The 922746-nt window shown below is 47.3% G+C and carries 857 protein-coding genes, 8 tRNA genes, 2 other RNA genes, 6 pseudogenes, 3 CRISPR repeat arrays, 7 riboswitches and 3 other annotated features (1 of these 886 only partly in view); of the genes and pseudogenes, 663 read left to right on the top strand and 210 right to left on the bottom strand.

The features are described from left to right. Positions 1-41: 41 nt before the first annotated feature. Positions 42-746: an ABC transporter ATP-binding protein gene (locus tag ABCW47_RS00715; protein ID WP_343207945.1), complete on the top strand. Its 705-nt coding sequence runs from the start codon at positions 42-44 to the stop codon at positions 744-746. A 25-nt stretch (positions 747-771) separates the two neighbouring features. Beyond that, entirely contained in the window at positions 772-4152 is a 3381-nt protein-coding gene (locus ABCW47_RS00720; RefSeq protein WP_343207946.1) for an ABC transporter permease, read from the top strand. Between the two features lie 134 nt (positions 4153-4286). Here ABCW47_RS00720 and ABCW47_RS00725 read toward each other — a convergent pair whose 3' ends face one another. The 9 genes from ABCW47_RS00725 to ABCW47_RS00765 all read right to left on the bottom strand — a co-directional run bounded on the left by ABCW47_RS00725 (position 4287) and on the right by ABCW47_RS00765 (position 13612). Next, positions 4287-5507, bottom strand: coding sequence for a nickel pincer cofactor-dependent isomerase, group 22 (locus ABCW47_RS00725; RefSeq protein ID WP_343207947.1), 1221 nt, complete (start codon positions 5505-5507; stop codon positions 4287-4289). A gap of 29 nt (positions 5508-5536) precedes the next feature. Next, entirely contained in the window at positions 5537-6097 is a 561-nt protein-coding gene (locus tag ABCW47_RS00730; RefSeq protein WP_343207948.1) for a hypothetical protein, read from the bottom strand. A 48-nt stretch (positions 6098-6145) separates the two neighbouring features. Further along, positions 6146-6676: a molybdopterin-binding protein gene (locus tag ABCW47_RS00735; RefSeq protein ID WP_343207949.1), complete on the bottom strand. Its 531-nt coding sequence runs from the start codon at positions 6674-6676 to the stop codon at positions 6146-6148. 23 nt (positions 6677-6699) lie between these two features. Further along, the gene (locus tag ABCW47_RS00740) at positions 6700-7065 is read right to left on the bottom strand and encodes a hypothetical protein (protein ID WP_343207950.1); all 366 of its coding nucleotides are present in this window, start codon (positions 7063-7065) and stop codon (positions 6700-6702) included. A gap of 4 nt (positions 7066-7069) precedes the next feature. Further along, positions 7070-8119: a hypothetical protein gene (locus ABCW47_RS00745; RefSeq protein WP_343207951.1), complete on the bottom strand. Its 1050-nt coding sequence runs from the start codon at positions 8117-8119 to the stop codon at positions 7070-7072. 31 nt (positions 8120-8150) lie between these two features. Then, positions 8151-8531 (bottom strand): hypothetical protein, encoded by a 381-nt coding sequence (locus tag ABCW47_RS00750; protein ID WP_343207952.1) that lies wholly within the window; start codon positions 8529-8531, stop codon positions 8151-8153. 148 nt (positions 8532-8679) lie between these two features. Continuing rightward, the gene (locus ABCW47_RS00755) at positions 8680-10968 is read right to left on the bottom strand and encodes a bifunctional diguanylate cyclase/phosphodiesterase (RefSeq protein ID WP_343207953.1); all 2289 of its coding nucleotides are present in this window, start codon (positions 10966-10968) and stop codon (positions 8680-8682) included. A gap of 226 nt (positions 10969-11194) precedes the next feature. Continuing rightward, positions 11195-12607: an L-fucose/L-arabinose isomerase family protein gene (locus ABCW47_RS00760; RefSeq protein ID WP_343207954.1), complete on the bottom strand. Its 1413-nt coding sequence runs from the start codon at positions 12605-12607 to the stop codon at positions 11195-11197. Between the two features lie 45 nt (positions 12608-12652). Next, positions 12653-13612, bottom strand: a complete 960-nt coding sequence (locus ABCW47_RS00765) for a uroporphyrinogen decarboxylase family protein (RefSeq protein ID WP_343207955.1) — start codon at positions 13610-13612, stop codon at positions 12653-12655. Between the two features lie 309 nt (positions 13613-13921). On the opposite strand from ABCW47_RS00765, the gene spoVT reads away from it, so the two are divergent. The 19 genes from spoVT (at position 13922) to ABCW47_RS00860 (ending at position 30257) form a co-directional block, all read left to right on the top strand. Then, positions 13922-14470 carry a stage V sporulation protein T gene (spoVT, locus tag ABCW47_RS00770; RefSeq protein WP_343207956.1) on the top strand — a complete coding sequence of 183 codons (549 nt, stop codon included), beginning with the start codon at positions 13922-13924 and terminating at the stop codon, positions 14468-14470. A gap of 293 nt (positions 14471-14763) precedes the next feature. Next, positions 14764-15918 (top strand): four-carbon acid sugar kinase family protein, encoded by a 1155-nt coding sequence (locus tag ABCW47_RS00775; protein WP_343207957.1) that lies wholly within the window; start codon positions 14764-14766, stop codon positions 15916-15918. Positions 15919-16075: 157 nt separating this feature from the next. Beyond that, on the top strand, positions 16076-17092 hold the full coding sequence (gene pdxA / locus ABCW47_RS00780; RefSeq protein ID WP_343207958.1) for a 4-hydroxythreonine-4-phosphate dehydrogenase PdxA: 1017 nt from the start codon (positions 16076-16078) through the stop codon (positions 17090-17092). A 158-nt stretch (positions 17093-17250) separates the two neighbouring features. Further along, positions 17251-18030, top strand: a complete 780-nt coding sequence (mazG, locus tag ABCW47_RS00785) for a nucleoside triphosphate pyrophosphohydrolase (protein WP_343207959.1) — start codon at positions 17251-17253, stop codon at positions 18028-18030. Positions 18031-18152: 122 nt separating this feature from the next. Further along, the gene (locus ABCW47_RS00790; protein WP_343207960.1) at positions 18153-18425 is read left to right on the top strand and encodes an HU family DNA-binding protein; all 273 of its coding nucleotides are present in this window, start codon (positions 18153-18155) and stop codon (positions 18423-18425) included. Between the two features lie 3 nt (positions 18426-18428). Continuing rightward, positions 18429-18668 (top strand): RNA-binding S4 domain-containing protein, encoded by a 240-nt coding sequence (locus tag ABCW47_RS00795; protein ID WP_343207961.1) that lies wholly within the window; start codon positions 18429-18431, stop codon positions 18666-18668. A 106-nt stretch (positions 18669-18774) separates the two neighbouring features. After that, positions 18775-19062 carry a sporulation protein YabP gene (gene yabP, locus ABCW47_RS00800; RefSeq protein ID WP_343207962.1) on the top strand — a complete coding sequence of 96 codons (288 nt, stop codon included), beginning with the start codon at positions 18775-18777 and terminating at the stop codon, positions 19060-19062. A gap of 2 nt (positions 19063-19064) precedes the next feature. After that, positions 19065-19415 carry a spore cortex biosynthesis protein YabQ gene (yabQ, locus tag ABCW47_RS00805; RefSeq protein ID WP_343207963.1) on the top strand — a complete coding sequence of 117 codons (351 nt, stop codon included), beginning with the start codon at positions 19065-19067 and terminating at the stop codon, positions 19413-19415. Continuing rightward, entirely contained in the window at positions 19394-19699 is a 306-nt protein-coding gene (locus ABCW47_RS00810) for an FtsB family cell division protein (protein WP_343207964.1), read from the top strand. The genes yabQ and ABCW47_RS00810 overlap by 22 nt, the downstream gene beginning before the upstream one ends. A 309-nt stretch (positions 19700-20008) precedes the next feature. Continuing rightward, complete coding sequence (locus ABCW47_RS00815) at positions 20009-21694, top strand: SpoIIE family protein phosphatase (protein ID WP_343207965.1); 1686 nt, start codon at positions 20009-20011, stop codon at positions 21692-21694. Positions 21695-21979: 285 nt separating this feature from the next. Beyond that, positions 21980-23434, top strand: coding sequence for a tRNA lysidine(34) synthetase TilS (gene tilS / locus ABCW47_RS00820; RefSeq protein WP_343207966.1), 1455 nt, complete (start codon positions 21980-21982; stop codon positions 23432-23434). After that, positions 23379-23900: a hypoxanthine phosphoribosyltransferase gene (gene hpt, locus ABCW47_RS00825; RefSeq protein WP_343207967.1), complete on the top strand. Its 522-nt coding sequence runs from the start codon at positions 23379-23381 to the stop codon at positions 23898-23900. Before tilS ends, hpt begins: the two co-directional genes overlap by 56 nt. Positions 23901-23921: 21 nt before the next feature. Next, positions 23922-25733, top strand: a complete 1812-nt coding sequence (gene ftsH, locus ABCW47_RS00830) for an ATP-dependent zinc metalloprotease FtsH (protein WP_343207968.1) — start codon at positions 23922-23924, stop codon at positions 25731-25733. Positions 25734-25944: 211 nt separating this feature from the next. Continuing rightward, a complete protein-coding gene (locus ABCW47_RS00835; RefSeq protein WP_343207970.1) occupies positions 25945-28092 on the top strand; it encodes an alpha-glycosidase in 2148 nt (715 codons plus the stop codon). 170 nt (positions 28093-28262) lie between these two features. After that, positions 28263-28344 (top strand) — tRNA-Tyr (locus ABCW47_RS00840). Between the two features lie 36 nt (positions 28345-28380). Next, positions 28381-28466 (top strand) — tRNA-Leu (locus ABCW47_RS00845). Between the two features lie 148 nt (positions 28467-28614). Further along, on the top strand, positions 28615-28848 hold the full coding sequence (locus tag ABCW47_RS00850) for a hypothetical protein (protein ID WP_343207971.1): 234 nt from the start codon (positions 28615-28617) through the stop codon (positions 28846-28848). Between the two features lie 127 nt (positions 28849-28975). Continuing rightward, positions 28976-29458: an RNA polymerase sigma factor gene (locus ABCW47_RS00855; RefSeq protein ID WP_343207972.1), complete on the top strand. Its 483-nt coding sequence runs from the start codon at positions 28976-28978 to the stop codon at positions 29456-29458. Then, complete coding sequence (locus ABCW47_RS00860) at positions 29451-30257, top strand: anti-sigma-I factor RsgI family protein (protein ID WP_343207973.1); 807 nt, start codon at positions 29451-29453, stop codon at positions 30255-30257. The genes ABCW47_RS00855 and ABCW47_RS00860 overlap by 8 nt, the downstream gene beginning before the upstream one ends. A gap of 282 nt (positions 30258-30539) precedes the next feature. Here the strand turns inward: ABCW47_RS00860 and ABCW47_RS00865 are convergent, their stop codons facing one another. Together ABCW47_RS00865 and ABCW47_RS00870 are read right to left on the bottom strand one after the other, a co-directional pair. After that, positions 30540-32447 carry a GHKL domain-containing protein gene (locus ABCW47_RS00865; RefSeq protein WP_343207974.1) on the bottom strand — a complete coding sequence of 636 codons (1908 nt, stop codon included), beginning with the start codon at positions 32445-32447 and terminating at the stop codon, positions 30540-30542. Next, positions 32444-34600 (bottom strand): hypothetical protein, encoded by a 2157-nt coding sequence (locus ABCW47_RS00870; protein WP_343207975.1) that lies wholly within the window; start codon positions 34598-34600, stop codon positions 32444-32446. The genes ABCW47_RS00865 and ABCW47_RS00870 overlap by 4 nt, the downstream gene beginning before the upstream one ends. A 100-nt stretch (positions 34601-34700) precedes the next feature. Between ABCW47_RS00870 and ABCW47_RS00875 the strand changes: the two genes are divergently transcribed. Continuing rightward, positions 34701-35402, top strand: coding sequence for a LytR/AlgR family response regulator transcription factor (locus ABCW47_RS00875; protein WP_343207976.1), 702 nt, complete (start codon positions 34701-34703; stop codon positions 35400-35402). Between the two features lie 283 nt (positions 35403-35685). On the opposite strand, the gene ABCW47_RS00880 is transcribed toward ABCW47_RS00875, so the two are convergent. Next, positions 35686-36873 (bottom strand): tyrosine-type recombinase/integrase, encoded by a 1188-nt coding sequence (locus tag ABCW47_RS00880; protein WP_343207977.1) that lies wholly within the window; start codon positions 36871-36873, stop codon positions 35686-35688. 360 nt (positions 36874-37233) lie between these two features. On the opposite strand from ABCW47_RS00880, the gene ABCW47_RS00885 reads away from it, so the two are divergent. The 14 genes from ABCW47_RS00885 (at position 37234) to ABCW47_RS00950 (ending at position 58840) form a co-directional block, all read left to right on the top strand. Further along, positions 37234-37698 carry a hypothetical protein gene (locus ABCW47_RS00885; RefSeq protein WP_343207978.1) on the top strand — a complete coding sequence of 155 codons (465 nt, stop codon included), beginning with the start codon at positions 37234-37236 and terminating at the stop codon, positions 37696-37698. Then, the gene (lepB, locus tag ABCW47_RS00890) at positions 37699-38247 is read left to right on the top strand and encodes a signal peptidase I (protein WP_343207979.1); all 549 of its coding nucleotides are present in this window, start codon (positions 37699-37701) and stop codon (positions 38245-38247) included. A 74-nt stretch (positions 38248-38321) separates the two neighbouring features. Continuing rightward, positions 38322-49352: a ZmpA/ZmpB/ZmpC family metallo-endopeptidase-related protein gene (locus ABCW47_RS00895; RefSeq protein ID WP_343207980.1), complete on the top strand. Its 11031-nt coding sequence runs from the start codon at positions 38322-38324 to the stop codon at positions 49350-49352. Positions 49353-49419: 67 nt separating this feature from the next. Beyond that, positions 49420-49980, top strand: a complete 561-nt coding sequence (locus ABCW47_RS00900; protein ID WP_343207981.1) for a hypothetical protein — start codon at positions 49420-49422, stop codon at positions 49978-49980. Between the two features lie 18 nt (positions 49981-49998). Then, positions 49999-50532 carry a hypothetical protein gene (locus tag ABCW47_RS00905; protein ID WP_343207982.1) on the top strand — a complete coding sequence of 178 codons (534 nt, stop codon included), beginning with the start codon at positions 49999-50001 and terminating at the stop codon, positions 50530-50532. Between the two features lie 6 nt (positions 50533-50538). Continuing rightward, positions 50539-51051: a hypothetical protein gene (locus ABCW47_RS00910; protein ID WP_343207983.1), complete on the top strand. Its 513-nt coding sequence runs from the start codon at positions 50539-50541 to the stop codon at positions 51049-51051. A gap of 15 nt (positions 51052-51066) precedes the next feature. Then, the gene (locus tag ABCW47_RS00915; protein ID WP_343207984.1) at positions 51067-51834 is read left to right on the top strand and encodes a hypothetical protein; all 768 of its coding nucleotides are present in this window, start codon (positions 51067-51069) and stop codon (positions 51832-51834) included. A 91-nt stretch (positions 51835-51925) separates the two neighbouring features. After that, a complete protein-coding gene (locus ABCW47_RS00920; RefSeq protein ID WP_343207985.1) occupies positions 51926-52576 on the top strand; it encodes a hypothetical protein in 651 nt (216 codons plus the stop codon). A 70-nt stretch (positions 52577-52646) separates the two neighbouring features. Beyond that, a complete protein-coding gene (locus tag ABCW47_RS00925) occupies positions 52647-54788 on the top strand; it encodes a hypothetical protein (RefSeq protein WP_343207986.1) in 2142 nt (713 codons plus the stop codon). Further along, the gene (locus tag ABCW47_RS00930; RefSeq protein ID WP_343207987.1) at positions 54719-55267 is read left to right on the top strand and encodes a hypothetical protein; all 549 of its coding nucleotides are present in this window, start codon (positions 54719-54721) and stop codon (positions 55265-55267) included. Before ABCW47_RS00925 ends, ABCW47_RS00930 begins: the two co-directional genes overlap by 70 nt. Positions 55268-55403: 136 nt before the next feature. After that, positions 55404-56006, top strand: coding sequence for a hypothetical protein (locus tag ABCW47_RS00935; RefSeq protein WP_343207988.1), 603 nt, complete (start codon positions 55404-55406; stop codon positions 56004-56006). 177 nt (positions 56007-56183) lie between these two features. After that, entirely contained in the window at positions 56184-56759 is a 576-nt protein-coding gene (locus tag ABCW47_RS00940; RefSeq protein ID WP_343207989.1) for a hypothetical protein, read from the top strand. A gap of 19 nt (positions 56760-56778) precedes the next feature. Then, the gene (locus ABCW47_RS00945; RefSeq protein WP_343207990.1) at positions 56779-58518 is read left to right on the top strand and encodes an EAL domain-containing protein; all 1740 of its coding nucleotides are present in this window, start codon (positions 56779-56781) and stop codon (positions 58516-58518) included. Further along, entirely contained in the window at positions 58505-58840 is a 336-nt protein-coding gene (locus ABCW47_RS00950) for a DUF134 domain-containing protein (RefSeq protein ID WP_343207991.1), read from the top strand. The genes ABCW47_RS00945 and ABCW47_RS00950 overlap by 14 nt, the downstream gene beginning before the upstream one ends. Before the next feature lie 89 nt (positions 58841-58929). On the opposite strand, the gene ABCW47_RS00955 is transcribed toward ABCW47_RS00950, so the two are convergent. The 5 genes from ABCW47_RS00955 to ABCW47_RS00975 form a co-directional block, all read right to left on the bottom strand. Further along, a complete protein-coding gene (locus tag ABCW47_RS00955) occupies positions 58930-60810 on the bottom strand; it encodes a heavy metal translocating P-type ATPase (protein WP_343207992.1) in 1881 nt (626 codons plus the stop codon). A 31-nt stretch (positions 60811-60841) separates the two neighbouring features. Continuing rightward, on the bottom strand, positions 60842-61060 hold the full coding sequence (locus ABCW47_RS00960) for a cation transporter (RefSeq protein ID WP_343207993.1): 219 nt from the start codon (positions 61058-61060) through the stop codon (positions 60842-60844). Positions 61061-61350: 290 nt separating this feature from the next. Then, entirely contained in the window at positions 61351-62040 is a 690-nt protein-coding gene (locus ABCW47_RS00965; protein ID WP_343207994.1) for an HIRAN domain-containing protein, read from the bottom strand. Beyond that, positions 62030-62923: a HipA domain-containing protein gene (locus ABCW47_RS00970; RefSeq protein WP_343207995.1), complete on the bottom strand. Its 894-nt coding sequence runs from the start codon at positions 62921-62923 to the stop codon at positions 62030-62032. Before ABCW47_RS00970 ends, ABCW47_RS00965 begins: the two co-directional genes overlap by 11 nt. A 147-nt stretch (positions 62924-63070) precedes the next feature. After that, the gene (locus ABCW47_RS00975; protein WP_343207996.1) at positions 63071-64231 is read right to left on the bottom strand and encodes a DUF4317 domain-containing protein; all 1161 of its coding nucleotides are present in this window, start codon (positions 64229-64231) and stop codon (positions 63071-63073) included. A 209-nt stretch (positions 64232-64440) separates the two neighbouring features. On the opposite strand from ABCW47_RS00975, the gene ABCW47_RS00980 reads away from it, so the two are divergent. The 11 genes from ABCW47_RS00980 to ABCW47_RS01030 all read left to right on the top strand — a co-directional run bounded on the left by ABCW47_RS00980 (position 64441) and on the right by ABCW47_RS01030 (position 75648). Continuing rightward, positions 64441-65523, top strand: coding sequence for a CAP domain-containing protein (locus ABCW47_RS00980; RefSeq protein ID WP_343207997.1), 1083 nt, complete (start codon positions 64441-64443; stop codon positions 65521-65523). A gap of 83 nt (positions 65524-65606) precedes the next feature. Further along, a complete protein-coding gene (locus ABCW47_RS00985; RefSeq protein WP_343207998.1) occupies positions 65607-66920 on the top strand; it encodes a CAP domain-containing protein in 1314 nt (437 codons plus the stop codon). A gap of 153 nt (positions 66921-67073) precedes the next feature. Next, positions 67074-67146: transfer RNA gene (locus ABCW47_RS00990), tRNA-Phe, on the top strand. Positions 67147-67228: 82 nt separating this feature from the next. Beyond that, positions 67229-68965, top strand: a complete 1737-nt coding sequence (locus ABCW47_RS00995; protein ID WP_343207999.1) for a B12-binding domain-containing radical SAM protein — start codon at positions 67229-67231, stop codon at positions 68963-68965. A 130-nt stretch (positions 68966-69095) separates the two neighbouring features. After that, complete coding sequence (gene nth, locus ABCW47_RS01000) at positions 69096-69749, top strand: endonuclease III (protein WP_343209566.1); 654 nt, start codon at positions 69096-69098, stop codon at positions 69747-69749. 1 nt (position 69750) lies between these two features. Beyond that, complete coding sequence (locus ABCW47_RS01005; protein ID WP_343208000.1) at positions 69751-70485, top strand: 3'-5' exonuclease; 735 nt, start codon at positions 69751-69753, stop codon at positions 70483-70485. A gap of 239 nt (positions 70486-70724) precedes the next feature. Then, positions 70725-72320 (top strand): VanW family protein, encoded by a 1596-nt coding sequence (locus ABCW47_RS01010; RefSeq protein ID WP_343208001.1) that lies wholly within the window; start codon positions 70725-70727, stop codon positions 72318-72320. Positions 72321-72428: 108 nt separating this feature from the next. After that, positions 72429-73412, top strand: a complete 984-nt coding sequence (locus ABCW47_RS01015) for an AIR synthase family protein (RefSeq protein WP_343208002.1) — start codon at positions 72429-72431, stop codon at positions 73410-73412. 15 nt (positions 73413-73427) lie between these two features. Next, on the top strand, positions 73428-73910 hold the full coding sequence (locus tag ABCW47_RS01020; RefSeq protein WP_343208003.1) for an Lrp/AsnC family transcriptional regulator: 483 nt from the start codon (positions 73428-73430) through the stop codon (positions 73908-73910). Continuing rightward, positions 73907-75079 carry an aminotransferase class I/II-fold pyridoxal phosphate-dependent enzyme gene (locus ABCW47_RS01025; RefSeq protein ID WP_343208004.1) on the top strand — a complete coding sequence of 391 codons (1173 nt, stop codon included), beginning with the start codon at positions 73907-73909 and terminating at the stop codon, positions 75077-75079. The genes ABCW47_RS01020 and ABCW47_RS01025 overlap by 4 nt, the downstream gene beginning before the upstream one ends. A gap of 65 nt (positions 75080-75144) precedes the next feature. Continuing rightward, positions 75145-75648 carry a tRNA (cytidine(34)-2'-O)-methyltransferase gene (locus ABCW47_RS01030; RefSeq protein ID WP_343208005.1) on the top strand — a complete coding sequence of 168 codons (504 nt, stop codon included), beginning with the start codon at positions 75145-75147 and terminating at the stop codon, positions 75646-75648. 36 nt (positions 75649-75684) lie between these two features. Here the strand turns inward: ABCW47_RS01030 and ABCW47_RS01035 are convergent, their stop codons facing one another. After that, complete coding sequence (locus tag ABCW47_RS01035) at positions 75685-77031, bottom strand: sensor histidine kinase (RefSeq protein WP_343208006.1); 1347 nt, start codon at positions 77029-77031, stop codon at positions 75685-75687. A gap of 509 nt (positions 77032-77540) precedes the next feature. Here ABCW47_RS01035 and ABCW47_RS01040 point away from each other — a divergent pair. From ABCW47_RS01040 to ABCW47_RS01070, 7 genes are all read left to right on the top strand, one after another. Then, a complete protein-coding gene (locus ABCW47_RS01040) occupies positions 77541-78500 on the top strand; it encodes a substrate-binding domain-containing protein (RefSeq protein WP_343208007.1) in 960 nt (319 codons plus the stop codon). 125 nt (positions 78501-78625) lie between these two features. Further along, on the top strand, positions 78626-79474 hold the full coding sequence (gene pstC / locus ABCW47_RS01045; protein WP_343208008.1) for a phosphate ABC transporter permease subunit PstC: 849 nt from the start codon (positions 78626-78628) through the stop codon (positions 79472-79474). After that, positions 79474-80358, top strand: a complete 885-nt coding sequence (gene pstA, locus ABCW47_RS01050) for a phosphate ABC transporter permease PstA (protein ID WP_343208009.1) — start codon at positions 79474-79476, stop codon at positions 80356-80358. The genes pstC and pstA overlap by 1 nt, the downstream gene beginning before the upstream one ends. A gap of 162 nt (positions 80359-80520) precedes the next feature. Beyond that, positions 80521-81270, top strand: coding sequence for a phosphate ABC transporter ATP-binding protein PstB (gene pstB, locus ABCW47_RS01055; protein ID WP_343208010.1), 750 nt, complete (start codon positions 80521-80523; stop codon positions 81268-81270). A 23-nt stretch (positions 81271-81293) separates the two neighbouring features. After that, on the top strand, positions 81294-81947 hold the full coding sequence (gene phoU, locus ABCW47_RS01060) for a phosphate signaling complex protein PhoU (protein WP_343208011.1): 654 nt from the start codon (positions 81294-81296) through the stop codon (positions 81945-81947). Next, positions 81944-82624, top strand: coding sequence for a winged helix-turn-helix domain-containing protein (locus ABCW47_RS01065; RefSeq protein ID WP_343208012.1), 681 nt, complete (start codon positions 81944-81946; stop codon positions 82622-82624). The genes phoU and ABCW47_RS01065 overlap by 4 nt, the downstream gene beginning before the upstream one ends. A 51-nt stretch (positions 82625-82675) precedes the next feature. Further along, the gene (locus ABCW47_RS01070; RefSeq protein ID WP_343208013.1) at positions 82676-84361 is read left to right on the top strand and encodes a sensor histidine kinase; all 1686 of its coding nucleotides are present in this window, start codon (positions 82676-82678) and stop codon (positions 84359-84361) included. A gap of 297 nt (positions 84362-84658) precedes the next feature. Here the strand turns inward: ABCW47_RS01070 and ABCW47_RS01075 are convergent, their stop codons facing one another. Continuing rightward, entirely contained in the window at positions 84659-85831 is a 1173-nt protein-coding gene (locus ABCW47_RS01075; protein WP_343208014.1) for an MFS transporter, read from the bottom strand. Between the two features lie 95 nt (positions 85832-85926). On the opposite strand from ABCW47_RS01075, the gene ABCW47_RS01080 reads away from it, so the two are divergent. Further along, the gene (locus tag ABCW47_RS01080; RefSeq protein WP_343208015.1) at positions 85927-86841 is read left to right on the top strand and encodes an AraC family transcriptional regulator; all 915 of its coding nucleotides are present in this window, start codon (positions 85927-85929) and stop codon (positions 86839-86841) included. Between the two features lie 41 nt (positions 86842-86882). Here the strand turns inward: ABCW47_RS01080 and ABCW47_RS01085 are convergent, their stop codons facing one another. The 3 genes from ABCW47_RS01085 to ABCW47_RS01095 all read right to left on the bottom strand — a co-directional run bounded on the left by ABCW47_RS01085 (position 86883) and on the right by ABCW47_RS01095 (position 91492). Continuing rightward, complete coding sequence (locus tag ABCW47_RS01085) at positions 86883-88292, bottom strand: sensor histidine kinase (protein ID WP_343208016.1); 1410 nt, start codon at positions 88290-88292, stop codon at positions 86883-86885. Between the two features lie 17 nt (positions 88293-88309). Then, entirely contained in the window at positions 88310-89020 is a 711-nt protein-coding gene (locus ABCW47_RS01090; protein WP_343208017.1) for a response regulator, read from the bottom strand. A 102-nt stretch (positions 89021-89122) separates the two neighbouring features. After that, positions 89123-91492 (bottom strand): endonuclease MutS2, encoded by a 2370-nt coding sequence (locus ABCW47_RS01095; protein WP_343208018.1) that lies wholly within the window; start codon positions 91490-91492, stop codon positions 89123-89125. Positions 91493-91833: 341 nt separating this feature from the next. Between ABCW47_RS01095 and ABCW47_RS01100 the strand changes: the two genes are divergently transcribed. The 10 genes and pseudogenes from ABCW47_RS01100 to ABCW47_RS01145 all read left to right on the top strand — a co-directional run bounded on the left by ABCW47_RS01100 (position 91834) and on the right by ABCW47_RS01145 (position 102175). Further along, positions 91834-93159: a S1C family serine protease gene (locus tag ABCW47_RS01100; protein WP_343208019.1), complete on the top strand. Its 1326-nt coding sequence runs from the start codon at positions 91834-91836 to the stop codon at positions 93157-93159. Between the two features lie 79 nt (positions 93160-93238). Next, positions 93239-94180 (top strand): 3'-5' exoribonuclease YhaM family protein, encoded by a 942-nt coding sequence (locus ABCW47_RS01105; RefSeq protein WP_343208020.1) that lies wholly within the window; start codon positions 93239-93241, stop codon positions 94178-94180. Positions 94181-94201: 21 nt separating this feature from the next. After that, positions 94202-95587, top strand: coding sequence for a 23S rRNA (uracil(1939)-C(5))-methyltransferase RlmD (gene rlmD / locus ABCW47_RS01110; protein ID WP_343208021.1), 1386 nt, complete (start codon positions 94202-94204; stop codon positions 95585-95587). A gap of 512 nt (positions 95588-96099) precedes the next feature. Then, positions 96100-96828: a hypothetical protein gene (locus tag ABCW47_RS01115; RefSeq protein ID WP_343208022.1), complete on the top strand. Its 729-nt coding sequence runs from the start codon at positions 96100-96102 to the stop codon at positions 96826-96828. Between the two features lie 678 nt (positions 96829-97506). Beyond that, positions 97507-98362, top strand: a pseudogene (locus tag ABCW47_RS01120) (KilA-N domain-containing protein). A gap of 86 nt (positions 98363-98448) precedes the next feature. Further along, positions 98449-99015: a DUF1697 domain-containing protein gene (locus ABCW47_RS01125; RefSeq protein ID WP_343208023.1), complete on the top strand. Its 567-nt coding sequence runs from the start codon at positions 98449-98451 to the stop codon at positions 99013-99015. A 56-nt stretch (positions 99016-99071) separates the two neighbouring features. Then, positions 99072-99821, top strand: coding sequence for a hypothetical protein (locus tag ABCW47_RS01130; RefSeq protein WP_343208024.1), 750 nt, complete (start codon positions 99072-99074; stop codon positions 99819-99821). A 200-nt stretch (positions 99822-100021) separates the two neighbouring features. Beyond that, on the top strand, positions 100022-100777 hold the full coding sequence (locus ABCW47_RS01135) for an alpha/beta hydrolase (RefSeq protein ID WP_343208025.1): 756 nt from the start codon (positions 100022-100024) through the stop codon (positions 100775-100777). Between the two features lie 22 nt (positions 100778-100799). Further along, positions 100800-101504, top strand: a complete 705-nt coding sequence (locus tag ABCW47_RS01140; protein ID WP_343208026.1) for a hypothetical protein — start codon at positions 100800-100802, stop codon at positions 101502-101504. A gap of 80 nt (positions 101505-101584) precedes the next feature. Beyond that, entirely contained in the window at positions 101585-102175 is a 591-nt protein-coding gene (locus tag ABCW47_RS01145; protein WP_343208027.1) for a DUF5714 domain-containing protein, read from the top strand. On the opposite strand, the gene ABCW47_RS01150 is transcribed toward ABCW47_RS01145, so the two are convergent. Further along, positions 102172-103017: a magnesium transporter CorA family protein gene (locus tag ABCW47_RS01150; protein ID WP_343208028.1), complete on the bottom strand. Its 846-nt coding sequence runs from the start codon at positions 103015-103017 to the stop codon at positions 102172-102174. The genes ABCW47_RS01145 and ABCW47_RS01150 overlap by 4 nt on opposite strands. Before the next feature lie 172 nt (positions 103018-103189). Next, complete coding sequence (locus ABCW47_RS01155) at positions 103190-103783, bottom strand: hypothetical protein (RefSeq protein ID WP_343208029.1); 594 nt, start codon at positions 103781-103783, stop codon at positions 103190-103192. Between the two features lie 174 nt (positions 103784-103957). Here ABCW47_RS01155 and ABCW47_RS01160 point away from each other — a divergent pair, with 174 nt between their 5' ends. Both ABCW47_RS01160 and ABCW47_RS01165 read left to right on the top strand, forming a co-directional pair. Continuing rightward, positions 103958-104446, top strand: a complete 489-nt coding sequence (locus ABCW47_RS01160; RefSeq protein WP_343208030.1) for an amidase domain-containing protein — start codon at positions 103958-103960, stop codon at positions 104444-104446. 298 nt (positions 104447-104744) lie between these two features. Further along, positions 104745-105761 (top strand): transglutaminase domain-containing protein, encoded by a 1017-nt coding sequence (locus tag ABCW47_RS01165; protein ID WP_343208031.1) that lies wholly within the window; start codon positions 104745-104747, stop codon positions 105759-105761. A 75-nt stretch (positions 105762-105836) separates the two neighbouring features. Here the strand turns inward: ABCW47_RS01165 and ABCW47_RS01170 are convergent, their stop codons facing one another. Beyond that, positions 105837-106643: a MerR family transcriptional regulator gene (locus tag ABCW47_RS01170; RefSeq protein WP_343208032.1), complete on the bottom strand. Its 807-nt coding sequence runs from the start codon at positions 106641-106643 to the stop codon at positions 105837-105839. Between the two features lie 123 nt (positions 106644-106766). On the opposite strand from ABCW47_RS01170, the gene ABCW47_RS01175 reads away from it, so the two are divergent. The 10 genes from ABCW47_RS01175 to rhaD all read left to right on the top strand — a co-directional run bounded on the left by ABCW47_RS01175 (position 106767) and on the right by rhaD (position 116499). Continuing rightward, positions 106767-107390, top strand: a complete 624-nt coding sequence (locus ABCW47_RS01175; protein WP_343208033.1) for a GNAT family N-acetyltransferase — start codon at positions 106767-106769, stop codon at positions 107388-107390. 82 nt (positions 107391-107472) lie between these two features. Next, complete coding sequence (locus tag ABCW47_RS01180; protein ID WP_343208034.1) at positions 107473-108291, top strand: DUF362 domain-containing protein; 819 nt, start codon at positions 107473-107475, stop codon at positions 108289-108291. 271 nt (positions 108292-108562) lie between these two features. Further along, on the top strand, positions 108563-109342 hold the full coding sequence (locus tag ABCW47_RS01185) for a nitroreductase family protein (RefSeq protein ID WP_343208035.1): 780 nt from the start codon (positions 108563-108565) through the stop codon (positions 109340-109342). An 11-nt stretch (positions 109343-109353) separates the two neighbouring features. Next, the gene (locus tag ABCW47_RS01190; RefSeq protein WP_343208036.1) at positions 109354-109698 is read left to right on the top strand and encodes a TIGR04076 family protein; all 345 of its coding nucleotides are present in this window, start codon (positions 109354-109356) and stop codon (positions 109696-109698) included. Between the two features lie 39 nt (positions 109699-109737). Then, positions 109738-111294, top strand: coding sequence for an alpha-N-arabinofuranosidase (locus ABCW47_RS01195; RefSeq protein ID WP_343208037.1), 1557 nt, complete (start codon positions 109738-109740; stop codon positions 111292-111294). A gap of 160 nt (positions 111295-111454) precedes the next feature. Next, on the top strand, positions 111455-112438 hold the full coding sequence (locus ABCW47_RS01200) for an AraC family transcriptional regulator (RefSeq protein WP_343208038.1): 984 nt from the start codon (positions 111455-111457) through the stop codon (positions 112436-112438). 122 nt (positions 112439-112560) lie between these two features. Continuing rightward, complete coding sequence (gene rhaM / locus ABCW47_RS01205; protein ID WP_343208039.1) at positions 112561-112878, top strand: L-rhamnose mutarotase; 318 nt, start codon at positions 112561-112563, stop codon at positions 112876-112878. A 35-nt stretch (positions 112879-112913) separates the two neighbouring features. Next, positions 112914-114329, top strand: coding sequence for a rhamnulokinase (gene rhaB, locus ABCW47_RS01210; RefSeq protein WP_343208040.1), 1416 nt, complete (start codon positions 112914-112916; stop codon positions 114327-114329). Positions 114330-114349: 20 nt separating this feature from the next. Continuing rightward, complete coding sequence (locus tag ABCW47_RS01215; RefSeq protein WP_343208041.1) at positions 114350-115615, top strand: L-rhamnose isomerase; 1266 nt, start codon at positions 114350-114352, stop codon at positions 115613-115615. 53 nt (positions 115616-115668) lie between these two features. Beyond that, positions 115669-116499: a rhamnulose-1-phosphate aldolase gene (rhaD, locus tag ABCW47_RS01220; RefSeq protein WP_343208042.1), complete on the top strand. Its 831-nt coding sequence runs from the start codon at positions 115669-115671 to the stop codon at positions 116497-116499. A 66-nt stretch (positions 116500-116565) separates the two neighbouring features. Here the strand turns inward: rhaD and ABCW47_RS01225 are convergent, their stop codons facing one another. Continuing rightward, positions 116566-116889 (bottom strand): winged helix-turn-helix transcriptional regulator, encoded by a 324-nt coding sequence (locus tag ABCW47_RS01225; RefSeq protein WP_343208043.1) that lies wholly within the window; start codon positions 116887-116889, stop codon positions 116566-116568. Between the two features lie 212 nt (positions 116890-117101). Between ABCW47_RS01225 and ABCW47_RS01230 the strand changes: the two genes are divergently transcribed. Beyond that, on the top strand, positions 117102-117809 hold the full coding sequence (locus ABCW47_RS01230) for a 2-phosphosulfolactate phosphatase (RefSeq protein ID WP_343208044.1): 708 nt from the start codon (positions 117102-117104) through the stop codon (positions 117807-117809). A gap of 53 nt (positions 117810-117862) precedes the next feature. After that, complete coding sequence (locus ABCW47_RS01235; protein WP_343208045.1) at positions 117863-118657, top strand: protein-ADP-ribose hydrolase; 795 nt, start codon at positions 117863-117865, stop codon at positions 118655-118657. A gap of 63 nt (positions 118658-118720) precedes the next feature. On the opposite strand, the gene pdaA is transcribed toward ABCW47_RS01235, so the two are convergent. Continuing rightward, positions 118721-119551, bottom strand: a complete 831-nt coding sequence (pdaA, locus tag ABCW47_RS01240; protein WP_343208046.1) for a delta-lactam-biosynthetic de-N-acetylase — start codon at positions 119549-119551, stop codon at positions 118721-118723. A gap of 250 nt (positions 119552-119801) precedes the next feature. Between pdaA and ABCW47_RS01245 the strand changes: the two genes are divergently transcribed. The 13 genes from ABCW47_RS01245 to ABCW47_RS01300 all read left to right on the top strand — a co-directional run bounded on the left by ABCW47_RS01245 (position 119802) and on the right by ABCW47_RS01300 (position 131640). Further along, positions 119802-120815: a C45 family autoproteolytic acyltransferase/hydrolase gene (locus tag ABCW47_RS01245; RefSeq protein ID WP_343208047.1), complete on the top strand. Its 1014-nt coding sequence runs from the start codon at positions 119802-119804 to the stop codon at positions 120813-120815. Positions 120816-120886: 71 nt separating this feature from the next. After that, positions 120887-121390 (top strand): GreA/GreB family elongation factor, encoded by a 504-nt coding sequence (locus ABCW47_RS01250; protein WP_343208048.1) that lies wholly within the window; start codon positions 120887-120889, stop codon positions 121388-121390. Positions 121391-121676: 286 nt separating this feature from the next. After that, positions 121677-123386, top strand: a complete 1710-nt coding sequence (locus tag ABCW47_RS01255) for a retron Ec67 family RNA-directed DNA polymerase/endonuclease (RefSeq protein ID WP_343208049.1) — start codon at positions 121677-121679, stop codon at positions 123384-123386. A 575-nt stretch (positions 123387-123961) separates the two neighbouring features. Next, a complete protein-coding gene (locus ABCW47_RS01260; RefSeq protein ID WP_343208050.1) occupies positions 123962-124882 on the top strand; it encodes a Fic family protein in 921 nt (306 codons plus the stop codon). A gap of 66 nt (positions 124883-124948) precedes the next feature. After that, positions 124949-125122: a MarR family transcriptional regulator gene (locus ABCW47_RS15110; RefSeq protein ID WP_425516042.1), complete on the top strand. Its 174-nt coding sequence runs from the start codon at positions 124949-124951 to the stop codon at positions 125120-125122. 333 nt (positions 125123-125455) lie between these two features. Continuing rightward, on the top strand, positions 125456-125914 hold the full coding sequence (locus ABCW47_RS01265) for a low molecular weight protein-tyrosine-phosphatase (RefSeq protein ID WP_343208051.1): 459 nt from the start codon (positions 125456-125458) through the stop codon (positions 125912-125914). 94 nt (positions 125915-126008) lie between these two features. Then, positions 126009-127340: a sodium-dependent transporter gene (locus ABCW47_RS01270; RefSeq protein ID WP_343208052.1), complete on the top strand. Its 1332-nt coding sequence runs from the start codon at positions 126009-126011 to the stop codon at positions 127338-127340. Between the two features lie 40 nt (positions 127341-127380). Then, positions 127381-127453, top strand: a tRNA-Val gene (locus tag ABCW47_RS01275). Positions 127454-127641: 188 nt separating this feature from the next. Beyond that, on the top strand, positions 127642-127788 hold the full coding sequence (locus tag ABCW47_RS01280) for a hypothetical protein (RefSeq protein ID WP_343208053.1): 147 nt from the start codon (positions 127642-127644) through the stop codon (positions 127786-127788). Between the two features lie 161 nt (positions 127789-127949). Then, complete coding sequence (locus ABCW47_RS01285) at positions 127950-128978, top strand: M50 family metallopeptidase (RefSeq protein WP_343208054.1); 1029 nt, start codon at positions 127950-127952, stop codon at positions 128976-128978. 72 nt (positions 128979-129050) lie between these two features. After that, entirely contained in the window at positions 129051-129965 is a 915-nt protein-coding gene (locus ABCW47_RS01290; protein ID WP_343208055.1) for a metallophosphoesterase family protein, read from the top strand. 99 nt (positions 129966-130064) lie between these two features. Continuing rightward, positions 130065-130658: a CDP-alcohol phosphatidyltransferase family protein gene (locus ABCW47_RS01295; protein ID WP_343208056.1), complete on the top strand. Its 594-nt coding sequence runs from the start codon at positions 130065-130067 to the stop codon at positions 130656-130658. Positions 130659-130692: 34 nt separating this feature from the next. Further along, a complete protein-coding gene (locus ABCW47_RS01300) occupies positions 130693-131640 on the top strand; it encodes a DUF1848 domain-containing protein (protein WP_343208057.1) in 948 nt (315 codons plus the stop codon). Here ABCW47_RS01300 and ABCW47_RS01305 read toward each other — a convergent pair. The 3 genes from ABCW47_RS01305 to ABCW47_RS01315 all read right to left on the bottom strand — a co-directional run bounded on the left by ABCW47_RS01305 (position 131632) and on the right by ABCW47_RS01315 (position 136850). After that, the gene (locus tag ABCW47_RS01305) at positions 131632-132519 is read right to left on the bottom strand and encodes a LysR family transcriptional regulator (RefSeq protein WP_343208058.1); all 888 of its coding nucleotides are present in this window, start codon (positions 132517-132519) and stop codon (positions 131632-131634) included. The two genes, ABCW47_RS01300 and ABCW47_RS01305, sit on opposite strands and share 9 nt — an antisense overlap. Before the next feature lie 169 nt (positions 132520-132688). Beyond that, a complete protein-coding gene (locus ABCW47_RS01310; protein ID WP_343208059.1) occupies positions 132689-134725 on the bottom strand; it encodes a hypothetical protein in 2037 nt (678 codons plus the stop codon). Between the two features lies 1 nt (position 134726). Beyond that, positions 134727-136850, bottom strand: coding sequence for an efflux RND transporter permease subunit (locus ABCW47_RS01315; protein ID WP_343208060.1), 2124 nt, complete (start codon positions 136848-136850; stop codon positions 134727-134729). 239 nt (positions 136851-137089) lie between these two features. On the opposite strand from ABCW47_RS01315, the gene ABCW47_RS01320 reads away from it, so the two are divergent. The 8 genes from ABCW47_RS01320 to ABCW47_RS01355 all read left to right on the top strand — a co-directional run bounded on the left by ABCW47_RS01320 (position 137090) and on the right by ABCW47_RS01355 (position 147738). After that, complete coding sequence (locus ABCW47_RS01320) at positions 137090-137701, top strand: TetR/AcrR family transcriptional regulator (protein ID WP_343208061.1); 612 nt, start codon at positions 137090-137092, stop codon at positions 137699-137701. A gap of 13 nt (positions 137702-137714) precedes the next feature. Beyond that, positions 137715-138419 carry a hypothetical protein gene (locus ABCW47_RS01325; RefSeq protein WP_343208062.1) on the top strand — a complete coding sequence of 235 codons (705 nt, stop codon included), beginning with the start codon at positions 137715-137717 and terminating at the stop codon, positions 138417-138419. Between the two features lie 294 nt (positions 138420-138713). Further along, the gene (gene kdpA, locus ABCW47_RS01330; RefSeq protein ID WP_343208063.1) at positions 138714-140453 is read left to right on the top strand and encodes a potassium-transporting ATPase subunit KdpA; all 1740 of its coding nucleotides are present in this window, start codon (positions 138714-138716) and stop codon (positions 140451-140453) included. 15 nt (positions 140454-140468) lie between these two features. Further along, entirely contained in the window at positions 140469-142538 is a 2070-nt protein-coding gene (gene kdpB, locus ABCW47_RS01335) for a potassium-transporting ATPase subunit KdpB (protein ID WP_343208064.1), read from the top strand. Positions 142539-142631: 93 nt separating this feature from the next. Beyond that, the gene (gene kdpC / locus ABCW47_RS01340; RefSeq protein ID WP_343208065.1) at positions 142632-143240 is read left to right on the top strand and encodes a potassium-transporting ATPase subunit KdpC; all 609 of its coding nucleotides are present in this window, start codon (positions 142632-142634) and stop codon (positions 143238-143240) included. A 72-nt stretch (positions 143241-143312) separates the two neighbouring features. Then, a complete protein-coding gene (locus ABCW47_RS01345) occupies positions 143313-144218 on the top strand; it encodes a hypothetical protein (protein WP_343208066.1) in 906 nt (301 codons plus the stop codon). 90 nt (positions 144219-144308) lie between these two features. Next, a complete protein-coding gene (locus tag ABCW47_RS01350; protein ID WP_343208067.1) occupies positions 144309-147023 on the top strand; it encodes a DUF4118 domain-containing protein in 2715 nt (904 codons plus the stop codon). Continuing rightward, a complete protein-coding gene (locus tag ABCW47_RS01355; protein ID WP_343208068.1) occupies positions 147016-147738 on the top strand; it encodes a response regulator in 723 nt (240 codons plus the stop codon). The genes ABCW47_RS01350 and ABCW47_RS01355 overlap by 8 nt, the downstream gene beginning before the upstream one ends. Before the next feature lie 35 nt (positions 147739-147773). Here ABCW47_RS01355 and ABCW47_RS01360 read toward each other — a convergent pair whose 3' ends face one another. The 4 genes from ABCW47_RS01360 to ABCW47_RS01375 all read right to left on the bottom strand — a co-directional run bounded on the left by ABCW47_RS01360 (position 147774) and on the right by ABCW47_RS01375 (position 151003). Continuing rightward, complete coding sequence (locus ABCW47_RS01360; protein WP_343208069.1) at positions 147774-148214, bottom strand: metal-dependent transcriptional regulator; 441 nt, start codon at positions 148212-148214, stop codon at positions 147774-147776. Between the two features lie 24 nt (positions 148215-148238). Continuing rightward, positions 148239-150392 carry a ferrous iron transport protein B gene (gene feoB / locus ABCW47_RS01365; protein ID WP_343208070.1) on the bottom strand — a complete coding sequence of 718 codons (2154 nt, stop codon included), beginning with the start codon at positions 150390-150392 and terminating at the stop codon, positions 148239-148241. 90 nt (positions 150393-150482) lie between these two features. After that, complete coding sequence (locus ABCW47_RS01370) at positions 150483-150704, bottom strand: FeoA family protein (protein ID WP_343208071.1); 222 nt, start codon at positions 150702-150704, stop codon at positions 150483-150485. Between the two features lie 17 nt (positions 150705-150721). Then, a complete protein-coding gene (locus ABCW47_RS01375; RefSeq protein WP_343208072.1) occupies positions 150722-151003 on the bottom strand; it encodes a FeoA family protein in 282 nt (93 codons plus the stop codon). Between the two features lie 250 nt (positions 151004-151253). On the opposite strand from ABCW47_RS01375, the gene ABCW47_RS01380 reads away from it, so the two are divergent. After that, positions 151254-153503, top strand: a complete 2250-nt coding sequence (locus ABCW47_RS01380; protein WP_343208073.1) for a diguanylate cyclase domain-containing protein — start codon at positions 151254-151256, stop codon at positions 153501-153503. Positions 153504-153553: 50 nt separating this feature from the next. Here ABCW47_RS01380 and ABCW47_RS01385 read toward each other — a convergent pair whose 3' ends face one another. Further along, positions 153554-154450 carry a LysR substrate-binding domain-containing protein gene (locus ABCW47_RS01385; RefSeq protein WP_343208074.1) on the bottom strand — a complete coding sequence of 299 codons (897 nt, stop codon included), beginning with the start codon at positions 154448-154450 and terminating at the stop codon, positions 153554-153556. A 214-nt stretch (positions 154451-154664) separates the two neighbouring features. Here ABCW47_RS01385 and ABCW47_RS01390 point away from each other — a divergent pair, with 214 nt between their 5' ends. Beyond that, complete coding sequence (locus ABCW47_RS01390) at positions 154665-156248, top strand: cation:proton antiporter domain-containing protein (protein WP_343208075.1); 1584 nt, start codon at positions 154665-154667, stop codon at positions 156246-156248. A gap of 281 nt (positions 156249-156529) precedes the next feature. Here ABCW47_RS01390 and ABCW47_RS01395 read toward each other — a convergent pair whose 3' ends face one another. From ABCW47_RS01395 to ABCW47_RS01405, 3 genes are all read right to left on the bottom strand, one after another. After that, positions 156530-157279 (bottom strand): DUF1266 domain-containing protein, encoded by a 750-nt coding sequence (locus ABCW47_RS01395; protein ID WP_343208076.1) that lies wholly within the window; start codon positions 157277-157279, stop codon positions 156530-156532. 11 nt (positions 157280-157290) lie between these two features. Further along, positions 157291-158265, bottom strand: coding sequence for a hypothetical protein (locus ABCW47_RS01400; protein ID WP_343208077.1), 975 nt, complete (start codon positions 158263-158265; stop codon positions 157291-157293). 308 nt (positions 158266-158573) lie between these two features. Then, positions 158574-158801 carry a helix-turn-helix transcriptional regulator gene (locus ABCW47_RS01405; RefSeq protein WP_343208078.1) on the bottom strand — a complete coding sequence of 76 codons (228 nt, stop codon included), beginning with the start codon at positions 158799-158801 and terminating at the stop codon, positions 158574-158576. Between the two features lie 308 nt (positions 158802-159109). Here ABCW47_RS01405 and ABCW47_RS01410 point away from each other — a divergent pair, with 308 nt between their 5' ends. Next, a complete protein-coding gene (locus ABCW47_RS01410) occupies positions 159110-159634 on the top strand; it encodes a helix-turn-helix domain-containing protein (RefSeq protein WP_343208079.1) in 525 nt (174 codons plus the stop codon). Between the two features lie 103 nt (positions 159635-159737). Here the strand turns inward: ABCW47_RS01410 and ABCW47_RS01415 are convergent, their stop codons facing one another. Further along, complete coding sequence (locus ABCW47_RS01415) at positions 159738-160262, bottom strand: nitroreductase family protein (RefSeq protein WP_343208080.1); 525 nt, start codon at positions 160260-160262, stop codon at positions 159738-159740. 190 nt (positions 160263-160452) lie between these two features. Here ABCW47_RS01415 and ABCW47_RS01420 point away from each other — a divergent pair, with 190 nt between their 5' ends. From ABCW47_RS01420 to ABCW47_RS01440, 5 genes are all read left to right on the top strand, one after another. Further along, a complete protein-coding gene (locus ABCW47_RS01420; RefSeq protein WP_343208081.1) occupies positions 160453-161127 on the top strand; it encodes a response regulator transcription factor in 675 nt (224 codons plus the stop codon). Further along, positions 161115-162308, top strand: a complete 1194-nt coding sequence (locus tag ABCW47_RS01425; protein WP_343208082.1) for a HAMP domain-containing sensor histidine kinase — start codon at positions 161115-161117, stop codon at positions 162306-162308. Before ABCW47_RS01420 ends, ABCW47_RS01425 begins: the two co-directional genes overlap by 13 nt. Before the next feature lie 104 nt (positions 162309-162412). After that, positions 162413-163318, top strand: a complete 906-nt coding sequence (locus tag ABCW47_RS01430; protein ID WP_343209567.1) for an ABC transporter ATP-binding protein — start codon at positions 162413-162415, stop codon at positions 163316-163318. 152 nt (positions 163319-163470) lie between these two features. Further along, positions 163471-164721 carry an ABC transporter permease gene (locus ABCW47_RS01435; RefSeq protein ID WP_343208083.1) on the top strand — a complete coding sequence of 417 codons (1251 nt, stop codon included), beginning with the start codon at positions 163471-163473 and terminating at the stop codon, positions 164719-164721. Then, entirely contained in the window at positions 164669-165298 is a 630-nt protein-coding gene (locus ABCW47_RS01440) for a hypothetical protein (protein WP_343208084.1), read from the top strand. The genes ABCW47_RS01435 and ABCW47_RS01440 overlap by 53 nt, the downstream gene beginning before the upstream one ends. Before the next feature lie 184 nt (positions 165299-165482). Here ABCW47_RS01440 and ABCW47_RS01445 read toward each other — a convergent pair whose 3' ends face one another. Next, positions 165483-166691 (bottom strand): ROK family transcriptional regulator, encoded by a 1209-nt coding sequence (locus tag ABCW47_RS01445; protein ID WP_343208085.1) that lies wholly within the window; start codon positions 166689-166691, stop codon positions 165483-165485. A 313-nt stretch (positions 166692-167004) separates the two neighbouring features. On the opposite strand from ABCW47_RS01445, the gene ABCW47_RS01450 reads away from it, so the two are divergent. The 4 genes from ABCW47_RS01450 (at position 167005) to ABCW47_RS01465 (ending at position 171585) form a co-directional block, all read left to right on the top strand. Continuing rightward, positions 167005-168588, top strand: a complete 1584-nt coding sequence (locus tag ABCW47_RS01450) for a sugar ABC transporter ATP-binding protein (RefSeq protein WP_343208086.1) — start codon at positions 167005-167007, stop codon at positions 168586-168588. Beyond that, on the top strand, positions 168569-169528 hold the full coding sequence (locus tag ABCW47_RS01455) for an ABC transporter permease (protein ID WP_343208087.1): 960 nt from the start codon (positions 168569-168571) through the stop codon (positions 169526-169528). The genes ABCW47_RS01450 and ABCW47_RS01455 overlap by 20 nt, the downstream gene beginning before the upstream one ends. Before the next feature lie 78 nt (positions 169529-169606). Then, positions 169607-170614, top strand: a complete 1008-nt coding sequence (locus tag ABCW47_RS01460; protein ID WP_343208088.1) for a sugar ABC transporter substrate-binding protein — start codon at positions 169607-169609, stop codon at positions 170612-170614. A 17-nt stretch (positions 170615-170631) separates the two neighbouring features. Next, positions 170632-171585, top strand: a complete 954-nt coding sequence (locus ABCW47_RS01465) for a 6-phosphogluconolactonase (protein ID WP_343208089.1) — start codon at positions 170632-170634, stop codon at positions 171583-171585. 72 nt (positions 171586-171657) lie between these two features. Here ABCW47_RS01465 and ABCW47_RS01470 read toward each other — a convergent pair whose 3' ends face one another. After that, positions 171658-172035 (bottom strand): hypothetical protein, encoded by a 378-nt coding sequence (locus tag ABCW47_RS01470; protein WP_343208090.1) that lies wholly within the window; start codon positions 172033-172035, stop codon positions 171658-171660. A 448-nt stretch (positions 172036-172483) separates the two neighbouring features. Between ABCW47_RS01470 and ABCW47_RS01475 the strand changes: the two genes are divergently transcribed. The 4 genes from ABCW47_RS01475 (at position 172484) to ABCW47_RS01490 (ending at position 180251) form a co-directional block, all read left to right on the top strand. Continuing rightward, positions 172484-176407: an efflux RND transporter permease subunit gene (locus ABCW47_RS01475; protein ID WP_343208091.1), complete on the top strand. Its 3924-nt coding sequence runs from the start codon at positions 172484-172486 to the stop codon at positions 176405-176407. Positions 176408-176468: 61 nt separating this feature from the next. Beyond that, positions 176469-177143, top strand: coding sequence for a response regulator transcription factor (locus tag ABCW47_RS01480; RefSeq protein WP_343208092.1), 675 nt, complete (start codon positions 176469-176471; stop codon positions 177141-177143). Continuing rightward, positions 177140-178444 (top strand): HAMP domain-containing sensor histidine kinase, encoded by a 1305-nt coding sequence (locus tag ABCW47_RS01485; protein WP_343208093.1) that lies wholly within the window; start codon positions 177140-177142, stop codon positions 178442-178444. The genes ABCW47_RS01480 and ABCW47_RS01485 overlap by 4 nt, the downstream gene beginning before the upstream one ends. Before the next feature lie 364 nt (positions 178445-178808). Next, positions 178809-180251: an MATE family efflux transporter gene (locus ABCW47_RS01490; protein WP_343208094.1), complete on the top strand. Its 1443-nt coding sequence runs from the start codon at positions 178809-178811 to the stop codon at positions 180249-180251. Here the strand turns inward: ABCW47_RS01490 and ABCW47_RS01495 are convergent, their stop codons facing one another. Next, positions 180252-181448: a M20 metallopeptidase family protein gene (locus ABCW47_RS01495; protein ID WP_343208095.1), complete on the bottom strand. Its 1197-nt coding sequence runs from the start codon at positions 181446-181448 to the stop codon at positions 180252-180254. 307 nt (positions 181449-181755) lie between these two features. Here ABCW47_RS01495 and ABCW47_RS01500 point away from each other — a divergent pair, with 307 nt between their 5' ends. From ABCW47_RS01500 to ABCW47_RS01550, 11 genes are all read left to right on the top strand, one after another. Next, positions 181756-182988, top strand: coding sequence for an ABC transporter substrate-binding protein (locus tag ABCW47_RS01500; protein WP_343208096.1), 1233 nt, complete (start codon positions 181756-181758; stop codon positions 182986-182988). Between the two features lie 296 nt (positions 182989-183284). Next, complete coding sequence (locus ABCW47_RS01505) at positions 183285-184160, top strand: branched-chain amino acid ABC transporter permease (protein WP_343209568.1); 876 nt, start codon at positions 183285-183287, stop codon at positions 184158-184160. Between the two features lie 9 nt (positions 184161-184169). Then, entirely contained in the window at positions 184170-185159 is a 990-nt protein-coding gene (locus ABCW47_RS01510; RefSeq protein WP_343208097.1) for a branched-chain amino acid ABC transporter permease, read from the top strand. 2 nt (positions 185160-185161) lie between these two features. After that, a complete protein-coding gene (locus ABCW47_RS01515) occupies positions 185162-185920 on the top strand; it encodes an ABC transporter ATP-binding protein (protein WP_343208098.1) in 759 nt (252 codons plus the stop codon). Between the two features lie 12 nt (positions 185921-185932). After that, entirely contained in the window at positions 185933-186643 is a 711-nt protein-coding gene (locus ABCW47_RS01520) for an ABC transporter ATP-binding protein (RefSeq protein ID WP_343208099.1), read from the top strand. A gap of 11 nt (positions 186644-186654) precedes the next feature. After that, positions 186655-187275: a cytidylate kinase-like family protein gene (locus ABCW47_RS01525; RefSeq protein ID WP_343208100.1), complete on the top strand. Its 621-nt coding sequence runs from the start codon at positions 186655-186657 to the stop codon at positions 187273-187275. Positions 187276-187442: 167 nt separating this feature from the next. Continuing rightward, positions 187443-187991, top strand: a complete 549-nt coding sequence (locus ABCW47_RS01530; RefSeq protein WP_343208101.1) for a DUF4358 domain-containing protein — start codon at positions 187443-187445, stop codon at positions 187989-187991. Between the two features lie 372 nt (positions 187992-188363). Continuing rightward, positions 188364-188915, top strand: coding sequence for an RNA polymerase sigma factor (locus ABCW47_RS01535; RefSeq protein ID WP_343208102.1), 552 nt, complete (start codon positions 188364-188366; stop codon positions 188913-188915). Then, entirely contained in the window at positions 188905-189327 is a 423-nt protein-coding gene (locus ABCW47_RS01540; RefSeq protein ID WP_343208103.1) for a hypothetical protein, read from the top strand. The genes ABCW47_RS01535 and ABCW47_RS01540 overlap by 11 nt, the downstream gene beginning before the upstream one ends. An 87-nt stretch (positions 189328-189414) precedes the next feature. Continuing rightward, positions 189415-190386: an aldo/keto reductase gene (locus ABCW47_RS01545; protein ID WP_343208104.1), complete on the top strand. Its 972-nt coding sequence runs from the start codon at positions 189415-189417 to the stop codon at positions 190384-190386. 19 nt (positions 190387-190405) lie between these two features. Beyond that, a complete protein-coding gene (locus ABCW47_RS01550; protein WP_343208105.1) occupies positions 190406-191512 on the top strand; it encodes a Gfo/Idh/MocA family protein in 1107 nt (368 codons plus the stop codon). A gap of 198 nt (positions 191513-191710) precedes the next feature. Here the strand turns inward: ABCW47_RS01550 and ABCW47_RS01555 are convergent, their stop codons facing one another. After that, entirely contained in the window at positions 191711-192604 is an 894-nt protein-coding gene (locus ABCW47_RS01555; RefSeq protein ID WP_343208106.1) for a tocopherol cyclase family protein, read from the bottom strand. After that, entirely contained in the window at positions 192582-194057 is a 1476-nt protein-coding gene (locus tag ABCW47_RS01560) for an FAD-dependent oxidoreductase (protein ID WP_343208107.1), read from the bottom strand. Before ABCW47_RS01560 ends, ABCW47_RS01555 begins: the two co-directional genes overlap by 23 nt. 212 nt (positions 194058-194269) lie before the next feature. Here ABCW47_RS01560 and ABCW47_RS01565 point away from each other — a divergent pair, with 212 nt between their 5' ends. The 6 genes from ABCW47_RS01565 (at position 194270) to ABCW47_RS01590 (ending at position 200549) form a co-directional block, all read left to right on the top strand. Further along, the gene (locus ABCW47_RS01565; RefSeq protein ID WP_343208108.1) at positions 194270-194860 is read left to right on the top strand and encodes a spore coat associated protein CotJA; all 591 of its coding nucleotides are present in this window, start codon (positions 194270-194272) and stop codon (positions 194858-194860) included. Continuing rightward, positions 194860-195114, top strand: coding sequence for a spore coat protein CotJB (locus ABCW47_RS01570; protein ID WP_343208109.1), 255 nt, complete (start codon positions 194860-194862; stop codon positions 195112-195114). The genes ABCW47_RS01565 and ABCW47_RS01570 overlap by 1 nt, the downstream gene beginning before the upstream one ends. 3 nt (positions 195115-195117) lie before the next feature. Then, a complete protein-coding gene (locus ABCW47_RS01575) occupies positions 195118-195732 on the top strand; it encodes a manganese catalase family protein (RefSeq protein ID WP_343208110.1) in 615 nt (204 codons plus the stop codon). 414 nt (positions 195733-196146) lie between these two features. Beyond that, positions 196147-197505, top strand: coding sequence for a Trk system potassium transporter TrkA (gene trkA, locus ABCW47_RS01580; RefSeq protein ID WP_343208111.1), 1359 nt, complete (start codon positions 196147-196149; stop codon positions 197503-197505). A gap of 19 nt (positions 197506-197524) precedes the next feature. Further along, positions 197525-198964, top strand: coding sequence for a TrkH family potassium uptake protein (locus ABCW47_RS01585; RefSeq protein WP_343208112.1), 1440 nt, complete (start codon positions 197525-197527; stop codon positions 198962-198964). A gap of 223 nt (positions 198965-199187) precedes the next feature. After that, complete coding sequence (locus ABCW47_RS01590; protein WP_343208113.1) at positions 199188-200549, top strand: citrate/2-methylcitrate synthase; 1362 nt, start codon at positions 199188-199190, stop codon at positions 200547-200549. A gap of 123 nt (positions 200550-200672) precedes the next feature. Here ABCW47_RS01590 and ABCW47_RS01595 read toward each other — a convergent pair whose 3' ends face one another. The 8 genes from ABCW47_RS01595 to ABCW47_RS01630 form a co-directional block, all read right to left on the bottom strand. Further along, positions 200673-200831, bottom strand: a complete 159-nt coding sequence (locus ABCW47_RS01595) for a hypothetical protein (protein ID WP_343208114.1) — start codon at positions 200829-200831, stop codon at positions 200673-200675. 22 nt (positions 200832-200853) lie between these two features. Then, positions 200854-201993 (bottom strand): sodium ion-translocating decarboxylase subunit beta, encoded by a 1140-nt coding sequence (locus ABCW47_RS01600; RefSeq protein WP_343208115.1) that lies wholly within the window; start codon positions 201991-201993, stop codon positions 200854-200856. Positions 201994-202471: 478 nt separating this feature from the next. Continuing rightward, positions 202472-203944, bottom strand: coding sequence for a ribosomal protection-like ABC-F family protein (gene abc-f / locus ABCW47_RS01605; protein WP_343208116.1), 1473 nt, complete (start codon positions 203942-203944; stop codon positions 202472-202474). Between the two features lie 303 nt (positions 203945-204247). Further along, positions 204248-205132, bottom strand: a complete 885-nt coding sequence (locus tag ABCW47_RS01610; RefSeq protein WP_343208117.1) for an MBL fold metallo-hydrolase — start codon at positions 205130-205132, stop codon at positions 204248-204250. Between the two features lie 16 nt (positions 205133-205148). Further along, entirely contained in the window at positions 205149-206474 is a 1326-nt protein-coding gene (locus ABCW47_RS01615; RefSeq protein ID WP_343208118.1) for an HD-GYP domain-containing protein, read from the bottom strand. 174 nt (positions 206475-206648) lie between these two features. After that, positions 206649-206721: transfer RNA gene (locus ABCW47_RS01620), tRNA-Val, on the bottom strand. A gap of 45 nt (positions 206722-206766) precedes the next feature. After that, positions 206767-206837 (bottom strand) — tRNA-Gly (locus tag ABCW47_RS01625). An 81-nt stretch (positions 206838-206918) separates the two neighbouring features. Then, the gene (locus ABCW47_RS01630; protein WP_343208119.1) at positions 206919-207242 is read right to left on the bottom strand and encodes a sporulation initiation factor Spo0A C-terminal domain-containing protein; all 324 of its coding nucleotides are present in this window, start codon (positions 207240-207242) and stop codon (positions 206919-206921) included. Between the two features lie 373 nt (positions 207243-207615). Here ABCW47_RS01630 and vanR point away from each other — a divergent pair, with 373 nt between their 5' ends. The 6 genes from vanR to ABCW47_RS01660 all read left to right on the top strand — a co-directional run bounded on the left by vanR (position 207616) and on the right by ABCW47_RS01660 (position 214192). Continuing rightward, entirely contained in the window at positions 207616-208314 is a 699-nt protein-coding gene (gene vanR, locus ABCW47_RS01635) for a VanR-ABDEGLN family response regulator transcription factor (protein ID WP_343208120.1), read from the top strand. Further along, positions 208304-209428, top strand: coding sequence for a sensor histidine kinase (locus ABCW47_RS01640; protein ID WP_343208121.1), 1125 nt, complete (start codon positions 208304-208306; stop codon positions 209426-209428). The genes vanR and ABCW47_RS01640 overlap by 11 nt, the downstream gene beginning before the upstream one ends. A 274-nt stretch (positions 209429-209702) precedes the next feature. Next, a complete protein-coding gene (gene vanG, locus ABCW47_RS01645) occupies positions 209703-210746 on the top strand; it encodes a D-alanine--D-serine ligase VanG (RefSeq protein ID WP_343209569.1) in 1044 nt (347 codons plus the stop codon). 26 nt (positions 210747-210772) lie between these two features. Further along, complete coding sequence (locus tag ABCW47_RS01650; protein ID WP_343208122.1) at positions 210773-211813, top strand: acyltransferase family protein; 1041 nt, start codon at positions 210773-210775, stop codon at positions 211811-211813. Next, a complete protein-coding gene (vanT, locus tag ABCW47_RS01655) occupies positions 211813-212916 on the top strand; it encodes a serine racemase VanT catalytic subunit (RefSeq protein ID WP_343208123.1) in 1104 nt (367 codons plus the stop codon). Before ABCW47_RS01650 ends, vanT begins: the two co-directional genes overlap by 1 nt. A 310-nt stretch (positions 212917-213226) precedes the next feature. Further along, positions 213227-214192, top strand: coding sequence for a carbohydrate kinase family protein (locus ABCW47_RS01660; RefSeq protein WP_343208124.1), 966 nt, complete (start codon positions 213227-213229; stop codon positions 214190-214192). A gap of 61 nt (positions 214193-214253) precedes the next feature. Here ABCW47_RS01660 and ABCW47_RS01665 read toward each other — a convergent pair whose 3' ends face one another. After that, positions 214254-215630: a sodium-dependent transporter gene (locus tag ABCW47_RS01665; RefSeq protein ID WP_343208125.1), complete on the bottom strand. Its 1377-nt coding sequence runs from the start codon at positions 215628-215630 to the stop codon at positions 214254-214256. Between the two features lie 327 nt (positions 215631-215957). Here ABCW47_RS01665 and ABCW47_RS01670 point away from each other — a divergent pair, with 327 nt between their 5' ends. From ABCW47_RS01670 to ABCW47_RS01680, 3 genes are all read left to right on the top strand, one after another. Continuing rightward, the gene (locus ABCW47_RS01670) at positions 215958-217346 is read left to right on the top strand and encodes a sedoheptulokinase (protein WP_343208126.1); all 1389 of its coding nucleotides are present in this window, start codon (positions 215958-215960) and stop codon (positions 217344-217346) included. A 40-nt stretch (positions 217347-217386) separates the two neighbouring features. Further along, a complete protein-coding gene (locus tag ABCW47_RS01675) occupies positions 217387-218370 on the top strand; it encodes a Gfo/Idh/MocA family protein (protein ID WP_343208127.1) in 984 nt (327 codons plus the stop codon). A 259-nt stretch (positions 218371-218629) separates the two neighbouring features. Further along, positions 218630-219142 (top strand): CarD family transcriptional regulator, encoded by a 513-nt coding sequence (locus ABCW47_RS01680; RefSeq protein ID WP_343208128.1) that lies wholly within the window; start codon positions 218630-218632, stop codon positions 219140-219142. Positions 219143-219254: 112 nt separating this feature from the next. Here the strand turns inward: ABCW47_RS01680 and ABCW47_RS01685 are convergent, their stop codons facing one another. From ABCW47_RS01685 to ABCW47_RS01710, 6 genes are all read right to left on the bottom strand, one after another. After that, the gene (locus ABCW47_RS01685) at positions 219255-221348 is read right to left on the bottom strand and encodes a M56 family metallopeptidase (RefSeq protein ID WP_343208129.1); all 2094 of its coding nucleotides are present in this window, start codon (positions 221346-221348) and stop codon (positions 219255-219257) included. A gap of 2 nt (positions 221349-221350) precedes the next feature. Continuing rightward, complete coding sequence (locus tag ABCW47_RS01690; protein WP_343208130.1) at positions 221351-221713, bottom strand: BlaI/MecI/CopY family transcriptional regulator; 363 nt, start codon at positions 221711-221713, stop codon at positions 221351-221353. A 191-nt stretch (positions 221714-221904) separates the two neighbouring features. Next, entirely contained in the window at positions 221905-222192 is a 288-nt protein-coding gene (locus tag ABCW47_RS01695; protein WP_343208131.1) for a barstar family protein, read from the bottom strand. A gap of 26 nt (positions 222193-222218) precedes the next feature. After that, complete coding sequence (locus tag ABCW47_RS01700; RefSeq protein ID WP_343208132.1) at positions 222219-223319, bottom strand: DUF362 domain-containing protein; 1101 nt, start codon at positions 223317-223319, stop codon at positions 222219-222221. 168 nt (positions 223320-223487) lie between these two features. Continuing rightward, a complete protein-coding gene (locus ABCW47_RS01705; RefSeq protein WP_343208133.1) occupies positions 223488-223703 on the bottom strand; it encodes a helix-turn-helix domain-containing protein in 216 nt (71 codons plus the stop codon). A 12-nt stretch (positions 223704-223715) separates the two neighbouring features. Beyond that, a complete protein-coding gene (locus ABCW47_RS01710; protein WP_343208134.1) occupies positions 223716-224393 on the bottom strand; it encodes a hypothetical protein in 678 nt (225 codons plus the stop codon). 403 nt (positions 224394-224796) lie between these two features. Here ABCW47_RS01710 and ABCW47_RS01715 point away from each other — a divergent pair, with 403 nt between their 5' ends. The 14 genes from ABCW47_RS01715 (at position 224797) to ABCW47_RS01780 (ending at position 244158) form a co-directional block, all read left to right on the top strand. Continuing rightward, entirely contained in the window at positions 224797-225429 is a 633-nt protein-coding gene (locus ABCW47_RS01715; protein ID WP_343208135.1) for a single-stranded DNA-binding protein, read from the top strand. Positions 225430-225624: 195 nt separating this feature from the next. Next, positions 225625-226131 carry a cob(I)yrinic acid a,c-diamide adenosyltransferase gene (locus ABCW47_RS01720; protein ID WP_343208136.1) on the top strand — a complete coding sequence of 169 codons (507 nt, stop codon included), beginning with the start codon at positions 225625-225627 and terminating at the stop codon, positions 226129-226131. A 151-nt stretch (positions 226132-226282) separates the two neighbouring features. After that, positions 226283-226455, top strand: a riboswitch (Lysine riboswitch). 303 nt (positions 226456-226758) lie between these two features. Beyond that, positions 226759-227643 carry a 4-hydroxy-tetrahydrodipicolinate synthase gene (gene dapA / locus ABCW47_RS01725; RefSeq protein WP_343208137.1) on the top strand — a complete coding sequence of 295 codons (885 nt, stop codon included), beginning with the start codon at positions 226759-226761 and terminating at the stop codon, positions 227641-227643. A 106-nt stretch (positions 227644-227749) separates the two neighbouring features. Continuing rightward, entirely contained in the window at positions 227750-228508 is a 759-nt protein-coding gene (gene dapB / locus ABCW47_RS01730; RefSeq protein ID WP_343208138.1) for a 4-hydroxy-tetrahydrodipicolinate reductase, read from the top strand. Positions 228509-228675: 167 nt separating this feature from the next. Further along, positions 228676-229539, top strand: coding sequence for an NAD(P)-dependent oxidoreductase (locus tag ABCW47_RS01735; RefSeq protein WP_343208139.1), 864 nt, complete (start codon positions 228676-228678; stop codon positions 229537-229539). Between the two features lie 295 nt (positions 229540-229834). After that, positions 229835-230698: an HAD family hydrolase gene (locus ABCW47_RS01740; RefSeq protein WP_343208140.1), complete on the top strand. Its 864-nt coding sequence runs from the start codon at positions 229835-229837 to the stop codon at positions 230696-230698. An 80-nt stretch (positions 230699-230778) separates the two neighbouring features. Continuing rightward, positions 230779-231534, top strand: coding sequence for an exodeoxyribonuclease III (xth, locus tag ABCW47_RS01745; protein WP_343208141.1), 756 nt, complete (start codon positions 230779-230781; stop codon positions 231532-231534). Positions 231535-231556: 22 nt separating this feature from the next. Next, complete coding sequence (locus ABCW47_RS01750) at positions 231557-232459, top strand: deoxyribonuclease IV (protein ID WP_343208142.1); 903 nt, start codon at positions 231557-231559, stop codon at positions 232457-232459. A gap of 649 nt (positions 232460-233108) precedes the next feature. After that, on the top strand, positions 233109-234440 hold the full coding sequence (gene aspS / locus ABCW47_RS01755) for an aspartate--tRNA(Asn) ligase (protein ID WP_343208143.1): 1332 nt from the start codon (positions 233109-233111) through the stop codon (positions 234438-234440). Positions 234441-234486: 46 nt separating this feature from the next. Next, positions 234487-234780, top strand: coding sequence for an Asp-tRNA(Asn)/Glu-tRNA(Gln) amidotransferase subunit GatC (gene gatC / locus ABCW47_RS01760; RefSeq protein ID WP_343208144.1), 294 nt, complete (start codon positions 234487-234489; stop codon positions 234778-234780). A 36-nt stretch (positions 234781-234816) separates the two neighbouring features. Then, positions 234817-236286, top strand: coding sequence for an Asp-tRNA(Asn)/Glu-tRNA(Gln) amidotransferase subunit GatA (gatA, locus tag ABCW47_RS01765; RefSeq protein ID WP_343208145.1), 1470 nt, complete (start codon positions 234817-234819; stop codon positions 236284-236286). A 2-nt stretch (positions 236287-236288) separates the two neighbouring features. Next, positions 236289-237722 carry an Asp-tRNA(Asn)/Glu-tRNA(Gln) amidotransferase subunit GatB gene (gene gatB, locus ABCW47_RS01770; protein WP_343208146.1) on the top strand — a complete coding sequence of 478 codons (1434 nt, stop codon included), beginning with the start codon at positions 236289-236291 and terminating at the stop codon, positions 237720-237722. A 178-nt stretch (positions 237723-237900) separates the two neighbouring features. After that, complete coding sequence (gene gltB / locus ABCW47_RS01775; protein ID WP_343208147.1) at positions 237901-242403, top strand: glutamate synthase large subunit; 4503 nt, start codon at positions 237901-237903, stop codon at positions 242401-242403. A 267-nt stretch (positions 242404-242670) separates the two neighbouring features. Continuing rightward, on the top strand, positions 242671-244158 hold the full coding sequence (locus ABCW47_RS01780; protein WP_343208148.1) for a glutamate synthase subunit beta: 1488 nt from the start codon (positions 242671-242673) through the stop codon (positions 244156-244158). A gap of 74 nt (positions 244159-244232) precedes the next feature. Here ABCW47_RS01780 and ABCW47_RS01785 read toward each other — a convergent pair whose 3' ends face one another. From ABCW47_RS01785 to ABCW47_RS01815, 7 genes are all read right to left on the bottom strand, one after another. Then, a complete protein-coding gene (locus ABCW47_RS01785; RefSeq protein WP_343208149.1) occupies positions 244233-245363 on the bottom strand; it encodes a glycosyl hydrolase family 18 protein in 1131 nt (376 codons plus the stop codon). 153 nt (positions 245364-245516) lie between these two features. Further along, positions 245517-245822, bottom strand: a complete 306-nt coding sequence (locus tag ABCW47_RS01790) for a LiaI-LiaF-like domain-containing protein (protein WP_343208150.1) — start codon at positions 245820-245822, stop codon at positions 245517-245519. Continuing rightward, positions 245819-246400 (bottom strand): hypothetical protein, encoded by a 582-nt coding sequence (locus tag ABCW47_RS01795; protein ID WP_343208151.1) that lies wholly within the window; start codon positions 246398-246400, stop codon positions 245819-245821. The genes ABCW47_RS01790 and ABCW47_RS01795 overlap by 4 nt, the downstream gene beginning before the upstream one ends. Further along, positions 246393-246761, bottom strand: a complete 369-nt coding sequence (locus ABCW47_RS01800; RefSeq protein ID WP_343208152.1) for a hypothetical protein — start codon at positions 246759-246761, stop codon at positions 246393-246395. Before ABCW47_RS01800 ends, ABCW47_RS01795 begins: the two co-directional genes overlap by 8 nt. 1 nt (position 246762) lies before the next feature. Beyond that, a complete protein-coding gene (locus tag ABCW47_RS01805; protein ID WP_343208153.1) occupies positions 246763-247281 on the bottom strand; it encodes an RNA polymerase sigma factor in 519 nt (172 codons plus the stop codon). A gap of 167 nt (positions 247282-247448) precedes the next feature. Beyond that, positions 247449-248159, bottom strand: coding sequence for a CBS domain-containing protein (locus tag ABCW47_RS01810; RefSeq protein ID WP_343208154.1), 711 nt, complete (start codon positions 248157-248159; stop codon positions 247449-247451). Then, on the bottom strand, positions 248156-248695 hold the full coding sequence (locus ABCW47_RS01815) for a flavodoxin family protein (RefSeq protein ID WP_343208155.1): 540 nt from the start codon (positions 248693-248695) through the stop codon (positions 248156-248158). The genes ABCW47_RS01810 and ABCW47_RS01815 overlap by 4 nt, the downstream gene beginning before the upstream one ends. Before the next feature lie 258 nt (positions 248696-248953). Between ABCW47_RS01815 and ABCW47_RS01820 the strand changes: the two genes are divergently transcribed. From ABCW47_RS01820 to ABCW47_RS01830, 3 genes are read left to right on the top strand one after another with little or no spacing between them, the layout of a single operon-like run. Next, entirely contained in the window at positions 248954-250141 is a 1188-nt protein-coding gene (locus tag ABCW47_RS01820) for a diphosphate--fructose-6-phosphate 1-phosphotransferase (protein WP_343208156.1), read from the top strand. Beyond that, on the top strand, positions 250138-250974 hold the full coding sequence (locus ABCW47_RS01825) for a triose-phosphate isomerase family protein (RefSeq protein ID WP_343208157.1): 837 nt from the start codon (positions 250138-250140) through the stop codon (positions 250972-250974). Before ABCW47_RS01820 ends, ABCW47_RS01825 begins: the two co-directional genes overlap by 4 nt. 44 nt (positions 250975-251018) lie before the next feature. Next, positions 251019-252470 (top strand): lactate racemase domain-containing protein, encoded by a 1452-nt coding sequence (locus tag ABCW47_RS01830; protein ID WP_343208158.1) that lies wholly within the window; start codon positions 251019-251021, stop codon positions 252468-252470. A 157-nt stretch (positions 252471-252627) separates the two neighbouring features. Here the strand turns inward: ABCW47_RS01830 and ABCW47_RS01835 are convergent, their stop codons facing one another. Further along, positions 252628-253647 carry a LacI family DNA-binding transcriptional regulator gene (locus tag ABCW47_RS01835; protein WP_343208159.1) on the bottom strand — a complete coding sequence of 340 codons (1020 nt, stop codon included), beginning with the start codon at positions 253645-253647 and terminating at the stop codon, positions 252628-252630. Between the two features lie 131 nt (positions 253648-253778). On the opposite strand from ABCW47_RS01835, the gene ABCW47_RS01840 reads away from it, so the two are divergent. Both ABCW47_RS01840 and hisA read left to right on the top strand, forming a co-directional pair. Beyond that, positions 253779-255557, top strand: a complete 1779-nt coding sequence (locus tag ABCW47_RS01840; RefSeq protein ID WP_343209570.1) for an ABC-F family ATP-binding cassette domain-containing protein — start codon at positions 253779-253781, stop codon at positions 255555-255557. Beyond that, positions 255557-256345, top strand: coding sequence for a phosphoribosylformimino-5-aminoimidazole carboxamide ribotide isomerase (gene hisA, locus ABCW47_RS01845; protein WP_343208160.1), 789 nt, complete (start codon positions 255557-255559; stop codon positions 256343-256345). Before ABCW47_RS01840 ends, hisA begins: the two co-directional genes overlap by 1 nt. A 139-nt stretch (positions 256346-256484) precedes the next feature. On the opposite strand, the gene ABCW47_RS01850 is transcribed toward hisA, so the two are convergent. Then, positions 256485-257498 carry a hypothetical protein gene (locus tag ABCW47_RS01850; RefSeq protein WP_343208161.1) on the bottom strand — a complete coding sequence of 338 codons (1014 nt, stop codon included), beginning with the start codon at positions 257496-257498 and terminating at the stop codon, positions 256485-256487. Positions 257499-257807: 309 nt separating this feature from the next. Here ABCW47_RS01850 and ABCW47_RS01855 point away from each other — a divergent pair, with 309 nt between their 5' ends. The 5 genes from ABCW47_RS01855 to groL all read left to right on the top strand — a co-directional run bounded on the left by ABCW47_RS01855 (position 257808) and on the right by groL (position 264703). Next, positions 257808-259574 (top strand): carbohydrate-binding domain-containing protein, encoded by a 1767-nt coding sequence (locus tag ABCW47_RS01855; protein WP_343208162.1) that lies wholly within the window; start codon positions 257808-257810, stop codon positions 259572-259574. Between the two features lie 257 nt (positions 259575-259831). After that, positions 259832-260572 carry a cell wall hydrolase gene (locus ABCW47_RS01860; RefSeq protein WP_343208163.1) on the top strand — a complete coding sequence of 247 codons (741 nt, stop codon included), beginning with the start codon at positions 259832-259834 and terminating at the stop codon, positions 260570-260572. A gap of 517 nt (positions 260573-261089) precedes the next feature. Continuing rightward, the gene (locus ABCW47_RS01865; protein ID WP_343208164.1) at positions 261090-262751 is read left to right on the top strand and encodes a glutamine--tRNA ligase/YqeY domain fusion protein; all 1662 of its coding nucleotides are present in this window, start codon (positions 261090-261092) and stop codon (positions 262749-262751) included. Between the two features lie 26 nt (positions 262752-262777). Continuing rightward, complete coding sequence (locus tag ABCW47_RS01870) at positions 262778-263065, top strand: co-chaperone GroES (protein ID WP_343208165.1); 288 nt, start codon at positions 262778-262780, stop codon at positions 263063-263065. A gap of 18 nt (positions 263066-263083) precedes the next feature. Further along, positions 263084-264703: a chaperonin GroEL gene (gene groL, locus ABCW47_RS01875; protein ID WP_343208166.1), complete on the top strand. Its 1620-nt coding sequence runs from the start codon at positions 263084-263086 to the stop codon at positions 264701-264703. A 105-nt stretch (positions 264704-264808) separates the two neighbouring features. Here the strand turns inward: groL and ABCW47_RS01880 are convergent, their stop codons facing one another. From ABCW47_RS01880 to ABCW47_RS01900, 5 genes are all read right to left on the bottom strand, one after another. Then, on the bottom strand, positions 264809-265258 hold the full coding sequence (locus tag ABCW47_RS01880) for a hypothetical protein (RefSeq protein WP_343208167.1): 450 nt from the start codon (positions 265256-265258) through the stop codon (positions 264809-264811). A 41-nt stretch (positions 265259-265299) separates the two neighbouring features. Next, positions 265300-267291 (bottom strand): FtsX-like permease family protein, encoded by a 1992-nt coding sequence (locus tag ABCW47_RS01885; RefSeq protein ID WP_343208168.1) that lies wholly within the window; start codon positions 267289-267291, stop codon positions 265300-265302. Beyond that, positions 267284-268051, bottom strand: a complete 768-nt coding sequence (locus ABCW47_RS01890; protein WP_343208169.1) for an ABC transporter ATP-binding protein — start codon at positions 268049-268051, stop codon at positions 267284-267286. The genes ABCW47_RS01885 and ABCW47_RS01890 overlap by 8 nt, the downstream gene beginning before the upstream one ends. Before the next feature lie 217 nt (positions 268052-268268). Continuing rightward, a complete protein-coding gene (locus ABCW47_RS01895) occupies positions 268269-269294 on the bottom strand; it encodes an ATP-binding protein (RefSeq protein ID WP_343208170.1) in 1026 nt (341 codons plus the stop codon). Between the two features lie 23 nt (positions 269295-269317). Then, positions 269318-269992: a response regulator transcription factor gene (locus ABCW47_RS01900; protein WP_343208171.1), complete on the bottom strand. Its 675-nt coding sequence runs from the start codon at positions 269990-269992 to the stop codon at positions 269318-269320. Between the two features lie 336 nt (positions 269993-270328). On the opposite strand from ABCW47_RS01900, the gene ABCW47_RS01905 reads away from it, so the two are divergent. From ABCW47_RS01905 to ABCW47_RS01915, 3 genes are all read left to right on the top strand, one after another. Beyond that, the gene (locus ABCW47_RS01905) at positions 270329-271063 is read left to right on the top strand and encodes a peptidoglycan recognition protein family protein (protein ID WP_343208172.1); all 735 of its coding nucleotides are present in this window, start codon (positions 270329-270331) and stop codon (positions 271061-271063) included. Between the two features lie 9 nt (positions 271064-271072). After that, positions 271073-271894, top strand: coding sequence for a tetratricopeptide repeat protein (locus tag ABCW47_RS01910; protein WP_343208173.1), 822 nt, complete (start codon positions 271073-271075; stop codon positions 271892-271894). A gap of 87 nt (positions 271895-271981) precedes the next feature. After that, positions 271982-272233, top strand: a binding site (T-box leader). Between the two features lie 301 nt (positions 272234-272534). Beyond that, a complete protein-coding gene (locus ABCW47_RS01915) occupies positions 272535-274520 on the top strand; it encodes a 2-isopropylmalate synthase (protein WP_343208174.1) in 1986 nt (661 codons plus the stop codon). Positions 274521-274567: 47 nt separating this feature from the next. Here the strand turns inward: ABCW47_RS01915 and ABCW47_RS01920 are convergent, their stop codons facing one another. Beyond that, positions 274568-275476: a helix-turn-helix transcriptional regulator gene (locus ABCW47_RS01920; protein WP_343208175.1), complete on the bottom strand. Its 909-nt coding sequence runs from the start codon at positions 275474-275476 to the stop codon at positions 274568-274570. A gap of 237 nt (positions 275477-275713) precedes the next feature. Between ABCW47_RS01920 and ABCW47_RS01925 the strand changes: the two genes are divergently transcribed. The 19 genes from ABCW47_RS01925 to ABCW47_RS02015 all read left to right on the top strand — a co-directional run bounded on the left by ABCW47_RS01925 (position 275714) and on the right by ABCW47_RS02015 (position 297384). Beyond that, positions 275714-276307 (top strand): TetR/AcrR family transcriptional regulator, encoded by a 594-nt coding sequence (locus ABCW47_RS01925; RefSeq protein ID WP_343208176.1) that lies wholly within the window; start codon positions 275714-275716, stop codon positions 276305-276307. A 128-nt stretch (positions 276308-276435) separates the two neighbouring features. Further along, positions 276436-277098: a hypothetical protein gene (locus ABCW47_RS01930; RefSeq protein WP_343208177.1), complete on the top strand. Its 663-nt coding sequence runs from the start codon at positions 276436-276438 to the stop codon at positions 277096-277098. Positions 277099-277296: 198 nt separating this feature from the next. Next, positions 277297-277791, top strand: a complete 495-nt coding sequence (locus tag ABCW47_RS01935; RefSeq protein ID WP_343208178.1) for an RNA polymerase sigma factor — start codon at positions 277297-277299, stop codon at positions 277789-277791. Further along, complete coding sequence (locus ABCW47_RS01940) at positions 277784-278692, top strand: hypothetical protein (RefSeq protein ID WP_343208179.1); 909 nt, start codon at positions 277784-277786, stop codon at positions 278690-278692. Before ABCW47_RS01935 ends, ABCW47_RS01940 begins: the two co-directional genes overlap by 8 nt. A gap of 144 nt (positions 278693-278836) precedes the next feature. Further along, positions 278837-279460 (top strand): flavodoxin family protein, encoded by a 624-nt coding sequence (locus ABCW47_RS01945; protein ID WP_343208180.1) that lies wholly within the window; start codon positions 278837-278839, stop codon positions 279458-279460. 384 nt (positions 279461-279844) lie between these two features. Then, a complete protein-coding gene (locus ABCW47_RS01950; protein ID WP_343208181.1) occupies positions 279845-281008 on the top strand; it encodes an ROK family transcriptional regulator in 1164 nt (387 codons plus the stop codon). 769 nt (positions 281009-281777) lie between these two features. Further along, a complete protein-coding gene (locus ABCW47_RS01955; protein WP_343208182.1) occupies positions 281778-283304 on the top strand; it encodes a sugar ABC transporter ATP-binding protein in 1527 nt (508 codons plus the stop codon). 35 nt (positions 283305-283339) lie between these two features. Then, a complete protein-coding gene (locus ABCW47_RS01960; RefSeq protein ID WP_343208183.1) occupies positions 283340-284350 on the top strand; it encodes an ABC transporter permease in 1011 nt (336 codons plus the stop codon). A gap of 116 nt (positions 284351-284466) precedes the next feature. Continuing rightward, entirely contained in the window at positions 284467-285519 is a 1053-nt protein-coding gene (locus ABCW47_RS01965; protein WP_343208184.1) for an ABC transporter substrate-binding protein, read from the top strand. 72 nt (positions 285520-285591) lie between these two features. Then, complete coding sequence (locus ABCW47_RS01970) at positions 285592-287049, top strand: L-fucose/L-arabinose isomerase family protein (RefSeq protein WP_343208185.1); 1458 nt, start codon at positions 285592-285594, stop codon at positions 287047-287049. A 468-nt stretch (positions 287050-287517) separates the two neighbouring features. Next, entirely contained in the window at positions 287518-289023 is a 1506-nt protein-coding gene (locus ABCW47_RS01975; protein ID WP_343208186.1) for an L-fucose/L-arabinose isomerase family protein, read from the top strand. Between the two features lie 56 nt (positions 289024-289079). After that, positions 289080-290135 (top strand): aldose epimerase family protein, encoded by a 1056-nt coding sequence (locus tag ABCW47_RS01980; RefSeq protein WP_343208187.1) that lies wholly within the window; start codon positions 289080-289082, stop codon positions 290133-290135. Between the two features lie 42 nt (positions 290136-290177). Then, positions 290178-290477 carry a hypothetical protein gene (locus ABCW47_RS01985; protein ID WP_343208188.1) on the top strand — a complete coding sequence of 100 codons (300 nt, stop codon included), beginning with the start codon at positions 290178-290180 and terminating at the stop codon, positions 290475-290477. Beyond that, positions 290455-291072, top strand: coding sequence for a DUF4867 family protein (locus tag ABCW47_RS01990; RefSeq protein WP_343208189.1), 618 nt, complete (start codon positions 290455-290457; stop codon positions 291070-291072). Before ABCW47_RS01985 ends, ABCW47_RS01990 begins: the two co-directional genes overlap by 23 nt. A gap of 15 nt (positions 291073-291087) precedes the next feature. Beyond that, the gene (locus ABCW47_RS01995; protein WP_343208190.1) at positions 291088-292605 is read left to right on the top strand and encodes an FGGY-family carbohydrate kinase; all 1518 of its coding nucleotides are present in this window, start codon (positions 291088-291090) and stop codon (positions 292603-292605) included. Positions 292606-292631: 26 nt separating this feature from the next. Beyond that, positions 292632-294035, top strand: coding sequence for an L-fucose/L-arabinose isomerase family protein (locus tag ABCW47_RS02000; RefSeq protein WP_343208191.1), 1404 nt, complete (start codon positions 292632-292634; stop codon positions 294033-294035). A gap of 9 nt (positions 294036-294044) precedes the next feature. Then, entirely contained in the window at positions 294045-294905 is an 861-nt protein-coding gene (locus ABCW47_RS02005) for a class II fructose-bisphosphate aldolase (RefSeq protein WP_343208192.1), read from the top strand. 210 nt (positions 294906-295115) lie between these two features. Further along, on the top strand, positions 295116-296195 hold the full coding sequence (locus ABCW47_RS02010) for a class I mannose-6-phosphate isomerase (RefSeq protein WP_343208193.1): 1080 nt from the start codon (positions 295116-295118) through the stop codon (positions 296193-296195). 106 nt (positions 296196-296301) lie between these two features. Further along, positions 296302-297384, top strand: a complete 1083-nt coding sequence (locus ABCW47_RS02015) for a class I mannose-6-phosphate isomerase (protein ID WP_343208194.1) — start codon at positions 296302-296304, stop codon at positions 297382-297384. A 291-nt stretch (positions 297385-297675) separates the two neighbouring features. On the opposite strand, the gene ABCW47_RS02020 is transcribed toward ABCW47_RS02015, so the two are convergent. The 3 genes from ABCW47_RS02020 to ABCW47_RS02030 form a co-directional block, all read right to left on the bottom strand. Next, positions 297676-298881, bottom strand: coding sequence for an FprA family A-type flavoprotein (locus tag ABCW47_RS02020; RefSeq protein WP_343208195.1), 1206 nt, complete (start codon positions 298879-298881; stop codon positions 297676-297678). Positions 298882-299032: 151 nt separating this feature from the next. Beyond that, on the bottom strand, positions 299033-299188 hold the full coding sequence (locus ABCW47_RS02025) for a rubredoxin (RefSeq protein WP_343208196.1): 156 nt from the start codon (positions 299186-299188) through the stop codon (positions 299033-299035). A gap of 2 nt (positions 299189-299190) precedes the next feature. Continuing rightward, positions 299191-299883, bottom strand: a complete 693-nt coding sequence (locus ABCW47_RS02030) for a TIGR01906 family membrane protein (RefSeq protein ID WP_343208197.1) — start codon at positions 299881-299883, stop codon at positions 299191-299193. Positions 299884-300024: 141 nt separating this feature from the next. Then, a riboswitch (ZMP/ZTP riboswitch) is annotated at positions 300025-300106 on the top strand. 143 nt (positions 300107-300249) lie between these two features. On the opposite strand from ABCW47_RS02030, the gene purH reads away from it, so the two are divergent. The 15 genes from purH (at position 300250) to ABCW47_RS02105 (ending at position 319491) form a co-directional block, all read left to right on the top strand. Next, positions 300250-301803, top strand: coding sequence for a bifunctional phosphoribosylaminoimidazolecarboxamide formyltransferase/IMP cyclohydrolase (purH, locus tag ABCW47_RS02035; protein WP_343208198.1), 1554 nt, complete (start codon positions 300250-300252; stop codon positions 301801-301803). Positions 301804-301973: 170 nt separating this feature from the next. Then, positions 301974-302234 (top strand): DUF4190 domain-containing protein, encoded by a 261-nt coding sequence (locus ABCW47_RS02040; protein WP_343208199.1) that lies wholly within the window; start codon positions 301974-301976, stop codon positions 302232-302234. Between the two features lie 142 nt (positions 302235-302376). Then, a complete protein-coding gene (locus ABCW47_RS02045) occupies positions 302377-303162 on the top strand; it encodes a prolipoprotein diacylglyceryl transferase (protein WP_343208200.1) in 786 nt (261 codons plus the stop codon). Between the two features lie 200 nt (positions 303163-303362). Further along, a complete protein-coding gene (locus ABCW47_RS02050; protein ID WP_343208201.1) occupies positions 303363-306278 on the top strand; it encodes an insulinase family protein in 2916 nt (971 codons plus the stop codon). Between the two features lie 283 nt (positions 306279-306561). Then, positions 306562-307464, top strand: coding sequence for a GTPase Era (gene era, locus ABCW47_RS02055; protein ID WP_343208202.1), 903 nt, complete (start codon positions 306562-306564; stop codon positions 307462-307464). Between the two features lie 284 nt (positions 307465-307748). Beyond that, a complete protein-coding gene (gene recO / locus ABCW47_RS02060) occupies positions 307749-308522 on the top strand; it encodes a DNA repair protein RecO (protein ID WP_343208203.1) in 774 nt (257 codons plus the stop codon). 228 nt (positions 308523-308750) lie between these two features. Beyond that, positions 308751-309359 carry a hypothetical protein gene (locus ABCW47_RS02065; protein WP_343208204.1) on the top strand — a complete coding sequence of 203 codons (609 nt, stop codon included), beginning with the start codon at positions 308751-308753 and terminating at the stop codon, positions 309357-309359. 35 nt (positions 309360-309394) lie between these two features. Then, on the top strand, positions 309395-310783 hold the full coding sequence (locus ABCW47_RS02070) for a glycine--tRNA ligase (protein WP_343208205.1): 1389 nt from the start codon (positions 309395-309397) through the stop codon (positions 310781-310783). A gap of 229 nt (positions 310784-311012) precedes the next feature. Next, positions 311013-313634 (top strand): pyruvate, phosphate dikinase, encoded by a 2622-nt coding sequence (ppdK, locus tag ABCW47_RS02075; protein ID WP_343208206.1) that lies wholly within the window; start codon positions 311013-311015, stop codon positions 313632-313634. A gap of 287 nt (positions 313635-313921) precedes the next feature. Continuing rightward, positions 313922-314176, top strand: coding sequence for a type II toxin-antitoxin system Phd/YefM family antitoxin (locus ABCW47_RS02080; protein ID WP_343208207.1), 255 nt, complete (start codon positions 313922-313924; stop codon positions 314174-314176). Position 314177: 1 nt separating this feature from the next. Beyond that, a complete protein-coding gene (locus tag ABCW47_RS02085; RefSeq protein WP_343208208.1) occupies positions 314178-314435 on the top strand; it encodes a Txe/YoeB family addiction module toxin in 258 nt (85 codons plus the stop codon). 154 nt (positions 314436-314589) lie between these two features. Beyond that, the gene (locus ABCW47_RS02090) at positions 314590-314961 is read left to right on the top strand and encodes a nucleotide pyrophosphohydrolase (protein WP_343208209.1); all 372 of its coding nucleotides are present in this window, start codon (positions 314590-314592) and stop codon (positions 314959-314961) included. 6 nt (positions 314962-314967) lie between these two features. Further along, on the top strand, positions 314968-316536 hold the full coding sequence (locus tag ABCW47_RS02095) for a DNA/RNA helicase domain-containing protein (protein ID WP_343208210.1): 1569 nt from the start codon (positions 314968-314970) through the stop codon (positions 316534-316536). A gap of 51 nt (positions 316537-316587) precedes the next feature. After that, entirely contained in the window at positions 316588-317997 is a 1410-nt protein-coding gene (locus ABCW47_RS02100; RefSeq protein ID WP_343208211.1) for an Ig-like domain-containing protein, read from the top strand. Positions 317998-318141: 144 nt separating this feature from the next. Next, complete coding sequence (locus ABCW47_RS02105; protein ID WP_343208212.1) at positions 318142-319491, top strand: MATE family efflux transporter; 1350 nt, start codon at positions 318142-318144, stop codon at positions 319489-319491. A gap of 400 nt (positions 319492-319891) precedes the next feature. Here ABCW47_RS02105 and ABCW47_RS02110 read toward each other — a convergent pair whose 3' ends face one another. From ABCW47_RS02110 to ABCW47_RS02130, 5 genes are all read right to left on the bottom strand, one after another. Continuing rightward, complete coding sequence (locus tag ABCW47_RS02110) at positions 319892-321145, bottom strand: HlyC/CorC family transporter (RefSeq protein ID WP_343208213.1); 1254 nt, start codon at positions 321143-321145, stop codon at positions 319892-319894. Between the two features lie 594 nt (positions 321146-321739). Further along, positions 321740-322162: an RrF2 family transcriptional regulator gene (locus tag ABCW47_RS02115; protein ID WP_343208214.1), complete on the bottom strand. Its 423-nt coding sequence runs from the start codon at positions 322160-322162 to the stop codon at positions 321740-321742. Positions 322163-322262: 100 nt separating this feature from the next. Beyond that, positions 322263-322691, bottom strand: a complete 429-nt coding sequence (locus tag ABCW47_RS02120) for a rhodanese-like domain-containing protein (protein WP_343208215.1) — start codon at positions 322689-322691, stop codon at positions 322263-322265. Between the two features lie 126 nt (positions 322692-322817). Then, the gene (gene pyk, locus ABCW47_RS02125; protein WP_343208216.1) at positions 322818-324578 is read right to left on the bottom strand and encodes a pyruvate kinase; all 1761 of its coding nucleotides are present in this window, start codon (positions 324576-324578) and stop codon (positions 322818-322820) included. 70 nt (positions 324579-324648) lie between these two features. Continuing rightward, positions 324649-326295 (bottom strand): Na/Pi cotransporter family protein, encoded by a 1647-nt coding sequence (locus ABCW47_RS02130; RefSeq protein ID WP_343208217.1) that lies wholly within the window; start codon positions 326293-326295, stop codon positions 324649-324651. Positions 326296-326489: 194 nt separating this feature from the next. Here ABCW47_RS02130 and ABCW47_RS02135 point away from each other — a divergent pair, with 194 nt between their 5' ends. From ABCW47_RS02135 to ABCW47_RS02225, 19 genes are all read left to right on the top strand, one after another. After that, the gene (locus tag ABCW47_RS02135) at positions 326490-326921 is read left to right on the top strand and encodes a hypothetical protein (RefSeq protein WP_343208218.1); all 432 of its coding nucleotides are present in this window, start codon (positions 326490-326492) and stop codon (positions 326919-326921) included. A gap of 92 nt (positions 326922-327013) precedes the next feature. Beyond that, positions 327014-327451 (top strand): phage tail terminator family protein, encoded by a 438-nt coding sequence (locus tag ABCW47_RS02140; RefSeq protein WP_343208219.1) that lies wholly within the window; start codon positions 327014-327016, stop codon positions 327449-327451. 63 nt (positions 327452-327514) lie between these two features. Continuing rightward, a complete protein-coding gene (locus ABCW47_RS02145; RefSeq protein WP_343208220.1) occupies positions 327515-328822 on the top strand; it encodes a phage tail sheath family protein in 1308 nt (435 codons plus the stop codon). A 14-nt stretch (positions 328823-328836) separates the two neighbouring features. Then, positions 328837-329307: a phage tail tube protein gene (locus tag ABCW47_RS02150; protein ID WP_343208221.1), complete on the top strand. Its 471-nt coding sequence runs from the start codon at positions 328837-328839 to the stop codon at positions 329305-329307. Positions 329308-329319: 12 nt separating this feature from the next. Further along, positions 329320-329748, top strand: a complete 429-nt coding sequence (locus ABCW47_RS02155) for a phage tail assembly chaperone (RefSeq protein WP_343208222.1) — start codon at positions 329320-329322, stop codon at positions 329746-329748. 275 nt (positions 329749-330023) lie between these two features. Then, on the top strand, positions 330024-332042 hold the full coding sequence (locus tag ABCW47_RS02160) for a phage tail tape measure protein (RefSeq protein ID WP_343208223.1): 2019 nt from the start codon (positions 330024-330026) through the stop codon (positions 332040-332042). Further along, positions 332042-332743, top strand: a complete 702-nt coding sequence (locus ABCW47_RS02165; protein WP_343208224.1) for a LysM peptidoglycan-binding domain-containing protein — start codon at positions 332042-332044, stop codon at positions 332741-332743. Before ABCW47_RS02160 ends, ABCW47_RS02165 begins: the two co-directional genes overlap by 1 nt. 12 nt (positions 332744-332755) lie before the next feature. Continuing rightward, positions 332756-334258 (top strand): M23 family metallopeptidase, encoded by a 1503-nt coding sequence (locus tag ABCW47_RS02170; protein ID WP_343208225.1) that lies wholly within the window; start codon positions 332756-332758, stop codon positions 334256-334258. After that, positions 334251-334523: a DUF2577 family protein gene (locus ABCW47_RS02175; RefSeq protein ID WP_343208226.1), complete on the top strand. Its 273-nt coding sequence runs from the start codon at positions 334251-334253 to the stop codon at positions 334521-334523. The genes ABCW47_RS02170 and ABCW47_RS02175 overlap by 8 nt, the downstream gene beginning before the upstream one ends. Further along, positions 334523-334924 (top strand): DUF2634 domain-containing protein, encoded by a 402-nt coding sequence (locus tag ABCW47_RS02180; RefSeq protein WP_343208228.1) that lies wholly within the window; start codon positions 334523-334525, stop codon positions 334922-334924. The genes ABCW47_RS02175 and ABCW47_RS02180 overlap by 1 nt, the downstream gene beginning before the upstream one ends. Beyond that, on the top strand, positions 334924-336117 hold the full coding sequence (locus ABCW47_RS02185; protein ID WP_343208229.1) for a baseplate J/gp47 family protein: 1194 nt from the start codon (positions 334924-334926) through the stop codon (positions 336115-336117). Before ABCW47_RS02180 ends, ABCW47_RS02185 begins: the two co-directional genes overlap by 1 nt. Further along, positions 336110-336673: a putative phage tail protein gene (locus ABCW47_RS02190; protein WP_343208231.1), complete on the top strand. Its 564-nt coding sequence runs from the start codon at positions 336110-336112 to the stop codon at positions 336671-336673. Before ABCW47_RS02185 ends, ABCW47_RS02190 begins: the two co-directional genes overlap by 8 nt. Further along, entirely contained in the window at positions 336654-337358 is a 705-nt protein-coding gene (locus ABCW47_RS02195) for a hypothetical protein (RefSeq protein WP_343208232.1), read from the top strand. The genes ABCW47_RS02190 and ABCW47_RS02195 overlap by 20 nt, the downstream gene beginning before the upstream one ends. Beyond that, positions 337355-338482 carry a hypothetical protein gene (locus tag ABCW47_RS02200; protein ID WP_343208233.1) on the top strand — a complete coding sequence of 376 codons (1128 nt, stop codon included), beginning with the start codon at positions 337355-337357 and terminating at the stop codon, positions 338480-338482. Before ABCW47_RS02195 ends, ABCW47_RS02200 begins: the two co-directional genes overlap by 4 nt. 92 nt (positions 338483-338574) lie before the next feature. Continuing rightward, positions 338575-339543 (top strand): hypothetical protein, encoded by a 969-nt coding sequence (locus ABCW47_RS02205; RefSeq protein ID WP_343208234.1) that lies wholly within the window; start codon positions 338575-338577, stop codon positions 339541-339543. Positions 339544-339558: 15 nt separating this feature from the next. Then, a complete protein-coding gene (locus tag ABCW47_RS02210) occupies positions 339559-339900 on the top strand; it encodes a hypothetical protein (protein WP_343208235.1) in 342 nt (113 codons plus the stop codon). A gap of 38 nt (positions 339901-339938) precedes the next feature. Then, complete coding sequence (locus tag ABCW47_RS02215) at positions 339939-340301, top strand: hypothetical protein (RefSeq protein WP_343208236.1); 363 nt, start codon at positions 339939-339941, stop codon at positions 340299-340301. 11 nt (positions 340302-340312) lie between these two features. Beyond that, positions 340313-340528 carry a hypothetical protein gene (locus ABCW47_RS02220; RefSeq protein ID WP_343208237.1) on the top strand — a complete coding sequence of 72 codons (216 nt, stop codon included), beginning with the start codon at positions 340313-340315 and terminating at the stop codon, positions 340526-340528. Positions 340529-340539: 11 nt separating this feature from the next. Next, the gene (locus ABCW47_RS02225; protein ID WP_343208238.1) at positions 340540-340707 is read left to right on the top strand and encodes a hypothetical protein; all 168 of its coding nucleotides are present in this window, start codon (positions 340540-340542) and stop codon (positions 340705-340707) included. 187 nt (positions 340708-340894) lie between these two features. Here the strand turns inward: ABCW47_RS02225 and ABCW47_RS02230 are convergent, their stop codons facing one another. The 7 genes from ABCW47_RS02230 to ABCW47_RS02260 form a co-directional block, all read right to left on the bottom strand. Beyond that, the gene (locus ABCW47_RS02230; protein WP_343208239.1) at positions 340895-341248 is read right to left on the bottom strand and encodes a hypothetical protein; all 354 of its coding nucleotides are present in this window, start codon (positions 341246-341248) and stop codon (positions 340895-340897) included. Positions 341249-341260: 12 nt separating this feature from the next. Next, positions 341261-341644 (bottom strand): hypothetical protein, encoded by a 384-nt coding sequence (locus ABCW47_RS02235; protein ID WP_343208240.1) that lies wholly within the window; start codon positions 341642-341644, stop codon positions 341261-341263. 133 nt (positions 341645-341777) lie between these two features. Further along, the gene (locus ABCW47_RS02240; protein WP_343208241.1) at positions 341778-342062 is read right to left on the bottom strand and encodes a hypothetical protein; all 285 of its coding nucleotides are present in this window, start codon (positions 342060-342062) and stop codon (positions 341778-341780) included. Between the two features lie 201 nt (positions 342063-342263). Next, entirely contained in the window at positions 342264-342923 is a 660-nt protein-coding gene (locus ABCW47_RS02245) for a hypothetical protein (RefSeq protein ID WP_343208242.1), read from the bottom strand. Positions 342924-343082: 159 nt separating this feature from the next. Next, complete coding sequence (locus ABCW47_RS02250; RefSeq protein WP_343208243.1) at positions 343083-343796, bottom strand: response regulator; 714 nt, start codon at positions 343794-343796, stop codon at positions 343083-343085. Between the two features lie 38 nt (positions 343797-343834). Further along, positions 343835-345331, bottom strand: coding sequence for an ATP-binding protein (locus tag ABCW47_RS02255; protein WP_343208244.1), 1497 nt, complete (start codon positions 345329-345331; stop codon positions 343835-343837). A 602-nt stretch (positions 345332-345933) separates the two neighbouring features. Further along, complete coding sequence (locus ABCW47_RS02260; protein WP_343208245.1) at positions 345934-346296, bottom strand: BlaI/MecI/CopY family transcriptional regulator; 363 nt, start codon at positions 346294-346296, stop codon at positions 345934-345936. 288 nt (positions 346297-346584) lie between these two features. Then, positions 346585-346831, top strand: a binding site (T-box leader). Positions 346832-347029: 198 nt separating this feature from the next. Between ABCW47_RS02260 and trpE the strand changes: the two genes are divergently transcribed. The 9 genes and pseudogenes from trpE to tnpA form a co-directional block, all read left to right on the top strand. After that, positions 347030-348493 (top strand): anthranilate synthase component I, encoded by a 1464-nt coding sequence (gene trpE / locus ABCW47_RS02265; protein WP_343208246.1) that lies wholly within the window; start codon positions 347030-347032, stop codon positions 348491-348493. Next, on the top strand, positions 348490-349098 hold the full coding sequence (locus ABCW47_RS02270) for an anthranilate synthase component II (RefSeq protein ID WP_343208247.1): 609 nt from the start codon (positions 348490-348492) through the stop codon (positions 349096-349098). The genes trpE and ABCW47_RS02270 overlap by 4 nt, the downstream gene beginning before the upstream one ends. A 30-nt stretch (positions 349099-349128) precedes the next feature. Further along, complete coding sequence (gene trpD, locus ABCW47_RS02275) at positions 349129-350145, top strand: anthranilate phosphoribosyltransferase (RefSeq protein WP_343208248.1); 1017 nt, start codon at positions 349129-349131, stop codon at positions 350143-350145. 27 nt (positions 350146-350172) lie between these two features. After that, a complete protein-coding gene (gene trpC, locus ABCW47_RS02280) occupies positions 350173-350961 on the top strand; it encodes an indole-3-glycerol phosphate synthase TrpC (protein WP_343208249.1) in 789 nt (262 codons plus the stop codon). Continuing rightward, positions 350958-351617 carry a phosphoribosylanthranilate isomerase gene (locus ABCW47_RS02285; RefSeq protein WP_343208250.1) on the top strand — a complete coding sequence of 220 codons (660 nt, stop codon included), beginning with the start codon at positions 350958-350960 and terminating at the stop codon, positions 351615-351617. The genes trpC and ABCW47_RS02285 overlap by 4 nt, the downstream gene beginning before the upstream one ends. A 6-nt stretch (positions 351618-351623) precedes the next feature. Further along, a complete protein-coding gene (gene trpB / locus ABCW47_RS02290) occupies positions 351624-352808 on the top strand; it encodes a tryptophan synthase subunit beta (protein ID WP_343208251.1) in 1185 nt (394 codons plus the stop codon). After that, positions 352801-353571, top strand: coding sequence for a tryptophan synthase subunit alpha (trpA, locus tag ABCW47_RS02295; protein ID WP_343208252.1), 771 nt, complete (start codon positions 352801-352803; stop codon positions 353569-353571). The genes trpB and trpA overlap by 8 nt, the downstream gene beginning before the upstream one ends. Positions 353572-353588: 17 nt before the next feature. Continuing rightward, positions 353589-354755, top strand: a complete 1167-nt coding sequence (locus tag ABCW47_RS02300) for an immunoglobulin-like domain-containing protein (protein WP_343208253.1) — start codon at positions 353589-353591, stop codon at positions 354753-354755. Between the two features lie 293 nt (positions 354756-355048). Next, positions 355049-355282, top strand: a pseudogene (gene tnpA, locus ABCW47_RS02305) (IS200/IS605 family transposase); the annotation flags it as partial. A gap of 224 nt (positions 355283-355506) precedes the next feature. Here tnpA and ABCW47_RS02310 read toward each other — a convergent pair. The 3 genes from ABCW47_RS02310 to ABCW47_RS02320 form a co-directional block, all read right to left on the bottom strand. Further along, positions 355507-355812, bottom strand: coding sequence for a type II toxin-antitoxin system RelB/DinJ family antitoxin (locus ABCW47_RS02310; RefSeq protein ID WP_343208254.1), 306 nt, complete (start codon positions 355810-355812; stop codon positions 355507-355509). Between the two features lie 112 nt (positions 355813-355924). Further along, entirely contained in the window at positions 355925-356662 is a 738-nt protein-coding gene (locus tag ABCW47_RS02315) for a response regulator (protein WP_343208255.1), read from the bottom strand. Further along, positions 356659-357846, bottom strand: a complete 1188-nt coding sequence (locus ABCW47_RS02320) for a sensor domain-containing diguanylate cyclase (protein ID WP_343208256.1) — start codon at positions 357844-357846, stop codon at positions 356659-356661. Before ABCW47_RS02320 ends, ABCW47_RS02315 begins: the two co-directional genes overlap by 4 nt. A gap of 223 nt (positions 357847-358069) precedes the next feature. Here ABCW47_RS02320 and ABCW47_RS02325 point away from each other — a divergent pair, with 223 nt between their 5' ends. Continuing rightward, complete coding sequence (locus ABCW47_RS02325; RefSeq protein ID WP_343208257.1) at positions 358070-358831, top strand: DUF1287 domain-containing protein; 762 nt, start codon at positions 358070-358072, stop codon at positions 358829-358831. Between the two features lie 353 nt (positions 358832-359184). Here ABCW47_RS02325 and ABCW47_RS02330 read toward each other — a convergent pair whose 3' ends face one another. Further along, a complete protein-coding gene (locus ABCW47_RS02330; protein WP_343208258.1) occupies positions 359185-359517 on the bottom strand; it encodes a helix-turn-helix domain-containing protein in 333 nt (110 codons plus the stop codon). A gap of 191 nt (positions 359518-359708) precedes the next feature. Between ABCW47_RS02330 and ABCW47_RS02335 the strand changes: the two genes are divergently transcribed. Continuing rightward, positions 359709-359969: a hypothetical protein gene (locus ABCW47_RS02335; protein ID WP_343208259.1), complete on the top strand. Its 261-nt coding sequence runs from the start codon at positions 359709-359711 to the stop codon at positions 359967-359969. Between the two features lie 29 nt (positions 359970-359998). Here the strand turns inward: ABCW47_RS02335 and ABCW47_RS02340 are convergent, their stop codons facing one another. Further along, positions 359999-361399, bottom strand: a complete 1401-nt coding sequence (locus ABCW47_RS02340) for a YfcC family protein (RefSeq protein WP_343208260.1) — start codon at positions 361397-361399, stop codon at positions 359999-360001. Between the two features lie 335 nt (positions 361400-361734). Between ABCW47_RS02340 and ABCW47_RS02345 the strand changes: the two genes are divergently transcribed. From ABCW47_RS02345 to ABCW47_RS02355, 3 genes are read left to right on the top strand one after another with little or no spacing between them, the layout of a single operon-like run. After that, a complete protein-coding gene (locus tag ABCW47_RS02345) occupies positions 361735-362712 on the top strand; it encodes a metal ABC transporter substrate-binding protein (RefSeq protein WP_343208261.1) in 978 nt (325 codons plus the stop codon). After that, complete coding sequence (locus ABCW47_RS02350; protein WP_343208262.1) at positions 362712-363419, top strand: metal ABC transporter ATP-binding protein; 708 nt, start codon at positions 362712-362714, stop codon at positions 363417-363419. The genes ABCW47_RS02345 and ABCW47_RS02350 overlap by 1 nt, the downstream gene beginning before the upstream one ends. Then, a complete protein-coding gene (locus ABCW47_RS02355) occupies positions 363416-364237 on the top strand; it encodes a metal ABC transporter permease (RefSeq protein WP_343208263.1) in 822 nt (273 codons plus the stop codon). Before ABCW47_RS02350 ends, ABCW47_RS02355 begins: the two co-directional genes overlap by 4 nt. Positions 364238-364306: 69 nt before the next feature. Here the strand turns inward: ABCW47_RS02355 and ABCW47_RS02360 are convergent, their stop codons facing one another. Then, positions 364307-364981 (bottom strand): sensor histidine kinase, encoded by a 675-nt coding sequence (locus ABCW47_RS02360; protein ID WP_343208264.1) that lies wholly within the window; start codon positions 364979-364981, stop codon positions 364307-364309. Between the two features lie 1809 nt (positions 364982-366790). Between ABCW47_RS02360 and ABCW47_RS02365 the strand changes: the two genes are divergently transcribed. The 3 genes from ABCW47_RS02365 to ABCW47_RS02375 all read left to right on the top strand — a co-directional run bounded on the left by ABCW47_RS02365 (position 366791) and on the right by ABCW47_RS02375 (position 368524). Continuing rightward, positions 366791-367549 (top strand): LytR/AlgR family response regulator transcription factor, encoded by a 759-nt coding sequence (locus ABCW47_RS02365; protein WP_343208265.1) that lies wholly within the window; start codon positions 366791-366793, stop codon positions 367547-367549. A gap of 87 nt (positions 367550-367636) precedes the next feature. Next, positions 367637-368119 carry a cysteine peptidase family C39 domain-containing protein gene (locus tag ABCW47_RS02370; protein WP_343208266.1) on the top strand — a complete coding sequence of 161 codons (483 nt, stop codon included), beginning with the start codon at positions 367637-367639 and terminating at the stop codon, positions 368117-368119. Between the two features lie 240 nt (positions 368120-368359). Next, positions 368360-368524, top strand: a complete 165-nt coding sequence (locus ABCW47_RS02375; RefSeq protein ID WP_343208267.1) for a hypothetical protein — start codon at positions 368360-368362, stop codon at positions 368522-368524. A gap of 95 nt (positions 368525-368619) precedes the next feature. Here ABCW47_RS02375 and ABCW47_RS02380 read toward each other — a convergent pair whose 3' ends face one another. Further along, on the bottom strand, positions 368620-369774 hold the full coding sequence (locus ABCW47_RS02380) for a M20/M25/M40 family metallo-hydrolase (RefSeq protein WP_343208268.1): 1155 nt from the start codon (positions 369772-369774) through the stop codon (positions 368620-368622). Between the two features lie 372 nt (positions 369775-370146). Between ABCW47_RS02380 and ABCW47_RS02385 the strand changes: the two genes are divergently transcribed. The 6 genes from ABCW47_RS02385 (at position 370147) to ABCW47_RS02410 (ending at position 375485) form a co-directional block, all read left to right on the top strand. Beyond that, on the top strand, positions 370147-370839 hold the full coding sequence (locus ABCW47_RS02385; protein ID WP_343208269.1) for a tRNA (adenine(22)-N(1))-methyltransferase: 693 nt from the start codon (positions 370147-370149) through the stop codon (positions 370837-370839). After that, complete coding sequence (locus tag ABCW47_RS02390; protein ID WP_343208270.1) at positions 370829-371599, top strand: Nif3-like dinuclear metal center hexameric protein; 771 nt, start codon at positions 370829-370831, stop codon at positions 371597-371599. Before ABCW47_RS02385 ends, ABCW47_RS02390 begins: the two co-directional genes overlap by 11 nt. A gap of 107 nt (positions 371600-371706) precedes the next feature. After that, positions 371707-373368 (top strand): nucleoside kinase, encoded by a 1662-nt coding sequence (locus ABCW47_RS02395; protein ID WP_343208271.1) that lies wholly within the window; start codon positions 371707-371709, stop codon positions 373366-373368. Between the two features lie 599 nt (positions 373369-373967). Next, positions 373968-374195 (top strand): cytidine/deoxycytidylate deaminase family protein, encoded by a 228-nt coding sequence (locus tag ABCW47_RS02400; protein WP_343208272.1) that lies wholly within the window; start codon positions 373968-373970, stop codon positions 374193-374195. A 196-nt stretch (positions 374196-374391) separates the two neighbouring features. Next, the gene (locus ABCW47_RS02405) at positions 374392-374928 is read left to right on the top strand and encodes a GrpB family protein (RefSeq protein WP_024725694.1); all 537 of its coding nucleotides are present in this window, start codon (positions 374392-374394) and stop codon (positions 374926-374928) included. Between the two features lie 2 nt (positions 374929-374930). After that, positions 374931-375485: a dihydrofolate reductase family protein gene (locus ABCW47_RS02410; protein WP_343208273.1), complete on the top strand. Its 555-nt coding sequence runs from the start codon at positions 374931-374933 to the stop codon at positions 375483-375485. A 257-nt stretch (positions 375486-375742) separates the two neighbouring features. On the opposite strand, the gene rnpB is transcribed toward ABCW47_RS02410, so the two are convergent. Then, positions 375743-376092, bottom strand: an RNA gene (rnpB, locus tag ABCW47_RS02415) — RNase P RNA component class A. 284 nt (positions 376093-376376) lie between these two features. On the opposite strand from rnpB, the gene ABCW47_RS02420 reads away from it, so the two are divergent. The 6 genes from ABCW47_RS02420 to purD all read left to right on the top strand — a co-directional run bounded on the left by ABCW47_RS02420 (position 376377) and on the right by purD (position 381521). Next, positions 376377-377234 carry an Rpn family recombination-promoting nuclease/putative transposase gene (locus tag ABCW47_RS02420; protein ID WP_343208274.1) on the top strand — a complete coding sequence of 286 codons (858 nt, stop codon included), beginning with the start codon at positions 376377-376379 and terminating at the stop codon, positions 377232-377234. A 148-nt stretch (positions 377235-377382) separates the two neighbouring features. After that, complete coding sequence (locus ABCW47_RS02425; protein ID WP_343208275.1) at positions 377383-377967, top strand: HD domain-containing protein; 585 nt, start codon at positions 377383-377385, stop codon at positions 377965-377967. A gap of 104 nt (positions 377968-378071) precedes the next feature. Next, the gene (gene purE / locus ABCW47_RS02430; protein ID WP_343208276.1) at positions 378072-378584 is read left to right on the top strand and encodes a 5-(carboxyamino)imidazole ribonucleotide mutase; all 513 of its coding nucleotides are present in this window, start codon (positions 378072-378074) and stop codon (positions 378582-378584) included. A gap of 12 nt (positions 378585-378596) precedes the next feature. Next, positions 378597-379622, top strand: a complete 1026-nt coding sequence (gene purM, locus ABCW47_RS02435) for a phosphoribosylformylglycinamidine cyclo-ligase (RefSeq protein WP_343208277.1) — start codon at positions 378597-378599, stop codon at positions 379620-379622. Beyond that, a complete protein-coding gene (gene purN, locus ABCW47_RS02440; RefSeq protein ID WP_343208278.1) occupies positions 379616-380242 on the top strand; it encodes a phosphoribosylglycinamide formyltransferase in 627 nt (208 codons plus the stop codon). Before purM ends, purN begins: the two co-directional genes overlap by 7 nt. A gap of 7 nt (positions 380243-380249) precedes the next feature. Beyond that, positions 380250-381521: a phosphoribosylamine--glycine ligase gene (purD, locus tag ABCW47_RS02445; protein WP_343208279.1), complete on the top strand. Its 1272-nt coding sequence runs from the start codon at positions 380250-380252 to the stop codon at positions 381519-381521. Positions 381522-381640: 119 nt separating this feature from the next. Here purD and ABCW47_RS02450 read toward each other — a convergent pair whose 3' ends face one another. Beyond that, the gene (locus tag ABCW47_RS02450; protein WP_343208280.1) at positions 381641-382588 is read right to left on the bottom strand and encodes a hypothetical protein; all 948 of its coding nucleotides are present in this window, start codon (positions 382586-382588) and stop codon (positions 381641-381643) included. Between the two features lie 233 nt (positions 382589-382821). On the opposite strand from ABCW47_RS02450, the gene ABCW47_RS02455 reads away from it, so the two are divergent. The 7 genes from ABCW47_RS02455 (at position 382822) to ABCW47_RS02485 (ending at position 393797) form a co-directional block, all read left to right on the top strand. Next, a complete protein-coding gene (locus ABCW47_RS02455) occupies positions 382822-385407 on the top strand; it encodes a hypothetical protein (protein ID WP_343208281.1) in 2586 nt (861 codons plus the stop codon). 547 nt (positions 385408-385954) lie between these two features. Continuing rightward, the gene (locus tag ABCW47_RS02460; RefSeq protein ID WP_343208282.1) at positions 385955-386341 is read left to right on the top strand and encodes a VOC family protein; all 387 of its coding nucleotides are present in this window, start codon (positions 385955-385957) and stop codon (positions 386339-386341) included. Between the two features lie 201 nt (positions 386342-386542). Next, positions 386543-389152: a bifunctional acetaldehyde-CoA/alcohol dehydrogenase gene (gene adhE / locus ABCW47_RS02465; protein ID WP_343208283.1), complete on the top strand. Its 2610-nt coding sequence runs from the start codon at positions 386543-386545 to the stop codon at positions 389150-389152. A gap of 3 nt (positions 389153-389155) precedes the next feature. Next, positions 389156-389395: a (2Fe-2S) ferredoxin domain-containing protein gene (locus ABCW47_RS02470; RefSeq protein ID WP_343208284.1), complete on the top strand. Its 240-nt coding sequence runs from the start codon at positions 389156-389158 to the stop codon at positions 389393-389395. Positions 389396-389407: 12 nt separating this feature from the next. Beyond that, positions 389408-391141 (top strand): [Fe-Fe] hydrogenase large subunit C-terminal domain-containing protein, encoded by a 1734-nt coding sequence (locus ABCW47_RS02475; RefSeq protein WP_343208285.1) that lies wholly within the window; start codon positions 389408-389410, stop codon positions 391139-391141. Positions 391142-391145: 4 nt separating this feature from the next. Then, positions 391146-392318, top strand: coding sequence for a SpoIIE family protein phosphatase (locus ABCW47_RS02480; RefSeq protein WP_343209571.1), 1173 nt, complete (start codon positions 391146-391148; stop codon positions 392316-392318). A gap of 21 nt (positions 392319-392339) precedes the next feature. Next, positions 392340-393797 (top strand): 4Fe-4S dicluster domain-containing protein, encoded by a 1458-nt coding sequence (locus ABCW47_RS02485; protein WP_343208286.1) that lies wholly within the window; start codon positions 392340-392342, stop codon positions 393795-393797. An 85-nt stretch (positions 393798-393882) separates the two neighbouring features. Here ABCW47_RS02485 and aroA read toward each other — a convergent pair whose 3' ends face one another. The 3 genes from aroA to aroF form a co-directional block, all read right to left on the bottom strand. Further along, complete coding sequence (gene aroA / locus ABCW47_RS02490) at positions 393883-395160, bottom strand: 3-phosphoshikimate 1-carboxyvinyltransferase (RefSeq protein ID WP_343208287.1); 1278 nt, start codon at positions 395158-395160, stop codon at positions 393883-393885. A gap of 126 nt (positions 395161-395286) precedes the next feature. Further along, positions 395287-396423 carry a prephenate dehydrogenase/arogenate dehydrogenase family protein gene (locus ABCW47_RS02495; protein ID WP_343208288.1) on the bottom strand — a complete coding sequence of 379 codons (1137 nt, stop codon included), beginning with the start codon at positions 396421-396423 and terminating at the stop codon, positions 395287-395289. 27 nt (positions 396424-396450) lie between these two features. Then, on the bottom strand, positions 396451-397464 hold the full coding sequence (gene aroF, locus ABCW47_RS02500; protein ID WP_343209572.1) for a 3-deoxy-7-phosphoheptulonate synthase: 1014 nt from the start codon (positions 397462-397464) through the stop codon (positions 396451-396453). Between the two features lie 437 nt (positions 397465-397901). On the opposite strand from aroF, the gene ABCW47_RS02505 reads away from it, so the two are divergent. Beyond that, positions 397902-399995 carry an elongation factor G gene (locus ABCW47_RS02505; RefSeq protein ID WP_343208289.1) on the top strand — a complete coding sequence of 698 codons (2094 nt, stop codon included), beginning with the start codon at positions 397902-397904 and terminating at the stop codon, positions 399993-399995. 69 nt (positions 399996-400064) lie between these two features. Here ABCW47_RS02505 and ABCW47_RS02510 read toward each other — a convergent pair whose 3' ends face one another. Then, complete coding sequence (locus ABCW47_RS02510; RefSeq protein WP_343208290.1) at positions 400065-400850, bottom strand: IclR family transcriptional regulator; 786 nt, start codon at positions 400848-400850, stop codon at positions 400065-400067. Between the two features lie 436 nt (positions 400851-401286). Between ABCW47_RS02510 and ABCW47_RS02515 the strand changes: the two genes are divergently transcribed. The 4 genes from ABCW47_RS02515 to uxaC all read left to right on the top strand — a co-directional run bounded on the left by ABCW47_RS02515 (position 401287) and on the right by uxaC (position 406859). After that, complete coding sequence (locus ABCW47_RS02515; RefSeq protein ID WP_343209573.1) at positions 401287-402312, top strand: PfkB family carbohydrate kinase; 1026 nt, start codon at positions 401287-401289, stop codon at positions 402310-402312. A gap of 113 nt (positions 402313-402425) precedes the next feature. Further along, the gene (locus ABCW47_RS02520) at positions 402426-403895 is read left to right on the top strand and encodes a tagaturonate reductase (protein ID WP_343208291.1); all 1470 of its coding nucleotides are present in this window, start codon (positions 402426-402428) and stop codon (positions 403893-403895) included. Between the two features lie 51 nt (positions 403896-403946). Continuing rightward, the gene (locus tag ABCW47_RS02525; RefSeq protein ID WP_343208292.1) at positions 403947-405440 is read left to right on the top strand and encodes a UxaA family hydrolase; all 1494 of its coding nucleotides are present in this window, start codon (positions 403947-403949) and stop codon (positions 405438-405440) included. Between the two features lie 15 nt (positions 405441-405455). After that, a complete protein-coding gene (uxaC, locus tag ABCW47_RS02530; RefSeq protein WP_343208293.1) occupies positions 405456-406859 on the top strand; it encodes a glucuronate isomerase in 1404 nt (467 codons plus the stop codon). A gap of 224 nt (positions 406860-407083) precedes the next feature. Here the strand turns inward: uxaC and deoC (ABCW47_RS02535) are convergent, their stop codons facing one another. Together deoC (ABCW47_RS02535) and ABCW47_RS02540 are read right to left on the bottom strand one after the other, a co-directional pair. Continuing rightward, entirely contained in the window at positions 407084-407824 is a 741-nt protein-coding gene (gene deoC, locus ABCW47_RS02535) for a deoxyribose-phosphate aldolase (protein ID WP_343208294.1), read from the bottom strand. 64 nt (positions 407825-407888) lie between these two features. Next, a complete protein-coding gene (locus ABCW47_RS02540; protein ID WP_343208295.1) occupies positions 407889-408665 on the bottom strand; it encodes a DeoR/GlpR family DNA-binding transcription regulator in 777 nt (258 codons plus the stop codon). Positions 408666-409141: 476 nt separating this feature from the next. Here ABCW47_RS02540 and ABCW47_RS02545 point away from each other — a divergent pair, with 476 nt between their 5' ends. The 5 genes from ABCW47_RS02545 to deoC (ABCW47_RS02565) all read left to right on the top strand — a co-directional run bounded on the left by ABCW47_RS02545 (position 409142) and on the right by deoC (ABCW47_RS02565) (position 414433). Next, complete coding sequence (locus tag ABCW47_RS02545; RefSeq protein ID WP_343208296.1) at positions 409142-409864, top strand: MBL fold metallo-hydrolase; 723 nt, start codon at positions 409142-409144, stop codon at positions 409862-409864. 30 nt (positions 409865-409894) lie between these two features. Continuing rightward, positions 409895-411403 carry a sugar ABC transporter ATP-binding protein gene (locus tag ABCW47_RS02550; RefSeq protein WP_343208297.1) on the top strand — a complete coding sequence of 503 codons (1509 nt, stop codon included), beginning with the start codon at positions 409895-409897 and terminating at the stop codon, positions 411401-411403. Between the two features lie 2 nt (positions 411404-411405). Further along, positions 411406-412377 carry an ABC transporter permease gene (locus ABCW47_RS02555; RefSeq protein ID WP_343208298.1) on the top strand — a complete coding sequence of 324 codons (972 nt, stop codon included), beginning with the start codon at positions 411406-411408 and terminating at the stop codon, positions 412375-412377. Positions 412378-412507: 130 nt separating this feature from the next. Next, complete coding sequence (locus ABCW47_RS02560) at positions 412508-413515, top strand: sugar ABC transporter substrate-binding protein (protein WP_343208299.1); 1008 nt, start codon at positions 412508-412510, stop codon at positions 413513-413515. Positions 413516-413767: 252 nt separating this feature from the next. Further along, a complete protein-coding gene (gene deoC / locus ABCW47_RS02565; RefSeq protein ID WP_343208300.1) occupies positions 413768-414433 on the top strand; it encodes a deoxyribose-phosphate aldolase in 666 nt (221 codons plus the stop codon). Positions 414434-414546: 113 nt separating this feature from the next. On the opposite strand, the gene ABCW47_RS02570 is transcribed toward deoC (ABCW47_RS02565), so the two are convergent. The 5 genes from ABCW47_RS02570 to ABCW47_RS02590 all read right to left on the bottom strand — a co-directional run bounded on the left by ABCW47_RS02570 (position 414547) and on the right by ABCW47_RS02590 (position 418707). Further along, positions 414547-414921, bottom strand: coding sequence for an SdpI family protein (locus tag ABCW47_RS02570; RefSeq protein ID WP_343208301.1), 375 nt, complete (start codon positions 414919-414921; stop codon positions 414547-414549). 389 nt (positions 414922-415310) lie between these two features. Further along, positions 415311-415880 carry an anaerobic ribonucleoside-triphosphate reductase activating protein gene (gene nrdG, locus ABCW47_RS02575; protein ID WP_425516046.1) on the bottom strand — a complete coding sequence of 190 codons (570 nt, stop codon included), beginning with the start codon at positions 415878-415880 and terminating at the stop codon, positions 415311-415313. Positions 415881-415903: 23 nt separating this feature from the next. Further along, a complete protein-coding gene (nrdD, locus tag ABCW47_RS02580; protein WP_343209575.1) occupies positions 415904-418030 on the bottom strand; it encodes an anaerobic ribonucleoside-triphosphate reductase in 2127 nt (708 codons plus the stop codon). Positions 418031-418172: 142 nt separating this feature from the next. Further along, on the bottom strand, positions 418173-418382 hold the full coding sequence (locus ABCW47_RS02585) for a helix-turn-helix transcriptional regulator (RefSeq protein ID WP_343208302.1): 210 nt from the start codon (positions 418380-418382) through the stop codon (positions 418173-418175). Between the two features lie 4 nt (positions 418383-418386). Next, the gene (locus ABCW47_RS02590; RefSeq protein WP_343208303.1) at positions 418387-418707 is read right to left on the bottom strand and encodes a DUF6442 family protein; all 321 of its coding nucleotides are present in this window, start codon (positions 418705-418707) and stop codon (positions 418387-418389) included. A gap of 542 nt (positions 418708-419249) precedes the next feature. Here ABCW47_RS02590 and tgt point away from each other — a divergent pair. Beyond that, the gene (tgt, locus tag ABCW47_RS02595) at positions 419250-420395 is read left to right on the top strand and encodes a tRNA guanosine(34) transglycosylase Tgt (protein WP_425516047.1); all 1146 of its coding nucleotides are present in this window, start codon (positions 419250-419252) and stop codon (positions 420393-420395) included. Positions 420396-420485: 90 nt separating this feature from the next. Next, the gene (gene yajC / locus ABCW47_RS02600) at positions 420486-420836 is read left to right on the top strand and encodes a preprotein translocase subunit YajC (protein WP_343208304.1); all 351 of its coding nucleotides are present in this window, start codon (positions 420486-420488) and stop codon (positions 420834-420836) included. A gap of 107 nt (positions 420837-420943) precedes the next feature. Here the strand turns inward: yajC and ABCW47_RS02605 are convergent, their stop codons facing one another. Continuing rightward, positions 420944-421288 (bottom strand): TIGR04086 family membrane protein, encoded by a 345-nt coding sequence (locus ABCW47_RS02605; RefSeq protein ID WP_343208306.1) that lies wholly within the window; start codon positions 421286-421288, stop codon positions 420944-420946. A gap of 156 nt (positions 421289-421444) precedes the next feature. Here ABCW47_RS02605 and ABCW47_RS02610 point away from each other — a divergent pair, with 156 nt between their 5' ends. From ABCW47_RS02610 to ABCW47_RS02655, 10 genes are all read left to right on the top strand, one after another. Further along, positions 421445-422308 carry a PHP domain-containing protein gene (locus ABCW47_RS02610; protein WP_343208307.1) on the top strand — a complete coding sequence of 288 codons (864 nt, stop codon included), beginning with the start codon at positions 421445-421447 and terminating at the stop codon, positions 422306-422308. A 98-nt stretch (positions 422309-422406) separates the two neighbouring features. Next, positions 422407-422547: a six-cysteine ranthipeptide SCIFF gene (gene scfA, locus ABCW47_RS02615; RefSeq protein WP_343208308.1), complete on the top strand. Its 141-nt coding sequence runs from the start codon at positions 422407-422409 to the stop codon at positions 422545-422547. A gap of 132 nt (positions 422548-422679) precedes the next feature. Beyond that, positions 422680-424089 (top strand): thioether cross-link-forming SCIFF peptide maturase, encoded by a 1410-nt coding sequence (gene scfB / locus ABCW47_RS02620; protein WP_343208309.1) that lies wholly within the window; start codon positions 422680-422682, stop codon positions 424087-424089. 109 nt (positions 424090-424198) lie between these two features. Beyond that, complete coding sequence (gene recJ / locus ABCW47_RS02625) at positions 424199-425977, top strand: single-stranded-DNA-specific exonuclease RecJ (RefSeq protein WP_343208310.1); 1779 nt, start codon at positions 424199-424201, stop codon at positions 425975-425977. Positions 425978-426116: 139 nt separating this feature from the next. Continuing rightward, complete coding sequence (gene purC / locus ABCW47_RS02630; RefSeq protein WP_343208311.1) at positions 426117-426824, top strand: phosphoribosylaminoimidazolesuccinocarboxamide synthase; 708 nt, start codon at positions 426117-426119, stop codon at positions 426822-426824. A 95-nt stretch (positions 426825-426919) separates the two neighbouring features. Next, positions 426920-428359, top strand: a complete 1440-nt coding sequence (gene purF / locus ABCW47_RS02635; protein ID WP_343208312.1) for an amidophosphoribosyltransferase — start codon at positions 426920-426922, stop codon at positions 428357-428359. A gap of 34 nt (positions 428360-428393) precedes the next feature. After that, the gene (purB, locus tag ABCW47_RS02640) at positions 428394-429827 is read left to right on the top strand and encodes an adenylosuccinate lyase (RefSeq protein ID WP_343208313.1); all 1434 of its coding nucleotides are present in this window, start codon (positions 428394-428396) and stop codon (positions 429825-429827) included. A 248-nt stretch (positions 429828-430075) separates the two neighbouring features. After that, the gene (locus tag ABCW47_RS02645) at positions 430076-431341 is read left to right on the top strand and encodes a DUF1576 domain-containing protein (RefSeq protein WP_343208314.1); all 1266 of its coding nucleotides are present in this window, start codon (positions 430076-430078) and stop codon (positions 431339-431341) included. 173 nt (positions 431342-431514) lie between these two features. Next, positions 431515-432801: an adenylosuccinate synthase gene (locus ABCW47_RS02650; protein ID WP_343208315.1), complete on the top strand. Its 1287-nt coding sequence runs from the start codon at positions 431515-431517 to the stop codon at positions 432799-432801. Continuing rightward, positions 432798-432926 (top strand): hypothetical protein, encoded by a 129-nt coding sequence (locus tag ABCW47_RS02655; protein WP_343208316.1) that lies wholly within the window; start codon positions 432798-432800, stop codon positions 432924-432926. Before ABCW47_RS02650 ends, ABCW47_RS02655 begins: the two co-directional genes overlap by 4 nt. 112 nt (positions 432927-433038) lie before the next feature. Here ABCW47_RS02655 and ABCW47_RS02660 read toward each other — a convergent pair whose 3' ends face one another. Beyond that, positions 433039-433485 carry a DUF3788 domain-containing protein gene (locus ABCW47_RS02660; protein WP_343208317.1) on the bottom strand — a complete coding sequence of 149 codons (447 nt, stop codon included), beginning with the start codon at positions 433483-433485 and terminating at the stop codon, positions 433039-433041. 133 nt (positions 433486-433618) lie between these two features. On the opposite strand from ABCW47_RS02660, the gene ABCW47_RS02665 reads away from it, so the two are divergent. The 9 genes from ABCW47_RS02665 (at position 433619) to ABCW47_RS02705 (ending at position 443626) form a co-directional block, all read left to right on the top strand. After that, on the top strand, positions 433619-434593 hold the full coding sequence (locus ABCW47_RS02665) for a hypothetical protein (RefSeq protein ID WP_343208318.1): 975 nt from the start codon (positions 433619-433621) through the stop codon (positions 434591-434593). A 92-nt stretch (positions 434594-434685) separates the two neighbouring features. Further along, positions 434686-435495, top strand: coding sequence for an MBL fold metallo-hydrolase (locus ABCW47_RS02670; protein ID WP_343208319.1), 810 nt, complete (start codon positions 434686-434688; stop codon positions 435493-435495). Positions 435496-435980: 485 nt separating this feature from the next. Next, on the top strand, positions 435981-436643 hold the full coding sequence (locus tag ABCW47_RS02675) for a flavodoxin (RefSeq protein ID WP_343208320.1): 663 nt from the start codon (positions 435981-435983) through the stop codon (positions 436641-436643). A gap of 69 nt (positions 436644-436712) precedes the next feature. Then, a complete protein-coding gene (locus ABCW47_RS02680; protein WP_343208321.1) occupies positions 436713-437189 on the top strand; it encodes a flavodoxin in 477 nt (158 codons plus the stop codon). A 98-nt stretch (positions 437190-437287) separates the two neighbouring features. Next, positions 437288-437956 carry a response regulator transcription factor gene (locus tag ABCW47_RS02685; RefSeq protein ID WP_343208322.1) on the top strand — a complete coding sequence of 223 codons (669 nt, stop codon included), beginning with the start codon at positions 437288-437290 and terminating at the stop codon, positions 437954-437956. Beyond that, a complete protein-coding gene (locus ABCW47_RS02690) occupies positions 437937-439442 on the top strand; it encodes a sensor histidine kinase (RefSeq protein ID WP_343208323.1) in 1506 nt (501 codons plus the stop codon). Before ABCW47_RS02685 ends, ABCW47_RS02690 begins: the two co-directional genes overlap by 20 nt. A gap of 407 nt (positions 439443-439849) precedes the next feature. Further along, positions 439850-440749 (top strand): ATP-binding cassette domain-containing protein, encoded by a 900-nt coding sequence (locus ABCW47_RS02695; RefSeq protein WP_343208324.1) that lies wholly within the window; start codon positions 439850-439852, stop codon positions 440747-440749. Next, positions 440746-442920: a M1 family aminopeptidase gene (locus ABCW47_RS02700; protein WP_343208325.1), complete on the top strand. Its 2175-nt coding sequence runs from the start codon at positions 440746-440748 to the stop codon at positions 442918-442920. Before ABCW47_RS02695 ends, ABCW47_RS02700 begins: the two co-directional genes overlap by 4 nt. Further along, on the top strand, positions 442913-443626 hold the full coding sequence (locus tag ABCW47_RS02705) for a hypothetical protein (RefSeq protein ID WP_343208326.1): 714 nt from the start codon (positions 442913-442915) through the stop codon (positions 443624-443626). Before ABCW47_RS02700 ends, ABCW47_RS02705 begins: the two co-directional genes overlap by 8 nt. Before the next feature lie 85 nt (positions 443627-443711). On the opposite strand, the pseudogene ABCW47_RS02710 reads toward ABCW47_RS02705, so the two are convergent. From ABCW47_RS02710 to ABCW47_RS02730, 5 genes and pseudogenes are all read right to left on the bottom strand, one after another. After that, positions 443712-445564: pseudogene (locus ABCW47_RS02710) on the bottom strand (extracellular solute-binding protein). Then, on the bottom strand, positions 445558-446406 hold the full coding sequence (locus ABCW47_RS02715) for an ABC transporter permease (protein WP_343208327.1): 849 nt from the start codon (positions 446404-446406) through the stop codon (positions 445558-445560). Before ABCW47_RS02715 ends, ABCW47_RS02710 begins: the two are co-directional and overlap by 7 nt. Continuing rightward, on the bottom strand, positions 446396-447472 hold the full coding sequence (locus ABCW47_RS02720; protein WP_343208328.1) for an ABC transporter ATP-binding protein: 1077 nt from the start codon (positions 447470-447472) through the stop codon (positions 446396-446398). The genes ABCW47_RS02715 and ABCW47_RS02720 overlap by 11 nt, the downstream gene beginning before the upstream one ends. A gap of 62 nt (positions 447473-447534) precedes the next feature. Continuing rightward, positions 447535-448074 (bottom strand): helix-turn-helix domain-containing protein, encoded by a 540-nt coding sequence (locus tag ABCW47_RS02725; RefSeq protein ID WP_343208329.1) that lies wholly within the window; start codon positions 448072-448074, stop codon positions 447535-447537. Positions 448075-448333: 259 nt separating this feature from the next. Further along, complete coding sequence (locus ABCW47_RS02730) at positions 448334-449173, bottom strand: hypothetical protein (RefSeq protein ID WP_343208330.1); 840 nt, start codon at positions 449171-449173, stop codon at positions 448334-448336. A 299-nt stretch (positions 449174-449472) separates the two neighbouring features. Here ABCW47_RS02730 and ABCW47_RS02735 point away from each other — a divergent pair, with 299 nt between their 5' ends. The 8 genes from ABCW47_RS02735 to ABCW47_RS02770 all read left to right on the top strand — a co-directional run bounded on the left by ABCW47_RS02735 (position 449473) and on the right by ABCW47_RS02770 (position 458224). Continuing rightward, on the top strand, positions 449473-450975 hold the full coding sequence (locus tag ABCW47_RS02735) for an LCP family protein (RefSeq protein ID WP_343208331.1): 1503 nt from the start codon (positions 449473-449475) through the stop codon (positions 450973-450975). Between the two features lie 221 nt (positions 450976-451196). Continuing rightward, positions 451197-451952, top strand: coding sequence for a D-alanyl-D-alanine carboxypeptidase family protein (locus tag ABCW47_RS02740; RefSeq protein WP_343208332.1), 756 nt, complete (start codon positions 451197-451199; stop codon positions 451950-451952). Positions 451953-452079: 127 nt separating this feature from the next. Beyond that, the gene (locus ABCW47_RS02745; RefSeq protein WP_343208333.1) at positions 452080-452406 is read left to right on the top strand and encodes a hypothetical protein; all 327 of its coding nucleotides are present in this window, start codon (positions 452080-452082) and stop codon (positions 452404-452406) included. A gap of 228 nt (positions 452407-452634) precedes the next feature. Beyond that, complete coding sequence (locus ABCW47_RS02750; protein ID WP_343208334.1) at positions 452635-453984, top strand: sensor histidine kinase; 1350 nt, start codon at positions 452635-452637, stop codon at positions 453982-453984. After that, complete coding sequence (locus ABCW47_RS02755; protein ID WP_343208335.1) at positions 453962-454648, top strand: LytR/AlgR family response regulator transcription factor; 687 nt, start codon at positions 453962-453964, stop codon at positions 454646-454648. The genes ABCW47_RS02750 and ABCW47_RS02755 overlap by 23 nt, the downstream gene beginning before the upstream one ends. A 14-nt stretch (positions 454649-454662) precedes the next feature. Next, positions 454663-456024: an FtsX-like permease family protein gene (locus tag ABCW47_RS02760; RefSeq protein WP_343208336.1), complete on the top strand. Its 1362-nt coding sequence runs from the start codon at positions 454663-454665 to the stop codon at positions 456022-456024. Positions 456025-456076: 52 nt separating this feature from the next. After that, positions 456077-457564: an ABC transporter permease gene (locus tag ABCW47_RS02765; protein ID WP_343208337.1), complete on the top strand. Its 1488-nt coding sequence runs from the start codon at positions 456077-456079 to the stop codon at positions 457562-457564. Positions 457565-457576: 12 nt separating this feature from the next. Continuing rightward, entirely contained in the window at positions 457577-458224 is a 648-nt protein-coding gene (locus ABCW47_RS02770) for an ATP-binding cassette domain-containing protein (RefSeq protein ID WP_343208338.1), read from the top strand. 83 nt (positions 458225-458307) lie between these two features. Here the strand turns inward: ABCW47_RS02770 and ABCW47_RS02775 are convergent, their stop codons facing one another. After that, on the bottom strand, positions 458308-458949 hold the full coding sequence (locus ABCW47_RS02775; protein WP_343208339.1) for a phosphoribosyltransferase: 642 nt from the start codon (positions 458947-458949) through the stop codon (positions 458308-458310). A 219-nt stretch (positions 458950-459168) separates the two neighbouring features. Then, positions 459169-460356: an MFS transporter gene (locus ABCW47_RS02780; RefSeq protein WP_343208340.1), complete on the bottom strand. Its 1188-nt coding sequence runs from the start codon at positions 460354-460356 to the stop codon at positions 459169-459171. Positions 460357-460642: 286 nt separating this feature from the next. On the opposite strand from ABCW47_RS02780, the gene sfsA reads away from it, so the two are divergent. From sfsA to ABCW47_RS02895, 23 genes are all read left to right on the top strand, one after another. After that, positions 460643-461326, top strand: a complete 684-nt coding sequence (sfsA, locus tag ABCW47_RS02785) for a DNA/RNA nuclease SfsA (protein ID WP_343208341.1) — start codon at positions 460643-460645, stop codon at positions 461324-461326. A 63-nt stretch (positions 461327-461389) separates the two neighbouring features. Next, positions 461390-462799 (top strand): sodium:solute symporter family protein, encoded by a 1410-nt coding sequence (locus tag ABCW47_RS02790; RefSeq protein WP_343208342.1) that lies wholly within the window; start codon positions 461390-461392, stop codon positions 462797-462799. Between the two features lie 204 nt (positions 462800-463003). Then, positions 463004-464356: an amidohydrolase family protein gene (locus ABCW47_RS02795; protein ID WP_343208343.1), complete on the top strand. Its 1353-nt coding sequence runs from the start codon at positions 463004-463006 to the stop codon at positions 464354-464356. Positions 464357-464382: 26 nt separating this feature from the next. Further along, a complete protein-coding gene (locus ABCW47_RS02800; RefSeq protein WP_343208344.1) occupies positions 464383-465168 on the top strand; it encodes a histidine racemase CntK family protein in 786 nt (261 codons plus the stop codon). Between the two features lie 60 nt (positions 465169-465228). After that, positions 465229-466110, top strand: coding sequence for a LysR family transcriptional regulator (locus tag ABCW47_RS02805; RefSeq protein WP_343208345.1), 882 nt, complete (start codon positions 465229-465231; stop codon positions 466108-466110). 54 nt (positions 466111-466164) lie between these two features. Continuing rightward, a complete protein-coding gene (locus ABCW47_RS02810; protein ID WP_343208346.1) occupies positions 466165-466731 on the top strand; it encodes a chromate transporter in 567 nt (188 codons plus the stop codon). Then, complete coding sequence (locus ABCW47_RS02815; protein ID WP_343208347.1) at positions 466728-467297, top strand: chromate transporter; 570 nt, start codon at positions 466728-466730, stop codon at positions 467295-467297. The genes ABCW47_RS02810 and ABCW47_RS02815 overlap by 4 nt, the downstream gene beginning before the upstream one ends. A gap of 330 nt (positions 467298-467627) precedes the next feature. Then, the gene (tig, locus tag ABCW47_RS02820) at positions 467628-468692 is read left to right on the top strand and encodes a trigger factor (protein ID WP_343208348.1); all 1065 of its coding nucleotides are present in this window, start codon (positions 467628-467630) and stop codon (positions 468690-468692) included. Positions 468693-468803: 111 nt separating this feature from the next. After that, the gene (locus ABCW47_RS02825; protein WP_343208349.1) at positions 468804-470267 is read left to right on the top strand and encodes an Ig-like domain-containing protein; all 1464 of its coding nucleotides are present in this window, start codon (positions 468804-468806) and stop codon (positions 470265-470267) included. Positions 470268-470332: 65 nt separating this feature from the next. After that, complete coding sequence (locus tag ABCW47_RS02830; protein ID WP_343208350.1) at positions 470333-470812, top strand: hypothetical protein; 480 nt, start codon at positions 470333-470335, stop codon at positions 470810-470812. 117 nt (positions 470813-470929) lie between these two features. Then, positions 470930-472321 carry an asparagine--tRNA ligase gene (gene asnS / locus ABCW47_RS02835; RefSeq protein WP_343208351.1) on the top strand — a complete coding sequence of 464 codons (1392 nt, stop codon included), beginning with the start codon at positions 470930-470932 and terminating at the stop codon, positions 472319-472321. A 195-nt stretch (positions 472322-472516) separates the two neighbouring features. Beyond that, entirely contained in the window at positions 472517-472744 is a 228-nt protein-coding gene (locus ABCW47_RS02840) for a hypothetical protein (protein ID WP_343208352.1), read from the top strand. A 195-nt stretch (positions 472745-472939) separates the two neighbouring features. After that, positions 472940-473755 carry a transporter substrate-binding domain-containing protein gene (locus tag ABCW47_RS02845; protein WP_343208353.1) on the top strand — a complete coding sequence of 272 codons (816 nt, stop codon included), beginning with the start codon at positions 472940-472942 and terminating at the stop codon, positions 473753-473755. Between the two features lie 110 nt (positions 473756-473865). Continuing rightward, positions 473866-474555, top strand: coding sequence for an amino acid ABC transporter permease (locus ABCW47_RS02850; RefSeq protein WP_343208354.1), 690 nt, complete (start codon positions 473866-473868; stop codon positions 474553-474555). After that, on the top strand, positions 474542-475264 hold the full coding sequence (locus tag ABCW47_RS02855) for an amino acid ABC transporter ATP-binding protein (RefSeq protein ID WP_343208355.1): 723 nt from the start codon (positions 474542-474544) through the stop codon (positions 475262-475264). Before ABCW47_RS02850 ends, ABCW47_RS02855 begins: the two co-directional genes overlap by 14 nt. A 14-nt stretch (positions 475265-475278) precedes the next feature. Next, positions 475279-476049, top strand: coding sequence for a dimethylarginine dimethylaminohydrolase family protein (locus ABCW47_RS02860; RefSeq protein WP_343208356.1), 771 nt, complete (start codon positions 475279-475281; stop codon positions 476047-476049). A 58-nt stretch (positions 476050-476107) separates the two neighbouring features. Continuing rightward, a riboswitch (Fluoride riboswitch) is annotated at positions 476108-476182 on the top strand. A 77-nt stretch (positions 476183-476259) separates the two neighbouring features. After that, positions 476260-477471: a cation:proton antiporter gene (locus ABCW47_RS02865; protein WP_343208357.1), complete on the top strand. Its 1212-nt coding sequence runs from the start codon at positions 476260-476262 to the stop codon at positions 477469-477471. Positions 477472-477542: 71 nt separating this feature from the next. Further along, a complete protein-coding gene (locus ABCW47_RS02870) occupies positions 477543-478031 on the top strand; it encodes an RNA polymerase sigma factor (protein ID WP_343208358.1) in 489 nt (162 codons plus the stop codon). Beyond that, positions 478028-479260 (top strand): hypothetical protein, encoded by a 1233-nt coding sequence (locus ABCW47_RS02875; protein WP_343208359.1) that lies wholly within the window; start codon positions 478028-478030, stop codon positions 479258-479260. The genes ABCW47_RS02870 and ABCW47_RS02875 overlap by 4 nt, the downstream gene beginning before the upstream one ends. A gap of 162 nt (positions 479261-479422) precedes the next feature. Then, complete coding sequence (locus ABCW47_RS02880; RefSeq protein WP_343208360.1) at positions 479423-480835, top strand: YfcC family protein; 1413 nt, start codon at positions 479423-479425, stop codon at positions 480833-480835. Between the two features lie 127 nt (positions 480836-480962). Then, positions 480963-482168 (top strand): M20/M25/M40 family metallo-hydrolase, encoded by a 1206-nt coding sequence (locus tag ABCW47_RS02885; RefSeq protein ID WP_343208361.1) that lies wholly within the window; start codon positions 480963-480965, stop codon positions 482166-482168. A 13-nt stretch (positions 482169-482181) separates the two neighbouring features. After that, positions 482182-483843: a M28 family peptidase gene (locus ABCW47_RS02890; RefSeq protein ID WP_343208362.1), complete on the top strand. Its 1662-nt coding sequence runs from the start codon at positions 482182-482184 to the stop codon at positions 483841-483843. A 59-nt stretch (positions 483844-483902) separates the two neighbouring features. Further along, the gene (locus ABCW47_RS02895) at positions 483903-484904 is read left to right on the top strand and encodes a succinylglutamate desuccinylase/aspartoacylase family protein (protein ID WP_343208363.1); all 1002 of its coding nucleotides are present in this window, start codon (positions 483903-483905) and stop codon (positions 484902-484904) included. Positions 484905-485053: 149 nt separating this feature from the next. Here the strand turns inward: ABCW47_RS02895 and ABCW47_RS02900 are convergent, their stop codons facing one another. After that, positions 485054-485524: a pyridoxamine 5'-phosphate oxidase family protein gene (locus ABCW47_RS02900; RefSeq protein ID WP_343208364.1), complete on the bottom strand. Its 471-nt coding sequence runs from the start codon at positions 485522-485524 to the stop codon at positions 485054-485056. Positions 485525-485556: 32 nt separating this feature from the next. Beyond that, positions 485557-486420, bottom strand: a complete 864-nt coding sequence (locus ABCW47_RS02905; protein ID WP_343208365.1) for a hypothetical protein — start codon at positions 486418-486420, stop codon at positions 485557-485559. A 180-nt stretch (positions 486421-486600) separates the two neighbouring features. Here ABCW47_RS02905 and ABCW47_RS02910 point away from each other — a divergent pair, with 180 nt between their 5' ends. Both ABCW47_RS02910 and spoIIID read left to right on the top strand, forming a co-directional pair. Next, positions 486601-488187 carry a sensor domain-containing diguanylate cyclase gene (locus ABCW47_RS02910; RefSeq protein ID WP_343208366.1) on the top strand — a complete coding sequence of 529 codons (1587 nt, stop codon included), beginning with the start codon at positions 486601-486603 and terminating at the stop codon, positions 488185-488187. 82 nt (positions 488188-488269) lie between these two features. Then, positions 488270-488548, top strand: coding sequence for a sporulation transcriptional regulator SpoIIID (gene spoIIID / locus ABCW47_RS02915; RefSeq protein WP_343208367.1), 279 nt, complete (start codon positions 488270-488272; stop codon positions 488546-488548). 82 nt (positions 488549-488630) lie between these two features. Here the strand turns inward: spoIIID and ABCW47_RS02920 are convergent, their stop codons facing one another. Next, the gene (locus tag ABCW47_RS02920; protein ID WP_343208368.1) at positions 488631-489188 is read right to left on the bottom strand and encodes a hypothetical protein; all 558 of its coding nucleotides are present in this window, start codon (positions 489186-489188) and stop codon (positions 488631-488633) included. Between the two features lie 362 nt (positions 489189-489550). On the opposite strand from ABCW47_RS02920, the gene ABCW47_RS02925 reads away from it, so the two are divergent. From ABCW47_RS02925 to ABCW47_RS02975, 11 genes are all read left to right on the top strand, one after another. Then, positions 489551-490372 (top strand): alpha/beta hydrolase, encoded by an 822-nt coding sequence (locus ABCW47_RS02925; RefSeq protein WP_343208369.1) that lies wholly within the window; start codon positions 489551-489553, stop codon positions 490370-490372. A 3-nt stretch (positions 490373-490375) separates the two neighbouring features. Continuing rightward, on the top strand, positions 490376-491173 hold the full coding sequence (locus ABCW47_RS02930) for an alpha/beta hydrolase (protein WP_343208370.1): 798 nt from the start codon (positions 490376-490378) through the stop codon (positions 491171-491173). 29 nt (positions 491174-491202) lie between these two features. Then, entirely contained in the window at positions 491203-492180 is a 978-nt protein-coding gene (locus tag ABCW47_RS02935) for a type I phosphomannose isomerase catalytic subunit (RefSeq protein ID WP_343208371.1), read from the top strand. A 1-nt stretch (position 492181) separates the two neighbouring features. Further along, positions 492182-493063 (top strand): ROK family protein, encoded by an 882-nt coding sequence (locus ABCW47_RS02940; RefSeq protein WP_343208372.1) that lies wholly within the window; start codon positions 492182-492184, stop codon positions 493061-493063. Between the two features lie 79 nt (positions 493064-493142). Then, the gene (gene rfbA, locus ABCW47_RS02945) at positions 493143-494012 is read left to right on the top strand and encodes a glucose-1-phosphate thymidylyltransferase RfbA (protein WP_343208373.1); all 870 of its coding nucleotides are present in this window, start codon (positions 493143-493145) and stop codon (positions 494010-494012) included. A gap of 12 nt (positions 494013-494024) precedes the next feature. Further along, on the top strand, positions 494025-494591 hold the full coding sequence (rfbC, locus tag ABCW47_RS02950; protein WP_343208374.1) for a dTDP-4-dehydrorhamnose 3,5-epimerase: 567 nt from the start codon (positions 494025-494027) through the stop codon (positions 494589-494591). A 15-nt stretch (positions 494592-494606) separates the two neighbouring features. Further along, entirely contained in the window at positions 494607-495488 is an 882-nt protein-coding gene (gene rfbD, locus ABCW47_RS02955; RefSeq protein WP_343208375.1) for a dTDP-4-dehydrorhamnose reductase, read from the top strand. Between the two features lie 68 nt (positions 495489-495556). Then, the gene (rfbB, locus tag ABCW47_RS02960) at positions 495557-496642 is read left to right on the top strand and encodes a dTDP-glucose 4,6-dehydratase (protein ID WP_343208376.1); all 1086 of its coding nucleotides are present in this window, start codon (positions 495557-495559) and stop codon (positions 496640-496642) included. After that, positions 496626-500633, top strand: coding sequence for an Ig-like domain-containing protein (locus ABCW47_RS02965; RefSeq protein ID WP_343208377.1), 4008 nt, complete (start codon positions 496626-496628; stop codon positions 500631-500633). The genes rfbB and ABCW47_RS02965 overlap by 17 nt, the downstream gene beginning before the upstream one ends. Positions 500634-500805: 172 nt before the next feature. Continuing rightward, on the top strand, positions 500806-501441 hold the full coding sequence (locus ABCW47_RS02970) for an RpiB/LacA/LacB family sugar-phosphate isomerase (protein ID WP_343208378.1): 636 nt from the start codon (positions 500806-500808) through the stop codon (positions 501439-501441). Between the two features lie 47 nt (positions 501442-501488). Continuing rightward, the gene (locus ABCW47_RS02975) at positions 501489-501710 is read left to right on the top strand and encodes a hypothetical protein (RefSeq protein ID WP_343208379.1); all 222 of its coding nucleotides are present in this window, start codon (positions 501489-501491) and stop codon (positions 501708-501710) included. 66 nt (positions 501711-501776) lie between these two features. Here the strand turns inward: ABCW47_RS02975 and ABCW47_RS02980 are convergent, their stop codons facing one another. Further along, on the bottom strand, positions 501777-502454 hold the full coding sequence (locus ABCW47_RS02980; protein ID WP_343208380.1) for an Ig-like domain-containing protein: 678 nt from the start codon (positions 502452-502454) through the stop codon (positions 501777-501779). Between the two features lie 242 nt (positions 502455-502696). On the opposite strand from ABCW47_RS02980, the gene ABCW47_RS02985 reads away from it, so the two are divergent. The 4 genes from ABCW47_RS02985 (at position 502697) to ABCW47_RS03000 (ending at position 505728) form a co-directional block, all read left to right on the top strand. Further along, positions 502697-503392, top strand: coding sequence for a response regulator transcription factor (locus tag ABCW47_RS02985; RefSeq protein ID WP_343208381.1), 696 nt, complete (start codon positions 502697-502699; stop codon positions 503390-503392). After that, positions 503373-504863 (top strand): sensor histidine kinase, encoded by a 1491-nt coding sequence (locus ABCW47_RS02990; RefSeq protein ID WP_343208382.1) that lies wholly within the window; start codon positions 503373-503375, stop codon positions 504861-504863. Before ABCW47_RS02985 ends, ABCW47_RS02990 begins: the two co-directional genes overlap by 20 nt. 102 nt (positions 504864-504965) lie before the next feature. Continuing rightward, positions 504966-505144, top strand: a non-coding RNA gene (gene ssrS / locus ABCW47_RS02995) — 6S RNA. A gap of 131 nt (positions 505145-505275) precedes the next feature. Further along, entirely contained in the window at positions 505276-505728 is a 453-nt protein-coding gene (locus tag ABCW47_RS03000; RefSeq protein WP_343208383.1) for a signal peptidase II, read from the top strand. Positions 505729-505825: 97 nt separating this feature from the next. Here the strand turns inward: ABCW47_RS03000 and ABCW47_RS03005 are convergent, their stop codons facing one another. Together ABCW47_RS03005 and ABCW47_RS03010 are read right to left on the bottom strand one after the other, a co-directional pair. Further along, the gene (locus ABCW47_RS03005) at positions 505826-506770 is read right to left on the bottom strand and encodes a hypothetical protein (protein ID WP_343208384.1); all 945 of its coding nucleotides are present in this window, start codon (positions 506768-506770) and stop codon (positions 505826-505828) included. Continuing rightward, positions 506760-507227, bottom strand: coding sequence for an RNA polymerase sigma factor (locus tag ABCW47_RS03010; RefSeq protein ID WP_343208385.1), 468 nt, complete (start codon positions 507225-507227; stop codon positions 506760-506762). The genes ABCW47_RS03005 and ABCW47_RS03010 overlap by 11 nt, the downstream gene beginning before the upstream one ends. 276 nt (positions 507228-507503) lie before the next feature. Between ABCW47_RS03010 and pyrG the strand changes: the two genes are divergently transcribed. The 13 genes from pyrG to ABCW47_RS03075 all read left to right on the top strand — a co-directional run bounded on the left by pyrG (position 507504) and on the right by ABCW47_RS03075 (position 526546). After that, positions 507504-509117 carry a CTP synthase gene (gene pyrG / locus ABCW47_RS03015; RefSeq protein ID WP_343208386.1) on the top strand — a complete coding sequence of 538 codons (1614 nt, stop codon included), beginning with the start codon at positions 507504-507506 and terminating at the stop codon, positions 509115-509117. 849 nt (positions 509118-509966) lie between these two features. Then, positions 509967-511871 carry an ATP-dependent zinc metalloprotease FtsH gene (ftsH, locus tag ABCW47_RS03020; protein WP_343208387.1) on the top strand — a complete coding sequence of 635 codons (1905 nt, stop codon included), beginning with the start codon at positions 509967-509969 and terminating at the stop codon, positions 511869-511871. A gap of 43 nt (positions 511872-511914) precedes the next feature. Beyond that, positions 511915-513774 carry an excinuclease ABC subunit UvrC gene (gene uvrC / locus ABCW47_RS03025; protein WP_343208388.1) on the top strand — a complete coding sequence of 620 codons (1860 nt, stop codon included), beginning with the start codon at positions 511915-511917 and terminating at the stop codon, positions 513772-513774. A gap of 152 nt (positions 513775-513926) precedes the next feature. Continuing rightward, positions 513927-514856: an HPr(Ser) kinase/phosphatase gene (hprK, locus tag ABCW47_RS03030; protein WP_343208389.1), complete on the top strand. Its 930-nt coding sequence runs from the start codon at positions 513927-513929 to the stop codon at positions 514854-514856. A 6-nt stretch (positions 514857-514862) separates the two neighbouring features. Further along, positions 514863-515819: an ROK family glucokinase gene (locus tag ABCW47_RS03035; RefSeq protein ID WP_343208390.1), complete on the top strand. Its 957-nt coding sequence runs from the start codon at positions 514863-514865 to the stop codon at positions 515817-515819. A gap of 5 nt (positions 515820-515824) precedes the next feature. After that, positions 515825-516757, top strand: a complete 933-nt coding sequence (murB, locus tag ABCW47_RS03040) for a UDP-N-acetylmuramate dehydrogenase (protein WP_343208391.1) — start codon at positions 515825-515827, stop codon at positions 516755-516757. A gap of 146 nt (positions 516758-516903) precedes the next feature. Then, on the top strand, positions 516904-517761 hold the full coding sequence (rapZ, locus tag ABCW47_RS03045) for an RNase adapter RapZ (RefSeq protein WP_343208392.1): 858 nt from the start codon (positions 516904-516906) through the stop codon (positions 517759-517761). A gap of 19 nt (positions 517762-517780) precedes the next feature. Further along, a complete protein-coding gene (whiA, locus tag ABCW47_RS03050) occupies positions 517781-518782 on the top strand; it encodes a DNA-binding protein WhiA (RefSeq protein WP_343209577.1) in 1002 nt (333 codons plus the stop codon). Further along, positions 518757-519014 carry an HPr family phosphocarrier protein gene (locus ABCW47_RS03055; RefSeq protein ID WP_343208393.1) on the top strand — a complete coding sequence of 86 codons (258 nt, stop codon included), beginning with the start codon at positions 518757-518759 and terminating at the stop codon, positions 519012-519014. Before whiA ends, ABCW47_RS03055 begins: the two co-directional genes overlap by 26 nt. A gap of 293 nt (positions 519015-519307) precedes the next feature. After that, on the top strand, positions 519308-522742 hold the full coding sequence (locus tag ABCW47_RS03060; protein WP_343209578.1) for a DNA polymerase III subunit alpha: 3435 nt from the start codon (positions 519308-519310) through the stop codon (positions 522740-522742). 258 nt (positions 522743-523000) lie between these two features. After that, entirely contained in the window at positions 523001-523972 is a 972-nt protein-coding gene (pfkA, locus tag ABCW47_RS03065) for a 6-phosphofructokinase (RefSeq protein WP_343208394.1), read from the top strand. A gap of 289 nt (positions 523973-524261) precedes the next feature. Then, a complete protein-coding gene (locus ABCW47_RS03070; protein WP_343208395.1) occupies positions 524262-524537 on the top strand; it encodes a metal-sensing transcriptional repressor in 276 nt (91 codons plus the stop codon). 149 nt (positions 524538-524686) lie between these two features. After that, positions 524687-526546, top strand: a complete 1860-nt coding sequence (locus tag ABCW47_RS03075; protein ID WP_343208396.1) for a heavy metal translocating P-type ATPase — start codon at positions 524687-524689, stop codon at positions 526544-526546. 266 nt (positions 526547-526812) lie between these two features. Here ABCW47_RS03075 and ABCW47_RS03080 read toward each other — a convergent pair whose 3' ends face one another. Beyond that, on the bottom strand, positions 526813-527106 hold the full coding sequence (locus tag ABCW47_RS03080; RefSeq protein ID WP_343208397.1) for a hypothetical protein: 294 nt from the start codon (positions 527104-527106) through the stop codon (positions 526813-526815). Between the two features lie 429 nt (positions 527107-527535). Between ABCW47_RS03080 and ABCW47_RS03085 the strand changes: the two genes are divergently transcribed. From ABCW47_RS03085 to ABCW47_RS03130, 10 genes are all read left to right on the top strand, one after another. Continuing rightward, positions 527536-527883, top strand: coding sequence for a NusG domain II-containing protein (locus tag ABCW47_RS03085; protein ID WP_343208398.1), 348 nt, complete (start codon positions 527536-527538; stop codon positions 527881-527883). Between the two features lie 4 nt (positions 527884-527887). Next, a complete protein-coding gene (locus tag ABCW47_RS03090) occupies positions 527888-528424 on the top strand; it encodes a Gx transporter family protein (RefSeq protein ID WP_343208399.1) in 537 nt (178 codons plus the stop codon). Then, a complete protein-coding gene (locus ABCW47_RS03095; RefSeq protein ID WP_343208400.1) occupies positions 528399-528863 on the top strand; it encodes a C-GCAxxG-C-C family protein in 465 nt (154 codons plus the stop codon). The genes ABCW47_RS03090 and ABCW47_RS03095 overlap by 26 nt, the downstream gene beginning before the upstream one ends. A 26-nt stretch (positions 528864-528889) precedes the next feature. Continuing rightward, positions 528890-529399 carry a GNAT family N-acetyltransferase gene (locus tag ABCW47_RS03100; RefSeq protein ID WP_343208401.1) on the top strand — a complete coding sequence of 170 codons (510 nt, stop codon included), beginning with the start codon at positions 528890-528892 and terminating at the stop codon, positions 529397-529399. Positions 529400-529495: 96 nt separating this feature from the next. Beyond that, positions 529496-529692 (top strand) — a binding site (T-box leader). 116 nt (positions 529693-529808) lie between these two features. Continuing rightward, on the top strand, positions 529809-531767 hold the full coding sequence (gene thrS / locus ABCW47_RS03105) for a threonine--tRNA ligase (RefSeq protein ID WP_343208402.1): 1959 nt from the start codon (positions 529809-529811) through the stop codon (positions 531765-531767). 582 nt (positions 531768-532349) lie between these two features. Next, positions 532350-532844 carry a translation initiation factor IF-3 gene (infC, locus tag ABCW47_RS03110; protein WP_343208403.1) on the top strand — a complete coding sequence of 165 codons (495 nt, stop codon included), beginning with the start codon at positions 532350-532352 and terminating at the stop codon, positions 532842-532844. Positions 532845-532981: 137 nt separating this feature from the next. Further along, a complete protein-coding gene (rpmI, locus tag ABCW47_RS03115; protein WP_343208404.1) occupies positions 532982-533179 on the top strand; it encodes a 50S ribosomal protein L35 in 198 nt (65 codons plus the stop codon). A gap of 22 nt (positions 533180-533201) precedes the next feature. Next, complete coding sequence (gene rplT, locus ABCW47_RS03120) at positions 533202-533558, top strand: 50S ribosomal protein L20 (RefSeq protein WP_343208405.1); 357 nt, start codon at positions 533202-533204, stop codon at positions 533556-533558. Positions 533559-533677: 119 nt separating this feature from the next. After that, on the top strand, positions 533678-534193 hold the full coding sequence (locus ABCW47_RS03125) for a sigma-70 family RNA polymerase sigma factor (RefSeq protein WP_343208406.1): 516 nt from the start codon (positions 533678-533680) through the stop codon (positions 534191-534193). Between the two features lies 1 nt (position 534194). Beyond that, positions 534195-534851 carry a hypothetical protein gene (locus tag ABCW47_RS03130; protein ID WP_343208407.1) on the top strand — a complete coding sequence of 219 codons (657 nt, stop codon included), beginning with the start codon at positions 534195-534197 and terminating at the stop codon, positions 534849-534851. 102 nt (positions 534852-534953) lie between these two features. On the opposite strand, the gene ABCW47_RS03135 is transcribed toward ABCW47_RS03130, so the two are convergent. Together ABCW47_RS03135 and ABCW47_RS03140 are read right to left on the bottom strand one after the other, a co-directional pair. Then, the gene (locus tag ABCW47_RS03135) at positions 534954-537125 is read right to left on the bottom strand and encodes an RNA degradosome polyphosphate kinase (RefSeq protein ID WP_343208408.1); all 2172 of its coding nucleotides are present in this window, start codon (positions 537123-537125) and stop codon (positions 534954-534956) included. 29 nt (positions 537126-537154) lie between these two features. Then, positions 537155-538690, bottom strand: coding sequence for a Ppx/GppA phosphatase family protein (locus tag ABCW47_RS03140; RefSeq protein WP_343208409.1), 1536 nt, complete (start codon positions 538688-538690; stop codon positions 537155-537157). 420 nt (positions 538691-539110) lie between these two features. Here ABCW47_RS03140 and queA point away from each other — a divergent pair, with 420 nt between their 5' ends. From queA to ABCW47_RS03165, 5 genes are all read left to right on the top strand, one after another. Then, on the top strand, positions 539111-540139 hold the full coding sequence (gene queA, locus ABCW47_RS03145) for a tRNA preQ1(34) S-adenosylmethionine ribosyltransferase-isomerase QueA (RefSeq protein ID WP_425516048.1): 1029 nt from the start codon (positions 539111-539113) through the stop codon (positions 540137-540139). A gap of 178 nt (positions 540140-540317) precedes the next feature. Further along, positions 540318-540599: a type II toxin-antitoxin system prevent-host-death family antitoxin gene (locus ABCW47_RS03150; protein WP_343208410.1), complete on the top strand. Its 282-nt coding sequence runs from the start codon at positions 540318-540320 to the stop codon at positions 540597-540599. Beyond that, positions 540592-540900: a type II toxin-antitoxin system RelE/ParE family toxin gene (locus ABCW47_RS03155; RefSeq protein ID WP_343208411.1), complete on the top strand. Its 309-nt coding sequence runs from the start codon at positions 540592-540594 to the stop codon at positions 540898-540900. The genes ABCW47_RS03150 and ABCW47_RS03155 overlap by 8 nt, the downstream gene beginning before the upstream one ends. A gap of 36 nt (positions 540901-540936) precedes the next feature. After that, positions 540937-541131: a YwbE family protein gene (locus ABCW47_RS03160; RefSeq protein ID WP_343208412.1), complete on the top strand. Its 195-nt coding sequence runs from the start codon at positions 540937-540939 to the stop codon at positions 541129-541131. 78 nt (positions 541132-541209) lie between these two features. Continuing rightward, positions 541210-542493 carry an FRG domain-containing protein gene (locus ABCW47_RS03165; protein ID WP_343208413.1) on the top strand — a complete coding sequence of 428 codons (1284 nt, stop codon included), beginning with the start codon at positions 541210-541212 and terminating at the stop codon, positions 542491-542493. Between the two features lie 43 nt (positions 542494-542536). On the opposite strand, the gene ABCW47_RS03170 is transcribed toward ABCW47_RS03165, so the two are convergent. Further along, positions 542537-544369 (bottom strand): sensor histidine kinase, encoded by a 1833-nt coding sequence (locus ABCW47_RS03170; RefSeq protein WP_343208415.1) that lies wholly within the window; start codon positions 544367-544369, stop codon positions 542537-542539. Here ABCW47_RS03170 and ABCW47_RS03175 point away from each other — a divergent pair. The 14 genes from ABCW47_RS03175 to ABCW47_RS03240 all read left to right on the top strand — a co-directional run bounded on the left by ABCW47_RS03175 (position 544355) and on the right by ABCW47_RS03240 (position 563905). Beyond that, the gene (locus tag ABCW47_RS03175) at positions 544355-546391 is read left to right on the top strand and encodes a hypothetical protein (protein ID WP_343208416.1); all 2037 of its coding nucleotides are present in this window, start codon (positions 544355-544357) and stop codon (positions 546389-546391) included. The two genes, ABCW47_RS03170 and ABCW47_RS03175, sit on opposite strands and share 15 nt — an antisense overlap. A 195-nt stretch (positions 546392-546586) precedes the next feature. Further along, on the top strand, positions 546587-546940 hold the full coding sequence (locus tag ABCW47_RS03180) for a PadR family transcriptional regulator (protein WP_343209580.1): 354 nt from the start codon (positions 546587-546589) through the stop codon (positions 546938-546940). Next, positions 546937-548031, top strand: a complete 1095-nt coding sequence (locus ABCW47_RS03185) for an HAAS signaling domain-containing protein (RefSeq protein WP_343208417.1) — start codon at positions 546937-546939, stop codon at positions 548029-548031. Before ABCW47_RS03180 ends, ABCW47_RS03185 begins: the two co-directional genes overlap by 4 nt. 485 nt (positions 548032-548516) lie before the next feature. Beyond that, positions 548517-551111: an EAL domain-containing protein gene (locus ABCW47_RS03190; protein ID WP_343208418.1), complete on the top strand. Its 2595-nt coding sequence runs from the start codon at positions 548517-548519 to the stop codon at positions 551109-551111. After that, positions 551104-554688: a response regulator gene (locus ABCW47_RS03195; RefSeq protein ID WP_343208419.1), complete on the top strand. Its 3585-nt coding sequence runs from the start codon at positions 551104-551106 to the stop codon at positions 554686-554688. The genes ABCW47_RS03190 and ABCW47_RS03195 overlap by 8 nt, the downstream gene beginning before the upstream one ends. Positions 554689-554690: 2 nt before the next feature. Beyond that, positions 554691-555062 (top strand): Hpt domain-containing protein, encoded by a 372-nt coding sequence (locus ABCW47_RS03200; protein WP_343208420.1) that lies wholly within the window; start codon positions 554691-554693, stop codon positions 555060-555062. 65 nt (positions 555063-555127) lie between these two features. Then, a complete protein-coding gene (locus tag ABCW47_RS03205; RefSeq protein ID WP_343208421.1) occupies positions 555128-558460 on the top strand; it encodes an ATP-binding protein in 3333 nt (1110 codons plus the stop codon). Positions 558461-558525: 65 nt separating this feature from the next. Next, positions 558526-558718, top strand: a riboswitch (cobalamin riboswitch). A 206-nt stretch (positions 558719-558924) separates the two neighbouring features. Further along, on the top strand, positions 558925-559614 hold the full coding sequence (gene cobI / locus ABCW47_RS03210; RefSeq protein WP_343208422.1) for a precorrin-2 C(20)-methyltransferase: 690 nt from the start codon (positions 558925-558927) through the stop codon (positions 559612-559614). Positions 559615-559637: 23 nt separating this feature from the next. Continuing rightward, a complete protein-coding gene (locus ABCW47_RS03215) occupies positions 559638-560600 on the top strand; it encodes an ABC transporter substrate-binding protein (protein WP_343208423.1) in 963 nt (320 codons plus the stop codon). Beyond that, positions 560548-561576 (top strand): FecCD family ABC transporter permease, encoded by a 1029-nt coding sequence (locus ABCW47_RS03220; RefSeq protein ID WP_343208424.1) that lies wholly within the window; start codon positions 560548-560550, stop codon positions 561574-561576. Before ABCW47_RS03215 ends, ABCW47_RS03220 begins: the two co-directional genes overlap by 53 nt. Further along, a complete protein-coding gene (locus ABCW47_RS03225) occupies positions 561569-562330 on the top strand; it encodes an ABC transporter ATP-binding protein (RefSeq protein WP_343208425.1) in 762 nt (253 codons plus the stop codon). Before ABCW47_RS03220 ends, ABCW47_RS03225 begins: the two co-directional genes overlap by 8 nt. Positions 562331-562609: 279 nt before the next feature. After that, on the top strand, positions 562610-562900 hold the full coding sequence (locus ABCW47_RS03230; protein WP_343208426.1) for a DUF2325 domain-containing protein: 291 nt from the start codon (positions 562610-562612) through the stop codon (positions 562898-562900). A 14-nt stretch (positions 562901-562914) separates the two neighbouring features. Next, positions 562915-563463, top strand: a complete 549-nt coding sequence (locus ABCW47_RS03235; protein ID WP_343208427.1) for a DUF3793 family protein — start codon at positions 562915-562917, stop codon at positions 563461-563463. Positions 563464-563482: 19 nt separating this feature from the next. Then, positions 563483-563905: a flavodoxin gene (locus tag ABCW47_RS03240; protein WP_343208428.1), complete on the top strand. Its 423-nt coding sequence runs from the start codon at positions 563483-563485 to the stop codon at positions 563903-563905. Between the two features lie 67 nt (positions 563906-563972). On the opposite strand, the gene ABCW47_RS03245 is transcribed toward ABCW47_RS03240, so the two are convergent. Continuing rightward, positions 563973-564644 (bottom strand): Crp/Fnr family transcriptional regulator, encoded by a 672-nt coding sequence (locus ABCW47_RS03245; protein WP_343208429.1) that lies wholly within the window; start codon positions 564642-564644, stop codon positions 563973-563975. A 70-nt stretch (positions 564645-564714) separates the two neighbouring features. Between ABCW47_RS03245 and ABCW47_RS03250 the strand changes: the two genes are divergently transcribed. The 3 genes from ABCW47_RS03250 to ABCW47_RS03260 all read left to right on the top strand — a co-directional run bounded on the left by ABCW47_RS03250 (position 564715) and on the right by ABCW47_RS03260 (position 567233). Then, entirely contained in the window at positions 564715-565257 is a 543-nt protein-coding gene (locus ABCW47_RS03250) for an ECF transporter S component (protein WP_343208430.1), read from the top strand. 202 nt (positions 565258-565459) lie between these two features. Further along, positions 565460-566752 carry a hypothetical protein gene (locus ABCW47_RS03255; protein WP_343208431.1) on the top strand — a complete coding sequence of 431 codons (1293 nt, stop codon included), beginning with the start codon at positions 565460-565462 and terminating at the stop codon, positions 566750-566752. A gap of 37 nt (positions 566753-566789) precedes the next feature. Then, entirely contained in the window at positions 566790-567233 is a 444-nt protein-coding gene (locus ABCW47_RS03260; RefSeq protein WP_343208432.1) for a hypothetical protein, read from the top strand. A 110-nt stretch (positions 567234-567343) separates the two neighbouring features. Here the strand turns inward: ABCW47_RS03260 and ABCW47_RS03265 are convergent, their stop codons facing one another. The 5 genes from ABCW47_RS03265 to ABCW47_RS03285 all read right to left on the bottom strand — a co-directional run bounded on the left by ABCW47_RS03265 (position 567344) and on the right by ABCW47_RS03285 (position 571887). Next, entirely contained in the window at positions 567344-567985 is a 642-nt protein-coding gene (locus ABCW47_RS03265; protein ID WP_343208433.1) for an ABC-2 transporter permease, read from the bottom strand. After that, positions 567966-568724, bottom strand: a complete 759-nt coding sequence (locus ABCW47_RS03270) for an ABC transporter ATP-binding protein (RefSeq protein WP_343208434.1) — start codon at positions 568722-568724, stop codon at positions 567966-567968. Before ABCW47_RS03270 ends, ABCW47_RS03265 begins: the two co-directional genes overlap by 20 nt. A 42-nt stretch (positions 568725-568766) precedes the next feature. Further along, positions 568767-569237, bottom strand: a complete 471-nt coding sequence (locus ABCW47_RS03275; RefSeq protein ID WP_343208435.1) for a helix-turn-helix domain-containing protein — start codon at positions 569235-569237, stop codon at positions 568767-568769. A 289-nt stretch (positions 569238-569526) separates the two neighbouring features. Beyond that, positions 569527-570321, bottom strand: a complete 795-nt coding sequence (locus tag ABCW47_RS03280; RefSeq protein WP_343208436.1) for a ZIP family metal transporter — start codon at positions 570319-570321, stop codon at positions 569527-569529. 366 nt (positions 570322-570687) lie between these two features. Then, entirely contained in the window at positions 570688-571887 is a 1200-nt protein-coding gene (locus tag ABCW47_RS03285) for a coenzyme F420-0:L-glutamate ligase (RefSeq protein WP_343208437.1), read from the bottom strand. Positions 571888-572151: 264 nt separating this feature from the next. Between ABCW47_RS03285 and ABCW47_RS03290 the strand changes: the two genes are divergently transcribed. Then, positions 572152-573042 carry a LysR family transcriptional regulator gene (locus tag ABCW47_RS03290; protein ID WP_343208438.1) on the top strand — a complete coding sequence of 297 codons (891 nt, stop codon included), beginning with the start codon at positions 572152-572154 and terminating at the stop codon, positions 573040-573042. Positions 573043-573151: 109 nt separating this feature from the next. Here ABCW47_RS03290 and ABCW47_RS03295 read toward each other — a convergent pair whose 3' ends face one another. Beyond that, positions 573152-573916 carry a shikimate dehydrogenase family protein gene (locus ABCW47_RS03295; protein ID WP_343208439.1) on the bottom strand — a complete coding sequence of 255 codons (765 nt, stop codon included), beginning with the start codon at positions 573914-573916 and terminating at the stop codon, positions 573152-573154. A 219-nt stretch (positions 573917-574135) separates the two neighbouring features. Here ABCW47_RS03295 and spoIIIAA point away from each other — a divergent pair, with 219 nt between their 5' ends. The 18 genes from spoIIIAA to ABCW47_RS03385 all read left to right on the top strand — a co-directional run bounded on the left by spoIIIAA (position 574136) and on the right by ABCW47_RS03385 (position 588169). Further along, a complete protein-coding gene (spoIIIAA, locus tag ABCW47_RS03300) occupies positions 574136-575068 on the top strand; it encodes a stage III sporulation protein AA (RefSeq protein ID WP_343208440.1) in 933 nt (310 codons plus the stop codon). Beyond that, complete coding sequence (locus ABCW47_RS03305; RefSeq protein WP_343208441.1) at positions 575059-575580, top strand: stage III sporulation protein AB; 522 nt, start codon at positions 575059-575061, stop codon at positions 575578-575580. Before spoIIIAA ends, ABCW47_RS03305 begins: the two co-directional genes overlap by 10 nt. Before the next feature lie 57 nt (positions 575581-575637). Beyond that, positions 575638-575832, top strand: coding sequence for a stage III sporulation protein AC (gene spoIIIAC, locus ABCW47_RS03310; protein WP_343208442.1), 195 nt, complete (start codon positions 575638-575640; stop codon positions 575830-575832). 2 nt (positions 575833-575834) lie between these two features. After that, the gene (locus ABCW47_RS03315; protein WP_343208443.1) at positions 575835-576215 is read left to right on the top strand and encodes a SpoIIIAC/SpoIIIAD family protein; all 381 of its coding nucleotides are present in this window, start codon (positions 575835-575837) and stop codon (positions 576213-576215) included. Positions 576216-576328: 113 nt separating this feature from the next. Next, positions 576329-577507, top strand: coding sequence for a stage III sporulation protein AE (locus ABCW47_RS03320; protein ID WP_343208444.1), 1179 nt, complete (start codon positions 576329-576331; stop codon positions 577505-577507). A 178-nt stretch (positions 577508-577685) separates the two neighbouring features. Further along, a complete protein-coding gene (locus ABCW47_RS03325) occupies positions 577686-578258 on the top strand; it encodes a stage III sporulation protein AF (protein WP_343208445.1) in 573 nt (190 codons plus the stop codon). A 70-nt stretch (positions 578259-578328) separates the two neighbouring features. Further along, the gene (locus ABCW47_RS03330) at positions 578329-578922 is read left to right on the top strand and encodes a stage III sporulation protein AG (protein ID WP_343208446.1); all 594 of its coding nucleotides are present in this window, start codon (positions 578329-578331) and stop codon (positions 578920-578922) included. Between the two features lie 9 nt (positions 578923-578931). Then, positions 578932-579510, top strand: coding sequence for a SpoIIIAH-like family protein (locus ABCW47_RS03335; RefSeq protein WP_343208447.1), 579 nt, complete (start codon positions 578932-578934; stop codon positions 579508-579510). 197 nt (positions 579511-579707) lie between these two features. Next, complete coding sequence (locus ABCW47_RS03340; protein ID WP_343208448.1) at positions 579708-580094, top strand: Asp23/Gls24 family envelope stress response protein; 387 nt, start codon at positions 579708-579710, stop codon at positions 580092-580094. A 179-nt stretch (positions 580095-580273) separates the two neighbouring features. Further along, entirely contained in the window at positions 580274-580714 is a 441-nt protein-coding gene (nusB, locus tag ABCW47_RS03345; protein WP_343208449.1) for a transcription antitermination factor NusB, read from the top strand. 186 nt (positions 580715-580900) lie between these two features. Further along, on the top strand, positions 580901-582043 hold the full coding sequence (gene xseA, locus ABCW47_RS03350) for an exodeoxyribonuclease VII large subunit (RefSeq protein WP_343208450.1): 1143 nt from the start codon (positions 580901-580903) through the stop codon (positions 582041-582043). Beyond that, positions 582043-582258, top strand: coding sequence for an exodeoxyribonuclease VII small subunit (gene xseB / locus ABCW47_RS03355; RefSeq protein WP_343208451.1), 216 nt, complete (start codon positions 582043-582045; stop codon positions 582256-582258). The genes xseA and xseB overlap by 1 nt, the downstream gene beginning before the upstream one ends. A gap of 22 nt (positions 582259-582280) precedes the next feature. Further along, positions 582281-583180, top strand: a complete 900-nt coding sequence (locus ABCW47_RS03360; protein WP_343208452.1) for a polyprenyl synthetase family protein — start codon at positions 582281-582283, stop codon at positions 583178-583180. 54 nt (positions 583181-583234) lie between these two features. Continuing rightward, positions 583235-585100, top strand: a complete 1866-nt coding sequence (gene dxs / locus ABCW47_RS03365) for a 1-deoxy-D-xylulose-5-phosphate synthase (RefSeq protein WP_343208453.1) — start codon at positions 583235-583237, stop codon at positions 585098-585100. A 32-nt stretch (positions 585101-585132) separates the two neighbouring features. Then, the gene (locus ABCW47_RS03370; protein WP_343208454.1) at positions 585133-585942 is read left to right on the top strand and encodes a TlyA family RNA methyltransferase; all 810 of its coding nucleotides are present in this window, start codon (positions 585133-585135) and stop codon (positions 585940-585942) included. A gap of 38 nt (positions 585943-585980) precedes the next feature. Continuing rightward, positions 585981-586832, top strand: coding sequence for an NAD(+)/NADH kinase (locus tag ABCW47_RS03375; protein ID WP_343208455.1), 852 nt, complete (start codon positions 585981-585983; stop codon positions 586830-586832). A gap of 75 nt (positions 586833-586907) precedes the next feature. Then, positions 586908-587363: an arginine repressor gene (gene argR / locus ABCW47_RS03380; protein ID WP_343209581.1), complete on the top strand. Its 456-nt coding sequence runs from the start codon at positions 586908-586910 to the stop codon at positions 587361-587363. Positions 587364-587431: 68 nt separating this feature from the next. Continuing rightward, positions 587432-588169 (top strand): YebC/PmpR family DNA-binding transcriptional regulator, encoded by a 738-nt coding sequence (locus ABCW47_RS03385; RefSeq protein ID WP_343208456.1) that lies wholly within the window; start codon positions 587432-587434, stop codon positions 588167-588169. Between the two features lie 404 nt (positions 588170-588573). Here the strand turns inward: ABCW47_RS03385 and ABCW47_RS03390 are convergent, their stop codons facing one another. The 4 genes and pseudogenes from ABCW47_RS03390 to ABCW47_RS03405 form a co-directional block, all read right to left on the bottom strand. Then, positions 588574-589176, bottom strand: coding sequence for an alpha/beta fold hydrolase (locus ABCW47_RS03390; protein WP_343208457.1), 603 nt, complete (start codon positions 589174-589176; stop codon positions 588574-588576). 84 nt (positions 589177-589260) lie between these two features. Next, complete coding sequence (locus ABCW47_RS03395) at positions 589261-589827, bottom strand: hypothetical protein (protein WP_343208458.1); 567 nt, start codon at positions 589825-589827, stop codon at positions 589261-589263. Positions 589828-589859: 32 nt separating this feature from the next. After that, positions 589860-590996 carry a hypothetical protein gene (locus tag ABCW47_RS03400; protein WP_343208459.1) on the bottom strand — a complete coding sequence of 379 codons (1137 nt, stop codon included), beginning with the start codon at positions 590994-590996 and terminating at the stop codon, positions 589860-589862. Between the two features lie 179 nt (positions 590997-591175). Continuing rightward, positions 591176-592529 (bottom strand): annotated as a pseudogene (locus ABCW47_RS03405) (MATE family efflux transporter). A gap of 475 nt (positions 592530-593004) precedes the next feature. On the opposite strand from ABCW47_RS03405, the gene ABCW47_RS03410 reads away from it, so the two are divergent. From ABCW47_RS03410 to ABCW47_RS03440, 7 genes are all read left to right on the top strand, one after another. Further along, positions 593005-593922 (top strand): hypothetical protein, encoded by a 918-nt coding sequence (locus ABCW47_RS03410; protein ID WP_343208460.1) that lies wholly within the window; start codon positions 593005-593007, stop codon positions 593920-593922. Positions 593923-593990: 68 nt separating this feature from the next. Continuing rightward, the gene (locus ABCW47_RS03415) at positions 593991-595082 is read left to right on the top strand and encodes a ComEC/Rec2 family competence protein (protein WP_343208461.1); all 1092 of its coding nucleotides are present in this window, start codon (positions 593991-593993) and stop codon (positions 595080-595082) included. Positions 595083-595247: 165 nt separating this feature from the next. After that, entirely contained in the window at positions 595248-596210 is a 963-nt protein-coding gene (locus ABCW47_RS03420) for an aldo/keto reductase (RefSeq protein ID WP_343208462.1), read from the top strand. Between the two features lie 4 nt (positions 596211-596214). Next, the gene (locus tag ABCW47_RS03425; RefSeq protein ID WP_343208463.1) at positions 596215-596997 is read left to right on the top strand and encodes an HpcH/HpaI aldolase family protein; all 783 of its coding nucleotides are present in this window, start codon (positions 596215-596217) and stop codon (positions 596995-596997) included. Positions 596998-597234: 237 nt separating this feature from the next. Continuing rightward, on the top strand, positions 597235-603147 hold the full coding sequence (locus ABCW47_RS03430) for a carboxypeptidase regulatory-like domain-containing protein (protein ID WP_343208464.1): 5913 nt from the start codon (positions 597235-597237) through the stop codon (positions 603145-603147). A 249-nt stretch (positions 603148-603396) separates the two neighbouring features. Beyond that, complete coding sequence (locus ABCW47_RS03435) at positions 603397-603702, top strand: nucleotidyltransferase family protein (protein ID WP_343209582.1); 306 nt, start codon at positions 603397-603399, stop codon at positions 603700-603702. Positions 603703-603824: 122 nt separating this feature from the next. After that, complete coding sequence (locus ABCW47_RS03440; RefSeq protein ID WP_343208465.1) at positions 603825-603992, top strand: nucleotidyltransferase substrate binding protein; 168 nt, start codon at positions 603825-603827, stop codon at positions 603990-603992. A 45-nt stretch (positions 603993-604037) separates the two neighbouring features. Here the strand turns inward: ABCW47_RS03440 and rpoD are convergent, their stop codons facing one another. After that, entirely contained in the window at positions 604038-605123 is a 1086-nt protein-coding gene (rpoD, locus tag ABCW47_RS03445) for an RNA polymerase sigma factor RpoD (protein ID WP_343208466.1), read from the bottom strand. A gap of 402 nt (positions 605124-605525) precedes the next feature. Here rpoD and ABCW47_RS15115 point away from each other — a divergent pair, with 402 nt between their 5' ends. From ABCW47_RS15115 to ABCW47_RS03580, 26 genes are all read left to right on the top strand, one after another. After that, positions 605526-606752: a P-loop NTPase gene (locus ABCW47_RS15115; protein WP_425516049.1), complete on the top strand. Its 1227-nt coding sequence runs from the start codon at positions 605526-605528 to the stop codon at positions 606750-606752. A gap of 219 nt (positions 606753-606971) precedes the next feature. After that, complete coding sequence (locus ABCW47_RS03460) at positions 606972-607376, top strand: hypothetical protein (protein ID WP_343208467.1); 405 nt, start codon at positions 606972-606974, stop codon at positions 607374-607376. 18 nt (positions 607377-607394) lie between these two features. Continuing rightward, positions 607395-608450 carry a hypothetical protein gene (locus ABCW47_RS03465; protein WP_343208468.1) on the top strand — a complete coding sequence of 352 codons (1056 nt, stop codon included), beginning with the start codon at positions 607395-607397 and terminating at the stop codon, positions 608448-608450. Between the two features lie 234 nt (positions 608451-608684). After that, on the top strand, positions 608685-609563 hold the full coding sequence (cdaA, locus tag ABCW47_RS03470) for a diadenylate cyclase CdaA (RefSeq protein ID WP_343208469.1): 879 nt from the start codon (positions 608685-608687) through the stop codon (positions 609561-609563). Further along, positions 609544-610791, top strand: a complete 1248-nt coding sequence (locus tag ABCW47_RS03475; protein ID WP_343208470.1) for a CdaR family protein — start codon at positions 609544-609546, stop codon at positions 610789-610791. Before cdaA ends, ABCW47_RS03475 begins: the two co-directional genes overlap by 20 nt. A gap of 265 nt (positions 610792-611056) precedes the next feature. Next, on the top strand, positions 611057-611335 hold the full coding sequence (locus ABCW47_RS03480; RefSeq protein WP_343208471.1) for an HPr family phosphocarrier protein: 279 nt from the start codon (positions 611057-611059) through the stop codon (positions 611333-611335). A 126-nt stretch (positions 611336-611461) separates the two neighbouring features. Further along, entirely contained in the window at positions 611462-613129 is a 1668-nt protein-coding gene (gene leuA, locus ABCW47_RS03485) for a 2-isopropylmalate synthase (RefSeq protein WP_343208472.1), read from the top strand. A gap of 218 nt (positions 613130-613347) precedes the next feature. Next, on the top strand, positions 613348-615603 hold the full coding sequence (locus tag ABCW47_RS03490; RefSeq protein WP_343208473.1) for a bifunctional glycosyltransferase/CDP-glycerol:glycerophosphate glycerophosphotransferase: 2256 nt from the start codon (positions 613348-613350) through the stop codon (positions 615601-615603). A 62-nt stretch (positions 615604-615665) separates the two neighbouring features. Beyond that, on the top strand, positions 615666-617912 hold the full coding sequence (locus tag ABCW47_RS03495; RefSeq protein ID WP_343208474.1) for a bifunctional glycosyltransferase/CDP-glycerol:glycerophosphate glycerophosphotransferase: 2247 nt from the start codon (positions 615666-615668) through the stop codon (positions 617910-617912). Positions 617913-618088: 176 nt separating this feature from the next. Next, entirely contained in the window at positions 618089-618868 is a 780-nt protein-coding gene (locus tag ABCW47_RS03500; RefSeq protein ID WP_343208475.1) for an ABC transporter permease, read from the top strand. A gap of 12 nt (positions 618869-618880) precedes the next feature. Next, positions 618881-619624, top strand: a complete 744-nt coding sequence (locus ABCW47_RS03505) for an ABC transporter ATP-binding protein (RefSeq protein ID WP_343208476.1) — start codon at positions 618881-618883, stop codon at positions 619622-619624. A gap of 56 nt (positions 619625-619680) precedes the next feature. Beyond that, on the top strand, positions 619681-620106 hold the full coding sequence (gene tagD, locus ABCW47_RS03510) for a glycerol-3-phosphate cytidylyltransferase (RefSeq protein WP_343208477.1): 426 nt from the start codon (positions 619681-619683) through the stop codon (positions 620104-620106). A 4-nt stretch (positions 620107-620110) separates the two neighbouring features. After that, a complete protein-coding gene (locus tag ABCW47_RS03515) occupies positions 620111-620920 on the top strand; it encodes an HAD-IIA family hydrolase (RefSeq protein WP_343208478.1) in 810 nt (269 codons plus the stop codon). 52 nt (positions 620921-620972) lie between these two features. Continuing rightward, positions 620973-622157, top strand: coding sequence for a CDP-glycerol glycerophosphotransferase family protein (locus ABCW47_RS03520; RefSeq protein ID WP_343208479.1), 1185 nt, complete (start codon positions 620973-620975; stop codon positions 622155-622157). A 266-nt stretch (positions 622158-622423) separates the two neighbouring features. Next, positions 622424-622719: a CRISPR direct-repeat array (repeat unit 32 nt; unit sequence GATGTCGCCCCTGTAGGGGCGTAGATTGAAAT). Positions 622720-622974: 255 nt separating this feature from the next. Continuing rightward, positions 622975-623895, top strand: a complete 921-nt coding sequence (gene cas6, locus ABCW47_RS03525) for a CRISPR system precrRNA processing endoribonuclease RAMP protein Cas6 (RefSeq protein ID WP_343208480.1) — start codon at positions 622975-622977, stop codon at positions 623893-623895. Further along, positions 623892-624914, top strand: coding sequence for a DUF6602 domain-containing protein (locus tag ABCW47_RS03530; protein ID WP_343208481.1), 1023 nt, complete (start codon positions 623892-623894; stop codon positions 624912-624914). Before cas6 ends, ABCW47_RS03530 begins: the two co-directional genes overlap by 4 nt. 110 nt (positions 624915-625024) lie before the next feature. Then, positions 625025-626449 carry a hypothetical protein gene (locus ABCW47_RS03535; RefSeq protein WP_343208482.1) on the top strand — a complete coding sequence of 475 codons (1425 nt, stop codon included), beginning with the start codon at positions 625025-625027 and terminating at the stop codon, positions 626447-626449. Next, entirely contained in the window at positions 626446-628611 is a 2166-nt protein-coding gene (locus ABCW47_RS03540; protein WP_343208483.1) for an RAMP superfamily CRISPR-associated protein, read from the top strand. The genes ABCW47_RS03535 and ABCW47_RS03540 overlap by 4 nt, the downstream gene beginning before the upstream one ends. Continuing rightward, positions 628611-630035, top strand: coding sequence for an RAMP superfamily CRISPR-associated protein (locus tag ABCW47_RS03545; RefSeq protein WP_343208484.1), 1425 nt, complete (start codon positions 628611-628613; stop codon positions 630033-630035). Before ABCW47_RS03540 ends, ABCW47_RS03545 begins: the two co-directional genes overlap by 1 nt. A gap of 67 nt (positions 630036-630102) precedes the next feature. After that, a complete protein-coding gene (gene csx19, locus ABCW47_RS03550; protein WP_343208485.1) occupies positions 630103-630687 on the top strand; it encodes a type III-D CRISPR-associated protein Csx19 in 585 nt (194 codons plus the stop codon). Between the two features lies 1 nt (position 630688). Next, entirely contained in the window at positions 630689-632680 is a 1992-nt protein-coding gene (locus ABCW47_RS03555; RefSeq protein ID WP_343208486.1) for a TIGR03986 family type III CRISPR-associated RAMP protein, read from the top strand. A gap of 215 nt (positions 632681-632895) precedes the next feature. Next, a CRISPR array of direct repeats spans positions 632896-633259; the repeat unit is 31 nt; unit sequence ATGTCGCCCCTGTAGGGGCGTGGATTGAAAT. Positions 633260-633367: 108 nt separating this feature from the next. Further along, positions 633368-633547, top strand: coding sequence for a hypothetical protein (locus tag ABCW47_RS03560; RefSeq protein ID WP_343208487.1), 180 nt, complete (start codon positions 633368-633370; stop codon positions 633545-633547). Further along, positions 633547-634113 carry an ATPase gene (locus ABCW47_RS03565; protein ID WP_343208488.1) on the top strand — a complete coding sequence of 189 codons (567 nt, stop codon included), beginning with the start codon at positions 633547-633549 and terminating at the stop codon, positions 634111-634113. The genes ABCW47_RS03560 and ABCW47_RS03565 overlap by 1 nt, the downstream gene beginning before the upstream one ends. 554 nt (positions 634114-634667) lie before the next feature. After that, positions 634668-635795: a CDP-glycerol glycerophosphotransferase family protein gene (locus ABCW47_RS03570; protein ID WP_343208489.1), complete on the top strand. Its 1128-nt coding sequence runs from the start codon at positions 634668-634670 to the stop codon at positions 635793-635795. A 154-nt stretch (positions 635796-635949) separates the two neighbouring features. After that, the gene (locus tag ABCW47_RS03575) at positions 635950-636804 is read left to right on the top strand and encodes a transketolase (protein WP_343208490.1); all 855 of its coding nucleotides are present in this window, start codon (positions 635950-635952) and stop codon (positions 636802-636804) included. Further along, positions 636804-637757 carry a transketolase family protein gene (locus tag ABCW47_RS03580; protein WP_343208491.1) on the top strand — a complete coding sequence of 318 codons (954 nt, stop codon included), beginning with the start codon at positions 636804-636806 and terminating at the stop codon, positions 637755-637757. The genes ABCW47_RS03575 and ABCW47_RS03580 overlap by 1 nt, the downstream gene beginning before the upstream one ends. Before the next feature lie 299 nt (positions 637758-638056). Here the strand turns inward: ABCW47_RS03580 and ABCW47_RS03590 are convergent, their stop codons facing one another. Further along, complete coding sequence (locus ABCW47_RS03590; protein WP_343208492.1) at positions 638057-638881, bottom strand: pentapeptide repeat-containing protein; 825 nt, start codon at positions 638879-638881, stop codon at positions 638057-638059. 136 nt (positions 638882-639017) lie between these two features. On the opposite strand from ABCW47_RS03590, the gene ABCW47_RS03595 reads away from it, so the two are divergent. Beyond that, positions 639018-639572, top strand: coding sequence for a TetR/AcrR family transcriptional regulator (locus tag ABCW47_RS03595; RefSeq protein WP_343208493.1), 555 nt, complete (start codon positions 639018-639020; stop codon positions 639570-639572). Between the two features lie 49 nt (positions 639573-639621). On the opposite strand, the pseudogene ABCW47_RS03600 reads toward ABCW47_RS03595, so the two are convergent. The 3 genes and pseudogenes from ABCW47_RS03600 to ABCW47_RS03610 form a co-directional block, all read right to left on the bottom strand. After that, a pseudogene (locus tag ABCW47_RS03600) lies at positions 639622-640164 on the bottom strand (relaxase/mobilization nuclease domain-containing protein); the annotation flags it as partial. A gap of 191 nt (positions 640165-640355) precedes the next feature. Further along, entirely contained in the window at positions 640356-641465 is a 1110-nt protein-coding gene (gene menC, locus ABCW47_RS03605; protein ID WP_343208494.1) for an o-succinylbenzoate synthase, read from the bottom strand. A gap of 73 nt (positions 641466-641538) precedes the next feature. After that, positions 641539-642075, bottom strand: coding sequence for a PadR family transcriptional regulator (locus tag ABCW47_RS03610; protein ID WP_343208495.1), 537 nt, complete (start codon positions 642073-642075; stop codon positions 641539-641541). A gap of 137 nt (positions 642076-642212) precedes the next feature. Between ABCW47_RS03610 and ABCW47_RS03615 the strand changes: the two genes are divergently transcribed. After that, positions 642213-643583, top strand: a complete 1371-nt coding sequence (locus ABCW47_RS03615) for an MATE family efflux transporter (RefSeq protein WP_343208496.1) — start codon at positions 642213-642215, stop codon at positions 643581-643583. Positions 643584-643630: 47 nt separating this feature from the next. Here ABCW47_RS03615 and ABCW47_RS03620 read toward each other — a convergent pair whose 3' ends face one another. Both ABCW47_RS03620 and typA read right to left on the bottom strand, forming a co-directional pair. After that, positions 643631-644563, bottom strand: a complete 933-nt coding sequence (locus ABCW47_RS03620; RefSeq protein WP_343208497.1) for a DUF2156 domain-containing protein — start codon at positions 644561-644563, stop codon at positions 643631-643633. 59 nt (positions 644564-644622) lie between these two features. Continuing rightward, positions 644623-646455 (bottom strand): translational GTPase TypA, encoded by a 1833-nt coding sequence (gene typA / locus ABCW47_RS03625; protein ID WP_343208498.1) that lies wholly within the window; start codon positions 646453-646455, stop codon positions 644623-644625. Between the two features lie 239 nt (positions 646456-646694). Between typA and ABCW47_RS03630 the strand changes: the two genes are divergently transcribed. The 5 genes from ABCW47_RS03630 to ABCW47_RS03650 all read left to right on the top strand — a co-directional run bounded on the left by ABCW47_RS03630 (position 646695) and on the right by ABCW47_RS03650 (position 650713). Beyond that, positions 646695-647117 (top strand): DUF3887 domain-containing protein, encoded by a 423-nt coding sequence (locus ABCW47_RS03630; RefSeq protein WP_343208499.1) that lies wholly within the window; start codon positions 646695-646697, stop codon positions 647115-647117. 203 nt (positions 647118-647320) lie between these two features. Then, complete coding sequence (gene fba / locus ABCW47_RS03635) at positions 647321-648184, top strand: class II fructose-1,6-bisphosphate aldolase (RefSeq protein WP_343208500.1); 864 nt, start codon at positions 647321-647323, stop codon at positions 648182-648184. A gap of 146 nt (positions 648185-648330) precedes the next feature. Then, complete coding sequence (locus ABCW47_RS03640; protein ID WP_343208501.1) at positions 648331-648828, top strand: RNA polymerase sigma factor; 498 nt, start codon at positions 648331-648333, stop codon at positions 648826-648828. Then, positions 648821-649723 (top strand): hypothetical protein, encoded by a 903-nt coding sequence (locus tag ABCW47_RS03645; protein ID WP_343208502.1) that lies wholly within the window; start codon positions 648821-648823, stop codon positions 649721-649723. The genes ABCW47_RS03640 and ABCW47_RS03645 overlap by 8 nt, the downstream gene beginning before the upstream one ends. Before the next feature lie 36 nt (positions 649724-649759). After that, on the top strand, positions 649760-650713 hold the full coding sequence (locus tag ABCW47_RS03650; protein ID WP_343208503.1) for a hypothetical protein: 954 nt from the start codon (positions 649760-649762) through the stop codon (positions 650711-650713). A gap of 140 nt (positions 650714-650853) precedes the next feature. Here ABCW47_RS03650 and ABCW47_RS03655 read toward each other — a convergent pair whose 3' ends face one another. The 5 genes from ABCW47_RS03655 to ABCW47_RS03675 all read right to left on the bottom strand — a co-directional run bounded on the left by ABCW47_RS03655 (position 650854) and on the right by ABCW47_RS03675 (position 655729). Then, on the bottom strand, positions 650854-651810 hold the full coding sequence (locus ABCW47_RS03655) for an SPFH domain-containing protein (protein WP_343208504.1): 957 nt from the start codon (positions 651808-651810) through the stop codon (positions 650854-650856). Between the two features lie 175 nt (positions 651811-651985). Beyond that, positions 651986-652771, bottom strand: a complete 786-nt coding sequence (locus ABCW47_RS03660; RefSeq protein ID WP_343208505.1) for a TPM domain-containing protein — start codon at positions 652769-652771, stop codon at positions 651986-651988. Beyond that, complete coding sequence (locus tag ABCW47_RS03665; protein WP_343208506.1) at positions 652768-653805, bottom strand: TFIIB-type zinc ribbon-containing protein; 1038 nt, start codon at positions 653803-653805, stop codon at positions 652768-652770. The genes ABCW47_RS03660 and ABCW47_RS03665 overlap by 4 nt, the downstream gene beginning before the upstream one ends. A gap of 255 nt (positions 653806-654060) precedes the next feature. Next, entirely contained in the window at positions 654061-654744 is a 684-nt protein-coding gene (locus ABCW47_RS03670; protein WP_343208507.1) for a PspA/IM30 family protein, read from the bottom strand. A 346-nt stretch (positions 654745-655090) separates the two neighbouring features. Further along, a complete protein-coding gene (locus tag ABCW47_RS03675) occupies positions 655091-655729 on the bottom strand; it encodes a GntR family transcriptional regulator (RefSeq protein ID WP_343208508.1) in 639 nt (212 codons plus the stop codon). Between the two features lie 461 nt (positions 655730-656190). Here ABCW47_RS03675 and ABCW47_RS03680 point away from each other — a divergent pair, with 461 nt between their 5' ends. The 8 genes from ABCW47_RS03680 (at position 656191) to ABCW47_RS03715 (ending at position 663064) form a co-directional block, all read left to right on the top strand. Beyond that, entirely contained in the window at positions 656191-656688 is a 498-nt protein-coding gene (locus tag ABCW47_RS03680) for an L-2-amino-thiazoline-4-carboxylic acid hydrolase (protein ID WP_343208509.1), read from the top strand. A gap of 115 nt (positions 656689-656803) precedes the next feature. Continuing rightward, entirely contained in the window at positions 656804-658051 is a 1248-nt protein-coding gene (locus ABCW47_RS03685; RefSeq protein WP_343208510.1) for an ABC transporter substrate-binding protein, read from the top strand. Positions 658052-658243: 192 nt separating this feature from the next. After that, the gene (locus tag ABCW47_RS03690; protein WP_343208511.1) at positions 658244-659131 is read left to right on the top strand and encodes a branched-chain amino acid ABC transporter permease; all 888 of its coding nucleotides are present in this window, start codon (positions 658244-658246) and stop codon (positions 659129-659131) included. After that, complete coding sequence (locus ABCW47_RS03695) at positions 659132-660151, top strand: branched-chain amino acid ABC transporter permease (RefSeq protein WP_343208512.1); 1020 nt, start codon at positions 659132-659134, stop codon at positions 660149-660151. Beyond that, a complete protein-coding gene (locus ABCW47_RS03700) occupies positions 660148-660975 on the top strand; it encodes an ABC transporter ATP-binding protein (RefSeq protein ID WP_343208513.1) in 828 nt (275 codons plus the stop codon). The genes ABCW47_RS03695 and ABCW47_RS03700 overlap by 4 nt, the downstream gene beginning before the upstream one ends. Then, positions 660959-661678: an ABC transporter ATP-binding protein gene (locus ABCW47_RS03705; RefSeq protein WP_484771508.1), complete on the top strand. Its 720-nt coding sequence runs from the start codon at positions 660959-660961 to the stop codon at positions 661676-661678. Before ABCW47_RS03700 ends, ABCW47_RS03705 begins: the two co-directional genes overlap by 17 nt. A gap of 389 nt (positions 661679-662067) precedes the next feature. Further along, positions 662068-662958, top strand: a complete 891-nt coding sequence (locus tag ABCW47_RS03710) for a class I SAM-dependent methyltransferase (protein WP_343208514.1) — start codon at positions 662068-662070, stop codon at positions 662956-662958. Then, on the top strand, positions 662930-663064 hold the full coding sequence (locus ABCW47_RS03715; protein WP_343208515.1) for a hypothetical protein: 135 nt from the start codon (positions 662930-662932) through the stop codon (positions 663062-663064). Before ABCW47_RS03710 ends, ABCW47_RS03715 begins: the two co-directional genes overlap by 29 nt. 32 nt (positions 663065-663096) lie before the next feature. Here the strand turns inward: ABCW47_RS03715 and ABCW47_RS03720 are convergent, their stop codons facing one another. From ABCW47_RS03720 to ABCW47_RS03745, 6 genes are read right to left on the bottom strand one after another with little or no spacing between them, the layout of a single operon-like run. Next, positions 663097-664281, bottom strand: coding sequence for a nitrogenase component 1 (locus ABCW47_RS03720; protein WP_343209586.1), 1185 nt, complete (start codon positions 664279-664281; stop codon positions 663097-663099). After that, positions 664247-665563 carry a nitrogenase component 1 gene (locus tag ABCW47_RS03725; RefSeq protein WP_343208516.1) on the bottom strand — a complete coding sequence of 439 codons (1317 nt, stop codon included), beginning with the start codon at positions 665561-665563 and terminating at the stop codon, positions 664247-664249. The genes ABCW47_RS03720 and ABCW47_RS03725 overlap by 35 nt, the downstream gene beginning before the upstream one ends. Continuing rightward, entirely contained in the window at positions 665560-666312 is a 753-nt protein-coding gene (locus ABCW47_RS03730; protein ID WP_343209587.1) for a nucleotide-binding protein, read from the bottom strand. The genes ABCW47_RS03725 and ABCW47_RS03730 overlap by 4 nt, the downstream gene beginning before the upstream one ends. Before the next feature lies 1 nt (position 666313). After that, a complete protein-coding gene (locus ABCW47_RS03735) occupies positions 666314-667096 on the bottom strand; it encodes an ABC transporter ATP-binding protein (RefSeq protein WP_343208517.1) in 783 nt (260 codons plus the stop codon). Next, on the bottom strand, positions 667093-668115 hold the full coding sequence (locus ABCW47_RS03740; RefSeq protein ID WP_343208518.1) for a FecCD family ABC transporter permease: 1023 nt from the start codon (positions 668113-668115) through the stop codon (positions 667093-667095). The genes ABCW47_RS03735 and ABCW47_RS03740 overlap by 4 nt, the downstream gene beginning before the upstream one ends. 11 nt (positions 668116-668126) lie before the next feature. Next, on the bottom strand, positions 668127-669215 hold the full coding sequence (locus ABCW47_RS03745) for an ABC transporter substrate-binding protein (RefSeq protein WP_343208519.1): 1089 nt from the start codon (positions 669213-669215) through the stop codon (positions 668127-668129). Positions 669216-669423: 208 nt separating this feature from the next. Beyond that, positions 669424-669605: riboswitch (cobalamin riboswitch) on the bottom strand. A 632-nt stretch (positions 669606-670237) separates the two neighbouring features. On the opposite strand from ABCW47_RS03745, the gene rpsJ reads away from it, so the two are divergent. From rpsJ to ABCW47_RS03970, 45 genes are all read left to right on the top strand, one after another. Beyond that, the gene (gene rpsJ / locus ABCW47_RS03750) at positions 670238-670555 is read left to right on the top strand and encodes a 30S ribosomal protein S10 (protein WP_343208520.1); all 318 of its coding nucleotides are present in this window, start codon (positions 670238-670240) and stop codon (positions 670553-670555) included. A 417-nt stretch (positions 670556-670972) separates the two neighbouring features. After that, positions 670973-671653 (top strand): 50S ribosomal protein L3, encoded by a 681-nt coding sequence (gene rplC / locus ABCW47_RS03755; protein WP_343208521.1) that lies wholly within the window; start codon positions 670973-670975, stop codon positions 671651-671653. 27 nt (positions 671654-671680) lie between these two features. Beyond that, the gene (gene rplD / locus ABCW47_RS03760) at positions 671681-672301 is read left to right on the top strand and encodes a 50S ribosomal protein L4 (protein WP_343208522.1); all 621 of its coding nucleotides are present in this window, start codon (positions 671681-671683) and stop codon (positions 672299-672301) included. Then, positions 672301-672600, top strand: a complete 300-nt coding sequence (gene rplW / locus ABCW47_RS03765; protein ID WP_343208523.1) for a 50S ribosomal protein L23 — start codon at positions 672301-672303, stop codon at positions 672598-672600. The genes rplD and rplW overlap by 1 nt, the downstream gene beginning before the upstream one ends. A 46-nt stretch (positions 672601-672646) precedes the next feature. Further along, a complete protein-coding gene (gene rplB, locus ABCW47_RS03770; RefSeq protein WP_343208524.1) occupies positions 672647-673489 on the top strand; it encodes a 50S ribosomal protein L2 in 843 nt (280 codons plus the stop codon). A 20-nt stretch (positions 673490-673509) separates the two neighbouring features. Beyond that, the gene (rpsS, locus tag ABCW47_RS03775) at positions 673510-673788 is read left to right on the top strand and encodes a 30S ribosomal protein S19 (protein ID WP_343208525.1); all 279 of its coding nucleotides are present in this window, start codon (positions 673510-673512) and stop codon (positions 673786-673788) included. Positions 673789-673815: 27 nt separating this feature from the next. Then, positions 673816-674205 (top strand): 50S ribosomal protein L22, encoded by a 390-nt coding sequence (gene rplV / locus ABCW47_RS03780; protein ID WP_343208526.1) that lies wholly within the window; start codon positions 673816-673818, stop codon positions 674203-674205. Positions 674206-674216: 11 nt separating this feature from the next. Continuing rightward, positions 674217-674876 carry a 30S ribosomal protein S3 gene (gene rpsC / locus ABCW47_RS03785; protein WP_343208527.1) on the top strand — a complete coding sequence of 220 codons (660 nt, stop codon included), beginning with the start codon at positions 674217-674219 and terminating at the stop codon, positions 674874-674876. Continuing rightward, positions 674876-675313 carry a 50S ribosomal protein L16 gene (gene rplP / locus ABCW47_RS03790; RefSeq protein WP_343208528.1) on the top strand — a complete coding sequence of 146 codons (438 nt, stop codon included), beginning with the start codon at positions 674876-674878 and terminating at the stop codon, positions 675311-675313. The genes rpsC and rplP overlap by 1 nt, the downstream gene beginning before the upstream one ends. Beyond that, positions 675303-675512 carry a 50S ribosomal protein L29 gene (rpmC, locus tag ABCW47_RS03795; protein WP_343208529.1) on the top strand — a complete coding sequence of 70 codons (210 nt, stop codon included), beginning with the start codon at positions 675303-675305 and terminating at the stop codon, positions 675510-675512. The genes rplP and rpmC overlap by 11 nt, the downstream gene beginning before the upstream one ends. A 21-nt stretch (positions 675513-675533) precedes the next feature. Then, the gene (gene rpsQ / locus ABCW47_RS03800; protein ID WP_425516050.1) at positions 675534-675788 is read left to right on the top strand and encodes a 30S ribosomal protein S17; all 255 of its coding nucleotides are present in this window, start codon (positions 675534-675536) and stop codon (positions 675786-675788) included. A gap of 25 nt (positions 675789-675813) precedes the next feature. Then, a complete protein-coding gene (rplN, locus tag ABCW47_RS03805; RefSeq protein WP_343208530.1) occupies positions 675814-676182 on the top strand; it encodes a 50S ribosomal protein L14 in 369 nt (122 codons plus the stop codon). Positions 676183-676194: 12 nt separating this feature from the next. Further along, a complete protein-coding gene (rplX, locus tag ABCW47_RS03810) occupies positions 676195-676503 on the top strand; it encodes a 50S ribosomal protein L24 (protein ID WP_343208531.1) in 309 nt (102 codons plus the stop codon). Between the two features lie 24 nt (positions 676504-676527). Beyond that, positions 676528-677067, top strand: a complete 540-nt coding sequence (rplE, locus tag ABCW47_RS03815; protein WP_343208532.1) for a 50S ribosomal protein L5 — start codon at positions 676528-676530, stop codon at positions 677065-677067. A gap of 18 nt (positions 677068-677085) precedes the next feature. Continuing rightward, positions 677086-677271: a type Z 30S ribosomal protein S14 gene (locus ABCW47_RS03820; RefSeq protein ID WP_002566501.1), complete on the top strand. Its 186-nt coding sequence runs from the start codon at positions 677086-677088 to the stop codon at positions 677269-677271. A 25-nt stretch (positions 677272-677296) separates the two neighbouring features. Beyond that, entirely contained in the window at positions 677297-677698 is a 402-nt protein-coding gene (gene rpsH / locus ABCW47_RS03825; RefSeq protein WP_343208534.1) for a 30S ribosomal protein S8, read from the top strand. Positions 677699-677881: 183 nt separating this feature from the next. Next, on the top strand, positions 677882-678424 hold the full coding sequence (gene rplF / locus ABCW47_RS03830) for a 50S ribosomal protein L6 (RefSeq protein ID WP_343208535.1): 543 nt from the start codon (positions 677882-677884) through the stop codon (positions 678422-678424). A 17-nt stretch (positions 678425-678441) separates the two neighbouring features. Then, on the top strand, positions 678442-678810 hold the full coding sequence (gene rplR, locus ABCW47_RS03835; protein ID WP_343208536.1) for a 50S ribosomal protein L18: 369 nt from the start codon (positions 678442-678444) through the stop codon (positions 678808-678810). A 15-nt stretch (positions 678811-678825) separates the two neighbouring features. Further along, entirely contained in the window at positions 678826-679335 is a 510-nt protein-coding gene (gene rpsE, locus ABCW47_RS03840) for a 30S ribosomal protein S5 (protein ID WP_343208537.1), read from the top strand. Positions 679336-679360: 25 nt separating this feature from the next. Then, positions 679361-679543 carry a 50S ribosomal protein L30 gene (rpmD, locus tag ABCW47_RS03845; protein ID WP_343208538.1) on the top strand — a complete coding sequence of 61 codons (183 nt, stop codon included), beginning with the start codon at positions 679361-679363 and terminating at the stop codon, positions 679541-679543. A 29-nt stretch (positions 679544-679572) separates the two neighbouring features. Further along, the gene (gene rplO / locus ABCW47_RS03850; RefSeq protein WP_343208539.1) at positions 679573-680013 is read left to right on the top strand and encodes a 50S ribosomal protein L15; all 441 of its coding nucleotides are present in this window, start codon (positions 679573-679575) and stop codon (positions 680011-680013) included. Then, complete coding sequence (secY, locus tag ABCW47_RS03855; RefSeq protein WP_343208540.1) at positions 680013-681350, top strand: preprotein translocase subunit SecY; 1338 nt, start codon at positions 680013-680015, stop codon at positions 681348-681350. Before rplO ends, secY begins: the two co-directional genes overlap by 1 nt. Before the next feature lie 256 nt (positions 681351-681606). Continuing rightward, positions 681607-682251 (top strand): adenylate kinase, encoded by a 645-nt coding sequence (locus ABCW47_RS03860; protein ID WP_343208541.1) that lies wholly within the window; start codon positions 681607-681609, stop codon positions 682249-682251. Positions 682252-682361: 110 nt separating this feature from the next. After that, positions 682362-683117 (top strand): type I methionyl aminopeptidase, encoded by a 756-nt coding sequence (map, locus tag ABCW47_RS03865; RefSeq protein WP_343208542.1) that lies wholly within the window; start codon positions 682362-682364, stop codon positions 683115-683117. A 16-nt stretch (positions 683118-683133) separates the two neighbouring features. Next, on the top strand, positions 683134-683352 hold the full coding sequence (gene infA, locus ABCW47_RS03870; RefSeq protein ID WP_343208543.1) for a translation initiation factor IF-1: 219 nt from the start codon (positions 683134-683136) through the stop codon (positions 683350-683352). Positions 683353-683716: 364 nt separating this feature from the next. Beyond that, positions 683717-683830, top strand: a complete 114-nt coding sequence (gene rpmJ, locus ABCW47_RS03875; protein WP_073278632.1) for a 50S ribosomal protein L36 — start codon at positions 683717-683719, stop codon at positions 683828-683830. 453 nt (positions 683831-684283) lie between these two features. Further along, positions 684284-684652, top strand: coding sequence for a 30S ribosomal protein S13 (gene rpsM / locus ABCW47_RS03880; RefSeq protein ID WP_343208544.1), 369 nt, complete (start codon positions 684284-684286; stop codon positions 684650-684652). A gap of 14 nt (positions 684653-684666) precedes the next feature. Beyond that, positions 684667-685062: a 30S ribosomal protein S11 gene (rpsK, locus tag ABCW47_RS03885; RefSeq protein WP_343208545.1), complete on the top strand. Its 396-nt coding sequence runs from the start codon at positions 684667-684669 to the stop codon at positions 685060-685062. A 14-nt stretch (positions 685063-685076) separates the two neighbouring features. Continuing rightward, a complete protein-coding gene (gene rpsD, locus ABCW47_RS03890; protein WP_343208546.1) occupies positions 685077-685673 on the top strand; it encodes a 30S ribosomal protein S4 in 597 nt (198 codons plus the stop codon). A 63-nt stretch (positions 685674-685736) separates the two neighbouring features. Continuing rightward, complete coding sequence (locus ABCW47_RS03895) at positions 685737-686696, top strand: DNA-directed RNA polymerase subunit alpha (protein ID WP_343208547.1); 960 nt, start codon at positions 685737-685739, stop codon at positions 686694-686696. A 19-nt stretch (positions 686697-686715) separates the two neighbouring features. Further along, on the top strand, positions 686716-687252 hold the full coding sequence (locus tag ABCW47_RS03900; protein ID WP_343208548.1) for a bL17 family ribosomal protein: 537 nt from the start codon (positions 686716-686718) through the stop codon (positions 687250-687252). A gap of 222 nt (positions 687253-687474) precedes the next feature. Continuing rightward, a complete protein-coding gene (locus tag ABCW47_RS03905; RefSeq protein WP_343208549.1) occupies positions 687475-687834 on the top strand; it encodes a YccF domain-containing protein in 360 nt (119 codons plus the stop codon). A gap of 279 nt (positions 687835-688113) precedes the next feature. After that, positions 688114-688977: an energy-coupling factor transporter ATPase gene (locus ABCW47_RS03910; protein ID WP_343208550.1), complete on the top strand. Its 864-nt coding sequence runs from the start codon at positions 688114-688116 to the stop codon at positions 688975-688977. 10 nt (positions 688978-688987) lie between these two features. Further along, positions 688988-689857: an energy-coupling factor transporter ATPase gene (locus tag ABCW47_RS03915; protein ID WP_343208551.1), complete on the top strand. Its 870-nt coding sequence runs from the start codon at positions 688988-688990 to the stop codon at positions 689855-689857. Beyond that, positions 689854-690660, top strand: a complete 807-nt coding sequence (locus ABCW47_RS03920; RefSeq protein WP_343208552.1) for an energy-coupling factor transporter transmembrane component T family protein — start codon at positions 689854-689856, stop codon at positions 690658-690660. Before ABCW47_RS03915 ends, ABCW47_RS03920 begins: the two co-directional genes overlap by 4 nt. 307 nt (positions 690661-690967) lie before the next feature. Continuing rightward, on the top strand, positions 690968-691807 hold the full coding sequence (truA, locus tag ABCW47_RS03925; protein WP_343208553.1) for a tRNA pseudouridine(38-40) synthase TruA: 840 nt from the start codon (positions 690968-690970) through the stop codon (positions 691805-691807). A gap of 266 nt (positions 691808-692073) precedes the next feature. Beyond that, positions 692074-692514: a 50S ribosomal protein L13 gene (rplM, locus tag ABCW47_RS03930; RefSeq protein ID WP_343208554.1), complete on the top strand. Its 441-nt coding sequence runs from the start codon at positions 692074-692076 to the stop codon at positions 692512-692514. 24 nt (positions 692515-692538) lie between these two features. Beyond that, positions 692539-692931 carry a 30S ribosomal protein S9 gene (gene rpsI / locus ABCW47_RS03935; RefSeq protein ID WP_343208555.1) on the top strand — a complete coding sequence of 131 codons (393 nt, stop codon included), beginning with the start codon at positions 692539-692541 and terminating at the stop codon, positions 692929-692931. A 270-nt stretch (positions 692932-693201) separates the two neighbouring features. Further along, positions 693202-693462 carry a DUF4160 domain-containing protein gene (locus tag ABCW47_RS03940; RefSeq protein WP_343208556.1) on the top strand — a complete coding sequence of 87 codons (261 nt, stop codon included), beginning with the start codon at positions 693202-693204 and terminating at the stop codon, positions 693460-693462. Positions 693463-693473: 11 nt separating this feature from the next. Further along, positions 693474-693749, top strand: coding sequence for a DUF2442 domain-containing protein (locus ABCW47_RS03945; RefSeq protein WP_343208557.1), 276 nt, complete (start codon positions 693474-693476; stop codon positions 693747-693749). Positions 693750-694062: 313 nt separating this feature from the next. Further along, the gene (locus tag ABCW47_RS03950; protein WP_343208558.1) at positions 694063-694647 is read left to right on the top strand and encodes a TetR/AcrR family transcriptional regulator; all 585 of its coding nucleotides are present in this window, start codon (positions 694063-694065) and stop codon (positions 694645-694647) included. 13 nt (positions 694648-694660) lie between these two features. Further along, positions 694661-695605 carry an ATP-binding cassette domain-containing protein gene (locus ABCW47_RS03955; RefSeq protein WP_343208559.1) on the top strand — a complete coding sequence of 315 codons (945 nt, stop codon included), beginning with the start codon at positions 694661-694663 and terminating at the stop codon, positions 695603-695605. Continuing rightward, positions 695602-696369: an ABC transporter permease gene (locus ABCW47_RS03960; RefSeq protein WP_343208560.1), complete on the top strand. Its 768-nt coding sequence runs from the start codon at positions 695602-695604 to the stop codon at positions 696367-696369. Before ABCW47_RS03955 ends, ABCW47_RS03960 begins: the two co-directional genes overlap by 4 nt. A 495-nt stretch (positions 696370-696864) precedes the next feature. After that, positions 696865-697302, top strand: coding sequence for an Hsp20/alpha crystallin family protein (locus ABCW47_RS03965; RefSeq protein ID WP_343208561.1), 438 nt, complete (start codon positions 696865-696867; stop codon positions 697300-697302). Between the two features lie 90 nt (positions 697303-697392). Continuing rightward, on the top strand, positions 697393-698391 hold the full coding sequence (locus ABCW47_RS03970) for a DnaJ C-terminal domain-containing protein (protein ID WP_343208562.1): 999 nt from the start codon (positions 697393-697395) through the stop codon (positions 698389-698391). Between the two features lie 46 nt (positions 698392-698437). Here ABCW47_RS03970 and ABCW47_RS03975 read toward each other — a convergent pair whose 3' ends face one another. Together ABCW47_RS03975 and ABCW47_RS03980 are read right to left on the bottom strand one after the other, a co-directional pair. After that, positions 698438-699769: an MATE family efflux transporter gene (locus ABCW47_RS03975; protein ID WP_343209589.1), complete on the bottom strand. Its 1332-nt coding sequence runs from the start codon at positions 699767-699769 to the stop codon at positions 698438-698440. A gap of 201 nt (positions 699770-699970) precedes the next feature. Beyond that, positions 699971-700432: a MarR family winged helix-turn-helix transcriptional regulator gene (locus ABCW47_RS03980; protein WP_343208563.1), complete on the bottom strand. Its 462-nt coding sequence runs from the start codon at positions 700430-700432 to the stop codon at positions 699971-699973. Positions 700433-700550: 118 nt separating this feature from the next. On the opposite strand from ABCW47_RS03980, the gene ABCW47_RS03985 reads away from it, so the two are divergent. The 8 genes from ABCW47_RS03985 (at position 700551) to ABCW47_RS04020 (ending at position 708165) form a co-directional block, all read left to right on the top strand. Continuing rightward, positions 700551-700922 carry a transcription factor S-II family protein gene (locus ABCW47_RS03985; RefSeq protein WP_343208564.1) on the top strand — a complete coding sequence of 124 codons (372 nt, stop codon included), beginning with the start codon at positions 700551-700553 and terminating at the stop codon, positions 700920-700922. 72 nt (positions 700923-700994) lie between these two features. After that, positions 700995-701105: riboswitch (TPP riboswitch) on the top strand. Between the two features lie 96 nt (positions 701106-701201). Continuing rightward, on the top strand, positions 701202-702026 hold the full coding sequence (gene thiM, locus ABCW47_RS03990) for a hydroxyethylthiazole kinase (protein ID WP_343208565.1): 825 nt from the start codon (positions 701202-701204) through the stop codon (positions 702024-702026). Between the two features lie 18 nt (positions 702027-702044). Beyond that, positions 702045-702686 (top strand): thiamine phosphate synthase, encoded by a 642-nt coding sequence (thiE, locus tag ABCW47_RS03995; RefSeq protein ID WP_343208566.1) that lies wholly within the window; start codon positions 702045-702047, stop codon positions 702684-702686. A 55-nt stretch (positions 702687-702741) separates the two neighbouring features. Beyond that, complete coding sequence (locus ABCW47_RS04000) at positions 702742-703407, top strand: HAD family hydrolase (protein WP_343208567.1); 666 nt, start codon at positions 702742-702744, stop codon at positions 703405-703407. Positions 703408-703584: 177 nt separating this feature from the next. Continuing rightward, positions 703585-704400, top strand: a complete 816-nt coding sequence (gene thiD, locus ABCW47_RS04005) for a bifunctional hydroxymethylpyrimidine kinase/phosphomethylpyrimidine kinase (RefSeq protein ID WP_343208568.1) — start codon at positions 703585-703587, stop codon at positions 704398-704400. Next, entirely contained in the window at positions 704400-705581 is a 1182-nt protein-coding gene (gene cytX, locus ABCW47_RS04010) for a putative hydroxymethylpyrimidine transporter CytX (RefSeq protein WP_343208569.1), read from the top strand. Before thiD ends, cytX begins: the two co-directional genes overlap by 1 nt. A 436-nt stretch (positions 705582-706017) precedes the next feature. Next, complete coding sequence (gene mgtE / locus ABCW47_RS04015; protein ID WP_343208570.1) at positions 706018-707352, top strand: magnesium transporter; 1335 nt, start codon at positions 706018-706020, stop codon at positions 707350-707352. A gap of 126 nt (positions 707353-707478) precedes the next feature. Next, positions 707479-708165 carry a FadR/GntR family transcriptional regulator gene (locus ABCW47_RS04020; RefSeq protein ID WP_343208571.1) on the top strand — a complete coding sequence of 229 codons (687 nt, stop codon included), beginning with the start codon at positions 707479-707481 and terminating at the stop codon, positions 708163-708165. A gap of 86 nt (positions 708166-708251) precedes the next feature. Here the strand turns inward: ABCW47_RS04020 and ABCW47_RS04025 are convergent, their stop codons facing one another. Beyond that, positions 708252-709220, bottom strand: coding sequence for a hypothetical protein (locus ABCW47_RS04025; RefSeq protein ID WP_343208572.1), 969 nt, complete (start codon positions 709218-709220; stop codon positions 708252-708254). A 277-nt stretch (positions 709221-709497) separates the two neighbouring features. Between ABCW47_RS04025 and ABCW47_RS04030 the strand changes: the two genes are divergently transcribed. Next, entirely contained in the window at positions 709498-710391 is an 894-nt protein-coding gene (locus ABCW47_RS04030; RefSeq protein ID WP_343208573.1) for a Fic family protein, read from the top strand. A 25-nt stretch (positions 710392-710416) separates the two neighbouring features. Here ABCW47_RS04030 and ABCW47_RS04035 read toward each other — a convergent pair whose 3' ends face one another. Beyond that, complete coding sequence (locus ABCW47_RS04035; RefSeq protein ID WP_343208574.1) at positions 710417-711031, bottom strand: GNAT family N-acetyltransferase; 615 nt, start codon at positions 711029-711031, stop codon at positions 710417-710419. Positions 711032-711235: 204 nt separating this feature from the next. On the opposite strand from ABCW47_RS04035, the gene ABCW47_RS04040 reads away from it, so the two are divergent. The 13 genes from ABCW47_RS04040 to ABCW47_RS04100 all read left to right on the top strand — a co-directional run bounded on the left by ABCW47_RS04040 (position 711236) and on the right by ABCW47_RS04100 (position 721733). Next, positions 711236-711802 (top strand): RNA polymerase sigma factor, encoded by a 567-nt coding sequence (locus tag ABCW47_RS04040; RefSeq protein ID WP_343208575.1) that lies wholly within the window; start codon positions 711236-711238, stop codon positions 711800-711802. Continuing rightward, complete coding sequence (locus ABCW47_RS04045) at positions 711799-712830, top strand: hypothetical protein (protein WP_343208576.1); 1032 nt, start codon at positions 711799-711801, stop codon at positions 712828-712830. Before ABCW47_RS04040 ends, ABCW47_RS04045 begins: the two co-directional genes overlap by 4 nt. A gap of 200 nt (positions 712831-713030) precedes the next feature. Next, positions 713031-714686 (top strand): dihydroxy-acid dehydratase, encoded by a 1656-nt coding sequence (ilvD, locus tag ABCW47_RS04050; RefSeq protein WP_343208578.1) that lies wholly within the window; start codon positions 713031-713033, stop codon positions 714684-714686. Positions 714687-714830: 144 nt separating this feature from the next. Next, on the top strand, positions 714831-715673 hold the full coding sequence (locus ABCW47_RS04055) for a MerR family transcriptional regulator (RefSeq protein ID WP_343208579.1): 843 nt from the start codon (positions 714831-714833) through the stop codon (positions 715671-715673). 73 nt (positions 715674-715746) lie between these two features. Further along, positions 715747-716064 carry a GNAT family N-acetyltransferase gene (locus ABCW47_RS04060; RefSeq protein WP_343209590.1) on the top strand — a complete coding sequence of 106 codons (318 nt, stop codon included), beginning with the start codon at positions 715747-715749 and terminating at the stop codon, positions 716062-716064. Between the two features lie 126 nt (positions 716065-716190). Continuing rightward, positions 716191-717246 carry a virulence RhuM family protein gene (locus tag ABCW47_RS04065; protein WP_343208580.1) on the top strand — a complete coding sequence of 352 codons (1056 nt, stop codon included), beginning with the start codon at positions 716191-716193 and terminating at the stop codon, positions 717244-717246. After that, positions 717243-717665, top strand: coding sequence for an N-acetyltransferase (locus ABCW47_RS04070; protein ID WP_343208581.1), 423 nt, complete (start codon positions 717243-717245; stop codon positions 717663-717665). The genes ABCW47_RS04065 and ABCW47_RS04070 overlap by 4 nt, the downstream gene beginning before the upstream one ends. A 163-nt stretch (positions 717666-717828) precedes the next feature. Beyond that, positions 717829-718239, top strand: coding sequence for a hypothetical protein (locus tag ABCW47_RS04075; RefSeq protein ID WP_343208582.1), 411 nt, complete (start codon positions 717829-717831; stop codon positions 718237-718239). A 98-nt stretch (positions 718240-718337) separates the two neighbouring features. Then, positions 718338-718697: a BlaI/MecI/CopY family transcriptional regulator gene (locus ABCW47_RS04080; RefSeq protein ID WP_343208583.1), complete on the top strand. Its 360-nt coding sequence runs from the start codon at positions 718338-718340 to the stop codon at positions 718695-718697. A gap of 2 nt (positions 718698-718699) precedes the next feature. Then, positions 718700-720265 (top strand): M56 family metallopeptidase, encoded by a 1566-nt coding sequence (locus tag ABCW47_RS04085; RefSeq protein ID WP_343208584.1) that lies wholly within the window; start codon positions 718700-718702, stop codon positions 720263-720265. 313 nt (positions 720266-720578) lie between these two features. Continuing rightward, positions 720579-720950, top strand: a complete 372-nt coding sequence (locus ABCW47_RS04090; RefSeq protein WP_343208585.1) for a DUF2089 domain-containing protein — start codon at positions 720579-720581, stop codon at positions 720948-720950. An 87-nt stretch (positions 720951-721037) separates the two neighbouring features. Further along, positions 721038-721451 (top strand): SHOCT-like domain-containing protein, encoded by a 414-nt coding sequence (locus tag ABCW47_RS04095; RefSeq protein WP_343208586.1) that lies wholly within the window; start codon positions 721038-721040, stop codon positions 721449-721451. Between the two features lie 18 nt (positions 721452-721469). After that, positions 721470-721733 carry a hypothetical protein gene (locus ABCW47_RS04100; protein ID WP_343208587.1) on the top strand — a complete coding sequence of 88 codons (264 nt, stop codon included), beginning with the start codon at positions 721470-721472 and terminating at the stop codon, positions 721731-721733. A gap of 79 nt (positions 721734-721812) precedes the next feature. Here the strand turns inward: ABCW47_RS04100 and ABCW47_RS04105 are convergent, their stop codons facing one another. Genes ABCW47_RS04105 through ABCW47_RS04115 form a run of 3 tightly spaced genes read right to left on the bottom strand, consistent with a single transcriptional unit; the run spans position 721813 to position 723308 of the window. Beyond that, positions 721813-722682, bottom strand: a complete 870-nt coding sequence (locus ABCW47_RS04105; protein WP_343208589.1) for a hypothetical protein — start codon at positions 722680-722682, stop codon at positions 721813-721815. Then, positions 722683-723054: a hypothetical protein gene (locus ABCW47_RS04110; RefSeq protein ID WP_343208590.1), complete on the bottom strand. Its 372-nt coding sequence runs from the start codon at positions 723052-723054 to the stop codon at positions 722683-722685. A gap of 29 nt (positions 723055-723083) precedes the next feature. Further along, the gene (locus ABCW47_RS04115) at positions 723084-723308 is read right to left on the bottom strand and encodes a hypothetical protein (RefSeq protein ID WP_343208591.1); all 225 of its coding nucleotides are present in this window, start codon (positions 723306-723308) and stop codon (positions 723084-723086) included. A gap of 116 nt (positions 723309-723424) precedes the next feature. Between ABCW47_RS04115 and ABCW47_RS04120 the strand changes: the two genes are divergently transcribed. The 3 genes from ABCW47_RS04120 to ABCW47_RS04130 are packed head-to-tail and all read left to right on the top strand — an operon-like array spanning position 723425 to position 724721. Then, positions 723425-723814 (top strand): TetR/AcrR family transcriptional regulator, encoded by a 390-nt coding sequence (locus tag ABCW47_RS04120; protein ID WP_343208592.1) that lies wholly within the window; start codon positions 723425-723427, stop codon positions 723812-723814. 43 nt (positions 723815-723857) lie between these two features. Beyond that, entirely contained in the window at positions 723858-723974 is a 117-nt protein-coding gene (locus tag ABCW47_RS04125; protein WP_343209591.1) for a hypothetical protein, read from the top strand. A 54-nt stretch (positions 723975-724028) separates the two neighbouring features. Further along, positions 724029-724721: an MBL fold metallo-hydrolase gene (locus tag ABCW47_RS04130; RefSeq protein ID WP_343208593.1), complete on the top strand. Its 693-nt coding sequence runs from the start codon at positions 724029-724031 to the stop codon at positions 724719-724721. Here the strand turns inward: ABCW47_RS04130 and ABCW47_RS04135 are convergent. The 4 genes from ABCW47_RS04135 to ABCW47_RS04150 form a co-directional block, all read right to left on the bottom strand. After that, the gene (locus tag ABCW47_RS04135) at positions 724708-725247 is read right to left on the bottom strand and encodes a GNAT family N-acetyltransferase (protein ID WP_343208594.1); all 540 of its coding nucleotides are present in this window, start codon (positions 725245-725247) and stop codon (positions 724708-724710) included. The two genes, ABCW47_RS04130 and ABCW47_RS04135, sit on opposite strands and share 14 nt — an antisense overlap. A gap of 159 nt (positions 725248-725406) precedes the next feature. Continuing rightward, positions 725407-725619, bottom strand: coding sequence for a cold-shock protein (locus ABCW47_RS04140; protein WP_343208595.1), 213 nt, complete (start codon positions 725617-725619; stop codon positions 725407-725409). Positions 725620-725973: 354 nt separating this feature from the next. After that, complete coding sequence (locus ABCW47_RS04145) at positions 725974-726465, bottom strand: CarD family transcriptional regulator (protein WP_343208596.1); 492 nt, start codon at positions 726463-726465, stop codon at positions 725974-725976. 277 nt (positions 726466-726742) lie between these two features. After that, positions 726743-728647, bottom strand: a complete 1905-nt coding sequence (locus ABCW47_RS04150; RefSeq protein WP_343208597.1) for an alkyl/aryl-sulfatase — start codon at positions 728645-728647, stop codon at positions 726743-726745. A 124-nt stretch (positions 728648-728771) separates the two neighbouring features. Here ABCW47_RS04150 and ABCW47_RS04155 point away from each other — a divergent pair, with 124 nt between their 5' ends. Next, positions 728772-729335, top strand: a complete 564-nt coding sequence (locus tag ABCW47_RS04155) for a TetR/AcrR family transcriptional regulator C-terminal domain-containing protein (RefSeq protein WP_343208599.1) — start codon at positions 728772-728774, stop codon at positions 729333-729335. An 88-nt stretch (positions 729336-729423) separates the two neighbouring features. Here ABCW47_RS04155 and ABCW47_RS04160 read toward each other — a convergent pair whose 3' ends face one another. Further along, complete coding sequence (locus tag ABCW47_RS04160; RefSeq protein ID WP_343208600.1) at positions 729424-729621, bottom strand: helix-turn-helix transcriptional regulator; 198 nt, start codon at positions 729619-729621, stop codon at positions 729424-729426. A 27-nt stretch (positions 729622-729648) separates the two neighbouring features. After that, a complete protein-coding gene (locus tag ABCW47_RS04165; RefSeq protein ID WP_343208601.1) occupies positions 729649-729990 on the bottom strand; it encodes a hypothetical protein in 342 nt (113 codons plus the stop codon). Between the two features lie 165 nt (positions 729991-730155). Here ABCW47_RS04165 and ABCW47_RS04170 point away from each other — a divergent pair, with 165 nt between their 5' ends. The 9 genes from ABCW47_RS04170 to ABCW47_RS04210 all read left to right on the top strand — a co-directional run bounded on the left by ABCW47_RS04170 (position 730156) and on the right by ABCW47_RS04210 (position 737726). Next, positions 730156-730698: a TFIIB-type zinc ribbon-containing protein gene (locus ABCW47_RS04170; RefSeq protein ID WP_343208602.1), complete on the top strand. Its 543-nt coding sequence runs from the start codon at positions 730156-730158 to the stop codon at positions 730696-730698. Positions 730699-730869: 171 nt separating this feature from the next. Continuing rightward, the gene (locus tag ABCW47_RS04175; RefSeq protein ID WP_343208603.1) at positions 730870-732645 is read left to right on the top strand and encodes an oleate hydratase; all 1776 of its coding nucleotides are present in this window, start codon (positions 730870-730872) and stop codon (positions 732643-732645) included. A 147-nt stretch (positions 732646-732792) separates the two neighbouring features. After that, positions 732793-733722, top strand: a complete 930-nt coding sequence (locus ABCW47_RS04180; protein WP_343208604.1) for a flavodoxin family protein — start codon at positions 732793-732795, stop codon at positions 733720-733722. After that, positions 733719-734375, top strand: a complete 657-nt coding sequence (locus ABCW47_RS04185; RefSeq protein ID WP_343208605.1) for a TetR/AcrR family transcriptional regulator — start codon at positions 733719-733721, stop codon at positions 734373-734375. Before ABCW47_RS04180 ends, ABCW47_RS04185 begins: the two co-directional genes overlap by 4 nt. A 47-nt stretch (positions 734376-734422) precedes the next feature. Beyond that, entirely contained in the window at positions 734423-734722 is a 300-nt protein-coding gene (locus ABCW47_RS04190) for a YciI family protein (RefSeq protein WP_343208606.1), read from the top strand. A 186-nt stretch (positions 734723-734908) separates the two neighbouring features. Further along, positions 734909-735559, top strand: coding sequence for a GOLPH3/VPS74 family protein (locus ABCW47_RS04195; protein ID WP_343208607.1), 651 nt, complete (start codon positions 734909-734911; stop codon positions 735557-735559). A 10-nt stretch (positions 735560-735569) separates the two neighbouring features. Next, positions 735570-735824, top strand: a complete 255-nt coding sequence (locus tag ABCW47_RS04200; protein WP_343208608.1) for a helix-turn-helix domain-containing protein — start codon at positions 735570-735572, stop codon at positions 735822-735824. Positions 735825-735981: 157 nt separating this feature from the next. After that, entirely contained in the window at positions 735982-736542 is a 561-nt protein-coding gene (locus ABCW47_RS04205; protein ID WP_343208609.1) for a sigma-70 family RNA polymerase sigma factor, read from the top strand. 41 nt (positions 736543-736583) lie between these two features. Continuing rightward, a complete protein-coding gene (locus ABCW47_RS04210; RefSeq protein WP_343208610.1) occupies positions 736584-737726 on the top strand; it encodes an immunoglobulin-like domain-containing protein in 1143 nt (380 codons plus the stop codon). A gap of 154 nt (positions 737727-737880) precedes the next feature. Here ABCW47_RS04210 and ABCW47_RS04215 read toward each other — a convergent pair whose 3' ends face one another. Beyond that, positions 737881-738534 (bottom strand): alpha/beta hydrolase, encoded by a 654-nt coding sequence (locus ABCW47_RS04215; RefSeq protein ID WP_343208611.1) that lies wholly within the window; start codon positions 738532-738534, stop codon positions 737881-737883. 239 nt (positions 738535-738773) lie between these two features. Between ABCW47_RS04215 and ABCW47_RS04220 the strand changes: the two genes are divergently transcribed. Together ABCW47_RS04220 and ABCW47_RS04225 are read left to right on the top strand one after the other, a co-directional pair. Beyond that, the gene (locus tag ABCW47_RS04220; RefSeq protein WP_343208612.1) at positions 738774-739208 is read left to right on the top strand and encodes a hypothetical protein; all 435 of its coding nucleotides are present in this window, start codon (positions 738774-738776) and stop codon (positions 739206-739208) included. Between the two features lie 13 nt (positions 739209-739221). After that, positions 739222-739683: a hypothetical protein gene (locus ABCW47_RS04225; RefSeq protein WP_343208613.1), complete on the top strand. Its 462-nt coding sequence runs from the start codon at positions 739222-739224 to the stop codon at positions 739681-739683. A 51-nt stretch (positions 739684-739734) separates the two neighbouring features. Here ABCW47_RS04225 and ABCW47_RS04230 read toward each other — a convergent pair whose 3' ends face one another. After that, positions 739735-740574, bottom strand: a complete 840-nt coding sequence (locus tag ABCW47_RS04230) for an AraC family transcriptional regulator (protein WP_343208614.1) — start codon at positions 740572-740574, stop codon at positions 739735-739737. A gap of 233 nt (positions 740575-740807) precedes the next feature. On the opposite strand from ABCW47_RS04230, the gene galE reads away from it, so the two are divergent. Genes galE through ABCW47_RS04250 form a run of 4 tightly spaced genes read left to right on the top strand, consistent with a single transcriptional unit; the run spans position 740808 to position 744874 of the window. After that, a complete protein-coding gene (galE, locus tag ABCW47_RS04235; RefSeq protein WP_343208615.1) occupies positions 740808-741800 on the top strand; it encodes a UDP-glucose 4-epimerase GalE in 993 nt (330 codons plus the stop codon). Positions 741801-741812: 12 nt separating this feature from the next. After that, positions 741813-743333, top strand: coding sequence for a UDP-glucose--hexose-1-phosphate uridylyltransferase (locus ABCW47_RS04240; RefSeq protein WP_425516051.1), 1521 nt, complete (start codon positions 741813-741815; stop codon positions 743331-743333). After that, the gene (locus ABCW47_RS04245) at positions 743330-744508 is read left to right on the top strand and encodes a galactokinase (protein WP_343208617.1); all 1179 of its coding nucleotides are present in this window, start codon (positions 743330-743332) and stop codon (positions 744506-744508) included. Before ABCW47_RS04240 ends, ABCW47_RS04245 begins: the two co-directional genes overlap by 4 nt. An 18-nt stretch (positions 744509-744526) precedes the next feature. Beyond that, positions 744527-744874 carry a DsrE family protein gene (locus ABCW47_RS04250; protein WP_343208618.1) on the top strand — a complete coding sequence of 116 codons (348 nt, stop codon included), beginning with the start codon at positions 744527-744529 and terminating at the stop codon, positions 744872-744874. A gap of 81 nt (positions 744875-744955) precedes the next feature. Here the strand turns inward: ABCW47_RS04250 and ABCW47_RS04255 are convergent, their stop codons facing one another. The 3 genes from ABCW47_RS04255 to ABCW47_RS04265 form a co-directional block, all read right to left on the bottom strand. Further along, complete coding sequence (locus tag ABCW47_RS04255) at positions 744956-745231, bottom strand: hypothetical protein (protein ID WP_343208619.1); 276 nt, start codon at positions 745229-745231, stop codon at positions 744956-744958. Between the two features lies 1 nt (position 745232). Next, positions 745233-745802 carry a DapH/DapD/GlmU-related protein gene (locus ABCW47_RS04260; protein WP_343208620.1) on the bottom strand — a complete coding sequence of 190 codons (570 nt, stop codon included), beginning with the start codon at positions 745800-745802 and terminating at the stop codon, positions 745233-745235. Positions 745803-745878: 76 nt separating this feature from the next. Then, the gene (locus ABCW47_RS04265; protein ID WP_343208621.1) at positions 745879-746121 is read right to left on the bottom strand and encodes a hypothetical protein; all 243 of its coding nucleotides are present in this window, start codon (positions 746119-746121) and stop codon (positions 745879-745881) included. A gap of 139 nt (positions 746122-746260) precedes the next feature. Between ABCW47_RS04265 and ABCW47_RS04270 the strand changes: the two genes are divergently transcribed. Next, positions 746261-747154, top strand: a complete 894-nt coding sequence (locus tag ABCW47_RS04270; RefSeq protein WP_343208622.1) for a LysR family transcriptional regulator — start codon at positions 746261-746263, stop codon at positions 747152-747154. A gap of 96 nt (positions 747155-747250) precedes the next feature. On the opposite strand, the gene ABCW47_RS04275 is transcribed toward ABCW47_RS04270, so the two are convergent. Continuing rightward, positions 747251-747649, bottom strand: coding sequence for a PH domain-containing protein (locus tag ABCW47_RS04275; RefSeq protein ID WP_343208623.1), 399 nt, complete (start codon positions 747647-747649; stop codon positions 747251-747253). Between the two features lie 40 nt (positions 747650-747689). After that, positions 747690-748421: an elongation factor P 5-aminopentanone reductase gene (gene ymfI, locus ABCW47_RS04280; RefSeq protein WP_343208624.1), complete on the bottom strand. Its 732-nt coding sequence runs from the start codon at positions 748419-748421 to the stop codon at positions 747690-747692. 535 nt (positions 748422-748956) lie between these two features. Between ymfI and ABCW47_RS04285 the strand changes: the two genes are divergently transcribed. The 8 genes from ABCW47_RS04285 to ABCW47_RS04320 all read left to right on the top strand — a co-directional run bounded on the left by ABCW47_RS04285 (position 748957) and on the right by ABCW47_RS04320 (position 757756). Continuing rightward, a complete protein-coding gene (locus ABCW47_RS04285; RefSeq protein WP_343208625.1) occupies positions 748957-749841 on the top strand; it encodes a YitT family protein in 885 nt (294 codons plus the stop codon). A gap of 29 nt (positions 749842-749870) precedes the next feature. After that, positions 749871-750980, top strand: a complete 1110-nt coding sequence (locus ABCW47_RS04290; protein WP_343208626.1) for an ABC transporter ATP-binding protein — start codon at positions 749871-749873, stop codon at positions 750978-750980. A 305-nt stretch (positions 750981-751285) separates the two neighbouring features. Then, positions 751286-752374 carry a PucR family transcriptional regulator gene (locus ABCW47_RS04295; protein ID WP_343208627.1) on the top strand — a complete coding sequence of 363 codons (1089 nt, stop codon included), beginning with the start codon at positions 751286-751288 and terminating at the stop codon, positions 752372-752374. 739 nt (positions 752375-753113) lie between these two features. Further along, positions 753114-753812 (top strand): cell division ATP-binding protein FtsE, encoded by a 699-nt coding sequence (gene ftsE, locus ABCW47_RS04300; RefSeq protein WP_343209592.1) that lies wholly within the window; start codon positions 753114-753116, stop codon positions 753810-753812. Then, positions 753802-754713, top strand: a complete 912-nt coding sequence (gene ftsX / locus ABCW47_RS04305; protein WP_343208628.1) for a permease-like cell division protein FtsX — start codon at positions 753802-753804, stop codon at positions 754711-754713. The genes ftsE and ftsX overlap by 11 nt, the downstream gene beginning before the upstream one ends. A 53-nt stretch (positions 754714-754766) precedes the next feature. Further along, complete coding sequence (locus ABCW47_RS04310) at positions 754767-755954, top strand: murein hydrolase activator EnvC family protein (protein WP_343208629.1); 1188 nt, start codon at positions 754767-754769, stop codon at positions 755952-755954. 81 nt (positions 755955-756035) lie between these two features. Continuing rightward, positions 756036-757283, top strand: coding sequence for a S41 family peptidase (locus ABCW47_RS04315; RefSeq protein WP_343208630.1), 1248 nt, complete (start codon positions 756036-756038; stop codon positions 757281-757283). Positions 757284-757285: 2 nt separating this feature from the next. After that, positions 757286-757756, top strand: coding sequence for an acyl-CoA thioesterase (locus ABCW47_RS04320; RefSeq protein ID WP_343208631.1), 471 nt, complete (start codon positions 757286-757288; stop codon positions 757754-757756). 31 nt (positions 757757-757787) lie between these two features. On the opposite strand, the gene ABCW47_RS04325 is transcribed toward ABCW47_RS04320, so the two are convergent. Genes ABCW47_RS04325 through ABCW47_RS04340 form a run of 4 tightly spaced genes read right to left on the bottom strand, consistent with a single transcriptional unit; the run spans position 757788 to position 760428 of the window. Continuing rightward, positions 757788-758426 carry a hypothetical protein gene (locus ABCW47_RS04325; protein ID WP_343208632.1) on the bottom strand — a complete coding sequence of 213 codons (639 nt, stop codon included), beginning with the start codon at positions 758424-758426 and terminating at the stop codon, positions 757788-757790. A gap of 21 nt (positions 758427-758447) precedes the next feature. After that, entirely contained in the window at positions 758448-759122 is a 675-nt protein-coding gene (locus ABCW47_RS04330; RefSeq protein WP_343208633.1) for a hypothetical protein, read from the bottom strand. 16 nt (positions 759123-759138) lie between these two features. Then, positions 759139-759744 (bottom strand): hypothetical protein, encoded by a 606-nt coding sequence (locus ABCW47_RS04335; RefSeq protein WP_343208634.1) that lies wholly within the window; start codon positions 759742-759744, stop codon positions 759139-759141. Between the two features lie 45 nt (positions 759745-759789). Next, complete coding sequence (locus tag ABCW47_RS04340; RefSeq protein WP_343208635.1) at positions 759790-760428, bottom strand: hypothetical protein; 639 nt, start codon at positions 760426-760428, stop codon at positions 759790-759792. Positions 760429-760746: 318 nt separating this feature from the next. Here ABCW47_RS04340 and ABCW47_RS04345 point away from each other — a divergent pair, with 318 nt between their 5' ends. The 13 genes from ABCW47_RS04345 to ABCW47_RS04405 all read left to right on the top strand — a co-directional run bounded on the left by ABCW47_RS04345 (position 760747) and on the right by ABCW47_RS04405 (position 780754). Further along, a complete protein-coding gene (locus tag ABCW47_RS04345) occupies positions 760747-762486 on the top strand; it encodes an ABC transporter ATP-binding protein/permease (protein WP_343209593.1) in 1740 nt (579 codons plus the stop codon). After that, entirely contained in the window at positions 762483-764171 is a 1689-nt protein-coding gene (cydC, locus tag ABCW47_RS04350; protein WP_343208636.1) for a thiol reductant ABC exporter subunit CydC, read from the top strand. Before ABCW47_RS04345 ends, cydC begins: the two co-directional genes overlap by 4 nt. Continuing rightward, positions 764146-764511 carry a nitrous oxide-stimulated promoter family protein gene (locus tag ABCW47_RS04355; protein WP_343208637.1) on the top strand — a complete coding sequence of 122 codons (366 nt, stop codon included), beginning with the start codon at positions 764146-764148 and terminating at the stop codon, positions 764509-764511. The genes cydC and ABCW47_RS04355 overlap by 26 nt, the downstream gene beginning before the upstream one ends. After that, positions 764508-765092 carry a DUF454 family protein gene (locus ABCW47_RS04360; protein WP_343208638.1) on the top strand — a complete coding sequence of 195 codons (585 nt, stop codon included), beginning with the start codon at positions 764508-764510 and terminating at the stop codon, positions 765090-765092. Before ABCW47_RS04355 ends, ABCW47_RS04360 begins: the two co-directional genes overlap by 4 nt. An 83-nt stretch (positions 765093-765175) precedes the next feature. Beyond that, entirely contained in the window at positions 765176-765892 is a 717-nt protein-coding gene (locus tag ABCW47_RS04365) for a hypothetical protein (RefSeq protein WP_343208639.1), read from the top strand. Between the two features lie 247 nt (positions 765893-766139). Continuing rightward, positions 766140-770792: a hybrid sensor histidine kinase/response regulator gene (locus tag ABCW47_RS04370; protein WP_343208640.1), complete on the top strand. Its 4653-nt coding sequence runs from the start codon at positions 766140-766142 to the stop codon at positions 770790-770792. A gap of 315 nt (positions 770793-771107) precedes the next feature. After that, complete coding sequence (uvrB, locus tag ABCW47_RS04375) at positions 771108-773090, top strand: excinuclease ABC subunit UvrB (RefSeq protein WP_343208641.1); 1983 nt, start codon at positions 771108-771110, stop codon at positions 773088-773090. Between the two features lie 57 nt (positions 773091-773147). Then, on the top strand, positions 773148-776009 hold the full coding sequence (uvrA, locus tag ABCW47_RS04380) for an excinuclease ABC subunit UvrA (protein WP_343208642.1): 2862 nt from the start codon (positions 773148-773150) through the stop codon (positions 776007-776009). Between the two features lie 202 nt (positions 776010-776211). Then, positions 776212-776814: a 5'-deoxynucleotidase gene (yfbR, locus tag ABCW47_RS04385; protein ID WP_343208643.1), complete on the top strand. Its 603-nt coding sequence runs from the start codon at positions 776212-776214 to the stop codon at positions 776812-776814. Positions 776815-776988: 174 nt separating this feature from the next. Then, a complete protein-coding gene (gene guaA / locus ABCW47_RS04390) occupies positions 776989-778530 on the top strand; it encodes a glutamine-hydrolyzing GMP synthase (protein WP_343208644.1) in 1542 nt (513 codons plus the stop codon). Positions 778531-778810: 280 nt separating this feature from the next. Then, positions 778811-779263, top strand: coding sequence for a GNAT family N-acetyltransferase (locus tag ABCW47_RS04395; RefSeq protein WP_343208645.1), 453 nt, complete (start codon positions 778811-778813; stop codon positions 779261-779263). Positions 779264-779414: 151 nt separating this feature from the next. Then, positions 779415-779831, top strand: coding sequence for a DUF3795 domain-containing protein (locus tag ABCW47_RS04400; RefSeq protein WP_343208646.1), 417 nt, complete (start codon positions 779415-779417; stop codon positions 779829-779831). Positions 779832-780118: 287 nt separating this feature from the next. Continuing rightward, complete coding sequence (locus tag ABCW47_RS04405) at positions 780119-780754, top strand: helix-turn-helix domain-containing protein (protein WP_343208647.1); 636 nt, start codon at positions 780119-780121, stop codon at positions 780752-780754. 79 nt (positions 780755-780833) lie between these two features. Here ABCW47_RS04405 and ABCW47_RS04410 read toward each other — a convergent pair whose 3' ends face one another. From ABCW47_RS04410 to ABCW47_RS04425, 4 genes are all read right to left on the bottom strand, one after another. Further along, positions 780834-781697 (bottom strand): MerR family transcriptional regulator, encoded by an 864-nt coding sequence (locus tag ABCW47_RS04410; protein ID WP_343208648.1) that lies wholly within the window; start codon positions 781695-781697, stop codon positions 780834-780836. A gap of 156 nt (positions 781698-781853) precedes the next feature. Then, positions 781854-782417 (bottom strand): DUF3795 domain-containing protein, encoded by a 564-nt coding sequence (locus tag ABCW47_RS04415; RefSeq protein WP_343208649.1) that lies wholly within the window; start codon positions 782415-782417, stop codon positions 781854-781856. Continuing rightward, entirely contained in the window at positions 782414-782854 is a 441-nt protein-coding gene (locus tag ABCW47_RS04420; protein ID WP_343208650.1) for a hypothetical protein, read from the bottom strand. Before ABCW47_RS04420 ends, ABCW47_RS04415 begins: the two co-directional genes overlap by 4 nt. 51 nt (positions 782855-782905) lie before the next feature. Beyond that, positions 782906-783355 (bottom strand): SufBD protein, encoded by a 450-nt coding sequence (locus ABCW47_RS04425; RefSeq protein ID WP_343208651.1) that lies wholly within the window; start codon positions 783353-783355, stop codon positions 782906-782908. Between the two features lie 195 nt (positions 783356-783550). On the opposite strand from ABCW47_RS04425, the gene ABCW47_RS04430 reads away from it, so the two are divergent. The 12 genes and pseudogenes from ABCW47_RS04430 (at position 783551) to ABCW47_RS04485 (ending at position 791519) form a co-directional block, all read left to right on the top strand. Then, positions 783551-783940: a hypothetical protein gene (locus tag ABCW47_RS04430; RefSeq protein WP_343208652.1), complete on the top strand. Its 390-nt coding sequence runs from the start codon at positions 783551-783553 to the stop codon at positions 783938-783940. Between the two features lie 160 nt (positions 783941-784100). Continuing rightward, positions 784101-784682, top strand: coding sequence for a TetR/AcrR family transcriptional regulator (locus ABCW47_RS04435; RefSeq protein ID WP_343208653.1), 582 nt, complete (start codon positions 784101-784103; stop codon positions 784680-784682). After that, entirely contained in the window at positions 784679-785371 is a 693-nt protein-coding gene (locus ABCW47_RS04440) for an ABC transporter ATP-binding protein (protein ID WP_343208654.1), read from the top strand. The genes ABCW47_RS04435 and ABCW47_RS04440 overlap by 4 nt, the downstream gene beginning before the upstream one ends. 10 nt (positions 785372-785381) lie before the next feature. Next, positions 785382-786530 carry an ABC transporter permease gene (locus tag ABCW47_RS04445; protein ID WP_343208655.1) on the top strand — a complete coding sequence of 383 codons (1149 nt, stop codon included), beginning with the start codon at positions 785382-785384 and terminating at the stop codon, positions 786528-786530. A gap of 130 nt (positions 786531-786660) precedes the next feature. Continuing rightward, positions 786661-787233 (top strand): TetR/AcrR family transcriptional regulator, encoded by a 573-nt coding sequence (locus tag ABCW47_RS04450; RefSeq protein ID WP_343208656.1) that lies wholly within the window; start codon positions 786661-786663, stop codon positions 787231-787233. Between the two features lie 137 nt (positions 787234-787370). Continuing rightward, positions 787371-787892 (top strand): GNAT family N-acetyltransferase, encoded by a 522-nt coding sequence (locus ABCW47_RS04455; RefSeq protein ID WP_343208657.1) that lies wholly within the window; start codon positions 787371-787373, stop codon positions 787890-787892. A 21-nt stretch (positions 787893-787913) separates the two neighbouring features. Then, positions 787914-788399, top strand: coding sequence for a nucleotidyltransferase domain-containing protein (locus ABCW47_RS04460; RefSeq protein ID WP_343208658.1), 486 nt, complete (start codon positions 787914-787916; stop codon positions 788397-788399). 222 nt (positions 788400-788621) lie between these two features. Then, a pseudogene (locus ABCW47_RS04465) lies at positions 788622-789267 on the top strand (CatB-related O-acetyltransferase). 165 nt (positions 789268-789432) lie between these two features. Further along, a complete protein-coding gene (locus ABCW47_RS04470) occupies positions 789433-789726 on the top strand; it encodes a nucleotidyltransferase family protein (RefSeq protein ID WP_343208659.1) in 294 nt (97 codons plus the stop codon). Further along, positions 789713-790102, top strand: coding sequence for an HI0074 family nucleotidyltransferase substrate-binding subunit (locus ABCW47_RS04475; RefSeq protein ID WP_343208660.1), 390 nt, complete (start codon positions 789713-789715; stop codon positions 790100-790102). The genes ABCW47_RS04470 and ABCW47_RS04475 overlap by 14 nt, the downstream gene beginning before the upstream one ends. A 180-nt stretch (positions 790103-790282) precedes the next feature. Continuing rightward, on the top strand, positions 790283-790699 hold the full coding sequence (locus ABCW47_RS04480; protein ID WP_343208661.1) for a YjdF family protein: 417 nt from the start codon (positions 790283-790285) through the stop codon (positions 790697-790699). A 256-nt stretch (positions 790700-790955) separates the two neighbouring features. Then, the gene (locus ABCW47_RS04485; RefSeq protein ID WP_343208662.1) at positions 790956-791519 is read left to right on the top strand and encodes a DUF6323 family protein; all 564 of its coding nucleotides are present in this window, start codon (positions 790956-790958) and stop codon (positions 791517-791519) included. 78 nt (positions 791520-791597) lie between these two features. Here the strand turns inward: ABCW47_RS04485 and ABCW47_RS04490 are convergent, their stop codons facing one another. The 5 genes from ABCW47_RS04490 to ABCW47_RS04510 form a co-directional block, all read right to left on the bottom strand. Further along, positions 791598-791930 carry a TfoX/Sxy family protein gene (locus tag ABCW47_RS04490; protein ID WP_343208663.1) on the bottom strand — a complete coding sequence of 111 codons (333 nt, stop codon included), beginning with the start codon at positions 791928-791930 and terminating at the stop codon, positions 791598-791600. A gap of 23 nt (positions 791931-791953) precedes the next feature. Beyond that, positions 791954-792214, bottom strand: coding sequence for a DUF3795 domain-containing protein (locus ABCW47_RS04495; protein WP_343208664.1), 261 nt, complete (start codon positions 792212-792214; stop codon positions 791954-791956). Between the two features lie 61 nt (positions 792215-792275). Further along, positions 792276-793187: a helix-turn-helix transcriptional regulator gene (locus ABCW47_RS04500; protein ID WP_343208665.1), complete on the bottom strand. Its 912-nt coding sequence runs from the start codon at positions 793185-793187 to the stop codon at positions 792276-792278. 44 nt (positions 793188-793231) lie between these two features. Continuing rightward, on the bottom strand, positions 793232-793816 hold the full coding sequence (locus ABCW47_RS04505; protein ID WP_343208666.1) for a DUF2812 domain-containing protein: 585 nt from the start codon (positions 793814-793816) through the stop codon (positions 793232-793234). After that, a complete protein-coding gene (locus tag ABCW47_RS04510; protein WP_343208667.1) occupies positions 793809-794159 on the bottom strand; it encodes a PadR family transcriptional regulator in 351 nt (116 codons plus the stop codon). Before ABCW47_RS04510 ends, ABCW47_RS04505 begins: the two co-directional genes overlap by 8 nt. Positions 794160-794315: 156 nt before the next feature. Between ABCW47_RS04510 and ABCW47_RS04515 the strand changes: the two genes are divergently transcribed. The 4 genes from ABCW47_RS04515 (at position 794316) to ABCW47_RS04530 (ending at position 797369) form a co-directional block, all read left to right on the top strand. Continuing rightward, positions 794316-794816, top strand: coding sequence for an RNA polymerase sigma factor (locus ABCW47_RS04515; protein ID WP_343208668.1), 501 nt, complete (start codon positions 794316-794318; stop codon positions 794814-794816). Then, on the top strand, positions 794816-795874 hold the full coding sequence (locus ABCW47_RS04520) for a DUF4179 domain-containing protein (protein ID WP_343208669.1): 1059 nt from the start codon (positions 794816-794818) through the stop codon (positions 795872-795874). Before ABCW47_RS04515 ends, ABCW47_RS04520 begins: the two co-directional genes overlap by 1 nt. Before the next feature lie 70 nt (positions 795875-795944). Then, positions 795945-796382: a hypothetical protein gene (locus ABCW47_RS04525; protein ID WP_343208670.1), complete on the top strand. Its 438-nt coding sequence runs from the start codon at positions 795945-795947 to the stop codon at positions 796380-796382. Between the two features lie 111 nt (positions 796383-796493). Beyond that, positions 796494-797369: an effector binding domain-containing protein gene (locus ABCW47_RS04530; protein WP_343208671.1), complete on the top strand. Its 876-nt coding sequence runs from the start codon at positions 796494-796496 to the stop codon at positions 797367-797369. A gap of 51 nt (positions 797370-797420) precedes the next feature. Here the strand turns inward: ABCW47_RS04530 and ABCW47_RS04535 are convergent, their stop codons facing one another. Then, the gene (locus ABCW47_RS04535; protein ID WP_343208672.1) at positions 797421-797852 is read right to left on the bottom strand and encodes a hypothetical protein; all 432 of its coding nucleotides are present in this window, start codon (positions 797850-797852) and stop codon (positions 797421-797423) included. Between the two features lie 246 nt (positions 797853-798098). Between ABCW47_RS04535 and ABCW47_RS04540 the strand changes: the two genes are divergently transcribed. The 13 genes from ABCW47_RS04540 to guaA (ABCW47_RS04600) all read left to right on the top strand — a co-directional run bounded on the left by ABCW47_RS04540 (position 798099) and on the right by guaA (ABCW47_RS04600) (position 812150). Beyond that, a complete protein-coding gene (locus tag ABCW47_RS04540) occupies positions 798099-798695 on the top strand; it encodes a hypothetical protein (RefSeq protein ID WP_343208673.1) in 597 nt (198 codons plus the stop codon). A gap of 32 nt (positions 798696-798727) precedes the next feature. Then, positions 798728-798991: a DUF3795 domain-containing protein gene (locus ABCW47_RS04545; protein WP_343208674.1), complete on the top strand. Its 264-nt coding sequence runs from the start codon at positions 798728-798730 to the stop codon at positions 798989-798991. A gap of 33 nt (positions 798992-799024) precedes the next feature. Next, positions 799025-800152 carry an HNH endonuclease domain-containing protein gene (locus ABCW47_RS04550; RefSeq protein WP_343208675.1) on the top strand — a complete coding sequence of 376 codons (1128 nt, stop codon included), beginning with the start codon at positions 799025-799027 and terminating at the stop codon, positions 800150-800152. After that, on the top strand, positions 800145-800750 hold the full coding sequence (locus ABCW47_RS04555; protein WP_343208676.1) for a class I SAM-dependent methyltransferase: 606 nt from the start codon (positions 800145-800147) through the stop codon (positions 800748-800750). The genes ABCW47_RS04550 and ABCW47_RS04555 overlap by 8 nt, the downstream gene beginning before the upstream one ends. A gap of 267 nt (positions 800751-801017) precedes the next feature. Then, positions 801018-803165 (top strand): CRISPR-associated helicase Cas3', encoded by a 2148-nt coding sequence (cas3, locus tag ABCW47_RS04560; RefSeq protein ID WP_343208677.1) that lies wholly within the window; start codon positions 801018-801020, stop codon positions 803163-803165. 26 nt (positions 803166-803191) lie between these two features. Beyond that, the gene (gene cas5c, locus ABCW47_RS04565) at positions 803192-803851 is read left to right on the top strand and encodes a type I-C CRISPR-associated protein Cas5c (RefSeq protein WP_343209594.1); all 660 of its coding nucleotides are present in this window, start codon (positions 803192-803194) and stop codon (positions 803849-803851) included. Beyond that, the gene (gene cas8c, locus ABCW47_RS04570) at positions 803848-805644 is read left to right on the top strand and encodes a type I-C CRISPR-associated protein Cas8c/Csd1 (protein ID WP_343208678.1); all 1797 of its coding nucleotides are present in this window, start codon (positions 803848-803850) and stop codon (positions 805642-805644) included. Before cas5c ends, cas8c begins: the two co-directional genes overlap by 4 nt. Next, a complete protein-coding gene (gene cas7c / locus ABCW47_RS04575) occupies positions 805628-806518 on the top strand; it encodes a type I-C CRISPR-associated protein Cas7/Csd2 (RefSeq protein ID WP_343208679.1) in 891 nt (296 codons plus the stop codon). The genes cas8c and cas7c overlap by 17 nt, the downstream gene beginning before the upstream one ends. Continuing rightward, on the top strand, positions 806518-807177 hold the full coding sequence (gene cas4, locus ABCW47_RS04580) for a CRISPR-associated protein Cas4 (protein WP_343209595.1): 660 nt from the start codon (positions 806518-806520) through the stop codon (positions 807175-807177). The genes cas7c and cas4 overlap by 1 nt, the downstream gene beginning before the upstream one ends. 7 nt (positions 807178-807184) lie before the next feature. Then, a complete protein-coding gene (gene cas1c, locus ABCW47_RS04585; RefSeq protein ID WP_343208680.1) occupies positions 807185-808216 on the top strand; it encodes a type I-C CRISPR-associated endonuclease Cas1c in 1032 nt (343 codons plus the stop codon). Between the two features lie 22 nt (positions 808217-808238). Continuing rightward, positions 808239-808529 (top strand): CRISPR-associated endonuclease Cas2, encoded by a 291-nt coding sequence (gene cas2 / locus ABCW47_RS04590; protein ID WP_343208681.1) that lies wholly within the window; start codon positions 808239-808241, stop codon positions 808527-808529. A gap of 187 nt (positions 808530-808716) precedes the next feature. Continuing rightward, positions 808717-810117: a CRISPR direct-repeat array (repeat unit 31 nt; unit sequence GTCGCTCCCGCAGGGGAGCGTGGATTGAAAT). A gap of 117 nt (positions 810118-810234) precedes the next feature. Then, positions 810235-810516, top strand: coding sequence for a hypothetical protein (locus tag ABCW47_RS04595; protein WP_343208682.1), 282 nt, complete (start codon positions 810235-810237; stop codon positions 810514-810516). Between the two features lie 341 nt (positions 810517-810857). Next, a complete protein-coding gene (gene guaA, locus ABCW47_RS04600) occupies positions 810858-812150 on the top strand; it encodes a glutamine-hydrolyzing GMP synthase (protein ID WP_343208683.1) in 1293 nt (430 codons plus the stop codon). Positions 812151-812322: 172 nt separating this feature from the next. Here the strand turns inward: guaA (ABCW47_RS04600) and ABCW47_RS04605 are convergent, their stop codons facing one another. Continuing rightward, positions 812323-812880: a helix-turn-helix domain-containing protein gene (locus ABCW47_RS04605; RefSeq protein ID WP_302610733.1), complete on the bottom strand. Its 558-nt coding sequence runs from the start codon at positions 812878-812880 to the stop codon at positions 812323-812325. Between the two features lie 166 nt (positions 812881-813046). On the opposite strand from ABCW47_RS04605, the gene ABCW47_RS04610 reads away from it, so the two are divergent. The 8 genes from ABCW47_RS04610 (at position 813047) to ABCW47_RS04645 (ending at position 822880) form a co-directional block, all read left to right on the top strand. After that, the gene (locus ABCW47_RS04610; RefSeq protein WP_343208684.1) at positions 813047-813337 is read left to right on the top strand and encodes a hypothetical protein; all 291 of its coding nucleotides are present in this window, start codon (positions 813047-813049) and stop codon (positions 813335-813337) included. Between the two features lie 185 nt (positions 813338-813522). Next, positions 813523-815748, top strand: coding sequence for a response regulator (locus ABCW47_RS04615; protein WP_343208685.1), 2226 nt, complete (start codon positions 813523-813525; stop codon positions 815746-815748). A gap of 1307 nt (positions 815749-817055) precedes the next feature. Further along, entirely contained in the window at positions 817056-817517 is a 462-nt protein-coding gene (locus ABCW47_RS04620) for a hypothetical protein (RefSeq protein ID WP_343208686.1), read from the top strand. A gap of 31 nt (positions 817518-817548) precedes the next feature. Continuing rightward, the gene (locus tag ABCW47_RS04625) at positions 817549-818010 is read left to right on the top strand and encodes a VOC family protein (protein WP_343208687.1); all 462 of its coding nucleotides are present in this window, start codon (positions 817549-817551) and stop codon (positions 818008-818010) included. Positions 818011-818236: 226 nt separating this feature from the next. Further along, the gene (locus tag ABCW47_RS04630) at positions 818237-819913 is read left to right on the top strand and encodes an ABC transporter ATP-binding protein (RefSeq protein ID WP_343208688.1); all 1677 of its coding nucleotides are present in this window, start codon (positions 818237-818239) and stop codon (positions 819911-819913) included. Between the two features lie 53 nt (positions 819914-819966). Beyond that, the gene (locus ABCW47_RS04635) at positions 819967-820956 is read left to right on the top strand and encodes an ArsR/SmtB family transcription factor (RefSeq protein WP_343208689.1); all 990 of its coding nucleotides are present in this window, start codon (positions 819967-819969) and stop codon (positions 820954-820956) included. A gap of 273 nt (positions 820957-821229) precedes the next feature. Next, on the top strand, positions 821230-821565 hold the full coding sequence (locus ABCW47_RS04640; RefSeq protein ID WP_343208690.1) for a PadR family transcriptional regulator: 336 nt from the start codon (positions 821230-821232) through the stop codon (positions 821563-821565). Continuing rightward, positions 821558-822880: a permease prefix domain 1-containing protein gene (locus ABCW47_RS04645; RefSeq protein WP_343208691.1), complete on the top strand. Its 1323-nt coding sequence runs from the start codon at positions 821558-821560 to the stop codon at positions 822878-822880. Before ABCW47_RS04640 ends, ABCW47_RS04645 begins: the two co-directional genes overlap by 8 nt. Before the next feature lie 46 nt (positions 822881-822926). Here the strand turns inward: ABCW47_RS04645 and ABCW47_RS04650 are convergent, their stop codons facing one another. After that, positions 822927-823988 carry a helix-turn-helix domain-containing protein gene (locus ABCW47_RS04650; RefSeq protein WP_343208692.1) on the bottom strand — a complete coding sequence of 354 codons (1062 nt, stop codon included), beginning with the start codon at positions 823986-823988 and terminating at the stop codon, positions 822927-822929. 495 nt (positions 823989-824483) lie between these two features. On the opposite strand from ABCW47_RS04650, the gene ABCW47_RS04655 reads away from it, so the two are divergent. The 3 genes from ABCW47_RS04655 (at position 824484) to ABCW47_RS04665 (ending at position 828985) form a co-directional block, all read left to right on the top strand. Then, complete coding sequence (locus tag ABCW47_RS04655; protein ID WP_343208693.1) at positions 824484-826214, top strand: ABC transporter ATP-binding protein; 1731 nt, start codon at positions 824484-824486, stop codon at positions 826212-826214. Further along, positions 826207-826332, top strand: a complete 126-nt coding sequence (locus tag ABCW47_RS04660; protein ID WP_343208694.1) for a hypothetical protein — start codon at positions 826207-826209, stop codon at positions 826330-826332. The genes ABCW47_RS04655 and ABCW47_RS04660 overlap by 8 nt, the downstream gene beginning before the upstream one ends. 976 nt (positions 826333-827308) lie before the next feature. Further along, positions 827309-828985 carry a serine hydrolase gene (locus ABCW47_RS04665; RefSeq protein ID WP_343208695.1) on the top strand — a complete coding sequence of 559 codons (1677 nt, stop codon included), beginning with the start codon at positions 827309-827311 and terminating at the stop codon, positions 828983-828985. A 2-nt stretch (positions 828986-828987) separates the two neighbouring features. Here the strand turns inward: ABCW47_RS04665 and ABCW47_RS04670 are convergent, their stop codons facing one another. Further along, on the bottom strand, positions 828988-829584 hold the full coding sequence (locus tag ABCW47_RS04670) for a DUF1989 domain-containing protein (protein WP_343209596.1): 597 nt from the start codon (positions 829582-829584) through the stop codon (positions 828988-828990). Between the two features lie 749 nt (positions 829585-830333). Here ABCW47_RS04670 and ABCW47_RS04675 point away from each other — a divergent pair. Both ABCW47_RS04675 and ABCW47_RS04680 read left to right on the top strand, forming a co-directional pair. Then, on the top strand, positions 830334-830846 hold the full coding sequence (locus ABCW47_RS04675; protein WP_343208696.1) for a GNAT family N-acetyltransferase: 513 nt from the start codon (positions 830334-830336) through the stop codon (positions 830844-830846). A gap of 8 nt (positions 830847-830854) precedes the next feature. Next, the gene (locus tag ABCW47_RS04680; RefSeq protein ID WP_343208697.1) at positions 830855-832768 is read left to right on the top strand and encodes an endonuclease MutS2; all 1914 of its coding nucleotides are present in this window, start codon (positions 830855-830857) and stop codon (positions 832766-832768) included. Positions 832769-832906: 138 nt separating this feature from the next. On the opposite strand, the gene ABCW47_RS04685 is transcribed toward ABCW47_RS04680, so the two are convergent. Beyond that, positions 832907-833971 carry a BtrH N-terminal domain-containing protein gene (locus ABCW47_RS04685; RefSeq protein ID WP_343208698.1) on the bottom strand — a complete coding sequence of 355 codons (1065 nt, stop codon included), beginning with the start codon at positions 833969-833971 and terminating at the stop codon, positions 832907-832909. A gap of 487 nt (positions 833972-834458) precedes the next feature. Between ABCW47_RS04685 and ABCW47_RS04690 the strand changes: the two genes are divergently transcribed. The 6 genes from ABCW47_RS04690 (at position 834459) to ABCW47_RS04715 (ending at position 841077) form a co-directional block, all read left to right on the top strand. Continuing rightward, the gene (locus ABCW47_RS04690; protein WP_343208699.1) at positions 834459-836186 is read left to right on the top strand and encodes an ABC transporter ATP-binding protein; all 1728 of its coding nucleotides are present in this window, start codon (positions 834459-834461) and stop codon (positions 836184-836186) included. After that, positions 836186-838045 carry an ABC transporter ATP-binding protein gene (locus ABCW47_RS04695; RefSeq protein ID WP_343208700.1) on the top strand — a complete coding sequence of 620 codons (1860 nt, stop codon included), beginning with the start codon at positions 836186-836188 and terminating at the stop codon, positions 838043-838045. The genes ABCW47_RS04690 and ABCW47_RS04695 overlap by 1 nt, the downstream gene beginning before the upstream one ends. Positions 838046-838060: 15 nt before the next feature. After that, the gene (locus ABCW47_RS04700; RefSeq protein WP_343208701.1) at positions 838061-838504 is read left to right on the top strand and encodes a MarR family winged helix-turn-helix transcriptional regulator; all 444 of its coding nucleotides are present in this window, start codon (positions 838061-838063) and stop codon (positions 838502-838504) included. Further along, complete coding sequence (locus ABCW47_RS04705; RefSeq protein ID WP_343208702.1) at positions 838497-839036, top strand: cysteine hydrolase family protein; 540 nt, start codon at positions 838497-838499, stop codon at positions 839034-839036. The genes ABCW47_RS04700 and ABCW47_RS04705 overlap by 8 nt, the downstream gene beginning before the upstream one ends. Positions 839037-839054: 18 nt before the next feature. Continuing rightward, on the top strand, positions 839055-840035 hold the full coding sequence (locus ABCW47_RS04710) for an alpha/beta fold hydrolase (RefSeq protein ID WP_343208703.1): 981 nt from the start codon (positions 839055-839057) through the stop codon (positions 840033-840035). Positions 840036-840330: 295 nt separating this feature from the next. Continuing rightward, positions 840331-841077: a DUF6179 domain-containing protein gene (locus ABCW47_RS04715; protein WP_343208704.1), complete on the top strand. Its 747-nt coding sequence runs from the start codon at positions 840331-840333 to the stop codon at positions 841075-841077. An 84-nt stretch (positions 841078-841161) separates the two neighbouring features. Here ABCW47_RS04715 and carB read toward each other — a convergent pair whose 3' ends face one another. From carB to ABCW47_RS04730, 3 genes are all read right to left on the bottom strand, one after another. Next, a complete protein-coding gene (gene carB / locus ABCW47_RS04720; RefSeq protein WP_343208705.1) occupies positions 841162-844389 on the bottom strand; it encodes a carbamoyl-phosphate synthase large subunit in 3228 nt (1075 codons plus the stop codon). Between the two features lie 379 nt (positions 844390-844768). Beyond that, positions 844769-845371 carry a LysO family transporter gene (locus tag ABCW47_RS04725; protein ID WP_343208706.1) on the bottom strand — a complete coding sequence of 201 codons (603 nt, stop codon included), beginning with the start codon at positions 845369-845371 and terminating at the stop codon, positions 844769-844771. Between the two features lies 1 nt (position 845372). Further along, complete coding sequence (locus ABCW47_RS04730) at positions 845373-845666, bottom strand: LysO family transporter (protein WP_343208707.1); 294 nt, start codon at positions 845664-845666, stop codon at positions 845373-845375. A 108-nt stretch (positions 845667-845774) separates the two neighbouring features. On the opposite strand from ABCW47_RS04730, the gene ABCW47_RS04735 reads away from it, so the two are divergent. The 5 genes from ABCW47_RS04735 to ABCW47_RS04755 all read left to right on the top strand — a co-directional run bounded on the left by ABCW47_RS04735 (position 845775) and on the right by ABCW47_RS04755 (position 852701). Beyond that, positions 845775-846716 (top strand): SPL family radical SAM protein, encoded by a 942-nt coding sequence (locus ABCW47_RS04735; RefSeq protein ID WP_343208708.1) that lies wholly within the window; start codon positions 845775-845777, stop codon positions 846714-846716. Continuing rightward, positions 846713-846831, top strand: a riboswitch (FMN riboswitch). It overlaps the preceding gene by 4 nt. 202 nt (positions 846832-847033) lie before the next feature. Further along, positions 847034-847693 (top strand): ECF transporter S component, encoded by a 660-nt coding sequence (locus tag ABCW47_RS04740; protein ID WP_343208709.1) that lies wholly within the window; start codon positions 847034-847036, stop codon positions 847691-847693. A 291-nt stretch (positions 847694-847984) separates the two neighbouring features. Then, on the top strand, positions 847985-849442 hold the full coding sequence (gene glgA, locus ABCW47_RS04745) for a glycogen synthase GlgA (RefSeq protein ID WP_343208710.1): 1458 nt from the start codon (positions 847985-847987) through the stop codon (positions 849440-849442). A gap of 233 nt (positions 849443-849675) precedes the next feature. After that, complete coding sequence (gene glgB, locus ABCW47_RS04750; RefSeq protein ID WP_343208711.1) at positions 849676-851562, top strand: 1,4-alpha-glucan branching protein GlgB; 1887 nt, start codon at positions 849676-849678, stop codon at positions 851560-851562. A gap of 140 nt (positions 851563-851702) precedes the next feature. Continuing rightward, a complete protein-coding gene (locus ABCW47_RS04755) occupies positions 851703-852701 on the top strand; it encodes a helix-turn-helix transcriptional regulator (protein WP_343208712.1) in 999 nt (332 codons plus the stop codon). Positions 852702-852706: 5 nt separating this feature from the next. Here ABCW47_RS04755 and ABCW47_RS04760 read toward each other — a convergent pair whose 3' ends face one another. From ABCW47_RS04760 to ABCW47_RS04775, 4 genes are all read right to left on the bottom strand, one after another. Beyond that, positions 852707-853306 carry a DUF2628 domain-containing protein gene (locus ABCW47_RS04760; RefSeq protein ID WP_343208713.1) on the bottom strand — a complete coding sequence of 200 codons (600 nt, stop codon included), beginning with the start codon at positions 853304-853306 and terminating at the stop codon, positions 852707-852709. Between the two features lie 39 nt (positions 853307-853345). Next, on the bottom strand, positions 853346-854686 hold the full coding sequence (locus ABCW47_RS04765) for an MATE family efflux transporter (protein ID WP_343208715.1): 1341 nt from the start codon (positions 854684-854686) through the stop codon (positions 853346-853348). A gap of 15 nt (positions 854687-854701) precedes the next feature. Beyond that, a complete protein-coding gene (locus ABCW47_RS04770) occupies positions 854702-856036 on the bottom strand; it encodes an MATE family efflux transporter (RefSeq protein WP_343208716.1) in 1335 nt (444 codons plus the stop codon). A gap of 173 nt (positions 856037-856209) precedes the next feature. Next, the gene (locus ABCW47_RS04775; RefSeq protein ID WP_343208717.1) at positions 856210-857559 is read right to left on the bottom strand and encodes an MATE family efflux transporter; all 1350 of its coding nucleotides are present in this window, start codon (positions 857557-857559) and stop codon (positions 856210-856212) included. Positions 857560-857991: 432 nt separating this feature from the next. On the opposite strand from ABCW47_RS04775, the gene ABCW47_RS04780 reads away from it, so the two are divergent. After that, positions 857992-859404, top strand: coding sequence for an MATE family efflux transporter (locus ABCW47_RS04780; RefSeq protein WP_343208718.1), 1413 nt, complete (start codon positions 857992-857994; stop codon positions 859402-859404). A 60-nt stretch (positions 859405-859464) separates the two neighbouring features. Here the strand turns inward: ABCW47_RS04780 and ABCW47_RS04785 are convergent, their stop codons facing one another. Both ABCW47_RS04785 and ABCW47_RS04790 read right to left on the bottom strand, forming a co-directional pair. Then, positions 859465-860730 carry a DNA polymerase Y family protein gene (locus ABCW47_RS04785; protein ID WP_343208719.1) on the bottom strand — a complete coding sequence of 422 codons (1266 nt, stop codon included), beginning with the start codon at positions 860728-860730 and terminating at the stop codon, positions 859465-859467. A gap of 69 nt (positions 860731-860799) precedes the next feature. After that, positions 860800-861075 (bottom strand): hypothetical protein, encoded by a 276-nt coding sequence (locus ABCW47_RS04790; protein ID WP_343208720.1) that lies wholly within the window; start codon positions 861073-861075, stop codon positions 860800-860802. A gap of 275 nt (positions 861076-861350) precedes the next feature. Here ABCW47_RS04790 and ABCW47_RS04795 point away from each other — a divergent pair, with 275 nt between their 5' ends. The 11 genes from ABCW47_RS04795 (at position 861351) to ABCW47_RS04845 (ending at position 870932) form a co-directional block, all read left to right on the top strand. Continuing rightward, a complete protein-coding gene (locus tag ABCW47_RS04795; protein ID WP_343208721.1) occupies positions 861351-861800 on the top strand; it encodes an NfeD family protein in 450 nt (149 codons plus the stop codon). A 4-nt stretch (positions 861801-861804) separates the two neighbouring features. Further along, positions 861805-862728: an SPFH domain-containing protein gene (locus ABCW47_RS04800; protein WP_343208722.1), complete on the top strand. Its 924-nt coding sequence runs from the start codon at positions 861805-861807 to the stop codon at positions 862726-862728. A 139-nt stretch (positions 862729-862867) separates the two neighbouring features. Beyond that, entirely contained in the window at positions 862868-864121 is a 1254-nt protein-coding gene (locus ABCW47_RS04805; protein ID WP_343208723.1) for a patatin-like phospholipase family protein, read from the top strand. 105 nt (positions 864122-864226) lie between these two features. Continuing rightward, positions 864227-865171, top strand: a complete 945-nt coding sequence (gene argF / locus ABCW47_RS04810; protein ID WP_343208724.1) for an ornithine carbamoyltransferase — start codon at positions 864227-864229, stop codon at positions 865169-865171. Further along, a complete protein-coding gene (locus tag ABCW47_RS04815) occupies positions 865158-865940 on the top strand; it encodes a biotin--[acetyl-CoA-carboxylase] ligase (protein ID WP_343208726.1) in 783 nt (260 codons plus the stop codon). Before argF ends, ABCW47_RS04815 begins: the two co-directional genes overlap by 14 nt. 105 nt (positions 865941-866045) lie before the next feature. Beyond that, a complete protein-coding gene (locus tag ABCW47_RS04820; protein ID WP_343208727.1) occupies positions 866046-866363 on the top strand; it encodes a DUF6145 family protein in 318 nt (105 codons plus the stop codon). Between the two features lie 58 nt (positions 866364-866421). Further along, entirely contained in the window at positions 866422-866727 is a 306-nt protein-coding gene (locus tag ABCW47_RS04825; protein WP_343208728.1) for a Dabb family protein, read from the top strand. A gap of 34 nt (positions 866728-866761) precedes the next feature. Beyond that, a complete protein-coding gene (locus tag ABCW47_RS04830; RefSeq protein WP_343208729.1) occupies positions 866762-867544 on the top strand; it encodes a type III pantothenate kinase in 783 nt (260 codons plus the stop codon). 26 nt (positions 867545-867570) lie between these two features. After that, entirely contained in the window at positions 867571-868551 is a 981-nt protein-coding gene (gene dusB / locus ABCW47_RS04835) for a tRNA dihydrouridine synthase DusB (RefSeq protein WP_343208730.1), read from the top strand. A gap of 388 nt (positions 868552-868939) precedes the next feature. Then, a complete protein-coding gene (asd, locus tag ABCW47_RS04840) occupies positions 868940-870028 on the top strand; it encodes an aspartate-semialdehyde dehydrogenase (RefSeq protein WP_343208731.1) in 1089 nt (362 codons plus the stop codon). 295 nt (positions 870029-870323) lie between these two features. Further along, positions 870324-870932, top strand: coding sequence for an Ig-like domain-containing protein (locus ABCW47_RS04845; protein ID WP_343208732.1), 609 nt, complete (start codon positions 870324-870326; stop codon positions 870930-870932). A 116-nt stretch (positions 870933-871048) separates the two neighbouring features. Here the strand turns inward: ABCW47_RS04845 and ABCW47_RS04850 are convergent, their stop codons facing one another. Further along, positions 871049-871675 (bottom strand): TetR/AcrR family transcriptional regulator, encoded by a 627-nt coding sequence (locus tag ABCW47_RS04850; RefSeq protein WP_343208733.1) that lies wholly within the window; start codon positions 871673-871675, stop codon positions 871049-871051. Between the two features lie 346 nt (positions 871676-872021). Between ABCW47_RS04850 and ABCW47_RS15120 the strand changes: the two genes are divergently transcribed. The 5 genes from ABCW47_RS15120 (at position 872022) to nudC (ending at position 877546) form a co-directional block, all read left to right on the top strand. Further along, entirely contained in the window at positions 872022-872690 is a 669-nt protein-coding gene (locus ABCW47_RS15120; RefSeq protein WP_425516053.1) for a rubredoxin, read from the top strand. Between the two features lie 4 nt (positions 872691-872694). Beyond that, the gene (locus ABCW47_RS04865; protein ID WP_343208734.1) at positions 872695-873192 is read left to right on the top strand and encodes a 4Fe-4S ferredoxin; all 498 of its coding nucleotides are present in this window, start codon (positions 872695-872697) and stop codon (positions 873190-873192) included. Between the two features lie 83 nt (positions 873193-873275). Beyond that, complete coding sequence (locus tag ABCW47_RS04870) at positions 873276-873938, top strand: DUF4397 domain-containing protein (protein ID WP_343208735.1); 663 nt, start codon at positions 873276-873278, stop codon at positions 873936-873938. A gap of 231 nt (positions 873939-874169) precedes the next feature. After that, complete coding sequence (locus ABCW47_RS04875) at positions 874170-876674, top strand: transporter substrate-binding domain-containing diguanylate cyclase (protein ID WP_343208736.1); 2505 nt, start codon at positions 874170-874172, stop codon at positions 876672-876674. Continuing rightward, on the top strand, positions 876674-877546 hold the full coding sequence (gene nudC, locus ABCW47_RS04880; protein WP_343208737.1) for an NAD(+) diphosphatase: 873 nt from the start codon (positions 876674-876676) through the stop codon (positions 877544-877546). The genes ABCW47_RS04875 and nudC overlap by 1 nt, the downstream gene beginning before the upstream one ends. Positions 877547-877767: 221 nt before the next feature. On the opposite strand, the gene ABCW47_RS04885 is transcribed toward nudC, so the two are convergent. The 3 genes from ABCW47_RS04885 to ABCW47_RS04895 form a co-directional block, all read right to left on the bottom strand. Continuing rightward, positions 877768-878262, bottom strand: a complete 495-nt coding sequence (locus ABCW47_RS04885; RefSeq protein WP_343208738.1) for an L-2-amino-thiazoline-4-carboxylic acid hydrolase — start codon at positions 878260-878262, stop codon at positions 877768-877770. An 84-nt stretch (positions 878263-878346) separates the two neighbouring features. Next, positions 878347-878991, bottom strand: a complete 645-nt coding sequence (locus ABCW47_RS04890) for a Type 1 glutamine amidotransferase-like domain-containing protein (protein ID WP_343208739.1) — start codon at positions 878989-878991, stop codon at positions 878347-878349. An 82-nt stretch (positions 878992-879073) separates the two neighbouring features. After that, the gene (locus ABCW47_RS04895) at positions 879074-879991 is read right to left on the bottom strand and encodes a LysR family transcriptional regulator (protein WP_343208740.1); all 918 of its coding nucleotides are present in this window, start codon (positions 879989-879991) and stop codon (positions 879074-879076) included. Between the two features lie 297 nt (positions 879992-880288). Here ABCW47_RS04895 and ABCW47_RS04900 point away from each other — a divergent pair, with 297 nt between their 5' ends. Together ABCW47_RS04900 and ABCW47_RS04905 are read left to right on the top strand one after the other, a co-directional pair. After that, a complete protein-coding gene (locus ABCW47_RS04900) occupies positions 880289-880897 on the top strand; it encodes a chromate transporter (protein WP_343208741.1) in 609 nt (202 codons plus the stop codon). Further along, on the top strand, positions 880894-881463 hold the full coding sequence (locus tag ABCW47_RS04905) for a chromate transporter (protein ID WP_343208743.1): 570 nt from the start codon (positions 880894-880896) through the stop codon (positions 881461-881463). Before ABCW47_RS04900 ends, ABCW47_RS04905 begins: the two co-directional genes overlap by 4 nt. A gap of 94 nt (positions 881464-881557) precedes the next feature. Here ABCW47_RS04905 and ABCW47_RS04910 read toward each other — a convergent pair whose 3' ends face one another. Next, the gene (locus ABCW47_RS04910) at positions 881558-882847 is read right to left on the bottom strand and encodes a uracil-xanthine permease family protein (RefSeq protein WP_343208744.1); all 1290 of its coding nucleotides are present in this window, start codon (positions 882845-882847) and stop codon (positions 881558-881560) included. Between the two features lie 313 nt (positions 882848-883160). On the opposite strand from ABCW47_RS04910, the gene ABCW47_RS04915 reads away from it, so the two are divergent. The 32 genes from ABCW47_RS04915 (at position 883161) to ABCW47_RS05070 (ending at position 920866) form a co-directional block, all read left to right on the top strand. Then, positions 883161-884738, top strand: coding sequence for an ABC transporter substrate-binding protein (locus ABCW47_RS04915; RefSeq protein ID WP_425516054.1), 1578 nt, complete (start codon positions 883161-883163; stop codon positions 884736-884738). Positions 884739-884767: 29 nt separating this feature from the next. Then, positions 884768-885712, top strand: a complete 945-nt coding sequence (locus ABCW47_RS04920; RefSeq protein WP_343208746.1) for an ABC transporter permease — start codon at positions 884768-884770, stop codon at positions 885710-885712. Positions 885713-885747: 35 nt separating this feature from the next. Next, a complete protein-coding gene (locus tag ABCW47_RS04925; RefSeq protein WP_343208747.1) occupies positions 885748-886653 on the top strand; it encodes an ABC transporter permease in 906 nt (301 codons plus the stop codon). Between the two features lie 190 nt (positions 886654-886843). Beyond that, positions 886844-888424, top strand: coding sequence for a dipeptide ABC transporter ATP-binding protein (locus ABCW47_RS04930; protein WP_343208748.1), 1581 nt, complete (start codon positions 886844-886846; stop codon positions 888422-888424). A gap of 75 nt (positions 888425-888499) precedes the next feature. Then, on the top strand, positions 888500-889387 hold the full coding sequence (locus tag ABCW47_RS04935; RefSeq protein ID WP_343208749.1) for an amidohydrolase family protein: 888 nt from the start codon (positions 888500-888502) through the stop codon (positions 889385-889387). After that, complete coding sequence (locus ABCW47_RS04940) at positions 889388-890317, top strand: ketopantoate reductase family protein (protein ID WP_343208750.1); 930 nt, start codon at positions 889388-889390, stop codon at positions 890315-890317. Between the two features lie 223 nt (positions 890318-890540). Continuing rightward, positions 890541-890612: transfer RNA gene (locus ABCW47_RS04945), tRNA-Gln, on the top strand. A 124-nt stretch (positions 890613-890736) separates the two neighbouring features. Beyond that, positions 890737-890809 (top strand) — tRNA-Ala (locus ABCW47_RS04950). A gap of 77 nt (positions 890810-890886) precedes the next feature. Further along, positions 890887-891405, top strand: a complete 519-nt coding sequence (locus tag ABCW47_RS04955) for a methyltransferase family protein (RefSeq protein WP_343208751.1) — start codon at positions 890887-890889, stop codon at positions 891403-891405. A 77-nt stretch (positions 891406-891482) separates the two neighbouring features. Next, positions 891483-892010 carry a dihydrofolate reductase family protein gene (locus ABCW47_RS04960; RefSeq protein ID WP_343208752.1) on the top strand — a complete coding sequence of 176 codons (528 nt, stop codon included), beginning with the start codon at positions 891483-891485 and terminating at the stop codon, positions 892008-892010. A 14-nt stretch (positions 892011-892024) separates the two neighbouring features. Then, a complete protein-coding gene (locus tag ABCW47_RS04965) occupies positions 892025-892666 on the top strand; it encodes a class I SAM-dependent methyltransferase (RefSeq protein ID WP_343208753.1) in 642 nt (213 codons plus the stop codon). Between the two features lie 261 nt (positions 892667-892927). Next, entirely contained in the window at positions 892928-896425 is a 3498-nt protein-coding gene (locus tag ABCW47_RS04970; RefSeq protein WP_343208754.1) for an EAL domain-containing protein, read from the top strand. A gap of 105 nt (positions 896426-896530) precedes the next feature. Continuing rightward, a complete protein-coding gene (locus ABCW47_RS04975; RefSeq protein ID WP_343208755.1) occupies positions 896531-897439 on the top strand; it encodes a homocysteine S-methyltransferase family protein in 909 nt (302 codons plus the stop codon). 149 nt (positions 897440-897588) lie between these two features. Then, positions 897589-899028, top strand: coding sequence for an esterase/lipase family protein (locus ABCW47_RS04980; RefSeq protein WP_343208756.1), 1440 nt, complete (start codon positions 897589-897591; stop codon positions 899026-899028). A gap of 472 nt (positions 899029-899500) precedes the next feature. After that, on the top strand, positions 899501-900322 hold the full coding sequence (locus ABCW47_RS04985) for a transketolase (protein WP_343208757.1): 822 nt from the start codon (positions 899501-899503) through the stop codon (positions 900320-900322). Positions 900323-900326: 4 nt separating this feature from the next. Beyond that, positions 900327-901268, top strand: coding sequence for a transketolase family protein (locus ABCW47_RS04990; RefSeq protein WP_343208758.1), 942 nt, complete (start codon positions 900327-900329; stop codon positions 901266-901268). A gap of 97 nt (positions 901269-901365) precedes the next feature. Beyond that, complete coding sequence (locus ABCW47_RS04995) at positions 901366-902448, top strand: transaldolase family protein (RefSeq protein ID WP_343208759.1); 1083 nt, start codon at positions 901366-901368, stop codon at positions 902446-902448. Between the two features lie 332 nt (positions 902449-902780). Next, positions 902781-903305: an adenine phosphoribosyltransferase gene (locus ABCW47_RS05000; RefSeq protein ID WP_343208760.1), complete on the top strand. Its 525-nt coding sequence runs from the start codon at positions 902781-902783 to the stop codon at positions 903303-903305. A 144-nt stretch (positions 903306-903449) separates the two neighbouring features. After that, positions 903450-905732 carry a RelA/SpoT family protein gene (locus ABCW47_RS05005; protein WP_343209598.1) on the top strand — a complete coding sequence of 761 codons (2283 nt, stop codon included), beginning with the start codon at positions 903450-903452 and terminating at the stop codon, positions 905730-905732. Between the two features lie 94 nt (positions 905733-905826). Next, on the top strand, positions 905827-906474 hold the full coding sequence (locus ABCW47_RS05010; protein WP_343208761.1) for an MBL fold metallo-hydrolase: 648 nt from the start codon (positions 905827-905829) through the stop codon (positions 906472-906474). Next, positions 906462-907928, top strand: a complete 1467-nt coding sequence (hemZ, locus tag ABCW47_RS05015; protein WP_343208762.1) for a coproporphyrinogen dehydrogenase HemZ — start codon at positions 906462-906464, stop codon at positions 907926-907928. The genes ABCW47_RS05010 and hemZ overlap by 13 nt, the downstream gene beginning before the upstream one ends. A 6-nt stretch (positions 907929-907934) precedes the next feature. Further along, positions 907935-908579, top strand: coding sequence for an HD-GYP domain-containing protein (locus ABCW47_RS05020; protein ID WP_343208763.1), 645 nt, complete (start codon positions 907935-907937; stop codon positions 908577-908579). Positions 908580-908621: 42 nt separating this feature from the next. Continuing rightward, entirely contained in the window at positions 908622-909884 is a 1263-nt protein-coding gene (gene hisS, locus ABCW47_RS05025) for a histidine--tRNA ligase (RefSeq protein ID WP_343208764.1), read from the top strand. A 1-nt stretch (position 909885) separates the two neighbouring features. Then, positions 909886-911676: an aspartate--tRNA ligase gene (aspS, locus tag ABCW47_RS05030; RefSeq protein ID WP_343208765.1), complete on the top strand. Its 1791-nt coding sequence runs from the start codon at positions 909886-909888 to the stop codon at positions 911674-911676. 12 nt (positions 911677-911688) lie between these two features. Further along, on the top strand, positions 911689-911967 hold the full coding sequence (locus ABCW47_RS05035) for a DUF1294 domain-containing protein (RefSeq protein WP_343208766.1): 279 nt from the start codon (positions 911689-911691) through the stop codon (positions 911965-911967). Positions 911968-912125: 158 nt separating this feature from the next. Then, on the top strand, positions 912126-912326 hold the full coding sequence (locus tag ABCW47_RS05040; RefSeq protein WP_343208767.1) for a cold-shock protein: 201 nt from the start codon (positions 912126-912128) through the stop codon (positions 912324-912326). A 136-nt stretch (positions 912327-912462) separates the two neighbouring features. Further along, on the top strand, positions 912463-913710 hold the full coding sequence (locus tag ABCW47_RS05045) for a Zn-dependent hydrolase (protein WP_343208768.1): 1248 nt from the start codon (positions 912463-912465) through the stop codon (positions 913708-913710). Continuing rightward, positions 913707-914765: an aldose epimerase family protein gene (locus ABCW47_RS05050; RefSeq protein ID WP_343208769.1), complete on the top strand. Its 1059-nt coding sequence runs from the start codon at positions 913707-913709 to the stop codon at positions 914763-914765. The genes ABCW47_RS05045 and ABCW47_RS05050 overlap by 4 nt, the downstream gene beginning before the upstream one ends. A gap of 183 nt (positions 914766-914948) precedes the next feature. Continuing rightward, the gene (locus ABCW47_RS05055) at positions 914949-915425 is read left to right on the top strand and encodes an RNA polymerase sigma factor (RefSeq protein ID WP_343208770.1); all 477 of its coding nucleotides are present in this window, start codon (positions 914949-914951) and stop codon (positions 915423-915425) included. Further along, positions 915422-916105, top strand: coding sequence for a zf-HC2 domain-containing protein (locus tag ABCW47_RS05060; RefSeq protein WP_343208771.1), 684 nt, complete (start codon positions 915422-915424; stop codon positions 916103-916105). The genes ABCW47_RS05055 and ABCW47_RS05060 overlap by 4 nt, the downstream gene beginning before the upstream one ends. Before the next feature lie 247 nt (positions 916106-916352). Further along, entirely contained in the window at positions 916353-916592 is a 240-nt protein-coding gene (locus tag ABCW47_RS05065) for a hypothetical protein (RefSeq protein WP_343208772.1), read from the top strand. A 59-nt stretch (positions 916593-916651) separates the two neighbouring features. Next, positions 916652-920866, top strand: coding sequence for an InlB B-repeat-containing protein (locus ABCW47_RS05070; RefSeq protein WP_343208773.1), 4215 nt, complete (start codon positions 916652-916654; stop codon positions 920864-920866). 104 nt (positions 920867-920970) lie between these two features. Here ABCW47_RS05070 and upp read toward each other — a convergent pair whose 3' ends face one another. Next, positions 920971-921600 carry a uracil phosphoribosyltransferase gene (gene upp / locus ABCW47_RS05075; protein ID WP_343208774.1) on the bottom strand — a complete coding sequence of 210 codons (630 nt, stop codon included), beginning with the start codon at positions 921598-921600 and terminating at the stop codon, positions 920971-920973. A 285-nt stretch (positions 921601-921885) separates the two neighbouring features. Here upp and ABCW47_RS05080 point away from each other — a divergent pair, with 285 nt between their 5' ends. Beyond that, positions 921886-922338 carry a hypothetical protein gene (locus ABCW47_RS05080; protein ID WP_343208775.1) on the top strand — a complete coding sequence of 151 codons (453 nt, stop codon included), beginning with the start codon at positions 921886-921888 and terminating at the stop codon, positions 922336-922338. Positions 922339-922376: 38 nt separating this feature from the next. Then, a protein-coding gene (locus ABCW47_RS05085; RefSeq protein WP_343208776.1) for an aspartate/glutamate racemase family protein crosses the window boundary here: on the top strand, positions 922377-922746 show its 5' portion. 320 nt of this gene lie beyond the right edge of the window; only the first 370 of its 690 coding nucleotides appear in the window; it begins with the start codon at positions 922377-922379; its stop codon lies off the right edge, out of view.

The raw sequence follows: 922746 nt of genomic DNA on the forward strand, positions 1-922746 counted from the left end.
TTACGTATACATAGTTTACGAAGTGATAGCGAGGAATGATTATGGCTGCTTATGTAGAAGTAAATGACGTGAAAAAGACGTATAAAATGGGAGAAATTGAGATCCATGCGGTGGACGGTATGAGTTTTTCCATAGAAAAGGGAGAATTTGTCGTTATTGTCGGTCCCAGCGGCGCAGGTAAGACAACAGTTTTAAATATTCTGGGCGGCATGGATACGGTATCTTCCGGACAGGTCATTGTGGACGGACAGGATATCAGCTCTTATGCTGGAAAGAAGTTAACCCAGTACCGGAGAGATGATATCGGCTTTGTCTTTCAGTTTTATAATCTGGTGCAGAACCTGACGGCTGTGGAGAATGTGGAGCTGGCGCTTCAGATCAGTAAGAATCCTCTGGATGCTGAGACCGTGCTGGATGAAGTGGGGCTGAAGGAGAGGATGTATAATTTTCCGGCGCAGCTTTCAGGGGGAGAGCAGCAGAGGGTTTCTATCGCCAGAGCTCTGGCGAAGAATCCCAAGCTTCTGCTCTGTGATGAGCCCACCGGTGCTCTGGATTATCAGACCGGCAAGGCTATTTTAAAGCTGCTGCAGGATACCTGCAGGGAGAAAGGAATGACAGTAATTGTAATTACCCATAATTCGGCGCTGACGCCTATGGCGGACCGGGTGATTAAGATTAAGAACGGCAAGGTGAGCAGGACCACTCTGAATGAGAACCCCACACCGGTAGAAGAAATCGAATGGTAAATGAACAGCAGGAAGGGTTTTGCGTATGAAGGGAATGCTTTGGAAAGATTTTAAGATGGAGATCAGAAAGAGCCTGAACCGGTTCTTTTCGATTTTTCTGATTGTGGCTTTGGGCGTCGCCTTTTTTGCGGGAGTGCGCGTGTCGGAACCTGACATGACGATTTCCGCAGACACCTATTTTGACAGTGAGAACATGATGGATATCCGGGTTTTAAGCACGATGGGGCTGACCGAAGGCGACCTGGAGGCAATACGGGATATCGAGGGGATCAAAGAGGTACAGGGAACCTATACGCAGGATGTTGTGGCTTCCTCTGGTGATAACCTGTTTAATGTGAAGGTTATGGCTGAGAGCAGCGGAATTAACCAGATGGAACTGGTTGACGGCAGACTTCCTGAAAAGACAGGGGAATGTCTTCTGGATAACCATATGATAGAGAATTACGGGCTTCAGATTGGGGATAAATTGAAGCTTTCTTCCGGAACGGACACAGAACTTGACGAAGTGCTGGGGCAGGAGGAATATACAATCGTAGGAACGGTAAACCATCCCTATTATCTGTCTCTGGACCGGGGTACCACCAATATCGGAGACGGCAAGCTGAATGGTTTTCTCGTGGTGCCTGCCGGTGACTTTACACTGGATGTCTTTACAGAGATTCTGGCTACGGTGGAGGATGCGGCTTTATTAAACTGCTATGAAGATGAGTATGAAGACCGGGTTGAAGAAGTAAGGACCGGAGTAGAGGAGATTGCAGACAGCCGGTGTAAACTGCGGTTCGACGATGTGAAATCAGAGGCGGAGGAAACCCTTGCGGATGCTAAGAATAAGCTGGCGGACGCGAAGGCAGAGGCGCAGGAGAAGCTTTCCGATGCAGATAAAAAAATTCAGGATGCTCAGAAGAAAATTGATGATGGCTGGGAAGAGGTTGATAAGCAGGAAAAGAAATTAGATGACGGTAAAAGGGAGCTCGCTGCTAATGAAAAGAAGTTAAGCGATGCCAAGAGAGAGCTGGAAACGGGTCAGAAAGAATATGAGGATGGCCGGAAGGAAATAGAAGAAAACGATAAAAAGCTGGCAGAGACTGCCGGGCTGCTGGCTGAGAAAGAAAAAGAGCTTATAGCTGGGGAAGAACAGGTTAGCGCAGGAGAGAAGGAGCTGGAGCTGGCTCAGGCTGAGCTGACCTCTCAGAAGATGATACTGGAAGATGCCAAAGAAAAACTGGCTATGCTGGAAGCACAGATTGCCCAGGGAGTTCCGGGGCTGGAGGAAACCTATGGCGCGCTGAAACAGGAAATTGAGACGGGAGAGACGCAGATCTCGGAGGCGGAACAGACGCTTGCCATAAAAGAGGGCGAACTGGCCCAGACGAAATATGCGCTGGGTGTTGCGCGTGAACAGCTGGATACAGCGAAAGAACAGCTTTCTCAGGGACAGAAGGAACTAAATAAGGCGAAAAAAGAACTGAAAAAGGCCGGCAAAACGCTGGAAGATGGGAGAAAAGAAGTTGCCTCCGGTGAAAAACAGATCAGGGAGGCAAAGCAAAAGATCACAGATGGGGAACGACAGCTTAAGGACGCGAAACAGGAGCTGACGGACGGTCAGAGTGAACTGGAAGATGCGAAACAGGAATATGAGGATAAGAAAAAGGAAGCTGACGAAAAGATAGCAGATGCAGAAGATGAGATACTGGACGGAGAAGAGGAGCTAAATGATCTGAAGGCGCCGGAATGGTATGTTCTGGACCGGAATTCCGTACAGACTTATGTGGAATACGGTCAGGATTCAGAGCGGATCGGCGCAATCGGAAAAGTATTCCCCGCCATTTTCTTTCTGGTTGCGGCACTGGTCAGCCTCACTACCATGACCCGTATGGTGGAGGAAGAGAGGATTCAGATCGGGACGCTGAAAGCGCTGGGTTACGGAAAAGGGTCCATTGCCTCCAAGTTTATATTCTATGCTTTGTTTGCCAGTGTGGGAGGCAGTATATTCGGTGTTCTGATCGGTGAGACGGTGCTGCCTAAAATTATCGTCAGTACCTATGCAATTCTTTACAATGGACTGCCCAAAGTGCTGACCCCGCTCCATGCGGGGTACGGGATCAGCGCAACCTTATTGGCCGTGGGCTGTACCACTTTGGCAACGGTATTTGCCTGCTACCGGGAGCTTGCAGAGCGTCCGGCAGAGCTTATGAGGCCGGAGCCGCCGAAGGAGGGGAAACGGATCTTTCTGGAACGGGTTACCTTCCTCTGGAAGAGGCTGAACTTTACCAAGAAGGCTGCAGTCAGAAACCTGTTCCGGTATAAGAAAAGATTCTTTATGACGATCTTTGGAATCGGCGGATGCATGGCTCTTTTGATGGTTGGATTTGGCATCAGGGACTCTATTTATGTGGTTTCTTCGGAACAATATACGAATATTCATCTTCACGACGGTTCGATTCAGCTGGATACCGATGCCGGACAGCGAAAACGGGATGCACTGGATGAATTAGTAGCGGAGAGGGAAGAAATCGAAGATTCCATGAAGATACGGGATGTATCTGTGGATGTGGGCAGCGGACAGACGGAGAAGAGCGCGTATATCTATGTGCCGGAGGACCCGGAACGGATGAAGGACTTTGTTTCAATCCATAACCGGCTCTCGGGAGAGGAATACACCTTGACGGACCAGGGAGTGATCATTACTGAAAAGCTGGCAAAGGTGCTGGATGTAAAAGAGGGCGGTACGATCTACATAAAGACGGATGAGACGCATAAAAAAGAAGTCAGGGTGGATCATATCGCGGAAAATTATCTGTACCACTATGTATACCTGACACCCAAGCTGTATCGGGACATATTTGACGAAGAGCCGGAGTACAATGAGATTCTTATCAATAATGTAAACCGGGATGAGGATATGGAAGCGGAGCTGGCAAAGGTGCTTCTGGAAAATAAAGCAGTTAAGGCGGTTACCATGACCAACTTTTTCCAGGATAAGGTGAATGATATGCTCCACAATCTGAATGTGATTGTATGGGTATTAATCATTTCAGCAGGCCTGTTAGCATTCGTAGTACTCTATAATCTGAATAATATTAACATTAATGAGCGGAAACGGGAGCTGGCGACACTGAAAGTGCTGGGATTTTATGATACAGAGGTTGCAAGCTATGTGTATCGGGAAAATGTGCTGTTAACCACAATCGGCGTGGCTGTTGGTCTGATACTGGGATTTTTCCTTCACAAATATGTTATTATCACCGTAGAAATCGATTTGCTTATGTTCGGGAGAAATATATCTGCTGCGAGCTGTTTCTACAGTGCGGTGCTGACTTTTGTATTCTCTGTATTTGTCAATTTCGTCATGTATTATAAATTGAAGAAGATTGATATGGTAGAATCCATGAAGAGTGTGGAGTAAGGGTGTATAAAACTAAAATTTCCGGGAGGCAGGGATGCAGGCATCCAATGCTCCCGGAAATTTTGTTTTGTACGTTCGGATTGACAAAAACAGAGACAGTCGTTGACGCCCCTGTTTTTGTCAATCCTTATGTATTAGATTGTGAGTCTGCCGTTTTCAAAGCACAGGCTTCCTTCTTGTAACAGATCATAGCTGTTCGGCTCCAGGTGCTTTAGAATTTCCTCTGACACCCAGAGGGTATCAATGTGAAGAGTATTCTCGATTACCATGACTTTGGCCTTCTCCGGAGTTACAGCGCCTATGGTGCTGAAGGCCATTTTGACGGCATCCTCCTCAGTTGGGGCATAGACCGGGATTTTGCCCCGTTCCAGGAACGTGGTGTGGATCAGATTGGTGTAGGTGATATCCTGTTCTATACTGTCTGCAAGCTCCTTTGTGGTGATATCTGCCAGACCCACTCCCAGGCCATTGCCGTCGGAGGATTTGGAGAGGCGCAGGACGACCAGTTTGTTCACATCCGGGTAATCTGGTTCCGGTATGCCGTGGATACGGATGCGCCCTATGGTTTTTGTATCCATTCCGGTACCGCTGTAGGACTTTCCCATTTCTTTGACCACCAGAACATCAATCTGGCCGAAGGGGAGCTTTGGCACCAGTGTATGAGCGGTTTTGAGAAGAGCGGCATCTTCCTCCAGCAGATTTTCCGGTTTGACCGCCTTTAATATGCTTGTTTCTTCTTTTGAATTTTCCAGAATGGCCAGGCCGCCGATGAAAGGCATCTGTTTTGCCGCCTCTTTAAATACGAGAGGGATGGACTGTGCCAGTCCATATTTATGTACTTCTGTGGCGCCGGTTTTATTTCCCAGACCGATAGAAACCATTTTCACCAGGCCGCTTTCATTTTCCGCAATGAAATCGGTGTGGGGTTTTACCCGGTTCACCAGTAAAACGCCATCTGCTTCATACGCAACCTTATCCATATAGACCGGACAGCCATTGGAAGCTGTCCCAAGGAGTACGGTCTCCATAGAAGAGCGTATTTCACAGTCCATAGACTCTTCTGTAATCCCATAGTGGGAGAGTACCCGGATCTGGCCCTCAGGCGTGGCGCCGCCGTGACTTCCCATGCAGGGGATGATAAATGGAGTCCCGCTGTGTTCTCTGATATAATCGCAGATGTGAAGGGTGATATCCGCAATATGGCTGATTCCGCGGCTTCCGACCGTGACACCGATTTCTTTCCCCGCAACATCCAGAGAAAGGGTATCCAGCTGGGTATTAATTTCCTTCTTTAAATCCTGGATGGAGGGGTGGTTGTAGTGCTGTCTGATCTGATATAATCTGGGCTGATTCATCGTTGAAATGCTTCCTTTCTAATCTTATATTATGAAACAGGGGAATAAGTACTGAGGGTATCCTCGTCCTTTAACTGGAGAAATCCAGTAGCTCCGGGGCCGCTGCCGTCATCTGCGATCAGATAACGGGGGGCCTCCGACAGGGCGGCAGCCAGATACCGGATTTTTTCCTTTTTTGTAATCAGGTTTCGCATATGAATATAGATTTCATTCATACGGACAGCCGGAAGCTGGGCAATGCAGCCAGGGCCTCCCGGGGCGGACAGCAGGGTAAATCCCTCACGCAGTTCGTCCACAGGACCTCCGGCAGCGACCGGGGAGATATGAGGATCTCCTATGATACCTCCGCAGGAACAAGCGATATCCCGCATACGTAACACGGCCGCTGCACCGATCACATCTTCCGGCAAAGCAAGTTCCAAAAACCGGGCAAGGTTCAGATCGATCTTAACCGGATCTTTCTCCGGAGGAAAATATGGATTCGGCGGCAGTTCTAAATTATCCTTACGTTCACCGACGGCTCTGAAACCCGCAATCAAGAGGGTATCTCCGGCGGCCGTCCTCAACGGTTCATAAAAACTGATTAGCATACCTGCGCGGCCTTTCATTTATTTAAATATGGCGATGTCCTTAACATTTCATGAAAGCGGCTTAACCTGGTTGTCATAGAGAGCAATCACCGCATCGGCCATAGCCAGGTTAATCTCAGATAAAGGACAGCCTTCTTCATAAGAATGACAGAAAGCTCCAATTGCAGCCATAGCTTCTTCATATGGTCCGGGGACATTAATAAGAAGCGAGTGACGGGTTGTCCCAATAATAAGCTTGCTCCAAAGATGACCGTTTTTCCCATAGATCTCGCGGCAGTATTTATCCTCCAGCAAGTCTGCCATAACTGTGTGGGTGAAGTCCTTGCCGAGCGTGTCGCTGAAACGGTGACCGCCGCCGGACCCGCCGATCAGGACGATCAGATGAACTTCCTTTTTAACCCAGGAATCAATTGCTTCCCATATTCTGTCCTCGCTGTCCAGAACCGGAGGAATACGGCGGATATCCATACATGGATTCAGAGCCAACAGCCGGGCCATGATACCCGGACTGTCCGTATCCAGCACAATGCCTTCTTTTATTTCATTTCCGGTTGGTATAATTACCGCGCTGCCTATCATAATTTCCTCCATTCTGCTCCCGGTTATCTTCCGGTGATCCACCTTTCCTTTGCGCAGGCGGAGACCGGCTTATCCGGAATCTGATCAAAGTCCACCGGCACAATCCGTTCAGCCTGAGATAGTCTTGTCACTTCACCGGCGGTGATGCCATCACACAGAGCGACCGCCTGTATCAGGCCGGAAGGATCTTTTAAGACTGCTTCCGGGTCCAGACCGTAGACATCCATATCGATAGAAGTACCGGTCACCCCGATGACACGTACGGTGCTTTTCAGCTTTTCGGAAAGAAGGGCTTCCAGGCTGCGGGTATCAAGACCCTTAACGGTTAATCCTGCTATTTTTAGTACGGTTTTGTCCGCATGTACAATCACATAAGAATTCTGGTCCATACTGCTATATCCTTACTGTCAGGCTTCGTGTTTCGCAGAAATCCGAAACAGCATACTCGCGGCCTTCGCTGACGCCAGGGATCAAATCCGGTGCGTGTTCAATAATTTCTTCCGGCGTCATGGCAGGATGTGGCTCTAAAAGCCAGTCCTTTGTGATCCCCACACTTGCCAGCTCTTCCCATGCGGCCGGTGTGATATTGTCATATGCAATCTCGCTTCCAAGCGCTCTGGCCACAGAGAGAACGGCGGGCGAGCAGCCGATGTCTTTTCCGGGCACCAGACCAAGAGTAAGAGCTCTTAGCGTATAGCGTGCCAGAACCGGCTTCTCCGCCACAATACAGGGAATGTCACGCTTTAGGGTCTTTGCATATTCTCCTGAATTGTGCGCGGTATCCCCTGCTCCAAACTGACGGTGCGGGAAAACCCTTCCATATTTTTCTTTTACTGTCATGCCGATGCCAACAGAGATCACTTCGCCGGTATATCCGAACAAGATCCGTCCATTCGTCATGATTTCACGCTGGCCCAGATAGGGCAGCAGTATTTCTTCCATTGTTACAATATTCATCATCTCGGTTGCCGAGTTATTGTTGGAGGCACGGCCTGTTATGACAACATTGTGTACGGGAATCCGCTTGTTGGCCGGATTCGGCCCCCGGTATAATTTCCTGCCGGGATACAATGCCTGCCACTGTTTTAAGTGGGGCTCCTCCAGAACCAGCTCCGGTGAATAAGGCATCTCTTCCATAGATAAAATTCCAAAGTCCGGATTCACCCGGCCCCTGTCTCCTGCGCCCATACGAATGATGGCGCTGTCTACCATAATACCGTCGCTGGTGGTAGTGACCGCATTCATATCGAAAATATTGATTCCCACCGGTCCGTCAAACTCTGCGGCGATCATCCGTATGGCGTCTTCCGGGGTAAGACCGCAGGATACCACGTCCTGATTGTCCACAAATACAATAGTAAGCGGAATAATTTTATTTTCTCTGATCCCTTCCGGAATCAGTTTATAGGTTAATGTCTTCATATTTCCTTCTTTCGTCTCCACTCTTCCTCTGTCCTTTTTCTGGTTTCACTTCTCAGTGCTGTCCGATCTTCGGCCTGCGGTCATCAATATTTTTACAATCGCCCAGTTCATATTCCTCAGTGGGATGGAGAATATTAATTACTTCCAAAATGGCCTTTTCCACATGGCCGTCTTTATCCATGCCCTTAATAATCACAGTGTGCATTGTCTCAGGGACACGGGGCATAACGACCAGTTCAACATGATCCACATTTCCGTCGCCGGCGATTTCCTCCACACCCGATTCGATCCGTCCGGTTCGCAATGACTGCATCTTTGCGCTGGTGAGATTTTCCAGGCCTCTGATGGTAATATTTTTATCTGGGGTATTCTTCTTAACCGCCCGTTTCATCTTTTCAATAAATTCCGGCAGTTTCGTATGCATTAATTTCATATGCCGCTTCCTCTCTGATTGAATTTCAATCATTATTTTAGCACAAGCCGGTGAAATAAAAAACAAGATGTACAGAAAAAAGGCCGTTTCGAAGGAATTTCCTCTGAAACAGCCTTGCCAACTATGTAAATAAAATTCTGCCCGGACATTAATCTTTCACAGAAAGGGGCAGCGACGTCCCGGACAGTATATTTTTTTCATAGGACGCTGCATCCATTGGCCGTGCACAGTAATACCCCTGAATATAGTCGCAGCCGACTTTTTCCAGAAATTCAAATTGCTCTTTTGTCTCCACACCTTCCGCGATAACCCTCATATTAAGACTGCGCACCAGTGCGATGGTCCCGGAAATAATCGTCTGCGCTTTCTGATTATGGATCATATCATCAGAAAAGCATTTATCCAGCTTGACGGTGTCAATGGGAATGTTCTTAAGCATATTCAGGGAGGAGTATCCTGAGCCAAAATCATCCATCTCAACCACAACACCATTTTTATGAAGCTGATGAATGACATTGAGAAGAACCTGCTCCCGTTCAAACAGCATAGTCTCTGTCAGTTCCAGTTCAATACAGGAAAAAGGAATGCCGCTTTCTCTGATAATGTCCACGTAGATATGTACAAAATTCGGGTTGTCCAGCTGGCGGCGGGAGACATTGACCGAGACAGGCGGGACCTGATATCCCATATCCAGCCATCTTCGAATATGACCACAGGTTTCCTTCAGTACATAACGGTCCAGCTCCACAATGGAGCCGCTTGCCTCGAAAACCGGAATAAACTGACCTGGCATGACGATAGTATCATCGGCTGTTTTCCAGCGTACCAGCGCTTCTGAACCGTCAAACTGCTGTTTGCGGATGTTATATTTAGGCTGAAAATAGATGACGAATTCATGATTCTTCAAAGCATCGCCGAATCGGTCCTCCATCTGCTTGTTTAAGATCAGCTCCTTACGAAGTTCATCGGTATAAAGCTCAAATTGGGATACGGAGCTTCCCTTGATCTTTTTCTGAGGAATCTTGGCCCGGTCCACCATACTTTCAATATCGGTCTCATGATTTTCGATTAAATAGACACCGGCCGAGATCACAAGGTTATAATGTTCATTGCTGTCCAGAGTCAGCCGGGTCTTGAGCATATCTGAGAATAATTGAAAACGGTCGCTGAGTTCCTGGCGGTCCCGATACGAGGACAAAACAACAAAATGATCATCAATGACCCTGGCAGCAGTCTCTCCCTCCCTCAGGAAGCTCTGGATCGTATTCCAGATATAGCGTAGAGCCGCATTTCCCTCCTCATAGCCATAAACATCGTTTATATATTGAAATTTATTGATATCCATGCTGATCATGGCATAATGTCTGCCGTTATTATGTTCCAGTATATGGGCGGCATCCAGACGGAACTTCCCGTATGTACTTCCTCCGGTGACAGGATCAATATAAGCCAGGCGTTCTATCTCCTGAAAATTCTTAAACCGCAGCCGGATAATAGAGGCAACTAAGAGAATTACAATAGCGCTGCACAGGATAATGAATGCGTAGCTTAAAGGCAGTACGCCGTTTGTACGGGCATTCACAACTTTTACAGGAATGACGGTGAGAAGATACCAGTCGTTCACATCCAGAGGCTGATAGTACAGATATTTTTCCACATCGTGATAAAAGACAATACAGCCGCTCTCCTTCTGGCTCATTTTTTTTGCCAGTTCGTCAGCTGCCTGGAGATTTTGTTCATCTGTCTCCATAAGTGTATCAATAATATTTGAAAAACTGCCGAAACTGCCGGAGTGGTCGGAACCGATGATCCGTGTGCCGTCGCTTTTTACCACATAGGAATAACCGCTGCCCTGAAATGTCGGGGCGGAAAGTGCCTGATGATACCATTCCGTAGAATAGGTGGCAAATAATACGCTGGCGACCCTTTCGTTTTCCACAATGGGAGCACTGTACACTGTAATGCTGTCCCCGTTTATCTTGTCAATCAGTGTGTCGGAAACACAGGTCTCACCCACCATGGAACGCTGAAAATAGCTGCGGTCTGAAATATTCATCTGCTGCCGGTCTGTTGTAACCACGGAGCCATCCGGGGCTGCGATACCCATGCGCCGGAAATGGTTCGTATCTGCAATGACTGTCAGCATGTCTATCCTCTCCGCATCCGTACCATCTATCTCTGCCAGCATGGAGGCAATATTGTAGACCACATTCCGAACCTTTTCCACTTCTTTTTGGAGAATAGAAACATTCTGATTGGATATTTCGCCAAGTGTATTCAGTGTCTGTCTGGTAGACTGTGCAGTGAGATATTTTGCATAGGAAATAGTGGCTGCTATGACTACAAAGGCAGACAGTATGATATATAAAATAAGCCTTCGTTTATAATGAGAAGCTTTCTGCGAAGCAGAAGTTGCGGGAATTTGTCTGGGTTCCATGAAAAAATCCTTTCATAGAAGAGCGGATGTATCTGTACATCCTCTTCATAAGGTAATACATACGAAAAGTATGCCGGTTCAAGATTTATCTGTATTTTACATCAGAAACGTTGATTTGTCATGGATTATGTAAAAGAAACACAGTGACCATATAATTACAAAAGGATACCTGCCGCTTGCCGGCAGATATCCTTTAAAGTCAGAGGTATGTAAATATCAATCGTCTTTAGTCCTCGACACTATCATACTGGACGCCGCTGATGAAACGGCAGGCCTCCTTCAGAATCTTCTTTACATGTCCATATACGATAGAAGTATGGTGAATATAGGGACCATAGATGAATTTTTTCTCCCATTTCACCCAGTTGTCCATTTTAGCCCAGAGGTAAGTACCTGTGGTATAGGTGCCCTCCACGGACTCTGCCTCGTCGGCAAACAGATAATACTGCCCTCTGTCCGAATCGAAACGGACAATGGTGATCGGACCTTTTTTCAGGGCAAAGTTTTCTCTCGCGTTAATCAGTCCGGCGGTTGAAGCGGAATCTTTTAAAGAATATGGAGCATTGCCGCAGTGCCACATCAGTTCTGTGTTATCGTCATCCCTGCTTCTGACGGTGAATTCACCGAAGAAGGAGGATTCACGGAACCGAACGGCAGCTTCCGCCAGAATGGAACCGATGGTTCCAAGTACATCTGTTTCACAGCCAAAGGGGATACCCATATCTGTCAGATCACCGACTGCAATGCAGGGGATCGCATGGATGGCATCCAGAGTCAAAGTCCAGCACTCCATTGTGAGGCCCGACAGATTCTGCTCTTTCACCAGATCCAGCAGAGCCAGCTTTAAGCAGGCGGTATTTCTTAACATTTCTTCATCCGGTGTCTGCGAACAGTCAAACCGGTTTTTAATATCATCCAGTGCCGCCTGGGCCTGTTCCGGCCGGGTCTCGAAAATCTGGTCCATTTTTGCCTTAACCATAGCTATATTAATGGGAACGACTTCAATACCGAAATTCTCCATCAGTTCATTCTCATTAATCATAACAGTAGTGAAATATTTCGGACGGTTGCTGATCTGGCCGATACGCATATCCCGGAAGGTCTTAACCACATTAACCACTGCCAGAAAATCGTAAAAATCATTCTTAAATACCGGATCGGTAATATCACAGTTTTCAATATAAGAATACGGAATGCCATAGCGGCGAAGAATACGGCTGGTAGCGAAAAGCCCGCACTGGGTGTCTAACGGCCTGCCGCCGTCTTTTGCTATCTGAGGATCTCTCGGCCCCCAGAGAATAACCGGTTTATTCACCAGCTTGCATACACGGCCGGCAACCTCTTCACAGCCGAAATTACATTGAATGATAAAAACAGCGTCAGCTTTTTTCTCTTTCATATATTCAGCAATGGCATCTGCCTCGGCTACATCCCTTGCTACGCCCTCGTCATTAATAAAATCAATATCAATTACTTCGATGTCAGCTTCCTTTTCCAATGAACGCAGATAATCAATAGCCATATTTTTAACGGCTACCGCAGCCTCCGGCGGAAAAGCTCCCTTTCTTTTGGCAGGAATTCCCCGGCGGATCGGCAGCATGGCAACACGGAGTGTTTTGTTTTTCTCATACAGTGGCATAATCGTTCGTCCCTTCTTTTCTTATGTGTAATTTATGCAGGTCTATTATTTTAAATATGAATTTGCCGCGTCGATGGCAACATGTACCCGGTGCAGCTCCACGTCGGTGGGAAGCGTACAGTCGGCGCCCAGGATAAAACGATCTGTACCAAATTCATCCATCACACTATGTACGGCCTTAATGATATCCTCATCGCTTCCGTCTACCAGAACTCCGGAGCGGTCGTCCAGCCCGCCGAGATAAACCTTATCCTCGCCGAACAGTTTTCTGCCTTCGACCAGAGACGGATTGTCCGAATAAATACCCCAATTGTAAACAGCGGCAGGATATCCGGCATAGCGGTTTAAGTTCAGTCCATCCTTGCACATGTGAAGAATATTGCAGGGCGCATCCTTTACGGCATTTAAAACCTGAAGGTCAAATGGTTTGACAAACTCTTCATATTCTTCATCCGTAAACATAAATTTTTCACCGCCCAGGGCAGCATAGTAAATACCGTCGCAGCCAGCCTTTACACATTCGGCAGCCAGATAGGACAGATAGTCCGCCACAACTCCAAATGCTTTTTTAAGTCCTTCCGGATTCTCACGAAGCATTTCCGGCAGCATCATTCTTTTTTCATTATAGTGGTTCACGCCGCACAGACAGTGGAATGTGGAAGCCACAATACCGTGAATGGTGGCAACCATAACAGCTTCGCCCTTCATTTTGCCGCAGATTTCCTTCACCAGCGCGATCTGGTTAACAATAATCGGATCATCCTTTGGAATCGGTTTGATATCGGACCAGTCGGCAGCTGTATTAATCAGTGGGTTTTTGGGTATCGTATTCTCATTCATAATTTTACATATGGAAGTTCTGCTCTCTTCAAAAAATTTTAAATGCATGGACACAGCAGGCTCTCCATTCTCAAATCCTTCTGGAAAATGAAGCCAGAAGCCGGAGGGAATCTCGTCTGGTTTTTGGCCGTTTAAAACAGCCAGTACACGTTCTTTCTTAGTCATAGCAATACCTACCTTTCTTTTTTCTGTGCCGTCTGAAAACAGGCAGGACGGACAGACTATATAAATAATAAAATTATTTTACCATATCCAGAGTAAAAAATGAACGGACGAGCTGTGGAAATTTTAGAGCACCTGTGAATAGAAGAAATGTAATTGGGACAAAATGTTAGCAGTAACAGTGCCGGAAACCGTATACGAGTTATTTGCATAGAATAATGAGAAAGATAAAGTATATTTTTAAATCCATGGTAAATACTAGAACTATATGACGAGGCATTTGTACCAATAACTCACGAAAGGATTGTAGTTATGAAAGCAACTGGAATTGTTAGAAGAATCGATAATCTTGGACGTGTGGTACTCCCTAAGGAAATACGGCGGACACTCCGTATCCGGGAAGGAGATCCATTGGAAATATTTACCGGGAAAGAAGGAGAAATTGTTTTAAAGAAGTATTCTCCGGTAGGCGAACTATCACAATTTGCAAAGGAATATACGGAAGCTCTCTCTTCGGTGACCGGCCTGTCGGCATGTATAACCGACCGTGATCAGCTGGTAGCCGCAGCAGGACCAGGGAAAAAAGAGATGACAGGCAAGGCAATCAGCAGACAGCTTGAACTTGCTCTGGACCAGAGAGTATCCGTAATGTCAAAAGCCGGGGATAAAAAATATGTGAAAATTACAGATGAGGAAGAAGAACCCTTTGCCTGTGAAATAATTTGTCCAATCCTTTGTGAAGGTGATGTTATAGGCGGCGTCCTCCTGATGTCCAGGGAAAAAAGCCAGACATTCGGAAACGGAGAAATGAATCTGGCGGAAACCGCAGCTCAGTTTTTGGGAAAACAGCTGGAACAGTAAGGAACAGCCCCTTGATAGTATAAATATTAAGAACTGAACCAGTCCTATGTTATGCAGCATGGCTGCAAATGAAAAAGACAATAAGATTATATTTTGATATAGATATCTCCCTTATAAGATTAGAAAAGCCGGAAAACGATAATAGAATGTCGTTTCCCGGCTTTTCAGTTATATCAATATGTGATACATTACTAATGAAGAATGAAAAAGAAAGAAGGAAGAACTAAAATTGTTCATTATTCATTTTTCCTTCTTCCTTAAATAGTTGGGTGGTGGTTTCAATACGAATTTTAATGATCGCGGATGATTTTACCGGTGCGCTGGATTCCGGCGTTTCTCTGGCCTGTGCTGGCCTGAATACGGTTGTTTCTCTGGGGGATAAGGTTTCTTTTGACGCGGATGATGTACAGGCACTGGTGATCAATGCAGACTGCCGCCATGATGAACCTGAGATGGCTTTGGAGAAGATGAAAGCTATATTGAAGCAGTGGAGCGGGGGATTTGAGGTTTGTTATATGAAAACCGACTCTGCCCTGCGGGGAAATATTTCCTCTGCCTTTCTGGCTGCATCGGAGGTGACCGGCAGACGGATTTTGTTTATTCCGGCTTTTCCGGACGCCGGAAGAGTAACAAGAGGCGGAAAACAATACATAGACGGCGTGCTTCTGGAAGAGTCTTCCTTCCGCCTGGACCCTCTTAATCCTATGAGGACAAGCCGGGCAGATGAGATTGCCAAAGGAAATACCAGGCTGGAAATCAGGATCTGCGAGCCGGATGACGACCTGCCGGGGGATGGAGACGTTGTTATTTTTAACTGTGAAGACAATAGAGATTTGGAAATCCTTAGAGATAAACTTAAGGGTTCGGCCACCCGATGCGTTCTGGCGGGATGTGCAGGATTTGCCGCACAGATTCCGGCTATGCTTGACCGGAAGACAGAGCATATACAACAGATGTTCTGCGCGGGACCGATGCTGATTTTCAGCGGCAGCGCTAATCAGGCTACGTTTGACCAATTAGAGACAGCAAAAAGGGCGGGTGTTCCGGTTCTTGTTATGCGAACGGAGAACGATCTGTCCGAAGTGAAAGAAACGGCAATTGAATATCTGCGCGGCGGAAAAAGCGTTATATTAACGACAGCTGTCTGCAGGGAGGATGTATCGACGTCGGTCATGTCATCAGAACAGATATCAGCACTGTTTACCCGGCTGTCGGAACAGATTTTTAAGCGGTATATTCCGGAGAAGTTCTGTATCATCGGCGGAGATACCTGTATGGCGGTTTTGAACCATTTCGGTGTAGAGAGGGTCCGGGCTCTGTGTGAGATCGAAAGGGGCGTTCCCGTATCGGAATTTGATTATCGGGGGAAACAAATAAAACTGGTGACGAAGTCAGGAGGATTGGGTTCGGAGCAGGCAATTTTAAACATGATACGGTTTTTCAGGTGACGTTAAGTTTAAAACAAAGTAGTTTCAAACTACTTATTTACAATAAGATGATTTGCGAAGCATATCATCGTGTGCTGTGCGGTATCGCAGGTAAACCTGTGATATGCATGGGCTTATAAATAGTATAACGATCAGAAGAAAATGAAATGAGGAGGCCATGCAGACACGTTATTCTTCTGATTGTGATAAAAATGCATGGAAACAGATTATGATAGCAGTTACGATGGGAGACGGAGACGGAGTCGGTCCGGAGATTATTCTGAACGCCTGGTGCGAGAGGGAAATGGACGGGGAATTTGTTGTGGTAGGGGATTATTCCGTGCTGGATTACTGCAGCCGAAAGCTGGATTATCCGGTGAAATTTCATATTGTGTCAGATCCCTCACAGTATCAGGAAGGTTATTTGAATGTTCTGGATATGGGGATGGTCAGCGAGGGAGATTTGACTCCCGGCAAGGTGAATGCAAAGGTAGCCGCGGCTTCGAGAGCCTATGTGGTAAAGGCTACGGAGCTGGCATTAGAGGGGAAGGCAGGAGCGGTCTGTACGCTGCCTGTCAATAAAGAGGCAATCCGTCTGACCGATCCGGATTTTACCGGCCATACGGAATTAATCGCGGGAATCTGTGGACAGGACAGTTATACGATGATGCTGGCCTCGGATAAATTGACGGTAACCCATGTAAGCACCCATGTTTCTATGGAACAATCCATTCGGAATGTGAAGAAAGACAGGGTATACGATGTGATCCGTCTGACCTATGAGAATATAAAGCGTTTTAAAGCGGAACCTTATATAGCGGTAGCTGGTCTGAACGCACATGCAGGCGAGGGAGGCGCTTTCGGACGGCAGGAACTGGACGAGATTATCCCTGCGGTTGAACTGGCGAATCAAAACGGGATGAAGACAGCCGGTCCGATTCCGCCTGATACCGTATTTTTAAGAGCATCCAGAGGTGAATTCGACGCAGTAGTCTGCATGTATCACGATCAGGGGCATATACCGATGAAACTTCTGGATTTTGACGGCGGAGTGAATGTATCTCTGGGCCTGAAAGTGATCCGGGCGAGCGTGGACCACGGGACTGCTTATGATATCGCCTATCAGAAGAAGGCATCTACGGGAAGCTTTGTTAAGGCGTTTGAATACACGATGAAATTAATGAAGAATGAATAGTAAAGAATGAAGAGTGAATAGTGAAGAACGGAAGGGAAAGTGAAAATTACGGCAAAGCCGCAAGTGAAAACGAGCTGCTCTGCAGCTCGGTGAAAACCGTTCTGTGAGCGGGTGAAAGAGTGGAATTATTCATAATAATGTGATTGGGAGATGGTGTTTTGTATTCGTTTGAGGATTTTAAGGGTATTATTGCCAGGCTGCGGGCACCGGATGGATGCCCCTGGGACAGGGAACAGACCCATGGGAGTCTGAGGGACTGTATGATTGAAGAGGCCTATGAGGTTGTGGATGGCATAGATCGTTATGAAAAGACCGGTTCTTTTGAGAATCTCCGGGAGGAGCTTGGAGATGTTCTTCTGCAGGTTATGATGCACAGCCAGATCGGTGAGGAAGAAGGAATTTTTACCATTGAGGATGTCATTCATGAAATCAGTGAAAAGATGGTGAGAAGGCACCCGCACGTGTTTGGAGAAGCAGAGGCAAAGACCAGCAGCCAGGTATTAAAAAACTGGGATGAGATTAAGAAGCAGGAAAAAGGGGAATCCTCTGTGTCAGAAAGCCTGATTTCCGTAGCCAGAGCTCTTCCGGCGAATATCAGGGCACAGAAGGTGCAGAAGAAAGCGGGTAAGGCTGGCTTTGATTTCCAGAATATGGAAGAGGTGCTGAGTAAGGTCACAGAGGAACTGTCGGAGACAATGGAAGCCTGGGAATCCGGCGACCGGAAACAGATTGAAGAGGAATACGGTGATTTTCTTTTTTCTGCGGTGAATTTATCCAGGTTTTTGGGCGTAAATGCCGAAAATTCCTTGACAAATGCAACGGATAAGTTTATAAGTAGATTTAAGAGTGTGGAGGCAGCAGCGTCTTTAAAAGGCCGTTCTGTAAGCGAGATGGATATCGACGAACTGAATGAGCTTTGGGAGAATGCGAAGAGATAATGTTGCCGACACTTTTTTCATGACAAGGGGACGGGGAAGCCGGAGACTTGTTGACGCTGATGGGCCGGTTCGTGGGACTGCCCCGAATTTATCATATTTATTTATTTTTAGGAGGATTTATCATGAATAAGACTGAATTAGTTGCTGCAATTGCAGAGAAGACACAGTTATCCAAAAAGGATTCCGAGGCTGCTTTAAAAGCATTTGTAGATGTTGTTACAGATGAATTAAAGAAAGGTGAGAAGATCCAGTTAGTTGGCTTCGGTACTTTTGAAGTTGCTGAAAGAGCTGCAAGAGAAGGCAGAAACCCTCAGACTGGCGAGACTATGAAGATTGCTGCTTCCAAGACTCCGAAATTTAAAGCAGGCAAGGCTTTAAAGGATGCTATGAACTAAGACATGCGTCTGGACAAATTTTTAAAGGTTTCCAGAATCATCAAGAGGCGTACGGTGGCGAATGAAGCCTGTGATGCCGGAAGGGTTCTGGTGAATGGTAAGGTGGCGAAAGCTTCTGCTGCTGTTAAGGCCGGTGATGTCATTGAGATTCAGTTTGGCAACAAAGCCGTTAAGGTGGAAGTGCTGGATGTGGCCGAGACAGTCCGCAAGGACGATGCCAAAGAGCTTTACCGTTATATTTAACGGACAGTAGAGTGTCCCCCTTAGCCGAAAGAACGGCTGCTCAAATCGGAATAAAATAGAAGTCCCTTCATATACTTAAGCAGACAAGGATATGGAGGGATTTTTTATGGAAGAAAAGGAAAAGATTAGAACGGGTTCACATAAGATCAGCTTGTCGGGCCGGGAGATGTGCTACCTGACCGGCGTAAATGATGTCCTGTCCTTTGATGCCGAAGAAGTTCTGCTGGAGACCATTGACGGGGTCTTAATGATACGTGGTCATGAACTACATGTAAACCGCCTGTCCCTGGAAAAAGGTGAGGTGGATGTGGACGGACGGGTGGACAGCATGACCTATTCGGACGGGGGACACAGTAAATCGGGCGAATCCTTTTTTGGCCGTCTGTTTAAATAAGTATGGAAGAGCTTTTAGGACAGTTTCGTTTCTTCCTGGTCTCGGGTATCTGGGGCATTATCCTGTCTGTAGCCTATGATTTGCTGCGTATTTTCCGACATCTGATTCATCACAGTAATTTCCTGACCGGTGTGGAGGATCTTCTTTTTTGGATTGTAAGCGGCTGCCTTGTGTTTCGTATGATTTACCTGGAAAATAATGGAGAAATCCGGGCTTTTGCCTTTATTGGACTGTTGATCGGAGCACTTTGTTACTTTTCTGTTACAAAAGGATTGAAAAAGATAATAAACCGGGTTAGAATGAGTGTAAGAAACCGCAGGAGGCGAAAAGATTGGTCAGGAAGAAGAAGATAAGAAAGAGACGGATTGGACTTTGGATCACATCTTTTGTTGTGCTGATCTTATGTTGTTTCGCTACATATAAGCGGATTAATCTGGAGAATGAGCGTAAGACCTACGAGGACCAGATTGCTGCGCTGGAGAAACAGAAAGCCGATCTCGAGAAGGAATCAGAAGAGATTAAGGAATACGGGGCTTATGTCCAGACGAAGAAATATGTGGAGGAAGTTGCCAGAGACAAGCTGGGGCTGGTTTACGAGGACGAGATTATTTTTGAAGGCGGAGAAGGCGAAGAGTAAGCCGGGTTCCTGATATTAAAAATACATAATGATGACCATGGACCGGCTGTTTATTGCAGTCGGTTTTTACGTTTCAGGAAGGCGGTGAAACTCTGCGGTCGAAGCAGTAATGCAGGGTTCACCGCTTCTTTTTTATGAATTTACAGGTGGAATCTCCTAAAAGAAGTAAGCTTCCTCTATTCGGGAAAAAATCCTTTTTGAAGGGATGGACTGTCAAAAAGTTTTTGAAATACTGTCCCATTGTTTGACAAATACCGAAGACAAACTGTCCTATAATTACGGTCAGATTTTGATCAGGAGGTAGAGCAAATGGGTACGCAGATCAGCTCGGATATTTGGATGAAAGGAAGTCTGGTGGTAATAGGAGCAGCAGTAATTCTTATATTACTGAAACTGAAAAAAGCCAGAATCACGCCGGTGGGGTACAGTTTAATAGGAGGAATCGTTACCTTTTTGGTATCGCTGGGAGGCAACGTATTAAAACAACCGTATGAGGAAGCTATTTTGTTTTCTCTATGGGAAGGAACACTGGTATTTACCGGTATCGTAGCAATCTTTATTGCAAAGCAGATTATACTCTGGCGTCCGCAGAGAAAGGAAGAACGGGACGACGAAGCGGTAGAAAAAATGGTGAAGCAGAGACTGGGGGAATTTTCCGACTCATTCCAGAAACTGTCCAAGACATTTACTGATTTATCAGAAACTAAAATATCGCCCGGTAAAGAGGATGTGGAAGGGATCTTTCAGGATTTGTCCCAGGGAATATGCAAAGACTGCACCAACTGCAGTTATTGCTGGCACAAAAACTACTATGGAACATACCAGGCGGCCTTTATGATGCTGGACACCGCGTGGCAGAAGGGGGTGGCGGATACCGGGGACGTGCCGGCGGCCTTTTACAGCCAGTGTATCCGTGTAGAAGATTTTCTGAAAGAAACAAACTATTCTTTGTCAAAGGCCAAGATGAACCTGCGATGGCATAACAAGCTGGCGGAGAGCCGGGAGGCTGTGGCAACCCAGCTGGGCCAGGTCGCGGAGATTATGGATCAGTTTTCGCAGAATATGTTCCGGATTGAAAAATTGAGCAAGAGCGAGGAACAGAGAATCCGGAGGTATTTAAAGAAAAATCATGTGGATTTGAAAAAAATCACGATATGCACCAGACCGGACGGCAAAAAAGAAGTGGACTTAATGATACGCAGCTACGGCCGCCGCTGCACGCTGTCAAAGGAGGTGGCGGGGTACTATGGAGATCTGTTTGGAAAGAGATACAGGCTGGCCGAGGGCACTAAAAATGTAATCGGAAAAGAATATGATACGGTTAGTCTGGTAGAGGATGTAAACTTTAAGGTGCTGACCGGTGTGGCGCGAAAGACCAAGAGCCATGAGGAAATCTCCGGAGATAATTATTCGGTTATCCATCTGGATTCCGGGGAGGTCGTGATGTCTCTCTGTGACGGTATGGGAGCAGGAGTGAAAGCCAACAGGGAGAGCAAATCAGCCATTGAACTTCTGGAACAGTTTATGGAGGCCGGATTTTCAGAGGAGACAGCGCTGAAACTGATCAATTCCATGCTCGTTTTAAAGGGAGAAGATCAAACCTGCTCCACAATGGATATGGGTGTGGTGAATCTGTATTCGGGTATGTGTGAGTTTGTAAAAATAGGCGCCGCTCCTTCTTTTATCAAGAGAAGCAAGAAAGTGGACATCATAGAAAATGCATCTCTTCCTATGGGCATTTTAAATGAGGTGGACTACCAGTCTTCTTCTATCAAATTGTACGAGGGTGATTTTTTAATCATGATGACGGACGGCGTACTGGATGCCATCGACGGGGAGGACAAAGAAGTGAGGATGGCAGAGCTCCTTGAGAATATTCCCAGTGCAAACCCAAGTGAAATTGCGGGTTTGGTATTGGATTACATAGCGGAGGTTAATGAGGGCGAGATTCGGGATGATATGACGATCCTGGCGGCAGGCCTCTGGAAACGGTAGGAATAGCTTGAAATATAAATGTGCGGGCGGTAGAATGGAAGAGGGCAATGAATAAGGAAGAATGAAGAACGAATAATGAAGAACGTGGATAGAGCGTGAAGTGAGTGAAAGTTGCAGCGAAGCTGCAAGTGAAAGTGTTCCTTCGGAACAGTGAAAACAAGAAAACAAGTTTTCCCGGTGAAATTGCAGCAGAGCTGTGAGTGTAAAGGGCAGTTATATAGCAGCGAAAAATGAAAAACGCGGATAGAGCGTGAAGAAAGCAAGGGCAGTTCAGGATAAAACAGGATGGCGATGGAGTTTAGGAAGAAGGTTCTGGAGTTTATTGAGAAGTATCATATGCTTTGTGCAGGAGACAGGCTCGTTGTTGGCATCAGCGGCGGGCCGGATTCGGTCTGTCTTTTTGATGTGCTTTTGGATCTTGCTGCGCGGTATGGTCTGACTCTTTTCGGGGTACATGTGAATCACGGTATCCGGGGAGCAGAGGCGGACCGGGATGCCGAATTTGTACGGGAGTTATGCGACAGCCGGGGCGTTGAACTGACAGAGGTTAGGAGGGACGTTCCTTCCCTCGCTGCGCAGAGCGGGGAATCCCTGGAGGAAGCAGGACGCCGTGTGCGTTATGATGCATTCGCGGATACGGCCAGGAAAAAGAACTGTAATAAAATAGTCTTGGCCCACCATAAAAATGATAATGCGGAAACGATACTGTTTCATCTCTTTCGGGGAAGCGGTCCCTGCGGACTTACGGGTATCGCACCTGTGAGAGACAATGTTATCCGTCCGTTGCTGGCGGTAACGAGGACGGAGATCGAAGAATATATAATAGAGAACCGGCTTTCCTTCTGTGTGGACAGTACCAATGCGGATGTGCGCTACACAAGGAATTGTATCCGCGGTGAACTTATTCCGCTGGCGGAAAAGAAGATTAACAGCCGTGCTGTGGAACATATTGATCAGGCGGGCCGGGAGCTGGCTGCTCTGCAGGAGCTGGTTATGGAGCTGACGGAAGATGCCTGGGAGCGGTGTGTGCAGCTGAATGGGGGAAATTATTGTATTTCTGTCTCTGCTTTCGCAGAGGAGAAACAAGTGATCAGAGGAGAGTTGATCAGAAAACTTCTGCGGGAGGCCGGGAATGGCCTAAAGGATATTACAGCAGAGCATATCCGGGCTGTCTGCGCGCTGGCCAGCAAGGATACGGGCAAGATGGTGTCGCTGCCCGGGGGGATTCTGTTACGGAAGGATTATGAGAACATCATACTGGAACGGGCGGAAGAATCTGCGGCGGAGCAATCTATTTGCATGCAGGTGAGTATTCCGGGGCGTCTTTTTCTGCCGGATTCCGACAAAATATTGGAGTTTTCCCTAAAAAGCGGCAAAATAGGAGAGGCAATACCGAAAACATCTTGTATAAAGTGGTTTGATTATGATAAAATAAAGAACATGATTTTTTTAAGGACCAGGCAGCCCGGCGATTATCTGGAGATTAACGCCGCGGGAGACAGGAAAACCCTGAACCGGTATTTTATAGATGAAAAGATACCGTCGAAGGAGCGGGACAGCAGGCTGCTGCTGGCATCCGATCATCATATTCTTTGGATTATAGATGGGAGAATCAGTGAATACTTTAAAGTGTCTGATGCCACCCATACAATTTTAGAGGTAAAGTTATCAGGAGGAACAAAAGATGGAGAGAAAAATCAGTGTGTTGATTTCCGAGGAGGAAGTGGACGCCAGGATTAAAGAGATCGGGGCGCAGATTACAGAAGAATACGCGGGTAAAACCGTTCATCTGATCTGTGTGCTGAAAGGAAGTATGTTTTTTACCTGTGAGTTGGCGAAACGGATTAATATACCGGTGACTATTGACTGTATGTCGGTTTCCAGCTATGGAAATGAATCGGAGAGTTCAGGCCGTGTCCGTATCGTGAAGGACCTGGATGAAAGCATTGAGGATAAAGAAGTTATTATCGTGGAGGATATTATTGATTCCGGCAGAACACTGAAGTATCTGATGGATATGCTTTCCGCGAGAAAACCAGCTTCTCTGCACTTATGTACTCTTCTGGATAAGCCGGACCGCCGGGTGACCGATGTAGCGGTAGATTACTGCGGTTTTGAGATTCCGGATAAATTTGTAGTGGGCTATGGACTGGATTTTGCACAGCAGTACAGAAATCTGCCTTATGTGGGAGTAATTGAAGATTAGGGAATTTAAGGAGGAGAACCATTGAAAAAACAGATAAAAGGCGGTGGCTTTTTTCTGGCAATCATTGCGATTGTACTGGTTTCATTCTATTTGTCTTCCGTGTTGTACGGCGGGAATTCGAAACAGTATAATTTTGCAGATTTTCAACAAGATCTGAATGCACAGAATATTGAATTTGTCGACCTATATCAGAACCAGGAGACACCTACCGGCCAAGTGGGCGTACTGCTGAAAAATAAGGATAATCACAGCTTTTATGTGACCAATCTGGGAGAGATAGAACAGATGGTCAGAGATGCGGGCATTACGCAGTATGAGGTGCATAATATCTCCAAGCCGGGCTGGTTCTTTACCAGCGTGCTGCCTTATCTGCTGGGATTTGTGCTCATTCTGTTTCTGTTCAATTTTATGATGAACCAGGCGGGCGGCGGCGGAAACAGCAAGATGATGAATTTTGGAAAAAGCCGCGCCAAATTATCCACCGACGACAATGGAATTACATTTGCCAATGTAGCCGGACTTGATGAAGAAAAAGAGGAACTCAGGGAGATTGTAGATTTCCTGAAGGACCCGAAGAAGTATATGAAGGTGGGTGCCAGAATCCCCAAGGGTGTGATCCTGGTGGGACCTCCCGGAACTGGCAAGACGCTGCTTGCAAAGGCAGTGGCAGGGGAAGCGGGAGTGCCGTTTTTCAGTATTTCGGGATCTGATTTTGTTGAAATGTTTGTCGGCGTGGGCGCTTCCCGTGTCCGCGACCTGTTTGAGGAAGCCAAGAAGAATTCACCGTGTATAGTATTTATTGATGAGATAGATGCAGTGGCAAGACGCAGAGGCACAGGCCTTGGCGGCGGCCATGACGAGAGAGAGCAGACCCTGAATCAGCTTCTGGTTGAGATGGATGGATTCGGTGTAAACTCCGGCATTATTGTAATGGCGGCCACCAACAGGGTGGATATCCTGGACCCGGCCATTCTTCGTCCGGGCCGTTTTGACCGGAAAGTAGCGGTGGGCTATCCGGATGTGAAGGGAAGAGAAGAGATCCTGAAAGTCCACTCCAATAAAAAGCCTCTGGCTGAGGATGTGGATTTGAAACATGTTGCCCAGACAACCGCAGGATTTTCAGGAGCAGACCTGGAGAACCTGATGAATGAGGCAGCTATTTCTGCGGCAAAGGATAACCGCTCCTATATCGTCTCCGAGGATATCACCAAGTCTTTTATTAAAGTAGGAATTGGTACGGAGAAGAAGAGCCGCGTGGTGTCCGATAAAGACAAACGGATCACCGCCTATCATGAGGCGGGCCATGCAATCCTGTTCCATGTGCTGCCGGATGTGGGGCCGGTTCATACGGTTTCCATTATACCTACCGGTATGGGTGCGGCAGGTTATACGATGCCTCTGCCGGAGCGGGATGAAATGTTTAATACCAGGGGCAAGATGATCGAAGATATCATCGTATGCCTGGGCGGGCGTATTGCGGAGGAACTGATTTTCGATGATATTACCACCGGTGCGTCCCAGGATATTAAGCAGGCGACTCAGTATGCCAGAAATATGGTGACCAAATACGGATTTTCCGAGAAGCTTGGTCTTGTAAACTATGAAAATGACGACGACGAAGTCTTTATCGGCAGAGATCTGGCCCACGCCAGAAGCTACAGTGAGTCTGTTGCCGGTGTCATCGACAATGAAGTAAAAACAATGATTGATAAATGCTATGCAAGAGGAAAAGAGATCATTGAAGAGAACTTAAAGGTGCTGCACAGCTGTGCGGAACTGCTGATTGAAAAAGAGAGAATCTCAGGATCAGAGTTTGAAGCACTTTTTGTATAGATCCGGCTGCCGAGAGGCTTGGATCTGATATAAAATATAATGATACAGCAGGCGGGAAGCCCAGGGGATACGTAATGTGTCCCCTTTTATCGCTTTTCGGATCGTTTTCATGGATTAAGAAATACAGGGAATACTTTCAATAGCGAACCTTTGCGAAAGTAAAAGAGACCTGTCGATATTGCAATTATAGATTAGAAAGCAGGAACGTGGTATGAGTAAAGACGCCGGGAAAAAAGACAGTATGATTTCAACCGTGAAATGGGACCGTTTGGGTCTCTGGGATAAAATCAGGATGTACACAGAATCGGTGATGCCGCTTTTTCGTGAGAAAAGTCTGTTCAGCGACGGAACGAAGCAATTCCGCAATCCGCCTGAACCGGACCCCTATGAGGATGTTACAATCCGGCTCCGGGCTCTGGCCGGTACTGCAGATCTGGCTACGCTGGTGAGCGGTGACAAAGAATATTCCATGAGCGTGGCACAAGAGAACGAGCTATTTGAATATTTTGAGTGTACGATTCCGCTTCAGGACCGGAAAATAAGCTATTATTTCCGTGTTGTTGCGGGTGGAGCTGTTTACTACTATAACCAGCTCGGAACCGACACAGTCCGGAATGAAGAGTATGACTTTGAGATTATACCTGGCTTTCATGTGCCGCGCTGGGCAAAAGGTGCGGTTTATTATCAGATTTTTGTAGACCGGTTTTACAACGGGGATACCTCCAATGATGTGGAGACCGGAGAATATATTTATATAAATCAGCAGACCAGCCGGATTACGGAATGGAGTAAATATCCCGCGGCAATGGATGTGGGACATTTCTACGGCGGGGATCTGGCCGGCGTGATGAAAAAGATGGATTATCTGGAACAGCTGGGCGTGGAGGTCATTTACCTGAACCCCATTTTTGTCTCCCCCTCAAACCACAAATATGACATTCAGGATTATGATTATGTAGATCCTCACTACGGAGTGATCGTGAAGGATGGAGAGGGCCTGCTCAAAGAAGGAGAGACTGACAATACCCATGCGCTAAAGTATATCCGCCGGGTAACAGACCGGGAAAATCTGGAGGCGGGCAATGAGCTGTTTGCGACTCTGGTGGAGGAAGCCCACAACCGGGGAATGAGGGTCATTCTGGACGGTGTATTTAATCACTGCGGTTCCTTTAATAAGTGGCTTGACCGGGAAAAGATTTATAAGGGGCAGGATGGATATGAAACCGGTGCTTATTTATCGGAGAGCAGCCCCTACCGGAAATATTTCCGTTTTATGGACGATAAAAAGTGGCCGGACAATGGCTCTTATATCGGCTGGTGGAACCATGATACCCTGCCGAAACTTAATTATGAAGAATCCGAAGAACTATACAATTATGTCATGCAGATAGCCAGAAAATGGGTATCGCCGCCTTTTAATGCCGATGGCTGGCGGCTGGATGTGGCGGCAGACCTGGGCTTTTCCCTGGAGTTTAATCATACGTTCTGGAAAGACTTCAGAAAAAATGTAAAGGAAGCCAATCCCAATGCCATTATTCTGGCGGAACATTATGGGGATGCAACCGCCTGGCTGCAGGGGGACCAGTGGGATACGGTGATGAATTATGATGGGTTCATGGAGCCGGTGTCCTGGTTTTTAACAGGGATGGAGAAGCACAGTGACAGCCGCAGGGCAGATCTGGAAGGGGACGGAGAACTGTTTTTCCGGTCTATGCGCAGATATCTTTCCAGTACGCAGCCTCAGTCCTACCAGACGGCGATGAATGAACTTTCCAACCATGATCATTCCCGTTTCCTTACCCGTACCAACGGTCAGGTGGGAAGGGTTGCATCCGCAGGCTCTGAGGCCGCGGAGGAAGGGACTGACAAAGCCCTGATGCGCCTGGCGGTTATGATCCAGATGACATGGACCGGTGCTCCCACTGTCTATTATGGAGACGAGGCGGGGTTGTGCGGCTGGACTGATCCGGATAACAGGAGAACCTATCCCTGGGGCGGAGAGGATCAGGAGCTGATTGATTATCACCGTGAGCTGATCCATCTCCACAAGAGCTATAACGCGCTGAAGGAGGGCTCTCTGATTGCCCTGGATGCGCAGGAAAACTATATCTCATACGGGCGTTTTGACAGTAATGACCAATTTATTGTTGCCATAAATAAAGGGGACAGCGAATTGACCGTCACCATACCGATCTGGATAGCCGGTGTTCTGGATAAAGACCGGCTGGTCAGCCTAATCGCCACAGACCGGGACGGATACAGCCTGGAGGCTGAGATGTATGACTCCTATCAGGGAAAAGTAGAAGTGACGCTGCCGCCCTGCGGAGGCATTGTATTAAAGAATACAAGGGCAATATAAAAGGAAACGGAATAAAAAAGCGGGCCGGAACCGTGGGATATACGGTTCCGGCCTGCTCATAGCATTACCGCCATTAAGTGTACAAAGCACTGTTTTCATCCCTTATCCCAAGACAAAAAATCTTGCTATTTGCCTGATGTATGGTATAATAATATACTAGTTTACAGTATGGATGGGTTCCCGAGTGGCCAAAGGGGGCAGACTGTAAATCTGTTAGCTACGCTTTCGAAGGTTCGAATCCTTCTCCATCCATTTGGAAATTGCTGCTTTTGCGGCGGTTTTCTGTCAGCCGGCGTGGCGGAACTGGCAGACGCACAGGACTTAAAATCCTGCGGGACTAATCTCTCGTACCGGTTCGATTCCGGTCGCCGGCATAAAAAAAGCACGATCCAAGGGATGGTGTTTTTTTTATGCCATAGCAATAGAAAAAATTATAAATTTCTTTGCAAGGAATTCCTCCACCGTGTCGTATTATAAGTGAAGGACAAAAAAACCAAATAAAATTTATGGAGGAATTTAAGAATGAAAAAGAGAATTATGACTTTATGTATGGCAGCTATGATGGTGTTTGCATCGGTTTCTGCAATTGGCACTGAGGCCTCTGCGGCGGCTTATACATGTCCGAACGGGAATCAGGCATGTATTGATAATGGGGCTTGTCTGAAAAAGTGTTCCGGCCACAGCACGAAAAAACACCATGTAAAACACAGCAACCATCATAATGGACATCATAAATCCCATGGCGGATGTTATTAATTTCCCACGTGGTACAGGAAAGCCGAAAGAAATTCAAATAAGAGGAAAAAATGCAGGCTGCCCGCTTGTCTATGGTACGATACGGGCGGCTTTGCAGGAATAATCCTGCATCTGCAAGGGTATTGTCATGAGAGAGGAAAGCGAAGCAGTCCACGCGGTAGAAAAGTACTCGGATTTGATCCGGCGTATTTGTTTTCTGCATCTGAAAAACCGGAATGATACAGAGGATATAGCTCAAAGTGTGTTTTTGAAGTATATCCTTTATCAGGGTACCTTTGAAAGTGACGAGCATGAAAAGGCCTGGTTTATCCGCGTGACGGTCAACACATGCAAGGACTGGCTTAAAAGTCTGCTTCGACACCCGGCCGTGCCCCTTGACGTACTGTCGGAGGAGGCGCTGGCGGTATCAGATGATCATCATGAGCTGCTGCAAACCGTACTTTCCCTGCCATCCAAATATAAGGATGTTATTTTCCTGTTTTACTATGAAGGGTATACCGCGGGAGAGATCGCAAACATACTGGGCAAGAAGGAAAATACGATTTATTCCCTGATGTCACGGGGCAGGGCACTTTTGAAGGAACGGCTTGGAGGTGATGGACTTGAATAATAATCTAAAGGATGCCTTCGGGTCTATTCATGCTACGGAGGAAATGAAACAAAATACGACTGAATTTCTGCGAAGCAAGATATCCGGCCAGCAGCGCAGAACCCGCCGTGCGCTCAGGTATGCGGTTATATGCTGTGCAATGTTGTTTATGGCTGTATGCGGGCTGGGGGGATATGTTTTCTATCAGACGCCGGTATCCTACATCAGCATCGATGTGAATCCGTCTGTAGAACTGGGACTTAACCGGTTTGACCGGGTGGTAACGGTAAAGGCTTATAATGAAGATGGCCACAGGGTACTTGAGGATCTGGATATCAAGAATAAATCGTACCAGGAGGCTGTGGAACTGCTGCTGTCAGACACAACCTTTGAAGGTTATTTGAATGATGATTCTCTGCTCTCCTTTACTGTGGTATCTGACAAACAGGAAAGCCTGATGGACGGTATCAAGCAGTGTGAGGGCTATGGAAAGGTCAGTTCGGAGTGCCATGGAGCCAGCGAGGAGGTTGTGGAGGAAGCCCACCACAGCGGACTGTCCTTTGGTAAATATCAGGCATATCAGGAACTTGCCAAATATGACGATACGATTACGCCGGAAGACTGCCATCATCTGAGCATGAGAGAGCTGAAAAAGCGTATCAGTGAGTACACCGGTGAGGATGTGGATATTGTAGATGAGGATGACGGTGAACATCATGAAGAAGCGGATGATGGTGAACACCATGAGGAAGAAGATAAAGATCACCATGAGGAGGAAACCGATCGCGGTAAGGAAAGCGGACATCATGGTGATCATTGATAATTATAAATAGAAAATTAAAATAGTTATTAAAGCAGGCGGCCTGGCATCATTTTGCGGGGCCGCCTGCTTTTTTGTTACATAGGAAAGTTCTCCAAACTTTCCTATGTAACAAAAAATATTCTATGCGCACTCGCGTAAGAGGAGAACGTCAGCGAAGCTGACTACGCTCGGCGCACAAAGCGTGCAAGCCCCTCAAGATTGAGGGATTAGGGGAGCTGAGGTGGGCTTGCCCACTTTGTTCCTCTATTTTGGGTTACAGCCTGCTTCCAACGGAGAGGATTAATCGTCACTGAGGCAGAGAATAACCGCAGCATAGAATTGATTCTTATCATATTGGATATCAAGATAGCCCTGATATTTTCTGGTTATAGCACGGACCCTCTTTAATCCTATCCCATGGAGGAGCGGCTCTGGCTTATCGGATATATAATTACCGCCGTGGGTGATAATATCATTGTTTTTAGTATTTTTACACTGTACGTGCAGATAGGACCCCTTCACATAAAGTTCCAGCCGTATGCCGCGGGGCTGTGAAGCCGGTATTTTAGTGCAGGCATCCAGTGCATTCTGAAAGAGATTATCCAGCAGGCTGCAAAGATCCCCGTCCTCGATAGGCAGTTTCGAGGGCAGCGGAGCAATCTGGAACTCTGCCGTTATGTTTTTCTTACCGGCCTCATCAGACAGGTTTGACAAAATTGCGTTGATAAGCGGGTTGGCACAGTAACGGGAGGGAAGCACAGTTTGCTTTAGAGATTCTGCGATCGTACCGGAGAGAGCTTCATATTGTCCGGTATCACAATAATATTTCAGGGTAATCAGGCTGCTTCGCATGTCATGCTTCATTTCCCGGAGAGTCTCCAGATGTCCGGCGAGCATCTGATATTGATTCTTCTGCTGAACCGCAAGTTTTTCTGCCATTAATTCTCTTTCCCTCAGGACAAGGTTCTGCCGCCTTGTGGAAATAAAATCGGCAACCAGTACCCCGGCTAAAATCAGGATCTGCAGAAAACCGGCGGATTCCAGCGGCCAGGCACAGAGCACAGGCTCATAGAGCGGAAAGAGGCGTTCTAGTATCAGTGTGGAGGCAAAGAATACAACACCCAGGAAGAGCGGATAGGAACAGGGAGTACGTTTATGAACCGCTCTGCCGGTGACAGCCAGCAAAGCTGCGGCCGACAGCCATTTATAGAGCATGAGGCTGCGGCTGTAGGCAATCATAGTCTGGGCATTGTCACCCATAAAAAATAGCGGGAACAGGATGACCCAAAGGCAGATGAGAGATCCGGCGATACCTGTCAGGATAAACCACCGTCCGGGAAGGGCCAGAAGACAGCCCACCATGAGAAAGAGAGCCAGTATCATAGCATAAAGGCCTGCTGTTTCCAGGGTATACCAGAATTCACCCGCTTGTCCCAGGGCGTGAATCGCAATTCTTCCCATACTGCATGTATAACCAAAACAGAGAAGCAGATAGGAGGAACCGAGCAAAGCACGATGACTGAATAATTCCGCCAGAAAAAAGAGCAGCCCGACCAGCACAGCGATTGTGCAGGCGGCCGAAGCGAGGATCAGACGCAGGGAAAGCAGCCGCTCGACGGCTTCCGGTTGACCAAAAGCGGGAGGATAGACCATACCGCTGTAAAGGTGGGTGCTATCACGGACGTTTACAATAATTTCTATCTTTTCTGAGGCCTCAAACGTAACGGATGTGAGCCGGGCGGCAGGTGCTTCACCGGAGACACCGGCCAATTTCATCTGTTTGCCATTGATCCACAGGACATAGGAGGAGAAGATTTCCGGCAGTTCCAGCGTGTACTCCCGGACCTTCGCCGTGGTAAAGAGGGTGAGCCGGTAGGTGGCAGTTCCATGGGGGGAAGCATGTAAGTCTCCCAGTTCAAAACCACCGTATTGGCCCAGGAAGAGGTATGCATCCGGATAGCAGCCTCCCCGGGCAAAATCATCCGGGGTTAAGGTTTTGTATTGATAGAACTCCCAGCCGTCCCACAGAAACCGGAGAGGGAACTGATCTGATCCGTGCTCCTGCAGATTTAAGACCCCCTGGCTGGCCTGCGTGCCGGGATAGGTATATTTATTCCCATAGAGGAAGAGGCAGCAAAACCAGATGGCACAGATGGAAATGGTGAGAAACAACAGGAAAATGGGGAATGAAAAAATGTTTTTCTTCATAGGCGTTTCGCATCCAAATCTGATTTTATTTTGACGGTTATAAGAGCACCGGATAGGAGGATAACAGTGGTGAGGCAGACAGCCAGGACCGGGACAGATCTGTCTTTCACAGAGGCAGGACTTCCTTCTGTATAGAATGTGTCAGAAGTATCGCCCTCACAGGATATGGTATAAGTTCCAAACTTCGTCAGGGAGAAAGAGGGACAGGTGCCGGATTCAGATGGTTTTATGGCAGCGCCATCCACGTCGGTGCAGCAGGCCCCATCCTCCATGCCTTTCAGTATCAGAAGGAAAGGAATGGGCAGGGAAGCCAGAGGCCGCCCATCCAGCCAGAGACGGATGTCCCATTCGCCGGCTTCCGGAGACTCAAACAGGATAGAAATATTTTCCATATCTCTCCATGCCTTTTCTGCCAGTATTTCTGCCGGTATAATAAGCTGTGCAGTATCGTGAATAAATACCAGCCCGGAGGGGGTTGCCGCCGCCATCATCTCCAGCTGGGAACGGGAATAGGTAATGGCTTTCTCCGGCAGTTTTTCAGGGACAGCCTGCTGGGCAGGCGGGGTAGAAGAAGCCGGGACAGCGGAAGTAATAGGGACAGATTTTTGAATGGCAGAATTGTTTTCTTCTGAAACTGAGAATATACTGCCGGCCCACCGCCTGACCGGATATGAGAGCTTTTTCTTATGAGAAGAAAAACGAGAGGGCAATGAGGGAAGTGGAATGTTAAAGGGATCTGCATCGGGCAGGGACTCCTGCCCCTGCTCCGGATCGGGGATCGGTATGTACGGCATATCTGCTGCCGGAGGGGAAGCCTGAAACGGCGGCTTTTGCTCTTCGCGGTCTGAACCGTCCCGGTCGCCTTCAAATGGTTTTGTCACATAACTGCCATCCGTTTTCAGCGTTATATCCAAAATGTTACTTTCCTGTTCCTGGCCGCCGGAGGTGATAAGGGCCTTGAAGCGATAGGATACTTCTGGCTGTAACTCATAATCCAGCCATATATTTGTAGATTTCCAGGTGACCAGTTCAGGTGCAACCGGAACCCAGACCCCTTCCTGATATAAGTATAGAGCGACATGGTCGGAGTGATCCAGGCGTCTGGACAGGATGAAACTTCCTCTGTTCTCATTATAAGTAAAATAGCGTAGAATTGGGGTACCGGGCTTTACTACGACGATATCGCAGGATACTTCCAGGGAAATAGAGTCGGGTATAGCCCGGGGAAGACTAGGGATCAATATTCCTCTGACCGGATATACGCCGGTATCCTGGGTGGTGATTCCCTGTACTTCCCAATGAATAGAGCAGGGAACGGCCAGAGAAGAAGCTCCCTTAAGATCCAGTAATATACGCGTATCTTCCTTTAGTAGGAGCGGGCCGCCCTGCTCAAAGAACATAGCTGCATCTGGAAATAGAGCTTTGGATGTTAAGGTTCGTTCTGCGATCTCTGCATCTGGCGAGGCCGGGTCGGCAAAACAGGTGTCCAGTATTACAGGAATCCCTTCTGATACCACCTTGCTGCCTTCCCCCTCCGCCGTGGTGTCGCAGTATTTCAGATTTACGGGACCCTGACTGCGTATGGCACAGCTTTCGGCACCAGACACAGATAGAACAAGGGAAGAAAGATTGATACCGCAGGGAGCCGACACCGCGGCAGCTCCGGTTCCCTCTGCTCTGACCAAAGTATCCTCACCGCCGGCAAATCCGTCCGGAGCCAGAACCTTAACCGCAGCAGCATTATTTCCGCGTACAGAGATGGAAGAGGCGGAGAGCTTTAACAGTCCCCCCTCGGAGACAACAAAGCTTTCAAGGCCGTCCCTCTCATTTTCAAAATGGATGCCCTCTGTATTTAGAAGCACAGCATGGGGAATACGTATCTGGTATCCATTCATATAAACCCGGACGGAGGTTCCGGCTGTGCTTTTTAGCAGAAGGGCAGAAGGCCAGTCGAGATCACAGCCAAGGGTTATTATTTCTTCGGAAGAAACGGTTTCTGCCCATTGAGCCAGCTCCTGGGGAGTGTATACGATTATTTTTTCTATTTCTTCTGCTGCAAAAGAGGAGGCGGGGAGTAACAGGGCACTGAGAACCATCAGCAGCAGGGTGCTGAAAACCACTGGACCATAGAAGACAGACTTTATTATTGACATATATCATATTCTCCTTTTTGATATCCAGTATAGCGGAACAGGCAGTAAGTACAAGAAAAGGAGAAAGGAAATATTTACCATGTAATAGGGAGGTGTTTCATTGTATCAGATTGCAGTGTGTGATGATAAACAAGAACATTTGGATGAGATATGCCGGATGACGGAAGAAATTCTCCGGGAATTAGGACAGGAGAACAGGATCAGCCGGTTTCACAGCAGTGAAGAATTAAAGAGCGAACTAGGAGGAGGGACAAACTACGATCTGCTGCTTCTGGATATCCTTATGGAGCCTGAAAATGGCATGGAGCTGGCGAAAGAACTAAGACAGAAACAGGTCAGGGCGAGCATTGTATTCATATCCAGCAGCCAGGAGTATATCCTGGAGGGATATGGTGTGGAGGCGGTGCGCTATCTGCTGAAACCCCTGGAGAAAGAAAAGCTTAAAGAGGCAATTCAATTTGATATTGAGAACTACTTTCGAGGCAGAAGCCTTACGGTCAGAGGCCAATCCGGCATCAGAATGATTCCCCAGCGAGAAATCATCTATCTGGAATCCGACCTGCACACGGTTACAATTCATGTAAAGAATGGGGAGGCAATCTATGTTTCAGGAAAACTTTCCGACTATGCCGGCCAGCTTTCCCCCAGGCGGTTTGCCCGCTGTCATCAGAGCTATTGCATTAATATGGAAGAAATACTTCAATTTAGAAGAAATGAGATTTTATTGACAGATGATACAAAAATTCCGGTAGGCAGAAAATGGTATCAATCTTTCCGGAGCAGTTTTCTGCATTTGCAGTAATAAATATGCCGATTCTGCGGGTCCCCCTGTCGTTTCTGCAATATGCCTTTCCAGATGCGGACTTCCGGGATATACTTGAATTGATATAAGAAAGTATTGTACATATGTACATATACACATAGTAAAAAGAGCAGCCTATCGACATAGGCTGCTGCAATTATATCGCGGTTATTCGTCAAGTAAACCACTTGACGAATTCTCCGGGTCCCGTTAGGCTGCTCTTATTTGGGAAAACGGAGCGGCAAAAGCCCCCATCACCCCATCCGTATAACCTTACTTCGTTCTATATTTCACAGACAGCACTTCTCGGTATCTGCCTCATACCTCCCAGATCCTCCGGTTTTTGCCCGCAAAATAGCAGATCCATTTTCTGCATGGCATTCATTTTATGCTCATCCAGTGAATGAACATATCGTTTCATTGTTGTCTCCACCCTGGCATGTCCCAGGATCTCACTCAATGTATTGATATCCATACCCAGCTCAATGGCCCTGGTTGCAAACGTATGCCTGAGGCAATGATAATTGGCATCCCTGATCCCCGCCCGTTCTAATACCCTTTTAAAATAAAACTGATGGGAGCGGGGCTCGTAGAACTTTCCATTTTTCTGGCAAACCACAAACTCTCCCGATCGTCCCCCGCCAATGTCAAGTTCTTCTTTTCTATGCCGGAGCATCGTATACAGCAGCTCCGGCATTGGGATTTTCCGCCGTCCCTTCCTGGTTTTGGGCTCTCCGATTACGATTTTCGTTCTGTTTTGTGCCGTTTCATCCATAACTTCCTGAATTCGCTGCAGTGTATGGCGTACCAGAATAAAACGATTAGAAAAATCAATATCTCCCCAGGTCAGTGCCGCCATCTCTCCCACCCTCATTCCGGTGTACAGACAAATCCAGATACCCAGAGATAAAATCCCTTCTTCCCGATACAGTGCACTCTCTAATAAGAATTGTTCCGGCCGTGTTAAAACTCTCATATCCGGATCTCTGGCACTGGGAAGGCGGACCCCCTGACAGGGATTGTAAGGAATTCTTCCATAAACAACAGCCTGATCCAGGGAAAGAGACATCAGACTGTAAATATCATGCAGTGTCTTTGCCGAAAGCCCGCCCTTGCCGTCCTTGCGTCCCCGTTCTCCCAGACTGTGAAAAAACTCCTGAATTAGTTCTACATTAAGAGCTTTAAGCGGATACTCCCCCAATGCGGGCAGCACATAGTTTTCGCTGTTATAAATATAAACCGCATAGGTAGATTCCTTGGTATCATCACCCGGACGCCGAAACGTCCGTATCCAGCGCATCAGCCAGGCCCCAAATGTTCTTTCGTCCTCCCTCCCGTTCTCATCCTCTGATAACCGGCGGATGGGGTGCGGCGCCGGGCAGTATTCCTCTACACCACGGGGGAGTATAATATATGGCTTGTTATCCCCCGCATAATTTGCCGTTTTATCATAACCTATAATCTGTGTCATCCTGCATCCTCCTGATCCTCTGCATAGCCCAAGTCCGGAACCTCCTGTAACCACGTTACCAGAATACCCTGCCCTGCCAAAAAGTGCTACCTTCTTGTATTCTGTTTCCTAAATTAGTCATAAAAACACAAAAAAGTTATACTTGTACTCAAAAAAAGACAATAACCAATTTTTAAATCTTGAGATTCTTGTTAAAAGATGGTATACTTTTTTATATTCAATAATATTTTGATGAACCGGATTAATTTTTTATTCGTCAAGTGGTTTACTTGACGAATTCTCCGGGCCTTTTGTCGTCTCCTAAAATAGGAAAGATATACCTGAGATTTTTTATTATTCGATAGTATGACCGGAAGAGAGGTGTTCTATACGACTGATACAACAACTTTTCAGACTGTTCTGTTCGGTTACAGCCCAAGACAGATTCTCTCCTATCTGGAGCAGCTGTCAGAGGCTATGGAGGAAGAAGAGCAGGAGTATAAAACCCGCCTGGCGCAACAGCAAGAGCAGCTGCAATTTTATAAGACAAGATATGAAGAACTGGGAGAGACGGTCAGTACATTCCGGTCTTTTATGCTGTACCGGGAGAAGGAACAAAAAAGGATGGAGCAGGACATAAAGAAGCTGTCGGATGAGCTTAGGGATGCATACAACCAGGTAGAGCTGTGCCGGCAGAGGGAGGCAGACGGACAGCCCGATGAGGATGCCTCATATGATGAGACGGAGGCTGCCCGTGAGGAGGAGGGTCTCCGGATGCGGTTAATTGAATTGAGAGATTTCTGCGGGATGATACTGCGGCAATTAGAGATGCAGGATGGGATATAGATGTCGGAGGAAATCAGGGGCCAATTGAAGCTTCAATTATTGCTGGAGAAGAAGAAATACAGGAGAAGGCATATCCGCAGAAGCCTGATTCTGACAGGAACACTGACAGTAATTTTATTGGGGATTGTCATTATCATGAATGTAGTAATCGGCATCGATATGGTTTCCGGAGAATCCATGTATCCGTCGTTGCGAAGCGGAGATATCATTTTTTACCGGCGGGGAGGAAGCCTGGCGAGCGGAGATGTCGTAGTGTTTCAGCAGGACGGAGAGGATCTGGTAAAGCGGGTAGCGGCTGTTCCGGGTGATACAGTCGAGATTGACGGCAGGAGCGGGAGAGTTATCGTGAATGGGCAGATGATCCAGGAACCGTACGTGATTGAGGCGGATGAGACAGAAATCTCGATTCCGCTGACTGTGCTGGATAATCATTACTTTGTTCTGGGAGATAACCGGGAGATATCGGTGGACAGCAGAGACCAGAAGGTGGGCACAGTGCCCGCAGATCATATCCGCGGGAAAGTATTCCTGGTTCTGCGGAGAGAATAGCGGATAGGAATAGATAAAGAGCAGACGCAAACTATGGCAGGATATGTACAGAAAATATTGGAGGACGAGGACACATGAGCCGAATCATGCTGAAGATGAAATCACAGAAGAAGGGAATCACAATTGTCACAGCTCTATTGCTGACGACGGCGCTGTTGACAGCGGTTATTTTGTATAACATAGGAATAGCCAGGGCCCGGACGGAGGGAGAGGTGGAAATTGCTTCCTATGAAGATCTGGATCGGTATCTGGTGGATACGGACAGCCCGGAGTATAATCCCGGGGGAACCTATATCCTGACTGCGGATTTGGATGTGAGCGGGCTGGGCCAATCGATTGGGAATAATTACCGGCCCTTTACCGGGATACTGGATGGGGACGGGCATGTGCTAACAGGCCTGAACAGGCCTCTTTTTGGTGTGGCCGAAGGTGCAAAGATTGAGAACCTGCTGCTGGACGAAGTGAAGATACAGTATCCGGCTACCTATTACGATGGGGAAAGATACGTGGACGGGTACGCGGCACTTGCCGCATATGTGACGGATAGCCAGATCAGAACCTGCGGAGTGATAGGAGAGGGCTATATATACGATCCTGTTGAGAGTACATTTGAGACAGAGCCGGAGAAGGCAGAACTGCCTGAAGAAGACCAGACAGACGGGCAGCTGAAGGAAAAACCAGAAGATGAAGAAGGAATGCAGCCCGATATAAAACCAGGTGAAGGAGAGAACGCCGACCTCGGGACAAAGCCGGAGGAAGGAGAGACCGCCGACCCCGGGACAAAGCCGGGGGGAGGAGAGACCACTGACCCTGAGACAAAGCCGGAGGGAGGAGAGATCACCGACCCTGAGACAAAGCCGGAGGGAGGAGAGACCGCTGGTACCGGAACAAAGCCGGAAGAGGGAGAAACTGCCGACCCCGGAACAAAACCGGAGGGAGGAGAGACCGCCGGTCCCGGGACAAAGCCAGAAGAAGATGCAGTCCAGCCTGATACATCGTCTTCTGATAAGGAAGATGCAATCCAGCTGGATGCGCCGTCGGGGAGCGCAGCGGGGGAAGAGAGCGGGACAGAGTCAGAAGACAGCCAGACGCAGGGAGAGATGAAGGGTTTGCCGCAGGATCTGGTCCATGTGGGAATACAGACAGCGGGCAGCATGACCGGGACTCCCGCACAGCCGGAGGAAGGCCAGGGCCAAGATGCGGCTGGGAACGACAGCCCTGATCCGGAAGAAGAAAGGAAGGAACCGGCAGCTGAGGAGAAGGCAGACGGGGAGAGCGATAAAAAGGATGAAACTCCAAAGGAAGATAAACCATCTTCGGGGGAGGGAGAAATAGATAACGGTCACGAAGGAAATAAGGATAATGCCTCCGGAGAGCAGGTGGATGATATACCGGAAACAAAGCCTGGTGAAGAACAGAAGGAAGAGAAGCCGGAGATTCCCGATGAGGATAAAGAAGGGCTTTTGCCGGATGTTATCAATGGAATGGAACCGGTGGAGAGAAACTTTATCCTGGTACAGGCAGAGGCAATCCGTGCCGGGGGACTAGTTGCCCAGGCAGGAGGAGAAAGCCTGATTTCAAACTGTTTTGTTCTTATTACAATGGGGGATGGACGGACGGTACAGCAGGGAACGGACGTACTGGCCGGAGGCCTGATTTCCTTTATCGGTGAAGATGCAAGAGTTGAGAACAGCTACTCTACAGGCTTGCTGGATGTGGGCAGAGCCGGAGGCTTTGCGGGAGAAAATCAGGGGATAATCCAGAATTGTTTCACGACAGCAACCCTTGGGCTCAGCTGCGAGAGTAAAGCAGCTTTTAGTGCCGCAGACAGCGGTGAACAGCCGGGATGTGCCTACGATATACAGATGGCCTGCGCGGGGGACAACGGCGCCGAGGGCATTACTACTGCGCAGATGATCGGTTCTGGCGCCCAGGTACCCGGGGGCAGCTGGTACCGCACAGAGAATGCCTACCCGCAGATTGATTATTTCGCCGGGAATGAGAACCGGACATTGCAGCTGCGGTCAAAAGCATCGGCGGTGGCAATCCTGCTGCCGGAGAATACCAGCCTGGACGGTGTACTGATACCGGAGGGGGAAGCCGCGGAGATAGAACTGCCGAAGGAGATTGATGGAGAAGAAATCAGATGGAGCGCGGACGGGGATGTAAGAATTACGGAGGAGGGGAAGGCGGTTCTGGATATTCCCGGAGCTGAGAATGGAGAACAGGATACAGAGGAGAGCCAGCCGGAATCCGGTCCGGAGAATGAGGCCGGGACGGATATACTGCCCTTCGGGATGCTCAGTAAAAGCCTGGGAACAGCCTCTCTGCCTGACGGACCGGTCCCATTGTCGTCCGGGAAACTGGAGGACGAAGGGCTGGCTGTTTCGGAGGAGAGTGTCATAGGGGAAAGTGAACCGGCGGAGGGAGAAGCGCATATAGTCTCCGGTTCTATTACTGCTACGCTTGATACAGTATCCCGTACCAGGAGTTTAAGTGCTTCTGCAGTCCCCAGGGCATTGTATGCAGATTGGTTTGCGGTGGGTGAAGCTGTTTATAATGGAACACTTACAGGAACAGGTTTCCTGCCAACCGGAAGCGGAACAGAGTCTGATCCCTGGATAATAGGGACACCGGAGGCCATGGCGACTCTGGCATTTAGGATGAAGAATGGTATCGTGGCTGCCTGCTCTCTTAAGCTGACTAATGATATCGACCTGACCGGAGAGGACTATGGCGGATCGGAATCTGTCCCTCTGCTGTGGAACGGATTTTCTATCTTTACCGACGCTATCTTCGAAGGAAATAATATGACGGTCAGCCATATGAGAATAATAGAGGCTGCAACTGCGTCAAGGGTCGGCTTTATCGGGGGCGCTGCAAACTCCACGATACGGAACCTGAATCTGGATGAGAGCTGTCTTATCGAGATAGCGGAAGGAGGACCATCATCGGGCGCCTGTTCTATAGGGGGACTGACCGGAGAGGGGGCGGGGAATCTTATCATTGATAACTGTAATATAGCGACTCAGATCCGGGTAGGGACCGGGGCGGCAGTGACAAGCAGCAATAAATGCTACATAGGCGGGATAGTAGGCCAGGACCAGGGTAACATCACCGTAACAAACTGCAGCCGCCCGGCAGGCGCGGATATAATAATATACGATGCCGCTGGTTATAACATAGCCTGCGGTGGACTGGTCGGATATCTTTACCCTCAGAGCAGGGTGATAAACTGTTATGTGACCGGGAATATAACAGAAACAAAGGGAGGAAGAACACTGGGAGGTATTGCCGGTGTGATGAATAGCGGGAGTCTGGATTTTGTTTCTATGGAAAACTGTTACTATTTCGGAACGATAACCAGAACGGACAATACAGCAGGATCCCTTGTCGGAAAATGCAGCGGGACGATTCAATATTGTTATACGGCTGGAAGCGCTACCCAGGTAGGATCAGGTCAGGCGACGTTAAACCACTGCGGTGCAGTTAGGCCGAGTAGCGGAGGTGGGTTCGAGCCGATTGCAGCCGGGGACGGATACTTAAGTACCGCAGGCACACTGAGAGAGAACCTGGATGCTTATGTAACAGCAGCCAATCAGACGAATGCTGGATTTTTACCCTGGAGGGAGGCAAGAAGCGGGGAGAACAAGGATTGGCCGGTGTTCCGGAGGGAGTATGGCAAGTGGGCCGACGCAGCGGAAGCGGTAGAAAGCGGGGCACTCAGAAGCCTGCGCCCTTCCCAGACGGGAACGCGGGAAGATCCGTTTCAAATCGGGACTGCGGAGGCATTGGCCTGGTTTGCCAGTATGGTAAATAATGGAACGCTGGGTGCGGAAAACCAGAATGTGGTTGTGACGGCAGATCTGGATCTTTCAGGAGATATCTATGCGCCTGGCGGCGGCACGGACGTCCTGAGCTGGGAACCGATCGGGACGGACACGCATCCCTATCAGGGTACCTTCTATGGGGGCGCCCACCGGATCGATCAGATGACTATATATCTTAACCAGACTTCAGGGGGGATAAACGAGGGAAACAGTATCGGCCTTTTCGGCGTGGCGGCTGGAAACGTGCAGCTAAGTTCGCTGGAAGTAAGGGGAAGTATAAATAATTCAGGAATTGACCTGATGGTAGATAGCTATACGGGAGGCGTCATAGGACGTATAAAATCGTCGGCCCAGGTGACTCTGACCAATTGCTCTTATATCGGAGAATTAAGAGAGGGAGCCGTTTACGGAGGCGGCCTTTTCGGCTGTGCGGAGGCAGGAAGCACGGTTACCTGTAAAGGAAGTTTTTCTGCCCTGCAATTAAAAGACAGCGAGATAATATATGGAGGCGCAAATGGCTGGGCCGATTCTTCTGTAGCATTCAGCGGGGAACTCTGGTATCTTCTGGATGTTGTAGTTGGCGGGGTTGATGTTCCATCGAACCACGGGTACGATTCGGGAGCCATGTCTTCGGAGGAGCTTGTTCAATCGATGAATATGTCTGGCGAAACCGAACTGTGGCAAAAGGAACAGAACCTCACGTTTGAACGGGAACTTCTGGCATTGGGGACCGCAGACTGGTCCGATGTCGGGCGTGAGATTGAGGCGGGAGTGCTGTGGTCGAAGCCTCAGGGGACAGGGACACCAGCGGAACCGTTTCAGATCAATACACCGGGGCAGCTGGCCTGGCTGAGCCTTGCAGTGGCAGACGGTCTGGCCTCCAATGGGACAAACGCCCTTCTTGCGGCAGATCTGGAATTGTCGGGAATAGGATACGGGGGTACATTCGCTGAGCCTCTGTCGTGGATACCGATTGGAATTGGGGCGAAACCATATACAGGAAGTACATTTGACGGGAATCAGCACACCATCAGCAGAATGTATAGCGAAGTGACAGAGAGGAACGGTATCGCCGCAGGCGGACTGTTTGGCATAACAAGCGCGAGCTGTATAAAGAATGTGACGATGGATGGGTCCTGTACCGCGGAGCCGGGGACCTATGCGGGCAATGCGGAAATCTTCCTCGGGGGACTGACAGGACAGGGGAATGAGAATACATCGATATTAAATTGTAATATCAGTACTTCCGTCAAAAACGGCACGGCCGCAGCAGGGAAATATGGCGGAATTGCCGGCTCTCTGTCGGGGAGTGTTGTGCGCAACTGCAGCCGGCCGGCGGGTTCGGCTATTACTATAACCGGAACGCTGGCGGCGAATGCCTATGTGGGGGGCATCGCAGCGGAGGTCAAGACCGGCGCCGGGGTGGAGAACTGTTATATGACCGGAGACCTGACTCTGCCCGGCAATACTGTCGCCTGGGCAGGCGGAATTGCGGGAGATGCGCAGGGCGGAACCATCCGAAATTGTTATACGACTTTGGAAGTATATTCCGGTAATAACTGGGGCAGTATCGCAGGGACCGGGACAATCACTGCGTGCTATGGAAAGATTAGTCCTTTGGTTGGCGCAACAGGAACTGCAAAGTCCTGCGGAACCTTTCAGAACCCATCAGATGCGGTGGAAGGACTGGAGGAGGGACAGACCCTGATTGTGCCAGGCGGTGATTTGAAACAAAATCTCAACAGGGAGGCAATACAGCTGCAGCAGAGAGCAGGTGCGGAGGTTACCTATTCTGGGTGGCAGACATCAGAAGGAATAAACGGAGGCTATCCGATTTTTGGGTCGGCGGCGCTTGATTGCGTGGAGAGTTGGGGAGATGTGGGGTATGCACAGACGAAGGAAGGCCTGGAGAACACCACAGTTTCCTTACCCGGAGGCGGGACAGCTCCAGCCCTTCACTGGAATGGAACTGCTTGGGAGGTGGCGTCACCGGAGGCACTTGCCTGGCTGGCGTTTCAGATCAATACGCTGACACAGGAGGAATTCAACACGGCATACACCGGGTCTGACATGAAGCTGCTCATGGATATCAGCCTGATCGGAACCGAATATGGGGGCAGTGCAATGGCTCCTCTCGCCTGGGAGCCGATGGGGATTAAGGGTACCGGTGCTATAACGGCATCGCCCTATGCTTATCAGGGAACTCTGGACGGTCAGGGCCATAGCATAGAAGGCATGAGAGCAGCAGGCGGTGCGGATTCTGCATCAGGATCATACCTCTACGGCGGTTTCATCGGTGTGTTGCTAAACGGCACGATAAAATCCCTGACATTGAAGGATGCGGCGGTTACAGGCTATTGGAAGACTACGGCGGGCGCTTTTGCGGGTTATATGAGGGGTTCTGTGCTGGAAGACTGCACCTTAGACGGAACAGTGAACCTGGATCTGCCGGAGACAAACTCAGTCGGCGGTTTCGTCGGCAGCAGCACGGGTGCAGCGGCAGCAAGAAATACAATTACCCGCTGTGAGAACAGAGCTTCGGGCGTCATAAGAGGAACAGCGGTGGGGGGCATCTGCGCCACAGGTGCATATACAACAGTAAATGGCTGCAGCAAGGGGCCTGGCATCCAGATTGAAGGTGAGAACTTTGCCAGCGGCCTGGCTGCAATATCTAGTAATAGTACCTGGACAAACTGTGATGTGCAAGGTAATCGTGTGAATTCTACCGGCACCAAGGGGGTGGCCGGCGGCCTAATCGGCCAGATGGGGGTCAATTCCACTGTCAGCAAATGCTATAACAAGGGGACTGCCGTCTACGGGGAGGTTAACGCCGGCGGCCTGGCGGGGGTAGTTAATGGCAAGATGATCGAGATAAACGGCAGTTACAGCGTTGCGGAGGTAACAACGGGCAGCACCGGTATTGCGGGAGGGCTGGTTGGAGAGGGAAAAGGTAGTGCAACTACGATAACCATCACGAGCTGCTATAGCGTGTGTCAGGCGGCAAAACTGCTGCATGGAGGAACCCTGGGGACCTGGACGATCACAGACAGCTTCTATATGGCTGATACAACTGCAGACAACGAGGATGGCTCGCTGGCCCGCACAGACGCACAGATGCGCAACTGGTATGTACCATACCGGCTCAATGGCAGTCATTACGTGGGGGATGCAGCTTCAACTGCACAGACGACATGGACACTGGACGGCAGCGGCAGTTCGAAGACGAACGGCGGCTACCCGGTCTATGGAGATTTAGCTGCCCTTACCAGCTGGAGTGATGTGGGACAGAGGCAGACGGAAGAGGAATTAAAGGCTTCTGCGGTTACCCTTTCGGGCGGCGGTTCTGCAAATGCGCTGTCCGGCAGCGGCACCAGTTCAGATCCCTGGAAGATTGCTACGCCGGAAGCGTTGGCCTGGTATTTTTACAAAACCAATAGTGATCCTGCTTATCGGGATGACGCGGTGGCTTTAATAGATGAGATTGATCTCTACGGAACCGACCATACCGGCAGAGATTCTGCTAATGGCATTACAGATGCCCTGAGCTGGATACCGGCTGCAGCATTTACCGGGGTGTTTGACGGCGGCGGCCATACACTTGAACACCTGTACCGAACAGGAAGCCAGGATCGTATCGGAGGAGTATTCGACACGGTACTGGGAAACGCGGTGGTCCGGAATCTGCGGCTCGGGACGGGCCTGGTGAAGGGCGGCGCGTCCGCAACGGTCGGGGGCATTGCCGCAACGGCCGGAGAGACAGTTACATTATTGAATGTCTGGAACTGTAACACGCAGGTACAGGGGGAAGACACGATGGGCGGTCTCATCGGTACTCTGTCCGGGACGATCGACATGCAGTGCTGCATCAATCAGGCGCCTGTGTCAGGTACCGGCAGCACCGGTGCGGGCCTGATTGGCAATGCAGCAGGCGGCGGAACAATAAAAAACTGCGCTAACCTGGGTAAAATAGAGAACCAGGCGGGTATTTCAGGAGGTATTGCAGGCTCGTCTTCTGGCAGCCTTACGATACAAAACTGCTATAATGCAGGCCTGATTTCTGCTGGGGGAACCGGCCGCAGCTACTGTGCAATCAGCGGCGGAAGTGCAGCAGTGACAAATTGTTACTACGATAAAACGGCATCTGGCACGGCTCTGAATATGGATAAGGGAGAGCAGGCGCTGTTAACACAAGTGATGACAGCGAAGATACTTCCGAGCTTGCTGAACGACGGCTTGGCAGGAGAGAATCTCTGGGTTATGGACAGCAATGTTACACCGGTTAATAATGGCTACCCGGTCTTCGGCACGGCTGCGGAGGCGGTCAACATTCAAAGCTGGAGTGACGTAGGAAGTCTGGCGAATGCCCCGGAAAGCGGGGATGGAACCTCCGGAAATCCATGGCAGATTGCTATACCGGAGGAATTGGCCTGGCTGATGTATCAAGTGAATTCGGCTGTTTTGGATGAGAGCCATCAGAATGCGAAACTTACCGGGGACATTGATCTTACCGGGGCCGCTTATGGCGGTACAGGGGCACAGCCGCTCGCGTGGGAACCCATTGGGACAGAAAGACCGGATAATCCCTATAAAAATTCGGTGTTTGATGGAGGAGGGTTCACGGTAGACTACCTATATATTAGCAGCAGCTCAGATTATACCGGGCTTTTTGGCATTATTTCCGGAGCTACGGTTCAACATCTGGGAGTCGGCGCGAACTCCAGCATTTCCGGAAGGTTTGGTGTTGGAGGAATAGCAGGATCGCAGAAGAACGGCCTGATTCAGGACTGTTGGAATCAAGCGTCGATTACAGCTAGTGTGCAGGCGGGCGGAATCGTCGGATCACTTACCGGTAACGGTACGGTTCAGAAATGCTGGAACAGCAGCGCCATCCAAATATCCGGAGACTCCTCGGGCAGCGCCGGAATCGTCGGCCTGGCAGGCACTAATGTAATGGAAGAAATACAGACGGTGTCCGACTGCTACAATACAGGGAATGTGAAACAGCCTGCGACCGCCAACACACACTATGTAAGCGGCATTGTATGCGCGTACGGTAATGTCGTCGTAACAAATTGTTACAATGCAGGTAAGATTGATGAGAATAACAATAGCGGATATGGGATCAGCGACGCCAGCAGCGGGGTAAGCAACTGTTACACAGTGAAAGGTTATGCGGCAAATCCCGGCGAAGGAGCGAAGGAGATAACTGTTGCACAGCTGAAGTCCTGGGGGGCGGCGTATGCCTTAAACGGGGGAACGACAGCCGGAGCCTGGAATCTGCCGGACGATGACTCTGTCAATCAGGGCCTTCCCGTGCTGAACAGCACCGTAAATCTTCGTGATGCCAATGACTGGCAGGAGGTCGGAGAATGGGTGGAAATCACGGAAAACAGCTATAAGCCGACCCAGACCGGGGCTGACGAGGCAAATGCTTATAAGCTTAACAGCCCAGAAAGCCTGGCCTGGTTTGCCTACATGGTCAACACTCAGAACAGTGCCTATGGCGCCAAATGTGCGGCATTTACCGGAAGCCAAATGGAACTGGATCTGAGCGGTGCAGCCTACGGCGGCAGAGCGCCAAGCGGAACCGACTTTTCTGGCTGCCTGGAATGGATTCCAATTGGAAGTCATGAGTCAGAACGACCCTTCAAGGGAGTTCTGGACGGAGTAGGAGCTAAGATCTCCAATTTATATATTAATACCCCATCCACACCAGATGTGGGATTGGTGGGAACCCTCACCGGAGGGACAGTAAAAAATATAGGAGTGGCCAGCGGAAGCATCAGTGGCGATTCACATATAGGCGGAATTGTAGGATATTTACTTAATGGCACCGGAATAGTGCAGAACTGTTTTAACGGTGCATCTGTGATAGGTTCGAGTTATAACTGTGCCGGCGTGGTAGGCTGCACTTATAATGCGTCGGGATCAAAAATATTGAACTGTTATAATCTGGGAACGGTTATTGTTAACGGTACTGCAGGCGGTGCCGGCGGCGTGGTAGGTAAGGCTCATTCAGGGAACAACACAATAGAGGACTGTTATAACCTGGGGAATGTGACCGGGCAGAAGCAAACGGGCGGTATTCTGGGCTATATTGAAAGCGGAAACAGTTATGTAATAAAAAATTGTTACAACGCAGGAAGAATTACAACAAGTGATAACGGAAGCAGCGGAGCCGTGTGCGCAAGCACAATTGGCGTCACAAACTGTTATTACGATAAGGAGACCAGCGGCTTGACAGGAGCCGGTACAGCGAAAACCACCATTGAGATGAAAGACTTCCAGATTACCCAGCTGCTCAACACAGACGACAGGACCGGCACTGGAAGAGTATGGTATTGTGCCCTGGACGGAGACTCGAGCAAAGGCTATCCCTGTCTGACGAAAACCAGCACAGATTTAAACCTCACCCTTCCAATTATTGATACTCTGGCGAAGAACTGGAGCAGCTCCACGATAAGCCAGTTAAGCGGAGGCAAGATATTATATTTTGAACAGGTGAAGGATGTCAATTTAGCATTAACCGCAGAGGATGTGGTTGACCTGACGGTGCAAGCGCAAATGAATGCAAAGTATTCCTTCTCTGGAAGCGACTTCGCTAACAAAACGCTGGCATTGGAAGCCGGCGGCGTATCCATGGATAACCTCAGCCGCGGTGCGGCAGCCACGGATGGCACAGTCACTCTCTATAATGCCGCGAGCTATAACAAGCAGCAGGCAAGATACTTTGTCCTCGGGGCTGAGGGCTCTGACGGGAAGTTCTATGAAATCTTGCTGACGGTCCCCGCGGTGACCGAAAAGACCTTAAGTATTGACCTGCCGGTAAATGTCAGTATTGATCTGAAGCCGGGTATTGCCAGGAAATCTTACACTGCGGAGCAGACTGTTATAAATTCGTCTGCGTTTCCGATAGCAGGAAAGATATCCGGGGTAACAGCAATAACCGGCAAGGATGTGCAGCTTACCCCGGTGGCTGAGACAATAGCCATCGATGAGACACAGGAGACTGACACGGCGGGGGTGAAGCTGGGGGTAGAGTTCACTGATCGTGGAGGGAATGACTACTACTACAGACCGGGAAATCCAATTCCCTTTAATTACAAGCTTCTACTGGGGGGTGCTGAGGGCTCCGCCAAATACCGTTATCTAATGGAATACAGTCCGCTGTATACGGGGGGAGAAAAGAATTTCGGATATACCATTTCCTATTCCTTCTCTGTATCAGAGGAAAATTGCGGGGTAGGCAGCAGCAAGGTGGGTCCGATAGAGTAACCGGAAGGATAAACAGATTCAAACAATTGATTGACGCAGTGCATCTGCAGTATGCAGAGGGATTAAGATGAAAAATGGAAGCAGCAGTATCCGGGATATTTTAGAGCGGAGACAGAAAAACAGGGGGAAAAAGAGACGGATTTTCTGGATTGTCTCGATTGTTCTTGCGGCTGATATCCTGGTGATGGGGTTTGTCTTTCTGGCGGCGTATAATGGATGGCTGCGCCTGCCGGACGCTATACAGGCCAGAATTGATATCCTGCCGGATGCGAGAGCAAAAGATGGGAGACTCCATGACGGCACAGGAGAACCGGTGGAGACAGGAAATTTCAGGGTCCTTCTCAATCAGCTCCCAACGCTCTCTCAGGGAGAGCGGGATTTAAATCTTCAATATGAAAATCCTGAGGAGAATCAGTATAGCGCCCGGGCTTCGGTCTATCTGGAGGAGACGGGGGAACTGCTGGGATATACCAGGCGTGTTGATCCGGGAAAATATGTTGAGAACATCCGCCTGAGCCGGGAACTGCCTGCAGGGGATCATCCGGTCACGGTGCGGATCGAGCTGTTTGAAGAAAAGAAGCCCGCCGGGAGGCTGTCCCTCAATTTATCCATATGGGTTCCGGAGTAAGAAGGAGAATGCAGACAGATGAAAATGAAAACCTTACGAAAGATCCTGCTGATCCTGCTGATTCCACTTTCCATTATAGGAGCGGCCTTTGCCGGATTCTATGCCTATCGGATCATAGCGGAGCAGAAATCGGCAGAGACAGCGGGGCTGGTGCAGGATCCCAACGCCAGAATCGGAACTCTGGATCAGACTGAAGCAGAACGGATCAGGGAGCTGGAAGAGATCGTGAATAAAAGTATGATAACCATGTCGATCAATGCCACGCCCTGCTTCCGGAACGGGGAAGGGAACCTGATGCTGGAGAACCCTTCTGAAAATGGCAGCCGCATAACAGTGGCACTTTATCCCAGGGGAAAAGAAGAACAGGAAGAAGAGAAACTGTATCAGTCGGGGGCGCTGGACCCGGGGCAATATATCGACAATGTACGCCTGGACAGGGAACTCGCAGCGGGGGAATATCCCTGCACCGCATATTTTCTGGCGTATGATCTGTCGGATGACAGCTATATCGGAAAAGCGGCAATAGAAATTACGATCTATGTGGAGGAATAAGGCGGGGTGAAAAACAGAAAAAAAAGGATGTGGACAATCTCCGCCGGAATAATTTTACTTGCGGCTGCCGCTTGTATTCTGACATTTCAATGGAAAAAACCGGAGAAAAAAGAGCTGGGATACGAGCAGAATGTGGTGGTCGGCAACATACCGGGCAAGACAGAAGCGGAGCGGCTTGCAGAATTAGAAGAGATTGTAGACCGGGGAATGCTTACGCTGTCCATTAATGCGACGCCCGCCCTGTCGCTTAGCGGGGGCAGTATGGCAAACTGGCTGATCGAAAATCCGTCTAATCAGGGCAAATTGATCCGGGTGGAGGTATCGCTGGAAGACACGGGAGAGATTATCTATCAGACAGGATTTATTAAACCGGGCAGCTATGTGGCTGAGGCCCCGATGGATGTGAAACTGGGTGTGGGGCAGTATACCTGCCTCGCCACGTTTTACGGCTATGATCTGGAAAATGAAGAACTGATTGGTCAGGCAGCGGCGGAAATCAAGCTGACTGTGCAGGAATAAAGAAAGGAGAATAGAATGCGGCGGAAGAAAACAATAAAATGGCGGATAGCAGGCTCCTGTCTCCTTCTGTTCCTGTTCCTGCCGGTCGGGGAACGGGCAGTTCAGGTGGCGGCGCAAAATAGCCGTATGGGTACAGGAGAAAATATATATATGTCCTCATCCTCTGTGTCAAACGAAGATAAAACGCTGGACACCGCCACAGGCAGCGGGGATATGCAGACAGAATTTACCGGGCAGATCGCTCCTACGATCATCAGTGCTGAAGTGCCGGTGAAGGTAAGCTTTCAGGTAGATCCGGGCACCGTCTATCAGCCGGTGACGGCAGATGGACAGACACTGGAACTGAGCAGGATCATCAACCCAAGCAATGCGCAGGTCATTAACACTTCGACGGTACCAATCCGTGTCAACGTGGTATCGGTAGGACGGGAACAGTTTATACCGGGAGCGGATGCAAACCCCTACAACAAAGACTGGGAACTGCCCAACGACTTCAGCCTGGTCGGAAATCTGGATGGAATGAAGGCAGGCAATGCCCTGCTGGTGGTGGGAGAGGAAAATGAAACCTTTGCCAGTGAGGCAGCTTTTTTAGCGAGAGCCCTCGTGCCAACCGAGGCGGGGGAGAACCCGACGCCGATCCCGGTCATGGAAGTGGACGGGATTACCAGCGGCAATTTGGCGCCCAGCAAGAACCTCTGGGTATACGGGCGGGTCGTCAGTAATCATTATTATGGCCACTATAGCTTCAACGTAAGCATTACCATACGGATCGAGAGCATATAGGAACACCGTCAGAGGGGAGGGGCGCAGGCCTGCAAACTCCCAGGCGGGGGCAAAAAAAGATCTAAAAAAGAGAAACAGGAGGAAAAGGAAAATGAAAAGAGGGAAAATGGCTTTGGCTGTTGTTCTGGCTTTGGTTTTAACCTTAAGCGGTTCGGCAGCAGTTCTGGCATCATCGAATCCAACGATGGCAGAGAAAGATCTGACTATCACAAACGGAAGCGCTACATCGGATACAACCTTTAATGGGACGATAAAGGCCACACAGATCAAAGTGACGGTGCCCACAGCGGTCGCCTTTGATATTGACCCGACAAAAGAGGCGACAGCTACAAATACACAGATCACTCAGCCGGATGGTATTACAATCACCAATAAATCAGCGGTACCGATATGGGTAAGAGTTACCAATATAGCCGCGTCCTCAGGAGTTACACTGGTAGACAATGCAACTGCGTTATCTGCGGCAAAGAGCTTAATGTTTGGATTGAAGACAACATCTCCCACAGATTTCAGCACAGCCGCAGACTGGCTGAAGGGAGGGGATGCTAGTGGTGTAGGTACGATTACCGGTAATTATTATATTAATGATGGTAGCGCTCTGGATGCCTCTACCGCGGATAGCGCCGACGGCGGTGCACTGACCATGAAGATCTGCGGACAGACCAAATATGGCTGGAAGGCTGCGGATACCTTTACGGTGACGCCCACCTTTACGGTATCTGTCACGCAGCCTACTCCCTGATGAATTCTGCGGCAGGTGCTAAGAGTTAGAAGCAAATCCAGCGATAAAAAGGAGGGGGTGTGATGAAAGAATGAGTCGGAGAATTAGGCGGATTCTGACTTTATGCATGGCTGTACTTTTGACCGTGCTTTTGTCTGTCACGGCAATACAGGCATCTGGCTCTGCTTCCGGAAGCCAGAATATCTCCGGTCATATAGAAGGCAATGGAGATATTCAGCTGGAAGGGCAGGCAAACCCTCTGGTATCGTTGGATGTAGAGGTTAGAGGTGAAAAAGCCGACGGCCCTGTACTTCCGGATGCCTGGGTGGCGGTTCAGGAGAAGAGCAACGGCGTCGGATGCGATTCCAGCGGCCGGGTCAGGATTACTGGCCTGTCCAGGACGATAGAATACGATATTTATGTGACCTGCAGCGGATATAAAGACCGGACGGTCCGTTATCAGTACCCCGCCGGCGATTCGGATGGGGATGGGATTGATTTCCTGCAGGTAGTAATGGAAAAAGAACAACAGGGAGGCATTATCATCATACCTCCCATCCATCCGGATAACCCGGACGAGCCGGACAATCCAGATAACCCGGACAATCCAGATAACCCGGATAATCCCGACAACCCGGACAACCCGGATAAGCCGGACAATCCAGATAACCCGGACAATCCAGATAACCCGGATAATCCCGACAACCCGGACAACCCGGATAAGCCGGATAAGCCCAACCAGCCGGATAAATCAGATGGCAGCGGAAGTTCCAGCCAGCCCGGCCGGCCAGACAATTCCGGCGGCGAGGGAGACGGCAGCAAGCCCGCCGGCGGCGAGAAAACAGAAAATACCGGACAGGAAGAAAATGGAGAAAGCACTTCCGGGGATGAAACGCCGAAAGGCCCGGACATTGTGCTGGAGATTCCCGAGGGGGAATCTGAATTTATAATCACCAGGGAAATGATAGAACAGTCGATCGAAAACCGCAGCGATCTGCATGTGGTTTTTAAAGACAGAGATGGACAGAAGAAGACCTTCGTCTTTCCTGCGTTTAACGAACACGACGGCAGGGAGCTGTTGGGAGATAATGAGCTCAGGATAATTAAAGGGGAAGACGGGGAATATGGCGTCTGGCTGATTATTCCAGATGGAGATGAGGACAGTGTAAGTGCCGCGGTTCTCCATAATGTGGAAGAGCTGGCAGCAAAGAACAAACTGCCGCTGGGAATTCTGATCCGGAATAAAGAAGGCGACAGGCAGATTATAATTCCTGGAGAGGTACTGGAACATGAGACCTTTTTGGAACAGGATCTGCTGGTAGAATACAACCGTAAAGAGAATACAGCCAGTTTGGTATTTACCAATCAGTATAAAGCCCACGGGGATACGGCAGACATGACGGTACCAGAAGAAATCTGGAATATAGCGGAACAAGAAGGACTTAATTTGATTGTGCGCATCTATGACCCGAAGGATAGCAGCACGCTGTGGTATGAATGGATCTTTCGGACAGAAGATCTAAAAGATGTAAATGCCCAGGACATAGATCTGTTTATTCGGTCGGAACCGGACCCGAATGATCCGCTCCGAAAGAAGCTGAGACGGAGAAAAAGCCAATATCTGATCTTTGCACATCATGGAGAGCTTCCTGGCCAGGCAACCCTGCGGGTTAAAAACCAGGTGGGGTTTGAGGATGGAGAGCCGGTAGATCTGGTTTATTATGAGGATGAAACCGGTCAGCTTAAAACAACAGATTCGGGACTCGTCCCAGACAAAGACGGCTTTTATACAATGGACTGGGATCACTGTTCCAGCTGGGCCCTGACAGGCAGCCCGAACCTATGGTGGCTGTGGATAGCGGCAGGAATACTGACGTTGTTTCTGCTGATTCTGGCGCTGTTTCTCAGAAAGCATAAAAAAGAGAAAGCAGATTTAAACAGGCTGGAAATTTCTGAGGAAAAACTCGAAGCGGAGCCGGAGCAGCCCGAAGCGGTAACGAAGCCGGCAGAAGCAGAAACAGAGGAAACGAGCCTGGCAGCAGAGCCGGAAGAAGTGCAGCAAGAGAAACAACAGGAGGAGCGGCAGGAAGAGATAGGATCATCGGTTAAAAAACCGAAGGATACCGCAATAAATGATTCTCGGAACAAAGGAGGTAGGCAGGAATGGCAGAACCAGAACAGACAAAGCCTGAGATACACCAAGGGCCGCAAAAGAAAACGAAAAAGATATTAAAATGGCTGCTGCCGCTGGTCCTGGTAGTTGTAATTGGAATTGCAGCAGCACTTTCCTGGTACCTGTCCCACAGAGAAGAGAAGATGGAACCAAATGCGGTCGTAGGGATGATGCCGGGGAAGAGCCCGGAGCAGATTCAGGAAGAGCTGGACCGGAAAGTTGCGGAAAATATGATAGCATTTTCCATCAATGCGAAGCCGGTCTTTCCAAGCGGAAAGGGAAAAGGGAATATTCTCTTTGAAAATCCGGCCTCCAATGAAAAACTGACCAGAATGGAACTGTGCCGGGATGATACAGGTGAAGTGATTTATGAAACCGGCCTGATGGAACCGGGCAGCTATGTCCCGGAGGACACGCTGGATATGGAGCTGCCGGCAGGTGAATATGCCTGTACCGCCTATATCTATGCCTACCGGCAGTCAGACGAATCGTTTATCGGCAAGGTGGCGGCAGGAGTGACTGTAATGATAGAGAACTGACGGGGAGCAGCCCAGATTACTTGTAATTCTGCACGGGAGAACCAAAAGGAACGGCCCGTTTAGAATAAATTTTGATGGAAACCGGGCTTCACCACCCGGACGAACAGTAAGCAGGAGGAGAGAAAGGAGAAAAAATATGAAAAAGAAATTATTAGCATTAGCGCTGGCGGCAGTGCTGACATTAAACATGGGAGTTGTTGCCATGGCAGCAGGCGACACACAGTCTGTAAACGGAACAGGAGACCAGGGCGGGGATATACAGCTGGAGGCTGCTGTCCTTCAGGGGGCCGATCTGATTCAGGTTGTCATGCCCACCAAAATTAATTTTAACATTAATACAGATAGCAGCACTTATTTTGATGAGTTGATTTCCGGCAGGGGGACGATTACCAATAACTCTACAAAAGCGGTGAAAGTAGAAATCGTAGGAGTGCAGGATAGTGGTGTATCAACTCTGCTTACTAAGGCCAAAATTGCTCTGGCACCCTCTGATAATGCATATGTAAATGATTCCATGACGAATAAGGAAAAAGGTGAGGCAGTTCTGGCAGGTTCCAGCCCGAGCTATAAGCTGACTACCAGTGTGAGTCCAACCGCTTCTATCACATTATTCGACAGCCTTCCCACCAGAGCGAGCAAGTCTATCGAGGTATTCGGTACAGAGGAAACAGCCACCACAGCGATTGACGCTGCTTCTTATACCGTAGTAACCACACTGAAGATCAGTATTGCATCTTAATAAACAACGCTACTTATCATGATGTTTCCTTCGGGGGACAATACTGTTTACTGAATCAAATGGTGAGAAAACCGAGCGGCCCCGGGAGGGGCTGCCCGGACAAAAGAGCCCGGAGGAAACCGGACTTTTCTGTGCGGGCAGGTAGCAGGAGCTGCGGCAGAAGGAAAGGACAGAGGGATGGAAGAGAAAAGAGAGGAAAGAGCAGAATTAAAGAGGAAAGACAAAATAATAAAATCAAAGAAACCGGATAGAAAATGGGGAATGATCTTATTGCTGGCTGTTCTGCTGGCTGGGGCTGTCCTGCTGATTGTCAGACTCTGGCCGAAGGAGCAGGAACCGGCAGGAGAAACGCCGAATTATGCACCTAATGCTACCGTGGGAGCACTGCCCGGCAAGAGCGCCGAGGAAATCCAGAAGGATCTTGATGAGAAAGTGAAGGAAGGAATGATTGCGTTCACTATGAATTCCAAACCGGTATTTCCTGACGGAACGTCGGCAGGAAATCTGATGATGGAATGTCCGTCCAGCAATATTGATAATATTGAATTTGTAATCCATAGAAATGATACGGGAGAGGAGATATACCGGTCGGGGATTCTAAAGCCCAATCAATATATTCTGGAAGATAAACTTTCGGTAAGCCTGCCCAAAGGAGAATATCAGTGTACTGCAGATATAAAACTGATTGACGATGAAACATTAGAGGAAAAGGGAATGGTCCAGGCCGATGTACTGATAAAGGTAGATAATTAAGGGCAGAAAGGAGTGCTTGGTGGGACAGAATACGTGGAGAAGAGATCATCTGGAGAAACTTGCCGGAGAACTGGTCGGTGCTTATTTTGAAGTTTGTCATGACAGAGACATCGTTCGCCTTCTGTCCCCTGACATTTGCTGGATCGAGACGGGAAATGACGTAATATACCATACGAACAAAGCTATAGCAGAAGAACTGTCCGGCCAGCAGTTTACAAAAGGGGCATTTATCATAGAAGAGCATTATGAGACCATTGCCTTCTGCACGGAGTTGGCCTGCGTAGTCGCAGATCTGAAAATATCTGCCGGTAATGCAGATAAAATTACAAGGGGTATACCGCTGCGGTTCAGCATCCTGTTTCAAAGAGGAAAGGATGGGATACAGATTGTTCATGCGCACAATTCTATACCCAACCCCGGACAGGCGGGACAGGAAGATGCATTGACCGGAATCTGGAATATGGAAGGCTTCGTCAGAGAGACAAAGAAGATTCTGGAACGCAATGACAGCCAGCAGTATGTATTGATAAAAATAAATTTAAACCGGTTCCAGCGGGTTAATCGTCTGTATGGATACAGTTTTGGCGACAGGGTACTTAAGAATATAGCAGAAAATCTGCTCAGATGCTGCGGACGGGATGAGCTTTGCTGCCGTCTGGAAAAGGATAACTTTGCACTGCTCTGGAAATATGAGGACAAGGAACAGCTGGATCAGCGGATGACTCAGACAAGAGAAGTGCTGCTGGATCAGCGGATTAAAGAGGTTATGACTGTAGAGCTTACTTTTTCCGGTGGTATTTATCTGCTGCAGGACCGGGAAAAAGAAACAATCAAGGACATGCTGGATAAAGCCGCGGTTGCACTGGATAGCCTGACGGGGAAGAGGGAGAATGAGTACGCTTATTTTGAGCCGGATATGTATCGTCGGAAGGAATTTCAGAACAGATTAATGCAGGAGGCACCGCAGGCACTCAAAAAGAAAGAGTTTCAACTTTACATTCAGCCCCAGGTAGATGTGAAGACGGAACGTATCGTAGCGGGGGAGGCTCTGGTGCGGTGGAAACGGGAAAATGGAGTATTACTGATGCCGCGGGACTTTATCCCTCTATTTGAGCAGGAAGGACTGATACTGGAACTGGACTTTTACATGCTGGAGCTAGTCTGCGCCAGGATAAGAAAATGGCTGGATCTGGGCTATGAACCGGCAAGGCTCTCGGTCAATCAGTCCAGACTTCATGTGAAGGATGCAGGCTATATTGACCGGTTTTGTGAAATAACCAAACGCTATGCCATCCCAAATGGGACAATTAGCTTCGAACTGACCGAAAGTGCTTTTATTGAAAATGAAGATGATATGTACCGGGTAGCCCGTGAACTGCATGAAAAAGGATTTGCACTGGAAATCGACGACTTTGGGACAGGATATGCTTCTTTAAGTATTATTAACCGACTGGAGGCAGATGTTCTGAAAATAGACAAGAGTCTGCTGGAGGGATTAAAAGACGAAGCGGGAAACCGCAGCTACAAAATATTAAAGAAAGTAATCGAAATGGCTCATGAGACCGGAATGCAGGTGACTTGTGAGGGAGTTGAAAAAAGAGAACAGGTAGAATGTCTGAAAAAACTGGGCTGCGATATGGTGCAGGGATTTTACTATGGCAGACCCATGCCGGCAGAAGAATTTGGACTGGTAATGCAGAAAAATAAGTCAGATAACATAGGGATACAAAGGAGGAGCCTGCAGGATGGCAAGACATAAAAAGATCAGAAAGATCGGAAGTATGCCGGAGTACGATAACTTTGGGCCATTAGAGCGATTGGAGGACAAAAAAGAGGTTGTCACAATGCTGGTGGACGAATATGAGGTTATTCGGCTTATAGATATGTATGCCTACAGCCAGAAAGAATGTGCGGAGAGAATGGGGGTCGCAAGAACCACGGTACAGTCCATTTATGAACAGGGGCGGCATAAACTGGCGGAGGCGCTGGTGACCGGCAAGTCATTAAAGATTACAGGAGGTAATTATGAACTTTGTCCGGAGATGGATATTGATCTAAAAGTAAAAGAACTGGTAAAATAGAGAGGGCAGTTTCGGCTGCCCTCTCTATTTTATTACAATAAGCAGGATCGCGAAGCATACCTGCGTTTGATACAATAAGACGGTCTGCTCTATCCCTCTGCCGGAACATCGTCCGGCTGATATTCTTTTACACGCAGTGCGCGGATTGCGTTGAGAATTGCGATAACAGATACGCCTACATCGGCGAATACCGCGTCCCACATGGATGCAAAGCCGATAGCGCCGAGAACCAGAACCAGTGCCTTTATTCCCAGTGCAAACACAATGTTCTGATGAACAATGCGAAGGGTCTTTCTGGAAATCTGCATGACAGTTGCAATCTTGGAAGGTTCGTCTGTCATGATTACTACGTCTGCGGCCTCGATTGCCGCATCAGAACCAAGACCTCCCATGGCAATGCCGATATCTGCTCTTGCCAGTACCGGAGCGTCGTTGATCCCATCGCCGACGAAGGCTAATTTGCCTTTTTCTCTGGTTTGATTCAGAAGTTTCTCCATATAGTCAACCTTATCGGCGGGAAGGAGTTCTGTGTGCACTTCGTCCAGACCGAGGCGGGAAGCCACCTTGCGTCCAACCGCATCGGAATCACCGGTGAGCATAACCGTCCGCCGTATACCAGACTGCTTTAAAGCGCGTATTGCCTGGGAAGCATCCGCTTTTAATTCATCCTCAATCAGAAGAGCACCCAGGTAACGGCCTTCTTGTGCTACATATACAATCGTGCCAGTCTCTTTGAGCGGAGTATATGCAATATTTTCTGCTTCCATCAATCTGGCGTTTCCAGCCAGGACTGCCTTATTATCTACCTGAACTTTTACCCCATGACCCGCAATTTCCTGCACTTCACGAATTCGGGAGGGTTCTACTTCTTTGCCGTATGCTTTCCGTATGGAAAGAGAGATTGGATGACTGGAATCATGTTCTGCACAGGCTGCCAGCTCCAGGAGTGCGTCCGCGTCAATACCCTTAGCAGGATACAGCCCTGTTACAGCAAAAGCACCCTTTGTGAGTGTACCGGTTTTATCAAATACGACGATCTCCGTTGAGGCCAGGGCTTCCAGATAGTTACTGCCTTTAATTAATACGCCGCACTTGGAGGCACCGCCGATTCCGCCGAAGAAGCTTAACGGAACCGAAATGACAAGGGCGCAGGGGCAGGAGATAACAAGAAAGGTTAAGGCACTGTGAATCCAAGGGCCAAAGCTCTGACCGGTTATAAGAGGAGGAAGAACTGCCAGAAGCACAGCCGCAATCACAACGGACGGAGTGTAATAACGGGCAAAGCGGGTAATAAATGCCTCGGATTTGGATTTTTTACTGCTGGCGTTCTCCACCAGATCCAGAATTTTGGCAACGGTGGATTGCCCATATTCTTTGCTGACTCTGATCTGCAGTGTTCCGGTTTGATTGATGCAGCCGCTGATCACATCAGAATCAGGCCCCACATCCCGGGGAAGAGACTCACCGGTTAAGGCGGAGGTATCCAGGGCAGAACGGCCTTCCAGCACCACGCCGTCCAGGGGAACCCGCTCACCTGGTTTAACGATAATCGTTTCGCCTATTTGAACATCTTCCGGGTCGACCTCCTGAGGAACTCCATCCCGAATTACATTGGCATAGTCTGGCCGGATATCCATCAGGCTGGAGATCGAACGGCGTGATTTATTAACGGCATAGGACTGAAACCACTCACCAACCTGATAAAACAACATAACAGATACGCCTTCTGCATAGTCGCCCAGGCACATGGCACCCACTGTAGCCACAGCCATAAGAAAGTTTTCATCGAATACCTGACCGTGAAGTATATTTGTAACCGCCTTCCAGAGAATATCCCAGCCGATGACCGCGTAACATAGTAAAAACGCGCCGAAACGGGCGGCTGGTCCAAGCGGCAGAAGCACAGCAAGCAAAAGCAAAGCCGCGGCTGCAAGAATCCGGTATAATTGTTTTTTCTGCTTTCTTGTCATAATGACACCCTCCCACTATTTCTCAAATCACTTATATGCGGACAGTAACATCTGGTTCTATTTTATGAATCAATTTAACTACTTCTGCCGCAACGATATCAAAACGGTCATCCTCCGCATCTAACATCATGTTCTGGCTCATAAAATTTACTTCTGCTTGATTAACGCCGTCCAGTTTCCTGACTGCATTTTCTATCTTGGCTGCGCAGTGCGCACAATCCAGATCAATTAATTTCACATTCTTCTTCATGGTTATTGTCTCCCCTTTTTCATAGTTACATTCAATGATTAAATGATTGTTTAATTGTTGATTATAATATATGATAAATAACAAGATATGTCAACTGTTTTCTTAAATTAACTTTTTAATGAATTCAAGACCTATACTGACCGGGTATCCTAAAATAATATGGAAAAATCCGGATTGCCATCATGAATGAGAAAGAACAGCCGCCTTCTTTTTGAAATGGCAACTGTTCTTATCTGCTATGACGAAAGAATTACTATATAGTTTTTAAAGACACTAGTAATGAACCGTAGCTAGACTGTTTTTATTGCAATAGAAATACATTCATCGCAACCCTTGCTCCTATCAACATTTGCAATATGACAGCTGAATTTCTTACCTTCTTCAATCATGTGAATAAATGCCAATGAATAGTACCGGGGAATATAGCCTAATAAATCTTCTGTTTCGTTCGTTACACGAATTGCATTTTCGTCAAAAGGATTATCAAGCTCTCTGTTTAAAAAAACTTCATCCCCTCTTGTTACATTAATTGCATTGGAACAATCATCCCCTTCACATCCCAGGTAATGCCGCACCCCCGCTAAGTAAAATACTTTTTCAAATCCACTGTCTAAATTTAAAATAGGATCAATAAAATAAAGGTTATCAATAGGTAATTTAGCACCGCTTCTCTTTAGTAATTGATATACATCATATTCCTCTAGATCATACTTTTTTAATATATTGTCAATGTCTTTCCTCTTTCGATCAGGTAAACGGCTAGAAAATACAGGAAATAATTCATTACTTTTATACACTCTATCTAAATCTTCAAAAGAAATCAACGGCGTGAATCCTGCTTCCTGCGCCTCCTTGATTTCCCCATAATATTGGAACTCATATTGCCCATTTTTACTTAATCGGCCAATAATATATTGACGTCGTGTCTTATCACATTTCCAAATTAAATACAAGAAGTCTTTACCTTCATTAATTGTCACTATACTTCTCCTCTCCAAAATAAACTTTACGCATCATGTCTACCTTACATAATAAAAATTTTGTAATAAGTTCTTTCTTTTTATTAGATAAGTCCGGTTCTATATAATACCTTAATATATCAGAAATTTTTTCTTCTGTCAGTAGTAGTATAATTTGTTTTGCTAATTCGCTGGTCTCTTCAAAATAATTTTCCTTTAGATAACCTAAAACCTCAAGATGTGTTGGACGTTTATCTTCATCAACCGTACGACGAATTAGTGATCTTGATTTTGTATCTACAAGGGCCCACCACCTTTTTTTGTCTTTTCCCAGATAATTATCAATTTGATCTTCCTGGACGTAAGCACATAAAGATGAACTATTATCATATAATGGAGACCATCTCATCTGCATTCCATCTGAGATTATCGCCCAATTGCTTTGATGGCGGTCTGAATTTCCAATCAGATAATCAAATAGAAGCATGTTCAGAAAGTCTTTAATGGATACAAAATCTTTAATTGAGTTCACTATCATCTCTATAGAATATCTACGCTGTGTCACTGTATCAATAAACTTTTCTGGATCATAATATGAATTCTTATAATAAATCAAGCTAATTCCCTCGATGAGAATTTCACTTGATTTCTCAACAATATTATAACTCATAGAACCAACTCTGCCGTTAAACATACCCAATTCAAATTTAGCGCATGGGATTTCTAATAATGTTGCAAGCTGGTAAGAAATACACTCGGATATATGATCGGTGGTTCCAGAGTCCTTCCTGAACTTAAACAGTCCCGTCTGTCCTGTATCAGGATTTTGCAGCCATATCTTTTCACTTCGGCCACTTCCTTCTGATGTCCCGTTATATTCTTCCCAATATGAGAAATCTTTCAACGTACCACCTCCAACACTGAATACATCGTAACAAATTGAATAACCTAACTCCTTCTCGTATCTAATTATAACAAATTAAAATGTAAAAGTATAGTTATTTTAGAACGTTTGTTCTTTTTCTTCGCACAACCATTATTAATCAGGAGATCAAGCCTGTTTTTCGATCTCCTTTATCATTTTCTGACTTATGGTGCGTACATTCATTCCGTTTACTTCAATATGATCGTCTACTGTAATCACAAGACATTGCTTTCCATCGATAATCCGGGTTTCAATCAAATCGGTTCGTTCCGGGTTGACCTGAATGACGATATCCGGTGTCTGAATACTGAATTTGCGCAGATTGGTGATGTTGGATGCCAGGAGAGAGGTCTGTTCTCCGGCGGTGGTATCATAATCTTTTTCAAATTCTTCAATTTTTTCATCCGCCACACCGCTCTGTTCCAATACCTTCTTTACATCAGTTTTAGAGAGAAGAAGCGGTTCCGGATCATCCTTTTTCTCTTCAATCATTTCATTCAGGGTATCGTGAATGGTTTTAACTACCTGATAACTGCACTCTTCCCCCAGGGATTCTTCCAAAATTGTATGGAACGTTTCCTTCTGGCTTTCCGCAGACATGGGGACAGCGCTTCCAAGCACCTGCTCGATAAAATCAGGCTGCAGTTCTTCCGGTTTCCGGCTGTAATAGAGAACACCGTGGATATCCGCCGCCCTGTCGTTAAAGACAGGGAAGAGAAAGCCTTTTGCCGGGGCATCCACAATCCAGTCCCGGATGCGGTCTTCGATACTATTGGTGCTGGCATTATAACACAGACCGGGCTTGGTTAATTTGACAGGACAGATACTGCAAAGTATGTATTCATAGACGTTGTCCGAAGCGTCGAACATTTCGGTGCCGTCTGTGGCCTTGCCGGGGATATCATAGGTGACGTGGATCAGCAGGATCAGATAGTTCTCCCCGTAATTATAGCTGGCGATTACCTGATCGTAGAATTCTTCCAGCAGCATATCATCCTGTAACTTGCTGTTTCGAAGCTTTAAGAGGAACTCCTGTCTTCCGCCGGGCAGTTCCTGCTCCAGGGGGAATTCCATATTGAGCAGGTTTTTGCCGATTGTACCGGATAACGTCTGCTTAAATAAATCCAGATATTTAAACACTTCTTCCTCCGGCAGACAGAGAAAGGTTTCCTTCAGTTCCAGTTTCTTATTTTTATCACCGTCCACATAGCAGCCGCATACCTGAGAGATGGTGCAGCGCTCCGGCGTGAACTGTTTTCTTATTTCCAATACTTCTTTTTTGTTCATACAAGTAACTCCTTTTATGTAAGATTCAACTGGTCTTCTTGTCATCGGCAGACAGGATATTTCCTGCCGTGTCATGGTATTCATAGTACCACAGCCCGGACTTATTTTCAATTTGGTTTCCAGCCGGATCTCTGTGTTCTGAAACCTCTGCTTAGCTGAATATGGTTTAAGGAGCTTGTGAAAATCAGAATAATAAGGGGACTCATATATTGAAGCAACTGCTGCTGATCGGACTGTCCTGGCTGATACTGTGCGGCCTGCCGCTGCGGCCGGTTACCGAGGTGTGGTTTGAAAAACCAGGAAATGTGTATACCGGCGAAATTATCCCGGTTCGGAAATACACTTCTTACCGGCGTCATGAGCCTGTTCTGGAGCTGGAGAAAGATTATATGGAACGGGAACGGATATGGTATGTGAGCAGTGATCCGGCTGTTATCCGTGTGGCAGGCGATGGCAGGCTGCAGGCCGTGGGTGAGGGGAAAGCAGTCGTTACCGGCGAAAATGCCAGGGGTATCCGGATAGAGCGCGTGTTTTACGTAAGCAGGAAATTAACGCTGTCATTCAAGAGGCGGCAGGCCGTCCTTGGGGAATCGGAACGTAACCTGCTGGAAACATTTGGAGAACCGGATGTAACCGGAAAGTCCTGCTATGGAGAATGTTCTTATCTATATTGGGACGAAGATGAGGGAATCTGCATTTTTTATATTTCACAGGGAAAGATTGCAGGCTTTTATACGGATGTAACAGAGAACCTGCTTCGTCTGAGCCAAATTGAGGACTCTGAGGATATAGCGGCTTCGGCCTGCACGGTCCAGTATTATACGGATCAGATAGAGGACCGGCCGGTGGGTGTCCGTGTTCTGGATACTGCATTGGAATATAATCAATTTGACAAGACGATTCTTAACTACATGGAACAGGAAATATTTTTTCTCTCTAATTCTCTTCGTATAAAGTACGGATATGTCCCATTTAAATGGTCAGAGAAAGCGGCGGAGTGTGCGGCTGTGCGAAGTGCGGAGATGGCAGAAAGGGACTATTTCGATCATATAAATCCTGAGGGTGTCACACCCTTTGACCGGATGAAGGAAGCAGGAATTTCTTATCAAAGCGCGGGAGAAAATATAGCAGCCGGTTACAGGGATTCGGTAGAGGTAAGCTTCGGATGGCTTAATTCACCGGGGCACCGGGAGAACCTGATGAATCATAATTTCCGCTTCATGGGTATCGGTATAGAGTATGCTGCCTATACGGAATACGGCAGTTATTATACACAGATGTTTTACCAATAAATGTTGTACGCTCTGCTTTTCTGTTATATACTAAAAAAAGATATGTGGACGAAAATTGATGAGAACGGATCGGGTAATTGAAAATGAATCACAAAAGAAAATGGAATGCATGTCTGCTGTTTGTGCTTGTGTTGTTTGTGCTGTTTTCTCCGGCCACGCCGGAGAGAAGAACGCCGGCAACAGTGGAGGCGGCCTCTGTTAAGTTCAATAAAGAGAAGCTGATGCTTTATGTGGGCAATACATTCAAATTAAAGCTGAAGGGTGTTTCTGAAAAGGTGGTATGGTCCACCAGCAGAAAGAGCGTGGCTTCGGTGAGCCAGGCCGGAATGGTGACCGCAAAAGGCGAGGGTAAGGCAGTCATTACGGCAAAGGCAGGAAAGAAAAAATATACTGCGGCCGTTACGGTGAAGAAAAATCAGCTGACCTATACTGCTCTGAAGCTTGGCAAGGGGGAAACCAGAACGCTGAGGCTGAAAGGCGACGGCATAAAAATCAACTGGTCATCTTCTGATTCCAAAGTGGTTTCTGTAGAGAAGAATGGAAGGATCAGTGCTAAAAAAGAGGGAAAAGCAGTTATTTGCGCCGCTGCAGGCGGACAGAACTATTATTGTCAGATTACGGTTGTCCCGGGTGAATCGGGTGCCGGAAAACTGAAAGTATGGGGCAGGAATCTGCGTATCGGCGATACTGCGAAGGCTGTTGTCCGGGATTTTGGCGAACCGGACCGTACTGATAAATCTTATTATGGGGATAGCACTTATATCTATAAAGGAAGCTATACCGGGTATTTCATGGTATATATTCAGAAAGGAAAGGTTATCGGCTTTTATACGGATTCCGAAGATTTTACCTATGACGGCATATCTTATGGAGACAGCCGAACCAAGTTGTCCGGGCATGCAGAATACGATGCAGAAGTCTTTGCCGATGATATTGGTACCGGGAGGGTAACAGGAGTCCGTATCATGCAGAAGGACATCAAGCCTAATGAATATACTTCCCGTATACTCAAGGATATGGAGCAGGAAATCTTTGACTTGACGAACTCTCTTAGGGCAAGAAATAATCTTCCCCTTGTGAAGTGGTCGGATCAGGCTGCGGCCAGCGCGTTAAATCACAGCAGGGATATGGCCGAGAAGGATTACTTTAACCATACGTCAAAGGACGGAAAGTCGCCGTTTGACCGTATGAAAAAGAATGGGATCAATTATATGGCCGCGGGAGAAAATATTGCTGCCGGGTATGCTGACAGTGTAACGGTCTGCTATCAGTGGTTTCAATCTGAAGGGCACCGGGCCAATCTTCTGGACGAGCGGTTCACTTATCTTGGGGTGGGTAATGCTTATGCCGGAGATTCCTACTATAAGATTTACTATACACAGAATTTTTATAAATAAGGAACGAACTGAAGTATCCGGAACCTGCGGTGACAGCTGGTTTAAGGTTCCGGATACTGTGGTAAAAATTTCCCGGGACCTGCTTGACTTGGCCTGTTGTGTATGTTAAAATTGAAAAGCATGAAATTGGGACATGTGAATGTAACTGGATACGCCCAGATAGCTCAGTTGGTAGAGCAGAGGACTGAAAATCCTCGTGTCGCTGGTTCGATTCCGGCTCTGGGCACTATGAAAAAAGAGTCTTCAAGGGTTTTACAACCTTTGGAGATTTTTTTACGATTTAGGAAACTTCCGGGGAGGCTTTGGTAATGAACGTTTTGCTTGCTGCTGTAAACGCCAAATATATTCATTCAAATCCGGCGCTGTACTGCCTGAGGGCTTACGCGTCGGAATACAGAGAGTCCGTTAATCTGACGGAATACACAATCAATATGGAGCAGGATGATATCCTTATGGATATATTTAAAAGGAAACCGGATTTTCTGGCGTTTTCCTGCTACATCTGGAATATCAATGTCATTTGTGGGCTGGTAAGGGAGGTACACAAGATACTGCCGGATACGCTGTTATGGCTGGGAGGCCCGGAGGTGTCCTATGATGCGCCGGCGAGGCTTAAGCTTCTCCCGGAACTGACCGGTATTATGGTGGGAGAGGGAGAAGAAACCTTCCGGGAGCTTATGGCTTATTATATAGAAGGAAAGGGTGCTCTGGGTGATATCCGGGGGCTGGCATATACGGACGAAGGAAAGCTGATTCAGACCGGGGAGAGGGAGCCTTTGGATTTAAGTCTGCTGCCTTTTCCGTATGAAGACTGTTCGGAGTTTGAAAACCGCATCATTTATTATGAAACCAGCCGCGGGTGCCCCTTTTCCTGCAGCTACTGTCTTTCTTCTATAGAAAAGAAGGTTCGGCTCAGAGACTTTGAACTGGTAAAGAAAGAACTGTCCTTTTTCCTGGACAGGAAGGTTAAACAAGTTAAATTCGTGGACCGGACGTTTAATTGCAGCCGGCCTCATACGAAGGCGATCTGGGAATTTATCAGGGACCATGATAATGGGATAACCAATTTCCATTTTGAGATTACGGCGGATCTTCTCTCAGAGGAGGAACTGGATCTTCTGAACCAGCTCAGACCCGGGCTGGTTCAGCTGGAGATTGGAGTACAGTCATCCAATGAACGGACCATCGGCGCGATCCGGAGAAAAATGGATTTGGATAAGCTAAAGCATGTGGTTTCAAGGATTCAGGAAGGGCATAATGTGCATCAGCATCTGGATCTGATTGCAGGCCTCCCCTATGAGGGCTTTGCTTCGTTTGCCCACTCCTTTGATGACGTTTACGCGATGAAGCCGGATCAGCTGCAGCTGGGTTTTCTGAAGGTTCTGAAAGGATCTTATATGTATGAGTCCAGGGAATCAAACGGACTGGTTTACAGGGACAGGCCTCCCTATGAGGTACTGTATACGAAATGGATATCCTACGGGGAATTGCTGGAATTAAAGAAGGTGGAAGAGATGGTTGAGGCCTATTATAACAGCGGACAGTTCAGCTCAATTATCCGGTATCTGGAACACTTCTACCGCAGTAAATTTAACTTATATCTGGAACTTGGCAATTTCTACGAGGAAAAGAAGCTTGATAAGATCAGCCATTCCAGAATGAGCCGGTATTCAATTTTGCTGGAATTTGTAAAGGAAAAAGAAATTGGGGATATAGAAACAGCGGTTTCGCTGCTGATCTATGATCTGTATGCAAGAGAAAATCTGAAGAGCCGTCCGGAATTTGCACCGGATACGGCAGTTTACAAGGACAGGGTACGGGAGTTTTACCACAATCCTGACAATATTTTATGTTATTTAGAAGGGTATCAGGGATATGATATCAGACAGATTTCCCGAATGACCCATATGGAGCACTTTTCGATCGACATTCAGGCTGCTGTCCGGGAGGGAGTACGGCGGGAGCGGGATTATTTCATTTTGTTCGATTACCAGGAGAGAGAGCCGCTTCATCATCAGGCCAGAACCTGGGAGATAGAAGCATGAAAAATGAAAATTGCAGCGAAGCTGCAAGTGAAAATGTTCCTTCGGAACAGTGAAAGATTCCTTCGGAAGTGAAAAAGTGGAAGGACGGGAAGAGGGAAGTGAAAGGAGAGAAGCTTTGGCGAAGAGACAAATGACGAAGAAGGAACGGGAACGGATGCTTAGGATTCTTTCCTGTCTGGATGAGCAGTATGGTACGGAGTATATTTGCTATCTGAATCATGAGAACGCCTGGCAGCTTCTTGTGGCTACGATGCTGAGCGCGCAGTGCACGGACGCCAGGGTGAATATTGTGACGAAGGATCTTTTTGTGAAGTATCCTTCCGTGGAGGCTTTTGCGGGGGCTGATTTAAAGGAGCTCGAGCGGGATATCCATTCTACCGGATTTTATCACAACAAGGCGAAGAATCTGATTGCCTGCGCGAATAAGGTACTTACGGAGTACGGCGGCGAGGTGCCTGAGAGTATTGAGGATCTGGTTAATCTTCCGGGAGTCGGGCGCAAGACGGCGAATGTGATCAGAGGAAATATTTTCCATGAGCCCAGTGTGGTGGTAGATACCCATGTGAAGAGGATTTCCAGCAAACTGGGATTTACGCGGGAACAGGACCCGGTTAAGATTGAATATGATCTGATGGAGATTCTGCCGAAGGAACACTGGATTTTGTATAATATCCATATTATTACGCTGGGAAGGCAGATCTGTACGGCCAGAAGCCCGAAGTGCGAGGAGTGTTTTTTAAACGAATTGTGTCCGGATTATCAGAAACGAAAGGCAGTGGATTAGATTGATTGAACGGTTTGTAGCTCTGGATCTGGAGACGACAGGCCTGGACCCGGAGAAGGATAGTATTATTGAGGTGGGGGCTGCCCGCATTGTGAACCGGAGGATAACGGGCAAGTTCTGTGCTCTGATTAATCCGGGACGCCCGCTCCCGGAGAGAATCGTGAAGCTGACCGGCATCACAGATACTATGCTTGCATCTGCTCCTGCGGCGGAACCCGTGCTTTTCGCGCTGTATGATTTTCTGGGAACGGATATCCTGCTGGGCCATAACATTTTATTTGATTACAGTTTTTTAAAAAAGTATTACAGCACCAAAAAGATGGAATTTAACCGGATGGGAATGGATACATTAAGATTAGCCAGGAAATTCTGCGCAGACAGAGAAAGTAAAAGCCTGTCCAGTATGTGCGGCTATTATCATATTACGAATGCCAACGCACACAGAGCCTATGACGATGCGGTGACGGCGGCAGGGTTGTTTTTTAAACTTGCAGAGGAGTTCGGGGAAGCAGATGCCGGAGCTTTTGATCCGGAAAGTCTGGAGTTCAAACCCAAAAAGCAGGGACCGATTACTGCTGCTCAGAAAAAATACTTGAATGATTTAATAAAATATCATAGAATGAACATAAATGGCCTGTTGGAAGCTGTCGAAAAAACACAGGTGGAACAGCTGACCAAGAGCGAAGCCTCCCGCATGATCGACAGGATTATTCTTGAGTTTGGCAAGATGGTCTGATCGGAATTGGGCTCCTTCGGGTGCATAAAGGAACTACATATTACTCAAGCTATAAAAGACGGCCGGATTTCTGACCGCACAAAGAAAGGGTTGGGATTTTCCATGAATTTTTTCAGTAGTAAAACGAAGAAGATTATATCGACAGTTATTATTGTTCTGCTTATTATCGCAATGGTGATTCCGTCGATTATCAGTATATTTCAATTGTAAGATCACGAAGGAAAGGCACGGGTGTTTGAATGAAGAAACTTAACAAAGCATGCATATATCTTTTTGCATTCCTGTTTCTGTTCCTTCTGTCCGGCAGCGGCTCCCGCGTACGGGCGGCTGAGGTTAATAATACGGCGCCGAAGGGGATTTATATTGCTTCCCTGGATGTGAGCGGGAAGACAGAAGAAGAGATTGTATCCGAACTGGATCAGTATAAAGAGACACTGAATAAAACCAAGCTTAAACTGGATGTAAGCGGCACGGTGAAGGAGATTACACTGGCGAAGCTGGGTTTTATTCTGGAAGATAAAGAGCTGGCGAAGGAAGCGGTGACGGTCGGACAGACCGGCAACCTGATTAAGCGCTTTAAAGTTATCAAGGATCTGGAACGAGAGCCTCTCACTCTGGAACCTGAATACTCCATTGATGAAGCGAAGGTTGATTCATTTATTAAAAAATGCGCGAAGCTGGATGTGAAGGCTAAAAATGCCGGATTATCCAGGGAAAACGGACAGTTTGTCTATACCGATGCTGCGGTGGGTAAAACCCTCAATGCAGAAGAAACCAAGAAGGCTATTTATGAGGCAGTTGAGAATGGCGTGAACGGCGAGGATCTGAGTGCTGCCGCGGTTGTGGAGGAAGAGCAGCCCAAGTATACGCTTGAAGATGTGAAGCAGTGTAATTCTGTGATTGGAACCTATACGACCAATTTTGTATCCTCCAACTCCAACCGGGCGGCCAACGTCGCGAATGGCGCCAGACTAATCAACGGGAGCGTCATATATCCGGGAGAAGAATTCTCCGTATATAAAGCGGTTTCTCCGTTTACCTCTGCTAACGGATACTTTATGGCCGGCGCATACCAGAACGGTGAAGTAATCGACAGTATGGGAGGCGGAATCTGCCAGGTGTCTACGACCCTCTATAATTCCGTGCTGTATGCAGAGCTGGAGGTTACCCAGAGATCGGAACATTCCATGATTGTCACTTACGTGGAACCGGCCAGGGATGCGGCGATATCCGGCACTTACAAGGACCTGAAATTTGTAAATAACACGGGTGCGCCGATTTATATTGAGGGATATACTCAGAACAGAAATATTACCTTTACGATTTATGGGAAGGCCAAGGAACCGGGACGGGAAGTGAAGCTTATATCTGAGACTACAGGTATTACACAGCCTGGCAAGGATAAGGAGACGAAGGACCCGACGAAACCGGAAGGTTACCGCAAGGTGACGCAAAGTGCCCATATTGGCAAAACAGCCGTACTGTACCGTGCTATTCTCCAGGATGGCAAGGAGATCAGCAGGGAGCTTGTCAATAAGAGCAGCTATATGGCCTCTCCGCGCTATGTTACCGTTGGGACAAAGAAGGAAGAGCCGGAAGAGGACGAGAAGGACGATCCGGATAAGGATACTGGGAAAGATACTGGTAAAGATGCCGGGAAGGATACCGGGAAAGATACGGGTAAGGATACCGGAAAAGATACCGGAACGGATACGGGTAAGGATACCGGAAAAGATACTGGCAAAGATGCCGGAACAGACACCGGAAATGTTGATAACGGCGGCAATTCCGGAGCAGAGGGAACTGCTTCTGAGAATCAGGAAGAGCAGGAATAGCTGCTGTTGGGAGAATCACATAATTATTTATGATATTGAAACGGGAGGATTGATGTCAGTCAATCTTCCCGATTTGTTAAAAGAACAGGAAAGAAATGTGAGATAGAGATGAAGATTGGCAAAGTACCGGAGAATGTCCTGAAACGGACGGTTTTGAAACAAATACACCACACCCGCGAGGAAGTTCTGGTTGGAGCTGGTGTGGGCGAAGACTGCGCGGTAGCCGCTCTGAAAGAGGGAGAGGTGTATGTCCTGTCCACCGATCCGATCACCGGAGCAATTAATGAGATTGGCAAGCTGGCCATTCACATAACAGCGAATGATATCGCAGCAGGCGGGGCGGAACCGTTCGGCGTGATGCTGACGATCCTTCTGCCTGACGGGACGGAGGAAGCGCAGCTTCGGGATATGATGAAGGATATGGAGAATACCTGCAAAGATCTGGATATTCAGATTATGGGAGGCCATACGGAGATTACCAAGGTTGTTACACAACCGGTTGTTATGGTAACCGGAATGGGCAAAGCCAGAGAAGAGTCCCTGGCGCTTTCCAGGTCCATGAAGCCGGGGCAGGAGCTGGTGATGACCAAGTGGGCAGGACTGGAAGGAACGGCTATACTGGCATCGGAACGCTATGATGAATTATGCGGGGCGCTGCCTTATGAACTGGTAGATCAGGCGAAAGCAATGATAGATTCTATTTCTGTTGTGAAGGATGCCAGGGTCGCAGCCTCTCTGGGGATACATGCGATGCACGATATTACGGAGGGCGGAGTGTTCGGCGCTCTCTGGGAAGTGGCTGAGGCATCCGGGACAGGGCTGGAAGTGGACCTTAGAAAAATTCCGCTGAAACAGGAGACGGTAGAAATTTGTGAATACTATGATCTGAATCCCTATATGCTTATTTCCAGCGGCTGTCTGCTGATGTCTGCGGACCGCGGCAGTCTTCTGGCAGAAACACTGGCGAAAGAGGGAATACCCGCCGCTGTGATCGGCCGGGTAACGGAAGGGAATGACCGCATCATTATAAATGGGGAAGAAAAGCGATTTCTGACTCCCCCGGCTAGTGATGAGTTATATAAAATTATATAAGAAAGGAAGATGGTCATGAGAGAAGAAATCCTGAAAATAATAGATAAGAACAGCAAAGTCGCCCCGGCGGATATTGCCGCCATGCTGGGCGCATCTGAGGCGGAAGTCGCCGCCGAGATCGTCCGTTTGGAGGAGGAGCAGATTATCTGTGGATATCCGACACTGATTAACTGGGATAAGACAGACAGCGAAATTGTAACCGCGTTAATCGAAGTGAAAGTAACACCTCAGAGAGGGCAGGGCTTCGATAAGATTGCAGAACGTATCTATCGCTTTGATGAAGTATACGCCGTATATTTGATGTCGGGAGGATTTGACCTGACTGTGCTGATACAGGGGAAGAGCATGAAGGATGTGGCACGTTTTGTATCTGAAAAACTGGCGCCGATGGACTCAGTACTAAGCACTTCAACACACTTTGTTCTGAAAAAATATAAAGAACACGGGATGGAACTGGTACACTCAAAACAAGAAGGAAGGATGTTGATTACACCTTGAGAAACCCATTATCACAAAAAGTAGTGACAATAGAGCCGTCAGGAATAAGAAAATTTTTCGATATTGTAAGTGAGATGAAGGATGCGATTTCACTCGGCGTTGGAGAACCGGATTTTGATACACCATGGCATATAAGGGAAGAAGGCGTATACTCTCTTGAAAGAGGACGTACCTTCTATACATCTAATGCGGGGCTTAAGTCGTTAAAAGAGGAAATTTGTAAATATCTGAAGAGACGTTTTAATCTGAACTATGATTCAGAGCATGAAGTTATGGTTACGGTTGGCGGAAGTGAAGCCATAGACATAGGTCTGCGGGCTATGCTGGACCCGGGCGATGAAGTATTGATCCCGCAGCCCAGCTATGTTTCCTATCTGCCCTGTGTGACACTGGCGGATGGTGTTCCGGTCATCATTGAACTGAAGGAAGAGGATAAGTTCAAGCTGACCAGGCAGCAGCTCCTGGATGCGATTACACCCAAAACCAAAGTGCTGATTTTGCCGTTTCCCAATAATCCTACCGGCTCGATTATGGACAGAGAAGATCTGGCCGATATCGTAGATGTTATTATCGACAATGATCTGTTTGTGATCACGGATGAGATTTATTCTGAACTGACTTATTCCGGCAACCATGTTTCGATTGCGGAGTTTCCGGGAATGAAGGAAAGGACAGTCCTGATTAACGGCTTTTCCAAGTCCTATGCGATGACTGGATGGCGTCTGGGTTATACTTGTGCTCCGGCACAGATTCTGGCTCAGATGTTAAAGATTCATCAGTTTGCGATTATGTGCGCTCCTACCAACAGCCAGTATGCGGCTGTGGAAGCACTGAAAAACGGAGATGACGATGTGGTTACCATGAGGGAAGCTTACAATCAGAGAAGAAGCTTTCTGGTAAAGGCGCTCCGTGATATCGGTATGGACTGTTTTGAACCGGAGGGTGCTTTTTACGTATTCCCCAATATAACCAAATTCGGGATGACTTCCGATGAATTTGCAAACCGGCTTCTTCAGGAGGAAAAAGTGGCGGTTGTTCCAGGCACCGCGTTTGGCGCCTGCGGGGAGGGCTTCTTAAGAGTTTCCTATGCGTATTCCATTGAGAATCTGAAAGAGGCACTGGAGCGTATTGAGCGTTTTACGAAAAGACATATGCCGGAGGGCAGATAAAACGTAATCTGATACTGCAGCATCACATTCGTTTTAAATTCAAGAATAATAAGGGATGAATACCGATGATAAATATTGTGCTTCATGAACCGGAGATACCGGCAAATACCGGTAATATCGGGCGAACCTGTGTGGCTACAGGAAGCCGCCTGCACCTGATTGAACCGCTGGGTTTTCAGATTAATGAAAAACAGCTGAAGAGGGCCGGAATGGATTACTGGGATAAGCTTGATGTAACGGTTTATGATAATTACGCAGATTTTCTGGAGAGAAATCCCGGGGCCAGAATCTTTATGGCTACCACAAAAGCAAGACAAACCTATACAGAGGCGGAATTTCCGCCGGACTGTTATATTATGTTTGGAAAAGAAAGTGCCGGTATACCGGAGGAAATACTGGTGGAGCATGAGATGGACTGCATCAGAATCCCGATGATAGGGGATATTCGTTCTCTTAATCTGGCAAATTCTGTTGCCATTGTGCTGTATGAGGCTCTGAGACAAAACCAATTTGATTCTATGAAGCTTCAGGGGGATCTGCACCGCCTGCATTGGAAAAGCGAAACATAAGAATAAACGCCAGTACGCTTTGCGGGCTGGCGTTTTCTATTGCTGCGGAAAGTCATGTTCCTTTTGAAATGGATCTTTCAGGGGAATGGTTACTTCGATTACTGTGATGGTATCCTGATGATAAACATGGAGGATGCCGTGATAGGACAGGACTATTTTGCGGATATGCTCAAGACTGCCGTAGGTCTTTACTTCTCCTTTTCTGCGGAAGGTAAAAGAATGACTCCGGGTTTGAACAGGGACAGCTGCACTGCTGTATTCCAACTGAAGAACAAGGACCGTATCGGTTGCATCCATCTGAAGGTCTACATAACCGATTCCGGCGGGAGCGGTAAGTGCGGCCTCACCGGCATATTGAAGCAGATCTCCCAGTATGAGACATAAATCGGAGTCGGTAAAGGGTGTCTTGTCCACGCGGACATCATAGTGAAACGCCACTCCGGCGCTGGTAAGAGTATGTTTGGCCTGAGTCAGGAGCGCCGACAGGACAATGTTGTCGAGAAGAACGATGTTATCCATATTTCCGATCAAACCGCTGATTCTGGAAATAAATTGTTCTGCTTCCTCTGTCCTGCCGGCAGCCAGATAAGATTCCATCGTGGCAAGATTATTTTTAATATCATGGCGGAGAGATCGCAGCGTGTCGAAATTATTTTTCAGATCTTCATAATACCTGTCCTGTACCTTCGCAATTTCCAGTTTGCGTCTGGCATCCAGTTCAGACTGAAAACGCTGGACGGAATGGGTATATAGAGCTACGATAATCAGAATGATCAGCAGCACACAGACAAAAATCACACCGATCAGCTGTTCAAATGATTCTTTTGAGTAAGAAGCGGTACTATAATATTTAATTACGAATAACAGAAAAACCGAGGATAGCAGAATAATTGCCAGAACATTTTTCAGGTAAGGATTTTTGGCAGCAGGTGCATGTCTGTCACGGACGATCCGGAGCAGCAGATAGAGAATCATGTGGGAAAGCAAATCTGCAAGACACATAAACAGCGGGTCATATACAGCTTCCCCGATGGAGATATGAAGAATTCGAAAGAGAAGGGGAAGCAGCAGGACGGAGAAGAGCGCAATCAGTACCGGTTCCAGCAGTGAATAAGATATCTTCAACAGGACCGAACCGGTAAAACAGATACATAGAAAAGAAATATGAACCAGAGTGAAAAGGATCATATCGATCAAACGTCTGAATAAGAAAACGGTAGACAGCGCCGATAGAAGAATAATAAGAAGAATACAGAAATTAAAATACAACCGGTACTTCTTCTGATCCAGCCGAGCGGGTTTGCGAAAGCATTTATATAATTCAACATAGAGAACAAAATCCAGAATGTTTAATATCACTGTTGGGATGAAAATGTAACTCATAATTAATCCTCATTATACTTAGCGTCTCTTCGTACAGTGGAGCTATCTCTTATTTAACTATAACACCAGACAATGAAATCGAAAATAATATCTGTTCTATTTTGAGATAGGAGGTGATTAGACTGAACGAAATGAACGAAAAGGAACTGCGTTATGCCGGGAAATGTACCGGTATCGGACATTCGTGGTTTGAGATTATCTGGCAATGGATTTTTGGCTGAGGTGTGATTGTTCTACATTGACGCTGTAAACGAATACTCAAAGGGAGCTGCTTTTAAAGCAGCTCCCTTTTTGCTATATGGTAAGTGTTTCTTCTGTAAAATCGGCAGGATGGGAAATGTAAAATTACGTCATACCCGTGTAATAGCGCTTATTTTGAGTATTTCATATTTTACATACCTTTAACAATACTTCGATTTCATATTTAACATTGCAGATTTATGATAAAAGACGTAAACAGAAAAGAAAACAAAAATAATGTATAACAGAAATGTAAGGGAGAGAAAGAAATGAAGAAAATAACATGCTTTATCCTGGTATTTATGCTGGCAGCTATGGCGCTGACCGGTTGCAGTAAAAAAGACAGCGAAGCAGGCCAGCAGCAGATGGGCCAGACACAGACGCCGGTACAGGATAGTGAAGACACGCCGGATAACACAGATGATAAGGATCAGAGCGGTTTTGATACGACACAGGATATCTCCGTTGTATCCAGAGAAGATGGCTCAGGAACGAGAGGCGCTTTCATCGAATTGTTTGGTGTGGAAGAAAAAGATGAAAATGGTGAAAAGATTGACAGGACAACGACCGAGGCGGCTGTTACGAATAATACTTCCGTTATGATGACCACAGTGGCCGGCGACCCCTATGCAATCGGTTATATCTCTCTGGGGTCTTTAAATGAAACTGTGAAAGCTGTGAAGATCGACGGGACAGAAGCCAGTGTAGAAAATATTAAAAGCGGTACTTATAAAATTGCGCGTCCCTTTAATATTGCTACGAACGGCAATGCAAGCGAAGCCGCACAGGATTTTATCAGTTACATTATGAGTGCACAGGGACAGCAGGTCATCGCCGATAACGGTTATATCCCGGAGGACAATATGCCGGCATTTGAAGGCGGTAAAGCATCCGGGAAAGTTGTTGTGGCTGGTTCCTCATCGGTTACTCCGGTGATGGAGAAACTGAAAGAGGCTTATGAAGCGATCAACAGCAATGTGACTATTGAGATTCAGCAGAGCGATTCCACCACAGGTATGACTTCAGCAATTGACGGAATCTGCGACATCGGTATGGCATCCAGAGAATTAAAAGACAGTGAGCTGGAAGCTGGCCTTAAGGCGACTGTCATTGCCATGGATGGTATCGCAGTCATCGTAAACAATGAGAACACGATTGAAAACCTGACCAGTGATCAGGTGAAGGCAATCTTTACCGGCGAAACATTAAGCTGGAGTGAAGTTCAGTAATAAGCAGGAAATGCTGTCAGAAATCACAGTGTCCAGGATGAGTAACATGACAGAGCCGCGGGTGAGAAACATCCTGCGGCTTGCCTGGATGTTGTTCTTCAAAATCTGAGAAAGAATAGATGGAAATGAAAAATTATAAGGAAAAAATTATGAAGGGCGTTTTCGCCCTGGCTGCCTGTGTTTCCATTCTGGCAGTACTGCTGATCTGCGTTTTCCTGTTTTCAAACGGCCTTCCGGCTATGAAGGAAATAGGGGCATTCAAATTCCTTCTGGGAACAGAGTGGAGGCCATCCAATGATATATACGGCATCTTTCCAATGATTCTGGGAAGTATTTATGTGACCGCGGGAGCTATTTTATTCGGTGTTCCCATTGGATTGTTAACCGCTGTTTTTCTGGCAAAATACTGCCCGAAAAAATTATATAAAATCTTTAAGCCGGCCGTGGATCTGCTGGCCGGGATTCCATCCATCATTTATGGGTTTTTTGGAATCGTTGTGGTGGTACCATTGATTCGGGATCTTTTTGGAGGAAAAGGATTGTCCATGCTGGCAGCTTCTCTGCTGCTGGGTCTGATGATCCTGCCGACGATTATCAGCGTTTCGGAATCTGCTATCCGGGCTGTACCCGAAAGTTATTACGAGGGCAGTTTGGCTTTGGGCGCCACCCATGAGCGAAGTATCTTTTTTACATTGATTCCCGCAGCCAAGTCCGGCATTCTTGCTGGTGTGGTTCTGGGAATAGGCAGAGCGATCGGTGAAACAATGGCGGTCGTAATGGTAGCAGGCAATCAGCCGAGAATGCCTGCAGGTATCTTAAAGGGTGTCAGAACCCTGACTACGAATATTGTCATGGAGATGGGATATGCGGCGGATCTGCACAGAGAAGCTCTGATTGCAACCGGAGTCGTCCTGTTTGTCTTCATTTTGATTATTAACTTTTCATTCTCATTATTAAAAAGGAGGATGCAGTAATGGTTTCTGTAGAGACAATAAATCAGCAGTCGGCAAGACAGAAGTTAAGGCTGTTTAAAAGAAGTCCTCTTTCCTTGCTTCTTTTTCTTCTGGTTATTCTGGCTGCGGCAGTAACGGCATTTCTGATGCTGTTTTTGATTTCTTATATTTTGGTGAAGGGTATTCCTTATTTATCCGCAGATTTATTTTCTCTGCAATATACTTCTGAAAATGTGTCGCTGGTACCGGCTCTGATCACCACAATTTATATGACGGTACTGGCGCTTCTGATAGCAGTGCCTCTGGGTGTCTTTTCCGCTATTTATCTGGTGGAATATGCAAAGAAGGGAAATAAACTGGTTGAACTTGTCCGGCTTACTACAGAAACACTGTCCGGTATCCCTTCTATTGTCTATGGACTATTCGGTATGCTGTTTTTTGTAACCGCTCTGAAGTGGCGGTACTCTGTGCTGGCAGGCGCCTGTACGGTAGCGATCATGATCCTGCCGTTGATTATGCGGACGACAGAGGAAGCGCTGAGAGCGGTGCCGGATACATTCCGGGAGGGCAGTTTTGGTTTGGGGGCCGGCCGTTTGCGCACGGTATTCCGGGTCGTATTGCCGCCCGCCATACAGGGAATTCTGTCAGGTATCATTTTATCAGTGGGACGGATCGTGGGAGAATCCGCGGCACTGATATTTACGGCAGGTACGGTAGCCCAGATACCAGGCTCTCTGATGGATTCGGGAAGAACGCTGGCCGTCCATATGTACGCTCTTTCATCGGAAGCATTTCACATTAATCAGGCTTACGCCACAGCAGTAGTGCTTCTGATCATTGTAATTGGAATCAATGCGGTTGCCGGTTTTGTGGCAAAGAGGCTGACAATAAAAACGAACGAATAAGATAAAGGGAGTGCGCTAGATTGAAAAATTAGCTTGATAGCTAATTTTTCACACGGCTATTTGTGCCGGAGCGTCACAAATAGCATTGATGCGACACCAGAAATCGCCTTCGCGAATTTCTGGTGCGCGATTCCTACGCTACGCTCCGGAATGGAGATTGGGATGAGTAAACTGGAGGTTTCCGGCCTGGATTTGTTTTATAAGGATTTTCAGGCATTAAGGAACATAAATATTTCAATGGCTAAAAATGAGATAACCGCATACATCGGACCGTCCGGATGCGGGAAATCCACACTGTTAAAATCCCTGAACCGGATGAACGATCTGATTGAGGGCTGCCGTATTACCGGCACCGTAACACTGGACGGGGAGGATATCTACGGCAATATGGATGTCAATCTGCTGCGCAAACGGGTGGGAATGGTATTTCAGAAGCCGAATCTGTTTCCCATGAGTGTGTATGATAATATTGCCTACGGTCCGCGGACCCATGGAGTTAAATCCAGAACCAGGCTGGATGATCTGGTGGAACGTTCGCTCAGATCCGCGGCGATCTGGGATGAGGTAAAGGATCGGCTGAAAAAGAATGCCCTGGGGTTGTCAGGAGGACAGCAGCAGCGTCTCTGTATCGCCAGAGCGCTGGCCGTACAGCCAGAAGTACTTCTTATGGATGAGCCCACCTCGGCACTGGACCCGATTTCTACATCGAAGATTGAAGAACTGGCGATGGAACTGAAAAAAGACTATACCATTGTTATTGTGACCCACAATATGCAGCAGGCTGCCCGTATCTCGGATAAAACAGCCTTTTTCCTGCTGGGTGAAATTATTGAGTTCGGCGAGACGGAGCAGATATTCTCCATGCCGGGGGATAAACGGACAGAGGACTATATTACAGGGCGGTTCGGCTAAAGAAAAGATTGGGGGTATAGAAAATGCGAAGTCGATTTGATGAAGAACTGGACCAGTTAAACAGGGAGCTGCTGGAAATGGCTGCGCTGTGCGAGAACGCCATCAGCCGGACCACCAAGGCCCTTCTGGAGGGAAATGTTTCTCTCACGGATGATGTACTGGAGCTGGATGAGGAAATAGACCACAAGGAAAGAAAAATAGAGAGCCTGTGTTTAAAACTGCTGTTACAGCAGCAGCCGGTTGCACGGGACCTGCGGCAGATTTCATCCGCACTTAAAATGATAACGGATATGGAACGAATCGGAGATCAGGCGGCGGACATTGCGGAGATAACCTGTCTGGCCAATTCCATTCCGGAAGTGAATACCATGCATATTGGCGAGATGGCCAGGGGAACCATAAAAATGGTAACGGAAAGCATAGATGCCTTTGTAAATCAGGACCTTGAGCAGGCCAGAGCGATCATCGCCTATGATGATGTGATTGACCGGCTGTTTGATCAGGTCAAACTGGAAGTCATTGATTTAATTAAAAAGGATGCCCGCTACGGAGAATGTGCAGTGGACCTGCTGATGATTGCAAAATATTTTGAGCGGATCGGGGATCATATTACCAACATTGCAGAGTGGGTGGAATTCTCTATAACAGGACACCATGAAGGAGAGAATGACCGATGATTTATTGTGTGGAAGACGATAGCAGTATCCGGGAACTGGTTTTATATACGTTGAATTCCACCGGCTTTGAGGCAAAAGGGTTTGCCGAGGGGGCCGGGCTGTGGGAGGAGATCCGGAAGGAGAAACCTGACCTGATCCTGCTGGATATTATGCTGCCCGGCGAGGACGGGATTTCAATCCTGAAAAAGCTTCGTTCCGGTATGGAAACGAAAAAGATCCCCGTGATTCTGGTGACTGCCAAGGGAGAAGAATACGACAAGGTGATCGGTCTGGACAGCGGGGCGGATGACTATGTGACCAAACCCTTCGGCATGATGGAACTGGTGTCCAGAATCAAGGCGGTACTGCGCAGAACGGCCGATGGAGAAGAGAGAGGCAGGCTGGAAACAGATAACCTGATACTGGATATAGAACGGCATGAGGTGACGGCGGAGGGAAGAGAGGTCAAATTGACGCTCAAGGAATTCGATCTGTTAAAGTGCCTTCTGGAACACAAGGGAATCGTGATGACCAGAGATAAACTGCTGACGATGATCTGGGGCTATGATTTTGACGGAGAAACCCGGACGGTGGATGTTCATATCCGTACGCTGAGACAAAAACTCGGGGAATGCGGGGATAAAATAGAAACCATCCGGGGTGTGGGCTATCGGATCGGGGCATCGGGCAGATCGTAAGAGAGATTCAGGAGCGGGATAAAATATGGCGAAAACAGGGATGAGTATACGATGAAAAAGAAGATATTAAAAAATATGATCTGGCTGGTTTTGATCACGACGGTTCTGTGCTCCGCTGCACTTTCCGGGGTGATCTATCAGCGTTTTTATACCAGAATGAAGCAGGAGGTCCGGAGTGAGGCTTATTATCTGGCCCATGGTGTGGAGATGGCAGGCAGGGACTACCTGAATAAGATCAACAACAGGGAAGATAATAACCGGATCACGCTGATTGGGTCAGACGGTACCGTAGTATTTGATAATCAGGCCAACGAGTCGGCTATGGAAAACCACAATGACCGGCAGGAGGTGATAGATGCCAGGGAAACCGGCCGGGGAGAGCGTCAGGGTATATCCAGCACACTGGGAAGCAGGACATATTACTATGCGGTCGCCCTCGGCGATCAGAGCGTTCTGCGGGTGGCCAACACCACAGGCAGTGTGTTCTCCGCGCTGTTATCCTGCCTGCCTCTGATTTTGCTGATTGTCGCCGCGGTCATTATACTTGCCGTTCTCCTGGCACGGGAGCAGACGAAGAAAATAGTGGGACCGATCAATTCGATGAATCTGGACGCACCTCTGGAAAATGATGTGTATGAGGAGATATCTCCTCTGCTGATCCGGCTGGACCGGCAGCAGAAACTGATTGACGCCAATATGAAAGCACTGCAGGAGAAACAGGAAGAATTTGCCGCGATTACATCCCACATGCAGGAAGGCCTGATCGTAATCAATGAAAAGGGCACAGTGCTTTCCATCAACGCCAGTGCAAAGCAGATGCTCCGGGCCAAGGATAAGGACTATATAAACCGCCATATTCTGACGGTGAGCCGCAATCTGAGTCTGTCCAGGGCCATCGGCAGCATTTCTGACGGCAAACCCTTTGAGGGCAGCATGATAATCGGCGAGCGGCAGTATCAGCTTATGGCTAATCCTGTTTTTAAAAACGACAGGATTGGCGGAGGTGTTCTGCTGCTGGTGGATGTCACAGAGAGGGAAGCCAGAGAACAGCTCAGAAAAGAATTTTCGGCCAATGTTTCCCATGAGCTCCGAACCCCGCTCACTGCAATCTCAGGATATGCGGAGATCATGAAGGACGGGTTGGTCAAGCCGGGGGATATGACGGCATTCTCCCGGAAAATATACCAGGAGGCCAGCAGGCTGATCCATATGGTGGAAGATATTATTCAACTGTCCAGGCTGGACGAGGGGGAAATCAACCTGCCGAGGGAAAATGTGGATCTGTACACGCTCTGCGAAGAAATAACAGGACATTTGACAGAAGAGGCAGGGAAAAAACAGGTTCTGCTCTCAGTGACCGGAGAACATGCTTCCTATTACGGTGTCCGCCAGCTTCTGGAAGAGATGATTTATAACCTGTGTGAAAATGCGATTAAGTATAACCGGGAGGATGGGACAGGGATCGTTACCGCATCGGTCTACGAAGACTCCGTGAGTGCAGTTGTCACTGTGGAGGACAATGGAATCGGTATTCCTAAAGAACATCAGGACCGGGTATTTGAACGTTTTTACCGGGTGGATAAGAGCCATTCCAAAGAAACAGGAGGAACCGGACTGGGACTTTCGATCGTCAAGCATGCCGCCCGGTATCACGGCGGAAAGGTCCGCCTGTTCAGCGAGGAAGGGAAAGGGACCAGGGTAGAAGTAATATTGTTAAAAAAGAATGAAAGCCGGTAACTGCAGCAGACAGGTATCGGAAGGAAAAGGGCTGCGCCCGGAGACGATCTCCGGCACAGCCCTTTTCCTAATAAGATTAGAAGAATTCAGAATGTATTCTAGTTTGCGTTAGGAGACCGGTCTGCCCGATGTTTGTTCTTACATAGGAAAGTTCTCCAAACTTTCCTATGTAAGAACAAAACCATCCTATGCGCACTCGCGTAAAAGGAGAAAGTCAGCAAAGCGGACTACGCTCGGCGCGCAAAGCGTGCAAGCTTCTCAAAGATTGAGGGGCTAGTGAAGCTGCTGTGGGCTTGCTCACTTTGTTCTGCGAAGCAGCCGTTCGTACATGACAGCCATAAGGATTAACGCCATCAGCAGATAGAACGGAAACAGCCGGACACTGATGTGGTTGGCAATCAGACCGAACAGAGGGGGCATGATACATGTGCCTATGTAGGCACTCGCCATCTGCACTCCGATAATCGCCTGGGAGCGGTCTGCGCCGAAATGCTCCGGCGTGGAATGAATAATACACGGATAGATCGGAGCGCAGCCAAGACCGATAAAAATAAGACCTGCGAGGGCGGATACTTCTCCGAAGGGAAGCAGCATTGCTGCAACACCCACGGCCACCAGAACAAGGCCGAGGCGGATCATCTTCCTGTCATTTAACTTGAGTGTGAGGAAGCCGCTGACCGCCCTTCCTGCCGTTATGCCGATAAAGAACATGCTGGCGAACTTGGCGGCCGTCTCCATAGATAGGCCATTATTCAGAACCAGATAACTGCTGGCCCAGAGCCCTGTGGTCTGCTCCACGGCACAGTAAGCAAAAAAAGTAATCATGACCTCTTTTGCACCGGGAATCCGGAGAATCTGGCGCAGCGACAGGGCTTCCCCTGGCGGCGTGTCGTTCTGCGGCGAGGTTGAGGCTTCTGATGAAGGCCGCCTGCTCCAGAGCGGCAGGCTGAACAGCAGAATCGCTGTCAGGGCAATCTGTAAAAAGGAAATATAGCGGTAACCCATATTCCAGCCCTGGCCCCCGGTCAGGGCAAAACTCATGATATATGGTCCGATGGAAGCGCCCACGCCCCACATACAGTGAAGCCAGCTCATATGCCGGCTGGCATAGTGGAGCGCCACATAATTATTCAGGGAGGCGTCCACACTTCCGGCTCCAAATCCATAGGGGATCGCCCAAAGGCACAGCATCCAGAAGGAATGACTGATGGAAAAACCGAAGAGTGCGGCGGCCGTCATGGCAACGCTGATTGCCGTGACTTTGCCGGTGCCGAGCTTCCGGGTAAGACGGTCGCTCTGCAGACTGGATATCACAGTTCCCACGGCGATAATCATGGATATAATACCGGCATAGGAAACCGGGACGCTGAATTCCGTATAGATAGCCGGCCATGCCGAACCCAGAAGAGAATCGGGCAGCCCCAGGCTGATAAAAGACAGATAAATAACTGCTAATAATAAATGCACCATATTGTGTTCCTCCTAAACTTCTGATATGATTATATCATCATAAATGACGGAAATATAGGAATAAAGTCCCTAAATTATAGGATGAAACCGTCAAAATGGAGGTAAAAATGGCCCTATCTCAGTGCGATATAAAAATAAACAGTCAGGGAAGAGAGCTTTTGGATCATGGAAATACAATGTTTCCGGCCGCCTGCTATCTGGATGATTTGAGGCAGCAGCCCGTACCCTGGCACTGGCATGATGAGCTGGAGGCTGTAGTGGTGGCGGAGGGGCAGGCTGTTGTAGCAGCAGGCACGGAGAAACACACGCTGCGGCAGGGAGACGGCATTTTTATTAATGCCGGCGTTCTTCACGGAGCATGGAATGCGGGCGGCTCGGACTGTTACTTTCATTCTGTCGTATTTCATCCGCGTCTTGTAGGGGGGAGCATAGACAGTATTTACTGGCAAAATTATATGCAGCCTCTGCTGGATGACAACTTTTTAAAGAGTTTTCATATGACCTGCGGCACAGATGGATGGGAAATGGAGGCGCTGAATGCGGTGGAGGGGGCGTGGCAGGCGTGCGCCGCCGAAGAAGCTGGCTATGAATTTAAAGTAAGAGAGGAATTGTCACGGTTCGTCTTTCTGATGACCGGGCATCGGAGGATGGCAGAAAAAAAGCCTTCGGAGAAGGCACTGCGGGATGGGGAGCGGATTAAAATAATGCTGCAGTATATCCAGGAGCATTATGCAGAAGATCTGAGTACAGTAATGATTGCAAAAAGCGCCATGATCAGTGAGAGTGAATGTCTGCGCTGCTTTCACAGCACAATCGGGACTACCCCCAAACAATATCTGAAACAGTTCCGCATACAGAAGGCAGCCCAGCTTCTCCTGAAAACGGACGAGAAGATTGTTATGATCGGCACCCGCTGCGGTTTTCAGGAAATGAGTTATTTTGCGAAAACATTCCGGGAGCTCTGCGGCTGTACGCCGTCGGAATATAGAAAGAAGAATATCGAACTATGATAGAGGGGGAATTGCCTGACAAGGCAGTTCCCCCTCGAACGCTATTTGGAAAGCGGCAGAGAAAAGATAAATTCACTGCCCGCGCCCTCTGTACTGATGACATTGATATTTTCATTGTGGGCATTGATAATCTCTTTTACAATGGACAACCCAAGTCCCGTACCTTTTTTGTCCTTACCCCTGGATAAATCTGTCTTATAAAATCGGTCCCATACCTTATTGATGCTGTCCTGGGGAATTCCGATTCCTGCATCTTTCACGGATACAAAAAGCTTATTTCCACGAATTTCTGTCTTAATCTGAATGGAAGAATTCTGATGGCTGAATTTGATGGCGTTATCAATCAGATTATAAAGCACCTGCTGTATTTTGCCCAGATCTGCATCCACAAGGGTTTCTTCCTCTTCAAAAATCAGATTCAGGGTAATCCGTTTTTTCTGCCCGATCCCCTCAAAGCTCTCAGCCGTCTTTTTGATAATATGATTTATATCAAAGGATACGATATGAAGGTTGGCGTTTGTGCTTTTCATACTGTTTAATTCCAGCAGATTGGTAGTCAGCTTAGTCAGCCGTTCCGTTTCAAATAAAATAATATTCAAGTATTTTTCCTGCATTTCCGGCGGAATGGTACCGTCGATGATCGCCTCCGCATATCCTTTGATGGACGTCAGCGGTGAGCGGAAATCATGGGAGATATTCGCAATAAATTTGGACTGATATTCTTCCAGGTTGATGATACGGCTGGCCAGAAAATTAACCGAATCTGCCAGATCCTTGAATTCGTCATCTGACTTAACTCTGATCTGCTGCTCATAGTGTCCGGCAGAATATTCCTTGGCTCCTTTGGTGATCTTCCGGACCGGAATCGTAATGGCTATCGAAAATAGCAGAAACAGGATAAACAGTGAGGCTGCAATCAGCAGAGTTGACAGATTGACTACGTTCATGTAGGTCGTGACAGACTCTTCGATCGAAGCGTAAGATACCAGCATCACGATATAACCCTGTATTGTATAATTCAGGGATACCGGAAGGACAACGCTGATCATTGGTTCCGTAATTACATCCCCCATCAGCACATTTTCCGAAAAGCGCTGAGAGAGAAAATCCTCATTTAATTCATCTATACTCCGGGGCTGCTCCGGCGTAACACTGCTGCGTGTATCCAGGATCAGTTCCTTCTGGCGGTTTACGATCCATATCCTGGTATCAAGGGCAGTATCAATTGTGGTCAGCTGCGTTTTCAGATAATTAAAGGTCATAAGGTCACTAAAGTAGTTTTCCATATAACTTTCTGAGAGCACGCCGGCCTCTTTATAGAGTACATTTTTTTTCTGTTCAATCAGAGAATTCCTCAGGTAGGTACAGCCAAAGGTGTTGAAGATAAAAAACACCACAAGTACCATAATTAAAAAAATAAATACAAACTTTGTATGCAGTGTTTTACGCATTGACCGGTATCCTTTCCTCAGGCTTTTTTTACCTCGAATTTATAGCCGATTCCCCAGACCGTAGCCAGACGCCAGGCTTCGTGATCCTTAATTTTCTCCCGGAGCCGTTTGATATGAACGTCTACCGTCCTGGTGTCACCGATATATTCATAACCCCAGATGTGATCTAAAAGCTGTTCCCTGGTGAACACCTGATTCGGATGGGATGCCAGGAAATAAAACAGCTCCAGTTCCTTGGGAGGCATTTCCACGTTCTGCCCCAGATAGTTCACGCTGTAGTTGGACTGGTTAATAATCAGATCCGGATACTGTACATAATCGCCGGTCTGTTCCGGCAGCTTTTCCACCGGTTTGGGCGCCGGCTGGAAACGGCGCAGGACCGCCCGGACACGGGCCACCATCTCTTTGGAATCAAACGGCTTGATAATATAATCATCCGCCCCAAGTTCCAGGCCCAAAACCTTGTCAAACACCTCGCCCTTGGCAGAGAGCATTATGATCGGGACAGAAGACGTCTTTCTGATCTCCCGGCACACTTCATAGCCGTCAATCCCCGGCAGCATCAGATCCAGAAGGACCAGATTAGGCTCATAGGTACGAAACCCCTCAATAGCCGCCTCGCCGTCGTTCACAATCATTGTATCAAAACATTCCTTGGTCAGATACAGAGAAATCAGCTCTGCAATATTGTTGTCATCATCCACGATCAAAATCTTTTGTTTATCCATAGAAACCCCCATTAGAATGAAAAAGGAAGAAGGAAGAATGAATAATGTGCTTCATTCTTGAAAGCTGTTATTCATTTTTCACTATTCCTTCTTCATGCATCTTTATTTAAAAACAACAACCGTAACACCCGTACTGCCTTCCCCGAATTCTCCCAGACGGAAGGACTTTACATAGGACGTTTTTTTCAGATGATTATGCACGGCATTTTTCAGTGCGCCGGTACCGCGTCCGTGTATAATGGTAACCTGAGGCATGTGAGCCAGATAGGCATCATCCAGATATTTATCCAACAGCGGGATTGCTTCGTCTGTTGTTTTCCCGATGAGGTTGATATCCGGAGAGATTGTGGCGGATTTGGACATTTTTATCTTGCCTCCGCCTGTTTTTCCGACTCCCGGGCCGGTTACTGCCGGCTCGTTGATGAGTTCCAGATCCTTTATATTAACCTGTGAGCGGAGAATTCCCATCTGGACATAGAGATCTCCCTTGGCGTTGGGGAGTGTACTGACCGTACCATTCAGATTCAGACTTAAGACACGGACAGAGTCTCCTAATCTCAGATCAGAGGGCTTTAAACTGCCCGGCTTTCTGGAAGCGCCGATGGCAAGCTTTTCCTGTGCGGAACCGAGGCGCTTGTTCAGCGCGTTGCGTTCCTGCTCCATTTCTTTGGAAACGCCCTCTCTGGACCATTTGTTGTATTTCTTAATTGTCTCGTCTGCGTAATCCTTAGCTTCCTGAATAATATCTCTGGCCTTCTCATTCGCTTCTCGCAAAAGCCGTTCTCTGGATTGCTCAAGACGTTCCTGCTTACTCTTTAACTTCGTATTCAGCGCTTCAATTTCTTCCTTGTAGGCTGAAATCTGAGCCCGCTCCTGCTCCATAATAATACGGTTCTTCTCCAATTCTGCCAGAAGATCCTCAAAGTTCTGAGCTCCTGTTTCTATATGGGTCTTGGCGTCTTCTATAATTTCATCAGAAAGGCCTAATTTCCTGGAAATTGCAAATGCGTTGCTTTTACCGGGAATTCCGATTAGCAGCCGATAAGTAGGTGAAAGAGTTTCCACATCAAACTCACAGCATGCATTTTCCACACCCTCGGTAGAGAGAGCATATACTTTTATCTCAGAATAATGAGTGGTAGCCATCGTACGGACACCGCGCTTCTTTAAGAAAGAAAGTATAGAGATCGCCAGCGCCGCGCCCTCGGTAGGGTCTGTTCCGGCTCCAAGCTCGTCAAAGAGCACAAGGGATTTCCGGTTTGCCCGTTTGAGGATAGAGACCGTATTTACCATATGGGAAGAGAAGGTGCTCAGACTCTGCTCTATGCTCTGCTCATCCCCGATATCCGCATAGACTTCCTCAAAAACAGCCAGCTCAGAATGATCGAACGCAGGGATATGAAGACCTGCCTGGCCTAACAGGGTAAACAACCCAGTTGTCTTTAAGGAAACAGTCTTACCGCCGGTATTGGGACCGGTGATGATTAAAAGCGTAAAATCCTGTCCCAGTTTAATATCAATGGGGACAACCTTCTTCGGGTCGATCAGCGGATGCCGGGCCTTTTTTAAGTGAATAAAGCCCCGGGTGTTAAATTCCGGTTTGGTCGCTTTTAATGCTCTTGCCAGGGCGGCCTTAGCAAAGATAAAATCCAGGCGGGCAAGTGTCTCTACATTTATTTTAAGATTTTCTGTCTCCAGGGCGGCCTTAGCAGAAAGTTCCTCCAGTACCTTCTGGATTTCTTCCTGTTCCTTCGAGGCCAGTTCGGCCAGATCATTATTCAGCTTTACGACAGCCATCGGCTCGATAAATACCGTGGAGCCGGAGGAGGACTGGTCGTGAATCATGCCGGGAAAGGAAGAGCGGTATTCCATTTTTATAGGAAGACAGTACCTGCCGCTTCGCATGGTAATAATTCCATCCTGCAGCATGGTACGGGATGAATTTAAAATCTGATTTAACGTGGTATGCACTTTACTGTTCGTATTCTTGATCGCCTGCCGGACTTTGCGCAACGCGGGGCTGGCCTCGTCGCTGACCTCCTCCTCGGACACGATACAGCGCTTGATTTCCTGATTAAGAGGTGTAAGAGGCTCCAGTGCATCAAAATCGTTCTGAATGGAATCTGGTTCGGCCTCTTCCGAAACGTTGGTTCTGCCATAGGATTTCGCCTTGGCAGCGATATCCAGACAGCGGCTTACAGCCAGAAGCTCACCCATACCAAGGGTTCCGCCTATTTCCAGATGCATAATCGAAGGACGGGTATCACGAAGACCGGAAAAGAAAAGCTTGCCGTTCTTCATCACCCGTGTCAGGGCATCGGCTGTCTCAGACTGAGCTGTCTCGATCTCCTCCAGTGAGGACATGGGGACCAGCTTTCTGCACTGATCCTTACCCAGGGCCGAGTCCGCATATTCCGTTAATCTATCGATAATTTTGTCATATTCCAATGACCGCAGTACTTTTTTATTCATATTTAACTCCAACCATATTTCTGCTTATTCAAGGGTGAATCCCCGGCTGTCCTGCCGGAGTAAAGGACCGGTTGTCCTGACGTTCTGATACTTGTCTGAAAGGAGCCCGGACAAACGGCTGCTCTCTGTACGAACGTCTTATTCGAATGAGAAGAGTTTCCAGGGTGAAACTCCCGGTTTTTCTTGTATTCCTTATTATTTTACTCTATAATAATTTAAAACACAAATTATTTTGTTTCACAGGACGCACTGCGGCAGAGCAGAATTTTTCCGCTGAAGCAAACTGCCGCAGGCGGAGAATTTCACAGGCAGAATTCTTTTTTATATGAGGAGAAAAGCTCATGTCTACAAAAGAACGTGAGGGCGAAAACCCGGAACAAAAAGAACAGGAAGAATACTCTTTTATCCAGGAAAAGGTTGTACCAAAGAAGAGGAATAAACTGAAAAAATTTGGTATTGCTCTGCTGGTTACACTATTGCTGGCTATCATTTTCGGCCTGGTAAGCAGCCTTGTTTTTTATGTGTCAGGAAACTTTATCAAGGATGCATTTTCGCGGGACGACGGTAAGCAGAAGGTTGTGCTGGATCAGGACCCTGACCCGGGAGATACGGAACCGGAGGATAAGCCGGGAGATACGAAGCCGGACGATACGAAAAAGGAAGACGAAAAGGACGGGGAAGATGAGGAGGCTGCACTGGAAGATTATGCAGCCGCATACACGAAATTAACGGAGGTGGCCGCAAAGGTAAATCAGTCGATCGTAACGGTAACCGGAGTGACCAGCGGGACAGACTGGTTCCTGAACAATTCAGAGAAAACGAATGCGACGTCCGGACTGATCTATGCAGAAAACGGCAAGGAGCTGCTGATTCTGGTAAACCGGAGTAAAATTATAGATGTCAATGAGATAAGAGTTACGTTCCGTAATCTGGCGGTATCTGTGGCGGCGCTCTACGATGCGGACCCGGTAACCGGACTTGCGGTGGTCGCGGTGCCTATGAATGAAATCAATGCGGAGACCAAGGAGAGCTATAAAATAGCAGACCTGGGAGAATCCTATACGCTGACTACGGGAATGCCGATTCTGGCTCTGGGCAGCCCCAATGGATACTTATATTCCATGGAGCCGGGTATCATTACCAACCGGAAGTCGGAGATCACCGTGGTGGATAATAAGCTGGAACTGTTTAACACGGATGTAAACGATAATTCCAACGGAGACGGTGTGATCGTAAATCTGGAAGGGCAGGTTGTGGGTATTATTACCAGCCAGTTTAAGAAGGATTTAAATAAAAATATTTCGACAGCCATCTCTATTTCCAAGGTGAAGCCTCTTCTGGAAAATATGGCGAACCAGGAAAGCCGTCCCTACCTGGGCGTGGTGGGCAGCGAGCTGACCAACGATGCGGCCAAGGCGCTGCACGTACCTTATGGTATCTATATCACGGAGGTGGAGACTGGTTCACCGGCATTTGAAGCCGGTCTGCAGAGAGGTGATATTATTACTCAGATGGATGACGTCATAATCAGTAATTTTGTGAATTTCAGGACTGCGTTGACAGAGGCCGGGCCAAATCATAAAATGAAGATGACCATTGTGAGGACCACTAAGACAGTGGACAATGTGCTGGATATGGAAATTACGTTGAAGGAACAGAAAAAATAAGACACAGACCCTCTCGGGAAAATCTTTCTGGGAGGGTGTTCTTATGACATTATAATTGAGAGAAAGGTGCAGGTATAACATGAGGTATATCAAGGAGTTACGTGACGGAGAAATGATACAGGAGACGTATCTGTGCAAGACAAAGCAGTCCCTGAAGACAAAAGCGGGAAAGAGCTATTATTCTCTGCTGCTGCAGGATAAAACAGGAACGATAGATGCGAAAATATGGGAATTGTCCAATGGTATAGATCATTTTGAGGCTATGGATTACATAAAGGTGGATGCACAGGTTGTACTGTTTCAGAATTCTCCCCAGCTGAATATCCGCCGTGTGAGAAAGAGCTCGGCCGGGGAGTACGATATGTCAGATTATATGCCCACCACTGAAAAAAATGTGGAGGCAATGTGCCGTCAGTTAAACGACTACATCGCCAGTATTGAAGAACCCCATCTGAAGCAGCTGCTGGAGAAGTTCTTCGTGGAGGATACTGCATTTTTAAAGACCTTTATCAATCACTCCGCGGCGAAAACCGTCCACCACAGCTTTATGGGCGGACTGCTGGAGCATACGTTAAGTGTAGCGGAAAATGCCAACTATATGGCGGAGCACTACACCTATCTGAATCGTGATCTGCTGGTGTCAGCCGCTATTTTGCATGATATCGGAAAGACAAGAGAGCTCTCCGCTTTTCCGGAAAATGATTATACCGATGACGGCCAGTTTTTAGGCCATATTTATATGGGAACGGAAATGATTTCCGACAAAATCAGGGAGATTTCCGGTTTTCCCGTCATCCTGGCAGGAGAACTGAAACACTGTATCCTGTCCCATCACGGTGAGCTGGAATATGGTTCCCCGAAGAAGCCTGCCATCGCGGAGGCGGTTGCCCTGAATCTGGCCGACAATATGGATGCGAAGTTACAGACACTTCTGGAAGTGTTAAAGGGCGGAGAGGAAAAGGCGGAGTGGCTGGGCTACAACCGGCTCTTTGAGTCCAATATCCGCAGAACTACAATATAAGTTCTAAGCTGAGGATTAATAATGGAAGAAAAACGGATCTGGAAGAAGAACGACGAATTAATACTGACAATTGAAGATCTGGGATCAGAGGGAGAGGGCATAGGCCATGTAGATGGCTATGCCCTGTTTGTCAAAAATGCGGTCCCGGGCGATAAAATAAAGGCGAAAATAATCAAGGCCAAGAAGAACTACGGCTATGCGATCATACAGGAGCTGATGGAGCCTTCGCCCTGGAGGGCGGAACCGGTCTGCCCCATTGCGGGCAAATGCGGCGGCTGCCAGATGCAGCATATCTCCTATGAAAAACAACTGGAATTCAAGCGGAACAAAGTCTATAACTGCCTGAAACGGATCGGCGGCCTGGAAGACATAGAAGTAGAACCGGTGATTGGAATGGAGAATCCCTATCACTACCGCAATAAAGCCCAGTATCCGGTGGGCCTGGATAAGGAAGGCGGTCTGATCACGGGATTTTATGCAGGCCGCACGCACACGATCATGCCGGCGGACACCTGTTATATTCAGCATCCTGTCAATGAAGAGATTTTAAGGATCATCAAGGACTTTATGAGAGAATACCGGATCAAACCCTACGATGAAAAGACCGGAAAAGGGCTTGTGCGGCATATCATAACCCGCGTGGGTTATTCTACGGGTGAGATCATGGTCTGTCTGGTGATTAACGGCAGCAGCCTTCCCCACAGTGAGAAGCTGACAGAACGTCTTGCGCAGATCAAAGGGATGAAAAGTATCTGCCTGAACATAAATCAGGAGAATACGAATGTGATATTAGGGGAAAAGATCATTCCCCTTTTTGGAGAACCTTATATCTGTGACTACATTGGGGAGATCAAATACCGGATCTCGCCTCTCTCTTTCTACCAGGTGAATCCGGAGCAGACCAGAAAGCTCTATGAGAAGGCTCTGGAATTCGCAGGGCTGACCGGGAAGGAAACGGTCTGGGATCTGTACTGCGGGATCGGGACCATCTCTCTCTTTCTGGCTAAGCAGGCAAAAAAGGTCTGCGGCGTGGAGATCGTACCGAGGGCAATTGAGGATGCAAAATGGAACGCAAAGGAAAATGGAATCGATAATGCGGAGTTTTTTGCAGGGGCGGCGGAGGACGTGCTTCCGGCTGTTTACAAAGAAAGCGGCGGCAGCCTGCGGGCGGATGTGATTGTAGTGGACCCGCCGAGAAAAGGCTGTGAGGAAAGCCTTCTGGATACCATCGCGGACATGGAGCCGGAACGGATCGTGTATGTGAGCTGTGATCCGGCAACCCTGGCACGGGACTTAAAGTATCTGGGCAGCAGGGGGTATAGGGTGAATAAGGTGCAGCCCGTGGACATGTTTGGGCATTCGCGGCATGTGGAAACGGTAGTACTTCTGGAACGGAAAACGTTGTAAATCAAAGGGTTCCGGGGTTTTTAGTGAAATATGTAGGTGTGCTTATGGGGCATTTTGAGCTAAATATGTTTCCTTTTACTGTGCTGGGGTAAGAAAAATAAACATTTTGGCAAAATTTATTTATGGGTACATAATATGATAAATTGGATATGATTTTATAAAATGAAGAAAATATAATTCTATACTGAGGAGTGTGTACCTAGAATGCTAAAGATATCACACATGAAAGGTATTATAATTACAGAAATTTTGTTTTTCTAGAGGAACAAGATATTAGCGGAATGCTGGGAAGATATGTTGCCTAAATATTTGTAAGGAAGTAAATAGATACTCCTTTTAATAAATAATTGATTTGTATTTTGTCATGTAGTATAAAACTTCTATTCACAAGAGGTTGAAATCCAGGTACTTCTAAAACCTGAATTGCAGTAGAATAAAAGGGATAGACGGGGAATCTGTGTTTCAATGTTCTTAGATAAAAAAATAAAGAAGGGGAAGAGAAGATAAATATCATGCAATACATCTGGCTTTCTTATGATATTTTTAATTCTTATGGTGGAGTCGCAATTTCTAAAGTCACAGATAAGAATTTATGGATGAGAAGTTATGAGATATGGGGGCACGCAAATGATTTAATTGAGGCATCTGAGGAAGAGTTTTTTTTATCAGATGGAATAACGAATTTAAAACGTTCTTTAAATCATAGATTACAGTTGATTGAAAAAATGTATCAATTTAAGAAAATAGATTTTGCATATAAACCAAAAGGATACTTGGAATTACTAGAGACATATGGTTTAGTAAGACCATATATTATGAAAGAGTTATTAAAGATACGAAATGGAATTGAACATTATGATGAAAAACCGCCTAACAAGCTTAGATGTAGAGAACTGTCCGATGTTGTTTGGTATTTTTTGAAATCCACAGATAATATTGTGCAAGTAATGAAATATGTGATTGAATTTATTATTTTGGATGAATGTGGTGAGGAGACAGAATTTAGGTATACAGTTCAGTTGGATTGGGATAGACATTATAATCTAGAAATTAAAGGTTTGTTTCCAGCAGAATATATTTCACAAGGTAGTAATGAAAAATTTATTAAGGTAGAAAAGCTACAAGACAAAATATTATATCAATCTAAAGGAAATAGTGGGGGGATTGTTAATGGGAAATTTTCATTGTCAAAAGAGGATTATCATATGTTATTAAAAGATATTCTAATGTATGCAAGTTAGATTGAAGTTAAATATGATTGGATAAAAAGAGATGATATAATTTTGCCGATTTATAAGTGGGTGAGTTGGGAAAGGTAATAGTTAAGTTTTGCTATGTAGTATAAAAGTTGACTTTCACCGCATGTGGAGACGGTATGCTTACTGTCAAGAAAAGTCTAATAAATCAAAGATTTCTGTGATTTTGGAAGAAAAATGGATGTTAGTTTCTGTTTCCGCAGAGTGAAGATATAATCATAGATTTACCCCAGGGGATAGGCTTTGGAGAACAGGAGATATACATTCGGGCGAAGGGATACTTTTTCGCATAAGTTATTTCACGTTATGAGGATGAGAAGATGAGTATGATTTTGAAAATTTACAAGAGTATAGGAAAGCACTGTACTTGCTTGCATTACTTGATAATAGAGGGATAAATTAGTTGATTTTCCGCGCCAGTGTATGAGTTACACAGTTAAATATTCTAACGAAGGCTTTGCAAATCAAAAGGCAGAGGATTTTAGACAGCTTACCGAAAAACGAGGATTCATTTCAAAGAAAATATATTTTCTGGAGATGTATACTTCGTTAATAGCATGTTTAAGTAGAATATTTATAGATGGTTCAAGTTCTATGTCTTTGGAAGGTTTTTATTTTCTAATGGAACAAGTATAAAGTTATGTCGGGGCTGCAGGAGGTACAATGGGAAAAATAATTAAGGAAACTATTCATGCTAATGGGATAGATATTGGAATTTATACGCAAGATTTTGAAAATGAATATATTTCGTTGACAGATATTGCACGATACAAAAGTGATGACCCAACAGCGGTTATTCAAAACTGGATGAGAAATCGAGATGTGATAGAATTTCTGGGATTGTGGGAAAGTCTACATAATACAGATTCTAAACCCCTCGAATTCGAGGGGTTTAGAAAACAGGCGGGAGCAAATGCATTTACAATGTCGCCCAAGAAGTGGATAGAAGCTACAGATGCAATCGGTATTGTTTCAAAAGCAGGACGCTATGGCGGAACATATGCCCATAGCGATATTGCTATGTCTTTTGCAACTTGGATTTCACCTGAATTTCAGTTATATATTATGAAGGATTACAGGAGACTAAAAACAGATGAGAATAGTAGGCTGTCGTGTAACTGGAATTTGAACAGAGCAATTTCAAAATTAAATTATAGGATACATACGGATGCCATTAAGGCTAATTTACTTCCATCGGATTCCATCGGAATTAACTCCTGCACAGATAGCCTATACATATGCGAATGAAGCAGATATATTGAATGTCGTTTTGTTTGGAAAGACGGCGAAACAGTGGAAGGATGAAAATCTAGGGGCGAAAGGAAATATGCGGGATGTGGCAACACTAAACCAGTTATTGGTGCTTGCGAATCTGGAAAGTTACAATGCTGTACTGATTAAGCAAGGAAAAAATCAAAAAGAGAGAATGAAATCACTTCGCCAATTGGCAGTACAACAGCTACAGACGTTGGAAACGATGTGTTTAAATAATTTGCCTAAATTAGAAGTTGATCAATAGAAGAAGTAGACAGTATTAAAATGTTTTAAGCTAAAGTGGATGTTGTTTTGCTATTTACTGATCATGAAAACGGTGGTGTGAAGAGTATGAAACGATATGTTGCGCTACTAAGAGGTATCAATATCAGCGGAAGAAAAAAGATCACAATGGCTGAATTGAAAGAAAACCTAGAAGATATGGAATTTGAGAACGTTGTTACTTATCTGAACAGCGGCAATGTTTTATTCTCCTGCAATGTTGCGGATGAAGCTGAGATTTCCCGTAAAATCGAAGAGATGATAAGGGATAAGTTTGGTCTTGAGATACCGGTGTATGTCAAGGATATGGAATTTATAAACGATATACTGAGCCATGCACCAAGTTGGTGGGGTACGGACAGCAAAGAGATTTATGACAATCTGATTTTTGTAATACCGCCTGCAGATGCGGAAATGATAGTTGATAAAATAGGCGAACCGACGGAAAATCTGGAGAAAATTAAAATCTATAAGAACATCATTTTCTGGTCCTTTAACCGAAAGAGTTATTCAAAGGCAAACTGGTGGAAGAAAACAGCAAGTGCCGGTATAGGAGAATGGCTCACCATCAGAACTGCGAATACGGTTCGGAAATTAGCTGATCTGGACCGAAAACGGAGTCAACAGCATAAGTAATGGCAAGTTAACTTTTAGTTATGGGTGGCAGAGCTTTGCCGGGCGAGGTAAAACCTATGATAAATTGGATTATGAATAACAAGGAATGGATATTTAGCGGTGTGGGGATAGCAATCCTGTCGGCTGCTTTCGCAGGATGGAAAAAGAAACGGTCTCAGAAAGGCGACGGGACGATTCAGGTAAGTGGGGATAAAAATATAGTTGGTGACGGCAATGTTGTCCAGATTTATGCTGCCGCCCCTGTAAAAAAATCCAGAATAAAGATTGTGGATATTACGGTAAATGATGAAAGAGAATTTATCGTTGATATTAAGCTGAGGAATACAGGGGATGAAGTGGCTTTTCTGAAAAAAATATCTTTTGATATTATGGACTACTACGATTTAGAGAATCCACAGGTGACGGAATTTCAGATGATAGGCCCTTCTGCCGAGTATGATGTGATTCTGGACGACAGGCCCAGACAGGAGTTTAGCATCTCACAGAGTATAGGTCCTAATGAAGTGGACCGGTTTGAGTTAAAGATGGCAAGCTCTACCGCAGAAGCACGGATGGCAACGATCTATTATCTGTCGTTGTCTATCATCTATGACGAAGATGATAAAACTGAAAAATCAGGAAATTATGTCTGGGCTGTGATGTCCAACCAAAGATGGGCCGGTTGTTACATTAACCATATGAATATGGATATTGCTCGTAAAAACTATTTGAAGCTTGTGGAATTTAATCAATACGACGGAATCAAGAGTGCAAATTTTAACGGTATTCTAAACAGCTATGAAACGAACAAAGCGGATTTTTATTAAAAGGGCGGTATTTGTTAATGAATTACAAAGAACAGATCAATCCGGAATTAAAGAAAATCGCCAGAAATGTACCCTATAACAAGGTGGTTATAAAGTGTGCCAATATGTTTCAGGCTGTATCCTTCCGTTTAACAAGGATTCCCAGGGAAATTAAGAATCGATGCATTACTGTCGAAGGATACAAGGGGCTGAAATATAGGGTGGATATATTTGAACCATCAAATGTAAGAGAAAAGCTGCCCTGTTTGATCTATGTGCATGGAGGAGCATTCAGCTATAAGGCTTCTGCCCATCACAAAAAGCTTGCATGTATGTATGCATTGAAAGCAAAATGCCGGGTTTATTTTCCGGATTATCATTTGACGCCCAGATATCCCTATCCGGCTGCGTATGATGATGTTTTGGCGTTATATAAATGCATCATGGAGAAGTCAGAAGAATTTGGTATTGACAGTGAAAAGATTGGATTGGCCGGAGATAGCGCAGGGGGATCTATTGCTGCATTGATTTGTAACAATTATGAACATGAAAATTTGAAACAGCCCTGTGCTCTAATGATGGTATATCCGTTAACCGGCATAGATATGCAGACGGATTCGATGAAAACGTTTTCAGATACTCCGCTATGGAATGCAAAGAATAACAGAAGAATGTGGTTATATTATTGTAAGAATTTGAACGCTAAGGATGCATACGGAACTTCTCCAATGCACTGTGATTTGCCTTCAAAAATACCAGATACATATATCGAAACTGCAGAATATGACTGTTTGCATGATGAGGGTATCTTATATGGAAAACGCTTGCGGGAAGCAGGGGCGAATGTTGTAATAAATGAAACCAGAGGAACCTTTCATGGATATGACTCTGCCTTAAACACGAAAATAGCGATGAGCAATATTGAAAAGCGCATTGCATTTTTGAAGCAAGGGTTCCATGATGGTTCGGCAATCTGAAAATTGCAGGGAGGAACGTATTATGAATGCAATCATACGTCAAGGCAACGGGGAGTATTACTGTTCTGCTGTATTTGGCTGTTATGACGACGGCAAAGAAGCGTATAGCTACGGTATGTATTATATTGTTTTGAATCAAAATAAGACCAAACTGGTCAAACAGCCTTTGTTTCATCCGGACCGGAGTCAATCGCTGGATAAAATGGTGCTGATCTTTGATGGAGATCAGACAAACTGGGTAGTGGATGAGAAAGGATTCGGCGGGGTTGATTTCCTTCCGAAGGAAGAAAGCCTGAGGATTGTGGATACGGGAAGAATCGATGATGACTTGTTGAATAAATGCCTTCAGATGGATTCGTCTGTACAATTTAGTGAGTACAACGAGATAAAAACAGAGCAGGATATGGAACGCTTTATGATGGTCACAGGCGGGTTTCATGACGCTGTGATCTCAAAGCTTGAGCAGAAGCAGGATGGTTCAGTCTCTGTGTCATTTGACGGCATTTGGGGCTGCTCTGTTGAGATTTATTTTCAAGGTGATGTTACTTATTGTACGGAAAGCAGAAATCCGGCTCTCCATGACCCGTACTGGTTTGATGCTTCTGTACTTATGGAGAATGGATATTTTATTTTTGTGGACGAAGAAAATGTGAGCGCTGATGTGATCAATGATAATTACTGCTGGTTCAGGGCGAAATCCATGGCCTATCATCTTATCCCGGAATAATCTATTGTGCGGAATGGGAACCAGGTGAAACAAGATGGCTGATAACCGGAAAAATATAGATAAATAGGAGGAATCGCAGCATGTATTCCATGAAAGAGCGAGCCAGAAAGATTCAGGAGTTTTGCATTGCCCAGAATACAGCCAACCCGTTTCAGATATTCAGAGCTGCTGCGGAACAAGAGTTTATAAGGATACATGGGCCGGAACATCATATATTAGACGGCGCCTGTATTCTGACGGCATTTCGGAATGCAGGAGGAAAAATAGATTTAAAGGAGGCACTGGCAAAGCTGACGGATCAGGGGATGCAGATGCCGGGCGCCATATGCGGATTTTGGGGTGTCTGCGGATCTGTAACTTCAATCGGGGCGGCCCTTGCCATAATTGACGGAACCGGCCCCCTGACGTCTGATTCCACATGGGGAGATCATATGAAGTTTACCTCCGATGCGCTGGCAGTTATGTCAGATGTGGGAGGCCCAAGATGCTGTAAGAGAAATGCACTTATTTCTATGGGAGAAGCAGTTGATTACATTAATGCTGCTTATCATCTTAGACTGGAACAGGAACAAGTAGTTTGTCACTTCAGTCATAAGAATGAACAGTGCATCCGCTCAAAGTGTCCATTTTTCCATGGGCAGCAGGATCTTGTCCTGCGTCAGACCTTCTAAAACCATTTCTTTCTCTTGAAAAACCAAACCATAACACCTACGATCAGGATACTGATTCCGATGACCACCGGATAACCGTACTCCCAGCGCAGCTCCGGCATACCCACAAAATTCATCCCATACCAGCCTGCAATTAGAGTGAGAGGCAGAAAAATGACGGTTACTATCGTAAATATTTTCATCAGATCATTCTGATGGATAGCGAGCTGAGACTGATAGGCTTCCCGCATCTGCATTACCATTTCCTGCAGGTCCCGGACCGCGTTCAGATACCGGTCTGTACGGGATTTCAGCACGGTAAGGCGTCTGACGGCGATATCAGATAATAACTGATTATCATTTGCCGCCATTTCATCGAATATGGTATTAAGCTGTTCATAATAGCGTTTGCGCCGGAGCAGCTCCTTCCGCCACAGAGCAAAGTGTTTTGGGGTATCCGGTGTACCGGACTCCAGGAGTCGGCTTTCCTCATCGTTTAATGTCTGTTCGAACCGTTCCAGAGAATCCATATCGCCTTTCAGCAGGCGGCTGAAAAATCGGTACAAAAACAGACCGTTTTCCAGGGAGCCGGCCTCCTGAATGTCCTCGGCAGCTGTCGTTACCGTCTGTGTGACCAGATCACTCTCACAGAAGAAAAGAAGATAGTCCCGATCCATATAGATGATTATTTTGGGTGTATCTATCTCATTCCCATGGACGTTATAGTAATTAAAGGCCAGCAGATTGAAGTCATCAAAGGACTCGAAACTCTCCGCCTCACATGCGTGTATATAGTGAAAGACTTTAGGTTTCATCAGGGAAACGGCTTCATCCATTCTGGAAAACGGCAATATTTTAAACATATTTCTCCTCCGTCATGTACAGGTATAATATTCATTAGAAATTATACCATAACTGCAAAACATTATGGAACCCTCGGAGGGATGTGCACTTCGCGCATTGGAAAAAGGCCTTGGGCCTTATGCGCTCCGGCACAGGTATAATGTCGGCAGACCCATCGGATTAGAACAGGTCCTAAAGCAGCTGTACATGAAATGCTGTTGTCTGAGGGGGAATACTTGCTGTCTGAAAGTTTGCATGGGTTACTCTGACCATCTGTCCGGGCATGAGGGAGGAAAAACGAATCGGAGCGCCAAAACGATTGGTAAATGTAGTTGCGTTTGTTATGATAAACCGGGTTTGATCATTCCAGTTCCTCGGATTTTCCGTTAAAATATATCTGTTTTCGAAATCAACCAGGACGATGCGGCCTGTTGTTGCTGAAGGAGATGGCTGAGGCTGAGGGTTTCTCTGAACAGCAACCAGAAAAGCGTTGGCCTGAGGCGGTATGCTCATTGTCATCTGGGGAGAAATCAGGGCGCTAATCACCATACCACGCTGCAGGCAGCATACACACATGTTCTGCCGGAGTGTATTAAATATAACAGTACCCCTGTTCAGGTTCAGCCGGATTCTTTGTACATTCATATTATTGCGTCCTGGTACAGTATAAGAAACCAGTATAGACCCGCTGCCATTGTTCATACACGACACATCTTCGATGACCGCGTTATCAATCCGCATCATGTTTCCTTGGGGAATCATGGTTCTCAAAAGCTCATTAATCATGGAATATGACCACCAATTGTTTTACACTATGTTATGCACTTGCTGTTGAAACGTGAGTTTTCGGCGCTTCGATCCTGGCGGCCGGCAATGACGGCGTTTATTGCTGCATTCCGAATAACGTTAACGGAGAACACCGTATACTATAAAGTAAAGAAGTAGTTACAGGTTATCGGTATGCTTAAAGAAATAGGTTATCAGCGGGAAGCCGCTCTGCGCTATGCGAAACAATGGGCGATGGGTAGAAATCCCCGCTATCTGGATTTTGAACATCTGGGAGGCGACTGTACAAACTATGCCTCCCAGTGCATTTATGCCGGGAGCGGCGTCATGAACTATACTCCGGTGACTGGATGGTATTACAACAGCGCATCGGACAGGACGCCAAGCTGGACCGGGGTTCAGTATCTCTATAATTTCCTTGTGGGAAATAAATCCGTGGGGCCATATGCGGCTGAGACAGGAGAATCAGGAGCAGTGCCAGGAGATATTGTCCAGCTGGGAAACAGCAATGGATTTTATCACAGTCCGGTCATTGTGGCTGTGGATGGCGGGCGCATTTATGTGGCGGCCCACAGTTATGATGCATATATGCGTCCGCTGGATTCTTATATTTATGAGAAAGCGCGCTTTCTTCACATTCAGGGGGTACGTAACTGGCAGTAACAATTTTTACGATTGGAGGATACCGGATTGAAGGGGTTAGAACGGTTTATCAGCGCTCAAGAAGAAAGCTACGGCCGGGCGTTGCTATAGTCAGTGACAATCCGGTTTTTCAGCAGGTACTGGATAAATATTTTAATGGGGAACTGGATGATTTTACTGTCAGGGCATTATCGTAAGAAGGGTTTATCTTGTAGGAGATAGCGTCGATGGACATCAATGCTATCTCCTCTTGTGCTTCGTCCTGTGTTCAGATAAAATGGGTTCAGGTGAAATTATGATTCAGGCGGGGAGCAGGTCAATGGAACAATACTACTACAACCATATGAATAAACTGGAACAGAGTGTATATTACGCTATGAGGAACGGGCTTACCTCCTTAGCCCCTTCATTTTTGGTACCCCGGATGGAGAGCAGGGAGCTGACGGAGATCTTTTTCAGACTGCGGCTGGACTGTCCGGAAATTTTCTATGCAGTTGGTTTCCGCTACAGATTTTACCAGGATTCCGGCAATATTGAGATGATTCCTGATTATCTGTTTGATAAATCCAAGGTTAAGGATCATCAGAAAGCGATGGAAGCCCGGGTTGAGAAATTGGTTCGTCCGGTCAGGAGTCTGACGGAATGGGAGAAAGAAGAATTTATCCACGATTTCATCTGTTCCAATGTCAGGTACGATAAATTGAAGAAACCATATTCACACGAGATCATCGGACCGCTCGGTCAGGGAGTCGGGGTCTGCGAAGGGATTGCGAAATCGGTGAAGATTCTCTGTGACGCTCTGGGGATCTGGTGTATCATCGCAGTCTCGGAGGCTAACCCGGAGAAGGAAATCAAATACCGGCACGCCTGGAATATTGTGCGGATAGGCGGAACGTACTACCATCTGGATGCAACGTTTGACAACAGCCTTGGTTATTGCGGAAGCCTGCGGCATGATTATTTTAATTTAAGCGACAGGCAATTGTTCAGAGATCATGAGCCGGCTCTCTATGGGGTGCCGGAGTGCCAGGACGGGGATGCCTTTTATTATAAAGTGAAAAAGCTTTCGTTTACCCGGCAGGAGGACGTGGCGAAACGGGTACTGCAGGCTATCCGAAAGAAAAACTCTTTGCTGTTTCACTGGAGGGGCGGATATCTGACAAGAGAAGTATTATCAGAACTTATTCAGCTGGTGGAACAGACCGCGGCACAAAAGGAAAAATATGCACGAATCCGGCTGAACTGGCCCCAGGCGGTCTTTCAGATTGCTTTTGCCGATGAGCTGCCGGGCGAAGAATTAATTGTAGAGCATGCCAACGAAGGAGAGGAAGAGTAGTAATATCCTTTTATTAAATCCGGCATAAAAACGTAGACGAGGCATCGAAACAGATGCCTCGAAACTTTGTACGAATCAAGTCTCATAACGGATTAAGATCCGCGTGATATATTCTTTCATGTCCTGAATGGCCATTTCGTTCATTCCCTCCTCATAGGCATAACCGGTTAAAGAAAGACCGTTTTGCTCTGCATAGGCTATAATCCGCGTATAAGTATAGGGCAGATTGTCCCAGTCTCCCACACAGAAGGCCATAAGATAATGGCCGGGAGGCATAAAAAACAGTGTATCCTGTCTGACGTTCTGGTCAACTCTTGTGAAAAAGTAATCGTAATTGTCTAAATTTCCTCCAACCACTTTCTCTATGGAGATCATACTGCCGCAGCCTTTTTTAAAGGTAGAAACTTCCTGGGCTTTATGCAGGTGCTCCATCAGTGCGGCAAAATCCAGACCGGCACCTGCGGAAACCGGACTTAAGACCATCCATTCCCCCGGACAGGTAATCTGTTTTATTTGATTTAAATCGGTGTGTTCACAGAGAGACAGCATCTGCTGTTTCTCTGTAAAGATTTCTTTCATCTGATTCAAGTGCCGGATCGCAGCGTCAATTTCTGTGATTTTTTCGGTAATAAGCCGGTTCAGGGCAGCTGCGGAACAGTGTTTCAGATAATCTTTTATCTCGCCGATGGATACGCCGAGTTCCCGGAGGGCCAGCAGCATCTCCAGATCGGGGCTTTGCTGGTAGGTATAGTAGCGGTAACCATTTTTCCCTGTATATGCTGGGGAAAATAGGCCGATCTCATCGTAATAATGGAGAGTTCTCTTATTAATGTGATGGAGCCTGGCAAATTGTCCGGCGGTAAAATAGTAATCTGCGTTCATTTTATAATTCCTTTATTGACTTTACAGTGACTGTATAGTTTATGATACGAAACAGTAAATGGAATGTCAATAAACAGGAGCCAAAGAACGGTAAGCCGATTCCGGCTCTATATGGAGGTTACAATGAAATCAGAAATCAAAATTATTTACCGGCCCTTTGATAAGAGAGATTATAAAGATCTGGAAGAAATTATCAGGAAAACATGGAACTATGACCGGTTTTGCGGACCGAAGACGGCGCAGGCTATGGCCAGGTTATATCTTGCCAGCTGTCTGTCTTCCCAGGATTTTACCTGTGTTGCGGAGCGGGACGGCCGGGCCGTGGGAGTGATCATGGGCAAAAATGAGGAAAAACATCATCCTAAGCTGGGGTACCGTCTGCGCCAGCTTAGAGCCGCAGTATCTATGCTTTCCCGAAAAGATGGGAGACGGACTGCCAAAATGTTCGGCGGGATCGATAAACTGGACCGGTCTTTGCTGGAAAACTGCGGACGTAAATTTAAAGGGGAACTGGCTTTCTTTGCAGTTGCGCAAAACCAGAGAGGCACCGGCATAGGGAAGGAGCTGTTCAGCCGGTTCTCAAGATTTATGAAAGATGAGGGAATCAGGTCATTTTATCTTTTTACGGACAGCACCTGTAATTATGGCTTTTATGAACACCAGGGGATGAAACGGATCGGGAAGAAGATTTATTCGCCGGAGCCATATGGAAAGGGTGAGATGGAGTTTTATATTTACTGCGGTTGAAAAAGGGCCTTGACTTGAAGTTAACTTTAAGTGCTATGGTGAAATAAAATCAAACTATGACATATAGAAAGAAGGATTGAAAATGGATAAAGAGAAGTCTAAAGTTTATTTCACCAAATCAATCACGGCGGAAGGTCTGATGAACGCCTATCATGCGCTGGAGGGAGAACTGAAGGGCAAGGTGGCAGTGAAAATTTCTACCGGTGAACCGGGCGGACATAATTTTCTCCAGCCGGCGCTGATTAAGCCTCTGGTGTCCGAGCTAAACGGGACTATCGTGGAATGTAATACAGCCTATGACGGAAAACGGCGCAATTCTGCAGATCACTGGCAGGCTATCAGAGATCATGGCTTTATGGACATTGCTCCCTGTGATATTCTGGATGAAGAAGGCGACATGCCTATCCCGGTATCTGGAGGAACTCACCTGGAGAATAACTATGTGGGCGGACATTTCAAGAACTATGATTCGATGCTGATCTTATCCCATTTTAAAGGACACGCCATGGGTGGTTTCGGCGGAGCGTTAAAAAATATGTCCATCGGTATTGGTTCTTCTTATGGAAAGGCTGTCATTCACGGTGCCGGGGACCCGGATAAGATCTGGACAGCGGATCACGATTCCTTCCTGGAATCAATGGCGGATGCAGATAAATCTGTGATGGACTATATGGGCAGAGAGAATATACTGTATGTCAGCGTGGCGAACCGGCTGTCTGTGGACTGTGATTGTGATTCTCATCCTGCTGAACCGGAGATGGCGGATATCGGAATTTTTTCTTCGATTGACCCGGTAGCGCTTGATCAGGCATGTGTAGATGCCGTATATCAGTCTGCGGACCCTGGAAAAGCGGCGCTGATTGAGCGCATGGAGTCCAGAAATGCGATTCATACGGTATAGACGGCGGCAGAACTGGGACTGGGCAACCGGGCGTATGAACTGGTAAGCCTGGATTAAATATGCAGTAATGAAATACCCTGAAGACGGACACAGCGATGTGAGTTGTTTTCAGGGTGTTTTTGTCTGTTCAAATGGAAGGCGAATCGGTATAATAGATACATAATCAGGTGTAACGGATCAGGGAGGATAAAGTTTGAAACAAAAGCAGGTTCAAACTAACTTATTAAGCAGCATCGCAGGCAAGCCTGCGGTATGCACGGGGGGTTAAGCAATGATTGAGATTAATAAGGAAAAATGTGTGGGCTGCGGACAATGTGTGCTGGTCTGTCCTTTTACGGTTCTGGAACTGAATCAGGACCGGAAAGCGGAGAATAACGGGAAAAGATGCCTTGCCTGTATGCACTGTGCGGCAATCTGTCCGCAAGACGCCATTACGTATGATGGTGAGAATGCAGAGACAGGGGCTGTGGCGCCGCTGCCGGAGAACACGGCCGGGATGATAAAACAATTTATTTATCAGAGACGTTCCTACCGCCGTTTCCGGAAGGAGCCGGTACCTGCAAAACTGATTGAAAAAGCCTTAGACGCAGCGATGATTGCTCCCAGTGCAAAAAATCAGCATCCGACCAGGTGGATTGTAATAGAGTCAGAAGAAATTAAGGATAAAGTGATGGGGCTTATTCTGAACTATTGTGCGGAGCAGGGTGTGTCGCCGGAAGTGATCGAGGAATGCGATAACGGGAATAACCCGGTTATGGGAGATAATGCGGCGCTGCTCATCGGCATCTGCAAAACAGATTCTCTGAATCCGGAACAGGATACGGCTATTGCGCTGGCGACAGCGGAGCTAATCCTGCAGTCGGAAGGGGTGGGTACCTGCTGGGCGGGCTATCTCACCCGTTTTCTGAATCAGATACCGGAGTGTAAGAAGATTTTGAACATACCGGATAGTTACAAGGCGTATGGTTCAATGATGATAGGATATGCGGATGGACAGCGTTACCGGAAGATTCCGGCCAGGCTGATAAAGGCGGAGATTACTACATTTTAGGAGGATAACTAATGAAAAAAGTTAAAATTACGGTGTTAAAAACTACATTAGATGAAGAACTGGCCAGGGAATATGGTGCAGAGGGTCTTGGAGCCTGTCCGATGTTAAAGGAGGGCCAGGTGTTTTATGCAGATTATGCCAAACCGGAGGGACTGTGCGATGAGGCCTGGAAAGCGATTTATCAGTATGCCTTTGCGTTGGCTCACGGGACTGGAAACGAACTGTTTTACTATGGGGACTGGATCAGGAAACCCGGCGTGGCAATATGCAGCTGCAACGACGGACTGAGACCGGTGATCTTCAAGCTGGAGGCGACGGACGAGGAAGCGGCTGTGAATTATGAGCCGGTAAGATGAACACATATTAAGAAGTGAAGAAGGAGAGCGGAGATTAAAATGAATAAACTTGTGGTAAAAGAAACAAAGGAAGCGGGCTATATCCATCCGGAGCTGCACAGCCAGTTTATTGAGTTCCTGGGCACGTGTATCTATGACGGTCTTTGGGTGGGAGAGGATTCTGAGATACCAAATTATCATGGCATGAGGAAGAGTGCGGTGGACGCTTTAAAGGAACTGGAACCGCCGGTGATCCGCTGGCCGGGAGGCTGCTACGCGGATACATACCACTGGCGGGACGGAATCGGCCCAAGAGATAAAAGGCCGGTTACCTACAATGAAAATTTTGCCACGTTTACCGTGGATCACAATGAATTCGGTACTCATGAATTCATGGAACTGTGCGGGATGGTGGGAGCGAAGCCATGGATCAATATTAACCTGCTTTCCGGCACAGTAGGAGAGATGAAGGAATGGATGGAATACTGCAACCGAAGGGAGGAAACCAGTCTTTCCAGGGAGAGGGCAGCCAACGGCTCGCCGGAGCCCTTTGCGATAGAATACTGGGGGATTGGAAATGAGTGCTGGAACGGCGGCGGCCGGCTGACAGCGGAGAGCTACGCGCAGGAATACCGTAAGTTTGTCACCGCGATGCCCCTGTTTGATACCAGGCTTCCGGAGGGAGAGCGGCCCTATACCATGAAGAGGATCGCAAGCGGTCCCGACGGCAATAAGCCCAGAGAGAGGGTAAGATGGACGGAGGAGTTCTTCCGGAATATGGCCCAGTACCGTCAGCCGCCGGTGGACGCCTATGACCTGCATTTTTATAACTGGTGCGTGAAAACGCCTGAGGAACGGGCGGAATTATTTAACCGGGAGGACTGGTATCGTGTGATCGACAGCTGCCTGGTATTGGAGGATGTGATTCAGGAGCAATATAAGCTGATCCAGGAGGGACTTAAGAAATATCCTGCCTCCGAAGGATTTATGAAACATCCCGCTCCGACCTGTGATCTTGTGGTGGGAGAATGGGGCAACTGGTACCGGTCTTCTTTTGAAGTAAGGCCGGCTCTGTACCAGCAGTGCACCATGCGGGACGCTATCACCAGTGCACTGACTCTTGATATTTTTCACCGGAACTGCAATATGGTGAAAATGGCCTGCGTGGCCCAGACGATTAATGTACTTAATTCACTGATCCTGACAGACGGAGAGAAGTTTCTGCGTACCCCTAATTTTGATGTATTTATGATGTACAAGGTACACCGGGGCGCGAAAGCGGTGGAATTAAATTTATGCCAGGACTACGGCCGGCTGCATACATTTGCATCCCGTAAGAATGACCGGATCTATGTAAATATAGTCAATGCGGATATGGACAAGGAGTCAGAGCTTTCCATCTGCTTTGAAGAGAATACAAAGCCGGTGCAGGTTACCGTTCTCGCCGCAGATGCTCCGGATGCCTGCAATACCTTTGATATGCCGGACCGGGTGAGGGCAAAAGCAGGAAGGCTGCCTGAGAAAAAGGAAGATACCTACCGTATTAAGCTGCCTGCGGCGTCCGTCAGCGTCTGCGAATTTCAGATTATCATGGAAGTAGACCTCAATAGGAGGTGAGTAAATAACAAATACGTCATGGTGGGAGCCCAGTCTCCTTCCAAGATAAAGCCTCCGACGGATTGCAGAGCCGCACAGATGTATTATGTCATGCAAAGCATGACGTGCGGCTCGCAGCAAGCACGCCGAGGCGTACTTGAATTAAACAGGTGATTTCAGAATGAGAGAAGAATTGCTGGAGCGGCTGAGCCGGATCAGCCAGGAGGAACGGGAAATACTCTCCGGCAGCGGACAGGTGCGAAAAGAACTCTATACGACCCGGAAGTATTTTACGGTGGAAAGCCGCAAAATGCTGGAATCGGGACAGTTGATTGCGGTAAGGACCCACACCCGGTTTGTACATTTTCCCAGGCATAATCACAACTTTGTGGAAGTCAGCTATGTCTGCCACGGAGAAATTACTCATGTGATTGAGGGGGAACCGGTTACGATACGGGAGGGGGAGCTGCTGTTTTTAAACCAGCATATCACACACGAAATCCTGGAGGCAGGAGAGAAGGACGTAGCTATCAACTTTATGATTCTTCCGGAATTTTTTGATACGGCTCTGGGGATGGTGGGCCCGGAAAATATATTGGCAGACTTTCTGGTGAATGCACTGAGGGAGAAAAACGGCGTCAGCCAGTACCTCTATTTCCAGGTGTCGGAAAATCTGCAGATTCAGAATCTCATGGAAAATATCACCTACTCTCTCATCTATAATCAGGGAAACGACAGCCGGGTCAACCAGATTACAATGGGGCTTTTGTTTTTATATCTTCTGAATGAGACCCGCAATATGAAGTCGGGAAATTCCAGGCCCTATGAAAATATGATTGCTATGACGGCTCTGAAATATATCCGGGAACACTACCGGGATGCCAGTCTGGGGCAGCTGTGCAGCATGCTGGGCCAGACGATGCCTACGTTAAGCCGGCTGATCAGCAGGGAGACAGGCTATACCTTCAAGGAACTGCTGCAAAAGCAGAGAATGGCCCGCGCCGCCGAATATCTGGTGGAGACAGATCTGCCGGTAAATCATATTGTGACAGCGGTAGGGTATGAGAATAACAGCTATTTTTATCGGCGCTTTCTGGAGTGTTTTGGTCTGACGCCCAAAGAGTACAGGATTAAATACCGGGAAAAAGATAATGTACCCAAATAGAATACATCCTCGAGGTTTGTCAAATCGTGAAAATAAGGACGGTGAATTGTTGAAACACCGTCCTTATTTTTTTATCCTCTGTCCTTTACAATGAAAGAAAATGGGAAAGGCGGGCGGTGAAAATGAAGACTTACAAAGGTTTTAAAATGAAATTATATGACGGTATGGCGGAGGAATATGAAAAAAGGCATAACGCGCTCTGGCCGGAAATGAAGAAAATGATCCATGAATACGGGGGAAGCAATTACAGTATTTTCCTGGACAGAGAGACGAATGTTCTTTTTGGATATCTGGAGCTGGAAGATAAAGAACGATGGGACGCATCGGCGCAGACTGCCATATGCCGCACATGGTGGGATTACATGGCGGATATCATGGAGACTAACCCGGACAACAGCCCGGTTTCGGTGCCTCTTCATCTTGCCTTTCATCTGGATTAAGCAGTGGATCAACCCGGAAAGGCGGTGGATAAGATATGACAGATTATTATCTGGCTGTGGATATCGGCGCATCCAGCGGACGGCACATCCTGGGCCATATGGAGAAGGACCGGCTGGTGCTGGAAGAGATTCACAGATTTGACAATGAACTGGTGAAAAAAGATGGCGAAACCTGCTGGGACTTAAGGCATCTGTTTGAAGAGATTAAGACCGGAATGAAAAGATGCCGGGAGAGCGGAAAAATTCCGGTGAGCATGGGAGTGGATACCTGGGCCGTGGACTTTGTGCTGCTAGATAAGGATAACAGTATCATCGGCAATACAGTGGCCTACCGGGATAAACGGACGGAAGGGATGGACCGGTTGGTGTACCAGAGGATTTCTGAGAGAGAACTGTATGCCAGAACAGGGATTCAGAAGCTTGTCATCAATACCATTTACCAGCTGATGGCGGTGAAGGAAAGGCATCCGGAGTATCTGGAGCAGGCAGACAGCTTGCTGATGCTGCCCGATTATTTTCATTATCTGCTCACAGGAATCAAGAGAACGGAATATACCAATGCCACCTCGACTCAGCTGGTCAGCCCGGTTACAAAAGACTGGGACCGGGAGCTGATACGGCAGCTGGGATATCCGGAAGATATATTTCAGCAGATTGTGCTTCCCGGTACCGGCCTGGGCTGCCTGACGGAGAAGATGCAGCAGGAGGTAGGGTTTAACTGCCGGGTTGTGCTGCCGGCAACCCATGATACCGGCTCTGCGGTGATGGCGGTGCCCTCCGGGGAAAAGACGCCTCTCTATATCAGTTCGGGGACCTGGTCTCTGCTGGGAGTAGAGCGGTTCCAGGCCGACTGCTCGGAGGAGAGCCGGCTGCTTAATTTTACCAATGAGGGCGGCTATGATTACCGGTTCCGGTATTTAAAGAACATTATGGGACTTTGGATGATTCAGTCCCTTCGCAGGGAAGAAGGTAAAAAGTATTCCTATGCACAGTACTGCGAATTGGCGGAAGAGGAAACGATAGATTCAATTGTGGACTGCAACGACGGGCGTTTTCTGGCGCCGGACTCCATGATAGAGGCGGTACAGTCCTATTGTATGGAATCCGGGCAGCAAAAGCCTGTAAAGTCCGGAGAACTGGCAAGGGTGATATACCGTAGTCTTGCCGGCTGCTATGAGAAGGCAATAAAAGAAGCGGAGCAGATCACCGGCATTACATACCCTGTGCTGCACATTGTAGGAGGGGGAGCCAATGCAGAGTATCTGAACCGTCTGACGGCCCGTGCAGCCGGAAAAACGGTCCTTGCAGGGCCGGTGGAAGCGACAGCGATCGGCAATCTGATTGCCCAGATGCTGGCGGCGGGAGTATGGGAAAGCCTCTCGGAGGCCAGAGAATGTGTATATCGTTCTTTCCCGATTGAAAAACAGGAACCATCTAATGCGGAAGTCTAAGGAGCAGGAAGGAGATAGATATGACGACACAGGAAAGATATGAATCGGCAAAGGAATTATATAAAAATATAGGCGTTGACACGGAAGCAGCGGTAAAGCAGCTTCAAACGATCCCTGTTTCCCTGCACTGCTGGCAAGGAGATGATGTGCGGGGCTTTGACCACGACGGACCGCTCACCGGAGGAATCCAGACGACGGGCAATTATCCCGGACGGGCAGACAGCCCGGAAGAACTGATGGCAGATCTGGATGAAGCGTTTAAGCTGATGCCGGGAAAGCATAAATTAAACCTGCACGCGAATTACGCGATATTTGAAGACGGAGAGTTCGCGGACCGGGACGCTCTTCTTCCAAAACACTTTAAGCGGTGGGCAGCGTACGCCAAGGAGCGGGGGATGGGAATTGATTTTAATCCGACGTTTTTCTCCCATAAGAAGGCGGACGATTTCACCCTGAGCAGTCCAAAGGAAGAGATCCGGCAGTTCTGGGTCCGTCATGGGCAGGCGTGTATCCGCATCTCCCAGTATTTTGCAGAGGAGACGGGTGAGCCCTGTGTTATGAACATATGGATTCCGGACGGCTACAAAGACGTGCCGGCGGACCGGCTGTCGCCCAGAGCCAGATTTAAGGATTCTCTGGATCAGATTCTGTCCATACCTTATGATAAATCAAAGGTGTTTGTATGTCTGGAATCAAAGGTGTTCGGGATTGGCCTGGAATCCTACACGGTGGGCTCCAGCGAATTCTGTATTAATTATGCGGCTCAGAAAGGGATACTAAGCCTGATGGATAATGGGCACTATCATCCTACGGAGGTGGTGTCGGACAAAATATCTTCTATGCTTTTGTTTCACGAGAAGCTGGCGCTTCATATAACCAGATCGGTGCGCTGGGATTCAGACCATGTGGTCCTCTTTGATGATGAGACGAAGGAGATTGCGAAAGAGATCGTGCGCAATGATGCATTGGACCGTGTTTTCCTTGCCCTGGATTATTTTGACGCTGGAATCAACCGGATCAGCGCCTGGGTGGTAGGGATGAGGAATCTTCAGAAAGCGCTGCTTTACGCGCTGCTCCAGCCCAATGAAAGGCTGAAAGAACTGCAGGAAACAGGAAATTATACGGAGCTGATGGTACTGCAGGAAGAGTTAAAATTGTATCCCTTCGGAGACGTATGGAACTATTACTGTGAGCGGTGCGGCGTGCCGGAGCGGGAAGATTGGTTTGAAGAAATCCGCCGGTACGAGCAGGATGTGCTGAGCAGAAGAAAAAGCTGGACGATGTAACAGTATTTAGCCGGACAGTAAAATGGTCTGTCCGCAGAAAGGAATAAAATCAGATGAGAGTATTGGACGCCCCTTTTGTGCAGGGATATATCAGAATGGCAAATGACGGCTGGGAACAGGGCTGGCATGAGAGAAACGGCGGTAATCTGAGTTATCGTCTGAAACCGGAAGAAGCCCGGTTAATCCGGGAAGAGCGGAGCGAGGACGGAGAGTGGCAGGAGATAGGGACAAGAGTGCCCGGACTTGCCGGAGAATATTTTCTGGTGACAGGCAGCGGGAAATACTTCCGCAACGTACAGAGGGACCCGGAGGATTCTATCTGCGTTATTGAAGTGGATGAGGCCGGAGAAAAGTACCGGATACTGTGGGGACTGGTAAACGGCGGACGTCCCACCAGCGAGCTGCCCACCCATCTTATGAACCATGAAGTAAAGAAACGAGTCTCAGGCGGTGTCCATCGGGTGATATACCATGCCCATCCGGCTAACCTTATTGCCCTTACCTTTGTGCTGCCGCTGAAGGATGAAGTATTTACCAGGGAACTGTGGGAGATGGCTACGGAATGCCCGATTGTATTTCCGGACGGTCTGGGCGTGGTTCAATGGATGGTGCCGGGAGGCAGAGAGATCGCGGTTGCCACCAGCAAACTGATGGATAAGTATGACGCCGCAGTCTGGGCCCATCATGGATTGTTCTGTTCCGGGGAGGATTTTGACCTGACCTTCGGACTGATGCATACGATTGAAAAATCAGCTGAGATTCTGGTCAAAATGCTGTCTATGAGACCGGATAAGAGACAGACCATATCGCCTCAGGATTTCAGAGATCTGGCTGTGGCATTCCATGTCAGTCTGCCGGAACGATTCCTGTTTGATAAGAAATAACAGCCGTAAATCTACGCATAAAGAGCATCTTAAAAGCCAGGGAACCGACCTTTAAGATGCTCTTTTTTATTTCAAAATTTTATCCTTATATGACAGACCCCACTGCACCATGGTATCCAGAATAGGTTTTAAACTGTAACCGGTCTCGGTAAGCGTGTACTCCACCTTGGGAGGGACCTGCGGATATACTTTGCGGGTCAGCAGGCCCGCCGCTTCCATAGAGCGCAGATGGCTGGTGAGTACCTTCTGGGAAATCCCGGATACCGACCTCAGCAATTCGCCGAAACGTTTCGTACCGGTGAGAAGATCCCGGATAATGAGGACTTTCCATTTATCACCGATCAACTGCAGCGTCATTTCTACCGGACATTCCGGAATTCGCTTTTCCATAAGATCATCAACTCCTTTTCTGACATAAATATACTAAGTATCTGAATAGCTGTATATTATTTTATGACTGTCAAGCTTATTTTTCAAGTGCCAAGACATGGACGGAACCGGCTGATTGTGATAAGATAAAGCCGGATTGACAGCATTACGAACGGATGCAGGAAGGGGAAATCTGCTTCCCTGATAAATTCAGATAAGGAAAGGATCAGCACATGACAATAGAAATTTTGAAACTGCTGGAAGGAGCCAGGAGGGCCAGGGGACTTGCGGTTATCATTGATGTATTCCGGGCATTTTCACTGGAATGTTATATGGCAGACGCAGGAGCCGAAAGTATCATTGCCGTGGGAGATAAGGCAAAGGCATATGAGCTGAAGAAGAAATATCCCGAGGCCCTTTTAGCAGGAGAGAGAAAGGGAATCAAGCTGCCGGGTTTTGACTATGGAAATTCACCGTCGCAGACGGCAGGAGCAGACCTGCGGGGGAAGACAGTCATTCATACGACCAGTGCCGGTACCCAGGGACTGGAAAACGCGGTTCATGCCTCTGAGATCATTACCGGAAGCCTGGTAAATGCAAAAGCGATTTCTGAATACGTCAAATACCGGAATCCGGCGCATGTGTCGCTGGTCTGCATGGGAGTAGGCGGTGCAGAAGAAGCAGATGAAGATAATCTGTGCGCCTGTTATATTAAAAATCTTCTGGAAGGCCGGGATATAGATATTTCCGGTGAGATTGAAGGTCTGAAAACCGGTACGGGGGCCCGCTTTTTTGACCCGATGCTTCAGGAACACTGTCCGGAAGAAGACTTCTGGTTATGCACCAGAACAAACCGGTTTCCTTTTATCCTGGAGGCAGAGAAAACAGAAGATGGATTCGAAATGGTAAAAAGAGAGATTGTAAGAGATGAAAGATTTTAGATCAGATAAGAATCAAGCCTTATCTGTTTGGCAGGAAGGTGGAGAAAGCTGATATGACCGCAGAAGAACAGCGTATTTATTTAATCAGGACACTGCAGGAAGATATGCCGGAGTATAAGGATATTCCTGTTCCTCAGGGTGAGAAAGAGCAGAAGGAGCTGATACGGGCTCTTATGAATGTAAGGCCTCCCCTGCCGGCAGGGGAAGGATTCTTGAAGGTTCAGGATGCCTATTTAACGGCTGAGTCTGATATGCGTGGAGTGATAGACGCAGAGAAGCTCCCGGCTGTCCGCAGCAACCCCAGGATTGCTCTGTGGCGCGGTGATATAACAAGATTAAAAGCAGATGGGATCGTAAATGCGGCAAATAGTGCACTGCTGGGCTGTTTCCAGCCTCTGCATTCCTGCGTGGATAACATCATTCATTCAGCTTCGGGGGTGCAGTTACGCATTGCCTGCAATAAGATCATGCAGGAGCAGGGCCGCCCGGAAGCCACAGGGACCGCTAAAATAACAGCCGCTTATAATCTGCCCTGCAGCTATGTTCTCCACACGGTGGGCCCGATTATCTCAGGACCTGTGCGTAAAGAGGACTGTGAACTTCTGGCAGCCTGTTACCGGTCCTGTCTTATGCTGGCTGCGGAGCATGGCCTTGCTTCTCTGGCCTTTTGCTGCATTTCCACAGGGGTATTTCACTTCCCTCAAAGAAAGGCGGCGGAGATTGCGGTGGAAACGGTTAGCCGGTTTCTGGAACACAATCCGTCGATTCGAAAGGTTATCTTTGATGTGTATACCGAAGAGGACTATGAAATCTACCGGGAACTGCTGGAAGCAGAAACAAAGAGATGACAATACCTGAATATAAAAGCCAGGCTTACCGGCAGATCGGTAAGCCTGGCTTTTATTGAATTTTTATTTTTGAACCTGAACCAGATCATCCAGAGACTTGAACTGATATCCCATTTCCTCCCATTTGGTCAGGAGTTCATCCAGAATATCTGCATTTGTCTTGGAGGTACTGTGCAGCAGGACCACAGCGCCGGGATGAATACGGCCCAGAAGTTTATCGAAGGCTTCTTCCTTCGAGGGCTGTTTATCCTGATACCAGTCTACATAGGCCAGGCTCCAGAAAAAGGTTTTATATCCCAGATCTTTCGCCATCTGAAGATTAGCTTCGCTGTATTTTCCCTGAGGAGGCCGGTAATATTTGGTGAGAGGCTTGCCGGTTGTCTCCTCAAAGAGTTTTTCCAGATCTTCCAGTTCCTTCGCAAAAGCTTCTTTTGTGGATATTTTGGACATGTCCGGATGGTTATAGGTATGGTTTCCTACCGTGTGGCCCTCTTCCACCATCCGCTTTACCAGATCCGGGCTGGTATTAATATAGTTTCCTACAACAAAGAAGGTGGCAGGAGCATTGTGCTTTTTCAGTGCATCCAGAATGGCGGGCGTATTTCCGTTTTCATAGCCTGCGTCAAAGGTCAGATATAAAACTTTATCCTGTGTGTTTTGGGCATAATAGGCATCAAATTTCTTGAGTTCGTCAAATGTGGCATTGGCCACCGGCGGCTGGCCTTCCTGCTGAAAGCTCAGGCCCCAGTTGCCGTCGGCTGATGCCTGTACGGACTGGCTCTGAAAATGAAAGACGATTTTGGCGCCCAGGCGTCCCACAAAAAATGCGGCGGCAAATAGAAGTATGTACCCCAGTACCTTTTTGATACCAGGTTTTTTCAGCTTTAATTTCACGTTAGCATCCCCTGTTATTCCAGTTAATTCATTCTATTATCGGAAAGATAGAATCATGCAGGCTATTTTGACGGGAATCTGCCTTTCCAGCTGTATTTTTAATCGGTGCAGTTGGATGATTGACATTAAATTTTTATTCCGTTACGCTGATAGCATCCAATGGATCATTTATAAACAGAAGGCGTCTTCCTTACTAAGAAGAAGGGAGAGCAGATGATAGAATGGGCCCCCTTAATCTGCGAATCATAAAATGTATCATACCAGATGGAAAATAAATCACTATGAGGCCGGTTATCACTATGGGAAACGGCTTCGGGAACACGGAGCAAAGCTTACTGATATTCTGCCCCGGAAGGAGATTCCGGGAAGAAAAGAGTTCTGCGAGGCGTGTATTTTGGTCTACCAAAGAGAGTACCCGCAGATACTTGCGGAAATCCGGGGAATAGCAGACGGACAGGAGATGCCTTTTTCGGAATTGTCCGAGTTTCTGCTTGGGATGTATAATTATACGGCACAGACATTCTGTACCTGTTTTGCCTGCCGCCAGGATGACCAGGTGATATTCGGGCGTAACAGTGATTTTGTAACTGCCCTGGAGGACACCTATGACAGCTGCTACTATCAGCTGGACGGCTGCTATTCTTTTATAGGAAATACAACCTCCATGTCACAGATCGAAGATGGTGTGAATGAATGGGGGCTGGCAGCAGGTCTTACCTTTGTGTGGCCTGTGGTAAAAGCACCAGGATTAAACGCCGGTTTCCTGGTCCGCTATATTCTGGAAAACTGCAGGGATGTGCCGGAGGCGCTGCTAGCCCTTGAAAATCTGACGGTATCTTCCTCTCAGACTATTACGCTGGCAGACCGGAAGGGAAATATGGCGGTTGTGGAGAGTAATTCGGAGAAACGGAGCGTACTGACACCTTTGCCCGGACAAAGCTTTGTCGCAGCAGCGAATGACTTTCATTCATCAGAATTAAAGGCCTGCCGGGCTCCGGCGGAGGATCTGATTCATTCTGGAGAACGGTATCAAACGGCCTGCGGGGCGCTGAAGGAATTTCAGGGACGCTACAGCGCAGAGTTCGCAAGGGACCTTCTGGCTGGGAAATATGGATTTATGTGCCAGTACGATCGCACAGCCGGAATGGATACGGTATGGTCTTCCTTATACCTTTTAAATGAGAATAAGGTTTTCCGGTGCGAGGGAAATCCTTCCAGAAAGAAATGGCTGGAAGATAACAGATTATCATTTCGTCAGCAATAGCATTTGCTTTTCAGCCCGGAATACGATATCCTAGGGAATACAGATAATTTGTGATCACGAGGTGCAGGACGATGTATGACAAGCTAACAAAGAAAGATATTGAAAAATTAGAAGAGGAAATTGAATATAGAAAACTGGTGGTGCGCAAGCAGGCCATTGAAGCGGTGAAAGAAGCCAGGGCGCAGGGGGATCTGAGTGAAAACTTCGAATACTATGCGGCCAAGAAGGACAAAAACCGAAATGAGAGCCGGATACGCTATCTGGAGCGAATGATTAAAACGGCGGTTGTTATCACCGAGGAATCCAGCGAGGATGAAGTGGGGATGAACAATACGGTGCACCTGTATTTTGAGGATGAAGACGCAGAAGAAACCTACCGTATTGTGACAACCATCCGTGAAAATACATTAAAAGGGCTGATCAGCAATGAATCACCGCTGGGGAAGGCCATCATGGGACACAAGGTAAATGACCGGGTCTATGTAAAAATCAACGACAAGGCCGGTTATTATGTGGTCATAAAGGCGATTGAAAATACCGGGGATGACGGCACGGACCGGATTCGAAGCTATTAGGGGAGAAATCGGTAAGAGACGAAACAGTTCATTCGGTTAAGGGGGGAAGAAGTGTAGAAAAACAAGAAGTTTTCTAGTATCAAATAATTGTATGGAGAATGATTTATATTTGTGATAAAATTTGATTATGTAAACGTGTGGTTAGATTATGGACTTGTGTTTCGCAAGTATTGACGAAAATGGTAGGAAGATATGCTTTCGATCAATCTGTATTATGTTTATATATATTTTTATTATATATTACGCATCGCATAATGAGTAACCACACGTTTTTTAGGATGAAGAAATGGATACAATAGATAAAGTAAAAAGCAGAAATGAACTAGCTGATTTTTTAGATATACCAAGGAAGAAATTATCTTATGTTTTATACATTAAAGGAGTTGACAATTTATATACATCATTTGATATACCTAAGAAAAGTGGGGGCTTTAGACATATATATGCTCCGCAGAAAGATTTAAAAGTGATTCAAAGAAAACTTGCTGAAGCATTGTACAATTACCAAAAAGAAATTTGGAATAAATACAATATCAATCCAAATATCTCACATGCTTTTCAAAAAGAGAAAAGTTTTATTACTAATGCTAAATTTCACCGGAATAAACGATTTGTAATAAATATTGATTTGGAAAACTTTTTTGATTCTTTTCATTTTGGAAGAGTGCGGGGCTATTTTTTAAAAGACCACAGTTTTCAGCTACCATTAGAAGTGTCAACTGTTATAGCACAGTTGACATGCTATCAAGGTAAACTACCACAAGGGGCACCAACTTCTCCAATAATAACAAATTTGATTTGTAATATATTTGATGTAAGAATATCTAAATTAGCAAAGAAATATCGATTAGATTATACAAGATATGTTGATGATTTGACGTTTTCTACAAATAATCAAGAGTTCTTAAACACTAAAAACATGTTTTTTGAAGAACTTGAAAAGGAAATTACCAATGCTGGATTCAGCATTAATAGGAAGAAAACAAGGATACAATATAGGGATTCTAGGCAAGAAGTCACAGGAGTTGTTGTTAACAAAAAACTTCATGTGAGTCGAGATTATTATAAAAGAACTAGAGCAATGGCTTATCATTTGTATAGATCGGGAGAATATTTTATTGAAAATGAAATAAAAGGAACTATTAATCAACTTGAGGGACGTTTTTCTTTTATTAATCAATTAGAATGGTATAATAATAAGTTGAATTTGGAAGGGAAGAAGCTCACATACGAATATCTTAATGGAAGAGAAAGAGCGTATAGTCAATTTATATTTTATAAATATTTTTTTGCTAATCCTAAACCATTAATTGTAACAGAAGGAAAAACGGATGTGGTCTATTTGAAAGCTGCTTTGAAAAATTTATGGAAAGAGTATCCTAATTTAGTAAGTAGAAATTCAAAAGGACAGTTTGTGTACAAAGTATTTTTTTTACAGAGAGGCAAACGGCTTGCATATTTTTTGAACTTTAAAAAAGATGGAGCAGATACTATGAATAATATATATAAATTTTTTTCTAAAGAAGGTGGAGAAAAGTATCCCAATTATATAGAAATGTTTAAGAATTTAGGAGGTGTTGTTCCGTTTAACGCTGTTATTTTGTTGTTTGATAATGAGTTGAATAACAAAAATAAGCCTGTATATAAGTTTGCAAGTAATAAAATTTCTGATGATAGAAAAAAGGAATTATATACTAAAACATGGATAAATTTGTTGGAAAATCTATATCTTATGACAACACCATTAGTCGACGAGAGTGAAGAAAGTGACATTGAAATGTTGTTTGATGAAGCTACACTTTCTCACGAAATTGGTGGAAAGAAATTCTGTAAGAAGGATACATATGATACAAGTAAGTTTTACGGTAAAGAAATTTTTTCCCAATATATAATGAAAAACTACAGTAGTATAGATTTTAGTAGCTTTAAACCATTATTAAATAATATTAATGTGATAATTAAGGATTATAAAGAAAAAATACAACAGTTATCATAATTTGATTCTTTATAGAGGAAAGGGAGAGTTGGGGATTTTATTTATTGAATTTGAGACTGCCGGAAGAAAGACGCCCAATTCGGAAATAGGGGTTCTGTACAATATAATGTGAGCGAACGGACACAAGCATGATTGGAGATGATCGTGAAACAGATGCAAGAAACAGAGGGTGTGACGGAAAGATTGAAATTGAAAGATTAATGGCATCCAAAATTGTGCAGAAGAAATTGCGCTAAAGGAAATCGTATACAGATAAAAATAGGAACCGGATTTCACTGGATTGTGGAGTTCGGTTTTGTTCTTACATAGGAAAGTTCTCCAAACTTTCCTATGTAAGAACAAAACCCTCCGGGGGATCGCACTGCGGCGGAAAGGAATTGTGTTGCCAGAGCAACCCGCCGCAGGCGGAGAATCCCGCAAGCGGGATTCTATGTTCATGTTAATATAATATTTCCGAAAACGGCAATATTATATAAGAGTAGGTTCAGAATGAAATAGATTTATTGCCGATGACGTGATATAATAAATAATAGGTTAAGCGAAATTTGTGTTTGCCAATAGACGGAGGAAATCAGATGCGATATCTTTCAGTTACTGAAATAGCAAAGAAATGGAATATCTCGGAGCGAAGTGTAAGAAATTATTGTGCTCAGAGACGTGTGAAAGGAGCATTTTTAACCGGTAAGACTTGGAATATTCCTGAAAACGCTGAAAAACCGGAGCGTTCTAATAAGAGAAGAGAACAGCCAATTCTGTTGGATATTTTGCAAGACCAGAAGGAAAGCAAATACCCCGGCGGCATTTACCATAAGACTCAGATTGATTTCACATATAACTCAAATCATATGGAAGGCAGCCGTCTGACCCATGAACAGACTAGATATATATTTGAAACCAATACGATTGGCGTGGAAAATGAAGTTCTCAATGTGGACGATGTGATTGAAACAGCAAATCATTTCCGCTGCATTGATAGGATCATTGAACATGCAAAATTCGCTTTAACTGAGAAGTTCATTAAGGAACTGCATTTGATTCTGAAAAGCGGTACCAGTGATTCCAGAAAAGATTGGTTTGCAGTGGGAGATTATAAAAAACTGCCAAATGAGGTGGGCGGCATGGAAACTACACTTCCAGAAAAGGTTGCCGATAAAATGAAGAGTCTGTTGGCGGAATACAATGGGAAGGAAGAAAAGACCTTTGAGGCTATTCTGGATTTCCACGTAAAGTTTGAACGGATTCATCCGTTTCAGGATGGTAACGGCCGTGTGGGTCGGTTAATTATGTTTAAAGAATGTCTGAAATATAATATCGTTCCGTTCATTATCGAGGATAATCTGAAATTATTTTATTATCGGGGATTAAAAGAATGGGATAATGAGAAGGGGTATTTGTCGGATACCTGCCTGACAGCACAGGATAAATTTAAAACGTATTTGGATTATTTTAGGATTGAGTATGAAACAAGAAACGAGGTGCAGCTATGCAAACGATAATTCCAAAAGTGTCAGCCCTAAAGTCCAAAGTCTCAATTTGACACTTCGGAATGTACTTTAGAGAAGTTGGCGGTCTTAGAACTGATTTACAATAACCCGTCAATTAAGCAAAAAGAGCTTGTGGCAGAGACCGGAAAATCTCTTAGTACCATAAAACGAATTATGGAATCTATGCAGAAAAAGGAATATATCCGCAGAGTTGACGGAAAGAGATACGGCAAATGGGAAGTGTTGATTTAAAGAAAAACCGAAAGCTCGAAAACCCTTGTAAAATCAACGCTTTTCAGACTTATGAAGGGATACAGAGACTGTAACAAAGTACTTTTCCTGTACCAAGGAAACATCTTGAAAAATCCTGAAAAGACCTGTAAAATGGGGTTCTATATAACAACAAAGTTTTTGGAAATGTTCTTTAGCAATCTTATTCTGGAACAGACGACAGGCTGAAAAATAGATATTTGCATGTGAATTATGTTGCAGTGCAAAGTTAGATTTTGTGGTAAGCGAAATGAGAAGTGGAAAGTTTTAATAAATTAAGATTAATTTGAACGCTTATGAAGGGAGTAAAACTAGATGATAAAAATACTTTTCGTCTGCCTTGGCAACATCTGCCGTTCTCCCATGGCGGAATTTGTATTTCGTGATATGGCCGTAAAACGGGGACTGGGAGATAAGTTTATCGTAGCCTCTGCGGCCACCAGCTCTGAGGAGATGGGCAATCCGGTGCATCACGGCACCAGAGACAAGCTGAGAGAAAAAGGCATCTCTGTGAAGGGAAAATACTCACAGCTGCTGAAAAAAGCAGATTATGAAAAATATGATTATCTGATCGGAATGGAACAGAGGAATCTTGCCAATATGCGCAGAATTCTGGGCGGCGATCCGGAACATAAGATGTTTTGCCTGCTGGATTTTTCAGACAGGCCCAGAGATATTGCAGATCCGTGGTACACGGGTGATTTTGATAGTACCTATGAGGATATCTGTGAGGGCTGCGAGGCACTGTTAAATTATATTCTAAAAGATCTTTAAAAATGGTTTGGCTTACCATCTTCGGGCGTCAGACATAGAAACGTCCGAAAATGAGAATAAATAATACAAATGATAATTGTTAATGGAGGGGACTATGAAGAAACATCACAACCAATGGGCCAGCAAGCTGGGATTTATACTGGCGACGGCGGGGGCAGCAATAGGTCTGGGAAACCTGTGGAAATTTCCTTATCTTATGGGGCGGAACGGAGGCTTTTCTTTTTTAATTGCCTATCTGTTCTTTATCTGTGTCCTGGGTATTCCGGTTATGCTTACGGAAATGTCGCTGGGAAGAAAGACAAAACATGATCCGGTACATGCTTATCAGGATATACATCCACGTGCAAAAATAGTGGGCGTATTTGGCGTATTGGCTGCATTTTTCATCCTTTCCTACTATAGTGTTATCGGCGGCTGGATTATTAAATATTTCTTTAATTACGCAACCACCCTGCAGCCCCCGGCAAATTTCGATGCTTTTATCGGGAGTACGGGAGAACCGATTTTCTGGCATTTTATCTTTATGCTCCTTACCGCAGCCATCTGTTTATTTGGCGTAAAGGGAATCGAGAAGGCCAGCAAATTTATGATGCCTACGCTTTTCATTATCATGATCGTTATCATCGTGAGAAGTGTGACCCTGCCCGGCGCAGGTGCAGGCCTGGCCTTTATCTTCTCTCCTCAGGGAGCAGAATTTAATATGAATTCGATCAGCGCTGCCCTGGGACAGGTGTTCTATTCCCTGAGTCTGTGCATGGGTATAACAATTACGTATGGAAGTTATTTGAATAAAAGCGCCAATATACCGAAAAGCTGTTTGAGCGTGGCCGGCCTGGACACGGCGATTGCTATTTTAGCGGGTATTGCTATTTTTCCGGCTGTATTTTCCTTCGGTCTTCAGCCGGAGCAGGGACCGAGCCTGATATTCGGTACGCTGCCCAAGGTGTTTTCTTCCCTGACCGGCGGTTCCTTTTTTGCAATCCTATTCTTCCTGTTGATCTTTTTTGCCGCCCTCACCAGCGCGATTGCCCTGCTGGAAGTGGTAGTTTCCTTCACCATGGACAACTGGCACTGGAACCGGAAGAAATCGGTTGTGATTTTAGCCTTTGTTATTTTCCTTTTGGGCATTCCAAGCTCCCTTTCCTTCGGTGTGCTGGCAGACGTTACAATACTGAACTACAATTTCTTCGATCTGATCGGAATGCTTACCGACAATATTCTGCTTCCTCTGGGTGGTATCCTGATGTGCTACTACATCGGGTGGAAGTGGAAACCTCAGTATCTGGTAGAAGAAATGGAGCAGGAGGGTGTGAAATTCAAATTGCAGAAGTTATGGGTATTCTGCATCCGCTTTATCACCCCGATCCTTGTTATAATCGTTACAATTACAGGTTTTGTTTCAATTTACCGGAATGTATTTCAGTAAACTCTTGAAAATGCAAAAGAAAGTGCTAAAATATTGGTATGGAGATATAGCTCAGCCGGGAGAGCGTTCGCCTCACACGCGAGAGGTCACGGGTTCGAGCCCCGTTGTCTCCATACCAAAGCCCCTGCAGTTGCAGGGGCTTTTATTATGCGGAATTTGTGAAAAACCCAGGATTTATGCGGGTTTGCAGGGATCTCTTCAAGAAATTACGGTGACAATTGCCGGCTCACACATACTTCCCGTAATTTCTCCCCATACTAATCATGACAAAGAAAGTAATCCCCTTAATATGGAGGTCAGTATGGAAAAAGACAAACAGGAAGAATTAAACCGCAAAAAGTCCAATGAAAAATTTAACAGCATTACACAGAAAGTGAAACCGGAAAATCAGAACCAGACCCACAACGTCAGGTCAGAGGCAGTGGAACCGAAGATCCGGCAGGTCTGAAAGGGGAAAGTAAAGATCGTGTTAAAAATGAAGATCTGATCCGATTACGGGAGAAGAAGCATTTTACTTCTCCCGTGTATTCTGTTATATTTTTACATAGGAAAGTTTGGAGAACTTCCCTATGTAAAAATATATCCTAGTTAAATAATGGGGAGGGCCATATGGGCAGATTGCTTGGATTTTTACTATATCTGGTTTTGATTGTCCTTTCTTTTTTTATACAGATTATTCTGCATGAACTGGGACACCTGGTATTCGGGCTTATTTCCGGCTATCACTTTGTTTCGTTTCGAATCGGCTCTGTGACTCTGGTGAAGGATGGCGGGAAGATTCGGCGAAAGAAGTTTACCATTCGGGGAACCGGGGGACAATGCCTCATGATGCCGCCGGAGTCGGACGGGTATCACTGCCCATGCCGGCTGTACAACCTGGGCGGCGTTCTGATGAACGGGATTACCGCTGTTTTGTGTCTGGCTCTCTACATAATGTTTCCTGGACTTAGGCCTCTTCGGATATTCTGGCTGGCGATGTTTTTCTGCGGTTTATTTCAGGCTATTACCAATGGATTTCCTATGAGCAGCAGCGGCCTTGTAAATGACGGATACAATGCAGAGAATCTCGCGAAAGACCCTCAGTCGCGCTATGCTTTTTATACGCAGCTGCGGGTTAACGGCCTGCTTCATCAGGGAGTGCGGTTAAAGGACATGCCGCTTGCCTGGTTTCAGGTTTCAGAACAGGACGGGCAGGACAGGACAAGCTATCTTAGGGTTGCTCTCAGGTTATTTGAAGCACAGTATTATCACGATAAAAGGGAATTTGACCGGGCGGAGGATTGTTACCTGAAGATTTTAAAGGATTATCCGGATTTGCTGGAGGTATACCGGTATGAAATCCGCTGTGAACTTTTATTTTATGAACTGATTGGACCCTGCCGGCCGGAGGAAATACATAGACTATACACGGAAGAGCTGAAAAAATATATTCGGAGTACCCGCTGTTATATCTCCAGGGAGAGACTTTTGTATGCCTATGCTCTATTTGCTGAGAAAGACAGTAAAAAAGCGGAAGAACAGTTAAAGCAGGTCTTTAAGACGGCAAAGACCTATCCGGTCAAAGCGGAAGTGGAGAGTGAGCTGGAACTCATCGGGTGGCTGCAAGAACACAGTCCGGCGGAGACTTCCGGTTTATAAATCCTTTAGAATCTGAACTGCTGTTTTGTGCTACTATATAGGTATACGGCGGTTTGGGAAGGAAGGGATAACGTGCGGATTGGATTTATATCTGATATACACATTGATTATAACAGGCATTATAATTTTGTTGACTTAATGGCTGAAGCGGCGGAGAGAAAGCAACTGGACTATTTGGTGTTTCTGGGAGATACCTGTACAGGGGGAAGCAGGACGCTGGAGTTTTATGACCGTCTGGCTAAGCGGACGGCGGTAAAGATCCGGGAGATTCCGGGGAATCATGATCAGTATGTCTGGCCGGTCAAAGGTAAGACCGGGGAACAGATCCGCGCTGAAGCCAGGGTTAATTATCACCTTCTGAACACGCATCCGGAATATTCGCTGTGGAAACATCCGGTTGTGACGAAAGACTGGCTGATCACTGGTCTGTGCGGCTGGTATGATTTCAGCTTCCAGAAGGGATATCCGAATATAGATACACAAAAATATGCCGCCAAATGGGTGGCGGGAGGGCTGTGGCCGGATATCCGATTTATTGACGGAGGCCGGGTCAATGCAGCTTTGGATGCCAGAAGGGTGGAGCGGGACATGGAACTGCTGGCTCCCATTCTTGAGAATCCTGCATACAAAGGAAAGAAACGCTGTGTTGCAATGCACATGATACCTACCAAGCTTCTGGTGACAAGACATCATATTCCATTTTATATGGCGGGAGTGAATTTTCTTGGCAGCGAGAAGTACCGGGCATTTTTTGAAAAACATCGTGTGGCGTTGAGTGTCAGCGGTCATTCTCATATGGCCAAGATAAAGAAGTGGAAAGGGATCACCTACGCCAATGTCTCCCTGGGCTATGGATTTCAGTGGAGAAGGCCGGGGGATGCCCTTGCAGAGATTATGGAAGTTATGTATGTAATTTCTGATGAGAAGGATAGGGTTTCTGCGAATAGTCAGGGCAGTGAACTGGCAGAGAGAGGTGATGCGTTATGAGCTATCCGATGCTGTGGCTGTCGGAGCTGGCCTGGTTTTTGGGCAGAACATTTCATATAATATGGAGAAAACGTCCGTAAGGACGGCGGGGAGGACGATATGTACGAGGATAAACCACTGAGAGAACAAATTTTTTCGATTCCCAACTTGATGGGATATTTTCGGATTCTGCTGATTCCGTTTTTTGTCTGGCGGTATCTGACTGCGGAAACAACAGGAGATTACCGGATCGCAGCGCTGATTATCATGGTGTCAGGGCTGACCGATCTTCTGGACGGCTATGTGGCAAGGCATTTTAATATGGTGACTCAGGTGGGAAAGGCACTGGACCCTTTTGCGGACAAGCTGACCCAGGGAGCGCTGATTATCTGTCTGTCTACAAGATATCACTGGCTGATCGCATTGATTGTGCTGTTCGTGGTGAAAGAAGGCTTTATGGGTGTGATGGGGCTGATCATGCTGCGGAAAAATAAGATGTTAAATGGTGCGAAATGGTATGGGAAGATCTGTACAACCGTCCTGTATGTGGTGATGTTTCTTCTGATTTTACTGCCGGATATGTCGGTTCATGCCGCCAATACGCTGATTGTGGTGTGCGGCGCGGTGATGCTGCTGACTCTGATTTCATACATACCGGTATTTATTAAGATGGGCAGGGACCAGGAAGGCATAGAAATCAATCTGAAATCATGATTTGGACTTGAGAAGGAAGAAGGGCTGAAAGAGCATGATCCTGAGCGTAAGCCGGAGAACGGATATTCCCCATTATTACTGGGACTGGTTTATACAGAGGATGAAGGAAGGATTTCTGTATGTGAGAAATCCGGTAAATTATCATCAGGTCAGTAAAATCCTTCTGACGCCGGAGACTGTAGACGGCTTTGTTTTCTGGAGTAAATATCCGGTAATGGCGGCACGCGCTCTGGATGCAGTTAAGGACTACCCATATTATATTCAATTTACCATTACAGGATATGGCACGGAGGCAGAGCCGGGGCTCCCCTCCAAAGAAAAAGAGATTTTGCCGCTGTTTCGCGGCCTGGCTGATAAACTTGGGAGGGAACGACTGATCTGGCGTTACGATCCGATCTTTTTCAGCAATACGTATACACCGGAATACCATATCAGACAGTTCGGGCGGATGGCCTCCTATCTGGACGGTTATACCGACCGGGTTGTGGTCAGTTTTATGGATTTTTATGAAAAGACGCTGCGCAATACAGGAGGGCTTGGCATCCTGCCCTTTGAACGGGACGCGTGCTATGCGCTGCTGGAAGAACTGGCGCAGATTGCAGCGGCACATCATATGGAACTGTATACCTGCGCGGAGAAACTGGACTTTCATGATGCAAGGCTCCGGCAGGTCCGGCCGGGAAGCTGTATTGACCGGCAGTTGTTTGAGCGCCTTACCGGTATGACCGTCTGCGGGAAAAAGGATCGAAATCAGAGGGCAGAATGTGGCTGCATAGAAAGCATTGACATCGGGGCGTATGATACCTGCCCGACAGGATGCCGATACTGCTATGCCAATGTGTCCTGTAAGAGAAATACAGCCCCTGCAGGAGAGACAGGAGCTGTACATGAGGCATTGCTGTCAGGACATATCGGCCCGGAGGATCAGATAACCCAGCGACGGATGTCCTCGGTACTGGATAACCAGTACCGGTTATTTTAACGCTTTTCTGCAATATTGATAAAAGGCCAGGTTGCGTTTGCCGTAGATAGAGTCTTTCAGGTACACAAAATGAAATTCCCGGCTGGCCTGAAGATCTGTGATTTTAATTCTGGAGAGTTTGCCCTCGGCAAGCTCTTTTTTTGCTGCCGCTTTATAGAGAAACGTAGCGCCCAGATTTTTGCCTGTTAATTCTTTTATGACATTAATGTTCCCTATTTCTGTGTAACTGAGGTTATCTGCCGACAGGTTGTGTTCGGTCAGAACCTGTTCCAGAATCTCTCTGGCGCCGGAGCCGGGTTCCCGCAGCAGCAGAGGCTTGCGGTATACTTCCTCCAGATGATATTTGCCGGAGGCGAGTTCCGAATGAGGGGAGCACACACCAATAAATTTTTCTTCCACAAATGTCTTCCAGGCATACTCTTCTTTATTGAAAAAACCTTCAATCAAGGCGAAGTCCAGCTCGCCCTGATCCAGCATGGAAAGCAGCTCTTTTGTGTTCCCGACTTTCATTGTAATCCGGTATTCCGGGTGATCGGTTAAAAAAGAAGCGAGGATATCCGGCATAATGTATTCCCCGATGGTGGGCGTCGCACCGAAACAAATATAGTCTCCTTCTTTTTCAGGTATGGCACAGATCTCCCGTTTCAGCCGTTTGCTGTCGGAATTCAGCGTACGGATACGGGATTCCAGCAGCTTTCCCTGGTCCGTGAGTGAAAGCTGTTTTTTAGAATACTGAAACAGCTTGACGCCATAGTGCCGTTCCAGATATTGAATATGCTGTGTCACCGCGGGCTGAGTCAGGTGCAGATGCTCCGCGGTTTTGGTATAATTTAATGTCTTGCAAAGTTCCATGAAAGTAACGAGACGTGAATCTAACATAATTTACCTCTGCATATCGCAGGCTTGCCTGCGATACTGCCTGAATGAATAGTTTGAAAGGTACGTTCAAACTTTATACCCCTGCCTTTTCCTATGGGCTTAAGTTTGAATTTTTCTACCTTCTATTTTAATAGAATGAAATGATAAATCAAGGCAAAGGTTTGTTTGCTTATTTAATTTCACTCGTCTCGATCACAAACTTGACACTACCCTCCATTCCGGATGCAATGCCGGAGAAGGACTGGTAGGCGGAGGCTTTTTTCTGAAGAGAGTCCAGACGGTCAGACAGTTCGCCGAGATCATCGCCAAATAGAGATTTAAGTTTCTGAATGCCGGTCCTGTCGAATTCTTTCATTCCCTCTGCCAGCTCATCTGCTCCTTCTGCTAATTCAGAAGTCCCGTCAGCAAACGCATGGATACCGTCAGCCAGGGTTGCTCCGCCCGTTTTCAGCGCACGAGCAGCAGACTGAATGTCTCCGGCGCCATTGCGGAGGGTCTTGCTCTTACCGGTGAGCTCATTGGCCCCTGCCCTCAGGGTAGGTCCCGCTTCTTTTAAGGATGCGGCTCCGGTTAGCAGCGCCTCATTATTCTGTGTGAGTTTGACCGCACCCAGACGAAGGGTTCCCACTGCTTCCGGCAGACTGGCGGCGGAGGAGAGAAGACCCATGAGCGGCGTCACCTGTTTCATCGCGGGAGCTAAGGCGGATAAAGCAGAATTTAGTTCCCTGGTACCCGAAGCCACCTGCTTTGCCCCTGCTTCCAGCTGCGCACCGTTCTTTGATACAACGCCTTTCAGCTGTGCGGTGAGCTGATTCAGCATTTCTTTTTGCTCCCCATCGGGAAGTGATACGGCTATGGCCTGAAAGCCGTTGGCTAAAGAGGAAAGTCCGTCGTTATAGGAGGAAAGCCCGTCTGCCACAGTTCCTGCCCCTTCCTGGAGGGAAGAAAGTTTGTCGGAACTGAGGCCGGAGAGTGCAGATTCGAGGGATGAAATTGCCTGTTTTTGTTCATCTGTTACAGAGATCCCGGCATTTACCGCTTCCTCTAACTGCTTGAGTCCGTCCGCCAGCTCACCTGTTCCATTTACATAATCTGTGATTCCCTCGCTTAAGGTTCCGGCTCCGTCTACATAAGTCTTTACTCCATCAGCCAGCGTATCGGCCCCCTCGGTATAGGCCTTAATACCTGAGTTTAAGGAGTCTGCTCCGCTGGAGAGCTGTGACAGACCATCCGTAAGGGTTTTTGCTCCGCTTTTTAGATCACCAGTCTTACTCTTTAGGGTATCGGCTCCCTTTTTCAGGCCGGCAGAACCATCTGCCAGTTTGCCGGAAGCCTCCGCCAGGTCATCCATAGATTCCTTTAGCTCTTCCAAACCGTCAAAATCATCCAGGTTCAGTTCATCCAGCAGATCACAGGAGGCAAAGGTAAGTGCGGGACCGATTTCCAGTTCGGTTACATCGGCAGTGATGGTAAAGGTATCGGGGAAATCCAGGGTATCCCGGTCAATATCCAGCTCTTTATTTAAACCGGGAAAGGCGATACCTACGGCAATGATGTTCTTGGCGTCGGTGATTAATTTCCCATGTTCGATCCGGACGTTATTAAAATGTTCTGCCGGAAGCATCATAGCGGTAATCATGGTAAATGGAAGATCCTGAGAAGAAAAATGCCAGGTCATTTTCAGACTGCCGTTTTTTCCCGCCAGCTGATCGGCGGTCACATTCTTCCCGTTTAATTCATAGGTAATGTTCATGGCTACGGGCAGCTTTTCTTCTGAGGTGCCCTGGTAATAAATATCGGTGCCGTTTGTCTTCCAGGTCAGCCTCCTGCCGTCCTGGGTAAAGGTCTCTTCCCCTTTTATATTCTCAATCTCTTTCAGAGATGAGATATCATTCAGTTCTGTCCCGGAACCGGCGTTCTTTAACCAGTCGGAGACTACAATTTTACGGATGCTTCCATCTGGATCTGCTGTGGCATAGACGGTTTCATCTTTATACACACCGGATGTTCCGGCAGTTTTCTGACCTTCTTTGGTACCGGAGGCCGATACCGTTTGGATAGCGTCCGCCAGGGTACTGCTGCCTGGAAAATTGAATCCGGCAGCATTTGATGTGGTTTCTACAGGCAGGAACACGGCGGCAGTGACCATGGCACCCGCTAACAGTACCGACAGGCCGGATATGATATATTTATTACTTCTCTTCATCTTAATTCATGGCAAGGGGCCCGGACTGACCGGGATTCTTGCTTCCTCCTTCTTTTATTTTTTTCGGTCCGAAACCGATGGAAGTTTTACAGATTACCTTATCAAACATGAGGAACATGGACGGCAGAACACACAGTACGATAACGGTACTGATGATTGCGCCTCTGGAAAGCAGGGTACAGATGGAACTGATCATGTCTATCTCAGAATAAAGTCCAACACCAAACGTAGCGGCAAAGAAACTGAAACCGCTGATCAGGATGGACTTCATCGACGTCTGATGGGCAATGCCGACAGCTTCCCGCTTGCTTTTTCCTTTATTCCGCTCTTTTTGATAACGGCTGGTCATCAGGATTGCATAGTCGACGGTTGCCCCAAGCTGTATCGTTCCGATCACCACGCTGGCTACAAAAGGCAGGGTGGTTCCTGCGAAGTAAGCAAAGGCCATATTCATGCAAATGGCAAATTCAATCACCGCCACCAGGATAACCGGAAGTGAGATTGAACGGAACAAGATCATAATGATAATAAAAATAGCGGCGATGGAAGCAATGCTTACATTCCTGAAATCCACTGAGGTAATATCTTTTAAATCTTTGGTCAGAGGTGCTTCGCCGATAACCATGGATTCGGAGCTGAATGTTTTGACAATGTGATTCAGATCTTCGATCTGCCTATTCACTTCATCGGTGGCCGTCTGGTAATCAGAACAGACGAAAATCACCTCATAGTCATCGCTTTTCACCATATCGGTGAGATCGGAGGGAATGAAACTATCCGGGATTCCCGGACCCACAAAACTATTCAGGCCGACCGTGTATTTAACCCCCGGAACCTGCTCGATCTGACTGATCAGAGCCTCTTTTTCTTTCGCACTCATCCCGCTTTTCAGCAGGACCATGTGCATATTATTCATATCAAAATGATCCTGAAGCTTCTGGTTTGCAATATTGCTGGGCAGTGACTGCGGCAGAGATTCATCAATCTTATAGTACACATCTACATGGTTGTTGCCGTAAATAGAAGGGACCAGAAGAACCAGGAAGATAAGAATAAAAGCCACATGATGCTTTGTGATAAATCCGGATAACCTTGCCAAATCCGGTATCAGGGGTTTATGGCGCGTTTTTTCTATAAGCTTATCTGATAATAAAATCAATGAGGGCAGCAGGGTGATACAGCAGAGGACACCGATTATAACACCCTTTGCCATGACAATGCCGATATCCCTGCCAAGGGTGAAGCTCATAAAGCAAAGGGCCGCAAAACCTGCTATTGTGGTGATCGAACTGCCGGTTACGGATTTAAATGTATTTGAAATAGCGTGAGCCATTGCCCGGTCTTTTTCGCCCGGAAAACGCTTTTTATTGTCTTCGTAGCTATTGAGCAGGAAGATAGAATAATCCATTGTTACACCCAGCTGCAGGACGGCAGTCAGTGCTTTTGTGATATAGGAGATTTCACCCAGGAAGAAGTTGCTGCCCAGATTATAGAGAATGGATATCCCGATGCTGAACAGGAAAATAAAAGGTACCAGATAGGACTCCATTGTAAGGGACAGAACGGCCAGACATAAAACGGCGGCGATTACCACGTAAATGGGCATCTCGCGCAGGGATAGATCTTTGATATCCGTTACCACACCGCTCATACCGCTGATGAAGCACTGTTTATCACAGAGTTTTCGCATCTGAGCAATTGCTTCCATGGTCTCGTCAGAGGATGTTGTATTGTCAAACAGAGCAATCATCATCGTGGCGTCCCCATGATAGAAAGCAGTCCGGATGTCTTCCGGAAGCATTTCGATCGGCACGCTTAAATCGAATACGTCATCGTACCAGATGACATCTGTTACATGTTCCACTTCTTTTATCTGTTCTTTCAGAACGGTTACGTCCTTTAAAGGCATATCCTCCACGACAACCATGGAGAACGCGCCCATGCCGAACTGATCCACCAGAATATCCTGGCCTTTCATTGTTTCCAGATCGTCCGGCAGATAACTGAGCAGATCATAGTTGATTCTCGTGTTGGCGATTCCGATAAAGGACGGAATCAGAAGCAGGAGACAGATCATCACTATGAGTTTTTTGTGTTTGACGATCTTTTTCGCAAACTGAATCATCGTATTCCTCCTCATTCCCTATTTTTGTGCAGCCGGCCGGATTTAGGACCGGCCGAGAAATGACTACTAGTCAATTTATTCACCGTTATTTGTTATATGCCAAAACTGACCATTAGTCAATTGGATGGACAGAGAATTAATAAAAATTTAATAATATTGACTTTTGGTCAGTTTTGAATAGAATAAAAGATAAGAATGTAATGGCAGCTGCTGCGGGGGAATGGAAGAAGGGATAAACAGTGAGTAAAGTCGAAGACAAAAAGAAGAGAAAAAAAGATGCGCTCTTTAACACCGCCTTTGAGCTTTTTACTACCAAGGGGATTAATAAAACTGCAATATCGGACATTGTTGAGCGCGCGGGGGTTGCGAAGGGAACGTTCTATCTTTATTTTAAGGACAAATATGATATAAGAAATAAGCTGATTGTCCACAAAGCCAATGAATTGTTCTCCCTGGCGGAGGGAGCGCTGAATCAGACACAGATTTCGGGGTTTGAGGACAGTATGCTGTTTATCATCGACTATATTCTGGACCGGCTGACCGAGGACCCGTCCTTGCTGCGCTTTATCGCAAAGAACCTGGGATGGGGAGTCTTTAATAAGGCGTTGAATCTGCCGAGGGAGAATAATGCGCCGAATTTCTATGAGCTTTATCTGGAAATGATACGCAGAGATAAGGCGGATTATGAGGACCCGGATAAGATGCTGTTTACGATAATCGAACTGACCAGTTCCACCTGCTTTACGACGATTCTGGAGGAAGATCCTTTTTCCATAGAAGAGTTCAGGCCCCATCTGCATCGGAGCATCCGGGCGATTATGAGAGAATATCAGAAGGAGGAAACGGCTTAGCCGGACGAAGAGTATGGGAGAGGTTATAGCGGCAAGAACATTAAATGAACTGTACATTATACTGGATATTTGTTTTCTGATGATTTTGTTCGGTGTACTGATGTATACGAAGCGGTATATGGCGGCAATTGTGGGGATTCTGGGCGGAATTTTATATCTGGCTGTGGATTACGGGATCTTCTATCTGCTGTTAAATACCAGGACAGTACAGGGGGCCGACACTTTCTGGTTTCTGCTTTGGCTTTCCATGAGCTATGGATTTACCAATTTTGTCTGGATATGGCTGTGGCTGGATAAGGATAAGAACCGGCTGGAATGGTCTGTCCTGATCTTGTCGGGCTGGCTGTGCACCGCTCTTCTCAGCCAGAATTTCGGACAGGCTTTTGGAACAATTACGATTTCGAGGGGAACCGGACAGTATCACGGCGTGATGGCGCTGATCCTGTTTGTAGGATATGCTCTGTTGTGTGTTTCTAACATTAAGAACCGGCAGAAAGGAAATACGGTGAATCTGTGGGACATTTTAAGCATAGGTATTCTGGTTCAGTTTGCCTGGGAATTTGTGCTGCTGATTACCGGTATCCGGCCTCAGGGAATTGCTCCATTGGTTGTAAATTCGCTGCTGGAGACCAATCTGGGCCTGCCATACCTGTACTTCATCCACCGGGCTGTGATGAGCCGGTTTGGGGAGGATCTAAAAAGAAGGAAACGGGAATAAAAATCATGGAGTAAATAGGCTCCATCTGTAAAACGCCGCTGCAAAATCTGATTTTGCAGCGGCGTTTTTATCGTAGTGGAAACTACCCTTAATCTCATTTTAATGCATCGGGATTGTCCTCTAACACTACCTTTATTTTAATTATGATACCATTGACCCGTAAAAAATAAAAAATCATAAATCCGGCATAGAAGAAGGGGGAGATGATATGGGTGCTGTAATATGGGCGATTGGAGCAGTTGCCGCGGGAATTCTTGTCTATTTGACCGTAATCTTATTGAGAGGTGATAAAGCGTGAGCCAGACAATTTTACAATATGGCCTGTACCTGGTTGTGCTGGTTGTCCTTGCCATTCCGCTGGGCGCCTACATCGGTAAGGTCATGAACGGAGAGAAGGTTTTTCTGACCAGACTATGCGCTCCCTGTGAGAAGCTGATCTACAGGATCATGCATGTGGACTCCGGGGAGGAAATGAACTGGAAAAAGTATCTGGCCAGTGTTTTAGTGTTTAATGCCTTCGGGCTTGTACTGCTGTTTGCAATTCAAATGCTGCAGGGGGCCCTTCCCGGCAACCCGGAAGGATTTGGCGGACTGTCCTGGCACTTATCCTTTAACACGGCGGTAAGTTTTGTTACCAATACTAACTGGCAGGCTTACAGCGGAGAAGCCTCGCTAAGTTATTTGACCCAGGCGCTGGGTCTTACCGTACAGAACTTTGTTTCTGCGGCAACCGGTATTGCAGTTTTGTTTGCACTGATCCGGGGGCTGATTAAGGTAAGGAAAGAAGGCCTTGGAAGCTTCTGGGTGGATATGACCAGAATCATACTCTACGTCCTGGTTCCTCTCTGCCTGGTAATTTCCCTGCTTCTGGTGTCTCAGGGAGTTATCCAGAACCTGAAACCATACGAAGAGGAGGAATTGGTCGAACCGGTTACACTGGAGGACGGAACGGAAGTTACGACTCAGATTGTGCCTATGGGACCTGCGGCAAGCCAGATTGCCATGAAACAGGCGGGAACCAACGGCGGCGGTTATATGGGGACCAACTCAGCCCACCCGCTGGAAAATCCCACCGCCTTCTCTAACTTAATTGAAATGATAGCTATTTTACTTATACCGGCGGCCCTATGCTTTACCTTTGGCCGGAGTGTAAAGGATAAGCGGCAGGGCATCGCAATCTTTACGGCAATGTTTATCATGCTGGTGATCGCACTGGGATGCATCGCTGTGGCAGAACAGAATGGAACTCCGCAGCTTGCCCAGAGCGGCGCGGTTGACTTAAGTGCCGATAATCAGGCAGGCGGCAACATGGAAGGCAAGGAAACACGGTTTGGCATCGCCACATCCGCCACCTGGGCAGCCTTCACAACCGCGGCTTCCAACGGCTCTGTAAACTCCATGCATGACAGCTACACGCCCCTTGGCGGCATGGTGCCGATGCTTCTGATGCAGCTGGGCGAAGTCATATTCGGCGGCGTGGGCTGCGGTCTGTACGGGATGCTGGGATTTGCTATCCTGACAGTATTCATTGCGGGCCTGATGGTCGGACGGACACCGGAGTATCTGGGCAAGAAGATCGAGCCCTATGAGATGAAATGGGCTGTGCTGGTATGCCTTGCCACACCGATTGCTATCCTGGTAGGGAGCGGCATTGCCGCTCTGGTTCCGGCGGTGACCGACAGCCTGAACAACGCCGGAGCCCACGGATTTTCGGAAATCCTGTATGCGTATTCCTCCTGCGGCGGCAACAATGGCTCTGCCTTCGCCGGGTTTAATGCGAATACTCCATTTTTAAATATTACGCTTGGCCTTGTTATGCTGTTTGTCAGATTCCTGCCGATTACAGGTATTCTGGCAATTGCGGGCAGTCTGGTTAAGAAAAAGAAGGTGGCAGCAACCGCAGGTACTCTATCCACCTGCAATGCAATGTTTGTATTCCTGTTAATTTTCGTAGTGCTGCTGATCGGTGCGTTGAGCTTCTTCCCGGCGTTATCTCTGGGCCCGATTGCAGAACACTTGCAGATGCTTCATTAGGGAGGGTGAATGGGTATGGCTTCCAAAGATCAAAATCCGTATGCAGGGCAGAAGATGTTTGCCCGGGCCTTAAAGGATTCTTTTATAAAACTTGCGCCTGGGACACAGGCCAAAAATCCGGTCATGATGCTGGTTTATATCTCGGCAGTAATGACGACGGTGCTATTTATCATTTCCCTGTTTGGAATAGGGGATGCGCCCTCGGGCTTTACTCTGGCGATTGCGGTTATTCTCTGGTTTACGGTATTATTTGCCAACTTCGCAGAGGCAATCGCAGAAGGGCGGGGCAAGGCCCAGGCGGATGCTCTGCGTGCCGCGAAGCGGGATGTGGAGGCACACAAGATCCCGTCCTCTGACCGGAAGGAAGAGATCACAAAGATCTCTTCCGCTTCCCTGAAAAAGGGCGATATGGTTATCGTGAAAGCGGGAGAGCAGATTCCGGGAGACGGTGAAGTAATAGAGGGAGTGGCCTCTGTAGATGAGAGTGCCATAACCGGTGAATCCGCGCCGGTTATCCGGGAAAGCGGCGGAGACCGGAGTGCGGTGACCGGAGGCACCACAGTGATTTCAGACTGGCTGGTGATTCAGATTACCAACGATCCGGGAGAAAGCTTTCTGGATAAAATGATTGCCATGGTGGAAGGCGCTGCCAGAAAGAAAACACCCAATGAGATGGCACTGCAGATCCTGCTGATTGCCCTCTCCATTATATTTGTGCTGGTTACAGTTTCTCTGTACGCCTACTCCGTTTTCTCATCCGGCCAGGCTGGTATGGATAATCCCACTTCCGTAACATCCCTGGTTGCGCTGCTGGTGTGTCTGGCCCCTACAACCATCGGAGCGCTGCTCTCGGCAATCGGGATTGCAGGCATGAGCAGGCTCAATCAGGTAAATGTCCTGGCGATGAGCGGCCGTGCCATTGAGGCGGCAGGAGATGTGGATACACTCATGCTGGACAAAACAGGTACCATTACCCTGGGCAACCGGCAGGCCAGTGAATTTGTACCGGTGGACGGTGTGGATGTAAAAGAACTGGCGGATGCGGCACAGCTGGCCTCGCTGGCAGATGAAACCCCGGAAGGCAGGAGTATCGTGGTGCTTGCGAAGGAACAGTTTGGAATGCGCGGCAGAAATATGAATGATCTGAATATGGCCTTTCTTCCTTTTACCGCCAAAACCCGGATGAGCGGTGTGGACTTAGCCGGCAATGAGATAAGGAAAGGGGCCGCAGAGGCGATAAAAGACTACGTCCTCTCAGGCGGCGGCAGCTACAGCAGAGAATGTGACCAGGTGGTCACCCGGATATCGCAGCAGGGAGGCACGCCGCTGGTGGTAGCGAAGAACCATCAGGTACTGGGAGTTATCTATCTGAAAGATATTATTAAAAAGGGTGTGAGAGAAAAATTCGGGGATCTGCGCAAGATGGGCATCCGGACCATCATGGTGACCGGCGATAACCCTCTGACCGCTGCCGCAATTGCGGCGGAGGCGGGGGTGGACGATTTCCTTGCGGAGGCAACCCCGGAAGGGAAGCTTCAGACAATCCGCGACCTGCAGGCAAAAGGCCATATGGTGGCTATGACCGGCGACGGCACCAACGATGCGCCCGCCCTGGCCCAGGCAGATGTGGCGGTTGCCATGAACAGCGGCACACAGGCGGCGAAAGAAGCAGGAAATATGGTGGATCTGGATTCTTCCCCCACCAAGCTGATTGATATTGTACGGATCGGAAAACAGCTTCTGATGACGAGAGGCAGCCTGACCACATTCAGCATTGCAAATGACCTGGCAAAATATTTCGCCATTATACCCGCATTGTTTATGGGGCTTTATCCGGATCTTGCAGCCTTGAATATCATGGGTCTGCACAGCGCATTCAGCGCGATCCTGTCGGCCATTATTTACAACGCACTGATTATTGTGGCGCTGATTCCGCTTGCCCTAAAGGGTGTGAAATACAGAGAAGTATCGGCGGGAAAGATGCTTGCAAGGAACCTTCTGATCTACGGTCTGGGCGGAATTGTAACGCCGTTTATCTGTATTAAACTGATTGATATGTTGCTGGCAGCGGTTCATCTGGTATAAATAGTATTCCGGCTGAAAGAAATATGAAGGATGGAGGTTTCATGCATAGATGCTTTTTTTCAGCCGGCTGCAATGAATATGCATGAACAGAGTATGAAGAAAATGATAAAAGATATCTTCCCGAAAGCCGGTATTTTTCTTGGGATTTCCGTACTGCTATGCGGGGTGATTTATACGCTTGCCGTCACCGGGCTTGCCCAGCTGATCTTTCCCCATCAGGCAAATGGAAGCATCATTGAAGTGGATGGGAAGAAATATGGCAGTGAACTTCTGGGGCAGCAGTATACAGACGATTCCCATATGTGGGGCAGAATTATGAACATAGATACGGAAAGCTTTACGGATGAAGAGGGAAATCCGGTTATGTATGCCTGGGCATCTAATTTGAGCCCGGCAAGCCCGGAATATGAAGCGCTCGTGCAGGAGCGGGTGGAGATGATTCAGGAAGCCCATCCGGAAAAAGGAGACGAACCGATTCCGGTTGACCTGGTTACCTGCTCCGGCAGCGGGCTGGACCCGCACATATCGGTGGCCGCGGCTGAATACCAGATACCAAGAATTGCCGGGCATACAGGCAGATCCGAAGAAGAGGTCAGAGAAATTGTAGAAAAATACACGAAGGGCAGGTTCCTGGGATTATTCGGGGAGCCGACTGTCAATGTGCTCCAGGTAAATCTTGCTCTGGATGGAATCTTGAAATAACAGGATCGTGCGGATCGCAGCAAGTACGCCGAGGCGTACTTGAACAGCCGTACTGCGGCAGGGAGGTATCTTATGACTGATATACAGAATAAAATAGCGGCGTCACAGAAAAATGTGGAGATCCGCGAGGGTATTCCGCCTGTTCCGGCGTCTTATGTACTGATAGAATGGATCTTTAACCTGAGCACACAGCAGAACATGAATCCGGAAATATACCGCAATGAGGAGGAAGCTTCCGTCTGGATTATGTATGAGTATTCCTGCTTTAGCTGCGATGATTTTCTGGAGAGATACGGGATTTCTATGGCGGCTCTGTCCCGCACCATGCAGGTTAGCGTAAACGGTGTGCCGGACTGCAGGGATTCTGTGGAGCTGACGGCGGAGTTTTCCGGAGATCAAAAGAGCATATTGCTGACGAAATACAGTATATCCGGCAATAATTTTGATCAGATTATGAATATCTGCATCAAAGTTAAGACAGGCGATGAAAGGATATGCAGGGGAATCTATGAGCTTTTGAAAAATATGGACTTCCGGTGCAGTTACGCGGCAGTATCCAGAACATTGCTGCTTCCGGATCTGGAACAGCTTTCTGACGACTATAAGGATACCTATTACCGATATCTGAAAACAAGCGGAGAAGAGGGGCAGGACTCCATTCTGGATGCACTGACCATTGACCAGCAGAAGCAGCTGTGGCTGCTGTTTCTGAAGGATGGTTTAAGCGCTGTGGAATTTGAATATCTGGAAGGGGAAGCGGATGCCGGAGAAACCTTCCGGCTGCCCTTCTGGGAACTTTCCCTGCGGCTTGCCCTTGGGGAAGCGGGGGTACGGATTAACTATGAGGACAATAATTTCAGAATTACAGACCGGGCCGGGAAGCGGCTTTATTATGACTACAGCAGTGGAACGCCGGCCGAAAAAATGTTTCTGAAAATCTTATTTCCGGCCATACCAGGTCCGCGCAGCCGGTCTTAATGCAATCTTTATGCCTGGACAAAAAATATTATGGCATTCTTATCCCGGAGTCTTTATACTGGAAAGAGGGAAAAGAAAGGGGGTGCCGGCATGGAGGAAGAACACAGGCCGAATCCGGATGATGTCCTGAGAAGGACTCTGGCGGAAGAAAACAGTCAGATCAGAGGAAAACTGAAGATATTTTTCGGATATGCGGCCGGGGTCGGCAAGACTTATGCTATGCTGGAAGCAGCGCATGCGGCAAGAAAAGCAGGCACAGATGTTGTGGCCGGATACATTGAGCCCCATACCCGGCTGGAGACGCTGGCTCTGCTTAAGGGGCTGGAACAGCTTCCGGTCCATCAGATCCCCTATAAGAATATAACGCTCCGGGAGTTTGATCTGGATGGAGCGATCCGCAGACGGCCCAAACTGATTCTGGTGGATGAGCTGGCACATACCAACGCGGAAGGCTGCCGGCACATCAAACGCTATCAGGATATTGAAGAACTGTTAAAGGCCGGTATTGATGTCTATACGACCGTGAATGTGCAGCATCTGGAAAGTCTGAATGACATCGTCACTTCCATCACCGGTGTTGCGGTGAGAGAACGGATTCCTGACCGGGTGTTTGACGACGCAGATCAGGTGGAACTGGTGGATATTGAACCGGCGGATCTGATCGCGCGCCTGAACCAGGGTAAGGTTTATCAGGCGAAACAGGCCGAGAAAGCGCTTCACCATTTCTTTAACGAGGATAATCTGATTGCATTGAGGGAGATTGCCCTGCGCCGGACGGCAGACCGGGTCAACCAGATTTCGGAGAGAAATAAGCAGACCTCCGGACGGGGGGATTATTATACGGGTGAACACATTCTGATCTGTCTGTCCTCTTCCCCGACAAATGCGAAAGTAATCCGGACCGGAGCCAGAATGGCGTATGCGTTCCGGGGTATGTTTACCGCCCTGTATGTAGAGGCGGCAGAGCTTAAGGATATGGAGGAAGAGCAGCGGAAGCAGCTTCAGGGCAATATGCGGCTGGCCGAACAGATGGGAGCCAAGATAGTGACCGTCTACGGCGATGACATCGCATCCCAGATCGCCGAATATGCCAAGATTGCCGGGGTTTCAAAGGTAGTACTGGGGCGGACCAATACCAGAAGGAGATTCTCCTTTTCCAGACTTAATTTTTCCGAACGTCTCTCTCTGCTGGCCCCCAATCTGGATATTTATATTATTCCGGATTATTCGGAGGGCTCCAAAAAACTGCGGAAGGCAACCAGAACAGTTAATAATACAAAGCTGACCTTTTATGACACACTGAAAACGGCGGTTATTTTATGCCTCTGTACTCTTTTAGGATACTGGTTTAAAAATCTGGGATTCAGCGAGGCCAATATTATTACCGTGTATATTCTGGGTGTTCTGCTGACCTCTCTATTTACCCGCAATAAAATATATAGTATTGTATCCTCGGTCCTGAGCGTGCTGGTATTTAACTTTTTCTTTACGGAACCGCATTATTCACTGGCCGCCTATGATACGGGCTACCCGGTTACATTTTTGATCATGTTTATCGCGGCCTTTATTACAGGGACACTGACTATGAGGGTCAAGGAACAGGCCAGGCAGGCAGCCAGAAAAGCATATCGGACCGATGTGCTGCTGGAAACCAGCCAGAAGCTTCAGCGGGCTGAGACGAGGGATGAGATTATCCGGGAAACGGCAAATCAGATGAAGAAACTTCTGGATAAGACCATCATTTTTTATTGCGTGAAAGACGGGAAGCTGGGAGAACCCAGGATTTATGCCAAAGAAAACACCGGTGAAACTATACTGCGGTACAAGGAAGAGGATGAACGTGCCGTTGCCCAGTGGGTATTCCAGAACAATAAACATGCCGGCGCTACGACGAATACGCTCCCCGGTGCCCGCTGCTTATACCTGGCAGTGAGAAGCAATGATACTGTTTTTGCCGTGGCGGGAATTGCGATGGAAGGAGAAACCATTGGCGCCTTTGAGAAGGGACTTCTGATCTCCATGCTCAGTGAATGTGCCCTGGCATTGGAAAAAGTACAGTTGAATGAAACAAAAAATGAGATTGCCATGCAGGCTCAGCAGGAACAGCTGAGGGCTGATCTGCTGCGTTCTATCTCCCATGACCTGCGAACACCGCTAACCAGTATCTCCGGCAACGCGGGTGTACTCATCGGCAACGCGGCAGCTATGGAGGAAGAAAAAAAGCAGAAGCTGTATCTGGATATCTACGACGACTCCATGTGGCTGATCAATCTGGTAGAAAATCTGCTGTCCGTTACGCGGATTGAGAATGGGACGATGAATATTCATGCCGATGCTGAACTTCTGGATGAGGTGATTGCAGAAGCGCTGCGCCATATTAACCGGAAGAGCGTGGAACACAGCATCACGGTTGACTTAAAGGACGATCTGCTTATGGCCCGGATGGATTCCCGGCTGATCGTACAGGTGATTATCAACATTGTGGATAATGCAATTAAATATACCCGGAAGGGTTCACATATTATTATCACGGCAGAAAAAGCCGCAGAGAAAAAAGAGGTTGTGGTGAGCGTTGCAGATGATGGCGGCGGAATCGCCGATGAGGCAAAGGGACGGCTCTTTGACATGTTTTACACTGCGGATAACACGGTCGCTGACAGCCGCAGGGGAATGGGCCTGGGCCTGGCTCTGTGCAAGTCTATTGTCAATGCCCACGGGGGCCGGATATGGGTAGAGAATAACCACCCACACGGAACTGTTTTTAAATTCACTCTGCAGGCGGAGGAGGTTACGCTTCATGAATAAACCATTGATTCTTGTCGTGGAAGATGACGCGGCAGTAAGAAACCTGATTACAACCACACTGGAGACCCAGGGATACCGGTATCATACCGCGGAGACCGGGAGCGAGTCCATTATGGAGGCGGTCTCTCAGCGGCCTGATATTATTCTGCTGGATCTGGGGCTCCCTGATATGGATGGTGTGGATATTATCCGCAAGGTGCGTGCCTGGTCCAATGTACCGATTATTGTGGTAAGTGCACGGAGCGAAGACCGGGATAAGATAGAAGCGCTGGATGCCGGAGCCGACGATTACCTTACGAAGCCGTTCAGCGTGGAAGAGCTGCTGGCAAGGCTTCGGGTAAGTCTTAGAAGAATCGCTTACAGCAATCTCCCGGTGGCAGAGGAGGCTGTGTTTGTCAACGGGGGGCTGAAAATTGATTACTCTTCGGGCTGTGTATATCTGGATGACAGGGAACTGCATCTGACTCCTATTGAATATAAACTTCTGTGTCTTCTCGCCAAGAACGTGGGGAAGGTCCTGACTCATAATTATATCTTGAAGGAGATATGGGTCAATGCCATGCAGAGCGACATTCCGTCTCTCCGGGTGTTTATGGCTACGCTGAGGAAAAAGATTGAAGAGGACCCGTCACATCCGAACTATATCCAAACGCATATCGGGATTGGTTACCGGATGCTCAGGCTGGAAAACGGAAAAGAAGATAATACCGACTAATAAAGAACTCCCGGCGTTAACTGCCGGGAGTTCTTCTATATCTTATAAATTAAATTTTCAGGAGTCGTCTCTGCTTCTTCTGTTTGACCGGTGCGTCTGCCCGGGACCTCTGGATGACGCATAGCGAGCGACACAAGACCGGCGATACATTCTTCCGACAGCTCACAGACACAGGTTGCCGCGTCTTTAACTGCCTGCTCCTCCGGAAGGAGAAGCAGGTTGTGGAAGAAGGAAGAGAGAATAAGAAAATTTGTATAAAGCTGGTTTGCAGGTCTCAGCCCTTTTTCGGTAAGAGTGATTTTACCGTAATGGGCTTTCTCTATCAGATCTTCTCCGGCCAACAATGTCAGCATTTTAGAAACACTGGGAGGCTTTACGCACAGATCATCCGCAATTTCTTTACAGGAAATCTTCTGACCGTTCAGACTCAATTTGCCTATGCTGAATAAATATCTTTTTTTTGAAGCTGACAACATGGAGAACTCTCCTTCTATGTGATATTAAGCAGCCGCTCCGGCGGCAGATGTCTGGCCGGAACCCTTGTAAGCCGGCCGGAACAGCAGAAACACCATCACAGCGAGGCAGATAAAGGCAATTACAGTAGCGGCTGAGAAAGATAATCCGCCGAAGATCAACCCTCCGATCTGGTTAATCATAAGTGCCGATACATACGCTAACAATGTCTGGTAACCAATGGCAAAGAAGGTCCATTTAGAACTGGCCATCTCTCTTTTTATTGCTCCGATTGCAGCAAAGCAGGGAGCGCAGAGAAGATTAAACACCAGGAATGACAGGGCAGCAGCGCCATATGGGAACATAGCGGTAATTTGTGCCAGAAGTCCGGGATCACTCTCTGTGACATCGGCACCCAGGCCAAAGAGCACGCCGAATGTACCAACAACATTTTCTTTTGCCACCAGGCCGGAGACCGTTGCCACGGCAGCCTGCCAGTTGCCGAATCCAAGCGGGGCAAATATAGGAGCGATGAAGGAACCTGCAGCAGCGAGCATACTTTCTCCCTCTTCGACCATGCCGAAGTTTCCTCCTGCAAAACCAAAATTGGAGAGGAACCAGATTACACCGCAGGCAACAAAGATAACGGTACCGGCTTTTATGATAAATGCCTTTCCGCGTTCCCACATATGGATCAATACACCCTTTGGAGCAGGTACGTGGTACTGGGGCAGCTCCATAACAAAGGGGGCCGGGTCGCCGGAGAACATTTTTGTTTTTTTCAGGATGATACCGGAAAAAATGACGGCTGCAATGCCAAGGAAATACATAGCAGGAGCCATCCATTTGATATTCGGGAACATAGCTCCTCCGATTAATGCAATAACAGGTAATTTCGCACCGCACGGAATGAAGGTTGTCGTCATAATCGTCATGCGGCGGTCCTTTTCATTTTCAATCGTCTTGGTGGCCATGATTCCCGGGACCCCGCAGCCGGAAGAAATCAGCATGGGGATGAAACTCTTGCCGGAAAGACCAAATTTACGGAAGATACGGTCCATGATGAAAGCAACACGCGCCATATAACCGCAATCTTCCAGGATGGAAAGGAAGAAGAAAAGAATAAACATCTGGGGGACGAAGCCCAGTACAGCGCCCACACCACCGATAATACCATCAACGAGCAGTCCGTTTAACCAGGGCTGTGCGCCGACATTTTCAAGGAATGTACTCACGCCGGGCTGAATCCAGGAACCAAACAAAGTGTCATTGGTCCAGTCCGTTACGATCGTTCCGAGCCAGGACACAGAGATATAATAAACGATAAACATAACTGCGGCAAAGATAGGCAGCGCCAGGAAACGGTTGGTGACGATCCGGTCAATTTTATCCGAAGTAGTCATGCCGCTGCGTTTTTTATGTACGCAGGTTTTAACAAGATTTGCAATATAAGTATAGCGCTCGTTTGTAATAATACTTTCGCTGTCATCATCCAGTTCTTTCTCCGCGGCGCAGATAATCGCTTCAATGCGTCCTTTTGCCTCTGCGTCAAGAGGCAGATCCGACTGGACTTTTTCATCCCGTTCAAACAATTTGATCGAATACCAGCGGGAACGTTCTGACGGGACCATATGCTCCGTTAAACCGGCAATCTCTTCCAGGGCTTTTTCCACCCGGCTGCCAAACTTGTGGCGGGAGAGTGCCGCGCTTTTAGAACCGGCCAGTGCAATTGCCTTTTCGGCGGCGGCCATAGAACCGGTGCCCTTTAACGCGGATGTCTCTACCACTTCACAGCCCAAAGCAGCGGAAAGTTTCTGAGTATTGATGACATCCCCATTTTTCTTTACAAGATCTATCATGTTCAGTGCAACTACAACCGGGATGCCCAATTCCAGTATCTGAGTTGTCAGATAAAGGTTACGTTCCAGATTTGTACCATCCACCAGATTGATGATTGCTTCCGGCTTATCATGAAGCAGATAATTCCGGCTTACCACTTCTTCCAGTGTGTAAGGGGAAAGAGAATAAATTCCGGGCAAATCGGTGATTGTGACTTCTTTGTGCCCTTTTAGCTTTCCTTCCTTTTTTTCTACTGTAACACCGGGCCAGTTACCCACATACTGGCTGGAACCGGTTAAGTCATTAAACATTGTGGTTTTGCCGCAGTTTGGATTTCCTGCCAGGGCAATTTTTATACTCATTTTATACTCCTCCTTATAGCACTCTATTCTGCCGCACAGTTAGCAGATACTAACTGTGCGGCAGAGAAAAAGGAAACATAATGTCTCCTTTTATTCTACCTCAATATTTTCAGCTTCCGATTTTCGTATCGACAATTCATAGCCTCTTACGGTTACTTCAATCGGGTCCCCAAGCGGAGCTACTTTTCTGACAAATATATCAGTACCCTTTGTGATGCCCATATCCATGATACGGCGTTTTAAGGCGCCTTCGCCTGCCAGCTTGCGGACCGTTGCAGTCTGGCCGCACTTAATTTCCCGAAGTGTTTTCATCTCCCCTGCCCCTCCTTTTATAAAACATAGATACGTGCCGCCATTGCCTTGCTCACAGCGACCCGGGTATCTTTTACACTTACAATAACATTTCCGCCTAACTCAGCTACAACGGATACCAGGGAACCCTCAACAAATCCCAGGCTTTCTAAAAATCGTCTTGTATCGTCCCTGCCCTTTATCACCTTCACCGTATGCATATTGCCTGCGTCTGCCATAGTAAGCGGCAGACAGCCGGATAAAGATACAGGAGAAGAAGATCCTGTCTGTGCAAATGACGTCTGGATTGTCTGTTCCATTTCAATCACTCCCTTAATAAGAATTAGATTCAACTAACTTCTCGGCTTTTTAATAGAGAGTAAGCGATGGCTAACTCCCTTGCTTTTTACAGTTTACTGCGACTAACTAAGAATGTCAAGAAAAAAATGGAAGGATATTGAATAAATCCGGTCTCCCAAGCGGCAAATATTACAATCGAATATCTTTTGTAGAGATCATTAAAGTAGTGTATAATACAATATAATTATACATAGAAACGGAGCGGCGGTTATGGGAGAAGAAGGATTGTGCAGTGATCAGAATTTAAAAACGCTGACAGAACACATCCCCGGAGGTATTTTCCGGTGTTTATTTGATGAGCCGCTCACTATTTTGCAGATGAGCGACAGTTTCCTGACTATGTTTGGCTATACGGCGGAAGAAATAAAGGAGCGGTTTGGCAACAGTTTCTGGAGAATGATAGATGACCGGGACAAGGATGCCGTGCTGGCCGATGTGATTTCTCAGCTGAAAAAAGGGAATACCAAAGAGATAGAATACCGGGTTACCTGTAAAAACGGAGAGACAATATGGGTTCTGGATAATGGACAGCTGCTGCGGGATGAGGATGGAAGAGAATCCTTTTACTGTGTGCTGGTGGATATCACTAGACAGAAGGAAGACCGTGAGGCGCTGAGACTGAGTCTGGAACGCCATCAGATTATCATGGACCAGTCAAATGATGTTATCTTTGAATGGGATATAAAAAATGACATTGCGCACTTTTCAAATAACTGGGAGAAGAAGTTCGGCTATGCCCCTCTCACAGACGGATTCAGAGCACATATATCGGAACAGTCCCATATTCATCCCAATGACCAGCAGGAATTTATGTCTCTGCTGGACGGGATTGCCGGCGGACGGAATTATGGGGAGTGTACGGTCCGCTTTTATTATAAGGAACAAAATTACATCTGGTGCCGGATACGTATGACGGCCCAGTACGATAAAGCAGGCGGGATTATAAAGGCAGTTGGGGTAATCGTGGATGTGGACGATGAGAAGAGACAGCAGCAGCGGCTGATGGAAAAGGCGCAGAAGGATACCTTGACGAAATTTTATAATAAGGGAACTGCCCATCATCTCATACAGAAATATCTGGAGTCGGATAATCCCGGTGTGTCCAATGCGGTATTTATTGTAGATATTGATGATTTTAAGCAGATTAACGATACGATGGGACATTTATACGGAGATGCCTTCCTGGTGGAGATAGCTGGACGGATACGAAGGCTGTTCCGGGAGGGAGATATCCTCAGCAGAATCGGCGGGGACGAATTCATTATTCTGATGAAAGCAATTCCGGATGAGAAAGCGGTAGGGGAGAAGGCGCAGGAGCTTATAACTATTTTCCGGGAGATGGCCTACGGAGCCGGAAATAATAAAAAACGGGCCTCCTGCAGCATTGGTATTGCTATCTCGCCGGAGAGCGGCAATGATTTTGTGTCCCTGTACCGCAACGCGGATTATGCACTCTATCAGGCTAAGGGGGAAGGTAAAAACTGTTATCGGTTCTATCATGCTGGAATGAAAAAGGAGATTCCCAATGCACCCGTGAGGCTTCGTACAGCGCTGGGCGCACAGATTGATTCCGATGAAGCCGGCATGGGCCTGAATAATAAGCTGGTTGAATATGTCTTCCGGATTCTTTATAAATCCATTGATCTTGACGCTGCAATCCACTCTATATTTGAGATTATCGGTACACAGTTTGATGTGAGCCGTGTTTATATTTTTGAGAATTCCGAGGACGATTTAACCTGCAGCAACACGTTTGAGTGGTGCCATGAAGGAATCGCACCGGAGATGTCCAACCTCCAGAATGTCTCCTATGAGAGTGATCTGGGCGGAAATTATATCGAAAATTTTAATGAGGACGGAATCTTTTACTGCCGCGATATCCGGCATTTGTCAAAAGCTCAGTATGAAATTCTGGCGGCACAGAACATCAAATCGGTTCTTCAATGTGCAATCCGGGATAATGGAAGGATGAAAGGCTTTGTGGGATTTGACGAGTGCCTGACGAACCGGTTCTGGACACAGGAACAGATCGATACACTGAGCTTTGTTGCGGAGCTTCTCAGCACCTTCCTGATGAAAAAGCGGGCGCAGGACAGAGCCGAGCAGAATGCAGAGGCTATGGAAATGATTCTGGACAATCAAAATTCCTGGATCTATGTGATACGTCCTGATACATACAAGATGGTTTATATCAATCGAAAAACAAGAGAACTGATTCCGGATGCACAGGTGGGTATGACTTGCTATAAAGCCTATTTCGGGCTTGATCATCCCTGCGAAAACTGTCCGGCCAGAGAGCTCACGGCAGAGAAGCTGAGCAATACGCTTGAAGTGTATAACCCTATGTTAAAGGTCTGGTCGTTAGCAGACGCGTCCCGGATTGTCTGGAAGGGCTCCGACGCAGTTCTTCTTTGCTGTCATGATATTACAGCTTTAAAGAAAAAGGAGAAGCGGCAATAATGTATGCCGTTTCTCCCTTTTATCTATCTTTTTCATATCAGAATACCGCTCTATATTCTGCGTACCGTTTCATGATAAATTTTCACAATTTCATCTAAAACTCCGGCATGATCAAAATCCTGGTGGTATACCATATTAATTTCGCGCATCATACTTATGTTTTCAATGGGCAGCACCTTAAAACGATTTCTTTTCACATCCTCCATACATGCATTTCTGGAAATAATGGAGACACCGAAGTTATTCCGGACCAGGTCCTTGATCGTGGCATTATTATCTACTTCCAGAATAATATTATAGGAGTCCATGGACTCGGATTTACTGATCAGAGTCGACTCAAACAGTGTACGGGTACCGGAATCCGGAAGCCGCAATATTAATTTCTCCTTTTTCAATTCATCCAGTGTAACAATTTCTTTTCTGGAGAGTGGATTATCATTTGAAACAGCTAAAATCAGACAGTCAGTATCCAATAAGATGGATTTATAGCTGCTGTCCACGATATTCCCTTCTACAATTGCGATATTTATTTCGTATGATTTCAGTTTGTTATAAATATTCCGTATGGTATCCGAGATGATTGTGATATGTATATTCGGATTTTCACTGCAGTAAACGGCCAGTATCTGAGAAATAATATTATTTTCTGCAGTGGGCGTCACACCGATGGTAAGTCTTTTAATCGAATGTTTTTCATCTTCCAGGTCACGGCGCATGTTGGCATAGACGGAACGAATCCGTTTGGCATAGTTGACCGCAATTTTCCCTTCATCCGTCAGTTTCAGACCCTTGTTTTCACGATTGAATATTTTGATATTTAACTCCTTCTCCAGCTGCTTGATATGCTGACTCACAGCAGGCTGGGTCAGAGACAGAATCTCCGCGCTCTGTGTGAAGTTGAGCGTCTCGGCAACTGTCAGCAGGGTATCCAGTTTTGGATCGAGCACAACCTGTTCTCCTTTCATAAAGATATTTTATGATTCTATTTCAAATTATAATTATATTTTATTATAAACCTGTAGTATAATCAATAGTAAGTTAAAGAAATATTTACCTTCATTTTACATTAACTTTACATTGAAGGGTATTTTTTTCATGAGCGGCACAGGAGAAAGAACGGAAAAGGATGCCGCACAATTGTGAAAAAGGCAGGTGAGAGGAATGACAGATTTCTATACGAATTTAAATCATGTTTCTGTAGTATTGATCAGTTTGTCGATCATTTTATTTTCCGGATTTCTGGTAACCAGGATTACGAAACGGCTGAAACTTCCCAATGTCAGCGGTTTTATTATCGCGGGTATTTTGATTGGGCCATATGTATTTAAGCTGGTCCCTTCCATTATGATCAATGGGATGGATTTTGTCAGCGATATTGCCCTGGCATTTATTGCATTTGGAGTAGGTAAGTTCTTTAAGTTCTCAACATTGAAGAGATGCGGGGGTAAAGTCATAGTCATAACGTTAATGGAATCACTTCTGGCCGGTGTGATTGTGACTCTGGTTCTGCATTTCGTTTTCCATACTTCATGGAATTTCTCTCTGATCGCGGGTGCTATCGGCACAGCTACGGCGCCTGCCAGCACAATGATGACGATTAAGCAGTATAAGGCGAAGGGGGAATTTGTGGAACTGCTTTTACAGATTGTAGCGCTGGATGACGTGGTGGCTCTCCTGGCTTTCAGTGTGACTTCCGCGATAGCGAAGTCCTCTGCTGACGGCATGTTTCACGCCTCCGATATCTATCTGCCCATACTTTACAACCTGGGCGGTATTGTTATGGGGCTGATGTGCGGGTTTATTCTCACAAAGCTGGTCAGCAACCGGAGCCGCGACAACCGGCTGATAATTGTTATTGCAATGCTGCTGGCTATCTGCGGTGTATGCAGTTTGATCGATATTTCTCCGTTGCTGACCTGTATGGCATTTGGAGCGGTATTTATCAATCTATCTGAGGATAAGAAGCTGTTCCGGCAGCTGGACCGGTTCACACCGCCGGTATTGTCCTGCTTTTTTATCCTGTCTGGTATGAGGCTAAATGTAGCCGCACTTAAGACAGCCGGTATTATTGGCGTTACGTATTTCTTTATCCGTATTATTGGAAAATATGCCGGTGCATATCTGGGATGTGCACTCTATCATCTGGACCCCAAAATCAGAAACAATCTGGGATTTGCCCTGATTCCGCAGGCCGGTGTATCAATCGGTCTTGCAATTCTCGGACAGCGGCTTCTGCCGCCTGATATGGGCAGCCTGCTGACTACGATTATTTTAACATCTTCTGTATTCTATGAGCTGATCGGTCCTGTCAGCGCCAAGGCTGCGCTTGTATTTGGCGGGGCAATTAAGCGGGAGGCTCTGGAATCTTACAAGAAGGAAGAAGCACAGCAGAAACAGGCGGAGAAAGTGCTGATACAGCAGGAAAAGCAAGCCCTGGACGCGGCAAAGAAGCAGAAACAGGCAAAACAGGAAGAAGAGCGTAAGCAGAAGAAACTCCATCAGGAGGCTGAGAAGAAGCAAAAGCAGGCGAAAGCGGAGGAGTCAAAGAAACAGGCCAAAGCACAGGCCGAGAAGAAACGAAAAGAGGCTTCTGATAAAAAAAGCAGCGCGGTAAAAGAAGAGGAAGCTAAAAAATTCAAAAAAGCTTCCGATAATGTGAAGAATTCAAAGAAAGCTGTTCCCGTGAAGAAAGAGGATATCACAGTATCGAAACAGAAATCAGAACCGGTCAACAGCCAGGCTTAATCCAATTCCTTCCTAAATTTCAAGTACGCCTCGGCGTACTTGCTGCGAGCCGTACTTCATGCTTTGCATGACATAATACATCTGTGCGGCTCTGCGAGCCGCCGGAGGCTTTATCTTGGAAGGAGACTGGGCTCCCACCATGACGATTTTGTTATTTACTCACCACCTATTGAGGTGGGAGTCTTATCTATTTCCATGATAAAAAAGAGGAGCTGCATATTCTGCGGCTCCTCTTTGCTGCAATAAGACGGTTTGCGAAGCGTTCCGCCGTTTGTTACGGCTTACCAGTCCTTCGTCAGTTCCAGATTCCAATCCAGTGTGTAAGGATTGCTTTTGCCGCCCTTGAGTGATTCGTAAACCTGCTTTCTGGCATAGCTGGCGGACAATTCATCATTCATATCATCCTCCGACCAGTACTGATAACCATAGAGATAACTCTCCATCATTTCATCCCAGGAAGCAAATGTCTGCTGCAATGTCCGGGCAATTTCCAGGGAGGCATCCAAAGACTCTTCTTTGGTGTAATAGTCTGCTACATAATAAAAACCAAGCAGAGAAAGGGCGCGGCAGTAATCCCAGGCGTCAATGGCGTTTTCTCCAAATTTATCATAGGCATCAGCCACCAGATTAAAATAGACCAGAGTTTCCTCATCCGTCTCTGCCAGCACATCCTGAACTTCTTTGCGGTCCATTTCCAGCAGACCGGCATCATTCAGATATTCAATATCTGCGACAAAATCTGCCCGATGTCCTTCTGTGAGTATCCAGTCCAGCGTTTCATCCGCACTGGCACGGTCTGTGACATCCCAGGAACCCTCCAGCAGCTGTTTGCACAGCTCCTTGGTGGTATCTGTTTTTTTATACCCGCCGATCTGGGTGATATCGCCCTTATTCGCTTCTGTTAATACGGCATATGCTGTATTAAACCAAAGTACGGTATCAGAAACCTTTTCTTTTCCGCAGCCGGTAAGGCTGAGAGAAGAAAATAAAAGAACAACCGCCAGCAGGATGGATATTTGTTTTTTCTTCATTTGTCTTTCTCCTATTGCAGCAGATCATCCGTAACCACTGCTTCATTCAGAACCGGATCAGTCATTTCCGGACTGACAGTAGTCAGCGTGGCCATGGATTCTTCGATGTCTGCAACAGAGGAGTCCGGAGTCCGTGTAATCTGTCTCCAGGTAATCCAGATTCCTAAGCCGACAAAGATAAGGGATATGATATTTTCTGAAAGCATCTGTCCACGTATCTCAGCATCCTGCAGAACATACCAGATAAGCCCGACGGGTAATCCCTCTGCGGCAAAAGCAACTGCAAGCGTTACAAAATCAATGCCGACTGCCAGGATGACAGACAGGACGATGGTGATTGCAACCGCAGCCTTATTTAATTTGCCCTTTAATAATTTGTATCCATAGTATACACCAAGCGGAATTAAAGCATAGAGAAGACTGTACGCTCTCTCCATGAACCAGATGGTGAGGAAACAGGGAATACTGGCGATAAGTCCGCCGATAATACCGCCGATTAACCCCAGAAAATAATTTCCGCCCAGGGAATTCTTCTCAGCATTATTTTTCTCCTGTTCATATATTCCGGTGATACAGCGCTTATGTAGTGGCTGGTATCCGTTACCCATGTGAGCGTAGCTGTCACAGCCTGCGGATTTACAGATCGGACAGGTATCTACAGGACGGATACTGAATACGGAAAATGCATCCAGGACGCCCTGAATGGCACGATCATATTTTTCCAGCTGCTGCTCCGTACGTCCATCTATCAGAATATAAAAATGCTCTGCTCCCAATATCTGATAGGTGGCTATCTGTTTTAAGTTGGTTTTCAATGTCTTGCGGATCTGGGAAAATTCTCCCTGACGCACCGTAAAGACAACTTGAATCATCTTGTTTCGAAGGCTTACGGCGATTGGAAATCCGCCTGCCAGGCCATAGGCGCCTTTACCGGAAACCTTCAGATCTTTTGTGCCGGCAAATGCCTGAAATTCTTGTATCGTCATATGTTTACCAATGCATTTGCAGGTTCAACCCTGCAAAGTCTGCCTCGCATTGCGGCCCCTTCGGACTCGCTTGCAAAAATTAAGGCTGAAAGAGCAGGCAGTATGCATTCCCCTTCTCATAATATTTCTCTCAACCTCACAACTTCCCTCCCTTTCTTCGTTTCTTTTGTATCTCCCATATCGTTAATACCTTAACGATATTTTTATATTATCACATACATACTTTATGAGTCAAATTGGGAATATCGTCATTTTTAACCTGAAAAAGGACCGGAATTTCATCCGGTCCAAATGTTGACTATAAATGATTATTTGGGATCTGCTTCTGATTTTGCCTCGTAAAAGATATCATCCAGCTTACAATGAAGAGCTTTTGCAATCACTCTGGCTCTCAGAGGATGAGTCTGTTCATTTTCTCCCTTTTCTATTCGACAGATTGCATTTGCAGGAAGACCGGCTTTCTGTGATAATTGTTTTTGATTTAATCCGGCTTCCAGACGACGCCTTTTTATTTCTTCTCTTTTTGCAATGAGCATAGTATACCGCCTCCCTGTTTTTCTTTTGTACTTTCCTGAGTTATGTTCTGTCAAAAATTAGTATAAACTTATTTTATTATGCGGGTCTAAGCGTTTCGCCGTCTTATTACAGATTTCTTTAATGTTGAATGTATAATACTTGTACATGTGTACATCATTAATAATGATACAACGTACGTTTGTACGTGTCAACTAAAAAGTAAATTGTTTGTGTACATTCGTACTTGAGCATGATATAATTAAATATTATACCAACACCCAAGTTTATATCTTATGGGGGAATAAAATATTGGGAATGGAGTGATGGTATGAATCTGGCAGAAACTCTAAAAGCTTTGCGGCTGGAAAAAGGCCTCACCCAACGTAAATTATCAGAAGAAACGGGCTTATCTGTTTACTCTATCAACAGCTATGAAACGGGCCGAAGGGAACCAAACTCCAGGGCGCTTGCCGTACTGGAGCGCTATTTTCAGGTAAGCGGAGACTTTCTACTGGGCAATTGCCCGGAACGAACCGCGGCGGAGTACTTGGCAGCCCTTCCAGAGAAAAAGAAAGAGCTGATCAGTTTGTTTAATCAATTTTTGGAGGAGAACAGTAATAATCCTGCTGAACGGCAGCGGATGGCCACTACCATACTCAATGGAGTCATGGGATTAATGCCGGATGGTCTGCCGGAGTCGGAGAAAAGAGAAAACTATTCGCCCAATGAAATATTGATTATCCTGTCGGCAATTTGCAACCTGAATGCACAGGGCAGGGCAGAGCTGGCTAAAAGAGCTGGTGAATTGGCTCAGCTGTCGCAATATCAGAGACAGCAGGATGAGATTTCCTGAATCTGCATTTCAAAGAAAAACGGACCAATTGATGGTCCGTTTTTCTTTGTCTGCCATTTTATATTTTTGTTTTATAACGGAAGAGTAGCGATGAAAGCATATATCAGAAGGTCTCATAGTGAAGTTTGGACGGATTTGGAACCGGATCGGAATAAGGTTCTTTTGTCTCTGCAGGGTAGCCCACGGTGACTGCGCAGAGAATGCCGTAGCGGTCCGGTATATTCAGAAGTTTTCTGATTGCGTCCTCCGAGGGCGCTGTACCGCTGCTTCTGAGACGCATCTGAATCCAGCAGGAGCCCAGACCGAGATCGGCGGCTTCTTCCTGCAGTATCGTGGAGACAATGGCGCAATCCTCAATCCACACATCGCTTTTTTCCTTATCCCCTAATATGACGAAAACGAGTGGAGCCGTATCCATGGCAGCTGTTGATGTAGCCTTGCATAAAGCAAGCTGCCGGATCAGCTCTCGATTCTGCAGGATAACCAGCTCACAGGATTTTAGATTCTTGCCGCTGGGAGCAATCTCCCATGCCTTTAACAGCTGGGCAATCTTTTCCTGCTCTACCTTCTGGTCCTGATATTTTCTGATACTTCTTCTTTGTTTTAATAATTCCAGTAATTGGCTCATATCGGATTCCTTTCTATTGCCTGTATCGTGGCGGTAGCCCCGCTTTTTGTGGCATGCTATAATTATACCATAACCTATATAAACGCAATAAAAAATTTCTGTTCAGCATGTTTATAAATTCTTGAGAATTTAGCTGTAAGCTGAAAGATAACGAATCAGGGAGCATGGAAGGAAAGGTATAGGTACGAGAATGCAGGAATGTATATTGATTGTAGATGATGAACCGGATGTTATTGCATTGTTAAAAGACTATTTTGAGTGGAACGGCTATCGTATCCTGACCGCGGCGGATGGTGAAGAAGCGGTAAAACAGGCGGGAAAGCAGCCGGACCTGATTTTGCTGGACGTTAATATGCCTGGCTGGGACGGATTGACGGTGTGCAGAAAAATCAGGGATTATGTATCCTGTCCGATCCTGTTTCTCACAGCAAAAATAGAGGATTCAGATAAAATAAAGGGATTTGCCTCAGGCGGGGATGATTATATTCTGAAACCGTTCAGCATTGAGGAACTTGGGGCCAGAGTAGCGGCGCACATCAGGCGGGAGAGAAGACAGGCGGTTAAAAACCGGATACACTTTGAGGGAGAGCTGGTGATCGATTATACCTCACGGGAGGTGAGGTATAAGGACTGTGTTATTGGGCTTGCTCCGAAAGAATTTGAAATTGTAGAACTGCTGTCGGTCAACCGGGGGCAGATATTTGACAAGGAACGAATCTACGAAACGCTGTGGGGCTATGACAGTGAAGGGGAGGCGTCTGTGGTAGTAGAACATATCAGGCGGATTCGGGCAAAGTTTACGGCGGCGGGCGCAAATAATTATATTGAAACAGTCTGGGGAGTGGGATATAAGTGGGTAAAGTAAAGAAATGGTTTAAAAACATGTCTGTTAAGGGGACTTTTGTGGTCTATGTGCTGGGTTTTCTGCTGCTGGCGGCCGGATTGTCGCTGGTAACCCTGAGATATTGCGATAATGTTTCAAAACACATTTTATATAAGTATGAGGATCAGAACAGCGGGCTGATTCTGGACGGCACGCTCCGTATCTATGTGAACAGACAGGAGCCGGAGAAAAGCTTTACTGTCCGCGACCGGTTTCTGTACCGTCTTTCCCAGACCTGTATGTTTCTGTCTGTTCCCTTCTGGTTCTTTCTGTGTACGTTAACCGCAGGCCTGCTGTTTTATAAAAACAAGCTTAAAAAACCGTTTCAGCTGCTGAATGACGCTTCGGAAAAGATCGCAAAGCAGGAGCTGGATTTCAGTATCGAGTATGAGAGGGAAGATGAACTGGGCAGGCTATGCCGTTCTTTTGAGCATATGCGGGCTTCGCTGGAAGAAAATTACCGGGATATGTGGCGCAGGGTGGAAGAGAGAAAACAGCTGAACGCGGCATTTTCCCACGATCTTCGGACTCCCCTTACTGTCCTGCGGGGCTATGGTGACTTCCTTATGAAGTATCTGCCGGAAGAAGAACTGGACAGAGAAAAACTGACCTCGGTGGTTGCTACGATGGGCAGCCATATCAAGCGGCTGGAACGCTATACAGATACGATGAATTCGGTGCAGCGGCTGGAAGAGATTACACCGGTATATGAGTGGATATCCATTGAAACATTAAAAGATAAAGTTATAGATACAGTATCAATGCTGGCAGAAAATAAAGCGACGGATTTTTGCTGGAAGTTTGAGAGCGGCCAGGAGTTGAATATTGATGTGGAAATTGTGCTCCAGGTATTTGAAAACATATTGGCCAACAGCGTACGTTTTGCAGACAGGAGAATCTGGATACGGGCAGAATGGACAGAGGGTGAATTCAGGCTGACTGTGGAGGATGACGGGACCGGGTTTACACCAGATGGCCTTCGCAGGGCCCAGGAACCATTTTACAGCAGCAACCATGAAACGGAGAATCACTCCGGCATGGGACTGTATATTTGCCGGATTATGGTACAAAAGCTTGGAGGGAGCCTGAGCGTTGCGAACACTTCCCAAGGCGGAGCTTCTGTTTGTGCTGCCTTTGCCTGCAAGATCAGGGATTTGAGCTGATTTTCACATTTCTGCGGACTGTTGTTAAAATATTGATTTTTGCAGGCTATGATCATCTTGTGAGCCGGAAGAAAGCCGGCCGCAGAGAGGATGGTGGTACTGCAATGGAGGAGGATCGCATTATAATTCAGCACGTAAGTAAATATTATGGGAAAAAACAGGTGCTGTATGATTTAAATTTGACGATAGAAAAAGGAATGTTCGGGCTGTTGGGCCGAAACGGCGCCGGGAAGAGTACGCTGATGAAGCTGCTTGCTTCTCTCCTGAATAAGCAGGAAGGGAAAATAACTGTCTGCGGCGTGCCGATTGAACATTCCGGGGAAGTCCGCCGGATTATCGGCTATCTGCCCCAGGACTTCAATGTCTATCCTTCCATGAGGGCGGAGGAAGCAATGGACTATCTGGGCGTATTATCCGGGCTTAGCCGGAGCTGCCGGAGGAAGAGAACGGACGAACTGCTGGAACGGGTGAACCTTCAGAATGAACGGCGAAAAAAAGTGAAATCTCTGTCCGGAGGGATGAGACAGAGACTGGGAATTGCCCAGGCACTGCTCAATGATCCAAAAGTATTAATCGTGGATGAACCTACCGCCGGACTGGACCCGGAAGAAAGAATCCGATTCCGGAATCTGCTCTGTGAGGTGGCAAAGGAGAGGATTGTCCTGCTTTCCACCCATATTGTTGGTGATATTGAGGCGGCCTGTGATAAAATAGCCATTCTGAACGAAGGGCATCTGCTTTATGACGGGACCGTGGAGAAGCTAAAGCAAAAAGTGGAAGGGAAAATATACAGGACCGAAGTCGTGACAGCTGAGGCGGACAAAATCAGGACAGAGTATATCGTTACCGGTATGGTAAGAAAAGGAGAAATGTGCAGTGTCCGGTTTTTGTCGGATCGGCCTGGCTTGCCGGGGGCAGCAGCGTGTATCCCCAATGTGGAAGACGCCTATATGTACTGCCTGGCTTCTTCCGGCCCGTCCGGCGGTATGACTGGGGGTGAAGTGAAATGAAAGCCCTCTTTGGAAAAGAATGGAGCAAGACAGTAAAGAGCTTAATATTCCTTCTTTCGGTCTCCGCAATCTGTATTTTTATCTGGAGTCAGGCCTTTACCCCCGTGGATATAACCAAGGCGGAAAAGCCTGTTCCGGGCGGAAATTACGGGATGAAAACGGCAGATGTACCGGAGCTTATTATGCCCCGTGCAGTACGGTCACTGGCCGGCGAGTTTCTGGAGAATGATTACACGGCATATCCGATTGGATTTATAAGACATGTCCGATTAAAAGAGGAAAAACGGCTCAGGATGGCGGACATTCTTGGGCAGCTGACGCAGACTGCGGCAGCCGAATGGATGGATATGGCAGAAACGGAAACGTCCGTGGATGGCCAGCCCGCCGGCAATGGACAGATAACAATTGACGGTTCGGATATGATTCTTTCCGATGAGGAGGGCAGCGGCGGAGCCTTTTCCATCCAGATGCCGGAGACGGACCAGATGCCGGAGACGGACCAGATGCCGGAGACGGACCGGATGCCAAAAGACGGAGATAAACAGGAGACAGAAGATATCTATTCGTTAAAGGAGGGCCTTGCCTACGACCGGTTTTGCGAATTGATGGAGCAGGCGGATGAACTGATCGGAGGCGGTTCTTCTTATGGAGAAATATACCGGCAAGGTGATTTCGGACAGATTCCCGCCACGTATGAGGATGCGGTGAAAACATATGAAGGTTTCGTCACTGAGGACCGCATTACGGGAGGATATGCAAGACTTTTCTGCGATTACCTGGGGATTATCTGTGTGCTTTTACCCGCGTTTGCGGCAGTGGCTTTGTGCCTGAAGGATAAATGGTCCGGCACCAGAGATTTGATTTATGTCCGAAGAACTTCCTCGGCACGAATCATCATCACCAGGTATCTGGCTATAGTCGCGGCATTTATGGCGGTTGTTCTGCTGCTGTCTGCAATCCGTATGGGCCAGGTGGCAACGGCTTATTCAGGCCGGGAACTGGATTATCTGGCATTTCTGAAATATCCTCTGGGATGGGTGCTGCCTTCCGTCATGATATCGGTTTCGGTGGGAATGTTTTTGACCGAGCTTACCGATACTCCGATTGGAATTGCTGCCATCAGCATCTGGTGGTTTCTGGATATCAACTGGGGGATACGGACGATCAGCGGAGGATATGATTGGACCAGTCTGATTCCAAGGCATAACAGTCTGACGAATACCTGGTTTTATAAAGAAAACTTTCAGCAGCTGGTACAGAACCGATGCTTCTATGCAGGGTTGGCCCTGGTGCTTCTGGCCGCCGCTATATTTATTTATGAAAAGAAGAGGAAGGGAGGCCTGAGAGGATTTGGACAGATGGGAAATGTATTTCGACATCATAAAAATAAACTTCAGGCGTAACTTTCTGCCTTCTCTCATTATGGGGGTGCTGCTGCTTCTTTTTATACCGTTTCTCTTCGGCATTACGGAACTGGACACAAGAGAAGCGGCAATGCCTCTGGAACTTATGGTATCCCTGTGCGGAATACTGATGATGACCACTGTTTTTTATCCCGAACAGAAAGTCAATGTAAAAGACCTGGCGGAATCCAAATGGATTGACCATCTTCTTGTATGCAAGCTCAGACTGGGATATTCAGCTGGTACGGTATTTTTGTTCACAGGATGCTTTACAGCGGTGATGAAGGCCTTCGGAAGCCAGGTCACATTGGAGCATTTTCTGGGTACCGCCGCAACCGCATTTTTTTTAGGATCTCTTGGCGCTTTTGCCTGTGGACTGAGCGGAAATATTGCCATCGGCTATATGGTTCCGCTGGTCTATTATTTGATCAACTATTCCAGCAGAGCTATGGGGAAGTTTTATTTGTTTTCCATGCAGATGGGAAGCACGGAAGAAAAGCTGTGGCTGGCCGCGGCCGGTATTGTACTGCTGTTTCTGCTGTTTGGGATAAAACGAATACAGATGCGTATCCGATAGAGGATACCAGCACAAAAAGAGAGGACCGCCATTCCGGCGGTCCTCTCTTTTACATAGGAAAGTTCTCCAAACTTTCCTATGTAAGAAAAAATCCTCCGGGGGATCGCACTGCGGCGGAAAGGAATTGTGTTGCCAGAGCAACCCGCCGCAGGCGGAGAATCCCGCTTGCGGGATTCTTTGTTCATCATGAAAACAGAATATTGCTTATATCGTTCATAACCAGTATGCCGGCACCCAGAAGGGACGGATCGGTCTTGGATGTAGAGAGCCGTATCGTGAGATGATCGTAAATCTCCGGATGGACATGCTCGCTGACATATTTTTTGACAATGCCGAGCAGCCGTTCCCCGCCCCCAAATGTGACCATCTCGTCGCCGAAAATAATGAAATCCGGGTTGTAGGTATAAATAATGTTGACGACGCCTACTGCCAGATACCGGATCGTGCTGTCGAAAACCGTACAGGCAAGGGGGTCACCCATTTTCAATTGCTGAAAAAATTCTTTCAGTGTGGAATCGGGAGTCAGAGAGGTGGCCCTATATTCTCCGGCCTGGCTGTGCACCTGCTTTAACAGTGCATCGGTGGATGCATACAGTTCCAGACATCCACGGTTGCCGCATTTGCACGGTTCGCCGTCGATGCATACAGTTGTGTGGCCGATTTCGCCCGCCAGACCCTGGGAACCGTTCAGAAGACGCCCGTCGGATACCACACCGGCTCCTATTCCTTTGGACGTTGTGACGTAGACTAGGGTCTGTCCATCCTGGATTTCCGGGTCCATCCACCACTCCGAAAGAGCGCCGATGTTGGCGTCATTCTGAGCGTAAGTAGGCAGATGAAACGCTTCATATATTATAGTTCTGATACGGATCGCCTCCCAGCCCGGGAGCTCGGTGATAACTCCAAGATACTCGCCGGAGGAATTATAGGGCCCTGGCAGAGAGATGCCGATTCCCAGAACCGGGGGATGATCCGCAATTTTGATTAACCGTCCGATTGCATCCAGCATTCTGGCCATCGTATCCATGGGGGGCAGAGCGGGGTCAATATCCTCACTGTAGCTTTCGTAGAGTTTATTTTCCATATTATAACGGCCTGCAGAAAAACCGCTGTTTGTGATCCTTACCTGAATAATATGGTAACGCTCCATGTTTAGGGATAAACCGATGGAACGGCGGCCGACTCTGCCGGATTCTTTGGGATATTCGTATACCAGTCCCTGCTCCAGGAGGACATTCACCAGATTGGAAATGGTGGTCTGGGTGAGACCGGTAATTCTGGAAAGATCAATTCTCGTATCGGCCTGGTGCTTCCTCAAAGAATTAATAACCAGAGCCATATTCATTTTTTGTATGTCACTTTGATTCACTCCATGTCCAATTCGCGCATTCATAGGACAGCCTCCTGCTTACCAGAACCGATCACTGGTTATTTGCTAAAATGATTTGATAAAGTATAGCACATTCTCCTGATTCTTACAAGAATAATGATAGATGATTCAACCTTATATGCTCCATGGAGAGATAGTTAATTAATTGAGTTTATTAATTCAAAAGCGTGAAATAAGCATATAAATACAACAATTATGAAAATTCATAGGGGTATTGACAAATAAATAAGCACCTTCTATAATTTAATTAATTAAATCATTGGATTAATTAATTCGGAAGAATATTATGATTTAGATGGTAAAGCGGGTTGATTAAATGAGAAATGGAGATGAGTCGATGGAAAAAGAAACGAACAGGGAAAGTGCAATTTTGGAATTTCAGCATATAACCAAGAGGTTTCCGGGAGTAAAGGCATTGGATGATATTTCTCTGGCTGTACGAAAAGGGACCGTTCACGTTCTGGTGGGCGAAAACGGGGCGGGCAAATCGACTTTAATGAAAATACTGGACGGAATTTATCACGCGGATGAAGGGAAGATCCTGCTGGAGGGCAAGGAGGTGGAGATTAAAAGCTCACAACAGGCAAAGACGCTTGGCATCGGAATGATTCATCAGGAGCTGAACATTGTGGGAGAGCTGTCAATCGCGGAAAATATTTTCCTGGGCAAGGAACCGACCGGCCGTCTGGGACTCGTGGACAAAAAAAGCCTGTATCGTATGGCCGATGAGTTTATGAGGGAGCAGGAACTGAATTTCTCACCCTCCATGAAGATGAAAGAAATGTCGGTTGGAGAACAGCAGATGATCGAGATTATCAAAACGGTTTTCTTCCAGTCCAAGATTATTATCATGGATGAACCCACCTCTTCCTTAAGCGGGGAAGATGTTAAGAAACTGTTTGAAAAGATCCGGGAGCTGAAAGAAAAGGGTACTACGATTATCTATATTTCCCACCGTCTGGAGGAAATTGAGGCGATCGGGGATGTGCTGACCGTGATGCGGGACGGACGGGTCATTGAGACAAGACCGGTTCGGGACTGGACCAGAAACAGCATTATTACGGCAATGGTAGGACGCAGCATCGAGAATTCATATCCCAAAGAGGCCTGTCCGGTGGGCGGGGTTATGCTGGAGATAAAGGGGATGAGCAACGAAAGGGTAACGGATGTGAGCTTTTATGTCCGGAAAGGAGAAATTCTGGGCTTTGCAGGTCTGGTGGGAGCCGGACGGACGGAAGTGGCAAGAGCTGTCTTCGGAATGGACCCTGTGCGGCAGGGGGAACTTGTGCTGGAGGGCAGGCAGGTTGTGATCAAACGCCCCAGAGACGCGGTTGACCTTGGAATTATGATGGTTTCGGAGGACAGGAGAAGATACGGACTGGTGACGAAACTGAGCATCAGAGAGAACATCTCTCTGCCCAACTATGGAAGATTTTCATCCTCTCCCTTCGTAAACCGGAAAAAAGAGAAAGCGGAAGGCGTACGGATGGCAGAGCTGCTCAGTGTAAAGGCATCGTCGCTGGAGGCGCCCGCAGCCTCACTGTCCGGCGGCAATCAGCAGAAAGTCGTGCTGGCTAAATGGCTTCTGGCCGATCCGAAGGTATTTATCCTGGATGAACCGACCAGGGGAATTGATGTAGGCGCAAAATATGAGATTTACCGGATTATGTGCCGTCTTGCGGCACAGGGAATTTCCATTATTATGATATCCTCCGATCTTCCTGAACTTATCGGTATGGCGGACCGGATCTATGTTATGCATGAGGGAAGGATTGCGGGGGAAGTGGAAGGTGAAAAGATGACCCAGGAAAATATCATGTGGCTGGCGACCGGCGGCAGAGAAGACGGTCAGCGGACGCAACAAGGAAGGGGAGTAGAAGATGGGTACAAAAGCAAATGAACTGCACAAATTTAATTGGGGCGCCTTTCTGGGAAAATACGCGATTTATTTTATATTCCTTGCGATGTTTTTAATATCGGCGCTGATTTCGGATTCCTTCCTGAATTTTGCCAATCTGGTCAATGTTCTCCGGCAGATGAGTGTGGTGACAATCATCGCCTGCGGTGAGACGATGGTTATTATCGCGGGTATGACTGACCTGGCGCCGGGGGCTATTCTGGCTATTTCCGGATGTGTGGGCATCGGAGTCAGCATAAGGACCGGAAGCCCGCTGCTGGGCCTGCTGGTAGGAATCGCCATCGGCGTTGCCGCAGGTATTGTAAGCGGCATTGCGGTTTCCCAGTTCCGGGTTCCGCCGTTTATTGCCACACTGGCAGTCATGAATATCTGCAGGGGTGCGGCCTATGTCTATACGGACGGCAAGACGATTTACAATATCGGATCGTTTGCCTGGTTCGGGCAGGGAAGCATTCTGTCGGTTCCTGCCCCGATCGTTTTTATGATACTTGTTATCCTGCTCAGTTTTATAATATTGAATCGGACAAAATTCGGAAGATACCTGTACGCGGTAGGGGGCAATGAGGAAGCGGCTATCGCGTCGGGTATTAACACGAAGAGGATAAAGCTGAAGGCATACATGATTGAATGCGGTCTGGCGGGACTGGGCGGAGTTATTCTCTGTTCCCGGTTAAACAGCGGAATCCCCTCTGCGGGCATGAGCTATGAATTTGACGCGATTATTGCTGCAATTATCGGAGGGACCTCCTTTTCAGGAGGCATCGGAACCATATCGGGTACAATCGTGGGCTCTGCAATTATCGCGCTGTTAAATAATATGCTGAATCTGCTGAGCGTACAGTCTTATTGGCAGTCGATTGTCAAAGGAATTGTCATTATGATTGCCGTGATTATCGACATGTCCAGAAAACCGGCAAAATAAGCATTTTCGGGCAGAGCTGCCGGAAAATGTTGATATAGGAAGCCTGAAATACATACCAAAAAGAATGGAGGAGTTACAATGAAACAGAGAAAAAGTATGCTGGCGGTTCTGTTGATTTTTACCCTGCTCTTCTCGTTAAGCGGATGCGCGAAGACAGATGAACCGGCCGGAGACGGGAACGGAAAACAACAACAGACAGAGGAGGGAGGAAAATTCAGTATCGGTCTCGTGGCAAAGAATCAGACCGATCAGTTTACCGCCTGGCAGGCCAATGAAATCATGAATACCTGTCAGAAGGACTATGCGGATGTATTTGATATTGAAATGATTGACGGAGAGGGGGACAATGCCAAAATTATCAATGCCATTGAAACCTTTACAGCCAAGGGAGTAAATGCGATCCTGGTTCAGCCGGATGATAAGGAGGCGATCAAGACTACGATAAGCGCGGCCTACGACAAGGGGATTATTGTAATTACCCTGTCTGAGAAAGTAGACGATGGACAGAGTACCTCTATTACATCCAGCGAGTACAGTATGGGCTATCTGCTGGGCAGCTGTGCGGCGGAAAAGCTGCCGCCGGACGCCAAGGTGGTTCTCATTGAAGGCCAGGCAGGCCAGTCGGCGGTAATCGGAAGAACGGAAGGCATTGAAAAGGCTCTGTCAGAGCGGGGCGATATCGAGGTTCTGGTGAAAGCAAATGCGAACTGGGCCAGGGATAAAGCGATGAATTATATGGAGGACTGGCTGGTTCTGTATCCCCATATCGACGGAGTTCTGTCCCATGATGATATTATGCTGCTGGGGGCGGTAAACGCGATCGATGCGGCAGGCAGAAGGGACGAATTCAGTTTCCTGGGCGGCGTGGACGGGCTGCCGGAGGGATGTACTGCGGTAAAAGACGGGGTGACGACCTGTTCTGTAGCCCAGGATGCACCGGCCCAGGCCAAAGCGGCTCTCGATATGGTAAAACAGACTCTAGGCGGCGGTGAGCAGAAGGATGTGGAAGTAGAGACAGAACTGATTACTTCCGACAACGTGGATAAGTGGCTGGATATACATAAAGCGGCCGGAAACATGGAATAAGGGAAGGGGACAATAACATGGATATGAAGAGTACAATAAGGGGATCACTGTTTGAACAGCTGTACCCGGAGGGCTGGGATCTGAATGAAGTCAAACGCTGCATGGATGCCGATCCGGCATCCATATGTGAAGCACAGCCTTTCTGGAACGGGAATTTCAAGCCGGTTCCGGTGAAAACACTGGAAGATTTTGCGGTATATTTTGGACATGAGATTGCCATGACGATCCGCAAAGCCCGGGAAGAGGGACGGGAACTGATTCTGATTCTGCCGGTGGGCCCGATGGCCATGTACCGCTGGACCGTCTATTTTCTGAAGGAATGGGGGGTGCCCTGTGATCATGTACATGGTTTTAACATGGATGAATGGGCCGATGCCGACGGAAATACGCTTCCTGCCGATAATCCGGTGACGTTTCAGCATGCTATGCTGAAGGCTTTTTACGGCCCTCTGGGCAGCCGGGGAATCCCGGTAAATCAAAGACACTTTGCCACCAGAGAGGAGCTGCCCCTTTACAAGGAGCAAATGGATGAACTGAAGAAAAAGGGCGCTTACCAGGCTATGGTATACGGAGTTGGCAGGGCGTGTCATATCGCCTTCTGGGACCCGCATTTTGCGAAAGACTATTCTTGCACCGAAGAATGGCTTTCGGCGACTCACCGGGTAGGGGCAATGCTCCACCCTCTTACCGTGGAGCAGAATGCCTATCTGACCTTCCATGGAAATTACCTGCCCATTACCTGTTACGCCAACACAATCGGGCCGGGTCTGATGTTCCGGTCTGACTATGCCATAGGCGGCTGTGACGGAATACTGGGCAGGGGCATGAGCTGGCAGGGTTTTTCTCTCTGGCTGACCCTTCGTTACGGGCCTGATCCGTGGATTACTTCCAGCTTTATTCCCACAATACCGGGAAAACTCTTTTTCCTGGAAGAACTGGCAGGGAGTGTGCAGGAAGTAAATCCTCACTGAGTAATAAAATCTGTCAAAACACAGCAAAAGCGCCGGCAGGCGCTTTTGCTGTGTTTTGAGCTTTATCCTGAATCAGGTCTCTCTTGTAATATACTGACAGTAGACATAGATATTCTGAATCTTTTTGGCCTGGACTCCGTCATCCGTATCAATAACCGGCTGTGTCTCGGAAGGAGTGATATAAAGCTTGAATACAATCGCGTCCTGCCCCACGTGCATCCGGCGGAACCGTTTGTAGGCAAAATCTTTTCGCTCTATGCCCAGATAATCATGGATAACCCGCTCCAGTTCGATATCTGCAAAGCAGCGCACGATATCCGTCTCATCGTACATTTCTATAATGGCCTTTGCTTCTTCAAACGACAGGTTCGTAGAGCGGTAGGTCCCCGCACCAATCACATACATTGTGCTGTTGTCCAGCAATAATAAGGGCTCTTTTTTTTCTGCCATACAATTCCCTCCTTTTCCTGATATGAAAATTATATATTGCTATCTGATTTCATGATAACAGAGCCCATAAAAGAATACAATAAATGATAAAAAATAGACAATGATCAGTTAATTTGTGAAATAATTAACCATATACAATCAATTCGCAGCCGTCATTCGTGCCGGTAATTGACCGGTTTATATATATACCGGAATATCGTATCATGATAAGCGGGAAAGGCCTGTTCGTGCCATATAAAAAGGGTTATACTTTAAAACAGATTGCGGCTCGCAGCAAGCACGCCGAGGCGTACTTGAAACGGACCGGATACAGGACCGCAGTTAACGTTTAGTTAATGTTTCCGATTTAAACTACGCAATATGTGCATTTTGGGGTGTGCGTTTGCCCGCCGCAAGATAATTCAGAGAAAATAAGAAGACAAACACAGTTTTAGGAGGACATCATTCTATGTTATCTCGTTTTAGCGTTAAAAAACCCTATACCGTCGTGGTGGCGGTGGTACTGATATTGATTCTGGGGTTTGTGTCATTTACCAATATGACTACAGACCTGCTGCCCAGCATGAATCTGCCCTATGCGGTAGTCATGACAACCTATCCCGGCGCCAGCCCGGAAGAAGTAGAGGAACAGGTCACGAAGCCGATTGAATCCTCTATGGCGACGGTCAGCAATATTCAGGAGATCAGCTCTGTTTCCAATGAGAATTACTCCCTGGTGATTCTGGAATTCGCACAGAGCACGAATATGGATTCCGTGTCTCTGGAGATGCGGGAGAGTCTGGATCAGATCGAGGGGTTCTGGGATGATGCTGTCGGCAGTCCGATTATTATGAAGCTGAACCCGGATATGCTGCCGATTATGGTGGCCGCCGTGGATGCGGACGGCATGTCCAGGGCAGAGCTCACCCGGCTGGTGGAGAATGACCTTTCCCAGGAACTGGAGAGTATAGAGGGCGTGGCATCTGTCTCCGCTTCCGGAAATATAGACGAGAACATCCAGGTCATTATCCGTCAGGAAAAAATAGACGAGATGAATGATCAGCTGAAGAAAGGGCTGGATAAGAAATTTGCAGAAGCCCAGGAAAAGATAGACGAAGCGGACCAGGAGATAGAGGACGGCAAAAAGGAACTTACAAATGGTCGGAAAGAGCTGGAAGACGGTAAAAAGAAAGCATTTGATGAGATAGCAAAGGGTCAGACACAGCTGGAAAGCTCCCAGATGGAGGTTGTGAAAGGTGAGCTTACGCTGGATAAGCAGGAGGCAGAATTAAAAGCCCAGGAAGAACAGGTTGATTCAGCCCTGGAACAGCTGACGCCGATTGCCGAGGCTCTTGCGGCTGCTCCTGAACAGCTGCGAATGGCCAAAGAAGGGATGGCGGGTATTGAGAATGCCCTTGCGGGAATCGATCAGTTAATTGCTGCAGGGCAGTCAACACCGGAACTGCTGGCCCAGAAGCAGGCTCTGGAAGAGCAGAAGACCGTTCTGGAAGGTCAGATTGCAGCACTGGAGAATATTGACGCTTCTGTCAAGACGAAATTAATTGAAGCAGGGCTGGCGGAGGCCGGAGACAGCCGCAGCGCGTCAGATATTGTAGAAGAACAGATGACTTCTCTGAATACGGCAAAGGCTTCCATCACAAAAGGGAAAAAGGCTATCAAAGAGGCCAGGGAAAAGATTGAGAGCGGTAAGAGCGATGTGGCGTCGGCTCTGGCTGAACTGAGTAAAAATGGAGCATTGACCTCCATCCAGATCAGTACCGGCCTGGCAAAGCTGGATTTGGCCGATCAGCAGCTTGCGACCGGGCAAAAAGAACTGGATTCGGCCAAGGATGAATTAGAGAAAAGCAAAGAAGATGCCTATGATCAGATGTCTCTTGACAATATTATAACCACGGATATGGTGAAAGGAATTCTGAGCGCACAGAACTTTTCTATGCCCGCAGGTACTGTAACAGAAGATAACGTGGATATTATGGTCCGTGTGGGGAATAAGCTGGCGGACGAGAAGGATCTGGCTGATCTGGTCCTTCTGGACCCGGTCAGCATGGGAATCGAAGATATGGAACCGATCCGTGTCTCGGATGTGGCGGATGTGCTGATGACAGACAACGCGGATGAAGTGTATGCCAAAATAAATGGCAACCCCGGCCTGATTCTGACGATGGAGAAACAGACCGGTTATTCCACGGGGGATGTCTCCGAGAGGGTGAATGATAAAATTCAGGAGCTGATGGAAAAAGATGATTCCCTCCATATTACAGTCCTTATGGATCAGGGCATCTATATTGATATGGTAGTTAACTCCGTACTGCAGAACCTGGTCTTCGGCGGAATCCTGGCGATTCTTATTTTATTCCTGTTCCTGAGGGATATTAAGCCGACCCTGATTATCGCCTGCTCTATACCGATCAGTCTGCTGTCTGCTGTTGTACTGATGTATTTCAGCGGTGTGACGCTGAATATTATTTCGCTTTCCGGCCTGGCCCTGGGCGTGGGCATGCTGGTGGACAACTCGATTGTGGTGATTGAGAATATCTACCGTATGAGAAATGATGGAGTACCGATTAAGAAGGCAGCGATCGAAGGGGCGTCCCAGGTGGGAGGCGCCATTATGGCATCTACGCTCACGACGGTATCTGTATTTCTGCCGATCGTATTTACCACAGGCCTGACCAGACAGCTGTTTGTGGATATGGGCCTGACCATTGCCTATTCTCTGCTTGCCAGCCTGATTGTGGCGATGACCCTGGTACCTGCAATGGCGGCAGGTATGCTGACAAAAGAAAAGGTCAGAAAATCCGGGGCAATGGACCGTGTCAAAGAGTTTGTCGGGAGGATGATTGCCCTGGCGCTGCGGCATAAGGTTATTGTTATTCTGGGTTCTCTTATCCTGCTGGCGGTGAGCGCTTTCTGCGCAGTGTCCAGGGGAACATCCATGATGCCGGAGATGGAGAGTACGCAGGTCACCGTTACGGTATCCATGGAAGATGCTGACCTGCAGGAACTGGGTGCAATGTCCGATACGGTCATAGAACGGCTATCTGACCTGTCCGATATTGAAGCGATCGGAGCAATGGCCGGCGGAGGCGGAATGATGGGTATGGGTTCCGGCTCCGGCAGCAGTGTGACGATGTATCTGATATTGAGTGAAGATAAAACGCTGACTAATAACGAACTGGTGGAAGAGATTGAAAACAGGACCGGAGATCTGAACTGCGATATTAAGACAAATACCCAGATGATGGATATGAGCGCTCTGGGCAGCAAGGGTCTGGCAATACAGATAAAAGGAAGAGACCTGGATAAACTTCAGATGATCGCTAAGGATTTGGCGGTTAAAGTCGGAGAAGTCAAAGGAACGGCCGGGGTATCGGACGGCATTGACGAGACGACGGACGAACTGCGGGTGGTTGTAGATAAGGAGAAAGCCAGTGCGTATAATTTGACGGTCGCCCAGGTATTCCAGCTGATCAATGCCAAACTTGCCGAGGAGACCAAAGCGACAACAATAGCAACCGATGTCACAGATTATGATGTTATCATAAGTGACAGTGAAGTAGAGAAGATGACCCGGAAGGATATCAGAGAGATGACGATTCCGGTCACAAATGCAGACGGGGAAAAAGAAGAAATCGAGCTTGCCGACATCGTGGATTTTGTGGATACAGCCAGCATGAACTCCATCAAAAGAGACAATCAGTCCCGGTACATTACCGTAACAGCATCCATTGACAAGGGATACAATGTCGGACTTGTAGGCAGTGAGGTGGAGAAAGCCATCAGGGAGTATGATCTGCCGGAAGGCTATACGGCCGAGATGGCGGGTGAAGATACCACGATCAATGATGCCATGGTACAGGTATTTAAGATGCTTGCCCTTGCGCTGGCCTTCATGTACCTGATCATGGTTGCCCAGTTCCAGTCCCTGCTCTCACCGTTTATCATTATGTTTACCATTCCTCTGGCCTTTACGGGCGGATTATTCGGACTTTTCTTTACCGGCAGCGAGGTGAGTGTGGTTGCCATGATCGGATTTGTTATGCTCTCCGGTATTATTGTGAATAACGGAATTGTGCTGGTGGATTATATCAATCAGCTTCGCAGAGACGGTATGAGCAAGGCGGAAGCTATCGTGGAGGCCGGAAAAACGCGGCTGCGTCCGATCGTCATGACAGCGCTTACCACAATACTGGGCCTGTCCACTATGGCGGCCGGTTTTGGTATGGGAGCCGATATGACACAGCCGATGGCGGTTGTCACAATCGGAGGCCTGCTCTATGGAACCCTGCTGACCCTCTTTGTAGTGCCCTGTATTTACGACCTGTTCCACAGAGAGAAGCCGGTTCGTACAGAGGAACTCCAGGAGCTGTAGTATAAATACAAGTATTCCCGCTTTGGGAGCGCCCCGGAACGGGAAAAGGTATGGTATTGATATGATTAAAATACTGATTATTGAGGATAACGACCATCTGAGAAAAATGGTTCAGGTTTATCTGAAACAGAATGGCTTTGAAACCTTCTGTGCCCGCAATGGAAAAGAGGCGCTGGAAATATTTGAGCATGTGATGGTGGATCTGGCGGTATGCGATATTATGATGCCGGAGATGGACGGCTTTGAACTGATCAGCCAGCTGCGGGAGAATCACTATACGCTTCCGATCCTGATTATGACAGCCAAAGATTCCAGGGAGGATATCATAAAGGGATTTCGCATCGGTACGGATGATTATATGGTAAAACCCATAGATCTGGAAGAAATGCTGATGCGTATCCGTGCTCTGCTGCGCCGGTCCAATATTGTAAATGAAAACCGGCTGACCATCGGGGCGGTGACGCTGGATGAAGATACGCTGACGGTTACCCGGGAGAACAGGGCAGTGGTATTGCCTCAGAAAGAATTTCTGCTGCTGGCAAAGCTATTGTCTTACCCTGGAAAAATCTTTACCAGAATGCAGCTGATGGACGAAATCTGGGGTTATGATATCGAAAGTGAAGAGCAGACGGTGAATGTCCATATCAGCAGACTGCGGGATAAATTCCAGGACGTTCCGGAGTTTTCCATTGTCACTGTCCGGGGTGTGGGCTACAAAGCGGAGGTCTACCGGTGAAAAAAGCGATGTGGCAGTTTAAAAATTCAATCAAGGGAAAACTGATCCTTCCCATGTGCCTGGCGGTTTTGATTATTGACGTGATTGTTTTCTGCATTTTTCTTCCGCTGGGTTCCCGCTGGCTGGTGCATTCTCTGGAAGAGCGGTTTACAGCCGCGATTGACAACCTGCAGTCGATGAATTTGTCCCGCCTGGAAATGGAACAGCTGGGAAAACTGGGGTACCGGATTCATTTTATGACAGAAGAAGAACTGGACGGCCTGAATCTGACCCTGGAACAGAAAGAGGAATTAAACCGGACCGGGAGACTGATCTCTCTGAGCGGACGGAGCAAGAACTGGGTGATAGCGGCAAAAACAGGCAGCCAGTATGCAATTTATCCCACCGAAAGTTATATTATGATGATTGAAAGCGGGATGAAGGCGGTATTCTGGAGCCTGACGGTAAGTTTTGGCGCCTGTGCCCTGGCGATTATTTTTACCGTGCGGAAGGTGACAAAACCGGTGGCGGAGCTGGCGGTTGCGGCAAATAAGATTGCGGAAGGCGACTTCGACGTATACATCGAGAATGACGGGCAGGACGAGATGGCCCGCCTGACCAGGCGGTTTAACCATATGGCGAGCGAGCTGAAACAGACGGAATATATGCAGAAGGATTTTCTGGACAGCATGTCCCATGAGTTTAAGACTCCGATATCCGCAATCAAGGGTTTTGCCACTATTCTCCAAAATGGCGGCATCCCGGAGGAGGATAAACAGGAATATCTGGGGATTATTCTGGATGAATCCAACCGCCTCTCGGAGCTGGCCACGAATATCCTGAATTTATCCCGTCTGGAGAATATGGAGCGGATCGAGAAAAGTGAAAGTTTTTATCTGGATGAACAGCTGAGAAAGACGATTGTGATCCTGGAACGGCAGTGGTCCAGAAAGAAAATAACGTTCGAAGTGGAACTGGAATCGGTGGAATATACTGGGAAAAGCGAGAGCCTGATGCAGGTGTGGATCAATATTATCGGAAATGCGATCAAGTTTTCTCCGGAGAAAAGCATAATAAGGATTTTCTTGGAACATCACGGCGGCGGAGCGCGGATTATCGTGGAGGACCATGGCTGCGGTATGGATGAAAATACCAGAAAACATATTTTTGACCGTTTTTATCAGAAAGACCAGGCAGGAACGGACGGTGGTATCGGGCTGGGGCTTTCGATCGCCAAACGAATCGTTGATCTGAGCGGCGGCCAGATTCTGGCAGAAAGCGAGCCCGGCAGAGGAAGCCGTTTTATCGTGGAACTGCCGTAGAGATAGTAGATCCGGGGCGGAGTCAGTCTGATTCTGTCCCTTTTTTGTGATATAGGAAATAACGTTCTTTACATAACAAAAAGCTTTGATGTGCACGGGGAATTGATGTGGGTTTGCCCGCTTTGTTCTGCAAAATTGCCCTTGAAATTTCCGGTTCGATCCTTTATACTTAAATCCACAGCGTGTGGCTTAACTGCGTAAATCCAGTTGATTGTCACACGCTCTTTGTTTCATTTGGGACACAAATCCTGTGAAACAAAACTATTTTTCAAGCGTGTGGCCCGGGGCATAAATCCAGCTTTCCGGTACCCGCGCTTTTTCTTTTGTCCAAAAATGACAAGATGTATTTAAGGAGGTTCTTTTCATGAATGAAACAAACACCAATGCCTTTCTGGAACAGGAAAAACTTGGCACATTGATGAGAAAATATGCAATTCCCTGTATTATTTCTCTTCTTGTGGCGGCGCTGTATAATATTGTGGATCAAATTTTTATTGCCAATGCGTCTTATCTGGGTTCCTATGGAAATGCGGCAAATACAGTAGTCTTTCCACTGACGGTGGTCTCTCTGGCAGCGGCTGTAATGATTGGAGACGGCTGCTGTGCCTTTGTCAGCATCAGCCTGGGGGCTAAAAATCAAGAAGATGCCCATATCAGCATCGGCAATTCGATTCTGCTGTGTGTTATCGCCGGACTGGCGCTTACCGCTTTCTATTTTTTGTTTCAGAATCAACTGCTGTCTGCGTTCGGAGGGCGTGTGAATGAGGAAACCTGGATTCAGTCGAAAGAATATTTCACGTATATTTCAATGGGTATTCCGTTCTATATGTTTGGTCAGGCTATGAATCCTGTGATCCGTTCTGACGGCAGCCCTAAATTTGCCATGTTTTCCACACTGGCAGGAGCCCTCACCAATGTGATCCTGGACCCGATCTTTATTTTTGTCTTCCGCTGGGGTATGATGGGCGCGGCAGTGGCGACTGTGATCGGTCAGGTTTTAACTGCCGTACTTGCTGTATGGTATCTCTTTCATATGAAGGCGGTAAAACTGCAGAAGAAGAGTTTTAAACTGAACAGAAGAATTGTATGCCGGTTTATTCCGTTGGGTATATGCAGCTTCTTATCCCAGATTTCTCTGGTTGCCGCGATGGCTGCTATCAATAATATGATACGGAAATATGGCGCCGCAGATCCCGTGTTCGGCCAGGATGCGTACGCACAGATTCCTATGGCAGTAGTGGGAATCGTAATGAAATTCTTTCAGATTGTTATTTCCGCGGTCGTTGGTATGGCTGCCGGCTGCATCCCAATCGTAGGTTATAATATCGGCGCCGGACGAAATGACAGGGCCAAAAAGCTGTTTACCTATCTGCTTACCGCGGAAGCCTGTGTGGGGGCAGTTTCTCTGTTTATAGCGGAGGTACTGCCGGGACAGCTGATCCGGGTGTTCGGTGCGGCAAATGAAAGCGTTTATTACACACAATTTGCTATAAAAGCATTCCGGATCTATCTTTGCATGCTGATTCTGGCCTGCATCAATAAAGCAGCTTTTATTTATCTGCAATCCTTGGGAAAAGCTCTGCTTTCCACGCTGCTCTCTATGATCAGGGAGGTCGTCTTTGGGGTAGGATTTGCCCTGGTACTTCCGGTATTCTTTGGTCTGGACGGCGTCCTTTATTCCATGCCAGCCGCGGATATTCTGACCTTCTTTATCTCGCTGGCCGCGATTATACACACCTATAAGACCCTCCGTGAAGCTCCACAGGGAGTGAGAAGAGAACAAAAAGAAAAGCTTGCAGAGAACTAGCTAGCCTTTCTTCTTATAGGAGGGATCGGACAGAAAGTCAAGCGCAATTTTAGCCAGCGCATAGGCCCCCATCGGAAGAATATCTTCTTCCAGCGCAAATGCAGGGCTGTGGAGTGAGAAATAAGGCGCGCTTCCCTCAGGAGCACAGCCTAAAAAGAGATAGCTGGCGGGTACCTGCTCACTGAAATAGCAAAAATCATCCCCGATCATCTTCAGGTCCCCGGCTGTGGTAAACGTGAAATCTCTCCTGATGCTCCTGCGGGCAAGTTCGGAATATAAGGGATTGTTATAGACAGCAAAACCGCCGCTCCAGTATTCCAGAGCGAAGGATACCGGATATGCGGCATCTGCTTCCAGCAGAATCCGGTCGATGCCATCCCAGATTAAGGTTCTGGCTGCCGACGTCTGCGTGCGTACAGTACCCTGTATAATGACAGAATCCGGAATTACGGCCGGAGCGCTGCCGCCCCTGATGGAACAGAGCTGTACCACGGCTTTTTCACCGGCCGGAGCGACAGAATGAAGCGCCCGGATACGCTCATATATTTTTACCGCAGGGAGAAGCGGGTCACGGGACTTCTCGGGGAAAGCACCATGACCGCCCTGACCGGTAACTGTTATAGTGAAAAAATCAGGATTGGCCGTAACAGGCCCGTCTTCCAGAGTAATACAACCTGCTTTGTGAGTAGGATCTACATGCAGGGCAACGGCATAGTCAACGGAGGGATGCTTTAAAATACCTTCCTGCACGATCTGGCGGCCTCCGCCTTTGCCTTCCTCCGCCGGCTGGAAACAGAGTACAACATTTCCATGCAGACGATCCTTTCTATGATTCAAGATTCGTCCTGCCCCAAGAAGCATCGACATATGTGCATCGTGCCCGCAGGCATGCATCACACCCGGACGGCACGAAGCAAAACGAAAAGAGGAAGCCTCCTGAACCGGCAGTGCGTCCATATCTGCCCTCAGCAAGATCGTCTTTCCGGGGGCAGATCCCCGGATCAGACCCTTGACTCCTGTTTCACATACCTGAGTCCAGGGAATTCCCTCTACATTTAGACTGGAGCGTATATATTCCGATGTCTGTCTTTCTTCTCTGCTGAGCTCCGGATTCTTATGAAAATACCGCCGGTCCTTTATCAGCTGTTCCCGCATATTCAGGGCTGACTGCTTTATGTCGTTCATCTGTGTACCCACACCTTCCCGCCGCATCTTCCTTTTGACTGTGATCTGCTTTTAATACTATTTTAAACGCCGTCCGGCTATTTTACAAGACAGAGAAGGGGCTGCACAAAACGAAAATATGCTATTCCGGCAGCGTAGTTTCTTCCTTATTATATAGTCAGTATGTTCTGCAGAGACTGCTTTTTCCTTCGTTTTCAAGGCCGGCAAAGCGCTAAAAACTGGAAAACGGCGCTCTTTGACGCTTGACATTTATAAAGTAATAGAGTAATATCGGTTAGGAAAATATCTAACAGCTAGTATTTTGTAGGAGGAAGAAGAAATGAAAAGCGTAAAGAAAATCATGGCTCTTCTTTTGGTCCTGGTTCTTGCTGTATCCAGCATGACCGGCTGTTCCAAAGAGGAAGAGGGAAAAGAAAATGATACTCCGTCAGCCAATGACGGCAATGACGCTGCTGACGATCAGGGCTCTGATGCTGCTGATGGTGCAGCCGACGGCGAGAATGTATTCCTGATTGGTTCCAGCGGACCGTTAACCGGCCAGGCATCTTCTTACGGCATCTCTGTAAAACAGGGCGCTGAAGTTGCAATCAATGAGATCAATGAAGCGGGCGGTGTAAAAGTAGGAGATAAGACTTATACTTTGAAATTACAGATGGAAGACGATGAAGCAACTGAGGACAAGGCTATTACTGCATATAATACCCTGATGGATGCCGGTATGAACGCATTCATGGGTACTGTAACAACAGGGGCCTGCCTGGCAGTGATCGACAGCTCCTATGCAGACGGTATTCTGCAGCTGACACCTTCAGCATCCGCAGCAGCAGTTACAGAGCATGAAAACAGCTTCCGTCTCTGCTTTACCGATCCCCTTCAGGGAATTACCATGGCTGATTTCGCTTATGATACACTGGGCTTAAAGACAGCGGCTGTTCTTTACACCAATGCAGAGGACTACAGCAGCGGTATGATGGAAGCTTTTGTTGAAGAGTTCGAAGCAAAAGGCGGCAAGGTTCTCGCGAACGAAGTATTTGGTGTAGAAGATGTTGACTTTACAACACAGCTTACCAAGATTAAAAAGACAAATGCAGAATGTATTTTTGTTCCATATTATTATCAGGCAGCTACTTACATTACAAAACAGGCAAAAGAGCTTGGTATTGAAACACAGTTCCTGGGCGGTGACGGCTGGGACGGCGTTTTAGGAACCGTAACTGATACAAGTACGGTAGAAGGCGCAATCTTCCTGAGCCCGTTCTTTGCAGCAGATGAAGATCCGCTTGTAAAATCTTTCGTAGAGAAATATCAGGCAGCATATAATGCAACACCGGATCAGTTTGCGGCAGACGGTTATGACTGTGTTTATGTTATCAAGGCGGCAATGGAAAAAGCAGGCAGCATTGAAGGCGCAGATCTGATCGCTGCGATGCCGGAAATCTCCATCGACGGTCTGACCGGCAAGGGACTTTCCTTTACACCGGAAGGCGAGCCGAACAAAGCGGCAACCTTTATTAAAATCGTAGACGGAGCCTATACTTCCCTGGCTCAGTAATAGTACATGATCGTACGGATCTTAAAAGCGGACAGAATTCGTTCTGTCCGCTTTTTCAATGTAAGAGAATAAAGACGATTTCCAAACAGGTACCTCCGGTCAGGGGAGCCCCGTTAATCTTCGGGAAAGCCGCGGTTTTCGGCTCTCGGTACAAATTTTGTCTTGCACAATACACTACATTATATTAAAATATTAAAGTATAGCCGTAAAACAGTGTGAAGTGGGAAAGATAACGCCGCGGCGGCGCCGCGGTTTTAAGTAAACAGAACAAAAGAGGTGGAAAAATGGAGTTTATCATGAATTTCCTGGCCCAGATATTGAACGGACTGCGCACAGGAAGTATCTACGCGTTGATTGCATTGGGGTATACCATGGTATATGGTATTGCAAAAATGATCAACTTTGCTCACGGCGATATTATTATGGTCGGTGCATATGCACTCTATATTTTTTCTGCGGTTCTCGGACTGCCGATTCCTTTGGCAATTGTCCTGACAATCGCAACATGTTCAATTTTGGGTATTACGATTGAACGAATTGCATACAAGCCCCTGCGGAAGGCTCCGTCACTGGCGGTGCTGATTACCGCAATCGGTATGAGTTTCTTCCTGCAGAGTGCGTCTCTGCTGATTTTCGGGGCGACCCCCATACCATTTGCAACAATTATTAATGTGCCATCTGTTACGCTGGGAAGCCTGAGTGTCTCCGGCCTTACGATTGTAACGCTTGTAGTAACAGCGGTTGCCATGATCCTGCTGACCTGGTTTATCAATAAGACAAAAGCAGGCAGTGCGATGCGTGCCGTATCGGAGGATAAGGGAGCGGCAGAACTGATGGGTATTAATGTAAACGGGACGATCTCTCTTACGTTTGCCATCGGTTCCGGACTGGCGGCAGTAGCAGGTATCCTGTTTATCTGCCAGTATGAATCGCTGCAGCCGACCATGGGCGCTCTGCCGGGCATCAAGGCTTTTGTTGCCGCGGTTCTGGGCGGAATCGGGAGTGTGCCGGGCGCTATGCTTGGCGGTATCGTGCTGGGCCTGATTGAAAGTCTGTCTAAGGCATATATTTCTACAAAAGTTTCTGATGCTATTGTGTTCGGCGTGCTGGTTATCGTACTTCTGGTAAAACCATCCGGACTGTTGGGCAGAAAGAAAACGGAGAAAGTGTAGGTGAGACAGATGAAGAAGGAGAAAAATACAAAAAGAAGAAATTTAAGCAGACATATCGTCACGATTGCTGTCGTTCTGCTGGTTTACGCCCTTGTTATGATGGCGGTACAGTTCGGATGGCTGAATCGGCAGATGATGTCTCTGATTACGCCGGTTTGTGTCAATATTATACTGGCGGTTTCCCTCAACCTGACTACAGGTTTCCTGGGTGAGCTGACGTTAGGCCACGCGGGCTTTATGTCCATCGGCGCCTATGCGGGGGCTCTGTTCAGTATCTATGCAGGACTTCCAAGTGTATTGGAATTTATCCTGGCGATTCTGATCGGCGGTATAGTGGCCGCTGTATTCGGCGTGCTCATCGGTATTCCGGTTCTGCGTCTGAGGGGGGACTATCTGGCGATTGTAACTCTGGCTTTTGGTGAGATTATCAAGTCTATTATCAATGTAATCGGAATTACCCAGGGAGCCAAGGGGTTAAATAAAATTCCAACCTATGCGACTTATAAGAGCTTTACGCTTGTTTTTCTTATTACGGTTATCTGTGTGGTGCTGATCGCCAATCTGGTGAAGTCCAGACATGGACGTGCAATCACTTCCATCCGTGACAATTATATTGCCGCGGAAGCAGTAGGTATCCCGGTAAGTAAATATAAAGTTCTGGCATTCTCCATTTCCGCATTTTTCGCCGGAATTGCCGGCGTCATCTATGCACATAATGTCAGTATCATCAAACCGACTAACTTTGATTATAATAAGTCTATTGAAATCCTGGTAATCGTGGTGCTGGGCGGTATGGGAAGCATTAAGGGTTCCATTATAGCTGCTGTAATCCTGACGATTCTTCCGGAGCTTTTAAGAAGTGCGGACGACTATCGTATGCTTTTGTATGCGGTTGTCCTGATTGCCATGATGCTGTTTAATAATTCACGCTTAAAAACCAGAATTCTGGAGCGGAAGAATTTGAAAATGGCCCAGAAGGCAGAACAGGAGGAGAGCTGATTATGGCGTTATTGGAAGTTAAGAATCTGGGAATATCCTTCGGCGGTCTGCGTGCGGTTGACAACCTGAATATGACAATTGAAGAGGGCGGCCTCTATGGATTGATCGGGCCTAACGGAGCGGGAAAGACCACAGCCTTCAACCTTCTGACCGGAGTCTATCAGCCGACCGACGGTATGTTTCTGCTGGACGGCAAAAATCTGGTGGGGAAACGGCCTGCGGAAATCTGTCATGAAGGAATCGCGCGTACGTTTCAGAATATCAGATTATTTTCAAAAATGTCTGTGCTGGACAATGTGAAGGTTGCGCTTCACGATGAGATCCGGTATGGGCTGGATAAAAGCTTTCTGCGTCTTCCCGACTTTTTCCGGAAGGAAAAAGAGATGAATGAGCGCGCAATGGAAATTTTAAAGGTATTTGATCTGGACGGACAGGCCGATTATATGGCGTCCAATCTTCCTTATGGAAAGCAGAGAAAGCTGGAGATTTCCAGAGCGCTTGCCACAAATCCCAAGCTGCTGCTTCTGGACGAGCCGGCTGCGGGCATGAATCCCAATGAAACGCAGGAGCTGATGCATACGATTCAGCTGATCAGGAAGAAATTTAATGTGACAATATTGCTGATTGAGCACGATATGCGGCTGGTAGCCGGTATCTGTGAATACTTATATGTACTGAACTTTGGTACGGAGCTGACAAATGGAACCCCGGATGTGGTGCTGAATGACCCGAAGGTTATCACCGCATATCTGGGAGAGTAGGGGGTGAGCCGGATGTCTATGTTAAAAGTTACGGATTTACAAGTATACTATGGAGTAATCCAGGCCATCAAAAGTATTTCTTTCGAGGTAAATGAAGGTGAGATCATCGCACTGATCGGTGCCAACGGCGCCGGAAAGACGACTATCCTCCATACGATCACCAGGCTGGTGAATGCCAGATCGGGCAGGATCGAGTTTGAGGGAAAGGATCTTACCAAAACCCCCGGCCATAAGCTGGTTGGAATGGGAATGGCCCATGTGCCCGAAGGCAGAAGAGTTTTTTCCGAGCTGACGGTATATGAAAATCTCCGTCTGGGCGCTTACACGATAAAAGATAAGGGCAAGATAGAAGAAAAGCTGAATATGGTCTATGACCGTTTCCCCAGACTGAAAGAGAGAAAAACACAGCTGGCGGGAACACTCTCCGGAGGAGAACAGCAGATGCTGGCGATGGGCCGTGCGCTGATGTCCGAGCCGAAGATTATTCTGATGGATGAGCCGTCGATGGGCCTTTCTCCTATTCTGGTACAGGAAATATTTGATATAATAAAAGAAATCAGCGAGAGCGGAACGACGGTTCTGTTGGTAGAGCAGAACGCAAAGAAGGCACTGGCCATTGCAAATCGTGCATACGTGCTGGAAACAGGCCGTATTGTGCTGGACGGCGACGCAGACATGCTGATGAACAATGAATCCATAAAACAGGCCTATTTAGGCGAATAGGAGGCGACCCTATGGAAAAAGTAGTCATTACGATTGCCAGACAGTACGGCAGCGGTGGAAAAACGGTTGGACGTATGCTGGCACAAGATCTGGGAATTCCCTGTTATGAGAGGGAGATACTGAAGATGGCGTCGGAGGACAGCGGCATCAATGAGAAGCTGTTTGCTCAGGTAGATGAAAAGCTGAAGGCCGGATTTTTCTCCAAACTGGTCGGGAATGTATACAGCGGTGATCTGATTTCACCGGAAAGTGAAAACTTTGTCTCCAATGATAACCTGTTTAATTATCAGGCAAAGGTCTTAAAAGAACTGGCGGAGCGGGAATCTTTTGTGGTAATCGGACGCTGTGCCGATTTTATCCTGAAAGACCGGCCCAATGTGATCAGTGTGTTTGTCCATGCGCCTAAGGATTTTTGCCTGGAGATGGCGGCAGAGCGTCATGGAAGAACGCCTCACGAGATGGAAAAATTTGTTCAGAAGGTAGATAAATACCGGGCCGACTATTATAAATACTATACCGGCCATGACTGGCTGAACGCAAAAAATTATGATCTGTGTCTGGACAGCAGCAAGCTGGGCTTTGACAAATGTGTGGATGCCATCAAAGGATACATGGAAGTAAGAATGAAATAGGAAAAGAGGCTGCTTTTCCTGTGCCTGAATATACGCTGAGAAAAAAGGTTACGCTAAATGTGTAACCTTTTTTAATTTGGAACGAATCATAAGTAGAGAGCATCCATTTCGTACAGGAAAGAACAGGAAGCTCTGTAAAGAAAACAAAGAAGGAGGCCATGCAGTTAATGGGCAGAACAATGAAGAAATTATTATGTGTGCTGTTGGCGGCAGTAATGATGATGTCGCTGGCAGGATGTAAACAGAGGGAAGATAAACCCCCTGTAAAGGAAGTCAGTTTAAGCGAAATTCACGATGAAATAAAGAGCGCTTATGGAGAGGATTATATTCCCTCCATGGAATATGATGAGTCAATGCTGGAGTCACTGTTCGGGTTGAAAAAAGACATGTATGATGAAATCGTAGCAGAAGGACCAATGATCAGCGCTCACGTCGATCAGTTTATAGCGGTAAAAGCAGCTGAAGGCAAAGCAGATGATGTAGAGAAAGCATTAAATGACTACCGGGACAGACAGATCAACGATTCCATGCAGTATCCGATGAATCAGGTTAAGGTAAAAGCCTCAGAGGTAGTGCGTCATGGGGACTATGTCTTCTTCGTAATGCTGGGCTCATACTCCATGGAAAACGATGAAGAAGGAGAAGAAGCAATCCTGGAAGCAGCCAAAACAGAAAACAAAATCGGAGTGGACATCATAAACAGTTACTTTGAATAACGAGCCGGGCAAAAAGAAATCAGGTATTTGGTGGGTGAGCTTGCTCACCAAGCCAAATGCCTGACTTTCTTTTTATGCGGCGAAGCCGCCAAGCGAGCAAATACGAAGTATTTGCGTAGCTTGAGCCCGGCACAAGTAAGTAAAGAGCGAGTGTGCGCTGCGGGGTGGTCGGCGAAGCCGCCAAGCGAGCAAATACGAAGTATTTGCGTAGCTTGAGCCAAGAGCGAGTGTGCACTTGTCCTCCACATCAGCTTGCCGTAATCATGCATTACCTGTTATACTGAAAATCGAAACCAAACGGGTGGGGCCATCTCCCGTTTCAGTTATATAATGTCGGGAACGAATAATGTTTATCCCGTGGAGAGAACAGGTATGACAGAAGATACAAAAGATGTGAGAGCGTTTCAGGCCGGCGATCAGAGCGCCTTTGAACGGCTGGTGCTGCGCTATAAGAATAATCTGATTTATTTTATTAACCGCTATGTAAAGGATCTGTACGAGGCCGAGGATCTGGCCCAGGATACCTTCGTAGAACTGCTGCTCCATAAAGAGCGTATTCGGCCGGAGATGAATTTTAAGACGTATTTATTTGCCATCGGACGCAATAAAGCGGTGGATCACTGCCGCAGATATGGCAGGATATCTCCGGAAGAATGGATCGGCCAGCCGGACCCGGACTGGGAAGAATGGCTGGGGAAGAAGCTGATTCGGGAAGAGGAAAAGCAGCTGGTACACAGCGCACTGGGAAAGCTGAAAGAGGATTACCGGGTTATTCTTACTCTGGCCGATCTGGAAGAACTGCCTTATAAGGAAATCGCGGCAATATTACATAAATCAATGCCACAGGTTAAAGTAGGAGTACATCGGGCCAGGAAAAAACTGGCGGAAATTTTGCAGCGGGAGGGGTATACGTATGAAAAGTGACAGAGAATTTATACGGGGCATCTATGAGAAAGCCGAACGGAAACAGGAAACTGCCGCTGGCAATCCGTTTTTGCGTTTTCGAAGAATCGCAGTACCTGCTGCCTGCCTGCTTTTAATGGTTGTTCTGATAACAGGAACGGGAAGCCGGCTGAAACAGGAAGAAGTACCAGAACCCGCCGCATTCTCCCTGGAACCGGAAGGCAGAGGAATCGTAATGGAACTGGAAATAACCGGTGAGATAGTATCGATGGAGAAAAAGGAGGACGGCTGGTCGGTGATAATACGGGATACCGCAGGTGCGGAATATGACTGCTATGCTCAGGAGGATGCTTTCACGCTTAAGGAAGGGGATAAGGCGTCCTTTATCCTGCGGGATTCGGAAAAGGGATATGAAATCATACACGCTGAATAGGGGAAGGACTGCCATGTTGACAGAAAAACAGAACAGGTAGTATCATTATTCTGACTGAAGACGGAACAAACCGGGAGGTGTATGAAAGTGGATTATGTAAGAATGAAGGGAACCGGACTGATGGTTTCCAGAGTATGTCTGGGGGCGATGACCTTCGGCGGACAGACGGAAGAAGCCGACGCCGTCCGTATGGTTCACTATGCGATGGATCAGGGTGTGAACTTTGTGGATACTGCGGATTCCTATACGGAAGGCCGGAGTGAAGTGATTACGGGAAAAGCGATAAAGGGAAGGCGGCATGAGGTGATACTGGCCAGTAAGGTGTGCAGGGATACCGTGCCGGGACCGAATGCAGGCGGGTTAAGCCGCAGGCATATTCTGTATTCAGTTGATGAAACGTTAAAGCGGCTGGATACCGATTTTCTGGACATTTATTATTGTCATTTTCCTGATGTACATACTCCTATGGAAGAGACAATGGGTGTGATGACTGATCTGGTACGAGCGGGAAAGGTGCGCTATGTGGGGATGAGCAATCATGCGTCCTGGCAAATTGTAGATGCCCTGCGCGCTTGTGATAAGATCAACGGTTGTGCGCCTGTAATTACTGAAAATGTCTGCAATATCCTGACCCGCGGTGTGGAGAGCGAGCTGGTGCCCTGTCTGAGACAGCACAATATGGACATGGTCGTCTATAATCCTCTGGCCGGCGGGCTTCTGACCGGGAAACATAAGATAGACAGCTATGGTGATAACACCAGATTCAGCATCAATGCGGGATACCGTGACCGGTACTGGAATGAAACTAATTTTAATGCAGTTGAAAAGATACGGGCGATAGCTGAATCGGCGGGCATGCCTATGGCCGAACTGGCGTTGAAATGGTGCAAAGCGCAGGACTATATTACTTCTGTGATCATAGGGGCCAGCAAGTTCGGGCATTTGGAACAGAATCTGGAGGCATTAAACGGTACAGGGCTTTCAAAAGATGTACTGGAGAATCTGGATCAGATCTGGAACAATCTTCCCGTAGGAAGCCGTTTTACCTATAACCGGTAAGAAAGTAAAGGCAGAATAAATGGATAAGATTAGACTGGGCATATTGGGAATGGGTACGATGGGCATGAAATATGCTGGAATGGCCCTCTCTCAGGAGACGCCGGAGATTGAACTCACGGCCGCAACGGCAAGCCGCGATCCACAGCGGCAAACAAAGATAGAACAATTTGCGCAGGCAGGAGTTCAGATCTTTCAGTCTGCAGATGCTTTGATGGACAGCGGGGCCTGTGACAGTGTTCTGATAGCAGTCCCACATTATCTGCACTGTGAGATGGCCATAAAAGCATTTCAAAAGGGGCTTCATGTGCTCTGTGATAAGCCGGCCGGCGTGTATACAAAACAGGTACGTCAGATGAACCGGGCAGCGGAAGAAAGCGGAAGGGTATTTGGAATGTTATTTAACCAGAGAACCAACTGTGTCTACCGGAGAATCAAGGAGCTCACAGAGAGCGGAAGTCTGGGTAAGCTGAAACGGGTGAACTGGATTATTACGGACTGGTATCGCCCGCAGGCATATTATAATTCCGGTACGTGGCGGGCTACCTGGGAGGGTGAAGGCGGAGGCGTGCTGATAAATCAATGCCCTCACCAGCTGGACCTGCTCCAGTGGATCTGCGGCATGCCAAGCCGTGTGCGTGCATTTTGCCATGAGGGAAAATGGCATTCCATCGAGGTGGAGGATGATGTGACTGCATATATGGAATTTCCGGGAGGTGCCACAGGTGTCTTTGTCACGTCAACCGGAGATGCGCCGGGCACAAACCGGCTGGAACTGACCTATGAGATGGGCAAGCTGGTTTGCGAGGATGACCGGCTGAGTCTCTGGAAATTGGAGGAAAATGAGAGGGATTTCTGCCGGAATGCGGCAGGAGGCTTTGATATGCCGCGGTGGGAGCAGTCCGAGGTTCAGACTGACGGGAACAATGAGCAGCACGTTGGTGTGATGAATGCATTTGCTGCCTCCATCCTTCATCAAACGCCTCTTATCGCAGAGGGTATGGAGGGAATCAACGAGCTCATGATTTCAAATGCCATGTATCTTTCCTCCTGGACCGGAGAGACAGTGGAACTGCCGTTGAATGAAGAAACGTTTTTCACAGAATTAAAGAAAAAATGTGGAAATTAATATTTAAGCCTGGCTGTCACAATGCTGTGACAGCCAGGCTTTTTTTATTACAGGGAGAAGTTCTCAAAACTTTCCCCTGTAATAAAAAACCCTCCGGGGGATCGCACTGCGGCGGAAAGGACTCGTGTTGCCAGAGCAACCCGCCGCTGGTGGAGAATCCCGCTTATGGGATTCTTTGTTTTTTGTATTTTTCAGGCTTTATTTTCGGCCTGGTACATATTCAAAAGAGGCATAAGGCAGCGTTTCATCAAACAGCAGATGCCCCTTATGAAAGAAACGGTAGGTGACCGGGCCTGAAGGGTTTTCACGTATCATCCGTCCCATGGTTCCGCGGACAGGAGCCTGGAGCAGATGGCCCTTGCCGGGCGGAACCTGGATTTGCAGCAGGCTGCTTCCCTGGCAGATTACAGCCTCCTGACGGCCGGCAGCAAGAATGCGGGCACCCAGATAGGTGGCAAGGCGATACTGCACGCCATTGTATAAAATGGAGCAGATACAGCCGGTAAAGGATACCCGTCCCAAAGGTATGCGCGCCACGGATAACATGATGGAATTGGTGACAAAGGTATCCCAGTTGCACTGGGTCCACAGGTAGGAGGAGGGAAAAGAGCTTCCCCAGTCTTTTTCAATATAACCGGTTCCTCCGTCGAAGCAATATGCGGTTCCATTGATGACAAGGGTTCCTGTTAATGTATGACAGAGGCTTAAAATGCCGTGTTTACATTCCATACCGGGGAGTTTGCCAAATGGGCCCATAATATCATAGGAAAGAGGGGTGAATGGCCCATAGCGGAGAACACCGGTGACGTTTAGTTCCGGAGTCTGGATATCCAGGCTGATTCCGTCCGCGCCAAACCGGTTCTTGCCCATAAGAACCTGAAATTGGTTCTCGGAGGCATGGAATGAGGCATGGGGAAATGGGATAGCTTCAGCAAACTGATCGGTAATAACCTGGAGGTTTGCGGATTTTCTGCCCTGTTCATCAATATGGATGGATGGAATCAGCGCCAGTGTATAGCCGCAGGCCTGATGTTTCAGGTACCAGCCTTCAAAATAACAGCCGGTTCTTTTATTTCCCTGATAGTATTTCATCTGTAATATCCTCCTGTGCAGGATTGTCAAGCAGCTGCCCTTTATAATTGAAGCGGGAACCGTGGCACGGACAGTCCCAGCTCAGTTCATCTGGATTCCATTCCAGCTGGCAGCCCAGATGGGGGCAGCGGGTCGATACCAGAAAGAGGGTTCCGTCCTTATCACGGTAGGCGCCCACTTTAAGCCCTTTATAATCCACAATTTTACCTTCTCCGTTTTCCAGCTCGACAAAAGAACTTTCCGGAGGTTTCAGGAATTCTCTCGTCAGTCCCTTCGCGGCCTGGAGGCCTTCTTCCATCAGTGTTTTAGCTGATGCGGAAAAGGTATGCCGTGATACAGAGAAGACGGGAGCGTATTTATTATCCTTTCCGGTAATGAGATCTGAGAGAATCATTGCCGAGATCATAGAGGAGGTCATGCCCCATTTGCCAAATCCGGTAGCAACATACCAGCCTGGAGCCGATTCCGAGAAGGGACCGATGTAGGGCAGACCGTCGGCGGTCATGCAGTCCTGCGCCGACCAGCAGGTCTCTTCTTCCCAGCCGGGAAAATACTCTGCCGCGGCTTTCCTGAGCATATCGTATTTCCCGCCCTCCGAATTTTCACCGGTACGGTGATTTCCGCCTCCCAGAAGAATGTAGTCTTCGTGAGGTCTGAGGGAAAGACCGTTCTGGTCAATGCCATAGTAAATGCCATCCAGATTCTTTTGTTTTGCGGCATCTTCTGAGGGGGAACGAAGTGCAAGAACATAGGACCGCTCCTGGTGCATCCGCATGAAATAATATCCGGGTGTATTCATAAATGGAAAATGGGAGGCAAAAATGATATGGTCCGCAAAGACGGTTCCATGATCGGTATAGATTTCGTTTTTCTTAACTTCCATGACCCGTGTATGTTCATAAATAGTCAGAGAGTCACTGAGCGCACGGATGAATGTAAGCGGCTGAAATCTGGCCTGCTTTTCATAACGGAGCGCTCCTTTCACAGAGAACGGCAGGGAAGTTTTATGAGTAAATTCAGACTTTATATGAAATTTGGCAGCAAGTTCCGCTTCCTCTCTTAACATTTCCTCATCCTCAAGAGAATAAAGGTAGGAAGGGCACTCCGTAAAATCACATGCGATATGATTTTCTGTAATAATACGGCGGTATTCAGCGATAGCCCGTTCGTTGGCGGCGGCATAGAGAGCAGCTTTTTCTTCTCCATATCGTTTCACAAGATCCCGCAGTACAACGCCATGCTGTGAGGTTATTTTGGCGGTGGTTTTACAGGTCTGCCCGGAAGCGATGCGACTGCCCTCCAGGACAATAACTTCAACCCCTTTTTGCTGTAAAAACCAGGCGGTCAGGATACCTGCCATTCCGGCTCCGATTACCGCAGCTTGTACGGTTACGTCACCGGGCAGCGCCTTACGCGGCGGAAGAATTGTTTCCTGTTCCCAAATTGAATCCATAGCTGTTATATCCTTTCTTCTTTCTTCTATCTCTATCTATCATGCGCAATACTGGAAAAATTTAATCATATCCCCGGTGCATAAGAAAAATAAAGAGTTAGCGGAATATTGAGATAAGCATATGGAAGAAAGTGGAAGGACGCATTTGTCGCACACGTTTTCTCTTGTACATATGTTATTAGTACAAGAAAGAAAAAGGAGTCTCAAAGGTTATGGATTATAATAATAGAATGCAGCAGGGACGCGGCGGCCGGGCAAATTGCGGCTGTGGCTGTGCCAATGTCTGCGGCGGCTGCAATCCGTGCTCAAACACCGGATGCCACCGCCCTACACCCCTGCCAAGTTACCCACAAACACCGGTTGCTCCATCCTGCGGCTGCGGCAGCCCGGCGCCTGCGAAGCCATCCTGCGGCTGTGCTGATCCTGTTCCGGCCAGACCGGCATGCGGCTGCGGTAATCCTGCTCCGGTAAAACCGGCATGCGGCTGCGGCAATCCCGCACCGGCAAAACCATCCTGCGGCTGTAATAACATGCCGGCAGGGCCATCCTGTCCAGGTCCGATACAGCCAAGACCATTATACGGAGGGCCCGGCCCGGTTATTGCCGGAGGAAATAACTGCAGACCAGATCCATTAGACGGCATGCCTCTGGCTATGGCATATGTTCCATGGCAGAGATGGAATGACTGCGCGAATTTTGACCCTGACGCGGCACTGAATAATGGAACTATGTTTAAAGACTTGCGGTTCCCCTTTGAATTTGCGGGACCGGGATGTTCGTCCAGGAGAGGAGGCTGTCTGTAATGGAATGTGGAAATAAATCAATGGCGCAGATGGTTCACGAATTAAGCTTTATGCTGGACGATCTCATCTTATATCTGGATACGCATCCGTATGATACGGAAGCATTGGCCAGTTATCAGGAGTATCAGAAGCTTCTGAATCAGGCACAGATGGATTATAACAATACAATCGGCCCTCTTCACGCCAAAGAAGTAGATGTATGCAATGGCTGGGCCTGGATTGACCAGCCATGGCCATGGGAAGGAGAGTGCTGATTTATGTGGAATTATGATAGAAAATTGCAGTACCCTGTAAATATTACAAAAACAAACCCGAAAATGGCCCAGGTCATTATTTCCCAGTTCGGCGGACCGGACGGTGAGCTGGCAGCTTCCATGCGTTATCTGTCTCAGCGCTACTCCATGCCGTACAGAGATGTAGCAGGAGTCCTGACTGACATTGGTACAGAGGAATTGGCTCATATGGAAATGATCAGCGCTATCGTATATCAGCTGACCAAGAATCTCACACCGGAAGAAATAAAAGGCACCAGTTTTGCCAATTACTATGTAGACCACACCACCGGATTATGGCCGCAGGCTGCAGGCGGAATTCCGTTTAATGCATGTGAATTCCAGTCCAAAGGCGATGCCATCACCGATCTGCACGAAGATCTGGCTGCAGAACAGAAGGCCAGAACAACTTATGACAACATTCTTCGTCTTGTAGATGACCCGGAAGTATGTGATCCGATCCGCTTCTTAAGAGAGCGGGAGCTGGTGCATTATCAGAGATTCGGCGAGTCCCTGCGTCTGGTACAGAGCAGACTGGATTCCAAGAACTTCTATGCATTCAATCCAGAATTTGACAAATTTAATCAGATTCCCCGTTAGTCGATAAATTAACAGGTTCATTACTGTTTTCCGGCAGCATCTCCGTAGATTCGGGAGATGCTGCCTTTTTTGCTTTCAAGTACGCCTCGGCGTACTTGTTGCAAGCCGCACGTCATGCTTTGCATGACATAATACATCTGTGCGGCTCTGCAATCCGCCGGAGGCTTTATCTTGGAAGGAGACTAGGCTCCCGCCAAGACGAATTTGTTATTTACACACCACCTATAGAGGTGGGAGTCCAATCTCCTTCCATGGTAAATTTTCGGTCACTTTGACCGTAAAATGTATGTTATTCATTGAAAAATAATGGTCTAATGCTATAATGAGTATAATCTTTATGCTATCTTAATGCGAAAATGAATTTCTTTATGGCATCTTAATACAAAGGAAACAGGAAGGGAAGGTTTGCACGGTATGCAGATCATCATTATCGGCTGCGGTAAAGTGGGAAGAACGCTTGCGGAGCAGCTTAGTTCAGAGGGACATAATATTACCATTATCGACAGCGTGGAACAGAAGGTACAGGAAATTACCAACAGCTGCGATATCATGGGGCTTGCTGGGAACGGAGCCAGTATACAGGTGCAGATTGAGGCCGGTGTGGAGAAGGCGGACCTGCTGATTGCCGTGACGGGGGCGGACGAGCTGAATCTTCTTTGCTGTCTGATCGCAAAGAAGGCAGGGAACTGTCAGACAATCGCCAGGGTCCGTAATCCCCTCTACAGCCAGGAGATCAACTTTATTAAAGAAAAACTGGGAATTTCCATGATTATTAATCCTGAGCTGGCCACTGCGGTGGAAATTGCCAGACTCCTGCGGTTCCCTTCTGCTATTAAAATAGATACCTTTGCAAAAGGGAGGGTGGAACTGCTCAAATTTAAGGTTAAGCCGGAATTTGGGCTGGACGGCTGCCAGCTGTCGGAGCTGAGCACCAGGCTGAAATGTGATATCCTGGTGAGCGCGGTGGAACGTGGAGACGAGGTGACAATACCGGACGGCAGTTTTGTTCTGCACGATTATGATCTGGTTTCCTTTATCGCTTCCCCGGTTAACTCATCAGAATTCTTTAAAAAAATCGGATTTGAGACCCATCAGGTAAAAAATACGCTGATTGCCGGGGGAGGCACCATAGCCCACTATCTGTCCAGACAGCTGCTTAAGATGGGAATTGATGTCCGTATCATTGAACTTGATAAAGAACGGTGTGAACAGCTGAGCGAGAGGCTGCCGGAGGCGACAATTATTCAGGGGGATGCTACGGACCAGAGACTGCTTTTTGAAGAGGGCCTGAAACAGGCGGAATCCTTTGTAGCGCTCACCAATCTGGATGAGGAAAATATCCTGCTCTCTTTATTTGCCCAGAAACATTCACAGGCGAAGGTGGTTGCCAAGGTCAACCGGATCACCTTTGATGACATCGTGGAGCAGCTGGATATCGGAAGCGTGGTTTATCCCAAATATATAACGGCAGATTACATCATTCAATATGTAAGGGCTACACAGAATTCTATCGGGAGCAATGTAGAAACACTATATACCATACTGGACGGCAAGGCAGAGGCGCTGGAATTTGCCGTACATGAGGAATCCGCATTGACCGGTGTGGCGCTGTCGGAGCTTGATTTAAAGCAAAACCTTCTGGTCTGCTGTATCAACCGCCGGGGCAGGATACTGATTCCAAGAGGACAGGATCAGATACGGAAAGGGGATACGGTTGTCGTTGTTACAACAGAAATAGGGCTCCACGACATACAGGATATACTGAAAAAGTAGGAGAAAGGCAGAGAATGCAATGAATTATTCTATGATAAGCTATGTTATCGGCTGGATACTAAACTTTGAAGCCGGGTTTATGATCCTGCCCTGCATAACAGCGGCAGTGTACAGGGAGGCACAGGGGTGGACCTTTGTGGCTGCCATGATTATCTGCCTGCTGATTGGAATTCCGCTGACTCTGCGAAAACCAAAAAATAAGGTTTTCTATATTCGGGAAGGCTTCGTTACGGTAGCCATGAGTTGGATCGTGATCAGTATTATGGGCGCGGTTCCTTTTGTGCTGAGCGGTTCCATACCCAATGTGATAGACGCGCTGTTTGAAACCGTCTCAGGCTTTACCACGACCGGGGCCAGTATCCTGTCCGATGTGGAGGCGCTCCCCTACTGTATGTTGTTCTGGCGGAGCTTTACCCACTGGATCGGAGGCATGGGAATTCTGGTCTTTGTGCTTTCTATTCTGCCGCTGTCCGGCGGCTACCATATGAACCTGATGAAAGCAGAAAGCCCGGGACCCTCTGTCAGCAAACTGGTGCCAAAGGTGCAGACCACGGCGAAGATACTGTACGGCATCTATATCGCAATGACTGTACTGGAAATAATCTTGCTTCTGTGCGGAGGCATGCCTTTATTTGATGCTCTGACTACTTCATTCGGAACAGCAGGTACTGGCGGCTTTGGAATAAAGAATGACAGTATGGCTGGATATTCTGCTTATCTTCAGAATATAGTGACCTTATTTATGATTCTGTTTGGGGTGAATTTTAATGTTTATTTTCTAATATTGATGAGAAAAGGAAAACAGGCGGTGAAAAGTGAAGAGCTTCGATATTATTTGGGGATTATTGGTGTCACAATTGCCGTCATCGCTATCAATATAAGAAATGTGTTCCCTACCTTTCTGGAGTGCATTCAGCATGCGGCCTTCCAGGTGGCCTCGATTATAACGACGACAGGTTTTGCAACGACAGATTTCAATATCTGGCCCCAGGTGTCCAAGACGATTCTGGTTATGCTCATGTTTGTGGGAGCCTGCGCCGGTAGTACCGGCGGCGGAATTAAGGTATCCCGCTTTGTCGTTCTTTTGAAAACAGTGAAAAAAGAACTGTACCAGTTTGTACACCCCAGAAGTGTACGCAAGGTGGCTATGGACGGAAAACCGGTGGAGCATGAGGTTGTGCGTTCCATCAATGTCTTTTTGATTACCTATGTGATGGTCTTTTCTTTCTCTGTCCTGCTTATCGGTCTGGATAACCATGATCTTACCACTAATTTTACCGCTGTGGCGGCAACATTGAATAATATCGGGCCGGGCCTGGAGCTGGTGGGCCCCACCCAGAACTTCAGCATATTCTCAGGGGGAGCCAAACTGGTTCTGATCTTTGATATGCTGGCCGGGAGGCTGGAATTGTTCCCTCTCCTGTTAATGTTTGTGCCCAGGGTCTGGAAGAAGTTTTAACAGCATAAAATGAGAAGCAGCAAAATGGGTTCTTATCCGATTTATTGTATCATTTGGATGTAAAAAAACGGAACAGGCATCAGCTGTTACGTTTTTTTATTGGCCCTGACGGGAAAAGTGTGTTATAGTGTAATATAAATTTTAATTATCCAGGCCGTTTTGTATCAAGAATTATAACTGGCAATGCCAGATCTGGATAATTTATCGAAAGAGGAGTGATTCTATGTCGACATATAATATGAAAGTTACGCCGGAGATGGAGGAACTGACGAAGATCTGTGAGAGTAACAGCCAGATTGATGTTTCTCTTTACAGCAAATATGACGTTAAAAGAGGACTGCGGGATATCAACGGTAAGGGTGTTATGGCTGGTCTGACCCAGGTTTCCAATATCGTTTCTTCTAAAGTTGTAGATGGCAAAAGCGTGCCCTGCGATGGCGAGCTGTATTACAGGGGGATTAATATCCACGATCTGACCCAGGGCTTTTTGTCGGAGGAACGGCTGGGCTTTGAGGAGATTACATATCTGCTTCTGTTTGGAGTACTTCCTGACTTGCAGCAGCTGGAAGAATTTAAGCATCTGCTGGCGGCTCAGTGTTCTCTGCCGCGCAACTTCGTGCGGGATGTCATTATGAAAGCGCCCAGCAGCGATATGATGAATACACTTTCCCGAAGCGTGCTTACCTTGTATTCCTATGATAAGAACCCGGAAGACATTTCACTGCCCAATGTGCTGCGCCAGTGTATTAACCTGATCAGTGTGTTCCCCATGCTATCCGTGTATGGTTATCAGGCGCATCAGCATTATAACAAGCATAAGAGCCTCTATATTCACAATCCGAAGAAAGAACTGTCTGCCGCAGAAAATATTCTGCGTATGCTCCGGCCTGATAAGGCATATACGACTCTGGAGGCAAAGATTCTGGATCTGGCCCTGGTACTGCATATGGAACACGGCGGCGGAAACAATTCTACGTTTACCACACATGTGGTATCTTCTTCCGGAACAGATACCTATTCAGTAATTGCCGCGGCTCTGGGCTCTCTGAAAGGGCCGAAACACGGCGGCGCCAACATCAAAGTGGTGAAGATGTTTGACGATATGAAGAAACATGTCCGGGACTGGAAGGACGAGGAGGAAGTGAGCCGCTATCTGATCAAGCTTCTGCACAAAGAGGCATTTGATCAGCGGGGGCTGATCTATGGTATCGGTCATGCCGTTTACTCGATTTCTGATCCAAGAGCATTGATCTTTAAGAGATTTGTGGAGCAGCTGGCCCATGAAAAGGGCAGAGACAAAGACTACGCTCTGTATGCCATGGTAGAGCAGCTGGCACCGAAAATCATCGGCCAGGAAAGACACATTTATAAGGGCGTCAGTGCAAATGTGGACTTTTACAGCGGCTTTGTATACAGCATGCTGGATCTGCCGCTGGAATTATATACGCCGATGTTTGCTGTTGCCCGTATCGTCGGCTGGAGCGCTCACCGGATGGAAGAGCTGATCAATATGGATAAGATTATCCGTCCGGCCTATGCCAATGTTCTGCCGGAACAAAAGTACGTGAATCTGAAAGATAGATAAGCACTATTAATCAGCATTTTAAATAGCGCCAGTAAAGCTGTGGTAAGTACAGCTTTGCTGGCTTTGTTTTACAATAAGACGGCTCTCGAAGTGTACCGTCATTTGTTTTCATAAGTTTTGTATCTACTCTTCCGGGACATCCGGTTCTTTCTCCTGGGGTTCATTTTTCCCGCCCAGCTTACCCATGATGACAACCAGCAGGGTGATCAGCAGGATTACGGTAAAGATTCCGGCCATTCCCTTCCACATAATTTCCAGTGAGAGCATAAAATTTTCTAACATAAGTATACAGCTCCTTTCTTAATCACCCGATCATCTGGGAAACCAGTCCCAGGATCATACCGCCGGCTACAACGGAAGCAATCTGACCGGAGACATTTGCCCCGACAGCATGCATAATCAATATGTTCGAAGGATCTTCCTCCAGCGCCATTTTCTGAACCACTCTGGCCGACATGGGGAAAGCAGATATACCAGCCGCGCCGATCATAGGATTGATTTTATTCTTGCGGAACAGATTCAGGAACTTGACAAATACCACGCCGCCGATTGAATCAAAGACAAAGGCAAGCAGTCCGATTCCGATAATAATAAGCGTATTTACATTGACAAACTGGTCCGCGCGCATGCTGAAGGATATGGTGATTCCAAGGAGCAGGGTGATCAGGTTGGAGAGTACATTCTGTGCTGTCTCGGAAAGGCTGTTTAAAACACCGCATTCCCGAAGCAGATTGCCGAACATTAAGAACCCGACCAGAGAGACTGACATGGGTGCGACAAGCCCGGCGATAAAAGTAACCAGGATAGGGAAAGCAATCCGGGTAAATTTGGATACATTTTTCGGGTTGTAGGGCATCTTGATCCGGCGTTCCTTTTTGGAGGTGACGAGGCGAATCGCTGCCGGCTGGATAATGGGAACCAGAGCCATGTAAGAATAGGCAGCCACCGCAATAGGTCCTACATAGTTGGAATGCAGCATCTGGGAGACCAGGATGGAGGTGGGGCCGTCTGCGGCTCCAATGATACCGATCGAGGCAGCATCGGCAAGAGAAAATCCCATCAGCGTGGCGGCTGCAAGCGCAAAGAATATGCCAAACTGGGCGGCCGCTCCGCACAGAAACAAAATCGGCTGAGACAGAAGAGGTCCGAAATCAATCATAGCGCCGATTCCGATAAAGAGCAGGATGGGCAATGCTTCCGATGCCTCGATGCCTGTTTCATAGAGCCACTGGACAATACCGTTTGTCTCGCCAAGCCCGGCTGTGATTTGATCAATTGCACCGGACAGAGGAAGATTGACCAAAATAGCGCCAAAACCCATAGGGAGCAGAAGCGCCGGTTCAAATCCTTTTTTGATAGCAAGATAGATTAGCAGGATACCTACCCCGTACATCAGAAGCTGGGCCGGCGTGATAGCAGCCAGTCCGGAAAATAAAAAATCCATTTTGTTTCCCCCATTCCGAAGCGTTCTTTGCTGAGGAAGCGCTGAGAAATTCGAATTCTTAGCTGCGATAAGCACAGCTTGTGACGCTTCGGCACAAACTGCCGCCTGAAAAAGATGTCATCGAGCTTATTTTTCAGGCTATCCCTCTTTGGTAGTTGAGGAGCAACGTCTATACAGCCAGCAGCAGGTATGAAACAGCGGGCATCCTTTCGAGATTTCCAAATGAAAAAAGAGACCTGTGTCCTTTTTAAAGGACACAGGTCTCGTCATTTATGTGGAGGAAATCTGACTATTAAGGATTCTCTTCACTAATTAAACCAGGGGCCTCCCCCTTGCTGTTGGCTTAATCCTGCGGCACATATGCCGCACCGACTACTCCCCCGTATCGGAAAGATAAAATAGAACGGAAACTCCGTTCCGGTTACTAAGAAGATAACACAATAGGATATCTGCTGTCTGCTAAAATTCCGTTAAGATTTTAACTGGTCAGATAAAGAACATCTGTTGCCACACGATTGACGAAGGACTGATCGTGCTCTACAAAAATCATCGTAGGCTGATAAGTCAGCAGAAGATCTTCAATCTGTCTGCGGGAAAAGATATCAATATAGTTAAGCGGTTCATCCCATATATAAATGTGGGCGCGCTCACAGAGACTTCTGGCGATAAGAACCTTTTTCTTCTGGCCTCCGCTGAACTCTTCCATATTCTTTTCAAACTGAACTCTGGAAAAGTCCAGTTTTCTGAGAAGCGCTTTGAATAATGTTTCATCCAGCTGCTGACTGGAGATATAATCCTTCAAAGTTCCCCGGAGAAAGGAAGTATCCTGCGGGACATAGGACAGGATAAGGCCCGATGCTAAAGAATATTCCCCTGTAGTTTTTATTGATTTTCCCAGCATTAATTTTAAGATACTGGATTTACCAGAACCGTTTTTTCCCTGGATGGAAAGCCTTTGTCCCTGTCTCAGGGTAAAGGATACCGGACCCAGAACCTTTCTTTCACCATAATATAATGACAGATCCCGCATCGTTACAAGATCATCGCAGTGATGGTTCAGCGGAAACAATTTTAACTGATCTGCCGTTTCAATGTTTTTCAGCAGGGCAGATTTTTCTTCCGCAGCCTGCTCCATTCTGTTTTCCGCCGCTTTGGAGCGTTTCATCATTTTGGCCGCTTTATGCCCGATATAGCCGCGGTCTGCACTGTGTGAGCCTATTTTTCCGCTTTCGATCTTATCGGACCAGTTTTTTGTGCGGCCGGCAGAGACCTGCAGACGCCGGATATCCTTTTTCAGCCGTTCATTTTCCATCTGTTCAAAATGATCCTGATAGGCTTTATTTTGCTGCCAGCTGGAGAAATTACCCTGCTGAATCTCAATCGTTGTGCGGTTGATGGACAGGATATGGTCGATACACGAATCCAGGAACCACTGATCGTGGGATACCAGGATAAAGCCTTTTTTACTGTTTAAATAGCGGCTGACCAGCTTCCTCCCTTCCATATCCAGATGGTTGGTAGGCTCATCAATCAGCAGAAAATGATTTTCTTCCGAGAAAAGCAGGGCGAGCAGTACCTTGGTCTGTTCCCCGTTGCTGAGGGATGAAAAGGGACGGTATAAAACCTCCGCATCCACCTCAAGCAGGTTTAATTCCCGGCAGAGTTTCCATAGTTCAAATCCCGGGCGTACGGTTTCCGCAATTTCCAGCGTGTTTCTGTCTTTCCCGGTAATTTCATATGGAAAATAGTCAAAGGAGACGGAAGAAGAAATAGTTCCGCTATATTCATAACAGCCCATCAGCAAACTTAAAAATGTTGTTTTGCCCCGTCCGTTCCTGCCTGTGAAACCCAGCTTCCAGTCGGTATCGATCTGAAAGGAGACCTGGTCGAAAATAGTATCATAACTTCCCTCATAAGAGAAGGTTAAATTTGAAATCTGTATCATTGACATGGCTGGCACCTCCAAAAAAATAAAGACGCAGAAGAGTATTTCTGCATCTTTTCTTCATGAAATGCCGTCTGTATGCCATCCAATCCAAAACATGGACAACCTGCAGCGACAAGATAAAGTATAGATGAAAAAGTAATCTTCTTGCAGAAATCAGGACGCTCTAAAAACACGGAATAAACCGTCTTTTTAAATCACCTGTTTCTTTGACATAGCAGCAAGAAAAATTACTTCTTCATTCGTACACCTCTTTTCCGTCTCATCACTGTTTTAATATCCTAATGGTATAGCAGGCGTTTTCGTATGTCAAGCCTTATTTTTTTGCCAGAGCAGACGGTTCTCAGCAAATGTGCAGGCCAATCTGCCTTCATCAAGAAGGTATGCCAGATAGGAACGGACTGTACTGCCGACGAGAACATACTGGTTATAATCCATATGCAGGGCATAGTGATCGAAGAGCTGCTTTAATATCTCTTCAAAAGAGATGGGAGTCTCACAGATCCGAAGAAGCTGTTCTATAATTTCTATGACCTTGGCACGATTTAAGTCCGCAAGGGGCCGGATATCCGATACGGCGTCCGCATGGGAGGGAATAAATAAGTCCGCCTCAAGTTTGGATACGTAATCCAGGGTGGCCAGGTAGGATTTTACATCATAGATAAAGGAAACATGATACTTTTCCAGCACCGCCTCGCTGGTGAGGCAGTCAGCCAGAAAGCACACACGATCCGGGGTCATTATGCCAATCATATCAAAAAAATGTCCAGGAAGAGAAAGCAGCTCCATACCAGACGGCAGGGAAAGCATGTCTATCCTGTTTACACTGGATGGCTGGGCCATCAGAAATTTATTCCTCAGAGGTGCGGGGGGATAGGCGCCAAACAGGAAGGAGGGCTCCAGAACAGGGAATTCTGTAAAAGCCGCCTCCGCTCCGGTACAATACGCCGGGCAGCCAAGCCGATCCTGCAATAAACGGTTTCCTCCAATATGATCCGCATTGGAATGGGTATTGATGATGGCCTGGGGTTCCCATTGGTTGGCGGTCAGGATTTTCTGTATCTTTTTCCCGGCCTCTTTGTCATTTCCGGTATCGATCAGTATGACATGGGAATCATCTGTACGGTACATACCGATTTTTGCCGGGCAGTTAATATAAAAGGTATTGGCCGCGGCCTGAATCAATTCATACATCGCTTAGTACTCCTTTCTATCTTGCGGCTGGAATATCCACTGTCTGCAGCCGGGCTGACATCTGCATGTAATCGACTTTGATCTGCCTGTACATGGACAGGATATCCGAACCATATGTTTCTGAGGTTCTGATGATCTGATCATAATTCTGAAGAACGGTATTGACGACCAGCGGACATAGTTTACCGGAATCCCGCATATCGGCCAGAACAGACATCGTCTTTTCTCTGTTGAAGGCATCCTTGTAACTCCTTCTTCTTATCAGCGCGCTGACGATATCAGCCACCGCCACGATCCGTTCAGCCAAAGTTAAATCCGCGCCTGTAAGCTGACGGGGATATCCGGTGCCGTCCAGTTTTTCATGGTGGCGCACCGCAATGCGGTTGATCTCGGAATTGACGTCGCCGCCCAGAATCTGTTCTGTTATCACCACATGATTCTTCATAATCTCCATTTCAGCAGGTGTCAGAGGACCTGGCTTTTCCAGTATTTCAATGGGACAGGCCACCTTTCCCACATCGTGAAGAAGCGCCCCGAAATATATTTTCCGGATTTCAGATTGTTCAAGATTCAGAAGTTCTCCGATCACCTGGCTCACCGATACCGTGGTGATGGTGTGAAGAACCATAAATTCACTCCGAAAGTCAATCGCATAGGCGATCATTGAGAGAAACTGCTGCTTTTCTGTGTAGGTAAATACCGCATTCCTGGTGATATCGGTTAAGCAGGAACCGGCATCCCTTTTTCTGAGGCTGCCAAGCAAATCTGACTGGCCGGCCGCACGGAGAAATAAGTCAGCCCAATAAGGAGAGAACAGGGAACCCCTCTCTTTACGAACGTAAGACAGGCAATATTCCGGATCTTTATACTGCAGCAGAATGTCCATCCGGTCCGCAAGCATTATCAATCCGGCGTAATGGGATTCATTCAGCCGAGCGGCAAAACGGTCAGTAATAGAATCACAGGGATTGCAGGCCTGTCTGGTCTGGAACGCTGCGTAAGCGTGAAAAGGCAGATGATGAAAGAGAAGAATATCTGCATATTCAAAAAAAGGAGAAAAGTTTTTCAGATAAAGATAGCTGTAGACAGAGTGCCGCCAGAAGTTCTGACTCTCAAACTGCATCATATCATTAATATCTTCCGTCTTATACGCTCCGATATCATGCAAAAGCCCCAGCAGAGAAAGATTGATCAATTCCCGCTCATCCAGTTTCCCTTCTTCCGACAATATAGAATGTATAAGAACAGCGACCCGCTCTCCGTGGCCGACCAGCCGTGGGTCCACACAGCCCAGTGTTCTTCTTATGATTTGTATGATATCGATGCTGCTGATTACTTTCATAACGTACCTTCCCATACTATTGAAATAAGATTATTCTAACATAATAAAGCCGGAAAAACTATGAAAAATCACCTGGAACAGGGAAAAGAAATGTGGGAGATCAGCCTGAAATTCCATGAAAAAAGAACCCATTCTTAAAGATTTAAGAAGGATTCTGTCTGAAAATAAAAGAAATGGAGACAACAGGACTCGAACCTGCGACCCTCTACACGTCAAGCAGATGCTCTCCCAGCTGAGCTATGTCTCCATATCGGAATTATAACACAGACGGGGTGAGAAATGCAATAAAATAAGCGGATAACGGGAATCGAACCCGCCTCTCCAGCTTGGGAAGCTGGCGTTCTACCAATGAACTATATCCGCCTGGTAAAGATTATTATAATGTTTTTAGCGGAAAAGTCAATAAGGATTGTTCCGATTCTTAAAAGATAACAAGCCGGCTTCCTATTTTTTCTGCAGATAGGATGCGAGAATATCAATAAATTCACCGGTAGACGGCTTGGTTTTCAGAGGATATCCCGCAATCTGCTCCAGAAAGGTTCTGTTTCCTCTGAACCAGCAGACTTCGATTACTGTGCGCAGATTGCGCTCGACGCAGGGCACCGTTGTTTTAAAATGCTTTGCAACATCCGGATAGAGACATTTTGTGATAAAAAGCAGCCGGTTCTCATCCTCCAGAGCCAGCGAAATGGAATAAGCCAGAAAATGGTATCCCCGGTATGTTGCGGGAATCCCAAGCTTGCGTATTAGCAGATATGCTTCAGACAAAATCAAACCCACACTTTCTATTGTTTTTTCTATGCCGCAGGCTGACAGGATGTATCAGACGAAGATGAGATAACCGGCGGTCCAGGTTATGTTACTGCACAATAGCTTTAAATCCGAAATATCTGATTTAAAAAGACAAATTTTTACAAGGCATCTTTCGTTTCTATGGTTTCCGACAAGCTTTTTATGACAATCTGACAAAATACGACTTGCAGAGGAGCAGCAGAGATGGGCTATAGTCTGACACGGGCCTGGATGGCGATATGCAGCTAAATTTAAAAAACGTTAAGATTTTCCTAAGATATACTCCTTTCATGCCGGTCAGAAATCCTGTATACTGAATACAGACAGGCATGGATTTGGAGGGATTTAGATGAAGGGACGGGTAATGATCGTCGACGATGAAAAGGAAATTGCCGATCTGGTGGAGATATACTTGAAGAACGACGGATTTGAGACAGAGAAATTTTACAATGGAACTGAAGTGCTGAAACGGATGGAAGAAGAAAATCCGGACCTTATTCTGCTGGATGTAATGCTTCCCGATATGGATGGTTTTGCAATCTGCCGGAAGATAAGAGAAAAGTATAATTTTCCTGTCATTATGCTGACGGCCAAGGATCAGGATCTGGACAAGATTACAGGACTTACCATGGGGGCGGATGATTATATAACCAAGCCCTTTCATCCTCTGGAGCTGTTGGCCAGGGTAAAAGCGCAGATGCGCCGTTACACGACCTATAATCAGCTAGAGACAGAGCCAAAGGGCAACGTGATTGCGTTCTCCGGGCTGGTGATTAACCAGGATGATTATTCCTGTATGCTCAACGAGAAAGAAGTTTCACTCACACCCACTGAGTTTGCCATTTTGTGGCATCTTTGCAGTAACAGAGGCAAGGTGGTAAGTTCTGAGGAACTGTTCCGGGAGGTGTGGGGTGAGAAATATTATACCAACAGCAACAATACGGTGATGGTTCACATTCGGCATCTGCGGGAAAAAATGCATGACAGTGTGGAGTGTCCCAAATATATTAAAACAGTATGGGGAGTAGGGTATCGAATTGACGAGTGATTTTAAACGGCTGAAAAGGAAATTCCTGGGTTCCATTGTGATGTGTACACTGGGCGCGCTGGCGGTTCTGGCTGTTATCATGAAAGTCTTTGTAGACGGCCTGCTGCAGGCCCCTTTTGCAGAAGGGTTTGTGCGGCTCTGCCAGAAACTGTTTCATATGTCCTACTACGACGGTGTGGCAATATACCAGTATATTTTTCTTGAAAAAAAGGCCCTCTGGATAGCGCTGGCCTTTTTCCTGCTGCTTATTGTAGCAATTTACATTGCCCTGAACCGGTTTACGGCGTATTTTACACAGATCAATCATGGGCTTGACCATCTGATCCACCCATCGGAAGAACCGGTTTCTTTTAAACCAGAGCTGGAATTTATGGAACGTAAGTTCACAGAAGTAAGCGCAACCCTGGAAAAGCGGGAAAAGGATGCCAGGGATGCGGAGCAGAGAAAAAATGATCTGGTTCTCTACCTGGCCCATGATATAAGGACTCCGCTGACGTCGGTTATCGGGTATCTGAGCCTTCTGGAGGAGGCCCCGGATATGCCGGTGGAACAGAGGGCAAAATACACGAAGATCACGCTGGAAAAGGCATATCGTCTGGAACAGTTGCTCAATGAGTTTTTTGAAATAACCAGGTACAATCTTCAGACCATCATTCTGAATAAAGAGGAAATTCACCTGGACTTTATGCTGCTGCAGATTGCAGACGAATTCTACCCTATTCTGGAGTCGGAGGGGAAAACCATAGAGGTTCATGTTCCGGATAATCTAACCATAATCGGGGATGCGGACAAGCTGGCAAGGGTATTTAACAACATTCTTAAAAATGCGGCGGCATACAGCAGTCCGGATACGGTCATCGAAGTTGAAGTGGTACAGGAAGGAGCGGAGACGGTAATCAGCTTTAAAAATAAGGGTAAGCTGATACCGGAAGCACAGCTGAATCAGATATTTGAAAAGTTTTATCGGGTGGACTCATCCAGGACCAGCAGTACGGGCGGTTCCGGGTTGGGCCTGGCGATTGCCAGGGAGATTGTAAATGCCCATGGCGGGAGCATTGCCGCGAAAAGCGGCGCGCAAGGAACTGTTTTTACAGTCCGGCTTCCATCAAAATAAATAGAAGATTATGTTCTGCCCTGCCGAAAAGCGGGCCGTCCCGGATCATTCATTTGAATATCCGGAACGGCCCGCTTTTGATATTACTTTGATACATATTAAGGGCTTTTATCTATTTTAATTAAGAAATCATTAATGAATGATAAGAGGGCATTAAAAAATAACCCGATCAAGTCTGTTATGCTAATAACAAGAGGTACAAAATACCGCGGGCTCAAGCTTCGCGGAGAACGAATGAAAACAGAAAGAAGGAATAAGGGGTATGAATAACGAGATGGAAAGAGAAAAAGTTGCGGTTTTATTTGGAGGATGTTCCACAGAATATAGTGTGTCACTGCAGTCTGCGTATGCGGTCATTACCCACATCGACACAGAAAAATATGAGCCGGTTCTAATCGGCATTACCAGAGAAGGAAAGTGGTTTCACTACTTTGGAAATCCGGAACGTATCCCTCTGGATACCTGGCTGGAAGACGAAGCAAAGACAGAGGCGGCGATTTTACCGGACCGTCAGATCCATGGCATGATGGAGTGGAGAGATGGAGCGGTATCCTTCACCAGGCTGGACTTTGTATTCCCTGTCCTGCACGGCAGGAACGGGGAGGACGGCACAGTACAGGGGCTGATTGAACTGGCAGGGATTCCACTGGTAGGCTGTGCGACCCTCTGTTCAGCACTCTGCATGGATAAGCAGATGGCGCATGAGAGGGCGGCAGCGGCCGGGGTGGCGGTGCCGAAGGCCGTACAGCTGCTCAGGGGGGAAGAAAAACTTGCGGAACAAAAGGCGGCGGGACTGACATTTCCCCTTTATGTAAAACCGGTGAGGGCCGGTTCCTCCTATGGGATTACCCGGATAGAAGCCATGGATGAACTGAGTAAGGCTGTGGAGACAGCCTTTGAGCATGACAGCAGGGTAATCATCGAAGAAGAAATCAAGGGATTTGAGGTGGGCTGTGCGGTACTTGGAAATGAAGACCTGGTGATCGGGGAGGTTGACGAGATCGAATTGGTAAAAGGTTTCTTTGACTATACGGAGAAATATTCTCTGGTAACTGCCAGGATTCATATGCCCGCCAGGATAGACAGCCGGACGGCGGCCAGGATTAAGGAGACGGCGGCGCTCTTATATCGGGTTCTGGACTGCAGGGGATTTGCAAGAGTGGATATGTTCTTAACCCCGGATCAGGAGATCGTGTTTAATGAAGTAAATACCATACCGGGATGCACTTCTCACAGCCGGTATCCCAATATGCTGAAAGGAGCCGGAATTTCCTTTGCGGAAATGGTTAACAGGCTGATCGATCTGGCCAGAGAATAAAAACGGAAGAAGAGAGAGGGGACAATGTGAGCGGAACAAATGACAATAACGGGCAGATGGAATATGGAGGACTGGACTGGTTTCGGATGGCGGCGGCGATCCTGATTATTGCAATTCATACTTCTCCGCTGGCTGGGATCAATGAAACTGCTGATTTTATTCTGACCCGGGTGATAGCCAGGGCAGCAGTCCCCTTTTTCTTCATGGTGACCGGCTTCTTTGTCCTGAAGGGCGGAACGGGCAGCCGGTTCAGGAAAACCGGTGTATTTCTGAAGAAAACCGGGCTTTTGTATCTTGGGGCCACACTCCTTTACATTCCGGTTTTAATTTATAACGGCTACTTCAAGGACGGTTCGCTTGTTGGAAAATTGCTGAGAGATCTGATTTTTGAAGGCATGTTCTATCATCTCTGGTATCTGCCGGCAGTTTTGACGGGAACAGTGATTCTTTTGCTTCTGCTCCGGTTCTTTCGGGAACGCACGGTTCTTATTATTACGGCGGTACTCTATGTGATCGGACTTTTTGGGGACAATTATTACGGTTTGATTGCGAACGTTCCAGGAGTAAACAGTGTTTACTCGGTGATATTTACCATATTTGGATATACCAGAAATGGACTGTTCTTTGCCCCGCTGTTCCTGCTTCTTGGCAGGATGGCAGCGAGAAGAAAGGAACGCATGCCTGTCAGAATATGGGCTCCGGGCCTTGGCATTTCCAGTGCATTGATGCTGACGGAAGGGCTGCTGATCCATTTCTTCGGCAATGCGCGGCATGACAGTATGTATGTTTTTCTGCCGGCGGTTATGTTCTTCTTATTTGAGGGGCTGTTAGCTGTAAGGGGAAGAGGACAGAGAGCATTCCGGAAAATTTCCATGCTGGTTTATATCCTGCACCCTATGTGCCTTATTTTGGTGAGAGGGGCTGCAAAGGTACTGCGGCTTCAGAAGCTTTTCGTCGATAACAGTTTAATTCTCTTCCTGTGTACCGTTGTACTGTCTGTTGGTATGAGCAGCGCACTATACTGGCTTTATGGATGGGTATCCAGGAAACGATTGGGGGAAGTGTGATGAAAGGTCGGGTTTGGACGGAACTGGATATGAATCATCTGAAACACAATGTGGAGTGGTTTCGGGAAAATTTATCATCTAACACAGAAATCATGGCGGTAGTTAAGGCCAATGCCTATGGGCACGGAGATGTTTCGATCGCCAGAGAACTGAACAGACAGGGAGTCAGAGCGTTTGCCGTGGCAACAGCAGGCGAGGGAGTCTGGCTGCGGGAAAATAAGGTGAAAGGAGATATCCTGGTGCTGGGATTTTCCTGCAGAGAGGAATTTGCAGACCTTTGCCGCTGCAATCTGATCCAGACGGTGATTGACGAGGAATATGCGGAAGAATTAAACAGTTTTGGCCGTGAGATAAGAGTTCACATCAAAATCGACACGGGAATGCACCGGCTCGGGGAGGACTATCAGAACCTGGACGGCATAAAGAAAATTTATGCATGCAGTAACCTGCGCGTAGAAGGGCTGTACACCCATCTGAGTGTTGCTGACAGCCAGGACCCGGGGGACATTGACTTCACAAGAGGGCAGATCAGGCATTTTCATGAGATCGTTCAGGAACTCAGAGAACAAGGCTATCCCACAGGGAAACTACATATTCAGAGCAGCTACGGCGTCTTAAATTATCCGGAATTAAAGTGTCATTATGCCAGAATCGGGATTGCGCTTTACGGCGTTTTAAGCAGCGGAAAAGATCACACCAGGCTGAAGGCGGAACTGGAACCGGTACTTTCCCTGCGGGCCAGGATAGCGGCTGTCCGGGAGGTTCGGCCGGGAGAATCGGTAGGCTATGGACGGGATTTTATTGCGCCTGACTGGATGCGGATAGCTGTGGTCACCATCGGATATGGGGATGGTTATCCAAGAAATCTATCCAATGGGAGAGGGCACGTACTTTTGCACGGAGAGCTTGTGCCTGTGATTGGACGGATCTGTATGGATCAGCTTATGATTGATGTGACCCATGTCACGGATGTGGCGGCCGGGGATGTGGTGACTCTGATCGGCCGGGATCATGGCAAAGAGATAAGGGCAGAGCAGGTGGCTGCATGGTCGGGTACTATCAGCAATGAAATCCTGTGCAGGCTGAATTACAGGGAAGAGTAGGAGAAGGAAAAAGGAATGAAGAAGGAAGAATGAAGAACGGAAGAAGGAAGAGGGAATGAAGAAGGAAGAATGAAGAACGGAAAGAAAAAAATAAACCGGGTTGTGTGGTCCGGTACTGTTACTCTTTATAACGTCTTTCATTATTCACTTTTCTTTATTCGCTATTTAACGTCATTGACGGCCTTGCATGCATCCCGTATAATTTAGATATTGATAGCGTCGGTAAGGGGTGTATTCTCTTGTCCGTTGACGCTGATGATGCAGAATACTATGCATCAGAAAATAAGAATCGACAAAGAAGGATGGGAAAATGGAGAAGAGAGAAGTTCTGACGATCGGGGCTGCCCTGGCGGACCTGCAGTTAAGGCCGATACCAAGAGATATTTTCGAAAAAGAAGTACATACGGTGGAGAGAGTGGCTCTGACGATCGGTGGAGACGCCATTAATGAGGCCGTGGTTATTACAAAACTAGGTCACCAGGTCACGCTGATGAGTATGGTGGGGGCTGATACGACCGGACAGTTTGTGCTGAATCACTGCCGGGAGAATGGAATTGATTACAGCGGAGTGAGGGTCCGGGAGGATATTGACACTTCCATCAATGTCGGCCTTTTATCGGAAGAAGGAGTAAGAAACTGTGTGTTCGGCCGCCAGAACAGTATGTGGGCACAGAGTATTGAGGATATTGATTTCAGTTTCTTTGACAAGGGCTACAAGATCCTGTCCTTTGCCAGTATTTATAATCATCCGCGTTTTGACGGGAAAACGCTGCAGACGTTATTTTCAAAGGCAAAGGCAAGCGGTATGCTCCTGTGCGTGGATATGGTAAGCAGAACAGATGATTCGGAAGAAAATTTCGAGGAAATGAAGAAGGCCCTGAGCTACGCGGACTACTTTTTCCCCAATTACGGCGAGGCCTGCGGTATGACAGGCAAGACAGAACCAGAGGAAATCGCAGATGTATTTTTAAGCTGGGGAATTAAAAACGTGATTATCAAAACGGGAGCCAAAGGATGCTTGATCAAAAATGCGGAGGAGATGCATATTGTCCCGTCCTACAGCAAAGCGGTCTGTATTGACGAGACGGGAGCCGGTGATAATTTTGCCTCCGGCTTTATCTGCGGACTGCTGGAAGGCAGAAGCTTCCTGGAATGTGCACAGTTCGGCTGTGCAGTTGCCTCTATAGCGGTAGAGTCAATCGGAGCCTCCACAGGAGTAAAGTCCAGAGAACAGGCGCAGAAGCGATATCAGGAGTATCTGGAACTGATTAAATAGAAAACTATGTTTCAAAAAGAAGCGGCAGGAAATCCTTATCGGACTTCCTGCCGCCTGGTATTTACTTATTCATAAAGAATTTCTCGAAGATACCATATCCGAACAGAAACAGAATAAGCGGAGGGATCACAAAGGTGACATAGTAACGTATCCATCCTGGCATCTTCATTCCCTTTCCGGTATTTACTTCGGCCATGTAGTTTTTCCAGCCCCAGCCATATTTGGTGACGCAGAACAATACATAGATCAAAGAACCTAGGGGCAGGAAAATATTACTGACGAAGAAGTCCTCCAGATCCAGCACGACTGAACCGGGGCCCAAAGGCTGGAAGGCGGACCAGAGATTAAAGCCCAGAATACAGGGAATGGAGGCAATAATAATTATTATTACATTTATTCCGGAAGATTTCTTTCGGCTCCAGCCCCAGAGATCCATACCGAAGGACATTATATTTTCAAATACTGCTATTACAGTGGAAAGTGCCGCAAAGGACATAAATACGAAGAACAGTGTGCCCCAGATCCTTCCGCCTGGCATAGCATTAAATACATTGGGCAGAGTAAGGAAGATAAGGGATGTACCGCTGTCGGGGTTAACACCGAAGGCAAAACAGGCCGGAAAAATAATCAGTCCGGCTACCAGGGCCACGAACGTATCCAGAATCGCTACATTTACGGACTCACCCAGGAGAGAACGGTCTTTGGCAAGATAGCTTCCGAAGATTGCCATGGAACCGATTCCAAGACTCAATGTGAAAAATGCCTGATTCATAGCGGCGACGATGATTTTGCCGATTCCAACCTGCCTGATCTGCTCTATATCAGGGATCAGATAGAATTTCAAGCCCTCCTGTCCTCCGGACAGAGTAATACTGTTGACAGCCAGAACGACCATGACAACCAGCAGGGCAACCATCATAATTTTAGTGATACGTTCCACACCCTTTTGCAGGCCGATGGAACAGATGCCAAACCCCAGCACAACTACCAGAACCATCCAGAAGAGCATCGTGCCTGGTTTTGCCATTAATTCAGAGAAGAGAGCCTTAACCTGTGCGGTATCGGCGCCTTCAAATCTTCCGGACGCCATGCCGAAGAAATAATAAAGCATCCAGCCGGCTATTACAGTATAGAACATCATGAGCAAATAGTTGCCGATCATTGCCACATAGCCATGTAAATGCCATTTGTGTCCGGGCTTTTCCAGGACTTTAAAGGATTTAACCACGCTTTTCCGGCTGGCTCGTCCCACGGAAAATTCCATTGTCATAACCGGAATTCCCATTACAAGGAGAAAGAAGATATAGATCAGTACAAAAGCTCCCCCTCCGTTCTGGCCTACCACATAGGGAAAACGCCAGACATTGCCGATTCCGATTGCGCAGCCTGCAGAAAGCAGCAGGAAACCCAGCCTGGAACCAAATTTTTCTCTTTCCATATCGAATCCTCTCTTTTTTATTCGTGTCAAAAATCCGGACAACAAAAACAGCCGAGCTGATACAGATCGGTTGCTTATAGGATGTGCGGATTCAGGTCATTCTATTAATGTATCTATTTTAGCGTCTGCAGCCCTAATCGGCTAATACGCTCCGGCACGATATAATACGACGCTATTATATCATGTTGACACTGAAAAAACCACTACTTATAATAAAAGAACGAAGGGAAGTTCTTGTTGCTGCTTCTCGATTTGAGTAATGAGTTCTTCAAATGTTCGGATGAATGATTTTAGAGGTGATAAGTTTCTTGCGGCAGGTTAACTGCTGTGAAAAGAATCACCAGAAAGGCGGCTGCTATGAAAGCACTGGGTATCGATATTGGGACTACAACCATCAGCAGTATTATACTGGATGGTGAGAACGGTGAAGTTTTGGGAAGCAGGACGGTTTTAAACGATTCGGCTGTACAGGGACAGGATTTTGAACGGTTGCTGAATCCGGAACTTATTTGGGAGAAGTCCTGTGAAGTGGTGGAGGATCTGATCCGTACCTGGGGTCCGGTAGACAGTATCGGAACCACTGGTCAGATGCATGGCATGCTGTATCTGGATGAAGAAGGAAACCCGGTGAGTCCTTTGTATACCTGGCAGGACGGCAGAGGTGATCTGCCATACCGGGACGGCAAAACCTATGCGGAGTATCTGGCTGATGTAACCGGAATCTGGATGGCCACCGGGTTCGGTCTGACGACTCATTTTTATAATATGGTAAATGGTCTGGTGCCGGAAAATGCGGTGAAGATGACCACGATCGGCGATTTTATCGGTATGAAGCTGTGCGGGGCCAAAGAGCCTTTTATCAGCGGCGGGAATGCGGCCAGCTGGGGCTGTTTTAATTTGGAGGAAGGCAGATTTTATACCGAAGAGCTTATAAGGGCTGGAGTTAATCCTGATCTGCTGCCGGAGGTTATCAACGACAGCCGGACGATTGGTAGTACTCCGGAGGGGGTCCCGGTCAGTGTTTCCCTTGGCGATAATCAGGCCGGCGTCATCGGGTGTGTGAAAGATCTGAAGTCATCTGTTTTAATTAACGTAGGGACCAGCGGACAGGTTTCGTTCGGTATGGACCGGTTTGTAAAATCAGCAGGGGATATTGAGCTGAGACCCTGCACCGATGGAATGTATTTTCTGGCAGGCTCCGCTCTGTGCGGCGGGAGGGCATACGCAATGCTGGAACAGTTTTTCCGTGATGTGGTCCGTATGGCCGGCGGCGATGCGGCCCCGTTGTATTCAGAAATGGCAAAGGAACTGACGAACCGGCCGCCCTATAAGGATAAACTGAAAATCACGACAAAATTCAGCGGGACAAGGAGCAACCCGGAGGATAGGGGCGCCATCGAGAATATCAGTCCCCTTAATTTTACTGTCAGCAATTTTATTCTGGGCATGATGGAGGGGATTGCCGGGGAATTGCATGATATGTATGATGAAATGTGCAGTTTAAAGGGAGAAGGCGGCACTTATTTAATCGGCGCAGGCAATGGACTGCGCAAAAATCCTATCCTGCGCAGCGTATTTGAAGAGATGTTCGGAATGAAAATGGAGATTCCCGCACATGTGGAGGAAGCGTCTTATGGAGCGGCGCTGTTCTCACTCAAAGCAGCGGGAAAATTTGATTCCCTGGAGGAAGCCCAGCAGATGATCCGTTACCAGTAAAATAAAAAGAATAAGGGGATAGGAATAAATGGAGAATAGTATGAAAAAAGTACGATTTGCTGTGATTGGCACGAACTTTATTACAGACCGGATATTGTTAAATTCCAGGCGCTGTACAGGCTTTGAATTAAAGGCAGTGTATTCCAGGACCGAAGAGCGGGCAAGGGAGTATGCGCAGAAAAACGGAGCGGAGCTGACGTTTACCAGCCTGGAAGAGCTGGCGGCATGCCGGGAGGTGGATGCGGTATATATCGGCAGCCCGAATTACTGCCATGCCAGCCAGGCAATCACGATGCTGAAGGGGAAAAAACATGTTTTATGTGAGAAACCCATCTGTGCGAACAGCAGAGAATTGGAAGAAATGTTTCAGGCAGCCGGAGATAATCATGTAGTGCTTCTTGAGGCCATGAGACCCTGGTACACGCCGGGCTTTCAGTATTTGAAAAGTATACTGCCGCAGATCGGGCCGGTCCGCCATGCAGTTCTGCAGTTCTGCCAGTATTCTTCGCGGTATGATAATTTTAAGAATGGAATTGTAGAGAATGCATTCAAACGGGAGTTGTGCAACGGCGCACTGATGGATGTGGGCTGCTATGCGGTGGGCGTTATGACAGGCTTGTTTGGCATGCCGGAGAAAGTTGCAGCCATGAGCCGTATTATCCCCGGTGGCATTGATGCCGAGGGTGCGTTTGTTGCCAAATATGATGAACTCCTGGCGGAAGTCATGTACTCTAAAGTATCAGACGGGAAAAACCCATGTGAATTACAGGGTGAACGGGCCAATGTATTATTTTCTCCAACCGGGTCTGTGGAACATATCAAGATTTTGTGGAGAGATGGACGGACGGAAGAACTGGAATTTCCGACTCCGGATTTTGCCATGTACTGTGAACTGCAGGAATTTATAGATATGTGCCGGGGAAAGGCATCACCGCAGGAGTATAATATTGCATCCCGCCAGACGATGGCAGTGATGGATGAAATCAGAAGACAGAGCCAATATCTGTTTCCGGCAGATCAATAATCCGAATGATAAGTATTTAATAATATGACGTAAATACAGCGGTTTTATACAAAATAAGCACTAAAGTTGGATTTTATCTGAAATTTGTGATATAATAATAATATAGTTATAACGTGTAGTTTGCTTGGCAGCGTAAGTCCGGTTGTAGCAGACTGCACGTTTTTTATCATGGAAGTAGATAAGACTCCCCCCTTCTATAGGAGGCGGGCTTACCCGCTTTGTTAGACCAGTTATTTAGACCAGGAAAGGAGAAGCCAAGATGTGCAAGGTGAATGATATCATACTTTATGGTTCCCGCGGAATCTGCGAAATTACCCAGATTGCAGAGCTGAACATGAGCGGAACTTCTCAAAATTATTATATTTTAAAACCTGTTGAAAATCGAGATTCTACTATTTATGTACCAGTTGACAATGAGGCGCTGAAAAGCAAAATGCGGCAGGTGCTTTCTGCGGACGAGATCCATAAGTTGATTCAGTCAATGCCGACGGAAGACTCCATCTGGATTGAAAATGAATCGGAACGTAAAGAAGTGTACCGGAAGATGATCGCCCGGGGTGATCGGACCGAATTGATTCAAATTATTAAAACACTTTACGTGCATCAGCAGGAGCAGAAAGAAAAGGGAAAGAAACTGCATGTATCGGATGAACAGTATTTAAAAGAAGCTGAAAAACTGCTGTACGATGAATTTGCATTGGTTTTAAATATGAGGGTGGATCAGGTCCTTCCCTTTATCATGGAGCAGATTGAACTGCAGGAGAAGGATTGAAAGTAATCGCATGACCCTGTATATTTTCATGACAGGCTGATAAAAAGAATGAATCTATAATAAAACAGGAGGCACAGCCCAAAAAGCTGTGCCTCCTGTTAGTTCGGATCATTTATTCCGCTGGCTGCAGTTCATATAAAAGCCATGCGGCAGGATAGTGTTTTTCCAGTTCTGCGTGTTCGATTTCCTTTTCTAAAGTCCGGACCTGATCTGAAAATCGGTCAAACCAGTCCTGACCGGTTTCAGCCGCATCAGTTTCCGGAACCGTCTCCCCGAAACCCGCTATAATATCCCGGCAGGCGAGAGCCATGATCTGTCCCCGGAGGTCCGTCTGGCCGCCTTTAAGAAATTCTGTAAAACAATAACGCAATGTATATTCGCCATAGTTGATTAAAGTATCATATGCCTCCGGCTGGCCCTTCACATATTCCGCCGGATCAGAGGCTGCAGACGGAAGAGAGGTGATTTGGTCAAGAAGCCTGGCGACGGCCTCGTCGATATTTCCCATCGCATTCAGCCTGACCAGTGCCTTTTGATAACACTCCTGCTGCTGACGCTCGGCATAATCAGAAGCGTCCAGTGCTTCAGCAGCGGCAGGTTGCGGGAATCTGGACCGAATGTCAGTAGCATAGTAGCTGCCGTCACGGGGCTGCCAGTATTCCGTCAGGATATACGCTCCCCCATCGTCTATGGTGAAGGTAAGTGCAAGGGGTACATAACTGCCGCCTTCTTCAGATAGGATGCCGCCGGAACTGCTGTAGGAATGGTACATGGACAGCAGATAAACGGTGATTTTATCCAGTTCGCTGCCGTCAGCGGGGCCGGCTCCTTCCGTAGCAAGTACAGCATGGCTCTCCACATGGATGAGACCGTCGTTTCTGTACCCGTCGTTATGTTCTAAGATTGCGGTAGATACAGCGATATCCAGCGGGTCCTGTCTGTGTTTTTCTATGAAATCATCCACATTATCGGTTCGGATATCAATTCGGTCTTCCAGATCTGTTCCGGCCGCTGTCTGTAAATAGATATACATGGGAGAATCGGAAGTGGAGCCGCCGCCAATCCAGAGTGAGTATAGAGAGTCTATTTCATAGACCCGGATATAAAGCCCGGACCCGGTCTCGATATACGAAAATCCGTCAAAGTCCTCCCAGGATAATGCTTCACCTTTTTCGGAAAGCGCTCTTACCTCATCCAGTGTCAGCAGGGGGCTTACGTGATCATCGCTTGGAGAATCTGCATCAGCCAGGTTCAAAGGGGGCAGATCCTGTTCTTTGGGATTTGTTAAAAAGCATACCCCTGCGGCAATACATGCAGTTACCGACAGAATAATGATCCAGAATGTCGGTTTCCTGTAATTGAGGACAGATTTAATCCGTCCCTTTACACCTGTCTCGCCGAACGCCAGCGGGCAGGCACAAATCGTCTTTCGGGAAATACTTAAGGCAAGGAGGGCATTTGAATATTCCTTTTTGTCAGCCATCGGCATTTCTTTCACTACACGTTCATCACAGGCCAGTTCAATATCCCGGCAGAGTAAAATATAGGCCGCCCAGATCAGAGGATTGAACCAGTAGATAGTCAGAAGCAGGAAGCCGAGGGGCTTCCACCAGTGGTCATGCCGTTTTAAATGAGCAGTCTCGTGAGCTATGACAGAAGCTGCCTGCACATCATCCATCTGGGACGGCAGATAAATACGGGGTTTTAGCACACCCAGAATAAATGGGGTCTGTATGTTGTCACTGATCCAGATCGTATCGCGAAGGCACATGGATGCGCTTACCTGTCTGCGCAGACGGATGTAGCTGACGGCTGCATAAATAAGCAGTGCAGCTATGCCTGAGATCCATATAATGGAAGCAATGAAACTTAAGATCTGCAGCGGATTTGATCCGGCAGCCGGATCAGGAGCAAAGGCGGAGGAGATAACTGGGTTAATAATTCGGTTAATGGTACTGATACCGCTGTTAATTGCAGGAGATTGGGAATGAACGATATCAGGACTGACTGTCCCTGCACTGGGTATCAGACTCAGCGGACTTTCGACAGAAAACGGACAGACTAAACGGACCGCGACCAGTCCCCAGAGGATGCATCGAATCATCTTCGGAGCCCTTTTCAGCAATACGCGAAGCAGCATGACCGCCAGGATGAGCCAGCCCGCTGTAATGCTCATGTTCAATAGTTTTAGAAATATAGACTCCATAGTTACACCTCCCCGGCTGAGTCGATCATGTGCCGTATCTCTTCGATTTCCTCCTGTGTCAGGGCTTTCCTTTTCGTAAAGGCGGCAATAAACGCCGGAAGAGAACCATCGAAAGCCTGTTCAACCAGCTTCTCTCCCTGTATGCCATAAAATTCGTCTCTGGTAAGAAGGGAGGAAACGACACCATCCCTGTTTTGAAAAATTCCCCGTTCACAGAGTTTCTTGAGTACGGTATAGGTCGTCGTTCTCTTCCAGCAAAGCTCTCTTTCACACAGAATGGCCAGCTGTCCGGAAGATATCGGTTCATTATTCCAGATTATATCCGCAAAATGGGATTCAACAACTGCAAGCTTCAAATCAGACATATGTAGTATCCCCTTTCTGTCTATTGCTGATAGACTACCTTTAGTCTATCGGAAATAGACAGAAATGTCAATGAGATTTCACAATCGGGATGAAACAAACGACGACATGTTTCGCGAGCCGTCTTATTGTAAAAAAATCCCCTGCCTGATCTATCTTAGGCAAGGGATTTTGAACCATGTATGTTGTAGTATCAGTCTTCAAAGACGGGCTCTGCAATGTACAGATCCAGGTGATCATTTTCCTGTGTACAGTTCATAAAGGTCTCCAGAATCTCATCGCCGAAATCTTCCAGACTTTCGAGCATTTCTTTCTGACGGAGAAATATGACTTCCATGGGCTGTTCAATGCTCATAAGCATGTCTTCCAGTTCTTCCAGTGTTTTCCCACATGAGGGAGGAAATGCCATCTGGGAGGCGATATGCCGCAGGGTACTTTTCTCATTGGTCATTCTTCTGCCGTCTAAAATTATTTGTTTCATTTATCTGACTCCTTTATCTGACTCCTTTATTTTGCAATATAATCCGTTAAAAAGCGAAGTATTTCAGGGGTTTTGGGGGGACAGCCGGGAACGGAATCGGCGAAATCCCTGGTGCAGCTGCCTACTCCGGGACAAGCTTCTGATTTACCCTTAAAGCCCTGGCCGATGCAGACCGGTGTTTTTTGGAGATACCGCAGTTTGCCGGCATCGTCTAAGCGGGCGAGCGCCTGAATCAGATTGGCATAGCAAGCCGAACAGGCATCATCCTGTCTGGCGTACCGGGCGAGCTGCTGCACCTTCCGGGAGGCTGCTGGCTTAACAGGGGTTGTATCTTTGTTTAATTCGGTGATGGCAGCGTGGTCCAGATCCTTACTGCCCACGCCGATCTCTGCAGCGATCTGGATATAACGGATATCATCCGGTGAATAGCCCATGGAAGAAGCAATATAACTGTCGATAAGAACCGGATCAATTCCACAGAAAACCCGGTTCATCTGCACCGGATTGCCGCCCTCTTCAAAGTCCAGATCACCGCACATGCCATCGCCGATGATAAAATCTGCACACAGAATTTTGTTCAGATAGGCGATGGGCTTGTGCAGCCCCAGAGTATGAAAATGACGTTTTTCGCGGTCGGAAATGATACCCTTCATATTTTTTAACGCGCCGGTGACTATGGTCTGACAATGTCCTTTCAGGACTGGCATATTGATCAGATAGTCCACTTCCAGGGCTTTCCGGCTGATTTCCATTGTCAGGCCGCCGTAAGATCTGGATTCATATTTATCTGATTTGGTATCGAACAGGGGTACATTATATTTTTTGGACAGAGCGTCATAACCGCATACTTTAAAGGCTCTTGTTGTGCTGTCACCCACCCAGGAACCTTCCAGAATAAGAAGATTATGGTATCCATGTTCCTGGAGATATTCGATCGTACCTGCCAGAATGGCGGGCGTAGTGGTAGCGCCGGAGGAAGCAGGCTTGGCCACCACCAGATTCGGCTTCAAACCGATGAGGCTTTTTTTATCCGGAAGGCGGCCGGCCAGCCCGGCTGCATCTAAAATATCTTTCGTCATTTTTGCCGGATCGTTTCCATAAGTTACAATAATTTGATTTGTATCCATACTATTCTCCATTCCCTTTCACTGGTTGGCGTATATCCCTGCTGTTACCTCTATTCTAAAAACAGGGGAGGCATTTGTCAACGCCGGGAAAAGGGCAAAAATCAGATTCATCACGGTATCACAGCAAAAAGGGAGACGGCATCAAGATCATGTCGTCTCCTTGAAAACTCAGCCATCCTCTTCCTGATATTCCAAAATATCCCCCGGCTGGCAGTGTAACACTTCGCATATAGCGGAAAGGGTGGAAAACCGAAGCGCTGTCACACGGTTATTCTTAATTTTAGACAGATTGACATTAGAAATACCAACCTGTTCCGCCAGATCATTTAACGAAATTTTTCGTTCTACCATCATACGATCCAGACGCAGAACAATTTTTCCCATAGTGTAACCTCCTTATACAAGCCCGTCTACGTCAGATTGAAGCTGTGATCCATATGCAAAAACCTGTGAAAGACAGAGAATGAGAATCCCTGTAATAAAGCTCTCCAGTGCGACACTGGCCTGTGCTGCATCCACACCGAGCACCAGACGGGAGATGATGCTCATAATAAGTCCGACGACCGGAACAGATATATAGAAAATACCAATCTCTCTAACCATGCGGGTGATATCGTGCTGAAAGGGGGTATCTCCCTTTGCAAACCAGGTTTTTCCCCTTGCAGTGCAAAAAATCAGATATACGTTGCGGAATACCATAGCCATGAGTGATAAGATAAAAACCGCGCTTATGGAATACAGCGTAACGGCTTTCAGATTCAGCACGCCGTTTGCATCGGAGAGCAGCAATTCAAATCCATAGATGGTAATTTCACCGTTCGACTCCGCAAGACCTTTCACAAGAATCGAATAAATCCTGTCTTTTAACGAGGCGGGAAGCACCAGCAGGCAGATTGAGGCCGCAGCCCCGACCCAATGCAATACTTCCAGAAATTTTGATACGATTAATGCATAACTATTTAATTTTTTCATTTTAAACCCAATACCTTTCCTGAATTGGTTCTCTGCATAGAAAGCAGCCAATTCATTAAACAGCGAATACTCCTCCTGATTCATCAAATTTGTCATGACCATCTTTGATGATCTTATCATAAGGCTTAATATATCGTTTGTCAACATATATTTAACGTTTTTCGATAAATAATTATCGAAACAAGATAATATGTGAGAGGCGTGAGTTAGTGCCGGCGCACTGAAGTATGGACGCTGTACCCATTCGCAGTCTAGTGTACTCGTTTTATGAATGCTGCCAGATCGTCCGTAAGACATAACTCGACCTCAAAGTAAACTTTTAGTCGAGTTATGTCTTACGAATGTGTCCGGCTTGCGGCTTTTTAACGTTCTAATTTGGAATATGCCGCATAAAATTATACAGTAACGATTTAGCCAGGCAGTCTGCACAGCAGGCTGACGGTTGCAAGTAATAGAGGAGAAATACTTGTTTCCGTTGGGGAAAAAAGAGAGGAGCACACAAAGAATGAAAGATAAAGTATTTGATAATAATCAAGTAAGCATTGCAGGAGAGGTGGTAAGTGAATTTACATACAGCCACAATATTTTCGGAGAAGGTTTTTATACGGTGGATATCATGGTAAGCAGGCTCAGCAATTCCTATGATAAGATACCGCTGATGGTTTCCGAACGGCTGATGGATGTGACGGAGAGCTACGTTGGAAAAAAAGTTGAAGTGGCAGGCCAGTTCCGGTCTTACAACCGTCATGAGGAGAACCGCAATCGTCTGGTTCTGTCTGTATTTGCAAGAGAGATCACAATTGTGGACGACGATTATGAAAGCCCTAAGCCCAATTATGTTTATCTGGACGGCTATATCTGCAAAAAACCAATCTACCGGAAAACACCTTTGGGAAGAGAGATTGCAGATTTGCTGCTGGCTGTAAACCGGTCATATGGAAAATCCGATTATATTCCATGTATTTGCTGGGGGAGAAACGCCAGATTCGCAGAGAATTTTGAAGTTGGAGGAGAACTGCAGATCTGGGGAAGAATCCAGAGCAGAGAATATCAGAAAAAGATCAGTGAAACTGAATTTGAAAGAAGAGTCGCCTATGAAGTTTCTGTAAGCAAGCTGGAATATGCAAAACAGGAGTGAGGCGGATTTATATAAATGCCCGGCAGCAACAGCCTTTTTTGGAGGGATGCAGGGGCAAACGACAAAAAAAGATAGAATTTTCTTCCATAATATGATAGAATACAAAACGATAAAGCTGTTGTACTGTTCAGGCGATGGGTCGTCTGCGGGTTCGCTGCCTTTCGGGCTGCGGAACGGGAAAGGCATGGGAATAAAATGGAAAAACGGATTGTGCAGGTTTACTTTGGCACCGGAAAGGGGAAAACCACAGCGGCAATCGGACAATGCATCCGCGCCATCAGTATGGATGAGCAGGTCATTGTTATACAGTTCCTGAAGGGAAAAGACAGGGAGGACCTCCGTTGTCTGGATCAGTTTGAAGAAAATATAAAAGTAGTACGGTTTGAAAAGTTCGTCGGTAATTTCCGGGATCTTTCTCCCAGGGAGCAGGAGGAGGAGAAGATCAATCTGCAGAATGGTTTTAACTATGCCAAAAAGGTTGTGGAGATTGGAGAATGTGATCTTTTGATCCTGGATGAAATTCTGGGCCTGATTGACCTGGGTATCGTTAAAACAGAGGATGTGATCCATCTTCTTGAGACCGGAAGGGAATCCTGCAACATGGTTCTGACCGGCCAGAATCTGCCGGAGGATCTTCTTACATACGTTGATATTGCATCCCGGCTGGAGTCGGTTAAGGATTCTGAAAAAGGGAAATTATAGACGATAAAGATTTAGCGGCAAAAATAGTATAGAAATTCATGGCAGCCTTTTGCGGGCTGCCATTTCTGCGTTGATTTCCATTGGTTTTGTGCAGGAGGAAAAAGCAGGTAAAATTAGGATTGACAAAGAAAACAGAGGGTGCTAATATACTGATATTGGTAGAGGCGCATTTTTTATCAGTAATCTCTTTGATGTGTGCAGACACAGGCGAGATGAGATGAAAGGAAAAGATGCCGAAGGAGGAGTTTTCTGCAGAGCGTATCCTGGGCATACAGTTAAGAGCTGTGTGACTGTCATCAAGTTAGATGGAGTGCTACCTAAAGAATGTCTTTGTGATGCAGTTTTATGCATTGTTCTTTAGGAGCCGGCTAAGCAGTCGGCTTTTTTTAATACATAGGAAAGTTTGGAGAACTTTCCTAATGTAATAAAAAACCCTCCGGGGGATTGCACTGCGGCGGAACGGAATCGTGTTGCCAGAGCAACCCGCCGCAGGCAGAGAATCCCGCTTGCGGGATTCTGTGTTATTTCAATAGGAATCAATTTCCTATCTCCGGAAGAAAGATCTGGCTTGAATTCCCTACTGATTAAAAGTACAATAACAATCAGAGAATTTAGGAGGACAAAATTATGGCTATTTTTACAGGTGCAGGCGTTGCGATTATTACGCCGATGATGGCAAATGGAGATGTGGATTTCCCGATGCTGGAGAAGTTCATAGACTTTCAGATTGAAAACGGAACAGATTGTATCGTTATTACAGGTACGACGGGCGAGGCTTCTACCTTAACCCATGAGGAGCATATCGAGACGATCCGCTGTGCGGTGGATGCTGCGAAGAAGAGGGTGCCGGTTGTAGCGGGAACAGGCTCTAACTGTACGGAGACAGCTATTTATTTATCCAAAGAAGCAGAAAGGGTGGGTGCCGACGGCGTACTGCTGGTATCCCCATATTACAATAAAGCAACACAGCGCGGTCTGTATGAGCACTTTGCGGATACGGCCCATGCGATCAATATTCCGGTTATTCTTTATAACATTCAGGGCAGAACCGGAGTGAATATTGCTCCGTCAACAGTAGCTTCTCTCGTTAAAGACGTTGACAATATTGTCGGTATCAAGGAAGCCAGCGGAGATATCTCCCAGATCGCGGATATTATGCAGCTGACAGACGGTCAGATTGACCTGTATTCCGGTAATGACGATCAGGTTGTACCGTTAATGTCACTGGGCGGCAAGGGCGTTATTTCTGTATTGTCCAATATTGCTCCGAGAGAGACGCACGATATGGTTCAGAAATTCCTGGATGGAGACGTAAAGGGAAGCCTGGAACTGCAGATGAAGTATTTACCGCTGATCCATGCGCTGTTCAGCGAAGTGAATCCTATCCCGGTGAAAAAGGCAGTCAGCCTGATCGGATACTGCCAGGGAGCAGTGAGAAAGCCGCTGACCGTAATGGAAGAGGCTCACGCAGCTGTATTGATGGATGAGATGAAAAAGGTGGGTCTGATCTAAGCGGAACATGAAAAATTAAAGAGGAAGAGTGAAGAGGAAAGCATACATAAATAAGGATATATTCCCTATTTCCTTTTCACTCTTTTTTGAAAAGGGAGGTTTTCAGATGATTAGGGTAATTATGCATGGCTGCAATGGAAAGATGGGGCAGGTTATCACCGGACTGATCGCAGGGGAGGATTCCATGGAAATCGTGGCAGGAATCGATCCTTATGACGGAATTGCCAATGACTATCCGGTTTTCAAATCCTGTGCGGACTGTACTGTGGATGCGGATGTAATAATTGACTTCTCTAGTGCGGCAGCGATCGACAGCCTGCTGGATTATATAGAAGAAAAAAAGATGCCGGTTGTCCTGTGTACGACCGGGCTTTCAAAGGAGCAGATCGAACGGGTAGAGAATGTAAGCCGGAACGCGGCGGTATTAAGGTCTGCCAATATGTCGCTTGGCATTAATCTCCTGCTGAAACTGGTACAGAATGCGGCTAAAGTCCTCTATGCGGATGGCTTCGATATCGAGATCGTGGAACGTCATCATAATCAGAAGGTGGATGCCCCGTCCGGTACGGCAATGGCTCTGGCGGATTCCATCAATGAGGCGCTGAACCATGAACTTAACTATGTCTATGACCGGTCCCAGGTCAGACAGAAAAGAGAGAGAAACGATCTGGGGATATCCGCGGTCCGCGGCGGCACAATTGTAGGGGATCACGATGTGATCTTTGCCGGCACAGATGAAGTGGTGGAGATTAAACACACGGCATACTCGAAAGCTGTGTTTGCAAAGGGTGCGGTGGCAGCAGCACGTTTTCTCGCAGGAAAACCGGCAGGCCATTATCAGATGTCGGATGTGATCCAGCTGTAGTGGAACAGGCTGGATAAAAAAGGATGTCTTGTTGAAGTCGTACTTTTTTTATGATATACTTTTAAATACAGACGAAGTGCTATCAGGCCGTCAGTCGTGGGATTGGCGGCCTGGTTTGCAATAGGTAGATTATTCTGATAAAAAGGGTTCTGGAAAGGAGACAGGTTATGAAAAAAATTGGTTTTATCGGTGTTGGTGTAATGGGTAAGTCCATGGTACGTAATTTGATGAAACATGGATATGAGGTTTCCATTTATACCAGAACAAAGAGCAAAGTGGAAGATGTGATCGGGGAAGGCGCTGTATGGTGTGACACTGTAAAAGAGTGTGCTTCCGGCCAGGACGCGGTTATTACTATCGTAGGTTTCCCAAAAGATGTGGAAGAGGTTTACTTTGGGGCTGACGGCATTATTGAAAATATTCCATCCGGAAGTTATGTGATTGATATGACTACTACCAGTCCAAAACTGGCGGTTCGTATATATAATGAGGCGAAGGAAAAAGGCGTTAAGGCTCTTGATGCGCCTGTTTCCGGCGGAGACATCGGTGCGCAGAAGGGGACTCTGGCTATTATGGTCGGCGGCGATAAAGAAGATTTTGACGCATGTATGCCGCTGTTTGAGGCTATGGGTACCAACATCGTGTATGAGGGCGGCTGTGGCTGCGGACAGCATACCAAGATGGCAAATCAGATCGCTCTGGCCGGTTCCCTGATCGGAGCGGCTGAGGCAATCGCCTATGCAAGAGGCGTTGGTCTGGATGTTGAGACAATGTTAAATACAATCGGTGCGGGTGCAGCCGGCAGCTGGCAACTGGTTAATAACGGTCCGAAGATGATGGTAGGCGACTATAAACCTGGCTTCTTCATTAATCACTATATCAAAGATATGAAGATCGCCGCGGAAGAAGCAGATGCTGCGGACGTATCGCTTCCTGTATTAAACGAAGTGCTGGATATGTTTAAGAAATTAGAGGACGAGGGCCTTGGAAAAGAAGGAACTCAGGCTATCATTAAATCTTATGAGAAATAAGTAATGTTACCGGATATGGCGCCGGGCGGCAGGGGGGATTCCTTCACGCCCGGCGTTTGTTATCGTATAGGAAATTCATCATGGAAGTAGATAAGACGCCCACCTCAATAGGTGGTGAGTAAATAACAAATTCGTCTTGGTGGAAGCCCAGTCTCCTTCCAAGATAAAGCCTCCGGCGGATTGCGGAGCCGCACAGATTATTATGTCATGCAAAGCATGACGTGCGGCTCGCAGCAAGTACGCCGAGGCGTACTTGAAGGGAGTTTCCTACAGAACAAAGCGAGGAACTGAATTTATGAGAACACTGTATGTTTCCGATCTGGACGGCACACTGCTGGGAGAAAATGCCGTGCTGTCTGAATTTACCAGAAACACCATCAATGAGCTGGTTGATCAGGGGTTATTATTTACCTATGCCACGGCCAGATCTCACAAAACGGCTTCCCAGGTGCTGGAGGGGCTGCGCTGCTCTGCCCCTGCGATCACCCACAATGGAGGATTTTTAACAGATCCCGGGACCGGGATGATTTATGATGTGGTCACGTTTGAACCAGAGGATGTAAGAAGGGCCGAAGATGTGTTCCGCTTCCATAACGCAGTCCCGGTAGTGTATTCTCTGTTTGGAGAGAAGAAGCTGCCTGGCTTTATCCCGGAGAAGCTGTCCTGGTACCAGGGACGGGAAACGGGAGGGCTGAACCGGTTTCTGAAGATGCATGAGAACGATCCCCGGCTGAATCCGGTGCACAGTGAGGAAGAGCTTTTTGAGGGGATTCCATTTTACTATAATCTGATCGACAGTAAAGAGAAGCTGGAGGAGATCAGCCGGCATTTTGATGACCCGTCCAAATATTTCTATACTCTGCAGCAGGAGATTTACAGCCCCTGTGATTACTGGCTGGAGATCATGCCCGCCAACGCTACAAAGGCGATGGGGCTGAAACGGCTCAGAAAGGAATTCCACTTTGACCGGGTCGTCTGTTTTGGCGATGCGCTCAATGATGTAAGTATGTTTCAGACGGCGGATGAGGCTTACGCAATGGAAAACGGGGCAGAGATACTTAAGAAGACAGCTGCAGCTGTAATCGGTTCCAATCTGGAAGACGGTGTGGCAAAATGGCTGCTTGAAAACGGACAAATTGTTCCCGGCGGAACTTTATAAATAACGAAAATGAATTATATTTCTTAAATTACAAGGAAAAAACGAAAGAGAATAAGGAATTGAAAGGAGTGTCACATAGGATGAAACTGGTCTCATGGAATGTAAATGGACTGAGAGCCTGTATGCAAAAAGGGTTTATGGATTTTTTTCAGTCTGTGGATGCGGATATTTTTTGCCTGCAGGAGACAAAATTACAGAAGGGACAGATTGATCTGGAACTTCCGGGATATTTTCAATATTGGAACTACGCGGTGAAGAAAGGATACTCCGGCACAGCAGTTTTTACAAAACAGGAGCCTTTGCGTGTTGCTTACGGCCTGGGTATAGAAGAGCATGACCAGGAGGGAAGGGTGATTACACTGGAATTTCCGGAGTTTTATCTGGTCACCTGCTACACGCCAAATTCTCAGGAGCAATTGAAACGGCTTACCTACCGGATGGAGTGGGAGGATGAATTCCGTGCCTACCTGAAAAAACTGGAGGAAAGCAAACCGGTGGTTTTCTGCGGGGATCTGAATGTTGCTCATCGTGAGATAGACCTGAAAAATCCGAAGACAAACAGAAAAAATGCTGGTTTTACAGACGAAGAGAGAGGAAAGTTTTCTGAACTTCTGGAAGCAGGGTTCCTTGATACGTTCCGTTATTTTTATCCCGATCAGGAGGGGATCTACTCCTGGTGGTCCTATCGGTTCAGAGCCAGAGAGAAGAACGCCGGCTGGCGCATTGATTATTTCTGCGTCTCCGGTTCTATGGAGGACCAACTGGAAGATGCCAGGATTCATACCGATATTTTTGGGTCGGATCACTGTCCGGTTGAACTGGACCTGAAATGCTGATTGCAGAAAGGAATCTGTAGATATGTCAAATTATAATCCGATACTTGGTTCCCATGTGGGAATGAGCGGTAAGGAAATGTTCGCAGGCTCGGTGGAGGAAGCCCATTCCTACGGGGCCGATACTTTTATGATTTATACCGGGGCTCCGCAGAATACCCGGAGAAAAGAGATTGACCAGCTGAACATTGAAGCCGGGCAGGAGCTGATGAAGAAATTCGGTATGAAGGACTTTGTCGTACATGCCCCTTATATTATAAATCTGGGCAACTCGGTAAAACCAGAAACCTTTGAACTGGCAGTGGAGTTCCTGGCAAAGGAGTTAAAACGGACGGAGGCTATGGGCAGCAATATCCTGGTGCTCCATCCCGGCGCTCATGTAGGCGCAGGGGAGAAAGAGGGCATTGCCCAGATCGTGAAAGGGCTGAATGAAGTGCTGACCCGGGACACCAAAGTCAATGTTGCGCTGGAAACCATGGCGGGGAAGGGAAGCGAAATCGGGCGGAACTTTGAGGAACTGGCGGCAATCTATGACGGTGTGAATTTTAATGACAAGCTGCGGGTCTGTTTTGATACCTGCCATACCAACGATGCGGGCTATGATATAATCGGGGATTTCGATGGAGTCATGGATGAGTTTGACCGGATTCTCGGGAAAGATCAGATAGCGGTATTTCATATCAACGACAGTAAAAATGTGATGGGCGCAGGCAAGGACCGGCATGCAAATATTGGTTATGGGACGATCGGATTCGATGCTTTGTGCCGGATTGTACATCATCCTGATTTTGAAAAAGTGCCTAAAATACTGGAAACTCCCTGGTATCTATCCCCGGATAATGCCAAGCTGTCGCTGGCGCCTTATCGGGAGGAAATCGAGATGCTGAGAGAAAAAAATTTCAAAAAGGTGTTGCCAATTGAAAAATAGTGTGTTATTATTTGACCTAAATTCATCCGGAAGGTTTGGAATATTGGCACAATATATCTGAGACAAAGCTATGTTCATACAAATATTGGTCAATAAACCGGAAGGCTGACAAAGGCAGAGAAGGAGACTGAGATCTGAGGATGCACTTAAAAACAGGAATGCGGGGTCACCGACTGAGAGCCCGGCTATGGTGATAGTCAGATGGAGGAACACTCCGGAGCTCATGTTCCGAACAGAGTAGGTTCATGCGTTGGCACGCGTTAAGTGTGAACACGATAGTCGTGTACGGTAAGCGTACTGGACTAGGTCGTGTGAGAGGGGAAGTCTTTCTGCTGCAGAGACTTCTCAATGCGGGTGGTACCGCGGGAAAGAAAATCCCGTCCCGGAACAGGAAACTGTTCCGGGACTTTTTTTGTACCCTGAACCGCGTATTCCGAACTATAAAATCACATCGGAAAGTTTACTTTTCAGAGTGATTTTATAGTTTGGAATATGGGACGAAGCCCCAAATCGAGCGAAACCGAAGGTTTAGCGAGATTTAGCGCGGTTGAGGAAAGAACTGCAAATCTAACTAATATTGCAGTCTGATTTGCATGGTTCTACAAAAAAGGTCCCGGAAGACTTGCTTAAACGGAAAGGTGGAAGTTATATGAAATATTTAGACGGCATACGACAGAAGGCCACTATGGAGCTTGATGAACTGTTAAGAGGAGATTATTCAGGCAAAGAAGTCCGGGTCAACGGTGCCATCCATGCAGTCCGGGATATGGGAAATGTTGCATTTATTATTCTGCGTAAGAGAACGGGGCTGCTTCAGTGTGTATATGAAAAGGGGTGCTGCGGGACTGATCTTGCCGGACTGAAAGAAGAAATGACGGTGGAAGCCGCAGGAGAAGTTGCTGCATCGGCGAAGGCACCCGGCGGCATTGAGATACGCCTGCGTGCGCTGAAAATATTATCGGAGCCGGCAGAGCCATTACCGCTTCCCGTTAACCGAAGAAAGGTAGACACGTCCCTGGAGTCTAAGATTCATCTACGGGCGGTGACGCTGCGAAATCTCCGGGAGAGGGCTGTCTTCCGAATTCAGGAGGGCATCGTGAGAGGCTTCCGGGAGTTTCTGCGCAGCCAGGGTTTTACAGAGATTCATACGCCGAAGCTTGGTGCGAAGGGGGCGGAAGGCGGTTCCAACCTCTTTCGGCTGGACTATTTTGGAAAAAAGGCAGTGCTGGCGCAGAGCCCCCAGTTTTATAAACAGATGATGGTTGGGGTATATGAAAGAGTATTTGAGACAGCTCCGGTATTCCGGGCGGAGAAGCATAATACCAAGCGGCATTTGAACGAGTATACCAGCCTGGATCTTGAGATGGGATACATTGAAAGCTTTGAAGATATTATGGCGATGGAAACCGGTTTCTTGCAGTATGTAATGGATCTGCTGGAAAGAGAATACGGCAGGGAGTTGAAAATGCTGGATGTAGAACTTCCCAGGACAGACCGTATTCCTCAGGTACGGTTTGACGAGGCCAAACAGCTTGCGGCCAAGAAGTATGACAGAAAAATCCGGAACCCATATGACCTGGAGCCGGAGGAAGAGCAGCTGATCGGAAGATATTTTAAGGAGGAATATGACGCGGATTTTGTATTTGTGACACATTATCCATCTAAGAAACGTCCTTTTTACGCGATGGACGATCCGAAAGACCCTTTATATACCTTAAGCTTTGATCTGCTTTTCAGAGGATTGGAGATAACAACGGGGGGCCAGAGAATTCACAGTTATCCTATGCTGTTAGATAAAATGGCGTCAAGGAATATGCCGGAAGAGGGGATGGAGCATTATCTTATGGCGTTCAAATATGGAATGCCGCCCCACGGCGGCCTGGGGATCGGGATGGAGCGCTTGACAATGCAGCTTCTGAACGAAGATAATGTGCGTGAGACTACGCTTTTTCCAAGAGATATGAGCCGTCTGGAACCGTAAAAGATCGGAATCGTTGAGTGAGATTAGAAAATGGAATGGAGGAGCTATGGCAAATATTATTTCGGATGAGACAATCGAATATGTTGGCATACTGGCAAAACTGGAGCTTACCGGCACAGAGAAAGAGCAGGCGAAAAAGGATATGGGCAGTATGCTTGATTATATTGATAAATTGAATGAACTGAATACAGAAGGGATTGAACCTATGTCCCATGTTTTCCCGGTACAGAATGTCTTTCGGGAGGATATTGTGACAAATAAAGACGAGAGGGAAACGATATTATCTAACGCTCCTGCTGTAAAGGATGGCAGTTTTAAAGTGCCGAGAACGGTAGAATAGACGTATGATAGAAGTCATATCGGAATGGAGGAAGCTATGGATATTTGTAGTTTGACTGCCACGGCACTGGGCAGAAAAATAAAAGAAAAAGAAGTATCTGTCAGAGAAGCGGTGACGGCCAGCCTGGAGAGAATTGAACAGATGGACGGCGAATTAAACAGTTTTATTACCGTAGACAGAGAAGGCGCCTTAAAGCAGGCGGAGGAAGTACAGAAAAGAATTGACTGCGGGGAACTCACAGGCCCCCTTGCCGGTGTGCCGGCAGCGGTAAAAGATAATATGTGTACAGAAGGGGTTCTCACAACCTGTGCTTCCCGGATTTTGTATAATTTCAAACCGCCCTACACGGCAGAGGCGGTAAAGAATCTGAGAAAGGCAGGTGCTGTGATCCTGGGAAAAACCAACATGGATGAATTCGCCATGGGAAGCACTTCGGAGACTTCTTTTTTCGGACCGGTTAAGAATCCCTGGAATACGGAGCATGTTCCCGGCGGCTCTTCGGGGGGCTCCTGCTCCGCCGTTGCAGCGGGAGAATGTACCTTTGCCCTTGGCTCTGATACCGGAGGCTCGATACGTCAGCCCAGTTCCTTCTGCGGTGTAGTGGGGCTGAAACCAACCTATGGTACGGTTTCCCGGTATGGACTGGTAGCCTACGGCTCCTCGCTGGACCAGATCGGACCGGTGGGAAAGAGCGTGGCAGACTGCGCGGCTATCCTGGATGTGATTTCTTCTTATGATCCCAAGGACAGCACCTCAGTGAAAAGAGAGTATAATTTTACCGGCGCATTGACAGAGGATGTGAAGGGGATGCGGATTGGTATCCCGCGGGACTATCTGGGAGAAGGGTTGAATGAAGAGGTCAGGGAAGCTGTTCTGGATGGAGCTAAGATGCTGGCGGAGAGGGGGGCCGTGGTGGAGGAGTTTGACTTAAGCCTGGTGGATTATGCTATTCCGGCATACTATGTAATCGCCTCTGCAGAGGCCAGTTCCAATCTGGCCAGATTTGACGGGATAAAATATGGATACCGGACAGAAGAGTTTGAAGGCCTGCATAATATGTATAAAAAGACCAGGTCAGAAGGTTTCGGGCCGGAGGTAAAGCGGCGGATTATGCTGGGTTCTTTTGTCCTCAGTTCGGGCTACTATGATGCTTACTACCTGAAAGCCCTGCGAACGAAAGCACTGATCAAACAGGCGTTTGACCGGGCCTTCGAAAAGTATGATGTTATCCTGGGGCCTGCGGCCCCTGTCACAGCTCCCAAATTGGGAGAGAGTTTAAGTGATCCGATTAAGATGTATCTGGGAGATATCTACACGGTTTCTGTCAATCTGGCCGGGCTTCCTGGAATCAGCGTTCCCTTCCGGCTGGATTCGAAAGGGCTTCCCGTCGGATTGCAGCTGATCGGCAGCTGCTTTGAAGAAAAGAAGATTATACAGACGGCTTATACATTTGAACAGATGAGAGGACCGTTTGGCATGCCTGCTCTGCGGAAGGGGGAGGAATAAATATGGGAAAGCAATACGAAACCGTAATTGGCCTGGAAGTTCATGTTGAACTGGCTACCAAGACGAAAATATTCTGTTCCTGCAGCACGCAGTTCGGCGGTGCGCCAAATACCCACACCTGCCCTGTCTGCACCGGCATGCCGGGCTCTCTTCCGGTGCTGAATAAACGGGTGGTGGAATATGCCATGGCGGTAGGACTGGCGGTCAATTGTGAGATCACCCGGTTTGGCAAGTTTGACCGGAAGAACTATTTCTATCCGGATAATCCGCAGAACTATCAGATATCCCAGCTGTATGCGCCGATCTGCCGGAACGGCTATGTAGAGATTGAGACGGCATCTGGTAAGAAAAAAGTCGGCATACACGAAATCCATATGGAGGAGGATGCCGGGAAATTGATCCACGATGAGTGGGAGGACTGCTCGCTGGTAGACTACAACCGATCCGGGGTGCCGCTGATTGAGATTGTCTCGGAACCAGATATGCGCTCGGCGGAGGAAGTGATTGCCTATCTGGAAAAGCTTCGCCTGACCATTCAGTATTTGGGGGCATCCGACTGTAAATTGCAGGAAGGCTCCATGCGTGCGGATGTGAACCTGTCCGTGAGAGAAGCCGGTACGGATAAACTAGGAACCCGGACGGAGATGAAAAACCTGAACTCCTTTAAAGCCATTGCAAGAGCAATAGCCGGTGAGAGGGCGCGTCAGATTGAACTGCTGGAAGAAGGAAAACCGGTGATACAGGAGACAAGACGATGGGACGATAATAAGGAATCTTCTTATACTATGCGTTCCAAAGAGGACGCTCAGGACTACCGTTATTTTCCCGAACCGGATCTGGTACCGTTAATTATTGACGATGCCTGGATTGCAGAGATCAAGGCCAGACAGCCGGAGTTCAGGGAAGAGAAGATGGCCCGGTATAAAAGAGAATATGATATCCCGGAGTATGATATTGATATATTAACCGGTTCCAAACGCCTGGCAGATTTGTTCGAGGAAACAGCGGCAATCTGTAAAAAGCCGAAAAAAGTATCCAACTGGCTGATGGTGGAAACAATGCGGCTGATGAAAGAGAGGGGAACAGATACAGATCAGCTCTCCTTTTCACCCTGGAATCTGGCCCGGCTTATAGATATGCTGGATGAGGGGGCTGTTACCGGTACTGTCGCGAAGGAAGTGTTTGAGGCTGTGTTTGATAAAGATGTGGCCCCGGAGGCATATGTAAAAGAGCGGGGCCTGGGCACTGTGAATGATGAGGGCCTTTTGAGAAAAACGATAGAACGGGTACTGGAGAGTAATCCCCAGTCAGCTGCGGACTACAGGGGCGGCAAAAAGAAAGCCCTGGGATTTCTGGTAGGTCAGACAATGAAGGAAATGAAGGGGAAAGCAAATCCGGCCAAGGTGAATGAAATTCTGCTGGAATTGCTTCAATAAGAAATAAATTCATAAACTGCTGTTATTTTCATAATATAAGGTAAATTAAAAAATAACTTGAAATTATTAATTCACTATACTATAATCCCTACTAGACAAAGGCGTCTTCAAGAGAGCAGAAACTCTCTTTGAAGGCGCCTTTTCCTATTTAGTTTCCAGAAGAAAGGTGAGGATTTCCATGAAAAACAGCCAGACGACTGGTCTGTATGACCCAAGATTTGAACATGACAATTGCGGAATCGGAGCAATTGTTAATATGGATGGAAGGAAGGACCACGCTACCGTGGAAGGAGCCCTTAAGATTGTCGAGAGTCTGGAGCACAGGGCCGGAAAAGATGCGGATGGCAAAACCGGAGACGGGGTCGGCATTCTGCTTCAAATATCACACAAGTTTTTTGAAAAAACAGCAGCCAAACTCGGAATTGAACTGGGAAAAGAGAGATGCTACGGGGTAGGGATGTTCTTCTTTCCTCAGAATGAACTGTATAGGAACCAGGCGCGAAAAATGTTTGAAATAATTGCGGAAAAAGAGGGGGTCCAGTTCCTCGGCTGGAGAGAGGTGCCGGCTGCGGCGGATATCCTGGGCCGGCGGGCCAGAGAATGCATGCCTTATATCATGCAGGCATTTGTTAAGAAGCCGGCAGATGTGAAGGAGGGCCTGGATTTTGACAGGAAACTTTATGTAATCCGCAGGATCTTTGAACAGAGCAATGAAAATACTTATGTTGTTTCGCTTTCAAGCAGAACGATTGTCTATAAAGGAATGTTTTTAGTCAATGAGCTGCGGGAATTTTTTCCGGATCTGCAGGATAGAGATTATGAATCCGCCCTGGCGCTGGTTCACTCCAGATTCAGCACCAATACCAACCCCAGCTGGGAGAGAGCCCATCCGAACCGTCTCATCGTACATAATGGTGAGATTAATACAATCAGGGGAAATGCGGATAAGATGCTGGCCCGGGAGGAAATAATGTCTTCCCGTTATTTGACAGGAGAACTGCATAAAGTTCTGCCTGTAATCAACCGGGAAGGATCGGATTCTTCCATGTTGGATAATGCCCTGGAATTTCTGCTAATGAGCGGAATGGAACTGCCTCTTGCCGTTATGATAACCATTCCGGAGCCCTGGGATAAGGATGCCTCGCTTTCTCAGGAAAAACGGGATTTTTATCAATACTATGCGACTATGATGGAGCCATGGGATGGCCCGGCTTCCATCCTGTTCAGCGATGGAGACTATGTGGGCGCCGTACTGGACCGGAATGGACTGCGGCCTTCCAGATACTATATTACCAGGGATAAACGCCTGATACTGGCGTCCGAGGTGGGAGTGCTGGATATAAACCCTGCGGATATTGTTAAGAAAGATAGACTGCGTCCCGGCAGAATGCTGTTGGTGGATACCGTGAGAGGAGAGCTGATTGGGGATGACCAGATTAAAAGCCGGTATGCGACAGCCCTCCCATACGGGGAATGGCTGGATGGCAATTTAATATGGCTGAAGGATCTGCACATTCCCAATAAAAAGATACAGGGCTATTCCTCAGAGGAGCTGGCAAGGCTGCAAAAGGCATTTGGGTATCACTATGAAGATGTAAAGACGGGAATTCTTCCGACGGCGTGCACCGGGGCTGAACCGATTGCATCTATGGGTGCTGACAGCCCGTTAGCTGTTTTGTCCAGGAACAGACAGCCGCTGTTTCACTACTTTAAACAGCTGTTTGCCCAGGTAACCAACCCGCCTATTGATGCGATACGGGAAGAGATTGTGACTTCCACCTGTGTATATCTTGGCCGGGAGGGAAATGTTCTGGAAGCCAAACCAGAAAACTGCCGTATGCTCAGAATTAATAACCCGATTCTTACTGAGACGGACCTGCTGAAAATTAAATCCATGCAGAACGAAGGGTTTAAAACAGAAGAAATTTCACTGTTATTTTATAAAAACACTTCTTTGACAAAGGCATTGCGCCGGATTTGTCTGGACGCGGACCGGGCGTATGGGTCCGGAGCTAATATTTTAATTCTGACTGACCGGGGCGTAGATGAAAACCACGTGGCAATCCCCTCACTGCTGGCGGTTTCCGCTATGCAGCAGCATCTGGTTCAGACGAAAAAGCGAACCGGGGTAGCTATGATCCTGGAAAGCGGGGAACCAAGAGAAGTCCATCATTTTGCAGCGCTTTTAGGCTATGGGGCTTGTGCGGTTAACCCTTATCTGGCCCATGAGACAATCCGCAGTCTGATTGAGACAGAACAGCTGGATAAAGACTACTATGCGGCAGTGGATGACTATAACAAGGGAATATTGAAAGGAATTTTAAAGATCGCTTCGAAGATGGGGATATCCACCATCCAATCCTATCAGGGCTCCAAGATATTTGAAGCAATCGGACTGAGCAAAGAAGTTGTGGAGGAATATTTTACAGATACGGTAAGCCGGATCGGCGGAATTGGCCTGAAGGATATTGAGGATATGGTGGATGAGCTTCACAGCAGAGCATTTGACCCATTGGGGCTTCAGACAGATCTGACCCTGGACAGTGCAGGCAGCCATAAGTACCGCAGCGGCGGGGAGAAGCACCTGTACAATCCCCAAACTATCCATCTGCTCCAGGAAGCGACGAGGAAGGGAGACTATAGCCTTTTTCAGGAGTACTCCCACTGTATACAGAAGGAAGACTGTATGAATCTGCGCAGCAGAATGGAGTTCATATACCCGGAACAGGGAATTCCCCTTGATGAAGTCGAACGTGCCGATTCGATCGTAAAGCGGTTTAAAACAGGAGCCATGTCCTATGGTTCTATATCCAGAGAGGCCCATGAGACACTGGCAGCTGCGATGAACCACCTGGGAGGAAAATCCAACAGCGGGGAAGGCGGAGAAGAGCCGGAACGATTAAAGACAGACAGATGCTCTGCTATCAAGCAGGTGGCCTCCGGACGATTTGGCGTGACCAGCGAATATCTGGTCAGCGCCGGGGAAATACAGATTAAAATGGCCCAGGGAGCAAAGCCCGGGGAGGGCGGACATCTGCCGGGAAGGAAGGTATATCCCTGGATTGCTAAAACAAGACATTCTACACCTGGAGTAAGTTTGATCTCTCCGCCCCCTCATCATGATATTTACTCCATCGAGGATTTGGCACAGCTGATCTATGATTTGAAAAATGCCAACCAGGATGCAAGAATTTCCGTCAAGCTGGTTTCAGAGGCGGGAGTAGGGACAATTGCGGCCGGCGTGGCGAAAGCAGGAGCAGGGGTTATCCTGATTTCCGGCTGCGACGGAGGTACGGGGGCTGCTCCCAGAAGTTCTATCTATAATGCAGGGCTGCCCTGGGAACTGGGGCTGGCGGAAACGCATCAGACCCTGATGAGAAACGGTCTGCGTTCCAGAGTCAGGATTGAGACAGACGGAAAGCTGATGAACGGACGGGATGTGGCGGTTGCGGCCATGCTGGGGGCCGAGGAATTTGGATTTGCGACAGCACCATTGGTAACGATGGGCTGCGTCATGATGAGAGTCTGCAATCTGGACTCCTGTCCGATGGGGATTGCTACTCAAAATCCGGAGCTGAGAAAGAATTTCAGGGGTAAACCGGAGTACGTGGAGAATTTTATGAGGTTTGTTGCCGAAGAACTCCGGGAGTATATGGCTAGACTGGGAATTCGAACGATAGATGAACTGGTCGGGCGTACCGACCTGCTAAAGGCAAAGTATCCACAAGAGAGAATTACTCTGAATGCCATACTAAATAACCCATATGCGGGACAGCGAAAGGAAAGCCGCTATAATCCGGGGCATGCATATGATTTCAAATTGGATGAAACCGTGGATACACAGGTATTCCTAAAGAAATTAAAAAAGGCAATTGTGAATGGGGAGAAAAAGAGCATCGAAGTCAATGTAATGAGCATCAACCGTTCGCTTGGAACGATTCTGGGCTCAGAGATCACCAGGGTGAAGGGGAGCAGCCTTCCTGAGGATACCATTACGATCCGGTGTAATGGCGGGGGCGGCCAGAGCTTCGGCGCATTTATACCAAAGGGACTGACGCTTCGTTTGACCGGAGACAGCAATGATTATCTGGGCAAGGGACTCTCAGGCGGCAAGATTACGGTTTGTCCGCCGGAACATGCCGGATTTGAAGCAGAGGATAATATCATCATCGGAAACGTGGCATTGTACGGAGCAACCAGCGGAAAAGCCTTTATTAACGGCATTGCGGGAGAACGGTTCTGTGTGAGGAATTCCGGAGCCGCAGCTGTTGTGGAGGGTGTGGGAGATCACGGCTGTGAATATATGACCGGCGGACGGGTGGCTGTTCTGGGGCCTGTGGGCAAGAATTTTGCGGCGGGCATGAGCGGTGGTATTGCCTATGTGCTGGATGAGTATCAGGATCTGTATAAACGTCTTAACAAAGAGATGGTGGAGACAGAACCTCTTAACCATAAACAGGATATACAAGAATTAAAGAATATGATAGAAGAGCATGTAAAGGAGACCGGATCGAAACGCGGAGCACGCATATTGGATAGTTTTGATGATTATCTGCCGAAGTTTAAGAAGATCACCCCAAATGATTACCGGCAGATGCAAAAAACAATAGAGCAGATGAGGGATAAGGGAATGGATGATGAGAGGGCCCGGATTGAGGCATTTTATCATGGAAGTAGATAAGACTCCTACCTCTATAGGTGGTGAGTATATAACAAATTCGTCTTGATGGGAGCCCAGTCTCCTTCCAAGATAAAGCCTCCGGCGGATTGCAGAGCCGCACAGATGTATTATGTCATGCAAAGCATGACGTGCGGCTCGCAGCAAGTACGCCGAGGCGTACTTGAATCCATCACTGCCGGGAAATAGTGTACGAAGTCTGCAGCAGTTTGTGCCGGAGCGTCACAAATTGATTCCTTGTCATACCAATGCTCCGGAAAGGAGATTACTATGGGAAAACCGATGGGATTTATGGAATATAAACGAGAGACGGCAGAGTCTGTTTTGCCGCCTGCGCGGATCAATCATTTTCAGGAATTTCATGTGCCGCTTCCGGAGGAGAAGCGGAAAAAACAGGCGGCCCGCTGTATGGACTGCGGGGTGCCGTTCTGTCAGTATGGAAAAATGCTTGCAGGGATGGCCTCCGGCTGTCCGTTAAATAATCTGATACCAGAGTGGAATGATCTGCTCTGTCAGGGAAACTATACGGAGGCGCTGAAACGTCTGCTGAAAACCAATAATTTTCCGGAATTCACCGCAAGAGTCTGTCCTGCCCTCTGTGAGGCTGCCTGTACCTGTAATGTGAATGGCGAGCCGGTTTGTACGAAGGAAAATGAATACAGTATTATTGAATATGGTTTTAAAAACGGACTTATTCAGGCTGAACCGCCGAAGGTGCGCACGGGCAAAAAAGTGGCGGTAATCGGCTCCGGGCCGGCCGGCCTGGCCTGCGCGGATCAGCTGAATAAGAGGGGTCATCTGGTTAGTGTCTATGAGAGAAGCGACCGGCCCGGCGGGCTGCTGCTGTATGGGATACCTAATATGAAGCTGGAAAAGGAGCTTGTAAAGCGGCGGATCAGTCTGATGGAGGAAGAGGGAGTTGTCTTCATCACCGGGGCGGATGTTGGAAAGACCTGCGACGCGGAAGAAATTATTAAGCTGCATGATTGTGTGGTTCTGGCCTGCGGTGCTTCTAATCCCAGAGATATTAAAGTGCCCGGCCGGGAGAGCAGGGGAATCTATTTTGCTGTAGACTATCTGAAGGCAGTGACGAAAAGTCTGCTGGACTCCGGACTGAAAGATAGTAAATATGCGCAGACCAAGGATAAAAAGGTTTTGGTGATCGGAGGAGGAGATACCGGGAATGACTGTGTGGGAACCGCGGTGCGCCTGGGGGCTGCATCTGTCGTACAGCTTGAGATGATGCCCAGGCTGCCTGAGCACCGGAGCGAAGATAATCCATGGCCGGAATGGCCCAGAGTAAGCAAGACCGACTATGGGCAGGAGGAGGCAATCGCCGTCTTCGGACAGGACCCCCGGATTTACCAGACTACCGTCAAAGAATTTAAGGCGGATAAGGAAGGGAATGTAAGGAAGGCCGTACTAATCAAATTAGAGAGTCAGACCGACAAACAGTCCGGCAGACGGATTATGTCGCCTGTTCCGGGCAGTGAGTGGGAAATAGAGACGGATCTGGTACTGATTGCCGCAGGATTTCTCGGCGCGGCCCCCTATGTGGCAGAAGCCTTTGGGGTGGGGCTGGATACCAGAAGCAATGTGGCCACAGAGGTGAACTGCCATATGACGAATAAAAAACATATTTTTACGGCAGGGGATATGCACCGGGGGCAGTCTCTGGTCGTGTGGGCGATCAGAGAAGGGAGAGATGCCGCGGCAGAGGTGGACCGGGTTCTGATGGGATATACCAATCTGAAATAATGTGATGGCTATTAACGGGATGCTGAAAGAAACAGCATCCCGGGGAACACAAGAGCTTCAAAGCTGGGAGTCTGTCAGCCTTTATCAATTCCGAACATCTCAGACAGAATGGTCCAGTTCTGCCGGAAGGGGCGCATGATGTTCCAGTAGCTGGGGCCCAATACCTGAAACTCATGGATCAGTTCATATTTCGCCTGGATACTCCGTGCATCCTCAAACCATACTACATGGGGTGTGCCGTTTCCATCAGAGTAGTAAAAATACGGCGACATGGCCGCCGGATCAAACTCAATTACCGCATTATGCTCTGCCGCAATGGAGAGAGCTTCTTCATTCCCAATGGAAAATGCCCTGGATTCTCCCCTGATATAGGGCAGAGCCCAGTCATAACCATAGTTGGGAATTCCCATGAGTATCTTGGACGGAGGGATCTCGCTGACGCCGTATTCCAGAACGCGGCGGACCTGATTAATCGGGGCCACGGCCATAGGCGGTCCGTAGGTATATCCCCACTCATACGTCATCAGAAGCACCATGTCGGCCCGCTCTCCAATTTCACGATAATTGTGAGCCTCGTACAGCAGGCCCGGCTGATCGGCTGAGGTCTTGGGAGCCAGATCCACATGGACAAAGAAGCCGTATGGATGCAGACGCGATACGGCATAGGAAATAAAATCCAGATAGCTCTCCTCATAGGCAGGATCTATATATTCAAAGTCAATATCCAGTCCTGCGTATCCTTTCTGTTCCATTACCTGAAGTATATTATCAAATAGAACAGTTCTGGACTCCGGATGAGTTAAAATATAATAGATGCTGTCGGAGGAAAAACTGCCGTATTCCGTGATAGTGCTCAGCATCATCACGGACTGCACGCCGAAGGTTCTGGCCAGGGCAATCAGTTCGTCATCTTCAATGGGAATCAGAGAACCATCCCGGCGGAACCCATAGCTGAATAGACTCAGCGTGGTCAGATAAGGCAGAGCCGCCCGGAGAACTTCATGATTGATATAGGGGTAGGCGTAACCATTCACGATAGCAGAACGGGATGGATTTGCGGACTCGGGTATAACAATGCTCTGTCCCACCACCAGATGATCGGGATTCGGCATCCCATTGGCATAAATTAAAGTCTCCACCGTTGTCTGATGGCTGGCGGCGATTGAAGTCAGAGTATCGCCGGCTTCTACAATGTATATCCGCATAACATTCCTCCATGTCGAAGTTTTTAGTATAAACAATACATTGTATGAATCAAAAAGGGAGGGCATGCTCTTTTTATATAGAAGAAACACCCTCCGGGAATAAAGTGTATTTCCCGGGAGGGTGCCTCTCATTATAAGTATCCTGTCTGTTATTTACCAATACCAGCTGTGTACTTTCGCAGCCTGTATTCCCATATCCACACATGCCATTATCATTGCGAAGAAGGTGAGCAGCACCGTCAGCACCACAGCTCCTTTATCATAGATTATCTTCTCTGTTTTCTGCTTGAAATTAAAGAACAGGACCTCCACGCCAAGCAGAATAAAGATCAACGGCCAGAATGCAAAAATAATTTCATAGCTCAGTGCCGGAATAAAGAGATGTAATAAAAACAATAGTCCGAATACGACCAGAAGGATACCAAAAGTAAACGTTCCTACTCTGTGGACCCGATTCATTTTTCTTCCTCCTTTTCAGCCGTATTTTCCGCTTGATGATCAGGCAGCGCCGGATAATCGCTGTCCATTTTTTGCTTTTTGCCTCTGATCAGCTGTACACCCAGCATAATAATAAGGACGCTGATGACCAGCTGCGGAATCCGATAGGATATAAAACTCAGCGGATTCCAGATAAAACTTGGCAGCAGCCAGCTAAACAGTGAATTTACATTCTGCAGCAGCAGGGTACCGCCCGCCACGATAAGTACCAGAGCCGTTACCTTGCGGTATTTCTGAAACAGCAGATAATTCAGATCCCCTTCTCCGCCAAGATGGAAGATAAAGTCATCCTGTGTTTCCATAAACACATCATCCGGGAGAGAATTCAGGTTGTGCACATCAAAGAAACCGTAAAACCATACGATCGCATTCAGAAAGAGCAGCGGTCCCAGATTAAACCAGGTAGAGAGTGCCAGGACTGCAAAGAACAGCGCCATGATGCTTACACCCCTCTTCATAAAGCCCATGTACATTTCACCGGCCCCCGGCAGCAGTGAAAAACAAAAGGTTAAAAACTTACTTTTCTTTTTTCTATTCATGATGAAAAACCTCCATATTTAATAATTGATTGGAAAACTGATACATCTGGGCACAAAATTTATTCGTTGCCTGATTTAATGATTTAGTCAGCGAAAAGGCTGCTTCGCCGTCTATAACCTCTGTAATGGTGTCTTTCGGACCAACGGGCGGTTCCTTCATGCCGCTGAAATCTCCCGGAGTCAGAAGCAGCATAAAGACAGCCGCAGCTACAATACTTCCGACTTTAAGGCTATACAGTATCATTTGCCTTCTCCTGTCACGGGGAGTGAGGATAGGGGTACGTCTGGCTTCTCTCAGAATATTTTCCTTCAGATAATGAGGAGCCTTGATCAAACCATCATTCCTTTGCTTATCATCCATTTCACAGCCGCTCCTTTCTGTATTTCTTTTTCAGCATATCTTTTGCTCTGTAAATCTGTGTTTGAATCGTCTTTAAATTTTTGTTTCTCTTTCGGGCGATCACCGCAGGCTCCAGTTCTTCGCAAAAATAATCGACGGCGACTTCCCGGTAAGGAGGCTTTAGTTCTTCACAAAAAGTTCTGAGTTCCTCCTGAACCTGCCTGTTCAGCACGGATTCTTCCGGGGATTCACCCTGATCTGCCACCGCGAGGAAAAATTCCTCTTCCGAAGGTATGATTTCTCTTTTTCCGGACCGTCTAAGCACATCCAGACATTTATTTCTGGCTATCCGGATCAGCCAGGCTTTTTCATGCTGACGATCAAAGGCAGCCAGATTCCGGTAAGCGGCCAAGAAGGTTTCCTGGGTCAGATCCTCTGCTTCAAAATAATCATTTACCATCCGGTAACAGATCGTATAGATCAGATTTTGATATGAATCAATCAGTGATTCCAAATATTGTTCCGCATTAATCTTTCCCACCTCCTCGCCTCTTTTGTTTCCCTACACACATATAAACGGCTTCGGTTATCATTTATCTTCAACTTTTTTAAATATATTTTTATTTGTTAAAAAAGTTCGTTCGTGCATAGCAAAAGCGCCGTCTGAGGCGCTTTTGCTATGTGTTCAGAACCATTATTCAAACCAGATCAGCCGGCATATTCATCTTTCATCACATCCCAGGGCGTCAGCATACCGATCAGCCGTTCTTTGCTTGTGCCATGAGGGGTCAGAAAAATACCCGCCAGACGCTTGCCCTTGGACGATGTCCGTTCAAACGCATCTCTGGCCTCCATAAAGGTCGTGTCTTCATCCATAAAGCGGAAGGTCTCACTGCAGTGACGGTGAATAGGAAGAAATTCGGCGAAATCCCCGACTACCGCGTCCTGACGAATTGTAATATCCGGATGGGCCAGGACATAAGAGAAAATGGTACTGACGCTGAATACGCCCTCTATCCCTTCGTCTGTGATAACAGGCGTATGAGAAAATCCACGCTTCTCCATATTTTTCATCAGGGTGAATACGTTTTTTTCATAGTGGGTTTTCAATATCTGATCCAACGGTGTACAGAAATCAATGGCCAGGGGCGGCTGATTTACGAAATCAATCACCTCGTTTAATGTGTCGATGAGGGCCTGCGCAGGCTCCACGACAGATTCTCCTTCCAGATCGGCACGGTGGACAAGAAGGTTGCGCACTTCACGGCAGAGATCCAGCCGTTCTTTATACAGCCGTCCTTCTCTGCGGTTCATAAAGTCAAAGATCGGACTGGAAAATTTCCGGTCTTTCTCTTCATATTTCATACTCAGAGTTTCTTCCAGTTCTTTATATAAGTTCAAAAATTCATCTGCTCTCATGCGCGAACCCCCAGTTTCCTGGCCTGATCCAGTTCCTCTCTGCCGTCAATTTCACCGGCATTATATACCCCGGCAGCCTGGATCACATCTGTCAGTTCCCAGCCCAGGTAGCCGACCGCAAGCCGGGTGCTTTCGATACAGGGAACGATAGACTCCCCTGTTTCAGACGCATAAGTAAGAAGCAGCTTCGCCTCCTTAATATTGTCGAAGGCCTTGCCTTTAGCCACAAACAGACGGTCAATCACACTCTTCATCTGCCCTGTCAGACCTGCATAGTAGATTGGGGAGGCTATGACTGCAAGATCAGCCTCGCGGAGGGCGTCATGTATCTGGCCCATATCATCCTTCTGGATACACACGCCGTCATGGGTATGACAGTATTTACAGTCCAGGCAGCCATGAATATTCATTTTAGCAATATTAAACCGTGTTACCTTGTTTCCGGCCTCCTTTGCACCCTGAATAAAAGCATCTGCTAATCTTGCCGTATTTCCGCTGTCACGGCAGCTTCCTATTAAAACTACTATCTTTTTCATCGTAGTTTAAAATCCCCTTTCTTTTACGTCTTTTTGATTATTTAATTATACCATAACTGCAGCATATTTTGGTAGTTCTCTGGATGGAGATCGAAACGCAAACGTTTGCTTTAAATTTCATTGTTTTGCGGTTCGGCCTATGATAAAATAAATATTATAAAAACGGACGTGTATTCAGATAATAAGTATAAAAAAGGGATATTGCCTGCCAAAAGCAGGGGCATAACCGAACAAACAGACAGGAAGGGAGTGGGGTTTGTGGTTAATTTGGCAGTCGTACATGGCGGGGGACCGACCCCTGTGATAAATTCTTCCCTTTACGGCGTTGTGAAGGCCGCCAGGGAGAGCGGACGGATTGAACGGGTATATGCGGCGATCGGAGGGACGGAAGGGATTCTGAAAGAACGGTTTTTAGACCTTCTTTCCTTTCCGGAGGAAAAATTAAAACTGCTCTTAAAAACGCCTGCCTCCGCCATCGGCACATCCAGGTTTCCGCTGAGCGCAGAAGATTATAAGGCGATGGTGCCTGTGTTTAAAAAGCATGATATAAAATATGTACTTTTAAACGGCGGGAATGGAACGATGGATACCTGCAATAAGATTTACCATGCCTGTGAGGGCGAGGATATATTAGTGGCGGGCATTCCAAAGACAATAGACAATGACATTATAGGAACGGATCACACGCCGGGTTTCGGAAGCGCAGCCCGCTATGTGATTGAGACCGTCCGGGAGGTGGGTGCAGATGTGCGGGCTATGCCGGAGCATATCTGTATCATAGAGACGATGGGGCGTCACTGCGGGTGGCTTGCGGCTTCGTCAGCACTTGCCAGACGCAGGAGGGGAGACCCGCCGGACCTGATCTATCTGCCGGAAACACCCTTTGATATGGAGGAATTCCTGGAGACAGCCAGTTCCCTGTACCGGAAGCAAAAGGGGGTTGTGGTGGTAGTCAGCGAAGGAATCAAGGATAAAGAAGGCAACTCCATTACAACGTCCAGGCAGTTAAGAGGAAGAACTCTTTTTACCGGAGGCGGGGCGTCCAGGGCCATGGCAGACGAGATGGTAAAACGTCATGGCATTAAGACCAGGACAGAAGTGCCCGGCCTTGCAGGGAGAAACTGTATGGCTCAGCAGTCGTCCGTGGACCGCGAGGAAGCGGTACAGACGGGAGAAGAGGCGGTGAGAACCGTGCTTCGGGGCGAGAGCGGCGTCATGATCGGGTGTGAGAGAATACCGGATAACGGCAATTATAAGCTGCGGTTCGTTCCGGTTCCGTTGGATCAGATTGCAATTGAGGGACGTCTGGTCCCTGAGAAATATATTGATGTTCCCAACCATGATGTGACGGATGAATTTCTGAACTGGTGCCGTCCTCTGATTGGAGATGAACTGCAGGAGTATATTAATTTTGAATCTATATATGAAGGAGAGAATGGATTATGAAACACATTTTACTGAATCTGAAACGTTTTGACATCCCAAAGGAATACGGCGGGGTCAATAGTCTGGCTCCGGTGAAAACCTGGGCGAAGACGATCGTGGAGGGAACACAGGAAGCTTTGAAGAAGTACGGCGGTGATGAGGTGGAATTTGTGATGTATCTGCCTGAGGCTCACTTGATTCCGGCTGTGGACGCACTCTGTGAGTCTTCTCCTGTACAGATCGGCAGTCAGAGTGTCTTCCGCGAGGATACCAGTGTGGGCGGCAACTTCGGAGCTTTCACCACAAACCGTACCGGAAATATCGTGAAAGAGATCGGCTGTACCAGCACAATTATCGGACACTGTGAAGAAAGAAGAGATAAAACAGGAATTTTGGCAGAAGCCGGTGTGACGGATACCGACGCGGTCAACCGTCTTTTAAATAAGGAAATCAAAGCGGCAATTGGGGCGGGGCTGACTGTCTGCTATTGCATCGGTGAATCGGCAGATGAACAGGCGGACTGGGAAATGGTTCTGAAGAAACAGCTTACAATTGGGCTGGACGGCGTGGATACGAGCAAGGTTACCATCGCCTATGAGCCGATCTGGGCAATCGGACCTGGTAAAACACCGCCCGACAGGGATTATATCAGCAAGATCGGGAAGTTTATTAAAGAGACTACCGGCGGTATGGATGTGGTTTACGGCGGCGGCCTTAAGGCGGATAATGCCGAAATGCTGGCATCGATTCCGGAGATTGACGGCGGACTGATTGCGCTGACCCGTTTTGCAGGCGACATCGGATTTTATCCGGAGGAATATCTGGAGATTATTTCTATCTATATGGGGAAATAGGAAAGTTAAAATAGTATAGACAGTTAATGAAAGGAAGGTTATTTATGAAAGTATCATTTGAATATGGCAAAGGACTTATGGATGCGGTGCTGCCGGATGACAGTACGGATATTTTTATTCCGGGAGAGACGGTTGCGGACCCTCCGTACATTCCGGAGGATCAGATTGAAGCAAAAACACTGGAATCCATCCGCAATCCTATGGGGATGGACCCGCTCACCAAGCTGGCATTTCCGGGGGCAAAGGTTTCCATCGTTTTCCCTGACCGTGTAAAAGGCGGCGAGCAGCCTACCGCTCACAGAAAAGTATCCATTAAGCTCATCCTGCAGGAGTTGTACAGCGTAGGCGTGAAAAAAGAGGATATTATGCTGATCTGTTCCAACGGGCTCCACAGAAAGAATACGAAGGAAGAGATCCGCGGTGTCCTGGGCGATGAATTATTTAATGAGTTCTGGTATACCAAGCAGATCATCAATCACGACAGTGAAGATTACGACCATCTGGTAGACCTGGGAACCACTGACAGAGGTGACCCGGTGCTGATGAATAAATATGTGTATGACAGCGATGTAGCTGTTCTCATCGGCCATACACAGGGAAATCCTTACGGCGGCTATTCAGGAGGATACAAACACTGTGCGACCGGAATCACCCACTGGCGTTCCATCGCTTCTCACCATGTGCCAAGCGTCATGCACCGGAAGGACTTCACTCCGGTCAGCGGCCACTCTCTGATGAGAACAAAATTTGATGAGATCGGCCAGCATATGGAAAAATGCATGGGCAAGAAATTCTTCTGCTGCGACGCGGTTCTGGATACCAAGTCCCGACAGATTGAGATTAACAGCGGCTATGCCAAAGTAATGCAGCCCTATTCCTGGAAAACTGCGGACAAGAGGACCTATGTGCCTTTCGCTAAGGAAAAATACGATGTAATGGTGTTCGGAATGCCACAGTTCTTCCACTACGGAGAGGGTATGGGCACTAACCCGATCATGATGATGCAGGCGATTTCCGCACAGGTAATCCGCCATAAGAGAGTCATGAAAGATAACTGTGTTATCATTTGTTCTTCGATCTGCAATGGGTATTTTCATGACGAGCTCTGGCCGTATACCAGAGAAATGTATGAGATGTTCCAGCATGATTATATGAATATACTGCCGGATATGGACCGCTATGGCGAGTACTTTGCCACCAATGAAGAGTATATCCGGAAATATCGTTACTGCAATGCATTCCATCCGTTCCATGGCTTTTCCATGATTTCCTGCGGACATATTGCGGAGCAGAATACCGGAGCCATCTATGTGTGCGGCGCACAGGACCCCGGCTTTGCCAGAGGGATGGGATTAAAGACCAGAGCTACGATCAATGAGGCGCTGGAAGATGCGAAGAAGATTGTCGGCGCAAATCCGAAAATCCTTGCTCTGCCGGGCGCATTCAAGAGCAGCGCTGTCCATCTGATGATGGCGGATGAAGTGTATGAAGGTTAGCTTGCGGGATCAGAGATCTGCATCTTGACTTACCATAAGACGGTTCGTGAAGTGTGTCGGTGTTTGTTAGGCGGCAGATTTCTGAATAACATATTAGCACTCCTTGTTTGAGAGAAAGCACTTACGGGATACCCGGGGTGCTTTCTTTCGTTTAAGATCAGATAAAACGGCAGCTCTGGCGTTTTACGATATAGAAGGGAAGTTCCACCTTCATCGGCAGCTTATGTCCGCCTTCGATCCGGTCGATCAGAGTTCGGGCGGCCTGCTTTCCTATTTCATCCAGAGGGATGTGAACAGTGGTTAGCAGAGGGGATACATACTGGGCCAGATCAATATCGTCGATGCCGATGATAGAAATATCTTTGGGGACTTCCCGGCCCATATCTTTCATGGCTCTCATAGCGCCGATGGCGGTCATATCATTGGCACAGAAAACAGCGGTCAGGGTCTTCGTCTGTTCCAGCAGACGGCACGCACCGTAATAGCCGCCTTCTGCGGTCTGCTCGGTATTCACAATAAAAGAAGGACCTACATCGGATTTGCGGCGGGCCAGAAATTCCTGATAGCCCTTAAAGCGGACTTCATGGGAGGTTTCGCCCAGATATGCTATTCTGCGGTGGCCCAGCTGCCAGAGATAGTCCATCGCCTGAAGACTGGCATCGTAGCCGTTGCAGGTGATCTGGTCGATGGCCGAATCAATATTGTTAAGGCCCGCGTAGAGTACCGGCTGCCTGGTCTGGGACAGATCCTTCAGAAGCTGCTTTTTAAACCGTCCGAGAATAACCACGCCGTCGGCCTGATCCTGTTTCATCTGCCGCAGCAGGTCGGGCGCCGCAATATCATGTACCGAAAAGCTGTATTTCAAAATATAATTATTGCCGTAAGCCTCCGCCTCCATCGCTCTTGCGATCTGTGAAAAGAAGGGGTCGGATGTGGCGTCTCCCGACCGGGCAAAGATACAGGCCAGGGTACGTGTACCGGAGGAGGCGGACATCCCTGCCGTACCCATTTTCAGACTCCTGGCGTTTACATTTGGCCGGTAGCCCGTCCGGCGGACGATAGACCAGATTTTATCCTGCACCTCTTTGCTGGCAGGAGAGGGCGTCTTTTTATTGATAACGCGGGATACCGTTGAGACGGACACACCCGCTTCTTTGGCAATTTCTTTCAGGGTCATGGACTTGCTTCCTTTCAGAATCGTGTTAGTATTATTTTAGACGATAGACAACAAAACTGCAATCCGTTACAATAAAAGAGGAAAAGTGCAGCTTTTCAGAACATAGACAGGAGAAAACAGTGGCAGAACAGATAAATTTATTGACAGTTGAGAACATGAGCAAAAGCTATACGGAACGTATGCTCTTTGACAAAATAACATTTGGTATCAGCAGCGGAGATAAGATTGGCGTGCTGGGCATCAACGGCACCGGAAAGTCTACTCTGCTGAAGATTCTTGCAGGAATAGAGGAGCCGGATGAAGGGAATGTAACAAAGGGAAATCAGGTCCGTATTTCCTACCTGGCCCAGACACCTGCATTTGACGGGGACAAAACAGTTCTTGAAAATGTGATCCATGGTAAAAATGGAAGAAATGATTACTGGAATGTGGAAGGAGAGGCCAGGGCAATGCTGCAAAAGCTGGGGATTCTAAGCTGCGACGCGGCGATGGATACTCTTTCCGGCGGGCAGAAAAAGAGGGCTGCGCTGGTGCGTACGCTGCTGGACCCTGCCGAAATACTGGTCTTGGACGAGCCGACGAACCACTTGGACAATGAGATGGCCGAATGGCTGGAAGACTATTTAAACCAGTTTTCAGGAGCTTTTATTATGGTAACCCATGACCGTTATTTTCTGGACAAGGTCACCAATCAGATCCTGGAGATCGATAAAGGCAAGGTTTATCAATACCGCACGAATTACTCGGGCTTTCTGGAGTTAAAAGCCCAGAGGGAAGAGATGGAGCTGGCGACGGAACGGAAGAAAAAGAGCCTGTACCGGCAGGATCTGGAATGGATGATGCGGGGCGCCAGAGCCCGTTCCACAAAACAGAAAGCACATATTGAACGGTTTGAGGAACTGAAAAACAGGGCCCGGCCGGAGGAAGAGAAAAGGGTAGAGATCAATTCTCTTTCCAGAAGATTAGGCGGTAAGATCGTAGAGTTAAACCAGGTGGGGAAAGCCTATGAAGAACGGATTCTGTTCCAGGATTTTACCTATATTCTTCTAAAAGGCGACCGGATCGGGATTGTGGGTCCCAATGGCTGCGGCAAAACGACGCTGCTAAAGATAATGACCGGAATCCTGGAACCAGATTCCGGATACGTGGAGATCGGACAGACCGTAAAAATCGGGTATTTTTCTCAGGAAAATGAATATATGGATGAAAGCCTCAGGGTGATAGATTACATTCGGGAGACGGCAGAGTATATCCAGACACAGGACGGCAGCGCCACCGCCTCCCAGATGCTGGAACGGTTTTTATTTCCGGGGCCGGTTCAATATGGAAGAATTGAGAAGCTTTCCGGCGGAGAGAAGAGACGTCTCTATTTGCTGAAGGTTCTGATGGAAGCGCCGAATGTATTGATTCTGGATGAGCCCACTAATGATCTGGATATTCAGACCCTGACCATACTGGAGGATTATCTGGATCAATATGACGGGGTGGTCGTCACGGTTTCCCATGACCGGTATTTTCTGGATCGGATTGTCAGACGTATTTTTTCCTTTGAGAGCGGCGGTGTGATTGTGCAGAATGAGGGCAGTTACACAGACTATTGGCTTTCCAGACGGGAAGAAGAAGGAGAGTTTTTGCCGGAACCGGAGGAAAGGAAGGTTGAGAAGCCGAAGCGGGAGCAGACCAAGTTAAGCTATGGGCAGCAGCGGGAGCTGGATGGCCTGGATGAAATAATCAGCGGCCTGGAAGAAAAGATTGACAGGATACAGAAAGAGATCGAGGAAAGTGTCAGCAACTATATGAGGCTCTCGGAGCTGATGGCGGAAAAGGAAGCTATGGAAAAAGAGCTGGAGGAAAAAACGGAGCGGTGGATTTACCTGACGGAGCTTCAGGAGCAGATAGGGAGGCAGTAATGAGATTCAGACCTTGCATTGACATTCACGACGGAAAGGTAAAGCAGATTGTAGGCGGAAGTCTTCGGGAAGAAAGCGGCCGTCCAAAGGTGCAGGAAAACTTTGTCGCAGAGCAGGATGCCGGCTATTTCGCGGAATTATATAAGAAATACGGTCTGACGGGAGGCCATGTGATCCTCTTAAATCCCAGAGGAACGCCGGAGTATGAGCAGGATCTGGCACAGGCGGCCCTGGCCCTTAAGGCGTACCCGGGAGGTCTTCAGATCGGGGGAGGCGTTACCTCGGAGAATGCAGTTGAATTTATCAAAATGGGAGCCTCCCATGTCATTGTAACCTCCTATGTGTTTGAAAACGGAAGGATTCGAAGGGACAGACTGGATAAGCTGAGAGCCGCTGTGGGGAAGGAACATCTGGTGTTGGACTTAAGCTGCCGGAAGAAAGAGGACAGTTATTATGTGGTAACGGACCGGTGGCAGAAATATACGGATAGCACGGTAACCCCTGGCCTCTTCGGAGAGCTGTCGGAGTTTTGTGATGAATTCCTGGTGCATGGAGTGGATGTGGAGGGGAAGGGCTCCGGCATAGAGGAAGAACTGGTCGGGATTCTGGCAGAGGCAGCGGATAAAATGGTAATTACCTATGCTGGCGGCGTGCGCTCGGAAGCAGATATCAGAAAGCTGCGGCTATTAGGGCAAAATAAGATTGATGTGACGATCGGCAGTGCGCTGGATCTGTTTGGAGGGGAACTGCCCTTTGAACAGGCGATTGGGATATGCGGAGAAGAATAGATTTTTTATCATGGGAGTAGATAAGACTCCCACCTCTATAGGTGGTGAGTAAATAGCAAATTCGTCATGGTGGGAGCCCAGTCTCCTTCCAAGATAAAGCCTCCGGCACCTTGGTTCTTTTTGGAATATAAAGACAGCCTTATCGGATTCGAAATTCGTGAAACAATATTTCCTGATGCAATGAATAGCCACAGGAGAGGTCTATAATAAGACGATAGGTTCCCCTGGTCAGGTATTCGTAGCTGCCCAGGTAGATCGTGCCATACAGGCTGTTTCCGTTAACAATCCCATCTCCCCAGGAGTAAGCGGTATTCAGTGCTATCTTGTTATAAGGTACTCGTTCCCAGCCGTTTTTTGTTTTTCGTTCAATCGCCACATTCATGATGCTTAACCCGAAATCCGTAGAAAAATCTTCATTCGGATCGATTCTATAGATTAAAATCCCTCTGCCTTTCAGCCTCTCATTCACCGTAAGAGACAAATTTTCTGAACGCGGACTATTTCTATAGTCCCCTTCATTTCTTTTCGAGGAAGTGTTGACTTCCTTTACTTCTACATCCATTCCATGAAAAATCTGTTCTTTCAGAAAATCGACGTGTTCCGGTGTAAATGTATCAATGTGTAAGGTAATATGCTGTCTCAGGATATCACTTGTATGAAAACAGATACAGTCATTGGGCGGGGCTACATTGAGCGTGATAAAGCCTTCCCAGCTGACCAGGAACAGATCCGGGTTTTCCTGCGCTTTTTCCTTCATCCGCAGATAATCAATCTGTGTGGCATATTTTCTGGATAAAAGGGTATGAGCTTCTCTGCTGGGATCTGTCATAAATGCAACCTTTGCCTGGATTCCCTTTAGCATGGTTTCTTTCAGCCATTCCAGGTCCTCTCCTTCAGCCGAACTATAAATGATAAACTCTCCGTTTTCTTCTGCGACAGCACTAAAGATAAAGTTGCGTTCGGTATGCCAGAACATCAGCTGCGCCTTGCATAATGCCGGCATAGAAATGTCCATCGGATTATTTTTACTGTATTCTTCCATGTTCTGAAAAAGTTTTTTATTTGCCTGCTTTACGGACCCGTTGGGGGAACATGAGGTACAAACTATTAATAAGAATAAACCAATTATGATAAGAAGAGTTTTTCTGCCCATAACTATTCCTGCCTTCCGGTATAAAACTATGTATACAATAAAATTGTACAAAGCTATTACAATGATTGCAACAATAAACTCACGGATCATGCATAGCCACGCAAAGAATACAAAATCGGAAGAAAAAATGTCGGCTTTCTTAAGAATTTCTTTTGTTTCCAAAAGTTCACAATTCTGTCATGTTTACCCCCTATAGTAAATGAACGTGAGCATGCCAAATGGCTGCCGCCGTACATAGAAAAATGATTTTACATATAAGATAGAAGAGACGTATCGGCCTGAAGCAGAAAGGTATGGGTAAGTGTAAAAGTGAGAAGATATATATTAGGGCTTATGCTGGGCATTTTATGTCTGACCGGCTGTGAAAAGCAGGCGGCAACTACCAACGATGCACAGGTGATTGAAACACAGAATCCTGAGCTGGTGGGGGAAAGTGCTGTTGGATGGGAACAGATTCAGCAGATACCCATAGAAGAATATACAGACTGGGACGACGATAATGCCACCCGGATTCAGCTGACCGGTGAAGACGTAAAGATCAGAGGCGGCGGCTGTACGGTAAAGAAAGATATTGTACATATTAAAAAAGCGGGTACTTATATCGTGGAGGGGACCTGGGAAGATGGTTCTATCTGGATCGAGGCTAGGAAAGAGGATACCGTCCGCCTGGTTCTCAACGGAGTAAATATGAAAAATTCGGATGGTCCGGCTATCCTGTCCAGGACCGCTGCCGCAACGATTATTTCCCTGGCGCCGGAGAAAGAAAATACAATAGCGGATGGCAGGAAACATACCGATACGGGGAAAGCGAAGGCGAACGGCGTCCTGACCGTGAAAGGCAGCCTGACCATAAACGGAACAGGTACCCTTCATCTGACCGGCAATTATAAAAATGGGATCAGCTGCTCCGGAAATTTATCTATTCTGGATTCCACCCTGACGGTGGATGCCAGGAAAACCGCTGTGCAGAGCCGGGACGTCTGTTCTGTCAGGGGTGGCAGGCTGGATCTGGAATCCGGCAGCATGGGAATCCGGACGACAGGAGAACAGGGGATTCTTGCAGTGGAAGGCGGCGTGATTCAGATCGAATCGGAGAAGAACGGGATCGACTTATCGTCAGGGCTCCTTGTGAAGAGCAGCAGTTTTTCTATCAAATCCGGCGGCGGTTCCGTACAGGACCCATTTGGCAAGGAGATGCAGGCGGCCAGGGGTATCGAAGCAGCAGACCGCATTGATATTGAACAGGGAACCTTTCAGATTGATTCCTCGGATACCGGCATATTCGGCGGCGAGGCTATGGTAATTCACACCGGAAACATTGTGCTGAGCAGCAGACAAAACGGAATCCGGACGGAAGACGGAATCCGGATTGAGGATGGAATTGTGAAAATCCAGGATTCTTTCAATGGAATAGAGGCCGGCGGATTGCAGATGGAGGAAGGAGATCTGTTTATCACGGCCAGAAACAGCGGCATGGTGTGCGGGGGCGGGGTTACGATTCATACTTCCTCCCGCAATGCGGGTGAGAAGCAGGAAGACGGCGGAATTGTGATCAATGGGGGAGCAGTGACCATTCTGGCCGAGATGTCAGGGCTGGATATTAACGGTTCACTCTTTCTTAAGGAAGGAATCCTGACGATCTATTGTCCGGACTATGTGGAGGATAGTATCATTAACTTAAGCGGATCGTGCAGCATTACCGGCGGTACGCTGATGGCATCAGGAGGAGGCGGACAGACGAACCTGTCCGGCGGAAGCTCACAGCAGCCGATATTGATGGTCAGGTTAAAAGAGGTGCAGAAATCCCAGACTCTTCTGACCATATTAAATGAGAAGGGGGAGAATGTATTTGCCTGTGCTCCTGTAAAGGATTATAAGACCGTTGTGATCTGTTCAGCTGCCCTGGAACAGGAAAAGCAATATGAATTATATCTTGGCGGTGCAATCGCCGAGGTGGCGGAAAATGGTATTGCCGCAGGGAATCTGCTGGAGGTGGGAAATCTGACGGAATCTTTTAAAATTGAGGGACTGGTTACATACGCAGGTGATTTTCCTGGACAGAATGAACAGAAATAGCGCTTTACCCGCACTTGTTCCCATTGTGGGGGAAACAGAAGAAAAATAGTCCTTATTTTAGACCCTGCGCCCAAAAAAATAAAATATTTTGCATGTAAAAAAGCCTGTTATTCCAATGGATTGCAGGCTTTTTGCGTTTCCAGGAAAAGGGAAACTTTACAAAAAGACTTGATTTCTTACAGAAACATGATATAATTATTACATAAATGTTAACAATCTGCTACGAAATATTACGAGCGGAGAGTAAGGAGTTTATTATGAAATGTAAGAAATTAGCAGTTCTTTTTTGTATGATGATGGCAGCGGTACTTGCCTTTGTACCGGTTAAATCTGCCAGAGCCGCACAGGCTGTTCCGACACAAGAAGAAAATGCAATTCCTGAAAATACAGAAGCGAAACCGGAAGACGATACACAGACGGGTGAGGATACCAGCAAGACCGACGACTCCATAGAAAAAGAGAATGACGGTACCGGCAAGGAAGATGTCGATAACACAGAAGCTGGCACTGCAGATCAGGATACCGAAGATACTGAGGAAAAGAACGAAAAAGAAGAGAAAAAGGAAGACAAGAAGAAAGATTCCGATAAAAAAGAGAAAAAAGAAACCGTAAGTTATACGAAGGCGGAGCTGCGCCTTATGGCTTCAATTATCTTTTGTGAAGCCGGCAATCAGAGCTATAAGGGTAAATTAGCGGTGGGAAGCGTGGTTATGAACCGTATGAACAGCAAACGCTTTCCGGACAGCTTAAAGGGTGTTATTTATCAGCCTTATCAGTTTTCACCGGTAAGAAACGGTATGTTAAAGAAGGCGCTGGCCAGCTATGACGCCGGAAAGTTTACCTCCAAGAACCATAAGGAATGTATCAAAGCGGCAAAGGAAGCCCTCTCAGGCGAGAATAATATGCCCGGATATCTGTTTTTCAGCCGCTACAGCAGGAGTTTATCTTCGAAACATCCGAATGGAGCAAAGGTACAGGATCACTGGTTTTGGAAATAAGGAAAGTATAGGACTGAGGTCCGGCGTAAGCCGGGCCTCTTTTTCATGACACAGGAAAGTTCTCCAAACCTCCTGTGCGCACTCGCGTAAAACAAACGCCGGCATGCTGCGCAACCGTCTTATTGTTGGAGAAAAACGGCTTAGCTGACTGCGCTTTGTTCGAATTGCCCGTATGTCTGTCATAAATTATGGAAATAATGTCGATAGACAAGGCTGCCGCCGGGGAAAGTATTAAAAAACTCTAAAATCGTCTGTTTTGGGGGATTTCCTTCCATATTTTTTCAAAAAAGGTCTTTCCCCCTGAGTGAAAGTGTGCTATTATACATCGTGTAGCGTTTCCGAGTGAAACGATATAAGCTGAGGTGGCATGGAACAGGACGTCTTAGGCATCCTTTCCTCAGATTAAAATCTCTTTGGAGATCAGCGTCTGAGTGCCCCGGGTTTTTTATACGCAGGCATAAGCAGCCACCTGGCACTTCGATTGCCAATGCAGCTTAATATTACAGGAGGAGCAGATATGGAAGAAAATGTTTCCCGTAACTTCATTGAACAGATTATCGATAAGGATATCGAGGAGGGCCGCTGTAAAAAGGTTGTGACCCGGTTCCCGCCCGAACCCAACGGTTACCTTCATATCGGCCATGCAAAGTCCATATTATTGAACTATGGCCTGGCGCAGAAATATCACGGTCAGTTCAATCTGCGGTTCGATGATACGAACCCGACAAAAGAAAAAACTGAATTCGTGGAATCCATTATCGAGGATGTAAAATGGGTGGGAGGGGATTTCGGAGATCATTTGTACTTTGCCTCCGATTACTTCCAGCAGATGTATGAGGCCGCTGTCAAGCTTATTAAGAAGGGCAAGGCTTTTGTCTGTGATCTGACCGCCGAAGAGATGAAGGAGTACAGGGGTACCCTGACGGAGCCCGGAAGGGAAAGCCCGTACCGCAGCCGTTCTGTCGAAGAGAATCTGGCCCTTTTCGAAGGTATGAAGAACGGTGAGTTTGCGGATGGTTCCAAGGTACTTCGTGCCAAGATTGATATGGCGTCCCCCAATATTAATATGAGAGATCCGGTTATCTACCGAGTTGCTCGTATGTCCCATCACAATACAGGAGATAAGTGGTGTATTTATCCGATGTACGACTTTGCCCATCCGATTGAGGACGCGATAGAAGGCGTCACTCATTCCATTTGTACGCTGGAATTTGAAGATCACCGCCCGCTGTATGACTGGGTTGTGCGGGAGCTGGAATATGAGAACCCGCCGAAACAGATCGAGTTTGCCAAGCTGTATCTGACAAATGTGGTCACCGGGAAGCGTTATATCAAGAAACTGGTGGAAGAGGGTATCGTGGATGGCTGGGATGACCCGCGCCTTGTCTCGATTGCTGCACTGAGGAGAAGAGGTTTCACACCGGAATCCATCAAGAAGTTTATGGAGCTTTGCGGCATTTCCAAGAGCAACAGTTCTGTGGACTATGCCATGCTGGAATACTGTATTCGTGAGGATTTAAAATTAAAGAAGGACCGTATGATGGCCGTGCTTGATCCGATCAAGCTGGTAATTACCAACTATCCGGAGGAACAGGTAGAATATCTGGATGTACCCAATAATCTGGAAAATGAAGAAGCGGGTACGAGAAAAGTGCCTTTTGGCCGTGAACTGTATATTGACCGCGAGGATTTTATGATAGATCCTCCTAAGAAATATTTCCGCCTGTATCCGGGAAATGAAGTACGCCTGATGAGTGCTTATTTTGTAACCTGTCAGGACTACATTACGGATGAGACCGGAAAAGTAACGGAGATTCACTGTACCTATGACCCGGAGACCAAGAGCGGTTCAGGCTTTACCGGCAGAAAAGTGAAGGGGACCATCCACTGGGTGTATGCTCCTGCTGCGGTAAAAGCGGAGGTCCGCCTGTACGAGAATATCGTAAACGAGGAACTGGGTGTATATAATGAAGACGGCACCATTAATGTAAATCCCAACTCCCTGACAGTTCTTACGAATTGTTATCTGGAGCCTGCCCTGGCAGAAGCGAAGGCATATGACAGCTTCCAGTTTGTCCGCCACGGTTACTTCTGTGTGGACTGTAAAGATTCCAGTCCGGACCATCTGGTATTTAACCGAATTGTATCGCTGAAAAGCTCTTATAAACCAGGAAAATAAACTTTTGAAATGGAGGATTGACAATTATGAAGTTAGTACCATTAGGAGATAAAGTTGTATTAAAGCAGTTAGAGGCGGAAGAGACCACCAAATCGGGAATCGTTCTTCCGGGTTCCGCACAGGAAAAACCACAGCAGGCAGAAGTTGTTTCTGTGGGTCCGGGCGGAGTTGTTGACGGAAAAGAAGTCGTAATGCAGGTGAAAGCAGGCGATAAGGTAATTTATTCCAAATATGCAGGAACTGATGTGAAACTGGGTGAAGAATCCTTTATTATCGTAAAGCAGAGCGACATTGTCGCAATCGTAGAAGATTAATCAGGAGGCGCAGGAACAATGGCAAAAGAAATTAAATATAGTGCAGATGCAAGAGTGGCGTTGGAGGCCGGTGTAAACAAATTGGCAGATACCGTAAAGGTAACATTGGGACCGAAAGGAAGAAATGTTGTACTGGATAAATCCTTCGGAACTCCGCTGATTACAAACGACGGTGTTACAATTGCAAAAGAGATCGAGCTGGAAGACGGCTTTGAAAATATGGGGGCACAGCTGGTAAAAGAAGTTGCCACCAAGACAAATGATGTGGCCGGCGACGGTACCACCACAGCGACCGTTCTGGCTCAGGCGATGATTAACGAAGGTATGAAGAACCTGGCAGCCGGCGCTAACCCGATTATCCTGAGAAAAGGAATGCAGAAAGCTACTGACTGTGCAGTTCAGGCAATCAGCGCAATGAGCAAGACGATTACCAGCAAGGGACAGATCGCAAGAGTTGCGGCTATTTCAGCCGGTGACGACAGCGTAGGCGAGATGGTTGCCGATGCTATGGAGAAGGTTTCCAATGACGGCGTTATCACAATCGAAGAGTCCAAGACCATGAACACCGAGCTGGATCTGGTAGAAGGTATGCAGTTTGACCGGGGTTATGTATCTGCTTACATGGCAACCGATATGGATAAGATGGAAGCAAATCTGGAAGATCCATATATCTTGATTACCGACAAGAAAATTTCCAATATCCAGGAAATCCTTCCTCTGCTGGAGCAGATCGTGCAGTCCGGTGCAAAACTGCTGATCATTGCAGAAGACGTAGAAGGAGAGGCTCTTTCCACTCTGGTATTAAATAAATTAAGAGGTACTTTCTCTGTAGTAGCAGTAAAAGCTCCCGGCTATGGCGACAGAAGAAAAGCAATGCTTCAGGATATCGCAGTACTTACCGGCGGTACCGTAATCACCGAGGAACTGGGTCTGGAACTGAAAGAAGCTACTATGGATCAGTTAGGACGCGCAAAATCTGTTAAAGTACAGAAAGAGAATACGATCATCGTGGACGGCGAGGGCAGCAAGGACGAGATCAATGCCAGAGTTGCTCAGATCAGAGCGCAGATCGAAGAGACCACCTCTGATTTCGACCGTGAGAAGCTTCAGGAGAGACTGGCTAAGCTGGTCGGCGGTGTAGCTGTTATCCGCGTGGGTGCTGCTACTGAAACTGAGATGCAGGAGAAGAAACTCCGCATGGAGGATGCTCTGGCTGCTACGAAGGCTGCGGTTGAAGAAGGTATTATTGCAGGCGGCGGTTCTGCCTATATTCATGCGGCAAAGGATGTTGCCAAATTATCCGCAGATCTGGAAGGCGACGAGAAGACAGGCGCTAACATTATCCTGAAAGCGCTGGCATCTCCGCTGAAATGTATCGCTGCAAATGCAGGGCTTGAGGGTTCTGTTATTGTAAATCAGGTAAGTGAAAGAGAAGTAGGAGTAGGGTTCGATGCATTGAAGGAAGAGTATGTAGATATGGTTGAGGCTGGAATCCTTGATCCTACCAAGGTGAGCAGAAGTGCACTGCAGAATGCGACCAGCGTTGCGGCTACCTTCCTTACAACGGAAGCTGTTGTAGCAACCATTAAGAAGGATGAACCTCCGATGCCACAGGGCGGCGGAATGGGAATGATGTAATACAGTGATATTGCTGTCATGGCAATGTAAGAAAGGGGCTGTCGATTTTATCGACAGCCCCTTTTTATATTCTATAGAAAACTTCTGTTGGTAAATGGAATATTCCTATTCTACAGTCAGATCCACACTGCCGGTGAAATTCTCACCGCAGATTCCGATATATTCACTGCCGCCGGATAGGGTTACCGTGCCGGTCCAGTCATCGTATTCGCCGCACAGCACTTCCGGATCGTCCTTGCCCGAGAAGAAGAGTACTGCTTTGCCTTCATCCGCTGTAAATTTGCAGGTTATGGTAAGCTTATTGCCTTCTTCCCGGCTCAGGCCCGTACCGCCGAAAAGAGTCTCCGTGCCGTTAAAGTCCTGGTATTCCGCCTGATAGGTCCCTGTATAACGGTCACTGCCATACTCCCGCTCGCCCTCCAGGCTGAGGCTGCCTGTGAGGGCGATTTTACCCACCATATTGAGAAGCTGGTTGTAACCGTCCAGAACAGTATCTTTCGAACAGCCGGTTGCCAGAAGAAGAATCAGCAGAATCAGAGGGACTAATTTTTTCAATCTTACCATACCTCCTATAGAATCAACTTAACCAGTATTCGCTACTCATTTACGATCTTATAATAAGTTCTGGATGTCATCATATATACAATCAGGTATACGACTGCAAAGACTAAGGCAGTGGTTCCCATGCAGATGAGGATCGTGTGCAGGTTGGACAGGGCAAACAGACGGAGGATCTGATAGATTATCGGCTGTGCTGCGGCCAGGTGAAGCACTGCCACAGCCAGCGGCAGGAAGAATACCATCATGATCTGCTTGTGTATCGTCTTTTTAACCTCTTTCTTATCCATTCCCACCTTTTGCAGGATGACAAAACGGTCATGGTCATCGTAACCTTCGGAAATCTGTTTAAAGTAAATAATAAGAACCGTGGCCATCAGGAACAGGGAACCCAGAAATACGCCTAAAAACAGGAAGCTGCCGTTGGAGGAATACCAGTCGGAACGGACAAAATAGATACTGGACGCCATGAACATTTCCATATCGGTTTCTGCTTCCAGTTTGCTGCCGATCTGATGGATAAGCTCGTAGACTTCATCTTCGTTCTCCGCACCCTGGATGTCAAATTCGTAGCAGAAGTTTGCTTTCATAAAATTCGGAAATTCATTTCTATTCAGGACGTTCCAGATCTGGAAAGCGGAAGTTTCGTCCGGCAGAACCAGATACAGGCTGCTCTCGATCAGATTGTCAGTACTTCTGCGCACAATATCCAGCACCTGATCCGTTTGTTTAATCTGATAATCCTTGACACCGACGTGCAGGGTATCCAGGTGATAGTCTTTACCAAAGGAGAAGAAGAACAGTTCATCTTTCCCAAGTGTTTCCTCCGAACCGGTCATTCTCTGGTAGTCGTCAAGCGTAAGCAGGAAGACATCAAAAGCCGGGAGGGTCATATCATTGGGAAGCGGAGAGAGCGTATTTTCTTCCAAACGGGCGGAACTGTTGTAGTAATAATAATAGGTGGGTCTTTCCTGGGATAACCCCAGCTCCTTCGCAGAGCGGCCGACAATTTCATTTAGCTTCTCCGGATCAGGAGTTACTTTGGCATCCATGTAAAATCTGACATCTCTGGTAAATTCACTGTCCAGCAGCTTGTCGGCTCCTGCATAAAGGGCCACGGTAGAGCCGATGGTCACCAGCACCATAGTACATAGAATACAGATTGTTGCCAGTCCGGCCGCATTCTGCTTCATGCGGTAGATCATACCGGAGAGGGATACAAAATTCCTGGACTGATAATAAAACCCTTTCTTTTTCTTGAGCAGTTTCAGAACGGCAATACAGCCGGTGGTAAAGAGACAGTAGGTCCCCAGGATAACCAGAATAACCGCTACAAAAAAGAGAAAAATGGATTCCAGCGGATTTTTTGTAGTAAAGGAAATATAGTAACCGCCGCCGAGAGCCGCAAATCCCAGTATGGCCAGCAGCCAGGAAGCCCTGGGTTCTTTCTCTCCCTTTTTTCCGCCCTGAAGCAGATCAATGGGATTGGCCAGATGCACCCGGACCAGATTGAATAAAAAGGTGATGATAAATATAATTCCAAATAAAACCGCAGTCCGCGAAAAACTTCCCAGAGAGGGAGAGAAAGGTACCGTGGTCCGGATATTGCTCACACGAAGCAGCACCCAGTAAAGGAGTTTTCCGAAGATCACACCGCCAAGAAGCCCTCCCGCCAGACTGATCGCTGAGGTGATAATGGTTTCAAAAAACATGAGTTTTGCCACATGCTTTTTGCCCAGACCCAGGATAGAATACAGTCCCAGCTCTTTTTTTCGTTTCCGGATCAGGAAGCTGTTGGTATAGTATAGAAAGATGAAGGCAAAGATTCCCACGACTACACTTCCTAAACCCATAAAGGATGTGACGTACTGTCCGCCGCGCAGCTCGGTAAGCTCTACAGTATGCGCGATACAATCGACGATAAAGTACGCCATAATCGTAAAACAGCTGCTCAGGATATAGGGCAGGTAAGTCGCTCCGTTTTTTTTCAGATTGGTAAAAGCGAGTTTGGAGTAGAATGCATTATTCACGGTTCTCACCTCCGGACTGGAGAATGGACAGCGTATCGGATATTTTCTGATACATGTCGGATATACTGCCATTGCCGCGGTAAATCTGATTGAACACATTGCCGTCCTTAATGAACAGAACACGTCCTGCGTGGCTGGCGGCGCGGATGCTGTGGGTTACCATGAGGATCGTCTGACCGGAAGCATTTATTTCGCCGAACTGGCGCAGCAGCAGGTCGGCAGATTTGGAATCCAGAGCGCCCGTTGGTTCATCGGCCAGAATCAGTTTCGGACTGGTAATCAGGGCTCTTGCCACTGCCGCACGCTGTTTCTGCCCGCCGGATACCTCATAGGGATATTTCGGCAGGATATCTGCGATGCGCAGCTGCTTGACCAGCGGCAGCAGACGCTTTTCCATCTCAGGATATTTATATCCCGACAGGACCAGGGGCAGGAGAATATTGTCTTCTATGGAAAAGGTGTCCAGCAGATTGAAATCCTGGAATACAAAGCCCAGATTATCCCGGCGGAAAGCGGAAATATCGCTGTTTTTGATGGTTACCGTATTTTTTCCGTCTAACAGTACCTGGCCGCTGGTTGGTTTATCCAGAGCAGCCAGAATATTTAACAGTGTAGTTTTACCGGAACCGGATTCGCCCATAATTGCCAGAAATTCGCCCTCCTCCACGGTGAAATTCACATCGTCCAGAGCCTGAACCTGATTTCCCCCGAAACGGGTCGTATATATCTTTTTTAAATTCTTTACTTCCAAGAGTGCCATTGTTTTTCCTCCATTCATATACCCCTGCATTTCGCAGGTTTACCTGCAATATGCAGTAATAAAGTAGTTTGAAACTGCTTTTGGTTCAAATTTCTCATCAAGAGAACATTCGTACATTTTCGAATTTATTGTAATAAAAAAAGAAATGATCTGCCATTGATCTGACTTACATTTCTTTTTCTAATCTTACATAACTGTAAGATAGGCCTGTTCCAGACTATTCCGGAGGCAGTCTGTGAAGATAGTCTGCCCTGTTGGCGGAAAAATTAATATAGACCTTTGTCCCTTTGCCGGGAGCAGAATATATGGAGATGGGGTGGGAAAGCTTGTCCAGTATCTGCTTTGTCAGATAGAGGCCGATCCCGGTGGATTTCTTATCCATCCTGCCGTTATAGCCGGTAAAACCACGGTCAAAGATTCTGGGGATATCCTCGGGACGGATACCGATTCCGGTATCCTGAATGACCAGCACATCTAGCCCCTGCTGTTTCTTCTCCGAATCCATATAAATCGAAATCTCCCCGGATGAAGTATATTTGCAGGCATTGGATAACAACTGCTCAATGACAAAAGTAAGCCATTTTTCATCGGTCAGTACAGTGGTGTCCAGCTCCTTCAGAGAAAGCGTTAATTTTTTATAAAAGAATACGACAGAGTATTTTTTGATCGCCTGTTTCACGACAGAATCCAGAGAATATTCTTTGATCAGCATATCCTGGGACATGGTATCCAGACGGAGATAATTCAGTACCATATCCACATATTGTTCAATCTTGAACAGCTCCTGTTCCAGCTCCATCGGCGAGAAGGATTCGGACTGTAGAATCAGCTTCGCCGCCGAGATGGGAGTCTTGATCTGATGGGCCCAGAGTGTATAGTAATCAATCGTTTCCCGATTCTTTTTATCCGAACAGGAGACAAGGAATGCCTTCTCCTCCTGAAGCAGAGTGAGCAGCACCTGGTAATCTTCTTCTACTATCGTGTGAGCTGCGGGCAGGTCGTCCAGAGAAAGACCTACCGTGTCCCGCATCTGACAGAGCACACAGTGTGAACGGTAGAACCGGATGAAATCAAGCAGGCCGAACAGAAGAAATATGACGCAGGTTAGCTCCCAGCCATAAAGGACCAGATCAACGGGAATCTGATTCAAATAGAGGATCAGACCAAAGCTTAAAAACATTAAGAATACGGCGGCGATTGTCTTAATATGATTTTTGATATAAGAGTAGAATGCCGCGGACATATCGTTTCACACCTTTCAGGAAATTATTCTGGAATCATGTAGCCAAGCCCTTTTTTTGTGAGAATCAGGTCGGGCAGCCCAATCTCTTCCAGTTTTTTGCGCAGTCTTGCAATATTCACAGTGAGAGTGTTATCATCTATAAAGCTTTCGTCTTCCCAGAGGCGCTTCATGAGGGTCTCCCGGGAAACCGTGTGCCCCGGATTTTCCATCAATACCTGGAGAATCCGGAATTCATTTTTCGTGAGTTCTGCTTTTTCGGTTTCATATGTGATGGTGGCATCACCCAGGTTCAGAACCATTCCTTTGTGAGAGAGAATGGTTACCTGTCCCTGAAAGGAATAAGCACGCCGCAGCGTGGCCTGAATTTTAACCAGTAAAATATTCAGATCAAAGGGCTTGCTGATAAAGTCGTCGCCGCCCATATTAAGAGCCATCACGATATTCATGTTATCGCTGGCGGAAGACAGAAAGAGGATGGGCACCCTGGAGACCGTCCGGATCTGTGTGCACCAGTGGTAACCGTTATAAAAGGGCAGAGAGATATCCATCAGGACCAGCTGGGGATCAAAGGAGAGAAATTCATTCAGGACATTATTAAAATCCTGCACTACCCTGATTGTATAGCCGAAATTAGATAGAAAATTTTCGATTGCCATTGCAATTGCAGTGTCATCTTCCACGATGAATATACGATACATAGTGTGAACCTCGCTTACTGTATTCTTTCACATGATGTGCGGCGTCTTATAAAGAAGTATACCATAGTTATGATTCTACTTATAAGAAACATGCGCTAAATTAAGAAATTTCTAATTTTTCTCTAAGGAAAGTGCTCTTGAATTTAAAATGACGGTATGGGACAATTTGTTTAACAACTAGATTAGTGTGTCAAAAGCACCCTTGGTGCTATGTTCTGTACCATATATAGATATGTAAACTTGTTTGCAAGATCTGTATATGGTGCAGAACCAGTGCAAAGCACTGTTTTGACACCCTAATCTCAACGAATTACAGAGGAAAAGAGAGTGGAGTAAATGGAGCAAAGATATCCGGAAAGAAGGCCGATGACGCCGTCGGAAAGAGCGGCCGCCAGAAAAAGGGCTGCCAGAAGGAGGAAGCAAAGAAGAATAAAGCGATTTTTGCGGTTTTGCTTCGTGGCGTTAATTGGTGTGACTATATTTGTGATCTGCCGGAAGACAATTCCTATTATAAAAAGGCTTTTTGTGACCAGCCCTGCAGCATCCCAGAAGGCGTTGGACGAGGGAGCCCTGGATATCGTACAGGACTTTCTGACTCCCAATCCATATTCCAGACCCCAGGAGGAATTAAAAGAGATAAAAAATGTTGTGGTACACTACACGGCAAATCCCGGGACGGACGCGCAGGCGAACCGGAATTATTTTGAGAGTTTAAAGGACAGCGGGGCGACTTATGCCAGCAGTCATTTCGTGATCGGCCTGGATGGCACGATTATACAGTGTATCCCCTTAAATGAGATCAGTTATGCATCCAACGAGCGAAATGTAGACAGTATTTCCATAGAATGCTGTCACCCGGACGAGACAGGGAAATTCAACAAGAAAACCTATGATTCGCTAATCCAATTGACAGCATGGCTTGCCGACGAGTATAATCTTTCTGAGAAACAAATTATACGGCATTATGATGTGAAAGGGAAAGCTTGCCCGCTGTATTTTGTAGAACATGAAGACGCCTGGGAACAGTTTAAGAAGGATGTATTCGCGTACAAAAAGAAAAAAGGCAAGTAAAGGGGTGCTATGGGAGATTTACTGATTATCCTTGTTATTGTCATTATCGGGATTGATGTGTTTCATGCTTTCTGGGGGAAGGAAGAGGGCAGGATTCAGGCGAAGCAGAGTCTGGTAATGATTTTGATGGCGCTGGCAGCAATTGGTCTGTGGAAGGTAAGCAGTGATTTCCTGACAGCGAAGACAGGACTGGATGCGAAGTATTCTATGCTGATCTGTGCTGTTGTTTTCGGTTCGATTGCAACGGTGCTTTACAATAAAATCAGCGTCCGTCTGACCGGTAAGACAAAAGCGGAACAGTACAGCTATATGCTGCAGAAATATGCAGGTAAAGGTGACTTTGTAGCTGCCATTCAGAGCGGAGAAAAGCTGGTGGCTGAGGAAGAGAATGCTGCGAACTACTACCTTCTGGCCAGAGTAAACGAGCTGAATAAATCCTTTAAGGAAGCGATTAAGCATTATGCAAAGGTGGTAGAACTGGACCCTTCCTTTTTTATGGCCTACAATAATATGGGGACCAGTTATCTGAACCTGAAAGAGAATGAAAAGGCGCTGGAATGTCTGCAGAAGGCCTATGAACTGCAGCCCCAGCATGCGCCGATCACTGCCAATCTGGCTTATACATATGCCTGCCTGGATGAGGTGGATAAGGCGTGGGATCGTTTTGATGCGGCGCGGAAAATGGGATATGCGGATAAAGACCGTCTGGTAGAGCGAAAAATTAAAGAAGCAGAGAAGCGGGTCAGGGACAGAGCTGAGGAGGCTGGCGGTGAAGATACAGAGAGTGCTGCCATGACGAATGAGAAAGATAAGGATAAAAAAGATCAATAAAACTGATTAAAATTGCCACTGTTCAGCTGGATTGACCTGTGATAAGATAAAATCCGTTAAGACATAACAATTGTCTGGCTATGATAATGAAAAGCGTAGATGAGGAAGAGTACCTTTGGACCGGCGTCCAGAAAGCTGCTGGGTGATGCGAAGCAGCGGAAGGGAAAAAGGGAACTGTCCCCGGAGCTTCTGTCCGAAATCCCAGGGGGAGAGTAGATGCAGACGGATTTCCGCCGTTATAAGGATAAGGCATAAGGAGCAGTCCCGTGCCGGATGAGTGCATGAAGAAATTCATGAAAAAGAGTGGTACCGCGTAAGGTGTAACCTTTCGTCTCTTGAGTATGATCAGGAGATGGAAGGTTTTTTTATGATGAAAGCCCCATCAAGCGGCTGGACTGAAGTGCAGGCTTGCCTGTACGGCAGTACAGACATTTGATGGGCAAGAGGATATGAGTAAGAAGGGCAAAAGCCCGGATTACGAATATCCATGGCGATTGTGAGAGTGCAAAGCACGGAACAATCGGCTTTCATAAGCCAAAAGCCCCATCAAGCGGCTTTCAAAAGAAAAAAGTAAAAAGCCCTACCAAGCCCCGCGGCTCTTTTGAAGATAGAAACAGACTGCAGGAAGGAAGATTTAAGAATGAAAAATTATGAAAAGTATCACAGAAGCTATTTTATGCCGCCCACAGTGTCTGCAGATTGGGTGAAGAAAGACTATATTGAAAAAGCGCCTATCTGGTGCAGCGTGGATTTGCGGGATGGGAATCAGGCGCTGATCGAGCCTATGAGTTTACAGGAGAAGCTGGAATTTTTTGAGCTGCTGCTCCGTGTTGGATTTAAAGAGATTGAAGTGGGTTTTCCTGCAGCTTCTGAAACAGAATATCAATTTATCCGTACTTTGATCGAACGGAATATGATTCCGGAGGATGTGACGATTCAGGTGCTTACTCAGGCGAGGGAGCATATTATCCGCAGAACGTTTGAGGCTGTGCAGGGAGCGCCCCATGCGGTGATTCATCTGTATAATTCCACCTCAGTGGCACAGCGGGAGCAGGTCTTTCGTAAGTCCAAAGAGGAGGTTAAGGCGATCGCGGTGGCAGGAGCGCAGCTTTTAAAACAGCTTGCGGACGAGACGGAGGGAAATTTTTCCTTCCAATACAGTCCGGAGAGCTTTCCGGGTACGGAAGTGGACTATGCACTTGATGTGTGCAACAGTGTGCTTAAGGTCTGGAATCCCACTCCGGATAACAAGGTGATTATCAATATTCCGACTACCGTGGAAAATGCCATGCCTCATGTCTTTGCAAGCCAGGTAGAATATATCAGTAAAAATCTGCGGGACCGTGAAAGTGTGATTCTCTGTCTGCATCCCCATAATGACCGGGGCTGCGGTGTCTGCGACGCGGAGCTGGGTATCCTGGCAGGCGCCGACCGGATTGAGGGGACCTTGTTTGGCAACGGAGAGAGAACCGGCAATGTGGATATCATTACGCTGGCGATGAACCTTTACTCCCACGGTGTGGACCCGGGGCTTGATTTTTGCAGTATGCCTGAGATATGCAAAACGTATGAGAGGCTCACCCGTATGAAAGTGTATGAAAGACAGCCCTATGCAGGAGCTCTGGTATTCAGCGCCTTTTCCGGCTCTCACCAGGATGCCATTGCCAAAGGGATGAAATGGAGGGAGGAAAAAGAATGCCGTTACTGGGATGTGCCTTATCTGCCGGTGGACCCGAAGGATGTGGGACGCAAATATGAATCGGATGTCATCCGGATCAACAGCCAGTCGGGCAAGGGAGGCGTAAGTTATATTCTGAAGGAGAACTTTGGGATTACCCTTCCGGATAAAATGAAAGAAGATTTCAGTTATGCCGTGAAAGACATATCCGATAAAGAGCACAAGGAATTGACTCCGGCCTGGATATACGAGATATTCAAGGACCGGTATGTGAATGTGAAAAAGGAATTCCAGGTAACAGAGACCCATTTCAGGCAGGAAGATGGCATCACAGCGGAGGTGACAATCTTTGACCGAGGGGAGAATAAGACGGCAGAAGGTCATGGAAACGGCCGCCTGGATGCGGTGAGCAATGCGATCAGCAGTCATTTTGGCATTGACTATGAGCTTATATCCTATGAACAGCACGCGCTGACAAGGAGCAGTTCATCCAAGGCAGTTTCCTATGTGGCTGTAAGCTGGAGAGGTGAGGTGTGCTGGGGTGTGGGCATTAATGAAGATATTATAAAGTCTTCGATAGAAGCGCTTACTGCGGCAATTAACCGGTGCGGCGCCCTTGCGGCAAAGGAAGAGGAAGACGGAAGAATGGAAGAGATCATGAACTTTATTAAATCTCATTATCTTTCTGTGACTCTTCAAAGTCTTTCCGACGAGTTTTATCTGTCCAAACCATATCTGTCAAAGTATATTAAGAAATCCACGGGAGCGACCTTCGGGGAGATCGTCAGGGATATCCGCGTCAGGAGGGCCTGTGACCTGCTGAAAGAGAGCAATATGAATGTAGAAGATATTGCGGCTATGGTAGGCTATCAGAATGTGGAACATTTTAACCGGATATTTAAGAAAATGTACGGAAAGACACCGGTGCAGTACCGGAACGGAAGATAGAAGATGTCAGTTTGACCATTAAAAGGGGCCGCTGTTTAAGCGGCCTCTTAGTGTTTATACTGGTTTGCTATTGATTCTGCGAGCCCGGCGAGGGCAGTTCTTATGTGTTCCGGCTCCAGCACCTCTGCGGTGATGCCAAAGGATAGCAGGAAGCCAAACAGCCAGTTATCCGCGGGCATGGAAGTCCGAACCAGAAAAGAGCCGTCTGCCTGCTTCTCAATCTGATCTCCGCGGAATTCATCCCAGATACGGTAGGCGGCCTCAGGAGCAAAGCGGATCGTGAGGCTGGTGCTGAAAGATGGCGGATCACACATATAGTCCAATACCGGCGGGACGATATAATCATCGTTAAAATAGTCCGGCAGAAGTTTCAGATCTAAGATTCTGTTTATTTTAAAAGTCCGCACGGTCTCTTTTTCACAGCAGTAACCCTGCAGATACCAGGAATGCTGCTTGAAGATCAATTTTAGCGGCTTACATGTGCGGCTGGTGCGGTTTCCATATGAGCTGAAATAGGAAAAGGCAATCAGCTGTTTACCGGTTATGGCCCGGCGGAGCAGGTCAAATTTTTCCTTATCCGCGTCCGAACTGCCCCAGCGGGAGAAGTCAACTTCAATCCAGCTCACTTCAGGTTTGTGAAAGAGATCCCCCAGCCTGGCAAGGGTACGGCCGGTATCCAGATTCCCGGCGGCGGCCATGCTTTGCAGTCCCATGAGTATCTGATCCTGCTCGTCCTGCGTAAGAGCAGTCTTATCCAGCACAAAATCATCAAGAATACCGATGCCGCCGCCTTTTCCCTGGGAAGTATAGACCGGGATTCCGGCAGAACTTAAGATATCGATATCACGGTAGATTGTTCTGACAGACACTTCAAAGCGCTCTGCCAGAGTCTTTGCTTTTATCGTTTTTTCTCTGAGCAGAATATAAACAATTTCAAAAAGCCGGTTTATCTGCATATCATAGCCTCCTTTTTGTGAGCGGCGTCGCCCTGCGCTTTTTGAGAAGCAGCCAATTAGTCTCGCTTCGCTCTGCTATTTTTTAGTATAACATAAGGAGAGGACGGCGGGGGGATGTTGTGGAGCAATTGTTTTTATTTCAGCACATTTACTTGATTTAGTTGACAAATCCTGTAAATAATAATAATATGAACATGGTTCATGTTGTAGGAAGGCCGATTTACAGGCCGGACAGAGATGAAAAAGAGACAGGGAAGGGAAGTTGGAATGAACAGAGCTGCCACATCCAGGGAGGAGCTGCTGGGAATTGCCAGGAAGATTGCCTTTACGGAAGGGCTGTCACAGCTGAACATACGGAGAGTTGCCGCCCAGAGCGGCGTGGCTGTAGGTACGGTGTACAATTATTTTGCTTCGAAGGCAGAATTGATTGTAGGTGTTATGGAGGATTTCTGGAAAGAGATTATCCATGAAAATTTCTGTCACTATGAGGATGAAAAGGATTTTCTTCCGTTTTATCACACGATATATGGAAAGCTGTATGGAAATCTCCAGCGGTTTGAAGAGGATTTTATCAACCAGCTGGCTTTTCTGAGTGAGCAGGAACGGCAGAAGGGAAAGCAGATGGAGGCCCTGTATTTAAGTCATATGAAAGATGGGATGGAGATGGTATTGGAACAGGACCCAAATGTAAGAAATGATCTGTGGACGGATACCTTTACTAAGACCCGGTTCATAAATTTTGTTCTGGAGTATACGATGCGTATGCTGCGGAACGGGCAGGAGGACAGTTCTTTTTTTGAACAGGTTCTCAGTAAGATCATTTATTCCTGAATAAGACATACCGGCAGGTGTATTTGCCTGTCCTGAAAAATCTGTGCCGGGTCAGTATGAAAATAACTGTTCCGGCATAGAATTGAACAAAAATGAACGGTGTTCACATTAAAGAGGAGGAAAATAAAATGCAGGCAATTATGGAAACCGCATTTGATGCGGTGTATCTTATTACGGTTTTATTTCTGGGCATTAGAATGATTAGAATGTCAGGAAAAAACACCCAGGGCAGACTTTTTGGAATTATGGCTGTTGTGCTGGGGTGCGGAGACGCATTTCATCTGATTCCCAGGGCGTATGCCCTCTGCACGGATGGTCTGGCAGCCCATGCAGCGGCTTTGGGGATGGGAAAATTTATTACATCTATTACTATGACCGTGTTTTATATGATCTTATATTATGTCTGGAGAAAACAGTATCAAATTACCGGGCGCAGGCTGCTTACTGGGGTTATGTACGCGCTGGCGGCGGTGAGAATTATACTGTGCTTCCTGCCGGGGAACCGCTGGCTAGATGCCGATGCCCCGCTCAGCTACGGGATCTACCGGAACATACCGTTTGCTCTTATGGGAATCATCATCATCGTGATCTTTTACCAGGAGGCCCGCAGGCAAAATGACAGGGTATTCCGCTATATGTGGCTGGCTGTGCTGCTCAGCTTTGGTTTTTATATTCCTGTGGTACTGTTTGCGGATGCCGTCCCTGCTATTGGCATGTTGATGATTCCAAAGACCTGTGCTTATGTGTGGGTAGTGTGGATGGGATATCGAAATTGCAGGAAAAACCGCTGAAACAGCGCGCGGTTCGTGGATCGTGCGACGAATGAAGAGCATGCCGCACTATAGATAATTAGACACAGAGACTTAGAAAAGAGCCCGTTCTGGGAGGATGCTGCAAAATTTTTCATTTTGCAACATCCTCTTTTGTTACCTTCTGGCCTTATACACGGTATTATAAGTGAATAGACAAGAGAGAAGGAGGGAGGCGCCATGAAACCGGATCAATCGCTGCGTACGGACGATTGTACGGAATTAGTAAATGAATATGCTTCTATGGTGTATAAGCTGGCATTTGCGCAAACGAGAAACCGGCAGGATGCCGATGATATTTTTCAGGAAGTTTTTTTGCGGTATGTGAGGAAAAGGCCTGCCTTTGAATCCAAGGAACATGAAAAAGCGTGGTTTATACGGGTTACAATCAACTGCTGCAAAAATTTGTGGGGGAGTGCATTCCGGCGGAGGACACAATCCCTGACCTGCGATCTGCTGTCAGAGACAGGACAGCCGGAACAGATCCTGGAAGAGTATCTGATCCGGCTGCCGCGGAATTATCTGGCCGTAATCCATCTGCATTATTATGAGGGACTGCCGGTCGCGGAAATTGGGAAAATTGTCAAAAAATCAGATGCCGCGGTGCGGATGTGCCTGGTCAGGGCAAGAAAAATGATAAAAGAATGGATGGAAGGAGATGGTGTCCATGTTTGAACAAGAGTACAGGCTGATTGCTGAAAAAGCGGTTCCGGAACAGGATCTGATCGACCGGACGATTGATAAAATGCAGGAAGAAAGACAGAAACAATCTGGGTATGGGCGGCGGATGATCCGCTATGCGGCAGCTGCCATGATCTGTCTGTTTCTGATTGCCGGAGCGGCTAACCTCAATAGTATGGGGAGTAAGATGCCGCCGCTTCCCCAGCCGGAAGGCATGGTACCTTATGGAACCGGCTTACCGGAGAAATATACCGGACCTGGAACGGAGAAGGAAGAACCGGAGAAGCAAGAGGCAGAAAAAAACGTGACGGAACAGAAGAGACCTGGCATAGAAAGCGATGAGGTGCCTGCAAAGAAAGCAGATGTAACTGTTTTGACGGAAAAGGAGAGCTATGAAAGAGAACCTTATGGAAACCTTCTGCCGTCCCGCTTTTTAAGGGGATACCAGTTCGAATCCGCCTCTGTGTATACAGAGGAGATAGGAGAACTGCTGTCCTTTAGCTATACTTCCGGCTATGATTACATCAGTATATTTATTTCTCCGAGGGAACCGGAGGATGAACCTCGCATGGTAAAGGCGGAGGATACGGAGCGTTATAATATATCCAGCTATACGATACCGTTTGCCGACTCTGTCCCGGAAGAAGAGCATGAAACGATGTTCTACCCTATCTTTCAGGCGGAAGAGCTGACAGAAGAGGTACTTCGTCTGCGTCAGGTCAGGCTGGAGGAAAAAGGAGAGGGACACACAGAACCCAGGATTACCATGGATTTTTCCTTGCTGTGCGGGGATTACGTCGTGCGGTATAACATAAAGACAAAGAGCACGGAGGGAGTTTATGATATGATTGCTTCGTCTGAGTATTATGAAAATATGCAGAAAGACAATAAATGATGCAGCGGCACAGCAGCAGGATTACAACAGCCTGACCATCGGCTCATCTTTAAAAATGCGTGCACTTTTCGTCAGAAAGTATTATACTGATCATAAGGATGAAAGAGGAAAAATGTTGCGAATATTATTAAAGAGGTGAATTGGATGAAGGTATTGTTGGTCAATGGCAGCCCTCACAGCAAAGGCTGCACCTACACTGCGCTGTGCGAGGTGGAGAAGGAGTTAAAGAAAGCCGGTATTGATACGGAGATCTTTCATATCGGTGATAAACCGATTGCAGGCTGTATCGGCTGCGCAGGGTGTGCGTCCGGACAGCACCGCTGTATTATTGATGATGTGGTAAACCGTTTTCTGGAGAAGGCCGAGGAAGCAGATGGTTTTATATTCGGTTCCCCAGTGTATTATGCTTCCGCAAATGGAGCAATGATTGCCTTTATGGATCGTATTTTCTACGCGGGAAGCAAAATTTTTGCTTACAAACCGGGCGCCTGTGTTGTATCGGCAAGAAGAGCAGGTACAACGGCAACGTTAGATCAGATGAATAAATACCTGTCGTTTTCCCGTATGCCGGTTGTGAGCTCCCAGTACTGGAATATGGTTCATGGAAACCGCCCGGAGGAGGTAAAGCAGGATCTGGAAGGGCTTCAGATTATGCGCGTTCTGGGCAGGAATATGGCGTGGCTGCTGAAATGTATCGAGGCAGGAAAGCAGGCCGGTATACCGATGCCGGAGGAAGAACTGAAAGCCAGAACGAATTTTATCCGGTAATTCGTTGGTACAGATACATAAGAGGTGAAAGAATCGATGCGGACCCGTGTGGGGTCCGCATTTTTTGTTACATAGGAAAGTTCTCCAAACTTTCCTATGTAACAAAAAATATTCTATGCGCAATCGCGTAAGAGGAGAACGTCAGCGAAGCTGACTACTCTTTGTTCCACGCTTGCATGAGATGAGAATAAAAACTAAGCTGATCACTCCTTGTTTAGCTTTATAAGATTTATGAAAAATGATGCTCTAACATGAAACATAATGCTATTTGGTAAAACGATTTGACAAAATAGGGGGATTGTGTAACACTGAATTTGGATAAATTTCTTTATCAGTCCTGACGGGTTGTTCCTGGGGCTGATGACGGTAGGAAGGACGGGCAGAATGATTAATAATAAAGGAATCAACAACAGTATATTAAAACAAAGGAACCGGGGCCTGATTCTCAAACTGATCGCAACAAATCCATCTGTTTCCAGGATTGAATTATCCAAAGAAAGCAATTTGTCCAAGATGTCTGTGACGAACATTGTCTGTGAACTGATGGAAGCAAACTATGTCAGAGAAGTGGAAACTGAGGGAAGAAAAACGGTGGGCAGAAGCCCGATCGGTTTAGATATAGCGGAAAATGCACCAAAGATTGTCGGCGTACTTTTAAAGCGTACCGGGATCATGGTGGGACTGTGCGATCTGAAAATGAATCTGACAAAATATGAACGCCATGACTGGACGGTATGTAATGGCGAGATTTTGATTGAAAAGGCCTGTGAATTGATCGACAAGGTCATGAAGGATGAAGAAAACGTAGTTGGGATCGGCGTGGGTACTGTCGGGCAGGTGGATATCAATACAGGGCTCATAATCAATCCAATTAACTTCTTTGGGATTTCCAATTATCCGATTGGAAGCTTTCTGGGTAAACGTTACCACATCCCTGTTTTGGCGGATAATCAGAATAACTGTGCGGCAATAGGAGAGATTCATTACGGCTGGGGACGGAAATACCGGGACTTTATCTATCTTGGTGTGACCAACGGTATTGGCTCCGGTATTGTGCAGGGCGGAGAAAGCGTACACTGTGTGAATGGAGTCGGCGGGGAGATCGGCCATATGAGTATCGACTACCGGGGCCACAAATGCAACTGCGGCAACAGAGGGTGCCTGGAGACCTACGCGGGCGCCAACGTAGTCTGTGAACGATTTCGGGAGCAGACGGGAGAGCGGATTGAATTTCAGGAAATATGCGCACGGGCGGAGGAGCCTGTGATTGCTGAAATTCTGGAAGATACGATGGAGAAACTGAGCGTGGGGCTGTTAAGCGCAGTTAATATTTTGAATCCGGAAGCGATTATTCTGGGACAGGATGCGTTTTACCTTCCCGATCAATATCTGGCGGCTCTGGAAGAGAAAATAAATAGCAGAAAAATCTCCAAGAGTTCGTATTACTGCGAGGTGGTGCGGCCTTCTCTGGGTAAAGACGGGGTGCTGAAAGGGTGCGCTGCCATGGTGGCGGATCAGATGTACCGGGGCAATTACCTGGACTTGTAGGAAGGAATTGAACAGAAGACAGTAATATTTATAGTTTGAGGCATGAAAAGAGAGAAAGAACCGATGATTTGGTTCTTTCTCTCTTTTTGTTTAAAAAGATGAAATTAAACATGTAATTTGTATGTAAATAATAAATGAAAATCTAAATTTCGACAAAATGAATAAAAAATGAACGGAAATAGCAAAGGGAGATTCCTACATTTAATAAAACCTTTGTACTAAATAGACAAAATGAAAAATAACCATAATTTGTAAAAACATTATACTAAATTACTAAAGATGAACATACTATTTTGTATAACCTGGACAGAAAATGAGAAAGGGGAGGCCCCTTTCCGTGTAAAAACTTTGTCCGGAGAGAAAATGGGAAACAAAACTTTTGTTTATTATTTTTCTTCGTTTTTTTATGCATTTTGTGGAAAATGAATAAGATATGAATTGTTTATTGACGAAAATATAAGCAGAGTTCATAATGAAAATAGTAAAACGCTTTGACTAAATGGCAGAGCAGTGAGCGTCAGTGAGCGTATTTCGTTTCTGCTACAGAAACATGAAAATAAAATTTAAGAAAGGAGAGCTGCGGCAGAAGAATATACTGCCGGTCAAGGAGAAGAAATGAAAAAAGCTTATGGGTTACAATTTTCTTCCGCATAGAAGAAAATGGCAGGAAGAGCACAGGCAAGGAAGAAACTGGAATGAAAACGGGAGCGGGAGTTCAGGAAATATGAACGATCCGGAACCGTTCGGTAATTTAGGGGGTGAAGCACGCATGGCTGAATTATTCCGTATGGAAGGCATCAGCAAAATATTCCCCGGCGTAAAAGCGCTGGATAATGTATCTTTTTCGGTCAATGAAGGAGAGGTACATGGTCTTGTCGGAGAGAACGGTGCGGGAAAATCCACACTGATGAAAGTAATGAGCGGCGTATACCGTGCCGAGGCAGGAAAGATGTATATGCGCGGACAGGAAGTATCAATTCCAAACGTAGCCGCTGCCCAGAAACTGGGTATCAACATTATTTTTCAGGAACTGAATCTCTGCCCCACATTGACAGTGGCCGATAATATTTATATTGGCCGTCCGCCGATGAAGGGGATCATGATTGACGACAGGAAAATGCACGCAGATGCAAAGGCGATTCTGGATGATCTGGGAATTGACATCAATACGCACGCGGTAGTACGTAATCTGAGTGTAGCCAAGCAGCAGATGGTAGAGATCGCCAAGGCTATTTCTTATGACGTCAAGCTGCTGGTATTGGATGAGCCAAGTGCAGCACTGTCCGAAAAAGAAGTGCAGCAGCTGATGGAAATTATTAAAAAGCTTCAGAAACGCGGCGTGGGTATGGTTTATATTTCCCACCGGCTGGAAGAACTGGATTACATCTGTGAACGTGTAACAGTACTGCGGGATGGACAGAGTATCGGAACTCGTATGTATAAAGATGTGACAATGGATGAGCTGGTTAATATGATTGCAGGCCGGGAAATGGAAGACCGGTATCCGAAACACAAACGTACCATAGGCGATGTGGTCTTTGAAGCAAGGAATGTACGGCGCGGCAATATGCTCAACTGTGAGGAAATCAAAGTACGCAAGGGCGAGATACTCGGTATTTCCGGCCTTGTAGGGGCAGGACGAAGCGAGATCATGCGAGCTATTTTCGGTGCTGATCCGGCGGACTCCAAAGAAGTTTTCATGGATGGAAAGCAGATCACAATCAATAATCCGCATCAGGCCATTGCACATGGTATTGGTTTCGTAACAGAGGATCGTAAATTCAATGGTCTGGCACTGGGGCTGGATGTTCGTTTCAATGTTAATATGGCTCACATTGACCAGCTGAGCAGACATGGCGTTATCAATGACAAAGAGGCGACCAGAAATACGAAACATTATATGGACGCCCTTTCCATCCGGACGCCGGGCCAGTATCAGAAGGTAGTAAACCTGTCCGGCGGTAATCAGCAGAAAGTCGTTCTGGCCAAATGGCTGTGCAACAACGTCAAGGTGCTGATCATGGATGAACCAACCCGGGGCATCGACGTTGGTTCCAAGTTTGAGGTATATGAACTGATGAATGAACTGAGCGACCAGGGTGTTGCTATTATCATGATTTCATCGGAGCTGCCTGAGGTCCTGGGCATGAGCGACAGGATCATCGTAATCCACCAGGGTGAAATTAACGGTGAGATGGATGCGAAAGATGCAACGCAGGAAAAGCTGCTGTATCTGGCGGCAGGTTACAACAAACTGGAGGGAAAACGTAAAGGGGTTGCCGGTAAGGACGATTAAACCGGCAGATTTGATACATATTGAGGAGGATATTCATGGAACAAGCCAAAGTGAACAAAAAATCGAGAGAGCCTTTGATGCAGCGTTTGGGTACCAGTACTAAGAAAATGTTCGTATCTGGCGGCGCGTTGATTCTGCTCTTCCTTCTTTTTACCCTGATGAAACCAGGTGTGTTTTTACAGGGCGATAATCTGATCAACATTGTACATCAGGTAGTAAGCTACGCGATTGTAGGTTTTGGTATGACCTATGTACTCGTATGCGGCGGTACGGATCTGTCGGCCGGTGCTTCTCTGGCGCTGGCAGGTATCGTGGTTGTCTGGCTGCTGCAGGCCGGTACACCTCTCTGGATCTGTCTGATCCTGGGTGTTGTAGTCGGTATCATCATGGGCTTTATCAACGGATTTTCTATTATGATCCTGGGTGTTGTACCGTTTATTGCCACACTGGGTACCCAGTGGGTATTCCGTGGACTGGCTAACGTATTTGTAAACGGCCGCCCGATTTATACAAACGAGATTCCAAGCACACAGGTGCAGAACACGTTTTACTTCCTGGGCGGAGGCCGTATTTTCGGCGGTATTCCTTTCAGCGTTGTCATTATGCTGATCTATGGAGCAATACTATTCTTTATTCTTGCCAAGACGCCGGTTGGACGTAAAATCTATGCCTGTGGTTCTAATATGGAAGCAGCAAGGCTTTCCGGTATCAATGTAATTCGTACCCGTATTTTTGCATACTGCGTGTCCGGTGTATCTGCTGCAATCGCAGGTATTCTGATGGCATCCCGTATTTCAACGGCAATGCCGGCTTCCGGTCAGGGCTATGAGCTGGAAGCAATCGCAGCGTCTGTACTAGGCGGTGTTTCCAATACCGGCGGTGAGGGCGGTATCAATAATACAATTATCGGTGCTCTCATCATGGGTGTTCTGCGAAACGGCCTGAACTTATGCGGTGTCAACACATTCTATCAGCAGGTTGTAATTGGTATTATCATCGTAGCGGCCTGTGCGGTGGAGGCTTACCGGAACCGGAAGTACGCATAAGCCAGTTTTTATTGTTACATCGTTGTGCATGCGGATTGACAATCTGCATAACAGGCAGGGACGGAATAGGAAACGTTCCCTGTCCATATAAAAATGTTCTCAAGGAGGAAATGATTATGAAGTTAAAGAAACTCATCGCGTTATTACTGGTAGCTGTAATGACACTCTCTCTGGTAGGCTGCGGCACGAAAGAGGATGACAGTAGTAAGGACACACCGGTTTCATCTGACAAGACGGCTGATAAGACGGCACCGGGAGAAGGAAGCAAGAAGATTTACTGGGTTACAAAGATCATGGGCAGCCAGTACTGGTCCGTAGTAGAAGACGGTGTAAAGGCAGCCTGCGAAGAGAATGGTTATGAAATGATCTGTACCGGTCTTCAGGCTGAGACAGATGTTGAGAAACAGGTTCAGCTGCTCGCCGATGCGGTTTCCGCAAAGCCGGCTGCAATTCTGATCGCACCTTGTGATTCCCAGGCAATGACCCAGTCTGTAACAGAGGCTGAGGCAACCGGAATCCCGGTAGTACTGGTAGATACAAAGATTGCCAGCGAGGAAGGCTTTGACGCCTGCATCGCTACAAATAATAAAGAAGCTGGTAAAGTATGTGCAGAACAGATGATCAAACATCTGAAAGCAGCGAATGTAGATCACGCGAAAGTCGGCGTAATGGTTGCTTCTACCGGTTCACAGACTGTTACCGATCGTCTGGACGGTTTCAAAGAGTATTGGGATGCCAACGCAGAAGATGGCTGGGAAGTACTTTGGGATGAAGTTAAGATTAATGACGGTGATACCACAAAGGCTTTATCTGACGCTAAAGACCTTATCATGGCACATCCTGACCTGAATGCTCTTTGGGGTGTTAACAACTCCGGTTCCATCGGCGCTTCTACCGCTCTGAAAGAGTTAGACCGGGATGATATTACCATCGTTGGTATGGACTTCTCTAATGATACGCCGCAGATGCTGGAAGCAGGCTACATGAAAGCCGCTGTTGCACAGCGTCAGTTCCAGATGGGTTATCAGGGCGTTGAGACCGCACTGAAGATCATGAAGGGCGAAGCTGTTGAGAAATATGTGGACACCGGTGTTATCACAATTGAAAAAGATACCCTTGATTCTGCAGAGGCAGCAGAAGTAATGAAATATTACGGCGGCAGCAAATAAGGACTAAGCAGTTATTGCCAGGGACAATCGCTCCTGCGATTGTCCCTGTTCTTAAAAAGGAGATTAACTGATATGGAAAGACAGACGGTAAAAATCGGTTTCGCACCTACGAAACGAGATGTGTTTAATCATCCGGAAGCATTTGAAGTACGTGACGCTATCCGCAGCCGTATTAACGACTGGCGTATGGATATCGTAGAAATTGTGGACATCGACGATGTGACGCCAAAGGGAATTGTGGAGACAGAAGACGATGCCCTTGCGGTAATTGAGAAGTTTAAAAAAGAAGAGGTGGCGGGCATCTTCGCACCTCACTGTAATTTCGGCAGCGAGGGAAATACAACACTGATCGCCAGAGCTCTTCAGGTGCCGTTCCTGCTGTGGGGTCCCAGAGACAATGATCCGATGGCAAATTCCGACACGAAGTCAAGCTCCGTGGGCCGTACGAGAGATTCCCAGTGCGGACTGTTTGCCACAGGAAAAGCGCTGCGCCGCGCACGTATTCCTTTCACCTATATTCCCAACACGGATCTGGATGAAGGAACTCTGGAAAACGGGTTTAAGGGCTTTGCAGCGGTAGCGGCTGTAGTAAAAGCATTTAAGGAAACAAAGGTGCTGCAGATCGGTACCCGTCCTGATCCTTTCTGGACGACGATGTGCAATGAAGGCGAGCTGTACGAGAGGTTCGGCATCCGTGTATTCCCGATGAATCTGATTGACATGAAGCAGGAGGCAGATGCGATCCGTGCAAATAAACCGGAAGAAGTAAAAGCTGCGGTAGAGAAGATATGCAGCATGACAAAACCGGTGGGCATTGATGAGGCGGGCCTTGAAAATATGGCGGTTTACTATCTTACCCTGCAGAGTCTGTGCGATAAGTACAAATGCAATGCTGCGGCAGTGAGCTGCTGGGGACCGTTTGCAAGAACAATGGGCGCTTCCGCCTGTGCGGTAAACGGTTATGTGACCGATCTTGGAATCCCGGTTGGCTGTGAACTGGATATTCATGGTGTTATCAGTTCCCGTATGATCCAGGCGGCGGCTCTGTACACCGATCCGGTATTCTTCGCGGATCTGACAATCCGTCATCCTTATAATGACAACGCGGAATTACTCTGGCACTGCGGTAACTTCCCGCCTTCTCTGGCAGGAGATTATGAGAAACGTACGGTTTTGGATTCTGAGAGCAATGGAGCGAAATGCCCGGGACGAAGTCATTTTGAGCTGAAACGGGGAGATATTACCGTCTGCAGATTTGATGGAGACAACGGAGAATACAGTTTGTTTATTGGAGAAGGCAAAGGAGTGGAAGGCCCGGAGACAAACGGTACTTACTGCTGGCTGGAAGTAGACGATTGGGTTGCATGGGAAGAAAAACTGGTGACAGGCCCGTATATTCATCACTCTTCCAGTACCTATGGCAAACTGGCGCCTATTTTGCACGAGGCTTGTAAATATCTGGGTATTACACCTGATCCGGCTGGACCGACTGAAAAAGAAATTCAGGAGTTCTGGAGAGGACGCAGATAACGGATAGATACATCAGCGGCTGAAACAGGTAACATTTGATATCTCAATCTCAACCAGACAAAACATAGATTTGGAGTTTTACTGGTCCATGTGCGGCGGCAAATGGAAATACAAGCGTTTTTCGCTTGCCGCTGTACGTGGAAATAAAGGGACGCACTTTGAAGTCTTAGACCGGGACGGGTCAGGGCAATGGTCTGCTGTCTGTCTGCGTAAGATAACGGGGGCAAACGGCGGACCAATTTTCTTACATAGGAAAGTTCTGCAAACTTTCCTATGTAAGAACAAACCATGCTATGCGAAATCGCGTAAGAGGAGAAAGTCAGCTAAGCTGACTACGCGCGGCGTGCAAAGCGCGCAAGCCCCTCATGGGTGAGGGGAAGGGGAGCAAAGGTGGGCTTGCCCACTTTGTTCTTAATATCATTTTCGCCGGAACGGTTCAGGCGGAAGAGTAGAATGGGAGGAAACATAATGAAGAATATTCCTGAAGTTAAACTTGGGATTATTGCTGTAAGCCGCGGAGGCTTTTCCCTCAGTTTGGCCCAGGGCCGAAGAGAGGCTGTGGTGGCGGCATATACAAAAAAGGGGAGAGAAGTATATGAATGCCCTGTAATTGTAGAAAATGAAGAACAGATGTTAGAAGCGGTAGAAAGGGTAAAAGCGGCGGGATGCAACGCTTTGACCGTATACTTGGGAAACTTCGGGCCTGAGACGCCGGAGACACTGATCGCCCGGTATTTTGACGGTCCGGTTATGTATGTGGCGGCAGAAGAAGAGACGACGGAACAGCTGGATGACGGCAACCGGAGAGGGGACGCTTACTGCGGTATGCTCAACGCAAGCTATAACCTGGCGCTGAGAAATTTAAAGGCGTATATTCCGGAAGACCCCTGCTGCAGTCCGGAAGAAATAGCAGATCGAATGGAGGAATTCCTGCCGGTAGCCAGAGCGATCATCGGATTAAGAAAATTAAAAATTATTACCTTCGGACCCCGGCCGTCTGATTTCATGGCCTGCAACGCACCGATCAAGCAGCTTCACAATATCGGGGTGGAAATAGAAGAAAACTCGGAGCTGGATCTTTGGCTGGCATATGTGGCCCATGAAAACGACCGGCGGATTCCGGAAGTGATCAAAGAGATAGAGGAAGAACTGGGTGAAAATAACAGTGTTCCCAAGATTGTGCCGAAGCTGGCGCAGTTCGAGCTCACTTTGCTGGACTGGTCGAAGGAGCATAAGGGAGCCAGGGAGTATGTGGTATTTGCTAACAAGTGCTGGCCGTCGTTTAAAAAACAGTTTGGCTTTGCACCATGTTATATTAACGGCCGGCTGGCGGCAAAAGGAATGCCGGTATCCTGCGAGGTAGATGTTTACGGGGCATTGAGCGAATACATAGCATCGTGTTTAAGTGAAGACGCGGTATCCCTGATTGATATCAATAATACGGTTCCCTCCGATATGTACAAAGAACACATAGAAGGAACTTATCCCTATGGTTATAAAGAAGTGTTTATGGGATTCCATTGCGGCAACGCACCGGTATGCAAGATGGCCAAGTATAACCTGACAAGCCAGAAAGTGCGGGTGAAGGGCCCGGCCTACGATTATCTGGTATCTATATCAGGAGGGGCACTGGACGGGGACTATGCGGCAAGTGACATGACCCTGTTCCGGCTTCAGTGTACGGCAGATGGAAAGCTGCGTTCCTATGTGGCACAGGGAGAAATTCTGCCGGTCGAGTGTCATTCGTATGGCAGCATCGGCGTGTACGCGGTGCCTGAGATGGGACGGTTCTACCGTCATGTACTGATTGAGCGCAATTATCCCCATCATGCGGCGGTAGCGTTCGGTCATTACGGCAAAGAGGTAGTGGATGTATTCCGGTATCTGGGAGTGGAAGAGATTATGTTCAATCAGCCGAAGGAGCTGCCGTATCCTACGGAAAACCCCTTTATCTGGGCAAAGAACAGAATGTAATTTCCGTACAGCGGGACCGGTGCGGCGGCTGCCGCACCGGAGGATAAGGAGGGCTTATGGGAATAACAGTCAGCAGTTTTGGCTCGGTAAACGGAAAAAACGCCAGCCTCTATATAATAGAAAACAGTCAGGGAATGACAGTAGCTGTGAGCGACTTTGGAGCTACCCTGGTAAGTATTCTGGTACCTGACCGGAACGGACAGAACGGGGATGTGGTGCTTGGCTATGACTCCGCCGGGGAATACATGGATGGAGCAGGAAGCTTCGGCGCTACCATCGGCCGCAGCGGCAACCGGATCGCCGGGGCGGGTTTTAGCCTGAACGGTACCGAGTACCGCCTGAATGCCAATGACGGCTGCAATAATCTGCACAGCGGGCCGGACGGTTACCACAAACGGATGTGGACCGCCAGAATCGAAGAAGCAGATAACATGGTAGTATTCGGGCTGGACAGCCCGGACGGGGATCAGGGGATGCCCGGAAGATTTCAGGTGGAAGTAAGCTACCGCCTTCGGGAGGATAATGGACTGGAGATCCGCTACCACGGCATACCAGATCAGGATACGCTGGCCAATATGACCAACCACAGCTATTTCAACCTGGCCGGGCATGACGCGGGCAGCGCCATGGGACAGATGCTTTGGCTGGACGCGGATTTCTATACACCTTTTGCGGGCGAAGACGGGATTCCCGACGGCAGAATCCTTCCGGTTGCAGGAACTCCTTTGGACTTTACGGTTAGCAAAACAGTCGGGCAGGATGTGGACAGCGGATTTGACCAGATTGTAATGCGGGGCGGATATGACCACAACCTGGTTCTCAACCATCAGGAAGAGGGGCTGCGCAAATTCGCGGTTCTCTCCGATCCGGCCACCGGGAGAGTCATGACCTGCTATACCGATTGCCCGGGCGTACAGCTTTACAGCGGCAACGGTCTGGGGAACAAACCGCAGAAGGGGAAAGGAGGCGCCGTGTACGGGCTGCGTGCCGGAGTCTGTCTGGAAACACAATATTATCCCAATGCCGTGAATGAGCCGGCGTTTCCAAGTCCGGTCTGCCCGGCGGGAAAAGAATATGATTCCAGAACAGTATTTGTATTTTCGGTAAACTAAGTTTAAAATAAAAGAAAAGGCGCTTTAGAATGGAGGAAAGCTATGAGTACGCAGACAGATCATAGAGAAAGAAAAGAAACGAAGGGAAGGATTCCATTCAGCACCTGGCTCATCCTGGGTTTCTTTTATCTTGTTTATCAGATTTTTACATTTGCTAAAGGACTTATAACCCATCAAATTGAGGCTTCTCTCGTGACGCCGGCGATTATTGCTACTGTCGTCTTAAGCCTCTGCGCAGCGGTTCTTGCCTTTCTTGCCTTCCGCAGCCTGAGGCAGGGAACAAAGAGAAAGAACAGAATAGAATTGGAGGAAAATAATAATGAAAATTCAGAAAGTAACTGATCCGTCATTTCGTAAATATGGACGTATTATTGATGATTATGATTTAGACGCCCTGCAGAAAGCAATGGAGGAAACGCCATGTCCGGAGGACAGAACCATATACGTAGCATCCTCACCGGAACTGGAAGCACTGGAAATTGCGGCAATTATGCAGGATGCCATTTACGGAGGCCTTCCGGCACAGATGGGCTTTTGCAATGGCAGCAACCATAAATTAAACGCTCTGGAATATCATCGTTCTTCAGAAATTAATTATGCCGCAACAGATTTGATCCTTCAGCTGGGATGGCAGCCTGACATTACGGATGATTACCAGTATGATACCAACAAGGTGGAAGCGTTCCTGATTCCAAAGGGAACGATGATCGAAGTGTATGCCACAACCCTTCACTATGCGCCCAGCTGCGCAGGGGATACACCGTTTCGCTGCATGGTTGCTCTTCCAAGAGATACGAACCTGCCTCTGGATATCAAACCGACCATGGGCAAAGAAGATGTACTGCTGACAGGAAAAAACAAATGGCGTATCTGCCATCCGGATGCAGGCATTGAGGGCGGATACAATGGCATGACAGGACCGAATCACGAGGTCTGAAAGGAGAGCGCCGCTATGGATTATTTCTTGGGAGTCGATGTAGGAACGACGAATATTAAGGCAGCAGTTTTTAATCTGGACGGAGATCTGATTGCCTACCACAGTGTGGGAAATGTTATCCATCATCCGACGCCGGATGAAAGCGAATTTTACGCGGATGAAATCTGGGAGAATCTTTGTACCTGTATTCAGACAGTTGCGAAGGAGGCGGGAGCAGAGAATATCCGGGCGATTGCAGCTTCATCCATGGCGGAGAGCGGCGTGCCGATAGATCGGGAGGGAAAGCCTTTATATCCTATTATAGCCTGGTATGATGAGAGAACCGCGCCCCAGATGGAGGAACTGGATCAGATTCTGGGCGCCAGAAGGATTTATTCCATCACGGGACAAATTCTCTCAGCCAAATACGGGCTGTGCAAGATGATGTGGATCAATGAGAAGCATCCGGACGTTATGAAGAAGGCGGACCGGTGGCTGTCCGTTCAGGACTTTGTTATTTACCGCCTGACCGGAGAATATGCTACGGATTACACCACTGCAGGACGTACCTTATGCTTCGATATCAATAAATTAGATTGGTCGGACGAAATTATGGAAGCCGTGGGGCTCTCAACGAAACTTATGGCGAAGCCTTATCCGGGCGGAGAAAAAGTAGGGGCTCTGTCCGAAGCCGGGGCGGCGGCCACCGGCCTGCTGCCGGGAACGGCAGTGGTGACCGGGGGACATGATCACTGCTGCGCCGCAATCGGAATTAATATATTTGAGGACGGAGCTGTTCTGGATTCCATGGGGACCTCGGAGGTTCTGATGGCCGCCACGGATCAGCTGGTTCTAAGCGATGAAACCTTCAGACGCCGTTATGCTGTTTATCCTCACTGCGGGAAAAAGATTTACCGGATTCTGTCTTCCAACCCATCCTGCGGCTCTACTATTGAGTGGATTTTTAAAACCATAGGGACGGATTTTGCGGAGAAGGCTGAACAGGACGGCCAGTCTAAATTCTATCACATGGAGCAGGCCGCTGCAAAGAAAAACGGAGAGGGGCTTTTCTTCTTTCCGCTGATCAGAGGGTGCCTGGATGACCAGTATGCGAAGGGGGTTTACTGGGGACTTAAGGATACTCATGATCAGGGGGATATGGTCAATGCGGTGATAAATGGTATTTGCTATGAAGTAAAGCGGCATCTGGAAGATTATGGGCGGATTCTGGGAGGCACCTATAATAAGCTGCGGATCGTGGGCGGAATAGCAAAATCGGATTATATTATGCAGAGGAAAGCCGACATTAATGAAAAGAGGACGGAAGTGCCGGTGAACAGGGAATCGGCCTGCTTTGGAGCCGCGCTGCTGGCGGCGATCGGGTCTGGTTACCTGACCTTTGATGAGCTGGAGAAGTATTATAAATGTGCGAAAGCTTATGATACCCATCCGGAGACGATCAGCCGGGAGAACTTTGAGGAATATGTATTCTTGAGAGAGAGGGTTCTGGATATTTATAAAGAGGCAAGACAGCATGGAATCGGAAAGCAGTAGAGTGTTTTAGAAACGGAGGAGAGAGTATGTTAGATTGTTTTACCAAAAGACGTACGGTTAAAATCGGTTTCGCACCGATAAGAAGAAATCCCCACAACGGCCCCAACTTCAATCTGGAAGAGGCAATTCTCTACAAAAAGGAGATTGAAAAAGCTCTTGGCGAATATGATGTTGAGCTGGTTACAATAGATGACACCACAGAAGACGGTTTATTATTCTGTGTGCAGGATGCAGAGCGCGTGGCGAAAAAGTTTATCTCCGAGGAAGTAGACGGCGTCTTTATTCCTCATGTTAACTTCGGCTGTGAGGAAGCAGCCGCAAGACTATGTAAAATGGTTGGAAAACCGGTACTGTTATGGGGACCTCAGGATGATATTAAACCAGATGGATACCGCTACAGAGACAGCCAGTGCGGATTGTTTGCGACATCCAAAATCCTGAATCTGTATGGAGTGCCATTCTCCTACATAGTAAACTGTGAAGTAACCGCCGCGGAATTTAAAGAAGGATTTGAGAAATTCATCGGTGTATGTTCTGTTATCAAAGCGGCGACCCATATGAGAATCGGACAGATCAGCGTGCGTCCGGGCCCGTTCTTCTCCGTGAAATATAACGAGATGGAACTGCTGACCAAATTCGGAATTGAAATTGTACCGATCGCCATGTCTGACCTGAAATTTATGTTCGACAATTATATGAAAGAAAATGCGGCAAAGGTGGATGAAGAGGCAGCGGTTATGAAAAAGACCCACAACTTTATCGACGTGACCGACGAGCAGGTTCGAACAATTGTAGGGTTAAAGAGGACGATTGAAGAGTGGGCGTTAAAAGAAAATTTAAACGGTGTGGCAACCATGTGCTGGAAGCCTATGACAGATACCTTCGGCATCTCAGCCTGCTTTATTCTCAGTGAGATCTGTGACGACGGCCTGCCCTGCATCTGTGAGACCGATGTACACGGTGCAATCGGAGCAGTTCTTACGCTGGCAGCGGCCCGCTATACAACACCGATGTTCCTGGCTGACCTGACGATCCGGAATCCGGAGAACAAAAATTCCGAACTTCTGTGGCACTGCGGTGTATTCGCCAAGTCCCTGGCAAGAGAGGACAGCACATTAAATGTAGGCGTTCATCATGGGCGTCCGGCAGGTGCGGTAGGCCAGTGGCAGCTGAAAAAGGGCGATTTAAATATTGTCCGCTTTGACGGATTTTCCAATGACTACTCTATGTTCCTTGGCAGAGCCAAAGCCATTGACGGCCCATATACCAAAGGCTCCTATGTCTGGATTGAGGTAGATGACTGGGATAAATGGGAAAAGAAACTGATCTATGGACCTTACATTCATCACTGTGTGGGAATCTATGCAGATGTACTTCCGATTCTGGAAGAAGCCTGCAGATATCTGCCGGTAAAAGCGGATCTGGTATAAGGAGATAACATGGAAGGTATAACAGGAAATACATTAAGAAAGATGCTGAAGGATGCGGACGAAGGCGGCTACGCGGTCCCAATGTTCAATTTCTCGGGCCTGCCGGATCTTCTGGGCCTGATGGATGCGGCAAAAGAAATGCACGCACCGGTTATGTTTGCTTCCGCGTCGATCATGTTTGATGCAATCGATGCGGAAACTCTGGGGGGAATGGGTGTGGCCCAGATGAAGAAAATGGAGACGCCTGCGATTCTCCATCTGGATCATTCCAATACGGTGGAGCTGTGTAAAGAGGCCATCGACAATGGATATCCTTCTGTTATGATTGATGCGTCCAAACTGAGTCTGGAAGAAAATATCAGCACCGTAAAACAGGTGGTGGAATATGCTCATCCCAGAAATGTCTTTGTAGAAGGTGAAATTGGTAAAATTAAAGGCCGGGATTATGAAGGAACCTTTTTGGGAGACGATTTCCTGGTACAGGTGCCGGATGCGGTGGAACTGGTGGAAAAATCCGGGGTGGATTCCCTGGCGGTTGGTATCGGTACCGCACATGGTTTCTACCAGGGCAAGCCGGAATTAAACTTTAAGCGTCTGGCCGAGGTGAACGAGGCGGTTTCTATCCCTCTGGTGCTCCACGGGGGAACCGGTATACCGGAAGAAGATGTCCGAAAAGCCATCAGCCTGGGCATCAACAAAGTAAATGTAGGAACTCAGATTCGATATACCTATCTGAAAACCGTGCAGGATATCCTGAATGAAAAGACGATATCTATACATACAAAGGACATCATCCTGGCAGTCAGAAAAGCGGTGTGTGAGGATGCAAAAAAATGGATCAAGGTATGTATGGCGGATGGAAAGGCATAATATCTCAATTTTCCTTATAAAAGACTCCCGGAGGCATTTGCTCCGGGAGTCTTTGCGTGTTGTAAAAAGGGGACCGGCATGGTAAAATAGAAGCAGTTGTAAAAGGAAGGTTTTTTCGGCTTCCCGGCACTGTGGGAAGAGAGCAGGTCACCCATCGCGCAGGCGATTTGGAACAAAAAATATATAGATAGCTTGAGAGGAGACTACATCATGAATATTTACAAAATGCCCTGGAGACTGGTTCAGAACAAATTTATCCGTTACCCCGGCGGACGTGAGATTGACCGGTTCAGAGGAATCTATCCCGGAGCGGATGACGGAAGACCGGAGGCCTGGATCGGTTCGGATACCAGAGTAAATAATGTAACACCGGAGAATCCCAATGAGGGCTGTCAGGAATGTATTCTGCCGGACGGCAGACAGATGTTCCTGTTTGAAGCAATCGAGCTGGACCCCGAAGCGATGCTGGGTGCGGAGCATTTAAAACTCAGCGGAGCAAAGATGGGTATTCTGGCAAAACTGCTGGATGCGGAGAAACAGCTTAAATTGCAGTGTCATCCGGACAGGCCCTATGCCAAGAAATGGTTTAACAGCGACTATGGAAAGGCGGAGAGCTGGTATATCATTGACAAGAGAACCGACTGTGACGAACCTCCCTACGTTCTTCTGGGCTTCAAAGAAGGCGTTACGAGAAAAGATTATGAGGAAGGCTTCTACAATGATGATATCAAAGCGATGGAGGCCTGCTGCCATAAGATCCCTGTAGAGATCGGAGACTGTTTTAATGTAGAGGCTGGTGCGCCTCATGCAATCGGCGCCGGATGCTTCCTGGTAGAAGTTCAGGAGCCGTCCGACATTACTGTGGGTGCGGTTCGCAAGACAGACGGAACGAAAGAAGAGCAGGAATTCTTTAATGAGAGATTGTTGGGCTGCTATCACTATGAGGGCAGTTCTTACGAAGATAATCTGAAACGTTTTAAGATTGAGCCCAAAATCTTACGGGAGGGTGACTGGGGCAAGGAAGAAGTTCTGATCGGAACGAAGCAGACGCCTTATTTCTCCTTTACCAGACTGGATGCAACAAAGCCGGTGCCGGTATTAAAGACCGGTTTCCTTCAGCTGGGCATCTGTCTTTCCGGTAAATGCAAGCTGGTTTATGAGGGCGGCGAGATGGAAATTAAGAAGGCGGATGAGTTCTTCTTCCCGGCTGGTATTGAAGAGATCACGGTTGTTCCGGAAGAGGAAGGTGTGAGCATGATTCTCTGCCATCCTGCGGGTGTAGAGCTGTAATGAATAGGTAAGAGTGAATAAGTAAAAATGAAAAATGAAGAAGTAAGAGTGAATAATGAAGAATGTAAAATAAAGGGCATTAAATTAAGAATGGAGGGACTGGCAGATGGGTATTTATAATGTGCCGTGGAGACTGGTTCAGAATAAACTGGTGCGCTATCCCGGCGGACGGGAGATTGACAAGTTCCGGGGAATTAATCCGGGGGAGGACGACGGAAGGCCGGAGGCCTGGATCGGATCAGACACCAGAGTCTGTAATGTCGGACCGGATGACCCAAATGAAGGCTGCCAGGAGTGCATCCTGCCGGATGGCAGAAGAATGTATCTCTTTGAGGCTGTTGCCGAAAATCCGGAGGGAGTGCTGGGCAAAAAACATATGGAGATCAATGGTACAAGCATGGCCGTGCTGGTAAAGCTGCTGGATGCAGAAAAACAGCTGGATCTGCAGAGCCATCCGGACCGGGACTTTGCCAAGAAATATTTTAACAGCGATTATGGCAAGGCTGAATGCTGGTATATAATCGGCAAACGGGATGATGTCCCTGAGCCTCCTTATGTGCTGATGGGCTTTAAAGAGGGCGTTACCAGAGAGGTATTCGCAAAGCATTACTATAATGAAGATCTTCCTTCTATGGAAGCCTGCTGCCACAAGGTTCCGGTGGAGATCGGAGACTGCTTTAATATTGAGGCGGGCGTCCCCCACGCGGTTGGCGCGGGATGTTTTGTGGTGGAGGTACAGGAACCCTCTGATGTGACCGCGTTCACCTGGAAATTAAAGGATGGCACGGACGAAGAAAAGGCGTTTCACGATGAACAGCAGCTGGGCTGCTACCACTATGAGGGGCACAGCTATGAAGATAACCTAAAGATCCGCCTGATTCCACCGGTTACGATCCGGGAGGGAGACTGGGGAACAGAAAAGATTGTGCTGGGAACCAGGAACACCCCGTACTTTTCCTTTACCCGCATTGATGCTTCGGGCGAGGTGCCGGTGACAAAGACCGGTTTCCCGCAGGTTTGTATCTGCCTCTCCGGAGACTGCAGGCTGGTTTATGAAGGCGGTGAGATGGAGATTAAGAAGGCAGATGAATTCTTTTTCCCCGCCAATATCGGTGATATAAAGATCGTGCCCGGCGAGGAGGGAGTATCTATGGTACTCTGCCATCCCCAGGGATATGTGTGTGAATAATAATGAAATGGAATGCTGAACGAGCAGTATTTTCTCATTAAAAATCAAGTACGCCTCGGCGTACTTGCTGCGAGCCGCACGTCACGCTCTGCATGACATAATACATCTGTGCGGCTCTGCAATCCGCCGGAGGCTTTATCTTGGAAGGAGACTGGGCTCCCACCAAGACGAATTTGTTATTTACTCACCACCTATAGAGGGGGAGTCTTATCTCCTTCCATGATAAAAACGCCATGTTATATGGCGTTTTTATTTGTTGAACGAACTATTTTGTTTAGAGAAAAATATTCTTTACAGCGTCTTCGCGAATTCTGCTCCAAATTCCTCTGCTTTTTTCAGCTCTTCTTCCGAAGGGACAAAAGGAATCTTTAAACCATCGCCGAATACGTTGGTCTTTAACCCTTTCAGGCGGTCGGTCAGGTTTGGTACGGCCTCACCGCTCCAGCCGTAAGAACCGAATACGATAACCGGTTTCTTGCGGTTATTGATGGCGTCTACGTGGCTGAGCAGGTTCCAGACCGGCCCCACCGCATCGGAGTTGATGGTAGGGGAACCGATTCCGAAAGCATCCGAGCTGTTCAGCACAGCTTGCAGCGTACCCATATCATGCTCATTGATATCATAGATTTCTACGTTTGCATCCGGAATGACAGATAAGATACCCTTCTGTATTGCTTTTGCTATTTCACCGGTATTGCCATAGGCAGAGCAGTAGAACAGCGGAACGGTTTTTACTTCATTTACCGAAGGTTCACTCCAGCGGGCATACTGATCCCGGACATATTCCAGATAATTACCCCTTGTAAGAACCGGACCATGACTGCTGCATACGGTTTCAATATCCAGATCTTTAATCTTGTCCAATCCCTTTAAAACATAGGGCTTGAATGGCCCGAAAATGGCATCGTAATAATTTTTCATAGCCGACTTATATTTATCCGGATAGGCGATATTATAGTCGAATAAATGGGGCTCGCAGTAGTGGGAGCCGAAAAAGTCACAGGAGAAGAGCATGTTCTCGCTCTCCATCCAGGTGAACATGGAATCGGGCCAATGCAGAAACGGCGCTGCGATAAAACGGAGCACATTGCCGCCGCCCAGATCCAGTGATGCACCGTCTTTTGCAACCGTCAGGGGCAGATCTACGCGGTTGGTGATATTTTTCAGATAGATGGAACCTGCCTGGCTCACATAGATCTGTGCATTGGTGCAGACGGAAAGAAGTTCTCTTAAGGCGCCGGAGTGGTCCGGTTCACAGTGATTTAAAATGATATAATCAATCTGTTCCGGCTCACAGACCTCCCGGATATTCTCCAGATATTGTTTCCAGAATGTATGGTGGCAGGTTTCAATTAACGCAATTTTTTCACTGCCCTTTACTATATACGAATTATACGAGGTTCCGTATTCTGTCTTCATTACCACATCAAAGATACGCATGGCGGGATTAAGAATTCCCACAGAATAGACGGTCTCGGATACCTTTTGTGCTGGCATGCTGTTACCTCCCTGAACTTATGTAAATTCGCCGGGTATATAAAAGTACGCCCGGCAGATGACGGTACAAGACAGCACCGCGGTAAGATAAACTATCTTGCGCAGTGCTGCCGCAGATTCATAATAAGTAATCCGGTACCGGGTTGTCAATTTACTGCTCTTCAAACATCTCTTTGCCAACGCCGCAGAGCGGGCATACAAAATCCTCAGGAACATCTTCCCATTTGGTTCCGGGTTCGATTCCCACAGATGGATCTCCCGCCTCTTCATCGTAAACGTAACCGCAAATAGAACAAACATATTTCATAACTATATTCTCCTTTCTGATAGACTGCCCGTACGGTCCGGCCGGACAACATACAGAGCAGGTTTCTTTGTTATTATATGATGAATCAGCCAGAGGCTGAAACTTCCTGTTAATACAACCGCCAGAATGACCAGTCCGCAATGCATAAAGAAGGTCTCCGGCAGTATGAGAATAACCGGGTCGATTGCCGGATCAAACAGATACAGGTCATTGCGGAAAAATATCCGGTGAAATACAGAAAAAACAGTGGAAAACCGGAGAATAAACGCCAGTCCTAACAGTACCGGCAGTGCAGCCATCATGCGGGCCGAGGTTTTCAGGTAACTGTAATCCCGCTTTTTCCGGCGTCTCAAAATACCGGCACTTAATAAAATACCGCTTCCAAGGGCTGCAGCATACACGAATCGGATAAGCTGCTTTACCTCCGCAAAATGCTTAAGTCCTCCGGCCGATGCTTTTAAGGTGGGAAAAGCAAGCTCTCCCCCGGTAAAGGGAAGAAGATAATCCATCAGCACACGGTAATTACTTCTGATCTCCGCCGCGGACAGTCCGGAGGAACCGGGAATATCCAGCAGTTTCATTTCCAAATAATAAAAAGGACGAAACAAAAGAATAAAAATAACACCAACCGACAAAGAAAACACAAGGAATCCTATTCCGAATCCCATATTTGAGATACATGGTTTTTGCTTCATAATTTGTAATATCCTTCCAGGTTATTGTACATGAAATAGGGCAAAAGGAAAAGAGGGGAAAATGCCTCTAATGAATCTTTTTAATATTTTTAATAAGTAGGACGCTTGTTTTTTCATTCTTCTTCCTGTATATTGTGATTATAAAGCCTGTACAACTGGCGGAAACGGGATTACCCGAGGGGAGTACAGGAGAGAACGATCGTCGACCGCCTGGGCAGCATAAGAGGGGCTACCCAGGCGGTTTTCTATTACCTTGAAAGTTACTATTTTTAAAGGAAATACGCAGCTATAGTATTTTCCAATATTACCTATTTCATGCGCAGCGATGTGTGAAATCGTGAAAGCTGACAAGAAAGGATGAAATTTATGAGAGCATTAATCAGTGTATCTGACAAAACCGGAATCGTGGAATTTGCAAAGAATCTGAGCAGCCTTGGTGTGGAAATCATTTCTACAGGAGGGACTTACAGCAAGCTGACCTCTGAGGGTGTTGAGGCTATGGAGATTTCCGAGCTGACCGGATTTCCGGAGTGCCTGGACGGCCGCGTAAAAACTCTGCATCCGATTGTGCACGCAGGACTTCTGGCTATGCGCAGCAACCCGGAGCATATGAAACAGCTGAAGGAACTGAATATTGAACCGATTGATTTTGTTATCGTGAATTTATATCCGTTTAAACAAACTATTTTAAAGGATGGGGTAACCCGTGATGACGCAGTAGAGAATATTGATATAGGAGGACCCACCATGCTCCGGGCAGCTGCAAAGAACTATCAGGATGTGGCTGTTGTGACGGACCCGGCGGATTATGAAAAAGTTCTGGAAGAACTGAAAGAAAATGGGAAAGTTTCTCTGGATACCAAGTTTTATCTGATGGAGAAGGTGTTTATCCATACTTCAAACTACGATACAATGATCGCCGACTATCTGAAAAAAGAGAGAAATGATTTTGAATTTGGGGATACGCTGACGCTCACCTATGAAAAAGTTCAGGATATGAGATACGGCGAAAATCCTCACCAGAAAGCAGCCTTTTACCGTGAAATCGGTAAGAAAAAGGGATCTCTTACCGATGCGGTGCAGTTAAACGGCAAGGAGTTGTCCTTCAACAATATCAATGATACCAACGGGGCGCTGGAGCTGCTGAAGGAATTTGATGAGACAACTGTTGTGGCCTGTAAACATGGAAATCCCTGCGGTGTGGGCAGTGATCCGGATTTATATACTGCCTGGACAAAGGCATTTAACGCGGATAAAGTATCGGTTTTCGGCGGCATTGTGGTAATGAACAGGACGCTGACCCTGCCGGTTGCGCAGGAAATGAAAGACGTTTTCCTGGAAGTGGTTGTCGCTCCTGATTATGAGGAGGAAGCGCTTAAACTGCTACAGACCAAGAAAAATCTCCGTCTCCTGAAACTGGAGAATATCAGTGAGCAGCAGCCGGAAACTGCCTATGATTTTAAGAAAGTAAACGGCGGACTGATCGTTCAGACGGTGGACAGCAAGCTTCTGGCGGAGGAAGATTTGAAGGTTGTTACCGACCGGGCTCCTTCCGGGAAGGAGATGGAAGATATGCTCTTTGCCTGGAAGATTGTGAAATATGTGAAATCCAACGGCATAGCGCTGGCGAAGGATAAACAGAGCGTGGGAATTGGACCAGGGCAGGTTAACCGTATCTGGGCAGCGAAGCAGAGCATGGAACATGCTGCTGAACTGATCGGTCCGGATGCAGCAAAGGGCGCCGTCCTTGCATCAGATGCATTCTTCCCCTTTGATGATTGTGTGGAAGCTGCCCATGAGGCAGGTATCACGGCAATTATACAGCCGGGCGGATCTATCAGAGACGAAGATTCTATTAAAAAATGTAATGAATATGGGATTGCGATGGTGTTTACCGGAATGAGGCATTTCAGACACTAATGCTTTGAAAGCCATAGAAGGATGCCGCAGTTTTTTTGCGGCATCCTTCTTTTCTTGCTATCCCGGTTGGAATATATTATACTAATGACAACCGGAGAATTCTGTTTACGTTCTCCGCGGCTGTGATCATACATAAGATGACTCTGGGGGAAGAAAGGTGAGGTGTTTACATGAATAATCAGACAGATGGAAAATCCATTGCCTCGTTGGTGCTGGGTATTGTTTCGTTGGTTTTCATATTTTTGGGAAGCTATTCTTTTATCGGAATAATATTGGCGGTTATCGGCCTGGTTCTGGGCGTGTCTGCGAAGAAGGAGACCGGTTCCGGGATGGCGACGGCCGGAATAGTTCTCTCTATCATTGGATTGGCGATGTGCGCGTTAAGTTTCCTGGCCTGCGCTGCCTGCGTGGGATTTTTTGCCGCGCTGTAATGGGAAGCCGGCAGATGCGGTAATGTTTTGGAGATGAGGATTTCTCCGACAGGTGAATGGTAAATGGGCCGTTATACAGAGAAGACTCTTTGTATGACGGCTTCTTTCGCTTAGATATCATTTCGAAGGGACGGTGGTCAGAATGCTTCCGGTAATTGAAATATTCGGCAGAGAGATTGCCATGTACGGACTGCTGATTTTAATTGGCTGTCTGTTGGGAGTTCTGGCTGCGTACTTACGGGCGGGAATATACAGGACAGCAGGACAGGATGTGTTGTTTGCCTTTTTGATGGGAATAGTAGGCGTCATAATCGGTGCAAAATTGTTTTATATCGTTACGATTCTTCCGCAGTTAGCTGCAGTGCTGCAGGCAGGATTAAGCCTGACGGAAGTGTTTGGTATGCTGTCGGCGGGGTTTGTATTTTATGGAGGATTATTCGGAGGCGGTGCGGCAGTCTTTTTATACTGCAGAAAATATAAGCTCCCCTTTTTGAACATGCTGGAACTCATTCTTCCTTCTGTTCCGCTGATTCACAGTCTGGGGAGGATTGGATGTTTCTGCGCTGGCTGCTGTTATGGAATACCCTATGAAGGAGCCGTCGGCGTCCGATTTCCGGAGGCGGGCATTGCGCCTTCCGGAACAGATCTGTTTCCGGTTCAGCTGCTGGAAAGTCTGCTTTTGTTTCTGCTTGCGGCGAGCCTGTTCTGGTATGGAAGAAAGAAGAGAAAGCCGGGCAGGATTCTGGGGTTTTACTGCTTTGGCTATGGTCTGATCCGCCTGGTGACGGAAACGTTCCGGGGCGACCAGATCCGTGGATTTCTCTGGATCTTTTCCACGTCTCAGTGGATCAGTTTCCTGCTTATTGTGGCCGGTATTCTGGCTCTGATGCCTGGGAAAAATATGCGGAATAATGTAAAAAAAATATAAAAGCTACCCCTATCCCGGAGAATTTTAAAATGCTATAATAGCCACAGTTGCTATCTTGAGTGATATCGGAGACGAAGGGTGAGAAATCTGTCAGCCGGCTCCGGCATGGAGGTAAAGTTGAAAGTAATCTTTCAACATACGTATTTGAGTCTATTCCGGCTTTGGGAGGGACTCAAAACGGGAAAGGCATGGGTATAAAAATGATTGAAGATATATATGAGTTGATACAAAAGGAAGAGCTTAAGGACTTGAACAGCACCGGATATCTGTACCGGCATAAAAAGACAAAGGCACGTGTGGCTGTGATCAGCAACGAGGATGAGAATAAAGTGTTCTCAATCGGGTTTCGTACTCCTCCGGCAGATTCCACCGGGGTTCCGCATATTATTGAACACTCTGTTCTCTGCGGCTCCAGGGATTTTCCTGTGAAAGATCCTTTTGTGGAACTGGTGAAGGGTTCTTTAAACACCTTTTTAAATGCCATGACGTATCCGGATAAAACAATTTATCCGGTTGCAAGCTGTAATGATAAAGATTTTCAGAATCTGATGCACGTATACCTGGACGCGGTTTTCTATCCTAAGATTTATGAGAGGGAAGAAATCTTTAAGCAGGAGGGCTGGCACTACGAGCTGGAGAATGAAGCTGGAGAACTGAAATACAATGGCGTGGTTTATAATGAGATGAAAGGCGTGTTTTCATCACCGGAAGAAAAACTGGCCCGGATGACCATGCAGGCACTGTTCCCAGACACCTGTTATGGCAATGAATCCGGCGGGGAGCCGTCCTGTATCCCGGATCTGACCTACGAGCAGTTTTTGAACTTCCACAAAACCTATTATCATCCGTCCAACAGTTACATTTACCTGTACGGGAATATGGATGTGGAGGAAAAACTGGCCTGGATAGACGAACACTATTTGAGCAGATTTGAATACCTGGATGTGGATTCTGCTATTCAGATGCAGAAACCCTTTGGGACGATGAGAGAAATGCTGGACACATATTCTATTTCCGCCAAGGAAGAGACGGCGCATAAGACTTATTTGAGCTTTAACGCGGTTGTGGATACCAGCCTGAACAAAGAACTTTATCTGGCCTGGGATGTGCTGGATTATGCTCTGGTGGGAGCACCCGGAGCCCCGGTGAAACAAGCGCTTCTTGATGCGGGAATCGGGGATGATGTAATGAGTGATTACTCCAATTCCACGTTACAGCCCACTTATTCCATTATTGCTAAAAATGCCGACACAGAGCAGAAGGAGACTTTTTACTCCTGTATACGCAGCACATTGGAAGAACTGTCGGAACAGGGACTGAATAAGAAAACACTGCTGGCTGCTTTGAATCTGTACGAATTCCGGTTCCGGGAGGGCGATTTCGGCTCTTATCCCAAGGGACTGATGTACGGGATTCAGATGCTGGACAGCTGGCTCTATGATGATATGAAACCATTCCTTCACCTGGAGGCTGGTGAGACATTTGCGAAAATGCGGGAACTGGTGGAGACAGATTATTTTGAACGGCTGATTGACACATGGCTGTTAAACAATCCTCATACCGCGCTGATTATAGCAGAGCCGGAACAGGGCCTGACTGATAAAATAGAAGAAAAGGTGAAGGAGGAGCTGGCCGCTTATAAAGCGGAACTTTCCGCAGCGGAGCTCACAGCGCTTGCAGAAGCCACCAGAGCCCTAAAACAATACCAGGAGGAAGAGGATTCCCAGGAGGAACTGGCCTGTATACCCCTTCTTACAAGAGAAGATATAGCGAAGGATACACAGCCGCTATATAATGAAGAGAGAACGATTGGCGATACGCCGCTGCTATACCACGATGTCTCAACAAATGGGATTGCCTATCTGAAACTGCTGTTTGATGTGACGGACCTGCCGGAGGATCTGATCCCCTATGCCGGTATTCTGCCCTATCTGCTGGCTAAGCTGAATACAGAGAATTATACGTATCAGGATTTGTCCAATGAAATTAATATTCATACCGGGGGTACCAGAGCGGATGTCCGGTGTTACGCAAAAGAGGGTGTCTTATCGGCCAAAATGGAGGTAAGCGTGAAAATCCTGTATCCGGAGCTGGAAGCTGGCTCCGGCCTGCTGACGGAATTGATCACGAAGACCAGAATCGACGATGAAAAGAGACTGCGGGAAATTATACTGGAACTGAAATCCAAGCTGCAGATGCGTCTGGAGAGCAATGGCCATCTTACATCGGTTGTCCGCGGCGGTTCCTACCACAGCCAGTTGATGCGGTATCAGGATATGGTAGATGGGATCGCTCTCTACCGGGTTCTGGAGGATCTGTGCCGGAATTTTGATCAGAAAAAAGATAAATTCATGGAGCAGCTTCGTTCTCTCTATAGCGGAATCTTTACGCAGAAGCGGCTGATGGTAAGCCTGACCTGTGATGTGGAGGGACTGAATGCGGCGGGACCTGTTCTGGAAAAGATGATCCGGGGACTGGGCGCGCAGGATACTCTGCCGGTAAGAGGGGCGGATTCTCCTTTGTCTGTTCCTGAAACAAATGAAGGATTCCTGACTTCCGGTCAGGTACAATATGTGGCAAGAGTCGGGAATTTTAAAGAGGCCGGTTTTGACTATACCGGTTCTATGATGGTGCTGCGTATGATTTTAAGCTACGATTACCTGTGGAATAACATCAGGGTAAAGGGCGGTGCGTACGGCTGTATGAGCGGCTTCGGGAGAACAGGAAATGCATTTCTGGTATCTTACCGAGATCCGAATCTGGAGCGGACGAATGAGGTGTTTGAAGGGGTCGGTGACTATCTTGCACAGTATGAGTGTACAGAGCGGGATATGACCAGAAATATCATTGGAACCATCAGCAATCTGGATACTCCTCTCACCCCTGCCGGAAAGGGCAGCCGTTCTATGACAGCTTATTTGTCCGGGCTTACTAAGGAAGACTACCAGCAGGAAAGAGATGAACTGCTGGCGACGGATAGTGAAGCGATCCGCAGACTGGCCGGGCCTATGAAAGCTGTGCTGGATCAGCACTATATCTGTGTGGTTGGAAATGAAAAGAAACTGGAAGAACAGAAAGAACTGTTCCATGTTCTTGCGCCTCTGCACGAAGGTTAAACAGAGTATCTGGCGTATTGCTGTTTGGAGATAACTCAAAACAGCGATACGCGTGTATAATTCAAGTACGCCTCGGCGTACTTGCTGCGAGCCGCCCGTCATGCGTTGCATGACATAATACATCTGTGCGGCTCTGCAATCCACCGGAGGCTTTATCTTGGAAGGAGAATGGGCTCCCACCATGACGAATTTGTTATTTACTCACCACCTATAGAGGTGGGAGTCTTATCTACTTCCAAGATAAAATACTGCCCTTAACGGGAAAGGAAATAGGATTATGCAAATGAGCAATAAATTTAAATCCGGGTTTGTTACGATTATCGGCAGACCGAATGTAGGGAAATCGACGCTGATGAACCAGCTGATCGGTCAGAAAATAGCGATTACGTCCAACAAACCCCAGACGACACGCAACCGTATCCAGACGGTGTATACCTGTGAGGAGGGGCAGATCATTTTTCTGGACACCCCTGGTATCCACAAGGCTAAAAATAAGCTGGGCGAATACATGGTCGCAGTGGCGGAACGTACGCTGAATGAGGTAGATGTTATATTATGGCTGGTGGAGCCGGAAACCTTTGTGGGAGCCGGGGAACGCCATATTGCAGAGCAGCTCTCAAGAACAGATACACCGGTTTTGCTGGTTATAAATAAAATAGATACGGTGAAAAAAGAGAAGATCCTGGAAGTGATCCAGACGTATAAGGATATCTGCCATTTTCAGGAAATACTGCCTGTTTCAGCCCTGACCGGGGAGAATAAAGAAGAACTTTTAAAGGCAATCTTTCATTATCTGGAAAATGGCCCTATGTTCTATGACGAGGATACGATTACAGATCAGCCGGAACGGCAGATTGTGGCAGAGCTGATCCGGGAGAAGGCCCTTCGCCTTATGAAGGATGAGATTCCTCATGGGATTGCTGTTTCCATCGAGAGTATGAAGGAGCGCAGCCGGGGGAATATGATGGACATACAGGCTACCATTGTCTGTGAGCGGGATTCCCATAAAGGGATGATCATCGGCAAACAGGGTACAATGCTGAAAAAGATTGGTACACAGGCGAGAGTGGAGATAGAAAACCTGCTGGATATGAAGGTGAATCTTCAGCTCTGGGTAAAAGTGAAAAAAGATTGGCGGGACAGCGATTTTTTGCTGAAAAATTTCGGATTCCGGGAAGATGAATAACCGGAAGGCTGTGGTCTGGCATATAACAATAGAAGAAAAAGGACTGTAGATTTTCTTGAGGAACCGTCTGATTTATGTTTCAAAATCCTCTTTTTTGGGAATCCTATTACATAGCAGAAACTGCCCGGAACGATTGTGATTTTGTATCGTTTTGAATCGGCGCAGATTCAAAAAGGGGGAAATAGGGATGAAACAATCAGAATACTGGAATAACTTTGAAAAGACCGGAAATGTTCAGGCGTATTTAAAATATCTGGCCTGCACTCAGGAAGAGCATACAGCCTGTGAAAGAGGTGGCACAAATAGTGGGAACGGCAGATACCGTAACACTGACGGGGATTATTTTAAAAACATCACCCGTGGGTGAGAGGGACCGCAGAGTTGTGTTGCTGTCAAAAGAACGGGGGAAAATATCTGCATTTGCCAAAGGGGCAAGAAGGCAGGACAGCCAGCTGCTGGGAACTGTGCAGCAGTTTTCTTTCGGCAGTTTCCGGGTCATAGCGGGAAGAGGGTCCTATTATCAGATAATCGGCGCAGAAATACAGAACTACTTTACCGAGCTTCGGGATGACCTTGTTAAAATATGTTATGGTACGTATTTTTGCGAACTGGCCGATTATTATACAAGGGAAAATCTTCCAGCGATGGAAATGATGAAATTACTGTATCAGTCACTGAGGGCATTGTCGGTGCCCTCTCTTCCTATGCGGCTGGTACGGTACATATATGAACTGCGGATGATTCAGCTCAACGGGGAAGCGCCGCAGGTATTTCACTGTGTCAAGTGCGGGAGTGAGGAGCATCTGCACGTTTTTTCCTGCAGGGAAGGGGGCCTGCTCTGTGCGGACTGCCAGGCCGGGCATCCTGACAGCCTGCCTGTTTCGGACAGCGCTGTCTATACCATGCAGTTTATATTGGCGACCCCTATCGAAAAACTGTATACCTTTACAGTGGCGGAGGATGTGCTGGAGGAACTGAGGCAGGTGATGGGACATTACTATGATATGTATGTGGACGCTAAATTCAAATCCCTGGAGATGCTGGAGGGAATGGAGTAAGTAAGAATGAAAAGTGAAGAATGAAGAACGAATGAAAAGTGAAGAATGAAGAACGAATGAAAAGTGAAGAATGAAGAAGAAATGAATAATGAAAAGCGAAGAGTGAAGAACGAAAAGTAAGAGGGAAGAGTGTGTGAGAGTTGCAGCATTGCTGGTTTTTGTTGCAAATATTCCGGGCCTCGGTTACAATGAGAAAGCGAATGTTTGTGGATATGGGAGGGTGAGAGATTGAAGAAATATCTTCTATGTGCTGTCTTTGCAGTTATGATTTTTGCTCTTTCTGGCTGTTCCGGAAAGATTGAAGAATTATCGGCTAAGGATGTACAAAATAATACGATATTAATTAAAACGGATGGGACGATCCAGAGCGCTGTCATAGAGGAGTTTGATGAGAACAGCTATAAGGAAGAAGAACTGAAACAATATATTGAAGAGATGCTCCTGGCGTTTAATTCACAGAACGGGGAAGGTTCGGTTGGACTAAAGGATCTGGATGTTCAGGATACCAATGCGGTTATGGTTCTGCAGTACAAGGATGCCCAGAGCTACAGCCTGTTTAATCAGATGGATCTGGAGATTGCTGCTGCCGGTGAGAGCGGGGCCCTTACTCTGCCTGATACGTTTATTACGGCGAAAAAGGGTGAGACGGCCGGGGCTGCAGACGCTCTTTCCGATAAAAATGCCAAAGTTGCCAAAATCGGTACTCCGCTGGAGGGCGAAAATCCCTACCAGGTGATGGTGGAGGGGAAGATTACCCACTATGCCGGAGGCACGCCGGTGGATGAGCATACGATCAGTGCGGATGCTTCAGGCGATACTGTTATTGTATTTAAATAAGTAAGAATATAGATCAATTAGGAGAGGTTAAAGTAATGGAAAAAACAATGGACAAAATCGTAGCGCTGGCGAAAGCAAGAGGATTTGTATATCCGGGTTCCGAGATTTACGGCGGACTTGCGAATACCTGGGATTACGGGAATTTGGGTGTGGAACTGAAAAATAATGTGAAGAAGGCATGGTGGTCCAAATTTATTCAGGAAAACCCTTATAATGTGGGTGTGGACTGCGCAATCCTGATGAACCCCCAGACATGGGTTGCATCCGGCCATCTGGGCGGCTTTTCTGATCCTCTGATGGACTGCAAGGAGTGTAAGGAGCGTTTCCGCGCCGATAAGCTGATTGAAGACTATATGGCGGAAAATGGGATTGCCCTGGAAGGAAGCGTAGATTCCTGGTCCAATGAAGAGATGGAGAAATACATTACTGAGCACAGTATTGCGTGTCCCAGCTGCGGGAAACACAATTTTACGGATATCCGCCAGTTTAATCTGATGTTCAAAACATTTCAGGGTGTTACGGAAGATGCAAAGAATGTCGTTTATCTTCGTCCGGAGACCGCACAGGGAATCTTTGTGAACTTTAAAAATGTACAGAGAACTTCCAGAAAGAAGATTCCATTTGGAATCGGCCAGATCGGCAAGTCTTTCCGAAATGAGATTACTCCGGGTAACTTTACCTTCCGTACCAGGGAATTTGAGCAGATGGAGCTGGAGTTTTTCTGTGAGCCGGATACGGATCTGGAATGGTTCGCATACTGGAAACAGTTCTGTATTGACTGGCTGACAAACCTGGGTATGAAGAAGGAAGAAATGCGTGTGAGAGATCATGATCAGGCAGAGCTATCTTTCTACAGCAAGGCCACTTCTGATATTGAATATTTATTCCCATTTGGCTGGGGCGAACTCTGGGGTATTGCCGATCGGACCAACTACGACCTTTCCAGGCATCAGGAAGTATCCAAAGAGGATATGAGTTACTTTGACGATGAGAAGAAGGAAAAATATATTCCGTATGTTGTGGAGCCTTCCCTGGGAGCAGACCGTGTGACGCTTGCATTTTTATGTGGTGCTTATGACGAGGAAGAGATCGGGGACGGAGATGTACGTACGGTTCTTCATTTCCATCCGGCGCTTGCCCCTGTGAAAATCGGTGTTCTGCCTCTTTCTAAAAAACTGGGTGATAGGGCGGAAAAGGTATATCTTGATCTGTGTAAATACTGGAACTGTGAATACGATGACAGAGGCAATATTGGCAAGAGATACAGAAGGCAGGATGAAATCGGCACGCCTTATTGTGTGACCTATGATTTCGATTCGGAAGAAGACGGTATGGTTACTGTCCGTGACCGGGATACGATGGAACAGGAAAGAGTGAAAATCCAGGATTTGAAAGCTTATTTTGATGAGAAATTAGCTTTTTAGGATAAAGCTTGTCCTCTTTGTTCAGAATAGTAGGAGTATTTCCGGGACTAGTTGGCATAATTGTATAAAAATAAAAAATTACTTTTCTTGGAAAAATTATTATGCTATAATACGATTTAGTGACTCAATACTAATCCTAATCCGTAGATATGAGTCGATTCCTTATTAAATAAGGACAAGCAGGGTGTTTGTCCGGTATTACAATGATTAATAGGAGGTAATATTTAGAATGGCAAAATGGGTATATTTGTTTCATGAAGGCAGCGCAGACATGAAAAACCTTCTTGGTGGCAAGGGCGCTAACCTGGCTGAGATGACAAACCTGGGGTTACCGATTCCTCAGGGCTTTACAGTAACAACAGAAGCTTGTACAGAATATTACAACAATGGCAAGGCTATTTCAGATGAAATCAAAGATCAGATCATGAGTTCTCTGGCATGGCTGGAAGAGAAACAGGGCAAAAAGTTCGGTGATACCGAGAGTCCTCTTCTGGTTTCCGTTCGTTCCGGTGCGAGAGTATCTATGCCGGGTATGATGGATACGATCCTGAACCTGGGCTTAACTGATATTTCTGTAGAAGGCTTTGCGAAAAAGACAGGAAATCCCAGATTCGCATATGATTCCTACAGAAGATTTATTCAGATGTTCTCCGACGTAGTTATGGAGATCCCGAAATCATATTTTGAGAGAGTTCTGGACGAGATCAAAGAGTCCAAGGGCGCTAAATTTGATACCGATTTAACAGCTGACGATATGAAAGAAGTTATCGTTAAGTTTAAATCTATCTACAAAGAAGCAAAAGGTGTGGAGTTCCCGCAGAATCCTGTTGATCAGCTGATGGAAGCAGTAAAAGCTGTATTCCGTTCCTGGGACAACCCACGTGCGAATTACTATAGAAGAATGAATGATATTCCGGGTGACTGGGGTACCGCAGTTAATGTACAGGCCATGGTATTTGGTAACATGGGCGATACATCAGGTACTGGTGTTGCATTTACCCGTAATCCTTCCACCGGTGAGGCGAAGATCTATGGTGAATACCTGATCAACGCACAGGGCGAGGATGTTGTAGCTGGTATCCGTACACCTCAGCCGATCACCAAACTGGAAGAGGATATGCCGGAATGCTACGAAGAGTTTATGGCAATCGCTAAAAAACTGGAAGATCACTATGCAGATATGCAGGATATGGAGTTTACAATTGAAGACAAACATCTGTATTTCCTGCAGACCCGTAACGGCAAGAGAACTGCAGCAGCAGCTCTTCAGATTGCCTGCGATCTGGTAGACGAAGGCAAGATCACAAAAGAAACAGCGATTTCCAGAATTGAAGCAAAATCTCTGGATCAGCTGCTTCATCCTGGCTTTGACGCAGCAGCATTAAAAGCTGCCAAGAAGATCGGTTCCGCCCTTCCTGCTTCTCCTGGCGCAGCAGCAGGTAAGGTTTATTTCACAGCTTCCGAAGCAAAATCACATCATGACGGCGGCGAAAGAGTTATCCTGGTTCGTCTTGAAACCTCTCCGGAGGATATTGAAGGTATGCACGCAGCTGAGGGTATCTTAACCGTTCGCGGCGGTATGACTTCTCACGCAGCTGTTGTTGCCCGTGGTATGGGTACCTGCTGTGTATCCGGCTGCGGCGAGATCGTGATTGACGAGGATGCAAAGGTATTCTCTCTTGGCGGCGAGACCATTCACGAAGGCGACTATATTTCCCTGGACGGCTCTACAGGTAACATCTATCTCGGCGATGTTGCAACTGTTCCGGCTGCAATCAGCGGAAACTTTGATAGAATTATGAAATGGGCTGATGAAATCAGAACATTGAAAGTAAGAACAAATGCAGATACACCGGCTGACGCTGCCAATGCAGTTAAGTTTGGCGCAGAAGGTATCGGCCTTTGCCGTACAGAGCATATGTTCTTTGATGCGGAAAGAATTCCGAAGATCAGAAAGATGATCCTTTCCAAGACTCAGGAAGCAAGAGAAGAAGCTTTAAATGAGCTGATTCCGTTCCAGAAAGGTGATTTCAAGGCTCTCTATGAGGTTATGGAAGGAAGACCGGTTACCATCCGTTTCTTAGATCCGCCTCTGCATGAGTTTGTTCCTACTGAGGAAGAAGATATCCTTGCACTGGCAAATGACATGGGTCTGACTGTTGAAGAAGTAAAAGCTACCTGCGATTCTCTTCATGAGTTCAACCCGATGATGGGCCACAGAGGCTGCCGTCTGGCTGTTACCTATCCGGAAATTGCCAAGATGCAGACCAGAGCTGTCATTGAAGCTGCAATCGAAGTTAAAGCAGAAAAAGGCTTTGATGTTATTCCTGAAATCATGATTCCTCTTGTTGGTGACAAGAAAGAACTGAAATTCGTTAAAGATGTTGTTGTTGAGACAGCAGAAGCAGTTAAGAAAGAGAAAAATTCCGATATCAAGTATCACATCGGTACAATGATCGAGATTCCGCGTGCCGCACTGCTGGCAGATGAGATTGCGGAAGAAGCTGAATTCTTCTCCTTCGGTACCAACGACCTGACTCAGATGACCTTTGGTTTCTCCCGTGATGATGCAGGTAAGTTCCTGGATTCTTACTATGAGAACAAGATCTATGAGTCCGATCCGTTTGCAAGACTGGATCAGGATGGCGTTGGCCAGCTGGTTAAGATGGCGGTTGAGAAGGGCAGAAAGACAAGACCGGACATCAAACTGGGTATCTGTGGTGAGCACGGCGGAGATCCTTCCACAGTTGAGTTCTGCCACAAGGTTGGTTTAACCTATGTTTCCTGTTCACCGTTCCGTGTGCCGATCGCAAGACTGGCAGCTGCTCAGGCAAAATTAAACGATAAATAATTAGAAGATACTGAAAACGCTTCGGCTTTGGCCGGAGCGTTTTTTTACTTTATAGGAAATTCCTTCCTTTGGATTTCCTATAAAGTAAAAAACCTCCGGAGGATCGCACTGCGGCGGAAAGGAATTGTGTTGCCAGAGCAACCCGCCGCAGGCGGAGAATCCCGCAGGCGGGTTTCTTTGTTATTACATAGGAAGGCTCTATCAAATATGTACAATTTATTGTACATAATATTGACATTATTAGAAGAAGGAAATATACTAATACTATAGTAAAGGAGCGTGATGATATGATTGCAACTAATTTTTCAAATGTGAGAAATAATTTTAAAAAAGTTTGTGACCGTGTTGTTCAGGATTCGGAAATTGCGATTATCACAAGAAAAAATGATGAAAATGTAGTTCTGATGTCTCAGGCACAGTACGATAATTTAATGGAAAATCTCTATATCAGAGACAGTAAAGCAAACTATGAGTGGTTAAAAGAGTCTATGCAGCAAGCAGAGGATAAAAAGTTTGTGAAATTAGACTTAGAGGAAGAATAGTATGGTTATTTCTTTTACTGAAAATGCATGGAAGGATTATATGTATTGGCAGACAACAGATAAAAAAATTGTTCATCGTATAAATGAACTGATCAAAGACATTAAAAGAAATCCATTTGAAGGAATTGGAAAACCTGAGGGTCTGAAATATGATTTAGCCGGTAAGTGGAGCAGAAGAATAAACGAAGAACATAGACTTGTATATATGGCAGAAGGAGAAAACATAATTATTTATACGTGCCGTTATCATTATAATTGAAAATAGACAAACTCATCGGTGTATGATGCCGGCGGCTGTTTACAGAACACAATGTAAAGACTGCCGGCCTTTGTTGAAAAAGCAGGGATATGCGTATATAATGAAAGTGATAAAGTAAATTGTAAGGATACAGATAGATGGAGAACAAAAACAGATGGATCAGAAGACAACGCTGCAGACACTGAAAGATATGGTAGGTCTGTTTTGTAAAGAACGGGATTGGGATCAGTTCAATAATCCCAAAGACCTTGCGATAGGAATTACGACGGAAGCCGGTGAGCTTCTGGATATTTTCCGTTTTAAGACCCAGGAGCAGGTTATTGAGATGTTTGGATTACCTGGAAAGCGTGAAAAGATTGAGGATGAATTAGCGGATGTTTTGTTTTTCACACTCCGGTTTGCCCAGATGAATGAGATTGATCTGTCGGAGATTCTGGAGAGAAAGACGGAGAAAAACAGACAGAAATATCCGGTGGAAATAGTCAGAGGAAGAAATCTGAAGTACTCAGAATACGAAGGAGATTAAACTGCCTTGTTCACATTATCGGAATTTAAACTGCATGAGGAACTTCTGGACCTTCCTGCCATGACCAACTGGCCGATGGTGTATATTCTGGAAAATGGAAGAGAAGCCTATGTAGGCCAGTCGATGAACATAAATAAGCGGATGGAACAGCACCGGGATTCGGAGCAGAAAAAAGATCTGGATACGGTACATACGATATTCTCAGACGAGTTCAATCTTTCTGTTACACTCGATTATGAGGCGCGGCTGATACGTCTGATTGCCGCGGACGAACAGGTCAAAATCCGGAATAAGAATGCGGGGATTGCCAATAGAAATTACTATCAGAAGGATTATTACGACCAGCAGTTCGCAGAGCTGTGGGAGAAGCTGCGGCAGGAAAACGTAGTCAGACATACGATTACGGAGATAGTGAATTCTGATCTTTTTAAATATTCGCCGTTTAAAGAACTTACGGCCAGCCAGAGAGATGCCGCTCGGAATATCCTGGACCGTCTGAAGGCAGGAACCGATCAGTCCATCCTGGTATCGGGTGTACCGGGAACCGGAAAGACCATTCTCTGTGTCTTTTTGTTTAAGCTGTTCCGGGAGCTGGAAGAGTATAAAAATAAAAAAATAGCTCTGGTTATCCCTCAGACATCCCTTCGAAGCACGATAAAGCAGCTGTTTCGAAATATCTATGGCTTGAAGGCGAGCGATGTGATTGGTCCTTCCGAGGTGGTAAAAGACCATTACGATATCCTTTTGGTGGATGAGGCACACCGTCTTCACAGAAGAAAGAATATTACGAGTTACTGGAAACACGATGAAATAAATCAGACGTTAGGGCTTGCTAAAGATGGGGATGAAATGGACTGGATTTTGAAATCCAGTTCTGTACAGATTATGTTCTATGATCCCAAACAGTTGATTGGCCCGTCTGGAATCAGCTATGATCTGTTGACCGGCAAGATTCAGCACAGGATGCTCTCCTATTTCAACTTGATGCAGCAGATGAGAGTGGAAGGCGGAGAAGACTATATTGCCTATGTGAGAAATATTCTGGAGGGCACGCAGAAAGAAAAGAAGAAGTTTGACCGATATGAATTGTATTTAGTAGATAAATTTCGGGATTTTGACAGGCTGATGTATGAGAAGGAAGAAGAGTATGGATTAAGCCGTATGATAGCGGGATTTGCCTGGCCCTGGAAGAGCCGGAAGCAAAAAGACGAATATGACATCGTCATTGAGAATAACTCCAAACGCTGGAACAAGAGGGCGCAGAACTGGGTTAATATGGAGGGGGCGGTAGACGAGGTAGGCTGCATTCACTCCATTCAGGGCTATGATTTGAATTTCGCCTTTGTTATACTGGGCAGAGATATCCGATATGACAGAGAAAAAAATCAGATTTATATCAGCAGGAAGGATTATTTTGATCAGAACGGCAAGAATACGGCAACGGAGGCGGAACTTCTGGAATATATCCGGAATATCTATTACGTATTGCTGACACGGGGTATAAAGGGAACCTATCTGTACATATGTGACGAGGGATTGAGAGAGTATTTTAAGAATTTTGTGGAAGTGCTATAGGCCCGGCGAAGTCAATGGTACGGTTAGAGTCGTCAGAGAGGAGAGAAGTATATGAAAACGAAGAACAAGCAACTGCCGGTCTGGCTTGGAGCAGGTATCCTGCTCTGTGTGATGGTCTGCTTTGTCCTGTTCCTTGGCGGAAAAGAGGCGGACGCAGCGACTGTTAAGCTGAATAAGACAAATGTAAACCTGAACGTGGGGAATACCGTGCAGCTTAAGCTGAGCGGCGCAAAGAAGGTGACCTGGACATCTGGAAACAAGAAAATTGCTACGGTCTCCAAGAACGGCAAGGTGACGGCAAAGCAGACTGGTTATACCTATATAACCGCGAAACACAACGGTGTGCTTTATTACTGTAATATTGGTGTATACAAGCTGAATGCAAACTGGAATGGAGCAGGGATCAATGTAGGTCAGAAATTTGAACTGAAAATTGATAACTATGACAGCAGCAAGGTAAAATGGTCCAGCTCCAACAAGAAAGTAATCACGGTATCCAAAAAAGGCGTTATCACAGGAAAGAAACTGGGAAGCGCTACGATTACCGGTAAGTATGACGGTATGACTGTAAAATCAAAGGTAACAGTTACCGATCTGGAGATCAGTGCGGACCGTTTCGAGGTGCTGGAGGGGCAGCCTCTGCAATTGCGGGTGAACACACAGAAACCGGTGAAATGGTCAACCAGTGATAAATATTGTGCAGAAGTGGATGATAACGGTATTCTGACCGGAAAAAGAGAAGGAACTGTGGAAGTCTGCGCGCAGGTGGATGGCAAACTTAATATTAAGAGAACCGTGGAGATCTTGGGCAAACCTTCTTTAGGAGGAAGTATTTCCATTATTTTGAAGGCAGGCAGTACGGGCACGATCCAGGTGAGCGGTACGAAGAAAGAAGTGTCCTGGAGCAGTTCCAATGAAGCGGTAGCCGTGGTGGAATCCAAGAGTGCCACGGAGGGAACGATAATTGCGAAAAGCGAGGGAATCGTCACCATCACAGCGACCGTCAACGGGGAAAGCCTGACAAAACTGGTTGTGGTTAACGCTGCAGACACTCCCGTTGACATTGAGAACGAGCGGCACAAGAAAGTGATCGACAACCTGACAAGAGAGCGGGATAATAAAATTAATGTGTACCAGCAGCAGATTCAGACATTGCAGTCGGTGGGGCCGACCTATATCAGTGAGGAGACGCTGGCGAATGCGCTGAAGGGAATTGATAACTTCCAGAGAGAAGTGGATTCCTTAAAGAACTCCACCTCGGTACAGGATAAACTGCAGCTGATAAATGCCCAGAATAATCTGGATGCGGCGAAAGAACGGTACAGCAAGCTGAAAAAGCAGCATGATGCCTACTATCAGATTCAGGAGTTTAGGGCTGAGATTGAGAAAATCCGTCAGGAGTATCAGGTAAAGATACAGGATGAGAACCGGCTGCATCAGCAGATTTTATCGGGACTTTAATTCGTTATTGTATGGAGCAGGAAGGCAGATTCGACTGTCTTCCTGCTTTTCTTTGCAGAAAAGTTGGGTTAGGAGCTTGTTTTGTAAATTCTGTAGGTGTATAGTGTAAAGGCTGAAAGAAATTATGTCTGTAAGGGGTTTAAAATGGGAGAACAAAAGGGAGCATTGCTGTTTAGTAATAAGAATCTGTATAAATTGATATTGCCGCTGATTATTGAACAGGTATTAACTGTTACGGTTGGTATGGCTGATTCCATTATGATTGCCAGTGTGGGCGAGGCTGCTGTGTCCGGTGTTTCCCTTGTGGATACGGTAAATGTGCTTTTAATTAATGTGTTTTCTGCGCTGGCGACCGGAGGAGCGGTTGTCGCAGGGCAGTTTATTGGAAGCAGAAAGAAGGAGCTTGCCTGCAAGTCGGCAGACCAGCTCCTGATGTTTGTTACCGGACTTGCTGTGGCGGTGATGCTGTTGGTATATGCCGGTAAGTACTTTATACTGCATGTGGTGTTCGGTCAGATCGCCCCGGATGTTATGGGGCATGCCAATACCTATCTGCTGATTGTCTCCATGTCGATTCCATTTATCGCTCTCTATAACGCCGGAGCCGCCCTCTTCCGGGCGATGGGTAATTCAAGGATCTCCATGGCAACGTCACTGATTATGAACCTGGTTAATATTGCGGGAAATGCGATTCTGATTTATGGAGTGAAACTGGGAGTTGCAGGAGCCGCCATACCGACACTGGTTTCCAGAATACTGGCTTCCATCATTATTGTCGCGCTGCTGCGGGACCCAACTCTGACAATACATATATCCAGGCCTTTCCGCTTCAAACTGGATTTTACTCTGATAAAAAGAATTCTTCGCATCGGTATTCCAAATGGACTGGAGAACAGTATGTTCCAGCTGGGCAAGATTCTGGTCCTGAGCCTGGTGGCCGGCTTTGGCACAGCGTCAATCGCTGCGAACGCGGTCAGCAACACCGTATGCCAGTTCCAGATCCTGCCGGGAATGGCAATCGGACTGGCTATGATAACCGTCGTTTCCCAGTGTGTCGGAGCGGGAGATTATGAACAGGTCCGTTACAATACAAAGAAATTACTTAAAATTACCCATATGGCGCTGGTGGTAACGAACGGGATAATTTTCCTGATTCTGCCGTTTATCCTGAAAGCCTACAATCTTTCGCCGGAGACAGCGCAGATGGCCAGAGACATTTTGATATTCCACGGAAGCTGCAGTATTTTTATATGGCCGATTTCATTTACACTCCCAAATGCTCTTCGTGCGTCAAGCGATGTTAAATATACCATGGTGATTTCGATATTGTCCATGTGGATATTCCGGATCGGATTCAGCTATATTATTGGTAAAGTTTTGGGACTGGGCGTGTTTGGTGTCTGGGTTGCCATGGTCATCGACTGGGTATTTCGCAGCATCTGTTTTGTGATACGTTACCGGGGACATAAATGGGAACTGCTGAGGAATTCATGAGCGGGCAGGAGTATCAGTCGGATGATATGTCAATTTGCATAGACAGAAAATGGAGATGGAATATAGATATAAATTGTTTTAAAAGGGAATAAAATAACATAATCAGAAAATGAGAAATTTATTGCAGAAAAGTATTGACAAATAGAAGGAGGGCCGTTATAATAAAATCAACAAAACGAAGTAAGTTTTGTTAATCCGAAGAAAGAGAGGTATGGACCACCAAAAACTTAAGTTGATGTTTGATTTATTTATTTCGGTTGATTGATCAGACAAAAAGGTGAAAATATTTCTCAAAAGGAGAAGTCCAATGGACAATGTAGTTTAGAAGCGGGCATCGATAAAGAAATTCTTCGATGTCCGCTTCTATTTGCGTTTCTTTTCTTTATTTAAATAGATAGAATCAGGACGCTGCTTTTGTCTCATTAAGGGTTATCCGCACTTCCGAAATCTTTCTTGTATCGGCTTTTAAAACGGTTATCGTCAGATTATCTACAGTCAGAGTTTCACCTTCACCGGGAATCCGGCCAAATGCTTCCATGAGCCAACCATTGACCGTGACACTTGCCGTATCCGGACTCAGATTAAAGTATTCTGCTATTTTATCCAGATTGGCACTGCCGGCAACACGGTACTCCTGATCAGACAGCTTTTCGAATGTCTCGATTACTTCATCGTGCTCATCCCAAATCTCCCCAACCAGCTCTTCAATAATATCTTCCAGTGTGACAATTCCCACCGTACCGCCGAATTCATCGGTAATGACCGCCATATGGCTTCTGTTCTGCTGAAGCTGTTTCAGCAGCTTGGAAATTTTAGTGGATGGAGGGATAAAAACAATAGGCTTAATGATAGCGTCTATTTTTTTCTGTCTTGTCACAACATCTCTGTAGAAGTCCTTTTGATGTAGAAATCCGAGAATATTGTCAATGGAATCCTGGTATACTGGAAGTCTGGTATAACCGCTGGACAGGAATGTTTTAGATATTTCTTCTTCGGACTGGCCTATTTCGATGGCAGTGACCCGGATTCTGGGAGTGACTATGTCTATAGCGTCCAGATCGTTAAACTCAATAGCGCTTCGAATCAATTCGCTTTCCTGTTCGTCAATTCCGCCGTCGTGGTGTGCTTCCTCCACCATGGTTAAAAGTTCTTCTTCCGTTATACCTGTTTCCGCGGAGGTGTGAAACAGATGAGAAAGCAGTTTCTTCCACTGGACGAAAAAGAAATTCAGCGGAGCCAGTAATTTAATGAAAAATTTCAGAATGGGTGCGGAAAACATGGCAAATTGTTCCGGCATATCTTTTGCAATACTCTTTGGAGAGATTTCTCCGAAGATCAAGACAAGAATGGTCATAACCAGTGTGGATATGGATACACCCAGATCCTCGCCAAGCATCGCTACGAACAATATGGTAGCCAAGGAAGCCGACGCGATATTGACGATATTATTGCCAATGAGAATCGTAGACAGGAGCCGGTCGTAATCCTCGGACAGCTCCAGTGCCAGACGTGCTTTTTTGTTGCCGCTTCCCGCCATATTCTTCATACGTATCTTATTTAATGTGGTAAATGCCGTCTCTGTGGCAGAGAAGTAGGCCGACATTAAAATCAGAACCATAAGCAATGCGATAAGCGGCATGGTACTGTCGTTCATGAAAGTATCATTCCTCCTAAAAATTGATGCCGGATGAAGTGAAATCGTTTATCCGGTTACTTTTTTTACAGTATACAGGGGGAAACGGAAGATAGCAATAGGATATCCCGTAAAGATATTGTTAAGAACAGAAGCGCTTCATTGACGGTAATTTCGGCATTTATTATAATAACACCTGTAAGCGAATCGCTTTCAGGGTATGGGAGCAGCAGAGTGTTGCGCCTTTTGCTGCCGGTGACGGTGACCGGCAGCCTGTGGTCTTTCTTACGGGGAACATATACCGGTGATCTTTGGATTGTATAGGGAACAATCCGATCAATCGGTTCCTGACGGAAGAAAGGCCAAAAACAAAAAAGATCAGATCGGAAACAGAACGGAGTCTGTCTTCTGATTCTGATCTTTTTTATCATGGAAGTAGATAAGACTCCCACCTTTATAGGTGGTGAGTAAATAACAAATTCGTCTTGGTGGAAGCCCAGTCTCCTTCCAAGATAAAGCCTCCGGCGGATTGCAGAGCCGCACAGACGTATTATGTCATGCAAAGCATGACGTGCGGCTCGCAGCAAGTACGCCGAGGCGTGCTTGAATAAACGTCTAATTTTCCGGCGCCTTGAAGATCTGCCGGTCAATGTCTGCTATGGTTATGCTCTCCAGTCTTTGACGGCACAGATCATTCAGATCCGCATAAATATCGTCCATAATGTCCGCCATGCCGGATGCAATCAGGCATTTCATATGCTTATCGCCTGAACGCCATGAAACGGCCACCAGAGGGGCATCCACAGCTTCATTTATCTGGCGGAGAGTCACATCGGAGGGAGCTTTATGAAAATAATAACCTCCGTCGATTCCTTCTTTGGTTACAATGAGGCCCGCGCGTTTCAGGCGTGCCATTATTTTACGTATCCTGGCCGGATTTGTACATACATTTTCTGCCAGAAGCTCACTGGACAAGGTTGTCCTTTTGTGATTCAGATACACGAGAGCGTGTACCGCAATTGCAAATTCACTTGTCATCGTAAAACACTCCTTTTCTTCCATTAACTGTAATACTAACTTATACAGTTGTAAAATGCAAGAAACATTTCTGATGATTTTACGGAAGCTGCATTATGAGTTAGTTTCCTGCCGTTGTCCCAACAGTCTCATAGGGCCAGTCAGCAATACCTCCAAAATCATAGATATTCTGATATCCAATTTCAACCAATTTATCTGAGGCCTGACGGCTGCGAATGCCGGTACGGCAGTGAATCAATATGGTTGCATCCAAATCCGGCAGCAGCTCAGGCTGCGTATCCTCAATGGTCTGGAGGGGTATATTAATCGCTCCTTCGATATGTTTTTCTGCAAATTCTTCCGGAGTCCGTACATCCACCACGACGACAGAAGAATCTGCGTCCATCATTTCCTTAGCTTTTTTGGCATCAATACTATGGTAGGCGGAATCTTCCGGTGATGACTGCTTTTTGCTGCAGCCTGCTAAAACAACAACACTTAGTAATAAACAGGTGACAGAAACTATCATTTTTTTGATTTTTGTATCCATGTGTTCCCTTCCTTCCGTAACAAATATAAATTCAGTTTATACTGTAATGATAAATGTTACAGAAGGATTTGTCAAGGTTAAATTCAAAAATAATATTCATTATTATTTTGAAGACCGTCAGAAACTTTATTTATTTCCAGGCAGACTGCCCTCGCTGGTTACCCGCCCTGTTTTTCCCTCTACGGTAACTACCGTGCCGGTTTTTAGAATTCTTGTGGCGTGTCTGGCTTCCAATACGACAGGAATATCCCGGCTGTATCCCACAATAGCCGCATGACAGTTTGAGCCGCCTGTCTCCACGATGATGGCGCTGGCCTGCTTCATTTGCTCCATTATATTGTTGCTGGTTTCCGGGATGACAAGAATTTCACCAGGGCGGAATGCTTTTTTGCATTCTTCTTCTGAACGGCATACTCTTAGAGGCTCGCAGACGGTCTTGTCAATCAGCCCCGCCCCTTCCAGCAGGATATGTCCCACCACATGTACTTTAATCATATTTGTCGTACCGGAAATTCCCAGCGGAGCGCCCGCAGTCAATACAACAACCTCTCCTTTTTTTACAAGGCCTGCCCGTTCTGCGGTATCTACCACATGCTCAAACAATTCATCTACCTTTGTCTCCTCCTGAATCAAAAGTGGAGTAACACCCCAGGAAAGATTTATATGCCTGCAGATGTAAGGCTCTGTACTGCAGCCGATGATACGGCAGTCAGGACGGTATTTGGAAATCAGGCGGGCTGTTTTGCCAGATTTCGTGACTGTAATGATTGCAGATGCATTCAGATCTATGGCGGTCGTACAAGTAGCATGTGCTATAGCGTTTGTAATGTCGGGATTTTCCAGATCGTCACGCATTTTAAAACGGTTTTTATAGTTGATATCATGCTCCGTCCTCATCGCGATCCGAACCATGGTACGCAGGGCCTCTACCGGATAGAGCCCGGCTGCGGTTTCGCCGGAAAGCATGATGGCGCTGGTTCCATCGTAAATAGCATTTGCCACATCTGTGGCTTCGGCCCTTGTGGGCCGGGGGTTCTTCATCATGGAATCCAGCATCTGAGTGGCGGTAATGACCTGTTTCTCTGCATTATATACCTTGTGTATAATCTTTTTCTGAATGACCGGAACTTCTTCCAGTGGAATTTCGACACCCATATCACCCCGGGCAATCATGATACCATCGGAAACTTTGATGATTTCATCGATGTTCCGGACCCCCTGCATGTTTTCAATTTTAGCAATAAGGTTGATTTTATTGCAGTGATATTCACTTAGAATCTTTCTGATCTCCAGAATGTCCTCAGCACTCCTGGTGAAGGAGGCCGCGATAAAGTCAAATCCATGCTCAATGCCAAAAACAATATCCTTGTAATCTTTCTCGCTGATAAATGGCATGGTCAGTCCCACACCGGGAGCATTGACTCCCTTGCGGTCGGAAATCTGACCGCCGTTATGTACTTTGCAGACAATATCGGGACCGTTGACGCTCAGCACATTTAATTCGACCAGACCATCGTCCAGCAGCAGCCGGTCACCGGGCCTGACGTCCATAGGCAGATTTTTATAGCTGATGGAGACTGCGGATTCGTTTCCTTCTATATCACCTGCAGTCAAAGTGAACAACTGCCCGGTTTTCAGTGTTACAGAACCATTCTTAAAGGTCCCGATCCGGATCTCCGGCCCTCTGGTATCCAGTAATGCCGCAATTGGCAGCTTTAATTCACTGCCCATGCGCCGGATACGTTTCAGATTTTCTTCATGCTGCATATAGTCTCCATGTGAAAAATTAAATCGGGCTACGTCCATGCCTTCCAGACAGAGAGCTCTTAATACCTTGTCACTCTGTGTAGCCGGACCAAGAGTACATATTATTTTAGTCTTTCTCATGTTTAAAACTCACCTTTCTCATCTTAGATCAATGAATGCCAGCGTTGGTGTGTTCCCTTGCCTATCGACGCTAGCCCTGGGCTTTCTGCATATAGTATGCCTGCGCAATGTTCAGGGCATGATCTCCGATACGCTCAAAGTCAGTCAGCATTTCAGAGTAATAAATTCCGCTTTCCACATTACAGCTGCTGTCTTTCATGCGACGGATCTGATTCTCCCGGAACTGGTCGGTCATATCATCTATTTTCTGTTCCTGCTTTGAGATGGTATTCAAAAGAGCATCCTGGTCTGCATTGGGAATCATCTGGAGATATTCCATGGTTTGGAGACACAGCTTTTTGAGAGAAGATACCTCCGCCAGAGCATTCCCGGAAAAAACCAGATTTTTTTCTACCAGCAGAGCCGCATAGTCGGACAGGTTTGTGGCATGATCGCTGATCCGCTCTATATTACCGGATATTTTAAAGAAGCCATTGATAATCCTGGAATCCTCTTCTGACATTTCTAGGGTGATCAATGCGGAGATGAAACGGGATATTTCCGCATTGAGATAGTCCACATACTCTTCGTTGTATAGAATTTTTCTGCGGTTATTGCAGGTACGGCTTTCAATGTCTTCAAAGCTCATACGAATATTATCCAAAGCATATTGCTGCATGCGGGTCAATTCCTTCTGCAGCTGTTCGATAGAGGTAGCTACCGTACCAATATGGGAAGTCGCCCTGGCGGTCCCGGAGGGAAGATAGAGCAGATGCATCCCTTCTTCCTCCTGATCGCCCGACCGGTCCGGAAGTATCCGCACTGCAATTCTTGCCAGCAGATTTCCAAAGGGAAAGAGAAGGACAGTAGTGACAATGTTGAAAACGGTATGTACATTTGCAATCTGCGCGGCCGGATTGCCCGGTGTCAGCGACTCCATAAAAGCAGTAAACGGGGTACACAGGCAGACGATAACAAATACACACGTTCCGATTATATTAAACATCAGGTGAATGAGGGTGGTGCGCTTAGCATTCCGGGACGTTCCGATGGAGGCGAGCACCGCTGTAATGCAGGTTCCGATGTTCTGTCCGAAGAGGACATATACCGCATTGGGAAGCCCGATGATCCCGCTGACAGCCAGCGCCTGAAGAATTCCTACGGATGCGGAAGAAGACTGTATAATGGCCGTGAACAGAGCACCTGCCAGAATTCCCAGCAGAGGATTGGAGAACTGTGTCATCAGCTGGATAAAGGTTTCGGATTCCCGAAGAGGCATCATGGCATCGCTCATGATACCCATTCCCATAAAAAGAACGCCCAGGCCGGCAAGAATTCGTCCGATATGACGTAATTTTTCCGATTTCAGGAAAACGGCCATAACTACACCCGCAAATGCAATAATAGGTGCAATAGCCCCGATGTCCAGGGCGATGAGCTGGCCGGTTATGGTGGTGCCTATGTTGGCACCCATGATCACGCCCACTGCCTGTTTTAAAGTCATAAGACTGGAATTGACAAAACCCACAACCATGACTGTGGTCGCGGACGAAGACTGGATCACCGCCGTGATCCCGGCACCGACCAGAACACCCAGCAGACGGTTGGAAGTGAGCTTCTCCAGAATCTGTTTCATTCGGTTGCCGGCAACGGCCTCCAGTCCGGCGCTCATCATATTCATACCATACAGAAACAGGGCAAGTCCGCCCAGTAAAACAATAATATCATGGATTTGCATGGGATTCCTCCTGACAAAATTTTATCAGCTTAATCATAACGATTGAAAAATAAAAAAGCACGTTAAGGAGTTGTTAAAAAGAACACACAGGGATGGAATGTGCCGGTTGACAAGGCGGCAGAAATGAGATATTTTATATATACAGAACTAATGTTCGAAATAATACAATGACATGAGAAAGGAAGTAAAATTATATGCCGAATGTACGAGCGATCAATTCAAAAAAATATGACATAAGTAAACACCGGTTTGCAGAACTGTATCATTTCTGCCTCCAGTACAATGAGTGGAAAGAGCAGCTTAAGATTTACCGGGACACTTTGAAAAGCCCCCGGATCACAGGTATGCCCGTGCAGCACGGAACGGCGGATCTGACAGCAGAACTGGCGGTGCAAAGAAGCCTGCTGACAGACAAATGCAGTATCGTGGAGGAAACAGCCAGAGAAATTGACGATGAAATATTCCCCTATCTCTTAAAAGCGGTTACCAATGAGGGGATTACCTATAATTATCTGGCATTGGTATGCGGGATGCCCTGTGGAAAAGACCGCTATTATGACCGCAGAAGAAAGTTTTACTGCCTGCTCTCCCAAAAAATGGAAAACCGTAATCACGGGACAAAATAATGTAGTATTCTGATATCACAAAGAAAACCGAACAGATGTTTGTTTCTGGGCGGTTTTCTTTATTATGCGCCGGAAGGCAGGAAAGGATGTGGTTGGAACAATTGACCGTAAAACTGGTGAATGGAATAATGAACCGGCTCAGAAGTGTCTTTGGAGATACTTACAGCGTATATACAGAGGAAGCAGAACAGGAGTTTATTAAACCCTGTTTTCTGTTGACTGTACTGCCGGAAGGCTGCAGACCGTTTCTTGGGTCCAGAAGACAGCTTCAGAACAAGGCGGAGATACGATTTTATCCGGAACCGGCCTCTGGGCAGGAAACCGCTCTGCAGGAAGCGGCCGGGAAACTGATGAAAGAAATGGAATGGATTGAACTTCCGGACGGGGACCTGATCCGGGGTACGAAGATGGCATCGGAGAAAAAGAATAATCTTCTGTATTTTACCGTGCATTACAACCTGGTGGTGACTGAGACCAGGGAGCAGGAACTGCTCGGCGGTATAAAGACAAGGATTGATACAAAAGAATAATCTGTGCCGTCAGACGGGAACTTTTAATAACATTTATATTTAGAAAAAGAAAGGTGGATCAATATGGCATTAGGCGGAGGAACTTTTACAGCACAAAATAAAATTCTGCCCGGAACCTACATTAATTTTATCAGCGCAAAGAGAGCTGGATCTTTATTGGGGGAGAGAGGCACTGCGGCGATAGGGGCAGAGCTTGACTGGATGACGGACGGAGAGATTGTGGCTGTGACAAACGAAGATTTTATCAAACATACGGCAGACATCTTCGGGTATGAATATACGGATGAGAAAATGAAAGGTCTCAGAGACCTTTTTAAAAACGCGGTCAAGGTTTATTTCTATCGTCTGAACAGCGGAGAAAAGGCAGAGAATGATTATGCGGCGGCCAGATGCTCCGGAATCAGAGGAAATGATATTCAGATCAAAATCAGAAAAGACGCCGGGGATGAGACAAAATTTGAGGTTCTTACCCTCCTTGGCAATAAACAGATGGATATCCAGGTGGTTGCCAGTGCGTCAGATCTGAAGGATAATCTGTTCGTTACATTTAAGAAGAGCGCGGAACTGGCTGTCACAGCGGGAACACCGCTTACCGGCGGAACAAATAGTACCGATATTACGGCTGAGAGCCATCAGGCGTTCCTGGACAAAATGGAAAGCTATACATTCCAGGTATTGGTATGCATGTCACAGGCCCAGGAGATTACCGGACTTTATACCCAGTATGTGAAAAGAATGAGAGAGGAAGCCGGCGCCAAATTTCAGGTTGTTGGCTATCGCTGCACAAGTGATTACGAAGGTGTTATCTCGGTGGAGAATCAGACGGAAGACGCAGGCTGGCCGGAAGCCAGCGCAGTATACTGGACAGCCGGAGCGCAGGCAGCATGCGGTGTGAATGAATCCCTTACTAACAGGACTTACGATGGTGAATTCGTGATATCAGCGGGATATACCCAGAGCGAACTGGAAAAAGCATTAAAATCCGGAAAGTTTGTATTTCACATGGTTGGAGATGATATCCGGGTGCTGGAAGACATTAATTCCTATATTACATACACGGATGAGAAAAACAGTGATTTCGGAAGCAACCAGACGATTCGGGTTCTGGATCAGATCGCAATGGATATTGCAGGTATCTTTAATAACAAGTATCTGGGCAAGATTCCGAACGATGCATCAGGCCGCATTTCACTGTGGAATGATATCGTGACCGAACACCGCCAGCTGGAACAGATCCGGGCGATAGAGAATTTTAATCCTGACGACGTGACGGTGGAAATCGGTGAGGATAAAAAGTCGGTTGTTGTGGGAGATCAGGTGACGCCTGTTAATGCAATGGCAAAATTATACATGAGTGTGGTAGTTCAATAAGGAGGCTTAAAAATATGTCAAATGTAATGAATGCAAAGGATACTGTGAGTGCTTCCCTGGCGGAATGTTTTGTGACGATTAACGGAAACCGTTATAACTTTATGCAGGCCATCAATCTGGAAGCGAAGTTTGAGAAGACGAAGACAGAGGTCCCGATTCTGGGTAAGACCGGAAAAGGAAATAAGTCGACGGGATGGAAGGGGACAGGCTCCGCTACGTTCCACTACAATACCAGTATTTTCCGGGAACTGCTCTACCGGTATAAATCGACCGGAGAGGATGTTTATTTTGACATTCAGGTGACCAATGAAGATCCTACGTCAAATGTGGGAAGACAGACGGTTGTCCTGAAAGACTGCAACCTGGACGGCGGAATCCTGGCTAAGTTTGACGCCGATGCAGAGTATCTGGATGAAGAGGCCGATTTCACCTTTGAAGATTTCGAAATCCCGGAGAAATTCAATATGTTAAATGGAATGATGTAGGAGGAAATAGATATGGTGAATTTATCTGCTTTTTTAGCTCAGAACGCATTGCCTGTTGAAAATGAACGGTTTGCGGCGTCCAGACGATTCGTGGATGAGGACGGCCGTCCGATGGAATGGGAAATCCGCAGTATTTCCTCCGATGAGGATGAAGCATTGAGAAAGTCCTGTACCAAACGGATGGCAGTGCCCGGCAAACGGGGTATGTATACGCCGGAAACGGATTATAATCTTTACCTGGGCAGGCTGGCAGCAAAATGTACGGTTTTCCCTAATCTAGACGACGCAGAGCTGCAGAACAGCTATGGAGTGATGGGAGCAGATCTGCTCCTGAAGACCATGCTTACGCCTGGCGAATACGCGGACTATCTGAGCAGAGTTCAGGAAGTAAATGGCTTTGATCAGACATTTGATGAGGCGGTTGATGAAGCAAAAAACTAATAAATGAAGGCGATGGAGAGGCGAATCTGGCCTACTACTGCCTTCATAAACTCCATTTGCTCCCATCTGAATTTTTGGCCTTGCCCCGGAATGAGCGGGCTTTTATCGCAGCGGCCATAGAGATACGGCTTGAGAGCGAGAAAAAAGAGGCCAAGCGTGCGGCCCGGAAGCCGAAAAAATAGCTGAATTATGACGGAGGGTTTTTGAGATTTGGCTATAGAGAATCCGGACCGCATGTTTTCAGTTAAGATGCAGAAAGAAAAGGTGGTGAACATGTGGCTACAGTAGAAAATGCCCTGCAGCTTTATCAGGGCGCTGCATTGCCCGCAAAGGCAATGCAGACTCTGCAGAAAAATGTGGAAGGTGCCGAACAGAAGTTTCAGTCGGCGGCCAGAAGCATTACAATCATGCAGAACAACATACAGAGTACGATAATGACCCAGAATAATTTTGCCGGAGCGGTTGAGGAAACCGAGAAAAAGACAAATGGACTGGCGGATAAATTGAAGCAGATAGCTTCGGCCGGCTTTGAGAAGGCGGCAAAAGGGATAGGCCAGATGGCCGGTGCCTCCCTGAATGCGGCTAATGTACAAATGGAAGCGGAAACCAGGCTGGATGCGGTGATGCGTCAGAAGCTGGGTGCAAATGACGCGGCGATTGCGGGCACAAAGGCTCTTGCGGCAGAACAGCAGAGGATCGGGGTAATCAGCGATGAGGCCCAGATGTCCGGAGCCGGACAGCTGGCGACGTTCCTGAGCACCTCATCTGCCCTCAACACCCTGATTCCGGCAATGAATAACCTGGCAGTCCAGCAAAACGGCCTGAACACAACTTCGAACGATATGGTTTCAATCGGAAGCGCACTTGGACAGGCCATGCAGGGCCAGACAGGGGCGCTGACCAACATGGGAATCAGCATGAGCGCGGCCCAGGAGCAGATACTCCAATACGGGACTGAACAGGAAAGGGCGGCGATGCTGTCCCAGCTTATCACAGATAATGTGGGAAATATGAATGCGGCGATGGGCAGTACCCCGATGGGCCAGATCCAGCAGATGGAAAATGCCTGGAATGGTATTTTGGAGAAAGTGGGTACGGCCCTGTACCCGGTTATCGTTACGCTATTGAATTACATAAGTGAGAATATGCCCATGATACAGGAGATAATGGGTACGTTTGGAGCAATGCTGGGCGGCATTGCCGAGGTGGCTTCAGGACTTTTGGATATTGTTTTCCAGGTCGTCGGTTTTTTTGTAGATAACTGGAGTCTGATCGCACCGATTATCGGAGGTATAGCAGTAGCATTCGGCTTGTATACAGCCGCAGTCAAAGCAAATAGTATCATGCAGAATATAAATGCGGCGGCAACCGGGGCGATGCAGTTTGCATCCAAGGTACATGCAGCATCATTAGGAATGCAGAGAGGTGCTACGATGAAGGCAACAACAACACAGTATGGGTTTAATGCAGCACTTTTAGCATGTCCGCTTGTGCAGATTATTCTATTGATCATAGGCGTGGTAGCAGCTATTTTCCTGGTGGTAGGTGCAATTAATAAATTTATGGGCACATCTATCAGCGCGGTTGGCGTAGTCGCGGGCGTGTTTATGACCGCCTTTGGATTTATCTGGAATATCATCGCTGATGTTGCCAACTTTCTGGGAAATGTATGGGAAGATCCCATCGGTGCGGCGATAAGGCTTTTTGCGAACCTGGCGGATAACTGTCTCGCAGCGGTTGAACTGATTGCAAAAGGGATTGATTTTTTATTCAAGACCAATTTTGCAGATAAGGTTGCTGGTTTCAGAAGCAGTCTGTCTCAAAAGGTTGAACAGAAGTTTGGCAAGGATACTGAGTATGTAAAAAAGATGAATCTGGAAGAACAGTGGAATAAAGGGTATGACTGGGGAGAAGGTGTCCAGAATGACCTGACGAAATCAAAGGATAATGCATTTGACCTTAATTCTTTGGAAAATGGCATTGACCTGAATAGTATTTCGGACAGAGACAGAACCATCAGCAATCTGGATGGCATCTATGGCGGTGTAAATGAAACGGCCCAGAATACGGCAGCGATGGCGGATAGTATGACAGCCAGTAACGAGGAACTTTCTTATCTGCGTGAAATAGCAGAGAGGGAAGCCATTAACCAATATACCACGGCAGAGGTAAAACTGGATTTTTCCGCCTCGGCGCAGATCAACAATGATATGGACCTGGATGGTTTTGTGAACGTGTTTGCGGCCAAGATTGAAGAAGCGATGGTATCCAGTGCAGAGGGGGTACATGCCTGATGTATTTACTATATCTAAAAGATACTTTATTTCCAGTAGCTCCGGAGAAGATTGAGACGAAGATAAAATCAGAAAATAAAACCCTGACACTGTTAAACGAGGGGGAAATTAATCGGATTAAGCGGCCGGGGCTGTCTGAACTGAAGTTTTCTCTGCTTCTGCCAAATGTGAAATATCCATTTGCAACCTATGCAGGGGAATTTCAGAAAGCAGATTACTTTCTCAGTGTTTTGGAAGATATCAAGAATTCACTGGAGCCTTTTTACCTGCGGATTCTGCGCCTTGGCCCAACCGGTTTTCTGGCAGAATCTACAGATCTCTACGTCTCACTGGAAGAGTATTCGATCATTGAGGATGTGGGAGAAGGCCTGGATTTCGTGGTAAGCATCAGCCTGAAGGAATACCGTCCCTATGTCACGAAGACAGTGGAATTTAAGAAGGACGAAGAGGGTAATAATAACGCCGGCTCAAAAAATAAGAGAGACACCGCCGGTAAGAAGAAAGAAAAGACCTATACCATTCAAAGCGGAGACACGCTGATTACGATAGCCAGAAAAAAACTGGGAGACAGTTCAAAATATAAAAAACTTTATACATGGAATAAGACAACCATTGAAAAAGCAGCCAAAAGCCATGGCAGGTCCAGCTCGTCAAACGGCCACTGGATTTATCCGGGAACTGTGCTGAAACTGCAGGCATAAAGGAGGGAGGCTATGTCGGAATATATATGGCCATGTCCGGATTCGTCCAGGATTACTTCCCCCTTCGGCCTGCGCAAAAATCCTCTTACCAAGAAGGAGCAAATGCATCAGGGAGTGGACATTGGCTGTGCAAGCGGAAGAAACATTGTGGCGGCTAAATCAGGGGTAGTTGTGACTGCCGGATCAGCCGGAGGATACGGGCTGTGTGTTCTCCTGGATCATGGCAGCGGAGTCGTAACAAGATATGCGCATTGCTCCAAATTGCTGGTCAGCAAAGAACAGCATGTAGATGCAGGACAGCCAATAGCCCATGTGGGTTCTACCGGGAATTCCACCGGACCTCATCTGCATTTTGAAATCAAGTTCAACGGTACACCAAAGAATCCTCTTGACTACATCTCGTTTGGAGATAAACAGAGCAAACAAACACCTATTGAGAGCCAGAACAGCGAATCCAAAGAAATTAATAAAATTACAGTGAAATCCGTGACAGGCACAGCAGGGATATATAAATATAAAGCTCTGAAAACTGACCAGACCTACCTGGATACAGGCGTTGAGATACTGATTCAGAACGATCAGATCTATTACCCGATGATCACAGGGGACGTTACGGTAGTGTGGGAACGGAAATCCACACCCGGAAAGCTGACCTTTGACATAATTCAGGATCAGACCCTCAATATTCAGGAGGGGAATCCGGTGAGAATGCAGGTGAACGGAAAAGGTATGTTCTATGGATTTATCTTTGAAATATCCCGGTCAGATCATGATAAGAGAACTATAACCTGCTATGATCAGCTCCGCTATTTGAAAAATAAGGATACTCTGATCTACAATAATAAAACATACGCGGAACTCCTGAAAATGATTGCAAAAGACTACAATCTGACTACCGGAACAATTGAGGATACAAAATACAAGATCAAATCCAGAATAGAAGACGGAACCCTGCTCGATATCCTTGGCAATGCCTCTGATACTACCCTGATGAATACCGGAAATCTGTATGTACTTTATGATGACTTTGGAAAAATCTGCCTCAGGCATATTAAAAATATGCAGCTTCCTATCCTGATTGATGAAGATACTGCCCAGGATATCAGCTATAAATCTTCGATTGACAGCGATACTTATAATCGGATTAAGCTGGTTAATGACAACGATAAAACAGGAGAACGGGAAGTGACCATCGCGCAGGATGACAAAACTCAATCCCAGTGGGGGATTCTTCAATATTATGAGAGTGTTGATAATGCCGGCGATACCGTAATGAAGGAAAAGGCAAAAGTTCTTCTGGACTACTACAATAAAAAGCGCCGAAGCCTGTCAATTCAGGGGTGTTTTGGAGATATCCGTGTGCGGGGCGGTTCTATGGTTATTGTAAAATTGGACTTAACAGATATTCAGATACAGAATTTTATGATGGTAGAACGGGTCACCCATACCTTCAGCAATGGAGAATACTATATGGACTTGAGTTTATCGGGAATTAAGGGGGAATTTAATGCCTAATATTGTGGAAGTGATCAAGAAAGCTGCAGTCGATGCCGTAAGGCAGGAGAAACCGGTAGCAGTTACCTTTGGAACATTATCCGGCAGTAAGCCGGTAACGGTTAAGATAGATCAGAAAGTTACCCTCGGGCCGGAGTTTTTGATTATCCCTCACCATTTTCAGTCTGATATGGATGAGAAAATCATCAAAAAGGGAGACAATATCATAATGATTTCATTGCAGGGCGGACAGAAATTTCTGCTTCTGGATAAGGTGGTGGTATAATGCTGCCGCAATTTAGCGACGATCTGAAAAAAGATTTTGAATTTATCAATCAACCTACCCGGACATACCGAATGGTTTTGGACAAAAAAATAATCTCCGGAATGACGGATGAACTGGAAGCTGTAAAACAAGCCATTTTCATGATACTGAATACAGAACGGTTTCAGCATGAAATTTATTCCTGGGACTATGGAATAGAAACAGAGGATTTTATTGGCAGCCAGGTACCGTTACTCTACTCCAAATTAAAACAGAGCATCATGGATGCGTTGATACAGGATGACCGCATTCTGGCCGTGAAGGATTTTTCTTTCACAAAGAGCCGGGATACGGTCACCGCTGTTTTTACAGTTGAAACGGAGTTTGGAGAAATAGAGGCAGAGAAGGAGGTGAGGCTATAGTGTATGAAGAAATGACCTACGAAAGAATTATTAAGGACAGGCTGGACCGGGTGCCGGCCGGTCTGGACAAACGGGAGGGTTCGGTGATCTATAACGCTCTGGCGCCCGGAGCAATGGATCTTTCCAATGCCTACATGGAACTTGCCATTATGATGGAAGAAACCTATGCGGATTCCGCTTCCCGCTATGGACTGATCAAGCGCTGCCAGGAACGGGGCATTGCCGTAAAGGAAGCAACCTTTGCTGTGGTGCGGGGATCTTTTGTTCCGAATACCCTGGATCTGGCGGGAAAGCGTTTTAACTATGAAGACTTAAACTATGCGGTGCTGGAACGGCTGGAGGATGGAACTTTCAAGCTTCAGTGCGAGACATCCGGAACCGCGGGAAATATTTCCTCCGGAGAATTGATTCCGGTAGAATATATAGAGGGTTTAGAATCTGCGGAAATAACAGAGCTGCTAATTCCCGGTGAAGAGGAAATCGGTACAGAAGAGCTTCGCCAGCTTTACTTCGATTCTCTGGCGGCCCAGGCCTTTGGCGGGAACGTGGCGGACTATAAGGCGAAAGTAAAAGCTCTGAATGGAGTCGGCGGAGTGAAGGTGTATTCGGCGCCCAACGGCGGGATAAAACCGTCCTCTCTGGTGCCTCCGGAAGAAACTGCTGCTTGGATTACCAGTACGGACATTCCGGCTGGCATCAAAGCATGGATAGATACCATTCATGCCGCAGCGTCAAAAGGATATCTGACGGTGGGAGGGACCGTTCATCTGGTGATCATAGACTCTACCTACTCCAAACCATCCGATGAGCTGATTGCCCAGATCCAGCAGGAGATCGACCCGCAGGAAACCCACGGCGAAGGCCTGGGCCTGGCTCCGATCGGGCACTTTGTAACGGTGCGGGGCGTGGAGGAGACTCCGGTCAATATCACTACTGTTCTGACCTTTTCAGAAGAGTGGACTTTTGAGGATGTAAAACCTTACATCGAGCAGGCGGTGGATGCGTATTTTTCAGAGATTGCCCATACCTGGGAGTCGGCGGACAAATTGATCGTACGGATCTCCCAGCTGGAGGCAAGACTTCTGGAACTGACAGGAATATCAGATATCCGGGACACGGCACTGAACGGCGTGGAAGAGAATCTGGAATTGGAGCTGGACCATATCCCGGTAAGAGGTGAGATCAATGGATAGAAAAAGGATCATAGACTATCTGCCGGATTATCTGAAGGACTACAGGGAATTAAAATGCATCATGGAGATAGAACAGGAGGATGCTGAGCGGCTGGATGCAGAAATGCAGAACCGGTACAAGGATCAGTTTGTCACGGACCTGACAGAATCCGGGGCTGTAAAATGGGAAAACATGCTGGGAATTACGGCAAAGGGCACAGAAACCATAGAAGACCGGCGGTTTCGCATCTTGTCCCGGCTGATGGAACAGCCGCCCTTTACGATCACGGCGCTGCGCACTATGCTGGAACTGCTGTGCGGGGAGAATGGTTTTGTATTATCAGTCGATAAAACAACATTAACTCTCACTGTACTTGTACGGCTTTATGCCGCCAATACATTTACCTCCGTGACAGAAATGCTGAACAGGGTTGTACCGGTAAATATAGTAAAGAATATTTCACTTCTATACAACAATCATGGAATGCTTGTTGCAATGACGCACAGACAGCTGGCAGCCATGACTCATGACATGATAAGAAAGAAGGTGTTAAACAATGCCGGAGAAAACAGCTAATTATAACTTGGTAAAGCCTGATCAGGATGATTTCTATGATATTCAGGTAACAAATGAAAACATAGATAAAATAGATGAACTGATAAAGAAAAATGAGATTGCAGTCGGTGACACAAATACACAGCTCTCCAATGTAAGGCGGCAAGTAGACAATGTGCAGTCTGATGTAGCTGAGCTGGAGAAAAAGGCACATGTACATGATAATAAAACAGTATTGGATGGCATAGCCGGTTCCGACATCACGAATTGGAATGATGCAAATGCCAAGAAGCATGTACATGATAATAAGGCCACATTAGACGGCATAACAGACTCCAGTATAACGAACTGGAACGATACGAATACAAAGAAGCACATACACGAAAACAAAGCCACTCTGGACGGTATTCTTCAGGGTGATGTCGATAAGATGCGAAGCCTTGAGACTGACTTCAACACTCTGAGGCGGGAACTGGAAACCAGCATTGATACAGAAATGGTAGTAATCAATGAAGGCTTTCAGGCAAAGATTACAACATTTAATGCAGACGGCTCTATTTCGGAATCCGGAGATGCCGGGACTAAAGTGACAGTTTTTAATTCAGATGGCTCTATCATAGAGAACTTTACCAATCAGACCGGGAAGAGCATATCCAAGACAACCAGTTTCTTGGCAGATGGCAGTATACAGGAGGTGATCAATTGAGTTTAGCAGATATAAGCGCAACAATGGGCAGTGGAAATAACAGGGTACTGATCACCGAGAGTCAGAACTGGACCGTACCCTTAGGAGTACATACCATCTGGATCAGCGCATGCGCGGCCGGCGAGGACGGGAGTGACAGTGATCCTGCATACGTGGCCAAGGCAGGGGAATTTATACTGGACGAACCGGTACAGGTACAACCAGGGCAGGTAATACCAATAACTGTGGGCGATGGGAATACGGTTATCGGAGATTACTTCACGCTGGCAAAAGGATGCATAAAAGGCAATTACCCCAACACAAAGCTTGGCCTGGACCTGGGATACAACGGGAAGCCCGAGAACGAAGGAAGAAAAGGGCGGGCAAGGGTTACCAGTGGTAGTTCATATTATCCGTATATGGTATCAGCGGCTGGCTCCGCAAAAGGTGGCATAGGTGGAAAAGGCGGCTATGGAGGAGCCTTTGGCATCGGAGGAAATGGAAGCTGTGCTAATTACGGGCAAAAATCTTCGAGTTCGTATGGTCTTAAATTAGCAGCAGCTACTGCGGGAGGAAATGAAGGGAATGGCGGAAATGCAGCAAATACAGAATATTATATTGGCGAAAATACCGATCATTCTGACTATACAAAAGTTGAATACAGCTCTCCATACGGGAGTGATTTTCCGATTCAGGCAAGTACAGTAAATGCGCGTAATGTTCCCTTGGCCGGTCCCCAGAGTAAGTCAGAAAAAGAAGTACAGTATTCTCCTGAGTCTAAAGTAACCATGATTTATCACGACATGCCATTGAATTTAGGAGCGAACGGTGCACAGGGCAAAAATCCAAGCGCAGAGAGATGCTCAGTAACATTTACCTCGAATAAGACCGGAACAGATGTGAATATGGCCAAAGGAGGGGATGGTGGAGCAGGCGGAAAAGGAGCAGATGCTACCATGCCATTCGGATATGGCGCTGGTGGTGGGTCTTTCGGAGGAAATGGGAACGTAGGTAATCAAGCAACTGCTTCATATATTGATACACAATATTTTGTTGCGAGAGGCATAGACGGAACTCCGGGCCCTGGAGGCATTGGTGGAAAAGCCAGTAAAGGCGCGCCTGGAATGGTCTTAATTGAGTGGTAAGAAAGGAGTAAATACAACATGAAGAAATCGAACGTATTTTCTGGGGGAAGTATTAACCCTAACCATAATACCCATGAAGGCGGGGTGTCGTTATGGGATTAGCTGACATTGCTGCTAATATGGGAAGTGGGCAGAATCGCATTATGATAACTGAAAATTGTACCTGGCAGGTACCTATGGGAGTCAACCGAATTATTATTTCTGCCTGTGCTGCAGGTGAAGATGGAAGCACGGTAAACTACAACTATAAGGCAAAAGCGGGAGAGTTCGTCATGAAGAAGATAGTCACCGTGAAGCCAGGGCAGAGAATTCCAATCGTTGTCGGGGCTGGAAATACTGTAATTGGAAATATTGTAACCCTTGTTAAGGGAACTTTAGCATCAGACTTTCCAAATAATTACTTAGGAGTAGAGCTTGGGCGAAGCGGTTATGATGGCTGCAATGGCGGAGATCTGGAGAGACTGACCATCGGCAGCAGTGAATATGGAGGGATCATGAGCCAGACAGGTGGAAAAGGTGGAAAAGGTGGCTATGGCGGAGCCTTTGGTATAGGAGGCTCTGGAGCTGGTGGCTGCGGAATTCCAGGAAACTATTTTAGTGCAAGCGCTTCGTACGACGCATCATATGGACGAGGATATAATGGAGCCGTGACAGGTACCGGTGGTGGTGGTACGCTTAATGGATCAGCTGGAGAAAAAGCTAACGCATTAGTGCGAACAGATAGTGCAATAGATGTTAATCCAAATGCAAAAGGAAGTAGCCGGTCTGAGCTATTTTTTACAGGAGAATTGGTTCACGGGGATCAGCCAACGAATGGTACAGCTTCCTCATATAGAAATTCCGTCGCTGGTAATGCCGGAAATGGCGTAAATGCTACGAAGGCAATAGGATGGGGTTCTGGTGGTGGAGCGTGCGCCACAGATGCTGAAAAAGAGATAACCTTAACACTTGGCAGCAGTTCAAGAGCCTCTTGTACAATAAGTGCAATTACATATGGCTCTCTGGGCAAAAGTGGTATTGCTTCGGCAGGCACCCCAGGTATGGTGCTGATCGAATGGTGAAAGGAGAAATAATGAATGAAAAAAAGAACAAATATTCGGGGGGCAAACCCCTTACAAATCTATGCGCAGGTGCGCAAGGCGGACAGCCGCGTAAACCTGATCGGCGGGATGGATCTGGGTCTTTATGACTTTGATCTACCGCTGGCGTATACAGTAGATGTAACAAATCGAATAGAAAATGAAGATATCAGGGTGGGCATGGTATATGATCCGGAGGCGGATTCCTTTTTGGAATATATCCCGGAGCCGGTGGAACCTCAACCGGAGCCAGTACGGGAAACAACCGCAGAAGAGCTGTTGGCACAGATCCAGTTAAACACCGAATATTTGGCTTGCATGGCCGAAATCAACCAGTGAGTAACTGCCCAGCCCTGATCACGTGAAAGGATGATGAAATGAGCTGGGCAGAAATAAAGAAATCGGTCAACAGTAATCTGGAGGTGCCGTTGGATGAACTGATAACAGAGGTAATTAATCAGCTGAGTACAGCAGTCAGTAAAATAGACAAGTACCCTAATGTAACTCAAGGGAATGTACCTTATGGATATGATAAATTAACTGTACGAGGCAAGGGAATGATTTCTGTGTGGTCCAACAGTTCAGATAGCGTACAACCTGTTATTGATGGTGCGAATTATGGAGGATATGCGGTTCCTGTATATCAGGATTCAGGTCCAGTTACATTTAGGTTTGAAAAAAGCTTGGAAATTTCTGCGGGAAGTAGCTGGTGTCGTTATTTTTTACAGCTGGCAAATTAAGGAGGGGAACGATGGCATTAATTAAGACAGAAACTTATACAGACGAAAATAACATCCTTCATGAAGTTAAATATTTTGGACGAGATGCAGATCACATATCTGGAATAGTAGATGCCCCAATTATCGAATACGAAGAACCAGAAGTCCCCCTTAGCGACAGTGACATCCTCGCCCAGGTCCAGTTAAACACCGAATACCTTGCCTGTATGGCCGAAATCAACAATTGAAAGGAGAAACCATGACCTATAAAAACGCCAAGAAAGTAATACAGTCCGGCAACTACGACCCCGCGGTGATGCGGGACATGCTGGATACCTTTTTACTCCGGAGCCGGATTACCCAGGTGGAATACGACGAACTGATGACACTCATAACAACAAAAGCCCCGGTAGCAAATACACTCTAGTTCTATTCAATTTAAATATCAATGGGGATAGACAATAGATCTGTTCATTAGATATGGTAGAATATAAAAAAACAAAATATAACATAATTCATTCTATCGTATTATTTGCAGATTACCCTCGTCTTTTAAATTGTTGTATAATATACAATAACGGCCTAATACGCCAACACCGTATTAGGCCGCTTTTCTATCCCTGTTTCTTCATGATTCCGTATCCTACATAGGACAAAACCATTTCTACGATTACAAACATAAAATACACCGGGAACAATACAAGTGCTACAGTATACATGATGGCTCCGACCAGGGCAAATCCTCTTTTTTTCATAAATAGGCCCAAAGCGTTGAAAACCACTGCCACCGCGGTACAGATCAAATGTGGCGTCACCAGCGCGACAGCAATTCCGGAACCAATCTGTTCCGCTGCATCTGCTCCGCTTCCCAGAGCACCGCCCCAGTATACAATACTGTAGATCAAATAGGCGGCTCCGATGATCAACGCAATCAACAGACAAATGTTCAGTTTCTTTTTCCTTTCCATAAAACTCTCCTCTCATTGGTATTTTGAAGATAATCTATTTAATACTTCTTCTAATACTTCTGTTTGCCCGTTATACCGAATATTTCCGGAGGATATTCCACCCGAATGTAAGCTAAAACTTCGAATTAACTTCCCCTTTTTATCACAGCTGCTGACCCGATAAAGACATCCTTTGGCAAAAAAAGTGAATCCACCAAAATGAAAGTTCGCCTGCTCGATTGCATCGGTTAGTTCAGCTACCTCCGACGGCAGTTCTACACGAAACTGGCGTTCGGCATGTCTGACAATATAAAGATCTGGTTTTACGGAATTACTGCGGTGAACCGAGAAACCAGCGAACAGAAGGCACAGAAAAAATACTACCAAAAGAACTAGTTTAAAAACTGGTTGTTTCATTTATCGCGCCTCATCTAATCGAAACTTCAACAAAAACACATTGTACTATCGTACAATGAAATGTATTATAAAAGTCTGCTATGTTTATGCAGACAAAATTTTTACGTTCAAGGTAGTTTTGATGACATTCTGATTAAAAAGTTAACCGGTAGCCGAGCACATATACCATATAGGCGCGGATCAGAAGGAGAACGATTGCAGCCGCTATAATAAACCCCATCACTACTACAACTGGATTTACTGCTAGCTCTTTCTTCATGCGGCGACGTTTTTCTTTAGGCGGCGCAGGCTCGGGTGGTACATAATTAGAAGGAGCAGCGGAACCAGCCCATGTTCCAAGTACATGGTTACAATAAGGGCAAAGCATTTCGGCTTTATTTACTTTTTTACCGCAATTTTCACAGTGTCTGCCTGACATAAATACACCCCTCCCAGTTCATAAATATTTCTATTATTATACATCAAAAGACATAAAAGGGCAATTGCTGATAAAATAATTCATAGTTATAGATTTATTATCTGACAAAATAAAAACGGACTCCGAAGAGTCCGTTTTCGCGATTTCAGTCGTTTGCGGAAAACAATTTTCCATAACCGCTGAATAAAGATGGGCACATGTTTAAATAAATTGAAACTCTAACGCATAGATCACACCTTTGCTGTCGGAAACTAATATTCGATATTCTCCAGGGATGGGTAAGGCATAATAGTAACAATTGAATTGCAGTATGTAAGTTTCAGGATAGTCAAAAATGATTATCGGATTTTTTGTTCTATCTGGTACCACATACCAGGTTCCATCCAGATTAATATCATAACTGATGAATTGGAAGTTTTCAGATGCATCAGTGGATTTTATAGTAATAGGTTCTAAATCCAAGTCAGGAATGGAATATGCTTTTTTATCCGTATAAAACGGACAATCTAAAGCAGGTGCTATTGTTTTGAAGGTGGATTCTGTCAATAATTTTTTATCTGTTAACGTATTTACTTCTATAGGTTCATAAGTGTCATCTGAAAAGAATACAACACGGTTATGATTAATAATCGATCCTTTGATCCAATCCAGTGCTTCCCTTGTAACCCAGGTAGTTAGTACTTCAAATCTGTTTAGCGGCTCATTATATACTAATTTTCGAAAATACAGATGCTGTGATGGGATAAAATAACTGGTCTCGTTATTCTGTTCTACGATCTGAAAATCGACAGGATGCTTAGTCGAGTATTTCTGGAAAGAAAGAATTATATTCTGATATAATACCTTGTTGTTTAACGTCAATTTACTGTACTCTATATCCTGTGAAAGTAATGAAAAATTCCGTATCCGGACGTATTTAATCACTGTAACACAGACAAAGAACAGTAGTAATAGGGAAGGCAATATCAAAAATAGTTTTCTTTTCAATTAAACTCAACTCCTAAAGCAGTTCTGAGAATATTATAAACTATCCTCCTCAATCATCCGGTAACCCACGCCCACTTCGGTGAAAATATATTTGGGATCAGCAGGATTCTGCTCGATTTTTCTGCGGATATTTGCCATATTCACACGCAGAATCTGATTATCCCTTTCCGCATAGGGCCCCCAGATTTTTATGATGATGGAATCGTATGTCATTACCTTGCCGGAATTTCGGGCCAGCAGGGAAATCAGCTTAAATTCTATCTGGGTCAGATGGATTTTTGTACCGTCCACAAAAACCTGGTATTTCTCAAAATCGATGAATAGTCCCTGCGCCTGAAATGTGGTCGCGGACTGGGGACTGTCGTTTCCATTTGTTTTTCTGGCCGTGTGGCGCAGAGCTGTACGAATTCTTGCCAGCAATTCCGAGGAGCCGAAGGGCTTGCTGATATAATCATCCGCCCCCAGATCCAGAGCCAGGACTTTTTCCTCTTCCTGCGTTCTGGCCGAAATTACGATAATAGGAACCAGAGACCAGGAGCGGATGGATTTTAACACCTCGATACCGTCGATATCCGGCAGCCCCAGATCCAGCAGTATAAGGTCCGGCCCGTGGGAAGCGACAATGGAAAGTGCCTCCTTTCCCGTGGTGCAGGTTATGGTTTTATAGTCATTGGCAGCAAGAGTGGTGGCAATAAAATTACCGATGTTTTTTTCGTCTTCTACGATGAGGACAGTTGTTGTTATCATAACGTTTATCACCTGATTCCTTTCTTTTTAAAGTTTGCCTAGGACAGCGGAAGACGAAAGGTAAAAATACTTCCGTTTTCATGGTTGGCGGCCGATATTTCTCCGCCATGAGCATTGATGATTGTTTTACAGATTGAAAGCCCGATTCCCATACCTTTGGATGAATCAGTACTTCTATTTTTCGAATAACTGCTGCCGTCAAAAATAGATTCCGGGTGTTCGGCATGTATACCTGGCCCGTAATCTTTCACGGAAAGCCAGGCATTTCCGTCTTTATAAACCACCTGGAGTTCGATTGGTATCGTACAGCCTGCGTATTTATAGGCATTTTCCAGCAGATTGATGATAACCTGCTCGACCAGTGTGGCATCCATTGGCACCATCTGAAATTCTTCGGGAAGAGTGATTTTAAGGGCTATGTCCGGATATCTCTTTTTTGTCCGGGCGACTGCTTCCGAGACGACTTCTTCCATTGGCTCAGGTATCTTGTTCACTCTGGCGCCGTCCTGGCGGATACGTGTCACTGTGAGCAGATTTTCCACAATGTGCAGCAGCCAGTTGGCATCCTCATGTATCTGCGTTACAAGATTATCCCTTTTTTCCTGATCCAGATAATCATTATTTTCAATATAGGTAGCACTGGAACCGATGATACTGGTTAAGGGTGTGCGCAGATCATGGGAGATAGCCCGCAGCAGATTGGAGCGCATCTTTTCCTTTTCTGATTCAACAGCTAATTTGTGGTGCTCCTCTGCCAGATGCTGCCGTTCCAGAGCCATAGCTACCTGGGAGATCGTCAGGCTTAGAAAGGAAATTATTTCTGAACTGAAGGCTTCTCTGCCGGGACAATGTATTCCCAGGATTCCCCATATCTTCTCATGAGAAAGTAGGGGAAGATAAAGACATTCCGTCATAAGAGGGCTGGCTGTGCCTACGCCAGCCGGAGTCTTGGAATCATAGGAAAATCTTGCCGCTGCAACCTCTGATGGAAGGGAGAATAAATCTTTGCTTTCATTTTCAGAGCCGCTGTCATGAACCGGGCCGCTGGCGGATGGCTCCTTCTCATAAAATACAACATAGGAATTAGTGAATTCACGAACAAAGCGGAGAGTAAGAGTAATAATCTGATCGATCGATTCCGCGGCAAGAAGCTGCCGGTTGACATCATTGAGCTGATTCATACGCTGCTCCCGCATGGCCGTTATACGAACGTGGCGTTTAATGTGGGCGGTCAGCGTGCTGGTAAAGAGAGAAATAGCAAGCATGCCCAGAAAGGTCAGGGGATATCCGCTTCTGGTGAAATCCAGCGCCATATAGGGGTAAGTAAAATAGTAGTTTACTCCGATAACACCGGTTACCGACGCAAGAATACCCCAGAAATAGCCGTCGGTAAATCTGGCAACCAGAATAATGGCAAGTATATAAAAGACTGTTGTATTCATCGTATTGCCGGTGATTCGAATGAACAGATAGGACAAAATAGTGGCGCCTGCCATAAGCAGCAGTGTTTTGAAACCGTCTTTTAACCGGCGCATTGAAAATCCTCCTTCAACTGGCATATGATAGGAACGGGACAGAATAAAGTGTGAAAAAATAAAAGAAGAGGCAATACCTCTCCCTGCGTTTGCCGGAATCTTATATCATAGATGATTCATTATGAAAAGTATACAATAGATAACCGCAAAACGCCAGATTACCCTATAAAAATTCCGTTAAGATTATTTTAATTATAAATAAACTAATAATAATCTGATGAAATAAATAAAACACAGATAAATACCATGAATATGAGAATAAAAATGTTTATAATAAAATAAAAAATATATTATGGAAATACATAAAATTTATTCGAAAACAGTATTGACAAATCCGTTGCGGTATATTATAGTAAATACAACAAAACAAATAAGTTTTGTGAATCCAAGAAAGAGAGGTATAGACCACCGAGAACGTAAGTTATCGTTTCGCGACGAGAAAGCGGAACAAAAGGTGAGATATTTCTCAAAAGGAGAAGTCCAATGGACAACGTTAGTTAGGAACGAGTGTCGATAGCAGGTATAGTCGATGCTCGTTCCTATTTTATTCTTTATTCCATGACTCTTCATCAGGTAATTAGCAGACTTACAACAAACGTGTGCTATTCCTTCTGACACTGATCAATTAACCTCTTTATAGAAGACGCTTCTTTTTTATCCAGGGTCCGGTCCTCCAGATACGCTGCAAGAAAATCACTGAGAGAACCGTTGAACAGAGTATCCACCGCGCGGCGGCTTTCAAATTTCTGTATGTGCTTCTGCTTAATGATGGAAGTAACGATGGTGTTTTCGTTTCTCAGTATCCCCCGTTCACACAGTTTTTTTAATATGGTATAGGTTGTAGATTTTTTCCAATTCAATTGGCTCTGACAGAGGCGCACCAACTCTCCGCTGCCCAGGGGCTCATGCTCCCACACCACGGCCGCTAATTTCAGTTCACTGTTGCACAGTTCCAGATCCAGCATTTTGCAATTCACCTCCTGTAAAAGACGATATTCGTGTTTATCCGACATCGATTTACAATTAGTCTATCATTATAGACCAAAGAAAGCAAGTTGGTTCAGACGGAAATATTCTCTTTTATTAGTAAATATTGTTATACTGCTGCATAGGATAGACTAGAAATCGCGGCAGGATAGAACGTTTACCTGCAGTTACAATGGAATTCAAGTACGGATATCTTATTTCGTATCCAAATTTATTCTTGACATTCGTTTTTGTCAGGATTATACTGTGAAAAAGATTTTAAAGTAAGTAAACCGATGAGCAAGAAGAGTAAGTTTAGGAACATTTTTCAGAGAGCAGCCGGCTGGTGTGAGGGTGCAGATGGGATTTTACTGAATGGGCTTGCGAGGGCAGTTTGAAACCGCGAGGGAGTAGATGCTGACGGGGGACCTCGTCCGTTATCAGAGAGGCGCATATGATGGTATGTGAGTGAGTGGATGTAGAAATACATCAATTTGGGTGGTATCGCAGAAGTGTCAGGCTTTTGTCCCTTGCAGGGGACAGAAGCCTTTTTTTATTACATAGGAAAGTTCTCCAAACTTTCCTATGTAATAAAAAATATTCTATGCGCAATTGCGTGTGCGCACTCGCGTAAGAGGAGAACGTCAGCGAAGCTGACTATGCTTTGTTCTTTCAAAATAATGAAGGCTTATGTTTCATCCATCAGTGAGACGCAAAGAAAGGAGAGTCAATATGATTCAGCCAAACTGTGAAATCATTGAAAAACTGGCAGAGGACTACTCTGTGGTTCCTCTTTGCAGGGAGATCTATGCGGATGTTATTACACCGATCACCCTCCTGCGGAAATTGTCCGCTGTGAGCAGCAACTATTATCTGCTGGAGAGCGTGGAGGGCGGAGAAAAATGGGGCAGATACTCCTTTCTCGGATACGATCCGGTAATGCGTGTGACGTTAAAGGATGGATTGATTACGATACGGGAAAAGGGAAATACGCGGACAGTAAGAAGCGGGAAACCGCTCGCTCTGCTCCAGAAGATTCTCGATGGATATAAGGCGCCGAAGCTTCCTGATATGCCTCCTTTTACCGGAGGATTTGTAGGATATTTTGCCTATAGTATGATCGGTTATGCCGAACCTACATTAAAGATTAAGACAGGGGAGTTTAATGACTATGATGTGATGCTTTTTGATAAGGTGATCGCCTATGATCATCTGAGACAAAAGATCTGTCTGATTGTAAATATGAAGACAGATCATATAAAACAAAATTATGAGAAGGCGGCAGCCTGCATGGAGCAGATGGCAGAGAAGATACGGGAGCCCGGCCCTCTGCCGGAAACCGAGAAAGCAGAGACTCCGGAATTTTCCTGTAATTTAAGTAAGGAGGAATACTGCCGGCTTGTGGAGAGGACAAAAGAGTATATAAGGGACGGTGACATCTTTCAGGCAGTGATTTCCAGAAGATTTTCCAGTCCGTACCGAGGTGATCTGATCAACGCCTACCGGGTTCTTCGTATCACGAATCCGTCTCCCTATATGGTTTACATGAACATGGAGGGGGAGGAGATCATAAGCACTTCCCCGGAGACGCTGGTAAGGCTGCGGGAAGGAAGGCTGACTACGTTTCCGGTAGCCGGCTCCAGACCCAGAGGGAAGACTCCTGAGGAGGATGTGAGGCTGGAACAGGAGCTGCTGGCGGATGAGAAAGAACTGTCGGAACATAATATGCTGGTTGACCTGGGCCGAAATGATCTGGGTAAGATTTCTAAATTTAACTCCGTTAAGGTTACAGAGTATATGATGATTCACCGGTATTCCAAGATTATGCACATCTGTTCCCAGGTGGAAAGCGACATTCTGGACAGTAAAAACGGGGTGGATGCCATTGAGGCGGTGCTGCCGGCAGGAACTCTTTCCGGAGCGCCGAAGATTCGGGCGTGTGAGATTATCGAGGAGCTGGAACCGGAACCGAGGGGGATTTACGGAGGAGCATTGGGATATTTAGACTTTACCGGGGATATGGACACCTGCATCGCCATACGGATGGCGGTAAAAAAGAAAGATAAGGTCTATGTGCAGGCCGGCGGCGGGATTGTTGCCGACAGCCAGCCGGAGAAGGAATATGAAGAATCATATAATAAGGCACTGGCCGTGATGAATGCCATAAGAGATGCCGGGGAGGTGGAAAACGGATGATTTTATTCATTGACAATTATGACAGCTTTTCCTATAACCTGGTGCAGCTGGCCGGAAGCATCCGGACGGATATCCGGGTAATTAGGAATGACGATATGTCCGTTGAGAAGATCGGGCGGCTGCAGCCAAGTCACATTATATTATCTCCGGGGCCCGGCTATCCGAAAAATGCAGGGGTCTGTGAAGAAGTGATAGAGAAACTGAAAGGGAACGTACCGATCCTTGGAGTATGTCTGGGACATCAGGCAATCTGTGAGGTATTCGGGGGCAGGATTGAAAGAGCCAGGCATCTGCTGCATGGCAAGAAGAGCAGAATCAGGCTGCATGGAGGATCGAAGCTGTTCGGCGGTCTGCCTGGTGAGATTGACGCCGCCAGATATCACTCTCTGATTGCCAGGAGAGATACCCTGCCGAACGAACTTAGAGTGACTGCGGAAGATGAGGATGGAGAAGTGATGGCAGTAGAGCATGTAAACTACCCTGTCTACGGACTGCAGTTTCATCCTGAATCGATTTTAACACCGGAAGGCAGAGAGATACTGGAAGCTTTCCTGAAAATAGAGAGCCCGCAGAAAGGGCCTGACAGAGCAGAAGAAGCAGAATAAAAGAGAATGGGGAAAAGGAGTGAATGTGTTATGATACAGCAGGCGATATATGAGGTGGTTAACGGACACGATCTGGATTTTGATACCATGAAAACCGTTATGGGAGAAATGATGGACGGAACAGCAACGCAGGCTCAGATGGGAGGTCTTCTGACCGCTATGAGATTAAAAGGGGAAACCGTGGATGAAATTACCGCGTGTGCGGCGGTAATGCGGGAAAAAGGAATCAAGATCAACCCGGTGCGGGAGGTCATAGATATTGTTGGAACCGGCGGGGATGAAGTGGGAACTTTTAATATTTCCACCACTACTGCCTTTATTGTGGCGGCAGGAGGCGTACAGGTGGCTAAGCACGGCAACCGGAGCGTGTCCAGCAAGAGCGGAGCCGCGGATGTACTGGAAAAGCTCGGTATCCGGATCGACCTGACGCCGGAACAGTGTGAGAAGGTGCTGGATGAAACGGGTATGTGCTTTATGTTTGCTCAGCTTTATCATTCCTCTATGAAATATGCGGCGCCTGTCCGCAGAGAACTGGGAGCAAGGACGATCTTTAATATTTTAGGGCCGCTTTCCAATCCCGCGGGAGCAACGATGCAGCTGATGGGGGTTTATGACCGGAAATTGATTGAGCCGCTCGCCCAGGTTCTTTCCAACCTGGGTGTGGTCAGGGGACTGGCGGTCTGCGGCGGAGACGGCCTGGATGAAATTACTCTGACCGGCGAATCTCATCTGTGTGAGATCCGGTACGGAAAGTTGAATTCCTATGACATTACGCCGGAACAGTTTGGATTGAAACGCTGCGAACTTTCCGACCTGATCGGCGGAACTGCCCACGAGAACGCTCAGATTACGCTGGAGATTCTAAAAGGCAAAGAGAGGGGGCCAAAGCGTGATGTGGTTGTCTTAAATGCCGCTATGGGGCTGTATCTTGGCATTGACAACTGTACGGTTGAAGATTGTGTGAAGATGGCGCAGGAGCTGATTGACAGCGGTGCGGCATACAAGAAATATCTGGAATTTAAGGAAGCCACAAACCAGATTTCATAGGGTTAGAGCAAACAGGAGGTACAGGAGATGATACTGGATAAACTGGCGCAGGCAGCTGTTAAGAGAGTGGAGAAGGCAAAGGAGATAATCTCTCCAGAGGAAATAAAAGCGAAGGCAATGGCGGGACCTTTATCCCGGGAATTTCTCTTTGAACGTGCCTTAAAAGGGCCTGACATTCATTTTATCTGTGAGGTGAAGAAGGCTTCCCCCTCCAAGGGGCTGATTGCGGATGAATTTCCTTATCTGGACATTGCGGCAGAGTATGAAGCGGCGGGAGCCAGCGCGATATCCGTGCTCACGGAGCCGGAATTCTTTTTGGGGTCTGACCGGTATCTGAAAGAGATCTGCGAAAGCGTCGGCATTCCGGTTCTGCGGAAGGATTTTACCGTTGATGCTTATCAGATCTATGAAGCCAGATGTCTGGGAGCCAGCGCGGTGCTGTTAATCTGTGCCATTCTGGATACGGAGACAATACGGGAATACATTGAAATTTGTGACAGTCTGGGAATGAGCGCGCTGGTGGAGGCCCATGACGAAAGAGAGATTGAGAAAGCGCTGCATGCAGGGGCCAGAGTCATCGGCGTGAATAATCGCAATTTAAAAGACTTTACCGTCGACATCCGCAACAGCATCAGACTGCGCCGGCTGGTGCCGGAACACATTCTGTTTGTGGCGGAGAGCGGTATCCGTACACCGGAGGATATCAGGGACCTGAAAAGAGCCAGGGTAAACGGATGTCTGATCGGAGAGTCCCTGATGCGCAGCAGGGATAAAAAGAGAACGCTAAAAGAATTGAAGGGAGAACTGCCGGGATGAGCGGAATACTTGGTGAGAATCCGGTGCGGATTAAGATCTGCGGGCTGACCAGGCTGGAAGATATTGAGGCAGTGAACCGGTTTATGCCGGACTATATCGGGTTTGTATTTGCCGAGAGCAGACGCCGAGCGGAACCGGAGCAGGCGAAAGCGTTAAAGGCAATGTTAGATCCTGATATTCAGGCCGTAGGGGTTTTTGTGAACGAACCGGTAGAGAATATTGTCGAATTATGCAAATGTGGTATCATAGATGTGGTTCAGCTGCACGGAGATGAGACAAGAGATACGATTGAGCAGTTGAAGAAACTGATAGACTGCCCGGTTGTAAAAGCGGTGCGGGTGCGGTCCGCGGAGCAGATCCTCGAGGCGGAGAAGCTCCCTTGTGATATGCTTCTGCTGGACACTTACGTTAAGGGCCAATATGGAGGGAGCGGGGCGAGTTTTGACCGGAGGCTGATCCCGGAGTTAAAGAAACCATTTTTTCTGGCCGGCGGCCTGGACGAGAACAACGTCCTCCAGGCAATCGAGGACTGCCATCCCTGCTGTGTCGATATCAGCAGCGGAGCGGAGCTGGACGGCAGAAAAGATGCACAGAAAATAAAACGGCTGGTGGAATTGGTTCATACCGGCAGAAGTGATTCAGAGAGGAAAGGATGAAGGAAAATGAAGACAGGAAGATTCGGGCCTTATGGTGGGCAGTATGTGCCGGAAACATTGATGAATGCGGTTCTGGAGGTAGACCGGGCTTATGAACACTATAAAAACGATCCGGAATTTGTAAAGGAACTGGATGATCTTCTGAAAAATTATGCCGGACGGCCGTCGCTTCTTTATTATGCGGAGAAGATGACAATGGATCTGGGCGGCGCAAAAATATATCTGAAGCGGGAAGATTTAAACCATACGGGCTCCCATAAAATTAACAATGTGCTGGGACAGGTGCTTTTGGCAAAGAAGATGGGCAAGACCAGAGTGATTGCTGAGACAGGGGCAGGCCAGCATGGTGTGGCGACGGCAACTGCCGCGGCCCTGATGGGCATGGAATGTGAGATATTTATGGGGAAAGAGGACACGGACCGGCAGGCCTTAAATGTGTTCCGCATGGAACTTTTGGGTGCGAAGGTGCATGCCGTAACCAGCGGGACGCAGACGCTTAAGGATGCGGTAAATGAGACGATGCGGGAGTGGGCGACACGTATGGATGATACCCACTATGTGCTGGGATCTGTCATGGGGCCCCATCCGTTTCCCATGATTGTGCGGGATTTCCAGAAGATAATCGGGAAAGAAATTAAGGAACAATTAATGGAGAAAGAGGGCAGACTTCCGGATGCCGTCATTGCCTGCGTGGGAGGCGGCAGCAATGCCATGGGAGCGTTCTATGAATTTATCCCGGACCAGTCGGTGAAGCTGATTGGCTGTGAGGCTGCGGGCCTCGGTGTGGATAATCCGAAAAACGCGGCGACGGTAGCCAACGGCACAGTTGGGGTCTTTCACGGTATGAAATCTTATTTCTGCCAGGATGAGTACGGACAGATCGCTCCGGTGTATTCTATTTCCGCTGGACTTGATTATCCGGGAATCGGGCCGGAGCATGCCATGCTGGCGGATGAAAAGAGAGCCGTCTATGTCCCGGTTACAGATGGGGAGGCAGTGGAAGCTTTTGAATATCTGTCCCGGACCGAAGGGATTATTCCGGCTATTGAAAGCGCCCATGCGGTAGCCTATGCCAGGAAACTGGCTCCGACGATGGATAAGGATCAGATCATTGTAATCAATATTTCCGGCCGGGGTGATAAGGATGTGGCCGCGATTGCCAGATACAGAGGGGTGGACATCTATGAGTAGGATAAAAGAAGCATTTCAGAATGGAAAAGCCTTTATTGGATTCATCACAGGGGGAGACCCTGACCTTGAGACGACGGAAAACCTGATTGTGGGGATGGCAGAGGCCGGAGCCGATCTGATTGAAATCGGGATACCTTTTTCCGATCCGATCGCGGAGGGCATTGTGATTCAGGAGGCAAATATACGTGCCCTTGGCAATGGGACCACGACGGATAAACTGTTTGACATGCTGGTACGGGTACGGAATAAGGTTACGGTGCCGCTTGTGTTTATGACATACTTAAACCCCATTTATACGTATGGAAAAGAGCGGTTTATGAAGCGCTGCCAGGAATGCGGCATGGACGGCGTTATCGTGCCTGATCTGCCTTTTGAGGAGAAGGAGGAGATTGGCGGTGTATGTGCCCATTATGGTGTTGACCTGATCTCTCTGATCGCTCCTACATCCCGTGACCGGATTTCAATGATTGCGAAGGAAGCAGAAGGATTCTTGTACTGCGTTTCCTCCCTGGGTGTTACCGGTGTGCGCAGTGAGATAAAGACCGACATCGGCGAGATGGTACAGATTGCAAAAGCAGCGGGAACGATTCCCTGCGCGGTAGGATTTGGCATCGCGTCTCCGGAACAGGCGGCTAAGATGGCAGCGGTTGCAGATGGAGTGATCGTGGGAAGTGCTATTGTGAAAATAGTCGGTGAATATGGGAAAGACAGCGTGGAACCGGTGAAAGAATATGTTAGAAAAATGAAACAGGCTATTGTATAAGCGTCGGGAGCATGTTTATGAGGAAAATATCGCTTATGATGATTTTTACCTTACTCCTTATCCTGACTGCCTGCAGTAAAGCGGAAAAGCCATCTGAAGAACAGAGTCTTGACGAGACGCGTTTGTACCAGTTTCAGACAAAGCTGAACCAGATGGCCGCTTCCTATGAGAAGGAGCATCCTCTGGATGTATCATGGCCTACGGTATACATGGCAGACGAATACGAGTATCCATGCTTTTTTGAATATGAATATGCCTATGGAATTATCAGTAAAAATATAGCATTTCAGAAAGTTGCATGGGACACAGGGCTCGCATGCTATGTACTGCCGGTCTATGGTCTGGATGAGGAGAAGGAACGCTTCATTACCTCGGAGCTGCTACAAGACGATCTGTTTCGCTCCGGCGATTTCCGGCTGACTGATACGGATGGAGAATTTGATGTGGCGGCGGGCACTTATCTACGGGACCCGCTTCCAGACGCTTTTCTAGAATTTTATGATAAACTGAGAGCATATGAGGCGGAGTATCCCGGTGCCGTTCAGCTGTCTTGGAACGTCCTGCAGATCCGAACGAACAGGTTTGACATGGAACGTGAAATTCAGATGGCGCTGATTTGTGAGCGCGGGCAATACAGGTATCATATTTCTATATTATCAGTGCAGGGTAGGCAGTGGCTTGAGAAGAACTTTTTTCCGGAAGGACTGCCGGAGTATTTCTATATCATGGAGGAGGGCGTCATCACTCCGATGAATGAGCTGATCCCGGACAGGCTCCAGCCGGCAGATCAGAATTCGACCGGAATTAACATACCCGCACTGAAACAAAAATTACAGCCGGAACCTACATCAGATTCTTTTTCCGTTCGGGATGAGAGGATTACCTTTTGCTGTCACAATGATACGGGCCGGGAAGTGTATTATGACGATGAGATGGGATTTGAATTCTTTTATAAAGGAAGATGGTATTCTGTCCCCAAGCTGTACAGCAATATAACCTATGAGAGATTTGCCGTCTTTACTCATATACCTTTTCCAGCCGATACGAGCAGGGCGTTTGCATTAAATCTTAGTGGCTATGCGCCTCTGGTTCCCGGCCGCTACCGTGTTATCCAGAGGTACTATATTCAGACAGACGATCCGGAAAAATATCAGGAAAAGGCATTAGAAGTAATAATAAGATAAGGCTATTAGCAAACCCCAGTGGTATAACGTGATAGCGTTAAAGGGTATAATAGAAGAACCGAATAGGACAGAAAAATCAGTCTTTAGCCTTGCAGCTGAAGACTGATTTTATTGTTGGCCAAGGGCCTGTTTTCATTGAGGAGTTTTTTGCGATATGAAAAACAAAACTTCGAAAACAAATAAACCACTTGCTATGCAGGTGAGTCAGCATCGCTTCAGCTTACAGAAAAACCTCCTGTGATAAATACATGCAGGTTCGCCAACCGCATGAAACAATCAAAGGAGGTTGTCACATGGACAAGAATAGTTTATCACACACGAAATGGAATTGTAAGTACCACCTGGTTTTTGCACCGAGATTCAGAAGAAAAATAATATATGGACAGTTGAAACAGGATATAGCAAATATACTGAGTATATTGTGCAAAAGAAAAGGCGCGCACATAGTAGAAGCAGAAATGTGTAACGATCATGCGCATATGCAGATCGAAATACCACCAAGTATAAGCGTATCAAGTTTTGTAGGACAAAATTATCCACGGGAACCTTGTGCATTTCCATGCTTCTCCACGGTTCCCAATCTACAATAGCATGCCGCAGGGGCATAAAGTCAAGAGAACGTATCTCCTTTCGGATGCGGTCTACCTGGTTTTAGTGGTATCGGGAACTTTCAAATCAAAGGAAATATAGGAATAGATGTTTCGGATATCATCCAAGTCTTCGGGAGAGTAGATGACTTTGTAAGAGTCGTTCATATGCCAAACTCCCTCGCCAGTTCTGCGTCAACCTCGTCTGCCGTATAGGATTTGCCGGATTTTAGGGATTCCATTCCTTTTTTGAGTTCGGCGTCTATTTCTGTACGGCTCATATTGCCGATTGCAGTTGGCTTCGCGGACGGAAGATGAAGGTCAAGAGGCAGTCCCCTTGTGAGGACAATCTGACTGTAAAGCATTTGAATTGCACTGGATGGGGAAATGCCAAGCTGGTTTAGTATAGTTGCAGCATTTTCTTTTAAATCCGTATCAATGCACGCATATACCGCAGTTGTATTTGCCATTTGTATCACACTCCTTTTTCTTTGGTATACCCACCTTTAAAGATAAATGCAAGCGTTTGCAAGCAAATGGAAAAATGAAATCATAGAGACAGAAAATGATACAACATCAAATTTACAGATCGGATTCCTTATCAGACTCTTTTACCTCATCGTCCAGCACATTCATCCGGTAACCGATACCGATATGGGTCTGGATATACTGAGGGTGGGAAGGGTCTTTCTCTATTTTTTTCCGGAGAGTCACGATAAATACCCGGAGAGAAGGTGTGTCCCCGGGCAGGGCATTTCCCCAGATTTCTTTTAAAATATAGCTTTGGGGGAGCACCTTTCCGGCATGCTTTGCCAGAAGGCAGAGCAGCCGGTACTCGATTGGGGTCAGATGCACTTCCCGGCCATCTATAAAGACGGCTCCGGCAGAGTAATCTATCTTTAAACCGCCGTTTTGGAACGTTCCGGAAAAGATCTGATCCGACTCCTGGGGAGCCACTGTACGGCGCAGTGCGGCCCGGACTCTTGCCAGCAGTTCTTCGATACTGAATGGTTTTACCAGATAGTCGTCGGCCCCCGCGTCCAGAGCGGCAACTTTATCCGGAATCTCGCCGTTATTGCTCACCACCATAATCGGGATCTGAGACCAGATGCGCACCTTCCGGATGATCTCCAGTCCGTCCATGTCCGAGAGGTCCAGATCTATCAGAATAAGATCCGGCTGCTGTGTGACCGCTTCCAGCATCCCGGTTTTGCCCGTGGAGGCGGTATGATAGGGGAAACCCTGCAGATCAAGAGCGGCTGCAAGCAGGTTTCTCACCGATTTGTCTTTGTCAATTATCAATATCAGAGGCTTGTTCATTTTCTGTACCCATAACTGTCTTTTGCGTAGTATTCACGTTTCATCTGATACATAGAGCGGTCTGAGCGCTGATAGGTATCATGCAGGGTCTGATCTGTATCGGGATCGAAAAAGGCAAAGCCATAGGACACGGATAGGGAAAAAGGATAAATGTTCCTGTCGTTCATATGCTGGATCGACTCTGTGATCTGACGGGCAAGGGCATTGACTTCCCGTTCGCCGTCTGCTTCACCCAGAAGCAGAAATTCATCCCCGCCCATCCGATACACAATGAAGCGTTTGCCGGCTGCCTCTTCCAGAACAGAGGCGGCAGCTTTGATGTACTGGTCTCCGTTATCATGTCCAAATGTATCATTTACCTGTTTCAAACCATTTAAATCCACCGATAGAATCATCGTGTTTTTCGTCTGTCTTCCCGATCGGATACTGTTATTGATATCTATCTCAAATGCATTTCTGTTCTTGCATCTCGTGAGATAGTCTGTGTTAGCTATGTCCTTATAAAAGGGATTGGAAATACGCCGGAACATCAGAACGGAAATAACAACCGCCACAAATACAACCAGAATACTGCTGCACAGGGTGCCGGCCCGCAGAGTGCGGTATGTTTTATACTGATGGGAGGCGTCCACCTCTATACCAAGAGCACCGATGACATTGCCGCTGTTTCCATGTATGGGATAGTAAACGATGAAAATATCGCCCCAGGAAGTGTGCAGGATGTCATTCGGCAGTACCGTATGGCCGTTCATGGCCTGATTTAAATCATCCCGGATTTCTTCCTCTATGGGATCGCCGGGTTTTCTGAAATCATCCGCAGCCTCATCCAGACCATCGACGACATATATCAGCTGATTGTCTCCGGTCCGGGTGGCGGTGTAGAGATATTTTACACCGGTAATATCACGGACTTGTTCAAGCAGAGTCTTAAGCTGGGAATAGGAAGCGGTCTCCATATCCTTTTCATTTGCAATCGAAGTAAATGTTTCTTCTGTCACACTGGATTCTACATACTGATAGATCGAGTTCACCTGCTTTTTCAGAGAATCAAGCATATCGTGATAGGTCAGATTGTAGTTAAACAGGTAAATAACCAGTATTGTGGCAATGCAGAGCAGTGAAACGAAGATAGAAACCTGGAAATCTACTCTTTGGAATTTTTTCTTTTTTATGCGTTGCGCCATCTTATTTTTCCTGTGTACATTGTTTTACACCCTTCCGACCCGGAGCAGTACAAGTTCCGGTATAGCAGAAAAATGCTGCAGCCCTTCCTGTTTCCTCCGCCTCGGCGGATTGTATTGTGAGTCCAGTATAACATAGGGGTTACGGTAAAGGAAGAGTACAGGGCCGAATAAAACCAGAGAAAACGCATATAGTAGGGAATAAATCGGCCGGGGATGGCATGAAATGAAAGCAAGGCGACCTTTCTGTATGGTGATTCTCTTTATAGCGGCGGCTCTGACTGTGAGCATGCTGTCTCTTCTGGACTTTTATCATCTTTTGCCGGAGCGCACCTACCGGGCGGAGGATTTCGGGATTGAGACGATCCGATCTCCTTATGATCACGACGGAGACGGCGTAGATGACTGGACAGACCTGATGCTTGGAGCCAGAGCATATGTGGAGACAAAGCCGGTATACAAAAGTGCATATTATATTGGAGGATATCCGCCGGAGGGGGAAGGCGTCTGTACCGATGTAATCTGGAAAGCTTTTGAAGCGGCAGGTTACGATCTGAAAGCGATGGTGGATCAGGATATCAGAGAACACGGCGCGCTGTATTTTGGCGGTGGAGGGGAACCAGATCCCCACATTGATTTTCGCAGAGTAAAGAATCTGAAACTCTTTCTTGAAAGATATGCACTATCTCTTGCCACTGACCCGGACCAGATCAAAGAATGGCAGCCGGGAGATATTGTTGTCTACGGCATCAGCCATATTGCTGTTGTCTCTGACAAAAGAGACAGGAACGGCTACCCGTATATTATTCACCATGGGGGAAGGCCCAATCGGGAAGAGGCAGCACTAATGCTCCATGCCATATCCGGGCACTACCGGATTGATGGGAGCAAAATGGAGCCTCTTCTGAACTGTCGAACAATGCTGAACGGACAGAGGTACAAAATTTATATCATTGCATTTCAACAAGAAAAGATGAATTTGAAATAGTATAAAGACAAGGATGCTATAATCGGGGTAGATCAACATACAAAAGGATGGAGGCAGTCGTAGCCCTTGCGGTGGTTATTACGAGTAAAGATTATAGAGAATATACCCGGCCGTGAAAATCCGGAATTATAAATACCGGCACATAATGCAGAATGGTTGTCAGGCACAGCAATTCATTCTGCAGAGTCAGGAGATATGCAGGAAAGAAAAATATGACAGAGACACATTCCCGCGCCGGCCGGACGCTGTAGCGGCATCTTCCGTTTGGCACGAATATGGTCTGACAGTGGGCTTCGGTCATGCAGGAACAGAGTTTCCTATATGATAAAACGTCCGCCGAAGCGAACGTTTTGTTAGTCAATATCCTGGCTGTTAATCCAATCGATATAGGATAATAAAAGTGACAATTTCTTAGGCGAAAGTGATCTTGCCTTGTCAGCAAGAAGTTTAATCGGATCAGATTCTTCCGGGTCCTGAGCACCGAGCAGCAGATAGTTTGGCGTAATATCTAAAGCTTCACAGATGCGCATCATAACATCAATACTTGGTATACTTCTGGCAGTTTCGATACTGGATAAATACTTGTCGGAAAGACCAGCCTTTTCATTTACTTCGTATTGTTTAAAACCGAGTTCTTTTCTCCTTTTGGCAATTCTTCTGCCAAATTCTACATAATCTACAAACATATTCCACCACTCCTTTCCCATAGTTTAGTGTATAATTTTAGATATAAAAACAATATACAAGACGAAAGTTGATTTATAATACGAAAAATAGTAAACTATTTTTGCGGACTGCTGTAGAAAAATTATAACCGTGAAAGCGCGCAGTCCGTCTCTCGGTGACCAAATCAGAATATTAGAAAAGGAGAGATGAGATGGAAAGAAATCCATTACAGAAGCGTTGTCTGGACTGTCTGAACGAATGGAGCCGGCAAGGCAGTACCATACCTTTTGAATGTATATATGAAGATATGCCATGCTTTTTACTCAGGGCAGATAACCCTGAAAGACTGAGGGAATTATATAAACAATATGGTGAGACCGGTGTGCCTTATGAAAAAGAAATGCTTGATAAAGACCTGGAAGCCTTCATCAAGCAAGAGAGTAAACATACAGATATGAATGATAAATCATGAACCAATCTATTTCAAAATATTCACATCTTTTAAAAGGGCCCCAAGCCAACGAAATGAGCACCAAGCAGCAGAAGAGAAGTGACAAGCAGTATAACGGCCTGCAGCTTCCACGTAAATTTAGCCCATTTTCCATATGAAATACCCGCAAGCCCCAGACAAATCAACAGTACAGGGTTGGTCGGGAAGAATACATTGCTGAAACCATCTCCAAAACAAAATGACAGAACCGCTGTCTGTCTTGTAACCCCTACCAGATCCGCGAGAGGAGTCAGGATCGGCAGCAGAAGGAATGCCTTAGCTGAACCGGATGCGATGAAAAAGTTCAGGATTAGGACAAAAAGATACATGATGATAACACAAAGCCCGCTTCCGGCACTTGCCGCTATTTCAGAAGCATAATATAAAATAGTATCCAGAATCTGTCCCTCGCTGATGATCAGTTTAATACTGGAGGCCATGAGTATCATCAGGATGGCCGGCAGCATTCCCACGATTCCGGAAAAATAATCCTTCACCAGTGAACCTGCCCCTCCTGCTTTTTTAGAAGCCAGAAATGCTCCTGCAGTCAGCGGCAGAACCATAAGTAACAAAGAGTAATCGGACACGGCAGGCACCGCAAGCCCCAGCAGAACGATTAATAGCATACAGACCAGGGAGCCCAGAAAAATTTTCATGGCCGTATCCATACTGTGAGACTGATGCGGAGCAAAGTCCATATTGGCTGTTCTGGCGGTATCCTCTGTCTTTTTCGCATGACCGACCAGAAATGCTGTTAATATTCCATATACAATCAGAAAGCCCAGAATCCGGTATAAAATTCCGGAATAAAGCGGCAGACCTGCAATTCCCTGTGCCACACCCAGTGTGAATGGATTGCAGACAGCGGTCGCAAATCCGAAACCGGCGGCCAGCAGACTCATACCGAGTCCGGTCAGCTCGTCCCAGCCCATGGCCAGAGCCAGAGCAATAGTAAATGGCACGAGAGTAGTGCACTCTTCAAATGCTCCGATCACCGCGCCGAATATCATAAATACCAGGGTAACCAGACGCAGAACCCGGTATTTGTTATTCCGGTATTTTAAAGCGGTGCGGGCCACCGTGTAGGAAGTGACACCCCGCTTATTCAACAGGCCGATGGCGCCGCTGATCAGGACAAGAAATATGATGATTCCGATAATTGTCATGGAATCTTCGCTGAACAGGACCGCCGCCGGAGCAAGGAATACCCGGAAGAAATTCATGGGTGAGGCATCATTATCCAACTTATAGGAATCCGGGACAACCAGCTCCCTGCCGTCATTTACAGTCCGCTCAAAATGCCCCTGGGGTACAACCTGTGTCAGGATACCTGCAAACAGCATTAATGCCAGAAGCACAGCGACCGACGTAATAAAAGTCTTTTTGGATATTTTTAATGATTCCTGATTCATAGTAACCTCTCATAATTATGTATTAAGATTAGGATGTAGAACAGCACTTTGCACGGACACTGTATAAACGGTGCTTATAAAATTTCCATGCATCATAAAACCTATGTTAAATTATAGAGTAACCGGGAAAATTTACAAGTCATTTTCAACGATTTGCATTTTTCCTTTTTCCATGCTATACTTTTCTGGTCAAAAGAATATGAATTTTGGGTATCCCAGGCTTATTGCCTGGGATATTGTGTTCTTTCAGATGTTTTTTTGTCTGTTTAATTGTTTATCGTTTGTTTTAATGAGTATGAAACGGGCGAAACTGGAAATAGAGGAAAGGAGGCAAAATGGCGAGAAGATGGAAAAAGGCGGTTTGCCTTTTGATTGGTGTGATTTTACTCACCGGCTGCAGTCCGGTATCTGTACAGCAGAAACAGGAAGAAGGAAATGGTCTTCGTGTGGTAACGACCATATTCCCGCTCTATGATTTTGCCAGAGCGATAGGGAAAGATAAGATAACTATAGAAATGCTGCTGGACCCGGGAGCAGAAAGTCATTCTTATGATCCGACTCCGGGAGATATGCAAAAAATTGAAGAGAGCGATATTTTCATTTATATCGGCGGTGAATCAGAAAGCTGGGTGGAGAATATTCTGGATTCATTTCCGGCGGACAAGACTGTTCTTCGTATGATGGATGCTGTGGACCCGGTTGAAGAGGAAGTCGTGGAGGGGATGCAGGAAGAAAAGCATGGGGCGGAAGAATCGCACCGTGAGGAGGAACATGATCACGAGGAAGAATACGACGAACATATATGGACCTCCCCGGTCAATGCCCGGCTGATGGCGGAGGCGATTCAGAAGAGCTTCTGTGAGGCTGACCCTGCAAACGCGGCATATTACAAGAACAATGGTGAAAACTTTTCGCAGAAATTGGAAGAACTTGACGGGACATTCCGGGAGATTGTGAAAAATGGAAAACGGAATATTATGATTTTTGCGGACCGTTTTCCGTGCCGGTATTTCACAGAGGAGTATGGACTGGAGTACCGGGCGGCCTTTTTAGGATGCAGCGGGGAAAGCGAGCCCAGCGCAGCCACCATAGCCTACCTGATTAACCGGGTGAAGGAAGATCACATTCCGGTTGTATTCCAGATAGAATTCAGCAATGGGAGAGTGGCATCGGTGCTGGCGGAAGAGACGGGGGCCGCTGTAAGGACCTTTCAATCGGTTCACAATATTACAAAACAGCAATTTGAAGCTGGAATAACCTATCTGGATCTCATGGAGCAGAATGCGGTTTATTTAAGGGAGGCATTGGGATAATGGCACTGATAACCTGCGAAAATGCGGCGTTTTTTTATGACGGCCGGCCGGTAGCAAAGGATATTAATTTTGCGGTGGATGAAGGGGACTATCTCTGCATTATCGGGGAAAATGGTTCCGGGAAAAGTACGCTGATCAAGGGGATACTGGGTTTAAAGACGCCGGAGAGCGGCACTATTACGTATGGTGAGGGGCTGAACCGGTCGGAGATCGGTTATCTGCCTCAGCAGACGCAGATTCAGAAGGATTTTCCGGCCTCTGTTTTTGAAGTGGTTTTATCGGGCTGTCTCAATCAGAGCGGTTATCTGCCCTTTTACAGTAAGAAAATGAAGCTGGAAGCGATGCGAAATATGGAGAAGCTGGGAATTGAAAAGATGAAAAAGGACTGCTACATGGAGCTTTCCGGCGGTCAGCAGCAGAGGGTGCTTCTGGCCAGAGCTCTTTGTGCGGCCCGGAGACTGCTTGTCTTAGATGAACCTGTGACCGGACTGGACCCGGTTGTAACCGGAGAATTATATCAACTGATTGTAAAGTTAAACAGGGAGGATAAGATTGCCGTCATCATGGTCAGCCACGATGTGGGCAGCGCGGTGCGCTACGCAAGCCATATCCTTCAGCTTCATGATAAACCGTTGTTTTTCGGCAGGAGAGAGGACTATCTTGCCAGCGATCTGGGAAAGAATTATGTGGGAGGGGTGAAGGTATGACCGAAGTGATCAGAGAATTTCTCTCCTTTCAATTTGTACAGAGGGCCCTGATCGGGGGCGTGCTGGTATCTCTCTGCGCGGCGCTGCTGGGAGTAAACCTGGTGCTGAAACGCTACTCTATGATCGGAGACGGATTATCTCACGTGGGGTTTGGGGCTTTGGCTGTAGCCAGCGCCATGAATCTGGCTCCCCTTGCTCTTGCGGTTCCGGTTGTGGTACTGGCGGCTTTCCTGCTTCTGCGGCTGAGTGAAAACAGCAAAATAAAGGGGGATTCTGCTATCGCCATGATTTCCACCGGAGCTCTGGCTGCGGGGGTTCTGGTCCTGTCCCTGGTATCGGGGATGAACACGGACGTGTACAGCTATCTGTTCGGCAGTATCCTGGCTATGAGCTCCTCCGATGTGAAGATGACCGCGGCACTTTCCATCATCGTCCTGATTCTGTACTTATTTTTCTACAACAAGATATTTGCCGTAACCTTCGATGAAGCATTCGCCAAGGCAACCGGAATCAGGGCCAACTTCTACAATCTGGTATTGGCCTTTCTGACAGCGGTTACCATTGTGCTGGGGATGAGGATGATGGGGACACTGCTGATTTCCAGTCTGACCATCTTCCCGGCGCTGACTTCCATGCGGGTGTGCAAAAACTTCCGCGGGGTGGTGATTCATTCGGCCTGTATATCAATCGTCTGCTTCCTCATCGGGATACTGATATCCTATCTGTATAACACACCAGTGGGAGCCAGTATTGTCGTCACCAATATGGCTGCATTTCTTCTGTACAGCATAGCCGGAAAAATCATGCGAAAAAGATGAAAGTACAAACGTACATTATATATAGAAGAAACAGAGACAGAAACACCAGATTTTTGGCGATTCCTGTCTCTATTTTTTGCTTTCATTCTCTTCTTCTATCTGTGATTGCGAGATCTCGTCAAAGTCATTTCCGATCGGTACGGTCACTTCTACAATATAACTATCGGTTGATTCATGGATAGTCAGGACACCCTGGTAAGATTCAAGCGTTTTTCTAATGTTAATAAGACCAATCCCCTGGTGCTTGGTTTCCTTCTTACGAGATTGTATGGATCTCTTCTTTTTGTCCGGTACTGGAACATAATTATTTTCTATGTGGATCATAAAGAGACTCTTCGAACGAGTGATCTGCAGATCCACATAGCCAGTTCCCTCCGGCAGCTCCGCCGCCGCCTCTGCTGCGTTCTGGAGCAGATTACCCAAAATAATACAGAGATTCACATCGGAAAAAGGAGTCCTGTTCACCCGGATATCATAGTGAAAAGCCACATGATTCTGGAGCATCGTTTCTTTCATAGTGGTCAGCAGAGCAGAGAGCACTGTATTATCCAACAGAACCAGAGTATCAAGTGATCCGGTCATACCATTGATTTCTTTAATATATTTTCTGGCTTCCTCGGTCTTGCCGGAAGCCAGAAAACCTTCCACGACAATCAGATGATTGCGGATATCGTGACGCAGAGAGCGGAGCGCATCGAAACTGATCCGTAAATCTTTGTAGTAATTCTCCTGGACCTTGGACATTTCGAGTTCGCGTTTGATCTCCTGTTCGGATTGAAGGCGTTTAACGGAGCTGGTATAAAGCGTTACGACGATTAGTACGATTAGGATGATACAAACAAAGATTACACCTATAAACTGTTGAAAGGATTCTTTGTTAAAATCTGAGATATCATTATATTTAATTATAAAAAGTAGAAATACAAATGTTACCAGAATAATTAAAAGTATATTTTTAAAATAAGGATCACGCCCCGTTTTTAATTCGGATTTAGACTTATACATTATAACCAACAGATAAAAAATAATATGTGTTAATAAATCTAACAAAATAATAAATAATTTATCATACACTGCTATCTGTAGATATATATCTAAAAATTTAAATAGTAAATATAAAAGTATTGACGGTAATGCTACAATAATTGGTTCTAATACAATATAACAGATATTAAGGAGAAGACTATTTTTATACAAAATAGCTAAATAACAAAATGTTATAATATTGAAGATAATAAGATTAAAATATTTATTTTGAGATATATAAATGAGGATTATGGTTGCTACACAATATATTACAAGAAATAACATATTTACAAATTTGTATATTTTATCAGTAGTACGTAACTTAAATTTAAAACAACAATTATAAATTTCAATAAATAATAAGAAATCTAACATATTTAAAACTAAAGTTGGAAAAAAATATGATTTCATATAATTACCCTTTTATGTAAGTTTAAATTTAATACACACATCGATCATCTCTTTTCTACTAAACAACACTAATTAGTTGTATTTAGACAACTGAAATAGTTATTTTCATAGCGGAGGTGATTATAATGAAAAAAATATCAAAAAGAGAACTTTTTAATGTAAAAGGAACTCAAGGTCCTGGAACTACATGGCTTGAAATTATTTGGCAGTGGCTTTTTGGTTAATGCGAATTCTAGCCAATATTTCTAAATCCTATCTATTCTATAGTATATAGGCGATTTAACTAGAATGGATAGGATATTAGAAATAAGAAATTTTGTGTTTTATTTTTTATTGTATTACAAAGTTTTAGTTTAGAACATACATTTATAGAAAATATTTTATAAGTAAATGTAATCGAGTTTTGAAAATATAATAAACGAAGATTTTTTTGATAATTAATTCTAATTAATAAGGAGTAATTTAAACAGAGGTAATTTAGATAAAGTATTCATATTTAGTTAATATAAGTATAGCAAGCGCAGATATTAGTTAGAAAGTAGAATTGGTGCTGTGAATTGGTATTGTTAAATATTTGCCTAGTAGCACATTTCGTTTATAACTGGGCATCAGTTTCTTGCTGGTGCCCTATTCCCCCAACATCCTGCCGGACTGATTCCTGTTTTAAAGCAAGAACAGTTCGGCGGGATGTCCCACGATACGTGTGATTCTCGTCTTTGCATTATTAGATCCCGTCTGATTTTTTCAATGATAGATTCCAAAAAGTGACAAAATACAACAGAATAGGTACAAAATATAACGGATTGCTTGCGGCCGTATTCTGTATTCATTACAGTTTATATGGCGTAATAAGGTAGGCAAACCATGCCTTACCCCTATTATAAGACAAGAACTGATCTTACTGACACCCTGTCCGAAGGCGGAGAAAAAAAGAATGCCATTTTTTTGATATGCCTGGTTGACCTGGTGTTTTTTTATGTCCGCGGCTGTCGAAATACGTTTACGAATGTATTTTTATGCATAAAAATAATTTTGTTTTGCACTTAATTATCTTGAATAATTCAGACAGACAACCTAAAATGAAAATACTGAAATTTAGAGGGACGGGAAACTGCTATGCAATATCGTATTGCAATTTGTGATGACGTTAATTACTATGTGAACCTGCTGGAAGGTTTTGTGAAGGAGTATGCCGTAGAGACAAATATTCAGGCTGAAACGGCAGCCTTTACGGATGGACAGGAGCTGTTGGAATCCTTTCAAAAGAAAATTTTTGATATTGTACTGCTGGATGTAGAGATGCCGGATATGGATGGAATTGAGTTGGGGAAAGAGATACGGCGGATTAATCCGGACGCCGTTCTTATTTATATTACGGTTCATGAATCTTACTGTCTGGATGCGGCAAACCTGGAAGCTATGTATTATATTGTAAAGCCGATAGACAAGAACAGAATGTTTCGCGTGCTGCGGAATGCAACAACACTGATCCGGGGCAAACAGGCGGAATTGCTGATTCAGAAGCGGTACATTGAGGTGACTGCCAATTATGAGACAGTTGCCCTGGAATTGACCAAAATTGTATATATGCAGAAAGACCAGAATCGGTTATTGATTCATATGCTGAACAAGAAGGTATATGTCTGTTATGATACCGTGAAACATATGATTACTCTTCTGCCAAGAAATTTATTTTTTCAGGTCAGCGGGAGTATGATTGTGAATTTGTACTATGTAAAAGAGATGAGGGCCTATCAGATACGGATTGTCACCAATGTGGAGACGATCACATTTCCCATCAGCCGTATCAGCTATAAACGACTGAAAAATGACTACCTGATCTTTCAGAAACGACTGAGCAGCCATATCTTATAACAACATTTCTTCGTATTATCACAGAAAAGGGGAAAAAACACCGGAAGATTTGTAAAATCCTTTTATTAATGTCGGGAGGATTTTGCGATGCGCTGGAGATATCCCTGTGTCATTCAACATAAAAAATATGACTGCGGTGCGGCCTGCCTTACAACAATTGCAAGAGCGTACGGAATAGATGTAACACTGGACGAGGTATGCCGGTTGGCCGGAACAGATGAAACGGGAACCAATATGCTTGGATTGGCAGAGGCGGCACAAGAACTGGGCTTTGAGGCGCAGGGGGTTCAGGGGGATAAAGAAGCTTTTTTGACAGAAGATTTTGCATTGCCCTGTATTGCCCATATGACGGTAAGGGGAAAGGCGGATCACTATGTGGTGGTTCACCAGATTACAAAAGAATGGATATGGATTGCAGACCCGGCTGCAGGATTAAAGAAAATCAGGCCTGAAAAGTTTTTCGGAGAGAAATTCCCGGGCAAATCGCCCAGATACCGGTGGACAGGGATATTACTGCTCCTGGAGAAAAAGAAAGACCGTCAGGACAGCTTACAGTATGTTGTTTCCTGATTCCGTGCGGAATTTGGCATATTTTCGTTTCATTCTGCATAAAATGAAGAATGAAGGTACATAAAGTAGATTAAAGTGGGTGATGACATGTTATGCGGCTGGCTCTCGCCGGAGGGTGAATTTTTTGAGTGTCCTTCTTACGGACATATACGTCTTGCAGAAGAGATCATAAGAAATCAGCGCAGATTTGCAGAATGCAGCACATCTGCAACGGACGATTTTCTGCTGAAGGATAGATGGATGAAATTATATGAGGACGGATTGATTATGGGAACTCATTTGATCGAACCGGAATGGAGCACCGGCTCTATTGTAACAGACCGGCAGTTTACATGGACACAGGAACATATGGACGAGCTATCGGAACGGCAGTGCCGGCAGCTGGCGATGTACCTGCTTGATTGAGAACAAAGTAAGTGGCTGATTGCGTAAAGGTAATCAGCCGCTTTTTTTGTTCATGGAATAGAAAGCTGTGCATAAATATACAGCTTGATGTGTATTTATTGAAGGCTGAGGACACAGAGAGAAAGAATCTGTGCCCGGCTCTTTAAACTGGAACGCACGGCATATTCCTGAAGTGTATGCACGCCGCCGCCCTCTATCCCGGCAGAGCATAAAGTGGGAGTACCTGCCAGCACACTGTAGGCAGAGTCTGCATTCCCTCCGGAATATTCCGGCTGAAAAGCCGGATAGCCAAGTTCTGACGCACATTGATTGTAGAGATCAAATAACTTCATCGTTGCCTGTGTCTGAGGCATAGCCTGAAAACCACCATGGTTTATCAGTGTGGTTCTCGTACCCGGTACGTAGGTGGCAGCGGCTATCTGTTCCATCAGTTTGATGGCTTTCTCACGGCTCTCCGGATAGCGGAACCGGGCATCAACGGAAAAACGGCATTCTTCCGGAACTACATTGGTGGCGGAACCGCCGTTGATCAATCCGCAATTATATGTGAGATCATTTAAATCTGTATTTTTCTCTATTTCCAGTATTTTGCAGGCTGCCTCCCGAATGGCGCTGGCCCCTTTTTCCGGACAGTGTCCGGCGTGGGCTGCAATTCCCTGAATGATAAAATCAAAATCAATTCCACCCTTGCGTCCTACGGTCAGATAGCCATTCCGACCGCTTTCCATGTTGAACATGGCTGCAAGTCCCAGGGATTCATTCATAATCAGTTCTTCACAGGCACCGCCTGCATTATGGTGGGAAATTTCTTCGTCCCCCAGGAAGATCAGCTTAAAAGGCCGCTCTTTATATCCGGATGCCAACAGGGACTGAATGACAAGAAGGGCCATGACCAGGCCGCCCTTGCAATCGTAAACACCAGGGCCATAGAGCTTCTCAGCATCACAAGTCACAGCCGGTGATCCGAAGGAGCCTACCGGGTGTACAGTATCCATATGACCCATAAATCCTATGCCTGGTTTAGTTTTATCGCCGATCTGTGCGATGAGGGCCGGAGCAGCGCCCTCAAATTCCACCAGCCGGGCCGACATGCCGATGGATTCGCAGTACTGCTTCAACACAAGTGCAACACGGCGGCATCCATCAAGATCGGAAGAAGGACTTTCGATATTCGCTATTTCAATTAAAAGCGATTCCAGTTCCGACTCATATTCTTCAATGTATTTTAAGACAATATTTTTATCTACCATTCTTTCCTCCATGCAGAGTTGGCTTTTTTTCGGCTATATTTTTGCGTTAAATTATACATTCTGACAGATACAGTATAAAAAAACGGGAAAGAAAAGTCCAGTATTTCAGAATAACCCCTCCCTGATTTTGCAATCGAAAAACACACATGTTATAATGAAGAAAAATCACGAAGTGATTTTTCGCTACTTCTCGATTTGCGAAGCAAATAGAGAAGGAACTCGAGAACGAAGTGGTTTTTCGCTACTTCTCGATTTGCGAAGCGAATAGAGAAGGGACCCAAAAAGGGAGAGGAAGGAGCAATCACGAAGTGGTTTTTCGCTGCTTCTCGATTCACGACGGGGAGCAATATAGAACAGGCAGGAGGTGGCATAATGCGGTTATCAAAGCGTATGCAGACAGTGGCCGATATGGTCCAGAAGACGAGGACGGTTGCAGACATAGGCTGCGATCATGCCTATGTTTCGATCTATCTGATTCAACGGAGACTGGCCCAGCACGTCATTGCCATGGATATCAATCAGGGACCTCTTGCGATTGCAAGAGAAAACATCCGCCAGGCCGGTATGGAAGGGCAAATTGCAACCCGGCTGTCCGACGGGACCGAAAAACTTCTGCCCGGTGAGGCAGATACACTGGTAATTGCGGGGATGGGAGGCGATCTGATTATTCGTATCCTGGATGCCTCGCCGGAAGTTACAAAAGCCTGCCGGCAGCTGATCCTGCAGCCACAGTCTGAAATTGTGCGTGTCAGGGCCTACCTGAGGAAAATGGGTTTTGAAATAGTGAAAGAGGATATGATACTGGACGAGGGGAAATACTATGTGGTGCTCCGCTGTGAGCAGGGAATGCCGGGCGAGGGCAATCCGGTTGCGGACCGCTATGGCAAGGAACTGCTGCTGCGAAGACATCCGGTTATGGGAGCGTATTTGCGCAAGCAGCTTAAAAAGTACGAGGCTATTCTGGAAGATCTGCAGATAAATTCTCCTGAATCGGCGGAAAGAATGGATTATATCAGGAATGAGATTATTTATATAAAGGAGGCGCTGAGTTATTATGAATTGTAAGGATGTTATGCGGGAACTGGAGAAACTGGCACCGCGCCGTTATTCCTGTGACTGGGATAATGTGGGACTTCTGGTGGGCAGAGAAGATAAGGAAGTCAAAACTGTGATGGTTGCCCTGGATGCCACCGATTCTGTAATTGCTCAGGCAGCGTCCTGCGGTGCGGATCTGCTGGTCACGCATCATCCGATGCTCTTCTCCCCGATCAAACGGGTGATCAGTACGGATTTATATGGAAAACGGATCATAGAATTAATACGGAATGACATTTCTTATTTTGCCATGCATACAAATATGGACACGGTAGTGATGGCAGAGGAGGCGGCGGATAAAATTGATCTGCAAAACGGCCGGGTGCTGGAACTGCTTCCGGGAGAAGAAGAGATCGGAATCGGACGCTTCGGGGAACTGGCGGAAGAAATCACGGTCAGGGAACTGGCTTTGCAGGTAAAGCAGGCGTTTGAACTGGAGCATGTCAGAGTTATTGGGGACCCGGAACGGTACGTCCGTCTGGCCGCAATCAGTACGGGTTCCGGCAAAAGTATGGTACGGGCAGCGCTGGCTGCGGGAAGCCAGGTGCTGATTACAGGCGATATCGACCATCATACGGCGATAGATGCAGCGGATTCCGGGCTGTGTCTGATCGACGCCGGACATTTTGGTACGGAGCATTTTATGGTAGATACTGTGATCGGCTATCTGAACCAGCTGGGGCTTACTGTCTGCAAAGCGAGGGAAACAAGCCCGTTCCATGAATTCTGATTGAATAGAAAATGTCGGAAGAAAATAAGCGAGAAGGAGGCCATGCACAGAGTTCTTCTTTCGGCACGGCTGTTTTATATGCCGGAATAGCTGCATGGAGATAAAACATGAGTGAATTAGTTACAGTTACCATATTGGAAGAAGAGCGTACTTATGAAGCAGGGACGTTATTTTCTGAGATAGCAAAAGAATATGCAGACCGGTTTAAATACGACATTATACTGGTCAACCTGAATAATAAGCTATATGAAATGAATAAAAAGCTGGAGAGGAGCGGAACCCTGTCCTTTATTACGATTGCGGACTCACCAGGCCATAAGACCTATGTAAGAGGGGCCGTTATGATGTTTCTGCGGGCCATTTACGCGGTTATGGGAGAACATCAGCTGAGAAAGGTGAAACTGGAATACTCTGTGGGAGACGGGTATTATTTCGACTATGACTGTGACACAAAAATCGACGAAGCCACTCTTCAAAAAGTGGAAGCCAAGATGCACAAATATGTAGAGCAGGATATTCCTTTTGAAAAAGTCAGCATGGATACCGATGACGTGCGAGAGTTATTTCTTCGTCATGGGATGTATGATAAAGATAAATTATTCCGTTACAGGAGAGTATCCAGGACAAATATCTACCGGCTGGGCGCATACGAGGATTATTTCTACGGTTATATGCCCCCTTCCACAGGAATGGTGCGGGAGTTTTCCCTTCACCTGTATGAGGATGGAATCATCCTTGTGCTGCCTGGAAATGAAAATCCGTCTGCTCCGGGAAATTTCTATGTATCCCGGAAGCTGTTCCAGACACAGCATGCCTCGAACCTCTGGGGTGAGAAAATGGGGCTTGGGACAGTGGGCGAGCTCAACGACGCGATATGCAAAGGCGGCATCAGCCATATTATATTAACCCAGGAGGCCTATCAGGAACGGCTGATCGGGGAAATTGCAGAGCAGATTGCCGCAGATCATAAGAGGATTATTATGATTGCGGGTCCGTCTTCCTCCGGCAAAACCACGTTTTCCCACCGCCTGTCCATTCAGCTGGATAACTGCGGGATGAAGGCGCATCCGATAGCCATTGACAACTATTTTGTGGAGAGAGAAAAAACGCCGAGGGATAAAAACGGAGACTATAATTTTGAATGTCTGGAAGCGCTTGATATTGAGCAGTTTAACCGGAATATGATGGATTTGCTTTCGGGCAGGGCAGTGGATATGCCCACCTTTAATTTCAAGTTGGGCAGACAGGAGTTTCACGGGAATACCCTGCAGCTGGGACCGGATGAAGTCCTGGTGATAGAGGGAATCCACGGATTAAATAACAAACTGACTTATAATATACCAAAAGAAGATAAGTTTAAGATTTATATCAGTGCTCTGACCCAGATGAATGTAGATGAGCACAACCGTATCCCGACAACGGATACCCGGCTGCTGCGCAGAATAGTCAGGGATGCGCGGACCAGAGGATCATCTGCCGCCGCAACCATTGCAAGATGGCCGTCCGTCAGGAGGGGAGAAGAAGAATATATTTTCCCGTTCCAGGAGGAGGCTGACGTAATGTTTAACTCTGCCATGACGTATGAACTGGCTGTCCTGAAACAATTTGCAGAACCGCTGCTGTTTGGTATTGAACGGGAGTGCGCGGAGTACGTGGAAGCAAAGAGGCTGCTAAAGTTTCTGGAGTATTTCCTGGGAATCAGCAGTGAGGAAGTGCCGCATAATTCTCTTTTAAGAGAATTTGTCGGAGGAAGTGTATTTCATGTCTGATCTGGATGAATAAGCCCCGGAGTATGAACGAAAACGCCGGAACTTTATGCGAATTGAATCGTTAGAACAAAGAATCCCGCAAGCGGGATTCTCCGCCTGCGGCGGGTTGCTCTGGCAACACAATTCCTTTCCGCCGCAGTGCGATCCCCCGGAGGGTTTTTATTACATAGGAAAGTTTGGAGAACTTTCCTATGTAATAAAAAAACAGATACTGAATTGAGAAAAACCGCATAAATACAGTATCTATCAGCAAAAAGTCAAAAAGAAAATAAGGAAAATTACAACGAAATTACAACAAATGAAAGAGCCTGATGTAACGACTTATGCAAAGAAATACAGAGTTATGAAAAAATGACACTTGAAAAAGAGTGTCTTTTCTATGCAGTGTAACAGCAGACTATTTCATTTCTGCTTGATTACTCTAAAACTTATTAGTCTATGGTTTGTCAAGGGCTTGTTGCGTAAGCAATGCTGAACAGCACCCTTTACAAAATATAGGCTAATAAGTAGCTTTTCAAAAGCAGAAAAGAAATGACAACGCTTATTACAGCGTGTTATAATACAGACAAAGACAAATTGGAATTTGAGAGGTTAAGAATATGGAACAATTTTCAGAAAGAGATTATGAACTAATAGAAGAAGCCCAAAAAGCAATTCGTTTAAACTATGATTCAAAACATTATAATCATACAGTTGGAGCCGCTGTACGTTGTAAGAGTGGCAAAATATATATTGGAGTCAATCTTTATTCTTTGCATGGAGCTTGTGCAGAACAAGTGGCAATGGTGCAGCAATTACAAACGGAGAAAGGGATTTTGATGTTATAGTTGCAGTTAGAGGAAAAGCGGGTGAGGAAATTATACCGCCTTGTGGAAACTGTCGCCAGATATTATATGACTATATGCCAGAATGTGATGTCATTGTGTCAGCAGGCGGAAAGTTAAAAAAAGTCAAAGCAAAAGAGCTTCTTCCTTTTTCTTATTCGGTTGAATAAATCTGAATTGATGGGAGAAATTTAATTGTATGATAGGTTTAAAAACGGGTACCGTAAAACTGGTAATGCATCAAGATAAATGGGACAACGAGGCAAAGCGAACTATTAAAGAATTAAAAGACCTCTTAGGCAATACTGCTATTGATATTCAGCACATTGGGAGTACAGCTATTGCTTCAATCCATGCAAAGCCTATTATCGATATTGCGATAGGTGTATATAGTTTGATTGATATTATGTCATATATTAATGTGTTAGGGGAAAACGGGTTTATTTTTCGAGGAGAAGACGTTCCTAATCAAGTTTTATTTGTAAAAGGTAATTTTGAAAAAGACTTTAGAACACATCATATTCATGTGGTAAAATGGAACGGTACTGAATGGAATAATTATATCAACTTTCGTGATTATCTGAATGTTTTTCCCGAAAAAGCCAAGATATATGATGAGTTAAAACAAGAATTAGCCATTCAATTTCCAAAGGAACGCAGACAATATACGGAGGGAAAGCAACAGTTAATAGATAAATTTCTTCAAGAAGCAATGCGGTGGAGGGTTAAGCGATAGCAATGCAACTCCCAGTTTGTCAAAACAAGAGAAAAATAATCTTGTTTATTGCTATGAGCCTTGACGGATATATTGCGGACAGTAACGGTGGAGTAGCTTGGCTAAATGGTCATGGAAATAATAGTGAAAATATTGACACTTATACAGAATTTGCCAAAGATATAGATACTGTTTTAATGGGGTGGAATACTTATCATCAGATTGTTACCGAGCTTTCTCCGCAAGAATGGGTATATAATCAATTTACAACTTATGTATTCACACATAAGGAGTGCAGTTCTTCCCAACAAATTCAATTTACAAGTGAAAATCCTTTGTTATTATTAGAACGGATAAAACAGGAGGACGGAAAAGATATTTGGATTTGTGGTGGAGCAAATCTTGTTCAGCAGTTAGTAAGTAAAAATATGATTGATAAATACTACATTTCCGTTATTCCTACTTTGTTAGGAAATGGAATTCGTCTGTTTTGCAATATGGACAGAGAAATAAAGTTAAGGCTTTATAAAACACAGACTTATAATGGTATAACCGATTTGATTTATATGCGTAGATAATCGGAGGGTAAAAGCTGTTAAACCGACGGAGCGATCCAGCCACGTTGGCGGGAAAATCTCCCAAAGATTTTTCCGCCATGCTTGCAAGGGGCTGGTTCGCTTCGGCGGTTTGGCGAGCGTAGCGAGCCTTACAAAGCCCCCGTTATCTAACAAGGGGGGCACAAAAAACAAGAAACAATAAACATTGCAAAGCGGAAACGCTGTATTTTATGACAAAAGAGTACAGACCTCTCTGAACCGAGAGAGCTGTACTCTTTTTTGTGAGCCGCACTATAAGCCGAGTTCTGTATTAGATGATCATCTATCTCGACCTGATGTTGCCACCAGGCTCTAGCGACCTACCCGAAAGCACGGCGGGCAGCCGTATCGCTTTCTATGCGGTCTTGCTTCGGATGGGGTTTACAGGGACCCCCTCTGTTACCAGAGAGGCGGTAAGCTCTTACCTCACCTTTCCACCCTTACCGGCCGAAACCGGCGGTATATTTCTGTTGCACTTTCCTGAGAGTCGCCTCTACCGGACGTTATCCGGCATCCTGCCCTGTGAAGCTCGGACTTTCCTCACCGAAACCCTTTCGTTATATTCCGGCGCGATCATCTGTGCTGCTCACGGTGGTTAGTTTATCATGTATTGCCGGTAAAGTAAAGAATTTTGCGGACCGCAGCAGCGGAAAAATTGGGTGGAATCAGACAAATCCGGCCGGGAAAATTCAGTTATTTTTCCGATATGGCAGAACAGTTTTCCATGAGTTATAATATATAAAATCATTTATTTCCTGAATCGTTCTTTTCTATCAGAATCACATCCTGAATCACATCGATCAAATTCTGCGAAATCAGCCTGAGGAATTGTTATTTGGATCAAAAGAAAGTATAATAAAAGGAGAATATCGTTTGACAGACGGAAAAATACATGGCAGGAAACCAATCCTGCTGAGTGTGGACTTCGCGTTTCAGTACGTTATGCGGGATGTCCGTATAGCCGGCGCACTAATTGCTGCGGTTCTGGGTATTCCGAAAGAGGAAGTAAAAGGTGTCCGGCTGCTTCCCAGAGATCTGAATAAGATACGGGAAGAAGATAAGCTGGGAATTGTGGATATCCTGGCGGAGACGAAGGGAAAAGAACGGTACAACATCGAATTGCAGATGCGCCGGTTTCCTGACTGGCCGGAGAGATCCCTGTACTATCTGTTCAAAATGTATGTAGACCAGATTAAGAGCGGAAAGCCCTATGGAGAGGTTGGAGCCTGTATAGGCATTAATATTTTGGGCTTTAATCTGCTGGAACACAGGGAGTCGTATCATACTTTGATACAATTTTTGAATACTGAAAATGGAGCGCCCTATACACACAAGATAGCACTGCATATCCTGGAATTGAAAAAACTGGACTGTGCAGGAGCGGAAGAGAGAAAGACGGAATTGTACCGCTGGATGCGGGCATTGAAAGCCAGTAACTGGACGGAGTATGAAGCTTTAAGTAAGGAGGACGAGACTATGGCAGCAGTAAAAGAAAAATTGGAAGAGATCAGCCAGGATGAAATCCTGAGACTGGAGTATTTTCACAGGGAACTGGCCGTGATGGACAGGGAGGCGGAACTGGAAGGGGCACGCAGGGAAGGAAGAGAAGGTGGGATAGAAGAGGTTGCGGTGGAACTTCTGAGAAATGGAATGGAACCGGAGCTGGTCTGCCGGTATACAAAGCTTTCAGAGAAGCGCATCGGCGAGCTGTGGGCACGACTGGAAAAATAAGAAGTAAAAGAAAAAGAATAAGAAAGAATTCCTTTTCCGTCCTTAAGATAGTATAATAAAGCTAGTTACCACGCTGTGCTTGGTAACTAGCTGCTGCTTCTCGAGTTGCGAAGCAGTGCAATTTTTTATGCAGAAAGGCAGGAATGAAATGGAACGTCTTGAGCAACAGATCGCATTTATCAAAGAAATGGATAAGTCCAAGTTCGTGGGCAGACAGACATATATAGGGGAAGGCGCCAGAAAGGAAAATGACGCGGAGCATTCCTGGCATCTTGCGTTAATGGCGCTGCTCCTGAACGAATACGCCAACGAGAAGGTGGATGTTCTCAAGGTAATGTCTATGGTGGTTGTCCATGATATCATCGAGATTGACGCAGGGGATACCTATGCCTATGATCCGGAGGGCAACAAATCAAAGCGGGACAGGGAATTAAAGGCGGCGGACAGGCTGTTTTCGATGCTTCCGGAAGATCAGGCCGCTTATTTGAGAAGTCTGTGGGATGAGTTTGAAGAGGCGGCTACACCGGAGGCGAAATTTGCACTGTCTCTGGATAAAATGCAGCCTATGATTTTAAACGATATGTCAAACGGTATTTCCTGGAAGGAACATGGTGTCTGTAAGGAGCAGATTCTTGCCCGAAATGCCAAAACACCGGAGGGGTCCCGGACACTTTGGAATTACATGGAAGAAATCCTGAATAAAAATATCCGGGAAGGTAATATTGGGGACTGAAAAAGAGTTGACTTTACTTATAAAACGCGATACATTGATAAGGAGTTCTAATTACAAGATTCTTGACAATACGGAATATAGAAAATACGGAATGGAGGATTACCATGGCTAAAGTGGGAATTTTAATGGGCAGTGATTCAGATCTTGCTACTATGAGCAAGGCGGCGCAGATTTTGGAGCAATTTGGTATCGAATATGAGATGACAGTGATTTCTGCACATAGAATGCCTGATGTGTTCTATAACTATGCAACAACGGCAGAAGAAAAGGGTATCAAAGTAATCATTGCAGGGGCCGGAGGGGCTGCGCATCTGCCGGGTATGGCTGCTGCTATTTTTCCGCTTCCGGTAATCGGAGTTCCGATTCATACAAAAACATTAAGCGGCGTGGATTCTCTTTATTCCATCGTGCAGATGCCGTCCGGAATCCCGGTGGCAACGGTGGCAATCGATGGGGCTGCCAATGCAGGCATCCTGGCTGCGAAGATATTGGCGACAGATGATCCCGCGCTGTTACAGAAGATTAAAGATTATGCAGCATCCTTGAAAGACTCGGTGGTAGCAAAGGCGGAGAAACTGGAGAAACTGGGTTACGAAGCATATCTGAAACAGATGTAGGAGGAAAATGGTATGGATTATAAGAAGGCGGGCGTGGATATAGAAGCCGGTTATAAAGCGGTGGAGCTGATGAAGACTCATATCCAGGAGACCATGCGGAGTGAAGTGCTGAACGGAATCGGCGGTTTTTCGGGCGCTTTTTCTTTGAAACCTTTTATGAACATGGAGGAGCCCACCCTGGTATCCGGAACAGATGGTGTGGGGACAAAGCTGAAGCTGGCGTTTATTCTGGATAAGCATGATACAGTCGGCATTGACTGTGTGGCAATGTGTGTGAATGATATCGCCTGTGCAGGCGGTGAACCGCTGTTTTTTCTGGACTATATTGCCTGCGGGAAGAATGAACCGGAGAAGATTGCTACGATCGTAAAAGGTGTTGCAAAAGGCTGCAAGCAGGCCGGCGCCGCGCTGATCGGAGGCGAGACAGCAGAGATGCCGGGCTTTTATCCGGAAGATGAGTATGATCTGGCTGGTTTTGCAGTTGGCATTGTAGACCGGAAGAAACTGATAACCGGAGAGCATTTAAAAGAGGGCGATGTTGTGATTGGTCTGGCTTCGTCTGGTATTCACAGCAATGGCTACTCTCTGGTGCGTCAGGTGTTTAACATGAGACGGGATTCTCTGGAGCAATATTATGAATCGCTTGGTACGACTCTGGGGGAGGCTCTGCTGACACCGACCAAAATTTATGTGAAAGCATTGAGCGCCGTGAGAAACGGCGGTGTTGAGATAAAGGCATGCAGCCACATTACAGGCGGCGGATTTTATGAGAACATTCCCCGGATGCTGCCGGAAGGCATGTGTGCGGTAATCCGGAAGGACAGCTATCCGGTACCGGAATTATTTGGGATGTTAAAAAGAGATGGCAGGATCGCCGAGGAAGCCATGTACAATACATATAACATGGGAATCGGCATGATGATTGCAGTCGATCCGTCTGAGACAGATAAGGCAATGGATCTGATCCGGAGGTCAGGTGAGACCCCTTATATACTGGGAGAGATTAAAACAGGAGAAAAGGGAGTTATTCTATGCTGAAAATAGGCGTACTGGTGTCCGGAGGAGGAACGAATCTCCAGGCGATTATTGATGCGATGCAGGACGGCAGGATTTCCAACGCTGGTCTGAGTGTTGTAATCAGCAATAAACCGGGGGTCTATGCACTGACCCGTGCGGCAGACGCCGGGATACCTTCGGAGGTTCTCTCACCCAAGAGCTTTGGAAAGAGAGAGGATTTTGATCAGGCTCTGCTGAATCTTCTGAGACAGTATGATGTTGATCTGGTAGTTCTGGCCGGGTTCCTGGTTATTCTGCCTGAACTGGTGGTAGAGGAATACCAGAACCGCATTGTGAACATTCATCCGTCTCTGATCCCCTCCTTTTCCGGAATGGGCTATTATGGACTGAAGGTACATGAAGCTGTTCTTGCCAGAGGATGTAAGGTGACGGGAGCTACGGTGCATTTTGTGGACGCCGGAGCGGATACAGGACCGATTATACTCCAGAAGGCGGTAAATGTGGAAGATGAGGATACCCCGGAGATACTACAGAAGAGGGTAATGGAGCAGGCGGAGTGGAAGATACTGCCTGAGGCGATTAATCTGATCGCGAATCACTGTCTGTGTGTAGACGGCAATGTTGTCAGAAGGAAAGGTTGAAGACATAATGAAAGTTCTAATTGTTGGCAGCGGCGGCAGAGAACATGCAATTGCCTGGAAAGTAGCTCAGAGCAGCCAGGTGGACAAGATTTACTGTGCTCCGGGCAACGCGGGAATCGCAGAGCTGGCGGAGTGCGTGGATATTGGCGCGGCGGAGCTTGAGCGGCTGGCTGATTTTGCAGAGGATAAGGAAATAGATCTGACTATTATCGGAATGGATGACCCGCTTGTGGCCGGAGTGGTTGATATATTTGAGGCAAGAGGGCTGCGGGTATTCGGGCCCAGGAAAAATGCGGCTATAATAGAAGGCTCGAAAGCGTTTTCCAAGGAATTAATGAAGAAATATCATATCCCGACCGCGGCGTATGAGACGTTTCATGATGCGGAGACGGCGCTGCAGTATCTTGAACACTGCAGTTATCCGATTGTGCTGAAGGCAGATGGTCTGGCTCTTGGCAAGGGTGTTTTGATCTGTGGCAGCAGGGAAGAGGCCGGAGAAGGTGTGAAGACCATTATGCTGGATAAGCAGTTCGGCTCTGCAGGGGATACACTGGTTGTGGAGGAGTTTATGACCGGGCGGGAGGTATCGGTTCTTGCTTTCTGTGACGGAACACATATTAAGACCATGACCAGCGCCCAGGATCACAAACGGGCGAAAGACGGAGACGAAGGATTAAATACCGGCGGCATGGGTACGTTTTCGCCCAGTCCTTTTTATGCAAAAGAGGTGGATGAATTCTGCCGGGAGAAGATCTATCAGGTGACGATGGATGCGATGAGGGCAGAAGGCCGGCCATTCGTTGGTGTGTTATTCTTTGGACTGATGCTCACAGAGGATGGGCCGAAGGTTCTGGAGTACAATGCCAGATTCGGCGATCCGGAGACCCAGGTGGTCCTTCCGCGGATGAAAAATGATATCGTGGATGTGTTCCAGGCATGCGTTGATGGGACGCTGGACACACTGGACCTTCAGTTTGAGGACAATGCGGCAGTCTGTGTGGTGCTGGCTTCAGACGGCTACCCGGAGCACTATGAAAAGGGAAAGAAAATCAGCGGTCTTAAACATTTCCGGGATCAGGAGGGATACTATGTCTTTCATGCCGGGACGAAGTTCAGCGGAGCCGATATTGTAACAAACGGCGGACGGGTACTGGGTGTTACCGCAACTGGAAAAGATCTGAGAAGTGCCAGGGAAAATGCCTACCGTGCTACAGAGTGGATTGATTTCGACAATAAATATATGAGACATGACATTGGAAAAGCGATTGATGAGGCTTAATGGATGAAATAGATATCGCTTGAGGTACAATTTAGATATAATGCTGTATAGTAAAAACGCTCAGGAATAATGAAAATGAAGAAGGCTCTGCCGCGAAATCCCGCGGCAGAGCCTTGCTGTTATTTATCCTGTTTCGGATATTCCATTTCCTCGATCTGAATGATTTCTCCGTCCACAATCGTGATCCGGCATGCGCGCTTCCGGTCAGACAGCAGCTGGCATATATATTCATTCCTGGACATGCCTTCCGGCACCTGCCTCCGGGCCACTTTTTCCGTCAGCTTGATCGTCAGATTTTCTGAAAGGGGATAGGGGTAACTGACCTCTTTTTCATTGTAAATATAAAATCCGTCCGGCATGGAACGCTTAGGATCGATGCCAAGCTGCATCAGGCGGGGCATGCTTTTATCCGTAAGCCATTCTACCCAGTCTATGCCGACCTCGTTCTTTTCTCTGTCAAAGCCATCCAGCAGCGCAATGAAAATACGGATATCCATCTCCGGACCGGCGGTTTCTGAGGCTATAATAGAGCGGATTTCATATTCATTCACCGCATCTGACCAGCCATAGGAAAAAAGCAGTGTATCTCCCTGATTCATATGGGCGATCTGGTCTAAAAAGAGGTCGGAATAATAAAATGTAACCGTTTTCTTATCTTCCGTTAACAATACAACGGTATTGGATTCATCCGAGCGCAGATAAGTGGCAAACATCTGAGAGTTTGAGGCGTATCCCTGTTCCTCCGCCTTCATAAGGACGGTAAGATTGTCAGCTGTGATTTCCATTGGAACAGCTGAATCGGTATCCAGTGTATAGGTAACACGGATACGGTCGCCGGACTCGATTCCATCCAGCTCTTTTGTGGAAATTTGCAGCAGATCTGCCTGACGGAATCCGGAGCCGGAGTTCAGCGGTTTGGCCAGCAGATAGGTTGCGCTGACATCCCAGACAATAACGTCCAGTTCCTTTTGAACATTCTCTTTATGTTTCAATAATAAATTGGCGCATCCAGTCGATAGAAGACAGACCGCCAAAAGACAGAATACAATTTGTATTTTTCTTCTCATGGTAAAAGATTCCTTCTGTTTAGTATTTACAGTATAACATAAGATGTGTTATTCTACAACTAGAGAATGATTTGTTAAGATCGTGAAGGCAGGTGGTAATTTATTCCTAATTGACATATCTTTGTCAAAAGTGTTTTATAACATAAGATATAGGATTCCCTCGGTTAACGAAAGAGAAGATGAAGAAAGTGCCGGTTTACAGACGGTATTTTCGGGTTGGAGGACTTAACAGAATGAACAGAATGAAGAAAAGATGGCCGGTATTTTTTTTGTGCCTGCTGGCAGTGCTGTGTTTTAGTGCTCTGGCCGGCGGAAAGGAAACACAGGCGGCCGCGCAGAAAAAAGGTACCGTGACGGCCAGCAGCCTGTATGTACGGAAGGGCCCCGGCAAAGATTACGATATTATGAAAAATAACGGGGACGATATTTCCCTGAAAAAGGGGACGACCTGTACGATTGTCAAGGCGGAAAAGGATAACTGGTATCAGGTATCCTTCAAATTAAACAGTGCAACGATTAAGGGTTATGTCCTGGGAGACTATTTGAAGATCACATCGGAAAACAGCTCATCCAGCAGCAGTTCCGCCAGCAGCAGTAAAACGAACCCATTTAAGATTCCCGGGAAGGTTACGGCGGATACCCTGAATGTGAGAAAGAGCGCGGGCACTTCGGGAGCGCAGCTGATGGTGGATGATGCCAAAGTTCAGCTGAAGAAGAACACGAAGGTAACGGTGCTCAATACGAAGAAATCAGGCGGGCAGATCTGGTACTATGTTTCATTTACATATAATAAAGCTACAAAAAAAGGTTATGTATTAAGTGATTATGTGGCCCTTACACTAAGTTCATCCGTAAAAGCGGAGGTCGACAGTTCTAAGGCTGTGAAAATACGGACTGGTGCCGGCTCAGGGAAATCCTACCTGAAAGTGAGCGGCAAGGAAGTCTCCTTAAAAGATGGAACTGCGCTGACGATACTGAAGGAAAGCACCGTCAAGGAAGTTAAGTGGTTTTACGTATCCTTTAAGGTGAGCAGCAAAACTTACAAGGGCTATATTGAGGCCAGCAAGGTTGCTTTTAAGAAATCGACAACTGTAGACAAGGGCGATGAAAATGAAAAGGAAGAGCCAAAGGATGTAAAAGGCCGGACCGGCAAGACGACGACCGATAAGCTGAATGTGAGAACCGGCGCTGGTACTGATTTTGGCCTGCTTACCTATAAATCGGCAAAGGTTCAGCTGCCCAAGGGCACCAAGGTGGAGATCGAAGGTTCGAAAAAGGTTGGTTCAGTAACCTGGTATGAAGTGACCTTTACTTATCAAAAGACGGAAATGACCGGCTTTATATCCGGAGAATATGTAAAACTCGATCCGGTAAAAGAAGATCCGGATAAAAAAGATGATCCGGATGAGAAAGACGATCCAGATGAGAAGGAAGATCCGGACGAGAAAGATGATCCGGATGATAAGGAAGATCCGGCTAAACCGGAAGTTCCCATGACAGATGCCCAGTTTGAAGCATATATGACGGAACAGAGATTCCCGGACAGCTATAAACCGGCACTGAGACTATTACATACCAAACATCCCACCTGGGTATTTAAGGCGTACCATACTGGGCTGGACTGGAATTCAGCAATCCTGAATCAGACAACTCCGGGGAAAAACCTGGTCACAAATACCAAGCCCATTTCCTACAAATCGTTTGATACAGGCTGTTACAATTTCGCGACGGATGAGTTTACCGTTTACGATGGGACTGCCTGGGTAACAGCATCCAAACTTGCGGTGGAATACTACATGGACCCGCGCAACTGGATCAGCGACGATTATGTTTATATGTTTGAGACGCTTTCCTATGACAGCAAGACGCAGACCCAGGCCGGAGTGGAAGCAATCTTAAGAAACACACCGTTTTATCAGAAAACGTATTCTTATACGGAGGGGTATCTCCCGCCGAATGCCACGGCTGCCCAGATTGCAGCCAGCACGGTGACCAAGACATACAGCCAGACAATTATGGAAGCGGCACAGTATTCAGGCGTCAGTCCTTATCATCTGGCAGCCCGGATCAAGCAGGAAGTAGTGACCGGAACCACCACAGTTTCCGCTTCGGTGACCGGAACCTATGCAGGCTACGAAGGGTATTATAATTTCTATAATATCGGGGCGAATAACAGTGCCAGCGGAAGCGCGGTGAAGAAGGGCCTGGAATTTGCCAAGACCGGAAGTACAAATACTTCCACGAATGCTTCTTACATGATTCCATGGGACAACCCATATAAGTCCATTGTGGGCGGAGCTTATTATATCGGTTCCAACTATATTGCAAGAGGACAGGATACGGTTTATCTGCAGAAATTCAACGTGACGGACCGCTCTACCTATTCTCACCAGTATATGGCCAATGTGGAGGCTCCTTATGCAGAGTCTGTGAAGACGAAAGCGGCTTATTCCGTGATGGATGAGACTGCGCTGGTATTCTCCATCCCGGTATTTGACAACATGCCGGCTATCACCAGCCCGGCTCCGATTGGTATTCTGCATCCGAACAACTGGCTTCAGAGCCTGGAGGTAACAGGATACACCCTCTCCCCCACTTTTACAATCCGAGGGGAGGAAGGACTGGTATATACGGTTGAAGTACCTTACTATGTGAACTCTGTCAATGTGAAAGCCGTACCGGTATCTTCACTGGCAACGGTGATGGGCACCGGGACGAAGACGCTGAACGCGGGTTCTAATATGGTCAATATTACCTGTATTGCCCAGGATGGCACGATGCGTTATTATCCGGTGAATATTATACGGAGGAATTATTAAACTGCATGCGGAATTGAGTTAAAGAGCAAGAGATATATAAGACATAAAAGAGGACGGCAATTTTGCTGTCCTCTTTTTAACATTGATTGTAACCGCCCCTTAAACAGACCAGAAGCCCTGCGGGGGTACGCAAGGCTTCTTTTTTTCTTATGCTATAAGAAGGTCAATCAAGATGGAAAAAAACTCTTTGTGACAGGAGAGGAGGGGTTCTTGAATTTACTTAGCTCCGGCCATGCCGGGTAAATATTTTAAGTGGGGTTTTATATGTGGCTCCTGTCACTATCTAAAGTATACTAGGGAAACGTGAACAGACTGTGTCCGAAATCTGAAAAAATTCTTATAGATTTACTAAAACGGCATTAAGAAGATTCTGGTAAGGAAAGAACCAGGACAGTCCTGGCAGAAAGTCAAACAAAGGTAGGAAATGATTGATAATATAAATGAGAAATCATAGAAAATACATGGAAGATATCTGTCGGATATGATAAAATAAAACCGGAATGCTGTAATGAAATACAGACAATGCGGAAATGAACGGAGGGATTGTATGAGGATTGAGCATGTTGCAATTAATACGAAAGACCTGGAGGGAATGAGAAACTTTTACGAGACGTATTTTGAAGGCGTTTCCAATAAGAAATACAGAAATCCGGCAACAGGACTGGAAACCTATTTTATTACATTTCAGGACGGCGCCAGGCTGGAACTGATGTGGAGACCGGAGTTAAAGGAAAATGAGAATGAATATCCGTGTACCGGGCTTACCCATCTGGCTTTTCAGGCAGGCACCAGGGAGGATGTGGACCGTCTGACGGAACGGCTTGTGAAAGAGGGGTATCCTCTCTATTCTGCTCCGCGTGTGACCGGGGATGGTTACTATGAGAGCTGTATCGGCGATCCGGACGGCAATCGTCTGGAGATTACGGAGGGTTAATCAGGGGAAAGAAGCAGATGGATCAACACGGAAATATAGTACTTGCCCGGTGTGGGAAGCTGCTATATAATAATCCATATAGGACGTATGTATTAAAAATATCTCTCAATTCTTTAACTGCATGGTATTGTAGTTAATGGAATTAGGCAACTAAGAATGTTAAAAAATTAACAAATAGAGATTAAGAAGGAGGCTGCTACAATGGCAGAGAAAAAACAGGCAATACCTACCCCTCAGGAGGAAGTAGATGCACTGGTTGCGAAAGCCCAGGAAGCACTGAAGGAGTTTATGGAGCTGGATCAGGAGACCATCGATAATATCGTACACGAGATGGCTCTGGCAGGTCTGGCAAAACAGGAAGAGCTGGCAAAGATGGCTGTGGAAGAAACAGGCCGCGGTATCTATGAGGACAAGATCACCAAGAATATTTTCGCGACAGAGTATATCTGGCATTCTATTAAATATCAGAAGACCGTCGGCATTATTGAGGATAATGAAGAAGAGGACTATATGCTGGTTGCAGAGCCGATCGGCGTTGTAGCAGGTGTTACTCCGGTAACTAACCCTACCTCAACAACTTTGTTCAAAAGTATAACCTGCGTAAAGACAAGAAACCCGATTATCTTCGGTTTCCATCCAAACGCTCAGCAGTGTTCCATGGCGGCTGCGAAAGCGGTTCTGAACGCAGCGGTAAAAGCAGGGGCTCCTGCAAACTGTATTCAGTGGATTGAGCATCCTTCTATTGAAGCAACCAACATCCTGATGAATCATCCAGGGGTATCCATGATTCTGGCTACCGGCGGACCGGGCATGGTAAAAGCAGCTTATTCCTGCGGTAAACCGGCACTTGGCGTAGGTCCTGGTAACGTACCTTGCTTTATTGAGAAGACTGCAAAATTGAAAAGATCTGTAAACGATCTGGTGCTTTCCAAATCTTTTGATAATGGTATGATCTGTGCTTCTGAGCAGGCTGCGATCATTGAAGCATCTGTTTATAAAGAAGTAATTGACCTGATGAAAAAAGCAGGATGTTACTTTGCAACGAAAGAAGAAATTAAGAAGCTGGAGCCGGTTGTTATCAATCTGGAGAAAATGGCAGTTAATCCTGCAATTGTAGGACAGCCTGCATACAAGATTGCTGAGATGGCAGGGATTACGATTCCGGAAGATACCAAGATCCTGTGCGTTGAGCTGGACGGCGTAGGAGCAAAATATCCGCTCTCCAAGGAAAAACTGTCACCGGTACTGGCTGTTGTTAAGGCAAAGGATGTAGAAGACGGTATGAGACTCTGCGAGGAGATGCTGGCTAACGGCGGTATGGGTCATTCTTCCGTAATCCATTCTACAGATGAAAAGGTAATTGAAGAGTTCTCCAACCGCATGAAGACAGGACGTATCCTGGTTAACTCCCCGTCCACTCACGGCGGTATCGGCGATCTGTATAACTCCAACATGCCTTCTCTTACTCTGGGCTGCGGCTCTTACGGCGGCAACTCTACAACACATAACGTATCTGCTGTCGACCTGGTGAATGTAAAACGTGTTGCAAAGAGGAGAGTAAACATGCAGTGGTTTAAAATACCGAACAAGATTTATTTTGAGCCGGGTGCCATAAGCTATCTGAGCAAAATGCCTGGAATTACCAAAGCATTTATCGTTACAGATCCTTCTATGACACAGCTGGGCTATGTAAATAAAGTTTTATATCAGCTGAGAAACCGTGAAGAGTATGTTCACTGTGAGATTTTCGATCAGGTAGAGCCGGACCCGTCACTGGAGACCATCATGAAGGGTGTTGACTCCATGAATAAATTCCAGCCTGACGTCATCATCGCGCTGGGCGGCGGTTCCGCGATTGATGCGGCAAAGGGTATGTGGCTGTTCTACGAGAATCCGGATGCGGACTTTAAGAACATGTCCCTGAAATTCCTGGATATCCGTAAGAGAACTTATAAATTCCCGCCTCTGGGCAAGAAAGCAAAACTGGTTGCTATCCCGACCACATCCGGTACCGGCTCCGAGGTAACTTCCTTCGCTATCATTTCCGATAAGAAGGAAAACAAGAAATATCCGCTGGCAGACTATGAATTAACACCTGATGTTGCGATCGTAGATGCAGACTTTGTTATGACCGTGCCGAAGAAATCCACGGCTTGGACCGGTATGGACGTTCTGACTCATGCATATGAGGCTTATGTTTCCATCCTGGCATCTGATTATACAGACGCTCTTGCGGTTCATGCGATTGAGATGGTATTTACCTACCTGTTCCGTTCCTTCGACAATGGTGCTGCAGATCCGGAAGCACGTGAGAAGATGCACAATGCTTCTACTATGGCCGGTATGGCATTTACCAATGCATTCCTGGGAATCTGCCACTCTATGGCTCATAAACTGGGCGGCGAGTATCATATTCCGCACGGCTGTGCAAATGCAATCCTGCTTCCTCACGTAATTCGTTACAATGGCGTGTCTAATCCGACCAAGTTTACATCCTGGCCGAAATATGAGAACTACATTGTAGGCGATAAGATTTTTGCCCTGATGAAGAAACTGGGCTTCAATCCGAAGAGCAATGACGATGCAGTTGAACTGTTTGCAAGCAAAGTAGAGCAGATGAATGCATATATGGGTATTCCTGCAACTCTGAAAGAGTACGGCCTGGACGAGAAGGAATTTGTTGCTAAGATTCCGGAACTGGCAAGCCTGGCATTTGGTGATCAGTGTACAACCGCGAATCCGCGTCTGCCGCTGGTAAAAGAATTAGAGGAGTTATACCGCATTGCTTACTTCGGCAAAGGAGAAAAATAAGGAATGATAATCACAATCTGTATCGGAAGTTCCTGCCATGTTAAGGGCTCGAGAAAAATCGTGGAACAGATGGGTGAATTGATTAAAACCCACAATCTGGATAAAAAGATTGAACTGAATGGATCCTTCTGTATGGGAGAATGTGTAAAAGGGGTATGTGTGAAAGTAGACGGAGAGCTATTTTCACTCTCCCCTGACAATACGGAACAGTTTTTTAACGATGTTATCTTAGGTCGATTATAGGAAGTGGCTGGGATGAATGTAATTGGTTTTAAAGGCGCAAAGTGCAAAAATTGTTACAAATGCGTACGGGTTTGTGAGGTTAAGGCGATCTGTGTCAAGGATGAACAGGCACAGATCATACATGAAAAATGTATTTACTGCGGGCATTGTCTAGAGGCATGCCCGCAGAATGCTAAAACCTACATCAGTGATCTGGACCGGGTAAAACAGTACATAAAGGACGGAGAGAAGGTAGTGATTTCTCTGGCTCCCTCCTACAAGGGGGTACTGAAGTTTGACAAGCCCGGACAGGTAATTACCGCCCTGCTTAAGCTGGGCTTTTTCCAGGTGAGAGAGACGGCGGAGGGCGCTGTTTATGTGTCCAGAGAGTACGAAAGGCTGATGGCGGAGGGAGAGATGGATAATATTATTACCACCTGCTGCCCCAGCGCCAATAAATTAGTGGAGATTTACTATCCGGATCTGGTGCCGTACATGGCCCCGGTAGTTTCTCCGATGATTGCCCACGGAAGACTGTTGAAAAAAGAGATGGGCAGCGATATTAAGGTGGTCTTTTTGGGCCCCTGTATTTCCAAGAAAAGTGAGGCGGAAAGCGATCCCAGAACCAGGGGCGCTGTGGATGCCGTTATTAATTTTACAGAGTTAGAGCAGTGGATGTCCGAGGAAGGCATTGCGTTTGCCGACCTGGAGGAGACACCGTTCCACAACCCGAATCCCAGGGTAAACCGTTTATATCCGGTAACCGGAGGGATTCTGACATCCGTAATGACAGAAAGAAAGTTTGAGAATTACCGCAAGTTTTATGTGCACGGCATTGAGAACTGTATTGAGCTTCTGCGCAGCATGCAGAGGGGAGAGGTTCACGGCTGCTTTATCGAGATTAATGTGTGCAACGGCGGCTGTATCAAGGGGCCGGCGGTAAACTATAACGCGGACGGATTTTCAAGATTTAAGATAAAATTAGATATGCAGGAATCCATACCGGCTGATCCTGTTACAAAGGAAGAATATCCGGAACAGGAGCCTGAAATTTTTGCCAAGCCATTTATGAACCTGGCTCCGGAGGAAAAGTTCCCGTCTGAGCAGCAGATTCGGGAGATTCTGGCGAAGACCGGAAAACTGGATAAGAAGGATGAATTAAACTGCGGCGCATGCGGCTATTCCAGCTGCCGGGAGAAGGCAATTGCCGTATTCCAGGGGAAGGCCGAGCTGACGATGTGTATCCCCTATATGCATGAAAAGGCCCAGTCCATGGCCAACACGGTTCTGGACACCACGCCGAACGTGATTATCGTTGCGGACGCGGAGATGCGTATCGTGGAGTTTTCTCATGCGGCCGAGATCATGTTCCATAAGACCAGGCAGCAGGCCATGGAAATGTTCCTGTTTGAATTTATTGACCCGGCCGACTTTGAACATGTGCTTCAGACCCATGAAAATATTCATGGCAAGAAGGTCACTTATGACGAGCTTGGCAAGACAACGCTGCAGAATATTATTTATATTGAAAAGTCCAACTGCGTGATGGGTACCTTCCAGGATGTTACCATGGAGGAGGAGAAAGCGCAGCAGTCCTATAAACTAAAGGTGGACACCATCGAGATGGCTCAGAATGTTATTGACAAGCAGATGAAGGTGGCACAGGAAATTGCCGGATTGCTGGGAGAGACGACCGCGGAGACCAAGGTTACGCTTACACAGCTGCGGGATATGATTCTGTTTGAAGGAGACGTTGAAAGTGAGTGAATGGATGAATGTCAGTGTGGATGCTTCCTACAAAAGCCTGAACAAACATCATGAGGAACTTTGCGGTGATAAGGTGGAGATGCTGAAAACCGAGGACTCCGACATCCTGATTCTGGCCGACGGTATGGGGAGCGGGGTTAAGGCCAACATTCTGGCTACCCTTACTTCCAAGATTCTGGGAACCATGGTCTATAACGGCGCCACTATTGACGAATGTGTGGAGACGATTGTGAAGACGCTTCCGGTTTGCCAGGTGCGCCAGGTCGCCTACTCCACGTTCAGTATATTGCAGATTTTCCATAACGGAGACGCCTATCTGACGGAATTTGACAACCCTTCCTGCATCTTTATCCGGGATCACAAGCTGATTGACATTCCCTATGAGACCAGAATGATTGAGGGGAAGGAGATCAAGGAATTCCGCTTTAAGGTGAAACTAGGCGATGTGTTTATCCTGATGAGCGACGGGGTTATCCATGCGGGCGTGGGAGATTTGCTGAACTTCGGCTGGCTCTGGGATGATGTTTCCAAGTATGCTCTTTCCTTTGTGGACCGGGCCTCCTCTTCTCAGCGTATGGCGGCGACTCTCTGCCAGGCCTGTGATGACCTCTATAACCACAGCCCGGGAGATGACACCACGGTAGCTGTGGCCAAGGTGATTGACCGGGAAGTTTTAAATCTGATGACCGGACCGCCGTTAAACAAGGAAGATGACGTGAGAATGATGGGTGCGTTCATGAAACAGAGCGGCCTGCATGTGGTCTGCGGAGGAACCAGCGCAAACATAGCCGCCCGCTATTTGAATAAGGAGATCAGAACTTCCCTGAACTACGCCGATCCCAGTATTCCGCCGATTGCAACAATCGAGGGGCTGGATCTGGTGACGGAAGGCGTACTGACGCTGAGCCGGGCGCTGACCCTGCTGCAGCAGTTTTCGGAAAACAGCGTGGACGAATCCTTTTATGATGAGCTGGATAAGCAAAACGGCGGTTCCATGCTTGCCAAACTTCTGCTGGAAGAGTGCACCGATGTAAACATGTTTGTGGGAAAGGTCTTGAATCCTGCCCATCAGAATCCGGACCTTCCGTTTGACATCAGTATCCGGATGAATATTGTAGGGAAGATAAAAAACATTTTAGATAAATTAGGGAAAAAAGTTACAGTCACCTACTACTAAGGAGGCTGCGGGGAGGATATCATGTTAGAGAAGAATGCAACGATTGGGAGTATAAAACACGAGGTTTTGTACGAAGTGGCAAAGCTGGCCTTTGCCGAGACGTTGGCAGAGAAAGAAGACACGATACCGTACGATATTATTCCGGGTCCCCATGCACAGTTCCGCTGCTGTATCTACAGAGAGCGGGAAATTATCCGGGAGAGAGTGAGGCTTGCCCAGGGGAAGCCGCCTCATGGAGCGAAAGATAATAAGAATATCGTCCAGGTCATTACGTCCGCCTGTGAGGGCTGCCCGATTACCCGTTTTGTTGTTACCGATAACTGTCAGAAGTGTATGAGTAAAAAATGCCAGCAGGCGTGTAATTTCCAGGCAATCACCATGCTCCGGGACCGGGCGCACATTGACCCTAACATGTGTAAGGAATGCGGGAAATGCGCCAATGCCTGCCCGTATAACGCGATTGCAGACCTGATGAGGCCGTGTAAGAGAAGCTGTCCGGTGGACGCAATCTCCATGGATGAAAACAATCTGGTTGTAATTGACGAGGAAAAATGTATTCAGTGCGGCGCCTGCATTAAGGACTGCCCGTTCGGCGCTATTTCCGACCGGTCTTTCATGGTGGATGTCATCAACCTGATTAAATCGGGTGCGGAAGTATACGCCATGGTAGCGCCTGCCGGGGAGGGACAGTTCGGCAGTCATGTTTCCATGGGAGCTCTGGCAGCGGCGATCCGTGAGATGGGCTTTAAGGACATGTATGAAGTCGCGCTGGGTGCAGATTTCACGGCGGCAAGCGAAGCGGCGGAATGGGCGGAGGCATATGCGGAAGGCAAGAAGATGACTACATCCTGCTGTCCTGCATTTGTCACGATGATACGCAAGCATTTCCCTCAGCTGCTGGAAAATATGTCGACTACTGTTTCCCCGATGGAGGCGACGGCTAAACTGATCAAACAGCTTCATCCGGATGCCCTGACTGTATTTATCGGGCCCTGTATCGCCAAGAAGGGCGAGGTTCTGGATAATATCGCGGAGGGCGGAGCGGATTATGCCCTGACCTTTGAAGAGTTAAACGCTATGTTCCAGGCATACGGAGTGGAGCCTTCAAGCTTCGGAGAGAATCTGCAGCAGGGCAGTATTTATGGAAAGCGTTTCGGCAATGCCGGCGGCGTAACCAAGGCTGTGCTGGTGGCTCTGGAGGAAATGGAAGAGACGACCGATATCAAAGTCAGAGGCTGCAATGGAGCCAGAGAGTGCAAGAAGGCGCTGATGCTGCTTAAGGTCGGCAGGCTGCCGGAAGACTTTATTGAAGGCATGGCCTGTGAGGGCGGCTGCGTGAACGGGCCGGGATCGATTAAACAGGCTCAGGAAGCGCTGCGGGATCGGGAAGCGCTCTTAGCCAAAGCGGATAACCGGAAGGTGACGGAAGTCGTGAAGAAATACGACGGTTACGAAGTGAAGATGCACAGAGGGCACTAGAAGGACAATGAAGAAGTAAAAATGAATAATGAGTGAGTGAGAAGGCCGCATGCTGAACATACAGCAGGCGGCCTTTTTGATGAAGTTATTCTATGGTTCGTGCCAGATCCTGGTAGAAACCGGGATAGGAGATGTTAACACATTCGGCCCCGGCAATCTCAGTTTCACCGGAGGCTGCCAGGGCAGCTACGGCAAAGGTCATGGCAATCCGATGGTCCATCCGGCTGTCGATGACAGCGCCGTGCAGCTCTCTGCCTCCGTTTATGATCATGCCGTCCTCTGTAGCGGAGACATCGGCTCCCATCAGCCGCAGGTTATTCACCATAACATCGATCCGGTTGGATTCTTTTACTTTTAATTCCTGGGCATCCCGGATAATGGTACGGCCTTTGGCGAAACAGGCAAGTACGGCAAGTACGGGAAGTTCGTCAATAAGAGTCGGAATCAGGCTTCCCCCAATCGTGGTGCCGGTGAGTTCCGTAGAGCGGACCAGCAGATCGGCAGAGGGTTCCCCGGTTCCTTCTCTGCGGTTTTGCAATGTAATATCGGCGCCCATCTGCGCACATACCTTCAGTATGCCGTCCCGGGTCGGATTGATTCCAACGTTCTTAATCAACAGTTCGCTGCCGGGTACAATCAGAGCGGCAGCGATGAAATAGGCCGCGGAAGAGATATCTCCCGGCACTGCAACCTCCCGTCCGGTCAGGCCCGATACGGGGGAGACAGATGCAGTGGTGCCGACGGTACGAACCGATACGCCAAAATACTGCAGCATCAATTCTGTGTGATTCCTGGAGAGGAAGGGCTCTGTTACCGAAGTTTCCCCCCGGGCATACAGCCCGGCCAGAAGGATGGCTGACTTTACCTGAGCGGAGGCTACGGGTGAATCATAGCGGATTCCCTTCAGCGGTCCTCCCTGTATTTTCAGCGGCGCACAGCCGCTTCCATTTAAGCTTACAATATCAGCCCCCATCATGGACAAGGGCTTGATGATACGTCCCATCGGCCGTTTCTGGATTGACTCGTCACCGTTTAGCACGCTGGTAAAATTCTGGGCAGCGAGAATACCGGAGATCAGCCGGGTGGTCGTCCCGCTGTTTCCTACATCCAGCACGGAAGACGGGGCAGTGAGGCCGTGGAGGCCTTTGCCGCGGATCAGCACGGTGCCGCCGTCATTGTCAATGGTAATACCCATCTGACGGAAACATTCTATAGTAGAAAGACAATCCGCCCCCTGCAAAAAGTTGGTGATCCGGGTTTCACCCTCCGCCAGGGCCCCAAGCATGATGGCCCGGTGGGAGATGGATTTGTCGCCCGGAACCGTTATTTCTCCATTTAAATGGTTTGCATGTCTCATTCGCATTTCGATCTTATCCTGCCGGCAGCCTGTCTGCCGTCCTTTCTCGTTACATAGGAAAGTTCTCCTGACGTTCCTATGTAATAAAAATATTCTATGCGCAATTGCGTATGCCCACTTTGTTCTCAAGTGTCAGTGTTCATAGATCGTGTAGTAGTGATTCTTTAATAACCCTGCCGTTTTTATCATGGACTGCTCATCGTATAGTTCAATGCGCAGAACTCCGTCGGCAAATTCTCTGTTGTGAATGATGCCAATATTTTTGATGCTGATGGCATTGGCTGCCATCATAGATGCGATCATGGCAATGGCGCCGGTCTCATCCGGTATATCGACATACAGATCATAAACACGCCCAAACAGCCCCTGAGAATGGCTGGGAATGGAATCCCGGTAGTCTCTGGAACGGGAAAAGGTCTGGTAGATATCTTCCTTCCTGCCATCGTGAAGCATTTCCTTGAACTCGTTTAAGGAGGCGGTGTAGCGGTCCAGAAAATCCAGAATGCTTTCCTGGTTGGTCATGCAGATGCTTTCCCACATCTCCGGAGAGGAGGAGGCAATCCTGGTGATGTCCTTAAAGCCTCCGGCAGCCAGAGATTTCATCAGTTCCCGGCTGTCATCGGAATCATGTACCATATTTACCAGCGCAGCGGCGATGATGTGGGGGACATGACTGATGGCGGCTGTTATATTATCGTGTTCCCGGCTGTCCAGTATGACGGGGATTGCCCCCATATCTTTTACCAGCCGGCTCATAAGGGCGGTATAATTTTCTGGCGTCCTAGGGGTGGGAGTAAGTATATAGTAGGCATTTTCCAGCAGACGGCGGGAAGCGTGGTCATAACCCGTTTTCTCCGAACCGGCCATAGGGTGGCCTCCGATAAACTGCCCGTCCATATCCAGCCGGAGAACCGCCTGATGGATACTTCCCTTTACGCTGCCCACGTCGGTGATCAGGCAGGTGGGCTTTACAACCGGTTTTAATTTCTCAAGATAAGCCATATTGGCTGACACCGGAGCACACAGAAAAATGATATCACATCTGGACAAATCTTTTATATCATGACAGATTCCGGTCAGTGTCCCTTCCTCCATTGCTTTGGCCAGATACCGGGCACTGTGCTCATTGTATTGATAAGCCAGAATCTCACACCCGGGATGGCACACCCTTAAACTTTTGGCGATGGAGCCGCCGATCAGGCCCAGACCGATAAAGCCGATCACCTGTATGGATTCTGTATTTTTAAAATCAGGTACGCTTGTTTCCATTTTTATTCCTTTCAGACACATGTTCAGTTAAAACGTACGGTCCATAAGTCCTGCAACCTTCCTCAAATCCTGGCACAGAGCGTCAAACATGGGAAATGTCAGGGACTGGGGCCCGTCAGAAAGAGCTCTGGAGGGATCGGGATGGGTTTCGATCATCAGGCCGTCCGCCCCTGCGGCAATTGCGCTCATGGCTAGGGGTTTTACATAGTTTCTGACACCCGATGCGTGACTGGGATCAACAATAATAGGAAGATGGCTCTTTTCCTTTATTACAGGGACAGCACTGATATCCAGTGTATTCCTGGTTGCTGTCTCAAATGTACGGATTCCTCTTTCACATAATACCACATTGGGATTGCCTTCCGCCAGAATATATTCTGCCGCGTTGAGCCATTCATCAATGGTTGCGGACAATCCGCGTTTTAGCAGTACCGGCAGCCCGGTTTTCCCTGCCTCTTTTAATAAGTAAAAGTTCTGCATGTTCCTGGCGCCTATCTGGAGCATATCCACATATTGCACAGCTGCCTCGATTGCCTGCAGGCTGGTGACTTCACACACCACGGCGAGGCCGGTGACATCTCTGGCTTCCTTCATCAGTTTCAGCCCCTCTTCTTCCAGGCCCTGAAAGGTATAGGGAGAAGTTCTGGGCTTGTAGGCTCCGCCGCGCAGAATCTGTGCTCCGGATTTCTTGATGGCAATCGCTGTTTCCAGAATCTGATCTTCGTTTTCTACTGCACAGGGGCCGGACATAATAACGATCTCTTTCCCGCCTATTGCGGTGTTACCCACCTTTACCGCGGATGGAGCCGGATGAAACTTCCGGTTGGCCAGTTTATAGGTTTCTGTAACCGGGACAATTTTATCTACCTCGTCGGCCAGCTCCAGATTCTGATTCATGAGTCGGGTTTTGTCTCCGATGACGCCGATAATCGTTACTTCTTTACCGGCGGAAAGATGAACCTCAAGTCCGTTTTCCTCAATGATCCCAACAATTTTTTCTATAGATTTTTGGCTTGCGCCGGGTTTCATTACAACAATCATACTATATTCCATGCAAGGTCCGCCGGTGACATATTTCTGATGCCCCGTATGGACGAATATATGAGCCGAAAGATGAATGGTTTGCATGGCCTCCGTTTTCCAGATTTCTTTCGGTTATTTTCTGCCGTTTGGCTACGCCACATTGTACTACAGGAAAGAAACACTGTCAACACTATGACGAGTTAAAGTGTAACGCTTTAAAGTAAAAATGTAAATAGGAATCTTTTGAATATAATTTTTGAACAGTTTGAGCATTTTGGACAAAATTACCTATTAAAGAGGAAATCATGGGGAAAATTGTATGTTTTGTAATGAGATGCGAAGGCTTTGTGAAAAGTTTTGTCTAAAACGCATAAAAGAGTTGTAATAATCCATGTTTTTTAGTAGAATATATCTATAAGTCTCAGACTTACAAAACGGACAGGAGGAATAAGAATATGCAAGTTTATAGCGGAGAAAAGATTCGTAATGTCGTTATGTTAGGCCACGGTGGCTGTGGCAAGACCACATTGGTTGAAGCCATGGCGTATACAACAGGTATTACGAAGAGACAGGGTAAAGTAGAAGAAGGCAATACCATCAGTGATTATGATAAAGAAGAGATCAAAAGACTGTTTTCCATTAATACAACCGTAGTGCCGATTGAGTACGATGATACGAAGATTAATATTCTGGATACTCCCGGATATTTTGATTTTGTAGGTGAAGTAGAAGAGGCGATGCGTGTGGCCGACGCAGCGGTTATTGTGGTTTCTGCCAAGGCGGGCGTGGAAGTAGGCACGATGAAGGCCTGGGATTATTGCGAGAGATACAATCTTCCCAGAATGTTTTTTGTTACTGATATGGATGTGGATAATGCAAGCTACCGTGAAGTGGTAGAGCGGCTGGAAGAATTATACGGCAAGAAGATTGCGCCGTTCCATATCCCGATTCGTGAAAATGAAAAATTCGTTGGATACGTTAATGTTATAAAGATGAAGGGACGCCGTTTTACCACCATGAGCAATCACGATGACTGCGATATCCCGGATTATGTGGAGAACCATCTTCAGAAGAGCCGTGACTCCCTGCTGGAAGCAGTTGCGGAGACCAGCGAGGACTTAATGGAGAAGTATTTCTCCGGTGAAGAGTTTACATACGAGGAGATTTCTCACGCACTGCGCGCCAGTGTGATTGATAATTCTGTGGTTCCTGTTTTATGCGGTTCCGGCTTATATGCCCAGGGTTCCAATATGCTGCTGGAAGCCATCCAGATTTATTTCCCAAGTCCCAGCAAGCTTCATCTGCCGGGCGTGAATACAAAGACGAATGAAGTTTTTGAAGGCGATTTTGACGAGAGCAAGCCGATGACGGCCAGAGTATTTAAGACGATTGCCGATCCGTTTATCGGTAAATTCTCTCTGGTTCAGGTGTGTTCCGGTATCCTGAAATCGGATTCTGTTATCTATAATGTGGCGAAGAATACAGAAGAGAAATTATCCAGATTGTATGTGCTGCGCGGCAAGGAGCAGATTGAAGTTTCGCAGCTTCGGGCCGGCGATATCGGTGCGATTGGAAAATTGTCCAACACATCCACCGGTGATACCCTGGCGACGAAGGCGGTTCCGGTTGTATATGATCTGCCGGAATATCCTCAGCCATATACCTATCAGCGCTATGTAACCAAGAATAAGGGAGATGCTGATAAAGTATCCCAGGCTCTGGCGAAACTGATGGATGAGGATGTAACACTGAAATCCGTCAACGATAAGGACAACCGTCAGACTCTGCTTTACGGCATGGGCGACCAGCATCTGGAAGTGGTAGTCAGCAAGCTGTTCAACCGCTATAAAGTAGAGGTGGAGATCAAGAAACCGAAAGTAGCTTACAGAGAGACGATCCGCAAGAAAGTTAAAGTACAGGGCAAGTATAAGAAACAGTCCGGCGGCCACGGCCAGTACGGCGATGTTCATATTGAATTCGAACCCTCCGGCGATCTGGAGACACCATATGTATTTGAAGAAAAGGTATTCGGCGGTGCGGTGCCGAGGAATTACTTCCCGGCAGTGGATAAGGGTATTGCCGAGAGCGTCCTGAAGGGACCTCTGGCCGGATATCCGGTTATGGGACTGAAAGCAACTCTGGTGGATGGTTCCTATCACCCGGTTGACTCTTCGGAGATGGCATTTAAGATGGCGACGATCCAGGCGTTCAAACAGGGCTTCATGGAAGCCAGTCCGGTTCTTCTTGAGCCGATTGCTGCATTGAAAGTTGTGGTTCCGGATAGATACACCGGTGATGTTATGGGTGATCTGAACAAACGCCGGGGGAGAGTGCTTGGCATGAACCCGCTTCCGGGCAACAAGCAGGAGATCATCGCTGATATCCCTGTATCAGCTACGTTTGGCTACTCTACGGATCTTCGGTCAATGACCGGCGGTATGGGAGATTTCTCCTATGAATTTGCCCGCTATGAGCAGGCTCCGTCCGATATTCAGCAGAAGGTAGTAGAAGAAGCTGCGAAGAAGGCGGAAGCTAATTCTGAAGAATAAGATGAAATAAGCAGTGATAAAAACAGGAATCTGTCCAAAAGGACGGATTCCTGTTTCGATAGAATGGATTTATGGATGACCGGCATCGGAACCCATCCGGGATTCCAGCTCTTTCTTTGCTGCCAGTACATAGCTGGCCAGAGATTCGATCCGGGCGTCATCCATGCGGCTGATCGGAGCGGATATGCTGAAGGCATAGAGGGCTTCGCCGTGAAAGTCATAGATGGAAGCCGCGATACAGCGGACGCCAATTTCGTTTTCCTCGTTGTCCAGAGCATAGCCGCGGCGGCGTACTTCATTCAGCTCGTCAAGAAGAAGAGGGAGTGAGGTAATCGTGTGCTCCGTCTTCTTTTCAATGTGGCTTTCCGTCCATATGCTTCGGATTTCCGGTTCGGAAAGGGTGGAAAGGATGGCTTTGCCCACTGCGGAACAGTACAGAGGCCGCAGCGATCCTACCTGGGAGGCCATGCGGATAGCGCTTTCCCGCACACAGACAGGCTCTACCTTGTCGATGTAGATGACATTGCTGCCGGAGCGGCGGACCAGATGTACGGTTTCCCTGCACTCACCGGCCAGGCGCTCCAGACGGGGGTGGGCCAGAGAAAGGATATCGGTCCGGGCCAGTACCTTTCTGGACAGTTCCACGACCTTAAAGGTGAGCATGTATTTTCCGGTGCCTGAATCCTGGGTTACATAACCCATATAGATAAGGGAAGCCAGCAGACGGTGTACGGTGCTTTTGTTCAGTGCGAGAAAATCACTCAGCTCCATCAGTCCTGCAGGACCGGTGTCAGCCAGTGTTTCCAGCACATGAAAGATTCGGCCTGCCGATTGAATAGGATTTTTATCCTCCATAAAAACGTCCTCCCTGTCAATACATTTCATAATGTGAAACTGCATGTATTGTAGCATGGATATTTTGGAAAAACAAGGACTTTTGTTCTTGACAATAAAAGGGAGGCCGCCTATAATCAAACTAAGTTAATACCACAATATGAAAATGAGTTTCATATTGCGGAACAACTGGGACGTGCTGTTGCAGATACTCATTTTGCCGAATTACCTCCCGAAAAGATGGGCCGTTTGGGATTGCGGCCGATACACACCGGCTGATGCCGGAGGGATTTAAAAATCTGTGACAGCATATCCGTTTTATGCCGGAAAACAGACCTTTTCAGAGGGGATTTCCGGCTGATTCGTTATGTATATCATCACCTTAGTGTACAAGCGCACTTTGGTGTACAAGCGCACTTGGTGCGCAGAATAAAGGATGAAGAAAAAGAAGGAGATTATTATGGGAAAAGTAGTTACATTTGGAGAGATTATGCTGAGACTGGCTCCGGAAGGCTATTATCGTTTTGTTCAGGCACAGAGTCTGGGAGCAACCTATGGCGGCGGGGAGGCCAACGTGGCGGTATCCCTTGCAAATTACGGAATGGACGTAAAATTTGTGACCAAGCTGCCGAAGCATGAGATCGGTCAGGCGGCTGTGAATTCTCTGCGTCAGTTCGGCGTGGACACCGGCGATATCGTCCGGGGCGGCGACCGGGTAGGTATTTATTTCCTGGAAAAAGGCGCTTCCCAGAGACCGTCAAAGGTTATCTATGACCGGGCTCACTCGTCAATTGCAGAAGCGGATGTGAATGACTTTGACTGGGATAAGATTTTTGACGGCGCAGAGTGGTTCCATTTTACCGGAATTACACCGGCTATCAGCGACAAAGCTGCAGCAGTCTGCCTGGAAGCCTGCAAGGCGGCAAAGGCAAAGGGCGTGACGGTAAGCTGTGATTTAAATTACCGGAAGAATCTCTGGAGCAGGGAAAAAGCAGGGCAGGTTATGGGTGAGCTGTGCAAATATGTGGATGTCTGCATTTCCAATGAAGAGGATGCCAGCGATGTATTCGGCATCAAAGCTGCCAATACGGATATTGCGGGCGGCAAGTTAAACCACGAGGGATACAAGGATGTGGCAAAACAGCTTGCAGACCGGTTTGGATTCTCCAAGGTGGCGATTACCCTGAGAGGCTCTATCTCCGCTAACGATAATAACTGGGCTGCTATGCTCTATGATGGAAATGACTATTACTTCAGTAAAAACTATCTGATTCATATTGTAGACCGTGTGGGCGGCGGCGACAGCTTCGGCGGCGGTTTGATCTATGCGGTGATGAACCAGTTCGCGCCTCAGGATGCGATTGAGTTTGCGGTTGCTGCAAGCTGTCTGAAACATTCTATCGAGGGCGATGTAAACCACGTATCGGTAGATGAAGTATTAAAACTTGCCGGCGGCGATGGCTCCGGACGTGTACAGAGATAATAAAAGGATACCGGATGGTAGAAGCCGGTCTGGAAGGAGTTGCTGCAAATCGTTTGTTTGCCGCAGCTCCTTCTCATACGGATTAAAATAGTGAAGGGGAAGGTATCGGGAAGATGAAGAAGGTAAACGAAACAGTGGAAAAGGTATACGGGAATTACCCGGAGAAAATTCTGCAATTTGGAGAAGGGAATTTCCTGCGGGCTTTCGCGGACTGGATGATTGACAATGCCAACGAGGCGGGGGACTATCAGGGCAGTGTTGTGCTGTGCCAGCCGATTGCCCAGGGTATGGGCGAAGTTATCAACAGCCAGGATGGAGTTTACACGCTGGTGATGAGAGGGATTGAGGATGGAGAGCCGGTTGAGAAGACGAAGAAGATCACATCGGTGTCCAGGTGCATCAATCCCTATGAAAACTATGAGGCGCTGATGGAATTGGCCAGAAGCGCAGATCTTGAGGTGGTTATCTCCAACACCACGGAGGCGGGGATTGCCTACAGGGAAGGAGATAAGCTTGACGATGCTCCGCCGGCTTCTTTCCCGGCCAAGGTGACTGCTTTTCTTTATGAAAGATACAAAGCTTTTAACGGAGACCCTGCACGGGGGCTGCTCTTCCTCCCGGTAGAGCTGATTGACCACAACGGCGAGAACTTAAAAAGGATCGTATTGCAATATGCGGCGGAATGGGATCTGGGACCGGAGTTCATCCGCTGGGTGGATGAGGATAATCACTTTACCAGCACTCTGGTAGACCGGATCGTGACCGGATATCCCAGGGATGAGGCAGAAGCCTTTGCACAGAAGCTTGGCTATGAAGATAATGTAATTGTGACCAGCGAACTTTTTAACCTGTGGGTGATCCAGGGTAAAAAAGAATGGTCTGATATTCTGCCGATCCATAAGCACGGAGGCAACGTGATCTGGACGGAGGATGTGACGCCTTATAGAACCAGAAAGGTCCGCATATTAAACGGCGGCCACACCGGTACGGTTCTGGCGGCCTACCTCTCCGGCCATAATATTGTTCTGGATCTTATGAACGATAATTTGTTCAAAACTTATCTGGATAAGATGCTGTTTCAGGAGATTATTCCTACGCTTGACCTGCCGAAGGAAGAACTGGAAGAATTTGCAGGAGCGGTGGGAGCGCGGTTTGCTAACCCGTATATTAAGCACAATCTTCTGGATATCTCTTTGAATTCCTGTTCGAAATTTAATGCCAGATGTCTTCCATCCCTGCTGGCCTATGTGGAGCGGATGGGAAAACTGCCGAAGCTTCTCACCTTCTCGCTGGCTGCCTTCATCAAGTTCTATCAGGGCAGGATGGAGGACGGCGTCTATATGGGCTGCCGGGCGGACGGCACCAAATATCAGATCCGGGATGATGCGGAAGTTCTGGACTTTTTCTCAAAGGTCTGGGAGATCGGAACCCCGGTTACCATCGCAGCAGCGGTGCTCTCCAATGAGAGCTTCTGGAGCGGCAGGGATTTAACAGAGGTGGAAGGACTTGCAGATGCGGTGGCCGGGTATTTGTCTATGATGGAAACCAGCAATATTGCGGATGTAATTCAGGACATTCTGTAGAGGATAACCGGGCGGTGTGCAAATGCCGCCGGCGGAGAAAGGTTCGGGAAAATGGAAAAAAAGAAGCTGATACAGATTATGCCTGAGGACAGTGTGGCCGTAGCCCTGGAAGATTTTCCGGCAGGGGAGGTTCTGGAACTGAACGGTGAGACTGTCACTCTGACAGATCCGCTGCCCTTTGGCCACAAGGTGGCATTAAAGGATCTGCAGGAAGGGGATAACATAATTAAATATGGGCATCCCATCGGGCATGCGCTGTGTGATATAAAAAAGGGAAATCATATTCATACACATAATTTGAAGACCAATCTGGAAGGCGTGCTAAATTACAGCTATGGCGGCGGATTCAAAAGAGAGAGCGGCCAGCCGGCAGGGGCAAAATTTGACGGGTACGTAAGACCGGACGGAAGAGTAGGTATACGCAATGAGCTGTGGATCATTCCTACGGTGGGCTGCGTGAATACCACGGCCAAGATTCTGGAAAAACAGGCGGGGGAGGCCCTGGGGGACAAAGTGGACGGGGTCTGTGCTTATACGCACCCTTACGGCTGCAGCCAGATGGGAGACGACCTGACAACGACCAGAATTCTGTTAAAGGGGTTGATTGAAAATCCCAACGCGGGCGGGGTATTAATTTTAAGCCTTGGCTGTGAAAATAACAACCTGGAAACCTTTCTCCCGTTCCTTGGAGATTACGATAAAAACCGGGTTAAATTCCTGGTCACGCAGGAAGCGGAAAATGAGTATGAGGAGGGAATGGAGCTTCTCCGTTCCCTGGCTGACTATGCAGCCGGGTTTCACCGGGAACCGGTGGACGCATCTAAACTGGTGATTGGGTTTAAATGCGGCGGCTCCGACGCCTTTTCGGGCATTACCGCCAACGCCCTCTGCGGCAGGATCAATGACAAGCTGACGGCCTACGGGGGGACGACAATCCTTACCGAGGTGCCGGAGATGTTCGGAGCGGAAACGATTTTAATGGACCGGGCGGTGGACAAGGAAGTATTTGAGAAGGAAGTCGGGCTGATCAATAACTTTAAGCAGTATTTTATGGACCACCATCAGACGATCTATGAAAATCCGTCTCCGGGGAATAAAAAAGGCGGTATCAGTACCCTGGAAGAAAAGTCTCTTGGCTGTATCCAGAAGGGAGGGAAAGCCCCTGTGGTGGATGTGCTTGCCCTTGGGGAGCAGGCGGTAAAGAACGGCCTGAATCTCCTTACGGGACCGGGCAACGACCTGGTTTCCTGCACAAATCTGGCAGCCAGCGGCGCGCAGATCATCCTCTTTACAACAGGCCGGGGCAACCCTTACGGGGGAGCGGTTCCTACGGTAAAGATCTCTTCCAACAGCAGGCTGTATGAGAGAAAGAAACACTGGATTGACTACAATGCAGGAGTGATTCTGGAGGGAAAAGACTTTGAGGAAGCGGCGGATGAATTGTTTGAATATCTGTTAAAGCTGGCCTCGGGCAAGGTGCACACCCGCAATGAAGAGTATGGTTATAAAGAAATTGCGCTGTTTAAGAACGGTGTTACACTATAGAAGGAGGACGTAACGATGAAGGAATTTATGGGCAAAGATTTTCTGCTGTCCAATCCGACGGCTGTTAAGCTGTATGAAGATTATGCAAAGGATATGCCGATCTATGATTACCACTGCCATTTAAGCCCGAAGGAAATCTGGGAGAATAAGCAGTTTGCCTCGATCACGGAAGTGTGGCTGGGAGGCGACCATTATAAGTGGCGTCAGATGAGGACCATGGGCATTGATGAAAAATATATTACCGGAGATGCTTCGGACTATGAGAAGTTTTTGAAATGGGCGGAGACGATGCCATATCTGCTGGGCAATCCGCTCTATCATTGGACTCATCTGGAGCTGGCAAGGTTTTTCGGAATCACGAAACCCCTGAGCCCGGAGACGGCGGATGAAATATGGGAAAAAACCAATGCCGCCCTGGCGACGGAGGAGTTTAGGGCCAGAGGGTTGATTGAGCGCTCTAATGTATATGCGGTCTGTACTACGGACGATCCTGCGGATACGCTGGAATATCACCAGAAGATCCGGCAGGAAGGGAAGATGAAGACTAAGGTTGTGCCCGCCATGCGGCCGGACAAGGCTCTCCAGCCGGAAAACGGAGCATTTGGGGAATATGTAACGAACCTTGCCGCAACTGCACAGATGGAGATTGATACATACCAGGATTTTAAAGATGCGCTGAAGAAGCGGATTGCGTTTTTCAATGAGATGGGCTGCGGAGCCTGCGATCATGCCTTTAACTATATCCCTTATGAGGAGGGCAGCGAGAGCGAGGCGGAAGCTGTGTTCCAGAAGGGCAGAAAGGGAGAGGCGCTGAGTGTACGGGAGCAGGATTTATATAAGACGAATCTTATGCTGTTCCTGGCCGCGGAGTATAAGAAATACGACTGGGCTATGGAAATCCATGTGGCTGCCCTGCGGAACAACAACAGCCGGATGTTTGAAAAGCTGGGACCGGATACGGGATTTGATTCCATTAATGATTATAACTATGCGCCGGCTCTGTCAAAGCTGCTGGATGCTATGGATAAAAATGGAGAGCTGCCCAAGACGATCCTGTTCAGCTTAAATCCCAGAGATAACTATATGATTGCCACCATGCTGGGAAATTTTCAGGGGGATGGTATTCCCGGAAAGATGCAGATGGGAAGCGCCTGGTGGTTCCTGGATCACAAATACGGCATGGAGGAGCAGATGCGCACCGTGATGACGGACAGTATGCTTTCTAAATTTACCGGTATGGTGACGGATTCCAGAAGCTTTCTGTCTTACCCGAGACATGAATACTTCCGGAGGATTCTCTGCAACCTGATCGGTGAGCTGGTTGAAAACGGGGAGTATCCGGCGGATATGGACACCCTGGGCAAAATTGTTCAGGACATCTGCTTTCATAATGCAAAGAACTTTATTCCGGTGAAATAGCAAGAAAAAAGTTGCTGCAGCCAACAGGCTGCAGCAACTTTTTTATTACACAAGGAAGTTCTCCAAACTTTCCTCGTATGTAATAAAAATATTCTATGCACACTCGCGTAAGAGGAGAACGTCAGCGAAGCTGACTACGCTCGGCGCGCAAAGCGTACAAGCCCCTCAAAGATTGAAGGGTTAGGGGAGCCACTATGGGCTTGCCCACTTTGTTCTGTAGTAAATCAGATCTCGGAAGGTAAAATCAAAGTGCCTTCTTTTTCGCGCTTCCTTGCTTCCTCCAGAATTGTTTCTGTACTCCTGGTTCCAATGCGGATGGTACCCGTTGCCAATACAGCAAGAGCGGCGTCCAGTGTGCGGACTCCGCCGGCCGCCTTTACATTTACCTTCGGGCTGCAGGAGGAACGCATTGTCTTCAGATCTTCTATTTTGGCGCCGCCTGGAGCGTAACCGGTGGATGTCTTTACAAAATCCACACCGGCCCGCTCTGCAATTTCGCAGGCCTTTACAATTTGCTCTGCAGTCAGATAGTAATTTTCAAAGATTACCTTTAAATGGACATTTCTTTCATGAGCCGCCTCACAGAGCAGCTTTAATTCATTTTCCACGTAATCATATTCCCCGGATAAAAAGCGGGCGACGTTCATGACCACATCTACTTCTACGGCGCCTTTTGCGATGGCGTCCTCCACCTCAAAAAGTTTTGATTCTGTGGTTGCGGTACCATGCGGGAAAGCAATCACCGTGGTAACTAAAACACCGGAATCCTCCAGTACCCGGCAGGCGACCGGAAGATCGGACGGCCTTACGCAGACGGAAATACATTCATACGCTTTCGCCAGTTCGCATCCTTCGATCAGCTCCTGGACCGTGATATCCGGGCGGAGAAGAGAGTGGTCAATTGTCTGGGCCACCTCCCTGGCCGTGATACGTTCGCCTGGTTTAAAACATCGTATCGTGCTCATAATAACCTCCATTCTGGAGCAAATGCTCCCATATCAACGAAGTACCGGAAGGCAGCACAAGCAGCTATGCCATGAACAGCCGAATCCCCATTTCCTTTATCCGTTCCTGCCATTCCTCCGGCAGAGCGCTGTCTGTAATGACAGTATCAAAATCCTTGAGTACGGCAAAATAAGATGATTTTACCGTCCCAAACTTGGAAGAGTCGGCCAGAAGTATCTTCTCCATACCAGAGGCCAGAACTGCCTGCTTTGTAGGGACTTCATAATTGTTGGCGCATGTGATTCCCAGCTCTTCATGTACGCCTGCCGCGGAAATAAATATCTTCGTGGCCCGCAGAGAGCGGAGAAAGGCTATCCCCTCAGGATTCTCAAACATCTGGGTATTTGGATGATAATATCCTCCGGCAAAGGCCAGTGTGATATTCGGCATCGAAGCAACACTGTTGAGAATGTTCAGATTGTAGCAGATCACGGTTGCTTTCAGATTATAATTCAGGGCAGCGGCCAGCTTTTCGGTAGTGGTACCGGTGTCTATTACGATGACTTCATCTTCTTCAATCAGTGAAGCCGCCAGCCTCCCTATTCGTTCTTTTTCCTCATTCATGGAAATCTGCGCATGTGTCAAACTGTAGTCGCTGTCTGAACTGTTTGTATAACCAGGATTAAAAAATGCGGCCCCATGTACCGTATTGATTGCATTCTCTTCCGTGAGCAGTTTTAAATCCCTGCGGATTGTCATCTCTGATACATTCATCTCTTCAGCCAGTTCCCGTACGGTGCTGCCGCCTTTATCTTTGATAATCTCCAAAATCCGGTTAATTCGATTATAGCGTTTGTTCATCTTTCTTTCATATGACTTTGCGCATACAAGCCATATCTCTCCTTCCCTGGTGCGTATCATAAGTTTGAATAGTTCGTTTGACTGAGGACTGCCCGTATCTGTCCATATATGCTGTTACCAAGCCGCGTTATCAGAGGCAAAACAGAACTATTACTATCAATATACCCATAGGATAAAACTTTTCAAAGAGCTTGTCAAATTAAGAACTGTTAGTATTATAACACTTTTATGTTAAAAATTGCAATATTATGTTTGAGTATGTTATTATAACAAATTATTATGGCAAAATCATTAATAATATAACATAAAAGTGTTGCAAACATGAGAAAAATGTTATAATATAATAAAAAATAGGTGTGAATACAACAAAAAGTTACAAAAAAGCATGAATTCCGGATGCAATAGCTTGCTTGATAACAATAAATGTTACAAATAATAGAGCATTTCAGATGGAATGAAAGGGAGAGAGGATTAGAATGTTACGATTTTTTGGATATGGCAGTGCCTTTAATACGAAATTAGGCTGCAACAGTGCGTTTTTTCAAATTGGAACAGATGTAATTGTGTTTGACCAGGGCGGAGATGTGCTGCCAAAGATGCTGGAAAAAAACATTTTCGAGGGTATGACACAGGTCCACTTCTTTATTACTCACATGCACGGAGATCATGTGGGCGGGCTGGCCAATGCGGTTCTCTGTCTTTACAGTACGGTCTACCGGCATAAGCCAGATAAGATTTGGGTACATTTCCCCAACCCCAAGCTCCAGGATTTTATTGAAATGCAGGGAGTTACACGTGACAAATATACATTCTGCACCGACGTCGAGGGGGAAGTCCAATTAGATGATCCAAAAGAGAAACTCTTCTATTCCTTTGAACGGACGCAGCATGAACCCATATTCGGAGAAGATATGTATGGATTTGATATGGAGGCGCCGGGAAAATTTCACTTGTTCTACAGCGGAGATTCCAGCCGCATCAATCCAAAACTTATGGACATAGACAAGTATACCCATGTTTATCATGAGGTGAGTATGAATCCCAAGGCAGTTGTTCATACCCAGTTTGAGAAGCTGGTGGAATTTACAAAAGAGTTTACACCAGAACAGAGGAAAAAGGTTCATCTGATGCATCTGGAAGATATCTTCGACTATGAAAAGGCCAGAAATGCAGGTTTTTCCATCGTATGCGATGATTAATAATAGCTAAAAGAAGGGCGGTGACGTAACATGCAGGCGGGTACGGAGAATGACTATAAGCTGCAGCTTTCCCATATTACTAAGGTTTTCCCGGGAGTTAAGGCACTGGACGACGTGACAATCAATGTGCGCCGGGGCAAGGTTCACTCGATCGTGGGGGAAAATGGAGCCGGGAAATCTACAATGATGAAGATTCTTGACGGCATCTACCATGCCGACGGCGGGGAGGTCCTGATTGACGGCAAAGAAGTGGAAATCCGGAATCCTAAAATGGCGGCAAGTCTTGGGATCGCGATGATTCATCAGGAGCTGGCATTTTGTCCCAATATGACGATAGAGGAAAATTTTGTACTGAACAAACAGCCGCTGATAAAGGGAACCCGTTTTATCGACTGGAAGAGAGTGACCAGGGAAACGAAAGCTATCCTGGAGGAGGAAGGAATTCCGTATTCTCCCAAAACTCTGTTAAAGGATATTTCCATTTCCGACATACAGCTGCTGGAAATCATCAAGGCTACTTCCGCCAACGCGCAGATCATTATAATGGATGAGCCCACCTCCTCCCTGACCCAGCATGAGACGGCAAGATTATTTGACAAGATAAGGGCTCTGAGGGAAAAAGGCTACACCATCCTGTACATATCTCATAAAATGGACGAGATATTTGAACTGAGTGACGATATCACCGTAATGCGGGATGGACGAAGTGTGAAGACAATGCGGGCCGACGAAGTGACCAGGGATGAATTAATCTCTCTCATGGTGGGCAGAACCATTTCCGATGTGTATCCGACGAGAGAATCCAAGATCGGAGATATTTACTTCGAGGCGAAAAACTTAAGCTGCGGAAAGCTTTATCAGGATATCAGCTTCAATGTGCGCCAGGGCGAAATTGTCGGACTGGCAGGGCTGGTGGGGGCAGGCAGAACCGAGATCGTGAGAGCAATCTCCGGCCTGGACCCATGTGACAGCGGAGAAGTCTATATAAATGGAAGCAAAATTGATTTCAGCTCGGTGTCCAGAGCGATTGACAACGGCATCATGATGGTGACAGAGGACCGAAGAAAATATGGATTTGCGCCGCTTGCCTCGATCAAGGACAACATAGTGGTGGCGTCCCTGAAACGCTGTTCCCGCTGGGGCTTTGTACAGGATAAGAAAATGGATCAGGAGGTCGTGTACTACTTTGACCGTATGCGCATCAAGGCGCCGGGCATGGATACACAGCTTTATGCCTTAAGCGGAGGCAATCAGCAGAAGGTTGTTTTTGCCAAGTGGCTGATGGCCGGACCCAGGCTGCTGATTCTGGATGAGCCTACGAGGGGAATCGACATCGGTGCGAAATATGAAATCTATAAGATTATGAACGAGCTGATAGAAGAAGGAATTTCAATTATAATGATTTCTTCGGAATTACCGGAACTGCTTGGGATGTGCGACCGGATCTATGTGGTCTGCGAGGGGCGTATCCAGGGCGAGGTGGCGAGAGACGAATTTAATCAGGAAGTTATTATGAACTATGCGACGGGAGGAGAATAAGAATGGGAAAGAAGAATGAGGGCAGTGCCGGGTCTCGGCTGAAAGCACTTGCCGGACAGAATGGCATTATCGTTGTATTTTTACTGCTGCTTGTAATCTGTTCCTTTGTGAGTAATAAGTTCTTTACCAGCAGCAATCTGTTAAATATCGGCCGTCAGACGGTAGCAATCGCCCTGATTGCTTTTGCAGAAGGCATTCTTCTGATTAACGGCAGGACCGATCTTTCTGCCGGCTCTACCATGTGCCTGGCAGGGCTGGTAGGCTTAAATGTATGCGTGGCAACCAATAGTATTGTACTGGGGCTGCTTGCATCCATCGTAGTGTCCATGGCAGTCAGCTTATTCTCCAGTATCTTTGTCGCCTATCTGGGTCTGCATCATTATATTGTTACACTGGCTATGCAGATGGCGATCCGGGGTATCTGCTTTATCTACACCGGAGGCCTTATTATTACTTTGACAGGTGACAAATTCAATATTCTGGGACAGGCTCATATATTTGGCATTCCGATTTCTATTCTGATCATGCTGGCGGTGTTTGTATGCTTCTGGATTCTGCTGGCAAAGACCAGACTGGGCCGCAGCTTCTATGCAATGGGCGGCAACAAGGAAGCGGCAAGGGCAGCAGGAATAAACGTAGAGAAAAATACAGTTGTAGCCTATCTGATATCCGGAATCTTTATTGGTTTCGCCGGCTTCTTATTTGCTTCCAGATTAAATTCCGGAGCTCCCGGTGCCGGCGTGGGATTTGAAGGTCAGGGAATTGCGTCGGCGGTTGTAGGAGGTATCTCCTTCGGCGGCGGCGTAGGAAAAGCATCCGGGGCCCTGATTGGCGCATTTATTATGGGCGTAATCAGCAACATCCTGAATCTGAAGGCGGTTGACTCCTATGTACAGCAGGTAATCAATGCAGGCCTTATTCTATTTGCGGTTACGATTGACGTGGTCTCCAAGAGAAAGAAACTTGGAAGATAAATTTGTACATAAGGCTGAAGGGATAAAATGAAGGAGGAGAACATGCGGCCCGTGTAGTTCCTTCAGTCATAATATATGGGCAGTTTTGTAAAGCGTTTTACAAAATGCATGTAAACAAGAGATGAAAAAGATGAGCAAAAAGTTTATGGCACTGATTCTGGTTCTGGCACTGGCAATGGGATGTCTGACCGGCTGCGGAAAAGATGAGGGAAAACAAGCGGACGGAACAGGGGAAGAGAAATATAAAGTGGCTATTGTTACCAAGATGCAGGATATGTACGGTGCTCTGCTCTCCACTGTATTCCAGGAGGAAGCTACCCGTCATCCCAATATCACCATTGACGCGTTTGACTATGAAAATGATGAGGGAAAATTCCTGACAATCATGGAAAATGTTACCGAAGCTGGTTACGATCTGGTGGTTTCCCAGTCTCCGAAAATGGATGCAAGGAATGCGATCAAGAATCTCCAGGATGCGGGAGGAATCTTTTATCATATCGCTGGTTCCGGATATGAATATATGTATGAAGAGGAATTAGCCAGATGTCTGGTTTGCAACGAGTATGAAATGGGCAAGGTGGTAGCGGAGCAGGCAGCAGAAGACCTGCCGCAGAACGCAAAGATAGTTATTTTGCTTGGGCTCGCGGGAAAGCAGAACACCATCGACAGAAATCAGGGCTTCCTGGATGTCTTAAAAGAAAAACGCCCGGATATCGAAGTGCTTGATTCTCAGCATGCCGACTGGAATAAAGATATCGCCATGAAGAAAATGGATGACTGGCAGCAGGCATTTGATCATATCGACGGCGTGCTGGCCAGCAACGACGCTATGGCTTCCGGCGCTGTAGAATCCCTTCTGACCGCGGGATTTTCTGATTGGGATAACATGTACATTTATGGAATTGACGCTCTGACCGATGCCTGTACCTATATCCAGAAAGGACAGATGAGAGCTTCCGCCCTTCAGGATGCCACCCGGTTTGCCAGCCAGGTACTCAAAGAGTTTGACGAGTTCAAAGCCGGTACGAGCGATGTAATCAATGAACATGTACTGGTCAAATTTGATCCCCACGTAATCAATAAAGACAATGTGGATGAGCAGATGCAGTATTATAAAGACTTTGGTCTCTTGAAATAGGCCAAAGTTCAGAAAAATAACCAAACCCCATGCTTAGTAAAATAATAACCGGCTGTTGCAGAAGAATCCTTTTTGCAGCAGCCCGTTATCATGATAGCGTTTACATCCTGGAAAATTTAAGGTAAACTATGAATGCGGGCAATAACAAAATAATACATAAGAGAATGAAATTCGGCTGGATTGAAGCCGTTGACAGGATCGGAATGCCGGCGCAGAAAACAGCCGGCGAGAATAAAAAGGAGTGATAAATCAATGGAGAAAAAAGACGTATTTAATAAGGTGGACCATACACTGCTGACACAGACCGCAACCTGGGATGAGATTAAGGTGATCTGTGACGACGCTGTCAAATATCAGACCGCATCTGTCTGTATTCCGCCCAGCTTTGTAAAGAGAGCGAAAGAATATGTAGGGGACAAGATGGCTGTATGTACGGTAATCGGTTTCCCGAACGGTTACAATACCACTGCTGTAAAGGTATTCGAGACAAAAGATGCCCTGGCAAATGGAGCGGACGAGATTGACATGGTGATCAATATCGGAGCATTAAAGGAAAAAGATTACGATTACCTGAAAAATGAAATCAAAGCCCTGAAAGAAGCATGCGGATCGAAAATTCTGAAAGTGATTATAGAGACCTGTCTGCTGACCGACGAAGAAAAGATTAAGATGTGTGAGATCGTAACAGAAAGCGGCGCCGATTTCATTAAGACATCCACTGGATTTTCCACGGCGGGAGCGACCTTTGAAGATGTGGCTCTTTTTGCGGAGCATGTTGGTAAAGATGTACGCATTAAAGCGGCCGGCGGAATTGCATCCTTTGACGACGCATTCCGTTTTGTCGAACTGGGAGCATCCAGACTTGGCACCAGCCGAATCGTAAAGCTGGCAAAGAATGAGGAAGCATCAGGATATTGATGGGTATTTGACAAGACATAATTAAAAAAAGCAGCGGAAGAATTCATTCTTATTCTTTCTGCTGCTTTTTATCTTCCCCAAAGGGGCCTTATAACTACTAAACTCATTAAAATCTATCTGGGCATTTCCTCATCTGTAAATGCTTTTAATGCCTTCTCGGTTGCGAAGATAGCACCTATTATAATGGCTGTTTGAATGGTTAATAGAATAATACTGAAAATTCCGATAACATTATCTGAAGCTCCATAGACCGGTATATGGACAATGATTGACGGAAGCAGGATAATCCAACCTATTTTCCACCAAAGCTTCCCGCTATAATTATGAGCAAAAACCCATGTGTCCATATTTTGCATGGAACGACGCGTTCGATATCCGATTAGACTGTTTATATTTTTCGGAGGATGCTTCCACATAATTCGTCCGCATAATATCATCAACAACGGAATTAATAAATCATAACCAAACATGAACCACCAAAACCACATAAATTCTCCTCCTTACAAATTAGGTTTATACATTAGTATTATACCATACCTATACAATGTCTGATAAAAAAAGCTGCAAACACATGATGTGCCGCAGCGGTCAGTAAACATGCCTCTTTCCGCTTTGGAAATCACCAAAACGGAAAGAGCAGGATTAGAGTATGTATATAAATCCATCTGCTGTTGCAGGCTGGAATTGTTTTTAGTCGGAACCGGCAAAAGATTGTGCGCACGATTGGTTTTCGCCGGCTCCTTTTCTTTTATGGTTACATCATAACCCATAAATGTGAAAATACCTTGTGGAGAGTCTTAAGAAATTGTGAATGATCTTTGAATCTTTCATAAACTGAACAGCAATAACCGTATACCATAAGCTGGGCAGCTTCTTACTAAGAGCGCCTGGGCTCCCACAGAGCCAGACTGCCCTCGCTTAACGACTCCTGAACCAGGATGGTTCTCTGATTGGAGGAGCCTTTAAAAACCAAAGAGGGGCTCTTGAGCTCTTCCACGAAACGCCCATCCACCAGCACATCCAGAAAGGAGAGGAATTCTTTCGTCTCCGGCCATTCCGGCAGCATCCTTCCCAGAATATCGGTTTCAAAATCATATCCGGAAAAGCACCATATAGTTTTGTCCGGATAGACCTCTTTGACCTTGCGCAGCAGGGGCAGCAGCCCGGTCTGGTTGTCGTGTTCAAAAGGTTCGCCGCCAAGCAGGGTCAGGCCGGCCACATAATCCGGTTTCAAATATTGAATAATCCGGTCGATTTCAAGGTCCGTGAAGGGCTGACCGTAATTAAAATCCCAGGCCTCCCGGTTAAAACAGTTCTTGCAGCCGCGGGTGCAGCCGCTGACAAACAGGGATACCCGGATACCCGGCCCATTTGCCACGTCATATTGTTTTATATCAGCGTAATTCAATGATTTGCCCTTTCTGGTTAATAAGGACGAATTCTTCATTCTTCCTTATTCATTCTTCGCTCTTACAGATGCAGTACCCGCTGCTTGATTTCTTTGGTTTTTCCTACGTTCCAGAAGTTCTCTCCCAGATAACCGCAGGTTCTGCGGGTTACATTCATTTTATTATGATCTTTATTACCGCATTGCGGACATTCCCATTCCAGGTCATCGTTGATTTCAATTTCTCCGTCATATCCGCACACGTGGCAGTAATCTGACTTGGTATTAAACTCCGCATACTGGATGTTGTCGTAGATAAATTTGACCACTTCCTCCAGAGCCTCCAAATTATGGCGCATGTTGGGGATCTCCACATAGGAGATAGCACCGCCGGAGGATATTTTCTGGAACTGGCTCTCAAATGTAAATTTGGAAAACGCATCAATTTTCTCTCTGACATCCACATGATAGGAGTTGGTATAGTACCCTTTATCCGTGATATCCGGGATAGAACCAAAGCGCTTTTCGTCGATTCTGGCAAACCGGTAGCAGAGAGATTCTGCAGGCGTACCATACAAACCGAATCCAATTCCTGTTTCCTGTTTCCAGCGATCGGTGGCCTGGCGCATATAGTTCATGACACGAAGCGCAAAGTCTTTTCCTTCCGGCTGGGTATGGCTGACACCCTTCATGAGCTTAGTCAGCTCATAGAGGCCGATGTAACCAAGAGAGATGGTCGAATATCCGTCGTGAAGGAGCTTGTCAATCGGTTCATTCTTTTCCAGTCTGGCAATCGCGCCATACTGCCAGTGGATGGGGCTTACGTTGGAGAGAGTCCCCTCCAGCGCACGGTGGCGGCACATGAGCGCTTCATAGCAGAGCGCCAGCCGTTCGTCCAGCAGCTGCCAGAATACCTCTTCATTTCCTTTTGCGATGATTCCGATCTGGGGAAGATTCAGGCTGACAACCCCCTGATTGAAACGGCCTTCGAATTTGTATTCCCCGTTTTCGTCCTTCCACGGAGAGAGGAAGCTGCGGCAGCCCATACAGCTGAATACATTTCCCTCGTAGTTTTCCCGCATCTTCTTTGCGGAAATATAATCCGGATAGAGCCGTTTGGAGGAACATTTTACTGCCAGCCGTGTAATATAGTCAAATCTGCCGCCCTTCAGGCAGTTGTGTTCGTCCAGCACATAGATCAGCTTTGGGAATGCCGGAGTGACATAGACACCCTGCTCATTTTTGATACCTTCCAGACGCTGACGAAGGATTTCTTCTATTATCATGGCGTTCTCTTCCAGATACTCATCTTCTGCATCCAGATTCAGAAACAGAGTCACAAAAGGCGATTGTCCGTTTGTAGTCATCAGTGTGTTGATCTGGTATTGAATCGTCTGTACACCGGAGCGGAGCTCGTCTCTTACACGGTCTGCCACCAGCTCATTAATTTCTTCTCTGGTCAGCTTATCCCCGAAGATTTCACGGAAATGGGCCAGATGTTTATCCCTGCTGATCCTCAGATATTTGCCCAGATGGCGGACATCCACTGACTGGCCGCCGTACTGGCTGCTGGCTACGGCAGAGATGATCTGAGTCATAACCGTACAGGCCACCTGGAAACTCTTGGGGCTTTCGATTAGCTTGCCGTTCATCACTGTGCCGTGTTCCAGCATATCCTTGATATTGATCAGGCAGCAGTTGAAGATGGGCTGGAGAAAATAGTCTGCATCATGAAAATGCAGAACGCCCTCATCGTGTGCCTTTGATATTTTTTCGGGGAGCAGAATACGCCTGGTCAGGTCTTTGGAAACCTCTCCGGCGATCAGGTCCCGCTGTGTGGAAGCAACTGCGGCATTTTTATTGGAATTTTCCTCCTGCACATCCTTATTGCTGTTTTTGATCAGGCTGAGAATAGACTCGTCGGTGGTGTTGGCGGTCCGCACCATGGCCCGGTTGTAGCGGTAGAGTATGTATTTTTTCGCCAGCACAAACTTCCGGTCTGCCATCAGCTGCTGTTCAATAATATCCTGAATCTGTTCTACCTGCATATGGTCCAGTCCCCGGTGCTCGATACCGGTGACAATTTCTTCGATACGTTCAGCGCTAACCTGTTCTTCCGGCAGCAGCCCGAAGTTGGCTTTCTGAATTGCCAGTATAATTTTATTACGGTCAAACTCTACTTCCCGTCCATCCCGCTTGATTACTTTCATCGTCATTGCTGTCTTTCCTCCCATGGATAATTAGTAGTATGGTTAGATTATAACAGTAATGATTCCTGATGTCTATATAAAGTATAAAAATATTTTTTAAACACTAGATGTAGTGCAAAATATTGCGTTTCGGAGAAGATACCTACTTAAAATAGAAGAGATCTTCAAACTTTTTGTCCAGGGCAATACACAGAATCAGGGCCAATTTTGCTGTTGGATTAAACTGTCCTGTCTCAATAGAACTGATGGTGTTGCGGGATACACCCACCAGTTCGGCCAGGGCGGCCTGGGATAAACCACGTTCTCGTCTGGCATCCTTTAAATGATTGTAGAGTTTTAGTTCTTCATTCACTTTTCTACCTCACCAGCCGGATGATATATAGGGATAGAAAACAAAGTCCAAACATCAGGTAGAGAACCGCCACCATCAACTCGTGTCGGCGGTGCAGAATATGATATTTGGTAAAAAACGTAGTACAAAGAATTCCAAAATAGATCGTCCAGGTACCAAAACTGACACTGCCTGTCAGGCATACTTCCAGAACAGCGATCAGGCAGCAGAGCAGCAGTCCTGCCTTAGTTGCAACTCCGCCTGCCCGGATGATGGCATCTTTTTCAAATATATCCTGATTTTTGTTTTCCTGTCTGGATTTTTCCAGTATTTCTTCTTTATTCATTGCAGCACCTCCTAAGGTTGCCAAGTTTTGTTTGCAAAATCAGTATAGTGCCGACAAGTAAACTTGTCAAGAGGGAGGGGAAAAAGAAGGTTAGACGGCTGAGGCCAAATATGTATTAATAGGCTGTTAAGCCATGCAAGCTCGCGTGCTATGCTTGCTCGCTTTACGGCTGTCGCCGTATACGTCTAACCTCAGAACCGGTCTGGAAAACAAGTTTTCCAGACCGGTTCTGAGGTTTATCCGTGCATGGCTTGCAGCTTGAAACATTAAACTTCTATAAAGTGGGGGTTATTTTTGGCTTTCGTCTTGAAAAAAGGTTTAAATGACGCTATACTTGAAATGTTATCTTATTAGATAGGAAAGTTTTCCAAACTTTCCTATCTAATAAGATAACATCCTATGCGCACTCGCGTAAGAGGAAAAAGTCAGCTAAGCTGACTACGCTCGGCGCGCAAAGTGTGCAAGCCCCTCAAAGATTGAGGGGTTAGGCGTGTTGAGGTGGGCTTGCCCACTTTGTTCCTAATGAGAATTTATGGTAAGGTATGGTACTGAGAATGTTTAAGCTGGTTCATCAGGAAGGCCGGGCAAGGCTGGGCGAATTTCATACGGTGCATGGGGTGATTCATACGCCGGTCTTTATGAATGTAGGGACGGCCGCGGCGATCAAGGGCGCAGTTTCTACTATGGATCTGAAGGAGATCGGAACACAGGTGGAATTGTCCAATACGTATCACCTGCATGTGCGCCCGGGCGATCAGGTGGTGAAGCAGCTGGGCGGTCTTCACAAGTTTATGGTCTGGGACAGGCCGATTCTGACGGATTCCGGCGGGTTTCAGGTGTTTTCCCTGGCGGGCCTGCGCAAAATCAAGGAAGAGGGCGTCTATTTTCAGTCCCACATTGATGGAAGAAAGATTTTTATGGGTCCGGAGGAGAGCATGCAGATTCAGTCGAATCTGGCATCTACCATCGCGATGGCATTTGATGAATGTCCGCCTCATCCGGCTACGAGAGAGTACATGCAGAACTCGGTTGACCGGACATCCCGCTGGCTTGCCAGATGTAAAAAGGAGATGGAGAGGCTGAACAGTCTTCCGGATACGATCAACAGGCAGCAGATGCTCTTCGGAATCAATCAGGGAGGGACGTTTGAGGACATCCGAATCGCCCATGCGCAGCAGATTGCAGAGCTTGATCTGGATGGTTATGCCCTTGGAGGGCTGGCGGTGGGAGAGTCTCACGAGGAGATGTATCACATCCTGGATGTGACGGTGCCCTATCTGCCCGGGAATAAACCACGGTATCTGATGGGAGTCGGGACTCCCGCGAATATTCTGGAAGCAGTGGAGCGAGGCGTGGATTTCTTTGATTGTGTCTATCCGGCCAGAAACGGCAGACACGGTCATGCCTATACGAATCATGGAAAGATGAATTTGCTGAACCTTCAGTATGAACTGGATGACAGGCCGTTGGAAGAAGGCTGCCAGTGTCCGGTGTGCCGTCATTACAGCAGGGCCTATATCCGCCATCTGCTCAAGGCAAAGGAAATGCTGGGACTGCGGCTGCTGGTAACGCACAATCTTTACTTTTATAATAAGATGATGGAAGAAATCAGGGAGGCCATCCGGACAGACCGGTTTGCTGAGTATAAAAAGCAGAAGCTGGAGAATATGGCCCAGGGAGATCACTGACCGATAGCATCGATGGACAAGGGATTGTACACCGATGCTACTAATCGGAGTTGATAAATTAGATTGATATTATTTAGGAGGAGACAACAAATGAATTATTTACCTTTTCTTACCCAGGGAAGCGGAGCATCCAGTATTTTATTTACGTTGGGGTATATTGTATTTATCTGTGCCCTGTTCTGGTTTATTGCGATCCGTCCGCAGAAGAAACAGCAGAAGCAGCATGACGCGATGTTAACTACTCTGGCAATTGGCGACAGTGTGCTTACATCCAGCGGTTTTTATGGTGTTGTGATTGATGTGATGGAGGATGTTGTCATTGTGGAGTTCGGCAATAATAAGAACTGTCGTATCCCGATGCAGAGAGCCGCTATCATGGAGATCGAAAAACCAAATGGTGCAGGTACGACCACGGATTCCAAAGAGGATAAAAAGAAATAAATAACGAATGAAAAAATGAACCATTTAACATGGTTCATTTTTGCTTTCCGGAGGGAAATCTGTTATGGTAAGGAAGAGGATTCCTTTTGGAATGAGACGTATACCCGCTATTTTGCGGCCATGCCGCCCATCATACCGCCCAGAGCGGAGAGGAGGGCTGCCAGAAACGGGTTTGTGGTTCCTGCAAATGCCTGGCCTTTTAATAAGAAGGAGAGCAGCATCAGGAAGGCAAAGTAAATGACTCCTGTCAGAAGACCCCACAAGAATTTACGGTTCTGTGACTTGTTGCCGACGATCAGGCCGCCTGCAAAAGTAGAGATCCAGTAGGTGAAGAACACAAGACCCTGCATGACTCCTTCTGCCGGTGAGAATTTGAACAGCACAAGAGACAGCACCAGAAGCAGGACCGTACTGATGACGTAGGAAGTGATAAGTCCTTTTACTATTTTCATAAATACCTCCAACACGTAGCGGGCTATCTTTTAAACATCGGTAACCCGTCCTTTGTTTTTAAAATGTATGTCTTGAAACTTTAAAATATGCGGGGGAGAGCATAGAAAGAAATGCAGGGAAAGTGAAGAAATGAATGGGAAGGGAGGAAATGAAGAATGAGATATATAGATCTTCATGTACATTCGGTCTATTCAGACGGGACCATGACTCCTGCCTGGCTGGTTGATCACGCCGTAAAGCTGGGCCTTGGCGCTGTCGCGCTGACGGATCATGACAGCATAGAAGGCGTAAAAGAAGCGCTTGCAGCCGGGGAGGCCTGGAACAAAAAGGGAGCGTCCATAAGGGTGATTCCCGGGGTGGAGCTGTCCGTAGCATATAAGGACCGTGATATTCATTTGCTTGGCCTTTTTATTGATCCGGATAACCGCCGTTTAAGTCAGGCCCTGGATAAAATGCGCGGCAGACGGGATGCGCGGAACGAGGAAATGGCGAGGAAACTTGCCGCCGGGGGCATATTGATTTCCATGGAGGAGATCCTGAAAGAGGTCCCGGAGAATACTGCCGTGACCAGAGCCCATTTTGCAGCCTGTCTGGTGAAAAAGGGTTATGTAAAATCAAATAAAGAGGCGTTCGAAAAATATTTGGGGTCAGATGGACCTTATTTTGCGGCGAGAAAATATATACCGCCTGAGGAAGCGATTGAACTGATACGGGAGGCCGGAGGGATACCGATTCTGGCTCACCCGCTGATCTATAAGCTGGCGGGGAAAGAGTTGGAAGCATTGATTGTCCGTCTTAAGGGGGCTGGGCTTATGGGACTGGAAGCACTTTACTCTGCCAATACTGCAGCGGATGAAGCATATGCGCTTACGCTGGCCCACCGCTATGGCCTGATGATTTCCGGGGGATCTGATTTTCACGGCACCAATAAGCCGGATCTGGAACTGGGACGGGGCAGAGGCAATCTGAAGGTGCCGGAAACGGTACTTGCCGCTCTGGAAAAAAGTCTTTCCAAGTGAGAGGCGGTATGGTATACTTACTAACGATAGAAGTTTCTCTACCGGGAATTCCGGCAGAGAAGTCAGATAGAAATTGGTGTTGAAAGGAGGGCATGGAAATGAAACATATTAAAACCTTAAGCTCCAGAAATTTACAGGATACCGTTAAAAAAGGTGGCTGCGGCGAGTGCCAGACATCCTGCCAGTCTGCCTGCAAGACTTCCTGCACTGTGGGAAATCAGTCCTGTGAGCACAAATAAGATTCCAAATAATTGAATTATTTGAAAGAGGGAGGAGAGTGCAGACTCTCCTTTTTCGCGGAGGAGAAAATTACGTATTGGGCCTGTTCCCGTTCGGGGAAGGCCGGGAACAAGAAAGGCTTGGGTATAAGAGTGATACATCGGTTTATTAATAATGGATACCATATTGTGCTGGATGTGGACAGCAGCAGCGTTCATGTTGTAGACGAGCTGGTCTATGATATGATTGGATTATATAAAGAAAAATCCCGGGACGAGATTATCCGGGAGATGACGGAAAAGTATGGGGATGACGCCAGCGCGGCCCGTCTGGGATACAGAGTTGACGAAGAGGCGGTGAAAGAGGCTCTGGAAGAAATAGAGGAGCTGAAGGAACAGGGAAGCCTGTTTACAGAAGATACATACCGCCCTCACATAGAGGCATTTAAGAACAGGCCGACGGTTGTAAAAGCGCTGTGTCTGCATGTGGCCCACGACTGCAACCTTGCCTGCAAATACTGTTTTGCGGAGGAGGGAGAATATAAGGGACGCCGTGCCATCATGAGCTACGAGGTGGGCAGACAGGCCCTTAAGTTCCTGGTGGAGAACTCCGGAAACCGGAGGAATCTGGAGGTAGATTTCTTCGGGGGAGAGCCGCTGATGAATATGGAAGTGGTGAAGCAGCTTGTGGCTTATGGCCGGGAGCTGGAAAAGACCCATGACAAAATATTCCGGTTTACGATTACCACCAACGGTGTGCTCTTAAATGATGATACAATAGATTTTATTAATAAGGAGATGCACAATGTGGTGCTCAGCCTGGACGGCCGTCCGGAGGTCAATGATGCGATGCGTCCGTTCCGAAACGGACAGGGCAGCTATGACTATGTGGTGCCGAAGCAGCTTAAGATGGCGAAAAGCCGGAATGGCAAGAGCTATTATGTGAGAGGGACCTTTACCCGGAACAATCTGGATTTTTCCGAGGATGTCCTGCATTTTGCGGATCTGGGTTTTGATGAGATATCCATTGAGCCGGTGGTGTCACCGGAGACAGATCCATTTGCTCTCAGGGAGGAAGATCTGCCTGTTATTTTTGAACAATACGATAAATTGGCGAAGGAGATGGCGGACCGGAAGCGGAAGGGAAACTGTTTTACCTTTTTCCACTTTATGCTGGATTTAAGCGGTGGGCCGTGTGTTTATAAGAGATTATCCGGCTGTGGTTCAGGGACAGAGTATCTGGCGGTAACTCCCTGGGGGGATCTGTATCCCTGCCATCAGTTCGTGGGAGAAGAAGAGTATAAAGTGGGAGACGTATGGAGCGGCGTCACCAGAACAGATCTGGTGGACGAATTTAAAGCGGTGAGCGTTTACACGAAAGAAAAATGCAGGGACTGCTTCGCGAGATATTTCTGCAGCGGCGGCTGCGCGGCAAATTCCTGGCATTTTAATGGTACGGTCAATGGTACTTATGATCTGGGATGCGAGATGGAACGCAAGCGGGTAGAATGTGCGCTGATGTTAAAAGCTGTGGAAGCGGAGCTTGCAGAGGCGGCGGAATAAACGGAGGGATGACTCCGTAAAGGGGAGCGGGGACCGGATTTGGCCCTCGCTCTTGAAGTTTCATTACTTAAGAAAGAGCGTCTGATGAAATAACGATGGAGATAAAAGCATGGAGCAGTGGTTTATAAAGAACAGACAGATGAATTTTGACGCGATTGGCCGGCAGTTTGGGGTCAGCCCTGTGCTGGCAAGGCTTGTGGTAAATCGGGGAGGGGTGACCCAGGAAGCCTTTGATGCCTATATCAATGGGGGAAAAGAACGGTTTTATAACCCCTGCCTGTTAAAGGACGCTGAGAAACTCTGCCGTTTGCTTCTGGCTAAGATAGAGGTAGGGAGCCGTGTCCGTATTATTGGAGATTATGACGTGGACGGGATTACTGCCACCTACATTTATTTCCGTATGTTAAAGCGGCTGGGAGCAGATGTGGATTACCGGATTCCGGACCGGGTACAGGACGGTTACGGTATCCATGCAGGGATGATTGATGAGGCTGCCGGGGACGGAGTGGACACCATCTTGACCTGTGATACGGGAATTGCGGCGATCGAGGAGACCGTGTATGCGGCTGAAAAGGGAATTGAACTGCTGATTACCGACCATCACAACCTGGTTTATAAAGAGGGGGATGACGGGAAAAAGGTCTACTGCCTGCCGGGAGCGGCCGCGGTGGTAGATCCGAAGCAGGAGGACTGCCCCTATCCGTTTAAAGGAATCTGCGGAGCTGCAGTGGCTTATAAGATAGCCTGTCTCTGCTACGAACAGAAAGGAATTTCCCTGGAAGAGACAGATGAATTTCTGGATCTGGCCGCTCTGGCAACGGTATGTGATGTGATGGAATTAACGGATGAAAACCGGGCTCTCGTACGTGTTGGGCTTGCAGGCCTGCAGAGGACCAGGAATATCGGGCTTCGGGCATTGATTGAGGAGACGGTGGGCAGCGCGGGAAGGCTCACCTCCTACCATCTGGGTTTTGTGATCGGCCCCTGTATTAATGCTACCGGACGCCTTGAGACCGCGGATCTTGGCATGGAGCTGCTGTTGTCCGACTCCCTGGAAGAGGCCAGAAAGCTGGCCTGCCGGCTCCGGGACTTAAATGAAGAGCGGAAGGAGCTGACCAGACAGGGGGTTGAACAGGCGATTGCGTATATCCGGAAGGAACGGATGGAAGAAGATCCGGTTCTGGTGGTCTATCTCCCTGACTGCCATGAAAGCCTTGCGGGTATTATCGCAGGCCGGATCAGGGAGGCATTTCACCGGCCTGCGATCGTATTAACCAGAAGCCGGGACGGGTTAAAGGGCTCCGGCCGCTCCATACCGGCCTATCCCATGTATGACCGCTTGACCGGGTGCCGCCAGTACCTGACCCGTTTCGGCGGCCATCCGATGGCGGCAGGGCTGTCTTTAGCACCTGAGAACCTGGATGGTTTTCGGGAAGCATTGACAAGGGGGGCGGATCTAGCCGAGGAGGATTTTGCGGAGAGAGTATCTATCGACATGAGCCTCCCCTTTGAGGAAGTTACACAAGACCTGATTTTGTCTTTGCAGAGGCTGGAACCCTTCGGCAATGGAAATCCGAAGCCGCAGTTTGTGCTGAAAAATGTGTCGGTGCGGCGGGCGTCGGTGCTTGGGGCAAACAGGGGACTGCTGAAGCTGACTCTGTCTGACCCGGAGCACAATCCCTATTTATTTCTGGATGGCGTCCTGTTTCAGGAATCCAGAATTAATGAGTGGATGAACAGCATGGAGGAAAAATTCGGCCGGGAAGCGGTGGAAGCCGCTCTGGCAGGCAAGAAAAATCCGATTCAGATGGACATTGTCTACACTCCGGAACTACATGAGTACAATGGAAAATTTTACATTCAGCTCTGTATCAGCCACTATCGCTGACATATATTAGTAAAATTAATAAGTATTTTGATATTTATTACTAAAATTAAAAAAACTATTGCGTAATCCACATCGTCGTTTATAATGAAGAAGTAGTCTTTTTGTTTCAAACATTTACAAGCATAGGTGGAGGAATAGCATGAAAAAGTTAGAAATGCTCTATGAAGGCAAGGCAAAAAAAGTGTACAGTACAGATGCGGAAGACGTTTATATCGTGGACTATAAAGATGATGCCACGGCATTTAACGGTCTGAAAAAAGGAACCATCGCCGGCAAAGGCGTGGTTAACAATAAGATGAGCAACTTTTTATTCCAGATGCTGGAAAAAGAAGGCGTGCCTACCCACTATGTAGAGGAATTAAGCGACCGTGAGACTGCTGTGAAAAAGGTCGAGATTGTTCCGCTGGAAGTTATAATCCGTAATATCGCCGCAGGCAGTTTTTCCAAAAGACTTGGGGTAGAGGAAGGCAGAAAGCTGCTTTGCCCGACTCTGGAGTTTTCCTATAAAGATGACGATCTGGGAGATCCGTTAATCAATGATTATTTCGCACTGGCGCTTGGTTTGGCGACAAGAGAAGAGATTGACCGGATTAGCGAGCTGGCGTTTAAGGTAAATGAGGAGCTCTGCAAATATTTCCTGACCATCGGCATTGAGCTGGTGGACTTTAAGCTGGAGTTCGGACGTTGCAATGGAGAGATCATTCTGGCCGATGAAATTTCACCGGACACCTGCAGACTGTGGGATTCCACCACACATGCAAAATTGGATAAGGACCGTTTCAGAAGAGATATGGGCGATGTAGAAGAAGCTTATATCGAAGTTGCAAAGAGAATCGGTATTATATAAGAACTGGAAACCGGACAGGCGTATTTTGCCTGTCCGATTTAGACAGCGCGAGTGCCTTATATCTTGAGGCATGTCGGAGACAGAAAGGACAGACCATGAATCAGAAGAACAATGAATGGATGACAGATGAAATTCATGAGGAGTGCGGCGTTTTCGGAATGTATGATCTGGACGGCGGGGACGTGGCTTCTTCAATTTATTACGGCCTGTTTGCCCTGCAGCATCGGGGACAGGAGAGCTGCGGTATTGCAGTCAGCGACACGTACGGCCCCAAGGGAATCGTCCGTTCCGCTAAGGGAATGGGACTGGTAAACGAAGTGTTTACCGAAGATAACCTGGAAAATCTGAAGGGAAATCTGGGAGTCGGGCATGTGCGTTATTCTACTGCAGGCGCCAGCATTATTGAAAATACCCAGCCTCTGGTACTCAACTATGTGAAAGGAACGTTGGCCCTGGCCCATAACGGAAATCTGGCTAATTTTACTGAGCTTCGGAGAGAGCTGGAGTACACCGGGGCGATTTTCCAGACCACCATTGATTCGGAAGTAATTGCCTATCATATTGCAAGAGCCCGTCTGGAGACAGAAAATGTGGAGGAAGCCGTAAAAGCTGCCATGCAGAAACTCAAAGGTGCCTATTCTATTGTAATTATGAGTCCGAGGAAGTTAATCGGCGCCAGAGATCCGTTCGGATTCCGCCCGCTTTGCATCGGCCGCAGAGGGAATACCTATGTGCTGGCCTCGGAGTCCTGTGCCCTGGATGCGGTGGATGCGGAATTTGTGCGGGATGTGCTCCCCGGTGAGATTGTGACCATTGATAAAAAGCACGGCCTTCGTTCCGACACCTCCCTGTGCCAGGACAAATGCGCCAAGTGTATCTTTGAATATATTTATTTTGCCCGTCCGGACAGTTACATCGACGGTGTCAATGTCTATCAGTCCCGGATTATGGCCGGGAAAATTCTGGCCCAGACCTTTCCGGCGGATGCGGATGTGGTAATCGGCGTTCCGGATTCCGGAAATGTGGCGGCCATGGGCTTTGCCGCGGAGGCAGGAATCCCCTATGGGATTGGTTTTACCAAAAACAGTTATGTGGGACGGACGTTTATCAAACCGAAGCAGACGGTGCGGGAGTCCAGCGTCCGGATCAAACTGAATGTTTTAAAAGAAGTAGTAAACGGCAAGCGGGTTGTCATGGTAGATGACTCCATTGTGCGCGGCACTACGTCCGAGCGGATCGTCCGTATGCTGAAAAATGCAGGGGCGACAGAGGTACATGTCAGAATCAGTTCCCCGCCGTTTCTCTATCCCTGTTATTTCGGAACCGATGTTCCCACCAGTGATCAGCTGATTGCTTACAATAACACGAATGATAAGATCTGTCAGATGATCGGTGCGGATTCTCTTGGATATTTATCCGGAGAGCGTCTTTCTGAACTGGTAAATGGCGATACGGGCTATTGTGACGCATGCTTCAGCGGCAATTATCCGGTGGAACCCTCCGAGGAGGAACCAGAGGACGATATCGACGAATGATAAGAAAGTCTATAAAGTGAAAGGACGGATATATATGAGCTTCGATAATTATATAAGCCCTTTATCAGAGCGCTATGCCAGTAAGGAAATGCAGTATATTTTCTCTCCGGATATGAAATTTAAGACATGGAGAAGACTGTGGGTAGCCCTGGCGGAAACAGAAAAGGAACTGGGTCTTGACATAACGGATGAGCAGATCGCTCAGCTGAAAGCGCATGTGGATGATATTAACTATGACGTGGCGCGGGAACGGGAAAAACTGGTCCGCCATGATGTAATGTCTCATGTCTATGCCTATGGGGTACAGTGTCCGGATGCCAAAGGTATTATCCATCTGGGCGCCACCTCCTGTTACGTGGGTGACAATACGGATATTATCGTGATGACGGATGCGTTAAGGCTGGTTAAAAAGAAACTGGTAAATGTGATGAACGAACTGGCTTCTTTTGCCATGAAATACAGGGACCTGCCCACCCTTGCTTTTACTCATTTCCAGCCGGCCCAGCCCACCACGGTGGGAAAACGGGCATCTCTCTGGCTGATGGAGCTGAAACTGGACTATGACGACATTTGCTATCTGATCGACGGCATGCAGCTTCTGGGTTCCAAAGGAACCACCGGCACCCAGGCAAGTTTTGTTGAACTGTTTGAGGGGGATCAGGCTAAGATAAAAGCTCTGGATGAAAAGATTGCTGAGAAAATGGGCTTTTCCGGCTGTTTCCCTGTGTCTGGACAGACCTATTCCAGAAAGATGGATACCAGAGTCTTAAATGTGCTGGCGGGAATTGCGGCCAGTGCCCATAAGTTTTCCAACGATATCCGTCTGCTCCAGCATTTGAAGGAGATTGAAGAGCCTTTTGAGAAGAACCAGATCGGTTCCTCGGCTATGGCCTATAAGCGGAATCCTATGAGAAGCGAGAGGATTGCTTCCCTGGCCCGGTATGTGATGGTGGATGCGTTAAATCCTGCAATTACTTCCGCTACCCAGTGGTTTGAGCGGACTCTGGATGATTCCGCCAACAAGCGTCTTAGCGTACCGGAAGGCTTCCTGGCTGTGGACGGTATTCTGGACCTGTATCTGAATGTGGTGGACGGACTGGTGGTTTATCCCAAGGTAATTGAAAAGCGGCTGATGTCGGAACTGCCCTTTATGGCTACGGAAAATATCATGATGGATGCGGTGAAAGCGGGAGGAGACCGCCAGGAGCTGCATGAGAAAATCAGGGTGCTTTCTATGGAAGCGGGAAGAAATGTGAAGGAAAACGGCGGGGAGAATAATCTCCTGGAACTGATTGCCGCGGACCCCAGTTTCAATCTTACCCTGGAGCAGCTGAAGGAGACGATGGAACCCTCACGGTATACCGGCAGGGCCAAAGAACAGGTGGAAGAATTCATAGCAGAAGTGATCCGTCCGATACTGGATGAAAATAAAGACCTGCTGGGACTGAAAGCAGAGATTAATGTGTAACGTTTAAGGGTATAAGATTATAAAATAAACTCACCCGGCAAAACACCACTTAGGATGTTTTGCCGGGTTTTCCTTTTGCCGGACCGCAATATACAAAAATTCAAAGGAATATTTGCTGAAGTCATACATTTATTCGAACCAAATTAAGCGGATAGCCAACCCTGCTGCCACAACCCCGTATTTTTTGGTGACATCATTCTGAGAATCTGATACCATAAAGACATACACCAGATACGAAAGGAGACGATATGGGAAAAGAGACAACGAACAGAGCGGGAAGGCAGATCGACGATTATCTGATAGCATCGATTCTGCTGTTTTATGCCCTGGCATTTGTAAATGACTCGCCAATGCAGATCGTGAGGGGTTTTTGGCAGATTTTGATCAGCCGCAGTGTCCTGATTACGGACTACTTTGCAGTCGGCGGTATGGGCGCCGCGTTTTTTAACGGGGCTCTGATCATGACAATTACGTTTGTGATTGTAAAACTGCTTCGTATGCAGTCCGGCGGGCTGACGATTGCGATTGTCTATATTATGGGAGGATTTGCCCTGTTTGGAAAGAATCCTGTGAATATACTGCCTATTCTTGTGGGGACGATTCTGTACGCAAAAATCTTCGGCAGAAAAGTGAAGGATGTGATATATACCGGATTTCTGGCCACAACGCTGGCACCGCTGGTGACGGAAATAGCGTTGATACTCCCTTATCCTCTGTGGGTTAATTTGTGCCTGGCTTTTGCCGGAGGATTGCTGATCGGATTTACAGCGCCGCTTGTGTATACCTATGTATCTACACTGAACCGGGGCTACAATATTTTTAATATGGGCTTTGCGGCGGGGGTGCTTGCGGTAGCCGCCGTATCCGTACTCCGGTCTGTAGGGCATGTCATTGAGACGACACTTATCTGGACGGAGGGATATCCGCTGTGGCTGTTCTTTGCCTTTCTGGGCTGGTCGGCGCTGACGTTTCTCTATGGGCTTGTTTTGTCAAAGGGTAGAATCGGTAACCTGCGGAAAATTTGGAAGCATACCGGCAGGCTGCCTTCCGACTTTGTCAGCATGGAGGGAACAGGCACCGTATTTATGAACATGGGAATGATGGGAGCGCTGTGCCTGGGCTATCTTTATTTGATGAAGGGAGATCTGTCCGGTCCGGTGCTGGGTGCACTGATGACTGTGGTAGGATTCGCCGCTTACGGAATACATATGAAGAATTATCTTCCTATTTTGATCGGAATCTTCCTGGCAACGGAGGTAAAGCTGTTTACACCCCAGACACCGGCCATGCAGCTGGCGGCTTTATTTTCTGCAGGTCTGGCGCCGATTGCAGGGGAATTCGGTTTGCTTGCAGGTATTCTGGCCGGCTTTTTACACTCTTCGGTGGCAATGTCGATCGGAATTATTCATGGAGGCATGAACTTGTACAGCAACGGCTTTGCGGCCGGGTTTATTGTGATCGTGCTGGTGCCGGTTCTGGAGGCGTTTCGGAATCTGAAAAAGAAGAAAACTTAATAAAATAAAGAAAAATGGGGAAAATTCCTTTATCTGTAAGTTTACGGGCCGGAAGCTGTGAGGTAAGATAGAAACGGTTGTTTTTTGTTCTCAGCAGAGCAAAAAGATGGCTATGAAAAACACTTTAACCGGCTCCGGGTACTTGAAACCCGGAAGAAAGGAAAGGTTTCAACATGGTAAAAGCAATTGTAGGTGCGAATTGGGGAGACGAAGGGAAGGGAAAGATTACAGACATGCTGGGCCAGGAATCCGATGTCATTGTCCGGTTCCAGGGCGGCAGCAATGCGGGACACACCATTATTAACCATTATGGAAAGTTTGCCCTCCATCTTCTTCCGTCGGGGGTATTTTATAACCATACGACCAGTGTGATCGGAAACGGTGTGGCGCTGAATATTCCTTATCTGATTCAGGAAATCAATTCTCTGGTGGAAAAAGGGGTGCCAAAGCCTAAAATTCTGGTTTCGGACCGGGCCCAGATCCTTATGCCCTACCATATTTTATTTGATCAATATGAAGAGGAACGGCTGGGTAAGGGTTCGTTTGGGTCCACAAAGTCCGGTATCGCTCCGTTTTATTCGGATAAATACGCAAAGACCGGGTTCCAGGTTTCAGAGTTATTTGCTGATGAGAAATATCTGCGGGACAAAATCGGCCGTGTATGTGTTCAGAAAAATGTCCTTCTGGAACATTTGTACCACAAAGAAAAAATAGATGAAACCGTCCTGTACGATAATTTGATGGAATATAAAGAGTTAATCGCGCCCTATGTCTGTGACACGGCAGCTTATCTGCGCCGGGCTGTAAACGAGGGGAAGAATATTTTGCTGGAAGGGCAGCTGGGTTCATTAAAAGACCCTGACTTCGGGATTTATCCCATGGTGACTTCTTCTTCCACCCTGGCAGCTTATGGTGCGATCGGCGCGGGTATCCCTCCCTATGAAATAAAGGAGGTTATAGCAGTGGTCAAGGCTTATTCCAGTGCGGTAGGGGCTGGAGAATTCGTCAGCGAAATTTTCGGGGATGAGGCCGATGAGCTGAGACGCCGGGGCGGTGACGGCGGCGAGTTTGGCGCGACCACCGGACGGCCGAGAAGAATGGGCTGGTTTGACGCGGTGGCAAGCCGGTACGGCTGCAAAGTGCAGGGAGCGACGCAGGCGGTGCTGACGGTTCTGGATGTTTTGGGCTATCTGGATACACTCCCGGTCTGTGTGGGCTATGAGATTGACGGAACGGTTACGAAAGAGTTCCCGGCTACGACGGAGCTTGCAAAGGCCAAACCGGTCTATGAATATCTGCCCGGCTGGAGGCAGGAGATCAGAGGGATACACAAATACGATGAACTGCCGGAAAATTGCCGGAATTATATTGAGTTTATTGAGAAGGAGCTTGAGGTTCCGATCACCATGGTTTCAAATGGACCGGGGAGAGAGGAAATTATAAGGAAGAGTGAAGAATGAAGAGTGAAGAACAAAAGAAAGTGAAATTTGCGGCGCAGCCGCAAGGGAAAACGAGCCGCAAGCAAGCTTGCCGCCCGGTAAAAATCACACTTCGTGTGAGTGAAAGTGTTCCTTCGGAACAGTGAAAATAGGATCATGGGGATACGCCGCAGGCTGATTTGGCCGGCGGCGTGTCTTTGTTCTTGCGGATCTTTTGTTCGATTTGTATAATGAGGCTAGAAAGTGATTACGATCGTGCTACCGGGAGGCCGGTTTCTGCGGCTTTTGTTTAACTTCGACCAATTTGAGTATGTCTTCTAAATCGGCTTCTGTGAGTATACGAGGCTTTATCCATCCGCCGTTAGTGCCGCAGGGATAACGGTCAGCCCAGAGCGCCTGGATTTCCGGGGAGAGGGACGGCAGCAGGTCCTCTACCTCCGGTACGTGATGATCTCCCAGCTGCATCATAGCGGTGATCGCCTCTTTTTCAAAGAACAGATAAAAAAGATGTTTTGATTTATGGGAGTATTTGTATCCCCAGCCGTAGCTATTTCCGAAGGGAAAACGCAGTTCCCGGCGCAGATCATATCTGGCCGTAAGCTGGTTTTCTAATATTTGCAGATTGCGAACTCCGTCTGCGCCGATATACCCGGCGATTTGGTCAGTTGTGGGAACTGACTGCTTATCCAGCATTCTCTCGTACATGTTATGCTCCATTCCTAAGTGTTTGCGTAGATGCAGTGAATATCCTGTTCTAGTTTCATCAGAATACTAAATTATGTTGACAGCGTCATGTCATATTTAAAATCATTATAATAGAAGTGATGAGGAAATGTATATGAAAATACGAAAGATTATGTGCGCGGGTGTTATCCTGCTCTTGACTCTGACGGGTACAACATCCTGTTTGGGCCAGAGTGCCGATAAGCTGAATCGGATTTTTTATCAGAACTTGGCGCAGTTCGGTCAGGAGAATCCGTTGAGCCTCACTATGCCGCCCCATATCAGCCGGGAATTATGGTTCTGGCAGATTGAGAGGAACTTTGTATTCCGGAATATTGCAGAGAAGAACGGAAGCTATGTGATCGAAACTTCTGCGGCAGGGGAGGATCTGGAATGGTTTCGGAAGAATTTGCTTTCAGGCATTGCAGAGGATGTAAAAATTCAGTTTAAGACCGATCCGGATCTGGAGCGGCATAGAAGGCAGCAGGAAGCTCTTTTCCAGTCGGATGCATTTCTGAAAATCAGAGAAAGTGCCAGGGGAAAATCCATTACTGCATTTCTTACCTGGGCTGGTTTTTTGTATATAAAGGCGGCCCCTCCTAACGACTATATAAGGATTTATAATATGGACGGACATGAATTATTGGTTGACACACCGACAAGGGAGCATAAAGAGTTTTTGGAAAACGTTATATTTGGCGAAGATATTTTGCTTTCCGACGCTAATCTGACCGGCTATGGACATGATACGGCATATGATGATATTTCAGGCTCTGATAATCTTTCGATACAGGTTAACGGCGGATATCTGGAGGATGGACTGTTGTTTTATCATGTTACTTCTGCCATTGACCGGGAATTGGATCTGAGCAATTACGCGCTGGAGTCCTGGGATGGTAAGAAGTGGAATAAAGTGCCGCATCATGAGCAGTCCTTTATACCGTACTTCATCGATTCTCTGCAGCCCTATGGGGAGCTGTTCGGAACGTTTTATCTAAATGAATTCGAATATCTTGAAAAAGGCAGGTACCGGTTTATTCTGGATTTTTCCAGTCGGAGCGAGGTGCTGTTTTACGAATTTTCTATCTGATCTGAGGGATTCTTTGTATGAAAACAGGCTGTTTTCATGTGTCAGTTATGGTATACTTATTCTGCATAAAACGAAAAAGGCGGGAAAATCAGATGGAGAATGAAAAATTAATTGTGCTTGGAACCGGCAATGCGGCGGTAACAAGGTGCTATAATACTTGTTTTGCAATCAGAGAGGGTGAGGAAACCTTTCTTGTAGATGCCGGAGGCGGCAACGGTATCTTAACTCAGCTGGAGAAAAGCAATATACCGATGGAAAGTATTCATCATATTTTTGTGACTCATGCCCACACGGATCACATTCTGGGTATGGCCTGGATGATCCGGTTTATCGGAACCAGGATGAACCAGGGAACCTATGACGGGAATCTGTATATCTATTGCTTTAAGGAACTGGAAGAGACGATCCGTACAATCACAAAACTCACGGTTCAGAAGAAATTTTATAAGTATTTTGACGACAGGATTTTGTTTGTGACGGTTAAGGATGGTGACCGCCGGACCATATTGGGAAGGGAGACCACCTTCTTTGATATAGGGTCTACTAAGGCGAAACAGTTTGGGTTTACCGTTCAGTTAAACAATGGAAAGAAGCTGACCTGTGCGGGGGACGAGCCTTACAGAGATTTGATTCATGATTTTGTGCAGGGAAGCGACTGGCTCTTGCATGAGGCGTTCTGCCTGTATTCCCAGAGGGACCGCTTCAAGCCTTATGAGAAACATCACAGTACCGTAAAGGAAGCCTGTGAGCTGGCGGAGGGGCTCAAGATACCGAATCTGGTGCTCTGGCATACCGAAGATAAAAATATCAGTGAACGGAAGGCTCTCTATGAGGCGGAGGGCAAAGCGTATTATCATGGGAATCTGTATGTGCCGGATGATCTGGATGTGATTGAGCTGTGATTGTGCAGCAGCTTATCATTCTGCGGAGATGGAACGGATTCTATGAAACTTCGGGTTTTAAATTATTTCCTTACAAATGTCTGCTATAAGGGCCATAGTTAGTTATGAGCATGAAATGCATAAAACGCATGCCTGGAGATAAAGTATAGGTATTTTACATTTCTTTTGATTCCGGCTATATTATAGGTGTCCGATCATCGGGCATCTATTTTATTATTACATAGGAAAGTTCTCCAAACTTTCCTATGTAATAATAAACCCTCCGGGGGATCGTACTGCGGCGGAAAGGAATTGCGTTGCCAGAGCAACCCGCCGCAGGCGGAGAATCCCGCTTGCGGGATTCTATGTTCTATAGGCTTCATGCCCTATATGATAAATTCTCCGGGAGACCGCACTCGCGCCAAGCGTGGCGGCGTTTGTTGCAATATGACATCCTGGATTACCTGCAAAATTAAGAACGAACAACTTCAGAAAGGAGATTTATCATGAAGAAAACAGTTGTCATGCTGCTTGTATTTGTATTGCTGTTTTCGCTGACTGCCTGTTCCCGCGGAGAGGATACCGGCGAAAATACGAAGCCGTCAGATATCGGACAGATTTCCGGCACCGACGTCCCTGCATCGCAGCCGGGTGACCAGATATCCGAAGAGGATGAAACCATTGAAAACAATGGGCTTGTCATCTATTTTTCATGCACAGGGAATACGGAGGCTGTGGCAAATATGATTGCAGAAAAGACCGGGGCTGCTATGTACGAAATAATCCCGGAGCAGCTCTATTCAGAGGAAGATATCGACTATCAGAATGACGAGTGCCGTGCCAACCAGGAGATGAAGGATGATACTGCCAGACCGGCGATATCCGGCGATAGGAAGGATCTTACAGAGTATGACACGCTATATGTCGGATACCCGATCTGGTGGGGAACGATGCCTAAAATAATGAATACCTTCTTTGATACATATGATTTGTCCGGTAAGACGATTCTGCCATTTTGTACCTCCGGAGGCAGCGGTATTTCTGAATCTGTTGCTGCCGTGCGAGAGGCGGAACCGGATGCTGAGATAAAGGAAGGTCTGCAGATCAGAAGTTCTGATGCGGATGATTGTGCCGAAGCGGTAACCGGATGGCTGGAAGATAATAAATAGGAGAGAGTTAAAAATGAAATGTCGGGATTCGAAATGAATTTGACAGACAACTTTAAGGAGGAATTGATTATGCCAAAGAAACTTGTTGCTTATTTTTCCGCAAGCGGTATTACTGAGAATGCTGCGAAACAGATTGCAAAAGCTGCCGGGGCGGATTTATTTGAAATAAAACCGGCGGTGCCTTACACCTATGAAGACCTGGACTGGACAAATAAAAAGAGCCGCAGCTCTGTGGAGATGAATGATCCTTCTTCCCGGCCTGAAATTGCAGGGATACTTACGAATATGGAAGAGTATGATACCGTTTTTCTTGGCTTTCCGATCTGGTGGTATGTAGCTCCCACCATTATTAACACGTTTCTGGAAAGCTATGATTTTTCGGATAAGACTATCATTCCCTTTGCTACCTCCGGTGGCAGCGGTCTGGGAAACACAGAAGAGGTATTAAAACCTCTTTGTTCTGAATCAACAAGATGGCTGCCTGGGAAAATGCTGAACAGCATTTCTGATAAAATCTTAAAAGACTGGCTTGCTGGCCTGGCTTAAAAGAAAAGTTCAATAGAATAAAAAATCTGACTACATACAAACTACAAATATCTGTGATAAACTGATTCTAAACATTTCAATTGGCTGGAGGTGGCAGCATGGCAAAAGAGATCTTAGTGGTGGAAGATGAGTCAGATATCCAGGAATTGCTGGAAAATTTTCTGGCTGAGGCGGGTTATGGGGTTACCCTGGCCGCGGATGGGGTACAGGCCCTGACTCTGTTCCGGGAGAAAGAGTATGATCTGGTGCTTTTAGATATCATGCTTCCGAAGATCAGCGGGTACGGAGTCTGTGAAGTGATTCGGCAGCAGTCCGGGGTACCGATAATCATGCTGACTGCCCTGGACAGTGAAGAAAATCAGATAAAAGGGCTGGATATGCAGGTGGACGACTACATTACCAAGCCCTTTTCCATGCAGATCCTGCTTCGCAAAATTGCCGCGGTACTGCGCCGTACTTCGAGACAGGAGGGCACGGAACAACTGGTTTACAAAGATTTGGTTCTGGATCTGGATGCCTATCAGGCTGCAGTCGGGGGTATAGCCATAGAGCTGACCCACAGGGAATTTGAGCTCTTAAAGGAACTGCTTACCCATCAGGGCAGGGTGATGACCAGACAGATGCTGCTGGAATCACTTTGGCAATATGATTTTTTCGGGGATGAAAGAGTTGTGGATACTCATATTAAAAACCTGCGGAAAAAACTGAATGTAGACTATATAGAAACCATCAGAGGGGTGGGATATCGTGTTGCTAAAACGAATTAAGAACAGCTTGACGGCCCGGATATTTATCATAACCAGTCTGCTGCTGATCAGTGCATGTACACTTACCTATGGGTTTATTGCGTGGTTTATGCCGCTGACTTATTCTAACACCCTTGATAAAGAATTGGAGGAAGATACACAGGTACTGCTGGAAAAGTTAAGCAAATCAACCCTGGAGGAATGTGGAGATTTGCTGAACGAATTTGCAATCAAAAATTCCGGTCTGGCCCAGATAATGGACAAGTATGGAAATATTGTAGAGGTTCCGAGTGATTTCCAGGTCGCTGTGGCGGAGGACTTCGGATCGTCAGGCTTGGGTGTGAGCGGGGAAAAAAGTGATGATTCGGTAGTAACCGGCTATGAAAGCGAATATTCTTCCATATCGCTCAGCAAGGGGTATCCGTTTCATTTTGCGGATTCCGATGAGGAATATACACTTGCGGTTGCCGGAGGACTCCGGAAAATAAATCAGGCCGCGGAAGCAATGGGCCGGATTCTGCCGCTCCTTGCTGTGGCGGTCCTGACCATGTCTTTTATTGGTTCTTTCATTTATTCCCGTTCGATTACCAGGCCGATTGTCAGCTTGAGCGGAATATCTCAGAAGATGTCCAAACTGGAATTTGGCTGGCACTGTGATGAGCAACGCAAGGATGAGATCGGAACGCTGGGACGGAGCCTGAACGAGATGTCGGAACGGCTCTCCCTGGCTCTGAGCGAGCTGGAGGAGGCGAATAGGAGTTTAAAGGCTGACATTGACAGAGAACGGGAACAGGAGCGAAGGAGAACAGAATTCTTTTCTGCGGTATCCCATGAACTAAAAACCCCGATTACGATTATCAAGGGACAGCTGGAAGGGATGCTGTATCAGGTTGGGAGTTACCGTGACCGTGACCGGTATCTGGCCCGGTCCCTGAAGGTAGCAGGTCAGATGGAGGATATCGTTCAGGAGCTGTTGATGATATCTAGAATGGAAACGACAGGCTTTGAAGTGCATCAGAAGAAGATAGATTTTTCAGAGCTGCTACGGAAAACCGCAGCTGGCTATATGGAATTAGTGGAGCAGAGCGGACTGGAATTTCAGGCGGATATAGAAGAAAAGATTGAGCTAAGGGCAGACGGGGGATTGATTCAGAAAGCGGTGGGGAATCTGCTCAGCAATGCCTGCCGGTATTCACCCCAGGGGGCGAAGCTGTTTGTTAAGCTTTCGAAGGAAGAGGGAGAAATAAGGCTGGATGTGGAAAATACAGGTGTTTTCCTGGAGGAAGGGACAGAGGAACATCTCTTTGAACCTTTTTACAGAGGAGAGCAGTCCCGCAACCGACAGACCGGCGGAAGCGGGCTGGGCCTTTATATTGTGAAGACGATTCTGGATCTGCATCAGGCTTCCTGCCAGATAAAAAATACAGAGAGCGGCGTTATCGTCCGTATTTGCTTCCGGGAGAGGGAAGCTGTGCCGCCGGTTTGCCATACCGGAATACCGAACTGAATAACATAATTTATCATGGAAGTAGATAAGACTCCCCCCTCAATAGGAGGTGAGTAAATAACAAATTCGTCTTGGTGGGAGTTAGGTATCCTTCCAAGATAAAGCCTCCGGCGGATTGCAGAGCCGCACAGATGTATTATGTCATGCAAAGCATGACGTGCGGCTCGCAGCAAGTACGCCGAGGCGTACTTGAATGATACCCCTGTATCTTGTCTCCTGAAGGCAGCAAGATACAGGGGTTTTCTGGTTTTGAGTACAACTTTAAATCTTCATATAAAATACAAGAAAAGCACAGATATGCCACAAAGTCAGCTGCTAAAATGAATCATGTAAAGAGTGATACTCCTTCAATATACAAACTTGGAAAGGACTGACGGCGTATAAATCGCCGGAGGAAAGACGGAAAAATGAAGATTGCGGTTGAAAATTTAAACATGACGTATCCCAATGGGAAGCAGGCACTGCAGCAGATATCCTTTCAGATTGAAAGTCCGGATATGATAGGCCTGGTCGGGCCAAACGGAGCTGGAAAATCCACACTGATGCAGCTTCTGGTTGCGGGTCTGATTCCCACAGGAGGGACCATTTCGGTAAATGGAGAATCCCTCAGGAAAAAAGAAAACGAGCTGAAAAAAGAACTAGGCTATCTGCCCCAGTCGTTCGGCCTGTACGGAGAGCTTACAGTATGGCAGTTCCTGGACTATATGGCGGCGGTTAAGGGGCTGAGAGACAGCAAGCCAATGATTGAACAGGCTATTAGAATGGCCAATCTGACAGAACAGAAAAAGACAAAAATACGGACTTTATCCGGAGGACAGCGCCAGAGGGTGGGAATTGCCCAGGCAATGCTTGGAGATCCCGAACTGATTATAATGGATGAACCAACCGTGGGACTGGACCCGGAGGAACGAATTCACTTCCGAAATCTTTTTTCACAGAGAGGAGATAAGAAGATTGTGATCCTCTCCACCCATATTATTGAAGATATACAGTCTATCTGTAACCGCCTGATTGTTATCAATCAAGGCCGCATATTATTTGACGGGCCGCCGGAGAAGCTGATCCTGCAAGCCAGAGGACATGTGGGAACCTTTATCGAACAGAAAATGAAACAGGATGAAGCAGCTTATATGATTACATCCCGGGTGAACACGGCAGATGGAATTGCCTGCCGTATTGTAACCGAATCCCTTCCGCAGTTTGCGGAGGCAGTGGAGCCTACACTGGAGGATGCCTATATGTATCTGATCCAGAAGGACTCAGCCGCCCATAACCATAAAATGAGAGAAAGGAAGGATCGCACATGAGATTTTTATCCTGTCTCCGGCTGGAATTAAAAAGAATCTTCTGTTCCGGAATCACCTGGATTGCAATGGCAATTACAATAGCCGCCCCGCTGGCCGGCTATCAATTTATAAAGCCGGTCGCGGTCGCTACAGAAACGGCAAAGTATCTCGGAAATCCTACCATGACGGCGGCATGGGCAGGTACGATTATCTTTGCCCTTCTCACTCTTTTTGAGATGGACCGGGTACATAAAAACAGAATGGACGCTATCACCGATGCTGCGGTATCCCCTGTGACACTGGACATAGCTCATCTGCTGGCCGTACAGGCTGCAGGTGCCTCGGCAGTGGTTTTGGCAGCTGTATTGTATCTGCCCTTTACGATCTGGAAGCTCGCCCATGTATTCCGGATCAGTACATATCTGGGCAGTTTTTTCCTCATAATGCTGCCGGGAATTTTGTTCGGAGCGCTGCTTGCAGCCGCGCTTTACCAGATTTTCCGCAGGACGGACATTAGTTTTGTCCTCATTATGGCCCTGTTAATTGTGAGCCGTGGAAAATGGTTTGGAGAGAATTACCTTATGCAGTGGTCCGCACCGTGGGTGCCGGCGCTCTCCGATGATTTCAGCAACGCCCCTATTTTCAGGCCCGCCCTTTACAGCCGTCTGTTCTGGCTCGCCGCTTTTGGGGCACTGTGGATTCTTTCTCTTTTATGTATCCGGAAATATAAAAAGAATCTTCTCTCTTCACTGGCCAGGGGAATGAAGAAAGTTCCGCTGCTATTGTGCGCCGTTTTACTGGCGGGCAGCGCTTTCTATCTATATCAGAATGAACCGTTCCTGGATCACAGCCCGGAGGAAATAGAATTTTTAGATCCGGAAGTTCCAGAGGGAATTTTGTATCTGGGCTCTGAGTTTGATGTTAAAACAAATACATTTCTGGGCACCCTGAGCGGGACGGGAGTATACCATCTGGAAAATATGGCTGGAACTGAGCAGGAATTTATTATGGCTCTGAACCCCGGTTATGATATAAAGAAGCTTGTAGTGAACGGGGAAGCGTGCCGGTTCGAGGACCTGAAAAATGACAATATTAATTCCAGAGATTATAAGATATGGCTTCCAGCAGACGAAAAACTGACTCTGGAAGTGGAGTATGGAGGAATGCCCACGATCTGGAACCAATCTTCCTACAGCATGTACGGCCCTCTGATCAGCGGCAGTTACATGGATCTTATCACAAATTCCCTCTATCCCAATCCGATGCTGATTGAGAAGGAAGACTCGGATATTACTGTCCGTTTTACGATTCCGGAGGATATGACCCCAGTCACGATGGGAGATACCACGAAGCTTGTATCGGAAAATGGGGACGGAACAAAGACATGGCTGGCCCACAACGGAGGAAGGCAAATGCGTCTTTATGCCGGGGACTATATGAAAGTTGACCTGACGGATAATTCGGGAACACCCATTGAATTCTACTACAGTAGGAAGCACCAGAAAAGCCTGGATCAGTTCCAGGCCATTGACATCATGAAGGATGCTGTTGATTATTGTATAGAGCAATTTGGCCCGCTGCGTTTTTCGCCGGACCGACCCTTTAAAATTGTACAGAGTACGGCTTTCCTGTTTGGCGGAAATGCTGTAGAGGGCATGAGTGTCATGGGAGAAATTTATTTTACCGCCAGCAATCTGAAAGATAAACAAAAGGGGGCTGGTGCGGCGGAGGTTCTGGCCCATGAGATCATCCACCAATGGTGGGGATTGAGCGCAAGCCTGATGGACATGGAGGATACGGTATGGAGTGACGAGGGTATCACCACTTACACCACCTACCGGCTGATGCGCTATTTGAAGGGAGAGGACTATGCGGAAGAGAACTATGTGAAAGAATGGAAGGCTTCGGTACAGAATCTTGCAAACAATTTCTATGCAAGACATCCGGAATATATCGCACAGCTGCCGGATAAATACAAGGCAGAACTTGACTCAGCTTCCTGGGGCACTGAAACCTACGACGGAATGGCACTGGTCTTCTGGAAGGCCGAACAGCTTATCGGTACGGAAAAACTGGATGAAATCCTGACCCGGCTCTTCCTGGAAGGGGGCACACAGATGCCGCCCTATATTACCTATCAGGACTTTCTGGACGCCTGTGGACTGACAAAGGAGGACTTGGAACATGTTTAAGCTATTTCGATACGAACTGCGGCGTCTGCTGTGGAACAAATTTTTTCCGGCACTGACCCTGATTACTATCTGGTATGCCCGCCAGATACTGACCGGAGAAATCCTGATGGGGATCTCAAATACGGCTCCTTTTTCCGGGTGGAGTTTCGGTGTGTTCCTGGCTCAGGTCTCCCCCCTGCTTTTGATAACGCTGCTGTTTTTTCTTACCTTTCTGTATTCGGAGCAGGAAAAGGAAGTCAGAAAGCTTACAGACCCTGTGCTGCTCTCTCCCATAAAGTACCACTTTGTACAATACGGAGCAATTGCAGCTGGTTATCTCATTCTCTGCATTATTGTACTTGTAGAAGCCGGTATCTGTTATTACAAATGGTTTGGCTTCCGGGAGTTTCAGACTCTGATTCTGCCCGCACTTCTGGTACTGGTTCCATCCTTTCTGTTCCTGTTCGGACTGGGTAATATTCTGGGAAGAATAAAGGGCAGCCTGCTCTACGCACTAATGCTTCTCATGCTTGTACTTACGCAGCTGCCGATGCCTGTGTGGTTCGATCTGCTGGGAGAAAGCTATTTAAGAGAATATCCGCTTTCTCTGGGTATTGTGGAACCGGCGTTTCAGTTATCGTTAACGGCAGGGATAAGCAGACTGATTTTTTGCCTGACTGGTATACTGTTTACAGCGTTGGCGCTGAGAAAAAAGAAGGAACAGTGAAAATTCAACCATTAAAAAAGCGGTACGCTGTTTTAGCGTACCGCTTTTGAAGCAGTCGTTTATTTTGATTCAATTTGTTCTAAGATCAGCTTTTTACTTCTTCCCATTTGGAATTATAAAGGGTTTCCACCTCGTCGCCCAGGTAGCGGAACGCATTGCAGCGGTCCAGGATATCCCGTCCGGGGAATGCAACTTCGCTGTCTTTGATATCCGGATCTTCAATCAGTTCTCTGGCACCCATATTCGGGGTGGAATAAGTAATGTACTCAAAGTTTTTCAGTGCGATGTCGGGGCGGCATAAGAAGTTGATGAACGCCTCGGCATTTTCTTTATTGGGTGCATTTTTCGGTACGACCCAGCCGTCAATCCACACATTGGAGCCTTCTTCCGGTACAACATATTCCAGATCCGCGTTGGAACGTTTGGTATAGATGGCCTCACCGGAATAGATAACGCCGATTGCCGCCTCATTGTTGATCATTTTGTCACGGACCTGATCGACCACATAGGCCTGTACCAGACTATGCTGCTCTTTCAGCAGATTGGTGGCTTCTTCGATCTGTGCCTCATCCGTGGTGTTCTGATCATAGCCAAGATAGCAGAGGGCAGCGGTAAAGGCATCCCGTACGCTGTCGATCATCAATATATTATCTTTGTATTTTTCATCGAAGATGGCGCCCCAGCTGGTGATCGGCTCATCTACCATGGTTTTGTTATAGAGGATTCCAAGAGTTCCCCAGCAATAAGGGACAGAATACTTGTTGCCCGGATCGAAATCCTCCGCACTTTTCAAATAGGAAGGATCAATGTTTTCAATATTGGGGATATTGTCGAAGTTTAATTCGGCCAGCAGATCATTCTGAATCATCTTTTCAATCATGTAGTCAGAAGGGCAGATGACGTCATAGGCGACTGCTCCGGCTTCAATCTTGGAATACATATCCTCATTGGTTTCAAATTCATCGTAAACTACTTTGATACCAGTTTCCTCGGTAAACAGGTCACATACATCCTCGTCGATGTATTCCCCCCAGTTGTAAACATAAACTACATTTTCGTCATTTTCCTTTTTCCCGCAGCCGGTGAAGAGAAAACATACCGCCAAGAGGGTGAGTGCAATGCCAGCTAATTTTTTCATCTTGAATGATTACCTCCTTGAATTTCTTTTCGTTCCGGCTTGTGGTTGATCAGAATCAACAGAATCAATACGGAAACAAACAGCAGGGTGGACAGTGCATAGATCTCCGGTTTAATTCCCTTGCGCAGCTCAGTATATATTTTGGTGGACATAGTATCCACGCCCGGTCCCTTGGTGAAATAGGTAATAACAAAGTCGTCCAGGGACATGGTAAACGCCAGCATAAACCCGGAGAGGATTCCCGGAAATATTTCCGGAAGGGTTATCTTATAAAAAGCGTAAAAAGGAGCTGCTCCCAGATCCAGGGCCGCTTCATAGGTACTGCGGCTGGTCTGGCGCATCTTGGGCATTACGCTTAAGATGACATAGGGGATATTAAAGGTTATGTGGGCCAGCAGTACACTGGTAAAGCCCAGTTTGAAGCCCAGCATCACGAACAGCAGCATCAGGGAAATACCGGTTACAATATCGGCGTTGAGCATGGGAATATTTGAGATCCCCATGAGAACGGAACGGTATTTGCGCTTCATGTTGTTCATAGCCACCGCAGCGGCCGTGCCGATCAGGGTTGCAGCCAGAGCGGAGATAAAAGCGATCAGCAGCGTGTTGACCAGAGCATTGAGAATCGTCTGATTCTGAAAAAGCTCTTTATACCAGTCCAGTGTAAATCCGCCCCAGACGGCTCTTGACTTGGATTTATTGAAGGAGAGCACGATCAGGGTAATAATCGGTGCATAGAGGAAAATAAACATCAGCACCACATAAAATTTCTGAGCGAATCCGCCTAATTTTTTTACCATAAGCCGCTTCCCTCCGAATCCTTATCGTATTTGGCCATCAGGACCATACTGATAATAATGAAAACCATCAGGACTAGTGAAAGGCCGGAACCGGCGTTCCAGTTGTTGCCTACCTTGAATTTCTGCTCAATGACGTTGCCGATGAGCAATATCTTGCTGCCTCCCAGGATATTGGAAATAACAAAGGTGGTCAGGGAGGGGACAAATACCATGGTAATCCCGCTGATTACACCTGGCAGGCTTAAAGGGAAAATAACCCGCCCGAAGGTCTGGATGCTGTTGGCCCCCAGGTCTCTGGCCGCGTTGATCACACTGCGGTCCATTCGGTGCAGGGAATTATAAATCGGCAGGATCATAAAGGGCAGGAAGTTGTAAACCATACCCAGCACAATGGCCCCCGGGGTGTTGATAATATTCAGGGTGGGCAGATGTAAAAGGCGCAGGAAATTATTGATCACACCGTTTTTCTCAAGCAGAGTCAGCCAGGCCAGGGTACGCAGCAGGAAGTTCATCCACATGGGAAGGATGAAGAGCAGAGCAATCAGGCTTCCGCTTTTCATTTTCAGGTTGGCCAGGATCATTGCCAGAGGGTAGGCCAGCAATATGCAGATCACTGTACAGATAAAAGAAAGGCCCAGCGCCAGACCCAGCGCTTTTAGATTGACCGGATCGGCGATTGCTGTAATATTTTCCAGCGTAAATGCCCCGTCCTTGGTGGTGAAACCATAATAGACCACCACCAGCAGAGGGATCAGGATAAAACCTGCCATCCAGATCACATAGGGACCGGAGAGCAGAAAATTTTTTGTCCGCTTCTTCGCGGCTGCCGTTTTAGTCTTCATCCAGTACCACAGCCTCCTCATCCTCGGATTCCGGTTTGTTCATAATCTGTATATTAAACGGATCGACCTTAATTCCGACTTCTTTTCCCACGGGGGAGAGAACTGTACTGTTAACAAGCCACTCATAGCCGTTAGCCATGACATCCATTTCATAGTGGACTCCTTTAAAAATCAGGGAGGTGACAGTACCGCGGATCGTCCCGTCCTCAGGAGCAACTAATTCCACATCTTCCGGGCGGATGACCACATCCACCGGACGGTTGGTGCCGAAGCCCACATCGACACAGTCAAATTTGGCACCCAGGATTTCCACCAGCTTGTCATGGACCATGATACCGTCTATGATATTGCTCTCGCCGATAAAGTCGGCCACAAAGGCATTGGTCGGCTCATTATAAATTCCCTCCGGCGTGCCGATCTGCTGAATATAGCCCTGGTTCATGACAACGATTGTGTCAGACATGGTCAGGGCTTCCTCCTGATCATGGGTAACGTAGATAAAGGTAATCCCCAGCTCTTTTTTCAGACGGATCAGCTCGTACTGCATATCCTGGCGCAGCTTTAAATCCAGCGCTCCCAGAGGCTCATCCAGCAGCAGGAGCTTCGGTTCATTCACAATTGCGCGGGCAATGGCGATTCGCTGTTTCTGTCCGCCGCTTAAAGAATCCACGTCTCTCTTTCCATAACCGTCCAGATTGACCAGCTTTAAGGCATAATCAATTTTATCCTTGATATAGGATTTGGATTTTTTCTTTATCTTTAAGCCAAACGCAATATTTTCTTCCACATTCATATGGGGAAAGAGGGCGTACTGCTGAAATACCGTGTTCAGTTCTCTGGCATTGGGAGGCAGGTTGGTGATATCCTTGCCCCGGAAGATCACCTGGCCCTCATCCGGCGTCTCAAAACCAGCGATGATACGAAGCGTTGTGGTTTTGCCGCAGCCGCTTGGCCCCAGCAGGGTCAGGAATTCATTCTCTCTGATATACAGATCCATCTGATCCAGCACGGTATTCTCATTAAATTTCTTGGTGATATGAATCAAATCTACTAATTTATTCGGCATGATTTCTTCCTTTCCCTGTCTGTTTTATTCTCCGGTGAAGAGATTTTTATCGGTATGTTTAGTTAAAAACTGGGCGGGGTAGATACCCACAAAAATTTGCTTCCTGTCTTGCCGGACGCGCTGATGTAGTGTTTTTCATTGGGTGTGAAATAAAAGGATTCCCCTTTTGCGGCTTTATAAGTCTTGTTCCCGATATGGATCTGGACAGAACCGGACAAAATATATCCAAATTCCTCCCCCTCATGGGGATTATCGGGATAGGTGGAGCCGTCCGGCTCCAGCGTTACAAGGATTGGTTCCATCATGTTCTTCTGGGCATTTGGTATGATCCACTGAATCATACTGTTTAATTCCATATCCTGTTTTTCGAAATAGTCTGCCTTGTGAAAGACAACCTGCTCGGAGGAAGTGTTGGAGAAAAACTCCTCCAGGTTTGTACCGAGACACTGCAGGAGATCCATCAGCGTCGCTATGGACGGCGAGGTGAGATTGCGCTCTACCTGAGAGATAAACCCCTTGGATAGTTCAGACCGGTCTGCCAGTTCCTCCTGGGTCAGGCCCTTTTGAACCCGAAGTTCTTTGATTTTATAACCAATGTCCATCGTGTCTCCTTCCGCCGTATTCTGCGGCTAAATGCCCAATTTATTAACCATACTTATGTAAATGTAATAATAAACTTGAAGTTTAGTGATACTAAACAAACAAGGCTTATTATACACATTATTTGGTAGGTGTCAATAGTTTTTGAGAAAGAGAAAAAATCGGGGTGAAAGAAGCATTGGCAGCTGTACAAAATTCTGCTGCCATAATAGAAACCAGTGCGGCCTGGCCCGGAAAACAGAGTTGATGGAAAAACTGTGTTTACGAGATAATCGTGAAAAGATACTGCATGGATTTTAGGTCATCCGGTGCAGGCTGATAGATGGCGTTATTATAATCTTCCCAGGTAAATTCCGTCTTATCGGAGAGCAGATATACGAGATCTACCTGATGCAGATAGTAAGCCCGGAACAGGCAGCTGCTGGAACGGTCCTCTTCCTGATATTCATAGAGGGTATAGACACCGTCCTCAAAAATCAGATCATGGAGAGATACAGTGGTTTTCAGGGAAGGATAATCAGGATAATAAATCTGAGCATAGCGCAGAGCAGCATCCTTTCCTTCTGAAGTCATATTTAAAAAGGTTTCCAGTGTATCTTTCCCGGACTGGATGAAATCATCCTTGATAATAAGGAAGTCTTCTCCCGTTATTCCATCTTCCGTAAGGGGAAAAGAGATGTCCTGAAAGCCGGTATAGGAAGGAAGAACAGTAAAATCACAGAGAGCATAGGTATTCCCGCCTGCCCCGATGCCAATCCGGTATTGACCGGGAGCAAGATCACAGGCGCCGGAAAAGAACTGAACCGGCATGCTTTCATTCGGACGCAAAATTTTTCCGACTTCATAAAATAACGGATATTCGACCGGTTTTATATCACACCAGGAACCGTTTTCTGATTTTTGCAGCAATTCAGGGCCAGCGGTGATAGCTTCCGCAGTCTGGTTATTTAAAACCGCTGACACCACAACGGTATCTGCTGTGACCTGGTCATGTATCAGTGTCAGAGTCAGTCCTTCAGGGGCAGAAGTTACTTCTTTATTTTCCCTGAAAATCAGAAAAAAGGCAGCATAGAGAAGAACGGCAGACAAAAAGATAAACATAAGCGTTCTTTTTTTGACTGATATACTCAATGAGTACGGCATTATCATCGCGGGTCCCTTCTTTCTATATTCACGCTTGTATCTTATTATCAGTATACAGGATCATATTGTAAATTAACAGACGGAAGCGCCTTAAACATTTCTTAATCTCCCCTGTACTACAATATTAATAATTTTTTACTAAACTGCCATTCTATACAAGAAACAGGTTTAAATTTTGGCGGCTTTTCCCTCTTTACAAAAGATGTCGAATTATGAGAAAATATGGGGAGATTCTATAGAGGAAGCAGGTAAAAACTATGAAAGTAAAACATGCACTGAAAAAAAGAAAGTGGGGATTTATTCTTTCAGGTGTGCAGGTAATAATATCTTTCGTTCTGTTTGGATTGATTGCAAAGCTGAATGTTCTTCAGTTGAAATATATGGTTATTCTGGCGGCTGTGATTCTTTTTGTGGACGTCTACGTCGTGATGAGCCAGTTCAGCAGAAAGCTGCACTGGGTGGGGAAGGTTTGCTCTGTCCTGCTCTGCTGTCTGCTGCTGTTGGGAAGTTCATATCTGTCAAAGGCCCACTCCACGCTGGATCATGTGACGGAAAAAGAAGATCAGGTGGATGAGATGTCTGTGGTTGTGCTGAAGGATAATGCGGCGGAGGCGCTCTCTGATATAGCGGACAGGCCCTTTGGTATCCAGGCGGCGGTGGACCGGGATCACACGGATCAGACAATCGAAGATATCAACAAGGCGCTGAAAACTGAGATTCAGATAAAAGAATTTGAAGACGTGGAACCGCTGGTTCAGGCTCTGTATGACAAAGATGTGGAAGCAATCATTATCAATGAGGCATTCCGGAATATGATTCTGGAGAATCATGAAAATTTTGATAAAGACACCAGAATTCTGGATGCTTATACCAAGAAGGAAGATTTACAGATCGAGGTGAAAGAGCAGGAGGTGACCGAGGAAATCTTTCATGTCTATCTCTCTGGTATTGATACCTATGGAAGCATATCCAATACCAGCCGGAGCGATGTGAATATTATCGCCACCGTCAATCCGATGAAGAAGCAGATTCTGCTCACGACCACACCGAGGGACTATTATGTGACGACTACGGTTTCCGGGACGATGCCGGATAAGCTGACCCATGCGGGTATCTATGGCGTGGATTGCTCCATCGGTACGCTGGAAACATTGTACGGCATTGATATTTCCTACTATGTAAAGGTTAATTTCACTGGTTTTATTAAGATCGTGGATGCTCTGGGCGGTGTTACCGTTCACTCTGATTATAATTTCCGTTCCGACTGGGGTCCCAGCTTTGTCAAGGGAGACAACCATGTGAACGGAGAGCAGGCGCTGGCCTTTGCAAGGGAACGGCATCATCTGCCCGGCGGGGATAACCAGCGAGGCAAGGATCAGCAGTATTTGCTGAAGGCCATCTTTGAAAAAGCCACCTCTCCTTCTATAATCAAGAATTTTAACAAGGTAATGGACAGTGTGGCGGAGAGTGTGAAGACAAATATGCCAAGTTCGGACATTACCAAGCTGATGAAGATGCAGCTGAATGACATGGCGTCCTGGGAAATCGTGATGGTACAGGCAACCGGAAGCAATTCCAGTGCCCGGACCTACTCGATACCGTCAAAGAATCAGTATGTTATGAGACCGGATCTGAATTCAGTGGAGGTCATCAAGGAGATGTTAAAACAGATGGAGGCCGGTGAGACAGTCACGGAAGACACCTACAAACAGCTGCTGGAACAAAAGAGCGCAGGTACAGCCGGGACCGGTCAGCAGTGATAACAGAATAGAAATTTTGATGAGATGCTGTAATTTTTTTACAGCATCTCTTTTTTTGATTAAATAATATTGCCATGTTTCTTATTAGGGACATCCGACAGAGAGGATAAGAAATTCATAAGGTTTTGTTAAGAGACAGGAAAGACTAAATTAAAGATACAGCCGCCGGCTTTTATTATAATAGGTATGAAAGAATAAAACCTGATTGGAGGCTGATTTTAATGAAAACTTATACTCTGTGCAAAGAACAGGTTTCAGAGGGTTCTCTGATTCTTGTGAATTCTTCTTATCCGCTGACAACCAGGGAACTGCCTGGGCTGACGCAGGTACATCCGGAATATCCGGATGTGAGGATCAGCGGAAATGTGATGACAAGCCTGTCGAAGATCATGGAGGATCTGCACTGTGAGGATCAGATTGTCCCGGTCAGCGGCTACCGGAGCCGGGAGGAACAGGAGACAATTTATGAGGAATCCTTACAGGAGAACGGAAAAGAATTTACGATGAAATATGTGGCACTGCCGGATCACAGTGAACATCAGACCGGCCTCGCCATTGATCTTGGCAAAAAAGAAGAAACTATTGACTTTATCCGGCCTGAGTTTCCTTATACAGGAATCTGTCAGACATTCCGGAAGCTTGCGCCCAGGTACGGTTTCATTGAGCGATATCCTCAGGGCAAGGAGCCAATTACCGGTATCGCGTGTGAACCCTGGCATTTTCGTTTTGTCGGAGTGCCCCATGGTGATATCATGCAGCAGATGGATCTGACGCTGGAAGAATATTTGTGCTTCATAAAAAAATATCCTATACATAAAACGCATTTCAAATGGGAAGATGAAGATATGGCGATGGATTTATTTTATGTACCAGCCGAGGATGAACCGGTGAAACTGACCTTTCCATCGGAAATGATGGTACATATTTCAGGAAATAATATTGACGGCTTTATTGTAACGGTAAGCCGCTATAAATAGAGATACCAGGCAATACCAGACACAATACTTAACGGTTTCTTGACGGGCAATTCGGGAAAAAAGCGGTATACTAATTATAATTAGTATGTCAAAAGGCCGGATTACTCTCAGGAAAGAAGGAATTGCAATGAGTAAATTGTCAATTTTAAGTTTTGCTCTGGCAGCTATATTTTTGATTTTTGGATGCTATGTGAAGGGACATAAGGAACCAATTTTATTCTGGTCGGCGACCCGGAACAAAAATAAGAAGGTTCAGGATGTCAAAGGCTATAACCGTGCGAATGTGCGGATGTGGATGCTGTACGCCCTCTGTTTTGTGATTACCGGTATTCCGGGGCTGTTTGGACTCTGGCTGGTTAATTTGATTTTGCTGGCCTTTATCGCTGTGCCGGGATTTTTGTTCCTGATGTATGTCTATACCAAGCTGGAAGAACGGTATCTGGTATCCGGGTAACCTGGATACAGGCAGGAAATTTGTGCCGCTGACAATGATAAATGAAATATGGATGTTATAGAAACGGCATAGCGCAGGCTATGCCGTTTTGACGTAGTACATAAACAGCGTCGCAGGGTACATAGATACATTTGATTTGAAAATAGAAAGCCGGTAAAATAAAAGTAACCGGATCAAGGGAACGGCCAGATCGGAAAGTTCCTTTCAAACTTCTGAAGGAGTATACATATGGATATCTTCTGGTTTTTATGGTATGCAATCATTTCTTCTGTTGAAACAATATCGTGTTCTTATCTTTTCACAAGGAGGATCGGAAGGCATAAAAACAGATTTATGCCGGTGATCGGAGCTATTATCCTATTTGCGGCTTTCTTGCTGATGCATACATTTTATGTATCCGATATGACGGCGGCGCTTGTCCGTTTTGTACTGTATATCGGATATGCATATCTGGCATTTGGGAATGGATGGGTTACACGAATTGTGTGGGGTTGTATTCCCGGACTGATTTCAGCAGCAGCGCAGACGCTGGCTTATGGAATTGCCTCCACATTTAATTACGGGGACCTTGCCGGAGCATGGCTGCCGGGAAGTGTACATTTTTACGTGACGGCTACCGCCGCCATGCTTCAAATTATAATTGTTCTGGCTGCGGCTAATGCAGGAAACCCGGCAGCCGGCAGTCTTACCATCCTGCAGCTGTTCTTTCTTATGGGAATGTCGGGTGTATGCATAGCTGCGATTCATATGCAGATGAGAGTTGTCTATACGCTGACGGGATTTGTCGGCACACAGAATACACAGAAAAGTGCCGTCTTTGTCAGTATATGCTTTCTGATCCTGCTGGCAGCGCTCGCAGGGCTGATTAACAGCCTGGGGAAGGAATCCAGGAAGGCAATGGAAAAATCTCTGGAACTGCAGCAGGTGCAGATGGAAAGTGATTATTACAGGAATCTGGAAGCTTCTGTCAAAGCGCTGCGTGAACTCCGGCATGATATGCAGACACATATGCACGTTATGAGGGGGCTTCTGGAAATCGGCGATGATGTTAAATTAAAAGAGTATTTTAACAGTGTGGAGGAACGCTTCCGGGCAGATAATATTGTTTTTGCCACGGATAATACCATGCTGAATGCAATGCTCACAAGCAAGCAGATGACCGCCGGGGAATACCGTATCAACATGACATTCAGTTATGCCACACAGCGCAGTATACCGTTAGCGCCTCTGGATTTGTGCTCTCTGATTGGAAATTTAATAGATAACGGGATTGAGGCCTGCCGGAAGGTGATGGATGATGACGCACGGTATATTGATCTCTTTGTTGGAGAGAAAGGGGACATGGTATATATCAAAATGAAAAATAGTTCAAATGGGATTTATAACTGGGATGATGGGGAGCTGCGAACTACAAAAACCGGAGGCAGACATGGGATCGGGCTAAAAAGAATCAGAAAAATAGCGGAGAGTGCAGGCGGATTTTTTGACGTGAATCCCCGTCCGGACGAATTTACGGCGGTGGTCATGCTTCCATCTGCAGGCGGAGGACAGGGATATGCTAAAAATTGCAGTGATTGAAGATGAGCCGCACTACAGCAGAGAACTTACATCGGCTATTCTGGCGTGCACCTGTCCGGAGCAGCTGAAAATCAACTGCTTTGTGTCGGGAGAAGCCTTTTTGTCTTCACAGTGGCAGGAAACTGCCTATACGGCCGTCTTTATTGACATTGAGCTGAACGGCATGAATGGCATGGAGCTGGCGCGGCTGCTGCGGCAGAAGGGGTATCAGGCTATGATCGTCTTCACGACGAACTATGAGCAATATGTTTATGACGGCTATGAGGTGGAGGCGTTCCGGTATTTAAGAAAGCCGGTCAAAATGCAGGAAATTCAGGTATGTATCGACCGTATGGGACAGGACAGAAGCAGCAGTTCACTGATTTTTTCCTTTAAACGCCAAAAATACTGCATTCCCTATCAAGATATTTTATATATTTCCAGCTATGGTCACTATCTGACGATCCACACGAGAGAACAGGACTATGAGTGGAAATATCTGCTGAAGGATTTACAGCCCAGGCTGCCCGGCCGGTTTGTGCGATGTCACCGGTCCTTTGTGGTGAATCTGGATTATATGCGCAAGCTGGACGGAAAACAGATTTTATTGAGCAATGGGGAAAAAATAGATGCTGCCGCCGGTTATCTGGAGGATGTGAGAAGAGCGGTGAGCCGTCTTGTTTGAGGAGGTGAATCAATTTGGGCGCAGCAAAGAGGGCATTTTTATATCTGACGCGAAAGAGATCCAAAAGCATCGTATTGTTCCTTCTCCTTCTGGTATTGATGATACTGGCGGTGAGCGCTGTTTCCATCGGAAATGCCGCAAAGGACGCGGCGGCGAATCTTCGCCGTACACTGGGCGGATATTTTAAACTAGAGGATAACCCTGAATATTCCGGGAAGCGGGAGGTAATTACAGATTCTTTGATAGAATGTATCATCGGAACGGGCGGTATAAAAAGCTGCAACAGGATGAATCTGGAATATCTGCTTGTACCTGATCTTACACTGGAGGCAGGACGATTTGCCGCCGAGGGCGACGAGAAAGCACAGCTGGCCCGGTTTTTGGGGAATTCGGACAGCAGTCTGCATGAATACTTCCTGCTTCGGTCCTTTGATCTGATCGAGGGACGCCATCTCAAACCGGATGACAGGGGCAAAGCAATTATTTCCCGGGAGCTTGCGCAGTTAAACGGACTGACCGTCGGTGACCGGATTTCGGCCGAGCTGTATGTGGAGAATCTGAATGGGGACGGCAGTACTGCCGGTTCTGGATATGTCTGGGAAATCGTGGGCATTTTTGCCGCGAATACAGTACAGGAAGGCGGGATGACCGCCGAGTGCGATATGGTGAACAATTTCATATTTGCGGATATGGAATCTATGATGCATGTTCAGATTGACAGGAACGCGGACAATGCGGGGAAATACCGGCAGGCTTCTTTTTTCGCAGAGGACCCGGAACAGCTGGATGCCATCTTATCGAGGGTATACAAAACAGCTGGGGTTAACTGGGAGTCCTTTGAATTCAATGTGAATGATAAAGCGTATCAGAACGCGGTTGCTCCGCTGCAAAGGCTGGGAAGCTACACAGGATTATTTCTGGCTGTGATACTGGGTGTGGGTATCGCTTTGCTGTCCTTAATTTTAACCATGTGGATGCGGGACAGGATGCAGGAGACCGGCATGTTTCTTTCGATGGGAATTAAGAAAATCTCATTAATCGGGCAGCATATGCTGGAGGTTCTGGTTATACTCCTGCTGGCTCTTGCGGTCTCGTTTCCGGCGGCTGACGCCGTATCAAATGCTGCGGGAAACCGGTTTTTGGAAGTTATGCCCCGGGAGGAAGCCGACAGGGAAGAGAAACATCTTGAAATGTTCTACGAACCGGTAGATTTAACCGAAGCGTATAATGCGGATGTGGTGGAGGTAACGGTCAGCATGGCTGAATTTATAACTGTATCATTCTTCGGAGTTCTGGTCAGTCTGACAGCCGCAGGGATAGCTTCTGTTTTCATTATGAGGCTGAAGCCGAAAGATATCTTATCTGCCATGAGCTGAGACAAAATCATGCATCTGACAATGCCAACCATTTGACAGAGGAGGAAAACGTATGGGGCTGATGAAAAGAGCCTTACTGTACATATCGCGAAAAAGGGGCCGCAGTATTCTGTTATTGATTATTTTGTTTGTCATGTCCACCTTTCTAATGATGGGAATTGCCGTAAAAGCCAGCACGGACCGTGCGGCGAAGGAGCTTCGGAAAAGCTTTGGCAGCAGCTTTATTCTGAAAACCGATAACGAGAACCCGGGGAATTACGGCCCGCCCAAAAATGTGGACGGATACAGCTACCGGCCGTATATAGGCCCTATGATAGAACAGAAATTGATCGATGAAATCATGTCTGTGGACGGAGTGTCGAATTATTTTACGGATGTTACTAAACTGATCTGGACAACACTTAACCTGCGGCCGGGAGCATGGACGGAGGATGTTCAATACTATCAGGAACATCCGGAGCATTTGGAACAGCACTTTCAGACTATGGATCAGCTGCGTTTGTTTTCACATCAGACAACACTTTACTGCTGTAACGACGGGGCGATGCATGGACTCTTCCGGTCCGGCGCGCTGGAAATGACCGAGGGACGTAATCTGCAGGAGGGGGACCGGTTTCAGGCAGTCATTTCGGAGGAACTGGCGGATCGGAACGGCCTGTCAACCGGAGATACATTTACTGTGGAAAATAAAGAGGGGCTGTACAGGCCCAGTGAGGAATCATTTAAAACATACGGGGAACCGATTGAACTTACTGTTGTGGGACTGTTCCATATTAATTTCGAACAGGAAGCTTCCCCCTATACCTATGAGGATGGTTATGTAGAAAATCTGATTTTTACCGACATGGAGACAGCACGTCTGGCAGATAGGAATCTGCGGACCGGAGGAAAGGGAGGTACGCTTGACGGCAGCTATGAAAAGGTTACTTTTTTTGTAGAGGACCCCAATATGCTGGACAGGGTGCTGACCGAAGTGCGTTCTATGGAGAAGACCGACGGCCTTCTGCTGGAACTGGACGATATCGCTTACCGTGCATCTGTCAAACCATTGCAGCAGATAAGCGGCTTCTCATCCTTTCTGATTATTGCTTCTATGCTGGGCGTTATCATTGTCCTTTATCTTATTCTGACTATGTGGACGAAAGGCAGGAAACGGGAAATCGGGATTCTGCTCTCTATGGGATTAAAAAAGAATGAAATACGGGCGCAGCTCATCCTGGAAGGAATACTGGTAAGTGTAATAGCACTGCTCCTGTCGTTTACTATAGCGGAATATACAATCAGCAGTTTCGGAACACTGGCGGAAGAAATGGCCCGTCCGGAATACCGGGAAGAGCAGTATACAGTAGAAATGGACAAACACTTTAATCCTGTTGTTGAAAAGGTATCTTCAGAGCCGGCAGAACTTGAGTATTCGCTTAATTTTCATACTGCTTCCCTCATTGCGGCGCTGACATTGGGAGTGACGGCGGCAAGTGTGTGGCTCAGTTCGCTGAGGGCCCTTAGAATGCAGCCCAGAGACATATTAGCGTCGGTTTAGGAGGATAAAGTCATGAGTACAATGGAACTAAAGAACATAAGTTATTATTACAACCCGGACAGGCCGGTGCTAAGCCATATCAATGCTTCCTTCGATACCGGAAAAATGTATGTGATTTTCGGCCCGTCAGGCTGTGGAAAGACTACGCTTTTGTCCTTACTTGGAGGGCTTGATACGCCAAAGGATGGATTTGTATTATACAAGGATGAGGATATCAACCATATCGGTCTGGAACAGCACAGACGTGAAAATGTATCTTTTATTTTCCAAAATTATAACCTGATCGATTATATGACTTCCCTTGAAAATGTTCTGCTTACAGCCAAAACGGAACCCCAGCCAATTTTGAAGCGGCTCGGCCTGACCGCGGATGAGGCAAAGAGAAACATACAGAAACTATCCGGCGGGCAGCAGCAGCGGGTGGCGATTGCACGGGCGCTGGCTTCCGAATCCCCGGTTATACTGGCGGATGAGCCGACGGGAAATCTGGATGAGGACACGGCAAGGGAGATCACGGGAATATTAAAGGAAAGTGCAGTCAAATATCAGCGATGTGTTATTCTGGTATCACATTCCAGAGAGGTGGCAGATATGGCCGATGTGGTCTGCGAATTGCGGGGCGGCCGGCTGAGTATGGAACAGCGGTGGGTTACTTCCTGAGCACATAAGAAAAGGGGCGCACAGCATGCAAAGATATGCGCCCCTTCTAAATCAATCAGTCACAAAGCAGACGGCTTAGATTATTACAGTTTTGTATATCCGCTGCTGTTGGCGAAGCCGTCCAGTTTTTGCCCGGCCCGGCAGAACGGGCACTCGTGCGGACTGTAGGTCTGATATCCGGGAATGTCATCCACGGTAAACAGAGATTCCACCTTGATGCCGTTCACCTCCGAAACAGCACTGAAGACCGCACAGATACCCTGCACGATTCCCCCGTAATACTGGATACACTCCAGACTTCTGTCCATCGTTCTGCCTGTGGTGGCAGAGGCAAAGAGGAGCAGTATATTTTTGCCATTGACGGAGGGTACAAGATTATCCCGGAACAGCAGCTGATTATTGGAGTTGATCTCCGGAGAAACAATATAGACAGTCTGATGGGCATTCATAGACATAAAATCGCCCCGGACCAGTTCTTCCGCCAGGTATGCACCGATTACCTCACAGCCGTCCATACAGACAATCGTATCTACAATTGTTGTGTTCTGGTAACGCTTTACCAGTTCCCGGGCGGCTTCTGCAGCTTCGCTCTGCCGGGTTCTCAGGCCAGTCATATCAATATAGCAATTTATGTGGGAATGGCTGGTGGCAAAATGACCGGGAATGGTACGCAGAATAAGTTTGCTGTTAATTCTTGAATGAATTTTTACATATTTCATTTCCATGGGAGACACTCCTTTCTGAGGATATTCCCTGAATGAGACGGGGATACCTGCCAGACTTGCTTTCAGGTTTCTAACTATATTGTAGTATGATTGAGGGGGAAAGACAATAAAAAACAGAGAAAAATACTTACGAGAACGAAATTGTTGGAATACTTAAAAACAGACCATAGAACAGCAATAAAACTGTTTTATGGTCTGTTTTAATTTAATGAGCCAGCATTACTTCAGTTTAGCGGTTGCTCTGGTGCACAGGGCAAGCAGAATCAAAGCCCCGATACAGAGCGCAAAGATGACGGAAAAAGCTATTCCATAAGAAGACGTTGAACTGTAGATCGTCCCGATCAGATAGGGACCCAGCAGAGTGGAGGGGATTCCGTCCGCAATCATGATTCCCACATTGGAACCATAGTGTTTCAGGCCGAAAAACTCCTTGGTATAGGCGGAGATACAGGGAATCGAACCGCCGAAGGAGACTCCCACCAGCAGAAATCCGGCCAGAAGCAGCGCGGGGCTTTCCAGAAAACAGGCACCGGCGGTGATGAGGACGGCGGCAGTATTGATGACCGTGATGATCCAGCTGTTTTTCTCATAACCGATTTTGTCATACAGTGTTCCGAATATTACCCGGCCGGCGCCATTTGCCACACCCAGCAGGCCGGTATAGAGAGCTGCCAGACCGGGAGAATTCACCATTTCCATGATACAGGAAGAGGCATGGCCGACGGTGGCAAGACCCACACCCACCAGCATGGAACCCCAGAAAAAATAGTACCAGCAGTGGGATTTCTTCAACATTTCACCGGTCGTATAATTCCTGCCGGACTGGACCGCCGTATCCGCACGTTCCGTTTTCGGAGCATCTTTAAGGAGAAAGGCCAGGATCGTAAACAGGACGGCAAAAAGAATGCCGAGAATGCGAAAGGCTGTACTCCAGCCGGCTCTCTGGATAATCATTGTAACAAAGGCTCCCAGAACCATAGAGCCCGACCCGAAGCCCATAAGCATGATGCCGGAGGATTTTCCGATAGAAGAGGTAAACCAGCTGTTTACGGTTTTTAGTATATTATTATAGGCGATTCCGGTTCCGAATCCGCAGAAAACACCGTAGAAGATATAGATCTGAAACAGTGTAGTAGTATTGGAAGCCAGGAAAAACCCGGACAGGTAGAGTACGGCGCTGGCAAGAAGGATCGTTCTGGCCTTCAGCCGGGCGCTGACAAATCCGCTGGCAATGTTGCCCAGGTAGAAGCAGAACATGGATACCGTAAAAATCATGGATGTCTGAGAACGATCCCAGCCGAATGCGGACTCTAACGGACTGACAAAAATAGACCAGGCGTAGGCGACACCCAGGCATAACAGGCCCAGTGTTCCAAGAATCAGTTGAACGTATGCTTTGCGTTTCATAATAGTAACCCCATTCCGAAGCGTTTTTTGCTGAGGAACGCGCTGAGAATTTTAAATTCTCAGCTGCGATATGCACAGTTTGTGACGCTTCTACACAAACTGCTATTGAAAAATCATCACATCAGTGTGATTTTTCATATTACCCCATTTCTCTTTTGTATCAGGACACAATCCCGATCAGTTTATCACAGGAATTGCGGGAAGACAAGACGGTTTTGCAGGGTTTCTTGCATTTGGAGGAGTGATTGGCTAGAATGGGTCTTAAATCAGAGACATGGAGGTAACTATGAAGTATGAACGCATCAACAGAGGCATCTTTATCAGCCGGCCGAACCGGTTTATTGCCCGTGTGGAAATAAATGGAAAAGAGGAAATCTGTCATGTGAAAAATACGGGCAGATGCAGGGAGCTGCTGATTCCGGGAACAGAAGTATATGTGCAGGAAGCGCTGAATCCGGAGAGAAAGACCAGATATGATCTCATCACGGTCAGAAAAGAAGGGACAGGGCTTGTGAACATGGATTCCCAGGCGCCTAATCAGGCGGCCGGGGAGTGGATTGCAGCGGGAGGACTTGCGGAGAATGTCACCCTGATACAGCCGGAGAAAACCTTCGGAGCCTCCAGAATGGATTTCTATCTGGAAGCCGGCGGAAAAAAGATATGGACAGAGGTCAAGGGAGTGACGCTGGAGAGGGACGGGCTGGCCCTGTTTCCGGATGCTCCTACTCTGCGGGGAGTAAAACATATTCATGAACTGATGCGGGCTGCCTCGGAGGGGTTTGAGGCGTACCTGCTTTTTGTGATTCAGATGAAAGGGCCGGTCTGCTTTGCGGCCAATGAGGAGACTCACCCGGAGTTTGCACAGGCCCTTAGGGAGGCGGAGAAGGCCGGAGTGAAGGTCATTGCCGCAGACTGTATTGTGACTGAGGATTCGATTCAAATCGACAAAAAAATACCAATTAGAAATTGACTTTAGCGTGTTAGCATGATAACATAATCAAGTAAAAGAAACGGGTTATAGGAGGGGGTTCTTATGAACGTTACATACGTTGTTATCATTGCTGCTTATATGGTTGTGTCGCTTGTGATTGCCTTTGTTATTGGAAAAAAGAAGACAAATAATGTGACAGATTACAGTGTCGGGGGCAGAAGCTTCGGCGGAATGGTGTTGTTTTTTACCATGCTGGCCACGATTGTGGGAGCCAGCAGTGTTATGGGAAGAAGCGCCTGGATTTATAAAGAGGGCTTCACTCAGGTCTGGTATATCGTGGGAATCGCCATTTCCTATTTTATTTACATCTTTTTTATGGCTCCCAAAATCCATGATTTTGGTGTGGAACACAATGGGGAGACGATAGGAGACTGGGTTGGTTTTCGGTACAACAAGCCTGTAAAATATATTTCTTCTGTTTTAATTGTAGTAGCCTATATAGCGATCACTGCGTTTCAGTATATTGCTATGGCGACTATTCTGAATTTTGTTACGGGCATTCACTATAATGTCTGCCTTCTGATCACGGCGGCAATTGTTATTACCTACACTTCTCTGGGAGGGCTGTGGGCCGTTGCTTCCACCGATGTCATGCAGGGATTTATGACCCTGGCCGGAGTTGTGGTTATGGTGCCGATGTTCCTGAGCAAAGCCGGTGGGATCAGCGCTGTGTTTGCCAATGCTCCCGCGGCCCATCTGGAACTGTTCGGTTACCAGACGCCGCTCCAGTCTATTGCCAGCGTGCTGGTCTTTGCACTGGGTATTATATCCTGGCCGGATGTATGGCAGCGCTGTTACGCAGCGAAAGATAAAAAGATTCTTAAAAAGTCCTTTATTCGTTTTGTCATCGCCTATCTGATTATCAGTGCGGCTGTGTTCTTGATTGGATTTGCGGCGACAAGCCTGATTCCGGGCTATGATGGAAGCAATAATAATCTGCTGCCTTTTATGATTATGCAGTATATGCCCGATGTGCTGGGCGCGGTATTGCTGTCTGCCCTGATGGCCGTCATTATGGGGACGGCGGATTCCACGCTGCTGATCAGTTCGGTTATGCTGGAGAAAGACATTATCAAGCCGCTGTTTGTTAAAAAAGAGCTATCGGAGAAACAGAACCTGCGGATGAGCAAGATCGTGACGGCTGTCTGCGGCATTGCAGTGCTGGGTGTGCTGTTCTTCTCCACCGATATGTTTGATCTGTGGATTATGAGTGCGGACATCACGGGGGCAACCCTTGCGGTTCCGATTCTGTTTGGTTTTGCCATTAAGAAAGGAAGTTCCGCCGCTGCGCTTGCCTCTATTATCTTTGGTTTTGCCGGCTGGCTGGCCTCCTATATGGGCTTGGTGCCGGTGGATGCCATCCTTTTGGGGGCAGGTCTGTCCCTGATTGCCTATGTGGTTGTAATGCTGGCTGCAGGAAAGAAGGGAACGGCTGCGGCGAGAGCCAAATAGACAGGTAAAATGAAAAACTGGTCAGAAAGCCTTTGCACAGGAATCCTGTGCAGGGGCTTCTTTACTGGTTGCCAGCAATATATTATAATGAAGAATAACTGAGCGAAGCGAAGTTATTCGCTACTTCTCAGTAGCGAAGCGGATGAGAAGGGGCCCGAAATTTTATGAAGAGCGAAGGGAACGTCTAGAAAGGAAATTAACTGCATGGAAAATAGAATGGAATTTGATGTTGTAATCAGGGGCGGCAGGGTGATCGACCCGGAGACAGGTCTGGATGGTGTGCGGAATGTGGGAATTACCGGCGCTGTAATATCTGCGGTCACAGAGGCCCCCCTCTGCGGCAGAATCGTGCTGGATGCCGCAGGGCTGGTGGTAAGCCCAGGATTTATTGACATCCACACGCACGAGGATACCCTCAATCACAGCGGTGCGGGCAGCGCTCTTCCCATTCATACTTCCGCAGCGGCGCTTAAGACCGGAAACACGACGATCGTGACAGGAAATTGCGGCCTGAGTTCCCTGCCGGTATCGGATTACAGCAAAGCGCTCAGGGAAGCTGATCTTCCCATCCACTGTCCGTTTCTGGTGGGAAACGTGGCTCTGCGGTATGCAGTGGGACTGGATAATTATACACCTGCGTCGCCAGACCAGATCGTGCAGATGGTCGGGCTGGCGGAAGAGGCGTTCCGGCAGGGGGCAATCGGAATCAGCTTTGGGCTGCAGTATGCCCCGGGTACATCGGAAGACGAACTGACCGCTCTGTGTCAGGCTGCCGCGGATGCAGATAAGTTCATGGCGGTGCATATGCGCTATGACTATCCGGAGAAGGCGGAGGAAACACTGGTGGAAATTATTTCCGCGGCGGAACGGACCGGAGTGAAAACAGAAATTTCCCATCTGGCTGCCAATATTTACGGGGAAGGGAATATACGGAGAGCGGCGGAATTGATCGGACAGAGCACAGCAGATATTATGTGTGACGTCTATCCCTATAATGCCTGGGGGACAAGCCTTCAGTCGGCGGTATTTGACGAGGGGTTTCAGAATTTTAACTTTAACGTGGAGGATCTGGAGATTGTCAGCGGGGAGTATGCGGGGACTTACTGTACTGCAGAGCTGTTTGACAAGCTGAGAAAAGAGCCGGAGGAAATCCGGGTGGTCTGCCATAACGCCATGCCGATCCAGGATGTGGAGGCCGCCTATTGTCTGCCTTTCGTCTCTGTGGGAAGTGACGGGCAGATGCAGTATGAAAATGGAGAATATCACGGGCATCCCCGGGGAAGCAGCTCGCCGGTTAAGTTCCTGGCCGAGTTTGTACGGGATAAGAATTTGATGCCTCTGGCGGAAGGTATCCGCAAGCTGACCTATCTGCCGGCCCTGCGGTGCGGCTTTGACAGGAAGGGCAGGATTCAGGCAGGAATGGATGCGGATATTACAATATTTGACTATGACAAACTGAAGGTAAACGCAGCCTTTGGCACCAATGTGTGCAATCTGCCTCCGGACGGCATCCGGTATGTGCTGACAGACGGAACGATTGCGTATCAGGGCAGATAGGGAACAATTGTGAGAGGTAGATGAACATGGAACAGTATCGGATAAGGATTGCGGACCCTGCGGAAAATATGACGGCTTTTGTGCTGGACGAGGTCCCGGAGCATGATTATGTAAGGGTTGCCACGGGTATACTGGATAAGAAAGAACTGAAAATAGAACAGGTGGGGTTTGTGAAAGAGCCCAGGCTGGGCGGAATCTCACGCCTGGAAATGATGGGGGGAGAATTCTGCGGCAATGCAGCCCGCAGCTTTGGCTATATGCTCTGTGAAAATATGGGAGCGGCGAAAGGCAGAGTTCCGATTGAGATCACTGGATGTGATCGTCCGCTGATGGTGGAAGCGGATCTGGCGGAGGGATGGGCCTGTACGGATATGCCGGTTCCTCTGGGCTTTGATACGCTCGTTATTCCGGAAATGGGAAGTCTGCCTGTGGTCGTGACAGAAGGAATCAGCCATGTGATTCTGGACGGACGGAAAGTGGATACGATGATGATCCAGATGGTGCTCTCCCAGGCCCGCAAGCAGCTTCGCTTCGATGCCCTGGGCATTCTGTTTCTACGAGAGGAATATATGTTTCCGGTGGTATATGTGCGGGAGACCAACTCCCTGGTCTATGAGAGCAGCTGCGGAAGCGGGTCGCTGGCCTGCGGCTGCTACCGGGCCAGAGAGTATGAAGAGGGATGCTTTATCTACTGCTTCAAACAGCCGGGCGGGGCAATAACAGCCCAGCTGAATAAGGAGGCGGGAGCGGTTTCTCAGTGTCAGATTGAAGGCAGGGTTTCTATTTCCGATATAATGACGGTGAATCTATAGACAGGAGCAACGGATGGATGCAGTATCGCAGGCAGGCCTGGGGTATGCAGAGGTATAAGTATGGATATCAAACAGCTGCAATACTTTGTTACGGTTGTAAATGAGGGCAGTATTACGGCAGCGGCGAAAAAGCTCCATATGTCGCAGCCGCCGCTGAGCAGCCAGATGAAAGCGCTGGAAACGGAGCTGGGTGTTACTCTTTTTGTACGGGGTTCCAGAAAAGTCTCTGTGACGGACGCGGGTCAGCTGCTTTATGAGCGGGCAAATATGATTATAGAGCTGGCAGGCGTGACGGAGAGAGAACTTGGCAGCATGGGAAGCCATCTGGACGGGACTCTTCGGATCGGTACTATTTCTTCGTCCGGGATTGTCCTGGAACATTACATCAAGCCATTTAAGGACCAGCATCCCGCCATGCGCTATGAAGTGTATGAGGGAAATACGTTTCAGCTCATTGAGATGCTGAAAACAGGTGTAATCGAGCTGGCCCTGGTGAGAACGCCGTTTGCCAGCGAAGGCTTTGAATGTATCTATCTGCCGCCGGAAGAAATGGTGGCGGTGGGAGAGAGCAGATATTTTGAAGGGATGAATAAGGATGATCTGAGACTGCAGGATCTGGCGGACAGTCCGATTATCTTTTACAGGAGATTTGAAGCGCTGTTAACAGAGCACTTTCAGCAAAAACAGCTGAATCCTTCTATTCTGTGTGCCAATGACGATGCCAGGACGACGATTCTGTGGGCGAATGCAGGACTGGGAATCGGAATCGTGCCGGAGACTATTGCTGATCTGATGAAGAAGGAGGGCATAGAGAAGTGCCGGCTGTCAGATGAGGGGCTGCGCACACGGATTACGCTGATCCGCAGAAAGGACCGGTATCAGTCTTTCGCGGCAAAGCGCTTTGAACAATTATTCAGGGAAAAAACAGGGGGCAAGGATTGAGTCAATGCCAGAATGCAGATGATTTCAATTACTTTGAAATGGAGAGGATAGAAAATGGGTGAACTGGTTGATTTATTTCTCACGTTTATGAGAATAGGCGGACTGACGTTCGGCGGCGGATATGCGATGCTTCCGATGCTTCAGGCCGAGGTGGTGGAGAACAAAAAATGGGCTACCGAGGAAGAACTGCTCAATTATTATGCGGTCGGACAGTGTACGCCGGGAATTATCGCTGTAAATACGGCTACCTTTATCGGCTATAAAAGGAAGGGGGTGCTGGGCGGCTGTGTGGCGACTCTGGGTGTGGTATTTCCGTCGCTGGTAATCATTTCAATCATCGCCGCCTTTATCCAGAATTTTGCTCATCTGGATGTAGTGCAGCATGCCTTCGCCGGTATCCGGATAACGGTTGCGGTTCTGATGTTTAATACAATACTGCGTCTTTGGAAAACCGGTGTGAAGGATGTGATCGGCATTGTGCTGTTTTTGCTGGGCTTCGGCATTTCCGCGTTCACGGGGATCTCGCCGATCTTTGTGGTTATTCTTGCTATTGTACTGGGAATCGGGGCCAATGTAAGCGGTATGGTGCAGAAGATAAAGAAGGGAGGAGAGCGTAAATGATAGTGACATATCTGACTCTTTTCTTTGAATTCTTCAAGACCGGCCTGTTCGCTGTGGGCGGCGGTATGGCCACGCTGCCGTTTTTATATGAAATTGCGGCAAAGTATCCCTGGTTTACCACCGCACAGCTGGCGGATATGATTGCGGTCTCGGAATCCACTCCCGGCCCGATCGGAATCAATATGGCGACCTATGCCGGCTATCATACAGGAGGGGTACTGGGAGGGGTGATTGCGACGTTTGCCCTGGTTCTGCCTTCTCTGATCGTTATCATGGTCGTGGCAAATTTTTTAAAGCGGTTTAATGACAGCAAGGCCGTTCAATATGCCTTTTACGGCCTGCGTCCTGCGGTCACCGGGTTGATCGCTGCCGCGGCTCTGGAGGTATTTAAGCTTACCATTCTCAGCTGGGATGCCTTTGTCCGGACAAAAAATATCCTGGACTTCTTCCACTGGGAGAGTCTGGCTATCTTCGCTGTTTTATTTATTGCCATGAAGAAAATAAAAATACATCCTGTATTCTTTATTGCAGCAGGAGCCCTGCTCGGCGTCCTGTTAAAGCTGTAGGAGCAGCTCGGACAGGCAGTAAAGGATAAACAGAAGCAGAAGCAGATAAAAAGAGTCACGTATTTTATGAAGCATAGCGCACCGCCTGCATTCGTTCTTATGTTATTGTATGCCGGATTGGGGAAAGAGGGTCCCGGGGTGTCTGTCGAGCTGAGCGGGGGAGAAGGTTATGAATTCATGAAAATTATATGAATTTTGCACAAAAAGGATTTCTTTTTCGATAGGGTTGTGGTACTCTAGTTTCGTTATTATCATGAGCGCTTTGCCCGTGCGGACCGGTGTCCGCAGAGCAGAGACATAGGAAAATCGACAAGGGGATTATTTAATATTATGAAAAAAATTGTTACCGTTCTTGCTGTGATGATCTGTGCTACCGTGGTACTGACCGGATGCGGCAAAAAAGAAAATACGGATGATGCATCTGGCAAAGTGGTACTGGAGAACGATTACATCACCATCGGCGAATACAAAGGATTAAACTATACGCCGGAAGATATTGCAATCACGGAAGAAGATTATAATAATGAGCTTGCCGCGGTGCTGGAATCCTACGGAACCACCCGGAAGGTTACAGATCGGGGCGTACAGGAAGGCGACACGATTGTACTGGATTTTGAGGGAAGCTTCCAGGGAGAAGCGATGGATGCTGCCACAGCGGTTGACTATGAACTGGAGGTGGGTAACAGCGGATTTATCCCAGGCTTTGATGAAGCTCTGATTGACAGGAAGATCGGTAAGGAATTTGAATTTACCGTGAAATTCCCTGACCCGTATGAAAATGATACAAAGCTGTCCGGTCAGGACGTGACTTTTAAATGTACGGTAAAATCTATCGAAGAGCTGGTAGCCGCCCAGCTGACAGATGAATTCGTGAAGGAAAATTTCGACGAGCCGGATGTGAATTCTTTTAAGGATAGCCTGAAGGAGAGCCTGATCGACGCAGCGAAGGAGAAGGCGACCAATACGGATAAAGAGGCGGTATGGAGCCAGGTTATCGCTTCTGCCTCTGTGAAACAGTATCCGGAAGATAAGATGACGGCTTACAAAGAAGAAATTACGACTTATTATAAGAGCATGGCGGACTACTACGGTATGGAGTTTGCAGACTTTTTAAGCTCTCAGATGAGTATGGATGAGGAGACGTTCAATCAGCAGGCGCAGGCTTATGCGGAGTCCCTGTGTATGGAAGACCTGGTTGTAAATCTGATCAGTGAGACAGAGAACCTTGCGCTTACGGATGAGGATATGGCGGCCGGATATGCCAGATTTGAAGAGGATTACGGCATGGCGGAGGAAGAGGTCAACGAGTACTTTGGCACGGAGGATGCATTCCGTACAGAACTGCTCTACGAGAAAGTCGTGAATTTTGTACTGGAAAATGCAGTGTCGGCGTAAGTATCTGACATTATAATGAGAAAACGAAACGAGTCACATATATGTGGCTCGTTTTTCTTTCATTTTTGGATTCGAACGGCTATAATGAGAATTAAGAGAATTGGGAGTTTCATGGAAAGAGAGGATATGATGATGAGCAGGGTCAGGGTACATAAAAAAGCATATCAGAACAGAGGCAGGGGCATCCTCCTGCTGACGGCAGTGCTGGCGCTGGTGTTTTTACTGCCCATGGGAAGGGTGCGGGAAGCAGAGGCGGCCGCGGTAAAGCTGAACAGCACGAAGAAGACGCTGTATGTGTCTGAGACTTATACGCTGAAACTGAGCGGGACGAAGGCCAGGGTGAACTGGTCGAGCAGTAAGAAATCGGTGGCGGCGGTATCTTCCGCCGGGAAAGTAACTGCTGTGAAAGCGGGCAGCGCCACCATAACAGCGAAGGTAAATGGAAAAAAATACAGCTGTAAAGTGACAGTGAAAAAACCGACCATGAAGCCGTCCAGCGTGACCATGGACAGAACCGGGACAAAACAGCTGAAGCTGAATAAAACCTATAAAAATGTAAAATGGAGCAGCTCCAATAAGGCTGTTGCTGCGGTTAATAATAAGGGGCTGGTTACCGCTGCCGGGTTTGGAACCTGTACGATAACGGCGAAAGTCGGCAGTGTGTCCTTAAAGTGCAAGGTTACAATACCCGAACCGGTAATGGAACACGGCGGCGGCTATCTGAAAACCGGGACGTCACGGCAATTTACTCTCTCCGGAGGAGAGGGGGAGGTGACGTGGAGCAGTTCGGACGACCAGATCGCTTCTGTGGATACACAGGGGTTTGTCACGGGAAAGAAAGCGGGAACGGCGACGATCTACGCCGATATCGAAGGTTACACCTGTTCCGCGCAGATTACGGTGACCGACCGGGAACTGTTTGCTGATAAAACCGAACTGAACTTTCCGGAACTGGAGGACCAGATCGTGAAAGTTACTTTTCTGCAGAAAAAGGAATTAAAACTGGAAGTCGGCAGCCTCTCAGTGGCCACGGCCAGATGGGGAGAGCAGGATCTGGATACCGGTGCAGGGACACTGATCATCACGCCCTTATCCCAGGGACAGACGGTCATTAAGATTACCTCTCCTTATACCAGCGAGGTCCTTTCAATTTCCGTATCCGTCACAGCTGCGCCGAAACCGCAGATTCTTTCTCCTCAGTACCGGGTGTATCTCCTTCCTGATACCAGGATGGATGCACTGAGTGTTGTATTTACTGTCGTAAATGACGGCAGCAAGCCTATGCGGATTTACAGCGGAGGCGCGGCCCTGATCGACGAAGATTATCCTTTTTATGACCGCACGCTGTACCTGATTGATACTGATATTTTTGAACGGACGAAGCAGATCGTTCCGATTGAGTATGTGGATATTCAGCCGGGCAGTTCTTATATCTGCATCTATCTTGTCCAGGGTAACAGCACTTGGTATGACAAGTATACCTATATCTTTTTCCGATTTCTGTACGATGGGGTGGACTATTTAAATCATTCCAGCTATTATTACGGCAGCATCTATGACTATTACACCAGGTAAGCCGGCGCTACCCTATACCAAAGATAAAGCGCGGTCCGGGACGGGCCGGAAAGGTGGACTCATTTATGAATAAGGAAATGTTCAGGCTGCCGCTTGGCTGCCTGGCTGCCGGAATTCTGCTGGATATTGCTTCGAAGATTTACATATCGGTGCGTTTGGACAAAACGGCGGGAACGGAGATTACCGCACCGGATACCTTTTTCTTCATGCTGCTGCTGTCACTGGTTATCTTTATTGTGATCGGGTTTCTGCTGCACAGGACGCAGACAAGGGATTCTCTGATCAGATCGGCGACCCTGATCGTAGCCTATGGGATGATTGTTCTGTTTCTGGAGCGGGTTGTACAGCATTTTGGGCTTTATCCGGCATTTATGACCTGGCTGTTTCTGCCGCTTAAGCTGTTTGATGTGATAACGGATCTGCTGCTTAAAGTAACGGGAGCGGGGCAGATCAGTATGCTGCTGGTGCTGCCGTCCCTGTTTGCACCTTATCTCTTTGTATTATTCGGAAAAAAAGAGGCGGGAGAACAGCAGGAAGTAAATTGAGAGGCGTAAGAGGCAGGAAATTCTTGCATTCCGCTGCCGCCATAAATATAATAAAGAAGAATTGTACATAAAAGGTAACGATATTTTTATAAATAACGAGAGGGGAATGAAGATAAGATGGATTTAATTCATATAAGAGACCTGCACAGGGAGTTCGGACTTTTTTCCGGTCAGAAGGTTACCATAGGAGGGTGGCTTCGGAGTATCCGGGATTCGAAAAGCTTTGGATTTCTGGTCGTTCACGACGGTACCTTCTTTGAGCCGGTTCAGGTAGTATATCATGATGATCTGCCTAACTTTCAGGAAATCTGCAAGCTCAATGTGGGGGCTGCCCTGATTATTACCGGGACGGTGGTTTTAACGCCGGAGGCAAAGCAGCCCTTTGAGATCCAGGCAAGTGAAGTAAAGGTGGAGGGAGTGTCCGCACCGGAATACCCGCTGCAGAAAAAACGGCACAGCTATGAATATCTGAGGACGATCTCTCATCTGCGTCCCCGTACCAACACATTCCAGGCGGTGTTCAGAGTAAGGTCCCTGGCGGCCTATGCCATCCATAAGTTTTTCCAGGACAGGGATTTTGTCTATGTGCACACGCCGATTATTACAGGCAGTGACTGTGAGGGAGCAGGGGAAATGTTCCAGGTTACGACGATGGATCTGAACCAGATTCCTAAAACGGAAGAAGGAGGCGTTGACTTCAGAGATGATTTCTTCGGCAAGCCCACCAATCTGACGGTAAGCGGCCAGCTTAACGGGGAAACCTATGCTATGGCATTTAAGAATATCTATACGTTCGGCCCCACCTTTCGGGCAGAGAATTCCAATACCACCAGGCATGCAGCGGAATTTTGGATGATTGAGCCGGAGATCGCATTTGCCGACTTAAAGGACGATATGATTCTGGCCCAGAGTATGCTGAAATTTGTGATTTCCTATGTGATGGAACACGCGCCGGAAGAGATGGCGTTTTTCAACCAGTTTATTGATAAAGGGCTGATCGAACGGCTCAACCATGTGGTAAGTTCAGAGTTTGGACGTGTGACCTACACGGAGGCAATCGAGATTCTGGAGAAACACAACGATGAATTTGACTACAAGGTGTTCTGGGGCTGTGATCTGCAGACCGAACATGAGCGGTATCTGACGGAACAGGTCTTTAAACGTCCGGTATTTGTTACAGATTATCCGAAGGAGATCAAAGCTTTCTATATGAAACTGAATGATGACGGCAGGACGGTGGCGGCTATGGACTGCCTGGTTCCGGGAATCGGAGAGATTATCGGAGGAAGCCAGAGAGAGGATGACTATGACAAACTGCTGGCCAGAATGAAGGAGCTGGATCTTAACGAAGAAGATTATGGATTCTATCTGGATCTGAGAAAATTTGGTTCAGCCAGACATGCCGGATTCGGCCTGGGCTTCGAGCGCTGCATTATGTACCTCACCGGGATGGGCAATATCCGTGATGTGATCCCGTTCCCCAGGACGGTAAATAACTGTGAATTATAATATCTGATTGCTGCCGGAACAGCAGCATGGAATAGAGAACGGAGCATAAAAGCAGGTAAATAACTGTATTTACCTGCTTTTGGTCCGTTTCAGTCCGTTTTATTGTACTTAAGTTGTTGTAGAATGTCCCCAGTAAACAACAGCAGGCAAAAACAGGGTGTTTTGCCGGTACAGCAAAACGGAGGGGACAATAGAATGACGAAAGAAAAATTGAACTGGCGGGAAGATCTGATTTATACATTTGGTATTGGCATACTGATTTATCTGGTTTTAAGCGGATGGAAAGGCATGCTGGCGGCGGGAGCGCTGATCCTGTGGATGGCGCTGATGGACAGAGCGGATAAGAAAGCAGACCAGAATGACAGCCAGCCTGAAAAGAAAGAAAATCTGCCGGATAACGTGATTGAGTTTCGGGCTTCTTGAATAAATATTCCTGAATTTTGATGTGATAGGGACATTCCTGTATTACTGAACGCGGGATGACAGGGACATATCAGCCTGATTAGCGGATAAAAAGTTTCCCTTTTTTGCAATAAGATATTGACAAATAAAATCTCCGATGTATAATTATTCACAGATTATACGATATTTATGCAAAAAAAAGAGGAGAGGGTTAATATGAAAAAGAAAGTAGTAGCGTTAGTTTTACTGGCAGCTCTTATGGTGTGCAGCTTGACTGGATGTTCCAAGTACCGCAAAGTTAGTGATATTCAGGAGAGCGGAAAGCTTGTGATGTTTACGGATGCCAGATTTGCTCCTTTTGAATATGTAGGTGCCGATAGTGCGATTACCGGCGCGGATATCGAACTGGGCCAGGCGATTGCGGAAAAAATGGGCGTGGAGCTGGAGATCATCAACGCTGATTTCGATGGGCTGACACTTTCCGTAAAGAACGGCCAGGCGGATATGGCGATTGCCGCGCTTTCTATTACACCGGAGCGTGAGGAAGAGATGGATTTCTCCAATACGTACACCAGTGCATGCCAGTATATTGTAGTGCGGGAGGATGACAGTGAAATAAACTGCATGGATGATCTGGCAGGCAAGAAGGTGGGCGCTCAGCTGGGAACCACCGGTGATATTATGGTATCCAAACAGATTAATGACGGCGTGCTGACGGATACAGGAGCCGAGATCGTTCAGTACAAGACACTGCAGGAAGGCTGCCTGGCCCTGGTTAAAGGGGATCTGGACGCGGTTGTGGTGGATGATCTGAGTGCCAAGAATTACTGCATTGTAAATGACGGACTGAAATGCTTTGAAGCCAGAATGGCAGACGGAAGCCTTGAGCAGGAGCCCTACGGCGTTGCTGTTGCCAAAGGAAATGATGAGCTGCTGAAAGCGATCAATGAAGTGGTGGATGAATGGGCTTCCAGCGGAAAATTCCAGGAAGTTCTGGATTACCATATTGAACAGGCAACACTGGTTGAGTAATTGTGATATACCGCCGGAGGCGGAGATTTTTGAAAGAAAATTTTGAATAAGAAGCTGGGGCATCATTTCCTTCTGGAAATGATGCTTTCCCATTGCGGAAAGGAAAATTTGTGATTGATAGTATAATAAACCAGTTTCAGAAGACTTTTATCGCCGAGAAGCGCTACGCCCTCTTCGGCACCGGATTTAAAAATACATTGATTATCTCTCTGGTGGCTGCTGCGATCGGTATTCTGATCGGAGTCGTGGTGGCGATTGTCAAGGTAAACTGCCATCAGACCGGCAAGCTGAAATGGCTGGATAAGATTCTGAGTGCCTATGTGGATGTAATCCGGGGGACGCCGCTGGCGATCCAGCTGATGATTATGGCGTTTGTTGTGATTCCTTCCAATAACTATGTTATGATTGCCTGTATTGCATTCGGACTCAATTCCGGGGCCTATGTATCGGAAGTCATCCGTGCCGGCATTATGGCGGTGGATGTGGGACAGATGGAGGCGGCCAGGTCTCTGGGTCTTGCCAGAATGACGGCCATGAAGAAGATTATACTTCCCCAGGCAGTGAAGAATATTCTGCCTGCGCTGTGCAATGAATTTATTGCGATTATAAAAGAAACATCTATCGTAGGCCTGATCGCCGTGGTAGATCTGACCAGGGCTTCGGATATAATCAGAAGCCGGACGTATTCCGCCGGGATGCCTCTGCTGGCAACGGCACTGGTCTATTTCATACTGATTAAGATTCTGACTACCTTTACACAGCGTCTGGAAAGGAGGCTGGCAAGAAGTGATCGAGGTTAACAATCTGGAAAAACAGTTCGGCAGCAATAAAGTCCTGTGCGGGATTACCGAAACGATAGAGCAGGGAGAAAAGATTGCGATTATCGGGCCTTCCGGCTCCGGAAAGAGTACCTTCCTGCGATGCCTGAATCTTCTGGAACAGCCCACCGGAGGCCAGATCATATTTGAGGGGGAGGACATTACAGACAAGAAATGCAACATTGACAGAGTCCGGCAGAAAATGGGAATGGTGTTCCAGCATTTTAATCTGTTTCCCCATCTGACGATTCTTCAGAATATCACTCTGGCTCCCATCGAGTTAAAGCTCATGTCCAAGGAGGAAGCGGAGGCAAAAGCAAGACAGCTTCTGGAGAGAATCGGTCTTTCCGACAAGGCGGATACCTATCCTGCCATGCTGTCCGGCGGGCAGAAGCAGCGTATTGCCATTATCCGGGCGCTGGCTATGAATCCGGATGTGATGCTGTTTGACGAGCCCACGAGTGCGCTGGACCCGGAAATGGTCGGCGAGGTTCTGGATCTGATCCGTGAGCTGGCCGATGAGGGTATGACAATGGTCATCGTAACCCATGAGATGGGCTTTGCAAGAGAGGTTGCTACCAGGGTTATGTTTGTGGATGAGGGGATAATTAAGGAACAGAATACCCCCAAAGAATTTTTTGAGAATCCGAAGGACCCGAGACTTCAGTCCTTCCTTTCCAAAGTATTATAATGGAGGATATGGAAATGTTTAAACATGTAATTGTAAAGACTCCCTGCAAGGCGGTGACAGAGGGGATCACTTCCTCACCGGAGCTTGGGAAGCCTGATTATGAGAAGGCACTGCAGCAGCATGCCAAATATATCGAAGCGTTAAAGCAGTGCGGTGTGGATGTTACGGTTCTGCCTGCCGATGACGCTTTTCCGGACAGCTGTTTTGTGGAGGACGTGGCTGTTTTGACGAAGAAATGCGCGATTATCACCAATCCGGGAGCCGAGAGCCGGAATCAGGAGACAAAGTCCATGATACCGGTGATCAAACAGTTCTTTTCGGAAGACTGCATCGAATACATTCAGTTTCCGGGCACCCTGGAGGGCGGCGATGTGATGATGGTGGGAGACACCTTTTATGTAGGAAAGTCGGCCCGCACCAACGAAGAAGGAATACGCCAGTTTGGAGAAATCCTGGAGAAATATGGGATGAAAGCGGTGGAGGTGCCTTTGACGGAGGTCCTTCATTTAAAGACTGGTGTGAATTATCTGGAAAATAACAATATGCTGGTTTCCGGTGAATTTATTACAAAGCCGGAATTTGCCGCTTATCATAAGAGTACAGTCCCGGCAGAGGAAGCTTACGCTGCCAACTGCATTTGGGTAAACGGGACGGTGCTGGTACCGGCGGGGTTCCCTACAGTAGAAAAGCTGGTAAAGGAAATGGGCTATCCGGTAATTTTGGTGGATACTTCTGAATTCCGCAAGATTGACGGGGGCTTAAGCTGTCTCTCCCTTCGTTTCTGAGCATGATGAATTGCCGGGCAGGAATTTCCTGTTGTGATTCGTATACGTATCTGATATAATAGCGAACGGGAATGAAGTTCTCCCATGGTTGATACCTAAAACGCTGATTTAAGCTGATGACTTCTGCAATTATGCAGGGGGCATCAGCTTTTTTTGGCGAAAGGGACGAACGTAATGAAAAACCCCTATAATAAATAAAGGAGATTGTTTATGCTGTTAAGTCTTGCACTCATTTTTTTATGCGGTATGCTGCTCGGAGGGATTTTCAGCCGGCTGAAGCTTCCGTCTTTGCTGGGGATGCTTTTGACAGGCATTATTCTGGGACCCTATATTCTAAATTTGCTGGACCCTTCTATTCTTGCTGTCTCGGCCGATCTTCGCCAGATCGCATTAATTATTATTCTGACCCGGGCCGGGTTAAATCTTGATTTGACCAAGTTAAAGGAAGTGGGGCGGCCTGCTGTGCTCATGTGCTTCGTGCCCGCGGCGTGTGAGATTATCGGCGTTGTGATTCTAGCACCCATGCTCCTGCCGGTCAGCTTGCTGGAGGCGGCTATAGTAGGAACTGTAATAGCGGCTGTATCTCCGGCCGTTGTCGTCCCTAAAATGCTGAAGATTGCGGATGAGAGGTACGGTACGGATAAAGGGATACCTCAGCTTATTATGGCGGGGGCATCTGTGGACGATGTATTTGTAATTGTGCTGTTCACCTCCTTTACCGGACTGGCCGGGGGAGGCTCATTTTCTGCGCTGGATTTTATTAAAATTCCAACTTCTATTCTATTTGGACTGGCCGGGGGGATCGTCTGCGGACTGGCGCTGTGCCTGTTCTTTAAAAAGGTTCATCTGCGGGACAGCCTGAAAGGGATCATTATCATGAGTATTTCCTTCCTGCTTGTGACCCTGGAACATTCTGTAACCGGGATCATCGGTTTCTCCGGCCTTCTGGCTGTGATGAGCATGGGCGTGACAATAAAGAAAATGCGGAAAAAGACAGCGTCCAGACTTTCGGGCAAGTATTCCAAGCTCTGGATCGCTGCGGAGGTTATATTATTTGTGCTGGTGGGGGCGACAGTCAATATTCAGTATGCGCTGGCTTCCGGTCTGTCCACCATCTTTTTGATTCTGGGAGCACTGGTTTTTAGGATGGCAGGAGTAATGGTCTGCATGATCAGGACGCGGCTGACACGGAATGAGAGGATATTCTGTATGCTGGCTTATATGCCGAAGGCTACCGTGCAGGCGGCGATCGGATCAATACCGCTGACGATGGGACTGGCCTGCGGCGATACGGTTCTGACCGCGGCCGTTCTGGCAATTTTAATTACAGCGCCTTTGGGAGCATTTGCAGTCGACATGACTTATAAGAAGCTGCTGTCCCAAAATGATACTTTACAGAAGGGCGAAAGAAAAATAAGCTGATAGCAGAGAGATGCACAAATCGGGCCTTCTCAATCGTTCTATATGATAAGAAGAGAAAAGGAGGGGATGGGATGGAACGTTTCGGACCTGATAAGAAAAGCTTTATCCATCAGGTTGTAGAAGAATATTCCGACATGATATTCAGGATCGCCTATCAGAATCTCAGGTCCAAGGCAGATGCAGAGGACATAACCCAGGATGTCTTTCTACGGCTGATGCAGGAACCGGAATTTGAGAAAATGGAATATCTGAAAGCATGGCTGATACGAGTGGCTGTCAACCGGTGCAGGGACCACAGGAAATCGGCGTGGTTTCGCAAAACAGAACCGCTGGAGGAGATCGGCATTGCGGATGGAGATCCGGAACAAAGTGTGTGGAGCGAGCTTTGGAAGCTTCCAGCCGCAGACAGGACCGTTGTCTATCTGCATTATTATGAGGGCTATTCCATCCGGGAAATTGCTAAGATTCTGGACCAGAAAGAAAATACGGTGGGCTCCAGGCTTACCAGGGCCAGAAAGAAACTGAAAGACATTCTTCTGGAAGGAGGATATTCTTTATGAGACGAAATAGATATCTGCAAACCATGGATCAGCTCCGGGCCGGAGATGATTTTAAGCGTACACTGGTGGAAAAGATGGAGAGAGCTGAGGAAGACGGCGGTCAAAGCGCAGCAATTGTCTCCCAGTATACAGCAAAAAAACGGCCTTATACGAATATTCTGATTGCAGCGGTTATCTGCGTATGCATCGTGGCCTTCTGGGGACGGTTTGACGGCCGGAGTCCGGGAAACCCTTCGGGGCCGGCAGATGCTGATCTGCCCCTTCTGAAAGTTCCGGATGAGCTGGAGGTTTCGGCCGGATTTGAGGGGATACAGGCCTATGGTCCGGAGGAACTGGAAAACGACAATCCCTGGAGTGAGACAGCAGATATTGCCACGCTGCCGGTTTTTAGAAATAAGAGAAATGAAACAGGTTTAAGCGCAGATGAGATGGAAGCAAAGGCCGGGGAACTGGCCGGAAAACTTAACCTGACAGTACAGGAATTAGTTATCAGTCCCACGGAGGAAGAACAAAAGGCCTACAGGGAAAAGACAGGAGAAGAGCAGGACAGTACAGCGGTAAGCGTCACGGCAGTCTGCGATGGAGTAAAGGTTATCGTGGAGGCGGACGGGGAGTCCTCGATCTGGTTTGAACCGGGACAAAAGCTAAAAAACTCCTATGATCAGGCTGATACGGACCGGGAACAGGCGAAAGCACTGGTGGAAGAACTGCTGGAGACGTTTCAGGATGCAGCAGATATGGAGAAGCCTGAGGTAAAGCTATCAGGAGGATATGACATATACGGCAATCATACATTTTATTATCAGGCGTATGAGGGCGGGGAGACCTTGACGGAGCAGATCCTGGGCTATCAGTTTCATACGGTGTGGTTTTCTCTGAATGAAGAAGGAGAGCTCTGGATTGTCAGGTTTCAGGAGGAGGATTTAACGGATAAGATCGGTGATTATCCTGTTATTACGGGAAAGGAAGCAAGAGAACGGCTCTTAAACGGCCATTTTATCACTACCGTGCCGGATGATGTTCTGGAAGAGAAAAACATCGTAAAGGCGGAGCTGATCTACCGGAATGGAGATGCCGATGAGGTATTTATGCCTTACTATAGATTCTGGATTGAGCTGCCTTATAAGGTGGAGGATACCGAATTAAAAGTGTATGGAGCCTATTATGTTCCGGCGGTAGCAGAAGCGTATCTTACAGGACTGCCGGTCTGGAGCGGAAGTTTTAATTGAACCTGAATCATAGAAAGGGCCTGCTGCCTGGCAGCGGGCCCTTTCCGGCCCGTTCAGAACTGTTTTTGGTCTCCTGCAGGAAAAATACAAAAAATAGATGTTTTTTTACAATATGTATGTTATATTAAAATAGCTGAATAAATATGCAAAGGGAGGATTGCCATGAGCAAGCAGAAAAAGGCGGCCAAGGGGGAGGCCGGTGAGAAAGGTTTTTTCAAAATTCCCCATACATATGTCATCTTGTTTTTTATTGTATTAGCGGTCAGTATTCTGACCTATATTATTCCGGCAGGTGAATTCCAGAGAATGGAAGATCCGGAGACGAACAGAACATTGATTGTGCCGGGAACTTTTGAAGAAGTAGAGAGCCAGCCGGTTTCTCCTCTTCAGATTCCAATGAAATTTTTCCAGACACTGCTGAAAGAAAGTATTGCAGAAATTATCTTCTTCATTTTCATTATCGGCGGTGCCTTTGAGTTGATTATGAGGACGGGCATGATTGCCGCCTTCTGCGGGAAGCTGGGGAATATAAAAAATCCCAAGCTGATCGTACCTGTGTTTATTACCGTATTCGCTATAGGCGGATTTACGATGGGTATGTCGGTGGAGGTCCTGGTCTTTGTGCCAATTGGAATTGCCGTCGCGGAGGCCGTGGGGTATGACAGGATAACAGGTACCGCCATGATTGCCCTGGGTTCCATTATCGGTTTTACTGCAGGTATTTACAACCCGTTCAATGTAGGAGTGGCCCAGTCGATTGCTCAGCTCCCCATGTTTTCCGGGGCCTGGCTGCGCTGGCTGATCCTGATTGTCCTGATTATTGCACTGAGTATCTTCATCATCCACTATGCGGAGAAGGTCAGAAAAGATCCGTCCAAGGATCTGATGAGAGATGTGACGGTACAGGATGATAAAAAGGTTGAGATCATTGCGGTGACACCGCGTCACTGGCTGGTGCTGCTTACCGTAGTGGCAGGGTTTGCTCTTCTGATCTACGGTGTATCTGCGAAGGGCTGGTTTATCGCCGAGATGGCGGTGCTGTTCCTGATCATGGGTATTATCTGCGGGTTTATCGGCGGCTTCGGCCCGAGCCGTGTCTGTGAGATTTTTGTGGACGGTGCGGCGCAGATGACCTACGGTGCCCTGATCATCGGTGTGGCAGGAACCATTCAGACCGTTATGGCCGACGGTATGATCGTGGATACGATTGTCAACGGTCTGGCTAACGCGGTTATGCAGCTGCCTAAGTCATTGCAGGTTGTGGGTATGTTCTTTGTGCAGACGATTATCAATCTGCCGATCAACTCCGGTACCGGACAGGCTGCGGCTACAATGCCGATTATGGCGCCTCTGGGCGATCTGATCGGACTTTCCAGACAGACTACCGTTCTGGCGTTCCAGCTGGGCGACGGCTTTACCAATGCTATATTCCCGACCTCATCTACCATGCTGGGCTTTTTGGCTGCTTCCAAGATACCGTACACGAAGTGGATGCGCTATGCGGTTCCGTTTATGGGGATCTGTATCGCGATCAGTATCGTGTTCCTGCTGATTGCTCAGGCTGTGGGATATTAACATAATTTACAAAAGAGATAACTTTTCCCGGAAGGGAGAGGTTATCTCTGTCTTATCCTATAGGAAATTTCGTTCTCTATGGGATCAGCCCTGGAGGAGAATGTGCCTTTTGCAGGGACAGACTTGAATGGAGAAAGGTTATATATTGATGAAAAAGACAGAAATAATTGCAAAGCTGGCACAGGCCCAGGCACAAAAACTGGGGGAGATGAACGACAGAATATTCTGTTTTGCAGAACCAGGTTTTAAAGAAGTAAATTCCGCCGGCGTGCTGGAGGATTATCTGGAAGAGGCAGGCTTTGAGGTGAAGCGGGGCTTTGCTGGACTTCATACGGCTTTTCACGCCAGATGTGAACTGGGTGAAGGAATATCCGGACAAAAACTGCACATCGGTTTGCTATGCGAATACGATGCGCTGGAGGATATCGGCCACGGCTGTGCCCATCAGATGCAGGGACCTGTAATTGCGGGTGCAGCTGTTATTCTGAAAGAGGTGCTGAAGGAACATCCGGTGGTGCTCTCTGTCATCGGAACGCCTGCGGAGGAAATTCTCTCCGGCGGGAAAACGGTGATGGATGAACATGGGGCCTTTGATGATCTGGATTTTTCCGTGATGGTTCACGGAGGTTATCACACCCAGTACGACGCCCCGTCCCTGGCCCTTCGGGAGCTGGATGTGGAGTTCCACGGGATATCCTCCCATGCGGGAACGGCGCCGGAGGAAGGAAGAAACGCGCTGGAAGGCATCCTGATGATGGAAAACGGAATCGCATTTTTAAGAGGCCATGTAAAAAGTGATGTGCGGATGAATACCATTATTAAAAATGGCGGCGAGGTAGTCAATTCCGTCACTGCCTACGCCAAAGCCAAGGTGGAACTGCGGTCAAAGAGTGTTGCTTACCTGGATGAGCTGTACGGCAGGGTGTTAAAGATTATCGAGGGCGCTGCGTTAGCCACAGAGACAGAATATAAGGTGACGGATATTGTGCGTCTGCCGAACACGGTGGTCTGCGAAAGCCTGGCGGAACTGATGGTGGAGAATGCGGAGCAGTTTGGATGCACGAATATAAAGAAAGAACCGATGCATCCGGGTTCAACCGACTATGGAGTCGTGGGGGCGAAAATTCCGTGCGCCTGCCTGCGTCTCCCGGTGGTTCCGGAGGATTATCCCGGACATACCAAGGAGTGGGTGGAGTACGGAACTTCTGAGATTGTACATTCGTCTATATTGTACGGAGCTATGGCGGTAGCCGGAACCTGTTATGATATAGCGGCAGATCCTGCAATCTTTAAAAAAATCCGGACGGATTATCAAAATATGGAGAAGCAGTAAGGAAGTGACAAACATGTTTGAATATGACGACAAAGCGGTAAGGGAACTGCTGCATGCATTTTCCGGCCTTGTCCGTCTCTCCGGGGAGCCGGATGGGGACAGGGGGATGCGGCTGATCGAAAAACAGCTTGAGAGCTATGGAATTCCCTGCAGGATGGAGGAAGTAGAGTGCATGGTATCCAATCCGGGCTGGGCATCCTTCACCCTGGCCTGCGGTCAGGAAGAGTATTCTTTTCCGGCGTATGTGCGCTCCTACAGCGCCAGTGTGCCGGAGGGTATCTACGCTCCTGTATTTTATGACAGCCGTTCCCATGAGGATATGAGCCCTCTTGAAATGGATGCATGGTACCGGGATGCAGCCGGCAAGATTCTTCTGACCGACAACTTTTACGAAGACTATGTCAAGCGGATGGAGTATTACAAGGCGGCGGGAATATTGCATATCTGGAGGACGGAAGAGACCTACATTCACAATGAGACGGTGTGTCCGGTCTGGGGGACCGCATCCGTTGATGATCTGAATAAACTGCCCCGGATTCCTGTCATCGGAGTGACGCACAGGGATGGGGAGATCCTGCGGGAGGCTGTGAGCAGGACACAGGAAATGGGCGTCAGGCCCATGGTCCGTCTGGCCTGCCAGACAGAGAAAAAAGCAGTGAAAGCCCTGCTGCCTTCGGTCTATCTGCCCGGTGAGACGGAGAAATACGTACTTGTGGCAGGACATGCCGACTCCTGGTTTGAGGGAGTGACGGATAATGGAACGGGAAATGCTCTTTGTGTCCAGCTGGCGGCGGCGTTTCGAAACAGAAAGTTAAAGCGTGGATTGAAAATTGCCTGGTGGCCTGCCCACTCCAATGGGCGCTATGCCGGTTCGGCCTGGTACTGCGACCAGCATTTTGAAGATCTGGATGAAAATTGCGTGGCGCTGCTCAATGTGGATTCCCCCGGCTGTATGGGGGCTGAGATTGTAGATCTGACCACCTGCCTGTTTGAGGGAAAAGCATTTTCTGATATCATATTACATGCAACCGGCCAGAAGCAGGTGGATTATTATAAACATCCAAAGGGATCGGACTTGTCCTTTTTCGGACCGGATATACCTGTTATCATTAATTTTGCCTATAACCAGAAACCGGAAGAGCGGAAATGGGACTGTGCAGGAAGCGGCGGAGGCTGGTGGTGGCACACCACGGAGGATTCCCTTAATAAGGTGGATTATGCTATACTGAAACGAGACACCATGATTGTCTGCGAAATGGCGGAACGTCTCTGCTGTGCGGAGCATCTGCCCTTTGATCCGGCGTGTTATCTGACACAGTTTGAAGAAGAGACAGCGGCGATTAAGGACAGCTGCGGGCCGGAATTTGATTTCGACCCTGTGGTGGACGTACTGGCCCGTCTGAAAGAGGCGCTCACCAGCATGCCGCCGCTTACAGATGAGCAGGCAAAACGTATCGGCGGTATGCTTAACAAGCTATTATATACATCCGGGGATGCCTACGGCTATGAGAATACCTTTGCTTCTCCGAAGATACCGGGGCTTCAATGTGCGCGGGATATTACCAGGGAAAACACGCCGGAAGATGTTTATCTAGGCATCAGGACGAAATTCATCCGGCAGCGAAACCGCTTTACAATGGAATGTAAAAAATTACTGCGGCAGCTTATGCAGTAAAATAGAAGGACAGCCCGTGGAACAATGGGCGGACCGCAAGGAAAAGGAGAGTGCAGAAAATGGAGAAAAAGATTTTTGAGAACTTTAATCTGAAAGAAGAACTGAAAGAGCGCAATACAAAGAAGATGGGATGGATTCCGGTAGCCCAGCGTCCCAACGGGTCCTGGATTCAGATCCCGATTATGATTGCAACCGGTGCGAAGGACGGTGTTACCGTGCTGGCCGACGGCTGTAACCACGGGGATGAATATGAGGGACCGGAGGCAATTGCCGACGCTTTCTATAAACTGGATACCAGTAAGATGAGCGGAAACTTCGTAGGCGTACCGGCAGTTAATATTGAGGCTTTTGCCCAGATGATGCGGTATAACACCACTGACTTTGTGCCCCTTGATTTGAACCGGATCTATCCCGGAAGCCCGGCAGGACCGATGACTGCTTACCTGTGCAATTTCTATACCGAGAATGTATTAAAACAGGTGGATGCTCTGATCACAATCCACGGCGGCGGGAACTGTGAATATCTGGAGCCGGTTGTGCTTTACTGCGGCGAGGACGGCGAGATCGCCAATACTTCCAGAGAAATGGCGGAAGCCTTTGGTTTTAATGTGCTGTGGAAAAATATGCGCTATGACGCGGGCAGCGGCATCGAGGATGAGCATGCCTATACACTTGGAATTCCGGCCATCACTCCGGAAATCGGCGGACAGTGTACCCGTCTGAACGGCCTGAGAGAAGAGAACGTTGCGAGAGCATGCCAGGGTATCTTAAATGTACTGACCTACTTCCATGTACTGGAGGGCGAGACTCCGAAGACAGAAGAGCAGCATCACTATGATATCGACTATATATTCAACCATCACGGCGGTGTGCATAAACCGTTGAAGAAACAGCTGGATGAAGTGAAGAAAGGGGATGTGCTTTCCGAGATCTACAATGTATTCGGGGAGAAAATTGACGAAGTGATCGCGCCGTTTGACGGTGTGGTAATCGGTTACTGGACCTATTCCGTATGCCAGCCCCATTCCTGGGTTTACATGGTAGGAAAGAAGATGGACTGACACTGTTTTAAATAGAATATGAGGTATATCAGGAAAATGGCGGCGGCCTGCCCTTATGGGCAGGCCGCCGTTTTGTTCTTTACCACTTGCGTAAGAGGAAAAAGTCAGCTAAGCTGACTGCGCTTTGGTTTGTCTGCAAAGAAAAGGATCTAGCTGTGTTCCTTGCAGGACAATTCTTCTGCTTCCAGCGAAAAGACCGATAGTTTATCCAGCATAGCGGGCGAAAAATCCCAGTCTGCTCTGCCGGTATTATGATACATAATGCACCGCAGCGCATGCTTTTTCTGGTCAGAGTCCTCTATTAAATCAACCCTTCCCTCTCCGATCACACTTTGGAATGCTGCGGAATAGCTGCAGGCGGAAGCCGCATCTTTTAACTTATAGTTTGTATCCAGCTCAAAGCCTGCGTAATGTGTATTTTTAATTAGATCTATTTTTCTGCCCTCTGCGGCGCCATGAAAATAGAAGATACGTTTGCCGTCTGTGTCTTCAAAGCCGAAGTTCAGGGGCACAATGTAAATCCTGCCGTTGTCATTGAATCCAAGCCGGCAGCAATAACAGTCTGCTATAATTTCATTGATCCTTGTACGATCTGTAATTTCTCTGTCTTTTCTTCGCATAATAATCTCCTGAATATCTATACATAACATAGTTATTGAATCGGCTGCCTAATCTCAGACAGGGGATAGGACTGATACCAGTCGTAGAAATCGCCGCCTTCAAAGGATACAAGACAATCCTCCCCGTCAATGATAAAATGCTGCCCGCCCTCCGTCAGAACGCTGAATTTCAGCTGTGCAAAGGGCTCACTGTTCTTATAAAAAAGAAGTAAAAAGTTTCCCTTTGAAAGAGAAGCGGCCGCAGCGGTATCATAGGAACCAGTGACGGAACCGGCAGAAAGAAAATTCAAAAGCTCTTTCATATCCTCCCCGGTAAAGGTTTTAGAAAGCCGTCCTTTTTCGTTATAAGAACCGGTAAAGCAGACAGCCTGCTCCGGCTTTGCCTCCAGAATCTCCGGATACGAGATCCGGCCATCCTCCTCCTGTGTGATAAAATCCGTCTCCACCGGCTCATCCAGGAAGAAATAGGTGTAGAAACGGTTTTCCCGTACCGGCGCTTTTTCTGCAATCTTAAGGGGGTTCTCCCCGGTAAAGCGGCAGGAGTAAGGTCTTCCGTCTTTCTCCACATAGCTGCCATTTTCATAGAATTCCAGCCTTTGAAGTCTTGAAGTGTCCTGATAAAAATCCAGAATAAGGCTGCTGTAGCCATCCCCCTGTTTCAGAGGAAGTTCTGCAGGCTCCGCCTGTATCCGGTCACAGACTCTGATAAGATCGGAGATCGCTTCCGGGTCTTCAATTGTTCTCACCACATTGCCGTAATCCAGGTTGCAGCAGCCGGTCTCCTGCATTGCTATTTTGGTAATCTGCTTAGCGGCAAGGCCGGTAAAAGGATCTGCCGGCCGCCCGGACCTTGGGGAAGAGTAAGAATACAGGACAATAATAAGACTGTGCAGCAAAAGATAACAGCCGCCGGCCATTTCTTTTTCATCACATCACCTCCGTACGGGGTAAGAGGGTCCCTGTCAGTAATATAATTTCAGTATAACATAATACCGGAATAAATGGACTTTTTTGGATTTGAACGCTATACTGAAATTATAAATATGGATGCTATTGCTGTGAAAGGAGATGGGAGTATGTATCATTGTAAGTTGAAGGTGTCGATTATCAGCCGGTCTTTTTTCATAGAACAGCAGCTGAGCAGAATAAGGCCTCTGGAGCGGTTTGAGCATATCTTTACTACCAAGGAAGTATTTACCGGCGATGAGTTGGAGAACAGTCATATCATCCTGGCCGACGGCCCGGAAAATATGCCTGCAAGGCCGGAGGGCAGCAGAATGAAGGGGTTACTCATTCTCTGTGCAGACAGGGCTGCAGTCGGCCGGATAGATGATTATATGCTGGAGCAGGCGGATGATCTGTGGATTGGTCCGCTGAACGAGCAAACGGCTAAGGCTTACTTTCGCCGGCACTTAGAATACTGGAAACTCCGGAAGGATATGGAGTTATACCAGAACTATCTGGAGACGGCGATGAACAGTATACCGGACCTGGTCTGGTTTAAGGATGCAAAGGGATCTCATCTGAAGGTAAACGACAGCTTCTGCCGGGCGGTTAATAAGACGAAAGAACAGATCGAAGGCCGGGGACATTTTTATATCTGGGATATTCCCAGGGAGGAATATGAGCAGGGCGAATATATCTGTCTGGAATCGGAGGAGGAGGTTATCCGTGCCAGGAAAACCTGCCTGTTCGATGAAAAGGTCAAGACAAAGAATGGGCTGCGCCAGTTTAAGACCTATAAGTCTCCGCTGTTTGACGAGGACGGCAGCGTGATGGGGACGGTGGGGGTTGCACACGATGTCACAGATCTGCAGAATATGGGAAATGAGCTGGAAATCATCATGCGCAGCATCCCCTTTGCCGTACTGGTCTGTGATGAAAAGAATGTGATCATCAATGCCAATGAAAAATTTGAGGAATATTTCCATATAGATAAACAGGCTGTGGCGGGCAGACGGTATTTAGACTGGAAGGAAGAGCAGATTGAGAATATTTCTCTGAATTCCTACAGCGGCTGCGAAGAAGCGACGGTTACCCTGGACGGAGAAGTTCACTATCTGGAAATTCACGAGGAACCGGTGATTGACATATTCCACAATACAGCCGGATATCTATATTTGTATCAGGATGTTACCATAGAGCACAATTATGAGCTGGAAACACTGCGCAATGCCAATACGGACTTTCTGACAGGGCTGTATAACCGCCGGTATTTCTATGAATATATGACGGAGCACCGGGGACGTCAGCCGGTGGCTCTGCTCTATATGGATCTGGATAATTTTAAGGATGTAAATGATACGTACGGCCATCAGGTGGGCGATGAGGTGCTGGCTGCTGTGGCAAAGAAGATTCAGCATACGTTTCCTGGTAATCTGGCCGCCCGGATCGGCGGCGATGAGTTTTTGGTTGCCGTGCTGGGGGCCTGTGACAGAGAATGGCTGGAGAAGAAGGCGTCAGAGCTGATGGACGTCATCCAGGAGGGCTTTGACAGTTCCCGGATGCTGAAAGGGATTACGGCCAGCATCGGGATCGTGCAGAACACCAATCCGGATCTGACGGTGGATGAACTGGTGAGCCAGAGCGACCAGGCCATGTATGAAGCAAAGCAGTTCGGCAAGGTGCGGTACTGCTTTTATGAGCCGGAAGACGGGGAGTAACAGTTCTTCCAAAAGCGGACGTCATAACCGGGGAAAACCCTGCATACACTGTAGAAACAGTTGATATCAGGGTGGATTCCCCATGAAGGATTATATTGAAGAGAGGGCAGTGGATATTGCCAATTACATTATCCACTACAATGCGACGGTCAGACAGACCGCCAAACAGTTCGGTATCAGTAAATCGACAGTACATAAAGACGTGACGGAACGTCTGATGCAGATCAACCCTACGCTGGCAGGAGAAGCCAGAATTGTGCTGGATCTGAATAAGTCGGAGCGGCATATCCGCGGCGGCCTCGCCACCAAGGAAAAATATCTGCACAAGAGGGATGTTACCTCCTCCGCCAGATATTCGTAAACGGATCTGCTGAAACCTTCCTGTTAGAAGCAATAAAAAAGGAATCTGCCGGCTAAGGCAGATTCCTTTTTTATTCTTGCATTTATTTTTTATTCGTTTTTAATTCCACCACTTTATGTACGGCATCGTTCTCACTTTCCAGACGATAAATGGTTACTGAATCGGGAGATAATTCCCGGCCGGTCTTTGCAAAGGTGGTTCCGCCGGAACGCCATTTGAAATTCTGCTCAATTACTACAAATGTGCCGTCTTCGTTGACTTCTTTTACGATCGACCAGTGGCAGGTGCCATGGTCCGTATATTCTTTTACGATATCGCCTACATTCGCTTCGGTTACTTTAATCAGGGTATCGTTATCAGAGATCGGAGTAGCAGAAGCAAACATATTGCTCAGGCTGGTTCCGTAAATCTCTTTATAATACTTCTTTACATAGGCAGCGCAGGAATAGGTAGAATCGCTTCCATCACTTCCGCCCGGACGGTAGATCGCATCAACACCGTTAAAGGTATCGGCCACATAGCCGCTTTTTTTTATTGTAATTGTCTTCTCTGCTGCTGAGGATTGCGCAGAAGGAGCAATTGTCAAAGCTGTCGCAAACAACAGTGCAAAAATAGCAAAAATCTGTACTAATTTCTTCATGGTCCGGGATACCTCTTCTGTATATTTATTCTTCTGTATCAGTTATGAAGATACTATAACAGGAAATGTGACAAAATGCAATAGTTAATTAACAAATTTGTAATAATTGAGGAGAAAAAGTGAAGAGAAATATTAAGAAACAATGAAGGATACACTTCGTATACATTTTTGACTTTTTTCTGACAGATTTTTTTTGTAAAAAATAAAATATAATGAAAGGAATTCCGGGTCTGTATGCATGCGCCTGAAGAACCGCCTGCCTTTACAAACATAGGGAAAAAGGGTAGAATGAGGTTAGTCATTTGCGCGTGTAAAATGCTGTGTGAATGCAGTAAAATATATAGAAGAAAGAAGGGATTCCGATGGCGTTGCTTCAGTGTAATCTGTATTCGCAGGCTTTGAAAACGAATACGGAAGTGAATATTATTATTCCCACCCCGAACTCCGGAGACTATGAGGCGGGTACGGCCAAGAACCTGACGTTTTCAAGAGGTGAAAAGTTCCAGGTTTTATACCTGCTGCACGGTTTATACGGCAATTATGCGGACTGGCTTCGTAAGACAAGGATAGAATGGTATGCGGATCAGCACCAGATTGCGGTGGTCATGCCATCCGTAGGACGGAGCTTTTATCACGATATGGTTCACGGTCCCCAGTATGAAAGCTATGTAGTACATGAGCTGCCGGATTTGCTGAAACGGGTTCTTCCTATCTCGGGCCGCAGGGAAGATACCTATATTGCCGGTCTGTCCATGGGCGGTTACGGATGTATGTATCTGGGGCTTAAATACCCGGAGAAGTACGGGGCAATCGGAGCTCTTTCCGGCTGCCTGGATATTGCGCTGCTGGCGGACCATGCCGCCGACTATGAGATGGACGGGCGTCCGGCTGTGGATATAGAGGCGATAGCGGGCGAGAATGCGGCGTTAAAAGGTTCTGGTTCCGATTGCTTTGCGCTGGCGGCCAGGCTGCTGCAGGAGCAGAAGCCGGTGCCGGAGATATTTTTCTCCTGCGGAACGGAAGATCCTCTTTTTGAGCATCATGTGAGAGCCAGAGAAGAATTTGACAAGCTGGGACTTCCCTACACGGCGCAGGAGCATCCTGGTGTCCATAACTGGGACTACTGGGATACCCATATTGTCAGAGTACTTGACTGGCTGGATGACGTGCGGAGAGGGGGATGAGACATGGCGTTTATAAAGTGCAGTTATTTTTCGAAAGCGATGATGGCAAATATTGATATTAATGTTATGCTTCCTACCCCGGAGAAAAAGGACGCGTTTCACGCGGAAGGTTTTTCTTATTATCCGGAGGATTACCGGTGCAGGGTACTCTATCTTCTTCACGGGGGATACGGGGATTATACCGACTGGAGCCGGATGTCACCGCTGGAATATTACATAAAGAAGAGAAATGTGGCGGTTATCTGTCCCTGCGGAGGGAACAGCTATTACCAGGATATGTACTATGGAGATGCGTACTTTACCTTTCTCACGGAGGAGCTTCCGGAATTTGTTGGAAACATGTTTCCGGTGCTGTCCGGTCAGAGAGAGGATACTTTTATAGCAGGCCTTTCTATGGGAGGATACGGGGCGGTGAGAGCGGCCTTTTCACATCCGGAGCGGTACGCGGCAGCGGCTTCCCTCTCCGGTGTTCTGGATCTGCAGGCCAGAATACAGAGCGACCTGGACAAGGGGATAAAGGGGCTGCGCTTTGGGGATATCTTTCAGAATCCGGCCCGGATCGGGGAGGATGCCGATCTGTTACAGCTGGCGGTGAAAGCGGCCGGCAGGGATCTGCCCCGCCTCTTTCTTACAACCGGCACAAAAGACTTTGTATATGAATATAATCAGTCGGCCAGAAAAGCGTTTGATCAGGCCGGAATCGACTATACCTATGAGGAACATCCCGGGGATCATAACTGGGATTACTGGAATCTTCACATTCTGCGTGTACTGGAGTGGTTTGGGCTTAAAAAAGCTTAAATCTTCTACACCGGTGGAACAGGAGGAACATGAAACGAGAGCCATTTCGACTGACTGCGCCTTTAAAGGATTATTTGTGGGGCGGCACGAAGTTAAAAGAAGAATTTCACAAGCAGTCGGAGCTTGACAAGGTGGCGGAGAGCTGGGAGCTTTCCTGCCATAAAGACGGCACCAGCCGGATTGCGGACGGTCCTTATACGGGACGATCGCTTACCGAGTATATTGAGGCGGAAGGCAAGTCTGTTCTGGGGACTGCGTGCAGCCGTTTTTCCCGGTTTCCGGTCCTGATAAAACTCATTGATGCCAAACAGGACTTATCCCTGCAGGTACACCCGGACGATGAGTTTGCTCTGCGGGTGGAGGGTGAATACGGCAAGACAGAGATGTGGTATGTAGTGGACCACGAGCCGGGAGCCCAGCTGATCTATGGTTTTAAGAGGGATATTACTCCGGCTGAATTTAAAAAGTCCATTGAAGACAACACCATTCTTGATCTGGTAAATAAAGTGAATGTAAAAAAAGGAGATATCTTCTTTGTTGAGGCGGGTACACTACATGGTATCGGAGCAGGTATTCTGGTAGCGGAGATTCAGCAGAATTCCAATACGACATACCGGATCTATGACTACGGCAGAGTCGGAGCGGACGGCAGACCCAGAGAACTGCATACGGAGAAGGCGGCACAAGTGACGAATTTAAACGCCATTTCCTGTGATACTTCGCCCAGAGGAGAACTTGAAAAAGAAGAGGGATATGAGCGTATCAAGCTGATCAGCTGTCCGCTCTTTTGTGTATATCGGTATCATGTGGACGGCAGCGCTCCTTTATTCGTGGACGGGACTTCCTTCCAGTCTTTTACAGTTCTGGATGGAGAAGGGACACTGCGGTCAGCGGACGTATCTCTTAAGCTGAGGAAAGGCGATACGGTATTTATTCCGGCCGAAACAGGCAGCTGCTTCTTTGAAGGCAGCGGGGAATTTATTCTGACAAAATTAGAGGAGGAATAGTATGATTCTGGGAGCATTGGAAACAGGCGGAACCAAGATGGTTGCCGCGATTGGAAATGAAAAAGGCGAGATTCTGGAACGGGTTTCAATACCGACCACTGTGCCGGAGGAAACCCTGCCGAAATGTATCGATTTTTTCCGCGGTAAGGGTATTGAAGCGCTGGGAATAGCGGCATTCGGACCGGTGGACCTGCACAAGGATTCTCCTACTTACGGCTATATTACTACCACGCCCAAGCTGGCCTGGGCCAACTGTAATCTGATGGGAGCCTTCAAAGAAGTTTTTGATGTGCCCATGGAGATTGATTCGGATGTGAACGGGTCCTGTCTGGGTGAGGCAACCTGGGGCTGTACCCAGGGGATGGATAACAGTGTTTATATTACGGTGGGCACCGGCCTGGGAGTGGGCATTATGGTGGACGGCAAGCTGCTGCACGGCATGCTTCACCCGGAGGCCGGCCATGTGATCGTGAAACGCCATCCGGACGATGTGGATTATAAGTGCCACTGTCCATATCATGAAAGCTGCCTGGAAGGTCTGGCAGCGGGTCCCTCTATTCAGGAGCGCTGGGGAAAGCCTGCGATAGAGCTTTCTGATAATATGAAGGTGTGGGAGATTGAGTCCTACTATCTGGCGCAGGGTATTGTAGACTATATACTGACCGTCTCGCCCAGAAGAATCGTGCTGGGCGGCGGCGTGATGCATCAGGAACATATGATGCCGCTGGTGCGCCGGAAGGTGAAAGAGCTGTTAAACGGCTATGTAAAGACGAAGGAACTGGAAAACCTGGAAGAGTATCTGGTTCTGCCGAGTCTGAATGACGATCAGGGAATTATGGGATGCCTGAAGCTGGCCCTGATGGCAATTGACAACAATAAGTAATCCTGTTCAGGATCATGAAAATGGGGCGGGTGCCCGGCGGCACCCGCCGTACATGTGGGAAGAGAGAGGCAGATAACGTATGAAGGGAATTATTTTGGCAGGAGGCTCCGGCACCCGCCTGTATCCTCTTACTAAGGCAGTATCCAAACAGATACTGCCGGTATATGACAAACCGATGATTTACTACCCGCTGTCGGTGCTGATGCTGGCCGGAATTCAGGATATTTTAATTATATCCACGCCCAGGGACACAGAAGTGTTCCGGGAACTGCTGGGAGACGGCAGTTCACTGGGAATCCGTCTGTCCTACACCGTTCAGGAAAGACCGAACGGATTGGCGGAGGCATTTCTGCTGGGTGAAGAATTTATCGGAACGGACAGGGTGGCTCTGATCCTGGGGGACAATATATTCTACGGCAGGAGCTTTACCGCCACGCTGGAGAAGGCAGCCGCCAGAGAGAAAGGTGCTACCATCTTCGGCTATTTCGTAAAGGACCCCAGATCCTACGGAGTTGTGGAATTTGACGAGGAGGGTAATGCGGTTTCTATAGAGGAAAAACCGGAAAAGCCAAAATCCAAATATGCGGTTCCGGGTCTGTATTTCTATGATAACCGGGTGGTGCAGATCGCCAAAGAGGTAAAACCGTCCGCCCGGGGTGAGCTGGAAATCACCAGCGTAAATGATGCTTATTTGAAGCTGGGCGACTTAAAGGTGGAGACCCTTGGCCGGGGGATGGCGTGGCTGGACACGGGAAGTCATGATTCGCTTCTGGACGCCTCAAATTTTGTGGCTTCCATACAAAAACGCCAGGGCCTTTATATCAGCTGTGTAGAAGAAATTGCTTATAAAAAAGGGTATATCTCCCGTGAAAGGCTTTTAGAAACAGCACAGGAGATGGAAAAGACCGCATACGGAAAATATCTGTTTGACGTAGCGGACGGACTGTAGAAAGGCGGCGGCATGGGAAAGTTTCTGATTGAACCCTGTGGGGAAATACAGGGATTGTTTACGGTAAAACCTCAGGTTTTCGGGGATAACCGTGGTTATTTTATGGAAACCTATCAATATGAAGAATTTAAAAAAGCAGGCCTTAATATGGTATTTGTGCAGGACAATCAGTCCATGTCGGGTAAAGGTGTGCTGAGAGGACTGCATTTTCAGAAAAACCATCCGCAGGGCAAGCTGGTCCGGGTGGTAAGCGGCGAAGTCTTTGATGTAGCGGTGGACTTAAGGCCTGGTTCCGGAACATTCGGCAAATGGCACGGCGTGGTGCTCTCCGCGGCGGAAAAAAACCAGTTTTACATTCCGGAAGGGTTTGCCCACGGTTTTCTGGTGCTTTCCGACACGGCCGAGTTCGTCTATAAATGTACCGACTATTATCATCCGGAGGATGAAGGGGGACTTAAGTGGGATGATGAGGATATCGGTATTCGCTGGCCCATCGCCCCGGACATGGAGATTCTGCTGTCCGAGAAGGATAAAAAGCACCCTGGACTGAGGGAATATAAGGAGCAGCATGCACGGTGAAAGGTTGGACAGGTTATGAAAAGTAATCCTCGAAGGATATTGATTGCCGGAGCCGGCGGTCAGCTGGGACTGGCTCTTGCAGCAGTGCTGGGCGAGGACCCGGCCAATGAACTTCTATTATACGGTCCCGCGGATATGGATAGTATAAAGCCGCTGGACGTGAGAGACAAAGACGCCGTTAGCCGGGAGGTCCGCCGGGTACAGCCCGATGTGATCATCAATGGGGCGGCTTTTACGGCGGTGGATCTGTGTGAGAGCATGGAAGAGGAGGCATACGCGGTAAACGCAGAAGGAGCCTGTAATCTGGCAGCCGCGGCAGCGGAGAACGGCTGCGTCCTTGTGCATATCTCTACAGATTATGTGTTTGATGGAACCGCAAAAGAGCCGTATACAGAGGACTCTGTTCCGAATCCGGTCAGTGCCTATGGCCGTACCAAACTGGCAGGGGAGAAGGCAGTGATGGAATCCGGAGCTGATTATTTTCTGATCCGTACGGCCTGGCTGTACGGGGAAGGAAAGAATTTTGTGCGAACGATGCTTCGTCTGTCCGAGACAAACCCTGAGGTCAGGGTGGTAGCGGATCAGTACGGCTCACCCACATCCGCGCTGGAACTGGCGCGCATGATCGCGTTTCTGATCCAGACAGATGAATACGGACTGTATCACGGGACCTGTGAAGGCGTGACGACCTGGTATGAATTTGCAGAAGAGATTTTCCGCCTGGCAGGGAAGGATACGAAGGTGATACCGATTACTTCCGATCAGTTTCCGTCGGCGGCGAAGCGCCCGGCCTATTCTGTTCTGGAAAATAAAAGATTGAACGAACGCTTTGCGTACCGGATGAGCAGCTGGCAGGATGCGCTTGCGCAGTACATGGAACATGAAAACAGAAGATAACTATAAGGCAGAAGGACAGAGGAAAGGAAGGCCGTTTCCGGGCAGGTACCGGCGGCAGTGGAAGAACAATGAGAACATATCTGGTTACAGGCGGGGCCGGCTTTATCGGTTCGAATTTTATACATTATATGTTCCGGAAATACGGGGATGAGGTCAGGATGATCAATTTGGATGCCCTGACGTATGCCGGGAATCCGGAGAACCTGATGGAAGTGGAAAAAAGAGAGAATTACCGTTTTGTAAAGGGTGATATCTGTGATAAGACACTTGTAGAATCTATTTTTCAGGAGGAAGAAATTGACCGGGTAATCCATTTCGCGGCGGAGAGCCATGTGGACAGGAGTATCCGCAACCCTGAAATTTTTGTTAATACAAATGTGATGGGGACGCTCAATCTGCTGGATGTGGCGAAGAGGGCCTGGGAGACGGAACAGGGATATCTGCCTGATAAAAAATTTCTGCAGGTGTCCACCGATGAAGTATATGGCTCTCTACCTGATGAGGGCGGATATTTTTATGAGACAACGCCGTTAGACCCGCACAGCCCTTATTCCGCCAGCAAGGCTTCGGCGGATATGCTCGTGAAATCCTATATTGATACATTTGGATTTCCTGCAAATATAACCCGGTGCAGCAACAACTACGGGCCGTATCAATTTCCAGAGAAGCTGATTCCTCTGATGATACACAATGCGCTGGAGGGCCGCAGGCTGCCTGTATACGGGGATGGGAAAAATGTCAGGGACTGGCTTTATGTGGAGGATCACGCCAAAGCGATCGACCTGGTGGCAGAAGAAGGCAAGGCCGGGGAAGTATATAATATCGGCGGGCACAATGAGAAACAAAACATTGAAATTGTCAGGATCATTTTGCTGACGCTGAAGGAGATGCTGCCGGAATCCGATCCCCGCAGAGCCGGGCTTTCGGATAAGCTGATTGAATATGTGGGGGACCGCAAAGGCCATGACAGGCGGTACGCAATTGCACCAGATAAAATCAAGGCAGAACTGGGCTGGTATCCGGAGACCGACTTTGCTGCGGGAATCCGGCTTACGATCGCCTGGTACCTTGAGAATGAACAGTGGCTTGCAAATGTAACTAGTTTAGAGTATCAGAAATACTATAAGGAAATGTATGATGAAAAGACAGAATAAAAAGCTACAGGATATCCCCGCAGGCCGGTCCGCCTGCCGTGGGCTAAAGGCACCATGGATCATTGTATTATGTTTTATTTTCGTTCTGGGATTTGCCCTGCTGCTTCCCGGCTCGGTCAGCCGGGGCGCCGAAAAGAAGGCGAAGGCGAAGACCGTAAAGCTGAGAGTGCTCTCCACGTCGGATCTGCACGGACAGCTGACAACCACAGACTATGAGACAGGAGGTTCCTATAATCAGGGCAGCCTGGCGAAGGCCTATAATTTGATTCAGAAGGCCAAATCGGAACGCCCGGACGGCAACACGATGCTGTTTGACATCGGGGATGTGCTCTATGACTATACGACGGATTATATTTATGACAATTATCCGGACCGGGTTCAGCCCATCTATAAAATGATGGCGTCGGTGGGATATGACGCGATAACCCTGGGAAATCATGATTTTGACTATGGATTTGACTATATCCAGAAACAGCTGAAAAACTCAGGCATGGAGAGCAAGGTTGTGGTTTCCAATGTGATGGATTCCGTCACCGGCGAGCATGTTTGGAAAGAAAACATGCTGATCAACAAGAGCCTGAAGACCGAGGACGGGAAAACCGTCAAGGTTAAGGTGGGCATCATCGGAGAGACGATCCCCAAGCTGACATCCAAGCGGGAGAGCTACGTAGGCATTCTGGAAACAGAAGACATGCTGGAAAATGTGGAAGCTCAGGCCGCGGCCCTGAAGAAAAAAGGTGCGGACGTGATTATTGTTCTGGCCCATTCCGGTTTCGGACCGGAGGAGCCGGATGCTCTTTATAAAAATGTCGTTTATGCGATGACTAAAATAAAAGATGTTGATGTGATTCTGTGCGGGCATGAGCACAACCTGTTCCCGTCCGACGATTCAGCCAGCGCCAACTATTATAATCTGCCCGGCGTGGATAAAGAGACCGGGCTGGTGAACGGAACCTGCGTTGTGATGGCTTCTGACAGAGGGAAGAGCATCGGCCTTGCAGATATTACACTGAGCGTGAGCGCTGACAATAAGGTGACGGTGAAGAAAATGCAGGCCGCGCCCCGGAAGGTCACTGCTTCTGCCAAGGCGGATGAAAAGATAAACGACGGTTTCGGCAAGCTGGCCGAAGAAATGATGTCCATTATCACCGAAAAAATCGGCACGCTGGATAAGAGCTATTCGCTCCAGAACTATTATGGACTTCTGGAGGACAATGCAGTCATGCAGCTGCGCAATGACTCCAAACTCAGCTATGCGATGAATTATATAGCCAATAAGAAGCCGCAGTATCAGAACTACCCGCTGGTTGCCAGCTCGGAGTATGTAAAATACGGCGAGAACGGCAACGAGGACTACGCAGATTCCGCGGAGACTATTTTCGGCGGTGATATTTCCGATATGCAGGGCTATAACCGGTATATCGCGCTGTATGAGATTTCCGGCGATCAGCTGAAAGAATGGATTGAATGGTCCGCCAGTGCCTATGAGACGGCGGGAAATCCATCCAAGTGGAGTGATGAGGTTATCCGGGACCTGATGAGCCACACCGGTCTGCAGCCGCTTATTGCGGAAGACTGGATGGAGGACTGGAGCCGGTTTTCTGTCTTTGACGGCGTGGAATATACCATCGATCTGACGGAGGAACCGCGCTACAGCAGGACAGGCGTGAAGCTGAATAACACCAGCCGGGTGAGAAACTTGACTTACAATGGTGAGCCGGTTACTTCTTCCATGAAACTCGTCCTGGTCTGCGACCGGATCACCAAGACGGCTCCGGCGATTGCAGGGCTGGATGAACAGTATATTGTAAAAGGCTTCGAGAGAGGCCACGATATTCTCAAGAAATATATCCGGGAACAGTGTGAGATTGAACCGTTAAAGATTACACCGGACTATAACTGGTCGATTACGGGGACGGGCAGCGCACCTTATCTGGCTCCGGTCAGCAACAAGGGATTGAGTTATGCCAAAAAGGAACCCTGGTTTGGCGAAGTGCTGGCAGCCAGCGATATTAATACCTATATCAGTGCAATGATGGAGAAAAGCAACGGGTCCAGACCCAATGTGGTTCTTTCCAAAAAGACGGAAGTAACAACAAACAGGCCGATTACCGTGATGGTTCGGGCCAACGCGGCTTCGGGGCTTGCGGAGTTAAAATATGCCTTTGGGAATTATGAGGCAGGTTCTGCTTCCTGGGCCTATGCCCAAAATGTGGAGAACGGACAGTTTACCGCGTCCAGCAACGGTATCTATACCGTATATGCCAAGGATAAGCTGGGCAATGTAAGTGTCTCAAAAATCCATGTTGGAAATCTGAACATGTCGGTTCTGGAGATTCCCACGGTAGTGACCTATACCAACCGGAAGACGAAGATTCAGGGTACCGGGGAACCGGGATCTACAATCTATTTCGAGACTCCGGCTGATTTATACTCCGATACGATAAAGGAAGACGGAACTTACGCATATGACCTGCCGGCACAGATGGCGGGAGAAAAAATATACGTATATGTACAGGACAGTCAGCGCAGGACCAGCGAGAAGGTGGAAATCACCATCAAGCGTACCGGTCCGAACCAGCCTGGCATGGATACCATCACTAACAAACAGGCCAGGGTGACAGGCAGGCTCAATGATACCAATGTGACGGTATATGCGGTCATCGGCAGCGAGGTGTATGTGAGCAAAGAGGGCAGAGAAGCCTACGAACTGTGTGAAAAATTCAGCGAGAGCAAGAAGATTATAGAAACCAAGGTCACGATTGACGGAGAAGGGAATTATGCGATTACGATCCCGCCTCAGAATGGGGAAAAGAAAATAACGGTGTATACAATCGACCACATCAGCCGGGTAAGCCGCTCCAACTTTACGTATGTGGAGACGGTGGCTCCAAACCCGCCGAGCATCTATAATTCCTACAGTATGATGTGCCATGTATCCGGTAAAATCTACAATAAAAACGCGGATACCAGCTATCAGATCGTCGTGGAGGTGGACGGCACCAAATATTACGGTGCGACCGACCGGAACGGATATTATACGGTGCCGGTGGAACGTCTGGAATCCGGACAGAAGCTGACCGTATACGCCATGGATGAGGTGGACGGTTCTCTTCGCACAAGTTATAAAACAACGAAGACGGTTGCTTCGATGGCATCCTATCTGTCCTCACATCCGGAGGAGATTGTAATAACGGAAGAGGTGACGGATAAGAACCAGGTTCTGGAGGGCTTCTATTCGGAGCCTAATGTAACTCTTAATATCCTGATCGGCAAGACCATGTACGAGATTGTGACGGATGAATTCGGCGGATTTACCTATACAATGCCGGAACTGGAGCCGGGCACGAACTTCTATCTGATGAAGTTCTCCGAACACGGCAGCCTGCAGAGTGCGGCGAAAGGAACGGTTAAACTGGCTCTGCCTGAAAAACCGTATCTGATTGATGAAGAAGTCAATAATAATACGAAGACAATCCGTGTGGCCTGTGTGGATTCCTGCACAATCCGTGTAGCGGTGGGTGATAAGACTTATACCACATCGGATGGCGTATACGATGATGAGCTGAAAGCTTATGTATACGAAATCGAGATCACCAGAGTGGACTCCGGTACGAAGATTAAGATCTACGCTTCTAACAGCGCAGGAAACAGTGAGGCACTCAGCCTGACGGTAATCGAACGTGCTCCGGACGCACCTGAGGTGGAAGAAGTGGATACCAAGACCACATCCATCAAGGGTACGGTGGATCTGGTAGCGGATAAAGATAATCCGGATATGGAGCTTACTGCCGCAAATACCGGTACAAAAGTATTTGCCCAGATCGGTTCCAAGGAATATGAGGGTAAGGTGAAAGACGACGGAAGCTTTACCATCAAGATACCGAAGCAGAAAAAGAATACTTCTGTGACGGTCTGGGGCGAAAACAACAATGGCAGAGGCCCGCAGACGAAATTAAAGGTGAAAGAAGCAGAAGAGAAGAAAAAATAAGATAAAAAGACGGGCCTGAGGCTTTCCGGCCGGATCTGAAAAGATCCGGCCGGCTTTTTATTTGTGAAAACTTTGTTACCTTTTAAAAAAACTATTGGAAAAGAGGACATCTTGTTATAGAATAAGATGTATATGGCGACCTTATGATCCCGACTAAAGGAGGAGTAGAATTATGAAAATTGCTTTAATGAATGAAGTTAGCCAGTCAGCTAAAAATGCAGCCATCCTGGCAGAGCTTCAGAAAGCGGCTGACGCGAACGGACATCAGGTATATAATGTGGGTATGACTTCTGCGGATGAACCGCAGCTGTCCTATATTCATCTGGGAATGCAGGCTTGTATTTTGCTGAATTCCAAAGCTGCGGATTTTGTGGTAACCGGCTGCGGTACAGGCCAGGGTGCTATGATTTCCCTGAATAACTACCCGGGAGTAATCTGCGGTCTGGTTGTAGAACCGACTGACGCGTTCCTGTTTGCGCAGATCAATAATGGCAATGCTATTTCCATTCCTTATGCGAAAGGCTATGGCTGGGGAGCAGAATTAAATATCCGTTATATCTTTGAGAAAATGTTCTCCTGTGAAAGAGGAATGGGCTATCCGCCGGAGAGAAGGGAGCCCCAGCAGTTTTATGCAAACCTGTTCAATCAGGTGAAGGCTGTGGTGAACAAGGACGTTATGACTGTTCTCAAATCTGTAGATCAGACGCTGCTGAAAGAGGCATGCGCCAACGAGAGATTTAAAAAGTGTCTGTATGAGAATTCTCAGGTCCCGGAGATTACCGAGTATATTAAAGGTTTATATGCGTAATCGGAATCATTCGGAGAGAAATAAAGAGTATTAGGAGAAGAATTACAATGAGCAGAATTAAATATGCAGAGGAAAACAAGAAACCGGTGAAAGAGAAGAAGCAGATTGCCTTGAAGACGAAGATCATCGCATTGATCTGTGTCTGTGTGATTGCAGTCTGCGGTTTAACCGTTGGCTTCTATAAGGATTTCAAGAAGGCAGAAGATGCCAGCCGCTATACCATCAGCGCATCCGATCCGGCCACACTGTTCGGCTCTGCAAGAGAGTAAAAAGAATACGTTAAAAAAAGCATCTGCCCGGAAGGGCAGATGCTTTTTTGGATATCCTATGTAATATTATTTGGTACTTTTCTCAGTCTTTTCCGGTGCGGGAGCCTCCGGTTCTTCCGGTTTCTCAGGCACTTCCTCTACAACTTTGACGACACATTTATCAAATTTTCCATTTGCAATCATGGCGTAAATTGTAACAGTTCCAGGCGCTTTGGCCACCACGATTCCGCTGGATGACACGGTAGCGATCTCTGTGTCGGAAGAAGTGAACTTGGCCTCCTCCGCGGAATTCTTCGGCTTAATTACTGTTTTTAAGGTAACCTGATTGTCCACGGCCAGGGTGATCTTGGCCTTCGATAATACCACACTGACAGCGCTCGGACCGACCGTCACATCACAGGTCAGCGTCCCAACTGTCTTCAGACCTTGTTTGACCGTCACTGTGATCACTGCATCACCGGTTTTATTCGCCGTGATCAGTCCCTTGGAGTTCACACTCGCAATTTCCTTATCACTGCTTTTAAAACCTACTTTCTGATCCTCCGTAGTGTTGTACACTTTCAGTGTATAGGTTGATCCGGTAACCATCGACTTGTTTTTTACATTCAATTTAATCTCAGAGTTCTCATCTGCGTCTGCGGCCTGAGCCACGACGGATCTCCCCGGCGGCTGTACAAATACAGACAGCACGAGGAATAAGGCGATAATCAGAATTGCTCTGAGAGGAAACGAGACTTTTTTCAATGACTCTTCCTCCTATCTGTCCTTAATATGTAAGATTCTGTATCCGGAGTTTGTGCAAAATCTGCTTCCATGCCTGCTAAACTAGGAAACGGGTATTTTGCTCATACTGGTAATATAAACCGGCAATTTGTCAGAATCGTGGCAAAAGTTAGTCAGAGCGGGGCGAAAAAGTTTTTTGAGTCCGGGCGTATTGTCTATCGGTTAGCCCTTTGTTATAATGATATTCAAAGGAGGAATGAAGAGTGGCTTATATTTTAATTGCGGATGATAATCAGGATATTACGGATATTCTTTCTACCTATGCGGTCAAAGAAGGGCTGGAGCCGGTCATTGCTTCCGATGGTGAGGAGGCGCTTAGATTGTTCCGTCAGCATGATCCTGCGGTTGTGCTTCTGGATGTTATGATGCCCAAAGAAGACGGTTATGAAGTCTGCAGAAAGATCCGCAGTGAATCCAATGTCCCGGTCATACTGATCACAGCCAGAGGTGAGGATTTCGAACGGATTATGGGTCTGGACATCGGCGCCGACGATTATATTGTAAAACCGTTCAGCCCCAGCGAGGTAATGGCAAGAGTCCGGGCTGTGATGCGGAGAATGAAAAAGACGGACGATATCAAAAAAGAAGGAAACAGTATTACGATAAGTAATATGACGATAAATCTGGACGAATATACTCTGTATATCAATGAAGAGAAGATTAATCTTACAAAAAAAGAAATCGAGACAATGTGGATTCTGGCCGGCAACCCGAACAAGGTTTACACCAGAGATAATCTGCTGGACAGTCTCTGGGGATTTGACTATTTCGGCGACAGCCGGACTGTGGATTCCCATATCAAGCGGCTTCGGTCCAAGCTGGGGAAGATAGAGCATCCGGAATGGTCGATCAAAACAATTTGGGGTGTGGGATATAAATTTGAAATCGAAGGAAAATAAAAAGAAGATTAAGTTTTACAACCGGCTTTTTTTTCGGGTCTATCTTTATTTTGGAATTACATTGCTTCTGGCATCCCTCCTGATCGGCATACTGTTCTTCCAGCTGTATGAGGAAAATTCTCTGGAAGGGCATCAGAAGAACCTGGAGTATACGGCGGAAGGTGTTTCCAACCGGATGACCGAGTTTATCAGGGATGAGGATGCAAGAGGGTATTCTTCTTACATGGAGATACTGGACGGCGTGGAGAAATCAGATATCTGGATTATTTCCAATAAGGAAGGTTCTTCTCCTATGGCCGCCCGGTTTGAGAATATAAGGCTGGATGATGTAACATTGAATGAGAAAATGCAGGACGTCATTAATGAGACGTTCGCAGGGCATCACGCCAGTGTAACTACGACCGACAATATGTATGAAACTGCTGTTATGACGGTAGGTGTGCCGATTTCTGACGGCCTGGGAAATATTGTGGGCGCGGTTATTATAAACGGCTTTATCGAAGAATACGACCGGATGGTCCAGGAGAGCCAGCTGTTTATCGCTGCCAGCTGTGCCATCGGCGCCATTATTGCATTTATTATTTCGCTGCTGTATGCAAGGCGTCTGACCAAGCCGATTCTGACAATTAACGGCATCGCCGGACAGCTTTCCAGTGGGAATTATAAGGTCCGTGCCAATTTTAACCGAAAGGATGAAATCGGTGAATTGGGACAAACTATGAATATACTTTCCAACCAATTGGCGGCCAACGATATCGAGAGAAAAAATCTGGAGCAGACAAGGCAGGATTTCTTTGCCAATATCTCTCATGAACTGCGCACGCCCATTACTGTGATCCGGGGCTACGCGGAGACGCTGGCGGATGGTATCGTGACCGAGGAAGAGAAAAAGCAGCAGTACTACCAGAGAATGTTAAAGGAGTGCAAGAGCATTGAACGTCTGGTGGGGGATCTTCTGACTCTTTCCAAACTGCAGAACCCGGATTTTTCAATTGATATGGAACCCATCGATATGGTGGAACTGTTGAAAAACCTGATCCGGAACATGTCGGTGCTCGGCGAGGAGAAAGAGATACGGATTCATTTTGAGAATGAAATGGACTACTGTATGGTATCCGGTGATTATGACCGGCTGCGGCAGATGTTTCTGGTCATTTTAGATAATGCGATTAAATTTACACCGGAGGGCCGGAATATTTTTGTCACTCTTGACAAAAAAGACGGCAGGGTCCTAGTGTCTATACGGGACGAGGGAATCGGAATTGCTCCCGGTGATCTGGAAAATATTTTTAATAAATTCTATAAATCAAAGCTGCGGCAGAATGCCACCGGTTCCGGCCTGGGGCTGACGATTGCCAAGCAGATAGCTATAAAACACAACGGCGATGTGCGGGTAGAAAGCCGGGTTAATGTGGGAACGACATTTTGTTTTGATTTTCCGGAATTGATTTCGGATGAGGGAGAATGGTAATAGTAAAGGTTTAAAATGTGATGAAATGATGTACTTTTTTCCAGAACACTTGAAATAGAAATGCAATTAAGATATAATAATACCAGAATTCAAAGGTTATAGTGATTCCTGGAATGTTCGACAATCCTGTTTTTTTGAACCTACAATGACCAAACGGGATTCCTATATCCGTACACGGATGTCAGGCCTCCGATTGCAGTGGAAGACAGAAGTGTGCGTGCGGTTGCCCACCTAGCTTAGGCTAGGCGTCAAAATACAGGAAACGGCATTTCGGGTAAACTTTTACAAAAGAGAAGGAAGGCAGCCGTAAGGCTGCCTTTTGCGTTATAATAAGACGGTACGCTAAGCGTGACGGGGAGCTGAGGTGGGCTTGCTCACTTTTTTAAACGGGAACCAGGAAAGGGGTGTGCTTATGTTTTTTGTTGTCCTGTGTGCGGCAGTGGTATGGTTAGACCTCAAATTGAAGAAAGAGATGGATGCGCTCTTGCGGCCCGGTGAAAAGCAGCCTATTCTGGGCGGGCATATTATCCTTCAAAAGACCTATAATTCAGGATTTGCGCTGAATAAGCTGGACAAGAAACCGGCGCTGGTCAACGGCATCCGTCTGGTTCTGACCTTATGTACGGCCTTCTTCTTCCTGAGAGAGCTGGCGAAAGGCCGGAATGGATGGCTGAAACTGGGGCTGGCATTTATCCTGGGAGGAGCGTTAAGCAACCTGATTGAGGGGATGCAGAAGGGCCACGTGGTTGACTATTTCAGCTATGGGAAACTGGGAAAGCTGAAAAATGTGGTCTTTAACCTGGGTGATGTGGCTATTATAAAAGGGTTTGTCATTGCATTTCTGGCAGAACTTACGCAGAAATAGAAGAGAATAAAAAGCTGTAGACGATTCAGGGAGGTGCCGCACCATGTGCAGTACCTCCCTTTTAATCCTGCGCGGGAATGTGCCCCCTGCGCTATGTCTATTCATTTTTTAAAATCGTCCAGTCAAAAGAGTCGGCAAACAGTTCCAGGATGGTACCTGTAATAAGCCTGTCGCTCTCCACCCCATAACCTGCAAATATATTCACCGTGACGATGGAATCTCCCAGATCTGCCAGAATAAGAGAGTAGGCAGGACCGAGTGCCAAGGTTACGGCCACGCCGGAGCTGGTGGTGTAAGACCGGTCTTTATATTCCGAAATATCGCCGGGATAGTAGAGAATATCAGTGAAGCTCCCTCTGACGCAGCGTGTGAACTGATAGGTGATCAGCATACCGTCAATGTCAGCCTCGCCGTCATAGTGGAAGGTGCCGTCTTCATACATATACGAGCTGTAGGCCTGGTTATCTTTACCCAGAAAATCTCCGCCTGCAAGAGTAGTCAGATCTTCGTTGCTGATGTCCAGCAGTTCTGTATGCAGCTTCAGATTATATTTTTCAGTAATTTCATCCAGTTTATCCGCCATTTCCTGGGTGTAGACTGAATACAGGCCGTACCGTTCATCCAGTCCGGTCGGGCCGTTGCCGATCCCGGCCAGAATCGAACCGTCCGGATCATAATTATTTTGAAAATCCAGCCACTCGGCGGCGGCCAGCGATTCCGGGCTGTTGGTATAACCCTGCATGGAAAGTACATCCGGCGCCTTGTCCGAACTTGTAACCTTCTCATCGGAATCCTGCCCGCCTGTATCCTGCTCTGTGGAAGAGAGCGGCTCAGGTTTCGGCATCAGGAAATCCCGAAGACCGAACAGGTTCATGGCATAAGCTGTAGTGGTGCAGGCAAGCATCAGACAGATAGCTGCCGCAACAATAAAAGGCTTTTTGCTGACTCTGTGTCTTTTTTTCATCTGTAATTCCTCCATATCGGCTGTTACAGATGTATGTAACTGAGAAAATGTGCTGCGGTACAGTTCTTCAATTTTCATCTGCATCAACCTCCGTTAATTGACTGCGCAGCAGTCTGCGCGCCCTGGATAATCGGGTAGTCGTTGAGGACACAGTGATGTTCAGCAGCTGTGCGATTTCCCTGGTAGTATATTCTTCATAATAGAATAAATAAAGGACGATCCGATATTTTTTCGGCAGAGCCATGACTGCCAGAAACAGATCGCTTTGCTCCTGCTGCCGGATTGAATCAGCAACATCTTCCAGAGGCACATGCTGCCGGCGTACATACCAGCGCATTGTATTTTTGCACAGATTTAATGTGACGCGGATCAGCCATCTGCGTACATGATCTTCACTCTCGAATTCTGTCCGGCAGGTATATAGACGAAGGAGAGCTTCCTGCACAATATCATCCGCATCCTGTGGGCTGCCGCAGTAATTCAGGGCGACTCTGTATATGGTATCTTTATACGTTAATGCATAGCCGTGAAACATATTTTTTTCCAACCGTATCCCAACTTTCTTTGTAAGCTTACACCAATAGTACACTTGGCACCTTTGATTTGTCACAAAAGATACTTAAGAAATCAAAGTTCCTGCTTAACATTTTAAGTTTATCATTTCCGATGCTGGATTTTCATCTGCAATATAGATATAATACCTCCGTTACGCGGACAACAGCCAGCCTTTGCTTGTGGTCCGCTGTATTTTATTTGAACAGAAGATTCATACTAAAAACATTAAGTTTTTCATTGAGAATGGAGGGTATCTATGGCAGTCAAATATGTGTTTGTAACAGGCGGCGTCGTATCGGGTCTTGGCAAGGGAATAACCGCAGCATCCCTGGGCCGGCTTCTCAAGATGAGAGGATATCGGGTCACCATGCAGAAATTTGATCCTTATATTAATATTGACCCAGGAACCATGAATCCGATCCAGCACGGCGAGGTATTTGTCACGGACGACGGTGCGGAGACTGACCTGGATCTGGGGCACTATGAGCGGTTTATCGATGAATCTCTCTCAAAACAGTCCAATGTTACAACAGGAAAAGTATACTGGTCTGTTTTATCCAAAGAACGGCACGGAGATTTCGGCGGCGGTACGGTACAGGTGATCCCTCATATTACAAATGAAATAAAAAGCCGTTTTTATAAAAACGATTCGGATGAAACGCACATTGCCATTATTGAAGTCGGCGGTACGGTGGGAGATATTGAGAGCCAGCCGTTTCTGGAGGCGATCCGTCAGTTTCAGCACGATGTGGGAAAAGAAAATGCAGTTATCGTCCATGTTACCCTGATTCCCTATCTCAGGGCATCCGGCGAAATGAAAACCAAACCGACACAGGCCAGTGTGAAAGAACTGCAGGGAATGGGCATTATGTCAGATGTAATTGTCTGCCGGACCGAGCACCCTCTGGATAACGGCATAAAAGATAAAATTGCCCTCTTCTGCAACGTCTCCAGCTGCCGTGTACTGCAGAATCTGGATGTTGCCACCCTCTATGCCGCTCCCCTTGCGATGGAAAAAGAACATCTTGCCAATGTGGTTTGTGAATGCCTGCATCTGCCTTGTCCGGAACCGGATTTGTCAGAATGGGAGAAGATGATCTATGACATGGAGCATCCGGCCGGAGATGTGACCGTGGCCCTGGTCGGAAAGTATGTACAGCTGCACGATGCCTATATCAGTGTTGTAGAATCCCTGAAGCATGCGGCGGCCTATCACCATGTCTCTGTCCATATTAAATGGATACTCTCCGATCAGCTGAACGAAGATAATGCAGAGGAACAGCTCTGTGGCGTATCCGGAATTCTGGTGCCCGGCGGGTTTGGACAGCGAGGAACAGAAGGCAAAATTGCCGCCATACGTTATGCCAGAGAGCACAAGATTCCCTATCTGGGCCTTTGCCTGGGGATGCAGCTGGCGATTGTGGAATTTGCCCGCAATGTAGTTGGTTATACGGACGCGCACAGCATTGAGCTAGATCCGAATACCTCCCACCCGGTTATCTCTCTCATGCCGGATCAGAACGGGATTACCGATATCGGCGGAACGCTGCGTCTCGGTTCCTATCCTTGTATTCTTGAGGATGGAAGCAAGGTCTTTCAGGCTTACGGAGAGAAGATCATTCACGAGAGACACCGGCACCGTTATGAAGTTAACAATGTATACCGGGAAGACCTGGAAAAGAACGGAATGAAATTATCCGGCATGTCGCCGGATGGCAGGATTGTGGAGATTATAGAGCTGGCAGACCACCCGTGGTTTGTGGCTACCCAGGCGCATCCGGAATTTAAGTCCAGGCCGAACCGTCCTCATCCGTTGTTCAGGGGATTTATCGGAGCGGCGGTGAGAAGGGCAAGGAAAAGTGAAAAATGAAGAGGGAAGAAGGAAGAGGGGAGAAGGAAGAATGAATAGTGAAGAATGAAGAAGGGAAAGGGGAAGGGAAAGTTGCGGCATGGCCGCAAGTGAAAAATAGATGGAAGTATCTATTATAGAAGATATTGCGTTTGTGACTGCTGCTGATGTTTTCCAAGAAGTCTTTCGGGAATGGCTGCTTCTGATTTTTACTAGGCAATCGGGATATTATATGGTACAATATCGACAGATATTGTACCTGTGCCGGAGCGCATAAAGGCCGAAGGCCTTTTTCCAAAGCGCGGAGTGCGCATCCCCCGGAGGGTACCATAACAAATATGAAGTTATGGTACAATATCGACAGATATCGTACCTGTGCCGGAGCGCGTAAAGGCCGAAGGCCTTTTTCCAAAGCGCGGAGTGCACATCCCCCGGAGGGTACCATAACAAATATGAAGTTATGGTACAATATCGACAGATATTGTACCTGTGCCGGAGCGCATAAAGGCCGAAGGCCTTTTTCCAAGGCGCGGAGTGCGCATCCCCCGGAGGGTACCATAACAAATATGAAGTTATGGTACAATATCGACAGATATTGTACCCGTGCCGGAGCGCATAAAGGCCGAAGGCCTTTTTCCAAAGCGCGGAGTGCGCATCCCCCGGAGGGTACCATAACAAATATGAAGTTATGGTACAATATCGACAGATATTGTACCTGTGCCGGAGCGCATAAAGGCCGAAGGCCTTTTTCCATTGATCCGGACGAGTTGTCATTTTTGTGTGGTAATTTGATCGGACAGGGGATACAATATTGAATGTATGAAATGGAAGCGCAGAAGGCTGCGCAGTGAGGATAACAGGAGAAGCAGCATGGACAATGAAAATAAGCCGAATGGCGGCAATAATAATAAGAGCAGTAATAAGAGGGGGATCATTATCTGCCTGGTATGTGCTGTTCTTATTTTTTGTTTTTATACTTATATGTCGAATATGGTGAGGAAGAGCACCAACAAGGAGATCACCTACGGCGAGTTCCTGGAGAAGCTGGAGAATGATGAGATCAAGTCTGTGGTGATAGACGGCGACCGGATTAATATTGAACCGAAGGGTCAGGAGAAGGAGACGTTTCCGATTACGTATTACACCGGATATCTGCCTATTGATGAGGATCTGGTTCCCATGCTGAAGGAATCAGGAGTTGATTATTCCAGGAAGACGCAGGATACCGGCAACAGCTTTGTGGATTTTATTGTTGCCTATATTTTGCCTTTGGCATTGATCTGGGGAGCTATGTGGCTGCTGTTCCGCTCTGTTTCCAAGGGAAGCGGTATGATGGGTGGAGTCGGCAAGAGCAATGCGAAGGTGTATGTGGAGAAGGAAACCGGCGTGACCTTCCGGGATGTGGCAGGTCAGGAGGAGGCCAAGGAGTCTCTGACGGAGCTGGTTGATTTTCTGCACAATCCGGAGCGGTATAACCGGATTGGTGCGAAACTTCCCAAAGGAGCTCTTTTAGTGGGCCCTCCCGGAACCGGAAAAACGCTGCTTGCCAAAGCAGTGGCGGGCGAGGCCAAAGTGCCGTTTTTCTCGCTGTCCGGTTCTGATTTTGTCGAGATGTTTGTGGGCGTGGGCGCTTCCCGTGTCCGTGATTTATTTAAGCAGGCCCAGCAGGCGGCGCCGTGTATCATCTTTATTGACGAGGTGGATGCCATCGGCAAGAGCAGGGATGCCAGATACGGCGGGGGCAATGACGAGAGGGAGCAGACTTTAAATCAGCTGCTTTCTGAGATGGACGGTTTTGATACCTCCAAAGGTATCGTGATTCTGGCCGCCACCAACCGGCCGGAGGTTCTGGATAAGGCTTTGCTTCGTCCGGGGCGGTTTGACCGGAGAATTATCGTGGATAAGCCGGATTTAAAAGGCCGGATTGATATATTAAAGGTGCATGCAAAAAATGTGTTGATGCATGATTCTGTAGACCTGGAGGCGATTGGTCTTGCCACCTCGGGAGCAGTGGGCTCGGATCTGGCAAATATTATTAACGAGGCCGCTATCAATGCGGTAAAACATGGCCGCAAGGTGGTTACCCAGGAAGATTTATTTGAATCTGTTGAAATGGTGATTGCCGGCAAAGAAAAGAAAGACCGAATTCTCGGAACAGAGGAGAAGCGGATCGTCGCATACCATGAGGTGGGCCATGCTCTGATTACGGCGCTGGATAAAAATGCGGAGCCGGTGCAGAAAATTACCATTGTACCCCGTACTATGGGGTCTCTGGGCTATGTGATGCAGGTCCCGGAGGAAGAGAAATATCTGATGAGCAAGGAAGAGATCCTGACCCGGATTGTAACTCTGTTTGGAGGCCGGGCGGCTGAACAGCTGATATTTCACTCGATTACCACCGGCGCTTCTAATGATATTGAGAAGGCGACTTCTCTGGCAAGGGCGATGATTACCCAATACGGTATGTCGGATAAATTCGGCCTGATGAGTCTGGAATCCGTGGAAAATCAGTATCTGGACGGCAGGCCGGTCATGAACTGCGGCGAGGCAACGGCCAGCGAGATTGATAAAGAGGTTATGAATATCCTGAAGGTCTGCTACGATAAGGCGGAGGATAAATTGAAGGCAAATCTGGATGTGCTGCACGCAATCGCAGATTTTCTGGTGGAGAGAGAGACCATTACCGGAAAAGAATTTATGGAATTATACCATCAGGCAGTGGAGGCGAGAAGTATCCCTGCCGGCAGGGATATGGACGTGATCCCTACCATATAGGCAAAAGGATTCCTGACCACTTAACGGAGAGGCGAGGATTTCGATGAACATTGAAGAAGAATTAAAAAAGCTCCCGGCTAAGCCGGGAGTCTATATTATGCGGGATATCCATGACAACATTATATATGTAGGAAAGGCGATCAGCCTGAAAAACAGGGTGCGGCAGTATTTTCAGAACAGCCGGAATCACACCCCCAAGATCATACAGATGGTGTCTCATATTGATCATTTCGAGTATATTATCACGGATTCCGAGGTGGAAGCTCTGGTGCTGGAATGCAACCTGATAAAGGAGCACCGGCCCAAGTATAATACAATGCTGAAGGATGATAAGGGATACCCTTATATCCGGGTTACGCTCCAGGAAGAGTTTCCCCGGTTTCTCATGGCCAGAAAGCATATCCCCAAGGACAAGTCGAAATATTTCGGTCCCTATACAAGCGCCGGAGCGGTGAAGGATTCTCTGGAATTAATACGTAAGGTATATAAAATCCGTTCCTGCCACCGGATACTTCCCCGTGACATCGGCAAAGAGAGACCCTGTCTCAATTATCATATCAAACAGTGCCTGGCCCCCTGCCAGGGCTATGTGAGCAAAGAGGAGTACGGAAAAAATGTAGCTTCTGCGCTGGAATTTTTAAATGGAAATTATGGACCGATCCAGAAGTACCTCATGGAACGGATGCAGGAGGCAGCAGAAAATCTGGAGTTTGAGGCTGCTGCCGAACTGCGGGATCTGCTGGAACGTGTAAAGCAGATCGCTCAGAAGCAGAAGATAAATGATGCGAATAATCAGGAAGACCGGGATATCATTGCCTTTGCAAAGAATGAAAATGATGCGGTGGTGCAGGTGTTCTTTATCCGCGGGGGCAAGCTGATCGGCCGGGATCATTTCTATGTTACCGGCGTGAAGGACGAGCAGGACAGTGAGATTTTGACCGCTTTTATCCAGCAGTTTTATTCCGGTACTCCCCATATTCCAAAAGAGCTGATGCTGCAGGCGGAGCCGGAGGACGGGGAGACAATCAGCGAATGGCTCTCCAAAAAAAGAGGGCAGAAAGTATTTCTGCGGGTTCCGAAGATCGGGGAAAAAGAAAAAATGGTGGAGCTGGCCCGGAAGAACGCGGAGCTTGTTCTGTCCCAGGATGTGGAGCGGTTAAAGAAGGAGAAACAGCGGACCACCGGTGCGGTGAAGGAGCTGGAGGATCTGCTTGGCCTGACCGGCATTGAACGTATGGAATCCTATGATATCTCCAATATCAGCGGGTTTGATTCAGTCGGTTCTATGGTTGTGTTTGAGAATGGGAAGCCCAAACGGGCGGATTATCGGAAGTTCAGGATCAAATGGGTGAAAGGACCCGACGACTACAGCAGTATGAGGGAAGTGCTGACCAGGAGATTTTCTCATGGATTAAAAGAAAGAGAAGAGCTGAAAAACAAGCAGCTGTCCGGTACAATGGGGAGCTTTACCAAATTTCCGGATCTGATCCTGATGGACGGCGGAAAGGGGCAGGTCAACATTGCTGTGGAGGTCCTTCATAACCTGGGCCTAACCATTCCGGTTTGCGGAATGGTAAAGGACGACAACCACCGAACCAGGGGGATTTATTTTGAAGGAGTGGAACTGCCGATCTCTCCCAGCTCGGAAGGGTTCCGGCTGGTGACCCGGATTCAGGATGAGACTCACCGGTTCGCCATCGAATATCACCGGAGCCTGCGCAGCAAGAGCCAGGTTCATTCTGTGTTAGATGATATTGAGGGCGTGGGGCCGGCCAGAAGAAAGGCTCTGATGAGACATTTCCAGGGACTTGCGGATATCAAGGCGGCCTCGGTGGAGGATCTGGCGGCCGTCGCGGGTATGAACAAGGGCGTGGCGCAGAAGGTGTATGATTTCTTTCACTGAGAAAGTGTGATATAATAATAACTAAGAAGGAAGAATGAATAGTGAAGAATGAATGTAAGCCGCAGCACAGCTGCGGGTAAAAGTGTTCCTTTGATATTGTAAAGTGAATGTTGCTCCGGGCCTGACCCGGTGTGAGATAAAGGAGGAGTAAAATGTATTCAGTAAGCCTGACTAAGGTAATTGAGCACATGAAGCTGGAGAATTGTACGCCGGATCTGGATATTTCTGAGGCGAAGGTTACCCATACGGATGTTAACCGACCTGCATTGCAGCTGACCGGTTTTTTTGACTTTTTTGACAGCAACAGAATTCAGGTAATCGGCCATGTGGAGAATCTGTACATGCACCAGAAGTCGGAGGACGAGGGCGCGGAGATGATGCGCAAAATGTTCGAGTATAATGTGCCCTGCGTGGTTTTCTGCCGGAATATTGAGTTTTCGGACAAGGTTTTGGAATATGCCATGCAGTACAAGATTCCGCTTCTGCGGACGAAGAAGTCCACATCTGCATTTATGGCGGAGGTGATCCGCTGGCTGCACGTGGAGCTGGCCCCCAGGATTTCCATTCACGGTGTGCTGGTGGATGTTTACGGCGAGGGTGTCCTGATCACCGGCGAGAGCGGTATCGGCAAGAGCGAAGCCGCTCTGGAGCTGATTAAGAGAGGTCACCGTCTGGTTTCCGATGATGTTGTGGAACTCAGAAAAGTGAGTGAACAGACTCTGATCGGTACGGCTCCGGATATTACCAGACACTTTATTGAACTGAGAGGCATCGGAATTGTAGATGTTAAGAGCTTATTCGGTGTTGGAAGTGTTCGGGAGACCAAGAGCATTGATCTGGTTATTCACCTGTCCGACTTTGACAAAGATATGGAATACGATCGTCTGGGTATTGAAGAGAAATTCATTGAATATCTGGGCAATAAGGTTGTATGCCACAATATTCCGATCCGTCCGGGCCGGAACCTGGCTATCATCTGCGAATCCGCAGCAGTAAACCACAGACAGAAGAAGATGGGTTACAATGCTGCCGAGGAATTATATAAGAGAGTTACGAATAACCTTAATTTGAAGAGGGAATAGTTCGACATGGGAAAAGTATGTTTTGGAGTTGATGTAGGAGGAACCACGATCAAGATCGGACTGTTTGCAGAGCAGGGCGATCTGTTGGATAAGTGGGAGATTAAGACAGTTCCGGAGGTCCGGGAGGATACAAAGAGTCATCAGATTCTCATTGATGTGGCGGCGTCTGTAGCGGAAAAATGCCGGGAGCGGGATATTGCAACGGAAGATATCCTGGGGATCGGTGTGGGGATACCTGGACCGATACTGGCAGACGGCACGGTGATTAAAACGGCGAATCTGGGCTGGGGTATTTTTAATATCAAGGATGAACTTCGCCAGCTGACCGGTGTGGACCGGATCGAAGTGACGAATGATGCCAATGTTGCCGCGCTTGGAGAGATGTGGAAGGGCGGCGGCAAAGGTTATAAGAACCTGATTCTGATCACTCTTGGCACCGGTATCGGCGGCGGTGTGGTCGTGGATGGAAAGATTGTGAATGGTGCCACGGGGGCAGCCGGGGAAATCGGCCATATCAAAGTGAAAACCGATGAGACGGTGCCCTGCGGCTGCGGCAGAAAAGGCTGTCTGGAACAGTATGTGGCTGCTGCAGGCATTGTGCGCTGTGCCAGGAGAAAACTGGAAGAATCCGATGAACCGTCGATTTTACGGGGAGTCAGCCCTCTGACCACAAGAGAGATATTCGACGGGGCGAAGGCTGGGGATGCGGTCTCTGCTGCTGTGACAGAGGAGTTCGGAGATATCATGGGGCTTGCCTGTGCACAGATGGCTACTATTCTGAATCCGGAAGTGTTCGTGATCGGCGGAGGGGTATCCAAAGCCGGACCGATGATTATTGATCTGATACGAAAATATTTTGTGCCGCGGGTGATGGCAGCGCTGACGGATACCAAGTTCGTCATGGCCAGCCTGGGTAATGATGCGGGTATTTATGGAGCCGCAAAAATGGTAATAAAGGAGTAAGTATTGTGATAGATCCGCTGTTTTTGACTGAACTTAGAAAGATCGTGGAGGATAACCGGATTCTGACTAATGAGCCGTTAAAGAATCATACCACATTCCGGATCGGCGGTCCTGCCGATTACTTTGTCTGTCCATCCACTACGGAAGAGATCCGCAAGGTATTGATGCTGACGGCAACGTATGAGGTGCCCTGTTATATTCTGGGGAATGGCAGCAATGTGCTGTTTTCCGATAAGGGCTATCCCGGTGTGGTGTTACATATCGGGGAGCCTCTTGACTACCTGATGATGATAGACGGACCGGAGGACCGGGTTACAGTACGGGCCGGAGCGGGAATCCTTCTGCGCAGGATGGCGCGAAAAGTAGCCGAGGCGGGCCTGAAGGGATTCGAGTTTGCAGGAGGCATTCCGGGAAGCCTGGGCGGGGCGGTTCTTATGAATGCGGGCGCTTACGGCGGAGAGATGAAGGATCACATCGTGGATGTATACGCAATCAACGATGCCTGCGAGTACGAAGCGCTGAAGAAAAATGAGATGCACTACGGCTATCGGACCAGTATCATGCAGGAACAGACGTATATCATCCTGGGAGCCACCTTTGAGTTCGAGAAAGGCAATCCGGAGGAAATTCTGGCCTATATGGAGGAATTAAACCGGAGAAGAAAAGAAAAACAGCCTCTGGAATATGCCAGTGCGGGAAGCGCATTCAAGCGCCCGGAAGGCTATTATGCAGGAAAATTAATCTGTGACGCAGGACTGAAAGGATACCGGGTAGGCGATATCATGGTGTCCGAAAAGCATGCCGGGTTCATCGTAAATGTGGGAAACGGTACGGCGGAGCAGGTGTGCGAGCTGATGATGCATGTCCAGGACACAGTGAAGGAAAAATTCGGTGTGTTACTGGAACCGGAGATAAGGATTATCGGGGAACTGGAGTAAGTAGGGCAAGGAATAATGAATAGTGAATAATGAAAAAAGTAGTGAAGAATGGAAAGGCAATTTAAGGGCGGAATTTTTGAGAGGCAGTATGAATTTAGGTCTTCATTCTTCATTCTTCTTTCTTCATTATATGGAAGGGAATTGCCATGCGTTTTATGATTGTTACGGGAATGTCCGGCTCGGGAAAGAGCTCTGTGCTGAAGATGCTGGAGGATATGGGCTTTTTTTGTGTGGACAATCTGCCGATCCAGCTGATTCCCAAGTTTGCGGAGCTGGCTTTTGACAAGGCGGAGAATATGGAGCTGGCGGCTCTGGGTGTGGATATCAGAAGCAATGAGCCTCTGGAGGAACTGGAAGAGGTTTTAAAAGAGCTGGTCCTGAAAGGGTATTCTTATGAGATTTTGTTCCTGGATGCGGATACGAATATTCTTGTGAAACGATTTAAAGAGACCAGAAGAACCCATCCTCTGTCGGAGTTTGGACGGATTGATCAGGCTATTGAGCTGGAGAGGGAGAAACTGGCCTTTTTGAAACAGCAGGCAAATTACATTGTGGATACCAGTCAGCTGCTGGTCCGGGAACTGAAGGAAGAGATTGATAAGATTATTTCTCAGGAAGACAGTTATACGAGCTTTAATATTTCGGTTATGTCTTTTGGGTTTAAGTACGGTATTCCGCTGGATGCGGATCTGGTATTTGATGTCCGTTTTCTTCCCAATCCGTTTTATGTCAGTGAGTTAAAGCACAGGACGGGCAATGAACAGGAGGTTTCTTCCTACGTGATGTCGTCAGGGGACGGAGCACAGTTTCTGGATAAACTGGATGATATGCTTTTGTTCCTGGTTCCGCTCTATATAAAGGAAGGGAAGAACAGCCTTGTGGTTGCCATCGGCTGTACCGGAGGGAAGCACCGTTCTGTTACCATTGCGAACGGGATCGCCGGAAGGCTGGAAAAGACGGGCTGCCGGGTTAAACTGGATCACCGGGATATGGAGAAAAATTAGAAAGGACATGGACTGCATGATATCGTTTTCACAGAAGGTGAAAGAAGAACTTTCGCGGCAGCTGCCGGCTGCCAGACACTGCCGGCTGGCTGAGATGGCTGCGATTATCAGTATGTGCGGCCGTGTATGTGTTTCCGGGAAAAACGAATATTTCATAAAAATTCATACGGAGAACTTGACAGTAGCAAGAAAATACTTTATGTTAATTAGGAAAACATTCCACTGCGCTGTGGAGATTTCCGTGCGGGGGAATGCGACCCAGAAAAAGGGAATGCTGTATACGTTGGTAATCGGCGATCCGGTACAGTCATTGAAAATACTACAAGCTGTTAAACTGCTGGATGAAGATGGGGAGATACAGGGAAGGACTTCCGGGGAGAAGCTGCCGTCTGTGAATAATCTGATCATCCAGAGTACATGCTGTAAACGTGCCTTCATCAGAGGCGCGTTTTTATCGGCTGGATCTATCAGTAATCCGGAGAAGGCCTACCATTTTGAGATTGTAACGCCAGCCAGACCAAAGGCTGTACAGCTTCAGCAGATAATCTGTTCTTTTGGGATTGATGCAAAGATTGTGCAGCGTAAGAAGTATTTTGTTGTTTATGTAAAAGAGGGAGAACAGCTGGTCGATTTGTTGAATATTATGGAAGCACATGTGGCCCTGATGGATCTGGAAAATGTGAGAATTGTGAAGGAAATGCGCAATTCCATCAATCGTCAGGTCAACTGTGAGGCTGCGAATATCAACAAGACCGTACAGGCTGCAGGAAAGCAGATTGATGACATTTGGTACATCAAAAATTCTGCCGGGTTCGGAAATCTGTCGGAGGGACTGAGAGAAATCGCGGTACTTCGGATTGAGCAGCCGGACGCATCATTGAAGGAGCTAGGCGCTTTATTAAATCCGCCGATCAGCAAGTCCGGGGTGAACCACAGACTGCGCAAACTGAGCATGATCGCGGATACGATAAGGCAGCAGAAGGAGGATGTCGGTAATGGTGACAAGAAACATTACGATTAAAATTCCGACCGGAATGGAAGTAAGGCCTGTTGCTCTGCTGGTACAGGTAGCAAGCCAGTATGACAGCAACATCTATGTGGTCAGCGGAAACAGAAAAGTCAATGCCAAGAGCATTATGGGCATGATGACACTGGGGCTGGCTTCCGGGGAGGAAGTAACCGTTTCAGCTGAGGGCGCGGATGAAGTGGCTGCGATTGAGAATATTGAGAAATATTTGAGCAGTGATAAGTAATACGTGCCGGATGAGGCTAGAGTGCGGTGGAAAAATCTGCTGCCCGAATAATAGTCGTTAGGTTGCGTAAACAAGGAGTGTTCTGTTGAGGGAAACATTCTTGTGAATCAGATGCCGGTGGGTTTGGCGAACCGGCTTCTTGTAATAAAACCCCCATACGGGTAATTCGGATTCATCCGGACTGGCCGTATGGGGGTTTTTGTCTGCCGGCATGGGATGTGAAATTTATTTGCGGCTGGAAAACAGACTGGAAAAATGATATGATAAAAGCCAGAATGGAGGACAGTGCGTATATGGAATTTACTCATTTACATGTGCATACGGAATACAGTCTGCTGGATGGCTCCGGAAAGATCGAAGAGATGGTGGCAAGAGCCCGGGAATTGGGAATGAACAGTCTTGCCATTACCGATCATGGCGTCATGTACGGTGTGATTGATTTTTATAAAGCGGCCAGAGAAGCCGGAATTAAGCCAATTATCGGCTGTGAAATCTATGTGGCGCCCAGTTCCAGATTTGACCGGGAGCCAGGGGGCACGTCGGATGACCGTTACAATCATCTGGTGCTGCTTGCGGAGAATAACAAGGGCTATTCCAATCTGATGAAAATCGTTTCACGGGGCTTTACCGAAGGATTTTATTATAAACCGAGGGTGGACTACGAGATACTTAAACAGTATCACGAGGGGATCATTGCGCTCAGCGCCTGTCTGGCCGGTGAAGTTGCCATGCAGCTGCGCCGGGGTTTTTATGAGGAGGCGAAAAAGGCCGCCCTGCATCTGAACCAGGTATTTGGGGATGGTAATTTCTTTCTGGAGCTGCAGGATCATGGTCTGCAGGAGCAGAAAAACGTTAATCAGGGGATTCTCCGGATTCACGAGGAGACAGGGATTCCCATGGTGGCCACCAACGATATTCACTATACATTTGACAGCGATGTCCAGTCTCACGATGTCCTTCTGTGCATTCAGACCCAGAAGAAGGTAACCGATGAAAACAGAATGAGATATGAGGGCGGACAGTTTTATATGAAGTCTCCGGAGGAGATGGAGGCATTGTTTCCCTATGCGAAAGAAGCGCTCGCCAATACTCAGAAAATTGCGGACCGCTGCCAGGTGGAGATTGAGTTCGGGAATTATAAATTGCCCCGGTACGATGTTCCGGAGGGGTACACCTCGGAAGAATATTTGCGCAAGCTTTGTTATGAAGGTCTTCGATTGCGATATGATCAGCCGGGACAGGATCTGATTGACCGGATGGAGTATGAGATCAGCACGATCATCAATATGGGATTTGCCGACTATTTTCTGATCGTGTGGGATTTTATAAAGTTTGCCAAGGACAATGATATTATCGTAGGGCCGGGCAGAGGCTCTGCGGCAGGAAGTATAGTGGCTTACTCTCTGCGGATTACCGATATCGACCCGATCAAATATAATCTGCTGTTTGAGCGTTTTCTTAATCCGGAGCGTCTGACCATGCCGGATATTGATATTGATTTCTGCTTTAACAGAAGGCCGGAAGTGATCGAATATGTCATGGAAAAATACGGCAAGGACCGGGTAGTGCAGATTGTCACATTCGGAACGATGGCGGCCAAGGCTGTGATCCGGGATGTGGGACGGGCTCTGGATCTGCCCTACTCCTATGTGGATTCCATTGCCAAGATGATACCTGGTGATCTGGGGATGACCATAGACAAGGCGCTGACGATGAACCGGGAACTGAGAGAGCTGTGTGAAAGTGATCCCAAAGCGCAGGAACTGATTGATATGTCCAAACGTCTGGAGGGACTGCCCAGACATACCTCCATGCATGCCGCGGGCGTGGTGATCAGCCGGGATGCGGTGGATGAATATGTCCCGCTGTCCAAGGCTGCTGACGATACGATCACTACCCAGTATACGATGACAACCCTGGAAGAGCTGGGCCTGCTTAAGATGGATTTCCTGGGCCTGAGAACCCTGACGGTGATACAGAATGCATCCAGGCTGGCGGGATTTGATCTGGACGATGTGGACTATGAAGATTCTGCCGTATATGAGATGCTGGGAACCGGCAGGACCGACGGCGTATTCCAGCTGGAGAGCGCCGGTATGAAGAACTTCATGAAAGAGCTGAAGCCGGAGAACCTGGAAGATATTATCGCCGGTATCTCCCTGTACCGTCCCGGTCCGATGGACTTTATTCCACGCTATATCAAATGGAAAAATGACCGGAGCAGCATCGCTTATGAGGACCCGAAGCTGGAGCCGATTTTATCCCCTACCTATGGGTGTATCGTGTACCAGGAGCAGGTTATGGAGATTGTGCGTGAACTGGCAGGATACAGCTATGGCAGAAGCGATCTGGTGCGCCGTGCCATGTCCAAGAAGAAGACGGCCGTCATGGAGAAAGAACGAAAGAATTTCGTCTATGGAAATGAGGAGGAGGGAGTGCCCGGATGTATTGCGAACGGCATCCCGGAGGCAGTTGCCAACCATATTTTTGATGAGATGATTGACTTTGCCAAATATGCATTCAACAAGTCCCATGCGGCAGCCTATGCGGTCGTGGCATATCAGACAGCCTATTTGAAATATTATTATCCGGTGGCCTTTATGGCGGCGCTTCTTACATCGGTGATTGACAATAATAATAAAGTAACGGAATATATCATGTCCTGCCGGCAGATGGGAATCGAGATCCTGCCGCCGGATATCAATGAGGGCGAGGTAGAGTTTTCCGTATCGGGCAATTCGATACGGTACGCTCTCTGTGCGGTGAAAGGGCTGGGGCGGCCTGTCATATCAGCTCTGGTCAGGGAGAGGGAAGAAAAAGGCCCCTTTACCACTATGTATGACCTGGTCCGCAGAATGTCGGGAAAAGAACTGAATAAAAAGACGCTGGAGAATTTTATTAAATCAGGCAGCGTGGACTCCCTTCCCGGAAACCGGAAACAGAAGATGCAGATTTATGTCCAGCTTCTGGATCAGGTGAACCAGGAGAAGAAGAACAATATGTCCGGGCAGATGTCACTCTTTGATCTGGTGGGGGAAGAAGAAAAAGATCAGTTTGAGATTTCCTTCCCCAATGTGGAGGAGTATACCAAGGAGGAGCGGCTTGCCTTTGAAAAGGAAGTGCTGGGAATCTATGTAAGCGGTCATCCGCTGGAGGAAGTGGAAGGCATCTGGAAAAGACATATCAGCAATACGACGGCAGACTTCCTGTATGACGATGAAGCGGGAGAGACCAAGGTAAAGGAAGGGGAAAAGGTGATAATCGGAGGCCTGATCTCCGGAAAAACGCTGAAGACCACCAGAAACAATGATATGATGGCATTTATCACAATCGAGGATTTATATGGTAATACAGAAGTGATTGTGTTCCCCAGAGTCTATGAAAAATATAAATCGAAAATGGAAGTGGATAAAAAAGTATTTGTTAAGGGAAGAGTAAACGTAGAAGAAGAAAAAGACGCAAAACTGATCCTGGAAGAATTGACAGAGTTTGAGGATGTGCCGAAGGAAGTGTGGATTCAGTTTTCCAGCAAAGAGGAATTTCTACGCAGAGAACAGGAATTATATGACGTTTTATCACCTTATGACGGAACAGATGGAGTCTGTGTGTTCTGCAAGGCGGAGCGGGCGGTAAAACGGCTGCCCAGGAGCCGGAGTATCCGGGTGGACGCGCCGGTGATGGAGCTGCTGAAGAGCCGGTTCGGAGCGGATAATATCAAAGTGAAATAAAAATAGCTGAGCGATTGAGGAGGACCCCCTTATTTTTATGGAATGAGGGACCGACGCACAAAAAATAGTCGAGTGCAGCGAGCGTAATAACACGATACTTGTATATAGGAAGAAATACGAAAGGAAACGCAGCCTTTCTTTCGTGTTTTTCACTTTTCCAGGTGATCCATGTGAAAAATATGTTGAATTTTCTGGAAAACCATAGTATAGTTAGGATGTTTTGATGCGTTTATAGTTTAGACAGGGGGTACTTTTATTATGGCAGGTAGCGTATCTACTATAGGAGTTTTAACCAGCGGCGGGGATGCACCAGGTATGAATGCGGCGATTCGTTCGGTGGTTCGTGCTGCCTTATCAAAGGGAATTAAAGTAAAAGGAATCATGAGAGGCTACGCAGGCCTCCTGGATGAAGAAATTATCGATATGGATGCGGAATGTGTCTGTGAAATAGTAAACCGGGGCGGCACGATGCTGTATACCGCGCGCTGCAAACGTTTCCTGACGGAAGAAGGACAGAAGCTGGGGGCGGATATTTGCAGAAAGCACGGAATTGACGGTATTGTTGTGATCGGCGGAGACGGTTCCTTCCGCGGAGCTCAGAAACTGGCGGCAAATGGAATCAATACCATCGGGGTTCCCGGTACGATTGATCTGGATATTGCCTGCACAGAATATACAATCGGTTTTGATACCGCCTGTAATACCGCTATGGAGGCGATTGATAAGCTGAGAGATACCTCTACATCCCATGAACGCTGCAGTATCGTGGAAGTAATGGGCAGAAAAGCCGGCTATATCGCTCTTTACTGCGGAATCGCCGCAGGAGCGGAAGACATTCTGATTAATGAGCGGTTTGACGGCAACTTTGACCGCATTATCAAGCATATTAAACAGAGAAAAGCCGAAGGCAAGAGAAATCACATTATTGTAAATGCAGAGGGTATCGGAAATACGGAGAAAATTGCCTGGATCATAGAGGAAGAGACTGGAATTGAGACCAGAGCGACGATTATCGGCCATATCCAGAGAGGTGGAAGTCCCACCTGCAAAGACCGGGTTTATGCTTCTATGATGGGGTCTATTGCAGTAGACCTGCTGGAGCAGGGGATGACGAACCGGATTGTTGCATACCGCAACGGTGACTATGTAAACTATGATATTGATGAAGCGCTGGCGATGGAAAAAGATGTCAGCAATTATATGTATGAACTGGCCAGGAAGCTGGCGTAGATAAGGAATCCCGAAGAGAGAACGTTCTCTTCGGGATTTTTTGTTACATCGGAACGTTCTCCAAACGTTCCGATGTAACAAAAAATATTCTATGCGCAATTGCGTGTGCGCACTCGCGTAAAAGGAGAACGTCAGCGAAGCTGACTACGCTTTGTTCTCCATTTCTGGATACTTCATGGAACATGGCTTAAGAATGAATCGGTTCAGGTCTGGATGCCTTGACAAATGATAGTGATATCCGGATAATATACTTATACCCCTTAAGGTATCTAGGCAAGGAGGTGCTGATATGAAGCAATGTATGGATGCGGATAATTTACATCGCCGTCTGAAAAAAATTATCGGACAGGTACAGGCGATTGACCGGATGGTAGATGAGGACGTACCCTGTGAAGATGTACTGTCCCAGATCAACGCTGCTAAATCTGCGCTGCACAAGGTTGGGCAGATTGTGCTGGAAGGACATATTCAGCACTGTGTGCGGGATGGGATAGAACACGGGGATGCGGATAAAACAATTGAGAGTTTTACAAAAGCAGTAGAACGATTTTCCAATATGACTTAAGTGATGAGAATCCGGGTGCGCAGGCATCCGGATTGTATTTTGGATAAATGCATTATTTATAGCGTCTTTCTTGACAAATGAGAGCTCATTTGTCTATAATTTACTATTATAGCTACCCATACCCGTATGGGTATAGAAAGGCGGTGTACATGAAGAAGCTGGAACGATTTTTAGAATGGGGAGGAGTGAAGAAGGAGATCATTTTTTTGGTGATCTCAGGTGTGTCGCTGCTCATCAGTCTCTTCGATCTGTTCTCCCTGCCCTTCCACGCAGCATGGGCTGCGATAATTCTGTGTGGTGTTCCGATTATATTAGAAGCGGTAATCGGGCTTGTCACCGCGTTTGACATAAAAGCGGATGTGCTTGTATCAATTGCACTGATTGCATCGGTTTTTATCGGTGAGATATTTGCCGCCGGGGAGGTAGCCTTTATCATGCAGCTTGGCGCACTGCTGGAAGAGCTGACGGTTGCCAGAGCAAGAGCAGGCATTGAAAAACTTGTGCACCTCACGCCCAGGACAGCGCGCCGACTGGAAGCCGGAAAAGAGACGATCATTCCTGCGGAGGAAGTCAGGGTAGGGGATATAGTACGTGTCCTGCCAGGTGAGACAGTGCCGGTGGATGGTGAGATTGTGTCAGGAGAAACGTCGATTAATCAGGCGGTTATGACGGGAGAATCTATGCCGGTGGATAAACGTGCCGGCGATGAAGTGCTCAGCGGGACGGCAAATCAGTTCGGCACTTTTGATATGAAAGCTGGAAAAGTAGGCGAGGACAGTTCGATCCAGCGAATGATCCGTCTGGTCCAGTCCGCCGATGCAGGGAAAGCGAAGATTGTAGGGATTGCGGACCGATGGGCTACCTGGATTGTTGTGACTGCGCTGGCCTCCGCGGCGCTTACCTGGATATTCACCGGCGAGGTAATACGTGCGGTCACAATACTGGTAGTGTTTTGCCCCTGCTCCCTGGTACTTGCCACCCCTACAGCAGTTATGGCGGCAATTGGAAACGGAACGAAACATGGATTTCTTGTGAAAGAGGGAGATGCACTGGAACGCCTGGCACAAGTCACAAAGATCACATTTGACAAAACCGGAACGCTGACCTGCGGAAAACCGGAGGTAATCAGCGTTCGGAGTTATTTGCCCGGCTGGACAGAAGAACGGCTATACAGGTACGCGGCGAGTCTGGAGCATTATTCGGAACACCCTCTGGGCAAAGCGGTGGTGTCCGGGTATCAGGCGGACAGTGACTGTGACCTGCTGCCGGCAGAGCAATTTCAGATGATTCCGGGCCGTGGTGTGAAAGGAATCATTGACGGGCAGCAGATTGCCGCGGGAAACCTGGAAATGATGGAAGAAGGGAATGCCGGACCGGGTAAAGAAGAGCGGCTTGAGGCAGTGTATTACCTGAACAGGGGCTGTACGGTTATTTATCTTTCAGCCGGTGAACAGCCGGTTGGTTTTATCGCCCTGTCAGATACACTGAGAAAAGATGCGGGGGATGTCATATCCCGGATAAAGAAAGCAGGCATTGACCCTGTGCTTCTAACCGGCGATCATGAAAATGCCGCGCAAACGATTGCAGAGCAGCTGGGAATAAGCGAAGTAAGGGCGGAATGTCTGCCGGAAGATAAATTAAAATGGATTGATTCCTGTCAGAAAGGACATCAGAATGTCTGTATGATCGGAGATGGAATTAACGACGCGCCTGCGCTGAAACATGCCTATGTGGGAATTGCCATGGGAGGGATCGGAAGTGATATCGCCGTGGAAGCCGCCGACATTGCGCTGATCAATGACGATATCAAAGAGCTGCCTCATCTGATCTGTCTGGCGCAGAAAATGATGCGGACAATCCGATACAATCTCGTATTCTCTATGGCATTGAATTTTACAGCGATTGCACTGGCGATATCCGGCATTTTAAATCCTGTTGTGGGAGCTCTGGTACATAATGCAGGATCAGTCCTTGTGATTATCAATTCTGCTTTTTTATCATGGAAGTAGATAAGACTCCCCCTCTATAGGTGGTGAGTAAATAACAAATTTGTCTTGGTGGGAGCCCAGTCTCCTTCCAAGATAAAGCCTCCAGCGGAATGCAGAGCCGCACAGATGTATGATGTCATGCAAAGCATGATGTGCGGCTCGCAGCAAGTACGCCGAGGCGTACTTGAATAAAGTGGAAACAGAAAGGTTAGACAGAAAACGAGGTGCCGCATTTGCAGCACCTCGTAAATTTTACTCTTATGAGTCCGGTCTTTTTCCATACAGTATTATTCTGCGGCCGGTTTCTCTTCGCCGTCATTATCAGGAACAGCATCTGTCTCATCTTCCAGTTCATCCGTCAGCTGATCCAGTGCTTCCTCAAGAGCTTCTTCTTCCGCCTGCAGAGTTACATAACCCCGATCACCTGCATCGTCATCGTCGTCTTCATCATCCGGGTCATCATCAAAATCTTCATCATACAAATGGTCATTAGCAGCTCTTTTATTCAAAAAGTAAACGACAGCACCAGCAATGGCTGCAACGGATACGGTTCCGGCGACAAATTTGAAAAATTTTTTCATAATCATCTTCCTTTCCAGAAATTAGTATGTTCCTTTTTTTAATTATAATTCCTTTCCTGGAAAAAGAAAAGGAAAATTTCTATAAACTTATGACAAGTATCGACCCAATATGGTATGATGAAACTAGCCTCGAAGAGGCTAGTTTCAGCTTTCCGTAGGCGAAGCCAGAGGAAAGCAACCCGTAAAGGCCACGAAGAGGCTAGTTTCAGCTTTCCGTAAGCGAAGCCAGAGGAAAGCAACCCGTAAAAGCCACGAAGAGGCTAGTTTCAGCTTTCCGTAAGCGAAGCCAGAGGAAAGCAACCCGTAAAAGCCACGAAGAGGCTAGTTTCAGCTTTCCGTAAGCGAAGCCAGAGGAAAGCAACCCGTAAAGGCCACGAAGAGGCTAGTTTCAGCTTTCCGTAGGGGCACTTAATATATTGGGAGCAGCAGATGAATAAAAAGCGTCGAAACGACTGGATTCTGGCCGGTGTCATACTGGCTGCGGCCCTGTTCACCGGAATGATATTTCTCGGCAAAGGGTGGCTTGGACCGGGACAGGAAGCAGTTGTATACATAGATGGAACGGAGAAGGGACGATATTCCCTAAAGGAGGACCGGCGAGAGATAATCTATAGCGGAACAGGAGAAAATGTCCTGGTTATCGAAGCGGGGGAAGTATATATGGAGTCAGCGGACTGCCCGGACAAATTGTGCGTGAAGCAGGGAAAGATCAAGGGAGACGGTCAGATGCTGGTATGTCTTCCGAATAAGGTTATTGTACAGATTGAAGGGGAGTGAGCCTGTGGCGAAAAAAATATCTACCTATGGTCTTTTGATTGCGCTGGCCTTTTTGTTCGGATTTCTGGAGAGCATTTTTCCACTGCCGGTGCCGGTGCCGGGAATCAAGCTGGGCCTGGCCAATATTGTCATTATGACGGCGTTATATCTGATGTCGGCAAGAGATGCGTTTATTTTGATGATTATCCGGATTCTTCTGGCCGGATTTACATTTGGAGGCATGGCGTCAGCTCTTTACAGCCTGGGCGGAGGCCTCCTAAGTTTTTGTGTAATGGCAGTGCTGAAAAAGACAGGTTTGTTTTCTATGCTGGGCGTCAGCATAGCAGGCGGCGTGTTTCACAATGTGGGCCAGCTGCTTGTTGCTATTGTGGTCTTAAAGAGCAGGAGCCTGATGGGGTATTTTCCGGTGCTTCTGGTATCAGGAGTGGTAACGGGCCTGGTGGTAGGTATTCTGAGCAATGAGATTTATAAAAGATTAAAAATATATAATGTGACAGAAAGAGAGGAGAATGAAAATGACATCGAGAAAAGCAAAGGTTGACAGTTTATTTAAACAGGGGTATAACTGCTCACAGGCCGTATTTGCGGCGTACAGCGATCTGTTTGGCGTGGATGAGGAGACAGCGCTTCGGGTTGCTTCTTCCTTTGGAGGAGGAATCGGGCGTATGAGAGGAGCCTGCGGAGCGGTAACCGGTATGTGCATGGTGGCAGGACTGGCAACCGGAAGCACGGACAGCGCGGATAAAGAGGCAAAGCAGCACAACTACGCAGTGGTTCAGCAGATGGTGAATGAGTTCAGGGAGACAGCGGGAAGTATTGTCTGTCGGGAATTGCTGGGGCTGGACGAGAATGAGGATACATCCAATACAAAACCGGATGAAAGAAACAAGGAATTTTATGAAAAACGTCCCTGTGCACAGCTGGTACTGGATGCTGCTGATATTATAGATCGGGTTCTTCTGAAACAGACAGAGGAGTAAATTAGACAGAAAGAAGGAATGACAGCATGGCGCTTGAATTCATACCGGTACAGGGAGAGGCTTCCCTGCACCATCTGGCAGAAATTGCGAATGAAGTGTGGCACGAATTTTTCGTTTCCATTCTGACTCCGGAGCAGATTGATTATATGGTTGAGAAATTTCAGTCTTACCCGGCTATGACAGATCAGGTGGAACATCAGGGATACGAGTATTTTTTTATGAGACTGGATGGAACGGATATCGGCTATACAGGAATCCGCAGTGACGGCGATGAGGGTAAGCTTTTTCTCAGTAAGCTGTATCTGAAAAAAGAGTACAGAGGGAGAGGATTTGCAAGCCAAGCCTTTGCTTTTCTGGAAGGACTGTGCCTTGCGAGGGGGCTGAATGCGATCTGGCTCACGGTAAACCGGTATAATGACCATACGATAGCCGTCTATAAAAAGAAGGGTTTTGAGGTTATGCGGACCCAGGTGGCGGATATCGGCAATGGCTTTGTGATGGATGATTATATTATGGAGAAAAAGCTTAGGGCATAGAGCGGGAGAAGCCTTCCTGCCGGGAGAAAACCGGCGGGCAGCCCCTGCTTGACAAACGATCTGACGATGATATAATTAGTAGTGCAATTTAAATAATAAAAAACGTTGAAGAGAAGAGTAGGACCAGAGAAGAAGTGCAGAGAGGGATGGGTTGGTGCGACATCTCCTTCGGAATGGTTTGAAAACCATCTTGGAGTGGCTGAATGAGCCCGGTGATTCCGTTATCATCTGAATGAAGCCGGGTATTATGATACCAACGAGGGTGGAACCGCGGGAATATTCCCGTCCCTTTTGACAGATTGAACTGCCGAAAGAGACGGGTTTTTTATTGCATGGGAAAGTTCTCCAAACTTTCAACTTATTCCGGCGGAAGAGATTTGTATAAATGAATTTATTATGGAGGGAAATCATGAAGATAACATTAAAGGATGGATCAGTAAAAGAATATGATAAAGAGATGTCCGTCATTGACATCGCGGCTGATTTAAGCGAGGGGCTTGCCAGGGTTGCCTGTGCGGGAGAGATTGACGGCAAAGTTGTGGATCTGAGAACAGTGGTAGATCAGGACTGCCAGCTGAATATTCTTACCTTTGAGGATGAGGCCGGAAAGGCGGCTTACCGCCACACCGCGTCCCATGTACTGGCCGAGGCGGTTAAACGTCTTTATCCGGAGGCAAAGCTTGCAATCGGGCCTTCGATTGACACCGGATTTTACTATGATTTTGACTGCGAAAGTCTGGACCGGGCTGCACTGGATAAGATCGAAGCTGAGATGAAGAAAATTATTAAAGAAGGGAAGGAAATTACCCGCTTTACCCTGCCAAGAGAAGAGGCGATTGCCTTTATGCAGGAAAAGGGGGAGCCTTACAAAGTAGAGCTAATTCAGGATCTTCCGGAAGATGCAGTTATTTCCTTCTACAGCCAGGGAGATTTTACCGATCTGTGCGCGGGGCCTCATCTGATGAGCACCAAGCCGCTGAAAGCATTTAAATTAACCTCATCCTCCGGTGCGTACTGGAGAGGCAGTGAGAAAAATAAAATGCTGACAAGAGTATACGGTACCGCTTACACCAAGAAAGCCGAGCTGGAAGAGTACTTAAATTATCTGGCAGAGGTAAAGAAGAGAGATCACAATAAACTGGGCAGGGAGATGGAACTCTTTACTACAGTGGATGTGATCGGACAGGGACTGCCCCTTCTGATGCCCAAGGGCGCCAAGATGATACAGACCCTGCAGAGGTGGATCGAGGATGAGGAAGAGAAACGGGGCTATATGAGAACCAAGACTCCGCTCATGGCAAAGAAAGACTTGTATGTCATTTCCGATCACTGGGGCCACTATAAAGAAGGAATGTTTGTGCTGGGAGATGAGGAAGATCCGGAGTCAGAAGTATTTGCACTCCGTCCGATGACCTGTCCGTTCCAGTATTATGTCTATAAACAGAGTCCGAAGAGCTACCGGGATCTGCCGTGCCGTTACGGTGAGACTTCAACGCTTTTCAGAAATGAGGAGTCCGGGGAAATGCACGGGCTGACACGCGTGCGCCAGTTTACGATTTCCGAGGGACATCTGGTGGTCAGACCGGATCAGATTGATGAGGAATTCAAGGGATGTCTGGACCTTGCGATGTACTGTCTGCGGACTTTGGGGCTGGAGGAGGATGTGACCTATCGGTTCTCCAAATGGGACCCCAATCATCAGGATAAGTACCTGGGCAACGAAGAGACCTGGAATGATGTCCAGGATAAGATGCGCCAGATCTTAAATCATCTGGGAGTGAAATTTACGGAAGCAGAGGGCGAAGCTGCGTTCTACGGCCCGAAGCTGGATATCCAGGCGAAAAATGTTTACGGCAAAGAAGATACGATGATTACGATCCAGCTGGATATGTTCCTGGCGGAACGTTTTGATATGAGCTTTACGGATGCAGACGGGGAGAAGAAACGGCCTTATATTATCCACAGAACTTCAATGGGCTGTTATGAGAGAACCCTGGCATGGCTGATTGAAAAATATGCCGGATTGTTCCCGACCTGGCTCTGTCCGGAACAGGTAAGAGTGCTTCCTATCTCCGAAAAATACCATGACTATGCGAATCAGGTTGCTGCAGAGATGAAAGAGAATGGCATTCTCTGTACGGTGGATGAGAGAAGCGAGAAGATCGGCTACAAGATCCGTGAGACCAGACTGGCCCGAGTTCCTTATATGCTGATTGTGGGGCAGAAAGAGGAAGAAGAGAAGGTAGTGTCCGTGAGAAGCCGGTTTAAGGGCGACGAGGGACAGAAAGCACTGGCGGAGTTTATTTCTGATATCTGTAAGGAGATCCGGACAAAGGAAATCAGGAAAATAGAAGTAGAAGAGAAATAGAAGTTAGATATTAATCGAGTCATGCAAGCTCACAAACGCGCAGCGTTTATTCGCTATGTGACTGTCGTCACATAGAATTAAAATAGAAACTGCTTCTCCGGAAGCAAGCTTCCGATCGGCGTTTCTGCTTGGATTCTGTGGTGTATATGTTATACGAGTCATGCAAGCTCACAAACGCGCAGCGTTTATTCGCTATGTGACTGTCGTCACATAGAATTAAAATAGAAACTGCCTCTCCGGAAGCAAGCTTCCGATCGGCGTTTCTATTTTAATTCAGCATGACTCGAAGTTATAAAATATCCCTATTGACATATGATGTATGGTACTTTATAATAAATAGTGCTGTGAACGTATTTGGAAAACAAAGCAGAGTGTCCACTCTCACCTCAGCATAAGAACAGAGATGTTCGAGATGACTCGGGTTAATATTCGTAGACGGCAGATGCCTTTTGGAGGTTTTCTGTTCAGAATGGATGTGGATACTTGTTATCCGCATTTTTTTATTTTACTAATATATCCGAAACGCACAGCTCAACCCGGAGATGGAAGAATTTATGGAGGTGCACTACAATTAGCGAATTAATGATTAATGAGCAGATCAGAGACAGGGAAGTCCGTTTGATCGGTGAGAACGGAGAGCAGTTGGGTATTTTGTCCGCAAGAGATGCATACAAACTGGCTCAGGAAGCCAATCTTGATTTGGTTAAGATAGCTCCCACAGCAAAACCGCCGGTGTGTAAAATCATTGACTATGGTAAGTACAAATATGAGCTTGCCAGAAAAGAAAAGGATGCCAAGAAGAAACAGAAGGTCACGGAAGTAAAAGAGATCAGATTGTCTCCCAATATTGATGAGAATGACTTGAATACGAAGGTAAGTCAGGCCAGAAAGTTCCTGGATAAAGGGGACCGGGTTAAGGTTGCACTCCGTTTCCGCGGAAGAGAGATGGCGCATATGGCCAGCGGCAAAAAGATTCTGGATAAGTTTTACAGTCTGGTACAGGATATTTCTGTTGTGGATAAACCGCCGAAGCTGGAAGGAAGAAGTATGATAATGTTTTTAACACAAAAACGTTAACATAGAAGGGTATCCGGTGATACGGATAGTCTGATGGCTCAGTGATGCTGAGCGTTTTACAGAAATTATAAGGATTCATGGCGAATGGCCTCTCCCTGTGGAGAAGGCTGTCGAAGAATAATGAAGGAGGAACCATCATGCCAAAAATGAAGACAAGCAGGGCCGCTGCGAAACGATTCAAAAAAACAGGTACAGGTAAGTTAAAAAGAATGAAAGCATATAAGAGCCATATCTTAACGAAGAAATCTCAGAAGAGAAAGAGAAATCTTAGAAAAGCTACAATTACTGATGCTACTAATGTAAAGAATATGAAGAAGATTTTACCATATCTGTAAGGTTTCAAGGAGGAGTTAAATTATGGCAAGAGTAAAAGGCGGAATGAACGCCAGAAAAAGACATAATAGAGTTTTAAAATTAGCAAAAGGGTACAGAGGTGCCAGATCCAAACAGTACAGAGTAGCAAAGCAGTCTGTAATGCGCGCTCTGAATACATCTTTTTCAGGTAGAAAAGAGAGAAAGAGACAGTTCAGACAGCTTTGGATCGCAAGAATCAATGCTGCTGCAAGAATGAACGGCCTTTCCTACAGCAAATTTATGTATGGTTTGAAATTAGCTGAGATTGATATCAACAGAAAAATACTGGCTGAGCTGGCAGTGAGTGATGCGGAAGGATTTACCGCATTGGCGGAAGTTGCCAAATCCAAAATTGCATAAGACTGAACAAAGAATCAGAACGGGAGCCGCCTTTTTATAAGACAGCTTCCGTTTTTACATACGCAACTTTTTGGTGATATGCGAAGTATTAAGATTGAGAGGAGGGCGGCAGCCGCGGCATGAACGATCGGATTGATGAAGTGTTGGAGCAGTATGGCGATATGGTATATAAGGTCGCCCTGGCACGAACGAGAAAAAAAGAAGACGCGGAGGATGTCTATCAGGACGTTTTCGTTAAATATATGATGAATTCCAAGCCCTTTGAGAGTGAGGAACACCGGAAAGCATGGCTTCTCCGGGTGACGATCAACTGCAGCAATACTCTGCTGACAAGCGCCTGGCGACGGCGTGTGTGTACGATGGATGATTTGAGCAGACTGACGGACGGTGCGCTGGGAGGGATTGAAACAAAGCTGGAGAATGAAACTTACCTGGCTGTTTTAAACCTGCCTGTCAAATACCGGGATGTGATCCATCTGTTTTATTATGAGCAGATGCCGGTGCTCTGGATTGCCCAAGTGCTGGGCTGCAAAGAGGATACGGTAAAATCTCTTCTCTTTCGGGGAAGACGGCTTTTGGAAAAGGAACTGAAAAAATCAGAGGATGCGGATAATTCTGGAAAGGGGCGTGGCTGATATGGCAGAGTGGTCAGAAAAAAACAGTACATTTGATTATGCCAGGGCGATGGACTCCTACAAGAAGGCGAATGACCGGATCGGCGCAGGGGCGTCTCTGATGGAACGGACGAAAGCGAAAATGCAGGAGGCAGAAAGCTCCGGAGAAGACTATGCGCAGCAGCCCCAAACGCATGAGAGAAGGGGTTCGCACGGATACAGAAGGGCGTTCGCAGGAATTTTAGCCGCGGCCTGCCTGGGCATTGTGATTTTGGCAGGTGCTTATCGGATTCTCACTCCGGCCCGGAAGGATGCGCCTATGGAGAATATGGAAAATTCTATTGATCAGAGCAAATCCGAAGCAGACAGCGGAGCCTCTGACAGTGTAACATCAGAGCTGGAAGAAAAGGGAGAACTGGAGCAGGATACGGCTCAGGATGCGGGCAATGTGATGCAGCCCCGGCAGCAGATTGAATTCGGAGGAAAGAGCTACAGCCTGGCGTCGGAGTCTCCGGAAGCGGTTCAGGAGGAAAACCTGACCAGGATAGGCAGCCTGAACGAAGACATGAAGATGGATAGCGGGGAAGGTACAGCCGATATGTCAGTTTATGAGTGGGACGGAGACTGGATTTTAGTTGAGGTAGATGGAGAATTCTGGGTCTATGAACCGGAAGTATAGCAGATAAAAGACGTTAAGATAGTAACACTATATTTGTGAATAAAATAGAAACCGGACTGCTTTTTTAGCAGTCCGGTTTGATTGTTTTGCGGCATAAGCTGTTTAATCCACATCGTCAACCATATCAATGCTCTCATGGGTTAAGGGCACAAAAATATGAACCGCTTCATCTTCTTCCAGCTCTTTGCGAAGCTTATTTTCATGAATGGCTTTCTGACAGAAATAATCCTGAGAATTCACCAGAACTTTTCCGCGCTTGTCAATCTTTTCATAGGAACCGTCCGGCTGGAGAATCTGGGCTTTTACATTGTCCGCCAGCTGGACCGTCAGGATTTCCATGACCTGTTTTTTCAGGTGCTCATCTTCAATCGGGAAGAGAATCTCTACCCGCTTATCTAAATTTCTGGGCATCCAGTCCGCACTTCCCATATAAATTTCACTGCTGCCGTTATTCTCGAAATAAAAGATTCTGGCATGCTCCAGGAAGGTTCCCACGATGGAATGAACGGTAATAGTTTCACTGATCTGGGGAATCCCTGTTTTCAGGCAGCAGATACCGCGGATGATCAGAGAGATGGAGACCCCCGCATGGGATGCTTCATAGAGGGCCGATATAATGATCGGATCGCAGAGAGAGTTCATCTTCGCGATGATCCTGGCGGGTTTCCCGGCCCTGGCGTTTTCTGCCTCCCGGCGGATCAGGGAGAGAAAACGGTCCCGAAGCCAGAGGGGTGCGATAGCAAGTCTTCTCCAGGACGCCGGCTCCGAGTAGCCGGAGAGCATATTAAAGACTGCCGTTGCATCCTCGCCGATGGGCACGGAACAGGTCAGCAGACCGGTATCGGTGTAGAGTTTGGCGGTGGAATCATTATAGTTTCCGGTTCCCAGATGGACATAACGGCGGATACCGTCGTCTTCCTTCCGGACAACCAGGGTAATCTTGCTGTGAGTTTTCAGGCCCAGCAGGCCATAGATAACATGGCAGCCCGCCTGTTCCAGCTTTCTGGCCCACAGAATATTATTCTCCTCATCAAACCGGGCTTTCAGTTCGACCAGAACCGTGACCTGCTTCCCATTTTCAGCAGCCTGGGCTAACGAGGCGATGATCGGGGAATTGCTGCTGACCCGGTAAAGAGTCTGCTTGATCGCAAGGACATCTTTATCCCTGGCAGCCTGGCGGACAAAATCCACCACCGGATCAAAGGTCTGGTATGGATGGTGCAGCAGAATATCTCCCTGACGGATCTTGGCGAAAATATCTTCTCCATCCCTGGTTTCCAGAGCCATCACGGGCTGAGGCAGGAAGGCTTTCTCACGAAGATGGGAGAATCCTTTCAGACCATGGAGTTTCATCAGGAAGGTCAGATCCAGAGGGCCGTTGATTTTAAAGACATCACTTTCCTTCACACCCAGTTCTCTTCTGAGAATTTTCAGCAGCTGTTTGTTGATTCCTTCCTCCACTTCCAGCCGGATTACTTCACCCCACTGACGTTTCTTCAGCTGCTTTTCGATCTCCATGAGCAGATCGGCCGCTTCTTCCTCATCAATGGTTAAATCGGCATTCCTCATGATCCGGTATGGATAGGCGCAGATTACTTTATAATTTAAAAACAGCTTTTGAATATTCTTTTCGATTAACTGCTCCAGAAGAATAAACGTAAAGCCCTCTTCTCCGTCGGCATTGGGCAGAGGAACAATCCGGGGCAGTACGGCTGGAACCTGAACGGTAGCAAATTCATATTCCCTGTCCGACTTGATATCCTGGATCAATGCTCCGATGTTCAGCGTTTTATTCCGAATCAGAGGGAACGGACGGGAGGAATCTACTGCCATAGGGGTAAGTACCGGATAAACCGTATCCTGAAAATACCGGTCCACGAATTCACTCTGCTCCGGCGTCAGATCCTCAAAATGAGATACCGCATGGATATTCTGCAATTTCAGCTGGGGCAGGAAAGAACGGTTGTAAGTACTGTACTGGCTGGCTACAAACTCATGGGTCTTAATATTGATCTGTTCCAGCTGTTCCATCGGGGTGAGGCCGGCGATATCCCTCTTGGTATAATCGGCGTTTACCATATCCCGGAGGGAGGCGACACGGATCATAAAAAATTCGTCCAGGTTCGAGGCAGTGATGCTTAAAAATTTCAGCCGCTCCAACAGAGGGATCGCTTTATCCCTGGCCTCGGAGAGAACCCGGGAATTAAATTCAATCCAGCTTAATTCGCGGTTCCAGAAGTTTTCCGGAGCCTGAAAATCTATTTTTTGTGCCATAACTTTGCATAACTCCTTATCTGTATATTTTATACTCTTCTTTTTTCTTTCAGGACGGGACGGAGCCCGTAAACTTCCTCAAAGAAATCTCCTTTTGGTTTGAACAGGCCTTTTTCCAGGGTAATATCCTGGAAGGTAGTAACCAGAATCTGCAGCCGGTCCCCCTTTAACGATACTTTCACTTCCGGGAATTTCTGAAGGTGGCTTTTGTCCAGAATATTCGCCAGCCGCAGAATGGCCGTGAGCTGAGCTACTTTCATGTAGGTTTCACGGTCCAGGCCGTCGATAATGGCCGTGTATTTCGGGAAATTATCTGCATCATATCGCACGATATTGGCGCACAGCTCTCTCTCCTGATGGGAGAGACCGATAATTTCCGTGGACATGATAATATTATAGGAGTTCTGAGGAACTTTGTTCATATTAATAAATTCCCCGCAGTTGTGGAGGATGACCGCGATCTGCAGGAGCAGCCGGTCACGTTTATTCAGGCCGAACCTTTTGCCCACCACATCAAATATACGCAGAGCAATATATTCCACCTGATCGGTATGACGCCGGTTACATTCGTACCGTCTCGCTATATTACGTGTTGCGGCCAGGATATCTGCGGTAAAGTCTCTGGCCAGGACAGCCTTTTCCTTTTTTTCTGCGTATTCGATCGCGATTCCGTCACAGAGAGTGACCGATGAAAACCAGATCCGCTCCGCATCCATATACTCAAACAGTTTGTAATAGATGGTAAGAGTGGGAAGGAGTAACGTGGCCTGCTCTCTGGGTATCTTGATCAATTGGGCAAGCTGATTGGGGGACATTTTCAGGAGCCTGGAACAGATGTCCAGGAATTCTTCTTTCTCCAGGTAGGACTGTTCCCCGCCGCGGGGCAGAAAGTTTTTCAAATTGTACAGATAGTCGCAGTGGGCGATCATATTCTTAATCCGGGTATCTTTCAGAAAGAGGCTCCGAAAGGTGGTCAGATCATTGTTCAGATACTCGGAAATCAGATTGGTAAAGTCGGCGGTCTGAGGTTCCAGGGATGCCAGAACTTCCCGCATGCGCAGCGATCCTACCTTGATATTCTGCGTCAGGATCAGAGCTTCCTTATCCATGAGGGAAATCTGTATACTGCCCGCACTGACATCCACAATGGCCGTTCCTTTTTTGATCGCCCTCTGGAAAAATTCATCTCCCAGGGCAATGGCTTTATAGGACAGGAAGCGCTGTTCCGAGTTGCTGACGATTTTTACTTTCAGGCCGGTGCGGAGCTTTACCTGCTCCAGCAGCATAATATTATTCGATGCTTCCCGGATGGCGCTGGTCGCATACGCAGTGTAGGCGGATACGCCGTACTCCTGCATTTTCAGGGTAAAACCGGAAAGTACTTCGCACATTTCGTCAATGGTATTCCGGCTGATTTTGCCGTGGATATAAGTCTCGGCTCCGAGGGGTATTTCATGCCGGATCTGATCTAATTCTTTGATCACGGCCTTACCGGAAATCTCAAATATTTTCATATTGAGCGCATCCGACCCCACGTCAATGGCCGCAAAAGTGATATATGCCAAATGAATCCCTCCGTTCTGGATTTATCTTGTTACATAGGATAGTTCTCCAAACTTTCCTATGTAACAAAAAATATTCTATGCGCAATTGCGTATGCGCACTCGCGTAAGAGGAGAACGTCAGCGAAGCTGACTACGCTCGGCGCGCAAAGCGTGCAAGCCCCTCAAAGATTGAGGGGTTAGGGAAGTCACTGTGGGCTTGCCCACTTTGTTTTGTCTTATTGTACACGTTTTTGTGCAAAATGACCAGAGATGTTTTAAATTTAACCTGGATTTTAAACAGGGGTGATAAATAAATGTTGTTCGGATGAAATAAATCGTTTGACCGGCGGGGAAACCGGGCTGCGGCCGACAGAATCTCTTTACGAAGGAAGGAAATAGAAGTATACTATTAAGAATGAATTTGAGAGAAGAGGAAATAAAATGCTGAAAAAATCGGATTTTAATTTTGAATTGCCCGAGGAGCTGATTGCACAGGACCCCCTGGAGGACCGGAGCAGTTCCAGACTGATGGTAGTAAACAAGGAAACCGGTGAATGGACCCACCGGCATTTCTATGAGATAACGGAATATCTTCATCCGGGCGATTGCCTGGTAATCAATGACACGAAAGTCATTCCTGCCCGGCTGATCGGAGAGCGGGAGGGAACCGGCGCTAAAGTTGAAGTCCTTTTATTAAAGAGAAAGGAAAATAATATATGGGAGACGCTGGTAAAACCTGGGCGTAAGGCCAGGCCGGGGACGGTTATTTCCTTCGGAGAAGGCCTGTTAAGAGGGACTGTACTGGATGTGGTGGACGAGGGAAACCGGTTGATTCAGTTTTCCTATGAGGGTATCTTCGAGGAAATTCTGGACAGGCTGGGGCAGATGCCTCTGCCTCCCTATATCACCCATGAGCTGAAAGATAAAAACCGTTACCAGACCGTCTACGCGAAATACGAGGGATCTGCGGCTGCTCCCACAGCCGGTCTGCATTTTACACCGGAATTATTGAATAAGATCCGCGAGATGGGTGTGGAGATTGCCACGGTAACGCTTCATGTAGGGCTTGGGACCTTCCGGCCCGTCAAGGAGGACAATGTGCTGGATCACCACATGCATTCGGAGTTTTACCAGGTGCTGGAATCCGAAGCGGCCAAGATCAATAAGGCAAAGGCGGAGGGCCATCGGGTGATCTGTGTGGGAACCACCAGCTGCCGTACGGTGGAAAGCGCCTCGGATGAAAATGGCATGATGCATGCAGGAAGCGACGACACGGAAATTTTTATATATCCGGGTTACCAGTTCAAAGTGCTGGACGGCTTGATCACTAATTTTCATCTGCCGGAGTCTACGCTGATCATGCTGGTCTCGGCGCTGGCAGGAAGAGAGCATGTGCTGGCCGCTTACGAGGAAGCCGTGAGAGAGCGGTACCGATTCTTTTCCTTTGGAGACGCGATGTTCGTGATGTAAGTGAAAATATTGATGGTAAGAGAACCCGCAAAGGCGCAGTATTACTGGGCTTTTGCGGGTTATTAATGTGCACTGGAACTGGAAAGCTTCTCTATAAAGTTTACATTCTGAACGGATCATAGTATAATTTTACTATAATATTACCATTAATAATGATATGACAAAGGAGAGTTTATAGATGGCAATGATAATCAAACCTTCAGCAACGATTAGAAATAACTATAATGAAATCGCAGAAATATGTAAAAGTACCGGAGAGCCTGTTTTTCTGACTAAAAATGGTGAGGGTGATCTGGTAGTCATGGATATTGCGACCTACAACAGGAGAGAAGCAGCCCTAGACCTGCGTGAACGCTTGAATGAGGTAGAGGAATTGCGGCGAAGCGGTTTGGAGGATATTCCGGCCAGAGAAGTCAGCGATCGTATGAGGAATGCCATAAAGGAGAGGTGCCGTGTATAAGGTAGTTGTTGCTCCTGTAACCTCGGATATGCTGACAGAATACGCAGTCCAGATTGCCGTTGACAATGGAATAGAATGTGCATTGCGTCTGGCGGATGCCTTCGACGAAGCGGTCGAATCGCTGCGAGAATTACCGCAGCGTGGTGTACGGAACTTAAGCTATATTCCTGCCAGATATCATGTCATACCTTTCTGGAAGCATTTGTGGCTAGTCTATCAAATACAGTTAAAAGAACATACGGTGTATATGGATTACTTGATTGACGATCGTTCCGATTATGGTCGTCTTTTTCAACAGTAAATGTATCTTTATTATAATATGAGGCGGAGAAGAGTTATGAATGGACAAAACAGATCAGATGTTAAAATAGGGGCCGCTGTCAGAATTGTTCTGAAAGCCGATCAGCGCACCGGCAAGCTGACGGAGGGCACGGTAGCAAAGCTCCTGACGAAAAGCAGCTATCATCCCCATGGCATTAAAGTGATGCTGGAGGACGGACAGGTCGGCCGGGTACAGGAGATCATCGAATAGTGAATCTGTTATCAGATCGAAACTGTCTGCCCCTGTAAAAATAAAAAACAAGGTATGCCTACGATGAAAGGAGGAACTATGTTTTCCTTTTTCTTTGAACATTTATACCATATTGAGGCAATACGGCAGGCCTTTCGGAACATCTGTTTTCATAAGATGATCTCCGACGGCTACTGCGACATGAGCATGTACATATATGGCAGAATCAAAAAAGATGATATGCGTATGAGGCTTGCAGCGGCTAAATCGAACTATGCCCCGCTGTATGACGGCGCATATCCCACTGGGGAGCATGCGTATGAGGAATGGGAGCAGAAGCTGGATAGCGGTACGGCGTATGCTGAAACGGAAGTGCACGAACTGACGTATGATGAATCCAGCGGGATCGTAAACTGGGTTTACCGGATTTGGAAAAATTCAAAGGAGAGAGAAGATTTTACCAGGGAACTGCTTGGCAGCGGCGAGGAGTTTCAGAATATCAGATGGAAGATAGAGGTCTCCCAGGGAGTTGTCTTTAACATAGATAAGGTGGATCTGCATTTTTATTCTTCTATTTCCGCTGTCAATGAGTTTCTTGGTTCCATGAGCGGCAGGAAGGGCCAGCTCTTTTTCCGGGGCCATGCAGATCCAAACTATTCTCTGCTGCCCTCCATCATGAGGACGGAACGGCTGGAGCAGAATGAGAGCATCATGTACCACGAATTGCTGATCAACTGTCCGGGGGATTTTGAACATTGCCATTCTCACCTTGAGAAGCTGGTGAAGATGCAGCACTACGGACTTCCCACACGGCTGCTGGATATAACCAGAAATCCATTGGTAGCTCTTTATTTTGCGTGTGAAAGCCGTCCCAATGGCTATGGTGAGCTGGTGCTGATATCGGCAGGAGAGCATGAGATTAAGTATCCCCAGAGCGATACCATCTCCATATTAGCAAGTCTGCCTGTGTTCTCATATCATCTGCAGCGCCGCTTCTGCGAACTGGCGGAGGACTGCACAGTTGATCACGATACATTTAACCGGCATGTCAGGCGGCTGATCCATGAAGTTAGGCTGGAGAAGCCTGCGTTTCAGCCTGAAATTGAGAAAGATGATATATTGAACAGCTATATCGTCTATGCACTGAAAAACAACAGCCGTATTGTCAAGCAGGACGGCGCCTTTATCCTGTGCGGCCTGAGGAATAAGACCCGCTCATTAGAAGAGTTTCGCTATGAAAAAGACGGGAAAAAGGAAGTTGTCCTGATTACCGGGAAACAAAATATTCTGAATGAGCTGGATACATTTTCCATCAACCGTGCCGCTTTGTTTCCGGAAGTGGAGTGTGTGGCTGAATATATAAAAGGTAAATACTCGAATTAGGTTAAAGAAAGCGGATCGCCGGCGGGCGGATCAGCGATACCTGTCACCGCCGGACCGGCATGGAGAGAACGCCCCGCAGGGTAAAGACACCGCCCTCTTTTGACATATTGACAGTCCCGTTATATTTTTCTGTAATACGGGAAATGGCGGACAGACCGAAACCGTGGTTTTCTTTGTCCTTCTTGGTGGTAGGCAGGAGTCCTTCGCCGGAACCAGGCGGCGCTGCATTGGCGCAGAGGAAGGAAAGCAGATTGCCTTTCAGCGTCATTTCAAAGCGGATAAATGGAGTGCTGCCTTCGGGAAGAGAGGCGCAGGCTTCAGCCGCGTTTTGGAGAATATTGGAGAGCAGGGTGCACAGTTCCGCATCCGGCAGCGGCAGTTCTTCTGGTATCAGCACCCGGCAGTTTATCTGTATTCCTTTCCGGCGTGCCGGTTCCAGATAGCCGGTGAGCATGGCATTAACCAGAAAATGATTGGAATAGGCCAGCACCGGCAGCGCATCTTTTTCCGTGCGAAGCTCCGCGATATATTCTTTTATGCGTGGCAGGCAGCCTTCTTCACAGAGGGCGGCCAACGCTTCGATATGGTGGTTTAATTCATGCTTCATGGCATGTATCTGTTCGGCGCTGCTTCGCATCCGCGCCGCGCTTTCCTCAGCGAACCGATATTGAATCGACAGCGCCTGTAATTCCCGGCTTTCCCGCAAGAGGAAAAGTATACGGCGCACCATCAGTCCCGCAAACAGAAGAACCATAAGCAGCCCGGCATATTCATTCTGCCACAGGCCATATATTGGTTCATACTGATTGGAATCGAATACATCAATCAGCAGGCTGACACCGAGAATCCCGGCGGCGCCTAATAGGAAGGAGCCGGTCCCCGTACCGTTCCAGAACAGTCCTATGCCCGCGCAGAGAGCGAGAAAGAGCCAGGATACGACTTTATATCCATCGACGAAGCCGCCGTAAAATCCGATGAAACTGCCGTCGGCAGGGATGATGATTAATATGGAGACCGCAGCGAACAGGCAGGCGGCAAGGGCGGCAGGCCGTATCAGCCGCCGGTACCATTTGGCCTGTCCCAGGCCGGCGGAAACTGCAGCCAGATGGATCGCCTGAGCCAGCACGAAGAGCCAGGAGATGTCCTCCAGTGCGTACCAAAGCCTGCCCGACAGGCCGGACTGCCAGATGAGTGGGTGCGCGCAGTGAACGGAGAACGCGAGACAGAGAAGGCCGAAGTGCAGGAACAGTTTGTCCCGGTACCGGGACAGCCAGAGGACAGCCGAAAATAAGGCAAGTGTGAGCGTGGAGAAACAGACTGCGGCATAGAGCAGGGTCCGTATAAAAAACAGGCGGCCGATGACCTGATCCGTGCCCAGAGCGGGCGGATAGGTGAGCCCGCTGTAATAGTGGCCCTGGTTCTCGGTGATGAATTTAAGATTAGTATCTCCGTTCCCAACCGGCACAGATACCTGTGCGGTACCGCCGCCGGCGGCCATTCTGCCGTTTATGAAGAGGACATATTCTGTAAAAATGTCCGGAATTTCCAGAAGCAGTGTACAGGGTTCCCCGTCATAGCGCAGTGTAAGGGAGTAGGTTCCTGTGCCGAAGGGGGATTTGCCGTCCGGCAGATAGGAAAAGTTGGAATATTGTCCGATAAAAACTTCGTTTCCGTTTAGATTCCAGCCATCTATAAGATAGAGCGGACGGTTAAGGTCCGCCTCCGTGAAGGCAAATACACCGTTTTCTCCATAGGGAGGCCCGGCTGTATATTTATTGTCTTTGTAATAGACCTGATTTAACAACAGCAGGAAAAGCACCAGAGCGGCCAGAACTGCCGCCAGAGAAAGGAATTGTTTTTTATGAAATCGTTGCATCGGATTGCCTCTCTTCTTCTATGTGTTTTGCTGTTCGTCTGCACTGTAGTCCCGGCAAGTGCTTCTGAAGACGGACAAATTATGTACTATGAGGATATGGACCCCGTCACGGATGTCTACCTGTGGAAGGACGCGGACTACGATACTTTTCAGGCAGAGGCGGGAAGATATAAAAGTCTCTGCCGGGCCGGCGGCGGGTGGGGAGACGATCTGGACTTTATCTGCAGCTGGAATCAGGAAGAATATGAAACAGCCATGAATCAGGGCAGCAGCACGTTTATTGTCCACGGCCGGTACGAGCCTCCTGATCCGGGCCTGGGCTGGTGGGATGACGAAACTTATGAGCTGTGGGACGCAGGCAGAATCCAAATGAAATCAGGACCTGAAGTCACCGTTCATATCCGCCCGGATGACCTTGTCGCGGTTTATAAACCCGATCCTGATATGCAGATTTTAACTCTCTGGATCGAGCGGGACTCCCCGCCGGATTTTTCATCCCTGTATCTGATGGATTATGATAGTCTTATACAGGATAACAGTCCTTACGAGGCTGAGTCAATGGATTTTACGGTTGAATGGGACGAGCAGTCTTATCTGGATGGTCTGAACAGCGGTGCGGACCGCTTTGATATCATAGGTAATTACGGGATACCGGACAGGCCGTCGCCCCGTGAGCAGGAGCTTTTTGATCGGGGGCTGATCCGCACGGAAGGCCACACCGGCACGGTTATACGAATCGCAGATCCGGATAATCAAAGTTATAGCAATCCCTACGACAGCAGATTCGGCTATATGTGGGATTATGAATATCATATATACATCCGGCAGGGTACCGGATATGAGGCGGCAGTTCTGCCGGCGGCCGGCTCTCTCACCCCATTGAATGATGACCCAAACCTGGACCGGGAATTTGCCCTTGCCTGGAACCGGGAAGAATATGAGGCCGGAATCCGTTCGGGGAAAGGGAGTTTTACAGTCTCAGGCGCCTATACCGCCAATCCGGCCTGGTCCGGGGAAGATCAGGACCGCTGGCAGAAGCAGCAGATTCGCATCGAAGAGGGTGTGCCTGCACCGGTGCTTACCGTACATATCCTGCCGGACGAACTGCCCTTTCAGGTAGCGCTGCAGAACCGGGGAGGACTGATTCCTGTCTTTACTTTTCCATGGCCCAATGGCGCTCAGAGGGTTGCCTGGATGTTCTCTTTTGATAAGGAGACCTGGTATCAGGGGAACATAGACTGGAGCCCGGAATGGGAATTAAAGGAGGTCTATGACGCGGCGGCCGCCTATGATGATGAGGATGAACTTATCTGTATCCCTGCAGATAATCCTTTTCCCTTCTATTGTAAACTGGCGGTATCCGGTTCCGCCTTTGCGGGGGAGACAGCGGTCATGAAGGTCTCGCCGAATGAGGACGGCTCCTGGAAAATGGACGAGGATCAGGGCGGAGACCACGGAGGCGGAGGCCAGGGGGAACATGACCGCCCGGGCAAGGAAGAACCTGCGGTGCCGCCGTTTGTACCGATTCTTCCTCCGGAGGAAGACAAGGGCCCGGCCGATACCCCGGAAACTTTTCCGGTTCCGGACTTCCCGGATGAGGAAGAAACGCCGTCCGGGAAACCGGCCCATACAGACAGTCCGATTCTGTCTGAATTACCGGCGGAAACAGAGCAGCTGGTGATAGTAACTGGTGTCCCCAAACGTACCTCCGGCAGAAAAACAGAGCAGAATGCATCTGCTGCCGCGGTACCGGAGCGGCAGAGCCCATCCGCAGAACAGCAGGCGCAAAAGGATGCTTCTGACGGGAAGCCGGCTGATATTGCGCCTCAGGCGCCGGACCAGACAGCTGATCATAATATGGATCAGACATCACCCTCCGCGGGCGGAAGCATTGCGGAGGAGCCGGATGGCCGGAAAGATCCTGGAACAGTGCGGAGGTATCTCCCAGCAGCGGCGGCTACTGCGGCGGCAGCCCTTGCGGGCGCCGGAATCGCGCGGATCTATAAACGCAAAAAGAAATAAGATGTGGATACAGTGCTTTGCCATGTGCGCAGGGCACTGTTTTTGTTTACAACGGGTTAGGGGAGCCACTGCGGGCTTGCCCACTTTATTCCTTGCATTTGTTCTTTCTTAAGGATTATCTAAACAATATAGTGAATTATATTATAATATTATATTGACAATAGTGTGTGTTACACAGTATAATACATGCAGGAGGTGAGGATATTGGGTGAAGAAAAAGATCTGCTTGGCGGCCTTCTCCTGGAACTGCGCCGGGGGACCCTTGTCCTGAGTGTGCTCAGTCAAATGGGGGAGCCCAAATATGGATATGCTCTGGTACAGAGCCTGGAGGAAAAGGGAGTGTCGATAGACCCGAATACCCTGTATCCGCTGCTGCGGCGGCTGGAAGGCCAGAAGCTTCTGGAGAGTCAATGGGAGACCGGCGGCTCCAAACCCAGAAAATATTATCGGAGGACCGGGTATGGGACGGAGATTTATAAAGAGCTGAAAGATCAGTGGAGCAGGCTGGCTGGCAGCATGGTCCGATTGTTGGAGGAGGATGGAGTATGACACCGAAGGATAGAGAATTAATGGAGCGGTATATTTATCAGGTAACGCGCCGTCTGCCCAGAGATCAGAGAAATGAAGTTGGACTGGAACTTCAGGAACTGATCGGGGATATGCTGGAAGAGGCGGAAACCATGGAGGATGTCCTGACCAAGCTTGGGAATCCGGCAGAATTCGCCAAGAAGTATCAGGAACCCACCCACTATCTTATTGGACCCGAATATTATGATACCTATTTGTGGTTTGTTAAGATTGTATTGATCTGTACCCTGGTGCCGGTGCTGGCAGTGTCGGTCATCGAAGGGTTAAGGGAAGGACTGCCGGTTCCCGCCGGAATCGGTGTGGAAGCGATGGCAACCGGAGTTATTTATGGAATTACGAAGGCGATCGGGAACAGTATTATATCCTGCGTGGGAGCCTTTGGCGGCGTTACCCTGGTATTTGCCATTATGGAGAGGCAGAAGGTGAAGCTGGATCTGAAAAAGGAAAAAGAGTGGTCGGTGGGTGATCTGGGAGATAACTTTACCGGGAAGAAGAATGTCTGGACTCCAAGGTATCTTTCTCCTGTCCCTCATAAGAAAGCGGTTATCAGCCGCGGGGACAGTATTGTGGGAATTATCTTTATCGTGATATTCTGTGTGCTGCTGATCTTTGTACCTAATATTTTTTCGGCCGTGATCCGAAACGGTGAGGCGGTCAGTGTGATACCGGTGTTTAATCTGGAACGGTGGAATATCATACTGCCGGTATTTGCCCTCAGTCTGCTCATCGGCCTGGCGGATGAGGTGGTGCGTCTGATCGCAGGGTGCTATTGTAAGATGGTTATGATCAGCAGCATTGTTACCGGAATCATACAGCTGATTCTCAGCATTATTGTGCTGAAGGTTTTCCCGTTCTGGAATCCGGATTTTGCGGCGGAGATAAAGATACAGCTGGGAGAGCAGCTGGACGGTGTGGAACGTTTTATTTCCAAATGGGACGAAACGATTGTAACCAATGTTATCCTGGCTATTATCTTTATCGCCACTCTGCTGGAAATCGGGACTGCCGTTTATAAAACACTTAGGTACGGCGTGGAAAAAAAGGATCTTTAGAAACTGCCGGAATAGAACTATACTCTGTTTTGGCATGTCCTGACATTTCAACACGAATCAAACGGCAGGTTCCATTTTACGGCACCTTATGTTAAACTATCATAAACCAGAAGGCAATTCCCAACAATTGAGCGATGACGGCGCAAAGCTGTGAGCCCAAAGCGGGAGTTCCGGGAGAATTGTTTGTTATAAACGTTAGGCTGCATAAACCCAGGTGACGGGAGGTTTTTGCAGCCTATTTTTGTTTGTAAACCAGGTTTCCATGTTGACGGAATCAGAAATAAGCCGGAAGAGCTTCCTTTTGGGAAGGGAAAACTTGTAATCTGATAACCGCTTTGATACAATAAAACTGGGTATCTGTCTCAAAGCAGGGGGCAGAATACAAAAAGATAAGTGTAAGCAGCGGGCTGGCCATGCTGACATTCGGACTGGCCGGATGGAGATCGGGAAACGGCAGCCTGCATACGGGATAGTGAGGATAAACAATGATTGTAAAGAAAAAAGTATTGGTTGTGGAAGACAATCAAATTAACCGGATGATGCTCAGAGAGATTCTGTCACAGGAATATCAGATTCTGGAGGCGGAAAACGGGCAGGAGGCGCTGGATATTTTAAGGGATCACAAAAAGGAGCTTTCCCTGATACTCCTGGACATCGTGATGCCTGTCATGGATGGGTATACCTTTCTGTCCATCGTGAAAGCAGATCCGGAGTATTCCGCGATCCCGGTGATTGTCACTACACAGAACGACGGAGAATCCGACGAGGTTGCCGCACTGTCTCACGGCGCGGCAGATTTTGTTGCCAAGCCATACAAGCCGCAGATTATCCTGCACCGGGTAGCCAGCATCATAAATCTGAGAGAAACGGCTGCTATGATCAATCAGGTTCAGTATGACAGGCTTACCAGGCTCTACAGCAAAGAATTCTTTTATCAGCGTGTGAGGGACATTCTGATCCGGCATCCGGACCAGCCTTATGATATCATCTGTTCCGACATCGAAAATTTTAAACTGGTTAACGATGTATTCGGTATTCCCACCGGAGACCGCCTGCTCTGCGGGGTGGCGGATATGTATAAGGAACTGTCCGGGGATATGGGTATCTGCGGACGGATCAATGCGGATCAGTTTGCCTGTCTGCTGGAGCACCGCTGCGAGTACACGGATCAGATGTTTATGGATGCAGGGAACCGGATCAATACGCTGACCGATGCGAAAAATGTAATTATGAAATGGGGTATCTACCCGATTAAAAAACGTACTGTTTCTGTGGAGCAGATGTGTGACAGGGCACTCCTGGCCGCCCGGAGCATCAAGGGACAGTATGGTAAATATTTTGCTTCCTACGATGATACGCTGCGGGATAAGCTGCTTCATGAGCAGGCAATTACGGATGGAATGGAAGCGGCACTGGAAGAAGGACAGTTTGAAATCTATCTGCAGCCCAAATACCGGATACAGGACGACAGTTTGGCAGGCGCTGAGGCTTTAGTCCGCTGGAATCATCCCAAATGGGGGCTTCAGTCTCCGGCTGAGTTTATTCCGCTGTTCGAGCGCAATGGCTTTATTACCAAGCTGGATCAGTTTGTCTGGGACCGGGCCTGTGCTGTTCTCAGGGACTGGGATGACAAGGGGTATCCGCACATTCCTGTTTCGGTGAATGTATCCCGCGCCGACATCTACAACGCGGACATCGCGGGTATTCTGATGAAGGGTATACAGAAATATAAACTTCCCACCTCCCTGCTTCATCTGGAGATTACAGAGAGTGCCTATACGGAAAATCCCAAACAGATTATTGATACGGTAAGTCATCTGAGAGAACTGGGATTTGTGATCGAAATGGATGACTTCGGAAGCGGGTACTCTTCTCTGAATATGCTCAATCAGATGCCGCTGGATATCCTGAAACTGGATATGAAATTTATTCAGAGCGAGACGGCCAAACCGGTCAATCAGGGGATCTTAAGATTCATTATGGGCCTGGCGCGCTGGATGAATTTAAGCGTGGTGGCGGAAGGCGTGGAAACAAGAGAGCAGTTAATGCGTCTGCAGGAAATTGGCTGCGACTATGTGCAGGGGTATTATTTTGCCAAACCTATGCCCTGTTCTGAGTTTGAAAAGCTGATTCAGGGGCAGGACGGAGATTCTGAACAGAAAGAGCAGAAGAGAGAAGAGGCCGGGCTGGCTTCCAGAGTCCTGCTGGTAGCTGACGAAGACGAGAATTACCGGAGAGAAGTAAAGAGGACATTTGAGGGACGGTATCAGGTTGTGGAGGCTGCCGACGGTGACGAGGCTTCCAACTATATGTCGTCCTATGGACATAAATTATTCGCGGCAGTTTTAAGCCTGACGCTTAAGGAGGCGGACGGACTTTCCATACTGGATATTCTTCAGAGGGAAAAGGCGGTCTGGAATATTCCGGTTATCGTCACAGGACCCCGGAATGAATGGCTGGAGGACAAAGCCCTGAAAGCAGGGGCGGACGACTACGCAGGCAAGCCCCATCTGCAGGAAAGTCTGTTCCGGCGTGTGGAGCGTGCCGCAGGCATAAATGCATCCAGAGAACGGGAACGTGCTCTGCAGGATGAAGCCTGCCGGGATTATCTGACCGGTATGCTCAACCGCAGAGGACTGGAATGTGCGGTGGATTCTCTCGTCAAGGAGGATGCGCCTCTGGCGGTCTATTTATTTGATGTGGATAATCTGAAAGAGATTAATGATACATATGGACACGTAGAAGGAGATCAGCTGATTGTAAAGTTCGGGTCTCTGCTTCGCATGCACACCCGGAAATCCGATATTGTAGCCCGCTATGGCGGAGATGAGTTTGTCGTGATTATGAAACGGATGGGTTCAGGAGAAAATGCTCTGAGAAAAGGAAGGGACATTTGCCGGGCTTTCCGGGACAGCTATGGGGCGGGCAATAAAAATGGGGCCTGCTCAGCCGGGATTGTCCTCTGGGATACAGGAGCGGCTCTGGATGAAATGATAAGGCGGGCGGATGAGGCCCTGTACTGTGCAAAAACAAGATACAAAGGAGAATGCTGTTTATGGGAGGACGAGATAAATGGTTAATCAAAAAACAGCCTGGGAAACGGCAGAAGCGTTCTGTCATACCTGGTTTACTCTGTGTGACGTGGAGAGAACCCTCGTATACCTGGCAGACACTGTAAGCTTTGTGGGTACCGGCGTCGGAGAATGTGCGGATGGTAAGACAGAAATGAGAGAATATCTGCGGCAGGATATCTGCGAGATACAGGAACCGTTTCAGTGCCGCCTTTCTGCTGTTCACGAACAGAATATCGGAGATAAAATATATAACCTGGCTGCGGAGATGACCTTGAAAAATTCTATTTATTCCTGGCATCTGCGCGGCTTTTTCACGTTGGTGCGGGAGGCCGGGACATGGCTGATATACAGCCTGCATTTCGCGGAGCCGGGCGTCAGCCAGAAGCCGGAGGAGCACTATCCCCGGACACTGGTGATAGAGAATGTGTTAAAGCAGCGTCAGGAGCTTTTAAACGATTCTCTGCCGGGCGGTATGATGGGCGGATACATGGAAGAGGGTTTCCCTTATTACTTTATAAACCGCCAGATGCTAAACTATCTGGGTTATCAGAACGAGGAAGAATTTGTTGAAGATATCGGCGGTATGATTTCAAACTGTATGCATCCGGAGGACCGGGAGAGTGTGGAACAGGATGTGAATGTTCAGCTTGGGGAAAAAGGGGAGTATATTGTTGAATACCGGATGCGGAAAAAGGACGGTTCCTATATCTGGGTGCACGATCAGGGCAGAGTGCTGACGGCGGAGGATGGAAGGCCGGCAATTGTCTCAGTATGCATTGATATCACAGAACAGAGGGCAGCCCAGGAGGAAGTCCTGCATCTTTATAATAATATTCCGGGAGCTGTATTCCGCTGCCGGTTTGACAATGATTTTTCCATTATCGATGCCAATGACGGCCTGTTTGAGTTTCTGGGGTATACCAGGCAGGAATTCGCGCAGATGGGCAACCGGATGTCAGCCGTGATCTGGCCTGAAGATATGGAAATCATGGCGGATAAGCTGAACGCACAGCTGGAGTACGGAAATACCATCCACAATGAGAACCGCCTGATCTGCAAGGATGGTACGGTAAAGTGGATATCAATTAAGGCGCAGCTGTTCACGGAGAAAGACGGTGAGCGGTATTTTTACTGTGTGTTTGTAGAGATTACGGAAGAGAAAATTCTTCAGGAGCGGATGAAAGAGCTCTACGAGCAGGAACTGGCCTATTTTGCCGAGATGTCGGCGGAAGGCGGCAGTATTCAGGGTCGGATTAACATTACCCAGAACGAACTGGAAAATTATATTTCGACCGCTGACTCTGCGATCCCTTTCGTGGACGGTACCTATGAGCAGATTATAGAGAACCTGGCAGAGTCAGCTGTGGACCGTTCATACGGCGAAGAGATACGCAGCACCCTGGAGAGGGAGAAGGTTTTAAGCGATTTTGCCGCAGGGAAGGCGGATTACCACTTTGATTTCCTGCGCCGGCGGGAAGGAATGCTGTTCTGGTCCAACACAAGCTTTCGGACCTGCCTGAATCCGGAAACGGGAGATATCATTGGATTTGTCTATACCTTCGATATTACAGAGCAGCGGCTGCAGGAACAGCTGCTGAACAAAATTACGGAAGTAGATTATGATGTTATTTCGGAGATTGATATAGTTCGGAATATCAATCGGATTATTTCTTATAATGAGAACCAGAAGGACTGTATTATAAAAGAGGGTGACTTCCAGAAGGGTATACGGGAAATTGCGGAGAACTATCTGGATGAGGAAAATGTAAAAGAATATCTGTCAAAGCTGGATTTCGATTATATGAAAAAACGGCTGGATCAGCAGGGGCCTTACAGTTTTATTATTGAGATGAGGGATAAACAGGATAATCTCCATATAAAGCGTATGCAGTTATTTTATATCAGCCAGGAGATGGGACGGGTATGTATGGCCCGAAGGGATGTAACCGACATCGTCAGAAAAGAGCAGCGCCAGAAAGAAGAACTGGCTGCAGCTCTGGTTGCGGCAGAACAGGCCAATGCGGCAAAATCGGATTTCCTCTCCCGTATGAGTCATGAGATCAGGACGCCGATGAATGCAATCATCGGTATGAGCACTATTGCGGCCCGCTCCATCGGAGATGATGAGCAGGTGTCGGATTGTCTGTCGAAAATCGGGATTTCTTCCAGATTTCTCCTGTCTCTGATCAATGATATTTTGGACATGAGCAGGATTGAAAGCGGAAAAATGCTGCTGAGAAATGAAAAAATACCGACAGAAGAATTGATCAGCGGGATTAATTCTATCTGCTATACCCAGGCTTCCTCCAAAGGAGTGGAGTATGAGTGTGTGGTGGACCCGGTCCTGAATGATTATTATATCGGGGACGCGATGAAACTGCAGCAGGTATTGATTAATATACTGAGCAACGCAATTAAATTTACAAATGAGGGCGGCAAGGTTACCTTTTCGGCTTCCCAGCACAGGCGCACCAAGAATGACGCGGTACTGCGCTTTATCGTGAATGATACGGGGATCGGCATGAGCGAGGAATTTCTTCAGCACTTGTTTGAACCGTTTACCCAGGAGTCAATCGGCACGACTTCTCTTTATGGAGGCACCGGCCTGGGGCTGGCGATATCCAAAAGTATAGTGGATATGATGGACGGCAGGATTACGGTGCGGTCTATCAGAGGAATCGGCTCGGAATTTACCGTGGATGTCAAGCTGGGTATCACGGAGGAAGAAAAACTGAGACACAATCAGAAAAAGCATGATCTGCAGTTTTCCCATTTGAAAACACTGGTTGTGGATGATGATGTGGCGGTATGCGAGAGCACGGTAGCAACTCTGAAAGAAATCGGGGTTACCGCGGAATGGGTGGACAGCGGCCGAAAGGCGGTAAATCAGGTAAAATACCTCTGGGAGAGCGGCCGGTATTACGACATGATTCTGATTGACTGGAAGATGCCGGATATGGATGGTATCGAGACGGCCCGCCAGATAAGGGGAATCGTTGGAAACGAGGTTACTATAATTATTATGACAGCCTACGACTGGATTGCCATTGAGCACGAGGCCAAACTGGCCGGTGTCAACCTGCTGGTCAGCAAGCCGATGTTTAAATCCTCTCTGGTTTCCGCCTTTTCAAGAGCCCTGGGGGATAAGGAAGAACAGGAGCAGCTGTCTGAAACGAATGATTATGACTTTAGAGGAAAGCGTGTACTGCTGGCCGAAGATAATGCGCTGAATACGGAAGTGGCTGTGATGCTGCTGGAAGATAAAGGGTTTACTGTTGAAACTGCGGAAAACGGTCTTCGGGCTATGGAGCTGTACAGTAAATCAAAACCGGGATATTACGATGTGATTCTTATGGATATCCGTATGCCTATCATGGACGGCCTGGCTGCGGCAAATAACATAAGACATCTGAGCAACCCGGACGCAAAATCCATTCCTATCATCGCAATGACGGCCAATGCGTTTGATGATGATATCGAAAGGAGCAGGGCGGCGGGTATGAACGCTCATCTGGCGAAGCCAATTGAGCCGGAACGGCTGTATCAGACATTATATGATTTTATTTCCTGGAAGGAGGTCTGAACATGAGCAGATTTCAAGAAATATTTCAGCTCTACGGGGCTGATTACGAGAATACGATGAACCGATTTATGGGAAATGAAGAGATGTACCTTCGGATTCTGGATATGCTGTTTAAAGATGATAATCTGGAGAAGCTGGGAACGGCTCTGGAGGAACAGGACTATAAGTCGGCCTTTGAGGCGGCGCATACACTGAAGGGGGTAGTTGGCAATATGGGATTGACCCCGCTCTATGATGCGGTGTGTGCCATAGTAGAACCTCTGCGTGCGGGGATGGAGACTCTGGATTATCGTGCGCTTTATCAGAACATACAGAGCTGTTTTGAGGATGCGGATCAATTCCGGAGCAGGCTGAAGGAGACAAAAACAGCCTGACTTCGAGTTGTTTTATCGTTAAAGGTAAGTTACTGGTACACGGTTCGCAGAAAGGTGGTTACACGATGGGAAACTGGAAAGACACGCGCGGACGCCTTGCAGAGGCAAAAACTCTCTCGAGCCGTCTGATGCATATGCATTATTGTGAGAAAAATCCGGAAGGAGTAGCAGATTATTTTGCTCCGCAGGTTACCTGGATAGGCGCGGGTGAGGAACAATTCCTGGCAGATCATGATGCTATTGAAAAAATGTTCCGTCAGTTCGGGGGTACGATCCCGCGCTGTACGATTCAGAATGAGGAATACGAGGCGATCCAGCCGGTATCGGGGCTGTATGTGGTGTCCGGAAGAATGTGGATTGAAACTGCTCCTGACGTGGAGATGTACCTGAGGGTGCACCAGCGGGTAACATTTGTCTTTCAGGAGACGGCGCAAGGACTTAAATGTGCCCATATTCATTGCTCCAACCCCTACCAGGAGATGGTTGGAGGGGAGTTCTTTCCTGAAAAAATCGGCCGCCAGTCTTACGATTATGTGCAGGAGCGGCTGTTGGCTCTGGAGGCACAGACGGTTCAGCAGAACCGTCAGATGGACGTGGTCATGTCATCGATCGCAGGAGGTTTGAAAATAAGCAGGGACGACGATACCTATTCATTTGCGTTTGTAAGCCGGGAGGCGGCTGCCCTGTTTGGCTATACAGTAGAAGAATTTATGGAGGTTACAGGCGGGACAGCAGTAGGCGCCGTGTATCCTCCTGATCTGGAACATGCTCTTTCAGACTGTGCTGAGGCATTCCGGGACGGAGGAGTCTCTTATTCCACCCGTTACCGGGTGCGCTGCAAGGACGGCAGTCTGAAATGGATCATTGACAGCGGTAAAAAGGCGCAGGATAAAGAAGGACAATGGATGGTCAACAGCCTGTATCTGGATATAACCCAGACAGAGGAAGCCGCGGAGCGGCTGCGGGAACAGACTTCCCTGCTCACCAGCATCTACGATACAGTGCCCTGTGGAATTCTCCGGTTTGTCCGCCACAACGACGGTACTTATGAGCTGATATCTGTCAATCAGGCTGCAATCTCCATTCTGGGCTACAGCAATCTGGAGGAGGGAATGAAGGACTGGCATGACGGGGTCCTGGGAACCGTAGTACCGGAAGACCGGGCTATGCTCAAACAGACGTACAGCCGGCTTGAAAAGATAGGGGACCGGCAGGACCGGCAGTACCGGGTAATGTGGTGGGATGGTTCCCGCCGCTGGCTTGACGGCACGAACATGATTGTTGACCGGACACCGGAGGGGGAGGCGGTTATCCAGCGTACCTTCGTGGATATTACCGAGCGGAAGCGGCTGCAGCAGCAGCTGGAACGAGAACAGGAAATGTATCGGGTGGCAATGGAGGCCAGTTCCGACGTGATGTTTGAATATCTGATTGATTCGGACACCTTTATCAGCTATGAACCCAGGCACGGATCGGGTGTGATCAGGAGAGAACTTGCTGATTACAGCCGGCAGCTGGCCTATGGTCATATCGTTTATCCGGAGGATGTGCCGGCCGTGATTGACAACATCTGCAACGGCCGCGCCGAGATGTTCGAGGTACGGAAGATGATACCCGACGGCCGGGAGGGAGAATATCAGTGGCATCAGGTAAACAGCCGTCTCATTGAGAAGGATGGGAGGCCCTTCCGTGTGGTTGGAACCATCCGGAATATACACAGAATGAAAGAGACCCTGTCGGAGAATAACGAGAGGCTCCATTTAAGCCAGTCAGCCCTTCAGGCCATAAGCGGAGTTTACATGAGCATCTTCTATGTGAACCTGACAAAGGATCAATATTATGCTGTGCGTCTGCCTCAGGCATATGATGTCCTGTCATTTCCGCGTACCGGAAGTTTTACAGGGGATCTGTGCAGCGGGCTGCTGCCAAATGTGCGGGAGGAGGACCGTCTCCGGGTGTCCCGTGTCTGCACAGGAGAATTCCTGATACAAAGTCTGCCGTTAATCAGCGGACATGTGGAGGTGGAGTTTCGTCTGAATGATAAGGGGCGGGCACCCTCTCCCTGGCTGCGTCTGGAGGTTCATCCGGTTTCGGCGGATAATGCGGATATCAAAACGGTTATTCTTACTCTGCGCAATGTCAGTATGGAGAAACAGAAGGAACTGGAACGGCTGGAGGAAGAAAAGGCGGCCAAGCATGCATTGGAAGAAGCATACGAGGGGGCGAGGAGAGCAAACGAAGCAAAATCAGATTTCCTGTCCAGAATGAGCCATGATATCCGCACGCCTATGAATGCTATCCTGGGAATGACTGCCATTGCAGAGCATCAGATGGATAACCGGGAAAGGATGAAGGACTGTCTTTCCAAGATTCGGGTTTCAGGCAATCATCTTCTGGGATTGATTAATGAAGTGCTGGATATGTCTAAAATCGAATCCGGAACGGTGGGACTCTGCGAGGATTCTTTCCTTCTCAGCGAGATGATGGATGATGTGATACAGATTATCCGGCCGGATGCCGACGCCCGGAGTCTGCGGCTTTCGCTACGCTCGGATATTACCGATGACGCGGTACGGGGAGATGTCATGCGGATGCAGCAGATTCTGCTGAATCTGCTGTCTAATGCAGTAAAATATACGGAGCCGGGAGGTTCTATTTCCCTGAGAGCACAGGAGCGGTCATCCGGCAGAAATGCAATCGGCTGCTATGAGTTTATTGTGGAGGACAATGGAATCGGCATGTCGCCTGAATTCCTCACCAAGCTCTTCTCTCCATTTGAGAGGGCGGACGATTCCAGAGTAAGCAGAGTGCAGGGGACGGGCCTTGGTATGGCGATCACCCGCAACCTGGTTCAGATGATGAACGGTACAATTCGGGTAGAGAGCCGGCTTGATGAAGGCACCCGCTTTACGGTAACTGTGTTTCTGAAACTGGAGGAACGGAAAGAAGCCAGAGCGGAGAGCACAAGACAGAGCAGCCGTAAGCCGTTTACGCCCGGAACCCGGGTCCTTATGGCGGAAGATAATGATATAAACCGGGAGATTGCACAAGAGCTGTTAAAGATGATGGGGCTGGAGACAGCCTGTGCGGTTAATGGGAAAGAAGCGGTGGACCTGTTTGCCGCCGATCCGCCGGGAACCTATTCCCTTATCCTGATGGATATACAGATGCCGGTTATGGACGGATATGAAGCAGCGGCAGCAATCCGGAGCATGGGGAAGGAAGGCGGGAGGCGGGATGCCCTGACGATTCCGATTGTAGCTCTGACAGCAAATGACTTTGCTGACGATGCCTACAGAGCCGTGCAGGCCGGGATGAATGAACATGTGTCAAAACCCCTTGATGTGGAACGGCTTACGAGTGTTCTGCATCGCTGGCTGGATCGGAATCAGAACTAGCGGTTCGCTTTCTTGAATTGACTTCAAGGCCCGGACCGTGTAGAATGTAAAATAATGTAGATTTCAGCAGATAAATCGGATAAGGTTCCCCGGAGCAGAAAAACTCCGGGATGAAAAGGGAAGCCAGGTGTAAATCCTGCGCGGTACCGCCGCTGTAATGGCTGAGTCAGGGCAAGATGCCACTGTCTGTTAAGATGGGAAGGCTGCCTGGGACGAAGAGGCCAGAGCCAGAAGACCTGCCTTATTCGCATAGCCCTTCCATTTCACAGGAGGGCAGCTTACGCGGCCAACGGAACTTTGGCAGATGTAATCGGGACAGCACAGGAGCTGTTTTGTTTTCATACCCTTTTCCGTAGGAAAAGGGTTTTCTTTTTTTGGAGAAACACGGTGCAGGGAGTGGACTGCTGCGGAGCGGCATTTATCGGACGGATCATATTGAATGAATAAAAAAGGCGGAAACAGAGATGAAAAAAGGGACTTTTTATGGTATCGGAGTGGGGCCGGGAGATCCGGAACTGCTTACGCTCAAGGCGGTTTTAGTTATGAAAAGATGCAGGGTAATTGCAGCGCCGAAGACGGCGGGAGAAAATATGACGGCGCTGGAGATTGCAAAGGCGTCAGTGGACTTATCGGATAAAGTTATTTTGCCTCTGCCTTTTCTGATGACGTCTGATTTAAAGAAGGCGGAGGAGGGACACCGAAGCGCAGCTGAGGCGGTGCTGGCTTATCTGAGAGAGGGGCAGGATGTAGCCATGCTCACTCTTGGGGATGTATCGGTCTATTCTACCTATGGATATCTGGCGGAATATGTGGAAGCGGAGGGGTATCCGATTGAAATGATTCCGGGTGTCACAAGCTTTTGCGCGGCGGCGGCCGCTCTCAAAATAAGCCTGACCAGGAAGGATAAGCCGGTTCACATTATACCGGTGGGATACGGGAATCCGGAGGAGACACTGCGGCTTGCGGGAACGCATGTGCTGATGAAGGCGGGGAGGAAACTTCCGGAAGTAAGGGAGATGCTTTCGCATATGGGGCTGAATGAACAGGCCGGTATGGTGGTCAACTGCGGTCTTCCCGGCGAAAAGGTATACGGCAGTATAGACGAAGCCGGGGATGAGAACGGATATTTTGCTACGATTATTGTCAGAAAATGATATGTGAAGAGGGAGAAAGAAAAATGAAATGTAATTCCAGAAAATTGCCAGTTATACTCTGCCTGCTCCTGGGGATGATCCTGCTTGGAGGCTGCAGTCCGAAGGAGGAGAGTACCGGGGCAGCTGCGTATACCTTTACCGACAGTTTGGGAAATGAGGTAGTTATAAAAGAAACGCCGGAACGGACCGTGGCTTTGATGGGGAGCTTTGCAGAGACCTGGCTGCTCTCCGGAGGAACACTCGCTGCTGTGACGGACGACGCCTACAGTGAGAGAAACCTGGATCTGCCGGAGGATACCGTACGCCTTGGACGGTTTCAGGAACCCGATCTTGAGGCGGTGCTTGGACTGAATCCGGATTTTGTCTTACTCTCCGCCGATACCGAAGGACATGTAAAGCTGGCCGGGACATTAAAATCAGCGGGTATCCCGGCGGCATATTTTCGGGTGGATACTTTTGACGACTACCTGGCTATGCTGAAGATATGCACAGATATCACCGGAAGAGAGGATCTTTATAAAGAGAACGGTACAAAGATTCAGGCTGAAATAGATGAGGTAATCTCCTCGGTTCAGGGGAAGGAGGCTCCACGGGTACTCTATATGCGCGCCTATTCTACCGGGGTGAAGGCAAAGGGGGAGGACAGCCTTACGGGAGCCATGCTGGACGATCTGGGCGCGGTTAATATTGTAAATGAGAACGGCGCTTCCCTGCTGGAAAATCTGCAGATGGAGTCTATCATAGCGGCTGATCCCGACTTTATTTTAGTCACAACAATGGGATCAGATACGGAGAAAGCGCTGGAAATGGTTCGAACCACGATGGAGGAAAACCCGGCCTGGGGGTCCTTGACTGCTGTAAAGGAAGGGCATTATCTTGTTCTTCCCAAAGAGCTGTTCCACTACAAACCGAACGCGAGATGGGGAGAAAGTTATGAAATGCTTGCAGAAATTCTCTATGGCAAAGAGCCGGATACAAAGCCATAAGGGTGTTGTTTACATACTTTTAACAGTGCTCCTCACACTTGCCGTCCTGTGCAGCTTAAGCTTTGGCTCCACCGATGCAGGACTTGGAGATCTGTTCTCCTTACTGGCTGGCCAGGGGGGAAGGAGCGGGGATATTATCCTGTACGTGAGGCTTCCCAGGACACTGGGCGCGCTGCTGACCGGGACCGCTATGGCTGTCTCGGGCGTGATTATACAGGGAGTTCTGGCCAATCCGCTGGCCGGCCCTAACCTGATCGGAGTGAACGCCGGTGCCGGACTTGCGGCGATTCTGTGCAGTGCACTGCTTCCGTCCATGCATACAGCTGTGCCGGCCGCCGCATTCGGCGGGGCGCTGGCTGCCAGCCTTCTGGTGTTCTTTTTGGCCAGAAAGACCGGGGCTTCCCGTATCACACTGGTACTGGCCGGTGTTGCCATCAGCGGTATCTTAAGCGCGGTGATCGACACTGTAGCGACGATCAATCCCGATGCGCTTGTGGGAGCCAATGCCTTTATGGTGGGCGGTTTGTCCGGCGTTATGTCAAAAGACCTGATTCTGCCGGGTATTCTTATCCTAGCTGCGGCTGCTGGGGCCTGGCTTTTAAGCTATGAGCTGGACTTATTGTCTCTGGGGGATGAGGTGGCCTCATCTCTGGGGCTTCCGGTCAGGCGGTACCGGTTTTTGCTTCTGAGTGTGGCCTCTATGCTGGCAGGTTCGGCGGTAAGCTTCGCAGGGCTGATCGGATTTGTGGGATTGATTGTTCCCCATGCGGCACGTTTCTTTGTGGGGGAGGAGAATAAAAGGCTGATTCCGGCGGCGGCGCTGCTAGGCGCACTGATGGTTGTAGTATGTGACCTTCTGGCCAGAATTTTATTTGCTCCTTTTGAACTGCCGGTAGGAATCCTGCTGTCCCTGCTTGGAGGGCCGTTTTTTCTGTGGCTTTTAATCCGGCAGAGAGGAGGACGGATGCATGATTGAATTAAGACATATTACGGCTGGTTACGGCGGGGAAATGATCCTGTCGGATCTTTCTCTGTCCTGTCCTGACGGACAGGTGACGGTGCTCTGCGGGCCGAACGGCTGCGGGAAAAGTACGGTGATAAAGGTTGTGTCCCGGTTTCTGGAGCCTGCACACGGGGAAGTGCTTTTAGACGGAAAGAATGTGAGAAATATAGGCGTGCGGGAATTTGCCCAGTCGGCGGCGGTGATGCCGCAGATGCGCGGCAGCGCCAATATAACCGCGCACAGCCTTGTGCTCCACGGGAGGTTTCCCTATCTTGGCTACCCCAGACGCTACAGCAGGACGGATAAAAAAATAGTAAGAGAGGCGATGGAGCGGACCGGCACCTGGGAATTTGCCTCAAAACCAGTCTCTTCCCTCTCCGGAGGTGAGCGGCAGAAGGTATATCTGGCTATGTGCCTGGCCCAGGATACCAGGGTACTGCTTCTGGATGAACCTACTACATATCTGGACATCGAATACCAGCTGGAGCTGATGCAGCTGATCCGGCAGCTGGCGGGGGAGAACAGAACCGTTCTGATGGTGCTCCACGATCTGAATCTGGCTATGACATGCGCAGATCAGATGATCGTGATGGAAAAGGGGCAGATCCGCCTGTCGGGAAAACCGGAGGAAATATATGAGAGCGGCGTGATTGAGCGGGTGTTTCATGTGAAAGCAGAGCAGGTGCGGACGCCGGACGGCGGCAGCCGGTACTTTCTGACTCTATAGAAAATATAGTGCCCGGCTGCAGCCTGGAATGTTGAGAAAATTAGTAGATTAAGTGCGGACTGATTTACACAGTGCAGTCTTGACGTAACGGGACCTGTATAGTAAAATATGCTTGGTTAGATAAAACTAACCAAGCGGGAAATGATTTTAATAGCCATGAGTAAACCGCTCATCAGGCTGTTTTTTAAACATGCGGGGTTAGCATATACTAACCAATTTCGAGGCTATATTCCCGATGGAACCAATCAACATACCAGTTCGGAAGAAAAGGAGATGTGAATGAGTGTTGTAATTGTAGGCGGAAATGAACGAATGGCTGCTCAATATGAGAATATTTGCAAAGCATATGGCTGCAAAGCGAAAGTATTTACAAAAGAAAAAGGCTCGATGAAAAAGAAACTGGGATGTCCTGATTTGCTCATCCTGTTTATCAGTACCGTTTCTCATAAAATGGTTCTCAGTGTAACACAGGAGGCAAAGAAAAACAGCGTCCCTGTTGCACGGGTTCACACCAGCAGCGCAAGTGCGCTTCATACGACTCTGTCTGAATATCGTCTGGCTGTCGGCTGAGAATGGAGACTAACATGTTGCTGGAAAAATATCTGATTGAACACTGTTCGCCCACCCTCGCATCGCTGAAAACGGCCAATTTATTCTGTGTAACGGCAGGACCCAGGCTGGAACAGCAGATAGAGGCATGGAACACAGAATTTAAGAGAAAAGGGCTTTTTCTGATGAAACTGGGCCGCCAGGGGACGAAGGAACTGATCTACCTGTGCCGGAAATCCCGCCTTGAGGCCGACTTAAAAAAGCCGGGCGTGGCAAGATTTTTAAGAGATTACGGATATCAGGATAACGGGGCGGAGTATGCTCTTGGCAGACTAAAAAACCGGCTGGGAGAGATGGAGGATTTTCCTCATGAAATCGGAATCTTCCTTGGCTATCCGCTGGGGGATGTGATCGGCTTTATCCGTAACGCCGGGAAAAACAGTAAGTGCACAGGTTGTTGGAAGGTTTACTGCAACGAGTGCGAGGCATTAAAGCAATTTGAACGATTTAAAAAGTGCCGAGAGGTTTATATACGGCTCTGGAACCAGGGAAGGTCAATACGGCAGCTCACAGTAGCGGTTTAATAAAAAAGGAGATAGAGATATGAGTAAAATAGCGGTAGTTTATTGGAGCGGTACAGGTAATACAGAAGAGATGGCCAATCAGGTTGCACAAGGCGCAAAGGAAGCGGGAGCGGAGGTAAGTGTCTTTACCGCCTCAGAATTTGGCGCTGACCGGATGGATGAATTTGACGCGGTGGCATTCGGATGCCCGTCTATGGGAGCGGAGCAGCTGGAGGAAAGTGAGTTTGAGCCCATGTTCATGGAGTGTGAGGGAAAACTTTCCGGCAAGAAAATAGCTCTGTTTGGCTCGTATGGATGGGGTGACGGAGAGTGGATGCGCACCTGGGAGGAAACCTGCAAAAATAACGGTGCTGAATTAACCTGCGAGAGCGTGATCTGCAATGAGATGCCGGATGAGACAGCGATTGCTGCCTGCGCAGCGCTGGGAAGTGCACTGGCCTGAACGGGATAAGACAGAGTGATTCAACAAAGACTGAGAAACCATACGGAGGGCTTCTCAGTCTTTTTGCTTACAGGATAACAAAGGTGTTTTTATAATAATCAATCAGTCCGTCTTTCTTCATCCGTGACAGCTCGCGTGAGAGAGCACTCCGGTCTACGTTGAGATAATCAGCCATGCCGGCCCGGTCCAGAGGAATCTCAAAGGGAACCTTATCTTTACCGTTCGAGATAAGAGCCAGATAGGTCTTTACCTTTTCACGGACGGAGGGTTTAAGTAAGCAGCTGATCCTGTCATGGAGCAACAGCCCCTTTTCCGCCACGATGCCGACGTAGTTGAACAGCAATTTGTTATGGTCAGGACTGCTGCAGCGGGCTATCATTGTATGAAAGGGGATGACAAGAACGGCAGAATCCTCCGCGGCCTGAACGGTCACCGGACTAGTATGTCCCCGGCTGGCAGCCAGAAGAACCCCGATCTCACCGCCCGGCTTTATCAGGGAAATCAGGACAGGACGTCCCTGCAGATCCTCTTTCACCGCGTGAGCACCGCCGGAGAGCAGAATTCCAAACTCGGAAATGGGCTCCCCCTCCCGGACGATCTGGCTTCCCTTTTGATATTCCCGGCGATTCGAATGGATATGAATGAGAAGACCGGGAATCTGTTCCGGGCTGATGCCGGAGAACAGAGCACAGCGGCCCAGAAGTTCTAATTCCTGTACATTAAGTCGTTTGGTTGCCATAGCAACATACCTCCTTTCTGAACCATACTACAATAGGGATATAAAAACAAGAGAAGAAAGGGAGAAAGAAATGAAAAATACAGCTTTATGGGTTACCAGGACAGGAGTTTTTATTGCGCTTTTGATTGTATTGCAGGCGGTCACAACACCGCTTGGCACTACGCTGGTCACCGGTTCCTTCGTGAACATGATGCTTATACTGTCCGTTATGCTCTGCGGATTTTCATCCGGAGCGGCAGTTGGCCTGGTGTCTCCGGTGCTGGCAAAATGTCTGGGAATCGGACCGTTCTGGAGCCTGATTCCTTTTATTCTGGCAGGTAATCTGACCCTGATCGTAATCTGGTATATATTGGGTAGAAAAAAAGGACAGGGCAGATTTACGTGGTGCCTTATCGCCTGTCTGACCGCAGCCGCGGCTAAATTTCTGGTACTCTATCTGGGGATAGTAAAGATTGCAGTTCCGCTTATCCTGGAGCTTCCCCAGGGACAGGCTGCTGCGGTGTCAGGGCTTTTCTCCGTCCCGCAGCTTATCACCGCTCTGGCCGGCGGAGCTCTGGCCATCCTTCTGCTTCCGTCTTTACGGAAGGCGCTTTCCTTTTCGGAGATTGGATAGAGCATTGCAGAGGCATATCCCTTGACCATAGCCGCTACTCGCTTTACAATAGAACACAAACCGGAAAAGGAGAAATGGATATGAAATTGATGATTGCAGATGCTCCATGCAATGTGATATGAGGCAGAAGTGCATGGAGTAAAGGAATCTGCCTCAGGTCACTTTGCATCCTGTTGAAGAAAAAGAGAAGGAGTAGAGTGAAATGAAACAGACCTATAGTGAAAATACAGCCCTTTTGGGCTTTTGTGAAACAGATATTACGCCGGATTATCCGGTGCGGACGATTGGATTCGGGCGGGAAGATGAAATGTCAAGAGGTGTACTTGCTCCGCTGAAAGCCCAGGCTGCCCTCTGGCAGCTGGGAAAGGAGCGGTGCGTTCTGGTCACGATAGATCATATCGGCTTTGGCACGGAACATGCAACGAAACTTCGGGGCGATATCGGCAGGTTGATTGGGACCGGTGAGGACAAAGTTATGCTTTGCTTTTCCCATACCCACTCTGCGCCAAATGACAGTATTGAGGATGCCTGGAGAGAATTTGCGGACAGACGGATCAAAGATGCGGTGCGAAAGGCAGCAACCGGTCTGTCGCCGGTTTTGGCTGCCTGGGGAAACGGGCGGACCGGAATCGGGGTAAATCGCAGAATAGAACGGGATGAGATGGACAGCCGGATAGGAATTATCAGGGCGGCGGATGAGAATGACCGGAATCGGCTTCTTATTCTCCGCTTAACGGCCCACGCCAATGTTCTGAAAGCGGACAACTTCCTGATTTCACCGGATTATTTCGGAGAGGTCCGCAGCCTGCTTCAGGAGAAGTACGGCTGTCCGGTTATGGTGACCCAGGGAGCCTCCGGAAATGCGGCGCCGAAGTATTTTTCATCCGCAATCAACCCGCCGGACGCAGATGATCCGGACCGTTATATCCGTACAGACAGGGCGCTGCTCTGTATGGCACAGGAGGTTCTTCACAGCGTGGATGAGGTGATCGGGACGCTGGAGTGCAGACCGGTCACCCGTCTTGGCATGTACTGCGTAAAGGAGTCCTTTGACGCGTCAGTGCCGGATATGGAGAGGGCCGAAGCGGTTGCCGCGGAGGCGAAAGAATATGCGGGAATCGACGGTACACACTGGCTTCGTGAAGTGAAAAGGCTGCATAGCGAGGGAATCGTGAAACAGCAGGAGACCGTTACCCTGCAGTATTTTGTCCTCAATGACGGATGCTTCTGCGGCGTGCCCAATGAGATCATGTGCGAATTTGCCCTGAAAGCCTGCAGGCGTCTGGGGAGCAGCCATTTTTATCTGGGCGGCTATACCAACGGCTGTACCGGGTACTGGCCCGGCGAGGAAGAATATGATAAAGGCGGCTATGAAGTTTTCTGGTCCATGCTGATCTATTATGTTTATTACGGCCGGGTCTTCCCCCTGGACAGAGACAGTGCGCAGGTCCTGATCAGAACTGCCGCAGAACATGCACCCGGAGAATTAAGCTGAGGGGAATTAGGGGAATGAATGAGGAGAAATGAAAACAATGAAGAAAATGACAGCTGTCATCATGATTTTGTGCTGCCTGCTGACGGGCTGCGCCGCCGATCCGGACAATATAACCGGTGATGTGAATACGGGAGATACGGACACAGGGGATGAAGACACCGGAAGTACAGACCGGGGAGTCTATGTTAAAATGGAAGCGGACTTTATCTATTCGGTGGAATGGGAATGCACAAACAGGGGCGGCAGTGTTCTGGCAGCCGGCAGCGGTTTTGACACGGATGTTTTTATACTTCTTACCACCGATATAGTGGAAACAGCGGAGGCTGACGATAAGGATGTGGAGTTTAAGGTTACGGCGAAACGAAAAGACGGGAAAGAGTTTGCCGCAAATGAATTTACCTGCAAAGCGGGAACGAAGAGAATGGAGCTGGCCGTGACCAAAGACGGCAGTATCACGGAGCAGGACCGCGGTGAAAGGTAAGGTACCGGTTAAATAAGACAAGACAAAAAATAACTGTGCAGAAGGCTGTCTGAAATTCAGGACGGCATATCTGCCAGTTATTTTTTTGATGAATTATTTTCCTCATGTAGTTATAAGTCTACCTTCTCGAAGCGCCCGGCGGCAATCCGGTATGCCAGAACCATCCCTCCCGCATAGCAGAGGATGCCTGCGATAAGGATAGGAAACTGTTTCGGCAGAGCCGCGGCACTGACGGAATCCAGCCAGGACATTCCCGGAAAATGGACTATACTTTCGATCACAATCATAAGCGGGACAACCGGGAGCATGGCCAGCAGAAATGACCTGCCGGCCTTATAGCCGGACTGGTAGTAAGCCGGGAAAAAGACCAGATCAAACAGAGTAAACAGAATCAGCCCAAAGCCGAACCAGGCCGCGTTTGCATCCATTCCCACCGTATTGTTTGGTAGTTTCAGATACCCTCTGAGAAAGGCAAAGGGAATCGTGATCAAAAGCTGTCCCAGCTGAGAGGTGAGAATCAGCAGGCATTTCGCCATGACGGTCTCCCTCTTTTTTACCGGAAGAATGGCTGTATACCAGACGTCGTTGTTCTCCCTGGCATTGACAAATGTAATATAGGGGGCCAGGCAGCCAAACAGAAATATAACAGAATAAGGGTAGGAAGGTACCAGGACCAGTACTCCCATCATGGTAAAAATAAAGAGGGTGGGGTGGGCCGCAAGGGAGAGTTCCTTATAAAGCAGTTTCATCATAGCCACTCCTTTCTGTCCGCAGCATGATTTCTTCCAGCGTGAGCGGTGCCGAATCGGCGCTTGTCCTCAGATGGTCAAAGAAACGGAGAAATGTCTCGCGGCCGGCGCTGGCCAGGAGCCTTCCATTTTGTATGTAAGTAATATCATCCGCACACCGGTCCAGATCCGAAGTGATATGGGTGGAAAATAAAATACTCCGTCTGCCGTCCGCTGTAATTCTCTTAAAGATATGCAGCAGTTCGTCCCGTGAAACCGGATCAAGGCCGCTGGTAGGCTCGTCCAGAATCAGCAGCCTGGCATGGTGGGAGAGAGCCAGCGCCAGCAGATATTTTACCTTCATACCGCTGGAAAGCTCTTTTATTTTCTTATTCTCGTCCAGTGCAAACCGGCGGAGATACTCTTCATAGAGGGACTGATCCCATTGATCGTAAAACTTGCGGGTAACGGCGGTGATGGCGGAAAGCTTTTTCAGCGGGTAGAAATCAATTCCGCCGAATACCACGCCGGTCTGCTGTTTGCAAGCCTTTTCAGACAGGAAGAAATCCTCCCCCAGCATCCGTACCTGCCCGCTGTCAGGGTGAACCATGTTTAAGATTGATTTGAGCGTGGTGCTTTTGCCTGCGCCGTTTTTGCCGATCAGCCCCATGATACGGCCGGGGGCCAGGGAAAAAGAAACATCCCTGAGATGAAAGCCGGGATAGGATTTGGATAAATTATTTACAGTAAGCAGATCTACCATGTTTGCCTCCAATTCTGACGGTTCGTTGAACTACGGCCTGTTCTATTCCGGTGTCTTTTCTTCCGGCGGCATAACCGCGCCCCGGAGGATTTCCACCACACCTAGGAAATCCTCCGCGGATACGAGGGCAAGGCCTCGCGTCTCCGGATTCTCGTCACCAAGAACCATAAGCAGATCACCGGTTTTCAGATGAAAGATTTCACGCGCTTTCTTTGGGAGAACTACCTGACCCCGTTCCCCCAGCCTGACCGTGCCGAAGATGTGTTTGCCTTTGGGTGGAATCCCCGCCGCCTCATTTGTCTGGTTAAAGTGAATGAGATCATCCACGGACACATCATAGAGTGAGGCCAGGGCATCACAGTTGATGATATCGGGTATGGTCTCTCCGGCCTCCCACTTTGCCACCGCCTGGCGCGAGACTCCGATCCGCCCGGCAACCTCCTCCTGGGAGTATTTATGATACTGCCGAAGCAGCGCCAAATTCTGAGAAATGTATAGATTCTGATTTTTCAATCCTGTACCTGTCCCTTTCCCGCTTTGGGCCCTTCCTGAAAGGAAAACAGGCTCCAATGCGCAGGATAGGAAAAACGTCTTCCCGTCTTTCCTGCCTTCTATGATCTAATTATACTTAAGCTTCGTGAGATTACTACCAACCGGACATAACAAAATATGTTATGTCCGGTTGCGGCGTGGGAACGTTCCTAAATAATGAAAAAGAACCGGTGAGACATTACGCCCGCCGGTTCCCGGATGAAAGATATTCAGATGAAATCAAATAAGCGAAGTGTCATGAACCAAATCCTTATCCCAGCGCCACATCCAGAACCATCATGACCAGAAAACCGGCCATAACGCCCAGCGTACCTACATGGGAATGTTCGCCCAGATGAGCTTCCGGAATCAATTCTTCCACAACGACATAGAGCATAGCACCGGCTGCGAAGGAGAGAAGCCAGGGCATCAGGGGCTGTATCCCGCCTGCAATTAAAACGGTCAGGATACCGAAGATCGGTTCCACGATACCGGATAAACTGCCAAGGGCAAATGCCTTGCCGGTGTGCAGTCCCTCCTGGCGGAGCGGAAGAGAGATGGCGGCTCCCTCCGGAAAGTTCTGGATACCGATACCGATGGCAAGCGCCATAGCTGTCGTGTAGAGCGCCGGATCATTGTGCTGCGCGGCCAGGGCAAAAGAAAGCCCCACCGCCATTCCTTCCGGTATGTTATGCAGTGTAACGGCAAATACCAGAAGAGTGGTCCGCTTCCAGTTGGAAGATCTGCCCTCCGGCTGCTCCGAATCCGGATGCAGGTGAGGCAGCAGATTATCCATAATCATCAGAAAAGCAATGCCCAGAATAAAACCGCCTGCGGCAGGCACCCAGCCGAACCCGGCGAATCCTCCTGCTTCGGCTTCCTCAATTGCCGGGATCAGCAGTGACCAGACCGAGGCTGCAATCATGACCCCGGCGGCAAAACCCAGAAATACTCTCTGAACCCTTAAGTCCATTTTTTTGCGAAAGAAAAATACAACGGCGGCGCCCAGAGTGGTCATCAGAAATGTGAATCCGGTTCCCCCTGCCGCCCATGCAATCGCCTGCATAAAATCCCCTCCTTAATGAATTCAAGTACGCCTCGGCGTACTTGCTGCGAGCCGCACGTCATGCTTTGCATGACATAATACATCTTATATTATTTTCCTGTTCAGTCTAATGTTATAGACTAATGAAGAAAAGTAAAAAACCGGACCGGACTATAATCATAGATCGTCAGGTAATTCACCTGTACTTCGTCACCGTACGTGATTAGGAAACACTAATCTGAATTCAGTATACTGCCAGGTTTTGAACTTGTCAATATAAATAGGAATCATTCCTGAAAAGTGACAAAAAAGAGGCAGAATTATGCCGAAAGTAAGACATAATTCTGCCTCTGATCATGCAGATATAGTTAACTATTATCCTGCGGTTTAATCTTCATCGGAAAAGTTATCAAAGTAGCCCTGGATCAAAACGATAGGGGTACCCTTATCACCGCTTCCGGTAGTCAGATCACAGAGACTGCCCAATAAATCAGTGAGACGGCGGGGAGTCGTTCCCTGTGTCTCCATTTTCCCTTTCAGAGATTCTGACGGTTTATTGGCAATGTATTCGGAGATGGCGCTCTTTAACTCTTCACCTGAAAGAGAGGCAAAGTTATTGTCCGCCAGATATTTTAATTTTACTTCATTCGGCGTGCCGTTCAGACCGTCGGTAAACGCGGGGGAGACAACCGGATCGGCAAGCTCCCAAATCTTTCCTACCGGGTCCTTGAATGCGCCGTCGCCGTATACCATGACCTCAATCTGCTTTCCGGTCTTCTGATATAATCTGGTCTGAACCTCTCTTACAAACGCTTCGCAATCTCTCGGGAAAAGTTTTACCTTTTCTTCAGTAGCTTTGTTGGAACCCAGCAGACCATAATCTGAATTGTATCCGCTGTTCCCGATGGAAGCAGTCATGATGTCGTCCAGTCCCAGTACCGTATTTGCACCTGCAGCGGCAAGAAGCCGTTTGGAGCGGGCACGGGAATGAATGTCGCAGGTTAAGACATCTTTGGTGTAGTTTAAAATAGCACGGCAGTCATTGGCAAAAATAAACTCAACTTCTGCGCCTTCTTCCAGACAGAGGTCTTTATAATACTGGACATAGTCAATGCCTGTGAAGGTATGGAGATTGCTGCCGAACAGCTCGCGGTACTTTTTCTCATCCAGTACATCGGTCCAGGGATTAACCCCCTTCTCGTCCAGCTTGTCCAGATCAACCAGATGATTTCCTACTTCATCGGACGGATAACTCATCATGATGTGGAGCTTTTTTGCACCTCTTGCAATGCCGCGCAGACAGATTGCAAAACGGTTACGGCTCATGATCGGAAAGATGACTCCGAATTCACCGCCTGGAAATTTGCTGCGGATATCCTGAGCGATGTCGTCAACGGTTGCATAGTTTCCCTGAGCTCTTGCTACCACAGCCTCGGTGATACCGACTACATCTCTGTCATGCAGAGAAAAAGCCTCGGATTTTGCTGCCTCCAGTACGGAATCGACAACAATACCGGCAAGATCGTCACCCTCGCGGATAATTGGCGCACGGACACCCATGGAAATCGTTCCAGTCATTCTTGACATAATCATACCTCCATTCCGGCTGTTCCCGCTTCTAAAATCTGCGGCAGAACAAACCGTTCTCAGGCGGACATACTGTCCGTCAGACAGTGTGCGGTTTTCATGTAACCGGCACACACCGTATCTCTTTTGTTATAACGAAAAAACCCACTTTGGGCTTGTACCAAAATCCATTATAATATATGATATCATATAAGTAAAATTATTATTAATGGGTTATAACATAAGCAATGGTTATGGATAAGGGATAGAAGAAGGAGCACGCAGATGAAAAATTTGGATTTGTACCGGATATTCCGGGAGGTGGCCTACGCCGGAAGCTTTTCGGAGGCGGCCAGGAACCTTTATATCTCTCAGCCGGCGGTGAGCCAGGCGATCGGCCAGCTGGAGGAAGAGCTGGGGAGAAAACTGTTTGCCCGGAGCCGGAAGGGGGCGCACCTGACCCAGGAAGGCCGGATGCTGTATGAACACGTGAACGCGGCTCTGGGGATGCTGGAAGCGGGAGAAGAACAGTTTGAGAGGATGCGTCTGCTCCAGGAAGGAAAGCTTGCAATCGGTGCGGGCGATACGATATCCGAGCATTTTCTTTTGCCCTATCTGAAGCTTTTTCAGGAGGAATACCCCGGGATTGCCCTCCAGGTAATCAACCGGACCAGCGGGGAGGAACTGGAACTTTTAAAGGCCGGAAAGATCGATGTAGCCTTTGTCAACCTGCCCCTGGAGGATGGAGAGATAGAGGTATCGGAGTGTATGCAGATCCATGACCGCTTTGTGGCCTCTGAAAAATATTTTTTGTTAAAGGATCAGACATTAACCCTGTCCCAGGTGGCGGGACTGCATCTGGTTATGCTGGAAACCCTGGCTAATTCCAGACGTTATGTAGACCGGTTCTTTCAGGATCACGGCGTAACGCTTAAGCCGGAGATCGAGCTGGGCGCGCATGACTTAATGGTTGAATTCGCCCGGATGGGAATCGGCGTGGCCTGCGTGACGGAAGAATTCGCCGGAGAATATCTGGACAACGGCGAACTATTCGCCTTAAAGCTGGAAAAAGAAATCCCGCCGAGAGGGATTGGAATCTGTACTCTGGCGGGGAGGATACCTTCTTTTGCGCTGGAAACATTCAAAAATCTGTTTAACAGGACACGGCCGGACTGACCGGAATACTTCCGGCCTCTGGCCTGCACTGCTTGCAATAAGGCGGTTCGCGAAGCGTACGGCGCTTGCTGTCTATAATAGTAGTAATTCTACATAAGTAGAATGGCTATTATGCCCGTTCTCTGCACATTCTTTGATAAATATCATCGATCACATTCTCATCTATTTTACAGTCCAGAAAGAACTCAACCGCATACTTGGCCTGGGCAATCAGCATTTCCAGCCCGTTGACCGTCTTTAAGCTAAGCTCTCTGCCCTGCCGCAGCAGCCGGGTCTCCAGAGGGTTATAAATAATGTCCAGGACCGCCTCACACCTGGGAAAGCGGGATACATCCAGGGGAGATGCATCTACATTGGGAAACATCCCCACCGGACTGGTATTGACGATGACCTGTGCATCCCCATGTTTTGCATAACATTCTTCCGTGGTGATTGTATCGGGGCTGACACGGGGTTTTGAGATGATGATCTCTCCGGCGTTCAGATCCCGAAGAACGGCCAGAATAGCCTTGGCGGCCCCTCCATTGCCGAGAACGACAACCTTCCTGCCCTCTATCTCTACCTGATTATGCCGGATCATATAGAGAAATCCAGAATAATCCGTGTTGTGCCCGGTCAGTCTGCCGTCTTTGTTTACGATCGTATTGACCGCGCCGATGGCACCTGCATTTTTGTCCAGTTCGTCTAGATAAGGGATCACATCTTTTTTGTAGGGAATGGTCACATTGATCGCGTTAAACTCCCGCTTTTCCATAAACTGCGGAAATTCTTCCCTGGTCAGAGGAATCAGATCATAGGTATAATCTGCCAGCTGTTCGTGTATTTCTTTTGAAAAACTGTGCCCCAGTTTTTCTCCGATTAATCCATATCGCATTTATTTCACTCACTTTCACAAAACTGTGTAACCGGCGAATCTGCCGGTTTTCGTTCTTACATAGGAAAGTTCTCCAAACGTTCCTATTATTTTTTATCCAGTCTAATATAGGAACGTAAAAGATGCAAGAGCTATGGAAATTTTGCGGCATAATCCCCGGGAAAAATCATATGAATGGAGTAGGACAAAGTTGCTTGTCCGAATGATGGAGAAAGGAAGGTGAGGAACTTGCAGTCGATTCTGCGGATTTTTCCGAAAGAACTGCGGGAGCTTCTGGAACACTGCCAGATGGATTTTGCCCTGCTGCAGGAGATCCGTCTCAGGGTAAACCAGCCTTTTCTGGCAAGGTATGACAATAGAGAATATTTCATTTCCAGAAAAGGACTTACGAATAGAACCGGGGAAGAATATTTCCTCACGGACCGCCAGTTAAAAGAGACAATGGAGATTTTAAGCCGGTACTCTCTATATGCGTTTGAGGAGGAGACCAGGCAGGGCTTTCTCACGATTCAGGGAGGGCACCGGGTAGGGGTGGCCGGAAAGGTCACTTTATCGGATAAGTCCATCCGGAATATGAAATATATTTCCTTTTTAAATATCCGGGTTGCCCATGAGAGGAAAGGCTGTGCGGATAAGATCCTGCCCCGGCTGATTGAAAAGGACAGGCTCTGCCACACGATGATTATTTCTCCGCCGGGCTGCGGAAAGACCACCCTGCTCCGGGATCTGGTGAGACAGATATCCGATGGAACACCTTATTTTCACGGGCAGACTGTCGGTCTGGTGGATGAACGGTCAGAGCTGGCTGCCTGTTATCTGGGGGTTCCGCAGAATGATGTGGGAATACGCACGGATGTGCTGGACTGCTGTCCCAAGGCGGAGGGAATGATTATGCTGATCCGGTCGATGGCGCCCAGGGTGATTGCCGCGGATGAGGTGGGTCTGCCGGAAGAAATTCACTCTCTGAAATATGCCATGTACTGCGGCTGTTCCATCCTCTCCACCGTGCACGGAACATCCATTGAGGATATAAAGAAGCGGCCTGTGCTCCGGGAACTGCTCCGGGAGAGACTCTTTGAACGGTATGTGGTGCTGGAACCAGGATTTCGGGTAAAAGAAATCTATGACGGAGAGGGTTTGGTATGGGAATAAAATTGCTGGGAATAGTTCTGACCCTGGCCGCTTCCACCGGCCTGGGATTCTGGTATGGCCATCGTATGACGGCACGGCTTTCCCTTCTTCGGGAGAGCAGGAAATATTTTCTGATGCTTAAAAATAATATCGGCTTTGCCGGTGTCCCTCTGCCGGAGGCATTTTCCGAACTTTCAGAGCGGTCGGAGGGAGTCTGGCAGGCCTTTTTTGCCGAATTGGGTACGGAACTAGCCTCCGATGAGGGACTTTCCTTTGAATCCATATGGACGCAGGTGCTGAAAAAACACTTCCGGGGCCGGGGGCTCTCCGAGGGGGATCTAAAAAGTCTGCTTCAGCTGGGCGGAAACTTCGGTTACCTGGATAAGGGAATGCAGATTCAATTCATTGATCTGTACCTGGCAGGGCTTGACCGGGAAATAACGGAGCTGGCGGACCAGTTAAAGGAAAAGACCAGGCTGTGCCGGCTGCTTGGGATCATGGGCGGGCTGTTTATCGTCATCCTCTTTATCTAGGTACAGCCGCCGGCCGGCATCCTGTAATAAAATCTGACAGAAAGGTATGTGGACTTTGTGACGATTAATTTGATTTTCCGAATAGCGGCGGTGGGTATTCTGGTTTCAGTTCTGGGACAGGTATTAAAACATTCAGGAAGGGAGGAACAGGCGTTTCTGACAAGTCTTGCAGGCCTGGTACTGGTTCTGCTCTGGCTGATACCTTACATAGCGGATCTCTTTGATTCCATCAAGCGCCTGTTCGCTCTTTAGCCATGGTAAAAATTGTACTGATCGGAATGGTAGCAATTTTCCTGGCTATCCCGTTAAAAAACCTGAAACCAGAATATGGAACCTACGTAAGCCTGGCCGCCTGTCTGATGATAGCTGCGCTGGGGCTGGTAAAACTGGAGGATATTCTTGCCGATATTGATAAAATACGCTCCTATCTGTCCATCCAGTCTTCTTATCTTCCTATTTTACTAAAAATGATCGGCATCACCTATATTTCACAGCTGGGCTCCGCACTGTGCAAGGATGCGGGTTATCAGGCTGTGGCCAGCCAGATTGAACTGGCCGGTAAGCTCACCATTCTGGTTATGGGAATGCCGATTTTATTATCCCTTCTGGAAGTAATAGACGGAATCCTTCCGTGAAACACTTCCGGACTGCCCTGTTATCCTGCTCTTTCAGACAGAGAAGGATGAAGTTTGAAACAAAGCAGTTTCAAACCTACGTATTGGTGCAATACCACAGGCAGGTCTGAGGTATGGCAGGGGTATATAAGAAGAGAAAGGCACAGGTTCAGAACATGAAACGAATATGGATCTGGCTCCTGCTGCTTGTATTGCTCTGCCTTGTACCGTCCGCAACGGCACAGGCAAATGAGAATGGCAGCACAGAAGCCTATGATGATGTTGACTACGGGCCGATCCAGAATGTTGTAGATGATATTCTGGGAAAGAATAATGAATTTGACTTTAAAGAATATGTGGGCCAAATCATTTCCGGCGAGAAAAAACTGTCCTTCATGGATCTGCTGGAAGAATTGAGAGGCTCGGTGCGCTCCGAGTGGAAGGTCCGACGGACGATTCTGGTACAGCTCCTTTCCGTGACGATTCTGGCAGCGGTATTTTCCAATTTTTCGACTGTATTTGATAAAAACCAGGTATCGGAGATGAGTTTTTATATTTCCTATCTGCTTATTTTTTCCCTGCTCGCAGGCATGTTCGCCATTGCAAGCGGAATTGTGACCAATGCCCTCGCCAACCTTCTGAATTTTATGAAGGTGCTGATTCCTACTTATTTTATAGCAATGTCCTTTGCCAACGGAGCAGTAACTTCGGCTTTTTTTTATGAGTCAACCCTTCTGATCATCGGTGCGGTGGAGCTGGTGCTGCTGCATGTGATTATTCCCATGATTCAGGTACTGTTCGGGCTGGTGCTGGCAAATAACCTTTCCGGTCAGGACAGGCTTTCCAAATTTATTGATCTCATCCGCACCGCGATCAGCTGGCTCCAGAAGACCATGTTTGCGGCAGTGATCGGCTATCACGTGATTCAGGGCATGCTGGTCCCGGTGGCGGAATATGTAAAGAAGTCCGCTCTTTTGAAAGTGACCTCCTTTATTCCAGGGGTAGGCAGCGGCATTGCCTCGGTAGCCGAGACTGTGCTGGGAGCAGGAATACTGCTTAAAAATACCATTGGCATGGTGGGCCTGTTCTTTATTATTTTCCTGGTTCTGGTTCCGGTTGTGAAGATGGGTATCCTGACTTTGATCTGTGCGTTTACCAATGCTGTCACGCAGCCGATTTCCGACAGGAGGATGACGCGGTGTATGAGTGGATCGGAAACGGCTCTGAAATTGCTCTTTTCTACGATGATCATGGGAGCGGCGCTCTTTGTGATTACCATAGCCATGATAACCAATGCGACGGGAATTAAATAGACCAATGAAGAGGGAAGAAGGACAAGGAAGAGTGAAGAATGAATAATGAAGAACGGAGTAAGATGAGGGGATGTGGGGAGTGAAAGCTTCGGCGAAGCCGCAGGTGAAAGTCACACTGCGTGTGAGTGAAAAATGGAGAGTTTTTTGAAGTGAGGGTGCTGGTGCTGCGGAGGTGGGTATGAAGAATATTATTTTTTTTATGGTTCTGATGACGGTGCTTTTGCAGCTGGTGGGAAACAGTGAGTACCGGAAGTATGTGGAGCTGTTTGCCGGGCTGGTTTTGATTGTGGTGGCGGTGACTCCGGTTCTATCTTTTATGGGGAAAGCGGATCAGTTTGATCTTGCTCTTGAGAAGTATGAGTTTGTATCGGAGTCCAGGGATTTGACGGCGGAGTTTGCTGCTGCGGAGGAGAAGAGCAAGGGGATGGCTGCCAGGGAGTATGAGCAGACGCTGAGTGACCAGATGAAGGCAAAGCTTACGGAGGAGGGCTGCGCCGTGGGAAATGTGTCGGTGACGGTGAGCCGGGATGAGAAGGATTACGGGGAGATAAGGGAGGTTCTGGTGGATTTTGAGGATGCGGGAACGGATACCATGGTTCCGGCGATCCGGGTGGAGACGATTGAGATCGGGGAGGATAAGCTTACAAAGACAGAGGGAGATGAGGAAGGAAATGAAGCGTTCGTTCAGGCCCGGAAGGTGCTTCATAAGACCTATGGGATCGGAGAGGAACAGATACGTCTGAAGAATTGATTTCTGGCAGGGAATGAGGACATATGCTGCGCCGGGTTGAGGAAAGAAGGTAAGGAAAGGATGGAGTTCTATGAAAATGAAGGAGAAGTCGGAACAGGTTTTTGAGAAGCTGAAGGAGAAGGGAAAGCTTATTAAGGAAATCGGACCGGGGAAGCTGGCTATTATTCTTCTCTGCGGTGTGGCCCTGATCCTGCTTTCCATGCCGGGCCTGTTTTCTAAGGATAAGGAGGAAGAGGATAAGATGCCGGCGGTGCAGACCGGAACACAGGACAGTTTTTCCAGTTACGGGGAGAAGATGGAGAAGAAGTTTGAGGAGGTGCTGGGTCAGGTACAGGGAATCGGAGAGGTGGATGTGATGATTACGCTCAAGTCCTCGGAGGAACAGGTGGTACTAAAGGATGAACCGTACTCGGAGGAAACGGTGACCGAACAGGATTCCGGAGGCGGCAGCCGGGTCAGTTCCAGTATTTCCAGGGAGGAGGCGACCGTGCTCTCCGAAGGACCCTATGTGGTTAAGACGATTCAGCCGGAAATACAGGGGATTGTGGTGATTGCCCAGGGAGGAGGCGATCCGGTAACGGTTACTCAGATTGTTGAAGCAGCGGAGGCATTATTTAATGTACCTGCACATAAAATTAAAGTAATGAAAAAGAAAAACGGATAGGAGGTAATCATGAAGAAGCTGTTAAAGAAAAATCAGATTATTATTACGGCTCTTGTTATCATGGTTGTAATTGCAGGTTATCTGGAAACGGCAAGAAGACAAAATGAAGCTGCAAATGACGTAATAGAAACCGGAGGAGAAGGGCTGCTGGATCTGACTGCCAATGATCTGGGTACAGACGAGACAGCGCCGGGGGAGGCGTTGCTGGTAAACGCAAATACATCATCATCGGGCGTATTCGCATCGGTGAAGCTGGACAGAGAACAGACCAGAGCAAAAAATAAAGAGTCACTTTTAGAAATCATTGATAATGGGAATATTACAGAAGAGCAGAAAAATGAAGCAATTGCATCCATGGTGGAGCTGACTGCAATTTCCGAAAAAGAAAACGCGGCGGAGACACTTCTGGCCGCAAACGGTTATACCGATGTGGTGGTCAGCATTGTGGAGGGAAAAGCAGATGTAATGGTTGCGGCCAAGGAACTGTCTCTGGAGGAAGCAGCGCAGATTATGGATATGGTAAAACGTAAGACGGATCTGACTGCTGAGGATATTGTTATTACACCTGTGGACCCGGCAGAGGTCTGAGCTTGGAAATATCATAGGCTCTGCAGGGACGATGTCAGGAACCGTTGGGGCTTGCCGGGCTTTGCCGGCTGCATTCCATTTCCTCCGGGCTAATTATTGGTTGCAAATGTTTCAAATTTTGTTATAATAAACTTACGTTGAAACTGAATGCGCAGGTATTTTGCCGTCAGGCACGAAAGGCTAGGAGGTATCCTGAATTGAATAAAGAAGAGACCAATACGAATTACAATATACATGAAGATGGACAGTATGGAGAGATACGGATTGCAGATGAGGTTGTAGCGATCATCGCCGGACTGGCAGCGATGGAAGTTGAAGGAGTTGCCGCGATGGCAGGGAATGCCACCAGGGATCTGATCAGCAAGCTGGGGATGAAGAACCTGTCCAAGGGTGTGAAGGTTGAGATCAGCGATGAGGGCGTGCTGGTGGATCTGTCCATGAATATGGCGTACGGTTACAGTATTCCGGATGTCTGCAGGCAGGTGCAGGAGAAAGTGAATACGGCGATTGAGAATATGACCGGTCTTAAGGTGACGGAGGTTAATATTCATATAGCCGGAGTGCAGCTTGAAAATCAAAAATAGAACGAATCCGGGACCCTTGAATAGTTGTCAGTTTCTATTGAAGGGTCTTTCGTTTCTGATAAGATGGTACAATAAGCATTAGCGTTTGCTGCAATAAGTGTTAACGTTTGCTGTGACGGAGAGAGACAGGCCGGCAGGAATGGCAGAAGAGAAAAGGGAAAGTGTGAAAGGTAATTAAGATGACTAGAAGAGAAGCCAGAGAGCACGTATTCCGGATGCTGTTTATTCAGAATTTTCATTCGGAGGAAGAGCTGAAGAAGGAAGTGGAGCTTTATTTCGGATACTGGGATACGGCGGATGACTTAAATGAGCTCCAGGAAACGGAGCTGGAGGAGAAACTGCTGAAAATTACGGGGAAACTCTCTGAGATTGATCCGATGATTGATGGAGTTTCCGTCGGCTGGAGGCTGGAGCGGATGAGCAAGATTGATCTGACGATCGTGCGCCTTGCCACCTATGAAATGATCTATGACGATTCGGTACCGGTTAAGGTAGCCATTAACGAGGCGGTTGAACTGGCGAAGAAGTTCGGCGGAGATCAGTCTCCTGCTTTTGTCAACGGTATTCTGGCAAAGGTAGCCAGAAAGTTTACGGACGAAAAGGATGAAAAACAAAAATAAAGAGATTCAGCGGCTTTTGCGGGCGGTTTGTGCGGCATGGGCCGGCACGCAGTGCGGGCCGGTATTTGTCTTGAGCGGCCCGGAGGCCGCTGTTTTGGCCTTTTTGTGCTTATAGAAGAAAATCATCCGGCGGGATGTAACATTTTGTTAAGATGAATGCCCGGATGCCGATGAGGGGGAATTTGGATGCAGCAGGTATATTCCGTGTCGCAGATCAATGCCTATATAAAGGATGTTCTGCAGTCGGACTATGTTTTAAATCATATTTACATAAAGGGGGAAGTTTCCAACTGCAAGTATCATACATCCGGTCATATTTATTTTACGCTGAAAGACGCCGGCGCAGCCCTGGCCTGTGTGATGTTTGCGGGAAGCAGAAAGGGCCTGTCCTACCGCATGAAGGACGGCGATAAAGTGATTGTACTGGGTAATATAGGGGTGTATGAGCAGTCGGGCCGCTATCAGCTCTATGCCAGAGAAATTATTCCGGATGGTACCGGCTCCCTTTATCTAAAGTTTGAGCAGCTGAAAAAAGAGCTGGAGGAGGAAGGGCTGTTTTCTCCGCTGCACAAGAAAGAGATACCCTTTTATGCGGCCAGAATTGGAATCGTAACAGCCAGCACGGGGGCGGCGATCCAGGATATTATTCATATTGCGGGTAGGCGCAATCCCTACGTGCAGCTGGTCCTGTGCCCGGCACTTGTGCAGGGGGAGGGAGCTGTTTCTTCTATTATTAAAGGTATCAGACGGCTGGATGCCATGAATCTGGATATCATTATAGTAGGGAGAGGCGGCGGCTCGATTGAGGAACTGTGGGCTTTTAATGAGGAAGCGGTGGCAAGAGCGATTTACCGTTGTCATACACCGGTGATTTCTGCGGTCGGCCACGAGACGGATACCACAATTGCCGACTATGTGGCGGATCTGCGGGCACCCACTCCATCCGCCGCGGCGGAGCTGGCGGTCTGCGATATACACGATATCCTGCACAGACTGGACCAGTACCGCATGAGGCTGAATCATGCGGGGCCGATGCAGCAGCTGAACGGCAGGAGACAGCGGCTGATGGAGTTGGAAGAGCGGCTGACAGACAGGATAGAACGTATCCTTACAGACAAGAAGCATCAGCTTTCTCTGGCAGCCAGCAGGCTTAACAGTGTTTCACCTCTGCGTAAATTAGAGGGCGGGTATGCCTATGTGGAAGACCGGGACGGCAGAGGGGTTAAGAGAGCGGAGCAGGTGAGCTCCGGTGAAAAATTGCGGATCAGGCTGATGGATGGCACCATACATGTCACAGCAGATAAAATCGAAAAAGGGAGGCCGGACTGATGGCAAAAGCAAAGAAATTTGATGATTACTTCAGTGAACTGGAGACGGTCATATCGGATCTGGAATGCGGAGAACTGAGCCTGGAGGAATCCTTCCGGCGCTATAAAGACGGAATAAAACTATTGAAATCGTGCAATGATTCAATAGATAAAATAGAAAAACAGATTATTATATTGAGCGAGCCGGAGGAAGAGGACGACGGACCTTTGGCGTAAAAGCGCCGGCCTGGAGGAAACAATGGATTTTAAGAGAGAACTTGAGAGACGGACCGAGAAGGTAAATGATCTTCTCCGAACTTATATACCGGAAGATTTATCGTACCAGAGCCAGATCGGCGAGGCGATGGAATACAGTCTTATGGCAGGCGGGAAGCGGCTGCGGCCCGTCCTGATGCTGGAAACCTACCGGACCCTGGGGGGAGAGCGGGAGGATGAACTGAAGCCGTTTATGGCAGCGGTTGAGATGATCCATACCTACTCTCTGGTTCACGATGACCTTCCTGCCATGGATAATGACGAGTACCGCAGGGGCAAGAAAACAACCCATGCGGTATATGGGGAGGCAATGGGAATCCTTGCGGGAGATGCCCTGCTCAACTTTGCGTTTGAAACAGTGATCGAAGGTATCCTTAAGGCTTCCGACCGGAATAGGGCAGCGGCGGCAGCCGGAATTTTGGCGAAGAAGGCCGGAATTTACGGTATGATCGGCGGCCAGGTTGTGGATGTACAGTCGGAGGGAGAAGATTTAACGGAGGACAAGCTTACTTTTATCTACCGGCTTAAAACCAGTGCGCTGATTGAAGCTTCCATGATGGCAGGGGCGGTTATGGCGGGAACGGATCAAGATGATCTTCATATTGTGGAGGAGATTGCCGGAAAGGTGGGGCTGGCGTTTCAGATACAGGACGATATCCTGGATGTGACCGGCTCCCAGGAAGAGCTGGGGAAGCCGATCTACAGTGATGAGAAGAATCATAAGACTACGTATGTGACCCTGGAAGGGACCAGGAGGGCGGGAGCTTTGGTAGAACAGTATTCTATGGAAGCTCTGAATAAGCTGATGGAGCTGGAACGGCGGCACGAAGAAAATGAATTTTTGGAGCAGCTGATCCGATTCCTGATTGACCGGAGAAAATAGTCCGGGGAAAGACCCCTTTTGAGGAGAAAAAACGGAGGGCGCACAGGAGGAATCATGTCTCGCATACTGGATAAAATAGAAGGACCCAATGATATCAAAAAGCTGAAACCGGAGGAGTACGACATACTTGCCGCACAGATCAGGGAATTTCTGGTGGAAAAGGTGAGCCGGACGGGGGGACATCTGGCCTCCAACCTGGGAGTTGTGGAACTGACGATGGCGCTGCATCTGTGTATGGATTTTCCGGCGGATAAGCTGATCTGGGATGTAGGCCATCAGGCCTATGTACACAAAATATTGACAGGCAGAAAAGAAGAGTTCGATCATCTCCGTCAGTTTGGCGGTATGAGCGGATTTCCAAAGATGAGGGAGAGCGACTGCGACGCATTTGATACGGGTCACAGCTCTACCTCTATTTCCGCTGCCCTGGGAATGGTGGCCGCAAGGGAGCTGACCGGCACGGATGAAAGAATTGTGGCCGTGATCGGTGACGGCGCCCTTTCCGGGGGAATGGCATATGAGGCGTTGAATAACGCGGCCAGACAGGACTGCGGTTTTGTAATTGTTTTAAATGACAACAACATGTCCATCTCTGAAAATGTAGGGGGTATGTCCAATTATCTGGGGCGTATCCGTACCAACACCGGTTATCAGAACCTGAAGGAAAATGTGGAAAATACTCTGAACCGGATACCGCGTATCGGTACGAAGCTTACCGGATATGTGCGAAAGTCTAAGGATTTCATAAAGAAAATGGTGCTTTCGGGAGTGCTGTTTGAGGATATGGGGCTGACCTATATCGGCCCGATTAACGGCCACGATATCAGACAGATGACAGAAGCGCTGGAAGGCGCTATGAAGTTAAAGGAGCCGGTGATCGTGCATGTGGTGACCCAGAAGGGAAAAGGCTACCCTTACGCGGAGCGCAACCCCTCTAAGTTTCACGGCATTGCCGCGTTCGATAAGGATACGGGAAAATTAAAGAACAGAAAAAAGGAGAGGTCCTATACGAAGGTCTTTTCCGAGCATTTGATAGAACTGGCACAGCAGGATGAGCGGATTGTGGCTGTCACAGCGGCCATGCCGGGGGGGACAGGACTGCTTCCATTCCAGAAGCAATTTCCGGGCCGGTGTTTCGACGTGGGGATCGCGGAGGAACATGCGGTTACATTCGCGGCCGGAATGGCGGCAAGGGGAATAAAACCGGTTGCCGCTGTCTACTCCACATTTTTGCAGAGGGCATATGACCAGCTGGTACATGATGTCTGCCTGAACAATCTGCCGGTGTTTTTTGCCGTTGACCGGGCGGGTATCGTAGGGAATGACGGAGAAACCCATCAGGGAGTATTTGACCTGTCCTATTTATCCAGCATTCCCAATATGGTGGTGGCCGCTCCTAAGAACGAGTGGGAGATGCGGGCAATGATGGATTTTGGAATGGCGTACGATGGGCCTTTTGCTCTGCGCTATCCCAGGGGAGGCGTCTATACCGGTTTTGCAGAGTTTACCGAGCCTGTCTGTCTGGGCAGGGCAGAGGCCCTGCGCCGGGAATCAGGGGTACTGCTTCTCGCCCTGGGAACCATGGTGCCGGAGGCAGAGGAGGTTCATGCTGAATTAAAGAAACATGGAATTGCATCCTCCCTCGTGAATATGAGATTTGCCAAGCCGTTTGACCGGGATTTGTTAAAAGAACTCTTGCCAAGCCACCGGCTGGTCGTTACAATGGAGGAGAATGTAAAAAACGGCAGTCTGGGACAGCGGATCGGAGCCTGGATGGCAGAAGAAGGATATGCGGTTCCCCATCTGGAGATTTCAGTGCCGGATGAATATGTGGTACATGGCAGCAGGGAAGAACTGCTGAAAAAGTATAAAATGGATGTACAGAGCGTTGTGGAGCGGATTCTGCGGAAAATGCGGTGAACGGCTGCCTGCGCCGAAACGGGAGGATTCATATGAAGGAACGGCTGGATGTACTGCTGGTGAAGCGGGGACTTGCCGAGTCACGGGAGAAAGCCAAGGCGATAATTATGTCCGGAAACGTTCTGGTGAAGGGCCAGCGGGAGGACAAGGCCGGAAGTACGTTTGATGAAAACGCGGAGATTACGATTAAAGGTACTGTTTTAAAATATGTGAGCCGGGGCGGTCTGAAGCTGGAAAAGGCGATGGAGCAATTCCCGATTGAGCTTGCAGGGAAGATATGCATGGACGTGGGTTCCTCCACCGGCGGTTTTACCGACTGTATGCTGCAAAATGGAGCGGTAAAGGTATATGCTGTGGATGTGGGTACCAATCAGCTGGCCTGGAAGCTGCGGCAGGATGAGCGGGTGGTTTCCATGGAGAAAACCAACGTGCGCTATCTGACGCCGGACCAGATTGAAGAGCCGGTGGAATTTGTGTCGGTGGATGTTTCTTTCATTTCTCTGACCAAGGTGCTGGCGCCGGTGCAGGCGCTGATGAGTCCGGGGGCGCAGATGGTCTGTCTGATTAAGCCTCAGTTTGAAGCCGGGCGGGAAAAAGTCGGAAAAAAAGGAGTGGTCCGGGATGAGAGCGTTCACCGGGAGGTGATCATCCGGGTCATGGATTATGCTGTAGAACATGGATTTACAATCCGGGGACTGACCTATTCTCCGATCCGGGGACCGGAGGGGAATATCGAATATCTGCTGTTCCTGGAAAATGTGCCTTTTTCCGGAGAGCAGGAGCGCGGACAGCAGGAGGAAATGGTGTCTGCTCTGGTGAGGGATTCCCATCAGAGCCTGTAGGACCAGGAGATACAGCCCAGAAAGGAATGGAGTAAGAGATGGAGAAATTCTGCGTGATAGCCAATGCAGAAAAGAAAAAGAGTTCGGAGCTTGCCAATTACATACAGACGTATCTTGTTAACAGGGGAAAGAGCTGCCGGATTATGGAGGATGTACTCCATTCAGACGGCAGATATACGGACGTATCCCAGATTCCGGAAGGTACGGAATGTGTGCTGGTGATCGGCGGGGACGGAACGCTGATTCAGGCGGCGGTGGACCTGATCCATCGGGATATCCCCCTGGTGGGAATCAATCTGGGTACCCTGGGCTTTTTGAATGAGGTGGAAGAACACAACATAGAGAAAGCGCTGCGCCGTCTCACGGAGGATAAATTCACGGTGGAGAACCGGATGATGCTGGCCGGACACACGGTGTGCGGGGAAAAAACCGGAAAGGAAGATTATGCGCTCAACGATGTGGTGATTTCAAAAGCAGGCCACACCAGCATGATCAAAGTTAAGGTTTATATCAATGGCGGCCTGATTGATTCCTTTGTGGGAGATGGGGTCATAGTGTGTACCCCAACCGGTTCTACCGGCTATAACCTGTCTGCGGGCGGCCCGGTTACGGTTCCGGAGACAACGGTCTTTACGATTACGCCGATCTGCCCCCATTCTCTGAACAAGCGCAGCCTGGTGGTATCCTCGGGAGAGTGTATCACTCTGGAGATATGCCAGAGAAAAGAGGGAATACTGGAGGAGGCGATCGCTTCCTTTGACGGACGGTTCGGGGGCGACCTTCGGGTGGGCGACAAGGTGGAGATTGTCCAGGCGCAGGGCAGCACAAAGCTGATTAAATTGACGGATATGAGTTTTTTTGATATATTGCGGAATAAGCTGAACAAATAACAGCATTTTGAGACAGAGGGTTTGGCACTGTTAACATTTTGAGAAAGATGCAAAATGGGAAAGGCACGGTATAAAATGAAAATTGGCAGACAATCGAAAATTGTGGAACTGGTCAATAAGTTTGATATAGAGACCCAGGAAGAACTGGCGGATTTGCTTACCGCGGCGGGGTACAATGTAACCCAGGCCACCATTTCAAGAGATATCCGGGAGCTGAAGCTGACAAAAGTATCTGTGGACGGCGGAAGGCAGAAGTATGTTGTTTTGAAGAATCAGGAAGAAGGCATCTATGAAAAATTCGTCCGGGTTCTCAGAGACGGCTTTGTTTCCATGGATTACGCGGGCAATATTCTGGTGATCAAGACAATTTCCGGTATGGCAATGGCTATCGCCGCCGCGCTGGACCATCTGGATTTAAATGGTATGGTGGGCTGCATCGCCGGGGACGACACAGTCATGTGCGCGATTCGAACCAAGGAAGAGACTGTGGATATTATGAAACGTCTGAACCGCCTGCTAAATGGAAATTAGTCTTGTATTTGGAGCGGTTTCGTGATAAAATTGTGAGCCGGAGCTTTAATAAGAAAGGGAGAAATGTTATGTCAGGACATTCAAAGTTTGCGAATATTAAGCATAAAAAAGAAAAAAACGATGCCGCCAAGGGGAAAGTTTTTACGGTAATCGGCCGTGAAATCGCAGTTGCGGTGAAAGAGGGCGGTCCCGATCCGGATAATAACAGCAGGTTGCGGGATGCCATAGCGAAGGCTAAAGCTAACAATATGCCCAACGATACCATCGACAGAGGTATTAAAAAAGCGGCGGGAGATGCCAACTCTGTCAATTACGAATATGTTTCCTATGAAGGTTATGGCCCCAACGGTGTTGCGATTATCGTTGACGCACTGACCGACAATAAGAACCGCACCGCCTCCAATGTGAGGAACGCATTTACCAAAGGCGGCGGCAATGTAGGAGCTCAGGGATGTGTTTCCTTTATGTTTGATAAAAAGGGACAGATTATCATCGACAAAGAAGAATGTGAGCTGGAGGCAGATGAACTGATGCTGATGGCGCTGGATGCCGGAGCAGAGGATTTTGCGGAAGAAGAGGACAGCTTTGAGATTACCACGGACCCGGATGATTTCAGTCAGGTCAGGGAAGCGCTGGAGGCAGAGAATATTGCTATGGCCAGTGCGGAAGTGACAATGATACCTCAGACCTGGGTGGAGCTTAGCAGCGAACAGGATTTAAAGTCCATGAACCGGATTCTGGATCTGCTGGATGAGGATGACGACGTGCAGCAGGTTTATCACAACTGGGATGAGCAGAACGACTGATAAGAATAATAATGATATGCCAAGGGGAGCGGCCGCAGTATATTTCAGCGGCAGGCTCCTTTTTTTATTACATAGGAAAGTTCAAAAATAATTTATTTGAAGATTTCAGACAGGCTTATCCGTTTTCATTTATAGAATCAGGAAACACTAATAGATGGAAAGGAGGCCTGTCTATGAAAAAGACACTGTTGTGGACCGCTCTCATTATCTTTGTCGGTGCAGTCGTCCTGTCAATAAAAAGCAAGAAGCAGGATTACATGCAGGACTGGGACATGGAAAACTAAAACGAAGCGGGCAAGCCCACGTTAACTCCCCGTTCCCCTCGTTTATGAGCGGCAGAAATCAGACTGCCGCTCTTTTTTTCTTGCTGGCTGATATAATTATAATTGGATAATTCTGCAGAATCATCCGGGCAGCAAAAGAAAGTGACGGATGATTTTGGATGCTGCCTCTGCATTCGAGAGAAGAGACGGATGAGACCCTGTGTTAAACAGATGCAGATCGGCATGAGGAAATTCCTTTGCCATCTGTACATATTCTTGTTCCAGATCTTTTTGCAGAAGCTCGTCTTCTCTGCTCCCAAGCAGGAGAATGGGAGCCTGCATCTCGCTTAATGACCCGCGGAGCAGAGACAGGCCGCCGAAGCTGTCGGCCACCACTTTGCCTATACGTTCGGGTAAGAGCATTGCCGTATTTACAGCTGCCCATGCGCCTGCGCTGACACCAACCAGATTTACGTTCTGCAGGTCCAGATGTCTGATGAGAGCGGCAGCCTGCAGGGCTTCCTCATACCAGGGCCTGAACGGCTCTTCCTGTGAACTTTCCGACTGTCCATTTCTCAGGAAGTCAATGAGAATCATGCAAAAAGAATTTTCATATAGAGGGAGCAGCGGTTCAAACATGTTCAGGGAAGCTGTATTCCCATGAAAAAAGAGAAGCGGAGCACGATTTAAATTACCTCTGATTATATAATAAATGCGATGATGCTGGCAGGTGAAATATGGCATAGTTAACCGCCTTTCTGATATACTGCGTGCGTCACCAACATACCGGCCGCTCTGGAAGGCGGATTGCCCTGGCAGTTTCCATTCTTATTCGTAAAATCCCCATTTCAGAATGTACATACTTTGAGATTTTTCCTTATCGTTACTATATAATATGGACTGAAAATCCTGGACGGTTAACTCTGGTTCCATAGCCAGTGCGATATAGGAGGTGTCTCTGACCTTATCCTCAACCGAAACCAGATACAGGAAATCCTGACCTACCTGCTCATCATGCCCAAGTTTAAAAAGCTTGAAAACACTTCCGGTGTAATATAAATCGTAAAGGGTATCGCCGCTGGAACGGATGTAGAGACGTATCTTGCATTTCCTTTTTTGCTCTGTCCGGGAAATAAATCGGTTCCATATATGCACATTTTCCTTAATCCCATCCTTGCTGGTGATATATACGCTGTCATCACCGGGAATGTCGGTAAAGGCAAGAATTGAGGAGGGAAGATCGTCAAAACCGGTATAGCGGCCATCTTTATCGATGTAGTGTTCCGGTGAATTGAGCCGGTTGGATATCAATACCGAGATACCCCAGATTGCAGCAGCCAAGAAAAGACACAGGATTAAAGTGATAAGAAGCCATTTCTTTGTTTTAGAATTCATGAAATCCCTCCTTCCAACTCTTTGGTTAATAACTAGTTTACAACATTATAAAATTTAATATAAGAGGAACTATAGGGACAACTATAGCGAGAATGGATCATAACAGGCCCATTGCCCCATTTTGAAATTAATTTGTAATTTGTACTTGAAGTATAACTGTATACATATGCTGAATGATCCGCTGCTCCACCGGATGTCCAATAGATTGCATTTTGACCAATTTTAGACGGTGCAGTTCCAAAATAAACGGCATCTTTTTTTAAAAATGGACTGGGATCGATTACCCAATATTGATACACTAATCCATAATCTCTAAACCAAGTGAAAAAATGACAGTTGTACAAGTTAGACGCATCACGATATAGGGTCGCAGTGGGAAAGGCATTCTCAGATTCTGTGTTTACAGCATTTACTGTATCATGATCCATTTCTTCATAAGAAGAATAATACTTTGCGTAAACAGTTTCACCCTTTTTTGTTTTTAAAGTCACATCGGAAATAGTACGTGAAGATTTAGGAGCCTTAAGATTTGTATCAAATGTCTTTTCTAACCCCTGATAAAAAACCGATTCAAAGGAGGAATAATAGTCTAAATTTTGCTTTTGAATATATTTAAGATTAGTTTCCTGATTTAAAATCTGCATATCTTCTTTAGTAAAAGAATTAATTATCATCTCATGTGACAAGAAAGTTTCAAAAAAAATATTACAAAGAAGGGAATCTAAATTTTCGTCTAATGGCTCGACAACATAACGATCTAGGACTACTGAAGGGGCATCTGACCGAACAAAGAGTTCAGAAACACCACTATAATTTTCTCGAAGTGCATTGATACCATCAGTATAAGAATTATAGTAAATAATTTCAATAAGATAGGGGTATGTAAGAATTAAGTCAAGCAAATTTGAAGTTGAAATATTACTTAAAACAGAATCGGGAATTTGGAATAATGATTTTCTTTCCAATGCAGTAGCAGCATTATTCCATTCAGAGGAATCCTTATCATAAGGTGCAGTATATTGATCTGTATTTGAATCATACCATAAGGATGCTTGTTCATTCATCTGCGGCTGCGGTGTGGAAATTTCTGATGCTTTAGAAAAAATTGATGGTATGGCGATTAGAGTAATTGCCAGAATTAATGCTGTTATTTTCCTGTATTTTTTCATGTATTATTCTCCTTAGATTATGGGTAGATTGATTGACTGTACCTGATTTTGGAAATAGATGTGACCATTGGATTCTCCCCCTTTCATGTTTATACTTATTTTAAATGACAATTCTTGAGAAATCTCTGATTTATCCGAAATTTATTAAAAGATATTTCCTCCGTTGGATATCTCCTACTTTAGTTTTCATTACAGCCCAGTGGGTTATCTGTTTTCTGCTTTCTCGGTAAAGATAACTGCTTAAATACACCTAACATCATGATGACGGCGGCAAGAAAAGATATGATATCTGCGATCGGACCGGAATAAAGAGGACCGGTTACACCGAATACCTGTGTCAGTAAAAGGACAAGTGGTACGCTTAAGATAAAGTCACGAAGCAGAGAAAGGGACATGGACATCATAGGCTTTCCCAGAGACTGCAGGAAGATACTGGTCGCCTTTTGAATACAGCATAAGATCAGGGTAGACAAAAAGATCCGGAAGGACAGAGCGGCAAACTGATTATATAATCCGTCTTCGTTGCCGAACAGACTGATAATCTGTACCGGAAAGAGTTCAAACAGCAAGGTAGCAATAAACCCTACGGCCACTTCCGCGCTTATCATAATCTTATATAGTTTCTTCACTCTGTCAAAATGTCCTGCCCCGTAGTTATATCCCACGATCGGCTGACATCCTGCTGCGATTCCCACGACGATAGCTATCACAATTTGAAATACCTTCATTACGATTCCCATAACAGTCATTGGTATATCTGCGCCATATTCTGACTGGGCACCGTATTTTACAAGAGTGCTGTTCATAACACCCATGATTACGACAATGGAGAGTTGTGTCAGAAAACTGCTGATCCCCAGCGGCAGAATTTTATTTAAATAGCCTCTCTTGATTATAAAACTGCGTTTGTTCAGCTTGAACGTTTTGGGTATGAAACAGATAGCAGACGGCCAAAATAGCCGATACAATCTGTCCTGCAATTGTAGCAAGAGCAGCACCAGTTACACCCCAGTGAAGAACAAAGATAGCTATGGGATCTAAAATCAGATTCATAATACAGCCGATCAGAGTGCTGACCATTGCATATCTTGGACTGCCGTCCGCCCGGATAATGGAGTTCATGGCATTTGCAAATAGAAAGAACGGGATACCAATCAGAATCACGTTAAAATAATCCCGTGCGTAAACAACATTATTTTCCGTTGCACCAAATAATGATAAAATGCTATCCCGGCATAAAGCAAGCAAAATGGTAAGAATAATGCTGCATATAATTAGAAGGGATATTGCGTTTCCCACACCTTTCTGTGCACTTTCACCGTCTTTTTGTCCCTGGCAGATGCTGAGCAGGGAGGCACAGCCATCCCCTATCATCAGTACTATCGCCAGCGCGATAACAGTGATTGGGAATACTACATTGGTTGCTCCATTTCCAAGGTAACCGACCCCTCTTCCAATAAATATTTGATCGACTATATTGTAAAGGGATGAGACGAGCAGGGATAAAATACAGGGAACAGAAAATTTCAGCATTAGCTTCCCGATCGGCGTAACCGCCAGATATTGACTTGTATTACTTTTTTATACTCATGCATTTTGCGGGATTTTTCCCGCAAAACTGCCCAAACAACCACCGGCACGCTTCACGAACCGTATTAATGTAATTGGAAAGACTGAAAGCAGGGCAGTCGCATTTCTCCTTTTTTATTATTTTCTTTCAGCACTCATTTCTACATTTAGCAAAAAAAATAACCTGAATGTGTGGCCTTCACATTCAAGTTACTGCCTGATTTTTACATGTATTATTATAAATCAGGGAAATCGTTTTCGTAAGAAGAAATAATCAACAAATTTTCATGTATTATTTTTTGGTCATAATTCACAATTTTGATGTAATCTGTCCCTGATGACCGATCTTAAATACTTCTTAACTTTTTGGAGGTTTACACCAAAACCGGGAAGTGTTACCATAGGAATAGTCATAAACTAGGAAATGGGAGGATATTTTGTGAAAAAGTTGAAATGGATTACGTTATGCCTGTTGTGCACGCTTCTGATAGGAAGCACGGTATCTGCTGCAGCAGAGACCTACACGCTGGATGAGCTGAATATGCAGATTACCATGCCGGAGGGCTGGGTGAACCTGGATCGGAATTCGGAGAACCCCAATTTCGATGGGGAGATTTTCAATGCCGAGGAACTGGTTCCTTACTATGAACAAAATAATATATATCTGAACAGCATCCGTTCGGATTATTTGTCAGAGCTGGTAGTCACCAAAGTGGAATATGACGGCAGCGAGTCCATCTTTGATTTCAATTCCTTTTCTGATAAGGAACTGGATAAGATTGCAAATGAAATGTATACCGAGGATACAGTTCTGCAAAGCGGTATCCATTACACCGATCACAGTATCTATCAGCAGGAACAGGCAAAATTCATGGTGATGGATTTCTATCAGGAAGCCCAGGGCAGCAAAGTCTATTCCAGACAGTATTATACCATTATTAATGGAAAGGCAATCAATGTCACCCTTCACTCCTATAATGGAGAGCTTTCGGAGGAGGATTTGCAGGCACAGAAGGCAGCGGTGGATTCGATTCACTTTAACGAGATTTTGAAGAAACCGTTCAGCCAGGTATTTAAAGCTCTTCTGCCTACGATTTTAGCTGTTGTTGTGACATGTGTTATTATCGCAGCCGTGGTTATTATCGTACAGAAACAAAAGAAGAGAAGAACAGCGCTGGCCGAACAGGGAACGTCCTCCTATCCGGGGATGAATCCGGCTGGGGGAACTAATTATACCGGACTGGACCCGCTGATGCAAAATGAGTATAAACCGGAAAATCCGCCGTCATCTCAGATTGATATGGGAACAGGTGAAGTTACGGATTACAGTGAAGATATAGATAAACCACAGGAATAATTCAGTAGGAAAAAGAGGCCGCAGTCATGCTTTATGGCTGCGGCATTTCATTACATAGGTAAATGATTATGAATAACAGAAAAAGAAGGCTCCTTCGGCCGCTGTTCTGGCTGCTTTGTCTGTGGCTGGTATTTGGGTCAGCCGGATGCGCGCCGGTACGAGAGAATAATGATTCAGGGAAGCCCTATGAGGACACCCGCCTCACCGCCTGGTTTATTGATGTGGGACAGGCGGATGCCACTCTTTTTGAATCCGATGGGCATTATATGCTGGTGGACGGCGGCGAGCCGGAAACAGCGGAGGAACTGATTGATTATATGCGCGATGCAGGAGCGGAGAAGCTGGATTATCTGCTTTTAACCCATCCTCATGAGGATCACGACGGAGCGGCCCCGGAAGTTCTTCGGGCGTTTGAGACGGAAACGGTGATCCTGCCCCGGATCTCTGGCTGGGAAACCGAATTTGCACCGGTCCTGGAAGCTGTGGATTCAGAGGATATGCTGGAGTTTGCCGCGGCGGGAGAGTCCTATGAGCTGGGGGAAGCCCAGTTTACTGTCGTCTCCCCGGATGACCCGGACTACGGGGATGACTGGAACGACTGGTCGGTAGGAATCCGCCTGTGGTGCGGGGACACTTCCTTCCTTTTATATGGCGACGGCACCGCCAGGATGGAGCTGGACATGCTGGAGACTGGAGAGGAAATTCAATCCGACGTACTGAAAGTGGCCCATCACGGCAGTTCCACGTCTTCCTCCGACCGGTTGTTAAAAGCAGTGCAGCCAAAGTATGCAGTGATATCCTGCGGTAGAGGCAATTCCTATGGACATCCGGGGGCATTGGCTCTGGAACGGCTTGCTCAGGCAGGGGCCGCTGTCTTTCGGACCGACGAGCAGGGCACGGTCATTGCTTACAGCGACGGCGCCGGGATTCGGTGGAGTACCGAGCCAAGTACAAGCGGAAAGCCCGGTACGATTATCGTGGATAAGGAGGATGAGAGCTCTGAGGGAGATTATATCCTTAACGCAAATACGAAGAAATTTCACAGCCCAAGCTGTTCCAGTGTGAAAGATATGAACCGGGAAAATAGAAAAGAGTTCCGCGGAACGAGGGAAGAGCTGATAAAGGACGGCTATTCTCCCTGTGGGAGATGCAAGCCTTAAATGGCAGTCTCTGGCATGAATAAGAGGCGCTTTACAAGAAAAAAAGATAGCGCTATAATACAAGAGTAGAGCGGAGGAAAACTGCGGACATTGTGCTAAATGGGCAGCTTTTAACCATTTTCGCCTGCGGACACAAGTGTATGACAGATGAAGGAGGACGAGAGCATGAGATATCAGAAATTGGGCAGCACAGGACTGTCGGTTTCCGAGATTACGATGGGAACATGGCAGAGCGGCGGTCAGGACTGGGGGGATACCAGTGCAGATTCATATTTTGACGCGATGAATGCCATGCTGGAAAATGGAGTGAATTTCTTCGATACGGCGCCGACCTATGGATTTGGACAGTCGGAGATCAACGTGGGCAAATTTATTCATGATAAACGGGATAAGGTAATCCTGCAGACCAAATGCGGCGTGTACTGGCCCAGCAGGGACAAAGCAGCCGCCGGTTCCATCAAGGACAGTTCCAGAGCCAGAGTGCTGAAACAGTGTGATGAATCCCTGGAGAGACTGGACACCGATTATATTGATATCTACATGATTCACTGGCCAGATCCCAATACACCGGCGGAAGAAACCGCGGATGCATTGAAGGAGTTGAAAAAAGCCGGCAAAATCCTCCATACCGGTGTTTCCAATTTTAATATTGAACAGTTGGAAGCATTTTATAAAGAAGGTGTGCTGGAGGTGGCCCAGTATGGATATTCCATGGTGGACCGCAAGGCGGAAGCACAGCTGAAATGGTGCCATGAGCACGGAGTGGGAACCATGAGCTACGGCACGCTTGGGGCTGGAATTCTGACCGGAAAGTACAGGACCAACCCTGGCTATACCTCAGCGGATGCAAGAGGCAGATTCTATAAATTCTTCTATGAGCCGGATTTTTCCAAGGTAATGGAGCTTCTGAAGGTGATGGATGAAATATCCGGAGAAACCGGTATGCCGTTAGCCCATATTGCAATAAACTGGAACCTGAAAAAGGAGTTTATGGATACGGTGCTCTGCGGTGTCAGAAATGTAAAACAAGCGGATCAGAACTGTGATGCCACGAAATATACCCTGACGGATGAGCAGGTCAAACGTCTGGATGACAAGATTGCAGAATTAAAGATTATGGAGGAATAACACGATGGGCCTTCGAAAGAACCTGGTCAGAGAACAGTGGAAAGCGGGCAGAAAGACGGTTGGAACTTTTCTGAATCTGGGAAGCGCGATCGGAGCGGAAGCGATTGGAGTGGCGGGCTTTGATTATTTTATTGTAGATACGGAGCACGGTCCTTATGATGTGGAAGCGGCGCTTTCCTGTGTGCGTTCTGCTGAAATCCGGGGGCTTACACCCTTCGTACGGATCAGAGAAATCAGCAGGCCTGCGGTGCTGAAAGCATTTGATATCGGCGCACAGGGGATTATTATACCGTTTGTGAAAACGGCGGAGGAAGCCAGAAAACTGGTGGAATACGGAAAATATAAACCTGTGGGACAGAGGGGCTTCTGTCCTACCCGGTGTTCGGACTTCGGTTTTAACGGAATATTCGACCGGGGTATGGAGTCCTACATGATGGATAAAAATGACGAGGTTATGATTATTCCCCAGTGTGAAACAAAAGAGTGTTTTGATAGTCTGGAAGAAATCGTTTCCCTGGAAGGAATCGACGGTATCTTTGTCGGGCCTTATGACCTGTCTATCGCGCTGGGAAAACCAGGACAGTTTGACGATCCGGAGATAGCCGGGGCAATTGCCCACATCCGGGAAGTGTGTGAAAAGAACGGCAAGTTCGTCATGATCTATGCACCCACTGTGGAGGCGGCAAAGAGCCGTCTGGCGGAGGGATTTGACAGTGTGACGTATAATACGGATATTAATATTCTCATCGGGGCCTGTAAGGAGGCCCTGGAAGAAATCAGAAAGTAAAAGCTTTTTTCATACAAGATAGAAGAGGCCTGTTCATCAATATGCGATGGACAGGCCTCTTTCGTTTATTACATAGGAAAAATTGAAGAGAGCGGAAGCGGGCTTGCCCACTTTGTTCAATAAGCCGGCGTGTAATATGAGTGTAGAACGACGCATTAAAAGTGGACGTAAGATTATTCCGAATAATGTCAATTATAATGTCCTCATAATCTAGTTGACATACGGGAGGTATTTAAAATGGAACGAATGAAAAGGAAGGTACCTCTGCTGCGGCAGGGTATGAGACAACGGTTCCTGGCATTGCTGCTTGTACTGGCGGTAACTGCGTCAAGCTTTTATGGGGGAAAGACGGCGGATGCGTCGGAACTGCCGGAACCTGAAAACTGGATCGGAGTGAGTGCAGGTCCGGAAACGGATTATTCTGAAAATGGAAGCGATGTAACGATTAAAAATGAAGCTGGGCTGGCCTGGCTGGCACAGCAGGTAAATACAGGAACCGACAGCTTTGCAGGCAAGACGGTGCAATTAGCCGGTTCCCTGAATCTGGCCGGAAAGGAATGGACGCCCATCGGAACCAGGGAACATCCTTTTAAAGGGACGTTCTGCGGAAATAACGGCACAATCGCCGGTGTGAAGATTGAGGCAAAGGAAAACGGGGGAGCCTATGCCGGACTGTTCGGTTATACAGATGGAGCGCAGATTAACCAGGTGCAGGCGGCGGGAACCATATCCCTGACCGTTTCTTCCGCCAATGATCTGTATGCCGGGGGTATCGTCGGATATGCACGGCAGACGGTGATCAATGATGTATCTTTTACAGGAACGGTACAGGCAGTGCAGTCCTATGCAGAGGATAGCAATACGACAGAATATATTGCGAATGCCGGAGGGATCACGGGCTGCATCGAACTGGGAAGCAAGATTACCAATTCCTGGGCCAGAGCGGATGTATCGGCAGAGGTTATGACCGATCCATACTGCAGCGCTGAGGCAGGCGGTATTACGGGAACAACAAAATATGTTACAGGAAATCTTGAGATGAAGATTGAAAACTGCTGGCACAGGGGCACGGTCAGCGCCCAGGTTCCGGAGGGCGTCATGGTTATCGGCGGTGCGTTTGCAGGCGGCATCACATCCGGGCTGACGAGGACCAGGCTGCAGACCTGCTATCATGAGGGAATGGTATCGGCCAGCGGTTCCGGCGGCAGCGGAGCAAGTTCAATCTATGCGGGCGGCATCGTAGGATTTTATTCAGAGGGTGATCCGCAGGCAGGAGAGAAAGACTGTTATTTCCAGGCAGAGCAGATTTCACTGCCCCAGGGCGGCAAGACAATGTCCGGAATGGGTACTGCACTCTCCTATGAGGCGATGACCGGGCCAGCAGAGGAACCTTCTTCTCTGGCAGGCCTTCTGAATCACAGGCTGAATCTATATTATCTTGCGGAGGGCTTGACAAAAGAAGCTCAGATTTACAGGGGCTGGACCCTTAACAGTGCGGGTGACGGTTATCCATCCCTGGGGGATTGGTTTGCCCCGGAGGAATCGGAGGAGGATCTTTATGATGAAGTCATAGAGGTTTGGACGGAAGCCGATCTGCGGGAAATTGCCCGGAAGGTGAATACCGGGGAAGAAAACTATAAGAATAAGCTGATTAAGCTGATGGATTCTATTGCAGTTTCTGAGCAGACCGAATGGGTGCCTATCGGGACCAGCGCTAATCCCTTCTGCGGGTCGGTGCAGGGGAATAATTATACGGTGAGCGGCCTTAAGGTGACCGATAACACCCTGAAAAGCGCCGGACTTTTCGGTTATATTTCCGGTAAGGAAACAAAGATATCCATCAAGAACCTTGCGATAGATGACAGCCAGTTTGTCTTTGCCGGGGATGGCAACAAGGCCCGCCATACCGGTGCGCTGGCAGGTGACATGAATGGATATGGGGCGATCGACGATTTTGTGATAGAGAACTGTCACACAACAGATAGGGTTAAGATAAACAATTCTGAGATTGCTTCAGGAACCGATTATGCCGGCGGCCTGATCGGGTATGTTATGAATGGCAGCATACAGTTTGCGAACTGCTCCAACAAGGCGGCCATCGAAAGCAGCGGAAAAGATGGAACTTTAATTTCCGCCTATATGGGCGGAATATTTGGGTACAGTTCTGGCCCTACAGTTATCGAAGACTGTGAAAATGAAGGATGGCTGACCGCGCAGAAGGGTGCGGCAGTGGGCGGCCTGGGAGGTCAGGTCTCTGAGCTGACTACAATGAATTCCAGTGCAAATAAAGCAGATATCACTGTCTCTGCGGGAGGAACGCTGGGAGGATTGATTGGAAAGACAAGTGGTGCTAAATCCGACTTTGTCATTGAAAATTGCCGAAACGAAGGGAAGCTGATCAATGAAGGCGGAGCATCATCAAGCTATACCGGCGGAATCATTGGTGGAATAACCAATCGAACGGCGGTGTCTAAGCTTCGGATTGAGTCCTGTGAAAACAGCGGGAATATCGAACAAAAGAATACAAATACAAGTTCTACCGTGGCTGTGGGCGGTATTACAGGCTATATTGAATATTCGGCTTCATCCGCGGCAGAAGTGGGAGCAGAAATAATCGCCTGTACCAACCGCGGCGATATTGTATCAAGCGGACACAGCAGCACGTCCAGTTCCGCGGGAGCAGATGCAGGTGGTATACTGGGAAGAGGCAGATATATCAGTCTGATTTCGGACTGCAAAAACTATGGCAGCGTGATGGTAGGAGAGGTTGCAGCAAATGCCTATGCCGGAGGCGTAGCCGGCAATCTGGCTCTGGATTTTGGAACGATAAAAAACAGCTCCAATATGGGTGAGATCGGTGTCCGCGGTGCAAAGCTGAAAAGCTATGCGGGCGGTCTGGCAGGCTATGTTGAAACTATGTCCGGGAATGTGGAAAACTGCAGCAATTCCGGGAAAATCCAGGTGAGCGGGGATACAACATCCGCAAAAACCCAGGGCGCAGCCGGGGGTCTGATCGGATATGGCAAGAATAAGATCGGGGACTTCATCAGCTGCAATAACCGGGGAGATGTATCCCTTACGGGAGTAACCTACTCCATAGTCAGCGGTACAGCGGGCGGTTTGCTTGGTACGGCAGCAGAGGCTGGAAATTTGAGGGACTGTGGCAACAGCGGAGCTATGTCTGCTAATAACATTGCCGGGAACACCGGAATCGGCGGTCTGATTGGCTATGTCTCATCTATGGGAGCCACAGAGAAATGTTATAATACCGGAGATATAACGGCAGATGAGGCAGCGAAGTATCTATATACCGGCGGCCTGATTGGCTATTCCAATGGATCGGAGGCCGTTACAAACAGCTACAATACCGGTGCAATAAGCGGAACCGGTGCAGGAAACTATGAATATTGCGGCGGAATCGGCGGATATCTGCGATTTGAAACGGCAAATACGATTGATAACTCCTATAATATCGGGGAGATCGCAGCGCTTGGAGATGCAAATACAAAATATGCCGGAGGTCTGTCGGGAAATGCCCTTGTGACGACGGATGGCACATCTATGTATAATACATACAATGCAGGGCCAATAACCACCTCCGGGACGGGAACGGTTTACGCGGGAGGAATAGCAGGCTATACGACATATTTTAATATGGACGGGACAAATTATTACCTGACCGGCACCGCGGAACGTCAGGTGGGATATCAGTATTCCAGTCAGACGGACCCGTCGGCAGTATCCTTATCAGAAGATGCGATGAAGAGTGCGGAGTTTACAGAAACCATGAATCAGAATGCAGCGGCATCCGACAGGCTGCTCACCTGGAACCGGTCAGTAAGCGGCGTAAATCAGGGCTATCCATATCTTTTCCTGCCGCCTGCCTATCTGATCAGCGGTGTGATCGTGGATACGGCGGGCAATCCGGTGGCGGATGCGGTGGTGACCCTGATCGGCACCGGCGGACGGTATCAGGCGGTGACAGACGAGAATGGCGCTTACCGGATCGAACAGGTCTTTGACGGCTCCTATGAGCTGACGGTAACAGCGCAGCCTGACCAGATCGTCTACACGGCTGAGCTGGAAGTGGCAGGGGCTGACATCAATGGTGAAAAAGCCAGCACCGATCAGGCAAAACAGCCTGTCTACAGTGCCGGCGGGCACGTAAGCTATGAAGGCGGCACATCGGCAAAGGGCGCCATACTTGAATTGACAGATAAAGATGGAACTACATACAAAGTACCCATCGACGGAAGCGGCAACTATGAGACGAAACTTCCCGCAGGCACATACGAAGGGAAGGTAGTCTGGGAAAAAGACGGTGAACACCAGGTGCTGAAAGAGGAAATTACCATTGTGGTAACACCGTCCGGGCCGAATCAGACAGATGTGGATCAGGTGGGTTCTCCTGTTATCCACATAGAAGGTTCGGTATCCACCCAGGGCAACAACAGGCCGGCTGCGGGAGCCACTATAACTCTTGAAACAAACGACGGCACCGTGATTGCAGAATCAAAGATAAATCCAGACGGCTCCTACGAACTGGAATATAAACTCACGGATGTCCCCACCTCTGGTGACTATAAAGTGGCAGTGGAGGTGCCGACTGCCTCGGGGACCCCGGAGAAGGTATATTTGAAAGAGAATATTACTATTGCTGACGGCGTGATGAATGCGGCGGATATGCGGGACCTGGAGAAAATTGAAGCCGATAAGACCACAAAGGTAAAAGAGTTTGAGGATTATGTAAAGAACCAGAGCAATCTGCCGGATTCGATGGATGATAATGCTGTGCTCAGCCATCTGGATGAGATTAAAAATGCTCAGGATAAGTACCATGCGCTGACCCCGGAGGAAGCAGGAATGACAGACTATGCAGTTCTGGATAAACTGGGTGCTCTGGTGGGAAGACTGGCTGTTTTAACCGCCCGGGTGGATGCTTCCGGGACCAGTCTCGGCGTAACGACTGACACAGAAGCCTTAAAAGAAATTGCGGCTCTGGCTGCCTCCAGTGAGAATATAGAATCTGTGGGGGACGGCAAGAATGTAGAGATTGAAGTAGTCCTGACGGTGACGGATAAAGAGGAGAATGACCAGACAATCACAGATGACGTTACACATATTAATAATACGCTGGACGAATTAAACAAAGCAACAGAGGCAGATCTGAGCCTGGGACTGATTATGGATATTTCCCTGATTAAGAATGTGAAGGTGGACGGGGCCGTGGCCTCATCCGAACCGATCGCCCATACGCCGAAGACTACCCGGATACGGCTTCATCTGCCAGCCTCCATGCAGGGCGGCAGCAATTACCGGGTTGTCGGAGTGCACGGCGGTGAACCGCGTATGATAAACGCTGATGTAATCGGAAATGAATTAGTGTTTGAGACCAGCCTCTATTCCACCTATGCAATCCTGTACACACCCGCCCGGAATACGAATTCCGGCGGCAGCTATATACCGGCAGTACCGGTTCCGAAACCGGAAGAGGGAAAGACGGAGATCCTGTTAAAGGGCGGCCTGATTCGAAAGCTGGATGCCGTCAAGGAGGACTATCTGAATGAGGAAGAACAGAAGAAGGTAACGGAGGGAAGTGATGCGTCTCTCACGGTCACTGCAAAGGAACAGAAAAAGCCCAAGTCTGCTCTTAAAAAGGCAATTATAAAGAAGGCGGGAAGCTATAAACCGGGAGCTTATTACAGCATCACCGGAACGGTAAAAATCGGGGAAGAGGAGCATCGTATTCTTAAACTTGGCAGCAAGCGGACGATGGTGATTACCATACCGAAGAAGCTGCGGGGCCACGATTCTTACGGCATTGTAGCCGTTGATGAAAACCAGAAGGCCGTCTTCTTAAAGGATACTGATAAGCAGAAGAATACAATCACGGTTGCAACCGACAATCTGAACCATATCACGATCGTCTATAAGGATAAGAAGGTACAGGAAAAACCGGATAAAGCCGTAAAACCGGAAGTGAAGACACAAAAGACTTATTATATTGTAAAGAAAGGGGATTATTTATTAAAGATTGCCCGGCGATACAATGTAACCCTGAAAAATCTGCTGAAATGGAACCCTACAGATAACCCGGATCTGATCTATCCGGATCAGAAGCTGGTTCTGTATGTGAAAAAGAAAAAGTAGAGCGCAGCGGCAGAAAATAGAGCAATCATAAATGGATGATATACAGAAAAGGAACGTCCTGTTAAGGCGTTCCTTTTCTTGTCCTGGCTGTGCAAGCGGCGGAGGAAAGCTTGGATTGTAAATGAAAGGAGATGCAGGTATAATAGGTTTAAAAGCTGCATTTACGGGGAGAAAAGGTTGAAAGAAATCTTTCAACCGTATGTATTTGGGCCTATTCCCATTTTGGGAGGAACCCAAAACGGGAAAGGCATGGGTATAAATATGAATGAAACTGGGATTAATCCGGATGTAATAGAGGAAATTAAAGAATTGGCCCGAAACTATCAGGTGGATCGAGTAATTTTGTTCGGATCACGGGCAAGAGGTGATTATGGCAGGGCAAGTGATATTGATCTGGCAGTTCAGGGCGGAGACTTTATAAATTTTGCTCTGGATGTGGACGAGAAGACATCAACCTTATTAATGTATGACGTCATAGATCTGAATAGTAACGTTCAGGAAGAGCTGTTAGAATCCATTAGAAAGGACGGGATTGTAATATATGAAAAAATTTGACCATTATGTTTCGAAGTTAAAGATACTCTCCAAAGCCTGTGACGAAAATCTGGATAATGAATTTGTAATCAGCGGGATTTTTAATAAGTTTATATGCGGTATATGATTTCGTGGAGGAACAAATGTGGATTTCCATGCTGAAAGACAGAAATGATATGACACATATTTACAATGGGGCAGCCGCCAAAGAACTTGTTCAGAGGATTTTAATCAAATATATTCCGGAATATAAAAAACTGGAAGAGGGAATCAGGCTGCATTATAAGGATGAGCTGGATCGTATTTTGTAAATTAAAGCCGTTTCGCAGTGAAACGGCTTTTACTCATTGACGCGATTAAAGTACATCAAACCCACGCAGCATCTTGGCCCGGCTGGGATGTCGCAGCTTGCGGAGCGCCTTGGCTTCGATCTGACGGATTCGCTCTCTGGTTACGTTAAATTCCCTGCCTACTTCCTCCAGCGTCCTCATACGGCCGTCCTGGAGGCCAAAACGAAGGACTAACACCCGCTGCTCCCGTTCGGTCAGTGTATCCAGGAGAGTACGGATCTGATCCTGAAGAACGGAATAGGTTGCCGCGTCTTCCGGCCCTAAAATGGACTCATCCTTAATAAAATCTCCTAAATGACTGTCATCCTCCTCGCCGATGGGAGTGTCCAGCGAGATAGGATCGGCAGATACTTTCAGAATCTCTCTTACTTTATCAATCGGAACATTCATGGCGTCAGCCAGTTCCTGCTCGGTAGGCTCACGGCCTAATTCCTGAAGCAGAGTACGTGAAACACGGTACGTCTTATTAATCACTTCTGACATATGAACCGGAATACGGATCGTTCTGGACTGATCCGCAATGGAGCGCGTGATCGCCTGACGAATCCACCAGGTGGCATATGTACTGAACTTGTAACCTTTCTTGTAATCAAATTTATCCACGGCCTTGATCAGACCCAGATTTCCCTCCTGTATCAGATCCAGAAAGGAGAGTCCCCTGCCCACATACCGTTTGGCGATACTGACCACCAGACGAAGGTTGGATTCGGTAAGTCTGGTTTTTGCCATCTCATCTCCGTCCTCAATCCGTTTGGACAGATCTATCTCCTCCTCGGTCGTAAGAAGCGGAAAACTTCCGATTTCTTTCAGATATAATTTTACCGGGTCATCCGACATGGCAGTCTCAGGAACCTCTTCATAAAGCAGATCCTCCTGACTGATCTCAAGGAGCGCATCGTCGGTAGGCTCCAGCTCATCTGTCTCGTTCAGGTCCAGAACCACTATATTATTGGCTTCCAGATATTCATAGATCTTATCAATCTGGGAAGCGTCCAGATTGCTGTCTTTAAACAGTTCATTTATCTTCTCAACTTCCAGTATGCCCTTGTTCTTCTGACCCAGGGCAACCAGTTCCTTTAACTTCTCTATCACAAGTATTCCTCCGATTTATCTTAAGACATAACAGACAAAATTATAGCATAGGTCCGAAATTGTGACAATAGCTTTTTGGCGAATTCACAGATTAGTTTTCCTGGATTCCCACGTGGCAGGGGACTTGCCGGGGCCAGGGTTGACAATCATTTTTTCAGGCCGTATAATTTTCTTGAGACAGGCTGATTAAGCCTGTTCCTGCAGTTTTGGCATCTGCGGCCATCCGATTATCACGGGTGGCTTTTTGGTTACAAAAAGCTGTAAGAGTATGATTCAATAGCTGTAAGCGTTTGCTGCAATAAGAAGAAAGCGTTTGCTGCAATAAGCTGTAAGTGTTTGCTGGACTGCAGGGAGACGCAACGAGAGGGCCAATGAGCTTAAAGATAAAAAGGAGAGAGTAAAATGAGTGATTGTTCAAGTAATTGTTCTGAGAATGGCTGCGGTACCGGGCAAAACGGCACACCGGATTTCAGCGCGCCCATGAACGAACACAGCAATGTGAAGAAGGTAATTGGTATTGTCAGCGGTAAGGGGGGAGTCGGCAAATCCTTTGTCACCTCCTATCTTTCTGTGCTGATGAACCGGAAGGGATACAGCACGGCTATTCTGGATGCGGATATTACCGGTCCTTCCATTCCCAAGGCTTTTGGAGTTCACGAGAAGGCACAGGGCAGCGATATGGGAATCTTCCCGGCTGTGAGCAGAAAGGGTGTCCGCATTATGTCGGCTAATATGCTTCTGGAGACGGAGGAGACACCTGTAGTATGGCGCGGGGCTATGATTGCCAATGCGGTAAAACAGTTCTGGACCGATGTGGTCTGGGGCGATGTAGACTATATGTTTGTAGACATGCCTCCGGGAACCGGTGATGTGCCTCTGACCGTATTCCAGTCGCTGCCGGTGGATGGTATCATCATTGTCACATCCCCCCAGGAACTGGTATCCATGATTGTGGCGAAAGCTGTGGCAATGGCAGAGATGATGGATATTCCGGTCATCGGGCTGATCGAGAACTACAGCTATGTACAGTGCGGCAGCTGCGGCGAGAAGATCAATGTGTTCGGCGAGAGCCATATCTATGAGACCGCAGAGAAGTTTAACCTGCAGGTTCTGGGGCGGCTGCCTCTGGACCCGGCTATTTCCGCCGCGATAGATCTGGAAGAGGTGGAAACGTTGGAAGGGGACTGGCTGGACGGAGCTGCTTCTTACCTGGAACAGTATGAGAAGAAGGTAGTTGTGAAAGAGACAGCCGCAACCAGGATTGCCGTGACAACCGATGAGAACGGAAAGGTATTTCAGCATTTCGGCAAGACGGAGCAGTTTACCCTTTACACCCTGGAGGACGGTGTCCTGATGGGGAAAGATGTCCTGTCCTGCGATGGAAAAGGCCATGAAGAGCTGGGCGGACTGCTGGCTGAAAGCGGGGTTAACGTTCTGATCTGCGGGGGAATCGGACAGGGAGCGATTGAAGTCCTTGGAAATGCAGGCATCACGGTAATTCCGGGTGCTTCCGGCAGCGTGGATGTTGCCTTTGCCCATTATCTGGACGGCAGCCTGAAGCCGGCTCCGGCGAACTGTGACCACCATCATGATCACGAAGAGGGCGGAGAGGGCTGTCACTGTCATTAATGAGGTAGTGAGAGACCGCAGGAACAATATGAAAATTACGATAAGCCGTTCTCATTGAGTGGGAAAACGGCTGCAGAAAAAGGGGAAGTGCGCGGAATGGCACCTCCCCTTTCCTATCGTTGAAATCAGAAATTTTTTATGATATAATAAATCAGTATATTTGCGTCAGACAGTAGGGAGTAGTCCGGCCTGCCGGCTATTGGCCATAGGAGGATACATATGCTGAACAATAGAAAGATCAAAATAATGACAAAGCTGGCCTCATATGAACAGAGGAACGGCCGGAACGATATTAAGCTGGGCCGCTATTATCGGATGGACTTTATCCGTCTGCAGATTATGAAGTCGGTGGTTGCCTATACGCTGGGGTATCTGTTTGTGGCGGTTATGCTGGCGCTGTATAACACAGAATATCTGATTGAGAATGCAATAGGCCTTGATTACACACTGTTTATCACTTACGCGGCGGCTATTTATATAGTAGGTCTGCTGCTCTACCTATTTATTACGGTTCTGATCCAGGCAGTGCGGTATGAAAAATCCCGGAAGAGACTTGCAGGCTATTATCACAATCTGAAAGAGCTGGAAAGTTTCTATGAGAATGAAGAGAAGCAGGGAAGATAACAGGGGGATATATCTGATATGATGGTATTATATGAACTGAGAGAAAAAATGAAACGGCTTTATCAGTCCTATGGAAGGTTTATTGTGCCGGTCTGTAAGTTTCTGATCACCCTGGTTATCCTGCTGGTGATGAACAAGAACATCGGCTACTTTACCAAGCTAACCAGGCTTCCGATTGTTCTGGGCGTATCCGTGATTGGAGCGTTGGTTCCGCCGTCGATCCTGGTTCTTCTCATGGCGGCACTTTCTCTGATACATATTTTCATGGCGTCCAAGATTTTATTTGTGATCGCCGTGTTTGTTATCTTTGTTGTTTATTTTCTATTTGCACGTTTTACGCCGGAGCAGGGTTTGGTGATGCTTCTTGTCCCTGTAATGTTTGTATTTAAGCTCCCCTATCTGATCCCTCTGCTGCTGGGCATTTTTGCAGGACCGCTTTCTATTATGCCGGTTGTATGCGGAACCGTGGTGTATTTCCTGTTTAATGTATTAAAAACGGTGGCGCTTTCCACAACGGGAACTTCAATGGAGGATGCGCTTACATTATATCGCCTTGTTATGGATAACCTAATTGGAAATAAGACAATGCTGTATTCAATTCTGGTGTTTGCAGCGGTTATCGTGATTATGTACATTATCCGCAGGACCAAGATTAATTACTCATTTGAGATTTCCATCGGTGCAGGAACCCTTGTTATGATTATCGGTTTTCTGATTGCTGATCTGAAGACAGGCGTGTCCGGACAGATTTTCAGCATGCTTTTGCTGACGCTGCTCAGTGGTTTTATCACACTGTGCGTACAATTTTTCCGGTTCACCCTGGATTATACGAGAACAGAGATAACTCAGTTTGAGGATGAGGATTATTATTACTACGTGAAGGCGGTGCCCAAGATCTTTGTGACAGAGCCGGAGAAGAGCGTAAAGCATTTCAGTGACTCCAGGACTTCCAGAAACCGGAAGGTGGAGAAAAAAAGGCCGGGAAGGCCGTCCGAGCCATCGGAAGATCCGGAGGAAGAGTTCTTAAAAAGTTTTGCAAATATTGATGATGACGATGATTTATCATGGAAGTAGATAAGACTCCCACCTTTATAGGTGGTGAGTAAATAACAAATTCGTCATGGTGGGAGCCCAGTCTCCTTCCAAGATAAAGTCTCCGGCGGATTGCAGAGCCGCACAGATGTATTATGTCATGCAAAGCATGACGTGCGGCTCGCAGCAAGTACGCCGAGGCGTACTTGAATTTAGAAACGGCGCTGCGCGGCAGCAGCCGGCATACAATAGGGAATAAAAGAAAGGAGGATAAGGATGGAAGCGGCAAAAGCGACGATACAAACCGTATTGGAGAAGGTTGCCAGACAGGGTATTGAGATTACGGATATTCTGGAGATGATTATTCTGGCGTTCGCAATCTACCATATTATCCTCTGGATCAGGAAGACACAGGCCTGGCTCTTGTTAAAAGGAGTCATTGTGATTCTGATCTTTTTAGCGGTGGCTGCAGTTCTGCGGTTCCACGTTATTATGTGGATTTTTAAGAACTCCATTAATGTGGTGGCCATCGGTGCGGTAATTGTGTTCCAGCCGGAGCTTCGGAAGGCTCTGGATCAGCTGGGACGAAAGAACCCTCTGTCCGGGCTGCTCTCCCTGGATGAAGATAAGAAAAAGGCGGAGAAGTTCTCTAACCGTTCGGTAACAGAGATTGTCCGTGCCGTGGGAGAGATGGCCAAGGTAAAGACAGGCGCTCTGATCGTTATGGAGCAGGAGACTCCGCTGAATGAATATGAGCGGACGGGAATCAAGCTGGATTCCATTATCAGCAGCCAGCTGCTGATTAATATATTTGAGCACAATACACCCCTGCACGACGGAGCAGTTATTCTGCGGCAGGACCGGATTGTGGCCGCTACATGCTATCTGCCCTTGTCGGATAATATGGAGTTAAGCAAGGCTCTGGGTACCAGGCACAGAGCTGCCGTGGGACTCAGTGAGGTGACCGACAGCCTGGTTATTGTGGTGTCTGAGGAAACCGGCCGGATATCAGTAGCTTCCGGAGGGGTGCTGAAGACAAATGTGGACAGCGATTATCTGAAAGAGAGGTTGAAACAGGCACAGGGAAGGATTGTGGAGAGCAGAAGAATTAAATTATGGAGAGGAAGGCAGAAAGATGGGAAAAAAGCTGACTAAGAATTTAGGCATCAAACTTCTGTCTTTGGTGCTCGCCGTAGTTGTATGGTTTATTATTATTGACCTGGACGATCCGGTCAGATCCACGCCGATATCCAATGTGCCGGTGACTATTCTGAATGAGCGGGTGATCGGTTCGGATAAGACATACAGCGTGCTGGAAGGTGCGACTGTGGATCTGCAGGTTTCCGGCCGGAGGAGCGTGCTGAATGGAATTTCGCCCTCTGATTTTACAGCGACTGCCGATTTCAGTCTGCTGTACAATAATATTGTGCCGATAACCATTACCACGACCAGAAGTAATGTGACGATTGTTTCCAAGAGTTATGAATATATGAAGATATCCATCGACGATATCATTATGAAACAGCTGCCTGTGACGGTAGACCTTCAGGGAACGCCTCCGGATGGCTACAGCGTCGGTGAGCCCAAGGTTCAGCCTGGATTTATCCAGGTCACCGGAGCTAAGACGATCGTGGATAAGATTGATAAGCTGAAAGTGAGCCTTAATCTGAGTCAGATCAATGCCACGGAAGACTATCAGGTTTCTCTGAGCCCGAAAGCCTACGACGCGGAAGGTTCCCTGATGGATACAAGCAAGCTTTCCTTCAGCGCCACCGAAGTGACGGTCTCTGTACGGGTATATCCCACAAAGGTTGTAAATCTTTATATCAAGCCGGTGGGAGATCCGGCGTACGGGTTTGGCATTTCCGATATTTTGTACGAGCCTAAGGTGATTGAGGTGACGGGTGAGGCCAAGAATCTGGAAAATCTGGATTCTTTGACCATGACAGTGAATATATCCGGGGCTTCGGTGGATGTGGACGCCTCGCTGAACCCGGTTGATTTTCTGCCGGAGAAAGTGCATCTGGTAGATTCGAACACTGTGATCACGATCACGGTTAAGATTGTAAAGATGGTTACCCAGCAGATTGAGATAGCGAAGGATAATGTGACCCTTAAGAATCTGCCGACCAATCTTGATTTTTCCTACGTAAATAATGAGGCGTTTTATATTACGGTGCTGGGCATGGAGGAAGATATTTCACAGCTGACCTTTGCCGACTTTGCCCCCTATCTGGATTTGGCCGATATGGAGGCGGGCGAGCATGCTGTAGATTTGAAGTATTCAACGCCGGACAAGGTGACAGTGCTGGATTCCTCTACGGTTCAGGTTCTTTTAAAGGATAAGGAAGAAGAGCCGGACAGCGGGGAAGAAGGCGAATAATTTCATACATTCTGACAGAAGAGAAAAGCGAACTGGTATCGGATCATCCACCGGTACCAGTTTATCTTGGAAGTAGATAAGACTTCCCCCACTATAGGTGGTGAGTAAATAACAAATTCGTCATGGTGGGAGCCCAGTCTCCTTCCAAGATAAAGCCTCCGGCGGATTGCAGAGCCGCACAGATGTATTATGTCATGCAAAGCATGACGTGCGGCTCGCAGCAAGTACGCCGAGGCGTACTTGAACTTGAAAGAGGGAACGCATTATGGTGAGCGCAAAGGTAAAGATACAAAACGAAGAGGGCCTGCATTTAAAACCAGCGGGCAACTTATGTAAAGAGGCACTGAAATTTGAGTGTCTGATCCGCATTAAAAAGGAAAACAGAACCGGGAACGCGAAGAGTGTGATCAGTGTGCTGAGCACCTGTGTCAGGGGCGGAGATGAGATTCAGCTGATCTGTGAGGGAGCAGACGAGGAGGAGGCGCTGGCCTCTCTGATTCATCTGATTGATACAGGCCTGCTGGCTCCTGAGGCGGCGGAGTGAGCCATTTGCTGTAAAACTCTTGATGTCAGGGAGGTTTATACAGTTCTGGATAAATATGACAAAGTTTTAACAAAAGTATATCACAAAATGATCAAATAACTATGGTTGAATAATGGAGGAGAATTTATGCTTAATTATAAAAGATATCGCAGAGTTCCGGTACTTAATTATCCGGACAGGCAATGGCCGGATCATGAGATTACCGCAGCGCCGGTTTGGTGCAGTGTGGATTTAAGAGACGGCAACCAGGCGCTGATCGAACCTATGGTAGTGCAGGAAAAGATGGAATTTTTCCAGATGCTTGTGGATATGGGCTTTAAGGAGATTGAGATCGGTTTCCCGGCGGCTTCCCAGATTGAATATGATTTCTTAAGACAGCTGGTGGATCGGAATATGATTCCGGATGATGTGAAGGTACAGGTTCTGGTTCAGTGCCGTGAGCATCTGATCGACCGCACCTTTGAGGCGATTCAGGGAATTAAAAATGTCATTGTACATATCTATAATTCTACTTCCACGCTGCAGAGGGATGTTGTATTCCATATGGATAAGGAAGAAATCAAGCAGATTGCTGTTGACGGTACACGTATGGTGAAAGAGAGAGCCGCCAAGTTCGACGGCAACATTTTCCTGGAGTATTCCCCGGAAAGCTTTACCGGCACAGAGCTGGACTATGCTCTGGAAGTCTGTGACAGCGTAGTGCGGGAATGGGAAGGCACCAAAGAAAATCCGGTCATCATCAACCTGCCTGCCACGGTAGAGATGAACACACCGAATGTGTATGCGGATCAGATCGAATGGATGGACCGGCATTTTGAGAACAGAGAAGCGATTATCTTAAGCATTCATCCCCATAATGACAGAGGAACAGCGGTAGCCGCGGCGGAATTAGCCCTGCTGGCAGGCTGTGATAGAATTGAGGGAACATTGTTCGGCAACGGAGAGAGAACCGGTAATGTGGATATCCTGACGATTGCCTACAATATGTTTTCCCAGGGGATTAACCCGAATTTAAAACTGGAAAATGTAAATGAAATTATAGAAGTATGCGAACGCTGCACAAAGATTCCGGTTCATGTACGGCATCCTTATGCGGGCAAACTGGTCTTTACCGCATTTTCCGGTTCTCATCAGGATGCAATCAACAAGGGCGTACAGGCAATGAAAGAGAGGAATCTCCCTTACTGGGAGGTGCCGTATCTGCCTATCGACCCGGCGGATGTGGGAAGAGAATACGAACCGATTGTACGGATCAACAGCCAGTCCGGCAAGGGCGGGGTGGCCTTCATCATGGATATTTATTATGGCTTCAAGCTGCCGAAGGGAATGCACAGAGAATTTGCGGATATTATCCAGGCAATTTCCGAGAAGCAGGGCGAAGTAGCTCCGGAGCGGATCATGGAGGAATTCCGGAACGAATATCTGGACAGGAAGGAACCGCTGCATTTCAGAAAATGCTATGTGGAGGATCTGACCGATACAGCGGATGAGTTTGACACTAGAGTTGTCCTGACCTATACGGATAACGGTGTGGAAAAAACATTCGAATCCACCGGAAGCGGACCGATTGATGCCGTGCAGAGCGGCCTGATGAAAGAACTGGGAATTGATATTGAAGTCCTGGATTACAGCGAACATGCTATGACATCCGGCGGCAATGCACAGGCGGCTGCCTATATCCATATGCATGACAGAAAGACGAACAAGGTAACTTACGGAGTGGGAATCAGCTCGAACATTACCAGAGCATCCATCCGGGCTATCTTCAGTGCTGTAAACCGCTTGAGAGGATAACAGTATGCCTTAGGGCATTTAACGGAACAGACAGAGGGCGTTTTAAGAGGGCAGCTTCTTAGAATGCCCCTTGCTATATAAGAACGATTGTTTTTCACCCGGCCGACGTATTATCTGGCGGCTGTGGGTATAATACAAAGGTAGAATGGCAGAAATTACAAAATGAAGCTGATTTCCATTCTGGAAGGGGCTCAAAACGAGAAAGGCAGGAAAGAACTATGAGAGTAAGCGTTATTGTGCCGGTGCAGCGGGGCCTGTACTATCTGAGGGATTGTCTGACCAGCCTGGCTGAGCAAAATATACCCGATATGGAGGTAATACTGGCCTGTGACCACGTGACAGAATTTGACGTGGAAGAAGCGGCAGCGGCGTACCGCCCCTCTCTTTCTTTTACGATACTATATCTGAATGACGGGACAGGAGCGGCAGCAGCCCGGAATATGGGCCTGGCGGCTGCGAAGGGAGACTATATCTATTTCCTGGACAGTGACGATTATCTATATAACGACGCTCTGGCAAGGCTTGTACAGGCCGCAGAGAAGAGCGGGGCTCAGGTCGTCTATGGTATAAAGAAGAAAACCTGGTATAAGCGTGACATTTTTGTTGAGAATTTGCGGAAGGACGAAGCGCAGAAAAATGATCAGGAAGCAGAGTCGGAGAAGGAATTTGTAGTACTGAAAGAGTCCGAGAGCGGCGAAAACCTGTCGGTATCCCTGGATGATAGGGGAAGGAGCCAGGCCAGAAATGTGCTGTTTTCCGACAGAAAAGGAATCAATGATGTCTCAGTCCTCAATATTCTGGTGAAGCGGAGCCTGCTGGAGGAGAATGATATTACGTTCCGGGAGGAGTTCCGGTATTATTCCGATCTTTCTTTTGTGCTGGAGATACTCGAACACGCAGAGCAGTTTGAATGGGATGCGGAAGCCGTATACGTCCAGAGAAAGCATAACGACCCGGTTCATTTCCCCTCACTTTCACAGGAAAAATCCGAGGAACGATTTGAAGAGTACATGAATGCCTATTCCTGTGCCAGGGAGCTGGCGTCGGCGGATGAGGATCTGGCGATGCGGATCGACCGGAAGATTGTGAATTATTTCTGCGGCTATTTTGTAACACGTATGCGCCGGAGCGAGAACCCGGCCTGGAATACCACGCGCTTTGACCGAATGAGAGAGATCATATCCGGCATGCCGAAGGCTGTATTTGACGAGCTCGGCGGGTATAAGAAGAGAAGCATCAAAGCTCTCCTTAAGGGTGACCGGAAGCGGGTGCGCCTGCTGGTCAATCTGAGGCTGGGCAGTAAGAAGTTAAAGACCTTCCTCAGCCGGCCAAGAGAGATTTATAAATATCTGTATCGCCATTATTTCACCAAATTAAGTCTGAAGGAAAATTATGTGCTCTGCGAAAGCTTTTTCGGAAAGAGCTATTCGGACAGCCCGAAGTATATATTTGAATATATAAGCAAAAATTATCCGGGCAGATATAAGTTCATCTGGGTGCTGAACAGGCGGGATTCCAAGATCCCTTATCCTCATAAGCGCATCCGGCGTTTCAGCCTGTCCTATGCCTATTATCTGGCCAGATGTAAATACTTTGTCTTTAATGTGCGGCAGCCCATGTGGGTCCAGAAGCGCAAGGGAAATATTTTTCTGGAGACCTGGCACGGGACGCCGTTAAAACGGCTGGTATTTGACCAGGAAGAAGTGACAGGGGCATCCCCTCTCTATAAATACCAGTTTTATGTACAGGTGCAGCTCTGGGATTACCTGATTGCGGCTAACCAGTTCTCTTCTGACACGTTCCGTCAGTGTTTCTGCTTTGAAAAGAAGATGCTGGAGACCGGCTATCCCAGGAATGATATCCTGCACAGTGAAAACAGGGACGAGCTTGCTGCCGGGCTTCGGAAAAAGCTTGGGATACCGGCGGATAAAAAGACTATTTTGTATGCGCCGACCTGGCGGGACGACGAGTATTATGACAAGGGCCAGTATAAGTTTGCTCTGAAACTGGATCTGCACCGGTTAAAGGAACAGCTGGGTGATGAGTATGTTCTCCTGCTGCGGACACATTACTTTATTGCGGATGCTCTGGATGTGACCGGTTTGGAAGATTTTGCCTTTAATCTCAGCAAATACGAGGATATTTCGGAATTGTACCTGATCTCCGATCTTCTGGTTACAGATTATTCTTCCGTATTTTTTGACTATGCCAATTTAAAGCGGCCGATTTTATTTTATACGTATGATCTGGAAAAATATAGGGATGATCTGAGAGGCTTTTATATTGATATCGAGCAGGATGTGCCTGGTCCGCTTCTGTTTACTCAGGACGAATTAGTGCATGCCATAAAAAATATCAGTGAAATATCATTGCAGTATAGTGAAAAATATGATATATTTTATGAGCGTTTCTGTAGTTGGGAAGATGGCCATGCTGCAGAGCGATGTGCACAGGAAGTATTCGATTTGAGATAGGGGAAGCCGGAGTGAGACATTTATAGGGGTCCGGCACGGGGATACTTCCGGAAAGGAAACCAATGAAAGTCAGTGTGATTGTTTCTCTGCATCGCGGAGAAAACTATTTAAAGGACTGTCTCACTAGCTTAGAGGTACAGAATCTGCCGGAACTGGAAGTTATACTGGTATGTGACCATGTGACGGAATTTGACGTGGATAAAACGGTAGATCCATTTCGGAAGCAGCTGCTGATCCGGATGGTGGAGCTGGATGATAAGACCGGAGTGGCGGCGGCCAGAAACTTAGGGTTATCCGTTGCTGAGGGAGAGTATATCTATTTTCTCGACAGCGACGACTACATTTTTGAGAATACGGTTGAACAGCTCCTTGACACGGCGCAGGAGTACAGCGTCCAGGTTGTGTACGGCAAAAAAGAGAGAACCTGGAATAAGAGGGATATTTTTATTTCCAGCTATGAACGTCAGATGCCTGCTGCAGAGAAGGAAAATGAAGAGGAGCAGAATGCTCTGACAGAGAAAGAACAGGATGAAGATGCACAGGATGACGCCCTGGATTCCAAGGCGGTGAAGGCCAGAAAGCGGCTGCTCTCCAGCAGAAGAGGAATTAAAAACGTCTCTGTGCTGAATATATTAATAAAGAGGGATCTGATTGAATCAAATCAGATCCGTTTCTGTGAGGACTTCCGGTACTATTCGGATCTCTCCTTTGTGTTGGAGATTCTGAAGTATGGGGAGTCTTTTGAATGCAGCCAGGACGCTGTTTATGTCCAGAGAAAGCACAATGATCCGATTCATTACCCGGCGCTCTCCCAGGAGAAGAATGAGAAGCGCTTTGGGGAATTTCTGGCGGCATACCGCTATGGAAGAGAAAGAATTGAGGACGACAGCGAATTGAGAGACCGGCTGGACCGAAAGCTGATCAACTATTACTGCGGATATTTTATGAAGAGGATGCGCAGGAGTGAGAGAGCGGTATGGAGGGAAGAACGGTTTGATCAGATGCGGGAACTTATCGGCAAGATGTCCCCGGATCTGATAGAGAGTCTGAAAAAATACAAAAGAAAATGCATAAAAGCCCTTCTGGAAGGTAATCGCAAAAAGAGCCTGCGCCTGATCAATGCAAGGCTTGGAAAACAGAAGTTCAAGACTTTTTTCACACGCCCGAAGGAGATCGGCAAATACTTATACCGCCATTATTTCAGAAAGATGAGTCTGAAAGAGAATTATGTGGTGTGTGAGAGCTTTTTTGGAAAGAGCTATTCGGACAGTCCGAAATATATTTATGAGTACATCAGCGAGCACTATCCGGGACAATATAAATTTATATGGGTGCTGAATAATAAAAAAACACATATCCCTTATCCGCATAAGAGGGTAAAGCGTTTCGGAATCAGGTATGCTTATTATATGGCCCGGAGCAAATACTTTGTATTTAACGTAAGAACCCCATTGTGGGTGAAGAAACGGGAGGGAGCTATCTTTCTGGAAACCTGGCACGGCACACCGCTGAAACGTCTGGTGTTTGATCAGGAAGAGGTTACCGGCGCGTCTCCTACTTATAAAAAGCAGTTTTATGTACAGGTTCAGGAGTGGGATTATCTGGTGGCTGCCAATCAGTTTTCTTCCGTCACCTTCCGCAGCTGTTTTCAGTTTAAAAAGAAGATGCTGGAGTACGGATATCCCAGAAATGATCTCATGTACCGGGAGGATAAGGACGAACTGGCGGCAAAGCTTCGCGGGAAGCTGGGTATACCGGCAGATAAAAAGACCATATTGTATGCGCCGACCTGGCGGGACGATGAATATTATGACAAAGGCCAGTACAAATTTGCGCTAAAGCTTGATCTCGCCCGGATGAAGAAAGAGCTGGGGGACGAGTACGTCATTCTGCTGCGGACCCACTATTATATAGCCGATGCCCTGGATGTAACCGGACTGGAAGATTTTGCATTTAATCTGAGCAAATACGATGATATAACGGAACTGTACCTGATTTCAGACCTGCTGATCACGGACTATTCCTCTGTATTCTTTGACTATGCCAATTTAAAGAGACCGGTTCTGTTCTATACGTATGATCTGGAAAAATACAGGGATAATCTGAGAGGCTTTTATATTGATATCGAGAAGGAAGTGCCGGGCCCGATCCTGTATACCGAGGACGAGGTTATCGACGCGGTGAAACACATCGGCCGGATTGAAGAAGAGTACCGTGCCCTCTATGAGGAGTTTTATGAGAGGTTCTGCTCCTGGGAGGACGGACATGCTTCAGAGAACTGTGCAAAGGAAGTATTCGGTCTGAAATAGAAAAAAGGCTGGAAGAATGGGGAAGAATGGTATATAATCGCGATAGACGCTATTGGATCTGTTCATCATCCGTTTTTTATGATACGGGAAACTGAGTTTCCTATATCTAAAAAAGCATAAGCGTATCCGGTGAAAGTCCCGGATGAAACCAATAAGGGAAAGGCAAGGGTTTTACTATGAAGTCAGCGTTCAAGAATTTTCTGAAATACCGGTTTTTACTGGTAGAACTGGTAAAAAAGGACATTAAGCTGAAATACAGAAGGTCGTATCTGGGCCTTTTTTGGACTCTTCTGGAGCCATTGTTAACGATGTTGGTACTGTATGTTGTATTCTCACAGCTGTATGGGAAAAGTGACCGGACGTTCGCCGTCTATATCCTGACGGGCCGTCTTTTATATACGTTCTTCTCCAATGCGACGAAGGGAGCGATGAAGTCGATCCGCAGCAACAGCGGAATGATTAAAAAGGTTTATGTGCCAAAGTATATTTATCCGCTGGCATCTGTGATATCCAATTATGTTATCTTTTTGCTGTCACTGATCGTTTTGATTCCGGTCAGCCTGTTTGTCGGCGTGTTCCCGACAAAGCATATAATTCAGATCGTGGCGCCGCTGTTTATGATATTTATCATGGCTCTGGGCGTGGGGATGATTCTGGCCACGCTGGCCGTGTTCTTCCGGGATCTGGAATATTTGTGGGGCGTTGTCCTTCTGCTGATCATGTACTGCTCCGCCATTTTCTACGAGCCGTCCAGGGTTGTGAAAACAGGATACGGCTGGATCTTTCACCTGAATCCTCTTTACTCCCTGATTTCGAACTTCAGGTCTGCGGTGCTGTACCATCAGAGGATGGATTTTGGCGCTTTTTGGTATGCAACGGCATTCAGTGTGGTCTGTCTGGCTGTGGGTGTGTTTATATTCTACAAGAAGCAGGATGATTTTATTCTGAACATATAGCGGGAGGCAGATATGAGCGAGAAAGTTATGGTTAAGGTTGAAAACCTGGGAATCCGATTTAATTTAAGTGCAGAAAAAATAGATAACCTGAAAGAATATTTTATTAAGGCAGTGACCAAGAAGCTCCGCTTTCAGGAGTTCTGGGCATTGAAGGATGTTTCCTTTGAGGTCAAAAAGGGGGAGCGTCTGGGAATTCTGGGATTAAACGGCGCCGGAAAAAGTACTCTGCTCAAGGTGGTCGCCGGAGTGTTAAAGGCGACGGAAGGCACTGTGAATGTAAAAGGAACGATTGCCCCGCTGCTGGAATTGGGAGCTGGATTTGATCTCCAATATACCGGTAAGGAAAATATTTATTTATATGGAGCCGTGCTGGGCTTTTCACGGAAGTTTCTGGATTCCAAATATGATGAGATTGTTAATTTCTCCGGGCTTCAGAAGTTTATTGACGTGCCCCTTAAGAACTATTCCTCCGGTATGAAGGCCAGGCTTGGATTTGCTATTGCTACAATTGTAGAACCGGATGTATTGATCCTGGATGAGGTCTTAAGTGTAGGCGATGCCCGGTTCCGCAAGAAAAGTGAGAAGAAGATCCGGGATATGTTCGACCGGGGAGCTACCGTGCTCTTTGTCTCTCACTCCATTGATCAGGTACTGGCGATCTGTGACAAGGCTATTCTGTTGGATAACGGTAAGCTGATTGCCAAGGGCGACGTGGAAGATGTGGCCGAAATTTATAACAAGATACTGGAAGGCTAATATAAGTTACGCAGATAAAGGAACCATTACGGGGATTCAGGAAGGAACGATAGATCATGAAAAAAGTTATTACTTATGGCACATTTGATTTATTTCATGTTGGACATGTAAATATACTCAGAAGAGCGAAGGCGTTGGGGGATTATCTCATTGTGGCAATCTCAACCGATGAATTTAACGCAATTAAGAACAAGAAGGCATATTATTCGTATGAAGAGAGGAAACAGATCCTGGAAGCCTGCCGCTATGTGGATGAGGTGATCCCGGAAAATAACTGGGAGCAGAAGATCGATGATGTAAAGAACAACAACGTGGATATCTTTGTAATGGGCGACGACTGGACCGGGAAATTTGATTTCCTGCAGGATTACTGCGAAGTCGTTTATCTGCCAAGAACCGAGGGGATTTCTTCCACTAAAATCAAGGGCGATCTGAATAAGAAGAATTTTGCCAAAAAACTGACCGAACAGAAGGAAGCCTGAATCAATGGAAAGACTGACCAAGGGGACGAGCCTGACCGGAAAAAGGCTGTTTTTGCTGGATATCGACGGGACGATTTCTTTTGACGCCACGCCGATCGACGGCACGATGGATTTTGTGCGCCGGGTGCAGGAAAAACAGGGGAAATATGTATTTATCACAAATAATTCCACGAAGGGCATGGATGACTACGTAACGAAATTTACAAAGATGGGGATTCCGGTGGACGAGTCCAATTTTCTAACGTCATCGTATGCAACGGCCTGGTACTTAAAAAAAACCTATGGAAATGAGCTGCTTTTTGTCCTTGGAACCAAATCCTTTATCCGGGAGCTGGAAAGCTTCGGGCTCCGGGTGACGGAGGAACTGGAAGAGGGAATCCGGGCGGCAGTTGTAGGCTTTGACAATGAATTAAACTACGGTAAGGTAGAGAAGATCTGTGAGCTGCTTTTTACCAGAGAAGTGGATTATATCGCCACGAATCCGGATCTGGCCTGCCCGGTGGGCTTTGGTTTTGTACCGGACTGCGGTGCGATCTGTGATTTTATCGGAAAAGCGGCGGGACGGGAACCGGTTTATATCGGCAAGCCCAACCGGCTGATGGTGGATATGGCGCTGGAGGCGAATCAGGCGTCTCCGGAGGAAACGGTGGTAATCGGTGACCGGCTGTACACGGATATCGCCTGCGGAATCAACGGCGGGGTGGAGACGATTGCTGTCTTTACCGGTGAGGCAAAGCTTGAAGACCTTTCGGATACCCAGTTTCCGCCTACCTATTACTGCGATTCTATTAGAGATATCTTTGAATGTATGTAGGGGGAGCCTGCATCTGCTCCAGTGTGTGAAGCACTTCGGAATGAGGATTAAAGTGAAAGAGAATATTAAAAAAATGATCCGCCCGGTAATCTTTGGGATTTACCGGGTTTTTGCAAAGTCATTGCCTGTAAATAAAAAAATAGTGATCTTCGGAAGCAACGTGGGAAAGAATTATTCCGGCAGCCCCCGGTCTGTATACGAAGAAATGATACGGCAGGGCCTGGATGCAGAGTATAAATGTATCTGGGTTTTTGACCATCCGGAAAAGGTTCAGCTGCCGGGCAGGGGGCAGGCGATTAAGTCTTACCGACTGCGGCATTATTACTATATGTGCGTGGCGGGAGCCTGGGTATTTGACACCAGGCAGCGCACCCAGTTTGTCAAGAAGAATAAGGTGACCTACATACAGACCTGGCATGGAACCCCGCTAAAGAAGCTGGGCGTGGATATGGACACGGTCAGCATGGCGGGTGAGACGAATATCGAGAAGTACCGGGAGAATTTCCTGAAAAATTCTTCCAGATGGGACTATCTGGTGTCCCAGAATCCCTTTTCTACAGCTGTCTTCCGCAGAGCCTTCGGCTTTCAAAAGCAGATGCTGGAGATCGGATATCCCAGAAATGACGTGCTTTTCACCAAAAACAACCCGGAAGACATCCGGGAACTGAAAGTGAAGTTCGGTATCCCCGAAGGAAAGAGGGTTATTCTCTATGCCCCTACCTGGCGGGATGATCAGTTCTACGGAAAAGGGCAGTATAAATTCATATCAGGCCTTAATTTTGATATGCTTCGGGATGCCCTGGGGGAGGACACTGTGCTGATCGTAAAATATCACTATCTGGTGGCCGATAAAATGGACTGGAGCGCTTATAATGGCTTTATCTATCAGTTTGACAACAGCTACGACATCGCAGAACTGTATCTGGCCTCCGATATGCTGATTACCGATTATTCGTCCGTCATGTTCGATTACAGCCTGCTGAAACGGCCAATCCTCTTTTATGCTTATGATCTGGAGGCTTACCGGGACAGCCTGCGAGGCTTTTACTTTGATCTTCTGGAGGAAGCTCCCGGACCGATCTCAGAAACCACGGAGGAGCTGATCGGTCACATCACTTATTATGATCAGGAGGAATATGCGGATAAGTATGCCGCTTTCTGTGAGAAATACAATCCCTGGGACGACGGGAAGGCGAGTGAGAAAGTGGTGGAAGTGATAAGGGCAATGAAGAGGTAAGAGGGAAGAATGAAGAACGGAAAAGGGAAGTGAAAGTTGCAGCAAAGCCGCAAGTGAGTAGTTGATGCAATTTTAAAGGGGTGCTATTATTTAAGTGCGAATGTGCAGTGAACATGAAATTCCCAGAGCATTCGCACCTGAAAATGTGACCAATTTGGTGTGAAAATGAGAAAGTGGAAGCCAAGAGCTTGTATGGATTGTTACTTTTAGTGCCTGTTTTTGTGAACTTTGTATAGTAACATGTTGTTGCTTTGTACAAGATTGCTGATGTCGCCCCTGTAGGGGCGTAGATTGAAATCCGGCCCCAGATCCGCCGGTCCAGTCCATCTAACGATGTCGCCCCTGTAGGGGCGTAGATTGAAATTGTGTAAATGTATAGATAGTATTCTTATTTATACGATGTCGCCCCTGTAGGGGCGTAGATTGAAATTGAATTATCGGAAGCATTGCAGGAATTCCGCAACGGATGTCGCCCCTGTAGGGGCGTAGATTGAAATTTATAGATTTTTAAGATCAGTTTTATCCTTTATGATGTCACCCCTGTAAGGGCGTCGATTGTTACTAATAGTAAAAGCTTATTGGTTTGGGAATTATCTGACTATTAACCTGCTGATGTTTGTAGAGACCACAATATGAATGAGAAATTAGGTAGATGACTGTAAAATCATCTACCTAATTTTTATGTTAAATGTTATACTGGAGAAAATGAATAATATGGAAGTTTTTAACAATTGGTAATGAATTTACTTGTGCTATTTTGATCAATTTGTTTTTCAAGAAATCAGAGATTTAAAGTAAACTAAGAGGGGAGAGTCATATGTTTGACTTCATGAAGATTACGACATTAGAAGCTGTGTTTACAGCACAGGCATCTGGAAGGCTTCCAGGATATTTGGGATCTACGATACGTGGAATTCTGGGACATTGCTTTCGGGATTTTGTTTGTGATTTTCCATCTGTTAAATGTTGTGAGTGTAGAGAGCGCTCTGGTTGTCTTTATGTGCGTAGCTTTGCCAACACGGGAGGAGTAGGCGGGGCTATTAATCCGTTTGTGCTTTACGCTTGTACCCAGGGAAAGACTGAGTGGAAAAAGGGAGATGAATGCGTATTTCAGATGACTTTATTTGGATATGCTGCTGAACATCCGGAGATCTACATGGATGCCATATTTTCAATGCAGGAAAGAGGATGGGGTGTAGAGAGGATTCCTTTTAAATTGAATTGTGTGACGGATTGGGAGCGGGGAAGCATTTTGTATGCAGGAGGCAGAAGCTGGCTGAGAAATCTATCTCCTCATACAATGAGTATCCGACAGGTAAAGACCAGACATGTCCTGATCTATTTCACAACGCCTGTAAGAATTATTACTGGACGGAAGCTATTCACTTCTCTTACGTTTCAGGAGTTTCTGCATTTTCTTATGAGAAGATTTATGTTGGTGACCCAGGTCTGTACAGATTTTACTATGGAATGGGAACAAGATGAAATGCTCCAAAAAGCAGCACTAGTGAGAACTGCAGCGGAACACTGGGATAAGGTGGATTTTACCAGATATTCCATGAATAGTGTCAATGGTAAATTGGAATTAGCTGCCCAAAGTGGATGGGCCTTGTATGAGGGAGATCTAACTGCCTTTGTACCATATTTGGAGGCAGGCAGATATCTTCATGTAGGGAGAAATTCAACAATTGGATTTGGTAAATATGAGCTGTATTATGATGGGGAGGCGACATTATGACAGATAAGAAGTTAACGGATACGATCAAAAAGATAGCGAGCAATTATGATCAGTTAGAACAGTCTTTGGTAAATCAGCTTAAACTGGAGACACCCAATCATTACTATACGACGGGAGCATACAGAGAACGAGTGTGGAAAAGTCTATTTGAAATGATCACTCCCAAAAAGTATTGTATAGAACAAGGCGTTTTTATTATTGATTCTTATGGACATATTTCCAATGAAGTGGACCTGGCGGTATTTGACGAACTGTACACACCGTATATTTTTAATTATGGAGAAATTAAATTTATACCGATAGAAGCAGTAGTGGCAGTAATTCAGTGTAAGAGCCAAATAGAAAGCTGCAAGATTGATGATGATGAAAAAGTTAATATATATACTAATCTTGTAAACTGGTCTGGTTCCGTTAAGGCTTTGAAGACCTCGTTGGATTCTGCATCGAGGATAATGACCAATTTAGTAGATAATTGGGATATAAAACTCATGGGAGATAAGATAAAATCAACACAGACGTCCACCCGGCCTTTGAGGATATTATGCGCGACTAAAATTGCGCGGTCTATGAGAAAAGAATTAGAAAAACACTTTGATATGCTGCTGTACATAGAGGAGAACGGGAATAAGAGCGGTCATTCTAAACAGGACAAGGGCGAACAAGATAAGGCTTTTCATTTGGTGAAAGAGATTAGCTCTGAAATGAACAACATAATAGTGTGGAATGACCAGTTAAATCACTATGACTATTCACGGTATGATGAAAACGTAGCGGAATATATGAAAGGACGGAAGAACGAGGACATTAAATCTGCAGATGCCTTGAAAACGAGGGAATTGTATAAATTGCGTGTATTAAATAAAGATGATGTTGAAAATACAATCCTTTCCCTGACATTTCAGTTTAATCAACTTTTAATGCTCTTAAATAATCCTATGCTGTTTCCGCACAGGGCCTATGTCAATATGTTTAATGCTATTTTGAAAGATAAAGTACCGGTAGAGGAGGAATTAAAGTGATGTCCCAATACATTCTTGCAAAATATGATGTCAGTGGAATCCAGAGTTATATTTTTGCGTCCAACCGTCTGCGTGAAAATGTGGGTGCTTCTAATAACGTGGGAAGAATATTGAAAGATATGCTTCCTGATACGTTAATTGAATGGTCGGCAGCTGGCTCTGGGAAGGTTAATACAGATTGGGCATCAGAGGATAAGAGAAGGTTTCTGATGATAGATGATGCGGACGTATCAGCTGAAGTTTTGTACATAGGCGGCGGAAATGCCTTTGTTATCTATCGGGATGAATCCGTTTACAATCAGGTCAGCAGGCAGTTTGCTATCAAAGTGACAGAAGAGTGTCAGGGGATTACCGTACTCACCACATCAACAGAAGTTCATTTGAAAGATTTCCCTGGGGATATAGAATGTTTGAATCAAAAAATGGGACAGTTAAAGAAAAAGGTGCGCAGGGAGTTGACGGTGTCTGCCTATCCGGTTATCGAGCAGGACCTGCACGATGGTTTCCCGATTACCAGGCGGATGGTCCAGAATGGAAGTACTGCTGATATGTCTGAGATAAGGTATGAGAAATATATGGCAAACGCCGGCAAGACTGATGGAGATACTCAATGGAGTTATGCGCATGAGATGGAAGAACTTGCAGCAGAAAAGGGCGTTGACAGCTATGTGGCGGTGATCCATATAGATGGGAATGGTATGGGAGAAATGGTCCATTCGATCATGAAGAAAAATCAGACATATGAGAAAGCGATACCGGCCATGAGAAAATTTTCGGCTGATATTGCCGAAAAAAACCAAGAAGCACAAAATGCTATGGTTGATATATTCAGAATGATATACGACAAGAATTCTTTACCCTTGCGGCCGCTTATTATGGATGGAGATGATATGACTTATATTTGTTGTGCACAGGCAGGAATAGCGTCTGCTGTATTTTATCTGCGTAAACTTATGGTGTTGTCAAATGAAAATCTTAGACTGTCGTCCTGTGCTGGAATTGCATTTGTACATAATCATTTTCCATTCAGTATTGCTTATGAAATTGCAGAAACGTGTTGCGCCAGAGCAAAAAGATGTTGGTATGAGGATAAAAATGAGAAGAATACAGCAGGTTATCTGGATTACTATGTGGTTCAGGATGCCTATGTCAAAGGGATGAAAGAAGAGAGACAGAAGGAACTACGAGTTAGACCTTATTGGGTATCGGAAAAGAATGATTTGAATAAGACAAATTCTGTTGACGGCCTATTGGCAACTTTAACGCAAATGAAAGGTGAAACGGGTGTATCAGAGGGGTGGCCTATGAACAGACTTCATCATCTTTATGAAGCATATATATCAGGTACATTAGAAACTTTGAAGCAAGAGTATGCCTCCAGAGGTTATGAGCTTTCAAAATTGTGCGGAATCTCCGATCACTCTGTGTGCGAGGAAGAAGCAGGAATTTTTGACGCATTGGAAATTATGGATTTTTATAGGGGCGATGTTTGGTCAAAGTTCTGGGATGAATCAGAAAGAGGAGGAAACCAATGAAAAAGTGGTGGCTGGAAATTACTCTTCATAGCGACATGTGTGTGGCAACAGGAGACAGCGAACAGGGAATTGCTAATGTGAAGACTGCCATGGAATATGGAATACCATATATACCGGCTAAGAGGCTAAAGGGAGCGCTTTTAAATGAAGGTAAGGAGATGGTGTCTAATTCTATTATTGAAAAGCGGGAATTGGACCGTGTTTTTGGAGCGCCTGGTTTAAAAAGCCCTGCGATGCTTCATATTGGCGATGCCCAATTGTATCGAATCCCGGGAGCTTTGCTGAAATCTTTACGCCAGGAAGAGGACGTGGTACTGGAGGAGTACGATAAGGAAATAGGGAGTATTAAAAACCATCCTTCGTTACCCCCAAGGTTAGCAGAACATCTGCTGACCAGAAGCCGTACGAGAACAGCTTTGGATAAAGAGACTGGATCAGCCCAAGATACAACTCTTCGTACCCTGCAGATCGTTCCTAGGGGAATGGTGTTCAGAAGCCTGTTAACTATGTACGAAAAAGATAATGGGATGGCAATTGAAACATTAAATAAGTGTGTAAAGGCTTTGCGTCATATTGGGTTGGGAATTACCAGAGGGTATGGAGAGGTCTCTTGTGTATTAAGAGAAATTAGCGTAGCTGTAAACAATGATAGGAAACTTGCTTGTCAAGAAAATAGCAATATGAGCAGCCTGTTACAGCTGAACCCACAAGACCGTGATGGAGAAGAACAAATTAATCTTTGTTATGAAATAGAGCTGTTTAATCCGGTCCTGTTTTCTGGTGAAAAAGGTTTTTATGAGGATTGTTGTGATTATATTCCAGGTGCTGCAATTATGGGAGCATTGGCGGCCATGTATATTGAAGACTATAAACTGGGGGAATATGCTCAAGAAAATGAGAATTTTCGTAGAATTTTTTTAAGAAATGGAGTATGTTTTGGAAATGGATATCTAAAACAAAACGAAAATATATTTTATCCAACCCCGGCATTTTTGGCAGTTGAAAAGACAGAAGAAGGAAAGTTTATTAATCGATTGACTAAAAATGGAGAAAGGGTGAGGCGAAGGGAAATTGCCAGTCAGGTATATCCTGATTGGAATAAAAGAAGCATTTGTCTGGCAGATGTGGAAAAAGAAATCCGCATGCATCATGCACGCCCGGCAGATCGGGGAATTGGTCACGCAGTGAATGATCGAATCCAGGACGGAGCAGAGGATATGGGACAATTTTTCCAATATACAAGTCTCTCAAAAGGTCAGATTTTTTCAGGGAAGTTACAAGGAAAGAAAAAAGACATCCAAGTTCTTATGCAATGTTTGAAAGAAAGAAATTATCAAATGTCCCTCGGACGTTCCCGGACTGCTGAGTATGGCGCTGTAAGGTTAGTCCGTTTCTTACATCCCATAGAGGAAAAAGTGCAGACTTCTAAACATTGGTTATTATGGGTTGTGTCACCCCTTGTTTTTAAAGATTGTGGAAATTATATATCCGATTCAGAATTAGAAAGATTGGAAAAACGGCTGACGGATCATTTTAAGGCTAAGGTACAGCTGTCGAAAGAAAAATGTATTTTAAAATATTGCAGGATAGGCGGTTATAACAGTAAATGGAACCTGCCTCTTCCGCAATACATGGCCTTGGCACCGGGCAGTGTGATAGATATGGAATTGATGGATGAGAGTAAAACCCTATGTAAGGCTGATCTGGAACGAGAATTTTGGGGAGATATAACAGGCCGCGGGTATGGACAGATTCTGGCGCTGCCCGGGGAACTAGCTGATGATACAATGGAAAATTATAAAAAGATTATAATGGATGAGGAGAAAAGAAAGGTGCCAGAGACAACAGATGGATTACTGGCCCACATCTTAATTCAATACAAAAGCGAGCAGGAACAGACTGATCGGGAGCGATTGAATGCACTGCAAGTTGAGAGTAATCTGACTAGGATGACAACTATAGAGCAGATTATCGGGATGGTAGAGGGAAAAAACTTAACCTCTTATGAAGAGATCAAAGAGCTGATCGACAAAATAAAAGATGAAGAAAAGCGAAAGGCAGCAAATGGTTTTATGAAACCTTGTCAGGGGCAGGGTATTGAATTCATTAAAACCTACCTGCTAAGCAGTAAATGGAAAGTGCGGAGGGAGGGTAAACAGTAATGAAGATAGAAAACAAAATATGTTTACGAACTGTTATAAAAATAGATTGCTGTCTGGATTCCCCTCTGTTAATCGGTTCCGGTGAGAACGAGAAGACAGACAGTGATCAGTTGTTAACTGCGGACGGTATGCCGTTTATTCCGGGAAGTGCTATGGCTGGAGCAATGCGTTCCTACCTGGAGAACGTGATGGGGCGTAATGAGGCGGCTTCGCTGTTTGGAACACTTGGATGGATACAGCAGAATGAAGAGGAAAGAAAGACGTCTGAGAATGTTGTAGATATGCAAAGTCGTATTTATGTTTATGATTCACGTTTAAACGATTACAGGATTATCCAAAGAGATGGTGTGCGATTAAACGAACGAAAAACGGCTGAAGAAAATATGAAATATGATATGGAAGCAATTGAACCTGGAGTAAGTTTTTGTACCCGCCTGGAAATTTTGATAAGAGAGAATGATGTTGGAGATGGATTAAACGAAACATTTGCAAGAGATATGGAGAGAATCCGTTGCATTATTTCTGGTATGGAATCTGGCGGTTTAAGATTGGGCGCTAGAGGAAACAGAGGATTTGGAAAACTGAATGTGCTGAATAGTAGATTCCGTGTATTTCGGATGGACAGCATCGATGATTTTGAAGAGTGGCTAAATTGGAACTGGGACGATGAGTTTAACTTTTCTGATATGACTGAAAATGGTTGTGGAGAAGCAAAAGAAGTGGCGAATGTAAAAGAGCATTGTCTTACAATTCCACTTAGAATCAAGACAACTCTCATGATCAGAGATTATAGTACTCAAATATGGAGTAAAGAAGACTTGGAGCCGTCAGGTGAAATAATGGATGATTATGGACAGCTCACGTTAGGGGAAGGAACGGCTGTTATTCCGGGCAGCTCTTGGGCAGGGGCAATTAGGAGTTATATTGCCGGTCTGGTACAGCAAATTGCAGGTTGCAATTCCTGGCAAAATGCACAAAAGTTACTGGAACCATTTTGGGGAAGTTGGGAATCCAATGAAAGTAAAGAAAGTTTGAGGGCTTCTAGGATTATAGTTGATGAAACCAGAATTAACGGAGGTCATAAGCTGCCAGTGATGAGAAATGCAGTGGATCGTTTCACAGGAGGTTCGGCTAAGGGCGCCCTATTTAGAGAAACGCTATGGGCAGGTGGTACTGTGAATTTAACAATACACTGGTCGGACCGGGGGCTAAAAGACTATGAGCCTAAAGCCTTGTGCGGACTGTTAATGTGGGCTGTTCAAGGACTAAGAGATGGATTTTTGACAGTCGGGGGTGAGACTGGAGTTGGAAGAGGAATTTTTGAGCTGATAGGCGATGTGCATCTGGATGGGCAGCCAATACAAGAAGAAAAACCGTACTTGTTAGCTGCATCTCAGTGGTGCAGACAGAGCAAGAAGGGATAACAGTAGGAAATTTTAAACAAAAGCAGTTTCGAATTATTGATTGGTGCAGTATAGCAGGAGAATATGAATGGAAAAAATTACATCTGAAAAGGAAGTCTGGAAAGAGATAAAAAGCTGGCCAGATGCAGAACAGAAGATAAAAGAATATTTTACGGATGAGGCATTACTTTATCTGGAGCTGGACGATAAAGTAATGCTGGGCAGATATGATAAAGGCAAATATCATTTTTATAACAAGGGCTTTGACAAACTTGAAGAAATGTCAGAATCACTACAGCGAATTATCCTTTTTACCGAACAACAGGAGCTAAGACTATATCGTGTCAAAGATCAATTCTATGGACGTTTGCGTAAGGATTGTCCAGAAGGAAATGAAATTTTTGCTGTAGATGAAGAACAGAAAATATGGGGGAGTATTCAGCAGGTGGAGAAAAAATGGAATATGTTAAGATCCCGCAGAGGAAGCACTATTTGGGTACCGGTCTTCTCAGAGAATGAGGCAGGAAAAGAGAAAGTCGGAAAAGATATGGGAATTCAAGTGCGTAAATACTTTGAATTTCCAGATGCTACAGAGGAACGCGGTTTGGTGATCCAAGTTGATGAACGTATGGTAGGCATATATCCATGGCCTCATGAAGAAGGGAGAGCGTAATATGAAGTATTTCACTAACCCTTATAATTTTGTTCCGTTGGAAGAAGAATGTAAGAGAAGCAGTTTGGTACTTGGAGCGGAGGAACACTTTACAGGCTTTTTTGAATGTGAATTAGAAATTTTAACCCCATTGTTTATACCAAATACATCTAACTCTAAGGCACTTTGTAGTGCAGCCGAAGCAGAAAAGGGATATTGTGGTTATGAGTTTTCTTCTTATGAGGACTTATCCGAACAAACTTTAAGAGGGGAAGATGGCTATACGTTACCTCCGAAAGATCCTATAATTCCAGGAAGTGCAATTAGGGGAGCAGTCAGAAGCGTGTATGAGGCAGCATTTAATGGCTGTATGTCCACTATGAGAACGGATACTGTCCTGGGAAGAAGGAGTTCTTTGCCTAAGAAACCCGGAGTTTTAAAAGAAGAATCAGGAAAATGGTTTCTGTATCCGTGTAAACGAGCTATGCTTAATGTACCAGAAAAAATTCAATATAGCCAAGAGGATGCTAGTGGTAAAAGCCGGAATGATTTTGGAAAACAAATGGATTTGAAAGTATATGAATCTTTGGAAGAGGGTCAGGAAATCTGGATCAGATTATCTAAAGAAGGATATCGTAAAAAGAATGGGCCCTTTTTAAAGACTAAAGTGGTAGAGAACTTTTGTTTTCCGGAAAAAAATAAGGATATACCAGAAGGATTTATATTAGGGTGGATTCACAAAGGAGAACCATTTGGCAGGAAAAAACATCATGAGTCTGTGTTCTATGAATTAGATGAAAAGAACAGAAGACATATTGACGATGATGATTTTAAAACTTTACAAAGAGTAATAGAACATTATCAACAAAATGGAAAGACTTTAAAGAAAATGTTATATCCTAAATTTTCGGTAAATCCCATACAGACTTTGATTTATTATTCGGACGATCGAAATGTACCTTTATATTTATCACCATCCTGTATTGGAAAAGAGCTCTATAACAAAACTTTAAAAACTATTTTGGATGAGAATGGAGCCTATCAGCCATGTGAAAATGTCTCGCATTTATGCTCAGCATGTAAGGTTTTTGGCATGATAACGCAAGAAAATGAGAAAAAAGGAGCGCTGGGATCTAGAGTTCGTTTTACTGATGCACAGCTGGAAAACAAAATACATACTGAGAATCTTGATGAGTACTATATGAGGCCGTTAGTATTGCCTGAATCGGGTGAGCCTCGTCCAGGAGCGGTGGAGTTTTATACAGAATCGCCTTATATAGATAAGAAAAAAAGTGGCTGGAATTCAGAAGGCTATTGGACATATGATTATATCTGCATTAAGAAAGAAGATAAAGTAACTAAGAAGAAATTACCTAGTAATATGCCTAAACTTAGAGGAAGAAAGTTTTATTGGCACAGTGATAGTTGGAGGTTGCTGAATAGAGATAATTTATTAGATAATGAAATGAAACAGCGGGTACGTCCTTTGCTTCCTGATGATTTAGGCAAGAAAAGGACAAAGTTCTGTTTCAATGTGTATTTTGACAGACTAAACTGGGAAGAGTTGGAACGTTTGAGATGGTCACTTGATTTTGCAGATAGTACCTGTGCCCATAAAATTGGCAGGGGTAAGGCGCTGGGTTTTGGCAGTGCAAGGATATCAGTTAGAGAAATGAAAATTAGACAGTTTAGTGAAGCTACGGGAGCTTGGGAATTGATTGACGAAAATGAAAAATTACATAATCTCGGAAATAGTATATCAATCAATAGTGAGGCGATCAGTACATTAAAATTAATGACTGGTGCAGATAAAGGATTACACCCCACGGACGTTTGCTATCCCAAAATAGATGAGCGAAAAGAGAATGAGTCATTTAGATGGTTTGCTGAGAATAAAAGAAACCAAGATTCAAAAAAAATGCAGCCAGCGTTTACTAAAATTCTTCCTAAAGCTATGGAGGAGATTGGCCCACATAAGAATCAAGAAAAGCGTCTGAATACACAGGCAAAATAATCAGGCCTTAGTTATGGAACGATTATAATAATAATATAATTTGGTGCGAATATTAAGTGAACATGAAATTCCTGGAGTATTCGCACCAGGAAAATTAACCAAAATGGTATTTAAAAACGATAGCAGAGGCTGATTTTTTGTTGTATTACTACTTTTTTTGTCTGATTCTATGCAATTTGTATAAAATGGTAGTATTGTTTTATGCAAGTTTGCTGATGTCGCCCCTGTAGGGGCGTGGATTGAAATCTTTGGTAGCATAAGTCTTTGTTTGTCCGTATATGATGTCGCCCCTGTAGGGGCGTGGATTGAAATGGAAGGATCTTCTATTTCGGCCACATCAACCGCAAGATGTCGCCCCTGTAGGGGCGTGGATTGAAATGAAGAGACCCATCTATACGTGGGGGAAACTCCACAGATGTCGCCCCTGTAGGGGCGTGGATTGAAATTGGGGAGGGGAAATTATGGCGGTACATTACCCCGCATGTCGCCCCTGTAGGAGCGTAGATCGAAATAAAATTGAATCTTTTTAGAATTTGTGGTATACTCGATGTCGCCTCTGTAGGGGCGTGGATTGAAATTTGATTTATGGCCTTATCGTCACATAATATGTTTAGAGTTTATCTAACAAGGGTGTGCAATAAAATTCTTGTGTTGATATCGCCTTTCAGAGTAAAAGGAGTGAAATATATGTCAAAGGTTGAAGCAGCAAAAAAATTATACGAAGAATGTAAGGATATGGATATAGATGAAACTATGGAATTGGTTTTAACTGCTGAGACGGAAGAAGAAAAGGAATTTTTTAGTCTGTTAGGTGATTTTATCTTACAGAGAAAGCAAAAGGAAGTAATAGCGCAAAAGAGGTTTTAATGAAAAAATATATCATATATGCCGGGGTAAATGGGGCGGGTAAATCAACATTATATGAGACGAGATCTTATCAGCATGAAATACCGCGGATTAATACAGACGAAATTTTGAGAGAATTTGGAGATTGGAGAAATACTGCAGATTTGATGAAGGCAGGTAAGATTGCAGTTGAACGATTAAATTCTTACTTGAAGAAAGGTATTACTTTTAATCAAGAAACAACTCTGTGTGGACATACGATATTTCATACAATACGTCAGGCAAAAGAAGCTCACTATGTTATAGAATTGCATTATGTAGGTGTTAATTCACCAACGATAGCAAAACAGAGAGTCGCTGATAGAGTCGTAATGGGAGGCCATGGGATACCGGACAAAGATGTAGATAAACGGTTTTTTGAAAGCCTGAAGAATCTGCACGAAATAATTGAACTATGTGACTTAGCAGCGTTATATGATAATACAAATGAATTTCGTCGTTTTGCTATATATAAGGGTGGAGAACTTGTGATTATCTCAAAAGAACTACCTGAATGGTATCAAAAATGGCTAGAGGGAATTCTGTAGTTTAAGATATAAAAAAGTGACATATTTAGCTTTAAAAATGACTGTATTGAGTTTATACAAGTTGAAGTGCGAATGTGAAGTGAACATGAAATTCCCGGGGTATTCGCACCAGAAAAATTACTAAACTGGCATTAAAATGTGATAGCAGAGGTTGCTATTTTAGGCGCATTACTAATTAAATTGTCTGCTTTTGTTCAATGTGTATAATAATAGTAGTATTGTTTTGTACAAGTTTGCCATGTCGCCCCTGTAGGGGCGTGGATTGAAATTCCGATCGTTCCCATGTCCTGACCGCCGCCTGCCATGTCGCCCCTGTAGGGGCGTGGATTGAAATAAAACTTTACATCAACAATAAATCGGAGACAAAATGTCGCCCCTGTAGGGGCGTGGATTGAAATGGCAGTGTTTCGACGGAACTGGTTCATGTGGAGCTGGATCTCGCCCCTATATCGGATAGTTTGAAACATCATCACTACCAAGTATAATTGTGTGCTGCACCTACCGTCAGCTCTTTGGTGGAGCATGAATTAAAACAGAAAAAGGAGGAACATCATATGAAGGAGATTGGGTACCTCCTTTTTGCTTTTTTTTACTATATTTTCTGCCTGTTCTGCCGCCGGGACAGCAAGAAGGTGTTCTGTGTGGTAACCAACAATGCCAGCGAACATGGAAATGTGGGCATGGTGGTGAAGGAATTGGAGAGCCGGGATGCGGACTATAAGTTTCATTATTACGGCAAGGCAGAGAGGGCGCAGGCCGGAAGGATCGGAAAGGTTTTTCGGTTTTTTCTGGGGCATTCCCGCGCATTGGCTTCCTGCGGGATTATTTTGCAGGACAATGTGTTTTTGCCGATGGCCTATTTAAAATTTCCGCCGAAGGTGCAGGTGATCCAGCTCTGGCATGGCACCGGGACGATTAAGAAGTTTGGACAGGATGTGAATACGGGCAGGCTGGGTGAGCTGGAAAAGAAGGCCAACAGCCGCATTACCAGGCTGATTGTGAATGGGCCAGGGATGGTGAAGCAGTATGCCGGTGCCTTTGGTATCCCGGAGGACAGAGTGGTCCCGTTAGGCCTTCCGATGACAGATCCGCTATTGAAGGCCGAAGCTGATACAGGAATGGGGAAACTGGAGGAGGAATACCCGGTGCTTGCGGGGAAGAAGCTTCTTCTTTATGCGCCTACGTTTCGGGATGAAGAGGTGGAGCATCCTGTATGGAACCTGGATACAGAGCTGCTTTTGGGCAGACTTCCGGCAGAATGGGTGCTTGGCATCCGGCTGCATCCTCATGTGGCGGAGCGGGCTGAGGTACCGGAGTCAGAGCGGATTATCAACTTGTCTCTTTATCCGGATTTGGATAAGATTTTGCTGGGGACGGCGGCTCTGGTGACTGACTATTCGTCGATCATATTTGACTACTGTGCGCTTAGACGCCCGATGTATTTTTATGCCTATGACCTGGAGCAGTTTTCGGAGCAGGGCAGAGGCTTTTATAAGCCATATGAGAGCTTTGTGCCGGGACCGGTGGTGAGGACAACCAAAGGGCTGGCGGAGGCAGTTGTAAGCGGGAGCTGGGACGCAGAGCAGGGCGAGCGGTTTGTAAATGAAAATTATCAATATCTGGATGGAAATGCGACGGAACGGATCGTGGAGATGATAACGAAATTCGAAAATATTTCGTAGAAATGTTTCGGTTTTTGCTGAAAATGGGGAATAAAATTGCGATTCCACATTTTTAGCTCTTGTAATCTGTCACTGTATGATGTTTAATGGAATGGGAACTTGTACCCTTTAACTTGAAGAAATGATACTAAAAGAAAGAAGAGGTGGATAATTTATGGCTGACAAAGCGACAATTAAACGCTTGGAACGTGTAGCGCTCAGCATAAGAGAAGATCTTTTGGAATTGTGTAACCGTACCGCAATCCATATCGGCGGAGATTATTCTGCAGCAGATCTGATGACCGTAATCTGGCAGTATGCCATGAAGTACGATGTGACCAATCCAAGATGGGAAGAGAGAGACCGTTTTGTCTTGAGTAAAGGACATGCTGCGGCAGTTACTTCTTTGAATCAGGCGGCAAAGGGCTGCTACAAGAAAGAAGAAATCTTCAATGAGTATGCAACGGACTTCGGACGTTTCGGTATGCATTCCTGTAACCTGATCAATCCTTATGTGGATGTTTCCACAGGTTCTCTGGGACATGGACTCCCGGTTGCTGTTGGAATTGCTTCCGGTCTGAAAGTGAAAAAGTCGAACAGCCGTGTATTCGTAGTAATGGGCGACGGTGAGATGGACGAAGGAAGTATCTGGGAAGGTGCTATGGCAGCCCGTCATTTCAAACTGGGCAACCTGATCGGTTTTGTAGACAGAAACCGCCTGTCCCTGGACGGCAAGACAGAAGAAATTATGGCTCTGGAGCCATTTGTTGATAAATGGAAAGCGTTCGGCTGGAATGTAGTAGAAGTAGACGGAAATAACATGGAAGCTCTGGTGGATGTAGTGGATTCCCTTCCGGCGCCGGACAGCGATGTTCCGACCGTTGTTATCGCAAATACTACCAAGGGTAACGGCGTAAGCTTTATGGAAAATGTAACAGAGTGGCATTCATCCATGATTGATGACGAGAAAATGAAACAGGCACAAGAGGAGCTGGAGGCTGCTTTTATTAAGAAATGGGGGGAACTGTAATGGCTGATTTGAAAAAAGGCGATATGATTGATGCCAGATCACTGGCAGGCGGCTGTATGGTTGACTTGGGAGACAAAAATTCCAAACTGGTCGTGCTGAACGCAGATCTCTCCCGAATCACATTTGCAAACGAATTCATCAAAAAATATCCGGAGCGTTCCTTTAATGTAGGCATTGCAGAGCAGAACCTGATCAGTGTAGCTGCTGGTCTTGCTCATGAAGGCTTTATGCCTGTTGCCTATACGATGGCACCGTTTTTGACTATGCGTGCCTGCGAGCAGATCCGTACAGACGTATGCTACGGACAGCTGCCGGTTCGTATGATTGGTTCCGGTTCCGGTTACTCTATGGGTATTTCCGGTGCAACTCACTCCGCTCTGGAGGATGTGGCTATCACAACTTCTATGGCTGGAATGACTGTGTTAGAGCCGGGTGATGCGAAACAGGTTGTTAAGATGCTGGAAGCTTCCATGGATTATGCAGGCCCGATCTACATTCGTGTGAGCCGCGAGCCTATGAGAGTCATCTATGACGATAACTATGACTATCAGATCGGTAAGGCAATCACGGCCAGAGAAGGCGATGACGCTGCTTTTATCGTATCCGGTAATGTAGTAGCTTCTGCACTGGATGCTGCTGTGAAACTGAAAGCTGACTGCGGCGTGAATGTCCGCGTTGTGGATATGCATACCATCAAACCTCTGGATGTGGATGCTGTATTAAGCGCTGCCAAGACTGGAAATGTGATTGCTGCACAGGACCACAATATCATCGGCGGTCTCGGCTATCATGTAGGTGCAGCTCTGGCACAGGCAGGGGTTGCATGCAACTTCAAGATCCTGGGCTGCCCGGACAAATTTGTTCCGCTGGCTACCCCTCAGTATCTGTATAAAATCAATGAGTATGATACAGACGGCTTATATAAGAACATGAAAGAAATGCTTGGGAAATAATAAGTATTGTTATATCGGAGCGAAAGGCCGCTGCTTGTGCAGCGGCCTTTCGTATATAATATGTTAAATGCAAGGATGAGTTCTATGCTTTCGGAGACACGGCTTTTCGCTACACCTTCGGCCCGCGCAATCTCGGTTTTGCTCAAGCCGAGTATGTAATGTGCGTAGACCCTCCGGCCCTGCGTATCAGGGAGGAGTCCAATTTTTTGAAATTAGTGCAACGGGATTTTTGTGGACTTCGGGACAAGTTGGCCCGAAGTGATATTCAGTTATATCCATCTAATTGTCAATATACTACTTTAGAGCCATTCGGACGGCATATTAAGATGTTTAGGAATGCGAGTATTTAAGTTTCCTATTGCTGCGTTAATTTGCCCTTGTGTCAAGAATATGCTTTCACTTAAATTAGCGTTTTTAATATTAGTATCCCTCATATCTGCTCCAAGAAAATTACATCCCGTCAGATCGCATCCTTCTAAATTCGCTGCTATTAAAAAAGTGAAACTAAAGTCGCAACCCATCAGTTTGGCTTTTTTGAAATTATGTCCCATAAAATCTTGTTTCTGCTTTATACTTTGTGACCTGCCGACCTGCTTTTTTACCTTTGTCCAAGCCTTATTCAGCAATATATCTACTTTCGTTCTGAAAAATTCCGTATCAAAATCCAGTATTTCTTGCGGAGAAGATTTCAAAAGAAGATTTAATTCATTTGAATAAATATTAGCCTCCTCCCAGAGTTCCTTTACTGGCTGTAACGTTAAAACCTCTGACAGATACAATAATATTTGTTGCAGATAGAATGTTTTCACAAATACATCAAATTCCTCTTGGGCTATGCATGGTTTGGATTTCCAGTTTTTTTCTCCATACAAGTGAGTAACTATCTGCCCCGCTCCACAACAATCATAGGCCAAACAGCCTTTCATATGTTTAGAGTGCAATTCCCTATGAATGGAGCAACAATAATGACTATCTAAATAGCAACATGGTGTTCCGGCAACTTTATCAGCAGGAAATCCATCAAATTTAGAAAAGTATAACGCTACACAGCAAAGCCCGCTACACTCATTACATTTAATCCGAAATTCATTGAAAATATTAGAACTGTATTGATGAAGTTTCAACTTGCGCCTCCTTACAAACACATGTCCCACTTGTGCCACTTCTTTATTAATAATATAATAGTTAAAAAATATATCGTCAATCGCTTGAAGCCAAGTGCTACATTCAAGTAAAAAATGTGACACAAAAGGAGCCCAAATGAAAAAGTTAAATCCAATAGCGGAACAATCGAAACAATGGCTTACCCAATCACTATTTCGTTTAATGGAAAAACAAATTTATTCGGAAATTACTATTTCAAAAATTTCAGGAAATGCTCAACTTGCCCGACGAACATTTTATCGAAATTTCTGTTCAAAAGAAGATGTAATCATCTATTCCTGCACACAGCTATGCGAGAGCTATATCAGATATTTAGATCAGGATATTGAATATTCGATACGACATATTATTCAAGTTTATTTTACCTTTTGGCAGGAACATATAGATTACCTGACAGTATTGACCAATAATCATCTTATATGTCATTTAATTGATGTTTCCAATAAATACTGGCCGCAGATATATGAACGTTTTAGAGAACATTGGAAAGACGATTGCTCTGATAAAGAATTAGAGTATTGTCTACTTTTTAGTATGGGTGGCCTATGGAATATTTTAATTAAATGGTTGTATAGCGAAAATAGAGAGACACCCCTTGAAATGGAACGTATTATTCAGAAATCACTCCATTACTTTATGAAAAGTATCTAAATAAACTGAACTTTTTGAGAGAGGCGCTAAACGGCAAGCGATGCAAGTGTCCGTAATCCTTAAACTTGCCTTTACTCCGTGGCTTCGGATTTTTCACAATCGAAAGCCCGTGTTCCAGACAGATCCGGTCGCTTACCCGCCGGATTGCAAAGGAGCTGTTCCAGAAATCCCGAAACTTCCGGGTACAGTCCAGAGATGTTGAATTGTAGTAAATGTGGTTGTAGACATGGGCCTTATCAATATGCGTTGTAACAATAAAAGCGTGTTTGCCTTTTGTCCAGCTCATGCCGAGCTCGTAGCCGATACGGTTTGCTTCTTCCGGGGTCACTTCTCCGGGGAGGAAGGACTGCCGTATTTGATAGCACAAAATGTCCTCGTCCCACTTCTGCACCCGTCCTGTGATGGCCTTATACTTGCTCTTGGAAAGCAGAAATTCTGCGTCTACTGTGGCCGGGTCGCACTCATAAGCGGAGATAAGTTTGCCGCCCCAGGTCTTTTCGGGATTTTTACCGTAGTCAATACAGTCCTTGATTGCCTCCGCTATCGTCTCCCCGGCGTTGATATGCCGGGTAAAATGGCGGGTAGTTGCCATGTCTCACCTCCATTCTATGTAGAATAAAGGTCAACGCCACCCTGCAACACGCTCTGTTGAAAATATATCATGGCAGAAAACCTCCGTCAAATGTATATATTGCTTGAATTTTGGCCGTAATTATATATATTGTTGAATAAATAAACAAATTGTGCGCAGTTTATCGCCGGGTGATAAATGGTCTAATAAGGTTAGGGTTCCAGATGAACTTTTTCCAGTGTCCTCTTCCAGAGTTTTTCTTTTTCCGGTACATATCCGTTGCCCGGTACTAAGGACGGCATAATTTTTCCGGGGGAGGAGAGCACGACCTTATTCTCCGATATTTCTTCCGGATAGAGATAATCCGATGGGAAGATATCGCTGGGATAAGTCATGTTCCCGATGGTGGCCAGTTCGGCGCAGATCCCTACGCCTATGGAAGTTTCCAGCATACCGCCGATCCAGTTGCCGATTCCGGCTTCCTGGCAGAGCCGGTTGATGCGCAGTGAGGGATATAAGCCGCCCACCCGGCCCGGCTTAATATTGATGTAGCCGCAGGCGTTCAGCTCTGCAGCAGCTTCGGCGGCCTCATAGGAGTTAATGCTCTCGTCCAGGCACAGAGGCGTTTCAAGGCGGGCCTGGAGCCTGGCATGCTGAACCAGGTCGGCATGAAACAGAGGCTGTTCAATCATGGCAAGACCCAGCTTGTCTATCTTCTGAAAGAGGGGCAGGTCCTCCGGTGTATAGCCGGAGTTGCAGTCGATGTGAAACACACCGTTTGGAAAGGCGGTGCGCACCGCACGGAGCATCTCGTAATCCCATCCGGGCTTTACTTTCAATTTGACCCGTTTGTAGCCATCTTGAAATGCCTGATCGATTAGCCCGAGAAGGGTGTCGATGGAATCCTGGATACCGAAGTCGGCCCCGGTCTCCACCTCATGATAGGAGCCGCCAAGAAGCTCATGCAGGGGCTTTTGTGTCATTTTGGACCTGAGGGTCCACCAGGCCATTTCAAGCCCTGATTTGGCGAAAGGATTGCCTTTTACTACAGCCAGCGCACGATTTATGTCCTCTGGTGTCTCGAATTCCTTCCCCAGCACGAGCGGGGAGAGAAAGCGGGTTATGACTTCATAGACGCCTCTGGCATATTCCGGCGAATAAGTGGGAGCGTAGAGGGGGCAGGCCTCCGCCCATGCGCTGTACGAGCCGGAGCTCATTTTTACCAGCACTGAATAGATAGAGGGATCTGACCCATAGGCGGTTGTCCAGGGATTTTTAAGAGGATTTTCTACATAATAAACGTCCAGTGCATCAATTCTCATTACGATTTTCTTCCTTTCTCCTGCCTTATGGCGGAAGCTGCCGCATAAGACAATCTGTTCTACCAGATATGATTCAGGCGTTCTTTTCCGCCGTTTCACGCAGGGATGCGATCCAGGTCTCGATGGCCTGCACCAGGATATACTGCTGCTGCAGCACGGCCATGCCTGTCTCTGGAATCTCCGGTTTATTTTCCTTGGTGCTGATATTTTCTTCCAAATACATCTTCATTATCTTTACGTTGTCCTCAATCTGGGACAGACATTGCTTTTGCCTGTCCGGTGCAAGGCTTGTCAGGTTGACGATCACGGCGTTAAAGTCGAGAAATATATGAATCGGCTTTGCGGCAATCTGAAACATCAGCTTCTCAAATTCTTTTTCTCCGGCATCGGTCAGGGAATAGATGGCTTTCTCCGGTTTATTTCCTTCTTTGACGGGATTGCTCTTAATATAGCCTTTTTCTTCCAGCTGGATAACCTTTTTATAGATGGAAGGCGTGCTGACCTTTACCCATCTGGAAATGTTTCGATATTCAACCAGCTTCTGAATATCGTAGGCGCTTAGAGATTCATTTTTCAGTATCCCTAGTACGATCAGATCTATCGTTGCCATAAGTTTCTCCTTTTCCTTGACAACTACTATAAATTATAGTAGTATGAGTTCTGCATCTTCTATACTATAATTTATAGTAATATATGCGGTAACACATGTCAAGAGAGAAGGATAAACACTTCAGAATGGAGGAAATGATGAAGGAACATAGTGGAAAGATAGAATTGCTTGGATATGCCCCGGTGCCGAAAGCACTACTGGCAATGGGACTTCCGGCTATGATAGGTATGATGATCAATGCACTTTATAATCTGGTGGATGCATGGTTTGTAGGAGGGCTGGGGACCAGCCAGATGGGAGCAATCACGGTTGTATTTCCCCTTGGACAGATTGTGGTGGGATTGGGCCTGCTGTTCGGCAGCGGCGCCGCTTCCTATATATCCAGACTGCTGGGCAGGGGAGAGAAGGAAACGGCGGATAAAGCTGCCAGTACCGCGCTGTACAGCGGCATTTTAGCCGGCACTGTCTTGATAGGCGGCGTTATTTTATTTCTGAATCCTATTTTGGAACAGCTGGGTGCAACAGAGAGCATTATGCCCTATGCAAAGGTCTATGCTGGTATTTATATTATTTCTTCTATCTTCAATATCCTGAATGTCACGATGAATAATATCGTGACCAGCGAGGGAGCGGCAAAGACAACTATGTTTGCACTGATGGCCGGTGCAGTACTCAATATCATTCTGGACCCGGTATTCATCTATGTGCTGAAACTGGGGGTTGCCGGTGCCGCAATCGCAACGGGTATTTCGCAGGTTGTCTCAACGCTGGTTTATCTGGTCTATATTCTAAGAGGGAAAAGCATCTTTCATTTTCGGCTCAGAGATTGCTGCTTTTCTAAGAAAATTGTATCTGAGATTTTGAAAATAGGCATCCCTACCATGATATTCCAGCTGCTCACCAGCCTCTCTATTACTCTGATTACCAAGCAGGCCAGGGGATATGGAGACTCTGTGATTGCTGGTATGGGGGTGGTGACCAGAATTACTTCCATGGGCAGTCTGATGGTGTTCGGATTCATCAAAGGCTTTCAGCCGATCGCCGGCTATAGCTATGGAGCTAAGAAATACGGCCGTCTGAGCGAAGCAATCAGAACCTCTATTTTGTGGTCAACCATATTCTGTACGGCCTTTGGGCTGGCAGCAGCGCTGTTTTCCGGAGGGATTGTGTCCCAGTTTACCCAGGGCGATCCAGAACTGATCCTTATCGGAGAGAAGGCACTGCGGGCAAACGGCCTGTCCTTCCTGCTCTTTGGTTTCTATACGGTATATTCCTCTTTGTTTCTGGCTCTGGGCAGGGGAAAGGCTGGATTCATCCTGGGCGCCTGCCGGCAGGGAATCTGTTTTGTGCCTGTGATCTTACTGCTCCCGATGGCGTGGGGCGTAAATGGTATTCTCTACGCACAGCCGATTGCAGATGTTCTTTCTGCAGTTATCGCTGTCTGTATGGCAATCCGTCTTCACCGGGAACTGAGGCAGGCACAAAGAGGGGCAGCTGTGATATATTAAAATCACATCTAAAAAAGACACAGCCTCGGCTGTGTCTTTTTTCTCTATTATTGTTCCATCAATTCTATTTCACTGATCACGTATTTTTCCACCAGTCTGATCGGCTGATAGGATAGCTTGGCCTGGCGCAGACCGTCCTGACCCAGATCATCCTCCCGGTTGACCAGTTCGGCATCTGGAAATTCATTGACCAGAAACTGCTGGTTGATATAGGCATAGAGTCCGCGGAACTCCGCGTTTGCCTTCTCCACGTGGATGAAAGCCGTTTTCAGATGAGGATTATAGCTGCCCAGGGAGTAGGCCTGGAGCTTTCCGTCGATAAAGACTCCGCCGATGCGGCAGTCAACCTCGGAACAGTGCTGGAAGATCCGGTGAATTCCGTCCTCCTCGCAGCCGATCAGTTCCGCACGCTCGGGGTTTTTCCGGTCGTCGATCCAGGTCTGATGGAACTCCTGAATTACGTCCAGATCGGAGCAGCAGAGTGTACGGTATTCAAAACGTCCGTCATATTCCTTCAGGAAACCGTTTAAATGGTTTTTCTTTTTGTGATATTTTTTTCCGGACAAGGTTCTCAGCTTGTCCGCGTCGTATATATAATCAAAACAGGCCCGGTCCTCTCGGAAATCAAAGTTCTGGATAAATTCTTCGTTTTCTTTCAATTTTTCAATGACAGGCATATCCGTCAGATACATTTTTAAAGGCTCATGCAGCTCATCATGAAAATAATCCCGGATGGCAAAAAACGCTTCCGCAATGTCTTCTTCTCTGCAGTAAGGCGCAAGAGTGGAAGTTTTGCCATGTACCTGGATCAACAGAAACATGAACTTGTCTGTGGTCACATATTTGGTTCGGTAGAAGCCTGCCCAGATAAACTGGTTTAAAAATTGTCCTTCGCTCATATAAATCGGGCGGAGCACGGTATATTTGTTAAATTCTTCTGCTGACTGAGGCGTCAGTTCCTTTGGTGCTGAATAAGTCATGATTATTCCGTTCCCTTTCTCTATTTTAAAGCTGTCACGGAAGGCTTGGTTCGGACGGATCAGTTCCCGTTCCGTCTTGCACGCATACGCTGGGTGGGGTCCAGTATCTTCTTGCGGATACGCAGGCTCTTGGGCGTCACTTCCAGCAGTTCGTCGGTGTCGATAAATTCCAGACACTGTTCCAGACTCAAAACTCTGGGCGGAACGAGGCGGAGCGCGTCATCGGCGTTGGAAGAACGGGTATTGGTAAGCTGTTTCTTTTTGCACACGTTTACTTCGATGTCATCGGTTTTACCGTTCTGGCCTACCACCATACCGGAGTAAACCTTTTCGCCGGCACTGATAAAAAGAGTTCCGCGCTCCTGGGCGTTGAACAAACCATAGGTGATTGCCTCACCTGCCTCGTAGGCAATCAGGGAACCCTGTGTCCGGTACTGGATATCTCCCTTATAAGGGCCGTAGCCTTCAAATACAGTATTAAGGATACCATTTCCTTTGGTATCTGTCAAAAAATCTCCTCTGTAACCGATCAGGCCTCTGGAAGGAATCAGGAATTCCAGACGGGAGTAGCCGCCGGATGTGGACGACATACCCTGAAGCTCCCCTTTTCTCTGACTGAGCTTATCAATGACCGTACCGGTAAATTCCTCCGGAACATCGATAACGGCACGCTCCATGGGCTCCAGCTGATGACCCTTGTCGTCCTGTTTGTACAGGACTTCGGCCTTGCTCACGGCAAATTCATAGCCCTCACGGCGCATATTTTCAATCAGGACAGATAAATGAAGTTCACCGCGGCCCGACACCTTGAAACAATCAGTATTGTCCGTTTCCTCCACTCTCAGGCTGACGTCCGTGTTCAGCTCGCGGAACAGCCGCTCCCTGATATGCCGGGACGTGATATATTTACCTTCCTGTCCGGCCAGAGGACTGTCATTTACCATGAAATCCATGGCGATAGTGGGTTCGGAAATTTTCTGGAAGGGGATTGCAACCGGATGTTCCGGGGAGCAGAGTGTATCCCCGATGCGAATATCGGAAATACCCGAAATCGCCACGATGGAACCCACAGTGGCGCTCTCCACATCCACCTTCTGAAGACCCTCAAATTCATACAGTTTGCTTATCTTTACCTTCTGGCATTTATCCGGATCATGGAGATTTACGATAACCATCTCCTGGTTTACCCGGATGGTACCGTTATCCACCTTGCCGACTCCGATCCGGCCTACATATTCGTTGTAGTCAATGGTGCTGACCAATACCTGGGTAGGTGCCTCCGGATCTCCCTCCGGTGCGGGAATATAATCGACAATTGTCTCAAAGAGCGGTTCCATGCTGGTGCCATCCTGTTCGGGATCAAGGGTTGCCACGCCGGATTTTGCAGACGCAAAAACAAAGGGGCAGTCCAATTGCTCTTCCGACGCATCCAGGTCAAGCAAAAGCTCCAGCACCTCATCAATCACCTCTGTGGGTCTGGCTTCCGGACGGTCGATTTTGTTGATGCAGACGATAACCGGCAGAGAGAGCTCAAGTGCTTTCTTTAACACAAACTTGGTCTGAGGCATCGGTCCCTCAAAGGCATCTACTACTAAGATAACACCGTTAACCATTTTTAATACACGCTCCACTTCGCCGCCGAAATCGGCATGTCCGGGCGTATCAATAATATTGATCTTATAATCTTTATAGTGTACGGCAGTATTTTTGGAGAGGATCGTGATACCACGTTCCCTTTCGATGTCATTGGAATCCATGACACGCTCCTGAACGTCCTGACCCACGCGGAATACGCCGCTCTGCTTGAGCAGTTCATCCACCAGGGTCGTTTTGCCGTGATCGACATGGGCAATGATTGCAATATTTCTGATATCCTGTCTCTTGATTTTCATAAAAACCTTCTTTCTTCTTTTCAAAACTGTCTGAAAACGGGTTCAGCTCTCCGGTTTTGACACGGGAATCTTCTCGTATTATATAAGGAAGTATTTTTCTATTTTTCCCCAAATTCCAACTTTTTGATTATATACCATAACGAAAGGTTTTTACAAGGGGTTTTGTATTGTCAGAGATGAGAAACTAGGGTATACTTGTAACCGGAGAGCGAAGCATAGTAAAAGGAGTAGGATAAAATATGAGTAAAATTGGGAAAAAGATCGCATTATTATTTGTCCTGGCAGGTTTAATGGCCTCTTTGACAGGCTGTGCCACGGCAAAACTTGCAGATGGATTTGACGCGGAGCAGGTGGAGAGCAGCGGCAAGGAAGTAATCGAATTGCTGCATAACCGGGATTACCAGACAATTATTGACCGGTCCAGAGAAGATTTAAGAGCGGATGTCACTGTGGATTCCCTGAAAGAGCAGATTGATCCGAAGCTGGATAAATTGGGCAATTTTGTAGAATATAAGAAGGTAGTCACCGGCGGTTCAAAGGATAAGACGACCGACGAGGATTACGGGACAGCTATGATTACGGCAAAGTATGAGGACGGCAAAGCAACCTATACGATTTCCTTTGATAAAGAGAATAATCTGGTTGGCTTCTATATGAAATAGGGGAGAATCGCACAAAACGCGTTTTTTGAGAAAAACCGTTCTTTTGGCAGGTTGGGGGTTCGCAAAAGATAGGAATTGTGCTATACTTTATAAAACCTGTTTCGATTATGTGATGGAATGTCAAGTTGGAATAGTTGTTTCGAAAACGTGTACAGGCTCTGTATGTGCGGGCCTGATTACGAAATGAATGATGGAGGTGTATTATGTTAGTATCAGCAAAAGAAATGCTCGATAAAGCAAAAGCAGGAAAATATGCGGTTGGCCATTTTAACATCAATAATCTGGAGTGGACGAAAGCAATCATTGAGACAGCACAGGAACTTAATTCCCCGGTTATTTTAGGCGTTTCCGAGGGCGCAGCTAAATACATGGGCGGTTATAAAACGATCGTGGGCATGGTAAACGGCCTTCTGGAAGAATTAAAAATCACGGTTCCGGTTGCTCTGCATCTGGATCACGGCAGCTATGAAGGTGCGAAAGCATGTATTGCAGCAGGATTCTCTTCTGTAATGTTCGATGGTTCCCACTATCCGATTGAAGAAAATATCGAGAAGACAAGAGAACTGGCTGCTGTCTGCAAAGAAAAAGGCCTTTCTCTGGAAGCAGAGGTTGGAGCAATCGGCGGTGAAGAAGACGGTGTTGTTGCAGCTGGTGAATGTGCAGATCCGAAGGAATGCAAGATGATTGCAGATCTGGGTATCTCCATGCTGGCAGCCGGTATCGGCAATATCCACGGCAAATATCCTTCCAACTGGGCAGGACTTTCTTTTGAAACGCTCAATGCCATCAATGAGCAGGTAGGCGCTATGCCGATCGTGCTTCACGGCGGTTCCGGAATTCCGGAAGATCAGATCAAAAAAGCGATCTCCATGGGCGTTTCCAAGATTAATGTTAATACAGAGTGCCAGCTGGCATTTGCAGCGGAAGTAAGAAAATACTTCGAAGCAGGCAAAGATCTGGAAGGCAAAGGCTTTGACCCACGTAAGATCATGGGACCGGGTGTTGCAGGCATCAAGGAGACGGTGAAAGAGAAAATGGAATTATTCGGTTCTGTCGGCAAAGCTTGAGTAGTGTAAAAGCGATTGACATCAACTGATAAGAAAATTGAAGCGGGGACTGTCTGTGGCAGTTCCCGCTTTTTTCGGAAAAAATATTTAAAAAATCCAACATTTCATAGGTCTCAATTGTATTATAAGTGAAGGGAGGTATTTCGGTGGCAGATTGTCTTCGGCCTTCGGACAGGGATATCATGGAGCTTTATTACCGCCAGGTGGATACGGTATATAGGGTTTGTTTCATGATGCTTAAAAACACTGCCGATGCGGAGGATGTGACACAGAATGTCTTTGTAAAATTAATACAATTGGGAAAACGATTTGAAAGTGAAGAACACGAAAAAGCGTGGCTGATCGTGGCTGCACGGAATGAGTGCAAAAATTTATTAGGCCACTGGTGGCGGAAAAAGAGGACTTCAATAGAGGATGTGAACCCTCAGCAGCTGACAGCAGAACATCAATATGATGAGACGCTGGAAGAAGTAATCGGGCTTCCGGAACGGTTCCGCCTGCCGGTTTATCTATACTACTATGAGGGATATTCTACGAAAGAGATATCCGGACTCCTGCACCGGAAAGAGGGAACGGTGAGATCGCAGTTACATACGGGAAGAGAAATGCTTAAGCTCAGGCTGGGAGGTGGGCTGGATGAATAGAGAAGAATTAATCCGCAGCCTGAAGGGCGTCGGCCCCGATCCCGCTCAGAGAGAACGCATGTTATCTGGTATCCTGGACAGGGTAAAGGAAGAACCAGGCAGAGTTCGGCGATATCACAGAGGTGCACTGCTGTGGAAGGCGGCTGTTTCTATGGCTGCTATTATCCTTATTTTGCTGCTGATACCACAGCGCCAGCCCAGGATTTCTCTGGTGCCGGAGCCCGCTGTAGCTCAGGAGCAGCAGTCCAGAGCGTTTCTGGCTGTCAGGATGGAAGAGAGTAAATATTTCAACTATAACGGCCTTCGGTATGAATTCCTGTCGGATGGGGCGGAATACGATCTGTCCCAGGTAAAACTGAAGGAAAATCTGGGTACCCTTGTATCTTCCGATTCCGTAACATCGGGAAACAATGGGGCAGATGCAGGTGCTGATTTTACAGCGAATTACGCCGAGGGCGGTGAGATTTACCGCTTATCCGTCTACAAAGAGGCGTTTCGTCTGGGTGTAGTGTGGGAGGAACGGTGCTATCTGGCTCAGGCTGTCTCCTATGCAGATGGTTCGTTACTGCCCGCCAAGGAATTATTCGAACCGGCGCAGCTGGGGAGGAAGACGGAACGGCTGGAGCTGACAGACATGTCAAATGGTGAGTGCCTGGCTAGTATTACTTCCGGAAGACTGCTTGGAAAATTGGCGGGTCTGCTGGAAGAATCACAGGAGGAGCAGCCGGGAGAAGTCGGAATGTCGGATGATATGATTCAGCTTCGCTTTTTCCTGAATGACGGTACACAGATGGAATTGACGGTGCTGTCCCGGCAGAAGATTCTGATGGGCGGCGGTTCCTACCAGATATCGGATGAGTGTTCCGCCCTTCTGGACAGCTGGATAGAGAATTAAGAAATATCAGAGTGATAATAAAAGGAGGAAGACAAGATGAAAAAGAAATGGATACAGAGAACTGCAGCACTTTTGCTATGTGCGGCAATGCTGGCGGCCGGCAGCGGCCAGTCTGTCCCAGAGGCAGAGGCAAAAGCAGCTTCAAAAACGACAGGAGCTTATGATAAGGAAGCCACAGGGCTTGTTATGGTGTTCGGCCGGATGGCAGAGCAGAAGGCGGATCGAATTACTCTTGATCATCCTAACAAACAGAACCCGTACCCTTCAATTATACTGAATATTACGGAGGATACCCTGATTCTGGATGCTGCAAGCCTGACTCCGGTCAAGGCGGAGGATATTGACTACGGTGAAACTCTCTACGCATACACAAGTCGGGTAATGACAAGAAGTATGCCGCCTATTTCCAATGCACGGGTTATTTTGTGCAATATACCCTACAATTTCATCATGCCTTCGTTCCAGGAAATAATGGAAGGGGCTAAGACGAGACCGGTGAATGTGCTGCAGTGGGGAAGTTTAGGTAAAGATGAGACCGGCAGATATCTGCTCACCTGTACAGATGATCGGCTTCCAAACAAAGAAATCGTGCTCAATATAACCGAGGATACTCTGGTGCTGGATGCGGTGAAAGGACTGCCGGTGGACCTTAAGGATCTAAAGGCGAATGAAACAGTTTACGTATATACCGATCTGGCAATGACATTAAGTTTGCCGCCGATCACCAACGCTCAGTTGATTTTGTGCGGAATTCCTGCCGATTACAAGGTGCCATCCTATTATGAGATCACAAAAGTGATAAAGGAAGACGGAGTCACATTCCTCAGTACAGATAAGGGGGATACATTAAAGGTGAATGCAGACTGTGAGCTGAGTCCTTATCTTACGAAGAATATTGTGACAAGAGACGATCTGAAAACGGGCGGCAGAATCCTGGTTTGGGCAGACACTTCTGACCAGCCGCAGCGAATACTGATATTTTCCCGTTAATTGCAAGAGTATACTAAAATGAAGTCAAAGAGAGTTCTTCATGTCTGCCAGAGACATACCCCCATAGAAAGAACTACACCCCGGCCGGTAAAAACCGGTTCGGGGTGTAGTTCTTTCTAACTTTATTTCTTTTATTACGATTACAGCTTCTGTCCGCAATTGGGACAGAAATTGGCTCCTTCTGTCTTTGCGCCGCAGTTAGGACAGAAATTAGGTTTCTTCCCGTCGGCAGGGCTGCCGGCAGAAGAACCTGCATCTTCCATAGTCTTCATCATATCCTTGGCAATATTGATTCCCATCATCATACCGGCCATATCAGCGGCAGCGCCGCCTCCCTTTATATTTCCGGAAGCCATGCCATCTGTCATGGAAACCTGCTGATACGTTCCCATATTTCCGATCATGCTGTGGGAGGCATTCTTGGTTATCATATCCTGGATTTCCTGAGGATAATTAAAGCTCATAACATTAAAGTTTGTCACCTTTAAGCCCAGTTTCATCAATTCCATATTCAGATCATCCTGTATTCCGGATGAAATTTCGGAAGCATTTGCCTGCAGATTGAACATATCCTTGCCCTTTCCGGCAATATGTTTCATAAGCAGCTGATCTAAAACCGCGGTAATACGCAGCTTGACATCTTCCACATAGTATTGGTTTTTCACACCGGCCACCTGGTCAATGAGACCGACATAGTCCACTACCTTGAAGGTAAGCGTTCCATTTGCCCGGATTGGAAGACCGCCGGGAAGATTGGGGGCCGGAACCAGGACAGCATTTTTCGTCCCCCATTTGATCTGAAATTCTTTCGTGTTGACGAAAAGCACTTCGGCCCGCATTCCGGTCTTGAAACCGAATTTCAGACCTTTTAATACGGACAGAAACGGTATGATTTCGGATTCTATGTCGTAGTCGCCCTCGTCGGTAAAAATACCGTCTATTTTACCGTTTGCCAGAAAGATAGCATCCTGTCCGGGACGGATAATCAGGCGGCTGCCTTTTTTAAGCTCATTTTCACTCCATTTATAAAATATCATATCGTCCCGAAATTCTTGCCATTCAACTACATTGGCAAATTGTCGTTTGAATAATCCCATTTGTATTTGTCCTTTCTATCTGGATTAGATTTTACTGAGGCAAGCCATACAAGCTCGCAAATACTGCGTATTTACTCGCTTAAGGCTGCGCCTTATACGAAGGAAATGATAAAACTGTCTGGAGAAACAAGTTCCTCCATGCAGTTTATCATTTCCTTCTTGCATGGCTTGGTTTTTAAAAGTGTCCTCCTCCGTGGCTTCCGCCACCACCGCCACCGCCTGAGGATCTGCCGGAGCTTCCTCCTGAACTGGAGCTGGAAGCCTTTCTGGTGCGGGTTGTCGTGGTACGCAGATACGTATCACGCTGTCCGGTAAGACGGGAATGAGCGGGATCAAGGTATGTGGACTGGCCTGCCGTCATACGGCCTCCACGTCCGGAAACCATACATGCCAGGGAAATTCCGCCCACCAAAAGTGCTGCAAATACCTGAAACCAGGTCCGGAAGAAAATAAGATCCGGATTGACCCCGGGCCGAAATTGAAGGTACCGGTTGGCCAGCTTCAGATAGGTCATACAGGCTCCATAGTAATCCTGACGGCTCAAGTCGGATGAGAGTTTATCAAATATTTTTGTACAGCGGTCGTTGTCCAGTTTTGTTTTTGCTGTTCCCTGACCGGATACATCCGCATATCGAAAGCCCATGTCGATTGTAAGAATGACGCAATCTTTCTCCGTTTCTCCATGTTCGTTGATAAAGTCACCGTAGAAGGATTCGGAATAGCCTTCCGTGTCATTTCCTGTATCCAGGGTGGTGAGAACAAAGAAATTTATGTTGCGCTTTGCTCCGTATTTTACTGCGGCTTCCTCGATGAGATTGATTTCCTGCTCTGTCAGCAGACCGGCATCATCATAGACATGACGGATCGACGGGTCATAAGCGTTAGCGGTCTTCGGTGACAGAACCATCAGAGCCACTAACAGGAATAATACGAGAGCAGAGGTTATGTACCGGCTTTTCAAAAGAAAACACCCCCAATCAAAAAGGCGATTAACTTGATAAGCAGGAATGTACCTCCCGCAATCCCGGCGAACCAGCCGGCCATCCTCTTTTTGGAGAGAGGAGGTTTGCCCACAATCTTTCCTGTCTGGCCGTTCATGGCAAAAACATGTTCCGACTGTTTGTAATCATAGCATACCATCCATACCGGCAGAAGCGTATAGTAGGCGTCCTGTTCGGTAAAACGGACGTCCTCTCTCCGCACAGAAGTAGTAGAGTACCCGGCAATCGTACCATTCAGGTAGGAACCGGCATACTGCCGGACTCGTTCTTTCATGCGGCCCAGAAGGTCCTGATCCGTATAGTTATATTTTTCTGCTATAAAACCGGCCAGATACGGAGTATTAAAATCTTTCAGGTTGTCATAGCGGTAGGGTTCCAGCTTATCCATCAGCTCATCGTTCATCTTCTCCGAAGCATCGGCCGGAACTTTTAGATATTTTAAATCTGCCTGCCGGAAAACATCAAAATAAGAGGTTTCTGTATAAATATAATCTCCCCGCGAGTAGCTTCTGACTCTTGTACAGGTTGCCTCCAGTACGGCATCTGTATGAACATCATAAAGCCAGAATGGGACGTAGATCCCTGTTATATTTTTAATCCGGTCGGCCGTCATAAAATCCTTGGGGGTAAGGAGCCCGTTTTTACACCACTTTTTAAACGCAGCCTGGGCTTCCTCTTTGCTGATGGAAAAAGGAATGATTTTGGCAGGAGCAAGAGATCCGCTTAAGCGGTCGTTCAAAATCATAGGCGCCCCGCAGAAGCTGCAGGTTGTAGCCGTGGTGTCTTTGTCCGTAATCAGGACGGCTCCGCAGTTGTTGCACTGATATTCCCTGGTATCCTGAAGTGTTGAGGCAGGCTGATCCCGTTCTCCGGATGGGTCTTTGTATTGATCCGCCGGCTGCTTCGCTCCGCAGCTGTCACAGACCAGCATGCCGGACTCACTGTCAAAGACCATATCAGCGCCGCAATTGGGACACTTATATTGTAGCACCATTGTTGCGTGTTCCTTTCCTGTTAATCAAACGCTGGTTACCAGCTTAATGAATCAAACGCCGTTTACCGGCTTAATGAATCAAACGTCGGATAACGACTTATTGAATCGAATCATTAAGCCGGCATATTTTGCGCCGCACTATTGGAATGAGAACCGCAGCCAGGCTGTGCGTGCAATTGCACTGCACAGGGCTGCGGCCTGATACAACGGAGCATCCGTTTAAAACGGTTCTGATAAACAGATGCCGTCCCCGCATTAATTATTTTTATTCAGGCTGGCTTTTAACGCGGCCAGTTCGTCGTCCACGCTGCTGCCGGCGGAGGTAGAGTCATATTTAGACTTCAGATCCTCGATGGTATCGGCTGGCTTATTCAGCTCAGCCATGGCATTCGCTTTATCCAGCGCCATATTGGCCTTGTCTTCCATACGCTCAAAAGCGGAAATGGAACGATTGGAGTCGGCAACGGAGGATGTCATGTCATTTATCTTTTCCTGGGCCCTGGCAACAGCCATTTTACTCCTGATTACTTCCCGGCGGGAATTCAGCTGTGAGATATCGGATTCCAGTTTGCTGTGCAGTTCTTTCATGTGTTCCGCATTGGTGTGAGCCAGCTCATAAGCCTGCTTTAATCCGGCTTCCTTTTCTGTAAAATTCGCCTTTTTCTCCAGGAACGATCTTGCGTCGGCATCGTTGCCTGCTTCCAGTGCCTTTACAGCATAGTTCTGTAAGGCGGCAATCTCCGATGAACACTCATCCAGTGCCCGTTTGGCACGTTGTTCCTCTGCCATCACGGCAGCCGTCTCTGATTTAACTTTTCCCAGGTCTGAATTCAGATTCCGAAGATACTGATCAATCATTTTCTCCGGGTCCTCGGCCTTATCCAGAAGTGCGTTGATGTTGCTTGCCATAATATCTTTGAATCTTGCTAAAATTCCCATGAATATCCTCCTTTTAATTGAGTGCTAACCAAAGCACAGACTTGATACCCTTATTTTATATTATACATAGTGCTGCTGATGATGAAACAGTACAAAAAACCCAGTATTAAGGTATGTGTTCCACCTTACCGCCTGCACTGTTTTATCTATAACCAGTTTAGTGTTTTTTCGACAGAGCGTCAAGGAAAACAGGGGCTTAAGGATACAAAATAAGATATTATTAATATTTTATGTATAGTAGTAAATATACAAAGAGAGCCATCTGATCTGTCACGATACAGAGGCTCTCTTAAACTATATAAGACATGTTTCGAAGTTGCATGAATAAAATTAAGAAACCGATTCATTAAATACTGCGTATATCTGACTCCAGAAGCTTCATAGCCAGAGGAAGATTATTTTTGCGGATAGCCCGCAGTATCTCCTGATGCAGCCCGGCGGATTCCGCAAAAATTTGTTTATGCCAGCGTTCCCATAGTATCTGGGCGTAGGCCCTTTTTTGAACGGTCAGAGCGGAGCGGAGCTGGCCCAGGGCATAATCATTGTTGTAACAGGACATGAGTGTCAGATGAAATTCAATATTGTTCTCCCAATGGGTAAAGGCATCGTATTCTGCGCCGTCCCTGTATTTCTCAGAAAACATGATATCCTCAAGCGTCTTTAAATGCTCTGGTGTGATACAGTTCCAGCTGCGTGACATAAAACCGCACTCCAGCGTAATGCGGTACTCCTGAACGCTCTTAATATACTCCTGAGAAAGGGGAGTAACCTTATAGCCATAGCAGGGAATGCTGTGAAGAATATTTTCATTGCATAACTCCACCAGAGCTTCCCGCACCGGCGCCCGGCTCACATCAAATTTTTCCATCAGTGCCTTTTCTGTAATTACCTGATCCGGAAGATATACACTGTGCATGATGTCGGTAAGTACAGAGGCATAAATCTGCTTCTTTAAGGTGTTTTTCTTGGATGAGTCCCTGGTCATCGCGTATCCTCCATAAGTGTGGAAACATAAGTGGTACATTCTTTAGCGGCATAGTTACAGACCGGCTATAAGTATAAAATAACAAAAATTCAAGAAAGCCTTCCCGTCAGCAGACGGAAGAAGACCAGCCTTGAACCAAAGAAAATTAACACGTTTTATTCATATGTCATACAAAATGATCATATCAAGAAGCGTGAAAATTGTCAATAATCGTCAATAAAAGTCAACAAAGAGAAACGGACTGAACATACCAGCCGTAACCAAAAGAGATACAAGATTACCTTATAAAAATAAGTTGTTTGGGCAAGATGCATAATAAAATTAATAAATTTTATAAAAGAATGACAAAAATACTAAATTTCGTTGACACTGTTTCATGATACTGATATGATTAGCCTAAGATTTGGCAGTAAACCAAATGGAAATGAAACACGGAAAAAGTCGAAGGAGGAGAATTTACTATGTCAAACATTAAGAATTTATCACTGGTATTCAGCGATGAGAAGGTGGCAATCAACAGAAAGGCAATTGAGCACAGAGCAACCTGGATGGGACTTACCTATGATGAGGGGATTAAAGCAGGTGTGGATGCAGAGACAATCGCCAGAAAAGCAATCACCCGTACAGGTCATGTACATGGAGCTAATTTTAAGGCGGCTTGTGAGGATTCCACAGATTGCAGCCAGTTCTGCGCGGCATTTTTAGATGATCTTGGTAAGACCACGTTCCAGATGGACGTAACAGAGTGCACAAAGGATGATTTAAAGATCGAATTCCACTACTGTCCATTGGTAAGTGCATGGCAGAAGCTGGGCTTTGACGATGAGACCTGTGCAAAGCTTTGCGATATGGCAATGGACGGAGACAGAGGAATTGCAGCAGAAAACGGCTTAAAGCTGGATCTGACCGATACGATTGCGAAGGGATGTCCAACCTGCAAACTGCATTTCCATAAATAAGGAATCAGACAGCTGATTGACTTTACATATGAATCGGTTACGGCAAGGAAGTGAGCGGATGCAATGCATCCGCAAACTTTGTTGACGTTTTAATTATTTAAAAGGAGGAAGAAATATGAAAACAAAAAAGCTTGTTGCATTGCTTCTGTGCCTTGCACTGGTGGTAGGTAGTCTGACCGGCTGTTCCAAAAAGGATGATAATGCCGGAGATGACAGCCAGCAGACCGGCGGACAGACAACTACGGATGATAAGAAGGATGATGCGGATAAAGATTCCGGCTCCGACGATTTCAAGGGAACCATTAAATTGGGCGGCCTTGCTCCTCTTACCGGCAATTATGCCGAGTATGGAAAAGGCTTCCAGGTAGGTTTCGCGATGGCGATTGAAGAGATCAATGCCAAAGGCGGAGCGAATGGATACAAGCTGGAGATCGAAATAAAAGATTCCCAGGGCGATCCGGTTACCTCTTCCACACTGTGTACAGACTTTGCAGAAGATGATGAAATCATGGCGATTCTTGGTGATTTCACATCTGGCGCTTGTAAAGCAAACGCAGAAATCGTTGACCGTTACGGAATTGTACAGCTCAGCCCGACAGCGTCTGCTGACGACTATGCGGAAATGAGTGAGTACTGTTTCAGTATCATGGGTCGTCAGGACGTTGAAGCGCCTTTCCTTGCCAAATATATCCTGAACAAATACCTGGAAGCTAAGAAGATTGCGGTTATCCGTGTAGACAGCGACTGGGGCCTTTCCTGCTACAGCAACTTTGAAAAACAGGCTAAGGTAGAAGGCCTTGACGTTACGGTAGAAACCTATGCTACCGGTGAGAAGGACTTCAGTTCCCTGATTACCAAGATGAAAGCCACAAATCCGGACGTTCTGGTAGTTATGGATCAGGGCGACGCGGTTGCACAGATCTTTAACCAGGCAGATGCCGCAGGCTGGGAGATTCAGCATGTTGCACTTGGACCTGGAACCAGTGCTCAGGTAGCGGACCAGCTGACCGATAAGGATAACCTGATCTTAACGAGCCCATTCTTCTTTGATGAGAATGATGCAGAACTGACCGCTTGGAAGACCGAGTTTGAAAGCCGTGCAGGTTTCAGCCCGACGATTCATCCGGCTTGTGCATATGATTGTATCTATCTGATTGCAAACGCGATCGAGAAGATCGGCGACGGAGAAGTGACCCGTGACGCCATCCGCGATGCGCTTGCATCCAATACCTATGAAGGTGTTACCGGCCAGATCGTATTTACAGAAGCTGGTGATATCAAACGTAATTATATGATCTGCGGACTGAAAGAAGGTAAATGGACCGTTCTTGAAGGCTTCGAATACGGCGCAGCAGGCGTGTGATTGTCAGGCATAAATAACCTGGATAAATTTAAAATGATGTAATATTCAGCCGGCTGTCCGACCGTTTGCTCCGGTATTTAACCGGGGCGGTCAGGGCAGCCTGCTCTTTACATGGGAGTCAGAACTGCCGGAGATGCAGTGCTGGGGGTATCCCATATAAATAGAGTCCGGGGGTAAATTTGGAGGAATTCTATGGAATATTTTTTCAATCAATTAATTAATGGGTTGTGCCAGGGTTCCATATATGCGCTGATGGCAATCGGCTATTCCGTTATCGTAGGTGTGGTCGGAATGGTTACGTTTACATATGGTGAAGTCATGATGATCGGTGCGTTTTCAGCTTATTATGTCTTCCTTTTAGCCAACAACAACCTGGTACTTGCTATCATCGCCGCGTTTGCGGGATCGTTTATAATCGGTATCTTTGTATATAAACTATGCTATGAGAGATTTTTCAACGCTCCCAGGCATATTTCGCTGCTCTGTACCATCGGTATGAGCATGCTGATCAAAAACCTGGCTCAGATCGTCTTCGGGCCGGAGACAAAACCTGTCTTAAATATTATCGACAACAAGACATTTACGTTCCATATTTTCGGGATAAACCTGGATATCAAGCTTCTTCAAATTGTTATCATTGCTCTGGTTATTATATTTGCGGTTGCACTTACTCTGTTCTTTAATAAGACAAAGTGGGGCATTGCGCTGCGTGCAGTCAGCCAGAACAAGGATGCGGCTTACATGATGGGAATTAATGTGAAGAGAACCGCGATGGTAGGCAACTGTATCGGCTGCGGGTTCGGCGGTATCGCCGGTATCCTGCTGGCAATCTACTATTATTCGGTATCGGCAACCATGGGTGCATCCTACAGTATGAAGGCATTTGCTTCTTCTGTGCTGGGCGGTCTGGTAGATATCCGTTTTTCGGCTCTGGGCGGTCTGTGTATCGGCCTGATCGAAAATATTGGTATTACAATCTCGTCGGCAACATTCCGTGATATTTTCGCATTCGGCTTCCTGATTATCATTCTGCTTGTCAGACCTCAGGGATTCGTCAGCAAAAAGGGGGTCAGAGTATAGATGGAAGCGATCAAGAAATTTTATTCCAAACACAAAGTGCTGGTCTTTCTTATTCTGCTGGTTATATCCATTATTCTGCCGTTTGTGATTAAGAAAGCAGTATTGCTCCGGTATCTCTGCAACATTATGATGTATGCCACATTGGCGGGTTCCTTAAACGCCATCAACGGCTACAGCGGGCAGACCTGTCTGGGCCAGGCGGGATTTTTCTGTATCGGGGCCTATACCTGCGCGATACTGTCTACCCGGTTTGGGATCAGCTTCTGGCTGCTTCTGCCGCTTGCCGGACTGATGGCTATGCTGGTGGGCTTCCTGGTGAGTCTGCCTACGCTGAAGCTGTCGGGTATTTACCTCTCTATTGTAACGCTGGGAGCTTCGGAGATCATACGAATCATAGCCCAGACCTGGACTCCGGTGACCGGAGGTTCTCTGGGAATTAAAAAAATCCCGTACCCGGAGCTGTTCGGCCTGGATATGTTCAAACCGAAATATTATTATTTCATTTTCCTGTTCCTGGGCGTGCTGTTCCTGTTTATCACACACCGGGTGCTAAAATCCAGAGTGGGCCGTGCGTGGATGTCGATCCGCGAGGATCAGGTGGCCGCGAAATCCCTGGGCGTACAGACCAACTTCTACAAATCTCTGAACTTTATGTACGGCGCTTTCTGGGCCGGCGTCATCGGCGCTGCCTATGCACCGTTTGTTAATTACATAGAGGCATCCCAGTTTACCACAGATACCGGATTTAATGTCCTGGCCATGGTTGTAATCGGAGGCCAGGGTACTCTGGTGGGCCCGGTGATCGGGTCTGCGATCGTAACGGTACTGACAGAGGCGCTCCGTTTCCTGGAGAACTGGCGTTACGTAATCTATGCGCTGATCATTATCTTTATGATGTGGGTGCGTCCGCAGGGTCTTGCCGGAGCTTCCAACTCCATCCTTGCCGGCGGGCAGATTAAGAGAAGAAAAGAGAAGACGAAGAATAAGGTCAACGTTTCGAATGGAGGTGGGCAGCCGTGAGTGAAACAAAGAAGAACAATACGAATCAGACCCCTGTCCTGGAAACGATTGGTTTGTGCAAATACTTCGGCGGTCTGAAAGCGGTTGAAAATGTGGATATGAAGGTTATGAAAGGCGATATCTTCGGTATCATCGGTCCGAACGGCGCCGGAAAAACCACATTTTTTAATATGTGCACCGGAAACTATCCGCCCACAAAGGGGGAGGTCTTTTTAAACGGAGAGAATATTACCGGATTAAGCTCGGAGCGCATTGCCCATAAGAAAATGGCCAGAACCTTCCAGAACCTTCAGCTGTTCAAGTTCATGAGCGTTCTGGACAATGTGAAGATCGGATGCCACATCCAGACGAAGACGAATATGTTCGACTCCATTTTACACACAAAGACATACAAACAGGACGAAAAGTATGCGATTGAAAAAGGGGAGGAGATTCTGGAGAGAATCGGTCTGATTGAATTCAGAGATACGATGGCCGGGAATCTTGCCTACGGTATGCAGAGAAAAGTAGAGATCGCAAGAGCGCTGGCGCTGGACCCGGATATTCTGCTGCTGGATGAACCGGCTGCTGGTATGAATCCGCTGGAGACACAGTCTCTGATGGAATTTATTAAAATGCTGAATGCAGATGGATATACCATCGCGGTAATTGAGCATGATATGAAGTTCGTGATGAATTCCTGCAACCGTATTCTGGTCTTGAATTTCGGGCAGAAAATATGCGAGGGAACTCCGGATGAAGTAAAAGCAGATCCCCTTGTAAATGAAGCTTACTTCGGTAAAGGAATGATGACGGGAGGTGCAGCTCATGAAACAGATGCTTAAAATAGAAAACCTTTCGGTAAACTACGGCTATATTTCCGCGTTGGTAGATGCCAATATCGAAGTAAATGAAAATGAAATTATCACACTGATCGGTTCCAACGGAGCCGGGAAGACAACCACGCTGATGGCCATTTCCGGACTGGTGCAAAAGGCGGAGGGAAAGATTACGTTCAAGGACAGGGACATCACTAAGACGGCCCCTGATAAGATTGTACATATGGGGTTAAGCCATGTTCCCGAGGGAAGAAAAATATTCCCTTCCCTGTCGGTTTATGAGAATCTGATCGCAGGCACACTGGGAAATAAGGAGCTGAAAAAACCGAGGATTGCAGAGCTGATTGAAGAACAGTACGCTCTGTTTCCAAGGCTGAAAGAGCGTTCCGGCCAGGCGGGCGGCAGTCTCTCCGGCGGTGAGCAGCAGATGCTTGCAATTGCCAGGGGACTGATGATGGACCCGGATATTATTATGATGGATGAGCCTTCCCTGGGCCTGGCGCCTATCATAGTGGAAGATATCTTTGAACTGATTCTGAAAATCCGGGATATGGGCAAGACAATCCTGCTGATCGAGCAGAATGCTTCTATGGCACTGTCCATAGCGGACCGGGGCTATGTATTGGAGACCGGTAAGATTATTCTGACCGGAACCGGGAAAGAACTGCTGGTAAATCCGGAAGTAAAGAGGGCTTACCTCGGGGCATAGTCCCTGAGAATATACCTTCGGCGCTCCTGTCCGTCCAGCGGGGGCGGGCGGACAGGAGCAGCAACAAAAGGCGGGCGCCTGTAGGAGGTGTCCGCCTTTTTGACGTCCTGGAAAAAGTCTTTGTCCTTTATATTGACAAGAAAGACCTATCTATTGTATGTTAGGAAAAGTGAATTTTAGTTGATCATGGAAGTAGATAAGACTCCCCCCTCTATAGGTGGTGAGTAAATAACAAATTCGTCTTGGTGGGAGCCCAGTCTCCTTCCAAGATAAAGCCCCCGGCGGATTGCAGAGCCGCACAGATGTATTATGTCATGCAAAGCATGACGTGCGGCTCGCTTCAAGTACGCCGAGGCGTACTTGAATATAGAAGAAAGCGGGATAAAACAATGTGGCTGGCAGATGGATGGAACGATTATCAGGTATTGGATGCATCGCAGGGAGAAAAGCTGGAGCGCTGGGGAGACTATATCCTTGTGCGGCCTGACCCTCAGGTGATCTGGAATACACCGAAGACTTTGAAGGAGTGGAAGACCAGAAACGCTCACTATCACAGGAGCAGCAAGGGCGGCGGGGAATGGGAATTCTTTCATCTCCCGGAACGCTGGGTGATATCCTATCGGAATTTGTCTTTTCATTTACAGCCGTTTAGCTTTAAGCATACCGGGCTGTTCCCGGAGCAAGCCGTGAATTGGGACTGGGTCTCCGAAAAAATCAAAAAAGCAAACCGGCCGGTCAAGGTACTGAACCTGTTTGCCTATACCGGGGGTGCAACGGTCTCCGCGGCTGCGGCCGGAGCTTCTGTCACCCACGTGGACGCCTCCAAGGGCATGGTGAACTGGGCGAAGGAAAATGCGGCGGCCAGCGGGCTGAAGGATGCGCCGGTCCGTTATCTGGTAGACGATTGTGTGAAATTTGTAGAGCGGGAAATACGCAGAGGGAACCAATACGACGGAATCATTATGGACCCGCCGTCCTATGGGAGAGGACCGAAGGGAGAGATCTGGAAGATCGAGGAACAGATTTTTCCATTTATTCAGCTGTGTGCAAAGGTGTTGACACAGAAGCCGCTGTTCTTTCTGATTAATTCTTATACCACCGGATTACAGCCTGCGGTGTTATCCTATATGCTAAATACAGTGCTGGTTCAGGAACGAAAGCTGGGAGGAACGGTAACGGCGGATGAGATCGGTCTGCCGGTAAAATGCAATGGGCTTATCCTGCCCTGCGGAGCAACGGGAAGATGGTGTGATGAAGAGGGAAGAGGGAATAAGGAATAATGAAGAAGGAATAATGAAGAATGGAAGGGCAAGTGAAAATTCCTTCGGAACAGTGAAAATGCCCGGTGGGCAGTGGAAACAAGCCTGCGGCTTGGTGAAAAAGTAGAGAGGAACTCGCAGATATGACAGGCGTCGCTTTTAGCGGCGCCTGTTTTGGCTTTTAATGTCTTCTATTAGATTCTGATATCCCTGAAAACCGAGATATCCATGCTTTAGGGGCGGGTCCTGGTTTGGTATGCCGAAGGGCTTTTGGATGGCCAGCCGGCAGGGATGATAACCGAAGTTTCTTTCTGTGACGACCGAGTTCCCCAGGAGCAATTCCGGGTGCTGTTCCCGAATCCAGGTGTCCGCGGCTGTTTCTTCATATTGCTCAATCGGTTCTGTCCATTCTGAATGCTTTTTCTTTTCGAAAGCGAGGGCTTTTACATTGCTGATGTTCAGTTCTTCTTTCAGGAAGCGGGACAGGGCGGCGGCCATGGAACTTTCGCTTACGATACAAGCGCCGGCAAGTTCGGGTACTGCAAGGGCGGACAGACGCCTTGTTTCCTGCTGTATGAAATGAGGATCGGGACTCTGGCCGCAGGCCTGTCCTATTTCTTCCAGCCACCGGATGGTTCCCTGAATACCGTAGGGCTGCCCCTCCAGATAGGGAATCGCGGCTTCTTCTTTTAATAACTTGGCAGCCGGCAGGGCTTCTTTTCGCAGTACCAGACTCAAGCTTCCTTCCGCACAGGATGAGAGTGTTTCCAAGTCCGCAAGGCAGGGAAGAATCAGGCCGGGAGTCCAGCCAAACGCCCCTTTCATCAGCCGGACGATCTCATCCACGTCCGGACGGATTCGGGCATAATCAATGGAGGCGCCCAGAATATGAAAAACATTTTTCTTCTGCTTTGCCGGTTTCAGGAATTCACGGACCAGAGACACCATTCCCTTTGCAAGCCCGTCTGTATAGTCCCCTGACAGGCCGGACAGGGAGACAGGGATTAACTTGGCCCGATGTTCTGACTGCTGTTCTGAGCAGAAGGACTCCATATCAAAGCCGATGATGGAGGTAACTGCGGACTGCATGACATAGATTATTTTCGGGGAAATCCGTTTCTCCAGTTCTGCGAGTGCCTTCTCTAACGGACGGCTGTCGCCGAAGGTGAGAACGGAATCTGTAATATGTGTCGAATAAATAGGGGCTTCTTCCATATGCCGGGTGGCAAAGTTGGTGGTCCCCATGGGGCCGAATTCCAGTACGGCAATGCCATCAATACCGGTGACGGCCCACAGAAAGCCCATTCGGTCACTGGGAATCGGAAGATAGCGGTAGACTGCCATCACAATCCCTCCTCTCGTCAGTGCAGGATTCATAGAAATATTCCGCCATAGCGGCGCTTAGAGCAAACCCGGTTTCTTTCGGAAAACCCTCCGGGGATATCATGCGGATACCCATGGCATCCAGCCGGTTCTTATAGCCCCGGCCCACATAGCAGCCGGGTTTTAACTGTCCGCACAAGCTTTCTGTCATGCCAAAATCTGTCAGAAGCGCCATATAAGGATTCATGCCGGAGGCTTTACATTCCTCAAACAATTCTCTGTCAAAGTCATTGTAGCTGATGGTAAAGCAGGCTAATATCTCAAAGTCCAGGCGGTGAAGCAGCAGACAGGTGTCAAAGGTAATCAGGGGTGAATTGGTATAAATGATTCGGCGCATGGGGGCCGGCAGGTGCCGGAGCTTTTCCCAGACTCTTTTTGTATGTACGGCAGCCCGGTCGATTTCCTCATCCGGTTCAAGCTGTAAGCGCTGTTCCAGATTCTGGTAAGCTGCCTTGATTCGGTCGGGATCAGCGTATTTGCCAAATACCTGATAGGGGATGCCCAGGGCCTCCATATTTTTAGCCAGCTTAAGACCGATGGAATCCAACACGAGATTCAGAGCAGCCTTCGGAGCTTCCTTCAATGCATTAAGAGAAGCTTCACCTGGCAGAACGGCCCGGACAGGGATGCCGCGGCGGGCCAAATACCGCCCCAATTCAGCAGACCTCCAATCTTCCTCACGGATGCCCAGGAGATTGACGCCCAGGTGATCTTCGGAACAGGCAGCCATCCGACCGGCAAGGGCAGCGGTCATATCACTCATACCGTCCACGTGGCTGTTCTGCCGGAAGTTGTCTGCTTCCACGCAGAAAACAGCGGCCTGGGTCAGAAAACCGGCTTTGCGAATTAACCCCTTCATATCCTCCCCAATGAGAGCGGTAACACAGGTGGACACCAAATAGATGATTTCCGGGCTGTCTTTTTTCTCAATTTCCTCAATCAGAGAAAGCAGTTGTTTTTCACAACCGAAGATAATATCAGACTCTTCCAGAGTGAAGCAATAAACCGGGGCTTCCATATAGTGTTCCGGATTTACTACCTTCAAGATTTCTTTGCTGTAAAACCCACATTCTTCCGTCCCCATTATAATTACGGCAGTGTGCTCCAGCTGCTGCATGAGCAGAGTGCAGCCAAAGAGCGGACAGTGCATTCCCCGCCGTATGGCGGCAGACGGACTTACAATGTGGGAGTAAGATTGGATTTCTGAGAGTTTTTTTAATCTATAGCCGCTGCTTGTATTCATAACACTTCACACCCCAGAAGTTTGGCCAGGGATTGATACTGATGGGCAAGATCGGATTCGGGAAATGCACTGACAACGGTGCGATTTTGATTCTCCGCCTGCTGTACCAGAGGATCTCTGGAGAGAGAACATAATACTTTAGTGTCCAGTTCCTCTGCGGCTTTCCGGATATTTGCCTCCTCCCCCGGGAACCCCTTGGCATTTACGATCAGTCCGCCGAATCTGGCGTATCCCTTGTCCTGAAAATGATGCAGAGCCGCTGCAATGTTGGAGGCGGCATAGAGGGACATCATTTCTCCGGAGGTAACCACGAAGACTTCCTTCGCATAGCCGTTGCGGATTGGCATGGTAAATCCGCCGCAGACCACATCACCCAGTACATCATAGAGAACCACATCGGGCTGATAAGTCTCGAAGGCGTGCAGTTCATTCAGTTTTTCAAATGCGGCAATGATACCTCTGCCGGCGCACCCCACGCCTGGGGTAGGACCGCCCGACTCCACGCACAGAACCCCATCTTCACCGGTAATCACAATATCTGACAGTTTTAAATCTCCGCTCTGGCCCCGGATGCTGTCCAGTACGGTGGGTATCCTCTGACCGCGGGTGTGAGAGATAGTAGAATCTGACTTGGGGTCACAGCCAATCTGCATCACACGAAGTCCCTGCTTAACCATCGCGCAGGCAATATTGGAGGTGGTTGTGGATTTCCCGATTCCACCTTTCCCATAGATTGCTATTTTACGGATTTCATGGTTCATCTTTTACAATCCTTTCCGGTATGTATACCATTTTTGCTCCTGCTTTATAAGTTCTCATTTCCACAGAAAATACTTCCCGGAACATATCGTCACACATCACATCTTCCGTACCGCCGAAACAGTAACAGGAACCAGGCTTCATGGCATAGATCCGGTCCGAATAAGCGGCAGCCTGGTTTAAATCGTGCAGAACCATGACGATAGTCAGAGAAAGAGAGCGGTTTAGATGACGTATCATCTGTAAAACTTCCAATTGATAGCAGATATCCAGATATGTGGTAGGTTCATCCAGAAGTAAAATCCTGGGAGTCTGGGCGATGGCCATGGTAATCCATGCCATCTGGCCTTCCCCGCCCGACAAAGTGGAAACTGAGCGGTCCCGGAACTGATCCATGCCGGTCTGCTTAAGTGCCTCGTCTACAGCCGCAAAATCAGCCGGTTTCAGCTGCCCGCCAACCCCCGTATAAGGGTATCTGCCAAACTGTACTAGCTGCTCTACCGTCATATCAGGAGGAACCTGTTTGTGCTGGGGAAGAATAGCCAGCTGTTTGGCCAGCTCTTTTCCGGGATAGGCGGACAGTGGTTTTCCAAAAAACTGTATGGTACCGCTGTCGGGCTTTTGCAGCCGGGCCAGTATTTTTAAAAGTGTACTTTTTCCGCAGCCATTGGCACCCACAATTGTCACAATTTCGCCCTGTTCCGCGGAAAATGAGATATCATTAAGAATTGGCGTTCCGTCAATAGAATAATAAATATGTTCTGCCTGTATCACATCTGATACCCTCCCTTCCGACGAAGCAGGTATAGAAAAAAAGGAGCTCCTAAAGCGGCTATCATAATTCCTACATTCATTTCCTCAGGCCGGATCACAATTCTGGCCAGCCAGTCGCAGCAGATGATGAGGGAGGCGCCATTGATGGCGGAAGCGGGCAGGAGATACCGGTAATCCGATCCCACCAGCATTCTGGTAATGTGGGGTACGCACAGACCGACAAATGCAATCTGACCTACAACGCTGATTGCGCTTCCGGCAAGCAGGGAGCTGATCACAATAAAAAGAAGCCGGGTGCGTTCCACATTCAGGCCCAGTCCGGTTGCAACTTCATCCCCCATGGAAAGAAGGTTCAGACGATTGGTAAGACACATGACCAGGATAAGACCCGCCAGCGCATAGGGAAGGATAAGCATAAAATGATTCCAGGTTCTGGCATTTAAACTGCCGACGGAGAAACCGATCATTCCCTGGATTGCATCGGGATGAAGAACAGAAACCACACTGTAAAAGGCATTTAGTATACTGGAGACGGCCACTCCGGATAAAATAAAGCGGACCGGCGCAACCCCATTCTTCCAGGCGAGAAAATAGACCAGCATGGTGGTGACAAAGGCTCCCAGAATGGACGCTGCCGGCGTCAGATAATGGGCAGAGGGAAAATAGACAAACAACAGCAGGGTGACAAGAGCGGCGCCATTTGTTACACCTAAAATGGAAGGAGAAGCCATTGGATTTCTGGTGATGCCCTGCATGACAGCCCCGGACAGCCCCAGACACATACCGGCCAGACCGCCGACTAATGTGCGGGGAAGCCGCACATTAGCCAGAATGATATGATTAACTCCTTCTGATTCCCGAAATAAATCATGAAAAATTTCCGGCAGTGAATACTCTACCGCACCCATTGCAATGCTGAGAAAAAGACCGATCATCAGTATGAGGCAGCAGATTCCGATTCGTGCCAGGCGATGCTTATGGGTAAGAAGGGCCTTGCCCTCCGGGTCTTTTTTAATCATGTTTACATCCTCTAATTAGCAAAGGCATCGGGATAAAGAATCCTGGCAAGATACTCATAAGCCTCTCCATACCTGACATTAGCCTTGTACAGGAATAAGTCGGATGGGAGATGATGATAACGGTCTTCTTTCACTGCGGTCAATGCAAACCAGAGTGGATTTGACTCATAGATTCCGGTGGCGGTCTCCGCACTGCCGTCACCGGAACCTCCCCGTGACAGGACAAACTGCGGGTCCAGCTTAAGAAGCTGCTCCATGCTGATTACAAAATTTTTATCTTCCCCGCGTTCATCCTGGAATGCGACGTTGACCGTGTTCAGATCTTCCAGAAGGCTGCCCAGAAAACCACTGTTTTTCAGTGCATAGATACCATTTGTAGCATGGGGAAGCAGCATAACGATCTGAGCCGGCGTCTGTTTTGCACAGATTGCGCGGACTTCGTTCACCTGGGCAATAGTTTCGGCCGCCCATTTTTTATAGAGATCGGAGCGATCTGTTAAAATGGAGTAGAGCTCCAGCGTTTCCAGAAACCCTTCAAAATTTTCATAATCATAAAGAAGATATTCTACGCCGGCATCCTTTAAGGCTGCAGCCATGTCCTGTCCATCTTTGGACGGTGATCCGAGAATAACCAGGTCCGGATTTTCTGCGAGAACGGCCTCCAGGGAGACGGTGGAGGAACCGCCGATGACTTTTACCGATTTAGCGTCCTCGTTTCGCAGGGCACAGAGCTCTTCGTCTACACGGGCAACCGCTGTACCGCCGCAGTCAAACCATAGATCGTGCCAGTTGTTGGACAGAGTTACAACCCGCTGCGGTTTTATGGTCAGAGAAACCTCCGAGCCGGCGGCATCTGTAAAAGTCACTTTACCGTCGCTTACTTTGAATTTGTCACTGTGGGGAATTGGTGCATCTGAATCGGAATGGGGAGTTGTCTGGGACGAATCCTTAGATTCAGCCCCATCTGAGGACGCCGGAATATCAGTCCCGGATACATCGTTCTGATCACCCGCAGTTTTATCCGAACTGCATCCGGTCAGAAGCACACCCAAGGTTAAGATGACTGCCAGCATAAGAAAATAGAATTTTTTCTGTTTCATTTGTAAAGACTCCTTTCAAAAGTAAAAAGTATAGTCTTCACACAAAAAGCGCCTGTTAATACAAAAAGAGGCACATGGCGCGGCGGCTCCCCTGCATACTGCAGACAGGAAACCGCGCGGTAATGAACCTCCCATTATGTAAAACGAGCATCAAAAAAAGCCAGATGACACAGGCATTTATTTTAATGGCTGCCTTCTGTGGGAAGCAAATCCATTAATTCTGTAAGCAGGTCTTCTGACTTATCGTGTATCGCCGGCCGCGCCTTCTCGCTTTCGCAATGGCATAGTGCGGCGGGCACCCGAAATACAGCAACCCGATTGTTCAGGATTCCCACCTGATTCCCTATTATCCCAACCCTGCGGATGGGCACTTACAAAAAATTTGGTAGATTTCATTATAAGTGGTATACTATAAAAAGTCAATTTCTGTAAGAAACATAAACTGTGCAGCACAAATTGCAGGATTTATGCAGTTTATAACGGAATTAAATCAGTCTTTCTTCCTATTATAAAAAAGAGAGTCAGCCGGATCTGATAGAAATTCGGCTCAGATTTGAAATAGCGGGAGAGAAGAGAACGTCGAAGTAAAAGCAGTACAAAATACCGGGAAAGATCGGCTTGTACAAAGTGCACAAAAAAGAAATGAAAAGTTTGTGAAACTTTGAGAAAAATTTTTGGAAGGAAATTGAAAAGAAATCCTTGCCAATCCCGGAATTTTCCTATATAATAACAAATGTTGTGACATTGATAGCGTAGAAGCGTGAGGTTGCTGCGTAAAATTCGGGTAATACGCGGTATTTTGGCGCAGGTTTTCCGTGGAGCGAATGTCAAGTTATGTAAACTGGCGACAAGTCACTGTACCTAGTTGAATATTCTGCCTTTGGGCAGAAAACGTGTGTAGCACTCATATTCTGAGTGTCATCTATGGAGTTCTGGTATGTGTTTAAACAGGATACACACGGATACGTGTACAGTCACCGCTTGTCGTACTGCAAAAGTGCGAAAAGGAGGCGACTTTTTTTATGGCAAGTCAAGTAATGAGAATTACACTGAAGGCGTATGATCATCAGTTAGTTGATCAGTCAGCTGCAAAAATCATTGAAACTGTAAAAAAGACAGGATCTAAGGTGAGCGGACCGGTGCCGCTGCCGACTAAGAAAGAGGTTGTTACAATTCTTAGAGCTGTGCATAAGTACAAAGATTCCAGAGAGCAGTTTGAACAGCGGACACACAAGAGACTGATTGATATCATCACACCAGGTCAGAAAACGGTTGATGCATTATCCAGACTGGAAATGCCGGCCGGCGTTTACATCGATATTAAGATGAAAACAAAATAATAACAAAAACATAGCAAGTAATCCTTAGGGTTTATTATATAGAGTCCAAGAGCTCGATGAGAGACCAAGCACTCGGGTAGACCATCTAGGATGAGCGTTAGACCTTATGCGAATGTTTCGGTGCCAAATACGGCATCGGAAAGCTCGCTTTCGAGATGCCGTATTTGGCACCGAAAGAAGCGGCGAAGCCGCGGACACCGAGAAACGATAGTTTCGCAGGTGTACATGAGCATAAAAAGTGCAGGCGTGACGAAGTCACGGCCATCGAGGAACGATAGTTCCGAGATGAGCCTGCGGATGTAGAAGCGGCGAAGCCGCGGACACCGAGAAACGATAGTTTCGCAGGTGTACATGAGCACAAGCTTAAGCATACCAGGTAACGCTCCGCTGTAGATTAACAGGAGGTGCAGATTCATAATGAAGAAAGCGATTTTAGCAACAAAAGTCGGAATGACTCAAATCTTCAATGATGATGGAGTTTTAACTCCGGTAACAGTGCTGCAGGCTGGTCCTTGTGTCGTAACACAGGTTAAGACAGCTGAGAACGACGGTTACAGTGCAGTACAGGTTGGTTTTGGCGATGCCAAAGACAAGATCATCACAAAGGACGTAACCGGCAAAAAGACAGTCAGAAACATTCACGGTGTAAAGAAAGCGCAGAAAGGTCTGTTTGATAAGGCAGGCATCGCTTCCAAAAAACATCTGAAAGAATTCCGGTTTGACAACGCAGAAGAGTATGCAGTTGGTCAGGAGATCAAAGCAGACATCTTCGCAGAAGGCGATAAAGTAGATGCTACTGCAAAGTCAAAGGGTAAAGGATTCCAGGGCGCAATCAAACGTCACGGACAGTCCCGCGGACCTATGGCTCACGGTTCCAAATTCCACAGACATGCAGGTTCCAATGGCGCAGCTTCTGATCCGAGCAAGGTGTTCAAAGGCAAAAAAATGCCTGGACATATGGGCGCGGTAAAAGTAACGATTCAGAATCTGGAAGTTGTAAGAATCGATGCAGAAAACAATTTGATCCTGGTAAAGGGCGCGGTTCCAGGCCCCAGGAAATCTATCGTTATGCTGAAGGAATCTGTAAAAGCAATGTAGTGCTTTTAAGAAAGGAGGAACATATTAATGGCAAACGTATCTGTTTACAATATGGAAGGCAAAGCAGTTGATACGATCGAGTTGAATGACGCTGTCTTTGCTGCAAACGTTAACGAACATTTGGTTCATATGGCTGTTGTTTTACAGCTTGCAAATAAACGCCAGGGAACACAGAGCGCAAAAACTCGTTCCGAAGTAAGCGGCGGCGGAAGAAAACCCTGGAGACAGAAAGGTACCGGTCATGCTAGACAGGGATCAACCAGAGCTCCCCAGTGGAAAGGCGGCGGTGTAGTATTTGCTCCGAAGCCAAGAGATTATTCCTTTAAGATGAATAAGAAAGAAAAAGCGGCTGCGATCCGTTCCGCTTTGACATCCAGAGTAAATGAAGAGAAAATTTATGTAATGGATGAATTGAAATTTGACGAGATCAAAACAAAGAAAATGGCATCAGTCCTTTCCGGGCTGAATATCAATAAGGCGCTGGTTGTAATTGCGGATAAAGATGATGTAGTTCTCTGCTCTGCAAAAAACATCCCGGCTGTAAGAGCAATCACAAGCAATTCCGTAAATGTATATGACATTCTCAAATATGAGAACCTGGTAATTACAAAAGACGCAGTTGCTAAACTTGAGGAGGTGTACGCATAATGGCAGATTTAAAATATTATGACGTGATTCTCGCTCCGATCGTAACTGAGAAGAGTATGAATGCTATGAGCGAAAAGAAGTATACTTTCTCCGTTCATCCGGATGCAACAAAAAACCAGATTAAAGAGGCTGTTGAGAAAATGTTTGCCGGCACGAAGGTTGCCAGCGTAAATACCATGAATCTGGAAGGTAAGAACCGCAGACGTGGAAACATTACAGGCAAGACAGCAAAGAGAAAGAAAGCAATTGTACAGCTTACTGCTGACAGTGCTGACATCGAAATCTTTGAAGGTTTATAAAATTTGAGATAGACACTTAAGTTGAATGTGAAAGGAGTGCGAAATAATGGGAATTAAAACTTATAACCCATATACACCTTCCAGAAGACATATGACCGGTTCTGATTTCTCCGAGATCACAACGAGCACCCCGGAAAAGTCCCTTCTTGTTTCTTTAAAGAAGACGGCTGGTCGTAATAATCAGGGAAAAATTACAGTGAGACACCATGGCGGCGGCTCCAGAAGAAAATATAGAATCATTGATTTTAAGAGAAGAAAAGACAATATTCCGGCAACGGTTCTGAGTATTGAGTATGATCCGAACAGAAGCGCTAATATCGCCCTGATCTGCTACGCAGACGGCGAGAAAGCTTATATTCTGGCTCCTAACGGCCTGCAGGTAGGCAATAAGGTAATGAACGGCGAGCATGCCGAGGTCAGAGTAGGCAACTGTCTGCCGATGGAGATGATTCCGGTTGGTACACAGATCCACAATATCGAGCTGTATCCGGGCAGAGGCGGCCAGTTGGTTCGTGCAGCCGGCAATGCGGCACAGTTAATGGCTAAAGAAGGAAAATATGCGACCCTGAGACTTCCTTCAGGAGAGATGAGAATGGTTCCGATCATCTGCCGTGCAACGGTAGGCCAGGTTGGAAACATTGATCATGAGCTGATCAGTATTGGTAAAGCAGGACGTAAACGTCACATGGGTATCAGACCTACTGTTCGTGGTTCCGTCATGAACCCGAATGACCATCCGCACGGCGGTGGTGAAGGCAAGACCGGTATCGGTCGTCCGGGCCCTGTAACACCTTGGGGTAAACCGGCACTTGGCTTGAAGACCAGAAAGAAAAACAAACCGTCCAATAAGATGATCGTAAGAAGAAGAGACGGTAAAGGGGCTAAATAATTCGAAGGAGGTTAGAACCTATGGCACGTTCATTAAAAAAGGGACCATTTGCTGATGAGCATCTCTTGAAAAAAATTGATGCAATGGAGAAGGCTGGAGACAAATCCGTTATTAAAACGTGGTCACGCCGTTCCACTATCTTTCCGCAGTTTGTAGGACATACAATTGCCGTACATGACGGAAGAAGACATGTACCGGTTTATGTTACAGAAGATATGGTAGGCCATAAACTTGGCGAATTCGTTGCAACCAGAACCTACAGAGGACACGGCAAAGACGAGAAAAAAACAAAACGTTAGGAATCAGATTGAAAGGAGGTCGCATCCATGGCTAAAGGACATAGATCCCAGATTAAAAGAGAAAGAAACGAAGCACAGAGAGACAGAAGACCATCTGCTAAGTTGTCTTATGCAAGATGTTCTGTTCGTAAAGCTTGCTTTGTTTTAGACGCTATCAGAGGCAAGGATGTTAACACTGCTTTAGCTATCCTGGCATACAACCCAAGATATGCTTCAAGCATTATAGAGAAATTATTAAAATCAGCAATCGCAAACGCAGAAAACAACAATGGTATGAACCCAGACAATCTTTATGTAGAAGAGTGCTTTGCCAATAAAGGACCGATCATGAAGAGAATCAGACCGAGAGCACAGGGCAGAGCTTACAGAATCGAAAAGAGACTGAGCCATATTACAATTGTGCTGAACGAGAAATAAGGAGGGCAACAATGGGACAAAAAGTAAATCCTCATGGTTTAAGAGTTGGAGTAATTTCTGATTGGGACTCCAGATGGTATGCTGAAGCTGATTTTGCCGACAACCTTGTTGAAGACTATAAAATCAGAAAATACCTGAAAAAGAGATTATACAATGCAGGCATTTCCAAAATAGAGATCGAGAGAGCTTCCGACCGTGTGAAAGTTATCATTTACACTGCAAAACCAGGTGTGGTAATCGGAAAAGGCGGTTCTGAAATTGAGAAATTAAAAGGTGAGCTGGTTGGATTCACAGACAGAAAATTAATGATCGACATCAAAGAAGTGAAGAGACCGGATAACGATGCACAGCTGGTTGCCGAGAATATCGCATCCCAGTTGGAAAATCGTATTTCCTTCCGTCGTGCTATGAAATCAACCATGTCCAGAACAATGAAATCTGGCGCACTGGGTATCAAAACTTCAGTTTCCGGCCGTTTGGGCGGCGCTGATATGGCACGTACCGAGTTCTACAGCGAGGGCACCATCCCGCTTCAGACACTTCGTGCTGATATTGATTATGGTTTCACAGAAGCCAACACAACTTATGGTAAATTAGGCGTAAAAGTATGGATTTATAAAGGAGAAGTACTTCCTAAGAAAGAAACGAAAAAGGAAGGGAGCGATAAATAATGTTAATGCCGAAGAGAGTAAAACGTCGTAAACAGTTCCGTGGCTCTATGGCGGGCAAGGCGTTGAGAGGTAATAAAATTACAAACGGTGAATACGGTATTGTTGCTGTGGAACCTGCTTGGATTAAATCCAACCAGATTGAGGCAGCCCGTGTTGCCATGACTCGTTATATCAAACGTGGTGGTCAGGTTTGGATTAAAATCTTCCCTGATAAGCCTGTAACAGCAAAACCTGCTGAGACTCGTATGGGTTCCGGTAAAGGTGCTCTGGAATACTGGGTTGCGGTTGTGAAACCGGGCCGTGTTCTGTTTGAGATTTCCGGTGTTTCTGAGGAACTGGCAAAAGAAGCGCTTCGTCTTGCTACCCACAAATTACCTGTGAAGTGTAAGATCGTTTCTCGCGCAGAATTAGAAGGAGGTGCGGGCAGTGAAAATTAAAAGCTATTTAGACGGTTTGAAAAACAAATCAGTTGCTGAGTTAAATGATGAATTAGTAGCTGCTAAAAAGGAACTCTTTAATCTGAGATTCCAGAATGCAACCAATCAGCTGGACAATACAAGCAGAATTCATGAAGTCAGAAAAAATATTGCTAGAATTCAGACACTTATTTCTGAGAAGTCTAAGGCTGTTCAGTAATCCGAGGAAGGAGGAATTGTTGTGGAAAGAAATCTGAGAAAGACCCGTGTTGGTCAGGTTGTCAGTGACAAGATGGACAAAACGATTACAGTAGCTGTTGTGGATAACGTAAAACATCCGCTTTACAATAAGATCGTGAAGAGAACATACAAATTGAAAGCGCATGATGAGAACAATGATTGTCATGTAGGCGACAGAGTTAGAGTAATGGAAACAAGACCTTTGTCCAAGGATAAAAGATGGAGACTTGTAGAAATTATTGAAAGAGCGAAATAATCTCTACTGAAAGGAGTAATTTAGCATGATCCAACAAGAATCAAGACTTAGAGTTGCGGATAATACCGGTGCAAAAGAGCTTCTCTGCATCCGTGTATTGGGCGGTTCAACTAGAAGATATGCTGCTATCGGCGATATTATTGTTGCTACGGTTAAAGATGCAACACCAGGTGGTGTTGTAAAAAAGGGTGAAGTTGTAAAAGCAGTTGTGGTTCGTACAAAACATGGTGCACGCCGTAAAGACGGCTCCTACATCAAATTTGACGAGAACGCTGCTGTTATCATCAGAGATGACAAGAATCCAAGAGGTACACGTATTTTCGGGCCTGTAGCACGTGAGCTGAGAGAGAAACAGTTCATGAAAATTGTTTCTCTGGCGCCGGAAGTATTATAAGGAGGTATCAGCATGGCAATGACAAAAATCAAAAAGGGTGATACCGTTAAGGTGATCACCGGTAAAGATAAAGGCAAAGAGGGCAAAGTCCTTTCCGTTTTAAAGGGAGAAAAAGTAATCGTTGAAGGAATCAATATGATTACAAAACATGCGAAACCAAGCCAGGCAAATCCTCAGGGCGGTATCGTAAATCAGGAAGCTGCTATTGATATTTCCAACGTGATGTATGTGTATAAAGGAAAAGTTACAAGAGTCGGTTTTGCTGAGAAAGACGGCAAAAAGGTACGTGTCGCAAAGACTACCGGCGACGTAATTGACTAATAAGAGGAGAGGAGGTTTCATAAGTTGACTAGATTAAAAGAAACTTATTTGAATGACATTGCAGATGCAATGATGAAAAAATTCGGATATAAAAATGTAATGCAAGTGCCGAAACTTAATAAGATCGTAATCAACATGGGTGTAGGCGAAGCAAAAGATAACTCAAAGGCTCTTGACTCTGCTGTCAGAGATATGGAGATTATTGCCGGTCAGAAGGCTGTTACCACTAAGGCTAAAAATTCTGTGGCAAACTTCAAAATCCGTGAAGGCATGCCGATCGGATGTAAAGTGACATTAAGAGGCGAGAAGATGTATGAGTTCGCAGATCGTCTGATCAACCTGGCTCTGCCTCGTGTACGTGATTTCAGGGGTGTTAACCCGAACGCATTTGACGGAAGAGGCAACTACGCACTCGGTATTAAAGAGCAGCTGATTTTCCCGGAAATCGAGTACGATAAAGTTGATAAAGTAAGAGGTATGGACATCATTTTTGTTACAACTGCAAAAACCGATGAAGAAGCCCGTGAATTATTGACATTATTTGGAATGCCGTTTGCAAAATAGTTAGGAGGAATAGATTACATGGCTAAAACGTCTATGAAGATTAAACAGCAGCGTCCTGCAAAGTTTTCTACAAGAGAATACAATCGTTGCAGAATTTGCGGTCGTCCACATGCTTATTTAAGAAAATACGGAATCTGCAGAATCTGCTTCCGTGAGTTGGCATATAAAGGACAGATACCGGGCGTGAAAAAGGCAAGCTGGTAAATTTTAGGAAGGAGGCAACTTTAAAATGACAATGAGTGATCCTATTGCAGATATGCTTACAAGAATCCGTAACGCAAATACTGCGAAACATGATACAGTAGATGTACCTGCTTCTAAGATGAAAGTGTCAATCGCTGAGATTCTTAAAAGAGAAGGCTATATCAAAGGTTTTGAGATCGAAGAAGTCGGCGGTTTTAACAACATTCACATCACTTTAAAATATGGTGCAGATAAGAATGAAAAAGTCATCACAGGTCTGAAGAGAATTTCCAAACCAGGTCTGCGTGTATATGCTAACGTGGAGGAACTTCCCAAAGTTCTGGGCGGTCTTGGAATCGCTATTATTTCTACAAACAAAGGAGTCCTGACCGACAGAGAAGCAAGAAACGAGAAGGTCGGCGGAGAAGTTCTGGCGTTTGTCTGGTAATTGATTTAACAGTAAGGGAAGCGGGAATACTCGAAGAGAATACATCCACTTCCAAAATGTAGCAAATATAACATAGAGAGAAGTGAATAAAGGGATGGTGGCGTCTGGAGAACTGCTGTTTCGTTCCGATGATACATTCTTCATTCATCACTCTTCATTATTCATGATTAAGGAGGTAACGGCATGTCACGAATTGGAAGAATGCCTATCGCGGTACCGGCAGGCGTAACTGTTGATATTGCAGAAAATAATAAAGTGACTGTAAAAGGACCGAAGGGAACTCTGGAGAGAGTCCTTCCGTCTGAAATGAATATTAATAAAGAAGGCGAAGTAATCGTTGTTTCAAGACCGAACGATTTAAAGAAGATGAAATCTTTACACGGCCTGACCAGAACTCTGATCAACAACATGATTATTGGTGTAAATCAGGGCTATGAAAAAGTTCTTGAAATCAACGGTGTTGGTTATAGAGCTGCAAAATCAGGAAAAGAATTAACACTTTCATTAGGCTATTCACATCCTGTTGTTATGGTTGACCCGGAGGGCATTGAGTCTGTTGTGGAAAATCAGAACAAGATTATTGTCAAAGGAATCGATAAAGAAAAAGTCGGCCAGTACGCTGCTGAAATCAGAGAAAAGAGAGCTCCGGAGCCATATAAGGGCAAAGGTATCAAGTATGCTGATGAGGTTATCAGACGTAAGGTTGGTAAGACTGGTAAAAAATAATAAAGGAGTGAAAAGCAATGGTTAATAAAGAATCCAGAACGAAAATTCGCGAAAATAAACATAGAAAAATACGTAATCGTTTTTCCGGAACTGCGCAGAGACCACGTTTAGCTGTATTTAGAAGTAATAACCATATGTACGCTCAGATCATTGATGATACCGTCGGCCATACTTTAGTTGCTGCTTCCACCCTGGAAAAGGATGTAAAGAGTGCATTAGAGCAGACCGATACAGTTGAAGCTGCTGCTTATCTTGGCGGGGTTATTGCAAAGAAAGCATTGGATAAAGGAATCACGAATGTTGTTTTTGACAGAGGCGGATTCATTTATCAGGGAAAAATCAAAGCGTTGGCAGATGCAGCAAGAGAAGCTGGTCTGGTATTCTAGTAGGGAGGAAAACAGATGAAACGTACAATTATTGATGCTAGCCAGATGGAGTTAGAAGATAAAGTAGTATCAATTAAGCGTGTAACAAAAGTAGTAAAAGGCGGACGTAATTTCAGATTTACTGCTTTGGTTGTTGTTGGTGACAAGAACGGACACGTGGGTGCAGGTTTAGGAAAAGCAACTGAAATTCCGGAAGCGATCCGCAAAGGAAAAGAAGATGCGATCAAAAAAATGATCAGCCTGCCGATTGATGAGAATGGCAGTGTACCACATGATTTTATCGGAAAATTCGGCAGTGCTCAGGTTCTGCTGAAGCGTTCCCCGGATGGTACCGGAATTATTGCCGGCGGTCCTGCCCGTAATGTATTGGAGTTAGCAGGTTACAAGAACATTCGTACCAAGTCACTTGGTTCCAACAATAAGCAAAACGTAGTTCTTGCTACAATCGCTGGTTTAGGCGCATTAAAAACTCCGGAAGAAGTGGCAAAACTTCGCAATAAAACAGTAGAAGAAATCAAAGGTTGATAGACTTTTTCAGGAGGTGTTTAAAGTGGCAGATAAGTTGAAAGTAACTTTAGTAAAATCTACGATCGGCGCCATTCCGAAACATAAAAAAACTGTAGAAGCGTTAGGACTTAAGAAACTCAACAAGACCGTAGAGCTTCCGGACAACGCTAGTACAAGAGGCATGGTTGCTCAGGTAAAGCATTTAGTTAAAGTTGAGGAAATCTAAAGTTTGCAATGTTAGGAGGTGCACATAAAATGAATTTATCAGAATTGAGACCCGCAGAAGGTTCCAAGCAGAGCGGTAATTTCAGAAAAGGCCGTGGTCATGCATCAGGTAACGGCAAGACCGCAGGTAAGGGCCATAAGGGTCAGAAAGCCCGTTCCGGGGCTCCCAGAGTAGGCTTCGAAGGCGGTCAGATGCCTTTGTACAGAAGAATTCCGAAGAGGGGCTTCACAAATAGAAATTCAAAAGAAATTATCAGCATTAACGTGGACGTACTCAACCGGTTTGAGGACGGCGCTGTCGTTACTGTTGAGTCATTAAAAGAAATTGGAATCATCAATAACCCGAAAGACGGTGTAAAGATTCTTGGAAATGGAGAATTAACCAAGAAATTGGATGTCAAAGTAAACGCGTACAGTAAAAGCGCCGTTGAAAAAATCCAAAATCTTGGTGGAAAAGCAGAGGTGATCTAATGTTTAAGACATTAAAAAATGCCCTCAAAGTGAAAGAAATCCGCAAGAGATTACTTTACACACTGGTTTGTCTGGTCATTATCCGTTTTGGGTGTCAGATTGCCGCGCCTGGTATTAATAAGGCATATGTGGCAGGCTGGTTCGGAAGTCAGGTAAATCTGGGCTTTTTGGATGCGTTAACCGGTGGTTCCTTTACTCAGATGTCAATTTTTGCGCTGAATATTTCACCTTATATCACATCTTCCATTATTCTGCAGCTTCTTACTATCGCTATTCCGAAGCTGGAAGAAATGCAGAAAGAGGGAGAAGAAGGCAGAAAGAAAATTCAGAACTATACCCGCTTTGTAACCATCGCTCTGGCAGTACTTGAGAGTGCCGCTCTGGCAATCGGATTTGGTAACCAGGGCTTACTGGAGGGCGGAGCTACATTTTCCAATGTTGTTGTTCTGATTGTGGCTATGACAGCCGGTACTGCTTTCCTGATGTGGCTGGGTGAAAACATCACACAGAAGGGTGAGGGAAATGGTATTTCCATGATCCTGTTGTTTAACATTGTCTCTTCTATGCCTGCCAGCATTTCGCACCTGTATACAACCTTTATTTCAGGTGCCAGCAATGTGGCAAATGCGATCATCGCAGCGGTTATTATTATCGCAGTTATCGTAGGCATGGTTATCTTTGTTATCGTGCTGCAGGATGGAGAGAGAAGGATTCCGGTTCAGTATGCAAAGAAGGTACAGGGACGTAAGGTTGTAGGCGGTCAGAGCTCCAACATTCCGCTGAAAGTCAACACCGCAGGTGTTATCCCGGTTATCTTTGCAAGCTCTATTTTCTCCTTCCCGATTGTAATCGCTTCTTTCCTGGGTGTTTCACCGGCTTCCGGTGCAGGCGCTTCTTTCGGTCAGAAGATATTGAAGATCTTAAGCACAAACGCATGGTTTAATTTCTCCAGTTTCGGAGAGTTCAAGTATACTCTGGGATGTCTGGTATATATTGCATTGATTGTTTTCTTTGCATATTTCTATACCTCCATCACCTTCAATCCGCTGGAGATTTCCAACCGGATGAAGAAACAGGGCGGCTTTATTCCGGGTATCCGTCCCGGCAAGCCAACGATGGACTACCTGACAAAGGTATTGAATTATATTATCTTTATCGGGGCGATCGGACTTACAATTATTGCTGTGGTTCCGTTCATTTTCTCTGGTGCCTTTGCGGCGGATGTTTCCATCGGCGGTACTTCTCTGATCATTGTTGTAGGTGTTATTCTGGAGACAATGAAGCAGATCGAGTCACAGATGCTTGTGCGTCATTACAAAGGATTCCTGAACAACTAAGCGCTTAAACGCAGGAGTTTGGGGTGATAGGTTGGCTGTAACGAGAATATTCGTTACAGCTTTCCTGGATTTATGAACAAAATGACGCAGGTATTGACAGCGGCCTGTTGACAGGTTTGCGTTATGTTTTGTACAATAGAGATAATCGCCGCGAGGCTTCGGTCTGGGAGGTTTTCCCATTCGCATGATATAGCGGCAGGTGCAGGACCTGATGTTGAGGCATAAAAGAATTCATTTGAAAGAAAGGAAAATTGATATGAAGATAGTTATGCTCGGAGCTCCTGGTGCCGGCAAGGGCACCCAGGCCAAAATGATCGTGAAGAAATATAGTATACCGCAGATTTCCACCGGTGATATCTTTCGTGCAAATATTAAAAATGGTACAGAATTAGGAAAGAAAGCAAAAACCTACATGGACCAGGGGGCGCTGGTTCCGGATGAACTGGTAGTTGACCTGGTGATGGACCGTCTGAAACAGGATGACTGTGCCAACGGCTTTGTGCTGGACGGCTTCCCGAGGACGATTCCTCAGGCGGAAGCGCTGGACGCCGCATTGGCAAAGAGCGGTGACAAGCTGGATTACGCAGTGGATGTGGAAGTGCCGGACGAATCAATTATTCATCGTATGTCAGGGCGCAGAACTTGTATTTCCTGCGGGGGGACCTTCCATATTAAATATAATCCGACGAATAAAGAGGGAGTCTGCGATATCTGCGGCGGAGAGACCGTGCTGCGTGATGACGACAAGCCGGAAACGGTGAAAAAGCGTCTTGAGGTATATCATGCTCAGACCCAGCCCCTGATTGACTATTATAAGAAACAAAATATTCTGGCCGAAATTGACGGCACGAAGGATATGGATGACGTATTCAGTGCTATCACGGCTATATTAGGTGACTAAAGACCATAGTTTCGGCGCAGGAAGATCTGCCCGGACGGTAATCAGATGTATTTGCTTTGCCGCGGTCAGGCGTATCTCTGCCTGACTGTTGGTTTGAGTAGGAGGAAATCATGTCTGTCAGTATTAAATCGGAGCGTGAAATAGAGTTGATGCGGGAGGCCGGGCGTTTGCTGGCCATCGTTCATGAAGAAATGGAAAAGATTATTCGCCCGGGTATTTCCACAATGGATATTAACCGGAAGGGCGAAGAGGTGATACGCAGCTTCGGCTGTATCCCTTCCTTTTTAAATTATGAAGGCTATCCGGCGTCTATCTGTGTTTCCGTTAATGATGAAGTGGTCCACGGCATTCCCGATAAAAAGAGAATACTGATGGAGGGGGATATTGTCAGCCTGGATGCCGGCCTGATTTATCAGGGCTATCATTCCGATGCGGCACGTACGTATGGAGTAGGCGAGATATCACCGGAGTCGCAGGATCTGATCAATGTGACCAGAGAGAGCTTCTTTGAAGGAATCAAATTTGCCAGAGAAGATAATCATCTCTATGATATATCGGAGGCAATACAGAAATATGTAGAAGCCCACGGATATTCCGTGGTGCGGGATCTGGTAGGGCATGGTATCGGAACAAACCTGCACGAAGATCCGCAGATACCCAATTTCGGGCAGAACCGCAGAGGACTGAAATTGAAGGCGGGTATGACTCTGGCGATTGAACCTATGGTCAATGCCGGCAGGCTGGATGTCTGGTGGCTGGAGGATGACTGGACAGTTGCCACGGAGGATGGCTCACTATCGGCTCATTATGAGAATACGATATTGATCACAGATGGAGAACCTGAAATATTGTCGTTGAGAAAGTAGGAGGGAAAACGTAAGTATGTCGAAGACTGATGTAGTTGAAATTGAAGGAACTGTAGTGGAGAAGCTGCCGAATGCCATGTTTCGGGTGGAACTGGAAAATGGACATATTGTACTGGCACATATCAGCGGTAAGCTGAGAATGAATTTTATCCGTATTCTTCCGGGTGATAAGGTAACACTGGAACTCTCCCCGTATGATCTGACCAAGGGCAGAATAATCTGGAGAGATAAATAAGGAATACCGCGGACCGCGGTTTAACACTGGTAGCAAAGCGGTTATTGATATAGGGAGAGCGCAAGCGTCTTGAAAGCAGGTTTGAATGATCAGGTAGCAGCGCAAGCGTTTTAGAAGTAACTTTGAATGATCAGGTAGCAGCGCAAGCTCGCAAAACCTGTCGGTTTGCTCGCTTAGGGGCTTCGCCCCATATATTTAAAAATCATAGCTTGTCAGAATACAAAATACGCTTCGCTTTTTTGCATTCTTCTAAGCTCTGATATTTTAAATTTGCGCTGGCTCTGTTTAATAAAATTTTAGCTTGCCTTATATTGGTAACGGTGCTATAATATAAAACGGACTTTTGTGAAAGGAGGGAATCATAGTGAAAGTAAGATCTTCCGTAAAACCGATCTGCGAAAAGTGCAAGATCATTAAAAGAAAGGGAAGTGTCAGAGTAATCTGTGAGAACCCGAGACACAAACAAAGACAAGGCTAATATACAACGGGAAACAAGAGGATATTCCTGTTGTTTAACAATATATTGACAGCAGACAGTCCTTATGGGACGTCCCGCTGGTTAGCACTTGCTTTTTGTGTTACAGACGGCCGGAAAATCCGGCAAGTTTTGTGATACCGTGGAACAGTTACTGTTCTGGAAGCCGGTTGTCACCGTCAAATTCAGCCAGGCTTCGCGGATTGAGAGATTGATTCGTCACGGTTTAAAGCGGCTGGCGCTATGAAACACCTGGAAGGGTTGTGGAGATAGTGCAAAATGATTAAAGCAGAAAACCAAGGGGTTTTTCTGCGATTTTGTGTGAGTGGGGAAAACTGTACATTTCAACATAAACATACGAGGTCGTGTGTATATGACACTACAGAGGGAACTGCGCTGCACAGTAATTGAAATAAGAAAACTTACCAATTTAAACTATGGAGGTGTAATACGCACATGGCTCGTATCAGTGGTGTAGATTTACCAAGAGAGAAACGCATTGAGATTGGTCTGACTTATGTATATGGTATCGGCAGAGCAAGCTCAAACCGTATTTTAGCGGAAGCTAAAGTAAATCCGGATACTCGTGTCAGAGATTTAACAGACGAAGAAGTAGCCAGAATTCGTGACGTAATTGACGCAAGTCAGGTTGTTGAAGGTGATTTAAGAAGAGAGATCGCCCTGAATATTAAACGGTTACAGGAAATTGGTTGTTACAGAGGCATTCGTCATAGAAAAGGCCTTCCGGTTCGTGGTCAGAAGACTAAGACAAACGCTAGAACAAGAAAAGGTCCTAGACGTACCGTAGCGAATAAGAAGAAATAGGAGGGTTTGTTGTAATGGCTAAGAAAATTGCAAAAAAGACGACAAAAAGACGTGTTAAGAAAAATGTCGATCGTGGACAGGCACATATTCAGTCTTCTTTTAATAATACAATCGTTACATTGACAGATGCGGAAGGAAATGCCCTTTCTTGGGCAAGTGCAGGCGGTCTGGGCTTCAGAGGTTCCAGAAAGTCCACTCCTTATGCAGCGCAGATGGCAGCTGAGACAGCAGCGAAAGCTGCATTGGTTTACGGTTTGAAATCCGTAGACGTTATGGTAAAAGGTCCGGGATCAGGAAGAGAAGCAGCAATCCGTGCACTTCAGGCATGCGGCATTGAAGTTGTCAGCATCAAAGATGTTACACCGGTTCCACACAACGGATGCAGACCACCAAAACGTAGAAGAGTATAGGAGGATATATTACAATGGCAAGAGACATGAGCCCTGTTTTGAAGAGATGCAGATCCCTTCAGCTTGATCCTGTATTTTTGGGAATTGATAAAAAGTCAAATAGAAATTCTGCAAGAGCCGGAAAGAAGTTAAGTGAGTACGGTATGCAGCTGAGAGAAAAACAGAAAGCAAAATTTATTTACGGCGTATTAGAGAAACCGTTCAGAAACAATTTTGTAAAAGCTTCAAAGATGAAATATGGTACAGTTGGTGAGAACCTGATGATTCTTCTGGAGCTCCGTCTGGACAATATTATCTATAGAATGGGTTATGCAAGAACCAGAAAAGAAGCCAGACAGATCGTTGATCATAAGCATATAACCGTAAACGGCAAGAGAGTAAACGTACCTTCTTACGTTGTAAAAGTCGGTGATGTGATTGCAATCGGTGAAAAATATAAATCAGCGCAGAGATATAAAGACATCCTTGAAGTAACCGGCGGCAGATTAGTTCCTGCATGGCTGGAAGCAGATCATGAGAATCTTACCGGTGTCGTGAAAGAAATCCCGACCAGAGAGCAGATTGATGTTCCGGTAAATGAGACGCTTATCGTCGAGTTGTATTCCAAATAATCCGTAAATGGATGAAACTGGAATAGCTCCACAATCACGATAACCTAAAAAGGAGGGTCTTACGTGTTTGATTTTGAAAAACCAAAAATTGAAATTGCAGAGATTTCCGAAGATAAAAGATTTGGTCGATTTGTAGTAGAGCCCCTTGAAAGAGGATATGGTACTACCCTGGGCAATTCACTGAGAAGAATTATGCTTTCTTCTCTTCCAGGTGCAGCGGTCAGTCAGGTGAAAATCGATGGTGTTGTCCATGAATTCAGTTCAATTCCGGGCGTAAAGGAAGACGTGACTGAAATCATTATGAACATCAAGAGCCTGGCAATCAAAAATACAAGCGAAACCAATGAACCAAAGACCGCATACATTGAGGCCGACGGAGAATGTGTTGTCACTGCAGGAGATATTCACGTTGATCCAGATATCGAGATTCTAAATCCGGATCAGGTTATCGCTACTTTAAGCGGTGGTCCTGATTGCCGGTTATTTATTGAAATGACTATTGTGAAGGGCAGAGGTTATATCAGTTCCGACAAGAACAAGAATGATGATCTGCCGATTGGTGTTATTCCGATTGACTCTATCTTTACACCGGTTGAGCGTGTCAACCTGACGGTTGAGAATACCCGTGTAGGTCAGATTACTGATTATGATAAGCTGACATTGGATGTGTATACCAATGGTACTTTGGCTCCGGACGAGGCGGTAAGCCTTGCGGCAAAGGTTCTGAGCGAGCACTTGAATTCCTTTATTGATCTTTCTGAAAATGCCAAGACCGCTGAGGTTATGGTGGAGAAAGAGGACAATGAGAAAGAAAAAGTGCTGGAGATGAATATCGACGAATTAGAGCTTTCCGTACGTTCCTATAACTGTCTGAAGAGAGCCGGTATCAACACAGTAGAAGAGCTGTGCAGCAGAACTTCTGAGGATATGATGAAGGTCAGAAATCTGGGCCGCAAGTCTCTGGAAGAAGTGCTGGGCAAATTGAAAGAACTTGGGTTATCCTTGAATTTAAGTGACGAATAATTCCTATGGAGGTACGAAGATGGCTGGATATAGAAAACTTGGCAGAACATCGAGTCAGAGAAAAGCTCTGCTCAGAAACCAAGTGACTAATTTATTATACCATGGTAAGATTGTTACCACGGAAGCAAAAGCAAAAGAAATCCGCAAGATTGCAGAGAAAATGATCGCTATGGCGGTTAGAGAAAAAGACAACTTTGAGACCGTTACCGTTACAGCTAAGGTTGCCAGAAAAGACAAAGACGGCAAGAGAGTAAAAGAAGTTGTAGATGGCAAGAAAGTAACTGTTTATGATGAAGTGCAGAAAGAAATTAAGAAGGATATGCCTTCCCGTCTGCATGCCAGAAGACAGATGCTGAAAGTTCTGTATCCTGTAACAAAGGTTCCGACCGCTGCTGCAGGCAAAAAGAAAAATACAGAAAAAGTTGATGTTGCGGATAAGCTGTTAAATGAAATCGCTCCGAAATATGCAAACCGCAATGGTGGTTATACAAGAATCATCAAGATCGGCCAGCGTAAAGGCGATGCTGCAATGGAAGTTTTAATTGAATTAGTATAAGATGAACTGTGAAGGGAGTCCTGAGAGGGACTCTCTTTTTGTTTTTTTGGGAAAAAATATGATATAATATCGTTAGATATTATATCGTGCCGGAGCGCACAGCCCGATAGGGCTGCACCTATGCGCGGAGTGTACAACGCCCCGCGAGGGGATCATAACGTTTTGAAGTTATGATATAATGTCAAAGTAAATAAGTTACTGATTGACGGGAGGAAATAGAAGATGGGATGTCTTGGAAATGTACTGTGGTTTCTCTTTGGAGGATTCTGGCAGGGAATGGGATGGACGCTGGCCGGAGTTTTGTGGAGTATTACAATTATCGGTATTCCGATTGGACGCCAGTGCTTTAAATTGGCTGGCCTGGCATTCTTTCCGTTTGGCAAAGAGATTGAATACGGAGGCGGCGCCGTCTCATTGATCGCAAACATATTGTGGCTGATATTCAGCGGGGTACCGCTGGCCCTGTCTGCGGCCCTTAATGGCCTGCTGCTCTGCTGTACGGTGATTGGGATACCCTTTGGCCTGCAGTGCTTTAAAATGGCGCAATTGTCCCTGATGCCCTTTGGAGCGACCGTACGGTGAGCTAAGCTTACAGCGAAAATATAGAAAATTCTAAAAACAAATTAGGGGATTAAAATGCGTTCGGTTCCATAAAAATCTTTTCCTATCGTGGCCTGCGGACTCTTTGGAGTCCGCATTTCCTTTTAGGGATAAAAATAAAGTTGCTGCCTCTTCTGGTTGTGCAGGAACTTGACTGTATTTGCGTATCTGTGGTACGATACGCAGGAAGCGTTTTTGAAGATAAAATTCGGCCTGCCCGTGTTTGGATGGGGTTTGTGATACTTTAGAATGGAGTCAAGAATGGGCAAAATTATCAAAGCCAAAAATCTGGCTTATCAATATACAAGGCAAAAAGACGACAGTGAGGAAGAAGAATATTTTCAGGCTGTCTATGATATCAATATGGAAATTGAAAGGGGAGATTTTATTGCCATTCTCGGCCACAATGGCTCTGGCAAGTCGACCCTTGCAAAGCATATCAATGGGCTATTGTACCCTTCGGATGGAGTCCTGTGGGTCAATGGCTATGATACGAAGGACGAGAAGCATCTGTTAGATGTAAGGCAGAGCGCGGGGATGGTTTTCCAGAATCCGGACAACCAGATCATCGCATCCATTGTGGAGGAGGATGTGGGATTTGGCCCTGAGAATATCGGTGTTCCTACCGATGAGATCTGGAAGAGAGTGGAAGAGAGCTTGTCTGCGGTGGGCATGATGGAATACCGGAATCATTCTCCTAATAAGCTTTCCGGAGGGCAGAAACAGCGGGTGGCGATTGCAGGAGTCATGGCTATGCGCCCTGACTGTATTGTACTGGACGAGCCTACGGCTATGCTGGACCCTATTGGCAGGAAAGATGTGATCCGCACTGTGCGGGAGCTGAATGAGAAAGAAAATATTACGATAGTTCTGATTACTCACTATATGGACGAGGTGGTTTTTGCAGACAAGGTGTTTGTGATGGATCAGGGACATGTGGTGATGGAAGGAGCTCCCCGGGAGATATTTTCCAGGGTGAAGGAGTTAAAGGAGTACGGTCTGGATGTGCCTCAGGTGACGGAGCTGGCTTATGAGCTGAAAAAGGAAGGCATCCCTCTTCCGGACGGTATATTGACAATAGATGAATTTACTGCCGAGCTGATGAAGCTGGCGGCAGAGAAATGAGTGATAGACGATGGCAATCAGCCTGAAACAGGTTTCCTATATTTATTCAGAGGGTACGGGTTATGAACAGCACGCCCTGAACGATGTCAGTCTGGATATCCCGGACGGACAGTTTATTGGCCTGATCGGACATACGGGTTCGGGGAAATCGACACTGATTCAGCATTTAAATGGGTTGATGAAGGCGACCTCCGGCAAAATTTTATATAATGGGGAAGATATTTATCAAGAAGGTTTCTCCATGAAAGCTCTGAGAAGCAAAGTTGGTCTGGTGTTCCAGTATCCGGAACACCAGCTTTTTGAGACGTCTGTTATAAAGGATGTGGAGTTTGGGCCGAAAAACCAGGGCCTGGACAGTGATGAGGTGGAACGCCGGGCTAGAGAGGCACTGGAACTGGTGGAGCTGGATGAGAAGTACTATGAGCAGTCTCCCTTTGAATTATCGGGAGGACAGAAGCGGAGGGCGGCCATAGCCGGAGTTTTGGCCATGCATCCGGAAGTGCTGATTCTGGATGAGCCAACCGCGGGCCTTGATCCGAAGGGAAAAAGATTAATTCTAGATCAGGTGGCAAGACTTCACCAAAAGACGAAGATAACAGTTATCCTGGTCTCTCACTGTATGGAAGATGTGGCGGAATATGTGGAACGTATCATTGTGATGAACCACGGAGAAGTAGCCTATGATGATTCTCCCCGCGCTGTATTTTCCCATTACAGGGAACTGGAACAGATCGGGCTTTCGGCGCCGCAGGTGACTTATGTCATGCATGAACTGAAAAATAAGGGCTTGGATGTGTCCGTTAATGCAATCACGGTGCAGGAGGCAAAGACGGAAATACTGCGCCAGTTTGGCAGCTTGGGGAGGCTTAAGAGACAATGATCAGAGATATTACGATAGGACAATACTATCCGGCCGATTCAGTGATTCACCGGCTCGATCCCAGAATGAAGCTGCTGGGAACATTTGTATTTATTATTTCTCTTTTCCTGTTTAAAAGTTTTTCCGGCTATATTGTGGCGGCGGTTTTTTTGTTTTCAGTTATTAAAATCTCCAGGGTACCATTTGGATTTATTTTCCGGGGACTGAAGGTGGTATTGCTTCTGCTGATTTTTATGGCATTTTTTAACCTGTTTTTTACTCCTGGTACGCCGGTATTTCAGTGGTGGATTATAAAGATTACAAAAGAGGGTATCCGCAACGCCTGTTTTATGGCCATCCGGCTGACATTTTTGATTGTGGGATCATCTCTGATGACGTTTACTACAACGCCGAATCAGCTGACTGACGGCCTTGAGAGGGTATTAAGACCTCTGTCAAAAATAGGAGTGCCCGCCCATGAGATTGCTATGATGATGTCTATCGCCCTGCGTTTTATTCCGATTCTTCTGGAGGAAACAGATAAGATTATGAAAGCACAGCAGGCCAGAGGGGCGGATTTTGAGTCCGGAGGGCTGATCGCGAAGGCAAAGAGCCTGGTTCCTATTCTGGTTCCGCTGTTTATCTCTGCGTTCCGAAGGGCCGACGAGCTGGCAATGGCGATGGAGGCCCGCTGCTATCACGGCGGGGAGGGCAGAACAAAGATGAAGCCACTTCACTACGAGAAAAGGGACTATATCACTCTGGCTGTGCTGGTGTTGTATATGATTGCAGTCATTGCGGTGGGAAGAGGGATATATTTGTAAGGAAGAAGGAAGAGCAGAGTAATGAATAATGAAGAGTGAAGAGGGAAGAACGTGGAAAGATAGAGAAAATGAATCATGAAGAGTGAAGAGGGAAAAACGTGGAAAGATAGAGAAAATGAATCATGAAGAGTGAAGAGGGAAAAACGTGGAAAGATAGAGAAAATGAATCATGAAGAGCGAATAAGGAGGAATGTGGAAACGTTCCTTCGAAACCGTGAAAATCCCACTTCGTGTTCCACATTTATGCGGGCGTGAAAATGGGCTGAGGGCCCAGTGAAGAGAAAAATAATGAAGAACGTGGTTTGTTATGAAGAATATCACAGAAAGCGTTTATGATAAAAGTATGAATGATAAAAAGCGGATTATGCTGACGGTGGCATATGACGGGACGAATTATCACGGCTGGCAGATTCAGCCTACGGGAATTACAATTGAAGAGGTGCTGAACCGGACTTTATCGGAGCTGCTTGGTGAAAGGATTGCCGTGATCGGAGCCAGCAGAACCGATGCCGGTGTGCATGCTATGGGAAATGTAGCGGTGTTTGATACTGTTTCCAGGATTCCGGGGGACAAGATGATGTACGCCCTGAATCAGAGACTGCCGGAGGATATCCGGATTCAGGCTTCCGGAGAGGTACCGGCAGATTTTCATCCCAGGCACTGCGTCAGCGAAAAGACATACGAATATTCGATTTACAATGGCACAGTGCCGATGCCTCAGTATCGTTTTTACTCTTATTTTTACTACCGGTCTTTGGATCTGGACGCCATGCAGAAAGCTGCGGATTATTTTGTTGGAGAGCATGACTTTGAGAGCTTCTGTTCGGTAAAAACTCAGGTAAATGAGTTTGTCCGGACGATCCATTCGTTTCAGGTGGTGCAGGAAGGACAATTTATCCGTCTCAGGATTAAGGGAAGCGGATTTCTATATAATATGGTCCGCATTTTGACGGGAACGCTGCTGGAAGTGGGCGGCGGAAGGCGGAAGCCGGAGGACATGATGGGAATTTTAGCGGCGAAGGACCGGTCCGCGGCAGGAGTTACAGCGCCAGCCTGCGGACTTACTTTGGCGGGTATCCGATATCCGGAGCTGAAAAGCGAATTTTCCATGAAAATAAAGGAAAAACTGGTTGACACTGACTGCTGATTGTTATATAATTTTTAACTGTGACATACCATAGGTATGCCAAAAATTATGTACAGAACCGTGGAAGCGGGTTTTCTCCAACCGGCCATACGGTTTATTATATCGAAAGTACTTTCCTGCCCCGGAGAGGTGTTTTGATATGCTTAGTGCGGATCAACAGGATCTGCGCGATGACAAGTATATTTATGTATGTTGTCAGATAAAAATATGGTAATGTTGTGACAGGCAGACCGTGGGGTTCGTCTGTTTCCCAAGGAGGTAAACCAATGAAAACTTATATGGCTAGTCCATCTACAATCGAACAGAAATGGTATGTAGTAGATGCTACAGGACATACATTAGGACGCCTTGCATCTGAAATTGCAAGCGTATTGAGAGGTAAAAACAAACCTACTTTTACACCTCATATTGACACCGGGGATTACGTAATTGTAGTCAACGCTGATAAGATCAAAGTAACCGGTAAGAAATTAGATCAGAAGATTTACTATCATCACTCCGAGTATGTGGGCGGTATGAAAGAGACCACATTAAAAGAGATGATGGCAAAGAAACCGACCAATGTAATTACTCTTGCTGTGAAGGGAATGCTTCCCAAAGGGCCGTTAGGAAGAAGCATGCTGAAAAAGTTACATGTTTATGCAGGTCCGGAACACAACCATGCAGCTCAGAAACCGGAAGTATTAGAGATTAAAGAAAGATACTAAGGGTAGGAAAAGGAGGAAATAACATTGGCTAAAGCAAAATATTACGGAACAGGTAGAAGAAAAAGCAGTATTGCCAGAGTATATTTAGTACCTGGAACTGGTGTTGTTACAATTAATAAAAGAGATATCGATCACTACTTCGGTCTGGAGACATTGAAGACAATCGTTCGTCAGCCGTTGGTAGCGACTGAGACAGCTGATAAATTTGACGTACTGGTTAATGTACATGGCGGTGGATTCACCGGCCAGGCTGGTGCGATCCGTCACGGAATCTCCAGAGCACTGCTTCAGGCAGATGCAGATTACCGTCCGGTATTGAAAAAAGCAGGTTTCTTAACCAGAGATCCAAGAATGAAAGAAAGAAAGAAATACGGACTCAAGGCAGCCCGTCGTGCACCGCAGTTTTCAAAGAGATAAGCAGTTGCTTGCGAATCAAGACACATATACAAAGCCCCGGAATGTTTCCATTCCAGGGGCTTTTGTTATGTGGATTGGTTCATAAGAATGCAAGACATGATCGAAACAAGCAGAGCGAAGTTGAGATTAAGTCTTGTATTCGTAGTAACTATGATACACAGGATAAATCCCCCAGATATAATGGTTGTGGGTTTTTTTACAATTATAATTGTGGTATACTATATATACGCTAGGCCGTATATATAAGATTGAAACAAGGGGGAATGAATAATGCCAGAAATATCATTATTTTATGGAATCAGGGTAACAATGTACTATGATGATCATAATCCACCGCACTTTCATGCAGAGTATAATGGAAATAAAGCAATAGTTGAAATAGATGGAGTAAGAGTAATAAGAGGCGCTCTGCCGTCAAGGCAATTAAAGTTAATTTTAGCATGGTGTGTTTTACATCAGGATGAATTGATGCAGAATTGGGAATTATCGAAAGATGGAAAACCGATGAATAGAATTAATCCTTTAATTTAGGAGGTGATAATTTGTTCCCAAAGGTTGTGCAAGTTATACCGATGAAAAATTATACTGTATATGTATATTTTGAAGATGGTAAAATTGTATGTTATGATATGTCTGATATGATTGAAAAAGAGGTGTTTCAAGTACTGAGAGATATTGATGTTTTCATGGATACCTGTACTGTGATGAATGACACTCTAGCGTGGGATATCAGTGGAAAAAGAGATAATTCGATGTGTTTGGATATTGACCCGGATACGCTTTATGCGCTTCCATTTGTACAGGAGTATATTGCATAATGCTATGTGATGGAGATATGAGTGAATGAGTGTTTTGTGTTCGCAGATGACGAAAGCAGGGAATGGAAGCAACGTAAAATAAAGGACAGTATATGGAAAGAACTCCCGAGTTTACTCGAGGAGTTCTTTTTGTTTTGTCTGCTTTTTCCTTTGTGATTCTATTGATCTTGACACTGTTAATAATATATGTTAAATTGGTTGAGTAATAACTCAATGAGTAAACACTCAATAAAGCGAGAATCATATTGGTGTGCTGATTATTCGATCGCAGTTGAGATTGAACCGGGTTTTATCGAGCCGACATGGAGGTAACATGAAGAGAGAGGAACAAAAGGCCAGAAGAGAGGAAGAGATCTTATTGGCGGCGCTTGACCTATTTACCAAAAAGGGATATGCGGCAACCAAGACCAGTGAAATATCCAAAGCTCTGGGGATTAGTGAAGGGCTGTTATTCCACTATTTCAAATCGAAGGAGGTTTTATTAGAGGCATTGGTTGATTTCGCCATGAAAGAAAACATTTCGTGGCTTGAACAGAATTGTAAGGACCCGATCCAATATTTCGCAGATATTGCTAAGGCCGTGCTGAGGTGCTTGAAGGACAACGACGTTGGTTCCAAGTTCTTTGTTCTGATCGCACAGATAAAGCTGTATGAGGACATCCCTGAACACATCCGGAAAAAAGTGACTGCTCAGGAGGTTCAGGTTGAACGGATCATAAATATTGTGAAAAAAGGGCAGGAGATGGGACAGATTAAACAGGGCGATCCGCAAGCGCTGCTATACCTTTTTAGTGATACGCTGCAGGCCGTGGCAATGGGGGCGGCACGACATAAAAATCTGCCATATCCGGACGCTGAATGGATCGTAGATATACTGAAAAATCATGCGGAACACTGATACAGGAGGATTTATGCACAATAGTCAAACTGCAATACAGGTACAAAACCTGAAAAAGAAATTCAAGGAAAAAGAAGTGTTAAGAGGTGTAACATTCAGGATAGATAAAGGTACGGTGTTCTGTCTGCTTGGCTCTAATGGAGCAGGAAAAACAACTACAGTCAAAATATTGTCAACCTTATTAAAGATGGATGAGGGCAGTGCAGCGGTGAATGGATGGGATGTAAGCCGTCAGAGCGACCGGGTACGCCAGTGCATCAGCCTAACCGGGCAGTTTTCTGCCGTGGATGAGATTTTAACCGGCCGAGAGAATCTGGAAATGGCGGCAAGGCTGTGCCATATAAAAGACTTTAAGGGGCGTGCGGCAGAACTGCTTCATGATTTTAATCTTGTGGAAGCAGCTGATAAGAGAGTATCCGTCTACTCCGGAGGAATGAGGCGGCGTCTGGATATTGCAATGAGCCTGGCGGGAAATCCGTCCGTCCTCTTTCTGGATGAACCGACCACAGGCCTGGACCCGCAGAGCAGAAATGCCATGTGGTCAATGATCCAGGAATTAAAGAAAATGGGGACGACCATATTTCTAACAACCCAGTATCTGGAGGAGGCCGAACAGCTGGCAGATCATGTTGCAATTTTACATGATGGAACAATCATTGCGGAAGGTACGGTGGAAGAGATCAAGAAGTTATCTTCCAGAGAATATATAACGTTTCAGTTTTCAAATCTGCAGCTGATGCGGCGCAGCCAGGAATTATTTAATCATGATATTACCGGCGCAGATGAGGAAAACTTGAGTATTACCATTGCGGTGCACGAAGGTATGAAACAAGTTTCTGACCTGTTCATCGCCATGCACAAATCAGGAATCGAGCCGGCTTCCTTCAGCCAGAAGAAGGCCTCTTTAGAAGATGTATTCTTATACCTGGTGGATAATAAGGAGGGAATTCGTTCATGAATAAGGTAATATCAAGTCTGAGTGATACATACACCATGGTGCTTAGAAGTATGAGGCATACGGTCAGGCACGTGGAAATATTAATTATGACGGCTGTTCTTCCGCTGGCTCAGCTCTTATTGCTGGTATATGTAATCGGAGGCGCCATGCAGGTTGGCGGATATACCTATCTGGAATATGTTCTGCCGGGCATTTTACTGATGGCGGTTGCAAGCAGTGCTTCAATGACTGCAATTTCTGTAAAAGAGGATATGAGCAATGGAATTATTGACCGCTTCCGCACGATGGATATCGGAAAATCCGCTGTATTAAACGGACATATGGCGGCAACGCTGGTCCGGACTGCTATAACTGCCGGTATTATTCTGGCAGTGGCTCTGCTGATCGGCTTTCGGCCAGACCTGTCCCTCACAAACGGACTGCTTGTATTTGTTATTTTGTTTCTATTTTCTCTCATGTATACCTGGGCATCTATTTTGTGGGGTCTTGTCTGCCCCAGCCTGGAGGCCGTAGGAGCCTTTACTTATATGGGTATGCTCCTGCCATATACAAGCTCCTGTTTTGTCCCGGTAGAGACAATGCCCGCCGTGTTGGGGACAATTGCTAAATATCAGCCGTTTACACCGCTGGCGGAAAGCCTGAGGGGACTGCTCCTTGGCAGCGATACCGGAAATAACATATTGATAGCAGTTGCGTGGTGTGTTGGACTGCTGATCGTGTTTCATTTCTTTGCGGTCCGGGCTTATCATAAAAGAGCAAGGTGAGGATATGGCAAAATTGTTTTCATAAGTTTTTTACAAGCCGAATTTTCCGTTATCATTGCTGCTAAAATGACAATGCGATGGAATTAAGATAAAATAATGATAACGAAAGGAATGGTTTCATATGATACAAATTTGACATGCGATTTAGAAATTAAGATTGACGAAGCTGACAAGCTGGCGGCGCTGTCGGAGGAAAGACTTAACCATGAAACTGTTTTCCGTACTGCAAGGAGTTCGATTCATGAGACATAGGTCTTATCAGCTTCGATATTTATAATAATGTATGAAAGCAGCCAAGTGTCGACTGCTTTTCTTATGATATAAGTGTAATAAAAAAATTTAAAAAAATTAGCACTCACCCCTTGACAGTGCTAAATATAGGTGTTATAGTACATATAGAACAAAGGAAAAGGAAAAATAAAGATTCCTGAGTTCCCCAAATAACTATTTCACGCTGGAGGATTCCAGAACACTTATAAAAAGGAGAGATGCTTTATGATGCTGCCAAGTATTTTTAATAGTAATTTATGGGATGATGCGTTTGATCTCAGCTTTCCGGATATTGACAAGGTTTTATATGGCAAACGGGCACAGAATATCATGAAAACAGATATCAAAGAATCAGAAGACGGCTATGAGGTTGCCATTGATCTGCCGGGCTTTAAGAAAGATGAGGTCAGGGCAGAGCTGAAAGATGGGTATCTGACCATCAGTGCCGAGAAGTCACTTGAGAAGGACGAGAAGGATAAGAGGGGGAAATACATCAGACAGGAGCGCTATTCCGGTAATATGAGCAGAAGCTTTTACGTAGGCGAGGGAGTTACGGAAAGCGATATTCACGCCAAATTTGAAAATGGCATTCTGATGCTTGATATACCGAAGGAGGTTCCGAAAAAGGTAGAAGAGAAACGTTATGTAACAATTGAAGGTTAAGGACATCTCCCCGGAGGAATTCCGGGGAGAATTTTGCACTTTTATTTTTCTGTTTCCGGACAGGAGTAAAAGGGTCTGGGGGTGATAGCGGTGGCGGAGAAAAGAGACTACTATGAGATTTTAGGAATTGGCAGGGATGCAGATGCAGCCGCCATAAAAAAGGCATATCGTAAACTTGCAAAAAAATATCATCCGGATCAGAATGCCGGGAATACAGAGGCGGAACAGAAATTTAAGGAAGCAACAGAAGCCTATGCGGTCTTAAGTGACCCAGAAAAGAAAAAAATGTACGACCAGTTTGGGCACGCAGCCTTTACGGAAGGCGGCGCTGGATATGAGGCTTATGGAAATCAGAATGGCGGCTACGGAAATGTTCATTTTGAAAGCGGAGATATGGAGGATATCTTCGGCGATCTCTTTGGAGATATGTTCCGCGGCGGAAAAGGCGAGAACGGCGGATTTCACTATTACAGCTACGGGGATGGCAGCGGTTTTCGGGATGGAGGATTCGGCCGGGAGTTCAGGGAAGACCATATTCGCAGAAAGGGCCGGGATCTGAGAGCGGATGTGTCCGTAAGTTTCGATGAGGCTGCCTTTGGCTGCAGTAAAATCATCAGTCTGCAGGATGGCAGCAGGCAGCAATCTCTGGAAGTCCGGATTCCTGCCGGTATTGATTCAGGCCAGAGTGTACGGCTCAGAGGAAAAGGTATGCCGGGAACCGGCGGAGGTGAAGCGGGGGATCTGCTGCTGGAGGTTCATGTCGGCAAAAAGCCGGGCTATGAGAGAAAAGAGATGGATTTGTATACAACAGCTTCGATTCCCTTTACAACAGCTGTATTTGGCGGAGAAGCCATGGTATCCACTCTGTATGGGAATGTAATGTGTAAAATCCCGGAGGGCACCCAGTCCGGCGCCAAGATACGCCTGAGGGGAAAGGGCATTGTTTCCATGAAGGACCCGCAGAGACATGGAGATCAATACGTAACTATACAGATCCAGGTGCCCAGGCATCTGAGCAGCGAGGCAAAGCAGAAGCTGAAAGAATTTGCAGGCCTGATTGGAGAAAATCCGAAACAGCATGTGGCGTAGTATAATTCATTTATTTATAGCAGTATCACTATTTGCGGCATCAGCCCTATAAATAGTGATACTGTTTATTTTTTACAGCGAAGAACAGGACGGTAACAATAAGAGCCAGAAACTCAGCTGCCACAATCGCAAGCCATATACCATCTAAACCAAGCCATAACGGAAGCAGAAGTACAATTGCAATCTGAAAGACAAGAGTCCGTAAGAAGGAAATAACAGCAGAGACAACACCATTGTTAAGGGCCGTAAAAAAGGAGGAACCAAAGATGTTAATCCCGTTAATCAAAAAGGACAGTGCATACAGCCGGAAACCATGGCTGGTCATCTGCATCAGCTCCTGGTCATATCCTACAAATATATGGGACAGGGGTGAGGAGAGAGCTATCGCCAGGAAAGTCAGGATGATGCCGGCAAGCCCTGTCAGTACAAGACTCTTATGAAACAGATTTTTCAGCTCTGCTTCATGTAATGCCCCGTAATGATAACCGATAATTGGTGCGCTTCCGATGGAATAACCAATGAAGATAGCAACAAAAATGAAGTTTACATACATGATAACACCATAGGCGGCCACCCCGTCTTCCCCCGCAATCCGCATCAGCTGGAAGTTGTACAGGATATTTACCAGGGACATGGAGATATTGGTCATCAATTCGGAGGAACCATTTGTGCAGGCCTTAAAAAGAATATTGCCGTGAAACTTGCAAGGAATCAGTTTCAGAAGGCTGCTGTTTTTCCTGACAAAATAAAAAAGAGGTGCGATTCCGCCGATGACCTGGCTGATTGCCGTGGCAATGGCAGCACCGGCTAACCCCCAATGAAATACAGCAATAAACAAGAAATCCAGTACAATGTTGGTCATTCCTGCGGCAACGGTCATAGCGAGCCCCAGATGCGGCTTTTCTGCTGTAATAAGGAAGCTTTGAAATACATTCTGCAGCATAAAGGCGGTCAGAGAGATCATGAGGATTCTGCCGTAGAGGACACAATCTTCAATCATGGCGCTGTCTGCACCCATTGCCGCCGCAATGGGCCGAATCCAGATCAGGCCTGTCACAGTGAGCACAGCACCGCTGATGATGGTGACATAGACCAGCATGGAGAAATACTGATTCGCTTCTTCTGTCTTTCCCTCTCCCAGTGTTTTTGATACAATGGCACTCCCGCCGGTGCCGATCATAAAACCCAACGCCCCTAAAATCATCAGAAGGGGCATGATGAGATTCAGGGCGGCAAACGGTGTTTTGCCTACAAAATTGGATACAAACAAACCATCCACGACGCCGTATATGGAAGTAAAAATCATCATGGCGATGGAAGGAAAGACAAAACGTAAAAGCTTCTTATAAGTAAAATGATCTGAAAGTTGTATTTTCATTTTCATATATAAATCCTTTCCGGGGAGTGTTTCCCCTTATATAACAAACGCCGGTACGTATCACGAACCGTCTTATTGCAACAAACACCGGTACACTTCGTGAACCGTCCGATTGTAAAAACGACGCCCGGCAGCAACATAACCGAGCGTTCCCAATACTTTTATTCAGGTTTATGGATGGCGTCATGTTTCATCCATAAATTAAATTGATTCAGAGTCTAAATATTCCTGCAGGTTTGCTTCCAGCAGGCTGTTGTATTTTTTCGACAGGGTTATCAGCTGTTCTCGTTCCTCTTCCGACAGGGCGGCCCATACGTTTTCCTCCAGCTGCAGCATACCACCAATATATTTCTGTGCAAAGGGGCGGCCTGTGTCTGTCAGCACAATTTGTTTTTCACGCATATTCGTTTCTTTTATTTCCAGGCGGACAATCCCTTTCTTCACCAGCTGCTTTAAGGCGGAATGGACGGTTTGTTTGCTCATATACATCGCTTCACTTATTTGAGACTGGGTAGTACAACCCTCCCATACCATAAGCAATGCCCAATATTCGGCATCGGACAGACCGCAGGCCTTGGAAAAAAGAGACCAGATACGGTCCAGATCTTTATAGGCTGCCCGGTATTCTTCCAGGGAATTTTTTACGGTATGTTCTCGTTCCAAGATAAATCCTCCTTAATAGTATGAAATCAGATGGTATGAAATCGGACTATTTGCAGTATAAGGGGATACAATTATTTTGTCAAGTTTTTTTATCAGAACTGAAAAATAATACATTTCTATGGTACGAATCATAAGATCATATTATAATGGAATCAGAGACAAGGTGAACCCCAGGAATATGATGGTACTCCCGGATATGGAAAGAAAGGGGCTGAGGAATATGATCACTGTTTTTAACCGCAAAGAGCTGCTGATCACTTACAGCATGAAGGAGCAGGCTGAAGTTAAGCAGATGCTGGAAGAACATAACATCAAATATCACGTCAGAGTGGTGGACCGGAAGAGTCCTTCTATATTTTCTCCTGGGTCCAGAGCCTATACGGGTACCTATGGTGAAAATTTGGAACAGAACTGCCAGTATACGATCTATGTAAAGAAAACAGATTATGAGAATGCGCGTTCTCTTCTGGGACCGGGACCGGCCAGATAAACCCGCGGCAATTGTTTTGAATTTCGTGCATCACTTGCAAATTCAGAATTTTATAGTTATACTAATATACGAGAAATCGACAAGGGGAGCTCGCGATGAAGCGGGCTGAGAGTAAGCTGATACTGCTTTGACCCGTAACCTGATTTGGATAATGCCAACGTAGGGATATAAGGTGAAATTTATTTCAGCGGATATACCTGAATTGGTATATCCGCTTTTGTTACAATAAGGCGGTTCGCGAAGCGTGCCACCGTTTGTTATTACATTGGAGGAAGAGGTATGTTTGGAACGATTCTGGATGAGGTGAGAAAGCAGGCACCCCTGGTACATAATATTACCAACTATGTGACAGTAAATGATGTGGCAAATATCCTGCTGGCCTGCGGAGGAAGCCCGATCATGGCCGATGAGGCAGGGGAGGCAGAGGAAATCACCTCCATCTGCGGGGGCCTGAACATTAACATCGGGACACTGAACCGGCGCACCATTGACGCTATGCTGCTGGCAGGGAAAAAAGCGAATGAGCTGGGACATGTGGTTTTGCTGGACCCGGTGGGAGCAGGAGCCAGCAGACTGCGCACAGAGACCGCATTAACCCTGATGAAGGAAATCCGCTTTGACGTGATCCGGGGGAATATATCAGAGATTAAGACGCTGGCTCAGGGAAGCGGCAGTACAAAAGGCGTGGACGCGGATGTGGCGGATGCCGTGACGGAGGATAATCTGCCTGAGGCAATCGCATTTGTAAAGAGACTTGCGGCAAAAATAGGGTGTATCCTGGCGGTAACCGGGGCGATCGATCTGGTAAGTGATGGAAAGACCTGTTATGTGATCCGCAACGGACGTCCTGAGATGGGTAGGATCACGGGGACAGGCTGTCAGCTCTCCGGGCTGATGACGGCATTTCTGGCGGCCAGCCGGGACAGAAAGCTGGAAGCGGCGGCAGCGGCCGTGTGTGCCATGGGACTGGCGGGAGAGATCGGATTTGCCCGGATGCAGGAAGGGGACGGCAATGCAGCCTACCGAAACCGGATCATCGACGCGATTTATCATATGGACGGAGCCGAATTGGATCAGGGTGCAAATGTTGAAATAGGAGAATAAAGAGGAGAAATAATACCGATGGAATGTAATAAGGATAATTTGCTGTTATATGCGGTGACAGACCGAAGATGGCTGAATGGTGATACCCTGTATCATCAGGTGGCGGAAGCAATAAAGGGCGGGGCAACCTTCGTGCAGCTCCGGGAAAAGAAACTGGATCAGTCACAGTTTTTGGAGGAAGCAAAGGAAATTCAAGCCCTGTGCAGAACGTACGGCGTACCATTCGTGATTAATGACAATGTGGAGATAGCAGCGGCCATCAATGCGGACGGCGTCCATGTGGGGCAAAGCGATATGGAAGCGGGAGATGTACGCAGGAAGCTGGGGAAGGATAAGATCATCGGTGTATCTGCCCAGACGGTGGAGCAGGCATTGCTGGCCGAAAAGAACGGCGCGGACTATCTTGGCGTGGGAGCTGTATTTTCCACAGGTTCCAAGGCGGACGCGGTGGAAGTAAGTCATGATACCTTAAAAGCCATCTGTAAGGCAGTAAAGATACCGGTCATTGCCATAGGCGGGGTGGACAAAGACAATGTGGGACAGCTTTCCGGCAGCGGGATCTGCGGGGTGGCGGTGATCAGTGCGCTCTTTGCCCAGCCATCTGTCCGCAGGGCGGCGGAAGAATTAAGGGAAGCCGTGAAAAGAATGGTTGTAGTTTGAAACTGCTAATTGGTGCGATATCGCAGGTTTGCCTGCGATATGCGGAGGAATAAGCATGATGAAAGGGGCTATTTTCGATGTAGACGGCACGCTTCTGGACTCTATGAAGATATGGGAGGAAGCGGGAGAGAGGTATCTTGCGTCACGCGGCATTGCCGCAGAACCGGATCTGGGCAGAAAGCTGTTTGAGATGACCATGAAAGAGGGAGCGCAGTACCTGAAAGATCACTATGGTATAACGGACCCGGCTGATCAGCTGATCGCCGGAATTAACCGGGTGGTTGAATCCTTTTACCGGGAGGAAGCGGAGCTGAAAGAAGGAGTCAGAGAATTCCTTCATAGTCTGAGAGAGCGCGGCATCCGAATGACGGCTGCGACCTCTACCGACCGGTATCTGATCGAGGCGGCGTTTCGGCGGCTGAATATTACAGAGTATTTTGAACAGATATTTACCTGTTCAGAGGTGGGGGCAGGCAAGACGGAGCCTGTCATTTATCGGATGGCAGCCTCGGCGATGGGGACCAGGCCGGAGGAGACGTTTGTATTCGAAGACGCTTTTTATGCGCTCACGACTGCGTCCGAAGCTGGTTTTCGCACGGTTGGGATCTATGATGCTTCCAGCGCTTCGCTGCAGGATAAATTGAAAGAAAGGTCGGATCTTTATCTGACCGGATATGGGGAGTTTTCTTCCTTTTGGGAGAAGGCATCCCACCTGAAATAGTAATAAGAGAAATACAGCTGCTCTTTTTTGGGCACCTGATTTCAATAAGACGGCACGTTCGCGTGCCGTCGATGATTCAAGCGGCGGACTGGGGGCACCACTTTCGGCCGCTCTATAAAATTAATGCTCAGAGAGTCCGGACCGCATAAGGTTCGGAACAAAGAAATGGAGGACATTATGAGAACAGCATTAACAATCGCTGGGAGCGATTCCAGCGGAGGCGCCGGCATCCAGGCAGATATTAAGACAATGATTGCAAATGGCGTATATGCCATGAGTGCGATCACTGCGCTAACTGCACAGAATACGACCGGCGTGACAGGTATTATGGAGGTAACTCCAGAATTTTTGGCAAAGCAGCTCGACAATATTTTTACGGACATCTACCCGGATGCAGTAAAGATCGGTATGGTTTCTTCCGGAGCACTGATTGAGACCATAGCCGGTAAATTAAAGCAATATCAGGCGGTTCACGTTGTGGTGGACCCCGTTATGGTGGCGACCAGCGGTTCTAAGCTGATCAGCGACGACGCGATCGCCGTATTAAAGAGGGATCTGCTTCCTCTGGCCGAGGTAGTCACACCCAACATTCCGGAGGCGGAAGTCCTGGCGGACATGCCGGTGCGGACAGCCGAGGATATGGCCACAGCGGCAGCAGTTATCAGCAGAAAATACGGCTGTGCCGTACTGTTAAAAGGAGGCCATCAGTTAAACGACGCCAACGACCTGCTCTGCAGGAATGGAGAGATTCGGTGGTTTGAGGGCCGGAGAATTGACAATCCCAACACCCATGGAACCGGCTGTACACTGTCCAGCGCCATTGCCTCCAATCTGGCGAAGGGACATGATATGACCGAGGCAGTAAAGCTGGCCAAGGATTACATATCGGGGGCTCTGGCGGCCATGCTGAACCTGGGGCATGGCAGCGGGCCGATGGACCATGGATTTGACTTAAAGAGCAGATTTATTGAGGATCAGGAGGTACAGGGCTGATGGAGAAAAAACGTACTTCCTTATTTGAAAATGGCCTGATCTGGTTTGGCGCGGGTGTATCTATTGCGGAGATCCTGACCGGCACCTACCTTGCGCCTCTGGGGTTTGGAAAAGGGCTGGCAGCAATCCTTCTGGGACATGTAATCGGCTGCTTCATGCTGTTTCTGGCGGGAATGATCGGAGCAAAGACCAGAAAGAGTGCAATGGAAACGGTAAAGATGAGCTTCGGGCAGAAAGGAAGCCTGCTGTTTTCCATTTTAAATGTCCTGCAGCTGGTCGGCTGGACGGCAATTATGATCTACGACGGAGCGCTGGCGGCAGACGGAGTGCTTCGCACTGGGGCCTGGGTCTGGTGTCTGGTTATCGGAGCCCTGATTCTTCTCTGGATCGTGATCGGAATCACGAATCTTGGCAAAATCAACACGATTGCCATGGCGGCCCTGTTCCTATTGACACTGATCCTGTGCAAGGTAATTTTCTTCGACGGCGGAGCCGGAGCTGCGTTATCCGGAGAGAGCATGCAGTTTGGCGCTGCGGTGGAATTATCTGTAGCGATGCCGCTTTCCTGGCTGCCGTTAATCAGCGACTATACAAGAGAAGCGGCAAAACCGGTGAAAGCCACAGCAGTGAGCGCGCTGATCTACGGTTTGATCAGCTGCTGGATGTATGTGATCGGTATGGGCGCTGCCATTTATACAGGTGAATCTGACATTGCCCAGATTATGCTGAAGGCAGGACTTGGGATTGCCGGACTCATAATTGTTATTTTCTCCACGGTAACCACTACGTTTCTGGATGCTTATTCAGCCGGAGTTTCCAGTGAATCAATCTTTCAGAAACTGAAGGGCAGGCATGTGGCCATTGTGGTTACGGTAGTGGGGACTATAGCGGCAATTGTTTATCCTATGGACAATATTACGGATTTTCTGTATCTGATCGGGTCTGTCTTCGCTCCGATGATTGCGATTCAGATCGCTGATTTCTTCCTCATGAAGGGCGACAGCAGCCATAAGGACGTAAATGCCGTACATCTGGCGGTGTGGCTTCTGGGCTTTATTGCCTATCGGATTCTGATGCGCATTGATATACCGGTGGGCAATACACTTCCCTGTATGATTTTTACCATTTTAATTTGTATTGCAGCGGACAAAATTGTGTCCGCCCGCAAGACAGTATCATAATTATAACAAAGGCGCCGTTTTCAGACGACGTCTTTATTGTTCAATGGGACAGCGGATGCAGGGAAACCGATATTCAGAACGCGTTAAATTTTGATCCAATCGTTGTCTTTTCCAAACAATGTGAGTATAATGAGGCAGGATATCAATGTGAGAATATGCAGGCTTTGAACGCCTGCAGTGTCTCCGGAATTTAGGATAGAAAGGCAGGTGGGCAGTATGGACGTCGCTGGCTCGGGTTATCACTCGTGTAGCTTACTGAAACAAATAAGAGCTGAAAGAAATATGGATTCAGAAAGGAGCGATGCGTACTGCCCTTCTTTCAGCTTCTTCCTTATGGCGGGCCGGGTTTTAAAATAAGAGCGGTCCATTACGGGCAGTTTTTGTCTGCAGATAAATGAGGGAAACCGTATTTTCTGTAAACCGCATGAAAAAGAATATGGAAAGAGAAATATTTATGAACCTGCTGAAGGGCCGGGAATACAGGGATATCAGGGAGGCTTTAATCGCTATGAATGCGGCGGATATTGCCGTTCTTCTGTCGGAGCTGGAGGATAGGGATTTAGCAATTATTTTCCGGCTGATTCCCAAGGATAAGGCGGCGGATGTGTTTTCGGAGATGAACAGTTCGATGAAGGCTTATCTGGTAGAAATATTTACCGATAAGGAGAGGAAGGAACTGCTGAGTAATTTGTTTCTGGACGATACGGTGGATCTGCTGGAGGATCTTCCGGCCAACCTGGTGACCCACATTCTGGATAGTGTCGGGCCGGAAAAGCGGGAACAGATCAATCTTCTGTTAAGCTATCCCGATGATAGTGCCGGAAGCGTAATGACTACGGAGTATGTGGATCTGCGCAGGGAAAATACGGTAGGGGACGCCATCCGGCATATCCGTCAGACTGGAATTCACAAGGAGACGATCTATACCTGCTATGTGTTGGAAAAGAGACGGCTGATTGGGATCGTCAGCGCCAAGGATTTGCTGACGCTGGACGAAAATGCCCTGATCGGGGAGAACATGAAAAAGACAGAGATTATTTCCGTGAATACCCATACCGATCAGGAGGAGGTAGTAAAGGTTTTTCAGAAATATAACTTTCTCGCTTTGCCAGTTCTGGATATGCAGGGATTTATGGTAGGAATTGTGACGGTTGATGATGTGATGAATGTCATGGAGGACGAGGCCACAGAAGATATAGAGCTGATGGGCGCCGTGACACCCAGCCACAAGACCTATTTTGAAACATCGGTGCTGGAGCATGCCAGACATCGGATTGTATGGCTTCTGGTACTGATGCTCTCTGCTACATTTACCGGTGCGATTATTACCCATTACGAAAATGCCATTGCGGCGGTCCCCCTCCTGGTTTCATTTATACCTATGCTGATGGATACGGGAGGCAACTGCGGCTCCCAGAGCTCCACCCTGATTATCCGCGGACTGGCGCTGGATGAAATAAAGTTAAAAGATATTTTCCGTGTGATGTTCCGGGAGTTTGGAGTGGCGATTGTGGTCGGCATTACTCTCGCTGCCGCCAATGGACTGCGGATATGGATCATGTACCGGGATACAAAGATTGCCCTCGTGGTAGGACTGTCTCTGATTGCGACGATTATCCTATCAAAACTTATTGGCTGTTCGCTTCCGATTCTGGCAAAGAAAATTCACTGTGATCCGGCCATTATGGCCGCCCCGCTGATTACAACGGTGGTGGATGCCTGCTCGGTTATGATATATTTCAAATTCGCCACCAGCCTGCTTGCCATATGAAGTATGCCGGCGAAAGTGAAAAGAAGGTGCTGTCAGAACGGAAACTGGATTTGAAGAGATAAATAGTGTAAAATGAAGGAAAGTTCAAGGCTTCGAAAGTGAGAATCAACGTACAGCGGGAAAGGAATGGACGCAGGCATGCAGGAAAAGAGACTGTCGGAACGCACGGCGGATGATATATTAGAGATGATTACCGTAGAAAAAAGGTTCGGCCCGGGGGATAAGCTGCCCAACGAAAATGATCTGTCCCAGGAATTGAACGTGAGCAGAACCACGCTGCGGGAGGCGGTCCGCATCCTGGTGACAAATGGGATCGTAAAGATTGAGCGGGGAAAGGGAACCTATGTAAGGACAGACCTTCAGTTTGATGAGGAGGGCGGTTTAAAGCCTTTGATGCAGGCTAAGGTTGACGCCAGGGATCTGTATGAGATGAGATTGATCTTCGAGCCGGAAGCGGCCTACCTGGCGACGGAGCGGGCAAGCGAGGAGGAGATCCACAGAATTCTGCTCTTAGGTGAGAAGATAGAGCAGACGATTGCGGCAGGGAAGAACCGGACAGAGGCGGAACGGGCCTTCCATAAGGCGATCGCCAAAGCGTCTCACAATGAATTTATGAATCAGCTGATGCCGGTGATCTATCAGGGTATTGACAAAGGGGTATGCCTTTCGGAGGAAAAAGAGAAGGCCGTTATGGATACGGTGCAGGATCACAAGATGATTATGGAGTTTATCCGCACCAGAAATCCGGAAGGGGCAAGAAATGCGATGAAGATTCATATTCTCCACGCAATACAGGAATTGGAACTCCGGTGAGAAAATGGACGGATGGATAAACATACGAAAAAATGCCGCAGCCCTCATAAGTGTACGCTTTATGGGAGTCGCGGCATTTTTGTTCCTTACAGCCAATCGTAGTAGAGGGGATTCGGGGCAAATGTACCGTACCGAACCCATCGTTCATCAAGTTCCCGGCTGCTGATGGTTAAAAGCAATATACTGGGGCGGTTATGAAAGGAATGCGTACTAATGTATTCGTTTGATTCGCAGAGGTAGAATCGTACGGAAGCTTCTCCCATAAAATCCCGGTCAGCCAGAACCGCCTTAAAATGATAGTTGGAATAATGATCAGCGGACTCCGGATCAATGTAGTAATACCGTTCGCCGGAATAATACAGTTTTTTCAGGATATTTCCCTTTACGTCCAGGAGATAAAATCTGGCGCTCTTATTTTTTGCACCACATTCCAGCATGTGATTCCAGGATGCAATGCCGGCCTGATTGTTGGGTTCGGAGGCGTTGGACAGAAAATAATAGGGCCGGTACGCTTCGCTCTGTTCCTGCATAAATGGCGGCAGTGCGTCAATGCCGGATAGAACTTTAGCCTCCATTAAGTGCTCGGCCTCCAGCCCATCATAGATCTGGGGATAGTTAGCTTCGGGCCTGCCGGTCCAGAAAATAACACGGAAAGCGTCTGCACGGTTTTCCGGCAATTCCCACATAGTATTCCAAAGCGTAGGATAATCCAGTTCTGCCGACTGGCTCAGCACATAGTAGGTATGATCATCACAGGCGGGCTCGGAAATCCTAAGAAGATGCGGCCAGGTTTCCGAGACATGGGCATCCTGATAATAATACACACCGTCTCTTCTCGCAATCGCTTCCCGGTCCGAAGAGGAATCTTCCTGGGGCTGAATGACGGAGATTACCAGAGTAGAATCGGAATCTTTCTCCATCCATTCATCCAGGATATCATCCTTTGCTTCCCGATCCTTATGCCATGTGACGGATATCACATCAGTTCCGTTTCTGTTTAAAAATAAGATACAACAAAAGATCAGAAGAATTGAAATAGTATATTTTATTTTCATGGCAATCATCTCCAGACTTTGAGAGATATGCAGCAACCACTTATTCTTCTATTATTGTATCATCGATATGAACAAAGAAAAAGCTGGAAGTAGAGTAGAAGATAAATACGTTAAGTTACATCGTTCCGATATTCATAAAACATTATTCCGAAAGGGTTGCTATTGTTCCGATAAGACGGTATACTACATTTTGTAAAGAGGTCAGGTTTGAAACATTGTTTCAAACTGCTTATTGAGGCAGTATCGCAGTAAACCTGCGATATGCAGGGGTATAATTATGTATATTACGGTAAGACAAGCATCAGAAAATTGGGGGATTTCAGATAGAAGGGTTCGTATATTATGTTCGGATGGGAAGATTCCGGGTGTGATCCGTGAAGGCCGGAATTGGAAAATTCCCGCAGATGCGAAAAAACCAGCAGACGGCAGGTTTAAAACAGCTGAACGTTTACTGGGAATGATTGATCAGAAAAAAAGTGAATTAGATTCAAAGCGGCCTTTAACAAAAGGCGAAGCAGAGCGGCTGACAGAAGAATTTGTAGTTGAGTACACGTATAATTCCAATGCTATTGAAGGAAACACGTTAACCCTTCGGGAAACAGACATGGTCCTGCGTGGGTTGACGATCGCCCAAAAACCATTGAAAGATCACATGGAAGCAGTTGGACATAAAGAAGCATTTGAATTTGTGCAGGATTTGGTAAGGGATAAGATACCATTATCAGAGAGTATCATTAAACAAATACACTATTTGGTGCTGGCCGACAAGAAAGATGACAGAGGTGTTTACCGAAAAGTTCCGGTGCGAATTATGGGAGCAAGACAGGAACCTGTGCAACCGTACCTGATTCAGCCTAAGATGGAACAACTGCTGTATGGTTATCAGAATAATACAGAGCACATTATTTTACGGCTTGCACGGTTTCATATCGAGTTTGAGACGATTCACCCTTTCATCGATGGAAATGGCCGGACGGGACGGCTGCTTGTGAATTTGGAATTGATGAAAGCCGGGTATCCTCCCATTGATATTAAGTTTACAGACAGGATTGTTTACTACAACGCTTTTGATGAATATCATGCGAAGCATAAGCCGGATGCAATGGAGAAACTATTTGCAGGGTATATAAATACGGAGCTGGATCGTTATTTAGCCATGCTGGGAGAGTGAAATACAAGGATATCTGCTATATTTGTCATGGTATTATTTTATTGTAAAGGAAGCATGTTAAAGGAACCTGCTTCTTTCCCATATCCAGTGTAATCCCGGCTTCGCACGCCCGATTAAAGCCTCTGTGCTCATAGAACTGATAGGTACAGGCGCTGTCCGTAAAGAGATAAAGTTCCTTGCCCTGCTCTCTGCGCTCCAGCTCAGAGAGAAGAGCGGTTCCGATTCCTTTGATTTTGACAGCTGGGTTGGCGGCCAGAAAGATGATTTCCCCATCAGGGGAATGATCCTTTAAATACTCTGCCAGCATCGCCTTATTCGTTTCATCATAGGAACCCACGCTGCCCCCGTAGAAGGTGTTTTGCAGGAAATCAAACAGTTTCACATAGAGGGATTTCCAGAGAGAGCGATATATCTTCTTCTCCCCTTTGATTTCCGCCAGCAGCACGCCGGCGAATTCCTGACCGGCATAGGCGGCAAGCACCTGGGTAGCCCGGGTAAGCTCCAGGTACCAGAAATATCTTCCGTATAAATTCAATAGAAATTTGCTGTCCAGATACCAATCAAAATGCATTCCGGTTATGGCACACTGTATGGCTTTTCTGTAATCTGATTTGTTCAGTTCTTTTATTTTCAATTCCATAGCAGCACCTCTCCATCTTTAAAATAAGATCCGTTTCCTGTATATTTTATCATAGGATTTCCAGAAATCTATTACCATTTCGGGAAGAAAGAAAACTTTATGTAAATAAATAATTATTTTTTGAGTTTATGCAACGGGGAGAGGTGAAATATTGGTATATAGGGTGAAGGCCTTCAAAGAAAATAATGAGAGGAGAGAGGCGGCATGAATTTGGATGATCAGGAAATTATACGGCTGTATTTTAACCGGGATGAAAAAGCCCTTGAGGAAACTGCCTTAAAATATGGATTGCGGCTGCGCATACTGTCGGAGCAGATTACAGGCAGCCTCCAGGATGCCCAGGAATGTGAAAATGATACCTACCTGACAGCCTGGAACCGTATCCCGCCCCATGAGCCGGTCACTTATTTCTTTGCATTTCTGGCTAAAATTGTCCGGAATATTTCCATAAACTGCTGGAAACAGAAGAAAGCAAAGAAGCGCAGTGCCCATCTGGTGGAATTGACGAAGGAAATGGAAGAGTGCCTGCCCTCTCCATCTGATGTGGAGTGCAAAATAGAGGATGCGGAATTTGGGAAAATACTGAATACCTTTCTGCGGGAGCAGAAGGAGGAGGCCAGGACCATATTCCTGAGAAGATACTGGTTTGCCGATCCGATCGCAGAGATTTCCCGCCGCTATGCCTTGAGTGAGAGCAAGGTGAAATCTCAGCTGTTTCGGACCAGGAAGAATCTGCGGGCTTATCTGGAAAAGGAGGGCTATGACTTATGAATGGTGAAGAATTATTTGAAAAAATGGACTGTGTGGAGGAAGCGTTCGTCAGTGAAGCGGAAAATGCAGGAAAAGGGCGGGTATTTCGTCCCTGGATAAAATGGGGAGCGGCGGCAGCCTGTATCTGTCTGATCGCGGCGGGAGCATTATTATTAAAGCAGCCGGCGGGAAGGGCTCCGGACCAGGGGCCTGGGTCAGCAGCCCTTGACCATGATAGTAATGAACAGGCAGATAACTCTGACAACGATGGAGCGGTTACCGTCCCGGCGCTGGAACTGCCGGAAAAGGTGGAGGAAGGCGTGTGTATGGATATGATCGGCCTGGTGGTTTATCAGGGCCGTATCTATACCCAGGGAAGCCAGTATATCGGTGAGGACGCAGCGAAGGTGAAAGAACTGGTGGGAGACTACCTTGGATATGCCAAAGGCAATATCAGCGAGTGGTCGAAGCAGGATGACTATGCGAAGGAATTTGCGTCAACGGTAAGCGGTGAAATTTATTCTGTAAAGGGATACGACTCTAGCTTCCGGCTGTGTATGCAGGGTGTATACACGGAAAATGACGGTACGGAAGTGGACTATGTGGAATTTTATGAAAACCTGAACGGGATTTCTATCACAACCGGTGAAGATATTTTCGGCAGCAGGCTGAACATGAAGGAGAACTGGGAATCGGCAAAATTCCAGGAGCATGAGAACTGGGATAATGGCTGGCCGGATTATATTTATCAGGAACTGCCGGGCATTACACAGGACGACCTGAACGCTTTTCTGGATGAATTGTACGCCGGAAAATTTGTAAACATGTGGCGGTCGGATCAATACAGTGATCCAAACGCCAAAGAGGACACGAATCAGCGTGACATATACAGTGAACCAAGCGGACATCTGTTTTTCTATATGAAGGATGGAACGAAGGTGGAGCTGCGGTTATTTGAAGGCGGCTATGTGGGTTATCAGCACCTGGGCTGGTATTTTGTAGAGATGCCGGGGCAGATCTTTGAGAAAATATTTGCTGCCTGCAAATAGACAAAATAGAACATTCTGAACTACGACAAGGAGAGAGGATTTTCCTCTCTCCTTTTTTGTAATTTATCCATGTTGATGGATGAGGGAAAAGATTGCTGCTGGATTGATCATCCTTCATAGACATAATATGTATCTATTGACATAATACAACATATGTCATATAATACAACATACAATTATAAAATAAGGAAGTGTACAGATTGAGAAGTGACAGAATCAAGCAAGGAACCGAAGCAGCCCCTCAGAGAGCCCTGCTTTATGCGCTGGGCATGACCAGAGATGAATTAAAGCGTCCTCTGATCGGAATTGTAAGCTCACAAAATGAAATTGTGCCCGAGCATCGGAATCTGGACAAGATTGTGGAGGCGGTAAAACAGGGAGTGGCCCTGGCAGGAGGGGTCCCTGTAGTTTTCCCTGCGATCGCGGTGTGTGACGGCATTGCCATGGGACATGAGGGAATGAAATATTCACTGGTAACCAGGGAGCTGATCGCCGATTCCACCGAAGCGATGGCGATGGCCCATCCTTTTGATGGGCTGGTCATGGTGCCCAACTGTGACAAGAATGTACCCGGACTTCTTATGGCGGCGGCGCGCCTTGATATTCCGGCTATCTTTGTGAGCGGAGGCCCGATGCTGGCAGGAACCCTGCACGGCAGGAAGATCAGCTACTCCACTGTCTCGGAGGGTGTGGCAGAGCTGCGGTCGGGGAGGATTACGGAGGCAGAACTGGAAGAATACGAGCAGGAGGCCTGTCCTACCTGCGGCTCCTGTTCCGGCATGTTTACGGCCAACAGCATGAATTGCCTGACAGAGGCGCTGGGGATGGCCCTGCCGGGAAACGGGACGATACCGGCTGTATATGCGGCCAGACTGCGGCTGGCGAAAAGAACCGGCATGCAGATCATGGAACTGGTACGGCGGGAGCTGAAACCCTCCGGGATTCTGACGAAGGCAGCCTTTCTCAACGCCCTGACGGTGGATATGGCGCTGGGATGCAGTACAAACAGTGTACTCCATCTGCCCGCGGTTGCAAGGGAATGTGGTATCAGCCTGGAACTGGACCTGATTAATGAAATTGCAGAGAGGACTCCTAACCTGTGCCGTCTGGCCCCGGCCGGGGAACACTATATCGAGGAACTGGAACGAGCGGGCGGTATTCCGGCGGTGATGTATGAACTGAATAAATTGGGGCTGCTGGATACCGGGCTGATCACCTGCACCGGAGCGAGTGTTCTGGAAACAATAGCCGGCCGGGATATCCAGGATGAAGAAATAATCCGTCCCGCGGCCTCCCCTTACAGTAAAACAGGAGGAATAGCCGTTCTGCGCGGCAATCTGGCTCCGGAGGGCTGTGTGGTGAAGCGGTCCGCCGTGTCGGAGAAAATGCTGGTACATACCGGCCCCGCCAGAGTGTTTGACGGGGAAGAAGAGGCGTTAAAGGCGATTTATGCCGGGAAGATTCTGCCGGGCGATGTGGTGGTGATCCGCTATGAGGGGCCGAAAGGCGGCCCCGGCATGCGGGAAATGCTCAATCCCACATCCGCGATTATGGGCAGCGGCCTGGGAGAATGTGTTGCCCTGATCACCGACGGGAGATTCTCCGGAGCCACAAGAGGCGCGGCGATCGGCCATGTCTCCCCGGAGGCCGCGTCAGGCGGCACGATCGGCCTGATCGAAGAGGGCGATCCCATCGAGATTAACATACCGGACCACAGGATCAGCCTGCTGGTATCGGAGGAAACGCTGGAGCGGCGCAGAGCAGCCTGGAAGCCCAGAACAAAAGCGCTAAAAGGATACCTGCGGCGATATGCCAGGGAAGTGACGTCCGGAAGCACCGGCGCGGTGCTGGAATAATCAGGCTGTTCCGGAATGGGAGACAGGGATGTATTTTGCAGGCGGATGATGTATGATAATCTAAGTTAAGAAAGAAAATGCTTGACTGTAAACCAGGTTTATACTTTATGATATAGCTCTGGAAACTGGGAAGGAGTGAAGGGTATGACGGTGAAAGAAGCAGAGGAAAAGACCGGACTGGCCAGATCCAATATCCGCTATTATGAGAAGGAGGGTCTGCTTTTCCCGGGACGCAATGAGAAGAACGGCTATCGGGATTACTCGGAGGAGGATATCAGGCAGCTTCAGAAGATTGCGTTTTTAAGAACTCTGGGCGTAACGGTGGAAGATATACGGGAGATAAGCACGGGCGGCAGGAATTTAAGAGCAGTCATCCAGAAACAAAATGAAAGGCTGGAAGCGGAACTGGATGGCCTGATTCATAATAAGGCTATTATGCAAAAAATACTGCAGGAAAAAGACATTACTTTCGATTGCCTGAATGTGGAAGCTTATACAGCGGTTCCCGAAAGCTATATCAGGACGAACAGGGAACTGCTGCGGTTGGATGCAGTCTCCTTTTTCTATTGCTGGGGAGGACTTTTTATCTGGCTGCTGATAACAGTGCTCAGCGTGCTGGCAGCACTGTTATCTGTGGGCGTCCTGCCGGAGCAGATTCCGGTGCAGTGGAGCGGGGGAGAGGGTGTAACCTTGGTCAGCCGGTGGTTTATATTTGCCTACGCCGTGGCCTGTCCTGTGATCCGGTATCTGCTGCGGCCTGCCCTGGGAAGCTTTTTATTTCGTAATTTTCAGCTGGCCTGTACGGATACGGTGACGGATTATATTTCTAATTTCCTATGTTTTGTCGCTCTCACTATACAGGTGTTTACCATTTTATTCGTATTTAGACTGGTCAGGAATATTGCTGCTGTACTGGTTCTGGACGGTATCGTATTCGGTGTACTGCTCATCCTGGGATATCGGAGTATCCTCGGGGAGAAAGCTTAAACTTGAATAAAAGGAGAAATTACAGCATGATTCGGAACATGAAACCGGAGGATATGGGGCAGATAATGGATATCTGGCTGAGTGCCAATCTGGATGCCCATCCCTATGGGAGGATAATGCCCGGCTTCTGGGTTTTATCGGTTTGGAGAAGGATTATATCGCCGGAATCTTTGTGGATCGGGCAGCCAGATCCCAGGGAATTGGTACCCGGCTTCTGGATAGGGTGAAAGAAAACCATGACACGCTCACACTCAAGGTTTATGCAAAGAATGAGAGGGCGCTCCGGTTCTATGAACGGGCCGGTTTCCGAATGGGAGCACAGGATAGAGAGGAAGAAACCGGTGAACTGTCAACTGACAATTCGTCTACTTCATCACGGCTGCTGCAATAGATTGCATCTTTAAGAACGGGTGAGTTATAATAAATATAACCTCTGGCATCAACGGTGCTTGGATACCTTAATCTCATAATGAATGAAAAAGGAATAACAGCTGGATAAGTAGGAGATTTGATAAAAATGGATGATAAAAGTTTGAGCATCAGAAGCAGTGCAGCAGAATTTCTGGTTTTTTCTGCCCAGGCTGGGGCAGATACAATAGAGGTACGTTATGAAGAGGGGACACTTTGGCTGACACAAAAAATGATGGGTGTCTTGTTTGATGTAGAAGCAAATACAATTACGTACCATTTAAAAGAAATATATGATAGCGGTGAATTGGAAAGGGAGGCAACTACTCGAAAATTTCGAGTAGTTCAAATAGAGGGGACTCGTAACGTTGCGCGTAAAATGGATCATTATAATTTGGATGCTATTATTTCAACTGGATACCGGGTAAATTCTATACGCGCTACTCAATTTAGAAGATGGGCTACGCAGGTATTAAAAAAGTTTACGTTGGAAGGGTATGTCCTGGATCGTAAACGAATGGAGAACGGATCTTTTCTGGATGAAGATTATTTTGAAAAGCTTCTGGAAGAAATAAGAGAAATTCGTTTAAGTGAGCGGAGATTTTATCAGAAAATTACTGATATTTATGCAACAAGCCTTGATTATGATAAGGATTCTCCGTTAACCAGACAATTTTTTGCCAAGGTTCAAAATAAAATGCATTATGCAGTTTCTCATCAAACAGCGGCGGAAATTATATATAAACGGGCAGATAGCACCCAAAATCATATGGGATTGACATCATGGAAAAACTCTCCGGATGGAAAGATTTTAAAATCCGATGTAAATATTGCTAAGAATTATTTGACGAAGGGAGGGCCTGAAGATTTAGGACGAATCGTTAATGCATTTTTAGATTTGGCAGAAGGGCGGGCGAAACGGCACATTCCTATGACCATGCAGGACTGGGCAGAACGCATCGACAAATTTTTATTATCGGATGATCGAGATGTTTTGCTAAATGCAGGGAAAATATCTATGGAAATTGCAAAAGACTATGCAGAGACTGAATATGAAAAGTACCGTATTGTACAGGATCAATTGTTTGAATCTGACTTTGATAAAATGGTTATGGAGGCGGTATGGTATGTTTATATTCATTTAAAAGGAGAAATTACAGCATGATTCGGAACATGAAACCGGAGGATATGGGGCAGATAATGGATATCTGGCTGAGTGCTAATCTGGATGCCCATCCCTTTATTCCGGAAGAATACTGGAAGAAAAATAAACAGGAGGCGGGAACATCAATACTCCAGGCGGAGGTTTATGTATGGGAGGATAATGCCCGGCTTCTGGGTTTTATCGGTCTGGAGAAGGATTATATCGCCGGAATCTTTGTGGATCGGGCGGCCAGATCCCAGGGAATTGGTACCCGGCTTCTGGATAGGGTGAAAGAAAACCATGACACGCTCACACTCAAGGTTTATGCAAAGAATGAGAGAGCGCTCCGGTTCTATGAACGGGCCGGTTTCCGAATGGAAGCACAGGACAGGGAGGAAGAAACCGGAGAGATGGAATTTCTTTTGCGGTGGACAAAATAATGGTATCCTTTTTGCGTCTATATAAGTAAAGGACCAGGGAGGAAGAAGAGCGTAAGCTTGCCCCGGCAGGTTTTGCGCTCTTTGTTTATCATGGAAGTAGATAAGACTCCCCCCTCTATAGGTGGTGAGTAAATAACAAATTCGTCTTGGAAGGAGGATCAATATGAAAAGGAAACTTATTTTAGCCGGTGTATTGCTGCTTTTGTTGATCGTGGGAGGATTATTGGGTAAGAAGTTCCTGATCGGCACGAGACCCTTTCGGAATCTGTCCGCGGAGGATATCAAAAGCGCCGATGTAGAGCTGATACCCCCTGGCGTAATCATCCAGATCGGCCAGAAGAAACTGCCTGAACTGGTTGATATATTGAATCGGACGGTGATCTATCAGGAGGATAATTCCTATGTGGAATACGATGGACAGGGAGTTGTTTTCACTATCCGGAAAACAGACGGCACTCAGGTTACTGTCATAGCCTATAATCCATTTTTGGTCATAGACGGCGTGGGATATCGAACGAAATACGGACCATGTCAGGACTTGAGTAGTTTTGCGAATGATTTGCGGAGAAATTAAATGAACAGTTTGATTGATTCTTGTTGACAAATTGGTCTAATGACGTTAAACTAAACATATCAACAGGTTTAATGATGTTAAACCAAGGAGGAAGCAAGATGGAGGAATATAAGCTGGGTGTGATGGAAACCCGATTTGCGGAACTGATCTGGGAGAGGGAGCCGGTGGCTTCCGGTGAACTGATTAAGCTGTGCGCGGAGGAATTCGGATGGAAGAAATCTACTGCTTACACGATGCTGCGGCGTCTATGCGAAAGAGGTATTTTTAAGAATGAGGAAAGTACCGTTTCGGCGCTGCTTTCCAGAGAGGAATTTCTGGGAAAGCAGAGCGAAGAATTTGTGGAGGAAACCTTTGGCGGTTCCCTTCCCCGTTTTCTGTCCGCTTTTACCAGACAGCGAAAGCTGAGCGACGGGGAAATTGAGGAACTGAGAAAACTGATCGAGCAGAGCGGGAGGTAGAGATGGAGGGAGTATTTTTAAAGGTGTTCAATATGAGCCTGTCGGCTGTATGGGTGATTCTCCTTGTGCTGGCGGCAAGACTGGCGCTAAGAAAAGCACCTAAACTATTTTCCTGCCTGCTGTGGGCGGTAGTGCTGTTCCGGCTGCTCTGTCCGGTCACGATTGGCAGCGTGGTCAGCCTGGTTCCGATGAATCCTGACCCGATACCGGTTAACCTGACCAGCCTTGATAATCCCAGGATAGACAGCGGAATACCGGCTGTCAACCAGACGGTGAACGAGGTTCTTAAGTCGGTAGAACGGCCGGACGGGACAGAGGGCGGGAACCGGATTGAAACCTGGGTTCTGGCAGGAACGGCTATATGGCTGACCGGAGCGGGAATCCTGCTTTGTTACTATCTGGTTGCCACGATCCGGCTGAAACGCCGCCTGATCGGCGCGGTAAATACGAAGAGCAATATTTATCTGGCGGATCATCTGGCGTCCCCTTTTGTGATGGGGATAATAAGACCCAGAATTTATCTGCCGTCCAATCTGCCGGAAGGAGAGCAGGAGTATATTGTCCTCCATGAACTAACCCATATCCGCAGGCAGGATAACCTGGTTAAACTGATCGGCTTTCTGGCTCTGTGTATTCATTGGTTTAATCCCCTTGTCTGGGCAGCGTATCTGTGTCTGAGCAAAGACATCGAGATAGCCTGTGATGAGAGTGTGATGAGGCGGATGGGACAGGAGATAAAGAAAGAATATGCGGCGGCTCTTTTACAGATTTCCGCAGGGAAAAGTATGGCGGGATTTCATCCGGCCTTTGGAGAAGGGGATGTAAAGAAACGGATCAAGAACATTGTAAATTATAAAAATCCCAGGATTCAGACTGCTGTTGCTTCAGCCGTGTTGGTGCTGGTTCTGTGCGTCGGGCTTGGGTGCAGCAGGAAGGCGGAAGTTCCGGATACAGCCGGAACAGATACAGACGCAGTTCTGTCTGAGGAAGAAAAAGCCTCTGTCATAAATCTGTGCGGAAACTTGACAGAGGAACGGGCAGAGAAGATATTTACGGATATTAAGGCGCTTATGCTTTCAACCTTCCAGGTGAGGGGAGACCGGCTGGAGAACTTTTCAATCGAATTTGTGGAGGAAAACAAGGACGATAATGGGTGGTTTCAGTGTTATGTCAATATAATCACAGACTGGACGACGACAAGGGCGCCGGAAGATGACCCTCTTATCATCGGTATGAGGAAAACGGCGGATGAGCTTGGCACAGAAAAGGAGAAAGAAGCGGCAGAGCGGCTGATCGATGGTTTCCTGACGGAGATGGAGCCGGAGCATAACAGGACAGAGCGGCTTAAACTTCCCCATGAATTTCTGGTGAAATATATGCCAGAAGAATCGGTTTCCGCCGCGAAAAACCGAAATTATGAGCTCTATTATGTCTATGAGGAAAATGGAACAGAGACTTTTTCGTCTGCGGCAGAATATTACGAAGAACACTTTAAGGAAGATCCGGAAAAAAGGGAGAAGTTGGGAGCAGATACACTCAGAGAACAGCTTGACTATTATATGGATTAATCAAACGCCGGGTCTGAAAGGTGAGTGAGGATGTATTTAATAAGACAACCACAGGCCGCTTGCTGATCATAAACGGAACAGAGAGGGACGAAATCGGAATTGATTTCGTCCCTTTATTTTTATCGAAATCATGCGAAAAGATAATTTAACTGAATCAAAACGAATGTTTGTTCTAATTTTTGCACAGCATTTTAAGTATTTACAGGATGAAATTAAAAATATTAATAAATATATTAAATATATTAAAATAGATATTGACATAATTAATCATCAGCTATATATTATAGACAGGAAAAGAAAGGAAGGTGATCCGATGTATCAGGTAATCAGCCGCTGCCCTGTGTGCGGCAGAAAGCTGAAGGTCGTCAAGCTCCAGTGTGAGAATTGCGATACAGCGATTGAGAACGATTTTGCACTCAGCAAATTCGATTATCTCTCTCCGGAAGATCTTTATTTTGCCGAAACCTTTTTGAAGTGCCGCGGCAATATAAAGGAAGTGGAAAAGGAGCTGAAAATATCCTACCCCACTGTCCGTTCCAGGCTGGATGACATTATACGTAAATTGGGCGGCAGACCAGATGTACCGCCGCCTTCCGTCTCGGTCAGAAAAGAAATTCTGGATGCGCTGGAAAATGGGGATATTACCCCGGAGGAAGCGCTGGAACAGATGAAGGAAAAGCAATAAAGAGAGGGAAGGTTGTTTGTGCAGGAGCATCACAAATAACATCTGAATGGCATCCTATTATAAGAGTGCTCCGGAATGGAGAAGAGTATGGACGAAAAAATGAGAATTTTAAAGATGGTGGAAGAGGGTAAGCTCACTGCCCAACAGGCAGTCAATTTGATTAATGCGCTGGAGGAAGACAGGGGAAAAGAAGCGTCTGTCAATTATATGGAGCCTGTGGCGGAATGCAGCGGCAGTGAGATTCCCTATGACAATAAGATGCTGCGGATTATTGTGGATAGTCCGGACGGCGACAAGGTAAATATACAACTCCCTGTAAAAATTATCCGTCATATGCTGAAATTGACCGGTATGCTGCCGATTAAGAGCGAGGAATTGCAGGGCGTGGATCTGGAAGCGCTGGCCGGCACTATACTGGATTGTCTGGACAGTGAAACGATCGGTAATATTGTGTCAGTAGACGGGGCAGACGGCACAAATGTGAAGATTTATATCGGCTGATGCCGGGAGGAGAGGCTTATGCGCATTATAGTCCGCTCGGAAGAGACGAATTTGTGGCTGCCCGTCCCGCTTTCCCTGGCAAGCGCTGCGGTGAGCCTGCTGCCCGAAGCTGCCTTTGAGGACATGAGAAAATCGTTGCCGCCAGCCTTCCGGGATATGGTGACAAAGGATGTTCTGCGAATGATTGTAAAGGAGTGCCGGAGCATTTTAAAGCAGTATAAAGGACTTGAGGTCATCCATGTGGAGGCACGGGACGGTACCTTTATTTCGATCCGTTTGTGATTGGAAGATGGAGGCAGCAGGAAGGAAATGAGACTCCTTCCTGCTGCCCTCTTGTTATCTGCTGCTGAATTTATTTCTTTCATCCTTGTCTGACAGCACAGCTGCCGCGCAGGATCATATACAGGGCCATGGTGGCAGTCATTATAAATACACCCAGTCCGGTGAGTATATTCATCTGTCTTTGAAAGGAAGGGCTGGCGCCAAATTCTGAGAGCATTGCCGTCTGCAGCGAAAACATGGAAACCAGTGCGGCTGCAAGTGTGATTGCTTTTGCGGCCGAATAGACCGGGTTACTCTCTTTTCGGTATTTTATAAAATTTATGATCGCCGTAGCGAGACTGTAAAAAGCGTATCCAGCGGCGGCATAGATCATATAACCAGGATAGCTGGCAAGCGTTCCTCCATAAGCGGTATGCAGTCCCATGCCTGTTATCGCAATGATTAAGACCAGAAGAAGACAGCCGCAAAAACGGTATTTCCGGAACAATCGCATCCGGTCCGACTGCTTTTGTCTGAACGAATGCAGCAGATGAAACCGCACTGTACTCAGAACCATGTAGTAAAATGCCATCGTGCCGAACCAGAGTGAGTGATAATACAAACCAGAAACCGCTTTGTATATGGAATATGATAAATTGATTCCAAGGGAAAGACAGAGGGAGACTTCTGTTTTAAATGCGGTTTCAGTCAGGTAACGGTGCAGAAAATGATTCTGATGCACCAGATGCCTGGTTTTTTTTGCAAGGTCAATGACCCGGAGTGTGAGGGCAGATGTTGTATAGGCTGAAATGAGATAGGCGGTAACAGCAAATGCGGATTTCTCTGTGCCGCTTATGAAGACAACAGCCAGCGATGCAGCGGAACCAACTATCAAAGGGATCAGCAGCAAAGCCTTCGGATACAACAGCCTTCGCAGAGATGGTATATGATTTTTCAGTACCTGATACATTTATTGGAGTCCCTTGCAGACGGGGATCAGGGAAATAAGAAGGATAATGCCCACGATGCCGACCACAATGCCGGGGAACATAAGCCCTTCCCATACCATAGCCATACACATCCCCACACCCAGTATCAGCGCGCCCGCAATACCGAGAATGGCAGTTCCAATGGATTTTGCATTTAGCGTTACAATGGGTTTTCCCTCCATCCCGCGGCGAACACCGAGCATAGCAAGGAGTATCAAAAGACCCACAGCACCGGAGATAATTCCCTGCCGGAATGTGTTCCACTGTGTAATCAGGCACATGCACATACCCAGAGCAAATAATATTCCCCCCGCGGTTCCCATAATCAATGTTACAAAATTCTTCTTTTTCATGTTTTTAATCCTTTCTGATCTGAATAAAATTACTTATTCTGAATCCGGCTGTCGGCTTCCTTTTTAAGCTGCGCTTCCTTTGCCCTGAGTCTGGCTTTCGCTTCATCCGTAGTTTCTCCATCCTCCGCAAGAAATGTCTCGACGAATTTATCCTCGATTTTTTTATAGCCGGAGACAACTCCATGCTCTACCTTTTTGTAGCTGCCGGTAACTGCCGACTCGATCTTTTTGTTTGCCCGCTTGATTGCTGACATAATGGGCCCTCCTTTAACTCAACACTTGTTTACATTTTCAATTCATAGTATGATGGTTTGAAAAGAAGAAAACAATCATCAATATTTAAACATTTGTTGAGATAATGGAGGGCAAAGTGAATACGCCAAATAATAAGCGCAAGAAAGAATCCAGGAAACGGATGGAGACAGCCTTTATTAAATTATTGCAGGAGAGGGAGCTAAGCGGGATTACGGTGACGGATATCTGCAAACTGGCCGGAGTAAACCGTACCACTTTCTATGCAAATTATATGGACATTTATGACCTGGCGCAGGTGGTTCAGAAGAATCTGGAAGAGGAAGTGAGCAATTTATACCGGGAAGAAAGGGAACAGAGCTATAACAGCAACGATTTTTTAAAACTGTTTCAGCATATCCGGGAAAACCAGATCTTTTATAAAACATATTTCAAACTGGGTATAGACGGAAGATTTCAGATTACAGAATACAGAATACGATATCCATCAGGCCGCGTTCTATTATGATAATAAACATATTGAATATCATATCGAATTTTTCCGAAACGGACTGAATGCTGTAATTAAGAAATGGCTGGCAAATGGCTGTCAGGAGACAGCGGAGGAAATAGGTGAAGTGATCAAGGCAGAATATCGGGGGAAAGCGGCAGGTGGGCAGAAAGCCTGAGATGCGGCTGCTACTGCCGGGATTCACCATGTTGATGCAGGAGAAGGAGAAAAGATGGAACTGAGAAAGATAGCAGACCGGGTTTTCTATCATCCCCACCAGCCGGAGACAGACCGCCCGATGCTGGCCTATCTGAACGGGGAGCAATACACACTTGCCATTGACGCGGGCAATTCCGCGGATCATGTGGAGGAATTTTATCAGGCCTTACAGGATAAGGAATTGTGCAGACCGGACTTTACTGTGATCACCCACTGGCACTGGGATCATACCTTTGGCATGCACCATGTCCATGGTATTTCCCTTGCGCATCGGAAGACCAACGAGTATTTAAAACGGGAGCGGGAGCGGTTGGCAGACCCGGGGTATTCAGATTTTTTGAGAGCGGATGACGAATTCTTAAGAAGAGAGTATGAGAACGGCAAAGATATCATTATCCGTCCTGCGGACTTAGAATTTGAAGAGAGCCTGACCCTTTTTCTGGGAGGGCTGACAGCCAGAATCTTTCATACGCAGTCGCCCCACTCGGAGGATTCGGTGCTCCTTTACGTACCGAAAGAAAAGATTTTATTTCTGGGAGACGCCACAAGTGAGGATTTCTATCAAGGTGGGTATATGGACCAGAGCAAGCTGCGGGCCTTGATCAGGGTGATTGAACGGACGGAGTGCAGATGGTGTGTGCTCAGCCATACCGAGCCGCTGACGAAAGGTGAGCTGCTGGAATATTTGTATTCTATTCAGGCCTGACTGTCTGCTTCACGTCCTCACGCCGCACAGAATAGACATGGTGAGGCATATCCACACCATAATAGTGTTTCACGAATGTCCCCTTTAACGACATTCCATTCCGCTTAGCAACGTTCTGGGACGCCAGATTCGTATCCCGTATAATGGAACAGACCTCGTCCACGTCATAGTGTTTAAAGGCATAGTCACGGCAGGCAATTGCCGCTTCCGCCGCGTAGCCCTGGTGCCAGAATGCCTTCTGGAACAGGTAACCCACCTCCAGAACCTGGGTGTCCCAGCAGGGCTGGAGTGTCAGGCCGCACTGGCCGATCATTTCACCGGTCGCTTTCAACAGGACAGCCCACAGGCCAAAGCCATCTCTCCGATAACGTTCCTGCTGGCGGTGAAGCCAGTTCCAGGCTTCTTCATCACTGAACGCATGCTCATAGGCGTACATGACTTCTTTATCCTGCAGCATCCTGCACAGGGCCGGATAATCATCGTCCGTCATTTCCCTCAGGCAGAGCCGTTTTGTCTCTAAGATCATGATTTCGTTCCTCCGTTTCCTGATGTCAGCCTATCATAACACAGCTTCGGCAGGCGGGCAACCGGCTGCGGAATGGAATAGAAATAAAAGCATATAAAAAGAAGAGGCCGAATGAACGCCCTCTTCTTAAGTCAGCTTTATGAATCTATATGCGGCAGGTTATGCTACACAAACATTTACTGCTCTTAATTTTCTGCTGTCTTTCGGATCACATTCGGTATCGAATGTTACACGCTGTCCGTCTTCCAGACTCTTGAAACCATTAGAAACGATTGCTGAAAAATGTACGAATACATCTTCGCCGTCTGCTTCATTTGTAATAAATCCAAATCCCTTTTGTGAGTTAAACCATTTTACTGTACCGTTATTCATGTGCGGCACCTCCATTTTTATTATTGCAATAAGCGGACTCGCAGAGCGCGCCGGCTTTTGCTGGTATCAATTTTTGCTGCCGGAATTTTTAACGTGGGATTCTCACAACGGAACTAAAGTAATTTTAAAAGCGTTATTAAGAATAATTACGATATAACAGGGAACTCCTGAACATACAACACAAGCATTTAAAAATAATAAAGCCGGCCATCCGCAAATCATCAAAAGGTGATATGCAAGATATCCGGCTTCCAACTTCAAATTGATTACCTAACTACTATACTACCATAACGGTACGAATGTCAAGAATATTTTGAAAATAAGTTTAAAAGACTGAAATTACTGTAAATTTAGCTAGACGGCCAGTTCTTTTAACCGATCCTTTACTTCGTCTATGGGCTCGTGCAGTGCAACGGACAGTTCCGCAGACAAAAGTTCCAGCACCGTCTTCAGATTCCGCTCATCACTGATGTTTAATCTTTTTCCCAGTGCGGCTCTGCGCTTTTCTTCCCTTAGGATGCCTTTGAGCATCCGCAGACAGTTTTCACATTTACAGGATTTGATGATCTCGTGATACTGAGTCTCTCTGAGCCTGCCGTTTTCTTCATACAGTGGCTCCAGGTCAGGCAGTTTATCCAAAAGCTGTTGTGCAGTTTCTCTGATAATAACCGCGCGCATCAATAATTTATTGCTGCCGGTTTTCACATAGAGAGTTCCTTCTTTGTTACAGACTGCCTGCAGGATGTAGTACTGGTCTGTTGTGTTAAGAAAATCCGGCGTACCAATATCTCTAATCCGATATACCCCGTTATTCTCATAGACTACGACATCGTTTATCTTATACATAATAAAACCTTCTTTCTGGACGGAAGGACCGGAACAGACCGCCTTGCAATCCTTGAGATTGGCGTTAAATCAGCACTGGCCCCGCACCATATATGGTTGGGCAAATCGCCGATGGCGTTCCTGACACCCCTCCCTGTTCTTTCAGGCTGAATGTTCCGATAATTAAAATTGCTTTGACAAGTTACATCTTGTCAAAGCAACGTGTTATAGATAGTATAGCATATTTTTACGGATTTTACCACCAGGGAATATCTGCCGCCTTATTCCTGCTGTATCCTCAGGGTTCTGCGATAGGAAAAGTCCGGTCAAATGCCGTCATATGCTCCGTTAGTTTTTCCAGCACATCCTGCCTGCCTTTAATGCGAATGAGCTTGGGCCAGGTCTCTTTTTTTCGAAAGAGAATGGCGGAAAACGCAGCTCTGTGCAGGGTAAGATCCGCATCGGCGATGTCTTTGCTTTCCCCGTGGCTGTAAAGGAGCGCACCGTGATACAGATGCACGTAATAGCTCTCGCCGGTATCTGATATATGAAAATTCAGCTTAAGATCTGTCTCCTGGGCTTTCTCCCCGTCAATCAGGATTCCCAGGTACTCTAACATCATGGGAATGTCCATACACTTGGCCAGATCGCCGGAATTAGAGGCCTGCTTGGAAGGATCGGAAACAACCCCGCCGCGCAGCTCCGCGGCGGCGGTCAGGTAGGCATTCCGCCAGGGACCACATTCCGACTGATAGCCCAGCTGTTCCAGGGCATCGGCACAGAGGAGCCTGGCTGGTTCATTCTGTGGATCATAAAAGACCAGGGCATTGGCGATTTCTGCCGCCCACTGGTATTCTCCCCGCTCAAAGTCCTGATAAGCTTTTTCCAGAATATCCTTAGGGCTGCCCATATATTCCACCAGCTTTTCGGCACGGTCCGTGGGAGTAAGAGGGTTTAAATTCACCGGATTGGCGTCGTACCAGCCCAGATATTTCTGATAGACTGCCTTGGCATTGTGGGAGAGGGTACCGTAATAAGGTCTGGTGTACCATACTTTCTCCATAGCTTCCGGCAGACGGATTTTATGGGAAATCTCATTGGGGGTATAACCCATATTCATGTACATTAAGGTCTGGTCATTGATGAATTTATAAATGGCGGCCGTATTTTCCAGATATTGATTGCCCTCTTCATTGCCCCAGTGAGGCCAGTTGTGAGACTGGAATACCACGGAAAGATCCGCTCCGAAGAGTGCCTTCGCCTCCATCAGGTAGCAGGCCCAGGCGTTGCCGTCCCGAATCTGGGTGCCCCGGAGAGTATAAAGGTTGTGCAGGGTGGCATTGCACAGCTCCGCGGCCCAGAATGCGTGAAAATCAGGAAGGTACCAGCACATTTCCGCGGGGGACTCCGTTTCCGGCGTGAGCTGGAAGATAAAACGGATGCCGTCTACCGTACGTTCTTCACCGGTAAAGGTGATTTCATCCGTGGGACGGATAAAGGTGATCAGCCCCTTGGACTGTCCCATACCGATTCCCATGGAGAGTGTTCCCTTTGGGCCAGGCTCCAGATAAGTGCCGTACTGATAGCCTGCCCGGCGCTGCATGGCGTTCATGGCATATACATTTTCGCTGACCGCATGGTGGGTAAAATGCTGGGGCACGATCAACGGGATGCTGCCGGAAGCTATGTCTTCCTCCCGGACGATTCCCCGGATTCCTCCAAAGTGGTCAATATGAGGATGACTGATGAGGATTCCCGTCACCGGGCGGAAACCGAGAATCTCATTTACCAGATTCAGGGCAGCCGCAGAACATTCGCAGCTAATCAGCGGATCGCACACAATCCAGCCGCGTTCTCCCCGGATGACCGTGAAGTTGGACATATCATAACCCCTGACCTGATAGATTCCGTCCACTACCTGAAACAGGCCGTACTGATGGTTCAGCCAGGCATTGCGCCGGTAGCTGGGATGAACAGTGTCTTCCTCCCGGTCCTGGTCTTCGAGAAATTCAAAGGCCTTCTGGCTCCACACGACTTTGCCGGAACTGTCCTTAATTTCCAGATGGTCTGGAGCGGCCAGACGATTTTTCAGGGCACATTCCTGTTCGTGCTGATCGCTGAAATCCAGGATATTGTATATTTCCTGGTTTTTGGCGATGGTATAGGGGGTAGCCGGTTTAGGATCTCTTGTAAATGGTTTCATACAGTTATTCTTCCTTTCTGTCTGTTCAGTCTATGGATTACATACACGGGCCTGCTTGATCCCGCCGGTTTTCTCTGTTAAAATACTTATACAGCGACGTTTTATCTGAATTGGAGGGATTGACTTGGCAAGCTCAGAACTTACCATACAGGCTATCGTGCAGGCGGTGAAAACGCTGATGAGGAAAAGACCGATCGACAGGCTGTCGATCAGTGATATTACCAGGGAATGCGGGCTCAGCCGCAACACACTGTATTATCATTTCCGGGATAAATATGAAATTGTGGAGTGGATCTTTGAGCAGGAGATAAAACCTGTCATAAAACCTCTGCTGACAGAGGATACCTGGGTGGAGAGCCTTGCCGTCCTGACGGACCGGATGAAGGAAGACCAGGATTTTTACACCAACGCGGTAAAAAATACAGGAGCTAATTCCTTTGTGGAGCTTCTTACCAGGCTTTATAAAGAGTTTCTGATGGAAACTGCGCAGCAAAATGCCGCTGGCATCATGGATACCCGCCAGCAGGAGCTGGCAGCCCGTTTCTACAGTCACGGGATCATCGGCATGCTTACGGACTGGGTGGCATTTGGCATGAAACAGGATGTAAGGGAGGCAAACCAGGTGATCGCTGCTGCCATTGGAAATAATATCTTCCGGAAACAGAAGCCGGTTTTGGATTCATTATAAAATGCAGGCGAATCTCTGTGGATGGTCAAATAAAAAAAGTGTCCAGTTTTTGGGCACTTTTTCAAATGTGTATAACAAAGATAATATTCTATTCGTCTTCCAGGGTAAAAATCGTTTCCACGGGTTGTCCCAGAAACCGGGCCAGCTTCATGGCCAGCTCCAGGGTGGGGTTGTATTTGTTATTTTCAATTGCAATGATGGTCTGCCGGCTGACGCCAAGCGCCGCTGCCAGGTCTTCCTGGCGCAGGCCGCGGCTCCTTCGAAGCGCTTTGATCTGATTCTGCATAGTTCGGTTTCCTTTCTGCTTTCACGGTCAGCGCTGTTTTAACAGAAGAAAAGAGCCGATGACAGCGATCAGGACAGCGAGCAGGACGGCGCCCAGGAGAATCCACAGAAAACGGCCGGACGCTTTGTATTCTTCGTCGCCCTCCGTCATTTTCTTTTCCAGATACTTTCGCGAAAACTGTTCTACCATAGCAGCAGCCGTCAGAAGGGAGGAGGGAATAATATTAAAACGTTCCCCGTAGGCAAATACCCGGAAACAGGAATAAAAGGTCCACAGCGCCAGAACAACGGTGATAAAAATCAAAGCATTCCGCTGGGAACGGAGAACAATTAGCTTCTCCATTTCATCCATATTTTTTAATGGTTTCATAGAGGAAACGCTCCTTTCATATGTTAAAGGTTCTTTACATTTATACAGTACGGCAGGGGTAGAGAAAAGTCAAGAACTTTTTACATTTCTTTGCCGCCTTTTCTTTCTGATTCCCAGATGATATAATACAGAAAGAAGCAAATATATCGGGGAGGATTTGTGGGGATGAAGGCAACAAAAACATTTCTGATCGTCAGCCAGCTTATTCTGATCGCAGAGTTATTAGCTGGAATATTCCTGGAGCTTTTTGGCATTGTAGGGTTCTCTGTCGTCCTGGGGGAAGAGATCGTTGATTCCGCTGAAATAGCAATTAGTTTAATATCACTGATTCTGGGGACGCTGCTTATTCTGGCCAGCCTGGACCGGCGCAGGATGCTTCACTCGTTCCGCCGCTACACGCCGTGGCTTGAGAGGGACACATCCGGATTGATTGTAAATCTGGTGCAGATGACCGGGGAATCGAAGGAGAATGTGGTTAAGAATCTGGATAAACTGATCCGCAAGGGGTACATTAAGGGGATATATCTGAATGTGGAGAAGGACCGGATTATTTTTCCGGACTACCACGCTCCGGTGTATTCTTCTGCACCTCAGAGGCCTCCGGAAGTGATGACTGTGATTTGCCCTCACTGCGGAGCGACGAACCGGGTGGTAAAGGGAACGAGCGGGGTATGCGAGTATTGCGGTTCTATTATATCTGCCAAGTAAAGGTACAAGAACCAGACAATTGAACAATTTTGTATAAAAATCTTACAGTTTAACAGCCGTGTCGAAAAATCCGACACGGCTCTTTCTTTGTCTATGGCGGTATTTTGTGAAATCTTCTATTCTATATTCAACACAAAGGGAAACCAATGAATTTCGGAATGGAGGATTCTTATGTATTATAGTAATGGAAATTATGAAGCATTTGCACGGCCGCGCAAACCGATTGGAGTAGACGAAAAATCCGCTTATCTGGTGGGTTCCGGACTGGCCTCGCTGGCAGCTGCCTGTTTCTTAGTCAGAGATGGCCAGATGAAGGGAGAACATATTCATATACTAGAAGAACTGGATATTGCGGGCGGAGCCTGTGACGGAATTAACGATCCCCAGAGAGGGTTCATTATCCGGGGCGGGAGAGAGATGGAAAATCATTTCGAGTGCCTCTGGGATTTGTTCCACTCAATTCCCTCGATTGAGACAGAGGGGGTAACCGTGCTGGACGAATATTATTGGCTCAATAAAGATGATCCCAACTATTCTCTGATGAGGGCCACGGTAAACCGGGGCCAGGACGCTCACACCGACGGTAAATTTGCCCTGAGCGAGAAAGCGTCCATGGAGATCGTAAAGCTGTTTATGACGAAGGATGAGGATCTCTATGACAAGAAGATATCCGATGTCTTTACCGATGAATTTTTCGCCTCCAATTTCTGGCTGTACTGGAGGACCATGTTCGCCTTTGAAGAGTGGCACAGCGCTCTGGAAATGAAGCTTTACATCCAGCGGTTTATTCATCATATCGGCGGTCTTCCGGATTTCTCCGCACTGAAGTTTACCAAATACAACCAGTATGAATCCCTGATACTGCCTATGATTGAATATCTGAAACAATACAACGTACAGTTCCAGTACGGCACCCAGGTTACGAATGTGATCTTTGAAAAGAAGGGCGGCAGAAAGACTGCCAGACAGATTGTCTGCCTCCATAACGGAAAAGAAGAAAAGATTGAATTGACGGAAAATGATCTGGTCTTTGTCACCAACGGCAGCTGTACGGAGAATTCTACCCTGGGAGATCAGGACCATGCACCGGAGCGAAAAACGAAACCGGGAGAAGGCGGCTGCTGGCAGCTGTGGAAAAATATAGCCAAACAGGACCCGTCCTTCGGGCACCCGGATAAATTCTGTACCGATATTGAAAAGACTAACTGGGAATCTGCTACCGTAACCACCCTGGATGACAAGATTCCGCCCTATATCCAAAAGGTCTGCAAAAGAGATCCATTCAGCGGCAAGGTTGTAACCGGCGGTATTGTAACCTGCAAGGATTCCAGCTGGCTGATGAGTTATACCTTAAACCGGCAGCCCCATTTTAAAGAGCAGCCGAAGGATCAGCTGGTGGTCTGGGTATACGGCCTGTTTACTGATGTGCCCGGCGATTATGTGAAGAAACCAATGCGAGAGTGTACCGGCCTTGAAATTACAGAAGAATGGCTGTACCATCTGGGTGTCCCGGTGGAGGAGATTCCGGAGCTGGCGGCTGATTCCGCCCGGTGCATCCCCTGTATGATGCCTTATATTACCGCATTCTTTATGCCGCGGACCGCGGGGGACCGGCCGAAGGTAGTACCGGAAGGCTGTGTCAACTTCGCTTTTATCGGCCAGTTTGCAGATACCGTGAGAGATACGGTATTTACCACGGAGTATTCGGTGAGAACGGCAATGGAAGCAGTCTACACCCTGCTGGATGTGGACCGGGGTGTGCCGGAAGTATTCGGTTCCTGCTATGATGTGAGGGTGCTTCTGGATTCCACCTATAAGATGATGGACGGCAAGAAGCTGACCGATATGAAGCTGCCCTTTATGGCTAATCTGATCGAGAAGAAAGCATTGAAGAAGATATCAGGCACGGTAGTGGAAGAACTGCTGGAGCGGTATCATCTGATTTAATAACATAGAAAACAGACAAAGAAGCACTGTCCCGAACCGGGCGGTGCTTTTCTGTTGATCTATATTTATTTCCACTTGACGGTTAACACTTATTAACCTATAATATGGTTAATAAGTGTTAACCAAATGAGAGGAGAAGGTATTGACATGAGAAAAGAAGCTGTTTTGCGGAGAATTATGCTCTTCTGGACTTTATTTATAGGAATTGGGGCGGTGGCAGGGGCAACCGGGATGTTTGCCCAGCCGGATGGAAGCACGCTGGGCATGCAGGAGATGCTTCCTTATTTTCAGGTGCTTCCCTTTGCCGAAATGCTGTACCAGAATTATATTTTTCCGGGTATCGCCCTGCTGCTGATCAATGGGATGACCAATTTAACGGCTGCCTGGCTGATTTTCAGGAGAAAACCGGCAGGCGCCTGGCTGGGATGTATATTTGGCGTGACCCTGATGCTCTGGATTACCATTCAATTCGTGATTTTTCCGGCTAATTTTATGTCAACAATATATTTTGTTTTCGGGGCGATTCAGTTTTTATGCGGTGTGGCTTACATAATCAGCGTAAAGCAGAGCCAGTTTCAGTTTGACGCAGGTGGTTATACGGGAATTGGAGTGAACCCGGATATTCTGGTGGTTTATTATTCAAGACTTGGCTATACCAGAAAAATTGCGTATGAAAAGGCGGCGGAACTGGGTGCGGAGATTTATGAGATCACCACCCCGGAGCGCACGGCAGGGTTTTTCGGATTCCTGTGGCTGGGACGGTATGGCATGCATAAGCGGGCGATGCCGGTAAATTCGGTTCCATTTGATATAACCCGCTATCAAAAGGTGATCCTGGTAACGCCAGTCCATGTATTTTCCGTAGCGGCCCCGGTGAGAGGATTTCTGGAAGCCTGCCGGGGAAAAATCAGGGAGGCTGAATATATTGGAGTACACTTCCGGGGCGACAGTGATTTTCTCGGAATTTTTGATGAAATGGATCAGATTCTTGACATACAGGGCAGTAAGTGGGAAAGTATTGTATGTAAATTCGGCAGGGTACGGCGCCGGAGAAGGCGGGAGACAGGAACTGAATGAGAACAGAGAAGAGATTGGAAAAGCGGAACACAAAACAGATGATTTTAGAGGCGGCCCTGACGCTTTTTTCGGAAAAGGGCTACGAGGCGGTCAGTGTGGCGCAGATTGCCCAGGAAGTGGGAGTAAAAGCGCCGGCGCTGTATAAGCACTATAAGAACAAGCAGGATATTTTTGATGCGATTATTGCAGAAATGGGACGGCGGTATGAGAAGCAGGCGGCCCTGCTGGAGGTGGACGGCAGCCAGGCCATCCTGGATGCAGGAAAATACGCCGATATGGGGGAAGAGCAGCTGATCTGGGCAGGACGCAGCCTGCTGCATTATTATCTGACGGATGAGTTTGCCCGGCGCTGCCGGAGGATGCTGACGATAGAGCGATACCGCAGCGGAGAGCTGTCGGCATTATTTGAAGAACAATATGTAAACGGGCCTCTGGACTATCAGAGTGTTATCTTTGAGATATGTGCGAAAAACGGTGTGCTGAAAGCAGAGGACCCGCGGATTATGGCCATGCACTTTTATGGGCCTATTTTCCTGCTGCTGACGGCGTACGACGGGCATCCGGAGCAGGAACCCCAGGCGATGGAACTCCTTGAGCGGCATATCCGGCAGTTTAACCGGCTGTACCGGATTGCGGAGAATGAAGTGCTGTAAAAGGGCAGTAATAGTGGCGAATGAAAATCGGAAGAGGAGAGTGAAGTATGGAAAAGCTGATGTACATGATGTTCATTGAGAAGAGTAAGACCTATAACAGGATAACAAAGAAGGTGGTCACAGAGCACGTTGAAAATATAAGAAGACTGGATGACGAAGGTAAGCTGGAACTATGCGGCGTGTTTAAAGGTTATCCGGGGATGGCAGGTATGTATATTCTGAAAACAGACAGCCGCGAAGAAGCGGAGGAACTATGTAACAGAGAACCTTTGGTGATGGGAGGATATGCTACATACAGGTTAGTTGGCCTGCAGGCTGCAAACCGGGAAAATAATTATTTACTGTAATCATAGGGGAAATCAATATGTCGGGGCGCACAGCGCCCCTTTTTGTTCTTCGTATTAATTCTAAACAGGTGTTATTCTTGACAGTTGTGGAATACTATGGTAAATTGTAACCAGTAAGTAATAAGTAGTAAGTAATAAGTGGCAAGTAACATGCCGGGCACAATGAGAAAGGTGAGGAAGATCAATATGGAATCAATTACGGAACGCTATATGCTTTGCGCACTGAATGACAAGGGAAAAATACCGGCTTTAAGCAGTGAGATACCTGTCTGCATCGTGGCAGGGGCGGTGATGGACCTGGCTCTTGCGGGTTGTGTTGCAGTGGATAACAAACGATTGACAGTGTCTTCTCCCTTAAGCGGCGGGCTGCGGCATCTAACCTCTATTTATGATTATATAGCAGAAAAAGAGAAGATTAAACTAGACAAACTGGCATCCGAGTACTGCTTTTCTTTTTCTGGCAAAAGGATCAATCGATTGATAGATGAAATCGGCATGGCACTGAGCGAGGCTCATTCGGTTACCGTAGAGCAGGGCGGCCTCCTGGGAACTAAAAAACACTATATTCCCGACGGGAAAGCGGTCGACTCCGTTGTGCAGACGATCCGGGCAGAGCTTCTGGAGGAGGGGACGATGTCTGATGAAGCCATTGCGCTTGCCGGCTTGTTTGAGAAAAGCGGAATGTTAAAGAAGTACTTTTCCAGCTATGAAAAGAAAGCGTTGAAATCCAGGATGGAAGAAATAAAGAATTCTCCGTCCCATGAAATAATCAGCGAATTCATGGACTATATTAATACAATGATCGCGGTAATCGCAGTCACAAGCATGCCAAAGTGAGGTGGCCGGGATGTCGAGACAGCGGTCATGGGAAGTGATAGAAAGTTCGGAATATGTAACGATCGGCGAGCTGGTCCGGCTGACCTGTGTGCGTTACAGCACATTGAAATTCTATACGGAGGAGGGCATGCTTCCCTTTGAGCAGGCAGAAGAAAACCTGACAAGACGGTATCGGCGCGCGGAGAGCATGGAGCGGATCGCTTATATCAAAGAGTTGAGAGGACAGGGGAAAACGATTCCACAGATCAAGGAGATGCTTTCATGAATTAAAAATTGTAAACAACAGGGGGCATTGCAGGCTCCCTTTTCTTTTGTTTCAATATTATTTCTACAATTCTGGCTGTTTTTGCCCGAAAAAAGGAAATGTTATAAGTGAATCGATTCATAGCTGTACAGGTAGATTGGAGAACGGGAGGAATACGATGACGGATCAGGAAATGCTGGAGCAGCTGCATAAGAATCCCTCGACTGCATTGGAGCAAATAATAGATTGTTATGCCGGATTGATCTATGCGATTGCCCGCAATAAGTTAAATTCCGTCGGCAGCAGGGAAGATATAGAAGACTGCGTCAGTGATATCTTTGCACAGTTTTACGAAAAGCGGGGAGATGTGGACTTAAACCGTGGAAGCATCAAATCCTTTTTGATGATTCTTGCCAAGCGGACGGCAATAAAGCGGTTTCAGAAACTATGCGGAGAGAAAAATGCCGTTCATTCCGGGGCGGAAGACCTCGCGGACCTTCCCCTGCCGTCCGGAGATGACACAGAACAGGAAGCAATCCGCAGGACACAACGAAGAGAACTTTTACAGGCAGTGAAAGATCTGGGGGAACCGGACTGCGGTATTCTTCTGCGGAAGTATTTTCTCGGACAGACTGCCGGGGAGATTGGAAAAGCGCTTTCGCTGTCCAAAAACGCGGTGGAGAAACGGGCGGCCCGCAGCCTGGTAAAGCTGAAGGAATGGCTGGGGGAACGGGTATGATTATTTTGCAGGCTTAATATCGGGAAAGGTGTGATATTAGAATGGATCAGAAATTAAAAGAAGTTCTGGAGAATTTGACAGAAGAAGAGATTCTGGAACTGGATGATATAAAGCTGGACTGTCCAATGGAGGAAGGACAGCTTGAAAGAATTAAAAAGGCGGCTTTTGATAAGGCCGGTCTGGAAGAGGAAAAGAAGATCAGCTATACATGGGTTTTCCCAATTGCAGCCTGTGTCGTCTTGTTTCTGATCGTGGTGCCTCTCGTACGGATCATCGGCAACCGAAGGCTGCCGGACTACAAGGTCGTGCATGAGGACCCATTGATACAGGATGATGCGGCGAAAGAGAGTACAGAAGAAGACGGAGACAATATGTCGGAGGCGGAGCAGCCGGTCGTGGACGGCGCGGTTCAGAATGAATATGCACCGGTGCTGAGTACCTATTATGCCGAACATGGTTATCCGGATTATCTGGGAGGCATCTACACGGACGATGATGATGCTCTGGTTGTCCTGCTGTGTGAGGATACTACGGATATACGAAGAGAAATTGAAGAACTGGCAGGCACACAGGACATCCGCTATGAGGAGGCAGCGTATTCCTACCAATATCTGACTTCAATTCTGAATGAACTGTCTGAGAAAATGGGAAGCGGCGAAATGTCCTTCGTTATCCGCGCGGAACTGGACGATAAGGCAAACAGGATCAACATCTACATGACCAGCGCAGGAACACGGGAACGCAGGATGGCGGCGGATCTGGACAGGGAAGGAAGAGGGGAAGCGCTGAATCTTTTTCTGGTGGAAGAGTCAGAGCTGCCGAATCTGGATGACGATCAGAAAGACGCCGGCAAGGTAAGTGCACAGATAAAGGAAGAGACCGTAACGGCTAAAGACAAGAGTTTTACAGTTCTGCTTACGAACCATCTGGATGAGGAACTGGCATTTGGAGAGGAGCCTTGTCTGGAAAGGGAAGAGGACGGGACATGGAAAGCCGTGGAGACCAGGGAAAATGTGGCCTGGCATGATATCGCCCATATCCTTAGGTCCGGAGAATCCGGTGAAGATACGGTATATCTGAGCAGTATGTATAAGGATCTTACACCGGGACATTACCGGTACAGCAAGAAGCTGACCGGTGAGAGCGGAAGCTTTATGGCGAAAGCAGAATTCGACATAAAATAGCGGACGTGAAAACAAGCGGAATGTGGTAACAAAAGAGAGACTGTCTGCGGTGAACTGACAGTCTCTCTTTTGCATTAGGAACAGGCGAAGCCGTGACTCGCTCATTAGGCTCCGGTTATGCGATTGCGTCTTATATCCAATCAGGCATACTAAATCAGCGCGGTAAACAGAAATTTAGTAGTATGCCTTTCATAATTTCTGATAATTGCTCAGGATTTTCAACCATAATCATATGACATGAGTCATGGATAAACACTAAATTTAATTTACTTAAAACCTGTGCTGATAAATTTAAATCCTGAATTTTAGCTGGATACTCAGGTATACCCCGGTCACCATAAATCGCATAAATATCCTGTGAGATGTCATTTACTAAATTGGTATAATCAAAGTCAACTTGAAATGACTTCAGTAATTCAGCAGTATAAAATTCCTTTTCTTCACGTAACATTTGGAGAATACTATCTCCATACTTCTCCATATTTTTTTGTGTCATTAAATTTCTATAAAATTCATTAGCGGGTTTCAAATTAGTCTCTAAATAAATTATTTTACCGACGTTCATTTTATATTCTGCAATCAATTGCAATGCAATGATTCCTCCGAGACTGTGGCCTATGATCGCATCGTAACAATGATGCCCATAGTTTCTATAAACCCACTCAGTAATATCAACAACTTTTTTTGCATTTAATGTTACGTCGTGCGGGTACTCCACGTAGTCAATATCAAAGTCTCTTAAATAAGGTTTTATATAATCCCATATATGTTTCGTACAATTAACACCGTAAAGTAACATCAGTCGCATGATTTATTTCCTTCCATAAGTTACGGTTAAATCCTCAACGGATATTTATTATAGATTTATCTGACATCCATACTAACATACCGGGCTGTGCGCTACAATGGACTTAATAAAATGATTTTTCCATTAGTCTTTGGCATACCATGGCGTGGATCTCGCCGAAGCTTGAGTAAATACGTGAAATCTGATACACTAAATATAATATATGGTTTCATCACTGAGATTCGGAAGGGGGAGTCAGGGTGGAAGAAGAGAAAGAATATGGAAAAAAGTCCTATCTGGGATTTGTTCTGTGGATCATTGGATTTATGGCGGCATCCGGAGGAGGCGCCAGGCTGTATTATGTCTGGTTCCCGGAAGATTCCGGTACCGGGGCCATGCTCTTTACCCTGACAGTGGCCTATTTTGCTGTGGTTTTTCTAATGTGGCTTATATTTATCACCCAGAAAATATACTGGCTGAACGGTGTGGAGTACGAGGATGCCAAGGAGGCCGGGGAAAGCAGGCGAAAAGCCTGTGCCAGAGCCCATTTGATCTTATTTCTGAAAAATTTTCTTGCCTGGCTGGTTTACTGCGCGGCGGCGGTCTTGTTTTCTCTGCCGGTTGCGTTAAACTGTGTGGTATTTCTTGCTGTGGTAATCATACCGGCGGTCTGGTCGATGAAGATTAAATTATAGGGGGAGCGGGAGTATGAAAAAAGAGAGAAATCAACTGGCGGAATTTATTATAGGTATTGCCCTGTTTGCGGTGGGGGCGTTCTGGCTCATGTCCAGCGTGACGGTCACCACGGGATTTTACAGCTGGGGGTTCGGAGGCTTTCGGGTGGGCGGCCTGGTGATTGTGCCCTTTGTGGCCGGAATCATCTGGCTCTTTGTCAACCATGAATCTATGGGAGCGAAGCTGCTTGCCGGCGTGGGATTTTTGATTATCATCGCATCTATCATATTTGGGACACGCTTTTACTTTATGAGCCGTTCCCTGTATGAATATCTGCTGATGGTTGTCTTTATTTTCGGCGGCCTTGCCCTGATCTTAAAGGTGCTGCTGGCGAAACCGAAATCACAGGATCAGGAGGACGATGTGAGACAGTTAAAGCAGGATTATAATAAGGTGGAGAAAGAACTGGAAGAATTGAAAAAGAAACTGAAATAGATACAGGGCTTCCTGTCTGCGGACGGGAGGCCCTGTTCTGCAATAAGGCGGTCAGCCGATGCCGCGGCCATGCTCCACACGGTATACGGTAGGCGAAACTCCTTTTATCTTATGAAATGCCTTGGAGAAATAAAGGCTGTTGTCAAATCCCACGGAATTGGCCACCGCCGTGACCGACAAGTCGGTGGTTTTGAGCAGCTGACAGGCCCGGCTGATCCGATAGCCGGACAGATATTCTTTCGGAGAACAATTTAGAAAGCTCCGGAACTCCCGGTACAGATGGCTTCGGCTGACACCCGCATAGGCGGCGATATCCTCGATGGAAATCGGATAGGAAAAGTGGGAGGAAATATAATCCAGAGCCATTTTTACATAGGAGGACTTCCCAGGGGAGCTGCCTGCGCCCGCGGTCTTCTCCATCAGAACCGACAGAGCGAGATAGAGCTGGCCTGTCATGCGGACGGCGGCGTCCAGCGTATTCCCCCTGGCCTTATAGATGCGGTAGAGGCTCTTCTGAATCCGCTCTCCCTCCGGATGACGGCGCAGGATGGGATGGTTCCGGGTAAATGGCGTGGACTCCAGAATGGGAAGGGCGTCGTTGCCGGAAAATCCCACCCAGTAATATTCCCAGGGATCGGCCTCGTCCGCCTGATAGGAAATCTCTGTATCGGGATAGACCAGAAAACAGTCCCCGGCCCGGAGGGTAAATATCCTGTCCCCGGTTTTATAACAGCCCGAACCGGATACGATATAGTGTATCAGGAAGTGATCACGCACGCCGGGACCCCACTGGTAGAGAGACTCACATTTTTGCAGTCCCACATTATAGACCGACAGGGACATCAGTTCTTTTTCCTGCACTTTATAGGAATTCTTGAAGGTATCCGGCATACTGGCGCCTCCTTTCCTTGTATTGATTCCAGTATACAGCAGATATTTTTACTCATGCAACAAAATTACATGGAAAAAGAACATTTTCTCATTTACCGGAGCGGAAAAAAATAGGATAATGAAAAAAAGCGAAGCGTTTGAGAAGGGGCCCGGTTGTTTGGATTAGAACGTGGAATGAGTACAGGAATTAATAACGGGACAGCAATTGTCTATTTCAGAATGGAGGAATAAATATGAAGATACTGGTGCTTGGCGGAGCCGGATATATAGGCTCTCACATGGTATATGAACTGATCGACAGGGGAGACGAGGTGGTTGTCATTGATAACCTGGAGACGGGACACCTTGAGGCGGTTCATCCGGACGCGGTTTTTTACCAGGGGGATATCAGGGACCGGGCCTTTCTGGAGCGTGTGCTGACAAAAGAAACGGATATCTGCGGTGTGATTCACTTTGCGGCGAATTCCCTCGTCGGCGAGAGTATGACGAATCCATTGAAATATTACGATAACAACTTGTGCGGGACCAAGGTGCTGCTGGAGGCTTTAGTGGCCCACGGCATTGACAAGGTGGTATTTTCCTCCACCGCGGCGACCTATGGGGAACCGGAGCGGACCCCGATTCTGGAAACCGATCCCACTAACCCTACCAATCCTTATGGGGAGACCAAGCTTTCCATGGAGAAAATGTTTAAATGGACCGGCGCAGCCCACGGCCTCCGCTTTGTATCGCTGCGGTACTTTAACGCCTGCGGCGCCCATGAAAGCGGCAGGATCGGCGAGGCTCACAGCCCGGAGACCCATCTGATTCCCCTGATCCTGCAGGTGCCTTTGGGGCAGAGAAAGACGATCAGCATATTCGGGTCGGATTATCCGACCAAGGACGGAACCTGTGTGAGGGATTATATTCATGTGACCGATCTGGCCAGAGCGCATGTGCTGGCTCTCAACTATCTGATGAACGGCGGGGAGAGCAGTATCTTCAATCTGGGCAACGGCGTGGGTTATACCGTGAAAGAAGTGATTGAGACAGCCAGAAAGGTGACCGGCCATCCGATTCCGGCCAGCCTGGAAGACCGAAGGGGAGGGGACCCCGCGGTATTAGTAGCTTCCAGCGAGAAGGCGGAAACGGTTCTGGGATGGAAGCCGGAGAAGGGTAACCTGGAGGAAATTATAGCCTCCGCATGGAACTGGCACAGGAATCATCCGGAGGGATACCGGAGCTAAGGAGGGGTGGCCTTGAAAGAACAGGATGCAGTCAGAAAATTAGTGGACTATGGGCTGACTCAGAAATTGATAAAACGATCGGATGCTGTCTACGCGCTGAATCAGATTTTGGACGTGATGGGGCTTTCTTCTTATGAGGGGGAACCGGCGGGGGAGCAGAAAACCGGTCCGGAAGAACTGGAAGAAGTGCTTGGCTGTCTTCTGGACTGTGCGGCGGCACGAGGGCTGCTTAAGGACGATACGGTGGCGTACCGGGATCTTTTTGACACCAGGCTGATGAACTGCCTGATGCCAAGACCCTCCCAGGTGCAGAGGAAATTCAAGAAGCTATATCAGAAATCGCCGAAGATGGCGACGGACTATTACTATAAACTCAGCTGCGACAGTGACTACATCAGACGCTACCGGATCAGCAGGGATTTAAAATGGGTGGTACCCACGGAGTTTGGCGAGCTGGATGTGACCGTGAACCTGTCCAAGCCGGAAAAAGACCCGAAGGCCATCGCGGCGGCTCTGAAAAACATTCAGGCCAATTATCCCAGCTGTCAGCTGTGCCGGGAAAATGAAGGATATGCGGGCAGAGGAAACCATCCGGCCCGAAATACGCTGCGCCTGATCCCGATCACCATCGGAGGAACACCCTGGTATCTTCAATATTCGCCCTATGTGTATTACAATGAACACTGTATCGCCCTGAACGGGCAGCATGTGCCGATGAAGATAGACCGGTCTGCCTTTGAGAAGCTGCTGGATTTCATCGACCTGTTTCCTCACTACTTTATCGGCTCTAATGCGGATCTGCCTATTGTGGGAGGATCAATCCTGACTCACGATCATTTCCAGGGAGGCCGCTATGAGTTTGCCATGGCGAAGGCCCCGGTGGAACAGAAGCTGGAATTTTCAGAATATCCGTCGGTGCGGGCGTGGATTGTAAAATGGCCGATGTCGGTTATCCGCCTGGAGGGGGAGGACCGGACTGCGATTGCGGACCTGGCGGACCGGCTTCTGGAAGGCTGGAGAAGCTACTCGGACCCGGAATGTTTTATCTATTCGGAGACGGACGGCACTCCCCACAACACGATCACGCCGATCGCCAGAAAACGAGGACTTCACTATGAACTGGACCTGGTGCTGCGTAATAACATAACAACGGAAGAATTTCCGGACGGAGTTTTTCACCCCCACCCGGAACTGCATCACATAAAAAAGGAAAACATCGGTTTAATCGAGGTAATGGGGCTGGCGGTGCTGCCATCCCGGCTGGAATCAGAGATGGAGCTGCTGGCTGAGTGTCTGGTGAACGGTACGCCGGCGGAACGTGTGGAAAGTATCGCGAAGCACGGGGAATGGGCGGAGCAGATCCGCAGAAAATACGAGCAGATTAACTCCGAAAATGTAAATGACATCCTGCGCAGGGAGATCGGGCTGGTCTATGAGACGATCCTTCTGCAGTGCGGCGTGTTTAAACGGGATGAGGCCGGCAGAGCCGGTTTCCGCAGATACATAGAACAGATGGGAGGTACATGGAAATGACAGAACAGCTGAAAGAAATATTTATTGAAAAATTCGGCCCCGGGCCGGTGCGGACGTTTTTCGCTCCAGGCAGGGTGAACCTGATCGGGGAGCATACGGATTATAACGGCGGGCATGTATTTCCCTGCGCCCTGACTATCGGTACTTACGGGCTGGTCAGAAAAAGAGATGACAGAACGCTGCGCTTTTATTCCGTTAATTTCCCGGACGATGGCGTGGTGGAAACCTCCCTGGACGATCTGGTTTATCAGAAAGAGGCAGGCTGGACCAACTACCCGAAGAGTGTGATTTGGGCCTTTGCCCGGAAGGGTTATCAGACGGAATGTGGATTTGACTTTCTATGTTACGGGACGATTCCCAACGGGTCCGGGCTTTCTTCTTCCGCCTCCTTGGAGGTCCTCACCGGAACCATACTGTGCGGCCTGTTCGGCTTCCCGGTGGATATGGTGGAGAATTCCCTGATCTGCCAGATGGCGGAGAACCAGTATGTGGGAGTGAACTGCGGCATCATGGATCAATTTGCCGTGGCGGCGGGAAAGAAGGATCATGCCATCTTCCTGGATACAGCAACGCTTGAATATGAATACGCCCCCATCCGCTTAAGTGAGATGGAGCCGGGCTATAAGATCGTTATTGGAAATACCAACAAGAAACGGGGCCTGGGCGATTCCAAATACAATGAACGGCGGAGCCAGTGTGAGGAAGCTCTGGCCCAGATTCAGAAAATCAGGCCGGTGAAAGCGCTGGGAGACCTGACGGAAGCAGAGTTTGAGGAAGTGAAGGATGCGGTGACGGACCCTCTGTGCAGAAAACGGGCAAAGCACGCCGTCTATGAGAACCAGAGGACGATCCGGGCCGTGAAAGCGTTAAAAGAAAATGATCTGGTGCAGTTTGGAAAGCTGATGAATGATTCCCACGTCTCTCTCCGGGACGACTACGAGGTGACCGGAAGAGAGCTGGATGTGATGGCGGAGGCGGCTTGGAAACAGGAGGGCGTGATCGGCGCCAGAATGACCGGGGCAGGCTTTGGAGGATGCAGTGTGAGCATCGTCAGAGCGGATGCGGTGGACGCCTTCATCGAATCCGTGGGTAAGGAATATGAGGAAACGATCGGCTGGAAGGCAGATTTTTATGTGGTGGAGATCGGAGACGGTGCAGGAGAACTGACAGAATAAAGAAGGGAGATTTAAGTCATGAAGGTGTTGTATCATGTTGATCAGAGGGATAAATGGGAATTGACTCTGGGGAATGTCATTAATATGCTGGCCTATGGCCGGGAAAATAATGCGGAGTTTGAGATTGAAGTAGTGGCAAACGGCCCTGCCGTGGCGGATTTAAAAGAGACGGAGGCCAGAAAGAACGGCTTGCATGAGCGGCTGTCCCAGATCGGGACGGAAACCGCGGTCTGTGCCTGTAATAATGCCCTGCGGGGCCAGGGGATATTGCCGGAAGAACTGTTAAGCTTTGTGAAGGTGGTTCCCGCCGGAGTGGTTGAGATTGCGGGTAAGCAGCAGGAGGGATTTGCCTACATAAAGCCGTGAGCAGTACGTTCTATTGTTTTATATGAGAAAACCGTCAGCCGCAGTGCGGCCGACGGTTTTTGTGGTTATCGTGCCCATCATTTATTGAGTTTTTGTGATTAATTGTATTAATTCGATTCCTTCTGTTTTTCCAAGATTGCGGCTGTAGAGCCGCTGCGCCGCATTATTCCAGTGTTCGTGAACGCCCAGATTGGTAACGGCGTTACCGCTGCCGTCGGTATAAACAGTGCCCGAAGGAGGATTTGCTGCCAGCCCGGCTTCATGCAGATAATTCTCATTGGCTGCATTTTTTGCTGCACGGTTATATTCAGCAATCGCTGGCTCAGATGCAAGAAAATCCGCTTTGATTCTCTCCATTTCATTCTTGCAAGGCTTTTATCGGTTTAGCGGGAACTCCTGCAACGATCATGCCAGGGGGTACATCTCTGGTCACCACGGCGCCGGCTGCAATGATGGAATTGTCGCCGATTGTGACTCCGGGCAGAATGGTGGCATGTGACCCAATCCAGACATTCCTGCCAATGTGGATCGAAGAAGGAAGATTATCACCGCGCTCGGCAGGATTCTGCCCATGATTAATGGTAGCAAGGACCACATAAGAGCCGATCAGCGTTCCATCCCCGATGTAAATCCCGCCCTGATCCTGAAAGTGGCAGCAGCAGTTAATAAAGACATGTCTGCCGATGTGTATATTTTTGCCGCAGTCCGTGTAAAAAGGCGGAAAGAGTGCAAAGGTTTCATCAACGGGCTGCCCGGTGATCCGGGACATGAGTTCCTGTATTTTCTCCGGGGAATGAAAGGACCCATTCAGCTCTGACGTCAGACGCTGCGCTTCCCGGGCAAGCAAAAGCATCCGCCGGTGCACTTCGCTGCCCGCCTGTACCGGTCTGCCGCTTTTCATAAATTTTAAAAAATCTTCCAGCTCCATGTTGCGGCTCCTTTCTTAACGGTATGATTTCTCGAATATGCCGGCTTATCGGCATGTTGCATACCTCCTTATATTCTTAGTGCTGTATGTTCAGCTGCTTTTTAATACTGTGAATCAGAAAGTCCAGGCAGTCGAGCTGTTTTTGACTGATACGTATGCCATTTAACAGGGCTTCTCGGTACGAAACGAGCATGGAAAGCAATTCGGGGTCTCTGCCATCTTTCAGAACAGACATGCACCGGCTTGTCATCTGCCCGTCACAGCCCGCGTCCATCAGATTTTGATAAATTATGCCGAACCTGTCTTCCGCCTGTGCCATTTACCTCACCTCCGCCTTGAGTATAAGACCCTTCGGACTATTATGTCTAATGCCTATAATTTATCCTGTGTTATTCTTGACAGGAATATCATGGCGCGGTATGGTAGAATTAATTGGAAATACAGGAGGACAGAGGATTATGGAGATTCGGGTTCTGCGTTATTTTATAGAAATAGCCAGACAGGGGAACATGACGCGGGCAGCAGAATACCTGCATGTTACCCAGCCTACCTTATCCAGGCAGATGAAGGAGCTGGAAACAGAATTGGGGAAGAAGCTGTTCCGGCGGGGAAGCAGCAGCGTCAGCCTGACCGATGAGGGCATGCTGTTACGAAAACGGGCCGAAGATATTCTGGAAATGGTGGATAAAACCACAGAGGAATTTGGCGCGCTGGATAATATTCTGGGAGGAGAAGTCAGAATCGGCTGTGCGGAATCCCACCTCATCAAATATCTTGCAAGGGTAATCAGACAACTGAAAGAAAATTATCCGCTGTTCCGTTACCATTTAACCAGCGGAAATACGGAGCAGGTGGCGGAAAGGCTGGATAAGGGGCTTTTTGACTTTGCCGTGATTGTGGAGCCGCCGGATCTATCCAAATATAATTATCTGGAAGTGCCGGAAACAAATATATGGGGTGTAGTCATGAGAAAAGACAGTCCGCTTGCCGGAAAGGAACGAATTTGCGTGGACGATCTGATCGGCCTGGACCTGATCTGTTCTTCCCAGGCCCTGGAGGTTGATATTCCCCGGTGGTGCGGAGAAAAAGCCGATATGCTCAATCTGTCCGGCACACTTAATCTGGTTTATAACGGCTCGGTATTCGTGAGAGAAGGGCTTGGATATATGCTTTCTTTCGACAAGCTTGCCGGGACGGGACCGGACAGTGAGCTTTGTTTCCGCCCGCTGGAGCCGCCTCTGGAAACGAAAATGTATGTGATCTGGAAGAAATATCAGGTTTTTACACCGATCGCGGAACTGCTGCTGGAAGAGTTAAAGATGCAAATTGGTGTAAAAGAACAGGATGACTGATCCGGCATGTTTCACGAATTCATTGCACGAAGAAAGCTCCATGTCACGCTTTTGCGGGGCATGGAGCTTTTTAAGATCATCGAAAGCCAGACTGCTTTATATTATCTGGATCTCCGGATTTTGTTTTAGCAGTTCAGCAAGCAGCAACTCTTTGTCACGGACGGAAACCATCATCTCCTGACGGCGTCCGGCAATGCTCAGGCGGTCCAGAGAGGCGGCACTGGAAGAGAGCGGATTGCGTGTCCGGCGTATCGAGAGAATATCCGATATTTCCATACTGTCTTTAAACAGGCCGAAGTATAACCGGATCTTCCCGTCTTCGATCAGCACATAATTGCGCAGTACATTCGGCAGAAAGATCAGATTGAGCAGCAGCAGGGAAATCACCAATACCAGGACCTGATCCGGGTCAAAAAGAAGTTCATAGAGTATGAAGCCGTTGCAGCCGATCAGGATCAGCCAGTACCAGAATGCTATCTTGCCTTTGAATTTCATTTGCGGTTCCTCCTGATGTCTTTGGGTATGCCGGGTGATGCTAGATCCAGCCGCCGTCCAGATTAATGACCTGTCCGGTAAGATATTCATTTTTGTGGGTCAGCTGGTGGACAAAGTCTGCCACTTCCTCCGCGGTTCCCATCCGGCCCGCCGGAATCTGATCCTGAAGTGCGATCACTTCCTCATCCTCCAGAAAACTGTTGATTTCCGTGTCAATCAGGCCGCAGGCCACGGCGTTGACCTGGATATTGCTGGGCGCCAGTTCCTTGGCCAGAGCCCTGGTCAGAGCGTTGATGCCGCCCTTGGTGGCGGAGTAGGCCACCTCGCAGGAAGCCCCCACCTTACCCCAGACAGAAGAGATATTGATGATCTTTCCCCGCTTCTGCTGTACCATGTAAGGGATGGCCAGATTTGTACAGTTGAACACAGAGGTGAGATTGGTCCGTACAATACGGTCCCAATCATCCGGCTTCATATCGGAGAACAGCCCGATATAGGAAATACCCGCATTATTTACCAATACATCTACACCGCCAAACTGTTTTTTGATTTCTTCAAAAAGATTGGCCGCTGTCACATAATCTCCCATGTCTCCCAGATAAGTAAGACAGGGGACCTGATAGCTCTCAATTTCCCGTTTTGTCTGTTCCAGCAAATCAGCATTTTTAATACAGTTAATGACTACGTTGTATCCTCTTTTGGCATACTTTACTGCGATAGCCTTGCCGATTCCTCTGGAAGCTCCTGTCACCAATACCGTTTTCCGATTCATAAACAGACCTCCTTTGATTCTGGCGATGTTAACGTCCATGGACAAGAAATACACCGAAGCCAGAACCTTTTTTTATTACGTTCGTCCCTCATTCCATAAAAAGAAAGGGCCCTTCTCAAACGCTTCGCTTTTTGAGAAGTTGCAAATAGCCTTGCTTCGCTCGGCTATTTTTTATTACATAGGAAAGTTCTCCAAACTTTCCTATGTAATAAAAAACCCTCCGGGGGATCGCACTGCGGCGGAAAGGAATTGCGTTGCCTGAGCAACCCGCCGCAGGCGGAGAATCCCGCAAGCGGGATTCTTTGTTCTAAAAATATTATACCATATTTCTTTCCTTTGCGTAAGGCCGCGTGTAATATTCTGCGGTCTTTTCCTTGCGGGGCGGATGAAATTTTGCTATCATAAAAGACAGTAATGCTGTACATATGGATGACAGAAACTTGGCAGTATACCGTATGAAAGAGGCCGCAGGACCACATACTGAAATAAAATGAGATTATGTCGGGAAAATGACATGGTGTTAGGAGAAATGGGAATGTTGAAAAACAGTAAGGCCTGGAAACGAATGATTATAATTATTTTGGGGACATCCATTATGGCAGCAGCCATCAATCTGGTCTTCGAGCCGATGAATATGGTAACCGGCGGATTTTCCGGCCTTGCGATTCTGGTCAAAAGATGGACGGAGGGACTGCTTCCGGGCGGTGTTCCCCTGTGGCTTACCAACTTTTCCCTGAACATTCCGCTGTTCCTTGTGGCCAATAAGGTGCTGGGCAAACAATATATCGGCTATACTCTGTTTGCCAACCTGTCTTTTACGGCTGCGCTGTACCTGATCCCAAGCTACGATGTGGCAAGAGGAGATTTCCTTCTGGCGGCAGTGTTCGGCGGCGTCCTCACCGGAATCGGTCTGGGTCTGGTTCTGATGCTGGGCTCTTCCACAGGAGGCACGGATCTGCTGGGTGCCCTGCTGCACAAACGGTTTCAATATTATTCCGTGGCGCAGTTTCTGATGGTAATTGACGGCGGCATCGTGCTGCTGGGCGCGGCAGTGTTCGGCATCAACAACGCTTTGTATGCGGTTATCGCAGTATTTATCTCCACCAAGATTGCGGATTCCCTGATGGAGGGGCTCAAATTTGCCAAGGCAGCCTATGTGATATCCGACAAATATGAGCAGATTGCGGAGCGGATCATGGAGGAGCTGGGCAGAGGCGTGACAGGAATCTCCATGCGGGGGATGTACTCCAATGCAGAGAAGCAGATGCTGTTATGCGTGGTGGGAAAAAAGGAGATTGTCAGGCTGACGGAGCTTGCCAGAGAATGTGATAAGACTGCCTTTATCATCGTATCCGATGTGAGAGAAGTGATGGGCGAGGGATTCGGGCTGGAAATAGAGGAAAATACGGACAAAAAGTGATGATACAAGAAAGGATTGCGTGATTACAAATGAGATTACAGCTGCAGCACGTACACAGGACGACGATGGACGGCAGTTCCTTTATCCAGGATTTTAATTTGTCGGTAAATGAGAAGGAATTTCTTGTACTGGCAGGGCCGAGGGGCTGCGGCAAGTCGACCATCCTGAGGATGATAGCCGGCCTGGAAGATATGGACGCCGGCGAAATCTACATAGATGATGTTCTGGTCAACGAGCTGGAACCCAAGGACCGCAGTGTGGCGATGGTATTTTCCAACAGCGTCCTCTACCCCGACATGACGGTTCTGGACAATATGGCATTCAGCCTGAAGCAGAAAAAGATGTCCAAGGCCGAGATCACTGAGCTGGTGGAGGAAGCGGCTGAGCTTCTGGGGATACGGAATATTCTAAAGAAGAAACCCCGGGCGCTGAATCCGGAGCAGGCCCAGAAGGTGATACTGGGACGGGCGATCGCCAAGAAGCCGAAGATCCTGCTGTTAGACGATCCGTTTGTCTCCCTGGATGATAAGCTGAAACTGCAGATGTGGTTTGAGGTGTCTGTTTTATATCAGAAAATGGATACGACTATCGTCTATGTGACCAATGACCCCACGGCGGCCATGGCGCTGGGCACCAAGGTTGTGATCATGAAGCACGGGCGCATGATGCAGATGGACGCGCCGATGGATTTGTATGAAACTCCTTCCAGCGTGTTTGCGGCTGAATTTTTCGGCAATCCGCCCATCAACTTATTTGAAGCTCATATTATGGAGGAGGACGGTTATCTGATGTTTGAATTCGCGGGATACCGTATGCCGATCCTGCACAATAAGGCGATGGTACTAAGAGACCGGGGATACATAGATAAGGATGTAATCGTGGGGATACGGCCGGAAGATATCAAGGAAGAACAGATCTTTGTACAGACGGCCGGAGAAAGTGTGATAAAGGCCCTGATCCGGGTGAAGCAGATGCTGGGAGCCACCACCTATCTGGATATCCAGGTTGGCGGCATTGAACTGATCGCCAGTGTCAATCCCAGAACCACAGCCAGGGCGGGCGATATGGTAAAATTAGCCTTTGACGCCAGAAAGCTGCACTTTTTTGATAAAAAGACGCAGGATATCATAGTAAATTAGGGCAAAATGACCGATTAACAGCGGCAGCGGAGAATCGGAAATGCCAATCTGGAAATTTACACAAAAATGTTCGTGATTTTTGTTTACTTTTGCTCAAAATGATGATAAAATGGTTTCGTGTCGATTAAATTCTATGCTTTTCTACTCAGATATGGCGCATAGGTTCATGCAGATTACCCAATCTGCCCGGCACAGGGTATCCACAGAAAATATGGCCGGCAGGAGCCAATTTCATATGGAAAGGGGCCGCAGGTCATGTGGGGCCTGAAACCACGGTGAGCAATGGAAGCAGGAGGCGGTTACGAATGATATCAAACCAGATTCTTCAGAACACAATTGAAGGATTGAAAGCAATTACGAGAACGGATCTTTGTATCATGGATACGGAAGGGAAGGTTTTAGTGGCCACCATTCCGAATGCAGAGGAATATGAAAGTGCCGTTCTGGCCTTTGCGGATTCCCCGGCGGACAGCCAGGTCATGCAGGGCTATCAGTTCTTTAAGGTGTATGATGATCAGCAGTTGGAATATGTCATTCTGGCCAGGGGAGACAGTGAAGACGTCTACATGGTGGGTAAGATTGCCGCGTTCCAGATCCAGAATCTGCTGGTTGCTTACCGGGAACGTTATGACAAGGATAATTTCATCAAGAACCTGCTGTTAGATAATCTGCTGCTGGTAGATATCTATAACCGGGCGAAGAAGCTGCATATTGAGACGGAAGTCCGGCGGGTTGTTTTTATTATTGAAACCAAGAATGAAAAAGATAATAATGCCATGGAGACGGTGCGCAGTCTGTTTGCGGGCAAGACGAAGGATTTTATCACTGCGGTTGACGAGAAGAATATTATTCTGGTGAAGGAATTAAAGCCCGGAGAGCATTACGACGATATGCACCGGGTGGCCAAGATGATACTGGATACGCTGAATACGGAGGCCATGACCAAGGTTCACGTGGCGTTCGGTACAATCGTCAATGAGATCAAGGATGTTTCAAGGTCCTACAAGGAAGCCAAGATGGCTCTGGATGTGGGCAAGATTTTCTACAGTGACAGAGACGTGGTTGCCTACAGCAATCTGGGAATCGGCCGTCTGATTTATCAGCTGCCCATGCCGCTGTGCAAGATGTTCATCAAGGAGATTTTCGAAGGAAAGTCCCCGGATGATTTTGACGAGGAGACGCTGACGACAATCAATAAGTTCTTTGAGAACAGCCTGAATGTTTCAGAAACCTCCAGGCAGCTGTATATACATCGTAATACGCTGGTATACCGGCTGGACAAATTGCAGAAGAGTACAAATCTGGATCTTCGGGTATTTGAAGATGCCATTACTTTTAAAATTGCGTTAATGGTAGTAAAATATATGAAATACATGGAGAACCTTGAATATTAGTATTCAGGGTTCCTCTTGCTGTTTATGATTGGAAGTATTTCTTCCGTTGGATAAGACGCAGAGGGGCCAGCAGAACCGGTGGAGACCGGCCGGTGCTGGTCATGTTTCTGCACGGGAGGTCAGAATGATAAAGCCATACAGTATGGATGAAGTGCGCAAAGAACTGGATGCAAATCTGGAAGCGCTTCTGAGAGAACTGGAAGATGAAAAGGAAGAAGAACGCCGGGAGGAAGCAGAAAAGCTTGCGGCGGGCAAAGATAAAGAAGAAAAAACGGAGGACTTGCACCTTGTAAAACCTCTTCCGAAGGAGAAGAAGCAGGAGGGGGCAGAGGAACCGGACGCCACTGTGAAAGCATCAGAAAAGATCCGGGTTGTAAAGAAAATACCCGCACAAAATGTGCGTGAACAGAATGTGCGCGAACAGAATACGCGTGAGCAAATTGCACGTGAGCAGGATATGCCTGTTCTGAAAACATCAGAGAAAGTTTCCGATAAAGGTGTTTCAGACGGCGGGCGTGCAGGATCGGACGAACCTGTACATAAAGCGGAGCCTTCGAAAAAGGCGGGGAAAGCTGCCGCTGAGCCTGTTTCGCGTGAGCATACAATCGGACAGACCATTCGGGAACAAAGTGCCGGCGAGCCGCAGGAGGCCGATCGGGAGAAACAGGAAGCGGCAGCCGCTTTTGCGGAGGATGAATTCGAATTCCGGCCGATCCGCAGGGTGGAGGATGTACGTGATCTGGCGGAGCCGGTCATCGTATTTGAACATGTCTGCAAGGATTATCCTTCTGGCACCCATGCGATCCGGGATTTGAGCCTGACGATCCGCAAGGGGGAATTTGTGTTCCTGGTGGGCAGCAGCGGTTCCGGCAAATCTACCTTTATCCGATTGCTGTTAAAAGAGATCGAACCCAGTTCGGGGCGGCTGTATGTGAATTCCAAAGAGCTGACCCGTATGAGAAGACGGCAGGTTCCGCGCTACCGCAGGGGCATCGGCGTTGTCTTCCAGAATTTCCGGCTGCTGAAGGACCGGAGTGTATTTGAGAATGTGGCGTTTGCACAGCGTATCGTCGGTGTGTCAAATGTAAAGATAAGAAGAAATGTAAAGAATATGCTTAATATGGTAGAACTAGCGGACAGGAGGAACGCATTTCCAAAAGAATTATCCGGCGGCGAGCAGCAGCGTGTGGCAATAGCCCGTGCGCTGGTGAATAATCCGGTTATTCTGCTGGCGGACGAGCCTACCGGTAATCTGGACCCGAAGATGTCCTGGGAGATCATGAAGCTTCTGGATGAGATCAATAAAAAAGGGACGACTGTCGTGGTCGTGACCCATAACAGGGAGATCGTGGACAGGATGCAGAAACGGGTTATTACCCTGAACCGGGGCGTATTGGTGAGCGACGAGAAAAAAGGCGGGTATACCTATGAACATTAGTAATCTTTTTTACAGTATTAAGCAGGGCTTTAAAAATATTTACACCAACCGGCTGTTTTCACTAGCCTCCATCGGTACAATCTCTGCCTGTCTGTTCTTATTCGGCATTTTTTATTTTGTACTGGCTAATTTTCAGCATATGATAAAAGTTGCCGAGTCCTCGGTAGGCATCACTGTCTTTTTTGAGGAAGGGACGGACGATGATACGATTAAACAGATGGGGGAGGACATTAAAAATGCCCGGCCCGAAGTTTCACAGGTGGAGTTTATCTCCGCCGACCAGGCGTGGGCAGAGTATAAGGAGACGGTATTTAAACAGAAACCGGAGCTGGTGGACTCCTTTGGGGAGGACAACCCTCTGGAAGATTCGGCTTCTCTGGGAATTTACCTCAGCGATATATCCAAACAGAAGGATCTTGTAAGTTATATCGAGGGGCTTTCCGGCGTCCGTCAGGTAAACAGTTCGGACACGACGGCGGAGGGTCTGACCAGTTTTAATTCCCTGGTGGGATATGTGTCGATCGCGATTATCGTGATACTGGTTGCGGTTGCGGTTTTCCTGATCAGCACCACGGTATCCATGGGCATTTCCGTCCGAAGGGACGAGATTGCGGTTATGAAGCTGGTGGGAGCGACGGATTTCTTTATCCGTGCGCCGTTTATTGTGGAAGGTATGCTGATCGGGCTGATGGGGGCGGCGCTCCCGCTGATCCTGCTCCGCTACCTCTATAAAACAATTATTGTATATATTTCTGAGAAGTTCATGCTGCTGGCCGGAATTCTGGATTTTCTGGATGCGGGCGTCATTTTTAAAACTCTGATCCCGGTATCGCTGGCGATCGGCGTGGGAATTGGTTTCCTTGGCAGTATCTGGACCGTCAGAAAGCATTTGAAGGTGTGATCCCGGCCTGACGGGAATGGTAACAGACAGGTTTGCAGGAAAGGAGTTTACAGATGAAAAAGACATTAAAGCAACTTCTGACCATTATTTTGGTTGTTACAATGGTATTGGGCGGGGTAAAATTTACCGTGGACGCATCCAGCATTAACTCGGCAAAGAAGAAAGTAACCCAGCTGGAAAACAAGAAAAAAGAAATTCAGAATAAAATCAAGAATCTGGAAAAGGAAAAGGGTGATATTCTCAATTATATTGAAAAGCTGGACCGTCAGCTGGAAGAACTTTCCGACAGCATCCGGGAGACCGAGGGTGAAATTGAGACGACGGAACAGGATCTGGAAGTGAAGAGGCAGGAGCTTGAGGCGGCGCAGGAAGAACAGGATAACCAGTATGCCACCATGAAAAAACGGATACAGTATACCTATGAGAATGGCGGCACGGATTATATGGACATTCTTTTAAGCGCGGACAATCTTTCTGATCTTCTGAACCGGACTGAGTATATTGAAAAGATATCTGAATATGATAATAACATGCTGGAGCGCTACATAGCGGCCAGGGAAGATGTAGAGCAGAAAAAATTAACGCTGGAGAACAAGCTCGCTGACCTTGAGACGTTGAAGGAAGAGCTTACCATCGAGCAGGATTCCGTGAATCAGCTGGTGGACGCCAAGAACGCCGAGGTGGAGAAATACAGCCAGAAAATCAAGGATGCGGAAGGTCAGGCCAGCGACTATGAAGACCAGATCAAGAAGCAGGAAGAGCTGGTTGAGAAGCTGCTGGAAGAGGAGCGGAAGCGGGTTGAGGCGGAGCGCAAGAAAAATGAGGGCAGCTATAATTTTGACGCCAGCTCCGGTTTCCGGTGGCCGTTAAATGTAAGAGGTACGATCACCTGCGGCTTCGGCCCCAGAAAGAGTCCTACTGCGGGCGCCAGCTCTTATCATCAGGGTATTGATATCGGCGTGCCCACTGGTACTCCGATTGTGGCGGCAGTCAACGGAACGGTAACTACGGCAAGCTACAGCAGCGCGGCCGGCAACTATGTCATGATCTATCACGGCGACAGCAAATATACCGTATATATGCACTGCTCCAGACTTGCGGTGAGCAAGGGCCAGACGGTATCTCAGGGCCAGGTCATTGCCTATGCGGGTTCCACCGGTATTTCCACCGGACCCCATCTGCACTTTGGAATCTCAATTAACGGCGGCTATAAAAATCCGCTGAACTATGTAAAACAATAATAGAGTGAAACAACGTGAGGAGAGCGTTCTCCTCACGTTTTCAGTAGGAGAAGTTTGATAAGAGGAAAGGCAGGCAGATCCATGGAGAATAAAAATAACAGTGGCTTTCTGAGGGGAATGCTGACCGGCTGTATCATCATGATGGTCATCAGCGTGTTCGGTTTTTACGCCTATTTTACAAGTCAGAACGGGGGTGTGAGATCTCCCGAACCCTATGTATACGGAGCGGTCAATTTAACTGAGGTCAACCAGAAAGTGAGTATGCTGGAAAAGTATATCGACAAGTTCTATCTCTTTGACACAGATGCTGCAGATATGACAAACGGGATCTATAAGGGGCTGATGAACGGTCTGGGAGACCCTTATTCTGTTTACTATACGGAAGAAGAATATGCGGCTATGATGGAGTCTGCCGAAGGCGCTTACGTGGGAATCGGGTCCTATGTCTCCCAGCTCACCGACGGACGGATCATGATTGTGAAGCCGTTTGAAGACGGTCCTGCCGATAAGGCTGGAATTCTTCCCGGGGATATCCTCCTGACCATTGACGGAGTATCCGTGACCGGTATGGATCTGGAAACCGCGGTTGCCAAAATGAAAGGCGAGGCGGGCACAACCGTCGATCTGACGTTCTACCGGGAAGGGGAGACGGAAGATATTGCAGTTACTGTGACCAGGGCGGAGGTGGAAGTCCCCACGATTGCATATGAAATGCTGGACAACAAGATCGGCTATATTCTAATTTCATCCTTTGAAAAAGCAACGGTACATCAGTTTACCGACGCAGTAGATGATCTGGAGAAAGACGGGGCCAAAGGTCTTCTCATAGACCTGAGGGACAATGGAGGCGGAAATCTGGACGCAGTGGTGGATATGGTAGATTATCTGCTTCCGGCCGGCAACATCCTGTCCACAAAGGATAAAAACGGAGTTGGGGAGAGCTATGACTCCACCGATGACCATCAGGTGGACCTGCCGCTTGCCATCCTGGTAAACGGAAGCACAGCCAGCGCATCGGAAATATTCGCCGGAGCGGTACAGGACCGGAATGCGGGCCAGGTAGTGGGTACGCTGACCTTTGGAAAAGGAATTGTGCAGTCGATCCTGCCATTTGAAAATGGAGAGCAGGGGGCGATCAAGCTGACGACCTCCGAATATTTCCTGCCCTCCGGAAGAAGCATCCACAAGGTGGGCATCACTCCGGATGTGGAGGTGGAGCTGAGCAAGAAAGCAAAGGCCGAGATTAAAAAAGACGGTGCTCTTTCCAGAAAGAATGACAACCAGCTCAAGAAGGCACAGGAAGTGCTGCTGGAGATGATGGGAGACTGACGATGGAGAAGAAAGCGAAATATATCCGCGACTCCTATACGGAGCAGGTGCAGATTTTATCCCAATATACGCTGAACGGTTACAACCGCCTGTTCGGCGGGCGGCTGATGCAGTGGGTGGACGTGGTGGCGGCGGTGGCTGCCAGACGTCATTCCGGCTGTAATGTGACGACAGCGGCGGTGGATAACCTCCGGTTTGAGGGGCCGGCCTATGCCAATGAAACAATTGTGCTGTGTGCGTCCCTCACCTATGTGGGGCGTACGTCCATGGAAGTATGCGTGAAAACCTACGTGGAGGAGCTGAGCGGCAGAAAGAGGCTGATCAATACGGCCTACCTGGTCATGGTGGCCCTGGATGAAAATGAAGAACCGGTGGAAGTACCCGGTCTGATTCTGGAGACGGAAGAAGAGAAGAGGGAATGGGAAGCCGGAAGAATAAGAAATGAGTACCGGAAGGCAAACAGAAGGAAGTAACCCGGCTGTAATTATCCTGCCCTCCGGAAAATTAGTCATAGTGAATCAAGAGATCATCTCCCAGATAGGTATGTCTGTTGTAATAGGAGTGGTCTCTTTTTTCCTGCGCTTTTTGCTCCAGAACCTGCCGGTATTCTTCTTTCAGCTCCGCTGTCATAGCCTGCTGGATCACCTGACGTTCCAGCAGAGCCTCGATTCTGCGGATAGAACGATCGCTGTATTCGTCATTAACAATGGGCTCGTTTCGGTAAAGCTCGATTAAATACTGTGCCACATCGGTCCGTCCTGCAAAAATACGGCGGGCTTCCTCCTGGTGGGCAAACATATTATCATCAAAACGATACTCGGTGTAGTAGGACAGATTCCAGTATAGCTCCACCAGATTATCCGCGGGAATCCACGGAAGGATGTCCTCCGGGATGGACTGAACCTCAATCTTCTCATAATCGGCCAGCCCGGACCATTCCTCGCAGTCAGCATCTACCGGAAAACGGAAGCGTCCGGATGCTTCGTCGTACCATTCGCTTTTTCTAATCTTGCGGGGCAGACCGGTGGAATCCACTTCATTGTTCAGACGATGAAGGACAATAGAAGCGGTCAGGCAGACTACTGCTGCAATAAGAATTAAGATGGAGACGACGATAATCATTTTGTGACGTCTTTTCAGCATAGATAACCATCCTTCCCTATATTAATCAAACATATGGGCCTTAATGCGCCAGCTGAGCATGGAGAAAAGAGCGCCGCTGTAAAAGACAAAGGATTCTTTACCCTTTTTCTGTTCGTACTTATCGTAAGCCATTTCACAGATGTAAATAGCCTCTTCCTTTGTGAGAAGGTCTTTGTCAACGAAATATGCGAACATAGCCTCCATTCTTAGAAAACGATTTTCTGATTCATCCGTATCCAGCACCGGTTCATCCTCGTATTTCTGAATCAAACATTCTTTAAAATCCGGCCTTGCCAGCAGCTCGATCAAGCCATTATACTGGTAAAAGATTGCCACCGTTTCGATAACGTTCCCCCAGTCATCAGGTTCCGGGAGAAAAGAAATAGCAATGTAAGGATGACACAGTACAATATCAATCAGCTGATCCGTAGGAATGTGGACCAGTATCTCTGCCGGGACCTGCATTAATTCCAATTTTTCATCCGCAGTGAGGTCTGAGCCCCATATATCATCATGAGTTAAGATCCATTCATAACAGCCGGTATCATGGTTATACTGTACGCTGGGTTTGGGAGAACGGGTATAGTAGATGGTGGGCGGTGAAAAATAGTTGAAGATACCGCCAAGGGCAAGTATGGCAGATGTATAGATGATTAGGAATAAGGTTTTCTTATATTCTTTTTTCTTCCTTGCCAAAAGAATTACCCCCCTCTCATCTTTTGCGAATGTATCTGTCTCTATCAGACGTATTCGTGTAATAGCCCATACCTCTTCTTAACTTATCTTTTTCACTCCGAAGTTGATTAAATTGTTCGCGCATTTCATCTGTCATGGTCTGCTGGAGAACCTGCCGTTCCAACAGATATTCTATTTTCTTGACGACATCGTGAGGGGTGACCCACTCTTCCTCATAACGTTGGAGCAGGTATTCCGCCGCATCCAGTCTGCCTTCAAATATTTTATTAGCCTCTGCCTGATTCCAGATGAGTGTGCCGTCTTCTGAAACAGAACAGGCGAAGTAATCTAATTCCCAGTAAAGATCGACTAAATTGTCGGGAGGTATCCAGGGTATCATTTCCTCCGGTATTGTCTGTACTTCGATTTTTTCCTGGACAGACAGCCGCTTCCATTTTCGGCTGTCTTCTTTAACAGGGCAGCGAAATTGTCCGGTTTTTCTGTCATACCAGCCGCTTTTTGTTACTGCAGCGGGGAAATCGGAAGAGTCCGTATGAAAAGAATAGAGAAACAAAAAGATTCCGGCTGCGAGTAATAGAATAAAACCAAGAAGATACTTGCGTTTCTCGTTATTTGAGAACATAGATCAACCCCCTGCATATCTTGCTGCTATGCCTGAACCATGCAGCTAATCCTTGTAGTGATGAAGCAAATCATCACCGAGAAACGTAGGACGGTGATAATAACGGGTATCCCACTTTTCCTTTGCCTTCTGATCCCGGATCACTTGATACTCCTTTTTTAATTCTTCTGTCATTGAACTCTGTATGACCTGACGTTCTAACAGCTCTTCAATTCTTGCGATCGTATAATCATTGCCTTCTTCATTCAAAACTGGTAACTGCCTGTATAACTCCACCAAATATTCCGCCACATCCGGTCTGCCCTCGAAAATCTTATTGGCCTCAATTGGCTGAAAGAGCGGACGGTCCTCCGACGATAAGATACAGCCGTAATATGGAAGATTCCAATATAAATCCAGTAAATTATCCGCCGGAATCCATGAAGTAATTTTCCGTGGGATCGACTGTACATCAATTTTCTCCTGATTTGTCATGCGGGACCACTCCCGGCTGTCCATACTGACCGGGCAGCGAAACAAGCCGGATTCCTGATCGTACCATGCATTATTTCTGACTTTTCGGGGTAATCCGGTAGCATCAATTTCATTATTCCAGTGATAAAAAAACAAAATCAGAGACAGGGAAAGAGCGGAAATAATGGAAACGAATATGATGATATATTTTTTTCTACGTTTGAATTTCATGATAACCCTCCCCCCTGCAAATCTATTATAATATCATTATAACAAAGGATTTTGCGATTTGTATATAGAATATCTGGTTTTGCTGCGATTTGTGTACGCATTAGGATGCCTTATAGAGAATGGATATAACGAAATAGAATTTGAGGAAAACCGGAGTTTGGGATTGACAAAATTAACAAAATACGATACCTTGGTTAGTATAATCTAACTTACGTGAGCAGGGAATACCTGCTTTTTTACAGCCCCTAAGTTAGACGAAGCTAACTTGCGATATGACGTAACTATAAGAAAAGGATTAAGGGAGAAGATGAGCTTATGATGATCAACAAAAGGCTGATTGGCACGGTAAAGGAGAGTAAAAAATACATAGCGGCCAATGTGGCCCTCCAGTGGTGTTCTCTGGCAGCTAATATTATTCTGATAGTTACGCTGTCGGGATTTCTGAATGTATTGTGGGAGGGCAGGATGACCGCAGGCACGGGTATCAGGATGGCCGTCGTGGCGGTGCTGGTGCTGCTGGTGCGCTTTGTCTGTACGATAGGAGCATCCAGGATGAGTTATCTTTCCTCCCGGTCTGTGAAGCGGACGCTGCGGGAGAGAATTTACCAGAAGCTGCTGGACCTGGGTTCTTCTTATACAGAACGGGTGTCTACCGCGGAGACGGTACAGATGTCAGTAGAAGGAGTGGACCAGCTGGAAACCTATTTTGGAGCTTATCTGCCGCAGTTTTTCTACAGTATGCTGGCGCCTCTTACCCTGTTTGCCGTTCTGGCTTTTTTGAATATTCCCTCCGCGTTTGTTTTACTTGTCTGTGTACCGCTGATACCGATTGCGATTGCCGGGGTACAAACCTTTGCCAAGAGACTGCTTTCAAATTACTGGAACCAGTATACAACCCTGGGAGATACTTTTCTGGAAAATCTGCAGGGCTTGACGACACTGAAAATTTATCAGGCAGACGGGCTGAAAAGCCAGGAGATGGAACAGGAATCAGAGCGATTCCGCAAGATTACAATGAAGGTGCTGACCATGCAGCTGAATTCCATCACGATCATGGATCTGGTGGCCTATGGAGGCGCGGCACTGGGGATTGGGATAGCGGTGACCCAGTTTGGAGCCGGCAGGATGGATTTGACAGGATGCCTGATCATACTGCTTCTGGCAGCGGATTTTTTTCTGCCCATGAGGCAGCTGGGAAGTTTCTTTCACATTGCCATGAACGGAATGGCAGCCAGCGACAAAATATTCCGGCTGCTGGACATGGAGGCCCCGGAGAAGAAGACAGCTGAAATTCATCCGGAACAGTGCCGAATCTCCTGCCGGAATGTAAGCTTTTCCTATGAAAAAGGAAGAGAGATCATAAAAGAGGTTTCTTTGGATATACCCCAGGGCAGTTTCATATCCATTGTGGGAGAATCCGGCTGCGGAAAATCTACCATTGCGTCGATTCTCATGGGGCGGAACAGGGGCTATTCCGGCAGTGTGACGGTGGGAGGTACAGAGCTTTCTGAGATTCAGGAAGAAAGCAGAATGAGACAGATCACCTATGTCAACCACAACAGCTATTTGTTTAAGGGGACGGTACGGGAAAATCTTCAGATGGGGAACCCGGCTGCAACAGAGGAAATGCTGTGGGAGGCAGTCAGAAAGATGAAGCTGGACGGGTTCTTAAGAAAACGCCGGGGCCTGGATACCGCACTGGAAGAGCGGGGAGCAAATCTCTCCGGAGGCCAGCGGCAGCGCCTGGCTCTGGCCCGTTCCATTCTTCACGACAGTCCGGTATATATCTTCGATGAAGCAACCTCCAATATTGACGTGGAGAGTGAAAATGCGATTATGGAGCAGATCCGCCGTCTGGCAGAAGAAAAGCAAGTGCTGCTCATTTCCCACAGGCTGGCAAATGTGACTGGCTCGCAACTGATTTATGTCATGGAGGACGGCAGGATCAGGGAACGGGGGACGCACCGGGAACTGCTCCACAAAAAGGGAGTTTACGCAGAACTTTGGAACACACAGAAAAGTCTGGAAGAATATGAAAAGGATGGTGACGCGGCATGAAGGAAAGAAGCGGTTTTGCTGTGATGGGACGGCTGATCGGCCTGGTAAAACCTCTGTCAGGCTACATGATTCTTGCAGTAGGGCTGGGAGCCGTCGGGCATTTGTTTGCCGCGTCCATTACAATCCTGGGGGGTTACGGGATTTTGACCCTTCTGCCTGCACAGACAGGTTCGGGACTGCCTTTGCAGTGGATTTTTCTGTGTATGGGTATGGCTGCCCTGCTCCGGGGGTTTCTCCGATATGGGGAACAGGCCTGCAATCATTTTATTGCGTTTAAGCTGCTGGCCCTGATTCGAAGCCGGGTGTTCGACGCACTGCGCCGTTTATGCCCCGCCAAGCTGGAAGGGAGGGACCGGGGGAACCTGATTTCTGTCATTACCTCGGACATTGAACTGCTGGAAGTATTCTATGCCCATACGATTTCACCCGCGGCTATAGCCTTCCTGATGACAGTCATTATGACATTCTGGATTGGCAGTATTCATTGGCTGTTGGGCATGACTGCATTGGCTGCCTATCTTACGGTGGGAATCCTTCTGCCACTGCTGGCCTCGGGGAAAAGCAGGGCGGCGGGGATGGCATTCCGGCAGCTGTCCGGGGATCTGAGCAGTTATGTACTGGACAGCCTGAGAGGGATTCAGGAGAGTATACAATACGGCGGGGGAAAGAAACGGCTGGAAGAACTGAACCGGCGTACGGATGCTCTTTCCCGGGAGGAAGAGAAACAGAAAAGAATGACCGGAAAAAATATGGCTCTGACTAATACGGTAATCCTGCTGTTTGATCTGCTGCTTCTTGGTGTGGCCGCGGGACTATACACCCGCGGGACAATATCCTTTTCGGGCCTGGTACTTTCTCTATTATCCCTGATGAGCTCCTTTGGCCCCGTTATTGCCCTGTCCGGTCTGGGGAACACGCTTTCCAACACCCTTGCTGCGGGCAGCAGGGTGCTGGATATTCTGGATGAGACACCCACAGTACAGGAAATAGAGGGGTGTGAGCCGGTTGTATTCCGGGATGCTTCCATTGATGACGTGACATTTGGATATGAAAAGAAACCGGTGCTTTCCCATATCAATTTAAAGATTCCGGGAAAGAGTGTTATTGGAATTACGGGCCGAAGTGGATGCGGAAAATCGACATTACTGAAACTGCTGATGCGTTTCTGGGACACAGAGTCCGGGTCCGTGGAACTATCGGACACTCCGGTCGGACGTATCAATACGGGCAACCTCAGGGATATGGAAAGCTTTGTAACACAGGAAACTCATCTGTTCCATGATAGTATTCGGAATAATATCAGGATTGCCAGGCCAGAGGCATCGGAAGAGGAAATTATTGAGGCCTGCCGGAAAGCGGCGCTCATTGATTTCATAGAAAAGCTGCCTCGGGGCCTTGAAACCAACGCAGGGGAACTGGGAGATGCCCTTTCCGGCGGAGAGCGGCAGAGGATCGGCCTGGCCAGGGCATTTCTGCATAATGCACCATTGATCCTTCTGGATGAACCGACCAGCAATCTGGACAGCTTAAATGAGGCGGTTATTTTGAAAGCGCTCCATCAGGAAAGGGAGAATAAAACGGTAGTGCTGGTGTCCCACCGGAAATCCAGTATGCGGATCGCCGACAGGGTGTTCTCAGTAGAAAATGGGAGGTATGCATATGAGGAAGAGTCAGCCGGTGTCTGAAAAAAGACTGAGGGAACAGAAGATGGTCTCTGAAATGATTGCACTGTACTGCAGAAAAAAGCACGGGAACAGAAAAGAATTGTGTCAGGAGTGCAGCGGCCTGGAGGAATATGCTCTCTTGCGCAGTGAGCACTGTCCTTTTATGGAGACAAAGACCTTCTGTTCCAATTGTAAAGTGCACTGCTACAAGCCGGAAATGAGAGAAAAGATACGCCGGGTTATGAGGTTTTCCGGGCCGCGTATGCTGTTTCGCCATCCTGTGATGGCAGTCCGGCATATGCTGGAATCGAAGGCAGAACTAAGTATGATAAAAAAGAAGAGAAAGGACCTTATAGAATGATGAAAATAGTATTGATCCTGCTGGGGTGTCTGGGACTGGTGCTGGGCGTAATCGGGGCAATCCTGCCGCTTTTGCCCGCCTTTCCTTTTCTTCTGCTGGCTGCCGTGTGCTTTGCGAAAAGTTCAGAAAAGCTGCACAGCTGGTTTATCAGCACGAAGCTGTACCGGGATAATCTGGAGAGCTATGTAAAGGGCAGAGGCATGACCTGGAAAACGAAGCTCAGAATTATGCTGGTTGTCACAGCTACAATGGCATTTGGTTTTGCCATGATGGGACGTGTGCCGGTGGGACGTATTATCCTGGCCTGTGTCTGGGCACTCCATATCCTTTATTTTATCTTCGGAATCCGAACGATTTCCAGGCCGGATAAAGAGGAAGCTTATTGCCAGGTGCTGAAAATTCACGGAATGAAGTGTGAAGATTGTGCTAAAAGGCTGGAACAGGAATTTTGCAGAAATGGATGCCTGCGGGCAGAAGTGGATTTTGGCCAGAAGGTTGCGGTGATCTACGCAAAGGAGCCGGTTGATATGGAACAGGTATCAAAAATTGTTTCGTTGGCAGGCTGCAGGGCGGTTCTATAGAAAATTTAACTTGTACACCCTTCTTCTTTCCGTAACATAGAATGGAATTGTAACAAGAAACAATTCAGGAACAGGAGGGTGCTATGAGTTGGAATTATGATTCATGTTGTTATCCATGCTGTACCGGGCCTCAGGGGATACCGGGAGCAACAGGGGCAACAGGAGCGGCCGGCCCAGCGGGAGCAACAGGGGCAACGGGAGCGACAGGACCGACAGGATCACCCGGCAATACAGGAACAGTTGGCCCGACGGGAGCAACAGGGCCAACTGGAGCGACGGGATCAGCAGGGTCGACTGGAAATACAGGGCCGTCTGGGAATACAGGAGCGACCGGCCCAACAGGGCCACAGGGGCCGGGGGTGATCCCGGCTTATTTTAATGCCGTTACCATAGGCGGATCACAGGATGCTGCCCCGGAGGAAGAAGTCAGCTTTTTGCTGGCTTATCAATCCGGAGACTTTACCTTTACTCCCAACACGTCCGAAATCACGGTAAATACCGCGGGGATATACCGGATTGATTATCAGGTGACGCTGCGGCCGTCGGAAGGACGCATCAACGCCGCCTATGCAGTGGCGGTCAACGGATATGAAAATCCACTTTCTTTTTTCGGAACCTATCTGAGCGGCCTGGCTGATACGGAGCGGATTGAGCTGACGGGTATGTTTATGGCGTCAATTCCGGGGGGAGCCGTTATTACACTGAGAAACAAATCTGCGGATGGAGATTATCTTGCGGGTACCGGTGTGGATAATCAGGCAATCAACCATGCCGCAATCCTGCTGCAGAGAATCGCCTGATTTCGGGACGATTGAAATTCTCTGAGGCCGTGAGAATGACTTGATAAGGGCAGCCTGTTTTCAGGATGATGTTCTGTCTGAGGGCAGGCACAGGAGAGCGGGCTGCCTTTAGTTTCAATTGACACAAACAACAATATAAAGTAAAATTAAAGGTAAACATTTGTTCTAAGATAGCTGGATATCATTTTGAATATAGAGCCGGCGAAGAGGTCTTGAGTACGGACTTTTATTAAGGAGGAAGGATCGGATGCGGGGAGATAATCTTTCGATGGATCTGCTGACAGCAGTGCTGGACAACGCGCCGGTAGCTGTCTATGTCAGCGGAATCAATGACTGGAAACTGCTCTATGTGAATCGGCTGGCATCAAAGTTATTCAGCAGGGGAGCGGAGGAGGATGAAATCACCTGCTTTCAGGCAGTTGGATTTGACAAGCCGTGTCCGTTTTGCCGGATGGGGAAGCTGAGTCGTTCCGAACTAATGGTCCGGGAATTTAAAAATCCGGTCAACGGCCGGGTTTATCAGCTCAGCGGTAAACTGATTGACTGGGCGGGACAGCCTGCGCACATTGAGTATGTAGTAGATATTACGGAGAAAAAGAAGAAGGAAGAACAGTCAAGAGAGCTGGAAGAGAAACTGCAGAGTACGTTCAGCAGTATTCCCTGCGGGCTGTGCGTGTACCGTTTTGACGGGGAGCGGATTTCTCCTGTGTTCCATAACCCTGCGTTTTATCAGATTATGGGTTACTCTGGGGAGCATATTGCGCAGCTGGAACAGAGGACGGATTTTCTCGGTGTGCACCCGGAAGATCTGGAGCTTCTGAAACGCAACATACAGGATGCGATCCGGACCAATGGAATGATCCGGCATACATACCGCCTGTGGAATGATACCAAGGAAGCCTACTGCTGGATACGTCTGGAAGGCTCGGTGAAACCGGAGCAGGACAAGGAGATCCTTGGGGACAAGCAGGGCGGTACAAAGCTTATGTATGGGGTCTATACGGACGTCAGTGAGCAGCGGAGGCTGGAGCAGGAGCTGACGGATGCCAATGACAAGATGCAGGACATTGTTAATGCCATTCCCGGAGGAGTGGCGATTTATAAAGTTTCCGATATCTTTGAAACCGTCTATTTTTCCGACGGCGTGCCGGCCCTTACCGGCTATTCGGCGGAAGAATACCAGGAGCTGATCAAACAGGATGCGGCGGAGATGACCTATTGGGAGGATACCCCTATGGTTGTGGAGCGGGCCCGACGGGTGATCAGCACTCATGAGATTGATAATTTTGAATTTCGCAAGCAGCACAGGGACGGACATATCGTTTGGGTCAGGGCTCAGGTCAAATGGATCGGGGAAGATGCCGGATGCCCACTGCTTCACTGTGTATTCCACAATATTTCAGACTTAAAAGAAGCACAGCTGGAAATGGACCATCTTGTCAATTCCATCCCGGGCGGCATTGCCAGTTACCGGGTGGAGGGAGAGCGGTTCATCCCCACCTTTTATTCAGACGGCCTTATGAAGCTGTCTGACCATACCAGGGAAGAATACGACGAACTGACACGCTGTGATGCTATGAATATTGTTTATGAGCAGGACAGGGAACGTGTGATGGCAGCCGCAAGAGCGGCGCTCTTAAGCGGGGAGACTCTGGATATCTCATATCGTATCCGGCACAAAAATGGAAAGCTGATCTGGATTCATCTGAATGGCCGCCGGATGGGGCCGTTATCGGAGTCTACCAGATTTTATGCTGTTTTTACCGGGATGTCAGCGGAGACGCGCCTGTTCCAGAGTATCGCCAATGAAACGGCGGATGGCATCTATGTTATTGACAAGGCCAGCTATGATTTATTGTATGTCAATGAATCCAGAGACCTGTTTACCGGGAATAAAGAGTGCGTGGGCCAGAAATGTTATGCTGTCCTCCAGGGAAGAAATACACCATGTGAGTTCTGCAGCCTGATCGACCATGCGCCGGACGGGGAAGAACATGAGATGAGAATTCCCGGTTCAGAACGATTTTACAGCACCCGTTTCCGTGAGACTGACTGGAACGGGATCGCCGCATATGTTAAGTTTGTCCGGGATATCACGGAAGAGGTGACTACCCGCAGGGAGAAGGAGCGGCTGGAGCAGTATTTTCAGAATGTCCTCAAGAACCTGCCGGGTGGTGTGGTAGTGGTTCACTATAATAAAGACGGCAGTATGAGACCTGAATTTTTATCAGACGGATTCGCGGCTATGACCGGTATGACGCTGGAGGAAGCCTGGCGGCTGTACCGGGAAGACGCGATGGCAGGGGTACATCCCGACGACCAGAAATATGTAAATGAACAGATGGCAGCCTATGTTGAGAGCGGGGACAGCCACTGTGAGTTGGTTTACCGGCTTAAAAAGGGTGCGGAAGGCTATGTGTGGATCAGAAATAACTTGACCATGATTCAGAACGAGGGCGGAGAAGGCCGGGTTTACGCGGTTTTTCGCGACATAACACGGGAGCGGGAAGAGCAGATCCGTTTGCGGCAGCAGTATAAAGATCTGCTTATGCAGCACTATCATACCCACGATCCGAATACTCTTGTGCTGGGACACTGTAATATTACAGGGAATAAGATACTGGAAATCAATGATTATACAGACTCGGACCTGCTGAAAACCTTCGGGTCCGTTCGGGAAGCGTTTTTCACAGGTATGAGCGGGCTTGTGGTGGAGGATGAAGAACGGCGCGCTTTCTTGGGCATGTTTTTGAATAAGCCCGCCCTGGCAGCGTTTGAACGGGGAGACACCGAGCGGAAGCTGGAATGTTTTATTCAGCTGCCCAAGGAGACGATAGGCCGTTATGCCCAGATCAAGATGAATCTGGTGGCGGCGCCGGACAGCGGTGACGTTACCGGTATTCTCACGGTTACAGATATTACGGAACAGACCATATCCAACCGGATTCTGCAGCAGATTACGGCAGCCGGATATGATTTTGTGGCAGATCTGGATCTGGTGAAGGACCGTTTTACAATACTGTCCAGCAGCGGTAACGGACGAAACCTGCCGCCTGTAAGCGGCTGTCATTCCCGGTGGGTGGAACAGATGCTTGCGGACGGCGTTGTACCCCGGGACCGGGAAAGATACAGGGACGGTCTGGAAACTTCCCGGATGCTGGAACGACTGCAGAAGGAAAGCTCCTATACGTTTGCTTTCTCAGCGGCAGATGCGAACGGAGATATCTGGACAAAGAACATTACGGTGTCCGCTGTAGACCTACGGCTTGGGAGAGTATGCCTGGCGAGAGCAGATATTACGGACTCTGTCCGGGAACAGCAGGGGCTGCTCCGCGTCATTTCGTATACGTTTGAAATGGCCGGTTTTATTAATATGAGCAGCAAATCTCTAACTATGTATACACGGGAGACTGTGCTGAATAACCTGCCGCCATTATTTATCGAAAAGTACGAAACGGCTATTCCCCGCTTCGTGGAACAGTACTGTGCGGAAAGAAACCGGCAGGAGTCTTTAACTCAGTTTGAGATAAGGACCATGACAGAGACGTTGGCTGAGAAGCCAGATGGGTATGATTTCTTATTTCATTATCAGAACGGAGAGAATGAGCGGTACAAACAGATTAATGTTATGTGGGGCGATGTGAATCACAGGACAATCTGTCTGGTAAGAGCAGATGTGACAGATATGCTTGCAGCTGAGAGAAAGACGAAAAGGGCGCTGGAAAATGCATTGGCCCTGGCGGAGGAAGCAAACCGGGCGAAAAGTGATTTTCTGTCGGCCATGAGCCATGATATCCGTACTCCTATGAATGCGATTATGGGGATGACGACGCTTGCCGCGGCTCATCTTGGGGAGAAGAAGCGGGTAGAAGATTGCCTGCGGAAAATATCTGTTTCCTCCAGACACCTGCTCAGCCTGATTAATGATATTTTGGATATGAGCAAGATTGAGCGATCTCAGATAACCCTGAATAACATGAAACTCTATCTTCCAGATCTGCTGAGCCAGCTTACTGCAATCATAGTGCCTCAGGCGGAGGAAGCCGGCCTGGTATTTACTGTGAAGGATAAAATAACCCATGAATTCTTCTACGGGGATGGGCTGCGGATCAATCAGATTTTGATTAATATCTTAAGCAATGCAGTAAAGTACACGCCGGAGGGCGGAAGCGTAGATTTCCTTGTGGAGGAAATCCAGCCGTCGGATGATACGGGACGAACCTGTTACCGCTTTACGGTGAAGGACACCGGTGTGGGGATGACGGAAGAATTCATGGCCCACCTCTTTGAGCCTTTTACCCGGAGCCAAAGCACGGCCCGCATTGAGGGCACCGGCCTGGGTCTGAGTATTACCAAGGGGCTTGTTGACCTGATGGATGGACGGATTTCGGTAGAAAGCCATCCGCACCGGGGAACCAGGTTCCAGGTTGAACTGGGCTGTGAATATGCGGAAAATGGAGATCGGAAGATCCGTGATACTGCCAGCATGGAGGCAGATGCCAGAGACAGCGGATTATTTGCGGGGCGGCGGTTTTTAATCGCGGAGGATAACGCCATCAATGCGGAGATCCTCACGGAGCTTCTTGAGATGTACGGGGCAGATTGTACGGTTAAGACGGATGGGTCGCAGGTAGTGCGGGCTTTCCGGGAAGCAGACCCTGGAACCTACGATGGGATACTGATGGATATTCAGATGCCGGAGATGAATGGGTACGAGGCAACGCGCGCTATAAGGAAGCTGAACAGGCCGGATGCCGGAGCGATACCGATCATAGCTATGACGGCTAATGCCTTTGCGGAGGATGTGCAGGCGGCTTTGAACGCCGGAATGAATGCCCATGTGGCAAAGCCGGTGGACATGGCTGTGCTGCAGGAGACTCTGATGAAGGTGCTGCGGTAGAAAAAAAGTGTTATTGAGAGGGGGATTTCGGACCGTTGTGCGGTCCGGAAGCCCCCTTGCTGCAATAAGACGGCTCGCGAAGTGTACTGTTGTTTGCTGCAGTAAGACGGCTCGCGAAGCGTACTGTCGTTTGCTGCAGTAAGAACGGCTCGCAGAGCGGCCGCCGTTTGTTGAACTGATATTGGGACGAAATAGTTAAAATTAGCCGGCGGTCTTAGAAGTTTTTGTAAATAAAGAACAAATGTTCCTTTTGTACTATACTTTTTAATTTGGCTATGTTATAATTCAACGTAGATTCTTATGGAGGAATGGATTATGGATCATTTTGAATTAGTGTCTGAATATGCTCCTACCGGTGATCAGCCCCAGGCCATTGAGAAGCTGGTCGAAGGATTTCAGGCGGGCAATCAGTTTGAGACTTTACTGGGTGTGACGGGATCGGGTAAGACGTTTACGATGGCGAATGTGATCACGCAGCTGAATAAACCGACGCTGGTCATCGCCCACAATAAGACCCTTGCCGCGCAGCTGTACGGGGAATTCAAAGAATTTTTCCCTCACAATGCGGTGGAATATTTTGTTTCCTACTACGATTATTATCAGCCGGAAGCCTATGTCCCTTCCACGGATACATTTATAGAAAAGGATTCATCGATTAACGATGAGATAGATAAACTGCGTCACTCCGCAACGGCAGCATTGTCCGAGAGAAGTGACGTGATTATTGTGGCCAGTGTCTCCTGCATCTATGGTCTGGGTTCTCCCGTTGACTATAAGAACATGGTTATTTCTCTGCGGCCCGGTATGGAGAAAGACCGGGACGAGATGCTGCGCAAGCTGGTGGACATCCAGTACACCAGAAATGATATGGATTTTAAGCGCGGTACCTTCCGTGTGAGGGGAGATGTGGTGGAGGTATTTCTTTCCTCCGCTACGGACACGGCAATCCGGATCGAATTCTTCGGGGATGAGATAGACCGGATCACGGAGATAGATGTGCTGACCGGGGAGATCAAGTGTGCGCTGGAGCATATGGCTATTTTCCCGGCCTCCCACTATGTGGTGCCGCCGGATAAAATGGAGCAGGCGATTCATACGATAGAGGAGGAGCTGGAAGAACGGATACGCTATTTTAAGTCGGAGGATAAGCTGCTGGAAGCCCAGAGGATCTCCGAGCGGACACATTTTGATATCGAGATGATGCGGGAGACAGGTTTCTGTTCCGGCATTGAGAACTACTCCCGGCATCTGGCCGGGATGGCACCGGGCAGTACGCCTCACACTCTGATGGACTATTTTCCGGAAGAGTTTCTGATCATTGTGGACGAGTCCCATATCACGATACCGCAGATCAGAGGTATGTATGCGGGGGATCAGTCCAGGAAGACAACATTGGTGGATTTTGGTTTCCGCCTGCCTTCGGCGAAGGACAACCGGCCGTTGAACTTTGACGAATTTGAGAGTAAAATTGACCAGATGATGTTTGTCTCCGCCACACCGAATGTGTATGAGAAGGAACATGAGCTTATGCGTGTGGAGCAGATTATCCGCCCGACCGGTCTGCTGGACCCGGAAATCTCAGTCCGGCCGGTGGAGGGACAGATCGACGATCTGGTGGCGGAAGTCCGGAAAGAGACGGAGAACCACCACAAGATTCTGATTACCACACTCACCAAGCGTATGGCGGAGGATCTGACGGATTATATGCGGGAGATCGGCATCCGGGTCAAATATCTGCACTCGGACATCGACACGCTGGAACGATCCGAGATTATCCGGGATATGCGTATGGATGTGTTTGATGTGCTGGTGGGCATTAACCTCCTGCGGGAGGGTCTGGATATACCGGAGATCACTCTGGTCGCCATCCTGGATGCGGATAAAGAGGGATTCCTGCGGTCTGAGACCTCGCTGATCCAGACAGTGGGCCGCGCCGCCCGTAACTCAGAGGGGCGGGTTATTATGTACGCTGACAATATCACAGATTCCATGGACCGGGCTATCTCCGAGACAAACCGGAGACGTGCGATTCAGGATGCTTACAATAAGGAGCATGGCATTACTCCGACAACCATCCAGAAAGCAGTCAGGGACCTGATCAGAATATCGGTAAAGGCCGAGAATGCGGGTTACAAGCTGGACAAGGACCCGGAATCCATGAGCAAAAAGGAACTGGAGATGCTGGTCAGCAAGATTACCAAGAAGATGCATACCGCAGCCGCGGAGCTGAATTTCGAGCAGGCAGCGCTGCTGCGTGACCAGCTGATTGAGATAAAGAAACAACTGCATGATATGTAGGACAGAATAAATGATAAATGGCGGGGAACTGTGTATTTTCTCCGCCGGGAGGAACAAGTGGGAAAACAATATATAAAAATACGGGGAGCGAAAGAGCACAACCTGAAAAATATCGATCTGGATATCCCCAGAGACGAATTCGTGGTTCTGACCGGCCTGTCCGGTTCAGGAAAATCCTCCCTGGCTTTCGATACTATTTACGCGGAGGGCCAGAGACGTTATATGGAGTCTTTGTCCTCCTATGCCAGGCAATTTCTGGGGCAGATGGAAAAGCCCAATGTAGAAAATATAGAAGGGCTTTCACCGGCCATTTCTATTGATCAGAAGTCCACCAACCGGAACCCCCGTTCGACCGTTGGTACTGTGACGGAGATTTATGACTATTTCCGTCTGCTGTTTGCCAGGATCGGAATTCCTCACTGTCCGGTGTGCGGTAAGGAGATCAAACGCCAGACCGTGGACCAGATGGTGGATGAAATCATGAAGCTGCCGGAGAGAACCCGAATTCAGCTGATGGCTCCGGTAGTCCGGGGACGTAAGGGAGAGCATGTAAAAATATTTGAGCATGCCAAGCGTAGCGGTTATGTCCGGGTTATGGTGGACGGCCAGCTGTATGAGCTTTCTGAAGAAATAAAACTGGAAAAGAATAAGAAGCACAATATTGAGATTATCGTGGACCGGCTCAGTATCCGGGAGGGCATTGAGCAGCGTCTTACGGATTCTATTGAAAATGTCATGAAGCTGTCCGACGGCCTGCTGGTGGTGGATGTAGTGGGTGGAGAACAGATGAATTTCTCCCAGAGCTTTTCCTGCCCGGACTGCGGTATCAGCATCGATGAAATTGAGCCCAGAACATTCTCTTTCAACAATCCTTTTGGCGCCTGTCCGGTTTGTCACGGCCTGGGCTACAAGATGGAGTTTGCGGAGGAACTGATTATTCCGGACCCAAGTCTCAGCCTGAATCAGGGGGCGATCGCGGCCATGGGCTGGCAGTCCTCCACCGATCCGTCCAGCTACAGCCACTGTATTCTGGATGCGCTGGCCAGGGAGTACGGCTTTAGCCTGGACACGCCATATAAAGATCTGCCGGAGGACATCCGACATATGCTGGTTCATGGAACCAACGGCAGGAGTGTGAAGGTTTATTATAAGGGACAGAGAGGTTCCGGCGTCTACGATGTGGCCTTTGAGGGGCTGATCCGGAATCTGGAGCGCCGCTACCGGGAGACCGGTTCTGAGACGACAAGACAGGAATATGAGACCTTTATGCGTATTACCCCCTGTAAGGAGTGCGGCGGCAAGCGTCTGAAACGGGAGGCGCTGGCGGTAACGGTGGGAGACCGAAACATATCGGATGTAACGGAACTTCCGATCCGGGAGCTGCAGGAATATCTGGAAAATCTGAACCTGACCCCGATTCAGGCGCAGATCGGAAAACTGATCCTAAGAGAAATCAAGGCAAGGGTGGGTTTTCTGGTCTCAGTGGGCCTGGAATATCTGACTCTTTCCAGGGCAACAGCATCCCTCTCCGGCGGTGAAGCGCAGCGAATCCGTCTGGCTACCCAGATCGGCTCCGGCCTGGTGGGAGTGGTTTATATCCTGGATGAGCCCAGTATCGGCCTGCATCAGAGGGACAATGACAAGCTGCTGGCAACCCTTCGCCATCTGACAAATCTGGGAAATACCCTCCTGGTAGTGGAGCACGACGAGGATACGATGTTCGCGGCGGATCATATCGTGGATATCGGCCCTGGGGCTGGAGAACACGGCGGCCAGGTGATCGCTCAGGGAACGGCGGAAGAGATTATGCAGGTTCCGGAGTCCATCACCGGCGCATATCTGAGCGGACGTATCACAATCCCGGTTCCGGAAACACGGAGAGAGCCAGCCGGCTGGCTGACGGTAAAGGGAGCGGCAGAAAATAATTTGAAGCATGTTGATGCCAATTTCCCTCTGGGAGTCATGACCTGTGTGACCGGTGTATCCGGCTCCGGCAAGAGCTCCCTGGTCAATGAAATCCTTTATAAACGGCTGGCCAGAGATCTGAACCGTGCCAGGACAATTCCAGGAAAACATGATGATATCATCGGGATTGATCAGCTGGACAAGGTCATCAATATTGACCAGTCGCCCATCGGGCGGACCCCACGCTCCAATCCTGCCACCTACACCGGCGTTTTTGACATGATCCGGGATCTGTTTGCCTCCACGGCAGATGCCAAGGCAAGAGGCTACAAGAAAGGCCGGTTCAGCTTCAACGTGAAGGGCGGACGATGTGAGGCCTGCAGCGGCGATGGTATTATAAAAATTGAGATGAACTTCCTGCCGGATGTGTATGTGCCCTGCGAGGTGTGCGGCGGCAAGCGCTACAACCGGGAAACGTTGGAAGTGAAATATAAAGGGAAAAGCATTTACGATGTACTGGATATGACGGTGGAGGAAGCTCTCAAATTCTTCGAGAATATGCCGGCTATCCGCAGGAAGATAGAAACCCTTAATGACGTAGGACTCTCCTATATTAAGCTGGGGCAGCCTTCCACGACCCTGTCGGGCGGCGAGGCACAGAGAATCAAACTGGCTACGGAGCTGAGCAAGCGGAGCACCGGAAAGACAGTCTATATTCTGGATGAGCCTACAACAGGCCTTCATTTTGCCGATGTACACAAGCTGATCGAGATCCTTCACCGGCTGGCGGAGGGCGGCAATACGGTGATTGTCATCGAGCATAACCTGGATGTGATTAAGACAGCAGACTATATTATAGATATCGGACCGGAGGGCGGCGAAAAGGGCGGCACGATTATCGCTACGGGTACGCCCGAGGAAGTTGCGGAGAATCCGGTGTCCTATACGGGGGTTTATGTGAAGAAACAACTGGAGAAGGGCAAGGAAGAAGGAAAAAGGAATAATGAAGAGTGAAGAGTGAAGAGTGAAGAAGGAAAAGGGAAGAACGGAAGGGATAGTGAAAGCTGCGGCGGAGCCGCAAGTGAAAACGAGCCAGACATAAATGTTTGCACTCGGTGAAAACCGTTCTTTGAGCGGGTGAAAGATTCCTTCGGAAGTGAAAATGTTCCTTCGAAACGGTGAAAAAGTAATTAGTTTTGGGAAAGGATTGTGTTTTATGGGGCAGGAGAGAGTTGAGGGGCAGAGTCATTTTTTCGCGATGATGTCCCGGATGAGATATATTGAGCGATGGGCGCTGATGCGCAATTCCCAGAGGGAGAATATCAGCGAACATTCTCTGGAGGTGGCGATGATTGCCCACCTGCTGGCGGTTGTGGGGAATGTACGGCTGGGGAAATGTGTGAATGCGGAGCGGACTGCCCTGATTGGGATGTACCATGATTCAACGGAGATTATCACCGGGGATATGCCAACCCCGGTGAAGTATTTTAATCCTCAGATCCAGCATGCGTTTAAGGCGGTGGAGGATGTGGCGGGGCACAAACTGATTTCCATGCTGCCGGAGGATCTGCGGACCTCCTATGAGCGCCTCTTTTTTCAGCAGGAGGAGGACGCTTATCTGTGGAAGCTGGTGAAGGCGGCGGACAAGCTTTCTGCCTTGATCAAATGTATTGAGGAAGAGAAGAACGGCAACAGTGAGTTTGTCAGCGCTAAGGCGGCGCTGGAGAAGTCTCTGGATGAGATGGAACTGGAGGAGGTGGCGATTTTCAAGGCTGAATTTCTTCCCTCCTATTATAAAACATTGGATGAATTAAATTAATACTTGGCAGATCCCCATGAGTTGTTGTAATATAATTCGTGTATATTTTTGGCGCATGATGTAACGATAAATGGAAGATACTACAGAAAAAAGAGGAAGATTCATTCCTCTTTTGCATTTCAATAAAAAGGTATGTGAAGGTACCGGTTTTATTGTAGTTGGGGAGGAACTTACGTGGAAAAAGAAATGATTATCGTACTGGATTTCGGCGGACAATATAATCAGCTCATTGCCAGAAGGGTGAGGGAGTGCAGTGTTTACTGTGAGGTGCACCCCTACAGTATGAGCCTGGAAGAGATCAAAGCGATGAATCCCAAGGGCCTGATTCTGACCGGCGGTCCAAACAGTGTATATGGGGAAGATGCGCCCAGGTGTCCGAAAGAACTGTTTGAGATGGGTATTCCGGCACTAGGTATCTGCTATGGCTCTCAGCTGATGGCTTACATGCTGGGCGGCAAGGTAGCGACCGCCCCGGTAAGCGAATACGGCAGGACGGAAGTGGATGTAGACCGTTCCTCTGTTCTTTTTGGGGATGTGGCGGACAAGACGGTCTGCTGGATGAGCCATACGGATTATATTGAGCAGGTTCCTGAGGATTTTACGGTATGCGCCCATACGCCGGTCTGTCCGGCCGCAGCCATGGAGAATCCGGAGAAAAAGCTTTACGCGGTACAGTTCCACCCGGAAGTAATGCACACACAAGAGGGCATGAAGATGCTTTCCAATTTCGTATATAAGGTCTGCGGCTGTTCCGGCGACTGGAAGATGGATTCTTTCGTGGAGAGTACAGTTCAGTCTATGAGAGAAAAGATTGGATCAGGAAAGGTACTCTGTGCTCTGTCCGGCGGGGTGGATTCTTCAGTGGCAGCGGTACTGCTGGCAAAGGCAGTGGGGAAACAGCTCACCTGTGTCTTTGTGGATCATGGGCTACTCCGTAAAAATGAGGGTGATGAGGTGGAAGCCGTTTTTGGCCCCAATGGCCCTTATGATCTAAACTTTATCCGTGTGAACGCTCAGAAGCGTTTTTACAGCAGGCTGGCCGGTTTGACGGAACCAGAAGATAAGAGGAAGGCCATCGGAGAAGAATTTATCCGGGTATTTGAAGAAGAAGCGAAGAAGATCGGCAGAGTGGATTTCCTGGTGCAGGGCACCATTTATCCGGATGTGATCGAATCAGGCTTAGGCAAATCCGCCGTGATCAAATCCCACCACAATGTGGGAGGACTCCCCGACTACGTGGATTTCAAGGAAATCGTGGAGCCTCTGCGCCTGTTATTTAAGGACGAAGTAAGAAAAGCCGGACGTGAGCTGGGAATACCGGATTATCTGGTAAATCGTCAGCCGTTCCCTGGCCCCGGTCTGGGTATCCGTATCGTAGGAGAGGTGACGGCCGACAAGGTGAGAATCGTGCAGGATGCCGACGCGATCTACCGGGAGGAGATAGCAAAGGCAGGAGTTGACAATTCTCTGGGACAGTATTTTGCAGCGCTGACCAATATGCGTTCGGTGGGCGTGATGGGAGACGGCAGAACCTATGACTATGCAGTGGCCCTGCGCGCGGTGACGACTTCCGACTTTATGACGGCGGAGGCAGCGCATCTGCCCTGGGAGCTGCTGGACAAGGTGACGAACCGGATCGTGAATGAGGTCAAGGGAGTGAACCGGGTGCTATATGACTGTACAGGGAAGCCTCCGGCGACGATAGAGTTTGAGTAGTAGCCAGGGAGCCAGGAAGCCGCTTAAACAGCGGACTTTTCGGCTCTTTGGGTGGGCGTGATACCTTTTTGATACCTAAATTTATTATTTATCTTTATCAGAAAAATAAAGCAGAGGACGGCGACAATAATATCTGCGGGCAGAGGATAAAAGAAATCAGAGAACAATATTAAAAACTAAGAACAGGATAACAGTCCTGTTCTTCATTTTTATGGAAAAGCTCATGATTATTATGTTATAATCGGACAATATACCAGAATTGATCAAGGGAGTGTCACGAATGAGATTTGAATATACGGATGGGAGCAGTACTGAGTTTGTCGAATTATGCGGCCTTTTGGATGATTTTTTAAATGCTCTTACAGGCGGAGAAGAAAAGCGGCAGGAATATATTCCTTATAATCGACTTGATGATATTCATGATGTAATTGTTGTGTATGATAATGATATTCCGGTTGGAAGTGCTGGGTTTAAAAAATATGATGATGACTGTGCAGAGGTAAAGCGTGTCTTTATAAAACCCGAATACAGGGGTAAGGGAATTTCAAACAAACTGATGGAAGTGCTGGAATGCAATGCCAGGAAACAAGGATACCATTATTTGATTTTAGAAACCGGTGAACCACTTATTGCAGCGATGGCGTTGTATCGCAAAATTGGTTATAAGGTTATTCCAAACTATGGTCAATATAAAGATATGCCGGATTCTGTTTGTATGAAAAAGAAATTATAAACTACCAATTCTCTAATCCACACTTATATAACTTTCTATTCACCTTGGAAATAACATCCTGGTAAATTCTCATTTGCCAGGGAACTGAAATTCGGAAAGGGACAGCAAAGTTTGAAACAAAGCAGTTTCAAACTACTGTAGAGGTATACCTATGAAAATGCCGCCAGAAAAAATTGATACTGTTATGTTTGCCCCCTGCGGAATGAATTGTAAGGTTTGTTATAAGCATTGTTATCATAAAAAGTCATGTGCGGGCTGTTTAAACAGCGATAAAGGCAAGCCGGAACATTGCCGCAGATGTAAGATTAAGGAGTGTATCAATGACAAGGGATTGTCTTATTGCTTTGAGTGTTCTGATTATCCCTGTAAGCTGATAAAAAACCTTGAAAAAAGCTACAACAAAAGGTATCAGGCAAGCCTGATGGAAAACAGCGAGTTTGTCCAGCAGTACGGATTAGAAGCGTTTATGGAAAAGCAGAAAGAAAAATATACTTGTCCTAAATGCGGCGGCATTATTTCCATGCATGACAGGGAATGCAGCGAGTGCCAGGAAAAGATGGATCATTAAACAAGCAGCTTGGTATAAGAAATGGATTTCCAGACTGCCGTATTATGGATGATGATCAACCTGACCCTGATACGCCTGATATCGGGGGAAACTGAATTATTATTTAGCATTCTGCAATCGTGGTTATCTTGTAAATAATTCTGAAAATGAAGTTCGTTAAGAAGGAGGCACCATATGTATCCACTCTGCAACCAGCAGTTGACGGGATGTAAGGCGGTCATGGTTGCTCCGCAACTGCCTTTTATCGTAATATGGCGTTATCAAACAAGAAAAAGGAGGAGCCGGTTATGACCATAGCGGACAGAATTCAGACCTTACGAAAGACAAAGGGCATATCCCAGGAGGAACTTGCGGATAAGATAGGAGTTTCCCGGCAGGCCGTTTCAAAATGGGAGAGTGAGCAGAGTACACCGGATGTTGAAAAGATTATTTTGTTAAGCAACTATTTTGAGACAACCACGGATTACTTGCTGAAAGGAATTGAGCCTGCTGCAAAGCAAGAAAATAAATGGAATGGACTCATTTTTTCCACGGTGGGTACAGCCGTCAATATCATTGGTCTGTTTGCGGCGATTGCCATATGGCTGGAAAGACAGATGACCTACGCAGTTGGAATCGGATTTATTTTCATGGCGGTGGGGACGATGATATTTGTGATCGGACAGGTGACTGACAGCAGTAACAAGAAGAAAAGCAGAAAATTGTTTGCACTGGTGAATGTTTGGATTCTGCTGTTTATTCCACTGTCGTGCTGCTTTAATATTTTGGATGGTTTGTTTGGCGGATTTACCGGGCAGCTTGCTCCAATGCCTCTTTTGGGAAATTCCTTCGTAACGCTGGGTCTGTGCTGGCTGGTTTATATCGTTGTCTGCGTTGTCACCGACATTGTGATAGTAAAAGCGGCAGGAAAAAATGAGAATTAAAGATTTCGTAAAGAAAAACAGCCGGAAGACCCAGCAGAACGGGACTTTCCGGCTATAATTGTTTTTTTACTAAATAATGTCATGTTCTGTGGCAATAATACCGGAATGCATTTGCGATATAGTCTGCGGCGCCCTCACCATATTGAGTGTCGGTCACAGCCTTTATGTAATCGCTTGAGTAAGCTCCGATGAGTGCGTCCCAGTAGTCGCCGTCCAGGGAGGCAGTTGCAGCATTTTCCTTGATAAATGCTACAATTTCCCGGACGATATCCTGGACTTCCCCGGAGGAGTAATCTCTCTCCATATTAGCGGTCAGCCGACTATACAATTCCTTATTTTTCTCCACAATTTCTCCTGCTTTTCCAGATAACTGCTTCTCCATGATCTCAGAGAAGTGCTCCAGATTGTATTTCATAGCTTCTGTGTACTTCTCAATGCTGCCATACTGCTCAATGGCAAGTCTGGCCACATTGGATTCGTCTTCTTTTACTTTCTGTATGAACAGTTCGAAGTTATCCATACTCCCCCAGTTTTTCAATATAACATCAGTATTGGAAGCTTTGAACTGTTCCAGCGCCTCGATATATTCACTTAGATCAAATTCTTTAAAGCTCATGCATGACTCCCCTTTCTCCAAACGGTCAAGCAGATCAATCAGTTTGTCGATGCGCGCCCGTTTCAGAGAAAGCAGTGTTTTCTGCTTCCGGAACGTTGCGGTTCTGTCAAATTCCGGCTTCTCCAATATTTCTTTGATATCCTTCAGCGTAAAATCCAGCTCCTTAAAAAAGAGGATCTGCTGCAGCTTCTGCAGAGCCGCTTCATCGTACAAGCGATAACCCGACGGCGTAAAACCGCTGGGCTTTAACAGATTGATTTCATCATAGTACTGCAATGTCCGTACGCTGATGCCTGTAATACCTGCAACCTGACTTATCGTTTTCATGATTGTCTGTCCCTTCATTTTTGATATAAGAGAATGAGAGAATATCGTCAAATATTCTGTTGCGCAGGAGTTCATCAGCCGGCTATACTCCAGATTCATCCTCTGAATAAAAGGATACACTATCACGTTACGTGAGAGTCAACCCTTTTTGCTATTCTAGGACTTGCCCGCTTTGCTCCTTTTTCTCAGCCTTAGCTCAATTCCTCTTTCCTGAGCCATTTCCTGGAACAGCCGTACAGAAGAAGCCGCTTTTTCCTTTAATGACAGGTTCTCTCCATCCGTCTCCTGACGGAGATTGTTTATTATTGATCTGATATCATTTAGATCCAGCAGATTTACAGCGGTACAGTAGAAGGTTTTCCTGCGCCCGTCATTATAGTTGGCAAGGAGGTCGTCTAAAATAACTGCTTTCTCAGAGAGTTCCGCCTGGTAATGCTCCGTTCCCATTTCTTTCGCCCGGGCCATATCCTTGTGCCGGTTGCGGTGGGAGATGAAGGAGTCGTAGTCGTCGATACCATCATATTTGTCACAGGGATATTCCGCACACTCATAACAGTATTCTGGTTTGCCGTGCACAAGGCTGCATTTTGTGATCCTACAGGACTGATTTCCGGCCCCTCCGCCGCAGCCTGGGCAATACTGCCCCAGATACATAGGACAGATGGCGCAGTTTAGTCCGCACAGGGAGAACAGAGGATTGCTTCTAATAAAATCTTTCATGGGAGCTTACATCCTTTCAGACGGGCGGTCCAGGAGGACATTTTCCGGCCATAGCAGAAGGAAACTCCGGCATTATAGTATTCCTCCGGACTAACCTGTACCAGTGTCTCCGTACCGGAATACATACCGTCTTCTGAAGTATAGAAGGAGATGATACTGCTGCCGATAATTTCGAACGTACCCTTTAAAGTGCCCAGAGCCGGATTATAGGATTCCCACTGGAGCGTGGAAGGGAGCTCAGACTCATGGATCGAATATTTATTGGTAAAACGGACCGGTGTCTGGAGAGTTACTTCCAGAAAACCGTCCAGGGACCATTGTTCTTCACTGTGAATGACAGAGACTTCTCCATACAGAGGAAATTCCTGCCCCTCTTCGTCAAAGTAGGTGCCTTCGGCTCTCCAGTCCTGTGTATTATAAAAATAGGTATGTTTCATATCAGAGACTCCTTTCCACCATTTCATAAATTCTGTCAGCCCCGCTATATCCTAGTCCTTCTGACTTTTAATCTCTTTTATCACGGCTACAATGTCTCCGCAGATCAGGGGCTGCATGCTGTCAGCATAATTTGATATATCTGCGTTTGTGAGGGCATCCAGAATTATCTCTCTCAGAGCTGGTTTATACAGGGCAATGGCAGGCAGTGCCTTAATACATTGCCTGGCGGTGATTGGTTTTGCATCTGTAATGTGGGTTAAATAGGAACCGATCTTTGATTCTATTTTGCAGGCCCCATCCCATCTTGCGTTGGCGGAGATCAGAAGCAGGCCCCGGGTACGCACATAGGAATTTTTGCTGTCTGTCATATCAAAAAACAGATTCATATAAGTGTAAACCTGGCTATCCTGCCCGCTTCGGGCCAGGAGTTCCTGCAGTGCATGGTAGGCGAGCTTGCTGTCTTTATTCTGGAGATCCTCAATCAATTCTGGTATATTCAAATGTTATCAGCCCTTTCTGAATCAGATTTTAAACTTGCCGTGCGCCGCCGGATTAATGATCGGAACAGCCAGGCGGCAGATAATTATATTTTATCATACCTGTGAGGAAATACCAAATATCTATAGTTTGTACTGTCATTGTTCGAAAACCGACAGAATCTGATAAAGCTGTAACTGATCAACTACGCGAAACATATGATAAAAACAAAGAAAAAACGGACGGATACCATGCAGACAGAGCGTTATATTGTCAGTTTATTTGGACCTGATACCGGATTTTACAGCACAGAGTATATTACATGGCTTTGGGAGGAATGTGCAAATCGGGAATATAAGGATTGCGGTATATTTGTTACCGGTCTTATTGATACCGGCAGGCTGGTGTGCGGCAGGATAAGAGGATGTGAGCTGGGAGAAACAGCGCATAGTATTTCATCGGTAAGAAATCCGATTGAAACTCCGGATGAAACAGAGTTCTATCATGCATTCAGAAATATTGTACGGGAAGTAAAGGAGAAACTGGGTAATCCCAGTATGACCATTACCATTGAGACGATTCGGTTTCACTACTTTGTCCAGCCGTAAATCAGGGTGTCAAATGCTGGCGCCCTGATCCGTGCGGGAAAATACAGACGCATTTATCAAAGACAAGCCTATATTCCAAAGTCTTGCTTGCCTTTTTTAACCTGCTGTTTTATAATAAAACATATGTTGCAAAACAAATGTTTTAGAAAGAAGGAGTACTATGCCTCCAAAACAGAAATTTACCAAAGAAGAGATTATCGGTGCGGCGCTGGATCTGGTGCGCAGGGATGGGATGGCCGCGGTTACGGCCAGAGCACTGGGGGAAGCCCTTGGTAGTTCATCCAGACCTATTTTTACCACGTTCGTCAATATGGAGGACGTGCAGCGGGAAATTATGAATGAGGCCAGAAAAATATACAATGGCTATGTCAGGGAGGGACTTACGGAGGAACACCCGTTTCAGGGAGTGGGCAAGGCCTACATACGGTTTGCTGCACAAGAACCCATGCTGTTTCACATGCTTTTTATGACGGCAAACCCGGCAGAACCGGATTTGCAGAATGTCCTGGACTGCATTGACGAAAACAGTACCAGGATTCTGGAGGCAATCCGGCAGGAATACGAATTGACGGAGGAAAAGGCTCTCCGGCTGTACCAGGAGCTGTGGATTTTTACTCATGGCATTGCGGCTCTGATCGCAACCGGTGTATGTCGCTTTTCCACAGAGGAAATAATGGGGATGATGAGGGATGTGCTGATCAGTGTATTGCAGCGCATAAAAGAGGAGGATACGTTATCATGATTTCACTGAGAGGCATTAAGAAATCCTATGGGGAAAAGGAAAATAGGTTCCAGGTGCTGAAAGATATTTCACTGGATATAGACGAGGGAGGCTTTGCGGTGGTGCTGGGACCATCCGGTTCAGGGAAATCAACTTTGCTGAACGTGATTTCCGGTCTGGAGCGGCCGGACAGCGGCTCTCTTACCTATCAGGACACGGATATTACAAAGCTGGATGACAAGGAACTGACACGGTTTCGAAGAGACCAGGTGGGTTTTATTTTTCAGCAGTATTATCTGCTGCCCAACCTGAGTGTGGCGATGAATGTGAAGATGGGAGCGGATCTGGCGGGAAATAAGGACTATCTGGATATGCTGGAAGCGGTGGGACTTGCCGATAAAGCGGACAAATATCCCAGCGAACTGAGCGGCGGTCAGCAGCAGCGGGTTTCTATTGCGCGGGCTCTGGCGAAGAGGCCTAAGGTCCTGTTTCTGGATGAACCCACAGGGGCTCTGGATGAGGAGACCGGGCGGCAGGTCCTTGACTATGTTGCCAGACTGCAGCGAGAACTGAAGTTTACGATTCTGATGGTAACCCACAACCAGAATGTGGCGGAGATGGCGGATCAGGTGATTCGCATGAACAGCGGGAGAATTCTGGAGGTCTCCCGGAATGAGGCGCCAAAGACAGCTTATGAGATCGGCTGGTAGGAGGAACAGTATGATAATTAGATTAAAAGATATCAGGAAACTTGCCGGCATTTCTGTCATCACGTTTTGTGCTGTTTTCGTCTGCAATCTGTTCCTGAACTATAATATTGATATGGGGCGGATGGCAGGAGCGATAACGGGGCCTTCGGCCGAAGCCTTGTACCAGGCGCAGCTCACCATGAGCAAGATTACCTGTGCCGTCAGCGGCGGATGCCTTCTGGGAACTTCGGTCGTGCTGCTGTTTTTTTATATCAGCCAATATATCCGTACCCACAGTATGGAGATGGGCATTTTAAAGGCGATGGGGTACTCCAGGTTCCGGATTGCCTGGAATTTCAGTTTGTTCGGGCTGAGTGTTCTGGCAGGAACCGGACTTGGATACCTAAGTTCGGCATTATTTATGTCCCGATTTTATCGGGCCATGAATTCGGATGATGTGTTGCCAGATCTATCGATTGTGATTCACTGGGAGCTGGCTCTTGCTCTGGTCCTTCTGCCTGTTCTGGCCTTTGGCCTGCTGGCTGTGTTCTATGCTTACAGGAAACTCCATCTGCCTGCGCTGAATCTGCTGCGGGATATGCAGAAGACAAGAAATAAGCGGCATCGTTCCAGACAAAAGAGCGGGGAAGATACATTCCTCAAGGAAATGAGACGGGGCAATGTGAGAAACCATCCTGCCCTTGTATTCTTCATCGCCTTTGGCGCGTTCTGCTATTCGGATATGGTGCAGATGTCGGCAAGCATGAAGGATCTATCCTCGGAATTGATGGGAGTCATGATCTTTGTAATCGGAATTGTTCTGGCAGTGATGTCCCTGCTTCTGGCGACTTCTTCTGTGGTGAATGCGAATGCAAAGAATATTTCTATCATGAAAATATACGGCTATTCCTTCCGGGAATGTACGGGAGCAGTTCTGAATGGATACCGGCTGGCATCCTATGTGGGGTTTTTGGTGGGAACCGTGTACCAGTACGGGCTGATGAAACTGATGATGAAATTGTTTGCGGATGTTTCGGACATAACCTTGCCTGAGGTGGTATTCCGGTGGGATGTATTCTGGATAACGTTGGTTACCTTTCTTGCAGCCTATGAACTGATGATGTACGCGTTTTCCTGCCGGATCAAGAATATGCCTGTGAAAAAGATTATGATGGAATAAAGGAAATCCGGGAAGTGTTTGCATCGACATTTTCCGGGTTTTATTTTCTCCCATTTTATATACTTGACAAAACGACACCTGTGTCGCATAATGATAAAAACGACATGAGTGTCGTTAATCAGGAGCTGATATGGGAGATAAGAGCAGCCAGACCAAAGAATGGATTAGACAGTGTGCCTTGGTGCTGTTTGCTGAGAAGGGATTTACTGCAGTAACAATGAAGGATATCTGTGAGGCAAGCGGACTCAGCAGAGGTGGACTGTACCGTCATTATGGGAGCACGGGGCAACTATTTGAAGAGGTGCTTAAAGAAATAGTGAAGCCGGATGATTTTATCCGGAAGGAGATGGATCAGGGGACGCCTGCCGGGGAAATACTGGAGAGCCTTCTCGCCAGGATGCAGCAGGAGATGCTGGAGCAGAAAACGTCGTTGAGCCGGGGAATCTATGAGTATTCTTCAGTCTGTGACAGCAGTTTCATGCTGGAATTGAACCGAAAAGCAAAGGAAAAGTGGAGGACGCTCATAGAATATGGCATCAGCCGGAAGGAATTTGCACCGGTGAATCCGGAACAGATGTCGGATCTGATTTTGTATGTCTATCAGGGCGTCCGGCTGTGGAGTCGGATTATTCCCCTGGAACCGGGTACCGTAACAAATATAATTGAAAAAATCAGAGGAGATCTGGTGAGGAGGCAAGATTGAAAATTTCACTGATGAGGTGATTTCAATCGACAGTTTAAGGCTCCGTCTCAAACTGCTATGATGCGGCATGAGAAATCGTCTGCACGATTTACTCATGCGCGTGTCGCCGCAAAACCGGCTCCGACATGGAGGAAACTATGAAATTTGAATTGAAAAAATGGGATGCAGCATATATTGACGATGTGACGCATTTCGCAAATAATGCCAAGGTAGCCGCCAATCTGCGCAACGTATTTCCTCATCCGTATACGAGAACCGATGCAAAGGAGTATATACTGGCCTGCGCGGCAGATCCGGAGGAACGGCAGATCTGCCGCGCAATCGTGGCTGAGGGACATGCAGCCGGCAGTGTAGGGATATTCTGCGGGTCCGATGTGTATGAGAAGAGTGCGGAGCTGGGCTACTGGCTGGCGGAGGAATACTGGGGCAGAGGAATCATGACGGAAGCGGTAAAGCGGCTGTGCAGGGATGCGTTTGCGAAATTTGACATCGTACGGATTTACGCGGAACCCTATGCCAGAAATACAGGGTCCCGGAGGGTGCTGGAAAAGGCGGGATTTACCCTGGAAGGGATTATGCGCCGCGGTGTATACAAAAACGGAGAAGTGCTTGACTATTGTATGTACGGACTGCTAAAAGAGGAACTGGATCAGACATGAAAACGTGAGAGGGACTGAACAATGACCAGCAAGAAAACATTATTTTATCTACTGGATTTATTGGATGGATTAGGAATGAGATACTGGATTGACGGCGGATGGGGCGTGGATATCCTGCTGGGAGAGCAGCACAGAGAACACCGGGATCTGGATGTGAACTTTGACGGGGAATTTACAGATATCCTTCTGAACACACTGGGGGAGCAGGGATATGTGATCACGACAGACTGGCGGCCCTGCCGGATCGAACTGGAGCATCCGAAGCTGGGATTTATTGATATCCATCCTCTGGTGATTCAGGAAGACGGAAGCGCGAAACAGGCCGCTCCGGACGGCGGCTGGTATCAGTTTGAGGCGGATTGGTTTTCCAGTGCCGTATTTGAACAAAGGGAAGTTCCCTGTATCTCGGCGGAGGCACAGATGTTGTTTCACACGGGATATGAACTGCAGGAGAAAGACAGAGAGGATCTGGCAAATTTGAAAGCATATCTTGCAGAAACAGAATAACTGGCAGTGAGGATGACAGCAGCTGATAAATAAATGAGCAAAAGGAAGTGGGAGAGATGAGGCGCTGTATTGCAGCGGCCGGAATAGTTATCAGATGAAAGATAAATAATTATTTTAGTTTGAGCCGGAGCCTCAAACAGCTGTGATGCGGCATGAGAAATCGTCTGCACGATTTACTCATGGGCGTGCCGTCGCAGAACCGGCTCCGACATGGAGGTAATTATGACTATTCCGGAGAAAAAGATATATCCCCGCACGGGAGACAAAGAAACCATATATTTAAAATCAGTGATCACAAATCCCAATATTATAGTTGGAGATTATACGATGTACAATGATTTTGTACATGATCCGACCTTGTTTGAACAGAATAATGTGCTGTACCACTATCCGATTAATCACGATAAACTGGTGATAGGCAAGTTCTGTTCTCTGGCCTGCGGATCTAAGTTCCTGTTTAACAGCGCCAATCATACTATGAATTCGTTGTCTACTTATCCTTTTCCTCTCTTTTTTGAGGAATGGGGACTAGATATAAAACGGGTAACAGATTCCTGGGATAACAAGGGGGGATATAGTCATCGGCAATGATGTGTGGATCGGGTACGAGGCCGTTGTTATGGCCGGCGTTACCATCGGGGACGGAGCGATTATCGGATCACGGGCTGTTGTGACAAAAGATGTGCCGCCTTACACCATTGTGGGCGGAGTTCCGGCAAAACCCATCCGAAAACGTTTTTCAGACCAGGTTATCTCTTCCCTACTGGAACTGAAATGGTGGGACTGGCCGAAAGAAAAAATAGCGGCACATATTGCGGACATCCAGTCCGGTGATATAGCTAAACTGAAACGGATGGACAGGGAATGACGATGAAGTGTCCAGCTGCGGCAGAATCTGAATAATAATGATGGCGGCCTGTTCGAAAGAGCAGGCCGTTTCTGCCTTGCGAGTGAATCTTAACAATTTGCAGTTATCATGTGGTTATGGTAATAAAATAAAAACATCAGAGAGACCGAGTACGGGGAGGAAACTATGGAAGGAACAGGAATCAGGGGGCAGGTGCTCGATGAAATCCGGAAGCTGGCCGTGAAACATAATGTGAATAAAGTAATTCTGTTTGGTTCCCGGGCGAGGGGAGATTTTCGCAGAACAAGCGATATTGATTTGGCTGTGGAAGGCGGGGATTTTGACCGTTTTGCACTGGATATAGAGGAAGAAACATCAACACTGCTGGAGTATGATATTATAAATTTAGACCGGGAGATGCAGCAGGAACTACGAATTTCGATTGAAAAGGAGGGAAGAGTTATTTATGAAAAAGTTTGAGAATTTCAGGGATTCATTATGCAATATGAAGGAAATCTACAAGTATAATGCACCCTATGATAAGGTCGTTTTGACAGGACAAGTGGGATTGTTTGAACTTTGTTTCGAGCAGGCCTGGAAAATGATGAAAGAAATACTTGAAACGCATGGTTATGCAGAAGGTGCGACGGGTTCTCCTAAGATTATATTAAAGACAGCATTTAAAGCGGGAATGATAAAAAACGAGGAGTTGTGGCTTCGGGCACTGCAGGAGAGAAATAATGTCGCTCATTCCTACAACGAAAAGATTGCTCTTGAAATTGTCGTACTGGCGAAAGAATCCTTCTACCAGATGTTCTGTGATCTGCAAAAAGAGATTGAAGCTCATTGGATATAAGAATGGGTTAGCTGGAAAAACAACCATCAATATGATAAACTAAAACCGCAAAGATAAAAACACAGCCCGGTAGGTAGTCCGGGCGCGGACCGTCCGGTTTATCGTTCGGGTCCGTCAGTAACCTTCCTCCTTAGGTCGTCCGTTCTTTGTCTATGTATGAATTTTTAAGGAGGAATTATCATGGACAAAGTATCGGTAACAGTCAGAGTAATATTCGAGGAACCATTCTGGATCGGCATAGCGGAGTGCATAGCAGACGGGAAGCTTTCCGTGTGCAAAGTGACGTTCGGTGCCGAGCCCCGGGATTACGAGGTTTATGACTTCTTTTTGAAACATTACTTTCAGTTGCCATTCAGTCCGGCTGTAAAAACTGCTGTGAAAGCGCAGCATACCAATCCAAAGCGGCTTCGCCGGGAAGCGCAGAAGCAGACGAAGGATACTGGTATGGGAACCAAATCCCAGCAGACGCTGAAGCTTTGGCAGGAGCAGAATAAGACGGAACGCAGGATCATCAGCCGTGAACAAAAAGAGGCGGAGGAACTGCTTAAGTTCCGGATGAAGCAGCAGAAAAAGAAAGAAAAGCATCGGGGCAGGTAACTGTCCCGGTGCTTTTTCTACATACACAATACCATAACTATAAACCGTTATGGCAACCCTCCGGGGGATGTGCACTCCGCGCATTTGGAAAAGGCCTGCGGCCTTATGCGCTTCGGCACTGGTATAATATTTAATAATATTATACCATAAAATGAGGCAAAATATAAGACTGGCAATGGGGATAGAGCTGCTCTATAATAGGAATTCTTCACAGATTAAAAGGACTATTGTAAGCAAAATGGAAGGGAGGCTTTCTATGAAAGAAGAAGCAGATATGATGTTACAGGTGATGCTGGCCGGCCAGAAACAGGAGCTAGAGCGGGTTATAGACTGCAATGGAAAAACAGAGCGATTTGGCCTGAGCCTGACACCAGAGGATGCGGCCCAGCTGATGGAAGCCAGAAAAAACAGCCTGAAAAGCTGTGAGCGTGTGGAATTTGGCTCCTGCATCCTGCCGGATCTGATCACGGCGTTTTGTGATTCGTCCTATCTCAGGCAGGATAATTACAGGGATACGCTGGAGGCGCTTCAGGAAATCTTTTATATGTATAAAAATGAGACGGCAGATGAGCTTACCGACTCGGAACTGTTACTCTTTATGAGACAGCAGTTTGACGACATCTGCTTCGGGGATCTGGAGTATCTCAGGACAACCTGTCTGGAACGCTTTGCCAGAGCAATACGGGCAGGCTATCAAACCGAAATGCATAAAAAGGCCAGAGATGAGTACGAAATGCATCCTGCCGGCAATGAATACAACCGGTTTGCCGAAGAGGCAGGATGGGATTATGAGTTATATAGCCAGATGCTTAAGGATTAACTTGAAAAGAAATCCTGATGCCTGGAAAAAGCAGGAGAGTGGATAACCCATTCTCCCGCTTTCAAACCGGACGAAGTTTCACGGCTGTTTTTTCTTCTTTTTCGGCTTAGGCTCCGGCAGTTCCTCATACATAGCCAGAAATAATTCGGTTAAGAGTTCTCTGTCGTCTACATCTTCCACCAATATCATTTCTTTCTTTGCCCCGTCGTAGGGCAATTCATAAGGAGCGTCGGGCAGCAGCCGCATGGATGAATCCAGAGGCTTGACTAGCAGCCTGTCATCACACAGGTAAGCCGCCAATTTCCCACGGTAATAAATGATATATTCGCCCATCATGGAACGGGCAGTTATTTCCTCCAGATCGGATAGCTGATCTAATATAAAGTTTACATATTCTTTACTGGAAGCCATTATTTCCTCCTTGCTAGTACGAATTATTCATTGCCCCATTTTTTGCACTGTTCGATTCGCCTGCCGTTATCACCCTGCTTCGCATCATAAGCAAACTGGCGGAGTTTGTCACAGGGAAAGTCATCGCATTCACCGCAGTGCTGCCTTTCTCTGGTTTTGCAGCATGTCATAAGCGGGCAGCTCTCTCCCCAGAATGGTTTGGTCATATTTAAACAGCCGGGACAACTGACCTCTTCCCGATAGGAACATTCACTGCATAATAGGCCGCATCTTGACTCAATCATAGGAACCTCCTCCTTTTTCACTGTAAAACTACTATAACAGGAGCAACACGACAGCTGTATGTCATGTCCTACGATATTTTTCCAGCAGATTCTCAGCCTGACGCCGCAGATCATCTCTTAATTTCTCCGGCTCCAGTACTTCGGCCTTATCCCCAAAACTCAATATCCATTCCCGCATCGCGTCATAACTTACAAATTCCCGTTCAAATAAAAGCCCTTTCTCATCCAGCACAGAATAACATTCGATGCCATATTCCTCGATCAGACGGTATTGTTCACTTTCAGCAAAGACTGCCTTTAAGCGTATGGTATCCTGTGCAAAGAAGCGGTCAAAATTAAGTTCTGCCAGAGGAATTTCTCTTGATAAAAACACCTCATCTGACTTGCTTAATTCCCAGAGACGGTTTAACTTGAACAGGCGGAATGCCTTCCTGTCAAGGCAATACCCAAATACATACCAGGAGGACCATTTAAAAACCAGCCGGTAGGGCTCAATGGTACGCCGGCAATCCCCTTTCTCATAATAATAGCGAAAGGAGATGGGATGCTTGTTTAGAATCGCTTCTTTGATTAAGCCAATCTTACGGGTAAGCGGTATTTGATAGTGGGATGCCAGGTCTATGCCGATAATGCCCTCCGCGGCAACACGGTTTTCTTTGCTGGACAGCTTTTCCAGCAGAGACGCAAGGTAAGAAGTTTTTGATACACTGTCGATTCCTTTCAGTCCTGCAAGAATACTCTGGAGTTCGTCAGCTGTAAAAAGGGATTTCTCTATTTTATAACCATCTGCAATGGAGATACCGCCGCCATAGCCCTGTACTGTGACGAGGGGTATTCCCGCCTTGCAGATGTCTTCGATATCCCTGTTGATGGTGCGGCGGGATACCTCAAAGCGTGCCGCCAGTTCCGGGGCGGTTACTTTGTCCTGCTGCAGCAGAATAGTGATGATACCAATCAAACGGTCAATTTTCATGTGCTGTTCCTGCCATTTCTGTATTGATCAGGCGATAAAACCTGTTATTCTTTTGTTTTTGCCTCCCGTTTTAAAGCTGTAATCTGGACCTGATAAATAAGAACGATAATCAGGTTTAAGAGAGCTCCGACGAGAAAGACAATGTTATAATTCATAATACCCAGAAAACCGAATAATAAAGCGAAGCAGAGCCAGGGATTCCGCAGATTGCGGCAGTATGACAGCTTATCTTCAAGGGATGTATGCAGTTCAAAAGGTTTACCGTCATTCTCTTTCCCGACGATCAGCAGCTCCCGGTTAAAGGTGGTGGAGTTGGTGGCGATCCGGCCGCCCGGCTCTGCCCAGGGCCGATAGCGGACTTTCCCGACGGAATAGTTCAGGTTGATATTCTTATAGAAGACCTGGTAGCCCAGATCTTCCAGAAAAAAGCGGTAATCCTGCGCCTTTTCTTTTGCCTTTTCTCCGATAAATTCCACGCGGTATTGCATCTGTCCTGATTCACAGGGCTCAAATTCATATAATAATTTTTCCGTCCGCACAAGGCGGTATCCCTTTTGCGCCATCCGGTTCAGCCAGTTTTCCTGGGCGTGCAGCAATCCTCCGAAGAAACGATAGTATTTCTTACGCATGTTCTTTCCTCCCCTGTCCCGATGTGTCCGGATGCATGATTTCCCGTGCCGTGGCGGTCAGCCGGCTAAGCCTGGCAAATTCCTGTTCCGCAGCGGCACGGCCTTCGCCGGTAATGATGTACTCTTTCTTTCGGCCCTGATCCGGCCCGCAGGGCTGTATCCAACCCTTTTCAAGTAATGTATTTAATGCTCCGTAAAGCGTCCCTGCCCCCAGGATCAGCCGGCCCTCTGTCTGTTCTTCAATAAACTGCATGATCGCATATCCGTGTCTGGGCGTATACAGAGAGAGCAGGATAAAAAATGTTACCTCCGTCAGCGCGCCGCCTTTTACATGATCCCGCAAATTCTCACCTCTTTTTATTACGTTTACTGTAATAAATATATCAGGAAACGTAATAGTAGTCAAGTGGGTTCCGAATTGCTGGAAAAATTTATTTGCCCTGGTGCTGTAGCTTTTTTAACGGCTCGATTGTATGATCTATGAGAGGATGGTGAGAGCATGTATGACGAATCATTGCGTACGGATGATTTGCGGAAAAGAACAATTGAAGCGTATTCCGATTTGGTATACCGGCTGGCGTATTCCCTGGTAAAAAACCGGTATGATGCCGATGACATTTACCAGGAGGTTTTTTATCGGTATATTCAGAAGAAACCTAAATTTGAAAATATAGAACATCAGAAGGCCTGGTTTATTCGGGTGACGGTAAACTGCTGTAAAAATCTATGGAAATCTGCCTGGAAAAACAAGATCACAGAATGGACGGAGGAGGAAGGAAAAGAAACAAATCCTTTTGATCTGCCGGAACAGGACAGAGAGCTCTTAGAAACCGTCAAACAGCTTCCGGAAAAGTATCGTGTGGTTATTCATCTTTTTTATTATGAGGATATGAGTATAGAGGAAATCAGCCATATCCTGAGAAAAAAACCATCCACGGTACGGACCCAGCTGACCAGAGCCAGACAGATACTGAAGGAATGGCTGAAGGAGGAATTATAATGTTTCAGGAGAGATATAAGCGAAGTTATGATCAAATTAAACCCGACGCGGGCCTGGTGGCGGGTGTTGTGAGAGAAACCGAAGGCCAGCTCCGCAGGGGCAGGACTATGAGAATTGTGAAACCGGTGGTGGCAGTATTCGCGGCGGCGCTGATCCTGTGTACCGCCGTACCCGCGGCCGCTGCCCATATTCCAGGGTTTTACCGAGCTGTAGAGCAATTTTCACCAGGACTTGCAGATTTGCTGATTCCGGTGAACAAGTCCTGTACGGACCAGGGAATCCGGATGGAAGTAGAAGCCATTGAGATAGAAGGAAAGAGAGCCGAAGTCTATGTATCCATTCAGGATGTGGAGGGGGACCGGATCAGCGGTCAGGCTGATTTCTATGACCGATACGGCCTGAAAAGCAGCAGCGGCAGCAGTGTTATGGGGGGATGTTCATTCCTGGATTATGACGAAGCAACCGGGAAAGCTTATTTTAAACTGGATGTGGAGACGAGCGGCACATTTGACCGGGATAAGCTGACCTTTTATACCTATGAAATACTCAGTTCTATTACAGAGAAGGAGATGGATATCCCTCTGACCGGTCTGGACGATACGGTCCGGACGAAACAGGTAACATTAAGCGGAGGGAGCGGCACCAGCGTGAAAGATTTATTCTCTGAGGAAACAGAACTGGAAGGCAGGGATGATCCCAGACCCTCCAGGGGAGTGATAGACGGGAAAGAACTGGATGAATGTGATCCCGAGGGGTTCACCATAACCGGTCTGGCCTATGCGGATCAGACACTGCGTTTACAGATCTGTATGGGAGAGTTCAAGCATGCGGACCGGCATGTAGAGCCGTTTCTTGTGGATGAAAACGGGCAGGAACGCTACGAGGATGCATCGGTTTCCTGGCACGAGGAAAAAGACGGGGTTTCCTATATGTTTTATGAATTCTACTTTAACGGTCCATTGGAGGATCTGGAAAACTACAGGCTTTATGGGATCTTCCATGAACTGAAAGGGAATATAGCCGGAGATTGGGAAGTGACGTTCCGGCTGGAGGAATAAGGAAAAACGAATTGTTTGACAGTAGTTTGGACACATAGTAGGATAGAGGAAAATCAAAACGGAGGTTGCTATGTGTGAAGAGTGTTATACCGAACAAAACCGGATAACTCCCCTGTTAAATCCGCTGGACTGCCTGAATAACCATACCCAGTACATCTGCGGAACCTGCGGACGCTGTATCTGTATTGAGCATGATGAAAAAAGGGGCCTGCAGAGGTGGAACTTCCCCTTCCAATCCCTGGAAATAGCGAAGCTATACCTGAGAACCGCCGACTACACGGAGAAAACCGCCTGCGGCATATACGAAATCAAGGGAGCGAAGGGCAGAATTTCCTACAAAATATTCAGAGGCAGACAAGAACTGGATGCCTATCTGAAAAAGAACAGGGATAAAGTCTGTGAAACCATGCTGCCTGCCTATACTGCCGGGGAATACCGGGAATTTCCGGATACGCAGGTGCGACGGCTGACGCCGGAAGAAGCGGCAAAGTATATGTCGGAACGCTGATCATATATATTTCCGAGGCCGCAGCCGCCTTGCATGAAGGAGCACAAACTATCAGGAAACGATTTCGTCTTTCTACTATACTGAGTATACCGAAACAAAGGAGGGACGCAAATGAACTGGAGCAATGCATTGCAGAATGCCATCGACTACATGGAAGATCATATGCTGGAAGAACTGGATTATGGAGAGATCGCGAAACAGGCCTGTTCGTCGAATTTTCATTTTCAGAGAGTCTTTGGTATCCTATGCGGCTGCACACTGGGAGAATATATCCGGAGCCGGCGACTGACACTGGCCGGGAACGAGCTTAAATCCACGGACTGCAAAGTGATCGATATTGCACTGAAATATGGTTATGACAGTCCGGAGAGCTTTGCGAGAGCATTTTCCCGTTTCCATGGGGTCAGCCCCACGGCAGCACGCTCCAGGGAGGCGAAGCTGAGATCCTTTTCCCGACTTTCGGTAAAACTAGTATTAGAAGGAGGAATTACAATGGATTACCGAATTGAAAAGAGAGACGCGTTTCAGGTGATAGCAAGAAAAGAACGATTTCCCGGCGGTGTGGAGATAACGGCGGACAGTATTCATAAAGCTTGGGAAAAAGCAAACACAAGCGGAACGATCGAGGACCTGTGCCGGTATGTCAGTCCGGACAATATCTTTGGAAAATCAATCGTGGGAATATGCTTTGACAATCCTCTGGCAGGGGATTTTGATTACGCCATAGGGGCTGCCTACAGCGGAGGGGAACCGGTACATGGCCTGACGGTGGAAGAGGTGCCGGCGGGCACCTGGGCAGTATTTCCCTGTACAGGGGCGATGCCTGATGCATTCCAGAATCTCTGGAAACAAATTTATACGGAGTTTTTTCCGACCAGCGCCTATCAGCCGTCCGGCGGCATGTGTATCGAAGTCTATCCCGGCGATGAGATTCATTCCAATGATTTTCACTGTGAGATATGGCTGTCGGTAGCGGCGAAGGAGTAGAGAGAAGGATAAAACAGGGGTACTGCGGTTATTTGCAGCACTCCTGTTGCTTTAGTCATCTTTTGTTATAAAATAATAGCCCATTTCAAACAAGAAAGATATTGCAATCGCTATTTTAAACAGCATTTCCGCAGCTTTATTTTCCGGTCTTACCACAATTAATACGAAGTAAACAATATGTATAAACAAACTGCGTATTTTGGAAAAAATATCGGTATCTGTTTTCAAGTTAATAATCTGCCAGCCTGCCAGTATAAACAAGACGAACGTCACCAGTATGAATAGAAAAGTTGAGCCCTGGATTTTAGGTAAAAATAGAATCCCGACCGCGAAAGCAAGAATTCCATTCAGGAAAATCAAGCCGGCATAGAGCATTTGAGGCTTGATTTTTTTCTGCTGTCTGAGAGATTCACGTTTCAGAAACAGAAGAACATTAAAACCAGCAAAACAAATTAAGCAGCCTGTCAATCCAACGATTGCCATATGTATGTCCCCTTCCCTTATGAGCTATTTTCTCACAATAGAGTACGAATGTAAATATTCTCTAAAAATAAAGCCGCTGTTTTTGATACAAGGGAAAAATTTGTCATGATAAGTGAAGAATCGACAGGAATATGCTATACTTAATATAGCTGTCAAAACAGCGATTATAAATCGGACGAAGGAGCCAAATGGCTTTGCATGACCGGATCTGAGCCGGTGTCCGGGAAATAATGGGAGGGTAACAATATGGAAACACAGAAGTTTAAAAGAGTTGGATCTTCGTATCTGCTGATTCTATTTTTAATCGGCATTGTACTGCCGCTGACTATCGCCGTGGTGGTGTGTGCTTTTGCGGCGGAGATAAAAGTGGAGACAGTTTTGATGATGTTTGTATTCTTTGGGTTCTTTGTATGGATCATACTGCTTATGATGATTGCCTGGGGAAGCTTATCTTCACCTTTTGTAAAGCGCACCGCAAAGAGACTAAATGAATATCCATACCAGTTTAACAGCTCCTTTAAGAGCCGGGGCGGTACGCTGTACATAGATGTAAATAAAGGGATGCTGGGCTTTATTTCGGCCTACAATCCGTTTGAGATTCAGATTTTCAGCGCATCCAGAATCGACAGGATCAAGACCATTGCTTCCACTATGACGGGAATTCGGTTTGTTTTTTATCTGGATGGCAAAAAGATCACAATGCCGACGTTGATTTCGAACCGTATGGTCAGTACCAAGTCGGGAATCGGGGCAGAGGCGGTAGAGAAGGCGGATCTTTACGTGAGCCTGCTGACCGAGGCAAAAAATAATGCGGACCGCAGTTCATACGGACTGCAAATGTAAGACTACAAGCAGATAAAGGAGGAAGTTTAAGTATGTTTGAATCCAGATGTGGTATTTGCTGCAGCCAGTGCACCGGGAAGGATGAGGTTCACTGTGATGGCTGCCTGAATATGGAAGTTCCTTTCTGGGGAAGTGAATGTGCAGTGAAATCCTGCTGTGAGGAAAAGAAGCTGAACCACTGCGGGGAATGTGCTGACTTTCCCTGTGATATGCTGGCCACTATGGGTGTGGAGGAAGGATATGATCCGGAGCCGAAGCTTAAGCAGCTAAGGATCTGGGCATCGGAAAATAATTAGCAAGAGGTGAAAGGCTGCAGGGAGGACAGGATTATGGTCAGACTGCCGGAACGTTCGGGGCTAAATATTTCTTATTTGTCCCGCCTGTTTGACAACATGAGCGAGAGCTATAAGATATTCTGGTTTAAAGCTATCCTGGAAGAAATGGCGGCGGGCCGGGATGAAACCGCGCGGGAAGAAATATCGTTCGATACGTTGATCAATCATATGATTGCGGACGCCTGGTACATGGTAGAGGAATATCGGCTGAATCTGGGCCCCTCTGATACGCTGCTGGAGGCGGCAGTCAGCTGCGCCGGCAGGATCAGCGGTTTAAAATCCAGCGAAAAACGGGAAAAGATTCTGGCTTTCTTAGAAGAGTCCGAGGACAGTGAATTAAAGAAATATAAGCGCACCCTCTGCCAGCATGTGCCGTTCCGGCTTCAGGCCCCGTTTATGCCGGATTTCCGCGGCAATACCTGCTGGAAGGCAAGGCCTGAGGAACTGGCAAGGCGGATCAATCAAAGAGATCAGCTGATTTATTATTTTGTGGGCATTTCAGGTCTGGACAGCCGGATTCGGGTGCAGAAGGACTGGGCTTCCTATATGAGAAAAAATCAGGAAATCCTGTCAGGCTGGATTCAATATAATTTGATTCTTTATCTCCAACGGCGCAACCCTAGTGTCCCAGGTATCTCCAGCAAGTTAAGGCCGCCTGCGGAGCGGAAGCTGGAAAGGGTAAAGCGGTACTGGAAGACAATTGTTGACCTGGAACCGGTTCATGATATCTATTCCGGGCAAATCCTGACGGAAGAAGCGGTGTCTATTGACCATTTTGTCCCCTGGTCTTACGTGGCCCATGATGAATTGTGGAATCTGACACCGACCATCCGAAGTGTCAACAGCAGCAAAAGCAATGCCCTGCCGGACTGGGAACGCTATTTTGTCCCACTGTGTCATTCAGAATATCAGGCCTACCGGCTGAACTGGAAGTATGAATCAGTACATAAGCTCTTTGAGAGCTGCAAACGAGAACATGTCAACAGCGGGGAGGCCGAGATGAAGCTTTACCGGGAAGGACTCTGTGAAAAGGAATTCTCCGATAATCTCCGTACTATTTTGCTGCCGGTTTATCAGGCCGCAAAAAATCAGGGCTTTGCGGATTGGAGATACCATGGATAATCCGGTACAAAAAACACTTAACTATTACAATAAATATGCACAAGGCTATGCCCGCTCCACCCGGACGGCAGATGTATCAAGCCTGTATGAACCATTTGAGAGCCGGATCAAGCCGGGAGCCCATATTTTAGACTTGGGCTGCGGTTCCGGAAGGGACAGCCGCTACTTTGAAGGCAGAGGTTTCCGTGTCACAGCGGCGGACGGTTCACCGGAAATGTGCCGAATCGCGGGCAAACTGCTTGGGAGAGAAGTCCGCTGTATGCGATTTGAAGAACTGGAGGATATTGAGGAATACGATGGCGTCTGGGCCTGTGCTTCCCTGCTGCATGTGGAGCGGGAAGCCCTACCGGAAATACTAAGAAGAATTGCGACGGCGCTCAAACCGCATGGAATTCTGTACGCTTCCTTTAAATATGGAACAGGCGAGGCAGAGCAGGAGGGGAGAGTTTTCCAGCATTATACAGAAGATGATCTGCCAGGTTTATTCTGTCCGGAAAATGGATTTTGCAGGCTGGAGTGGAAGCTGACCGCTGATGTAAGGCCGGAGAGAAAGGCGCGGTGGCTGAATATTGTGGCGGAGAGAGTGGATAAAATTTAATATTGCTTAGAATTCCTGAAGAGATGCCGATAAAACCGGTGTCTCTTTTTTTTGATTTGTCTGAGTATTTGTGTCATGACTCTGCTGAATTTTGTCGAATACATTTTGAATTGTGCAAAATATACTAAAAACAAAAAAATATTTGCCAATATCTGTTATTATATGACAAAATATATTATAATATTTAAAACTACCTAAAGCATCTTTGGTGCTACACTCGCACCCTAATCTATACAACAAATCATTTTACAGGAGAAACTATTTCATATGCAGGAAAAATATTTGGCTCATATCAGTGAGGATGGAAAAGAGCAGCTTCTAATTGACCATTTGAAGGAAACAGCAGGTCTGGCGGAGAGCTTTGCGGAGGATTTTAACTGTGGCGCCTGGGGTTACGGGAGCGGTTTATTACATGATATAGGTAAATATACAAGTGGATTTCAGGATCGTCTTCATGGCAGTCCAAAACGAGTGGATCATTCCACTGCAGGCTGCCTGGAATTGAATAAATCAGGAAATTTGATGGCTGCGTACTGTGTGGCCGGACATCATGCCGGCCTTTCCGACGGTGGAAGTGAGACCGATACGGCCGATTCGCCTACCTTATGCGGCAGGCTAAAGAAACCGGTGGAAGACTATCGGATTTATCAGACAGAGGTAGAGATTCCTCATTTTCCTGTTCCGCCCTTGAAAGCAATAGGAAAAGGTGGTTTCAGTGTCTCTTTTTTCATACGAATGATCTATTCCTGTCTGGTAGATGCGGATTTTCTGAATACGGAACAGTTTATGTCAAACGGAATGATAAAAAGATCTATATTTGATTCGATGGAAACACTCTTTGCCAGATTACAGGTAAAAATAGAACCTTGGCTGAAAAATACGGATATAAATTCAGTGAACGGCAGGCGTTCTGAAATTTTGCGAAGCTGTCTGGAGATGGGAGCGGGGGATCAGGGACTTTATAGTTTAACGGTCCCTACCGGCGGGGGAAAGACGATATCTTCCATGGCTTTTGCACTGGCTCACGCGGTACGCCATGGGTTGAATAGAATTATTTATGTGATTCCGTACACAAGTATTATTGAGCAAAATGCAAAGGTGTTTAGTGATTGGCTTGGGGAACAGAATGTACTGGAAAATCATAGTAACGTGGAATACAGCGGTGAGGAAGAACTGAACCTGAAACAGCTGGCAGCAGAAAACTGGGACAAGCCTGTGGTTGTGACTACCAATGTTCAGTTCTTTGAGTCACTGTTTGCAAATAAATCTTCTAAATGCCGTAAATTACATAATATATCAAAAAGTGTCATCATATTTGATGAAGCTCAGATGCTTCCTGCGGAATATTTAAAGCCATGTGTGAGAGCAATTGCAGAACTGGTATGTAATTATAAAAGTACAGCAGTCATATGCACGGCGACCCAGCCTTCGCTTCAGAAGTTATTTCCGAAAGAAATAACGTGCAGAGAAATCTGTCCCAGAGTAGAAGAGCAGTACCAGTTTTTTAAACGGACGGTGTTAAAAAATTTTGGACAGCTTGACCAGGAAGAATTGTTAACGATACTGGAAAAACAGGAGCAGTCGCTCTGCATCCTGAACAGCCGGAAGCGGGTGCGTGCCCTGTATGATGTCCTGAAAGAGAGAAGAACCGGTGTGTTTCATCTGTCCACCCTTATGTATCCAAAACATAGACGAAGGGTATTAAAGCAGATCAGAGACTGCCTTGATAACCATAAACCCTGTCTGGTGATTGCCACGTCCCTGGTGGAAGCCGGCGTTGATCTGGACTTCCCCGCCGTATTCCGGGAGCTGGCAGGAATCGATTCAGTGATACAGGCGGCCGGAAGATGCAATCGAGAAGGCAGAGGAAAAGCCGAAGATTGTATCACCTATCTGTTTACCATGGAGGAGGGTGGGACAATCCGTCTGCCTTCCGCGCTGAAACAACCTATTGGGGTATCCGGTCAGATACTAAGGGATTACGAAGATGTATCATCTCTGGAGGCAATTAAGGATTATTTTGACCGTCTCCATGATTTAAAAGGAGACAGTCTGGATAGAAAACGGATCATAGATGCATTTGAACAGGCTTCATTAAAAAGCTTTCCTTTCCGTCGGATTGGGGAGGAGTTTCATTTAATTGAATCGAATACCAGAACGGTTCTGATCGAAAAGGAGGAGACAGCGGCAGAGATTATCAGACAGTTGCGGCTGGGCCTGCGGTCAAGAGAATTAGTCCGGAAGGCAGGACAGTACAGTGTGAACGTATATGAGCAGGATTATGAAAATTTAAGGGCGGCCGGAATGCTGGAGGAATTGGATGAAGAAGTTACTCTTCTTCGGAATTTAGATGATTATTCAGAAGAAGCAGGATTAAAAATAGAGGTTAACAGGGGGGATGCCGTATTTTTCTAAACAGAAACAGGAAGGAGTGAATGACATTGAGTCAGGGAGTTAAGGTCAGGGTGTGGGGCGGTATGGCGCTTTTTACCCGGCCGGAAATGAAGGTAGAACGCTGCAGCTATGATGTGATGACGCCGTCCGCCGCCCGGGGCATTCTGGAAGCGGTTTATTGGCACCCGGGAATGAGATGGGTGATTGACAAAATATATGTGTGCAGGCCGATTCATTTTACCAGTGTCCGTAGAAATGAGTTGAAAAATAAAATACTGGGAAGCAATGTTCTTCGTGTTATGAATGGGAATAAAAAGGAATTATATCAGTGCGGCAAGGAGGAAATTGTGCAGAGGGCTTCGCTGGTTCTGCAGGACGTGGAGTATGTGATAGAAGCCCATTTTGAGATGACGGAGCAAGCTAACGCCAGCGATAATCCAGGAAAATTTAAGGATATTATCGTGCGGAGGCTGAGAAGAGGAGAGTGCTATCACAATCCCTATTTTGGTTGCAGAGAGTTTCCTGCCAGTTTTGCAATGTGCGAGGAGAAAGAAATCGAAACCGCCTATCCGGGAGAGGAGAAGGATCTGGGCTACATGCTGTACGACCTTGATTATTCTGATCCGGAAGATATTCAGCCGAAGTTCTTTCGGGCTGTCCTTCGCGGCGGGGTGATGGATGTCCGGAATTGTGAGGTGATCCGATGATTCTGCAGGCATTAGTGAGGTACTACGAAACATTAGTAAATCTGGGTAAGGTGACTGGAGAAGGATGGTGTCGGGCGAAGACATCCTATGCGCTGGATATTGGACTTGATGGAACGTTATATCAGATTATTTCCTTAAAAATTCCGGAGGAGCGGGGTAAGAAAACAGTGGAGGTGCCCCAGCTGCTCGTGGTACCCCAGCAGGCTTCTAGGGCAGCAGGAGTTTCTTCTAATTTTCTCTGCGACAATTCCAAGTATCTATTAGGGATTGACGGAGAAGGAGAATTTAAAATTCATGAGAAAAGGTTTCAGGGAGCAAAAGAAAAGCATCTGGAAATATTAAAAGAGACTGGGAGTGAGGCGGCTATGGCTGTCCGAGCTTTCTTTGAAAGCTGGAATCCGGAGACAGCCGCCGCCCATCCCGCGATTGCCCCGTTTTTAGAAGAGATAGGGGCAGCTCCTAACCTTGTGTTCCGGTATAAGGACAGTTATGTCCATACAGACCCGGAAATAAAAGCTGCCTGGGAGAGCTATCGGACCAGGACAGAAGAAGGGGAGTTTGGCATCTGCATGGTGACCGGAGCCAAGAAACAGATCGCCAGAACACATGGCCTGATCAGAGGAGTACAGGGAGCACAACCAAGCGGCGCTGCGATAGTTTCTTTTAATTCGCCGGCATTCTGTTCTTATGGAAAGGAGCAGAATTATAATGCGCCGGTTGGAAATGAAGCGGTCAACGCCTATACGGCAGCGCTAAATTATATGTTAGCGGAACGGCAGCATGTCTGCCAACTTGGAGATACGACTGTCGTTTACTGGGCGGAGAGTGGCGAAGAAACCTATCAGATGACCTTCGAGTCAGCTATGATGCCGTCGCAGGAGCAATCTGCCCAGGAACGGCTGGACGGAATATTTCAGAGTCTTGCGTCAGGAAAAGCTGTAGACCTAACGGGTATTTCTTTCTCGGAAAAATTCTATGTACTTGGCCTGGCGCCCAACGCGGCCAGGCTGGCGGTGAATTTTTTCTATCAGGATAACTTTGGCAACATCCTGAGACATGTAAAGGAACATTATGACCGGATGGAGATTATACGTCCTTCCGTTGATGGTTCAAAATATCTTGGCGTCTGGAGAATGCTGCAGGAGACAGTCAATAAAAAATCCAGGGAGAAAAAGCCTTTGCCAAATCTGGGAGGCGTTGTTTTCCGGGCAATCCTGTCCGGCGACCGGTATCCCAGCGCCTTATATCAGTCTGTAATGGGAAGAATCCGAGCGGAACAGGATGACAAGGACAATCACATTTACAAGATTACGAAAGGCAGAGCGGCAATCATAAAGGCTTATCTGCTTCGGAATTTTGAAGAATATACGAAAGAGGAGGGGATTACCGTGGCCTTAAATGAAGAGAGTAATAATATTCCCTATACACTGGGACGAACATTCGCGGTGTTGGAATCCATTCAGCAGGATGCAAATCCTGGAATCAATGCCACGATCAAGGACAGGTATTTTAATTCGGCCTGTGCAACGCCGGCATCCATTTTCCCTATATTATTTAAATTGAAAAACAGCCACATCCGGAAAATAGACAGTCCAAAACTGCAGGTCTGGTATGAGAAGCTGCTGCAGAATATTCTGGAGAAACTTTCTCTCGAAAATGGCGAAACTCTTGCATATCCGAGGCGGCTGACGCTGGAGGAGCAGGGAATGTTTGTGCTGGGATATTATCATCAGATGCAGAAAAAATACGAGAAAAAGGTCAAGGAGGAGACAAGCGATGTCAGAGCCGATTAAAAACAGATACGAGTTTATTATTTTATTTGACGTGGAAAATGGAAATCCCAATGGCGACCCGGATGCGGGAAACCTTCCCAGAATTGATCCGGAAAGTGGGTACGGGCTGGTAACAGATGTCTGCCTAAAGAGAAAAATAAGGAACTATGTGGAAACGGTAAAGGATGAGGAGCCGGGATACAAAATCTATATAAAAGAAGATGTTCCCCTAAACCGCAGCGACAATACCGCATACGAAGCATTTGGCCTGACTGATAAAACGGCAAAAGAAGCCAAGAAAAGTGACCCGGATATTGACCGGAAAATTCGTGACTTTATGTGCCGTAATTTCTTTGATATCCGTACCTTTGGGGCGGTCATGACTACTTTTGTCAAAGCTGCGTTAAACTGCGGGCAGGTAAGAGGACCGGTTCAGCTGGGATTTGCCAGAAGTATCGATCCGATTATCAGCCAGGAAGTTACAATTACCCGTGTAGCCATCACAACAGAAAAGGACGCGGCAAATAAAAGTACAGAAATGGGACGCAAAAATATTGTGCCTTATGCCCTTTATCGGGCAGAAGGATTTATCTCCGCAAATCTGGCAAGAAAAGTCACCGGTTTTTCCGAAGAGGACCTGGAGCTTCTTTGGAATGCGATTATCAACATGTTTGAGATCGACCATTCCGCTGCAAGAGGAAAAATGTCTGTGCGGGAATTGATCGTATTTAAGCATAGCAAAGAATTAGGAGATTGTCCTGCCTATAAATTATTTGACTCTGTGGAAGTAAAAAAGAAAGAGAATGTGGTATACCCGAGAAAATATACGGATTACTCCATCTCTATCCATGAAGACGAGATTCCTGAATCAGTAGAGGTATTAAGAAAGATATGATGGAGTACAAAGAGGAAGATTATCTGATGCTTTCCGGAATACAGCATTTCGCCTTCTGTCAGCGCCAGTGGGCCTTGATTCATATCGAACAGCAATGGGAGGAAAATGTGCATACCGTAGAAGGACAACTGCTGCATAAAAGGGCTCACGATTCTATTCTGACGGAAAAAAGAAATGGCGTTGTTATCTCCAGGGGGCTCCCGGTCTATTCCAGAAGTATGGGGATCAGCGGCGTATGTGATATCGTTGAATTCTATCGGGAAGAAGATGGAATTACACTTCATGGACATCGTGGAACTTATCGTGCTTATCCTGTCGAATATAAGAAGGGAAGCCCTAAAGATACAGAGATAGATATATTACAACTGACGGCGCAGGCACTTTGTCTGGAAGAAATGATGTCAACACAGATTACGGAAGGGGCGCTGTATTACGGCGAAATTCGCAGGAGACAGGTGATTGAGATAACGCAAGAACGGAAGGAACAGGTGAGAACTATGTTTCAGCAGATGCATCAGCTGTATGAACGGCAATATACCCCAAAGGTAAAATGGTCGAAAAGCTGCAGCGCCTGTTCCATAAAAGATTTGTGTATGCCGGAGCTTGGAAAGACAGAGAATGTTCAGTCTTATATCGAACAGACTTTGTCGGATATGTGAGGAACACATGAGAAAAATATTAAACACACTTTACGTCACATCGGCGGATAACTACTTATCCCTGGACGGAGAAAATATCGTGATACTGGAGGACGGAAGTGAGCTGGGCCGTATACCTCTTCATAATTTGGAGGCTATTGTTTCCTTTGGATATCGAGGAGTGAGTCCAGCGTTAATGGGAGCTTGTGCCGAGCACAGAATCGGGTTATCGTTTATGACGCCGCAGGGGAAATTTCTGGCTCGCATTACAGGACCTGTAAAGGGCAATGTGGTATTGCGTAAAAATCAGTATGAGGCGGCAAAAGATTCTCAGATATGTCTTCAGGTTGCACGAAATTGTATTCTTGGAAAAATATACAATTCCAGATGGATTTTGGAGAGGGCAACAAGAGACCATAGGCTTCAGGTAGATGTAGACAAACTAAAACAAGCTTCACAACAGCTAAGGCAATCGCTGGACTACGTAAAAAATACAGAGGATATAGACCAATTGCGGGGGTATGAAGGGGAAGCCGCCAGCGTTTATTTTGGCGTTATGGATGAACTGATCCTGCAGCAGCAGAAGGAATTCCAGTTTCATGGCCGCAATAAGCGGCCGCCGCTGGATAAAGTAAATGCGATGCTCTCCTTTGTCTACACTCTTTTGACAACAATGGTGGCGTCTGCTTTAGAGACAGTAGGGCTGGATCCTTATGTGGGATTTATGCATACCATCCGCCCCGGCCGGGTTTCCCTGGCATTGGATCTGATTGAGGAGCTGCGTCCGGCTTTGGCCGACCGATTTGTCATCTCCTTAATTAATCGTCGGGTTATCACTGCAAAGGGCTTTAGAACAAAGGAGGATGGAGCTGTTATCATGGAACCTGATGCAAAAAAGGTATTGCTGACAGAGTGGCAAAATAGAAAAAAGGAGTTGATAACCCATCCATTCCTAAATGAAAAAGTGGAGTGGGGAATGATACCTTTTGTACAGGCTACCTTGCTTGCCCGATATCTCAGGGGAGATCTGGATGAATATCCGCCGTTTTTCTGGAAATAGAAGGTGGTGACAAGAACAGGATATGTTGGTTTTGATTACATATGATGTAAATACAGAAACTACAGCCGGTAAAGCAAGACTTCGAAAAGTAGCAAAACAATGTGTCAACTACGGAAGAAGAGTTCAAAACTCTGTATTTGAATGTATACTTGACAATGCACAATGTGTTTTACTGAAAGCAAAATTATGTGATATCATAGATGAAGAGGTAGATAGCTTGAGATTTTATTATCTTGGTAATCACTATAAGACAAAAGTAGAGCACGTCGGGGTAGATCGGGGTACGGCTGTGGATCAACCTTTGATCTTTTGACCGATCCTGTCCGCTGGTGCGAAAGGCAAGTGAACATGGAATTCCTGGGTCATTCGCACCAAAAAAAGTGCACAAAAAAGGGTGGACTTGATATGGAAAGGCTTGTATTCTATCGTATTATCAGAGGAAATTAATAGTTGTTGTGCAAATTATACAAAGATTAAAGCAGTCTTTGTATAGTTTTGCTGTCGCTCCCGCAGGGGAGCGTGGATTGAAATAGCGGCTGCGACAGTTGCGGCAGACGCATAAGACGTCGCTCCCGCAGGGGAGCGTGGATTGAAATATTGCAAGGAAAGATATGTATGTGCTGTGCTTTGTATGTCGCTCCCGCAGGGGAGCGTGGATTGAAATAGTTTGTCAAATATTGATTTTGGCATATCTTCTTGTCGCTCCCGCAGGGGAGCGTGGATTGAAATATTTAAAAAATTGACATAAAGAAAGGCATATGCGTCGCTCCCGCAGGGGAGCGTGGATTGAAATAGCTCCGCCTCTGTGATATCGTACCTCTGCAAAAAGTCGCTCCCGCAGGGGAGCGTGGATTGAAATTGATACCACGCCGTCGATCAGGCGGGACATCTCCGTCGCTCCCGCAGGGGAGCGTGGATTGAAATCATCTTTGCAGGTTTCTATTTTTGTGTTATGCTCGTCGCTCCCGCAGGGGAGCGTGGATTGAAATTTTACGATAGCGTAAATGGAAATAGCGAGGCCCTGGTCGCTCCCGCAGGGGAGCGTGGATTGAAATTGAAGGTTGTCTGTATATGTCTCCAGATACTTTAGTCGCTCCCGCAGGGGAGCGTGGATTGAAATGGTCGCCAGATCAAAGTATCCGATTTCGGTTACGGTCGCTCCCGCAGGGGAGCGTGGATTGAAATATACTCGTTTGGGTCTGAACTTATGTCGTCTGGGTCGCTCCCGCAGGGGAGCGTGGATTGAAATCTTGTAGCTAAAGCATTTCAAGCCATTTTGTAGGTGTCGCTCCCGCAGGGGAGCGTGGATTGAAATTTCCAGCGCATAGATGCTCGACAGCTCATTTACTGTCGCTCCCGCAGGGGAGCGTGGATTGAAATCATTATAGCTTTTTATGATGCATCTGGTCCTAAGGTCGCTCCCGCAGGGGAGCGTGGATTGAAATACGTAGGCGTATGAGATTTTGTTTAAAAACCCTGCGTCGCTCCCGCAGGGGAGCGTGGATTGAAATAACTGGTATCTTTCTTTCGCCGCATTCGTACCTAGTCGCTCCCGCAGGGGAGCGTGGATTGAAATCCTCCAGATAGCGAATGGCCGGGTCTTTTGACTGTCGCTCCCGCAGGGGAGCGTGGATTGAAATAATCCAAGAGAAGCATTTGCCCGGTCCTTTCCCTGTCGCTCCCGCAGGGGAGCGTGGATTGAAATTTTATCAGATCCACAGCAACAGCAGCCCGTGTCGTCGCTCCCGCAGGGGAGCGTGGATTGAAATATCATGGGGTGCGACGGAAAGAATCTGGAAGAAACGGTCGCTCCCTCAGGGGAGCGTGGATTGAAATTTTATAGGAAAGGTGATATAATGACTGAAATTGAGTTGCTCCCTTAGGGGAGCGTGGATTGAAATATAATAGTATCGCTGGTTGCGTTATTATACATGGCGTGAGTCGTTCCTTCGAGAGCATGGATTTAAATTATATAATGGTATAACAAGTATAGAAGTTAAGGAAAGGAGTGAAAAAAGATGGAAGATACATTAAAAATGATATTAGAAAAACTAAATAAGTTGGATGTATTAGAGGGAAATTATACAAGCTTAGAGGAAAAATATGAAAGCATGGATAGAAAATTGGATCAAATTATTGATCTGGCAACCACATCAGATTATCGTTTAGAATTGGAAGAAAGTAGATCAGAATTATACGAAAAGGAAATAAAAGTTCTTAAAGCATCGAATGAAAGACTAAATAAAATAACTGTACAATTAGCAACCAGACTAGATATTTTAGAAGAAAAAGTTAGTTAACCATTCCTTCCCTTCCCGGCGGGGTAAAGCAGGGAAAAGTATTGTTCCCGCAGGGGAGCGTGAATTGAAATAATCTCTATCTGCCCTGTCTATAGTATCCTATACCGGTCAGTCGTTCCATCGGGAGGCTGGTCGGTTAGTCGTTTTCTCAAAGAGCGTGAACTATATTGAGCCAAGACGCCGTTGCTTTTGCCCATTCTCGACAATATCCTATTAGAATTTCTCTATTTCACTGCACTAATCAAAAAAATCTTTTACTTCTTTTGCCTTTATATTATAATGTCTATAGCAAACCAAGCGAATGAAAGCATTGTATATGATAAACAAAGGAGAAAAAGCAAATGAAACAGGACATGATTGTCATTCTGGATCTGGGCAGCACGGAAAATACCACGCTTGCCAGAGAAATTCGAGATTTAGGCGTATACAGCGAGATATATCCTCATGATATCACCGTTGAGAGTTTGAAAAGCCTGGAAAATGTCAAAGGTGTTATCTTAAATGGCGGCGAAAACCGTGTTGTGGACGGAAAGGCAGTGGAAATTGACTCTGCGCTTTATCAGTGCGGTTATCCGATGATGAGCATTGATCATCCTACGTCCAAATGTGACTTGAAATATGCGGTTCTGCCGTCAAAGGAAGAGCTGAAACAGTTTGTCTTTGATGTCTGCAAGGCAGAAGCAAACTGGAATATGAAGAATTTTGTAGAAGACCAGATTGAATTGGTGCGTCGCCAAGTGGGAGACAAAAAAGTACTTCTGGCCCTTTCCGGCGGAGTGGACAGTTCCGTTGTAGCAGCCCTATTGGTTAAGGCGATCGGGGAACAGTTGGTCTGTGTCCATGTAAATCATGGTCTGATGCGCAAAGGGGAATCCGAGAGCGTAGTAGAAGTATTCAGGAATCAGCTGAAAGCAAATCTGATCTACCTTGACGCCAGCGAGCGTTTCCTTGGAAAGCTGGCAGATGTGTCCGATCCTGAGAAAAAGAGAAAAATTATCGGTGAAGAATTTATCCGTGTATTCGAGGAAGAAGCCAGGAAACTGGACGGCATCGCTTATCTGGCCCAGGGAACCATTTATCCGGATATTATTGAGAGTGGTACGAAGACAGCCAAGATGGTAAAATCCCATCACAACGTAGGCGGCCTGCCGGAGGATTTTGATTTCGAACTGGTGGAACCTCTGCGTCAGCTGTTTAAGGATGAAGTACGTGCCTGCGGTCTGGAACTGGGCCTCCCGGATGAGATGGTGTTCCGTCAGCCTTTCCCGGGCCCGGGTTTAGGGGTGAGATGCCTGGGTGCGATCACGAAAGAAAGACTGGAGGCTGTGCGCGAGTCCGATGCGATTCTGAGAGAAGAGTTTCAAAAAGCCGGTCTGGACAAAAAGGTATGGCAATATTTTACTGTGGTTCCGGACTTTAAATCAGTCGGTGTGAAAAATAATGCCAGATGTTTTGAATATCCGGTTATTATCCGGGCGATTAACACGATTGATGCGATGAGTGCCAGTGTGGAGCAGATTGAGTGGCCGGTGCTGTTAAAGATCACTGACCGTATTTTAAAAGAAGTAGAAAATGTAAACCGTGTCTGCTATGATGTGTCTCCTAAGCCAACGGCGACGATTGAGTGGGAATGACCGTCAAAACGGCGCAAACCCGCATGAATACAGGCTTTTTAGCCTGTCGCTTTGCAGCTTGATACTGGATTGATACTATTCGTATCTGCCCGGTACTCAAGAGAATGATTGCAAGGGACAAGCAAAACCGCCCTGCTGAACGACAAGTTCAGCAGGGCGGTTTTGTTTGTCCCTATTCTGTTTTCCGCCATTGGATATAGTAGTCATGTTTTTTACTGTCATCACAAGTACACGGCCAGTTGAGTTTCCATTCAAAGTATTCGTCCCTGGTAATCTCCCCGGCGTGTAACTCCTGCTGGCGCAAGAGCCATTCCCGCATGAACTCGTCTACAAGGCCATAGTTGAAGTAAATACCCACGGGAGGGTGAGCGGGCCAATCGTCGTTGTCGTTGTAGCGCACGCCGGTATCGTCGTAGGTCCCCGCCCTGCCCGGATTGCGGACAAGCTGGAACAGACGGATAGCGCCGGGGCTGTCCTCGTCCAGCCAGAAGAATGTCCGCATGAAGTCCTCGGCACAGCCGGGGGCCACGGTATAGAAGTTCTGGCGGTCTACACGCAGAACCTCGGCAATTTTATCCAACAGTTCCTTTTTCGGGACACGGTAATTCGTTTCATACTGGGCGATACGGTTATCTGCTCCCTTTTCGTCAAAGCCGATAGCCAGCCCCAATTCCTTTTGCGTCATACCCCGGAAGGTGCGGATTTTTTTTATCTTATCTCCGACTGTCATAATATCTCACCGCCTTTGAAAACAGTATAGCGCAAAAAAGTGAAATATGCAAGATAAAGTTTAACAAAAAAGCGAAATAAATTCTTGACATTAACACTTGTGTTAATGTATAATGAAAATGCAGACATTAACATATTTGCGAATACAAAATAAGGAGGTGCAGAACATGAGCAAAGAGCTGTTCGTAAGGGCGGAGGAAGTATCTGAGGAATTGGGTATCTCCAAGCCCTACGCCTACAAGCTGGTGCGGGAAAGCAACGAGCGCCTGTCCGACCGTTTGCAGAAGGTAAAGATGGAGAACAAAACCCTCCGGGGAATTGCCGCCAACTATGAGTGGGTCAAGCGGGTCTTTGGCCCCCAGGAGGTAGATAGGGCGGTAGAGGCTGCTAAACAGCGGGAGCAGGAGGAGAAAGCCAGGAAACGGCCACAGCGTTTTTTCAGCCGGGTTGAGCGGTAAAGACAAATAGAGTTGTGATCTGCCAGTTTAGTCGCAAACTTCCGCCAACGACGGCGCGTTGTGCCGCTTGTCTTGACCTTTGATGGGATTTTGCGATTGTTCTACCTTCCTCTTTACCAAGGAGTGAAAGTGTAGTATACTATTAATACTATTTCAAAAATTAACGGAAGGAAGAGTTTCTATATATGACTACGAAGCTTAAGATTCCAAAAATTACTTTCATTATATGTTTTATTGCGGTTCTATTTGCCGTAATTAGCATCTATTCTGCAAACAGGATGAGGATCACCTCTCAAGATATGTATGAGCATCCTTATATGGTAACAAACACCGCCAGAGAGATGCGTTCCCGTCTGCTGGATATGAAACGCTTTGTCGGTATATTTATGACGACAGGCTTTGATAAAGAAGACGATGCCCGCGAACTATTCGAAGAGCGCTATAAGTTACAGAATGAAGCAATTGATAAAATCAAAGAATGCTATTTGGGAAGCAAAGAAGATGTTGCCGCTTTGCGGGAATCTATGGACGACCTGATTGCGGTACAAGATGAGGCATTAAAGTTTGTTGGAAAGCAGCATACAGCGGAGGAAATCCAGAGTTTCATTGATGAGAATATTTATCCGTGCTATGATGCGGTCAGTGATTGTCTGGATGCGATTATTGCTTTTTCAGATTCCAAAATATACAGCCTCACAGAAAGCTCGACCTATACGGCGGTGATTTCGATTGGAACCGCTCTTTTTATGACCATCGGCATTGTATTCCTGACAATCACTTCCAATATAGCTGAGCAGAAGAATATTAGGAATATGAAAGCGCGGGAGCTTGAGCTCCAGGACGCCCTTCTGGCGGCAAGGAAAGCCAACAACGCGAAAAAGGATTTTCTGTCCCGCATGTCACATGAAATCCGCACGCCGATGAACGCGATTATTGGAATGACAGCGATTGCTGGCTCCCATCTGGAAGACCGGGGGCGGGTGGAGGATTGCCTCTCTAAAATCGCGTTCTCTTCCCGCCACTTGTTGTCACTCATCAACGACATTCTGGACATGTCCAAAATTGAAGCGGGAAAGCTGACAATCGGCCATGAGGCGTTCCGGCTTCCTCAATTGACGGAGGCGGTGATCTCCGTCGCTTACCCCCAGGCCAAGGGGCAGGGGAAAATCTTTAAATGCAGCATCAGTGATGTGACCCACGAAATCTTTGTCGGAGACTTTTTGCGGGTAAATCAAATTCTCTTAAACCTGCTTTCCAACGCGATCAAGTTTACCCCCCAGGGCGGGACGATCCGGTTGGAAATCAAGCAGGTAGAACGAAAAAATGGTGGGGTGTTTCTGCAATTCGTTGTCAGTGATACGGGAATTGGCATGAGCGAAGAATTTTTAGAGCACCTTTTCCTTCCCTTTGAACAGGCTGACAATCAGATTTCACAAAAATACGGCGGTACGGGCTTGGGCATGGCGATCACACATAATTTGGTGGATTTGTTGGGCGGTTCTATTCAGGTCAAAAGCAAGCCGCAGGAAGGAACCACCTTTACGGTGCAACTGCCCTTTGACCTCCCGGCAGAAGCCATGGAGCAGAGGAAGTGGCAGCTAGATACACTTAAGGTGTTGGTCGTAGACGACGAGGAAGACGTCTGCATCCATGCAACCCTTTTGCTCAAGCGGATGGGGATTTTGTCGCACTACTTAAAATCCGGGCAAGAAGCGGTCAAGGCCGTGCTGGAAGCACATGAAACCGGTACAGACTATGATGTGTGTATTATCGACTGGCAAATGCCGGATATGGATGGAGTAAAAGTGACGCGGCAAATTCGCGAGAAGCTGGGTCCGGATACTTTAATTATCATCATCTCGGCCTACGATTGGAGTGAGATCGAGGAAGAAGCACGTCTAGCGGGCGCCAATGCTTTCATCGCGAAGCCACTGTTTCAGTACACACTTTACAATGTCCTGGTATCTGCTTTTGGTGCGGCGCCTTCACAACCTTCCTGCGAAGAAAAATCGGAGGTTGAACGGGATATTTTCACCGGTAAACGGTTTATTTTGGCGGAGGACAATGCGCTGAATCAGGAAATAGCCGTTGAGTTGCTAAGCATGACCGGGGCGGTCATTGACTGCGCCACAAACGGAGAGGAAGCCGTGAAACGCTTTGAAGTTTCTCCCGCCGGTTACTACGATCTCATTTTAATGGATGTGCAAATGCCAATAATGGACGGCTATGCCGCCACCAGGCAAATCCGCGCTGGAAGTCATCCCGATGCTGGGAGGATTCCAATTCTTGCGATGACTGCGAATACTTTTACGGAGGATGTTGACGCAGCCTTTGCCGCCGGAATGAATGGACATATCGCAAAGCCCATTGAACTCAAGATCCTCTACCGGACAATAAGAGGGCTGTTATAACTGCTGCACGCTTGGTGCTCGTTAAGAAGCATCATAATCATACAGACAAGAAGAATACGGAAAGTCGAGTTGCTGCAACTTCCCATTTGCCCGGGAGATAGCAAAGCCAACCGAGCCAGTCAACAGTCAAGATGAACAGTGCTCACATCGCTGTTAATGGTATCCTCGCCCTGTTTTGCTCTGCTCTGCGGTAATCAAGGTGGGCAATCCCCAAAGGTGTTTGCCCGCCTTTTCCTATTTTGGACGGGGCTGGCTCGGAATTTCTCTCAAATTGAGACAAATTCCGACAGGACTATGGAGGGCATGAAAGCGTTGCAATCTCTCGGTTTCTGTGATACTATTTTGATACTAAGAAAATGAGCAACCAAAAATAACAGGTGAAATATTAACATATTTGCGAAAGTTTTTTCTGCGAAAACATAGCAAATAAACTTCCATATACTTGAATTTGTCGAGTGGGAGTAATTTGATGGGTCGTAAAAGACCAGTATTTATGTGGGTTTGCGGCACTTCAAAAAGGCGTTTGATAAATTGATGATAGTTGCATAATAGCCATTAATCTTGTAATCTGGCGGTGTTATCGTTAGAGAACAATAGACCGGTGGCTGTGTAACAAATAAATCTATATTAACAGGCCCTTAGCTGTGGGTAATAACTCATGGCTAAGGGCTTTTGGTATTCTTAAGTACCCAAACAGTGGATTGACTTGAAGGAATAGTGATTTACAAGTTTTCTGTCTAGGTTTTTGATGTATTATCATTTAATCTTTCACCGCAATTATGGCATATGCTTTGCGAGGACCATCGAAAATTTAATAATTTTTTACAGTGTGGACATCGTAAAAAAACAAACCCAAAAACAACATCACTTATCACAAGAAACGCTGCACCGGCAATCATTTCCATCCGGAATGAATGAAAAATGGGGATATTTGATAAGAAAACTACACCTATAGCTGCTAAAGCAATTCCATTTAGTATTTTTCTGCATTTTTTTGGTTTCATTTAAGTATTCCAACCCCTATCAAGTTATTATTTTTATATCATACTTAATGATCGTAAAAATAAATATCGTAATGGCATAAAATATATGTAAAATAAGTGATTATAATAAAATAATGAACATTATGCGGATTTCCCAAATCGGATAGCCTTTTTTACAACTAACAAAAAAATGTGACTGCGAATTACCAGCTGTTACTGTATTTTTTTATTAGGACATGTCATACTGTTGTCGTGATTGATATGATATAATATAAAAAAATACATTTCGCAATAAGATCATTATGGGAGCGGAGGTAGTAGTGTATGCAGAGTTTTTTTGAAGCGCTGATAAGTAAGAGTAAAAATACAGAATTGCCGGAAGAATTTGATTATTTTGGGAAACTAATCGGCAGCTGGCAGATCGATTATATTGACAACAGCAATTCGCACGTGATAAAAGGTGAATGGCATTTTTCATGGGTCCTTGAGGGTATGGCGGTACAGGATGTTATCATTCTGCCCGATTATGAATGCGGAACAACATTGCGTGTCTATAATCCCGGTACCTGCGCCTGGGACATTGCCTATTGCTTTACCGGTAAAATTATACGGCTCGAAGCAAGAAGACAAGCCGGCAAAATAGTGCTTACGAATGTTGAGGATGAACGGAAAAAATGGGTATTTGCCGAAATAGAAGATAATTACTTTCATTGGCAGGATGTGACTGTTAAAGAGGACGGCGAATGGCACATTAATTATGACTTATATGCCAAGCGTATTTCGTGAGCGGAATTTATTATATCAGGAGGATTCTCAGATGTATCAGGGCGTATGTATCGCTGTAAAAGATGTAAAACGTTCCAAAGAGTTTTATCAGGAAATATTTGGATTGGAGGTATTTCAGGACTATGGCATCAACGTCTCCTTCGGCGGCCTGTCTTTGCAGCAGGATTTTGACTGGCTGATCGGCGTTCCGAAGGAAAGTGTGATGCAGAAATCGCATAATATGGAGTTGTATTTCGAGGAAGATAAGTTTGATGAATTTATTGGGAAATTAGAACAGAGAGATGACATCAGATACTTAGGGGACGGTGTTACAGAGGCTGGATGGGGGCAGCGCTCAATTCGCTTTTATGATTTGGATGGCCATGTTATTGAAGTTGGTGAAAATCTGAAAATGGTTGTAAAGCGATTCCTGGATTCCGGAATGTCGATGGGGGAAACCTCTGAACGGATGGATATATCTGTAGAGGATTTGGAAAAACTTCTGCAGAACTGAGGAACTTATGAAATTTTCAGTCTAGATCAATCGGATACTGATAAGACCTTTCGTCCGGGCATGGACGGGAGGTCTTACTGTTTTATAAACGTTTTAAATTCGATGACGGTCAATGGCCTGACAATAAATTTAATAAATATCTAATTAATGTTGATAAGATTAGATATTTATGATATTATACACATTATAAATTAGATATATATTAAATATATGGAGGAATAATATCATGAATATCTTATTAAAAGAACATAAAGTATTGTTTGGCATCACACTTATCCTGAATCTGTTTTTATCGGTTCTGGGTGTAGCGTCAGCGCTCCTGCTGGAACATATTTTAAATGCTGCGGTAACACAGGATTGGGGATTATTCCGAAACATGATACTGATTACACCGGTTTATTTGTCGGTTACCGGTATCCTGATTGTTCTGGGGAGCATGTGCACAAGCAAACTGATCGCAAAAAGTACCCGAACATTAAGAGCCAATCTGTACAGAGGCATACATATGCGCGATCCGGAACAATATCGGTCGGTCAATACGGCAGAATATATTTCAGCGCTGAGCAATGATGTAAAAATTGTAGAAGAAAATATATGTATGCCCTTTCTCCAGTGCGTGGAATTTGCCTTCGTTTTTGTGGGTACTGTGATCCTGTTACTGTATTACAGTCCTGTCATTGCCGGCCTGATGTTCCTCTGTTTGCTTGTCCTGTATCTGGTTCCGGCTCTCCTGGGGAAATCTATCCGGGTCAGACAGGAGCGATTATCACAAAGTTTTGCCGCTTTTACGATCCGCCTGAAGGATCAGCTATCCGGCTACGACGTCATTCGCTCCTTCCGGCTGTCGGCACAGATGGAAAAGTCCTTTGGACAGGGCAATGAGGAATTAGCAAATAAAAAGTACGATGTAGATAAAGTGACTTCGGTGAGCGAAGGGCTTGCACAAACGCTGGCCGGGGGGACGCAGCTGCTGATCATGCTTGTTTCTGCCTATATGGTTATAAAGGGGCACATGACTGCGGGCGTATTGCTGGCCTTATTGCAGCTGAGCGGCAGCTTCGTGCAGCCTCTTGGCATCATTATGCAGAATATAGCGAAAATCCAGGGGGCCAAACCGGTGCTGCAACGAATCCTGGAGTTGAGCGAATACAAGCCGTCTGTATTTTCCGGAACGGAAGCGGCGGTGTTGAAGAGCGAGATTCAGTTTGAACATGTTTCCTTCGGTTATCAGCAGAACCAGCTTGTGCTGCATGATATGAATGTATCGTTTGAGAAGAATAAGAAATATGTTATAATTGGTGCAAGCGGCTGTGGAAAATCAACGCTCATCCATCTGCTATCGGCACAGTATGGCGGGTATACAGGCCATATTTATATGGACGGCCGTGAACTGCGCACGCTGAAACTGGATGACCTGCTTTCTCAGATATCCGTGATCCATCAAAATGTGTACATGTTTGATGAGACTATCAAGGACAACATTGACCTGCACCGGGACTACAGCGGGGCGGAGTGGAAGCGGACACTGCAAATCAGCGGAGTGGGTAATTTCCTTCCGCAGACGGCAGAAGGACTGAATACGCCGGTAGGCGAAAATGGAATAAACCTGTCCGGCGGTCAGCGGCAGCGGGTGGCCGTGGCCAGGGCGCTGATCGAAAAGAAACCGGTTCTGATCCTGGATGAAGGCACCTCTGCTGTGGATCAGCAGACAGCTTATGAGATCGAGACAGCTCTGCTGGATACGCCGGATATAACATTGATTACGATTACACACAACTTAAACCCTGAGCTCCTGTGCCGGTATGATCAGATTATTTATATGAAGGACGGGCAAATCGCGGGAATCGGCGGATATGAGGATCTGATAAAGGAGCAATCCTTCAAAGAGTTTCTCCGGCTGTAGGCGTGACCGAAGTTCCGGCGGTTATTCTGTCAATGTTTAAGAATGGAGGAACCATGTCAAATCAATTAAATCCACAGGTTGAGACCCTGTTTTTGCTTTGGAACTGCCCTTGGGAGGATAAGGAAGCGATTATTTCCGAACTGGAGAAAGAAGGTTTTTCGGGCCGGGAGTTTTATCAGCGTCATTTACTGCCGATTGAAACCTATTATCAGATTTTCAGCGAAAATATGATGTCGTGTTCCGGAGCGGATTATCTCAAGGAGCTTGATATCGTAGCTTTAAGTGTATATGCGGGGATGCTGACGGAACACCCGGACTGGCTTGAGAATTTTTCAGGCATATCAGATCACGAGGTAAGCGATTGTATTGAGAAAATGATTCTCTCCGATTTGGAAGAAGGGTATGATGATGTGTTTGATTACCTGGAAGAGGCACAGGAGCTGTCGGAAAAAGCCAAGTGGCAGCTGATTGTTTTACAGCACAGAGGAAAAGAAGTGCTGTCTCAGATTCTGGAAGCCGTAAAGCTGAATCTGCCGGCATATGAAAAGGCTGCCGCGGCCATAGAAAATGAGATCAACTCTCTCATGGAGCAGTTCGGCCAAAGCCTGAATGCCTCCGATAAAACCGGTTTGATGCGGCTGCCGGGACAGCTAAACCCTGACGCCGTTATCATTCCCACGCTCGCGTTGCCTATGGCAATATTGGTTGTCAGCCAGATCGGCTTTTATGGACTGCTTTGCAGTAAACTATCACCGGATTCTGCCTCGGAAATTACAAAAGAGGAATTGCTGGTTGGCGCAAAGGCGCTAAGTGAAAAGAGTAAACTTGAGATTCTTCTGTGTCTGAAGGAGAAGAGCCGTTACAGTCTGGAAATAGCGGAGCTCGTGGGGCTAACACCGGCAACGGTGTCCCATCATATGAACTCTCTTCTGGGGGCCGGCTTCGTAGAGTTTGAGCGGCGGGAAGGCAAAGTATTTTATAAGTTGGCGGAAGATGCGGTAAAGCGGTTTTTTACAGGCGGCGGTCGGCTTCTGCTGCGTTAAAGTTAAGCGGGTGGATTTATAATTCGCCCGTTTTTTATTGCATAGGAAAGTTCTCTAAACTTTCCTATGCAATAAAAAACCCTCCGGGGGATCGCACTGCGTAGGAAAGGAATTGTGTTGCCAGAGCAACCCGCCGCAGGCGGAGAATCCCGCTTGCGGGATTCTTTGTTCTTTGAGTCTCTGTGAATAAATAATTTGGCAGCTATCTTGACATATATAGATAGCCGATATAATATATAGGTAATCTACATATGGAGGGAGATAGAGAAAGCTATGGATAAATCTTTACTGGCGGGAAGTACGGCGCTCCTGGTCTTAAAACTGTTAGAACAGGAAGATATGTACGGCTATCAGATGATTGAAGAGCTGCGCCGGCGCTCTGATCATACCTTTGACCTGAAGGCAGGAACCCTGTATCCTCTGCTTCACACACTGGAACAGAAAGGCTTCGTGGCGTCAAGGGAAGAAGTAATGGATACGACACGTCCGAGACGGTATTATTCTTTGACGGAGGGGGGCCGCAGGCAATTATCGGCAAAAGAAGCGGAATGGAGAGCATACGCCGGAGCTGTCGCAAAGGTGCTGGATGGAGGTGTATGTTTTGGGTGAGAAGATGGGTGATTATTTAGACACTGCAGCAGGGCAGATTCGCTGGAAACGGGTTCGGCCCGCCATTATGACAGAACTTAGGACCCATATTCTGGAACAGAAAGATGCTTATACCGGTCAGGGGATGGAAGAAAAAGAAGCTGAGACAAAAGCCCTGAAAGAGATGGGAGATCCGGTCAGCCTGGGACAGGAGCTGGACCGGATACACCGTCCTGCCCCGCAGTGGGGACTTCTGGTTCTCACTGCGTTTCTTACTCTGTCGGGAGGGCTGCTCCGTATGTGGCTGACCGCCGATACGGCGGCCTATGATCCGGGCAAAACAATTGCCTTGCTCACAGCAGGATTTTCATTTATGCTGCTGTTTTATTTTCTGGATTATACGGTCCTGGGACAGTATGCCAGATTCATTTATTTGGGAACGGTTATACTGGGGGCGGTCACTTTGGTTATGTCTCCATCCGTGAACGGGATCTTGTACTATACCGGATATCTGGTGTTCCTGTTTCCTCTTGTGTATGCTCTTTTGGTTTATTCTCTGAGAGGAACTGGATGGAGCGGACTAATTCTGGCCTTAGCCGGAGCTGTTCCTTTGTTGGCAATCGCGTCTATAGCCCCCAGTATCCTGGGGGTGCTTTTGATGCTGTTAATTACCGTTATTTTGCTGTTGTCCGCAGTACAAAGACAATGGTTTAAGGTTCCGAAAGGATGGGGGTCAGGCCTGGTTACTGCCTTGACAGCTATCGGTACAGCATGGTTCTTTCTCCCGCGCTGGCAGGAAATTGCCGGGAGAATAAAATTAGCTCTGTATCCGGCCCTGGACTACAATGGCCGGGGCTATCAGGCGTCTGTTATTCGGGAAGCCTTAGCCGGAGCAAAGTTATGGGGGCAGGGGACGATCGGAGGCGCCGGCGCAGCCGGTTCTTATAAAGGAATCATTCCGGATGCGGAAACGGACTTTCTCTTTGCTACATTGATTCATCAGAAGGGGTGGATTCCGTTTCTGATTCTATGTGCCGGATTGATCGGGTTGATCGTATGGGCAGGGGTTAAATGCCGGCGTCAGGCCAATGACCTGGGCCGAATGGTTTCCGTAGCAATCATTCTCAGTATCGGGGTACAGACGGCGGTCAGCCTGGCCATGAACCTGGGTTTTGTTCTATTTCGTGCATCCTGTCCGTTTGTCATGGGCAATCTGCAGACAGTTGTGAATATGGTGCTGATGGGCGTACTTCTTTCTGTATTCCGCCAGGAAAAAGTCCCGGCGCGCTATAAGATCGTAACCATTTCATCAATTCGCGGTAAGCTGGTTTCCTGACGGATTGATTAGAAAATATGTACCTATATTTATGAAACGAGGGCAGTCATCGACTGCCCTCGTCTTTTGTAAATCGTTTCATCAGTTTTATAAAATCCGGGTGTTCCCGCACAAAAGCCATTTCCTCATCGGTCTGAATCTGTTTGACCATCGTGGAAAGGAGGGAGGACGAGAATGTCTCTTCCCCGTTTTTACCAGGAATATGGCGGTAAAGCCGGGACGCGTTAATGTCCCATCTTTTTTCCATACCGGTCAGCACGGATTCCAGTGTCCGGATACAGGCATCGGCGTCCTCTGTGGCGACAGCCAGCTGTAAATGAGCAATGTCGGCGCAGCAGCCCATGAGATCATAATTTATGGCCGTATTTCTGGACAGATCGGCAAAGTATCTGGCGTCGTCATTTCTTCCCTGCTTTAGGGCAATTGTCATCATGCTGTCCAATGTATTGGAAATTTCCGTGGCGGAGCGGAGCAGCTTCTGCTCCAGAAGTCTGGAAGCCTCGTCATAGTTTTCCTGACGGATATAGAGTCTTGCCTGCATGGTTTCCTTGTCGATGGAAGAGGGAGGCGATACCTGATCAAGCAGAGACTGGGCCTCCTCAAAGTCATCCCGGGCGGAGGCGTCCGACAGCAGGAACCCCAGAGCCTGGTCCCGGATCTGCTGGTTCTCACTTTTCGACGCACGCAGATAGAGCTCCTGGATTTTTTCGTTATATTCTTCGCTGAGTTCCGGAGCAAAAATGAAAAGTGCTCCCTGCAGCGCAGCGGCCAGATTGATCACGAGAAGGTCGCAGTTTGGAAATTCCGCCAGCTTTGTCATAGCCAGTTCAAAACCACTCTGGAAACCGTTCGTCTGTACCTCGATGGATAGTTCGTTGCATATTATCCCGACTTCATTGTGAGACAGATCCTCATGGAAAGACAGCAGCGTATTCAGGTCTGTGTGAAGCAGTCTGGCCAGCGGAGGAAGCAGTGTGATATCCGGATAGTTGATTCCATTTTCCCACTTGTTTACCGCAGGTGCGGAGACACCCAGATAATCTGCCACTTCTTCCTGGGTCAATTTTCTTTCTTTTCGTTTTTCACGGATGATTTCATTAATTTTCAATCTTGGTAAACCTCCAAATAAGTTTGGAAAAAGCTTTTTCTTGTATTTATCTTATCAGATGATGCTGACCGTCACAATTGAAACATGGTTACCTTTTCCTTACATTTTTTAACCTTTGGTTATATCCTTTTGTAAAATTTATCATGGAAGTAGATAAGACTCCCCCCCCTCAATAGGTGGTGAGTAAATAACAAATTCGTCATGGTGGAAGCCCAGTCTCCTTCCAAGATAAAGCCTCTGGCGGATTGCAGAGCCGCACAGATGTATTATGTCATGCAAAGCATGACGTGCGGCTCGCAGCAAGTACGCCGAGGCGTACTTGAATAAAATGATTCAGGTCGAATTATTTCGAAGTTTGTGTTAAAATTTGGATAGGTAAGTTTGGACCGAAGTAGTTTCAAACTACTTATTTACAAACGATGATTTGCGAAGCATATCGTCGTTTGTTGTGCAGTATCTCAGGGGTTTATAAATGAAAAAGAGGGGATAGGAATCATGCATACGTTAAAACGATTTGTAAGTTATTACAGTCCATATAAGACGATTTTAATTCTGGATCTGTTCTGCGCGGTCTGCATCAGCCTGGTGGACCTTGCGTTTCCTCAGATTCTGCGGCTGCTGACCCGGACGCTGTTCATGGAGGACGGCCCGGTTATTTTGAAAGCGCTTCTGCCCATTGCATTAGGGCTTTTCCTTATGTACATCGTCCAGAGCCTGTGCAAATATTATGTGAGCTATCAGGGGCATATGATGGGAGCCGGAATGGAGCGGGATATGCGCCAGCAGCTGTTCGATCACTATGAAAAGCTTTCTTTTTCTTATTATGATCAGAACAACTCAGGCCAGATGATGAGCAAGCTGGTTTCGGACCTTTTTGATATCGCGGAACTGGCCCATCACGGCCCGGAAAATCTGTTTATTTCTCTGATTAAAATCGTGGGCTCTTTTATCTTCCTGTTTTTGATCAACTGGAGACTGGCGATCCCATTGACTGTGCTCATGGTCCTTATGTTTTTGTTTTCCATGAGCCAGAACCGGCGCATGCAGGCTACATTTATGGAAAATAGGCGCAAGATCGGGGACGTGAACGCAAGTCTTCAGGATACCCTGGCGGGAATCCGGGTTGTGCAGTCCTTTGCCAATGAAAAAGTAGAGCGTGCAAAGTTCCAGAAAAGCAACCACGGCTACCTGGAATCCAAACGGGAAAATTATAAATGCATGGGCAATTTCATGAGCTGCAACTCCTTTTTCCAGGGGATGATGTATCTGGTCACGCTGGTGTTCGGCGGCTTTCTGATCGCCAGGGGACAGATGCAGGCGGCGGATCTTGCCATGTATGCCCTGTACATCGGTATTTTTATCAGCCCGATTCAGATTCTCGTGGAATTGACGGAGATGATGCAGAAAGGGCTGTCCGGATTCCGGCGCTTTCTCGCCGTCATGGAGACGGAACCGGATATCCAGGATGAGCCGGACGCCAGTGTGCTGCAAAATGTCAAAGGGGACGTCTCTTATGAAGATGTGTCATTTCACTACAGCGATGATGACACCCCGGTGCTTTCAAATGTTTCCTTCCGGATTCCGGCGGGCCGGTCGATTGCTCTTGTGGGACCCTCCGGCAGCGGCAAGACCACGATCTGTTCCCTGCTGCCGAGATTTTATGATGTGACCGGAGGAAGAGTCACCATTGACGGGCAGGATGTGCGGAAACTGACCCTGGAAAGTCTGCGCAGCCAGATCGGAATCGTGCAGCAGGATGTCTATCTGTTCTGCGGGACGGTTCGGGAAAATATAGCCTACGGAAAACCAGGCGCGTCCATGGAGGAAATCATTGCCGCCGCCAGAAAAGCCAATATTCACGAGTTCATCGAAGAACTTCCGGACGGATACGATACTTTTGTGGGAGAGCGGGGAACCAGGCTGTCCGGCGGTCAGAAACAGCGGATCGCCATTGCCCGGGTGTTCTTAAAGAACCCTCCGATCCTGATTCTGGACGAGGCTACCAGTGCGCTTGACAATGAGAGCGAACGTTTTATCCAGCAGAGTCTGGAAGAACTGGCGAAAAACCGTACCACCATAACGATTGCCCACCGGCTCTCCACCATCCGCAATGCGGACGAAATTCTGGTGGTAGCGGAAAACGGAATCCGGGAGAGGGGCACGCACAAGGAGCTGCTGCAGAAAAATGGACTATATGCCCATTACTATGAGATGCAGTTTGAGTGAATATAATGAAGAGGGAAGAATGAATAATGAAGAACGAGGTGAGAGAGTGAAAGCTGCGGCGATGCCGCAAGTGAAAACATTCCGTGGAATGGTGAAAGGCGGACCTTCGGTCCGGTGAAAACCGCTCTTCGAGCGGGTGAAAGAGTGAACTCTGGGGAAAACTGCAGGTAAAAACGTCTTTGGCACCGTGAAGCTTAGTGCTGTCTGAAGTTTATGAGCGGATAGCAGGAATTGGATAGCCCGCCTCCGGTATAGAAGTTATCATAATATTCTTCATAGGTGAGGCCTTCTATATTTGTAAGTATATATTGCAGCCAATAGGATTCATCAGCCATATTTGTATTTTCAAATTGTTGGCGGGCACTGGTTATGCGGCCCTCTGCGCTATAACTCAATAGTTGACTTCCCTGTATCATTTACATAGACCCAAATGGAATCACCTTCCTGAAAATTAGGTTTATCCCATAATAGATCGCTTTTGTGATGATATGGTTCCCCCTGGTAAGTATAGGTATAGAAAACTCTATAAGGAGATCTTTGTCCATACTGGGTGTACTTCATCAGATACACTTTGTCTACCGTTCCACGGATTTTAGTTCCGTTTACCAACAGCATGCTATGCAGCTTATTCTTTGCAGATGCGGCAACTCTTAAAATAGTCTGTACGATACAGAAGACCGTACCGAGGGAAATAAATATAATTCCCATCATAACTGGGTCTTTTACGCTTGAGCTTTCCGTCGGTTTTACGATTCCTATAAAACACAGCGCCCCCATAGCGATGAAAGCACAGCCTAAACACAAGAAAATAAGTGCGTATATCTTTTCTATATACCTTGGTCCATGCATATTAATCCCTTTCCGGAGCATTTTTGTGATGGGCGTGCCGTCTAAAGGTTGTCTGTGATGCTCCGTCACAAATATCCTTGTACAATAGCTGTTTATGTAAATATATTATACGGGAGTATTTTAGTATGGACAAGTACATTTATGACGAAGGCGGACTTATGGTAGGAGTAAAATGTTACATCAAATAAGTAGGAAAAAGTGCTGTGAAGCAGTAATATATTCAATTATGCAGAGGAGATGATCCGGTGGAATTAATTCAAATAACGGCTGTTGCTGTGTTTGCAGCATTTTATCTTGCATACTTCACAAAGATGATACTGCAACATAGAAAAGGCATAAAAACAGACCAAATCGGTAAAGGGAACAAACCGCGCAAGACGCTCATTATTGAAATATTGATGAAATTCGCAACCTATGCCATTGTCCCTGTCGAAGCAATCAGCATTATCGGTAAATTCCGCATGGGGAAATCATCCTTTGCCTGGACAGGCATTGTTATTGCGGCGCTGGGCGTTCTCGTCTTTATTATGGCGATGGCGGCGATGAGAGACAGCTGGAGAGCCGGCATACCAGAAAAGGATAAAACCGATCTTGTAACAACAGGAATTTACCGTTTCAGCCGCAATCCTGCTTTTCTCGGATTTGACCTTATGTATCTCGGTTTGCTTATGGCATTTTTTAATTACCTCCATTTGATTTTTGTACTATATGCGGTGGTAATGCTGCACCTGCAAATTTTACAGGAGGAAAAGTTCCTGTCTGATACGTTCGGGGAACCATACACCGAGTATAAAAAGCATACGGGAAGATATTTTATTTTTGACAAGAGCTGCTCAAAGAAGAAAATGATGATAGCGACACTATTCATCGTTCTTTGCATTGGTTTAGGGCTGGGTGGATTTATCATTTACGGCAAACACCAATTGAGCAAATTACCGGAATTGACATTTACTGAAGCTCTTGAATACACAACGAAGAATAACCGTAATGCAGTTATAACCGTAGGTATTATTAAAAACGGGGAAATGTCATACAAGGTGTACGGAAAAGATGGAAAAGAGCTCCCAGCCCAGCTTCACACATACGAAATAGGATCACTCACAAAGACCTTTACTGCCGCCTTAATAAACAAGGCAATAGATGATGGCAAAATTAGTCTTGACTGCACAATAGATCATTATTTGCCTCTCTCAAACGATAACAAATACCCAACAATACAAGAACTGTTGACCCATTCATCGGGTTATAAGGGATACTATTTCGAATACCCTATGGCTGTAAATTTCCTTCTTGGAAGAAATGACTTTTACGGTATCACAAAAGAAATGGCGATTGATAAAGCAAATGCTTTAAGCATGGATAGGGAAGAGTACGATTTTACTTACTCCAACTATGGATATGCGGTACTGGGGCTTGTGCTTGAATCGGTATATAATACCGATTATGTAAATCTGTTAAATGACTTTGCTCAAAACGAATTGGGCTTGACCGCTACAAAGATTTCTGACGGAAACGGAGATCTGGGTAACTATTGGGATTGGAAAACAAGTGACGCCTATTTGCCGGCAGGTGCTGTTACATCGAATATATCCGATATGCTATCCTACGCTCAAATGCAGCTTGACTGCAATCCGTATTTTGCCGAATGTCATAAAGGCCTGAAATCAATCAATGCTTCTGCCGAGCGAAATAAGTCTATGGGCATCCATATGGACGGGATAGGTATGTCCTGGATTATTGACAGCGAGAACGATATTATCTGGCATAACGGCGGTACGGGAGATTATAATAGTTATCTGGGCTTCCGTCCTGGAACGGGAACGGCAGTTGTAGTATTATCAAATCTGCCGCCAAATGATAGAATCCCGGCAACTGTGCTGGGAATAAAGTTATTATCGGAATTAGAGCACTGGCAGCTGTAGTATTAGGACGCCGGTCTTTCATCTTCAATGAGTATTTTGATTGCTGAACATTTCCCGCTGTTGCAGTCACTCTCAGATACACTGCAGGCTGCAATACCTAAACGCATGTCCATTTCAGCCTTTAGGATAATTTTATCCCCGGCTTTTGACCGCGGGCGCTCTACAGAAATGGAACCGTCTGTATGGATCTTCGTATACATGAAAATGTTTACAGGGTGAATGATCGGCCTTTTTTCACCCAGACTATGATTTATATTGTCGAAACAGTTAGAATGTCCCTTACCATTATGATAAAAGAATTCATACATTTCAGGGCGGCAGCATGGATGCAGCAGGTCATGCTCGTTAACCTCATCATATATCACTTCAAACATTGGATGATAAAGGTTGGAATAAATATGATTTCCAACCGATAACCGCAAAGATTCATTACAATCTATGGTGACTCCGGTCGATAAGAATTCTTCGGGATTTTTCCTGCTCTCTGCAAAGAAATCAACCACCTGCCCGCCCTCAATATCAATAATCGTTATTTGCTGCCCTGCTGTTACATCAATACTTTTTCCACAGCAGGCATCTATTCTATATTCCATTTTTATCTGCCCTCCTAAATTCTTATTCGTCTATTGCATCTTATCATAGTCTTGATATGTCCACAACAAGGATATGGCAAAGCAGTTTACATATCTGTGTATGGTACAGAGTCAGTGCAGCGCACTGGTGTTTTGACACCCTGATTATATAAATAGAATCATAATTTTACCAAGTTGACAGCCGCGGCCTTCTATGTTATCATAAAAAACCAGTAAGAGACTTGCCGTAAGGCAGGTCAATTAAATTTGAAAAGATTGGAAGAGGTGTCTTTTGGAGTCGGATCTGTAGTGAAGCACAGAATTGCATAGGACGATAGAAGCGGTTATTGAGAAAATATCCTATGCCCGCTTTGTTTTTTATGCGATGTTTCCTGCAGGACTATGGAAGACAGCTCTTATTTTTTATAGCTTAGGTACGGCGTACATGATTACTCCGTTTTTATTGCTATTCATAAATAAAAGTCTGTTCGGGCATAGCTTTGCGGCTATGCCCGTTTCTTATGTAATAAAAAACCCTCCGGGGGATCGCACTGCGGCGGAAAGAAATTGTGTTGCCAGAGCAACCCGCCGCAGGCGGAGAATCCCGCAAGCGGGATTCTATGTTCTTATATAAGGAACTGGCTTCAGGAAAATCATGTCCTTGCTTACCCCAATGTTGATAGAACTGTGCTTCACATAGTGTAAACGTTACAAAATAGTATAAATGACAGCATCGGAGAGCCGGAGATCTCGGAAGCTTCGTAATGGAGGTAATTATGATAATAATTCGAAGAGAAGAAGAGAAAGATTATATTCAGATATATGAGATGGTGAAGAACGCCTTCGCAACGGCCGAACACAAAAGCGGGACGGAGCAGGATCTGGTAACAGCTTTGCGACAAAGCGGCAGGTTCATCCCGGAGCTGGCGCTGGTGGCGGAGAAAGACGGGATGATTGTTGGTTATGCACTGTTTACCCGGATGAAAGTCGGGGATGTACCGGCGCTGACTCTGGCTCCGCTGGCAGTTTTGCCGGGATATCAGAGGCAGGGTGTGGGCACCCGCCTGATCGAGGAGGGGCATCGGATCGCTGCAAAGCTTGGTTTTGAGCTTTCTGTGCTGGTGGGAAGCGAGCACTATTATCCGCGGATGGGATATCGCCCCGGCAGGGAATTGGGACTTACATCCTCCCTCGATCTTCCCGATCAGAATTTTATGGCGATTGATTTAACCGGGAGAGACAGAGTATTTCACTGTACGGCAGTGTTTGCCGATGAGTTTTTAGATTAGAGGAGTGAATGACATTGAATCCACATTATAAAGCACTAGGATTTTACGATATAATAGAACAATTAAAAAACTATGCTGTATCAGAACAGGCAAAGCAGGTATTCGAGCAAATGGAACCTTGCCTGGACGAAATGATCTGCCGCAGAAAGATGAGAGAGACCACAGCGGCAAGACAGATGTTAGATGCGTGCGGTGCTCCGCCGCTTGCTGCTATGGGCGGACTGGAAAAGCTGCTTCAATTAAGTAAAACCGGGGCCATGCTGACCACGGAACAGTTGGTCGGGGTATCCAGATTTGCGTCGGCCAGCAGCAGGATGATTTCTTATCTGAAGAGAGGTGCAGAGCAAAATGAATCCATCTCGGCATATGGGATGGGCCTTGACCCGCTTGTAAAACTGCGGGAAGAGATAGAACGCTGTGTCAGAGAGGACGGTGTTCTGGATGAAGCAAGTCCCGCGCTTCGTCAGATCAGGAGAAAAAAGGAGGCGCTGGAATCCCAGATCAGGGAGAGACTGACAAAATTGCTGCAAAGCCGGGGTAAACAGCTTGCGGACAGCTATATTGCAACCCGGAACGGGCACTATGTGCTGCCGGTTAAGCGGCAGTTTCAGAACCAGTTCCCCGGAACCGTTATTGAAACGTCACAGAGGGGAACTACTGTATTTATGGAGCCGGACTCTGTAGGGAAAATACAGGCGGAGCTTACCGGCCTGAACTACCAGGAGGAAGATGAGATATGCCGTATCCTGTATTCTCTCAGCAGTGCAGTTTCCGATTACACGGATGCCATAAGAGGAAATATGGAAATTATGGAGGTGCTGGATGTCTTATTTGCCAAGGCAAAATTAAGTGCGGATCAAAAGGCGGGCGAAGTGAAGATCGGCGGGGAGAAGCGGATCGATATCAGAAAGGGCAGACACCCGCTTCTGCCGGAAGAACGATGTGTGCCGCTGGATCTGAAAATAGATGAGAGGATATCCGGCATTATTATCACCGGTCCTAACACAGGAGGCAAGACGGTAACCTTAAAGACGGTGGGCCTGTTTACGATGATGGCCCAGTGCGGGCTCCATATTCCGTGCGGGGAGGGCAGCTATCTTGCTATGCGGGATGCGTTTCTGTGTGACATCGGAGACAGCCAGAATATTTCTCAGAACCTGTCCACCTTCTCCGGACACATGAACAATGTAATCGGTATTCTTAAAAAGGCAAGCCCGGACAGCCTGGTGCTGCTGGATGAACTGGGCAGTGGAACAGACCCGGCGGAGGGGATGGGGATTGCGGTAGCCGTACTGGATGAGTTAAAAGAACGAGGGTGTATGTTCCTTGTTACCACCCATTATTCCAAAGTAAAGACTTACGCAGAGCAGACAGAGGGGATCACCAGCGCCAGAATGGCCTTCGACCCGGAAAGTCTGGCTCCCTTATACCGTCTGGAAATCGGAAAATCAGGAGAGAGCTGCGCTTTGCTGATTGCAAAGAGGCTGGGGCTGCCGGAACATCTGCTTGAGAAGGCCCGCTGTGAGGTATACGGGACGGAAGAAGGAAATAAACATTTTGCTGAAACGAAAATGGCAGCGCCGAAAAGCCGTTTGAAACGTCTTCCGCCGCCCTCCGGGCAGATTGATATCTCCGGAAAATTCCAGATGGGAGACAGTGTTATGGTTCTGCCGGAGGGCGAAACAGGGATCGTATACCGGCCTGCGGACGAGAAGGGCGATGTTATTGTCCAGATCAAGGGGAAAAAACGGCTGGTGAAACACAACCGTCTTAAGTTACAGGTATCGGCGGATCAATTGTATCCGCCGGACTATGATTTCTCTATCATCTTTGATACGGTACAAAACCGGAAGGCAAAGCATGTCATGGGGAAACGCTACGATCCCTCCGCGGTTGCCGTTTATCAGGATGAGATCGAATAGAAGAAAGGAAGAATACTATGTATTTATAATAGGTATCAGATAAGCAGAGCCGGCAGACCGTGGTTACTCACAGGTTTGCCGGCTCTCATTACAGTAAGACGGTGCAGGCAGTGCACCGCATGTGTTTATGAAAATATTTCATAGACTGTCAACAGACGCCCGTTTACATATACGCTGTAATTCCAGGAGCAGGGCCCGCTCCGCCTCACATAGACATGTAATCTTTTTACTCATTTCATCCAGCAATACCGTATCGCCGGTCTCACCCAGCGACCGCATAGAGGAGGCCAGATTATCCCACTGTCCGGCTAAGGAAATGTAGTCCCTGCCGACAGCGGCCAGCCCCAGCCCTGGCAGACAGGCATCTGATTCCAGCAGAAAACAGCCGTACATATTCCGGAATATTCCTCCCCCGGTACCTCCGTCTGCGTGAATCTGAAAATAATTTGTGATTCCCGCCAGCCGAAGTTTGTCACTGCCAAATTTGTTCCAGGTTTTTATTTCTCTGGCGAATTTGGCGATTCCATTCAGGCCTAAAAGTCTGGCGGGCGGATCTAGCATGGTTTCACAGGTTTCCTTGATTGCGCTGATGATAACAGCAGCAGTAACAGGCCGAAAGCCGGAAAAGTCGAACTCCAGATACTTATTGTTGGCGGGAAATGGCCGGTGACGGCTGTTTCTTGCCAGCTTCATATCCTCATACCGGACGAGATGATAATCTTTTGAGCTGGTTCCGGCCGGTGTCCGTATTCCATAATCATGATTGTCTCTGTCGCTTACATAATAACATTCATTTTCATCATCATATCCGAAGATCACAACAGCGTGTCCTCCGAAATGACTGCTTTGCTCAAGGTTCAGATAGGGCAGGCAGGGCATATCGGCATAGATCAAAACAGGTTCATTCTGATCCAGCATGGATTTTGTATGCATGCATGCCCCGTCATAGTGTTTTGGCTGCCTGCATTTGATTTCAATATGCAGCCGGTTGGCAAGCTTCTGTTCAAATTCAAATATCTTTGTCCTGCCCGAGATCATGGGCGAAGCCGCCTGATTCAGATAGAGAAATGACAGCCCGGATGCTACTCCGAACAGCATTTCTTCCGATAAAGGCAGACCATAAAAATAGAACATCTGCTTTAATGCGTTGGTGATGCAATGTCTGCCGCCCATCGGGACAAATGTATCCACTACCTTTTTCATCATTACCTCCATGCCGAAGCCGGTTTTGCGACGACACGCGCGAGAAAAGCGTACAGACGATTTCTCATGCTGCATCACAGCAGTTTGAGGCTTCGTCTCAAACTTGTCTCCAGTTCTTTCGGTTACCTTTTACAGTCTACTACAAAGAACATGACAGGTGTATGTCATGTATGAGCCTGTATAAATATAGAGCACCGATTTACCAGAAGTCCTTGAATTATAACTGAAATCACAAAATAATTCATGTTTCGGTGATGTAACATCACATTTTTATTGACCTATTACGGTAATAGAAAGAATTTATTCTCATAACACAACTGCGGCAGCAGGCCGGAATACATAAATAACAGGGGGGCAGCGTTTATTGGAAAAGAAATGAATCCAACCGATTGACAAAAAGAAAAGGTGCTCATACAATAGTTGTATATGCAATTGTTGTATGAGCACCTTTTGCGTTTAGAGAAAATAAGTGGAGGAAGAAGCGGTTATGTTAAAAAGAATTTTCTCGTATATGAAAAAGTATAGGATGTATGCAGTTGGAGCGACTGTGTGCGTCTTTTTTGAAACTATGTTCGAACTGGTGATTCCGCTCATCATGGCAAATATTGTGGATGTCGGCGTGGCAAATGGCGATAAAGCCTATATTTTCAGGATGGGCGGGCTCATGGCCATCTGCGCTCTGGGATCTCTTGCCCTGGGGGTTGGGGGTTCCAGGTTTGCCGCGGTGTGCGGCCAGGGCCTTGGAGCGGAGCTTAGAAAGGCAGAGTACAGGAAACTTCAGGGTTTTTCCTTTGCCAATACGGACCGTTTCCGGACATCTTCGCTGATCACCCGGCTGACCAGCGATGTTACCACAATTCAGAATTCCGTTTCCACTGGGATTCGTCCAGCTTTTCGTGCTCCGCTTATGATGCTGACGGCTATCATCGTGTCCTTTACCATCAATGCCAAGCTGGCGGTAATCTTTATGGTTGCGGTCCCGGTTCTGGGCGTCCTGCTGTTTCAGATTATTTTTCATGTGAGGCCTCTGTATACGAAAATGCAGGGAGCGATTGACCTGGTCAACCGGATTATCCAGGAAAACCTCACGGCGATCCGGGTGGTAAAGGCTTATGTAAGGGGCGATTATGAGATTGAAAAATTTGAGAAGGTAAATACCAATCTGCGGACCAACTCGGAGAAGGCATTCCGTCTGGCCGCTTTAAATATGCCCGCGATGCAGCTGGTCATGTATACCACGATTCTCTGTATTCTCTGGTTCGGCGGACGTCAGATCCAGATCGGGGGTTTAAAAGTAGGAGAACTGACCGGATTTTTAAGCTATGTGATGCAGGTGCTTAATTCCATGATGATGATTTCCAATATCTTTATGATGCTGACCCGTTCCCTGGCATCCGGAAAACGTATTCTGGAAGTGATTGACGAGGATATTGATATCAAAGAAGACCGGGTGAAGGATAGTTCCGTGGAACGGGGCGATATTACATTTCAGCATGTGTATTTTAAGTATAAAAAGGAAGCGCCGGAGTTTGTGCTCTCCGATATTTCCTTTGAAATAAAGAGCGGGCAGACCATCGGCATTATCGGTCAGACCGGAGCTGCAAAGTCAACGCTGGTGCAGCTGATACCCAGACTGTACGATATTACCTCGGGAAGCCTTCTGATCGACGGCCGTCCGGTGTACGAATACCCGCTGAAACATCTGAGGGATTCCATTGCCATGGTGCTGCAGAAAAATACATTGTTTTCCGGCACAGTAAAAGAAAATCTCCGGTGGGGCAAGGAAGACGCTACCGATGAGGAGATAGAGAAAGCCTGCCGGATTGCCTGTGTGGATGAATTTATTGACCGCCTGGAAAATGGCTACGAAACAGAGATGGGCCAGGGCGGAGTGAATGTATCCGGCGGCCAGAAGCAGAGGCTGTGTATTGCCAGGGCTATCCTGAAACGGCCCAAGGTACTCATTCTGGATGACTCCACGAGTGCGGTGGATACCGCGACCGAGGCCAAAATCCGCAGTGCTCTGGCAGAGGAACTGCCGGATATGACGAAAATTATTATCGCGCAGCGGATTTCTTCCGTGGCCCATGCGGATCAGATCATTATTCTGGAGGATGGCAGAATAGATGCTGTGGGCACTCATGAAAAGCTTCTGGCTTCTAACCAGATTTATCAGGAAATTTATTATTCTCAGCAGGAAGGGGCGGATCTGTAATGGCGAGATATCTGGGATATAAAAGACCTAAAAATACAAAGAAAACGTTAAAGACGATGCTCCGCTATCTGGGAAGCCATAAGATTGCCGTCGCCCTGGTGGCGCTGATGGTGCTGATCAGCAGCCTGGCAAATATTATGGGAACCTATATGCTCAAACCAGTGATTAATCAATTTATTCTTCCCGGCGATATCCCAGGACTGGTTCGTGCGGTGCTCCTGATGGCGGCTATGTATTTTACCGGCGTACTGGCTACCCTGGGCTATAACCAGCTGATGGTGCACACCGCCCAGCAGGTGGTGGGAGAGATCAGGCAGGATCTGTTCAACCATACCCAGAAGCTGCCGTTGCGCTATTTTGACGCTCATACCCACGGTGAACTGATGAGCCATTTTACAAACGATGTGGATACGATTGCAGAGGCTTTAAATAACAGCTTTACTCTGATGATACAAAGCTTTATTATGATTACAGGAACGATTACCATGCTGATTGTGCTGAATTTCCGGCTGTCGCTGATTGTCATGGTATTCCTGGGCCTGATGTTTGCCTTTATCAAACTGAACGGCAAACGGAGCAGGAAATACTTTAACGAGCAGCAGGCGAACCTGGGTGCGATCAACGGCTTTGTGGAAGAGATGGTAGCCGGGCAGAAGGTGGAGAAAATTTTTAACCACGAGGACCAGGACTTCGAAGAATTCTGCCGGAGAAATGAAAAACTCCGGAAAGCCTCCACCAAGGCCCTGACCTATTCTGGCATGATGATTCCTACTATCGTGGCGCTTTCCTATTTTAATTATGCGGTTTCTGCCTGTGTGGGCGGCCTGTTTGTGCTGTCCGGGCTGATGGATCTGGGAAGCCTTGCCTCCTATCTGGTGTATGTGCGCCAGAGCGCCATGCCCATGAATCAGTTCACCCAGCAGCTCAATTTCCTGCTGGCGGCCCTGTCTGGTGCGGAACGAATCTTTGAGATGATGGAAGTGGAGCCGGAACTGGATGGCGGCAGCATTACCCTGTGCAATGTGCGGGAAGAATCAGACGGGATGCTGACCGAGTGTGCGGAGCACACCGGAGATTTTGCCTGGAGGCGGGTTTTGGAGCACGGCACGGTGGAATTAATACCTCTGCGGGGAGATGTGCGGTTTCAAGACGTGGAATTTGGCTATCACGCGGGCAAGAAGATTCTGAATAAAATCAGCCTGTACGCGAAGCCTGGGCAGAAGATTGCTTTTGTAGGTTCCACAGGAGCCGGAAAAACTACTATTATAAATCTGATTAACCGGTTCTATGAGATAAATGGCGGAACGATCACCTATGACGGCATTGATATCCGGGAGATTAAGAAGGACGATCTGCGCCGGTCTCTGTCCATGGTTATCCAGGATACCCATCTGTTTACCGGGACGATAGCGGATAATATCCGGTACGGAAGGCTGGATGCGTCTGATGAGGAAGTGCGGGAGGCGGCCAAGATTGCCAATGCACATTCCTTTATCAGGAGACTTCCGGAAGGGTATAACACGATGCTTTACGGGGACGGCAGCAACCTTTCCCAGGGACAGCGCCAGCTCCTGGCCATTGCCAGAGCCGCTATTTCCAGACCTCCGGTGCTGATCCTGGATGAGGCTACCAGTTCCATTGATACCCGTACCGAGAAGCTGATCGAGAAGGGGATGGACGCGCTGATGAACAACCGGACGGTATTTGTTATCGCCCACAGGCTCTCCACTGTGCGGAATTCTAAGGCGATTATGGTGCTGGAAAAAGGGAAGATTATTGAGCGGGGGGACCACGAAGAATTGTTGGAACAAAAGGGACGGTATTATCAGCTGTATACCGGCCAGTTTGAGCTGGATTAGAAGGGATGTGACGGGATGGCAGAAAAGAAAGAAGTACGGGAGAATCTGCTGAAACTGGATTTAATGCGAAGAAAGTTTTTAAGGCCGCATTTTCTAGAACTGGGTCTTACGGTAGGCCAGGGCCAGCCGCGGATTCTGAACAGCCTTCTGACTAAAAACCACATGACCCAGAGGGAATTATCAGATCTGTGTGATATTGATGTAACGACTATGTCCAGAACCCTGGATAAGATGGAAGAGGCGGGACTGATCTGCCGGGAGAAAAATCCGGACTGCAGGCGTTCCCACCGGATTGCCCTCACCCGGATGGGGGAGGAGAAGGCAGAGCAGGTCAGAGAGATCTTCAATGCCCTTGACGAAGTGATATGGCAGGGATTTACCGGGGAGGAAATGGATGCCTTGTTATACGGGGTCAAAAAGATTATGGGAAATCTGGAAGGGATGGCAAAGGATGAATAAGATCTTAATTGTGGTGGATATGCAGAACGATTTTATAGATGGAGCACTGGGCAATCCGGATACTCTGGCCGTCGTAAAGGCAGCGGCGGATAAAATACGTGTCCGGAGACAAGAGGGATATCGGATCTATGTTACGATGGATACCCACGATGAGCATTATATGGATACGCAGGAAGGGAAAAAACTGCCCGTCCCCCATTGTATCAAAGGGACGGACGGGTGGCAGCTGAACCAGGTAATTGCTGAGGCACTGGGGGAGCCGGAGGATATATTTGAGAAAAATACGTTCGCCTCCCTAAAACTGGTTCAGGCTTTGGAACAGCTGAACCGGGAGGATACGATTACCTCCATTGAGCTGGTGGGCGTCTGCACCGGAATCTGCGTGCTGTCCAATGCGGTTCTTTTAAAGGCGCATTTTACAGAGGTTCCCATTCTGGTTGACGCTTCCTGCTGCGCCTGTGTGACGCGGGAGAGCCATCGGACCGCGCTGGACGCCATGAAGCTGTGCCAGATAGAAGTGGCGGAGAGCTAAGGTAAAAATGGAGGGGAAATGAATAAGATGAGAAAAGCGGTAATTGCCTCAAATGAGGTTTCAGAGCTGGTCAGCTGGGAACTGGGAGGCTATAAGCAAAAGGTACTGCTGGATGGAAAAAGTAAGGATGCACCTGTTATTATCTTTCTTCACGGAGGGCCCGGCTCTCCGTTCCCGTTTTCCGAAGGGTGCAGGGGGATGTTTCCGGATATAACGGAGCGGTTTATCATGGTGTACTGGGATCAGCTGGGGTGCGGAATCAATAATCATCCCATCGATGACCACTTTGCTTGCGGGCATTTTGTTGATATGACGGTGGATCTGATCCAGGAAGTAAAAAAGAAATTTCCGGATAATGCGGTGAATCTCTTTGGGGTTTCCTGGGGATCGGTACTGGCCTTAAAAGCGTCCTGCCGTGTGCCAGAGCTGCTGCACCGTGTGTTGGTTTACGGGCAGGTGCTGAGAGAGCTGTCATTTAATAAGGAGGTCTATGCTGAACTGGAGCAGGCGAAGATGTCCGGCAGACAGAAGGAAAAGCTTGCGGTTATCAAGGCCCGGGAAGAACATACATTGGATGACTTCAAGCAGATGGCGGGCTGGATTCGCAAATATACGCAGGGGTATCAGGCAAAGGATGGGGGAAAACTGCCGTTTGGCAGTATGCTGGTCAGCCTTCTGACCAGTCCGGACTATTCCTTCCGCGACCTGAAAGCGGTTATGGTAAATGGTTACCAGAAGAATAAAAGCCTTCTGCAGGAAATTATGGTGATGGATCTGTGGGAGGATCTGGAACGAGTGACCATTCCCTATCTTATCATGCAGGGAAGCTGCGATATCGTAACATCAACAAAGACAATGAAACAGTTTATGGAGAATACGAAGAATCCCTATGTAACGATGCAGCTGATTGAACACAACGGGCATATACCCGGCGCAACCGGGATGGAGCAGATTATCGAGAAAGGATTTGATTTTTTGACGGCGTCCGGAAATGAATAGAGGAAGGAATAGAATAAAAGTAAAAAGGAGATATTGCAAACGCAAAATCTCCTTTTTTCTATTATTACTATACCACAAAATCCGCTTTTTTTCCAGTCTTGTAATACAATTCGAACCCGTGTAAAATCAACTTTCACACAATTGACTGGAGAAAGGATGAGAATATGGATCAGAATTTGCTGTTTGAACCGGAAGAATTGCTTCCGCTGGTGACGGAACTGACACAGAAGTATACCAGCTATGAGAGAGTACCTCGGTGCCCTATGAGACGGCCAGGACATTGATGGAAGCCGTATTGTACTGTATTGGGGAATTAACCGGACAGGACGGCAGGCTTCCCGTCCAAACCGAGGGGAGACTGACAGCCAGAAGTGCCTGTGAGGCAGGATATCAGCTGGTTCTTCAAAAGGTACACGAGGCGAAGGAACGCTATCACGCTATCCTTACAGACTTCTGCGATTATGGCAGTGAAGCGCTCCGTGACACCCTGACGGCGGGGATGCCGAAATTTTTCCTCTATTACGATGCCAGGTATCGTCCGCAGAACCATATTCTGACTCTGGATTATCCGGTCATCGGTTCGCTGGAGGAGAGCAGGGGCATCGATCGGATCGACCGGTATCTTTCCTGCCTGTCCCTGGAACAGCAGTTCCTGGGCTGGTTTGATGAGCAGAAGGTGCGGGAGTATCTGCTTTGTTTTCACGATGATTATGAAACGCTGTTTATCAATGTGTGCGCTCAGGTCCTGAGAGGGGCTCTGGCCTGTCTGATCGCGGGAAGGCCGGTGCCGGAACTGTGCCTGTACCGGGAAGATATGGACCGGATCGCCGGGTTTGTGCTGAAGCTTTACCGGGAAGAGAAATCGGGTAACGAATTAATGCGGGAACTGCGCCTGCGCATCCTTGGAATCACAGGGAAGAACGGTGACAGCCAAAAGGAGCTTGGCAGGTATCTGATGCAGATTGTTCCGGATTTTACGGCGGAACTGATCAACGCGGCGGAACATGACTGCATGGAAGCTCTATTCGGAGTGAGAAAATAAAAGTGCAGACATCTGACAACAAAGAAACAGAGCCCCCATTTTGATAGGGAAGCTCTGTTTCTTTTATCGTATTACGGTTAGAATTTACTCTTTATCGTGAATTTCTTCATGGAGAGACTGTAAGGAATGTACATCTCCCTGCCCATGTTCTTTCACATAGCGTATTCCGCTGGCGGTAGCTTTGGCAGCAGCGATGGTGGTCATATACGGGATCTTGGCCTTGATGGCCGCTTTTCTCAGATAGCTGTCATCGGTAATACTGTCCTTGCCTACCGGAGAGTTGACAACCAGCTGAATCTCACCGTTTGTAATCATGTCCAGCACATTGGGACGGCCTTCGTACAGCTTTTTCACACGGACGGCAGGAATACCGGCCTGGCTGATCAATTCATAGGTATTTCCCGTAGCTACGATGTTAAATCCATCCTCATGGAAACTTCTTGCAACCTCCACAACCTCCGCTTTATCCTTGCGGTTGACGGAGATCAGCACAGTACCCTCAAGAGGAAGCTTGTTCTGTGTAGCCTCCTGCGCCTTGTAGAAGGCCTCGCCGTAGGAGTGGGACAATCCCAGCACCTCGCCGGTAGAGCGCATCTCCGGCCCCAGAATCGGATCTACCTCCTGGAACATATTAAACGGGAACACCGCTTCTTTTACACCATAGTTTGGAATGACCTGTTCCTTCAGCGACGGTACCGGTGAAGGACGGCCGGTCAGCTCGGAGGTAATAATATCTGTAGCCAGCGGTACCATGCGGATGTTGCAGACCTTGGATACCAGCGGTACCGTACGGGATGCTCTCGGATTGGCTTCCAGTACATATACTTTGCCGTTTTCGATGGCATACTGCATATTCATCAGGCCAACAACATGCATTTCCTCCGCGATTTTGCGGGTATACTCTTTGATGGTCTCCAAGTTGTCATCAGAAATATGGACGGAAGGCAGAATACAGGCGGAGTCACCGGAATGAACCCCGGCCAGCTCAATATGCTCCATAACCGCCGGAACAAAAGCGTGGGTCCCGTCGCTGATGGCATCGGCCTCGCACTCGGTCGCATGGCTTAAGAAACGGTCGATCAGGATCGGACGGTCCGGTGTAACGCCTACCGCTGCCTGCATGTAACTGGTCATACTCTCGTCGTCAAATACTACTTCCATACCGCGGCCGCCCAGCACATAAGAAGGACGAACCATAACCGGATAACCGATCCTGGCTGCAATTGCCAGAGCTTCCTCCACGGTGGTCGCCATGCCGGATTCCGGCATGGGGATATCCAATTTCTCCATCATAGCCCGGAACAGATCCCGGTCCTCTGCCAGATCAATCACAGAGGGAGAAGTGCCCAGAATCTTGACGCCGTTTTTCTCCAGATCTGCCGCCAGATTTAACGGAGTCTGGCCTCCGAACTGGGCGATCACGCCCACCGGTTTTTCCTTTTTATAGATACTTAAAACATCTTCGAGAGTCAGAGGCTCAAAATACAGTTTATCGGAGGTATCGTAGTCGGTTGACACGGTCTCCGGATTACAGTTGACGATAATCGTCTCAAAGCCCAGTTTTTTCAGAGCAAGGGAGGCATGGACACAGCAGTAGTCAAATTCGATACCCTGACCGATCCGGTTCGGGCCGCCGCCCAGGATCATTACCTTCGGCTTATCGGTGCTGACCGGATTTTTGTCTTCCGCGTTATAGGTTGAATAATAGTAAGCGCTGTCCGGAGTTCCGCTGACATGGATTCCTTCCCAGGATTCTTCCATGCCCAGCTCAATACGGCGGTCACGTACGACGTCTTCGGGAACTTCCAGCAGCTGGCCTAAATATTTATCGGAAAAACCATCTTTTTTTGCGGAGATCAGCAATTCGTCCGACGGAAGTCCGCCTTTTACGGCGAGGAGAGCTTCTTCCTCCTCAACCAGTTCTTTCATCTGTTTGATAAACCAGTCTTTTACCTTGGTGATTTCATGTATTTCTTCAATGGTCGCTCCCTTGCGCAGCGCTTCATACATAATGAAATGACGCTCGCTTGAGGGGGTGCCCAGCATGCGGAGCAGCTGCTCTTTGGTATGGGAAGCAAAATCCTTCGCGTGTCCCATGCCGCTGCGCCCGATTTCCAGACTGCGGATCGCCTTCTGGAGCGCTTCTTTATAATTTTTACCGATACTCATAACTTCGCCGACCGCACGCATCTGGGTACCCAGCTTGTCATTCACGCCTTTGAATTTTTCAAATGCCCAGCGGGCAAATTTAATTACTACATAGTCGCCGTCCGGCACATATTTATCCAGCGTGCCGTATTTGCCGCATGGAATATCCTTTAAGGTCAGGCCGGTCGCCAGCATAGCGGAAACCAGCGCAATTGGGAAGCCGGTGGCCTTGGATGCCAGCGCGGAGGAACGGGAGGTACGGGGATTAATTTCAATGACGATAATACGGTCAGAAACAGGGTCATGAGCGAACTGTACATTGGTACCGCCGATGACCTGTACGGAATCCACGATGCGGTACGCCTGTTCCTGAAGGCGCTTCTGACATTCTTCTGATATGGTGAGCATAGGAGCACAACAGAAGGAGTCTCCGGTATGGACACCCAGCGGATCTATATTTTCAATAAAACATACGGTAATCATGTTGCCTTCGGCGTCACGGACAATTTCCAGTTCCAGCTCCTCCCAGCCTAAGATAGATTCCTCTACCAGAACCTGTCCCACCAGGCTGGCCTGAAGCCCTCTGGAGCACACGGTTTTTAATTCATCCTTGTTGTAAACCAGACCGCCGCCTGCACCGCCCATGGTGTAGGCAGGGCGCAGTACAACCGGATATCCCAGCTGATCTGCTATCTTTAATGCCTCATCTACAGTGTAGGCAACCTCACTGCGGGCCATTTCAATGCCGAGTTCATTCATCGCCTTCTTAAATTCGATACGGTCCTCGCCGCGCTCAATGGCATCTACCTGCACGCCGATCACTTTTACATTGTATTTATCCAGAATTCCCGCTTTATTTAACTCCGAACATAAATTCAGGCCAGATTGGCCGCCCAGGTTGGGAAGCAATGCATCCGGCCGTTCTTTGGCAATAATCTGTTCCAGACGTTCTACGTTGAGGGGTTCAATGTAAGTAACGTCAGCTGTCTCGGGATCTGTCATAATAGTGGCAGGGTTGGAGTTGACCAGCACGATTTCGTATCCCAGCTTCCGAAGTGCTTTACAGGCCTGAGTGCCGGAGTAATCAAACTCGCAGGCCTGGCCGATAATAATTGGGCCGGAGCCGATGATAAGGACTTTGTGAATATCTGTTCTCTGTGACATGAAATGGCCTCCTTAGTTTAGCGATATAGGGGCAATTAACGATCCATTGCCCAACCCATTGTAATCAGGAACCAGTTTTAGCTTTTGTACATATAAGAGGTTCCGCCTTTTCTGAGTATACTATAAAATAAGGAAAGAATCGAGGATTTCTCGCAGTTAATTCGAAAAACTTTGCTTTTGCAGTTCGGTAAATATTTGGAAATTATAGAAAAAATGAGATATCAATTTGACATAAGATACAGATATTATATAATTGATAGACATGGCGGATAAATGTGCATAACGGAATGGAAAAGACTGACAATGAGCAAAACGGGTTGGAATACGGTTTTGCATCCCCTGATTCCCATTGAAAAAAGCCGCCGAAGCGGCCTTACCGTCAGAAAAACAGATCTCCGAAAAAGCGGATCAATACCGGTACCAGGGCAGAGCAGATTACTCCGTTGAACACGGCCATAACCACCACTTCCTCATTGGTATGGCGGATCAGCATCGGCAGGGTGGTGTCCTCGCTGGTGGCTGCCGCAGGCGCAATCGCCGTATAGTAATTGAACCTCCTGGAGACCCAGGGGATGGAGAGAAAGGAAAGGATTTCCCGCATCAGGCTGCTTAAGAAAGCAACGGTCCCCGCCTGGGCGGAAACGACCTGTGTGACCAGGATGCCGGAAAGGCTGTACCAGCCAAGCCCTGACACAATGACCAGACTCTCCCCCGGCGGCTGTCCCATGAGCAGACTGCAGAGCAGACCGCCGATCAGGGTACCGGCAACGATGCCAAAAGGAATGATACATATTTTAATATGATATTTTTTGATGTTTTGAAACACTGCTTTATTTAAACCAATGCTGATTCCCACGGAGAACATCAGTACATAGAGGATATAGTCGGAATGCTCCGTTAAATAGGAGATCGGGCCGATCTGTGCGCCGGACAGACCGTAAATCATGCCTGCGGCCAGCGCGGCAACTGCAATTAAAACCACGTTATTTTACTTCCTTTTCTTTTGTATGGTGTTTCGGCTTCATGAACCGGCTGGTGAGCCAATAGACGACAATCACAGAGCAGACGATTGGAATCAGCGCATACAGGAGGCTTCGCAGCCCCAGGGAAGAGAGCTCACTTAAAATATTCTCCCTCGATCCCAGCTTGACTCCCATGGAAAAGATCAGCAGGGCGGTACAGATTAACTGCAGTTTTTCGTTGGCGCTTTTCCATTTCAGAGGGAAAAATTTAAACCCCAGCAAAAGACCTGCCGCCATAATGATGATGATTAACAAAAGAACACCCCTTCCGGAACACAATAATGGTACAATTCTAACATAAGGAAAAAAACTTCGTCAAGTTTTGACGAAACAGACAGAAAATTCCGGCAGAGACTGGATTGAATGAAAGCGAGCATGGGTATGAAAGAGATTCCCGCGAAAACGATATTATCAGCGAGAAAAGACGGCTGGTTCGGTACGGACTATACAATGAATCTGTACCGGGGCTGCTGTCATGGCTGTATTTACTGTGACAGCCGGTCGGAGTGCTATGGGATTGACAGCTTCGAACTGGTGGGAAAAAAGGAAAATGCCCTGTATTTGCTGGAACAGGAGTTAAGGAGCCGGCGAAAGAGCGGGATTGTCCTGACCGGTTCCATGAGCGATCCCTATAATCCCTTTGAGAAGAAAGAACAGCTCACAAGAGGCGCGCTGAGCCTGCTGGCACAGTATGGATACGGCGTCATGATTATCACCAAGTCCGATCTGGCGCTTCGGGATACGGATCTTCTGAGATCTATAGCGGGACAGGCCCCTGCAGTCGTTCAGGTGACGATTACCACGGCGGATGAGGCCCTGTGCCGCAGGCTGGAACCCCATGTGAGCACCACAAAGGAACGTCTTGAAATGATAAGAAAGCTCAGTGCGGAGGGAATCACCTGCGGGGTGCTTCTCATGCCTCTGCTTCCATTTGTGAATGACACAGAGAAAAACATACTGGAACTAGTGGAGCGGTCGGCGGAGGCCGGAGCCAGATGGGTTTATGGGGAGTATGGCTTCCCTGTCTCCCTGAGAGACAGGCAGAGAGACTATCTCTACGCCAGACTGGATGATTTGTTTCCGGGGATGTCAGCCCGTTACCGGAAGGCTTTTGGAAACGGCTACTGGTGTTCCAGAATCGGGGACGGAACGATGGAGAAATTCCGTCTGGCCTGTGAAAAGGCCGGGCTTCTTTGCGGGATGGAAGAAATCAAGTCCTGTGTCCGCGATCTCTATGGTTACCGGCAGCTCGACTTGACAAACCTACCAGGAATGACTATAGTGAAGGATGAAATAAATGAATAATTCTTCGGGGCGGAGTGAAAGTCTCCACTGGCGGTTATAGTCCGCGAGCAGGGAAACCTGCAGATTTGGTGTGATTCCAAAACCAACAGTATAGTCTGGATGAAAGAAGATGCGGTACGCAGAAGTACATAGTATTTGGCGCCTGGAAGACATATGCTTTCAGGTGCTTTTTGTTTGTGATTGCTGTCTGCGCCGTTACCTGGACCTGAAGAAACATGACGGAAGGAAAAATATAAATAAGGAGGCCATGCTGCTCGAATTCCTTTCAGCCTGTTTCAATGAGCTGCTGCAAAACTGCAGTATGCATGGATGTAGCAATGAATACAAATGCAAAAACGAGAAAAATGACTATGATTGCCATGATGTGCGCAATCGCCTACCTGATGACGGTGCTGGTACGGGTTCCGGTGGTACTGTTTTTGAAGTATGATCCTAAGGATGTGATCATCACCATCGGAGGCTTTTTGTTCGGCCCCATGGTTTCTTTCCTGATTTCCGCTGTAGTATCTTTGATTGAGATGGTTACGATAAGTGATACAGGGGTCATTGGCTGCATTATGAATTTTCTGTCCACCTGTGCGTTCGCCTGTACAGCCGCCTATATCTATAAAAAGAAGCATAGTCTGAAAGGCGCGGTTATGGGATTGCTGGCAGGCTGTGTCATGATGACCGCAGTGATGCTGCTTTGGAATTACCTGATTACGCCTCTTTATATGGGATATCCCCGGGATAAGGTGGTCGAGCTACTGCTTCCGGCATTTCTGCCCTTTAATCTGTTAAAGAGCGGACTTAACATGGCAATTACGCTGTTGATTTATAAGCCTGTTGCCGGTGCACTGCGCAGGGCAGGGCTGGTTGCTCCGTCAAAGGCCGGAGAAGAAGCCGGACAGGGGAAGAAAACGGGCGGCCTGCTGGTGGCTGGTCTGATTTTGATTACCTGTGTCCTGATTTTTCTGGCATTAAAAGGAATTATATGATAAAAAGGGCCGCTGGTTTGCAGCGGCCTTTTAAAATGGGCGGCACACCCAGGATAAAAACAGGATGCGTAGCGGCAGGGCGGCTGATCTGGAAAATGAGCCGCAATTGCATCTTTCGACATAATGTTTCAAAAAAATTAGGTGGAAATGACAAAAAACCCTATAATATAACAATGGTTTTTGTTGATATTGCACTTGAAAATGGTATAATAGAGTAAAGTTGTGAGTAGTACAGTCCGTTTGAAAAGCCAAAACGGACTGGAGCAGGATAGAAAAGAAAGGGGTGTCAGAATGAAAAAAATATTATTTGCCGCGTCGGAATGTGTTCCGTTTATGAAGACCGGAGGCCTGGCAGACGTAGTGGGGGCGCTTCCCAAGGCATTGAATAAAGAAGAGTTTGACGTGCGTGTTATCATGCCTAATTATACCTGTATTCCATGGGAGTACCGGAGTAATTTCCAGTATGTCCATCATTTTTATATGGATTTCGGCCATAAATTTACCCATGTACATGTAGGCATCATGTCCTGCGAGTATGAAGGAATTACGTATTACTTTGTGGACAACGAATATTATTTCAGCGGCTGGTCCCCCTACAGCACGGATGCCAAGTTCGACATTGAAAAATTCTGCTTTTTCAGCAAGGCGGTGCTTGCCATCCTGCCGGTAATTAATTTCAAACCGGATGTGATCCACTGCCATGACTGGCAGTCGGCCCTGATTCCGGTGTATCTGAGGACCCTGTATCAGGAGAACGGTTTTTATTACGGTACGAAGACGATGCTGACGATCCACAACCTGAAATTTCAGGGCATCTATAATACGGATACCTTCCGGTATCTCACGAGCCTGCCGGAATATGTATTTCAACCCCTTGGAGCCATGGAGTTTAACGGCGAGGCCAATATGCTAAAGGGCGGTATTGTCTATGCCGACTATATTACCACGGTCAGTGATACTTATGCAGGGGAGATACAGTCCTCCTACTACGGGGAGGGACTGGACGGGTTACTGCGGTTTAAGAATTATGCACTCTGCGGTATTGTCAACGGAATCGACTATGAGATTTTTAACCCGGATACAGACAGCCATATTTATGAAAATTACACGGCGGAGACCTGGAAGAAGAATAAAGTGCAGAATAAGCTGCAGCTCCAAAAGCAGCTTGGACTGCCGGAAGATGAAAATAAGTTTATGATCGGGATTATCTCCCGGCTGACCGAGCAGAAGGGACTTGACCTGGTGGACTGGGTGATGGACGGCATTGCAGATCCCAACGTCCAGTTTGTGGTGATTGGCACCGGCGAGGAGAAGTATGAGAATATGTTCCGCCACTACCAGTGGATTTATCCGGAGAGGGTATCCGCTAACCTGTTCTATTCGGAGGATTTGTCTCATAAACTGTATGCGGCGGCCGATGCGATGTTAATCCCCTCACGGTTTGAGCCCTGCGGACTGACACAGCTGATTTCCCTGCGTTACGGCACGATTCCTATTGTGCGGGAAACCGGCGGCCTGAAGGATACGGTGGCCCCATTTAACGAATATGAAAGTACGGGAACCGGATTTTCCTTCTCCAATTACAATGCGGATGAAATGCTGCGCATTATCAATTATGCAAAACAGGTCTACTATGACATGAGGGATAAATGGGACAAGATGGCTATCCGCGGCATGAAGAAGGACTTTTCCTGGACCAGGTCCGCAAAGCGCTATGAGGAGATCTATCATATGCTCACCCCATGGTAAAAGATGAGAAAGCGGACAGAAGCTGAATTCAAGTACGCTTCGGCGTACTTGCTGCGAGCCGCACGTCATGCTTTGCATGACATAATACATCTGTGCGGCTCTGCAATCCGCCGGAGGCTTTATCTTGGAAGGAGATTAGACTCCCGCCAAGACGAATTTGTTATTTACTCACCACCGATAGAGGGGGGAGTCTTATCTCCTTCCATAAATAAAACGTTGAGGAGAGCATTATTATGAGCGATAAAGTACTGAAAGATTTTTATGAAGGAAACAGCTTTACGGCTTATGAATATTTCGGGGCCCATCCTGATGTGCAGAATGAAGAGGCCGGCGTGGTTTTCCGGGTCTGTGCCCCCAGGGCGGAAAAGGTGGAACTGGTGGGAGATTTTAACGGCTGGGAACCCTTTGAGATGAGCCTGAACGAGGCCGGCGCGCATACTTACTTTGTACCCGGTGCAAAAGAAGGACAGATGTACAAGTACCGGATTCACGGACAGGACGGTAGAATGGTATACAAATCGGACCCCTATGGATTTCTGATGGAAGAACCGCCGAAAAATGCGTCTGTTATTACAAGTCTTGATCACTTCCGTTTCACGGACGGTCAGTGGATGAAGAGCAGAAGCCTGAACTTTGACAAGCCCATGAGTATCTATGAGATACATTTCGGGTCCTGGCGTCAGAAGGAGGACGGTTCCTGGTACAGCTATGAAGAACTGGCTGAACTGCTGATCCCGTATTTGAAAGAGAATCATTTTACCCATGTAGAACTGCTGCCGCTGAATGAGCATCCTCTGTATGCCTCCTGGGGCTATCTGGTCAGCTGCTTTTTCAGCGTGACATCCCGGTACGGCACGCCGGAGCAGTTTATGTCCTTTGTAAATACCTGTCATAAGAATAAGATCGGCGTGATTATGGACTTCGTCCCCGGCCACTTTGTGACGGATGATTTCGGGCTTCTTAAGTTTGACGGGCAGCCTTTATATGAATATGATGCGGAGGACGTGGCCTACAATGAGTGGGGTTCCTGTAACTTCAACTATTTCAGAGGCGAGACTTCCAGCTACCTGAAATCGGCCGCTAATTTCTGGCTGGAGAAATTTCATGTGGACGGCCTGCGGATGGATGCGGTAAGCAATATCCTCTACTGGCAGGGAGACAGCCGCAGAGGCGAGAACGAAGGCGGCGTGCACTTCCTGAAAACCATGAACGAAGGCCTGCATAAGCGGAATAAGAATGTTATGCTGATCGCGGAGGATTCCACCACATTCCCTGACGTTACCCGGCCGGTGGCGGACGGAGGAGTGGGATTTGATTATAAATGGGATATGGGCTGGATGAACGATACCCTGGAATATATGAAGATCCCGCCGGAGTACAAAAAGGATCACTATTATAAACTTTCCTTCTCCATGATGTATTTTTACAGTGAACGTTTTCTGCTGTCCCTGTCCCACGATGAGGTGGTTCACGGAAAGGCCACCATCCTGCAGAAGATGTGGGGCGATTATGACGCCAAATTCCCGGAGGGAAGAGTATTTTATCTGTACATGTTCACCCATCCGGGCAAGAAGCTGAATTTTATGGGAAATGAGATCGGCCATTTCCGGGAGTGGGATGAGAAGGCGGAGATGGACTGGAACCTTCTGGGATTTCCGCTGCACGATGAATTTCACCGGTACTGGAAGGATTTGAATGAGTTTTATGTGAAAAGTCCGGTTCTCTACGAGAAAGAATACGATCCCAACAGTTTCCGCTGGCTGGTGGTGGACAGTCCGGAGGAAAGCGTGTTCATCTATGAGCGGAAAAATAAGCATGGCAGCCTGATTATTGTGCTGAATATGTCAGACCGCCATTATAAGAAGTTCAAATTTGGCTATGATAAACCGGTTTCCATTACCCAGGTATTCAACAGCAATGTGAAGAAGTACGGCGGAACCGGACGGCGCCGTTTAAAACCGGTGGAAACGGAAAAAGAATCCTATAAGATGTGGAAATACTCCATGGAAATTGATATTCCGCCGTTTACCGGGTTGATTTATGATGTGAAGCGTGTAAAGCGCGGCGCCGGAAAGAAAGAGGCCGTGGAGACGGCTCAGGCGAAAAGCGCTGGGAAATAAAATAACTCGAATGGATTGGAAAGCGGCGTAGCTTCGGCTATGCCGCTTCTGTATTACAAAAAGACAGCAAGTAAAATCAAGCCGCAATCCTAGCACATGTCTATAATAAACTGCAGAGCGGTTGAAAAGAGGTGAAACAGGTGTACGAGTGGCAGAGACAGATACAAATAATGACAGAGGAAATTGATACCTGCATCAAGGGGTATAACGACGAAGCGCTGACCCTGCGCTTTCTTTCCCGCAGGCTGGGATATTCCGAATTTTATACAACTAGAAAATTTAAGGAAATAGCGGGTATGCCTTTTAAAGACTATGTGCGGCAGAGGAAACTGGCATTTGCGTTGAAAGAGGTGAGGGACAGCGGCAAGAGTCTCCTGGATATTGCATTTGACTATGGATTTTCGTCCCATGAGGCATTTACCAGAGCGTTCAAGGGAGCGTATGGCATAACGCCCAGCGAATATCGAAAAGATCCCAGGCCTGTTGTTCTCCGCACAAAAATAAGCCCCTTTGACCGCTACTTTTTAGGTTTAGGAGAGATTGGCATGATCAAATCCACAGAGGACGTTAAAATTTATTTTATAACCATACCCGCGCACAAATTTCTGCATATCAAGAATAATGAGAGTAACGGCTATTGGGATTTCTGGCAAAAGCAGAATCAGATTCCGGGACAGGATTATGAAACGATTTGCGGCTTGTTAGACAGTATAAAAGGAAAACTGGACGATGAAGGCGGAAGTGAGGTTAACTGCGGAAGCGGTCAGATCATGGCATACAGGAATGACCCGGACGGCAGGCTTTGTGACTGGGGTTTCCCGCGTACAGAGTGCTGGGGTGTACGGCTTTCGCCCGATTACAGCGGGAAAGTGCCTTTGCATATGCATATGATTGATATCCCCGAAGCAGAATATATTGTTTTTGAACACGGACCCTTTGATTACGAACAGGAAAACCGCAGCGTGGAAGAAAAAATAGAAAAGGCCATGGCCGCATTTGATTATGAAGGCCATGGCTGCTCCCTCGATACTTCTCCGGGCAGAATTATGTATTTTTACTATAATCCGGAACAGTATTTTAAATATGTCAGACCGGTGCAAAAGCTGGAGCAAGACAGTGACCCGCGGGAAAAACAGTAGCTAATTTACCAGCTGATTGTGCCTGAAAATACAGCGATCAGATAGTTGATCAGCTGATTGAGAAAGAAATTGTAGGCTACGGCCAGGACGATGAAGCCGATGCTGGTGCCGCCTTTTTCCGCCAGGCCCTTTTCCAGAGCCGGATCAGGGACGGGAGCCCTGTCTTTGCAGCCGGCCCGGCTCAGGATTCTCCTGGTGTGGTTCCAGTATAACCGGTAGGCCACAAAGCCGAAGATGACGGAAATCGCGATGGATAGCAGAGTGGAGATACCTGAGATTCGCTGGAACAGATCGTAGGAAATCACCGAATATTTCTGGGCAGACTGAACCAGAAACGACCACAAAAAACTGACCGCCGCGCAGACGCACCAGTAAATGCCAAAGCCCCGCCACATTTTCCGGTAGGCCATCCAGAGCGGAGCGGCAAGCATAGCCGGAATATGAAACGGATGGCGGCCATTTTCCAGATCTCTGAATTTCTCTGTATAATGTTCTGCTTTATCCTGTCCGGTAATCAGATGGATATCGGATACCAGATAGCCGTCAATCCGGTCTTTCGTGCCGGCGGCGTCCGGCCCAAAATCAAAACCATTATAATCCGTCATAGAAACATCCTTTCTAAATAGAATAACTGCGATACTGCACTAATCAGAAGTTTGGAACTGTTTTCGTTTCAAACGTTTAACATAACGGTAGTAGAGCAGCATGGAGGCAACCGGGCCGGCGATGACACCTACTGCAATGCCCGGAAAACCCAGGAAATGAGCGCCCAGAAAGGCTGCCGGTATTCTGACAACATATTGGGAAATGGTCACTACCTTTAAGGTTTCCAGCACATTGCCCGTACCTCTTACAAAACCGATCAGCGGATAGACAAAGCCGGAGGTCAGGTAAGAGAAGCAGGAGAGCCTTAAGTAGGAAACCGAGGTCGCAACTACATCCGGATCTTTATTAAAGATGGAGGTGAGCTGCGCCGGGAAGAAGAATACGATCAGGGCGGTTGCCACTGCAATAATCGAGCCGATTTTAACCGCTTCCCTAAGGCCGCTGTAGGCCCGGTCCTTTTTATCCGCCCCGATGTTCTGGGAGGTAAAGGCGGAAACGGCGGAATTAAGCGCATCGGTGGGCAGATTGGAGAAGTTGTCAATCTTCACTCCGATTCCGTAGGCAGCGCTGGCGGCTACGCCAAAGCTGTTGCCCAGGCCGCTTAACGTGACCAGGGAGATATTCAGCAGGAACTTCTGGGCGGCGGCAGGAAGGCCCTTGGAAATAATCTTACGTAAATGTGGTCTGGAAATATGTAATTCCTTCGGCGAGAAGGTAATAATATGTTTCTTAATCCTGAAATATAAGATTCCCAGAAGAAAGGAAAGGGCCTGCGCGATTACGGTTGCCAGAGCTGCTCCAAAGGCTCCCATAGAGAAAATCGCGATAAACATATAGTCCAGCACGATATTGCAGCAGCCTGCGATGATGACAAAGAGCATGCTGCTTTTGCTGTCCCCAAATCCCTGCTGGAAAGCAACAATCAGATTGTAGCCGAACATAAATAGTATGCCGGCAAAGATTGTGCGCAGATAGGAAACCGCAAAGTCCATAGATTCCGCCGGCGTCTGTACCAGCGACAGAATCTGGGGAGTAAACAAAAATCCCAGCGCCCCGATCACGACCGAGGCCAGGCCAAACAGCGAGATCGCCGTGTTGGCAAGATGGCGGATATCATCCAGCTGATTCTGCCCAAGGTAATTTCCGATCAGGATCGTAATCCCGATGGACAGGCCGCTGATGGTCATAATCATTACGTTCATAATGGGGCCGCTGACCGAGACGGCAGAAAGCTGGGCCGTGGTGGTGAAGCGGCCCACAAAAAACATATCCACTGCATTGTACAGTGCCTGAAACAGGTTGGAAATAATCAGAGGAATGGCAAACCGTACGATATGTGACCTGACATTACCCTGAGTTAAATCGTTTCTCAGTGCCATAACGAATGGCCTCCTTTATACATATCCATGATCCCATTTTCCTTTTTTAATAAAGAAAATATAATTTATAATAGAAAAGACCGGACCGGCCACCACTCCGATGGCAATGCCGGGAAATCCAATAAAATGTGCGCAGAGCAATGCCACCGGGATACGTACCAGATACTGGGAGCCGATGACATTTTTCAGAGAAAACAGGGTGTTGCCCGAACCTCTTGCAAATCCGATCATCGGATGTACGATGGCAAAGAGGACATAGGTAAAGCAGGCAATCCTGAGGTAAGTCGTGGCATAGGAGAGCACCTGTGCGTCCTTATTGAAGATGGATGCCAGATAGGGCGCTCCGAAATAGACAATTGCCGTAAGGCAGGCAGCGATTGCCACATCCAGCTTGAGCGCTTCTTTTAAGCCTGTCTTTGCCCTCTCTTTTTTACCGGCACCGATATTCTGGGAGGTAAAGGAGGACATGGCAAGATTGATGGAGTCGCTGGGGAGAAAGGCAAAGTTGTCGATTTTAACCCCGATGCCATAGCCGGCGCTGGCGGCAAGGCCGAAGGTGTTGGCGATTCCGCTTAAGGTTGTAAAGGAAACATTGAGCAGGAACTGCTGCGCCGCAGCCGGAAGTCCGGTTACCATCAGCTTCTTTAAATGAGGCCGGGAGATCCGGATTTCTTTCGGCGAAAATGTGATAATATGCTTTTTGATCCGGAAGTAGCAGATACCCATGACGAAGGATACTGCCTGTGCGGCCACCGTAGCCAGCGCGGCGCCGAAAGCACCCATATGAAAACTTCCGATAAAGATATAATCCAGAACAATATTGCACAGGCCGGCGATGATGACAAAGAGCATACTGCTTTTACTGTCGCCGAACCCTCTCTGAAAGGAGCCGATCAGATTATAGCCGAACATAAAGAGAATTCCCACGAAAATAGTCCGGAGATAGGAGATGGCGTAGGGCATGGCCTGCTCCGGTGTCTGAACCAGACGCAGAATCTGGGGCGTGAGAAAAAATCCCAGCACCGCTACTGCCACAGACAATATGGCGTAAAGCGCAATTGCCGTATTGGACAGTTTTTTAATATCGTCTTCCTGATGATTGCCGGAATAGCTGCCGATCAGAATTGTGACACCGACGGAAAGACCGTTGATGGTCATGATCAGAATGTTCATAATAGGCCCGCTGACAGATACGGCGGACAGCTGGGCTGTGGTGGTAAACTGTCCGACAAAGAACATGTCCACCGCATTGTAAAGAGCTTGAAACAGATTGGAAATAATCAGCGGAATGGCGAAACGGACCAGATGCCGTCTAACACTCCCCTGGGTTAAATCATTTTGTAGTGCCACATAAAATCCCCCTCTATACACAATTTCACTGCCGGGACAAAGGTACGGCGGCAAGCGCTGAAAAGGCGGCTGCAGAGAAATACAGTCATGGATTAGTATAGCACGAACAGTAAAAATTTAACAGCAGAAGGAAAATTTCTTCTTTGTCTTTAATCAGGGATTAAACTGTTTTCTCAAGCCTTCTGTTTTGCCGTATACTCCGGGTCCCATTTTCCGCTTCGGATATAGAGTCCATAGGTGATCGTGGAGGAAAGGGGTCCTGCGATGACACCGATGGCGATACCCGGAAAACCGAAGAGATGGGCGGCGAGAAAAGCGATGGGGATACGGATCAGATACTGGGAGAGAATCACATTCTTCAAAGTCTGGATCACATTGCCGGAACCCCGGATAAAGCCAATCTGGGGATGCACAAACGCAAAGAAAATATAGGCGAAGCAGGACAATTTCAGATAGGAGGATGCGTAGGAGAGCACTTCCGGGTCGTTATTAAAGATAGAAGAAATCGGGATGGCCAGAAAGAAGACGGCAAGAGCGATTGCAAGCGCCACAAAAAAGCCCAGTTTCAACGCTTCGCGAAGCCCTTTTTTGGCCCGTTCCTTTTCACCGGCGCCGATATTCTGGGATGCAAAGGAGGCCATCGTCATATTCAGGGCATCGCTTGGCAGACCGGCAAAGCTGTCAATCTTTACCCCGATGCCGTAGCCGGCGCTGGCGGCAAGGCCGAAACTGTTGGCGATACCGCTTAGCGTGAGCATGGATAATGTGAGAAGAAACTGCTGAAACGCGGCCGGAATACCGGTCCGGAAGAATTTCTTCATATGAGGTACGGAAATCCGCATCTCCCTGGGAGAGAAGGTTATGACATGCTTTTTCAGACGAAAATAAATAATACCCATGATAAACGAAAGTCCCTGTGCAATGACGGTCGCCAGTGCCGCGCCGAAGGCTCCCATATGAAAAACCGCGATAAAGAGATAGTCCAGCACAATATTGCAGCAGGCGGCAACGATAACAAACAGCATACTGCTCTTGCTGTCCCCGAACCCGCGCTGGAAGGCGCCGATCAGGTTATAACCAAACATAAATACAATACCGGCGAAGATTGTCCTCAGGTAGGAGACGGCGAAGGGAAAAGCCTGCTCCGGCGTGCGGACCAGCTTAAGAATCAGCGGCGTGCCGAAAAATCCCAGAACCGCTATGACGAGTGAGAGAACAGCGTAGATGGAAATGGTGGTGTTGGCCAGTTTCTTCACATCCTGTGTGTGCCCCTGCCCGATATAAGTTCCCAGCAGGATTGTGACAGCCACAGACAGGCCGGAGATAGTCATGATCATAATATTCATGATGGGCCCGCTGACAGACACGGCGGAGAGCTGGGCCGTGGTGGTAAACTGTCCGACGAAAAACATATCCACCGCATTGTAGAGCGCCTGGAACAGGTTGGATACAATCAACGGAATGGAAAAACGAATGATGTGAGACCGCACATTACCGTGGGTCAGGTCATTTTGAAGCGCCATATTATTACTTCCCCTCTGTTTGGCAGTTCGCTTTATTTTATTTTTATCATGGAAGCAGATAAGACTCCCACCTCAATAGGTGGTGAGTAAATAACAAATTCGTCATGGTGGGAGTTAGGTTTCCTTCCAAGATAAAGCCTCCGGCGGATTGCAGCAAGTACGCCGAGGCGTACTTGAAAAATCCGTACGTAACCGCTTATTATAAACAGTATAGCACTCTCATTTGTCCCAGGCAAACAGCGGATAATTGAATTCTTAGTTGCGTTTGAAATGGAAAGAGGATAAAATAAATACAATGATAAAGTCTCCGGCGGATTGCAGCAAGTACGCCGAGGCGTACTTGAATTCACAGAATGGTTCTCCGGCTGATCAGCAAAATAATGGTTCTGCCGGACAGGCTGTTCAGTATGAAACGAAAGTGAGGAGAAGGTTTTGAAACGTGGTCACAGTCATGACGTAGTTATGACAGAAGGTACCATATGGAAACAGCTTTTGCTGTTTTCTGTTCCCTTGTTGATTGGAAATCTGTTCCAGCAGCTGTATAATACCGTGGACACAATCGTGGTGGGTAATTATATCGGCAGCAGTGCGCTGGCGGCAGTCAGTTCCAGCAACTCTCTGATTAATCTGATTATTGGTCTGTTTATCGGTATCGCTACCGGCGCCGGCGTGGTAATATCCCAGTTCTATGGGGGCCGAAGGGAAAGAGAACTTTCCCAGGCTGTACACACGTCCATTACCCTGGCGATGATCGGCGGTGTGATTTTAATTGGTCTGGGTATTCTTTTATCTCCGGTTCTGCTTCGGATGATGGGAACCCCGGAGGATGTCATGCCGAATTCAATTCTCTATTTTCGTATTTATTTCTGCGGTTCTCTATTTAACCTGGTTTATAATATGGGAGCGGGTATTCTGCGTGCGGTGGGAGATTCCCGGCGTCCGCTGTACTATCTCTGTGCGGCTTCCATTGTAAATATTGTACTGGATCTGCTTTTTGTGGCGGGCTTCGGCATGGGAGTGGAAGGCGTAGGCATCGCTACTGTTCTGGCTCAGATGATCTCCGCTGTGCTGGTTGTTCTGGCTCTCAACCGCAGTGAAGATTCCTATCGCCTGGATCTGAAGAAGCTGCGGGTGGATAAGCGGATGATGGTGCGTATCCTGAAGATGGGTATCCCCAGCGGCCTGCAGACCTGTGTCATCAGCCTGTCCAACGTGGTGATTCAGGCTAACATCAACTCGTTTGGGGCTACGGCGATGGCAGGCTGCGGTTCCTATATGAAGGTGGATGGTTTCGTCGTCATGCCGATTACCAGTTTCGGCCTGGCCTCCATGACATTTACAGGTCAGAATATCGGGGCACGCAAGTATGACCGTGTGAAAAAGGGCGTGGTTGTAGGTGCAGTTATGAGTTTGATATATAGCGCAACTATATCAATCCTGCTGTTTTTCTTCGGATCTCATATTTTGCAGATTTTCTCCAGAGATGCCGAGGTAATATCCTACGGTATGCTGATGCTGCATGTGCTGGTGCCGTTCTACTGGATGCTGGCAATTGCCCAGTCCCTGACCGGATCGTTCAGAGGGGCTGGAAAATCCTTTGTTGCCATGCTGATTATGGTGGGTAATATGTGCGGGCTCCGGATGCTGTGGGTCAATATTCTCACACCGATCACCGGCCAGCTCAGCACGGTTCTCCTGGGTTATCCGGTTTCCTGGCTGACCACGGTTATTGTCTCCCTGCTATACCTGTGGAAGGGTAACTGGCTGCGGCATTATATGGAAGAATCCGGGGACAGGATACCGCACAAGAAAGAAAAAGAAGCCGAGAGCAGTGCGCAGGCTTAAGAAATGAGCATGATTAGAAGCAGGAACCGGTATGGTGAGTCCGGTTCCTGTTTTTCACTTTTATAAGTAATATCCGCCTTCGTGGGGCGGATTTTGTTTTTCTCTTGGGATTCCCCCATTCATATGGTGAATGCCGGAGGAGAGAAAGACAGCCCGTTTGATGGAGTCGGTGCCAAAGCGGGCACGGATGGTATCCACTGCCTGTTCCAGCTTTTCCTGTCTAAGGGGACGGTCTCCGGAGAAGAGGTCCAGCTGGGCGCTCCCTTCTCTGGACAGACGGGTAGTATGGATACCGAGCTGACGGACCGGAGTGCCGTCCCAGCATTCCGCGATCAGGCGGGAGGCCTGATGGAATAAGTCCATGGCCGTATGTGTGGACGAGAGGAGGGTGGCCTGGTGACTTGTTTTTCTCAGGAAGCAGTCTTTATAGGAAACACAGACAACAGAAGTGTACATATCGTCGGCACGCAGCCGGGTAGCTACCGTCTCACAGAGGGAGAGCAGGTAGGGGCGCATTTCCCTGAGGGAAACCAGGTCATGATCAATGGTCATGGAATTGCCATAGCCTTTGTTATCCGGACGGGCAGTCAGGACGGGGGAGTCGTCGATACCATTGGCGTAGCGGTGGAGGACGAGGCCCAGTTTGCCGAAATGGGATTTCAGGATAGATGGATCGGTCCGGGCCAGATCCCCGATTGTGCGGATTCCCAGAGTACGCAGCTTGCGGCAGGTGGAACGGCCGGCACTGAATAAATCCTCCACGGGAAGAGGCCACATTTTTTTCTCCAGCTCTTCCGGAAAAAGTGTGTGGACCAGGTTGGGCTTTTTGAAATCGGAAGCCATCTTGGCCAGAAGCTTGGTGCTGGAGATTCCGATATTTACCGTGAAACCTAATTCCCTGAAAATCCGGTCCTTGATCATAACCCCGGCGGCAACCGGAGAACCGTACAGGCGGGAAGTACCGGTCATATCCATAAAAGCTTCATCAATGCTGTACTGCTCCACATCGGGAGTATAATCCCTTAAAATCTTCATAAAGGCATCGGAACATTTTTCATAGAGAGCGTATCTTGGAGGTACAATAGTAAGCTGAGGACAGAGCTTCAGCGCGTCGTTGATCGTCTGGGCAGTGTAAATATGATAGGCTTTGGCAGGAAGCGATTTGGCCAGGACAATACCATGCCGCTCGGCCGGGCTTCCGCAGACCGCGGAGGGAATCTCTCTCAGATCCGAAGTCTCATGGAGAAAATGAAGGCGGTATACGGCTTCCCAGCTCAGGAAAGCGCTGTTGACATCAATATGAAAAATGACTCTGGGGCAGCTCATAGTAGTTCTCCTTTCCTAAAAATGAATACCGGGCGGCAAGGCCGGATGGGCCTGTCATTTTCAGGTGGCCTAAAGTTCCGGCGGATTTTTAAGAAGCCAGCGATGGGTATCAATGTGATAATAAATGTCCAGAAGCCGGATGCGGTCTCCCGGCAGAATTGTCTCGCAGACGTAATGGAAACAGCGAATGCCGCCGTATTGTTCTTCCCGGACAGACAGAACACGGTTTATCTTGAGCCGAAGAAGGCTGTACTGCGCGCCTTCTGCCTGTAAAAAAAGAGGTTTTACCTCCCCGGAAGGATTGAAAACAGCAATCACATCGACAGGAAGAGTGTGTGCAGACATCGCAAAACGTCTCCTTTCTGTCATAATCGGGCTGAACAGGAATAATAATATTCCAAACACATGATATAGAATATGTGTTCGAAAGTGATTTTATTATACAATGCAAACACATGTTCGTCAAATGGAAAATTAAGGGAGGAAAAGACAGAATTCGACCGGCAGTCCTATTTCATATAAGAAAAGAAAAACACATTGAAAATGCATAAGGGATGGGTTAAAATATATAATAACCGGATAGAGAAAGAAATCCGGACAGACAACAGGAGGTGAGTACAATGGATGTTATACAACCATACTATTGGTTGATAGCAGTGGCGGTTTTGCTGATTATTGAAATTGTAACCGTCGGATTGACCACCATATGGTTTGCAGCAGGGGCATTTATCGCATTTCTGGCTGCATTGCTGGGAGCAGGAGATGTCGTACAGGTTTTGATTTTTATAGCGGTATCCATACTGCTGTTAATTTTTACAAGGCCATGGGCTGTCAAATATCTGAACGGCCGGAGGACCAAGACCAATTATGAGAGTTTGATTGGGAAAAAAGCAAAGGTAACGGAGCGGATCGACAACTTTAACGAAACCGGAACCGTTGTATTAAACGGGCAGGAATGGACGGCACGGGCCGACGGGGAACAGACGATAGAACCCGGCAGCTGTGTGGCGGTCAAAGAAATACGGGGTGTAAAGCTGATTGTAAGTGAAGTACCGGAGAAGGAGGAGTAAATAAATGCAGTATATTATTTTGGGAGTAGTGGCAGTTCTGATTTTATGGCTTATTGTTTCCTGTATTAAGATCGTACCTCAGGCACAGGCATTTGTCATCGAGCGTCTGGGCGGCTATCAGGGGACATGGGGAGTAGGCCTTCACTTTAAAGTGCCGATTCTGGACCGGATTGCCAAGAAAGTTGTGTTAAAAGAGCAGGTTGTGGATTTTGCGCCCCAGCCGGTTATCACGAAGGATAACGTAACCATGCAGATTGATACGGTCGTTTTCTTCCAGATTACGGACCCGAAGCTTTTCGCTTATGGTGTTGTCAACCCGATTATGGCAATTGAAAATCTGACGGCGACCACTTTGAGAAATATTATCGGTGATCTGGAACTGGATCAGACTCTGACCTCCAGAGAGATTATCAATACAAAGATGAGAGTTTCCCTGGATGTGGCTACTGATCCCTGGGGAATTAAAGTAAACCGTGTAGAGCTGAAAAATATTATTCCGCCGGCTGCAATCCGTGATGCCATGGAGAAACAGATGAAAGCGGAGCGTGAGAGAAGAGAGTCCATCCTGAGAGCAGAAGGTGAGAAGAAATCTACCATTCTGGTTGCGGAAGGTAAGAAAGAATCCGCTATTCTGGAAGCAGAGGGCGAGAAGGAAGCGGCTATTCTTCACGCGGAGGCAAAGAAAGAGGCTACAATCCGTGAGGCAGAAGGCCAGGCGGAGGCAATCCGTGCGGTTCAGCAGGCGAATGCCCAGGGTATTACATTCCTGAATGAATCCAATCCGACCAATGCGGTTCTTCAGATTAAGAGTCTGGAGGCCTTTGCGAAGGCGGCGGATGGTCAGGCGACTAAGATTATTATACCGTCTGAAATTCAGGGTGTTGCCGGTCTGGTAAAATCTCTGACGGAAGTCGGTGCTTCCAAATAAGAAGCGTGTAAGCAAAGCTGAAATGAGGGGGTGCGAACTATCGCACTCCCTTTTTACATCATAGAAAATACAGAAGTGTTTTTGCAGTGCGCCTGACGCGCAAAGCGGGAATGGTGTTTGCTGAGAGGGAGTTTTAAGAATGCTGGATTTATCAAAGGAATACGGCCTGGTACTGGAGGGCGGCGGTGCGAAGGGAGCCTACCAGATCGGGGTGTGGAAGGCACTGAGAGAGTGCGGCATCAGGATAAAGGCAATTGCCGGAGTGTCGGTGGGGGCTTTAAACGGGGCGCTGATTACCATGGGGGATTATGAGACAGCGGAAAATATCTGGACGAATATCCAGTATTCCAGCATTATGGATGTAAAGGATGATCAGATGCAGTCTTTGATGCACCTGGATTTAAAATCCCTGAATATCCGGACAATCGGCGCGGATTCCATTAAATTTTTGTCGGACAGAGGATTTGACATTACTCCGCTGAAAAATATGATCAGTACCTATATTGATGAAGATAAAATACGCAATTCACCGATTGAATTTATGCTGGGCACTTTTTCCCTGAATGACAGGAAAGAGGTGAATCTGACCGATGCCCAGATGGAGCCGGGCTATATCAAAGATTATCTGCTGGCCAGCGCCTATCTGCCGTTTTTCAAGTCGGAGGAGCTGCATGGAAAGCGCTACCTGGACGGAGGCGTGGTCAATAAAGTGCCCCTGGACATGCTGATCAACAGAGGATACCGGGATATTATTTCCGTCCGTATCTATGGGTTCGGCGTGGAGAGGCGGATTAAGATACCGCCGGAGGTGAGTGTCTATGAGGTGGCCCCCAGGGTAGGTTTAGGCGGGATTATGGACTTTGACAAGGACAGAAGCCAGCTGAATCTGAAGATCGGATACTATGACGGAATGCGTCTGATACGGGGCCTGAAAGGGAAGGTTTATTATATACAGGCGGAGGAACCGGAGGAAGAGTATATCCGTCTGCTGACGGAGATACCGGAGGCGGCCAGAATGGCTCTGATTGAGTGGGCCAGGCTTGACTATACCCGCCCGGAGCTCTATCAGAGACAGATGTTTGAGACGGTATTTCCGGAGGTGGCGGCAGAACTGCGGCTTGGAAAGGACTGGACCTATCAGGATCTGTATATCGCCATGCTGGAACTCTGTGCGAAAGCCCTGCGGATTAAAAAATATAATATTTATACGATAGAGGGCCTGATTACACTGATCGTAAAGAAGTACAGCGCGCTGGAAAAAACGGACGGGCTGCGCTTCCCTGTATTTGTAGAAGTGATTCTGCAGGTAATTATGCTCCACACCAGGGCGGGCATACCGGAGCAGAGCAGCGGGAAAATAGCTGATCAGGAAGAGGATACGTTATTTTCTTAAAAGATTTTCTGAGTAATTGACAAACCTGAAAAAGAATAGTAATGTATAAATATAACAAGAAAATGTAATAAAATACAAACTACCGGAAAATAAGGGGGACCTGAAATGAACATAAAAGGACGTAGTTTTTTAACACTGAAAGATTTTACGCCGGAAGAGATTGACGGCATGCTGAATCTGGCGGCAGACCTGAAGGCAAAGAAGAAACAGGGTATCACAGGAAACAGCCTGAAAGGGAAAAATATTGCTCTGATTTTTGAAAAACCGTCTACGCGGACCAGATGCTCTTTTACCGTCGGCTGTGTGGATGAGGGCGCACATCCGGAATATCTGGGAAGAGATGACATTCAGCTGGGCTATAAGGAGAGTGTGGAGGATACGGCGAGAGTTCTGGGAAGGATGTTTGACGGCATCGAATTCAGGGGCTTTAAGCAGGATACCGTGGAGAAGCTGGCGAAATACAGCGGCGTCCCGGTATGGAATGGACTGACAGATACATACCATCCTACTCAGATCCTGGCAGATTTTCTGACTTTAAAAGAACAGTTCGGAAAGCTGGCCGGTCTGCATCTGGCCTTTGTGGGGGACGGCAGAAACAATATGGCCAACAGTTTGATGATCGGTAGCGCCAAGATGGGACTGAAATTTACGATTGTGGCGCCCGAGAGCCTGTGGCCGGAGCAGGAACTGGTGGATACCTGCAAAGCGTATGCGGCTGAATCAGGAGGCGTCATTGAGATAACGGCAAGCACGGATGGAGTTGCCGGGGCGGATGCCATCTATACCGATGTGTGGTGCTCCATGGGTGAAGAAGAAAAGGCGGCAGAACGGGTTGCGCTTCTGAAACCATATCAGGTAAATGCGGAATTATTTGCAAAAACGGGAAAGGACAGCACTATTTTACTGCATTGTCTTCCGGCGGTGAAGGGAAATGAGGTAACCGGTGATATTTTTGAGAAGTATGCCGATGTAGTCTTTGATGAGGCAGAAAACCGGATGCATACGATTAAGGCAGTTATGGTTGCGACATTGGGCAATGAAGAAAATTAACTGTAATACCAGAATAATTGGCCGGCGCATTGTCAATCTTACGGAGACGGACTCCACCAATCTGGCGGTGCGGAACTTTACAGACAGTGAAGACGGGCACGGGAGCGTGGTGACGGCGGAATATCAGACCGCGGGAAGAGGACGGCGGGGAAGAGGCTGGCATTCGCCGGCTGGAACCGGAATCTGGATGAGCCTGCTCTTAAAACCGGAAATTCCGGTGGAGAAGGTGTCCATGCTCACCCTCATTACGGCGCTGGCAGCAGCTCAGGCCATTGAGGATGTAACGCGGGTTTCGGTACAGATTAAATGGCCGAATGACCTGGTCGGTGCAGGACGGAAGCTGTGCGGTATCCTGACGGAACTTAATATGACCGGCGATCAGATCAAGGATGTGGTGATCGGAATGGGCATCAATGCAAATATGGAATATTTTCCGGAAGAAGTGGCGCAGACGGCCACTTCTTTGCGGCTGTTAAAGGGAGAGGAAATCGATCGGGAAGCAGTGGCGGGCCGATTTCTGGAGCGCTTTGAGGAATATTATGATATATTTTGTGCCGATCTTGATCTCTCCCGTCTGAAAGCTGATTATGAACGGCGGCTGGTGAATAAGGACCGTCGGGTGCGTATCCTGGACCCGGCAGGGGAATATGAGGCGACGGCGCTTGGAGTCGGAGAGACGGGGGAACTTCTGATCCGTCTGGCCGACGGCAGCTGCAGGGAAATCGGCGCCGGGGAAGTCTCGGTCCGGGGTATCTACGGGTACGTATAAAAGAACCGGATAATTATTATTGAAGTCCTGCCCGCCGGATGGTAAAATACGAGAAAGGCGGCAGAATGCCTTTTAAGGATAGAAAAAAGAGGTGGAGGACAGGATATGAGTGTGGTGCTCTGTGCATCCAATGCATATGAAAGAAAATATTATCTGAATGAGGAATTTGACAGTCTGCCTCAGCCGGTGAAGGACGAGCTCCAGATCATGTGTGTCCTTTTTACAGAAGATGTGGGAGGAATCCTCTCGCTGGAGTTTGACGAGGAGGGAGACCTGTATCTGAGCGCGATGGCCGACGAGAGTGATCTGCTCTATGATGAGATTGGAAGCGGTCTGAAGATTAAGGAGATCCGGGAGACAAAGCAGGAGCTGCTGGAAGCACTGGAACTGTATTATAAAACGTTCTTTATTATGGAAGAGTGAAGAAGGAAGAATGAATAACGGAGTAAGTTGAAAGTTGTATTTAAGGAGGAGTTTGGTTATGGTTCGTCATGTGGTTATGTTTCGGTTTGCCGAGGAGGCGGAGGGACGCTCTGCGGCGGAGAATGGGATGATTGCGAAGGAGATGCTTCTGGCTTTAAAGGGAAAGATCAGTGAGCTTAAGGCGATTGAGGTCGGCGTTAATATGGCGGAAGCGGACGCTGGGAATTATACGGTCTGTCTGACCTGTGATTTTGACAGTATGGAAGACTTGAGTGTTTATGCGGTGCATCCGGAACACTTGAAGGTGGTTGAGTTTATTAAAAAGGTGAATACGTCCAGAGCCTGCGTGGATTATACTATTTAAGGGGCGCTGCGTACGTTTCAGAATGGAGATTGCTATGCTGTTAGCGGTGGATGTGGGGAATACGAATATTACGTTTGGCGTTTTTGACGGACAGAAGTTGTCCGGGACTTTCCGGCTGACCACGAAGCAGCCGAGAACTTCGGATGAATATGGAAGTACCATTTTAAGCCTGTTAAAGCACCGGGAGGTGGATGCGGCCCAGATTGAGGCTGTCATCATTTCTTCTGTTGTGCCGAATGTGATGTATTCTTTTACGAATGGGATAAAGAAATATCTTAGAATTAATCCCATGATTGTGGGCACCGGGACGAAGACCGGCATCCGGGTAAAGACGGCAAACCCCAAGGAAGTGGGAGCGGACAGGATTGTGGATGCCGCTGCGGCTTTTGAACAGTATGGCGGGCCCATTCTGGTGATTGATTTTGGGACTGCCACTACCTATGATCTGGTGACGGAGGATGGCACGTTTGCCGCAGGCATTACAAGTCCGGGTATCCGGATCTGCGCGAATGCGCTGTGGAACGATACTGCCAGACTGCCCGAGGTGGAGATCGCCAAGCCGGCTTCTATCCTGGCGAAGGATACGGTGACAAGTATGCAGGCGGGACTGGTGTATGGCTATATCGGTCAGACCGAATATATTATCCGGAAGGTGCGGGAGGAATACGGCCATGACGGGCTCAAGGTAGTTGCGACCGGAGGCCTTGGAAAGATCATTGCGGATGAAACCGGGGAAATCGGAATTTATGACAGGCATCTTACCCTGACCGGTCTTCGGGTAATCTATGAAAAAAACAAACCGAAAGGAAAATGCTGAGGCGTTGGGCCTCGGGTTTCAGAAAGATGAGTATTCAGATAGGAAATGTAAACGTACAGGGCAATTTAATACTGGCACCGATGGCAGGGGTTACCGACCTGCCATTTCGTTTGCTGTGCAGGGAACAGGGGGCCGATCTGATCTATACGGAGATGGTCAGTGCCAAGGGTATCTACTACAATAATAAGAACACGGAGGCCCTGCTCCAGGTGAGGGAAGCGGAACGTCCGGTGGCTCTCCAGCTTTTTGGCAGTGATCCGGTCATTATGAGTGAGATGGCCAGGAAGATTGAAGAACGAAATTTTGATATCCTGGATATCAACATGGGCTGCCCGGTGCCGAAGGTTGTCAATAATGGAGAAGGCTCCGCCCTGATGAAAAATCCTCTGCTTGCGGGAAAGATCGTGGAGGCTGTGGTAAAAGCGATCCGCAAACCGGTTACGGTTAAATTCCGGAGGGGGTTCGGCAGGGAGGAGGATACCGCCGTGGAATTTGCAAAAGTGATGGAAGCGGCGGGTGCGGCAGCCGTGGCCGTCCATGGACGTACCAGGGAGCAGTATTACAGCGGCAGAGCCGACTGGGACGTGATCCGTCGTGTGAAAGAAGCAGTACAGATTCCGGTATTTGGAAATGGGGATGTAGACTCCCCGGAGTCCGCACAGGCTATGTTTCAGGAAACAGACTGTGACGGGATTATGATTGCCAGGGGAGTACGGGGAAATCCCTGGCTGTTCGGCCAGATCAAGCATTATCTGGAAACCGGTGAAAAGCTGGAGGGGCCGGATATCCATGAAGTAGTTGAAATGATTCTCCGGCATGCCAGGATGCAGCTGGAATTTAAGGGGGAGTTTACCGGCATACGGGAAATGAGAAAGCATGTGGCCTGGTATACCTCCGGTTATCCCAAATCTTCGAAGCTGCGGCAGAAGATCAATGAAATTGAGTCTTACTCCGATCTGGAAGAACTGATGAGAAGGTGGGAGGGGAGAGAGGAAAGTAAGGAATAATGAAAAATGAAGAATGAAGAAGGAAGAATGAAGATGGAAGAGTGAAGAACGTAGTAAGATGGGGAAGGTAAGCTCTTCACCCGCAGATGTGCTGTGGTTTTTCATCGTTTCTTTGGAACATTTTTACTTTTTAGTGGGATTTTCACCAAAGATTTTCGGGGATTCGGTTTTGTCTTCGGTATTATTTACAAAATTATAAAATTTTGTTGCTTTTTAAGGTGTTTAATAGTAGGATATTCAAAGGAAAGACAAATGTCCGCCTGAGAAAAACATGCGGAGGGGGATTTGTCTTTTCTATCTATATTTGATCGAATATGCAGCATGTTTACCGGATACCGGTTATGGGAGCGGGATGGCTGTGAAAACCAGGATGGAGGAGAAGTGTGTTATGAGTGATAAATTGAGAGTTGGTATTTTAGGCGGAACCGGAATGGTTGGTCAGCGTTTTATTTCCCTGCTGGAGAATCATCCCTGGTATGAGGTTACGACGATTGCGGCCAGTCCCAGAAGTGAAGGAAAGACTTATGCGGAGGCAGTGGGCGACCGCTGGAAGATGGAGAAGCCCATGCCGGAAGCGGTTAAGAATATAGTTGTTATGAATGTGAATGAGGTGGAGAAGGTTGCTTCTCAGGTTGATTTTGTTTTCAGCGCTGTGGATATGAGCAAGGATGAGATCAAGGCCATTGAGGAAGCATATGCGAAAACAGAGACGCCGGTTGTCTCCAATAACAGCGCCCACAGATGGACCCCGGATGTGCCGATGATTATTCCGGAGCTGAATCCGGAGCACAGCGAGGTGATTCCGGCGCAGAGAAAACGTCTCGGGACGAAGAGAGGATTTATCGCGGTGAAACCCAACTGCTCGATCCAGAGTTACACTCCCGCTCTGCATGCGCTCAGAGAGTTTGGCGTGAAGCTGGTTGTGGCTACCACCTACCAGGCAATATCAGGCGCGGGCAAGACATTTAAGGACTGGCCGGAGATGGTGGGAAATATTATTCCTTATATCGGCGGCGAGGAAGAGAAGTCAGAGCAGGAGCCGTTAAAAATTTGGGGCAAGGTAGAGGATGGCCAGATTGTGAAAGCGGAAGGCCCGGCAATCACCTGTCAGTGTATCCGCGTACCTGTGCTGGATGGCCATACCGCCGCTGTATTTGTCAATTTTGAAAAGAAACCGACGAAGGAAGAGATTCTGGACCGTTGGAAAAATTATAGAGGGGAACCCCAGGAACTGAATCTTCCCAGCGCTCCGAAGCAGTTTATTCAGTATCTGGAGGAGGATAACAGACCTCAGGTTGCACTGGATAAGGATTTTGAGAACGGTATGGGAATTTCCATGGGCCGCGTAAGAGAAGATTCTGTATTTGACTATAAGTTTGTCGGCTTATCCCACAATACAGTCCGGGGTGCCGCCGGCGGCGCAATTTTGTGCGCAGAGCTTCTGACGGCTAAAAAATACATTCAGAAAAAGGATTGATCCTGGAATATAATACGAAAAAATAGAAAAGGGCAGCTGCCGGAAGAATTTTTCCGCCGGCTGCCTTTTGGTTGCGGCACAATTATTTTGTACTATTTGGGCCAGGCCTGTTCCCGAAACAGCCGCCGGGTGCATATGATAATATGCACGAGTAAACTGTGAAAATCATGCTGATGCAGGAATTTTCACACGACTGTTTGTGTGGGAGCGTCACAAATAGCGTTGACGGCAGGTGGGAACCGCAGATGTGTTTCTCACCATCCCGCCGCGTAAACGTTCCAGAAAGGGGAATACGATGAATCTGTTTGAAAATGGCTTCGGCAGTGCAGGAATGCGGCAGGGCTGTCAGTGTAATCAGCTGACCATTCTGGTGCCTGCGCGCGGAACAACAGTAGATCGTCTGCCTTACGTCGAGGGGATTGGAACACCCGGCTCCGGAATTCAGGTTGTCATTGACCATGCCGCCTGTCTCTGCACAGAGGTCGGACCGGACGGAAGATGGGGCGTGACCAACACTGCTGTTCTGGCAAATGGAGAGCACACCATTACGGTAAAACAGGACAATTGCGGATATATCAGCTGCAGGACCATTTCCTTTTATCTGAGATACCAGGATATCATACCTGCGCCGGTGATTACCTACCCTGCGGACGGCCAGATAATCGGTGAGAGCCAGCCCATTATTTCGGGAACAGGAATAGCGGGCAATGTTGCAGTGATATGTCTGAATCAGCGGGAGTGCCTGGAGGCCGCTATTGGCCCGGAAGGCACCTTTAAACTCCGCTTTGACGATGTACTGCCGGATGGAGATTATGTCATTACCGGTACCCAGAGGGATATGGAGGGCAACTCGGGAACTGTTGTTCAAAATCGTTTTGGAATCAGAACCCAGGGCCGTCAGTAGTCCTGACCCGGCAAAAACGCCGCTTTTAGATCTTGGTGTCCTGCTTGAGGGCATCGTATCGTTGAAGCGGCGTTTTTGTATTCTATCTTCTTTTTGCATTCAGTATATTAGTATAGTTAGGACGTCTTATCAAACCACTGAGTTTTAAGCGAACTCATTCCGTGGACCATAATATTTTCCGCGATGGCTGCGATTTCCTCCGCACTGCTCTTCATACCTTCGGCAAGCCATTTCTGAAGCAGGCCGATGCAGCCCGCGCTGACAAATGCGTAGAAAAATTCGATTTGCTTGGGGCTGGCCGTATCAAAAAAACGGGAATAGGCTTCGATACATTTTTCCTGGCCCAGATTAATGAGCCGGAGTGCAAATTCTTTGTCGCCGAAATCTCCTAGTGTAATGGTACAGATATCAGCATTATCCTTCAGACACTGAAAGATCTCCGTTGTTATCTCCACCGGTGTGAGAGTACCCTGTTCGGTGGAGAGAAGAGGCTCCAGCGCTTTCTGAAAATCTGCCATCATTTCCGACTCCATCTTGGTCATCAGATCATAAATATCCGTGTAGTGGGAGTAAAAGGTTCCGCGGTTAATTCCGGCCGTTTCACACAGTTCCTTGATTGAAATACTCTGAATCGGCTTTTGGCGGAGCAAATCAGTAAAGGCTCTGCGGATTAATAGTTTCGTGACACGGGTTCTGTGGTCGGTAACGGTCTTGGCCGGCTGAGCCGGTTTCTTCTGGTTCATTGCGGACCTCCTCCGGGGCGGAATTTGTTCTGTTCATCACCAGACTGGAAAGAACTCTTTCCTGTCTGCCTAACAACGCTGCCCTCATTTGTATTAATTATAGAACATATATGAAAGAAAAACAACAGAACTGTATGATTGTTAATGCGAAGTTGTGATTGACAAAATGTGGAAACAGTGTATAGTTATAATTAATAATAATTATTGTTATTGTTTTACGTGATATACAATAAGACGGTTCGCGAAGCGTGCCGGTGTTTGTTTCATCACAGTAACAAAAAACGGAATCTGGCAGGTTATAGAAGTAAGGATCAGATGTAATCTGAAAAAGGAGGATTGGAAACGTATGAGTAAGTATGTGTGTTCTATTTGCGGCTATGTGTACGATGAGGCGGCGGGGATTCCTGACCGGGGAATAGCTCCGGGCACCCGGTTTAAGGACCTGCCGGAGGACTTTACCTGTCCGGTCTGCGGTGCGCCAAAGGCCGTGTTTACCGGGCAGCAGGAGGAAGCGGCGGTGAAGGAGCCTGAGCGGGAAGAAGATGATGGGGAAATGCGCGAGATGAGCTATGGTGAACTGAGCGCCCTGTGTTCAAACCTGGCAAAGGGCTGTGAAAAACAATATCTTTCCGAGGAAGCCGGCCTGTTCCTGGAACTGGCGGCATATTATGATGACCGGGCAGGGGATGATGGCAAAGCCGGTCTTGACGAATTAAGCCGGATGGTGGAGGAGGATCTGCAGAAGGGCTATGCGCGGGGAAATGAGGCGGCTATAGCCGCTGCCGACAGAGGAGCGAAACGAGCTCTTTTGTGGGGCGAGAAAGTAACCAGAATGTTGTCCTCTCTTTTGGAACGGTTTGAAAAAGAAAAGGAGGCTATGCTGTCCGGTACTCATGTTTTTGTATGTGAGATATGCGGATTTATTTACATAGGAGATAAGGCTCCGGAGATTTGTCCGGTCTGCAAGGTGCCGGGAATGAAACTGACTGAGATTACACAGGTGCAAAGGGGGTAATACGATGCGTGCAGTTAGAAATATCAGATTATGTACAAAGGACTGTCTCTGTCTTTATGTTTGTCCGGTGGGAGCCACCGATACGGAGACGGGGCAGATTGATGCTTTCAAATGCATTGAGGGCTGCCGGCTCTGTGTAGATGCATGTCCGTCTCATGCGATCTCCCTGGTACCGGATCAGTATTCGCCCCAGCAGAAAAAGGACCAGGCAGTGATCAGGGCAATGCGTGCCCTGGCGGAAAGCAAGACGAAGCAGGAAAGCGCGGCGCAAAAGGCCGCGGAATCTTCCGAAGATCCGTTTGTCCGCCAGTTTGCATCAGCGATTGCAAAATCCAACCGGATTATGGCTGAGGATATTCTGCGTGAAGCAGGTTATATGCTCCCGCAGAGCCGCAATACCCATGATTTTTTGGAAAAACTGCTGAAAGAGGCGCAGGGCCGCAGGGATTTCCCTATGGACGCGGTAAAACGGCTGATCGAGCTGCTGCCATGTAATGAGTAAGATCATATTCGACAGAACAAAATCAGGAACTTCCTTTTGCCAACCCCATATAATACAGTAAAAGCATTTGCAAGAGGTTTGTTATGGCAGACTATAATCAACCGGCAGTTCCAGGATTCGGCCCATCCGGTTCTGTTACACCTGAACTCCCTGATGATAATACACCGGCAGCACCGGGATTCGGCCCGGTGGGACCTGTCACTCCGGAACTTCCCAATGATAATCAGCCGGCAGCGCCAGGCTTCGGACCAGTGGGCCCCGTTACGCCCACACTTCCGGATATGAATCAGCCGGCGGCTCCGGGATTCGGCCCAGTGGGGCCCGTTATGCCCGAACTTCCGGACATGAATCAGCCGGCAACACCGGGATTTGGCCCGGTAGGCCCTGTTACCCCCACACTTCCGGGAAATAATGGAACCGGAAATCTGTGGAGCTGGGGCGTAGTAGCTCCTATTTTCAGCAATGGGGCAGCAATCGCCCATGTAAGATTCTATAATGCTGCTGCGATCAGAGAACCGCTGGATGTTTATCTGAATAATCAGCCGGTTATCTACGATCTGGATTACACAGAGTATACGGATTATCTCCATATTATACCTGGATTTTACCGGGTAACTGTCTACCGCAGGACCAATCCGGGCGAGGCAATTATCGATGTAAGAGCACAGTTTAAACGGAATACAACTTATACAGCTGCTATTCTGGGTGATGCTTCCGATTATTTCCTTCAGCTTCTGACCTGCTGATCAATTTAATATTGAAACCGGAACGCCGTCATAGAATGCGTTCCGGTTTTTTGATAGGCAGGAATATGCTGCCGTAGAAGGAGTAAGAAGAACTTCTCCCTTGTGAAAATGGCTGTGTATTAGTATAATGAAAAATAGTGAGCGAAGCATTTAAAAAGGGCCCAGGTTTTTATGAAGTGAAGGAACGAACGAAAAAATATATGAGTTATAAAACAGGCAGAGGAGCCAATTGTGAGAAAGACAAGAAATAGAACATGGATTATAGTATCATTGCTGATTGCAACGGTGTTTCTATTGCCCGGCCAGGATAAAATCGGACAGGCTTCTTCCGGGGGGAATCGTACTGTAAAGGTGGCGTTTCCGGTCCAGGAGGGTCTTACCTATCTGGATGAGTATGGTAATTACAGCGGATATACCTATGAATATCTGGAAGAGATTGCTCAATATACAGGATGGGACTATGAATTTGTTCAGGCAGAGGGTAATCTGAATGATAGTTTATCTGTGCTGCTTGAAATGCTGGAAAAAGGAGAAGTCGATCTGATGGGTGCCTTGGTGTACAATGAAGCCCTTGGAGACTTGTATGACTACTCTGCCACCAGTTATGGTACCTCGGATACCGTGCTGCAGGTGTTGTATGATCAGGCGCAGATTGTGCCGAATTCCCAGATGGAGCAGGTCTTCCGGATTGCAATAATAGAGACAGCCAGCCGGATTCGCCAGGAAGTGGAAGATTATTGCAGCATGAACCAGATTACGCCGGTCTATATAGACTGTAAGAATCAGGAAGAACAGGTACAGGCACTGAAGGACGGTCGGGCGGACGTTATGGTAAACAGCAGTATGAACTATATAGAGGGGCTGCGCTCTATTGCCCATTTTGCGCCGAAGCCCTTTTATTTTGTGACGACAAAAGGAAAAAATACCGGGCTGATGGAAGAACTGAATGCAGCAATATTAAATATTAAACAGGTTGACCCTTATTTTTCCACTACGCTGTTTGAAAAATACTTTTCTCCCGCAATGAACGAAATTCTGTTGTCTGAGGCGGAAGAAGAATATGCGGCGCATGCCGGAGTGTTAAAGGCTGGGGTGCTGGTTGATCAGCCGCCGTTTCAGTATCAGAATAAGGATGGTGAGCTGAGCGGAATTGGAGTGGGCCTGCTTCAGTATGTTTCAGAGCACACCGGACTGCAGTTTGATCTGGTGGCTGTGGAGTCAACGGAAAAATTATACGAGATGATTCAGAGCGGGGAACTGGACCTGGTGGCCGGTATGCCGTACAGTTACGAAGTGGCAAGGAAAGAAGGACTGTCCATGTCGAGAGCCTATATTTCTTCCCAGTATATCCTGCTGATGAATGAAGACAACCAGGAAGAAAATATAAAGGAAAAACGCCTTGCTATCGCAGACACCTATACAGGAACAGAGGAATTTGCCGGACAGGATATCAGATATCCTTCGGTTAATGAGTGTGTCCGAGCGGTGTCGGAGGGTGATGCTGATTATACCTATGTGGATGCCTATACGGCTCAGTATTATCTGAACATGCCGGAATACCGGAACCTGAAAATGATTCCCCAAAGCTATGAGTCAAGCCAGGTCTGCTTTGGAATCACAAAGCCTGCGGATCATGAACTGCTGTCAATCCTGAATAAAGTGGTGACCTCAATTGCTGAGGCTGACATGCAGGGGATTATCAATCAGAATACCATTCTGAAGCCATCTTATTCACTGCTGAATGTGATTCGGGTGAACCCGGTGGAAGCAGTTGTCCTCCTTGTTATTATCTTTTTATCAATTATTGCCGTTTTGTTAGTATTTCTGCGGGACAGAGCAAGAAGGAGCAAAAAGAATGCGCTTGAACTGAAAAAGCATTTTCGCGTTTATGCACTGGTCAATGAATCCTTTTTTGAATATGATTACAAGGCCCGGACGCTGGTCGTGTCGATCCCGAAACAGGGGGAATATGAGAAGGCGGAATTAATGAAATATGATTTTAGCAAACCTTCTCAGGATCAGGAAGACGACCGGAAACGCCAGGAATTTTTAGATATAATTACGCATCAGGAAAACGGTGTAAGAGAAGTGAGGATGTATTATACGGACAATCAGTATCACTGGGTAAATCTTGCGCTGGACACGGTTTATGACGGAGACCAGCCTGTTTATACACTGGGCAAGCTTCATCTGATTGACGAAGAAATGCAGGAGAGGAATGCACTGCGGGAAAAAGCACAGTTGGATAGCCTGACCCATCTTTATAATGCAGAAACGGTCAGGAACCTTGTTATTCAGAATATACAGCTGCTGAAGGAGGGCAAAAGTGCTGCTTTGATTTTGGTGGATGTGGATCATTTCAAAAGGATCAATGATACCTATGGCCATATGGCCGGTGATAAGACTCTTTGCCAGGTTGCCGATTATCTCCGGAACAGTGTAAGGGCCGGTGATGTCGTGGGAAGGCCGGGGGGAGACGAGTTTATGATCTACCTGAACGGCGCAATAGACCGGTATGGTTTGGAAATAAAATGCAAAGATCTGTGCAGAGGCATAAATGAGTTGGAGCTGGATGGACAGGAGCCGCTCAGCATCAGCATCGGCGCTGTGAGAGCACTGCCGGGAGACGAATACGAAGTCCTGTATAAAAAGGCGGATGAGGCGCTCTATGTGGCCAAGGGCCGGGGCAGGAACCAGTATAAAATTGCGGAGAGGGAAGAAGAGGGACAGGAATAATGTTTCAGGATATTGAACCGCATCACTATCACAATGAATACAGGAAAAGAAAACCAGAGACAGGGGATTATGTGGTATTCTATAACGGCGGCAGAGTCGTGCTGGAAAGAACGGAGACGGGGATGATCCTGCCGGAGTTTAAGTCTGTTCAGGAAAATATCCCGAAGCCGGACCGGGAATACCGGTATTTATTTTCAGTAGACGGAACCGCTTTCTTCCTTTCCTTGGAACAAATAAAAGAGACAAAACGATTCCAATACTGCAATATGCGGGTGTTCAGGGAATTAACGCCGTCCTGGCTGGCATTTGCGGGAGCGACCGCGTCTCATCTGGCCTGCTGGTATGACACGCACCGCTTCTGCGGAAAATGCGGCAGAACCCTGATACATAAGGAGGATGAAAGAGCGATGGTATGTCCGGCATGCGCCATAGTGGACTACCCGAAAATTTCTCCGGTGGTAATCGTGGGCATAGTAGACGGAGAGAGGATTCTGCTGACCCGGTACGCGGGAAGAAACTACAAAAAACATGCTCTTGTGGCAGGCTATATCGAGATTGGAGAATCCCTGGAAGATGGACTGAGGCGGGAAATTATGGAAGAAGTAGGGCTTAAAGTAAAAAATATCCGCTATTATAAGAGTCAGCCCTGGGCATTTTCCCAGTCAGTACTGATGGGATTTTTTGCAGATCTGGACGGACCTGATTCGATTGAGCTGGATACCGGAGAGCTGGCGGAAGCGCAGTGGTTTAAAAGAAGTGAGATCCCGCGGGATGATACCAGCCTGAGCCTTACCTGGGATATGATTGAGGCGTTTCGAAATGGTTTGATCATGGAAGCAGATAAGACTCCCACCTCTATAGGTGGTGAGTAAATAACAAATTCGTCTTGGTGGGAGCCTAGTCTCTTTCCAAGATAAAGCCTCCGGCGGATTGCAGAGCCATTATGTCATGCAAAGCATGACGTGCGGCTCGCAGCAAGTACGCCGAGGCGTACTTGAAAAAATAACAGTGGGTGAAAACACAGCGTTTAAATAAGAGACGGGGGCGGACAGGTAAACTGTTTTGCGCCCGTCTCTTTCTGCATCGGTTCAAATTATTTCTTATGGTAAATGAGATGACAGATTGGATCACCTCCGGCAATCGTCTTTTTCAGGTTTAATTTGCAGCCATAAGCCTCTCCGATGCCCCGGTCTCCGCACATGGCGATATCACAGAGCGTGGCGATCTCTTCATCGCTGCAGCCTGCCTTTTGCCAGGCCTTAACCAGAGGACAGTAGTGAAACTGTATCTCCAGCCTGGAATCGGTGCAGTTTATAATCTTCATTTCAAATATCCACTGAGCCGGCTTGGTAAAAAGGGTCTTCCTCAGGCCCTTCAGGCTGGTGGTTTTACCCTGGCGGATTAAATCCCTGCCCTGCCCCAGGCCGCAGCGCCGGATGGCCGCACTGCTGAATTCTTTTGGATCAAGACCCCGCTTTCTGCCTTCATCGCAGAGCAGATAAAGCCATGCGGCACGCTGTTCCAGCTGACCGCGCACGGCCCGGATCAGAGCAAATTTAATTCGGGGTTCGTTGTGAATTTTACTCATGAATCTACCCATTCCTTTCCCGTTTTGAGCCCTACTATAACAGGAACAGGCCCAAACCGCAGGGTTGAAAGATTCTTTCAGCCCTTATCTTTTGTATGTTTCTTGCCGTTTCTGTGTCTGTGCCCGGATCAGACGGACAGATCCCTGATGCAGAACAATACCGTCCCCGTCGCTCAGACGCACCACATATTTATGCCGGCGCTGCTCGTAATCCCGGGCCCGCTCCTCGAAATGATCGAAGCGGGACAGAAAACGATGGTAGTGAGGCAAAATTTCCAGATCGGTCAGCCCCATTCCCGCCGTATCGGAAAGTCCGGTCAGACGGTTGAGACCGGGTGTATATTCCCCGATCAGGTCAAACTGTTCCTGGAGAACCAGGCTGCCGGCACTGACCCCGATAATCAGTTTCGTCTTCTCCAGCGTGTGAAAAACCGGCTTCAAATTTTTCCGGCGCAGCTGATGGAGAAGAAAATAGGGATTTCCGCCGATTAATTCGATGACGTCATACTGGTTCAGGCAAGATGGATCTTCCAGCTCAATATCCATGTAAGTAACAGAGAGCCCGAGAGAATATAACTCTTCGGTCAGACGGGGAACCGACCAGTCCTTTTCCTTGCGGGCTGCGGCTGCAGTGGTAATCATCACCGCGCTGCCGGCGCCGGATAAAAATTTGCAGGCTTCCTCCTTAAGCTCCGGGGAGGAAAGACCGTCTGAGGTTAACAGCAGCATCAGAAGCCCCCTGATAATTAAAATGATAGCATAGTGTCGATGGACAAGCCAGTCCTAAAACGGGTTTGTTTCGGCTGCTGCACTAAAGTCTGCCCAGATCGGAGGAAAAAGATGCGGCCGGATTCTGACCGAGCTTTAAGCACATCTGGATAAAGGCTTCCGCTGAATCAGTCAGATATTTATGTTCATGAAAAATAATGTAAAACTTACGGTCAAAGGATACATCCCGAAGAGGTACTGTGCAGATGGTACCTTCTTCCAGATCTTTTTTGACAAGCAGATAGGGCAGTACCGAGAGTCCCAGGCCGGCCTCCACTGCCTTTACGATGGCCTGCGTGCTCACGCTCTCCCAGACCGGTTCGATGTCCATATGATGCAGAACAAGTGTGCTGTCCAGAATCTCTCTTCCGGAGCTGCCTTTCTCCCGGAGAATGAAATCATAGGCGGTGATCCGGGAGAACTCAACAGGAGCTTCCTTTTGTATCGGATGATCCGGAGAGCTGATCAGAACCAGCTTGTCATCCAGAAAAGGAATTTGTTTAACGTGAGGGTGCCGGGGGATGCCTTCGATCAGGGCGAAATCCACCTGGTTATTCAGGACACTTTCTTCCGCCTGCTCCGAATTGTAGACGGAAGCCTGGACACGGATCTGGGGATAGGCAGTGCGAAATTGCCGGACCAGATCGGGCAGATAAAAATTGCCGATGGTAATACTGGCGCCGATCCGAAGGGTGCCCAGCATATCCCAGTTCCGGATGCTTTTTTCCATCTCATCAAAGAGAGAAATGATGTGGGAAGCATAGCCGTAGAAATGGATACCGCTTTCAGTGACATAGAGACGTCTGGATATCCGGTCGAATAGTTTTACCCCATAGTAATCTTCCAGCTCCTTCACCGCCAGGCTCACCGAAGGCTGAGCCAGATGGAGCAGCTGAGAAGCTTTCGTAATGCTGCTGTTTTCATAGACTGCGACAAAGATCCGCAGATGGCGTATTGTCATAATGTAGTCTCCTGTTATTAATATGGACGCCAAAAGCACCCTTGGCGCAATGCGCTGTGTCATGTTATATGGTAAGCAAGCTTACACATCAACATCTGGTACAGCGCCAGTGCAAAGCACTGTTTTGGCGTCCAAATTGAATACATAACAATTTCATTATATTTTATATCAAATAATAATATTTTACTTATATTCTATACTGGAATAAGATAGAAAGCAAGGGATGAAGTGTGAAGCAAAAGCGGTTTCACACTATTATTATGTTGAATTATTATTCAGGAGGTAGGAGAGGAAGAAATGAGTGAAGAAAAAGTAGCGGCCGGACGCGGAAAGGCGGATGGCAAAGTGCTGAGAAAACTGTTTTTCTCGACACTGTATCTGAGTACGTTTACCTTTGGGGGAGGCTTTGTTATCGTTACCCTGATGAAGAAAAAGTTTGTGGATGAACTGCATTGGCTGGAAGAGGATGAGATGCTGGATCTGACTGCGATAGCCCAGTCCTCGCCGGGAGCGATAGCGGTCAACGCCTCGATCCTGCTGGGATACCGGGTTGCAGGCATGGTGGGGGCCATGGTTTCTATACTGGGAACGATTCTGCCGCCTCTTGTTATTCTGTCGGTCATTTCCCTGTTCTATCAGGCGTTCCGGGACAATGTCATTGTGAATGCGGCGCTGAAGGGGATGCAGGCCGGTGTGGCTGCCGTGATTATGGATGTTGTGATCAACCTGGGTACCAATGTAATGAAGAAAAATCAGAAGCTGCTGTCGGCATTTCTGATGGTCGCTTCCTTTGCGGCAACCTTTGTATTTAAAGTTAACGTGATCTATATTATTCTGATCTGTATCGCAATTGGAATTGTGAAGCACTTTGTGCTGGCAAAAAGAGAGGGGGCTGACAAATCATGATTTACCTGCAGTTGTTTTTAAGCTTCCTTCAAATCGGAGCATTCAGTATCGGCGGCGGCTATGCGGCCATGCCCCTGATCCAGAACCAGGTGGTAACGCTGCATGGCTGGCTTACTATGACGGAATTTACGGATCTGATCACCATTGCGGAGATGACTCCCGGACCGATTGCGGTCAATTCAGCCACATTTGTGGGGACACATATCGCAGGTCTCCCGGGCGCGTTAATCGCCACAGCCGGCTGTATCCTGCCGTCCTGTATTATTGTTTCTATTTTAGCGTACTGCTATTATAAATACAGACAGTCCACCATGATTCAGGATGTATTAAGCACGCTGCGTCCGGTGGTGGTAGCGCTGATCGCCTCCGCGGGACTCAATATTCTGATTATGGCCTTCTGGAACGGAACCTTCTCTTTGTCCGGCATTCTGGATGCCAACTGGGCAAATGTGGTATTCTTTGCGATAGCAATGTTTTTGCTGCGGAAATTTAAAATGAATCCGATCCATGTCATGCTGCTGTGCGGGCTGGCGGGAGTGGTCACAAAGGTGGTCCTGAAAATATAAAAATAGTGAGAAAAAATAAAAGCGCCTTGAAAGGCGCTTTTATTTTTTGACGGCCGCTTTGCGGCCAATTCTTCTTTTCATCTGCCGTTATAAATTACTCTTCAAATTCCAGCACATCGTCCTTGCCCTTGGGAAGAACCAGAGCCAGGATAATACCTACTACAGCAGCCAGCGCAAGACCGGAGATGGTCACTGTACCGGTGATCGGGATACTGTCGCAGCCAATTCCGAGAACCACGATGATCGAAGCGATCATCAGGTTTCGGCTGTTGCCGAAGTTTAATCTGGAATTGATCAGGATACGGACGCCGACCGCCGCGATCATACCGTAGAGAACGATACTGATACCGCCGCTGACAGGACCGGGAATACTGGAAATAACCGCCCCGAACTTACCGATCAGTCCCAGGATGATGGAGAAGACAGCCGCGATCCGGATGATAGACGGATCATAGTTCTTGGTAACTGCCAGAACGCCGGTGTTTTCACCGTAGGTTGTATTGGCAGGGCCGCCGATCAGTCCTGCAAATGCGGTAGCGATACCGTCGCCCAGGATTGTTCTGTGGATGCCGGGGTCTACCATAAAGTTCTGACCGCAGACCGCACTGTTGGTGGTGATATCGCCCACATGCTCGATCAGGGTGACAAAAGCGATAGGCGCAATGGCCAGGATGGCATCCGCCCGGAATACCGGTGCGCATAAAATCTGGGACAGCACGTCCTTATCCGCAACGGAGAAGAAATGTGCGGCGGAAACGCTGGACAGATCCAGAAAGCCCATGGGGATGCAAATCAGATAACCGACTATGATAGCAAACAGAATCGGCATCAGGTTGAACATGCCTTTTGCAAAGACGGAAATGATGACAATGGTAGCCAGCACGCAGGTGGTGACCAGCACTGCCTTCAGACTGAACTCTCCATTATAATAGAAGGCGGAACCGATTGCCGTGGAGCTTAAACGCAGACCGATTACGATAATCATAGGACCGGTTACAATAGGCGGAAGCAGCTTATTTACCTTCTCATAGCCTACCAGTTTAATCAGCAGGGAGAAGACCATATAAATAAGGCCGGCCACAATCAACGCTCCCTTTACTGCCGCCAGCTTGTCCAGAAAATCAGGATCGCCCATACGAGAATCCCCTATCACTGCTATAATACCGCCCATAAAGGCAAAACTGGAACCTAAAAATACAGGTACTTTTCTCTTTGTTACCATGTGGAAAATCAAGGTTCCGATACCGGCAGCGATCAATGTGATGGATGTATTCAGACCTGTAAGAGCCGGAACCAGTACCGTCGCACCGAACATAGCCAGTACATGCTGAAGCCCCAGAATCAGCTTCTTTGAAAAACTTTTTTCCGCAACATTATTCCCCATAACGGAAAACCCCTCCTTTTTGTTATTGCTATGCCGTAAAGTCCGGTAAAAAATAGAAGAACAGGCCGTTTCAGGCCGCAGTAAAGGCTCCGAATCGCTTCCTGATGAAACGAAAGCGGAGCCTTCCCATCATTTTAAACCCCACGATATGACATAGTCTGTCAATCTAGGATTAAGTATATTTTATATCAATTTGGCTGTCAATAGATTTTCCTTGCAAAATAGGAATAAAAAGGCTATTATAATACCATCTGTCAACATGGAGGGAAAATGGCTCTGTGATGACGGATCGAAGACAAATTGCATAGGAGGAATGACTTTGAAGAAGCAAAAGTTATCATTGTTTTTCATTCTGGTAACCCTGGCAGCTGTACTCTGCGGATGCAGTGACGGCAAGCAGGAGAAGGGGCCGGATGAATCCATTCCGCCGGCAGAGTCAGGGACGGCAGAGGAACCCGTTTACGGGGGATCGGTCGTCGTAGGAATTCAGCAGGATATTGATAGTCTTGACCCACACAAAGCAGTAGCGGCAGGAACGAAAGAAATTCTGTTCAATATTTATGAGGGCCTTGTGAAGCCCGACAAAGACGGAAATTTAGTTCCGGCAATAGCCGAAAGCTATACGGTGGCTCCGGATGGAAAGAGCTGTACCTTCGTTTTGAGGGACAATGTTACTTTCCACAATGGAAATCCCGTGACAGCCGAGGATGTTGTCTATTCGATCAAACGATGCGCCGGTCTACTTAAAAACGCGGAGCCAACCGTGGTGGTAGAGAAGGCGCTTTCTCATATTATAGAGGTGAATACCCCGGATGAGAAAACGGTGGAAGTGGTGCTCGATGAGCCCAATACGGAGATCGCCGGCTATCTGACATGTGCTGTAATTCCTTCTGACAGTAAGGATCTGGAGAAAAATCCGGTTGGAACCGGACCGTTTAAATTCCAGTCCTACACGCCGCTGGAATCACTGATTGTTGTAAACAACGACGCCTATTACGGGCAGAAGGCATATCTGGATGAGGTAACCTTTAAGATGGTGGCCAATACCGATGCGGCATTTATGGATCTGCAGAGCGGTTCCATCGATATTTATGCCTATCTGACAAGCGACCAGGCGGCTCAGCTGGAAGGAACCTTCCGGATTGAGAAGGGGACGTTAAACCTGGTGCAGGGAATCTTTCTGAACAATAAATCAGAACTATTTTCCGACAAGAGAGTCCGTCAGGCGCTGAACTATGCCGTGGATCGTCAGGGCATACTGGATATGGTAGGAAACGGAGACGGCCATATTCTGGAGAGCGACATGTTTCCGGGCTTCGGTATTTATTATTCGAAAGAAGCGGAAATGACCTATGAGCGGGACGTGGAGAAGGCTAAGGAGCTGCTGAGAGAGGCGGGCTATCCCGAAGGGATCTCCTTTACCATGATTGTCCCTTCTAATTTCCAGTATCATGTGTCCACTGCCCAGGTTGCGGTTGAACAGCTAAAGGAAGCCGGAATCCATGTAACGCTTAAGACAGTGGAGGAGACCACATGGCTGAGTGACGTGTATACAGACCGGAATTATGACGCCACCCTGTACGGCCTGGCGGCCAAGGTAGTAGTACCGGGAAGAGTGATGGAACGGTATGCGTCGGAGGCGTCCAACAATTTTATCAACTATTCAAATCCGGAATATGATAAGGTGCTGGAGAAGGCGTTAAAAGCCACCGATCAGCAGGAGAAAATTGACTGCTATAAAGAACTGCAGCAAATGCTTGCAGATGATGCGGCCTCTGTATATTTACAGGACCCGGCCCATTTGATCGCGGTGAATCCCAAGCTGAAAGGCTATACGTTCTATCCGGTATTTGTTCAGGATATGTCAACGATCTACTATACAGCAGAGTAAATACTGCTGAGCCATAAGGAGGGTCAGGAATGAGATATGCATTGAAGAAATGTGCTGCGCTGGCAGCCACACTGCTTATCATGTCGTTCCTGACCTTTTTGGCGTTTCAGGTGATACCGGGTGACAGTGCGATGAAAAGCCTGGGAGATTCGGCCACGCCGGAGCAGGTAGAGGCTCTCCGGGAGGAGATGGGTCTCAATAAAAGTCTGCCGGCCCGGTATGGAATCTGGCTGAAAGGAGCGCTGAGGGGCGACTTTGGAGAATCGGCAGGTTTTTCTATGCCGGTGAAGGAACTGATCCGGGATAAGATGAAGGTGACGGCTGCGCTGGCAGGCTTGTCACTGTGCCTGATTCTGGTTTTTTCCGTGCCGCTTGGACTGACCGGAATCGGAAGACGTTCCGGGCGGAAAGGGGGATTCTTTTCCTTATTGAATCAGTTTGTAATGGCGATTCCCCCATTCTTTCTGGGGATGCTGATCACACTGGTGTTTGGTTTGCTGCTGAAATGGTTTGTGCCGGGAAGATTTCCTGGAATGAACAGCAGCTTTCTAAACATTGTCTCCTGGATGATATTTCCCGCGGTCGCTGTGGCAGTCCCCAAAATAGCCATGATGGTAAAGTTTATGCGCAGCTCTGTCTTTTCACAGATGAATCTGAATTACGTGAGGACGGCGCGGAGCAAGGGGATGACGGAGCGCAGGGTTCTTTACGCTCATGTGCTGAAAAATGCCATGATACCGGTGATTACCTTTCTGGCCATGATTATTGCTGATATCTTTGCCGGAAGTATCGTGGTGGAGCAGGTCTTTAATCTGCCCGGCATGGGACGGCTGCTGGTTGTTTCCATTGCAAACCGGGATTTTAATGTGGTGCAGGCAATTGTACTTTATATTGCCTCGCTGGTTCTGGTTACCAATGTGATTGTGGACGTGCTGTATCATAAACTAGATCCCAGACTGAAACTGGAGCAATAGAGCGCCACAGGCAACCGGTATTGAGCGGCAGGATCATGGAACGATGGGGAAGAATGCAGAATGGAAAGGAGGGCTGCCAGATGGAAGAATACGGTGATATTCATGGAAATCCAAAACGATCTGCCGGACACGGCAGGATATATCAATGGCTCAGAAGCAGAAATGGAAACTGCCGGCTGGGCCTGCTCTTTGTGGCAGTTATCCTTTCCCTTGTGTTTGTCAGCCTCTTTTTTACGCCTTATGATCCAGATGCTATGAATGCCGGGCTAAAGCTGGACGGCCCCAGTCTTTCTCATCCCTTCGGCACCGATCAGTTTGGCAGAGATATTTTAAGCCGTGTGATGGAAGGAACCAGGACAACCTGCCTGATTGCCCTCATCACGGTGGCGGCGGGAGGCGGCATCGGTACAATACTGGGCGCACTGACCGGATATTTCGGCGGCTGGCTGGATGAGATTCTGATGAGAGTGAATGATATGATTGCCGCTTTCCCCAGTATTCTGCTTGCACTGGTTCTGATCAGCGTGATCGGGACCGGAAAATATAATATTGTAGCGGCTTTGTCGATTATTTTTATACCCAGCTTCGCCCGCATGGTGAGAGGTGAAGTGGCGGTGCAGAAGGAGCGGGACTATGTGAAAAATGCCCGGGTGATGGGCGTATCTCACCTGCGGATTATTTTCGTCCATATCCTGCCCAATATTCTGCCGGTACTCCTTTCTGCGATTACGATCGGCTTTAACAATGCGGTCCTTGCGGAGGCGGGGATGAGCTTTCTGGGACTGGGAGTGCAGCCTCCGGATTCCAGCCTGGGACGGATGCTGTCCGAAGCCCAGGGATTTCTTCTGAATGCACCCTGGTATGGAATATTTCCTGGACTTATCCTGGTCATTACCGTGCTGGGCTTTGGCCTGATCAGCGAGAACAGCAGAGATAAATGAAGAAGGAAAATTGAAGAGTGAAGAGTGAAGAACGCGGGAAGATAAGGAAAAAGGAAAAGTGAAGAGTGAAGAACGCAGAACGCAGGAAGATAAGGAAAAAGGAAAAGGGAAGAAGGAAGAACGCAGGAAGATAAGAATGAAAAAATAAATGACGCAGGTAGAGAAGTATTAAGATGAAGGAAGGATTGACATGGAGAAGCATTTTCTGACAGTTTCAGATCTTACCATCCAGGTGCCGAGAAGGCAGGATGGACGCAGTGTTTTGGAGACGGTTGTGAATGGAATATCCTTCTGCGTTCATGAGGGCGAGGTGGTGGGCCTGGTTGGAGAATCCGGGTCCGGCAAGTCGATTACCGCCCTGGCTGTTATGAACCTGAATTCTGAGGAAACGATTCTGTCATCCGGTTCTATCGTCCTGAATGGCATGGACCTATTAAAGGTGAAGAAGGATGAACTCAGATCTATACGGGGCAGCGAGATGGCTATGATTTTTCAGGAGCCGATGACTTCTCTTAATCCGGTTCTGACCGTTGGAAGGCAGCTGGAGGAAATGCTGCTTTTGCATAAGAATATATCCCGGCGGGAGTGTTATGAAGAAGTAATCAAGAGGATGGGAGAGGTAGGATTAAAGCATCCTGAGACCATATACCGGCAATATCCTCACAATCTGTCCGGAGGGATGCGTCAGCGTGTGATGATTGCCATGGCGATGTTATTAAAGCCCAGGCTGTTGATTGCGGATGAGCCGACAACCGCGCTGGATATTACGATTCAGGCTCAGATTATCTCTCTGTTAAAGCATCTCAATGAGACGTATCATACGGCGATATTATTTATCTCCCATGACCTGGGAGTGGTAAAAAGCCTGTGCAGCAGAGTTCTTGTAATGTGTGATGGAGATATCGTGGAGGAGGGGCTCACCGATAAGGTACTCTACGCCCCGGAGCATGCTTATACAAAAAGGCTGCTGGCTGCCGTCCCTACATTAAAAACCAGATTGCGGGACGATTCAGAGCGGGGAAGCGGCACAGAGCCATCATATATCTGCCGGGCAGAAAATGTTGCGGTATCGTTTGAAAAACCCCGCAGGGGCCTCTTTCAGAAGAAGGAAAGAAAAAAAGTGCTGAAAGGTATTTCCATGGCTGTTAAGTGTGGGGAGATCCTGGGTATCGTGGGAGAAAGCGGCTGCGGAAAAACCACACTTGCCAGAACGATTGCCGGCTTACTCAAGCCGGAAGAGGGAACTATTTCGCTGGAAGAAAAGCCGGGTCTGGTATTTCAGGACCCATATGCCAGTCTGAATCCGGCGAAAAAGGTGGGATGGATTCTGGAAGAACCGCTTCGGGTAGCCGGAACGTATTCACGGGAGGAACGCAAAAGACGGGTCCGGGAGATGATAGGGCAGATTGGAATGAAGGAGGAGTACCTGGACAGTTACATCTCCGAACTGAGCGGAGGCCAGCGGCAGCGTGTGGCAATTGGGTGCGCCCTGATGGAGCAGACGAAGTTCCTGATTCTGGACGAGCCGGTTTCTGCTCTGGACGTGACGATCCAGGCCCAGATTCTGGAGCTGCTGGCAGAGCTTCAGGAAAAACAGGGGCTTACTTATTTATTTATCTCCCATGATCTGAATGTGGTGTATCAGCTCTGCGACCGGGTACTTGTGATGCACCGGGGCAATGTGATTGAGGCCGGTCCGGTGCAGGAGGTTTATGATAACCCGCGGGAGGAATATACGAAGGAACTGATTCGGGCGATACCGGAAATTTAGAAGAGTGAAATGAGAAAAGTGAAATCTGCGGCATAGCCGTAAATGAATTTATGATTTGGGGAAGGGATGAATGTTATGGTTCTTTTAGGGGAGTCCGGGAGAGCGCAGAGGGTGATTGATTTTCATACGCATATTTTTCCGGAGAAGATTGCAGGCGCTACGATTGCTAAGCTTGAGAGTGTGGGAGGGATCAAGGCCCATACTGACGGTACGTTAGCCGGGTTAAAGGATTCGATGATGGCTTCTGGTGTGGATTTATCGGTGGTGCTTCCGGTGGTGACGAAGCCGGGGCAGTTTGTTTCTGTGAACCGCTATGCAGCGGAGATTTCGGAGCGGGACGGGATTGTTTCCTTTGGCGGTGTGCATCCGGATACGGAAAACGGGAAAGCGGAGATTGATGAGATCGTTTCTATGGGCTTGAAGGGGATTAAGCTCCATCCGGATTATCAGAATGTTTTTGTAGATGATATCCGGTATCTTCGGATTATTTCCTATGCTTTGGAAAAAGGCCTCTTGATTACGTTTCACGCAGGTGTGGACATCGGGCTTCCGGAACCGGTTCACTGTACGCCGGAGCGTTCTCTCCATATGATCCGGGAGGTGGGAGCGGATAAGAAAACCCAGGCCCAGATGATTTTTGCACATACAGGCGGCTGGCGGTACTGGAATGAGGTGGAGGATTATCTGGTGGATACCGGCTGTTATCTTGACATCAGTTTCTCTCTGGACTATATTGCGCCGGAACAGTTTGTCAGAATCGCCAGGAGCCATGGCACGGAGAAGATTCTTTTTGCCACCGATTCTCCCTGGGGAGGGCAGGCGGAGGATATCCGAGCGATTCAGATGCTGGGGCTTACGGACGCCGAGCTGGACCGGATCTTATACCGCAATGGAGCAGAGCTTTTAAATGGCCGGTGCATCAATTGTGAGAGTATGATTACGGAGCGGGGACGGGACGAATAGATGGAGAAGGAAATTAAAACAGTTTACCTGATTGGTCTGGGAGCAGTGGGCGTTTTGTACGCGCAGCTGCTTTCCGGACACATCGAGCAGGAGGATCTTCGCATCGTCGCGGATGCCGGAAGAATTGAGAAATACCGCGCTGAAGGGATTTATTGCAATGGGAAAAAGTGTGATTTTCCTCTGGCGGACGCTGGCGAGCTTACCGAACCGGCGGATTTGATCCTGTTTACGGTAAAGTACACCGGACTTGACGGCGCGATTGAAACCATGCGTCCTCTTGTGGGGGAGAATACAGTTGTTTTGTCCGCGGTAAACGGAATTTCCAGTGAGGAGAAGCTGGCCGCTGCATATGGGGCGGAACATATCTTATATGCGGTAGCTCAGGGCATGGATGCGGTTAAGACGAAAAATCAGATGACTTATACACAGACAGGAATGCTTGTGTTCGGTGATTGTCAGCCGGGAATCATATCCGGGCAGGCAAGACGGGTAAAACGCTTCTTTGAGCGTGTGCAGTTCCCTCATGAGCTGGTGACCAATATGCTGGACCGTCAGTGGGGCAAGTTAATGCTGAACGTGGGGCTAAACCAATGTTCGGCTGTATTTGGGACCAGCTACGGGGATTTGCAGAGACCATGTGAGGCAAGAGATATCATGGTGGGAGCCATGCGGGAAGTGATGGCGGTATCCGGCCCGGAAGGACATCCTCTTCGGGAGGAAGATTTGAACTACTGGCTGGGCGTGCTGGACGCTTTGAATCCGGCAGGAAAACCTTCCATGGCCCAGGATGCAGAAGCCGGCCGGCCCAGTGAAGTAGAGCTTTTTGCGGGAACAATATGCAGGCTTGGCAGAAAGCACGGGATTCACACGCCTTTTAATGATTTTTTATATGAGAAGATTCAGGAGATGGAGCGGGGATACATGAAATAGCCGGCAGATATGTGCCCAATCTGCCTTTTCGCAATTACCTGAATTCATAAAATTCAGGATTTGAAAAAATATAAATAGTGAGAATAATTTATTGCATATTGGAAAAGATAAATAGGGCGCGGCGGAATATTTTTACACAAATGAAAAAATTATGAAATTAGTACTTGAAATTTGTTTCGCACTAGGTTATAATAGCACTCGTGACTGAGACAAGTCACAGTATTGGCCCATCGCCAAACGGTAAGGCACTGGACTCTGACTCCAGCATCTCCAGGTTCGAATCCTGGTGGGCCAGCTTAAAAACCCCTGTTTTAACAGGGGTTTTTGTTATCTTATAAAACGTTATAGCCGGAGCTGTAAACAATAAAAAAACTTTTGACGTTTCAGAAGATTAGTAGTAGAATGATGACAGTACATAAGGGGGCGTAGCTCAGCTGGGAGAGCGCTACCTTCGCAAGGTAGAGGCAGAGGGTTCGAGTCCCTTCGTCTCCAGGGAAAAGATTTTATACAGATTATACAGAAAAAGTTCTCCTTTTGGAGGACTTTTTTCCTTACAAGGAGGACAGGAGTTGAATGCCGTTTTGCTTATTCTACCGCTCTTTCTCATAAGATTCGGCCTGCTGGGAATTATTAATAAGGAAGCACTGAAGCGGGCGGCGTTCTTTGCCCCGGTGGAGGGCAGGGAGAAAATCGCTTTTTATGCCTATGAAATATCCAATGCTGTCCTCATCCTGTATCCGCTTGCATTACAAATTCATATGCAAACACTGCTGTACGATGCAGGACTTTTTGTCTATGCCGCAGGTGTGGGGGTTCTTATTGTATCCACGGTCTGCTTTGCAAAGCCCGGACAGAGCGGAATCAATACGAACGGAATATACAGGATATCGAGAAATCCCATGTATCTGGGCTATTTTTTATATTTTGCAGGCTGCGTCATGCTGACGCGGTCTTTGCTGCTGCTTTTTTCTTTGCTTGTATTTCAATTATCGGCACACTGGATTATCCTTTCGGAGGAAAGATGGTGCATCAGAAGGTTTGGCAGGGAATACGAGCAGTATATGCTTGAAGTCAGGCGTTATATTTAGACGGTTGAATCCTGCCTGAATGTGAGTTATGATAAAAAAGGTTTCATCTGTGAACCCTATATTCCGGAGGTGAAACAATGCGAAGAAAGATCATTTTGAATATGGCCGTGAGTCTGGACGGCTTTATTGCCGGAGAAGACGGGAGCTATGATTGGATAGCAGGGAACGGCCTGAGCAGTCTGAATACAAAGCAGAAATGGGATCAGGATGAATTCTTAAAGCGGGTGGATACCGTTGTGATGGGATACCATTGTTACCGTCAGGCGATGCACCTGGATTTTACAGAGCAAAAGGTTTATATTGCTTCTTCTCATGGAGAAAAGGACTATGCAAACTACCATTTTATACAGGGAGACCTGGCTGAGTTTATCAAGATGGAAAAGCAGGAAGAGGGAAAGGATATTTATCTTTTTGGCGGCGGCATTGCAGCGGCACCTCTGATCGGGAACAATCTAATTGATGAATATGTGTTTGGTATTATTCCAATTATTCTGGGAAAGGGAATCCCATTATTCCGGCAGGATAATCCGGCGATCCCTCTCACGCTGAAAGAGTATTTTGTGGAGGACGGGATCTGTGTGCTTCACTATGTAAGAAGAGCATAAAAAGGGAGAGAGATATGAAGAGGACGATTTGGCGGAGTCCGGTAAGCGGTGCGGAGCTTACTTTTGACCGTTTGGGAAGATGTTTTATAAATGAAGAGACCAGGGAGTGTTTTTCCGTTAGCCGTTATGGGATCGGAGATTTTCTGGATGGAAGAAAGATACATTACGCGTCGGTGAAAAAGGGCGGAAAGCTCTGCCGGGACTGTCTGAGCCTGCTTTCCGTACGGCCGGGGGACCGGGTTTTGGAGATTGGCGTGGGTACAGGTACAAATTTAAAAAGGCTTCCCGCGGCTGCAAAGTATTATGGCACGGATACGTCCATGAGAAAACTGAAACAGTGTGCCAGACATAAAATCAAGGATCATCTGCCTCTGCGGCTTTGCCGCTGCGATATGCAGGCCCTGCCCTTTGTATCAGACTCCTTTGACAGTGTGTTCTGTTTTTCTGGTTTGAAAAATGTGCCGTCGCCCCAGTTGGTTCTGAATGAGATGGTGCGGGTTGCCAGGCCGGGGGCAAAGTTAATTCTTGTGGAAAAAGGCAAGCGTCTTGCCGGGCTGTTTCCGCCGGAAGCTGATAATCTGCAGATAACGGAACTTAACTGCGGGGATTATTACTCTATGACGTTTTGGAAGCCGGAAAATCAAGCTGGAATTTGATCATAATGAGCGAATAATAAGTAAAAAGGAGGTTGCTGCGTTGGCGGCACCCTCCTTTTCTGAATTTCATTAGCAAATGCTGCAACATTTTGGCACAAAATATACAATTAGTGGTAAACTGATTGTATATATAAAAAGAGACAAGACCGTAGACTGACAGATTGTAATAACGGATGGAGGGGCTGGTATAATCTGGTCGGCAAACATGCGGTAATAATGAAACGGCAGAGGGAAAACAAGATGGGGAATGAGGGTATAACTATGGGGAGCGGAAGGGGTTCCCTTACGGCGGATACTGTATTCCGGTCCATACCCGGCGGGCTGATAGGCATTTACTGGGAGAACGGGGGGCCGATTCTTTTTCTGAATCAGGAAATGCTGAGCTGTCTGGGATATCAGGATAAGGAAGAATTATTCCAGGAGACTCAGGGGAAAATTATCTCATGTATTCATCCGGACGACCGGGTAAAGGCAGGGCTGGTAAAAATGACACGGCAGTCACAGCAGCAGATGCCGGAAATGACATGCCGTATGAAACGAAAAGACGGAACATATATCTGGATCTATGCAAGGGGCAGACTTTTTCCTGTTGAAAATGGGCGCAGGGCTGCCATTTTTCTGTGCCTGGATTTCACAAGCCAGCATGAAATGCAGGAGCAGATTGCCAGAAATGAGGAGCGGTACCGTATTGCCCTGGCCTATGCGAATATTGAGGTGTGGGAATATGACATTCAGCGCAAACGGCTTTTTCAGCCGGACCACACCAAAAAGTTCCGGGAGCTGGGGATGGTATTGGAACCCATGCCCGAGTGTCTGATAGAAGGAGGCTATATCCATCCTGTCAGTTTCGGGGATGCCCGGCGTATGTTCAGCGAGGTGGAGAGCGGGGCGGAGCATGCGGAGGCGGACCTCTATGTGAGATACAGTGTAAGCGAAGAATACCATTGGGAAAAGATATCCTTTACAAGTATATTGGGGAGGAATGGGAAGCCGGACCGGTCATTTGCGGTGAGTGAGGATATATCCAGGCAGAAGACGGCGGAAATCAGATACCAGCAGGAAATGCAGGCAAGACAGGCGTCTCTGGATAAAGCCATTGCCAACGCCAAAATCAACCTTACCACTGACCAGGTTGAATTTCTGCAGATACAGGACCAGGATGTGGACTACCTTACTATGTCCTATGGAGATCTTCTTGTCATGGGCCTTGAGACGATCGCCAACGGAGAAGATCAGAAGCGATGCAGACAGTATTTCAGCCGGGAGTCGCTGCTGAAAGCCTATGAAGAGGGAAAGAAAAAACTAAGCCTGGAGTACAGAAGGAAAGACGGAGAGGGTCATCTGAACTGGGCGGAAGGATGTATTCATTTTGTCCAGGATGCCATAACCCGGGAATTATATGCCTTCGCAACCATCAGAGATATCACGGAGCAGAAGAACATCGAATCCCTGCTGCGCCAGCGGGCGGAAAAGGATATGGTGACCGGCGTTTATAACAAGGATACGTCCCTTGCCATGATGCAGGAAGCGGCACAGAAGGCCGCAAGACTTGGGAAACAATTTGCAATTCTGATCTTTAATCTGGACAACTGCAGTGTGCTGCTGAAAAACAGCGGTATGGATACGGCGGACGATGTGCTTAAAGAGCTGTGTGAATTAATTCAGACCAAGTTTGGCCCGGAACAGATTGTGGGACGGTTTTACAGTGATGAGTTTACCGTTTTCCTGGGTTCGGACCCTATTGCGGAGAGTGTACTGGCAACCGCGGAAGAAATCCGGCAGATTATGTGTATGCCCTATCTGTACTCAGAGCCGGACAACATGATCTCTGCTTCTGTCGGAATCGCTTTTTCAGATAAAATAAGAATGACATTCGAGGAAGTGTATGCCAGATCCAGGATTGCGCTGGGAGCCGCTAAGAGGGAAGGCAGGAACCGGTGTGTGGTCTATGATGATAAGATGGATATACCGACAGCGCCGGAATCCGTAAATGAAGGAACGGCTGCGTCAAAGGCGAAAACCGCCGGATCGGAAAGCATCCTGCTTCGATGCGCCTTTTCTCTGATATCGGCAGAAAGTTTGGAGCAGGCGGTACAATCTGTGCTGCGAAGACTGGGAGAGTACTACAAGGCGGATTCTGCTTATCTGATGGAAATTGGGCAGGATAGGCGCAGGCTTTCCTGTCTCTACCGGTGGCTGGAAGAAGGAAAGCCGGACAATCTGGTAATGGAACGCCGGATGGGAGAAATAGAAGCAAAACATTTAATAGAAAAGCTGAGTGAAGGGAAGGTGCTTCATTACACGGATATGGAAGGGCTGGCAGGCAGGTATCCGGAGTCGGGCAGCAGAATCAGACGGCTTCGGCTGAAAACTTTATCCCTTGTGCCTCTTATGTCCGACCGCCAGGTGATGGGATTTATCGGCCTGCACAATGTCAGCGAGCATTTTCCGGATCTGGCGCTGTTGGAATCCGTGGGCAAATTCACGGCCGGTGAGATGATAAAAAGGCGTCTTCAGAACAGACAGGAATACTTAAGTCATTACGACGCCATGACCGGGCTTAGAAACCGCAGCAGCTATATGGAGTACCGGATTGGGCTGTCAGAAGTTAATTTCATTTCCATGGGAGTTGCTTCCTTTGATATCAATGGTTTAAAGCAGATCAATGCCAGATACGGGCAGCCATATGGGGATGAGATGGTCCGGCTGGCGGGAGAGATTCTGAAGAAATGCTTTAACGAAGCCGGTCAGATATTCCGCTTTGCTGGAGACGAATTCCTGGTTATCTGTGAAAATATCACGCAGGAGGTATTTATTAACCATGTTTTAGAAGCAAAAAAGCAATCTTTTGAAAAACTGCCCCAGGGAATGTCCGCCGGATATTCCTGGGAGACAGATGAAATCAGTGTGGAGCGGCTGATCCGCTATGCGGACGACCGGATGATTTTAGATAAGAAGAGTTATTATAAATCCCAGAGAGCATTGTCCCAGTGGTCTGATCCCGCTGCACGTTTAAACCTGATAAAGCATCTGGAAGATGGATGGTATAAAATGGTCCTGCAGCCCAAGGCGGATTCGCAGACCGGAGCGGTAAGGGGAGCGGAAGCGCTGGCGAGGATGCGTCATCCGAAATACGGATTGATTTCACCAGATCAATTTATACCGGCGGTGGAAAGAGACGGAAATATTTCCTATATTGATCTTTTTATCTTTGAGGAAGTGTGTAAAACACTGAGCAGATGGCAGCAGGAGGGGAAAGCGTTAATTCCGGTTTCATTGAATTTTTCCAGGAATACCCTGCTCCAGGACGGACTGATTGAGCGCATGGAGGAAATCCGGAACCGGTATGGAACACCGAGCAGTTGGATTGAGATCGAGATAACGGAAAGCGAGGGCGGCGTAGACCGTGACAATATCGTCACGGTAGGCCAAAGCATCGTTGAGAGCGGCTACCGGCTTGCACTGGATGACTTCGGCGCCCGGTACAGCAATCTGTCTATTCTGGCCTCTCTGAAATTCGATGTGGTAAAGCTGGATAAAAGCCTGATCCATGATTTGTTTTCCAATCGGAGCACCAGGGTGATCGTAAATCATTTCCTTCAAATATGCCGCACGCTGGGCATAGAAACCGTGGCGGAGGGGGTGGAGACAAACGAGCAGCTGGAGATACTGGCCGGTCAGAAGTGCGATATGATTCAGGGATTTCTGATTGATAAACCCCTTTTGACAGAGGAATTTGAGAAGGCGTATCTGAGCTGATCGGAAGCAGTTTAAAGTAAAAAATCCAGGATTTCTTAAAAAAGTTTCCCGCTTTTTCTATAATTTATGATAGAATAGGGATGAACTTGAAGGGTGGGATTTTTATTGGATTTTTTAACAAGCTTTAAACAAAACCGGGCTTTGCTTATGGAGGGCGCCATGCGTGAGCGCCTGAGGAGAGAGTACGGGCTGAAAGGTGATCCGGAGATTGGCATCGCGGGCCTGATCTATGAGGAACATGGCAAGCGCGCGCTGATGGAACTCTGGAGACAGTATCTGGAGATTGCAGGGCAGTTCCGGCTGCCGTTTATAGCCATGACACCCACGCGCAAGACGAATCGGCAAAACGTCATGAAGGCGGGGTATGGAGAGAATATAATTGCGGACAATGTACTGGTTCTGGATTATTTAAAACAGAACACGGACACCGAGATGTACATAGGGGGACTGATCGGTGACGGGGAAACCGGCGAATGGACGATGACGGCAGAGGAGTCGCTGGAGTTTCATTCCTGGCAGGCTGAAAAGCTTGCGGGAAACGGGGCCGACTTTCTCTATGCCCAGAGCATGTCATCCCTTCCTGAAGCGGAGGGGGTTGCGGAGGCGATGGAGCAAACCGGACTTCCTTATATCGTGGGCCTGGATTTTGACGCGGACGGGATGCTGCCGGATGGAACCCGGCTTTCCAGCGTAATCGAAGCGATCGACCAGGAACGGGATATCAAACCGCTTTGCTATATGGCCAGGATGCATCCCCACGTGGTTTATCGTGCCCTCAGCCAGGAGTTTAACCAGACGGATGCCGTCAGGAACCGTCTTATGGCCCTGGAGGCCGACCCTTCCTGTATGGGGGAGGCCGACGTCGGACAGATAATTCAGTCCGGCAGCCAGGAGCTGGTGTCGGATATCGCCAGGCTGAGTGAGATCATGGATTTAAAAATAGTGGGCGGCTGCAATGATGCGGATGAGGTATATCTGGCGGAGATTGCCCGGTATCTGTCTTTTTTGAAATAATGTATCGCGAATCGTTTTATGAGCCCCTCAGGCAGGGGCTCATTTTTATCATGGAAGTAGATAAGACTCCCCCCTCAATAGGTGGTGAGTAAATAACAAATTTATGCAGGGAACACGATATTGCTCTGTGGATCAGAAAGGGATATAGTATGAATGTTTTTAGTCTGCTGATGCTTTTGACAGCGGCAGTGTTTTTGATTGGGATGGATGTGTCGGGCAGAACAAAAATGTTTAAGGTCTGGCCTTTATTTCTGTTTCTGCCTTTGGCACAGAATCCGGTGGTTTTGTACTATATATATTATAAAGACGGACCGGAGATCTTTTCAAGCGGGATGCGTGTGGCTCACCTGATTATTGTATCCGTGGTTTTGTTTTATTTCTGGGCCAGGCTGAACCTGTTTCCGGTGCGGGACGGTCATACGACGGGAATCCGCCTGAAAGTAATGATAGGCGGAAGAACCCTGGTATACTGTGGATTTCTGGGTTCGGCACTGCAGATTGTACTATTTGCTTCTTTTTATCCTTATCTGTATCGCCGGGGGATGCCCGGGCCTGTTCTGGCCGCGGGAATCATCTATGCCATGTGCATTTTGTTTGTTCTATTTGCCAATGGTATCCTGCGCATGTTCTTTACCTCGAAACGTCTGAGTGTTATGAGACGGGTAGTTATGGTTCTCACTCTGTGGATACCGGTTGTGAATTTTATTGTCTTTGCTCTCTCCTGCCGCCTTGTTTATGAAGAATATGACTATGCCTGTTATAAAAAGAAACTCAGGGATATCCGGGCAGAGTCAAATCTTTGCCAAACCAGATATCCAATCCTCATGGTGCACGGCATTTTGTTCCGGGATCTGCGCTTTTTTAATTATTGGGGGAGGATTCCGGGGGAGCTCATCCGCAACGGTGCTCTGATTTACTATGGAAATCAGGAAGCAGTGGGAACAACGCAATACAACGGAGAGGATATCCGCAGACGGATTATTGAAATCATGAAGGACACCGGATGTGAGAAAGTGAATATCATTGCCCACAGCAAGGGAGGTCTGGATGCCCGATATGCCATAGGAAAACTGGGAATGGCACCCTTTGTTGCCTCTCTGACTACGATTAATACTCCGCATCGGGGCTGCCTGTTTGTAGACAAAGCCTGCCGTCTACCGGACCGGCTTTACCGGTTTGCCGCCCGGATCTTCGATGGAGCCTTTCGGAAGTTCGGAGACAAAAATCCGGATTTTTATACGGCGACCAGAGCTTTTTCCACTGAGGCGAGCAGGAAGTTTAATGAGGAAGTGCCGGATGCGGCGGGGGTTTACTATCAAAGCTATATGAGTAAGATGAAGAACCGGTTCAGCGATTCCCTGCTGACAATTACATACAGTCTGATTAAGCCCCTGGAAGGAGAGAATGATGGGCTGGTGGCCGTGCCTTCCGCACAGTGGGGCGACTACAGAGGACTTTTTACGTCCTCCGGGAGAAGGGGCATCTCCCACGGCGACATGATAGATCTGAAACGGGAGGACTATAAAGGTTTTGATGTGACGGAGACTTATGTAAAGATTGTAAGCGAGCTCAAGGAAAAAGGGTTTTAGGCAAATTAGCACCTGAAAAAATAAATGAAACAAAAATATGAAAAGTTTTCAAATTCTTATTGCAAAATGAAATGAGATCGGTTATGATAAAACCATCGCGCCGGGCAGCTCCTTCCGACGGACGTGTATAAGGTAAGAAAATAACACAATGTATTGGTATATTTGCTGAATTATCCGGTATGATAGCCGAATTTGAAGGAAATACTCAACAAATTTAACAACAGTTTAAGTTGTATTTAATGGACAGGTTTGATATAATAGAACTATCTGGAATGATGCGGTCGGTGCAGGAAAAGTGCTGTGAAAACAGGGGCCCGGCCATCAGGATTTTTGCGGTGGGATTCTTGTATGCGCCGGAAATCAAGATGGACGCGGAAGATGTTTTCCAGGCCGGTTTCGGATGGTATTTCCCGCAGATTTTTGAAACGCGGGTACCGATAAGATAAAGACGATGGAAGGAGTTGTTTCAAAAATGGCAAATGTAGAAATGCTGAAAGAGAAAGCAAAAGAGATCAGAAAACTGACCCTGAAAACAATTGGGACATTGGGTATCGGACATATCGGAGGGTCCATGTCGATCTGTGATCTGCTGGCCGTCCTGTATCATGAGGCGATGAATGTAGACGCATCCGATCCCAAGAAAGCGGACAGAGACCGCCTGGTTTGCTCCAAAGGACATGGCGGACCGGCTGTATATGCGGCGCTGGCATCCAGAGGTTTTATTCCGGAGTCTCAGCTGGAGACACTGAATACACCGAATACACATTTACCCAGCCACTGTGATATGAACCTGACACCGGGTATCGATATGACAACGGGTTCCCTGGGACAGGGATTCTCCTGTGCGGTTGGTATGGCTGCGGCAGCAAAGATGGATAAGAATCCATGCAACGTATTCGCTATTGTAGGCGACGGCGAGTGTCAGGAAGGTCAGATCTGGGAGGCGGCAATGTTTGCCGGAAACAATAACCTGAGTAACCTGATCGCATTCCTGGACTACAACAAAATGCAGGTTGACGGCTATGTGAACGACATCGGCGATTTATATCCGCTGGATAAGAAGTGGGAAGATTTCGGCTGGAATGTTCAGGTAATCGACGGCCATGATGTATATGCGATTTCCCGTGCAATTGACTACGCAAAAAAAGAACACCACAGACCTTGCATGATCATCATGAATACAATCAAGGGCAAGGGTGCTTACTTCTGTGAGAACGATCCGAGCAACCATTGCCGTGACGTATCCGAGGAAGAGTGGAAGAGCGCAGTAAAAAAATTGGATGAGGAGGAATAATAAGATGGTACACGAAGAAAAAATGATGAGAGATGTTTATTGCGAGTGCTTGATGGAAGCAGCAGCAAAAGATGATAGAATCGTTGTTATGGAAGCCGACCTGATGAAGGCAACCGGCACGGAACCATTCTTTTTGAAATATCCTGAGAAATCAGTTAATGTTGGTATTGCAGAGTGTAATATGGTGAGTATGGCAGGCGGTATGTCCGCTATGGGCAAGATTCCGTTTGCAGCTACTTTTACCGCATTTATTACCAGACGTGCTTTTGACCAGATCACTCTGTCCGTAGCTTATGCGCAGCAGAATGTCAGACTGGTTGGTACGGACCCTGGTATCACAGCGGAGATCAACGGCGGTACTCATATGAGTATGGAAGACGTTGCTATTATGAGAAGTGTTCCGACCATGACTATTTTTGAGCCGATCGACGGTACGCAGCTGAAAAAAGCGTTCCCGCAGATTATTGACTATTACGGACCGATGTACATAAGACTGAACAGAAGAACACCGGCCAAGATTTATGATGACAGCTATGAATTCCAGTTGGGCAAAGCAGATATCTTAAAAGAAGGTACGGATGTTACTCTGGTGGCTTCCGGTATTATGGTTGAGCAGGCTCTGCTGGCAGCAGAAGATCTGGCAAAAGAGGGAATCAATGCGGAAGTAATTGCTATCCATACCATTAAACCTCTGGACAATGAAGCAATTATTGCCAGTGCTAAGAAGACAGGTGCTGTCGTTACGGCAGAGAATGCTTCTTACTTAAATGGCCTGGGCGGAGCTGTCTGCGAGTGCCTGAGCGAGAATTATCCCACACCGGTTCAGAGAGTCGGCGTGAAAGATCATTATGGTGAAGTTGGATTTACACCTTTCCTGCAGGAAAAATATCATCTCATGGCTTGCGATATCGTAGAGGCAGCTAAGAAAGCAATTGCGATGAAATAATCCTATCGTTTTCCGGGGGAGGGAAGCCTCTGGCGGCCCTCTCTTGAAATAGAAAGTATCATGAAAATAAAGTTGAGGAAAAGTAAGGAGACTAATTATGAGTGAGTATTTAGGAAAATTGCATGAGACAGCAGTGAGATTTCCGGATACAGATATCTGGATGGATACCTGTGGCGAAATGGAACTGGACTATGGCCTGGAAAGAGGAATCGTGGGAGCAACCAGCAACCCGATTATCATCGGCGCCGTAATCAAAGATGAACTGCCGAAGCTGGAAGGCAAGATCAAAGAACTGATTCAGGATATGCCTGAAGCAACAGAGGAAGACATTACATGGGCACTGATCGACTATGTCGGCGCAGACCGCTCCAAGAAACTGCTTCCGGTATATGAACAGTTCAAAGGCAAAAAAGGCAGACTGTCCATACAGACCAACGCTAAATACTATAGAAATACGGAGTTGATGGTCGCGCAGGCTATGCATCTGAACAGCCTTGGCAAGAATATGCAGATTAAGATTCCAGCATCTGCTGCCGGCATCAAGGCTATGGAAGAAGTTACATACCGCGGTGCTTCCGTCAATGCCACAGTTTCCTTTACTGTTGCTCAGGCTGTAGCTGTAGCAGAAGCTGTTGAAAGAGGCCTTAACAGAAGAAAAGCAGAAGGACTCCCGGTTGATGATATGTCACCGGTCTGTACTCTGATGATCGGCCGTGTGGACGACTGGGTAAAACAGTCGGTTGCACAGAGCGGCAAGGCTGCTGAACTTCCGGAAGCTCTGGAGTGGTGCGGTGTTGCGGTTATGAAAGAAGCATATCGTATCTACAAAGAAAAAGGATTTACCACGAGACTCTTATCAGCTGCATATCGTAATTTAAATCATTGGTCCGAACTGGTAGGCGGTGATTTATGCATGACGATTCCTTATAAATGGCATGTGATGATCAACGCATGTGAAAGACCGGTAGAGGACAGAATTAATGTGCCGGTTAAAGCAGAATATATGGATGCACTGATGAAACTGCCTGAGTTTGTGAAATCCTTCGATGCAAACGCACAGACACCGGAAGAGTTTGTAAGCTACGGCGGGTTCCAGGATACACTTGCTACTTTCATCGGCGGCTATGAGCAGCTGCTGGGACTGATCAGAAATTATATGATCTATCCGGAAAAACACTAAATACACTAATAATGAAATAAGGATAGAGGGCCGTTCTGTGTTTTGAAAAAAATGCAGGGCGGCCTTCCTTTTATGGCAATGTTATGATCCGGAGTGAATTGGTCAATACTGGTAATACACAGGTGGCTGTGTCATGCACAAAGCTTGCTATTTTGGCTGATTATTGCTATAATGTCCAAGAATAGGTGGATTGGGATGATTTTTCACGTTTTTGTATAATATTCGTTTATTATGTCGAAAGATGCAATCCATGTTTCGCAGGAGGATAATACGTATTTGGGCCTGTTCCCGTTTTGGGAGGGGCCGGGAGCAGGAAAGGCACGGGTAAAAAGGTGAAAAAATTAGATGAATATGTGATCAGCATACCGGATTTTCCGGAAGAGGGAATAATTTTCCGGGATGTAACAGGAATCTTGCAGAGCAGCGAAGGGCTGCATATGGCTATAGATGAAATGCAGAAGACGCTTGAGGATGTGGAATTTGACCTGATTCTGGGGCCGGAATCCCGTGGATTTATCTTCGGCGTACCGATTGCATATAATATGAATAAAGCTTTTGTTCCGGTCCGTAAGCAGGGAAAACTTCCAAGAGAGACTGTGTCCACCAGCTATGAGCTGGAATACGGCACGGCGACCATTGAGATCCACAAGGATGCGATTAGGCCGGGTCAGAAGGTGGTTATCGTTGATGACCTGATCGCTACCGGAGGTACGATTGAGGCGATCACCGGGCTGGTGAAGCAGCTGGGCGGTGAGGTTGTGAAGATTGTGTTCCTGATGGAGCTGGAAGGATTGAAAGGCCGGGAACGGCTGAAGGATTACGACGTTGTTTCAGTGATTAAATATCCAGGGAAATAAAGGTTTCCGGGCTGTGAAATAGAAGAGCGGAGCGTTTGGGCAGGCAGATATGCCTGCCTGACTACATCCGTCCCATGGCGGAGACTGCTGTACGGGGGAGGAGTTTGTATGGGTGAAGCATTGAGCAGAGAATTGGATATCCCGATGGGAGATAAACAGAAAACAGAAAACAGGCTGGAGAAGGCTCTGACAACTCCGGCTGATTTTACTGCGCCGGATCTGCTGTATGAAGACCTGAAAAATATTATCCGCGGCTATCACCCGTCTACGGATTTTACCCTGATTGAGAAAGCATACCAGACAGCAAATAACGCGCACAAAGATCAGATGCGCAAATCCGGGGAACCCTATATTATCCATCCTCTCTGTGTCAGTATCATTCTGGCGGAACTGGAGCTGGATAAAGAGACGATTGTAGCGGGACTGCTCCACGATGTGCTGGAAGACACATCCCTCACGTATAATCAGTTAAAAGATGAGTTCGGGGATGAGGTGGCCCTGCTGGTTGACGGCGTCACCAAGCTGACCCAGTTAAACTATTCCGCGGATAAAATCGAGGTCCAGGCGGAGAATTTAAGGAAAATGTTTCTTTCCATGGCGAAGGATATCCGTGTGATTCTGATTAAGCTGGCCGACCGTCTGCACAATATGCGGACGATGCAGTACCAGACGCCTCAGAAGCAGAAGGAAAAATCCAGAGAGACCATGGATATCTATTCTCCGATTGCCTCAAGACTGGGTATTTCCAAGATTAAGGTGGAGTTAGACGATCTGTCCTTAAAATATCTGGAACCCGAAGTCTACAATGAACTGGAAGAAAAAATGGCTCTGAAAAAAGACGAGCGGGAAGAGTTTATAGACCAGATCATTGCGGATGTGAAGAGGCATATCGAAGCGGGAGGAATTCAGGCTGAGATAAACGGCCGTGTGAAACATTTCTTCAGTATTTACAAAAAGATGGTAAACCAGCATAAGACGCTGGATCAGATATACGACCAGTTTGCGGTGAGAATTATTGTGGATTCGGTGAAGGACTGCTATGCCGCACTGGGTATTATCCACGAAATGTACAAACCGATTCCGGGACGGTTCAAGGACTATATTGCCATGCCCAAACCCAATATGTACCAGTCCCTTCACACGACGCTGATCGGACCCAAGGGGCAGCCCTTTGAGATCCAGATCCGTACCTATGAGATGCACCGTACGGCGGAATACGGTATCGCGGCCCATTGGAAATATAAAGAGAATCCGGACGGTAAAGGCTCGGAGGATAATGAAGAAGCAAAACTGACCTGGCTGCGTGAAATTCTGGAATGGCAGCGGGATATGGACGACAATAAGGAATTCTTAAGTCTGCTGAAAAGCGACCTGGATTTATTTTCCGACAATGTATATTGCTTTACCCCTACCGGAGATGTAAAAACACTCCCGGCCGGGTCCACACCCATTGATTTTGCCTACAGCATCCACAGTGCCGTGGGGAATAAAATGGTGGGCGCTAGGGTAAACGGGCGTATGGTAACCATAGACTATGTGATTCAGAACGGGGACCGGATCGAGATCATCACGTCTCAGAACTCCAAGGGCCCAAGCAGAGACTGGCTCCAGTTCGTCAAGAGCACCCAGGCAAAGAATAAAATCAGCCAGTGGTTCAAGGCCCAGTTAAAGGATGAGAATATTGTCCGGGGCAAGGAACTGATGGCGGCCTACTGTAAGGGCAAGAATATAGTATTAAGTGATCTTCTGAAATCGGAGTTTATGGATAAATGCATGTCCAAATATGGATTCCGGGACTGGGATTCTGTCTACGCGGCCATCGGCCACGGCGGACTGAAGGAAGGTCAGGTTGTCAACAAGCTCCAGGAGGAGTATAAGAAAAAGCACAAAAAAGAAGTGACGGACAAGGAAGTTATGGAGACCGTCACCGAAGCAAGAGAGAATAAGGCAGCGACCGTTGCTAAGTCTAAAAGCGGCATTGTGGTGGAAGGAGTTCATGATGTTGCGGTGCGCTTCTCAAGATGCTGCAATCCGGTGCCGGGAGATGAAATCGTGGGCTTTGTCACCAGAGGAAGAGGCGTTTCTATTCACCGGACGGACTGTGTGAATATTATCAACATTCCGGAGGAGGATAGAGTACGTTTGATCAATGCAGAGTGGAACAGAGCGGTCACGGAAAAGACCAAAGAGGAACTGTATGCGGCGGAGATCCTGATCTATGCCAACAACAGGACCGGTGTGCTGCTGGATGTTTCCAAGGTATTTACCGAAAATAAGATTGACATCAAGTCTATGAATGTGAGAACCAGCAAACAGGGCACAGCCACCATCAGCGTCAGTTTCGAGGTTGGCGGGGTGAGTGCGCTGAACAGTATTGTCGCCAAGATTATGAAAGTGGAAAGCGTTCTGGACATCGAACGGGTTTAACAGTCAGGCCCCGGTTTTGGGGCCTTGTTTGTTCTTTTGCAATTCGTTTTGCCGGCTTGTCAATTGATCCAACACGGGAAAGGGTGATAAATCGATGGAAATTCGCAGCCTGCAGGTGGGAATGGTGGGTACAAACTGTTATCTGCTGACCATGGAAGAGACAGGAAAGACGATTATTGTTGATCCGGGTGCGGAGGGGCGCAAGATTGCTGACGTGCTGAAAGATAATAATCTGACAGCTTCGGCAATTTATTTGACTCATGGGCATTTTGATCATATTATGGGCTGTATGGAATTGAAAGACCTACTGGATGTAAACATATACCTGGGCGAAAAGGAATGGGAGCTGGCGAAAGATCCGATTTTAAACGCATCCCGTACGATGGGAGGCAGGGACTTCGTTTTAAAAGCTGATATTCCGGTTAAAGACGGACAGATTCTATCGGAAGCCGGTCTGCCCTGTCAGGTCGTTGCTACTCCCGGCCATACGGCCGGCGGGGTCTGTTACTGGTTTAGGGAAGAGGACGTGCTGGTCTGCGGGGATACGCTGTTTTGCCGCGGAATCGGCCGGAGCGACCTGCCTACGGGAGACGGCAGTGAGCTGCTTCACTCAATCAGGGAGAGACTTCTGTGTCTGCCCCCGGAGACCCTGTGCCTGCCGGGCCACGGGCCGGTTACTACAATTGGAGAAGAAAAAGAGATGAACAGTTACTTAGATGAGGATGCAGAATGGTTCGATTAAAGCTTTCCGGAGAGGCTTTTCAGTATGATATCATTTCACTGGTGAAGGCCTTTTATCCGGAGGAAAAGATAGCGCTGTGCAGGGGCGAAGACGACGGCGGAGGGCCCCTGATCCAGGTAGATACCGGTGAGGATGCTATCCGTATTCAGGTATTTGAAGAGGAACGTGCCGCCGCTTCTTACGAAGAGCCGGTGAACCAGAAACCAGCTGCAGACCTGGCATATAAAAGAGAGTATAAAAAGCTGCTGAAGAAGGTGATATATCACTGTCTCAGTGATTATTTGAAGAAAGAACTTCCCTGGGGAACTCTGACCGGCGTGCGTCCCACCAAACTCTGTGTCGACCACCTGGAGAAGGGGTTTGGCCCGGAAGAAACGGTACAGTTCATGGAGGATGATTACTGGTGTTCCAGAGAGCGGGCCGAGCTTGGCACGGAGATTGCCGGGCGGGAGATTATGCTGCTCCGGGATATCGACTACCGCAGGGAATACAGCATCTACATTGGGATTCCATTCTGCCCCACCACCTGTCTGTACTGCTCCTTTACGTCGTATTCCCTGGCCGACTACGGTCAGTGGATCAGTCAGTATCTGGACTGCCTGTTCCGGGAGATTGAGGCGGTTGGCCGGATGTGCAGGGACAGGAAAATTACAGCTGTCTATGTGGGCGGAGGTACCCCCACAACGCTGAATGAGGCCCAGCTTTTTGCACTGATCAGAAAGATTAAAGAGACGTTTCCCATGTCCGGCGTCCGGGAATTTACGGTGGAAGCCGGAAGACCGGATAGCTTGACACCCGGCAAGCTCTGTCTGCTCCGGGATCTTGGTGTGACAAGAATCTCCATTAATCCTCAGTCCATGCAGCAAAAGACTTTGGACCTGATCGGCAGAAAGCATACGGTGGAGCAGATCAATGAAGCCTTTGCCATGGCGAGGGAGGCCGGCCATGACAATATTAACATGGATCTTATCATCGGTCTGCCCGGAGAAAATGCGAAGGATGTAGCAGGGACACTTGAGAAAATGAAAGAGCTGGGACCGGACAGCCTGACCGTTCATGCTCTGGCGTTAAAACGGGCGTCTGCACTTACCAGAGATTTTGAACAATACCGGGATCGGGTTCCTACGGATACCGTCCGTATGCAGCAGGAGACATATGCATTTGCCAAAGAGCAGGGATACCTGCCTTACTATTTGTACCGGCAGAAGAATATGGCGGAGAATCTGGAGAATATCGGTTATGCAAAGCCGGGTAAAGAAGGGCTGTATAATGTACTGATTATGGAGGAAAAGCAGACGATTCTGGCCTGCGGGGCAGGTGCTTCCTCCAAGTTTGTCTATCATGATGAAAACCGTATTGAGCGGGTGGAAAATGTAAAGAGTATCCGGGATTATCTGGAACGGGTTGATGAAATGATTGAAAGAAAGAGCCGTAAATGCGGAGATTTGGGTTGATAGCATATGAAGCGGATAATTGAATTATTTTCGGGGATGGAAGAGAATAAGAAAAGAGATCTGGCGGAGGCGGTGTTTCACGGCATGCTTGTAAGCAACCTGGCCCGGAGACTGGCACGGGAACTTGGCCTGCCGGAAGATCGGTGCTATACTATGGCTGTGGCGGGCATGGTACATGACGTGGGAAAGCTCCAGGTTAACAAGTATTTATACGGCGGTCCTGACCGCCTGGATATTGAGCAGATGCGCTATACCAGGACTCATCCTACCTTTGGATTCCTTCATTTGATGGAAGAAGGGTATGATCCGGTTGTGCTGGAGGCTGTGCTGCACCATCATGAGAACTATGACGGTTCCGGTTATCCCGATAACCTTGCCGGAGAAGAGATACCTTATGAGGCCCGTATTCTCCGGGTGTGCGATGTATTTGCGGCGCTGGTGTCGGACCGGGCTTACCGGAAGGCTTTTGACGCGGAAACGGCTATGGATCTGATGATAGATGAAATTAAAAACTTTGATATGGAAATCTTTCTGGCTTTTCAGCGGATTGTGGCCGATGAAAGCTTTTGTGAGATAAAGGAAATGGTCCGGGATGCCAATGAAGTCTATGCGACATTTGCAGAAGATGACCCGGGAGAAGATTTGGAATAATGCCGGAGGGCAGAGTTTGATTAAAATTGGAGGAGGAACCCTATGATTACACAGAGACCGAAAGGAACGCAGGACTGGTATGGAGACAGTATGCACAAACGGACACAGATCGAACGGATCGCCAGAGAGCTGTGTGAAACTTATCATATCAAGGAGATTATCACTCCTGCTTTTGAACATACGGTACTGTTTGCCCGGGGAGTCGGGGAGACGACAGATGTGGTGCAGAAGGAGATGTATACGTTTGAGGATAAGGGCGGCAGAAGCATAACGCTCAAGCCTGAAGGTACTGCAGGCGCGATGCGGGCTTACCTGGAAAACAATATGTATGCCGATTCCCAGCCCACGAAACTGTTTTATGTAACACAGGCGTTCCGCTATGAGCAGCCCCAGAGCGGACGGCTCAGACAGCATCATCAGTTTGGAGTGGAATTTGTGGGATCGAAAAGCCCCCTGGCTGAGGTGGAGCTGATCACACTGGTTACCACTTTTATCCGCAGACTGGGCTTAAAGGATGCCAGACTCCATATCAACAGCATAGGCTGTGCGGAGTGCCGCAGAACATATAATGAAGCGCTGCTCCGTTATCTGGATGAACATCAGGACAAGCTGTGTCCGACCTGCCGGGAGCGGATGTTAAAGAATCCGCTGCGTGTGATAGACTGCAAGGTCCCCTCCTGTAAGGATATTGTAGAAAATGCCCCCCGCACCATCGACTATCTGGATGAGGAGTGCAGGGATCACTTCGAGGAACTGCAGTCCTTATTGAATGCATTGAATATTCCCTTCGAGATTGATACGGGGATTGTAAGAGGGCTGGATTACTATACAAAGACCGTATTTGAGTTTGTCAATTCAGAGGGCTTTACCCTCTGCGGCGGCGGAAGATATGATAATCTGATTCACGAGATAGATGAAAAGCAGAGTATTCCCTCTGTCGGTTTCGGAATGGGCATTGAGCGTATCCTTTATTTCCTGGACAAGGAGGGGATCGAACTTAAACCGGAGAAACCGGTGGAGCTCTATGTGGGAATTCTGGGCAAAGAGGCGAAGGCGCGAGCATTTGCTCTGGTAACAGAACTCAGGGAAGCCGGACTTGTGGTGGAGACCGACTATATGGACCGGAGCGTGAAGGCCCAGATGAAATATGCCAATAAGATCGGTGCGAGAAATACGGTTATCCTGGGCGAGAATGAGCTCAGTGAAAATAAATGTGTGATAAAAAATATGGAGAGCCACGAGCAGACAGAATGTAAGCTGGATGAGATGGCGGCATTTTTTACCAATAAGCGGGAGGATAATTAACATGGCAGAGTCGATGAAGGGACTTCACAGAAGTCACCGGTGCACGGAGGTTTCCAGAGAGAATATCGGGCAGAGTGTAACCGTGATGGGCTGGGTTCAGAAAAGAAGAAATCTGGGCGGTATGATCTTTGTAGATCTGAGGGACCGTTCCGGTTTGCTGCAGATCGTATTTGACGAGGAGGACAGCGAATTTAAGGATTTTGAAAAAGCAGGAAAGCTGCGGAGCGAGTTCGTTATCGCCGTAAAGGGAGAGGTGAGCCTTCGTTCCGGCGCTGTCAATGAAAATTTAAAGACGGGTGATATCGAGATCCGGGCAAAGGAACTGAGAATTCTTTCTGAGGCCCAGACACCGCCGTTTCCGGTGGAGGAGGAGAGCAGTACCAAAGAAGAACTCCGGTTGAAATACCGCTATCTGGATCTGCGCCGTCCGGATCTGCAGAAAAATATTATGCTGCGCAGCAAAATTGCCTTTCTGACGAGAGAGTTTTTAACAGAGGAAGGGTTTCTGGAGATTGAGACTCCGATGCTGATGAAGAGCACACCGGAAGGGGCCAGAGATTATCTGGTGCCAAGCCGGGTTCATCCGGGTAACTTTTATGCGCTTCCCCAGTCTCCCCAGATTTTCAAGCAGCTGCTCATGTGTTCCGGTTATGACCGTTATTTCCAGATTGCGCGGTGCTTCCGGGATGAGGATTTAAGGGCGGACCGGCAGCCGGAATTTACTCAGATTGATATGGAATTATCCTTTGTGGATCAGGACGATGTGATGGACGTCAACGAGCGCCTGCTGAAAAAGCTGTTTGCTGAGATTGGCGTGGAGGTATCCCTTCCGATACAGAGAATGACCTATGCGGAGGCGATGGACCGGTTTGGCTCCGACAAACCGGATCTGCGTTTCGGAATGGAATTAAAAAATGTATCCGACGTCGTAAAAGACTGTGGGTTCGGCGTGTTCACAGGCGCGTTGGAAAATGGCGGCAGCGTGCGCGGAATCAATGCTTCCGGCCAGGCAGGTATGCCGAGAAAGAAAATTGATGCTCTCGTGGAATTTGCCAAGGATTACGGGGCGAAGGGTCTTGCCTACCTGGCAGTAAATGAGGACGGCACATATAAATCTTCCTTCGCCAAGTTTATGAAGCCGGAGGAACTGGATGCGCTGGTTTCGGCTATGGAGGGAAAACCGGGTGACCTGCTGTTGTTTGCCGCGGATAAATCCAGGGTTGTCTTCGACGTACTTGGCGCTCTGCGTGTGGAGCTGGCGGATAAGCTGGGGCTGTTAAATAAGAATGAGTTTAAGTTTGTATGGATCACTGAATTCCCGCTGTTAGAGTGGTCTGAGGAACAGAAACGTTTTACCGCGATGCATCATCCATTTACCATGCCGATGGAGGAAGATTTATGCTACATTGATTCTGATCCGGGCAAGGTCCGTGCAAAAGCCTATGATATCGTATTAAACGGTACGGAGATCGGCGGAGGGTCCGTGCGTATCTATCAGGACGATGTGCAGGAGAAGATGTTTGAGGCTCTTGGCTTTACGAAAGAAGAGGCTTACGATCGTTTTGGATTCCTGCTGAATGCCTTTAAATATGGAGTACCCCCTCATGCCGGTCTGGCATATGGCCTGGACCGTCTGGTGATGCTGATGGCCGGGGAGGACAGCATCCGGGATGTGATCGCGTTCCCGAAGGTAAAGGATGCATCCTGTCTGATGTCCGAGGCGCCGAACGTGGTAGACGAAAAGCAGCTTGAGGAACTGGGCATCCGGATCTGTACGTCAGAGAATGAGTAACAGGGCAGAGCGATGGAGTATATTTACGAAACGGCTGCCGGTTATCTGATTCTTATCAACCTGATTGGCTTTGGATTAATGGGCTTGGATAAAAGACGGGCCAGACTTCATAAATGGAGGATCAAAGAGCATACTCTGTTTGCAGCTGCGCTGCTTGGAGGAAGTATAGGTTCGATTTTGGGAATGTATTTCTTCCGTCACAAAACGAAACACAGACAGTTTGTTATTGGAATGCCTTTGATTCTGATTTTTCAGCTCATTTTGTGCCTGATAATTGTCAAAATTGTTTGACAGATATGCCCGGCGGTGTTAGAATGAAACTGTCATAAACGGAAGGCATAAAAATGCGATTGAGAGCTGTCTTCCAAGACCCGGCAAAAGGCCGAAACAGAGTGTTTAAAAGGCCTCGCGGGGAATAATATTTTTTTATATCTATGGAGGAATTTGACATGAACAGAGGTACTGTAAAGTGGTTCAACAACCAAAAGGGTTATGGATTTATTTCCGATGAAACAGGCAATGATGTATTCGTACACTACAGTGGTTTAAACATGGACGGTTTCAAGTCCCTGGAAGAAGGCCAGGAAGTAGAATTCGAAGTAATTAACGGAGAGAAAGGCCCTCAGGCTGTTAACGTTACAAGAGTATAATCGAAACCAGAATTCAGTGTACCTTTGTATATATAAGAAGTTTGTGCTTTGTTATACATGAATGCGTATATTGTAATGAGTGAAGATTAGAAAAAGGCTGCCCTGTCGGGCGGCCTTTTTTATTGAGGGAGACGGGATGTTTGATATAGAACTGGAAATTACAAAACACCTGCAGGACCTTGCTTCTTTCAGTGCGACCGATCCGGAAACGGAGGGTGTGACCAGGCTGCCTTTTACCAGGGAGGCAGAAAAAGCTGCTGCTTATCTGAAACAGTATATGGAGGAGGCTGGCCTGCAGGTTCGGATCGACGGCACCGGTGCAGTCATCGGACGTTTGGAAGGAGAGCGGAAGGAGACGATTCTGACCGGCTCCCATTATGACAGTGTGACCAGAGGCGGAAAATATGACGGAACGGCAGGAATCGTCTGTGGTGTGACGGCAGTAAAACTTCTGCGTGAACGAGGATGCCGTCCGGAATATTCCATTGAGGTAATTGCCACCAATGATGAAGAGGGATTTCGCTTTTCCAGAGGATTTCTGACCAGCACAGCCATGTGCGGCGGCTACACCGCCGGGGATTTGATGCATATTACCGAGGTCGGGACAGGGAAGCCCCTGGCGGAAATTATGAAAGAACAGGGTTTTCTTCCTGAGATGGTGGAAGCAGAGAAGGGGACTGCAGGCCGGTACAAGAGCTTCATAGAGGTACATGTGGAGCAGGGGCCGGTGCTGGAGAGTGAAGGTATGTCACTCGGTATTGTGACGGGGATTGCGGGAATTCACCGGTATTTCTTTCAGGTGACAGGTGTGGCAAACCATGCAGGAAGTACGCCTATGGATCACCGTGTTGACGCCCTCTATATAGCCTCCCGGATTGTTCAGTATATCTATGAAGAGACTTCTTCCTGGCAGGGGGTTGTGGCTACAGTGGGGCATATGGAACTGACACCGAATGCGATGAATGTGATCCCGGGGGAGGCAAAGTTTACCCTGGACATGCGGTCTGCGGATGAGCAGAAGATGCTTAAGCTGTATGATAAAATCAGAAAATTTGCGGAGGAAGCCGCGGGGCAGGCCGGCGCGGGGCTGACGATAACACCGGGAACAAGGGCAGATGCTGTGTTTATGGATCAGAAGCTTCAGATGAGCCTGGAGCATGTGATACAGGAAGAAGGTTTTGCCTACCGCTATGTGGAGAGCGGCGCGGGCCATGATTCACAGGTGTTTGCAGGTTTTGTGCCCACAGCAATGCTGTTTGTTCCAAGCATTGGAGGAATCAGCCACAACAAGAAGGAATACACGGAGAGTTCCGATCTGGCCAGGGCGGCCAGGGTGCTTGCAGGAGTATTAGCAAGGGAGACAGGAGAGGAGAAAGCAAAATGAGTATAGCTAAGAAAGTATTTGGAACTACAAAAGATGGGACAAAGGTAATGCTCTATACGATGAAAAATAAAAACGGGATGGAAGTGTCTGTGACCGATCTGGGAGCGTGTATTGTGAGCGTCCTGGCGCCGGACAGAAATGGAAAAATGGCGGATGTGGTCCTGGGCTACAAAAATGTGGCAGGATATGAGCAGAATAAACCCCACTTCGGCGGATTTATCGGCCGTGTGGGAAACAGGATCGGGGATGCCAGATTTGAACTGAACGGCAAGGTTTATGAGCTTGATAAGAACAATGGCAGGAATAATCTTCATGGCGGCTTTGACGGCTATGAGAAGTTTATGTACGAGGCGGAATGTTCAGAGGAAGAAGAGCTTTGCTCCGTGGAGTTTTCCAGGCTGAGCCCGGATATGGAACAGGGTTTTCCGGGTAATCTGGACCTGACGGTGACCTATTCCCTTACTGACGATAATGAGCTGGTGCTGGAGTATTTTGCTGTATCCGATAAGGATACGCTGTGCAATCTGACCAATCACTCCTATTTTAACCTGGCAGGACATAATTCCGGTTCTGTGCAGAAGCAGGAGGTTCTGATTCTGGCGGATCAATATACGGCCACGACAGATGATCTGATTTCCACAGGCGAGCTTGTGGATGTGGAGGGGACTCCCCTTGATTTCCGGATGAGAAAGCCGATCGGAAGAGATATTGACCAGGAATATCCGGCCTTAAAGCAGGGCGGCGGCTACGATCAGAACTTCTGTGTGAAAGTGTCCGGCAATGGGCTTGATAAGGTGGCGGAGCTGTATGATCCGGAGAGCGGAAGGAAGATGGAAGTCTTTTCTGAACTTCCGGGACTTCAGTTTTATTCCGGAAATGGTATAAATGAGGGAGAAAACTGTAAGGAAGGCGCCGTATACGGGAAGCGTTCCGGTGTCTGCTTTGAGACACAGTACTATCCCAATGCCTGCAATATTGATTCTTTTGAGGGATATACGCTGAAAGCAGGGGAAGAATATGACTGTGCGACGATCTATCGTTTTTCAGCAGAGTAAGAGTTGAAATAAAGCTTGTGAAAATCGCTGCCGGCACTGCCGACAGCGATTTTTTCTATTACATAGGAGTGTTCTCCAACCTTTTCTATGTTAAAAACATTCTTACGAATTTATTTTCTTTTTTATGAAATGTTGTAACGATTCGGCCCTATCCCGGTCTTACTGGAGAAGAGAGGTGAAGATGTGACTGAATTTGAAGAATTATATGCCAGGTATTTTCCGGAAGTTTACCGCTATATTTTTTCTCTCTGCCGGGACCCGTATATAGCCGAGGAGATTGCCCAGGAGACATTTTTTAAGGCCCTGCGCAGTATCGGCGGGTTCCGGGGTGACTGCAGGCTGGATGTCTGGCTGTGTCAGATCGCCAGGAATACTTATTTTACAGAACTTGAGAAAAGCAAGAAAAGAGGTAAACGAGAACCTGAGGAAGTACAGGATACTTCTCCTGCTCCCGAACAGTTGCTGGCAGACCGGGAGCAGGCGGAAAAGATACATGCGATTCTTCACCGGATGGAGGAACCGTATAAGGAGGTATTCATGCTTCGGGTATTTGGCGAACTGAGCTTCCGTCAGATCAGCGGATTGTTTGGGAAGACGGAGAGCTGGGCGAGGGTTACGTTTTACAGAGCAAAAAAGAAAATAAGGGAGGAATTGGAATGAAAAGTTCATGTGCGGTTATAAGAGATCTGCTTCCGCTGTACTATGACCAGGTTTGCAGCAAGGAGAGCAGAGAGCTGGTGGAGGAACATGTAAAGGAATGTGAAGCATGCCGGGAGGAACTGGATAAAATGGGTAAGCCGGAACTGATACAGATGAAAGAAGGCGATCTGGAACAGGCAAAAGTACAGAGTTTAAAACACGTCAAAAAGAGAATACGGTGGAGAGGAATTATCATTGCTGGTGTCACGGCGGCGATTATCCTGGTATTGCTCATTACCGGTGCGTCTTATATGAAAACATCGATACGGCCGGTGGAATATAGTTCAAAGATTTCAGTAGAAATCGACGGTGCCGGCAATCTGTGTGCCTTCTTAAATGGTATGGACTATGACCGTGTAGTGTCAAAGACTGTGGTGAGAGAGGAGGATGGGAGAGAAGTATCGGATATATATTTTTACTTTTCTTCTTCTCTCTGGTCCAGAGTTTTTAACGGGAGCGGGGTGAGCAGCGCCAAATATGTAGTTGCCTATCAGAATATAGCACAGGAGCAGAAAAGCGGAGCAGACGGGGTCAGCCGGATTTATTATTTTACTGGTTCCTATGATGGGCTGGAAACCATGTCTGAGGAGGAGCGAAGCCGCGCTGCGGCCGATGCCGTGCTGCTCTTTGAAGCAGAGTAAATATATTTAATAAAATAGAGATCACAACAATACACCTTTGCGGATGTTCTTGGATCGCAGGGGTGTATTTATGCTCGCAAAGCATGCCGTCTTTGTTGCGGCGCTATCAGCTTTTATCACCTGAATCAGCTTAAAATACACTCATGATACAATCCGACATATGTCAATTTTTCGTTGTTTTAGACCAATGAGTATGATAAAATTGATCTATATATGAACAGAGTTTAATGGGGATAGGAGGATAAATATGAGAAGAAAAATGACGAGAGGACTGGCTGTATTTCTGGCTTGTTTGATTTTGTTTTCTCAGACCGGGGTATATGCGCTGGCCAGTGAAATTACAGAATGTACCTGCGGTGTTCAGGGGGATGAACCGCACGATATATCATGTCCGCTTTACGCTGAGGCAGATGTGACAGGACCGGTATGTACCTGTAAAAATACCGGGGGGGGGGGGTACACGAACCTGACTGTGCTCTTTATATAAACGAGGGAACGGATGCGGTAGACGGGACAGAGCCTGGGAATACGAGTACGTCTCCAGCAGTGGCTGAGGTCGAAGAAGCGATCCGCAGCCTGCCGGAGCGTGCTGTAGTAGAAAGCCTGGAACCGGAAGAAAAAAGGACAGTTTATGACCAGATTATACTGATCCGCCAGAAAATTGAACTGCTGAATGCGGAAGAAGCGGCTTTGATTGATGTATCCCTTTTGGATAAGATGCAGGAAGCAGAGCAGGCGGCTGAGACAGCGGCAGCGGATGATGCTGCGAAGACCAGCGGGGTGACGCTTGGGGATGCTGCCAGCGGGGCAGCTTACCAGGATTTATACGCGATTTTTAATGATCCGGATATCGAGGGAGATGTAACGGTTACTCTGTTGTCTGATAGTACGACTGTAACATCGGAATCGAAAGGGATTCTAAAGATACCGGAACACTTTACGTCCCTGAGCTTACAGGCGGATGCTGCATATGAACTGGAGATTCATGATGGCAGATATACGACGCCGTACAGTTCACTATTTGCAAATGGACGTAATTTAACTATAGGAGAAAATGTTACGATATCAAGTTATACGGACCTTTTTGGGGGCGGATATAAAGAGGAAGCTGCGGGGAATCCTCAGATTATAATCAATGGAACGGTGCGGGGCAGTATTTATGGAGGCGGTTTGAACGGTACGCTCAGGGGAAATCCTTCGATTTTGGTGAATGGACGTGCAGTTTATATCTATGGAGGTGGATATGCCGGCGGCAAACCGTCTGATTTCTCTGAAAATACTGAAGCAAAAGTTGAGGGCAGTGTAGAGATTGTATTATCAGAAAGTGGATCTTCCAGAAAAGTTTATGGCGGCGGATTGGCGGAAGTAATCAATACAGATATTCTGGATGGCGAGATACATTATGGTGCTTCAGCTGATGTTTCGGGAGATATTTTAATTGACTTTAATGGAAAAGCAGATCAGATCGTCGGAGGCGGGAAAGCTGGTGATAGTTATATTACAGCTAATACGGCTTATGATGTGACAGCCGACGTGGGCGGAAATATTTCTGTTGTATTCAGAGCTGACAGCCGGAGCGATGGTACGAGTGGTATGAATTTGTACGGCGGCGGCTACGTTGAGACTTATGTAGGGTCTGCGGGGATGTTCAGAGCGCAGGCAAATGTTTCAGGAAATGTGTCTATTCAAATAGAAGATGAGGCGGATCTTTCAAAAGTTTCCAATACTCCTACGAATTTTATGACCTTAGTGGGAGGAGGCTTTGCGACAGGAACAAATGCGACAGCAAATGTAGAAAATAATACGTCCATTTCTACCAGCCGGCCTTGTATGGAAAATGCAATGGGTATCGTTGGCGGCGGGTATGCCAATCGCGGCGGAACTGCAAATGTGACAGGCCAGTCCAGCGTCCGAATTCGGAAAGCGGTCGGACAGGGGACTAAGTATAAAAATGCTTACGGTGTTATCGGAGGAGGTTTTGCCGGTCGGTATTCTGCTTCTGGGGTTACTATGCGAAGCGTAGCAAATGTGGGTAGTACGGAAGTTACGATCGAGAGCGGAGCGGTATTAACTTCTGATATTATTTATGGCATATCTATTTTAGGAGGAGGCTATGCTAGTGGAAATACCGCTCTTACAGGGGAAGATTCCTATGACAGCCTTCCTGTACAGGCAGATGTCCTTGGTGATACCTCTGTTATTGTTCAGGACGGAGCAATTGTCCGTAATAATATATTCGGCGGCGGTATGGTATTAAATCGTGGACAGGTGGATGTGCACGGAAATACATCGGTTCATATTGGTAATAATTGCACCATAACGAAGGCAATTTATGGTGGAGGCTACGTGAGAAATGTAAGTAATGCCACGGAATATGCCGGAATCCCAACCAGATCTGCCGATATTAAGGGCACAGCATCTGTAGTTGTTGAAAATACTGCAGTTACGTCTGCATATGGCGGAGGGTATGCTAGTGTTGCCTATGGAAGCGCTGACGTTGGCAGCGTTATGATGAACTTTATGAACAGCAACCTTCTTAACGGCTGGATATATGGCGGGGGCCATGCCCAGATAGCGGGAACTTCAGAGTATCCTACAACTGCCAATGTGCTGGGGGATGTAACAGTAACTATGAAACTGGACGGATCAACTGCATATGTAGTCATTGCAGGAGGAGAAGGGAGTGACAGCGATACTGATAAGGATACAATTAAGGCAGATGTGTTGGGTAGGGCAATACTGTATGCAGAAGGTGGTAAAATAGAATATGCCTATGCCAGCGGAAGATTTTATAATTCGATTGCTGAGTCAGAATTACATTTGAATAATATGATGATTGAATACTTAAATATTGCCTGGGATAGCAGCCAAACAACCTTTGGCAAAGATGCTGTGCTTGTATGCGAAGGGGATGTGAGTATACCGCAGATTTCTTCTTTTCAGGACATACGTGTGATGGAAAATGCAGTATTATCTTTAACCAGAGCTGAATGGCCGCTAAGTGGTGTAGGAGATATAAACTTATCAAAAGGAAGTAATATTATTTTTACAAGCTCCAGTCTGGATTCTGGTGGCTGGAATGGTCCCATTTTAGGTGGCAGCCTGTCCGGTGAGGGTGCTATTGAGATGCCGGCAGGAAAATACTTCTACATTTTCGGCAGTGTTTCCGGAGAGCATGAACTGCTTTTAAATGGCACAGTAAATGTTGGAAATGTTTGTGTTACAGCTGCCCAGGGAGGCGATGGAGAATTTGTTTACCATGGCGCGGGGCTGGCTTTAAGAAAAAACATATATGAATCGGGAAGCCGAACCTGGAGTATTGCCAAAGCCTATACCATTGATGCGAGTGTAGACGGAGGACATGGTTCTGTTAATCCATCGGGAAAGGTATCCGCATTGGAAGCAAGCAGCCCTACCTTTGAGTTTGCGCCGGATGACGGCTATAAAGTAGCGGAGGTGTTGGTTGACGGCGAAAAGAAAGCTGTGGCAAACAGCTATACCTTCGATTCCGTATCCAAAGATCACACTCTGACAGTTCGCTTTGATCTGCTGACCCATAAGGATGTTGAAGATGCGGTGGAGAACATCACGCCCCCTGCCACGGATCAGAATCAGCATAAAGAGGATGTGCTGGACGCCAAGATTGCCTATGAACAGTTGACAGAAGATGAAAAGAAAGACATGTCGAAAGACCATCTTGAAGAGCTGGATAAAAAATTAGGAGAACTGCCTGAGATTGATATCAAGGTGGAGAAGCATGTACAGATTTCGTCCGATGTGGAGATAGATAATCTCCATACGCTGTCAGGCGCGATCACCCTTGACGAAGCAAAAGATCTGCAGGATGGCAAAATATCAAAGATTGCATTGAAGGTGGTTGTAGCTCCGGTTACACCAGGAAGCCAGATACTTCCTTCGGATACAGACTATGATATAGGTCTGCATATGGATGTGTCTGTAGTGAAACAGATCGACGGAGGACAGGAGCAGAAAGTGACCTCTCTGCCAAGGCCGATCCGGATGGTGTTTGATATCCCTGGGGATTTGCAGGCCGCAGGCCGTGTCTTTGTACTGTTATATAAGCACAATGGAATAGTGCAGACGCTTGCCGACCTGGATACGGACGATACGACTCTTACAGCAGAGAGCAGTGAATTTTCTTCCTATGCCATTGGATATTCCGGCGGTGTCGCAACGTACACCGTATCCTTTGACAGCCAGGGAGGGTCAGCGGTTGCCGCACTGACTAACGTGCCGGTGAACAGCCGGATTGCTGCCCCCACGGTTCCGATAAAGAATGGATATCGGTTTGTGGGCTGGTTTAGGGAAGCTGCCTGTATCACGGAATGGCAGTTTAGTTCTGACACCGTAACGGGAAGCTTGACACTTTATGCGAAATGGGAGCAGTCACAGAATTTCCCGATTGTACCGATTATTCCTCCCAATCCGGATCAACCGGATGAACCAGATCAACCGGATGAACCAGACAAACCAGGAAAACCAGGAAAACCAGACAAACCTGATAAACCAGGAAAGCCGGTAAAACCTGATAAGCCAGATCAAACCGACAATAAACCGAATGAAACAGGAAATAAAAGTATTGGAAAAAATCCTGGCAGCAGTCAGGAAAATCAGATTCCAAAGACTTCGGATGAATCTGCCCCTGTTTTCTGGACGCGCCTGTGTCTGCTGTCGGGAATCGCTTTGTGTCTGTTTGTTTGCAAGAAGCTTTTGGTAAAGGATAAAAATAAAGAAGTATAGAGAATTATAGCTGAGTGTGTAAAGAGCCGCTGCGATCGCAGCGGCTCTTATTGTTACAATCAGACGGAACGCTTCGCGAGCCATCGTTTATAAAAAGGCTATTACTATTTCGTTCCATAAATCCGATCACCCGCATCTCCAAGGCCCGGAAGAATATAACCATGCTCGTTGAGCCTCTCATCCATGCAGCCGATATAGATGTCCACATCCGGATGTTCTGAGGCCAGACGCTTTACCCCTTCCGGTGCGGCGATCAGGCACAGAAAATGGATTCTGCGGATTCCCCTGGCTTTCAGACGGTTGATGGCGGCAGTTGCGGAGCCGCCCGTTGCCAGCATGGGATCTACGACGAAAATCTCCCGGTCAGCGGCATCAGAGGGAAGCTTGCAGAAGTATTCTACCGGTTCCAGTGTTTCCTCATTCCGGTACATACCGATATGTCCAACTTTGGCATTTGGGATTAATGTCAGGATACCGTCTGCCATGTGCAGCCCGGCACGCAGAATAGGTACGATACAGAGTTTTTTTCCTGCAATTTCTTTTACTGTTGTCTTCACAAGAGGTGTCTCGATTTCAAGATCGGCTAACGGCAGCTCTCTGGTGGCTTCATAACAGATCAGCATCGCCACTTCCGCCACAAGATCACGGAATTCCTTGGTGGAAGTTGTCTTAACACGCATGATACCGATTTTGTGCTGAATCAGCGGATGGTCCATTACTACAATTTTACCCATTATAATCTCCTCCATAGTAAAATAAACTAGAAATAGTATACCACTGTTTGTCCGGTGATAAAAGACTTTTCCATGTAATTACCGGTACAAAATCCCTTTTGTTGCAGGCTCTGGAAAAATCTTGTAAAATAAGAGGGAAGAGTTTCGCACTGCAGAAATGGTGATATACTATTGTGAGGATAAAATTTTCTGCTTATCCGGACTGCGCCGGTTTCCGGGGTTTTGGACAGGGCGTTGGAAAAGCTTCGGCTTCCGGGCAGACAGGAGGAAAGAAGGTGATATTATTTGTCAGGAGTATTTAAAAAATTGCTGAGCCGGGAACTGGGCAAAAGAAATTATGATAAATACTTTTTTTATTACCAGAAATTGATTGCAGACGGGCAATATGATTATAGAGTTACGGATCAGGCGGATATTTACAGAGATATCTATAAATATCTGAAAGATAATTCTCTTCCTTCTCTGATGGAAAAGGAGGAGCGGCTGGCGGATGCCATGGTGACAGCGCTGCGGATCAGCCGGACATTTGCATTTGTTTTGACTTTCTATATTATCGCTGTTATATTTGTATTAACAAGACAATTTCCGGCGGTAATTACCGTTGGAGCGGTGCTGGCGATGACGGTCTGCATGCTGCTGAAAGCCTATGAATTTGTGCTGAATAAATATTGCTTTATCGACGCGCATATTCTTCTGATCTATCAGAAGGTGCTGAATGAACTGCTGACTGAGAAATAACCGCCGGACGTCAAACAAGGGAAGGCACGGGTATACAAATGAAGACAATAGGCCTGATCGGAGGCATGAGCTGGGAAAGTACAGTAGGTTACTATCAGATCGTAAATACGGTGATCAAGGAGAAACTGGGCGGGCTTCACTCTGCAAAATGTGTTCTCTACAGCGTGGATTTTCAGGAAATTGAAGTCTGTCAGGCGAACGGCGAGTGGGAAAAGAGCGGGGAGATCCTTTCGGAGGCGGCGTTGAGCCTTGAGCGCGCCGGGGCTGATTTTATCGTGATCTGTACTAACACGATGCACAAAGTGGCAGAGCAGATTGGCAGAAAGATCGCCATCCCGATCCTGCACATCGCGGAAGTGACTGCGGATGAACTGACAGAGCAGAAGATTCAGAGAGTGGGGCTTCTCG

This window comes from Anaerolentibacter hominis (genome assembly GCF_032380675.1).
In the GTDB taxonomy this organism is placed as follows: domain Bacteria; phylum Bacillota; class Clostridia; order Lachnospirales; family Lachnospiraceae; genus Anaerolentibacter; species Anaerolentibacter hominis.

Coding starts and splice junctions, on each gene's coding strand:
- ABCW47_RS00715 (WP_343207945.1), top strand. CDS start 42: ATGGCTGCTTATGTAGAAGTAAATGACGTGAAAAAGACGTATAAAATG.
- ABCW47_RS00720 (WP_343207946.1), top strand. CDS start 772: ATGAAGGGAATGCTTTGGAAAGATTTTAAGATGGAGATCAGAAAGAGC.
- ABCW47_RS00725 (WP_343207947.1), bottom strand. CDS start 5,507: ATGAATCAGCCCAGATTATATCAGATCAGACAGCACTACAACCACCCC.
- ABCW47_RS00730 (WP_343207948.1), bottom strand. CDS start 6,097: ATGCTAATCAGTTTTTATGAACCGTTGAGGACGGCCGCCGGAGATACC.
- ABCW47_RS00735 (WP_343207949.1), bottom strand. CDS start 6,676: ATGATAGGCAGCGCGGTAATTATACCAACCGGAAATGAAATAAAAGAA.
- ABCW47_RS00740 (WP_343207950.1), bottom strand. CDS start 7,065: ATGGACCAGAATTCTTATGTGATTGTACATGCGGACAAAACCGTACTA.
- ABCW47_RS00750 (WP_343207952.1), bottom strand. CDS start 8,531: ATGAAATTAATGCATACGAAACTGCCGGAATTTATTGAAAAGATGAAA.
- ABCW47_RS00755 (WP_343207953.1), bottom strand. CDS start 10,968: ATGGAACCCAGACAAATTCCCGCAACTTCTGCTTCGCAGAAAGCTTCT.
- ABCW47_RS00760 (WP_343207954.1), bottom strand. CDS start 12,607: ATGCCACTGTATGAGAAAAACAAAACACTCCGTGTTGCCATGCTGCCG.
- ABCW47_RS00765 (WP_343207955.1), bottom strand. CDS start 13,612: ATGACTAAGAAAGAACGTGTACTGGCTGTTTTAAACGGCCAAAAACCA.
- spoVT (WP_343207956.1), top strand. CDS start 13,922: ATGAAAGCAACTGGAATTGTTAGAAGAATCGATAATCTTGGACGTGTG.
- ABCW47_RS00775 (WP_343207957.1), top strand. CDS start 14,764: ATGATCGCGGATGATTTTACCGGTGCGCTGGATTCCGGCGTTTCTCTG.
- pdxA (WP_343207958.1), top strand. CDS start 16,076: ATGCAGACACGTTATTCTTCTGATTGTGATAAAAATGCATGGAAACAG.
- ABCW47_RS00790 (WP_343207960.1), top strand. CDS start 18,153: ATGAATAAGACTGAATTAGTTGCTGCAATTGCAGAGAAGACACAGTTA.
- ABCW47_RS00795 (WP_343207961.1), top strand. CDS start 18,429: ATGCGTCTGGACAAATTTTTAAAGGTTTCCAGAATCATCAAGAGGCGT.
- yabP (WP_343207962.1), top strand. CDS start 18,775: ATGGAAGAAAAGGAAAAGATTAGAACGGGTTCACATAAGATCAGCTTG.
- yabQ (WP_343207963.1), top strand. CDS start 19,065: ATGGAAGAGCTTTTAGGACAGTTTCGTTTCTTCCTGGTCTCGGGTATC.
- ABCW47_RS00815 (WP_343207965.1), top strand. CDS start 20,009: ATGGGTACGCAGATCAGCTCGGATATTTGGATGAAAGGAAGTCTGGTG.
- tilS (WP_343207966.1), top strand. CDS start 21,980: ATGGCGATGGAGTTTAGGAAGAAGGTTCTGGAGTTTATTGAGAAGTAT.
- hpt (WP_343207967.1), top strand. CDS start 23,379: ATGGAGAGAAAAATCAGTGTGTTGATTTCCGAGGAGGAAGTGGACGCC.
- ABCW47_RS00835 (WP_343207970.1), top strand. CDS start 25,945: ATGAGTAAAGACGCCGGGAAAAAAGACAGTATGATTTCAACCGTGAAA.
- ABCW47_RS00850 (WP_343207971.1), top strand. CDS start 28,615: ATGAAAAAGAGAATTATGACTTTATGTATGGCAGCTATGATGGTGTTT.
- ABCW47_RS00855 (WP_343207972.1), top strand. CDS start 28,976: ATGAGAGAGGAAAGCGAAGCAGTCCACGCGGTAGAAAAGTACTCGGAT.
- ABCW47_RS00865 (WP_343207974.1), bottom strand. CDS start 32,447: ATGAAGAAAAACATTTTTTCATTCCCCATTTTCCTGTTGTTTCTCACC.
- ABCW47_RS00870 (WP_343207975.1), bottom strand. CDS start 34,600: ATGTCAATAATAAAGTCTGTCTTCTATGGTCCAGTGGTTTTCAGCACC.
- ABCW47_RS00880 (WP_343207977.1), bottom strand. CDS start 36,873: ATGACACAGATTATAGGTTATGATAAAACGGCAAATTATGCGGGGGAT.
- lepB (WP_343207979.1), top strand. CDS start 37,699: ATGTCGGAGGAAATCAGGGGCCAATTGAAGCTTCAATTATTGCTGGAG.
- ABCW47_RS00895 (WP_343207980.1), top strand. CDS start 38,322: ATGAGCCGAATCATGCTGAAGATGAAATCACAGAAGAAGGGAATCACA.
- ABCW47_RS00900 (WP_343207981.1), top strand. CDS start 49,420: ATGAAAAATGGAAGCAGCAGTATCCGGGATATTTTAGAGCGGAGACAG.
- ABCW47_RS00905 (WP_343207982.1), top strand. CDS start 49,999: ATGAAAATGAAAACCTTACGAAAGATCCTGCTGATCCTGCTGATTCCA.
- ABCW47_RS00915 (WP_343207984.1), top strand. CDS start 51,067: ATGCGGCGGAAGAAAACAATAAAATGGCGGATAGCAGGCTCCTGTCTC.
- ABCW47_RS00920 (WP_343207985.1), top strand. CDS start 51,926: ATGAAAAGAGGGAAAATGGCTTTGGCTGTTGTTCTGGCTTTGGTTTTA.
- ABCW47_RS00925 (WP_343207986.1), top strand. CDS start 52,647: ATGAGTCGGAGAATTAGGCGGATTCTGACTTTATGCATGGCTGTACTT.
- ABCW47_RS00930 (WP_343207987.1), top strand. CDS start 54,719: ATGGCAGAACCAGAACAGACAAAGCCTGAGATACACCAAGGGCCGCAA.
- ABCW47_RS00935 (WP_343207988.1), top strand. CDS start 55,404: ATGAAAAAGAAATTATTAGCATTAGCGCTGGCGGCAGTGCTGACATTA.
- ABCW47_RS00940 (WP_343207989.1), top strand. CDS start 56,184: ATGGAAGAGAAAAGAGAGGAAAGAGCAGAATTAAAGAGGAAAGACAAA.
- ABCW47_RS00950 (WP_343207991.1), top strand. CDS start 58,505: ATGGCAAGACATAAAAAGATCAGAAAGATCGGAAGTATGCCGGAGTAC.
- ABCW47_RS00955 (WP_343207992.1), bottom strand. CDS start 60,810: ATGACAAGAAAGCAGAAAAAACAATTATACCGGATTCTTGCAGCCGCG.
- ABCW47_RS00960 (WP_343207993.1), bottom strand. CDS start 61,060: ATGAAGAAGAATGTGAAATTAATTGATCTGGATTGTGCGCACTGCGCA.
- ABCW47_RS00975 (WP_343207996.1), bottom strand. CDS start 64,231: ATGAACAAAAAAGAAGTATTGGAAATAAGAAAACAGTTCACGCCGGAG.
- ABCW47_RS00985 (WP_343207998.1), top strand. CDS start 65,607: ATGAATCACAAAAGAAAATGGAATGCATGTCTGCTGTTTGTGCTTGTG.
- ABCW47_RS00995 (WP_343207999.1), top strand. CDS start 67,229: ATGAACGTTTTGCTTGCTGCTGTAAACGCCAAATATATTCATTCAAAT.
- nth (WP_343209566.1), top strand. CDS start 69,096: ATGACGAAGAAGGAACGGGAACGGATGCTTAGGATTCTTTCCTGTCTG.
- ABCW47_RS01010 (WP_343208001.1), top strand. CDS start 70,725: ATGAAGAAACTTAACAAAGCATGCATATATCTTTTTGCATTCCTGTTT.
- ABCW47_RS01015 (WP_343208002.1), top strand. CDS start 72,429: ATGAAGATTGGCAAAGTACCGGAGAATGTCCTGAAACGGACGGTTTTG.
- ABCW47_RS01020 (WP_343208003.1), top strand. CDS start 73,428: ATGAGAGAAGAAATCCTGAAAATAATAGATAAGAACAGCAAAGTCGCC.
- ABCW47_RS01030 (WP_343208005.1), top strand. CDS start 75,145: ATGATAAATATTGTGCTTCATGAACCGGAGATACCGGCAAATACCGGT.
- ABCW47_RS01035 (WP_343208006.1), bottom strand. CDS start 77,031: ATGAGTTACATTTTCATCCCAACAGTGATATTAAACATTCTGGATTTT.
- ABCW47_RS01040 (WP_343208007.1), top strand. CDS start 77,541: ATGAAGAAAATAACATGCTTTATCCTGGTATTTATGCTGGCAGCTATG.
- pstC (WP_343208008.1), top strand. CDS start 78,626: ATGAAAAATTATAAGGAAAAAATTATGAAGGGCGTTTTCGCCCTGGCT.
- pstA (WP_343208009.1), top strand. CDS start 79,474: ATGGTTTCTGTAGAGACAATAAATCAGCAGTCGGCAAGACAGAAGTTA.
- pstB (WP_343208010.1), top strand. CDS start 80,521: ATGAGTAAACTGGAGGTTTCCGGCCTGGATTTGTTTTATAAGGATTTT.
- phoU (WP_343208011.1), top strand. CDS start 81,294: ATGCGAAGTCGATTTGATGAAGAACTGGACCAGTTAAACAGGGAGCTG.
- ABCW47_RS01065 (WP_343208012.1), top strand. CDS start 81,944: ATGATTTATTGTGTGGAAGACGATAGCAGTATCCGGGAACTGGTTTTA.
- ABCW47_RS01070 (WP_343208013.1), top strand. CDS start 82,676: ATGAAAAAGAAGATATTAAAAAATATGATCTGGCTGGTTTTGATCACG.
- ABCW47_RS01075 (WP_343208014.1), bottom strand. CDS start 85,831: ATGGTGCATTTATTATTAGCAGTTATTTATCTGTCTTTTATCAGCCTG.
- ABCW47_RS01080 (WP_343208015.1), top strand. CDS start 85,927: ATGGAGGTAAAAATGGCCCTATCTCAGTGCGATATAAAAATAAACAGT.
- ABCW47_RS01085 (WP_343208016.1), bottom strand. CDS start 88,292: ATGCGTAAAACACTGCATACAAAGTTTGTATTTATTTTTTTAATTATG.
- ABCW47_RS01090 (WP_343208017.1), bottom strand. CDS start 89,020: ATGGATAAACAAAAGATTTTGATCGTGGATGATGACAACAATATTGCA.
- ABCW47_RS01095 (WP_343208018.1), bottom strand. CDS start 91,492: ATGAATAAAAAAGTACTGCGGTCATTGGAATATGACAAAATTATCGAT.
- ABCW47_RS01100 (WP_343208019.1), top strand. CDS start 91,834: ATGTCTACAAAAGAACGTGAGGGCGAAAACCCGGAACAAAAAGAACAG.
- ABCW47_RS01105 (WP_343208020.1), top strand. CDS start 93,239: ATGAGGTATATCAAGGAGTTACGTGACGGAGAAATGATACAGGAGACG.
- rlmD (WP_343208021.1), top strand. CDS start 94,202: ATGGAAGAAAAACGGATCTGGAAGAAGAACGACGAATTAATACTGACA.
- ABCW47_RS01115 (WP_343208022.1), top strand. CDS start 96,100: ATGCAATACATCTGGCTTTCTTATGATATTTTTAATTCTTATGGTGGA.
- ABCW47_RS01125 (WP_343208023.1), top strand. CDS start 98,449: ATGAAACGATATGTTGCGCTACTAAGAGGTATCAATATCAGCGGAAGA.
- ABCW47_RS01130 (WP_343208024.1), top strand. CDS start 99,072: ATGATAAATTGGATTATGAATAACAAGGAATGGATATTTAGCGGTGTG.
- ABCW47_RS01140 (WP_343208026.1), top strand. CDS start 100,800: ATGAATGCAATCATACGTCAAGGCAACGGGGAGTATTACTGTTCTGCT.
- ABCW47_RS01145 (WP_343208027.1), top strand. CDS start 101,585: ATGTATTCCATGAAAGAGCGAGCCAGAAAGATTCAGGAGTTTTGCATT.
- ABCW47_RS01150 (WP_343208028.1), bottom strand. CDS start 103,017: ATGTTTAAAATATTGCCGTTTTCCAGAATGGATGAAGCCGTTTCCCTG.
- ABCW47_RS01155 (WP_343208029.1), bottom strand. CDS start 103,783: ATGATTAATGAGCTTTTGAGAACCATGATTCCCCAAGGAAACATGATG.
- ABCW47_RS01160 (WP_343208030.1), top strand. CDS start 103,958: ATGCTTAAAGAAATAGGTTATCAGCGGGAAGCCGCTCTGCGCTATGCG.
- ABCW47_RS01165 (WP_343208031.1), top strand. CDS start 104,745: ATGGAACAATACTACTACAACCATATGAATAAACTGGAACAGAGTGTA.
- ABCW47_RS01170 (WP_343208032.1), bottom strand. CDS start 106,643: ATGAACGCAGATTACTATTTTACCGCCGGACAATTTGCCAGGCTCCAT.
- ABCW47_RS01175 (WP_343208033.1), top strand. CDS start 106,767: ATGAAATCAGAAATCAAAATTATTTACCGGCCCTTTGATAAGAGAGAT.
- ABCW47_RS01180 (WP_343208034.1), top strand. CDS start 107,473: ATGGATAAAGAGAAGTCTAAAGTTTATTTCACCAAATCAATCACGGCG.
- ABCW47_RS01185 (WP_343208035.1), top strand. CDS start 108,563: ATGATTGAGATTAATAAGGAAAAATGTGTGGGCTGCGGACAATGTGTG.
- ABCW47_RS01190 (WP_343208036.1), top strand. CDS start 109,354: ATGAAAAAAGTTAAAATTACGGTGTTAAAAACTACATTAGATGAAGAA.
- ABCW47_RS01195 (WP_343208037.1), top strand. CDS start 109,738: ATGAATAAACTTGTGGTAAAAGAAACAAAGGAAGCGGGCTATATCCAT.
- ABCW47_RS01200 (WP_343208038.1), top strand. CDS start 111,455: ATGAGAGAAGAATTGCTGGAGCGGCTGAGCCGGATCAGCCAGGAGGAA.
- rhaM (WP_343208039.1), top strand. CDS start 112,561: ATGAAGACTTACAAAGGTTTTAAAATGAAATTATATGACGGTATGGCG.
- rhaB (WP_343208040.1), top strand. CDS start 112,914: ATGACAGATTATTATCTGGCTGTGGATATCGGCGCATCCAGCGGACGG.
- ABCW47_RS01215 (WP_343208041.1), top strand. CDS start 114,350: ATGACGACACAGGAAAGATATGAATCGGCAAAGGAATTATATAAAAAT.
- rhaD (WP_343208042.1), top strand. CDS start 115,669: ATGAGAGTATTGGACGCCCCTTTTGTGCAGGGATATATCAGAATGGCA.
- ABCW47_RS01225 (WP_343208043.1), bottom strand. CDS start 116,889: ATGGAAAAGCGAATTCCGGAATGTCCGGTAGAAATGACGCTGCAGTTG.
- ABCW47_RS01230 (WP_343208044.1), top strand. CDS start 117,102: ATGACAATAGAAATTTTGAAACTGCTGGAAGGAGCCAGGAGGGCCAGG.
- ABCW47_RS01235 (WP_343208045.1), top strand. CDS start 117,863: ATGACCGCAGAAGAACAGCGTATTTATTTAATCAGGACACTGCAGGAA.
- ABCW47_RS01245 (WP_343208047.1), top strand. CDS start 119,802: ATGTATCATACCAGATGGAAAATAAATCACTATGAGGCCGGTTATCAC.
- ABCW47_RS01250 (WP_343208048.1), top strand. CDS start 120,887: ATGTATGACAAGCTAACAAAGAAAGATATTGAAAAATTAGAAGAGGAA.
- ABCW47_RS01255 (WP_343208049.1), top strand. CDS start 121,677: ATGGATACAATAGATAAAGTAAAAAGCAGAAATGAACTAGCTGATTTT.
- ABCW47_RS01260 (WP_343208050.1), top strand. CDS start 123,962: ATGCGATATCTTTCAGTTACTGAAATAGCAAAGAAATGGAATATCTCG.
- ABCW47_RS01265 (WP_343208051.1), top strand. CDS start 125,456: ATGATAAAAATACTTTTCGTCTGCCTTGGCAACATCTGCCGTTCTCCC.
- ABCW47_RS01270 (WP_343208052.1), top strand. CDS start 126,009: ATGAAGAAACATCACAACCAATGGGCCAGCAAGCTGGGATTTATACTG.
- ABCW47_RS01280 (WP_343208053.1), top strand. CDS start 127,642: ATGGAAAAAGACAAACAGGAAGAATTAAACCGCAAAAAGTCCAATGAA.
- ABCW47_RS01285 (WP_343208054.1), top strand. CDS start 127,950: ATGGGCAGATTGCTTGGATTTTTACTATATCTGGTTTTGATTGTCCTT.
- ABCW47_RS01295 (WP_343208056.1), top strand. CDS start 130,065: ATGTACGAGGATAAACCACTGAGAGAACAAATTTTTTCGATTCCCAAC.
- ABCW47_RS01300 (WP_343208057.1), top strand. CDS start 130,693: ATGATCCTGAGCGTAAGCCGGAGAACGGATATTCCCCATTATTACTGG.
- ABCW47_RS01305 (WP_343208058.1), bottom strand. CDS start 132,519: ATGTTAGATTCACGTCTCGTTACTTTCATGGAACTTTGCAAGACATTA.
- ABCW47_RS01310 (WP_343208059.1), bottom strand. CDS start 134,725: ATGAAGAGAAGTAATAAATATATCATATCCGGCCTGTCGGTACTGTTA.
- ABCW47_RS01315 (WP_343208060.1), bottom strand. CDS start 136,850: ATGATTCAGTTTGCGAAAAAGATCGTCAAACACAAAAAACTCATAGTG.
- ABCW47_RS01325 (WP_343208062.1), top strand. CDS start 137,715: ATGGGAGAGGTTATAGCGGCAAGAACATTAAATGAACTGTACATTATA.
- kdpB (WP_343208064.1), top strand. CDS start 140,469: ATGGCTTCCAAAGATCAAAATCCGTATGCAGGGCAGAAGATGTTTGCC.
- kdpC (WP_343208065.1), top strand. CDS start 142,632: ATGAAGAAAATGATAAAAGATATCTTCCCGAAAGCCGGTATTTTTCTT.
- ABCW47_RS01345 (WP_343208066.1), top strand. CDS start 143,313: ATGACTGATATACAGAATAAAATAGCGGCGTCACAGAAAAATGTGGAG.
- ABCW47_RS01350 (WP_343208067.1), top strand. CDS start 144,309: ATGGAGGAAGAACACAGGCCGAATCCGGATGATGTCCTGAGAAGGACT.
- ABCW47_RS01355 (WP_343208068.1), top strand. CDS start 147,016: ATGAATAAACCATTGATTCTTGTCGTGGAAGATGACGCGGCAGTAAGA.
- ABCW47_RS01360 (WP_343208069.1), bottom strand. CDS start 148,214: ATGTTGTCAGCTTCAAAAAAAAGATATTTATTCAGCATAGGCAAATTG.
- feoB (WP_343208070.1), bottom strand. CDS start 150,392: ATGAGTATAAAAATTGCCCTGGCAGGAAATCCAAACTGCGGCAAAACC.
- ABCW47_RS01370 (WP_343208071.1), bottom strand. CDS start 150,704: ATGAAAACACTTCGGGAAATTAAGTGCGGCCAGACTGCAACGGTCCGC.
- ABCW47_RS01375 (WP_343208072.1), bottom strand. CDS start 151,003: ATGGAACAGACAATCCAGACGTCATTTGCACAGACAGGATCTTCTTCT.
- ABCW47_RS01380 (WP_343208073.1), top strand. CDS start 151,254: ATGGGAGAAGAAGGATTGTGCAGTGATCAGAATTTAAAAACGCTGACA.
- ABCW47_RS01390 (WP_343208075.1), top strand. CDS start 154,665: ATGACAGATTTCTATACGAATTTAAATCATGTTTCTGTAGTATTGATC.
- ABCW47_RS01395 (WP_343208076.1), bottom strand. CDS start 157,279: ATGAAGAAAAAACAAATATCCATCCTGCTGGCGGTTGTTCTTTTATTT.
- ABCW47_RS01400 (WP_343208077.1), bottom strand. CDS start 158,265: ATGACGATACAAGAATTTCAGGCATTTGCCGGCACAAAAGATCTGAAG.
- ABCW47_RS01405 (WP_343208078.1), bottom strand. CDS start 158,801: ATGCTCATTGCAAAAAGAGAAGAAATAAAAAGGCGTCGTCTGGAAGCC.
- ABCW47_RS01410 (WP_343208079.1), top strand. CDS start 159,110: ATGAATCTGGCAGAAACTCTAAAAGCTTTGCGGCTGGAAAAAGGCCTC.
- ABCW47_RS01415 (WP_343208080.1), bottom strand. CDS start 160,262: ATGAGCCAATTACTGGAATTATTAAAACAAAGAAGAAGTATCAGAAAA.
- ABCW47_RS01420 (WP_343208081.1), top strand. CDS start 160,453: ATGCAGGAATGTATATTGATTGTAGATGATGAACCGGATGTTATTGCA.
- ABCW47_RS01430 (WP_343209567.1), top strand. CDS start 162,413: ATGGAGGAGGATCGCATTATAATTCAGCACGTAAGTAAATATTATGGG.
- ABCW47_RS01435 (WP_343208083.1), top strand. CDS start 163,471: ATGAAAACGGCAGATGTACCGGAGCTTATTATGCCCCGTGCAGTACGG.
- ABCW47_RS01445 (WP_343208085.1), bottom strand. CDS start 166,691: ATGAATGCGCGAATTGGACATGGAGTGAATCAAAGTGACATACAAAAA.
- ABCW47_RS01450 (WP_343208086.1), top strand. CDS start 167,005: ATGAGAAATGGAGATGAGTCGATGGAAAAAGAAACGAACAGGGAAAGT.
- ABCW47_RS01455 (WP_343208087.1), top strand. CDS start 168,569: ATGGGTACAAAAGCAAATGAACTGCACAAATTTAATTGGGGCGCCTTT.
- ABCW47_RS01460 (WP_343208088.1), top strand. CDS start 169,607: ATGAAACAGAGAAAAAGTATGCTGGCGGTTCTGTTGATTTTTACCCTG.
- ABCW47_RS01465 (WP_343208089.1), top strand. CDS start 170,632: ATGGATATGAAGAGTACAATAAGGGGATCACTGTTTGAACAGCTGTAC.
- ABCW47_RS01470 (WP_343208090.1), bottom strand. CDS start 172,035: ATGGCAGAAAAAAAAGAGCCCTTATTATTGCTGGACAACAGCACAATG.
- ABCW47_RS01475 (WP_343208091.1), top strand. CDS start 172,484: ATGTTATCTCGTTTTAGCGTTAAAAAACCCTATACCGTCGTGGTGGCG.
- ABCW47_RS01480 (WP_343208092.1), top strand. CDS start 176,469: ATGATTAAAATACTGATTATTGAGGATAACGACCATCTGAGAAAAATG.
- ABCW47_RS01490 (WP_343208094.1), top strand. CDS start 178,809: ATGAATGAAACAAACACCAATGCCTTTCTGGAACAGGAAAAACTTGGC.
- ABCW47_RS01500 (WP_343208096.1), top strand. CDS start 181,756: ATGAAAAGCGTAAAGAAAATCATGGCTCTTCTTTTGGTCCTGGTTCTT.
- ABCW47_RS01505 (WP_343209568.1), top strand. CDS start 183,285: ATGAATTTCCTGGCCCAGATATTGAACGGACTGCGCACAGGAAGTATC.
- ABCW47_RS01510 (WP_343208097.1), top strand. CDS start 184,170: ATGAAGAAGGAGAAAAATACAAAAAGAAGAAATTTAAGCAGACATATC.
- ABCW47_RS01515 (WP_343208098.1), top strand. CDS start 185,162: ATGGCGTTATTGGAAGTTAAGAATCTGGGAATATCCTTCGGCGGTCTG.
- ABCW47_RS01520 (WP_343208099.1), top strand. CDS start 185,933: ATGTCTATGTTAAAAGTTACGGATTTACAAGTATACTATGGAGTAATC.
- ABCW47_RS01525 (WP_343208100.1), top strand. CDS start 186,655: ATGGAAAAAGTAGTCATTACGATTGCCAGACAGTACGGCAGCGGTGGA.
- ABCW47_RS01530 (WP_343208101.1), top strand. CDS start 187,443: ATGGGCAGAACAATGAAGAAATTATTATGTGTGCTGTTGGCGGCAGTA.
- ABCW47_RS01535 (WP_343208102.1), top strand. CDS start 188,364: ATGACAGAAGATACAAAAGATGTGAGAGCGTTTCAGGCCGGCGATCAG.
- ABCW47_RS01540 (WP_343208103.1), top strand. CDS start 188,905: ATGAAAAGTGACAGAGAATTTATACGGGGCATCTATGAGAAAGCCGAA.
- ABCW47_RS01550 (WP_343208105.1), top strand. CDS start 190,406: ATGGATAAGATTAGACTGGGCATATTGGGAATGGGTACGATGGGCATG.
- ABCW47_RS01555 (WP_343208106.1), bottom strand. CDS start 192,604: ATGAAATACTATCAGGGAAATAAAAGAACCGGCTGTTATTTTGAAGGC.
- ABCW47_RS01560 (WP_343208107.1), bottom strand. CDS start 194,057: ATGGATTCAATTTGGGAACAGGAAACAATTCTTCCGCCGCGTAAGGCG.
- ABCW47_RS01565 (WP_343208108.1), top strand. CDS start 194,270: ATGGATTATAATAATAGAATGCAGCAGGGACGCGGCGGCCGGGCAAAT.
- ABCW47_RS01570 (WP_343208109.1), top strand. CDS start 194,860: ATGGAATGTGGAAATAAATCAATGGCGCAGATGGTTCACGAATTAAGC.
- ABCW47_RS01575 (WP_343208110.1), top strand. CDS start 195,118: ATGTGGAATTATGATAGAAAATTGCAGTACCCTGTAAATATTACAAAA.
- trkA (WP_343208111.1), top strand. CDS start 196,147: ATGCAGATCATCATTATCGGCTGCGGTAAAGTGGGAAGAACGCTTGCG.
- ABCW47_RS01585 (WP_343208112.1), top strand. CDS start 197,525: ATGAATTATTCTATGATAAGCTATGTTATCGGCTGGATACTAAACTTT.
- ABCW47_RS01590 (WP_343208113.1), top strand. CDS start 199,188: ATGTCGACATATAATATGAAAGTTACGCCGGAGATGGAGGAACTGACG.
- ABCW47_RS01595 (WP_343208114.1), bottom strand. CDS start 200,831: ATGTTAGAAAATTTTATGCTCTCACTGGAAATTATGTGGAAGGGAATG.
- ABCW47_RS01600 (WP_343208115.1), bottom strand. CDS start 201,993: ATGGATTTTTTATTTTCCGGACTGGCTGCTATCACGCCGGCCCAGCTT.
- abc-f (WP_343208116.1), bottom strand. CDS start 203,944: ATGTCAATGATACAGATTTCAAATTTAACCTTCTCTTATGAGGGAAGT.
- ABCW47_RS01610 (WP_343208117.1), bottom strand. CDS start 205,132: ATGTATGAATTGATTCAGGCCGCGGCCAATACCTTTTATATTAACTGC.
- ABCW47_RS01615 (WP_343208118.1), bottom strand. CDS start 206,474: ATGAAAGTAATCAGCAGCATCGATATCATACAAATCATAAGAAGAACA.
- vanR (WP_343208120.1), top strand. CDS start 207,616: ATGAAGGGACGGGTAATGATCGTCGACGATGAAAAGGAAATTGCCGAT.
- vanG (WP_343209569.1), top strand. CDS start 209,703: ATGGAAAGAGAAAAAGTTGCGGTTTTATTTGGAGGATGTTCCACAGAA.
- vanT (WP_343208123.1), top strand. CDS start 211,813: ATGAAAGGTCGGGTTTGGACGGAACTGGATATGAATCATCTGAAACAC.
- ABCW47_RS01660 (WP_343208124.1), top strand. CDS start 213,227: ATGGAGAAGAGAGAAGTTCTGACGATCGGGGCTGCCCTGGCGGACCTG.
- ABCW47_RS01665 (WP_343208125.1), bottom strand. CDS start 215,630: ATGGAAAGAGAAAAATTTGGTTCCAGGCTGGGTTTCCTGCTGCTTTCT.
- ABCW47_RS01675 (WP_343208127.1), top strand. CDS start 217,387: ATGAAAAAAGTACGATTTGCTGTGATTGGCACGAACTTTATTACAGAC.
- ABCW47_RS01680 (WP_343208128.1), top strand. CDS start 218,630: ATGTGCAAGGTGAATGATATCATACTTTATGGTTCCCGCGGAATCTGC.
- ABCW47_RS01685 (WP_343208129.1), bottom strand. CDS start 221,348: ATGGAGTCTATATTTCTAAAACTATTGAACATGAGCATTACAGCGGGC.
- ABCW47_RS01690 (WP_343208130.1), bottom strand. CDS start 221,713: ATGTCTGATTTGAAGCTTGCAGTTGTTGAATCCCATTTTGCGGATATA.
- ABCW47_RS01695 (WP_343208131.1), bottom strand. CDS start 222,192: ATGAAACAAATAATTTTAGACGGCAGAAGAATGACCAATGAGAAAAGT.
- ABCW47_RS01700 (WP_343208132.1), bottom strand. CDS start 223,319: ATGGATACAAATCAAATTATTGTAACTTATGGAAACGATCCGGCAAAA.
- ABCW47_RS01705 (WP_343208133.1), bottom strand. CDS start 223,703: ATGGGAAAAATTGTTCTGCGTCTGGATCGTATGATGGTAGAACGAAAA.
- ABCW47_RS01710 (WP_343208134.1), bottom strand. CDS start 224,393: ATGGTCATGACAAATTTGATGAATCAGGAGGAGTATTCGCTGTTTAAT.
- ABCW47_RS01715 (WP_343208135.1), top strand. CDS start 224,797: ATGAAAGATAAAGTATTTGATAATAATCAAGTAAGCATTGCAGGAGAG.
- ABCW47_RS01720 (WP_343208136.1), top strand. CDS start 225,625: ATGGAAAAACGGATTGTGCAGGTTTACTTTGGCACCGGAAAGGGGAAA.
- dapA (WP_343208137.1), top strand. CDS start 226,759: ATGGCTATTTTTACAGGTGCAGGCGTTGCGATTATTACGCCGATGATG.
- dapB (WP_343208138.1), top strand. CDS start 227,750: ATGATTAGGGTAATTATGCATGGCTGCAATGGAAAGATGGGGCAGGTT.
- ABCW47_RS01735 (WP_343208139.1), top strand. CDS start 228,676: ATGAAAAAAATTGGTTTTATCGGTGTTGGTGTAATGGGTAAGTCCATG.
- ABCW47_RS01740 (WP_343208140.1), top strand. CDS start 229,835: ATGAGAACACTGTATGTTTCCGATCTGGACGGCACACTGCTGGGAGAA.
- xth (WP_343208141.1), top strand. CDS start 230,779: ATGAAACTGGTCTCATGGAATGTAAATGGACTGAGAGCCTGTATGCAA.
- ABCW47_RS01750 (WP_343208142.1), top strand. CDS start 231,557: ATGTCAAATTATAATCCGATACTTGGTTCCCATGTGGGAATGAGCGGT.
- aspS (WP_343208143.1), top strand. CDS start 233,109: ATGAAATATTTAGACGGCATACGACAGAAGGCCACTATGGAGCTTGAT.
- gatC (WP_343208144.1), top strand. CDS start 234,487: ATGGCAAATATTATTTCGGATGAGACAATCGAATATGTTGGCATACTG.
- gatA (WP_343208145.1), top strand. CDS start 234,817: ATGGATATTTGTAGTTTGACTGCCACGGCACTGGGCAGAAAAATAAAA.
- gatB (WP_343208146.1), top strand. CDS start 236,289: ATGGGAAAGCAATACGAAACCGTAATTGGCCTGGAAGTTCATGTTGAA.
- gltB (WP_343208147.1), top strand. CDS start 237,901: ATGAAAAACAGCCAGACGACTGGTCTGTATGACCCAAGATTTGAACAT.
- ABCW47_RS01780 (WP_343208148.1), top strand. CDS start 242,671: ATGGGAAAACCGATGGGATTTATGGAATATAAACGAGAGACGGCAGAG.
- ABCW47_RS01785 (WP_343208149.1), bottom strand. CDS start 245,363: ATGCGGATATACATTGTAGAAGCCGGCGATACTCTGACTTCAATCGCC.
- ABCW47_RS01790 (WP_343208150.1), bottom strand. CDS start 245,822: ATGAATCGGGTCCACAGAGTAGGAACGTTTACTTTTGGTATCCTTCTG.
- ABCW47_RS01795 (WP_343208151.1), bottom strand. CDS start 246,400: ATGAATAGAAAAAAGAAAAGTAAGTTTTTAACCTTTTGTTTTTCACTG.
- ABCW47_RS01800 (WP_343208152.1), bottom strand. CDS start 246,761: ATGGATGATAAGCAAAGGAATGATGGTTTGATCAAGGCTCCTCATTAT.
- ABCW47_RS01810 (WP_343208154.1), bottom strand. CDS start 248,159: ATGAGAGCAGATGAATTTTTGAACTTATATAAAGAACTGGAAGAAACT.
- ABCW47_RS01815 (WP_343208155.1), bottom strand. CDS start 248,695: ATGAAAAAGATAGTAGTTTTAATAGGAAGCTGCCGTGACAGCGGAAAT.
- ABCW47_RS01825 (WP_343208157.1), top strand. CDS start 250,138: ATGAAACACATTTTACTGAATCTGAAACGTTTTGACATCCCAAAGGAA.
- ABCW47_RS01830 (WP_343208158.1), top strand. CDS start 251,019: ATGAAAGTATCATTTGAATATGGCAAAGGACTTATGGATGCGGTGCTG.
- ABCW47_RS01835 (WP_343208159.1), bottom strand. CDS start 253,647: ATGACCCTGAAAGAAATTGCCAAAGAAGCGGGTGTGTCCGTCTCAACG.
- hisA (WP_343208160.1), top strand. CDS start 255,557: ATGAGATTCAGACCTTGCATTGACATTCACGACGGAAAGGTAAAGCAG.
- ABCW47_RS01850 (WP_343208161.1), bottom strand. CDS start 257,498: ATGGGCAGAAAAACTCTTCTTATCATAATTGGTTTATTCTTATTAATA.
- ABCW47_RS01860 (WP_343208163.1), top strand. CDS start 259,832: ATGAAATGTAAGAAATTAGCAGTTCTTTTTTGTATGATGATGGCAGCG.
- ABCW47_RS01865 (WP_343208164.1), top strand. CDS start 261,090: ATGGAAGAAAATGTTTCCCGTAACTTCATTGAACAGATTATCGATAAG.
- ABCW47_RS01870 (WP_343208165.1), top strand. CDS start 262,778: ATGAAGTTAGTACCATTAGGAGATAAAGTTGTATTAAAGCAGTTAGAG.
- groL (WP_343208166.1), top strand. CDS start 263,084: ATGGCAAAAGAAATTAAATATAGTGCAGATGCAAGAGTGGCGTTGGAG.
- ABCW47_RS01890 (WP_343208169.1), bottom strand. CDS start 268,051: ATGGCACTCTTGGAAGTAAAGAATTTAAAAAAGATATATACGACCCGT.
- ABCW47_RS01895 (WP_343208170.1), bottom strand. CDS start 269,294: ATGTCCGCGGCATTCTACTCTTATATCAAAAATCATATTAAGACAATC.
- ABCW47_RS01900 (WP_343208171.1), bottom strand. CDS start 269,992: ATGTATCGTATATTCATCGTGGAAGATGACACTGCAATTGCAATGGCA.
- ABCW47_RS01905 (WP_343208172.1), top strand. CDS start 270,329: ATGGAGCAAAGATATCCGGAAAGAAGGCCGATGACGCCGTCGGAAAGA.
- ABCW47_RS01910 (WP_343208173.1), top strand. CDS start 271,073: ATGGGAGATTTACTGATTATCCTTGTTATTGTCATTATCGGGATTGAT.
- ABCW47_RS01915 (WP_343208174.1), top strand. CDS start 272,535: ATGAAAAATTATGAAAAGTATCACAGAAGCTATTTTATGCCGCCCACA.
- ABCW47_RS01920 (WP_343208175.1), bottom strand. CDS start 275,476: ATGCAGATAAACCGGCTTTTTGAAATTGTTTATATTCTGCTCAGAGAA.
- ABCW47_RS01925 (WP_343208176.1), top strand. CDS start 275,714: ATGAAAAAGAGACAGGGAAGGGAAGTTGGAATGAACAGAGCTGCCACA.
- ABCW47_RS01930 (WP_343208177.1), top strand. CDS start 276,436: ATGCAGGCAATTATGGAAACCGCATTTGATGCGGTGTATCTTATTACG.
- ABCW47_RS01935 (WP_343208178.1), top strand. CDS start 277,297: ATGAAACCGGATCAATCGCTGCGTACGGACGATTGTACGGAATTAGTA.
- ABCW47_RS01940 (WP_343208179.1), top strand. CDS start 277,784: ATGTTTGAACAAGAGTACAGGCTGATTGCTGAAAAAGCGGTTCCGGAA.
- ABCW47_RS01945 (WP_343208180.1), top strand. CDS start 278,837: ATGAAGGTATTGTTGGTCAATGGCAGCCCTCACAGCAAAGGCTGCACC.
- ABCW47_RS01950 (WP_343208181.1), top strand. CDS start 279,845: ATGATTAATAATAAAGGAATCAACAACAGTATATTAAAACAAAGGAAC.
- ABCW47_RS01955 (WP_343208182.1), top strand. CDS start 281,778: ATGGCTGAATTATTCCGTATGGAAGGCATCAGCAAAATATTCCCCGGC.
- ABCW47_RS01960 (WP_343208183.1), top strand. CDS start 283,340: ATGGAACAAGCCAAAGTGAACAAAAAATCGAGAGAGCCTTTGATGCAG.
- ABCW47_RS01965 (WP_343208184.1), top strand. CDS start 284,467: ATGAAGTTAAAGAAACTCATCGCGTTATTACTGGTAGCTGTAATGACA.
- ABCW47_RS01970 (WP_343208185.1), top strand. CDS start 285,592: ATGGAAAGACAGACGGTAAAAATCGGTTTCGCACCTACGAAACGAGAT.
- ABCW47_RS01975 (WP_343208186.1), top strand. CDS start 287,518: ATGAAGAATATTCCTGAAGTTAAACTTGGGATTATTGCTGTAAGCCGC.
- ABCW47_RS01980 (WP_343208187.1), top strand. CDS start 289,080: ATGGGAATAACAGTCAGCAGTTTTGGCTCGGTAAACGGAAAAAACGCC.
- ABCW47_RS01985 (WP_343208188.1), top strand. CDS start 290,178: ATGAGTACGCAGACAGATCATAGAGAAAGAAAAGAAACGAAGGGAAGG.
- ABCW47_RS01990 (WP_343208189.1), top strand. CDS start 290,455: ATGAAAATTCAGAAAGTAACTGATCCGTCATTTCGTAAATATGGACGT.
- ABCW47_RS01995 (WP_343208190.1), top strand. CDS start 291,088: ATGGATTATTTCTTGGGAGTCGATGTAGGAACGACGAATATTAAGGCA.
- ABCW47_RS02000 (WP_343208191.1), top strand. CDS start 292,632: ATGTTAGATTGTTTTACCAAAAGACGTACGGTTAAAATCGGTTTCGCA.
- ABCW47_RS02005 (WP_343208192.1), top strand. CDS start 294,045: ATGGAAGGTATAACAGGAAATACATTAAGAAAGATGCTGAAGGATGCG.
- ABCW47_RS02010 (WP_343208193.1), top strand. CDS start 295,116: ATGAATATTTACAAAATGCCCTGGAGACTGGTTCAGAACAAATTTATC.
- ABCW47_RS02015 (WP_343208194.1), top strand. CDS start 296,302: ATGGGTATTTATAATGTGCCGTGGAGACTGGTTCAGAATAAACTGGTG.
- ABCW47_RS02020 (WP_343208195.1), bottom strand. CDS start 298,881: ATGCCAGCACAAAAGGTATCCGAGACCGTCTATTCTGTGGGAATTCTT.
- ABCW47_RS02025 (WP_343208196.1), bottom strand. CDS start 299,188: ATGAAATATGTTTGTTCTATTTGCGGTTACGTTTACGATGAAGAGGCG.
- ABCW47_RS02030 (WP_343208197.1), bottom strand. CDS start 299,883: ATGAAGCAAAAACCATGTATCTCAAATATGGGATTCGGAATAGGATTC.
- purH (WP_343208198.1), top strand. CDS start 300,250: ATGAGAGCATTAATCAGTGTATCTGACAAAACCGGAATCGTGGAATTT.
- ABCW47_RS02040 (WP_343208199.1), top strand. CDS start 301,974: ATGAATAATCAGACAGATGGAAAATCCATTGCCTCGTTGGTGCTGGGT.
- ABCW47_RS02045 (WP_343208200.1), top strand. CDS start 302,377: ATGCTTCCGGTAATTGAAATATTCGGCAGAGAGATTGCCATGTACGGA.
- ABCW47_RS02050 (WP_343208201.1), top strand. CDS start 303,363: ATGATTGAAGATATATATGAGTTGATACAAAAGGAAGAGCTTAAGGAC.
- era (WP_343208202.1), top strand. CDS start 306,562: ATGAGCAATAAATTTAAATCCGGGTTTGTTACGATTATCGGCAGACCG.
- ABCW47_RS02070 (WP_343208205.1), top strand. CDS start 309,395: ATGGAAAAAACAATGGACAAAATCGTAGCGCTGGCGAAAGCAAGAGGA.
- ppdK (WP_343208206.1), top strand. CDS start 311,013: ATGGCAAAATGGGTATATTTGTTTCATGAAGGCAGCGCAGACATGAAA.
- ABCW47_RS02080 (WP_343208207.1), top strand. CDS start 313,922: ATGATTGCAACTAATTTTTCAAATGTGAGAAATAATTTTAAAAAAGTT.
- ABCW47_RS02085 (WP_343208208.1), top strand. CDS start 314,178: ATGGTTATTTCTTTTACTGAAAATGCATGGAAGGATTATATGTATTGG.
- ABCW47_RS02090 (WP_343208209.1), top strand. CDS start 314,590: ATGGATCAGAAGACAACGCTGCAGACACTGAAAGATATGGTAGGTCTG.
- ABCW47_RS02100 (WP_343208211.1), top strand. CDS start 316,588: ATGAAAACGAAGAACAAGCAACTGCCGGTCTGGCTTGGAGCAGGTATC.
- ABCW47_RS02105 (WP_343208212.1), top strand. CDS start 318,142: ATGGGAGAACAAAAGGGAGCATTGCTGTTTAGTAATAAGAATCTGTAT.
- ABCW47_RS02110 (WP_343208213.1), bottom strand. CDS start 321,145: ATGAACGACAGTACCATGCCGCTTATCGCATTGCTTATGGTTCTGATT.
- ABCW47_RS02115 (WP_343208214.1), bottom strand. CDS start 322,162: ATGACAAGTGAATTTGCAATTGCGGTACACGCTCTCGTGTATCTGAAT.
- ABCW47_RS02120 (WP_343208215.1), bottom strand. CDS start 322,691: ATGGATACAAAAATCAAAAAAATGATAGTTTCTGTCACCTGTTTATTA.
- pyk (WP_343208216.1), bottom strand. CDS start 324,578: ATGAGAAAGACTAAAATAATATGTACTCTTGGTCCGGCTACACAGAGT.
- ABCW47_RS02130 (WP_343208217.1), bottom strand. CDS start 326,295: ATGCAAATCCATGATATTATTGTTTTACTGGGCGGACTTGCCCTGTTT.
- ABCW47_RS02135 (WP_343208218.1), top strand. CDS start 326,490: ATGCCGAATGTACGAGCGATCAATTCAAAAAAATATGACATAAGTAAA.
- ABCW47_RS02145 (WP_343208220.1), top strand. CDS start 327,515: ATGGCATTAGGCGGAGGAACTTTTACAGCACAAAATAAAATTCTGCCC.
- ABCW47_RS02150 (WP_343208221.1), top strand. CDS start 328,837: ATGTCAAATGTAATGAATGCAAAGGATACTGTGAGTGCTTCCCTGGCG.
- ABCW47_RS02155 (WP_343208222.1), top strand. CDS start 329,320: ATGGTGAATTTATCTGCTTTTTTAGCTCAGAACGCATTGCCTGTTGAA.
- ABCW47_RS02165 (WP_343208224.1), top strand. CDS start 332,042: ATGTATTTACTATATCTAAAAGATACTTTATTTCCAGTAGCTCCGGAG.
- ABCW47_RS02170 (WP_343208225.1), top strand. CDS start 332,756: ATGTCGGAATATATATGGCCATGTCCGGATTCGTCCAGGATTACTTCC.
- ABCW47_RS02175 (WP_343208226.1), top strand. CDS start 334,251: ATGCCTAATATTGTGGAAGTGATCAAGAAAGCTGCAGTCGATGCCGTA.
- ABCW47_RS02180 (WP_343208228.1), top strand. CDS start 334,523: ATGCTGCCGCAATTTAGCGACGATCTGAAAAAAGATTTTGAATTTATC.
- ABCW47_RS02190 (WP_343208231.1), top strand. CDS start 336,110: ATGGATAGAAAAAGGATCATAGACTATCTGCCGGATTATCTGAAGGAC.
- ABCW47_RS02195 (WP_343208232.1), top strand. CDS start 336,654: ATGCCGGAGAAAACAGCTAATTATAACTTGGTAAAGCCTGATCAGGAT.
- ABCW47_RS02205 (WP_343208234.1), top strand. CDS start 338,575: ATGGGATTAGCTGACATTGCTGCTAATATGGGAAGTGGGCAGAATCGC.
- ABCW47_RS02210 (WP_343208235.1), top strand. CDS start 339,559: ATGAAAAAAAGAACAAATATTCGGGGGGCAAACCCCTTACAAATCTAT.
- ABCW47_RS02215 (WP_343208236.1), top strand. CDS start 339,939: ATGAGCTGGGCAGAAATAAAGAAATCGGTCAACAGTAATCTGGAGGTG.
- ABCW47_RS02220 (WP_343208237.1), top strand. CDS start 340,313: ATGGCATTAATTAAGACAGAAACTTATACAGACGAAAATAACATCCTT.
- ABCW47_RS02225 (WP_343208238.1), top strand. CDS start 340,540: ATGACCTATAAAAACGCCAAGAAAGTAATACAGTCCGGCAACTACGAC.
- ABCW47_RS02230 (WP_343208239.1), bottom strand. CDS start 341,248: ATGGAAAGGAAAAAGAAACTGAACATTTGTCTGTTGATTGCGTTGATC.
- ABCW47_RS02235 (WP_343208240.1), bottom strand. CDS start 341,644: ATGAAACAACCAGTTTTTAAACTAGTTCTTTTGGTAGTATTTTTTCTG.
- ABCW47_RS02240 (WP_343208241.1), bottom strand. CDS start 342,062: ATGTCAGGCAGACACTGTGAAAATTGCGGTAAAAAAGTAAATAAAGCC.
- ABCW47_RS02250 (WP_343208243.1), bottom strand. CDS start 343,796: ATGATAACAACAACTGTCCTCATCGTAGAAGACGAAAAAAACATCGGT.
- ABCW47_RS02255 (WP_343208244.1), bottom strand. CDS start 345,331: ATGCGCCGGTTAAAAGACGGTTTCAAAACACTGCTGCTTATGGCAGGC.
- ABCW47_RS02260 (WP_343208245.1), bottom strand. CDS start 346,296: ATGCTGGATCTGGAACTGTGCAACAGTGAACTGAAATTAGCGGCCGTG.
- trpE (WP_343208246.1), top strand. CDS start 347,030: ATGATTCAGCCAAACTGTGAAATCATTGAAAAACTGGCAGAGGACTAC.
- ABCW47_RS02270 (WP_343208247.1), top strand. CDS start 348,490: ATGATTTTATTCATTGACAATTATGACAGCTTTTCCTATAACCTGGTG.
- trpD (WP_343208248.1), top strand. CDS start 349,129: ATGATACAGCAGGCGATATATGAGGTGGTTAACGGACACGATCTGGAT.
- trpC (WP_343208249.1), top strand. CDS start 350,173: ATGATACTGGATAAACTGGCGCAGGCAGCTGTTAAGAGAGTGGAGAAG.
- ABCW47_RS02285 (WP_343208250.1), top strand. CDS start 350,958: ATGAGCGGAATACTTGGTGAGAATCCGGTGCGGATTAAGATCTGCGGG.
- trpB (WP_343208251.1), top strand. CDS start 351,624: ATGAAGACAGGAAGATTCGGGCCTTATGGTGGGCAGTATGTGCCGGAA.
- trpA (WP_343208252.1), top strand. CDS start 352,801: ATGAGTAGGATAAAAGAAGCATTTCAGAATGGAAAAGCCTTTATTGGA.
- ABCW47_RS02300 (WP_343208253.1), top strand. CDS start 353,589: ATGAGGAAAATATCGCTTATGATGATTTTTACCTTACTCCTTATCCTG.
- ABCW47_RS02310 (WP_343208254.1), bottom strand. CDS start 355,812: ATGGCAAATACAACTGCGGTATATGCGTGCATTGATACGGATTTAAAA.
- ABCW47_RS02315 (WP_343208255.1), bottom strand. CDS start 356,662: ATGAACAAGCCTCTGATATTGATAATTGACAAAGACAAATCGGTGAGA.
- ABCW47_RS02320 (WP_343208256.1), bottom strand. CDS start 357,846: ATGGCGCAACGCATAAAAAAGAAAAAATTCCAAAGAGTAGATTTCCAG.
- ABCW47_RS02325 (WP_343208257.1), top strand. CDS start 358,070: ATGAAAGCAAGGCGACCTTTCTGTATGGTGATTCTCTTTATAGCGGCG.
- ABCW47_RS02330 (WP_343208258.1), bottom strand. CDS start 359,517: ATGTTTGTAGATTATGTAGAATTTGGCAGAAGAATTGCCAAAAGGAGA.
- ABCW47_RS02335 (WP_343208259.1), top strand. CDS start 359,709: ATGGAAAGAAATCCATTACAGAAGCGTTGTCTGGACTGTCTGAACGAA.
- ABCW47_RS02340 (WP_343208260.1), bottom strand. CDS start 361,399: ATGAATCAGGAATCATTAAAAATATCCAAAAAGACTTTTATTACGTCG.
- ABCW47_RS02345 (WP_343208261.1), top strand. CDS start 361,735: ATGGCGAGAAGATGGAAAAAGGCGGTTTGCCTTTTGATTGGTGTGATT.
- ABCW47_RS02350 (WP_343208262.1), top strand. CDS start 362,712: ATGGCACTGATAACCTGCGAAAATGCGGCGTTTTTTTATGACGGCCGG.
- ABCW47_RS02355 (WP_343208263.1), top strand. CDS start 363,416: ATGACCGAAGTGATCAGAGAATTTCTCTCCTTTCAATTTGTACAGAGG.
- ABCW47_RS02360 (WP_343208264.1), bottom strand. CDS start 364,981: ATGTCCAAGGTCCAGGAGAATTACTACAAAGATTTACGGATCAGTTTC.
- ABCW47_RS02365 (WP_343208265.1), top strand. CDS start 366,791: ATGCAATATCGTATTGCAATTTGTGATGACGTTAATTACTATGTGAAC.
- ABCW47_RS02370 (WP_343208266.1), top strand. CDS start 367,637: ATGCGCTGGAGATATCCCTGTGTCATTCAACATAAAAAATATGACTGC.
- ABCW47_RS02375 (WP_343208267.1), top strand. CDS start 368,360: ATGAAATTATATGAGGACGGATTGATTATGGGAACTCATTTGATCGAA.
- ABCW47_RS02380 (WP_343208268.1), bottom strand. CDS start 369,774: ATGGTAGATAAAAATATTGTCTTAAAATACATTGAAGAATATGAGTCG.
- ABCW47_RS02385 (WP_343208269.1), top strand. CDS start 370,147: ATGCGGTTATCAAAGCGTATGCAGACAGTGGCCGATATGGTCCAGAAG.
- ABCW47_RS02390 (WP_343208270.1), top strand. CDS start 370,829: ATGAATTGTAAGGATGTTATGCGGGAACTGGAGAAACTGGCACCGCGC.
- ABCW47_RS02395 (WP_343208271.1), top strand. CDS start 371,707: ATGAGTGAATTAGTTACAGTTACCATATTGGAAGAAGAGCGTACTTAT.
- ABCW47_RS02400 (WP_343208272.1), top strand. CDS start 373,968: ATGGAACAATTTTCAGAAAGAGATTATGAACTAATAGAAGAAGCCCAA.
- ABCW47_RS02405 (WP_024725694.1), top strand. CDS start 374,392: ATGATAGGTTTAAAAACGGGTACCGTAAAACTGGTAATGCATCAAGAT.
- ABCW47_RS02410 (WP_343208273.1), top strand. CDS start 374,931: ATGCAACTCCCAGTTTGTCAAAACAAGAGAAAAATAATCTTGTTTATT.
- ABCW47_RS02425 (WP_343208275.1), top strand. CDS start 377,383: ATGGAACGTCTTGAGCAACAGATCGCATTTATCAAAGAAATGGATAAG.
- purE (WP_343208276.1), top strand. CDS start 378,072: ATGGCTAAAGTGGGAATTTTAATGGGCAGTGATTCAGATCTTGCTACT.
- purM (WP_343208277.1), top strand. CDS start 378,597: ATGGATTATAAGAAGGCGGGCGTGGATATAGAAGCCGGTTATAAAGCG.
- purN (WP_343208278.1), top strand. CDS start 379,616: ATGCTGAAAATAGGCGTACTGGTGTCCGGAGGAGGAACGAATCTCCAG.
- purD (WP_343208279.1), top strand. CDS start 380,250: ATGAAAGTTCTAATTGTTGGCAGCGGCGGCAGAGAACATGCAATTGCC.
- ABCW47_RS02450 (WP_343208280.1), bottom strand. CDS start 382,588: ATGAGAAGAAAAATACAAATTGTATTCTGTCTTTTGGCGGTCTGTCTT.
- ABCW47_RS02455 (WP_343208281.1), top strand. CDS start 382,822: ATGAACAGAATGAAGAAAAGATGGCCGGTATTTTTTTTGTGCCTGCTG.
- ABCW47_RS02460 (WP_343208282.1), top strand. CDS start 385,955: ATGAGGATTGAGCATGTTGCAATTAATACGAAAGACCTGGAGGGAATG.
- adhE (WP_343208283.1), top strand. CDS start 386,543: ATGGCAGAGAAAAAACAGGCAATACCTACCCCTCAGGAGGAAGTAGAT.
- ABCW47_RS02470 (WP_343208284.1), top strand. CDS start 389,156: ATGATAATCACAATCTGTATCGGAAGTTCCTGCCATGTTAAGGGCTCG.
- ABCW47_RS02475 (WP_343208285.1), top strand. CDS start 389,408: ATGAATGTAATTGGTTTTAAAGGCGCAAAGTGCAAAAATTGTTACAAA.
- ABCW47_RS02480 (WP_343209571.1), top strand. CDS start 391,146: ATGAATGTCAGTGTGGATGCTTCCTACAAAAGCCTGAACAAACATCAT.
- ABCW47_RS02485 (WP_343208286.1), top strand. CDS start 392,340: ATGTTAGAGAAGAATGCAACGATTGGGAGTATAAAACACGAGGTTTTG.
- aroA (WP_343208287.1), bottom strand. CDS start 395,160: ATGCGAATGAGACATGCAAACCATTTAAATGGAGAAATAACGGTTCCG.
- ABCW47_RS02495 (WP_343208288.1), bottom strand. CDS start 396,423: ATGGAAACAAGCGTACCTGATTTTAAAAATACAGAATCCATACAGGTG.
- aroF (WP_343209572.1), bottom strand. CDS start 397,464: ATGATTGTTGTAATGAAACCCGGCGCAAGCCAAAAATCTATAGAAAAA.
- ABCW47_RS02505 (WP_343208289.1), top strand. CDS start 397,902: ATGCAAGTTTATAGCGGAGAAAAGATTCGTAATGTCGTTATGTTAGGC.
- ABCW47_RS02510 (WP_343208290.1), bottom strand. CDS start 400,850: ATGGAGGATAAAAATCCTATTCAATCGGCAGGCCGAATCTTTCATGTG.
- ABCW47_RS02520 (WP_343208291.1), top strand. CDS start 402,426: ATGAAGAAGGTAAACGAAACAGTGGAAAAGGTATACGGGAATTACCCG.
- ABCW47_RS02525 (WP_343208292.1), top strand. CDS start 403,947: ATGGAAAAAAAGAAGCTGATACAGATTATGCCTGAGGACAGTGTGGCC.
- uxaC (WP_343208293.1), top strand. CDS start 405,456: ATGAAGGAATTTATGGGCAAAGATTTTCTGCTGTCCAATCCGACGGCT.
- deoC (WP_343208294.1), bottom strand. CDS start 407,824: ATGAGCACGATACGATGTTTTAAACCAGGCGAACGTATCACGGCCAGG.
- ABCW47_RS02540 (WP_343208295.1), bottom strand. CDS start 408,665: ATGAACAAACGCTATAATCGAATTAACCGGATTTTGGAGATTATCAAA.
- ABCW47_RS02545 (WP_343208296.1), top strand. CDS start 409,142: ATGTTACGATTTTTTGGATATGGCAGTGCCTTTAATACGAAATTAGGC.
- ABCW47_RS02550 (WP_343208297.1), top strand. CDS start 409,895: ATGCAGGCGGGTACGGAGAATGACTATAAGCTGCAGCTTTCCCATATT.
- ABCW47_RS02555 (WP_343208298.1), top strand. CDS start 411,406: ATGGGAAAGAAGAATGAGGGCAGTGCCGGGTCTCGGCTGAAAGCACTT.
- ABCW47_RS02560 (WP_343208299.1), top strand. CDS start 412,508: ATGAGCAAAAAGTTTATGGCACTGATTCTGGTTCTGGCACTGGCAATG.
- deoC (WP_343208300.1), top strand. CDS start 413,768: ATGGAGAAAAAAGACGTATTTAATAAGGTGGACCATACACTGCTGACA.
- ABCW47_RS02570 (WP_343208301.1), bottom strand. CDS start 414,921: ATGTGGTTTTGGTGGTTCATGTTTGGTTATGATTTATTAATTCCGTTG.
- nrdG (WP_425516046.1), bottom strand. CDS start 415,880: ATGAAGAATTCGTCCTTATTAACCAGAAAGGGCAAATCATTGAATTAC.
- nrdD (WP_343209575.1), bottom strand. CDS start 418,030: ATGAAAGTAATCAAGCGGGATGGACGGGAAGTAGAGTTTGACCGTAAT.
- ABCW47_RS02590 (WP_343208303.1), bottom strand. CDS start 418,707: ATGAATAAAGAAGAAATACTGGAAAAATCCAGACAGGAAAACAAAAAT.
- tgt (WP_425516047.1), top strand. CDS start 419,250: ATGGTACTGAGAATGTTTAAGCTGGTTCATCAGGAAGGCCGGGCAAGG.
- yajC (WP_343208304.1), top strand. CDS start 420,486: ATGAATTATTTACCTTTTCTTACCCAGGGAAGCGGAGCATCCAGTATT.
- ABCW47_RS02605 (WP_343208306.1), bottom strand. CDS start 421,288: ATGAAAATAGTAAAAGGACTTATCACTTCCTACGTCATCAGTACGGTC.
- ABCW47_RS02610 (WP_343208307.1), top strand. CDS start 421,445: ATGAGATATATAGATCTTCATGTACATTCGGTCTATTCAGACGGGACC.
- scfA (WP_343208308.1), top strand. CDS start 422,407: ATGAAACATATTAAAACCTTAAGCTCCAGAAATTTACAGGATACCGTT.
- recJ (WP_343208310.1), top strand. CDS start 424,199: ATGGAGCAGTGGTTTATAAAGAACAGACAGATGAATTTTGACGCGATT.
- purC (WP_343208311.1), top strand. CDS start 426,117: ATGAAAAAGTTAGAAATGCTCTATGAAGGCAAGGCAAAAAAAGTGTAC.
- purF (WP_343208312.1), top strand. CDS start 426,920: ATGAATCAGAAGAACAATGAATGGATGACAGATGAAATTCATGAGGAG.
- purB (WP_343208313.1), top strand. CDS start 428,394: ATGAGCTTCGATAATTATATAAGCCCTTTATCAGAGCGCTATGCCAGT.
- ABCW47_RS02645 (WP_343208314.1), top strand. CDS start 430,076: ATGGGAAAAGAGACAACGAACAGAGCGGGAAGGCAGATCGACGATTAT.
- ABCW47_RS02650 (WP_343208315.1), top strand. CDS start 431,515: ATGGTAAAAGCAATTGTAGGTGCGAATTGGGGAGACGAAGGGAAGGGA.
- ABCW47_RS02655 (WP_343208316.1), top strand. CDS start 432,798: ATGAAGAGTGAAGAACAAAAGAAAGTGAAATTTGCGGCGCAGCCGCAA.
- ABCW47_RS02660 (WP_343208317.1), bottom strand. CDS start 433,485: ATGTACGAGAGAATGCTGGATAAGCAGTCAGTTCCCACAACTGACCAA.
- ABCW47_RS02665 (WP_343208318.1), top strand. CDS start 433,619: ATGAAAATACGAAAGATTATGTGCGCGGGTGTTATCCTGCTCTTGACT.
- ABCW47_RS02670 (WP_343208319.1), top strand. CDS start 434,686: ATGGAGAATGAAAAATTAATTGTGCTTGGAACCGGCAATGCGGCGGTA.
- ABCW47_RS02675 (WP_343208320.1), top strand. CDS start 435,981: ATGAAGAAAACAGTTGTCATGCTGCTTGTATTTGTATTGCTGTTTTCG.
- ABCW47_RS02680 (WP_343208321.1), top strand. CDS start 436,713: ATGCCAAAGAAACTTGTTGCTTATTTTTCCGCAAGCGGTATTACTGAG.
- ABCW47_RS02685 (WP_343208322.1), top strand. CDS start 437,288: ATGGCAAAAGAGATCTTAGTGGTGGAAGATGAGTCAGATATCCAGGAA.
- ABCW47_RS02695 (WP_343208324.1), top strand. CDS start 439,850: ATGAAGATTGCGGTTGAAAATTTAAACATGACGTATCCCAATGGGAAG.
- ABCW47_RS02700 (WP_343208325.1), top strand. CDS start 440,746: ATGAGATTTTTATCCTGTCTCCGGCTGGAATTAAAAAGAATCTTCTGT.
- ABCW47_RS02705 (WP_343208326.1), top strand. CDS start 442,913: ATGTTTAAGCTATTTCGATACGAACTGCGGCGTCTGCTGTGGAACAAA.
- ABCW47_RS02715 (WP_343208327.1), bottom strand. CDS start 446,406: ATGAAGACTAAAACGGCAGCCGCGAAGAAGCGGACAAAAAATTTTCTG.
- ABCW47_RS02720 (WP_343208328.1), bottom strand. CDS start 447,472: ATGCCGAATAAATTAGTAGATTTGATTCATATCACCAAGAAATTTAAT.
- ABCW47_RS02725 (WP_343208329.1), bottom strand. CDS start 448,074: ATGGACATTGGTTATAAAATCAAAGAACTTCGGGTTCAAAAGGGCCTG.
- ABCW47_RS02730 (WP_343208330.1), bottom strand. CDS start 449,173: ATGTTTATCTTTTTGTCTGCCGTTCTTCTCTATGCTGCCTTTTTTCTG.
- ABCW47_RS02735 (WP_343208331.1), top strand. CDS start 449,473: ATGAAAGTAAAACATGCACTGAAAAAAAGAAAGTGGGGATTTATTCTT.
- ABCW47_RS02740 (WP_343208332.1), top strand. CDS start 451,197: ATGAAAACTTATACTCTGTGCAAAGAACAGGTTTCAGAGGGTTCTCTG.
- ABCW47_RS02745 (WP_343208333.1), top strand. CDS start 452,080: ATGAGTAAATTGTCAATTTTAAGTTTTGCTCTGGCAGCTATATTTTTG.
- ABCW47_RS02750 (WP_343208334.1), top strand. CDS start 452,635: ATGGATATCTTCTGGTTTTTATGGTATGCAATCATTTCTTCTGTTGAA.
- ABCW47_RS02755 (WP_343208335.1), top strand. CDS start 453,962: ATGCTAAAAATTGCAGTGATTGAAGATGAGCCGCACTACAGCAGAGAA.
- ABCW47_RS02765 (WP_343208337.1), top strand. CDS start 456,077: ATGGGGCTGATGAAAAGAGCCTTACTGTACATATCGCGAAAAAGGGGC.
- ABCW47_RS02770 (WP_343208338.1), top strand. CDS start 457,577: ATGAGTACAATGGAACTAAAGAACATAAGTTATTATTACAACCCGGAC.
- ABCW47_RS02775 (WP_343208339.1), bottom strand. CDS start 458,949: ATGGAAATGAAATATGTAAAAATTCATTCAAGAATTAACAGCAAACTT.
- ABCW47_RS02780 (WP_343208340.1), bottom strand. CDS start 460,356: ATGAAACGCAAAGCATACGTTCAACTGATTCTTGGAACACTGGGCCTG.
- sfsA (WP_343208341.1), top strand. CDS start 460,643: ATGAAGTATGAACGCATCAACAGAGGCATCTTTATCAGCCGGCCGAAC.
- ABCW47_RS02790 (WP_343208342.1), top strand. CDS start 461,390: ATGAACGTTACATACGTTGTTATCATTGCTGCTTATATGGTTGTGTCG.
- ABCW47_RS02795 (WP_343208343.1), top strand. CDS start 463,004: ATGGAAAATAGAATGGAATTTGATGTTGTAATCAGGGGCGGCAGGGTG.
- ABCW47_RS02800 (WP_343208344.1), top strand. CDS start 464,383: ATGGAACAGTATCGGATAAGGATTGCGGACCCTGCGGAAAATATGACG.
- ABCW47_RS02805 (WP_343208345.1), top strand. CDS start 465,229: ATGGATATCAAACAGCTGCAATACTTTGTTACGGTTGTAAATGAGGGC.
- ABCW47_RS02810 (WP_343208346.1), top strand. CDS start 466,165: ATGGGTGAACTGGTTGATTTATTTCTCACGTTTATGAGAATAGGCGGA.
- ABCW47_RS02815 (WP_343208347.1), top strand. CDS start 466,728: ATGATAGTGACATATCTGACTCTTTTCTTTGAATTCTTCAAGACCGGC.
- tig (WP_343208348.1), top strand. CDS start 467,628: ATGAAAAAAATTGTTACCGTTCTTGCTGTGATGATCTGTGCTACCGTG.
- ABCW47_RS02825 (WP_343208349.1), top strand. CDS start 468,804: ATGGAAAGAGAGGATATGATGATGAGCAGGGTCAGGGTACATAAAAAA.
- ABCW47_RS02830 (WP_343208350.1), top strand. CDS start 470,333: ATGAATAAGGAAATGTTCAGGCTGCCGCTTGGCTGCCTGGCTGCCGGA.
- asnS (WP_343208351.1), top strand. CDS start 470,930: ATGGATTTAATTCATATAAGAGACCTGCACAGGGAGTTCGGACTTTTT.
- ABCW47_RS02840 (WP_343208352.1), top strand. CDS start 472,517: ATGACGAAAGAAAAATTGAACTGGCGGGAAGATCTGATTTATACATTT.
- ABCW47_RS02845 (WP_343208353.1), top strand. CDS start 472,940: ATGAAAAAGAAAGTAGTAGCGTTAGTTTTACTGGCAGCTCTTATGGTG.
- ABCW47_RS02860 (WP_343208356.1), top strand. CDS start 475,279: ATGTTTAAACATGTAATTGTAAAGACTCCCTGCAAGGCGGTGACAGAG.
- ABCW47_RS02865 (WP_343208357.1), top strand. CDS start 476,260: ATGCTGTTAAGTCTTGCACTCATTTTTTTATGCGGTATGCTGCTCGGA.
- ABCW47_RS02870 (WP_343208358.1), top strand. CDS start 477,543: ATGGAACGTTTCGGACCTGATAAGAAAAGCTTTATCCATCAGGTTGTA.
- ABCW47_RS02875 (WP_343208359.1), top strand. CDS start 478,028: ATGAGACGAAATAGATATCTGCAAACCATGGATCAGCTCCGGGCCGGA.
- ABCW47_RS02880 (WP_343208360.1), top strand. CDS start 479,423: ATGAGCAAGCAGAAAAAGGCGGCCAAGGGGGAGGCCGGTGAGAAAGGT.
- ABCW47_RS02885 (WP_343208361.1), top strand. CDS start 480,963: ATGGAGAAAGGTTATATATTGATGAAAAAGACAGAAATAATTGCAAAG.
- ABCW47_RS02890 (WP_343208362.1), top strand. CDS start 482,182: ATGTTTGAATATGACGACAAAGCGGTAAGGGAACTGCTGCATGCATTT.
- ABCW47_RS02895 (WP_343208363.1), top strand. CDS start 483,903: ATGGAGAAAAAGATTTTTGAGAACTTTAATCTGAAAGAAGAACTGAAA.
- ABCW47_RS02900 (WP_343208364.1), bottom strand. CDS start 485,524: ATGCGAAGAAAAGACAGAGAAATTACAGATCGTACAAGGATCAATGAA.
- ABCW47_RS02910 (WP_343208366.1), top strand. CDS start 486,601: ATGTATCATTGTAAGTTGAAGGTGTCGATTATCAGCCGGTCTTTTTTC.
- spoIIID (WP_343208367.1), top strand. CDS start 488,270: ATGAAGGATTATATTGAAGAGAGGGCAGTGGATATTGCCAATTACATT.
- ABCW47_RS02920 (WP_343208368.1), bottom strand. CDS start 489,188: ATGAAGAAATTAGTACAGATTTTTGCTATTTTTGCACTGTTGTTTGCG.
- ABCW47_RS02925 (WP_343208369.1), top strand. CDS start 489,551: ATGGCGTTGCTTCAGTGTAATCTGTATTCGCAGGCTTTGAAAACGAAT.
- ABCW47_RS02930 (WP_343208370.1), top strand. CDS start 490,376: ATGGCGTTTATAAAGTGCAGTTATTTTTCGAAAGCGATGATGGCAAAT.
- ABCW47_RS02935 (WP_343208371.1), top strand. CDS start 491,203: ATGAAACGAGAGCCATTTCGACTGACTGCGCCTTTAAAGGATTATTTG.
- ABCW47_RS02940 (WP_343208372.1), top strand. CDS start 492,182: ATGATTCTGGGAGCATTGGAAACAGGCGGAACCAAGATGGTTGCCGCG.
- rfbA (WP_343208373.1), top strand. CDS start 493,143: ATGAAGGGAATTATTTTGGCAGGAGGCTCCGGCACCCGCCTGTATCCT.
- rfbC (WP_343208374.1), top strand. CDS start 494,025: ATGGGAAAGTTTCTGATTGAACCCTGTGGGGAAATACAGGGATTGTTT.
- rfbD (WP_343208375.1), top strand. CDS start 494,607: ATGAAAAGTAATCCTCGAAGGATATTGATTGCCGGAGCCGGCGGTCAG.
- rfbB (WP_343208376.1), top strand. CDS start 495,557: ATGAGAACATATCTGGTTACAGGCGGGGCCGGCTTTATCGGTTCGAAT.
- ABCW47_RS02965 (WP_343208377.1), top strand. CDS start 496,626: ATGAAAAGACAGAATAAAAAGCTACAGGATATCCCCGCAGGCCGGTCC.
- ABCW47_RS02970 (WP_343208378.1), top strand. CDS start 500,806: ATGAAAATTGCTTTAATGAATGAAGTTAGCCAGTCAGCTAAAAATGCA.
- ABCW47_RS02975 (WP_343208379.1), top strand. CDS start 501,489: ATGAGCAGAATTAAATATGCAGAGGAAAACAAGAAACCGGTGAAAGAG.
- ABCW47_RS03000 (WP_343208383.1), top strand. CDS start 505,276: ATGTTTTTTGTTGTCCTGTGTGCGGCAGTGGTATGGTTAGACCTCAAA.
- ABCW47_RS03005 (WP_343208384.1), bottom strand. CDS start 506,770: ATGAAAATTGAAGAACTGTACCGCAGCACATTTTCTCAGTTACATACA.
- ABCW47_RS03010 (WP_343208385.1), bottom strand. CDS start 507,227: ATGTTTCACGGCTATGCATTAACGTATAAAGATACCATATACAGAGTC.
- pyrG (WP_343208386.1), top strand. CDS start 507,504: ATGGCAGTCAAATATGTGTTTGTAACAGGCGGCGTCGTATCGGGTCTT.
- ftsH (WP_343208387.1), top strand. CDS start 509,967: ATGGACAATGAAAATAAGCCGAATGGCGGCAATAATAATAAGAGCAGT.
- uvrC (WP_343208388.1), top strand. CDS start 511,915: ATGAACATTGAAGAAGAATTAAAAAAGCTCCCGGCTAAGCCGGGAGTC.
- hprK (WP_343208389.1), top strand. CDS start 513,927: ATGTATTCAGTAAGCCTGACTAAGGTAATTGAGCACATGAAGCTGGAG.
- ABCW47_RS03035 (WP_343208390.1), top strand. CDS start 514,863: ATGGGAAAAGTATGTTTTGGAGTTGATGTAGGAGGAACCACGATCAAG.
- rapZ (WP_343208392.1), top strand. CDS start 516,904: ATGCGTTTTATGATTGTTACGGGAATGTCCGGCTCGGGAAAGAGCTCT.
- ABCW47_RS03055 (WP_343208393.1), top strand. CDS start 518,757: ATGGTGACAAGAAACATTACGATTAAAATTCCGACCGGAATGGAAGTA.
- ABCW47_RS03060 (WP_343209578.1), top strand. CDS start 519,308: ATGGAATTTACTCATTTACATGTGCATACGGAATACAGTCTGCTGGAT.
- pfkA (WP_343208394.1), top strand. CDS start 523,001: ATGGCAGGTAGCGTATCTACTATAGGAGTTTTAACCAGCGGCGGGGAT.
- ABCW47_RS03070 (WP_343208395.1), top strand. CDS start 524,262: ATGAAGCAATGTATGGATGCGGATAATTTACATCGCCGTCTGAAAAAA.
- ABCW47_RS03075 (WP_343208396.1), top strand. CDS start 524,687: ATGAAGAAGCTGGAACGATTTTTAGAATGGGGAGGAGTGAAGAAGGAG.
- ABCW47_RS03080 (WP_343208397.1), bottom strand. CDS start 527,106: ATGAAAAAATTTTTCAAATTTGTCGCCGGAACCGTATCCGTTGCAGCC.
- ABCW47_RS03085 (WP_343208398.1), top strand. CDS start 527,536: ATGAATAAAAAGCGTCGAAACGACTGGATTCTGGCCGGTGTCATACTG.
- ABCW47_RS03095 (WP_343208400.1), top strand. CDS start 528,399: ATGACATCGAGAAAAGCAAAGGTTGACAGTTTATTTAAACAGGGGTAT.
- ABCW47_RS03100 (WP_343208401.1), top strand. CDS start 528,890: ATGGCGCTTGAATTCATACCGGTACAGGGAGAGGCTTCCCTGCACCAT.
- thrS (WP_343208402.1), top strand. CDS start 529,809: ATGAAGATAACATTAAAGGATGGATCAGTAAAAGAATATGATAAAGAG.
- infC (WP_343208403.1), top strand. CDS start 532,350: ATGATTAATGAGCAGATCAGAGACAGGGAAGTCCGTTTGATCGGTGAG.
- rpmI (WP_343208404.1), top strand. CDS start 532,982: ATGCCAAAAATGAAGACAAGCAGGGCCGCTGCGAAACGATTCAAAAAA.
- rplT (WP_343208405.1), top strand. CDS start 533,202: ATGGCAAGAGTAAAAGGCGGAATGAACGCCAGAAAAAGACATAATAGA.
- ABCW47_RS03125 (WP_343208406.1), top strand. CDS start 533,678: ATGAACGATCGGATTGATGAAGTGTTGGAGCAGTATGGCGATATGGTA.
- ABCW47_RS03130 (WP_343208407.1), top strand. CDS start 534,195: ATGGCAGAGTGGTCAGAAAAAAACAGTACATTTGATTATGCCAGGGCG.
- ABCW47_RS03135 (WP_343208408.1), bottom strand. CDS start 537,125: ATGGCACAAAAAATAGATTTTCAGGCTCCGGAAAACTTCTGGAACCGC.
- queA (WP_425516048.1), top strand. CDS start 539,111: ATGCTGAAAAAATCGGATTTTAATTTTGAATTGCCCGAGGAGCTGATT.
- ABCW47_RS03150 (WP_343208410.1), top strand. CDS start 540,318: ATGGCAATGATAATCAAACCTTCAGCAACGATTAGAAATAACTATAAT.
- ABCW47_RS03160 (WP_343208412.1), top strand. CDS start 540,937: ATGAATGGACAAAACAGATCAGATGTTAAAATAGGGGCCGCTGTCAGA.
- ABCW47_RS03165 (WP_343208413.1), top strand. CDS start 541,210: ATGTTTTCCTTTTTCTTTGAACATTTATACCATATTGAGGCAATACGG.
- ABCW47_RS03175 (WP_343208416.1), top strand. CDS start 544,355: ATGAAATCGTTGCATCGGATTGCCTCTCTTCTTCTATGTGTTTTGCTG.
- ABCW47_RS03170 (WP_343208415.1), bottom strand. CDS start 544,369: ATGCAACGATTTCATAAAAAACAATTCCTTTCTCTGGCGGCAGTTCTG.
- ABCW47_RS03185 (WP_343208417.1), top strand. CDS start 546,937: ATGACACCGAAGGATAGAGAATTAATGGAGCGGTATATTTATCAGGTA.
- ABCW47_RS03190 (WP_343208418.1), top strand. CDS start 548,517: ATGATTGTAAAGAAAAAAGTATTGGTTGTGGAAGACAATCAAATTAAC.
- ABCW47_RS03195 (WP_343208419.1), top strand. CDS start 551,104: ATGGTTAATCAAAAAACAGCCTGGGAAACGGCAGAAGCGTTCTGTCAT.
- ABCW47_RS03200 (WP_343208420.1), top strand. CDS start 554,691: ATGAGCAGATTTCAAGAAATATTTCAGCTCTACGGGGCTGATTACGAG.
- ABCW47_RS03205 (WP_343208421.1), top strand. CDS start 555,128: ATGGGAAACTGGAAAGACACGCGCGGACGCCTTGCAGAGGCAAAAACT.
- cobI (WP_343208422.1), top strand. CDS start 558,925: ATGAAAAAAGGGACTTTTTATGGTATCGGAGTGGGGCCGGGAGATCCG.
- ABCW47_RS03215 (WP_343208423.1), top strand. CDS start 559,638: ATGAAATGTAATTCCAGAAAATTGCCAGTTATACTCTGCCTGCTCCTG.
- ABCW47_RS03220 (WP_343208424.1), top strand. CDS start 560,548: ATGAAATGCTTGCAGAAATTCTCTATGGCAAAGAGCCGGATACAAAGC.
- ABCW47_RS03225 (WP_343208425.1), top strand. CDS start 561,569: ATGATTGAATTAAGACATATTACGGCTGGTTACGGCGGGGAAATGATC.
- ABCW47_RS03230 (WP_343208426.1), top strand. CDS start 562,610: ATGAGTGTTGTAATTGTAGGCGGAAATGAACGAATGGCTGCTCAATAT.
- ABCW47_RS03235 (WP_343208427.1), top strand. CDS start 562,915: ATGTTGCTGGAAAAATATCTGATTGAACACTGTTCGCCCACCCTCGCA.
- ABCW47_RS03240 (WP_343208428.1), top strand. CDS start 563,483: ATGAGTAAAATAGCGGTAGTTTATTGGAGCGGTACAGGTAATACAGAA.
- ABCW47_RS03245 (WP_343208429.1), bottom strand. CDS start 564,644: ATGGCAACCAAACGACTTAATGTACAGGAATTAGAACTTCTGGGCCGC.
- ABCW47_RS03250 (WP_343208430.1), top strand. CDS start 564,715: ATGAAAAATACAGCTTTATGGGTTACCAGGACAGGAGTTTTTATTGCG.
- ABCW47_RS03255 (WP_343208431.1), top strand. CDS start 565,460: ATGAAACAGACCTATAGTGAAAATACAGCCCTTTTGGGCTTTTGTGAA.
- ABCW47_RS03260 (WP_343208432.1), top strand. CDS start 566,790: ATGAAGAAAATGACAGCTGTCATCATGATTTTGTGCTGCCTGCTGACG.
- ABCW47_RS03265 (WP_343208433.1), bottom strand. CDS start 567,985: ATGATGAAACTGCTTTATAAGGAACTCTCCCTTGCGGCCCACCCCACC.
- ABCW47_RS03270 (WP_343208434.1), bottom strand. CDS start 568,724: ATGGTAGATCTGCTTACTGTAAATAATTTATCCAAATCCTATCCCGGC.
- ABCW47_RS03280 (WP_343208436.1), bottom strand. CDS start 570,321: ATGCAGGCGATTGCATGGGCGGCAGGGGGAACCGGATTCACATTTCTG.
- ABCW47_RS03285 (WP_343208437.1), bottom strand. CDS start 571,887: ATGTCAAGAATGACTGGAACGATTTCCATGGGTGTCCGTGCGCCAATT.
- ABCW47_RS03290 (WP_343208438.1), top strand. CDS start 572,152: ATGAAAAATTTGGATTTGTACCGGATATTCCGGGAGGTGGCCTACGCC.
- ABCW47_RS03295 (WP_343208439.1), bottom strand. CDS start 573,916: ATGCGATATGGATTAATCGGAGAAAAACTGGGGCACAGTTTTTCAAAA.
- ABCW47_RS03305 (WP_343208441.1), top strand. CDS start 575,059: ATGGGAATAAAATTGCTGGGAATAGTTCTGACCCTGGCCGCTTCCACC.
- ABCW47_RS03315 (WP_343208443.1), top strand. CDS start 575,835: ATGGTAAAAATTGTACTGATCGGAATGGTAGCAATTTTCCTGGCTATC.
- ABCW47_RS03320 (WP_343208444.1), top strand. CDS start 576,329: ATGGCAGGGGTATATAAGAAGAGAAAGGCACAGGTTCAGAACATGAAA.
- ABCW47_RS03325 (WP_343208445.1), top strand. CDS start 577,686: ATGAAGAATATTATTTTTTTTATGGTTCTGATGACGGTGCTTTTGCAG.
- ABCW47_RS03330 (WP_343208446.1), top strand. CDS start 578,329: ATGAAAATGAAGGAGAAGTCGGAACAGGTTTTTGAGAAGCTGAAGGAG.
- ABCW47_RS03335 (WP_343208447.1), top strand. CDS start 578,932: ATGAAGAAGCTGTTAAAGAAAAATCAGATTATTATTACGGCTCTTGTT.
- nusB (WP_343208449.1), top strand. CDS start 580,274: ATGACTAGAAGAGAAGCCAGAGAGCACGTATTCCGGATGCTGTTTATT.
- xseA (WP_343208450.1), top strand. CDS start 580,901: ATGCAGCAGGTATATTCCGTGTCGCAGATCAATGCCTATATAAAGGAT.
- xseB (WP_343208451.1), top strand. CDS start 582,043: ATGGCAAAAGCAAAGAAATTTGATGATTACTTCAGTGAACTGGAGACG.
- ABCW47_RS03360 (WP_343208452.1), top strand. CDS start 582,281: ATGGATTTTAAGAGAGAACTTGAGAGACGGACCGAGAAGGTAAATGAT.
- dxs (WP_343208453.1), top strand. CDS start 583,235: ATGTCTCGCATACTGGATAAAATAGAAGGACCCAATGATATCAAAAAG.
- ABCW47_RS03370 (WP_343208454.1), top strand. CDS start 585,133: ATGAAGGAACGGCTGGATGTACTGCTGGTGAAGCGGGGACTTGCCGAG.
- ABCW47_RS03375 (WP_343208455.1), top strand. CDS start 585,981: ATGGAGAAATTCTGCGTGATAGCCAATGCAGAAAAGAAAAAGAGTTCG.
- argR (WP_343209581.1), top strand. CDS start 586,908: ATGAAAATTGGCAGACAATCGAAAATTGTGGAACTGGTCAATAAGTTT.
- ABCW47_RS03385 (WP_343208456.1), top strand. CDS start 587,432: ATGTCAGGACATTCAAAGTTTGCGAATATTAAGCATAAAAAAGAAAAA.
- ABCW47_RS03390 (WP_343208457.1), bottom strand. CDS start 589,176: ATGCCATATTTCACCTGCCAGCATCATCGCATTTATTATATAATCAGA.
- ABCW47_RS03395 (WP_343208458.1), bottom strand. CDS start 589,827: ATGAATTCTAAAACAAAGAAATGGCTTCTTATCACTTTAATCCTGTGT.
- ABCW47_RS03400 (WP_343208459.1), bottom strand. CDS start 590,996: ATGAAAAAATACAGGAAAATAACAGCATTAATTCTGGCAATTACTCTA.
- ABCW47_RS03415 (WP_343208461.1), top strand. CDS start 593,991: ATGAATAACAGAAAAAGAAGGCTCCTTCGGCCGCTGTTCTGGCTGCTT.
- ABCW47_RS03420 (WP_343208462.1), top strand. CDS start 595,248: ATGAGATATCAGAAATTGGGCAGCACAGGACTGTCGGTTTCCGAGATT.
- ABCW47_RS03425 (WP_343208463.1), top strand. CDS start 596,215: ATGGGCCTTCGAAAGAACCTGGTCAGAGAACAGTGGAAAGCGGGCAGA.
- ABCW47_RS03430 (WP_343208464.1), top strand. CDS start 597,235: ATGGAACGAATGAAAAGGAAGGTACCTCTGCTGCGGCAGGGTATGAGA.
- ABCW47_RS03435 (WP_343209582.1), top strand. CDS start 603,397: ATGGGTATAAATATGAATGAAACTGGGATTAATCCGGATGTAATAGAG.
- ABCW47_RS03440 (WP_343208465.1), top strand. CDS start 603,825: ATGTGGATTTCCATGCTGAAAGACAGAAATGATATGACACATATTTAC.
- ABCW47_RS15115 (WP_425516049.1), top strand. CDS start 605,526: ATGAGTGATTGTTCAAGTAATTGTTCTGAGAATGGCTGCGGTACCGGG.
- ABCW47_RS03460 (WP_343208467.1), top strand. CDS start 606,972: ATGCTGAACAATAGAAAGATCAAAATAATGACAAAGCTGGCCTCATAT.
- ABCW47_RS03465 (WP_343208468.1), top strand. CDS start 607,395: ATGATGGTATTATATGAACTGAGAGAAAAAATGAAACGGCTTTATCAG.
- cdaA (WP_343208469.1), top strand. CDS start 608,685: ATGGAAGCGGCAAAAGCGACGATACAAACCGTATTGGAGAAGGTTGCC.
- ABCW47_RS03475 (WP_343208470.1), top strand. CDS start 609,544: ATGGGAAAAAAGCTGACTAAGAATTTAGGCATCAAACTTCTGTCTTTG.
- ABCW47_RS03480 (WP_343208471.1), top strand. CDS start 611,057: ATGGTGAGCGCAAAGGTAAAGATACAAAACGAAGAGGGCCTGCATTTA.
- leuA (WP_343208472.1), top strand. CDS start 611,462: ATGCTTAATTATAAAAGATATCGCAGAGTTCCGGTACTTAATTATCCG.
- ABCW47_RS03490 (WP_343208473.1), top strand. CDS start 613,348: ATGAGAGTAAGCGTTATTGTGCCGGTGCAGCGGGGCCTGTACTATCTG.
- ABCW47_RS03495 (WP_343208474.1), top strand. CDS start 615,666: ATGAAAGTCAGTGTGATTGTTTCTCTGCATCGCGGAGAAAACTATTTA.
- ABCW47_RS03500 (WP_343208475.1), top strand. CDS start 618,089: ATGAAGTCAGCGTTCAAGAATTTTCTGAAATACCGGTTTTTACTGGTA.
- ABCW47_RS03505 (WP_343208476.1), top strand. CDS start 618,881: ATGAGCGAGAAAGTTATGGTTAAGGTTGAAAACCTGGGAATCCGATTT.
- tagD (WP_343208477.1), top strand. CDS start 619,681: ATGAAAAAAGTTATTACTTATGGCACATTTGATTTATTTCATGTTGGA.
- ABCW47_RS03515 (WP_343208478.1), top strand. CDS start 620,111: ATGGAAAGACTGACCAAGGGGACGAGCCTGACCGGAAAAAGGCTGTTT.
- cas6 (WP_343208480.1), top strand. CDS start 622,975: ATGTTTGACTTCATGAAGATTACGACATTAGAAGCTGTGTTTACAGCA.
- ABCW47_RS03530 (WP_343208481.1), top strand. CDS start 623,892: ATGACAGATAAGAAGTTAACGGATACGATCAAAAAGATAGCGAGCAAT.
- ABCW47_RS03540 (WP_343208483.1), top strand. CDS start 626,446: ATGAAAAAGTGGTGGCTGGAAATTACTCTTCATAGCGACATGTGTGTG.
- ABCW47_RS03545 (WP_343208484.1), top strand. CDS start 628,611: ATGAAGATAGAAAACAAAATATGTTTACGAACTGTTATAAAAATAGAT.
- csx19 (WP_343208485.1), top strand. CDS start 630,103: ATGGAAAAAATTACATCTGAAAAGGAAGTCTGGAAAGAGATAAAAAGC.
- ABCW47_RS03555 (WP_343208486.1), top strand. CDS start 630,689: ATGAAGTATTTCACTAACCCTTATAATTTTGTTCCGTTGGAAGAAGAA.
- ABCW47_RS03560 (WP_343208487.1), top strand. CDS start 633,368: ATGTCAAAGGTTGAAGCAGCAAAAAAATTATACGAAGAATGTAAGGAT.
- ABCW47_RS03565 (WP_343208488.1), top strand. CDS start 633,547: ATGAAAAAATATATCATATATGCCGGGGTAAATGGGGCGGGTAAATCA.
- ABCW47_RS03570 (WP_343208489.1), top strand. CDS start 634,668: ATGAAGGAGATTGGGTACCTCCTTTTTGCTTTTTTTTACTATATTTTC.
- ABCW47_RS03575 (WP_343208490.1), top strand. CDS start 635,950: ATGGCTGACAAAGCGACAATTAAACGCTTGGAACGTGTAGCGCTCAGC.
- ABCW47_RS03580 (WP_343208491.1), top strand. CDS start 636,804: ATGGCTGATTTGAAAAAAGGCGATATGATTGATGCCAGATCACTGGCA.
- ABCW47_RS03595 (WP_343208493.1), top strand. CDS start 639,018: ATGAAAAAGTTAAATCCAATAGCGGAACAATCGAAACAATGGCTTACC.
- menC (WP_343208494.1), bottom strand. CDS start 641,465: ATGAGAATTGATGCACTGGACGTTTATTATGTAGAAAATCCTCTTAAA.
- ABCW47_RS03610 (WP_343208495.1), bottom strand. CDS start 642,075: ATGGCAACGATAGATCTGATCGTACTAGGGATACTGAAAAATGAATCT.
- ABCW47_RS03615 (WP_343208496.1), top strand. CDS start 642,213: ATGAAGGAACATAGTGGAAAGATAGAATTGCTTGGATATGCCCCGGTG.
- ABCW47_RS03620 (WP_343208497.1), bottom strand. CDS start 644,563: ATGACTTATTCAGCACCAAAGGAACTGACGCCTCAGTCAGCAGAAGAA.
- typA (WP_343208498.1), bottom strand. CDS start 646,455: ATGAAAATCAAGAGACAGGATATCAGAAATATTGCAATCATTGCCCAT.
- ABCW47_RS03630 (WP_343208499.1), top strand. CDS start 646,695: ATGAGTAAAATTGGGAAAAAGATCGCATTATTATTTGTCCTGGCAGGT.
- fba (WP_343208500.1), top strand. CDS start 647,321: ATGTTAGTATCAGCAAAAGAAATGCTCGATAAAGCAAAAGCAGGAAAA.
- ABCW47_RS03645 (WP_343208502.1), top strand. CDS start 648,821: ATGAATAGAGAAGAATTAATCCGCAGCCTGAAGGGCGTCGGCCCCGAT.
- ABCW47_RS03650 (WP_343208503.1), top strand. CDS start 649,760: ATGAAAAAGAAATGGATACAGAGAACTGCAGCACTTTTGCTATGTGCG.
- ABCW47_RS03655 (WP_343208504.1), bottom strand. CDS start 651,810: ATGGGATTATTCAAACGACAATTTGCCAATGTAGTTGAATGGCAAGAA.
- ABCW47_RS03665 (WP_343208506.1), bottom strand. CDS start 653,805: ATGGTGCTACAATATAAGTGTCCCAATTGCGGCGCTGATATGGTCTTT.
- ABCW47_RS03670 (WP_343208507.1), bottom strand. CDS start 654,744: ATGGGAATTTTAGCAAGATTCAAAGATATTATGGCAAGCAACATCAAC.
- ABCW47_RS03675 (WP_343208508.1), bottom strand. CDS start 655,729: ATGACCAGGGACTCATCCAAGAAAAACACCTTAAAGAAGCAGATTTAT.
- ABCW47_RS03680 (WP_343208509.1), top strand. CDS start 656,191: ATGTCAAACATTAAGAATTTATCACTGGTATTCAGCGATGAGAAGGTG.
- ABCW47_RS03685 (WP_343208510.1), top strand. CDS start 656,804: ATGAAAACAAAAAAGCTTGTTGCATTGCTTCTGTGCCTTGCACTGGTG.
- ABCW47_RS03690 (WP_343208511.1), top strand. CDS start 658,244: ATGGAATATTTTTTCAATCAATTAATTAATGGGTTGTGCCAGGGTTCC.
- ABCW47_RS03695 (WP_343208512.1), top strand. CDS start 659,132: ATGGAAGCGATCAAGAAATTTTATTCCAAACACAAAGTGCTGGTCTTT.
- ABCW47_RS03705 (WP_484771508.1), top strand. CDS start 660,959: ATGAAACAGATGCTTAAAATAGAAAACCTTTCGGTAAACTACGGCTAT.
- ABCW47_RS03710 (WP_343208514.1), top strand. CDS start 662,068: ATGTGGCTGGCAGATGGATGGAACGATTATCAGGTATTGGATGCATCG.
- ABCW47_RS03715 (WP_343208515.1), top strand. CDS start 662,930: ATGAAGAGGGAAGAGGGAATAAGGAATAATGAAGAAGGAATAATGAAG.
- ABCW47_RS03720 (WP_343209586.1), bottom strand. CDS start 664,281: ATGGCAGTCTACCGCTATCTTCCGATTCCCAGTGACCGAATGGGCTTT.
- ABCW47_RS03725 (WP_343208516.1), bottom strand. CDS start 665,563: ATGAATACAAGCAGCGGCTATAGATTAAAAAAACTCTCAGAAATCCAA.
- ABCW47_RS03740 (WP_343208518.1), bottom strand. CDS start 668,115: ATGATTAAAAAAGACCCGGAGGGCAAGGCCCTTCTTACCCATAAGCAT.
- ABCW47_RS03745 (WP_343208519.1), bottom strand. CDS start 669,215: ATGAAACAGAAAAAATTCTATTTTCTTATGCTGGCAGTCATCTTAACC.
- rpsJ (WP_343208520.1), top strand. CDS start 670,238: ATGGCAAGTCAAGTAATGAGAATTACACTGAAGGCGTATGATCATCAG.
- rplC (WP_343208521.1), top strand. CDS start 670,973: ATGAAGAAAGCGATTTTAGCAACAAAAGTCGGAATGACTCAAATCTTC.
- rplD (WP_343208522.1), top strand. CDS start 671,681: ATGGCAAACGTATCTGTTTACAATATGGAAGGCAAAGCAGTTGATACG.
- rplW (WP_343208523.1), top strand. CDS start 672,301: ATGGCAGATTTAAAATATTATGACGTGATTCTCGCTCCGATCGTAACT.
- rplB (WP_343208524.1), top strand. CDS start 672,647: ATGGGAATTAAAACTTATAACCCATATACACCTTCCAGAAGACATATG.
- rpsS (WP_343208525.1), top strand. CDS start 673,510: ATGGCACGTTCATTAAAAAAGGGACCATTTGCTGATGAGCATCTCTTG.
- rplV (WP_343208526.1), top strand. CDS start 673,816: ATGGCTAAAGGACATAGATCCCAGATTAAAAGAGAAAGAAACGAAGCA.
- rpsC (WP_343208527.1), top strand. CDS start 674,217: ATGGGACAAAAAGTAAATCCTCATGGTTTAAGAGTTGGAGTAATTTCT.
- rplP (WP_343208528.1), top strand. CDS start 674,876: ATGTTAATGCCGAAGAGAGTAAAACGTCGTAAACAGTTCCGTGGCTCT.
- rplN (WP_343208530.1), top strand. CDS start 675,814: ATGATCCAACAAGAATCAAGACTTAGAGTTGCGGATAATACCGGTGCA.
- rplX (WP_343208531.1), top strand. CDS start 676,195: ATGGCAATGACAAAAATCAAAAAGGGTGATACCGTTAAGGTGATCACC.
- ABCW47_RS03820 (WP_002566501.1), top strand. CDS start 677,086: ATGGCTAAAACGTCTATGAAGATTAAACAGCAGCGTCCTGCAAAGTTT.
- rpsH (WP_343208534.1), top strand. CDS start 677,297: ATGACAATGAGTGATCCTATTGCAGATATGCTTACAAGAATCCGTAAC.
- rplF (WP_343208535.1), top strand. CDS start 677,882: ATGTCACGAATTGGAAGAATGCCTATCGCGGTACCGGCAGGCGTAACT.
- rplR (WP_343208536.1), top strand. CDS start 678,442: ATGGTTAATAAAGAATCCAGAACGAAAATTCGCGAAAATAAACATAGA.
- rpsE (WP_343208537.1), top strand. CDS start 678,826: ATGAAACGTACAATTATTGATGCTAGCCAGATGGAGTTAGAAGATAAA.
- rplO (WP_343208539.1), top strand. CDS start 679,573: ATGAATTTATCAGAATTGAGACCCGCAGAAGGTTCCAAGCAGAGCGGT.
- secY (WP_343208540.1), top strand. CDS start 680,013: ATGTTTAAGACATTAAAAAATGCCCTCAAAGTGAAAGAAATCCGCAAG.
- ABCW47_RS03860 (WP_343208541.1), top strand. CDS start 681,607: ATGAAGATAGTTATGCTCGGAGCTCCTGGTGCCGGCAAGGGCACCCAG.
- map (WP_343208542.1), top strand. CDS start 682,362: ATGTCTGTCAGTATTAAATCGGAGCGTGAAATAGAGTTGATGCGGGAG.
- infA (WP_343208543.1), top strand. CDS start 683,134: ATGTCGAAGACTGATGTAGTTGAAATTGAAGGAACTGTAGTGGAGAAG.
- rpsM (WP_343208544.1), top strand. CDS start 684,284: ATGGCTCGTATCAGTGGTGTAGATTTACCAAGAGAGAAACGCATTGAG.
- rpsK (WP_343208545.1), top strand. CDS start 684,667: ATGGCTAAGAAAATTGCAAAAAAGACGACAAAAAGACGTGTTAAGAAA.
- rpsD (WP_343208546.1), top strand. CDS start 685,077: ATGGCAAGAGACATGAGCCCTGTTTTGAAGAGATGCAGATCCCTTCAG.
- ABCW47_RS03900 (WP_343208548.1), top strand. CDS start 686,716: ATGGCTGGATATAGAAAACTTGGCAGAACATCGAGTCAGAGAAAAGCT.
- ABCW47_RS03905 (WP_343208549.1), top strand. CDS start 687,475: ATGGGATGTCTTGGAAATGTACTGTGGTTTCTCTTTGGAGGATTCTGG.
- ABCW47_RS03910 (WP_343208550.1), top strand. CDS start 688,114: ATGGGCAAAATTATCAAAGCCAAAAATCTGGCTTATCAATATACAAGG.
- ABCW47_RS03915 (WP_343208551.1), top strand. CDS start 688,988: ATGGCAATCAGCCTGAAACAGGTTTCCTATATTTATTCAGAGGGTACG.
- ABCW47_RS03920 (WP_343208552.1), top strand. CDS start 689,854: ATGATCAGAGATATTACGATAGGACAATACTATCCGGCCGATTCAGTG.
- truA (WP_343208553.1), top strand. CDS start 690,968: ATGAAGAATATCACAGAAAGCGTTTATGATAAAAGTATGAATGATAAA.
- rplM (WP_343208554.1), top strand. CDS start 692,074: ATGAAAACTTATATGGCTAGTCCATCTACAATCGAACAGAAATGGTAT.
- ABCW47_RS03940 (WP_343208556.1), top strand. CDS start 693,202: ATGCCAGAAATATCATTATTTTATGGAATCAGGGTAACAATGTACTAT.
- ABCW47_RS03950 (WP_343208558.1), top strand. CDS start 694,063: ATGAAGAGAGAGGAACAAAAGGCCAGAAGAGAGGAAGAGATCTTATTG.
- ABCW47_RS03955 (WP_343208559.1), top strand. CDS start 694,661: ATGCACAATAGTCAAACTGCAATACAGGTACAAAACCTGAAAAAGAAA.
- ABCW47_RS03960 (WP_343208560.1), top strand. CDS start 695,602: ATGAATAAGGTAATATCAAGTCTGAGTGATACATACACCATGGTGCTT.
- ABCW47_RS03965 (WP_343208561.1), top strand. CDS start 696,865: ATGATGCTGCCAAGTATTTTTAATAGTAATTTATGGGATGATGCGTTT.
- ABCW47_RS03975 (WP_343209589.1), bottom strand. CDS start 699,769: ATGAAAATACAACTTTCAGATCATTTTACTTATAAGAAGCTTTTACGT.
- ABCW47_RS03985 (WP_343208564.1), top strand. CDS start 700,551: ATGGTACGAATCATAAGATCATATTATAATGGAATCAGAGACAAGGTG.
- thiM (WP_343208565.1), top strand. CDS start 701,202: ATGTTTGGAACGATTCTGGATGAGGTGAGAAAGCAGGCACCCCTGGTA.
- thiE (WP_343208566.1), top strand. CDS start 702,045: ATGGAATGTAATAAGGATAATTTGCTGTTATATGCGGTGACAGACCGA.
- ABCW47_RS04000 (WP_343208567.1), top strand. CDS start 702,742: ATGATGAAAGGGGCTATTTTCGATGTAGACGGCACGCTTCTGGACTCT.
- thiD (WP_343208568.1), top strand. CDS start 703,585: ATGAGAACAGCATTAACAATCGCTGGGAGCGATTCCAGCGGAGGCGCC.
- cytX (WP_343208569.1), top strand. CDS start 704,400: ATGGAGAAAAAACGTACTTCCTTATTTGAAAATGGCCTGATCTGGTTT.
- mgtE (WP_343208570.1), top strand. CDS start 706,018: ATGGAAAGAGAAATATTTATGAACCTGCTGAAGGGCCGGGAATACAGG.
- ABCW47_RS04020 (WP_343208571.1), top strand. CDS start 707,479: ATGGACGCAGGCATGCAGGAAAAGAGACTGTCGGAACGCACGGCGGAT.
- ABCW47_RS04025 (WP_343208572.1), bottom strand. CDS start 709,220: ATGAAAATAAAATATACTATTTCAATTCTTCTGATCTTTTGTTGTATC.
- ABCW47_RS04030 (WP_343208573.1), top strand. CDS start 709,498: ATGTATATTACGGTAAGACAAGCATCAGAAAATTGGGGGATTTCAGAT.
- ABCW47_RS04035 (WP_343208574.1), bottom strand. CDS start 711,031: ATGGAATTGAAAATAAAAGAACTGAACAAATCAGATTACAGAAAAGCC.
- ABCW47_RS04040 (WP_343208575.1), top strand. CDS start 711,236: ATGAATTTGGATGATCAGGAAATTATACGGCTGTATTTTAACCGGGAT.
- ABCW47_RS04045 (WP_343208576.1), top strand. CDS start 711,799: ATGAATGGTGAAGAATTATTTGAAAAAATGGACTGTGTGGAGGAAGCG.
- ABCW47_RS04055 (WP_343208579.1), top strand. CDS start 714,831: ATGACGGTGAAAGAAGCAGAGGAAAAGACCGGACTGGCCAGATCCAAT.
- ABCW47_RS04065 (WP_343208580.1), top strand. CDS start 716,191: ATGGATGATAAAAGTTTGAGCATCAGAAGCAGTGCAGCAGAATTTCTG.
- ABCW47_RS04070 (WP_343208581.1), top strand. CDS start 717,243: ATGATTCGGAACATGAAACCGGAGGATATGGGGCAGATAATGGATATC.
- ABCW47_RS04075 (WP_343208582.1), top strand. CDS start 717,829: ATGAAAAGGAAACTTATTTTAGCCGGTGTATTGCTGCTTTTGTTGATC.
- ABCW47_RS04080 (WP_343208583.1), top strand. CDS start 718,338: ATGGAGGAATATAAGCTGGGTGTGATGGAAACCCGATTTGCGGAACTG.
- ABCW47_RS04085 (WP_343208584.1), top strand. CDS start 718,700: ATGGAGGGAGTATTTTTAAAGGTGTTCAATATGAGCCTGTCGGCTGTA.
- ABCW47_RS04090 (WP_343208585.1), top strand. CDS start 720,579: ATGTATCAGGTAATCAGCCGCTGCCCTGTGTGCGGCAGAAAGCTGAAG.
- ABCW47_RS04095 (WP_343208586.1), top strand. CDS start 721,038: ATGGACGAAAAAATGAGAATTTTAAAGATGGTGGAAGAGGGTAAGCTC.
- ABCW47_RS04100 (WP_343208587.1), top strand. CDS start 721,470: ATGCGCATTATAGTCCGCTCGGAAGAGACGAATTTGTGGCTGCCCGTC.
- ABCW47_RS04105 (WP_343208589.1), bottom strand. CDS start 722,682: ATGTATCAGGTACTGAAAAATCATATACCATCTCTGCGAAGGCTGTTG.
- ABCW47_RS04110 (WP_343208590.1), bottom strand. CDS start 723,054: ATGAAAAAGAAGAATTTTGTAACATTGATTATGGGAACCGCGGGGGGA.
- ABCW47_RS04115 (WP_343208591.1), bottom strand. CDS start 723,308: ATGTCAGCAATCAAGCGGGCAAACAAAAAGATCGAGTCGGCAGTTACC.
- ABCW47_RS04130 (WP_343208593.1), top strand. CDS start 724,029: ATGGAACTGAGAAAGATAGCAGACCGGGTTTTCTATCATCCCCACCAG.
- ABCW47_RS04135 (WP_343208594.1), bottom strand. CDS start 725,247: ATGATCTTAGAGACAAAACGGCTCTGCCTGAGGGAAATGACGGACGAT.
- ABCW47_RS04140 (WP_343208595.1), bottom strand. CDS start 725,619: ATGAATAACGGTACAGTAAAATGGTTTAACTCACAAAAGGGATTTGGA.
- ABCW47_RS04145 (WP_343208596.1), bottom strand. CDS start 726,465: ATGTATAAGATAAACGATGTCGTAGTCTATGAGAATAACGGGGTATAT.
- ABCW47_RS04150 (WP_343208597.1), bottom strand. CDS start 728,647: ATGAAACCATTTACAAGAGATCCTAAACCGGCTACCCCCTATACCATC.
- ABCW47_RS04160 (WP_343208600.1), bottom strand. CDS start 729,621: ATGCAGAATCAGATCAAAGCGCTTCGAAGGAGCCGCGGCCTGCGCCAG.
- ABCW47_RS04165 (WP_343208601.1), bottom strand. CDS start 729,990: ATGAAACCATTAAAAAATATGGATGAAATGGAGAAGCTAATTGTTCTC.
- ABCW47_RS04170 (WP_343208602.1), top strand. CDS start 730,156: ATGAAGGCAACAAAAACATTTCTGATCGTCAGCCAGCTTATTCTGATC.
- ABCW47_RS04175 (WP_343208603.1), top strand. CDS start 730,870: ATGTATTATAGTAATGGAAATTATGAAGCATTTGCACGGCCGCGCAAA.
- ABCW47_RS04180 (WP_343208604.1), top strand. CDS start 732,793: ATGAGAAAAGAAGCTGTTTTGCGGAGAATTATGCTCTTCTGGACTTTA.
- ABCW47_RS04185 (WP_343208605.1), top strand. CDS start 733,719: ATGAGAACAGAGAAGAGATTGGAAAAGCGGAACACAAAACAGATGATT.
- ABCW47_RS04190 (WP_343208606.1), top strand. CDS start 734,423: ATGGAAAAGCTGATGTACATGATGTTCATTGAGAAGAGTAAGACCTAT.
- ABCW47_RS04195 (WP_343208607.1), top strand. CDS start 734,909: ATGGAATCAATTACGGAACGCTATATGCTTTGCGCACTGAATGACAAG.
- ABCW47_RS04200 (WP_343208608.1), top strand. CDS start 735,570: ATGTCGAGACAGCGGTCATGGGAAGTGATAGAAAGTTCGGAATATGTA.
- ABCW47_RS04205 (WP_343208609.1), top strand. CDS start 735,982: ATGACGGATCAGGAAATGCTGGAGCAGCTGCATAAGAATCCCTCGACT.
- ABCW47_RS04210 (WP_343208610.1), top strand. CDS start 736,584: ATGGATCAGAAATTAAAAGAAGTTCTGGAGAATTTGACAGAAGAAGAG.
- ABCW47_RS04215 (WP_343208611.1), bottom strand. CDS start 738,534: ATGCGACTGATGTTACTTTACGGTGTTAATTGTACGAAACATATATGG.
- ABCW47_RS04225 (WP_343208613.1), top strand. CDS start 739,222: ATGAAAAAAGAGAGAAATCAACTGGCGGAATTTATTATAGGTATTGCC.
- ABCW47_RS04230 (WP_343208614.1), bottom strand. CDS start 740,574: ATGCCGGATACCTTCAAGAATTCCTATAAAGTGCAGGAAAAAGAACTG.
- galE (WP_343208615.1), top strand. CDS start 740,808: ATGAAGATACTGGTGCTTGGCGGAGCCGGATATATAGGCTCTCACATG.
- ABCW47_RS04245 (WP_343208617.1), top strand. CDS start 743,330: ATGACAGAACAGCTGAAAGAAATATTTATTGAAAAATTCGGCCCCGGG.
- ABCW47_RS04250 (WP_343208618.1), top strand. CDS start 744,527: ATGAAGGTGTTGTATCATGTTGATCAGAGGGATAAATGGGAATTGACT.
- ABCW47_RS04255 (WP_343208619.1), bottom strand. CDS start 745,231: ATGGAGAGAATCAAAGCGGATTTTCTTGCATCTGAGCCAGCGATTGCT.
- ABCW47_RS04260 (WP_343208620.1), bottom strand. CDS start 745,802: ATGGAGCTGGAAGATTTTTTAAAATTTATGAAAAGCGGCAGACCGGTA.
- ABCW47_RS04265 (WP_343208621.1), bottom strand. CDS start 746,121: ATGGCACAGGCGGAAGACAGGTTCGGCATAATTTATCAAAATCTGATG.
- ABCW47_RS04270 (WP_343208622.1), top strand. CDS start 746,261: ATGGAGATTCGGGTTCTGCGTTATTTTATAGAAATAGCCAGACAGGGG.
- ABCW47_RS04275 (WP_343208623.1), bottom strand. CDS start 747,649: ATGAAATTCAAAGGCAAGATAGCATTCTGGTACTGGCTGATCCTGATC.
- ymfI (WP_343208624.1), bottom strand. CDS start 748,421: ATGAATCGGAAAACGGTATTGGTGACAGGAGCTTCCAGAGGAATCGGC.
- ABCW47_RS04285 (WP_343208625.1), top strand. CDS start 748,957: ATGTTGAAAAACAGTAAGGCCTGGAAACGAATGATTATAATTATTTTG.
- ABCW47_RS04290 (WP_343208626.1), top strand. CDS start 749,871: ATGAGATTACAGCTGCAGCACGTACACAGGACGACGATGGACGGCAGT.
- ABCW47_RS04295 (WP_343208627.1), top strand. CDS start 751,286: ATGATATCAAACCAGATTCTTCAGAACACAATTGAAGGATTGAAAGCA.
- ftsX (WP_343208628.1), top strand. CDS start 753,802: ATGAACATTAGTAATCTTTTTTACAGTATTAAGCAGGGCTTTAAAAAT.
- ABCW47_RS04310 (WP_343208629.1), top strand. CDS start 754,767: ATGAAAAAGACATTAAAGCAACTTCTGACCATTATTTTGGTTGTTACA.
- ABCW47_RS04315 (WP_343208630.1), top strand. CDS start 756,036: ATGGAGAATAAAAATAACAGTGGCTTTCTGAGGGGAATGCTGACCGGC.
- ABCW47_RS04320 (WP_343208631.1), top strand. CDS start 757,286: ATGGAGAAGAAAGCGAAATATATCCGCGACTCCTATACGGAGCAGGTG.
- ABCW47_RS04325 (WP_343208632.1), bottom strand. CDS start 758,426: ATGCTGAAAAGACGTCACAAAATGATTATCGTCGTCTCCATCTTAATT.
- ABCW47_RS04335 (WP_343208634.1), bottom strand. CDS start 759,744: ATGTTCTCAAATAACGAGAAACGCAAGTATCTTCTTGGTTTTATTCTA.
- ABCW47_RS04340 (WP_343208635.1), bottom strand. CDS start 760,428: ATGAAATTCAAACGTAGAAAAAAATATATCATCATATTCGTTTCCATT.
- ABCW47_RS04345 (WP_343209593.1), top strand. CDS start 760,747: ATGATCAACAAAAGGCTGATTGGCACGGTAAAGGAGAGTAAAAAATAC.
- cydC (WP_343208636.1), top strand. CDS start 762,483: ATGAAGGAAAGAAGCGGTTTTGCTGTGATGGGACGGCTGATCGGCCTG.
- ABCW47_RS04355 (WP_343208637.1), top strand. CDS start 764,146: ATGAGGAAGAGTCAGCCGGTGTCTGAAAAAAGACTGAGGGAACAGAAG.
- ABCW47_RS04360 (WP_343208638.1), top strand. CDS start 764,508: ATGATGAAAATAGTATTGATCCTGCTGGGGTGTCTGGGACTGGTGCTG.
- ABCW47_RS04365 (WP_343208639.1), top strand. CDS start 765,176: ATGAGTTGGAATTATGATTCATGTTGTTATCCATGCTGTACCGGGCCT.
- ABCW47_RS04370 (WP_343208640.1), top strand. CDS start 766,140: ATGCGGGGAGATAATCTTTCGATGGATCTGCTGACAGCAGTGCTGGAC.
- uvrB (WP_343208641.1), top strand. CDS start 771,108: ATGGATCATTTTGAATTAGTGTCTGAATATGCTCCTACCGGTGATCAG.
- yfbR (WP_343208643.1), top strand. CDS start 776,212: ATGGGGCAGGAGAGAGTTGAGGGGCAGAGTCATTTTTTCGCGATGATG.
- ABCW47_RS04395 (WP_343208645.1), top strand. CDS start 778,811: ATGAGATTTGAATATACGGATGGGAGCAGTACTGAGTTTGTCGAATTA.
- ABCW47_RS04400 (WP_343208646.1), top strand. CDS start 779,415: ATGAAAATGCCGCCAGAAAAAATTGATACTGTTATGTTTGCCCCCTGC.
- ABCW47_RS04405 (WP_343208647.1), top strand. CDS start 780,119: ATGACCATAGCGGACAGAATTCAGACCTTACGAAAGACAAAGGGCATA.
- ABCW47_RS04410 (WP_343208648.1), bottom strand. CDS start 781,697: ATGAAAACGATAAGTCAGGTTGCAGGTATTACAGGCATCAGCGTACGG.
- ABCW47_RS04415 (WP_343208649.1), bottom strand. CDS start 782,417: ATGAAAGATTTTATTAGAAGCAATCCTCTGTTCTCCCTGTGCGGACTA.
- ABCW47_RS04420 (WP_343208650.1), bottom strand. CDS start 782,854: ATGAAACATACCTATTTTTATAATACACAGGACTGGAGAGCCGAAGGC.
- ABCW47_RS04430 (WP_343208652.1), top strand. CDS start 783,551: ATGATAAAAACAAAGAAAAAACGGACGGATACCATGCAGACAGAGCGT.
- ABCW47_RS04435 (WP_343208653.1), top strand. CDS start 784,101: ATGCCTCCAAAACAGAAATTTACCAAAGAAGAGATTATCGGTGCGGCG.
- ABCW47_RS04440 (WP_343208654.1), top strand. CDS start 784,679: ATGATTTCACTGAGAGGCATTAAGAAATCCTATGGGGAAAAGGAAAAT.
- ABCW47_RS04445 (WP_343208655.1), top strand. CDS start 785,382: ATGATAATTAGATTAAAAGATATCAGGAAACTTGCCGGCATTTCTGTC.
- ABCW47_RS04450 (WP_343208656.1), top strand. CDS start 786,661: ATGGGAGATAAGAGCAGCCAGACCAAAGAATGGATTAGACAGTGTGCC.
- ABCW47_RS04455 (WP_343208657.1), top strand. CDS start 787,371: ATGAAATTTGAATTGAAAAAATGGGATGCAGCATATATTGACGATGTG.
- ABCW47_RS04460 (WP_343208658.1), top strand. CDS start 787,914: ATGACCAGCAAGAAAACATTATTTTATCTACTGGATTTATTGGATGGA.
- ABCW47_RS04470 (WP_343208659.1), top strand. CDS start 789,433: ATGGAAGGAACAGGAATCAGGGGGCAGGTGCTCGATGAAATCCGGAAG.
- ABCW47_RS04475 (WP_343208660.1), top strand. CDS start 789,713: ATGAAAAAGTTTGAGAATTTCAGGGATTCATTATGCAATATGAAGGAA.
- ABCW47_RS04480 (WP_343208661.1), top strand. CDS start 790,283: ATGGACAAAGTATCGGTAACAGTCAGAGTAATATTCGAGGAACCATTC.
- ABCW47_RS04485 (WP_343208662.1), top strand. CDS start 790,956: ATGAAAGAAGAAGCAGATATGATGTTACAGGTGATGCTGGCCGGCCAG.
- ABCW47_RS04490 (WP_343208663.1), bottom strand. CDS start 791,930: ATGGCTTCCAGTAAAGAATATGTAAACTTTATATTAGATCAGCTATCC.
- ABCW47_RS04495 (WP_343208664.1), bottom strand. CDS start 792,214: ATGATTGAGTCAAGATGCGGCCTATTATGCAGTGAATGTTCCTATCGG.
- ABCW47_RS04500 (WP_343208665.1), bottom strand. CDS start 793,187: ATGAAAATTGACCGTTTGATTGGTATCATCACTATTCTGCTGCAGCAG.
- ABCW47_RS04505 (WP_343208666.1), bottom strand. CDS start 793,816: ATGCGTAAGAAATACTATCGTTTCTTCGGAGGATTGCTGCACGCCCAG.
- ABCW47_RS04515 (WP_343208668.1), top strand. CDS start 794,316: ATGTATGACGAATCATTGCGTACGGATGATTTGCGGAAAAGAACAATT.
- ABCW47_RS04520 (WP_343208669.1), top strand. CDS start 794,816: ATGTTTCAGGAGAGATATAAGCGAAGTTATGATCAAATTAAACCCGAC.
- ABCW47_RS04525 (WP_343208670.1), top strand. CDS start 795,945: ATGTGTGAAGAGTGTTATACCGAACAAAACCGGATAACTCCCCTGTTA.
- ABCW47_RS04530 (WP_343208671.1), top strand. CDS start 796,494: ATGAACTGGAGCAATGCATTGCAGAATGCCATCGACTACATGGAAGAT.
- ABCW47_RS04535 (WP_343208672.1), bottom strand. CDS start 797,852: ATGGCAATCGTTGGATTGACAGGCTGCTTAATTTGTTTTGCTGGTTTT.
- ABCW47_RS04540 (WP_343208673.1), top strand. CDS start 798,099: ATGGAAACACAGAAGTTTAAAAGAGTTGGATCTTCGTATCTGCTGATT.
- ABCW47_RS04545 (WP_343208674.1), top strand. CDS start 798,728: ATGTTTGAATCCAGATGTGGTATTTGCTGCAGCCAGTGCACCGGGAAG.
- ABCW47_RS04550 (WP_343208675.1), top strand. CDS start 799,025: ATGGTCAGACTGCCGGAACGTTCGGGGCTAAATATTTCTTATTTGTCC.
- ABCW47_RS04555 (WP_343208676.1), top strand. CDS start 800,145: ATGGATAATCCGGTACAAAAAACACTTAACTATTACAATAAATATGCA.
- cas3 (WP_343208677.1), top strand. CDS start 801,018: ATGCAGGAAAAATATTTGGCTCATATCAGTGAGGATGGAAAAGAGCAG.
- cas8c (WP_343208678.1), top strand. CDS start 803,848: ATGATTCTGCAGGCATTAGTGAGGTACTACGAAACATTAGTAAATCTG.
- cas7c (WP_343208679.1), top strand. CDS start 805,628: ATGTCAGAGCCGATTAAAAACAGATACGAGTTTATTATTTTATTTGAC.
- cas4 (WP_343209595.1), top strand. CDS start 806,518: ATGGAGTACAAAGAGGAAGATTATCTGATGCTTTCCGGAATACAGCAT.
- cas1c (WP_343208680.1), top strand. CDS start 807,185: ATGAGAAAAATATTAAACACACTTTACGTCACATCGGCGGATAACTAC.
- cas2 (WP_343208681.1), top strand. CDS start 808,239: ATGTTGGTTTTGATTACATATGATGTAAATACAGAAACTACAGCCGGT.
- ABCW47_RS04595 (WP_343208682.1), top strand. CDS start 810,235: ATGGAAGATACATTAAAAATGATATTAGAAAAACTAAATAAGTTGGAT.
- guaA (WP_343208683.1), top strand. CDS start 810,858: ATGAAACAGGACATGATTGTCATTCTGGATCTGGGCAGCACGGAAAAT.
- ABCW47_RS04605 (WP_302610733.1), bottom strand. CDS start 812,880: ATGACAGTCGGAGATAAGATAAAAAAAATCCGCACCTTCCGGGGTATG.
- ABCW47_RS04610 (WP_343208684.1), top strand. CDS start 813,047: ATGAGCAAAGAGCTGTTCGTAAGGGCGGAGGAAGTATCTGAGGAATTG.
- ABCW47_RS04615 (WP_343208685.1), top strand. CDS start 813,523: ATGACTACGAAGCTTAAGATTCCAAAAATTACTTTCATTATATGTTTT.
- ABCW47_RS04620 (WP_343208686.1), top strand. CDS start 817,056: ATGCAGAGTTTTTTTGAAGCGCTGATAAGTAAGAGTAAAAATACAGAA.
- ABCW47_RS04625 (WP_343208687.1), top strand. CDS start 817,549: ATGTATCAGGGCGTATGTATCGCTGTAAAAGATGTAAAACGTTCCAAA.
- ABCW47_RS04630 (WP_343208688.1), top strand. CDS start 818,237: ATGAATATCTTATTAAAAGAACATAAAGTATTGTTTGGCATCACACTT.
- ABCW47_RS04635 (WP_343208689.1), top strand. CDS start 819,967: ATGTCAAATCAATTAAATCCACAGGTTGAGACCCTGTTTTTGCTTTGG.
- ABCW47_RS04640 (WP_343208690.1), top strand. CDS start 821,230: ATGGATAAATCTTTACTGGCGGGAAGTACGGCGCTCCTGGTCTTAAAA.
- ABCW47_RS04655 (WP_343208693.1), top strand. CDS start 824,484: ATGCATACGTTAAAACGATTTGTAAGTTATTACAGTCCATATAAGACG.
- ABCW47_RS04675 (WP_343208696.1), top strand. CDS start 830,334: ATGATAATAATTCGAAGAGAAGAAGAGAAAGATTATATTCAGATATAT.
- ABCW47_RS04680 (WP_343208697.1), top strand. CDS start 830,855: ATGACATTGAATCCACATTATAAAGCACTAGGATTTTACGATATAATA.
- ABCW47_RS04685 (WP_343208698.1), bottom strand. CDS start 833,971: ATGAAAAAGGTAGTGGATACATTTGTCCCGATGGGCGGCAGACATTGC.
- ABCW47_RS04690 (WP_343208699.1), top strand. CDS start 834,459: ATGTTAAAAAGAATTTTCTCGTATATGAAAAAGTATAGGATGTATGCA.
- ABCW47_RS04695 (WP_343208700.1), top strand. CDS start 836,186: ATGGCGAGATATCTGGGATATAAAAGACCTAAAAATACAAAGAAAACG.
- ABCW47_RS04700 (WP_343208701.1), top strand. CDS start 838,061: ATGGCAGAAAAGAAAGAAGTACGGGAGAATCTGCTGAAACTGGATTTA.
- ABCW47_RS04705 (WP_343208702.1), top strand. CDS start 838,497: ATGAATAAGATCTTAATTGTGGTGGATATGCAGAACGATTTTATAGAT.
- ABCW47_RS04710 (WP_343208703.1), top strand. CDS start 839,055: ATGAATAAGATGAGAAAAGCGGTAATTGCCTCAAATGAGGTTTCAGAG.
- carB (WP_343208705.1), bottom strand. CDS start 844,389: ATGTCACAGAGAACAGATATTCACAAAGTCCTTATCATCGGCTCCGGC.
- ABCW47_RS04735 (WP_343208708.1), top strand. CDS start 845,775: ATGAAAGCGAGCATGGGTATGAAAGAGATTCCCGCGAAAACGATATTA.
- ABCW47_RS04740 (WP_343208709.1), top strand. CDS start 847,034: ATGAATACAAATGCAAAAACGAGAAAAATGACTATGATTGCCATGATG.
- glgA (WP_343208710.1), top strand. CDS start 847,985: ATGAAAAAAATATTATTTGCCGCGTCGGAATGTGTTCCGTTTATGAAG.
- glgB (WP_343208711.1), top strand. CDS start 849,676: ATGAGCGATAAAGTACTGAAAGATTTTTATGAAGGAAACAGCTTTACG.
- ABCW47_RS04760 (WP_343208713.1), bottom strand. CDS start 853,306: ATGACGGATTATAATGGTTTTGATTTTGGGCCGGACGCCGCCGGCACG.
- ABCW47_RS04765 (WP_343208715.1), bottom strand. CDS start 854,686: ATGGCACTGAGAAACGATTTAACTCAGGGTAATGTCAGGTCACATATC.
- ABCW47_RS04775 (WP_343208717.1), bottom strand. CDS start 857,559: ATGGCGCTTCAAAATGACCTGACCCACGGTAATGTGCGGTCTCACATC.
- ABCW47_RS04785 (WP_343208719.1), bottom strand. CDS start 860,730: ATGAGCTGCCCCAGAGTCATTTTTCATATTGATGTCAACAGCGCTTTC.
- ABCW47_RS04790 (WP_343208720.1), bottom strand. CDS start 861,075: ATGTCTGCACACACTCTTCCTGTCGATGTGATTGCTGTTTTCAATCCT.
- ABCW47_RS04795 (WP_343208721.1), top strand. CDS start 861,351: ATGGATGTTATACAACCATACTATTGGTTGATAGCAGTGGCGGTTTTG.
- ABCW47_RS04800 (WP_343208722.1), top strand. CDS start 861,805: ATGCAGTATATTATTTTGGGAGTAGTGGCAGTTCTGATTTTATGGCTT.
- ABCW47_RS04805 (WP_343208723.1), top strand. CDS start 862,868: ATGCTGGATTTATCAAAGGAATACGGCCTGGTACTGGAGGGCGGCGGT.
- argF (WP_343208724.1), top strand. CDS start 864,227: ATGAACATAAAAGGACGTAGTTTTTTAACACTGAAAGATTTTACGCCG.
- ABCW47_RS04815 (WP_343208726.1), top strand. CDS start 865,158: ATGAAGAAAATTAACTGTAATACCAGAATAATTGGCCGGCGCATTGTC.
- ABCW47_RS04820 (WP_343208727.1), top strand. CDS start 866,046: ATGAGTGTGGTGCTCTGTGCATCCAATGCATATGAAAGAAAATATTAT.
- ABCW47_RS04825 (WP_343208728.1), top strand. CDS start 866,422: ATGGTTCGTCATGTGGTTATGTTTCGGTTTGCCGAGGAGGCGGAGGGA.
- ABCW47_RS04830 (WP_343208729.1), top strand. CDS start 866,762: ATGCTGTTAGCGGTGGATGTGGGGAATACGAATATTACGTTTGGCGTT.
- dusB (WP_343208730.1), top strand. CDS start 867,571: ATGAGTATTCAGATAGGAAATGTAAACGTACAGGGCAATTTAATACTG.
- asd (WP_343208731.1), top strand. CDS start 868,940: ATGAGTGATAAATTGAGAGTTGGTATTTTAGGCGGAACCGGAATGGTT.
- ABCW47_RS04845 (WP_343208732.1), top strand. CDS start 870,324: ATGAATCTGTTTGAAAATGGCTTCGGCAGTGCAGGAATGCGGCAGGGC.
- ABCW47_RS04850 (WP_343208733.1), bottom strand. CDS start 871,675: ATGAACCAGAAGAAACCGGCTCAGCCGGCCAAGACCGTTACCGACCAC.
- ABCW47_RS15120 (WP_425516053.1), top strand. CDS start 872,022: ATGAGTAAGTATGTGTGTTCTATTTGCGGCTATGTGTACGATGAGGCG.
- ABCW47_RS04865 (WP_343208734.1), top strand. CDS start 872,695: ATGCGTGCAGTTAGAAATATCAGATTATGTACAAAGGACTGTCTCTGT.
- ABCW47_RS04870 (WP_343208735.1), top strand. CDS start 873,276: ATGGCAGACTATAATCAACCGGCAGTTCCAGGATTCGGCCCATCCGGT.
- nudC (WP_343208737.1), top strand. CDS start 876,674: ATGTTTCAGGATATTGAACCGCATCACTATCACAATGAATACAGGAAA.
- ABCW47_RS04885 (WP_343208738.1), bottom strand. CDS start 878,262: ATGAGTAAAATTCACAACGAACCCCGAATTAAATTTGCTCTGATCCGG.
- ABCW47_RS04890 (WP_343208739.1), bottom strand. CDS start 878,991: ATGCTGCTGTTAACCTCAGACGGTCTTTCCTCCCCGGAGCTTAAGGAG.
- ABCW47_RS04895 (WP_343208740.1), bottom strand. CDS start 879,991: ATGACAATACGCCATCTGCGGATCTTTGTCGCAGTCTATGAAAACAGC.
- ABCW47_RS04900 (WP_343208741.1), top strand. CDS start 880,289: ATGAGTGAAGAAAAAGTAGCGGCCGGACGCGGAAAGGCGGATGGCAAA.
- ABCW47_RS04905 (WP_343208743.1), top strand. CDS start 880,894: ATGATTTACCTGCAGTTGTTTTTAAGCTTCCTTCAAATCGGAGCATTC.
- ABCW47_RS04910 (WP_343208744.1), bottom strand. CDS start 882,847: ATGGGGAATAATGTTGCGGAAAAAAGTTTTTCAAAGAAGCTGATTCTG.
- ABCW47_RS04915 (WP_425516054.1), top strand. CDS start 883,161: ATGACTTTGAAGAAGCAAAAGTTATCATTGTTTTTCATTCTGGTAACC.
- ABCW47_RS04920 (WP_343208746.1), top strand. CDS start 884,768: ATGAGATATGCATTGAAGAAATGTGCTGCGCTGGCAGCCACACTGCTT.
- ABCW47_RS04925 (WP_343208747.1), top strand. CDS start 885,748: ATGGAACGATGGGGAAGAATGCAGAATGGAAAGGAGGGCTGCCAGATG.
- ABCW47_RS04930 (WP_343208748.1), top strand. CDS start 886,844: ATGGAGAAGCATTTTCTGACAGTTTCAGATCTTACCATCCAGGTGCCG.
- ABCW47_RS04935 (WP_343208749.1), top strand. CDS start 888,500: ATGGTTCTTTTAGGGGAGTCCGGGAGAGCGCAGAGGGTGATTGATTTT.
- ABCW47_RS04940 (WP_343208750.1), top strand. CDS start 889,388: ATGGAGAAGGAAATTAAAACAGTTTACCTGATTGGTCTGGGAGCAGTG.
- ABCW47_RS04960 (WP_343208752.1), top strand. CDS start 891,483: ATGCGAAGAAAGATCATTTTGAATATGGCCGTGAGTCTGGACGGCTTT.
- ABCW47_RS04965 (WP_343208753.1), top strand. CDS start 892,025: ATGAAGAGGACGATTTGGCGGAGTCCGGTAAGCGGTGCGGAGCTTACT.
- ABCW47_RS04970 (WP_343208754.1), top strand. CDS start 892,928: ATGGGGAGCGGAAGGGGTTCCCTTACGGCGGATACTGTATTCCGGTCC.
- ABCW47_RS04980 (WP_343208756.1), top strand. CDS start 897,589: ATGAATGTTTTTAGTCTGCTGATGCTTTTGACAGCGGCAGTGTTTTTG.
- ABCW47_RS04985 (WP_343208757.1), top strand. CDS start 899,501: ATGGCAAATGTAGAAATGCTGAAAGAGAAAGCAAAAGAGATCAGAAAA.
- ABCW47_RS04990 (WP_343208758.1), top strand. CDS start 900,327: ATGGTACACGAAGAAAAAATGATGAGAGATGTTTATTGCGAGTGCTTG.
- ABCW47_RS04995 (WP_343208759.1), top strand. CDS start 901,366: ATGAGTGAGTATTTAGGAAAATTGCATGAGACAGCAGTGAGATTTCCG.
- ABCW47_RS05005 (WP_343209598.1), top strand. CDS start 903,450: ATGGGAGATAAACAGAAAACAGAAAACAGGCTGGAGAAGGCTCTGACA.
- ABCW47_RS05010 (WP_343208761.1), top strand. CDS start 905,827: ATGGAAATTCGCAGCCTGCAGGTGGGAATGGTGGGTACAAACTGTTAT.
- hemZ (WP_343208762.1), top strand. CDS start 906,462: ATGGTTCGATTAAAGCTTTCCGGAGAGGCTTTTCAGTATGATATCATT.
- ABCW47_RS05020 (WP_343208763.1), top strand. CDS start 907,935: ATGAAGCGGATAATTGAATTATTTTCGGGGATGGAAGAGAATAAGAAA.
- hisS (WP_343208764.1), top strand. CDS start 908,622: ATGATTACACAGAGACCGAAAGGAACGCAGGACTGGTATGGAGACAGT.
- aspS (WP_343208765.1), top strand. CDS start 909,886: ATGGCAGAGTCGATGAAGGGACTTCACAGAAGTCACCGGTGCACGGAG.
- ABCW47_RS05035 (WP_343208766.1), top strand. CDS start 911,689: ATGGAGTATATTTACGAAACGGCTGCCGGTTATCTGATTCTTATCAAC.
- ABCW47_RS05040 (WP_343208767.1), top strand. CDS start 912,126: ATGAACAGAGGTACTGTAAAGTGGTTCAACAACCAAAAGGGTTATGGA.
- ABCW47_RS05045 (WP_343208768.1), top strand. CDS start 912,463: ATGTTTGATATAGAACTGGAAATTACAAAACACCTGCAGGACCTTGCT.
- ABCW47_RS05050 (WP_343208769.1), top strand. CDS start 913,707: ATGAGTATAGCTAAGAAAGTATTTGGAACTACAAAAGATGGGACAAAG.
- ABCW47_RS05060 (WP_343208771.1), top strand. CDS start 915,422: ATGAAAAGTTCATGTGCGGTTATAAGAGATCTGCTTCCGCTGTACTAT.
- ABCW47_RS05065 (WP_343208772.1), top strand. CDS start 916,353: ATGAGAAGAAAAATGACGAGAGGACTGGCTGTATTTCTGGCTTGTTTG.
- upp (WP_343208774.1), bottom strand. CDS start 921,600: ATGGGTAAAATTGTAGTAATGGACCATCCGCTGATTCAGCACAAAATC.